A 922,746-nucleotide genomic window follows, 5' to 3' on the forward strand; every position below is an offset into this window, starting at 1 on the left:
ATCGCTTTTCCGCCAGCTTTTTTAATTAAGCTGACAGTTTCTTCACCTGATATAGAGTTAACATCTGCAACCGTTACGGCCGCTCCTTCACTGGCAAAGCGGATAGCCGTAGCCCGGCCAATGCCGCTGCCGCCGCCTGTGACAATCGCCGTTTTTCCTAGTAATCTCATAATGGATACTTCCCTTCTTGGAGTATTGCAATCAACATATTTGAACACGCTTACAAAGATTGGAATATAGTAAACGCCACAATACTAACCGGTTAGTATGCGATAATTACTATTACACAATTTCAAATATGGTAATTCGTACCCTTTTCTAAAAATTCTAAATTATTTTATGTTTTCATGCAACCCTAAAAAGTAAATAGGCTGAGATTATTCTCAGCCTGTACCTTAATATCTTCTGTTCATTTTTATCTGTTTGTTCATTAGATCAAAAGATTTTTCAATTATATCTGTTAAAACATCTCCTTTATAAATTCTCCCCAGTTTTAATCCTTGTTGGTAGTACTGTACAATCTCATCAAGTTTTTCCGAGGTTTCTTTTGAAATTCTCACATTTAATTGAATCCTTTCATTATGTTCCAAAACATAACACTCCAATCGTATATTAGCATCCTGCTAGCACTCTACTAGTTTGTTGTTATCTATTGCTAATATAGCATATTTCTACATCTTTTTCACAATTTTAACCAAAAAAAATAAGAGTACAAAATATAGTACTCTCGTACTGTAAAGGAACTTTCGACAGGTCTGGTGATTTGCATTCAATTAATGATGGTATGAAAATACGCTTTCACAACAATAACAATTAAACGGGCTATGAAGCTACCTTTCATGACGTGTTTGAGATAAAAACCAATCAAACATCGTCATAAGGCTGCCTTTCATGACATGTTTAAGGAAAAAATCCATCTAAACGCGTCATGAGACTGCCTTTCATGACGTGTTTTTAAAAAAAATCTAGCCAAACGCGTCATGAGACTGCCTTTCATGACATGTTTAAGGAAAAAATCCAGCCAAACGCGTCATGAGACTGCCTTTCATGACATGTTTAAGGAAAAAATCTAGCCAAACGCGTCATGAGACTGCCTTTCATGACATGTTTAAGGAAAAAATCCAGCCAAACGCGTCATGAGACTTCCTTTCATGACGTGTTTAAGGAAAAAATCTAACCAAACGCGTCATGAGACTGCCTCTCATGACGTGTTTTTTAAAAAAATCCAGCCAAACGCGTCATGAGACTGCCTCTCATGACGTGTTAAAGGAAAAAATCCATCCAAACACGTCATGAGATTGCCTTTCATGACGTGTTTAAGGAAAAAATCCAGCCAAACACGTCATGATACTGCTTCTCATGGCATGTTTGACGAAAAAATCCATCCAAACTCGTCATGAGACTGACCTCTCATGACATGTTTGAATGATAAAAAAATTGCCGAGAATAATACCTTTCTCGGCAATCTGAGAGAACAAACGAACACTCTCATTTTTCTGTATTATACCAATTGTTTTGTTGAATATTGGAGGACATGAATCTGGAGCCAGCCTTGTATTCTTGTCACTAATTCAGGATGAAGCGGTAGATTTGCCTCCATTGGCAAATCTTTTTTTACAGTAAACATCGTTGATGGTTTTGTGATGAATTTACAGGAATGCCCCATGTTTTGAATCACATAGTACTCAGCATCACCTTTCACATTACGAGGAAGTTCCTTTAATACCTCCGGATTTGCTTGAATATCCAGTGCTCCAGTAATCGCTAGTACCGGACAGTTTATTTTGGCCAAATCCTCTTTTGGATCGTAGGAAAAATGCTCTCGGAACCACTTAGCATTGGTTTTGACAAACCCCGTTTTTATGACATCTTCTGTGGAGTTCAGCACTTTTTCGAGATGCTTTTGTGCCTGTGGCTCCACCTTTTTGTGTACTCCCATCAAGCGCAGTAATCCCGCTTGAAAGCCTTCCGCATTTAGTATGTCCTGGACAGCGATATCCCTTTGTCGTTTTAATGCTTCGCTTAATGCCTCGACCGCACCTGCAATTAAAATCAACCCGCTCAGTTCATCTCTCGCCGCTACGGCTGTTCCAATTGCCCCGCCTTCACTGTGTCCTAAAACAATTACATGATCCGGGTCCACTTCTGGAAGGCTTTTTAAGTACTGAACCGCCACCCTGGCATCATCCACAAAATCCCATAAACCTGCAGATAAAAAATTGCCTTCGCTGTCTCCAGCCCCACGCTTATCATATCGGAGATTGATAAACCCTATTGACGTTAAAAATTCAGCCAGCTGTCCATATAGCTTTAAATTTATTTTCTCATTTACTTTTCCATTTCGGTCGATTTTCCCTGAGCCAGGAATAATTAAAATGGCCGGAGCTTTTTCAGCAGTGGTCTCCGGAATAGATAGCGTCCCCTTTAATTTTACATTACTTTGAATCGTAACCTCTTTTTCAATCGCTTTCATTTCCCTTCTCCCCCGTGTCGTTAATCTCCCCCGGAATGATGATGGTGGCTAACGTCCTTTTTTTCCTTCCCTTATCCGGTTTATTCGGGGTTACCTTTGCATAAGCAGTCCTTAGGTCACTAACAAATTGTGCAAATTCGGCATCGCTTAAGTATAATGACGTTTGCCGAAAACTAACCCCGTCGGAAATTAAATCAATTTTTTCCTTGCTTAAATAACGTTCAAACTCCCCCATCAAATTGGCCATAAAATTGATAAAAAAGCCCAAATGCTCTTCCCTTGAAAGGGTATTCATTTCTTCAGGGGTTATTGAAAGGTGTTGATCATTAACGGAATATACCTTCTCCACCGTTCCACGGATAGGGATTTCATCAACAATCCCAATCACCTCAGCCTCTACCAATTTTTTAATATTTCGGTACAAGGACGCTTGCGGGATATCCGGAAGCATTTCTTTTAATTGCTGTGATGTCAGCTGCTGGTTAATTAAGTTCTGAATAATTCTCATACGTACTGGATGTAAAATGACATCGACTTTTGATTCCTTCATTTTTATTAGCTCCCATTTATTATTATCATTATCAATAATGATAATAATATAAAAATTGACTTTTGTAAAGACTTAAATATATTTTTTATAATTTTTTTCAATCCCTTTTTAAAAAATTCAACATTCTTGGTTACATGAAATGGAAATGTAATACCGATATTATAACATGAGGAGGCTTCGGATATGTTTTTATCAATTATTGGAAGTATTTTGCTATTGGCCGCCCCTATCCAAACGACCGATAGCTTATCCATTACAAAGGAAGGTTCTACCATTACAAAGATTAACACTATGGACTTCTTCTATCCATATACAGATTTACCAATCATGAACACAAAAAAATACTCACAACTTCTCGAACAACTTGATAAAAAGGTTTCTCTTTTACCCGTTAATGCGTACCTTGACCAGAATGGAAATATTATCCCCGAACAAGTAGGCTATAAAATCCAACGGGATACCTTAACAGCACAAATTTATGGCTTTTATTATAATCAGAGGCCGGCAAGTATCGAACTTCCGATGACTTCCGTTTATCCTAAAGTGGATAGCGAGCTGCTAAGTGAGATTCGTACATTTCGGATTGGCCGATACGTAACATCCTTCAATCCACAAAATAAAAATCGCTCAACCAATATTAAAATAGCAGCGGAAGCGATTAACAATTACGTGGTGTTTCCGGGTGAAACTTTTTCCTTTAACAGGGTTGTTGGTAAACGCACTAAGGCACGAGGTTATCTGAGAGCAAAGGTCATTGTCAGGGGAGAATATGACGAAGATATCGGCGGTGGTATATGCCAAGTATCCTCGACCCTTTTTAATGCAGTTGATAATGCAGGACTTGAGATGGTAGAACGATTTTCTCACAGCAGGCAAGTTCCTTATATACCCTCTGGCAGAGATGCAACTGTCAGTTGGTATGGTCCTGATTTCAAATTTAAGAATAAATATAATCAACCAATATTAATTCGTGCCAGAACGCTAGGCGGCATGTTGGTCATTAAGGTTTATTCTTCAGAGAGCATTAATTATCAACCAAGAAAAATCCCCAATCTTCCCTATTAACCAAAAAAGTCCACTTTACAGCGGACTTTTTTGGTCATTCTTATTTAGTGCACTTTCTAACAACTCTTCTGAGAACTCGGCTAGTGCGGCATTGTCCATTCGGTCTAGGTTAAGATTAGGTGCAATATTTTTTACAATATTGTTTATGCCCGGAAAATTCACTTTCGGTTTGAAATTTTTGACTGCAGATGAAATGGGAGGTGCAAAATCCTTGCGGTTTCCTTTAGTCAGTCCTAAAACTGCGGCACCTAAACCCAATCCGATTAGCGACCCCCACATTGCTCGATTACTCTTACGTTTTCGCTTAAACATTCGGATAAACGGCAGTGATCGCATCTTATTCATATTCATGCACTCCTTTTAAGTCATTGGAAAGGACATTGCACCCTTCCATTTGCTTAATTTGCACAGATTTCTTAGGAATATGATATGGAATGAGTAGCTGGTTTGTAAGTTAATGGATTCTCCCCCCAGTTTACATAATGTTTTTACCGTCATAAAACAAGCGACTATATATAAAACATGGGCAGAAAGTGAACCTATCTCCGCTCACTAACATAAGATGCAAAAAAAGTATTAGGGTGGTGTCTATGGGCGGTTTATCTTATATTGATTTTTTGGCCAAATTTGGAATTGGCGGAGCCCATCCAGGCGGAATAAACTTGACCAAACATATACTGGCTCAGGAGGAAATATCGAAAGATTCGAAAATTTTGGATGCAGGCTGCGGCACTGGTCAGACGGCTGCTTATTTATATGAGCAATACGGAGCGAAAATCACCGGATTAGAACTAAATCCAATTATGATTGAAAAAGCGAAGAATCGCTTTCTAAAATCACAATTGCCGATTCAATTGATTCAGGGGTCGATAGAAGATATCCCCTTGGAGGATCATTCCTTCGATTTTGTTTTATCTGAATCCGTCCTGGCGTTTGTTAACAAACCAAAGGCATTAAGCGAATTTTACAGGGTATTAAAAAAAGGCGGACGATTGATCGCTAATGAGATGACAATCAATCAAAAGCTTAGTACGCAAGAAGAGGTAGAAATCAAAAAGTTCTATAATATTGATTCCTTACTTTTAGAGTCTGATTGGAGGGATCTGCTCGCAGAATCTGGATTCACCAATATCGATTTGACAAACCAACAGGTTGACTTTGTTAATAACAACACAGCACAAGAATTTAATTTTTCATTGAATTTTGAGCCTGAGTTATTCGCGATATTAAACCAGCACGGAAATATGCTTATAAAGTATCATGATATTCTAAGCCATCGAATTATTACTTGTACAAAATAATACGCCACAAAAAGCCTTGATTTTCCTATCTGGAAATGAAAGGCTTTTTTTATCTGACCTCTTATTCACTACAATCAGCTAAAACTCCTATTTCACGAAGAAACTGGTGAATATAATTCCATCCTGGTTAAAGACTAAAGGCGAGAAAGGATGGATGAAAGCATGGATAAAACCTTAGGCTATCTTAAGGAAATATTATCAAATTATACTGATAACCATACGAAAGGAAAGCAATTATTCCAAAAACTGTCCAAAGGCGAATATCAATCAGAGTGCGCCTTTGTTCGTGATTTAGACGCAGAGGAAATTGATTTTTTAAATAAAATCCTTCCTGATGAGATTGAATATGCAAAACAGGAACAAGATGAAAAAAGGGCCTATCAATTAAATGAGGTATATGAACTTCTCTTTTAAATTGACAAAAGATGGCCGGGAAATCCGCCATCTTTTTTAGGAAATCTTCAATTTTTTCAAAAATTATTTCCAAGGCAAGCGCACAGTGCGACAAATGATGATTAAAATAAACAGAATTTTCCTACAACAAACGACATATTCGTTGCAAAAATTACAAAAAGCCAATTAATTTTCACTAATACATCCCAAATGTGCAAAAAACGCTGCCTTCATTATTTTCCAAAATACGATTTCCCTATCCTAATGAATATTCCTCTTCTTAAATCTGCCTCCGCGAACTTCGGCAATATCCGCAACTGCCAAAAAGGCATTTTGATCATATTCGGTAACAATTTCCTTTAACTTTGCTTCCTCCAGACGATTGATAACACAGAAGATCACTTTTTTATCATCCCCAGAAAAAGCCCCTTCACCGTTTATATACGTAACCCCGCGTCCAAGCCGATTCAAAATGGCCTCCCCTACTTCTATAGCGTAGTCACTAATAATCCAAACCGACTTCGATTCATCAAGACCTGTAATCGTAATATCAATTGTTTTGTAGGCAACAAAATAGGCAATTAGTGAATACATAGCCCGGTCCCAAGAGAAGACAAAACCGGCACTTCCCAAAATAAAAAGATTAAAAAACATGATAATTTCTCCAACTGAAAACGGGAGTTTCTTATTAAAGAGAATCGCTAGAATCTCAGTTCCATCCAAGGACCCACCGTAACGAATCACAATTCCGACACCGATGCCGAGGACAAATCCCCCAAAAATAGTGGCTAGGAGAATATCCTGTGTAAAAGCAGGTACCGGGTGGAGTAATGTGGTGGTGATGGAAAGAACAATAATTCCATAAAGTGTGGATAATGCAAAAGTTTTTCCGATTTGTTTATAACCAATGAAGAAGAATGGGATGTTTAAGATGAATAGAAAAATTCCGAGTTTTAATCCGGTGAGATATGAAAGGATTATCGATATTCCAGTTATTCCGCCGTCAATAACATTATTCGGTACGAGGAAAATTTCAAGACCCACCCCCATCAGGAGTGCTCCAAATGTAATTAAAAGAATTCGTTGTAAAATCTTAGTCTTTGTCAATTTTCGATGTTGTGTCTTTTCCATAACTGCAGCAACTGTTTCACGTTGTTCATTAAGATTAATTTCCTGAAAACCTGCCATTATCCTGCCCCTTTCATTTGGCCTTATCTATAGAATAACGAAGAGTACCCTTTTTTGTATATTTATTTGACTTTATTAACAAAAAAAACTGCCTATACAAGGCAGTTTCGATGTATTAGCTTGGATCAACCTCATCATATGAAAGAGTAACGACCCTTGTGTACTCGCCGTTCGCAATTTCCGTATCAGATGCACGTTGCTCCAACTCTTCCTGGTCATCCATCCCTGGAGCAAGAGATGGTCCGTTGTTCTTTTTTTCATTTTTCTTAGACACCCTATTCACTCCTTTCCCATCCTATTTTCTCAACAATGGGGGATTTGTATGCAGGAGTTTATCTATAAACAATAAAAAGAAGCTGCCTTCTTTTGAGAAGCAGCCCCTTAATGCTTTAACATCTTAGGAGACCCAACCATGACACCAGCCTGAATTTCATTAATTATTTCCAATTAGTCATCTTTCGAGCTAATGGGGAACTTTGAAATATTAGACGATGTGTGTTTGTTCCGTTGAAGGAATTAATTCACATATTAAATGGAATTCAAATTCCTAAAAAGAAACATATTTATCGGTCTAGTACCGATGGAAACTCTCTATTCCTTCAGTTGTTTTGGTTTCTTGGCAATAAAAGCTTTGAATTAAGAAGGTGATAACTAAATATCACTTATTGACTTGATATTTCAGAATCATGCAAATGCTTACCAGTTATCTTATTAGTTTTTTAGCCGAATAAGATCCTTTTAAATTAACTCTTTTAGTTTACCCGAGTCGCATTTAAAAGGTTGGTTAAGGATTTACTCTTGTTCCAAAGTTTTCATCGCTCCACCTTTGCAAATGAGTATGGAATAACCTAACTATTCGTTCACAAACGGAACGAACACGTATGGTTGAGCCTCCTAAGATGTTATTTACTGTTTTCTTTTTACATCTATAGTATAGCACTGAAAATTAAGAATAAACGGAATATTTGTGTCGTATTTGTGAACATTTTGAAAAACGAGGCCTTCCCGTAAAGGGAAAGCCTCGTTTTTTAGTCTTTAACCGGGTTATCAAAATTATCTTTTACTTTAATTTGGTTCTGTTCTACTTTTTCGTTGACCCTCCGTCTATTTTCATCAAATTTCTCATTGTATGGCAAGGTAACCACTCTGCCATCCTTTAATTCAAATTTGTATTGATAATAACTGGTGGTGCCCTGATGGTTTCGATAAACAATATGAACAGTCTTCATTTCTTCCCACTTAAACTCATCTTCTTTAAGGCTGGTTAATTGATTATAGTGGATTCCATCATCGTCTACATAGTAGTAATTGGTTAGACTTAAAAAAAAGACAGGAAGACTGATAAGAATCAGAAGTCCAATAATCCATTTAAAGGCAGATCCATCCCACCTTTGCCTAAAAATTAGATATAATGTTAACAATACAGCTATGTATAACATTCCACCCATAAAGGCTATATAAGCTGAGAACGGTGTGGCAAAGAACCATTGTGAACGGGAATAATAAACCATGCTTTGATAGGATGCCACTATGACAAATGGGACAAATGCACTGCTTATGTACAAAATAATCGTATAAGCCACCAATTTTACAGAATTTTCCTCACTGAATTCCCTTCTCTTTAGTGCTAACAAAAATCTTACCCCCTGTTTTATGTCTAATGCATCTTTCATTTTACCTTAAATTAACAGTATTTACCTCAAGAAAATTCAAAAATATCTAAAAAAAGAAAAACCAATCTATGAAAAAGATTGGCCTAAATGGCTATTTAGTTCCAGGCGCCGGATGATCTACACCCTTAACATGATGGTTGTGTCCATCATCCTCTGAGGTGTAAAAGTCGTAATAATGTACATGCATGCCATTTCCTACCGGAATTGCTGGTCCTGAATAGGCGCGGTAATGGTGGGTATGCCCATTCTCGAATAGGACAAATCCTTCCGTATAGTGAATATGGCCCCCGTCCTGAGTCGGAATCGGTGGTGATGTAACATCCAAACACTGATGAACGTGACCGGAACTCATGCCGGTATAATCAACAGAGCCATGGTTATGGTGAGGAACAAATCCTGGGACAAAATCATCTTTGCTGATTTTAATCAATCCAATCACCTCACGTACGTTTATATAAAAACTATATGCACGAAATGAAAGACCTTTCTTCTTTTTCAGTTATTTCCATCTATTTCATCCTCCCCTAAATACATAACCAATATAATTGTTGACATACTAGGTCTGTAAGACCATTTTTCCTGAAAGAAGGTAACATAGATGACAGTTGGAACACAGGTTAAGCAAACAATTGCTGGCTTAAAATCTGTTCCATTTAAAACATTTAAGGAGGCCTGGCATGACGGTAGCTTCTAATGTAAAACAATGCTTATCAACAATAAAAAGCATAGAAAACCAACTAGCTGCACTAGCGTTAAATTCTATAGAAACAGAGGCGCAATCTGTATTTCATGAGGCCGCGGATGCTATTGGAAATGTAAAAAAGGATCTTCAGTATCGTGTATTAGAACTTGAACGTTTAGAACCGCAATACAAGGGCTCATAACCTGAGGTGATAATATGGAAAGTTTTTGGGAAGTTATCTATCGCTCATTTATTTTTATTGTTGTCTTATTTCTGACCACAAAGCTTATTGGTAAAAAACAAATTTCGCAGCTTTCCTTTTTTGAATACGTGTCTGGTATCACAATAGGAAGCATAGCCGGCGAAGCTATTACTGGATTGGAAAAAAACTATTTACAGGGAGCTCTAGCCATTATACTCTTTGGATTGGTTACAATCTTGGTTGACATTTTCTCGTTAAAGAGCAAGTTTTTTCGAGATGCTATTGAAGGAAAAGGAACGGTAATTATTAAGGACGGAAAAATATTGGAGGATAATTTAAAAAAGGAACGGTATACGATTGATGAATTATCGGCTTTACTTCGGCAGCAAAATATTTTCAAAGTTGCGGATGTAGAGTTTGCCATTTTGGAGCCACGCGGCAATGTTACAGCTTTGTTGAAGAAAGAAAACCGCCCTTTGACTCCAAAAGACTTGCAAATGAAAATGCCAAATGAAAAAGAACCCCAGACAGTCATTATGGACGGAAGTATTATTGAAGAAGGATTGCGTGCTTCTGGTAAGGGAAGAGGATGGCTTTATACGGAATTGGAAAAGATGAATGCCACACTTGATAACGTATTTATGGCCCAGGTGGATTCCTATGGTGAGCTAACCATTGACTTGTACGATGATAAAATTCAGGTTCCTGCACCACAGCAAAGACCGCTATTGATGGCAACTTTGAAGAAAACACAGGCCGATTTAGAAATCTTTTCACTTTCCACGGATTGCGAGAAATCAAAGGCGATGTATAGGAAGAATGCTGCGATATTAGAGGAAATAATTGAAAAACTTTCCCCTTACTTAAATGGCTAATCATCTGAAAGCTACAGAAAAAATCCTCACCATCATTCTGGTAAGGATTTTTATTATTGATTATGCACTAACTTTCTTGTTTCTTGGCAGTGAGTTTTTATTGGTTATATAACTATGAAGGATCATCCCGCCCATAACTAATAGAATACCTGCCCAGGATACCGGGTCCGGTAATGCTGCTTTTAACAGCCATACCTCTCCTAGAAGTGCGAACAAAACTTCCATGGATTGAGTTGCTTCCACTGCTGCAAGCTTCTGCATATTCCCCCGAACAAGGTCGGTCGCTTGAAAAAATAAGACAGTCGCAATCACCCCTGAGGAAATTGCGACCAATCCTGATTGAAAGGCTTGATCCATGCTTGGTGTTCTCTTTGTCAGTAATCCGTAACAAGCTAACACCAGCCAAAAAGGCATACTGGCCAAAGTCATACCTAGAACCCGTTGAAAAACATCCAATCGCCCCCCGCAAAGGTCCATCATTTTTCGATTCCCCAGCGGGTAGGCAAAAGAAGCAATTACTACCGGTACGATTCCCAGGATAATCGCCAGCTTTGAAAGATTACCTGTTTGCTGAATCTGCATTAAAATTATTCCGAGCAGAATAATCAAAGACATGCCCAATCCTTTATATGGAATTTTCCCTCGTTTGGATATCTGTCCTGCTTTAGTCGTTACGGTTTCGTAAAAGAGCGGTGACAATAACGCACCAGAAATAATCGTAATTTGCCAGGTTGCGGCGATCAGCCAGCCTGGAGCATAAGCAGCCGAAAAACAAAGCGGGGCATAAAATAGGCCGAATCCAATGAAACTCCATAACACCCAATGTCCGGGATATTTTTTCATCTCTTTAAAAAGGGGTAATAGGTTTTTTCTCGCCAATACAATCACCAGCAGAAAAGGAATCATGAAAACATACCGTAACGTCGCACTCCAGATCCAACTTCCCCCTGCTAAATCCATGGACCTGTTCAAGATAAACGTAAATGCAAAAAAGAAGGCAGCAAAGATGCCCAAGATGATTGGCCTCATAATAATAGTCCTCTCATTCTCTAATTTTGTGCTTCACTTCTAGATTTCTTTTATTTACGAGGGCGACCATAAACGAACAGATAAACAAGATTGTTGCCGTCATAAATGTCGTTTGCACCCCAAATTGTTCGGTTATCCATCCCATGACAAGCGATGATATGCCAAAGGCTGCAAAAATTAGCGTTCCTCTCGCGGAGTAAACCTTAGCAAGCAGCCCGTCTCTTGCACTTTTTTGGAAAATCGTTGTTTCAGCAACATCCCGGGCCATTTGAGGCAAACCAAATAAAAATGACAGGAGCAGAGCCAGCCAAGGAATCGTTGTGATTCCGAATACAAAGGTAATCCCGATTAAACAAAAAGTTGACCATAGAATTGTTTTTCCTAGATTTTGTTCCAAGTGTTTTGAGAGACGATAAATGACAAAGCCGCCAAAAAGCATCCCTCCGAAAAACGCTCCATTAATAAACCCCCACCAATTTTCCTGTTTATTTAATGCTTCGGAAACATAAACAAACAATATCGCGGCAATCCAAACCCCGTTGGCAAATGTCTCAAGTATGTTCATATAACTAATTGTCCGGAGCTGCCTTGAGTTCCAAATCAGTCTCCAGCCCTCAATTAATAGTTCTGTTTGTGTTTGATTTCCACTGCTGCGTGATTGAGTAGTTGGCGGGGAGATTAGGATCATCAAAACAGTTGAAATCATGTACAGGAAAAAGGTAAGCCAAAGAATTCTTCCATAGCCGGCAGCCACCAAAAAAATACTTCCAATTGGCCAGGCAATCAACTGAATCACCTGGTCTGAAATCGATAATAAACTGTTGGTTTTTACTAGTATACTCTCCTTTACCAAACCGGGAACAAGCGCATTCCGTGCAGGGGTCGCCCAGCCATCCAAAAATGAAACCAGAGCGATGAGTAAATAGAGAAAAAATAACCCACTGGCTTCGAGAGTAACAACAAAAACACATAAAATCAGCAACAGAATTGTCTTCCCACATTGTGAAAAGACTAAAATCGACTTCAGACGGTACTTATTGATGATCAACGGGGCCAACAATCCGCTAACCAATCCCGAGAATGTGTTTATAAAAGGAACAAGGGCCATATAGGTAACAGAGCCAGTTGCATCAAAAATCATTTTTATCAAACAAACGATATATAATATATCTCCCAGATTGGCAAACATTTGTCCTACCCAAAGAAACCGGAACGATTTCTGTTTTCCGATAAAATTGGACATAATACCACCCTCACTTTTATTTAGTTTTTTATATTACTAAAAGTAAGGGGATTTTACATTGGACTGCCTCCATGGAATTTTTTCGATATCCTAAAGTATAACAGATTTCTGAATTGTTTGTTAATATTGAATTAGCTAAAAAAATTACCCTAGTGTGGGATTATTTTTTTAGAATATTATTGAGGACTTGGGCGATGAAATAACCCCATTACCTCAATCGTTTCGGTAATATTAACGAAAGCGGACGGATCCACTTCTTTGATTAGGTTTTTAACATCATTTAATTCGTATCTTGAAATGACTGTTATTAAAATATTACGATTCATATTCGAATAACCGCCGACACCATCCATGACCGTTAATCCACGGTACAAATTATTCAGTAAATGTTCTCTCATTTCCTGTCCTTTATCGGTAATTATCATTATGGTTAACTTCGTGTGGTCCGTATAGATCGCATCCACTACTTTACCAGTGACATAAATCGATACTAATGTATATAGAGCTGAATCCCAATTAAATATAAACCCGCTTATCACAATGACAACACCATTCATTCCTGACAGTAAATCACCGATAGGGAAGTCCTTACTCCTAGAAACAATCATCCCAATAATATCAAATCCACCAGTAGAACCTGAGCAGCGGAAAACGATCCCAACTCCGAGACCAGTTAATGCTCCTCCAAATATCGATGATAAAATCATGTCATTTGCTACGGGGAAAACCGGCACTATGTAAAGACCGAAGGAAATAATAATAACTGAAAAAATGGAGTTCATAATAAACTTTTTCCCAAGCATTTTATAACCAATTATTAATAAAGGGAGATTCAACAGAAAATTTGCCAATCCCGTATTTATTGGGGTAATTAATCCAATTAGCATCGAAATCCCACTTAGTCCACTGCTCAATACCTCATGTGGAATAAGAAAAAGGTTGAAACCGACTACTACAATGAGGGAGCCGATGATTAATCCAATAAGCCGCAACGCTTTCTCCTCCTGCCCGCCTGTAAAGCATTTCTTTTAAAAAATAATACCGATTCTCATTGATGATGTAAACTAGATAGTTTATTACAATAATAATCAATTATCTGCAAATTTTTCCATTGACTTTTCTACAATAACATTTATACTTTAGTAATGTATTAATTTAATAAAACAATCCTCATCAAACCGATGAGGTAGAGGTCGCGGTTTTTATAAGTAAAGCGGACGAGATGCAGAGACATCTTCGACTCCGTTTGAAAGGAAAAACTGCCGAAGTATGCTTTGGTCTCTGAAAAGGCATGCTGGGGCTGTTTCCGAACAGGAACAGAACTGTCATGTTTGGACTTACCATTCAAACATGTTGAGCTATCTTTCGGAAGGTATGATGTTGGGTATTAATCATGCCATCGAAGCTTCTCGATGGCATTTTTTATTCCAAACTCCTTCCAAATAATTCAAAAAGGAGTCAAAACGATGCAAACTGCTAGAGCATTAAAGGAAAACGTATATTCAGAAGATCTCACACCACAACAAAATAACAATGAATTAAGACGCAGCTTAAAATCTCGTCACTTAACGATGATTTCACTTGGCGGTACAATCGGAACCGGACTATTTTTGGCGAGTGGCGGTGCCATTCATACCGCTGGACCAGGTGGAGCGATTCTTTCCTATATGATTATTGGTGTCATGGTATACTTCTTAATGCAAGGTTTAGCGGAAATGGGCACTTATATGCCGGTAGCCGGCAGTTTTAGTACCTACGCTACTAAATTTGTCGACCCTAGCCTTGGATTTGCGTTAGGCTGGAATTATTGGTATAACTGGGCAATTACAATTGCTGCTGAACTTTCTGCCGTAACGATGATTATGAAATTTTGGTTTCCAGATTCTCCATCTTTATTATGGAGCAGTATCTTTTTAGCTATTATGTTTTTACTCAATTATCTTTCTGTAAAAGGTTTTGGCGAAGCGGAATATTGGTTTTCATTCATTAAGGTAATCACTGTTATTGTTTTTATTATTGCCGGTACCTTAATGATTTTTGGAATCATAGGTGACGAAGCAGTTGGATTTAAAAACTTTACGATAGGTGATGCCCCGTTCCACGGCGGCTTTATGACAATGTTAGGTATATTTATGGCAGCAGGATTTTCCTTCCAGGGAACTGAATTATTGGGGGTTGCTGCAGGGGAAACGGAAGATCCGAAAAAAGCCATTCCACGTGCTGTAAAGACTGTTTTCTGGCGTATTCTTTTGTTTTATATTTTAGCCATCGTGGTTATTAGTCTGTTAATTCCCTATACGAATGAAAACTTGGCCAACGGAGATGTGACACTAAGTCCATTTACGCTTGTTTTTCAAAAAGCAGGCATCGCTTTTGCAGCATCTGTCATGAATGCCGTAATTTTGACAGCTGTATTATCTGCCGGTAACTCTGGTATGTACGCTTCAACTAGAATGCTTTGGGATTTGGCACGCGCGGGCAAGGCACCAAAGTTTCTCGCTAAATTAAATAAGCGCGGCGTGCCGGTAAACGCCTTATTTGCCACATCATTGGTAGGCACACTTGCTTTTCTTGCTTCCTTATTTGGTGATGGAACTGTTTATGTCTGGCTCTTAAATGCATCAGGAATGTCCGGTTTTATCGCTTGGCTAGGAATTGCGGTTTGCCATTACCGTTTCCGCAGGGCCTATGTGGCACAAGGCAGGGATTTAAATAAATTACCTTACAGATCAAAACTTTTCCCATTTGGACCTCTCTTTGCTTTTGCAGTCTGTGCATTCGTTGTGTTAGGTCAAAATTATTCAGCATTTATGGGGGATCAAATTGATTGGAACGGAGTTCTCGTCTCCTATATCGGCTTGCCATTGTTCTTCATCGTCTGGCTTGGATATAAATTTACGAAGAAAACGAAGCTAATTCCATTAAAAGACTGTGATTTAAATAATTAATCATGATGAACAGCATGCAGAATATGCATGCTCAGGCTGTCGAGAAAAACTCTCGACGGCATTTTTTTGTATTATTTCTTTAACAATTCACCGCGTTAATTTGATATTTCATTATTAATAAACCCACTATTCGATGTGTCTGTTGATTTGCGCTCCACAAGAAAGACTTCGGCAGCATAAACACCGCACAACTATAAGCGGAGATTTTCCGGTTAAACTAAAGAATATAGCTCATTTCGTGGAATTTAAGCGGAGGTTTTCCGCCTAAGCTAAGAAAAATTGCTCATTTTCACGTTTTTCCGGTTAATAACCGGAATCCTTCCGCCTATTCAAGCTATTTTCAGTGCTAATTTCTAATTAAGAGGAATTTCTCCGCTTACTTATCAAACTCGCTTTAGCGTCTGATGAGCTCGAACAACAAAATAGTCCTTTTTATAAAATAAACAAGTGAGTTGGCTCTTCTAACCGCGGCTTGCCCAACACGAAAAAGATTACGATAAACTTATAAAGACCGGAAAAGGTGTGTTGCAATTCCTTAGGTTGATTATGTCCTGGCGGAAATCACCAGACCCATAGCAGGGACAATTTTAATGTAATCGGCTTTTCTATAAAAATAAAAAATTGCCGAGAAGTATACCCTTTCTCGACAATCTGGGCATGCAGAAATTGCATGCTGTTTTTTTACAAAAAAGAAGCATTACCGTTTTATCTGGTAATGCTTCAAAGCTTTACTGACACTTCTGTTCCATCCTTTAATCTAGTTTCCACCAGGGTAATTCCTTTGTGTTGTATTAAACTCTTAAGCAATGGCTTCAAATCGGTCCTGTCTATCTGGGGAAAGCTAAATTTTGCACCATCTTTTTCGATTGCTTTATTGATAACACCATTCATTTTTTTCGATGTAATGATCATACTGACCAGATTCAGGAATATATAGGGAACCGGAATACTGAACCGCTTATCTTTCATTTTTACTTTGACTTTTAACATGGTTTACTCAATCACCACAAAAACTTTATCGCCATTTGCCGAAGTAATATCGACAATTTGTCCGTCCAGCTCGTTTTCAATGGCTTCAATTAATAAATCCACATTAATATCCTTCACATACATTTCGGCCTGAGGTATTTTCTCGGCGATACTTGTTCCTACCTTTAGTACAGCTTTGACCAGATTGATCGGAAGGTTTACGTTGACGTTATCCCCTTCATGAGAAGTAACGCGAATTTTTAACATTTTATTGCCGTAAGGGATCTCTTCTTTAGCTAATGAGACTGACGGTTCTTCTTTTCCTTGCAGCACATTAATCAATTCTGTGGCCTTTTCCTTATCAATTTTGCCTTCCTCCACCAATGTTAATACACGTGAAATTTCATCCTTCATCTACACTTCCCCCTCTTTTAATAAAGTAATGGCCTCCTCGGCCGTGATTTCACCTTTTTCCAACATCGAGACGATTTTTTTCTTGTCAATTTCCTGTTTTTTTACTGTGGAATAACCCAAAGCTGATATAATGTCATCCAACTTTCCTCTTACTGTCGGGTAGGAAATACCTAATTCTTTTTCAACCTCCTTAATACTGCCGCGGCATTTAAGAAAAATTTCAATAAAATGAAGCTGTTCCTGACCAAGTGAAGCAAACTTAGATAATTCAAATTCATTTTCAATCGTCGTATGGCAATGCTTGCACTGGAGTTTAGTAATGGTAAGTTGTTTACTGCAAACGGGACAATTTGTAATTAATGGATATGCCATTTGGAACTCCTTTCCTAAGCTTACCCATATCATACCCTAATTGTTTAAGAATTGAAAGTAATAATTAATATTTTTTATATTTTATTATCAAAAAATTAATTTTATCAACTATGGAATTAATTATTTTTAAGAGCCAAATAAAAAAACAGACTCAAAAATACTGAGTCTGTTGAAATCAAACTTTTAAAATTCTGCATTTCCTGGTGTTCTAGGAAACGGAATGACATCTCTAATATTAGTCATGCCAGTTAAGTACATAATAAGGCGTTCAAAACCGATTCCATATCCTGAATGTTTCGTACCGCCGTATTTCCTCAATTCCAAGTACCACCAATAATCTTCTTCACTCATGCCCAATTCTTTAATCTTGCCAGCAAGAACTTCTTCCCGTTCTTCACGCTGACTGCCGCCGATAAGCTCCCCGATGCCAGGTACGAGCAAATCAGTTGCAGCAACAGTTTTGTTATCTTCATTTAATCGCATATAGAAGGCTTTAATTTCTTGCGGGTAATCCGTTACAAACACCGGTCTTTTGAACACATGTTCACATAAATACCGTTCATGCTCTGATTGCAAATCCAGCCCCCATTCAACTGGATAGGCAAAGTTTTCCCCTGATTCTTTTAGAAGATTAATGGCTTCTGTATAAGTTACACGGCCAAAATCTGCATTACGTGCATTATTTAAACGGTCCAATAAGCCTTTTTCAACAAAACTGTTAAAGAAACTCATTTCTTCAGGAGCCTGCTCGAGTACATAGTCAATAACATACTTGACCATATCTTCAGCAAGGTCCATAATATCAGGCAGCTCCGCGAAAGCAACTTCCGGTTCTATCATCCAAAACTCCGCTGCGTGCCTGGAAGTATTGGAGTTTTCCGCCCTAAATGTCGGTCCAAACGTATAGACATTACGGAAAGCCAAGGCAAAAGATTCAGCCGAAAGCTGGCCGCTAACAGTCAAATTCGTTTCTCTGCCGAAGAAGTCTTTTGTATCATCGGTTTTTCCTTCTTCATTCTTCGGAAGATTGTTCATATCAAGAGCGGTAACTCTAAACATTTCTCCCGCACCCTCGGTATCACTCCCAGTGATGATTGGAGAATGCACATAAACGAATCCACTATCCTGGAAAAATTTGTGAAGTGCATAAGCCGCAAGCGACCTTACTCTGAATACAGCTGCGAAGGTATTGGTTCTAGGTCGTAAATGGGCGATTGTCCTAAGGTATTCAAAAGAATGGCGCTTCTTTTGCAATGGATAATCGACGTTGGAAATTCCTTCGATGACAATACTTGTCGCTTTGATTTCAAACGGCTGCTTTGCATTTGGCGTGTGAATAAAATCGCCCTCTACTTTGATTGAAGAGCTGATTGGCAGCTTGGCAATTTCCTTATAGTTCTCCAATTTGTCTTCAAAAACAACTTGAACACTCTTGAAGAAGCTTCCGTCATTTAATTCAATAAAGCCAAACGTTTTTGAATCACGGATTGTACGAATCCAACCAGAAATTTGTACTTTTTGACCAATGAAGCTTTCGGTGTTTCTGTATAATTCCTTAATTAGGGTTACTTTCACCTGAGTTTCCTCCTATTTATGTATAAAAATTCACCAACAGGCGGCGGTTTATCGTTAAACAAAAAACCTCCCATCCCAGTTGGGACGAAAGGTAATTTCCCCTGTTGTTACCGTAAGTGTTTATCCCTTCCATATTATATAAAAATCAGCACAAATAAGCAATATTCAACAAAATTCCTTTATATCAACAATTTTCTGAAAAATAGAAGGAAAAATAAGATTGCCGTCGAATTGAATATAGTAATGTTCGATTCTTGGTAGATGAGGAGTGTTAGTTGTGGATAAAATCACTTGTATTTCCTATCTTCTGTACCATTCATCAAAGAATCAAGACATCAAAGAAAAAGCCATTCAATTGTTAAATGGCGATATATCTATTCGTGATTTAAAAAGAAATGTTTTGATACAAAACCATCTGGTCGTTGCGGAGTCCTTATTACGGCGAAATAACCTTGATAAAAATTTAGTGCAGCAATTTGCAGCAGAGTTTATGAACGTAGAAGTATGAAAGCTTCCGGGTATCGGAAGTTTTTTTATTAACAAATTTCTACAAAAAATCCCCCTTCCATTTTTCTGGGAGATCATGATATAATTTGAAAACCTCCTCAATTTTAACACATATTCTCCTTTACGAGCTTCATTTATCATTCTTCTTAACACCTTTGTCCCGCTGAAGATTTTTGTCATAAGAATAAGTTCGCGCGAATACTGTGAAACGTTGTGAAATTTTATTTATAGAAGAAAGGTGATTATTTATGGTACAGATTGAAGTAGCCATTACATTCGAAGGAATAAGTTATTGGACTAACGTGATTACTGATCGAAACACCTCCGATGAAGAAATTTTTCGACTTGCCTTCGAACAAGTTCAAAAACAATGGCAAAAATAATTCATTAATAAAGCTGCATTGAACACAGGATGCTCAATGCAGCTTTTTATTTTAGCGAAATATAAAGGTACTTTTTGGAACATGTTCCATTAATGGACTGATTCCATCCGTGGCAAACATATGAAGTTCGTGCATGGCACGAGTGCAGACAGTATAAAACAGCTTCCGTTCGCTTTCCGCACGATATTGCGAACTATCGTAAAGGATCACTGCGTCAAACTCGATTCCCTTTGCAAGATAAGATGGAATGACAAGAATTCCTTTCTCATAGGAAATTGTTCCTTTTTCAATTAAATGAAGTGAAACCTCTTGCCGGAGCGCCTGAAATGCTTGGATACTTTCCGCTGCAGTCCGGCAGATTACCGCTATCGTACGGTGGCCACGCGGCTTTAACTCATTAATTTTATTGAGTATCAATTCATTTAAGTTTGCCCTGTCCGTCTTAACAACTGTCGGTTTATCGCCGGAACGGTTAAAGGGCTCAATTTCATCGCCCCCCTCGACCAATTGCCTAGTAAATTCAACAATCTCTTTTGTTGAACGATAGGTTTTTGTCAAAACAAATGTTTCAATCTCTTTCTCTTCATTACCTGTTTCAGTTAATACTGTACCTGCACCGGTCGCACCGGAAAAAATCGCCTGATTAAAATCTCCTAGCAAAGTCATTTTGCTATAGGGAAACAATCTTTGGATAAATGCAAATTGAAACGGTGTATAGTCCTGAGCCTCGTCAATAAAAATATGGCGAATGGCTGTATTTGATTTTCGACCTTCAATCAAATCCTGTAAATATACATACGGTGTACAATCCTCATATGGAATGACCATTTCACTAATTTTTTCTACTGTTTGTTCGCAGATTTGTGCCCATTCAGAAGGCAAGTTGACTCCAGAGTTTTCTCCACTATTAAACAATTGCATATAAATTTGTGGCATATGAATAAATCGCAAGCCCTTTACAGCGGCAAACAATGGCTTAAATCTTTCTTTGACAACCATGTCAGCAAGAAGGAGTTGTTCCCGTTCAAAATCATCAAATGTATTATCGGAAAAATGTTTCTTCTGCTGAAGTTTCTTAAAGACTTCCAAATAATCCTCTTTCTCTAAATATTGGATTTCTTCTTCGACCCAGCTCCGCGTGCGTTCTCGTTTGACCCATTTCTTCAATTCTTTCAAAAGCCATTCCTGAACAAGTTGGATCCGATTTGGAATGGAGAATTTTTGATTAAGTGAATAAAAATATTTGTAAATTTCCCGATTGGAAATTAGAATATCTCCTCTAAATGTTAAATCCCTAAAAGCTAAACCGGAAAGGGATAATCCGGCAGCAAAGTCGTCAATGAAACTCTTAAAATCAAGGCTAGCCTTAAAACGAATCCCGTTAACTCTCGTTTCATAATCAACATCCCTTGGGGCACTTAACAAGTATTCAATTTGTGAGAATGGGTCTTCTACATCAAATTCTCTTGCCAATCTGTGATTCAAGTATTCCTGGAAGGTGGATTGCTGCATATTTTCCTCACCAAGTTCGGGCAATACCGTCGCCACATAGCTATTAAACAATGGGTTTGGGGAGAAAAGCATTATATTTTCTGATTTTAATGTCCCTCGATAGCGATATAAAAGGTAAGCGACTCGTTGAAGTGCCGCGGATGTTTTCCCGCTGCCAGCCACACCTTGTACGATAAGCAATTTACTTTTTTCATTGCGAATAATGGCATTTTGCTCACGTTGGATGGTTGCGACAATACTTTTCATTTGTGTGCTTGCATTATTCCCTAGCACTTCCTGGAGCATTTCATCGCCAATTGTGACTCCCGTATCAAACATTCCTTTAATTTCCGATGATCGGATAATAAATTGACGTTTTAATTCCATGTTCCCTTCTATGGTTCCTTCAAGTGTTTCATATTTCGCAGGTCCCGGAGGGTAATCATAATACAGGCTGGAAATGGGAGCGCGCCAATCGTAAATTAGAAAATTCTCATCGTGTTCATCCATTAAAGAAGCTATTCCAAGATAAACCTTATCTGTGGAGGTTTCTCCCTCTTCAAAAAAATCAATCCTGCCAAAGTAAGGTGAATTTTTTAATTTTTCCAAGGTTTTGAGCTGTTGACCGTGCTGCCGATGCGTCCGTTCTCGCTCGGATAGAAATTCTGACTGCTGTTTAATACTTGCGTATGTTTCAATAATATCGTCTGGTTCGTCTAAATTGACTGTTACATCCTCCCAGAAGGTTTTTCGAATCTCAAGGACATCAGCACCAACCTTCCCGGCATTGTGAGTAAGTTTATCTATTTTTTTATCGATCTCGACAACAACCGAATTCACCCGTTCCTGTTCCAATATCCAGTCCTTAGTTTGTAAATCGCTCATCCAACCACTCCCGAGAAAAAATTTGGTCTTACCTGTTGACAAATGCAAACCAAATATGTTAATGTTATTATAGGGATATTTTAAATAACTTAACATAAATGCGAGTGATACCAAATGTCATTTTATCATGCCCTAGCCGTATTTTCAAGAAGTTTCTTCCACGATTAGTAAACGCCGATTGGGCGTTTTTTTTATTGCCCTTTTCCCTCATTACCCGATAGTTACCCCTCTTATATTTTGCCAAGTGTGTATTTAAAAAAACAAAAAAAATAATTTATTAAAACAATTGACAATATGCTCGACTCCATACTATAATTTATCTCGAAGTTAGTTATTTCAAATTCAAGATAAATACATTCAAACTAAAAAGGGAGAGATTTTAATAATGACAAAAACTAAATGGGTATTGGATCCAGCACACAGCTCTGTAGACTTTTCTGTTCGCCACATGATGATTGCAAATGTAAAAGGTACTTTCCAAAACTTTACTGCGGAAATCGAAGCAGATCCTGCAGATTTAACAACAGCAAACATTGAATTTACTCTTGAAACTGCAAGCGTTGATACACGCAATAAAGATCGTGATGGCCACTTGGTATCTGCAGACTTTTTTGATGTTGAAAATCATCCAAAGATGACATTCAAAGCAACCAATATCGAAAAAACAGATGAAGGCGAGTATAATGTAACTGGTGATTTAACACTTCGTGGTGTTACAAAGCAAGAAACATTTGCAGTATCTTTTGAAGGTCAAGGAAAAGATCCATGGGGAAATGAAAAGGCCGGTTTCAGTGCAACAGGTACTCTTAACCGTTCTGATTATGGCTTGGTATGGAATGCAGCCCTTGAAACAGGCGGCGTACTCGTTGGTGATAAAGTAAAAATCAACCTGCAAATTCAAGCAGCAAAAGCATAATTTATTTCTAATTAAAAAGAGGCTGAATCCTATATGTCAGCCTCTTTTTCTTATGGTTGAATCATTACCCTTGTTCCATTCGGCACCATGTCCGCAAGCTGTATCACATCGCGATTGTACATTCTAATACATCCGTGGGAAACGGCCTTGCCAATTGAACTTGGATCATTTGTCCCATGGATACCGTAGCCTTGTTTCGAAAGCGACATCCACAACACACCAAACGGTCCACCGGGATTATACTGTCGATTCACAATCACAAAGTCACCAATCGGGGTCGTGGTTAACATCTTACCCACTGCAATCGGAAAAATTTTCATAAGCTTATCATGATGGTAAAGAGATAGTCTTCTTTTGCTGACTGATACTACAATCCGATATGGAATGGTACTAGGTTCTGGAAGTCCGGGAATTTGGATTCTCTGTCCTATGTGTAAATATTGACCGATTCCGGGGTTAGCAGCTTGAAGGCGTTGGAGACTAACCCGATAATCCCTAGATATAGAATGAAGTGATTCCCCGGATTTTACAATATGAAGCATGGTGGGTCCTCCCTTTTTTCACTATCATATGCCATGACAAGTCAATCTCGTGCGTTTATTTCATAGATCAAACAGCGGCGATAGGTCCTCCCTGGTAAAATCTCTATAGAAGTAGTCATTGCTGGGAGCATCATAAACATAATCCTTTTTCCATTGTGGGATATTTCGTGTTATTTCCATGATTGCTTTTACAAATAAGTGAATTTCTTCATTTGTCATGGTTGGATGCACCGAAAAGCGAACCCAGCCCGGTTTGGCCGACAAATCCCCCTTGTTTATTTTATTCGTTATTTTCTTGGAGTCGGTTTTATCAATGTTAAATAAATAGTGCCCATATGTTCCGGCACAGGAACACCCGCCCCTGACTTGAATGCCAAACCGGTCATTAAGCAACCGGACAATTAAATTGTAATGAATATCCTCAATATAAAAGGAAACAATTCCGATACGGTCCTTTCTGTGTCCCTCCAATATATGAAGCCCTGGAACTTCCTCTAATTTGGTCAGTAATAAAGTTAACTGTTCCTTTTCCCTATTTAGAATATTATCGATGCCCATTTTTTCTTTTAAATTTATGCATAAAGCCGTTCGGATTGCCTGAAGAATTCCTGGTGTCCCGCCGTCTTCCTTAAGCTCAATTTCCTTATAATACTGATGTTCTCCCCACGGATTTGTCCAAGTAACAGTACCGCCTCCTGGATGGTCAGGTATCCTGTTTCCATATAATCTTGAATCAAAGACTAACACCCCGCTCGTTCCCGGCCCTCCTAAAAACTTATGAGGAGAGAAGAAAATAGCATCTAATTTTTCTAAGGGGTCTTTGGGATGCATATCGATTTTGACATATGGGGCAGATGCAGCAAAATCAACAAAGCAAAGACCGCCATGCTGATGCATAATTTTAGCCAATTTATGATAGGGTGTTTGGATGCCGGTTACATTTGAACAAGCCGTAAAGGAACCAATTTTCAACCTTCTGTTTTTGTATTTCTGTAAAAGTTGTTTTAAATGGTTTATATTGACTCCACCATGCATTGCTGGTTTGACAATTACCACTTCCGCTATTGTTTCAAGCCATGTTGTTTGATTCGAATGATGCTCCATATGCGAAAGAAACACGATGGGTTTTTCACTACTAGGTAGTTTAATCCGATTCCTCCATTGCTCGACTACTCTTAATCCCAAGATTCTTTGAAACTTATTTATAACGGATGTCGTCCCAAAGCCATCAAGAATGACAACATCATGCCGACCAGCATTAACATGGTTCTTAATAATTTTTTTCGATTGATTATACATCGCTGTCATCTTTAAGCTCGTGATGTTTGATTCTGTATGAGTATTGGCCATATAGGGACCAAATACCTCCGAGATTTTTTGTTCAATCGGTCTGTAAAGACGGCCGCTGGCAGTCCAATCAGCGTACATGATTTTTTTTATTCCATAGGGTGACTGAAACTCTTCATTAATCCCGATTATTTGATCACGATATTCTTGAAAGTACTTCTCAAGGTTGTCGGGTATTCGGAATGTCCTGGTTCCCAATTTTGCGGTGATCATCTATTACCACCTCTCAAGCTGTGTCTTTGCTACATAATATATGCCCCAAACTTTTTGGGTGGGAACATTTATTTCAAACATAAAAAAAAGGCATTCCATTATAATAGAAGCCTCACTGTACTTTAATTAAAAAATTGGATACTGAAATCAGCTGATATAGCTTTTTCCAACTTGTGCAAATCCGCTTTTTCTATACTCCCTTTTTCAGCCTTCTCTTGTACCTCTTGAAGAATTTCTTCACGTTGCTTTAAGTTTTTAGCAGCAATGTCTTTTATTTCCCCTCCCATCACAGGCACTTCTAATTCTTTGAACTCATTGATAACACCCATAATCTGTTCGATTTGAAGGGCCAATTTTTTCTGATCTCTTGAGCTGATTGTATTTTTATCGCCTAATTGCTTTACAAATACTAATGCACTATCTAATTCCCGCTGAAGTTCTTCTCCCTTTGCTACAAGCAGGTCAGCTTTTGTGTCAAGCTCATTGGAGGTGGTTAGCTGTACGGAACAGCCTGTCGTCGTTAAGAATGCCAATAAAACCGCCATTATTACTATCATTTTTTTCATCATTATCCCATCCTTTAATTATATTTGTGCTGTTAAGCACCATTTCGTATCTAATCTTTATTCTAATCAGCAATATTTTCTTTTTTATTAACCAAATCTTACAAAAACCTTAAGATGTTTCTTTATAAAAAAAATCTTAAGCACTGGTTGATTAGGCTCCGGCTATTGAAAAACTTCGTATCCTTTTTATTCAATTATTAATTCACAGCTATAATAGTGTAGGCTATGCCACTTGTCTGTTGATTGACGCTCCAGGCACTTCGCTTTCCGCGGGCGTCCCGGGGAGCCTCCTTGGCGCTGAAGCGCCTGCGGGGTCTCCCCTGTCCCGTACTCCCGCAGGAGTCTACGTGCCTTCCGCGCCAATCAACAGAGCCTTAAATAAATAGGGATTATCCACACAAAATCTATACACTCGTTATAGGATTTCCTTTCTATATTTCTATAAAAAACAAGGAAATGAATTTTTAGGAACCTTCCTATGACATTTTTCAAGAAACACTCTTATAACACTTGTTATGAAAACACCTTTTATGACGTGTTTGAAGAAAAAAGCTAAGAAGGCATGTCATGAATACGCATCTCACGACATGTTTAAAGATTTTTATCTCAAACATGTCATTAAAGGTGGTCTCATGACGCGAATGCCTAAACTTTTATCTCAAACATGTCATGAAAGGTAGTCTCATGACGTGTTTGGCTGAACTTTTATCTCAGAGATGTCATGAAAGGTGGTCTCATGACGCGAATGCCTGAACTTTTATCTCAAACATGTCATGAAAGGTAGTCTCATGACGCGAATGCCTGAATTTTTATCTCAGAGATGTCATGAAAGGTAGTATCATGACGCAAATATCTGAACTTTTAAGTCAGAGATGTCATGAAAGGTGGTCACATGACGCGAATGCCTGAACTTTTATCTCAAACATGTCATGAAAGGTAGTCTAATGACGTGTTTGGCTAAACTTTTGATTAATACAGGTCGTAAAAGCGCTTCTCATGACGTGTTTTAAAAAAAAATCTAAGGATACAGGTCATGAATACTCCTCTCATGACGTGTTTAAGAAAAAATCTAAAGAATTATGTCATGAAAACTGCTAATCACGGATCTAGGAAAGTGTCGATCGTGCAATAAAGTGTGTTGCAATTCCTTAATTTGATTCCCCCTGTTGATGGAGCGGAAGGTGCGAAGACTCCTGCGGGAGTACGGGTCAGGGGAGACCCCGCAGGCGCTTCAGCGCCAAGGAGGCTCCCCGGCACGCCCGCGGAAAGCGAAGCACCTGGAGCGGAAATCAACAGGCCCAATAGCAGGAACAAAAACAATCAGAAAAAGATAATATTACTGAAAAAAATCCCCTATTAGGGATATCTGTTATTTTCACATAAAAAAACAGCCTAATCCTTTGTCGATTAGGCTGTTTTTGATTAATAGGTTGTGACTCTTGCCGATTCTTTTCGAGTAACTTCATCAATCTTCTGAGTAAACATTTGAAAAACTCGTTTTTTCTCCTCGAGGTCACGTATGTATTCCTTTAGCTGGTTATAACTTTCCTCAAATGGCTTATGGTACATTTCACGAATTTTTTCAATGATTTCTTCATTTACTGTCGATTGGATTACCTGTTTGGTGATGCCGTATTTATAAGAATAAACTTTCAATTCCTGGGCAACTTCTTCATATTCTGTTTCAATTTCTTCAAGCACCTGCAAAATGTCTTCTTTCCATTCGTCTAACGATTTCTGCAGATAGGATTTGACCATTGTTTCTTCCATGTTTACACCTGCCCTATACACTTATTAATCTATTATAGCGACATTAGTTTACACAAAAGTTTCGGACAAGTTACAATCCTTTATCAGGGACAAAAATTTAGGCTGGCGTTAGTCTCCTTTCTTGTGACCATTCGCTAATTTTCGGTAAAAACGCTGTTTTATTAAAGAATAATGTTGTTATTCCGTGATATCAGTCTTGTTTTGATAGCTTTTGTCAGCAAGCAGGAAAAACACCTATAAAGTGGTGAATATGTAAGGTAATGCGAATTATTTCCGAGATAAATAGAAAGGAATGATTTTTTTGAAGACTTATACATTAAGAGAAGCTGCTAAAAAAATTAATATCGCTCCCGGTATAATCCGTCAATGGGAAAAGGATTTTAACGGGCTGCTTGAGATTCCACGTTCCAAACAAGGGGCAAGAATTTATTCATCCCTGGAAATAGATCAACTATTGGAAATAAAGGACCTGTATTCAAACAGAGCAAGCAAAGAAAAGGTCCGTGAATTTTTGCAAAAAAAACAGACCCCTGCTTCACCTATTGAGGACAAACAGTTTGAGGATGTTGAAACTCATCCAAGCACAGCTCCTTCTACATCAACTATTGAGAACAAAGAGTATGATGATGTTGAAATACACCCAAGTGGATCTCCTTCTACATCAAGTGTTACTGAGGTTTCGCTTGAGATTGTGGATGAACCCCTTGCCACAGTTTCAACAAATGAAGACAGCTTGGCAAATGTCAGTCAATTTTTCGAAGCATTAGATACGTACAAAATGACATTTTTACATGAAGTTAAAGAAGAAATCAGAACGGTTGTCAGGAAGGAAGTAATCGATGAGGTAAAAAAAGAAGTATCAAAGGGCACTTTGTTAACTGTCAAATCACTCTCTGACTCAATCTATAAATCTGGCGCCAATACAAAGGCAGAACTTGAGGAATTAAACGATACACTTAAAAAATCAACAGTTGACACCAATGACAAATTACGGTACCTGGCCAACAATATCAAAAACGTTTCAATTGAAACTGCCGATGAAATTTATTCTCTCTCAAAGCAGTTAAATGAAAATTCCAATAAACTTACCTCCTATATTGATAACACTAATAGCGAAATCATCCAATTGACGGATTCAATTTCAAAAGAACGTGAACTTTTCATGGAGGAGCGAGAAGAGTACCGGCATGATGTCCGACAAAGAGAGGCTGCATTTCGTGATATGCTTACCAACTTTCGAGATGCTGCAGCAGCAAAAGAAAAAAAATGGTGGCAATTCTGGAATTAACCTTGTGATAATTGTTGATACCACTAGAGTTCACGGCTATTTTCCTTTAGGAGGGGCTTATTTATGAATTCAGCTGAAGTAGCAAAGTTATTAGGTGTCTCTATAAGCACTATACAACGGTGGGTAAAGCAGCTAAATTTGCCAATGGAGCGGAATGAGCGTGGGCATTATTTCTTCAAAAATGAAGACATACAATTATTGAAAGAAATACACGAAAGATTGCAAAGCGGAGCGTTACTACAAGATATTAGCCCTGTAAAGGAAACAAAACCTTTACGAAAAGCGGTTGTTAAAACAGTTGAAAGTTCAATAGAAATTAAAGGACTGCAGCAAAAGATGAAAAAATTAGAGATTAGTGTCAATTCCAAAGCAGATTCTGTTGTATCTTATCAATTGTTGCAGCATCGGCGGGAAATCGAAGAACTCCAGGAGAATATCAAAGAATTAACGAATCTGGTTGAAAAACTTCAAACTGAATTAGCAAAAACAAAAACCACTGAGGAAAAGCCGTACGTGTTGGGTGATGGAAAGGTAAAAAGAAAGAAGAAAAATATTGTGAGTTCCTTTTTTAGTTTTTAAACAGGAAGACCGAACGCCATTTGAGCGTTCGGTCTTATTAGATTTGCGTTAGAGCGCTTACATGTGGATTTACGCCTCTTTTGATTTTCTATCCGTTTCAAATTGATGTCCTATATACGAAATTTCCTTTATGGTTACCCGCAGCTCACCAGTCGGTATTTTTAATGAAATCTGGTCACCAATCCCTTTCAATAACAATTGACGGCCAACCGGGGATAAAAACGAAATGAACCCATGATCCGGATCCGAATTCTCTGGAAAACAGATAACATAATCCTCCGTTTCACCATCTTCATCATATAAGACAGTTACCTTCGTTCCGATAAAGACTTTTGGTATTCTTGTAATGAAACCTGCTTGAGGATTTTGTTTAATAAACTCTTCAAGTTCCAATACATACACGCTAAAAAAGTGCTTTAACCGTTCATGCAAAGGGGTTGATGATAGATATAGGCTTGTTAAATCCTTTATATTTTCATCAATATATACTAACTGCTCAACGAAAAAATCCTTATTGGCACGTGGACTATGGTTCATAGTAGATAGCCTCCATGCTAGGGTCAAACTTCCTGCAAAACTTCATCTGTTCTTTCATAATTAAATTCCTCCTAAATAAAAAAATGAACCTTCCAAATACAAAGAAATACCTTTGGCTGCATTTATAAACAAATGCAGCCAAATAGTATCCTTTGCTCAAAAGGAAACCTGTCCCTAATGATTGGAAGATCTTAGTATGATTTTAACATATATGAACAAAAAAGTCCTTTTGTTGGAGAATCTTTTCATTACAACCGAGGCTCAACTAACGGCCTAGTGAATTTTTTAACCAGGTAACTGCCTAATATGATACAGACGATAAATGAAAAACCCAGCAGAATCAGATAGATCCCTGTTACAGATGCTATACTCTCCTTTGGAATGACCGATTGGACGGGTTTTATAATAAACCCGTGGAACAAATAAATATAAAGAGTTCTCTCCCCAATTTCGGTAAAGCTGAACTGGATGGACGGTATTAGGGTTAAAAAGCCAAAAATAACCATAGCGGTTACAATATATTGTAATGCACGATAGATACCGGCAGAGATTTGCTCATTTCCCAACCCAGCGTACGAGTTATCCCCCAATAGCCACGGGACGGCATTTTCAGAAAGACCCATACCAAAGCATAATACAGCGGCAACGAGAATGGTTATTCCCGCAGGCCGAGAGTATTTTCCTCCTAAGAGCAGCTTTAATTGCGAACCATTTATCAAATACCCTGCAAAAAAGTATGGAAAAAATACAAACGTTCTCGACAAACTTAAAAAACTACCAAGATTATCAACATAACCCGCAATTACGCCTATCATTATGGCAAGGGGTAAGCCCAGCCATTTCAGCTTGGCAAATGGGATGAGCATCATATTCCAGAAAAACATGCTTATCAAAAACCAAAGCGACCAATGCGGATGGAGAAAATCCACATGAAACGATGATTCCTTGCCGGTTGCAAAATAAAATACAGAATATATGAATTGGAAAATCATATAAGGAAGAATTAGCTTTTTTATTAATTTCCCGTAATATCCTTTCTTCTGAAATCCCTTAGAAAAATAACCTGAGATAAAAATAAACGCCGGCATATGGAACAGATAGATAATACTGTAAATGTTATATAGGAGGCCATCATGTTCCTTCAACGGACTGATGACATGACCGAAGACAACAAGGAAGATCAAAACAAATTTGGCATTATCAAAATATTTGCTTCGGTTTGACCCTGCAGCCATAAAATATCACCTCTAGAAGTTTTATCAAAAGGTATATACATATGGAAGTGAATGCAATTTTTACAAAGATGTAAGTGCGATTAGATAGGAATGCAAAATAATTTATTTAGAATACCTTTTTTATCATTGTACCCTATTTTTATTACAAGAATATGTAAGGGTGGTTACTTTTCTTTTCACTGAAATTACAATACTAAAATAATGATAAATTCGTACCACGAAGATTTTCCTATTATTTCCTAAAAAAATAACAGATCGGGCGGAAGCCCAATCTGTTATTTACCATCGATAATATCCGTAAAGCGGCTGCTGATTACTTCTGCAAAATTCTCCTTTAGTTCCTCTTCTGAAATCTTAAGTAATCGTGCTGCCTCTTTCAGATATTCGCGGTCATACCGAAGCCAAGAGGAATAAATTCTTTTAACAAACGTTTCGGCTTCCATAAATGTTGAAAAAGAGGGCGGCAATTTCTCCCCATTGTGAAATACAAAAAATTCACCAACGCCAGAAGGGAAAATGTATGTAATTTCTCCTTTATGATTTTCATAGCTTGAACCAACATCGGACTCCTTTAAATTAAATTCATTTCGATCTGCATCCGGCTTGAGCGGCAGGATATCAAAGACGTTTACTACAAATGTTTCAAATGCCTCTTTAGTCAAGTCTGCCCCGGATGCCTTCGGATGTCCTCCTCCTCCAAACCTTTTCGCGAATTCTGCTACATTTACATGGTCATGTATTGTCCGAAACCCCATCTTCTTTGTGCCAAGGTTAATTAAAGCAATCATATCGAGATGTGGATTCTCTGTATTTAAAGCATTGCCGAGTTCTGACATATTCTGCTCCGCAGGAACAATCCCAATACAGTAATCATCGAAAAATGTCTGAACCATTTGTCTGCCTTTGGAATGAATATAGCGATTTATTTTTTGCTCCTCAATATCAAGAATCATATTTTCGGACTCAGTGAATGAAAATGCATCGGTATGCTCAGTTAACCTTTTAATCATTTCCTCTTCAAATTGTTCCCGGTTTCGTATATGAAATAAATCATTCAATCGTTTGGCGGCGATATTATTATTTTCATTCCATTCCCACGTATCATATTGGCGGATTAAATCAACAAATTCCGCAAGCGCCTCGCTTGTATTCAGTTTGCCTTCTTCAACCAAAAAGTCATAATATAACGAGGTGGCACAGGTTTTCTTTCCGTTATCATACTCGATCTTTACTCTGCCCCACTGATAATTGTTGAAATGCAGTGCGGTGACGTGATGGTCAATTACCTGGATATGCTTGCCGTGTTTATACCTATCTGCTAATTTTTGTTCAATTTCTGAATTCACAGCAAGATCGGTTATAAATATTTCTTCATCATTATGGTATGGATTTTTTATAAATGCCTCTACGCGCTGATTTAAATTGCGATAAGAGCAATAGGAAACCTTTGCCTTATCCCCATATGCCAATTTTGCTAAAACTCCGCACCCAAGGCCATCCAAATCAACATCAGTAAAAAGTTGAACCATTATTGCACCTGCCCTCTACTCTTTTTCCATAAGGTATAGTTTACAGTTTAAACCATTACATATTCAAAAAAAACTAACTCAGACATGAGTTAGTTTACTGCTAAATCCCCAGTTTATAATACCCTCGCTTTAATCCATAGTAACAAAACCAAAGTGCTTGAACGAGGAAGAGCCCTCCCCAAATCGGTGTGGGAATAACTAAGGTTAATTTCGCAAGATTTGCAGCATCCCCTGCAAATTGCGGGTGCGCCACACTTAAATAAAAGATTTCGAATGCGCTTTGAACAGAATCCACCAATAATATAGAAGCAATCAGCAGTAAAAGGTGGTCGCGGAAGCCTTGTGTCCCTTTAATTAACAGAAACAGAAAACCCACTGCGAATGAACAAAGCCAAAAAACCCCATAAGGATTACGAACCCAAAAGATTAAATTAACAAAAATAAACCCTAACAGAATATCTATTAGCAAACTCTGCTTCTTTTTCCCAATCAGCAAGAACGATATAAAGGCTGCAAATGACGCAAACGTATAGCCGGCAAGACTTGTAAAAAAACGCCGGATCGTGGTTTCCTGACTGCTGTAAGTTGCTCCTTCTGCATTCGTAAATAGAGTAATCTTTTTCACATTGCCTCCTAACAAAGCAATAAAAGCATGGCCGGATTCATGAAGCAACGTATTAATAACCCGAATATAATTTCCAAGAAACGGGACATGTATAAGGAGAAATGCGGTTAAGAGGAATAAGAAAAACTTAATGCTCAATTTTTCTCGAATAATACTCAAACTTCTCCCTCCTCCTTTTTCAATTTTCTTAATTATCTCAATATTACCATTCCCGATTTATTTGGTGAAATAATTTGATTTCGAAGATTAAATAAAAATAACATTTTTGCAAGTCATTCGACAAACCAACAACTTATGTGTTACCATAAAGTTGTTACATTTTCACAAGGGGGGAACAATATTGATAGAATTTAAGAATATTGTGAAGAAATATCGTACTAAAACAATCATTAATCCTTTTTCATTGAACATTGAAGCTGGTCAGCTGGTTGTTTTTATCGGACCAAGTGGCTGCGGGAAAACAACACTCCTTAAAATGATTAATAAACTAGTGCAACCTACTTCGGGTCAGATTTTTGTAAATGGTACTGATATTTCAACGATGAATCCAATTGAACTTCGTAGGAACATAGGTTATGTCATCCAAAATACCGGTCTGTTCCCACATATGACAATCAAAGAAAATTTGGAGTTAATCCCAAGATTAAAAGGGGAAAATCCAGAGGCGATTGAGAAAAAGACTGGAGAATTACTTGAATTAGTTGGCTTAGATCCCAAGGAATTCATTCATCGCTATCCAAAAGAACTTAGCGGCGGCCAGCAGCAAAGAATTGGCGTAGCAAGAGCCTTCTCAACAAACTCCGATATCATCTTAATGGATGAGCCATTTAGTGCTCTCGATCCCGTGACACGCGCATCACTTCAGGATGAACTATTCCAAATGCAAAAGGAATTAAATAAAACCATTATCTTTGTTACCCATGACATGGACGAAGCTATTAAAATAGCAGATAAAATTTGTATCTTAAAAGATGGCGATATTCTTCAATACGACACCCCGGAAAATATCCTGAAAAACCCGGCAAATGATTTTGTCTCCGATTTTATTGGAAAAAGACGGGTATGGAATAATCCGGAATTACTGATGGCTGAGGATATTATGATTTCCAATCCGGTGAAAATTGCCGCAAAACGGAACGTTCTTCAAGCCATTGAAATTATGAAGGATCATAAAGTTGATAGTTTACTAGTGACAGACAAGAGGAATGTCCTGCTTGGTTTGGTGACCCTGAAAGGTATTCAATTGCTAAACCGGAATTCATTGATTGAAGAGGTAATGGAACGCAATGTCCTATCAGTGTCAGAGGATGCAAACTTAATCTCGGTACTGGCTACAATGAACGAACATCGAATTGGCTATGTTCCAGTAACCAATACCTTAGGACAATTAACCGGCCTTATCACGAGAAGCAGCATACTGTCTGCGTTAAGCAGTCAACTAATAGATATGGAGGTGGCCTTTTAATGGGTGAATTATGGAGATATATAAGTACCAACTATAATCAGATTTTAGAATTAGTATGGCAGCACGTTTATTTGAGTGTATTTGCGGTTCTGATAGCAACTGTTATTGGGATTCCACTTGGTATATTGATTTCAAGAGAACCGAAAATGTCTAAGCCTGTAATCGGCACAACCAATGTGATCCAAGCGATCCCGAGTTTAGCGTTACTTGGATTTCTGATTCCCTTTATCGGAATTGGCAGTACCCCGGCAATTATTATGGTCGTGCTTTATTCCTTGCTGCCGATTGTAAAGAATACTTATACCGGGCTCACCAATATTGATAGAGACATTCTGGAAGCCGCCAAAGGCATCGGTCTGACAAAGAGTCAAACAATGCGAAAGGTTCAGCTGCCGCTGGCTTTCCCGATGATTATGGCGGGTATCAGAATTTCGGCTGTTACAGCCGTGGGTTTAATGACCATTGCCGCGTTCGTTGGCGCTGGCGGACTGGGCTACCTTGTGTTTTCTGGGGTTCAAACCGTTGATAATGCGATGATTTTGGCTGGTGCCATCCCTGCTTGTATCTTGGCATTGTTAATTGATTTTATCGTCGGCAAACTTGAAAGCTCACTTTCCTATACAAACAAGCAGCATTCATCATCAAAAACAGGGAAAACAACGAAAAGAATAATTATCTCTTTTGCAAGTATTATTCTTGTTTTTGCAGGGGCATTTTCGATTTATTCAAAGGCGCAAGCAGATGATAAAATTGTGATTGGGTCCAAAAATTTCAGTGAGCAATTGATTTTGGGAAATATGCTGGCTGAGTTAATTGAAAATAAAACGGATCTAAACGTTGAAAGAAAGTTGAATCTCGGTGGATCACAAGTGGCATTCAGCGCAATTAAGAGCGGTGATATCGATATGTATGTAGAGTATACGGGCACCGGCTTGGTTAATATCTTGAATCAACCACCAGAGAATAATCCGGAACAGGTTTATGATTATGTAAAAAAAGAATTCAGCAAAAAATACAATATAGATTTATTAAAACCACTTGGCTTTAATAACACTTATGCGCTGGCTGTCCGTCAGGATACTGCCGATACGTATGGACTGGAGACAATCTCTGATTTAGCCAAAGTCAGCAATCAATTAATCATGGGACCAACGATTGAATTTCCAAACCGTGAGGACGGCCTAATTGGTCTATCCCAAACCTATAATATGGAATTTAAGGCTGTTAAAGCGGTCGATGGCGGATTGCGTTATACAGCACTGGATAATCATAAGAGCGATGTTATTGACGCGTTTTCAACGGATGGATTAATTGAAGAGTTTAAATTGAAGGTGTTAAAAGATGACCAAAACTTCTTCCCTCCTTACTATGCTGTACCAATCATTAAGGAAGAAACCCTGCAGGAGCATCCGGAACTAAGGAAAGTTCTTAACAGCCTTGCAGGAAAAATTACTGAAGAAAAAATGCGTGAATTGAACTATAAGGTTGACAGCCTCAAACAATCACCTGCCAAAGTGGCGAAGGAATTTTTACAAGAAGAAGGTCTTATCGATTAAAAAACGAAACGAAGCCAGCTCCCAGTACGGGGCTGGCTTCGTATTGTTCAGCTAATAGTAATTCAACTACGTCTCTGTCTTCATCCTATCGGACTCGCCAATCGACAAGTTTTCATTTATTCTTCTAAAAAGTGAAGCACTCTGTCATATGTTTTCTCATCACCTATGACTAAAAGGACATCCTCTTCCAAAATCAAAGCATAGGGTCCTGGAGATATGACCAGTTCACCTTTCCTCTTTATTCCAATCACAGTTCCTCCAGTGTTTTGCCAAAACTTTAGTTCTGAAATGGTTTTGCCAATATGAGTGCAGCCAGGAAAAATGGTTGCCTCAATCGGTGCCAATGGATTTGTGTGGCGAAGTTTTCCTGAGTAATCAAGGATTTTCCTTAGTGTATCATGTAACTGTACATCTAGTTTGTTTCTTTCAGCCACCAGGGCATCTATTTGTTTTTCAAGGTCTTTAACACTCGCCAGATTGGAAAACCTCGAAATATATTTAAACGCTTTTTCACGTGAGGAAATAACAATTCCGCTGCCCTTTGTTGAATGAACAATTTCAACATCTTCTAGAAGTTTAATTGCCCGCCTAACCGTTTCCGGTGACACCTTATATTCACTAGCCAGTGTCGATCGGCCATGGATTTTCTCCCCGACTTTGAATTCTTCATCATATATCCGATTGGCCAAATCAATTGCTATACGTTCATACGTTGGGATTTGTGCCCTTTGCATATAAATCACCGCCACTAACTATGTAGATAAGTATTTAATACAATTACAACTATACCGTTTCAAGCTAAGATTTGCGAGTGTTAACTAGAACACATTTAGATTTGTATATAATTGGACATAATTGTAAAAGGATTTTTATAATGAGGTGTATCCATGAAACGAAAAGTAATTATTATATTATGCTTACTATTTAGTATTTTTATGGCGGGATTATTCGTTTACTACCTCATAAAAGATGACTCCTCCAGGTGGCAGGTAGCCCTTGGCGGCATTTTTTCCTCGGTATTACCGCTAAGTTTATTAAAGGTAAAAAATAACCCCTTTAATATTCCGATGATTGTAGGATATTTCCTATTTTTATTTTGTTCTTTGTTTTTAGGGTCGATTTCAAGCTTCTATCTCCACTATAAATGGTGGGACTCAACGATTCATTTTTATAAGGGATTGTATATCGGTATTATTGGGATTGCACTATACAAAAAGCTCGTTCCAGAAATGGTACGAAAAGACGTTTCTGACTGGATTCTATTTCTGTTTGTTCTTTCTCTCGCTGTTTTGGCAAGCGCACTTTGGGAAATTTACGAATTTATTGGCGACCAGACCTTCACTCATACCATGCAGCGTGGCGGGAACAAGGATACAATGTATGATCTGTTGTGCGGGGTTGCTGGCGGTTTAATCATTGCTGTTTATGCAAGAATGCGAAAACAATCAATTTAGGGGGATTGAAATGAACCGAAAACTGGTTATTATACTAAGTGCGCTATATGTGTTATTTATGGTGATATTGGCATTTTATTATCGTAATATGGGTGAATCCTTTAAATCAACGGTAGCCATTGGCGGTATCGTTTGTGGAGCGGTCCCCCTTCTGCTTGCATTATTTACTAAACTGCAATTTAATTTGCCTCTGGTCCTTTCCTATTTGATTTTTTTGGTAGGTTCACAATATTTTGGCTCGATTCGCGGCTGGTATGGCCTCGGATGGTGGGATACATTCTTACATCTTGTCAGTGGTGCGATTCTTGCTTTTGCCGGCATCGCCTTATACGAAAGGCTCATTCACAGAAATGCGGGTAATGAAATATCCCCGTGGTTTGTGTTTTGGTTTACCCTGTCATTCGCGGCGCTTGGTGGTGTTCTTTGGGAAATCTATGAGTTTAGCGGCGATCAATTTTTCAACATGACACTGCAAGGGGGCGGCAATAAGGATACAATGACCGATTTGATTGCCGATACCGTTGGAGGTTTGATTATTGCTGTTTGGAGTGGAATAAGAACCAGCTATAAATTAAAGAAAAATAAACTTATACATAAGTAAAAGCAGTTCCATTGGAACTGCCTTTTTCTTTTATAATACAGTTACTGCTGCAAAAAATTCCTCATATAACGCCTGAACCGCTCTTTTTTCATCAACCTCTTTAACCCCAAACATCATACTGACCTCGGAAGAGCCCTGATTAATCATTTCAATATTGACATCAGCCTTGGCTAACGCTTTGGAGGCTCGTGCCATTGTCCCGATATTATGGCGCATTCCCTCACCGACCACCATGATAAGAGCGAGATGATGTTCAAACTTGACTTCATCGGCATGCAATTCTTCCTTAATCCGCCGGGTGATATCCAGTTTCATTCCTTCAGCAAATTGATTTTCCTTTAAAATTACGGAAACATCATCGATTCCGGAAGGCGTATGTTCGTAGGATAGCCCAAAATCTTCGAGAATTCCCAATAGCTTGCGTCCGAAGCCAATCTCGCGATTCATTAAGTATTTACTTACATAGATACTGCAAAAGCCCTTGTCGCTGGCAATTCCGATGACAGGACCATTGTTGTTATCACGCTCGGCGACAATTCTTGTTCCCGGTGCACTCGGATTATTCGTATTCTTCACATTGACGGGTATCCCCGCCCGAAATGCCGGGACTAGTGCCTCATCATGTAATACACTGAAGCCCGCGTAAGATAGCTCCCGCATTTCGCGATAGGTTAATTCCTTGATTTCCTTCGGCCTCCTTACAATAAATGGGTTTACAGAATAAACTGCATCCACATCAGTAAAATTCTCATATAAATCGGCCTTTACTGCGTTGGCAAGGATGGAACCTGTAATATCGGAGCCACTTCGAGAGAACGTAAAAACCTCGCCCTGTTTGCTATAGCCGAAAAATCCAGGAAAAATGACAATACCCGGATGGTCTCGGAGTGCGTACAACCTTTTATATGCTTCCGGCAAAGCCTGTGCATTTCCCGGTTCGGAGCTTACCAACATTCCTGCTTCCTTTGGGTTAATATAATAGGCTTCTACACCCTGCTGTTGGAAATAGGCAGCCACCAATTTTGCATTATTATCCTCTCCGCTTGCTTTAAGGCAGTCCATAAATCGGTCTGGGAGACTGGTATCCCGATTTAGTCTTTGGGACAAATCTTCGTATATTTCATTAATCAGCTCTGTTGGCAGTGACAATTCATCTGCAATTTGCTGATAACGTTCCATCACGGCATCAAACTGCTGTTTCGGGTCTTCGTTTCGTAATTTTTTTTCAGCACATTGTATTAACAAATCAGTAATTTTTGTATCATCCTCATACCTCTTACCCGGGGCAGAAACAACGACAACTTTCCGCTCAGGGTCTGCCATAACAACCTGGAATACCTTGCGAAGTTGTTCTCCTGATGCTAAAGAGGAGCCTCCAAACTTTACCACCTTCATTTTTACCTCTCCCTATTGTCTACAAATATAAACTTAATTTTATTACAATTTTGAAATTAATCAAGAGTTTTTTCCTCTATTAGAGGACAATTGTTCACCACCGGAGGACACATATATATTTTTAATAAAAAAATAGCAGACTTCTTAAGAAGTCCACTATTAAAATAAACAGCTATTGGACGATTTCAATAAAATGAGCCAAAATTCTTGCCGTCAGTCCCCATATTGCTTTATCCTCATACACGTAAAAGTATTCCTCTATACCCCGGGTCCGCCAGTTATAATTTTCTCCACCTACAATTAAGTCAAAGGGAAAATTCTTCTCCGGTTCTACCTTAAATTCGACATGATAAATTTCCGGTTCATGCCTAATAAAAAAATCCAGCGGGACAGTGAAGGTCTCTCCAACTTCAGTAGGATTTGGACTGATTTTATCAGGATCACGAATAAAACCCGCGAAAGGATACACCACCATTCCAAAAGGAGAGACCATAAAATCCAGCGGAAAAACGTTTGAAATATGATCCTTGCTAATTCGGAGTTCTTCCGAAGTCTCTCGAATGGCGGCAGCTTCTGCATCATAATCCTCGCTGTCAATTCGCCCGCCTGGAAAACAAATTTCGCCCGGCTGCCTTCTCAACTGAAGTGAACGGACTTCAAATAACACATGGATCCCATCCTCCTTCTGTATGAGTGGGACCATAACAGCATATTTTGAAAACTTCTTGCTTCCCAATATAGAAGGAATGTGATTTTTTAATTTGGACAAAATCGCTTCCAGTTCCATCATATCACCTCACTAGCTAAAAACGAGATTATAAATAGGATATCACTTTTACAAAAAGATTCCCAAAAATAAAAACAATCCAACCTGTAAAGTTGGATTGACTGCTTCATTTATCCTTCTTTTTCTATCCATGAGTACATGTAGTTTGTGTCTTCAAGTTTATTACTCTGCTTCACTACCTTAAGCGGATGGAAGGTATCAATCATGACCGCCAGTTCCAGTGTTTCCTTCTTGCCGATACTTCCCTCGATTTTGCCTGGGTGAGGTCCATGGGGTATTCCGCTTGGATGAAGGGTAATTGACCCCTCTTGGATTCCCTTGCGGCTCATAAAGTTCCCTTTTACATAATAGAGCAACTCGTCACTGTTAACATTACTGTGGTAATATGGAGCTGGAATCGACTCCGGATGATAATCATAAAGCCTTGGCACGAAGGAACAGACAACAAAATTGTTTCCTTCAAAGGTTTGGTGTACAGGCGGCGGTTGATGTATTCTGCCCGTAATTGGCTCAAAATCCTCAATGTTAAATGCCCATGGGTATAAATAGCCGTCCCAGCCCACAACATCAAACGGATGGTGGCCGAGGACATGAGTATGAATACTGCCTCTGGACTTTGTTAACACCTCATATTCCCCTTTGTCCTCAGATGTTATCAGTGTTTCCGGACCGCGAATGTCGCGCTCACAGAACGGACTGTGCTCAAGGAGCTGGCCATATTCGTTTCGGTATCTTCTTGGCGTCGTAATTTGACTAAATGCTTCGACAAATAGCAATTTGGTTCTCTCCCCCGGGTTAGGAACTACACGATAAATCGTTCCTATCGGAATGATCAGGTAATCTCCGGGCCGATACGTAATACTGCCAAACATTGTTTCTAATTTTCCGGTGCCATAATGAATAAATAGCAGTTCATCGCCGTCCCCGTTCCGGTAAAAGGAATTCATTCTTTCAGTGACAATGGCTGTACCAATCAATAAATCCTGATTTCCCAGAATATATTCTCGGGCTGTAAAGGCGTCTCCCTCACGCAAAACTCTGTTTGTAAAAAAGTGGCGGTGCCTCAAAGACTGCGACTCCTCATATTCTGGCAAATAACTACCGGAATAAATTGCTTTGACAACCTCTGTAGGCATATGGTGATGATATAGGATTGATTGGGTACCGGAAAACCCCCGCGTCCCCATTACTTGCTCTCGATAAAGGCTGCCGTCCTCCTTTTTAAACATCGTATGCCGCTTATGTGGAATCCTTCCTAGTTGACGGTAATACATAGTCTCACCTGCTTTCGTATTCAAATCCAATTGAACGATATACGCCCTCTAGCCTATTGGCCCGGTTTCTGTTTTCTAATCATCTCGAAGGTTTTGCCCAATGGGTCAGTAAAACTATTCCCCGCCATTCTGCCAATCGGTCTTAATTTCGTCGTTTCAATTCTTCCACGGTCAAATACCTTGTCATCAACGTGCACATGAACAACTTTCCCAATCACCAAACTGCCGGCTCCGGGCTTGTCACCAAATTCAAGAACCTGATATAGTTCACATTCCAAATGAACAAGCGATTCCTTGATTCTCGGTATTTTCACCTTGCTTCCCGGAATTTTTGTCAAACCAACCTGTTCCATTTCATCTATTTCGGGGGCAAATTCAATTGCGCTATCATTCATTCTCGCCGCAATATCCCCATTAACGATATTGACAATAAATTGGCCGGTACTCTCGATATTGTTTAACGTATCTTTTTTAGCCCCGTCACTCCCCCGTCTCATTGGTGAAAAACAAATTAGCAATGGATCTGCACAAATCGCGGTAAAGAAACTAAACGGAGCGGCATTTGCAATTCCCTTGCTATCTACAGATGTTACAAACGCAATCGGCCTCGGCAGAATGGATCCCACCAATAATCTGTATGAATCACGCCAATCAAGCTCTTCAGGTGATATCTCCATAAGCTCACCTCTCTTTTTTCTATAAGTCTATTTGAAAAAAGGGAGAATAATTTCCCCCTTTTTTTCTGTTATCTATTAAAGGTTGCCCCGCTTCTCCTGTTCACGCTCAATGGATTCGAACAAAGCCTTGAAGTTCCCTTCACCGAAGCCGCGCGCACCTTTGCGCTGAATAATCTCAATAAATAACGTAGGACGGTCCACAATCGGTTTAGTGAAGATTTGCAATAAATATCCTTCATCATCCCGGTCTACTAAGATACTTAATTCCCGTAACTTTTCAATTTCTTCATCAATTTTTCCAATCCTTTGTGCCAAGGACTCATAGTAGGTGTCAGGAGTAGATAGGAATTCAACCCCATTTTTCTTTAAGGTTGCTACTGTAGAAACGATATCCTCTGTTAATATCGCTAAATGCTGCACTCCCGGTCCATTATAGAATTCAAGATATTCCTGGATTTGCGATTTACGCTTTCCTTCTGCCGGCTCGTTGATTGGGAACTTGATTCGCCCGCCATTATGCATTACCTTTGACATCAAAGCAGAATACTCTGTCGTAATATCCTTGTCAGTAAAATGCTTCATTTCCCTGAAGCCCATGACTTTTGAATAATATTCAACCCATTCCTCCATACTTTCTACGTTGCCGACTACATGGTCAAAGCCGATTAAGCCGGCATCCTCTTCCTTCAGTCCGGCGATATATGGCTTAAAGCCCGGTAAAAAAGCGCCCTGATAATTCTTTCGTTCAATTAACGTATGGATGGTATCACCATATGTGCCAAGAACTGCTTTTTTAACGGTACCCTTTTCATCGTTCATGGTAAACGGTGCAACATGGGCGATTGCTCCACGATTAACGGCTTCCTCAAATGCTTTGTCAACATCGTCGACCAAGAGGGCAACGTCTTTAACACCATCACCATGTTTTTTTACAAATTGCGCTACGATGCTGTTTTCTGTATAGGACCCAGTCAGGACGAGGCGGATATTTCTTTGCTTTAAACAATAGGAAACGGTTTCACGATTGCCCGTTTCAAGACCAGAATATGCGACCGGCTTAAACCCGAAGGCCGTACAGAAATAGTGACAGGCCTGCTTGGCATTACCGGTGTAAATTTCTATATAATCAACGTCACGGACCGGGAAAAAGTCATCGGCAAGCTGCTCTGCTAAAATTCTTTTTTCTTTCATTCAATAACCCCCTGTTAATTATCATTTTCTGAATCTATTCTAATGAATTCACTCCGTTTGTCTCAAGAGCAGGGGGTAAAGCAATACCGCTTTTGGGTATTAAACTCATATTTTATTAAAATAAAAAGGAACATACCACAAATCGGTATGTTTCCACTAAACCGGAGTTGGAAACGTATTCCACAAAAATGATCCGGCATTTTTTATCAAAAAATTTTTATTATGAGAGAACAGCGCGGTCACTTGCCATTTGAACACCGCGGATTCTTTTAAATTCCTCTAGTAATCCTTCAATCGTAAGCCCTTGCTTTTGCTCCTCGTTAACTTCAAGAATAATCTGGCCTTTATCCATCATTATTAAGCGATTCCCCAAATCAATCGCCTGCTGCATGTTATGGGTGACCATCAAAGTCGTCAGCTTGTATTTCTCAACGATTTCCCTCGTCAGATTGGTAATCAGTTCCGCTCTTGAAGGGTCGAGGGCAGCCGTATGTTCATCCAAAAGCAAAATCGATGGCTCAGTAAACGTTGCCATTAGCAGAGAAAGGGCCTGACGTTCCCCACCTGATAACAGGCCAACCTTTGCATTAAGCCGGTTTTCCAGACCTAAATGCAACGACTCTAGTACCTCGCGGAAATAATCGCGCCGTTTTTTCGTTACCCCTTTTTTTATAGTTCTTGTTTTATTTCGGGAAAAAGCCATCGCCAAATTTTCTTCAATGGTCATGCTTGGAGCCGTTCCTGCCATAGGATCTTGAAAGACACGGCCAATCATTTTGGACCTGTTATACTCGGACATATTCGTAACTTTTTTACCGTCAATAGAAACTTCACCGATATCCGGGAACAATCCGCCGGATATAATATTCATTAAGGTGGATTTCCCAGCTCCATTACTGCCGATAACCGTTACGAAATCCCCTGCTTTAAGAGTCAGGTTAACATGATCAATGGCAATCTTTTCATCTGGCGACCCTTCATTAAAAATCTTATGAATCTGATTTAACTGCAGCATGATTTTCACCCTTTCGGTCCACAGATGCCTGCAGGAAATTAAGCCGTTCTGCTTTTCTGCGAGCTTTCCGCTTTTTGTCTTTCGATCGTTCAATCATCTTCGGTGCTGTTAACGCAAGGATTACGATAATTGCTGTAATCAACTTCATATCACCGGGCTCAAGGAAATCGAATCTTAAGGCCATTGACACGACAATCCGATAAATGATCGAGCCACCGACGACAGCAAGCGTGGTTCTGGCTATTGTTTTTGTCCCAAATAATGCTTCACCGATGATGACAGAGGCCAAACCGATGATGATCATCCCGATTCCCATTCCGACATCAGCAAAACCACCTTGCTGCGCAATTAATGCACCGGAAAACGCCACTAAGGCATTGGAGAGTCCAAGTCCAATAACGGTTAACAGGTTTGTATTAGCGGAAAAACTACGAATCATCCGCTTATTATCTCCTGTCGCTCTAATCGCAAGCCCGATTTCTGTCTGCAAAAACCAATCGGTCAAAAACTTAATCACAAATGTCACGATGACCATGAAAATTAGAATACCCCATGTCTCTGGGAGGCTGTCTCCTAAACCGACCATGACAAGTATATTGTTGAAAAAGGAGTCAATACCGCTGCTTCGGAACAAACTTCCAATTTTTGTAAACGAGGTTTCGGAATTTAGTAATGGAATATTTGAGCGTCCCATGATTCTAAGATTGATAGAATACAAGGCAATCATCATTAGTATACCGGAAAGCAGGTTATTAATTTTCCCAAACGTATGAAGGATTCCAGTCATACATCCAGCAATAAATCCTGCTAAAAGGGCCATCACTGTTGCCAAGAATGGATTGGCTCCGTTCGTTATCATAATAGCAGCAATTGCCCCGCCAGTAACAAAGCTGCCATCTACCGTTAAATCTGGGAAATCAAGAATACGAAAGGATAGATAGACGCCCAGTGCCATAATCGCATAGATGATACCCGCCTCGAATGATCCAAATATGGCTGTAAACATAGTGTTCATCCTTTCTTAATAAAACTTAAGTTTTTTGATTCAAATAAGTAAGTTGTTATATATAGTATGTATTGATACAGGAGCCAATCCCATAAAGGAATGACCCCTGCTATTTTTATATCTTATTTTCCGTCGTAGAATTCGCCAAGCTTGCTCCAGTCTTCCTTTACCTTCAACCCTTGTGCTTCGGCAGCGGCTTTATTAATCACGAGCTTTAAACTGCTTGGTAATTCAACGTTAATTTCAGATGCTTTCTTTTTGCCTGTTAAAATGTCGACAGCCATTAATCCGGATTGATAGCCAAGGTCATAATAGCTGAATCCACTCGCTGCGACGGCTCCCTTTTTCATTGAATCAAGTTCACCAACGAATAACGGGATTTTTTTGCTGTTGGCTACGGCGATAACGGAATCGAGCGCAGTAACAACTGTATTATCTGTTGGAACGTAGATTGCATCAACACGGCCGACAAGCGACTCAGCAGCCTGTTTTACTTCAGATGTATTGGCCACTGATACTTCAACAAGCTTGGCGCCTTTCTCTTCTGCCAGTTTCTTCACTTCTTTTACCTGGACTTCGGAGTTTTGCTCTCCAGAGTTATAGATAACACCAATATTCTTTGCTTTTATCTCATCGGTAATGAAGTGAATCGTTTTCTTTGTTGCTTCAGGATGGTTATCTGTAGTCCCGGTAATATTTTTACCTGGTTTATCAAATGCCTCTACCAGACCTGCTCCAACAGGATCTGTTACCGAAGTAAAGATAATCGGAATATCCTTTGTTGCATTTAATGCCGCAGTTGCACTTGGAGTCGCATTGGCAAAAATCAAGTCAACTTTATCCCCGACAAAATTCTTGGCAATGGTTTGCGTATTATTCATATCGGCCTGGGCGTTTTGATCATCAAACTTAACTTTGACACCTTTATCCTCCAGCGCCTTTTTAAATCCCTCTGTTGCAGCGTCCAGTGATGGGTGCGGGGCAAATTGGCTGATTCCTACCGTGAATTCCTCATCCGCTCCACCTTTTTCTGCACCGCCTGATGACTCCTTGCTGCCACAACCGGCAAGCAGAAGCATTCCAGCTAGGGCAATGGAAAGGCCCTTTACTTTTCTCCTCATGATAAAATTCCCCCTCAAATAGTTTCAAGTGTTTATTTTCTAAAAATTTAATATATTAAAAATTATTCTAGTATCTTTTTAGTGCAAAAGCAATAGATATGACAAAAATATTTTTTCGCTTTAAAGCAGCATACATATTAGGGCCTCTTTCGCATATGAAAAGAGTACAAAAAAATGCCTTCTTTATCAGAAGACATTAAAAAAATTTATATAGTTAAATTGGAGGAAACAAAGTTATGGTTTTACCAATCCTTTGTACTATCAAGCAATTTATCAATCTCAACTTGGTATATTTTATTATTGCTCTTCTCAGCTGTTAGATCTGCAGTAGCATCTAGTAATTTATCAATGTCAATCATAATCATAGCCATAAATATCTAACCTCCCGAGTTTTTAGTTTTCATTTACTAAACTATTCGAACCATTATCATCGTTCTGGGGGGTATTTTATCATTTTTTAAGATTAATTATTAATAATATGTAAGGGTTTTTAAATTTTTTTATTGTATGTTTTGAAACTATGATTTTGTTCACTCTTTTGACATAAGAACCCGATTACAATGGAAAAGGAAACAGACAAGGGATTGGGGGATTTCTTGTTTGGTTATTCATTTTACGGGAGGGATTCATCATGTACCAATCCATTGCATGGTACACAACACTGTTTATCGTATTCCTGCTCGCACTTGCTTTTTCTTTTGTGTATGGGGAATCGAGAAAATTGCGGGAGTATGGACCAATTCAAGAAGAGGGCTACAAGATTCGCAAATTTTACTTTCTGGGGCTGCTAACCGCCATGGTCTTTATTTCAGCTATTTCCTTAAGTAAACTACCTTATCACGCTCAACATGTCCAAGCAAAGGAAGCAGGAGAAATTGTTAATGTTACCGGGTTTCAATTTGGTTGGGAGTTTAGTGATGAAAATTTTGTGGTTGGGGAACCAGTTCAGTTTCGCGTCACAAGCAGGGATGTCACACACGGCTTTGGCCTGTATGACCCAAACATGAAACTGATTGCTCAAACACAAGCAATGCCTGAATACATAAATGTTGTTTCAATTACATTTAAACAGCCGGGTACTTATAAAATCCTTTGCTTGGAATATTGCAGCACTGGTCATCATGTAATGATGAAGGATATCGTTGTCAAACCGAAGGGAGGTAAATAATTATGGAAAATACCGCGCGAAATTCAATTAAAAAAGGCGTTTCTTTTTCCTTGGTTGTCACCTCTATTACTCTCGTCCTTATGATGATCTTCGGGGTCATAATGTTATTAAATCAAGGTAATATTGTAAAAATTCCTTCGCAATTGTTTTATCAGATTATGACCATTCATGGAACCGGAATGATTGGTATTGCTGCACTGGGTGGTTGTGCTATCATGTGGTACTTCTTGTCCAAATATATAGAGTTAAATCCAAAGGTCTTTTTTACCAATTTAACTCTATCGATCATTGGGGTGGTAATGGTTTTAACTGCCATTTTTGCGTTTAAATTCTCTGATGGCTGGACATTCCTATATCCATTGCCAACGGCTTCGGCAAGGCTTTACGGTACGACAGGAGCCCTATTATTTTTATTTGGTTTATTAATTTTGGGTGTTGGCTATCTGGTCATGTATTTTTATTTAGCCTCAAGACTTATTAAGGTATATGGCGGTCTGGGGAAATCACTTGGCTGGGATTATATTTTTAGAGGAAAACAAGGTTACGGTCCTCCGCCTGCTGCGGTTGCAACAACAATGGTGATCATCGCCAATTCTGTTGCGATTCTCGCTGGAGCAACTGCACTGCTGGAATCAATTATAAACATATTAAATCCAAGTATTACATTTGATCCCATGGTTGCCAAGCATTTAACTTACGCATTTGGCCATATTTTCGCCAATTGTACCATTTATATGGCTGTAATTGCTGTTTATGAAATTCTTTCCGAGTATACAGGACGTCCATGGAAATCAAATAAGGCGTTTTTAATTGCCTGGAACTTCTCTACCCTGTTTACGCTCATGATTTATACGCACCATTTATTAATGGATTTTGCTGTACCCAGATGGATGTTAATAATCGGCCAGATCTTCTCATATGCTAACGGACTTCCAGTTATGGTTGTTACCGCATATGGCGCATTAATGATTGTCTTCCGTTCTGCGGTCAAATGGGACTTCGCTTCCAGCATGATGTTTTTAGCAATGTTTGGCTGGGTTGCGGGTGCCATACCAGCAATTATTGATGCCACTATCGTCGTCAACCATGTTATGCACAATACGAAATGGGTACCGGGGCACTTCCATACTTACATGGGAATGGGTGTAGTCGCGATGATTTTTGGATTCATGTATTATTTCAACAAAACCGAAGGTACCCAAAAGCAATCGGGAATGGATAAGGCCGCCATTTTCATCTATTTCTTCTTCTTTACTGGCTTGGCAGGTTCGTTCCTATACGCAGGTAAGATAAGCGCACCGCGCAGATGGGCTGAACACCTGCCTCAATGGGTTGCTTCAGATCAGGTTGGCGCGATTTGTGGAATTTTTATCGTTGGCGCGGCAATCATTTTCACAGCCAGATTCTGCATTGGCTTAAGAAATGCGGGAAAGCAGACAAAGGATAGTTTGAATCCACTGCCTAGAAAAACAGCCTAAAGTATGCAAAAAATCCAGCTGCCCAATAGCTGGATTTTTTTAACCTCTAATCCCATTGCTTAACCCTATCAACTATTTTCTCTTTCAATAGTGTAATAAACGTGGTTTCCCCTTTTAAGATTTTTTGTTTATGCCATTCATTGATACTGGCAACCGTAATTAGAATAAACCCGGCAATTAACAAATAGACCCACCATGGCATGTTACCCCAATAAGGTCTTGTTTGCAGGAATACGTTAAGCATTAAAACGCCAGCACCAGTAAAAAAGTAGGATTTAACTTGCAGGAACATTCCGGCAATCATCGACAGCAGGGACAGGGAGCCAACAATAATCGCGTCGTAGATTGTATTGCTGGCTAACCCATCTTGAATTAATAACAGCGAAACAATAATTAATACTGCCCATTGAATGGGTTTGGTGATTTGGGAATATCGTCCTTTTAACATTCTCCTGATAAAGATGATTAGGATGATGAATGGCAGTACTTGTACTTCCCGTTCCCAAAGCGGATGGATATTAAGTCCATTTATAACGGCATAGTAAGGCTGCAGTAAATACACACCGCCAAGGACAATAGTAAACACTGCCAAATTTTCTGGAACTCTTTTCTTTTGCATAAAAAGGCTGCCTGCTATTAAAATACCCGGGAGCGCCTGTGTCCATAACGCCTGATTACCAAAGAGGTACATAAGTATAAAAAACAGGAAAGAAATCGCAGTATAACAGTCAAAATTTATCTCTGAAAACTTTGAACCTGTTTGTATCAAATATTTATAAAGAATTTGACCAATGACAGCCAATAATACACCTATCCCGCCTGGAAGCAGTATTTTAACAATTGATGCCAAGTCATTTAAAAATAAAAATTGGGCTGTTGCCACAAATAGTAAAAAGAGCGGCAAAATCCCCAGTATACCCCAGTTACTTTTATGCAGGTAAACGACCGTCACTAGCGTAATTGCAATCATGACTAGATATGGAAGTAAATCAAACGGGTACGAAAACAGCATACACGCAATTCCTAGAATTGAAAATGGTACAATAAAATACGCTGCTCTCTTTTTAAACTCATTAGGAACTAGGATGGTAAATAACATAATTAGCGCAGTTGTTATTGGGAACTCATATAGTCCACCCTGTGTGTCATAGAATTGATCTAGGCCGGTGGAAATAACAAAAAATAATGATGTAAAACTCCCGTAAAGGAATGCCTTGATTCTCCACTCACTACTTGTTATTTTTGTACTTATGGCATAAGCAACTACTGCAATGATGAAGCAATAAAGTGCTTCTGTATGATAGAAAAACAATGTAAATAAAAGGGCTAACGGATAGACACTATGCCCTGTCCAAGCAAACGCAAATGATAAACGTGAATCCACTTTTCGGAAAAGGTAAGCAATCGCTAACAATAATACTGCACAGGTTGAGGCAATCATAGATTCTATTGTTTCAGTAAATTGCCATTTAAGAGTGATTGCCCCAATGCTGGAAAAATAAAACAAAATTGATCCGCCACTAACGAAAAACGGTACCCAATTCGTTCCAATTCTTTTATATAAATAATAATAGACTCCGATACCGATTAGAAATAGCAATGGTTGAACCCATTGTTGGTTAATCGGACCGATAATCCCATGAACGATGGCTATGGAATAAATCATCACTGAAACATATATAGAAGTTTGACTCAGGACTTTATTGCGAAACTTACCCCAAATGAAACTGGATAGTAGAACAAGCAATGCTCCTGCTGCAAAGTTTACTCCATTCCCATATTCAACATAAAACATTCTGTTTGATGTAAGGTATTCTTCCCCAAAAGCTATTAGTGAGAATCCAAGTGAACTTGGCAACACCCAATGCCCTGCCTCTTTGAAAAATACCCTTTTTTCCCTCTTTATCCACACATAGGAAATACTAACAAAAAGCAGCAGCATGACACCAAGCTCCCACCATTGGTAAAAAACCAGGGCGGATAGAAGAGCAAGAATCATCGAAGCAAGCCCAATATCCTTTGAACTTATTCCAATAATGGCGAGGAATTTAACCTGCAGACCTATCCCCAGCACAAGGAACAAGGTAAATCCAGTCAGAAACAAAGTCAGTGTAAAATCAATGCTTTCGATCGGTTCAAGCAATAATGCAAAGGCTTCAAAAATGCCAGATGCTGCAAAGACAGCGCTCAAATATGGAAATAGCTTTACCGGACTGTTATGTGACAAATAGACAAAGTTTGTCGCAATGATGAAATAGGCAAGCATCAGCACGATAGAAGGATTATCGGCCCGAAGTAGGATTCCTTCAAATGTTATGTAAATAAAAGCGAAGCCTGAAATAATCGCACTTGTAAATTGAAATACCTTGTTAAGTGAAAATTGATTATTTAGCAATTTTGGTACAAAGACAAGCCCGAATCCAACCATGGCATAAACTATTTCACCAAAATAGTCCAAGAAGCTGTTTTCCATTAACTGATAAGTGGCATAAACAATCATAGCGGTAAACACGAAATGATATTCTTTCTTTCCGCTCACGTACATCATTGAAAGATAAATAACAGCTGTTAGAATAAGGTTAAATCCATAGACGACTTCGTTTTCATAGAAGAATAGCATGAATAAAGTCACTAATACCAAATTAACTTGAACAAAAGGAATAAATTCCTTGGTAAAGAATCGATAGGCATCTTTACCTTTAAAGTAATGAAAACAATAAATCAAGATGGCAGTAGACCCCATCATACCTAGATAGAAATAATCCGTTTTTAATCTAAAACTTGCCAGCATAAAGGCAATCCCTGCTGAAAGTGATATATAGGAAAACCAAACAAATAGTCGAGCTGACAGCTTTTTGGCAAACACCGTATAGACCCCAATCGGGAGAATACTACCCAGCATTCCCAGTACATATCGTCCTTCTCCAAATATGGATAAATACGGGCCTAATAGCCCGAACCAGCCAAGTGATAAAATAAAAATTGGCAAAAACAAACTTCCTAAGACAATAAAAGCAAAGGCGGTTTTGTCAATTTTTAACACTCGCTTTGCCAGGTAGGCAATTCCGTAAAATATTAGTGATACCACTGCAATCGAGCCGCTTTTCATCAGACTAGTCATTGATTCCCACGTGCTAGTAGCGACAAACAGACCGCCAATTAATAAAAAGATGACTCCAATATTTAATGACCAACTAATATTTCGTTCACGAATTTCCTCGGGACTCAGTGTTTTCTTCACTTTTGGAGGTTTAACCGCCTTCGTCACTTTTGCCTCCTGAACCTTTATGACAAGTGGTTCTGTCGCTTCTTCCATAGCTAACAAATCAGAGTGGTATTGTTTATGGGCTCTTGCAACGGTTTCAACGACCGTATCTGATAAATACCCTTCTTCTCTAAGTGTAAATAACTCATTTCGGAAAATCCTTCTCTTCTCTTCCCTACTGTTAGGCTCCAAAAAAATCGCCCCTTTTAAAATAGTTTCTCTTCCAAAAGTTTCATTCTTCCCTATAGTGAAATTTTACACTTTTTTGAGGATTTTTCAATATTTTACTAAAAAATACTTATTTTTGAACGGTTATCCCCTTTTTAGCTAAAAGCAGATATTCGTCCATACGCGAGGACATGTCTTTACATAAATTATAGTAGCAATAATAGGAGGTGGATAATTAATGAGTGGTGGATACAACAACAACTTTGCTTTGATTGTCGTGCTGTTTATTTTGTTAATCATTGTTGGAGCTTCTTTCATGGGCTTCTACTAATCACCAATAACGGCGCCGATATTGGCGTTTTTTCGCGTGGAACGAGAAAAAAGCTGTGCGGAATGCACAGCTTTTTTTGATATCATATTTAATTACTTGCAGATGTTTTGGCTGCCTTGTTGGCTTTTGGCCCAAGGTATTCGTAGTCGTTTGGATTAATTGCTTTATATCCGTCTGGTTCATAGAACCTCAATAGATCTTTATATACCACTTCATCCGACATTTGTAGTTCAACATTCACTTTTTCATCAATGTTTTGGCATATATCAGAACCCTCAAGTAGTTCACCGGTTTCCGTTCCATAGCATTTTCCTTTTACTTGGAGTGCTTCCGGTGACACAAAATCACCATTTCTGAATAATGTCCAATTACGGTGATTTTGGGATAACAAATCAGAGCCAAACTCCAGATAATCCTTTGTATCAATACCCAGTAAGTGCAGAACGGTTGGACGAACATCGACTTCTCCGCCGTATTGCTCTTGAATCCCGCCATCAACACCAGGGACGTGTATAAATAAAGGTACACGTTGCAGTTTAGCATTGATTGCAGGAGTAATTTCCTCTACGCCTAGAACCTTTGCCATTGCATCATTGTGATTTTCGGAAATTCCGTAATGGTCACCGTACATCACAACCATCGTATTGTCATACATACCAGCAGCCTTTAAATCGTTAAAGAACTGCTCTAGTGCCTGGTCCATGTAATGAGAGGATTGGAAATACTGATTGACGACAGTATCACCAAAGTCTCCTGCCGGAAAATCTGTATCTTCCGGATCCATTTCAAATGGGAAGTGATTCGATAACGTAATGAATTTTGTATAGAACGGCTGTTTTAAACTCTTTAACATCGGTATTGATTCTGTAAAAAATGGTTTATCTTTTAACCCATAGTTTTTCGTATTTTCATCGGTCATGTTATAATATTCGGCATCAAAAAATTGGTCGTATCCAAATGCTTTATAAATTACATTTCGGTTCCAGAATGTTTTATAATTTCCATGAAGGACTGCGGAAGTATATCCTTGGCCTTTTAAAATGGCTGGCATCGCTTGGTAGGTATTCTGAGCTTTATTAACAAAAACAGCACCTTGTGCCATCGGATATAATGAGTTCTCCATTAAAAATTCAGCATCAGAGGTTTTCCCCTGACCTGTTTGATGGTAAAAGTTCTTAAAATAAAATGTATTTTTATCACGGGTTAATGAATTTAGAAATGGTGTAACTTCTTGACCATCCGGCATTTTGTAATCGATCATAAAGGACTGGAAGGACTCCATTGAAATGTATATAACATTCATTCCTTTTGCCTTTCCGAAATACTCAGGATTTGGTTCCGCATAGTTAGCTTTTCGATAGTTTTCTACGTCGGTAACATCACTTGAATCTGCCAGCGCTCTCTGACTGGAAGACCTAATATTTTGGATTGCGTCATAGATGGTAAAGTTATACGCACCAAGATACTTCACTAAATAATTTCGGTCAAAGGAGCGGCTTAACAGCTGCGGACGATCCTTTTCGGCCAAACCTAAATTGAACAAAAACGTCGTAATCGCAAATAGCATAACAATTTTAAATGAATTTTTACTGGTCACTGTTACATTTCTGAAAACAGTTAAAGCCAATGCAATCAGAATAAAGAAATCCGTAAAGTAAAAGATATCAAATGGTGACATTAACGACAAAGCGCTGTCCCCAAGCTGGCCGGCATTTGTCTTAGTTTGCATTAAAACAGGCACAGTAATAAAATCATTAAAAAAGCGATAATAAGCAATATTTGCATATAGCAGGAACGACAATAAAAAGTTACTGATAATCAATACGAGCTTTACCCGTTTTTTAAACAACAACGCAATTCCAAAAAAGAAAAGCGCTGAACTTAAAGGGTTAATTAGCAATAAAAATTTCTGTAAAGTATTATCAATTCCTAAGTTAAATTCAATTTGGTATGCCGCATAGGTCTTCAACCAAAATAACACAACGGCAATAGCAAAAAATGTAATATGACTTTTATTGATTTTTTTGAAAAGTCGTAATTTATTCATTCGATATTTCTCCTCTCACTTACCAAACCAACTCGGTAAACGAACCCCAATTACTATACCATATTTTCTTTAAAAAGAAAAACCATAATGGCGCCCTTTTTCCGCTGATATTAACGCCATTTTTCCTTAGTAAATGACAATTTTTTTGTTACCTTCACCAAATCATCATTTTTATTTTTATGCCTGTACAAGGTAGGACATGACTATTCATTTCTCAATTATATAAGACGAATACACTCTTGATTAGTTTCATCTTTTTCGATATAAATATTTTTATTATTTTCTGCCTGTTTTAGCAAAATACTGGTCCAGGATTAATGAGGCTATTTCTAGATATCATATACATGAAATTCAATACCCGCAATCCGAAATAAGACTCATTTTAACCATGCAATCGGTAAACAATATAAGCGGAATGTAATTCAGAAGGTATAGTTATAATAGAAGAAGGCGATTACATTTCAAGTTGAATGTATGAAAATATTGGCCCAAACAAAGAATAAAATGATGATTTTTCGAGGAGTGAGTATATGAATGCAAATCGGGTAAAACAAATTTTGTCCAGTTCAGCTGATATTGATGTTAAGTATAATGGTTCGTCTGTTTGGATTGACATGTTAAATGAGGATGGACGGACCGCAACCGTACATTTAAGAGGCCCGCTTGAAGAGCGGACAATTGTGGAAATCAGTGAGCTTAGTGAAGATTAAACATAGAAGGTTTAAAGGAAGGCGGGAAGAAAAATGCCCAGAGGCAAGGAGTTAGAGCAGCTGCCAATGGCGAATATCGCCCCTGGTGCAGGTAAAGACGCCAGTAGTTATGATCGGGAGGTACTCGGAACCATTATCTCAAAAGAGCAGCCTCAGCCGAGCGAAATTGAAAAGGAAAATGAAGATATGGTATAAGGGGCAGGAAGCGATTCCTGCCCTCATTGTTTTAATACTACTGAAGATTCGCAAATCTCTCCAGGTCTCGATTTTCTCCTATTACTATAAGCACATCACCCCGATCAATAATCTTGTCAGGGGACGGTGAGATATTTATTTCATTTTCCTGGCGGATGGCAATGACACTTAGATTAAACCTAGCACGTAAATCAAGTTCTCTTAAAGTTTTATCGGTCATTCGTTCTGGGACTTTTATCTCCTCTACACTATAATCTTTGGAAAGCTCTATAAAATTCAGGACATGTGGAGATAAAAGCTGGTGGGCGACTCTTATTCCCATGTCCCGTTCAGGAAAAACAACCCAATCTGCCCCGACTTTAGTTAACACTTGGCCATGCAGTTTATTTAATGCCTTGGCGATTACCTTATTTACTCCATGCTCTTTTACTAGCAATACACTTAGAATACTGGCTTGAATATCATTTCCAATTGCCACGATGACGGTGTCGAAATTGCGAATTCCGATTGATTTAAGCGCCTCTGCATCCGTTGAATCGGCAATCAATGCATGAGTGACATAGGGTTGGGCATTCTCCACCCGCTCTTCATTAACATCGACGCCAAGCACCTCTTGACCTGATTCGAATAATTTTCTAGCTATGCTTAATCCAAATCTCCCTAGCCCAATAACCGCAAATTGATTAGCCATTCTTTAAAAATCCTCCTTGATGTAGAAACCTATCCAATCATAATTTTGCCTTTTGGATATTTGAAAGCATCAGGGTTTCTTCGAATTGTTACTGCATAAGCGATTGTCAATGGGCCAACCCTTCCGGCAAACATTGTTATAATAATCATAAACTTGCCTATCAATGACAAATCCGGCGTTAACCCCATAGATAAACCAACAGTAGCAAAAGCGGAAGTTACCTCAAAAATAATCATAAGGAAGTCCTTGCCTACTTCAGTTATGGTTAATACTAAAGTCATCAATACAACCAAAAATAACCCGCTGACCGTTACAGTCAGCGCCTTATAAATGGTCTCATAAACAATCCGCTGCCGATAAAAAATGACATCCTCTTTTCCCCGAATTTGCGACCATACCGCCCCAAGCAATGTCGTGAATGTAGTGGTCTTAATCCCGCCGCCAGTTGAACCTGGCGATGCTCCGATAAACATTAGAATGATGATTAATAAAACGGATGGATGGGTCAAATCACCAATATTTAAAGTATTTGCCCCAGCTGTTCGAGCAGTGACAGATTGAAATAACGACCCAAGAATTTTTCCAGACAGTGTCAATGGTTTAATGGTTTTATCATTGGAAAATTCAAACAGGAATATACCAATAGTTCCGATTACCACCAATACCATACTTGTCATTAAAACAATTTTGGTGTGTAAGGATAATCTTTTAGTTTGACGGAATTCAAATAGTTCATTTATTACGATAAAGCCAATGCCACCCAAGGTTATTAAGGCACAGACTGTTAAGGTTACCGTCGGGTCGGCCACGTAGTTTATCAAACTATGAAATTCTCCCATTAAATCAAAACCGGCATTATTAAAATTGGATATTGAGTGAAAAACCCCATAATAAATGGCTTTTCCGAGGGGCAGATCAAAGGAAAAACGGACCGACAGCAATATTGCACCGACAAGTTCAATAACAGCTGTAAAAATCAAGATCCTTCTTGCCAATTTGACAATCCCCTCCATTGACAAATTGTTCAAGGATTCCTGAAGCAGAATCCTTTCTTTTAATGAAATTCGTTTTCCCAGAACAAAAGCAAATAGTGAGGCAAAGGTCATAAACCCGAGGCCGCCAACTTGAATCATCGACAAAATGACCAGTTGTCCAAACATGGTAAAGGTGGTGCCTGTATCTACAACTACCAATCCAGTTACACAGGTTGCCGAAGTTGCTGTAAACAGTGCATTGATAAATGATAATCCTTGCCCATCCGTCGTCGAAACAGGCATTGTTAACAAGACAGCCCCGACAAGTATGATCATTGTAAAGCCCAATACGAGAATTTGTGGAGGATCAAGATAAAACCTCTTTTTTCGCTTCATAATTTCTTCCTCACCTTGTAATATTGCAATTTTCATCTTAACTAAAGGGCTTTTTACTAATTTTTCCAAACGAAACAATAAATATTTTGCCAGTGAACCACCAATCTGTGATTTGAAGAACACTTAAGGAAAAATATACTACTTCAATAAAATTATGTAAATACTGTTCACTTTCCATTAAAATGTGTGATTCCTCACTGTTTGTGACAGATTTTTGTATTATAATGCTTCGGAGGAAATGTTTCTCACACAATACCTATTTTAACTATATAAATCGACCTATCCTATCCAATGTTATATGAGCTAAAAGGGGGATTATCTTGATGAAAGGTACAAAACAGCTATTTATTCAAACAGGGAGTCTTATTGCCGGCTTTATGGTTTGGGTCCTTATTTCTTCGTTAATGCCATTTATACAAGCAGATATACTGTTAACTTCCACTCAAATCGCCTGGGCTACAGCTGTACCGGTAATCCTTGGATCTCTTCTTAGGGTTCCAATCGGTTATTGGACGAATCGGTTTGGTGCTCGTGTATTATTTACAGTCAGTTTTATTACTTTACTCGTACCAATTGCGCTCATTAGTTATGCAAATACACTATCCATGCTGATTCTTGGCGGGTTTATGCTTGGTATTGGCGGGGCAGTTTTCTCAGTCGGTGTTACCTCACTACCAAAATATTATCCTAAAACCAAACATGGATTTATAAATGGAATTTATGGAGTAGGTAATATCGGTACAGCCATTACCTCTTTCCTTGCACCTGTTCTTGCCGATCAATTGGGCTGGCGAACCACAATCCAAATTTATTTAATTGTTGTTTTACTATTTGCAGTTATCAATTTTCTCTTTGGCGATCGCCAGGAAAAGAAAGTTATTTATTCCGTATCTCAACAAATAAAAGAGGTTTACAAAAATCCGAAGCTTTGGTGTTTAAGTTTATTTTACTTCATAACCTTTGGTTCCTTTGTGGCCTTTACAATCTATTTGCCTTCCTTTTTGGTCAATCATTTTGAATTAACCAAAGTGGATGCAGGACTGCGTACTGCCGGTTTTATAGCATTGGCGACGCTATTCCGGCCAATTGGCGGAGGGCTTGCTGACAAGATTAACCCATTTTTGATTATGATGGCCGTGTTCTTTAGTCTGACTTTTGCTGGTTTCCTATTGTCTTTTACCCCATCACTACCGATCTATTCATTTGGCTGCTTGCTAGTTGCCTTCTTTGCGGGTATAGGAAACGGAGCCATTTTCAAGCTTGTCCCGCTCTACTTTGCTAACCAAAGTGGGATCGTCAATGGAATTGTTTCGGCAATGGGTGGACTTGGGGGATTTTTCCCGCCCATCATTCTAACGATTCTATTTACGCTTACCGACCACTATGCAATCGGGTTTATGATACTCTCTGAATTTTCCTTAGCCAGTTTGGTTATTGTCGTTTGGTTGTATTATCACGAGAGACTAGATCTGTCGGATAAAATTGTTAATCATACAGTTGATGGCATCTGTGTTACAGATACTAACGGAATTATCCAGCGTGTGAATCCTGCTTTTACAAAGATTACAGGCTATACACAGGAAGAAGTTGTCGGCAAAACCCCCAGCGTTCTGCAATCAGGTGAACATGATATTGCTTTTTATAATGAAATGTGGGGCTGTTTACTGAAAAATGGTTTGTGGGAAGGATATATCTGGAACAAACGAAAAAATCAGCAGATTTACAAAGAATGGTTAACGATTACTGCAATCAAAGATGATTCCGGGGAAATAAAGCATTATGTAGGAATGTTTAAAGAGGAAACAAATTAATCACAAGAATAGATTAGAGTTGGAGGTCTTCTTAACAGGAGATCTCTTTTTTATTTCCATAAAATCAGACTAATTATGGCAACTTTATGGCAATCATTTTGAGTTCACAGTTCCTTCACTTTTTTTGTGAGGTACGTCACAAAAATCGTGTTACCATGTGTTTTATAGTAATAACGTAGACAACAACAATTAACTTACTATAAAAAAACTCAAGTGAACATTGGAGGAAAAAACATGCCACGAATAACTTATTGGAATCCAGAGGATGAAAAGTTCTGGAACGCAGAAGGCAAAAAACATGCACGAAGAAACTTATGGATCTCAGTACCATCTTTAATGCTTGCATTTATTGTTTGGCAAATTTGGTCTGTGGTAGCTGTAAAACTAAATGATATTGGATTTAATTTTACTGAGGGGCAGTTACTCACACTTGCTGCAGTTCCTGGCCTTGTCGGGGCAACACTCAGATTTATTTACACTTTTGCAGCAGGTTCAATGGGAGGGAAAAATTGGACCGTCATCTCCACAGCGGTATTAGCAATCCCGGCAGTGGGTATTGGCTTTGCTGTTCAAAATCCTGATACACCATACTCTGTTATGTTGTTATTAGCGGCTCTTTGTGGTTTAGGCGGAGGGAATTTCTCCTCTTCTAGTGCGAATATCAGCTTCTTATTCCCGCAAAAGGAAAAAGGTACAGCTCTTGGTATCAATGGCGGTTTAGGTAACATGGGTGTATCAGTTGTACAATTCGTAACACCATTGGTTATCTCTTCTGGTACATTTGCTTTAATTGGCGATAAACAAGTACTGGCTAACGGTCAAGAAGTTTGGCTTCAAAACGCAGCATTTATCTGGGTTATTCCAATTGCAATCATGACATTGCTGGCCATGTTCAAAATGGATAATGTTCCAGGTGCAAAGCAATCTGTAAAAGACCAATTTGTTATTGTAAAACGTAAACACACTTGGATTATGACCGTTCTTTATGTAGCAACATTTGGGTCATTTATTGGATATTCTGCAGCTTTCCCGCTGTTATTAAGGTCTCAATTTCCTGAGTATGTGTCCCTTGCATTCCTTGGAGCATTGGTAGCTGCTGCTGCAAGACCAGTAGGCGGCTGGATTTCCGATAAACTTGGCGGTGCCCGGGTGACTGCGTATGTACTTGTCATCATGACAATTGGAGTACTAGGAGTAGTTTACTTCTTAAATGCAAAACAGTTTGCTGGCTTCTTAATTTCATTCTTGATTCTGTTCGTTGCCAGCGGCATCGGCTCTGGTTCAACATTCCAAATGATTCCAAATATCTTTATTCCAAAAGAAGCAGCACCGGTAATTGGATTCACTGCAGCATTCGCGGCTTATGGTTCATTCTTAATTCCAAAATTATTTGGCTGGTCGATTAATACGACTGGGTCCTATGTGACAGCATTCTATTTCTTCATCGCTTTCTATGTTATCTCTTTCGGACTAAACTGGTTTTTCTATCAAAGAAAAGCTACCGTTGCTAAAACACTTGTTAAACAAGCCGGATAATCCCCGGCTTGTTTTTTTAGTTTTTGCCACTTATTTCTTTAGAAACTCAGCTGGCAACTAGGTTAAAATTGATACATATCTATGCTGGTGATTTGCTCTCCAGGAGCTTCGCTTTCCGTCGTGGATCGGGGAGCTGAAGCGCCTGCGAGGTCCCCTCCTCACTCCCACAGGTGTCTACGCGCCTTCCGCGCAAATCAACAGGGCACAATAAACTAATTATCCTCCACACTTGAATTAAGGAAAAATCCAGTCAATCAAGTTATAAGATTACCTTCATGACGGGGTTGAGAGAATTATCTGGTCAAACATGTCATGAGACTGCCTTTCATGACGCGTTTGAGAGAATAATCTGGTCAAACATGTCATGAGACTGCCTTTCATGACGCGTTTGAGAGAATTATCTAGTCAAACATGTCATGAGACTGCCTTTCATGACACGTTTGAGAGAATTATCTGGTCAAACATGTCATGAGACTACCTTTCATGACGCGTTTGAGAGAATTATCTGGTCAAACATGTCATGAGACTACCTTTCATGACGCGTTTGAGGGATATTTCTGGATGACCATGTCATGAGACTGCCTTTCATGACGCGTTTGAGAGAATTATCAGGTCAAACATGTCATGAGACTGCCTTTCATGACGCGTTTGAGAGAATTATCTGGTCAAACATGTCATGAGACTGCCTTTCATGACGCGTTTGAGGGATATTTCTGGATGACCATGTCATGAGACTGCCTTTCATGACGCGTTTGAGGGATATTTCTGGATGACCATGTCATGAGACTGCCTTTCATGACGCGTTTGAGAGAATAATCTGGTCAAACGCATAACATTGTTGACTACAAATAAAAAATTGCCGAGAAATAACACTTTCTCGACAATCTGCTAAAATGATATAGTTTACATTTTTGAGATGGCGACGGCGCAGGCTTTGTATTCTGCTGTACCTGAAATTGGGTCGTACTCATTTAAGGTTAACACGTTGGTTGGGGTCTCAAACCAGTGGAAGCTCATAAACACGAGTCCTGGAACGACCTGCTCAGTTATCTTTGCTTTTACCTGCAGTTCTCCCCTGCGGGAACGGACCTTTACAATCTCCCCATCTGTAATTCCGAGAGCCAGCGCATCATCAGGATGAATATCCACCGTTTCTTCAGTTTGCTTGATTTTTACACCTGCTGCATAATGGCGAGTCTGTGTATGAGTGTTATAGGACTCATAACGGCGGCCTGTTGTTAGGGTAAACGGATACTCTTCGTCAGGCAGCTCCATTGGTGGTGTAAAATCAACCGGCACAAATGGGGCTTTTTTTGTTCCAGCCTCCTGATGGAAACGCTCATGCATAATGAATGTTCCTGGGTGGTTTTCATCAGGACATGGATAATGGATGCTGTATTCCTGGTCTAGCCGTTCATACGAAATACCTCCGTACATTTCCCATGCGATTTTACGGACCTCATTCCAAATTTCTTCACTATTATTATAATGCATATGGTATCCCATCAATGTGGCAAGCTCACAGAGAATCTCCCAATCTTCTTTTGTATCAGGATGGGCTTCCACTGCTTTTCTCACCCGTTGGATCCGGCGGTCGGTGTTAGTGTATGTTCCATCAACCTCACCCCATGAACGGGCCGGCAAGACAACGTCAGCATATTTAGCTGTTTCAGTCATGAAAATATCCTGAACAATTAACAAATCTAACTTTTCAAATAGAGTTTTTGTATGGTTCATATGAACATCGGCTTGAAGTGGGTTTTCGCCAATGATATACATTGCCTTCAGTTCCCCCATCTCCAGCCTGTCAAATGTCCGGGTTTGTGTGTCCCCTACTTTTGGATTTAACGTAACCTGCCATTCCTGTTCATAGCGGGCACGGTATTCATCGTTTGCCAGGCTCATTGCTCCTGCTAATTGATTAGGAAGGCAGCCCATGTCCCCTGCACCCTGAACGTTATTTTGGCCCCTAAGCGGCATGATGCCAGTTCCTGGTCTTCCAATATTGCTGGTTATCAATGCAAGATTGGCAATATCAAATACATTATTAACCCCGCAATGGTGTTCGGTAATTCCTAGAGTATAGGCAATCATCGAGGCGCTCGAACTTGCATATTCGCGAGCGGCAGCCACAATGTCTTCTGCAGCTACTCCAGTTATTTCCGCAGCATATTCAGGTGTGTATGGCTCCACTTGCTTGGCAAGCTTCTCATAGTCTAAAGTAACCCGTTCGATAAAGCTTTGGTCATATAGCCGCTCCTTCATGATTACACGAATGAATGCATTAATGAGCGCAATATCCGTGCCGACATTTATTTGCAAATGTTGATGGGCAACCTTAACCATATCAATTTTTCTTGGATCAACTACAATAATCTTAAGACCTGATTTAACAGCTTTCTTCATTCGATTGGCGATAATCGGATGGGCTTCAGTTGTATTTGAACCCATTAACAGCAGTACTTCTGCCCGATCAATATCCTCAAGGGTATTAGTGGGGAAACCGCTTCCAAAAATAGTTGCCAGACCGGCAACGCTTGGAGCATGTCAGGTTCGGTTACAGCCATCTATATTGTTGCTGCCAATTACCGTCCGCATAAATTTCTGCGTAATGTAATTGGATTCATTTGTGCTCCGTGCACAAGCAAACATGCTGATGGCTTCTGGTCCCCATGTTGTTTTAATTTCAGATAGTTTTTCAGCGATAAACTGATAGGCCTCGTTCCAGGTAGCTTCCACCAATTTTCCTGCCTTGCGAATTAACGGAGTGGTTAATCGGTTATTCGCATGAACATATTCATAGGCAAATGCCCCTTTAACACATGTTTGACCTTTGTTTACTGGAGCTTCCTTATCACCGCGAATTTTTTTTATTTTATTGTCTTCTACTTCTAGAATTAATCCGCAGCCAGTTCCGCAGTATCCACAGATTGTTTTAACTAAACTAGTTTCACCCACTCTATTCCCTCCCATAAAAACATTAATACCTATATAATCATATTAATCTATTTGATCCATTAATTGTTTCATTTTTCGCAAATATTTATGTCAATTTTTAAAAATAAAAAAACGGAAGAAGTAATGAACTCCTCCGTTTTTAGGCTGTTTTCGCCGGCAATAAAATATTAAAGGTGGTCCCTTTGTTTGGCTCGCTTTCGACAAAGACTTTGCCATTATGGCTTTCGATAATTTTAAAGCTTACCATCAAGCCGAGTCCATTACCATTTTTCTTGGTAGTGAAAAACGGTTCACCTAGTTTCTTCAATTTCTCCTTCGGGATACCTACCCCGGAATCTTGAATTGATATTTGTACATTATTATCATGAATCATCGTTTTTACGTGAAGGTCGCCGCCATTTGGCATTGCTTCAATCCCATTTTTAATGAAATTTAAAAACACTTGCTTTAACCGGTTTTCGTCACATTCAATTTGAATAATCTCCTGATTGCAATTGAAATGTAGTCGTACATTTTTCTTTCTAGCTTCAAACTCAAGCAGCGAAACGACATTTTTGATTAACGGTACAACATTCTTTTCTTCCAATTCCACAGCCTTCGGTTTTGCCAGAACCATGAAATCCTCTACAATCGTATTGACTCGTTCAATTTCATCCAAAATAATGTTTAGAAATTCTAGTCGTTCCGGGTCACTTTCATCCAACTGTAGAAATTCTGTATACCCCTTCATCGAAGTCAATGGATTTCGAATTTCATGTGCTACACCTGCGGCCAATTGACCAACTGCTGCAAGTTTATCCTGCCGATGCAGAACTTCTTCCTGCTTCTTCCGTTCAGTAATATCATTACGAATAGCCAAATATTGATATGGTTTTCCCTGTTCATTTAGGAACGGTACAATCGTTGTATCTACCCAATAATAGGTTCCATCCTTCGCTTTATTGCGAATTTCACCCTTCCAAACCTCTCCTGATCCAATGGTTTTCCATAAATTTTTAAAAAATTCCTTTGAATGGTACCCCGAATTAAGGATTCGATGATCCTGACCGATCAATTCCTCACGGCTGTATTTGGAAATTTCACAGAATTTATCGTTAACCGTGGTAATCCTGCCTTTGGCATCTGTTATAGCCACAATCGAGGATTGGTTAAGAGCAAAAGTGATATCTTGAACTTCCTTTGTTGATTCGAGTAAACTTTTTTCCGCCTGTCTCCGTTGCGTAATATCAGAACGGATCGCAATATATTGGACTGGTTTACCTTTTTTATTCATAAAAGGTACGATTGTTGTATCAACCCAATAAAAGGAACCATCCTTTGCTTTATTACGGATTTCTCCCCTCCAGATTTTCCCTGCTTGGATAGTGGTCCAAAGATCACGGAAAAATTCCTTCGAATGATATCCGGAATTTAAGATACGATGATTCTTCCCAATAATTTCCTCTTTTGTATACTTTGAAATTTCTTCGAACTTATCATTTACATAAACAATATTTCCTTTTGGGTCTGTAATAGCAACGATGGTGGATGCATCAAGTGCAGCTTTTATGTCTTTTAAGTTTGTATCAGAGGCGGCCAATTGTTTGCTGATTAGTGTACTTGAAGCAATAAGGCCGCCCATAATTAGAACAGAGACAAATAGGACCAAATAGATAAAAAATGAACTATCTTCTACTGTTCCTTTTATGATTTCTGTTCCGGCTACAAATGTCGTCGACTTTTTCAGTAATATATGCCCTTCGGCGATTGCTGCAGTGATAATTAACGCACTGACTGGCTTTAACCAAACCTGATTATCTGTAGTAAAGTTTTTTGAAGAAAACAACAGCCACAAAGCAAATAAAAAGGAGCCGAAGACCATTAAGCCAGAAAAAATAAATAATAGAACATTTAATTTAAAGATGACATTTATCGAATAAATCCCAATAATATGAATCGCAAGGACAGCAAAGGTTAAAAACAAACTTCCAATCCATAACTGGAATATGCCGACCGCCTTGCCAAAAAAAGGAATAAACGCCATCCCCGTAAAGGAGATTCCAATAAAGATTGATAAAATCGTAAGCGGTATATAGTAATGGGTAATCCTGCTCGAGTCCGTTATCATTAACCCTATAAAGTTTGTAACCCATATTCCAACACCTAGAGCCAGTGTACCCCCTAAGAACAATAATCGTTTATTCTGCCCAGATGATTTGATTAATGTAAACATATCCAAAGCTGTATAGGATGCCATAATTGTTAAACCAATTGCAATAATGAATAAAAACGGATGAAACTCCCCGATCATAGCAGTCATGAACTCGCATCCCCCCAATCCTAGTCTATTTCTACTATGATTGTAATGGAAAGTATTTAGATTTGGAAGTGCTAATGGCGAATTTCTTGTTAGTTTATCCATATTTGCATCCATCATAATAAGATCCAATTTTTAAATGCATAGAATTGTGAAATAGGACCTATTTTTTAAAAAATTTAAATTTTTTTAAAAAAAGTCTACACAATTTTAATTTTTTTGTTTATACTGTACTATAACAAGATGGAAATAAATAAACTGTATTAATAAAGGGGGAGATTTATTATGTTAATGAGTCCGGTTGAGTTTTTCCGTAATTTGCCTAAAAAGGAATGTTGTGAGTGCGGTCAACATATAGAGGAGCAAGCAGAATCATACTTAATGGAATGCGATCGCTGCCTGTCTAAAAAAGCAGAATAATTTTTTTGGTTTTACTGTACTATAACAAATGATTTTAAATTAATCTGTATTAACAAAGGAGAGGTTAACATGTTAATGAGTCCAGTAGAATTTTTCCGTAATTTGCCTAAAAAGGAATGTCCTGAGTGTGGTCAACATATGGAGGAGCAAGCGGAATCATACTTAATGGAATGCGATCGCTGCCTATCCAAAAAAGCAGAATAACCCAAGCTCTCCGAAGGTCTCGGAGAGTTTTTTTATACAAAAGTTTCCGTTTTGGCAAGATAAAGGCAAGCATAGTCTTTATGCTTACGACAAATCCTTTATATGAAGGAGATGATGAGGTGGCAAAGAAGGAAGACTATTTAACAACCGCTCCAAAAAGAACTGTCATGACCATTAATAATGGAGCCATTTTTCCCAATTTGAAAAACGTTCCCGGTGATTCCGTGGATGAGCATGCGCGTTTAGAAGAGGCTAATACTATCATTGGTGCCAGTGAAATTGGCCAACAAAATGAAAATTTATAGCAAGAAAAAAAGACTGTCAACGTAACAGACAGTCTTTGATTCGTAAAATTAAATTTTTGGAAGCTCACGAATTTCCTGGACCATACCATTTCCACACATTGGACAAAGCAAGTCGTCCGAAACAAAGTCCTTTCTCATCCAGCCGATACATGTATCATCCATACAAGAATATATTTCTGTGTCTACCAGAATTGTTTCCATTTCTTCTTCTTTTGTCCTTCTGCCAAAAAAAATTGGAACCGCCTCCTTTTAATCATAGTATGTCCAAAAATGTCCATTTCATTTCCAATTCATTTATTTGATGTCGAGGTGTGAGAATGATGTCCAAACTAAACCGCTACACCGTTGTTGGAACAGATATTGAGGAAGTAAAAAGGTTAAACAGGCAATCGGGCCTAAGCTACAATGAAGTAAAACAACTGCTGGCAAAACAGTATCTCAAAGTGAAACAGTAATCAAGCAAAAAAGCTGTCCTCGAAAAAGACAGCTTTTTTGCTTGGTATTATTTTTGTTCACAAAATATCCATATCTTTTTCAAATAAACTTCTTTATCTTAATTGTAGGAGGGAAACTAATGAAAAAAATCTATCTTATTTGCAGTCTTGCCATTTTCCTAGGGATAGCAGCAGGTATCTCATTTTTTCTTATTCGTGATGCTAACGCAGCCATACCTAGTGATGTTACTTTAGTCAACCAAAATGGCGATCCCTATCAATTCGGCAAGGATAAGACTCAACTAAAATTAATCGAATTTATTTACACCCATTGCCCTGATGTTTGCCCTACTACAACAATAAAGATGGTCGACTTAAGAAAGGATTTGGAAAAATCCGGTGTGTTCGGCAACGGTATTGAATTTATTACAATTACCATTGATCCTTATCGTGATACACCAGAAGTTTTAACAAGATATATGAAGGATTATGGAATTAATAATGATGATTCTTGGGTATTTCTGACTGGAGATAAAGAAAACATAAAAAGTGAACAACAAAAGCTCAGGGAGATAACAGAACCTCTGCAATTCCAATACAAGGATCCCGGAAACGGTCAATTTGTCCATACCACCTTTACCTACTTGGTAGATGAAAACAACAAATTTATCGATAAGTTTCCGATGGGGAAAGATTTTAATAAAGAAGAAGTTTATGAAACAATAATGGATGAATTAAAGTAATAAAAAAAGCGGTTAGTCCTTGGGATTAATCGCTTTTTATTCCAATTTTCCTATTTAATTCACGGATGAAGGAAGTTTTTTAATTTGCTGTAATGATAAATGGTAATTGGACTTAGGTTTGGTTAAACTCGCTTTGATTCCTGCCTTTTTTAACTTGTTAACGAGTTCGGCAAGCTGTTTTTTGGCCACAGTTATCACCCTCTTTAACCTAATTCTACAACAAAATTATGAATAAAGTGTGAAAACCATAAAATTTTTTTAGAAAATTTTTCATGATTTTCTCGCGATTCCATTAAAAGTTCGCTCTTTTATTGGTTTAATGGTATAATTGAAGGCAACATGTTTTTTGGAGGAATTAAGATTTATGATCACTGTAAGTAATGTAAGTTTAAGATATGGAGACCGAAAGTTATTTGAAGATGTAAATATTAAGTTTACACCTGGTAACTGCTATGGTCTGATTGGAGCCAACGGGGCCGGCAAATCCACGTTTCTAAAAATTCTCTCCGGCGAAATTGAAGCACAAACCGGAACAGTTCAAATGGGGCCGAACGAACGGATGGCTGTCCTAAAACAGAACCATTTCGAATACGAAGAACATGAAGTATTAAAGACTGTAATCATGGGTCATACAAGACTTTACCAGGTTATGCAGGAAAAAGATGCAATTTATATGAAAGAAAACTTCACAGATGAAGATGGAATGAAGGCGGCTGAGCTTGAAGGAGAATTCGCTGAATTAAATGGATGGGAAGCTGAATCGGAAGCAGCCATTCTATTAAAAGGTTTGGGAATTGGTGAAGAACTTCACGACAAGAAAATGGCTGAATTAAGCGGTGCCGAAAAAGTAAAGGTGTTGCTTGCCCAGGCACTATTTGGCCAGCCAGATGTGCTGCTCCTCGACGAGCCAACCAACCATTTGGATATTAAAGCCATTCAGTGGCTTGAGGAATTTCTAATCAATTTTGAAAATACCGTCATCGTTGTTTCCCATGACCGTCATTTCTTAAATAAAGTTTGTACACATATCGCTGATTTGGATTTTGCCAAAATCCAAATCTATGTAGGCAACTATGACTTCTGGTATGAATCCAGCCAATTAGCGGTAAAAATGGCTCAGGATGCCAATAAGAAAAAGGAAGAAAAAATCAAAGAACTGCAGAGTTTTATTGCCCGGTTTAGCGCTAACGCGTCAAAATCAAAACAGGCCACTTCCAGGAAGAAGCTTTTGGATAAAATTACACTTGACGATATCCGTCCTTCTTCAAGACGTTATCCATATGTTGGGTTTACACCAGACCGTGAAATCGGCAATGATTTGTTAAGAGTGGAAGGATTAACAAAAACTATTGATGGCGTGAAAGTACTGGATAATTTAAGTTTTACAATGAATAAGGGCGACAAAATTGCTCTTGTTGGAACGAATGAACTGGCCAAAACAACACTGTTTAAAATTTTAATGGGTGAGTTGGAAGCAGACAGCGGCAGCTATAAATGGGGGATCACTACTTCTCAAGCTTATTTTCCAAAAGATAACTCCGAGTATTTTGAAAATAGCGAGGTAAATCTGGTTGATTGGCTGCGGCAATTCTCCCCTAAAGATGACAGCGAAAGCTTCTTGCGTGGCTTCTTGGGTAGAATGTTATTTTCTGGTGAGGAAGTGTTAAAGAAAGCAAGCGTCTTGTCTGGTGGAGAAAAGGTGCGTTGCATGCTTTCTAAAATGATGTTAAGCGGGGCGAATGTTTTACTGCTCGATGAGCCGACGAACCATTTGGATTTGGAGTCGATTACAGCTCTTAACAACGGCCTGATTAACTTTAAAGGATCGTTACTCTTTTCATCTCACGATCATCAATTTATCCAAACCATTGCCAATCGGATCTTAGAACTAACACCAAACGGGCTAGTAGATAAGCAAATGACATATGACGAATACCTAGAGAATCCGGAAATTCAAAAGCAAGTAACAGAAATGTACAACTAAAGGTCAACGGGCACCAGCAGACGGTGCCCGTTTTTTCGTATTAAAATATCTTTGTCTTCCTTCTTGAAGATGGTTCCATTCTTGACCCGGTTTCAGTCGTTGTCGTACCTTGCCCTTCTACTTGGGGTGAATTCAACCCTATTGTAGACGGAGCGGCCTTCTTCTTTCTGCGTTTACTCATTTAAACACCTCCCATGTTAGCTTTTGAAACATAAATACCACTTATACCGAATAATCACTGTAAATTTAGGCATGATAAATTTCAGAGGAGGTGTTTGTATGGCTAAGGTTGGAGTAGAACAATCTCTTACAAATGTTCAACAAGCTTTGCGTGAAAAGGGTTATGATGTTGTGGAATTAAAACAGGAGTCAGATGCACAAAATTGTGATTGCTGTGTTGTAACTGGGCTTGATTCAAATGTCATGGGTATGCATGACACCGTAACTAAAGCTTCTGTTATCGATGCAAACGGAATGTCCGCTGACGACGTGTGCCGCGAGGTAGAAAGCAGACTTCAATAACTTTTCCGGAAAGACTAAAGGATTTACTTTAGTCTTTTTTTGCGTTGAAATTAATTTTCGGCCCACTCTCATTAGATTGATTTGCTGTCTTTTCTTCTTTTTCTGTCTTTTTGGCCTTTGTCTCACTGCTATTTTCATGCTCAGGAAGATTTGGTGTGAATTCACTGCCATAGGTAGCTCCAATATTGAGTTTTCCTTTAAGTTCCTTAATTCCAAGTTGACCTAAATTATTATTCAGCTCATATTTATCTAAAATTATCTTTTCTATATTTATTTTTTCGATGATAATCGGAGGATCATTTGTTTTTATGGCTTTGTCAGGCTTGGCTTGGTCTTGCAGCGCTCCAACCAATTTTTCTAAATCAGCAATATTTTTCTCCAAAGAAAGCATTTTTTTTTGCCATTCCTCTTTTGTCTCATTTTTACGGAAGATATGGAATAAGAATTTTAACGCCATCCGACAAACGCTCTCCTTTGTTATACCTTAATATAAAATATATGGGTATAAACCATTATCATGTCCAAAATTTTCTTAATGACCATAAAGTTAATCGATTGGAATAATTTCACCAACCTCTAAAGTCCGACGGTAACTAACAATTAATAACCCATTCCAAAATTTCGCTCCAATTTCATTCGGGTTTACTGAATCTGGTAGTGAAATTTGCCGATGGAAATCCCCTGCAAACCGTTCCGAATAGGTACTAGTTAAATTCGGTTGAAGCGGTACAGCCTTCCCCTTTACGGTTAGAATATTATTGACTATTCCCAATTCTATATGTTCTTTGGTAATCCCAGGAAGTTCAATAATAATCACCACTTCATCCGTCCCTTCCAATATCTCATACTTAGGGAATGTATGATGTCTTTGAGCTTCCATCGCTGATTGCTGTTCAGGGACGGCAGGGGACATTTTAAATTCCTGGTCGTTCATAAATTGCTTGGCGAATTCCTGGTCAAAAATATTCGACCAGAAGTCGCCGCCCTGCATATTTTTAGCCAGGTCCAGCCATTGTTTTAACTTTTCCATATCCATCGTCACTCTACCCCCTTTTCAAAGCAAATCAGTACTGTAGACAATAAAACTATTACTTAATCCATTTTACGAGTTAGTGCCCAAAAAAATAATCGTTATTTTCATAAGCTTGCCTCATAAACTCCAAGCAAACGCATATATTAAATTGCAACTATAAGGAGGAGATAGTATGCCGGCTCCTGTTCCATATATTAATATTAATATCTTTATGATTAAAATTAATTCCTTTGAAAATGCTTCGGCCGTTAATATTGGCCAAAATTTGCTGGCAGAATGGCATAATTCTGATAAAAAAAATCAGGGATATGGCCAAAATTTTGGGGACGAGAGCGATTTTGTGGGAAATCGGAGTTTTGTCGATGATCGAGACCAAATCGATTCTCCATCTACATTCGATGGCTCCACGTTAACTGAACGGACGAAATGATTATGCTGCCATCCGGCAGTTTTTTTCTTTTAAGTACAATTAGCATTCGTTATAATGATGAAGACAGGCTTGTTCATGCTATTCGACTATCTAAAGGATTGAAATTGATGCAGAATGATTTTTGGTCTCCCATTTTTTTATCGCTCAAAGTAGCTTCTATCTCCGCGGCAATTGTCTTAGTTCTGGGAATTTTGGTAAGCAGGTGGCTCGTTTTTAAGAAATTCAGGGGAAAAATGTTGTTGGAAACCCTTTTATTAATGCCCCTTATATTGCCGCCTACCGTTATTGGGTTTTTATTAATTTACTTTTTTGGCAAAAATGGGCCTATTGGTTCTTTCATTGAGGATGTTTTTGCCCATTCGATCATCTTTACCCCATTGGCTGCGGTTATCGCATCCACCATTGTGGCATTTCCTTTAATGTACCAAACGATTAAAACAGGTTTTCAGTCTGTTGATAAAGATATTGAAGAAGCGGCTAGAGTTGACGGGGCGAATGAGTTCAATGTATTTTTTCAGGTAACTATACCCTTATCTGTCAAATCTATTATTACCGGGTTGATTCTCAGTTTTGCTAGAGCTTTGGGGGAATTCGGCGCAACCCTTATGTTTGCAGGAAATATTCCAGGAAGGACCCAGACTGCTCCAACCGCCATCTATATTGCCATGGAATCTGGGAATATGAGATTAGCCTGGACGTTAGTCCTATCAATGATTGTTATATCCTTTTTCATGTTATTAACGACCACTTTGTCACAAAAGAAGCCATGAAGGACTAACCCTTCATGGCTTATGCTTTTCTGGTAAATTTCCTTCCAGTGGTAATGATAATGACAGCAATCGCAAGAATAATTATCCCGTACAAAGCGTTGACTGCATCGCTCTTCTGAGATTGTTTCAGCTTTTCTTTCACCTTTTCACTTTTGCTGGTTTGGGATACCGCTGCAAGCTTTGTTTCTTTTGGTATTAATTGGACTGATTGAAGAATTTGACCGGTATGATTTTCAATTGTTAACAATCCTGACCTACTTACTTTTTTAACTGTCCCCACTAAATCCTCTGTAATCACCATGTTTTGTTTCGGATGAAATGCTTGTTGATCATTCATAAACGTGGCATTCTGGTTCAAAACGGAATGTTGATATTGTTTAAAACCAAAATCAAACAGTGCGGCAGTATCCTGATATTTTTCCTGTTTGAGTTCCGATTTAAGGACGACAGCAGTTAATTTTATTTTGCCATTATCAGCAGTTGTTGCTAACGTTTGTTTCGATAGCGAAGTATAACCCGTTTTTCCCCCGATTACTCCGGGGTAGGGAAACTCTCCTTTTAGCATTGCGTGATGGGTTACAATATTTGTCTTCCATGATTGACCTTCCCACCAGAGTTTCTTCGTTCCGTAAATTTCAGCAAAAATCGGATTCTTCATTGCATAATTTGTGATGATCGCCATATCCATCGCCGTTGTATAGTGGTTTTCATCAAATAAACCGCTTGGATTCATGAAATGTGTATTTTTCACACCAATGGTAGTTTTTAAGTAATCGTTAAGGTTGGCTGCAAATGCTTCAACACTTCCATCCAGATGCTCTGCAATAGCTACTGCAGCATCGTTTCCAGAATTAATAAGCATTCCTTGAATCAGCACCTTTAATGGAACCTGTTCACCTTCCACCAAGTAAACTCTCGTCCCATCCTGACGTACAGCATTACCACTTACAACTGCCATGCTGTTCAAATCTCCCTTTTCAAGCGCATAGATGGCGGTTGCGATTTTTGTTAAGCTGGCAGGATACATTTTTACATCGGCATTTTTGTTAAAAAGAACAGCATTTGTTTCTGTATCTAATAGAACAGCCGCCTCGCTTTTTAACTCAGGCTGAGGCAGTTCATCAGCATAAACATATGCCTGAAAGGAACAAAACAAAATAATGGCTACGAATAAAGCGCTAAACTTTGACAATGACAACACCCTTACTAAGTACTATTTACCTATTTTGATTGTAACAGATTAATATTACAAATATGAGTCATTTTCTAGTAAATTGAAATAAAAAACTGGCCAGCAATTTGCATAACCAGTTTTTTATTTATCTATGGCCTTCTTTTTAGAAATCAATAAGGTGATTTGAGCCATAATAATTGGTAAAGAAGATTTTCTCCGATAGGCCAAATATTTAGGCTCCCAAATATTCGTATATTTTTCTTTATATCTTATAAGCCCCTGAAAATGATAGAGAAAATGACCGTGTAAAAAGATTTGTGCGGCAATTTTTTCACTTAGAAATGCAAACCTTGATACACCGACATTTGAAAGTGGCGCCATTCCCATATTGAACCGCTTGTACCCCCGCCCCTGTGCCCATTGTATTAGGGACAGGAATAGAAAATCGATGGCACCAGGAGGGGCATCAGCCTTAAATCTCATTAAATCAACTGAGATGGTTTGCATATGATCATACACATACATGATACTCATAAACCCGCAAATTCTTTGGTTATTGTCCTTTACAATGGCTATCGGCGCCTTGTTTAAGTATTCTTCATCAAAGAAACCTAATGAAAAACCCTTCTCCCCTCGTCCTTCCAGCCACTCATTAGAAATTTTCTTTAGTTCTTGCAGCACGGTTGCTGAGTGCGGCGGTCGAATCAATTCAAAAGTGAAATTTTCACGAATAAATTTATTCTTTACTTCAGGAAAACTTTTCATCTTGCCGCCGGTAAGTGAAAACGTGTCTAAATCGACAAATGCTTCTTCGCCCAATTTAAAGAAGGCGAAACCGTGATTGTGAAGATGTGGCAGCAATTCATCGCCAACCTGGTAAAATACTAGGGTGAAGCCATATAGGTCTGCAATTTCTTGAAACTCTTCAATGGCAGTCGAGATTTCACTACTTTCGCCAATCGGTTCACCTAAAATGACTAACTTATCGGCATATCTTTGAAACAAAATCAATATATTTCTCTTCTTATTCCAAAAAATATACTTATCATGCAAGAAAATTAAATGGGTCAATGTTGTACCATGATATTTATTTAAATGGTCGAGGATTTCTTGTTCTTTCCCACGAGAAGTTTCGAATTTCCATTTTTTAGGCAAACTTATCAAATATCCAAATCCCAGGATTAGTAATGCAATAACCAGACCAATGAGCGCACTTTTAAACAAGTCACGGTAATCGACAATAACATAGGGCATAATTTTTGCCGGAATCGCCAATTTTGCATCTGGCAGATTTAAATAACCAATAATAAGGTACATTGAGGTAATCAACAGGATTAACGTGATATCAAATATGGTCTTACCCCATGTTAATACATAGCTCTCCCGATAAAACTGCGCCTTGGAGATTCGAAGTAACAGGGCAACAATAATTAAAAATATGGCTTCCTCATAATCGATTCCTTTAAAAATGGAAAATAGTGCCGCTAGTATAAGTGCTATCATGGTTAATTCATACGATCGTTTTACATTATATTCAATCCCGCGGGATAATCCTAACAGCAAAAATCCAGTTGCAACTGAAAGTTGGTGAGATACATTAATAATTGGAAAAGCCAGCAGTTCTTGAGCTAGTTTGAGCCGCGTCATTATCCCTGGAACACTGGCCGATAATAGCAGGACCAGCCCGGAGAAAAACACAAGTATCGTTAGGATAATATGGCTCACCCCCTGGATAATCGCTTTGGGGAGATTATTCCAAGACTGATTCCACCTTTCCCAATACAATTTGACAAAAAGCACTGCCCCAGCAATAAACGGCAAAATGTAATATCCTAGCCGATAAAATAATAGTAGCACTAGCACTTTTTCCTCAGGGACATGCAAATCCTGCATCCCCCAAATAAATACCAAGTCGAACGATCCCAAACCTCCAGGAATCATGCTGATAATTCCAGCGCAAGCCGCAACAACGTATACCGGAAAAAGGTTTCTTATTGGAATGGAGATTCCGAGCAGCTTCGTTAACAGCCATAATGCCATAAAAACACAAAGCCATTCAAAAAGAGAAACGACAATTAGCTTTATCCCATCAATCCCGGAAATCAACGGCACTTGATCTCTTTTTGCTTTAACACTATGTATGAAATAAAATAGCGGGAAGTATAAACCAATGCCAAGGACAGCAAACCAGAGCCATTTTGTATCCTGAAACAATGGGTAATGGCGAAATTCCACCACTACAATCCATGATAATAATGAAATGCCTGTCAAATAAAATAGGGAAATTGTAGCGATCAATTGCACAAGTCTGCGTTTATCATGTTCGAGTTTATTAAAAAAGTAGGTTCTTAGCATCGCTCCAACTAATCCGCCAAAGCCAATCATATTGGAAAAAGAATTGGCAATAAATGATTGTTCCAAAAGCTCCTTCCTAGAAACCTCTCCACCCAAGCTTCGCACCAGTATCACATCATAAAATATCATTGGCAGAACCGCTGCTACAGTAACCACAATAATAAGTACTAAACTAATGAAGCTAAGTTGGTCCAATTCATGTTCTAACAACCTTACATCGACATTTCCGATAAACTTTTTAATTTCATTCACCGCAAAAACTAGCAAAAATAATGGAAAAACAAATTTGAGCATTTTAAAAACTTTATCTTTTTTTATAACCAACAATACGACCACCTAATTTTTCTTTCCTGATTTTACTATAAACGTTTCCACAGGAAATAAAAACAAATACTTTTCCGTCATCTGCAGTCTATCCACTATTGTTGACAGATTCCTCCCCCTTAAAACCACACCTCTTTTTTTTCTCATTAAAAATTAAAAAAGTAGACAAGTTTCCTTACCCTATAGGCATATGTATAGATTAGGACAAATTCTGGAGGAGGGTTTGGGGTGAAATTTTTAGTATTAAAAAAAGAAACGCTATTATTCTTTTTGGCAATTGGAGTTATGCTGGCAACCGTTTCGGCATGGTTTATGTTAAAAGCTGGTGATGCTGCGGTTTTTAATCAAGTAGAAGAAAGCAAAATCCGCGAGATTCACATGGTGACGGTTGAATTCAAATCACAGTTGAAAAATGGCAAGCAAATTGAAGCATACCGTTGGGACCCCGGTTCCATCTCGCTTGAAAAAGGCGAAAAAGTAAAATTGTATATTGCCGGAATCAACGGAGAAGAACATCCCTTTTATATTGAAGGAACAGATATAAAAGGAACTGTAAAAAAAGGGGAAGAGACTGTAGTAGATCTTCAATTTGACAAGGAAGGAACCTATCGTTTAATTTGCGAAGTTCATTCCACCCGCGACCACAATGGGCCAATGATTGCCGATATTGTCGTGGATTAACAGACAGGAGAATGTGTCTCCTCAGGCTGTCGAAAAAAACATTCGACAGCTTTTTATTTTTTCTAAACGACCATACTTGTTAGGTAAAGTTTACTATTACATAGTCCTTGCAACTGGCTGTTGATTTGCGCTCCAGGCAGCTTGGCCTTCCGCGGGCGTGCCGGAGAGCCTCGGTATAAAGCGCCTGCGGGATCTCCCCTGCCCTGTACTCCCGCAGGAGTCTGCGTGCCTTCCGCTCAAATCAACAGGGGATTAATCAATTTAAATCCTCCACCCAAAAGAAAAAATCCCAATAACAACTCTCTTGGCGTGTCTTATGTAAAAATTATACAAACAAGTTATGAAAATGTCCTTCATGTCGTGTTTGAGAAAAAAATACGTTCAAACGTGTTATGAGACTACCTTTCATGACATGTTTGAGAAAATAATCCATCCAAACGCGTTATGAGATTACCTTTCATGACATGTTTGAGATAAAAATCCATTCAAACGTGCTATGAGACTACCTTTCATGACGTGTTTGAGATAAAAATCCATCCAAACGTGTTATGAGACTACCTTTCATGACGTGTTTGAGATAAAAATCCATCCAAACGCGTTATGAGATTACCTTTCATGACATGTTTGAGAAAAAAATCCATCCAAACACGTTATGAGATTACCTTTCATGACGTGTTTGAGATAAAAATCCATTCAAACGTGTTATGAAATTACCTTTCATGACATGTTTGAGATAAAAATCCATTCAAACGTGTTATGAAACTACCTTTCATAATTCGAAAATTACCTCCTACTACATACTTAGTAAATGTTTCTCCTGTTTTTTTGTGCTGTTATATAGTTTAACACTATGTAAATGTTGATTTCTCAGGGAATTCAATTATATAACACATGAAACACCAACTATATTTTTTATAATACAGTTTTAACAACCTCGTATTAATGTTCATAAATTATTCATAAAAAACCCCGAAAAACCAAGGGATGTTCACTATTTCACAAAATGTTAACAAATGCTCCCTTTATTACTATAGAAAGCTGTTATACTCAAGGTGTGAGAGATACTTCAACTCTGTTATATTCGTTAATTAAAATATGAGGTGATTTAAAATGGAACAATGGAAAAGTTTTAAAACTGGAGTTTGGCAAAAAGAAGTTAACGTCCGCGACTTTATCTTAAAAAACTTTATACCATATGAAGGCGACGACAGCTTTTTGACTGGCGCAACTGAAGCTACTAACAAACTATGGGATCAAGTAATGGGTCTTACATCACAAGAACGTGAAAAAGGCGGCGTTCTTGAAATGGATACCGAAACAGTTTCCACCATTACTTCTCATGGCCCTGGCTATCTTGATGAAGACCTAGAAAAAGTCGTTGGTGTCCAGACTGATAAGCCTTTTAATCGTTCACTTCAACCATTTGGCGGCATTCGCATGGCTAAGGCAGCCTGCGAAGCATATGGCTATCAATTAAATCCGGAAATTGAACGAATTTTCACCGAGTTCCGCAAGACTTATAACCAAGGTGTATTTGATGCCTATACAAGCGAAATGCTGCTTGCCCGTAAAGCCGGCATTATCACTGGACTTCCAGATGCCTATGGACGCGGCCGAATCATCGGTGACTACCGCCGGGTCGCCTTATATGGTGTCGATTTCTTAATGAAAGAAAAACAAAAAGATTTCAATAATACAAGCAAGGTCATGACTGAGGATAACATTCGCCTACGCGAGGAGCTTTCTGAACAATATCGCGCCTTGAAAGAATTGAAAGAACTGGCAGAAAGCTACGGCTATGATATTTCTGGACCTGCAAAAAATGCAACTGAAGCATTCCAATGGTTATATTTTGGCTATCTTGCTGCTATTAAGGAGCAAAACGGTGCTGCAATGAGTCTTGGACGTGTTTCTACTTTCCTTGATATTTATATTGAAAGAGATTTGGAAAACGGTACATTAACTGAGCAAGAAGCACAGGAATTAGTTGACCATTTCGTCATGAAGCTTCGTCTCGTTAAATTTGCCCGTACTCCTGATTACAATGAATTATTCAGCGGTGACCCAACTTGGGTAACAGAATCAATCGGCGGGATGGCCATTGACGGACGTCCGCTTGTGACTAAAAACTCATTCCGTTTCCTTCATACACTTGATAATCTGGGCCCTGCTCCAGAACCAAACTTAACTGTATTATGGTCAACGCAGCTGCCAGAAAACTTTAAAAAGTATTGTGCAAAGATGTCAATCAAATCAAGTGCAGTTCAGTACGAAAACGATGATATTATGCGCCTAGAATACGGTGATGATTACGGGATTGCCTGCTGTGTATCCGCGATGGAAATCGGAAAACAAATGCAATTCTTCGGCGCCCGTGCCAACCTGGCAAAAGCCCTGCTGTATGCTATCAATGGTGGTGTCGACGAAAAACTGAAAAAACAAGTCGGCCCAGATTATCGACCAATTACTTCTGATGTGTTAGATTATGAAGAAGTCATGCAAAAATTTGATCAGATGATGGATTGGCTTGCCGGTCTTTACATTAATACCTTAAACATCATCCATTATATGCATGATAAGTACAGCTATGAAAGAATTGAAATGGCACTGCATGATACACAAATTTTAAGAACGATGGCAACTGGCATTGCCGGTTTAAGTGTTGCAGCAGACTCACTTAGTGCAATCAAGTATGGACAAGTAAAAGTCATCCGTGATGAAAACGGTTTGGCTGTTGACTTTGAAACAACGGGCGACTTCCCTAAATACGGCAATAACGACGACCGTGTTGACAGCATTGCCGTTGAACTTGTGAAAAGCTTTATGAAAAAATTGCGCAAGCATCAAACTTATCGCAACTCTGTTCATACTTTATCAATCTTGACGATCACATCAAACGTAGTATACGGCAAGAAAACTGGTAATACGCCTGACGGCCGCCGTGCCGGGGAACCATTTGCACCAGGTGCTAACCCAATGCATGGCCGTGATACAAAAGGAACATTAGCTTCCCTATCTTCGGTTGCCAAGCTGCCCTATAGCTCCGCAATGGACGGAATTTCCAATACCTTCTCCATTGTTCCTAAGGCATTAGGAAAAGAAGAAGAAAGCCAAGTGCGAAATTTAGTATCTATCTTGGATGGATACGCAATCAAAACAGGTCATCACTTGAATGTAAACGTCTTTAACCGTGAAACATTATTGGATGCTATGGAACATCCTGAACTTTACCCGCAATTAACCATTCGTGTATCTGGATATGCGGTTAACTTCATCAAACTGACAAAAGAACAACAGCTCGATGTCATCAACCGTACCTTCCACGAGTCACTATAATAAGGAATGGAGCCCCTTTATTACGGGGGCTCCGGTTTTTAATCGAAGGGAGAAGAATCATCATGAACGGAAATATTCATTCAATTGAAACATTGGGAACGGTTGACGGCCCGGGAATTCGCTATATTGTGTTCACACAAGGCTGCCTGCTGCGCTGCCAATTTTGCCATAACGCTGACACTTGGGAAATCGGCACTGGCAAACAAATGACTGTTTCCGAAATCATGGATGATTTGGAATCCTATCTCCCGTTTATTCAAGCATCAGGCGGCGGGATTACTGTCAGCGGCGGCGAGCCGTTACTGCAGGTTCCCTTTCTCATCCAATTATTTAAAGAATGTAAGAAAAAAGGTATTCATACTACGATTGATTCTTCCGGTGGCTGCTTTTCCCATTCCAAGTTGTTTATCGAACAACTGGAGGAACTGCTACAATATACGGATTTAATCTTGCTTGACCTAAAGCATATTAACCGTAAAAAGCATATTAAGCTAACCGGTATGGCTAATGACCACATTCTTGAATTTGCCAAATTTTTATCAGACAGAAAAGTACCAATCTGGGTCCGCCATGTCCTTGTTCCAACTGTGACCGATGATCCTGAAGATCTCAAACAGCTCGGGGAATTTATTGGCACCCTTGAAAATATCCAAAAAATTGAGATTCTCCCCTACCATAAACTGGGCGTCTATAAATGGGAAGCACTCGGGCATGAATATCCATTAAAGGATGTTGAGCCGCCAAGTCAAGAAAAAGTTGATTTTGCCTATCAAATGATTACAGCACAATGGCAACAACCTGCAAAACACTAATTCCAAACTGGAATTGGTGTTTTTTACTTCTTTGTGAACAATGCTTATTCTTCATACGCTCTTTAAAAATTTGTAGTATGTTATTCTTATAAATTGCAAATTTCCTTGTTTCGAAAGGTGACCCATTATGTATGAAATCTTAAGTTCGATTAGCCGAGTCCTAAGCAGCCCGATCGTCATTTTGATGAACGAAACAAAAAGTTTCCCTTTACTTGCTTCCTTTTTGCTAGGAGTGATTGGGGCGCTCGCACCATGTCAGTTGACCGGAAACATCAGTGCCATTACCTTTTATGGTAACAGGAGCTTGCAAACGAAAAAGCAATGGCTCGAGGCAATCTTCTTTATCTTTGGAAAGGTAGTTGTCTTTTCCGGATTGGGAATCATCGTTTGGGTGGTTGGACAGGAGTTCCAAACAGCGATTACAGAATACTTTGCTGCTTTTCGCAAACTGATAGGCCCACTGATTTTTATGCTGGGACTATTTTTATTGGGTGTCTTTAAGTTAAATTGGATCCATCACCTATTTGCCAAAATACCAGATAGGAAAATCGGTGGAATTTGGGGTTCATTTTTATTGGGTGTAAGTTTTTCAATTGCTTTTTGCCCGACAATGTTTGTATTATTTTTCCTAACCCTAATGCCGATTGTGTTGAATTCAAGCTACGGAGTAATCCTGCCCTCTGTATTTGCAATCGGCACTTCCCTGCCTCTAATAATTGTGATGGTTATCATTTGGTTTCTGGGTGTAGACGGGGCATTAATGAAAAAGAGCAAAAAAACAGGAGCAGCTTTTCAAAAGTTTGCCGGCATTGTCCTGCTCTTACTAGGCGTGCTTGACACGATTACCTATTGGGCATAATGCCATAGTGATTAATCCACTTTATTCTTTGTCTGCGTCCAGTTTCTGACATATAAACAATAATTGATTATTTGGGTGTTCTCTTATATACTCATATCATTGGCTCATTTTGCGAGGTGAAAATTTTTGTTTCAGTTGCTGATCGATCATTCGGATTATAATACATTAAATGCCCTTTATATTAGTATATACCTCGGGATGATCTTAAAGTTTCTCTGGGCCTATGGTGTTGAATATTCATTCGCTGGATCATTATCTAATTCAGCGGATACTAAATTTATTCATCCATTATTTTTCTATAAAAAAAATAACTCCATAACTGGCAGCATTATTTTGGTCTGGATTATTAAATATATACGCAAAAAAGGCTATGCCAAAGATGATGATGAAGAACCTATTTCCTTCTTTTATGCCTAACTATCAAACACACAATTAGGAGGAAATATGAAAACAAAAAAATCTTCGATATTATTAATTGCTTTGTTAGCCTTAACAACTATTGTTTTATCTGCATGTTCACCAAATGGAAATAATGATGGGTTTTTTCACACTTATTTCGTTGAACCTTTTACAGTAATCATCGAATACATTGCCGATTTCTTTCACGGTAACTACGGTTTGGCCATTATCCTGGTAACCCTGATTATCCGGCTTGCCCTAATGCCGTTAATGTTAAGACAATACAAAACCCAAATGGTTATGAAAGAAAAAATGGATGGCCTGAAGCCTGAAATGGATAAAATCCAACAGAAGCTAAAAGCGGAAAAGGATCCTAAAAAGAAACAGGAACTTCAAGCAGAAATGATGGGACTTTATCAGAAACACGGGGTGAACCCATTAAATATGGGCTGCTTGCCAATCCTGATTCAAATGCCGATATTGACCGGCTTCTATTATGCAATTCGCAGTTCAACGGAAATAGCTTCCCACAAGTTTTTATGGTTTAGCCTTGGACAGCCTGATATCATTATTACCATCGTTGCCGGGCTGATTTACTATTTCCAATTTAAAGTATCACAGTCAACAATGCCTGCCCAGCAGCGCGAACAAATGAAAATAATGGGATTAATGTCACCATTAATGATTGTTATGTTTTCATTTAGTGCCCCTGCCGCTCTCCCGCTTTACTGGGTTGTCGGGGGAACATTCTTGACGATACAAACATTAATCAGCCAAAAGCTTTACCGAAAAAATCCAATTGAAGCTAACGCAAAATAAAAAGACAAAGCCTGGCTCGGTGCCAGGCTTTGTCTTTTTAATCATCCTGAAAATAATCTTTGTAATAGCCTCCGACTTTTCCGGTGTTGTCGATGATATAGTAAAATTCTTCTGTTTCATTCTTTACATCATAGACTTTCCCAGCACTTAAAACATTACTAACCATATATTTCTCGGCATTAGTATGCATACATTTTACTTTCTTAATTGTTTCACGCTCGCGCCATGATAAATGAATCACGTCAGCCACCGTCCTTTTCCGTTTTGTCCATGTTTAAGTATAGCTAAAAGGTCCGGGACAGCGCAACCTTAGATATTTTCAACTACTTTCTTCGCTTTCTCTCTTAACAAGTATTTTTGAATTTTACCTGATGCGGTCATCGGGTATGCATCAATAAATTCTATATACTTCGGAATCTTGTGCTTGGAGATTTTCCCATTACAGTATTCCCTCATTTCTTCAGAAGTTGCGGTGACTCCTTCTTTTAGAATAATCCAGGCCATAACTTCCTCGCCATAAATCTCGTCTGGTATTCCTACCACCTGCACATCGAGAATCTTTGGGTGGGCATAGAGAAATTCCTCAATTTCTCTTGGATAAATATTCTCTCCGCCCCGGATAATCATGTCCTTTAAACGCCCGGTAATACGGCAATAGCCATTATCATCCATGATAGCCAAATCTCCGGTATGCAGCCAGCCCTCTCTATCAATTGCATCCTTTGTCGCCTGGTTATTTTTATAATAGCCTTTCATGACATGATAACCTCGAGTGCAAAGTTCCCCTTGTATTCCTCTTGGAACTTCATTTGTAGTTCCTGGTTCAACAATTTTCACTTCGACATGAGGTAAAGCTTTTCCGACCGATTCAACCCGTAATTGGATTGGATCATCTGTTCGCGTTTGGGTGATGACTGGTGAGGATTCTGTTTGTCCATAGGCAATCGTAATTTCTGTGGCTCCCATTTTATCAATAACAGCCTTCATCACTTCAATTGGACAGTTGGACCCGGCCATAATTCCGGTTCTTAACGAAGAAAGATCATATGTGTGAAAATCCGGATCATTCAACTCGGCGATAAACATAGTCGGCACCCCATGCAGACCGGTGCATTTTTCATCCTGAACGGTTTGGAGTACCCGCTTTGGGTTAAATTCTTGAACAGGAACAATGGTTGCTCCAACCGTGGCACAAGCCATCGTTCCCAGTACACATCCAAAGCAATGGAAAAATGGAACTGGAATGCACAAGCGGTCTTGTACAGTAAGTTTCATACAGTTGGCAATATTATAGGCATTATTAACAATATTATTATGGGTTAGCATAACTCCCTTTGGAAATCCGGTTGTGCCTGACGTATATTGCATATTAATCACATCATCTGGCGCAAGGGAATTCAATCGTTCGTCAAGGGCCTCGTCCGAAACCGAATCACCAAGTTTCATGATATCATCCCATGAAAATGTCCCCGGATATTGTCTATCACCAAGGACAATCACATTTTTCAAAAATGGCAGATTGTTGCTTTTTAGTTTCCCTGGCTCACATTTAGCCAGCTCAGGAACAATTTCATAGAGCATATCGATATAAGGTGAATCCTTCCATACATCCATTAAAATAATTGTTGTGGAGTCGGATTGTTTTAACAGATACTCTAGTTCAGAGGTTCGATAGTTTGTATTAACCGTTACCAGCACTCCTCCCATCTTCCCGGTTGCAAATTGCGAAATCAGCCATTCTGGAGTGTTGGAGGACCAGGCTGCAAGGTGTTCACCTTTTTCTATTCCTAGTTTCATAAGACCCTTCGCTGCCTTTCGGCAAATTTCATTAAATTCTCGATATGTCCATCTCAGTCCCCGGTCAGCATAAATAACCGCTTCGTGCTCTGGGTGTAAGTTTGCTTTCTCTTCTAAAAGACTGCCAATTGTTACATTTAGTAAATTCGACATTCCTTTACCCCCTAAAACAAGTAGACTAGCCGTTAATAAAAACGCTTTCAAAAGTATGTTAACACATTTATATGAATATTCAATATTTTTTGAATATAATAATCATATTACGTTTATTTTTACTTATGACAAAATTATGAAGAAATGCTTATTAAGGGTTCTCAAAATGGTGAGAAACTATTACAATAGTAAAAACTGAATATTCAATCCACTTTCCAAAGGAGGCATTCTTAAAATGAAAATAATGAGTAACGAGCAGTTGGTTGTTTCGTATCGGGATGCATTGAAATCTGGTAAGGAAAAGGAATGGATAAAGATTTTAAAAGATGAAATAGAACGCCGCGGTCTAAAGCCTTTCAAAAAAGTTAACAATTGACTCCACCACACAAAAAAACCGCTGAATCAATTCAGCGGTTTTTCAAAACTTTCAGGAAAAAGTGGGCTGCAGCCTTAACTCTTCCAATTTGACCATTATTTTTTCTGCTGCTTCACTTGGATTTTCAGCGAATATATCAAAAAATTGTCCTTCATACTCTTGTCTGGCATGGTCATAGCGTGGATCATAATAATGCTCAAGAAGCAACAGTATCATTTCTTGATAGTTCTTTTCAGCTAACGTATCCTGCAGGCTTTTTCTTATATCAGAATCCTTTATTCTCCTTAATACTCTTTCAATTCCAAGTGCAATTTTTTCATAGTACCATGGTTCTTGCTCGTATGGTGTTACATATTCGGCAACAAGCAGCTTTACTCTTTGTTCAAGCGGTGAGTGAAGGTAAATATTTGTCCCTTTAAATTTTACCTCCATTAATTCTTCCTGCTGAACCGCTTTCCCAATCCGTTTGCTTTCAGCCTCGACAAGAAAATATTCTGCCCCCTGTATCTCCAAGAGACCCTTATATAATAATGAATCAAATGTTTTTTGATTATGGGCATCCCCAAGACCAATGGTGCCGAAGATGGACCCTCGGTGCCCGGCCATCGCTTCCAAATCCAAAATAGGATAGCCCTTTTGTTTCAGAATTTTTAAGACCTCTGTTTTCCCTACACCGGTCATCCCATGGATAACAACCGCTTTGTTTGGCAATAGCATAGGAATATTCTCAATGATATAGTGACGGTATGCTTTATAGCCGCCGACTAAACGCCAAGCGTAAATACCCGCGAATTCCAAAAAGGTGACAACTGCTTTGCTTCGCATCCCGCCGCGCCAACAATGGATAACTAGTTCACCTTCTTCATGATATGATTTGATTCTCTGCAGCATATCCGGTATTTTCGGTGAAACAAGTTCCATGGCCCGCCACTTGGCGGCTGCCTGCCCCTCGTGTTTATAAATTGTTCCGATTTCAGCGCGTTCCTCGTTCGTAAATAGCGGTACATTAACCGCACCAGGGATAGCACCATCTGCAAACTCAATCGGTGATCGGATATCAATAATCGTTTTATTGTTAAGATTGAATAATTCTTCTACAGGTAATTCTTTCATTGACATTGCTCCTAAACAAACAAAACTTCCACATCTGGGAAGTTTTGAATTTTTTCTGCATAGAAAAATTGATAACTTTAGTATAGACATATTATATAGGAGTTAGTCGAGCCTATCAAGGAAATCGCGCTACATACCAGGATTTAACTTACATTACCCCATCTTTGAAGATAAGTTGAAAACAGAAACCAACTCCTCCATTCCTTGCAGGTCATTATGTTCGAATAACTCTACGATTTTACTGCCGACCACGACTCCGTCACAATACTGTGTCACATCGTGGATCTGTTCTTGATTGGATATACCAAAACCAGCTAATACAGGAATTGTGCTGACTTTTTTTATTGCCTGTAAAAATGAATATAACTCTTCGTCAAATCCATTTCTAGCTCCAGTAATGCCTTTAACTGTTACAGCATATAAAAACCCATTTCCCTTGCTTGCTATCTGTTGGATTCGTTCGATCGAGGTTGTCGGGGTGACTAAACGAATCAGTTCCACTCCTGCTTCCTCAAGCAAAGGTGCGATAATTGATTCCTCCTCAAGCGGTAGATCCGGAATGATACAGCCATCCACACCTATTTTTTTAATAGCTTCAACAAAGGCGTCTATCCCGTAGGAATAGACTGGATTTAAATAGGTCATCAGGATAATCGGAACGGAGACAACCTCTCTGGCCTTTCCAAGTTCAGCAAGTATTCCCTTTAGAGTCGTTCCGTTGGTCAGTGCCCTAATTCCGGCTCGTTGTATTGTCGGCCCGTCAGCTACAGGATCTGAAAATGGCACACCCACTTCAATCGCTGCAGCCCCGAATTTTTCCAATAAAACGAGCCTATCAGTGAGGCACTCCAGACCTCCATCCCCAGCCATTATATAAGGAACAAACGCCTTCATGCCTTTATCTTTAAACAATTTGAAATTCTGTTCAATCCTATTCATTATTATTCTCTCCCTTCCAGCCTTGTTTTGACCGCGTCAACATCCTTATCTCCCCGACCCGATAAACAAACAACAATGTTTTGTCCAGGCTCCATTTCAGCCGCTAATTTCACCGCAAATGCAATCGCATGAGCGCTTTCAAGCGCAGGAATAATTCCTTCTACTTTCGATAAAAGCTGGAAAGCATCAAGGGCTTCCTGGTCCGTAACGGAGTGGTATTCCGCTCGGCCTTTGTCCTTTAAATAACTATGCTCCGGGCCTACACCAGGGTAATCCAATCCGGCAGAAATGGAGTGGGCCTCTTGAATCTGGCCATCGTCATTTTGCAATAGATACATTAATGCACCGTGTAAAACACCGGGTCTTCCTTTGGTAAGCGATGCAGCATGGAAGGCTGTATTGACTCCCTGTCCTGCCGCTTCCACGCCGAATAACTTAACATCCTTATCTTCGATAAAAGCATAAAACATGCCCATCGCATTGCTGCCACCGCCAATGCAGGCTACCACTGCTTCGGGAAGCTGCCCATTACGCGCTAAAAACTGTTGTTTGGTCTCTTTACCTATTACACTTTGGAAATCTCGGACAATCATCGGAAATGGGTGCGGCCCCATTACTGAACCTAATAAATAATGAGTATCATCCACATTAGCCACCCAGTACCTTAGGGCTTCATTTACAGCATCCTTTAATGTCGCACTTCCGGAAGTAACACCGACTACCTTTGCCCCTAAAAGCTCCATCCGGAAGACATTTAGCGCCTGCCGTTTGATGTCTTCCTCTCCCATAAAAATAATGCACTCAAGATTTAACAGGGCACAAACTGTCGCTGTTGCTACCCCATGCTGACCCGCCCCGGTTTCAGCAACAATTTTCCGTTTTCCCATACGTACCGCAAGAAGTGCCTGGCCTATCGCATTGTTGATCTTATGCGCACCAGTATGATTTAGGTCTTCCCTTTTCAAATAGATGTTTGCCCCGCCAGCCTTTTTGGTAAGGTTTTCTGCAAAATAAAGCGGAGTCTCTCTGCCAACATATTCTTCTAGAAGTCTATTAAACTCTAGATAAAAATCTGGATCGTTTTTTGCTTCCTTATAGGCTTGGTCCAACTGTGTTACAGCCTTCATTAATGTTTCTGGAACGAATCGCCCTCCAAAAATCCCGAAATGCCCCGTCTCATTTGGCAATGTATAAGTATTCATAATTATCTTCCTCCTAATTGACAAACTTTGCTTTCTCAATAAAAGTTTTTATTTTTTCTAAATCCTTTATCCCATTTGTTTCAACGCCAGAGCTTACATCCACCATATGAGGTCTGATGCTAATGACTGCCTTTTCCACATTATCTGTTGTTAACCCTCCGGCAAGGATTAGCTTTTTATCTTTAACCTGGTTTAGATTGACCTCACTCCAGTCAAATGCCAGTCCATTTCCGCCCCGATATTTTCCTTTAGGTCCATCAAGTAATAAATATTCGCTTGGAAATGAATTGTAACTTGCCAAATGATCATTATCTTGAAAACTAATCGCTTTAATCACCGGCAAAGAAAGTGACTTACTGAAGGAAGCTGATTCATCACCATGTAATTGAATATGTGTAAGCCCAACAAAAGACGCAATCCGTTCCATCTCCGCTTTTGTCCCATTAACAAAAACCCCTACCTTTAATACCTCTTCAGGCAAATGGGCAACAATTTCTTTTGCTAACACTTCAGATATTTTGCGCCTGCTGTGGGCAAACACGAAGCCAATTGCATCTGCCCCATAGTGTGCTGCAGCCATCCCTGTCTCTACATCCATAATTCCGCAAATTTTAACTTTCACCGTTTTACTCCTTCAATTAAGGGGAGACGGAATTGTGCAAACACCTGTTTTAACTGGGCGCTTTTCATGAATGCCTCTCCGACCAATATCCCGTTTGCCCCGGCATTTCTAACCGCAATTGCATCATCCTCATGATGGATTCCGCTCTCACTAATTAGAAATGCACCGGATTTTTTTACTTCAGCAGCCAATTTTTCCGTCATTTCCAGTGATACATGAAAGGTTTTTAAATCCCGATTGTTTACTCCAATCAGGTTTGCTCCTATCTTCAATGCGGAATTCAATTCCTCATGATTGTGAACTTCGACCAACACATCCAACCCAAGTCCGTTTGCGTACTGATATAGGTCCCTTAAAGTAATTTCGTCCAGGGCAGCGACAATTAGCAGAATCATATCCGCCCCATTCGCTGCTGCTAGGTCGATCTGTATCGGATCAATGATGAAATCCTTACAAAGAATCGGCAAACTTACTGTTTCCCTGACTGACTTTAAATCGGAAAAAGAGCCCTTGAAAAAAGTTTGGTCTGTTAAGACAGAAATGGCACTAGCCCCCGCCTGTTCGTAATTGGCCGCTTGTACTCCGGGGTCCACTGAATCATTTATGATTCCTTTTGAAGGGGACGCCCGCTTAAATTCAGCAATAATACATAGTTCAGTCGCTGCCTGCAGCTTTTTCAGGAATGACCTTCGTTCATATTTTGTGTCAATGATATGGTTCTTGTTTGTCTTAAATTCAAGTACCTCTTGTTTCTTCTGATTAATAATCTTATCTAAAATTGTTTCCACTTAAATCGCCTCTCTTTTCATTGCCCGTGTTTTTTCTACTAGTGCATTTAGCTTTTCATAGGCCGCACCAGAATCAATGATGTCCTTTGCTGCCTGAACCCCTTGATTAATGGTTGGTGCCTTGCCAGCGGTGTAAATACCAATTCCGGCATTGATCAAAACCGTATCACGGTATGGGCCTGTTTGCCCCTTTAACACGTTTAATAAAATCTCGGCATTATCTTTGGCGTCTCCGCCTTTTATGGCACTGTTATCATATATAGGCAAACCAATTTCCTCGGGATGGAAGGATTGATTCTTAATGTTGCCATCTTCCAAAATTGTCAGATGATTTTCTCCCTGTAAGGAAGCTTCATCCATATATCCCGCTCCGTTTAGAATAACTGCCCGTTTGCGGCCAAGTTGTTTTAACACTTCAGCAAAAACATTTAGTAAGTCTCTTCGATATACGCCTAAAAGTTGGTAATCTAAATCAATCGGATTAGTTAATGGTCCAATAAAGTTAAAAATGGTTGGGATTTTTAGTTGTCTTCTGACCGTCATCACCTTTTTTAATTTTGGATGTACATGTGGTGCAAATAAGAAGGCGATTCCGATTTCCTGAAGAATTTCCTCTGTTGTTTCCGCTGGCAAATTTAACTCGATTCCCAAATATTCAAGAACGTCAGCACTGCCTGTTTTACTTGAAATGCTGCGATTTCCGTGCTTGGCAACCGGAACTCCTGCTGCAGCGATGACAAAGGCTGAAGTGGTACTAACATTGAAACTTGAAGAACCATCTCCTCCTGTACCGCAGTTATCAAGCACGCCCGCAAACCGCTGGTTAAATTTAAGGGTATTTCCCTTTAACGCTTTAACAATACCAACGATTTCATCAACGGTCTCACCTTTGGATTTTAACCCCATTAAAAAGGCAGCAATTTCTGATTCAGAGACTTCCTCGCCTAAAATAAAGTCAACTGCTTCTCTCATTTGATGTTCCGAAAAAGATTTTTGCTCAGCTAATTGGAGTAAATAGTTTTTCATTCTCTTTCTCCCTTTCTATCTGAAGTAAAAAATTTTTAAGCATTTGTTTTCCTGATGGCGTTCCAATTGATTCAGGGTGAAACTGCAATCCATACACGGGATACTTTCGGTGTCTAATTGCCATCACTTCCTGATCGTCCATGGCATAGGCGGTACTTTCGAGTTCTTGATGCAGACTGTCCTTTTCAATCGTCAGGGAATGGTAGCGCATCACTTCTAATGGTGACGATAAGTAATTAAAGATATTGCTGCTATTGTGGTTGATCAATGAAGTTTTACCGTGTTTTACCGTCTTTGCTCTGCGAATTTCACATCCAAATGCAGCACCAATCGCCTGGTGGCCGAGACAAATGCCAAGAATTGGGATACTTTCATAAAAGGTTTGGATTAAGTCAATACATATACCGGCGTCTTCAGGCCGTCCCGGACCCGGGGAAAGAATAATGGCTTCTGGCTGAAGGCGGTAAATATCCTCAAGACTGATTTGGTTATTGCGGTACACCTTCACATCCTCCCCCAGTTCCCCTAGAAACTGATAAAGGTTATAGGTGAAGGAATCAAAATTATCTATGAGTAATATCATTGTGGTGATCCCCTTCCAAAAAAGCTTTTAATTTATTGACTGTTTCTTCATATTCTGATTCGGGGTCTGAGTCATGAACTATTCCCGCTCCTGCTTGAATGTATGCCGAACCATCCTTCAAAATCATCGTTCGAATTGCGAGTGCAAAGTCGATATTGCCATTAGCCGAGATATACCCTATCGCTCCTGAATACAGCCCTCGTTTTGAATTTTCCAAGGAATTAATAATTTCCATTGCCCTAATCTTCGGCGCACCAGAAACAGTACCCGCTGGAAGACAGGCAGCCAATGCATCCAAGGCTGTTTTATCCTTTGAAATAGTGCCGCTGATTTCTGAAACAATATGCATGACATGGCGAAATTTCTCCACTGCCATATATTTGTCAACTTGAACAGAACCAAATTCACAGACCTTTCCAAGGTCATTCCGACCAAGATCAACCAGCATTTTATGTTCAGCCAGCTCCTTCTGGTCGTTGATTAGTTCCTTCTCAATCCTTTGATCCTCTGCAGTGGTTTCGCCCCGTTTCTTTGTCCCGGCAATTGGATTGGCAATTACGGTTCTTCCTCTCGTTTTAATCAAACTCTCTGGAGAAGAGCCAATGACGGCATAATCCTCAAAATCAATAAAAAACATATATGGTGTGGGATTATGGGCTCGATGCTTCCGATATAGAGATAAAGGCGACCCACTAAAATCCGATTTCATTCTTCGTGAAAGCACCACCTGAAAAATATCTCCTGCTAAAATATGCTCCTTAGCAGCCTTAACATTTTCGATAAACATTTCCTTTGATGTTTCTGAAACAAACCCTGACAATTGAAAACCTAGCTCTTCCGGGTCATGGTGAGGAGTCTTTAACTGTGCCATCCTTTTGTTTAATCGGAGTTCCACACTTTTTTCATCACTGTCCTCCAAAAAGGGAATCCCAATGATAAAAACTTTGTCCTCCAAATGGTCAAACACAATCACATCTTCATAAAACATCAAATGGACATCCGGCATCATTAACCTGTCAGGAGGCTGTTCACCAATTTCTTCGAATTGCCTAATAATGTCATAACCTACAAACCCTACAGCACCACCTATGAACGGAAACGGAGCTTGTTCCAGGTCTATGGGAGGTAACAAATCTGATAATATTTGCAACGGATTTCCAGTTACTAATTCTTTTGAACCATTCCGCTTAATAATTTCATTCATTTTACCCTTCGAGACTACTTCTATTGCCGGATCAGCACCAATAAAGGAGTAGCGGCCGGAATCTGTATATTTATGTGAGCTTTCCAGTAAAAATTTCTTTTTGCCACTTAGCCTTTGCAGAATGGAGATTGGCGTTAGGATATCTCCGCTAATTTCTTTAATCAGATAACCACAATTAGTTTTCATATTGGACAACTTCTCCTTTCAAATAAAAAAAGTCCCCTATATGCCTATCTTTAAGCATATAGAGGACGATTGTTGATCACCGTGGTGCCACCTCTGTTTGAAGCAATGGATAAAATCCTGCTTCCTCTTTCAGATACAGAGCAATAAATTCCTCGATATCCTATCCTTTTAACGGTGGAAACCCGTACGGCCCTACTATAAGTTCAGACCGTCTCTCACAAGTCCATTCCACAAATCCTTTCTTACCGGGCTCCCACCTTCCCCAGCTCTCTGTTAAAGAAATAAATATGTGTACTACTCTTGTTCAACGATTTAAAGTATTAAAGATTTAATATACAAAAAGGGCCCTCCATCCAGAAAAAGGACGGAAGACCCGTGGTGCCACCTTAATTAGCTAAAATTAGCTCACTTTACCGATATCAAGGCATTCGCCTAATATCTGTCTCATGTAACGATGAGAATTTCGCCAAAGCCTACTGCCCATGAAAGAGGTTCGGTTTGGAGGCTCGGAAGGCCATTCACAAATACGTCTACACTGATTTGCAGCAACCATCAGCTCTCTAAAGAATCCGTATATGCTACTCTTCTTCGTCAACACCAAAACATCATTTTGTTGTTTTTTATATTATTACGATAGAAACAAATTGTCAAGAATAAATTTTTAAAGTTTTCCGAATTGAAAAATTGAAGCTAAGTAACTTTGAAATATTTATATGCCATTAAAAGGATTTAAACACATTAGTTATTTTGATGAAAAAAGTCCATATTAAAGATACAAAGAGATGAAGGCGGGATAGAAGATCAATGGATCATATTGAAAAACTGTGGAAACAGCCACAGGCCGCAAAAAAGAAAAAGGCAGGGCAGAAGCGGTCAAACGAGATATCAAACCAAAAATGGGCAATTCTTTCCATCTCTTCCATTCCATTAGTTATGACTTTAGGTAATTCGATGCTAATACCAGTCCTGCCATCAATGGAAAAAGAACTAGCGATATCATCCTTTCAATCGAGTTTGATTATCACAGTTTATTCCATTGTTGCCATTCTATTGATCCCAGTTTGTGGATATTTATCGGATCATATTGGCAGAAAAAAAGTGATTATACCCAGTTTAATTATTGCCGGAATTGGCGGAATTATCTCCGGATGGGCAGCTTGGAAACTGGATGCTTATTGGTTGGTATTAGTTGGCCGAGCCCTTCAAGGTGTTGGAGCTGCAGGAGCATTTCCAATTGTACTGCCATTGGTGGGCGATATGTTTAAGAACGAGGATGATGTAAGTGTTTGTTTGGGAATTATCGAAACCTCCAATACTTTTGGCAAGGTCATCAGCCCGATATTTGGGGCTTTTCTAGCTGGATTTTTTTGGTTCCTGCCATTTTTTTCTATACCTGTATTTTGCGCTATTTCTGTTTTGTTGATGATTTTTCTTGTTAAATCTCCAAAAAAAACGGAGAAACCTATTCCATTTCGTAAATTTTTATCAAATGTCAAGAAAACCTTCAGTGACGAAGGACGCTGGCTTTACGCCATCTTTTTTATTGGCGGGATTATGATGCTTGTTCTCTTCGGAATTCTATTCTACCTTTCAGAAGTATTCGAAAAAGAATACGGAATCAAGGATATCAAGAAAGGTTTCTTCCTTGCACTACCACTTGGGGCGCTCTGCCTGGCTTCATTTATTAGCGGAAAGGTTATTAAGAAAAATAAAGTATTAATGAAGTGGTTAACCTTTGGCGGGATTCTGGCAGCAGCCATATCCATCGCCGCATTATGGTTTTCGATTAAGCTATGGTATATGCTTGCTATGTTTCTTATTAGCGGAATTGGTATCGGACTCAGTCTGCCCAGTCTGGATACACTCATAACGGAAGGGGTGGAGAAGAAAGAACGAGGGACAATTACCTCAATTTATAGCTCGATGAGGTTTATCGGAGTAGCCGCAGGTCCTCCGATAATTGCCTTGTTAATGAAGTATTCTAACCATTGGATTTTTATCATTATGAGCGGTCTAAGCATTATTGCCTCAATCGTGGCATTTTTCGCCATTAAACCGCAGGCACAGGAGCAGGGTTAAAATAGAGCTACGTTCTGTTAGCTCTATTTTATTTTTTCACTCCTTCCTTATTAGAAATTTTTTCTACACAAATATACGTTATCATGGTATAATAATACTTGTTCTTAACATACTTTGCGGGTGTGGTTTAATGGTAGAATTTCAGCTTCCCAAGCTGACGGCGGGGGTTCGATTCCCCTCACCCGCTCCAATTGGCTTGTGGAGGAGTACCCAAGTGGCTATAAGGGGGCGCACTCGAAATGCGTTAGGGCGGGTAACCGTCGCGTGAGTTCGAATCTCACCTTCTCCGCCATACATAGTAAAAGGTAAAACGCCAGATTAAATTCTGGCGTTTTTTGATTTGATTTATTATTGGGTATGACAATGTCTTTACCTGTTTATAATTTAGCGTCTCTGTGCGGCGTAATAACCAGATTCGGCTTGGTTTCGGAACTTGGCATACCTTTTATTTGACTGACGTTTCCATACTTTTTACGAAGGTCTTCAATAGGTCCAAACTCAATGGCCCGCATCGGACAGGAGGACACACACACCGGTTCTTCTCCTTTTTCTTGTAGATCGATGCAAAAATCACATTTGTCTGTTTTGAAAACCTTACTATTGTACTGCGGTGCCCCATATGGACATGCCAACACACACAGCTTTGTCCCTTGACAAATTTCTTGATCAATCGTTACAACACCATTTTTTTTGTCTTTCGAGATGGCCCCCACCGGACAGCTCGGAACACATTTTGGCTGTGTACAATGATTGCAGGAAATACTAAAATAAAAAGATTTAATGTTATGCACAACCCCTTTTCCAGGTTGTTCTAGATAAATGCCATCTTCGTAATCATAAACTCTGCGAAAATTGATACCAACGTCAAGGTTATTTTTATCTTTACAGGAAACGGTGCAGGCCTTGCAGCCGGAACAAAGAGCTTGATTAATATAGAATCCTAATTGTGCCAACCTTCTCACTTCCCTATGCTTTTTTGACTTCAACCAAATTTGTCAGCTGCGGATTCGCTTTCGCCAGTGGTGTTGGCCGCTGTGATGTTAATACATTAATAGACCCACGTTGATCAATGCCCTGCTTATCGGGAGTATACCAGGCACCCTGCGGTATCCCGATTACACCAGGAACAATTCTCCGAGTTACTTTGGCATCAATAATTAACAGCCCACGATCGTTTGCTACTTGTACACGATCTCCATCTTTAATGCCCCGTTTATCCGCATCTTTTGGATTAATCCACATTTCCTGTTTTGCTGCTTCTTCCAGCCATGGCTGGTTATCATATGTAGAATGACATCTCCGCTTGTAATGCCAGCTGATTAACTGTAATGGAAACTTCTCCTTCAACGGGTCTTCCGGACCTTCCCAAGATGAGATGTACTTGGCTATAGCCGGAATTTCCTCATGCTGGTTCATGTCCCATAATGCTTTTGAGAATAATTCAATTTTCCCAGAAGGGGTTTCAAACGGATGGTTGTCGATATCATCAATTTGTTCCTTGAATCCAACGAGCGGCTCATCATACTTAAAATGATAAACGCCTAATTTGCGGAATTCATCGAAAGTTGGGAAGTTCGGGTCCAGTTCTTTTTTTGTCGTTTCAATGCTATCTTTTACGATATCAAGGGTGGACCTTCCCTCTGTGAACTGGTCCTTAAGTCCTAACTTGTCAGCAATTTCAGCAAAGACATCATACTCGTCACGGCATTCATATAGCGGGTCAATGGTTTTTTGCCCCAAGACGACATAATCCCCGAAACACCATGGCGTTCCAATGTCCCAGCGTTCAAAGAATGTGGTCCCCGGCAGCAGAATATCCGCATACTTTGCACTTGGTGTCATAAAAAGATCACTAACGACGATAAATTCCACTTTGCTCTCGTCCTCAAGCAACTTTTTTGTTTTATTAATATCTGCATGCTGATTTATTAACATATTGCCTGCCATATTAAATATGAGTTTAATATCCGAATTTAATCGTTCTGTTCCCTGCAGACCATCTGCTGCTGTCATCTCCGTACCCTTTTCCACTGCCGTTGTCCACAGAAAACAGGGAATCGAAGCTTTAATTGGATTTTGATATTTAAACGGATAAACAATGTTTGAACGATTCCAATAACCAGTGCCTGCTGCCCAGCCTCCAAGTTTACCAACATTCCCAGTCAGGCAAGCGAGCTGTGCCCCACCGCGCATAAATTGTTCTCCATATGCCTGACGCTGCGGCGCCCACCCTTGAATTAACGCTGCAGGTTTCGTGGTCGCATAATTCCTGGCAACTTCCCTAATTTTATCCGCCGGAACATTGCAAATTTTTTCGGCCCATTCCGGAGTTTTCTGGATACCATCCTTTTCTCCGACCAAGTAGCTTTTTAACGACTCCACTGCGGGAACTCCTTCTGGCATATGGCGGCCATCAAAACCGATGCAAAATCTGTCAAGAAAATCTTGGTCCTGAAGGTTCTCTGTAATGATGACATATGCCATTGCATCCATCATGGCCGTGTCAGTTGTAGGAAGTATTGGAATCCATTCATCTGCAAAAGCAATCGCTGTATCACTATATCGCGGGTCAATGACAATGATTTTAGCCCCATTTTTCTTTGCCCGCATTAAATATTCACGATATGGGGTAGAAAAAATCATTTCAGACGGGTTCTGGCCCCACAGAATTATATATTTGGAATGTAACAATGTATCAAAGCTGCTTCCTGAATCATTGGTTCCGTAGGTAAATGGGGTAGCCACGTTCCCGGCTCCTGAGCTATAGTCATTATGGGAATTCAGATATCCGCCTGTCAGCGCCAATAATTTCCTTGCCGCTCTTGGTCCGCCGTGCAGTCCCCAGCTTTGTCCAGATCCATAATTAACATAACGGGATTCAGGGCCGTATTGGTCGCCAATTCGTTTTACCTCTTTGGCGATTGTCTCGATTGCTTCATCCCAGGTAATCCTCTCAAACTTACCTTCACCGCGTTTTCCCACTCGTTTCATCGGATACTTTAAGCGATCCGGATGATAAAGCATTTTTCTATAGTTTCGTCCACGAACACATGCCCTTAATGGAGGTGTTGACAGATCATCGCTTGTTTGAGTATCGGTACTTACCCTAATGACCATTCCGTCCCGAACATGCGCCTTAATGACACATCTGCCGCCACAGTTATTAATGCTGCAGGTTGATATTACCTCAACATTCTCCTTTGCGTTTACAACTTTGTCCTCTTCCTTTCGGTCAACCAGCATCTTGGTCCCAATTCCACCTGCAATAACTGGAATTCCAATTGCCCCGGACCATTTTAAAAAGGTCCGCCGCTGCATCTTGTTATTTAACAGATTCCGTAATCCGCCTTTTTCAGACATTTGCCAATGCCTCCCTTACCTCAATCAGTGATATTAAATCGTCATTTAAAAAGTCTTCAAGAAGCATTGCTGCTCCCAAATACAATGGACTGTCAGTCGCTTCAATCACGCGTTCACAAAAATAAGGGATCCAAACCATGAGATGATTTTTCAAAAAATCAATTGCAGTTGATAGTAATTCAATCACATTTTCAACATTGGATTCACTGCTGCTTAAGTCTGTAAGAATTTCAATAAATTCCAGTTCTAACAACAGATGATCGTCTGGTTCATTGTTTTCTTTTATATATTGAAGTCCATTTTGATGATAGAAATTTCGAACTTGATATGTCCACTCTTCAAACAAAAGATGTTCCCTGCTCCGGTAATACGACTCCCAAGGGGGAGCGGCTACTGGTCCTGGACCGATAAATAATCGTTGGTATTCTTTAATCTCCTTTTCTATTTTGTTTGTTGTCAGCTGGTCAAAAAAGCTTCGCAAAATTTTGCCGCCTTCATGAAGTTTGGCTAGTTCATCAAGTTTGCCTATTTGCGAAATTTCCTTTAACAGTTCCATATTTGGTTCGGAGAACAATAATCGAATAAACTGATAAAGGTTTTTTCTTGCAGACCAAAATAACTGCAATTCAAAATTTATAGGCTCCGTCTTGGCAGTCATTTCCGCACCTCCATTTGTGAATAATTTCACATAAACCTATGTAAGTCCTTTCAAATTAATTTTACCTTATTACTTCTGATCAGGAAGCAGGTTTGTGCAATAATTCACATTAATTTCATAAACACTAAAACACGAAAATTGTTCAAAGATAAATTTCATTTTATTTGTGAAAAAAAATGGGATGTGTATAATAATAACGATTACCAAAAATGAAAAGGATGATATGCTTGTACATAACTGGACATACTGTCGAAAAACTTGAAGATCCATTCGGCTTATTATCAGGAGAACGTTATGAATTTTTTCTTGAACTTGAAATAGACGAAGAGGATGAACTATATTCTGAAAACGGTATTGGTTTAAGGGTGCTATTAGGTGTCGAGAATAATCAGTCAAAAATCTTGAATTATCATTTCTTCGAAAAAGGCAGCGAAGCCGTACTTGATTTCGCACTTGAGGAAGACGAGGAAGAAGAAGTTCTCAATTATTGTAAAGAAAATGTGGCAGACTAAAAGAAAAGCAGGGAAGCCCCTGCTTTTTATCTTCTAAAAAAAATGTTTGCTGTGATTAGGAACTGTTTGTAGACTTTTTATTTCCGGGGTCATTTCACTATTGCAAATAGGACATACAGGGACATCGCTGCTTTTAAAGTTATCGCGTATCCAGCATTTGCACAATGTAGAACTGCAAACCCAAATCTTGGTTTCTTCAACTTTGATTTCCTCAGGATTTTTCCTTCCAAACGCCATAGATCTTACCTCCCCTAAATAATTACTAGTAAAAAAGGTGATGCCAGATCTTTAGCATCACCTTTCAAATCGAAGAATTAAACACCCTTAACGTTAGCTGCTTGTGGTCCACGAGCGCCTTCAACGATTTCAAAAGAAACCGATTGGCCTTCTTCTAATGTTTTGAAGCCTTCTGATTGAATCGCTGAAAAGTGTACGAACACATCTTGGCCGCCTTCTGATTCAATAAATCCAAAACCTTTTTCTGCATTAAACCATTTTACTTTACCGTTTTTCATATGCGTATTACCTCCAAAATATTGTTCACTCTTTAAGTCAATTTTACATTTAAAAATAAAAGCCGTCCCCTACACGAATACGGGAAATAGACATCCCCACATTTCGTGCAGTTACGGCTACTAATCCAATAAATATTTAACGATCTAAAAAGCGTACCCTAATTATATCTTATATATACTTAACTGTCAAAAAAAATCCAGCTCAGATATTAAGAAACATTTACTATTATTTAGGCTTCCTTCTTTATTTTTGTTGTCCTTTTCCTGGTTGGTGTTGTTTTCCTTGGTGGTGCTGCTTCCGTTTTTGGTTTTGTGCGATCAATGGACGCCTGTAGGGCAGCCATTAAATCAGTAACATTTGTGGCAGGTGCTTCTTTTGATGCAGCAGTTACTGTTTCTTTTCCTTGACGTTTTGATTCAATCAGTTCTAATAATGCTGTCCTGTATTCATCGGTATATTTTTCAGGGGCAAACTTTGTCGTTAGCTGATCAATCAATAATATCGCAGTTTCAAGTTCCTTTTCTGTCACTTTTTCTTCAGATGGAACATTCGGAACATCCCCTGCCTTACGGACCTCATCTGGAAAATGAATAGTTTCCATCACCAAAGTGTTTTCATATACACGGATAACCGCAAGCTGTTCCTTAGATCGGATTACAATTTTTGCAATTCCAACCTTCTGTGACTCCTCCAAGGCTTTACGAAGTAAAGAATATGCTTTGCCCCCACCCTCGTTTGGGGACATGTAATAACTTCTTTCAAAGTAAATCGGATCAATTTCCTCTATTTTTACAAAGTCAATAATTTCTACTGCTTTGTCTTCATTTTCCTTGCGAAGCTTTTCAAGATCCTCTTCATCAAGTACAACGAATTTTCCCTTTGTATACTCATACGCCCTGACAATTTCCTCCGGTTTGACCTCTTCTTCACAGACAGTGCAAACTTTTTCATATTTAATTGGGGCGTGGCATTTCTTATGCAAGGTCCTCAGTTTAACATCCTTATCCTCTGTTGCAGTATGGAGCTTTATCGGGATATTGACAAGTCCAAAGCTGATACTGCCCTTCCACATCGTATGCATAGACTACTCTCCATTCTTTTTTATGTTAGTTTTTGCGGCGATAGTCTATGCATTCCTAAAAACAACTGGAAAATGGATGATTACCTTGCTTTATCCGTAAAATATATGAAAACAATAGGAGGAATCGAAAATGAAACCGATGCTTCCGACGCTCACTTTTGAAAGTCCTGAACAGCCGGATTGGCTCTATGAGGTGAAATACGATGGGTTCCGGGCCTTACTTAATTGGAATGAGAACGGAATTGAAATAAGCAGCCGAAATGATAAATCACTGATGCCCCAATTTCCGGAGATTAGGGATTTTTTATTAAAGTACGAAAAGGAATTTCAGCCTTTTCTACCGCTGCGGCTGGACTGTGAGTTGGTTGCACTTGAAAACCCATATAAAGCAAATTTTTCAGCCATACAGGTTCGCGGCCGGTTAAAAGCAGTTAAAAAAATATCCGAACAGGCTAAAAATGCACCCTGCCGGCTGATGGTATTTGATTTACTTGTACTGAAAGGAACGCAGCTTAGCTCGCTTGACTTTCGAACCAGAAAAGCCAAATTAATAAACACATTTCAGGAAGTGGGGCTGAATTTAAAAGCAGATCCCTATAACGACCAGCTCCTTCAATTGGTTACTGCCTATGAAGATTTCCAAGAAATTTGGGAAAAAGTTGTTTTATATGACGGGGAAGGTATTGTAGCCAAACATAAAAACAGCCTTTGGGAGGAAGGAAAGCGGACACAGCTTTGGCTGAAATACAAGAATTGGAAATACGTAAACTGTTTTGTTACTGCCTATGATAAAAATAATGGGTATTTTTACGTGGGTGTTTATCGAAACAAAGAAATTTTTGAAATTGGCCAGGTCTTATTCGGCTTTAAACCTGATGAGAAGCAAGCGCTGGCTCAAATTGTTAAACAAAATATGGTACATGAGGATAGCCAATATATTTATGTCGAACCTGCCATCTGTCTGGAAGTAAAATATTTAGAACTATATGATAACCAGCTTCGGGAGCCTCATTTCCACCAATTTCACTTTGATTTGGAACCGTTAGAGTGTACATACGAACGGTTTCTGTTCGAGCAAAAAAATCTGCCCGGAGATTTGGAGATTACCCATCCTGATAAGCCGCTTTGGGAGCAGTATGATATCCAAAAAGCTGACTATATCCTTTATCTCAGAGAGGTTTCTCCCTACATGCTGCCATTTTTGAAAAATCGCTTGTTAACTGTTATCCGCTATCCTCACGGGATGTTTGGCGAAGCATTTTATCAAAAGAACTGTCCGGACTATGCTCCAGATTTTGTCCAAACTTTTCAAACTGATGAAATAAACTATATCCTGTGCAACAATCTTAAAACGCTGGTCTGGCTGGGAAATCAATTGGCAATTGAATTTCACGTTCCGTTCCAGACAATTAACAGCAAAGGGCCCAGCGAGATAGTCTTTGATTTGGACCCACCGTCAAAGGAAGACTTCCATTTGGCCATCAAGGCTGCCCTATACATTAAAGAGGTACTGGATCAGTTAAACCTGATTGGGTTTATTAAAACGTCTGGAAATAAAGGGCTACAAATTTATCTTCCGTTGCCGGAGGACGAATTCACCTATGATGATACAAGGCTATTTACCAGCTTTATTGCTGACTACCTTATCTCAAAAGATGCTGACTCTTTTACAATTGAAAGAATGAAAAAAAAGCGTGGAAATCGGCTATATGTTGATTATGTCCAGCATGGAGAAGGAAAAACAATTGTTGCGCCGTATTCGATGCGAGGGAATCAGCATGCTGGCGTTGCCACTCCTCTTTATTGGGAGGAAGTAAGTGAGAAGCTTGAACCAAAGGATTTCACGTTTCAAAACGCCTTATTGCGCCTTAAAAAACAAGGCGACCCATTTAAAAATTACTTTCAAACGAAGCAGATCCAGAACTTCGCTCCTGTTCTTGAGGTATTAAAACAAAAGAATCCAAAAAAAGGATAAGGCACCAGGCCTTATCCTTTTAATTTCTTGATAAAAATTCCTGCACTTCTGCTTTCAGTTTTTCGTAAGATGCCTGCTCGGTCATTTCTTGTTTTGAATCCACTGTTAAAGTATTATCTTCTAAATTTACACTAACAGCAGCCTGATAATTGTAGGTAGCATTTCCAATCAGGTCAATTTGGTAAACTCCATCATATTGATGCACAACACACTGAACCCTGCCGCCATCATTATAAACGTCGATTATGCGCTCAAACTGGTTAATCTCCTGCAGGCAGGTAACGAGAGAAGAAGCCGACATCGCTGTCCCGCAGGCATTCGTAAAACCAACTCCACGCTCGAAGGTCCGAACATAAATAGCGTTAGACATCAGCGGTCTGACAAAGCTGACATTTACTCCATCGGGAAACAGCTCGTTCGGGCCGTTAACCTTTTCACTCAAATACTTTTGAATGTTTCCTTGCAGCTTGTCTTTTTCAATAATGGCAATCAAATGAGCGTTGGGCACTGCCAATGCCGTAAACCTTAACTCTTCTGAGAGCTGGCTAATTTTTTCATTTATTAATGTTGGTTGATCTAATTGCAGCGGAAGGGCACTCAATTCAAACAATACGGGCGATATTTCCACTTGATAGGTATGGACTTGTTCAAAAAGGTCCTCTTGCTTGCTCACCTTAAGGTCTGCCTTCATTGTTTCAATCACAGCCTGCTCCACCCCTAGGTGCTCACAAATATAGCGGGCCACCAAGCGCAGTCCATTTCCGCACATAGATGCCTCTGAGCCATCGGCATTAAACACTCGCATCCTGCCGTCAGCATGCTCACTGTTCATCACGTAAAGAATGCCGTCGGCACCGAGCTCAGAATCCCGATTGCATAACAGTTTCGCCAACGCGCTTCTGTCTGCCTCTGTAAATGTATAATGGTTGGTGATTTCATCGATAATGAAGAAATCATTTCCGGATCCATGTCCTTTAATTAATTGAATTTCCATCTGTTGATCCCCCAGTTAGTTTACAATTTCATATAGTTTATCATATCAAACATTACTCCAAGGGGGAATTTATCTGATAATAAAAAATTCATGAATTAAAAAGCCCATAATTAACAGCTTATCCTTCTCCGATAGGTGCTCTCGGAATGACAGTACTGGTGTATTCGGATCCGGGAACAGCTCGTGCCACTGCACTCTCATCCAGCCTCGCCGAAGCCTTGCTGCAACTTGCTGGGAATTAGTTACTACTTTTTCATCCATAAATATAGTTGAGCCTTCAATATAATAAATTAGTTTTTCGTTTGCATCATACAGCAATTTCTTATTTTTTCTTACTTCGACATAGCCGATATAATTCCTCACTAAATCATAGACTGCCACTCTATTGCTTTTTACGGTAAAGAACCCCATTTTTGTTCCGTCATCGTAATGAAGGGTATAGGCTTTCCCTAGGCTAAATTTTGTTTTACGAGCCCTTCTTATGGTACCTGCCAAAAGCCCATTTGAGAAAAAGATTTTCAATTCCGGAGATTGTGTCTTTTGAAAAAGAACTAGTAAATAGGGGTCATCAAAAAGAGAGTGGCTGTTATTTTCCAGCCTGTCAACAAAAGTCTTTCCGATGGTAAAAGACTGACGCATCCGAAAAAGATAGAAGTGAAAGCTTATAAAACTATAAATGAAGAATGGCATTGCCATGACCATGAGTTCTGGCCTATTAATAAATAATAGATTCCCTACAATAATGAAAGCCGCTGGACCCAATGATACAATACTCCCATTCAGGCTGAGAGCCGCTGAATCCTGATAATATCTGCTAATATTCATCTTGAAAACCCCTCGTCGTTCGTCTCCTCTTATATCAGTTTATTTATGTTTGGGGTAAAAAATGATAGAAGATTTCTAGCAGAAAAAAAGAAGAGTCAGCTATGGCTCTTCTTTTTAAGATTTTAGATAGTTTATGATGGCAGACATTGATTGCTTTGCATCCTCAAATCCCTGATTGTAGAGTTGCGTTAATTTCTGGGGATTTCTTTCAATTCTGCCAACCTTGAGCGGTTGTGTCGGCCGGATAATAAATACTTTGCCTTGTTTCTCCTCCTGCTCAAGGTATTCAATTGTTTCATTATAGATTTGATAACGATTGCGCAATACCTGTAACAGACCCTTGTATTCGGGATATCTCCGATCTGCCATGAAGTGGAATTTTCCAGGTTTTTTTCGGTAATCAGAATTCCTTGTTAAAATAACAATGTTTTTTCGATTGCCATCTTGTTGTGCCTTTTTAATTGGAATCGGATCACTGATTCCGCCATCGAGTAAAACTTTATTTTGGAAGCGTACCTCCGGAGCAATAAATGGTAATGAGCTGGATGCCCGCAACACCGTTAACAAGTCATCTCCATAGTCTTGTTTATGAAAATAGACTGGTTCCCCGGTTACACAATCTGTTGTGCCGACGACAAATTCAGCCGGATTTTCTTTAAAGCGATTGAAATCGTAAGGGATATGTTTATTTGGAATCTCATCAAAAATAAAATCCATGCCAAAAATTTGGCGATTTTTAAAATAATTTTTCCAAGAAATATATCTTGGGTCCGCTGCATATTCAATAGTAACGGTTTTATTTCTCCCCTTTTGCATCGATAAGTAGGAAGCAGCATTACATGCTCCTGCTGAAACGCCAATGACGTATGGGAATAATAATTCCTGCTCCAAAAAGTATTCCAGAATGCCGGCTGTATACACACCGCGCATTCCGCCGCCTTCTAATACTAAACCGACTTGCTCTGACACGCTAAATCGTCCTTCCTTCTTTCTGGAATAATAGTCATTATAGTTTATCGGCAAAATTAAGCCAAATGAAAAGACTTTTTAGGTAATAGAAAAGCCCGGCAAATGTTTGCCGGGCCCGGTTTACCAACACTTACTTAATAAGCCTAAAGATAAGCGGGAATCGATATTCTTTCCCTTCATATGCCTTCACAGCCGCAATGATGTTAAAAATAAATGCCGCTATCCCTAAAACCCAAAGAAGGAGCGCTCCAATCAGAATCAGGACCAAAATCCCGCTAATAACAGAGTAAATAAAGTAAGAAATCATAAAATTAAAATATTCGCGACCATGATAATCGATGAATGCTGACTCATCTTTCTTCAGAATCCAAATAATCAACGGTCCAATCACCGGTACAAAGAAATTAAGCACATACATGACAGCTGCAAACGTTTTTTCTTCATTTGTAACCATTTAGGTTCCCCCCTTAAAAATACTGCTTTCTTACTATTTACGCTTCATTGACCCTAAAGTTTCATGCTTTATAGAAATTTGTAATTTGGCACTGTCTACTTTTCGCCACAGGCCACTGCCTGCTAAAATGTTCTAAATACCACTATCACGTTAAGAAAGGTTTTATCATGACGAAATTATTGTTAAAAAATGCTTATATATATCCTATAACCGCAAAGCCGATTCCTTCCGGTGATGTACTGATTGACAATGGCAAGATCATTCAAACTGGTACAAATCTGATTACGGAAACAGACGTAAAGATTATCGATTGTTCCGGTTTATACCTATTTCCAGGCTTCATTGATGTTCATACCCATTTGGGGCTGTATGATGAAGGGACTGGATGGGCTGGAAATGATGCTAATGAAACGGCTGAAGCTCTGACACCTCATATACGGGCCATAGATGGAGTCTACCCACTGGACCCGGCATTTACCGATGCTGTTAGAAGCGGGATCACAACGGTCCACATTATGCCGGGAAGTGCCAATGTGATTGGCGGAACTACCTCGATTATCAAAACAACAGGAAGAAATATCAAGAAAATGATTGTCCAAGAAACGGCTGCCTTAAAAATTGCCTTGGGGGAAAACCCAAAACGGATTCATAGTCATGGAAATAGTAGCTCGATAACGAGAATGGGAATAATGGGGATGCTTAGAGAGGCCTTCTATCAAGCGATCAATACAGATAATCCAGAAGACCTAAGGATTAGCCCGCTGATTATGGCTTTAAAACGAGAAATACCTGTTAGAATCCACGCCCACCGAGCTGACGATATTATTACAGCTGTGAGATTAGCTGAGGAATTTAATCTTGATCTGAGGATTGAGCACTGCACTGAAGGTCACCTGATTGCCGATGAACTTGCAGGCATGGGATTGAAGGTATGCGTCGGCCCTACACTGACCAGAAAATCTAAAATAGAATTAAAAAATAAAACGTGGAAAACCTATCAAGAACTTACCGAGCATGGTGTTGAGGTTTCGATTACAACGGACCATCCGTATACTCCAATACAATACTTAAATATTTGTGCATCACTGGCGATGCGGGAAGGATTGACTGAACAAAAGGCACTTGAGGGCATTACAATCCTTCCGGCAAGAAATTTAAAAATCAATCAATATGTCGGCAGTATTGAACCCGGAAAAGATGCTGATCTAGTATTATGGAGCCATCACCCTTTTCATTATCTGGCCAAACCAAAATGGACCATGATTGCTGGTGAGTTTGTATACAGAAATGAGTAGAATTTTGTTGAAAAATGGTAAAAACTTTTAACGGAAAATCAAACAAAAATCTATTTCTTTTTTTCTTTTTTTCGGTTATTATACTCTAGGTAAAACTGTTTTAGACCGAACGTAATGGAGGCTTATCTCACATAATCGGCAAAATAAAAATTTTTATATTGGGAAGGCAAATGGTGCGCCACCAGGTTACTGGTTCTAGTGGGTTCGATTCCCACCCCGAAATTTTTTTTCAACTTAAAAAAATTTCGAGGGTGGGCCGCTTCTTTTGACATGGAAGAGGAATGCCCTAATGGAGGGATTTTCATGCTAAAGAAACGCGATATTCACGACAGCCACGTACTTTACGACCTAATGACGCACCCGGATGTCTTCCCTTTTGTGCGCCATAAAGCCGCTTCCTACGAAGAATTTTTATTTATTACAAAGCAAACAATTGAAGCAGAGGAACGCGGAGAGCTTATCTCCCGGACCATTTTAGATGAGTGGGACGCCCCAATCGGGACAATCAGCCTATACGACCTTGAAGAAAATGCTGGATTTTTGGGCACATGGCTTGGGAAACCTTATCATGGTAAAGGCTACAATAATTTGGCGAAGGATGCTTTTTTTCAAGAGCTTTTCTATGAATTAGGGATTGAAACAGTGTACATGCGGATTCGAAAGGTAAATATCCGTTCGATTAAAGCGGCAGAGAAATTACCCTATGTTCTAAACGCAAGCGAAACAAGAAAATCACTGTATAATCAAATAAATGCAAATGGTGACATCTTTAATTTATATGAGATCCCAAAGGATTTATATACGCTCAATCTGTTGCGGAATGGGGCACAAACAGAACCATCACAGCGTCTTGAAGCTTAAAAGCAATCGGTAATATACCGATTGCTTTTTATTTAATAAAAATTATTCCGTTATATTTTGCTCTAGCGATTCATTTATTTCACTAATACCCATTTGGAGCAAAAATTCTTCTAGTTCCTCGTTTGTCAAGGTTTCAAAACGGCCATCATGAAAAAATACTTGGGTTTGATTAGGGTTGATTCGATTGATGTTAAAACTCATTTTCTTTGCTCCTTTCATTGATGATTACTTCCTATTATCTTCAAAAGGAGCCAATTTCATACCTGAAATACAAATTGTTCAAAAAATTTAAACACTAATGAATGCAAAGCTATTAATTTAATTCAGTCCATTTTATTCCGGATCCGGATACTTATAGACCTTTCCCAATACGTCAATCCCTCCAGTAACCGGCAGCACGCTGCCAGTGATAAAGTCTGAAGCTTCATCGACAAGAAAACCGATGACTCTGGCAATATCCTCCCCTGTTCCCTGGCGCCCGGCTTGAGAGTGGTTATTCATTTCAAGCAAGGCATCATTTATACTTTTTTCTTTCCAATCGTTCGTAATGTCTCCCGGACAAACCATATTTGCTGTAATTCCATATTCCGCCTCTTCCATCGCAATTGTCCTTGTTAAGGAGGCTAATCCCGTTTTTGCCGCAGCAAACGCCGACCTGTATATCCAACCTGGGGCGGTTTCAACCCTGTCAAAGCCTAAAGTAATGATTCTGCCCCACTTTTGTTTTCTCATGTTTGGAAGTATCAGCTTTGACAAATAAAAAACAGCATTTAGATTTCCGTTTATTAAGTAGTTCCATTCATTCAAGGTATAGTCTGTCATTCGTTTCCGCTCATGAATGTAGGGTCCGGCATTATGGACTAACACATTCACAGTATCAAATACGGAAAGAGTTTCATTTACGATCCGGACACAATCTTGCTGAACCGATATATCTCCCTGGACAACTATATTTTTTGTTCCATATTTCTCGTTTAATTGGCTGGCTAAAGACAAGGCCTCTGACTCACTGTTTCGAAAATTAATGGCAAGCTGGTACCCTTTTTCTGCCAAACAAAGTGCCGTCCTTTTTCCTATTCCGGATGCTCCTCCTGTAACCAAAGCGGTTTTTACTTTCACCAAACCATTACCTCTCTGCTCATAAAATTTTTATTTTTACTTCTTACTATATGTTAAAAACTTTCATTCATATATGCAAATATTTGCATTTGCTATCAGTGGAAAATATCTATGTCAGCTGTTCTTGGATTAATTAATAACGATTGGGCATTCATCTGCATAGTATGATGTAATGAATGAACACAAAGGGATGTGACAGCATGCAGACTGTAATAAACATTTTCAGCTTAAAAATTAACAATGTATCGAATAACGGGTCTGTCAACATCGGGGATGCCCTCCATAACGCACATACCGCCAACACTAAATCTCAGGGACAAAATTCTTCGTTTGGAGATTATGCACCACCGACTGCTGCCATGGAAAATGTATTTATAGATCCGGATATTAATGATATGGGAGATATTGCGAATCCATCAAACGTCTATTCAAATCCCATATAAAAAGGACTGAAAGCAACAATGCCCTTTCAAATAAATATTTTTAACATAAAAAACAATGCCATAAACAATAACGGGAATATCGATATTGGCCCTATTGTTCACAACAGTCATACCTCCAACCAGAAACTAATCGGAACGAATGCAGCGTTTGGAGATATATCACCGTCTTCCTCGTTTCATCTAAATGGTTATACGGATATCGATGTGTCCGACCAAGACCAAATCGCCAACCCATCAGCGCCAATTTCAAATCAACTTTAATCTTAAAAATGAAAGGATGAAAAGAAATGTTCCCCTGGAATATGTTTCCCTTTAATAAAGATATGAGGGATACCTTGCAAAAAATGAAACCTGAAGAAATAGACAAATATGTTCAAGATATCATGGGAAAAGTCTTGCCGGCAAACATGAATGGAATGATGAACCCAATGGAAATGTTGAAAGGCGCGAATGCTACGGGTTTTCAACAGCCAGCCTCTGTTGATAGTTTAAATTCCACAGCTTATGAAACCCACGACTATGTTTTTGTCAGAATCCCAATGAGAAATGACGACTGGGTTAAGAAGCTCAGTTTATATCACACCTCCAATCAGTTAATTGTGGCCAATATTCCAAATTCGGAGGACCAGCATACAATTACCCTTCCAGCGATTGTTAAAAAAAAGGGTGCATCGGCCAACTATAAAGATGGAGTGCTCGAGGTAAAGATTCCTAAAAATATTGATATGCAATATTCGCAAATTGATGTTTCGGAAATTTTATAACCATTGGGGGGTACTATGGGGACTCTTTCTGTAAAAAAAGTATTTGTTAAAAATGTTACCATCAGCTTAAATTTGGGCCAAGTAAATATTCATGAAATAACTGGTCATTTAAATATCGGAAATACTTATGAAGGAAACTATTCTGAATTAATTGAAGAAAAATTAATTCAAAAATTGGGTAGAGTTCCTGAAAAAACTAACAAAGACAGCTATTAAATGCTGTCTTTGTTAGTTTTTTAGTTATTGTCCTTGATCTTATTAATGGTCACCTTCCATATCCATTCCATTCATGGATTTGGTTGAGTTGGCTTCCTCAGGTTCACTTGCACTTCCAACGATAAATTCCTTTTTGGGCATATTATGCATATCTCTAGCACTGACATGAGAGATGATATAGTAGGTCCCTTCTCGGTCAAAACTTTTCACAAGTCGATAGATTCCATTTTCAGCATGCTTTATATCTATTTTTTCATGTTTTTCATCATGTGCCCGCCAAATTTCAAAGGTCACCTCATCTGCATCAGTTACTGCTTCTTTACCTTGTGTTACTGTTGCTTCAAATGTAATCGCCTGATTTGGCTCTGCTTCTTCCGGGTTAACCGATAGCTTTACTTCCAATAACTCCGGCATTTGTGTATTTTGATGCTCTTCTGCTTTACTGCATGAAACAGCAAACAATAACAATAATAACGAGATTAAACCCGCTAAATACTTTTTCATATCCATTCCCTCCTCTTCACTTGCATTGTACATATTTACCAACATTATTGCAAAATATAAAGTCATATAAGCCAATTAGGAGGAATCTATGTCTACACCGTATAAATGTCCAAATTGTAAAACGAATCGAAGCAGATTTAATATTATTCAACAAGTTGCCCAATCTGTTAAACTTGACCCGGCATCTGGTTCCGTCCTCAAAGAATATACCGAAAATGATTTGGAACCCTTCCACCTTCCCTACCAGGGCCCCGAATATCGCATTCAATGCGGGGTTTGCGGCTTAATTGAGGATGAACGGACATTTATTAAGTTTGGTGAACAACCATAACAAAAAAACACCTTTATTATCGGATATCCGTATATAAAGGTGTTTTTCATGTTATTTAAGATTATTTTCAGTAATAAAGTCGAGTGAGTCCACCTTCCATGCATCCATAGGTGAAAACCTAGCTAAATGAACTTCACCGTTAAATCGTTGGTGGCCATCATTTTTTATGTCCCAATCAATTACGATTGGGACATCCAAACTTATTTCACCTGCCAAATCTTCAGGTGGCAATAATTCAATCCTCGTTATAGCGACATTTTCAACCTTATCCAGTATTGGCCGCCATTTAACCTTCTGCAGCGATGCTTGAGAAGTGACCAGTGAATCCTGCTGTTTAAATCCGGCAACATACGCCTCGATTACCTCGTATGGGTTAGCGCTGCCAAGATAGTTGGCTAATTTGCCTGCTGCCTTAAGAATCATTAGTTTATGAGATAAATCCATAGAATTTGTTCGATGAGTGGTACTTCCATAAAAGTGGATGCAGAAATGCCCGGGAAAGTTATTCTTTAATGCTCCTGCACCATGCGGCATCCCGTGCATCGACGCGGCAATACGGCGATCCTTACTAATAACGATAATGGCCCGTCGTTTCCAGCTCCATTTACCGCCATATATTTTTTTCATGATTTTCGTATCCTTAACTGTTAATGGCTGAACATCCGCATGGTGGCTCCCCGCACGCCGTTGCACGGTAAATTTTTTTCCGGTTTCTAGGTCTAGAACTGTATACTTTGAATAACGAGGCAGCAGCTTGTCCACATCCTCCCATTGGAGCATTTCGACTTTTGTGCTGCTCTTCGTTCCGGCATATATCCCCTGCTCTGACAGAGGAACCAATATTAACAGAAAAATTAATAGGGCTGTCTTTCTCATTGAATCCCCCTTTCAGCTCTTTATAGTACATTTAAAGAGTTACCTGAGGGATAACTTATCATTCATACATAAGAGGTTGAATTACTGAAAAAAAAAGACTGTCACTTTGGACAGCCTTCTTTAAGGTTTATTTCATTCTTTCTTTTAATACTTCGACTGCTTTTTGGACTTGGGTATCATTTGCAATAATTTGTTCTCTTAACAATTCCATGAGTTTCAGGCTGGATTCGCCTTTTAGGATTCCATCTCCTGGGAGATTATTGGCATTCTGAAAAGCGGTAACTGCCTCTTTGGTTTTATCATCGAAAAAGCCGTCTTCACGACCAGGATCGTAGCCTAGTGCTTTAAGCATTTTTTGTGCAGTTTTAACCTCTTCTGATGCAGTGGAAATGGCCAATTCCTTATCCGGATTGATAATGGGCAAGGTCGCATATTCTGGCAGGGCCACTTCTACATCCGGTCTAATTCCTTTCTTATGAATCCAATTGCCATTCGGTGTCAACCATTTCGCAATGGTAAATTTAATATTTGAGCCATCGGTAAAATTAGTTGCTGTTTGAACAGTTCCCTTACCGAAGGATTTTTCACCAACGAGTGGAACACCCGCTGATTCTTTAACGGCTGCAGCAAGGATTTCCGAAGCACTGGCACTGCCTTTATCAATCAAGACAACTAAAGGAAGATCTGGGTTCCCTGTATTTTGTGAACCAATTTCTTTTATTTTCCCATTCCGGTCTTCTTCTTTAACAATTACTTTCCCTTTTGGAACAAACATACTAGAAATAGAAATAGCTTGATCTAATAATCCGCCCGGATTTTGTCTTAGATCTAAAACAAGCCCCTTCATACCCTTGCTTTGTAAATCATTCAGAGTTTGTGTTAGTTCTTTCGAGGTATTTGTGGAAAAGCTGGTAATCTGAACCTTTGCAATTTGGTCATCTACCATTTCCCCATAAACCGTTTCGATTGGAATTTCATCACGGGTAATCGGTACTGTCATTGGCGCTTCTGACCCGGGTCTAGAAATCGTCAATTCCACCTTGGTTCCTTTTTTACCGCGAATGAGGGTTACTGCTTCTGTGGATGTCATACCTTGAAGACTTTTGCCATCGACAGAAACAATAATATCGTTCGGTTTTAATCCAGCCTTTTCGGCAGGAGACCCCTTAATCGGGGATACAATAACAATATGGCCATCTTTTTCTTGAATTTCTGCACCTATTCCTTCAAAAGATGAAGAAATGCTGCTATGGAAGCTCTTTGCCTCATCTACACTCATATAATCCGAATAAGGATCATCTAATGATTCTACCATGCCATTAATGGCACCGTTTATTAATTTTTGTTCGTTTACTTTCTTGTAATAGTCATCAGTTAATGTATCAAATGCTTCATAAAGTTTTGCAAATTCTTTCCGATCGTTGTTTACCGTAACCACCTTTTCATCTCCAAAAGAAAGGGCTACTGTTGTAATTCCAGCCGACAAAAACACGACCAAAAACAATAGCATGATAAAGTGAAATTTTTTAAAGCGAATATATCCAGATTTCGCATCGGAGCCTTGCTCTTGATCCATTTTTTCTGTTTCCATTTTTTCTTCTTCCAAAGCCTTCACCACTTTCATTAACCATAAAAATACCGTTATTAACAAGTCAATCATTTCAATTTATATAAACCCTTAGTGTTTAGAATAACATCTTTTTTATAAAATTAACAAAGAAAAGATAATGAATTACGAAGAATATCCAAATTTGTCGATTGGGATTTAGTTTTTTGAGAATATAGTCAATTTGGAGATAGAAAGACCCCTTCCGTGGGAAGGGGTCTTTCTTCATTATTCCCTAATAGCTGCTTCTAAAGCTACTTCAATCATATCATTGAAGGTAAGTTGTCTTTCTTCTGCCGTTGTTTCTTCACCGGTTAATATATGGTCGCTGACGGTCAGAATGGATAGTGCTCTCCGATTAAACTTTGCAGCTAAAGTATAAAGAGCCGTCGTTTCCATTTCTATCGCCAATATCTGATACTTGGCCCATTTTTCAAGTTCCGCATTATCATTGTAAAATGAATCAGCCGTAAACACACTTCCTACTTTTAAATTTAGGCCTTTTTGAATACCCGCATCATACGCATTTTTCAGCAATTCAAAATTGGCAGCTGGAGCATAATCAACATGACCAAAGGTTAAACGATTTATATTGGAATCGGTTGAACTTGTCATGGCCAAGATTACATCGCGTACCTTGACGTCCTTTTGAATCGCCCCACAAGTACCAACACGAATCAAGTTTTGGACATTATAGCTGTTCATCAATTCATTCACATAAATAGAAATGGATGGAACACCCATACCTGTTCCTTGGACGGAAATTCTTTTTCCTTTATATGTACCCGTAAAACCAAACATGTTACGAACTTCGTTATAGCAGGTCGCCCCTTCTAAAAAGGTCTCAGCGATGTATTTGGCTCGTAATGGGTCGCCTGGCAGCAATACCGTTTCCGCTATTTCATTTTCTTTCGCGCCGATATGTACACTCATGATATGTTTCCTCCTATCATAATTGGTACTATTTATCATTTTGCACCATAGACACTATACCATAAACCATTTTTTATTAAAAACGTTTCCATACGAAAAAGACATGAATTTTCAATAATGTGGGAAGCTATCGTTAGACTCATGGAGAAATGAGTTGCCATGGATAAATAAGAATATCAGGGGGATTGACAATGGGAAAAAAACATCGTGCGCGTATACAGGGAAAAAAGAAAAATAATCATATTCCGCCGGAAGCTATTGTGGCTGAACATGAAGCCCATGCCAAAGAATTTAGTGCCGCAGGTGGCCGGAAAAGATAATATACAAAAACCTAAGGGGTTTCCCTTAGGTTTTTTACGGGTTACATAAGGGTTATTCTGTTGATTGGAACCCATCCCCCTGGTTTTAGCTGATAATAATGTTGACCGCCGCGGCCTTCATCAATTAAAACAATATCACCGGTAGAAACAAATCTGCCTTTATAATTTGGCGGGATTCTGTCAGTAACATTAAACGTACTAAATGTCTCCTGCAGGCAATCGTTACGATTTTGCGCATGAATCATTGTCCGGAACACCTGTTTATGCCCTTTCCGTTCACGTTGTTTTGGTGTCTGAAAAATCGTCACATCATATTGAATTTCTGTTCTTTTCGTTAACATTCTGATCATGATATCCCTCCAATTGTATAAATTATTTGTTAATTCTAATAATTAAAGGTAGACTGTCTAAATTCCTCCGTAGAAAAACCACTATTTTTGTCGAAAATTAAATTATCTTTAAATAAAAATAAAAAACAATGGAACTAGCATGAGTCCCATTGTTTCAAATCATTATGAATATCTTTGGATAACACTTTGAATTTTCTGTTGTAAATAAGGTATATCAGCATTTGAAACCGTTAGTCTAACGTTTGTTTCATCTGTACCCATCGCCTCAGAGAATAAGCCTGCCAAACCTCGCGCACGACGATCGACTTGGAACATAATATCTAGATCACCATTTCCAGACGGGAAAAACACGACTTCAAGCTCATCCAAACGGCCGCGAAATGGCCCCGATGTTGGAACAAATTCAAATTCCTGGACAAATGGAAGTCGGCCGCGCAATCTACGAGGCGCTTCTTCGCAATCTGCCTCACGAATCCTGAACCCAAGGTTGTCAACTGCATTAAACACAGCCGTCATTAATGGATTGGGAACGACCTTTAAGTAATCTTTATCGCTTGGATCTACACCGCCCTTTATATCCAGACCAGTTGTTACCCATACTTTGGAACGACCAATTGACAGCGGTGTGTCATACGGAAGCTGAAATGTAAATGGGATTTCCTTTCGCTCATTTACAGTAATGACAAAAGGCGATGTGATGCGGAATTTGTCTATTGTAGCAGTAACTGTATATTTTTTATCATCCGATTCTCTTAAGTAGGTCGTGTTTAACGAAAGGTAAATTTCATCGATTTGCTGGTCTATTCTGCCTCCTTTAATTTCAACAACACCCCTGACCGTCTCCCCAGGCATATACGTATCCTTTTCCAGCTTTGTGTCCACCGTTGCAGACCCGATTCCGACGCTTGCAAATACTTTGTTAAAGAACGACATGTTTTTCTCCTCCTAAAAATTCAATTAAATTTGTAATATCTGTTTTCACTTGCTGGCAATGGTCATATGCAGGTTCTAATTGCAGGAGACGTTTCAGTATTTGCTTCGCTTGATTTGAGATGTCCAATTCCTCTTCCCAGCTTTTTTCTTGCATCTTTTCCGGAAAGGAAAAATTGGAATACAGCAAAAACAACAAGAAATGCCCCAATCCATAAAAATCTGCCTGATAGTTGATTTCTTTCCGTACTTCACTGCCCCTTGACCGGCGGTCTTTGTGATGGAGCGGCCGAGCCAACCCCAAATCAATCAGCCTGATGACAGAACCTTCCAAGAGGACATTCGGAATTCGAATATCACGGTGTATAATATTACGGGAATGCAAATATTGTATTTGTTCCAATAATTCTTGGGCTATGGTAAACGCCTCTACTTCAGAAATTTTCCATCCATCAGAAAAAATTAGCTGCTCAAAATTCTTGCCATGAATATATTCCATGGTATAAAAGGGGATCTTGTTATTAACACCATCTTCATAATACCTTGGAAAACCGGGATGTTTCATGGAGATGAGCAATTCTTTTTCCAGCTCAAATCCTCTTAGCCCTGCTTTAGTTTTTCGTTTATGGAGACGCAATGCTTTTAAAACCTTTAGCTTCTTCCATTTTAAATCCATAACTAGATAACTGTTTCCATAGCTGCCTGTTCCCAGGTGTTCCTTAACTTGATAACGGCCGGCAATTAGTTCATCAACAGCGAACTGCTTTTCAAACAACGATGAAATCCATAGAATGAGTCTTTTAATCATACTAATAATAGGGTCAGCTGCTGAAAAAACTGGAAATAAAGCTTCCGCTTTTATGTTTCTTCTTGTAATGGTGATGCCCCATATGACTGTGCTTGTGGTGTTTCATCTTTTTCCAGGCATTGCTTGAGGAGCCGTATTTATGGTGATTCATCTTACTTCCAATAATTGACTTCAGGATTTTTTTGAACATTCAACAATCCCTCCTTCTTCGTACCCATATATACGCAAAAGGGAAATCAAAGGTTTCGTAGATATATAAATTTTTAAAAAATCCAAACAAAAAACGAGCACCAATGGCTCGTCTTTTTATGTTCTTCTATATAATAGGAAGTTCTATTCCTCACTTAATCATCATCAACTTCTTCATCGATAATACTTTTTTCGATTAGATATTCAAACGTAATATCCGCAAGTTCTTCTAATTCTTCCTCACTGGGAACGTATCCCCTTTTTACAAGTTCATGAAAGAAAAATTCAGCAATTTCTTCTGTATCAATAAATACCTCAATTTCTCTCAAGTAATCGCCCCCTTTTTACAGAATGTATGACCATGATAGCTTTTTCATGCTAGTTTCTTACAAATGTGTCATCGCTTAATAATCCCAAAAATAATATTGGTCATATTTATCAAGTGGACAAGCATAGGATGTGATAAAGGAATGATACGGAGGTTATACCATGGAAAACTTAAAATGGAAATGGGAAGCTTGGGTGGAAGATGTTAATCGGGAGGATGGTATCACTCTCCAAGTTTTCGAAACAATTACCGATTTTTTGTTTTATCTGATTAAATGGGGTGCTATACCGTTTATGTGTTATTTGTTGTTTGTAGTTACTAGATAATAGTTAAACATGGCTCTTCCCATCGTTACTCACCAGTGTTTCCAGTTTTTTCAATACGACCCGCATGACCTGATAGTATTCTTGGTCATGGAATAATTCATAAAGTATCCGATAATCATTGAAAATGTCCAATAGATGATCAATTAACTCTTTCTTTTCTTTATTACGGCTGATTTCCTCGAATTCCGCCTTCTTGCCCAGGTTGTGGACATTCAGGCCTTTTCCCGTTTTTTCTTGTTTATTCACTAAGTATAGGAGACCAAGCTTTTGAATAAACGTATCGGCACTCTCTGCGTCAGCAACAAGTGTCAGTTCTTCTTCGCCCACTTCCAGCCATTCTCCATCACTTACGCGGGACAGTTCATATATGACATCTTCCCAGGCATCCTCCTTGTAGCGCCAAATTTCTGTCCGGAAGCCGATTACTTTAAACAGGTCTGCCCCATAGCCGCTTACCTGAACCAAATCCCCGATAAAGAACTTATATTCTATATCAATTTGCTCCTGCTCGATAATTTTGCCATCATACTCTGAAAGCAGCTGCAATGCAGATTCAACAAATAACCCTTGGCCCTTATTTACTTCATAAACATAATCCCCATCGAGCCATTTTACATTTGTGACCCGGCCAACCGTACCGTAAATGGTGATCACCACCGTGTCACCGATGTTATACTTTGGATTTTTCCGTTTCGCCATTTCCTCCCCTCCTTAAGTGCTTGTCGTGAATAATGATTACAATAGTATATGCGGGAGCATTTTTAAAAGCGCATGGCATTTTGAAAATGAAAAAATCGCCTTCGTGTGGAAGGCGACCGATTAGGTTTCTATTGATCGTTTTCTGAAATAATATAAAGCTGCCACGCTTCATCGAAGATTGACATGGACTCGAGGTATTGGCCGTTTAATTCGAGATAGGTTGTGAGTTCGTGGTAATCTCTTGATTGCTTAGGAAAGTCATGGTCCAAATAGGCATCATTAGCAAATACGCTAATACTGTCTTTTGGTGCGGGGTGACGATACTTCATCAAAAAGTGATAAAAGGATTTGCTCATATGATTACGCCTTTCTAACAAAATGTTCTACAACCTACTATAATCGTTTGATCTCATCCCGCGCAAGGAAAAAAACAGGAGCAGCCCAATTATAGGCTGCTCTTGTCATGTAGAAAAATCAAAATAGTTTCTCTTCAATAGTCTGGGAATCCCCATTAATTCCTCGAAAGTAATTACTTTTCCGACCTTTTTGCAATCTATCAAAAATAATTGGTCTTCAATTTCTTTAATAATCGTTTCACTCTGATAGATCATGGAACAATCTGGGCAAGAGTATGCCGGAGTATTTGTGATTTCAATTGCCCTTGTTCCATCCGGCAGCTCCCAATATACTGAATTTGAAGTACTGGTTACATTCTCACAGTGGCACCACTCGCATTGCACGTGAAATACCCCCTATTCTTGTTTTGTATCAGCAGTCATCTTTGCAGATTGTTCTGGTTGATTTTCTTTTTGTTGTAAAGCTTGATATTTCTTTTCCTTCAGTTCATCGCGCTTGCCCCGTTTATCCTTTAATGTTGAGTGAGCAGGATCCTGGTTATATTCCTTGCGCCGGTTTAAGCGCGACAGCCCTTCCGGCACTAGATTAAATTGTTGGTCGTTCATGATTCCGGCAATACCAGTCAGGGACTTTTTCTCATCCATTTCCGGATATACTTCTTTAAAATAGCCCTCAGCTCTGCCGGGAACATAATTTTCAGGCTCCGGATAAGAGGTAATCACACCTTCAAAGTTACGCAGGACGACCTTTTCTGGGCTTTGTGAGATGATGTAATTCGGCTGAACGGCAATCTTTCCGCCGCCCCCAGGCGCGTCAACAACGAAAGTAGGTACAGCATAGCCGCTCGTATGCCCTCTAAGACCTTCGATAATTTCCAAGCCTTTTGAAACTGGTGCCCGGAAGTGGCCGATCCCCTCGGATAAATCACATTGATAGATATAATAAGGGCGGACGCGGATTTTAACCAGATCATGCATCAGCTTTTTCATGATCGGCACACTATCGTTAATGCCGGCAAGAATGACGGACTGGTTACCAACAGGCACACCCGCATTGGCCAGCATTTCACACGCTCGTTTCGAATCCTCCGTAATTTCAATGGACGTATTAAAATGCGTGTTGAGCCAAACAGGATGGTACTTTTTCAAAATATTGCAGAGGTTTTCCGTAATTCGCTGCGGAAACACCACCGGTGCCCTGGTACCAATCCTGATGATTTCTACATGGTCGATTTCACGCAGGTTTTTCAAAATGTATTCCAAAATATTATCATTTATCAACAGTCCATCTCCGCCTGAAATTAACACATCCCGTACCTGGGGTGTCTGACGGATATAGCCAATCGCGGCATCAAGCTGTTTCTTCGGAACCCCCATCCCAATCTGTCCGGAGAAACGTCTTCTTGTACAATAACGGCAATACATTGAACATTGATTGGTAACCAAAAACAACACACGGTCCGGATAGCGATGCGTTAACCCGGGAACTGGCGAATCTTCATCCTCATATAATGGGTCTTCAAGGTCATATTTCGTTTTATAGATTTCCTTTGAAACCGGCACAGACTGCATTCTGATGGGACAGCGCGGGTCATCAGGGTTCATTAGCGACGCATAATACGGTGTTATATTTAAGGGGATTGTTTTCGTAGAAATCCTTACGCCTTCCTCTTCATCAGGGGTAAGATTAATCACCTTTTTCAAATCATCCAATGTGCGGATGGTATTAGTCAATTGCCACAACCAATCGTTCCACTGCTCTTCGGTTACATCTTTCCAAAGCTCTATATCCTTCCAATGCCGTGCCGGCTTATATACAAATTGTTTCATGTACAGCTCCTCCTATCCCGCTTTGCTAACATAATATGCAAGAACCGTGCCAAAGCTTAAACTAGCGGGTGCCCGTTTAATAAAGCACAATCCACCAGGATCTGCTGGAGGGTTTTATTTTAACTCAAGGGACTAAACAGTAAAAAAAGTGCCGAAAGTTCGGCACCTACATGGATAGTTTTTTTAGTTTATATTGTAAAGTCTGCCTCGGTATTTCTAGGAGTTTGGCAGCCTGATTAATATTCCCATCTGATTGCTCCATCGCGTTGATAATCATTTTTTTCTCGAATACCTCAAGATTTTTTCTAAGAGCCATGCTTGCGGACTGTGCACTTTTTCGCTGCGTCGGGACTGAAAGATGTCTCAGCATAATTGGCAAATCAACTATCCCAAGCATTTCCTCTTCACATATATTCATCATATATTCAATTGTATGTTTTAATTCGCGAACATTTCCAGGCCATTGATATTCTTGGAAAAATAATTGGAGGTCTTGATCAACCCCTTGGATATTTTTGTTTAATTTCTTGTTGTATTCAACAATGAAAAAATCGGTTAAAAACAGGATATCCTCTTTGCGTTCACGAAGAGGCAGCAATGAAAAGGTAAAGACATTTAACCGATAATAGAGGTCGGAACGCAGCATTTCCAGCTGCAGGGCCTTATTAGGATGAACATTCACTGCAGCAATGACACGAACATTGACCAATATGTTTTCCGAGCTTCCTACTCTTCTGACCATGCCATCCTCTAACACCCGTAAAAGCTTCGCCTGCAGTTCAATTGGCATTGTATGTAATTCATCTAAAAACAGCGTTCCCCCGTCAGCAAGCTCAAACAAACCTTTTCTGTCAACCGCCCCAGTATAGCTTCCTTTCGCTGTGCCAAACAAAATGCTTTCAAGCAGCGATTCCGGTATGGCTGCACAGTTTTGCGCAATAAATGCACCATTGCTGCGGCGTGATTCATCATGAATTCCTTGAACCAATAGTTCCTTTCCCGTTCCGGACTCTCCATATACAAGAATCGGAGAATCCGATTTTGCCAGCTTTTTTGCTTCTTCTTTCATGCTAATAAAGGTTGAATTAATGGTTTTCAAGTCATTTAATGTATATTTCACCTGTTTGGGCAGCTTTTTCTTTTTCCCCTTATTGAACCCCTTTTGCAAGTCCAGCAGCCTTTCCGATAACAGCTTCATCCTTGAGTAGTCCTTGGCAATTTCCACTGCCCCAATAATTTCCTCACCAAGGAAAATCGGCAAGGTGGTATTAATGGTATCAATTCTAGCCCCATGCAAATTAACATAAACCTGCGTTTGGTTATAGATGGGCTTAGCCGTTTTCATCACCTTTAGCAATGTGCTGGATTCCTCCGTTAACGACGGAAATGCTTCAAATAAATGCTTGCCTAGCACTTCTTTAACTTCCACACCGTCGTGCCTTGCTGCCACCTCATTGTAGAAGATCGTTTTCCCGGACGTATTCACCACATGAATTCCCTCATCAATACTTTTAAGAATGGCCCCCAGTACTTCCTTCGTTAAGGCGGTAAGCTGCCCCATATGATTCACCTGCCTTTCTTAATGTGAAAAGGTGCCGAAAAATTGTCAGGTAAAGCCGAAATCTCAGCAGCTTGCCAAATCCTTTACCCACATGTTCATATTTTCAAGCTTGTCGTAGATATAGACATTATTCATTAACCTTCCCCGATAGGAATAACCAAGCTGATATAAAGCGGCATTCATTCCGAACGAGAGGGCCCTGGCAATACTATAGGCACAAAAGATTCCCTGACTTTTGAGCTCTAGCTCCAATTCTTGAAGGAGCAGCTTCATTAAGCCATATTTCCGATGTTCCTTTAGTGTCGCACAGTCGGTTAATTCGGCATTTTTATAGAACGTATTCATTTCGGCTGATGCCGCACTGACTATATTGTCTTGAAACAAAAAGCCATAATAGATGGTGCCTTCCTGCATCGTCTTTTTTATATACTCAGGATCGTGGAGAGGTGTGGGATAAATCTGAAATACCTGTTGATATAGGGCTGAGAGCTTTTCGGCACAAGTTTCATCCGCCTTTTTTAATTGATAGTCATGGGGAGAATAAGTTTTTTGGGCAGCTGTATCCAATTGATAAATTGAATGAATGATTCCATCTTCGGTAATCCAATGATCATTTTGCTTCCGGTCCGGTGTGTAAAACTTTGAATATAAATAGGCATCGGAACCATGAAAATAGCGGTCGATAACTGCCTCTGGCTGAAGGCCAAATTGAAACAACCTAAGGGAATCTTCCATTCGTCCTTTGAAAATTAATTTTTCTGCCTTCTCCTTGTGAACCAGGACTTCAGCCTGATCCAGAATTTTCATTAGGTTCCCTCGATAGTCATCAATTCGGATTCTTTTATTAAAAGGGTCTAAACAAGCCTCCAGATAAAAACTTTCAGTTTCTATTACACTTGTAATCGGTAATTGCGGCATCCTTTCACTCCTTTTTGTACAAATGGCTTTCTAAGAAAAATGTCTGGCCAAGTTTGCAGCCAGACATTTCGTTGAACTTGGTTCATATACCACTATTTCTCTTTCGGCAGGTACTTTTCCTTCTGATTAATTAAAAATACTATTCTGCTGCTCCACACCATTTTAATAGTGTCAGAGCGATAATTTCGCTGGCGGCAAACATTTCATCGAGAATGATAAATTCGTTGGCGTCATGGGCAATTTCTGTGGTTCCTGGCCCGAAAACAATTACTGGAGTACTGCCGACGTTGGATAGGATCCCCCCGTCTGTTCCCCACGGACTGGCTTCGATGATTGGGGGTTCACCCTTGATCTCTGCGAAACTATCGGTAAGCTGACCCATTAACGGGTGATCACTTACCAGGCTTCCAGGCAGCCACTGGGCACCAAACCATTCAAGCTTAACTGGATTGGCTTCAAACCATTCATCAACGTCCTTCAACTCATGGAGACACCGCTCCATTTCTGCTTGTGCGGCTCTGATGGTTTCTTCCGGTGCCACTCCCATTCGCCCTTCGATAACCGCGGTGTCAGGCACTGAGGATGGCCATTGCCCGCTTATAATTTTGCCAATATTTATTGGAATTGGGATCGCGATTTTCTCATATAGCGGATCAGTGATGGCCTCATTTCTATCTTTCTCCAACTTTTGTAAACTTTGAATAACTGTCATGGATTTCTCAATCGCGCTGACCCCTTCATATCTAGTACCGCCATGTGCTGCCTTTCCGTATACAGTAAGGCGAAACCACATTGAGCCCTGCTGCTTAGGGAAAATTTTCATATTGGTTGGTTCAGGAATAATCGCACCATCTGCCTGATAACCTCTCAGGACAGCTGCGAGCGTGCCGGCACCCCCACTTTCTTCCTCAATCACACTTTGAAAAATAACATCGCCTTTCAGCTTGATTCCTGAAGCGATGATTGACTCCATTGCCATTAACAGTGCCACGGTCCCGCCCTTCATGTCTGTTGCACCTCTGCCGTATAGCTTACCGCATTCGATATGTCCGCTAAAAGGAGCCTTCTCCCAGCTCGCTTGGTCACCAACAGGTACGACATCAATGTGACCGTTTAAAATAATCGATTTCCCGCCGCCGGTTCCTTTTAATACTGCCACTAAATTGGGATTGCCGTCAAAACTTTGCCGGTCGCAGCAAAAGGCAGGATGATTAACAAGTTCTTTCCGATGGAGCTCCCATATGTCAACGGACAATCCAAGCTGACGACATTTTTCAATCAGAATGGCCTGAGCACTGCTTTCCCGTCCTCTTGTACTATCTTCCCGAACAAGCAATTGCAGGAGCCTGGCCCCTCGCGCACGGTTTTCCATCAACCAGCTTCTTACTTTACTTTCATGATTTTTCAAAAAACACCCCTCCTCCAATAGATGGCAAACATTAATAGGGAATTTGTCTTATACTTTTACTGATTGTAAATTCGCATTCTGTTTTATTGGCAATGTCCACTGCATTAAAAGGGGAAAACATTTCTGTCAGTACTAGCCCTTCCTGCGTTACTTGAAAGACGGCCAATTCTGTTATGATGAGATTGACACAGGATTTTGAAGTTAATGGCAAGGTACATTCTCGGAGGATTTTTGGATTTCCATTTTTGTCGCAATGATTCATCAAGACGATGACCTTTTTGGCTTTTTGGGCAAGTTCCATTGCTCCACCCATTCCAGGGACCTTCTTCCCAGGAACAATCCAATTTGCCAAATCCCCCCGCTCGCTGACCTGGAGCGAGCCCAGAATGGTGATATCGACTCTCCCTTTACGAATCATCGCAAACGAAACGGCACTGTCACAATAAGATCCACCGGTATTTAAGGTAACCGGAAATCCACCTGCATTACAGAGGTTTTCATCCTCTTCCCCCTTAGCCGGACTCGGTCCCATACCGGTTATCCCATTCTCTGCATGAAACATGACCATGGAATCATCGGGTAAATGATTTGGAACAAGTGAGGGAATGCCAATCCCCAGGTTGACAATCATACCCGGTAATATTTCTTCTGCCGCCCTTCGTGCCAGCCTGTTTCTAACGTCTACTCCCATGCCCATTTCCAATTCACTCCCCTAGATGGAATGACATAATCAACGAAAACACCTGGTGTGACGATTTCCTCCGGATCCAAACTGCCAAGCGGAACAATTTCTTCTACTTCCGCAATTGTGATGCCCCCGGCCATGGCAACCAGTGGATTGGTATTGCGGGCACTTTTGTCGTAAATCAAATTGCCAAATTCGTCGGCTTTCTTGGCAAAAACAATGGACACGTCAGCGGTTAGAGCTGTTTCAACAAGATAATTTCTGCCATTTAAGCAATAAAGGGGCTTGTTTTTCGTTACGATTTCATTATCCATGCCAATATCCGATAATATTGCCGGAAGTCCAACCCCACCCGCGCGGATTCGTTCAGCAAGTATTCCCTGTGGCGAAAACTCCACTTCGAGAGTTCCTTCATGCATGAACTGGCCGGCAAACGGATTTGAGCCAATATGGGAGGCTATTACTTTTGCAGCCCGCCCTTGACTGACCAACTTCCCGATGCCAATGTGCGGAAACCCTGTGTCATTGCCAATTAGGTTCAGATTTCGCACTCCTTTTTCGAGGATTCCGTCAATGAGATCTGGTGGTGTGCCGACACCGCCAAAGCCGCCAAACATCAGGGTCATTCCATCATAGAAAAACTCCATAACCTTATATAACGTGGTTATTTTCCCAAACCGATTTTCCATTTTATCACCAGCCATTACTCATTATTGATTTGCTTTGAAAATGCGGCAAACGTTTCTGTCAACAACTCTATTAATTCATCCATCTCAGACTCTGAGATGGTTAGCGGAGGAGAAATAATAATGGCATCCCCGTTTACACCATCAATCCCTGCCCCTGCCGGGTAAACAATCAGGCCTTTATCTTTCGCCAATTCCACCATCTTTTGGGTAATTAACGCTTTGCGCGGGAATGGCTTTTTCGTTTGGCGATCCAGGACAAATTCCATTCCGAGGAGCAGCCCCTTTCCACGAACATCACCAATGAACGGAAACTGAACCATTAGTTGCTCGAACCTTGCGCGTAAGTAATTTCCCTTCTTTTCTACTACACTCATAAGCTTATGTTTTTCGAGGTATTCCATAACTGCAAGTGAGACCGCGCAGGATTGGGGATTTGCACTTAACGTATGACCGCTCATGACAGATTTGGTTCCTGAGAGGATCGGTTTCATTACTTTTTCACTTGCGACAGCAGCGGCAATCGGTGCATAGCCTGCCCCCATGCCCTTACCGAGCGTGACAATATCCGGAACCACCCCCCAATGCTCACAGGCAAGCATTGTTCCGGTCCGGCCGGACCCAGTCATTACCTCGTCGGCAATAAAGAGGATGTCATACTTATCACAGATTGATTTAATCACTTTAAAATAATCTTTGGGCGGGGTAATCGCAGCACCCGCTGCGCCTATTACCGGTTCTGCAATAAAGGCAGCAATTTTATCTGCACCAATCCGATTAATCGCTGTTTCTAATTCCCTAGCACATAAATAGTCACAGGATGGTGCCTCAAGATTGTAAGGGCATCGGTAGCAATAGGGCGGATGGATGACAGGAAAATCCTCCAAGAGCGGGATAAATCTTGCCCTTCTGCCAGTATGGCCCGACATTGATAGTGCCCCCAATGTAATCCCGTGATAACTTACCCACCTGGACAACACCTTTGTTTTTGTTTGGATTCCTTGTTCCTGCCAGTATTGTATCGCCATTTTCATTGCTGTTTCCGTTGCCTCGGAACCGCTGTTGACGAAAAAGCTCCAATTAAGATCTCCAGGGGCGAGGGATGCAATTTTTTCAGCCAATTTCTCCGCTGCTTCACTAGTAAATTGTGAGCGATAAACGAATGAAACCTTTTTCGCCTGTTCATTCATCGCATCAATAATCTCAGGCACTCCGTGTCCAATATTGGCTGTAACGGCTCCGGAAGCGGCATCCAAATATTTTTTTCCATCTTTATCGTATAAATAGACCCCTTTCCCATATTCAATAACAGGGTACGATTCATCAAGCATTGGTTTGATTAAATACGATTGATTCACCCCAGGTCCACTTCCTTTTTTAAAGTCCAGAATTCCTTATAGAAATTGTATGTTAGTTCTTGTTGTTTCTTTCATTGAATTAACCCTATCAATCTACAAAAAAACAGACCAGCATACTTGTGACTGCAGGTCGATAAATTCTTTATTTTACCTTCCCTTTCTAAACCAACCTTTTACTTTTTTTACGGCTTAATATAGAATAGCAGTTAGATTAATAAAGGACTGAATGAGATGGACTCCATAAATCAATTGAAATCAAAATCAAAGGAAATATCCACGTTCCAATTAATATTTATTTTTTATCTATCGGCCCTCTTCATTTCCACACTACTGTTAATGATTCCTATCGCCCATAAGCCGAATGTGAAGCTCAGCTTTATTGATGCTCTATTTACTGCGGCAAGCGCAATCAGCGTCACAGGGCTAAGTGTCATGTCGATTAAAGATACCTTTAATAACTTTGGGATATTTCTTCTTTGCGTCATCCTGCAATTGGGTGGGCTGGGAGTCATGTCATTAAGCACCTTTCTCTGGGTGATGGTCGGGAAAAAGGTCGGCCTAAAAGAGAGGCAGCTAATTATGATTGACCATAATCAGTCAAATCTTTCTGGTCTCGTTCAGTTGGCAAAGCGGATTTTTATCATTATTATTTCGTTTGAAGTTATTGGCGGAATCATATTAGGACTTCATTTTCTAAAGTATTACGACAGCTTCTTGACAGCCTTTAAGCATGGATTTTTTGCTTCAATAAGTGCCACTACAAATGCCGGATTTGATATTACCGGTGAATCACTTGTCCCATTCGAGAATGACTATATTGTCCAATTCATGATTATGTCGTTGATTATTATTGGGGCCATCGGATTTCCGGTCATTGTGGAAGTATACGAATACTTTCTCACTTTAAAGAATAAGAAAAAGTTTCATTTCACTCTGTTTACTAAACTGACTACGCTAACCTTCGTCATTCTTACCGTTTTAGGAGCATTATTCATTTATTTGTTGGATATCAATCACTTTTTCGCCGATAAGAATTGGCATGAATCGTTTTTTTATGCTTTTTTCCATTCGGTCACAACCAAAAGTGCCGGACTGGCGACAACTGATATGAACGAATTTACGCCAAGTAATCAGTTATTCATGTCGATGTTAATGTTTATTGGCGGTTCTCCGAGCAGTGCCAGCGGTGGAATTCGCACGACCACATTTGCCATTATTATTTTGACAATTTTCTTTTACGCTCAGGGAAAAGGCTCGATAAAAGTTTTCAAACGGGAACTAAATCAGGATGATGTGTTAAAGTCATTCATCGTACTGACTACTGCAATGATTTTGTGTCTATTTTCGATTGTGATTCTGTCGATTACAGAACAAGGGACAATTATTGAGGTCATCTTCGAGGTATCCTCCGCTTTCGGAACAAACGGTTTATCGCTTGGTTTGACGCCTAGATTAACAACCTTTGGGAAGATCCTGCTTATCATCTTAATGTTTATCGGCCGGGTAGGAATTGTAACATGCCTGCTGATGATGCGGGGCAAAGGCAGAAAAGAAACTTTTCATTATCCTAAGGAAAAAGTCATTATCGGATAAGATTAAGAAAAAACGGCCGACTCCCAGAGTCAGCCGTTTTCTATTTTTAATAGGCCCAGCTTGCACCGATGATGATCAAGAGAATGAACAAGACAACGATTAACGCAAACCCGCCAAATCCAAATCCAACTCCAAAGCCGCCGTACCCGTAACCTCCATGGCAGCAGCCGTCATAACCATATCCTCCATACATTTGCAGTCACTCCTCCTTTGTTTCTGTTCATGGTTACTTTATGTAGTAGGTACTTGACCTGTATGTGCAAACGCCTATATTATGAAAGACAATGATAAAAACTGGCGGTGAAGAAAAATGAAATCAATCATTAAAAGCTTTATTAACGGGATTCTGACGATTGTCCCGATTATTCTGGTTATCTACGTTATTTATAAAACTTTTTTATTTTTAGACGGTATATTAGGCGACACATTGAGGCCTTATTTAAGGGAAGATTACATTCCCGGAATTGGCCTATTAACCACCATCGTTTTAATTACCCTATTAGGCTGGCTGTCTACTAAATACCTGACAGGGAAAATCATTAAACTGATTGACAGGCTGCTCGAAAAAATACCGGTTGTCAAAACGATTTATTCTGTCATAAAAGACACAATCCAATCCTTTCTCGGTGAAAAGAAATCCTTTTCGAAGGTGGCATTAGTGATAATTCCGGGGACTGACATGCGAAGTCTCGGCTTCATTACGTCTGAGGGGCTGGAGGAATTCTACAGTCCATTAAGAGATTATGTTGCCGTTTATTTTCCGCAAACGTTTCAGGTGGCCGGATTCACCTTCCTTATTCCGAAGGAGCAGGTAGAAGTGATCGATGTAAAGCCGGAAGATGCGATGAAATTCATCTTGTCGGGCGGGATGACGTCGGGTGGGAAACAGAAGGAAAAAAGTTAAAGCCGCAACTGTGCGGCTTTTTATTTTTGGTTAAATAGTTTTACATATTCCCCATAGCCTTCTTTCTCAAGGTCTTCCTTGGGGATGAACTTTAAGGCTGCGGAGTTGATACAGTAGCGCAGTCCGGTTGGTTCGGGGCCGTCATCAAAAACGTGGCCCAAATGAGAATCAGCAGAATTGCTTCTCACTTCAGTGCGGACCATGAAATGGCTGTAATCAGCTTTCTCCAAAATCTCCGAGTCTTCAATTGGCTTTGTAAAGCTTGGCCAGCCACAGCCAGCGTCAAACTTATCAAGTGAACTGAACAATGGCTTACCGGAGACTATGTCAACGTAGATGCCATCACGAGTCTCATTCCAATATTCATTGCGGAACGGCGGTTCAGTGCCATTATTTTGCGTAACTTCAAATTGCATCGGTGTCAATTCTTTTTTCAATTTATCTACATCTTTCATTATTCCTGCTCCCTCCAGTGCTTTTGAATAAACCCTGCACGCCCCGAACCAATTTGATACCTCTCGTAATGCGCAGGATTTTTCTTATAGTAATGCTGATGATACTCTTCTGCACGATAAAAGGTTTGGGCAGGCAAAATTGGCGTCACAATCGGTTTATTAAACTTGCCGCTCACCTCAAGGTTCTCTTTGGATTCCTCCGCCAGCCTTTTTTGCTCTTCATTATGATAAAAAATAGCGGTTTGATAGGATTGGCCTCTATCATAAAATTGGCCGCCCGGGTCTGTCGGATCAATTTGCTGCCAAAACAATTCAAGCAGCTTCTCATAAGGAAACACGTCTGGGTCGAAGGTAATTTGGACGGCTTCATAATGCCCAGTTGTGTCAGTGCAAACCTGCTGATAGGTCGGATTCTCTACTGTTCCGCCAGTGTAGCCGGAGACAACACTGATAATTCCAGGCTGTTCATCAAACGGCTTCACCATGCACCAGAAACATCCACCGGCAAACGTCGCCTGTTGGATTGATTTTTCCACATTTCCACCCCGCAAATATTAGAATTACATATATTAAAGTATACAAAATGAAATCAGAAAAAGAAAATTTACAGTTTGGGGTACAGAAAACCGAACCAGTTTTTTCTGATTCGGCATGGCTAAATTATCTTACTTTTTTTGCCTTACTTGCTTCGTGATATTCTTCCAGTGCCGCTTCTCTTCCGCTTGGGCTCGTTTATCAGCCTTTCTTTCTAAATAAGCCAGTTCCTTCTGAAGCTTGTGGTAGCTGACTAGCCTTTCACGCGAAATCTGTCCTGCTTCGATTGCCCCTAAAATAGCACAACCCGGTTCATCCGTATGCCCACAGTCGCGAAATTTGCAGGCAGTTGCCAGTTCTTCAATTTCAGAAAAAGTTTCCATCAGCCCATCCGGACTTTCCCATAACTGCAGTTCACGCATTCCCGGCGTGTCAATCAAGATACTGCCGTTAGGCAGCAAAATCATTTCCCTATGGGTTGTCGTATGCCGGCCTTTATCATCAGACTGGCGAATATCCTGTACCAGTTGCTTTTCTTCACCAAGTAATGCATTCGTTAAAGTCGATTTCCCAACCCCTGAAGAGCCTAGTAAGGCAACCGTTTTACCAGGCTGCAAATATTCTTCTAGCTGTTCGAGCCCTTCGTCAAGTGCAGCGCTTATTGGTATTATAGGCACACCACCAAAGGTTATAGTTTCTACCTCTGATATTTTTTCCAGTACATTCGGGCATAAGTCAGCCTTACTTAAAACAATGACGGGGTTCGCACCGCTCTCCCATGCCAATAGGAGATACCGCTCAATCCGCCGCATATTTAAATCCTCATTTAACGAGTTGACCAAAAAGACAGTGTCGACGTTAGCGGCGACGATTTGTTCTTCCGTCGTATTTCCCGCCATTTTTCTTGAAAACTTACTTTTTCTTGGCAGTACCGCCGTAATGGTGCCTTTCCCCTCAGGAATCCTTGGCTTTACCACCACCCAATCACCCACGGCTGGGTAATCCTCCCTGCTTTCCGCTTGGAAGCTGAATTTTCCAGACACCTCCGCCAGCAATTCCCCATGTTCCGTCCATAACCGGTACATTCGTTTATGCTCCAATGCCACTCTGCCAATAATCATGCTCTCTTCAGTTCTGACTGTTTCAAAATCAGTTTTAATAGTATTAGTTAATCCAAATGTTAATAAATTCAAGGTTTATTCCTCCAGCAATTTTTTTCAAAATAAAAAACCGTAGGCAGACACAGCCCATGGTTCCATTGATTGCATAAAGGAATAAATGGCCAAAACTCCCCCTAAGCGGAGCCAAGGTGGGCTGTGCAAACAGTATTGAAATTGTAAACAATTGACTTCTTTTCAATTAACATGGCACTTCACCCACTTTCAACCAGATTTGTTATTATTATATGATGCCAAATCGGAAATGTAAACATTAAGTTTGGTAAAATTGACCTAATCTACAGGAACGAGTATCGTCATTCCAATCTGATCCTTTTTTAGATCAAATTTGTCCACTTTGACTTTCATATCGCTTTTCAGCTTTAGCTGCCCCATATGAACATAGATTTGTTTATCATTTGGCATAATGTCAACGCCGTTTGGAAGCTTGTAATTTTCACCAATGAAATTTAAAACATAGGAGATTGGCAGAGGCAGGCTTCCGATTGACATCGATTTCTGCTTTAATACCAAGTCTCCATTTTTAAGAGCTTCTGGTTCAAACGTTAACTTAAGATTTACTTCCTCGCTAAATACCGGAATTTTCCCGTACAACTCCACTTCGTCTCCCAGAACAACTCGGTATTTGATTGGGGTATCACTTGTTTCCTCCTGCAAATAATGATTAATCAGCCGATTTAAATCATACTTATTGGAGTTCACATGGAAGGAGACATATTCACCTGTAGGTAGTTTGGTTTTTTCACTCTGTTTATCATTGCCTGGAGTCAATACCATGGAAAAAATAATAATGACTCCCAACAAGTTGATTCCAAGTAATATCAGGAATCCAAGTTTCCATTTATTTTTCATTAACACTAATTCTCCTCTGTACTGACCATAAATGCCTTTTTATCCAGATCAGGCAATACTTGCTCATCCATTGTCTCATTCAAACGCTGGGCAATGTATTCATAGCCTTTATCATTCGGATGAAAATTATCGGTAAACAAGAGCTCTTCATCATGGTTCAGAAATAAATCTTCGATACCAACAAAATAGGCATTGGGATAATTGTTGACTACAGATTGACCGGCTTTATTCCATTGTGTCACGATTTCATCCATCTCTTTAATATTGGAGAACCATTGTGAGAATGGATTGTACAGTCCAACCAAAACAATAGAGGCATCAGGATTTTCACGGACAATGGTGTCAAAAATCTCTGTCAGGTTTTTTCGATAAATCTCCTTTTCCTCCATAAACACAGAGTACTCGAGATTTACAATATTATCTTTCACAACCTTCATGATATCGTTACCGCCAATGGTGACAACCATCAGATCCGTTTGTTTCAGCAACGTCTTCATCTCTTGTGTTTGCAGCCGCTTCAGTAATTGCGTGGTACGATTGCCTTTCACACCATAGTTGTAGTAATCAACTTCTTTTATTCCCTTCTCTTGTTCGAGCATTGTTTTTAAATACGGCAGATATCCACCGTGACCTGTACTGTCACCTACACCTTGAGTCAGAGAATCACCCGCGGCCAAAACAGTTAATTTTCGGGGGATAAAATCTGCAGGAACAGGTTCTAAAACAGGTACGGCTGCGCTCTTCACCTGATGTAATGCCCAAGAGTCAGGTTCACTGCAGGAACCCAAGAAAACTGTCGAGAGAATTAGAAGGGGGATTAACTTCTTCATTCAACTTCACCTGCCTTCTAAACTATTTTTATTATAACATGATGAGTGCCATTCAAAAAAATCTATACTATATCCTATTCTTTGCAAAAAAAATAGACCCGATAAAGGTCTATTGTAGTGCTTTAATATCATGAATGATTTCATCATAAGGAACATTCTTAAACAAATTATAGGTTTTTTTGATGTTTCCATCTTTGTCTACAAGGTAAACATAGGTTTGATGAATAACTTGGCTTTCGTTTTCCGGCTTTTTAACAATTGTTTTAAAATTTTCCCTAGCATAACCTTCAATGAATTCTTGAGAGTATCCGGTTAGAAACGACCAATTTGAAAAATCAGCACCAAAATTACTGGCGTATTCTTTTAGACGCTCCGGAGTATCAACAGTCGGATCGACACTAAATGAGACAAATTCGACATTTTCTAGTTTCTCATCTTCAACCATTTTCTGTAACTTTGCCATATTGGCCGTCATCGGCGGACAAACATCAGCACAGCTCGTAAAGATAAAATCCGAGATCCAAATCTTGCCTTTAAGGTCCTTTAACTCTAATGATTTATTATCCTGGGTTGTCGTTGAAAAATCCTTCACCGGCCAATTAACCGCATTCTGAATTTCCTTTTGCCCACACCCCGCCACTAATAAAGCAGAAAATACAAATAAAATTACTGCAAGTCTACGCTTCACAAAATCACCCTTTGACCACATACTTATCCACATTCGACTATAGTGTAACAAAGTTTCGACAGGGATGAAAGAAATAAACCATATTGAATGGGAGAATTAAAATATTTCATGTACCCGAAATATATGATATTATGAATGAAGGTTCACTCATTTAAGGAAAAATTATAATCTTTAAAATTTGGGACTTTTACGGATATTATGTGAGGTGAATACGATGGAAAGATTGGGACCAATACTGATTGTAGAAGGACCAAATAACAGCAAGGTGCCCTATTCCCGCAGCTTATACATTGACTGTAACGAAAAGGTACTGATTGATACTGGCGCAGAGCCTAATGCGCTATTGGATATTGACCACGAATATGGGGTTGAATTAATTATTAATACCCATTACCACCCTGATCACACAAGAAGTAACCATCTATTTAAGGATACGACAAAGCTCATCAATCCGATTGAATTTGAAACTGCCCGGACGGTAGAAGGTGTTGCCAGGGCAAATGGAGTTTATCAAGAATGGGGCCAACGTGGTGTGGAGGTATGGAAAAACTCGCTCCCACAGGAATGGGTGAAAAATCTTGGCGAAATCTCTGGTTCCTACCAATATGAATCGGAATATTCCTTTGGTGATGTGAAAGTTGTGTTTTTACATACACCAGGGCACACTGCCGGCCTTTCCTGTCCCTATTTTCCTGAATTAGGTGTCGTATTTGCCGGGGATTATGATATGTCCTCGTTTGGTCCGTGGTATAACGGAACCGATGGCAACATTGACGACTTCATTGCCTCGGGGAAACGGCTATTAAGCCTTGATGCTGATACTTATATTACCGGCCATCAAAAGGGAATCTTCTCCAAGCAGGAGTTTCGCGATTCAATGGAAAAATTTTTGGCGATCATCGACAGACGGGATCAAATCATTGACAGTTACGCCCGCCAAGGTTTGAATTTTGAAGAACTTACGAAAATCGGGATCTTCTATCCAATATCCGCCTTAGAGAATCCGATTATGACCACCTGGGAACGAAGCGGAATTCGCAAGCATTTACACCGCCTGGGATATATCATTTCCCAATCAACCCATGAACTTGTAAAAGCAAATTAGGATGGGGCCTCCCATCCTATTAACTAATCAAAATAATACATTAACGCCAGTGCGCCCGGTCCTGTATGCGTACTGACGGTTGGACCCGTGTAATCAATTTCCACATCCTGAAACCCTGTTATTTCAAAAATACTATTTTTTATTCTCTGAGAGAGTTCCTGTGCCTCGGCATGAGCAATCCCTACGCCACGGACGGTCTTCCCTTTCACATCCTCAGCAAACTGCTTAGCCATAAATTTCACAACTTGAGAATGGCTCCGTACCTTTGCTACTGGATTATATTCCGCTCCCTCCAATGAGGCGATTGGTTTGATATTTAGCAATGATCCGATGAATGCCTTGCCTTTCCCGATCCTGCCGCCTTTAACCATATTCTCCAACGTATCTACCATAATATAAAGTTTTGTATGGTCCCGGACTGTTTCAAGACGATCAAGAATTTCTGCCATATTTTTGCCCTGATTCGCCATTTCAGCGGCCTCTTTTACCTGGAAAGCAAGTGCTTTTGATATAAACTTAGAATCAAGCACCGTTACTTTTGTATCGGTCATTTGGGCAGCACTTTCTGCCGAGCGAACCGTACCACTCATCTTTCCAGTCATATGTATTGATAGGACCTCATAGCCTTCTTGTCCAAGTTGGTCATACACTTCAAGGAATGCTCCTGCTGAAGGTTGAGAGCTCTTCGGCAACTCCTTGGAATTCTCCATCATTTCAATAAATTCAACCGGCTCCAAATTAACCCGATCGAAATAGGTTTCACCATTTATTGTGATTGCTAAGGGGACCACGACAATTCCTAGTTGCTCTATCATTTCTTGTGGCATATCCATCGTTGAATCGGTTACAATTTTAATCTTGCTCATTAGTTCACATCCTCAAACTTACTGCTTTAATTATACAGGTTTCATCCTTTGAATGGAACAATTCATTATTTTAAAATATAAAGAGCACAGACTCGGGCTGTGCTCGCATTACATGTTGGTTGTTACAAGTTTAATAATGAAATTACTAATAAAAAATGAAAAGCCCCCATTCTAATATAGAATGAGGACGACTTTTCCTAGCATATTCTCGGGAACATGGTCCCTGTTAATCTTGTTAATAGTCGTTTGGAGCCCAGCGGGGTTTCCAGCAATAATTGTCCTTTCTGTTTTCCAACAATAGAACCAATGATTACTGCGTCTCTTCCTTCGGGAAATTTTCGTAAAATATCTATCACTTTCTCTTTTTCTCGTTGTGCAACTACAATGATTGCTTTACCTTCATTAGCAAGATAAAGTGGATCAAATCCTAACAGGTCACAAACACCATGTACCACTTCCCTAACTGGAAGATCCGTTTCATTAATTTTCATCGTTAGCTTAAAGTCTTCGGCTATTTCAACAAGTGTTGTAGCCAGCCCACCCCGTGTCGGATCGCGCATAATACGGACACCGTCTGTTTGCTTAAGAACTTCCCAGAGCATTCCATTAAGTGAAGCACAATCACTATTTATTGGTACAGATATGCCGAGGTCGCCGCGAGCACCCAGCACTGCAACACCATGATCGCCGATGGTCCCGGTTACCAATATGGCATCCCCCTCTTCAAATTCCAAGCTGCAGCCGATGCCAGGTTCATAGATTCCGATTCCAGTAGTATTAATATACACCCCATCAGCACTGCCCCGCTCAACTACCTTGGTATCTCCTGCGATAATGGTTACACCTGTTTTTCGTGCTTCTGCTGCCATATCGGTTACGATTCTTTTTAAATCAGAAATTGAGAAGCCTTCTTCAATCACAAAGCCGCAGGTTAAGTAGATGGGTTTTGCCCCACTGACTACTAGATCATTTACCGTTCCGGCAACAGCCAATTTTCCAATTGAACCGCCGGGGAAGAAGATGGGTTTTATCACAAATGAGTCAGTACTTACGGCAATTTTGCTGCTAAAAATATTGATTGATGCCGCATCAAATAATGCTGCCTGACCGTCACCAAAAGTATCTATGAATATATCCCGAATTAACCGATGACTTAATTCTCCGCCATCTCCGTGTGCCAAGTTGATAAATTTATCCATCAAAAGCTCTCCCTCATGTATTGATAATAAGCGGCACAGCTTCCTTCTGCTGAAACCATGCACGGGCCAATCGGATTCATCGGGTGGCATGCTTTACCGAACAATGGACAATTTGTCGGCAAAATTAAGCCGCGGATGACTTCCCCGCAGCGGCACTTTGTTTTCCGGGGTTCTCCCACTTCAACATGAAACTTCTTTTTCGCATTATAGAGGTTATATTCCGGTTTTAAATCGAGACCACTCTTCGGAATTACGCCAATTCCTCGCCAAGCCTCGTCGGTCAGTGTTAAATATTTTTCCATCCACTGATGGATAACCTGATTGCCCGTTTTGCTGACAACGGCAGGATGGTTGTTTTTAATCGCCATTCTTCCGGATAAAGCCAAGTCAATTAACTTATAAATACCAGATAATAATTCTGCTGGCTCAAATCCGGTAATGACACCAGAAATACTGTATTCATCAACTAAATATTGATAAGAATCCTCCCCCAATACAATCGACACATGGCCAGGGAGCAGGAATCCGTCCAAATTCACTTCCCCTGCTTCCAACAGATAGCGAAGCACGGGTTCTACCAGTTTTGTTGTCATCCATATAGAGAAGTTTCCGATGCCGCGTCGTTCCGCCTCACCGACCATTAAGGTCAGGATAGGGATGGTGGTTTCAAAGCCGACTCCTAGAAAAATTACCTCTTTATCAGGATTTTCCTCAGCAACTTTTACCGCATCTACAGGTGAATATAAAAACCGAATATCCTTTCCGGCAATCTTTGCATCCAGCAGTGTTTTAGCCGACCCGGGCACCCGCATCATATCGCCAAACGTACAAATAATCCTATTCTCACCTTCGGCAAGAGCAATCATCGCATCTATCGAGCGTTGGTCAGTAACGCAAACAGGACAGCCTGGTCCGGATATCAGATTTACATCTTCTTTTAATAGCTGTTTCACTCCAGTACGAGCGAGTGACATTGTGTGGGAGCCGCAAACTTCCATAAAGGCAGGCTTACGACCAAACTTTCTCTGAAACTCTTTTGCTTTTTCAATTACCTTACTTGCAAGGGATTTACAGAGTTCTGGGTTACTAGACTGTTTCAGAATTTCGAGCATGTACGAGTTTCCTCCATTCCTCCACACTTTGTCTGGCATACATTTCATCGACAATACTCATGGCCTGACCGGCATGGACTATTACATAATCCCCAAGTTCAACTTCTGGAACAAAAATGGTTCCAACTGTTGTTTGTGAACCCATTACATCAACAACAGCGCTGTATTCGTGCTTTTGAATTACTTTTGCGGGTACGCCGACACACATGATTTTTTCACACTCCTTTTCGCTGCCGCAATGGCTAATTGTCCGTAAGATAACCCGCCATCATTGCAAGGAACTTTCTCCGGAACGTATACCCTAAATTCCCGATTCCTTAGCTCCTCACTGATTCGCTTACGTAAATATCGGTTATGGAAGCTGCCACCAGATAGTACAACTGTTTTTTCAAAGGCTGGTTGGTTTACGTGAATTTTCTCCAACGCGAAAACAATCGCTTGAACAACACTTTCATGAAATCTACCGCTAATCGAGGCTGTATCCACACCTGCCAAAACTTCCACGGTTATATCCTTCAGCATTTTTGAAAAATCAATTAATAATACTTCTGCATCTACTAATTCAAATGGATACGGTTCATAAATAATCGACTCATCTATAAGCTCTGACAAATGGATGGCGGCCTCGCCGTCATAACTGGAAATCCTGGTCACACCGCAAATGGCGCTAACTGCATCAAACATCCTGCCGCATGTACCAGCATAAACAGTATTAACATTGTTCTCAATCATTGCTTTTAAAACTGCAATTTCTAATGCTTTCTCTGGAAAAATGGCATTTGCAAGTTGGACACCCTCATCACCGTGATGTGAAATCAACATGGCCGCCGCATTTCGCCATGGCTCACGAATGCATTTTTCAATTCCGGGAAGAGGCGTATAACGCAAATGGGCGACCCGCTCAAACTCCGTTGCATCTCCATGGAAGATTTCAAAGCCCCAGACATTGCCGTCAAGGCCATAACCTGTACCGTCAAGGATAATGCCGTACGCTTTCCCGAGAATGCAATGTTCATCAAGAACGGCAGCCATATGGGCATGATGATGTTGTACTTCTAGGATGTTGGTAAACCCATATTCTTTTACAAGATTTTGTATCTGATAACCCGGATGAGCGTCAATCACTGCAACCGACCGAGGTGTATCAACCCATTTCAGGAGATGTTCTAATTCCTGTCCGTAATGCTCGATAGTTTCTACATTATCTAAATCTCCAATATGCGGCCCCACAAAAACTTGTGAATTCCTGCCAATTGTGAATGTCGTTTTTTGCTGTCCTCCGAACGCCACAATTCCCGAAACATCAACAGTTGTCAAAAATGGGTCGGGAACATAGCCGCGGGATCTTCTTAGGAAATCAAGTTTGCCGTCATTAAGTTGAACGACCGAGTCATCCACAGGATGAAGAATTTCACGGTTATGTACCAGATAATAGTCTGCAATGCCATCCAAGTAATACGCTGCTACCTCATCCTTGTATAAGATCGGCAGTCCGGCTGGGTTGGCACTAGTCATGACTAAACACGGAAGGTCTGGATCGGCAAATAATAAATGATGCAAGGGTGTATACGGGAGCATAACACCGATTGTTTCCATTCCCGGCGCAACGCCTTCTGCCAATCCACAAAATTCTTTTTTCTTCAGTATGACAATCGGGGATTCGGGACTGGCCAATAATTCCTTTTCCTCTTCACTTATTTCGGAAAACCCAAAGGCCGCCGTAATTGATGCTGCCATTACTGCCAGCGGCCGTTTTGGCCGATTTTTCCTAATCCTTAAATCTGCGACAGCGTGTTCATTTCTTGCATCGCAGGCCAGATGATAACCACCAATCCCTTTTATTGCAATAATCTTCCCAGCTTTTAAAAGTTTAATGGCTTCCTTTATCGGAGTCTCCGAATCTAGCTCCTCGCCGCTTCCGTCTAGCAAGCGAACCTTTGGTCCGCATTTTGGACAGGCAATTGGCTGGGCATGGTGCCTTCTGTTTGTCGGGTCTTCATATTCCCTGCGGCAATCATCGCACATCGGAAAGCTTTTCATCGACGTGTAAGGTCTGTCATACGGCAACTCTTCAATAATCGTATAGCGCGGGCCGCATTGCGTGCAGTTGATAAACGGATATTGATAGCGAAAATCGTCCGGGTCATTCATTTCCCGCAAACAATCATCACAAACAGCCGAATCAATCGGAATTACGAGCATTGAGGTACCGCTTCTCTCACTCGCAATAATCGTAAAATCCATTAAATTTTGCATTTCCGTTTCTTCAACCAATATTTGATTAATCTTTGATAGGCGCGGTGCCTTCATCTTTAAATCTTGTAAAAATAATTCAATGGATGTCCAGGAGCCTTCCAAATAGATTTTGACTCCATCCATATTATTTTGTACGGTTCCGTCCAACTGATGAAGGTCGGCAAGCCCAAACACAAATGGGCGAAACCCGACACCCTGTACCCTGCCTGTAACAGTAACCCTTACTGCTGTACGCATTTTACATAGGCTCCTTCAATCCAGGAAAGCCATTCATGCAGTCCTTCTCTGGTTCGCGCCGACACCGGAATTAGCGTTGACTGCGGATTAATCTCCATTAGATCCTGTCTCGCTTCTTCGACATTGAAATCCAAATATGGCAGAAGGTCAATTTTATTTAACAAGACTAATTCTGTTCTCATAAACATTTGCGGATATTTGGGAATCTTATCATTGCCTTCTGGGACACTGAGAACAGACACCTTATGGTTTTGACCAAGATCGTAGCCTGATGGGCAGACCAAGTTGCCGACATTCTCGATAAAAAGAATATCGAAATCATCAAGATCAAATTCTCCCAGTGCTGCAGCGACCATCCGGGCATCAAGGTGGCAGCCGCCATGGGTGTTAATCTGGACCGCTTTTGCGCCCATTGCCCTTATTCGGTCGGCATCCTTTTCCGTAGCCAAATCACCTTCAATGACGGCGATGCGATATTTTCCGGAAAGTTCCCGGACTGTCTCCTCCAATAGTGTCGTCTTTCCAGCACCGGGTGAACTCATCAAATTAATGACTAATGTCTTCGTGTCTTGAAATAGCTCACGATTGAAATCAGCAGCCTTATTATTGTTGGTTAACACATCTGTTCTTAATGTTACCTTCATTTTCAATTACTCCCTTCATATGAAAGAACCTGGAACGTTTCGCCCGCCAGCACCTTGCCAGAGGGGATGTTGCAGCTCGGGCAAAGGGCCATTTTTTGATATGGCCGGTATTCCAGACCGCATAACACACATTTTGCTTTTGCCTCTTCGAATTGAATAACAAGCTCTGCACGTTCTGAGAAAAGTTGAGGGTTTTGGTCGCGAAATATCTCAAACGCCATTCTCAAGGCATCCGGCATCGCATTGGCAATTTCCCCGACCAATAGTTCTATTTTTTCAATTTTAACTATCCCGTTTGCTAAAGCATCCTCTTGCACAAGCTGAATGATATCCCCCATCAATGCCATTTCATGCATGCAATCACCTATTCCCTATTAGCTTAACTTGGTAAACCCTATTAAATATTGATGGTCCTTTACTTTTATCGGCAGGGATTCTAGCTTCAGTTCACCAGTTTTTGTCTTAAAATTGAATTCCTTTTCACAATGAAAACATTTCCCACTTCGGTTTAAAGAGGCCAGGTTTATAATAGTGGAGCAATCAGAACAGACACCGCTCATTACTTGTATAAACGTACCCTGCCGGTAGATAACAATCGGTTTCCCATGGAAGAACTTCATTTCCAGATCAGAATATAGCTCCCCTTCGTTTATGAAAGGTTCCCAGGTAATCCCCAATGCTCTGTCTGCAGCTTCCTCCACCTTTTCCAAATCTTCGGCAATAAACGGTTGATAAACAGATTTAACGGTGGTGAACAGACTGCCGGCCATTTCCTTTAAGAAATCGCCCCGTTTCATGTCGCCTCACTCCAGGATTCCACCTGGCATATAATCGACTTCGCAAGTTCCTCAAGCCTAGCCTGGTTAGTCTCAGTCAATCCAATTCCAAGCTCAAGTGAGGTTGGCTGCATCCCATACATGACAATTTGTTTCGGATAGCGCTCCCGCAACTTTGCAGCAAGCAATACTTCCTGGAACCCCATTTGGTGTACGGACATTTTAATGCCGAAGTAGGCCGGAATTTCATCCCCCTCCAGTTTAATAATCGTTCCGCCCGGTTTCCCAGCATTAATCGCATCAATAATAATGAGATTTTCGGCATCCTCCACTGGACCAAGGAGCTTCATGCCATCAGTAAGTCCTTCAATAAATTCAATATTTTCGTAGTCTTTTAAAGCAGTTTCCAAAATCGGCAGAAGATAGATGCCAACACCTTCATCCGAAAATAATGTGTTGCCAATTCCTAAAATCGTAATTTTATTTGTCTTCATCACCATTCTCCGATCGATTATTTTGAACGCTCATTAAACTTCTCCTACTTTTATGCTATCACTTAGATATGGTTATAACTGTGACTAATTTTTAAATCTTTTTTGCAAAAAATCGAAAAAATTTCACAAATAAAGAAATTGGAGCAGCCTAGCTAATAATCCCTGACAGGAATATTAGCGAAGCGTACTCCAATTACTTTTTAAACACTACTTTGTAGATTTTTCACCAACTGTTTTTTTCGGTTCTGTTTTATAGCCTGTAAACATAGATGAAATGGAACCGCATCGTTCCAAGTAATCATCCCGAAAAGCCAAATAGACATGGAGGACAATAAAGAGAATGAACGCCCACGCTGTCCAATGATGCCACGAGCGGCTTAAATAACTGTCTCCGAAAATATACGGAACCCACGCAAACATCTTACCCCAAATGGTTTCCTTTTGCGGTTCAAAATACATATAGAAACCGGTTAATATCACAATCAATGATCCAAGATAGTTAAAGATCCAGTAACTTAAATAAGCAAGTGGATTATGGCCCACGAAGTGGGGCTTTTTATTAGGCAGGAACAAATAAAACTTAACCGTTTCCCAAGTATCTTTCCAGAATACCCAGCGTAAAGGATTAAATTTTGAAAACTTATTTCCAACAAAGCACCAATACATCCGATAAATAAAGGCGGCAGTAAACACAAACGCGGCAAAGAAGTGAATGTATCTCGTCCAGCCCATCAGGTTAGAATAATAAGCTTCCTCGGGAATACCAGCTCCGGCAAATGGCTTTCCTATATAGATTCCAGTCACAATCAGGATACAGATGCAAACCGCATTCACCCAATGGTAGATTCTTATTGGCAATTCCCACACATAAACTTTTACATCGTTTTCCATAGTTGTATATTTAATTGGCTCTTCCGGGTGGTAGGAATTCTCGCTGTTTAAAACTCTTGGTTTCGGTAAGGTTCCCGGAGGCTGGGTCGGTAATTTAGGCGCACCCATTTGTCTCCCTCCTAACCTAATCGGATTTCGGTCATTTTATTTGTTTCTAAATCTGTTAAATGCACGGCACATGCAAGACATGGGTCGAACGAATGGATGATCCGCATGATTTCAATCGGCTGTTCCTTATCCAGCATCGGTGTCCCTTTCAATGCTGCTTCATAGGCACCAATTTTATTTTTATGATCCCTTGGTGAAGCGTTCCATGTTGTCGGGACAACAGCCTGATAGTTTTTCGTTTTGCCATCTTCAATATCAATCCAGTGCCCAAGCGCTCCCCTTGGCGCTTCCATCCAGCCAACACCTTTGGAACGTTCCGGCCATGTGCTTGGTTCCCATTTGGTTCTATCGAATGTTACCTGGTTGCCGCTCTTGATATTTTTCAATAACGTATCCATATCATTGCGAAGCCATCCCGAAATAAGCACTGTTTCAAGACCACGTGCCACCGTTCTTCCCAGTGCTGATTGCAATGCGGTGATTGGAAGATTCAACTTTTGTAAAGTTTCATCAACGATGCTGACAATCTCTTCTTTTCCTGATGCATAGCCGACAATCATCCTGGCCAATGGACCAGTTTCCATTGGATGCTCCTTCCAGCGCGGCGATTTTAACCAGCTGTATTTCTTGTCAGTATCCAATTGTTTGTACGGTGCTTTTGGTCCAGTATAATTAAATTCTGTCTCGCCGACAAACGGATGTTTCCCTTTACCGCCATCCTTACCGTCATAGGAATACCAGGAATGGTCAATAAATTCCTGGACGTGCTTAGGGTCTTTCAGATCCACATCCAATACCTCATTTAGGTTACCGTTTAAAACAATACCTCTTGGCATACGATATAGCTTAGTATCATAAATATCACCTGTCGAGAAATCACCATAGCAAAGATAATTATTCAAACCGCCGCCATATGTCCAATCCTTATAGTAGGATCCAATAGCGAGTAAATCTGGAATATATACCTGGTTAACGAATTCCCTAGCCTGATCAATAATCTGTGATACATGCATAAGCCGCTCGGCATGAACACCATTGTCGCTATTTATATCAAGTGGTGTTGCCATACCACCTACAACATAGTGTGGATGCGGGTTTTTGCCGCCAAATATAGTATGAATTTTGACAATTTCCTTCTGCCAATCCAATGCCTCTAGATAGTGGGCAACTGCCAGCAAGTTCACTTCCGGCGGCAGCTTGTATGCTTTATGGCCCCAATATCCATTGGCAAATATCCCTAATTGTCCGCTGGCAATCAGCTTCTTCACTTTATTTTGAACATCGTTAAAATAGCCTGGTGATGATTTTGGCCAACTCGAAATGGATTGGGCAATTCTTGATGTTTCGGAAGGGTCCGCCTGTATCGCACTGACAACATCGACCCAGTCCAAGGCATGCAAATGATAAAAGTGAACAACATGATCATGGACAAACAGCGCTTCATTCATAATGTCCCGAATCAAATGGGCATTTCTCGGAATTTTTATTTCAAGCGCATCTTCTACGGCCCGAATCGATGCAAGGGCATGTACCGTTGTACAAACACCACAAATTCGTTGGACATATGCCCAAACGTCCCGAGGATCACGGTCCTTAACAATGAGTTCAAGTCCACGGACTGCTGTTCCGGAGCTATATGCTTCCTTAATGACACCGTTTTCATCTATATCTACTTCAACACGCAAGTGACCTTCAATTCTGGTAATTGGATCTACAACAATACGTTCACTCATTCCTGTTCACCTCTTTTGTCATCGAGCTTCCTCTTCACAACTGTTCCTGCAGCATGAACAGCAACACCGGCAGCTGCCAGGCCGACTACCGCCATCCCAACTGCATCAGGATTCATAGTTGTCTGGGTACCAGGGATTTTCGCCCTTCTTGTGAAGAATGGTCCGTTATCCCAAAAACCCTCTTCCGAACAGCCAATACACGGATTGCCTGACTGAATTGGGTAGCTGACACCGCCGTTCCAGCGCATCTCTGCACATGAGTTGTAAGTGGTTGGTCCCTTACAGCCGACTTTATATAGACAATAGCCCTGCTTTGCTCCCTCATCATCAAAGGATTCAACAAATAATCCAGCATCAAAATAAGCACGGCGATTACATTTGTCATGAATCCGGTGGCGGTAGAAGGCTTTCGGACGGCCAAACTGATCCAATTCCGGCAGTCCTCCAAATGTAATGATGTGGGCAATGACACCCGTCATTACTTCAGCTATTGGCGGACAGCCCGGTACAAGGATGACAGGGATATCTTTTACAAAACTGGTTACTGGCTTCGCGCCAGTTGGATTTGGATGGGCGGCTGCAATGCCTCCCCAGGATGAACAAGATCCATAGGCGACAATGGCCATTGCTCCTGCAGCCATTTCTTCAAATGTTTCTTTTGCTGATTGTCCTCCAACTGTTAGGAAAGCTTCATCATCAGGGATGCTGCCTTCAACAGCTAGGACATACTTACCTTTGTAATCCTTTAATACTTGTTTCATGGATGCTTCTGCCTGATGGCCGGATGCTGCAGAAAGTACCTCAGAATATTCTAGTGATATCATTTCTAGCAGCACACTTTCTGTCTTTGGCTGCGACGAACGAATAAAAGATTCCGAGCAGCCCGTGCAATCCTGGAATTGCAGCCATACTACAGGTACTCTCGATTTTGTTTCCATGGCTTTTACAACGTTTTCGGACTGTGTAAATTCCAATCCAAGTGTAGCTGTAAGTACCGTACACATTTTCAGGAAGTCCCGACGGCTAAAACCATGGTCGATTGCGGCTTCATAAACTGTTTTCTGTCTTTTCATCCGCTACTCCTCCACTTAATTAGAAATAGAAAAAAACTTGATTTCAAGGCAATTGTAGTATATCTTGGGTCTTTCGTCTTAATTTTTCAAAAAAATACACAAATCCTTCTTAACTGTATTGTTATCATATTTTCATTTATAACCATGAAAATATTGGAATATCAAGCACGCCATAAAGTTTTACTATAATAATAATTTGCCGTAATAAAAAGCCTTGAGGAGTCATCCTCAAGGCCTTACATTACACTTCGATTAATTCATTTTCTTGTTCTTTTTTCAATTTTTTCCGGTAAACAAATTTTGATAAGTTTATACTGATTTCATATAAGAGAAGGAGCGGCATTGTGACAACAAAATCAGACATAAAATCTGGCGGTGTAATAACAATGGCGATGATCACCAATACAAAATAAGCGTATTTACGAACCTTTGCCAAAACAAATGGATTTATGATTCCAAGGGATGTCAGAAACATGACCACGACTGGCAATTCAAATAGTACCCCAAATGGCAGGGTCATGTTCAAAATAAAACTGAAATAACGCTCTGCAGTAAAGTTTGTCACAAACATCTCTTGCCCAATATTTATTAAGAACTTAAGGACCATTGGAAAAATGGCAAAATAACCGAAGGCAAGACCTACAATAAATAAGATAAACAAAGCCGGGACGTAGGATAAGGTGATTTTTCTTTCAATCGGCTTTAAAGCAGGTTTGACAAACATCCAGATTTGGAGTGCTAAAACCGGGATTGTTCCCGTAAGCGCCACAACACCTGCAAGCATGAAATAAATCCACATGATGTCACTTGGACCCAGAACCAACAGTTTGGTGTCACCGACAAACCATTTGTAAATATCGTCAACATAAATAAAGCCGACTATAAAAAAGACCACAAAAGCTAGTGCTGAAATAATAATTCTTTTCCGTAATTCCTCTAAGTGGTCAACTAATTGCAATTCTTTATCTTCCATGTATTTCCCCTGCCAAATCGTAATTACTACGTTTTCTCATATTCATATAGGTAAAAACCGGAGAAGAAAAGGTGCAAGACATGAAATCTTACACCTTATTTGCTCAATTTTTCCTTTTCTTCCTTAATGTCTTCCATTACATCGTCGGTAAGTTCACGTGTTGATTTTTTAAATTCTTTTAATGTTTGTCCGAAAGCACGTCCGATTTCCGGCAATTTTTTTGGTCCAAAAATAATAAGCGCAAGCGTTAAAATCAATATTAATCCTGGAATTCCGATATTTGAAAACATAATGGACATCCCCTTTAAATTTTATTATTTCTACTACGATTATAGTATTGAAATAGGTATTTGGGATAAATATTTGAAATAATTCATAGTAATTTCACAATATCCATCAAAATTAAACCAACTGTGATATTTAGCATTTCCATTCTTGCTCTATTAAATTTAACAATATCCATTATGTAAGTCAATATCACATTTTTAATTAAATATTTAAAATATTTTGACAACCAATTGGTTTTTGCATATAATTGGAACATTAGAACATATACTAAGGAAACTAATAAGGATAGGATGTGAGTTGGATGGAATTTGCTCTTTGCAGCTTTGATGGGGCCTTGCCAGTTGAGGTAACATTGGACGATGATAATGGAAGATACACCATTCGAAAAAGCGATCGCAGCGGGGAATACTTTAATAGTCCGAAAGAAATGATTGCCTGGATTAAAGCGCATTTTCATGAGGAAGAATTTTGCCATCCACAAGAATTCCGCGGCATGCTTGCCAAATTGACGGAATATGAATTGAACGAAGTTAACTACTAAGGTTAATGGTCTAAAGCACCAGCACACTGGCTGATGCTTTTTTATTTGATAAATTATAATAGGTTAGGTTTATGAAGCTTTACTGTTATCATCCAGATTTTCAACAATTATTTGCCGGACATGTTCAGCTAAATCTTTTAATTCCATATTATAGTATATCTGAGGGTCTATTGACTGGCCTACCGTTATGTTGATTTGTGCCGGGCGGATCATCATATTATTCTTCTCAAACACATTTTACGGTTAAGCGTAATAAGTCTGAACATTAATGTTTCCCTTTCGTGCTATTCTTTCCGTTGGTAAATCCGGAATTCATAATGGTATGGATTTTTTTCGTTTCTAATTCCCTGCTCATTGGAAACAAGCTTCCATTCACATTCAGGATACTCCGGGAAAAACGTATCCCCCTCAAATTGCTCATGTATTAAAGTAATGTATAGGCGATCGGCATAAGGGAATGTTTCTTTAAAAATTTCTGCCCCGCCTATGACAAAAATTTCGCTTTTTTGCTTCCTACAGTAATTTACAAACTCATTTACGGAATGGAAAACGGTGCATTCCCCGGCTTGGAAATCCTCCTGCCTTGAAATGACGATATTTTCTCGTCCCGGGAGGACACGGCCAATCGATTCGTGAGTTTTTCGTCCCATAGCAATTGGATGTCCCATTGTCACCCGCTTAAAAAACTTCAAGTCCTCTGGCAGATGCCAGGGCAGTCCATTATTTTTACCAATGACACGATTTTCGTCCATGGCCACAATAAATGAAATCATACACTAACCACACCTTTAATATGAGGATGTGGGTCATAATTTTCCAACGTGAAATCACCATACTGGAAGGAGAAAATATCCTGTACTTCAGGGTTGATTGTTAACGTTGGCAATTGTTTTGGTTCCCTTGTTAACTGCAGGTTGACTTGCTCGATGTGGTTTTGATAAATATGGACATCCCCAAAGGTATGGACGAATTCTCCAGGCTTCAGGCCGCAAACTTGAGCAATCATCATGGTAAGCAGTGCATAGGATGCGATGTTAAACGGAACTCCCAAGAAAACATCTGCTGAACGTTGATAAAGCTGGCAGGACAATTTTCCATCAGCCACATAAAATTGAAACATACAGTGGCACGGCGGCAAGGCCATTTTGTCAATTTCGGCTACATTCCAAGCATTAACAAGCAGCCTGCGTGAATTGGAATTAGTTTTGATTTGTTGGATTAATTCACTTATTTGGTCGACTGTGTTTCCGTCGGCACCGGTCCAGGAACGCCATTGGTGACCATAGATTGGCCCTAGCTCTCCGTTCTCATCAGCCCATTCGTTCCAAATACGAACACCATTTTCCTGAAGATATCGGACATTGGTGTCTCCGTTTAAAAACCATAATAATTCATAAATGATTGATTTAAGATGCAGCTTTTTTGTCGTTACTAGTGGAAACCCTTCAGCCAGATCAAATCTCATTTGATAGCCGAAGCTGCTGATTGTGCCCGTTCCGGTACGGTCACCCTTAAAAGTGCCATTCTCTAATACGTGCTTGCATAGATCTAAATATTGCTTCAACTTCGACACTCCTCTACTTCATATCCTATTATTTTAACAATGAAGCAAGTATTAGTGAAGATTTTTAATAAAATTATAAGTTGAAGGTGCTTTATTTTTTAAAATGGTTTTCGTACTATTATTCAAATAAAACATTGCAAAAGTTTCTGCAAAATATTCCTCAGGATAAAGGAAATAACTTTTACCCGGAAACAATTGATTGTGTTCTTTTTCCCAGATTTCATGGAATTTCTGTTTTTGACTAATTTCATTAAAAATTATATGGTCTATTGAGTGTGCCATTTCATGTAATTCAAGGTTGATGGAACCGTGTCCCTTTCCTTTTTTACTGGCACCAATTTTGACTAACACAACTTGCCCTCCGCCGATGCCTGGCACGTCATCCCAGGTGGTGTTAGACTGGTATCCTCTTGGAGTTTTTCCGGTAAGATGACTGGCTGTAGGATTGTCGGTTAACTTACCTGTAAACAACTTTAAGGTAATCCCTTGATCATTTATTTTAGTTAAAAGGGAATCTGGCAATATACTAATTCTATTAATAATCCCGGCAGCTTCGTCTTGGTCAAACTCTTGTTTGGGCAAAATCACCATTTGCTTCACACTCGAGTGGATGCTGTTATTAATAGTTTTGGAAAGCTCCGAACTATTTGGAAAGTCAGCAAGTCTTATACCGTCAATCGATGCTTTTGACGTAGTTATTGATATTAATGACAAGAGAACAACCACTATACCTGCAAACCATTTACGCATGCTATCCCCCCATTAAAATTAGTAGTTTAATAGAATTATAACATGGTAAATATGTTGGTGAATTTGTTTATTTCATGAAAAAAGAGAAAGCTCATATACAGAGAGTTTATACATACAAAAAGCCGCCAAAAAGGCGACCTCTCTAACCGTTCTATACTTGTAATCCAAAATTCCTGCACAAGGCGGCAAGGCCGCCGGCGAACCCACTACCGACAGCGTTAAACTTCCAATCGCCATTATGGCGGTAAAGCTCGCATATCACCACTGCGGTTTCAACGGAAAAGTCCTCACCAAGGTCAAACCTTAAAATCTCACGGCCCGTGTCTTCATCGACGACACGGGCAAAGGCGTTGCTGACTTGACCAAAATTTTGGTTTCTTGCCTCTGCATCATGAATCGTTACCGTAATAGCAATTCGATGAATCTGAGACGGAACCTTACTGAAATCAATTTTGATTTGTTCATCGTCGCCATCACCTTCACCGGTACGATTATCCCCTGTATGCTCGACCGCACCCGATGGATCCTTCAAATTATTATAAAAGACAAAGTCCAAATCGTTAACCACTTGGCTGCTCGCATCGGTCAAGAATGCCGATGCATCCAAGTCAAAGTCAAATCCGCCATGATAACGGTTTGTGTCCCAGCCAAGCCCGACAATTACCTTTGTCAATCCTGGATTGGTTTTAGTTAAATCAATTCTTTGTCCTTTTGATAAATTAATACCCATTTTTATCACCTCTTACAACAAACTTTTGATTTGTCCAGTTGCAGCGCCAAGGCGCTGCAACTCTTCTATTTAACTATAAGAACGAACAACTTCACTTAATCCTGCTGCATTGGTGCCAGTTCCAATAGCCGCAAACTTCCACTCGTTGTTGTGACGGTACAGCTCGCCAGTAATCAGGCAGGTTTTTCCATTATAGTCATCTGTCAAATTATAATGAATCAATTCCTGGTGATTGCTTGGATTTACTACCCTGATGAATGCATTGCGAATCATGCCAAAATGCTGCTTGCGTTTAACGCAATCATAGATATTTACAACAAAGACAAGCTTCTGGATATTAGCTGGCACTCTATTTAAATCAATCATAATTTGCTCATCATCACCATCGCCATCGCCAGTCAGATTATCTCCTGAGTGTTGGACGCTGCCGTCACTGCTTCTTAAATTGCCAAAATAAATGACATCCTTGTTGTTTTGCAGACGGTCATTTGCTCCAAGCATGATAACAGATGCATCACAGTCGATATTAGCTCCGCCTCCGCCGCCAAACAGGGAACCGAGGAAGCCTCCGCCTCCGCCGCTTTGAACGGGATCCCAGCCCAAGCCTACCATGATTTTTGAAAGTCCCGGATTTCCTTTTGTTAGATCAACACGCTGGCCTTTTGTCAGATTAATTGCCATTTTCATCACCTCATTAAAAGTTTAAGTTAAGATTGTGCTTTAATTTTCTTAAAGTTTTCTTGTAATTGTTCTAAGCGTCTTGTTCCTTCTTGACGCAAGCGCTTGTTTTCATCCTCAATTGCTTTCGTTTCCTGTAAGCCTTTGATGATGATATTCCACGATTCTTCAATCGTTTCAATCTTGATACTTGGTCCGCCAGCAAGTCTGGCAATGTCGGCGCTTTGCTGGGAAATGTTTTGCGCGTTTCTAAGCAGCATTTCATTGGTACGGCGATCAAGCTCACTCATGGAATCAGCGACAAGCTTTTGTCTTTTGGCAGCCACTGCCTGAATCAAGCCATTTTTAAAAATTGGTATCGTGGTTACAAAAGCTGAATTGATTTTTCCAATCAGCTTTGTATTGCCTCGCTGCAGCATCCTAATTTGTGGCGCAGTTTGCAGCGCCACCATTTTCGCCATTTCCAGGTCATAAATTCGCTGTTCCAGTAACTCAATTGCGTTGCGCAGCGAATCAAGCTGCAACGAAGCAAGCTGGTCACCGGCAGCAGCTTTTGCTTCAAGCTGGGGAAGTTGATTATTTTTTAAGTCTTCTACTTTCAATTCCCCGGCAACAACATATTTTTCCAGGGTAAGATAGTACTGGTAGTTTTGCTCATACATGGACTCTAATGTCGTAGTGGAATCGACCATTTCCTGACGGTACTTGGAAATCTCCACATAAACCTTATCGATTTCTCCGCCCATTGTTTGATATTTGCCAAATAGCTTCTCGACCATTTTCTCGCCTTTTTTAAACAATTTGCCAAATATCCCGCCGGATGTTTTTTGAAAGTCCTTGGGATCAAATTTATCCATAATCTTGCCAAGCTGCTTTAACAGCTCACCGGAATCCTCCACTTTCGTTGTCCGCATATTTCCGAGGATTTGATCGGAAAACCTAGAGATTTGTTCTGCGGGTTCCTTACCAAATTCCAACACCTGAATTTGATCCCGCTCGTCAATTGATCGGGCTAGGTTTTGAATTTCCGGTTCTTTTCTTAATGCAAGCTTGATGTCAGATACTTTTGTTTCGGTCAGCAGGTCCTCCGCAGGCTGAGGCGTTAAACCGCTGGATGGATTCGATGATAAGTTCACTGGTTAATCTCCCCTTAAATTTTTTAAGATTCCTTGAAAAAGCCCTTTTTTGAAAATGGATACGGAAGGTTCCTTAAATTCCAAATCAAAGACTACATCCTCAAGCCAATGAATATCAAATAATTGCTCATGTAAGTAATTTTCAATATCGTTATGCCCGGTTGGATTGTACACAATGAGATCAATTCCAAACTGATTCAACAGGAGCAGCAACGCCGCATCTGCCCTTGAAAGCATGCCCGTTTTTTCATTATTAAAAATAATCAGCTTTGGTACCTTCTGTGAATAATCAAATTTCTCCAATAACTGAATCACTTTTTTCGGCATAAACATGGTTTGGGTAAACAAATAAATCTTTACTTCTTCCATGCTCTCCATCGGAAGCGGCTTTAAACCCGGTTTGTCACAAATGGTTCTGACCGCATTGGCAATTCCTTTTTGCAGGCCCGACGGTAAAAAAGAGTAGGGCCAATAGTGTCCGCCGATAACTTTGTCAGGATCAATTAATCCGTCTTTACCAAGCGCATTACGATAATGAAACCGAAAGTCACCATTGCTTGGAATGGTAAATGGAAGCTGGCGGACCAGTAAACTATCCTCCTGCTCATCAAGGGAATGCAGGCGCTCCCAATATTCCTTACGATTTTTGCTGACTCCCTGAATCTTGGCAAACAGTGACGGAATTTTGACTTGTCCGTTACTTACCGTAAAATCAGGACGGATCATCGCGATTTCTTTCGCAATCATAAACAGTTCATCATAGGTAGTCTTTAACGTAACCGATGAAGGGGTATAATCTCTCAACTGCCACGGTTTATAGAGACCTGAACCCTCCTGGTTTAGGATCGTCTCGATTTCTTTTGAAGCCCGATAAGCAACAGTGGTTTTCCGGCTCCGCTTTTCCCTAGGAAAATGTTCAGGGTGCTGCGATTTCGGATAACGATGAATGAATACCCCGTCTACCGACATCCCCTCCAAAATATCCTTACCCTCAGGATGGAAAATTACAATGTCACAGCCAAGCTTAATTAAGTAATATAAAAAGTACTGGTGGCTCTTTTTAAAGTCGCCATACCATAAAAACTTGGGCATCTCCCGCTCCGGGTCGGCATCATCAAGCAATGGCTGCAAATGGTTGATTGACCACTTGATCATATCAACGAGAATCCGCCTTAATTCATGATTTTTCAACCCGCCAGTTTCCTGACTTGAATAAAGTTCAAGAGTTGCAATCATCGCTTCCCGGAGTTTGCGGTGAATCGCAGGCACTGGTGATTTTAGCAGCAGCTTCTCTCCCTCTAAAAAAGCAGTAAAACGGTTCACCGACAGATTCTGCTCCTGGTTTATGTTCAATACCCTTTGGATGGACTGGAACAGAGCATTTTCAATTGTTTTATCAAGCGATTCCACGCTTAATAACTGTAGCTTCCATTGTTTTTCTGTAGCAAAATCAAATAGTTGATTGTAATATTCATCCGTATCAATGGGAACCCCAAAGAATTCCGCAATGACTTGACTGATTTGGATCGTCCCATTTTCTATTGAAAATTCAGGCCGTTCTGGAAGCGGCTTCTGCAGCATTCCAAGCCAATTTTCATATGAAAGGGATCCAACTGGGCGGATGTTTAATTGATTTAATGATGGATTCATTCATAATCCCTTCCCTCAGAAGCAAAACGTATTCAAAGTTAGCAAATTATGTAAGGTTCCCTATCATCATATCATAGATGGCTTAATGGTTCATTTGTTTATACGAATGCCACGGAAAAATGTTTCATCATTAAGCAACATTTCCAGCATTTTCACCTTTGTTCTTGTCCCTACATAGTATTGAGTACTGATAGTAAAGTAGGTGACCAACTTGCGTTTTTTATATAAACGTCCCCGTATCGATGCGATACAGGAAGAACTGGAAACTTTAATGGAAGTCATGGCATCAGATTTGTTTATCTATTTTGATTTATTTGTATTCAGTTTGATCTTTACCTTGTTTCTCTCTCCTGTCCTAAAATCATTGGTCTTGTCATTTTTATTTCTTGCAGCTTGTTTCAGTTTATTTTCATGCGTTTATTTTTTTATGGTCAGCCGGCTGTTCGGAAAAGATTAGGTCTTTAAATCGCTTCAAGATTTCTTCACCTGCTGCAGCTCCGCTGTTTTTGGTAAGGATGAACTCCTTACCAGCTGACAGCTTGGCAAGTTCCCCATGGTTGGGGACAAAACGATATTGGCAGTGCTGTAAAAAGTCCCAGTCGAGTATTGAATCGCCTCCTCCAGCAATCGTTGTCAGTCCTGTGATATCACTTATAAACTTAAGTGCCGATCCCTTGCTAACAGCCTTTGGGATAAAGTACAACTTCCTGCCTTGCAGAGACATTCTCCAGCCTGCCCGGGATACTAATTCCTCTAGAAGAATTCTGTCATATACAAATGGCAGCGACTCCAGAATATAATAGAAAAAATACCCGCCGGCCTCTTTTAATTGGCCGGTTATATGGATTTTATTCCTTTGTAGAGTCAACAGTAATTCTTCCTGTGAGGCGGTTTCCTGTTGCATTTTTTTAGCAATCAGCTCCGTCCAAGCTTCCATGGGTTTTCCCTTGTATAAGATCACCGCACCATTGGCAGTAATTGCGTAGGGAAAGCATTCTTTATCTTCAAATATAATAAACCGGTTAAATTGCTCTGTTATCCTTGTGGTAACAGGTATAAATAAACATGTTTGAGCTATTTCTTGTAAAGCAAAGAAAGCGTCCTCCGGCATATATGCCACCCAGCGGCCATCTTTTTGCTCGACTGGTTTAAGTCTATTATTCTGTTTTTCTCCCAACTCGAGGATTGCCCGTTCTGAATAAACAATAGTTCTGTCAAGGTCAGATGCAAAGATCATGACTGATTCTCCTTGACTGATTTAATGATGCCGCAGCAAAGATAGGTTAGATGGGGATAATCAACTACTTCTACCCCTTTTTCTTTTGCCAGCATAAGGATGTGTTGAACAAATGGACTTGACGGGTCGCGCATCAAGATTTTCCAGGGTACCCTTCTTAGTAATACCCGAGTCGTTTCTCCCACACCAGGTTTAATAAAATTGGGGTTTCCGATTGCAAATTGTGTTTGAATTCTCCTAACGTCTTCCATGCCAGAAAATTCGGCAGTCAGTTCCTCACGGTTTATTTTGTGTGCCGCTTCTTCTGCCGCTTCCAAGATACCATGAAATTCGGCAACGATACTGTCAATAAATTGAATAGTGACATCTTCCTCCATGAGATGCCGGTAGAACTTTGCACCGTGGAAATCATTCTTATCAATATAGGCCTTATTGAATACGGTTCGGCTGACAAGTCCGGATACGGTTGAATTTAAACAGGCACTTGGAATTAAGAAATCCTCTCTCGTACCAAACAGGGTTGTGCAGTGTCCTGGGTCGGCAATAACAGCCAAAGTATCATCCAGATTGACCCCATGTTTTCGCTGATAATCTCGGCACGACTTGGTTAACTCCTGGGAAATAGCCCCTTTTCCTGTCCAGCCGTCAACAAACTGGATGGTTCCGTCAGGGTGCTCATTTCGGATATAATGAATGGCATTTTCGTCAATGCCCCTGTCACGGATAATCGAAATACTATAATGCGGTAGAGAAATACCATATTTCAATGTTAAATATCGCTTAATCAGAACACCCACTGGTGTGCCGGCTCGGGCAAGTGACACCAGAACTGTTTTTTCTCCTTTTAAACGATAAATTTGCTCGGCGACAATCCCGACAGCTAATGCTACCTTTTGTTTATAGGCGTGCAATGTTTTCCAAAACAAATCAATGTACGCTTTTGGGGGCTGATATTCAATCGGCAGCGTCTCGCTATAATGACCTCCGGATTGGATGCGGAGCTCACGATTTGCGGCAGAATCCTCCAACATAACATTGCTTAAATCTTTTAGCAGAAATAGAACATCCTGTTCAAGATATGTTCCAATTTTTGCAGGTTTATTTCTAATTTGCACCATGTGTAATCACCTCTCACTTCGAAAAAAAGACAAGCTTTAATGAATTAACCTGTAATCGTTCCAGCTCCTTCAGGAATGGTCGGAGCATCTCAAGCTCTACTTCTCTTTCAAAAAATAGAAAAATCTCGTCATAGTAACCTGGAGGGATATTATAAACTTGATGGGAAATCTGCGGGTCTTCCGGATTCGGGAAAGTTATTCCGTACCGTGCTCCATAGCCTTGGCGATTCTCAATATAAATAGGACTTCTGGTGGTTGATTGATAGAAGACCCCCATCCCCATTCCAGCCGCAATTTTCATTGGTAAATACATAAACTCTCCTGTACCTAGGCAAAGGGTCCTGCGTCCGGATCTTTTCGCCTTTAAGATTTCAGCGGCCACAGACAAGTTATGGTGTAATGCATCATTTTCGCTGCTGGATAATCCAAATCTTCCAGTCTCTTTAATAAATGGCACGGAGTTCACAAGATTTTCCGAAATGAAAGATGTTGGGTGGAAGAGGGATGATAACGAAATAACTTCCATATCTAGGTCCCCTGTTTCAACTCTCTGCTCCATTCCGGGGTGCTCCTCCATCTCTTTCAACCGCTTAATTCCAACATTTCCTGCCAATAAACTTACTGTGTGTATAGTAATCCCAAGTTCTTTTTCAAGCTGTAAAAATTCTTTGCGATTGGCCTCAGACCGCCAATCAAGAATGGAAACAACACTGTACTGGGTTCTTGGGTAACGAGTATGAATCGATCTTATTATATTAAGCGCCGTTTTCCCCGTTGTCATTTCATCATCCACCAAAATAATCTCTCGGTCATTTTGAATCATTTCCAGAGGTATATAGCATCGATGAGAGGTAGCATGCGAGTGCTCTTCCTCAAAGGTAACCTCAGGTTGATGGGAAAGGACTTCTTCCCTTGTGGTATGAAAAAACTCTGCCTGTTGAAAACAATCAAAAAAAGCATGACCAAGGGCAGTTGCTGTCTCGGCAAAACCAATTACAACAGGATTGATTGCAGGAGGAATAAATGCGCTTAACTTTACCGGTTCAGATTCTAAAAAGGATCTGATAAGTCTTTCTCGACAAGCGTCTTCCACCCCTTTTACACTTTCTAAATAACGTGCAGCCAGTAACGCTGCAGTAAGGAGCCCTTTATTCGGATTAATCGGCAGATGTTTCCCCAGCACTTTACTGACAAACAAAAACGAGCGCTTTTTATTAATTCTGGCTGCCATCGTAAATAGCTCTTCGACTGGCAGCCCATATGGGTTTTCCAAGACTTCGATTTCAGCCTCAATCGCGTCAAGTATGAGATACGTAGACTTCTTTTTTGATAAGGTCAATGTTTGTGAATTCTTCATGTAACACCCCGAAAAGCTTTGATTTAAAAATTGTTTTTTTGGCCCAATAATAATGGGGCTTAATTTCGTTCATTTTATTGGCAAATTCGCTTTTTACAACACCAATTTCACCAGTAGCACCATTGACAATATTAATGGCATCAATGTATTCCTCGTATGAAACAACATTTAAGGCCTGGACCACTTTAATATGCGAAGGATGGATAATCGTTTTTCCCGTGATACCATTAGCGATATCCAACATGGTTTCTCGAATTAAGCCGTCAAGGTGGTCATCAAGTAGTTTTCTGCGCCACTTAACGCCTTCATCCCCATAACGTTCCCGAAACGGTGTTTGCCTCAACTGTGGTTTCAGCATTCGGTCTTTGGCGGAAAAATACTCCCATACAGGTCCTGACACGACATAAGGACTCTCATGCCGTCCAAAGACATTGATAATATCGGAAAGGCAATCTCTTAAAACGGCAATATCGTAAACTGTCGTATCTGCACTGCGGCGGATTCCATATAAGCCGCAGAAATCAGTTGCACCGATGCGGATATTGAGGATATTGTCTTTATAGCTGTCGACTAATCGTTTAATCCCCAATAATTCCGCCATTCTTGATTCCTTATGAATGATTTGGGAAGATTCAAGGATCGGCATCGCATAGAAAGGATGCTGCTCGGTATGAATTTGCCTAACAAGCTCAAGCATTTCCCTGCCAGTTTCCGCCGAAAACTTTGGAATCACCACACCTGTGAGGAGGGTGGATGCAACACCTATTTTATCTATCAATCTTTTAAACTGTTCCAAATTTCGAATTCTAATAAACATCAGCGGTAAATCAGCAATTGTTATAAAACCCTTACTATGCTCAGCGTGCAATTTTAACAACTCTTTAATTAATAGGCCTTCTGCCTTTGGCACCAAGTGATCACCAACAGCATCCTCAAGGTCGATTACCAGAGAGGTTAACCCTGCATGTTTCTTGGACAGTATTTCCTGATGGATATTCGGACGGGTGGCTGGCATATAAAGTGTTGCTCCAAGACCATACGCTAACAGCTCTCGGTGGGTATTTTTAGTAAACTCTTGCGGCCTTTGATAGAAAAACTGTGGGATTTCATCTTCATAGTAATATGTAAAAAACCTCATTCTTCGTACTCCTCAATAGGTAAAAAATAAGGGAGACAAACTCGCGTCAGCCCCCTCTTAGTAAGTTATGATTGATGTTCTTTGCCAGCTTCTTTCTTTTTGTTCATGAAGTGAACAACAAATGTTGCCGCAAAAGTGATTAATAAGATGATAAAGAAGGTAGTATGCTCAACATGAATCCCGATTTGCGGGAGAGCAAGAAGCATTTTCACAGCAATTAAGAGAATTAATATATAGGCAGTTGTTTCAAGCTCTGGTACACGGTCAATTAACTTTAAGAACACCCCTGCAATTCCCCGCATCATTAAGACACCGAGCATTCCCCCTAGTAACAGTACCCAAACCTGCTCACTGATACCGAAAGCAGCAAGCACACTATCTACAGAAAACGCGACATCCATTAACTCAACGGCTGCAACCGTTCCCCAAAAGGTTCCAAATAAACGGATAAGCAAGCCACCTTTATTAATCCCGTGCTCTTCCTCATCTTCTCCTTGAGAGGCTTTGCGTTTATCGATAAAATACTTAATTGCCAGCCAAGCAAGATATGCTGCTCCTATTAACTTGACCCACCAAAGCTTAATGAGGAAAACACCGACCCCAATCGCGATAAAACGGAATATATAGGCACCTAACAAACCATAAAATAATGCTTTCTTTCGCTGCTTTTCAGGTAAATGCTTAACCATAACAGCCAGAACCAGCGCGTTATCAGCTGAAAGTAATCCTTCAAGAATAACAAGAGTCCCAATAAGTCCCCAAGCTACAGGATCCGTTAGGACCTCTCCCCACATTTCCCAATTAAAAAATTGAGCATACGTATCAATTATTCCTTGTAAAACGGACATTAAAAAAATTCCTCCCAGATGTTATCTCTATTTTTTGAAAAGAGACCCAGCGAGCGCTGGGTCTCTTAAGTAAGTCTTGTATTATCCAACCTGTAAGCCGAAGTCTGTTGCCAGTGCTGCCAATCCGCCTTGGTAGCCGCTGCCGATTGCACTGAATTTCCATTCGCCATTATGACGGTATAATTCGCCTACAACAATAGCTGTTTCAATCGAGAAATCTTCACCTAAATCGTAACGGATTAATTCCTGTCCTGTTTCTTCATTGAAAATACGGGCATAAGCATTTGAAACCTGACCAAAGTTTTGATTTCTGGTTGTTGCCTCATGGATTGTAATGGTAAAGGCAATCCGCTGCACACTTGCAGGAACGCTAGTCAGGTTAATATTAACTTGTTCATCATCCCCATCACCAGCACCAGTACGGTTATCTCCTGTATGTACAACTGAACCATTGCCACCTTGCGGATTATTGTAAAAAACAAAATCGGTTTCTGTTGTAACTTTACCATTCTCGCCTAGCAAAAACACCGATGAATCAAGGTCAAAATCATGACCGCCGTCATATTTGTTAGTGTCCCAGCCAAGTCCGACAACTACCTTTGTCAAACCTGGGTTTGTTTTTGTTAAATCAACTTTTTGACCTTTTGATAAACTTATAGCCATTTTACATTCCTCCTAATTTGGTAATAGTCTATTTACGAGCATTTTAAAAAAAGGTTTCACATTTAAAATAAATTTTTCATATAGAAATTACTTCCATCAACTCATCCATTTTGGCGGAGTATTCTTATCCCAATAAATTGTCCCTATTTCATGGTGGGCTTGAAATTCATCGTGATACGTATGGTAATGGAAATTAAACCAGTATCCAGCTTGAGGTGGATGGTCTCGTCTAACGTGGAATCGTAAAATATCTTTCCCAGTTATGGTGTTTTTTATATGAAAAATTTTCTCGGATATACCAGAGCCAGGAAATTCCGTAATACCAAGATTCTTCAAATCATCTTCTGGAAATTGGGCTGCTGTTTCTTCAATCGCCAACTGGATTCTCGGCAAAATGACGTCGCGGAATTCATCTTCAATGACAGGTTTAATTTTACTTCCAAATTTTTGATAGGATTGGCGTTCTGCCTGATTGACCATTGCTCTGACAAAATCTTCTCTATCAAACTCTGATTCTTCTATGTATTCATGGATTTGCGTAAAGTCGCTTTCCCGTGATGGCACTTCCAGGACATCACGTTCAGCAATCCCTTCAGCATTAACGGCATTTAGCAGCTGGGTTGGGGTAACCAATCCAAATGTTAAAATAGAGATTAGTACGAACAGTGATTTACGAGCCCAATTTTTCATTCCGGTCACCTCAATTCTTCCCGATACTTTAAATTTTTAGCCTATACAAATTATTATACTTCTTTTTTTCTAAAATTGGAAAAAACAGTTTGAAATATTCTTGCTATTTTTCGATAACACCAAAGTGAAATTTTGCGTTTTTTCTAATTGTTACATGAAATCGGTATTTCTCAAAGCGGTTGCTTTTATAGTGGTCCTTCAACACAACTCGAGATTTAGCAACCCTTAATGCTTCCGCGATGAGGGCATCATCAAATTCATCATAGAGTGCGAATTGGGTTAATCCCTTGATGCCACAGGACTCCTGAATATTTTCATCAAACATCGGATCAAAGTATACACAATCGCTTGAGGCATCAGGCTGGGTTTTTAGAAACTCTAATGCTGATTGATTGACAACCTGAATTCGCTCCATCGCTGCCTTCATTTTTGAAATTCCCGGTTCCCATGAGCGCAGACCTTCTTGAACCAGGTAAGCAATATATTTTTGTCCTTCGATACCGATTACTTGGCCTTCCTTGCCCGTTAAAAAGCTCGCCACTATAGCATCTCCAGCCAACCCAAGGGTACAGTCCAACACTTTCATTCCCTTAGATAGCTTTGCCGCCAGTGCAAAAGGATCATGTTCCCCTCTTAGCAATCGTTTAATCCGAAACATAGCAGAGTTAGGATGGTAGAAAAAAGGTTCTGTTTCACCCATTTTATATAATTCCAAGCGCTCTTTTCCGACTACAAGACAATCACTATTGTAATCATGGTGCAGCAGTTGAATGGATTGTTTTCTTCTTGGAACAAACTTGACACCAAGGGTATCTGCGATCGCTTTTGCTTTTTCAATCATGTATTGATTGGTGCGTCCTCCTGTTGTTACAAACATCCTATCTCTCCTGTCCGAATTAATAAAAAAAGGACGAGTGGTAATCGCCCTTCATGTTTAACAATATTTTTCCATTGCTCCAAGCACGTTCTCCATGACCGTTTCCATTGGCATACCTTCGATATCATGGCGCGGAATAAAGTGAACAACCTTTTTGTCTTTAACAAGCGCCATGGACGGGGATGATGGCTCGATTCCTTCGAAATATTCACGCATCTTGGCAGTGGCTTCTTTGTCCTGTCCGGCAAATACTGTCACGAGGTGATTCGGTTTTTTGTCACTATTTAGCACAGCCTGCGTGACAGCAGGACGAGCCAGACCAGCGGCACAGCCACAGACAGAATTGACGACCACAAGTGTAGTCCCATCTGCAGTTTCCATAAATTTTTCAACGTCCTCAGCAGTTGTCAGTTCTTCAAAGCCTGATTTTGTCAGTTCATCTCGCATTGGCTGGATGATTTGTCTCATATATTCTTCATATGCATTTGACATTAATTAACACTCCATTTCCTATCATTAATCTTCTATTTTTCTCGCTTCTGTCATTTGTTTCCACACAGAGCCTTTTGCTTCCTCGCCGCCCTCGATTCGTTCAATCGCCATTTTAATTTGCATGCTGACTTCAAATTCTGGATCATCCTGGGCTGCCTTCAGTGCTGGAAGCGATCGTTCATCGCCAACTTCATAGAGAAACATCGCTGCCCGCCAGCGTACCAGTTTGCTAGGGTCTTTTAACGATGCTGCCATCTCGTCCTGAGCTTCAGGGAAGCCTAAATCTGATAGACAATCTCCGGCGGTTCTGCGGACTGTTACTGTTTTATCCTTCAGTGCCTTATATAATAACGGCAATACAGCACTATCCTCAATCATTCCCAAATACACAACCGCTAATCTTCTAATCGATGGTTTTTCATCGGTTAAGGCTTTTTCAATGACAGGCAAGTCCGCAATTTCTGGGTCGTCCATCTGCTCAAGGAGCTGGTAGCGAATTTGCCAATCAGGATGCTGCAAGTCCTCCAACGTCACCTTTTTGCGCGGTCGTTTATGCTTTGGTTCTGTAACAGTTTGTGTTGATTGCGCCTTTTGAACAAGTTCGGCAAGTCTCTGGGGCGGATATGCCGCAACCAATTCTTCAATCACTTCAGGACCAACCTGGTCCATTTCACCATAGCGGACCCCTTTATTGTCCCATTTCCTTAGTAAAATATAATTATCTTGAGGCAGTTGTGCCTGTTCTCTTGCCTTTAAGAAGTATTCCGGCATGCCAAATCTTTTTTCAGTGGTACTATCTGTTAATTTCACTTGGAGCGGAATCCCTTTGAACATTTGTACTTCCACTTTTATTTCGCCAAAGTGTTCGTTTAGTGTCTTTTGGGTATTTTCGGCGGGTTGAATCTCTTCTCCAAATGCCTGGCGCACCTTTGGAAGCAGTTCCTTCCAATCATATTTGGCGTTCCTTTCTACTGCCAGAAAATCAGCTACATGGTAAACACCTTTAATGCCGTCAATTAGCAGAATCGCCTGTATAATTGGAGGGGCACCTGCGCTGGTTTCTTTTCTATAATTATGACTTTTGCCCATAGGAAGTTCTTGGTCAAGATTAATTTTCATTGTATTAGGGCTTGGGGTCGGCTCGATTGACTTGATTTTCACCTTACTCACCTTATTCTTTTTTATTCTTTTACAAGTTTAACATATTGGATAAGGTTCATTCATGCATGATGCCTTTACATGTTTTCAGCAATTTCAGCAAGGTATTCCCAGCGCTCCATTAAGTACTCCAGTTTTCCGTTCAATTCAGCCTCTTTTTTCATTAATTCCTGTAATTTTGAAAAGTCACTACCGGCAGTCGCCATTTCAGCAGAAACTGTTTCAAGCTCCGTTTCTGTTGCAGCAATGATCTCATCAATTTCTTCCCATTCCTTCGTTTCTTTGAAGGTCATTTTTTTCTTTTTCTCCTTTTCAGGAGCTTTTGCAACAGGCTTTGGCGCGAGAGCGGTCTTTTGAGCTTCTTGGGCAGCCTCTTTTTCTAAATACTCGCTGTAATTCCCATAGAAGGAATCAATACTCCCTTCTCCCTGGAGTATGAGCAACTGCTCGGCCACCTTATCGAGAAAATAGCGGTCGTGGGAAACGGTAATTACAACACCAGGGAATTCTTCCAGATAGTCTTCCAGCACTGTCAAGGTCTGGGTGTCAAGATCATTGGTTGGCTCGTCCAACAGCAGCACGTTTGGTGCTGTCATCAATATTTTTAACAAATACAAACGGCGCTTTTCTCCCCCCGACAGTTTACGAATTGGGGTGCCGTGGGTATAGGACGTAAACAAGAAGCGCTCGAGCATTTGTGCGGCAGATATCGTTTTACCATCAGAGGTCTCAACAATTTGGGCCGTTTCCTTGATATATTCAATCATCCGCTTGTTCTCATCCATATCCTCGCCTTCCTGGGTATAGTAGGCGATTTTCACGGTTTGCCCCATATTAAACTCCCCTTCATCAAGGGGAATTCGTTTGGCAAGGATGTTCAATAATGTTGATTTACCCGTCCCGTTCTTACCAATGATGCCAATTCGATCACCCGGTTTAACGAGTAAATCAAAATGGTCAAGAATTGTTTTCGACCCGTATCGTTTGGATGCGTCCTTTAGTTCAAACACTTGCTTCCCGAGCCGGCTGCCGTTTAAAGAAATATCCAGCTTTTCACCCGTGGGTTTGCCGCTCGAAAGCTTGTCATCCAACTCTTCAAAGCGTTGAATCCTTGCCTTTTGCTTCGTTGACCTGGCCTTGGCCCCGCGACGAATCCATTCAAGCTCTCTTCTAAACAGATTTTTTCTTTTTTCATAAGTGGCTGCTGCATTCTCTTCACGAATGGCTTTTGCTTCCAAGAAGGCACCATAATTGCCTTTATAGCTGTATATATTGCCGCCATCCAATTCAAACATTCGGTTTGTGACTCGGTCCAAAAAGTAACGGTCGTGGGTGACAAGCAAAATCGAGCCTTGATATCTGCTCAAATAATCCTCCAGCCACTTCACCGTATCAAAATCTAGATGGTTCGTCGGCTCATCTAATATCAGCAAATCTGGCTCGGCAATTAAAACCTGGGCCAGGGCAACCCGTTTTTTCTGACCACCGGACATATGGCCAACCTTTTGGCTAAAATCTTCAATCCCCAACTTGGTGAGGATGGATTTGGCGTTAGTGCTGGCATCCCAGCCGTCCATAGCATCCATTTGTTTCTGCAGTGTGAACAAATTGTCTTGCACCTTGGAATCATTTGGTGCGCCATCCAACTGCAGTAAAGTATTTTCATATTCCCGCATCAGCTTTAAAATCGGGGCTTCGCCGTGAAACACCTGCTCCAATACCGTTTTATCAGAAGCAAAATCAGGCTGCTGCGGTAAGTAGGAGATGGAATAATCTTTTCCGGAAATGACTTCCCCTTCATCTGGCTGGTCGATTCCAGCAACAACCTTTAATAAGGAAGATTTTCCGGTACCATTAACACCGATCAGTCCCACCCGCTCTTTTTCGGCGATTGTAAAAGAGATCTGTTGAAATAATTGTTTTTCACCGTAGGTTTTTGAAAGATGTTCTACTGTCAGCATTTTCATGACTCTTGACCATTCCATTCGCGATAAAATTGTTCTAGAAATGTCTCCATCATTTGATGGCGTTGCTCGGCCATGACTTTAGCAGTATCTGTATTCAGCAAATCTTTTAGTTTTAACAGTTTTTCATAAAAATGATGGATGCTGGTGGATTTACCGTTACGATATTCTGCGACACTCATTTTCTCTCTTACCTCTATGTCAGGGTGATAGATTTGCTGGCCTTTTTTACCGCCATAGGCGAAAGCCCTGGCAATCCCAATCGCCCCGATGGCATCAAGCCGGTCCGCATCCTGGACGATTTTTGCTTCAATCGAGGTAAGCTCGGCACCCTTTCCGCCTTTATAAGAAATCGTGCCAATGATATCTTTAATTTGTTGTTTGTCACTTTCCGACAGGGATAGAGTATGTAGAAAAGCATCCAGCTTTTGTTCTCCTTTTTCCACACTGTCATTTAGCTTTTCATCAGGAATATCGTGAAGCAGCGCTGCCATTTCGATGATGAACGGGTCTCCGCTTCCCTCCTGTTTGAAAATATGTAATGCATTATTTCGGACACGGTCCACATGGAACCAATCATGCCCTGTAGCATCTTCTCCTAACTCATTACGGACGAATAGTTCTGTTACTTGTATTTCCTTATTCTTCAATTTCTATAGCACCTGCCTTTATACCATGCTATTTTACCATGAAAAATAACCGAAAATGAAAAATTACCTCGAAATTCATCGAGGTAATGGAAATCTAAGCTATTTTAGGGCGTTAAACCAGCTGATTCCAAGGGTGTTTTCACCTGCATGGACACCGATAACGGCCCCTAATGGCGCGTAATACAACTTAAGCTCAGGATATTTTTCCTGCAACTCCCGTTTCCAATCAGTTGTATGTTCTTCATGGAGCCCATAGAGCAAATACACTTCTTTAAACTGATGTTTTTCATAAGCATTCTTGAAGTAATCAAGTATTTTATCCTTTGCCTTCTTCTCACTTCTTACTTTTTCCTTAACATATAAGGCGCCATTATCAAACGAAATAATCGGCTTTACATTCAACATGCTGCCGAGAAAAAATTGCAGCCCTGACATTCTGCCGCCACGGTGCAATTGTTCCAGACTGCCGACTAAAACATACGTTTCATTAGTATCTCGAATGGCTTCTAGCTCTTTGATTACTGAATCTAAACTTTGTCCGCCATCTAGTAACTCTATCCCTTTCTTAATGAGTGCAGACATTGGCATGGTAAGGATATTGGAATCAACAATGGTAACTGGGATTTCCACCAGCTTAGCCGCCTGTTCAGCAGATGAAACCGTCCCGCTTAACTTTCCTGAAAGAAGCACGGCAACAACTTGATCATAATCCTTTAATAGACTTTCATATAATGATTGAAAAGCCCCGACAGATGGCTGTGACGTCTTTGGTGCCTGTTTCAACTCTTTTAATCTTCCAAACAATTGATCAGGCGCAAGGTCGATCCCGTCAGCAAATTCCTCACCGTCCAAAATAACTGATAATGGGACACTATATAAATCAGGGTGATTTCTTAACTCTTCATCTAAATAGGCAGTGCTATCTGTAACCCAAGCGGTTTTCGCCACCGGCCATCTCCCCTTGTTTTTTAATTAGTACCTACTACTAATAGTAACTGTTATTCAGAAAATTGTAAATGCTAAAAAGGCCAAAAAAATGAAACCGAAAAATTTCGGTTTCATTTAAGTAAAGCCTCGATATCGTTAGTTATTTCACTTGGTTTTGTTGTAGGTGCATACCGCTTAATAACTTTTCCTTGGCGATCAACGAGAAATTTGGTGAAATTCCATTTCACCGTATCAAAGCCTAAGACTCCGGGTGTTTGTTTCCGTAAATGGACAAATAACGGATGGGCATACACACCATTTACATCAACCTTGGCAAACATCGGAAAAGTGACACCGTAATTCAATTCACAAAATGATTTAATATCCTCTTCAGCCCCTGGCTCTTGACTCATAAATTGATTACATGGAAAACCGAGCACACTAAATCCTTGATTCTTATACGCTTCATACAGTCCCTGCAGTTCTTTATACTGCGGTGTAAACCCACACTTGCTTGCTGTATTGACAATGAGCAGCACATTTCCAGCAAATTGGTTAAGTGAAATCTCTTCCCCATCAATTGTTTTGGCCTTAAACGAGTAAACCGACATTTGCTCCCTCCCTATTCTCTTCCACTTAAAAAACCTTGTAATCGTTTAAGTGTGACCACCATAAAATCGGTCATCTCTACAATATCATCCAATTGCTCTTCGCCAATTACCCGAATAAAATCAACTGTAACTACATTTTTGCATTTTATTGGTTTGGCTAATGGGTTATATTCGACAGCTTGGGTGATTTTCCTTGTCTCTCCCCAAATTTCTGTAAAAATGGCTTCAATATCTTGGAAGACCTTAACTTCATCACTATGCTCCAAAAAAAATTGCAGTCTGATAAAACAGCCTGGAATTTTATTCGCCAGGGAGCTGGAAAGAAGCTCCGCCGCCAGATTATCAAGCTTGGATTCCAGTTCAAGCTTTGCTATTGCTGAGGGTCCGCTTATTTCGGGTAGTGTGATACAGATATTAAATAAACGGGACATTTTTGCAAGATTAATGAAATCGTTTCGATCTGTAATGATAATCTCTCCGGCACTATCCCGGTCATAAATGGCACCTTCGATAACAACCTTCATGTTATCAAAGGCAGTAGGATCAAACATTGGTTCATTCGACTCCTTTAGAATAGTCCAATTGCATTTCCGTTTTCGTCAATATCCATATTTAACGCAGCAGGTTTTTTTGGCAAACCTGGCATGGTCATGACTTCACCGGTTAAAGCTACTATAAATCCAGCCCCAATTGACGGTTTAAACTCCCTGACCGTAACAGTGAAATCATGCGGTCTTCCAAGCTTGGAAGGGTCATCTGAAAGTGAATATTGTGTCTTCGCCATACAAACTGCTAATTGAGACCAGCCAAATTTATCAAAATCAAGCAATTGCTTTTTCGCTTTTGCTGAAAACTCAACGTCCCGGCCGCCATAAACTTTTTGGACGATTGTTCTGACTTTATCTTCAATGCTATCGGATAAATCATATAAAGGATGGAAATTGTTCTCCTCTTTTTCGATTACCTCAAGCAGTTTTTCAGCCAGCTCAACGCCGCCTTCACCGCCTTTTTCCCACACCTCCGTTAATGCAGCAAAAACACCTTCCCGATTGCACCATTCCAATAAAACTTGAACCTCAAGGTCTGTGTCGGTAATAAATTTATTGACGGCGACAACCACTGGCAGACCAAAGCTTTTGACTGTTTCGATATGCTTTTGCAGGTTGGCAAACCCGAGCGTTAATGCCGGGATATTTTCATTACTCAGCTCCGTTTTTGGTACTCCGCCATGCATTTTCAATGCACGGATGGTCGCAACCACAACAACAGCTTCCGGTTTAATTCCCGCACTTCTTGATTTGATATTTAAGAATTTCTCCGCACCCAAATCTGCGCCAAAACCGGCCTCGGTAATAACATAATCAGCTAATTTTGAAGCAGCTACAGTGGCAATAACGCTGTTACAGCCGTGAGCTATATTGGCAAACGGGCCGCCATGGATAAGAGCCGGTGTATGTTCAATCGTTTGGACAAGGTTTGGTTTAATGGCATCCTTTAATAATAAAGTTAACGCCCCTTCAACACCCAAATCCCCAACGGTTACCGGCTGTTTGTTATAATTATAGGCTACAACAATCCTGGATAATCGTAATTTTAAATCTTTAATATCTGTAGCTAAACATAGTACTGCCATGATTTCGGAGGCAACCGTAATATCAAAACCATCTTCCCTTGGAACCCCTTGCATTGGGCCACCAAGACCCACGACCACCTTCCTGAGAGCGCGGTCATTCAAATCAACTGCCCGCTTCCAAACAATCCGGCGCTGGTCAATCTGCAGCTCGTTCCCCTGCTGGAGATGGTTGTCAAGCAATGCAGCCAAGGCATTATTAGCAGTCGTAATCGCATGGAGATCACCGGTAAAGTGAAGATTTATGTCTTCCATTGGCAATACCTGTGCGTAGCCCCCACCAGTTGCACCGCCTTTTATACCCATAGTCGGTCCTAGTGAAGGTTCACGCATGGCAATCATCGCTCTTTTACCAAGAATATTAAAAGCATCCCCCAATCCTACCGTAACCGTTGATTTGCCTTCACCTGCAGGGGTAGGGCTAATCGCTGTTACCAGAATAATTTTTCCTCCCTGTTTGGTCTTAAGGCTGGCAAGTGCTTCGGTGGAAAGCTTGGCCTTATACTTGCCAAAGAGTTCAAGATCGTCCTCTCTCAAACCAATTTTGCTTGCAATCTCCGCGATAGGTTTCATCTTGGCTGCTTGGGCAATTTCAATATCGGACTTTACATTTGTTTTCATTACCACATTGATCCCCCCACATTCTGCATATCTTAAATCTACAATCTATTTTATCAAAGGAGCGCTACATTCCGATAAGTTTTTGTGAACAAATTATTATCTTTTCTAAATTTCAAATAATGTTTATAATATAAATATTGAATTTTTTACTACTCAATAAATCTAGTACGCTGTTCAAGTAACATAGAGCAATAATTTAAGGAAGGGGAGAGGGTTAATTGCCAATTAACATTCCTAAACAATTACCTGCAAGAGAAATTCTAGAACAAGAAAATATTTTCATTATGGACGATGAACGGGCTGTCAGCCAGGATATCCGTCCTTTAAATATTTTAATCTTGAATTTAATGCCAGAAAAAGAAAAAGCGGAAACGCAGTTGTTAAGGCTGTTGAGTAACTCGCCGCTGCAGGTGAATGTAAGGTTTTTAAAAACAATTTCCTACGAATCGACACATACGAGTAAGCAACATCTTGAGCAATTCTATACTACCTTCTCTGAGGTGAAACATCAAAAGTTTGATGGCATGATTATTACCGGTGCACCTGTTGAGCTGTTGGAATTCGAGCAAGTCAAATATTGGAATGAATTGAAGGAAATCATGGATTGGACTACCCAAAACATTACCTCTACCTTACATATTTGCTGGGGAGCCCAGGCTGCTCTATTTCATCACTATGGGATCGGGAAATTTGAGCTCACAAGAAAATGTTCAGGCATCTATTCCCACCAAATATTTGAGCAAAATGATATTTTATTACGTGGGTTTGATGATCAGTTCTTTGCTCCCCATTCCCGCTACACAGATGTTTCAATTGAAGCAATCAAAAGTGACCCGCAGTTAAAACTGCTGGCTGCTTCAAAGGATGCCGGTGCCTTATTAATCGCTTCCCGCGACCGGAAGCATGTAATGATTACCGGGCATTTGGAGTATGAATCAGATTCATTGGCACAGGAATATGAGCGTGATGTTAATAAAGGGCTGGAGATTCATGTTCCGGAAAACTACTTTCCCAACAACGATCCTACACAACCTCCAATCAATCGTTGGCGCTCCCATGGTCATCTTTTCTTTTCAAACTGGCTCAATTATTATGTTTACCAGGAAACCCCTTATTTATGGGAATAACCAACCTGCCAATTTTGGCAGGTTTTTTCTATCTTATTGGATAAATATTCATCATTTCAGAAACAATAATAGGGGCAAAGGAGGCTTACATTTTGGAAACAATCGTGGCATTGCATCGAAATCATTTTGGGGATATTATCAGTTTTGTGACTTCGGAAGGAAGAGTGATTTCTTATCGGAAGGCCTTAATTGAAGCAGGTGATGGAATAATTACCGGAGTTCATCCGCAGCTGGATACCAATGGTCATGCTTCGTTAGTCCCACAACAGGAACAAAGCTTTGATCATTACCCTAACCTATTTTAGAAAAGCACCTGAAGCAGAGTTTCAGGTGCTTTTCATTTATTCATTCTCGTTTCGTCTCTGTATTTCTTTAAGAAAATCTATTCTGGTTTCGTCTTCTTCAAAAAATTGAACTAGATCACCGATTCTGTCAATTGAATCCCAGCTTAAATGATGCTCAATTCCTTCGACATCATTATAAATGTTTTCATCCTTGACGCCGATGATTTTCAGAAATTGTTCGAGCAAGTCATGTCTGAAAACAAGTCGTTTGCCAATCTTTTTCCCTTTTGCAGTTAACACAAGTCCGCGATATTTTTCGTAGACCAAATATTCGTCTTTATCAAGCTTTTGAACCATTTTTGTAACTGAGGAGGGATGAACGGATAGCGCCTCGGCAATATCGGAAACCCGTGCGTATCCTTTATCTTCAATCAATATATAAATTTGTTCAATATAATCTTCCATACTAGGTGTTGGCATCCCATACCCTCCAAAAGTCTATCTTCATTAAAAAGTTTACTATAGAAAAAAAAGAGTGACAAGGCACTTTATCACTTTCAATTTATTTCGTCAGTTTACCGGTTCTCTTTCAAATGAAAATTTCAGGCTGTGGTCCCTCTCATCCAAATAAAGCCTGGCATTAAACGTTTTGTCTTTATTAGTAAAGCCTTCAATGAGCTCTGTTTTCCCGTCGGAAAGCAGCAGTTTAATATTTTTCTGGGTGATTGTTTTTCCCAGAATTTTTTTCGAAATCGTAAAATGGCAGTGATTACTTTTGTAATTGGTGCAGCCGTAAAAATTGCCTTTGTCCACAATTTGACCATCACATTTTTTGCATGATCCAAGTTTGGCTGGTGCCCGTTTCTGGCCCCGTTTTTTTCCGGGAGTGAAATTCTCGCTGACTTCCTTGGAAAAAACCCAGGCAGCGGACTGACCGACACTAGTTGCTATTATATGGTGAACCATCTTTTTCGTTTGTTCCATAAACTGTTTCGGTGACGCTTGGCCCTCGGATATTTCTTTAAGCTTTTGCTCCCATTTTGCGGTCATTTCAGGAGAAGCGAGGATTTCTTTACCAATTGCCTCAATCAGAATTTTGGCCTTGGCCGTGGCATAAACCAAATTTTTCTTCACCTCGATATAGGCTCGGTCTTTCAGCATCGTGATAATTCCAGCCCGCGTTGCCTCGGTGCCCAATCCCTCCGTTTTCGCAAGAACTTTTTCCAGTTCTTTATCCTCAATATGCTTTCCGGCCGTTCTCATTAAGGTAATCAACTGACCTTCTGTATAACGCTTCGGCGGCTGTGTCTGGCTTTCCTTTACCTCCACTTTTGTCGTTTTTCCTTGCTCACCTTTTGTAAGTGGCGGCAGCGACGGGTCATTTTCCTGATCTTTTTGATTAATGACTTTTCTCCAGCCTTCTTCAATTTGCACTTTTCCTTTTGAGATAAACTTCGCCCGCCCATCCACTAAAGTGATGACTGTTGTATACTCAAACACCGCTTTGTCATAATGGGCTGCCAAAAGACTTTTCACGATTAAATCATATAATTTCCGTTCATCGGCACTCAGTCGCTCCACGTTCGGAACTTGTTCTGTCGGGATAATCGCATAGTGGTCGGTAACCTTTTTCTCATTGACATATCTTTTATTTTCCGCAATTGACGCAATCGGTAATGGAAAATACCCGCCATAGTCATCGATATGACTCAATTTAGTAAGAATTTCAGGGAAATTTCCTGCTTCTTCTTTTGTTACATAGCGGGAATCAGAACGAGGATAGGAGACGTAGCCTTTTTGATATAGCTGTTGCAGCACATCCAATGTCTTTTTTGGAGAAAATTTAAAACGCTTATTGGCATCGGCTTGCAAGGCAGATAAATTATACAATAACGGCGGCAGGAATTCCTTTCGTTCACAATCGACATCGCCAACTTCAGTGTCTTTTTCGCGGCAAAAGACAGCCACCTTCTCCGCCATTTCTTTTGTATTAACCCTTGTTTCCCCTTCGTTTTGCCATTTCCCGTTATATTTTTTACCATTAATGTTAAAATGGGCGATAACCTCCCAAAACGGTTCGGATATAAAGTTTTCGATCTCCAGTTCACGTTTAACAATTAACGCCAAGGTCGGGGTCTGTACCCGGCCGACTGAAAAAACATCGGAAAAACCTTGTTTTTGCAGAAGCAGGCTGTACAGCCTTGACGCATTCATCCCGACAACCCAGTCAGCGCATGCACGAGTATAGGCCTCAAAATATAGGTTGCGTGTCTCCGCTTCATCCAGCACCCTCTTGAAGCCTTCTCTGATAGAATTCGGGGTTAATGATGAGATCCATAACCTTTTCATCGGCTTGCGGCAATTCGTCAGCCTTAAAATGTTCCGAACGATGAGTTCCCCTTCTCTCCCGGCATCACCTGCATGTATTATTTCTGTCACTTGCGGGTCAGAGACCAATTTTCTTATGACCGAGAATTGCTTAGCCTTGTCTTTTGTCACTTCGTATTCAAAATGCTCCGGAATCATCGGTAAATTGGTTAATGACCATTTTTTCCAATCCGGCTGGTATTTTTCCGGCTGTACCAATTGGCAAATGTGTCCGATGGCCCAAGTGACATAGGCGCCATTTTGAAATAATTCATTTGGAAAAACTTCAATAAACCCATTTTGTCGTTTATGTTTAAAAACAGACGCCAATGTTGAACCCTGATCCGGTTTTTCTGCAATAATCAGTTTCATTAAAGCATCTCCCTTTTCATATTACATCCCAGTATTCATTTTACCTATTTCATTCATTCTCGTATAGTTAGAAACGATTAGCAAAAAAAAAATCCCTCCAGCCCGATAATCGACCGAAAGGATTAATAAACTTTAATTTCTAAAAAAGTTATCAAGAGTTATGATTATACCAATTTTCCTCCGGAACAATATTCGATACAGTCAGGATAAGGGATGGAATTCTTTCTACATCAAAAACAATCGCCCCAATTTTCCTAGTAAACATAATAAAGGCGCTGCCATGGGGGAATTTGACCAGATCTTCTCCAATATGCAGCAATGAAAGTAAAATGGCCTGTTTTTCTGTGTCCTCAATAGATAACTTGGGAGAGAATCTTAATATCCATTCCCCGCCCTCGATCGAAAATCGAAACAAGCAGCCCCACCTCAACATGTAAAGGATATTTAATTAAACATATGAAGGAAGGGAGGTTTTATGTTGGATTAATTAAGAAAAAATCACATTAAAAAAGCGGAGAAAAAAGCTTTACAGCCTTTCTTGACTGTCCAATATCATTATTGTATATTTAAAGCATCATGTAATCGAATACAAAAGCATACGCTAAAGCATTTATTACATGATAATATTTATCTTTGGCACCAACTACAGGTGTTCTGAAAGGCTTAGGAGGCAGAAGTACATGCAAAATGGTAAAGTAAAATGGTTTAACAATGAAAAAGGCTTTGGTTTCATTGAAGTTGAAGGCGGAGACGATGTATTCGTACACTTCAGCGCAATCCAAGGTGACGGCTACAAAGCATTAGAAGAAGGTCAAGAAGTTTCTTTCGAAATCGTTGAAGGCAACCGTGGACCTCAAGCTGCAAACGTAGTTAAGCTTTAATCCTAAATATAAAAAAACCAGGGCTGACAATTGTCAGCCTTTTTCACTTATTGAAGCTTCTCTCCAAAATTACGCAGTTTTTCACCAACTGTGCATTGTGTAATACAAAATCGGTGTGCCGCTCTTCGACCCTTATCCCTTTTCAATTGCTGATGAACAAAGCAGCCTTCACAGTATTCCTTCATCATATTTTCGACCTGCGTAAAAAGTTCTTTTCTTGCCGTACGCTTTTCCAGATATAGTGCACCCCGTTCCTCATAGAATAATCGTTTTGGCGAAAATCTCCTTTCCCTCAAGTGCCTGGGTCGCCAGTTTATCCGCTTCTTTATTGTCCTTACGAGGAATGACGGTGTATTTTGGATGAAGGTCAAGAGCTTTCATCTTTTCCTCAATTCTGTCAAGCCAGCGATTCAATACATCTTCATAACACGGCCATTCACCTTCGAGTTGCTTTAACACAACCTGAGAATCACCCTTAAATTCACATGACAAATGACGGACACCCATATCCTCTAATAGATTTAACGCATAGTAAAATGCCGCATACTCAGCCTCATTGTTTGTTTCCAGTTCATCAAATTGCTCGTTGGCACGCAGCCGGTATTTCTTTTTGCCCTGATTGAAAAAGATAACGGCCCCGAGACCCGCCAGATTTCTTTCCTTTTGAAAGCCGCCATCAAAATAAACAATGATATCGTGAGGATCTTCCTCGATTTCGGTTAACAGCTTTTTCATTTCCTTTAATATCCAAGATGTCCCTTTTTCATCGTAGAAATACAAATCACTTGCTTTACCTGAAGATTCTAGCTCATCCCCCATGACAACAGCTGTTTCACCAGTCACCCAATCGGAGGAACATGGTACTCTTTCATTATTTTTTAATTTATGCTTCCATTCCAATCTATATTTCATTGTTACTCAGCCTTTCAGAAAATTTCATGATAGATAATAATATTATTCCCTAGATATACATATTCCTTTTATGATATCCAATTTTGTATGTGAAAATTTTTTCATGCACTAAAACGTTAATATGTGATAAACTTTCAATTATATGTGTACAACATTTTGAAGTCGGGGGCTTAAACAGACCATGAAAAAACCGTTAACTGCGGATATCAGCTTACTTTTTGTTACATTAATTTGGGGAATCACGTTTGTCTTGGTTCAAAATGCCATTGATTTTTTGGCGCCGTTTGCATTTAACGGAGTCCGCTTTTCAATTGCAGCCTTGTTACTGCTCTTCTGTTTACTTATTATCGATAAAAAACAATTAACTCAACTAAATGGGAAAATTATTGCAGCCGGGGTTCTGATCGGTTTTTGGTTGTTTCTAGGTTATGTAACACAGACGATCGGCCTTTTATATACCACTACTTCAAAGGCAGGATTTATCACTGGGCTTAGTGTGGTTCTAGTCCCGTTATTTTCGATGATATTATTAAAACAGTTTCCCACTAAAAACGCCGTGTTTGGAGTAATAACCGCGACAGTCGGTTTATTTTTTCTGACAATGACCGATGTAACAGGGTTAAATATTGGAGATGGGTTTGTCTTCATTTGTGCAATAAGTTTTGCACTACAAATTATCTTTACAGGTAAATACTCTAACAGGTATCCTACCCTGTTATTAACAGTCATTCAGATAGCAACAGTCGCTATACTTTCCACACTATCATCATTTGTATTTGAAGATTGGAAAGACTCCTTTCGGGCTGAAAATTTATTATCCCAAGATGTAATAGTTGCCCTGGTGATTACGAGCGTATTTGCAACGGCGATTGCTTTTTTCATTCAGACCAATTTCCAAAAATATACATCAGCCACCAGAGTGGCACTTATTTTCGCCATGGAACCAGTTTTTGCAGCGATTACTGGCTACTTTTGGGCTGGAGAACGTCTGTCATACACTGCCTTTATTGGCTGTGCGTTAATTTTTATGGGAATGATACTTGCTGAATTACCTACAAAGAAACTTCTTTTTTTTAGAAAAGAAAAAGGAATCGAGTTAGAATAAACCCCCTAAGTGTTAGGGGGTTTTTACATTGTTTAAATAGCGAGCAATTGATGTTCTTTTACAAATTCAATGGCATCTTTTCTAGTTTTGAGTTGATGCTTGGTAAATGTCTCCAGCAACGAAACATAAAAGCTGCCGTCAAAGCTTTTCTGTGCCTTTAAGGTCAGCTCAATGGCTGTTTTAATCAGTTCATCGTCAGCACTTGTATAGTGTTTCCCGAAGTAAATAAACCCGATTGCATCCTCTTGAAATAAGAAACCTTTCGCTCTTAAGTGATGCAGATAATCCTCTAACGTTCGCACTAAATCAACCAACCCTCTCCAAACTTTCTTTAAACATCCCTCTAAAAGCTTAACTTAAATTTCGACAATTTTCTATCTTTTTTTGTGCAGAGATGACCGATTACACCAATGGCAACCCCAAGGATTGCACCGCCAATGACTTCTTCAGGTTTATGTCCAAGCATTTCCTTTAGCTTCTTTGGTGATTTTTCTTTGAATTCCAATGATTCTTCTTTATGCACTTTTTCCATAAGCTCATTCATTGAGTTTACCTTTAACGTCAATTCTCCAGTCTGTCTTCTCACACCTTGGGCATCGTACATTACGATTAATCCGTAAACGAGTGACAACGCAAAGTCAATTGTTGGCAGTCCCCGTCTTAAGGCAATATATGTTGTTAACGTCGACACTCCAGCTGAATGGGAACTAGGCATTCCGCCCGTTCCAAAGAAAAGGTCCGGACGCCATTCCCTTTTCTTTACGTAATGAATCGGAATCTTCAATCCCTGTGCCAATCCAATACTTAAAAGCGCTAAATAGACACCTTTGTTCATGACATCACCTCTATCTTTATTGTTCAAAAGTTCGTGTTTTATTATGCGGACAGGAAATACTACCATAGGGGAGGTGAGCACAATGAGTAATAAAGGCAGTGGAGCTAATAGTCGCGGTACAAAAGCGCCGGGTGTTAACCCGCAAGGTTACGGACAGGATGCTGAATTTGCAGAAGAGCCAAAAAGCAAACTGGAGAATCGGGCAAAAAAATCAAATACAAAAATTTAGTAATGAAAAAGGGGTGCCTCAGATGAGACAACCCTTTTCTATGAAATGAATGCTTCTTCCAGGGGCAATAGCCGTTGAATCCCTCGAAGTTCCAGCTCCTGAAGTTTGTTCAATGCTTTTTCTTTTTCAATTCTTAATCCTGCTTCTTCCATGGTGCATTTGACCGGAACATCACATTTTATTTCAGCAAGCTTACGGGATAAATGAAGCATGTCCAAATCCTGTTGTATTTTTGTTTTATGAGATTTTGATAACTGATCAAGATTGGAAATAATCCCTTCAACATGCTCGTATTGCTGGAGCAGCTTAAGTGCTGTTTTTTCACCAATTCCTTTGACGCCGGGATAATTATCACTACTGTCTCCCATAAGCGCCTTTAAATCAATCATCTGCCGCGGGGAAATTCCTTTTTCCTCGAAAAATGTTTCCGGTGTATGCACTAGATAATTTCCATAGCCCTTCTTAAGCAGTATAACCGAAATACTATCATCAAGAAGCTGGAGGATATCCTGATCCCCCGTTAAAATAGATACGTTAGCAAGCTCCTTTGCCTGATTGGCAATCGTACCGATACAATCATCCGCTTCATAACCTGCCATGCCAATATTGGGAATATCAAATGAAGCAACCACTTCTTTTACCAGATCAAATTGTGGAATTAACTCAACCGGCGCCTCGCCGCGATTCCCTTTATAATCTGGGAACAGCTCAGTACGGAACGTTTTGCTGCCCATATCCCAACAAACGGCAAGGTGTGTTGGATTAAAGGTTGAAACAGCTGTAAACATATGTTTAATAAAACCGTGGATTCCGTTAGTAGGAACCCCTTTTGAATTTATCATAAACTGCCCGCTAACCGCGGTTGCATAAAAAGCTCGGAATAACAGAGCCATACCATCAACCAGCATTAATGAAGGTCGTTGGTTTGTCATGTATGGAACCCTCCTAAAAAGTGTTTTTTAACAACACGATTCCCATTATACCATAAGTAGGACCCATAACTTAATTTACTTTATTTTCAGGATACGAAATCCAGTCGCTAAAACTACCTGGATAAAGCTTTACATTCTTAAACCCTGCTTCCTTTAAAGCTAAAAAATTTGGGGTTGCTGTCACTCCAGAACCGCAATATACAATAATTTCATGTTCCGGATTGATATCTTTAAACCGTTCCTTTTGGGCTGAGATTGAGTTATATTCTCCCCCAGAAAGACCTAACATCCACGGCTTATTGATGGCACCAGGGATATGTCCCGCTTTTTTATCGATGGGTTCTTCCATACCGAGGTAACGCTTTTCTTCACGTGAATCAATTAAAACGATATCATCCCGATTACCTTGTGCAACCTGTTCCACTTCTTCTATTGAGGCAGAAACTTCAGGTTTAAGACATATGTTAAATTTAACTTTTTGATAGGATGGTAATTCGGTTGTAACCGGGAAACCAGCAGCAGCCCATTGGCTAAACCCGCCATTTAAAACAAATACCTGTTCATGCCCCAGATAATGAAGCAGCCACCAAAAACGGGCTGCATACGCACCTTCACCACCATCATAGGCAACAATTGTCTTGGTTTCATCGATACCTGCAGCTTCCAGCTTCGTAATAAATTCATCAAGAATTGGAAGAGGATGACGGCCGCCGTGCTCCTGGACCGGGCTCGACAAATCTTTTTCCAAATCAAAGAATATCGCCCCTGGCAAATGCCCTGTGTTATATTCTTTGCGGCCTTTTTCCGAGTCAGCCAAGGAAAAACGACAATCGACAATTTTAACGGAGGTATCATCCAAATGTGTCTTGAGCCAATGTTTATCTACTACATATTTCAAGAAAAACTCCCCCAAATCAGAAAATTAGTTTTCAAGCTGCTGTGAAATTTCCAGTAAACGTTCTAACGAAACGCCACCCTCCAAGGCCGCAATCAGACTTAAATAAAGATCGTCTGCCTCGCCCTTCATATACTCTACAAGCTGATTGAAATTTTTGTTCAACTGTTCGGCATAATGAAGCTTCAGCCTTTCACCTTCGATCTGCAAATAATTGTCTGCAGGAGTGGTTAATACACGGTGCAGTTCATCAATCATCAACTGTTTTTCATTCTTTTCAAAGAAAGCCTTTGGGTTTTTAAAATAGGTCTTCGCTTTTGCGAACAGTTGCTGTTCTAGTCCAATAAACGCTAATGGAAAATCAATTTCCCCGCTTGCTCCTTTTTCATATTTTGAAAATGACAAGTCTGGGTTCAATTCATTTAGTGTCCGAATTTGGGAAGCTTGAAAATCCGCCAAGACCTTTTCCATAAATCGGTCGATCCTTACTGTTGTGGCCCGCATTTCCTGAGCAAAATCAAAACCTAAACTTTCTAAAAACTCATCAAGGGCGGCCTGCAGGGCTTTCTTTAAATTTCGCCCATCATCCCGAAGTGTGGATGGATTAAATGCCTCCTTGAAGAAATCGTTAAATCGAAGAAACACTCTTTGTTTAATGTAAAAGATGAGTTCATCCGCTTCCTGAAATAGCCTTGTCTTAAGCGGCTCGGACGTTTGTTTTACAAATAGGTCTTGAACTAGTGCTTTTTGCCTTTCCAGTTCTAACCGCTTTTGCTCTTTGACACTTTTGTCTTCCTGCGAACTTTGAATCAGTTTTTTCACCAATAGCCGCACCCGTTCCAGTTCGGTTTGGGCCGATTCTATCGCCATTTCTGTTAGGTCTTTAGCAATAAAACGGTAAAAAGCTTGTTCAAATGTGCCAAGTCCAGAACCCTGACTTTCTAATTGGTTCATTTTTTCCTGTAAACCAAGCAAACTAGACAGTGGATATAAATGCGGATTGCGGATCCCATACTTTACAAGCTGCTCGGTAACATATTCCATAACTGAATGCTTTTCCGCTTCATCTTCAGCAAGATCAATCGCATTAATAATAAAGAACATCTTATCCATTTGAAATGATTCTTTCACCCTGCCAAGCTGAATTAAAAATTCTCGGTCAGCCTTGGAAAAGGCATGATTGTAATAGGTTACAAACAGGATGGCATCTGAGTTTTTAATATAATCAAAAGCAACACCAGTGTGACGGGCGTTAATTGAATCAGCCCCAGGAGTATCAACAAGAGTTATCCCTTTTCTAGTTAACTCACAATCATAATAAAGCTCGATCCATTCGACAAAACAGGACTTTTCTTCGTGGGCAACAAATTCATGAAACTCAGTTAAATCAGTTGCTTTTACCGTTCCAAGCTGATCCACAAACCTATTGCAGCCCTTACTAAATGCCTGTAAAAAAGCATAATGGGTTTTCTCCAAGACACCTTCCTGTCCTTGTTGCAGCATAATCTTGTCAATTTGCTTGGAAGCCTCTGCAAAGTCATTGGCATGCAGTTCAAAAACCCTGAGCGACCGATTGATATCGTCAAGCATTGCCTGTTTTTCTTTGAATTTAACAAGGACGGTTCCATGCTGATTTTCATCGGTGACCGGCTTTATTTTATTGATCGCTGCTGTGGTCGGATTTGGGGAGACCGGCAATACCTTCTCACCAATTAGGGCATTGGCGAAAGAAGATTTCCCGGCACTAAATGCACCAAACAACGCGACGGTAAAACCTTTGTTTTCCAGCCTTCCTGCCTTTTCAACCAACTCATGGCCTATCTTCTGGAAGCCGGGCAAATCCCTAAATAGTCTCGAAGTATGATGGAGCCTCTCTATCGTTCGCTTCAAGTGATCTCCAGTCCCATTAATAGAGTCTGTCACTTGGCCTTCCTGCACATAACTTGCCGCCTTGGTTACCTGCTCTTTATTACTATTAGTAGAAATATTAGTATCGGTGTCAGGCACTAACTCGGATTTTATTACATCAAACTCTTCCTCCTCCTGGGCAAACAGAGAATGATGTTGGTCCGTTAGACTTCCTTGTTGATTTAACAGTTCAGTAATCGCATTTTGTTTATCTGACATGACTTCTTTAAACTTTTGCACCTGGGCAAGCGCTGTTACATATCTGCCCAGTTTTTGGTATTCACTTTCATTCTGATGTGTCTGTTTGGTTGTTTGCTCCTTTAAGGCGTGCATGTATTTTGATTTAAATTCATTCAGTGAATTCCTTGCAATTTTCTTAATTTCATTAGCAACATCATCCGTATAATGAAGTAAATATTCTCCGGAAAGCAGAGCACCGGATTTCACTGCTTTTATAAGCACATCCTTGGATACAGATATAGAATAAGACTGGGCTGCTACAAGCAGTTCTCCTTGGTCTAGCTCGCGCTCCTTTAATGTGCGAAGCAGAAACTCGCGAACATGCCACTCGAGCTGGGACTTGGTTTTTTCAAGGATATCCTGATAAAAGTGTTCCAGTCTTGCATTCCTTTCCTCCACTGTCTTTTGCTTGGAGAATAGAAAGCCGACCTTAAATCCCGGCTGGCAGGATTCCAAATAACGTTCAGCTAATTCTCTTGTCCCGAAGGGCATTAAATAGGCATTCTTTAGCAATTGTGCCACTTCGTTATCAAAAGCTTTTTCCTGTTCTTCTGTTCCACCCTTTAGGGCCTGTATCTTATTGGTAATCCTCTGATAGGACTCAAGCAGAGTAGATTTCTCCGCTTCTGATATTTCATCAAGGATCTCAGTGGCTGGCATAAGCTGCTCCGCTTCCCACTTTTCAGCCTGGTTAAGATGGTCTTGCGTAAGTTTTTTTAGTGACTGATAGACTGACGGGATAATCAATTGGTCCTTTGCAGCCAATTTGTCAGCAATAAATCTTCTAAGCTCTTTATATTGATTATGAGGGTGATCTTCATGCTTCAAGGATGTATAAAAAATTCTTGCCGGTTTAACCCCCCACGACGCAAATGATTCCATAACGCTTCTTTGAAAGGCCAGAAAACTCAGCTCATCATCCTTATGTTTATCAATTTGGTTGATGACCAAATATACATCCTTACCCGCTTGAGTCAGCTCTTTTGTAAATAAAAAATTAAGCTCGGCTTGAACATGGTTATAATCCATTACATAAAAGATTAAATCGGCCAAATGAATTGCCGATTCAGTGGCAATTCGGTGGGCATCGTCAGCAGAATCAATCCCCGGTGTATCCATAATTACCGTATTGTGAGGCAAATGCGAGTCACTGTGACTAATTTCAATTTCCTGTATTTGGTCCCCATCTTTGCAATAATTTTTGACCAAATCATAATCGTAAGGGGCTAAATATAGCCGCGGCTTTTCGTTTTTGAAAAACACTTTGGCATAATCATCGCCAGTTTTGACTTTTACCAAGTTTGCGCTAGTTGGAATCGGACTTGACGGCAGTAATTTTTCCCCTATGACCTGATTAATCATTGTTGATTTCCCTGCAGAAAAATGTCCGCAAAAAGCGATTGCAAATTCACTGTTCTCCAGCTTTTTCGCCAGCTGTTTCAGTTTTTCGGCGTTTTGTTCATCCCCTTGGCCGATAAAATAGTTATATACTGAAACTATTTTTTGTTTTAAGGTTTGAATCGTCTCATGTTGATAAGCTGTTTGTACCATTTAAACAAATTCCCCTTAGCATCGTAATAATAGTTTTATTTTATACGATAATTCAAACTTTTCCTATCTTTACACTCTTTTAAATACAAAAAAGCCAGGGGGTTTATCCCTGGCTACAAATTATGATTAATGGGTAACATTTTTTAATACGTGCTTCATGACAAATGCATAAATGATAATTGTTCCGCCAACGAAGGCATATGCCATATGTAACACCATCCTTGTTGAGAATGATTTTCATCGTTAAGTGAATATTAACATAGGTGAGAATTATTTTCAATAAGATAATGGTAATTGACAAAATTATTTAACAATCTTTGGGATTAACCTTGGACAGTCCTGAAAGGCACCATTATATTCTGTAACACTTCCGAGCGCTTGTTCTTCCTTGGGAATGCGAACCGCTAACATAATAAGGTTTAAAACGGTAAAAAAAAGAGCCGTATAATACGCATTGTAAAGCAGAGGGATCACTACTATTTCTATAGAAACAACCAGATAGTTTGGATGCTTGATATATCGGTAAGGACCCTTGCGAACCACGGCAGCATTCGGCAGGACAATGATTTTAGTATTCCAATATCGCCCGAGTGATCCAATAACCCAAATTCTCAGAACCTGGGTTAAAACAAAACCAGTTAATAAGACAGGCCATATCGGTGACAACCCATGTTTAAAAACTAATACCTCAAGGACGAAACAAATCAAAAACAGCATATGTATTAGGACCATAAATCGATAGTGTATCGTGCCAAACTCAATTGCCCCCTGCCGCTTCATCCACGTTTCATTCTTTTTTGCAATCAACAGCTCAACCATTCGCTGACATAATACAAAACCAAACAAATATGAAAAAGAAAGAAAGTCGTTCATTCAAACCACCTCAACAGCAAAAGCTCCGAACTGAACCCCGGACCTAACGCCGTACAAAGCCCGTATGAACCACGGGGAATATCCAATTTCATCACACGCCTTAACACGTAAAGAATTGTCGCCGAAGACATATTGCCAAACTGTCTTAACACCTCCGAGGATGTTTCAGTCATGGCCTCAGGAAGGTCCATTACTTTCCGGTAGGCCTCTAATACTTTTTTTCCGCCGGGATGGGCAATTAAATAATCGACTTTCTCCAAATCAAGTCGCTTATGCTTTAAAAATGAAGTAATCACCGGCTTAAGCCAATTTTGGATAATTTGCGGAATGTCCCTGGAGAACACTACATATAACCCGTCATTTTTAACATCCCAGCCCATCACATCAAGTGAATCCGGCATGAGGGTCGAGTCGGTCGCAACGATTGATGGTGTAGTAGGTTTTCTGCGGTAGTCATCAATATTGCTTGAATCGCCACAGACTAATGCGCAGGCAACCCCGTCTGCAAACAAGGAAGTCCCAATTAAATTACTTTTTGAGGTGTCATTTCGTTGAAAAGTCAAACTGCATAGTTCAACAGATAGTACCAGCACCTTGGACTTCGGGAACGCCATACAATACTCTGCCGCTCTCGATAATCCGGCGGCACCTCCGGCACACCCCAGTCCCCAAATCGGTATTCGTTTCGTATGTTGATTAAACGGTAATTGATTCATGATTCTGGCTTCAATACTAGGTGTCGCAATTCCTGTTGAGGTAATAAAGAAGATGGCTTCGATTTCCTTGCAGGGAACCGTTTTTTTTAGAAAGTGACCATCTTGTAAGCATTTTGTAATGGCCTCCTTGCCAAGAGTTACAGCACTCTCAATAAAGGCATCATTTTTTTCTTCAAAGGTATGTTCAACCTGGTACCAATCAATTTCTTTTACAAAATGCCTCTTTTCAATTTGACCGTTAGGAAAAGCCTGTAATAACCGATCAATATCTTTAAAAGATTCGGCAAACAGGTTTCTGGCAAATTCACATACCTGATCCTGTTTGATTTCATATGGTGGAAGTACCTCTGCTACGGAAATAATTGAAGGCATTGTCATTCTCCTAATACATAAGGTACTGGTATTTTTTCCAACACACGGATAAATATCCCAATATATTCAAACAAAAAAAAGCTCCCCCAGTCTGGAGAAGCCAACGTTTTGAAGGTTGTTGTTGCTGTGCTTTTTTATTATATCTCGAAAATGAAATCCCTTCATTACGTAAACATTTCCAATTTTAGACGAAGTCTAAATTGTAATGTGGTCATTTTTCAGACTGCTTTTGAACCTCTATTTGAATTTTATTGCCTGCCAGGCTGCCGCATACTTTACAAATCTCTTTCTTGTTATATATTAGACGGCATTGTTCACAATAATATTTCTCCATTTATTCCACCGCTTCCAGCCAAAATAGAATATTTGGTTTATCATATTTCTGTTTTTTTCAAATGGTGACGAAACGAGCGGGCGATGGCTGGTATTATTTCAGTTTGTGAAAGAATTATCAATTACATAAATCACACGGTACATGTGATTGTTCACACTTTATTCACAATTAACGGGATGCATTTGTGATTTAAATCACTGTTACATCAAGTTTTTAACATTAACATAGTAGATACCTAAGGAATGAACATTTTGTGAACTCCTAAATTTCATATTTTTAATTCACAATTGTTTTGTATTATGAAAGAGAACTTATTTAATTTCTTCTAAATTTTGAAAGGGGTGTAAGGGGATGGTGAAGGCGGAACTAAAGACAAAACAACAAACACAGGTCGAAGACAGTTCCTCATTAAAGGGGACATTGGCATCTGTTTTCTTTCTAGGACTTTTTATTATCGTTTCATGGGTAAGTGTCTTCTATCTATTTGTAGATCGTTTTTAATTTTTGAAGGGGGAAAACATTATGCATATGCATAAATTTGAAAAAATTTGGCTGATTTTCGGTGTCAGCTGCTTAGTCATTTTCCTGACAGTGGTTGGGGTAAGCGCCTTCTATTTAGGTAACAAGCCGGCAAGCTGTTTAACGACAATTGATCCTGAAAAGGTGGATACAACAAAGCCATTCGATAAACCCGGACTACATAAGGTTGAAGGGAAAGAATGGGATTATGAGTTAGTTTATGTAGCATCTGCATTCTCTTATCAGCCTGCACAAGTCGAAGTGCCGCTTGGAGCAAAGGTTAAGGTAATGGCTACTACAAAAGACGTCGTCCATGGTTTTGAAGTAGCTGGGACAAATATTAATATGATGCTTGAGCCTGGCTACATTAGCGAATATACGACTACTTTTGACAAAGCCGGAGAATACTTAATCGTTTGTAATGAATACTGTGGTTCTGGACACCACTTAATGTTCTCGAAGATTGAGGTGGTAAAATAATGATGAACAATTATTCAGCAAAAGTAAAGGTTGACCCGCGTGATGCGAAACTTTCTATGGCACACTTTTTTGTAGCATTTGGTGCCCTTGCGCTTGGGGGCTTAATGGGTCTTCTGCAAACCCTGGTCCGTTCCGGAAAATTTGAACTGCCATGGGGTATTGGCTATTATCAAATTCTAACAGCCCACGGCGTTTTGATGGGACTCGTTTTGACAACATTCTTTATTATGGGTTTTCAATATGCAGCCGTTTCAAGAACTGCTGGTACTCATTCTCCTGCTGCAAGACGCACTGGCTGGATTGGATTTTGGTTAATGACTGCCGGTACGCTAATGGCGGGGACGATGATTCTATTAAATGAAGCATCAGTTCTATACACATTCTATGCACCGCTTAAAGCACACTGGATTTTCTATTTAGGTTTGACATTTGTCGTTGTCGGCAGCTGGGTTGACGGTGCGGCACAAATTATGACATACGCAAAATGGCGCAAGAATAACCCAGGGAAGCCAAGCCCACTATTAAGCTTCATGGCTGTTATCAATACGGTAATGTGGATTGTAGCAACTTTAGGCGTTGCGGCAACTGTATTATTCCAGCTGCTTCCTTGGTCACTTGGCATTGTTGATACTGTCGATGTACTCGTAAGCCGGACTTTATTCTGGTATTTCGGTCACCCATTAGTTTATTTCTGGTTACTTCCAGCGTATATGTGCTGGTATGCCATCATTCCAAAAATTATCGGTGGTAAAATTTTCTCTGATTCACTTGCTCGTCTATCATTTATTTTATTCTTGCTCTTCTCGATTCCGGTTGGTTTCCACCACCAGTTAACCGAGCCAGGAATTGATCCAGCATGGAAGTTTTTCCAAGTCATCCTAACATTTATGGTGGTTATTCCATCTTTAATGACAGCATTCTCATTGTTTGCTACCTTTGAAAGATACGGCAGATCGAAAGGTGCAACAGGCCTGTTTGGCTGGTTTAAGGTTCTTCCTTGGAATGACGCGCGTTTCATCGTTCCATTTATCGGGATGGCTTCGTTCATTCCTGCTGGTGCAGGCGGTATTATCAATGCATCCAACCAAATGGACCAAGTGGTTCATAATACAATTTGGGTAACTGGACACTTCCATTTAACAGCGGCAACTTCTGTTGTCTTAACGTTCTTTGGAATCTCATATTGGCTGGTTCCTCACTTAACAGGACGTAAGTTAACGAAAACAATGAACAAACTAGGAATTATCCAAGCATGGGTTTGGTTTATCGGCATGGCGTTCATGTCAGGTGCAATGCACTTCCAAGGTCTTCTTGGCGGCCCACGTCGTTCGGCATTCTCCACCTATGGAGATTCACAGCAGGCACTTGATTGGATTCCATATCAAATTGCCCAGGCTGTTGGCGGTACCATTCTGTTCCTTGGTATCATTTTAGTTCTAATTATCTTTATCAACCTGGCATTCTTCGCTCCAAAAGGTGAAGAAGAATTCCCTGTTGGCGAGGCTGAAAATCTGCAAGAAAAAGCTCCAATGGTATTCGAAAACTGGAAATTATGGCTTGGAATTACTGCAGCTTTAATTCTGTTCGCTTACACTATTCCATTTATCGATATTATTCAAAATGCACCTCCAGGATCTAAAGGATTTAAGACTTGGTAAAACGAAAAGCGGAAGCGCCGTGGTCAGCCCCGACAAGCTTAAGACGTACCCCGCAGGACGGGCCTGCCCTCCGGAGGGGGACGGCTTAAGACCTCGAGCTGCTCAAAGCTAACGCTTCTCGCAAGATACTCAAGGAAGCCTATTCGGGGATGAAAACTGGCTAGGCGCTGAAGCTAGACAATAATAATATTTAAAAAAGGCTTCAATCGAATTCGATTGAAGCCTTTTTCTGTCTTGGAATATTAATGATCGTTACTGATAGTAAAATGATAGTGGAACCGATCGCTTGGATTAGTCCGAAGCTTTCCTTGTAAAGAAACACACTCAATAATGTCGCTACAACCGGTTCAACCGTTGCTATTACTGCTGCCTTGCTGGATTCAATTCTCTCAAGTCCTTTTGTATATAGTAAAAAGGCGATAACCGTCGGAAAAAGGGCCAATCCCCCGCCATATAACAAGACATCACTGGAAATTAAATCATCACCTTTTTTCCATACCCCTGACACTGGCAGCAGTGTAATCGCCGCAATTAAAAACGTGTAGAAAGTAACCGTAAATGGCGGATACTTTGCCAGTGCAAATTTGCCAAAAATACTATATAAGGCATAGCCGAATCCTGCTGCAAGACCCGTAATAATACCAACTGTAGTCAATGAGGCAGTATCAGTCTGACTAACCCCGGCAATTAAGATGCAGCCAAGTATGGTACCAATTACGGATGCGGCTTTTACCCCGGTCATTTTTTCCTTCAGAAAAATAAACGATAAAACCGCAACAAACGCAGGAGATGTATACAATAAGATAACTGCCATTGACAAGTTCATTGTTCCAACAGCGGTAAAATAGCACCAATTGAATAAAACAATGCTCAGAATGCCTGTTCCAATGAACAGCCTAATATCCTTATAACTTATGCGCAGCTGCGGCCGATATTTCACCAAGCCGATTATCCCCAATAAAACAGCGGCAATTACTACTCTTATGGTAACAATCTCCATCGATGTAAAGCCAATATCACCAAGCTTCCGGACAAAAATCGCGATAATCCCCCATAATGCTGCGCTAATGGTAATAAAAACAACTGGCAGAATTTTAATCAATTTAACCGATAGACCTTTCCAAATTTCTCATAAAGGTAATGAATTAAATACTCGGCATTCAAACCTTCACCAGTAACATCATGGAGAATTTCAAGCGGCTTTTTTAGCTTTCCATATTGGTGAATATTTTGGGTAAGCCATTCTTTGATTGGCAGCAAGTCACCAGTTTCTAACAGTTGCTCATAATTTGGCAGATCCTTCAACATCGCATGCTTAAATTGCGCCGCATACATATACCCCAAAGCATAGGATGGAAAATAGCCAAAGCTTGCTCCTGCCCAATGCACGTCCTGAAGGACACCTTGTGCATCATTTTCAGGACGGATCCCTAAATACTCTTCATACATGTCATTCCAGATTGCCGGAAGATCAGCAACCTTGATTTCATCATTAAATAGTTTCTTTTCAATTTCATAGCGAATCATAATATGCAGCGGATAGGTCAATTCATCTGCTTCTATTCGTATAAACGAAGGTTTTGATTCATTAATCGCCCGGTAAAAATCCTCTATTCCTACATTATCAAACTGGTCATCTGCATATTGTTTGAGCAGCCCGTAGTTTTGTTTCCAAAATGATAGGCTTCTTCCGACAATATTTTCGTAGAACAGGGATTGTGATTCATGAATCCCCATTGAAGTCCCATCGCAGAGAGGTGTACCAATTAGCTCTTTGGATATGTTCTGTTCGTAAAGTGCATGGCCTCCCTCATGGATGGTGCCAAAAACGGCCGTGCGGAAATCGGATTCATCATAATTTGTCGTTACCCGAACATCACCGGGATTTAAGCCAATGGCAAAGGGGTGCACGGTTTCATCCAGCCTGCCTGAATTGAAGTCATAGCCCATTTGCGCCAAAATCTTTAAACTAAATTCGCGCTGTTTTTCTTTTGAAAATGGTTTGAAAAGAAACTGTGTTTCCGGCTTATGGGCAGAACCGGATATTTGCTTAACTAATGGAACAATCTTTTCTTTTAATTGCCCAAAAACCTGGTCCAATACTTCTACTGTGACACCAGGTTCATACATATCTAACAATACATCATAGGTATTATTGACGTGATCGACTCCCCAGTACTGGATAAATTTCTTCGTATAGTCCACGAGTTTTTCGAGATAAGGCCTAAACAGGTCGAAATCAGCCTTGTTTTTAGCCTCCTCCCAAACACTCTCAGCCTTTGATTGCAGAACAACAAATTCTTTATATTCCTCAGCCGGAATTTTTTTATTCCGCTCATATTCCTTTCTGCATTCTTCAAGTGTCTTTTTCGAGATTTCAGATAAATCGAGTTTTGATAAATTGGCTATGTAAGCGGCCATTTCTTCTGAAGTTGACATTTTAAACACTTCCGAGGACAACATTCCGATTACTTCCGACCGCTGGTCTATTCCCGCCTTAGGGGCGCCTGTCCGCATATCCCAATAAATTAACCCGAGCGCCTCATGATAGGCCCTCATCTTTCTCACATACTCTAAAAATTCCTTTTCCAATTGTGTTGCGTTCATGGAATTCCCCCCTTTTTGTACGTTTAAAGTTTATCATATTTTTCTGACAAAAGATTATAAAAAAAACAACAGAAGCTTATGTTCTGTTGTAAAATATTCTTATAAGAAAAAGAGGGTGAAAAATAAATAGTAAAACGTTAAGAGAGAGTTTGAGAAAAATTTGGTTTAGAATCCGAACTCGATTACTTATTATATCTTGCTAATCGCTACTTTCCATGTTTCCGGGCCTTCCTCCAGATACTCCCAAGAGAACTGCTCTGGTCTTTCCATCATGAATTGGTAAAGCAGCGGTCTTGGATCATGATCATTCACAATCTGCATAAATTCCCCAGATGCCAATCCATCAAAGGCATTAAAGATTGTCGGATGCTTCTCCCGTGGTGGATAATCAGGAACATGAATCACTTTTACGTAGGTTTGCACTATTATCACTCCTTTTACTTTAGTTGCTAACTTCTCTACCATTATAAAGAAACTTCTTCCAATACCAAGTGCGTCCTATCACATGCAGGGCATGATTTTGTTCATAGTTTACTATTAAGGGGGAATTAAATTGAAGGAATTGGTCGGACTATGTACATGTTGCAATAAGGAAATCTACTGCCTTGACGGATTCTTTAATGGGGTTGTAACAGAAGAAAAACAGATTTATTGTTTCGATTGTTACGAAGAATCGTCCAGTAAGGAAAAAAATCCGCAAAGCTAAGCCATGCGGATTTTTCCATTTAAGCGCTAATCTTCATCTATCGACAAGTCCTTAATAGGCAGCGGTACTTCTTCCCCATGTGTCGGTTTACGTAAATTGAAAAATGCTTTAATACAGAATAGCACTAATATTACCACACCAATTAGGAAGATCGTGTCAGGCACCGCACGCCATGTTAGAATACTTTGAACTAAATCCTGCTTTAGGAACGATGCATCGCGGCTTGCAGCATATCCGTTATAGAAAGCTTCTTTGATTTGCATGAAGCCGACAGGAAGCAATGATAAGAAAACCATTCCGGCAAGTCCAACGTTTAATAATATGCAGCTGATTTTGATCCATTTATCGTTCCATGCTTCCGGCTTCACGATATTTCGCAATGTGTATAAAAGTACGGCAACGGCAAACATCCCGTACACACCCATCATCGAGCCGTGACCATGTGTTGGGGTCAAGAATTGTCCGTGTTCAAAATAGGAAACTGCAGGCAGGTTAATTAAGAATCCAAGTACTCCGGCACCGACCAAGTTCCAAATCGCCACTGATATCAAGAACCAAAAAGTACCTTTGTATGGGAAGTCAACACCGCCATCACGCATCATTTTATACTGCTCATATGCCTCAAGAATTAATAATGTTAACGGAATAACCTCTAATGCTGAAAAGACTGCCCCTAGTCCAAGCCAGACTTCGGCAGAACCGTTATAGTAATAATGGTGGCCAATCCCAATAACTCCACTGCCTAGTAGGAGAATTAATTGGAAATATAATTGCCTTAAAGTTGATTTTTTCGTTACCAAGCCTAATTGGACCATAAGGAAACCAATTACGACTACTGCAAATACTTCAAAAATACCTTCTACCCAAAGATGGATAATCCACCAACGCCAGTAATCGGCGAATGTAAAGCTCGTGCCTGGGTTGATAAATAATGCAAAGACATAAAATGCAGGAACGGCAATGGCTGAGTAGAATAATAAGTGAATAAGTCCGCCTTTATCAGACTCGCGCTTCAATCCTGATTTAATTCCGCGGAAAACGATGAACAGCCAAATAAACATCCCAGCAATCAAGACGATTTGCCAAACCCTGCCAAGCTCAATATATTCCCAGCCAGAATGCCCAAACAAGAACCAGCTATTGCCCAATTTCCCATTAGCACCAAGCCATTCCCCAACCATACTTCCGCCTACAAGGACGACAAGCGCCCAAAATAAAATATCTACTAATAATCCTTGTTTTTTCGGCTCATAGCCGCCAACTAATGGTGCCACATAAATCCCCATTCCAAGCCAAGCGGTGGCAATCCAGAAGATAGCTAGCTGAAGATGATAACCTTTCGTAATGTTGAATGGAAGAATATCATGAATCCACTTAATTCCAAAGAAGCTGTCTGGCTCTATATAATAGTGGGCCAGTAACGCTCCAAACATACACTGAACAAAAAACAAGATCGAGACGACTGTAAAATATTTTCCTGATTTGATTTGTGAATTTGTTACTGGCATTTTCCGTAAGTCAATCCGTGGAAAGTTTCCTTGTTTATACGCTTCCTGCATACTAAATTGATAGCGGTAGAATAAGTATAATATCACGCCAATCATTAAGATCAGGATCGTTATACTTGCCCCACTCCACCAAACTGCTGAGAAAGACATCTGGTTACCAGCATCCTCATAATATGGCCAGTTGTTGGTGTAGGTAATCTTATCCCCTTGACGAACAGTACTTGACAGCCAAGCAGTCCAGAAAAAGAAATCAGAGATTTGTTTAAGTTGATCGCCTTTGTCCACATAGGCACGGTCTGTTGCCGGCATATCTGAATCCTTAATTAAGTTAGCCTTCAAGCCCCAGCCATCGCCTTTTGTAAAAATACCTTTATAATAAGCTCTGACTTGTTTAAGACCGTAGGCTTGTGCATCAGTCAAGACTAACGTATCCTGACTTGCATCGTAACGGTTTTTTCTCATTTCTTTCATAACATTATTTTTAATGATAGACTTTTCGTCTTCCTTTAAAGATGAAAAATCTTTTTGAAATTGTTTTTTCGCTTTAAAGTCTTGCATTCCTTCTGTATATATTTTTAAAGATTCTGCTGTATAGTCCGGTCCCATATATGAACCATGTCCCAGAACTGTACCATAATCCATCAAGCCGTACTTTTGCCATACTGCCTGACCGCCCATAATAGATTTTTTAGTTAATAATACTTCGCCGTTTGAATTGGTCACTTTCAATGGTCTAGGTGCCTGTTCCTTAAAGATCCAGTACCCGCCGCCAAGCAGTACGGTGAAGCTAAGTAAAATCGTAATAATTAAAATGGATTTTAAAAGTGCGTTCCTGTTTGCTTTTATCACACTTTTTGTATCGGTACCCCGTTGTATTTCCATGAGTTTATCTCCTTTCAAAATTCAATCCGAGCTGTATTGTAACGCTAGAAATATCACGGGCTAGTGACTTTTATCACTTAAGCTAGAAAAATGTTAATTTTTTTTGTCGAATTTTTCACAGGTTTGTTACACTGAGAATTATTTTCACTATATTAATCATAACTATGACGCGCATCACATTTTTGCTAGGATTCCACTGTTACAATGTAACTAAATAAAACAGAAGGAAGAGGCGAAACCTAGTGGAACCGAAAATCATTGAATTAGATGTTCGCGAGGATTTAAAGAATAAAATCGAACCGTTTCAAAAAATAATGGAGGCGATTAAAGAATTAAAGAAGAATGATATCTTCATACTTCATGCCCCGTTTAAGCCGACCCCATTATTTACTGTATTAAAAGCAAAAGGCTTTACCCACGAAGCAGAAGAATTAGAGAAAAAACATTGGAAAGTTGTTTTTACGAAGCAAAGCTAAATGATTTAGGAGGGTGACCTTTCATGATATTGGATAATCGCGGGCTAGAGCCGCCACAGCCGATGATGAGAACTTTGGCCGCTTTGGAAAAATTGCCGGATGGCGAGGTTTTAACGATTATTAATGATAGAAGACCGATGTTTTTATACGAGCAGCTTGAAGAGCTTGGCTATAAACAACGGACTGAACCACAAGATGACGGAAGTTTTAAAATTGAAATCTTCCGATAAGCAGGTGAATGAATATGGTACCGCAAAACCTGGGAAGTGAGACAAATATAAAGCTCCCCTTTTCGTTTATTCTATATAGTTTAATTGCCCTGATTCTTTCTCAGGTGGTTATTTTAGTAAATGGTCAAATGATGGCGGACGGCAGCTTCCGCATCCCGCCACTTTGGTCGGCTGCCCACTTGTTAATTTTAGGCTGGGCCTTAATGGTGGCAATGGGTGCCATGTACCAGCTAGTGCCTGTTGCGTTCTTGACGAAGATTTGGAATGAAAAGTTTGGGTTCATCCAATTTTTCATTACCGCCGTTGGAATTACTGTGTTTTCAAGCATGCTTTATTGGGCACCTCAATATGCGATGATTCCCGGAGTCATCATGCTTATCGGGATTCTTATGTTTTTGTTCCAAATGCTGATGACGTTAAAAGTCCAAGAGAGTCCCAATATCCTTACCGCTTTTGTCGGAACGGCTTTGGTTAGTTTATTACTGACCATATTCTTAGGAATTACCTTGCTCATCAGTATGAAGACCGGTACAGGTTCAGCATACTATCAATCGTTTTTTAAGAGTCATTTATTAATGGGATTAACAGGCTGGTTTACCCTGCTAATCTTTGGCTTTTCCTATAAAATGGTTCCTATGTTTTCACTGGCGCACGGGTTCACAATGACGCAAGCCCGGTATGTTTACACTATATATGTTTCTGGTCTAGTAGTAACCCTTATTTCCTTTTTTACCGAACAAAGCATCCTGTTAAAATTAGGTTTCTTTTTACTTTTGGCAGGTTTTACAATTTTTAGCTGGCATATTAGCATCATTATCAAAAAAAGATTAAAGAAAAAGCTGGATAAGCCGTTTTCGTTCGCCTTGTCAGCAATCGGGTTTGGCAATCTAATCCATCTTGCGGCCTTTATCCTTCTATGGACCAATTATTTTACAACTGCGATAGGACCGCTGATTTATGCTTATATTCTCCTTTGGATTGTCCTAAGTATCGCCGGGTATTTATATAAAATTGTTCCTTTCTTATGGTGGACCTATAAATACAGCAATGAAATCGGTAAAACGAAAGTTCCGTCGTTAAAAGACATGATGAATGAAAAAATCATCGTACCGAGTCTTTCCCTGTTAATCGTGGCAGTCCTTATTGTCTTTTGTGCACTAATGTTCAAACAAACACTGCTCTTTAATACCGGCCAGTTCATTGTTTCTGTTGTGTTTATCATATTCTCTGGCAGTATTTTTAGGGTAATGAAAAAATAAGAGGTGTTTAACATGAATTTACAAGAAAAAGTACTTGAAGAGTTAAAAAGCGTATATGATCCGGAATTGGGAATTAATGTTGTAGATTTGGGGTTAATCTATAATATTGAAGTTGCCGAGAGCAATGATGTAATTATTACAATGACTTTGACAACTCCTGGCTGTCCACTCCATAACAGCATCACCAGTGGTGTCCGCTATTGTGTCGAAGGGATTGAAGAGGTAAGGAACGTTGAAGTCAATCTTATTTGGGAGCCTGCTTGGACACCAGACAAAATGACTGCTGACGGACGCAGAGCACTTGGGCGCTAATAAAAAAATCGGAAGCGAGACCAATTGGCCGCTTCCGATTTTTTTATTTCAAAGGTTGTGTTGGCAGCACTTCATTTATTTTTTCAAGTACATATGCATCTAGGTCATCATCCAAGAGTATATGCACGCTCCCCCTGTCTGATTCACTGCGAATTAACCGGCCGACCCCCTGACGCAAGCGGAGGAGCATATAAGGCAAATCGACTTTTAAAAATGGGTCGGAGGATACTTCTCTTTTTGCAGTAAAAACTGGGTCTTCCGGTGGAAAAGGAAGCGAATAGATTAAGACATTTTCTAACGATCGCCCCGGGATGTCGAGACCTTCCCAAAGATGAGTGGAACATAACACAGCATGTTCCTCATTTTGAAATTTTGCCACAAGCGTGCTAATCTCTTCGTCCCCTTCAAAATAGATTGGAAAGGGGAACCTGAGCTCATCCTTCAGTCCTGCTTTTAAAGTCTCCATTTCCTCTTTGTTATTTAGGAGTATTAGAGCCCGTCCTTCGGAATCGCGGATTTTTTCGATGAGATAATCCATTTTGCTACCAGTGCTGCCCTGGTTAAATCGAGGCAGAAAAATCTTCATATTTGCTTCGTAATCAAATGGTGAGGCAACTGAAAACGCAAGGTAGTCGGTGATTCCTAAACTGTCAGCAATATAATCAAATGACTTTTCATTTGACAGGGTTGCAGACGAGAAAATAAAAGGCTTGGCTTGTGAAAACACTTCTTCTCTCAAGACATCTTCAACCATTCTAGGCATAATGACAAGTGTCCGTTCCTCTCCTGCCGCTTCCAGCCAGGTAATCCCGTTTATTTCTTGAAGGAACAGAGATAAGGAATACGTAATTTGCTCTAGATATTCCTCAACGATTTTTAAATCATATTCGTTAATGACATATAGTTCGCTTTCAAAAACTAGCTCTTCCTCTAACGATTGCAACGTGGCAAGAAGCTTCCGCCCGGTTTTTGAAATCAGCGGATGTTTCCGAATCATCTGTTTTTCCGAGCCTAGGGCTTTATGGGAGAAATGTGATAATGTCTCAAAGAACGTTTCATTTTCCATTAATGCCTGTTCAATTGTAAATAATGTCTTTTCCCGAACATCATTTTCCATTAGCCTTGTCAGAAGGGTTTCCAAGGTGTAATCGGTAAAGCGATAAGTCAGTGCCTTTTGGGCAGCAAACTCAAGCAGGTGCCCTTCATCGAACACCACGGAAGAATGCTCTGGCAATAAAGGCAATTGCCCTTCCCGTTTCCTTGCTTCTCTTGTCCAAATATACTCCATATAAAAATCATGGGAACAAATGATTAAATCCTGCGCATGACGGTAATATTCCCGGTTTAATGTGAGGGCACAGCGATGACGTTTCTCACAAGAAAAACAATCCTGCAGTGAATCCCAGCTTATCCTGCCCCACTTCTCATCAGAAAGTGAGGAATAATCCTTGCGATCCCCATATTTTTCAAACTTTTGCATCGAGCTGACACTATGAACAAACTCAGGCAGCGATTCATGGATATTTAAGGCTTCCTCGAAATCACCCGTTTGAGCTTGATCGAGCTTCCTTAAACATAAATATTGATCCTGTGATTTTGCCAACCGAACATCAATATTAAGTCCAAGTATCTGTTCTAATTTTGCAATATCTCCTTCTTTTTTAACAAGTTGTTCGATTAATGTTTCATCTGCGCAAGCAATAATGGCAGGCCGATTCGTATATCGTGCGTACATGATGGAATAAAGCAGGTAGACAATCGTTTTTCCCGTTCCGACTCCAGCCTCAGCAAACATTACCTTTTTCTGTTTGAAAGCTTTTTCAAGCTGAAAGGCCATATAAATTTGTTCATCTCGCAGCTCGAATCCTGCATCTGGCAAAACATCATAAAATAAATCGCCAATCCATTCGCTTAATTTATCATAGAATGATTCGGTTTTTGATACTGTAAACGGCATTCGGTTTTGCATCTAATCCCTCCGCATAAAAAGAAGGCGTCCTTTGACGCCAACATTAACCTTTTTCGATTTCGCCGCTATTTTGTCGGGGCGGCCTTTTCCCCCAATATTGATAATAATCCGTTTTAATAAATCCATTAAATAGTTTTCTTTTCTTCGTGGCAGGCTTCCCGTAAAATTGCTCAAACTCTTCGTGAGAAGTCAAAATATATATAGACCAAGTATCTAGTTTACTAAACGCCTGTCCCATTTCTCGGTACATTTGTTCAACTGCGCCCTTTTCTCCTAATCGTTCTCCGTATGGAGGGTTTCCGACTATGACACCATATTCCTTGTCGGTGGAAATATCCCTGACCTGCATCTGCTTAAATTGAATAAGGTCGCCAAACCCCGCTTCAAACGAGTTCTCTTGTGCAATTTTCACCATACGGTGATCAATGTCAGAGCCAGCAATATCAAGGGGCTGGTCGTAATTAGCCACATCTTCAGCCTCTGTACGAACCTCATCCCAAACTTTTGCCGGCATCCAGTTCCATCGTTCCGATACAAATTCTCGGTTAAAGCCTGGGGCTATATTCTGGCCGATCATCGCCGCTTCGATAGGAATTGTACCTGACCCGCAAAACGGATCGATAAACGGCTTTTCGGGGCGCCAATTTGTCAGCATCACAAGTGCGGCAGCTAACGTCTCCTTTAATGGTGCTTCCCCCTGCGAAGCTCGGTAGCCGCGTTTATGAAGTCCTGAGCCACTAGCATCAATGGTAATGGTAGCAACATCCTTTAATAACGCGACTTCAATTCGAAATAAGGCTCCATTCTCATCAAACCACGTGCTTCGTTTATAATGCTTTTTCATTCGTTCGACAACTGCTTTTTTTACAATTGCCTGGCAGTCGGACACACTAAAGAGCTTTGATTTAACTGACTTTCCGATTACCGGAAATTCGGCATCCTCCGGTAAGAAATTTTCCCACGGCAATGCTTTTGTTTTTTCAAATAATTCATCGAAGGTAAAGGCCTTAAACTCACCAACTTTAATTTTAATTCGGTCAGCTGTGCGGAGCCATAAATTGCTTCTGGCAATGGCGGATTCATCTCCGGTATAAGTAACTCGGCCATTTTCGACCTGACACTCATAGCCCAATGCCCTTACCTCCTGGGCAACTAATGCCTCAAGCCCCATAGCTGCAGTGGCAATTATCTGATATTTTCCCATCGTTTCACCCTTATGTATCAATTTCTATCATCTTATCCATTATGGACTAAAATCTGTTTGCCAATTCAACTGTGTGAAATACAAATAAAAAGCCCTCCTAAAGCGGAGAGCTGGTTATTTCATACTTTCCATTAATAACGTTCTATAAGCCATGTTCTGTACCAAGGTACTTCAAGCGACTTTGCAGTCTCGTACCAGGGTGGCAATCATCTATCTACAGATTCTAGTGAATCTGTCCTTCTCCTTGTTCAGTTCCTCAGAGAAAGTGCCCCTACCATAATTTGGGTTTCTCGCTCGTGGGGTTTACCCGTTCCACCCTTTCCATTTCTAGAAAGGCTACGTCACTGTGGCACTTTTATAGGTACTCATACCATATCCTAACCGGACTTAGGTATTTTCCCAGCCGTCAACCAGACTTTTCGTCCGGCTGCCCTGGCTTATGAATTCGCCAGGCACGAACACTACAGGCATCGCAGCCTGTGCGAGCATGGACTTTCCTCAACAATTCGCATAAATGCTCCTTGCAGCGATTACCCGAACGTCATTAACGATACTTTTTTATTATAGGCGTATTCAGCCGGCATTTCAATTGTTTTCAATAGGAAATGGAGGAACAGATTGTCAATCGTAAAGCTTATTCCCAAATACATGCTTTTCAAGATTAGAAAGGCGCTTTAGGATATCAAAATTTGTTGTCCCTGCAGGCTGAGCCACAGGCTGCCGTTTGGATGTTTCCTCAAGCTGTTTACGCAAACGGAGGTTTTCTTGTTGCAGGTCTTCTATTTCCTGATGGAAGGTACTATAATCTTTGATGATTAAATCTAAAAATTTATCCACGTCTTCTTGTTTATAACCGCGCACACCAGTTTTAAACTCTTTTTCTAAAATGTCCTTTGCTGTTAATTTCACTTTATCGGACAACATTCCAATCACCTCAAGTTTAGCCAATCATTACCTATTATTTTTCCAAAAATATATTGTTTTGTCAATTTTCAATTCACACAAGGCCGAAGTAACTCCAATTAGATTATATTATCAGACTACAGAAGTATTCTTTTAAATTAAAAACCTGTCTGTTTTAACTGTTCATCTTCGACAATCATTTGCAGGTCGTAGAAGGTGATTACCTCCATATGGTAAGGATTATTATTTTGATATTGTAATGCCAGATCATATAAATACTTAGGGCTTCCCTCTTTTTCCTGGTCATATAAAAGAAGTAACCCATCTGTTTTTTCAATGAAGAATTGATTTTTTAAGCGGAATTGCCATGGCTTTTCATAGCCCTTTTTCGTCACAGAATCAATAAAATTAGCCTGAGCCAAGATTGATGCATACCATTCCTTGTTCGTCTCGTTCCAAGAGGCTTCCTGATCTAGGAATGGAGTAATCACGGCAAGTTTTAGTTCTGGGTACTCAAGCTGAAGTTCAAATATCACTTCGGCACCCCAGAGCTCCGTACCTAATTGACCGCTAATCAACACCCATTCCAGCCCATCTTCCACCATGGGCAGCAATGCTTTTTTTATCGCAGCTTTTATGTAATGGACTGAAGGATGATCGTGTTTAAAAATCCCCAGTTCAAATGGTTTATACCCCGATATCGCCAATACTTTTACCAAGAACGTTCTCCTTAAGAAAAAATTTTTTAAAAGGACAAACACTTTTACAACTACAGCATAGAATATAGTAAAAAACAAGGGCTAGATAGCCCCTGTAAGAAACCAAATTAATTATGGTCTAGGACCCATCATAGGTCCTGGTCCAAACCCTGGTGCTCCTGGGCCAAATCCTGGTGCACCTGGGCCAAATCCTGGTGCACCTGGGCCAAATCCTGGTGCTCCTGGGCCAAATCCTGGCATAACATTTGGCATAGCATTTGGCAAGGCATTGGACATCGGCATCATCGCTGTAGGCGCAGCAGGCGCACATGGGTTACAGCAGTTAATATGCTGATTACATACCTCTTCAGCGCATGACGCAGTTTGTGGACAATAATGCTTATGCTCAAACATATGGTGGTTCACAGTTGTTGTGTGCACCGGATGAATATGAGGCACCACCGTATTTGAGAAAGTATGGTTTACAATCTGCTGAGTCGGATGAATCACCGGCGGGGCGAAATTAGTTCCAAGAAACATTTTATGCTCTCCCTTCTATTCATATTCTGTTTACATTAACAGCCTATGAAAAGAAAGATACTCTTGTACTAATGAAAACACCTATTTTTTATAATAAATCCGAAAATCGGAGATTGTTTTCCTAAAACATGGAATAAAAACTATCTTTAAGGCTGGTAAAAACCACTGCTGTCAGACAAACAACAACAAAGAATAAAAATAAAATTGCTTTATACATATTACCCACTCCATCATGTTTTTGAGTTATGTTTTACTCAACACAATTAAAAATTTTACCCTGTTTATGGGCGGATAACAATACAGTTTTGTTGTTTAATTTGTGAACATTTTGTTACAACCCAATCTTTCATTTTGCTGAATTTCGGGCAGCTTTCCGTTCCAGCCTCGCCAACCGCGTTTGAAACTGCTCAACACTTGGATCCTTCGGGCCGATTTTGTCACTTTCCTCAATGATTTCAAGTGCCTGCCGACAATACTCAATCGCCAGGCTATAATCCTTCAGGCGATGTTCATGGATTTTAGCCAGCTCCAGATAAGCCTCTAACCCCAATTGTTCATCATCACTTTCTGCGGCCTCCGAAAACAATATCCTTGCTCTCTCCCAGTTACGATTCTTTTTTTGCTGAAATGCCAAGATCAGCTTCGCCCGGAAAGAAGTAATGTCCTCCCCGTTTGTCAGCTTACCCAAAACTTTTTCCGCTTGACTATTTTCACCTATGGCAGCATACCAGCGTCCCACCTCAAATGTCTCAACTCTTGATTGGGCCGAATCTCTACCACAAAGTTGGTAGGTAAGATGCGTATATAAAGTAACCAACGATAAAATATCCAGTTCATTATGCTTCAGGATTCCCAACATACCGTCGGGCACTCTGCTTTCGACAAAATCAAAATAAATCATTGGTGCCAAGTACCCGGGGATATCATCGACTCTTTCCACGCCAAGGACTTCCTTTTCAACAATGGTCAGTTTCAGCCTCTCCAATTTGTGCTTCCATAATCTTCTTGCTGCGTGAAATAAATCAAAATGACCAAATGCCGGCAGCTGCGGGACGTGCTCTCTTACGAGGGTATGTCTTGTTTTGACCTGTGGCCAGTCAAACGCCTTACCATTATAGGTTACCAAGGTTTTGTAATTTATGTTTTCCAAGAAACTTTGATATAAAGCCACTTCTCCACCGGGATGCGGAAGAATATGCTGCCTTAATACCAACTGGTCCTCGGACACACTCGCATAGCCAAGCAAAAAAATCGTATTGCCAACCCCTCCGCCAAGGCCTGTAGTTTCCGTATCAAAAAAGAACATTTCTTTAGCATTAAAGCCTTTTGCCGACAGGGGATGACTTATTCCCTTTTCATTCCAGATGCTGACTGCCTCCAGAAATTCTTCAAACCGATAGTGACCATGCTGATAGGAGAGTGGGAATTTCACTTCTCTAATCAAACAGTAATCCTGTTCAAGAAAATAGGGGAGAACATTCTCCTTTTCCCATTTTTCCTTGAAGGGAATCTCAATTGTCGGATGAACCGGATGAACTGGGAGAACTGGTGGAGTTTTTGCCGGCTGACTCCCGTTGGAGATATGCGGCTTTAACCGATTCAATTTGTTTTTTAATGACATTTAATGCACTTCCCCGTTATAAAAAGACTCATGCAAAAAAGAGTCAATGATTTTCATAGCATCTTGTTTGGCTGTATCTCCCACCGTGTCTGTCCCGATGCAGGATGGACAACCGGATTCGCAGCGACAGCGCTCAATCATTTGTTTTGCTTCTGTGAATACCTCTGCCATACCGGTATGGATTTTTTCACTAAGACCAATTCCCCCAGGATATCGATCGTAAAAAAAGATTGTCGGTTTTTCGTTATGGTCTGCCTTTACCTGAGGGATAACGTGAATATCCTGGGGGTCAGCCATAACAAATAATGGCGCAATCGCCCCTAAAGCATGTGCAGCACCGGTAAGCCCCTGTTCAAGCCGATCATGCCCAAGTTCCTTGAATGATTTGTTTAATGACATCCACGCTGCATTTGTATGAAGCTCCTCTTCAGGTAGATGAATCGGGCCAGAACCAATGTTTTCATGTGTTTCAAATTTAATTTTTTTGAAAATGGTCGCCATGGCCCTGACACTGACATCACCATAGCCAATTTCGGCATCCTCAAGAGACTTGAGCTTGTCTACCTCTAAAACTTTCAACTGGACTGCCAAATTGGCATCGGTGAAATAATCAACATCCACTTCTCTGACGAAGGCTTTTTTCTCATCCCAATCAAGCATTTCCACTTGGTATTGTGTACCTTGGTGAAGATAGATTGCTTCTTCATGAAGCAGTGTCATCGCCGAGAAGCGATCCATTTCCCCAATGACCTTAACATTGGCCACATCTGTCTGGTCGACAATAATGACATTTTCCTGTGACGCCGAGCGCAAACTGATGTTATGTGCCGGAAAAGAATCGTTCATCCAATACCATTTATCCCCGTTTCGATACAGAATTCGCTCCTCCGCCAAATATTCGAGCAGTTCCTCCGTCCCGACATGGCCAAATTGTTCATCTGCTTTAAATGGCAGCTCATATGCCGCACATTTCATATGATCAATTAAAATAATTAGATTATCAGGGTTAATCCGGGCCGTTTCCGGGCTTTTATTGAAAAAATAGTCGGGATGTTGAATGATATATTGATCAAGCGGGCTCGAACTGGCCACCATGATAATCAGGGCTTCGCCGTGCCTTCTGCCCGCTCTGCCTGCCTGCTGCCAGGCGCTTGAAATCGTTCCTGGATAACCTGTCATAACGCAAACCTGCAGTTGCCCGATATCCACGCCCAATTCCAAAGCATTTGTACTAACAACTCCATATATTTCTCCAGATCGCAATCCTTTCTCGATTTTCCTGCGTTCAGTAGGAAGGTAGCCGCCGCGGTATCCCATAATCGATTTTGGACCCAATTGTCGTTTAACCAATTCCTGCAGGTAGGTAAGAATGATTTCAACCCTTACCCTGCTTCTTGCAAACACAATCGTTTGAATTTTATTTTTCAATAATTCTCCGGCAATTTTCCGGACTTCCAGTGTAGCGCTCCGTCTAATATTTAGTGGTTTATTAACGATTGGCGGATTATAAAATAAAAAGTGTTTTCTACCGCTCGGAGCCCCGTTGTTATCAATCAGCACCATTTGCTCTTCGGTCAGGTTTTCCGCCAGTTCCAGTGGATTGGCAATCGTTGCCGACGTACAAATGAAAACCGGATTACTGCCGTAATAGCGGCAAATCCGCTTTAACCTGCGAATTACATTGGCGACGTGACTGCCAAAAACACCCCGGTAGGTGTGAAGTTCATCGATTACAACAAATTTAAGGTTTTCAAACAATGACACCCATTTCGTATGATGCGGCAGAATTCCGGAATGCAGCATATCCGGATTTGTAATAACGACATGGCCTGCCTTTCTCACCCGCTGGCGAATATTGGCCGGGGTATCGCCGTCATATGTATAGCTGTTAATATCAACCCCTGCCGCTTGAATAATTTCATTGATTTCGCTCTTTTGGTCCTGGGCCAGTGCTTTTGTCGGGAACATATACAATGCGCGGGAACTCGGATTTAACAGAATCGATTGCAGAACAGGAAGATTGTAGCATAACGTCTTCCCGGAAGCGGTGGGGGTTACCGCCACAATGCTGCTTCCATTCATTACTTTTTCATAAGCCGCTTTTTGATGAGTGTAAAGTGCTTCAATCCCTTTATTGGAAAGGGCATCACTTAAAGCAGGATGTAACCTCTCCGGCAAAGGGACTGTTTGCGCTTTCCGTTCTGGAATCGTATTCCAGGCGACAATATTATCTTTAAAATCCTCATTTATTTTTAACTCATACAGTATATCCTGCAGACTTTTTTTCAGTTTCAACCTACTCACCTCATTACTTCTATTGTAGCGAATGAACGTTCGGATAAAAAGCCAAAAACACAAATTTATTGTCTATATCCACAGGAATTTTTTCCCTATCATTAAGGATTGCCTCACAATTCTGGTTTGCGGCAATTCTATTAGGAATCATTAAACTATTTCTTGTTTTTTTGTTACAATAGAATCAATATGAGAAAAAGTCGAAGGTGATATGATGAAAATAGAGGAAATCAAACAGGTGCTTTCTAACTTTACCCTTTTCCGTGACTTAAATGATACAGAATTATTAAAGGTGACCGAAATTGCGATCGCACGGGAATGGAAAAAAAACAGCTTGGTATTTCTTCAAGGGGATCGGCTGGAAAATGTTTACTTTATTTATGATGGGAAAATTAAAATTTATAAAAGTGATGTAAACGGCAAAGAACAAATTGTGGCCATCATGAAAAAAGGTGAAATGTTTCCCCATGTCGGTTTCTTCCGCAAAGGGGATTACCCAGCATATGCCGAAGTGCTAGAACCATCGACTCTAATTGCTGTGCCAATCTCCCAATTTGAAAATGTCCTGATTGAAAATCCTGAACTTTGTATTAAGGTATTTAAGGTTCTTGGCGAAAAGATTGTTGACCTCCAAAACCGTTTGGAGGAGCAAATCCTAAATAATACGTATGAACAAATCGTAAAACTGCTCATCCGTCTCGCCCAGAAACACGGTACGGAACAAGAGGATGGAACCATACTGCTAAAATCGGAATTTACCAATAAAGATCTAGCCAATATGATTGGCACTACCAGAGAAACGATCAGCCGGACACTGACAAAGATGAAAAAGGATGAATTGGTCGAAGTTGATGAAGATGGCAACATGATTTTGGATGTTGAAATTTTAATGGAAGAGATTAACCTAATATAATCCAAAAACCGCAGACAATCATACTGCGGTTTTTTTACGGAGATACATGTGACTTCCCGGGCACCTCCATAGTTCTATTTGCATATGATATCGTGTGAAAATTTCGAAGGAGAGGGTAAAGACATGTCATCTAATCTTCCAAGTGATAAACATAATCCCAAAAAACCTGTTCCGGAGCCGTTTGGTGACTTAATCCGATCAATGAATGAGTTTTTCAGCGAGAAACCGATTAAAGGATTATTACAATCCATTGATGAATTCTTTAAAACACCATTTCCTTTTGAGGCAGGATTCCATGTTGATTTGCAAGAAAAGGACAAAGAATATCTCGTTTCTGCCGAGCTTCCGGGTGTAAAAAAGGAACAAATTGGTTTGCATGTCACAGGAAACTACTTAACTATCTCAGTTGAAAATAATGAACTTGAAACGACAGAGGATGATCGGAACAGGAGTTACCGGCGCAAATTTGTCCGCCATCAATCATCTAGAACCATTTCACTGCCGCATGCAATTAACGAAAAAAATATTAAAGCTTCCTACCGTGATGGTTTGTTACAAGTCAGAGTCCCACGCGAAACAGGAAAAATAATTAACATCGAAGACTAATATAAAAAAGACGGCCAATAAACCGTCTTTTTTATTATGCTTTAAATATGCCGCCAAAACCTTTCACCAGGGATGTCACCTGTGTGACCGCATTGGCCATTTGACCGGCTGTATTGATCATTTTATTCAAATCAACCGAACCGTCCTGTGACTTAAAAGAATTTAAAATCGACTGCATTCCGCCAGATTGCTTAGGAATAAAACTCTGCTTCGGATAAGGATTCATAGTTGGATATCCTGTCATCGGCATGTAAGGATACGGCATCATTTCTTCCTTGGGCTGCAATGGGTTATGGAATAATGACTGCGCTTCCTTTTGCGGAAAATATTGATTAGGATACAAACCTTGGGAACCAGGCTGAAATTGCTGTGGATAATTTAGCGGATAGTAATTCCCCTGTTGAATCGGGTTCCAGCCATTATTTTGCGTGGCCATTTGATAAGGATATGGTTGATTTCGGTAGAAAGACTGCTGATTCACTTGGTGTTGTATCGGAATCTGCCCCATTATTTGTCCTGGATATCCATATTGAAAGTGATGACCTGGTCCTGTCTTACCAAACATGGGCAAACATCTCCTCCGTATTTATCTCTGTTACACGATATGAACCAATATGATGAATGGTGAGTACTTGAAGCTTGCGACAATTGTCAAAATCACGTGGATTTTGTCTAAAGTTTAAATTTTTTAAAAACTAATGAACTCTTCTATTTCGTGATACGATTAAAAAAATGATGAAGGAGGATTTGAAACATGGACATCCGCGAACTAAAAAGTAGATTCAATCAAAGCAGAGATTACAGTACTGATGACGTTAATGCACTAATGGATTTTGCAAAGAAGGCGTATATTTATAACGAAATTAGTATCACCGATTTTCGCAATCTTGTTCGTGAACTCGAAACTCTTGGCGCGGCCGTGCCAGAAGAACCAGAAAACTCCCTCATCAAAATGAACGAATAACAAAAAAGAGATGCTGCTAAGCATCTCTTTTTTGTTATTTCAATTCTTTTAATACCTCGGTTAAAAAGTATTCCACAGTACGTTGGGAATTGAGAAATCTGGTTTTACTGGTTTCCGGAAAAAAAGCCTGCACAGAGAGCTGTTCAATATGGGAAGTGGTAGTGTCTATTTGCTTTAGGTGAATATGTTTAGGGTCTGATTCTGTCAGCCATTGCTTCATCCTCTTTTCCCATTCATCGTTAACATTTTTCACTTCATTTACAAACGGCTTAATCCTTTTCTCAAAATCCTGCTTCTCTCCCGTTTCTCTTGCATGTTGATAATACTGTAAAAACAAGCGATTATACTGGAATAGTCTTTCTGTAAGGTAAATTAACCGCTCTGACATTTATTTTTTCTGCCCCCATTGAAATTGAATCGATAATATTCTCTAAATGTATCATCTTTTGATTACAATCGGCAATCTTTTCCTGTTGTTCCCGCTCCAAGTCTATGCGAAGGTTGGAAAATGACGCTTCTAAAGCCAAGTCCAATTCCTCTAATTGATCATAGATCCCTGTAAGCTTTGTTATCAGTTGGTCTTTTTCGGTTAACGGTATGGTCATTTATAAGCCTCCTCGCGAATTCTTATAGGTATATTTCTCTTTCCATCCCGTGCTTCCTTCCTGCTTGACAAAACTAGAAGCTATTCGTCAAAGAAAGTGAGATTATGGCATGTTTAAAGTATTAATTCGACAGAAAGTTATCGAATGAAAATGGCAAAACCGTACAAGCTATAATTGGAGGTGTTATCCATGACCAAAAATAATAAACAAAACAAAAAACAAACTTCACAACAAAATGCTGAAAACCGAACTGGTTACGGCGATAAAAAACTAGAAGGACCTAATCGTCCTGCAGAATGAGTAAAAAAGCAAGGGGAGCATATCAATCCCCCTTGCTTTTTTACTGCCATGCTGTAAGATGAAGGACTTTTTTCACTGATAGCAACAATTGCAGTTGATTAGATTTTGCCATATACCAATCGGTAAGATGTATGGGATGCTGATGCTTTGCGGGCATATACAGCCAAGTTGGGGAAACCATACGTTTCGTGCTCCAATCCCTAAATTCATGCTGATGATGGGAAATTACTGGGAATGTTGTTCTTAAAAAAGGAGTTTTTCCAGCACTCTTAACTTTAAAGAATTGCTCGTAATCATTTCTTGATCCTGTATGGGCAGTTTTCTCAGCGAATTCAAAAAAATATGGAAATAATCTAGGATGAAATAAAATCCTGGCCAATCTCTTTCCCAGATTAATCCTTTTTGAAAGTGAACGAAAACCGTTTACACTGGCACCGTATACCTCTCCACCACAGGTTGGAAACAAGACTACACTAAAATGAAGCCAGTCCTGAAAGTTAAAAATAAGAGAGCGAAATACCCTGTTTTTATAAACTGGATGGTCAATAACAGGAGACTGAATGACATTCTGTTCATTAATAATCAATGCTGTCGTCAGGCGGTCTCGATCTTTTTCCCGCCAATAGCGGTACCACTCTTTTTGTATAAAAGAAGATACATGAAAATACGGAAGCAAATGAAACAGAGGCTGGTCCATTTTCGTCGAATATTGATAGAGCAATAATTGTGGGAAAACATCATGAAAGATCAACCAATTAGCCCGTTCATAGGTTAGAAATAGTTGTTTCCTTAATTGCGGGGCCAGCAGTTCACGAAAGATTGTCCCTTCTAAGTCACACATATTGTAGCCGCCATTCCTTGAAACCATACTGGCGAGAAATGACCAAATAATATCTGGATTTTGCTTAAAATAAGAAAAATAGGCATCTGTTCTTGAAATATTATCAAGATTTTTCTTATCGGTTTCTGATTGGATCTGACGAATAATGGTTTGTTCCTGGATTGTAAGATGATTCATTGTCGTCAACACCCTTTATCGTGGGCTAATAGATTTATAATTTGGGCGAATACAGACTCTATATGAAGATGATTCATTTCATTTCTTGACAGAATCTGTACAATTATAATTAGAGTCTGCTTGATCATTTAATTTATTCACCCCACTTAAATGCAGATTTGGTATCATAAGGTATGACATAAAGAGGTGCATTTCATGAATGTAAATTATCCCAACGGAAAAAAATTCATCCGAAACAACCAGGAAAACAAGCGAACAGATAATAAAAGAACTAACGCTGCGTACAGCAACCGGGGCATGACTCTCGAGGAAGATTTGAACGAAACGAATGAATACTATCGGGAACAAAAGCTGGCGGTCATTCATAAAAAACCGACACCAATCCAAATTGTTCAGGTTGACTATCCAAAGCGGAGTGCGGCCGTCATAAAAGAGGCTTATTTTAAACTAGCCTCGACAACAGATTACAATGGGGTTTATAAAGGAAAATATATTGATTTTGAAGCGAAAGAAACACAGAATCCCACCTCCTTCCCGTTAAAAAACTTTCATCAACACCAAATCACTCATATGGAAGAGGTCCTGCAGCAAGGTGGAATCTGCTTTGTTATTATACGTTTTACAAGATTTGATGAAGTATACTTACTTGAGGCCCATAACTTGCTTTCCTATTGGGAAAGGATGAATAATGGCGGCAGAAAATCGATTACCAAAGAAGAAATTCATCAAACGGGATATCACATCCCGCTTGGATATCGACCACGAATTGACTATATTAAAATATTAGATACACTTAACATTTAATGATTGGCGAAGTATAGGAAGGAAAGCGAGAGTTCGAGAAGAGGACATTAAACAAATAAAAAAATCGTCTAGACATTATGCCTGGACGATTTTTTTTTGATATTCTTTTTTACAAATTGTTTTTCTTGCTCAACCATTAGTTCAGCAAGCTGACGAAATGAGTGAAACAAATTTGGTCTTGACTGAATAAAACCTAATCTTTCTTCGATGTTAACCGGTTTATAGGAAAACTGTTCGAAGGGAATCTTTTCTCCCATGACTGCAGAACTCTCGTTTGTCAAATACAAAAACATAACGAACAATTGAATCCCCTGTTCCATTAGTTCTCTCGTCTCTTGCTGATTTCGCTTGCGAAAATTATCTTCAAGTTTTATTTTTATTGTTTGCCAATCTTCAAGTAAGTTTGGGATAGTCTGTCGATTATCCATTGACAGTCTTCAATCCCTTCATGCGTTTCTTCCCTTCCCTGCATAACTCCAATAATGGGCAGGAGGGACATTGCGGGTTTTGTGCCTTGCAATGATAACGGCCGAAGAAGATTAATCGGTGATGAGTGTCTGACCATTCCTGTTTTGGTACCTTCCGCATTAATGTTTTTTCGACTTCAAGAACGGAATCCTTCCAACGACAGATTCCCAAACGTTTGCTTACCCGCTCAACATGGGTATCCACGGCAATGGCAGGTACACCGAAGGCAACTGACACAACAACATTGGCTGTTTTACGCCCCACCCCTGGGAGTTTTGTTAGTTCATCCCTGTCTAGCGGTATTTCACCATTGTATTCGTCCAAAACCATGCGGCAAAGACTCTGTATATTTTTGGCTTTATTGCGAAACAAGCCGATGGAACGAATATCATTTTGCAATTCTTCAAGTGAAACTTTCAGATAATCCTCTGGCGTTTTATATTTTTTAAATAATTCCTTGGTGACTTTGTTAACAAGGGCATCTGTGCACTGTGCAGATAGCGAAACTGCAATGATTAGTTCAAATGGATTGGAATGATTTAATTCGCAATGGGCCTCTGGAAACATTTCACCGATTTTGTCCAGACATTCGCGAATTTGTCCATTATTTAGCATTCATTTCTCCCTCCCAACGCATAACGTTTACATTAAAGAAACGAGAGCGAATCTCTCTCGTTAAGTTTAAATTATTGTTCCAGCCAATTGTAAAAAGGTACGGCAGGTTGATTGGAATCATCTTTGACACCATGCTTTTGCACCTGCTTTTGACGGAATTTACGACCTTGATACTTCGCTTGTTCAATCGTTTTTATTCCGTTCTTTTTCCACTCAAACAGAATTCTATCAATATAGCGAAAATTTAATTTACCCGACATAACGGCCTCTCTAAGGGCAGCTTTAATAATAATCGGATCATGGTGATCGTCATCCATCCACATTGCCAGTGATTCACATTCGAACGGGGATAACGGCCGGCCGAACTCCTGCTCAAAACATGTATATAAGTCAGTTTCATCTATCTTCTTGCTGGTCTCTTCGTGTAATCGATTTTTATTAAGAAATTGATTAACTAGTTTTTCCCATAATGGTTTGATGGAATATCTTTCAAATCGAATGCCATCTTTTGAATATTCATCGATAATTTCAAGACAGCCTCTTTGAATTAACCTTCTGAGCATCTCATGACATTCGGAAATGGAGACCGTCATTCGTGCAGAAAGCTGTTCAGGAGTGGGGAATTCGTTTCCTTTTTCCAAAAAGGTTAAAATATTTAGCAATAGAACAAGTTCTACTTCAGTCAAATTAAGATTGCGATACTCCGAAAATAAAAGGGCAGGAACAGTTATTTGGCCTTCCTCAAGCCATGCTAATAGGTTTTCTTTCATTAATTGGACACCTCATTGTTTAGTATAACATGAACCTTCACATCGGGTAAGAGTATTAGGTATCCAACGCTGGTAAAGAAAGCAAAAAGCCTGCAGGCTGCAGACTTTCTCGTTGATCATTAAGCTTTTACTTTTGAAGTCACGAACTCGTTCATTCTTTCAACAGCCTTTTCCAATTGCTCAAGTGAAGTAGCGTAGGAAAGACGGATATTGTCAGGTGTTCCGAATCCGGAACCAGGAATAACGGCGACCTTTACTTCCTCAAGGAGACCGGAAACGAAGTCGTCAACCGATTTATATCCGGTTATTTCTGCAGCCCGCTTTACATTTGGATAAAGGTAAAATGCTCCCTGTGGTTTTACACAAGAGAATCCAGGAATGGAAACTAATTTATCATAAATGATTTCTAGTCTTTTTTCAAACGCCTGACGCATTTCCTCGACTGCCTCCTGCGGCCCATTATAAGCGGCAATCGCAGCATATTGAGCAGTTGTTGTCGGATTGGAAGTACTATGACTCGCCAAGTTTGTCATAGCTTCGATTATTGGTTGTATCCCTGCAGCATAACCAATTCTCCAGCCGGTCATCGAATGGGACTTGGAGACCCCATTAATGATAATAGTTTGTTCCTTTAATTCCGGAGAAAGTTGAGCGATAGAGATATGCTTGGCATTTCCGTATACAAGTTTTTCGTAAATTTCATCTGATATAATTAAAACATTAGCTTCAAGACAGACTTTGCCCAGTTCTAACAGTTCAGCTTCCGAATATAACACTCCTGTTGGATTGCTTGGGGAGTTAATAATTACCGCCTTAGTACGATGTGTAATGGCATTTCGCAGTTGTGCGGCCGTAATTTTAAATTGATTTTCTTCAAGTCCATCGATATATACGGGATTCCCACCGGCCAATTTGACTTGTTCCGGATAGCTGACCCAATATGGTGTCGGAATAATGACCTCATCTCCATCATTAAGCAGAACTTGAAATAAGGTGTATAGAACATGCTTTGCACCATTTCCAACGATTATTTCGTTTGGCTTATAGGACAATCCTTGGTCTTCTGTAAATTTCTTGATAATTGCCTGCTTTAATGCGGGCAAACCAGCGGACGGCGTATATTTTGTATGCCCCTCATACATCGATTTTTCCGCAGCTTTTAGGATATGTTCAGGTGTATTAAAATCAGGCTCCCCTGCACCCAAGCCAATTACATCTTCCCCTTGATCCTTCAACTCTTTTGCTTTCGCTGTAATCGCCAAAGTCGATGATGGTGTCAGCGACAACACCCGATTTGCTAATTGCACTGCCATTATTTCTCCTCCAATCATTGCACCTGCTAGAGATTTTCAATTTTCTTTAGCCATTCTCCAGTTTCAAAATGAATGTAATAATAATTTATTAAATCATTTTCAGAACGATAATAAATTTCCCATAATGGGATATCTTTTTCCGCTCCCAATCTAACTGAAATAATTTTTTTGGGATTTTTTTCTTCTAGCAATTTTTGAACTGCTTCCTGCTTTGTCAGGCCATCATTTGCTTTTTTAACTATAATTTTACCTTTTTTCTCAGGAACCCAAGCAATGATTTCTTCTCCATCCTGATTTTCACCTTCAATCACATAGACGGTTTCAAGACCATTATAAATATGGAAATCCTCCACCTTAGTGAACTTTACTTGGTCTTCAGCACGGGCAACGGCCTTGTCTTGGGCAGACTTGAGTGGATCCGTCGCGCTTAGGTACAATTTTACTGAAACTCCAATTACGACAAAAACAACAGCTATTAGAACAAGAATCCATTTTTTCACTATATCACTTCTTTATGTTAAAGATTCTATCCACTATTATAACAATATTTCTAAAACATGCCCTCTATCTAAAACGCTTTCATTAAATTTTTTTATTATCTTAGTCTATTCTTCGGTTTCAACAGGAATCGTAAACACTTCATACTTTGAATCCGTAAATTTTAATGTTACCGAACCATGCATTTTTGTGGAATATACCTCTGACCATGTGGCTTGCAGATTGTGGAGTATTTCGGGGTCAGGATGTTCTTCCTCCGGTGTAAATAGAACAGATATTTGCGGATTTAAGTATTGGATTAATTTTTTTGATAAAGAATCTTCTTTTGTGCAATTGGGGATTTTAAAAACATTGATGTTCTGTAGATTCTTTTTAAATAATTCTTCCTCGGCACGGTCGCTAGAGGAAAACATTAGAAACACACGATGGTTAAAAAACTTCAGCACAAAATCAAGCCCCTCATTTACATCTGTACCAACAAATTGAACCTCTGCGGTCAATGCAGGAAGCAATGTTTCCTTTGTTCCCTCTTTCCATGAAAACACAGGTAGAAGGTTCTGTTGATCCAATTGTTTCGTAACTAGAGGTGCCAGTTTGGGCGTCGTAATGATTCTTTTTATCTGGTATTTCGTGATCAAATCATTGATGTGTGAAAAGGAAAGGTCAGAACCATCAGATGACAGGATTAATGTCCCAACCTTCTTAACATCATAGAGGCGAAGCCATCCCTCAAGCTCTGACGCCGTATCTTCCCTTCCTGTATTGACAAGAATCGTTTCATTATTTGGTCCTTGAATTATCGTGGCTTCCCCTGAAGTCAGACCGATAAATGTCACGGCCATCTCATTGTCTTTTATGTTTAAATCAATATTCTCAACCTTACTTGGGATTGTTGATGCCTCTGCCGCAGCCGATGCAATTGGAAATAATATGGCTAATAGTATTAGTAAGAGTCTCATTCTAAATACCTCCCATACTTATAGTATGGGTAATTTTCCAATTTTTATCCCGCATAAACGGGCAGTAAGCCCCCACCAAAACTTAGAGAAACCTAAGGAGTATAGGTGGGGACAACTGCCCGTAAATGCCCGATTGGTGAGATATAGCGAAACTTGCCGAAGCGTCAGCAAGGCTTAGTTGAGCCAATCGGGTTCTTACTGTCTCTTTATCGTGTCGACAGACACGATATTAGAGACAGTAGAACGGGACTAACAATCAGTGGGGGATGGCCCCCCCCCACTGTTTGAAGTTTCACTTTATCATAACCAAGTTTGGATACTCTCAATTAATTCATTTAGTGGTCCTCTTTTTATCGTAACTGGCGGGACGGATGCCAAAAAGTATTTTCCGTAGTTGGTTGTGACAATTCTTTTATCAAAAACAACCACAACACCCTTATCATTTTGTGTCCGGATTAACCGGCCAAACCCCTGCTTAAATCTGAGTACAGCTTCCGGCAATGAATATTCCGAAAAGGGATTGCCGCCCCGTTTTTCAATCAACTGGCATTTCGCTTCCGTCAGCGGTTCATCAGGCGGACTAAATGGCAGCCTAACAATGACTAAACAGGACAGGTCTTCGCCCGGGATATCCACTCCCTCCCAGAAACTGCTTGTCCCAAGCAAAATTGCCTTTTCATAACGCTGAAAGTTCCGCGTCAGTCTCGTCCTGCTTCCGCTTGTTATACCTTGGGCAATTAAGACATACTCATCTAAAAATCCGCTCTCTTTAATTAATTCATACGTTTTCTTCAGCATGTCATAGGCAGTAAACAGTAGCAGCATTCTACCCTTGGTTGCCTCTGCAATTGAAATAATATGTTCTGTTATCGAAATCACATATTCATCCAATGATACGCTGTTGATTTCTGGCAGGTCCTCCGGTACGAACATTTGAACCTGGTCTTTATACGCAAATGGCGATGGGACCACAAGCTCTGTTGTAGATGCACCATCCAGCCCCAATTCCTTTTTCATATAATGAAAGGATTTGTTTACAGTTAAAGTGGCAGAAGTAATCACAATGGCTTTTTTACTTGAAAATAATTTCTCTTTCAATCGCTCTCCTACTGAAGCAGGCTGGGCAATAAACGTCGTCACGTTTTGCGGTGAGCGAAGATCAATTTCAACCCATTTGACATCTTTAGATTCATTGATAAAGCAGGTTTTGAGCGTATTTCTTAATTCAGTAATTTCATTTAAAAAAACAACTAACTCCTCAAGTTTGCTCTCCTGATATACCGTTAGCTTATAGTTAAGCTGCTGGACCCATTTTAATCTCTCGTTAATGACTGTCTGTAAATCTTTAATTAAAAAGCTAAACCTTTCGGCACTATGCAGCACTGCCCTGCTTTCTTTGCTGTTATCCAAGGGAGAGAAGCGGACCTTACTGCGAAAGAATCCAGTTTTGTTCGCCAGCTTCCGTTTTGCGAATAATGCCAACAGCTTAAAAAATTCATCCATTTCATAATTCAAATCAACGACCAATTGGTCCAACTTGAACAAGTGGCGCGTGTCCCCAGCTCCGGCGGCTTGTTTGTCTTTCAATATTTCTTCGAGTTCATAGAATAGCTGTTTTTGTTCATATTGACCGAATTGGCCAATTAACATTCTTGTCGATAAGTAATCTAATGTGGTTCCAAAAAAATGAACCGCTGCTTTCTCGAGATGATGACCTTCGTCAATTATGGCAAAATCATAATGTGGAAGAGCCGAACTTTTATCCCGCAGGTCATTTAACAACAATGAGTGATTCGTAATGATAATATTGGCGGTCTTGGCATCAACCTTCGCTTTCTGGTAAAAATCACGTTCTTGCTCACCATGATTTTGCGAATAAACCACGCCGTCATTTTTAATTTTATTCCAATAAATTAGCCCGCCACTTGATAAATTTAATTCGTCCTTGTCCCCGGTTTCCGTTTCTGTCAACCAAACAAGAATTTGCATTTTGGACAACGTTGTATCATAGTTATCATTTTCGTCAAATAAACTTTGGCGGAATTTTTCCAAACAGATATAGTGGCTCCGTCCTTTAAGCAGAACGGTCTTGATTACGAATGGGAGAATACCCCTTAGTTTTGGGATTTCCTTGTATAATAACTGTTCCTGCAGCTGGATTGTGTGGGTGCTAATGATTACCGGCGAGTTTGTCTGTTTAGAAAAATAAGCAGCCGGGATTAAGTAACCCAATGATTTCCCTACACCTGTACCCGCTTCAATTATTGCATGCCGTTCCTGATTGAACGCAGTATAGACTGTATCCATCATTGTAAACTGTCCTGTCCGATTCTCATACTCTTCAAATGCTCTGCGGATTAAATTAATCTTCTTGTCATCATCCCCAGGGTATTCCAAAGCAGATTTTGAGGGGGAATCATCCTGTAGTTCTGTCAGTCTTTTCATGGCAATGCCTTTATGTATTTCAAGTGAATCATGCAATTTTTGGTGAGTTTGGTTCATAACAATCAATAATTCGTCCAGCAGCTGCTGCAAGTCACTTTTCAATCCACCTGATAACGGCTGCAGCTGTTGAAGGGTAATCGTCGGCAATTGTGCTAACTTCCTTAAGAAGATGAGGAACAGCTCTGCTGTCACTTCGGCATCACTGTCTGCCTGATGTGGGCGATCGTGAGCCAGTTGTTCCCTTTCAGCCAAATCGGACAGCTTATAGCCATCTGCAGTCGGATATAGTATTCGGGCCATTTCTACTGTATCAAGAACAGAGCCGTAGAAGCCTTCAAAACCAGCTTGGAGCAATTCTTCCTGTAGAAAAGACAGGTCAAATAATACATTATGGGCAACAAAATAGGCCCCATCCAATAATTCCATTACTTTGGCACCTATTTCTGAAAAAACGGGTGCATCCTTAACCATATCATCATGAATACCGGTTAATTCCTCAATAAACACCGGAATCGATTTTTGGGGATTGATGAGTGAAGAGAATTTTTCAGTTATGATTCCATTTTCAATGACCACCGCGGCAAATTGAATAATCTTATCACCTTTTTTAGGGAGATTTCCCGTGGTCTCCAAGTCAATTACTACAAATTTATTGGTAAACATTAATTAACACCCCAAAGCTTCATTCCTTGTACAGTATCATAAAAATACCAAAAAGAAAAACGATATATAGACTATTATTTACAAAAAGATAGGCCCCCAAATCGTTGGGGACCTTCTCCTTTTACATAATTGTATGGGCCGGCTCTGCCTTTATCAATTCCTTGATTACATTGTTTTCACCCATAATAGCTACTTTAGGCTGGTGGGAAGACAGCTTTTCCTCTCCTACTAAGCAGTAGGATATAATAATCACGATGTCCCCAGGCTGGGCAAGACGCGCTGCAGCACCGTTTATACAAATAACCCCGCTGCCCCGTTCTCCCGGAATAATATAAGTTTCGAAGCGGGCTCCGTTGTTGTTGTTAACAATTTGAACCTTTTCATTGGCAATCATGCCAACACGATCCAATATATCTTCATCTATTGTAATGCTGCCCACATAGTTTAAGTTTGCTTCTGTGACTGTTGCACGATGGATTTTGCCATTCATCATGTGGCGAAACATAGATTAGGTTCCTCCCCTGGTTGAATCTTAATTTATATCAATAATTATATTGTCAATCAATCGAACTGCCGTAAATTTTACTGCAAGAGCAATAATAATCCTGCCTTCTAATTTTTCCAACGGCTTTAACTGCGGATAAGAGAGAATTTCGATATAGTCAATAGTTCCCTGCGAATCAAGGGCAATCATTTCTCCAATTATCCCAATAAGGGTGGCGGGATTCCGTTCCCCATGTTCTATTGCCTGCTTTGTTTCCTGCAGGCTACGATAAAGTACTGGTGCTTGCTGCCTTTCTTCAGGCAAAAGATTAACATTCCGCGAACTTTTTGCGAGCCCGTCACTTTCACGGATAATTTCTACTGCCCTTAGTTCAATCGGAAAATTAAAATCGGCAATCAAGCCTTCAATGACTGCAACCTGTTGGGCATCCTTTTTGCCAAAATAGGCTCTTGTAGGCGTGACAATATTAAATAATTTGGTTACAACTGTGGCGACTCCATCAAAATGGCCAGGCCGTGATTTTCCACATAATACGTCAGTCCGTTCGCGTACCGTCACTGTTACGGATGGTTCGGAGGGATACATTTCTTCGGCCATGGGATGAAAGACATAGTCAACGTTTTCCGCTTCTGTCAGAGCCCTGTCACGTGCAAAGTCTCGCGGATAGGACGCAAAGTCTTCATTAGGTCCAAATTGCAGCGGGTTGACAAAAATACTAACTACCACAATCTCGTTTTCTTTTCTGGCTTGTTTAATCAAGGTTAAATGCCCTTCATGAAGATACCCCATTGTCGGAACAAATCCAATTGATTTGCCAGACTGTTTTTGGCTGATTATTTCTGCCTGCATTTCCTTGATGGATGTAATGACCTTCATGCTTTGCCTCCATACAGTACTTTCAACTGCTCTTCTTTCATCGTAAAACTATGTTTATCTTCAGGGAAGTGCTCACCTTTCACATCCGATACATAGGCCTGAATCGATTCAATCATAAACGGATTCACTGAATGGTATTGTTTGACGAACTTTGGAACCCGGTCAACACCATAGCCCAAAATATCGTGATAGACAAGAACCTGGCCATCGACTTTGATACCCGCACCGATACCGATGACTGGAATTGCCAGCGATTTCGTCACCTCTTCCGCCAACTGTTTTGGCACGCATTCCAAAACAACCGCAAAAGCTCCTGCTTGCTCACATTTCTTTGCATCTTCCAATAATTTTTTTGCGGCATCAGCATCTTTGCCTTGAACCTTGTATCCGCCCAAGACGCCTACAGACTGCGGAGTTAGGCCCAAATGGGCGCATACAGGAATACCTGCCGCTGTAAGTGCGGAAATTATTTCAAGCACCTCATCAGCACCTTCAAGTTTAACGGCATGGGCACCGGTTTCCTGAATCAGTCTTCCTGCATTTACAAGTGTATCCCTAACCGATAAATGGTAGGTAAGAAACGGCATGTCCACAACAATAAAGGTATCCTTTGCACCACGTTTTACTGCCTTTGTATGATGAATCATGTCTTCGAGTGTCACAGGAATGGTGGAGTCGTAGCCTAACACAACCATGCCAAGCGAATCACCAACGAGGATCATATCTACCCCTCCTTGTTCCGCTTGTTTTGCGGACGGAAAGTCGTAAGCCGTCAGCATGACAATCTTTTCGTTATTTTGCTTCATTTTCAAAAAATCCGTGGTTTGCTTCATCATTTTCCCTCCTTTTAAATTGGGAGAGGTGACAAAACGAGTTGTTAAGCAATAAAAAAATCCTTCTGATGGCAGAAGGATTCCGTTACTCTTGACATGTTCCATCCCTCTGTCCCGGTCCGTTATGGATCTAGGCAGAAACCATTTTGTTTTAGTTTCAAAGATAAGGTGCAGTTCTGTTTAGATACTGCCCATAAAAAATTATATCAAATTCCCAAAAAAGAACAAGAATCAATTCATTGGTTTATAGTTCGATATCTGCAGAGTACACTTGGTGGATAGTCCCCTCTTGGTCCTCAATTTTTAGTACGCCTTCATCGGTAATGCCCAATGCCTTCCCCTCAATAACATGTGTTAACGTTCTTGCCTTCAAGACTTTTCCGATACTGACGGCATAGCTTTCCCATAAAAGCTTAATCGGGAAAAAACCTTGTTTCAGGTATAGTAAATATAATTTTTCAAAATGCTTAAAAACGCTTTTGATTAACCCTGCACGGGAAATTGTTTCTCCTGTTTCTATGGAAAGCGAGCTTGCCGTCTCCCGGAGTTCAACAGGAAAATCCTCAATCTGTTGATTGACATTTATTCCAATTCCAATAATGATTGAATGAATTCTGTCTGCTTCTGCCTGCAATTCAGTTAAAATACCAGTTATTTTCTTACCCTTAATCAAAATATCATTTGGCCACTTAATTTCCGGTTTCAGTTGTGTGATCTCTTCGATTGCCTGAACAATAGCAACAGCCATTAAGAGCGTTAACTGCGGTGCTTTAGTCAGGGGAATATTGGGACGGAGAATAAGGCTCATCCATACCCCAGTAAATTTGGGCGAATGCCATTTCCTGCTCATTCTTCCCTTACCTGAGAGCTGTTCCTCGGCAATCACAACAGTGCCTTCCGGTACACCATCGGAGGCGAGCCGATGAGCAATTTTTTGCGTTGATTCAACCGTATCTTCATAATGGATATTTCCCCCAATGAAGGAGGTAGTTAACCCAAGTCTGATTTCATCGGCAGTTATTTTTTCTGGTGTTTTTAAAATTCGATAGCCCTTTTTTCGGACCGCCTCTAATTCAAAGCCTTCTTTTCGCAATTCCTCAATATGTTTCCATACTGCTGTTCTGGAGCAGCCAATTAGTTCGGCAAGATGCTGGCCGGATAAATAGGATTCACCGCTATTCGTAAAGGCATCGAGCAGTTTTTTTCTTATTTCTGACTGCACGTTATCAGCCACTCCTTAATTTTGGATTTATCATTTGTCAGTTTTCCTTCCAAAATGGCAATTTCGATTTTCAAGAGTGTTTCTTTTAGCCAAGGACCCGGGTCAAGCTGGAGCCAGTCCATCAGGTCATTGCCGGTTACCGCCAAATCGGAGCGTTGTTTAATCGGCAGTCTGTCATATTCCGCAATCCATTCATGAAAAGAAACTGACTCCTCAATTCCGTTAATGACAACATTGAGCTTTTCAACCGATTGAATGGTATCTTTTCCCGCTATGTAAAGATTATAGACCGACCAAACATCCCTCAGCCTTTTGCTTAGGAAAAATAAAATGTGTCTAATATCTTTGATCTCCTTTACAGGAAGCCGCCAATTTCTTAAGAACGATTCGATTTGGGATTCTGATAACTCTATACAGTAAATGAGCAGTGACCACATTTCGAGATGGTTTAGTTGATGGCTATCGTACCCAAGCAATTTTTCTAGCTGCTGCTTACGATTTTTCAACCCCGGTAAGTAATCATGAAGACCGGCTTCAAGCAGGATCTTCATTGCCTTGTGCCAATGACTTCCAACCAACAATTTTTCAAATTCGGCCCGCTTTCGTTCCACCGCTATTTTCTCGAGTAAATACCCTAGGTCCGATAAAGCCAGCCGGGTCTCATTTTCAATTTGAAAACCGAGCTGACTGACAAACCGCACCGCCCGCATCATTCTTAAGGCATCTTCCTGAAACCGGTCTGAGGCCAAGCCTACGGTCTGAATGACCTTTTCCCTAATAGCCATGTGACCATGGAACGGGTCGATTACCCTTCCATTACAATCCATTGCAATGGCATTCATCGTAAAGTCGCGGCGCTTTAGGTCATCTTCAAGATTGCGGATAAACTCTACTTCTATGGGTCTTCGATAATCCTGATACTCCCCTTCTGTTCTGAAGGTGGTAATTTCATATGATTGATGGTGATATAAAACAAGAACGGTTCCATGTTCAATCCCAACATCAACAGTCTTTGGGAAAATCTCTTTTACTTCTTCTGGAGTAGCGGAGGTTGCAATATCAACATCGCTGATTTGTTTGCCTAGCAGGTAATCTCTGACAGAACCGCCGACAAAGAAAGCCTTATATCCCGAGTCTTCTAGTTTCTTTAATATCGGTACAGCAGATAAAAACGGTTCTATCATCATAATCACCTTCAAACCAGGCCGAAATATAAGTTTTCATATTTCTCGACAATTTGGTCAGCCTGAAATTTTGTTTTGACAGTCTCAACACACTTAAGGGCGAATTGTTCGTGAATGGCGTGATCATTTAAAAGGGCAATACCCTTGCTGGAAGCATCGTTAATATCGCCAACATCACAAAGATAACCAGTTACCCCATCCTCGATCACTTCAGGTATGCCACCGACATTTGTCCCAATACAAGGAACGCCGCAGGCCATCCCCTCTAAGGCAACAAGGCCAAAGCTTTCTTTTTCAGATAACAACAGCATTAAATCACTGATTGAATATAATTCTTCGAGATTTTCTTGTTTTCCAAGGATAATGACTTGATCCTCTAGACCTAGCTTACGGACAAGTTTACAGACAATCGTCATTTCCGGTCCGTCTCCGACCAAAAGTAACTTTGCCGGCATGGTCGCAGCAATATTGGCAAACGTCTTGATAACATCAGGTACCCGTTTTACGGCCCGGAAATTGGATACATGGATTACGACTTTTTCATCTTCCTTTATCCCAAATTCTGATTTTAGATGTCTGGTGTCACTTTTGCGATAAATGCGGTCATCGATAAAGTTATAGACCGTTTCAATTGATTTATCAGGGTTAATTAGCTCATATGTTTGATCGACCAAGGCACCGGAAACAGCCGTAACCACATCAGATTTTTCAATCCCGAATTTAATAGCATCTGATAACGAAGGATCATAGCCCAAAACGGTTATGTCCGTACCGTGCAGAGTGGTGACAATCTTGATATCCCTGCCCGACATTTGCTTTGCAAGGATCGCACAAACTGCATGTGGAATTGCATAATGAACGTGCAGGATATCAAGCTTCTCTCGATTTACCACTTCAGCCATTTTACTGGCCAGTGCAATATCATATGGCGGGTATTGAAACACAGAATATTGGTTTACCTCTACCTGATGATAATAGATATTATGATAGATTTTATTTAAGCGAAACGGGATGCTTGAGGAGATAAAATGAATCTCATGGCCTTTTTCAGCCAGTAATTTTCCCAATTCTGTCGCTACCACTCCAGAACCGCCCACGGTTGGGTAGCAAGTAATCCCGATTTTTAGTTTTTTCATAGCTATTCTCCTATCAAATCACGGTTCATGAGAATCGGCACATTTGTTTTGAACCCTTCAGCAAAGGCAGCACCAACAAGCTTGCCAAACATTCTCTCTCTTGCCTCAACATTCTCAATATAGCCGTTTACAAGGGGTGTTTCTATACTTTCAGCAGTCTTTTCAAATTGGCTTTTATAGGCCCTTAGGGCAGCCAGCTTTTTATCAAAAAAAGCGGAAATATCCACTGTAAAATCTGGTTTATGAAACCCGTTAATCATATAGTAATAAATGCGTTCCACCCGGTGTGACGGAAGCGTCTCATCTGTTTGATAATTTTTAATTCCGGCAGAAAACACCGCTTCATCTACAAGTCTGGCACAATTGCCATGATCGGGATGGCGGTCTTCAAAATACGGAGCAAATACGATTTTTGGCTTATACGTACGAACTATACCTGCTATTTTTCTTATATATTCATCCTGAAGAAGCAAGCCTCGATCGGGAAGTCCCAATGAACTGCGAACCTTAACTCCCAATATATCTGCAGCTTTTGCCGCTTCTTCTTTTCTGAGCGTGACTGTACCATTTGATGAAAGTTCGGCATTCGTCAAATCGCAAATTCCAATTTGTTTTCCTTCTGCTGCCAATTTGGCAATTGTCCCCGCCATGCCGATTTCAACATCATCGGCATGCGCACCAAATGCTAGAATATGTAGTTGATTATTGTCCATCTTTTTTATTATTCTCCCTAGCAATTTTTCTCCAATCAAGCAAGCCCTCATCCAAACCCCTGAGTAACAATTCTGCAGTACCCATGTTAGTTGCAAGCGGTATTGAATAAACATCACAAAGGCGGACAAGCGCGGTAACATCTGGCTCATGCGGCTGGGCTGTCAACGGGTCGCGAAAAAAGAAAACGGCATCCATATTATTTTTGGCAATCATCGCACCAATTTCCTGATCCCCGCCATATGGACCTGATTGAAATCGAGTTATTGCCAAGCCCGTTGCCTCCTGAATACGCTGTCCGGTTGTCCCGGTTGCAAATAAACTGTGTTTGGCGAAAATGTCCTTGTAAGCAACTGCAAATTGTACCAAAGCATCCTTCTTTTTATCATGTGCAATTAGTGCAATATTCATAGTAGGGCTCCTAATCTAATATATTCTCAAGACCGTATACAAAGGTGTTCTGCTTCATGACGGTTTCAACAGCCAATTTAACACCTGACATAAAGGAACCTCTATGGTAGGAATCATGGCGTATTGTTAATGTTTGTCCATCAGAACCAAATAACACCTGCTGATGAGCAATTAAACCTGGCAAACGGACAGAGTGTATATGCATCCCATTCATGTCTGCACCTCTTGCACCCGGCAAGGTTTCCTTCTCATTTGGATGCCCCTGCTTTTTCGATTCCCTGACAGCAGAAATCATTTCTGCCGTTTTAACGGCCGTCCCGGACGGTGCATCAAGTTTTTGATCATGATGCAGCTCAATTATTTCGACATCAGCAAAATATTTTGCCGCCATTTGAGAGAATTTCATCATTAGGACAGCACCAATGGCAAAATTAGGAGCAATAATGCAGCCAATTTCTTTTTCTTGGCATATTTGCTGTAGTTCCGTCAAATTTTCCTGAGTAAATCCGGTTGTGCCGACTACCGGACGAACATTGTATTCCAAAGCAGTTTTTGCATGCTGCATGCCCACTTCCGGCACAGTTAAATCAATAAGGACATCAGCAGAAACATTTTCTAAGCACTGTTTAAGATCGCCATAAACCGGGACATTACGGGCGGCCTGGAAACCTGGTAAATCACTTAACATCATGCCATCAAATTTATAATCGACTGCCGCGGCAAGCTCAAAATGTTCTGTGCTAGTTACAAGCTTAACTGCTTCACTGCCCATTCGTCCCCTTGGGCCAGCAATAATAATTTTAATACTTTCCATCTTCTTCACTCCTAGCTTTCCTGGTCAATTCTTGTCCAGCGATCCTTATCTCTGGTATTGAATTTATTCATCACATAATCATGGGCCTGTTCCAAATCAATTTGTAATGAATTGGCTAGACAAATTGTGACAAACAGAAGATCACCCAGTTCTTCTTCAATGGCCTTTTCCGTTTCAGAAGCTTTTTTTGGTTTCTCTCCATAGTGGTGGTTTATTTCTCTTGCCAGTTCACCAAGCTCTTCTGTCAGTCTTGCCATCATGGCCAGCGGGCTGAAATACCCTTCCTTAAATTGACTAATATATGTATCAACCTCTGATTGAAGCTGTTTCATCGTTTTCCCATTTGTTGTCATTTACATCACCTCTAAACTATGCTCGTTTGTCATCTTTCCTCTTTTCATGTTAGCTAAATTGTGCCTGTTTTACAAATGTTTTAATTAATCGACTAGTTTTATCCCAACAATTGCCCATCCGTCTTTTATTCGATATAATAGTCTCCGCCGTAGATGTGAAAAATATGGAAGAGGAGGAAGGTTTATGATAGTCGGACTTAAATTTAAAAATATACTATTTATTTTATTGGGTACAGCCATTTTTTCCTTTGGGCTAGTCCATTTTAATATGCAAAACAAGCTTGCGGAAGGTGGATTTACAGGGATTACCCTGCTCTTTTATTTCTTATGGAAATGGGATCCTTCCTATACAAACCTAATCCTAAATATTCCATTGTTTATTATTGGGTGGAAATTCCTTGGTCGAAATGCCTTTTTATACACTATTATAGGCACGGTAGCCGTTTCGGTATTTCTATGGATATTTCAGCGCTATTCAATTGACATGCCTCTCAAACATGATCTGACACTGGCAGCCCTGTTTGCCGGGGTTTTTGCCGGCATTGGATTGGGGATTATTTTTCGATTCGGCGGAACAACGGGAGGCGTAGACATTATCGCCAGGCTAGTGCAAAAGTATGTGGGCTGGAATATGGGCAAAACAATGTTTATCTTTGATGCCTGTGTCATAACCCTATCATTGATTACATACTTAAATTATAAAGAGGCCATGTACACACTGGTTGCTGTCTTTGTCGGAGCAAGGGTAATTGACTTTATCCAGGAGGGAGCATACTCTGCGAGGGGAGCCATGATTATTTCGGAAAGAAATGAGCAAATTGCCCAAAAAATAATGGAAGAAATGGACCGCGGAGTGACTGCATTAAGAGGCTATGGTTCATATACCAAAAATGAACGGGACGTTTTATATTGTGTAGTGGCAAAAAATGAAATTATGCGGTTAAAATCGATTATCACCTCCGTCGATCCACATGCCTTCATTTCTATTTCCATTGTTCATGATGTGCACGGAGAAGGCTTTACCTTAGATGAAAATAAAATGCCGATTACAGATTAAAGAAAAAGACGCGAACTTCGCGTCTTTTTAATCGTTACTACGATTCATTCCTGTAAAAATGAGAACTAACCTTAATAGTTCCAAAACCGCAACTGCTGCCGCTGCCACATAGGTCAAAGCCGCCGCATTAAGGACTTTTCTTGCCTCTCGTTCTTCCCGATTGGCAATTAAACCGAGAGAAACCACCTGATCCATGGCGCGGCTTGAGGCATTAAACTCAACCGGCAACGTGACGATTTGGAACAGGACAGCAGCAGCCATAAAAATAATTCCCAATAACAGCATACCGCTCGCATGAAATAAAATACCTAACATGATCAAAATCCATGACGCATTTGAGCCCAAATTTGCAACGGGAACCAGCGCGTGACGAAACCGTAAAAATGCATATCCTTCCCCATCTTGAATAGCATGTCCGCATTCATGTGCGGCAATTGCTGCAGAAGCAATTGAATTTCCATGATAATTTTCCGGTGATAAACGGATTGTTTTTGCCCGTGGATCATAATGGTCACTTAAAAAACCGCGGCCTTCTTCAACGCCAACATGAAATAACCCGTTTGCATTCAAAATTTCTCTGGCCACTTCAGCCCCCCTGCGGTATGTTGAGGTCGGCACCCGAGAATATTTTGCAAATGCACTTTTGACTTTCATTTGGGCCCACAAAGGTATCAGCAAGATGACAGCAAAATAGAGTAAATACAGCATAAGAAACCTCCTTGGAGCTGTTGTTGAAAACATTGTAGTAAAGCCGGCAGCCTAGAGTCAATCTTTATGCTCTCTTGACCAATCCTTTCTCATATCCCTTTCCCCCCGGTACTTTCTCCAGCCAACATAGGACAAAGTCGCGATAATAATGCTACCGGTTGAAATAATTACCCACCAAAGCGATGGATCCGCCTCATCATCTTCTATGTTAGAAAATAAATTCTTCAAATCCTGCCCAAGGTTGTCCAGTTCCTGCTGTCCCTCTGTATCAGTTAATACCTGTGAACGGTATTCATCGATAAACTGAATCCGGGCATCTAATCTTTGTATATTTTCTACCGGTACATCTATTTTCATACTTGGATAAATGACATTATAAAGAGATAAAAAAGTATTAAAGTATGAATGAAAATGAGCTGAATCACCATTCACTGCGGCCGCCTTTGCCTGCTGAAACGCCATCATGATTTGACCTTCCATTTCAGTCCACAGAGGCTGATGGCTTGTGGCAATCGCATCAATGACAAGACGAAACTTTGTCAGTTTATTGATCCGTTCCTCATGCTTCATATCTGGACTAACAGCCGCTTCCATCGCTTCATCATGCGATGTGGTAATAATCCTCACTTCATCTAGGGATAATGGCTGCTCCATTCCAGTTATACTCTTAAACTGATTAGAGAAATAATCCAGCAGCTTTTTTGCATCTTCATATCTATGAAACTTTACCATTTGAAGAGCTTCATCAGAAATATCATCAAGCTTCTCAATAGATGATTGGGTTTGCGCATTAACAGAGATGGGAATAAGCAAAAAGATTATTGCAAATAAAAGGAACCGCCTTAATTTCAATCCTTGTCCCCCCTTTCATTACTAATAAAATGTATGAAAGGGTGGACAAGGTTAGACCATGTTTTATAGCAAAACTAGTTAATTTCCAATTTAAAACGATTTGGCTTTATGACAACATAATAGGCAATCCCAATTGAAATGAGAGAAAGCCAGAATGTAAAATAACCGATTTGCGGTATATATTTGTCAAGCATATGATAGCTAGGCATCATAAGAAAGACATAATCAATAATATCGTTATGTAGGGTCCAAATAGCCGTTATAACTAAATGTTTTAATTTAAATCGATAAAATGGAGCATATAAAAGACCTTCAACCGCCATTGCAAAATGTGAAAGGATTAACATAAAGCCAACCGGTTCAAGTTCACCTTGGACAATAAACACGAAAATGTTCATCACAACTGCCCAGATTCCATACTTAAATAACGTCACAATGGCAAGCGCCTCGATTAACGGCCAGTTTTTACGAAGTAGAAAAGCAATTAAAACAAGTACAAAAAAAAGACTTGCTGTCGGACTGTCAGGGACAAAAGCCAGAAAAATGGCCGGTGTTTGTTTCAGCTGCCAGCCATACCAATAATACCCGTAGATTGTACCTGCAATATTGACAATCAATAAAAGCTTTAAAATGGACCGATTCGCCAGCAGTGGATAAATCCAGCGCACAACTATTCTCCTTCCGTCAACAAAAAAGCTGACGTGTACCGTCAGCTTTTAATTGTTATTATTCTTTACCAAGACCAGAGATGAACTCAGCTAGTTTTTTCAGCTGTTCGTCATCGCCTTTAAAGACACCGGCCGGCATTTTTCCTTTACCTTCTCTTGCAATTTTTTCAATCTCTTCAGGTTTTAAGTCAATGCCCACTAATGGAGGTGCACCAGCCCCGCCTTGAAGATTTTCTCCATGACATGTGAGACAGGTGTTTTCATTGGCAATTTTGTAACCTTCAGCACTTTTATCAATATCTACTTTTTCGACAATTTTACCCTGACGCTCTGCAGCCTCCCAGTCGTGAGTTGCAACAGACTGCCATGTTAAATATGTGATGGCAGCAATGGCCAATAGCATAAATCCTGTAGCAAGTGGACGTTTGCTTGGACGGCGTTCAGGACCACGGTCAAGAAATGGAGCCAATAAAAGGGCACCAAAGGCTAGACCCGGAATAACCATCGCACCTACGACTGTATATGGACCAGATGCATAGGTATATTTGAGCAATTGATATAAGAATAAGAAATACCAGTCTGGTAATGGAATATATCCTGTATCGGTCGGATCCGCTATTCTTTCAAGCGGACTTGGATGCGCTACTGTTAAACATAAAAAACCGACAAGAAATACGGCACCTATCATCCATTCTTTCAAAAGGAAGTTAGGCCAGAATGCCTCTGTCTTACCAGGGTACTCTGAGTAATCTTTCGGGAACATAGGCTTACGGCTTTCGCGTGCAGGAACACGCGAGTCGCCTACAAACTTCATACCTTTACCGCGATGCATCGAGCAATCCCCCTCCTTTTTCCGCAGTGATGAGAAAATACGTACAATTTCAAATTAATATTTAAATCAAAGTGGTCCGGAAATACCTTGTCTGCGAATCATTACAAAGTGTGCAGCCATTAATCCAAATAATACCGCAGGTAAGAAGAAGACGTGGATTGCAAAGAACCGTGATAATGTTTGCGCGCCAACTATGTGTTCGTGACCTGCCATTAATGTTTTCAAGTAAGGACCAGCGAATGGAACTGATTCAACAATTTGCAGCGTAACTTTTGTTGCAAATAGCGCTTTCATGTCCCAAGGCAACAGGTAACCAGTCAACCCTAATCCCAGCATGACGAAGAAGATAAGAACTCCGACAATCCAGTTTAGTTCACGAGGTTTTTTGTAGGCACCTTGGAAAAAGACGCGTAGTGTATGTAAAAACATCATTACAATAACTAAACTAGCTCCCCAGTGGTGCATACCGCGGACAATTTGTCCGAAAGCAACCTGGTTTTGAAGATAAAATACTGATTCCCATGCATTTTTGATATCCGGTACATAATACATGGTCAAGAACATACCGGAAAGAATTTGAATAACTGTAATAAAGAAAGTCAGACCGCCAAAGCAGTATACAAACGCCGAAAAATGATGCGCCGGGTTAACATGCTCAGGTACTTCATGGTCTGCGATATCGCGCCACAAAGGCGTAATATCTAAACGTTCATCTACCCAATCGTAAATTTTGTTTAACAATGATTACGCCTCCTTCCGTGGTTGAGCTTTCCCTAAATAAAGGAAACCGTCTTTTTCTTTGTATGGATATACATCAAGTGGTGCTAAAGGCGGTGTGCCTTTAACATTGGTTCCATCCTTCGTATAACGGCCATAGTGGCACGGGCAGAAGAATTGATCCGGATGCTCCTTATCAGAACCCCAGTTGACGGTACAACCCAAATGCTTACAAACTGGTGACAGAGCAACAATCTTGCCGTCATCATTCTTATAAACCCAGGCAGTGTTGGTAACTTCAGACTCATACCATGCATCCTTTTGCTTAAAGGTAAAGTCAACCCGTACCGGTTTACTAGTAAGATCTGCAACCTTCTGGCTGGTTGCGATAAAATCTCCACCTTCTTCGGCTCTTAAAACAGGATCAACAGCAAATCTAACCATTGGCATTAACATCCCGGCAGCCATGAAACCACCAACGCCTGTTAATGTGTAGCTTAAGAATTGACGTCTTGAAACGCGCTCTTTACTCATGCTTATCCCCCCTCTGTTCACAAATTTAAGTCCAGCGGACATAAATATACACATATAAAACTAGGACATAACAATGATATATCAATCTTCAAGCGAGGTCAATATCAATACTATTTTAAAAATAAGTATTATGAATTGTTTTACGAATTTTCATGCCACTTTTTTGTAAAGAGACTTAAAAGCTGCTTTACTTGGCGATCGATGACAGCCACTTTTTGAGAATCATTCATTCCCTCAAACGGCATCGACGGAAGCCAGATGACAGTACCTTTCAGTTCTTCTTCATGGTTTCGCCACTCCAAATCGCTGGTAATATAAAAAATATGTTTAAATTCTGCACCAGCAATCTCCGCTTCCCATGCTTGCAGACGCTTTGAGGCATCCTCCCCAGCATCTCTATGTAAGTATGTAAATGGCGGGAACAATAGAAGTCTGCCGGTAAATTGCCGTTCCAAATAATTTGTCAACAAGGTAATAAATTCTGCCGCTTCCGCCGATTCTTTCATTTGGTCACCTATGTCAACCGAATATAAGGGTACAACAGCACTATCCACATATTCCTTGGCGGAAAGGTAAGTTTCGATCTCACGTGGAGCCCATTTCATATTTTGCACCAATCCTTTATTTAGCTAATCAGAATTTATATCCATAAATTCTGAACGCATAAATTCAACTACTCCTCTGTCTTCGCCCTATCGGGCTCGCCAGTCGACGAGTTTCCATTTATCACTCTCACTTATAATATCATTATCTCCGAAAACTAAAAAGAAAAAGTATTATTTTTAAAACTGTTAAAAAGGAAGCTTGCTTATCGCAAACTTCCTTTTTGTTCAACCTTTGCAAGGTTATTTAATTTTTCCGTTAAAATTTTGAAAGCTTGCCGGTCTTGTTTATCTAAAGCCTGGTCAATCATTTGCAACAGTTTTTCCCGTTGAAAACGTTCGATGCTGCCTTGTAGAAATTGTTCGGCAATCATTCCATCTTTTTCATTTACTTGAAGATGTTTTGGTACATAGGGATTCTCCTCCAAAACAGCAGCATATTGATGCGCCTGGTTAGAAGCATGAAAGTTTAATTGGATATAAATATCCTCATCCCGATTTAGGCGGATATCATGGAAGGACTTTTCAGCGTCTGTTGTCATGACATTTTCCTTATAGAAACGGAACGGGACCTTATCGACACAATGGGTCGACATAATTAAACCACGCGGGCAATATTGTGCCTGCTCAACAAAGTGAACCTTTTCCATCAATTGGTCGTGGCTCATCAAATAATTTAGAATCCACACACATTCTCTTCTTTTTAATTGATAATGATTTAGAAACCAGCGAATAAAATCCTTCTTCTCGTTGACAGAAACAGGGGTTGCCATAAAAGTTTCCCTCCTCTGCAAATTCAGCTTTTTTTTAGCTTTATTTAATCATTTACATCTAAATCGGTTAAACGCTCCAGCACATCCAAATATTCTTCATTGGTAGGATCAAAAATTAAAAGCTGTTTAAAAATTTCGGCAGCGCGGTCCTTTTCTCCTTCCTCAATTAAAAAATATCCATAATCGTTCAAAAAGTCCTCGTTTTTGTTAAAAAAAGTATATGCACTTTCATATTTGTCCAATGCGAGTGAATATTCCTCCAGTTTATGATAGCTGACAGCAGCATCCCATAAAAATTGTGGTTCTTCATCTTCCACAACATCAAGTTCGGAAATTAGCTCCAAAACATCGTCATAACGCTCCTGTTGCAGAAACATTTGATTAAGCACATGGGCACCTTCAGAAAATCCAGGGTCCAAAACCAGTGACTCACGTAAATACTGCTCAGCATCGGTTATTTTTCCCAGCTTCAAGGCTATTTTACCACCATAGTAAAATAAGTCTTTATTAAACTCATCCTGTTTTAAACCTTCTTGAACAGCCTGTAAACTGTTTTCCAATTCTTCCTCCCGTTCATATGCCTGAGCGAGATACAAATATAATGAGTGGTATTCAGGATCAAGTTCTTTTAATTCAGTAAATTTTTCAATTGCAGTGCGGTTGTAACCGGCTTGAAGCGCAGTAAACGCATAACCAAAAAGAATATTTATTTCTAGTTTTTCTTCCAGTGCCTTATCATAATAAATTAGAGATTCTTCAAAAGCACCTGATGCACTTAAAAGGTCGGCCATTCGTCCGTGTATGTTAACTCCGGCCATTTCATTACATTCCTCTAGAACCTTTTCATAAGCAGCCATTGCCTTATTTATTTCTCCTTGTTCACTGTAAAGCTCCCCTAAGGCAAAATCAATAATGATTTCATTGGGCAATAGTTCCTTTGCTCTAAGAAGTTTCGTCTCACAAACCTCATAAAGTCCCTGTATTTGATAAAGGTCTGCCAGCAGCAATAAAGCCTGGCCATAATGGGCATCTTGCTCTGAAATTTTCTCGAGGATAAGGATGGCTTTCTCCTCCTCATTCGATTCCAACAAAATTTCACCCAATAGGACGAGAAGCTCACCTTCTTCAGGATAAATGGTTAATAAATTTTCAATCAAAGCTCTTGCTTCATCAAGAAAGCCAAACTGGAACAATCCTTCTCCGAGCAGAAACTTTTCCTCAGGCAAGCCTTTATTTAATACAACATTATATTCAGCTAAGGCCTCTTTATGTTGGCCGTTTTCTAACATGGCCATTATTTTATCGATTCTATCCATTGACTGTTACCTCGAATTCCCTTAAATTACAATGAAAAATAGGATGGGGTTTGCACCTTTACATATTCGCCATACCCAGGCTTAAATAAAACCTCTTCCCCACTGCGAACAATTTTTCCCTTGTGTACTGTTAATACAAGCCTATCACCATGATAATGAAATAAATCAACTTCATCAACATTCATGATTTCTCTTGATTTACTATATAGATTATAGCTTAATTCCGAACCAATCAGCAGACTTGCTTTACTGGGGTATACGCCAATTTTATTTAAAATAGGAACCGGCAAAGGCAAGTTTTCGGTAATTTCCTCATATATGGCCGGAATTTTTTCTTTTATCATGGTATCTTTCCATTTCGACAAAAGGGGTTTCGCTTCCTTCTTTTTAGCATTGGAAATAATCGGAATAAATGGGCAATTGAAAGGAAATAAGGCGTCCCTAATCCATCCCCATGGTACCTTCTCCATTTCATCGGGGCTTGATAGTTCAACAAAAATAGCCGGAACTTTCTCCTTTTTACACTTTCTGATAAAACCTGGGGTGATCAGGCGAATGGGAATTTTAATCCCAATCATAAAATCAATTGGGCTGCTAATGAGTGCCGTATTCATTTCTGCAAGTTTTACTTTTAATTCTTCTTCAAAGGAAACGGTTACATAAGTAAGCAGGGTGGTGCATCCCTTTACTAATAAATGTTGTATCATAAATTTTTTCAGTTCCTGAAAGGAGCCATTTGCGGGGATTTCAGAATTGAGCATGATATAAGACGGGCTCATGATAAAATGTTCTAGACTCATTTTTATCAAGGTATAGCGTTTAAACGAGCTTTGGATTGCAGCAATCCGGTCATCCTGAATTAACATTGAACTGGTTGTCAGCCCTTTGTTTTTAAGGATATTGGCATCCTCGATGATATATGCCATCCAATCACCCTTTTCTTAAATCTTTGTCCAGCTTCACGACTAGGCGCTTCCGCTTTTCTTCTTTAAGACAAGCTATGCGGGAGGTGTCAAAACTATGACTTTTATCAAGCCATTAATATGGATACTGAAAAAAGCTGCCTTTAAAAAGGCAGCTTTTACATTATAAGTTTATCTAAATGATTAAAGAAAGTAGGGTAGGAAACAGAGATGGCTTCTGGTTTTTCCAAAATGACTTCCCCATCGGATATTAAGGCAGCGATGGCGAGCATCATGCCAATCCGGTGGTCGCCGTGACTTGAAACGATACCGCCATGAAGCTTGGACTTTCCATGGATGATCATCCCGTCTTCGGTAGCTTCGATGGATGCACCTAATTTTCTCAATTGATTTACAACCGTGTCTATCCGATTTGTTTCCTTTACTTTTAACTCTTCCGCATCTTTGATAATCGTCGTGCCCTCGGCCTGAGTAGCCATTAAAGCAATAATCGGGATTTCATCGATTAATTTTGGAATTAACTCCCCCTCCACAACTGTTCCTTTCAGGGTGGAAGTGTTGATTGCAAGATCACCAGAAGGTTCGAAGGAGCTATCTTCATTCCCGCTAATTTCCAGGTCTGCGCCCATATTCTTTAAAACTTCGATAATCCCCGTCCGGGTTGGGTTTAATCCAACGTTCTTGAGAGTTATATTGCTATTCGGAACGATGGCTCCAGCAACAAGGAAAAAGGCAGCAGACGAAATATCTCCCGGAACGTGAACGTCCGCGGCGGTAAGCCTTTGTCCGCCAGTTACAGTAATAACTCGTCCCTTTTTATCAATTTTTCCGCCAAATTGACGAATCATTCTTTCTGTATGATCCCGTGTATCTGCCGGCTCTACAATAGTTGTTACACCTTCCGCCTGAAGACCGGCCAAGATCAGCGCCGATTTGACCTGGGCACTGGCGACAGGCAGTTCATAGTGAAACTGGTTTAAATTGCCGCCTCGAATCGAAATTGGTGTAAAGGCACCATTTTTTCGCCCGTCAATGGCAGCACCCATTTTTGACAACGGACCTGTTACTCTTGTCATCGGTCTTTTGGCGATGGACTCGTCACCGACAAGCGAAGAATGGAATGGACGTCCGGCTAAAATCCCCATTAGTAATCGTATCGTTGTTCCGGAATTGCCGACATCGAGAACTTCCTCAGGCTCTGTCAAGCCTTCAAATCCCTTTCCCGCAATTTCAAGCTGACCATCTTCCTCTTTAATCGATACACCCAGCTTACGAAAGCAGGAAATGGTACTTAAGCAATCATCTCCGGGAAGGAAGTTAGTCACTCTTGTTATTCCGTGGGCAATCGAGCCAAACATCACAGACCGATGGGATATCGATTTATCCCCTGGAATGATGACTTCCCCTTTTAAATTGTTAATATTAGTTTTTAACGTTAATGATGCCATTTTATCACCTTTTATTTAATAAATCGTCAGGAACCGTTCGAAGTCGAGTAGTTTGTATAAGTAAGAATACATTTTTCGGCACGCTGCCGGTCCTGTTCGGTTTGGAAACTGATGACTAGGACTCCATTTATGTCCTCACGCGTCTCAAGGATCCGAATGTTTGTGATACTGATGTTTTCCTGGGCCAAATAACCCGTTATTTCAGAAATAATCCCCGGAACATCGGGAATATCAACATACAAATCATAAAATGCCGGAATCGCACCCTTTTCCTTGCTTGGCAATTCATCTCGAAATTGCTTAGCCTGAAGAAAATAATGATAAATGGCCTCAGCGTTGCCACTTTCAAGCATCGCTTTAACTCCTTTCATTTCTTCATTCCATTGGTCCAGCAGGGCAATCAAATTGTCACGATTATGGAGTAAAATATCCTTCCACATATGAGGACTGCTGGAGGCAATTCGGGTAATATCTCTGAATCCCCCAGCAGCTAGGCGGGGAATCAATGATTCCGAGCTCGATAATTTTTCCGTTTGGCTGACAATCGACGCAGCAATGATATGAGGAAAATGGCTGACAATTCCAGTCAAATAATCATGATTTTCCGGAGTTATTGTAAGGAATCTCGCTTTTGTCCCTTTTAACCATTCCTTCAATATCTCTATTTTCACGTCTTCCACCTGTTCCTCAGGAGTTAACAGGTAAAAAGCATTTTCAAACAATATTTCTTTTGCGGCGGAAACTCCTGTCTTATGGGATCCTGCCATCGGATGGCCGCCAATAAACGTAATTCCCTGCTCTTTTAAGCCGTTTGCTGTTTCGACTATTTTCGTTTTCGTGCTGCCTGTATCGCTTATAATGACACCCGGTTTTAGTGACAGTCCGGATAGTGCCGAAATAATCGATTTTGTATCATTTACAGGCGCAGAAACAATAATCAAGTCGGCATCTTTCGCACCCCCTGGAATATTTTCCGCAGCTTCATCAATGACTCTAAGCATTTTTGCAAGTCTCGCTTGTTCTCGGTTTATATCAAAGCCGACAATCACGGACGCAGGATGTTCCTTTTTGATACAAAGGGCCAGTGATCCGCCAATTAAACCCAATCCGATAATAAATACACGGCCTTCCAATGAAAACTCCTCCTAGCTCTGTTGCAAAAACTGCCTCAGTACAGACAGCACACCTTCATTTTCTTCGGTGGAACCTACCGTTATTCTGACTGCCGTAGGAAAACCGAGTGCCTTTCCGGATCGGACGATGAAGCCTCTTTCAAGTAAGTATTGAAACACTTGGTCAGCATCCACTTTAAAATCTATTAATATGAAATTGGTTTGGGAAGGGAAATAGCTTAAGTCATGGGCATCACAAAAATCATAAAATTGTGCCAGACCTTGTCTATTATTATCTCTGCATTGTTCGACAAACTGCTGATCCTCTATTGCTGCAGTGGCTGCAGCTTGAGCCAATACATTCACATTAAACGGTTCTCTTGCAGGCTCAAGTGCCTTGATAATGTCCCGGTTCGCGACACCGTAGCCAACCCTTAATGCAGCAAGTCCATAAATTTTTGAAAAAGTTCTTAACACTATTAAATTTGGATAATTGCGAGTCAATTTAATGGAATCATAGTAATCATTAGCCGTGACATATTCATAATATGCTTCATCTAAAACAACAAGGACATGTTGCGGAACTTGGTCAAGAAATGAAATTAACTTGGTTTCTGGTATATATGTACCTGTCGGGTTGTTAGGGCTGCAGACCCAAATGACATTCGTTTGTTCATCAATAGCCTCAAGCATGCTCGTGAGGTCATGTTCGCCATTCAAGTCAGGAACTTCTTTGATGATAGCCCCCTCAATGACCGCATTATGCTTATACTGCGAAAATGTGTGGCGTGACATAACCGTGCTTGCACCTGGATAAAGCAATGCTCGTGAAATCATCTGGATTAAATTATCCGAACCATTTCCGAAAATCAGTTCATCCTCATCGACCTTTAGAAAGGAGGCCAATTTCTCTCTTAATATGGTAGCGTAGCCATCCGGATAAATGGCTAAGTTTGTATCCTTACCCTGTAGAACTAATTGGGCGTTTTTTGAACAGCCGAATGGATTTTCGTTCGAGGCAAGTTTAACAATTTTTTCAAGATTATATTGTCTTTTTACTGATTCAATTGACTTGCCTGGCTGATACGGAGTCAATTGTAATAATTGTTGTTTCCATCTCATATTTACTCATCCTCTCGGTAGTTGTCTGTTTCGAAAAGATTAATCCTGTTGCTGACTGGGCCCCAAGTCTGGGCGCAGTACAACAGCACCCTTTAAATACACATGATGAATGTCTTGTTGTGAGACGGTGGTATTAACATGCATCATGACTCTAACGCATTTTTTTAGCGACCCTGGGACCGGTATTTCCCGCATGCACATGACAGGAACATACGTCCACCCCGTAAACTTGCGCAATGCCCTCGCAGGGAAGGCAGCATCGATGTCATCAGTCGTAGAGATCAAAACGGATGCGACGGATTCTGGTTGAATATTATTAGATTCAATTACCTTCGCCAACATTTCTTCTGTAGCAGCAATGATTTCTGCTTCACTATTGGCACTAACCGTTGTCGCTCCTCTCACCCCTCTAATCATCATCATTCCCCCTTGTTAATAGCTTTTCAGCTTTTCCATTAAAACAGAATCAGCTATTTCTTGAAGTACTGGCGCCCCTAGCTTTTCAAGCAATACAAAGCGAACACATTCGCCAACTGACTTTTTATCCTGCTTCATCTTTTTCAGTAATTCTTCATGCGAAAGATCTTCTGGTATATCAACGATATATCCCAGACTCGAAATCCAATCAACAAAATCTTCCAATTGGAATGACAGTCCCGCCCTTTCCATACTAAGCTTTAAAGCAAATACCATCCCAATCATGACTGACTCACCATGGGTAAAGTTGCCATACCCCATCTCCGCTTCAATGGCATGTCCTAATGTATGCCCAAAATTGAGGAAAGCACGAACCCCGGATTCCCGTTCATCGCGGCTGACAAATTCATTCTTTATTTGAATTCCTTTAACAAGGCACCGCGATAATTGGTCCAGTGTCAATTTATTTAGATCATTAATATTCGTTTTAAGCCAATGATAAAAATCATGATCAAAAATAAGTGCATGTTTAATAACTTCGGCAAATCCGGAGCGTATCTCCTGAGGTGGAAGTGTTTTCAGAAAATCGAGATCGTAAAATACGGCTTCCGGCTGGTAGAAAGCGCCAATCATATTCTTGCCCAATGGATGATTGATAGCTGTTTTACCGCCAATGGCACTGTCATGAGCAAGAATCGTTGTTGGTATTTGAATAAACGGGATCCCCCTCATATATGTCGCTGCAACAAAGCCTGCTAAATCACCGACCGCCCCGCCGCCAAGCGACAAAATGACGGATTTCCGGTCTAGCCGGCTTTCCAGGGCAGTTGACAAGGCCTCGTAGAAAACCTCAAAGGTTTTAGCCTTTTCACCCCCGGGGGCAGTAAAAACAACCGCCTTTAATGGCGTCAGCGCCCCCGTTACTTTATCTAGATGCAATTTGGCAACATTTTCATCCGTAATAATTAATATTCTCGTCAGTGAAGGAAAATGATTCGTTATAAACGAAGTGATATGATGATGAACCCCTTTGCCAACATAGACTGGATAATGCTTGGATGCTGCCTGTATATGAATTGTTTCCATTAAAAATCCCTCGCAAAGGTGCGTTGGTTATTAATATTTTCGGCAAATGTCTCAAATCGGTCACTGTAGAACTGATCGACCAAAGCATTAGCAAGTTCCCAAGCTACAACTGCTTCGGCAACTACAGCTGCTGCTGGTACCGCGCAGCTATCAGAACGCTCGATGCTAGCGGAAAACGGCTCTTTTGTTTCGATATCGACACTCATTAACGGTTTGTAAAGTGTAGGAATCGGCTTCATTACACCCCTTACGACAATTGGCATACCTGTTGTCATACCGCCCTCAAGACCACCCAGGCGATTCGTTTTCCGGTAATATCCTTGAGCCGGATCCCAAGCAATTTCATCATGGACTTCACTGCCTGGTTTGCGTGCCGCTTCGAAGCCAATACCGATCTCTACTCCTTTAAAAGCGTTAATGCTTACAATGGCCGCAGCCAGCTTAGCATCTAATTTACGATCATAGTGAACATAGCTGCCCACTCCAGCAGGCATCCCTGATGCAACCACTTCGACGACCCCGCCAATCGAATCTCCATTTTGCTTTGCCTCATCAATGGCATTCATCATGGCTTGTTCAACATTTGGGTCAACGGTTCGGACTGGCGAATTTTCGGAACGCTCCTTCAATTCTTCTAAACTTAGTGAGTGATCGACAGTTGCTTTTATGCCAGCAATTTCAACAACATAAGCTGTAAGGTTGACTCCAACTAATGACAAGAGTTTTTTAGCAACTGCTCCGGCTGCCACTCTTACAGTGGTCTCACGAGCTGAAGAACGTTCCAGAACGTTTCTCATATCGCGATGACCATATTTAATCGCTCCGTTTAAATCAGCATGCCCAGGTCGAGGGCGGCTGACTTTACGTTTTACTTCATCTTCTTGGATGTCGTCTAGTGGTTCAGCACCCATAATTTTTGTCCAATGCTTCCAGTCATTATTTTTGACGACTAGAGCAATCGGGGAGCCGAGTGTTGACCCGTGTCGAACACCTGACATGATTTCAACGGTGTCCTTTTCAATTTGCATCCTTCTGCCCCGGCCATAGCCTTTTTGACGTCTGGAAAGTTCGACGTTTATATCTTCAGCCTGAAGAGGCATACCTGCAGGAAAGCCCTCCAAGATGGTAGTCAGCTGCGGTCCGTGGGATTCCCCCGCTGTTAAATATCTCATTCCCTTTCTTTCCCCCTTCAACTCATTAAAGAATTATGTATCAATATAACATATTTCGAGGGTATAAACATAGTGGAAGAATTCAGAAAAGCGAATTTATTTTTGTATACGCATTCAAAAAGGCACTTGTAGATTCCATACAAGTGCCTTTTTGTGTTTTATAAAATTAATAGATCCATTCGTTAACTAACTTTGAGTATTCAACCAATTCTGATTCTTTAAAGAATAAGCCGATTTCACGGGTTGCGCTCGCTGGTGAATCAGATCCATGAATGACGTTCTTGCCAACAGTCAAGCCAAAGTCACCTCGAATGGTTCCTGGCGCCGCATCTTTAGGGTTTGTTGCCCCCATCATTTGGCGTGCTGTAGCGATAACATTATCACCCTGCCAAACCATAGCAAATACAGGACCTGAAGTGATGAAATCCACTAATTCGCCAAAGAATGGACGCTCTTTATGCTCACCGTAATGTTCCTCGGCAAGTTCGTTTGGAATTTGCATCAATTTTGCCCCAACAAGTTGAAAGCCTTTTCTTTCAAAACGTGCGACAATTTCCCCAATCAGACTGCGCTGAACGCCATCTGGTTTAACCATTAAAAATGTTCTTTCCATTTATCCCACTCCTAAACAATTATGTATATGATTGTTATCGAAAAACAATCCACGAAAATAGTAACATTGTTTAGAATATATTACAAGAAAGTGTTAAAATTTGCGCCGTCCGATGTATTTGGCGATATCAAAAAGCGCTTTTCTTGCTCTACCTGCCGGAAGATCTTCCAATATAGCATTTGCTTTAGATAAATAAAGGTCGCTGAGTTCCACGGAACGAGTGATAGCACCTGTGTCCTTAATCAGGGAAATAATCTCTTTAATTTCGGAAGGGGAAGTATGTTGGTTAACCTTTTCGATCAGTTGCCTTGCATCCTCATTTTCCATAGCAAACAATGCCGGGGCTGTAATATTTCCTTGGAGCAGGTCACTTCCAGCTGGTTTTCCAAGTTCCTCCTCTGTAGCAGTAAAGTCAAGTATATCATCTGTTATTTGGAAAGACATCCCAACGTAGTATCCAAAGCGAAAAAGCTTTTTATGGATCGACTCTTCCGCATCTGCTGCAATTGCCCCCAGCTGACAGCTGGCAGCTATCAGTAAGGCTGTTTTCCGCTTTATTCTTCTTAGGTAATCCCTCAAGTTTTGATTAAAACGGTATTTATCTTTGAATTGTTGAATTTCTCCGATCGATACTTCGACAATTGTATCGGCCAATATCTTATGGGCCAACGGATTTTTTATATTGGTCATTAATTCAAGTGCAAGGGCAAAAACATAATCACCCGTGTACATGGCCACTTTGTTATCCCATTTAGATTTAACCGTCGGCTGCCCTCTGCGCAAATCGGCATCATCTATGACATCATCATGAACGAGAGAAGCCATATGAATCAATTCAAGTGCTACGGCAACATTTTTCATCACATTAATATCATACTGACCGAACTTACCGGCAAGCAAAACAAAAACAGGACGAATTCTTTTTCCCCCGGCTTGTAGTGTATGCATGGAAGCCTGCTGCAAATGAAGAGACTCCGGTTGAATGGACTCTTCTAGTTTTTTCTCAATTAAGTTAATATCCGAATTCAAAAATGAATACATCATTTTTAATTTCATTTGTATTCACCCTGCTTTTTATCTTTCAAGAGTTTTAGCTTATTTTTTGCCAATATGAACGGCCGCCGCACCACCGCTATACGGTTTATAAGTGACTGATTTAAATCCTGCCTGCTCAAACATACGAGCCAGTTCTCTCATGCCGGGAAAATCACGTGCCGATTCTTGCAGCCATGAGTATTCTTGATAACTTTTAGCAAACAGCTTCCCAAATACTGGCATAATATACCGAAAATAAAAAAAGAATAACTGTCGGTACCCAATTAAGGTAGGCTGGGATGTTTCAAGACAAACGCCGATTCCTCCCGGTTTTACCACCCGGTGCATTTCCTTTAAGACCTGCAGGTAGTCCGGGACATTTCTTAATCCGAAACCAATCGTGACGTAATCAAAGCTGTTATCGGGAAATGGAAGCTCCATTGCATTGCCGTGAATTAATTTCACCTGATTTAACCCATGGCGTTCTACTTTTTCTTTCCCAACGTTAAGCATATTTTGGCTAAAATCAAGACCCGTCACTTCCCCTGAAGGGCCAACAGCTTCTGCCAGGGCAATAGTCCAATCAGCAGTACCGCAGCAGACATCAAGTGCTTTTGAACCTGGCTGGACATTCATACGTTTCATCGTATCCTTCCGCCATCTTATATGCTGCTGAAAACTAATCACTGAGTTCATTTTGTCATATTCTTCCGAGATTTTTTCAAACACTTTATGAACTCGTTGTTCTTTCGATTGCTGCATTGTTTACCCTTCTTCCACAAATGATTTTGCATATGGCACATATTGCTTTAACAGGCTGACTATTTTGCTTTCAAGTAACGGATTAAGAAATGGAAGCCTGGAGACACTCTTTTCAATTATTTGCTTTGAACGTTCAAGGTGTCGCCCGCAATTCGTTAATAGTTCTTCTTTTTGGTCATTGTTGAGTTCTGTAAATGAAAAGGCAGAGGCAGAGGACGGAAACAAAATTTCTTTCATTGCATCAAATAAAAATGAAGTTCCAGTTTGGATAAATTGTCTCTGTTCTGTTAGCAACCGTTTAAACAAAAGCAAGTTTCCGATAACCTCATTCCAATCCTCGGCATTAAAATACTCGGACAGCTTCGTTAGTAAAGAGCTTTCGATTACCTGCATGCTTTTCATGAGCTCATCAATAGTTTTAGATTCTTTGTAATAAACGGTTATTTTCTGTTCATTCACTTCTTTGACCCCTTGGGAAAGGGTTTTAATCATTAAGATATCTTCGGACTGGGCGAGCAATTTATAATAGAGTCCACTATAATAATCTCCGGCCAGGACAGTCAGCTGCCGGCTTTGCTCATCCCTTGTCGTCGATATATGTTCATGGGTATCAAGGGCAATTTGAACCAGCATGGTTGATAATGCGTAATTTTCCATTTCATCAAATGGCAGCTCCATATAATCTAAAAGCGAAATGAGGATAAGGAGTTTTTCCTCATCGATAACAGGTGTTTCAATATAGTTTAGCAAGTACGTGTTAAAAACACTATTTTCGACTTCCTGTTTAATCTTTGTAAATTTTTGTCGAATTCCCTGCATTCTCATCACCCTTGCTTCCCCGAAGTAAAATGTCTTTATGTATTCTTATTTCCTAATTGATAAGGAAAATTCTTGCCTATTAAAAATAAAACAAGGCAATCACCATTATAGCATAAAAGGAATTATTTGCGCAGGAATTCACAAAATAATAACAACTAACATGAAAACAAACAACCATCTTTTTATTGTTTGTTTTTCATTTCACTATCAATCTCCCCATATTGAGTGAGGATTTTTGCGTTTCCCCTTATTTTAATAGCAGAAGTGTGCTCAGTAAATTGGGCAATCAGCACTTCTCCCTTATCAAGCTTTTCGGAATGGTGGAACCTAGTATCAGAGCCTCTGGTTAGACCAATCACACTCACACCGTCATCTATGGCTTTGATGACTACATAATCATTATTTTGCTGCTGCTTTTTCTCCAACCTTAACACCCCATGCTCAATCAATTTTTAATTAGTGATAGGATCTCGGAACGGGCGATGGCATCCTCGGCAAGTGTTCCCCGGACAGCCGTAGTTACCGTTTTTGATCCTGGTTTTTTCACTCCGCGCATTGTCATGCACATATGCTCTGCTTCAACAACTATCATAACACCATGCGGTTCCAATTTTTCCATAATGCTATCTGCAATTGTGGCGGTAATGCGTTCCTGAAGTTGTGGTCTTTTGGCAACTGCCTCGACAGCACGTGCCAATTTGCTTAACCCGGTCACACGGCCATTTTGGGGGATATAGGCAACATGCGCCTTGCCAAAGAAAGGAACAAGATGGTGTTCACACATGGAATAAAACGGGATATCCTTCACGAGAACTAGTTCTTCGTGGTCCTCACTGAAAATCGTCTCAAAATGCTGTTTTGGATCCTCATTTAAGCCGCTAAACACTTCCTCATACATTTTTGCAAACCGTTTCGGCGTATCAAGCAGTCCTTCCCGGTTGGGATCTTCTCCGATTGCTTCTAATATTAAACGTACCGCTGCTTCAATTTGGGCACGATTTACCTCTGACATGTATAATTCCTCCTAATTTCCAACAAGTATAACTAACAAATACATCTTAGCATAACCTTTTCTGACCAAGCAAAAAAAGAAGAGCCAAAATAGAAAAAAGGCCATGGCTTCTATGCCATGACCTTTTTGCCTAAGCGTTACCTTAAAGCAATAATTTATGTAATTATTTTACTGCGTCTTTAAGCGCTTTACCTGGTTTGAAAGCAGGAACCTTGCTTGCACCAATTTCGATTTCCTCACCAGTTTGCGGGTTGCGGCCTTTACGTGCTGCACGCTCGCGTACTTCAAAGTTACCAAAACCGATAAGTTGTACCTTATCACCATTTTTTAAAGCATCTAAAATCGCATCAAAAACAGCATCTACTGCTTTAGTAGCGTCCTTTTTAGAAAGTTCGCTAGCTTCAGCTACTGCATTAATAAGTTCTGTCTTGTTCATGCCTTTCACCTCCTCCCAAAGAAATGTTCGAGATAATAACAATACTTATCTACATTTCTAAACAATTTTTCTAATTTCTATACGTCAAAGCGCAGTTTTATTGGAAAAGAAAGCCAAAATTACCACTTTAGGCAATATTTCCTATTACTTTGGAAAAACCCTAGTAAATAAAGGGTTTAGCACTCTCACGTAATTCTGTTAAAAGATTATCACAATCAATACAGCATATCAAGAAGATTTAAAGAAATTATGGTAATCTTTTCTTTTCTTCGTCAAAATTCTACCATTTTTGACATTATGACTGTAAAAAGAAAAAAAGACCCCTAATAGGAGTCTCCTACTTACAGGATTATTGCAATCAAACCGCCTGATCCTTCGTTTATGATTCTTTCAAGCGTTTCTTTTAATTTATATCTGGCATTCTCCGGCATTAGCGAGAGTTTGGCCTGGATCCCTTCACGGACAATAGAGCTCAAGGACCGTCCAAATATGTCCGAATTCCAAATTGATAGCGGGTCATCTTCAAAGTCCTGCATCAAATAACGAACCAGCTCTTCACTTTGTTTTTCAGTGCCAATTATCGGCGCAAATTCAGATTCCACATCAACCTTAATCATATGGATAGATGGAGCAACTGCCTTTAATCTCACGCCAAAGCGGGCACCCTGGCGAATGATCTCCGGTTCTTCAAGGCTCATATCCGACAGTGTTGGTGAAGCAATCCCGTAACCGGTCTGTTTCACCATTTTCAGTGCATCAGCAATATGATCGTACTCTGCTTTTGCATGGGCGAAATCCTGCATAAGCTCTAAAAGATGGTCTTTCCCCCTAATTTCTACTCCCACGATTTCTTTTAATATATCATCATATAATTCATCGGGAGCAATTAAGTCGATTTCGGCAACACCTGTACCCATTTCTACCCCAGCGAGCCCTGCTCTTTCAATGAATTCATACTCACTAAATTGCTGCACCACTTGATCAACATCTCTTAATCTCTTGATATCTTTAACTGTTTCCTTTACAGCTTCCTGATAGCTTTCACGCAGCCAATGGTTTTCCCGGAGCACCATAACCCAGCTAGGCAGGTTGACATTAACCTCAAGAACCGGGAATTCATAAAGTGCCTCCCTTAATACATTGAGGACATCGCTCTCGCGCATGCTTTCAACACTCATCGCCAAGACCGGAATGTCATATTTCTCTGCTAGATTGTTTCTTAATGTTTCTGTACTAGGGTGATATGGCTGGGCGCTGTTTACCACCATTATAAATGGCTTCCCTACTTCTTTCAGCTCTTCAATTACCCGTTCCTCGGACTCAATATAATTGCTCCTCGGTATTTCACCGATCGTACCATCTGTCGTTACAACTACCCCAATAGTAGAATGTTCCTGTATGACCTTCCTTGTGCCTATTTCGGCAGCTTCATGGAAAGGAATAGGCTCTTCATACCAAGGTGTATTAATCATTCTTGGACCATTTTCATCCTCATATCCTTTGGCTCCGGGAACGGTATATCCTACACAATCTACAAGCCTGATATTCACATCAAGCCCATCATCCACATGAACAGTTGCGGCCTGATTCGGCACGAATTTCGGTTCAGTGGTCATGATAGTCTTTCCGGCAGCACTTTGCGGCAATTCATCTTGTGCCCGGGATCTTTCGGCATCACTGCCTATATTCGGTAACACGACTAGCTCCATAAATTTTTTAATAAAAGTTGATTTGCCAGTTCTTACTGCCCCAACTACTCCCAAATAAATATCGCCGCCGGTTCTCTCGGCAATATCTTTAAAAATATCTACCTTTTCCAAGTGATCCCCTCCTGATCATAGAGTAAAGTGGGATAATCTCATCCATTTTAGGTATTTTTGGACAATATATGTTTATGATGTTGTCCTATCGTGTTATGACACTTTTTTAAAAATTTTTACCTCCTTAATCAATTATCAAAGGAGACTTTATCTCCTGCGTGTTCAAATTTATGAAAAAAAACCCTTCTCCTACAATATATTTCTTAGGAAAAGGGTTATGACTAAAATTAAAAGCGAAAGCGCCTTGACTAGGCGCTGAAGCTAGATATTTTTATTTTTCCATAAAAACTGGTTCGTTAGTTTCAGAATCAACTGTATATGGCAAGGAGTAAGCGGGAACGAACATGGAATCGTTCACCAAGATCGGCCGAATATCCTCGCCTGGTTTCACATCTGCATCTGTATTTTTTAGAGCTTGAAACAAGTCCGGTCGATAATCAACAAACACATCAGCATTACCGGTTATGACAAACGATAGATTTTGATTGGAATATGGACTTACTGCGTGAGGCGTCTCTTTGTAGCCAAGCTGTTTATAATCAATGGTATAGACATTTTTGGCTACTTCTGTTTTATAAGGCGGATACCCTGTTGATTTGATTCGTAAATTAAGCTCGCGAATGGTTTCAGCAATCCTTAAATCAAATACTTTTACAGTTGGTTTTGTTTCCACATCTACCAATACATATTGAAAAACGCCACCACTCTCAAACGCATTTCCCGGAGGCTCAGCTAAATATTTCGGAGAAATTTTTTTGAAATCTATGAGATATTTTTGATAAATGGGTGTTTCAGCTTCCTTAGTCTTAATTGGAAGAATACCGCCATTGTCCTTTTGGAACTGGTCCACCGCTGCTTGAACAGACTGGATTTGGTCTTTATACGGAATTTTATTCTGAGATAATTCTTCTTTCGGATACATACAGCCGGCAAGCAGCAATGTCGTTATGACCAATAGTAGGCCAAGTACGTTCCGTTTCATTTTATCACCTGGTTTTTTGAATTTTTCATCATGTAAGGAAAACGATTAGTAGTGTAATTCCGGCAGCTATTAAAAATATGTAGGCAACTATTGCTGTTAAAAATTTTATGACTCCTGTTAACTTGTACCTGCTTAGATAAATGGTTGCAATTGCAAGAAACATAAACACTATTCCGGCAATCGAAATCCACATTTTTATCATTCCTGGCGACAACACAATTCCCCCTTTTTCGAGTGTCATTATACCATAACTATTCGTCTCGTAAAAAACAAAAAAACTGAAGTAAAGAGGGGCGAATCCTTTACTTCAGTCATATTTGGACTAAATAACCCAAACTCCTGGCGTCATACTACCAAGTTACTTCGTTGCATTGTATGCATAAGTTCAGGAATGCGTATCATGTGAACGCCCATTTTCTTAGGTTTCAACCTAAATTTCCTTTAAAAATTTCGTTCATCAAGGATATTTACCAATTCTTCCATTTCATGTGTTTTGCCACGGGCCATTAACACATCCACCGCATCTTTGGCATTCTTGCCGTTAAACAAAACATCATAAAGCGCAAAGGTGATTGGCATACTGACTTCATATTTTTTTGCTAATTGAAAAGCAGCCTTTGTAGTCCGTACCCCCTCAACGACCATCCCCATGTTGTCGAGAACCTCAGTAAGCGTTTTTCCTTTTCCCAACAGGTTTCCCGCCCGCCAATTTCTGGAATGGACACTCGTACACGTAACAATTAAATCACCGATTCCGGTCAGGCCGGAAAATGTCAGCGGATTTGCTCCCATTTTTACTCCCAGTCTGGCAATTTCGGCTAACCCCCTAGTAATTAATGCGGCTTTTGCATTATCGCCATAACCCAGACCATCGGTAATACCAGCGGCTAATGCTATTATATTTTTTAGAGCACCGCCAATTTCCACGCCAATGACATCAGAATTAGTGTAAACCCGAAAATTTTGATTGATAAACAGGTCTTGGACCTTCTCTGCTTCTTCCATATGTTCCGATGTCACCGTGACCGTTGTTGGGTGACGCAGGCTGACTTCTTCGGCATGGCTTGGACCGGACAGGACAACAACTGCCTTTAACAGCTGCTCTGGCATTTCTTGTTTTATTATCTCGGTAATTCTTAATAGTGAATCAGGTTCGATTCCTTTGCTGACATGGGTAATTGTGACCGGCTTGGTAATGACGGACCTAATATTCCCCAGTACCTCGCGAATCGCCTTCGTCGGTACAGCTAGAACGATTGATTCAATTTTATCCAATGCCTCTATCAATGATGAATAGCTCACAATTAACTCGGGCAGGACAATTCCTGGCAAATATTTCTCATTTGTGTGCAATTGATTAATTTCGTTTACTTGGGCCTCATTATGGCTCCAGAGACGAACCTCATGACCATTGTCGGCAAGGACCATCGCCAGTGCCGTACCCCAGCTTCCTGCCCCGACAACCGTTATTGCTTCTTTGTTCATGTTATTCACACCGCCTTTAGTTTATTTTCTTGCTCTTGCAAATAATTTAATAGGCGTTCCTTCAAATCCAAATGCATCTCTGATCCTATTTTCAAGAAACCGTTCGTAAGAAAAATGCAGCAATTCCGGCTCATTAACAAAAATGACAAAGGTAGGAGGCTTTACAGCTACTTGAGTAGCATAATAAATTTTCAAACGTTTGCCTTTATCAGTCGGCGTTGGATTCATCGCTACTGCATCCATAATAACGTCATTTAAGATACTCGTCTCAACCCGCATCGCATGATTCTCACTGGCTACATTGATCATGGGCAGCAACGTATGAATTCGTTTCTTCGTTTTGGCCGATAAATAAACAATCGGGGCATAGGAAAGAAATTGAAAATGATCGCGAATATTTTCTTCGAACTCATTCATCGTTTTTTCGTCTTTCTCGATGGCATCCCATTTGTTGACTACAATAACGACAGCTCGTCCCGCCTCATGGGCATAACCAGCGATTTTCTTATCCTGTTCGATGATTCCTTCTTCGGCATTAATAACAACTAAAACAACATCAGAGCGTTCAATCGCCCTCAAAGCCCGAAGAACACTATATTTTTCTGTACTCTCATAAACTTTTCCCTTTTTCCTGATTCCCGCTGTATCAATAATGACATATTTTTGACCATTGTATGTATAAGGGGAATCAATTGCATCACGGGTTGTCCCGGCAATATTGCTGACGATTACCCGATCTTCGCCAAGAATCGCATTTACGAGTGAAGACTTCCCGACATTAGGGCGGCCAATCAGAGAAAATTTGATGACATCATCCTCGTAGTCATCCTGCTTGTTTTTCGGAAAATATTTGGCAGCCTCGTCCAATAAATCCCCTAGTCCCAGCCCATGAGATCCAGAAATCGGGATTGGCTCCCCAAAACCAAGCGAATAGAAATCGTAAATATTCTCACGCATTTCGGGATTGTCAATCTTATTGACTCCAAGAACAATTGGCTTTTTCGATTTATACAAGATTTTTGCCACTTCTTCATCAGCGGCTGTTACACCTTCCCGGCCATTTGTTAAAAAGATAATGACATCAGCCTCGTCAATCGCTACTTCAGCTTGCTGCCTAATTTGCTCCAAAAACGGTTCATCGCCGATATCGATACCACCCGTATCAATAATATTAAATTCATGGGTCAGCCACTCTCCGGAACTATAAATCCTATCGCGGGTTACGCCCGGGATATCCTCGACAATCGAAATACGTTCCCCCACAATTCGGTTGAATATTGTCGATTTTCCAACATTCGGTCTTCCTACAATGGCAATAACAGGTTTTACCATTCAAATCGCCATCCTTTCTCTTCTATATTACACATTAATATATATTTTCCTTCAAAATTACATTCTTATGAAGAAAGAAACCCTTCCATTGACAAGAAGGGCCTAAATACTATCTTAGCAAAAGTTAATCCTTTCCCGCAATGGAAAGGAAGATAATCTTTTTTTAAGAGGATTTTTGTTTTCCTTTTTCTAAAAGGTGAAAATGCTGTTGAAGGGTGGCTCCCACATTTTCAAGTAGACTCCAACCCGCGAGGATTAAGACAATAATAGAGCAGGCATCCAAAAACGCAAGTGTTCCGATTTGGTTAGACAAATGTAGATTATGAAGGATATAGCCATTCAATATCTCTCCTTGCACCAAACCACAAACTACAATTAAGAGTCTGGCTTTCAACGATTTTTGCAATAATAAGCTTAAATAACTGATAACAATTCCCATCATCCACTCCTTTTTAAAGAGCATCCAAATTGGATCAAAGATTTCAAATAATTGAAAGGTCACATAAGCAATGGAGATGATCAACGTACAAATACAGAGATAGAATATTGTTCCAGGAGTTTCCTCTCCTAACAGGGTATAGGCAAATAACAACAATAGCAACACGCTTACATACATATCAAATGGTCCGATTACTAAATGGCTTGTCGAGAATATGATGACAAGAAGAACCATTACAGTTAGTTTGAGACGATCCCGATGGTTTTTATTTAAGAAAAACGTAAGGTAAACCCAGGACATCCAAAATGTCCAATAGAACATTATCCCTTCCAATAAACACACCTCCAATTATTATCATTATTGGTAAATTTCAGGCAGTTTCATACTTCCTAGAATAATATTTCCTTCGGGAATCATCTTATAAACAGGAGGTGTGGAATAATGGGAAAAGACCGCCAGGAAAAAAAGCTGAAAGCAAGCCGCAGAGTGGAATCAGATCGTGACCAAGCATTACACTACTCCGGCGCCACCAAGCTATCAGGCCCCGATGAAGCAAGAGGGCTAAACGACGGGAAGGACGATTATTAAAAAACAAGCAAAAAAGCTCCTGCGATTTTGCAGGAGCTTTATTTAATAGAGCGCTGGCTAAATTTTTTTGTATCAATTCCCCGCTCTTGCAGCCAATGGTGTGTGTCACCAAATATAATCAGCGGAGCCAGCTTTAAGTCAGCGATGGATTTCGCCCCAAGCGCGGTCATAATCATCGTAATATCTTCATGTAAATGGTGAATTTCTTCAATAACTGCCTCAATGCCTTCTTCAACAAGTATTCTTAAAAAAAAGCCAGCAATTCCAGCTGCATCGGCACCTAACGCCAACCCTTTTACAATATCATGTCCATTCCTAAATCCACCTGAACCTATCACTGATATGTCCTTAGAAAATGTTGACGCTTCAATAATAGAAATGGGTGTAGGAATGCCCCAATCAGAAAAAAATGACAAGGCTTTTTCCCGACGCTTATTCTCTATATTCGCAAAATTTGTTCCTCCAAAACCGCCAACATCAACAACCGATACTCCTACAGATGCAAGCTTGCGAACAGTTTCACTCGACGTACCGAAGCCAACTTCCTTCACAATAACAGGAACGGGAAGGCCTTTTACAATAGCCTCGATTCTTCTTAAGGCATTGGAAAAGTCTCGATCCCCCTCCGGCATTGTCAGCTCCTGAATCACATTCAAATGAATCTGCAGGGCATTTGCCTCAATGATATCTACGGCAGCCTTAGCTTCGTCCAAGGTTGCCTCACTGCCAAGATTGGCAATTACGATACCTGACGGATTCTCTTTGCGCACGACTTCATACGTGTATCTTTGTGACCTATCCTTCAACGCAGCCATTTGCGATCCGACAGCCATCGCCACACCCGTTGCACTGGCCGCTGCTGCCAGTCCCTGGTTAATGCGATACGTTTTCTCACCGCCGCCGCCAGTCATCGCATTGATAAAAATTGGCGAACTTAAATAAAGTTCGCCAATGGAATGATCTAATTGAACATCGAACACACTGATATTTGGTAAGCTTTGGTGAACAAATTTGATATCATCAAAAGCTAAGTTTCGCTTTGGTTCATCTTCTATCGCAAAGCGAATGTGGTCCCACTTTCGTTTCGATCTAGACACGTCATATCACCGTTATTTTCCGAGATTCTTTAATTTGTCTCCAATGACTTCCCCTAACTGGAATCCTTTTGATTCCTCTGGAAGTTCATAGTCATGGATTTCTTCAGCTTCTTTTTCTAGAAGCTCCTTAATGCTTAGCGATAGACGCTGATCGTTTTCGTTTGCATCTAATACCTTAACTTTAACTTCTTGTCCTTCTCTTAATACTTCATGCGGAGTTGCAATATGCTTATGGGCGATCTGTGAAATATGCACAAGTCCTTCTACACCAGGGAATACTTCAACGAATGCTCCGTAAGAAACCAAGCGTTTTACAGTCCCTGTTAATACGCTGCCCTTAGGTGCCTTTTCTGAAATATTGGACCATGGTCCAGGGAGGGTTTCTTTAATAGATAAAGAAATTCTTTCATTGTCGCGGTCAACACTTAGGACCTTAACCTGAACCTTTTGACCTTCATGAACAACGTCTGTTGGTTTGCTTACATGTTCGTGTGATAGCTGGGAGATGTGAACAAGTCCATCAATTCCGCCAATATCAACAAAAGCTCCGAAATCGGTAATTCTTTGAACAGTACCTTCTATCACCTGGCCTGCTTTTAGTTCATCAAGACGGTTTACTTTCTGTTTAACTTTTTCCTGTTCAACTACAGCACGGTGTGAAAGAATGACACGATTCTTTTCTTTATCAAGCTCGACAATTTTAAAAGAAAGTGTACGTCCTTTGTAATCGCTGAAATCTTCTACAAAATGAGTTTCTACAAGTGAAGCCGGTACAAATCCGCGGACGCCAAGGTCCACAACAAGACCACCCTTCACAACATCCTTAACCTCAGTTTCGAAAACTTCACCGCTTTGGTATTTTTGCTCCAGGCTTTCCCAAGCTTTTTCTGCATCCACTTTTCTTTTTGAGAGAATTAATGCTTCTTCCTCAACCTTTAATACTTCAAGTTCTAATGCATCACCTTCCGCAACTGCATCGGAAGCCTTTTCGATGTGCAGGCTGGATAGCTCGCTGATTGGAATGATTCCATCAAGTTTACTGTCCTGAATATTGACAAGAACCTGTTTTTCTTCCACTTTTGTAACTTGACCTGTTACTTTGTCTCCAACTTCAAAGGTTTTTACTTCTACTTGATTTAATTCCTCAGACATATGTAATCCTCCTTAATCCATTAACTCGCAAATTCTATATTTATCTATAAATTCTGATTAGCAAAAAAGAATCTCATTTATTAACTTCTTATAAATAGTGAATTTTGTCAAGCAGAACCTATCGATACTCTTTAATAAGTTTATGAATTTCTGACATAATTAATTCAGTAACTTCCTCTGCAGATGCTTTGTTCTTTCTAAGGTGATCCATGTCAATTGGCTTCCCAAATATTACCTTCAGCTTCGATAGATTTTTATAGGGACCAATAATGGCACATGGAACAACAGCACAGTTTGTTCTTAGAGCAAAGAATCCGGCACCGGCTAAACCTTTCCCAAGTTCACCGGTTTTACTTCTTGTCCCTTCTGGAAAAAGCCCCAGTACATTTCCGTCTTTAAGAACACCCATGCCATTACGTAATGCTTCCCTGTCGCTCATTCCCCGTTTAACCGGAAAAGCGTTGCATTTTCTGACAATGCTCCCAAGTACCGGGACACGAAAGATCTCTTCTTTAGCCATAAAATGTACTGGCCGTTTTACAGATGTCCCAACAATAATCGGATCCAAGTTATGAATATGATTGGAACAAAGCAAGACTCCGCCTTCATTGGGAATATTCTCACTTCCAATTGCCTCAACCCGATACCATGGTTTAAAGATAGCGGAAACCACTGATCTGGCAAAAGTATAAAACGTCACACTTAACCAATCCTTTCGTACGCCAGTTTCATAATCTTTTCGACTACATCAGGAATGGCCAATGAGGTTGTGTCGATTTCAATAGCGTCCTCTGCTTTTCTCAACGGAGCGATTTCTCGTTCAGAGTCAATTTTATCCCGTGTCGCAATTTCCTGCTTCAATTTTTCCAGATCGGAAGGAAACCCTTTTTGAAGATTTTCAGTATGCCTCCTGATTGCGCGTTCTTCGACACTGGCAAGCAAAAACACCTTTACTTCGGCATTCGGCAAGACGTGGGTCCCAATGTCCCGGCCATCCATAACCACTCCGCCTTCGGCAGCAAAAGCTTGCTGACGTCTGACCATTTCCTCTCGAACGTCCTGATGTTTGGAAACAATCGAGACAGTATTGGTCACATTGGCTGATCGGATTTCATGTGTTACATCGCGGCCGTCTAAAAAGACCAATTGTCCAGTTTCTGAAGGACGAAGTTCAATTTTAGTCGCTAACAGGCAATTAGATAGAGCCTCTTCATCCTCAAGGTTAAGATGATTCGCAATTGCTTTATAGGTCAAAGCCCTGTACATGGCACCTGTATCAATATAGATATAGGAAAGGTTTTCTGCCACGATTTTAGCAACAGTACTTTTTCCTGCTGCTGCAGGACCGTCAATTGCGATTGAAATTTTCTTGTTCATAAATCCTCCTAAAACTATGATAGTCGCTAAGCTGTCTACTGTTTATTTTACCATAAGATGAGGTAATCTCTCTTATTTTTATCCTTTAATATAATAAAAAAAATAAAGCAGGCTATCCTGCTTTATCTTGTCTAGCTACAGCGCCTAGCCCCTCGAGGTCATAAGCCAATCCGTCATGAAGGTTAAAAAACAACCTTCACGCCGGCTCGTCTTATGCTGGTCGGGGCTAATCGAGGCGCTTCCGCTTTTCTATTTACTCCCCCTGAAAGGTCTGGAGGATTTCTGTTAATGTATTTTCGTTTACGCCTTCGTACTTGGTCAGTTGATGTAATTCCGGCAATATGTCCAATTGATGAAAAAAGAATTGTGACAAGAACATGAACAAAAACTGAATGATAATAAGTTTGATTAACAGCCTTTCTATCAATTTCATCTACTACACCCCGGTCATACTGATTATTCCTATTATTGGATAACGGCAACGTTTTTATTCTTATGTATCCATGAAACAAGGGAAAGCTGCTGCTTTCCCCTTTTCCCCTTAAAGAACATCTTCATACATTGCCTCGGCATCTTTTAATTTTTCAACCTCTTCTTCAATACCGGTTTTCGCATTAATAAAAATTCGATACGTATCATCACCCATTGTTCCAAGGAATTCATAACATAATACTTCTTCATTTAAGTCATTGACGATCATGGCTTGGCGGTCTTCCATAACCTTTAAATTCGGGTTAACCTTGCTGCGGGCTTCCTCCTTAGTAATTGTCGGTTTTTCAATAGTTCTCGTTTGGAATGATTTTAAATACTCATCTGCCGAGACCCCAATGATATCCCCGTTATCAAGAGCCACCTTGACCTTGACAGCTTCCGGATAAATTCTAACCCCATTTACATTGGTGACAAAATTGAAAACGCCAATATTATCATATTGAGTACTTTCAAAGGTTTCCAAGTCCTTAAAGCCTGTTTCTTTCAAAAAGCTGAGCGCCTTATTATTTGCATCATTTAAACTCATTGCCTGCTTGCTCACCTGACGGTTGTTTATGAACCAAATAGGGTGCCCTCCCTTTTTGGTAATATCCATACTGCCTTCCTGATTAGTCTCTTTATTTCTAATCGATACACTATAAAAGCCATAATCAGATCCCTTGCCGCTTTCCGTTACTTTTATCTCGGCATTGCCATCGAATTTAATATATTTCCTGGCAATAGTAATGGCTTCTTTACGTGAAATTTTTTCACCCTTAATCTTTTTAAAATTCTCATCCTTTTTTTGAAGATTGGCAAAGGTTACACCTTGATCAGACTCTTCGTATCCGGTGACAGTTTTCTCCACTGTTTTAAACCCATCAATAATCGTGTTGTCGGTCGTTTCCTTTCCCGATGCCAAGGCAAGTTCTACGTCCATCCAGCGCAAATTATTTTTTAACACCAAGTGCTGAACCTTTCTCAGCTCATTCTGAATTTCTCCTGATTGTGTGTATAGTTTTTTTAATGTTTCATATTCCTGGTCTGATAACGGCTCCTTATCCAAATCTCTAGCAGCCGTTCGGTAAGTAAAATTCCCGATATTCGCCAAAAATTCCTCTGTTTTGTTGAAGGGCAATAATGTTAACGGTAATTGGCCGACATCACTATGTGCTTGAGATGTAAGCCGCCATACCTCGATTAATGACGGAGATAATGAATGCCTGGAATTCATCGCCAAAGTTGTTCCGATTTTATCATTCAATAAGTCCATCCGATAGGAAAGGTTATGAAATGCCCGTTGATAATTGTTTTCAGCATTTAGTAGAACAGCGTTTTTTTCCTGATGCTCCTGGTAGCCCCAATAGGCTGTCCCCGCCACTGCGACGGCGAGAACTCCCATTAATATTCCTCTAATCATTTTTCCTCACCTCTACTTGCAAAAAATATGCTGCCCAATTTTCTTAATTTGCGGTCTGGACCAAATCCAGCCGCTTGTTGCCGTTGCTGGGTTAAAATAATACAAAGCTTCACCAGTCGGGTCCCAGCCATTAATGGCATCGATAACCGCCTTTTTTGATGTTTCATTTGGAGTCAGCCAAATTTGCCCATCGGCCACCGCCGTGAAAGCTCCTGGTTCAAAAATCACTCCGGATACGGTATTGGGAAAGGTTGAGCTATTAACGCGATTTAAAATTACTGCAGCCACAGCAACCTGTCCAATATAGGGCTCACCCCTTGATTCTCCATGCACGGCATTTGCCATCAAGCGGATATCATTTTGTGAAAAACCCTTTGGTGTATTGGCTGCTGATGGCTTCGGCGCCGCTTGTTTTGGCTGAGCATTGGAGGTCCCGCCTTGACCTGCTTTATAGTTCGGTGTTGCTTTTGCAAGTTTATTCTTTGTATCGGGACCGGCTATACCATCAATAGGCATTCCAAATTCATATTGAAAGTTTCTCAATGCCCAGTAGGTACGCCAGCCAAAAACCCCATCTATTTTCCCGGTAAAAAAGCCGAGATGCTTAAGCCTCCCTTGCAATTCAATCACATCATCTCCAACCGCTCCATGTTGAATGACCTGATTGGAAAAGGCATGACCGGTGATTGGTTTTTCAAATAGAAATGTCCCTAACAAAAAGATCAGAAGAATGAAAGATTTTATTAGGATTTTTTTCTTGTGCATGAAATAATACCCCCAAAGTCAATCGTTTTTTACAGTAATCCTATTTTTTGTAAGATTGGTCGTTTTATTCCAAAAAAAGAAAAAACCCTCCATTATGAATGGAGAGTTTCTTGAATCGCATATTGTTTTTTCATATGATTGGCACTGAGTATTTTGGCTTTTTTCACCTTTCTTAACCCAAACCACCAAAGGAAAATCATGAATGGGAAAATGATAAATAACCAATTTTCCAGAGAGAGCAGAATAAAATCATAGGAACCATGAAGAGCGACTGGCAGTAATAACGAGAGGACCACCCATTTGGCTTTGATTCCTTCTGTAAATTTTGCTTTTCCGATGTAAAAGCCCATAATCACACCAAACAATGCATGGCTTGATACAGGTAGTAAGGCCCGCGCCATCGCATGTTCAATTCCGTTGGCTATTAAATAGAAGATATTCTCAACCGTGGCAAACCCAAGTGAAACTGCCACGCCATAAACAATTCCGTCAAATGGCTCATCAAACGCCACATGCTGGTAGACCACGTAAAAGAGGATAAACCATTTAAAGAATTCCTCTAGAAGTCCGGTACTCAAGTACGCATCTACTAAATGGGATGTGAGCAAATGCTCCGTTTCCAGGACATGCTGAATAAACATGATGGGAAATACCAGCAGCGCTCCGTACATAAAAGTTCGAAGCACGAAGGAAATTGGCTCTGAGTCATATTCATCTTTTAAATAAAAATAACTTAGTAAGGCCAGGCCAGGGGCAATTCCGGCAGATAATATTCCCAGCATGACAAACCTCTTTTCAAATCTGTTTCTTTAATAGTAACATGAGAGACCATAATTGAAAACCAGCCCGGAGGCTGGTCAGCGATTAAAATTTGATTGTCTCCAAGCCTGCTGCGATAACCACAGCCAGCTTTATCCTTGCTTTTTTTGAGTCGTTATCACTACCAAGGATAACTCCCTTTTTATATAAATCATAGGCGCTGCCTTCGTAATCATAGGTCGTATAAACGGAACCCTCTTCAGCACTAGTTGTGATGACTAACTTAATTCCTGCTTTTATTGCCTCTTCAATCTCTTCCATCATTTTCGGTGCAACCTGTCCTCGTCCGACTCCTTCTAGAATAATCCCTTTCGCCCCAGCCTCTCTGGCAGCCTTAATAAACTTGCCATCCGCTCCAATATAGCATTTAATGATATCAACTTGGGGAATCGAACCTATTATGTCAAAGGTCTCTCTTTTGATGGGTTTCTGAAAAATATGAACTTGGTCATTGTCAATGATCCCCAGATAACCGAATCCGAATGCATTGAACCCTTGTATATTAGAAGCATGCTCTTTTTTTACATACCGTGCCGCAAAAATTCGCTCATTAAATACAACGACTGTTCCTACATCATGCAAATCTCGAGAACAAGCCGAATAAATGGCATGCCTCAAATTAATATAGACATCGCTGCCCAATTCATCAGGAGAACGTTGTGAGCCTGTGACGACAACTGGCCTGGAATCTTTAATCGTTAAATCGAGGAAGTAGGCTGTTTCTTCCATTGTGTCAGTTCCATGAGTGACGACAACCCCGCAAACACCATCATCTTTATAATAATTCTCAATCTTAGACTTTAACACTACTAAATCCTCAAAGGTAATATGGATACTGGCTTTTTGGAACACCGATTCCACAATTACCTCGATGTCGTTCGGCAATTGGCACATTGCTGCCAGTTCTTCACCCGTCATGGCACCTGAAGCCAATTTACCGGACTCCTTATTGGGCTTGCTGGCAATCGTCCCGCCTGTAGTTAACAATACGACTTTTTTCATTATCTACTCACCCTTTTGCTCTTTCGCCAAGATAGAACTAGCAATTAATCCGCCATGGAATTTGCCATTTTCAATGAAAATTTCATTGGCATTGTTTCCAGCGGCAATAACCCCCGCAATATAAATGCCTTCCACGTTTGTCTCCATAGATTCAGAATCATATATCGGCCTTCCCGATTCTGCATCGATCTGTATTCCCATGGTTTTCAAGAACTGGTGGTCCGGGTGATAGCCAGTCATCGCAAACACAAAATCATTCTTGATTGCGAATTCCTTTCCATCCTTTATATAAACAAGCTGATTTTCCGTTATTTCCTTTACATGGGCATTAAACTCCATTTTAATGACCTCATTGCGGACCAAAGATTCGAATTCAGGGAGGATCCACGGTTTAATGCTCGGTGAATACTCGTTACCCCGATATAAAACGGTTACCCTTGCACTTGCTTTTACAAGCTCTAACGCTGCATCAACGCTTGAATTCTTTCCACCAATGACGCAAACATCCTTATCGTAATAAGGATGGGCTTCCTTAAAGTAGTGGAAAACCTTCGGGAGATCTTCTCCCTGGATATTCATATAATTCGGATGGTCGTAGTATCCAGTTGCAATGATGACATACCTGGCATTATAGCTGGTTCTATTCGTTACAACCTTAAAGATAGATTCGTGTTTCGAAACTCCAAGAACTTGCTCAAAGGCATTGACGCGCAGTTTTTTTCTCTTGGCAACCTCACGGTAATAAACAAGGGCCTGATTTCGTTTTGGTTTATAGGTATCTGTTAAAAACGGAACATCGCCTATTTCCAATTTTTCACTTGTGCTAAAAAATGTTTGGTGGGTTGGATAATGGTAAATGGAATTAACAACGTTCCCTTTTTCAATGATTAACGGTTTTTTGCCGATTTCCTGAAGGGCAATTGCTGCTGCCAAACCACACGGACCGCCGCCAATTATAATAATCTCTTCTGTTTGCACTCTCGTTAACACTTCCTTAACAAAAAAACTCCTACCCTGTTTATGATAGAAGTTTTTTTATTATATTTCAATTGAATCAATTTCATAATTCCTTATTTTAAAGAATCACAGACCTGCAGAATTTTTATCTATTCAATTTTTAAAATTTATGCTGCTTGTTTTTGACTATTTAAAGCGGCATTAATACGATCAGCGGCCAGTTTTGAAGCATTATAAACCAAGGTCACTAGATCAAAGTGAACTTTGGCGCGTTTACCTGTCCGGTAACGAACATTGTTTAATTGAAAGTATAACTTAAGATAAGCATTCACACGTTCCACTGCGGTACGTCGTTTAAAGATAGTTTTCCAAACTTTCGAGCCACGGGCTGGTGCTGTATATTTTCGGAGGTCTGTCGTGATTTTCACTTTATAGATCTTTTGACAAATACCCTCATTGGCTAGCGGACAGTCTTTACATTCCTTTGGACGTGTATATTTGAGTGTTTTGTATTTTGGATCGAAACTATCATATCGATACGAGTGTTCCCGGAAACAAGTGGGGGCGAAATGTTTATCAAAACCTTCTAACTCAGGTTCATTACGCTTGTTATAGGCAATCACAGATTGTTGACCCAATCGGTGAATTTGTTCGTAAATCGGTTCGTAGTCATATCCTGCATCCATCGTTTGATAACGTAAAGTCGGAAGTTGAAGACGCTCATGGATTCCTTTTAATAAAGGAATCGCTGCCTTTCCGTCGTTTAAATTTCCAGAAGAAAAGAGAGATTGAAGAATATATTGGCTTTTTGCTCCAACAGCTAAATGAGCCTTATAGCCATACCAAAAAACATTCTTTCCTTCGCTGTTTTTCTTCACACCCCATTCGGGGTGTTGAGGAATTTCAGCACGAAGTTGATCTAAAGGAACATCTAACTGTTCTTCAATTTTCTTTTCGAAAAGGGGTAGATTGGCTTCGCGTTCAGCTTTTTCAATCAACCATTGTTCTCTTTCTTCTTTTGATTTACGCCCACGTTTCTTGGGTTCTGTTTTTGGTTTTTCCTCTTTTGGAGGTGCTTGATCTTTGGCTTCAAAGTGTGTGGCATCAAGGGCTGCTGTATCATCAGTGATAAATCCTTCTGTCATGGCTTGATATAGAATTGTTTCTTTAACATCTTCAAGAACATTAGATTCACTGAGGATCGTCACCATTCTTGAATAAGCTGCCTCAGAAGGGACAGTATCAGAAACCAAAAAGCCGCAGTCTAGTCGGAAAATCATATCGTTTCTTAATCGCTTTACCAAATCTTTAATGAATGGAATCCGTTCCGTTAATCGGGCAACTAATGAGTAAATCATCGCTGCATAATTCAGTTCAATGGGTCTACCAAAACGAGACTTCTTCGTTACCACAGCGAAGATAGGATCAATGTCGATAGCAGAAAAAACTGCTTCAAAACGATGGGTAGGTTCTAAATCATATAATTCTTGTAGTCCAAACAGGCTTCCTTGCCTTATAATAGTCATAGGGAGTCTTCCTCCAGTCTATAAGTTTGTGTGGTGCTTACTTATTTCGACATTTTGGGGAGGTACTCCTTTTTTTAGTGCTTGAAAGCCTTGAGCCCGTAGGGCTCAGATTTATGAAATTGATTCAATTATGTTATTAAATCCAACCTCTGAAGCGGCTAGCTTCAGCCATTTTTCTTACACCGACCATATAGGCGGCAAGGCGCATGTCGACACGGCGTGTTTGGGCTGTATCATAAATATTTTTAAATGATTTGACTAGTATCTTTTCTAGTTTCTCTTCTACTTCTTCCTCGTTCCAATAATAACCTTGGTTGTTTTGGACCCATTCAAAGTACGAAACAGTTACTCCGCCTGAAGATGCAAGCACATCCGGGACTAGCAAAATTCCGCGCTCTGTGAGAATTTCAGTTGCCTCGAGGGTTGTCGGACCGTTGGCTGCCTCAACGACTATGCTGGCACGAATATTATGGGCATTTTCTTCCGTAATTTGGTTCTCAATCGCAGCGGGAACGAGAATATCACAATCAAGTTCAAGCAGCTCTTTATTAGTAATAGTATTATTAAATAATTTCGTTACAGTTCCAAAACTATCCCGTCGATCCAACAAATAGTCAATATCCAGTCCGTTAGGATCGTAAAGGGCACCGTAAGCATCTGAAATTCCGATTACCTTTGCACCGGCATCGTGCATGAATTTGGACAGATAACTTCCGGCATTACCGAAGCCTTGCACAACTACTCTAGCCCCTTCAATGGAAATGCCTTTCTTTTTCGCAGCCTCGCGAATACAAATAGTTACCCCTTTAGCAGTGGCCGATTCACGTCCATGTGAACCGCCAAGGACAAGCGGCTTACCAGTAATAAAGCCTGGTGAATTAAATTCATCGATACGGCTGTATTCATCCATCATCCACGCCATTATCTGCGAATTGGTGAATACATCCGGAGCTGGAATATCTTTTGTTGGACCAACAATTTGGCTGATAGCCCGTACATATCCACGGCTCAATCTTTCAAGCTCTCTGAAAGACATGTCGCGAGGGTCACAGACAATGCCACCCTTACCGCCTCCATAAGGAAGATCGACAATTCCACATTTTAAACTCATCCAAATTGAGAGTGCTTTCACTTCTGTTTCTGTGACACCTGGATGGAAGCGAATACCACCTTTTGTAGGACCGACAGCATCGTTGTGCTGGGCACGATAGCCAGTAAATATTTTAACAGAACCGTCATCCATCCGGACGGGGATTTTAACTGTCATCATCCGTAATGGCTCTTTTAAGAGCTCGTATACTTCTTCAGGATAACCTAATTTTTCAAGGGCTTTATGAATAACAGTCTGTGTTGATTTTAACACATCATGTGTGGCCCCTTGATTTGTTTTTTCAGCACCTTTTTCGGCTACCATTTGTAAACCTCCTATGAATCACTTTTACGAATGTTGTCCGCTTTCAGTCACAAGTATACACCTTTACTTAATTAATGCAAGGAGAAAAAATTCACTTTCCACCATTTTGGAATGTGAATATGTAACCGTTGCCATTCCCTATAAATAGAGATATTTTTATTGTAATAGCATTAATGTTCTGCCCCCCTCCACCAAACGATGAAGAGGAGCGGCACTGCTCCTCCTAAGTTTTTACAAATCCATAAGAAAGCTATTTAAAATAATGAAGAAGCCTGTCAATCGCTTTGTCCTTTATAATTAATTTTCCATACTCGGCAAGAACAAAATGACTCAAGATAGAGGCATTGCCATACTCCGAAAGTAACGAAGCAATGATCACAGTCTTATCTTCTTCCAGGTTATTCATCAAGAGATAGTAACGATTGTTCATCGAATAGATACTGCCCGCATCTATATTTAACGGATTGAGCCTCTTAGCGAGATTAATCAAATCCTCGAAATCGTCAAATTCATATAGAAGTTCCCGCGATGCACCAACACTTACCTGCATTTCAATAATTCCATCTTCCAATAATTCTTCGTCTTCTTTTACCTCGTTTACGGTTATAATCATTATTATACCTTGAGCATAAAGGGAGAAAACTTCAACTGCCACCGATCCCCTTATATCAACATCAAATTCATCACTTGCTTCATCAAGCATATCATGAAAGAGTTGATTCCATTTTCCTGAATCCTTCCAAATATCTTCGTTGGAAAGGCCTCTTTCAAATAAATCATCAGAGGTTAGAAATATTTTTATTTTGTTTGCTGCCAATCGTTCCAAGCGCATATTTTTGCCCCCTGCTTATGAATAACTCTTGTTTTAGAGTATGAAAGCAGAGTTCAGTTTGTGAATGTCTACTCGCTCCCTCCTTTTTCCATGCCTCTTCTAAGTTTAATTAAGTGACACTCGGCAGGAGCACCAAGCCTTAGTGGAATAACGGTGGTCCCGTAACCATTACTTACCATCAGCATCGTATTTCCAAGTGTTTCGATTCCTCCTCGTTTATAGGGCCCAAAGCCAAAAACACGAATTTGGCCTCCATGTGTATGTCCGCTTAACACTAATCGAATATGATGTTCAGGAAGAATTTTGTTAATGATACTAGGAAAATGGCTGACTAATATTTTAAAGCTTCCTTCTGCTGCAATGCCAAGAGCAAGATCCAATCTATCTTGATTGTGATTCATTTCCTTCACACCAAGCAAGCTTAGGGTTTCTCCTGCATCAGATTCCAGCACAACCGCTGTATTAGCTAAAATAGTTATTTCCAATTCCTTCATTAGCGCTGTTAACTGAAGATAGTCAATTTCATAGTCGTTATTTCCCCAAACAAAGTAAACAGGAGCGATTTCCTTTAATTTAAGCAAATTTTCCTTCACACGCCTTAACGGTACGCCTTTTTCCGCCAAGTCGCCGCCGATAATGACCATGTCTGCATTACCAACAATACGGGCTAACATCTTTTCCGAAACGCTCCGTTTATGGATATCTGTAATAAAAAAAATCTTTATCTCCCCGAAGGATGCGGGGAAATCTGAAAATACCAGGTCATTGACGGTAATTTTATTTTGAAAAGCTTCCTTCAGCATATATAAGATAAGGCCTACCCCAATCATGATCAGGATCACCAAAAAAGTAACCATTCCTTTTTCTCCTTCTCCTTCTGCTTCTAAAATACTATCGAAATCATACCATAAATCATGCTCAATCCTAAAAATACAAGAGTTTGTTCCCAACCCAAATGAAACAAAAGGAAAAAAATGCACAGAAGACCGAAAAAATCCCAATAGTAGGTATTTCCTATTGGCTTTTGTCCAGCTAACATCTTTTTTACAGTAGGCACCAAATCTTTAAGGATTCTGGCATTCAACAGAATCCCCAGAAAAAGGGCCAATGCCGCCATAAAAAATTGCAGCGGCTGGATAACCAACGCGATAAAAAAATCAGCCAGGTTAAAAGGGTGTTGTACGGAAATCCATTCAATGACAAGATACCCGCATATAAAAATGAAAACAATCCTGGCAATTCTTTTAAGCATAAAAAAATCCCTCCCATAACAATGTATGAGAGGGAGACCCATTCTTTACCTTTCCTTTTTAGCCTTCTTGAATACTTAAAATTCGAAATCCATGCTCTTCCAATTTCTTTGTGAATTTATCGATATTATCCTTCTTCTCAATCTTCATCACAATCCTGCGGACGAGTTTATCAGTTTCATCAAAAGTTACAAGTGAAATAATATGCTCATGGAAATGATGGGCAATTTCAGATAACCTGGCAATCCGTCCTTCCGTTTCAACCGATGTAAAGGCAATCCGAACCCCTGGACGATTTACCCCGAATGCACTTTCAAATTGTCCTAGTACATCTGAGCGGGTAACAACACCAAGGAATCTCAGGCTATCATCAACCACCGCTAATAATGGAAAGTCCTTAAGGTCTAACATGGTTTTTTCAAATAATTCGGCCCCCAGTAGATACTTATCCTGGTGGACGGCGATATCTTTAACATATGTAGAATTTAAAAACTCCTTTTTTGTTTGATTGGAGTTAAAAAAGTTTTGATAAATGTTATACCTCGTGACAACTCCGAGATACTTTTCCCCTTGTAGAACTGGAATCCCATCGATTTGGTGTTCCTCCAGTTTTTCCAATGCTGCCTTAAGCGTTTCATTCTCTTGTGCTGTAACGCATTCATGCTTTGGTATCATAATATTTTTTACAAACATTTCCCATCACCTCAAATGATAATCCTTCCTCCTTATTATAATTCTATACCCGTGGTAAAAAACCTTTAATATATTTAAGAATTATGTCATGTCTATGAAATTTTGCACATAAGATTAACTGATGTTGAATAAAGGGAGGGATTCTATGCATCAACGTCTTAAAACCTATCATCCTTACGTGAGTCCGTTTGATCCTTGCAAGCCGATGCTTGAAAAAACATATTCCACGCCGCCTCATTTATACATGGGTTTTCAACCGCCAAATTTACCGCAATTCACGCCGCAGGAAGCACTTAGAGCAGGAACACTATGGAAGGCCTTCTATGATCCTTGGTACAATCCTAACGAACAGCCAAATAGGGGAGGCGAGCCTTCATGAAGCAGGTACCAGCTGAGTACTATCAATTAATGGAACAGCTTCAGGCAGTAGACTTTGTTCTGGTTGAACTCACCTTATACCTTGATACCCATAATGATGATTTAGATGCCATTAATCAGTTTAATCACTATGCAAAAGAGAGGAAACGGTTAAAAAAGGCGTTTGAAAGCCAATTTGGGCCCTTACTGCAATACGGTAACAGCTATTCCGGCTACCCATGGAACTGGGACGATTCTCCGTGGCCATGGCAGGTATAGGTGGGAGATTTCAACAAGGGGAGGGATTAGACTATGTGGTTATATGAAAAAAAGCTGCAATATCCGGTTCGAGTCAGTACCTGTAATCCGATGCTGGCCAGGTTCTTAATTGAGCAATATGGTGGTGCGGATGGAGAGCTCTCAGCCGCATTACGCTATTTAAACCAGCGATATACCATTCCTGACAAAGTAATTGGTCTCTTAACAGATATTGGAACAGAAGAATTTGCTCACTTGGAAATGATTGCCACAATGGTATACAAATAGATCATAACCATTATGCAATCTTTTAAAAAACCTCTACAACCCTAATACCTTCATTATTATATACCCCCTGAAAGCATAAAAAAAGGCATAAAAAAAGCCTACCTCCAAAAAGAAGGTAAGCCCATAGCGATCTCTATAAATTTCTTTATGTCAAGTTCCCCCACGTCTGTAGCTTTTCCAATTCCCTCTACAGCGACTGTTTTATCATCAACAATAATAACCTTAGGTTCATTTTGTTTAGTCATGGTGTTCACCATCCTTAATCCAGCGTATGAATGTTAGAGATTGTCTAATGACCCCTACACACACGTACTTGCAGATAAGGAATGGAATAGGACATTTATTTTAAAAACTTTTTAAAACTACCTGTACCGCCCTATGGTTTCTTAAACTATAAAGGGAACAGGTTAATAGCCTGTTACGGTTAAAATGACATTGGTTGATCTCCTATGTAGCTATGTGAGGCTTTATGCCTTGCCTTTTTTATTTACTTAGAAAAGCATAATTTATGAGGATAAATGTGGGGTGGAAAAATTGAAGTTAACAGCAGAAATGTTACCTATTATTCGTAAATGTCGAGGGCTAAGTCAAAGTGAGTTTGCTGTTTATAGTGGCATACCACAAGCACGACTTTCAGATATTGAGTTAAAAAAGATCCCTGTTACAGATCATTACTCAGGGAAACTTTTCCTTGCCATTGGGAAACTGAAATTTGATGAAAAGGAAATACAGCAAATTGCTGAACTAGTAGAAAAGAACAAATAAAATTTAATAAGGTGGTTATTTATTATGACAAATTTTAATCCTGAATTAGTAAGGGCTTTAGCTAACGGAGACGCTGAGGCACATGAACAAATTAAATCTTTACCGTTAACTGTTCGTATGGCTTTAGGAACTGCTGTAGATCAGTTAAGACGTGACGAGAATATCATCCCTATGAATGGTGGTTTTTCTCTTTATGAACAGAAATCAAGTTCTTATACAAATGATGAAGAAGTTGCAAATGCTTTAGCAGAACGTAACAGACTATTACGTGAAGCTGAGGAACGTAAAGAGAAGATCAGACAGGAATTTTTGGAAAAGGAAATTAAAGCAAGGGTAGAACGTGCAAGGGCTGGACTTGCTATGAACGATAGAAGCTAATTAAATTTTTTCCCACTTACTTTTGTAGGTGGGTTTTTTATTTTACTTTGAAAGGTTGTTAGGAATGGCTTATTACGAAAAAGAAGAACAAGAAACAGTAATTATTTATGATCAGTTATCAAAGCTATGGGATATTTACACGACTGTTCCAAAGCATATTAAGAGGCTAAAAAACGAGGCTATAGCGTCAAATTCCCGTATAGAAAAAGATAGTGAAGGTAAAACCATTGCTTTACGTGTAAAGGTTAAAAAGCTACCTTCTAGCTACATTTTTAACAGATAGGAAGGGGTAAGAAGAATGAATAGATCAGAATTTGAAGCAAGGTTAAATAAAGTTTATGACGGTGCTGTGAATCCCTTAAATACTTATTTAAATAAACACGCTGTACTTTGCTTTAAGTGTGAAAAATGTGGTGTTAGGTTCTTTGGTAAACCGTCTCATATGGTGGGTAAAGATCACCAGCGTCATGAATGTGGTATGCCTTACGGTGACAAAAACGGTCTTAGATTAGGTGTTGTTCCTAAACGTGGTGACAGTTTTGGGGGTAAAGGTAAAAAGAAAAAGGAAACTATAAAAATAGACCAAATAAATAAAATGATTTGGGAAGATTACACGCCTCAGCAAATAGCAAAAGAATTAAAAGTAAACCCTAAAATATTTATTGATTATTTTAAAGAAGAAGGGTTAATTTAAAAGCCCTTCTTTTTTGTCCTTATTCCTCAGATTTCGCACTTTCAAAAACCTTTTTCATTCCAACACGAACCCCAACGTTATAGCCATTGTCATAAGCTAGTTTCATTGCTGTTTTTTCATCCTCAGATAGTTCCCTGTCTATGTAATCCTCAATGTGATTCCTTACAGCTAAAATCATATCGTCAGTGGGTTTCCCTGAGTGGAAATGGTTCTTAGATAGGTAATGTAAAAAGTCAATTCTGTCACCATTAGTCATATTTTTCATGGCTTCAATCATTTGGTCGGCTGTCATTGGTTTATTACTCATTTCTTACCCTGCCTTACTTCCAATTCATGTTCGTACTCAACTTCTAGGGATTCTATATCAATAAAGTCAATAGTCATTTTAAGAACTTTTCCACTTTCTAAAAGCCTAGCACCCCATAAGCGAACAGCCTTATTTATATTGTCGTCTTGAAAAGTAATTTGAACTGTTCTTATTTCCCCTTCTTCACCCTGTTCGTGATGAATCCAGCACTCTTTAAATTCAATAGACTTTTCAGGCTGTTTAAGTACATAGTCATACATTACTTTTTCTAATTCAGGAAAAGCCAATCCTTCATTTTCTAAACAGATCAATTCAAATTCACCAAAATTAGTGAAATGATATATTAACTTAGGTTCTGTGGTCATTGGTCAAACTCCTTTTTATTTCCATTATATCAGTAGTGGGAAAATCTAACTATCCTTAAAAGTTTTTAAAAATCCCTCAAAATTATTTTTAAAGGAATGGCTATCCCTATTTTTGCAAAAACCCTAAGGACACCCCCTCTACAGCGAATCGAGTAAGACAATCCCCCATAAAGCTAAAGTTAATTGCGTTAGAATCGCAATCTCAGACACGCCTTATACGCAAACGAATCATATTTTTCTATACTTTTTTACTACAGTTACTACAATTGCGATAAGGAAAACAATGATACTATTGAATAATAAATATTGTGCTAGTTGCATTCCATAAAATATTGCAAAAGCATCACGAATAATAAATACTGCTATTGCACCACCAATTGCACCAAATAAAACTGCTGATAACAATATTATTAAAGCAGCAAGATATAAATTTTTCTTTTTTTTGTAGAATATAAAGCCAATGATATTTGCAATAACGATAAAAACACCCATAAGCGGTAATAAGAAATCAGCCATTTAAATCCCTCCCTATTTTCAAATCAATCTCTAACCATTATACAATAAATTATAATTAAAGACCCTCAGTAACCCCAATGTTTACCAGTAAATATTTTGAAACCGAAATCTATATTTTCCATCCACCAGACCGACCCCTGAGACACCCCCCGTCCCCCCTGTATACCCCCTTCCAGCTATCACCATTGACAGTTTGTTCACCTTATGTTATAGGCGTGATCTATCTTATCTATCATTCATTGTTTGTTTTCCTTTTCTTTGTTGTTTGTTGTTCTGTTCGTTCTTCCATTCGTTCTCGTTCTGTTGCTGTTGTTGTCCTCGTGTCGTTCGCCTTGTCGTTGTCTGTTGCCTCGCTGTGGGCGTGGTGTTGCCCTCGTGTGGCGTTGTGGTTCTTACTATGCCATTGCTGGTAGCGGTGCTGTATGGCTTGTCTGTGAGGCTGTGGTGAGGCGTGTATATAGGTGCTGTGCTATGGCGGTGCGGTGGCTGTGAGGCGTACCCTATACCCTTCTTTATTAGCCCACCCTATACCCTTTACTTATGACAAACACTTTTGATTGTAGCCCACCCTTTGTTATTGCGTTGCTGGTAGCGGTCAATCAATAATGTTGAGTATTGATCGGTTTAATAGAACCCCATTTCCCTAAAAAAATACCTCTAAAGAAAATGCCTATAAAAAAATATCGTATCAAAATGTCTACACTTATTGACACTATGAAAAAATGGCTTTATTATAGGATTCATACAGTATCAAAAAGTCGTATCAAATAGAATCTAAGAAAATGGGGTTAAAAACAATGATTTATGGCTATGCAAGGGTATCAACTAATAAACAAGAACTTGACATTCAAATTAAGGCACTAAAAGAAAATGGTGCTACTAAGATATATAAAGAAAAGATCAGTGGGGCAAAGGCTGATAGAAAAGAATTAAGTAAGCTGTTGGAAGTAATTAAAGCTGGTGACACTCTTTTAGTAACTAAGGCTGATCGTATAGCACGTTCCCTGTCACAGCTTGAAAAGATCGTCACAGATTTAACTAATCGTGGTGTAGCGGTTCATATATTAAACATGGGAATGTTTACAGCTGAGACAATGGAAAACCCTATGACAAAACTTCTATTCAATGTTTTAGGTGCATTTGCTGAGTTTGAACGTTCTATGATACTTGAAAGAACTCAGGAAGGCATTAAGGACGCTAAAGAAAAAGGTGTCAAGTTTGGTAGGAAGTCAAAGAAATACGTTATAGAAGGTTCTTTATTACACGCTATTGAACAGGTTGAAGCTGGTACAATGTCACAGCCTGAGGGTGCTGAATTTGCTGGCTGTAGTGTTGCTACATTCAAAAGGCGATTAAAGGAATATAGAGAAAATAAAGAGGTGGCTAAATAATGGACAAGAAAACACTAAAATTATATAAAGAAAATGGCGAATTTGTCATTGAGAGGGTTAATCAATTTAATCATGCTGTAAAGCGGTTCTTTATCACTGAGGACGGTTTAAAAGAAGGACTAGACGCTTACCAGCCTGTTATCAATGAATACGAATTAGGCGTATCTGAGGACTTGTGGGCTTTGGTGATCAATCACTTAAATAAATAGGAAACTGTAAAGGCTGGTATTGCACCGGTCTTTTTATTTTGGGCTAGTCTATTGTGCTAAAAAATAGTTCTGAGGTGACTGTGTAAAACAGGCAAGCAAGCGTTATTTGCCCAAAAAATCACAGCTATTAAAGACCACAAATATAGAGTTTTCAAGGCTTTGATGATTTTCCCCCATTGTGCAACGTGTGACTAATAACACCGATAAACGTTGATTTTATAAGGTGGTTAATCACAATTTTTAATAATCCCTATATGGTGGTATTATAAACCTCCATAAAGCCTGATTTTATAGGGCTGTTAATCACAATAATAACCTTGTGACTTTAACCAACTAAAAAGCCTTATATATCAAGGGTTCACAGTATTTAATAATCACAGCAAAGGTAACGGAACAGTGATTAACAATCTTAGCTATTAAAACCCCATGCACAAACTCAGGTTCTAAGGACTAACTTTTTTATGAATGTGACTAAAATGTGAACAGCCTCAGCCTTACAGCCACAAGGGTTTCAGCGTTTTGCAATAAATTACCTAAATTATTTTAAAAAAGTGCCTGTAAAGTGGGGGTGGTTGCCACACTATAATATATAAATAACTAAAAGATAAAAGATATACCTTACGGGTGCTTCGCACAACATAACTAATAAATAACTAATAATTATAAATGATAGCTATGATAGTAATAAATAATATAATTACTTCTTAAATAGCATGGCATGACGCAAGGAATGACATGGCGTAAGCAATATAACCTTTAACAGTAATACCAGTATATCTTTTCCTTTTCCCCTTAATGGCTTAGGCTGTTGAGGGGGTTTTCTTTTTGTCCATTTTTAGCATAAAAAAAGAGAAGTAATCCAATTACTCCCCTGACTGTCCTTTGTAATGTATTTTCATTTCAATCTCTGCCTTATAATCTCCTACCCTATTATATTCAATATGGTCAATTAGAGACGTTAACAGGTGATTTATTTCCTTTGTTTCTAAATCTGACGTACCTTCTAGGAGTTGTTTCAGCTTGTCAAGAACAGCCTGTAACTCGTCTATTTTCTCGTCCTTAGTTTTAGTATCTAATCGCTTAATTTGTTCCTCAATATAATCCTTTTGAGTTTTTAGCTGTTTAATCTCTTTTTGGGCTTCATCCTCTGTATATATCTCAGCTATAAAGCCCTTCTGTACTCTTTTAATACTAGCCTCAATCTTTTTAATATTAGCTGTTAGAATAGCTTTTTCATCAGCGGGATTTTGCGTTTCATCATGTTTGATGTTTTGTTTTATATCTTCTAAATACAGTTCTAGCTGTTTAACGAACTGACCAAACTTTGCAAAGAAAACCTGTTCAAACTGATCTAATCTTACACCTTTGTTCTCGCATACTGTATAAGAACCGTCATCTTTATAATTTCTTGTTTGACAAGAAGTAACCCTTAATTCTTTTCCTTTTCTCCTTTGAAAGCTGTGAGTTCTTCCACAAAAACTACATTTAATTAAGCCTGTAAAGATCACCTTACCAATCCTCGCACTAGGTGGCTTTGTTAGTCTGCCTTCTCTAATATCTTTTGCCTTTTCCCAATCCTCAGGGGCTATAATAGGTTCATGGGCGTTCTCAATAACAATTTGATCACTTTCCTCAGTCTTAAACTGTTTTGGGGCACCTGAGGGCTTTTTCTCCACTTTAGAAACCTTTGTTTTACCATAGATAACAGTACCTTTGTAAACAGGGTTTGCTAACACTACAGATATTCTTGCCTTATTCCATTTTGAACCTGTTGGGGTTACTATACCTTCTAGGTCAAAAACTCTTTCAATATCTGTAGAGGATTTTCCTGACAGATATAAGTTATAAATTCTTTTTATTATTGGTGCATTTTCATCAGGTACTAGCTTTTTGGTTTTATGGTCATAGCTGTAACCTACAGGAGTTTTTCCACCTACCCAATTACCTTCTTTAGCAGATTGTCTTTTACCCCTTACCAATCTTTTCTTAATGTTTAGATATTCCTGTTTTGCTACAATGGATTGCATATCACTCATTAAGTCATCTTCTTGTGAAGCATAGTCATATATTTTAGTGGATGTAACAACCTGAACCCCATAGTTAGTTAGAACTTCTTTTATCTGTGCGAAACCTACTGTAGTTCTTGAAAGTCTGTCTTGGTCTGTAATAACAATTGCGTCATAGTGATATGATTGTACCTTTTCAAGCATTTTATTAAGTTCAGGTCTGTTAATATCCTGTGATGAACCTACCTCTTGAAATACCTCAAATTCCCAATTGTTTTCAACGCATTTATCAACAAGAAAAGCTAACTGTCTTTGCAAAACTTCCTCAGTTTCATCAGGTCTTGATTTTCTGCTGTATATCGCAACCTTCTTAATTTTGTTTATCGTCTGTGTCATGCTGTCACCTCAAAAGTCTATAAATGTTGATGTAACAATATTTTAACATGGTTGCATTTTGGTTTCAATATATAAACTCACGAAAGACGCCACACCGGATCAAATGAAAGCAGCGGGCCTCGGAGACCATTATGCCGACCATGATAAAGCACTATATTACCATAATGCTGCCGGTGTTCCATGGACCGCAACTTACATTCAAGCGAAGGGCGATCCGATCGCTGACCTTTACGAAGATATCGCCGCTGAAGAAAAAGCAAGGGCAACCTACCAATGGATCATAAATATGAGTGACGATCCTGATTTAAATGATGGCCTGCGCTTTTTGCGGGAAAGAGAAATCGTCCATTCACAACGATTCCGTGAAGCTGTAGAAATACTGAAAGATGAACAGGGAAAGAAGCAGATATTTTAGTGTGAGAATAGGAAGCAGCTAAAAGCCTGCTTCTTATTTATTTTCATGATAGAGGTTAATGTCATAATTTTTTTTCATCATTTCAAAAATAAGATGGCGGTTCTTCCAGTCCTCTTCCTTTTTCCATAAATCTTTGCTTTTATCGACAATTTCCTTCCGTAACTCCTGGTACTCCTTTTCCTTTTTTTCCTTCTGCTGCTTTAACACATTCATTGATCCTAAGCCAATAATTGTTAACGCAAACATAAAAACGGACAGAGTGTCATCAAGCGTTGCAGAAAACATCGCGAAAAAAGAATAGGAATACTGTTTCGCTATAGTAATATAAAAATTGCCAAAAAAAATGACTGCACATGCAAGCGTCAGATAGATCGCTAAAAAATGCCGCTTTTCTGCAATGTCGAACTTCTCTTTCCGCTTTCTCACATTTTCTAGCATTTGCTTTGTCGCTTCATCAGTATGGTTTAATAACCGGATTGGAGTATCCATTTTTATCCCTCCACTTCTCCGTATATACTTATGAACTTGTCCGAACGAATATGATTTTTTGGATAAAAAAATGATCTTTAAGAACTCAGGTTTATGGAGAAAGCGTATTTTCATTGGAAGAATCAAAAAAACTTACCCATGCTAATGGGCCTGTTGATATCCGCTCCAGGTGCTTCGCTTTCCGCGGGCGTGCCGGGAAGCCTCCTCGGCGCTGAAGCGCCTGCGGGGTCTTCCCTGCCCCGTACTCCCGCAGGAGTCTTCGCACCTTCCGCTCCAATCAACAGGGAAGAATTAAACCTAAAATATTGCAACACACTTTTTTCCTTCCTATTTTATTTGTTATAAAATTTTTTCTGATGAGTGCAAAAATGTAGATTGTGGGGCTAAATCTCATATTTATACTCAAGTGTTTTCAACAATTATTTATCGTGGTAATCATACAAGAATTTGCTATTCGCGATCCGGATGAAGGACATTTACCTTATTGTGCAACTCACTTTCAGCCTTTCATTGCACTGATGAAGGACAATTTACTTGTTGCACAACATAGTTTTGTTTTTCATTGCATTGATGAAGGACATATTTCTTGTTGCACAGCCTAGTTTTGTCTTTCATTGCGCTGATGAAGGACATTTTTCTTTTTGCACAGCCTGGTTAGTCTTTTATTGCACAAATGAAGGCAATGTTTCTTGTTAATGACCAATTTTTTTAAATTCATATGAGGTTAGCTAAGTTTAATTGATTTTGTAAGTTGCCTCTTGTCTAACATTGATTTCCACAAAATTTTTTTATTATTTATTAGTCGTGTGAAGTAATCATTTTAATTAAAACCCTGTTGATTTGTACGGAAGGCGCGAAGACTCCTGCGGGAGTACGGGACAGGGGAGACCCCGCAGGCGCTTCAGCGCCGAGGAGGCTTCCCGGCACGCCCGCGGAAAGCGAAGCGCCTGGAGTACAAATCAACAGACATATCGCATAAATCATTTTATACAACAAATTTCGCGGCTTATTAAATTAGAAAAAAGGCTGTCGAAGGTTCGACAGCCTGCAGATTTTGGGAAAAATCGCTTTCTAATTCAATGGAATTTTTAACATTTGGCCTTCCATAATTTCTTCGCTTGTCAGACCATTGGCTTTTTTGATAATTTCCATGCCTTTTTGGCTATTATAATATTTCATCGACAGCCTGAATAAGGTTTCTTTTGGCTGAACTTTATGATAAATGATTTTTGACTTTGTTTGATTGACCGGAGTCTTTTTTATCGGTTGGCTATTTTTATCAGTAGACGTTCCGCTTACTGGTGCAGCCTCACTGCCTGTGTTTTGCGCGGCCGCACCATCATTATTTTCGGCAGGCTGGGCTGTTACAGGCTGAGAGTCAGGAGTGGTTTCTTCTGCTTCAGTGGATTCCTGATTCTCTTGCTGGGCTGCAGGCTGAGTTTCTTCTTCCTCGGCTTTTTTTGTTTCCTCTGATTTTGTTTCGAGATTAATAGTTTCATAACCGACAGGATCATTGCTTGCTGGCTCTGACACTGGGCTCTTTTTGCCATCAAGGTAGGAAATAACACTAAAGATAATGACAGGCATAAGGATAAAGAACAAGACTAAAATCCGAATAACTGGATATTTCAGCTTCCACTTCACTTTTGTCTTTCTTTCACGATGAAGCTGTTCTCTTGGCGGCAGCTCATCACCTGATAGTTCAATTGCTTCATTAATTTTTTCAATCCGTTTTTTTAATCGTTCTGCTTGTTCTCTATATGGTTCTTCTTTATTCACAAGGCTCTGCTCCTTCCTGCTGATTCGGGACTTTCGACTGTCTAAATTTTATATAAATTCCCAAGAGAAAATCAATGATAAAATGCATGGTAATCGTAACAGCCAAATTGTCAGTCCATTCATATATCGCCCCAATTACAAAGCTAAGTGTGACAATATTGGCAAATAAAAACCAATTAAACAGATACCGATAATGTATAATCGCAAAAATCAAACTAGCAAAGATAAGACCAACTTTCGTTTGAATGATCCCCCGAAACAATAGCTCCTCACTAAAGGCGACAAGCGCAGCGATGCACAGGATATGAAGAGCATTGCGCTTTTTAAATATTCGTTCGTTTAAACCGCCATCATCATAATAATGCCGAGGAAGAGAATTCATTAGAATAAAATCCAGGATAACGACCGCCACCCCGGCGGGAATACCAATTAAGACGATATTCCTGTCATCAAAACGAATCTGGTTTAAATAAGAAAAATGATCAAAGAAGATTATTCCTAAAATAAACGAAATCGCAAGCAAAATAATTTGCGTCATATATAGATGAAAAAGGAGTTCCTTGTCCGATAGACTTTTAATTAGTTCATTATATTTATGCTTCATTCCCTCAACTCGCTGTTGATTAATATTTTGCCAAGATAATCCTCCCATGTCTCTTCCCTTGTTTTGGATGATCGTTGCGGAACAACAGCTAGAAATTGGCTAAGCTGTATTTTGCAGCGGTCGCAGCATGGCTGAACCTTATCAAACAACTTTTCTCCAAAGTAATGTAAAAGATTTTGACGCCTGCAAAGATCGGAATCAAGCCATTGCTTAAATCGGAAAATATCAGCTTTCTTTGCAGTCAATCGGCTCAAAATAAATTCCCGAACATTTTCCCGCAATTGCTCGAGCGATACGGCATGGGAATATTGATGAAGCAAATCCATAATCACACGCCATTGCACTTCAGAAAAGCCGCCCTGCTCCCTTAATTCCTTGTTCATTAATAGTTGTTTGTTCAACTGTCGTTGTTCCATGAAGAGTCTGGAAAATAGCCAATCTAGTTGCTGTTCTGATGGCAATTCACTCTCTACAAGAGAGAGCGGCAGATGTTCATCACCAGGTGAGTATAATAAAACGGCTACACTTGGATTGCCATCACGGCCTGCCCGGCCCATTTCTTGTATATAAGATTCTATTTGCATGGGCATGTGATAGTGAATGACAAAGCGTATATTTTCTTTGTTTATTCCCATTCCAAATGCACTAGTCGCACAGATGACATCAAGCTGATTATGGATAAATTGCTCCTGAATCAATACTCTTGTATTTTGATCCATTCCTCCATGATAATAACCAGCCTCACAAATACCTTTTTCTACAAGTAAAGCTGCCATTTGTTCAGCGGCTTTTTTACTGGAAAAATAAATAACCCCTGGTTTTTCCAGTTTCCTTACTAGGTCTATGATGCGGCTTTCTTTATCCTTGTAGTCAGCAATTTCTTCTACACAGATGGCAATATTAGGACGGTCAATCGACGCAATCACCTTAGTGACATTGTCCAAATCCAAGGATTGAATGATATCCTCACGCACTTTTTTTGTGGCCGTTGCAGTCAATGCCAAGGTTAAAGGATTACCTAATTGATTGCGGATTTCTCCTAATTTAGAATAATCGGGGCGGAAATCATAACCCCACTGAGAAATACAATGGGCCTCGTCAACAACAAATAAGGAGAGCTTAATCTGCCCTAAGATTCCGAGAATATAGGGAATCCGCAGCATTTCCGGCGAGATAAAAATAAATTTATACCTGCTTATGTGGCGAAGGACTCGATTTTTTTCCTCTAGTGACAGGAAGGAATTTAAAGCAACAACCCGTTTTTCACCAAACCGTTTAAACTGCTCCACTTGATCTTGCATGAGAGAAAGCAGCGGGGAGACGATCAATATTTGTCCGTCGAACACATATCCCGGAAGCTGATAGCAAAGTGATTTCCCGGTACCTGTCGGTAGCATAGCCATCGTATGCTGCCCTGAAAGCAAGGAGGAAATCACTTCTTTTTGTCCCGTTTTAAAACTGTGAAAACCAAAGTGTTTTAATAAGAGGCCTTCTAATTCCATGTTATCTCACCATATTTCGCCAGCACTAACCTTATTTGAAAGTAACTTGCCCTTTTTACGTTATCCCTGATAACTTTTAATTGTCGTGTTCCTTGCTGACGTGAAATTTCTAAGATCTCAGTCTGCAGTTCTCGGTCGACATAATCATCAATTTGGAAATGATTGATGCTTAGTGCGAACTCGACAAGGTGATCTTCAATCGTACTCTGTTTCAAACTTCTTAATCTGGCTATCATCTCGGGCGTATATCCTTGAACTAAGAGATTCCAAGTTTTTCGTGATGAGATGGTTAATTCGCCATTGTCTGAAAATCCTTGAAGCAAAAAAGCCAGTAAAGGGTATTGCTCGTGATTTGCTCTAATTTTTTGAATGATGTAATGCAAAGAATGAATAAATTCGAGAAGATAATCTAAAAAATTTAGTTTCAATTTTTTGGCCGCTTGCTCGGCGGTTAAGCCAATTTGCTGAAATCCGGTCAAACGGAACACCACAGCTGATGGGTTCATTCCCTCTGCCCCACTGAAGCAATTTGTCAATTCCTCGTATAAATGGCGGCTAAATTCTTTCCTTGTAACTAAAGATTCTTTTAGCACTGTCTTAATCCAGGCATGAACGGGTGGACTTTTTTGAATAGGGATATAATTTGCCTCACCATATTCAAGATTTGAAGCAACTTGAACTAGCAAGGATAAACGTTCCCATACCGGCTCCGTCATCTGATGATACTCCCAACCGTTCAAATAAATGGGAATTCCAAATCTTTGCAAAGCTGACTCACCCGACGGAGCAGGGATAAACCTCTGTCGGCCACAGTCCATAATCAGTTCTTTATCAAGCATGCCAGCAATTATATCTTCAAAATCCTCCCGTGATAAAGGCTCCAAAATACCAAAAAATTGTTTTATGGAAAATAGATGAGCATCTTGAATGGTCTGGGATGATTTTTTTCCTTTTAGAAGGTGAAAAATAGAATAAATTGTTCTTTCATTCTTGATGTTCCGTAAACAATGCAGGATGATTATTTCTATTTGCATCATACTCATCACCACTCTTTTATTCCTACGACAAATTCCCTTTTATTTTAACATGAATTTCCCATGTTGGCTGTCATAAAATGTAGAAGTTTGAGAAATACACCATTCAGCGTGTTGATAGTCATTTTTTCTATTGAAAAGTTATCGGTTCAGTCTTACAATAGATATGAGAAAAGCGTTTTCCTTTTTACAAATTGGAAAATGTGCAACAATAATATTGTTATTTTACTGGGAGGTATTTTTTTCATGGCAAAGTATACGATTGTTGATAAGGAAACTTGCATCGCTTGTGGCGCATGCGGAGCTGCAGCTCCAGATATCTACGATTACGACGATGAGGGTATTGCATTTGTAACCCTTGACGATAACGAAGGAATCGTTGAAATTCCGGATGTATTAATCGATGACATGATGGATGCATTTGAAGGCTGCCCAACTGATTCGATTAAAGTTGCTGACGAGCCATTTGATGGCAACCCAACTAAATTTGAATAATTAAAAAGTTAACTCTTTAAGCTACTGATACCCGTCTGAAATAGACGGGTTTTTATTATATTTATAAAAAAACAGAGGCTGTAAATTGACAGCCCCTGTTTCGTATACATTAACTTTTTACGGTGGAAATTTTATTTAACCATGTCTGCATTCTAACGAATAACAGCATAAAAATAATGGACATCAAAATTCCTTTAATAATATTAAAAGGCAAAATTCCCGGTATAACGTAGCTGCGGAAATCAGGTAATCCCATCAGTGTGGTATATGCCGGTAAAATGAAAAAGTAATTTAACACACTCATCATCACTGCCATCGTTATCGTTCCGACTATTAGAGCCAACGTCATGCCTTTTTTTGTTTTTAATCTGTTATAAATATAATATGTCGGCAAAATAAACAACGTTCCTGCTGCAAAATTTGCAATATGACCTACTGGAATGCCAGTCGGACTCCCTTTCATTACAAAGTCAAGCAGATTTTTGAATAACTCAACAAGAATTCCAGCAACTGGACCAAAAACTAATGCTGCAATTAATCCCGGTATATCACTAAAATCAACTAACAGGAAACCTTGGAATGGTGGCAGCGGAAAGTTTAGCAGCATTAATAAATACGCAATACTACTCAACATTGCAATAGAAACCATTACTTTAACTTTTGTGTTTTTCATTTTTTTCACTCTTCCTCTCTCCTTTTTTTTGATCCATCACGTTAGGAAGAGAGGTTCAGCAAAACCACGCCTAAAAATAAAACTCCCTCAAGAAGCAACGCTTGAGGGAGTAAACAAAGGCACGCTTAATAAACATTCGTAAACAGAAAATTTTTCGAATGTCTGCAGAACCTCCATCTTCTCCCATCCAGACTATACTGTCGGCTTTGGAATCTCACCAAATCCTGCCAAAGCGGCTCGCGGGCTCAAGAGTTACACTCTAATACCGCCGGTCGGGAATTACACCCTGCCCCGAAGATAGATCGATATGAAATTACAACTTTATTATACTGGAAAAAGGCAGTTTTGTTAAGTGAAACATTTTTGTACATTAGGTAACAATTCTCCGAGTAATACGAAATTAGAAAAACCGGAGGTATAAACATACCTCCGGGTAATGGAATGGTCAGTGAATAATTAACACTTGATTTGGTATAATCAGGTCTGAAGTCAGGTGGTTAAGTTCTTTTATTCTAGCGACTGAGACGTTTACTTTTACAGCAATTGCAGACAACGTATCGCCATTTTTCACTCTATAACGTTCAGACACTGGTACAGGCGCTTCCTCTTCTAGCAATGGCCTTAATTGGGCACTTGCCTCCAGTACATCTCTGCCCATTGCGGCGATTCCACCCTGAACGGTTTCACCTACTGCCATTTTTCCTAACAGCATTTCTGGATTGAATGCGAATCTTTTATCATATCGCCATTCAAGTTGATGGGCTTCAAAATGAAGATGGGTTCCGGTAGCACGTCCGGTTTTTCCCATATTCCCAATTTTCTCACCCTGTCTAATAGGTTGTCCTACGGTAACAAGGCGTTTGTTCAAGTGGGCGTACACTGTCACAAAATTACTTGGATGTTTGATAAAAATAACATTTCCATATGTAGTAGAGTAGTATGATTTGACTACTTGTCCATCCTCAACTGCAAGAATTGGAGTATTCATATTTCCAGCAATATCAATTCCCTTGTGGTTGCCATGCCTTGTTCCATATGTATCGGAGATCACCCCGTCCGCTGGCCATACCCAATGTTCCTTTCCTTTTACTTCCCCGGCAGCTGCAGCCTGTGAGTGCCGACCACCCAAAAATAACAAGCTGACACAAATTGCCATAATGATGGCAATTATAAACCTCCGCAAATAGTCACGCATTCTTCCAAATTCCTCCTTAATACTTGTCCTCTCCTCACCATATGTTGCCTTACTCGCGTTTAGAACAATGGGTCAAGAGAGGAATGGTCCGACCATACTTGTTATAATTTGGAGAGTATTGCTTTTTTATACATAAAAAAATCAACCAAAGCGGTTGATTTTTTATTTATTTTGTTTCCCGCAAATTAGGGGCTACAGGCACTTTAATTTCTTGTGTAAGGTCAAAAGGTCCAATTTTTTCAACAGGAGGATTATTGACAATTACTTTTTCAAAACCGAATTCTTTTGCTGTGAGCAGGATGGCCTCAAGTGACCACAGGGTCATTTGGTCAACTTTTAAATTTGTATCTTCTTTAAACGTAAGCGTTAATGTTTGATCGCTGGTTGAAACCTCATCTATAACCAGAGTTACTTCCTGTAGATTTTGTGGTTCGATCGGTGAGCCCATCGCTCGTAATGCAGCCTGAATATCGTTATATGGCTCTGGAGAAGGTACTAAAAATGGTACATCTTTTCCGTTTGGATAATAAAAAAAGTAGGCGTGATTTTTCACAGGATTAACTGGTAGTTCGGTATAATAATCGTTGCCCATTTCAAGCCCGGATTCTCCGTTTGTGGTAAATTTAATCATTTTGGCACTGCTATTGGAAGCAACATTATTATTTATTGAATTAATAAAGGCAAGTTCATTTGCGCTGCCTTGGGCATATAGATGGCCTGCCGGTACGTCAACAATGATATTTTCACCGGTTTTGTCATAACTCAAGGATGCCTTGAGCGGATAATAATCAGTCAAGCCCCACTCTGTTTCTTGAAGTTTTGCCATATTTTCATTAAAGAGTGTCAACCAATCTTTCCCATCTGTGTTATTGACAATTGTTGATATCGGGATCAGGTTCTGTGCCTGGTCATCAGGTACCCAGTAGGTTAACACGGCGGCATCCTTTATCGCATCATCATAGACTGCAGTTGTGGAAATTTCCTCATTTTTCAACTGTGCTTTTTCCATGGTATATGTTTGGTCCTGCTGTGCATCGCCATTTGCTATACCGCTGGAATTGTTATCCTCTCTGGCAACCTTCGCATCTTGGGTGGCTTCCTGTTTAGCATTATCTCGAGAATATTGATTGTTATCCATGAATTTGGGAACTAAAATAAAAAACAGAAATAAGGCCGCAGCAGTTGCAATACCTGGCAAAAGCCAAGGGATTTTTTTACGCCGTTTAAACGGAAGGTTTTGATAAATGTCTCTCGGATGGCGATAGTCTTCTATTTTCGGCATTTCCTGTATTAGTTCTATGAGCTCTTCATCGCTCCACTCCGACTTTTTCACTAGTCTGTCCCTCCTTTACATGAAAATTTTCCATTTGCTTCTTTAACACTTTTAATGCCCGATGTTGGGTTGTTTTCACTTTACTTTCAGTCCAGCCCAATGACTCGGCAGTTTCGGCAATCGAAAGATCGTGAATAAAACGGAGAATGACGACAGCGCGCTGATCGACAGTACAATAATCCAAGCATTGATAAACCCACTTAATTTCTTCACGTTGAACTGCAATTTCCTCCGGAATTGGATAATCGTCCTTTACCTGATTTGTAGACCAATCAAATTTTTCAAGGATTCTATCTTTCCAGCCTTTTTGTTTGCGGAAGAAGTCAATTGCGACGTTTCTGGCAATGGAAAATAGCCATGTTTTTTCGCTGCTCTTTCCTTCAAACCGATGGTATGATTTGAAAACTCTTATATAGACTTCCTGGACAAGATCTTCTGCTTGTTCCCTGTTTCTGACCATGTAGAATAAAAATTGAAAGACATCATGATGATATTTTTGATAAAGTTCATCGAAAACGGAGTCCATTCATTTCCCCTCCCCGTTCATTATTAATAGTCGAGGTTTATGTATAAAAGGTTACACTCTTAAATAAATATAGACTTTTTTTAAATAAAAGGGAAGGTATTTAATGGATTCTCCCTATAATCATAGGAAAAAGAAAAACTCATCCAAAAAGGATGAGTTTGTTTCTCGTGAATCAAGAGAAATCGGGAAAATAGCCGCTATTTTTACTATTTTCGAGGTAGTATAAAGGAAAATGTCGTTCCTTGGCCCATTTTACTATTAACAGAAATATGACCATGATGAGCTTCTATAATATTTTGGGCGATAGCCAGTCCAAGCCCCGTTCCTGCCCTTCCTCTTGTTCTGGCTTTATCGGCTTTGTAGAAGCGCTCGAATACAAATGGCAAATCCTCTTCGGGAATACCTGAGCCGGAATCTTTTACTTCCATTCTGATTCCCTTCTCGTCAAGGTAGGCACTCAAAATGACTGAACCGTCCGATGGTGTGTGTCTGATCGCGTTGTCAATCAAATTGGTCAGCACCTGCTCAATCCGATCAGGGTCCATGGTAAATGACTCCAAACTATCTTCCATTTCAGCGCGCAGATAGATGCCATTTTCCTTCGCTAACCCTTGGAACTTGTGAATGATTCGGTTGATGAAAGCTTCCAAATTAACCTCTTCCATTGTTAATTGAATATGCCCTGCCTCCATGCGTGCCAAATCGAGCAGTTCATTGACAAGCCGGCCCATACGGAGCGATTCGTCATAAATAACCTTTGCCATTTCACGTTTTTCTTCCTGAGATTCCGCAATATCATCCACAATCGCCTCGCTGTACCCTTGCAGCATCGAAATCGGCGTGCGAAGTTCATGAGAGACGTTAGCAATAAAGTCTTTCCTCATTTTCTCCAGCAGCCTTTCCTCGGTCATATCCCTGAGAACAGCAACAGCACCACGGATAAATTGATTACTATATAGCGGACTAACAATAATCACCCAATGTCTTCCTTGAAGTGTAACTTCCCCAATCTGCTCCTTTTCGGTATCAACAGATTTTTGAAAAAGGTCCATTGCCTCTGATGGAATTTCCTCAGCCCCGGTCCCGGAGCCGCCTTTTTCATAATACCAATATTGCAGAAAACGGTCCGCTGGCGGATTCGTAATCAAAATTGTTCCATCACGATTAAAGGTAATGACACCATCAGCCATGCTGCTTAGAATACTTGCCAGCTGCTCCTTTTCCTGATTAAGGGCATTCATGTTAAATTTTAATTGCCGGCCCATTTGATTGAAGGCAGTTGCCAGCTCACCAATTTCATCATGAGTCAGAATCGGGACTTTCGTATCAAACTTGCCTCTTGCCACTTCGAATGCTGCTTCTCGCATCTTTCTTAGTGGCGCAGTAATTCTTGTTGAAAGGAAGAAGGCAAAGATTGTCGTTAAAATAATGGCAACTCCTGCAACAAGCAGGATAAATTTTGTTGCTTCCCGGGATGTTTGCTGCATCACTTCCAAGGATTGATAAATAAACACAGCCCCTGTTTCCTTACCTGGCAGATGGAGCGGAACACCGATAATTGAATAATTGGCATCGCTGCTTTCGCCATTCTGTTTAGAACCCAAATTCGAGATTTTTTCAACCGTCTTATTTTCCTCAAAAACCTTCGATAATTCAGAGTCCTGCTTAATATCGGCAAGCGATAATTTTATTCCCTTTTCACTGTTGGGGGAATAATAGACCTCGTGGTCATTCTTGACAACCACCACTTTTGTTACCTGATCGACAATTTCCCATGATATTTCTAAGCCAAGCTGCAGTTCCTCATTTGGATGTTGCTCAAGGACACTGGCGATTTTTTCAGCCGTATGAGTCAGGTCATTTTTCGTTTCAAGGATATTATAATTCTGAAAGAACTCGAGGAGCATAACTGTTAAAATAAACAGTACAAATGAAACTAGTAGAATAATGGTAAACCACAGTTTACCTACTACACTTCGTAAAAAGGTCATTCATTTGTTACCTCAAATTTGTAACCTACTCCCCATACTGTTACAATCATTCTTGCCGCCTGTTCTGATACCTTGTTCAGTTTTTCGCGTAGACGCTTAACATGGGTATCAACGGTTCGTAGATCACCGAAGAATTCATAATGCCAAACCTCTTTTAACAGTTGTTCGCGGTCGAATACTTTATCCGGCGCTTTTGCAAGGAAATATAACAGTTCATACTCTTTCGGTGTTAAGCTAACCTCTTTGCCGTCAGCGGTAACACGATGTGCATCATTGTCGATTGTCAGATGCGGGAATACAATAACATCCTTGGTGGTGGTTTCAGTTTGCAGATAAGTTGTCTGTGAAGATCTTCTTAGAATGGCCTTAACCCTTAGAACGACTTCCCGCGGGCTGAATGGCTTTACAATATAATCATCGGTTCCAACTTCAAAGCCCTGAACACGATTCACTTCTTCACCTTTTGCTGTTAACATGATTACAGGGGTAGCCTTTTTTTCACGCAGTTCGCGGCAAACCTCAATCCCGTCCTTGCCAGGCATCATCAGGTCAAGGAGAATGACATCGTAGTCATTATTCAACGCTTTTGTTAAAGCTTCATTTCCGTCCTCAGCTTCATCAATGATAAAATCTTCCCGCTCCAAGTACATTTTTAATAAGCGGCGAATTCTTTCTTCATCGTCAACTACTAAAATCTTTACGTCTTTTTCCATTATTAATCCCCCCATGTTGTTTATTTTACAAAATGGTGTTAGTTTTTGCTATATGTTGAATGCTAATAACTACCTTAAAAAGTGTCAATAATTTGACAATGTACATAAAAAGCGGAAATAATTTCTTACAATTCTAAAAAAAGCCTCCACTAATGAAGTGAAGGCGATATTTTTCTAACCTGCATAGGAGTGGAGGCCGGCAATAACCAGGTTAACTGCAACTAGGTTAAACATGATAATCACGAAACCAATCACAGCGAGCCAGGCTGATTTTTCACCGTGCCATCCTTTGGATAATCGAAGGTGCATAAAGGCGGCATAGAATAACCAGGTAATCAAGGCCCAAACCTCTTTTGGATCCCAGCCCCAGAAGCGGGACCAGGCAACTTGCGCCCAAATCATCGCAAATATTAATGCCCCAAGTGTAAATACAGGGAAGCCGATTAAAACAGAACGGTAGCTGATTTCATCAACAAAATCGAGCTTTATATTTTTGACCAGCGGTTTGAGTGCCGCGGCAATCCGCTTTCTAATGATTAGACGAATGATTCCATAAAGGATCAATCCGCCCAGGAATGACCAAATAACTGTATTTAATTTTTTAGCATTGATAATTGCAGGCATTTCAAGTAATGGTTTAAAACCATCCTTCGTCACTAATTCCCAGTCATGAGGTCCGGTGATCGCTGGCATTGTGTATTCAACAGCTGCCTCTTTTCCATGCTTATCAATCCAAGTAAATTTCTCCTGGTAACCTGCTGCAGAAAACGCAGTGGAAACGGCCACAAATCCCAGAACAGCAACGAGGGAGAACATAACAACCTCCAGCCAAAATGTTCGTTTACTTGCCTTTGATTGATCTATAGCCTTAACAAGATATATCAAACCTGCGGCAAAGCTGATTGCCAAAATCGCTTCCCCAATCGCAGCAGTGGTTACATGGATATGCAGCCAATAGCTTTGCAATGCCGGAATTAAAGGTGAGATGTCCCTAGGAAACATACTTGCATAAGCGATCACCAAGATGGCTACAGGCATTGTAAAAAGCCCCAAGAGAGTCGTCCGATAAATAAAATAAATGACAATAAATGCACCGACAAGCGCCATTCCGAAGAAGGTGGTAAATTCAAACATATTACTTACCGGAGCATGTCCAGCAGCGCTCCATCTAGTGATAAAATACCCCAATTGGGAGACAAAACCGATGATGGTAATAGCTACTGCGATCTTGCCCCATCTGTTTGTATCCTTTTTCTCGGCAAACTCATTCTTTGCTTTAATTGCTCCACCAAAAAATAACGTGGCAATTAAATAAAGAATAAATGAAATAAACAATAAATTACTACTTAGTGTAGCCAATTAAGCTTCCTCCTTATCCCCAATTTCGTCCCTTTGCAGCTGATCCTCAGGCATCTTCAACTTGGTATCTGCCAAAACAGTTTCTAGTTCTCGTTTCAGACCATACCAGTTCTTGTTCGTATGTGCGGCAATCCAAACCTGTCCGTTTTTGTGTTGAACCCAAATGCGCCGATGATTCCAATATGCTCCTTGAATAACACCAATCATAAAAATGATCCCGCCTAGGATAATCGCCCAAATGGATGAATCCTTACGGACAATAAACCCAGAGACATTCTGTGTTTCAATCCCTTTAAATGCAACCTTATAGGTATTGTCTCCAAACGGTTCAATCGTCTGTCTGATAGCCACGAAGCTCGTTTCCCCTTTTGGCCTGTCAGGGGTAATCATTGTAAACACGAAAGCAGGATTGTTTGGCACTCTTGATTTTGTGCTTGGCTCACCGTTCTTATCAAATTCAAAATCCGGGAAGTAGTTTAAGATTTTAACGATATAGCCTTTTCCCAGATCATATTCTGTCTTCGGCGAGTTCAAGTCAATTTTAAATTCACCAAACGATTGTCCGCTTTGTTTATTAGTCAACGAAAAGTCCATCGCGTTCAGTTCACTTTTAAAGGATGACTGATATACTGAATACCCATCAAAGGATAACGGATGATTGACGCGAATTTTATAGTCCTGAAGTTTTTTTAGTTCAGGTTCCTCTCCTGGGAGATTTTCGCTCACCCGCTCATAAAGCACAACATTGGATTGGTAATTCTTAGCCACCTCACCAGCACGTTCAAGTGCTTTTTCAAATTTTTTGTTTTTTTCCTTATCGTAGTTTTGGAGAATAAATTGGTCGTTTCTAATATAAAATTTTTCTCCTGTTTCCGGGACCAATGCGGTTTCCCCTTCCCGAACCCATAAATCCTCATTCACATAAAAACCTGGAATAAATCTTAGCATCCCACCGAATAGAAATATAATTAACCCAACATGGTTAACATATGGACCCCAGCGGGAAAAACGACCCTTTTCGGCTAAGATATCGCCATTTTCTTCACGGACCTGATAGCGTCTTGCTTTTAAATGCTTTTTAACCAAGTCCAAATCATTAACATCTACAGTCTCGTTTGTGCCAAACACACGCTGACGCTTTAAAAAGCCCTCATGTCTCGTCACTCTTTGAGCCTTTAAGGCCTTATATAGCGGAACCACCCTGTCAAGACTGCAAATAACGAGAGAAATGCCAATCATCGCAATTAACAGCAGATACCACCAAGAACCATACAAATCGTGAAAGCCCACTTGGTAGTAGAGTTTCCCGAACCAGCCATATTCCTGCTCGTAATAAACTTCTGCGGGAAGATTGATATACATTTCCTGTGGAAGGATTGTTCCGAGTATCGAGGCTAATAGGGTAATGATAATTAGCCAGACGCCAACCTTTACAGAAGAGAAAAAGTTCCAAATCTTATCGATAATGGTCTTGTTGTAGGTTTGTGAGCGACGTGCACTGCCTTCGTAACGCATATCAAGCAATTGGCTGTTTTGATCCCGTTCGTCAAGCACTTTCCCGCATGCTTCACACAAAACAGTCCCATGTGGATTGACATGGCCGCATTCACATTTTACATCTTTCATTTTAAAAAACTCCCTGTAACCCCTAAGGTTTTATTTTCTCCATGTATTCCCGAATTTTATTTTCCGTCAACTCTCCCGTGGAATATTTGACTACTTTCCCATTTTTATCAATTAGAAAGGTTGCCGGCAGGTAATCGACCCCATAGGCAGTCATGACTTCCTTGTCCTTATCAATCATAATCGGGAAATCAAGTTTGAGGCGTTCTACAAATTGGTTGACGGCCAATTCTGATTCTTGAATATCAACCGATAGGACTTGGACCCCATTATCTTTAAATTGATGGTACTGATTGTTAATATAGGGCATTTCCTTTTTGCATGGCGGACACCATGTTCCCCAAAAATTCAAGAATACTCCCTGCCCCCGGTAATCGGACAAGCGGTGTTTGTTCCCCTGCATATCAACAAGGACAAAATCGGGTGCAGCATCCCCCTCCGCCACCTTTTGTTTATGATCTTTTGCGAAGTTCGCATAAAGCGTATAAACAACGGCAGCTGCTAGAACTAACAGAATCACTGTTCTCATAATCAATCGCCGTTTTTTCATGAAAAACCCTCCCCAATTCCTTTGCTTACACAGTTAATCCAAATTATATCACTTATCACTATGGCAACATTGTTTACTCGCGATGCAAATTGTGACAGTTCTATGAATTTTTCTTAGTTCCTTCAAGTGCATGGGCCCTTAATTGTTTGATTTCATGGACTGTCAATTCTCTTGCTTCCCCGGCTTTCAATCCATTCAATGTTAAAAATGCGTATTTTTCGCGCTTAAGCTTCATGACCTCATGTCCAATCGCCCCAAACATTCTTCTAACCTGACGATTTCTTCCTTCATGAATGGTAATTTCGACAATCGCGCTCTGTTTCTTCTTATCCGCAGACAGCAATTTCACCCTTGCAGGAGCAGTTTTGCCATCCTCCAATACAATCCCCTTTTCTAGTTTCCTCAAGTTTTCCCTTAAGGGAATTCCTTTAATTTTAGCTACATATACCTTTTCAATTTCATTTCTGGGGTGCATCAGCAGATTGGAAAACTCACCGTCATTTGTAAGCAAAATCAGGCCGGAGGTATCATAGTCAAGCCTGCCAACCGGAAAAATTCTTTCCTTTATACCTGGAAAGTAATCAGTAACAACCTTCCTGCCTTTCTCGTCACTCACACTCGAAATGACACCTCTTGGCTTATAAAGAAGAAAATAAACAGGCACTTCCTTCTCCAGTGGTATTTCATTGACTTCTACCTTATCGGATGGTGAAACCTTTATTCCAAGCTCAGTAACGACCTTGCCGTTCACTTTCACCCTGCCTTGTTTAATCAGTTCTTCCGCTTTCCGCCTCGAAGCGATCCCGGCACGGGCAATGATTTTCTGCAATCTTTCCATTCTTTCACCTCAAAAATTATATCCTGATATAGGGTTCAATCCATAACAGATTCAGATTTAACAAGAAAATGATTCTACTTTCCCATCTGCATTATGACACATAATCGTCACTTTTCAAAGTTTAAGACATAGAAAAAGCAGGCTTGTTACCAAGCCTGCAATCTCAATATATTATTTTGTGCCAAATATTAGAGCTACTACTATAATAGCAACAATAATCCCGACGACATCTGCCAGCAGACCGACCTTTAGGGCATCTCCCATCTTTTTAATTCCGACTGCTCCGAAATATACGGTTAACACATAAAAAGTTGTATCAGTACTTCCCTGCAAGACTGAAGCCAGCCGGCCAATGAACGAATCCGGTCCATACACGGCGATTAAATCACTTGTCATTCCAAGCGCCGCTGTCCCGGAAATCGGTCTAATCAATAACAATGGCACAATTTCTGCAGGGACGCCGATCATCTTCATGAATGGACGAATCCAGTTCATGATTGCCTCCAATGCCCCGGAGGCACGGAAGATAGAAATCGCCACCAGCATACCTACAAGAAAGGGGATGATGGAAACAGCAATTTTAATACCCTCTTTACCGCCTTCCACAAAGCTTTCATAGGTCGGTACTTTCTTAAATGTTCCATATAAGAGGATAAAACCAATCAATAATGGAATAAAGGTAAGTGAAATTACCGAAATCAACGCCATATATCCTCATCCTTTTCGGCTTCTGCGGTAATGAAAATAGCGGTCGATAAGAACAGCCCCAAATGCCGAAAGGATTGTTGCAATAATGGTAGGAACAACAATTTCGGTAGGAGATGCTGAATTGTACGTCATTCTTATCGCAATGACAGTCGTCGGAATAATGGTAATACTGGCAGTGTTAATGGCTAAAAAGGTAACCATTGAACGAGATGCTGAGTTTTTCCCGCCGTTGAGCTTTTTTAATTCTTCCATCGCTTTTATCCCCATTGGTGTAGCCGCGTTACCTAGACCAAACATATTAGAAATCATGTTTGAAAGCATATAACCCATTGCAGGGTGGTTAGTTGGCACCTCAGGAAAAAGCCGATTTACAAGCGGACGAAATACTTTTGACAGTTTTTCGAGAAGGCCGGATTCTTCAGCAATTCGCATCATTCCAAGCCAAAAAACAAGAACACTAATTAGCCCGATGCACAAAGTAACTGCCTCCTTGGCACCGCTAAAGACAGCTTTGTTCACATCTTCCATAGTTCCATTAAACAACGCAAACACAATACCGATCACTGTCATGGCAACCCAAATATAATTAACCATATGTCTTCACACCAATTGTAGAAAGGAAAATATCCTTCATACTATCAAACAAGCCTTTCTTTTTCTTCTGAACAGATTGATAATAGATGGGGGTTTCTTTGACAGCCCGTCCATCCAAATACACAATTGCTTTCCCGACCACTTTTTCAACCTTATCCGAATTGCTCCAGCCTTTTTCAGACTTGGTCAATTTATATTGGATAGAAAATAAGTTCATTTCCTCATTTGTCACTGGATAAACAATCGATTTTTTTAAATACAAATGATTCTGATATTTTTTCGGTGTTTCGAGGTCAATTTTCCCTTTCGACAAAACCTCAGCCATATCATATTGTCTAAATCCAGACTCATACAGTGAAATATGGTCGTTCCAATCATCCGGTGCATTCAAGGTGACTGCTATTAAACTCATATCTCCATTTTGCGCGGTGCTGACAAGGGTTCGCTTTGCCCGTTTTGTATAGCCAGTCTTCCCGCCAGTAGTATACTTGTATTTTGACAGCAGCCGATTTTTATTTTTCCACACCCTGTCCCAATTTTCAGATGGATTCGGGGCGCGATGTACCTTAGTACCGGAGATTTTTTGATACGTTTTGTTTTGCATCGCATAGCGAGTTAATATCGCCATATCATAGGCTGTCGAATAATGGTTCTCATGATCATCAAGTCCATGCGGGTTGGCAAAATGTGTATTATGCATGCCAATCTCCCTTGCCTTCTGATTCATCAAATAAACAAATCCGTCCAGACTGCCGCCGACATATTCGGCAATAGCCACAGCGGAATCATTACCTGACCTTAACATGAGCCCATAAACAAGGTCCTCTAATTTAATTTTTTCGCCCGGCTTTAAATAAACCGATGACCCTTCAGCCCTGGTGGCTTGCTCGCTTACAGTTACATATCGATTCATTTTCCCCGATTCAATAGCCAGAATCGCCGTCATGATTTTGGTAATGCTGGCAATTCTCATTTTCTTATGGGCCTCTTTCTCATACAGAATACGGCCGGACTTTTGCTCGATTAACACAGCGCTTGCCGCACTTACACCAGGCGCTGCAGCTGCCCTTTGCGGTATTGTAGCAATGATTAACGAAACCATCAGGGAAAAAATAATCAGCTTCCGGATTTTTTTCATAGATAAACCTCGTCCCCCTGTTAATATATTTAAAGTTTATGCGGGACAAGGTCTGATATGACAAAAAAGAAAATGGCAACCCGCTCAGAACGGATTACCGTTTGTTATCGTTATCTGCCTGGCCAATTCTTGTCAGCTGCCTTTTCAAGTCTAGTGTTAACATCATGCCAGTTTACGAGATTCCACCAATTCTTCACATAGTCTGCCCGGTTATTTTTATATTGCAGATAGTAGGCATGCTCCCACACATCAAGAACCAATAGCGGAATGGTATCCCATTGGGTTAGCAGCATATGCCGTTCCGACTGCAAAATCTCCAAATGTTTAGCCTGGGGTGACCAAATCAGCAAGGCCCAGCCCACTCCCTCTACCTGTTTTGCTGCTTCAGTAAATTGATTTCTAAAAGCAGCAAAGCTGCCAAAATAGCGGTTAATTTCATCTTTTACCAAACCATACGGACTGCCGCCGCCATTTGGACTCATATTTTTCCAAAAGATTGAATGAAGATAATGGCCAGAGCCATGAAAGGCAAGCTCCCTTGACCAATGCTTGACAAGCGAGAAATCATTGGACTCCCGCGCACTCTTTAAATTAAGCTCCGCTTTGTTTAAGCCTTCAACATAGCCTCGATGGTGCTTGTCATGGTGCAATCTCATGATTTCTTCGGAAATATACGGCTCTAAGGCATTATAGGGATAAGGAAGTTCAGGAAGGGTGTGGCCTCCCGGCGGTACTGGTTTTTCCAACACCCAAATTGTGCCAATTTCATTTTCTCGTTTTGTATGAAAGTAATGTTCCAGCCGCGCATGGATTGATTCTGCTTTCGTTTGAAGGGTAAGCAATTCGTCATTTGATAGTTCACGATTTGTCCTTTCAATCAATTCGGTAAATTCGTCCAACTGCTCCCAAAGTTCCGATGTTTCGGCGTAATTTTCCGAGTGGAGAAACTGGCGCATTTCTTCATTCCATTTAAACAATTCATTGACATACTCCCGAAAACGGTCCATCCTATCCCCCCATTTCCAGCTATCCCCTAAATGGTATGACACAATGGTTACATTAAGAACAAAAGAAAAAGCCGCCTCCAAGGGAGACAGCTGCTGCATTCTTTTATTTTGATTGGGCCATTTTGGTCCAATAGTCTGTTTCATAATACTCCAGTTCTTCTCTGATACGTTGAAACTCTCCTTCCAAACCTTTAAGCAATTGGACGATTTGTTCAGAGACATTTCGAAAGAACTTAATCGCATTCCGACCGGTATAAGCGGAACGGCTATTTTCAAACCAGGCATCATTTTTAGGTGAGAAAAACTCTTCGATGCATTGATGAAAAATTTTATATAATGTTTTTTCGGCAGCACTTTTTGGGAAAGGCTCATTTTGCAAGATGACCTTGCAGGCTTCATAGCCTTCTTCACTATAGACAAGCAGCCTCCGCAAGTTGGAAAAAATCAATTTGTGATAGGTGGTATCTTCTTCGCTTTCGAGGCTTAAATCTGATAGTCTGGTTTCATTTAAGAACTCTTCAATGACAGCCGTGGTTTTGGCTAAAAAGCTTTTTACATCCTGAACTTGTGTTTCAACTAACGTATTCCCCATTTGTCTCCCTCCGAATTTGCAACATTATTGCGGCTGCATAATAAACTCAAGCGGCGATCTAAGCTCATACTCATTTTTTTGCTGTAGGCTTGAAATTATTTCCGGCAGCTTAGAAAAATTAATATCCCGGAAATAGGCTGCAAATTCTTGTTTAGAATTAATATATAAACGTTTGCGGGCGCGTAGACCCGGATTTTTCAACAGACAAACAAGGGCAACAATGTCTTTGAAGAGTACTTCATTCCCATCCTGGACAAAAATAGGATCCTCTTGATAGGGAGTAAACTCAGGGAAGATTTGATCAAAATATCTTACATATAAAACATGTAATGTTTTCTCCGTACCATCTTCAACAAACGTAATTTCACTTCTGTTAAAAAAATCCTCTGATGTATTAGATTTTTCTTTCTCCAATTCATACCCTTTGCATTCTTTAATCAGCAAAATAATCCAGCTCCTTATTGACATGCTCTGCCTTTCATGGATGTGTGTTTACCAATTGACAGCTTAATCTTACCATATTTTCTTGATTCTGTATGATTTATGAGTTCATTGTTTCTTGAAATTTTTCAAAAAACAAGTCTGCTTCCTCTTGTACGTATTCTTCATCAGGCTTTTCTGGAAGTGCCGGAAGTTCTTCTAAATTTTTGAGGCCAAAATAATCAAGAAACTCTTTCGTCGTACCGTATAAATAAGCCCGACCTGTTCCTTCGGCCCGTCCCACTTCTTTAATCAATGCTTTGGCCATCAGCGTGTTTAATGGCCTTTCGGTTTTGACACCGCGAATTTCCTCAATTTCAGTCCGGGTAATCGGCTGTTTATAGGCGACAATCGCCAATGTTTCTAGTGCAGCTTGAGATAAATTTGTAGTATGCGGGGAGTCAACCAGCTTTTTTAGGTAGCCGGCGTTCTCTTTTTTTGTAGCAAGCTGATAATGGCCGGCTAACTGAACAATCATAATTCCGCGATTTTCATTGTTTTGATATTCTGCTGTTAAGGAATCGATGATTTCGATTGCCTGTATCTCGTTCACTTCCATAACCTCTACAATTTGTTTAAGCGAGAGGCCTTCATCACCCGCCGCAAACAGCAAGCTTTCGAGAATGCTGCTCCAATTAATAATTGCCATAGTGATTTGCTCCTTCCGTTACAGCCTCTATAAAGATATCACTAAAATTCTCTTGTTGTTGGACATCCACTTCTTTTCTCTTCATTAATTCCAATATCGCCAAAAAGGTAACAACAATATGATCCTTTGACGGATACGGAAATAATTCATTGAAATTTGTCCGCCCTTTCAGTTGTTTTAGTTCAGTCATAATTTCCGTCATTCTTGTTTCAATGGAAATTTCTTGACGGGCGATTTTTGTCGCCATCGGCCGCTGCAGCTTTTTCCTGCGTAATAATTTTTGAAAAGCAGCTAACATATCGTAAAGGGAAACATTTAACTCCGCCTTAACCGGCTGGGCTTCCTTGGCATAATCGGACAAATCGCTTGGAGGTTTCGTAAACATTAAGCCGCGCTCTTCCTCCATTGTTTTCAAATCATGGGCTGCTTCCTTGTACTTTCGATATTCAATCAACCGCTCCACCAGTTCATCCCGAGGATCCTCTTCAAAAGCAATATCTGGGTCTGTCTCCTGATCGGTTTCTTCATGCTTAGGAAGGAGCATTTTACTCTTGATTGCCAGCAAAGTCGCGGCCATCACCAAGTACTCACTGGCAACATCAAGTTTCAAATCGTTCATTGTATGAATATATATGAAATATTGTTCTGTAATTTGGGCAACGGGTATATCATAAATATCGATTTCTAACCGATTAATCAAATGGAGCAGCAAATCCAGCGGCCCCTCAAACGCATCTATCTTAACCTGATAAGGCATTAATATTCACCAAAATTCCTATTTAAATTGACTATTAATAGTATAGTGGATTAAATTTTTGTTTCCAATAGAAATTTATTGAATCCCCTATTTTCCTGTACATCGGACAAATGCCTATAACATTGGACAAATTCAATACATATGATGGCAGAGTAAAGACAATAAACTTTTTAGGAGGTAATTTATATGTCTGATGGTGTAGCAGGTTTTGGAGGCGGATTTGCGCTAATTGTTGTATTGTTCATTTTGTTAATTATCGTTGGTGCTTCTTGGGTTTGGTAATAACCCTTAGAAGTCGATTAACATGACAAACCTGTAGATGGATAAAGACCTGCCAAAAATGGCGGGTCTTTTATTTTTTTAAATAGAGTTCTTCATAAAAAAATCAGCAAATATGTTACACTGTAGCTAAACATTACGTCAGGGGGGAATTAGTTGTACCCAAATGATTATATTCAATATTTAATCCATTTCCATGGCGATCGGGATTATTTTGAATGCCATGAAATTCTCGAAGAATATTGGAAACAAACAGAGCCCAAAAACAAAGAATCGATCTGGGTTGGACTGATTTTATTGGCCGTTTCTGCTTATCATCATCGGCGCGGCAATTTTTCCGGAGCGAAACGTACATTGGAGAAAGCAGAAAAAATATTTGAGCAAAATACCAAATCATTATCGGCCGTAGGGCTGGAATCTCACCAACTGTTTAGTTTGGTAACACAGCGATTGGAAGAAATTCAAGCTAGTATTCCTTATCGCAGCTTTTCTTTACCAATCAGTGATCCTTTGTTATTGAAACAATGCTCCGATATATGTGAAGAACAGGGGATTGTATGGGGAAATGAAAGTGATTTATCCAACAATGGACTTGTGCATCGCCATAAACTAAGGGACCGCTCCAGTGTAATTGAAGAGAGAAACAAAGCAATAGCAACAAAAAAGGCAGCGAATAATTAATTTTTATTCGCTGCCTTTTGGTATTGGTTAACAAACATCACATTTTTCGATAAATGCTGCTGTATGTTCATTAGAGATAATGTTCTTATCCGGAAACATTTCCTTAAGGGCCTTTACCATCTTTTTTCCTACTCCTTGGAAACGGTGTGAGGGATTGACGGAAATATGCTGCACTTCAAAAGTATTCCGGTCCTGATGATAAATGACACCAATTAGGCCGATAATGTCTTCTTCTTTCCATAGAAACAGCTGCCAGCTTTGGTCTGCTTCATAATCCTTCATCGTTTGCTGCAATTTTTTTAAATCCTTTTCTGTTGGCATAAACGACATTAAGCCCATGGCAATCTTTTCGAATGTTTTCTTATAACGAATTAACATACAGATCCCTCATTATATAAATGTAAACTCGCCGACTGGCAAGTCCGTAAGGACGGTTCAACAGGCGTAGTTGAATTTATGCGTGCGAAGCTTAGCTAAATAAACCGATAAAGCAGTTTAACGTTAGTATATTTTTTCTTGTAAATATGTAATTATTATATGTAGGTGAAAAATTCTTGTTCACTAGACAATCATACCGAATAAAATGACAATCAGCAATGCTAAATGTTTTCATCGTCCTGGCGCAATAAACATCCAGTAAATGATTCCCCAAATAATAGCCATCCCGATCAGCACACCAAATAAAATCCAATTGCTCTTCCCCATGTATATCCCCCATATAAAATGCTTGCTTGTCCTACATTCTACACCAAAATATAAAATTAATCCATGTTCGATTTATTCCTCTGTTATCCGACATTTCCCAATCTACGAAACTTCTAAATGGTTTTTTTCGTTAATATTAATGGAATCGGTTAATATATATAAGAGCATTAATTTTTTTATACAAAATATTAGGAGGCAAACATGAAGAGGATATTGATTTTATTAATGGCTGTGCTTTTATTTGTGGCCCCAGCCCGCAGTTTTGCGGATATGGCCGAGGGCGATATGATAGTAACGTTGGGGGAAAACCTAACCGCGGAACAAAAAAACAACCTCCTGTCAGAGATGGGTGCACCAAAGGATGTCCAGATTGTCACCGTTTCAAATCAAGAAGAACATCAATACTTGGGAAAATATGTGGCGAAATCGTTGATTGGAACTAAAGCGATCTCCTCATCAGCGATAACTGCTGGTGCAAAAGGTTCGGGAATCACCGTCAAAACAAAAAATATCAATTGGGTAACCGATGAAATGTATGTAAATGCCTTGATTACAGCTGGGGTGAAGGATGCAGATATTTATGTAACTGCCCCAATCGCAGTTTCCGGTACGGCAGCCTTGACGGGGATTATTAAGGCATACGAAATTTCAGCAGATAAAACGATTCCAGAAGAGGTAAAACAGGCAGCCAATCAGGAGATGGTTGAAACAGCGAAGCTTGGCGATTCGATTGGTGCAGATAATGCGGCAGCATTAATCGCCAAGGTGAAAGAGGAAATTGCCAAGAACAAACCAAAAAACGATGAAGAGCTGAGGAGAATTATCGAAGAGAAGGCAAAAGAATTAAATGTTCAGCTGAGCGAAGAGGAAATACAACGGCTGATTGACTTATTTAATAAGTTAAAGGGCTTGGACATTGACTGGAATCAAGTCAGTGACCAATTAAACAAGGCCAAGGACCGCATTTCCAAATTCCTGTCATCAGAAGAAGGGCAAGGATTCTTGGAAAAAGTCAAGCAATTCTTCATTTGGCTAATAGATACAATAAAGGCGATGTTCTCATAAAGGAAAAAGCTGCCGCAATTGATGCGGCAGCTTATTTTAACGGCAGGTCGAACCTTACCAAATCTTCATATGTTTCCCGTTTGACAACAAGGATGGATGTTCCGTTTTCAACAAAGACAACAGCTGGGCGCGGCAAGCGATTGTAATTGTTTGCCATCGAATATCCATAGGCACCGGTGCAGAACACTGCCAGAATATCATCTTCCCCTGTTTCCGGCAATGGCAGATCCCAAATCAACATATCCCCGGATTCACAGCATTTGCCGGCAATTGATACTGTTTCTTTTGTCTGAGCGAGCGGCCGGTTGGCCAAAACCGCTTCATATTTGGCTTGGTACAGTGCTGGCCGGATGTTATCGCTCATTCCGCCATCAACCGCCAAATACTTGCGCACACCGGGAACCTCTTTGGAGGAACCAGGTTTGTATAGGGTAATCCCAGCATCGCCGACAAGTGATCGGCCTGGTTCAATCCAAATTTCCGGCATTGCCATTTCCTGCTGCTGGGTCAAGTTTTTAACCTCTTTAATAATTTCACGAACATATTGTGATGGAGAAATTGGCTCATCCTCTTTTGTGTAGCGAATGCCAAATCCACCGCCCAAATTCAACACAGTTGCTTCAAAGTCTATATTTTTCTTCCATTCTGCCAGCTTCTCAACAATTTTTTGAGCTGCAAGCAGAAACCCTGTTGTTTCAAAAATTTGCGAACCAATATGGCAATGAAGCCCCAGTACTTGGAAAAATTCAAAGGACAGCACATCTACTAATGCTTGTTCTGCCTGGCCATTTTGCAAATCAAAGCCAAATTTCGAATCCTCTTGACCTGTTAAGATATAATCATGGGTATGGGCCTCAATTCCAGGTGTAACCCTCAGCAGGATATTCGCCTTTACCTTTTTTTCAATACAAATTGTTTTTAATAGATCAATTTCGTAAAAATTATCAATTACAATACAGCCGATTTGATGCTGTAGTGCCATTTCCAATTCTTCTCTGCTTTTATTGTTCCCATGAAAATGAATTCTTTCTGATGGAAAACCGGCTTGTATAGCCGTATATAATTCACCGCCTGAAACAACATCAAGGGATAATCCTTCTTCTTCAGCAAGTTGGACCATGGCTACAGTGGAAAATGCTTTACTCGCGTATGCTACCTGCGCCTTGACATTTTCCTCCTGGAATGCTTGCTTAAAGCCTCTTGCCCTCTCTCGTATCAGTGCCACGTCGTAAACATACAAGGGTGTTCCATATTCCTTTGCTAAACTGACAGCATCAACACCGCCAATTTCCAAATGCCCAACTTTATTTACTCCTGTTGTCCCGTAAAAATACATTCCTTTCCCTCTCTCCGTAACGACTCACTACAGTTTATGTAGACAATCAAAAAAATAATAAACAAATAGACAGAATCCGCAAAAGAAACTGCCTATTTTGACTTTCGAAATTCTTAATTTAATTAAAATTACTGTAGCACACCTATCATTATTGTGCAATTTTTTTTGATAAGCAGCTTGTTCTACATCAGCAGCCGCACTTTTAATTAGGTGGCTGCCGGTAGCGGTTTCTCGGGTGAACAATGCTCGGTCTGAGGAAGGACCCCGGAACGGCACGGCGAATAACAATTTGCAAAAATCCTTTTGGCTCGAACGGAAGAAATGGCCACAAATAAGGTGTATTGAGTGCACGCATCCGAACAAGGAAGATAAACAGAACCGTGGTTCCGATTATAAACCCAGGCGCGTGGAAAAATGCCACCAAGAGCATTAACCCCATTCGGGCAATTTTATTGGCAACACTAAGCTCATAACTTGGGGTGGTAAAGGTGCCTATCCCGGCCACCGCGACATAAAGAATGACCTCGGGAACAAACAGGCCAACGTCAATCGCAATCTGCCCAATCAACACTGCAGCAATTAAACCCATTGCTGTTGACAGCGGTGTCGGGGTATGAATCGCGGCCATCCGTAAAAACTCAAGCCCAAAATCTGCCAAAAACAACTGAACAATCAGTGGAATATTTGTTTCCTTGTTAGGACCGATAAACTCCAGCTTAGCTGGAAGCAGCGATGGCTCAAGGACCATCAACAGCCAAAATGGCAATAAGAAGATCGAGGCGAACACACCCAAAAAACGGGTCCAGCGGACAAAAGTCCCCATCGCAGGCGCTTCACGGAACTCCTCCGCATGCTGAACATGATGAAAATATGTAGTTGGTGTAATAATAACACTTGGTGAGGTGTCACAAAAAATCACGACATGCCCCTCTAATATATGGGCTGCTGCAACATCTGCCCGTTCCGTATATCTCACAATTGGGAATGGATTCCATCCTTGCTTGACAATAAATTCTTCAAGCGTTTTATCCGCCATCGGGATTCCATCCGTATTAATGGCTCTTAATTCTTTACGAAGAATATTGAGCAAATCTGGGTCGGCAACATCCTGTAAATAGCCGAGGGACACATCTGTTTTGGAGCGTTTTCCTACTTTGAGCATTTCAAAACGGAGCCGCTCGTCCCGAATCCTCCTTCTTGTTAACGCAGTGTTTAAGATAATATTTTCAACATATCCATCGCGCGATCCTCTGACAACCTTTTCCGTATCCGGCTCCTGCGGGCCCCGTCCAGGATAGCTCCGCACATCAATAACGAATGCAGTACTTTCCCCCTCCACGACAATCGCGATTAAGCCGGAAAGTACCTGTTCCACCACTTTGTCGAGGGTTTCTACCTTTTCAACGGATTGATTCACCAGCTTATTTTCAAGGATTTTAAATAAATCGGTCGATAATTTCTCTTTATTATTGATTCCAACTAACTCTTTCATTAGTTGAATAATATACATCGTATCGCACAAGCCATTTACATAATATATATGAACTTCCTTTTTTAATATGGATAATTTACGAATACCGAAATCAAAACTTATCCCGAGACCAACACGCTGCTTCATATAATTTTCAGTTTCATGCACTGATTCCGGGATCGGCCATTGCTGCACCGGTTTCTCAGTCAAAATAACCACTCCTTTCAAGGATAAGTTCTACTGCTTTCTCCGTAATCGGTGACCCATGTTCACAGGAATCTCTTCTAGACATCTTGCCAACATCCCCAATTCCTACAACGATTGGAACGTTTAATTGATCCAGACAGTAGACAGTATCTCCATTTATTCTGCCAATTTCCAATTCAGCTATACCATATTTATCTACACCAAAAGGCGTAATCTCCCCTTCACGGTCAATGCTGACATCAACTTTCGTCCATTCTGCATTTCTTGTTTTTGCTGCTACTGCCACAATACCGAGGACATTAATCTCTTCATGCGATGCCACATATTTAAGAGCTTGTTCACCGGCACCTTCCCCAATAATGCCGCTATCATCAAACATTACCAAAACGGGGTCATATGGCGCCTCTTTTATTAAGGTAACGAGCTCGGGTCCGGATAATTTGGATGGATTACCCTTGGAAGCAGATATACACCGGCCGCCTACTCTTTTGGCTACCTGCTCTAATACCCTTTTTGTGTATTCATCACCATCAGTAACTAAAATGACATCTCTAAGAGTGTTCATATGGTCATGTTCCTTTCAAGGGGGATTCAATGATGAATGAAAAACATCCATTGAAAAATCGAACCGAATATCTTACCCAGCACCATGGCCATAATTAAAATGACAATTTTACCATCTAAGTTAATTCGTTTCGCTAAAATTGGAAAGACATTCAATGCTTCTGTGAGGCCTGCGGCCAGCATGCCAACGAATACACCACCGGTCAATCCAAGCGGGATTAAAAAATATGCGGAAATCCCGAGCTCAGGATCCCTCAGACTTGCCCAAACCCCTGTTAATGCCCCAATGACGACTCCCCATTCGTATTGATGAATCATCTTCATCGTTTTCGACAACTGTGTCAATCTGGGGATCACACCGAGGACTGTCAGAAATGCAACAAATCCCGAACCAACTGCCAATCCGCTTGCCAAACCTAGAAAAATAACGGCCAAAATTTTAATCGTCATGAACACGCTTCATACTTTCTTTATTTTCATGTAAAATTACGTAGTTATCTAAATCCATTTGATAATTAAACATCTCAACCTCAAGCGGACTTGGCTCATCATTAATTCGCTTTTTAAATACATGATTAAAAAATAAGATCATTCCAAGACCCAGACCAATGGAGTAAGGGATTTGAAACAATAACGGCTTGGCATCATGTTTACCTGTGATGATTGTGTATATTTTTTCTTGGACACTTCTCATACTGACATCATCATGAAAATTCATCAGGGTCATAGCTGAACCGAAAAAGAGCAGGAACCATATTAAAAGAAAAAAAGGAATCGAAACTCCCTTTTTCTTTGTTACTACTTCAATAATGGTTTGTGCCGGACCAATAGTTTGCACCTCAATTTCATTAAAGTCTTTCGTGATCAAGCGAATGACCTTCATGATATCAATGATAACAATATTTCCGTCTCTCTCAGCTAATTGGTGGATCTTCAAGGTTTCCAAGTAAGGGAGAATGGATTCCGGCGCAATAATTTGTGCGGCATCCTTTAATAATACGATTCCGTTTGGCGGGGCTTGAACACGATTCCTCATGCGAATGTATATCGTCATTTCCAAAACATCCACTTCCCACACAAAGTTTTCACGTATATCTAGTATGGGTAAAACGTGTGTTTTTATGAAAAAATTTAACAAAGAAAAAGGACCAAATGGATTAGAGATCCATTCGATCCTTCATTTGCTGCAGTATCTTTTTCTCTAGCCTTGAGACTTGAACTTGTGAAATACCAAGCCGGACGGCTACTTCAGATTGGGTTTGATCCTTATAATACCGCAAATAAACAATCAGCCTCTCCCGCTCATCCAACTCGCGGATGGCTTCTTTTAAGGCAATTTTATCGAACCATTTTCCATCATTGCCGTCATCAATTTGATCTAAAAGGGTAATAGGGTCGCCATCATTTTCATAAACAGTTTCATGAATCGATGACGGTGTCCGACTAGCCTCTTGGGCGAGAATGACATCCTCAGGCGAAAGCTCCAGATACTCGGAAATTTCGTTGACAGTTGGGATTCTTCCCAGTGTTTTGGATAATTCATCCTTGGCTTTGCGGATTTTGTTTCCCATTTCTTTCAATGACCGGCTCACCTTTACCGTTCCATCATCACGAATAAATCGTTGGATTTCCCCGATAATCATCGGAACAGCATAGGTGGAAAATTTCACATCATAGGAAAGGTCAAACTTATCAACTGATTTTAACAGACCAATACAACCAATTTGAAATAAATCATCAGGGTCGTATCCTCTGTTCAGAAACCTTTGTACAACAGACCAGACGAGCCGCATATTTTTTTCAACGATCGAATCCCTTGCTTCCTGGTCTCCTGCTTGGCTTCTTTGGATAAGCTCTTTGACTTCGTGATCCTTTAGAAACGTCTGATTTTTGTCGTTCTTGACCTCCACATCCATTGGCAAGTCTCCTTAATTGCAAAGCATTTTGCTGGATTTTAAATGCTTTCGTAGTCTGACCTCGGTTCCGCTGCCAGGTTGTGTGAGAACCTCTACCTCATCCATAAAGTTTTCCATGATAGTGAAACCCATTCCGGATCTCTCTAGTTCCGGCTTTGTTGTAAATAATGGCTGACGAGCTTCCTCCACATCAATAATTCCGATTCCTCGATCTTGGATTGATAAATCTATGACATTGTCCTCAATGGCTACCGATATATACACAATCCCATTTGCATCGTTATCATAACCGTGAATAATGGCGTTGGTTACGGCTTCCGAAACAACCGTTTTGATTTCTGTCAGCTCATCCATTGTCGGATCCAGCTGGGCAATAAAAGCGGCAACGGTTACACGGGCAAACGATTCATTCTGACTTAATGCACGAAATTGAAGACTCATTTCATTCTTCATCTTAGGCAACCCCCAATCTTTGCAACGCAAATTCTTCATTCGGTTCCATTTTAATAATCTTAAATAAACCGGACATATCGAATAACCTTTGCACTGCCGGGGAAATTGCACAAACGACCATTTCGCCGTGTACCTGCTTAATCTGCTTGTATCTTCCTAGAATAACGCCTAGCCCAGAGCTGTCCATAAAAGAGAGGCCTTCCAGATTCAAGACAATATGACGAATTTCATTTTCTTCTATTAGTGCAGTAGCTTTTTCACGCAATTCATCCGCTGTGTGGTGATCCAATTCACCGCTTAAACGAATGCATAATACGTCATGCTTTGTTTCAAATTCAATGTTAAGACTCACTATCTCCGTCCTCCTTAATCTGGTATAGTGAGTCAATTCGCCTCAACTCAGTTAATCTCCTTCTCTGGAAACAAAACTAGTTGTTTTTCGCTAAAAGTAGTGAAACTGCTCTAGTATTCGACAAATCGAAAAGCGGAAGCGCCTTGACCAGGGGCGACAAGCATAAGACGAGCCGGCTGGAAGGCTGCTTTTTAGCCCTCTTGACGGATTGGCTTATGACCCCGACCCTTAGGCGCTCCTCCTAAAAGCTATCGCTTTTAGTCGTGCGATGCTTATGCTGCCGAAGCTTTCCTTTTGAAGCTAGACAATCATTTCCCCGCTTTCGTAAACATACCGAATGAACGTTTATAAAGTGTCCACCAGCCCGCTTCTTTGATATCCTTGCTGGCAACCAGCGGACTTTCGAGAAGTACATTTCCGTTCTTAATCAATTTAATCGTTCCAACCTGATCGCCTTTTTTGATTGGGGCTTTCAGATTCTTCTTAAGAGAGATCTTTTGTTCAACATCAGAAACTTTTTCACCCTTTTTAGTCAACAGAGACAGCGGCTCGCTCGTTAGGGCCGTTACTCTTTTATCTTGGCCCTTGCTCACTTTCGCCTCACCAATTGCCTGGTTTCGTTTTAACATTGGATGGGTCTGATATTGGGCGAAAGCATAATTAAGCATTTTCGTCACTTGGGCATTGCGTTCCTTGGATGTTGGTGCACCAAAAACTACAGCAATCACGCGCATACCATCTTTTTGTGCTGTTGCTGTTAGGCAATATTTTGCCTCAGCCGTGAAGCCTGTTTTTAATCCGTCAACTCCTGGATAAAAACGAACTAATTTATTCGTGTTCACCAGCCAGAATTTTTTATCCGTATTTTCACGGAGGTAAGATTCATACATGCCGGTAAACTTCGTAATGTCTTCATATTTTAAGAGTTCTTTTGCCATAATCGCCATATCATGTGCGGAGCTATAGTGACCGCTTTCAGGCAATCCAGTTGGGTTTTTAAAAACCGTATTTTTCAAGCCAAGTTCTTTTACTTTTGCGTTCATCATGTCGATAAAGGCTTCCTCTGAACCTGCGAGATGTTCAGCCATCGCAACAGAAGCATCATTACCCGAACCAATGGCAATCCCCTGCATCATTTCCTTGGCGGTCATTTCTTCACCAGGTTCAAGGAAGATTTGCGAACCGCCCATGGAGGCTGCATGTTCACTAGTGCGGATTTTTGTATCCCAGTTTAGTTTCCCTTCATCTATAGCTTCCATGATTAGCAGCATGGTCATTACTTTGGTCATACTCGCTGGCGGTAGTTTTTCCTGGCTGTTTTTCTCATAGAGCACTTTTCCTGTATCTCTTTCAATTAAAACTGCGGATCGGACATCGGTGACAATCTCGGCAGTTTTGTTTTCTTCTTTCTTTTTCTCTTCGGCAGCCAAAACAGAAGGCGCACCGAAACTTGTAAATAATAATAATGTCACAATTAAATAAGCTATTCTTTTCACTCGCATAACCCTCCATTCTTTATAGCCACATTTTTTCCAAATTTAATAACTTTATACAAATATTACCTGTAAAACAAAATAAAAAATGGTGTCAGGGGACCATGTGAAAATTTCACAGGGTGCCTGACACCAACTTTAACTTAAAATTTATTCAGTTATTTCCTCGTGAATAAGAATTGGCGCTTCAATCTTGGATGCTGAGATTTTAATATTTTCATACAGCTTTGCTTTTACTTCGTTGACATCTTCGAAGTTGCTGTAGATGGTGACGAGAGAATCGCCTTTTTTCACCTTGTCGCCAATTTTCTTTCTTAATACAAGGCCTACAGCCAAATCAATCACTGATTCTTTAGTTGCTCTACCAGCACCAAGCAGCATGGCAGCCGTTCCTACTTCATCAGCGATGATTTCAGCTACAAAGCCATCTTCTTTTGCTTCCAATTCAAAGGTGAATTTTGCCTGTGGCAGCTTGGACGGATCATCCACAACCGAAGCATCACCGCCTTGAGAGCTTAAGAAAACCTTCAACTTTTCAAGGGCTGAGCCATCTTTAATGGCCTGTTCAAGTATAGCGCGTGCTTCTTTAAGCGAGCCTGCCTTCTGTGCCAAGAATACCATGTGACTGCCAAGCGTCAAACAAAGCTCGGTTAAATCTTCAGGACCTTCCCCTTTTAACGTATCTATTGCTTCCTTTACCTCTAAGGCATTTCCGATTGCAAATCCTAGCGGCTGGCTCATATCCGAAATAACAGCCATTGTCCGGCGGCCAACATTGTTGCCGATACGAACCATCGCATGGGCCAATTCACGTGAATCCTCCAGTGTTTTCATAAAAGCGCCAGCGCCTGTTTTTACATCAAGTACGATAGCATCAGCACCCGCAGCAATTTTTTTACTCATGATGGAGCTGGCAATTAACGGAATGCTTTCAACCGTTCCGGTGACATCACGCAAGGAATAAAGCTTTTTATCGGCTGGAGTCAAATTACCGCTCTGACCAATTACGGCAATTTTATTTTTATTTACGAGCTCAATAAATTCATTATTATCAATTTCAACGTGGAAGCCAGCAACCGATTCCAATTTATCAATTGTTCCTCCGGTATGACCGAGGCCTCGGCCAGACATTTTCGCGACAGGGACCCCTGCCGCAGCAACAAGCGGTCCCAGGACGAGTGTAGTTGTATCACCGACACCGCCAGTTGAATGCTTATCAACTTTAATCCCTTCAATTTGTGATAAATTAATTTGATCGCCGGATTCCACCATCGCCATCGTAATGTCGGCCCGTTCTTTTTCGGTCATGCCACGAAAAACAACCGCCATCGTAAATGCACTTACCTGATAATCCGGAATCGAACCTTCCGTATACCCTTTAATAATGTAGTTAATTTCTTCTGTTGTTAGTTCATGTCCATCACGTTTTTTCTCAATTAAATCGACCATTCTCATGTTTATTCACCACTTTATCATCACAATTTTCGATTACGCAAGCTCTTGACAATTTCTTTTACATAGAGAAGGAAATTGGCTTTTACCTTTTCGGTTGTTTCCATCACTTCATCATGGGTTAATGGCTGATCCAGAATTCCTGCAGCCATATTAGAAATACAGGAAATCCCAAGGACCTTCATTCCGCTATGGCGGGCGACGATGACCTCCGGCACCGTTGACATCCCGACGGCATCACCACCAAGACCACGAATCATCCGGATTTCAGCCGGTGTTTCATAAACCGGTCCAGGATTGCCAAAATAAATGCCTTCTTTCACATCAATATTTAAGCTGGAAGCTATTGTCTTGGCCAACGTACGCAATTCCCTTGTATACGCTTCAGACATGTCCGGAAAACGAACTCCCAGTTTGGAATCATTTGGACCAATCAGCGGATTGGTTCCCATATTATTGATATGATCTGTAATAATCATTAAATCCCCAGGCTCGAAACTTTCATTTACCCCGCCAGCAGCATTTGTAACAATTAAAATCTCAACACCGAGTTCCTTCATAACACGAACGGGGAACGTAACTTTTTCCATTGAATAGCCTTCATAGAAATGGAAACGGCCTTGCATCGCGACAACTTCTACACCATTCAACAAGCCAAAAACCAACTGTCCGGCATGACCTTCAACAGTCGAAATTGGAAAATCCGGAATCTCGTTGTAAGGTATTTTTACCGGGTTTTCGATTTCATCCGCCAGTACTCCAAGGCCAGAGCCTAGAATAAGGCCAATTTTCGGTGTATTATTATATTTCCCTTTCAAAAACTGTGCACCATTTTGGATTTTTTCAAGATTCATAATCCCGCCCCCTTTATTCAATTTCCGATAAAAAGCTTTTGCCGTAGTTCGGCATTTTCACTTTAAAATTGTCGGCAACAGTTGCCCCAATATCAGCAAAGGTTTCTCTTAATGAAAGTTCATGGCCATCTGTGATGCGCTTCGAGTAAACAAGTAATGGAACATATTCTCGTGTATGGTCAGTACCCGGTGCAACAGGGTCATTACCGTGGTCGGCCGTGATAATTAACAGGTCGTCTTCCGTCATTTTCTCAAATACTTCAGGAAGTCTTCCATCATATTCTTCCAATGCTTTCTCGTATCCTTCCGGGTCGCGGCGATGTCCGTACATGGCATCAAAGTCAACCAAGTTCAAGAAACTTATTCCTGTAAAGTCCATGTCAAAGGTTTCAACCAATTTATCCATGCCATCCATATTGGAGATAGTTCTTAATGATTTCGTCACACCTTCACCGTCATAAATATCGGAAATTTTCCCGATGGCAATCACATCAAACCCTGCATCTTTCAATTCGCTCATAACTGTTCGATCAAATGGCTTTAATGCATAGTCATGTCGATTTGGCGTTCGTTTGAAGTTACCCGGTTCTCCAACAAATGGACGGGCAATCACCCTGCCGACCATATATTTCTCGTCAAGTGTCAATTCGCGGGCAATCTTACAAATCTCATACAACTCTTCAAGTGGTACGATTTCCTCATGGGCAGCGATTTGCAGCACTGAATCTGCAGACGTATAAACAATTAACGCCCCTGTTTTCATATGTTCTTCGCCAAGTTCATCAAGGATTTCGGTGCCGCTGGCCGGTTTGTTGCCGATAATTTTTCGGCCTGTCCGCTGTTCTAATTCAGTAAGAAGTTCATCCGGGAACCCTTCAGGAAATACGCGGAATGGAGTTTGAATATTTAACCCCATGATTTCCCAGTGGCCTGTCATCGTATCTTTCCCGTTGGATGCCTCCATCATTTTCGTATAATATGCAAGTGGTTTTTCAGCCTTATCAATGCCCTTTAGTTGGCGAATATTGCTTAAGCCCAATTTGCCCATGTTCGGCATGTTTAAGCCGTTCATATGTTCCGCTATATGACCGAGCGTATCCGCACCTTTATCGCCAAATCTTTCCGCATCAGGGGCCTCACCAATACCTACCGAGTCCATAACAATAATAAAAATGCGTTTATATGTATTTGAAGCCATTCTATGATTCCTCCTTCAAAAATTGATACCGTTTTCATTCGTTAATAGAAAAATCACACAACCATATGTTGCCCTTTTAGAAATAGATTAAACTCAGGATGCAACTTGCGTAAAGTCAGAAGTCTGACATCTATATTTTACTATATAACTGTAAAAATACAAGAAAAAAGCCGCCTATTTTAAGGCAGCTTTTGACAATTACGTGAATTATTCTGATAATCTATCAATCTATCAGGGACGTGGATGAAATTTATTGTAAACATCTTTTAATCGAAGTTTTGTGACATTGGCATAAATTTGTGTGGTAGAGATATCCGCATGACCGAGCATTTCCTGAACCGCCCGAAGGTCGGCGCCATTTTCCAGTAAATGGACTGCAAACGAGTGGCGCAGCGTATGAGGCGTCAAGTCATTGTCAATCCCCGCTTCGAGCGCAAGTTTCTTTAAGATTTTCCAGAATCCCTGCCGTGTCAATCGTTTCCCCTGGTGATTTAGAAATAAACCTTGTTCTTGATGGTTTTTCGTCTGGAACAGCGGCCTGCTCTCCGTCAAATAACGCCTTAGTGCTTGCGATGCTGTTTGACCTATCGGAATGATTCGCTCCTTTTTGGCCTTACCGGTGCAGCGGACAAAGCCCATGTCCAAATGGATATCGTCAATGTCGATTCCGATAAGTTCACTGACGCGAATGCCCGTTGCGTAAAGCAATTCAAGCATCGCTTTATCCCTTATCCCGTAATGGTCAATTATTTGCGGCGTGTCCAATAACCTTTCGACTTCCGTCAGGGTTAATACCTTTGGCAGCGCCCGTTCCATTCGTGGTGTCTCCAGTTGAACAGATGGGTCATGGTCTGCACCTTTCGTTCTTAACAAAAATTGATGGAATGCCCGCAGTGATGCAATATGTCTTGCAACGGTCTTGGGTGATTTTCCATTATCCTTTAAATGATTTAAAAATTGGACGATATGAACACGCTGGACCTCATTCCACGTTTGTTTGGATTCTATCGATTTCAGGAAATGAAGATACCCCTTTAAATCCCGTTCATACGAAAGAATTGTATTTTGGGCTTTTTCTTGTTCTACCCGTAAATAGTGGATAAATCCATTTATTTGTTCTTCCATTGTTTACTCCCCATTTAAATAAAAAAATATCACCCGATCCAACAAGGAAGAGTCCTTTTCATCCAGGCCGTTTGAAACCTTCACAGCCGATCCTTGCGGTTCATCATAGCGATGGTAGTTTTGATATTCCTCTGATACCCACATGATACCATAATAAAAAAGAATCGTGCATCCGGTGAAAATGATAAAAACCTTTAAGGTTTGCCAGATTAATTTTAAAAAAGAGAACATATTACATCCCCCTGCTACCTTTCTATTAATAAAAGGTATGCCAAAATGGACAAGTTTTATACCTTATTCATGCTAATTCGGGGGGTTTTGTTTCATTTTTTAAAAAAGAAAAGCCCTTTTTCACGAAAAGGACTGACCTGTCATTATTCTTCCGTTTTTCCTTTATCCTGGCAACGGTGGCAAATGCCATGAAAGGTAAGGCGGTGATCTTTTATTTTAAAATTCCACTTTTTCTCAACTATAGCTTCGACATCCTCTAGTAAATCCTCCTGAATTTCACTAACGGCACCGCATTCTATGCAAACAAGATGATGGTGAAAATGGGCTGCCCCTTCCTGTCTAAGGTCGTAGCGAGATACCCCGTCACCAAAATTTATTTTATCGACAATTTTTAATTCCGTTAATAATTCCAAGGTCCGGTACACAGTGGCCAAACCAATTTCAGGCGATTTTTCTTTTACTAGGAGGTACACATCTTCGGCACTCAAATGATCCTCTTCATTCTCCAGCAAGACTCTGACGGTCGCTTCTCGCTGAGGCGTCAATTTATAGCTGGCTGAATGCAATTGTTTCTTTATTCTCTCGATTCTAGTCTCCATCCTGAAGTCCCTCCCTCGCCTCTCTGTTAATTCTCATTATAACAGATGACAAAAGAGAGTCAAAATAAAATTATTATAAATAACAATCTATAATTTATATTATATAATAATTACTATAATCAAGGTGTTCCAAGAATAGCTTTCATCAGCACTGGCGACAGGTACGCTTCAATGCCCGATGCCACCGAAATAAAGATGATAGCGGCAATCAAGGCAAAAATGTATCCCTTAAATAGAGGAACCATCGGCTGGGCATATGTTTTCATAAACTGCTTTTTGATCATTCTAATTGAAAAAATAACCGACAATGCAGCCATAATGATGAAAACGGGAATGATAATCAAGTTCTGCGGTAAGACGGAAGCTATCGCCAGCGAAAATCCCTTCCAACCCATTTGACTGACAAGAAATCCGACCGTAAACCCTACAACCATTCCTTTTAAAAATAGGAGAATAAGAATCACCGGGAGGCCGATAATCGAGATTCCAAGGATCCATATTAACCCAATGAATTTGCTATTATGGAAAAAGCTCTGTAAGAATAAATCCTTGTTTTCCGCTGCTTTTTCAACTGAAATTTGTCCAAAAAATTGCGATAAATAGTAGAATAAATCTTCTTTTTGGGTAAAACTCATGCTGTTAACAACGATCGCCCCAAAAATAACTCCCATAAAAAATAGCACGATAATAAATAAGAAAATTGAGGAATGCTCACGGAAATAACTGGCGGCATTGGACTGGTACAAACGTTTTTTCATTTGGCGGTTCCTCCTGTTTTTGCAATGGTTACTACATTCTATGCCGTTCTAGTATTTCTATGAATAATTTTTGATAGATTTAGAGTGGAGGTTTTGCTGCAGATTTTGTGGTTCGCGGATATATGCCTGTTTTTCGCAGATATATTTAATTTTTCGCGGATAAAATGATTTTTTCGCGGATATGTTGTTGTGTTTCGCGGATATGTAGTGAATATCCGCAGATATTTTCTGACAGGGTCTCATTTGGATAGCAAAAAACCCGACAATCCACATTGAATGTCGGGTTTTATCCTATTGATCGGCAATTTTTCCGTATTTTCCACCGCCGCCGGCAGACAAATGGACTTTTCCTTCTCGTGCCTGCATGATAAGTGCTGCTATTTTTTCCGGGACAACCTCTTTCAAGGCTGCAAACGGTACCTCGTGCAATATTGCCATTTCACTGCCAAAGTGATCAACCAATTTCCCCAGTAACCGTGGTCCAAGGCCGGGGATAAATTCCAGCGGCACTTGATGAACATAAGGAGGCCGGTCAGGGCGGCCACTATCCGTGGTTTTCAGTTCGAGAATCCGGTCGGCCACTCCTTTAATGATTTTAGGATGGCCGCACAGACTGCAGAGTTGATCGTTCTCGTTCGTCTGATTGGAACACTTGGCACAAACCGTTTTGTGATATTTTCCGAGCAGCGGGTCGAGGCCATAATTGGCAATGATTTTTCTGCCATCTTCCCCTTTTAGCGCTTTGTGCAATTCCTTGAAAGTTGGCTCCTGCATCGCCACCACCTGATATTCGCGAGCGATTTTGGCCAGCGAATGGGCATCAGAGTTGGTGACAAAAGTGTAATTATGCAGTTCTCCCAATTGATCGGCCATCTCTGTGTCAGAACTTAGGCCAAGTTCTATTCCGTCAATCAGATTCGGGTCAAGAACTTCTGAAAGCGACTTATTTACCCCTTTTCCATACAGGCTTTTAAATGGGGTAAACACATGTGCCGGGATAAAAATGCCTCCTAATTCTTTCACTTTTTTTTGCAATACTAAACCAGTAATATAGACTCGCTGCGAACTCAGCTGAATATTTTTCAGATGGGCCGAGAGCCAATTCGAAAACTCTCGCATGATGGCAAGAGTCGGAAAGTAACATAGCAGGTGGATGGGGCCGTTACATTGTTCATCGTAAATTTCTAACTCCGACCCGGGAATGACAGTTAAATCACCAAATACCAGTCCGCCGTCTTCGTGCTCGTAAATTTCCCCGCTTTGAATCAGACTCTCCATTTCCAAGATTACTTCTGGCGAATGGCTGTCAATGATCCCGACCATATTAAGTCCTTTTTCATGACGGGCATGCTCAATGATATTGGTAAATGTCAGTGACTTAGCACCTGTAATCTTGACAGGCTTGCCGGTCCAAGTCCGGCCGATATGAATATGTAAATCGACATAGTAGCGATTCATTATTTTTTCAACGCCTCTTGAAGTTGTAGGTACTGAACAGCGTAAATGGTTTTGGCATCATAAATTCTCTGGTCTTTAATATATTGCAGTGCTTCTTCTAGTGTTAACTCTTCCAAATTAACGAATTCATCCTCATCCAGAGCAGCGGAATTTTCCTTTACCGTTAAACCTTTTGCCAAAAACACGTGGACAATTTCATCGGCAAAGCCCGGTGAGGTATAAAAAGAGGTCACTAGCTCAAGACTTTCACATTCGTAGCCTGTCTCTTCCTCCAGCTCGCGGCGGGCGCAACTGGCAGGTTCTTCCCCTTTTTCCAGCTTTCCGGCTGGGATTTCGACTATCGTTCGCTCCAGTGCTTTGCGGTATTGTTCGACCATGATAATTTTATTCTCGTTAGTAACAGCAATAATCGCTACCGCCCCAGGATGCTTGATAATTTCTCGTTTCGACGTTTTTCCATTTGGCAGTTCGACTTCCTGCAGGTGCAGGCTGACGATTTTTCCTGAAAAAATTTCTTCACTCTTTATTGTTTTTTCCTCAAGCTTGCTCATTTATTGGTCAACTCCTGTTCTAGTCCGGTTCATTCCCGTCATACATTTTACCATACTTTATTTGGAGGGGTATGGATGAAGGTGTATGTGCATGAAAAGGGAATCGTTCTGGTCGGCAAAGGCTGGGAAGTGCTGCAAAAACTGAAGGAATATAATCAAAAATTTGAAACAGTATCCGATTGGATGGCCAATGTTACGAAAAAATAAGACCTGCTGTTTGTAGTCTTTCCTGTTCTTGATTAAAATGATTAGAAAAGCGCAAGCGCCCTGGTCAGCGGCGTATGGCCTCCTCGAAAAAGCTAACGCTTTTCCTTCGTGCGATGCCAATGCTGAAGAAGCTTTCCTTGTGGAGCACTCCAACTGAGATAAAGGAAAACGAAGAGCCGGAGGCGATTCGATGTTGACTTATCGTAGGGCGGAGAGCGAAGGACACTAGCCGGTAGGGTGCTGGAGCTGGACAATAGAAAAAGAACGGGGTGATTTTTTTTGAAAAAGAGAAAATTGGGGCAATCAGATTTGTATGTAAGTGAGCTCGGGCTCGGCTGCATGTCGATTGGCACTGAAGAGGGAAGAGCACAGAGAATCATTGAAGCAGCTCTTGAGGAGGGTATCAATTATTTTGATACTGCTGATTTATATGATTTTGGGGTGAATGAAGAACTTGTCGGGAAGGCGTTAAAGAATGTCCGCGAACAAGTCATTATTGCAACGAAGGTGGGAAACCGCTGGAAGAACGACCGTTCTGGCTGGTCATGGGATCCTTCGAAGGCATATATCAAGGAGGCCGTAAAACAAAGCTTGAAACGGCTTGGCACCGATTATATTGACCTCTATCAATTGCACGGGGGCACGATGGAGGACCCGATTGATGAGAGTATCGAAGCGTTTGAGGAATTGGTTTCCGAAGGGATCATCCGTTATTACGGGATATCCTCGATTCGCCCGAATGTGATTCGTGAGTATGTGGCAAAGTCACATATTGTCTCCGTGATGATGCAATACAGCATCCTCGACCGTCGTCCCGAGGAAGAGGCATTGCCGCTGTTGGACGAACACGGTGTGAGCGTCGTTACCCGCGGGCCGCTGGCCAAGGGGCTGTTGAGTGATAAACTTTTGGGCAAGGCTTCCGGGAAAGGGGATTTGGACTATAGCTGCGAAGAATTGCGTGATGTATTGCCAAGGCTGAAAGAGAGAGTGAGCCGAGGCCGTTCTTTTACCGAGGTTGCTCTCCAATATAATCTGGCGAATCCTGTAGTTGCTTCGGTTGTGGCCGGAGCGAGCAGCGTGGAACAGATTCGGAGCAATGCAGCAGCAGTGAGGAGCACAGCACTGACAGAGAAAGAAGTTATGTTGATTAAAGAGTTGACCAAGACTAATGTATATCAGGAACATAGGTAAAGGAGAGCCTCGCTCTCCTTTTTGGCTCTATTTAAACTCCCGCCAATTCATCCCACTCTCATTTAACAGTTCTTCAAACGATTTATTCTTCTCTTTTAATCTTCTTTCTTCCCGCTTCCGCTGCTCTTCAGCCTCTTTCCTTTTTTCCTCTTCGGCTTTAAGCTGCTCCTGTTGGGTCTTTAATTGTTTTATTAATTCTGGATTGATCATATCCTTAAGTGTTACAGGGGCATCGTCCTTTTTCGGTTTTGCTTTTTGTTGTTTTTTCTTCATGGTCCTTGACGCTCCTTTTACTACCTTTTTCTTTTATTATAGCAAATAAATAAAAAGGCAGGCTATCCTTAAGATAGTCTGCCCTTATGTTCAATTATCCTAATTCCACGACTGTGGCGACTCCCTGGCCGCCGCCGATGCAAAGTGTCGCCAGACCTAACCGGGCATTTCTCCGCTTCATTTCATGAATCAGAGTTACGAGAATCCGTGCTCCACTTGCACCAATTGGGTGCCCAAGAGCAATCGCGCCACCGTTAACGTTTAATATATCTTTATTAAAATGAAGCTCACGGTCCACTGCTAGTGATTGTGCCGCAAATGCCTCATTGGCTTCAATCAATTGTATTTCCTCAAGAGATACGGAAGCCTTCTCCAATGCCTTCTTAACTGCAGGCACTGGCCCGATTCCCATAATACTTGGATCGACGCCGGCACTTGCATTTGCCTTAATGGTCACCAAAGGCGTTAACCCCAATTCCTCCGCCTTTGCTTTACTCATTACGACAACTGCTGCGGCACCATCGTTAATCCCTGATGCGTTCCCTGCTGTAACAGTTCCATCCTTTTTAAATGCTGGACGCAGCCCGGCTAACTTTTCCACAGTTGTTCCCTTTTTCGGATACTCATCAACTTTAAATACAACCGGGTCGCCTTTACGCTGCGGGATGACAACCGGGACGATTTCCTCTTCAAACCGTCCTTCTTCAATCGCCTTTACCGCTTTTTCCTGGCTCCAGGCCGAAAACTGATCTTGCTCTTCGCGTGTAATCGAATATCTTTCCGCCAAATTTTCCGCGGTGACGCCCATATGGTAATTGTTAAAGACACAAGTCAGACCATCTGACGTCATCGTGTCGACTAATTTTTGGTCGCCCATCCGGAAGCCTTCGCGGGCATTCTTTAATATGTATGGCGCCTGACTCATATTTTCCATCCCGCCGGCAACCACAACCTCCGCGTCTCCTGCTAAAATCGCTTGAGCCGCAAGGTGAACTGCTTTCAATCCTGAGCCGCAAACCTTATTAATCGTCATGGATGAAACGCTTTCAGGAATCCCCGCGTTAATGGCCGCTTGTCTTGCCGGATTTTGCCCAAGCCCTGCCTGCAGCACATTCCCCATGATGACTTCATCGACTTGTTCTGGCTTAATTCCCGCCTTCTCCAATGCTCCCTTGATAACCGTTGCACCCAATTCTGGTGCCGATACAGTTTTTAATCCGCCGTTAAAACTGCCGAGCGCCGTTCTGACAGCACTGACAATGACTACCTCTGTTTGCCCCATCAGCTCTCCCCCTTGTAAAATAGTTACCCTCATAATTGTATCATAGTTTTGGCAAAATTCCCTTTATTCTTGCTTTTTCGAATCTATCGCCAATACAATGGAAACAGGAATACACGAGGAGGGCCGTTGATGTTTAAATTGCCTAAAAAAGTAACTATAATTGAAGTGGGTCCACGCGATGGCTTACAAAATGAAAAATTATTCGTCCCAACTGAGATAAAGAAAAAGTTTATTGCCGGATTACGGGACGCCGGGTTAAAGGAGTTGGAGTTAACCTCGTTTGTGTCCCCGAAATGGGTGCCGCAAATGGGCGATGCAGCAGAAATTGTCTTAGACAGCCTTGATGACGTGACAAGAAATATTGTTCTAGCTCCAAACCGCAAAGGAATCGACCGCATCTACTCGACCAATTGCAAAGCAGTAGCACTGTTTGTCGGGGTTAGCAACAGCTTTAATTTAAAAAACATCAATAAAACCACTCAGGACAGTATCGCAGAACTGAAGCCGATCATCCAAGAACTTAAACAAAAAAATTATTTTGTCCGCGCCTGCATTTCGACCGCATTTTATTGCCCTTATGAAGGAAAAATCAGCGAGGATGACACTTTAAAGCTGTGCCGCGAATTTGTCCGTGCCGGGGTTGATGAGTTAAGTGTCGCCGATACCATTGGAATGGCAGTGCCGATCGAATCATACTCACTTTTTTCAAAATTAAAAGCCGAGTTCAGCCAAACTTTTATAACTGCTCATTTCCATGATACTCGTAAACTTGGCCTTGCCAACATTCTGGCTGCCTTACAGGCTGGAATTGACCGCTTTGATACGTCAGCCGGCGGGCTTGGCGGCTGCCCATTCGCTCCTGGTGCAAGCGGAAATGTCGCAACAGAGGATGTTGTTTACATGCTCGAGCGAATGGGAATTGAAACAGGTGTCGACCTGCAAAAACTGGTCCAGGCAATAGAAATTGTCCGCCCTCATCTTTCACGTGAAATTGAAACCGGTTACTTTCGGCTGCATGCTCAGGACGGTTTCGTGAATAATCCCCCGAAGGTTTAAGCATCTTATTAGATGATACGACCACTGAAGGGAGATTTTATTCATGAGCCAAAAACGGGATAAAGGAAACAGTATGGCCGGGAAAAACTATGCAGATTCAGCAGGAGGCGGCAAGCGGATGATGGCTGCTGAAGAAATGGAGAAAGCCCTCCATCCGACAAAACGCCAAAATTCGGAGCAATAAATGAACGTTTAAAGCCGCTCATTGGAATAAGCGGCTTTTCTTATGGTAAAATTAATTTTGTTAATTTATGTAATATTCTTTGGAGGTGCCATTTTTGAAAAAGGCATTTCGCACCCTGTTCATTGTGCTATTTTTTTGGCTCGTGCTCGGCATTTATTTTACCAACCGAATTATGTACATTAAAAAGAAGGATGAGGATTTTATTCTAAACCGGGAAAAGGAGGCGGGCAGATTTCAGCCGGACCAATTTGACTCACTTCCAAAACGAGATGTAACGATTCCTTCGCCGTTTGGCTACAACATTAAGGCTGTGCTGGTGGAACCACATCAGACGAACCGATATGTGATTATTTCACACGGAGTAACGGAAAACAAAATTAATTCGGTAAAATATATGAACCTGTTCCTCGAGCGCGGTTTCAACACTTTGATTTATGACCATCGCCGCCACGGCGAATCCGGGGGCAAAACAACGAGCTATGGCTATTATGAAAAGTTTGATTTAAAGGCGGTTGTCGACTGGCTGAAACAGGAGAAAGGCCCAGACCTGGAACTTGGAATACACGGGGTCTCGATGGGGGCGGCAACGATGCTGCTATATGCGGGTCTACTCGAAGACGGTGCCAATTTTTATATTGCGGATTGTCCTTTTTCCGATTTTAAACAACAGCTTTCCCATGTCATTAAACGGGATTTTAAAATATTCCCCGGGTTGCTGCTGCCTATAGGTGACGCGTTACTAAGGCTGCGTGACAAGTATTCGTTCCGCCACGTTTCGCCTATTTCTGTGATTGAAAACATCAAACATCCTGTCTTATTTATTCACAGCCAGGAAGATGATTTTATTCTGCCGTCGATGACCCATGATTTATTCCAACAAAAGAAAGGCCCAAAAATGCTGTATATTGCGGAAAATGGCGTCCATGCCGCGGCTTTGGATGAAAATCCGGACGATTACAAACGAATCGTAGACGAGTTTTTGGATAAATACACTCAATATGCATATTAAACAGACTGCCCATTTCTGGATCAGTCTGTTTTTTCTTTAATGACGAAACTCATATGCGAGTTTAAAATTTGCTGTGGGCTTTTTAATTGAAATGTATTACTGCTGCTGGAAAAATCAATCTTCATCTGCTCATCGAAGAAAACCAGCTTTTGTTTTTCAATATAAACTGAACGGTTATTTGTGTTTATTTCAATTTCGTCTTGATCTATGTCGCCTGTGAACCACAGGGCTGCCACACCGTTGACTGCTCAGCCGCAGCCGTCTGTATCGTACACCAGCTTTAAATAGCCGTCACGTCCGGCTGTTCTCTCATCGATCTTTTTAGCGGCATCTTCTGTAATAATAATTTCCACATTTAACACTCCCCTATTTTAGGCATATGATGATTGTAGCATATGTTTGTTTAGGCGGTTTTTATTTTGCTTGCGGCCTTTTGGTTGCATTTTCCTGTTAAACCAGTTATTCTCTTGATTAATATGAATATTTAAAAGGGGTGCTCTTAATGTCAAAGGTCACAATCAAAGTGAACGATAATGGGTCGCTTAGAATTACCGGTGATGTGGAATTGTTGGATGGCGAGGGCAATGTGTATACAACCAAACCTTCCTTTTCTCTGTGCCGCTGCGGCATGAGTAAAAACAAACCATTTTGCGACGGCTCCCATAAGGGGAATTTCGATTCCCAGGTTCGGGTGCCAAAAGAAGATTAAAGTTCAAAACCTTGTATAATAAAGCGGCTCAGTTCAAACTGAGTCGTTTTTATTTCTGTTTCTCTTATTTATTATCAGAATGGTCGGAATATTATTTACCGAATGTACTAAAAATGATACTATTTTTCCGAATGAACATTCAAAAATGCAATTTTAATAGGAAAGGTGAAAATAATGAACAAATTAGAAGGTTTAAAGAAAATGATTACAGGTGAAAGACCTGACCCGCCAGTGGCCGAGGTACTTGGTTTTAAAGTGGTAGAGGCTGAGGAAGGCAGAGTGGTGATCGAATTGGACGCAACGGAAAGACTTCATAATCCAATGGGCACATTACACGGTGGGATTTTGTGTGATATAGCCGATGCTGCGATGGGATATGCTTTTTCTAGTACGCTTGCGGATGATGAACTATTTACATCGGTGGAGATTAAATTAAATTTCCTTAAACCCATCTTTAAATCAAAGCTCCGTGCTGAAGGAAGCTTAATAAAAAAAGGCTCTTCAGTTGGATTACTAGAATGCCAAATATATGATGAAAACGACAGTCTCGTAGCGCACTCGACTAGTACATGTATGATTTTGAAGGGAAACTCGGCGGGAAAAAGATTAAAAAAAGAATAATGAATGTGGGATGATATGGCTTCGATTATAACTGCTGCTCCCCCCAGGAGGCTGAAAGCAAGGTGGAGTTACAAGAAAATGAGTATTACCACCTTGCTGGCAGTCATGAATACTGCCATGCTTTAGTTTAGAAAAAACACTCCCAAAGATGACATCTATGCTGCTATTCAATTCCCCTGACACCCATTAGGCATTTGGACAATCACAAGCCTTTCTCTAAAATAAACTGGAGTTAAGGACGGTGATGTTAATGTCACACTCAATCAATATTGGTCGATTTAAGGTACAAACAGTTTCCCAAAACGCCAACATTAATTCTGGCGGAGCCTTTCAAAACAGCCACACTTCGAACATTACCATGATTGGTGGCAATTTTAGTTTCGGTGATGGCTGCATAAATTCCTTCACAACTATTAATTGTGGGAATATTACGATCTCAAATGAAGACTCTGCTCAGGATTCCTAGGAACTAAACCCGTTATTGGACAGCTTCTTTTATTTATCAGTGAGCCGGATGTCGGCAATTGTACCGATTGGAATCCGGTGCACTTCTTGAAATCGATCGATAACATGCAGCCTGTGGGCAAGCTCATCCCAGTAATGAATTTTTCCAATCACGATTTCATAGTTTCGGTTCCGGTAATGGGTAATGGTTACATATTGGTCGAATTCGATGGCCTCAGACAGGATTTCATTCATCATTTCGAGCTGCTGTTCATCCATTTCTCTTTGTTGTTCATACTGGTCTTCCTTGACCCATTCCCTGAGCATTTTCACATGCTCGGGCAGCATCATCGACGTCCACTTAATTCTCCCTCGGTCGCGAATCATTTGCTTTCCTTCTTTCCTTTGCTGTTTTCCCAAACTTTCTTTGCGGATATTAAACCCATCTTATTTGCCGATAGGCTGTTTTACTTGTATTGCACCCCTTCTGCCCTACATCTTATGCCCGCCCACTAGGGTTGCCCGGTGCTTGGCGGTGCCTCCGGCCGTATAGGAAACAGCGCGCAGCAGGGCGCCGGGGCCGAAGCGGCGGCGGACCGAATCCACGACATAGCCGAGTTCGCGCCGTTTATAAGCACCTTGGTCAAATAAATCAAGTTGAAGCTCGGAATCATCGACAATATTGCCGAGCGTGATTGAAATCTGCCGAACTGTTTTGCCGTTATAATGCTCATGAAATAACTCAAGACAGACACGGTAGAGGTCCATCGTGACGTTAGTTGGATGCTCAATTGATCTTGAGCGGTGAAAGCCGCCGCCAAATTCATCCTGGCTATAGCCGACGCCAAGGCTGACTGTCCGCCCGGCTTTTCGCCTTGTTCTCGCTCGCTTGGCTACCTCCTCGCACATTTCCAAAATGACATGCTTGATTTCATGTTCGTCTTTATAATCGCGCAACAGTATTTGGCTTTTGCCAAAGCTGATTTGCCCTTCAATAATCGGTGCGCCCAAATCGGATAGGTCGACTCCCCAGGCATGATAATAAAGCTGATTGCCCATGATGCCGAATTTCTTTTCGAGCAGATCCAAATCATAGCGGGCCAACTGGCCAACATTAAAAATCCCCATGCTGTTTAAAGTCTTTTCGACTCGTCTGCCGATGCCCCACATTTCCCGTAGCGGTGACACATTCCAAAGCTTTGTCTGAACATCATCATAGGTCCACTCGGCGACCCCGTGTTTCTTCGCTTCCAAATCGAGGCAAAGCTTCGCCAACAGCATATTTGGTCCGATTCCGACAGCGCATGGAAGCTGGAATTCGCGCTCAATATCGTCCTTGATTTTTTTCGCAATCGTCCATGCATCGCCCCACAAATCCAAAGCGCCGTCCACTTTAATAAAGCTTTCATCGACGCTGTAGGTGTGGATGGCCTCTTTTGGCACATAGCGGTTAAACACGCGGCTGATCTCGGTTGAAATCCGTAAATAAGTGGCCATTTTGGGTTCAACTAATTGAATCCGCGGATCCTTTGGAATTTCAAACAGCCGTGAGCCCGTTTTGATGCCAAACTCCTTTTTCAGACGAGGGGAAGCGGCAAGCACGACACTTCCCTGCCGGTCCTTGTCGCCGACAATCGCAATATAGCAATCCAATGGATCGAGCCCGAGCATGACAGCGGAGCAGCTGGCATAGAAGCTCTTCATGTCGACACATAAGATTTTATTATGTGGTAACGTGCTGTAATCAACCATGAATGATCCCTCACAGTTTTATTTTTCGAACATTTGTTCCTTAATATTATATATATCATCTTAAGCGAATATTCGTTCGTATTCAATGGAAATTTTTTGAGGGATACCAAATATGGCTTATCCACAAAAAAAGCTATAATGGGAATGAGGTGTATGATTATGGAGAAAAAGCTGGTTGTGAAGATGATAAGGAATTGTTTTAAACAATATTATGAAGGGGATTCCCTGCCTATTGGCGAACAAGAAATGGATGAACTGGTCACACGGATTCTTCAAACGAAAGAAGAAGAACCGACAGCAGATTTATACGAGGTTATAAATGATAAAGTGTATGAGTTTTTAACAGGATAAAAAAACAGAGCGAAAAAGAATTCACTCCATTATCGAAAAACAGTAGAAGGAACTTCGAATACATTCCATAAGAATAAAATGAACCCGGCCGAAAGCAGCCATGCGAATATTGGCTTATGAAAGTGTACTTTTAGGATAAAAAACATAACCGTGCAAAACAGGACCGACCAGGCCAGGTTCCAGCCATTGAAGTATTTAATAAAATGCAGTTTAACATCGATAAATTCATTAATAAAATATATTACCACCCAACCGATGAAATAGAAAGATTGTTTGAGCAGGCTGCCCTTTGGAAAATTTGCCAGATAAATAAGGGCAGTGGCAGGATATTTAATAATAATAATTGATAGGGATATATGCGCATTGGTTAGCCCTACTTTTTCATCAATAGTCGGCGGGTTATATCTCCACATCGGAAAATGATCTGACAACAAATATAAATATGATAAATCTCCAATAATAAAGAAAAGAATGGTTGGATAATATTTTTGCCAATTTCTCCAATCCCCCCATTTCCATAACGCCCCAAGCCATATGGCTGCATAGATTGCATTGACCATAATATACTCCTTACACTCAAATTTCCATTTTCTTACAACAACTACAGTATACCGTTAATTCTCTTTTGGTATTCATGAACAGGCACTCCGAATAATCAATTCCATTATGAAAGTGGAAATTTCTTCGAGTTCAGAAATAAATAATTCTCTTTTCACTCATTCAGTAGTAATATATGGATATTAAAGTTTCATTGAAAAGGAGATCCATATATGAGTCAACCAGCAGTGCTGACCCCGCAAGCACCGAAAGCTTCTGAAGCAACGATGTACAAAATCCTATTTATTATCGGGCTTTGCCATATGTTGAATGATGCCATTCAAGCGTTGTTCCGGCCATGTTCCCAATTCTGGAAAAATCGATGGGGTTAACGTTCACCCAACTAGGGATTATCGCCTTTTCTCTGAACATGGTTTCATCCGTGATGCAGCCTGTTGTCGGCATGTTCACCGATAAAAAACCGATGCCCTACGCCTTGCCAGTAGGCTTGACCTTTACGTTGTTTGGCGTACTTGGATTGGGATTTGCCCCATCATTCGGAATGGTCGTGTTATCAGTCCTGTTCATCGGGCTTGGTTCAGCGGTGTTCCATCCAGAAGGTTCGAGAGTAGCCTATATGGCAGCCGGAAACCGAAGAGGGCTTGCCCAGTCGATTTATCAGGTGGGCGGCAATACCGGCCAGGCATTTGCACCGCTGATTACGGCTTTAATCCTAGTGCCGCTTGGACAAATTGGTGCCTCGTGGTTTTCGATTGTTGCCGCGCTTGCCGTCATTCTATTAATCTACATTGCAAATTGGTATAATCAAAGACTGCTAATTGCTCCAATTAGGAAAAAACAGAGCAGCGCCGGCCACCAAACGGGCGTATCAAAAGAGGTAAAGCGGGCGTTAATCTTGATCTTGCTGCTGATTTTTGCACGGTCCTGGTATATTTCCGGAATGACCAATTTTTATGCTTTTTACGGAATAAGAGAGTATGCTCTCACGATTAAAGAATCACAGCTTTTCTTGTTCGCCTTTTTAGTAGCCGGAGCATTTGGCACCTTTTTTGGGGGGCCGCTTGCCGACCGTTTCGGAAAGAAAACTGTCATTTCATTTTCGATGCTGGCCACCGTGCCATTTTCCATCCTGATTCCGAATGTTCCGCAGGCAGCAGCATTTATCTTGCTTATTTTGACTGGATTCATCTTGATGACGAGTTTTTCTGTTACAGTCGTCTATGCCCAGGAACTAATACCGGGTAAAATTGGCTTGATGTCCGGCCTAACTGTCGGGCTTGCCTTTGGAATGGGAGCGATTGGTTCTGTCGGACTCGGGCTTATAGCTGACATAATTGGTCTTCAAACAATGATTATTGGCCTAGGAGTTCTCCCGCTCTTAGGATTAACCGCCTTTCTCCTGCCAGCCGACCAGAAGGTACGAGAGTGGAATCAAAATTAAACAAAAGCACCCCGACAACGTTACTCGCTGCCGGGGGCTTTTTTTACTCACATGTCATAGTTTTTTGCTAGCCAAGTTTTTTATCAATATCCGATGTATCTACATGATCTCCAAACCAGTCTGCTAATTTTTCTTTTGCTTTATTTTTAATTTCATCATCAATATACATGGCTATTTGTAAAAGAGCTATGCCCAATGCTCCCAAATCATCTGTGTAGCCGACCCCGACCGCTATATCAGGAATTAAATCCAATGGAAGAATGAAATACCCCAAAGCCCCAATAATAACTGCTTTTGTCTTAGCCGGCACGTCTGGTTTTTGCAAGGTAAAATATAAAAGCAAAACTGCATACACGACAGATGAACCTGCTTTTTTAGCAAATTTCTTTAGTTTGTCCCAGAATTTTTCATCAGAAAAATTGTTACTAGAGGCTTCCATGGCCTTTTCAAATTCTTCTTGATTACTTGCCATTTTAGACCACCCTTTCCGAACAGGCAGGATTACAAACATTTTAAAAAGTGACGGACTACTTTTTATTTAGGATTTTCTTGCCAATTTTCTCAAATAATCGCGGGAACAGAACATAAACCACACTGCCCATATTCATCCAGCGCGGCAGGTTGATTTCCCGGGTTTTCGTCAGCATGCTGCCTACGACCTTCTGAGCGACGAATTCCGGCTGGAGCATAAACTTCTGCACATTTTTTACATAAGTCCCCTTTTCATCCGCAATGGTGAAAAAATTGGTCGCAATCGGACCAGGATTAACAGAGGTCACCCGAATATTGTAATCATCTAGCTCCATTCGAAGCGAATTCGTATAGCCAAGCACGGCATGTTTGGACGCCGAATAAACACTCGACTTTGGCGTGGCAATTTTTCCTGCCTGTGAAGCAATGTTAATAATATGGCCAAAACGCCGTGCGCGCATCTTCGGCAAGACCATACTGGTGCACGCCATCAGCCCGACAACATTCACCTCGAACATCCCTTTGATTTCGTCCATTCTAGCTTCATGCGCCTCGCGGAACACGCCAAAACCGGCATTGTTGACGAGAATATCGACATCGCCGACACAAGCAAAAATTTGCTGGAATACCAGCTTCACTTGATCCGTATTTGCTACATCCAACTGATATACTTCCACGTTTACCTGATATTTTTGCTCAAGCTCACCTTCAAGCTGCTGAAGCTTGTCGATGCTGCGGGCAAGTAAAACGAGATTGGCGCCACTTGCGGCACATAGCCTGGCAATTTCTGCCCCAATTCCGCCAGAAGCGCCGGTAATCACAATATTTTTTCCTTTTATTCTATCGTTGAACATTTTGAGCACCCCATCAGAGTCGCCATGCTTATTTAGCTTGATAAAGCACGGGCTTTGTATCTTTACTAATAATTTCTCCGATAGATGACAAATAGTCAAGCTGGGCGACTGTCTCTGAAATCGTAAGCATCAATTGCCGCTGGTACACTTTCGGAAACAGTCGTTTGCAGATTTCGAATACGGTCAGCTGTTCTTCCTTCAGCCAACCGTTGACTGTCATAGCCCGTTCATGCTGGCGGAGGAGTCTTTTCTCCACTAATTCCGCTAGCTGGCAGACTTCCTCACCATGTCCGGAATATACCAGGTGTATTGGATACGAAAGCAGCTTCTGCATCGAATGATTATGCTGCAGCTGCGGTTTAGGACGTTCGGTTTCCCCAGGCGCCGGGGGTTCAAGCAATGGATTTGGGGAAATATGGGCAATAATTACATCCCCGGCGATTAGCACACCGTCTTTCTCCCGGAACAAGGCAATTTGGCTTTGGGCATGACCAGGTGTTTCAATGACCTGCCAATCAGAAAGTCCCGGCGGCCTTGTTCCTTCGACAAGCGTGCCAGTCAACGGGCGATTACCTAATTCCGATGCCGCTTTTTTGAAATTCTCCAGATACTTCAAATACTCTTCTGGGAGTCCAAATTCTCGAAATAGCTCAAAAAAGAAATTCTTCTGCCCCAGAAAGAAGTCCTCTGTCGGCTGTAACCATCGTTCATTCATCGGATGTCCGTATACCTCAAGGTAGTCCGGAAAAAAGTCAAGCAATCCGGAATGATCGGGATGATGATGGGTCAAGACAACCTGTTCAATATCCTTGGTAGTCAGATTTAATTGTGCCAATTGAGCAGTCAGTGATTTCCATGCCTCTTCCGTTTTCGGCCCCACATCAACAAGCGTTAACTTTTCGCCTTTGACCAGATAGACATTGACATCCCCTACCGCAAACGGGGTCGGGAGGGTGATTTTGGCAATTCCATTTTTCCATTCTGTCATTTTTTATAACCCCTAACATTATCGTTAAATAAAGAAACCCTATTCGGCAATTGTGAATATTATGTGTCAACCAATATATAAAATTAAGTGTAACGATTTTTTGAAGAAATGTCATTATTTTCACATAGTTTTTATAGAAAAATTGAAAAATTCTATAAACTTAACACTTGACAGACAGGCTGTTTTTCAAGCATAATCACTATTAAAAATTTGCTTCGTTTCATGCAATGACTAAGGCCAGTAGGTGTGAAATGGCGAAAGAGAGTGAAGTCCAAGGCTGAAAGGCTTCACCGCCCGCTTGTGCATTGAACCTACCTTATGAGCATTTAGGCAAACCTAACGTATTCCGGCGTTAACGGGGTTAGAGTGAATCCTTTTTTTGCAATGGGATTCAATGAAGGTGGTACCACGGAAGATAAGACCTTTCGTCCTTTTCGGATGAAAGGTCTTTTTGTTTTTTAAAAAATGTTTGGAGGTTGTTTTGATGAATAAAATAGCGATTGTTGGCGCGGGTTCCATGGCGGAAGCATTCATTTCCGGCATTCTTGAAAATGAATTAATTGATCGAAATAATGTGTGGGTGACCAATAACTCCAATAAGGAAAGATTGGCGGCATTGGAAACTCAGTACAGGGTCCATAGCACATATGATTTGAATGCCCTTTTTGAAGGTGCGGACGTTGTGATGTTATCGATGAAACCGAAAGATGCGGCATCGGCAATTGAATCTATTCGTCCATACTTAACTCGGGATATGCTCGTGGTTTCCGTGCTGGCCGGGGTTTCGATGAATACAATTGAGATGCTGGCGGACAAGAAACTTTCGATTGCGCGGGCAATGCCCAATACATCGGCAGCAGTCGGTAAATCAGCGACGGCGATTGCTGTGAATGAACGGGTTTCACAGCAGCAGCTGGAAATAACAAAGCAGTTGTTTGACACCGTTGGATTGGCTGCATATGTGGAGGAATCACAGTTGGATGCAGTAACAGGTCTGTCCGGGAGCGGACCCGCCTACATCTATTATCTGATTGAAGCGATGGAAAAAAGTGCTGTCGAAATCGGGCTTGAAAAAGGGATGGCACAGGAATTAATTGTCCAAACATTGATTGGTGCGGCAGAAATGGTGAAGAACTCTTCCAAATCACCGGAGCAATTGCGGCGGGAAGTGACAAGTCCAGGCGGGACCACCGAGGCAGGTATTCGTGTCCTTGAGGACCAAGGCGTGCAGCAGGCATTTATTTCGTGTATCAAAGCCGCCACATCCCAATCGAAAAAAATGGGTGATGCGCTGTGTTCAAAACTTACGGTAGGGAATTAATCCTGCCCCAGGTACCGAAACTAACATAGAATGAGTTAAAAAGGGCTGAGGCTTTTGGAAACGGTACTAATCGTTCTGTTTGCGTTAGGAATCATGGTTTGGATTTTGTTTTTGATTGATGCAGCGATTGGATTAAAAAGGATTGACTCCTTGAAACAGGAACCTGGCCTGTCTAGCGGACCGTTACTGTCCGTGATTGTCGCTGCCAGAAATGAGGAGAACCACATCGCGGAAAGTATACTTAGTCAATTGGGGCAAACCTATGAAAACGTCGAATGGATTCTAGTGAATGATCGATCCGATGATCGTACCGGGGACATTATGGATGATTTGGCGCGACAGGACCCACGAATTAAGGTAAATCATATCCGGGAGTTGCCGGCGGGCTGGCTAGGAAAAAATTATGCCTTATACACTGGTTCGCAAGCTTCGTCCGGCAAGTGGCTGTTGTTCACTGATGCCGATGTAAAGTTTCAGGACGAAGCCTTTGCGAAAGCTCTTCATTATTTTGAAAAACATCAGCTTGACCACATGACTGCCGCACCCAATTTAAATGCTAGGAAATTTTGGCTGAAAACATTTGTTGCCTTTTTCCTGTTTGGTTTTTCTTATTTTAAACGACCTTGGCAGGCGAATAATCCAAAGTCGAAGATTGGGACGGGAATCGGTGCATTCAACCTAATGTCAAGGAAAGCATATGAAGCATTCGGCACACATGAACGGATTAAAATGCGTCCGGACGACGATTTGCAATTGGGCATGAAACTGAAGCAGGAAGGCTATCGCCAAAGAATTGTGACTGCCCTCGAATTAATCGAAGTAGAATGGTATGGCAGTTTAAAAGAAGCTTTTATAGGCCTAGAAAAAAATACATTTGCCGGGTTAAATTATCAGGTTTTTATGATCTTTTTTTCGATTTTCGGCGTATTTGTCACAAATATCCTTCCGTTTATCATGGTTTTTTCCGATAACAGCACTATTGCCCTGCTCAGCCTTGGAAATATTTTGGTGAGCGGAATTCACTATTCAATGATTATTAACAAGATGACCAAGTTTTCTCCTGTCTTATTTCTAGTCCTGCCGATTACCGCCCTACTGTTCATCTATTCCATTATCAGGGCGAGCTATTTAACGTTTAAACGGGGCGGCATTGTTTGGCGCGGAACTACCTATCGATTAAGCGAGCTTAAGGACCGGGAGTAAAAGCAGGAAATCACATGATTTTGGAGCCCTTTGCTATACTATTAGTTGTTACGTCATATATTTTACGGAGGATTCGCAAAATGGCAAAATTATTTTCCCCTTACACCATTAAGGGAGTCACGTTAAAAAACCGAATTGTTATGGCGCCGATGTGCATGTATTCGAGCCATAACGAAGACGGAATGGTTCAAAACTGGCACCGCACTCATTATACATCGCGAGCGGTAGGCCAGGTCGGCTTGATTATTCTGGAGGCAACAGCTGTTACATCTCAAGGTCGAATTTCTCCCCAGGATTTAGGCATCTGGAGTGATGACCATATTGAAGGTTTACAGGAGCTTGTTGAGCTTATGAACGAACACGGTGCGAAAACAGGTATACAGATTTCCCATGCCGGCAGAAAAGCAGAATTGGAAGGAGAAATTTTGGCTCCTTCAGCCATCGCTTTTAACGAAAGATATCAAACACCGAAAGAAATGACAAAAGAAGATATTGCTGACACTGTTGAGGCATTTAAGCAAGGTGCGGTGCGGGCAGCCAAGGCCGGTTTTGATGTGATTGAAATTCACGGTGCCCACGGATATCTTATCAACCAATTCCTGTCACCTCTTTCCAATAAACGGACAGATGAATACGGCGGGGCTCCAGAAAATCGTTATCGGTTACTCCGTCAGGTGATTGATGCCGTTAAGGAAGTTTGGGAAGGTCCGTTATTTGTCCGTGTGTCCGCACATGATTATCATCAGGATGGTTTGACGCCTGAAGATTACATAATTTTTGCTCGTTGGATGAAGGAGCAGGGTGTTGACCTCGTTGATGTCAGCTCTGGTGCTGTTGTTCCCGCCCAAATTAATGTTTATCCCGGCTATCAGGTTAAGTATTCGGAAAGTATTAAGAACGGGGCAGAGATTCCGACAGGTGCAGTCGGGTTAATCACGAGCCCGTTACACGCTGAGGAAATACTATCAAATGAGCGCGCTGATTTGGTCTTCTTGGCGCGCGAATTGCTGCGCGACCCGTACTGGCCGCGGAGAGCGGCGAAGGAACTAGGCGTTGAAATCGAAGCGCCAAAGCAATACAAGCGGGGCTGGAACTAAGTTCGTTGTACGCAAAAGGCACTCACCCTATCTGAAAAGGTGAGTGCCTTTTTATTGGCGTAGTTGGACGGTCGTTTTTGGGCCACTTCCCCAATAAGCTGCCTTGGCGTAGTTGGAAGGGATTTATTACGCTTTACTCCTCCAATAACGTCTATTGGCGTAGTTGACTGGAAATTTTTCATACTTTACTGCTCCAATAAGCTTTATTGGAGTAGTTCCACAACAATATTTCATGCTTCACTGCTTCAATAAAATTTATTGGAGACATTTTTTATAAAAAAACACTTATTCTGTCTTCAATAACGCATATTGAAGACACTTCCAACGAAAAATCCACTCATTCTGTCCTCTACACGCCTTATTGAGGACACTTTCCATTAAAAATTCACCTGCTCCGTCCTCTATACCGCCTATTGAGGACACAGCTCTCCCAAAAATTACTCGCAATGTCCTCTATAACCAAAAACAACACCATTCATTTACTAGGTATATGAATTTCCTTAAAATCCTCAGCAATATCCGTATTCGGGAAAATCTCACGCGCCTCTGCTACTAATTCCCGCCAAGCATTTCGGTCATACCGGGAACTGATGTGGGTCAAACACAATTGCTTGCAGCCAGCCTTTAAGGCCACTTCAGCCGCTTGATTGGTGGTTGAGTGAAAATAATCATGCGCCAGCCCCTCTTCGCCTTCGGAAAAGGTCGCTTCATGTACCAGAAAATCAGCCCCCTTCGCCAACAAGAGTGCATTCTCGCAATATCTTGTATCGCCAAGAATCGTTACTATCCGCCCTTTTTGGGCAGGTCCGAGAAACTCACCCGGTTGTATGACCCGGCCATCTTCAAGTACAACAGGCTCGCCACTTTTAATTCTTTTAAAAATCGGACCAGGTTGAACTCCCGCCTCCATCAATTTATCAGCGAGCAGCGTGCCAGGTTTGTCTTTTTCCACGACCCGATAGCCATAAGACGGAATTCCATGTTCCAAAACAAGTGCCTCAACTAGAAACTGCTCATCCTCAAAAATAATACCTTCATCTATTTCGACAATCCTCAATGGATATTTTAAATAAGTCTGACTCAAGGAAAGACTCATGCGAATAAAATCTTTTATCCCCTTCGGACCGTACACTGTTACTTCTGATTCCCCGCCTTGAAACGAACGGCTGGATAACAAACCAGGCAGGCCGTAAATATGATCACCATGAAGATGGGTCACAAATATTTTTTCAATCCGCCGCGGTTTTATCGAAGTATGTAAAATTTGATGCTGGGTTGCCTCGCCCGCATCAAACAGCCATACCGCCCCGCGTTCCTCCAGTAACTTTAACGCAATGGACGTTACATTGCGCAGCTTTGCCGGCATGCCGGCTCCCGTTCCTAAAAAAAATATATCCACAAAAAACACCTCTCTTAACCGTTCCATTTCCCATTATGGTAACTATAGCACAAACTAATTCACATTGCTCGATACATGCTATTGGCTAAATTAGTGAAACCTAATGTAAAATACATAAGGCAACCAAGATTTTAGAAAAGAGGTACATAAACGTGGAACAAAATTTGACTTCATTAATTATGATTTTCGGTGCAACTGGGGATTTAGCGACACGAAAGCTGTTTCCGTCCCTTTATAGGCTGTATGATCGAGGAAGATTACATAAATTTGCTGTGGTCGGTGTCGCCAGAAGAACCCTGACCAATGAATCATTCCAGCAATCTGTAAAGGAATCTGTCACCGCTGCCTTGGGAGAAAAGGATAACCTGGATGAGTTTGCTTCTCATTTTTATTACCAGTCCCATGATGTTTCCGACTCGGATTCCTACCAATCCTTGAAAAAATTTGCTGATGAAATCGATACTCACTATCAACTTGAGGGCAATCGAATTTTCTATCTAGCAATGGCGCCACAATTTTTCGGACCAATTGCCCTTCATTTAAAGTCAGACGGGCTCACTGATGTAAAAGGCTATAAGCGTTTGGTCATTGAAAAACCGTTCGGTCATGATTTGGAATCGGCTAAAGTACTAAACGAACAAATCAGAACCGCATTTGATGAAAAAGAAGTTTACCGGATTGACCACTATTTGGGGAAAGAAATGGTCCGTAATATCGAAGTCATCCGTTTTGCCAACGCCATTTTTGAACCGTTGTGGAATAACCGATATATCTCCAACATTCAAGTGACCTCCAGCGAAACTCTAGGTGTTGAGGAACGGGGCCGCTATTATGAAACAAGCGGTGCATTAAGAGACATGCTGCAGAACCATATGCTGCAAATGGTTGCCTTACTAGCGATGGAACCACCAATCAGTCTTACCACCGATGAGGTTCGCTCTGAAAAGGTAAGGGTGTTTCGCTCGCTGAGAACCATCGAAGGTGACGAGGTAAAGAATTATTTTGTCCGCGGCCAATATGGGGAAGGCATAATTGGAGAGAATGAGGTTCCTAAATATCGTGATGAACCGATGGTTGACAAAGAGTCCAATACGGAAACGTTTGTTGCCGGAAAGGTCATGATTGACAACTTCCGCTGGGCCGGTGTACCTTTTTACATCCGTACAGGGAAAAGGATGACAACCAAAACAACGAAGATTGTTGTTCAATTTAAAGACATCCCGATGAACCTATATTATCAGACTGAAAAAATGCTCAATCCAAATCTCCTGGTGATTCATATTCAGCCTGAGGAAGGGATCACCCTTCATTTGAACGCAAAAAAAGCCGGCGGCCATCTTGATGCGCAAACGGTTAAACTAAGCTTTGCCAACACCGGTATTCAGGCAATGAACACACCTGAAGGCTATGAAAAACTGCTTTACGACTGCATGCGCGGTGACGCCACCAATTTCACACATTGGGATGAGGTCGCCTACTCGTGGGCGTTTGTAGACAAAATTTCGGAAGTATGGGAAAAAGAAAAAGCTGCATTTCCAAATTATGAATCAGGATCAATGGGGCCGAAAGCTGCTGATGAACTGCTGGAAAAGGACGGTTTCTACTGGTGGCCAGTAACGGATTTGGATGTAGATATATGTAAATAACCATAAAAGCTCCAACTTGCATATTTTCAGGGCAAGCTGGAGCTTTTATTGCTGTTCATTGTTATTTTCACGGAGAAAATCTTTGTTAAAACTGGTAGCAGTCCCCACATTGTGGTTCTTATCAACTTTATGGGTTCCGGCATTCTCAATAATTGTTTTACCATACTTTTCACGGAGCGTAGAAATCGTCTTGAGCAATGGTTCTTTCTTGGCTTCTTTCTCAAAAGAAAATAAATCCAGCTGTTTATAAGCAAGGTGTTGTTCGACCAAATCATATCCAGTAATACCCAACAAGCGGACAGGATCACCATTCCAGTGCTTTAAAAAAAGCTGCTTGGCAAATGAAGCTAAGTCATCCTTGCTGCCAATCGGATTCGTGGTTTTTTTGCTTCTGGTAATGGTTTTGCGGTCTTTATATCGTATCGTAATTGCAACGGTTGTCGCCAACACGTTTTTTCGTTTCAGCCTTATCGAAACAGTCTCAGCCAATGATTCCAACACATGAAAAAGCTCATGCTGATTGGCCACGTCTCTAGGAAGAGTGGTTGAATTACCGATGCTTTTAAATTCCTCAATCGATTCAGGATCAACGGGGCGTGGATCCATTCCATTGGCCCGCTCTTTCAAACGAATTCCGTTAATTCCAAGTAACGTTTTTACTTGGATTTCATTTGCCTTTGCCAGGTCGCCAATTGTTTCAATCCCAATCGTTTTCAGCTTTTCCGCGGTCTTATTCCCGACTCCATGCATCTCGTTCGTGTTGAGGTGCCAGAGTTTTGCCGGTATATCCCGTTTGCGGAGTATCGTGATTCCCATTGGCTTTTTCATATCAGAAGCCGTTTTGGCCAAAAATTTATTTGGGGCAATGCCGATGCTGCATGGCAGATCAAGCTGTTCCAAAATCCGCTTTTGTATACTTTGGGCAATTTCAATCGGACTGCCGTACTCAAAGCTATATGTGATGTCCATATAGCCCTCATCAATCGAAACAGGTTCAACAAGATGGGTGTAGTGGCGAAGAATGTCAAACATCCCCATTGAAGCAGCCCGATAACGGTCAAAGTTGGGTGATTTGACAATTAACTGCGGACACAGCTTCCTTGCTTCCCAGAGCGGCATTGTCGTTTTTACACCAAACTTCCGGGCCTCATAGCTGCAGGTAACGATGATTCCCCGCCGTTCCTCAACATTACCGGCTATTGCCAACGGCTTCCCCTTGAGTGATGGATCATAGGCCATCTCCACCGAAGCATAGAAGCTATTCATATCCACATGTAAAATGACCCTTCCGTTTTTCGGGTACATTTCCTTCATTCCATACACCTCCTGCACCTTCCATTATATCAAAAAGGAGACCCTTTGTAGAAAAGGCTCTCCTCATAAAAATTATTGATTTGTCACCACATCAATGATCGCAAGGGTCATTTCCCCGAGTTTATACAATTCTTCAAGCGGCATCCGCTCGTTGGTGGTGTGAATTTCTTCATAGCCGACTGCAAGGTTCACAGTTGGAATGTTGAAACCGTTAAATACGTTGGCATCACTGCCGCCACCGCTATGCTGCAGTTCACAGCTTCGGCCGATTTTTGCTGCAGCTTGACGGGCAATTTCTACCACCTCGTCACCTTCGCCAAATTTAAAGCCGGGATACATGACTTGGATATCCACCTCTGCCCGTCCCCCCATTTCCGAAGCAACGGTTTCGAACGCTTGCTTCATTTTGGCAACTTGGGCTTCCATTTTTTCAGGAATCAGCGAGCGGGCTTCTGCTAAAATATCGACACGGTCACAAACAATGTTGGTTGCCTGACCGCCCTCAAAGCGGCCAATGTTAGCCGTTGTTTCATGGTCGATTCTGCCAAGCGGCATTCTGGCGATTGATTTAGCGGCAATCGTAATCGCTGACACGCCTTTTTCCGGAGCCACACCAGCATGAGCCGTCTTCCCGTAAATAACCGCTTTGACTTTTGCTTGCGTTGGGGCAGCGACAACAACATTCCCGACTAATCCATCACTGTCCAAGGCATAGCCATATTTCGCCTTCAGCAATGCCGGGTCGATTGCTTTAGCACCTTGCAGACCTGATTCTTCGCCAACTGAGATGACAAATTGAATTAAGCCGTGCGGGAGATTGTTTTCTTTTAACAGGCGGATCGTTTCAAGCATGACTGCAATGCCTGTTTTATCATCAGCCCCTAAAATTGTTGTTCCATCGGTAACCACATAGCCGTCCTTAATCGAAGGCTTTACACCTTTAGCAGGTGTGACGGTATCCATGTGACAAGAAAAATAAATGGGATCTACTCCCTCTTTTGTAGCCGGCAGTGTACAAATTAAGTTGCCAGCACCATGCCCTGTGACAGCCATAGTATCGTCTTCGAAAACCTCAAGGCCCAAATCAGTAAACTTTTGCTTTAACACCTTGGCGATTTCCGCTTCAAATTTTGTTTCGGAATCAATTTGGACAAGCTCTAAAAATTCGTTCAATAGACGTTCTTGATTAACCATATTGTCGAACCCTCCAGTTATGTAACTACTCACTATTTTAGTATACCTTTTCCCGTTTAACCCAGCAAATAAAAGGCAGGCTGCAAACCTGCCCTATTCCTATAATGGAATATTTCCATGCTTTTTGTATGGACGTGATTCTTTTTTATTTCGAAGCATTTCCAAAGATTGAATAATTTTAATTCGTGTTTCGCGAGGATCAATGACATCATCGACCATGCCCCTGGCCGCTGCGACGTACGGATTCGCGAATTTATCCCGATATTCTTCAATTTTTTGCTGTCTGACCAGCTCAGGATTTTCACTATTTTGAATTTCCCTTGCAAAAATAATATTTGCAGCCCCCTGTGGCCCCATTACAGCAATTTCCGCATTCGGCCAAGCAAATACAAGGTCAGCGCCGATTGACTTACTATTCAAAGCCACATAGGCCCCGCCATAAGCTTTTCTTAAAATAACAGTCAACTTAGGGACCGTTGCCTCCGAATAGGCATACAGAATTTTTGCCCCGTGGCGGATAATTCCTCCGTGTTCCTGCTTCACTCCAGGGAAGAAGCCGGTAACATCCTCAAAAGTAATAATTGGAATATTGAACGAATCGCAAGTTCTAATAAACCTCGATGCTTTATCGGAGGAATCGATGTCCAAACCGCCAGCCATCACCTTTGGCTGGTTGCAAACAAGCCCGACAGTTTCGCCTTTGACCCTGGCAAAACCAACCACAATATTTCGGGCAAAATCCTTTTGAATTTCCATAAATGAACCCTGGTCGACCACCTGTTCCACGACAATTCGGACGTCATACGGGCGAACCGCGTCGAATGGAATCAAATCTGTCATGTCTGGACGATAATCGTCTTCTTCGGCCACTACGAGCACCGGCGTCTTTTCCTCATTATTTTGCGGAAGATAGCTTAATAGATTGCGAACCTGCCGCAATGCTTCCTGCTCTGTCGCCGCACTAAAATGGGCATTACCGCTGATGGAGTTATGTACTCCTGCCCCGCCAAGATCCTCAGAACTGATTTTTTCACCAGTCACTGTTTCAATGACCTTTGGTCCAGTGATAAACATCTGGGAAGTTTTTTCGACCATGATTACAAAATCGGTAATCGCCGGTGAATACACTGCTCCGCCGGCACACGGCCCCATAATAACAGAGATCTGTGGAATTACCCCAGAATAAATTGAGTTTCGATAAAAAATATGTCCGTAGCCGTCCAAGGACACAACACCTTCTTGAATTCGCGCACCGCCGGAGTCATTCAGCCCGACAAACGGTGTCCCGTTTTTGGCTGCCAAATCCATGACTGTGGCAATTTTCTTGGCGTGCATTTCCCCCAAGGCCCCGCCAAACACGGTAAAATCCTGAGAAAATAAATATATGGGCCGGCCGTTGACCTTTCCGTAGCCTGTCACAACCCCGTCACCAGGACCTTTCTGTTCATGAAGCCCAAAATCATTGGTGCGATGCTCAATAAACGGATTCAATTCAACAAAGCTGCCTTTGTCTACCAGCAAATCAATCCGTTCGCGGGCTGTCAACTTTCCCTTTTCATGCTGCTTTTCAATTCGCTCATCCCCACCGCCAAGCTCGACCTCTCTTCGTTTATCATACAGTTCGTTAATTTTTTCATAGATGTCCATCCCGTTACCCCTTCTTCCCTTTCTTTTCGCAAAGTTCCACCAGGACGCCGTGTGCCGACCTCGGATGCATAAAGGCGATATCCGCCCCGCCCGCACCAGGCCTTGGCACTTGATCAATCATGGTGATGCCCTTTTCTTTCATTTGTGCAATTCTTTGTTCAATGGATTCAACACCAAGCGCAACATGATGAATACCTTCACCGCGTTTTTCAATAAACATGGCAATTGTGCTGTCCTCAGACATTGGCTCAAGCAGCTCCAGCTTTGTTTCCCCCGCTTGTAAAAAGGCTACCCTAACCTTCTGGCTGTGTACTTCTTCAATGCCTAATAATGGCAGCTGTAATACTTCGGTATAAAACGGTAATGTATTCTCCAAAGACTTGACGGCAATACCAATGTGATCCACTTTTTTAATCATATATACCCCTCTATTTCAATATTAACATTAGTCCGACAATTATTGTATTCGGGAAAAAGTTCATAAATCCTTCCTATATTGTTTAGTTGTTCCGTTGTTTCTCTGGGCTTTTCCCTGTAAAATAAAAGAAAACCATTTATTAAGGAGGACTTAATAAAGTGAACAGTAAGAAAAACAGAAAAATTGTTGTGTATTTAATGTTATTTGCCATGCTTGCCTCAACTCTCCTGATTGGGATCGGGCAATTTCTATAAAAGCTAAAAAAGGGATTGTTCAAATGAACAATCCCTTTTGTTTATTTTATCGCCCCGTATTCACGAGCAAGCGTTTCAAATGACTTTTTTGAAGTGGTGATTAATATTTTAGTTCCCAACGGAATTAAAGGATAAAGAGAGGTAATCACTTCATTTTGGGTCCGGATACAACCCTGTGATACATTTTTACCAATGGAGGCCGGTTGATTGGTGCCATGAATTCCGTAAATTCTGCCATCGGTATCCCTGGCATCAAAACCAATCCACGCCAAGCCTAACGGGTTACGCGAATCCCCTCCAGGAATGTCTTTCTTTCGGTAATATGGATTCTTCGCCTTTACGGTGATCGTAAACAACCCTTCCGGCGTTAATTCCTGCGACTTACCGGTTCCAACACTAACGATGGTTTGAACCTTGTTTTCGTTTATCAGTGCCAGTTCATTGTTACTTTTATTTACGATAACAAACGGATCGCCAGGAAGCGGGTTTAGACCAAGCGGCCAGAGTGGGGAAGCAATCAGGATTGACAAAAATAATTTGATCATGTTTATCAACCTGCCTTTTTCCCCTAGTATGCTTCCACATACTTCCTCCGATACATGGATTACAACATTTTTTCCAGGAATTCTTGAGCCCGTTTGCTCTTAGGCATAGTAAAAAATTCTTCCGGTGTGGCATCGTCTACAAGTACTCCGCCATCGAGGAACAAGACACGGTCCGCTACTTCTCGGGCAAAGCCCATTTCATGGGTGACGATTGCCATCGTCATCCCCGTATGTGCCAGTGACTTCATAACCTCTAATACTTCTTTAACCATTTCTGGGTCTAGTGCCGAGGTAGGTTCATCAAATAACATAACCTCAGGCTGCATTGCCAGTGCTCTGGCAATTGCCACCCGCTGCTTTTGCCCGCCTGAAAGTCTCGTTGGATATTCATTGGCTTTTTCCAATAACCCTACTCTTTCCAATAGATCATAAGCAATCTTTTCCGCTTCGGCTTTTGCCATTCCCTTTACTTTGATTGGTGCATAAGTGAGATTTTGCAAGACAGTCTTATGCGGGAAAAGATGAAAATGCTGAAACACCATGCCGACATTCTCACGGACTTTCATGATATTTGTTTTTTTATCTGTTACCTCTTGCTGGCCTACCCAGATTCTGCCGCTTGTCGGCGTTTCAAGGAAATTCATGCAGCGCAGAAAGGTCGACTTTCCTGAGCCGGATGGCCCAATAATCGCAACGACTTCACCGGACCCAATCGTAGTGGTGATTCCCTTTAACACTTCCAATTTACCGTAAGATTTATGCAAGTCTTCTACCTTAATCACTGCGTCTCATTCTCCTTTCCAGTGCTTTTCCCATGAAGGTTAAGGTGATAACCATCAAGTAATAGATCACACCTGCGATAATTAATGGTTCAAAATAAGAATAATATTCTGCCCCGACCTGATACGAGCGGCGCATAATATCCATAACCCCGATGGTTGTCACAATGGCTGATTCCTTTGTCAAGGTGATGAATTCGTTCATTAATGCTGGCAGGATATTCTTTAGTGCCTGTGGCAGAATGATATCCCACATCATTTTTCCATAAGGAACCCCAAGAGCCATCGCAGCTTCCTGCTGGCCTTTGTCGACAGCAAGAATGCCCGCGCGGATAATCTCTGAAATATATGCTGCCGAATTTAGTGCAAATGATAATACTGCCGCCGCATATGGTTCAATTTGATAGCCAAAAATTTGTGGTGAACCGTAATAGATGAGCATTAGCTGTAACACAAGCGGTGTACCGCGGAAAATCGAAGTATAAATATCAGCTAACCAGCCGAGCGCTCTAATCGAACTAATTTTAAAAAGTGATAAGATAATACCAAAGATAAACCCCAAAACTCCTGCTAGAATAACAATTTTTAACGTAATCATTATTCCTTTTAAAATATACGGCAGGGAGGGAATGAATTGCATAAAATCCAAATTCATTAATATGCCATCCTTTCACAAAAAAATAGCGGAGACGCCTAGTAGAATTAGCTTCTCCCAAACGTCTCCATGTCATGTTTTATAGTTTAGTTTTCGCCGCCAAACCATTTAACTACTAATTTGTCGAGTTCCCCGTTTTCTTTCATTTTCTTTAACTCTTTATTAAATTTTTCAGTCAGATCACTATTTTTCTGGAACGCAATGGCCGAACCTGCTTCCTCTGGATCATCGCTGATCGTAAAGCCCTTCAACTCTTTATCATTTTTAAAATAGCCCTTTGCGACAGTATCTTCGATAATGGCAGCATCAAAACGGCCTGATTTAAGCTCCTGAATCAATTCCGGAATCCGGTTGCGGTCCTGGATATTAATCGCTACTTTTTCATTGATTTCTTTTGCTTTTCCTTCTTGGATAGAACCAAGTTGAACGCCGACAGTCTTGCCTTTCAAATCCTCGAGGGACTCAATCCCGCTATCCTGCTTAGAAACAATCATGTGCTGCGCTGTATAATAAATATCACTGAAATCTACGTTTTTCTTTCTCTTTTCGGTAGGAGTCATCCCTGCCAAAACAAAATCTGCCTGTCCTGATTTAAGAGCTTGAACCAAACCATTAAATTCCATATCCTTGATTTCAAGTTTGTAACCAAGCTTGCTCGTGATTGCCTTAGCTAAATCCACATCAAAACCGATGATTTCGTCGCTTTTCTCTGTTTCAATATATTCAAATGGCGCATAATCTGCAGAAGTCGCCATCACCAAAACCTTTTTGTCTCCACTCGCCTTGCTTGTTTTCTCACTAGTGCCACAAGCAGCAAGAACACCGATCGTTAACATTAACGTTAACAATAATATTAAACTCTTTTTCATTTCGTTTTCCCCCTGAAGTTTTTTAGGAATGATAGATTAATAATTATTCAATGTATTGAATTTTAACACATGATAATAATTATGCAAATATATTTTTAAAAATTCATCGGAATTTTTTTGGTGTAATTTTTTCCATCAAAAAAGCCAACCTCCGTTAAGGAGATTGGCATCTGTTAATTACACTTCTTCACAATATTTTTCAAATTCCTGCTGCAGCTTTGCCACAACCGTTGCCGGGTCATAACCCTCAATTTGATGTCTTTCCACCATTGAACAAATCTTGCCATCCTTTAGTAAAGCAAACGACGGTGAGGAAGGCGGATAGCCAGTGAAATAACTGCGTGCTTTTTCGGTTGCCTCTTTATCCTGACCGGCAAAAACTGTAACCAGATGGTCAGGCCGTTTATCATAATGTATTGCATAAGCTGCTGCTGGGCGGGCGATACCGCCGGCACAGCCGCATACGGAATTAATCATGACTAAAGTTGTGCCCTTTTTCGCTAATGCTTCTTCCACCTCTTCAGATGTCTTAAGCTCTTCGTAGCCGGCAGCAGAAATTTCCTGACGCGCTTGGCGGACAACATCATTCATAAAAATATTAAAATCCATGCTCATTAAAATCACTCCTTTATATCTCTAGATATCAACATCATAACAGTTAAAATATGTTGATATCAAATGATTATTCCTGAGGGTCCAAAAGATAACTGCCAGATTTAAAAAAGTCTTAATCATTTTGGTCTATAAACGCTTGGAAAAGCTTCTCAACGGCTGTCGCGACAGTCATATCCCCGGCAATCACTTCGTTTTCGAATTTCGGCAGCAGGTTTTTGACTTCTCTATGAGAAAAAAATTGATAGTGGAGTTGATCAGTTATCATGGAATAGAGCCATTCCTTTGATTGGACCTTCCTCCTGTCAGCAAAAACTCCTGATTCCTTCGTCCTCTGTTCAAAAGCTTGAATTACATGCCATACATCTTCAATTCCTTCATACGTCATCGATGAACATGTATATGCTTTCGTAGTCCAGCCCTTCGTTGCAGGCTGGAGAAAATGGAGAATACGGTTATATTCTTTCCTGGTTTTATCTGCAACTGGTTTGTTTGACCCGTCAGCTTTATGGACTATAATGGCATCGGCTAGTTCCATAATGCCTTTTTTCATTCCTTGCAGTTCATCACCTGCGCCAGTCAAAACAAGCAGCATAAAAAAGTCTACCATGTCACGGATGATAACTTCGCTTTGACCGACACCAACCGTTTCGATTAAGATCACATCAAAGCCCGCTGCTTCACAAATCAGCATCGCTTCGCGCGTTTTGCGGTGAACCCCGCCAAGTTTGCCGGCCGTTGGCGACGGGCGAATAAACGCCCTTGGATTCCTCGACAGCTGTTCCATCCGTGTCTTATCCCCCAGAATGCTGCCGCCGCTGATTTTCGAGCTGGGGTCAATGGCAAGGACAGCCACTTGTAAGCCAAGTTTACAAAGATAGGTTCCAAACGCTTCAATAAAAGTGCTTTTTCCCGCGCCGGGTACTCCGGTTATTCCAATGCGGATGGATTGACCGGAATGAACCAACAGTTTTTGCAGGAGGGCTTGCGCTTTTTTAAAATGCTGCTCTGCATTGCTTTCTGCCAATGTAATTGCCCTTGCCAGCAAGCTTCTGTCCCCTTTTAGCACACCTTGATATAGTTCCTCAACCGAAGGCTCTGTGGAGCGGCGCTTTTGGAAGACAAGGTTTTTCTGGATTGATGCATCCTGCCCTGTATGCTCTTGGCCTTTGCGAATCACACTTGAAAACTTTTCGGGTTCGTTCGGGTTTACCCATTCCGGTCTTTGCTCCTCGGTCATTAATTTGCCACTTCCTCATAGCCTAGCCGCTTGTAAATTTCCTGGATAACCTTTTGCGCGGCCACTGGAATGATGGTACCAGGTCCGAAAATCGCAGCAGCACCATTGTCATACAAGAATTGATAATCTTGGGCCGGAATCACGCCGCCAGCAACGACGAGGATATCCTCCCGTCCGAGATTATTCAATTCGTCGATCAGCTGTGGCAAGAGCGTCTTATGTCCGGCAGCAAGTGAGCTCATACCGATAACATGAACATCATTTTCAACCGCCTGTGCTGCAGTTTCTGCCGGTGTTTGAAACAATGGGCCGATATCAACATCAAAGCCTAAATCGGCGAAGGCGGTAGCAATAACCTTGGCACCACGATCATGACCGTCCTGTCCCATTTTTGCAATCAGGATCCGGGGTCTTCGGCCTTCATTTTCGAGAAACTCATCCGTCATCCGCTGGACTGCGGCTATTTCTTCTTCATTCGTAAACGCGGTACTATACACACCACTGATTGAACGGATAATCGCTTTATGACGGCCAGCAGCTTTTTCAATCGCATCAGAAATTTCACCTAATGTCGCTCGAACACGAGCGGCCTTGACTGCTAGTTCCAAAAGGTTGCCTTCCCCGGATATGGCAGCATTCGTTAAATGCGTTAACGCCTCTTCCACTTTAAGTGGATCGCGAGCAGCTTTTAGTTCATTTAATTTTTCAATTTGCTTTAAGCGGACAGCCGTATTGTCAATATCGAGGATGTCGATTGGCTCTTCTTTTTCAAGACGGAAGGCGTTCACACCAATAATCGTTTCTTTTCCGGAATCAATTTGTGCCTGGCGTCTTGCCGCTGCCTCTTCAATTCTCATCTTTGGAAGTCCGGTTTCAATCGCTTTTGCCATTCCGCCAAGATTTTCGATTTCCTCAATATGAGTCCAGGCGCGCTTAATTAATTCGTCTGTTAATTTTTCCACATAATAAGAGCCTGCCCACGGGTCGATAACCTTGGTAATCGCCGTTTCTTCTTGTAAAAATAACTGAGTATTACGGGCAATCCTTGCTGAGAAATCAGTTGGCAAGGCAATGGCTTCATCCAAGGCATTTGTGTGCAGCGATTGCGTATGTCCCATGGCCGCGGCATGCGCCTCGATTAGTGTCCGGGTAACATTGTTAAACGGATCCTGCTCCGTCAGGCTCCAACCGGACGTTTGCGAATGGGTTCGCAGTGCCATCGATTTTTCATTTTTCGGGTTGAACGATTTCATCATTTTCGCCCAGATGAACCGTCCCGCCCGCATTTTCGCTACTTCCATGAAATAGTTCATCCCGATAGCCCAGAAAAAGGACAGGCGCGGTGCAAACGAATCAATGTCAATGCCAGCTTTCAGACCGGTTCTGACATATTCCAGACCATCTGCCAGCGTGTAAGCTAATTCGATATCAGCCGGCGCCCCAGCCTCTTGCATATGATAGCCCGAGATACTGATACTATTAAACTTCGGCATATATTTGGAGGTATATTCAAAAATATCGGCAATGATTTTCATCGACATTTCCGGCGGATAAATGTAGGTGTTCCGCACCATATATTCTTTTAAGATGTCATTTTGAATGGTCCCGGACAGCTTTTCCTGGCTGACTCCCTGCTCTTCGGCTGTAACGATAAAAAACGCGAGAACCGGAAGAACCGCCCCGTTCATTGTCATCGAGACAGACATTTGATCCAACGGAATCCCGTCGAAAAGGGTTTTCATATCAAATACAGAATCAATTGCTACCCCTGCTTTGCCAACATCCCCGATTACCCGCGGGTGGTCCGAATCGTAGCCTCTGTGGGTAGCAAGGTCAAAGGCAACGGACAATCCCTTTTGCCCCATTGCTAAATTACGGCGATAGAACGCATTACTTTCGTCCGCTGTTGAAAAACCGGCATACTGCCTGACGGTCCAGGGACGGTTGACGTACATGGTTGGATAGGGCCCACGTGTATACGGAGGAAGTCCCGGCAGGTGGTCAAGATGTTCCAATCCATCACGGTTTTCCTTTGTATAAACGGGTTTTAAGTTAATTTGTTCATTTGTCTCGAACAGCAAGTCCTCAATGGAACTGTCAATTTCTTTATCGACTTTTACCATCCATTCTTCTTTTGTGATAAACTTCTGTTCTTCATATAATTTTGCATTTTGAAAATCAGGCTTCAAGATGACTCACCTCGATTTCGGAAAGTATGTCTTTTAAAGTTTCATAGCAGTTGCTTTTGAAATGAATAAACTGTCTGATTCCTTCGCTAAACCACTGATCCTGCAGGCTTTTCTCAGGCAGCCCTGCCAGCAGGAATTTTACGTTAGGAAACTCTGATTTTATGACCGTCAGAATTTCGTGGCCGATTTGTTCATACTGTTCGTTATTGCCACAGAAGCAGACAAAGTTAGTATTCAAGTTTCTAATAAACTCCTTTGCGTCTTCTAGATCATGGATTGGCCGGCTTTCGATAGACTGGATTCCGCCCGCAGATAGGAAGCCTTTCATGAAATCCAATCTTGGCTTATGCTGTTTTAAGTTACCGAGACAAACCATGCCGACAGAAGGCACAGTGCCTGTCTTTTCCGCATATTGAATAGCCATTTGGCGAAGATCCTCGTATGGTTCAGAAAGTCTCCGCCGCTTTATTGCTTCGAAGTCTTTACCGCTGACATTTGATTTTTCAGGATAATCCACTATGGATTCATCTAATTTTGAATATACATTGGTTCCAATTATGCTCTGTTTTCTCGTCTGGATGTCTAGGTTCTTTTTTTCAAAGGTCGAGGCAATCTCCTGCTGCAGCCAGTTCGTTTTTAAAGCCTCAAGTATTCCACCCTTTGCATCGATTTCCTGGAAAAACACCCAGGCCTTTTGTGCCAGTTCCGATGTTAATGCTTCGATATACCAGGACCCTCCGGCAGGGTCAACCACCTTCTTTAAATGGGCCTCTTCACTTAAAACTAGCTGGATATTGCGGGCAACACGCTCGGAAAAGTCGTTAGAGCCGGTCAGAGCATCAAACGGCTCAACATGCAAATATTGAACTCCGCCCAGAACAGCTGCAAATGCTTCATTTGCAGAACGCAGAATATTAACATGGTGATCGTGAATTGTTTTCGTAAAGTGGGATGTTGTAGCTGTGATATGCATTTTTCGTTCATCCACGCTTGCACCGTACAATTCAGTTATTGTATTCCAAACGATACGGGCCGCTCGCAGCTTGGCAAGTTCCATAAAGAAGTTGCTGCCAATGGAGAATTGGAATACCATTTTTGACAGAGCTTGTTGGAGTGAGAGACCCTCTTGTGTAAGCTTCTCAATATAATACACCCCTGACGCCGCGGCTATTCCCAGCTCTTGGACAGCGCTTGCTCCCCCGTTATGATAGGTTGTGGTATCAACTATAACGGTCCGTAATTTCGGAAACTTTTCAGCTGCCTTACGAATTTCAGCTGGCCACATTTGAAAATAATCCTCATCGATTTGGCCATCTTCGGCAAAAAGTGCAATTGGATCATTGGCAATATATCCAGTCGCATTGTGGTTGAGTTGTGTTAATAAATTTGCCAGTTCCCATTTTGCATTGATGGCAAATGGGTATTTACTGTTTAAATCCCCAACAATGTCTGAAAAATTTGTGGCAAGGTCTTTGGATATTTCGAATGAAATGGCAGTTTGTCCCTTCTCAACAGCGTGGTGCAGCTGTTGTTTCAGCTCTTCCGGTGTTTTCGAGGTAATCCGCTGGGCCACTTTCCATTCGTTTGTCACATAACCTAACGGGTCAATTCCCCTTCTGTAATCTTCCCCTCCGGGATAATTTGACACATGCTGCTGTTGGTCTTGTGATGTATAAAGCGGTTTCAAATTAATATTTTCATATGTAGTACTTAGTAATGACTCTATCTTTTTTCCTTTTAGAGACTCTTCAGCTTTTACTTTCCACTCGTCCACTGATTTGGCTGGAAAAGTCTGATTGCGAATACTTTCCACGCTCCCCATCCCCCTTTCAAAGATAATTGAACTAAAATTCAATTAATTTAATTTTAGAATACAATGCCATTTCAGGCAATGAACTTTTTTCCAATTACCTATTGACTATCAAATAAAGATTGATTATTGTAAAAATAACTACTTTGTATTGCAAGGTAGTTGTTTATCGGCTAGCTATCTTGTAATACAATATACCGATTGAAAGGATACAAACCATGTCATTACGAAGCCAACTTTTAAAAGGGATTCTGGATGGGTGCATACTTGCTGTCATTGAAAAAGAACCCGTTTACGGCTATGAGCTTTCGAAGAAATTGCAAGCAGCAGGACTAAATGAGGTAAGTGAAGGAACCATTTACCCTGTTCTGCTAAGGCTCCAAAAGAATGGCTATATTCGCGGAGAAATGCAGCCCTCAGAATCAGGGCCTAATCGAAAATATTATTATTTAACTGATACAGGGCATGAGGCACTTAGAGACATTGCCCAGGAATGGGAAGAAATCGTTATTCCTGCAAGCTTTTTATTGAAAAGGGGGATTAGCAATGATTGAAGCAAAGCAATTGATAGAAATGAATAATAAGCGGCGGACAGAATTAACACCTGAAAATGAAAAGTATTATTCTGACTTTTTAATCTATATCAGACTCCAATTATTTCTTTCGGAGCAGCAATCTGAGGAAATTTTAATGGAGATACTGGACCATTTAATCGAGGGACAAAACGAAGGGAAAAGTGCTAGAGAAATATTCGGAGATGACCCAAAAGCGTTTGCGGATGAACTCATTGAACAAATCCCGAAAGAAAATAAACGGAATCTTATTCGATTTTTTTCTAGTATTGTCTTAGGTTTAGTGAGTTACTTCTTTATGATTCGCGGAGTGGTTATATTAGTTGTGGGCTTTTTTAAGGACGTGGATATTGTTGTATATCCAGTAAAATCGGTAGTGGTATCTCTCCTCATCATTACTATAAGTCTTGGAAGTATTGGACCAATATTTAAAATTGTTTCCCGTTCTCTTTTCTCCGCGAAGAAAACTGAAGTTAGCTATTCAATAAAAATTGCGCTGGTAGCCATGGCTGGTATGGGGATTATTGTTGTTACCAATCAATTCTTCCCAGCTTTTGGTCCAAAGTTTGATTTCCCATGGTATGCTTCCTTAATAACAGGTGGATTGGTATGGGGAGCTTCACGTTGGTTGAAAAATTGGTAATTTAACCAGGGTAGGCCGCCAATGAAGGCGGCCTGACTTAATAATTAGTAAATGGATGTTGTCGACTTCGACATATTTTCAATGATTTCCTTCACCCGAGCAAGGAATCGTCCGCAAACGAGGCCATCCAATACGCGGTGGTCCAATGACATACACAGGTTAACCATGTCACGTACTGCAATCATGCCATTATTCATGACTACAGGACGTTTCACGATTGATTCTACCTGCAGAATTGCTGCCTGCGGGTAATTTATTATACCCATCGATTGGACCGAACCGAATGAACCGGTGTTATTTACGGTTATCGTACCGCCCTGCATGTCTTCTGGACGGAGTTTACCGGAACGAACCTTCACAGCAAGTTCGGAAATTTCACGGGCTATACCTTTAATTGTTTTTTCGTCAGCATTTTTAATAACTGGAACAAATAATGCGTCATCGGTTGCGACTGCAATCGAAATATTGATATCTTTCTTTCGAATGATCTTGTCTCCTGCCCACATCGAGTTAATCTGTGGATATTCTTTCAGAGCCTGTGCAACTGCCTTCACAAAGAAAGCAAAGAATGTTAAATTAAAGCCTTCTTTTTTCTTAAATTCGTCTTTAATACTGTTCCGGTAGTCAACCAGATTGGTGGCATCAACTTCGACCATTGTCCAGGCATGCGGTGCTTCGTGCTTGCTGCGCAGCATGTTCGTCGCAATCGCTTTGCGGATGCCGGTAACCGGGATTTCAATATCGCCAGCAGCCAGTGGAATCGAAGGAGCTGCAGGTGCCGTAACAGGAGCAGGAGTTGGCTGACTTGGAGCCGCTGGCTGTACGGCTGCTTGTTGTACAGGCTCCTCAACAGCAGCAGTCTTCTTCCCAGCAGCAGGAATATTTCCTGACTCAATAATTTTCAAAATATCTTTTCTAGTAATCCGACCGCCTGCACCTGTGCCAGACACCTGTGCCATATCAATCCCATGTTTTTGAGAGAGCTTTAGAACAGCCGGTGAATAGCGGGCTTTGTTTTCCTGATCCACAGCCTCAACAGCGGGGGCAGCCTCATCAGTCTGGACAGTTGTGGCTTCACCAGCACTGTCACTGCTCCCTTCAGTTTCAATAGTACAAATGATTTCTCCAACCTCTAGCGTATCGCCTTCCCCGGCAATTAGCTCTTTAATCACTCCAGTAAAGGAGGACGGCACTTCGGCATTTACCTTGTCAGTCATGACCTCTGCAAGCGGGTCGTATTTATTTACCTTATCTCCAACGGAGACAAGCCATTTGCTAATCGTACCTTCTGTTACACTCTCGCCCAACTGCGGCATCTTAATTTGTTCTAGTCCCAAAGTAAAACCCTCCAATGTCTAACTCCAGCGCCTAGCCCCTCGAGGTCTTAAGCCGTCCCCCTCCGGAGGGCAGGCCCATCCTGCGGGTTACGTCTTAAGCTTGTCGGGGCTGACCGAGGCGCTTCCGTTTTTCTATTAAAACTCCGCAAGCTCGCGCATTGCTTTTTCGACTTTATCTGGATTGATCATAAAGTATTTTTCCATTGTTGGCGCATATGGCATCGCTGGGACATCCGGTCCAGCCAGACGCTTGATAGGCGCATCCAAGTCAAACAGACAATGCTCTGCAATAATCGCGGCTACCTCGCTCATGATGCTTCCTTCTTTATTGTCCTCCGTAACTAGTAAGACCTTCCCGGTCTTCGACGCCGATTCAATAATCGCTTCTTTGTCAAGCGGATAGACGGTACGTAAATCCAAAATTTGTGCCGAGATTCCATCCTTAGCCAACTTTTCCGCAGCCTGCAGGGCAAAATGTACGCAAAGTCCGTAAGTAATGACCGTGATATCTTCGCCTTCACGCTTAACATCGGCTTTCCCAATCGGAAGCGTATAATCATCACTTGGGACCTCTCCCTTAATTAGCCGATAAGCGCGCTTATGTTCGAAAAATAACACCGGATCGTTGTCACGAATGGCGGCTTTCAACAATCCTTTCACATCATAAGGAGTGGAAGGCATGACTATTTTCAAACCGGGCTGGTTCGCGAACACTGCTTCGACTGATTGCGAATGATAAAGAGCACCGTGGACACCGCCGCCGTAAGGCGCACGGATGACAATTGGGCAGTTCCAGTCGTTATTGGAACGATAGCGGATTTTTGCCGCTTCGGAAATAATTTGGTTCACTGCTGGCATGATAAAATCGGCAAATTGCATTTCCGCAATCGGGCGCATCCCATACATCGCCGCCCCGATTCCAACTCCGGCAATTGCAGATTCTGCAAGCGGCGTATCAATGACCCGCTCTTCACCAAATTGTTCATATAACCCTTGTGTCGCCTTAAATACCCCGCCTTTTACCCCCACATCTTCCCCAAGGACGAAAACTTTAGGGTCTCTTTGCATTTCTTCGCGAATCGCCATTGTTACGGCATCGATATAAGAAATTACTGCCATTTCCCTTCCCCCTTACTTATCCGCATACACGTATTTCAACGCGTGCTCTGGCGCTGCATACGGAGCATTTTCTGCATAGTCAGTGGCTTCGTTCACGATATTCATGACACGGTCATTAATTTGTTTTTCAAGTTCGTCATTCAAAACGCCCGTTTCTTTTAAATAAGCCCCAAAAGTAATGATCGGATCATTTGTTTTGGCTTTTGCCACTTCATCCGGGGCACGGTAGGTGCGGTCATCATCATCAGATGAGTGCGGAGTCAAACGGTAAGACACCGTCTCAACCAATGTTGGCCCTTCCCCGCGTCGTCCGCGGTCTGCCGCTTCCTTAACCACCTTGTAAACTTCAAGTGGATCGTTGCCATCAACGGTATATCCCGGCATCCCGTAACCTATTGCCCTGTCGGAAACTTTTTCACACGCCAATTGCTTTTCAATTGGCACAGAAATAGCATATTTGTTATTTTCACACATAAAAATCACCGGAAGCTTGTGTACACCGGCAAAGTTGGCACCCTCATGGAAATCACCCTGGTTGGATGAACCTTCACCGAACGTAACGAATGAAACAAAATCCTTTTTCTCCATTTTTCCAGCAAGAGCTACGCCTACTGCATGAGGAACTTGGGTCGTAACAGGAGAGGACCCGGTAACAATTCGGTTTTTCTTTTGCCCGAAGTGTCCCGGCATTTGCCGCCCGCCTGAGTTTGGATCCTCTGCTTTGGCGAACCCGGACAGCATTAACTCTCTAGGTGTCATCCCGAAGGTTAATACCACACCCATATCGCGGTAGTATGGGCAAACATAGTCTTTTTCACGATCAAGAGCAAAAGCGGCGCCAACCTGGGCTGCCTCCTGTCCTTGACATGAAATGACAAAAGGTATTTTTCCCGCACGGTTCAATAGCCACATCCGCTCATCAATCCGGCGGGCGAGGAGCATTGTTTCATACATTTCCAGCACTTTGTCGTCAGATAACCCTAACGCTTCATGACGCTTTTCCACCATTGCATTCATTCCTCCCGATTGTTCGTTACTTATACATTTTTACACGTTTCAAATATTGGAAACCTACTTGAAAAAAAGATGCTGACTTTTCAGCAATCTTCTTTTCATTTTCGGTCAATTTCCAATCAAACCATTACCCATGAATAGCTTTCCCATCCACTGCCAGCGCGGCTTCCCCAATAGCCTCTGACAAGGTTGGATGCGGGTGAATCGTATGAGCAATTTCCCATGGGACGGCATCCAATACCATCGCCAATCCTGCTTCTGAAATCATATCGGTCACATGAGGACCAATCATATGCACTCCTAGGATATCATCAGTCTCTTCATCGGCAATGATTTTGACAAATCCATCTGCTTCACCAAACACAAGCGCTTTACCAATGGCACGAAACGAAAACTTACCCACCTTTACTTTATGCCCCTTATCCTTCGCCTGCTCTTCAGTGATGCCGACACTACCAACCTCAGGGTTCGAGTAGATGCACCGGGAAACAAGATTATAATCAATTGGTGTAGGATTCTCTCCGACAATGTGCTCGACAGCCACGATACCCTCATGGGAAGCAACGTGTGCCAACTGAAGGCCGCCAATCACATCACCAATGGCATAAATATGGGATTCTTTCGTTTGTAAAACTTCATTCGTTACAATAAATCCTTTTTCTACCTGGATTTCTGTGTTTTCAAGTCCAATTCCTTCTGTATTCGCCTGGCGGCCTACCGAAACAAGCAATTTTTCCGCTTTAAATTCCTTTACTTCCCCTTTTACCTCGGCAGAAATGGATACCCCATTATCCCGAATAAGTGTCTCAGGAAGAACTTTTGCAGATGTAACCAGCTTGAGGCCCTTTTTCTTCAATAATCGCTGCATTTCTTTGGAGATATCCCTATCCTCGGTCGGAATGATACGATCTGCGTATTCAATCACCGTTACTTCTACTCCAAAATCAGAAAGCATTGATGCCCATTCGATTCCGATCACACCGCCGCCAACGATAATAATCGAGCTTGGCAGTGCTTCAAGCTGAAGGGCTTCATCTGATGACATCACATACTCCCCGTCAATTTCAAGCCCTGGCAGAGTCCGCGGTCTTGAACCTGTAGCGATAAGGACATTCTTCGGGATAAGCATTTCATTATCGGAACCATTATTCATTTCTACAGAGATCGTTCCAGGCATCGGTGAAAAAATTGATGGGCCAAGAATCCGGCCAAGTCCCTCGTAAACATCTATTTTCCCTTGTTTCATTAAATGTTGAACACCTTTGTGCAGCTGGTCGACAATTTTATTTTTCCGTTCCTGAACTTTGCTAAAATTAACACTTACATCACTAGTGATGACACCGAACTCTTCACTGCGTTTCGTTGTTGCGTATACTTCGGCGCTTCTTAGCAATGCCTTGCTCGGAATACAGCCTTTATGAAGGCAGGTTCCACCCAGTTTTCCTTTTTCGACGATGGCTGTTTTTAAGCCAAGCTGTGAAGCGCGGATAGCCGCAACATAACCACCTGTGCCCCCGCCCAAAATGACCAAATCATATTCTTGTGCCACAAACTCTTCCTCCTAAACTAAATGCTCAATATTTTGACTGCTTCAAATTTGCCAGGATATTCTTTTACCTCTTCCTCACCGCGCAAGATCCGAAGCGCTCCTTCCGCCAGTGCTTTCAGTTCGTTTTCCCCCGGTTGGACAATCACATCTGCTATCCAATTAATTCGTTCGCTTATCGATTTGACAAAATCCTTCCCGTAGGCAAGCCCGCCAGTTAACACGATTGCATCCACTTTACCAGAGAGTACTGCACTTGCGGCCCCGATTTCTTTAGCGACTTGGTAGGCCATTGCCTCATACACAAGTTCAGCTTCTTTATCGCCCGAGGCAATTCGTTGTTCCACCTCCAAGGCATCGTTCGTTCCAAGATAGCCAACAAGTCCTCCTTGGCCGACTAGCCGTTTCATAATCTCATCACGATAATGTTCTCCCGAAAAGCACAAGGTAACTAAATCTCCAGCAGGAACGGTGCCGGCACGCTCTGGACTAAAGGGTCCATCCCCATGGAGTCCGTTATTGACGTCCACCACTCTTCCCAATTTATGGACACCAACGGTGATACCGCCCCCCAAATGAGTAACGATTAAATTCAACTCAGAATATTTTTTTCCTAATTCCTTTGCTACTCTTCTGGCCACAGCCTTTTGATTCAATGCATGGAATATACTTTTTCTTTCAATTAAGGGAAAGCCTGAAACCCGTGCAATTGGGTCAAGTTCATCGACTACAACCGGGTCAACAATATAAGAAGGAATGTTTAGACCTGTGGCGATTTCAAACGCAATAATCCCGCCAAGATTCGAGGCGTGCTGACCTGAGAAACCCACTCTCAAGTCACGGAGCATTGTTTCGTTAACACCGTATGTTCCACCTTCTATTGGCCGCAGCAATCCGCCTCGTCCGCATACTGCGCTAAGCTTAGATATATTAATCTCTTCGTTATCCAAAGTTTCTAAAATGGTGGTTTTTCTAAATTCATATTGATCAATGATAGTAGGAAAAGAGTTGATGGTATCAGTATCATGGCGAATGGTTTTCTCCAGAATGGATATTTCATTATCGAAGACTCCAATTTTTGTGGATGTTGAACCTGGGTTGATAACGAGAATTCGATATTCTTTATTTGGCAACGTTTAGCCCTCCATTTTTTGCTTCTTTCTCTATCAATGCAGGCGAAGAGTAATCCCGGGAAGTACTGCACCTTCATTAAAGGCAAAGACGCTGAATTTTTCATTCAGCGCTCTTGCCCCAAACATTCACCAGGAAAATGGTCTATCTTGTTCTTCTTCTACTCAATATGTGGTGGCCATTTTGAAGAAACTGGCTTCTGGAATTACGCATTCTTTCAATTCTTTCCTCAGCCATCCGGTCTGCTGCCACGTAAGTTGGGATTCCATCACGCTTAGAAATATCAATGACCTTTTCAATACTGTTGTAGATGGTTTCGACCTTTTTCAAGGCACGGTCGCGATTGTATCCGTATAACTCATCGGCAACGTTAATGACCCCACCAGCATTGATGACATAGTCAGGTGCGTAGACGATTCCCAATTCGTGAATCAGGGCACCGTGGCGTGTCTCCTTTAATTGGTTATTAGCTGCACCAGCAATCACTTTCGCCTTTATTTGAGGAATCGTATCATCATTGATAGTGGCACCTAAAGCACAAGGAGCATAAATATCACATTCTACACTGTAAATTTCAGTTGGATCAACCGCACGAGCGCCAAACTCTTCTACCGCCCTCATCACGGCCTCTTTATTGATATCCGTTACGATTAATTGGGCACCTTCTTCATGCAAATGGCGGCACAAATTATAAGCCACATTACCGACACCCTGGACGGCAATCACTTTGCCTTCTAGCGAGTCGGAACCAAAAGCTGCCTTGGCTGCTGCTTTCATTCCACGGTACACACCATAAGCCGTAACTGGTGAAGGATTTCCCGATGAGCCGAATGCCGGAGAAATGCCGGTTACATAATCAGTTTCTTCATGAATTAAATCCATATCCGCCACTGTTGTTCCTACATCTTCAGCGGTAATGTAGCGGCCATTTAAACCTTGAACATAACGACCGAAAGCACGGAACATTTCTTCATTCTTGTCTTTGCGAGGGTCCCCGATGATAACAGTCTTACCACCGCCAAGATTTAAGCCAGCTGCTGCATTTTTGTATGTCATGCCCTTTGCTAATCGTAATGCGTCTTCAATTGCAGCTTCTTCCGTTTCATATGTCCACATTCTGGTTCCGCCTAATGCAGGTCCCAGAGTTGTATCATGTATCGCAATAATGGCTTTTAGGCCTGATTGTTTATCCTGGCAGAATACCACTTGCTCATAATCATATTGTTCCATGTACTTGAAAATTTCCATTGTCTATTCCTCCTCAATTTTTGAAGCAATCTATTTTTGCACACAACACAATGCCAATGCTAATGAATAAAGCTTGCTTTCGGCGGAATCAGCTCTTGATGTTAATACAATTGGTGCTTTAGCTCCGGCAATGACTGCGCCGACTTTCGCACGAGCAAAATAAATTAATGATTTATATAATACATTTCCTACTTCAATTGCAGGTACCAACAAAATGTCAGCCGTTCCAGCCACATCACTGTGAATCCCTTTGTGTTCAGCAGCTAGACTGGAGACCGCATTATCGAGGGCAAGGGGCCCATCAATGATGCAGCCCGATATTTGCCCGCGCTTATTCATCATGGTTAAAGCCGCGGCATCGAGTGTAGCCTGCATCGCTGGATTAACTACTTCTACAGCAGCTATCGGTGCTACTTTTGGATTCTTGATGCCAATGGCCTTTGCAATTGATACAGCATTTTTTGTAATTTGGACCTTTTGTTCCAGATCTGGTGCAATATTCATCGCTGCATCCGTGACGATCATTAATCGGTCATATCCCGGAACTTCAAAGACAGCCGTATGGGATAGAACATTCCCTGTCCGTAACCCGTATTCTTTATTCAGCACTGCTTTTAAAATAATATTGGTTGGAAGATTGCCCTTCATTACGACATCTGCTTCCTTGTTAAAAACAGCCTTTACGGCTTCCTCAGCAGCCGCACCATGTGAATCTGCCTGAATAATTTTTACATGATTGCTGTTTTGACCATCATACTTCTTCTGATTTAGAATGGTATTGATTTTTTCCTTATCACCAATTAACAAGAAATCAGCAAGGTTACGTTCTAAGGCATCTAGTACAGCTTCGATTACTTCATCATCTTCGGCCGCAGCAACTGCAACTGTTTTTCTGTTTGTTTGGGAAGATACGTCAATCAGTGATTCTAGCAACAAGTTGTTATCAACCCTTTCATGAATTACTGCAACTCCATTTATTTAATATGCAAGAACCGTGCCAAAATAAATTTCTATGAAAACGCTTTATTTTTATTGAACTCATCTGCAAATTTCTTCACACCATGAAGTTTATTGCATGCTATTGTTTTCAAGTTTGTATTTTTCTAGCTTATAATATAAATTTCTTACCGACAAACCCAAAGTCTTTGCTGTCAGTGTCTTATTTCCATTTAACCTGTTTAAGGTTTGCCCTATGATACCCGCTTCATATTCCTCCATCATTTCCGTTAGGGTGCGGCCTGATATAACGGTATCACTGCCTCTTGCAGTCAATGCATTAGTTTCTGTGTTTCGATTTTTTAATTCAGGCAAGTGGCGAACATCGATAAAGGTTTCATTATATTTCATAAAAATAATTGCTCTTCCAAGAATATTTTCCAGTTCTCTTACATTACCTGGCCAATCGTATACCATTAATTGGGCCATCGCAGCATTTGTAATTCCTTCGACATTCCTTCCATAATCACGATTTATTTTTAAAATCAGCCTTTCACATAATGCCGGAATTTCTTCTTTCCTTTTTCTTAACGGAGGTATATGTATTGGCATCCGATTTAAACGGTAATATAAGTCTTCCCTAAACGTTCCTGTGGCAATACCCTTTTCCAAATTGACATTGGTAGCCGCAATAATTCGCACATTGATAGCAATAGGTTTGGTCCCGCCAACGCGGAGTACTTCATTTTCCTGAAGCACACGAAGTAATTTTGCCTGTGTATTGGCTGGAAGCTCACCGATTTCATCGAGAAAAATACTTCCATTATTCGACTCCTCGAAAAGACCTATTTTCCCACCCCTTAGCGCTCCCGAAAAGGCTCCTGCTTCATACCCAAAAAGCTCACTTTCCAGCAATGATTCAGAGATTGCAGCACAATTTACGCGAATAAATTTGTTATATTTTCTGTCGCTTGCATTATGGATGGCATGGGCAAATAATTCTTTCCCCGTCCCCGATTCTCCACGAAGCAAGACAGTTGCTGGTGTTTTCGCCCCCAATTTGGCCTGTTCAATCGCCAACGTCATTTCATCCGATTTCCCAATAATGTCTTCAAATGTGTACTTGGCTTCCAATTTTCGAATTAATTGCCGGGCTTGGTTCAATTCCCTGCTGAGCGACTTCATTTCGGACATGTCATGAATAACCCCGACACTGCCCTTTAATTTGCCGCTGACAATAATGGGAGCCACATTTACGACAACCTCCCGTTTATTAGGGCCGACTCTCATAGGCACTCCCCGCACTGCTCTTCTGGTTTGCAGCACTTTCATATGCATGCTTTCACCTTCGGAAATATCCGTTGTGGCAGGCTGGCCAATAACGTCCTCCTTCGACAGACCGGTAAGCCTTGTATAGGCAGGATTAATCAGAATCCCGAGACCATACTCATCAACAACAGAAATCGCATCATCACTTGAATTGATGATTGCTTGCAGCATTGTCTGAATTTCCCTTAAATTAGTTGACTTTTGTATTAGCTCTTCTTTTTCTTCCATTAATTTCGAGACAAGAAATGCCACACTGCCTGGAATTAAAATTGTTTTCTTGTTTTTCTTGTTTCTTATTTCCTGAAATACAGTTTCGTTACCGGTAACATCGATAATAATATCGATTTGATCGGATAAAAAAGGGGTCCAATCTGTTCCGGTTTTAATTCCTTCACGTTTAGCCATTAAGACTCCAGGGGCATCCTCATTACGGTCAATTACGACGGAGACATTCATTACTTCTGATTCCTTCAAAATCTTTAATATTGCAGTACCGCCCTTGCCTGCACCTACTATCATGATATTTTGCATGTTTTTTCCCATTTTTTCACCTTGAGTATAAGAAGAATTTTTCAGGATTCCCAAATATTATGCAATATTTTTCACTATCTATTTTATCTTTACGCTCCCTTCTTGACAAATTTTATCTATGTACTATTATTTTTTTGAAGGCTTAATTTCCTTATTATTTTGCGGAAGGATTTTCTATGAAACGGATTATTGCACTTATTATCTTAGTTATTCCAGGTTTTTTGGCTGGATGGGGAATTAAATTGATGCGGGATATGACCTTTGGGATATTGAATAAACCGTTCCCTTGGTATTGGCTTCAATTCCTTGTCGGATTGGTCCTATTTATAGGGGGACTCGCCTTTGTAGCCGGGTTTATATTTTACCGGGATCGGAAAAGAAACAAAGTTCAAGCGAGGTTTAAAAAATAACATACTATTTGCTTAAAAAAAGAGGCCATATTAAGTTATGGTCTCTTTTCATATTTCTTTCTTATTTTTGATGCTCTAACCGGATCATCAGTTATAAATGCTGTACAATTAATGTTAAACAGCCGGTGCATATCTGCTTCACGGTTCACCGTATAAGGACGGACAGCAATTCCATTTTCCATTGTTGCCGTTATAATATGATCTGGAATCGTAGAATGCTTTGGATGAATTCCCTTTGCACGAATGGATTGTGAATAAACCCAAGGCATATAAATGCTCTCTAGAAATAATGGGGCCGTTTCGATTTCCGGAGCCATCCGATAGCTGTTAACAATGCTATAATGATTAAACGAAGAAATGATGATCCGGTCACCTAAGCCATATTTGTGAACAAGGGTGATAACCTTCTCTTCCATTCCTTCATATGGAAAAATGCCATTTTTCAATTCAATATTGCAGGCTAATTTCGTAGTTTTCAGCCATTCCAACACTTCCACTAACGAAGGGATTGGTTCTTTTTTTACACTTTTTTTATTGGCATTGAAAGCTCTTATTTCCTTATACGTATGGTCTTTTACAAAGCCGGTTCCCGTCGTTGTGCGTTCCAATTTTTCATCATGAATAACGACAATTTCACCATCTCTTGTTAATTGAACATCCAGTTCTAACCCATCAGCACCTGCTTTTTCCGCAGCCAAAAAAGCACTCATCGTATTTTCGGCATATGCGGCGGAATAGCCTCGATGGGCAAAAATTTGTGTCATGTTGTCACATCCTAATCTATAAAATGGGGGTACTCACCTTGAAACCATTACAAATTTCGCCTGAAACAGCCATCATGCTTTCGGAAAAATTAAAGGTTCCACTAGAACAAATTATGCACATGCCACAACATATTCTAATTCAAAAACTCATGGAACTCGAAAAAGATAAAAAGTAAGTAAAAAAGCCTCAAAAAGAGGCTTTTTTACTGGTCCTTTCAAGAAGCTTTATGCTCCAAGCGAAGTTTATCGGCAACCATCGCGATAAACTCGGAATTAGTAGGCTTGGCTTTTGACATGCTGACAGTATAACCAAATAATGATGAGATGGAATCAATGTTACCACGGCTCCATGCTACTTCGATGGCATGGCGGATGGCTCTTTCCACACGACTTGCGGTAGTGTTATATTTTTTTGCGATATCCGGATATAGAACTTTCGTAATCGAACCCAACAATTCAATGTCATTAAAAACCATTGAGATTGCTTCACGCAAATATAAATATCCTTTGATATGGGCTGGAACCCCAATTTCGTGAATAATGCTGGTGATGCTGGCATCAAGATTTTTCGGTTTTGCTTCTGACTGAGAACGATACGATGATACTGGAGCCTTACGGGTAGCAAATGATGACCTGCTGCCGCTGACCTGGCGAATATGACTGCCCAAATTCTCCATATCGAATGGCTTTAGAATGAAATAGGATGCCCCTAATTCGACGGCCTTTTTCGTTACATCTTCCTGCCCAAAAGCAGTCAGCATAATTACATTGGGAATGACGCCCTTTTTCAGTTCACGGAGTCTCTCAAGGACTGCCAGTCCGTCCAAATGAGGCATGATAATATCAAGCACAAGGACATCGGGGTCGACAGAGCTTAACATTTCCAGGCATTCTTGGCCATTGTGGGCAACTCCGGCCACTTCCATGTCATCCTGGGACGAGATATAATCCTCTAATAAACCTACAAGTTCTCTATTGTCATCTACGACACACACTTTAATCTTTTTCAACTCCGGTTCCTCCTCAACTCAAATCAAATTTATCTATTTTCAGTTTTTTAAACATTTTTCTTCTAATTCTATTCTAAATTAGAAATTCGACAATGCAATAAGAATTCCTCTCTTTTTTTTAATATTTCTTAAATTAGTGAAAAAATCTTATCTTTTCTCTGTTTTTCTTTCATATTCGACGAAAACCGCCATTTTTCCAATTTATTACTGGATTTTGTCGAAAAATATTGAATAAAAAAAGAAGCAAAATAGGTTTATTGTCCTATTTTGCTTCCTGTTTAACTTGCTTTATGCTTTGGCATTTCATATATATTAATTCCAGCTTCATTTAGCATCCATTCAATATGAACTCCATATCCTGAGGTTGGATCGTTCACGAACACATGGGTGACGGCTCCGATAAGCTTTCCATTTTGGATAATCGGACTGCCGCTCATTCCTTGAACAATTCCCCCAGTCTTTTCTAGAAGCTTAGGATCGGTTACCTTTATAACCATTCCTTTTGTTGCTGGAAACTTTTGCGGAATCGTACTGACAATTTCTACATTAAATTCTTCAACTTTATCGTTATTTACAACAGTCAAAATTTTGGCAGGCCCCTCTTTTACCTGATGAGACAAGGCAATTGGGAGCGGTTTATCCAATACACCATTTTTTAAATCCTTATTTAATTCACCAAATATCCCAAAGGGACTATTCTTTTTAATATTACCAACCACTTCACGGTCTGACGAGAAGCGGGCCAATTTTTCACCAGGATCGCCATTACTCCCCTTTTCAATGGAGGTGACGGTCGACCTAACAATTTGTCCATCTTCCACGACAATTGGCTGCTTTGTGTCCATATCGGAAATTACATGGCCAAGGGCACCGTATTTTTTCGATTGCGGGTGAATAAATGTCATTGTCCCAATTCCTGCGGCGGAATCTCTGATATATAACCCTAGTTTATAGGTGTTTTCGCCTTTATCCTTTAACGGAGTAAGTTTCGTCCTAAATTTGCCGGATTCCCGGCTAATTAGCATATCTAATGCTTTTTCTTCTTGTCCTGCTGCTTGAACGTAAGGGGCGACATCAGTCATTTTTTCAATTTTATTTCCATTAATTTCAGTAATAATATCTCCGACCTTAATTCCTGCAATTTCACCCGGAGATTTTTTTCCATCTGCTGTATTCACTTGATGGTGACCAACCACCAGTACACCTACAGTATTTAATTTTACACCGATTGATTGACCTCCTGGAATAACCCGAAAATCCCTTAATACATTGACATCGACCTTTTTAATTGGAATTCCGGCAAATTCTAAAACCATTTCATCTTTGCCGTGCTCCGTGGCTTGGAACGAAACCGAATGAGTTTCCTGTTCAAGAGTATTTGCTTTGTGAGAAACTAAAGAGGCTGTAACCGGTGCAGCCTTTTTAAAGGTATAATCCTGCCCTTCAAATACGGTAATACTTTTGGGGATGCTTAAAAACTCACGCATTGGCTGAAAAAAAATTAGGCTTATTAATGAAACAAGGAGAATTCCACCAATAGTTTTTCTTAATGTTTCTAATTTCAAACTTTTCACTCTCCTCGCTTCTTCTGCAGTTGAAAATGGCTACATATATAATTTTGCCTCCTTGACAATCATTTATAACTTTGTTCTATATAAAAAAGCTACCCAAGATGGATAGCATTTCAATTTTTTTTATTTTTTACAGCTATTTGCAGTAATTCCTGTGCATGCTGCTTAGTTAAATCGGTTATTTCGGCCCCAGAAATCATTCGGCCAACCTCTTTAATCTTTTCTTGTTCATTTAATGGCTTAACAGAAGTAGTGGTTCTGCCACCTTTTACAACCTTGGAAATAAATAAATGGGTGTCTGCCATTGCGGCCACTTGCGGCAAATGAGAAATACATAAAACTTGTGAATCAACGGCCACCTTGTAAATTTTTTCAGCGATTGCCTGTGCTACCCTTCCGCTTACTCCGGTATCCACTTCATCAAAAATAATCGAAGTAACGCCCTGGTGCTTTGAAAAAATACTCTTCAGACCAAGCATAATACGTGACAATTCACCGCCAGATGCAACCTTTGATAACGGTTTTAACGGCTCCCCTGGATTAGTTGAAATATAAAATTCAGCATGATCCACACCTGTTCTGGAAAAATGATCTGCTTCTATTTCAAAGCGGATCTCAAAGATTGTTTTTTCCATGTACAGCTCTTTTAACTCTTTATGAATTAATCCAGTCAGTTTTTTTGCCCACTTTTGCCGAAGTTCAGTTAAATACTTAGCCTCTAGGCTTAAGTCCTTCTTTACAGAAGCCAATTCTTTTTGCAGTTCGTCAATCCTTGTTTCCTTATTCTGTAGTGTTTCAATTTCTTCTTCAATCTTGGCTGCATATTCAAGAATTTCTTGAATGGTTTTTCCATATTTTCGTTTCAACTGATTAATTTCATTTAAACGGTCTTCAATTTCATGCAGCCGTTCCGGATCATACTCCAACCCTTCAAGCTCATTTCTTAATGACCGTGCTGCATCCTCCAACTGATAGAAGCTGCTTGAAACAGTTTCGAATAATTCTTTATATGCTGGGTCTATGGCGGCAACATCTTCAAGATGTCCCATTGCCAGACCAATCCAGTCCAGTCCCTTTTGATCACCATTTAAGGCGTTATGGCTTAACTGGAAGGCCTCATATAATTTTTCAAAATTACCTAGCTTCCGTTTTTCTTCCAATAGTTCTTCATCTTCATTAAGCTTTAAATCAGCTGTTTGGATTTCATTTAATTGGAATGTGATTAAATCCAGGCGATGGGCCATTTGCTGGTCATTTTCACTTAAGGCCTTAAGTCTCTGCCGTGTTTGCTCAAAGCGACGAAAAACCTCCTGGTATTCTTCGATGGCAGGGGAGATTTCCTCCGCGCCATATTGGTCAAGCAGCGGCAAATGCCTAGTTTCGTCCATCAATTCTTGATGCTCATGCTGACCATGAATGTCAACAAGGGCAGCGCCTATTTCCCGTAAGGTCGATATCGTAACAAGCTTGCCGTTAATCCGGCAAATGCTTTTACCACTTTTGGAAATATCACGACGCAAAATAATCGTCCCTTCTTCCATATCAATTCCAAAATCCAAAGCCTTTTTGTATACGGGATGTTCCACTTCATCAATTTGAAAAAGCCCTTCCAGTTCTGCTTTTTCTTCACCATGACGAACAAATTCCGCCGACCCCCTGGCACCCGTCAGCAAATGAACGGCGTCAATAATAATTGACTTTCCCGCACCTGTTTCCCCGGTTAAAACAGTTAAACCTTTATTAAACGAGATAGACAGTTTTTCAATAATTGCAAAGTTTTTAATGGATAATTCCGCTAACAAAGAACACTCCCCCAAATTAAAGCATATCAAGGAATCTTTTTGTGATGGTATCTGTATCTTCCAAGGTACGGCAAATAATCAAAATCGTATCGTCGCCGCAAATCGTTCCCACTATTTCTTCCCAATCAAGATTATCAATTAATGCACCAATTGCCATGGCATTTCCCGGTAAAGTTTTCATAACGAGCAAATTCCCTGCCGAGTCAATCCGGATGAAGGCATCGACTAATGCTCTTTTTAATTTTTGTAACGGGTTAAATCGTTGGTCTGCTGGCAGACTGTACTTGTAACGTCCATCGCTCAATGGGACTTTTACAAGATGCAGTTCTTTAATATCCCGGGAAACGGTTGCTTGGGTAACATTATAACCGGCACTTTTTAATTCATCGACTAATTCATCTTGTGTTTCGATATCGTTACTGGCAATGATTTCTCTTATTTTGATATGTCGTTGACCCTTATTCATGGTTCCACTCCTGTGCATTATGTACTATGTATCTATACTCATATGTTAGCCGATTTTTGGGGACTTGTACATTTTTATTTCTATAAATATACATTGATATGCAAAAGGGATAGACCTTGGCGGCCTACCCTTTATTCTTGTTTAGTATGAAATTCTTTATGTGCTTCAGTGACGACATCAACCGGTTTTACAGAAAGCTGGTTGACCCCCGTATCCCGCTCACCCTCCCATACAAGGTGGAGAAGGAATTCGATATTTCCGTCGCCACCGGTAATTGGCGAATAAGATAAATTGGCAATGGTATACCCTTGCCCAATGCAAAAATTGATGATTTTTTCAATTACCTGAAGATGGACCTTTTGATCACGGACAATTCCTTTTTTGCCCACCTGTTCCCTGCCAGCCTCAAACTGCGGTTTAATTAAGGCAATAATGTCACTTCCTGGAACAAGCAGGGTTTTTAAAACTGGCAATATCAAGGTTAATGAAATAAACGAAACATCGATAGTACCAAAATTCGGCATTTCACCGGCTAAGTCCTTAGTGGTAACGTAGCGGAAATTTGTCCGCTCCATTACGACAACCCGCTCATCCTGACGCAGCTTCCAAGCAAGCTGATTATAACCGACATCGAGGGCATAGGACATTTTTGCACCATTTTGCAAAGCGCAGTCAGTAAAGCCTCCCGTCGAAGCGCCAATATCCAACATTACTTTATCAGCCACACTGACATCGAACACCTTTAAAGCTTTCTCAAGCTTTAGGCCGCCACGACTGACATATGGAAGGACATTTCCTTTTACGGTTAATGGAATATCACTTTTAACCTTTTCCCCCGGTTTATCCAAGCGCTCTTCATTGGAATATACAATTCCAGCCATCACTGCACGTTTCGCTTTTTCCCTTGTCTCAAACAGACCTCGCTCTACAAGCAAAACATCTAAACGTTCTTTTGTTTTCATGGATTAAGCCCTTTGCTGTTTTTTCCGTGCTAAAATCGAAATTCGTTTGACCACTTCGTCCGTTGTTAAGCCAATCTCTTCCAATAGAGAATTAACATCACCGTGCTCGATAAATTGATCTGGAATCCCCATTCGATCAATATGAGCATGGTAATATCCCTGCGACTGGGCAGATTCGAGAACAGCACTGCCAAAGCCGCCTTGTAAAATGGCTTCCTCTATAGTTAGAAGCGGAATGTTTTCTGCGAACAGATCTGCCAGCATTTTTTCATCCATTGGTTTGATAAAACGGGCATTTACAACCCTAACAGAGATACCTTGCTTATCAAGTTTCATTGCTGCTTCCATCGCCATCGGTATTGTCGTTCCAAAAGTTAAAATCGCAGCATCATCACCAGCTTTTAAAACTTCCCAAGTCCCAATTGGAATGCTTTTTAACTTTTCGTCCATTGGAACGCCGACTCCATTACCGCGTGGGAATCTCATAGCGATCGGACCATCATCATAATTCAAGGCCGTATAGACTAAATGCTGACCTTCATTTTCATCCTTTGGCATCATCAGGACGATATTTGGTACATGTCTCAGAAAGGCAATGTCAAATACACCTTGATGTGTTTCACCGTCAGCACCAACTAAACCAGCACGGTCAATTCCGATAAACACATTCAGATTTTGCCGGCATATATCATGGACTACTTGATCATAAGCACGCTGCAGGAAAGTGGAATAAATCGCCAAAAACGGCTTCATATTTTGCGTTGCCAGACCGGCTGCTACTGTAGCTGCATGCTGTTCGGCAATCCCGACATCAAACATTCTATCGGGAAATTCACTCGCAAACCCTTCAAGTTTTGAACCTACCGGCATTGCGGGGGTAATCGCCACAATCCGTTCATCTTCACGGGCGATACGGCGAACAGTCTCACTAACGAGACTGCTCCAGGCAGGAGGCTGCTTCGTATTCGGTTTGACAAAATCTCCTGTGTCCATTTTGTATGGTCCCGTTCCATGCCAAGTTCCCTTCTTATCCAACTCGGCCGGTTGGAACCCTTTACCCTTTTTGGTAATGACATGGATAAGCACAGGGCCCTCTGTCTTTTTTGCATAGCTGAAGATCTCAAATAAATCATCAAAATTATGGCCGTCAATCGGGCCCAAATAGGTAAAGCCCAATTCTTCGAAGAACATGCCGGAAACCAATAAATATTTCAGGCTGTCCTTGATTCTTTCAGCAGTAGCGGCCAGCACTCCGCCGACGGCAGGAACTTTCTTTAAGAGCATTTCCAGCTCGTCTTTTACCCAATTATATTTTCCGGCGGTCCGCAATTGTCCCAGAATATTGTGCAATGCTCCAACGTTAGGAGCTATTGACATTTCATTATCGTTCAGGATTACAATCATGTCTTTTTTCTCATGTCCGATATGATTCAGTGCTTCTAGTGCCATTCCCCCGGTTAAAGCGCCGTCTCCGATGACAGGAACGACAAAGTGCTTCTCCTTTTTTATATCTCTGGCAATCGCCATTCCCATAGCAGCTGAAAGAGATGTCGAGCTGTGGCCGGTTTCCCATACATCATGCTCGCTTTCTATCCGTTTAGGGAACCCACAAAGCCCCTTAAATTGTCTTAATGAATCGAAATCACATGCCCTGCCCGTTAAAATTTTATGGACATAGGATTGGTGGCCAACATCCCAAAGAATTTTATCCCGCGGGCTGTCAAAGCATTTATGTAAAGCAATTGTCAGTTCGACGACACCAAGATTTGGCCCGATATGACCACCGGTAACAGACAGCTTTTCAATCAAAAATTGGCGTATTTCCTGACTTAAAGACTCCAATTCTTTGTTGGACATGCTCTTTAAAAAGGCCGGGTCTTTTATGCTTAATAGATCCATTTACGGACCACTCACTTTCATACATTTTCTTCGTCCCAAGCAGTAAACCTATATCATATGTTTGATTTAAAGTTCTTGAGCATTTAAAAAATAGCCGCTAACACAACTGTGATAACGGCATTGTCAACGGTTTCTACATTGAAACCAATTATAACACAGTTAATTCGCTGCCTCAAATACTCGGGATTTAATGATCCCGTGACGCTATTAATTCCGTTAGCTCAATTAGAAGGTTAGTCTTTAATCCGGTTTTCTGCAAATTTTCCTTTGCTGCGATTATTTGCTTGTTTAAAGCGAATTTTGCTCCTTCTAATGTCAAAAGCTTTGGATAGGTGCTTTTTTGATTGGCCGTATCACTGCCCACCGGTTTTCCGATCAATTGTTGGCTTCCGGTTACATCTAGAATATCGTCTTGAATTTGAAAGGCAAGTCCAAGATGGTGAGCAAATGCAGAGAGGTGTTCCATTTGGCGAATGTCTGCCCCGGCAATGATTGCCCCGGCCAAAACACTGAAGCCTAATAGCTTTCCCGTTTTATGAATATGAATATATTCCAGCTCTTCAAGGGTTAACGACCTGTCCTCCCCTTCCATATCTGCAACCTGACCGCCAACCATCCCTTCTGCGCCGGCAGCTTTGGCCATTTCTATCATTAGATTTAATCTGGTTTGCGCGGAAATTGATTCATCTGGAAGCTTCCCCATCACTTCAAAGCTGAAGGTTAATAAGGCATCCCCCGCCAACGTGGCGACGGCGTCCCCGAATACCTTGTGATTAGTCGGCTTTCCTCTCCTTAAATCATCGTTATCCATGCTTGGCAAATCATCATGGATAAGTGAGTAGGTATGAATCATCTCAATAGCACAAGCAGCATACAGGCCTTTTTGGGGGTCCTCCCCAAAAGCGTCTAAGGTCGCAAATAACAAAAGCGGACGTATTCTTTTTCCTCCTGCCTCAAGCGAATAAATCATTGATTCCTTAAGGTTGGAGGGAGCAATAAGTTTTTCAGCCAATGTTCTAAGCTCGTTTTCCAAAAGCAATTTATATTCTTGTGTAAATGAAGCCAATTGCCTAGTTTCCAAGATTACTCCTCCTCTGTAATAGAAAAGTTCTCCGTCCGCCCATCCTCCGTAATAATTTTTGTAATTTGTTCTTCGACACTTTTCAATTTATCATGGCAAAGTTTTGAAAGTTCCATGCCTTCTTTATAATAAGTAATTGCTTCTTCCAATGGGACATCCCCCACCTCTAGCTTGTCAACAATTTCCTCAAGTTTGGCCATTGCTTCTTCAAACGAGATTTTCTGCTCATTTGCCATGTTTTTCGCTCTCCTTTATATTCTCCACTTTACAGAAAAGACTGCCATCTGTCAGTTGAATTTGAACTTGTTGTGACACCTTTACTTGATCGATACTCTTAATTAACCGATTGTTTTCCGTATAAGCCAGGCTATAGCCACGCTCCATAATTTTTAACGGACTTAATGCCTGCATGGTGGAAATGACACGCTCAAAATCTGTTTGTTTCTTAGCTAAAACTTGCTTTATAGCTCGGTCCATATCTTTCTGTGACCGCTCAAACTGCTTCTTCGCATCATTCAGTGCCTCGCTAGGGTGATTACGGCGAAGCCGCCTGTAAAGCTGCTCATGCTGTTCTGTTTTCTTCGAGAACATCCGAGCCGTTCCACGAACCAGCATTTCAGTCAGCTTATCCACCTGCTCGAGCTTTTGTTCATATAGCCTTTCTGGATACCGAAAAGCATACGACTTTTCCACGCGGGCAAGGCGTTGTTTCTCAAAGCGAAATTTTTCGTGCATCGCCCTTACCAGCCTGGTTTGCCGTTGCAGGACCCTGTCCATCAGTTCATCGATATGCGGTACGGCGAGTTCTGCGGCACCGGTTGGTGTTGGGGCCCGTAGATCAGCAACAAAATCAGCGATGGTAAAATCCGTCTCATGCCCGACTGCAGAAATAATGGGGATACTTGACGCAAAAATTGTCCGAGCTACCAACTCTTCATTGAAGGCCCAAAGCTCCTCAATTGAGCCACCGCCACGGCCAACAATCAATACATCTATTTCGTTCATGGTATTGGCCTTATTAATTGCATTGGCAATTGAAGGTGCGGCATTTTCTCCTTGAACCAAAGCGGGAAACACAAGGATTGTGGCAATCGGATAACGTCTTTTGATTGTTGTAATGATATCCCTAATTGCCGCACCCGTAGGAGATGTAATCACTCCTACTGTTTTCGGAAAAGGCGGGAGCCCTTTTTTTACTTCAGGTGCAAATAATCCTTCTGCTCCCAGCTTTTGTTTTAATTGTTCAAAAGCGAGAAACAGTTCACCAATGCCATCCGGCTGCATTTCTTTAATATAGATTTGGTATTGACCGCTTGATTCGTAGACGGCGATATCCCCTTTAACAATCACCTTCATCCCATTTTCCGGAACAAATTTCATTGTTCGAGAATGACTGGAGAACATAACCGAGAGTATTCGTGCCTTTTCGTCCTTTAAGGTGAAGTACATATGGCCGCTCGAATGCTGTTTAAAGTTTGAGATTTCTCCCCGTACATGAATATCACGCAAATGGGGGTCAGCATCAAATTTTCGTTTTATGTATTTTGTTAAAGCATGCACAGATAAATATCTTTGCTCCTGCATATCGTTGGTAACTCCTTTTTTAGAACCACTAATAAAAACTGTCCTTATCCATTATATATTTAGCCCTTCCCAATGTCAGCAACTTCACAAGAAAGGAACTAAATATAATCAGATAAGGACATAATCTACGTATTAGCGATTCAAGCTTTCGGCTGCAGATTTTAAAGTATTGTACATGAGCATGGTGATGGTCATGGGACCTACACCTTTAGGAACAGGAGTAATGTAACCGCATTTTTGAGCCACTTCGTCAAATGCCACATCACCGCAAAGCTTTCCAGCCTCATTACGATTAATTCCGACATCAATAACAACTGCGCCTTCTTTAACGTGTTCAGCCTTAATGAAATTTGGTATTCCAACTGCAGCAATGAGGATATCAGCTTGTCTTGTAATCTGCTTTAAATCTTTTGTCCTTGAGTGACAATAGGTTACTGTTGCATGTTGATTTAACAGTAGCTGTCCTACCGGTTTCCCAACAATATTGCTTCTGCCGACGACGACAGCATGCTTGCCGGCTACAGATATCCCCGTTTCTTCCAGCAGCACCATAATCCCGTATGGTGTACATGGCAGGAAGGAATTTTGGCCGGTCATCATCCTGCCTATATTAATCGGATGAAACCCATCTACATCCTTCAATGGTGAAATGGTTTCAATCACCTGTGTTTCATCAATATGTTTCGGTAGCGGAAGCTGAACCAGAATCCCATGAATAGCCGGGTCTTCATTTAGTTCGTTAATTTTGGCAAGTAACTCTTCCTCCAAAACTTCTTTAGGCATTTCAATTAACAGCGAATGCATTCCCAGGTCCCTGCAGGTCTTTTCTTTATTCGTCACGTATGTACGTGAGGCATGATTGTCCCCAACGAGAATAACAGCCAACCCAGGCGTGATGCCTTGACTTTTCAATTTTTCAACCTCATGGGCAATTTCAAGCTTTTTTTTCGCGGCGATGTCTTTTCCATTAATAATTTCTGCGGTCATTTTCTTCTCTCCCCTAATCAGGTAGACCCAATCAATTAGTCTTGAATAAGCGTTTGTTTCACCTTAGAAAGTACAGCATTGATAAATTTGCTTGATTGGTCATCTCCGTATATTTTTGCAATTTCTATTGCTTCATCCAGGATTACATTTTCCGGAATCTCCGGTTGTTGGTACCTCAATTCATAAACAGCCATTCTTAAAATGTTGCGATCGACAGTTGCTAACCGGTCTATGGACCATTTTTCCAGATTCACACTTATCAACTTGTTAATTTCCTCGCTATGCTCAATTACTCCAAGAACGAGCGTTGAGAGGTAGTCGTCACCTGCATTGCCTTCCAATACATGTTCAATGGCATCTTCTGGTTCGGTCTTACTGATATCAATTTGAAAAAGAGCCTGTAATGCCTTTTCCCTTGCAGTTCTTCTTTTCATTATACATTTAACTCCTTTAGAGAAATTAACTCATTTATGTCTATTTTTCATAAAAAATATAGTAATAAACCATATCCATAAAATAATAGCATAAGTAACCATGATTCGCACACATGGGAAGGAAAAAGAAAAACCAAAGGAAAGGTCCTTTGGCTTTTTACACTTCTTCTTCAATTACTGGTTCTTGCTTTTGATTTTCGAATTGAACGCCGACAATATGAATATTAACCTCTTCTGCTTCCAAAGCAGTCATATTCAATAAGGCTTGGCGAATATTTTCTTGAATCTTGCCAGCAACCGCAGGAATTGAAATGCCGAATTTCATTAAACAATAAACATCAATTTTGATTCCGGTTTCGGTTAACTCTACTTTAACACCTTTGCCATGGTTTTTTTTGCCAAGCCTTTCTACTACACCCGCAGCGAAGTTTCCACGCATGCCGGAAACCCCTTCAACCTCGGATGCTGCAATTCCGGCAATTACTTCAATTACTTCAGGAGCAATTTCGACTTTCCCCAGGCTGTTAGTTCCCTGTTCCATTTCCAAAATGTTAAATTCACTCATCAAGAACACCTCCAGTTTTTGTCTAGCTCCAGCGGCCGCTGACCAGGGCGCTTTCGCTTTTCGTATTTAAACTGACTTCATTACATCGTGTAATTCCAAGAATTTCGTATTGAAATTGCCCTCTACGAATACTTCATGGTCCAGCAGCTTTAAATGAAAAGGTATTGTTGTATGAATTCCCTCAACAACAAATTCACTTAAGGCGCGTTTCATGCGGGCAATTGCCTCATCCCTAGTACTTCCATAGGTGATAACCTTGGCAATCATTGAATCATAATAAGGTGGAATCGTATAGCCAGGGTAGGCAGCTGAATCGACGCGGACCCCGAGTCCTCCTGGCGGCAGGTACATCTTAATTTTTCCTGCTGAAGGAAGAAAATTCTTTTCAGGATTTTCAGCATTGATCCGGCACTCGATTGCCCAGCCATTAAACGTAACATCGGCTTGTGACAACGTTAATTTTTCTCCATTTGCTACACGAATTTGTTCCTTAATGAGGTCAACCCCGGTAACTAATTCCGTAACAGGATGCTCCACCTGAATTCTTGTATTCATTTCCATGAAATAAAATTTACGATTACGATAGTCATATATAAATTCTACCGTTCCTGCACCTGAATAATCAACTGCTTTTGCAGCTTTTACGGCAGCTTCCCCCATTTCAGCACGAATTTCGCCGTCTAAAGCGGGTGAAGGTGTTTCCTCTAACAATTTCTGAAGGCGGCGCTGGATGGAACAATCCCGCTCACCCAAATGAATTGTATTTCCATGTTTATCAGCAAGGATTTGAATTTCAACATGGCGAAAATCCTCGATATATTTTTCAATATAGACGCCGGGATTTCCGAAGGCAGTTAAGGCCTCCTGCTGAGTTATATTAATACCCTTAATCAATTCCTGCTCATTTTTGGCGACACGGATCCCTTTACCCCCGCCGCCAGCCGTTGCTTTTATAATAACTGGAAATTCAATTTTTTCTACAAGCTGGAGTGCTTCATCAATATCATTGATAATTCCGGTTGAACCAGGGACAATTGGGACACCTGCTTCTCGCATTGTCTCCCTGGCAATGTCCTTTGTTCCCATTTTGGTAATCGCTTCGGGGCTAGGCCCGACAAAGGTAATATTGCACTCCCGGCATAGCTCGGCAAAATCGGCATTCTCCGCCAAAAATCCATAACCGGGGTGAATTGCGTCACAGCCGGTCAATTTGGCGACACTAATAATATTTGTCACATTCAAATAGCTGTCTTTGGATGAAGTCGGACCAATACAGTAAGCTTCATCTGCCAGTTGGACATGCAGGGCTTCTCGGTCTGCCTCTGAAAAGACAGCAACAGATTCGATTCCCATTTCCCGACAGGCACGAATAATTCGGACAGCTATTTCCCCTCTATTTGCAATTAACAGTTTTTTTATCATTCTGTTACGCTCCTTATTCAGGCTTTACTAAAAATAAAGGCTGTCCGTATTCAACTAACTGTCCGTTTTTCGCAAGGATCTCAACAATTTCACCATTTACTTCTGCTTCAATTTCATTAAATAACTTCATTGCTTCTACGATACAGACGATGGAATCCTTTGATACCTTTGATCCAGCTTTTACATATACATCGGCATCCGGACTTGGGCTGGCATAAAAGGTTCCAACCATCGGAGACGTGATCTTATGTAGGTTTGCTGTGTCTTGTTCAACTGCTGTTTCTACCTTTGGTGCCTCTTGTAATGTTTCTTGGACGGCAGCAATAGGTGCAGTTTGCGATGCAGGCACTGTCACAGCAGGTGCTGGAGCTGCTTGAACAACAGGCTGTAGTGCCGGTTGTACAGCGCTAACAGTTACTCCACCATTTTTCTTCATTTTAATTTTTGAACCTTCATTTTCATATTCAAATTCATCAATGCTTGACTGGTCTACTAATTTAATTAATTCTCGGATTTCTTGTACCTTTAACATAGTAGGTAACACCCCTTGGATTACTTTTTTTAAGACTAGATACTAATACTATAACTTAATATCTTGTAAAAGTTCAATAATCTAGTTTGAACCATGAACTCTTTTTCAACCCGCTCCTCTACTTTTATCTTAATATTTTTCAAATAAAATGTGAATTCTGGACTGAGTAATACGAGTCAAAAGGAGAAAGGCGGTGTGAGCAGAGCTTGGCTATTTTTATTTTTTATCCTTAGAAGTATATTCTCAACTGAACATATCTAAACTTATGCACTTTTGCGTTGCTCCGCCCCTTTACCTAAATAAAAATAAGGAAAGCATTTTTTGCTTCCCTTTCCCATCATTATTTAGCTGGTTGGAATGTAACAGCTACGAAGTTGCTATCGCTGATTTCCTTTTTGACTTCAAGAATAATTTTGTTTGCTTCGGCCTTTGTATGCTTCTTCGTTGATTTAACGGTTACGCTTACCTTTTCACCATCAGCCCTGACAAGCGCATCCTCATAGCCCATTGCTTTAATCATCGTTTCAAGATACTCTTCCTTTTGGGCGATATCACTTAACCGTTCAATTTCATCCTTCGCTTTCATCCGCTCATCTACCGGAAGGCTGGTTGTTGCCATTGTTCCAGTCAATTCTTCCTTTTGCTTACTCCTCGCTTCATCAAGCTTCATTCTTAGTTCTTCAAAAGCAACATCACCAGCAACAGTTGAAACTACTGTCTTGCCATCTTTTGCTTCTGTTTTCGTCTTAGCTTGTTTTTGACCTTTCTGTTCCACAGCAGTAAGGTCATTTGCTTTTTGTTCCGGTGAAGTAATGTAATAGACCGATAAAACGACCACTAAACTTAACATTGTTAATAACCAAACTGTTTGTTTTTTCAAAAGCATTCAAAAGTTCCCCCTTTTATTTTTTAGGTAAGACTGCAACCCGATGGCTTGGTACACCCAATGCCTTTGTCACTGCCTCAACAATCCATTTTTTCACTTGAATATTATCAGCACCCTTTGCTACGACCAGAACACCACGAATATCGGGCTTCTTGGTTTCAACAATGATTGGTACTTCCTTCTCACCATTTCTAATAATTACGATCTGTTCATCTTCGGTGCTTTCTTGTACTTTCCGCTGTCCGCCTTCGCGGTCCCCTTCTTCAGTAGTTTGGGATTTTACGCTGCTATTTTTCTCAAACACCTTTTTGTCTGTTGAATCAATATTGACAAAAACTGTCACATCTTTTGCGCCAAGCAATTCCTCAAGGGCTTCTTTCAGCCGATTCTCATATTTCTCTTCATATTCGGCAATCGTCTTATTTCCGGAGCTTTTGCTCATGCCGAAAGTTTCGACATCTTCGGTATCTGTCGTCTTACTGCTAGATGCCGGAACGACTGATGAGTCTCCGTTTGGTTTAAAGAGAATATTGCCTGCCAGCATAAAGGCTGCACCAATACAAAGCACGAGCACCATATACTGAATTTTCCCAGGCTTTTTTTCAGCGTTATCGCCCAATTTGAGCCACTTTTTCAACCATATTAGTGGTCCTGGTTTTTTATCCATTACTGTTCTTGATCCCCCCTTCGATCGAAACCTCAACTTTCCCTTGGGTTACATTCCATTTTTTCGATAAAAATGCGGCAACTGTTTCTGCTTCCTCTGTTGATTTGTTAGATGGAAGAGGTGTTTCCGTATTAATGATGACCGGTTTAATTGCTTCGACTGTCGTATTGCCATTGTCCGGCTGCTTCAAAAGAACAATTACCTTTTGGAGGTTTTCAGGGTTTGTCAGGTCTGTTTCTTTGTTTGTTTCAAAATCAATACTCGCAATCTCCAATCCATACTGCTCCATCAATTCCCCCTCTGCATCCTTTTTTAGCTGGACAGCCATTTCTTCTAAAATATATGCATGCTGGGAGGCTTGTATTTCTTTTTTCTTTAAATCTATTAAATTTTTCATATTTTTCTCTTCAGGTGCTTTAAAATTAGGGATTGAAGCAATCGCCGATTCAAAGTCCTTCGAGATAATTTTAAATATCGGGGTAAGAATAATCGCTATTAACAATAGCCCCATCACCATTTTTGTATATTTTTGCATGCTGGAATTTGGCAGAAGCATATCAATGACAACAGCTAATAGAACGAAGAGAATTATATTCGTGACCCATTGTGTTAAAAACTCCATTTTTTAGCCGCACCTCCTATCGCATCATCATCGTCAAATTTCCTGCCGCCACGATGACCGTAATACTTAAAAAGAACATGAGCGAGACAATTCCCAGTGCGGCAAATACATAAATGACACTTTTGCTGATAATGTCCAGACAGGTAATGATCGGACCGCCGCCGAGAGGCTGCAAGATTGCTGCTGCAAACTTATAGATAAATGAAATCATTAATATCTTCAGTGCCGGAAATGCGACGATGATCAGCAGAATGGCAACACCGGCAATCCCAACCGTATTTTTTAACAGAACGGAAGCACTAACCACTGTATCCGTGGCATCGGTAAACATACGCCCAATGACGGGAATAAAGTTACCAGTAATAAATTTGGCGGTTCGTATCGTTATCCCATCAGTAACCGCTGCCGAAGCGCCCTGGACAGAAATAACCCCGAGGAAAACGGTAAGGAATAACCCCATCAACCCTATGCTCCAATTTCTTAGCAGGGCTGCCAATTGAGTAACTTTATATTGGTCCGACATCGTGCTGACAACACTAAGCAAAGTGGCTAAAAACAAGAGTGGCAGAATGATATATTGCATGAACATCCCGCTCATATTCATTAAAAACAAAATAACCGGATGGAAAAAGGCTGCCGATACAAGCCCTCCGGACGCGGCAATTAGCGCCAACAAGAGCGGAATCAGGGCCAGCACAAAGGAGATCATAGTACCAATTGCTTCGTTCGTGTAAGTGATGGCGATATGAAAGCTATTGAGTGCAAGGATTACCAGCACCATGTATACAATCGCATAAGCCACTTTGCTGATATTGCTTTTTTCAAATGCATTTTGCATCGTTTGCAAAAACATGCTGAAAATCGCGAGCATGATGAGCGAACCAAGCAATTTTCCATTTGCCACGAATTCATGGAAGATAAATTTTAGAAAGCCCATCCCCCATTGCTTGAACGAGAATTGTTTATCGCCCTTAATGAAGTCATAAAGGCTTCCTTTTTGGCTTTCTGGAAGAAACCCTCCATACTTATCGGTGATATCCTCCCAAAATTTGACTAGTTCGGATATATCAAGGTTTTCGAGCTGAGCATCCACTAGGTCCTGTGCAGTAGCCTGAGTTGAAGGCGGAGTGGATTCTTCTGCAGCTTGGACTATTGGCGCATGGAAAAATAACAATACAAGAATCAAAATCGGAATAAGCTGCAGCCTCTGCTTCATATTAGGACACCTCTACTTTTAAGAAAAAAATGGCGATGCTAGCTCGGAATTAGTTTGATGATGGTTTCAATTAGCACAGTCAAAATCGGAATCGCCATGGCAAGAATAATAACTTTTCCGGCCAGTTCAATTTTTGAAGCAATCGCCCCCTGACCCGCATCCTTGGTAATTTGGACGGCGAATTCAGCAATATAGGCAATCCCGATAATTTTAAGTATGGTTTCGACATAGACCAAATTTACCTTGGCATTGACGGCAAGCCGCTCAAGCATATGAATAATTTCATAAATCTTGTCCACTAAAAAGAGAAAGATGGCACTGCCGACAAACACAATTAATAGGAACGCAATATTGGGCTTTTGTTCCTTAATAATTAAGGCCAGGAAAGTGGCTATGAGAGCAACGCCGACTATTTTTATGATTTCAATAGCAAAGCCCTCCCTTCTATTGGAACAGAAATACTGATTTGATTTTCTGGAACAGGTCGTCGACAATCGTGGCTACTTGAAACAAAATGTAGATAAAGCCAAATAGCGTAACCCACTGGGCATATTCCTTTTTCCCAACCTGATCCAATACGGTATGCAAAAAAGCAACTACTATACCGACACCGGCTATTTTAAAAATGATATCGACTTCTAAACCCATTGCTTTTCCCCCTAAAATAATAAAATAATCAGCAATAATCCTGATAAAAATCCGAGACTCTTTACCATCTTTTCATATTTTGCTTGTGCTTGAACGGCGTCATCTTCCTCTCTTTCAAGATGAGAAAGAGCCAACATGATATGTTTTTGCTGGGAAAAGCGATCGTGACGGCCAAGGGTTTCGCCAAACTGCTTCATAATCTCAAATTCTCCCTGTTTTAACGCGGTAGATTTCCAGACTTCTCGTAAACTAGTTTCCCAAGCCTCTTTAACAGTTGTTTCTGTATCCATCAGTTTCCCTGCGAAGCTTTCGAAAAAGCCTGATAATGGTTTTGGCAGCTGTGCTGCCAACCGTCTCGCTGCTTCATGCAATGGGGTATGCCCATACATGATTTCAGCCTCGAGCGATTGGAGGGCCGACCGAAGTGCCCTCAACTGTCTAGGCCGTTCACTAAAATGTCTCGCTGCTTCAAATCCCACGACTGTCGTTGCAACAATAATAAAAATGGCGCCAATTATTTTAACCATCTATGTCACGCTCACTTTTTGCCGTAATTCTTTTCCTGCCTCGTCCAAAATCTTGGTGATTGTCCCTGGTCCAGTTTGTCTGCTAAGGATCACAAATCGTTTAAAGATCTTCTGGCTTATAATTTCCCTTAATGATGGCCGTTTTGTTATTTCTTCGATGCTCGTCCCATGGGTGGTCATGATTAGCTTGATTCCAGCATGGACGGCTTCCTGGATCGCCTCTGCATCTTCCTTGCGGCCAATCTCATCCACCACCAATACCTCGGGGCTCATGGAACGAATTAGCATCATCATCCCCTCTGCTTTTGGGCAGGCATCAAGGACATCGAGGCGAGTTCCAAAGGTTAATTGCGGAACGCCATTGACGCACCCGGCAATTTCGCTGCGTTCATCGACCACTCCTACCTTGCTGGCAGGTATCGCTTCCGTACCCGTTGAAATTATTCTGGCCATATCCCGGAGCAGCGTCGTTTTTCCTGTTTGCGGCGGGCCAATTATCATTGTATTCACCCAATTCCCCTGATAGATGAAGGGGATGATTGATTCTGCAATCCCGACTTTTTCCCTAGCAATCCGAATGTTAAAGGAGGAGATATCCCTAATCGCTTTCACCATGCCGTTTTCAAGGATTACCTTTCCGGCCAGCCCAATTCGATGTCCGCCGGCAACGGTTATATATCCGCGCTTAAGTTCCTCTTCCAGGGCATAAATAGAAAACTGGCTTATCTTATTCATTAGCTGGAAGGCATCATCGGGCTGAATGATGTACGATAGGAAACAGGGGTCTCCTTTCATCGTTATTTCAATCGGGCGATCAATCCGAATTCGGATTTCTTCCAATTCTTCTTTTTGATTAGGAGGGATTTGGTTGATTAGGTCGGCAATTTTCTTTGGTAAGAAGTGTAGGATTGTTTCCACAAAAGCTTCCTCCTTGATTTACTCGTCTCATTATTTAAAATGTATGCCTGCTTGCCCACATTATGACTTTCAAATCCGGCAAATCTTTTAAAATTTGTATTAATCTAGTTTTTCGATTACTAGAATTAAAAAAGGATTGAACCTTATATCTCGGTTCAATCCTTTTTTAAATTTATTTATCGTATTTTTTTGCCCAGTTGTATAACATCATTTCGGTGACAGGGCCGTTATAATGCTCGCGAATAACTCCTTGTTTGTCGATGACGAATGTTTCGGGCTGGCCGGTGACGTTGTATTTCTTGGAGATCTTGGCGTTATAGTCAAATAAATAGGTCATTCCCTCTTTATTGTTTTCGGTAACCTTTTTAATCTTATCCATTGTCTCGCCGCGATTCATCATCAGCAATGGATACTTATCACCATAATCTTTTTGGAACGCTGCAAGCTCGGGAAACTCCTCCTTACATGGGGCGCACCAGCTTGCAAAATAATTCAAGATGACAACCTGCCCCTTATAATTAGAAAGTTTCGTCGTTCCGCCATCCAGATTAGGCAGTTCAAAATTGTAGGCCTTATCGCCAACATCTGTATTTTCGCCCTTGGTTACGAGGCTATATCCGAAAAATCCGAACATGCCTACAATCAGAATCAACACGAGTGGCTTCATTATCCGCTGGTTCATTGGACTTCCTCCACTTGTTATTTTTCAATTTGTTTTAGGAATTGTATTTCCTTTTGAATCTTGCTTTGTTTCTTATCAAGGATAAATATATAAGCGAAAATAATAACCCAGGCAACGGAATAGGCAGCATACATAAATTCGTAGTTCATAATTGACTTCCTCCTTTATTTATCTAAGCTTTCTCTTATTCTTTCTTTGTACAGCTCAACTTTAAGCTTCATATTTTCAACAGTAACACCTTTGTTCAATAGATATGCGTAAAGAATGGTAAACGCTGTAATTGACACAAGCAACGCAACCAGCATGGTTGGGGCAATGCCGCCGCCTGTTTGATTTTGTCCTTCTCCAAAAACAATCGGGTGAAGTTTCGTTTGCCACCAGCGGATGGCGAAAAACACAATCGGTACATCGACAAAGCCAATAATGCCGAAAACTGCTGCAAGTCTTGCCTTTTTATCCCAAACACCATCCATATGGCGAATCATGATATAAGCGATATAAATAAAGAACAAAATCAATGTCGTAATTAACCGCGGTTCCCAAACCCACCATGTGTTCCAGGCTGATTTTGCCCAAATCGGTCCTGTTGTCAGAACGATTAGAGTAAATACTACACCGATTTCAGCGGAAATATAGGCATAGGTATCAAAAATTCTTTTTCGTTTGATCAAGAATAAAATACTTAAAACACAAGTGACAAAGAAGGCAAAAAACGCTACCCATGCTGAGCTGACATGGAAATAAAAGATTTTTTGCGCCGCTCCCATTGTTTTTTCTTCTTCAGCAAAGATGAAGATAAAATAAAGGGAAGCGAGCATCGAAACAACCGTACCATAGAATAATAGTTTCGGAAGAGTCGATTTTTTAGTATCGGACACCTGAGCGACAGGAAGGGATGTTTTCTCCCGTTCGAGATTCATACTCATCTGTTAAACCTCCAGCACATAATCAATTAATAAAAACGATACTACAAAGAAAATCACATCATAGGCAGTAACCATCTGCGTCCAGGACAAAGCACTCGATAATTTGCTCATATCCGACAGTATGATCCTTGTTGCTTGGGTAACCCCAATTAGAATCGGGCTCGTAATCGGAAACAGCAGCAATGGCAACAGCATTTCACTGCTTTTTGAATTGGCGGCCAAGGCAGCCAAAAAGGTTCCAATCGAAACAAAGCCAAAACTTCCAGCAAAAATGACGAGAATAAAGTAACCGATACTCCCTGACATTTTAAAATCAAATAACAAGAACAAGAATGGGATGGAAACGATCTCGACGATTAAAATCATGGTAAAGTTGGCAAAAAACTTGCCTAAAAAAATACTCGCTGCTTCCATCGGTGCGACCAGAAGACCTTGCATCGTGTCATTACGCTGCTCAGAGATGAACGATCGGTTGAGCCCCAAGATTCCGGCAAACACGATTATGACCCAGATGACGCCTGGAATTACGGCCTTCGTGGTATTACTGGAAGGGTCAAATGCAAAGCTAAACACAACAATAACGAGCGCCGCAAAAATAATTTGAGTCACTAATATTTGCTTTGTTTTTAATTCTGAAAGCAGATCCTTTTTTGCAAGTAAGAGGGCTTGAGAAAACAGATTCATGATACTCCCTCCACCTGAAGTTCATATTTTTCCGAAACGACGTTTAATGATGGCTGTTCAATTTTGAAATCGTCGACAATTTTACCGCTTTTCACAATGATAATACGATCACAAATTTCTGCCGCTTGTTTAAAATCATGAGTAACCATTAACGTTGTAGTCCCTTTTTGTTTCATGTTAAGAATGACATTATTCAGAATAGAGATGGCCCCTTGGTCAAGTCCCGTATGAGGTTCATCCAGCAAAAGGACTTCCGGGTCGTGGATAATTGCACGCGCAATGGCAATCCGCTGAATCATCCCCCTTGAAAAGTTCTTCACCGGTTCATTTAGAAAGAAGCTTAAACCTACCTCTTTCACCAATTCAACCGCCCGTTGTTCCGAATGCTTAACACCATACAAATCTCCAAAGAAAACCAAATTTTCCAATGGTGAATAATGATCGTACAGCAAACTGGAATGGGGTAAATAACCTAATATTTTTTTGATGTCAACCTGGTTCTTTTTTAAATCCAATCGGTTGATCGTGATGGAACCAGATGTCGGTTTGATTAAAGTGGCCAAAACTTTTAACAGTGTGCTTTTCCCGGCGCCATTCGGACCGAGTATGCCTACTGTTTCCCCTTTTTTAATCGAGAGGTCTACGCCACGTAAGATCAGCTTGTTATCAGCCTGCTTCGTCAGCTTGTTAATTTCTATCATTGCAGTCCCTCCCATTCCGGCTGCTAGTCTACGAAATTGCGTAAATTTAATTTCACCTGGACCAAATGCTGTTTATAGGCATCCAGTTTTGCCTGGTACTCTGTCTCTGAAAGCTTGCCATCTCCAAAGGTTTCTTCCAATTCAATAATTTTATCCATAATCGCCTTTTGCTTAGTCATAAGCAGTTTGAAGGCTTTCTCTTCCTTATCAGCACCTAGTCTCTCTTCTTCCAATCTCACTTTACGTCTAAAGTAGATATAATAAGAGATTCCTGCGATGACAATGACACCAATAATAATCAAAAAGATATGCGGGTCAAACTTATGCAACGGAGATTGTGCCCACATTCGTAAATGGCCCGGATTGTGGAAGGCTGGTGCCTGATGGGTAACATTGCTGGTTTCTCCATTATCACTTGTTGTTTGTGTCTGTTTGGAAGTATCCACTTTGGGCTGGACATCTGGTTTATACACCATGGTAAACTTTTGATCTGTCTTCAAATCCTCAATCGTGTACAGCCAAAAATTCTTGCCATCCATATTCAAAAGCTCCGGTCCCGTGGAAGTGACCCCGTTAAATTCAACGCTGCCATTTCCTTCTTCGACTAGCATCATCAAAGATTGCGTCGGATAATTAATAGTCAAATTAATATCTTTTCCTTTATCCATTCGATAGCTGTATGCCAGTTCTATTCGTTCATTACCTTTAACCGGGGTGGTTGTAATGAACCCGCTATCTACCTGTTTAGAAGCAATCTTGCTGTCCAAAAAATTTAAATCCTTGGCCCCTTCCGGCAGAGTAATGCTAAGGACGGCCTCAGTTTGTCCGTCGCCCTTATATTCTTCAGCTCCAGAATTAACATAGTATCCTCGATTGTTTAAATAGGTTGAGCCATCTTCAGCAGAGCCTACTACGATATACTGCATATCAGCGGAAATTTTTGACTCTGACGCTGCTAATCCCGGCAGGGGGACTAACAGCATCAGTCCAAGGAGAATTAAGGTGATTTTTTTAATCACTTTCCTTCCCCCTTTTTGGTTTTATAGTTTTTCATTTGCGCCTCGATTTCTTTCTCAACTTCAGCCATTAAATCCTGGTCGACCTTCGAGACGACCATTTCTTCTTCTTCCTTCATAATCGTGGCGATCTCTGTTTCATATTGCTTCTTCAAATGCTTGTAATCATTGTGTGAAATCTTATCCATTTTGTACTCGAATTCCAATTCATTTAATGTCGTTAATAACGCTTCTTTTGTCGACGCCAAATCTTGGTTTTTCGGACTAAAATGTAAATATACATCCCACTTAAATAACGGTGACAATATTAGAAAAAGACAGGTAAGCGCCAAGGCGGCTGTAAAGATTAACGAAATGATGGAAATATCCTGCATTTTTGTTCACATCCTAAAGATACTTTTTGCGTTCTTCGTCAATGATGGAAGAAAGAATTTCGCTTTCTACTTCCTCCTCAAGCTGCTGAGTCTCTATGACTGTTTCTTCTGGTCCTCTCCGTTTCACCCATTTACGTATAATGAAAAACAAACCTGCCCCTGCCCCGCCTAAAGCAGCAAATGGAAGAACCCATGCCGTTAAGCTGAAACCCTTTTTCTCAGGGGATGTCAAGATTTCTTCTCCGTATATGTTGACATAGTACTCACGAATTTTATCCTTGTCCCAGCCCTTATTCATCATTTCAACGAGGTCTGCTTTAAATTCGGTGGTCAAGTTGCACGTATTCGGATCGCATTCGTAATGGTCCTGCCCGCAGCCGCATGTACATGCAAACTGCTGGGCAACCGCTTTAAATTCAGGAGATTTATAGTCAAACTCTTTTGCTTCGACGCGAAGGAATGAACCCTGAAAAATAAACGCTAATATGAGGAGTCCTGTAAAAAATTTGGTTTTCATTTTAAGACACCTCTTTGCGTACTCCAGTGTATCTTGGAGTCACGTTTCCATATTTTCCGTTCCATACAGCGAAAAGAGCACCGATGACAATCATAAATGAACCAAACCATAACCAATTCATCATTGGGTTAATTTTGACAACAAATGTTGCTTTTCCGTCCTCCTCCCAAGCACTTAAAACAATGTATAAGTCTTCTTTCATGGAATCAATAATGGCCACCTCGGAAGAAGGCTGATCCCAGTTGCCGTAAAATACTTTCTCCGGCTGGTAGGTCCCAATTCTTTTGCCATTTTTGAAAACTGTGACATCGGCATATACAATATCGTTGATGCCTTCTCGTTTTTGATCCAGGCGTTCGTAGTTAATTCTATAATCCTTTAACTCTATTGAACCGCCTAACGGAACGGTTTTCATTGTTTCTACATCGTAGTTTTGGGAACCAATAATACCCATAGTTATGAAGGCAATACCTAGGTGAACGATATAACCACCGTAACGGCGGCGATTGCGGATCATTAACCGGTATAAGGCTACGATCGGTGTTTCCTTTGTCATCTTTCTTCTAGCTTTAACGCCTCTATAAAACTCTAAATAGTGAGTAATCAGTAATAAAATAATTACTCCATACCCGATAACGGCCCAAGCTTTTTGGATTCCTAAAACGACCATTAACGCCATTCCGACTACAGCCAGGATGGCAGGGATCATGAAGTTCTTCTTAAGATTTTTTACCGTTGATCTTTGCCAAGCAAGCATTGGACAAACGGCCATCACAAACATCATTGATAACAGAATCGGTGCTTCTACTTTGTTAAAGAATGGCAAGCCTACAGTAACCTTTGTGCCGCGAACTGCCTCTGAAACGAGCGGGAATATGGTACCCCAGAATACAGCAAACGCTGCGCCAACAAGAAGAAGATTGTTTACAAGGAAGCTGCTTTCTTTTGAAACAAAAGATGTAAATTCACCTGCACTGCGTTTTAACAGATTGTATCGGCTCATCAATACGTATAAGGCTCCGACAGTGGCAATGCCCATAAAGATTAGGAAATATAAACCCAAATTCGAATTGGCAAATGCGTGAACCGATGTCAGCACACCACTTCGAACAAGGAATGTACCGAATAAGGTTAATGCGTAGGAAACGATGATTAAACTAATGTTCCAAATCTTTAGCATATTTTTCCGTTCCTGAATCATCACTGAATGCAGGAAGGCGGTGGCTGTTAACCAAGGCATAAATGAGGCATTTTCTACCGGATCCCAAGCCCAGTAGCCGCCCCAGCCTAACTCGACATATGCCCATTGGCCGCCAAAAATGTTGCCAAGGCTCAAGAACAGCCAAGCGACAATGGTCCAGCGTCTAGTCATTTTTATCCAGAAATCATCGACATTTTTAAGTATTAGCGCAGCCATCGCAAACGCAAATGGTATTGCAAGTCCTACATATCCGAGATATAGTGTTACGGGGTGAATAATCATGCCCGGATTTTGCAGCATAGGGTTTAAGCCTTTTCCTTCAATCGGAATTTGGTCGAGTAAAACAAACGGTTTGGCTATAAATCCCAGAATGAAGAAGAAGAAAACTGCGTTTGCCAGCAAGATGGATGAAATATACGGTACCATTGGGTTACCTTTCATCTTTCTTGAAAAAGCAATCATAACCATGTAAAGAGTTAAAAAGAATGTCCAAAGCAGCAAGGAGCCTGCGTTACCTGCCCATAGGGCTGTCAATTTGTATATAATCGGGAGCTCGCTGCTGGTATAGTCAGTAACATATTCGTATTGGAATTGCGAAGTTGCCAATAAATAAAACATGGACAACATGGCCATGGACGTACAGACCAGAAGTGCAATAAGTCCTCCTTTACCGCTGTTTATCAGCTTTTGATTTTTTATGCTGATTCCCAGTGTGATGATTAATAGAGAAAATACTGCGATTGCCAATCCGATATAGATTGTTGCATTAGCAAATAAGTACATTTCGTCACCTTCTTAAGTCCGCCTATTATTGTTCCTTCGGTGGCTGATTTAGCTTTTCTTTATGTGATTCAGGATCGTAGTTTTTCATATCTTCGCCCTCATACTTTGATGGGCATCGTGTTTTTACTGTTTCTGCAACAAATGTATTCTTTTTGGCTGGAGCCCCTTGAAGAATGGTAATAACCCCTTCTGAGAAGTTATCTGGCTTCGTGCCATTATGGATAACATGCATGATGTTGCCCTCGTTGTCTTTCACATCAAATTTCAATTCAATTTTGTCTGCGTCCCATTTAATAGAATCCTCAATCAACAAACCCTCTACCGTGACAAAATCGTCTTTATATTCCTGTTGATCTTCCAACAGTTCTTTCATCGTTAATTCAATGCCGCTGGAGCCCGGAGTAGCTGCCATTAAGAGGAAAACAATTGCACCTGCAATAATAAACCCGCCCAGCATTACGAGAGTATTCTTTTTCATGTTTACCACCTCATTAAATTAGTTTTTTCATTTCTTCATCGTACGTTTCTTGGTCAATTTTTCCGGTTAATAGTTTTTTGCGTAATTCTTTCTTGGCTTCAGTACTGACCGCTTTGTTCATCTTTTGATTGGCTGCTTGCTTTTTTTGCGGCTGCTTATGTTGCTTGGCAGCTTTCGCCTGGCTTTGCGAATTTGCCTTTAATCCGAGGTATACGAAGGCACCTGCAATAATAAGAGCAACCCCAATAATTGATGCACCACCGATGCCAATGATCGGACTTTTCGATCCATCCTTACTGTCCTTGCTGTTCCCTAAAACCTGGTCTGTCGCGGTGCCATTGACACCTGTATGGTTTTCATCATCTGGCGGCTGCACTTTGCTGATGGCTTCCATTGATGATTCCGTCCCCTCTTTCTTATAAGAGAAGGAATACTTTAAGGATTCGCCGGCTTTGACATTTTTATATTGATAGAAATAAAGCTCTTCGCCATACTCATTTTTTGAATTCTCCTGTGCCTTTGGCTCTAGTTGAATATCCTTTGCATTCATCGGTGCATAAAATACGACATCAAGCAATTCTGTTTCTGCATTACTTGTAAACTCATAGGTAAAGCTTTTTTGATCTTTGACATTAATAGATTGTGTGTAGTATTCGATAACAAATTGGTATTCTTCATTTTTTTTAATTGGCTTGCTAGGTTTCCAGCTAATGATGCTTTTATCTTGGTCTACATCATAGGGGCGCTGAACTTCAGGTTCGTTTTCTTTTGGAAATTCGGCAACAAGGAAGGCTTCAAAACCTTTTTCTTTTGCAGGAACGGCAATTTCAACTTTCCCGTCATAGTCTTGACCGGTTTTATTCGTGATTGTTCCGTACATCCCAACTAATAACGAAGGAATATCTCTGGATGGCCAGTCTTCCGGATAATCAAATTCCGGCATTACCTGAAGCTGCATTGCCTTGTAAGGAAATTTTTCCGGTTGAAAGGCTGTTTCAGCACTTGCTTTTGGCACCATCCAGCTCATTAAAAATGAAGCGATAACCAATAATGCCAATAACCTTTTTCTTAGCATATTAATCCTCCTTGACCTTAAAAAACTTACTCTAATCTGCTAGTTTTTCACTATAGTCCTCTTTGAAATAAATATAATCTTTATGTAGCCTATATGGTTAATACACTATTGAACATTTTGTTAAACGACAAAAATCGTTACGTTTTCGTCAAAAAATAAACACAAAATGTTCATATTTAGGCCTGCGAGCCTGCGAATAATATGTGCCAAAAAATAAAAACCCCTGAATCCTTTTGGATCCAAGGGATGAGAGAATTATTTTTTTTCCAACGATCGGATATAACTGACAATGTCAGTTATATCCTTTTCTTTAAGCTGCCGGGCACCATCCAGGCCTTTTAATGACGGCCCCATTCTTGTCTCTTCCCGGCCATAGGCTGCTCCAATCCAAAGCTGTCTATCGGTTGTATATTGCAAATATTGCTGATTTCCTAGTGCGGTCCCCATTTTTACTTTTCCTGCTCCTGCCTCACCGTGGCAGGAAAGACAATACAAATTGTATTTCTGCAACCCTAATTCCGGGTCACCGGAAATAGTATCGGGGACCTCCAATTCCAGTTCATCTGTTTGCCAATCTCTAATAAAGGCAACCAGATTATTCACGTCATTTTCTGACAATCTAGGGCCGTATGCCGGCATGCCAGTACCTTCCCTGCCAAAACTAATATAATGATATAAATCCTTATCAGAAACGGAGCTTAAAAAGATTTGGCTGTTGATAGCTGTTCCAGCCATTTTCCCTTCACCTTTTCCGGTTTCTCCATGGCAGATCAGGCAATTCTTTTCGTAAAGTTTTTCCCCTGCAGCAATTGCCTTGGAGTTTTTGTTGTGAAAAATATCGCTATTGGAAATACAAAAAATAATCCCAATAATAATCAAAATATAACTTCCGATTAATAATTTTTTCATAGAATCCCTCATTACTTGGGTTCAGGTGTTGGAGTCGGCTCCCCAATATTTCCATATTTCGTGGTGATCAAATCGTAAATTTTCTTAGGGCTTTTACCGTCAAGATGCATTCCTATCGCCTCCCGGGCGATATCTATACAAACGTCTCACGATATACTCATGGAATCCCACTCTTTGACAGCCTTGTCATCTCCAAATTGGTCAATGTAACAGTCAAGGTTGCTTTCATGACCATCTTGGGCAAAACAGCCGCAATAACATGGAACCTGGGCAAGAACCTCAGGGTAGGTAGCTGCCATAACATAAGTTTCTTGAATCTTATCGGAAGAATTTAATACATAATCAGGCAGCGGCTCATGCTTTTTATCAAGTGCCCATTTTTGATCTTCAAGTTTAGAACCGCAGCCTGCAGCGATTAAAACAATTGCAAGGTAAAGTACGAAAAGAGAAGTTATTCGTTTCAAATGTAGTCACCCCTTTCTCTAGTTTTACAAATTCATTTTAACAAAAAGATGGAATCGTAATTGATGCTAATTATTACTATTTGGTGAAGTTTTTAAGATTACTAAAGTATAAATATTTGCAAAGCAATTTCATAAAAAACTTGAAACACTAAAGAGGATTTCCAGCGGTCTAGGAATGTTACATATGGCTCATCATACCCCCACGTGTACTAATCGATGGATCAATCATGCCAAATATCATCGCAATGTGGGCCACAATTAGGAACATGCCTACAAAAATTGCATGAGTCTTCAGTTTTTGTACAGTCGTTTTATTTCTGAACAGTATTCCTAAATCTAATAATGCCATTCCCAGTAACGGCACTACACCAAGAAGGTAAAACGTAACCGCAACAACATCAATCCAGCCCTTCCACTCTCCATTAACTGTTAATGGAATAAAAGCGTTTATTAACAAATAAAAGAAAATACCTGTAAAATATATTCCTGCAAAAATACTGGTGAATTTATTCACCTGTCTTAAGGAACCATCCAATTTCCTTGTAAATAGAATCCCCAGTTCAGTAACGGCAATCGTTTCGGCACAAATAACCGGGATAGCCATAAAAATAATTAAATTCCAAGGCTGGTTGTCTGCGAGCAGCCCCATATAATGTGTCATATTCATTTTTTTCATCTCCCTGCTATTTATCTATTAATTTAGAAACTTGCTTCTTATCTGCTCCAAATCCGCATTATTTACATCATCTACAGCTTCAATGACCCCCAATAGCTCCTCCTCATTCAAGTAAATGCCATAAATTCCAGCCTTTTTGATAGTAAATTCAATTTCGTTCATCCCCTCCTTTCCTGTAAATTCACTAACAATTTCTTTTGTATTGGCATTCATAATCAAGAAAGACCCCTCAGCTTGATCAAACTGTGTGAAGTCAAGGCTTAATCTAGTGGTCATCCCCTTATTAACTACCATAATTAATGGTTCCAACTCATATCCGATTCCTTTTACCGATAAGATCTGTACATTATTCGTAACCTCTGCTCTTTTGACCAATCTCTCTGTTGGGACTTTACTTATATCTTCTCCGTAAATACTTGGCGCGGTTGGTTCAGAAGCTTGTGGTGTTGCTTTAGTTGTCGAATCCACTCCGGTTGCAACGCTGTCTGTTGCAGAAACGCCGGCAAGGTCATCAACCACCTTAATCATGCCCCGCTTCATTCCCATCCAACAGCTAAATGGCAGGTCTTCATTTTCTGGCGTGAATTCAATGATGTTTTGACCATCTTGAAGCTTTTGCTGCACATTCATATCAGGAACCACGATAGTGTTATTACAGCCGGTTAACTGCTGCACATTGACTACCCACTTTACCGGAACTCCTTTTTTTACATACAAGGTATTTGGGGTGTAGCCGCTGACAGTAACATTCATATTTAGGACCTGTACTCCGTCTTTCATCGTAGCCTTTATTGCTTTACCGGAACTAAAAGAACCTGTTGTCCCAGCATCGCTCGCTGCACTGGACATAAAGCCAAACGGGCTTGTATTCACCCCGGCAAGAGCCAGTCCTCTATTACTCATGATTAATCCAAGAACAATAATAAGAATGCCACTGAATTTTAGTATTTTCTTTGTATACCCTTTACTTAACAATCCCGATAACGCTCCAAACGTCAGCATGAGCGGTACAGTCCCGAGTGAAAACATAAACATCGATAACGCACCGCCAAAGGCACTGCCTGTGCCGAGAGCATAAATTTGCATTGTCTGCAGCGGTCCGCATGGCATTAATCCGTTCAGCAAGCCGACTAGAAATGGCGTTCTTGGTTTGCTCATGGCAGCGCAGGCTGCCGGTAATTTTATTTGAAACTTTCTAAAAGCCCGAAATCCTGCCATATTAAATCCCATAATGATCATAAATAACCCTGCAAATAGTTGCAGGCCAGCCTTGGCTGTAAGCGAAAGGGCAATAACCGATCCGATTGCGCCAATGATCCCACCGAGAATCGTATAGGCGGTAACCCGGCCAAGGTTATAAAGCAACGCCGGCTTGATTGAGGCAAATTTACCTTCACTTTCTTTTGCAATCGTTTGTGAAAGCATGATTGCGCCGCACATCCCGACACAATGGAGCGAGGTGATTAAACCGACTAAGAATAATACTGCATAAGACGCATTTTGTAGTTTTTCATCCATATTAAAGCTGCCGGTATTGATGCCTAGCAGCACAATGGCTGCAGCAATAATCAAAATGCCAATCAGTTTATAGCCGGGTGAGTTTTCTGTACTGTACCCAACCCGATTAATGGTTTCTTTAATCTTGCCAAGATTGCATAACTCATCGTCATACTCTATTTCAGCAAATTGTCCGCTGAAATTAGCCTTCACATTCTGTACCCCGTCCAGCTTTTTTACACTTCGCTCGATTCGCTTTTCACAGGAGGTGCAGGTCATATCAAAAACCTTAAGCTTAATCATTTTCATGCTCATATTGAACCCTACCTTTACTAATCAATTCCAGTTTGATGAGTAAAGTATATGGAATCTATATGTTGACGATATGAAGGAACATTGTGAGGAAGTGAACAATTTGTGGACATAATTTTTCAAAAAAATGAACGCTCATTTACTCTTACACAGGAAAAAATTGTGCTTGTCAAAGGTACTATTTCCGTATGTTTCCGCTTAAAGATGTATCAATAAGTACATCATTGGGAGTGGCTGCCATGAACATTGACGGTGTATTTTCAGGTGGGGGTATCAAAGGGTTTGCTCTCATAGGAGCTTTAGACGAAATAGAAAGCCGGGGATTTCAATTTGTCAGGGTGGCGGGAACGAGTGCCGGCTCAATTATGGCCGCTTTAGTTGCCGCTGGCTATAATAGTAAAGAAATTTATCAAATGATTGATGAGATTGACTTGATAAAGCTGCTGGATTCCAGGAAAACTTTTATTCCTTTTAAGTTTGCGAAGTGGCTGCTATTATATTGGCGATTGGGCCTTTACAAGGGAAATGAACTTGAGAAATGGATAAGAGGCAAATTGGCGGATAAGGGGCTGCGTACATTCTCCGATTTACCGGCCAATTCCCTTCGAGTGATTGGGTCGGACCTTTCGAATGGGCAGATGATCGTGTTTCCGGATGATTTGCCCAAGTACGGCATTTCACCAGGCTCATTTTCTATTGCGAAAGCGATTCGGATTAGCTGCAGCATTCCCTATTTTTTTGAGCCAGTCCGGATGCGTTCACCTGATGGGGCCAATATTGTAGTAGATGGCGGAGTCCTGAGTAATTTCCCGATGTGGCTGTTTGATATGGATCATATAAAAAAACTTAGGCCTGTGCTTGGAATTAGGTTAAGTTCTAGCGAGTATGAACATGAAAAGCATAAAATTAACAACGCAATTGAACTATTCGGGGCCTTATTCGAAACGATGAAGGACGCACATGATTCAAGGTATATATCAAAGAAACATGCGCAAAATATTATTTTTATCCCGGCTGAAGGGATTGTGCCAATAAATTTTAATCTTACAGAAGAAAAGAAATTAGAATTGTTGGACCTCGGCAGAAACCATGCCAAGAAATTTTTGAATCGTTGGGGATATTGAAGCATAAGCAAAAAAAATCGAGCGCCTAGAAGGACGCTCGATTTTTCTTTTTTCCCTTTTTCCCGTCAATAACCGTTAGGTGAGCAGGAGGTTTCTTTTTGGTCTTATTTTTCTTCAATGTTGATAATGTACCAAGAGCAGAAGTTTTTGCGCTAGTCTCTCCACCCTTATGCTGTAATCGTTTCTTTGACCTTTTGGCCGCTTTAAGAAATGCCCGCTGCTCCCTTTTTTGAGGGCTTGAATTTGAAAACTTCCGAACAACGAAAAAAATAACCAAGCCAATCAAGGCGAAGATAATTATATTCTGTGTAAACTCGGCAGGATTTGAAGTAAACTTAGTGAAAATACCCAATAACGCAAGAATAATTAGTCCCACAACGACCAATGTGGATGTTCGATTTTTCAAGAAAGCCACCTCCCTAAGAGCATCATAAGCATTTTTTTATTCTTTTAAACACGAAAAGGAAAGATTTAGACAATTTCTTCTGTTTTAGTGAACCGCGTTGTCTCCGCCTCTCTTCTAAGCAATTCTTTAAAGGAAAGAATTGCTACCTCCACTTGTTCATCATTCGGTTCCTTTGTCGTTAACAGCTGCAGCCAAAGCCCTGGAAGTCCTAAATATTTCAGGACGGGAATATCCCGTAATTTGTTCGTAAATTGCAGAACTTCAAAAGCAATTCCAAGTACGACAGGGATTAACAAGAGCCGGTCAACAATCCTTAACCATAACGGGCTTGTTGGTACTAATAAATAGACAAACATCCCGACAATAACCGTAAATAGAATGAAACTGCTGCCGCACCGATAGTGAAGCCGAGAATGGGCCTGCACATTTTCCACGGTTAACTCGGCACCTGATTCAAAGGTATTAATAACTTTATGCTCAGCACCATGATATTGAAACACTCTTTTTATTAAAGGTGTCAATGACACAAAATAAATATAGGAAAGCAGGAGGATTAGCTTAAAAGTACTTTCTACCATTACCTGCGCAAAGTCTGAAGGAAAGATGGGTTTTGTTAATTCTGCCAAAAATACAGGAATTAACGTAAATGCAAACTTTCCGAATAGGAAGGAGATAACTCCGATTACAGCGACCCCTAGGTACATCGACAATTTGGATACTTCTTTTTCTTTAAGCGTATCATCCTCTTTGGGATCGAGATCGAAACGTTCTGTGGAGAAATTTAAATGCTTGGATCCGTTTGCACTTGCTTCAATAATCGCAATGATTCCTCGCAAAAACGGAATTTTTTTCAATGATGTTAAAGAGGGATTGCTTTTTCGCGGTAAATGGAAATATTCAACAGACTGGTCCTTTCTGCGAATTGCAGTAACATAATGATGCTTCCCGCCAAACATAACCCCTTCCACAACGGCTTGACCGCCATAAACCGGTTTTTCTGAATTAGACATGTAGTTTACACCAACCTATAACAAAGTAGCACAATAAAGATGATATTTTATCTGTATGTACTTATTTTTATTCTACTAGAAAAACGAAAAAACCTCTAGGAGATGGCTTAATATTTCCAATTATTATAGGAAAATTTTTTACATGTAAGAGCGCCGAAACACATGGACATACTAAAAGTGGTATTTATTTCACTATATCAGCTAGAGGAGGTTATTATTATGACAACGCAAGATATAAAGAATTATCCAAAACCGATGCCCCTGCCATTAATGGTCTTTTGGACAGGATTATTCGGAGGACTGTTTTGGAGTACAATTGGTTTTATTGCCTACTTTTTTCACTTTACCGAAATTCGCCCAAATGTCCTTCTTGAGCCTTGGTTACTTGGAAAGTGGAAATATGCCTGGCAAGGGACAGTTGTTTCCATTATCATTCTCGGTATCCTTTCAGTCGCCGTGGCATTTATTTATTATGCCTTATTTAAAAAGCTAAACAGATGGTGGTATGGACTAGGCTATGGCATTCTCTTGTTTTTGATTGTATTTTTTTTAATAAATCCGCTTATCCCAGGGATAAAACCTATAGTTGATCTAAAACGAGATACCATTATTACATCTGTGTGCCTTTATATAATCTATGGGATATTCATTGGTTACTCCATCAACTACGAATATCAAAATAAAAAATTTGAACAAAAAGAGGCTTCGACTTAAGTTGTTATTAGTAGGTCACGGGAAGGTTGTGATAAAATAATTCTGTCTTGGCACGAAGGAGAAAAGGAGAGTTGAAACGATGGCAAAATTGGAAAAGTTGCGGAATAGTTTTGCAGAAAAGGGAATTGACGGATTCTTAATCACTAGTCCCTATAACCGCCGTTATATATCAAATTTTACAGGTAGTTCTGGCGTTGTTTTAATCAGTGCAGAAAAGGCATTGTTTATTACAGATTTCCGTTATATTGAACAAGCTAAAAAACAATGTGAAGGGTTTGAAATCATTAAATTCTCTGATTCCATTCCGGTAGAAGTAGCCCAACTGGCCAAAAACTTAGGTATTAAGAAGCTTGGCTTTGAAGAGGATGATCTCACATACTCCTCTTATACAGTATATGATAAAGAAGTCGAAGCTGAACTTGTTCCGATTTCCGGGGTGATTGAAAAGTTACGCTTGATAAAGACCGATGCAGAGATTAAGATATTAAAGGAAGCCGCGGATATTGCCGATGCTGCATTTAAGCACATTCTGGATTTTATCGCTCCAGGCAAAACAGAGCTTGAAGTTTCCAATGAGTTGGAATTCTTTATGAGAAAAGCCGGTGCAGCGTCCTCATCGTTTGATACCATTGTTGCCTCCGGATATCGATCTGCACTGCCTCATGGTGTGGCAAGTGACAAGGTCATCGAGGCGGGGGATTTTGTTACCCTTGATTACGGTGCCTATTATAAAGGCTATGTTTCCGATATTACCAGGACGGTCGCAGTTGGAAATCCTAATGGTAAACTGAAGGAAATTTATGAAATCGTTCTCGAGGCCCAATTGCGAGGCATGGCTGGAATTAAACCAGGATTGACCGGAAAACAAGCGGATGCACTGACAAGAGACTACATAACAGAAAAAGGCTATGGCGAGTACTTCGGTCATTCCACTGGACACGGAATTGGCCTTGAAGTACACGAAGGACCTGCGCTTTCTTATAGATCGGATCTTGTTTTAGAACCCGGTATGGTAGTAACCTGCGAGCCGGGGATTTATATTCCAGGTCTTGGCGGTGTTCGAATTGAGGATGATTTACTCCTAACAAAGGATCATAACGAAACACTGACTCATTCAACAAAAGAACTTATTATTTTGTAAGGAACATAGGAGGATTATTACATGATTTCTGTTAACGACTTTCGTACAGGATTAACCATTGAAGTCGACGGCGGCATTTGGCGCGTTCTCGATTTCCAACACGTAAAACCAGGTAAAGGCGCTGCATTTGTTCGCTCTAAGCTGCGCAATCTCCGTAACGGCGCCATTCAGGAAAAAACATTCCGTGCTGGTGAAAAAGTAGAAAAAGCACAAATTGATAACCGCAAAATGCAATATCTTTATGCAAGCGGCGACCAGCACGTGTTTATGGATATGGAATCCTACGAGCAAGTTGAGCTTCCGGCAACCAGCATTGAATATGAACTGAAATTCTTGAAAGAAAATATGGAAGTCCATATCATGATGTTCGGCCATGAAACACTTGGAGTTGAATTGCCAACAACAGTTGAACTAGAAGTGACTGAAACTGAACCAGGCATTAAAGGCGATACTGCTTCCGGCGGTTCCAAGCCAGCAACCCTTGAAACTGGACTTGTGGTTCAAGTTCCATTCTTCATCAACCAAGGTGACAGACTGATTATCAATACTTCAGAAGCTTCATACGTATCAAGAGCGTAATACTAAAAAAAGCCTTAGACCTTCCAACGGTACTAAGGCTTTTAATTTCCTGCAATTTTTAAAAAATAAAGCGAAAATTTTGTACCGCTTCCTTCCCGACTTTCCACCTCTATTTGTGCATTGTGAAGCTGTAAAATATTTTTGACAATGGTTAGACCAATACCTGTTCCCTCAATTTCATTCCTGCTTTGATCACCGCGGTATAGGCGCTCGAAAATATAAGGCAAATCCTCTTTGTTGATTCCAATCCCAGTGTCGATGATTTCTACCACAATCTGCTGATGATTTTCAAATAAATTTAATTGGATCTTGCCCGCTTCATTCGTAAATTTAAGCGCATTTGAAAGTAGGTTGATAAAAACCTGTTTAATCTTATCTCTATCTCCGGTAATAAAATATCTTTGATTCCCTTGAATATGATAATCAATTTTAATTTTCTTTTTCTCTGCAGCAAGATAAAAATCCTTGCATATATCAGAAAGCAATTCATCTAGGACGATCGTCTCATAGTTCAATTTAGTGCTTTCTGCTTCAAACTGCTTTAGTGTATTTAAACTATTAATTAATTTGCCGAACCTGATGACTTCCTCATTCAAATAAACAAGTTTCTCCGTTGTAATTGGATAAACACCATCGATCATCGCCTCCAAATTATTTTGCAGGACATTTAATGGCGTCCGAATTTCGTGTGAGATATCCGACACCAATTTCTTACGAAGTGTATCCTGGTACTTTAATTTCCCAGCCAAGATGTTGACACTATTGCGCAAATCTTCAAGCTCTTGTATCTTGCTTTTTATAACCGATTTCGTATCAAAATTTCCTTTTGATAACCCGACCGAAAGCTTGGCGACCTCCTTAATTGGCAGCGAGAACTGTTTTGAAAAATAAAGACTTAACGTGCTAATGATAATAAGTGTCAGCGCAGCACTGGCAATGATACTTTTATTTATTGATGCTTTAAAGTTTTGATCCTCTTCTGTAAGCAGGACAGAGGTATATTGGCCAATATCGACGTAGCCCGCAATTTTCCCATTAGCTTTTAGTGTAAATGTTTTGGTGGTGTAGACACCTTCTTCCTGAACAGGCATCATCATTCCCATGTTTAACTGATTTTTTATATCATTGGGATCCATTCCCCAAACTAATTGTTTTTTGTCATCCTTCAGTGTTAAACAATAATTCCCCATATAGGCTTCGTGCATAAGCTCAATACCAGTATTTTGAGACCAGCCACCTTCCCGGTTATAGGCGTCCTCAAAATAGGATACAATTCGCTGATATCGTTTGTTTTGAATATCGACCATATATTGATTAAACTTATTTGAAACCGTGATATTAACAAATAGAGTAACTAGGGAAATAGCGGCAACGGTACAGGCAATAAACATTAGACTCAATCTCCTGGAGATAGAATGCACTACCACTCACCGCCAAATTTATAACCTGCTTTCAGCACTGTCACAATATATTTTGGATTTTTTGTATCAGTCTCGATTTTCTTGCGGATATTTTTGATATGAACATCGATGGTCCGGTCAAAGCCATCAAAATCCTCACCATAAAGCTTATTGATTAATTGCTCCCGCGATAACACTTTTCCTTTATTGACAGCAAGTGTCCAAAGAATATCAAACTCATTTGGGGTAAATGGAATTTCTCTGTCGATTATTTTTACCGATCGTTTCTCAAAATCAATCGCCAAATGCCCATCATCGAATACGGCACCCGAAGCACGGACTTTTCCATTTATCCGGCGAAAAAGTGCGTTTACCCTTGCGGTTAGTTCCCTTGGGCTATAAGGTTTAATCAAATACTCATCAGCCCCGATATTCAATCCTTCAATCCGATCATTTACTGCCCCTTTAGCTGTCAGCATAAAAATATGAACATCAGATGATTGCCGGAGAATTTTACAAACTTCCTCGCCGCTGATATCAGGCAGCATCAAATCAAGGATTACGAGGGAGATTGGATATTGATGAAAAAGGTCAATGCCTTTTACTCCTGTCCCTGCGCTGTGAACCTTATAGCCTTCCTTTTCTAAATAAGCAGTAATTACTCCTGATACACTTTGTTCATCTTCGACTAATAATATATGGTTCAAAATTCTCACCCAATTCAATTTGCGAGTCTATTTTATAAGATTAGTATACTAGCTAAAGATAGTGTAAAAGCAGTAAAAGGCTGACAATTATGTGTCAGCCTTTAATATTGGATTATAGTTTTACTTTTTGTAATCGTAGTGCATTAAGGACGACAGAAACAGAACTAAACGCCATCGCCGCACCGGCAACCCACGGAGCGAGGAATCCCAGGGCCGCAATCGGTATGCCAAGCGAGTTGTAGCCTAGTGCCCAGAATAGGTTTTGTTTGATATTGGTTATGGTTTTCTTACTCATAAAGATAGCGTCGGCAATACTGTTTAAATCACCACGTATTAACGTAATATCGGCTGCTTCCATGGCGACATCAGTGCCTGTCCCAATCGCCATACCGATATCGGCAACCGCAAGCGCCGGGGCATCATTTATGCCATCGCCGACCATGGCTACTTTCTTGCCTTGGGCTTGAAGTTTCTTAATTTCATCTGCTTTACCCTCCGGCAGCACTTCAGCTATGACATGGTCAATCCCAGCTTGGGCAGCAATAGCCTGAGCTGTTTGCCTATTATCACCTGTTATCATAATAACATCGAGCCCCATTCTTTTCAGACGGTCAATCGCTGTTCTCGAAGTTTCTTTTATGGTATCGGCAACTGCCACAGTTCCGGCATACTGACCATTTATCGCTGCCAGCATGGCTGTTTTTCCTGCCCTCTCCATTTCATCCATTTTACTAAGGGCATTTGAAATAGAAATATTGTATTTGTTCATTAATTTCCTTGTTCCAACAAGCACTTCTTTTCCATCGATCATCGCTCTAATGCCAAATCCCGGAATCGCTTCAAATTCCATTGCCTTCTTAAAGGTAATGCCTCTATCCTTTATCCCTTGAACAATAGCCTGTGCCAATGGATGCTCGGATTGTTTTTCAGCTGACCCAACCAAAGTCAGAAATTCTTCCTCAGTAATTGATTCGCTCGTCAGGACATCAGTTAATACCGGTGTACCATTTGTAACAGTCCCCGTTTTATCCAACACTACTGTGGAAATCCGGTGCGTCATTTCTAAATGTTCTCCGCCTTTGAAGAGAACACCGAATTCTGCGGACCGGCCGGAACCAGCCATGATGGAAGTTGGAGTTGCCAATCCAAGTGCACAAGGACAAGCAATCACAAGGACAGCAATCAATTTTTCCAAGGCCTCGGGGAAATTTCCCGGATCTGCGAATAGGTACCATATGATAAAGGTCAGAACCGCAATACCTACTACTACCGGCACAAATACACCGGAAATTTGATCAGCAAGACGCTGTATGGGGGCTTTTGATCCTTGCGCTTCCTCGACGACTTTAATAATTTGTGCTAACGCCGTATCTCTGCCCACTTTTGTGGCTTCGATTTTTAGGAAACCGTTTTTGTTTAGCGTTGCCCCAATGACTTCATCACCAATTTTCTTATCAACCGGAACACTTTCGCCAGTGAGCATGGATTCATCAATTGCCGACTGACCTTCAATGATTTTTCCGTCCACAGGGATCTTTTCCCCAGGTTTAATGTAAAGGATATCCCCAACGACTACTTCTTCAATTGGTACTTCGATTTCAACCCCATTGCGATTGACGATAGCAGTCTTAGCTTGCAGCCCCATCAGCTTTTTGATGGCTTCTGAGGAACGGCCTTTAGCCCTCGCTTCAAAAAGTTTCCCCAATAGGATTAAGGTAATCAGCACTGCGCTTGTTTCATAGTAAAGTTCAACCCCATGGGTACCTTTCCCAATGGACATAAGCGATAGGTACAAGCTGTAAAAATAAGCAGCAGAAGTCCCTAAGGCGACAAGCACGTCCATATTTGCGCTTTTATTTTTCAAAGCCTTATAGGCACCGATATAAAATTGACCGCCAATTATAAACTGCACTGGAGTGGCCAGCGCCAGTTGGACCCACGGATTCATAAATGCATCTGGTACCCAAATAAATGAGGTGAACGAAAAATGACCAACCATTGCCCATAGCAACGGAAACGAAAGAATGGCTGCAAATATGAACTTTTTCGTTTGTTTTTCTATCTCTTTTTGGCGATGGTCTGCAGTTTCCTTAGATTCTTCTTTAAGATGTGCCCCATAACCGAGGTTCTCTACTTTTTTAATAATGTCACCAGGCGATAGGGCAGATCCGTTAAATTCAACCGTTGCTTTTTCCAACGCAAGGTTAACGTTGGCCCTGACGACACCGTCAAGTTTATTAAGGCCTTTTTCGATTCGGGCCGAACAAGCAGCACAGGTCATGCCAGTTATATCGAACTCGGCTTTTTCCGTTACCACGTCATAGCCCAAGTCCTTGATTTTCTTCTCAATATCCTCAACCTTGATTTGGGCTGGATCATATTTAATTGCAGATTTCTCTAAGGCCAAATTGACAGTTGCCGACTCAACTCCTGACAATTTATTTAAACCTTTCTCAATTCTGGCAGCACAAGCGGCACAAGTCATGCCAGATATTTGCAAACTGGTTTCTTTCAAAGCTTGACTCATAGCAAGCCAACTCCCTTATAGACAGGATTTATGATTGTACCAAGGAATCAGCAGTTTAGAATTATTACACAACATCGTAGCCTTGGTCATCGATTGTTTCTTTGATTTGCTCTAAACTTACTTGCTGAGGATTAAACTCGACATCCACTGTCGCTGCATCCAGGTTTACCTTTACGGCATTAACTCCGTTAAGCGTGCCAACACTGCCCTCCACAGCCTTCACACAGTGGCCGCAAGACATTCCTTTTACGTTTAATGTTACCTTTTCCATTCTAATCTTTCCTTTCGTTGTTGGAGTTTGATATACATTGCTTCCTCTTTTATCCTACTATACCCCCCTATCCTATGTAAAGAGGTTTAAAACACATTTTCTTTTTTTCGAAAAATGTTCACTAATGAGGCAGAGGAATCTGATAAAAGAGTAGCATAACGAAATGAAGACGATTTGAAGATTGTTGATTTTTCATATTTTAGACAAATTCTATGCTGATTTTTTCACATAAATAAATATTTTCATATGGTCTTCATATTTTAGCGGTATCCTAATGCCAGAAATAATGAAAGGAGTAATTCCACATGAAAAAATTAGCAGTAGGATTGTTTAGTGCAGCTTTAATTCTTGGCGCGGGAACAGCAGTTTTTGCGGCAGGTAATAACGGTGAAAATGGTGGATTGAAGTTTGAAGAAATGCTGCCTTTTATGCAGAAGATGCATCCAGATTCCTCAAAGGATGAGTTAAAAGAGATGTATAAGGCTTGTCATGGTGAAGGCGGGATGATGGACGGCGGAACCAACAGTCCAAATGCTGAAGCTCAAAGTACCATTAATAGCTTTTAAATAGTTATGTTCCTATAAAAAAGCCAAGAGCATGCTCTTGGCTTTTTTACAATCTTATAAACCACACTTTAATTGAGCCCCACAGTTAGTACATGTATTGCAGCCGCCCATTTCTTCTACTTTACCTTTGCGGCATACCGGACAAGTATTGCCAACTTCCGATCCGATTGTAACATCCGTAGAACGTAGGTCGGTAATGGTGTCAACTAAGACCACATGCGGCTTTTCTTCTTTATCAAAAATTGATAATTGTTCACCAGTGTTTTCTTCTGCTTTTAATGTTAAAACCTGAGAATCGCGTGAACCGTCCACATAGACAGTCCCACCTTTTGCACCGCCGCGGTACAGGCGCTCGTATACTTTTTGAACCTGCTCAACACTGTAGCCTTTCGGTGCGTTTACGGTTTTACTGATGGAACTGTCAATCCAGCGCTGGATGACACATTGGACATCAGCATGTGCCTCAGGAGCAAGATTCATAGCTGTGACGAACCAATTTGGCAGGTTATTTGGATCCGCTTCAGGATTTTGATCTAAATACTCTTGAACGATATCTGCTTTCACTTCGATAAATTTGCCAAGACGCCCGCTTCGGAAATAGGAGAATGAGAAGTAAGGCTCTAATCCTGTGCTGACTCCAACCATGGTACCAGTGGACCCCGTTGGAGCAACAGTCAGCAAATGAGAGTTTCTTATTCCGCTTTCCAAAATAGATTCACGGATATCTTCCGGCATTTTCATCATAAAACCGGTATTAATGAAAGCCTCGCGTAGACGGTCAGTTTCTTCTTTTGTATCAGCAGATAAGAATGGGAAGCTTCCTTTTTCTTTTGCCAATTCAATTGATTCTCTGTAGGCAGTAGTTGCAATCGTTTCAAACACTTTATCTACTAGTTCATTTCCTTCCGGTGAACCGTACTCTGTTTCACAGTAGATAAGGAGGTCATGCAAGCCCATTACGCCAAGACCGACACGGCGCTCACCTAATGCTTGTTTCTTATTTTCTTCCAAGAAGTATGGAGTAGCGTTAATGACGTTATCCTGCATGCGGACACCTACTGCTACTGTATTTTTCAGCTTTTCAAAGTCTACTGTTTTGGTTTCCTTATTAGCCATTTCTGCAAGATTAACCGCAGCAAGGTTACATACAGAATATGGTGCGAGTGGTTGCTCCAATTTGTTATCCTATTGGTTTTTTATCCAATAGTTCTTACAGTTCAATTTCTGTAAGTTCAGCATATATTTTCAATACACACTTGTTTCATGAATTTAAGCAATTCTTTTCTTCCACGATCTTCTCCAAAAACAGATTTTGAAATGACTCTAAGGTCTTTAACTCCAAACTGTTTTTGAATATCTTCTAATAAGGGCTTAATAGTGGTTTTAATTTTATTTAAGGGTGTTGCAAGAACAATATCCCTATTTTCCTTGGACCATTGAATGATGTATTCTTTTATATCATGATGAACGTTTAATCTATTTTCTACATAAATTTCTGTGGCCACTTTTATTGCATCTTTACCTGCACATGATTGACTGCAAAATTTTTGATGTGAGGATTCAATAACTGTAAATTCTTGTCCGCATTCCTCACAAAATCTGGTCAGTCTTGGCTTTTTCAATTTTCCTTTTTGCGCCAAGCCGGATTTTCTTAATCCCTCAAGCATCCTTTTTTTTGCAGTACTCTCAGTAGCCCATAACATTTTAGTATGCTCGCCAATTCTTTTTTTCGAATCCTTACTATGCTTAAGATTAAAATGACCGTTTAATTCACCAAACGCCGCCTTATTAATGGTGGTATCATTTGAATTTATCCACTCATCTATTGTAGAAGTTAATGAAAATGGTAACTCTTTATAAATCTTAAGCAAATCTTCATAAGAAATCAGTTCGCATTTTATTTGGTATTTTTCTTCAATGGTTTTCAGGTCTTTTCTTGCATTGTTTTTTGCTTCTTGATTTCTTGATTTTATTTCCACTATTTTTTCAAGCTTATTACTTTTATCGTAAAAGAAAAAATCTGGCTTATATAATTTATAACCTAAGTCAAAGACTTTATCCTCATAACCCCACTGGATTAATGAAAAATCAAGGTACTTACAATATGCGTATTCATATGAACTTCTTAAATAATGTCCTTTATAAAAACCCGCATACCCTCTATTCATCTTAACCACCTTAATTATCAATCTTTAATGACTAGGTTTAGTGTGTAATGTTGCGGCCTCGTGGATGGATTATATTCTGCAAGCGCAGGTTCACCATCTATGCGTTGCCCCTGACCAGACTTTTACATCCAGCCTTCGGTTCGGATTAGCATCTCAGCCTTCCCGCTTTATTCCGCAATTTTTAACGTGAGGCAAACTTAAGCTACTTTACCACACGGATTCGTTGCTACTACCTGTTGACCATATGCTTTCGCATTTGTCATGTCATTGGCATTGTCGATAAAGAAGATACCTGGTTCTGCTGAGTAGGTCGCACAAATATTGATTAAGTTCCAAAGTTCTTTCGCCTTAATCTTTTTGTACACTCGGACTTTGTGTCCCATTCTCTCCCACTCACGGACATCACCTACTTGATGCCACTGTTCATTGTAGATTCTCATTTCCTCTTCGTCATAGCTTTCAACGTAAGGGAAACGAAGCTCGTATTCTGCATCGTTTTCAACAGCATCCATAAATTCTTTTGTTAAGCATACGGATATGTTCGCACCTGTTAAAAACTCAGGATTATGGACAGTATAGGTACCACCTGTTGCTAGTTTTTCTTCTGCATCAGCGATAATCGATGAACTAAAGCCGCCATAGCCTGGAATGTTCTTATAGTTTACAATTCCTTGATACATTGCCTCTTCCTGAAAAGTCAGAGGTGTAAATTTCAGCTTTTCTTTAGCAAGCTTTTTGATTGTTTCATCGGTTGTATGTTCAATTAAGAATCTTAAAATTCTCGGATTTTGCATTTTAGAAATTATAAATTCAATGATGTCTGGATGCCAGTCCGATTGCATGATCATCTGTGCACCCCTGCGCGAGCCCCCTTGCTCAACAAGGTGAGTCAATTTCGCAATATCATCTAACCAAGAAACCGAACCGGATGATTTGCCATTTACGCCTCTTGCTAGAGTGTTGCGCGGCCTAAGAGTAGAACCGTTGGTGCCGACACCGCCGCCGCGGCTCATGATTTCCATTACCTGTTTGCGATGGTCAGAAATTCCTTCCCGTGAGTCCGGAACAAATGGCATGACATAACAGTTGAAGTAGGTTACCTCGGTGCCAGAACCTGCTCCGTAAAGAACGCGGCCGGCAGGAATGAAGTTCAGATTTACCAGTTCTTGATAAAACTTCTCCGTCCACTCAATCCGCTTCTCGTCCGTTTCTTCAACCTCTGCAATTCCAGTTGCTACCCGCTTGGCGATTTGCTCGTAAAAGAGCTCTAGCGGCTTTTCAATCACATCGAGTGAGCTCCAAATAATGCCCGTTTCGGCTGCATTACCATCAAGGACGCCTCTAAATTCCTCTTCTACCAATACCTTGGCCTTCTTATTCTCCCAGTCTATTTCTTGAATGTATCCTAAGCCTCGTGCCGGGAATTTTGGATCTTCTTTAATTGTCAGAACAACAAAGTCTCCGTTTGTGAGGGTAATTTTCTCTGTGTCTTTAAATGTGTACCGATCCAGCATGACTAATCGTGAAACGCCCTTATGGGTTATCTTCATATCTGGGGTAACCGGGTGTACCTGTGGGAATAGGGTAATATCCTCATTCAACCTTTCAAAATTAATATTCAATTTTTGTCTAAAAACAACAGACATGAGAACAACTCCTTCAAATAAATCTCTATCTCTATGCCAGATTCTAGTTGGAAGCTAGAACAGGATGACTTAATATACTAAAGGTATCATAGAGAAAAACAAGAATCAATATATAGTGTTCAATAAATTTTCGACACCACTATATATTGTATGTCAGGCAAAAAACATTCAATTTGTCAAACATAAAAAAAACTAGATTTTAAAGAAAACAAAAGCTATGTGCCATTTTCCTCTAAAAATCGAGAAATTTTAACAAATTTTGCGATTTGCATTTATAAATATTTCCAAATATAAAAAGCGGCCTGGCCGCTTCCACATTTATCGTTTAAAATTCCATTCATCATTTTCATAGCGTTCTTTTGCCAAATGGTTGACATAGTCCAATTCATCTTGGGACAACTGATATGGCTCCAAGTCTATACCCAACCCTTCGGCAAAGCCTCTATAAAAAGCCTCTTTCGCTTCCGCTAGCGTGATTTGTCTACGGCTGATGGCATTTATCGCCACCGCTTTATCTTTAAAAGCTGTCTTCATCCGTTCTTTGACCCGCTCATTTGAATACTTAAATAAACTAAACAGTTTATCCTCATCCAAGTCCAAGAGAATCGATCCATGCTGGAGGATGACACCCTTCTGCCGTGTTTGTGCACTACCGGCCACTTTCCGTCCTTCAACGACAAGCTCGTACCAGCTTGGTGCATCAAAGCACACAGAGGAGCGCGGATTTTTTAAAGCGTCTCGTTCCTCTGGCGTTTTAGGTACTGCAAAATAAGCTTCCAAGCCCAGTTGATGAAAACCTTTTAAAATCCCTTCTGAAATGACACGATAAGCCTCGGTAACTGTTTTAGGCATTGTGGGATGCTCCTCTGAAACAATTACGCTATATGTGAGCTCATGCTCATGCAGTACACCCCGGCCACCGGTCGGCCGCCTGACAAATCCAAGACCGTGAGCTTTGACCGCCTCCATGTCTATTTCCTTCTCCACCTTTTGAAAATAGCCAACAGATAAGGTTGGAGGATCCCAGCCATAAAAACGAATCACCGGTGGTATTTTCCCCTCGCTATGCCAATCTAGCAATGCCTCGTCGAGTGCCATATTAAATGCCGGCGAGCAATTGCCTGAGTCAATAAAACGCCATGTTTCTTTTTCCATCCCAAAAACCTCGTTCATCAAAATTTATACGTTGTCTAGTCTATCAAAATAATAGACGATTTCAAAATAAGATGATTTTGGGATAATTTTTTAGGAAGATTTTTTTTTATTCATCTTTATCTTTAGGTAAATGACTTATATAATAAATACTAGTGCAGCGAAGCTTGAAAGGAGAAAATAAGTTGGATTCACTTTATGTATTGTTAATCATTATTGGAGCGGTACTCATCTACTCCCTTGGTACCTACCTCTATCAAAAGAAAATTGTAAAAACTGTAACAGAAGAGGAGTTCCGTGCCGGCTACCGCAAGGCACAGCTTATAGATGTTCGTGAACCAAACGAGTTTGAGGCAGGCCATATTTTAGGTGCCCGCAACATCCCAATGTCACAAATTAGAATGCGGATGAAGGAGATTCGGCCTGACCTGCCAGTTTATTTGTATTGCCAAAGCGGAATGCGCAGCGCACGCGCGGCTCAGTTTTTATACAAAAAAGGCTATAAAGATCTTACCCAGCTGCAAGGCGGATTCAAAAAGTGGACCGGTAAGGTAAAAATAAAAAAATAATGTTTAAATAACAGGCTCCGGAATTTTCCGGAGCCTGTTCAGATTGTCGAGAAATGTTATTTCCCTCAAACTAGTTATGAAAGATGGTTTCATAACGCATTTGACTGGATTTTCTCCCCAGACTCGTCATGAAAGATGGTTTCATAACGCATTTGACTGGATTTTCTCCTCAGCCCCGTCATGAAAGATGGTTTCATAACGCATTTGACTGGATTTTCTCCTCAAACCAGTCATGGAAGGCAGTCTCTTGACGCGTTTTACTGGATTTTCTCCTCAGCCCCGTCATGAAAGATGGTTTCATAACGCATTTGACTGGATTTTCTCCTCAAACCAGTCATGGAAGGAGGCTCAATATCACGTCTGTGTAAATTTTACCAAATAAATCCGCTGAATTATTAATAAATAAAGGCTCCGGAATCGAATCCGGAGCCTGTTTATATTATTAAGCTTTTTGATACCGTAACACTGGTTTCCGGGCAGCGGTGGTTTCATCCAGACGGCCGACAACAGTAGTGTGCGGTGCTTCCTGAACGATTTCTGGGTTTTCCTCTGCTTCTTTGGCAATTTGAATCATGATATCGATAAACCCATCTAGAGTCTCTTTCGATTCTGTTTCGGTAGGCTCAATCATGATACACTCTTCCACGTTTAATGGGAAGTAGATGGTTGGCGGATGGTAGCCGAAATCGAGCAGGCGCTTGGCAATATCAAGTGTACGCACGCCTAACTTCTTCTGACGTCTTCCGCTTAAAACAAACTCATGCTTACAATGACGGTCAAATGGCAGATCGTAATATTCAGCCAGTCTTCTCATCATATAGTTTGCATTTAATACTGCATATTCGGTAACAGCTTTTAAGCCGTCCGGCCCCATTGAACGGATATACGTATAAGCGCGGACGTTAATGCCAAAGTTTCCGTAATATGGCTTAACACGACCGATGGATTGCGGGCGATCATAATCAAGTACATATTCGTCACCACGCTTGGCAATGACCGGTTTTGGCAGGAACGGAATCAGGTCTTCCTTAACACCTACAGGACCTGAACCAGGTCCGCCGCCGCCATGTGGTCCGGTAAACGTTTTATGCAAATTCAAGTGGACGACGTCAAAGCCCATATCTCCAGGTCTTGCTTTGGATAGAACTGCGTTTAGGTTAGCACCGTCATAATAAACCTTGCCGCCGGCTTCATGAACAATCTCGGCAATCTCTACAATATGCTCTTCAAACAGTCCCAGGGTATTTGGATTGGTCAGCATTAAAGCAGCCGTATCGCCGCCCACAACTCTTTTTAAGTCCTCTAAGTCCACAAGCCCATTTTCGTTTGATTTAACAGTAATGGTTTCAAGACCGGCGACTGTTGCTGATGCTGGGTTTGTTCCGTGAGCGGAGTCAGGAATGATAACCTTTGTCCGTTTTAGATCACCGTTTGCTTCATGGTAAGCACGAATCATCATTAGTCCGGTCCATTCGCCGTGGGCGCCTGCTGCCGGTTGAAGAGTAACCTCATCCATTCCAGTGATTTCCTTCAAATGCTGTTGCAAGTCGTATAAAAGTTCAAGCGCACCTTGAACGGAGCTTTCATCCTGAAGCGGGTGGATGTGGGCAAATCCGTTATAGCGTGCAACATTTTCATTTATTTTTGGGTTGTATTTCATCGTACAAGAGCCTAAAGGATAAAACCCGGAATCTACTCCATGATTTCTTCTTGAGAGAGCTGTGTAATGACGCATGATATCCAACTCGGAAACCTCAGGGAGCTGTGGCTCTTCTTCACGTAAATACCCTTCAGGAAGAAGTCCGTTTACATCTAGCTCCGGCACATCCATTTCCGGGAGGCTGAAACCGACGCGACCTGGTGTACTAACTTCGAAAATCAGTTTCTGGTCTTGATTATGCATGCAGATCCCCCAATTCATTCACTAAAGTATCGATTTCTTCCTTTGTTCTTTGCTCGGTAACGGCTAATAGCATATGATTTGCAAGCTCAGGGTAGTCACGGCCCAAATCATAACCGCCAATGATACCTTTTTGCAGCAGCTGTTGATTGATTTCTTTAACCGGTTTACTTAACTTCACAACAAACTCGTTAAAGGTATGGCCATCATACACCACTTCAAAGCCAGCTTCTTTCAGGGCTGTTTTTGTATAATGTGCTTTTTGCAGATTAGCGGCAGCCATTTCCCGAACACCCTTTTTACCTAGGGCAGTCATGGCTACAGATGCAGCAAGAGCATTCAACGCCTGGTTCGAACAAATGTTAGAAGTCGCTTTATCACGACGGATATGCTGCTCGCGGGCCTGCAGCGTTAACACGAAACCACGGCGTCCCTGTTCATCAATCGTCTGGCCAACTAAACGTCCTGGTACTTTGCGCATTAATTTAGTGGTTACTGCAAAATAGCCGCAGTGCGGACCGCCAAATGCCGACGGGATTCCAAATGGTTGGGCATCGCCAACAACTATATCAGCTCCAAATTTACCAGGCGGTGTCAAAATCCCAAGTGACAGAGGGTTGCTCGACACAACAAACATGGATTTATTCTGATGAATAATTTCTTCCAATTCCTGTAATGGCTCGATTCTGCCAAAGAAGTTTGGATATTGAACGATCACTGCCGCTACATCGTCATTTACCAACCCTTTAAGCGCAGCAGCATCCGTAACGCCATTGTTCACAGGTACTTCCACTACTTCAAGATACTGACCCTTCGCATAGGTTTTTAGCACTTCTCGGGATTCCGGGTGGACAGCACTAGATACAAGAATTTTCTTCCGTTTCGTATGGCCGGCACTGAGCATCGCTGCCTCGGCAAGTGCTGTGCCGCCATCATACATCGAAGAGTTGGCAACATCCATTCCCGTTAATTCACAAATCATCGTTTGGAATTCAAAAATGGCTTGCAGTTCTCCCTGTGAAATTTCCGGCTGGTAAGGCGTATAGGCCGTATAGAACTCCGATCTAGAAATAACATGATCCACAATTACCGGCATGTAGTGGTCATAAACTCCGGCACCGAGGAAGGAAACATTGGTTTTTAAATCGGCATTTTTTCCAGCCATTTGAAACAGTTCCTTCATTAGGGCTGTTTCCGATTTGGCAGGTTTAATGTTGTATTCACCCTTAAAACGAACTTTTTCAGGAATATCGCTGAAGAGCTCATCAACGGAGGAAACACCTATTGTCTCAAGCATGGCGTTCTTATCTTGTTCAGTCATTGGTAAATAGCGATGTTTCATGTACCTTACTCCCTTCGACTATTTCTTTTCTCTTTTATAAAAAGGTGTTGGAACGACTTTAGCCTTCAAACGCTTGCCGCGAATTTCCACTTCAACCTCAGAATCAAGCGCAGTAAACTCTGAAGATATCAGAGCAAGCCCGATATTTTTCTTCAAGGTAGGTGATTGAGTGCCTGTAGTCACTTCACCAATTAGATTTTCACCCTTGTATACTGGGTAACCATGGCGCGGAATACCTCGGTCAATCATTTCAATCCCAGCAACTTTGCGGGAAAGACCAGCTTCTTTTTGCTTAACTAATGCTTCTTTTCCAATAAAATCCGCTTCTTTATTCAATTTCACGGCAAATCCTATTCCTGCTTCAAGCGGGGAAATTTCCGGTGATAGCTCTTGGCCGTAAAGCGCTAAATTGGCTTCAAAACGAAGCGTGTCACGAGCACCCAAGCCGCATGGAATAACGCCCTCTTCTTTGCCGGTTTCTAGAATGGCTTTCCATAGTTCTACAACATCAGCTGCATTGCAATACACTTCAAAGCCGTCCTCACCGGTATAACCAGTTCTTGAAACAAGGGCTCTTTTACCACCTAAAGTGACTTCTTGCTGAAATTTGAAAAAGCCAATTTGACTTAAATCAGTTTCTGTAAGCTTTTGTAAAACTTTCTCGGCGATTGGTCCTTGAAGAGCGATTTGCGCCGTTTTTTCTGAAAGATTTTCGATGGTTACATCTCCCTCAAGATGTGTCTCAAGCCAGTTATAATCTTTTTCAATATTAGAGGCATTGACAACAAGGAGGTAATGATTGTCCTCAATTTTATAAACCAATAAATCATCGACAGTGCCGCCATTTTCATAGCACATGGCTGTATATTGGGCAGCGCCATTTTTAATCTTTGAAATGTCATTTGTCATCATTTTTTGCAAATATTTTAGGCTGTCAGTACCCTTAACCTCGACTTCACCCATATGGGACACGTCAAACAAACCGGCCTTTGTGCGGACTGCTTCATGTTCTTCCTTGATGCTGGAAAATTGTACTGGAAGCTCCCAGCCGCCAAAATCAATTGTTTTTCCCCCGTATTCCTTATAAACATCAAACAGTGGAGTGCGTTTTAATTCCGACATTTTAGTTCTCCCTTCTTCTTTTAGATGTTCATTATCCACACATAAAAAGATAAAACTCATAAATCAGTTTGTGTTATGACACAAAAAAGGACAGAAAACCCCCTCTACAATAAAAGAAGGTCTCTGTCCTTGCACCTGAAAGTTTACCTAAAATGGCTGTCCCCTTTGGTGGCCGGTCTCCACCGGCGCTCTCCAGAGCTGCGTCCAACAAGAGTTCTTTTGCCTGAGAGATTCACATCTTCTGCTTGCTCCTTCGGCGCTACTAGGTAGTCTCTCCCCTTGTTTTCATTCGCATTTATAAAGTTTTCCATTTTGGTCATACTAATTATACTTAAAAAATAGATTACCTTATTAAAATATTTAAAACTTTCAAAGCTATTATCATCCTACCATTAAACCAATAAATTGAGCAATAACAATTTCGCAAAAGAAAGCGTCTTCATAATAAGCCACAATGATAAGGAGTTGAACTAACATGAATGTTGAAATAGAATTTGATTCTTCCTGGCAGGATGATTTTTTACATAAGATTGACCATGATGGCCCATGGGGGAATTGGGAGCTTTTTAAACTGGCAGTAGATATTGAACAACACTTAATCATTCCTGAATTTGAGGGTCTCCAGGCACCGAAACACCTGCCTAACCTGACACCGCTCCCTCATCAGCTTGAAACCGCCAAGCAAGTCATTGAAAACATGAATGGGAAAGCGATATTGGCCGATGAAGTTGGACTTGGCAAGACCATTGAAGCAGGGTTAATTCTAAAAGAGTATATGATTCGAGGCTTGGTTAAGAAAGTCCTGATTCTCGTACCTGCTTCACTCGTCACTCAATGGGCCCAGGAGTTGAATAGCAAGTTTTTTATTCCGGCCATCACCCAAAGAAAAAGTTATGTGTGGGAGCAATGTGACGTTGTCGTATCATCCATCGATACAGCGAAACGGAACCCGCACCGTGACATTATTTATCAGCAGAACTACGATCTAATTATTATCGATGAAGCACATAAATTGAAAAATAATAAAACGAAAAACTATGAATTTGTCCAAAACTTAAAGAAGAAATTTTGTTTGCTGCTTACCGCAACCCCCATTCAAAACCGAATAGAAGAGATTTTCAATCTTGTTTCCTTGCTAAAGCCTGGACATCTGGGAAGTGAAACGTCGTTTTACGAAAAATATAAACGTGATTCCCGCTCGTTAAATGATGATGAACATTTGAAAGAACTAGTGAACAAGGTGATGATTCGTAACCGCCGGGCAGATACCGGGATTGAATGGACAAAACGCCATGTTGAAACCATTCCAATTGAATTTACGCCATCTGAGCGAGATTTATATGACTGTGTTACTGAATTGAAAAATGAGGGAGACTGGCTGCAAACCAGCAGTTTCTCCGTCATGACATTGCAGCGGGAAGCCTGTTCAAGCAGAGAGGCAGTTTTCTATACATTGAAAAATATGCTCCAAAAACATGAGAATCCAACTCAAGCCTATCAGCAGCAAATTGAATACTTAATTAAAAAGGTGGAGGCTGTCGAAAAAAATTCCAAGGCCGAAAAAGCCCTGGAATTAATCCAGAAGATAGACGATAAGGTGATAATTTTCACAGAATATCGGGCAACGCAATTGTACCTGCAATGGTACTTGAAGCAGCACGGCATTTCATCCGTTCCATTCCGTGGCGGGTTTAAGCGGGGAAAAAAGGACTGGATGCGTGAATTATTCCAAAAGCATGCCCAGGTGCTGATTGCAACAGAAGCAGGTGGTGAAGGAATTAACCTTCAATTTTGCAACCACATAATCAACTTTGATTTGCCATGGAATCCGATGCGGCTTGAGCAGCGAATCGGGCGGATTCACCGGCTTGGCCAGGAAAAAGATGTAATGATTTACAATTTTGCCATTAAGAATACCGTCGAAGAGCATATACTTAAGCTCTTATATGAAAAAATTGAACTATTTGAGAAGGTCATCGGCGAACTTGATGATATCCTAACGAAGCTTGATTTTGGAAATATCGAGGATCACTTAATCGATATTTTCAGCGGTTCCAGTTCGGAAGGTGAAATGCGAATCAAAATGGAGAATTTATCATCAATGATTGAATTTGCTGAGTCGATGAAGAAAGGGGAAGCCCATGCAGCAGCAGGAAATTCGTAACTTTCTGGTTAACTACTTTCAGGCTAATGAATGTCCGATAATTGATAATCATCCCGCCTACTTGACCGTCCAGTTAACAATTGAGATGGACAAAGAATTAATGAACCGGCCGTTTTACTGGCACTACTTAGAAAAGACTGGGGGCATTCCCAACCCGATGCAGCTGACCCTGATTACGAATAAAGATGCTGCCCCTGAAAAATTAAGGGGCGAAACAATCCATTTCGGTTCACCGAGGCTTCATCAAATCTTTGAATCAACCAAGAATTTATCGCGGTACATCCGGCTTTATGAAAACCATGCACATGCCAACCGCCAGACACCGCTTTTACCCTGGCTTTGCATGAACGTAAAAATATCGTACCAGTGCGATCGAAAACGTGATATTTTTAAATCGATTGGCCTGCAATTAATTAATGGTCAAATGGTCGAGAATTTTCATGATGTGTTAATGAAGATCCCTTTGACACCAAAAATCCCTGATTATTCCTTTACCCTTTCACCTTTAGTCAAACCAAAAAGCGGGATGCTCAGGATTGAAAATTATTTAAGAACAACTATCGAGCAGGATGACCATGCTTGGGCCGACGAGGCCAGGATGCGCTGGGAGAAGGATTTAAAGCTGTTAAACCACTTTTATGAGAATGTCGATGAGGAAACGCAAGAAAGCTATGAAACAGAGAAACAGGCGTTAAAGGAGCAATATGAGCCCAAAATTAACATTTCATTTATTAATGGCGGATTATTTTATTTAACTGAAAGAGCGATTTAAAAAAACCCCCAAAATCATCGTATTTTTGATTTTGGGGGTCTTTTTTATGCGCCATCTTTTCTCCGTATTCTTTTGACTTCTGAATAAAGAATATAGGGCAGAATGCCAAACCAACGATACCAAAAAGAAGCTTTCGCCTCTTTTCGCTCCAGTCGCATTCGTTTGCGCTCATCCTTTGGCTGATCTGCATATTTAACAATCGTCTGAGTCATGTATTTAACATAGTCATTTGTTTTCATGGAAACACCACCTGCCTCCCGAATTACATTAAAAGTATGCCCATTTTTTTTCAAAACAAACGACAAATCAATAAACTGTCCATTTGATTAACTTCTTTGTCCTAGTATCAAAATAACCTCTGCCGGTTACCTTTTCACCTGAGGTTAGGTACAAAGTAAACGTAACCCTTTGGCTGGAGCTCGAAGGGGCTTCACTTTGGACATCCACCCATCCCTTTCTATAGGTGATGATGTCCTTAACAGGGAGAGTCCCTTGAGCTTGAAACACTGCCTCCAGCTTTTTCACGGAAGATAGGAAATAATACTCTTCCTGCATAACAATACCCGTCTCATGTGCCAGCTTTCTTTGTGTCAAAGACCTTTCTAACTGCATCGAAAAAAATAATAGAAATAACAAAAGCAAACATAATGTCAACGGATAGGTAAACCCTTTTTCGTTCATGGCTTATTCCCCCAATCAACAAAGGAATAGGCAATTGCCCAATAATTCTTTCCGTTCAGGTCAGTTACTTTGATGTTGACTTGGTTCGTTAAAACTGTCACCTGATAATCGGAAACGTTCTGCAAAAGAATTTCATGCCCTAAAGAATTTACTCGTCTTCGCAGCAGCGAATTATATTTTTCATAATAGATTGTTTCACTATCCTTCGTTAGAATCAAGCGGCCAGATACCACTTCTGCTTTGGAGGCCATGCGGATTTCCTTTTTCATTTGCATACAGAAAACCTCCCACTCCATCTCCTGCAAAGCGTATTGTGAACGATGATTGTTCAAGACTGTATGAAAAATGGGTCCCATATAGAAAGCGATAATCGAAAGAATTGTAAGGGCCAACAATACTTCAATCAGGGTAAAGCCAGTTTCATTCGAGGAGGCCGCACACTTCTGTTTTTGAATGCAGCGGAGTTTTCTCAACATTAACACACACCTCCAATAAGCCGGATGATTCCCGCCAATAGATTTGGTATTGTATACCATTTTTCAATGTGGCATAATTGACCAAATTGCTGTTAGTGGCTAATTTCGCCTGCAATTCTTCAAACATCAATTGCCGTGCCGTTTTTTCCATTTCAAGCCGGCCTGACTGCTCCCAAAGGTGAGTCAATAACGGCGTCAAATACAGAAAAATCATAAACAAGGCAGACAACGACAGTAAGAGATCAAGTAAAAAGTATCCCTTATTGTTCCGTAACATAAAAACGCCCTTTTCCGATTAATATTGTCAACACATAGGTTTTGTTCCTTGAACGAATAAGGATGGTACCAGATTTATTAACTATTCCGTCACTTAGATATCTAAAACTTAAAGGGATTGTCCCTTCCACGACTTTAAGATCAGTCGAATATGATCTGCTAAGCAGCTGCTCCTGCCCAGACCTCCCCAACAGGGTGTAGGTGTAATCCTTTGGAGAAAATATTACGATAACATCCATCTGGTGCGAAATCGCATAGGACTGGGCAAAGTAAAGGTCTGCCTGTAACTGCGTCACAAATGCTTCATCGTCAATCATCGAATGCTGCGGTTTTAAGGAAAACACCGTGACAGAAGACAGAATCATAAAGATAGAAAGCACAACCAAGGACTCAATTAAGGTGAAGCCCTTTTGTTCAGTTATCATTGTTCCGTTGTAGTTGTTGTTGCAGTTTCTTTCTTAACACTCGTAACGTTGCCTTCGTTATCAATTTCAACAGTTTCCCCATTTGGGCAGCCCTTTGTGTTCGGGTCTAAATACCCTTTAGATTTAAGGTCATCCAGAGTTGGTGTTTTATTTATATCCATTTGATAAGCTTGTACCTGGGCTTGCACCATCTTCACATATGCTTGACAGCCCTTGTTGTTAATATTGGTATTGTGCTTGGTAACATTGGGAATCGTTATGATCAATAAAACCGAAATAATAAGCATAACAATCATCATTTCAATCAGCGTAAATCCGGCTTCTTTATTACTTCTTTTGTTCATTTTTGTAACCTCCATTTTTATATTCCATCTAATAAATGGAACATCGGTAATAAAATCGCTAAATACATAGATACAACCAATACACCAATAAACAAATACAATATAGGCTGGATAGCCTTTAATCTTTTCTCTACTAATTCCTCCATGGTCGTTATGCAGTGCCTGCTGAAAAACAGTAACTCTTGTTCCAATTTCCCATTTTCTTGCCCATGTTTTACAATCATCGGAAACTCCTTTTCAAAAAAGGCATAAGAAGCTAGTATCATTACCAAGGTTTCACCGGAAACAAGCTTCACCTTAATCTCTTGCCCAAGTTGACTGAAAAACGGCTGTCTTTCATTTTTTTCAAACAGCTTTAATGCTTCAGAAACGGATATTCCGCCAGATAGTAGGAAACTTAATTGAATGGAAAAATAGTGGGTAAACAGCAATTTGAGGATTCTGCCGATAATAGGGAGTCGAATGAGCAATGTCCGCTGCTTGAGAGCGGAGTAGTTTTTAAAGAAGAAAAGGTAGTAAATTGCCGTTATCACAAGAAAAGCAACCATAGTCACAAGTAGAACAGGAAAATAGTGATCAAAAGCATAAATAACCTTAGTAAAAAAATTTTCCTCCAGACCAAGTGTTGCAAATAGACTGGTAAACCTAGGCAGCAATGTATTCTCAACGAATATAATCAACAGACCGGTAATAAATAACAGCAGCATGGGATATTGAAGCAAGTTAATCAGCTTCCGTAAATCTTTATCCCTTATAATTGCCAAGCTGCTGCCTTCGAGCAGTGCCTCAGCAAAACTGCCATGTTGTTCAGCAAAATAAACATAGCCGATTAAATCCTTGTTAAATCCCAACCCTTCTAGAACCACATGAAACGGCGCCCCTGTTTTTAATTCAGTTAAGCAAGCATATAATTCCTCCTTTCGGTGGACAGGCAAATGTAATGCTATGGATTCAATTGCTGCGGCAATTGGATATCCCCTTGCCAATAGTTCTCCCATTCTTTTCAGAAAGCTGGCTTGTTCGTTGAGTGTCCATTTACGTGGTTTCATTGGCATATACCAGCCGGTCATATTCAGATTCCTGAATATAGCCTAGGGCAATTCCCTTATTGATCACCTGGCTAAGCGTTCGGTAATGCGTTTCTACCTTCTCACCCTGTGCTGCTTTCATTGCCAAGTTTAGGTTTTTCCCGGACAACAGTTCAAACACGCTTGCCCGTTTCCAATGACCATAAGAATAACAATGCGGCGGACAATCTCCTTCACAAAAGGGGCAGGTCAGTTCCACAAGCCTCTGCGCCGTGACGGCAATAAGCGTCTGTTCAACCTCCATCCAATTTACCCCGAATTCACGGAGACGGAAAACAGCCCCTTTTGCATCCCGTGTATGCATTGTACTTAATACCAAATGCCCCGTTAAAGCTGCGCGAACAGCTATTTTTGCCGTTTCAGCATCTCTGATTTCCCCCACCATGATGATATCGGGGTCATGACGAAGAATAGCCTTTAAACCGGTGGCATAGGTCACCCCGGCCTTCTCATTCACTTGTACCTGGAGGACAGAGTCATAGTTTTTTTCAATTGGGTCTTCGAGTGTGATAACATTCCTGTGGAAAAGGTGTGCAGTTTCATTGATGAGGGAATACAATGTGGTGGTTTTGCCTGACCCAGTTGGCCCGGTAAAAATAATTAACCCATGTGCGTGTTTGAGAAGCGCTAAAAGTTTTCTTGTCATTGAAGGAAAAAGCGAGAGCTGGTGAAAAGGGATTTGTTCCTGCTGGGGCAGTAGCCGGATGACTAGACTTTCACGATCATTGGATGGGAGCGTGGATAGCCTTAACCCCATCAATTGTCCATTGACTTCACAAAAAATGGCACCGCTTTGAGGCCGTCGTCGTTCACCGATATCCATATTTGCTGTAAATTTAAAATGTGAAATAAGTCTTTCGCACTCATCTTTCGGAAGGGATAATCGGGGAATCAATTTGTTTGTTAACCGGATTTGAACAAGCGTGTCATTTTTTCGCGGGATAATGTGGATGTCAGTTGCTTGGTTTCTAGCTGCATCTGTAATGATCCGGTTCGCTAAAATTTCAATTGAACTAACAATATGAATCACCACCTTTTTAAATTGTCATAGTAATCTTTCGACACCATTCTTCTTTTCCCTTCTTTATTTAAAAAAAAATATTTTTTTTGTAATAAAAATTATTATTCCATCGAAATCAGTAGAAATATGGGGCATTTTTCTAATATTGTTACAAACTAGCGTCAAAAATTGTGAACATTTTCTAAACATATAGTGTATACGTTAGAAACCTCATTCCAACTTTAATTTTGCTGTATTATAATGGGAATAAATTATGGGGGTCCGAGGTGAACCGAGATGGAACAGACACTAAAGATAACAAACGTTTTGTCAGATCCAACCAGATACTACATTTATCAATACATTACAAAACGTCACAGAGAAGTTACGGTACAAGAAGTGGCGGAGAATTTCGACATTCATCCAAACGTTGCTAGACTGCATTTATCCAAGCTCGAGGATGTGAACATGCTCATTTCCGAAACAAAGAAGACTGGGAAAGGCGGACGGCCAAGCAGATTGTATCGTCTATCCGATGATGTAATTCAACTTCATTTCCCATTCCGCGATTACATGCTGTTATCAAAAGTAGCAATCCAAACGATGATTTCCCTTGGAGAAGCAGGCAGGGAAGCACTTTATTTGACCGGCAAGCGGTTTGGAACTGAAGTAGTCGAACAAGAGATTGCAAAAAGATCACTTGGGGATGAATTAGAATTTGATGAAAAGCTCAGTATATTAAAGAACGCTGCCACACTTGCAGGTTTTTATCCTGAATTTGAAGTAAATGGCAACCATACCAAGATTTATTTCCAAATCTTCAACTGTCCATTTAAAGAAGTGGCTGAAGATCATATGGAAACAGTTTGCAGCATGCATCATGAATTCCTTAAAGGAATGTTTGAGGCATTATTCGATTCTGTGGAGCTAGTTGAAAAAGAAAATATGATTTCTGGCTGTGAGACTTGCTCCTACCAAGCTCTGGTCACAAACTAATTCGAAACCATTGTTTACATTAGGCCTCCTTTTACTTTATAATATTGTAATGATGGTATTCGAAGGGTAAAAGGGGGGATACATATGGATCGCATGTTCAGAGTATGTGGTTTTTGGACGGGTATTTTCACCGTCATGTTATATCTTGGTGATATGAATAAAACCTCAATGCTTTTCTTAGCCCAAACTGGATTCTTCGTCCTGCTTAGCTATTTGAAATTATCTGAGCGTATGTATTTATGGGTATTCGGGGCATACTTAACTATTTCTTTCGCAGGCTTTACATATTGGACTACGTTCATGATGCCGCTTGGCGGAGGACATTGAAGAAATAAAAACGCCGATTCCGGCGTTTTTATTTTTGAATCGATTTTTCCTCTTCAAATAAATCATCGATAGTTACCTGCAAATCTTTTTGTTGAATCACAATATGAAAATAGGAGCTCAACCCGCCAGGCATGATCAGGCTGCGAATGGCTCTGTTTCGTTTACTCACTTCAGAAAATGGGTTAGGGTCATAATGATTCTGCAATTCCTGCAATATCCCCGCCTTTAACAGAAACTCATCCTGTCTTAACTTTGTGATCAATTCCAGATTGACATCCTTACCTTTTTGAATCAAATAATCCAAATGGATATGTGTGGTTATATCCATTTCACCTGGATTCATTAAAACATTATCAACCATTCTATGCTGAGAATAGCCTCTTAAGCTGCCGTTTTTCCTTCTCGGATCCTGCCACTCCTCATTACTATAACCATAGTCTGCGGTGACAATCAGTCCCCTGGAAACAAGCCCAGCCAATTCTTCAATCATCTTTTTCATCGCAATTGGGGCCTCGATTCGCTGCTTGTCCCGTATTTTGAGATTACTTTCCGCTAAAAATGTCAATATATCCTCGTTTACTAACGGAACTCGCTGCTCAATCAATTGATCATCTTTTACCCTGATCATAACCTCAAATAACTGATCATGCTCCTTCTCGATGACATGAACCGGCAGAGCATCAAAAAGCTCATTAGAGAATACCATTCCTTCAATCCCGCCAAGCTCATCAAGACTATCCACTTGAATAACCGAGGGATATGACTTTAACAGCTCCCTTTGCAATTTCCGATGGTAGGGGCTTGTTTCAATAATTGTATAGTGTAAAGGTGTCCCAACGGATTCATCCCACTCCTGTAAAAATGCATGGGCAAAACGGCCATTTCCCGCGCCAATTTCATAAAATGCAGGCTGCATTTTCAATTTTTCGCAGAGAGTGTAAAACCATTTTGCCACTAACCTGCCATATACATCAGAAATATTGCTGCTTGTAATAAAATCCCCTTGGCGGCCAATTTTTGGAGACTGTTTCATATAATATCCAAAATTGGGATGATAAAGGGCAGCACTGATATAATCTGCGTAGGAAATTAATTTATTGGGCGAACTGTAAATGAGGTCTTTTAAATAGTTAATCATAATGACTCCTTTTAAATTAACACTATTGACACAGTGTAAACTTTGTAATATTGTTAGGATAGTAGCTTAAAATATTATCCCCTCCCATTAATGAATAGAACATCCCCCAGAAAGACCCTTCTCCTAAAGAGAAGGGTCTTTCTTTTAACATTGCCTTTCTATTGGTTAAAAACCATTCAAGAATGGGTTGCTATCCATTTCATCAGCAATCGTTGTTACAGGTCCGTGTCCGGATAATACATAGGTATCTTCAGGCAGTGTCAAAAGCTTATCATGTATACTATTTAATAGTTGCGACTGATTGCCGCCGGGAAGGTCCGTCCTGCCAATGCTTCCTTGAAATAGGGCATCGCCGGAAATGACAAATCCATCTTTCTCAAAATAAAATGAAACACTTCCAGGTGAATGCCCTGGGGTATGAAAAATGTCAAACTCGAAATTGCCAATTTTCATCGGTCCTTCCTTCGTAAGAAGATGATCGGCAGGGGTTATTCTCATTGCTTCAATAACAGGAAAAAACTGTGAACCATTTAACATTGGATCGCCAAGCCATTTTTCCTCCTGCTTGTGAAGATAGACAGGTATTTTGTATGCACCACGCACCTCATCGACTGCACCAATATGGTCAAAATGGGCATGTGTCAATAACACAGCGATTGGTTTTAAACCTCTTGAATTTAGAAGATTGGTCAGTTTTTTTGCTTCGCCGCCCGGGTCTATAATTAAACAATTTTTTTCTTTATCCTCGACAATGTAACAGTTTGTTTGAATGCTGCCCAAAGGTAATTGCTGCCATTTCATATATAAAATCCTCCAAATCACATGTCATCAATATCACTATTTTACACTAAAACGTAAATGGTTAGAATGATTTCTCCGTTTTACAACGGGAAAATACAACCGTTGACTTTTTAGCCCTCGACAAACGCTTGAAAAGAATATAAAATAGGAACGAATGTATATAATATTGTTACATAACTATAGCTCAGGCTAAGGTCTGACATTTCACGAAAGAAGGGGGTTATTTCATGGGAATAGTTATTATTTTCGCTTTAGTTGCCATCCTGGCAGCATACGGTGCTTTCACAGCTTTAAAGAATAAAAACCTTTTAGGCGCATTTTGGGGAGTAGCATCATTAATTGTATTTGGTGCATTTGCAATCGCAACACTTGTTAATTCTGGCTACCCTACCGGAACCCACTAAAAAGACTGTCAAAAGCAGTCTTTTTTTATTTTCAAAAAAAGAATGACCCGTCCGTCCAAAGTCATTCTGTTGATAGCCTTCGGCAGCCTTTTATTTGGTACTTTCATATTGTTTTCATCGCGTTAGTTTATTACCTTGTCTATGCGACTTGTCTGTTGATTTACGCTCCAGGCACTTCGCTTTCCGCGGGCGTGCCGTGAAGCCTCCTCGGCGCTAAAGCGCCTGCGTGGTCTCCACTGCCCCGTACCCCCGCAGGAGTCTCGGTGCCTTCCGAGTCAATCAACAGGACTTACTTCTAAGAATTCCCCTCTACCAATGGCAAAGTACCTAAGAAAGCATCAAGACATGTCTGATGTTATGAGGCCGCCTTTCATGACGTGTTTGAACTAAAATCCAAGCAAACGCGCCATTAGATTGACCTTCATAACGTGTTTGAGAGAAATACTCAGTCAAATGCGTCATGAGATTACCTTTCATGACGTGTTTTAGCGAAAAAAGCAGGTAAACGCGCCATGAGATTGCCTTAATGACGTGTTTGAACGAAAAATTCAGGCAAACACGCCATGAGATTGACCTTCATAACATGTTTGAGAGAAATATTCAGTCAAATGCGTCATGAGATTGCCTTTCATGACGTGTTTTAGCGAAAAAAGCAGGTAAACGCGCCATGAGATTGACCTTCATAACTTGTTTGAGAGAAATACTCAGTCAAATGCGCCATGAGATTGACCTTCATAACATGTTTGAGAGAAATATTCAGTCAAATGCGTCATGAGATTGCCTTTCATGACGTGTTTGAACGAAAAATCCAGGCAAACACGCCATGAGATTGACCTTCATAACTTGTTTGAGAGAAATATTCAGTCAAATGCGTCATGAGATTACCTTTCATGACGTGTTTGAACGAAAAATTCAGGCAAACACGCCATGAGATTGACCTTCATAACGTGTTTGAGAGAATAGTCCAGACAAACGTGCCATGAGCTCTCCTATCATTCGTGTTTGAGCGAAAAATCTAGGCAAACACTCCTTGAGGTTGACCTTCATAACGTGTACAAACGAAAAATCTAGGAAAACGCTTTTGATTGGAGCGGAAATCAATAGGCCCTTTAGCATGGACACCATTGTTTATTTTCTACCAAAATTACTCTTTTAGAAATAAAAGAATGACCCGTCAAGAGTCATTCTTTCATCATCAATTCAATGATTTGCTTTTTTGAGAGGTTAATTATTTTTTCATAACTGTTGCCATAAAGCAGGGCATTTCCGGAAGGTGAAAATTGAATGGGTTCATTTTCTAAACCTGACATGATTACTTTTCTCTCACGTTTCTTCAAGTTATAAATTTCCAGATCAAAGCCATCCATATAAGCATCCGCTTCGCCGCTCCTTATCGGCTTTAAAGCGGCAAATTGATTTTTCATGACATTATAGTCATAAAAAGGAATTAACCAATCAGAGTACTTTGACAGCAGTGGACTGGTAAACGAAAAAATTTCATTCATATCCTGATCATAGAATGAATAATTTGCCTGTGGATTTTCTGTTGCATTTGCCGTAATGGCCAAAAGCACATTTTGATAAGTTGAAAATTGATAAAGCACCGGAAATAAGCGTTTCTCTTCATTGCTCCCTAAATCCCTCTCTAAAAGAGGCGCATACAAGGCAGGGTTATTGTCATCCCAGTTTAAGTAAGCAAACGTATCATTACCTGTCCACTTAACAAAAGGCTGCGGCAGAGATACTTCAGTCAAGTCTGATCTTTTAATATCTAGGAGCAGCACTTCAAAACTCCAATCCTCATTAAACTTGGAAATAAGGATCTCAGAATCGTTATAGGGATTCCATTCATACAATAATTCGTAGGAGGGAATCTTCTCGCTTGCCTGTACTGAACCGTCTGTATTAATCACCGTGATAATTCCCTCGTAGGTTGTTGGCGAGGAATGAATTAAAAGGTATTTTTTTGAAGGACTAATTTCCACATTAACGATTGCGTCATTACTTTTATAGATTAATTCACTTTTTCCTGTGATTAGATGGTATCGATATAGACTAGAGGTTTGTCCCAGATTAGTGATATAAATAATTTCATGATCCGACAGCCAGCCCGCAGATTTGTAAAATTCACCTTCTGGAACAGTGATTGGCAGCTTCCATTCTTCTTCAGTCACTGTGGTTTGGGGTAGTTTAGTATTCGCGTTTTTTTCCGGAACTTTCGGTTTTTGCTGTACTTGTTCTGTACAAGCACTTAAGAGAAGGGATAATACTATTAATAACAACAGCCAATAACGACCATGTGCATTTTCCACTTTCAATACAACCATTTCCCCCTCCCTGCTTTCTTCACTCTTTAATTAGTACGTACAAATAACCAAAATGTTTCAATCTTTTCAATATTATAACAAAAATAAGAAGAAAGCCGCAGTAAAGACAGCTTCCTTCTTGAAAATTAACTTAATTTATTTTTAATCAACCAGGCAGCACCGAGAACACCAGCATCATTTCCCAATGTCGCTACCGCCAATTTAGTAGAATTTCTAACGGATGAGAATGCATATCTGTTAAAGTTTTCTTGGACAGCATCTACCAGAATGTCCCCCGCCTTGGATACACCACCGCCAAGAACAATCTTTTCCGGATTTAACGTATTCCCGAGATGGGATAGTACAAGTCCGAGATGAAAAGCCACTTCTTGAAGTACTTTACCGGCTAGGGCATCACCGGCTCTCGCCGCGTCAAAAACATCCTTAGCACTTATTTTATTTTCCTTGGCATAAACTTGGGCCAATTGCCCGTCTGTCCCACTTTCAGCAAGCTCTTTGAGAGCCAGGCGGACAATCCCAGTTGCAGATGCAACTGTCTCAAGACAGCCTGTTTTCCCGCAATTACAAGGTGACCCGCCAACCGGAATAGCCGTGATATGGCCGATTTCTCCGCCTGCGCCATTTACACCTTGAACGATGTTTCCATTTGCAACGACACCGCCGCCAACTCCAGTTCCTAAAGTAACAAACACCAAGTCTTTGGCACCATTGCCAGCACCTTGCCACATTTCACCCAATGCTGCACAGTTTGCATCGTTTTCAATAGCGGCCGGAAGGTTCGTTGCCGACTCAAGGCTCGATTGTAATGGAAAGTTATCCTTCCATCCCAGGTTTACAGCATTCAAAATGACACCAGTTTCATAATTTACCGGGCCTGGTGCTCCCATGCCAACACCTGCTAGCACTTCCCTTGATTGTCCAAGTTCATTCAGTTTTCCATCAATGGACTTGGCAATATTCAGTGTAATATTCTGCCCTTCATTGGTATTATCCGTTGGTATTTCCCATTTATGAAGGATTTGTCCATCCATTGAAATAAATGCAATTTTTGTTGTGGTTCCGCCTAAATCGACTCCGACTATCCATTGATTTCCCATTATTCTCTCACCTATTTTTTATTTTGAGTTTTTTCTCTTTGTACCTGAATTTCTTGTCTTAGTAATAATCGAGCGGTTTGATATTCTCTTGGTTCAATCAGTTGTGCTTGAAACAGGTCCCTTAGCTCCGCCTCCATCAATTCCAAATCAGCAACCCGGTCCCCGATATAAATGATTGTTCCAAATTGCTTTAAAAATTGTTGAATCTCATAAATCGTTTTCATTTTTGTTCCCTTCCCTTACATAGTGAAGAGTGTAGTGTTACAACAAAAAGTATAACCCAAGCTATGGTTGTCCTCAAGGTATTCTTTTAAGACATTTCATTGATGAGCGTGAAAGTCTATTCCCCACTTGAGGACTTCAGATATTGTTCAATTTCCTGTACCAGATTGGAGTATTGCTTTTCCTTTGGTTTTAATTCTGCAGCCTTTTCAGCGTTCTCTTTCGCTTTTTGTAAATCATTTTCTTCCAAATAGATTAATGCAAGATTAAAATAGGCTTCAGGAAAATCCGGTTCAAGGTCAATGGCTTGCTGCAGGTGATTCTTCGCATCAGAAAGAAGCCCCTTTTTAATCTCTACATAAGATAACAAAAAATAGGTTCGCTCAGATTGTTCTGGCCCCTGATTCACATATTGCTTAAGCGTATCATATGCACCATCATAATTTTCTTGTTTAATATAGTCTTGAGCTAAAACCAATGTTGAATTTTCATCTTGTGTACTTATAGAGTTGCTGAAACCATAGGTTAATGAACCCCAGACAAGGATTGCCGAAGCAGCCAGGAAAATGAATTGAAACAATGGCTTTGCTTTCTTCGGAAAATGGACAAGCCCAGCAGCAAGAAAGCCCCCTGCGAGTCCCCCCAAGTGGCCAGCATTATCAATTCCTGCCATTGAAAATCCAAACACAAGGTTCAAAACCAGAACAGCAATCAAATTCATCCCCATTGTTCGCATAAATAATTTGGGGTAAGTAACCCCAAAGTACAACAGCGCTCCAAAGCAGCCGAAAATAGCCCCACTTGCCCCCGCAGATAAGCTGGGACTAAATAGGAAACTGGCCACGACACCAGTAAACCCTGCAAACAAATAAATCACCAGAAATCTAAATCTGCCGTAAATTCGTTCGACTTCTACTCCCAAATAATATAAAGAAAGTGTATTCATCGCCAAGTGCAAAAATCCGATGTGAATAAACACAGGAGTGATGAATCGCCACCATTCTCCTTGATCAATCAATTGATTAACCTTTGCACCATATTTAATTAGATTTGAAGTATCGGTACTTCCACCGTTCAATTCCATCCAGAAAAAAACGGCACATTGGATCAATATAAATATGTAGGTAAAAAATGGCTTGCTATTACGCAGAATCTCTTTTTCGGCCTGTGCTTTTTTTAAGGTATGTTCTATAGCCGCTTTTTTTACCAATTCTACCTCTTCGGCAGTATATTCTTCGGCAATAGAAACATTAATGTCTGATTGCAGCACTTCTGAAATCCTTTGAAGACCATCTTTTACTTGGTCCTTGGTCAATAGAATTGTTTTTACAGTTGTTTTATTTCCATCAGGATTGATAAAGGGATGAGAGATTCGAAACTCATAGTCGTCAACTGGGGGATACTCACTAATATAAATGTTTGTTACCTGCAACTCGCTTCTTCCCAGTTGTTTACGAATACCTTCCCCATTAACAGCAGAGAATTCTATATCTCGCTGCATCGCATTACTCCAATCAAAGTTTTCAAGCTGCAGCCTAAAGACCGGGGCATGCTTATTTTCGAATTTCTCAAGCCATAGTTCTTTTTGATTTTCAAATAACTTGATCAGCCTGTAGCCATGTTCAGAAATCAATGAATAAGCCAGCTGCCAGAAGATATAATTTTCTCTATTATTCATTTCTCCCCTACTTTCTAATAAAGGTAATGACCTCTTACTGCATTTTCGGATAAGATGATTTAGTGTTTTCCCGTTTCTATTATTATAAACGATTTAAGCGAGTGAACATGAATGAAACAAACCGAGAAATTGAGATTTAACCATTTAGACAAAAATGTGGCCGTAAAAAAACCATCTGTGGTTTTCACCTTACAGATGGTCCTCCAAATACGGTTTGCATCAACTTTTGCTTTACGCCAGGCATACTCATGACCGAACTGACCGCAATCCGCCGCAGCCACCCCGATGCAAACAATAGATTCATTAAACGATACCGATAGCGAAAAGCAAAATAACCAATCGAGCCAATCATCAGAATCGATGTTAACATACGAGACATTTTTATCCCTCCTGACCATATTTTGTGATGATCCTTAATGTTTTATCCTACTCAAAAAACAAAAGGTTGAACTCAAAAATGAATTCAACCCTTTATCTGCAGTTACTTCTTAAATACAGAATCCTGTGTGTTTTTTAGCACATTAACAGAATGCGCGAAATTCTCTTTCTCCTGCTCACTTAAATCAAGCTCGATGATTTTCATGACCCCGTTACGATTTACAATGGCCGGCACTCCAATATAGATATTATCATGGCCATATTCGCCATTTAAACAAGCAGAAATGGTCAAAACTGAGTTTTCATTTTCCAACAATGCCTTGGTTAACCGGACCAACCCCATGGCAATTCCATAATAGGTGGCACCTTTACGTTCAATAATATGGTATGCTGCATCTCGTACGTTTAAAAAGATTTTATTTAGGTCACCTCGACTGTACCCAGCCATATTTTTTGTCCACTCGGCGATTGGCGTACCGGCAATATTAGCATTGCTCCATACTGGAAGTTCAGTATCGCCGTGCTCACCAATTATGTAAGCATGAACATTTCGGGTATCGACTTTGAAGTAATCCCCAAGCAAGAAGCGGAACCGCGCCGTATCCAAAATTGTCCCAGACCCGATAACCCGCTCTTTCGGAAAACCGGAAAATTTCCATACTGCATAGGTGAGGATATCTACAGGGTTAGTCGCAACCACAAAAATTCCATCAAAGCCACTGGCCAAGATTTCCTCAACTATTCCCTTGAAAATTTTTGTGTTTTTTTCCACCAGGTCAAGTCTTGTTTCCCCCGGTTTTTGATTCGCACCGGCTGTAATCACGACTATATCCGCTTTACCACATTCGGAATAGTCCCCATACCAAATTTTTGTATAAGAAGGTGCAAACGGAAGCCCATGATTTAAATCCATCGCATCCCCTTCAGCCTTTTGCTTATTTAAATCGATAAGGACTAGTTCCTCCGTTATGCCTTGATTTAGTAAGGCAAAGGCATAACTCGATCCGACAAAACCAGTGCCAATCACTGCAACCCTATTAACGCGATTTAACAATTGTATTCCTCCCAATTCTAAAACTTAAGAAAACCAGTGATAAACCCCCATCGCCAGTAATGCTGCCAACAAGCCTGATATGAAATTAACCATATCATTATCCATTAAGGCAATGCCTTTTATTCGGCGTGTTGGCTGACCGCAGTGTTCTCTTTTTTCCGTCTCAATCCTACACTGCCGGCAAATATAAACTTGCTGATAATATGCGCCGGTTAAAGTATCAATCACATTCCCAAGAAAACCTAAGATAAACACCAGCAAACAAACAACAAGCTCTAGGCTAAATAACCATAAACTACCGAGAGCAATAATCAGTGACCCTAAAAGTGCTGCGGAACTACCCAGCGGACTGACTGCTCCAGAGGTTCCCTTGTCCACTCGCTGGAAGGTACGGATATAAATCGGATCCCTTTTGCTTAAGCTGCCAATCTCGGAAGCCCATGTGTCCGAATTGGCACTCGCAAGCGCAACAAGGAATCCAACTAACAAGATGCTATCTTGATGAAGGAAATAAAGGATACTAAAAAAAGCCGCTGTTCCGCCATTGGCAAAAACCTGGCGCCAGTCCCGAGTTGCCCCTTTGGCCAATTTTTCCTCCACTGACCTTTTCGCTGCACTTTTATAGTTTGACCACAAACTTGAAGTTGCAAAGAATATGACTAAAAGAAATAACCCTTTCGCTCCAAAGCCTGCATATACAGCAAGCCCAACTACGAAAGCTGCGACCGCACCCGAGGTTGTCAGCGATTTTACCCGATAACCGGTAATGCCTGTAATGAGGATGACAGCAATGATAAGGACTGCCTCCATCATATTAGTGAATAACCTCTCTAACAGTTATAATTTTTGATACTGGAATATCAAACTCTTCGATAGGAAACTGCCGGATGATTTGTTCACTAAAAGCAAGTGAAACTGTATTGCCATTGAAATTTGCCAAAAAGCGATCGTAGTAGCCGCCGCCAAAACCCAGCCGAAACCCATCCCGAGTGAAGGCCAAACCAGGAACGATAAGAAGGTCTATCTCTTCCGGATTAATTTCTGCAGTCTCTTCTATAATTGGCTCCAACAATCCAAAATAAACAGATTCCAGTTGAGAAAAATCAGTTAATGTTCGAAATGATAAGTTTTTATTCTCTGGGCTGCACTTTGGCACGACAACACACTTTCCCTCTTGCCATGCTTTCGTAATAATAGGGTATGTATCGACTTCCGGTTTCCTGGAGATGGTAATACCAATTATTTTCGATTCCATCCACTCTTCCTGTTGGTAAAGGTTTTGGGCAATTTTATTTGAATAATCCTCATAAGTTTGTTTAGAAAGCCCAGAAAGCAATTCTTTCATGCGCTTACGGATTGTTTTTTTATCGTCCATCAATTAAACCTCCCCAAAATTTTGCAACAAAAAAAGCAACAGGAAGCCCTGCTGCTTATTTTGTTTCGCGGTGTACAGTTGTACGCTTTTCTCTTGGGCAATATTTCTTAAGCTCAAGACGATCTGGGTTGTTACGTTTATTTTTGTTTGAAATATAGTTACGGTCTCCACACTCAGTGCAAGCTAACGTAATATTTACACGCATGTTTATTTCCCTCCAAACAATTAAGCTGTTCGTTCATACGACTTTTCTATAATATCATTTTTCATTAGGAAATGCTAGTGTGTTTTTAAAGAAAAGCGGAAGCGCCTTGTCCAGGGGCGACAGGCATAAGACGAGCCGGCGAGAAGGCTGCTCTTTAGCCTGCTTGACGGATTGGCTTATGACCCCGAGCCCCTAGGCGCTGTAGCTAGCCAATTTAAAAGTCCTTGTTCCATGGAGATTAATTCATTTTTACTAGTTCCCGTAATGGACCAAACCTTCATTTTTATTGTTTCCTTTGGAGGGATTGTCATGCTGATAGCAAAAATACTGGCGGCAGGTCCTTTAACCATTGGCTGGTATTTTAAGGTGCCTTTGTGGATTGAACTCCAGATTTGATCGGTATACGCACTCCATAATGGGATAGTTGTATATTCCTTCAATCCCTTTTCTTTGTAAGCAGCATTTACAAGAAAGGTCTGCTCCCCAGCATGATGAAAAATCATATTATCTGTTGGTGAAATAAATGTTAAGCTATCTTGATTGAGATGTGAAAAGTGGTGCATGACTAATACTTTCAATTCTTTCTTAACATGGCCGTGATTACCTACAAAAATAGTAGAAAAGCGTATTTTAGAGTGAACCTGTTCCTGCTTTACATGAATTGTCATCGACTCATCATAAATAACCTTCTCGGTACTATTTTGCAGCCAGAAATATTTACCATTAACCCAGACACCAGGAACAAATTGAAGCTGATCCATTGTATTTGGAAGGATATTTTTATTTTGAGTTTTGGTGAAATTCATCATTTTTACACCCCCCTATTGAAGATTTTTTATCTTAGGATTCGTTAACTTGCATATCAATGACAGTATCCTTCATGACTCTGGCCGTTTCCGAAGCAATTCGATTCCAGCCGTACAAACTTTTGGCAATCTCCCTGCCTTTTAAGCCAATTTCTTTGGCAAGTATAGGGTTCTCTACAAGCAATTGAATTTGCTCCAGCATACTTTCAGGGTCCCCCGGGTTCATCAAAAGCCCGGTTTGCAGATGCTTTACAATTCCTTTCATTCCACCCGTATTCGAAACAATTGTTGGTTTGGCCAAAACAAGAGATTCCAGTACAACAATGCCGAACGGTTCATATAAGCTTGGGATTACTGATAATTCACTGCCAGCAATAAGGGCATTTCTTTGTTCCTCCGAAATATATCCAACAAAAGCAATATGATCTGTTAACTTTCTTCCCTTGATCTGCCTTCGATAAATATCGAGCATTGGCCCTTTACCAGCAATTACAAAAAAGTAATCCCATCCCTTTTCCTTAGCAATCCCTGCAGCCTCAATAATCGTTTCAAAACCTTTTTCTTTGACAATTCTTCCTACTGATACAATGTATCTCCGATTTTGAAGTTCCGGAAATTGCTCTCCTGCATCCAGAGTATTGCCGGGTGCATCAACCCCGTTAGGGATTGTTGCTATTGAGTCAGCCTCAACATCAAAAACAGTTGAAAGATGTTTCCTCATATAATCGCTGCATACAATAATTTGATCAGAGGCGCCAATCAATTGCTGCTCTTTTGAATGTATAAACTTCTGGATTTCCGTATAAACTCCATTATTTCTTCCATGCTCCGTCGCATGAATCGTCGTCAACAGCGGGATGGATAATAGTTCCTTAATAGCAATAGCGACAACACCTACTAGCCAGTCATGGGCGTGTATCAAATGGAAACGGGTTTCTTCCGCCAATTTTTCTGCCTTGAACGCCATTGCAAGATTGAGGCCGCCAATCCACGATAGAAAACTTGGATCCTGATCATTGATTGGAATAACACGATGTACCTTAACCCCATTTATTAGTTCAAAGTCCTGAAGCTCGTTGTTCCCTGCTGTTATAACATGAACATCACAACCCATTTTAGCCAAGTGCACAGATAAGCTATAGACATGTCTTGAAAGTCCACCAACGACATTTGGGGGATACTCCCAACAGAGCATCAAAATTTTCAGACCAGAACATTGTGCCAAATTTGGGTTTAAGACAACCTCAGGAACAGACGGTTTAGGCATTTTTCTCCTCCATGACTTTTGATTCCTCATAATAACTATAGGTACTAACATGATTTACCCATTTTGGCGGGCTCTCTTCGTGACGTTTCAATTGTAATAAATCCTGACGGAATGCATGACCATCCAGGATACCCGCTGAAGGCGTTCTAATGCAGTTTGATCGGAACACAGGGAAGAATCCTGTTTCCGGCAAATGTACACCTAATTCCGCCACATAGCTCCGATTTGCTATTAATCCTTTAACAAACCAATGGCCATGTTGATAAGGTACAGAAAGCTCATAATAATGATGGGCATTACTCCCGTTAAAAAGGACATCCGTCACATCAAATATCCTTACAACAGAAACCAGATTATCAAAAGGAGTACTAAAAAATAATCTAACAATCGTTTTTGGTAATTGGGAGGAATCCCAAAAGAGTAACATTTTTTCAGGAGTCACAAGTTTTATTTTAAGTTCACCCTTTTGAGGAGTGAATAATTCCGGCTTAGTCATAGCTTCCTCCAATCCACAACCTATCAATATATGTTAAGAGAAACAGATTATTCCTTTTACCTGCTTATTTATCGTAACATTAGAATGTTGGACAGACAATAAACGCAATTTGTCGTATTTTGCCTAAAAAAAAGAAGATGAAGCATACAGCCTCATCTTGAAGGAGCAATTATTTATTTAAATTTTTATGTTCACCGGTGACTAGAAAAACAATATTTTCCGCGATATTTGTGGAGTGGTCGGCAATTCTTTCAATAAAGCGGCAAACGAATGACAACTGAATAATTTGATTAGTTGAATTTGGGTTATTTGGGATATAGCTCATTAATTCCTGAATGAGTTCCCCAAACAATCGGTCGACCTCATCATCCTTTTGAGCGCATTTTTTGGCAATCGAAATATCCTCTGTATAAAAAGCCGTCAGCGCATCCGCCACCATTTCCAAAGCCATTTCCATCATCTTTGGTATATCTACCAGCTCTTTAATCGGTTTCTCATTTCCAATATGAACAACAGATTTTGCAATATTTACCGCCATGTCCCCCATTCGCTCAACTTCTGACGACACCCTTAAGGCCACATTTATTTTTCGTAAATCCTTTGCTACAGGAGATTCTGTAGCAATCAGCATCAACGCTTTTTCATTGATTTCAAGCTCTAGTTCATCAATCTCATTGTCACCAGCTATTACCTGTTTCGCTAGTTCGATATCCTGATTAAGCAGGGCCTGCATCGAATCCTTAATTCTCATTTCTGCTATTCCGGCCATTTCCAGCTGCATTTGTTTTAATTGTTTTAAGTTGTTATCAAAATTAGTCCTCGTATTCATGCTCTTCACTCCATTATCCGAATCTGCCGGTAATATAGTCTTCAGTACGTGAATCCTTTGGCATTGAGAAAATCCGGGTAGTTAAATCTACTTCAATTAACTCACCCATAAGAAAGAAAGCTGTTTTGTCCGAGACTCGTGCCGCCTGCTGCATGTTATGAGTAACAATGACAATCGTATACTTTTCTTTTAATTCGAGGATTAATTCTTCAATCTTCAAGGTAGAAATCGGGTCCAGTGCCGAGGTTGGTTCATCCATTAATAGCACATCCGGCTTGGTTGCAAGGGCTCTGGCAATACACAAGCGCTGCTGCTGTCCTCCTGAGAGACCCAATGCCGGGGCATGCAGGCGGTCTTTCACTTCATCCCATAGTGCTACATCCATCAACGCCTTTGTAACAATTTCATCCAAATGGGTTTTTTTCTTAGTTCCGTGAATTCTCGGACCAAAGGCAACATTATCGTAAATAGATTGTGGAAATGGATTTCCCTTTTGGAATACCATCCCGACATGCTTTCGCAGTTCTACTAGGTCTGTATTTGAATTTAAAATATTTTGACCGTCAAAATTTACTTCCCCGGTTATTTTTACAGTCGGGATCATTTTATTCATTAGATTAAGCGTCTTTAGAAATGTGGATTTCCCGCAACCTGAAGGTCCAATCATGGCGGTAACTTCTTTCTTTTGAATTGGGATATCAATATTTTTCAATGCATGATGATCACCGTACCAAAGGTTCAGGTCTTTCACATCAAAAATGTCTCTCGTTAAAATTTGAATGGCCAAAGTTCTCCCCCCCTTATCCGAACCGTCCGGAAATGTATTCTTCTGTTTTCTTTACTAAAGGATTGGTAAAAAGTTTCTCCGTTTTGTCGTATTCAATTAAATCTCCGTTCAAGAAGAAGGCCGTTTTGTCAGATATTCGGGATGCCTGCTGCATATTATGAGTAACAATGATAATCGAGTAATCCTTTTTTAATTGGACAATTAAGTCTTCCACTTTGGCATTGGAAATCGGATCAAGTGCTGATGACGGCTCATCCAGCAGGATTACAGTCGGTTTCATGGCAATCGTTCTGGCGATACAAAGGCGCTGCTGCTGTCCCCCCGACAGTGACAAGGCCGATTTGTGAAGCCTATCCTTCACCTCATCCCACAAAGCCGCTTTGCGCAAACTTTCTTCGACAATTTCATCCAGCTTGCTTTTTTTTCTGGTTCCGGCAAACTTTAAGCCATGTGTAATATTTTCATAAATGGACTTTGGAAACGGGTTTGGCTTTTGAAATACCATGCCAATTTCTTTCCTTAACGCCACAACATTGATATCATCAGATAAAATATTCAAATCTTCATAGATAATTTCACCTGCTGCTCTTGCACCGGGAATTAAATCATTCATTCGGTTAATACTGCGGAGAAATGTTGACTTTCCACAACCAGACGGACCGATTAGCGCGGTCACAGAATTTTCCTCAATGTCCAGGGAAATTCCGTTTACTGCCCGTTTTTCCCCATAAAAAATCTCTAAATCTTTAACTGTGATAATATATTTACTCTCGAACACACCAGTTGGTTTAATAGTTGACTCCAAGTTCGGTCTCTCCTTTACCGCTGTTACCATTTAAGGATCCCACCTTTTATTTAGTCGCTGATACCCGTTTATGGATCAAACTTCCAATCCATCGGGCCATTAAATTAAAAATCAACACTGAAAAGACAAGAACGGCTGAAGAACCGCTGGCAACTTCATCTACATCGGGAATCAACCCTTGTGTATTGACAGACCATATATGAACCGCCAATGTCTCGGCAGGGCGGAAAATATTCAGTGGTGACTGCTCTGAAAAAGGATTCCAGTTTGTATAATCTAGTCTTGGTGTCGATAAGCCTGCAGTAAATAAGAGTGCCGCAGCTTCACCAAATACCCGGCCCGCAGCAAGAATGGCTCCTGTTAAAATAGAAGGGAATGCTGCCGGCAAAATAATCGTTATGATCGTATGCCAATGGGTAACACCTAAAGCAAGACTTGCTTCCTTTAAATCGCGAGGAACAGCCCTGATGGCGTCCTCAGTCGTACGTACCATCGTTGGAAGATTGAATATCGTCAGGGCTAATGCGCCGCCCAAAATGGTATAACCCCAGCCAGTTGTGTTTACAAAAATCAGTAATCCGAACATACCAATGACAATGGAAGGCAAAGAAGACAATACTTCGATACAGGTTCTAATTAAGTCTGTTACCTTACCGGGCTTCGCGTATTCAGCCATATAAATCCCGCCGCCTATGCCGATTGGAACGGTTATCAGCATCGTGATAAACAAAATGTAAAACGAGTTAAATAGTTGATCGCGAATGCCTCCCCCCGCTCGTACATTACTAGATGGGGATGTTAGAAAGTCAAACGAAATATATTTAAATCCATTTATGAAAATATAGAAAAATAATCCGGCTAGAATGGTAACAATGATAATAGCGATTGCGATAAAAACACCCGTCGCAATCCTGTCTGCACTTTTACTATTCATCGTAATTTCCTCCTTGATGACAGATAACGAATGAGGAGAATAAAGGCAAAGGACATGATTAACAGTATCAGACCCATTGACCAAAGCGTGTTATTCTCTACACTGCCATATGTGGTATGGCCCATATTTAATGTAATAATGGTCGTTAATGTCGCGGATGCCTCCAAGATACTTGAGGGCAAGCCTCTCACGTTTCCGATAACCATCTGAACGGCCAACGCCTCACCAAAAGCCCTTGCCATCCCGAGAATGATTGCAGTCAAAAGTGAAGGCATCGCTGCTGGAATGAGCACTTTTCGTATCGTTTGCCATCTTGTCGCCCCCAAGGCGTAGGACCCTTCACGAAGATGGTTCGGAAGCGAACTCATAGCATCCGTTGCAATTGTCGTGATGGTTGGCAAAATCATGATGGAAAGGACAATGGTCCCTGCCAGCAGGCTAAAACCCAAACCGCCGACATGATCTCTTATAAGCGGAACCAAAACCGATAAACCAATAAATCCATATACGACTGATGGAATTCCGACTAACAATTCGACCACCGGCTGGAGGATTTTCCTCCCCCATGACGGTGCAATCTCTGTCATGAAGATAGCTCCGCCAATTCCTAGTGGCGCCGCAACAAGTGCGGCGAGAAAGGTGACGGCAAAGGAACCGAAAATAAACGGAAGAACTCCATATGCAGGATTTGTTTTATCTGTTGGATTCCATTTTGTGCTGGTTAAAAACTCGATGATATTGATTCCATTTTTAGTAAATGATTGCAATCCCTTTGTTCCTAAGAAAAGAGTAATGGAAATAGTAGCCGATATCATGATAATTGCACATAAAATAACGATCATTTTCCCACGGAATTCGCCATTCAATCCACTCTTTTTTGACTTAAGTAATCTGTCTTTTGCAGGAAGAAGTTTCTCCATAATAAACCAAACTCCTCTAAATACGTCGTAATAGGGGTAAAGCAGCTGCATTTACCCCTTTTGTTAAAGCCATACTAAGATGCTTGTATTAGATGTCTTTCTGATTTCCTTCAAAATCACGTTCTACTTTCATTTTTGTTACAGGCAGATACCCTTGCTCTATTAGTAAGGTAGTTTGAATTTCATCTGACATTAAATAATCCAAGAACGCTTTTGCCAATCCTTCTGCTTCACCTTTTGTATAAGAATGCTGATAAGCCCAAACCGGGAATTTACCTGATTGCACATTTTCCTCAGTCGGCTTTACACCATCAATTGCAAGAGCTGTTATAGAATCATCAGTAAAGTAAGAGAATGCAAGGTATCCAATCGCGCCATTAGTTTCGCTGATAATCTTTTTAACTGTATTTGAAGAGTCCTCTGTGATACCTTCTGCAGGTGTAGCCCCATCAAGTGCAAACTGATTGAAAATCGCACGAGTACCTGAAGAGTCTGGACGGTTTACAAGTACAATCTTTTGATCTTTACCGCCAAGTTCTTTCCAGTTTGTGATTTCTCCGGTAAATACTTTAATTAAGTCTTCTTTCTTAATATCTTTAATTCCAGCTTTCGGATTAACTGCAGCTGTCATCCCAACTACAGCAACCTTGTGATCGACCAATTCATCAGCTGGTATTCCTTCTTTTTCTTCAGCAAAAACATCGGAGTTACCAATTTGTACAGATCCTTCAGAAACTTGTGATAAACCTGTCCCAGAACCGCCTGCATTTACTTGGATATCAACCTTTGGATTTTCAGCCATGAATTCTTCTGCAGCAGCCGCAATTAAAGGCTGCATGGCTGATGAACCGGAAATGACCAATGAACCCGATAATTCCCCCGAATTTTTATCGTTATTTCCAGTGTCACCGGCATTATCAGCACTTCCACACGCTGCCGTGAACATCATTATTCCTGCTGTCAGAATTGATAGGCTTACTTTTTTCAAAGTTTTCATTATGTTTTTTCCCCCTATGATTTAGACTGTACGTGTTTTCCTTACAAGTACAAGAATATCGAATGTCTGTAAACGGGGTTTTAATGAAATGTAAAGCTTATGTAAATCAATGTATGAGTTTTGTAAATTCATCAAAAAAACCTGCCTCGAATCGAGACAGGTTTTGATCTTTATTGTCCAGTTTGCTGTGTAGATGGATCGACCACATTTTCTATACTCTGATCTGTTCCTGCAGCATCTTGACGAGAATTCTTTAAATTAAAATAGGCATCCATTACCCTGCGGCCGATTAAATGGTTAATACTTGGACCGCTGTGCCCTTCATAGGCCCATGGGACAACAACTGCCATGGCCACCTCGGGATTATCATATGGTGCAAAGGTAACAAGACTTAAATTTGTTACTGGAGTCATTCGTTTTGATTTGTCAGAGCCGTCATAAAAAGCCTGGGCAGTCCCAGTTTTTCCCGCTGGATTATAGTCGGCGCTCTTCCAATGGCCGACACCGGTTCCGTCGCCAACTTGCATAACCATGCGGAATCCTTCCTGAACCCGCTTAACCCAATCTTCTTTCATATCGATGCGATTTAACACTTTAGGCTCCAGTTCTTTAATAATTGGTCCTACTTCATTATTTTCCATTACCGGATCACGAATTTCTTTTACAATATGCGGCTGAATCCGATAACCGCCATTGGCAATCGTTGAAACGTACTGCGCAAGCTGAAGCGGTGTATATGTGTCATACTGACCAATTGCAAGGTCAAGCAGTAAACCTGGTGTTTTTTCTGAACCTGGGAATCCGGTCATTTCATTTGGCAAATCAATTCCCGTTCGAACACCCAGACCAAATTGACTGAAGTATCTTCTCATCGTATTAAATGCCGTATAATCAAGAGGCAGCGGTTTATTTGGAACATAATGTCCGCCAGCCATCGCGATTGCTGTTTTAAACATATAAACGTTCGATGAAACCTGGAGCGCCCTCAAATCATTAATCGAGCCGAACGTCTTCCAAGAGGATTTTTCCTTCGTGCTTGCGATACGCAATGGTTCATCCAAAAGGACGGTTCCCGGACTAATCGCTCCGGTTTGATATCCCGTCAAGATCGTAGCGCCTTTGACCGATGACCCAACTGCATATGAAGATGTAAAGGTTCCTTGGGCATAGTCACGCATTTCAGGTTTGCCGGTTTCTTTATCTTTGACAATTTGTCTTCCCGCCAGTGAAAGCACTTCACCTGTTTTTGGATTCATGACGACCACGAAGGCACGGTCCATTAGAGCTGAACTTGCATATTTCTGCTTGGCAGCCCACATTTCTTCTTCTATAATTTGTTCCACCTGTTTTTGCAAGTCCATATCAACCGTTAACACTAAGTCCTTGCCCCGTTTACCCTCAGAGATTACTTCGGTAGATAATACTTTCCCTGATTTATCGGTGATATTTTTTACTTTTGCCTTCTCTCCATGTAAAACATCTTCATATTTCAGTTCAAGATAGCTCTTTCCAACCCGGTCATTGCGGCTGTAATCCTTGGCAAGATACTTTTCCAATTGGTCCTTAGGAAGACCAGACTCAGAGGAAGACACATCCCCGAGGATGGATTTCAGTGTATTGCCTGATACATATAATCGGTCCCAATCCGTTGTTGTATCCACACCTGGGAGGCTCTCCAGATTTTCACTCACAGCTGCAAATTCACCTGGTGTTACATCTTTGTTTTTGACGATTTGCGGTGTTAAAGCATAACCACTATTAAATTTCCGATAAATCGCCAGTGTTTCCAGGTCTTCACCTTGGATACTGTTGATTTCCTCATCTGTAACCCGTTTTAGCTGCAATTTGTAAATATCTTTGTCTTCCAATTTCTTTTGCTTATATTGAGCCCATTCTTTTTCTGTAATTTTTTCTTTTGCCTGTTTAGGATGTTTAATAATCCAGAAATCTTTTTTATCACGTACTGGAATTTTTTCTGTATCCATATTAATTATTTTTGCTAGTTTTTCCGCAGTTTCAAGCATTGCTTCTTGGCTTGTATCTTGAGATTTCGTATAAGTAATCGCATTTAACGGAGTGTTGTCAACAATAATGTTCCCCTTGGTGTCAAATATTTTTCCACGTGGGACAGGGTTACTAACGGTAATATCCTCGGTCCGTTCGATTTCCCGCTTAAAATCTTCCCCGAATACAATTTGCAGTTCACCTAGTCGTAGGACTAAAATTGAAAAAAGCATAAACACAATGAAAAACAATACATTCAAGCGAAATGGAACCTGAGATTTTTTCTTTTTCTTTTTATTCAAGGGCGAAGTGCACCTCCTCTTCCTTTAACCTTTTCTATTTTAAAGGATTGTCCGTTTTTTTTCTATGAGGAACACTTACCAATTTAGACAAATTAGCGAAACAAAAAAATGCGATGAGTAAAATCCTCATCGCATTAGGTTGCAGGCAACTGAACCCTTTTTATAAATAAATAAATCAACGAATGGCCGGCACCCAAAAATAATAATAAAATCGGAATGCTTTTTTCTTCATTAAACAGGGTAACTGCTCCAAGGAAGGCCAGAATGGAAACAATTCGGCCGATATTGAGGAATATTTCTCGAACCACGATATACTCGATTCTCATTTCCGCTGCCTTCCAGCCAATGCCAATTACGTCATAAGTGGTCGAAATATAAGGTACAAGCAACACTGGGTAGGCAATCGCAATCATGGCTGCGTAAATTAGCAATTTGGCATAATTCACTTCCCATACGATCACCAATACAGCTGCATAAAGAATCAAGCCACCAATTAAAATTGCTTTTTTTCGATAATCTTTTTTGATCAGTCTAGAGGCCAAGTAATACGCCACAAAGGATATCCCGGAATTAAGCAAACCGAAGGTTCCGAGAGCCAGTTCACTCCCTGTTGAAATATAAACAAACACCGAGATGACAAATAAAAACGTCCCTTCTCTAAGACCCTGAAAAAAGTGGGCATTGGTTACGAGACGCCAGTTTTCATTTTGTTTTCTTTCTTGAATTATGCGTTTAAAACAGTATTTGCCTTGTGCAGGTCTAGGTTTCAAGGAGAAGCTTAAGATTACTGCCAAAGCAAATAAGGATAGTGACAAGCCAAACACAATCGTATAGCCAGTGAACTTTTCAAATCTGGTTATAATGATTCCGGCCGCGATAGGCCCAATCATCCCCCCAAGAGAGGATAATGTCCCCAAAAAACCATTAAAAAAGTCTCTCGTCTCTGGTTCAGTAATTTCAAAGGTCAGTACGTTGTAGGCAAGCCAATAAAAACCATAGCCCACTCCAAGGAGACCTCCTAATACCAATAAATAGGTGGAGGCTTTTGAACCTGTAATTAAGACAGCCAAATAAAAACAGGCTAGAAAAATCACACCAATCCGAAGCACAATGACACGGTCAATTTTCTTTGCCCAGCGGCCGGCCAGAATAAAGGTTAAAGGCTGCAACACGACAATGGACAGATTATAAAGCGCTAAATCAGAGTATTTCCCGGTTTGCTTCCATAAGTAAATGTTTACAAACGTATTTGATAACGCAACGCTTAGTGAATACAGGCCGCCAATAATTAAAAGCAGTGACAAATCCCTTGTTAACTCGACATCACCTAGTAATTTTAATTTTTTTGCCATTAAAAACTCCCCTTTTTCTTAAAGGGTAGTCTTTAACAAGCTGCTTGTTCTTATGCATTAAAAAGCGGAAGCGCCTTCGGAACAAGCACAGCTTGTTCCTGCGAAGCATATTCTCTAAGTAGCTTCCCTTAGTGGTCAGCCCCGACAAGCTTAAGACGTACCCCGCAGGACGGGCCTGCCCTCCGGAGGGGGACGGCTTAAGACCTCGAGCTGCTCAAAACTATCGCTTCTCGCAAGATACGCAAGGAAGCATATTCAGGGTGAAAACTGGCTAGGCGCTGGAGCTGGATTATAAAAAAAGACAGCTTATTAGGCTGTCTTTTTTAATACTAATTTTCAATTATTTCGCAGCGCTGTAACGCTTTGCTACTTCGTCCCAGTTAACAACATTCCAGAATGCGCCGATATAGTCAGGGCGTTTGTTTTGATATTTTAAGTAATAAGCATGCTCCCAAACATCAAGGCCAAGGATTGGTGTCTTGCCTTCCATTAATGGAGAGTCCTGGTTTGGAGTACTGCTTACTTCCAATTCACCATTGTTGACTGATAGCCAAGCCCAGCCAGAACCAAAGCGAGTAGTAGCCGCTTTCGCGAACTCTTCTTTGAAAGCTTCTAAGCTTCCAAATTTATTGTTGATTGCGTCTGCCAACTCACCAGTTGGTGCGCCGCCGCCATTTGGAGAAAGAATCGTCCAGAAAAGAGAGTGGTTTGCGTGACCACCGCCATTGTTGCGAACAGCTGTACGAGCTGATTCCGGTACGGCGTCAAGGTTTGAGATTACTTCTTCAACGGATTTAGAAAGCAACTCTTCATTTCCTGCTAAAGCATTGTTTAAATTAGTCACGTATGTGTTGTGGTGTCTTGTGTGGTGAATATTCATTGTTTCCTTATCAATATGTGGTTCAAGTGCATCTTCTGCGTAAGGCAGATTTGGTAATTCAAATGCCATGGAAAATTCCTCCTATGTAAAGATAATTTTTTTGCTTTAGGCATTCCTAATATCACAGTAGACTTTTAGAATATTCTAAAGCTTTTAGTTAAGATTACCAAATAAGTGTTATCGTTTCAAATAATATGCTCGATTCCACCATATATAAAATACCCTTTTTCCTATCGTTTATACCCATTTATAGGTCATTTGTCATAATTCGAAAAATTGTCATGATTCCCTTAGCTCGCATTCTGTCAACGATTTTTGTCATAGCAGCAATTTCTGCCTTCCAATTTATGTAAACACTATATTGACATGCAGTTTATAATTCTTTTTAATCAAATTATGAGGGATAAAAGGAGTGGCTGGCATGCAAAAAACAGTGAATTCAATTAACAGCCTTTTGTATCATTTTTTTAATAAAACTGAACCGGTACAGAAGTTGAAGGCTGGTTCTGTTCTGTTTCAAGAGAAAGACCCTGCCCAATATGTTTATATCCTGTTAAGTGGAAGTATTGCCCTCGGACGCGTCCATTTACGAGGGAAAGATTTTATTTTGAAAGTATTAAATAATCGTGAACTAATTGTGGAATATCCGTTATTTAAGAGTAACCCAAGATATCAATTTTACGCAAAGACATTAAGTGATTGCGAGTTGCTATTTATTAAGCGGGAAGAGTTCGAAAACTTTATCCTGACTGATCCGGAGGCAATGACCGCCCTTGCAGCCTGGTTGTCGACCAGCTATTTAAAGGCACAAATGAAATGCCAGGATTTGATCATGAACGGAAAAAAAGGCGGTCTATACTCAATTCTGATCAGGCTGTGCAATTCCTATGGAATTGTAACATCAGATGGCATTCTAATTGATTTGCCGCTGACACATCAGGAGCTGGCTAATTTAACTTATGGAACTCGAGAAGTCATTCAACGAGCCTTAAAGGAATTGCGGGATCAAGATATTATCGCCTATGATAACCAAAAGATTACGATAAAAGATATCCACTACCTCAAACGTGAAGTCGATTGCCAGAATTGCGCCTACGAAATCTGTGGAATTAACTAGAAGAGCGATGCCTATGCTGACACAGCCTTCCTTGTGAAGCTAGACAATAACAAAGACCGCCCTATTGTGGCGGTCTTTCTTGTGTATCTCCCTTACAACCGCTACAATAGAATGGTGAATCTATGTGAAGGTGGTCATTATGAATATTTTTAAACAATTTGTAAAAAGTATATATTCCCCAAAGGATATTGCCCTGTTTCGGTTTCAGGGGATTGGGAAAACGATTCTCTATGTATTTTTCCTGACACTTATTTCTGTCCTCCCTTCCATCATTTTTTTCGGTACAGCCCTATCGTCAGGATTAGAATCTGCCAAAACCTTTATCGAAGAGGAAACACCGGACTTTGCAATTAAAAATGGACAGCTTACAGCCGATACTAAGGTTCCTGTGACACTCGATAAAGAAGACTTTACATTTATCCTCGATCCGACTGGAGCTATCTCCCGTGATGAAGTGGCTGATGAGGGGGATGCATTCGCCCTATTAAAGGATGAATTTGTTATCGCAGCAGGCGGACAAAGTGAGTCTTACGCATATTCCATGATGCAGGGGCTAGATTTGTCAAAGAACAACCTGCTTGATTTCCTTCATAACATAAGCAGTTCAAAAGGAATTATCATTTCTATTATTTCTATTTTCATTTATTTGTTTTCAAGTGCAGCCAGTTTTATAGAGGTATCGATTGTGGCTTTACTTGGTCTGGCATTAAAGAACATTTTAGGCAGAAGATTAAATTACGGCCAACTCTGGAGAATGGCAGCTTATAGTGAAACATTGCCAACCCTTTTCTTTACAATCATGACCGCACTAAAAACAACTGTACCAAACAGTTCTTTGATTAACTGGTCTGTTGTTTTGATTGTATTACTGTTGGCCATCAATGAAATCCCCAAACCGAAAAAAAGCAGCTAAACGGCACCCATTTGTGGTGCTTTTTCTTTTTTTTGTTCTATTATTGATTGGACAAGCATACGAATTAGTAATTTTCTATTTGGAGGCTTGTCCGATGAAAAAACTATTTTGGTTACTCCTATCCATTTTAATTATATATGTCGTTTATTTTGATTTAACAGTTGGCACTCTTCCATCCACTTCTAATGCACAGGTTGAAGTAAATAATAATACAGAACCTAATACTCCGTCACCTAAAACTGATATTCCTTCCTTTACAGAAAAGGTAAAACCAGGGGAAACCGTCATTTCCATTGTCGAACATCAGTTGGGAAAGTCGCTGCCTGTGTCCATTTCCGTTTTAATTAAGGATTTTCAAACTTTAAATCCTGGGAAAAGTCCAGAAAAAATCCAAATAGGGTCTACATATCATTTTCCCGATTACTCAAACTAATAGGTAGGAATCCTTATCCTTGTCAAAAATAGCGGCTGGAGATACAATTGTAATGAATTGTATTTTTAAAATTTATTATTCAATCCAGCTGAAGGAGCGAATTACACGTGAGTGAAATTATACATCGCACCAAAACCCGACCAATAAAAGTAGGGAACTTGACAATTGGCGGTAATAACGAAATTATTATCCAAAGCATGACGACAACCAAGACTCATGACGTTGAGGCAACGGTTGCTGAAATAAAGCGGCTAGAAGAAGCAGGCTGTCAAATTGTCCGCGTCGCATGCCCTGACGAAAGAGCGGCCAATGCCATTCCGGAAATTAAAAAGCGCATCAATATTCCACTGGTCGTAGACATTCATTTTGATTATAAATTGGCCCTCAAAGCAATTGAAGGCGGAGCAGACAAAATCAGAATTAATCCAGGGAATATTGGCAGGAAAGAAAAGGTTGAAGCGGTTGTAAAGGCAGCCAAAGAAAAAGGGATTCCAATTCGTATTGGGGTAAATGCCGGTTCGCTTGAAAAGAGAATCCTTGATAAATATGGCTATCCTACCGCAGATGGTATGGTTGAGAGTGCCCTGCATCATATTAAAATACTGGAGGATTTGGATTTTCACGACATTATCGTATCGATGAAAGCCTCCGATGTGAATCTGGCAATTGAAGCCTACGAAAAAGCGGCCCAAGCATTTGATTATCCGTTACACTTGGGTATTACCGAGTCTGGAACCCTTTTCTCGGGAACTGTAAAAAGCGCGGCAGGATTAGGTGCCATTATCAGCAAAGGAATTGGAAACACTCTAAGGGTTTCTCTTAGTGCTGATCCTGTTGAGGAAGTAAAAGTGGCCCGTGAGTTATTAAAGGTGTTCGGCCTTTCATCCAATGCTGCAACATTAATTTCCTGCCCAACCTGCGGCCGTATTGAAATTGATTTAATTAGCATTGCGAATGAAGTTGAAGAGTACATCCAACATATTAAAGCGCCAATCAAAGTTTCCGTATTGGGCTGTGCTGTAAACGGCCCTGGAGAAGCGCGTGAGGCGGATATTGGAATTGCCGGTGCCCGCGGCGAAGGTTTGTTATTTAGAAAGGGCCAAATCGTCCGCAAAGTACCAGAGGCAGAAATGGTCGAAGAACTGAAGAAGGAAATCGACAAAGTTGCTGAAGAATACTTCCAGAAAAAAGCGGAAGAAGAGAAATTAACCAGATAATATGAAAGAAACCCGGCAGAAACCGGGTTTCTTTTTTGCTCCTATTTAAAAAAACGGAAGAATGAAGATACCGATGATAATCGATACCGCTCCAATTCCAATTGCCCAAGCACCAAGTCCTTCTGAGCCTCTGCGTCTTGCGACAAATCCAAGCACAATACCCGCTGCGCCAAACAGGATTGGCAAAACAAATAAGGACAAAATGGATAGGACGAGTGCCAGTGTACCTAGACCCGCTCCTCCCATTGCTTGAGCCTGTCCATTATCCCTCTGATTGCCTTGCTCACGGTTTCTTACTAATGGGACAGGTGCTGCAATCTCAGCAGCGGTCTCTTCCCGATGATGCGAACGAATTGGAACCGATGCTCCCCGCTTTGTATTCGGTTCGTCCTTTTTGAGCGAAACCACCATTGGAAGGTTAGAACCGAATTCCGAAGCTGTTTCTTCCTTATACCTGGAGGATTGAGTTGTTACAGGTGTAGCGATTTCCGAAGCTGTCTCTTCCCGAAAATCGGAAGGAGAGTTTGGAATTTTCTCTCCGATGATAGGACTGCGGAGAGCCTCCTGCACTTTCGTGTCTCGTTCATCTGCCATCAAAATCCCTCACTTTCAATGATAGGAGCATTTATTATTGTTAGCCTAGAACGTGTTTTTACTATGTCAATGTTTGTATAAACTAGGTAGTCATTTCATTTACATATAAAATTTTCATTAAAATAATATCTTTTTTGCCTGCGTTTCTTTGGTAAAATAATTAGAGATATGATTTGAAGGTGAACAAAAAATGAAAAGACGACTTGGAATCGATATTGATGGAACCGTAACCTGTCCAAAATCGATGTTGCCGTTTATTAATCGTGCATTTAATTTAAACCTTGCCTATGAGGATGTTACACAATACGATTTAAATCCATTTGTGAATGTTCCTGAGGATGAGTTCGCTAAATGGTTTACCAACTCAGAACCAATCATTTATGAACATTCACCACCAGCTGAAGGTGCTAAGGCAGTGTTAACTAAATGGGAAAATGAACATGAACTCGTTTTTATTAGTGCCAGGGGTGCCCATTTGCTTGACGTCACAAAAAATTGGTTTTTAAACCAGGGTCTTACTTATCATCAAATTGAACTGATTGGTTCACATGATAAAGTGGAGACTGCAAAAAAGTGTAAAATCGATATTTTCTTCGAGGATAAGCATGACAATGCTGTTATGCTCCATGAAGCATGCGGGATTCCTGTCATATTGTTTAATACACCCTATAACCAAGACCCTCTCCCTAACGGAGTCATTCGCGTCAAAAATTGGTATGAAGCTTATCATTGGGTGGAAAATTGGTTAAAACGCCAGGATGGTTTACGGGAAATAGCCGCGTCAAAACGATAATAAAAAAACAGCTTGAATTATTTTAAAGGGTTCACTTTAGAGGTGCATGACCTTGTTTTGGCATAGCAAATGCCCGAGAATTTCAAAACAAAATAACATAGAAAAGAGTGCTTTTTTGAAATGAGATGGCACTCTTTTTTAGGATGATTTAGCAAACTTTGGTGTATTGAAATAGTGAACTGGGCACGTCTTTTTCTAAGATTTCTTCATTTCGGTAGCCAAGACCCCTTATTGGCGACCGAACTCACTGGATTTTCACTATTTCGGTAGCTAAGACCCTCTATTGGCGACTGAACTCACTGGATTTTCACTATTTCGGTAGCTAAGACCCTCTATTGGCGACCGAACTCACTGGATTTTCACCATTTCGGTAGCTAAGACCCCTTATTGGCGACCGAGCTCACTGGATTTTCACTATTTCGGTAGCTAAGACCCTCTATTGGCGACCGAGCTCACTGGATTTTCACTATTTCGGTAGCTAAGACCCTCTATTGGCGACCGAACTCACTGGGTGTTTTCTATTTCGGTAGCTAAGACCCTCTATTGGCGACCGAATTCACTGGGTGTTTTCTATTTCGGTAGCTAAGACCCTCTATTGTCGACCGAATCCACTGGATTTTCACTATTTCGGTAGCTAAGACCCTCTATTGGCGACCGAGCTCACTGGATTTTCACTATTTCGGTAGCCAAGACCCCTTATTGGCGACCGAACTCACTGGATTTTCATCATTTCGGTAGCTAAGACCCTCTATTGGCGACCGAACTCACGGGATTTTCACTATTTCGGTAGCTAAGACCCTCTATTGCGACCGAACTCACTGTATTTTCACCATTTCGGTAGCTAAGACCCCTTATTGGCGACCGAGCTCACTGGATTTTCACTATTTCGGTAGCTAAGACCCTCTATTGGCGACCGAACTCAACTGGGTATTCACTATTTCGGTAGCCAAGACCCCTTATTGGCGACCGAACTCACTGGGTGTTTTCTATTTCGGTAGCTAAGACCCTCTATTGGCGACTGAACTCACTGGATTTTCACCATTTTGGTAGCCAAGACCCTCTATTGGCGACCGAACTCACTGGGTATTCACTATTTCTGTAGCCAAAGACTCCCCAACTGGCACCGGTTTTGGCATTAAAAATTGCATTTAATTTGACATTAATTTTTCGTTGTACAATAAGTATTGTCCCTTGCTATTTAACTTATTTATTACCCTGTTAATTCTTCTTGAAACACCCTCTAAACCCTTGGTACGACAACAAAAATGGCATACGTCAATTCGTATGCCATTTCGTGTGTCAATTTGTCTTCGTGCACCCTTTAAGTGAACCCTTTAGAATTATTTTCAAGCTGTTTTTTTCATTGGATACACTCAGGGCAGCGGCCATAAATTTCAAATTTATGCCCTGAAATATCATATCCTTTTAGGTTTTCACTTAAGCCGTCCATCGGGCATGTTTCAATTTCTTTCGACTTGCCACATGCTAAACAAATAAAATGATGGTGATGATGATGCTGCGAACAACTAAAACGGAAATGTTTTTCTCCGGATAATTCGGTCATTTCCAGGATTCCCATATTTACAAAAAGCGAGAGATTACGGTAAATGGTATCAAAGCTAAGACCTGGATAATCATCCTTTAATTGATCTAATACATCCTTTGCCGTTAAATATTTATCGCTTTGGGCAAACAATTGCAGCATATCTTCCCGTTTACCTGTCTGCTTAAATCCATTTTCCTTTAAATATTGCAGGGCATCATTTACGTTCACTGTTTTGCACCTCCCGAAAATCTGCTGTTAACCTTTATTTTTTTATAAAAGATGGCAACCACTAAAATGATCACAGATAACATGACAATTGTTCCGCCAGGTGCCAAGTCCAAATAATAGGCTGCGAATAACCCGCATATTACCGAAATTTCCCCGAATAGGATTGAAAAAAAGATCGTCTGCTTAAATCCATTAGCAATGCGAATACTTGCCGCAACAGGAAGAGTCATCAACGAAGAAACCAGCATAATCCCAACGATTCTCATCGATGCCGCAATCACGAGTGCCACCATTACAATAAAGATAAAATGAAGACTTTTTGCAGCGAGGCCCGAAGCTTTGGCAAATTCTTCATCAAAGGACAATAAAAATAATTCTTTATACAACAAAATAATAGTTAGTATCACCAAAACACTAATCGTCAAAATAACCCATAAATCCGTTCGACTAACAGCCGATACACTACCGAATAAATAACCGAATAAATCTGTATTAAAGCCGTTTGCTAGTGAAATAAAAATGACACTCAATCCAATTCCGCTCGACAGGATAATCGGGATTGCCAATTCTTGATAATGCTTGTAAACACCTCTAAGTTTCTCAATAAACAAGGAACCGCCGACGGAAAACACCATTCCCATGTACAGGGGATTTAACCCCACCATGGCTGCAAAGCTTTTTTCAATCAGCAGGCTGGCAGCAATCCCTGCCAAAGTCACATGACTCAAGGCATCCGCGATGAGAGAAAGTCTTCTTACTACAATAAAGACTCCTAGCAGTGGAGCAAGAATACCAATCAGGATACCTGTCAAAAAGGCGTTTTGCAAAAATTCATATTGAAAAATTCCTGAAATCACTTTAAGACTCCCCCGTGTTCGTGGTGGTGATGAAGCAGCTGAATATCATGACCATAGACCTTCGACATATCTTCTCTTTGAAGCTGCTCGAATTCTTGTACATTCCCATGAAAATGCAGCTGTTTATTTAAACAGGCCACATGTGACACACGGTCTGATATTGTGCCAATATCATGGGTAACTAGGAGCAAGGTAATACCGTTCCTCTTGTTTAAATCACTTAGCATTTGATAAAAGGCATTGACATTACCTGCATCTACCCCGACCGTTGGTTCATCAAGTATAAGCAGCTTTGGCTCACCAATTAGGGCCCTGGCAATAAAAACACGTTGCTGCTGCCCGCCGGACAACTCGCCAATGTTTCTGTCTTTGAAGGATTTCATGTCAACGGCATCAAGTGCTGCCAGAACTTTTTCCGCATGTTCTTTTTTAAAAAAGGTAAACAGGCCAAGCTTTTTCGTCAAACCACTCGCGACAACCTCAAAAACCGTAGCGGGAAAACCTGTATTAAAGGAATTGGCCTTTTGGGAAACATAGCCGATTTTCTGCCAGTCCTTAAATTTATTTATCTCTTGACCAAACAGGTGAATTTCTCCCTTTTGCACCTTAAGCAGGCCAAGAATCAACTTGAGCAATGTCGATTTCCCTGAACCATTGGGACCGACAATGGCCAAAAAGGCACCCTCTGGGACCGTTATACTGACATTCTCTAAAACAAGTTCGTTTTCATATCGATAAAATAATTGGTTTAGTTCGATAATGGAGTTCATCGTTTTTACCATCACCTTTAATTTTAAGAATCATTACGATTTAACTTCAAGTAGTATACAATAGCTATTTTTGATTGTAAAGTATAACTGCCTTCTTTACCGTAGTCACACTCCTTTTCGATTTTTCATAAATTATCATGGAGGAGTGATTCAGGGTGAAGATTTTTGAAAGCATCATTAATCATAAAATAAATACTATTACTGCTGAGGAATTGATGAAGTATGCTGATCAATTTAATATTGCAGTAAGCCGAGTCCAGGCCAAAAAAATTGCACAATACTTAAGAGGAAAAAACATCAATATCTTTGACGATGGCCAGCGTGCTCAATTAATCCGAGAAATCGCCAAAGCCGCAGGACCACAAACCGCCCGCGACGTAAATAAATTATTTATGGAATTAGCAAAAAAATAAAGCTGTGCACCCTGCACAGCTTTTCAGATTGTCGAGAAAGGGTATACTTGCTTCTCGGCAATTTTTTATTTTTATTGGAAATTGAAAAGCCGATTACATTAAAATTGTCCCTGCTATGGGTCTGTTGATTTCCGCTCCAGGTGCTTCGCTTTCCGCGGGCGGTTCGGGGAGCCTCCTCAGCGCGTTCCGCGCCTGCGGGGTCTCCCCTGTCCCGTACTCCCGCAGGAGTCTTCGCACCTTCCGCTCCAATCAACAGGAGATAATCAACCTAAAGAATTGCAACACACCTTTTCCAGTCTGAATAAGTGGGTCGCAATCTTTTTCATGTTCTGGCAAGCAGCAGTTAGAAGAGCCTGCTCACTTGCTTTTTTTATTCCCCTCAACCGGCAGTATTGAAGCCCATGCAGCTCTTTTGAGTCTGCGAAGCTTCGCTCAATTTTTCCCCTTCCTTTAAATTTATATAACTATTTACCTGATTTAGATAAGCGATTTACTCTTATCTTTTTCCTTATATTCCTCCCAAACATGTCGTGTCACTACTTTTACTTTATTTTTTGAACGTGTGCATTGGGGTAAAAATGGACAGCTTTCACATCTTCTCAAATCAGATTTGTATTATCTATAACCCTTACGGGTTGTTGTCTTGTAGGTAATTCTTGGTTATTAGGGCAAATATAAAGACCCCGTTCTTTGTCATATGTAAATTTCCATTTAGGGAATCGGACGGACGGCCGTTACCATTACTATAAAAGGGATGTACCTTTTCAAGAAGAAATGAGAAGTCTACATATTTATCAATTAAACGAAGAAGGTGATCATCCGGAACTAATTCATCAATAGATACAGATTCATATTCACTCTGGCTAGACTCTTTTGGCTTAAATTCACCACTTATTTTATATAAATTATTGGTTGAGCTGCTTGTCTTACTAATAACACCTGTTGATTTGCGCGGAAGGCACGAAGACTCCTGCGGGAGTACGGGGCAGTGGGAGACCCCACAGGCGCTAGCGCCGAGGAGGCTCCCGGGCACGCCCGCGGAAAGCGAAGTGCCTGGAGCGCAAATCAACAGACATATCGAATAGTCTATTTATTAATAATATTATATTAAATTAACGCGGTGAACTATTAAAGAAAATAAAAGAAATAAAAGCTGTGCAGAGCGCACAGCTTTTAATCTTTTGTTACTCTTGCATGATTTTTTTGAGCAGGTCTTCATCAAAGCTTTCACCGCGAAGCATAGCAATTTCATGCTTATAAGGAGCTTTTTTATTGTTTTTATCTTCCCCAACAAACGGGGTTTCTAAGATCTTAGGTACATCCTTTAGTTGTGGATGATGAACGATATAATTTAAAGCTTTAAAACCGATATGGCCGAAGCCGATATTTTCATGGCGGTCTTTTCTTGCACCGTTTGGATTTTTACTGTCATTAATATGAAGCACCTTTAGCCGATCAACACCAACAATTTTGTCGAATTCATTTAAAACTCCATCAAAATCCTCAACAATATTATAGCCGGCATCATGGGTATGGCACGTATCAAAGCAAACGGAAAGCTTATCGTTATGATGGACCCCATTGATAATCATTGCTAGTTCCTCAAATGATCTGCCACACTCTGATCCTTTTCCGGCCATGGTTTCCAATGCAATTTGAACATTTTCTTTTCCTGTTAAAACTTCGTTTAACCCTTCAATTATTTTCATAACTCCCGCCTCTGTTCCAGCACCGACATGTGCACCTGGGTGAAGGACAATTTGCCGGGCTCCGAGGGCTTCTGTCCGCTCAATTTCCGAGCGCAGGAACCGGACCCCAAGTTCAAAAGTATCGGGATTGGTTGTATTGCCAATATTGATGATATAGGGAGCATGCACGACGATTTCCGATATGCCATTTTCCTCCATATGTCTTCTTCCCGCATCAATATTCAAGTCTTCAATTTTCTTTCTTCTTGTATTCTGCGGTGCACCAGTATAAATCATAAAGGTATTGGCGCCATATGATACGGCTTCCTCGCTTGCAGCAAGCAGCATCCCTTTTCCGCTCATTGAAACGTGAGAACCTATTTTTAGCATTGCATTTCCTCTCCATCCCTTATTTCTTTTTATTTAATCTCCGCTGACGTTTTTTGATTTTGTCCATTTCCGCTTGCATTTTCTTTTTATATCCCGGTTTCACTTGTTTTGGTTTTTTTACGACTGATTTTGCCAATTTATCAGTCTCATCTTCCTGTTTCACTCGGTTTTTGCGGCGATTGCGATTTTCTAATTCAATAAACTCGCCGTTTTTCAAGTCCACATTCTTGAATTGTATCCCCATTTTTTCAAGGTGGTTTAGTGCATCCTCATCTGACAAAGTATAAATTGTCAGGGCCATTCCGGTATTTCCAGCCCGCGCCGTTCTACCGACCCGATGAATATAAAAATCCAAATCACTTGGCAGTTCATAGTTAATCACATGACTTACACCTTCAATATCAATACCTCTTGAAGCCAGATCGGTAGCAACAATATATTGATACTCTAAGTCCTGGATTTGCTTCATCATCTTTTTCCGTTCCCGAGGACTTAAGTCGCCATGGACGCGCCCCACTTTCAAGCCCTTCTGATTCAAAAACTGTGCTACTTCCTCTGCCATTTTCTTTGTGTTTGTAAATACAATCGCTAGATACGGGTTGTAGGCTAGTAATGCTTCATGGACAAGCTCTTTTTTATCACGGTGTCTTGATGGTAATAAATAATGAACTAAATTTTCCGCTGTTTTTCTTTTTGGTTCAATTTGAATGAGTTTTGGATTCTCCATATATTTCTTTAAGAATGGCTTTAACTTTTCCGGAATGGTTGCTGAAAAAACAAGCATTTGCAGTCCTTCAGGCATTCTTGCAGCAACGCGGTCTACATCCTCAATAAAGCCCATATCAAGCATCATATCCGCTTCATCCACAACAAGCGTCTTGGCAGTATGAATAAAAAGCGCCTGTTCATTAACAAGATCATGTATCCGCCCTGGCGTGCCGACAACGATATGAGGCTGCACCTTTAATTTTTCAATAGTCCGCTGTTTGTCTGTTCCACCGATATACATTTTTGTTATAATCCTTTGAGTTGAATCTCCGTGTTCGGTGACTTTCAGGATTTGCTGATAAATTTGCGAAGCCAACTCCCTTGTCGGAGCGGTAATAACGGCCTGGACCTGCTGACGCTCCGGCTCTATCTTTTCAATAATTGGAAGTGCAAAGGCAAGGGTTTTACCTGTTCCAGTCTGGGATTGCCCAATCGCACTCTCCCCTTTTATAACCACAGGAATCATCCGTTCCTGTATTTCCGTTGGTTCAAAAAATCCTTTATTTTTTAATGCCTCCAAAATAAACGGCTGGAAGTTAAATCGTTCAAATTTATTTTCTGTCATTCAAGTACTCCTTACCTATTTCTAAAAAGCCCATTTATCTTTGCGGCTTTTAAAATAATGTCCTATGTAATTATAGTATTGTTCATGTTAAATCGCCAGTTATTATCATCTTTTACCACTCTCATGCTTTTAAAACAAAAATTCATCCTTTCTCTATGCCATTTACCTAAACAAATTTGGGTTAATGGCATATTGTAAACCAAGGGGTTAAAAGTGAATCTGGCGTACTTTATTAGGTGAACAGCATTTCAAATAATCACGAGTGCTTCAGCCTAGTTACGCGTAAACGAAGAGAGGAGGCTGACATATATGCAGCCAAGACCAATGTTCCCTCTCCAAGGAGGAATGAGGCCGCCTGGACCTGGCATGTTTGGAGGAGGATCTCCAATGATGAGGCCCGGAGCTGGCATGTTTGGCGGCGGAAGACCGATGATGGGCGGGTCAGGACCCGGGTTGTTTAGCGGTGGCGGCAGGCCAATGATGGGTCAGATGGGCCAGGGAGGAAACCCATTTGGCAGCATGATGGGCGGGCAGCAAATGGGCAGAGGCGGCGGGTTGTTATCCAGGTTATTAGGCAGAGGAAATCAGATGGGCGGCATGGGAAGAATGATGGGTGGCCCTGGTGGTATGATGGGAGCCGCCGGAAGGGCTGCAGGAGGCGGCGGTGGTTTGCTTCAATCCTTGTCCAACCCGGGTGGAATAATGAACATGCTTAATAATACCCAACAGTTAATCAGAACGGCGCAAACTGTTGCACCGATGATTCAGCAGTACGGTCCATTAGTAAGAAGTATTCCAGGATTATGGAAATTATATCGAGGCCTAAAGAACTCAGATGACTCAGAAACAAAACAGGAATCAAGTTCAAAAAAAGCAGTCTCGCTGGAAGAATCTTCTGACATAGAAGGAACAACTAAAGGTAAATCTACTAGGAAATCTCCTCCACGGACTTCAACAAGGAGAACAAACCTGCCAAGAAACACAACCGGCCATGAACCAAAGCGGCAAAGGGGCACTTCCGTCCCAAAATTATATATTTAAATGAAAGAATGCTGCGGGCCCTCTCCAGCATTCTTTCATTTTTACATAAACATTTGTCCACAGGAAAAATGTATCTTTGTATTATTTCTATTAGTTTTATATAATAAACACATAGACTATTAAAATAGTGCCTTTTAGGAGGATACAATAAATGCAAATTATTAAAATTTCACCGCGCGGTTATTGCTATGGTGTAGTCGATGCTATGGTCATTGCCAGGAATGCGGCTTTGGATAAGAATTTGCCCCGTCCAATTTATATATTGGGGATGATCGTCCATAATAAACACGTCACCGACGCTTTCGAGGAGGAAGGAATTATTACCCTTGATGGTAAAAACCGAATGGATATTCTTGATAAAGTAGATAAAGGGACTGTCATTTTTACCGCTCACGGAATTTCTCCCGAGGTTAGAGAGCTGGCTAAAAAGAAAGGGCTTGTCGCCATTGATGCCACCTGTCCCGATGTAACAAGGACACATGACTTGATTCAAGAAAAAGCACAGCAGGGATATCAAACCATCTACATTGGCAAAAAAGGACATCCAGAACCGGAAGGCGCCCTTGGTGTCGCACCTGGTATGGTTCATTTAGTCGAAACACCGGACGATGTCGATGCCTTGGACCTCGATTATGATAAATTGATTGTCACTAACCAAACGACGATGAGTCAATGGGATGTGGCCGATACGATGAAAAAGGTTCAGGAAAAATTTCCGCATGTGGAAGTTTACAATGAAATTTGTCACGCAACCCAAATTCGCCAGGAAGCCGTCGCTGAGCAAGCAAATCAAGCGGATGTCACCATTGTTGTTGGTGATCCAAAAAGCAATAACTCCAATCGTTTGGCACAGGTTTCACAGGAAATTGCCGGAACAAAAGCTTATCGGATTGCTGATATCACTGAACTTGACATCGATTGGATTAAGGATGCCAAAACAGTGGCGGTGACTGCAGGGGCATCTACCCCAACACCAATTACGAAGGAAGTAATTAGCTTCCTTGAACAATTTGATCCAAATAACGAAGCAACGTGGGAACGCAGAAAAAATGTTCCATTAAGCAAAATCCTTCCAAAAGTTAAAAAAAGTTAAAAAACCGGTCTGCTGACCGGTTTTTTATATAAATTTAAACGGATTGGTATCTTCTTCTGAAGGGAAGATTTCCACTTCGTATCCTTCATTCTTGCACATTTGCTGCAGTGTTTTTGTCAAACCTTTTTTCATGACCTTTTCTACGTTATGGCCTGGGTCAATGATGTTTAAGCCCTGCATCATCGCGTCATGCGCAGTATGATAATAAATGTCTCCGGTTACATATACATCCGCACCTTTGAATTTGGCTTGAGAGAAATACTTATTACCATCACCGCCTAACACCGCGACTTTAGAAACCTTATCATTTAAATCCCCCACGACACGAACTCGTTCGACTTCGAGAGCGGATTTCACTTTCACCGCAAACTCACCTAATGTCATTTCTGGAACTTTTCCTATCCGTCCAAGTCCAAGTACCTCTCCCTTATTATCAAGTGGGTAAAGGTCATAGGCAACCTCTTCATATGGATGAACCTTGATCATGGCACTTACTGCCTTTTTAACTAGAGCCTCGGGAACGATGGTCTCAATTCGCACCTCTTCTACAGCTTCAAGCTGACCCGTTTTCCCGATATATGGGTGTGTATCAGCTCCAGGCATAAATCGGCCGGTGCCACTACCTGAGAAGGAACAGTGGCTGTAATTGCCGATGAAACCGGCCCCTGCGCGTCCCAATGCTTCCCTGACTATATCACCATGGCTTTCCGGCACAAACACAACCAGCTTTTTAAGCTTTGTATCAAACGTTGGCACCAATACTTCGGCAGCCTCCAAACCCAAGGCTTCAGCCAGCCAATCATTGACACCACCCTTGGCCACATCCAGGTTTGTATGAGCGGCATATACGGCAATATCATGTTTGATCAATTTTTCAATCATCCGCCCTGGGACTGTATCTGTCATAATATTTTTTAACGGGCGAAAAATCGGCGGATGGTGGGCAATAATTAACCCCACATTTTTCTCGGTAGCCTCATCAATCACGTTTTCCAGGACATCAAGGGCAATCATTACTCTTTCCACCTTTTTATTTAAGCGGCCGATTTGCAGGCCAATCTTATCCCCTTCCATCGCCAAGTTCTTGGGCGAAAATTTCTCGAACAGCCCAATAATTTCGTGCCCATTAGGAATTTTCATTTGATAGAGCCTCCTCTGCCAATTTTATTTTCATGATTTGCTCCTGCTTTTTTTCAATTGTTTCAGGAGTCTGTGCTGCTTTTCCAAGCTGCTCGATAATTCTCTGCCAATTGTTTATTTCTGTGCGCCACTTTTTCTTAAAAACAGCAGATTTATTTTTGATGAGGAAAGGTCCCAATAACAAATTCATTGATAATTTGTCGCCATACGGCTTGTATGGGTCACCCTTCTCTGCTACCAGCACCTCGTAAATTTTTCCATCCTCTTCAAGGATTTCCTCTGCAATAAGTTCCCAGCCATTATCGAGAAACCACTTTCGGATTGAAATTGCCCCCAGATTCGGCTGCAATACAAGACGCTTCACACAGCCAAGCTTTTCTTTGCCATTTTCTAAAATACTGGCTATTAATGCCCCGCCCATCCCGGCGATTGTAATGCAATCCACTTCTCCTGCCTCAATAACCTCAAGTCCATCCCCCATTCTGACAGAAATTTGTTCTGATAAACCTTCTGATAAAACATTTTTCTCTGCCGATTGAAACGGTCCTAATGCAACTTCACCTGCAATTGCATATGGGATTCCTAAATTTTTAACTAAAAAACATGGTAGGTAAGCATGGTCTGAGCCAATATCCGCTAACTTTGCGTCCTTCGGAACATATTTGGCGACCGTTTCCAAGCGCATCGATAATTTGTCTGTATTCAAGAATTCACACCACTCTTTAAAATATGTATGTCTTAATAATATAAAAGGTCCTTTGCAGATGCAAAAGGACCTCGAAGTATAACTTTTAACAGCAACGAAGATTACTTTAATTTTGAAATAAAATCAGCCATAGCATCAACTTGAGCTGGTTGTAACTGTGCCTGTGCAGGCATATTCCCTTTACCCTTGGTTATAACTTCTGCAACCTGGTCTTTGGAAAGTCCGGTACCTTTTAATGTTGGACCTACAACCCCTTGATACTGATCGCCATGACAGGCAATACAATTTTGTTTATAGATGTCCTCCGGCTTTGTTGCGGCCACTTCAGTTTTCTCATTCCCGCCGCCTTCACCATTTTCCTTGGCAAGTTCTTTCGCATCTCCAAGGCCTTTGAACGACAGAATAAACATCAGTGCAATTCCAAATACCATGATGAGAATGTAAGGAATAACTGGATTTCGTTTCATGATATAACCTCCCTTATGTACGTATAACAATTAAATAAATAATCGGCTACAAACAACTACTATTTTACTTTAAAATGTTCAGAAGGGAAAGACCTAAACTTATTTTATCACTATAATCTTAATAAATGTAAACTTGCCGACTGGCGAGTCCGTTAGGAAGAAGACAGAGGCTAGTTGAATTTATACATTCTTATTAGCGAAAAAAGAAAGTAAAACAAAAGAGGCTGCCCAAATTTTGTCCAGCCTCTTGTTAGCGTTCCCAATTTATTTATTAACAACCAATCAATCTTGAAATCACCATTCTTTGAACTTCTGAAGTTCCTTCACCGATTTCAAGCAGCTTGGCATCACGCATCATCCGTTCCACCTGATATTCCCTCATGTAGCCGTAACCCCCATGAATTTGCACAGCCTGACTAGTCACTTCCATACATATTTCTGAAGCATACAGCTTGCACATTGCTGCCTCCTTTGAGAACACTCTGCCCTTATCCTTCAGCCATGCGGCTTTATAGACCATATTCCTGGCCAGTTCAATTTTAAGTGCCATATCGGCTAATTTAAATTGAATAGCTTGGAAAGATGATATCGATTTACCAAACTGTTTCCGCTCTTTCGCATAGGCAAGCGCCTTTTCATATGCCCCCTGGGCAATTCCTACAGCCATTGCGCCAATTCCAATCCTTCCACCATCAAGGGTAACTAGAAATTGCTTAAAGCCCTCTCCTCGCTTACCCAGCAGGTTTTCCACGGGTACCCTTACATCTTCCAACACTAGCTCAGTAGTATTGGATGAGTTCAGCCCCATTTTTTCATAGTTATCAATTACCGAAAATCCGGAAATATCGGTCGGAACAATAATTGCACTTATTTCCTTTTTACCGTCCTGTTCGCTAGTAATCGCTGTTAGGGCCACATGCTTGGCAAAGCTTGCATTGGTGATAAAACATTTATTGCCATTGATGACATACTCACCGTTTACCTCCCTGGCAGCTGTCTGTGTACCGCCAGCATCCGAGCCGGCATTTGGTTCCGTTAATCCAAAAGCGCCCAATGACTCACCGGTACAAATGGGTGTAAGGTATTTTTGCTTCTGTTCTTCCGTTCCAAACAAATTAAGCGGGGCACCGCCCAACGAAATATGTGCAGAATATGTAATTCCAGTAGAGCCGCAAACTCTGCTTAACTCTTCTACAACAATTGCAAAACTGATCGTATCAGCCCCGCCTCCGCCATATTGTTCAGGAAATGGCAGCCCCATCATACCCATATCTGCTAATTTTTTAAAAATCTCCACAGGAAATCGTTTGGTCCGGTCACGTTCGACTGCTCCCGGAGCCACTTCCTCTTCGGCAAATTGGCGAACAGTTCGTTTAATCATTTCCTGTTCAGAGGTTAAATCAAAATTCATGTCCATCCCCCCGTGAACTATTTTTGTATACGCTTTCTTTATTATTATACGTGGGGCGATTGATATTTCTCAACATTAAATAACTTATAAATATTTTTTATTATCTGAAAATAACGATTATCAGATGTCCACTCTTCAGCTTTCCCTTTATCACCACCAATATAGTAGAAAGAAGGTAAATTCGCCTTTTCTTAGAAAAATAAAACAAGAGTGAGTCACCAATTATTTCTCCTAGGCGTATTTGCAAAATGAGAGACAATTCAGTAAAATATATAACAACAAGAGAAAATGCTTACATTTCCAATAACACTAGCGAGAAACAAAAAAAAAGTTTACTCCGGTGAGAAGTAAACTAGATTTTATCCGTATCCTTATTCTAAGAAATCTTTTAGACGTTTGCTGCGGCTTGGGTGGCGCAGCTTCCGCAATGCTTTTGCTTCGATTTGACGAATTCGTTCGCGCGTTACCCCGAAGACTTTTCCAACCTCTTCAAGGGTGCGGGTCCGGCCATCATCGAGGCCAAAACGGAGCCTAAGTACATTTTCTTCCCTGTCAGTTAATGTATCCAGAACATCCTCAAGCTGCTCCTTTAGAAGTTCATAGGCAGCATGCTCGGAAGGGGATGTCGCATCCTGGTCCTCGATAAAATCACCAAGATGTGAATCATCTTCTTCACCAATTGGTGTTTCCAAAGAAACAGGCTCTTGCGCGATTTTTAGAATTTCTCTAACCTTATCCGGGGTTAAATCCATATCTTCGGCAATTTCCTCGGGAGTTGGTTCGCGGCCAAGATCCTGCAGTAATTGACGCTGAACACGAATCAGCTTATTAATCGTTTCAACCATATGGACTGGAATCCGAATCGTTCTGGCCTGGTCTGCAATCGCACGAGTAATGGCCTGTCGAATCCACCAAGTCGCATACGTACTAAATTTAAAGCCTTTTCGATAGTCAAACTTTTCGACTGCTTTAATTAGACCCATATTCCCTTCTTGAATGAGGTCCAAAAATAGCATTCCCCGGCCAACATACCGCTTGGCAATGCTGACTACGAGACGAAGGTTAGCTTCGGCAAGCCTGCGTTTTGCCTCTTCATCACCTTGTTCGATCCGATGAGCCAGGTTAATTTCCTCTTCAGCAGAAAGCAAGTCCACACGGCCAATTTCTTTCAAATACATCCGTACCGGGTCATTAATCTTTACCCCTGGAGGAACACTAAGATCATTTAAATCGAATTCTTCATCATCGTCTTTTGATAGCTGTTTAATGCTCGGATCATCTTCCTCGTCATCACTATCACCGACAAGTTCAATTCCCTGGTCGCCAAGAAATTCGTAAAATTCATCCATTTGTTCAGATTCCAACTCAAAATTGGCCATCTTCTCGGCAATATCATCATAGGCAAGAACCCCGACCTTTTTGCCCATTTCCGTAATTTGATCTTTTACCTGTTCCAAAGTCAGTTCATTTTCAACCTCATTTGCGCGTGCTGATTTTTCAGCTGCCATATGGAGGCCCTCCTTCCAAAATCAAAGACACTACACTGAATTTATCGTCTTGCGTAATAAGTTTATTTCAGCCAACAAAGTAACGGCTTTGGTAAGGTCACTTTGCCGTTCAGCTTCCTTTAATTCCATTTCTTTTTCTTTTATTTTTAACAACTTTTTATGATTCAACACCTGTTTGATATAATCAGTTAATTCCTGATCAGATAATTCATCGTTTATGGACATCATTTCGATGTTGGCAACCATTCTTCTAAGATTTTCATCTTGAATATAGGATAAAAATGCACTTGAGTCAGGATGTTCATGTTCCTCGTAAAATGCCAATAGATACGTTATGATAGCCTGATGTTCATCAACATTAAACGTGTCGCCAGCCAATTTTTCCTGCACCTTATAAGCAGTGTCACGATCTTTTAACATGTGAGCAATTAAACATCTTTCTGCAGTATAATGGGCGGGTTTTAATTGATTGACTTGTTTTTGTACAACGATTGGCTTACGCTCTGTTTCGATTTTACCAGTTGCCTTCTTTTTATCAGCGAAATAAATCTGTCTTTCCTGCTGTTTTAAGGAATCCAATGATAAGGAAAACTCCGCCGCTAGCTGCCGCAAATAATGGTCCTTTTCTACAGCTTTGGATAGTTGGCTAATTTCTTTTATTATTGTTTCGATATAAGAAAGCCTATCTCCTTCATTTTGCAGATTTTTTCCTCGCCTAAAGTAAAGAAATTTGAACGCCATCCAGGTTAAACTGGCGCCAATGACCTCACTGCGAAATTTCTCCGGACCATTTGCCTTAATGTACTCATCCGGGTCCATGCCATCCGGCATTACTGCCACTTTTATTTGAAAACCCGCTTCGTTCAGAAGATTCCCAGCCCTGTAGGCCGCTTGGATCCCGGCTTTATCGGAGTCATAGCAGATTGTCATGGCTTGGATACTTTGGCGCAAAAGTGTAATATGGTCATCAGTCAAGGCTGTTCCCATTGTGGCTATGCCATTTTCAATCCCAGCCCGATCAGCTGCAATACAGTCGGCAAACCCCTCAAATAACACAGCATGCTGCAATTTTTTCATATTAGGTTTGGCCAGGTGATAATTATATAAAATTTTACTTTTATTAAAGATTACTGTTTCGGGACTGTTTAAATATTTGGGCTCATCGGCCCCAAGTGTTCTCCCTGAAAAAGCAATCGTATTGCCATTCTTATCAAAAATTGGAAACATAATTCGATCGCGAAACCGATCAAAATAAGTCCCATCCCGCTCACGTTTAATAATGAGACCGGCCTTCTCCATCCATTCGGAGGGAAAGTTACGTTTGGCAAGAAACTTCACAACAAAATCCCATGAGTTTAAAGAATAACCAATTTGAAATTTATCAATCGACTCTTGGGTGAAGCCTCTCGCCAGCAAGTATTCCAATGCATGCTGACCTTCTTTTGTATTTACCAATAAATGATGGTAAAATTTACGTAATAGTTCATGTGCTTCGAAAATTGACTGCACGTCTTTGGAAACCTTTGTTTCTTTCGGGGCTGATGTTAGGTTTATATCAAGCTCTATATTGGCCTTACTAGCCAACTTTATTGCAGCTTCCTGAAATGTTAGTCCTTCAAGCTCCATTAGAAATGAAAAAGCATTTCCGCCGGCTCCACATCCGAAGCAATGAAAAATTTGTTTATCAGGTGATACAGAAAAAGATGGGGTGCTTTCCCCGTGGAAGGGACATAAACCGAAGTAGTTTCGCCCCTGCTTTTTCAATTGAACATAGTCACTAATGACTTCGACTATATCAACGGCCTGACGAATTTGTTCAATTTTTTCTTCGGCAATCCGTTCTGCCCTCATGGAAAAACAACTCCATTTATTGGCTAATAATAGTATTCTGCAGAAAATCGTTAAATTCCTGCAAATTTCGACAAAATCTTAGTGAATTCCTCAAATAAAAATTCCTTTGGAGAGATCACTTGAACCTCCTTAGGAAGTAAAGTTGATGCAAGGCCAATATCTTGGGTAACAACGATATCTCCTCGCTTGGCATGATTCATGATGTATAAATTTCGCAGCTTCCTTACCGGAATCAACATATTTCCAAGTTGCGTATGTATCTTTCACGTTTGAATGATGATTATAGGAAGCGACGCAAATAACTTGAAGTTACTGTTAAAGCAATTTCGACAATCTCCGCTTTTACTGGACATGAATCAGCATCGACATATATTGTCGGAATTCCGCTTATATCTGTACTAATTCTACATCACTCCACATATTCCTTCTTTTCTAATTAATTTTAATCATAAATCTCAGGAAGCTTGGCTCAAAAGGAAAAAAGGATTTATGTCGAATATTTTTTTAGGTCTCCCCTTGACATCTCACAATAAATAGTTTATTCGTTCACATGCAACTCTAAACCTAAAAAGTATTATTTTTATCACAATTTTTTATTATAGTACATTCATTATCATTTTGCCATAATTATTTCTTCGTATTTTGTTACTTTTTATTTATGAAAAAACACATAATCGTTGGATTATGTGTTAAGGTCTCCCTTTTTGAATATAATTTAAAATAACATTCGCAGTTTCTTCCACAGCCTTATTGGTGACATCAATAACCGGGCAATTTATTTTCGAAACAACCTGTTCAAAAAAGTTGAGTTCCTCTTTTATTCGGTCTATTTTTGCATAGCTTGCCTGGTCATTCAGTCCAAGAGAAATCAAACGCTCCCGTCTAATATTATTTAGCTTTTCCGGACTAATTTTTAATCCGAAGCATTTTTCCTTCGGTACACTGAAAAGCTCCTCTGGCGGTTCAACTTCCGGAACTAGCGGGACATTGGCAACTTTCAGGCGTTTATGGGCAAGATATTGGGAAAGGGGTGTTTTTGACGTCCTTGACACACCAATTAAAATAATATCCGCTTTCAAGATTCCGCGTGGATCACGTCCATCATCATATTTAACGGCAAATTCAATTGCCTCTACTTTTTTAAAATAATCCTCATCAAGCTTTCTGACCAAGCCCGGCTCAAATAATGGTGTTTTCCTGCTAAATTGTTGGATTTCATCCATTATCGGACCAATTAAATCTACGGAGGGGATGCCCTCCTGACCAGCACGTTCTTTCATATATGTACGCATTTCCGGTTTTACCAGCGTATAAGCCACCATAGCTTTATCGAGTGAAACAAGCGATAAAACCTCATCGATATCCTCTTTATCTTCAACATAAGGAAACCTTTTCAAGGTCATTCCAGAGCCATTAAATTGGCTCATTGCTGCTTTAGTTACCAATTCCGCGGTTTCTCCTACAGAATCGGATACAACGTAAATGATTGGCGAATTCATTCTCCCTCACCATCTCCTTCTCAACGTTCATGTTCTATTCTTCACTCAAGGCTACAAATGCTTTTGCGATATTTGTTTTCGTAATTCTTCCAATGACTTCGAACCCTTTTTCTGCTTTTCGCACTACCGGTAGGGCATCGATTTGTTTCTCAATTAGTTTTTTTGCAATATCAATCAATAAATCTTCCCGCTCACACATCGTAATATTCGGCATTCTAGTCATAATAATGTGGACTGGAATAGTTGTCAGTTCCTGTTTTCCAATACTTGCCCTCAGCAAATCCTTCCTAGATAAAACCCCGACTAAAACAGAATTTTGGTCCACAACAAATAAGGTTCCCACATCTTCTAGAAACATCGTACAAATAGCATCGTACACTGAAACATTTTCGTTTACTACCACGGGAATAGATTGATAATCCTTCACATATATTTTTTGGAGATTTTCTGTCAGCAGCTGCGTTCCGGATTTTCCCGTATAAAAATAACCCACACGTGGTCTGGCATCAAGAAACCCTGCCATCGTCAAAATGGCTAGATCTGGTCTCAAGGTTGCCCTAGTCAAGTTCAATTGGTCGGCAATCTGCTCCCCGGTAATCGGCCCTTGTTCCTTGACAATATGTAATATTTGCTCCTGCCGTTTGTTTAGTTCTATTGTCCTCACCACCCTTTCAGCGTGCAAAAGGCTATACTTTTTATAAATATTATAACTTAATTAATGATAATTTGAAATCTATTAGTAAAGGTGCGGAGTTCACCGCACCTTTCTTTTAAAACGAAATCTTTTCTTGTAAAAAGCTAACTAAATTGGCAATTGGAACTCGGGTTTGTTCCATTGTATCGCGGTCTCGTACAGTGACCATGTGGTCCTCTTTTGAGTCGAAATCATACGTAATACAGAATGGTGTACCGATTTCATCATGGCGGCGATAACGTTTGCCGATGGAGCCAGCCTCATCATAATCGATATTAAAATGCTTGGCTAAAGCAGCAAACACTTCTCTAGCCTCATCCCCAAGCTTTTTAGACAGTGGCAGTACCGCTGCTTTAAAGGGAGCGAGTGCCGGGTGGAAATGCAGAACGGTCCTTGATGAGCCGTCTTCAAGCTGCTCTTCGTCATAGGCATCAATTAGAAATGCCAATGTTACCCGATCCGCACCTAATGACGGCTCGATGCAATACGGAACATATCTTTCGTTACTTTCCGGGTCAATATAATTGAAGTCCTCACCGGAAAACTGCATATGCTGCTTCAAATCATAGTCAGTCCTGGAAGCAACGCCCCATAATTCGCCCCAGCCGAACGGAAATTTATATTCAAAATCGGTTGTCGCATTGCTGTAGTGGGAAAGCTCATCTTCAGAGTGGTCGCGGAGCCGAAGATTTTCCTTGGTCAATCCCAAAGAATGCAGCCACTCCTCGGCAAAACTTTTCCAATAGTCAAACCATTTTAATTCTTCCCCTGGTTTGCAGAAGAATTCCAACTCCATTTGTTCGAACTCCCTTGTTCTGAAGGTAAAGTTACCCGGTGTAATTTCATTCCGGAAGCTCTTGCCGATTTGCGCAATGCCAAATGGAAGCTTCTTACGCATTGTCCGCTGAACATTTTTAAAATTAACGAAAATTCCCTGTGCCGTTTCCGGACGGAGGAATATTTCATTGGTGCTCGTTTCCGTTACACCCTGAAAGGTTTTAAACATTAAGTTAAACTGGCGGATGCCAGTAAAATCATGGCTGCCGCAATCCGGACAAGCGATATTATGTTCTTTAATCAGATCCTCCATCTTTTCGAACGGAAGGCCGTCAACCACCATTTCAATGCCTTTTTCATCAAGAGCATTTTCGATCAGCTTATCAGCCCTATGGCGCGCTTTACAGTTTTTGCAATCAATCATCGGATCGTTGAAATTTCCAATATGACCTGATGCTTCCCAAGTCCTTGGATTCATGAGGATAGCGGCATCCAAGCCTACATTATAAGGGGACTCTTGGACAAATTTTCTCCACCAGGCAGCCTTAACATTGTTCTTAAATTCTACTCCCAATGGGCCGTAATCCCATGTATTTGCAAGACCCCCGTAAATTTCCGAGCCTGGGAAAATAAAGCCCCGATGTTTGGCATGTGAAACAATTTGCTCCATTGATACATTCATAGCAATAACTCCTTTGTTTTTTCTGATTAAATATAAAAAACTCCCGACCCTATGCTTAAAGCTTAAGCATAGGGACGAGAGTTACCCGCGGTTCCACCCTATTTGCTGCAAAAAAGCAGCCACCTTCAATTAAACAGAATTGCTCAGGAACGCCTTCCATTAGCCCCCTACACCCTAGCTCGCACCATCCTAGGTTCGCTTCTGCAGAAGAATCCAAGTACTACTTTCCGTCACAGCAATTATTAATTTTAAAGTTAATATTAACCAAATCTGACTGCCTTGTCAATAAACTGTTATAAAAGATTACGAAATTGGGCCATCGAATCCAAAAATTTCTTAGATTTAAGATGAAGGCCTGAATATTCCTCATAATAGGCCGAAATTATTTTTTTCAATTCTGCTTTTGTTTCCTCTTTCACCGAAATATTTCCCAAACGAGATAAATCGAAGTAATAGAATAAACGTAATAATTTCACAGATGCTGGTGATAATTTAAAATGGTATGGGTCTTGTTCGAGACATCGGTGACAAATTAACCCGCCTTCACGTATAGAAAAAGAAAAATGCCCGTCTGTTTGGCCGCAAACGGAACATTGATTCAGTGTCGGATACAGGCCGAGCACATTTAACATTTTCATTTCATAAATATGAGTCAGTATATCAGGGTCGTATCCCTCATTCATATAATGCAGTGTTTGATAGAGCAGTTCAAAATGATATGGGTTAGGTTTCTTTTCATCTGTGCACTTGTCGGTCAATTCAACTATATAACTGGCATACCCAGTTAGAAATATATCCTCACCGATTGCCCGCATTGAGGTGATTAAATCCCCTTGCTGCATGCCTCCTAGTCCGGCACCCTTTTGAATGAGAAAAAAGCCGTGGTTAAATAGCTGGGTAATCGAGGAAAGACGGCTGTTAGGCTTTTTTGCCCCTCTGGCCATCACGCCAATCTTCCCCCATTCTCGAGTATATAGTGTCACAATCTTATTGGTTTCACCATAATCAGTCGTTCTAATAACGATACCTTCACATTTCTGAAGCATGACTGTCACCATCCAGGGACGTTCGACTTGCCTATGAAATCGGAAAATCAATTTGTGCTAGCTCTTCATTCAAATTACCGGGTATTTCTTGGTTTTCCTTCTCCAACTCTTTAAAGAGGAGATATGTGTCAATATTACCTGTTTGGCTAAATATTTTCCACGTAAAATCCAACATGAAAACCCCTACCTTTCGATATTTAGACTAGCGTTTCTGCATTTCCAACCTTACATTTATCATAGCCTGCCAACGAAATAATCATGAGACGTAAAATTTGTTAATAATGACTGCGCATATTTTAAAAAGTGATTTAATAGTTTTATTAGAGTATAACGTTAATACTCATCATCATTGAATCCATATTCTCTGAGCTGGGACATTCGATTGCGCCAATCTTTTTGCACCTTTACCCATAACTCAAGGAAAACTTTGGAACCAAGGAGATTTTCAATATCGACACGGGCTCGCTTGCCAATTTCTTTTAACATACTCCCCTGTTTGCCAATAATAATCCCTTTTTGTGAATCTCGCTCGACAATAATCGTGGCCATCACATGAATAATGTCCTTGTTCCCTTGACGTTCCATCTTATCAAGAACAACAGCCAAGGAATGGGGAATTTCTTCTCTTGTCAGATGCAATGCCTTTTCCCTGATCAATTCTGTAATAATAAACCTTTCAGGGTGATCGGTTACTTGGTCGGCTGGATAATACTGTGGTCCCTCCGGTAAAACCACCTTAATTTGCTCTAGCAGCCGCTCTACGTTGTTGCCTTCCAATGCGGAAATCGGAACTACCTGTTGAAAAGCGTACTTTTCTTTATACGATTCGATTATAGGCAGTAATTCATCTGGGTGAATCCGGTCAATCTTATTGATTACAAGAAAAACTGGTGTGCTAATTGATTGGAATTTTTCAAGAATAAATTCCTCGCCGCGCCCAAAGCCTTCCTCGGCATTAACCATAAATAAAATCAAATCGACTTCTTTTAGTGTATTTTGTGCGACCTTCATCATAAAGTCGCCTAATCGATGCTTTGGTTTATGAATACCCGGTGTATCGATAAAAATCATTTGGGCATCATCTAGCGTTAAGACGCCTTGAATCTTGTTCCGTGTAGTTTGTGGTTTATCACTCATAATGGCAATTTTTTGGCCGATTACTCGATTCAGAAAAGTGGATTTGCCCACGTTTGGGCGGCCAATAATGGATATGAAGCCTGATTTATATACTTTGGATTCGTTTACATTATTTAACATGCAAATCCTCCGGCGAAAACGCGCCTGGCAGCAGGTCTTCCACTGTGATTTCCTGTATGTCGCCCTTCATATTTGTCAGGAACACTTTCATATCTCTTGGGCACAATTCTGATATCACCTGGCGACAGGCCCCACATGGAGAGCAAGGCCGATCTGTGTCGGCTACGACAGCCATCATTTGAATTTTCCGGTCACCTTCAGAGTACGCTTTAAATAGCGCCGTCCGTTCTGCGCAGTTACACATACTGTATGCGGCATTCTCAATATTACAGCCATGATATACTTTTCCATCTGTTGTCAGAAGCGCTGCTCCAACTCCAAACTTAGAATATGGAACATAAGCTTTTTCTCTTGCTTTTTTTGCTTCTTCAATCAGTTGTTCAACGTTCACTAGTCTTCTTCCTTTCCAGCAGATGACTGCTGTTCCTTTATTTTACCTCAATTTTGCCTGAAAATCATTATCTGAAACAAAAAATATACAAAATTTTAAATAATTTAAATATTCGTAAAAATAACCGGAATGTTGTTGAAAAAACTAGTTAAGTCATTTTAACTAATTCGTCCTGCCATTTCAAATCTGGTCATCTTTCTATCTTTTTATCCTCTATGTAGAAGCCTCAAGAAATATGGAGAAAAGATAACAATTCCAATTACCACCGATAAAATCGCATAGACGAAAACTGCTCCTGCAGCAACATCCTTTGCCTGTTTCGCCAACGGATGGAAATCAGGCGCTGCCAAATCGACCACCCGCTCAATGGCGGTATTTACCAATTCAAGGGCAAACATGCCACCAACTGCGAAGAGAATAAAAAGCCATTCGGTTGCAGTTATGGAAAAATAAAATGATATACCCACCACTAACACCGAACTGAGCAGGTGGAATCTCATATTTCTCTCCTGCTTGACAGCAGTAAAGATTCCTGTAATGGCATAGGAAAAGGAATGCCAAATCGGTTTTAATCTTTGCTTATCGACTGAGCCCATAATCATTCAAGATTTCCTTCTGTAAAGTAAACATTTCCTTTTCTTCTTCCTGAGTCATATGGTCATAACCCATTAGATGCAAAAAACCATGAAGTGCCAAAAAACCAAGTTCACGGTCAAATGTATGACCATATTCCTTTGCTTGCTCTTCCGCTTTAGGAACAGAGATAATAATATCTCCTAAAATCCTTGGCATATTACCGCCAACCATCTCTACCTCGCCTTCTCCAAGCTCCTCCATGGCAAAAGAGATGACGTCGGTCGGTGCATCCTTATCGCGGTATTCACGATTTATCTCTTGAATCCGATCATTGGTGACAAAAGTGATCGACACTTCACTGTGTTGTTCCACACTAAGTTTTCCAGCAGCAAAATTGATTAACCGCTCCACTTCAAGCATCTGCTGTTCAGTAATTAGATTTGTTTCGTCAAGGCTGTCAATAAGTAATGTCATGCTTGCTTCACCTTCTTAGTTAATTCGGGATATTCAATCCTGGAATGGAAGATTCCCTTTAATGTCTCACATAATGAATGGGTGACCATTTCAATTTCCTTCAATGTTAAATCACATTCATTTAATTGTCCGTCCTGCAGGCGATCAGTAACAATTTTTCTAACAAGTGACTCAATTGCCTCCGGAGTCGGATGGGAGAGGGAACGAACCGCAGCCTCAACACTATCAGCAATCCCAACGACTGCAGATTCCTTCGATTGTGCTTTCGGACCGGGATAACGGAAGTCTTCCTCCTTCGTATCCGGATCGTTTTGGATGGCCTTATGATAGAAAAATTTCAATAAAGTTGTTCCATGATGCTGTTCGGCAATCTCTATGATTTCCTTCGGCATATGGTGTTTTCTCAAAATGACCGAGCCATCGGTAACATGGGCAATTATAATACTGGCACTTTTATCAGGCGTCAAGCGATCATGCGGATTGTCTCGATGCATCTGGTTTTCGATAAAAAAGTTTGGACGGCGGGTTTTTCCAATATCATGATAGTAGCTGCCCACTCTTGCCAAAAGACCGTTAGCTCCAATTGCTTCACAGGCGGATTCTGAAAGATTAGCCACCATGACACTATGATGATAAGTACCCGGCGCTTCCATCAAAATTTTCCTCAACAGCGGGTGATTGGGACTGGATAGTTCAATCAGTCTCATCGTTGATAAAATGCCAAAGCTTGCTTCAAAGAGTGGCAATAGCCCCATTGCGAGCACCGCAGAAGCAATCCCGGAAACGAGTGCGGTCACAAAGTAATATCCATATTCTAGCCCAGAAAATTGTCCATTAGGCAAAAACATTAATGCCAATAGCGTCATTAGGTTGACAAACCCTGTAAAAAAACCGGCTTGTAATATATTGGTCCGTTGGTTTTGGCTGCTTAAAAACAGAATCGCCGCCAAACCGCTAAATAAAATATAAATTCCCTCTGAAAAATTTAATGTACCGGAAACACCCTCATTGAACATAATACTTCCACAGACAGCTATTATAATCGAAGTCAGGATCGCCAGTCTTTCATCAATTAAAATCTTAACTAAAATGCAAGCAAGTGCTGCAGGTACAAGGTAGCCAATCCCAGAAAAATTAAAGATTTGCAGCAAACTAATCAGCTTCATTATAAATATAGATAAAATAAAAATAAACCCAAACAGCAGCAAAAAGGTTTGCCGTTTTTCCGGCTGTGCCTTCAGTTGATAAAAGTAAAAGTAAATGGCAGAAAGAATGGTCACAATCAACATGGTTAATCCGACAAAAGGTTTGAAGGATTTTTCTGTTTTAAGCAAACCGACAAGCTGCAACTGATGATAAATTTCTTGGTTAATAAGCTCCCCTTCATCCACAATGACTTGTCCCTGAAGAATTTTCACTGGCTCGACACTTTCAGCCGTCTGTTGGCGAAGCTCTTCCGTTGCCGAAGGGTCATAAAATTCATTTTGGATCACCGCGTATCTACCCAGTTCAATGGCAGCAGCTTTCAAACTATCACTTAAAGTCGTAAATCTTAATTCCTCTTCGACTCTTTTTTTGGCATTTTCCACTTCGTCTGCGGGAATCCGCTTGGTCATAACATTGTTAATTGCTGTTACAGTCAAATCCTTGGCAATTGAAAGCTCTTCGTTGCCAGAAAGGACTAAACTTGAGAATACTTGGTCAGAAAGCTCCTTGGTTACTGTCGTTGTTAATTTCCCCTTAAGCATGGTGACCCTTTCCGCCGGGCTTGGTTCCACAGGCTTTGGGTCGTCCTCCGTCAATGCCTCTTGTTGTTTCTTTAATTGGTCTTTTACTTCATCATTTACTTCAGATGCCGCTTTGAAAATGGAGGTAATTAAGTCGACCCGATTCTGCGTATATTCATTTTTTAACGTATAGACAGGCTGTACTTGATCACGTGCTTCTTTTCGTTTTCTCTCGGTACTTTGTTTATCTTCCACTGTCGCTGGAGAGCGAATGGTTTTTTCAGCAATGGAAAACATGGTAACGTCTAGCTTTTCCGGCTTGACATTATTAAACATGGACACAAATAGGACTAACCCCAAAACAATAAAGAACAGTATACGAAAGAACGTAATATCAAGCAGTTTCCGTATCCGGATGAAGTACTGCTGTAGTATTTCCAAACTATATCCCTCCAACCATGGCTACTAAATTCCAAGGTTCAACAAAATATGTAGTATGCGATATGTCTACTTATGTAAAATGATAACAGTTTTTTCCCGAAGTTTCACCTTCAATTGAGAGAACCTGTTATTTTTAAGAAATGAAAAGAGGATAAACCCCAAATTAGGTTTATCCCAAAGCTGACATAATTCCTTAAATGTTTGGTTTCTTTTCGTATGCCTCGATAATTCGGCCAACGAGCGGATGGCGGACAACATCCGTTTGTTCCAGGAATACAAAGGATATACCTTGAACACCTTGTAAAATAGCTTCGGCCTCAACCAAGCCAGATTTTGCCCCCTTCGGCAAATCAATTTGCGTCCGGTCTCCGGTAATGACCATTTTAGAGCCTAAGCCAAGCCTTGTTAAAAACATTTTCATTTGCGCATGTGTAGTATTTTGAGCTTCATCCAAAATCACAAACGCATCGTCAAGAGTTCTGCCGCGCATATAAGCTAACGGAGCGATTTCAATGGTTCCACGCTCAATCAGCCTGCCGGTATGCTCTGCACCAAAAATATCATGGAGTGCATCATACAACGGTCTGAGGTATGGGTCAACCTTTTCTTTTAGGTCACCAGGGAGGAACCCAAGACTTTCACCAGCCTCTACAGCGGGCCTAGTCAGGATTATTTTATTTACCTGTCCATTTTTGAGGGCATTTACCGCCATTACGACAGCCAGATAGGTTTTTCCGGTTCCGGCTGGTCCGATCCCAAATACCAGGTCACTCTTTTTGATGGCAGTAATATATTGCCGCTGCCCCAGTGTCTTTACCCTGATTGTTTTCCCCTTCATATTTCGTCCAATTTCTTCATCATACAAATGATCGAAATACTCAAGAGTGCCTTTTTGGGCCATTTGCACTGCGTAGAGAACATCTCTTTGGCTTATGTTAATCCCTTTACGTATCACAACCATTAATTTGTCGATAATTTGGCTGGCAAGCGTAACGCTGTCTTCATTACCACTCAGGGAGACGGATTCGCCTCTGGTTATAAGTGAGACACCTAGTTCCTCTTCAATTATCTTCAAATTCTGATCAGCGTTCCCCAAAAGGGCAATGGCCTCCGCCGGGGTTTCAAGCTGTACTTTGATTGTTGTTAACTTTTCTGTCATTCATGAGTCTCCTTGATTATCGGTTGTCCGATTGCAATGTTTTCAATCATCTTAAAATGGATATCAAGTATAACTTTACCATTTTCCACTGCTTTGTGTAAAATTTTTTCATCTTTAAAGATAGCATCCTCATCTAGTTGGCTTTTTATTTCTTTTCTTGCTAATTCCAAAGCATTTTCTTCTGCTTCCTTCTCAGTATATGTCCTGGGAATAATTTCGCTTTCTCGTATCGTTTTGTGAACATAAGCAATTGGCAATTCCCATTTTAGAAAATGAAGCTTATAAATATTTTTCTCCGTTTCATATTCCTTAAATTCTGTTTTGCCAAAACCCCAAATTGGCAGTTCCCATTTTCCAAAGGAAAGCAAATGTTTCAATTCTTCATTACCAGTAAAAACTTTAAAGTTTGTTTTGAACGGAAGCTCTACATGACTTTTATACCACGTTTCTCCCCATATCTCGCCCTTTGCCGCCACCTGCCTAGGGTTTAGCCCTTCTTGTCCGATTTCACCGGACACGAGCAATTGCCCCTGCTCCACATGGTCATTTATATCAACCATTTTCTGCCCTTCTTCCACAAAGCTCTTAACTATGATTGCTTTCTTTTTCGCCACCAAATTTTGCGGTGCCAGCATTTCCGGTGCTTTTGGCTCGTTTTTTTCGACTACCTGAAGGTGATAGGTTGTCCCGTTTAATTCCACACCGACCCACGTAAGTTCACCAATACTGTTCGTTAACTCACGTTGGATCCCCTCTACATTCTTGACGAAAAATTGCAGTTTGCCAATTTTAACACCCATCTTGTCCAATTCCTGGCGAATTTTATACTCTGTTGCCGGTTTTGCCCCCTTAATTTCAATACCCCAGATTACATTAGACAACAGAAAGATAAGGACCAGAAATATGCCCGCCCCGGCTAAAAAACCGCTGTTTTTCAACATTCTTTTAAATATAAACGGAGCCCCGCTCCTTCTTAAAAAGGAAACCTTGCATTGACTATTACGAACAAAAGGTCTGATTTTTTTTGCCTCTTTTAATCTCATTTTGAAGGTTATCGTTTCTGTGCCATGCCGTTTTACTCTCCAAATATAAAAACCATTCCGGGTCAGGACATTGATAAACCGTTCAATGCCTCTGCCGGATACCTTTACAGTTACAATGCCAAAGATAAATTCCATCCACTGATTCTTCATTTCGTTCCTCCCGGATTTTCAGTTAAATATTGAACATGATCTATTTTTCCTTCGAGCAGTATTTCTTCTGGTAATATCGTTTTTATGACGAAGGATTGGCCTTTAATCAATAATTGTCCTTGTTTTAACAGAAGACGGAGTTCTTTATCTGTAAACGCCAGTAAGCCGCGATGGTTTTCGATATAGATGTGGATTTGTCCAATCATCGTAATTCGGGGCAAATCCATCATGACATCCTGAGGAAGATCCATTTTGCTCGTCATCCAATTACGGAAGCGCTGGCCCCATTTTTTTGCCATAAAAAAAGAACCCCCTTTCATCTCATGTTTATGAAATGAACAGAGGTTCTAGCACATCTTTTTCCTTTTTGAATCTAATGGCAGGGCAGTATTACTCTATCTTTTATTGGCAAAGAATGATTTGCGGGAACGGGGTTCCCCCAGAATTTCAGCCCAAATAATCCCATTAATAAGTGTATCACCATCTGGTACTTCGGAAATGATGGACTCTTCTTCTTCAACCTTTTCCGGTGCCAAGTTGCCGATTCTGCTGTGCTGGACTGCTGGTTGCTGCGGGCTGCCCCACTTGGACTGGCTATCAGTAAATTCTTGTTTAACTTCTTGAACCTTTTTTGGAATATTATCCTTATTTACGACATCCTTTAGGTCTGTACCCATTTCTTTTTTTATTTCATCTTGAAACAATTTTTTTATGTCATCAAAGGTATTAGCTCTAAACGGTTTGCCGGTCTGGAACGGTTTATTATTCTTACCCTTGCCCTTGCTAAGCAGCATGGAAAATATTCCGGCTATGATTAGGAATAGCAGTGTTTCCAAGGTTCACCGCCCCCTCTTTTGGTTATTTTCCGTCCTTTTTGTCACCTGTCATTTTTCCAATTGAGCCTCTCATATCAGTGTCAGCGGAGATATTTTTAAAGTTCATATAATCCATGACACCGATGTTGCCCGATTTAAGAGCTTCTGCCATGGCCAGTGGAACCATTGCTTCTGCCTCAACTACTTTAGCTCTCATTTCCTGTACTTTTGCCTTCATCTCCTGCTCCTGAGCAACCGCCATGGCACGGCGCTCCTCTGCTTTCGCTTGAGCAATCTTTTTGTCCGCCTCGGCCTGCTCCGTTTGCAATTCAGCGCCGATGTTTTTACCGATATCAACATCCGCAATATCAATCGAGAGAATTTCAAACGCAGTGCCGGCATCCAGGCCCTTTGCTAAGACTGTTTGGGAAATAAGATCTGGATTTTCCAATACCTTGCTATGACTGTCCGAAGAACCGATGGTTGAGACTACACCTTCACCAACACGTGCCACAACCGTTTCTTCCCCAGCACCACCGACAAGGCGGTCGATATTAGCTCGGACGGTAATTCTTGCTTTTGCCTTTACCTCAATCCCGTTCATCGCTACACCTGCGATGAATGGAGTTTCAATTACTTTTGGATTAACACTCATTTGCACTGCCTCGAGCACGTCACGGCCAGCCAAATCAATGGCAGCACAGCGTTCAAACGATAATTCAATATTGGCTCGGTGCGCCGCAATTAAGGCATTCACGACACGGTCTACATTACCGCCGGCAAGATAGTGGCTTTCTAATTGATTGGTTGTTACATTTAACCCGGCCTTGTGAGCTTTAATCAGCGGGTTGACCACTCTTCCCGGTATTACCCTTCTTAATCTCATCCCGATTAGGGTAAAAATACTAATCCTTACACCGGCTGCTAATGCAGAAATCCAAAGCATGACCGGCACAAACGATAATAGTATGCCAAATAAAATTAATGCAACAATCACAACTGCTACAATAAATATGGTTCCGCCAGTTAACATATCCTTCATACCTCCCGTAAATAAATTATTTTACTTCTCTAACCACAATTCTTGAGCCCTCTACCTTTAACACTATTATTTTGGCGTTTTTTTCAATAAAATCTCCTTCACTAACAACATCAACCCGTTCATTGTTAATGATTGCTGTCCCAGATGGACGCAAGATCGTTAGCGCCTTGCCTTCTTTCCCCAACAGATCAGTCCGGTTTACATTTGATACATAGCCATCTTCTTTTTTGGCGACATCAAACAATACCATTTTATTAAAAAGAAGCAACTTCTTACCCAAAAGCTTGATCATTACAAAGAAAACAACAGTTGAAATAAAAATGGCAATTAAAATGGATATACCCATTTTTAAGGCATCTTCCCCCGCCATAAAAAAGCTCAAAATCAAGGCTGCGAATCCCAGTGTCCCCGCCACTGCCCCAGGGAGAAAAAATTCAAAGAAAATCAGGATGATTCCCGCAACGAACATGGCCAAAGTTCCATAACCTGCCAATCCCGCTTGAAAATGTCCATAAAAGAATAATAGCAATGCGCCAATACCGATAAGTCCGGCCAGACCAAATTTTGGCGAAAAAAGCTCCATCACAATACCTACACCAGCAATAGATAGCAGTATGGTAATTACAATTGGATTGATAAGGAATTCAATCAAGAGAGGCCCTCCTTTCTGTCGTCGGTTATTATTTACTACGAATGAAGTTCTTAAAGGTTTCATCTCGCAATAAAAAGACCACAGGCAAATCCGCCTGTGGTCTTAATGTGTCAGAATACTATGAAAGGTGTTGTTGTACAAATTTATTAACAAGTGATCCGTCTGCTTTACCCTTTACTTTAGGCATAATTGCAGACATCACTTTTCCCATTTCCGCTTTTGATGTTGCACCGACTTCAGCAATCGTTTGTTTCACTATTTCTGATAGTTCCTCTTCAGAAAGCTGTTTCGGCATATACAGTTCAACAATTGTCAATTCTGTACGCAACTTTTCAACCAAGTCTTGACGACCGGCCTTATCAAACTCATGGAGGGAGTCTTTGCGTTGTTTTAATTCGCGAGAAAGGACCGTTAACTCGTCCGCTTCGGAAAGCTCCTTGACGCCAAGCTTAATGGCTTCATTCTGCATGGAAGCTTTTATCATCCGAATGACAGAGAGTTTGTCTTTTTCCTTGTTTTTCATCGCTTGTTTCATGTCATTATTTAAACGCTCAAGAAGACTCATTAATTACACCCTCTTAAAACTTACGTTTTCTAGCTGCTTCAGACTTTTTCTTACGTTTTACACTTGGTTTTTCGTAGAATTCGCGCTTTCTTGCCTCTTGCAAAGTACCAGTTTTTGATACAGAACGTTTGAAGCGACGAAGAGCATCTTCAAGCGATTCGTTTTTACGAACGACGGTTTTAGACATCCTCTTTCCCTCCCTCCGAAACACAACACACTTACATCAATCCATGTACCTTGCAATTATAATATAACCTTGATACAAGGTCAACTGTATTTCACATTCATGGAACAAGGAAATCAATTTTTTATGCATAATTAAGCTAAATTTTATTTAAAACTGGCATGTCCAATCTTTCCCGCCCATACAATGAATGAAGGGGAGGCTTGACAATGCTGTACATATTATTATTTCTTCTTTGCATTTTATTATTTCTGTTTGGTATGACAATTATCAGGTTCGGATTATTCAATTTATCCGCCAATAAATTGAAAACATGGCTAATTAAACTAACCAGCACCCCCTTGAAAGGGATGCTGACTGGAACCTTCATTACAGCACTTTTGCAAAGCAGTTCGGCGGTAATGGTCATTACGATCGGGCTTATTTCTGCGAGAATTATGACCTTTCCTCAATCAATAGGTATTATCCTTGGCACCAATATAGGAACCACCTTTAAAACCGAATTAATTACCTTTAACATCGATGCAGTTCTTGTTCCTATTGCCATCCTTGGGGCGATGTTAATTTTATTTCCCAATAAAAAATCCCGAAGTATCGGAATGCTGTTGTTTGGTATAGCATCTGTATTTACAGCTATGAAGGGATTCGAAATGCTTGCCCAACCGTTAACATCCATGCATATGATTAGGAATTTTATCGTTTCAATCAATGACAATATAGTATTAAGTCTGTTAACGGGAACAATTATTACCTCCATTATTCAATCCAGCACCGCCATGACGGGGATTACGATGGGATTTTTGGCAGCCGGATTGCTGCAGCTTGATGCAGGAATTGCCATTGTTTTCGGTGCAAATATTGGGACTTGCATAACAGCATTGATTGCTGCCATCGGCGGCGGAAAAGAATCCAGACTAGCCGCCTATGCACATGTTTGGCTGAATGTCTTTGGCGTCTTGGTATTTATTCCATTGATTCCGTTTCTGACCGAGAATGGCCATTTGTTAGCTGCCCGAAAAGAAGTACAGCTCGCCCACATCAGCGTTATTTTTAATGTAGTTTCGTCATTGCTTGTACTGCCATTCGCCGTAAAATTCGGGGAGATGATATTATTTTTCCACGACCGCAAGCCGAAACATCCTATAATAAAATAAAGGGTGACCCGTTAATTAAACGAGCCACCCTTATTATTATATCGCTGCTTCTTCTTTAGAAAAAACTACTTGTTTAACTGCTTCTGTATCCTCTACAAGACGAACGAATTGCCCCTCATTGTAAGGATAGCCGGCTTTTGTAATTTTCACTTTGACAATTTTCCCAATCATGTCTTCAGTTGCCGGGAGGATAACCTTTAGGTAATTGTCAGTATAACCCATATAAAGGCCAGAATTTGGTTCTTCTTTATATTCCTCTTCTGGAATCACCTCAAGGACTTCTCCTTCAAATTGTGAAGCATATTCCTTGGCTAATTGGTCTGAAAGAGTAATTAACCGATGGACGCGCTCATTTTTGACTTCTTCGTCCACTTGGTCCTCCATCCTTGCTGCAGGTGTACCTGTCCGCTTCGAGTAAGGAAACACATGAAGCTCGGAGAACTTGTGCTCTTTAATAAAATTGTATGTCTCCATGAATTCTTCCTCGGTTTCACCCGGGAAGCCAACAATAACATCCGAAGTAACCGCAAGGCCTGGAAGTACTTCCTTCAGGCGCTCAAGGCGCTCAGCGAAAAACTCCATTGTATATTTGCGGCGCATTCTTTTTAAAACCGTATTTGAACCAGATTGAATCGGAATATGGAGATGACGAACTACAATATTAGAATTCTTGATAACCTCAATGACTTCATCACTGATTTGGCTTGCCTCAATAGAGGAAATCCGCAGACGCTCTAACCCCTTCACTTCTGCTTCCAACTCACGAAGCAGCATCGCAAGATTATAATCCTTCATATCTTCGCCGTAGCCGCCTGTATGAATACCAGTCAAGACGATCTCCTTATAGCCGGCATCAACCAATTGCTGAGCTTGGCGGATGACCTCCTTTGGATCTCTTGACCTCATTAAGCCGCGAGCCCATGGGATAATACAAAAAGTACAGAAGTTGTTACAACCCTCTTGGATTTTTAGTGAGGCACGGGTTCTGTCAGTAAAAGAAGGAACATCCAATTCCTCATAAACCCGGTTTTTCATAATATTGCCGACACCATTAATGGGTTGTCGCTCATTCTTATATTGTTCAATGTATTCCAGCATCTTGATCCGATCCTGTGTTCCGACAACCACATCAACACCTGGAATGGCCATAATCTCTGCAGGCGATGTCTGTGCATAACAGCCGGTTACGCAAATAACCGCATCCGGATTTTTTCGTACGGCACGTCTGATTACCTGACGGCTTTTCTTATCGCCCGTATTCGTAACGGTACAAGTATTAATCACATAAACATCGGAAATGGATTCAAAATCCACCCGTTCGTAGCCCTCTTGCTTAAACAACTGCCAGATGGCTTCAGTTTCATAGTGGTTTACCTTACAGCCTAATGTATGAAACGCAACTGTTGGCATTGTTTTCTCACCTCAGTAATTCAAAATGATAGGAAATGGCAGCGAGTGTGTACAACGGTGCCGTTTCCGTTCTTAAAATGCGCGGACCCAGTCCGCATATCGTAAAGCCATGATTCGTTAATTGCTGAACCTCTTCGTCGGCCAAACCGCCTTCAGGGCCAAACACAAGCAAAAGTGATTCTCCAGGCTTCATTTGCTTTAAGACAGCAGAAAAAGCGGAAGCTTCTCCGTTCCTGCTTTCCTCTTCAAATGCTGCCAATCTATAATCATATTCCTTGCCTGATGCAAGTAGCTGTTTAAAACTTATTGGAGCCTTTACATCGGGAACTTTCGTCCGATGTGATTGTTCTGCGGCTTCCTTGGCAATTTTTTGCCATCTCTCTATTTTTTTCACCGCTTTTTTTTCATCCCATTTTACCACCGACCGCTTCGCTGAGAACGGGATAAACTCACCCGCACCCAATTCAGTTCCTTTTTGAATGATCCATTCTAGCTTGTCACCTTTTGGAAGTCCGCTGGCGATTGTCACGAAAATCGGTAATTCAGGATTCTCTTCTTTCCATTGTACAACTTCTGCAACAACACTTTCATCGGTAATTTCTTCAAGCCTGCAAATGGCCTGGTTTCCATCAGTATCAACGCAAATAATTTCATCACCAACTGCCATCCTCATAACCTTGACAATATGATGCCTGTCGTCGTCTTCAATGAAAAATCGGCCTTCAGTTGCCCGATGATGAACAAAGTAGCGCTGCATTAGATTGCATCCTCTCAAAAAACGTTTTACGCTTTATTTTACTAAAGATGTTACTATATTTAAAGTATATAAAATAGAAAAAGGGGATATAAATCCCCTCAAGTCACTAACATTATACCCTTTTAGAGATAATTGCAACCCAATCCTCCATTAAGATCGTTTCGACAATATCAAAACCGGAAGAGATCAAAGCATCTTTGACCAAATCTTTCTTCTGCTGAATGATTCCGGAGGTAATAAAATATCCGCCAGGCTTAATAACCTGTGCCGCACCATCCGTAAATCTCACGATAACCTCAGCCAAAATGTTGGCGACTATGACATCAGCCGACGCTTCTGCCACATCATCAAGAAGATTGTTCTGGGATACGGTCACTACATTGTTGACTTTATTCAACTTAATATTTAATTTGGCCTGGGTTACCGCAACCTCATCTAGATCAAATGCCTGAATTTTTTCTGCCCCAAGCATCGCGGCAGCAATGCTCAATACCCCTGAACCTGTTCCTACATCAATGACTTGATCACCCGATTTTACCGTTCTTTCCAAGGCCTGAATACACATGACTGTTGTCGGATGAGTGCCAGTTCCAAATGCCATACCCGGGTCTAATTCAATGATTAACTCATCACTGCTGACAGGTTCATAAATTTCCCATGTTGGTACGATCGTAAAACGCTCGGAGATTTTTACCGGATTATAATATTTCTTCCAGGCAGTCGCCCATTCTTCTTCGTTTACTTCGCTGATGGTTACCGTGTTTAAACCGACATCAATATCATAAAGAATGAGATTATTAATGGATTCTTTAATAGCTTCCACGGTTTCCCCCAAGAAACTGTTCACCGGCAGATAGGCCTTAACGATAACACCCTCTACGGGATAATCGTCTGGATTGAGTTGATAGATTTCACCGAATTGATCCTCTCTTTCCTTCGTCAACTCAAAAGGATCTTCTATTACGACACCGCTCGCTCCGGCTTCGTGTAATATATGTGAAATAGGTTCAATCGCTTCATTTGTAGTGTGGATACTAATCTCGGACCACTTCATTCTACCAGCCCCAATCCTTATTCGCCTTTAAAGGCGCGCTTTACTTTTGAGAAAAAGCTCTCCTCGTGTTCGCCTAATGGTGAAGACCCACTGATGTCGGCAAATTCACGCAACAACTGTTTTTGTTTGTCAGATAACTTTGTTGGTGTAATAATCCGCACTTGGATATGCTGGTCGCCAACACCATAGCCGCGAACATTTGGAACCCCTTTGCCTTTGAGACGGAATCTTGTTCCTGTTTGTGTTCCAGCTGGAATTTTGAGTTTCACTTTCCCGTGCAGGGTCGGAACCTCAATTTCATCCCCCAATGTCGCTTGAACAAATGTTAATGGCATCTCGCAATAGATGTCATCGCCATCTCTTTCAAAAAATTCATGTGAACGGACATGAAATACTACATATAAGTCACCGGCAGGCCCGCCATTAATCCCAGCTTCACCTTGACCAGCCATGCGGAGCTGCTGGCCATCATCAATACCTGCAGGAATTTTCACATGAATTTTCTTGCGCTTTTTCACTTTTCCTGCACCGCCACAGGTCGTACATTTGTTTTTAATTTCTTTACCTGTGCCATTACAGTGGTGACAGGTTCTGCGGTTCACAATTCGACCGAACGGTGTATTCTGCTCGACGCTTACTTGGCCGGAACCCTGGCAATGCTTACATGTTTCCGATTTTGTTCCTGGTTTGGCGCCTGAACCATGACAAGTTTCACAAGTTTCTTCCCGTGGAATTTCAATATCGGTTTCTTTGCCAAACGCCGCTTCTTCAAAAGAAAGGGTCATCGTATATTGCAAGTCTGCACCTTGTCTTGGTGCGTTTGGATCCCTGCGGCGCGAACCGCCGCCTCCGAAGAAGGTGTTGAAAATATCCTCGAAACCGCCGAAGCCGCCAAAATCAGCTCCACCACCGCCAAAGCCTTGGTTCGGATCGGTATGGCCAAATTGGTCATAATGCGCCTTTTTCTGGTCGTCACTTAATATTTCGTATGCTTCCGCTATTTCCTTAAATTTATCCGCCGCATCCGGCTCCTTATTAATATCTGGGTGATATTGCTTGGACAGTTTACGATAAGCCTTTTTTATTTCATCCTTAGAGGCGCTCTTACTTACACCCAGCACCTCATAGTAATCCCGTTTGCTCATGATTACCCACTCCCGAATCTTTCACATAAAGATTATTCTAACACCCAAGAAAGGGTATATCAATAAATAAAAACTCGCCGACTGGCAAAGTCCGTCAGGACAAAGACAGAGGCGTAGTTGTATTTATGCGTTCAGAATTGATGGAATCAATTCTGATTAGCCAAAAAAGCCAAAGCCGCTAGCTTGACTTTGACTTTTTCGTTAGAATAACAATTTACTCCATTATACTAGGATAGTTTTACTTATCGTCCTTTACTTCTTCAAATTCTGCATCGACGACATTGTCGTCTGGTTTGGCAGAACCGCCTGCATCTTGACCGCCTTGCTGTGCTTGTGACTGTTGCGCAGCTTGTTCATAAAGCTTGACCGTTAAGGCTTGAACGATTTCCTGTAAAGCATCCTTTTTAGCGCGGATTTCATTCAGGTCGTTACTCTCAATGGCTTGCTTTAAGGCATCCTTCGCTTCGTTTGCCTTTGCAACTTCGGCAGCATCCACTTTTCCTTCAAGGTCTTTTAAAGTTTTCTCGGTAGTGAAGACGAGTTGGTCAGCTTCATTGCGAAGTTCAACCTCTTCTTTGCGCTGCTTATCAGCTTCGGCATTTTCTTCTGCTTCTCTGACCATATTTTGAATCTCTTCATCTGAGAGACCAGTGGAAGATTTAATCGTAATTTGTTGCTCTTTGTTCGTTCCCAGGTCCTTAGCACGGACATTGACGATACCGTTCTTATCAATATCAAACGTTACTTCAATTTGCGGAATTCCGCGTGGTGCCGGTGGAATATCGGTTAATTGGAAACGGCCCAGTGTTTTGTTATTGGCAGCCATCGGACGTTCTCCTTGCAGCACGTGAATATCCACCGCTGTTTGGTTATCCGCTGCAGTTGAGAACACTTGTGATTTGGATGTTGGAATCGTTGTGTTACGATCGATTAGCTTCGTAAACACGCCACCCATTGTTTCAATTCCAAGTGAGAGAGGAGTTACGTCAAGAAGGACAACATCCTTAACGTCTCCAGTGATGACGCCGCCTTGAATTGCAGCACCCATTGCCACAACTTCATCAGGGTTTACACCACGATGCGGTTCTTTACCAGTTGCCTTTTTAATAGCTTCCTGAACAGCAGGAATTCGAGTGGAACCACCAACAAGAATGACCTTGTCAAGTTCTGCTGGGCTAATGCCAGCATCGCTCAATGCCTGGCGAACAGGTCCCATTGTACGTTCAACAAGATGGGCTGTTAATTCATCAAATTTGGCTCTGGTTAAGGTTACTTCCATATGAAGCGGACCAGCAGGGCCTGCCGTAATAAATGGCAGAGAAACTTGGGTTGAAGCTACTCCTGAAAGGTCTTTTTTTGCTTTTTCAGCAGCATCCTTCAAACGTTGAAGAGCCATTTTATCTTGGGAAAGGTCAATGCCGTTTTCTTTTTTAAATTGATCAACTAAATAATCAATAACTACTTGGTCAAAATCGTCGCCGCCAAGACGGTTATCACCGGCAGTCGCCTTTACTTCAAATACACCGTCTCCAAGCTCAAGAATCGAAACGTCAAATGTACCGCCGCCAAGGTCATAAACAAGGATTGTCTGATCTTGGTCAGTTTTATCTAAGCCGTAGGCAAGTGCTGCAGCTGTTGGCTCGTTAATGATTCGTTCTACTTCAAGTCCGGCAATTCTTCCCGCATCCTTTGTCGCCTGACGTTCTGCATCATTAAAGTAAGCTGGTACCGTAATAACGGCTTTTGTTACCGGTTCTCCCAGATAATCCTCTGCATAAGATTTTAAGTATTGCAGGATGATTGCTGAAAGTTCTTGCGGTGTATATTGCTTACCTTCAACTTCTTCTTTATGGGTTGTTCCCATATGGCGCTTAATCGAGATGATTGTATTTGGGTTTGTAATGGCCTGGCGTTTTGCCACTTCCCCAACTTGACGTTCACCATTTTTAAACGCTACGACAGAAGGTGTGGTGCGATTTCCTTCTGGGTTTGGAATAACTTTAGGTTCGCCGCCTTCAAGCACAGCCACACAGGAGTTGGTTGTACCAAGGTCAATACCAATAATTTTGCTCATTCCTATTTCCTCCTTAAAACATATGTAACCCTATTGATTCACTTGTACCATTGATGGACGGATGACCCGGTCCTTTAATAAATACCCTTTTTGGAATTCCTGGACTACTGCTCCAGGACCAAAGTTTTCATCGTTGCCTTGCATGACAGCATGATGAAATTGCGGATCAAATTCCTTGCCTACTGCTTCGATTGGTTCTACGCCTTCCTTTTTCAATGCTTCGATCAGGCTGCGATAAACCATATCCATTCCTTGAAGCAATGACTTTGTTTGTTCGTTGTCGGCTTCCACTACCAGCGCTCTTTCAAAGTTATCAAGGACTGGCAGCAATTCTGTCACTAATTTTTGCGCTTTATATTTTTCAGCCGCTTCTTGTTCTAGACGTGTACGGCGACGTAAATTATCAAAGTCGGCATGCAGGCGTAAATATTTATTTTCTGCCTCTTCAAGCTTACCTTGCAACAATTGAATTTCTTTTTGAAGCTCTTCAATAACTGCAGCTGTCTCATCGCTGTGTTCTACCTCTTCATCGATACCCTGTTCAATGGATATACCTTCAGCTGCTGCTTTTTCCTCGGTAAGTTCACCATTTTCATTGTTTTGCAATTCTTCTGCCTCAGTATTGACTGCGGAGTTTTTTTCGTTCGTCAACTTACTCACCTCCCTTAAAGGAACAATTATTATTCAGGCAATTTTCATTCACGGGAATAGGGGCGAAATCTGAAAATTTCACCCTTATTCAATATGACCAGCTCTATTTTAAATGATACAACCTGGTTAGAACCGATGTTAAATCCCTGCTTAACAATTGCAATAAACTGATTACCCGCGAATACTCCATTCTTGTTGGGCCTAAAATCGCAATGGTTCCAAGCTTCTCAACACCAGCCGAATAGGTCGCGGTAATCAAACTGCAGTTTTCCATAATGCTATTATTATTTTCGCTGCCAATCTTTACGTTGATACCTGCCGATTTACTTCTGATTAAGTTTAAAATCCATTCTTCCTGGTCGATCATCATGAAAAGGTCTCGGACCTTATCAATATCATGAAATTCCGGAAGGCTTAGCATATTGGTCTTCCCTGCAAAGAAAAGTTTCTCCGTTATCGGCATTTTAAAAGTATCGGCAATATTGTGCAGCAGGTAATCATAGTTATGGATATGCTGTTTAAGCAGCATTGCTACTTCTTTATATATTTTATCATGCAGTTCATTAAGCGGTGCACCAGCTAGACGATCGTTAAGGATGTTAACCGTTTTTTCCAAATCACTAGCGTCCATCGAAACCGGCAAGGAAACGCTCCGATTTTCAACATGCCCAGTATCCGTTACTAAAATGGCAACTGCCGCTTCCTTATTCAAAGGGATAATCTGAATTTTTTTCAGCTTATTGACAGAAACAGCAGGTCCTAGAACAATGGATGTGTAATTTGTTAGCTCTGATAAAATTTTCGCAGACCGCTGAATGATTTTCTCAAATTCAAATATCCTTTCAGCAAAAATCGATTGAATAATCGAAATGTCCTGCTTATTTAAAGCTTGAGGCGAAATCAAATGGTCGACGTAATATCGATACCCTTTTTCCGACGGAACACGCCCTGAGGAGGTATGTGTTTTTTCAATAAACCCCATTTCTTCCAAATCGGCCATTTCATTTCGAATAGTTGCCGAGCTAAAAGATATTTCCTCTTTTTTCGACAAGCTTCTAGAGCCGACCGGTTGTGCAGATCGAATAAAGTCATCAACAATAACCTGAAGAATTAACAATTGACGATCTGTTAACAACGTTCATCACCTCTGTTAGCACTCACTATTAACGAGTGCTAATTATACTAATAAATTATCAAATAAGGGGGGATGGTGTCAATTAGATACCCCTAAAAATGACTGAAAAACTTCGTTCCCCAAAAGTCGGCCCCTTTTTGTCATATATATTCGGCCTCCCTGCATGATAAGCAGCCCGGTATTGATTAAATGATTTATTTCATTTTCAAAGATTTCACGTGGATCTGTAGTAAATTTTTTTATGAATCTCTCAATGGATACTCCGTCACTCTTTCGTAATCCCAGGAACATTTCCTCTTCCATTTGTTCCGAAATTGATACCCGATTGTCTTCTAGGACAGGTAATTCACCAGCGGAAACCGCGTCAATATACTTTTTTACCGGACCAATGTTAGAGCGTCTGATTCCATTTAGGTAACTATGAGCCCCAGCACCAAATCCATAATAATGCTCGTTATTCCAATACGTCAGATTATGCCTGCTTTCATAACCGGGGATTGAAAAATTGCTGATTTCATATTGATGGAAGCCATGCTTCTCCATCTCTTCCATCACAAGTTCATACATTTGCGCCTCGATATCCTCCCCTGGTAACGGGAGCTTCCCTTTTGTCATCAAGTTATAAAAAACCGTTTTCGGTTCAATAATCAATGAATACGCCGAATAATGAGGTATTTCCAACGAAAAGGCAGTTGTTAACGTTTGTTTAAAATCTTCCAATGATTGTGTTGGCAAACTATAGATAAGGTCGATACTGATATTCTCGAAGCCAACAGCTTTTGCTGAATCAATTGTCTTAAATACATCCTTTGCCCGGTGGACGCGGCCGATTTTCTCTAACAATTTATCATTAAAGGTTTGAACACCGAGGCTGAGACGGTTGACTCCAGCCTCTTTTAATATCTGTAATTTTTCCATTGATAAATCACCTGGGTTTGCTTCAAACGTAAATTCTACATTTACGGATTGCTTTAAATGGCGATTTATACTATCACAAAACCGGTAAAGTTGTCCTTCATCTAGGGATGTAGGGGTCCCTCCGCCAACAAAAATCGTATCCAATTCGGTTGTTGGAAATTGCTGCAGCGTCATTTGAATTTCTTGGTCTAATGCCTGCAAATACTCCTCAACAGGCTGTCCTTTTAAAAATACCTTATTAAAATCGCAATAATGGCAAATATGTTCACAGAATGGAATATGAAGATATGCCGCTTTAATCATTCTTTACACCTGCTTTTATTTGTTAACAAAAAGAGGCAGGATCCGCCAGTATTTCAGCATCTCCTAACCTCCTGTCCTGTTACTGTTTTTTTGTATTATTATCATCCATTTTTAACACGGCCATGAAAGCTTCTTGCGGCACCTCAACGGAACCGACTTGTTTCATCCGCTTTTTACCTTCTTTTTGCTTCTCGAGCAGTTTGCGCTTACGAGAAATGTCACCGCCGTAACATTTTGCCAATACGTTTTTACGCATCGCTTTTATTGAAGACCGTGCCACTATTTTTGTTCCAATGGTAGCCTGAATCGGAACCTCAAATTGCTGCCTTGGAATCAATTCCTTTAGTTTTTCAACGATGACTTTTCCACGTTCATAGGCAAAATCTCTGTGGACAATGAAGCTTAATGCGTCCACTTTTTCTGCATTCAATAAAATATCCATCTTAACCAGTTTTGATGGTTTATAACCGATCAGTTCGTAATCAAATGAAGCATAGCCTCTTGTACTTGATTTCAATTGATCAAAGAAATCATAGACGATTTCCGCCAATGGGATTTCATAAATGATGCTGACACGATTTTCATCCAAGTACTGCATATCAATGAAAATACCGCGCTTTTGTTGGCAAATCTCCATAATTGCTCCAACATATTCATTCGGAGACATCATCGTTGCCTTGACATAGGGTTCTTCAACCCGGTCAATTTTTTGCGGGTCTGGCATATTTGACGGATTGTCCACATTAATTTGTGTCCCATCAGTCATATGAACATGATAGATAACACTAGGTGCGGTGGTAATGAGATCTATTTTGAATTCACGCTCAATCCGCTCCTGAATAATTTCCATATGAAGGAGACCTAAGAATCCGCAGCGAAAACCAAAGCCTAAGGCTTGGGATGTCTCCGGTTCAAACTGCAGCGCGGAATCATTCAATTGCAGCTTTTCAAGTGCTTCACGCAGGTCATTAAATCTTGCTGTATCAATCGGATATAGACCGCAATATACCATTGGGTTTAACTTTCGGTAACCTGGCAGCGGCACTAAAGCTCCATTTTTCGCATTGGTAATGGTATCACCCACTCGGGTATCCCCGACATTTTTAATTGCTGCTGTCAAAAAGCCAACGTCGCCGACGGATAATTCCTCGCGAAGGGTGGCTTTCGGCGTAAATACTCCGACCTCGGTAACTTCAAATTCTGCGCCTGTCGCCATCATCTTAATTTTATCGCCAGCTTTAACTGTGCCTTCAACAACGCGGATGTATGCAACCACACCACGGTAAGCATCATATAACGAGTCAAAAATCAGCGCTTTTAATGGTGCTTCAGGATTCCCTTGTGGAGCAGGCACTTTCTCGACAACTTGCTCAAGGATTTCTTCAATCCCGATTCCCGCTTTCGCCGAGGCCAAAACTGCTTCAGAAGCATCAAGACCGATAACATCTTCAATTTCATTTCGGACCCGCTCAGGATCAGCACTTGGCAGGTCAATCTTATTGATAACAGGTAAAATTTCAAGATCGTTATCAAGCGCAAGATAAACGTTTGCCAACGTTTGCGCCTCAATCCCCTGCGCTGCGTCGACAACCAATACTGCACCTTCACAAGCGGCAAGGCTCCGTGATACCTCATAGGTAAAATCGACGTGTCCTGGTGTATCAATCAAATGAAAGGTATATTCCTCTCCGTCCTTAGCTTTATAACTTAATTGGACAGCATTTAACTTTATCGTAATGCCGCGTTCCCGTTCCAAGTCCATTGAATCGAGGAGCTGATCTTTCATTTCGCGTGATGATAATGCATTGGTTTTCTCCAGAATCCGGTCAGCCAATGTCGATTTTCCATGGTCAATATGGGCAATAATCGAAAAGTTTCTAATCTTCGATTGCCGTTTCATTCGTTCTTCTCTATTCATGTCGTTCACTCCTACTATATGACACACGCACTTCAGACTATTTTTGATTATATCAGCAGGAAAAACAAGATTCAATGAAAACAAAAAAATGACGGCACCGATTGGCACCGCCTTTGTTATTGAGTTACTAACTCTATCAATTTCTCCGAAGCAGTGGTCAGCCCCTCAGACATCTTTTTCCCCATCGATGAAAAGAAATTATAGGCACTAATTTCCTCCAACTTCTTCTTCTTCGCCTCAATATCATGACTGGTAATGTCTTTCCCCAAGAAAGTCGCATTTAGTTCCGGTCCCGTTTCATTGATAGACATGGCATTTTGAAAGTTTGGGTCATCATACCCCTTCATTTTATGAATGCCATTATTAGCCAGTTCCATTCCGGTTAGAACGGAGATAAACATGATTGACGCGATTACAAAGCTCTTTAGCATAAACATCTTCATCGGAATGCACCTTACTTTTATTGTTTATTTGTTGATTCCTCTACGTCCTGGTTTACCTTTTCTGCCTGCCAATAGAATTCACTGAATACATCAGCAAGCGCATCTGCCGAGCGATTCAATTCCTCAAACGTATTATCCACACCGCCAAATTCAATTAGAATGGCATTCTCCGAGAGATTTTGGTTATAAACTGCATTTCCTGAAGGCTTCACCATTACACCCCTGCTTAACCCCTTATATTTTTTCTCTAGTAACTTGTGTAATTCTTGTGCCAGTTTTGCGTTTTTTTCATAATTTGGGTTTTTACCGCCAATAACAAATGCAAGCTTTGCATAGTTTTGTCCGTTAATGGAAATGGTTGTATCCTTTTTTCTCTTAGAGTCCCTATGAACATCGATAAAATATTGCAATTCACGATTTGACGTCATCGCCGCTTGAACCACTTCGCGTGATTCCTGATACGATTTAGTATAAGATAATCCTTTTTTGTTTAAGTTCCCTTGTACATCAGTTTTATCCAAATGTGTTCCAATGCCTCTTTGTTCAAGACTTGCCTTTAATTGGTCACCAATTTTAGTAACGTTAATTTGTGAATGATAGGCCAGATTTGGGTTTGAGACACCCTTCAAGTATGGTAAATAGGATTCCCGATTATGCGTAAAGTAAACATAGAGAACTTCTCGGTCTCCGGTTGTTTGATTAGGTGTAGGTGAAGGATTGTCATTTGTCGGATTATCCAAACCCTCCAAATTCTGCAAGGCAGCCTCACGCTCCGCAAGCATTATTTCGAGTGGAGGAGAAGATTCAATCGGCATATTGGTATAGTTCGTTCCTTCACCGGCAACAAGTATTTTCCCGTCAAACTGATAAAACCCTGGAAGCTCCCTGCCAAGTAGACTGCGAGGGTCATCCAAATTAATATTACTAGACAACTTAAAAATTAAATTTGTTAGGGTCGGAAACCTAAAATCGGGCTCAGCCCTTAAGAAATGATGATTCTCCCAGCCCATCACTTGATACAGAAGCTCCCCATTTACCTTTGTTGCTGCCTGGTTAACAGATGTGGATGATAGTCTATATTGGGGCTTTAATGAAGTTAATAGTCCACTGATTGAAAAAATAGAGAGCATGAATATAAAAATAGCTGCCAATAGCTTAATAACTGTAGTTCCCTGGACCATTATAAAAGTTCCAGATGTTTTTGTTTTCATGGTTCCACCTCGCAAACAAGATTCTAGTAAATCATATGATGTTACTAGAATTGGTAGAACCATTTTCTATATCGGGTCTATTATCGAAATAATAGACCCCCATCCATTTTATCGTGTATAGAAGCCTGCGTTATCCTGATTAATTGAGCTGTGAAGTGAGGCGTTGAGCCCATTGGCAATTAGATTCGCCATATCTTCAATGAACACATCTACTTCTTTTGGGGTGACCATTAGATTGTGGCCAAGCGGGGACAGCACCTCCTGAATCAACTTCCTTTTCTCATCATCAGGCAGCGTTCCGACAATACCTAGAAAAGTTTTACGGTGCTTTTCTTCGGGCAAATCCTCTTCAGTAAGTTTCCGTCGTTCACCAAAAGTCATCCCTGCAGGAGCCAGCGCTCGGGACGGCCGATTCCCTTCCCGCATTTCCTTGCCAAAATGCTTTAAAATGAAATCAATCGTATCACTAGTTATCGAAACAGCATCGACAACTGTCGGGACACCAATAGCAAAAACCGGCACCCCTAATGTATCCTTACTTAATTCTTTTCGTTTATTGCCGACCCCTGAACCTGGATGGATACCGGTATCAGATATTTGGATGGTTGAGTTTACCCGTTCAATAGAGCGGGATGCCAGCGCATCGATTGCAATGACAAAATCGGGTTTTGTTTTTTCTACCACGCCAAAGATAATGTCGCTTGTTTCAATACCCGTCAATCCCATCACTCCTGGAGAGAGCGCACTGACAGGACGATAGCCTTCCTCAACATTTTCGGGCTGGAGCTCAAACAGATGCCGGGTGACGAGCAAATTCTCACAAACCATCGGCCCAAGGGCATCAGGGGTGACATTCCAATTACCAAGGCCAACTACTAGACAGGAAGCAGTCTTTTTAACACCTGCTCCTTCGATAAAGTGGGCAAATTCTCGGGCAAACACCTCTTGAACCTTTTGCTGGATATCAGTATTCTGCTGACGAATCCCCTGTACCTCGAGAGTTAAATACCTGCCTGCTTTTTTCCCTAACTGTTGTTCCCCCTGTTTGGTCACTTCCACCAGGGATATTTTTATATCATCAACATCTTTTTCTTTTATGATGACGCCTTCAATCTGAGATAGATTTTCTTCCTGCTCAACTGACTGTTGCAACACCATTTCTCTTGCTTCAATCGCTAAGTCGGTTCTGACAGAGTACATACTTAAATCGATCGATTCATTCATCATTTATCACTCCTATGAAAAATAGAAACTATTTCCTATTTTTTCCCGTTTTCCCTTAAATAATGCAGCTGAAAATAAGTAACCTTAATAATGTATTGCAATCTGGGGTTCTGTTTGATAAAATATCTCTTGTTGCAATTAAATTGTGAATGATTGTTAAGTCGAGTCATATAGTCTCGGGTTCCGATTCTTTACAGGAGGTGAAAGTAATGCCTAACATTAAATCTGCTATTAAGCGTGTAAAAACTAGCGAAGCTCGTAATGCTCAAAATACAATGGCGAAATCTGCAATGCGTACTGCTGTTAAAAAAGCTGAAGCTGCAGTTACTCTTAACGATACTGCTACTGCTAAGGAAGCTTATGCAACTGCTGCAAGCAGTTTGGACAAGGCTGCTGCAAAAGGTCTTATCCACAAAAATGCTGCTGCTCGTAAAAAAGCTCGCCTAATGAAAAAAATTAACGCCCTATAATTAAAAAACGATTCCTACTCTCAGGAATCGTTTTTTTACAGGCTGCCGAATAATTCGGCAGTTTTTTTTGCTTGTTTTTTATGAACCATTACTATTCCATAAGTCCATTGATTTGCGCTCCAAAAGGAAAACTTCGGAGATAAGCACCGCACGACTAAAAGCGATAGCTTTTAGGAGGAGGCAATTCGCTTTCCGATGGCGTGCCTGGGAGCGACCTCGGCGCAAGCGCCTGTGGGGTCTCCCAGGCACCGTAGTCCCTCAGTAGTGTTCGAGCCTTCCGCGAAAATCAACAGGGTTAGAGTATTAGGTAGCCTCTACACAACCAATCACTAAAAAGGGTAGAAAACATCTAACGACATGTATGACGGAATAATTTATTCAGACTCGTTGTAAGACCGCCTTTCATAACGTGCCTGAGGAAAATATCCAATCAAACGGGTTATGAAATCACCTTTAAAGACGTGTCTGATGAATAAATCCATTCAAACGGGTTATGAAATCACCTTTAATGACGCCTCTGAGGAAAATATCCAATCAAACGGGTTATGAAATCACCTTTAATGACGTGTCGGATGAATAAATCCATTCAAACGGGTTATGAAACCACCTTTAATGACGCTTCTGAGGAAAATATCCAATCAAACGGGTTATGAAACCACCTTTAATGACGCTTCTGAGGAAAATATCCAATCAAACGGGTTATGAAACCACCTTTAATGACGTGTCGGATGAATAAATCCATTCAAACGGGTTATGAAACCACCTTTAATGACGCTTCTGAGGAATGTAATCCAATTAAACAGGTTATTAAATCACATCCAATGACGTGCCTTAGGGAAAATTTCAATCAAACGGGTTATTAAATCACATCCAATGACGTGCCTGAGGGAAAATTTCAATAAAAAGGGTTATTAAATCACATCCAAAGACGTGTCTGATGAATAAATCCATTTAAACATGTTATATGGCTGCCTTTCATGACTATTCAGAGGAAAAATATATCAAATGCAGCATAGCAGAGAGCGGAATAAACCAGACAATTTACATGGATTCTGATAATAAAAAATAGCCGAGAAAAATACCCTTTCTCGACATTTTGACGTTTCTTTAAATTATTTATTTAAGCGAAACAAGAGCATTTCAATCAGCAATGATTTATTCATTCCGCCTGTTTTCATTTGATAATCCGCTTCTGCGAGGAAATTCATGATCGACGATAGTTCCTCATCGGTAAATTTTGTCGCCTGACCAAGTGCCAGTTTAACACGAAACGGATGGGTTTTAAGCAAACCGGCCGCCTGCTGCTGGCCATAGCCTCGTCTCGATAACTCCTTAACCTGATAAATAAGCCTGAATTGTCCGGCCAGCAGTGCCAAAATCTTAATCGGTTCTTCATTTTGCTTTAATAAATCATAATAAATCCGCAAAGCCTCATCAAGCTTTCGTTGGACAACTTTCTCAATCAGGGAAAATATGTTTTGTTCTAACGATCTGGCAACCAAACTTTCCACTAATTCAACATCAATACGTCTTTCATCGGCTGCATATAAAGCCAACTTTTCCAGTTCACTTGAAATCATAAACAGGTTGGTTCCGACAAGGGCCAGCAGTTGCTCGATAGCGGCAGGATCGATGTCAATGGCGTTAGTTTTCGCCCGGTCTCTTATCCAAGTTTTCAGTTCAGGTTCGGTTAATTTTTTTGCCTCGACCACTTCGGCCTGCCGTTTTAATTCCTTCACGATTTTCTTCCGTTCATCCAGTTTCTCATATGGAGCCGAGACAACAAAAACCGTATAGGGTGCAGGTTCCTTTATATAGGCTTCAAACCTTGATAGATTATGTTCCACCTTCGCTTTCGTTTTTTCAGCTGTTAAAAAAACCGGATTATGAATAAAAATCACTTTTCTTTCACCCAAAAATGGAAAGGTTTCCGCATCTTCGATGGCTGCTTCAATTGGTGTTTCCTCTAAATCGTATGCAGAGAAATTAAAATCCAGCTCGTCCTCTTTTAGTACTGAATCAAGGATTAACTGCTTAGTTTCATTGATTAAAAAAGCTTCCGTACCATATAATAAATAAATCGGCGCAATATTTTTTTGGTTTATTTTTCGCCTTATTTCCATTAACATTATGTAGCGCTCCCCTTTACTTCACTCTTTACTATCGTAATGAAGCTTGGGACATTTGACAAGTTATAAATGTAAACTCGCTGATTGGTGAGTCCGATAGGACGAAGACAGAGGCGTAGTTGAATTTATGCGTTAAGAAATTATAAAATTGGGGGGAATTTTATAATTTCTTATTAGCTAAAAAATGTAAAAGGGAATTGACAACTTCCGTCAAATTGCCAATTCCCGATCTATAATAAACGCCTGTCATATCAGCCTAGGGACTCATATTTTCAGGCGGGAATCATCTGTAAACTTATTTTAGCCGCCAGACGGTCAAACTATTTTGACAACACTTGTCAGTATAGGAAATGCACCATTAAAGGTGTGCTGGATTTTTTCAAAAGAATAGCTTATACTATATTGTGAAATAGGAGGGGTAGACTGTGAACGAATTTGAAAAGAATTTGCAAAGTAAGCGGAACGATGCAATTGATTCAGGGGTTGGATTTGTCGTTTCTTTTGGTTTTTTTGCTACTATGTTTATAATTGCAACAGTTATTAAGCTTATTGGTTCTTAATGATTGGCTACATATGTTTACTCAGGGAGACTGCCTCACATTTGGCAGTCTTTTTTCATTCCCTATATACTATGGCAGATAAGGAATAAAGGTTCCTCCCTCGCGATTAAATCTGTATGTTATCGCCCCCTGTATATCACTTCGATAAATGATTGCCTCCTCTTTTTTTAGAAGGTTTAAAACCTCTTGATGGGGATGCCCAAATCGATTATTCTCTCCGGCAGATATTAACACAATTGCTGGACTCAATTGTTGAATGAAGGAGGGAGCACTTGATGTTCTGCTGCCATGGTGGCCTGCTTTTAACACATCTACGGTTAAATTTCGGTATTCTTTTACAATCCTCTCCTCACCTGACTGGTCCAAATCGCCGCCAAAAAACCACCGAAGGCCTCCAATCTTAGCGACCAAAGCAATCGATCCACCGTTGCGTTCCCCGGCATAATCTTCTTCTGGAGCGAGAATGTGCCAGTCAGTTCCATCATCTTTCCAATTAATCCCTTCAGAGACAAAAACTACTGAGATTCCTTTCAAGTTAGCTTCATTAATAATGGCCTTTTCCATTTCTGACTTGTCTGCCACAGACGGCAGCAGAATTTCATTTACCTTGATTTCTTGTAAAACAGCAAGAGCACCCCCGATATGATCCATATCTCCATGGGTAAGTATAAGCTTATCAATTTTGGTGATACCTTTCCCTTTTAAAAACGGAACCACCACATCCCTTCCAACCTCAAATGGCTTGGCCCGCCTCTTCCATTGCTCGGTATTGAAGCTAAGCGTCCCGCCGGTGTCGATCAAATATGTCCCCTTCCTATGTGGAAGCTCAATCAAAATGCTATCCCCCTGCCCGACATCAATCATTGTCACTTCCCCAAAAGGATAGAACCAGTTCCAGCCAGGTTGTATCAAGAACAGACAAAACGTTAAGATCAGCAGCTGCTTCTTTCCCTTCGAAACTTCCCAAAAGAAAAAAATCATAAAAATAAGAATGATATAGCTGACAAGCAGAAGCATATTGGGTCTCCCTGGGACGAAGGCGCCAAAATCCAAATTAGCGATAGCGCCAATAAGCTTATTAAAAATAGTAATTATTGTTTCGAAAATGGTGATTAAAATGATTGGGGTACTCCCAAATAAAAGTTGAAAGAAAAATAATAGGTACAACCCGGGGAGGTAGACAAATGAAAACAGTGGAATATATATCAGGTTTGCCAAAATGCCGATTAACGAGAGTTCGAAAAAGTGATAAAGCAGAAAAGGCCATGCTGCCAGCTGTGCTGTGACTGACACCGCAAGCATTGCGGCTACTTTTTGATAATTTTTAAGGAGATGCGAAACTGATAAAATGATCGCAATACTAACAGCAAAGGATAGTTGGAAGCCTATATCAAATATCAATAACGGATTAAACAACAGACAGAGCAAAAAGGCAAAACTTATACCATCAATCGGCAATAGTTTGAACCTCCCTTGCAACTTATCCGTTAATAACACAAAGAAAATCATGAGAGCTGCGCGAACAACAGAGGGGGAACCACCAGTCAAAATAACGTAAGCCGGCAACAGCAGAAGCAAAAAATTAGTCATGAACTGCCTTGTTAACCCACAGCGGATTCCTAAATAGAAAACCATCGCGATTAATAATGAAACATGAAGACCTGAAATCGCTAGTAAATGGACAATGCCAGTTTCCTGGTAATCCCCCAGCACAAGCGGGTCAATCATGCTCCGGTCCCCGAAAATTAACGCAGCCGACAAGGAAGCAATTTCCTGCGGAAAGTTATTTTCCAAATAGCGGATGCCCTCCAGACGAAGCTGCTTCAACATAATGACCGGGTCTTTCTTTGGAACTTGCAGACAATTTTCTAAAGGATTTCTGTCACTTTCTATGACCCAATAGATTTCCTTTATTTTTAAATAACGCCGATAATCAAAGCCATTTGGATTTTTTGCGAAACTCGGCAGTTCCATGGTGCCTGACACTCGACAGGTACTGCCATAAAAGGAATGGGCTATTAACGCGGTTTGTTCTTGCTGGGATTTGATTTTGTAGCGGATAAGGAGTTTTTCGTTATACGTTTTCTCTGTTGCCACGATTTGCAGCAAATCGCCGTCGATTTTGGGGTCTTGGCTGTACTGTAACGTAAATGAAGTGGAGTTTTTCGGAATAACACTTTGATTATTTATGTCCGCTTGATACCCGATAGCGTAGAAACTAATAATCATAATCATGAGAACTTCCAACTGTTTTTTTGTGAAGCTTTTGTATTTATATAATCCATAAAAATAAAGAATAATCAATAAGAAAAACGGGAAAAACTTGATTAGAGCAGCTGATACAGCCAACAGGGCGGCAACGGCAAAATAAACATATTTTCCGATCATCGTCTTTTCTCCATTTGCAGATTTTATAAATTGCGCCGGTCATGTAACCGGCGCCGCTTTTAGTGGTTAATTTTTCGAAAATCAATTACGGGTTGGGTCAATTCAACTTTTTCTACCTTAACATTTGCTTGTTGAAACAATTCGAGGGCATAGGGATGATTTTTATAATCCTCAGCATAATAAACAGTCTTGATTCCGGCTTGAATAAGCGCCTTACAGCATTGCAGGCACGGAAAATGGGTAACGTAAATTTCCGACCCGTCGGTTGGAACACCAAATTTGGCACATTGCAAAAGGGCATTCATTTCAGCATGAATGGTTCGCACACAATGATGGTCAATCACATAGCAGCCTTTATCAATACAATGGTCCCCTCCGGCAATAGAACCATTATAACCTCCCGCAATAATTCGTTTATCCCTTACGATAGTAGCACCGACTGTAAGGCGCGTACAAGTACTTCTCAGTGCAAGCAAATGGCTCTGGGCCATAAAATATTGATCCCAAGAAATTCGATTCATATCGTTCAGCTCTCCCTTGCAGGTTCTTTCTGTTTAGTTTAATGTGGCATGTCCATCTGGTCAATGATGAAATTATTTTACCGAAACCAGATCTTTTAACTTTTCGAAAGTTTTATCACCAATGCCGCTCACATTCTTTAAATCTTCTACCGCATTAAACGGACCACTTGTTGAACGATATTCGATAATCGCAGCAGCCTTTGCTGGACCTATTCCCGGCAGGTTTTGCAACTCTGTCTCATCCGCTTTGTTAAGGTTTATTTTTCCTTGATTTTGACTCACTCCACCAGACGAAATAGGCTGGCTTTCGTTTGTACCTGACAACGGCGCTCCTTTTTCCCCCACCGCCGGGATGTAAATCACCATCGCATCCTCTACATGCTGTGCAAAATTTACTCCAGTTTGGTCAGCAAGTTCTGTTAAGCCACCGGCCCTGCTGATTAGGTCAATAATGCGTTCCCCCTCATTGGCCTGATAAACCCCCGGCATTTTGACTTGCCCTTTAATATCAACCATCATCCTTTCCTCTTTTTGGGTGGTTGCTGGTTCTTCATTCGTTATTTCTTTTTCCTCGGTCCTTTGCAGCTGCTGTTCAATGACAGGCTGTCTAGCCGAGGGATTAAAAGACTCCTGACTGTAAAAATAATAACCGCCAATTGCCGCTAACACAGCGGCGACAACATAAAACTTGTGTTCCAAAATCCAGTCTTTCAAAGTGCTCATCCTTTCAAATGGTATATTTTACTTACGGGATTCATATTGTTATAAAAGAAACCGGGATGTGAGGGAGGGTAGAATCATGAAGATAGGTATCATCGGTACCGGTAATATGGGAAGAATTTTGGTGGAAGCATTCATTGAAGGTAAGGCTGTTTCTCCATCATGTATGATGATTACAAATCGAACAATTGGAAAAGCGATGGTGTTAAAAGATAAATATAACGAAATCAGGGTTGGGGCAAATGCAGTGGAAGTTGCGGCTCAATCCGATTTACTATTTGTGTGCGTAAAACCGCTTGACGTGTTTAAGATTATTGACCAAATTAATCCATACTTAACACAAAACAAATGTCTTGTTTCGATCACCAGTCCTATCAGTACGAATCAAATCGAGAGTAAAATTTCCTGCTCCGTAGCCCGGGTCATTCCAAGCATTACAAACCGTGCGTTAGCCGGGGTATCATTAATTACCTATGGAGGAAAATGCTCGGACAATTGGCGTACAGAACTCGAAAGGTTAATGTCCAAGATGTCAGTGCCAGTTCACATAGAAGAAAATATTACGAGGGTTGCTTCCGATATAGTTAGCTGCGGACCTGCCTTTTTTAGCTACCTCCTGCAGGCGTTTATTAAAGCCGCTGTCAAGGAAACAGAAATTGATGAAAAATCTGCTACTATTCTGGCCAGCGAAATGATTGTTGGCTTAGGTGACTTATTAAAGCAAGGTCATTACACCCTTCCGTCGTTACAGGAAAAAGTATGTGTAAAAGGCGGCATTACCGGTGAAGGAATAAAAGTATTTGAAAACGAGCTTGGGGAATTATTTGAACATGTGTTTCAGGCAACTCATGCCAAGTTCAAAGAAGATTTGGACGAAATTGATATGCAACTCTCAAAACATTAATTCGCTATTTTTCAACAAAATCCTCCTAAAAATAGAAAAAGACCATCTTTTTTTCAAAAGATGGTCTTTATTTTTTTTTAGCGATAAAAAAGATACGTTCCGAATGGTTTTGCGGCGGGCAATGTTCGAAATCTCCACAGACTTCTAAAAGTTCAAAGCCTGATTCTTTCAGCCAATCGGAATAATGCCCAATCGGAAATGTCCGTTGAAGATGCAATTCATCATAGCGGTCATACTTACCACTTTGCTCATCCAAAACAAAGAAAGTTAACTCATGTTCTACACTGCCCGCTTCCTCGCCGGGGAAGCTGTTCCATATATATGCAATATCGTCCTCATTTAAGGAGAATGTCTGATTGATAAAGACCTGAGTTATTTTGTAGATGGAATGAACATCAAAGATTAACAGTCCACCATGCTTTAAATGTTGAAAGGCTTGACGGAATGTATCCTGGACCTCCTGTTCGGTCTCCAGATAATTGAGTGAGTCACAAAAAATACCGATGACATCAAATGGCTCCGGTGCTTGGAACTGGGCCATATCCTGCTCAAAAAACGGGATCTTAACACCAAAGTCCTCCGCCTTCGCTTGGGCAACTGCAAGCATATCTCCAGACAAATCAATACCCGTCACCCGAAAACCTTCTTTGGCAAAGCGGGTGGAAAGTTCTCCTGTTCCACACGCCAAATCCAAAAGATGAAGGGCCCCTTCAGAACTGTTAATTGGATATTTTTCCAACGTTTCTTTAACAAATTGAACCCATTGCTCATAGGGGGCATCCTTCATTAATTCATCGTAAAGATAGGCGACATGCTCGTAGCTGCTCATGAATTAAGCCCGCTAAAAACATCTTCCCGAGGTGCATCACCCCATAGGCGCTCTAAATTGTAATAACTCCGTTCTTCACGATGGAACACATGAACAACAACATCCCCGAGATCGATCAATACCCATCTCGCCTCATCAAACCCTTCCATTCGTTTAACATCGAAGCCATTCTCTTGCGCTTTTTCACGGACTTCTCGAGCAATTGCCTGAACCTGCTTATCCGAGTTCCCGTGACAAATGACAAAATAATCGGCGATTAAAGAAATTCCCTTCATGTTAAGCGCCAAGATGTCTTCTGCTCGTTTATCGTCTGCCGCTTTGACGGCCATTTTTAATAAGTTTTGATTATCCATTTAATCAATCCTTCCATTTCGGATTAAGTCATTATACGTATGGAACGTCTCTGGATAGACTGTTTGATTTTTTTTTATTAAAAACAAAATCGTATTTTGTACCGATTTAATCAAAGCCCGGTCCAAACTTCCCTTAGCCATTTCCCTTACTTCTTCAACCCCGGGAAAATGACGTCCTGGTTCAATATAGTCGGCAAGGTAGATGATCTTCTCGAGGAGCGACATTCCCGTCCTACCGGAAGTATGGTACCTGATGGCTGTAAGTATTTCAGGGTCGGTAATTCCCGCTTCGGTCTCTGCTAAATAGGCACCTGCTGGCGCATGCCAAAGCTCGGCATTGTAATCAAGCAGGTCAGCTGGAAACCCTTGACTCAGAATAATTTCCCTCATTTCCTCTTTAGGGCGAAATTTTGCATAATCGTGAAAAATCGCTGCTAATTCTGCCTTCTTTACATCTGCTCCATATTGCTTGGCTAACATAATTGCTGTTTCCATAACCCCTAAGGTATGCTGGTAGCGATGCTCAGTCAATTGCGGTTTTACAAGCTGTAATGCTGTTTCACGTTCCATATAATTGCTTCTCCTCAATATACTCTATAACGGAATCCGGTAACAGATACCGCACTGTCTTCCCCGTTTTAAGCCTGTCTCGAATCATGCTTGATGATACGTCGAAGGCGGGCACATCAACATATTGAATGGGGAAGTCACTTTGATGACTATAGTTTGGACGTTCTACCCCTACAAATTGAACCAACTTAATCAGCTCGTCAATTTTATGCCATTTCGGTAAATATTCAATCATGTCAGCCCCGATAATAAAGAAAAATTGATGCTCAGAATATTTCTCATTTATCATTTTCATGGTATCAAAGGTATAGGAAGGACCTTCCCGTTGCAATTCAATCGGCTGAATTTTAAAGGCCGAATTATCTTGGGTTGCTAATTTCAGCATGTTTAGCCGGTCTTCATTTTTCACAAGTCCCGATTTCTGTTTATGCGGCGGCTCCCGGTTCGGCATCAACCAAATCTCATCAAGTTCAAGGGCGGCACACACCTCATTGGCAATCAATAGATGGCCGTTATGCGGCGGGTCAAAGGTTCCCCCTAGAATACCAATTTTTTTCATCTCAACTTCGTACCTCCTATCTTGGAAGAACGATTTGCTTATTCTCCACTGATTCCTTGTACAGAACGATGGTATTACCGATAATTTGGACGACCTCTGCGCCTGCACCTTCTGAAAGCTGTTGTGCGACGACGGTTTTATCCTCTTCGCAGTTTTGCAGAACACTTACCTTAAATAATTCTCTTGCTTCAAGCGCTTCTGCAATTTGTTTAATCATATTCTCGTTAACCCCGCCTTTTCCTACTTGAAAAATTGGGTCCAAATGATGGGCCTTTGCCCGTAAAAATCTTTTTTGCTTACCTGTTAACATTCTTTTCCTCCTAATTTTTGAAGAACAATTTCTCTCATTCTGGTTACATCCGGGAAGATCCCTGTCCATTTTTCAAATGCCAGTGCCCCTTGATAAACAAACATGTCAATTCCGTTTTGAATTTTAGCTCCGTTTTGTCTCGCATTCTGTAGGAGCAGTGTTTCCAATGGATTGTAGATAATATCACATACCATGGCTTGTGGATTGATATTTTTTAAATCCAATGGCTGCTCTTCGACTTTTGGTGCCATACCAATCATCGTTGTTTGCACAATTAGATCATACTTATCTATATGTTTACCTGCTTCATCCAAAGAATGAGCAGTCGAGACGATGGAATAAGGGCACTCTCCGATTAATTTGATTGCTCTATCAACAGTTCGATTGGCTATATCAATGACAGCCGGTTTTTCTTTTGCCAGTGTAAAATAAATTGCCTTGGCCGCACCACCAGCCCCGAGTACCAGAACCTTTTTTCCATTAATAACAGGATAAAGGGCATTTAACCCTTTTAAGAACCCGGGGCCATCTGTATTATAACCGACAAGCCTTCCGCCTTCGTTAACCACAGTATTGACAGCGCCGATATTATGAGCCAGCTCGTCAACATCATCCAGATATTGAATAATTTCACTTTTATGCGGAACTGTTACATTAAATCCCCCAGCGCCAATTGCCCTAAAGCCATTAACGGCATCCTTTAAATTTTCCGATTTCACCTGAAAAGGGAGATATTCCGCTTCAATACCATAAAACGAAAATAAATCATTGTGCATAACGGGAGACATCGAATGCCCAATTGGATCCCCGATTACAGCATATAGCTTTTTCACTTGTTTCTCCCACCCGTTTTAAAAATTATATTAACGACTTCCGAATCATTGCTTGAACACCCTTTGGAACATAAGCAGCAACCTTTGCTCCCGGATCATTAACTGTTACCCAACCAAGTCCGGAAAAAACAATATCGGTCTTGGCCTCTTTAATCACAAATTCATGCTTTACCAGTTCAGGGAAAGTATCCAAGTCTGTTTTCCGCGGCGGCGTCAGCAGTTCTCCAACATGATTTTTATATAACTCTGCCGCATTTTCGGTTTTTGTGCGGTGAATATTGATTTCATTAGAAAGGTAACAGACAAATGACCTTCTGCCGCCGCTAATATAATCGAATCTCGCCAGCCCCCCAAAATACAAGGTTTGTCCTTCATTTAACTGAAACACCTTTGCCTTGATTTCCTTTTTAGGTGTAATTACCTTTAAATCCTTCTTATCAATAAAATGGGCCATTTGATGGTGGTTGATGATTCCCGGAGTATCCATCAGCGCTGTCCCGTCATCAAGCGGAATTTCGATAATATCCAAGGTCGTGCCCGGAAAATGGGAGGTTGTGATTACATCTCCTTCACCACTTACCTGTTTAATGATGGTGTTAATAAAGGTGGATTTCCCCACATTGGTACAACCGACAACAAAGACATCCTTGCCATTGCGGTGCTCCTCAATGGCGGCCATCGTTTCTTCAATATTCCATCCTCTTCCGGCACTGACGAGGAATACCTCTTCGGGTCTTAATCCCAATTCCTTCGCTTGCTGGGTCATCCAATTAATTAGTTTTTTCTGTTTAACTGATTTAGGCAGCAAATCTGCTTTGTTGCCCACAAGAAGGACTTTGTTTTTTCCGACAAAGCGATGCAATCCCGGCAGCCAGCTGCCGTTAAAGTCAAATATATCGACAATCATGACAATCAAGGCATCCCTATCGCCAAGTCCATTCAAAATTTTTAAAAAGTCATCATCTGTCAGACTAACATCCTGAACCTCATTATAATGCTTTAAGCGGAAGCATCGCTGGCAAATGATTGATTCTTTTTCAAGGGCAGAGGCAGGCGCATAGCCGAGTTCAGCCGGGTTTTCGGTCTGAACTTTCACACCGCAGCCTATACAAATAGGTTGTTGCTCATTCATGTCTAATCCTCCCATGAAAGCATCCCCCTTTTCCGGAACCAATTCATGATTCTCCGTTCCGCAAAGCGGTTAAATTTTGTTGCGATTCCGTCTGTTTGAGCAACAGGGACCACAAGGATTGTATGAAATCCGCTGCGATTGCCGCCAAGGACATCCGTTAATAATTGGTCACCAATCACTACGGCTTCTTCCTTTTTTATACCCATTTCCGATAAAGCACGATGAAATGCCTTCGTCAACGGCTTTCTAGCCCGAAAAACAAAGGGTATTTCAAGCGGATCGGCAAAGGCCTTCACCCTTGCTTCATTATTATTGGAAACAATCGTCACTAAAATATTGTTCCTCTTTACCTCTTCAAACCACTTTATTAAGGCCGGAGTGGCGCTCGGTCGATCCCATTCAACTAATGTGTTATCTAAATCCGTGATAATACCTTTAATCCCTTTTGCTTTTAATTTTTCTGGCCTAATATCAAGAACACTTTTCACATGTTCATTCGGCAAAAATTGTTTTAACACTACATGACACCCCAAAACTATTTCAAGAATTAATGACGGTTCTTTACTTGTACCATCATAACGAATTTTACCATTTGTTTCAAAGAATAAAAGTCTTCAGTTTATTGTTCTTCATTTACTGACAATACATGATAGGTATTTTAAAAACATCATGAAAAATATAGCGACATTTTCTGAATTATGGCGATTTTTAAAACGAATAAAAAAATTTTTCGACAAACATCGCCTTTTTCAACATCTGTGGATAAAGTTATTAACATTATACCCATTGAATTATCCAGTTTTTAGTGTTTTATAAACAAAATAATCACAGGTTATCCACTGGAAGCTGTGGATAGTTAGAACGATTGTTCTCCAGTAATAAATTTGGTAGATTTAGGGTACACCAACTTGACCAACCATTATATGAGTCCAATTCATGCAATAGAACACTTTAATTTATTTCATTGGAGGTGTCTTCTACATGAGGAAATTGTCAGATGACTTACTGATTGAATCCTACTTTAAAGCAAGAGAACTAAACCTGAGCCCGGATTTTATCACTCTTATTGAGTCCGAGATTCACCGTCGTTCCCTTTATAATAAAATAAAGAAGACTTCTTAATCACGCTTGCCCGCACAGGGCTTTTTTTTGAAAAGACGGCGGTGCCATTGTGCACCGCTACTTATTTTTAATATTAAAGGTCCCTAGCTTTTCGCCCACCTTCATTTCCTGTGGTGTATTAAGGTTTGGATTCAGTTGGAATGTATTCTTCTCGAACAATAAAACAACCGTTGATCCAAATGTAAAATAAGCGATTTCCCCGCCTTTTTCTAATTCTGCCCCTTCATGGACCGTTTCGATTGAATTAACAAACATTGCCCCTACCTTGACAATCGCCACATGCCCAAATTCAGTCTTGACCTCGGTAATTACCCGATAGTTTTTGGCAAGCGTCCGTACACCATACTTTAATCCCCACTTGTTAACAGGATACGATTTGGAACCAAGTGTCCACTGCTTGGTTATCGTTCCATTGACCGGACTGTGAATACGATGGTAATGGCTGGGACTTAAATACAAAATGATATATGTACCATTCAAATATTTTGGCAATACCTTAGGGTCACTCAGCATTTCTTCAATAGAATAGGTCTTTCCTTTAACAATAATTTCGCTGTTTTCCCTAATCGGTCCTACATCCTCTAGTACCGCATCAACAGGACTTACAATTGAATCATGGCTTTGATCAATCAGCCTTGCCCCCTTTTTAAGATTCCTGACAAACAATTCATGAAGAGTAGGAAATTCGTGGAGCCCTTTTTCCATTTCATCTTGATTAAGCCGGTATGTTTTCGCAAACGAAGGTACTACGAAACGGCTGAGACGAGATCTGGCAAAACTTTTTAAAATAACTGATGTCCATCGGCCATTCGTCAATTCAATTAATAACCGATAAGCTGGCTGCAACATAGGATTACCCCCAAATAGTGTAAAAATACTCTTTACGAACAGACATAAAACCCGTAAAATTAAATACTATAGAGTAAATAGTACTGAACGGATTTCTCTTCAATCCAAAGAAAGGAGTGATAAGGAGAAATGTTTTTATTAGATGTGATTGACCAGACAATAAAGAAACTCAAGTCGCAGACTGCCAATGTGATGACCCTGATTAATTTATCGTTAGGCGGTTTTGCTATCGTCTTTGGTCTCCACGGGAATTTAAGATTGAGCCTTCTGCTCATTTTTATTGCTGCTTTGGCGGACCGGTTTGACGGCATGATTGCCCGAAAGTTCAATATTGAATCTGAACTCGGAAAGCAGCTGGATTCCATGAGTGATATTATATCATTTGGAGTCGCACCTGCACTATTGTTGTACCAAGGAATTTTATATGAATTTGGGGGCCCCGGTTCCTTTTTCACCGTTTTTTATATTGGCTGCGGAGCCTTCAGACTAGCCCGGTTTAATATAACAGAAAACAATAGGTACTTTACCGGATTGCCGATTACGGCGGCAGGGTGCTTGGCAACCTTAAGCTTTTTGGCCATCCCCTATCTCCCGGCGCAAACGTTCTTATTTATTATTATCATTCTTTCATTCTTAATGGTTAGTACCTTCAGATTAAGAAAAGTATAAAGAAATATTGTAATGACCTACTATAGCCCGATTTGAGTAGGTCATTTCTTATTATAATAGCACTAAATATAATTTAAAAAATCTGGACAGACACAATTTCCCGTTTTCTTCATAGGAATTAATAATAGGCTAAAGTCCAATTTAGATACGGGGTGGATGTGAATGTCTGGAATCTTAACTGCTCTTGGCTATTTAATAAAGGAATTTTTATTTCTTGTATCATATGTAAAAAATAATGCCTTCCCTCAACCCCTATCCGCTGCAGATGAGCGAAAATATTTAAGATTAATGGCCGAAGGGGACGCCCATGCACGCAATATGCTGATTGAACACAATTTAAGATTGGTCGCCCATATTGTAAAAAAATTTGAAAATACTGGCGAAGATTCAGAGGATTTAATTTCGATAGGAACCATCGGTTTAATAAAGGCCATCGAAAGCTATTCTGAAGGAAAAGGAACAAAGCTCGCCACATATGCCGCACGATGCATTGAAAATGAGATCCTCATGCATCTAAGGGCACTTAAAAAGACAAAAAAGGATGTCTCGCTGCATGATCCGATTGGCCAGGATAAAGAGGGAAATGAAATCTCATTGATTGATGTATTAAAGTCGGAATCGGAGGACGTTATTGATACGATTCAGATGAACATGGAGCTTGAAAAAATCAAAAAGTACATTGAAGTCCTCGACAGCCGGGAAAAAGAAGTCATTATCGGCCGGTTTGGTCTTGATTTGCAAAAGGAAAAAACGCAGCGGGAAATTGCCAAGGAGCTTGGCATTTCAAGAAGCTATGTGTCTCGAATCGAGAAGCGGGCCCTGATGAAAATGTTTCATGAATTTTATCGGGCGGAGAAGGAACGAAAGAAGAAATCATAATAAAAAGAGTCGGAGCAGCATTACTTCGACTCTTTTTCGCCTTCTTTTAAAATATTCACCCAAGACTTGCCTCCATCCAAAGATTGGTAAAGGTCATTTTTATAGGTAGAAAAAGCCATTTGGTCTGGTTTTTTAGGGTTCACCGCTAAATAGGTAATTGGATTGTCATAATCCAGGAATGGGATAGATAGAGTGGCTTGCTCACCGGAAGCCGGTTTTTTCGTCTTCAGCCATATTTTTTCATCCTCAACGCTGGAAAACAGAATGTTATCCTCAGAAAAGGTAAGCGCAGTTACCATTGTTGGATCAGTTATCAATTTCATATTGTTCCCGTTATCGGTTGAATAGTAAATCCCGGATCGCGTTGCCATAGCAATTGATTCTCCATTTGCCGGATGGACGCTGATTATTCCCAGCGAGTCGGCATTAAAGCCATTGAACTCACTTTTTTTCCACGTTTTCCCGTTATCCTCGGAATAGTTGACACCCGGATTTAGACCATTTTTCTGTTGATCGCTAATAACATAAAGTGTACTGCCAGAATACCCTGCCGCCATAAATACAAAATTGCCTTTGCCGTAGAAGGCAAGCTTTTCAAGCGACTTGCCTTTATCACTACTCTTGATAAGACCAAGCGGATCTTTAAGGCCTGTCCCTTTTTGTGGATGTCCACTGGAAATAAATCCTGTTTCCACTGCCTGAAAGCCCATATATTTATGCTTATTTGTTGTGGTTTCAAACCAATTCCCGTCTTTAAACATTTTTAACCCGGCATTAGATGCAACATAAAGCGCATTATCATTTCCGGGATAGCCAAGCCCAAAAACACGGGTGATGTTTATTGAATTGGCAGTAATAACCTCAAACTTTTTCGCTTCTGTTGATTTTTCCTCCTGCTTTGGTTCTGGCTGATCTGTGTCATTCTGCTTGCTGGTACAGCCTGATACGGCAAGCAATACTATAATAAAAATAGGCAGAATTAGCTTATTTATTTTCATAGGTCCCCTCCTGGAAATCTTGGCAATCTATTAAGTACCATTTCGGACTTCTCTTATCCATCCACTTATACCCCAGTTTTTATCAGCTTGTCAAATAATCGTAACTCTCCTGATACTAGCCAAAGATTCAAAGTTATAGAAATTTTACAACAATAATTTTATAATAGGAAAGTACATATCAAAAAGGGGGTACATATAATGGCAGCCACAACCTATAAAGATGTGTGGAACCTAGAGGTATTTTTTAAAGGCGGAAGCGATTCCCGTGAATTACAAGAGCAATTAGCTCGTACAGCGGATCTAATCGAAAATTTTCAGGCAAAAGTAAACAACTGGACTCCGGCCAATTCCCCTGAGGACGGTAAATATTTGCTAGAGTTGCTTGAGGACTTTGAAAGAACAGGAAAAAAGCTTCGCCAAGCTGGAGCGTTTGTTGGATGCCTGCAGGCACAAAATACGAACGACCAAAAAGCCTATAACCTTGATGCCCAAGTAACAGGTTTAAGTGCCGCTTTCCAGACCGCACTGGGTTCATTTGACAACCTGCTGGCCCAAATTGCTGATTCCGCATGGGAACAGCTATTGGCAAACGAGCAGTTAAAAGCACTCTCCTTCGTCTTAAGCGAGCGCCGCACCCGGGCAAAGGAAAAGCTGTCCAAGGAAGAGGAGGCGATGATTAACGCTCTTGGAGTGGACGGCTATCACAGCTGGGGACAATTATATGATTTAATTGTCAGCAAAATAAAAGTTTCCTTTACTGAAAACGGAGACGAAAAACAGCTTTCTGTCGGGCAGGCTTTTAATAAATTTTCAAGTTCTGACCGCAGCTTACGGAGCGCGGTATTTACAGGCTGGGAACAAGCCTGGGGCGAGCAGGCTGACTTGCTTGCGAAAACATTAAACCATCTTTCAGGATTTAGATTGAATGTTTACAAAAAACGCGGTTGGGACGATGTATTAAAGGAACCGCTGGGCATCAACCGCATGAAAAAAGACACACTTGAAACGATGTGGGCCGTGATCTCGGATAACAAGCAAAAGCTCGTTCAATATTTGGAGCGTAAAGCAAAATTATTAGGCTTGGAAAAATTAAGCTGGTTTGACCTGGATGCACCATATGGTAAAGCAGAGTCGAAAGTTTCCTATCAGGAAGGGGCAGAATTTATCGAACAGAACTTTGCCCTATTTGGCGAAAAAATGGCGGCATTTGCAAAAATGGCCTTCAAAGAGCAGTGGATTGAGGCAGAAGACCGCCCTGGAAAAGCACCCGGCGGATTCTGTACTTCTTTCCCGGAAAGCGCTGAGTCGAGAATCTTCATGACCTATTCTGGGACACCATCTAATGTATCTACTCTTGCTCATGAACTTGGACACGGCTTCCATTCGTTTGCGATGAAAGGCGTACCACATCTCAATACAATTTACGCTATGAATGTGGCAGAAACAGCCTCCACCTTTGCCGAAATGATCGTTGCTGACGCCTCCGTCAAAAACGCAAAGGATAAAGAAGAAAGACTGGCACTGCTTGATGATAAAATCCAACGGACAGTTGCGCTGTTGATGAATATTCATGCCCGCTTCCTGTTTGAAACTAGCTTCTACGAAGAAAGAAAACAAGGCCCGGTTTCCGTGGAAAGACTAAATCAATTAATGCTGCAGGCACAAAAAGAAGCATACTGCGAAGCATTGGATGAATACCATCCATTATTCTGGGCTTCCAAGCTCCACTTCTTCATTACTGGAGTGCCATTCTATAACTTCCCTTATACGTTTGGCTACCTATTCTCACTCGGAATTTATGCTCAGGCGTTAGAGGAAGGGAAGGGCTATGAAGAGAAGTACATCGCCTTATTAAGAGATACCGCTTCGATGACTGTGGAAGACCTTGCACAAAAGCATTTACAGGTTGATTTAACACAGGAAGATTTCTGGCAAAAAGCGGTTGATATTTGCCTTGCTGATATCGATGAGTTTTTGGAAATGACAGAAGGAAAATAGGATGGAAATAGAAAAAGCATCGGTCGAATTTATACGACCGATGCTTTTTCTTATGCCTCAGCACTAAGTTCTGCAGAAATAACACAGCCAATCGCCCCAGTGATAATGAACGCCATCGCCACCATAAACATCATGTTTCTCCACCCCTTAGATTATACTGCTACTCTTTGATTTCAATTTATCATATTTTCACGGTATCAATCTGAGGGAAATGTGAACATTGTGTTAACAACGATTTGCTGCTCTAGCAATTAATAAAAACTTATGACTTTATTTTGAATCTTTTTTCTTTGATTTAAAAATCAATGATAACAGTAAAAAATGCAATGGCATTTTGATTACCTCCTATCCAATCTTTCCAACGGCTAAGTGGTATCTTTCATATCCCACAAACTTGCACCTCGTCCTTGAATTAGAAAAATCATTTAAAAAACCACCTTTCTCCTATTAGTTTTAACACGTTCATCCAGTAAACGTGACTATCTGCCAAATGGCGATAATTTACATCATGCGATACATGGAAATTTGACGATCTTTATTTTGTTCGTAAAGTTTATTCACCATTTCTTGTTGCATGGCATCTTGAATGGTCACTTTTCGTTTTGAAATCGTAATAGTTAAAAAGAATATATTTAGGGTCATTTCAATTCACTTCCTTTGGTAAAACCCCATTGATTTGTATTACATAAGACGATGCATGGAAATTTGACGATCCTTGCTTTGTTCGTAGTGCTTTTGCGCCAATTCGTTACGGGACTCATGGTCGAGATTTATTTTGCGTTTCATAATCGTTATGGTAAAAAATAAAATATTTAAAGTCATTTTCAAAACTCCTTTTGGGTTGTTTTTCATTACATTAAATGATGCATGGAAATTTGACGATCTTTACATTGTTGATAAAGCTGTTCCACCATTTCCTCTCTGGCAGCAGTTTCAAGATCAACTTTTCGTTTTTTAATACTAATCGAAAAGAATAATATATTCAGGGTCATACTAAATCACCTCCTAAAATGTCTTTTTTATTTAGCTTTGAGCAACCTCTTTAATCTATGCCGGACATATCCAATTGGCTTGTAAAAAGAGCACAAAAAGGCCGCAAGAAGTCACACCCTTGCGGCCAAAGCTTTATATGCTGTTTTTAGGCATAAAAAAGCCGCAAGGCGTCATTCTCCCTGCGGCATGGATATGTAAGGCAATAAAAAGTTAAACCATCCATTCCAATCCGGTCGAATGAGCAATATTAAAATATTCAGTTTTAGTTGCACCGTTAGCCCAAGCAGCACCATTTGTATATGCGACACCATTGAGTAATAACATCTTCTTCGACCTCCCTTTTGGAATTTTTTACTTGCTACGGTAATTATATCCACTTTATGGTGGTTTGTAAACCATTTTATGAAAATTTTTTTAAAGTTAATGAAAATGCCCTTGTTAACAAAGGAAAAACACCATGTGGAAATTCACATGGTGCCTAACATCCTGAGCCCATTATTCTAGTGCTTGTGTCAAATCTTCGATTAAATCTTGGACATCTTCGAGCCCTACGGAGATGCGGACGAGGCCGTCACCAATGCCAAGTTCCGCTCTTCTTTCGGCAGGAATGGAGGCATGGGTCATTCTGGCAGGGACAGAAATGAGACTTTCTACCGCCCCAAGACTTTCAGCCAGAGTGAAATATTTAATCTTTGCCAGGATTTGATCGGCCATTTCAGCGCTGCCCACATCAAAAGAGACCATGCCGCCAAAGCCTCTCGATTGTTTCTTGGCAATTTCGTGCCCCGCATGTGTTTCAAGTCCCGGATAAAATACTTTTTTCACCATAGGATGTCCTTGCAAAAACTCCACGATTGCCTTTGTGTTATTTTCCGTCTCTTCCATGCGAATGCCCAATGTTTTTATTCCTCTTATTAGCAGCCAAGAATCCTGCGGCCCCAATATTCCGCCTGTGGAATTTTGGACAAAATGCAAGTCCTGTGCAAGCTTGTCATCATTCACCACCACTAATCCGGCGACAACATCGCTATGGCCGCCAATATATTTGGTCGCACTATGGAGAGCGATATCCGCCCCTAGCCCTATTGGATTTTGCCAATACGGGGTCGAAAATGTGTTGTCGACAATCGTCAACAGATTATGTTCCTTTGCTAACCTGGATGCAGCTGCAATATCGGTTATCTTCAACAGCGGGTTGGTAGGAGTTTCAAGGTAGATGGCCCTTGTATTTGGCCTGATTTCACTTTTTATATTATCCAAGTTGCTTGTATCAACAAAGGTAGAATCGATGCCGACACGATTAAGAACCTTGGTCATCACCCGAAAAGTACCGCCGTAAACATCATCTGTCAAAATGACATGGTCACCGCTGTTAAACAGCATAAATACAGCAGTAATGGCTGCCATCCCTGAGCCAAAAGCAAACCCGGCTTTTCCGCCCTCGATTTCTTTAATGAGTTCCTCCAGCGCATGTCTGGTCGGATTGCCTGTACGAGAGTATTCAAAGCCTTTATGTCCGCCGACTCCCTCCTGCTTATACGTGCTGACTTGATAGATGGGAAAAGAAACGGCACCTGTTGCCGGGTCCTCACTAATTCCGCCATGAATTAATTGTGTTTTTCGTCTCAACGCTAAATACCCCCTTCAAAGATCTTTTTACTTAAATATCGCTCACTGCCATCCGGGAAAATGACGACAATGTTAGTTCCCGGATTCGCTTGCTTACCCTCCTGCAGAGCGGCATAAAAGGCAGCCCCGGATGAACTCCCTACGAGCAGCCCTTCCTTTGCTGCCAGCTCTTTCACATAGGCAAAAGCATCAGTATCAGAAACTGTGTGAATTCCATCGAAGTAGTTACTGTCCATAAAATCCGGCAAAAACTCCATCCCGATGCCTTCCGTTTTATGAGGACTGGGGTCACCGCCATTTATAATCGACCCCTCCGGCTCAACTATTACTGTCTTAATATCATGTTTCTTCTCTTTTAGGAATCGGGACGTGCCCATAAACGTGCCTCCTGAACCAGCGCCAGCAACAAAGATATCGATTTCTCCATCCAACTGCTCCCAAAGCTCTGGTCCCAAGGTTTTATAATAAGTAGCGGGATTCGCCGGATTAGCAAATTGCTGCGGACAATAGGAACCGGGAATTTCCTTTAACAGTTCCTGTGCTTTGGCGATTGCCCCCTTGATTCCCAATTCTGTAGGAGTATTAACAATTTGTGCACCTAAAGCTTTCATGATTTCTTGTTTTTCCATGCTGAACTTTTCGGGAACACAGAAAATTACCTTAATACCTTTATTAATGGCAGCAAGTGCCACGCCTATGCCGGTATTTCCTGCAGTCGGCTCAATGACTGTGCCACCCTTCTTTAACTTACCTGTTGTAAAAGCCTCGTTTAACAGCTCCAATCCCAGCCGGTCTTTGACACTGCCGCCAGGGTTCATGAATTCAAGTTTTGCAAATAAGCGAACACCTTTAGGCAAGAGAAACTGTGTGATCTCAACAACTGGTGTATGCCCAATTAATTCATGGACGTTCTGATAAACCTTCATTGCTCCACTTCCTAGGAGTTTTTAATAGCCTCCACCATTTTCATGACAAGCGTTGCCGAATTGGTAGCGGCCTTATCAATAAATTGGTCAAATGAAATTTCCGATTCTTTACCGGCAATGTCCGAAAGTGAGCGGATAATTACAAATGGGACACCAAACCGAAAAGCAACCTGGGCTATTGCGGCGGCTTCCATTTCAACAGCCTGCAAATCATTAAATTTCCCACGGATAAACTCCACCCGCTCAGGGTCCTCCATGAATGAGTCACCTGTGGCGATTAAACCTCTGACAATTTTAAAATTATCCAGTTCTTTTGCTGCACTTTCGGCCAAACCCATTAACTTTTCATCCGCAGTAAAAGCTGCGGGAAGCTGTGGCACTTGCCCATATTCATAATCAAACGCGGTAACATCGACATCATGGTGCCGTACCTCTGTTGAGATGACAGCATCACCGACATTCAGGTCAGGATTTAATCCACCGGCTGAACCTGTGTTTATAATGCAATCTGGCTTATATTTTTCAAGCAAGATAGTGGTAGACATGGCAGCGTTCACTTTGCCGATCCCAGAACGAAGCAGAATAACATCCGCGCCCTTCATGCTGCCAAACGTGAATTCACAGCCTGCCACCTCTTCTTGTGTTTGCCCTTCAATATGGTCCCTTAATAGTGTTACTTCTTCTTCCATTGCTCCGATAATTGCGATTTTCATTTTTTTTACCTCTCCTATTGGTTATACTGCATTGATTTTTGCTTAAACGATAACCTGATTATAATTTCCCTCAGATTGCTGTAACGTATCCGCAAACAACATTTTACCTGTTTTGAGGATGGCCTGGCAAAGATTTTCATTAATTCCTACAGATATACTATGATATCTAAATAAAACTGCCCCGGATTTCTTCATTTCTTCTTCCTAATCATTGCTTGGCAAAGGAAATAATTTTACAATGGAAGTGTATTAGAGGAGGCGAGATCGTGAATTTTCAATTTGAATTAATTGAGGATAAAATAGAATTCTTTGAAGCAGCAGATTTAAAATCATTACAAAAGAAAATTGAAACACAAATAGAAGTGAACAGGGCAATACTACTCGGGGTTCATTCTGTAACCCACCATATGCATGTAAACGAAAACGGGCAAACTTATTTTACCGCTGTAGTTCATTTTAAAAAAAAATAGGATGGCGCCGAATTTGGCCCATCCTATTTTTTTCTTGCTATCATTATGGTTTTACAATTTCCGCAATTTCTTCGACTTTTGTCGGCATCCAGCCTTTACCATCTACCCATTTAATATACACATTGTATTTTTGCTGCTTATCCTTTGAAGCAACTGTCCCAATCGAAGCATCGGTTGTTGTTTTATCGCGGCCAAGCCAGTAAACCGTCATATTGCTTGGATCCAACCCGGTCGCATAAGTAATGGCATTCAACATTTCCTGCCAATCAACAGATTTGGAATCATACGCAGTTGTATGTGAACCTGACTGTGAAGTTCCCACAGGTTCCCACCCAGGATTAACAATGGTTTTTAACACATTGGAAGAACTCCCGCCATTTGATACCACTGCTTGGGAATCATCCCCTTGCTCATTTGCAGAAGCTTCATCAGCTTGCTCGTCCTCCTCAACTGCAGTACTATCATCAGATTCATCTTTTTTAGCGTCAGAATCCTCAGTCTTTTCTTCCTTATTTGCACTTTCTTCTTTTGGCTTACTTTCTTTTTCAGTATTCTGTTTTTCCGTTAGTGTTGGTGTTTCTACTTTTGATGAAACTTTTTCACTGTCATCCCCGCCAACAAAAATATTATAAGCAACAATGATAATAAGAGCCAACACAATAATAATTAAACTATTTAAGACAATATTTGTTTTTTTCCTTTTGGCACGATACGTAGATCGCGTATTTTGATTGTAATCGTTATTCAAAAAAACCACTCCTCCTAAAACCTAGGCTGTGATTATTTTAACATGATTTGCCCAGAACTTGAAGGAATTTTCCTTAGGTAAAAAGCCGTAACCTTTCACATATAGGCTTACGGCTTCTTAGAGCTTTAAATATAATTATTAAACCAGCCAGTTATATAGTCTAAGCGGTTAATTCTTAGTGCAGGTCTGCCGCTCCGGGAAAGCTCGTGGTTTTCGTCAGGAAAGCGGACAAACTTTGTTTCCTTGCCAAGTCTTTTTAAGGCAATGAATAATTGTTCTCCCTGTTCAATCGGACAACGGTAATCCTTTTCACTATGGAGAATTAACAAGGGGGTTTCCACATTTTTCACATAGGCAAGCGGCGAATGCTTCCAAAGTGTCTCAATATCCGATAGGTCCGATTTAATTTGCCATTCGGTAAAGTAATAGCCAATATCACTTACTCCATAAAAACTGATCCAGTTGGAGATCGAGCGCTGAGTTACTGCCGCTTTAAATTGATTTGTTTGACCGACAATCCAGTTAGTCATAAAGCCGCCGTAGCTGCCGCCTGTGACTCCGAGACGATTGCTATCAATGAACTCATAGTTAGCCAATACATAATTAACAGCTGCCATAAGGTCCTGATAGTCGTTACCGCCATAGTCTCCGCGAACGGCATCAACAAATTTTTGACCGTAGCCATGACTGCCCCTTGGATTAATATATAACACGGCATACCCTTGTGCGGCCAAAATCTGAAATTCATTCATAAAGGTATTGCCGTACATCATATGCGGCCCGCCGTGTATCTCAAGGATTAATGGATATTTATGACCTTCCTTAAAGCCAAGAGGTTTTATCAGCCAGCCTTGCAGCGTCCAAACGGCTGCCCCTTCAATTTCGAGGTGTTCCGGCTGTGAAAATCTAATTGTTTTTAGAAATTCTTTGTTAACATTTGTTAATTTTTCAATTGTCTCTCCATCAGGTAATGACAGCAAATACAAATCGCCAACTTCAACTGGTGTGCTAATCGCAGCAATTGCTTTATTGGAGTCAGGATGAATAGAAAGGCCATATACATGCTGCTGTTCGTTTGTTACAGATTGTATATTTCCGTTTAAATCGCCAAAATAAATATTTGTATTTCCCTTGTCGGATCCGACAAAGTAGTACCCAGTGCTATCAGTTGTCCATATAAGACCCGGTACCGCTGCTCCTTGCTGAAAATCCCCAACCATATAATTCCCCACAGGTACTTCCCATTGGGCTGTCAAACAGGAAAGTTCTTGTGTATCAGTTTGATATACCCATATTTTCGTAAGGGTGGCATTTTCATATTCACGCTCATGACCAAGAAAACCAAGATAGCGTCCATCAGGTGACCAAACGGCTTGGCCAAAAGATCCACTGCCTTTCGTGATTGGGGTTAGTTTTTTAGTTTCCACATCCAACGCATAGAGATCATGATTAAAAGAGAAATCGTGCTGTTCAGAGAAATCCGCCCCAACAGCAAGCTGTGTTCCATCTGGTGACCAACTATATAATGAATGATGATAATTTCTCTCTGTCAATTGTTTTAGCTCTCCAGTTTTCACATCGACAATAGCAATTTGCCTGTATGTACCTTTCCAGAAGCCCTCTGAATCGGACTTATATTGCATGACGGAAACCTCAAGAGGTTTTGGTTTTTCTTGGTTCTCTTCTTCTTTCAGGTCAAAAATCGTTTTCCCGCCTTGTAATGAAACCTGAAAAGCAATAGCGCTGCCATCCGGTGACCAAACGGGATTACTGGCGCCGCAGGCCAATGTAGTGATTTGCCTGGCTTCACCGCCATTAACGCTTAATACATGAATCTGGTTTTTCCCGCTGCGGTTCGATACAAAGGCCAGCTTACTTCCATCTGGAGACCAGCGTGGTGAGTGATTTTTCCCTTTGCCAAACGTCCACTGGACAGGTTCAGACTTACTGTTAAGTGACCCATAATAGATATGGTATTGATATTCATCAATGTCTCGGTCAATCGTTGTTTGGACAAACACATAAGAGCCGCCATCCGGGGAGAATTGCGGATTAGCAATTGATGCTAAGTCATATAAATCTGCTGAGGTAATTCCTCTTGTTGTCATTTACATTCCACCTTCTTAGCTAATAGATAAATTCAACTACGCCTCATGAACCGTCCTAACGGACTTGCCAATTGGCGAGTTTACATTAAAGCAATATACTATTTATTTCGACACTAGAAATAATCTTCCTGCAAAATATAAAAAAACAGCCAAAACTTTTTTAATGTTTTGACTGGTTCGATTGAATTATTGCTCATAAAGTATTTTTACCATATCGGCAAATAATGGAGGTACTCCGCCTTCATTTTCGGTCACATCCAAATTCACTGCGACTAAGGCATATTTTGGATTTTGGTAGGGGAAATAGCCCGCAAACCACTTATTGTATAATTTCTTGCCGTCCTTATACTTCCCTGTCTCCGCTGTTCCAGACTTTCCGGCAACCTCATACGGAAGATCTTTTAACCCTCTTCCAGTACCATTAGGATTTACGACGACTTCCCTTAATAACTTCTGAAGCTTCATCGCAGTAAAAGGTGAAATGGAATCCCCCTTTAAACCTTGTTCGGGAAACTCAACCATCGTTGTTCCATTCTTGTATTGTATTTTCGATGCTGCCCTAACCATTTCCTTTTTACCGCCTCTAGCAATCGTCGCCATCATATTGGCAACAGCTAATGGTGTGGCACGGACCTCGTGCTGGCCAATACCAGACATGGCAGCGTAATTGGAATCTTTTCTCGCTTCTTCGGATAAAAATACTCGGCCCTTATCCTCATCAGATAGCTGTCTGAAATCACTTGTATGATAGATGTCTCCATTCCAGCCTACAGTACCAGTCAGGGACAATTTCTCCGCATATTCCTCCAGCGTATTGGGATCACTTTTTTGCAATTCCATTGCCAGTTCCCCAAAGGTCCGGTTGCAGCTTCTGGCAAAGCTGTTGGTAAAATTTAACATGCCATAATCGTATTTCAGCTCTGGTTTGCCATTGATTTTTTTGCTGCAATTAAACAGCCGATTGGGATCGTCAAGATTATGATCAATAGCAGCTGCTGCGACTACCGTTTTAAAAACAGAGCCCATGATTTGCTGTTTCAACATCAGGTTGGCTACCCCGGCATCATTATAAGGATCTTTCTTATTAATTGCCGGTCGTGACACCATTGCCAGCACACTATTGTCCTCGATATTTAGAAGCACAAGACCGCCTTTTTTCATTTGGTACTGATCGACTAACTCCTCGGCTTTTTGCTGGATGGTTTTATCAATAGTTGTCCGAACATTGACCGGATAAAATGGATTAGCCGGGTCAACATATTTTACATTGATCCCAAACAACGGGGCACCGCCGCCATCGACGTGATAGACTAGTTTCGATTTTCCTTCGGGAAGGAGGAATTCATCGAAACTTTCTTCTAGTCCTGAAATTCCAATTAACGTTTTCTCTGATAACTCTTTATTGGGGTACCGGTCTTTTAGCAGCTTCGCATTTTCACCAGTCAGGCCTAAAAGGTGCTCAGCAGGTATTTCTGAGCGCTCAAACTTTTTTTCAATCGCAAACACCCCTGGAATTTTTAAGGCATTAATTTTTTCCGTTTGCGAGGGGGTTATTTCAAGAGGCTCTGGGTCACCATAAGCAAACGGCTTTTTGGCATTTTTCACTGCCGATTGAAGTGAATAAGCTGAAATTCCAGTAATTTCGGAAACCTTGTCAGCTTGCCAGTCCATTTTTTTCAAAAAAGGAAACAGTACTAGAACACTGACCTTTTTATGGGTTAGCATTTCGCCATTACGGTCCAGAAAATTCCCCCGACCGTTATCAATCACCAGTTCCTGTGTCCTTTGCTTAACACTTTCTTCAAGCAAATTAACATTATGCTTTGAAAACGTTTCTGTTTCAACTAATTGAATTTGAATTAATCGGGCAATCAAGAACGCAAAGCCAATGATACATACTATAAGCCAGCCTATCGCTCTTCGTCTCCACATAAAAAACACCTCGTCAAAAGTGTTGACGAGGTTTGTTTTTTTCAAACGCTATTTAATAAAAGCGCTATTATTTTACTTGATGCTAACAATACGAACGCTCATTTCGCCGCCAGGTGTTTGAACGGTTACTTGATCGCCGACTTTTTTGCCAAGCAGGCTTTTAGCAATCGGTGAATCATTTGAGATCTTTCCTTCAAACGGATCAGCTTCGGCACTGCCGACAATGCTATACGTTTCTTCTTCACCATCCGGAAGCTCTACAAACGTTACAGAGCTGCCCAATGATACAGTGTCGCCAGCAAGTTCACTTTCGCTAATGATTTTGGCATTGCGAATCATGTTTTCTAATGTAGTTATTCTTCCTTCAACAAAGGCCTGTTCTTCCTTCGCAGAATCATATTCAGAGTTCTCGGATAAATCCCCAAAGCTTCGGGCGATTTTAATCCTTTCAACAACCTCTTTGCGCTTAACTGTTTTTAAGTATTCAAGCTCTTGCTCCAATTTCTCTTTTCCTGCTTGTGTCATTGGAAATACTTTCTCAGTAGCCAAAATCCTCACTCCTTCTAGTCCTTCACAACCAAGAGCGATTGTGTATGAAATATATGTATTAAATGCTGCTTAAAAAAATAAGATAGCAAGCGCGTCCTTATAGATAGGGCGCGCGAGAAAATAAATTAGATTTATCTTTTGCTATTGTTTCATAAAAATGATTTTTGTTCAAGAATTGTTTGAATTTTTGTTACCATTAAATCGATTGCCACAATGTTTTGTCCGCCCTCCGGAATAATGATATCCGCATAGCGCTTTGTCGGTTCGATAAACTGATTATGCATCGGCCGGACTACATTTGTATATTGGTCAATAACCGAGTCAAGTGTGCGCCCGCGCTCCTGAATATCGCGCTGCAGGCGGCGAATAATGCGAATGTCCGCATCGGTGTCAACGAATAATTTTATATCCATTAAATTGCGGAGGCGCTCGTCTTCTAAAACGAGAATTCCCTCCAAAATGATAACATCCTTAGGCTTTACATATATGACCTGCTCTGACCGAGTATGAATGGCATAATCATATACAGGCTTTTCAATCGGTTCATACCGTAGAAGACTCTCAATATGTTCAATCAGCAAATCATTATCAAATGCCAATGGATGATCATAATTTGTTTTCAACCGTTCTTCGAATGGCAGATGGCTTTGATCTTTATAGTAATAATCCTGTTCAATCACTAAGATGGAACGATCTTTAAAGCTTTCATAAATCGCTTTTGTTACACTGGTTTTCCCCGAGCCAGAACCGCCGGTAACACCTATCACAACCGGTTTGTGCATCATCCTAGTTCTCCTTTCGCATCATGTTGTTAGGATAAACCGGTTTGTCCAATTTAAATCGTACAATTTGCAGTGGATGTCTTGCAGCATCCAGCTCATTCCCTTTTTCATCCCAAATCTTATCAATCACATGTGTAAAGTTTTCAATTTCCGGCCCAAAGAATTCAACTTCCTGCCCCGGTTTAAAATGATTGCGCTGCTGCAAGGTAACCATTTGTGTTTCTCTGTCATAATCCAATACCAGACCGACAAACTCATAACTTGTCTTTTTGCTATGATTACCAAACATCTGCTCTTTATACCCCGGAACCCCTTCGAAAAATGCCGTTGCCGTTTCGCGATTTGCACATTTATCAAGTTCCTTAAGCCATTCTTTTTTAATGACAAAGTTATCTGGATCTGCACAGTAGGCATCAATAACTTTGCGGTAGACACTGACAACCGTAGCAATATAGTGGATTGATTTCATCCGGCCTTCAATCTTTAAACTGTCTATCCCAATCTCTATCATTTTAGGAATTGATTGAATCAGATTAAGATCTTTCGGGCTCATCGCAAACGGGGCATCCCCCTCGGCAAATAAGGCTGTTTCTCCTTCTTCCCCTTCAAGCTTGAAAAGATCATAATCCCAGCGGCACGACTGACAGCATCCGCCACGGTTGGAATCACGTGCGGTCATATGATTGGAGAGTGTACAGCGGCCAGAATAAGCAATGCACATCGCCCCATGAATAAAGGTCTCAATTTCAATATCAACCTTTTCTTTCATTTCACGGATTTCTTCAGCACTTGTCTCACGTGCCAACACGACACGCTCGAGTCCTTCTTCCTTCCAAAATTGTGCAGCTTTCCAGTTAGAAAGAGACTGCTGGGTGCTTAAGTGAACTTCAATTTCCGGAGCAATCCGACGGCATGTCTCAATAATCAAAGGGTCCGCAACGATAATCCCGGCAACACCAGCCTCTTTTAACCCGAACAAATAATCTTCGAGGCCATCAATATTTTCGTTATGAGCAATGATGTTGGTTGTTACATAAATCTTTGCATCGTATTTTCTTGCAAACTCTACCCCTTCCTTCATTTCTTCCAGGGTAAAATTATCGGCGTTTGAACGAAGTCCATATTCCTGGCCGCCGATAAATACAGCATCCGCACCGTATTGAACAGCGATTTTTAATTTTTCAAGATTTCCTGCAGGTGCTAGGAGTTCCGGTTTCTTCACAATGACACGTTTTCCATCAATAATTTCAGAAATCTTATCTTTAACTGTATTCATCAATGAACCCCTCCCTTTTAAAGTTAATAAACGGTTTCTTTGAAGAAGAATCCTGTATCAAGGGGACGATTAGCAGGCTGGATTTCCTCAATGGCCGAAAGCAGCTCGTCCTTCTTATCTTCATAGTGATCAGGGTCTTCAACGTATAAATCAATGGCCTCACGATAAAGCTTTGTCACTGCTCTGATATATTCCGGAGTTTTTAAAATCCCGTCGATTTTAAATGAATCGACTCCCGCTTCAAGCATATCTTGCAGCTCATCTATAATACAAATATCGTTTGGACTCATAATATGAGTGCCATTTTCATCTTCAAAAATCGGATACTTATTACCACGTTCATTGTCATGCAGGAACATGTCCTTTTGCTGATTGCGGTTTTCTATTTCCATCACTTTGCCTTGGTACTCAAAATAGTTGCCAAGAAGTGAACGCTTTGATTGGAACATGCAGCTCATTCCATGAACCTGAACTTCTATTTCCACTTGGGCTTGCTCTTTAATTTCCACGATTGCATCCATATTAATCTCACGGGCCAATACCGCTCGTTTTGCCCCTTTTCTTCCCCAATAATTACAGGTGTACCAGTTCGTTCCCGTTGTCTCGGTACTCCAATGAAGCTTCATTTCCGGAGCAGTTTCCCGAGCAGCCATTAAAACAGCAGGGTCGCCGAAAATGATCGCATCCGCTCCTGTTTCTGCCACGAAAGAAATATAATCGTTCAGTTCAGGAACTTTTTCATTATGAAAAATGGCATTTATGGCTACATACACTTTTTTCCCTTTGGAATGCGCCAGTTCAACCGCCTGTTTAACCTGCTCGCGGTTAAATTCACCGGCAAGTCTTAATCCATAGCGCTGTTCCCCAACAACAAACGCATCCGCTCCCGCTTCAATGAGGGGCAGAATATCATCTATAGTGATGGGAGTAACAAGTAATTCTGGTTTCTTCAATTCCTCTCACCTCTTCGTTTACTAATTGCGACCCCATCTCCGACTGGAAGAATTACGGAATCATAATCCTGATGACTCATTAACCACTGATTAAAACCATCAATTTTTTTAACGAGATTGCGGGTTCGTTTTGATTCTATCTCTGGTTCTGCAACCAAACCTTTAAACAATACATTATCCGTGATGATCATGCCATCTCCACTTAGATACTTGGAATAAAGCTCAAAGAACTTTTGATATTGCCCTTTGGCGGCATCGATAAAAATAGCATCAAATGGAGCAAATTGGCTGACTTGTGCCTCCACCTCTAGGGCATCACCTTCAATCAAGGTAATTCTTCCGCCGTACTGTGAGCGTCCGATAAATGCCTTTGCCAGTTGAATGCGCTCTTCATCCCGCTCAATCGTGATAATTTGTGACTCAGGAAGAGCATCAGCCATCCGTAAGGCTGAATAGCCAATCGCCGTCCCGACCTCTAAAATTCTTTTTGAAGTATGAAGCCTGAGCAGCTGCAACATTGTTTCAATTCCGGCAAGCTCCATGATGGGAACTCCATGCTCTTTGGCATAAGCCTCCATTTCCATCAGCAATGGATGGCGCTCGCTGATCAGTCCGTCTATATACGAATGCAGCTTCTCATCTATCAAGCTGCTTCACCTCAATCCTTTTAAAAGCATTGTTGCCAAAATAAGGCGCTTTAGACATAAAAAATAGCGTTCACAGAACATGTTGACACAGGGAATGAAATACAAAGCCTGTGTTCCTCGGGCAAACACCCTAAAAGTACCTTACTGTGAGTTACGCTATTGGTTTCTTATAAACACTTGAACTATTCTACCACAAAGAGCGGGGGAATGGAACATTTCCCCCGCGAGAATCACTATTTTTTATTGGAAATATGCTTGGCCTTCTCCTGATTATGCTCTTGGAGTGTTTTTGTAAAGATTACCTCGCCTTCCGGAGTAGCCAAGAAATAATAGTAGTCTGTTTTCTCCGGCTCCAGTGCCGCCTCAATCGATGTCTTACCGGCATTGGCAATCGGACCTGGAGGCAGTCCGGTATGTTTATAAGTATTGTATGGCGAATTAACTTCTAAATCCTTGAATACGACCCTATCCTTGTGTCTGCCTTGTGCGTAAAGAACTGTTGGGTCAGTCTGCAGCATCATGCCTTTTTCCATACGATTATAAAAAACGCTCGAGATTTTTTTCCGGTCAGCGTTTTCTGTTGCTTCCTCTTCAATCAAAGAGGCCATCGTTAATATTTGATGGACAGTTAAATTTTTTTCTTTGCCGGCCTCGATGTAGTCAGCGAGCACTACCTGTGATTTATCCAGCATCGCGGTAACCATTTCTTCTACAGTCGGATTCGTTTTATAAAACGGATAGGTCGCAGGAAATAAATAACCTTCGAGCGGATAAATCACTGCGGGATTTAAGATATCCTCTGTTAAGAGATCCGGATATTTATCGATAAGTGTTTTAATAAATTCTTTATCATTTAATTTGGTAAATACATCGGTTTCGTTTTGATTGGTAGTTTGCGCCATGATTGCTGCAATTTCTTTTAGCTGCTTGCCTTCAGGAATGGTAATTTTAAAACTTGCCTCCGCTAGCACCTTGCCTGTTTTCAAACGGCCGACAATTTCCTGAACATCCATCGACGGGCTTAGCTGATATTCGCCTGCCATAAAGCCGGCTTCATTTTTAAGCTTTACATAATATTTAAAAACTTTGGCATCCTTAATGATTCCATTACTCTCTAACCTTTCGGCAATTCCTGTTACGGAAGAGCCAATCGGGATCTCGACTTTTTTCTGAACCTTGCTGCCTGGTTCTACAGGCTTAAGTGCAGAATGAATATAAAAATAACCGCCTCCGCCAATCATGACAATAAGTAAGATCAGTACTACTGATATAATCAATACGATTCTGCGGACAACCCGTGCCTCACTTTGATGCTCCAGCATTTTTTTCACAATGATATCTTTTTTATCTTTCGTCATATAAGCCTCCCTTGCCACCCCTGCTGCCTATGTATGTTATTTTTCTATAAGATTATGAATGCGTTAACAAAAAAATAGACATCGTAATTATTTCAGCATATAGGAGGAAAATTGTCAATTTATCATTTATTTTGTCAGCTAATTGCGAAAAAAAAGAACCAGCAATTTGGGTTGCTGGCTCTTGAGTGTTATTTTATTCTTCGTCTTCATCCAAGGTAAATGTATTATAAACCTCTTCAATAATATCCCATTCTTCATCTGTAGTTACCGGCATTAATTCGCCGATGCTGCCGTCTTCTGTTGGGGTATAGGCGTAAGCATGAACGATGACTTCCTCTTCATCCTCAACATCTCCGACCGGATAACATAAGACATAGGACTTTTCGAATTCTTCCGAATCGAAGGTGAACAGAATTTCAAATAATTCTTCATCACCATTTTCATTTATTAATGTGATATATTGTTCTTCTTCTTCATGGTTGTGATTATGTTCGTGAACCATTTCTTCACCTCATTATTTTATACTATCAAGATAGCCTTGCAGAATCATGACAGCTGCCATTTTATCAATTACTTTTTTACGTTTTTTCCTGCTGACATCCGCTTCAAGCAAGACCCGTTCCGCAGCCATGGTTGTCAGGCGCTCATCCCATAAAACGGTTGGGACGTTAAACCTGCGTTCCACTTCCTCCGCGAACTGCTGGCTAGCCTCGCCGCGCGGGCCAATACTACCGTTCATATTTTTCGGCAGGCCAATCACGACACTATCCACTTGATATTCTTTTATTAATTGTCCAAGTTCCTCAAAACCAAACTCTTGCTTCTCTTCATTGATTTGGAGGGTTTTAAGCCCCTGTGCCGTCCACCCAAGCTCATCACTCATGGCTACACCGACGGTTTTGGAGCCGACATCCAAGCCCATTATACGCATGCTTTAACCCTCTCGCTGCTGTTTTAAATAGGATTTCACTAACTCCTCAATAATCTCGTCCCGTTCAAGCTTGCGGATAATGTTTCTGGCATCACGATGACGCGGAATATAAGCCGGGTCTCCGGAGAGCAGGTACCCGACAATTTGATTAATCGGATTGTATCCTTTTTCCTTTAATGCCTCATAGACCTGTAATAGAACATCATTGACATCATGTTCAAACGGCTCTTCGGGAAAATTAAATCTCATCGTTTTATCAAAAGAGCTCATGAAAGTGCACCTCGAATTGGAATAGTTACCTATATTTTACACTACTTTGTCCTATTATCAAACCGATTTTACCCATTCCTCGACAAATTGAAGTGCTGAATCGAGTTTTTCAGGGTCTTTTCCGCCTGCTTGAGCCATATCTGGACGGCCGCCTCCGCCGCCTCCGCATCTTGTGGCAACCTCTTTAATTAATTTTCCGGCATGGTAGCCTTTTTCATTTAAGTCCTTGGTGACAGCAGCAATTAAATTAACTTTGCCTTCCTGGGCACTGCCAAGTACAATGATCGCTGAACCAAGCTTTTGTTTCAGGTCGTCTGCCATGTTTCTTAAGTTATTCATATCAGCAGCCTGAACCTTTGTATATAGCACGGTTACCCCATCGATTTCCTTTGCTTGAGAAACAAGGTTTCCTGCTTCAATATTGCCTAGCTTAGCCGCCAATGATTCGTTTTCCCGCTGTAATTGCTTCATTTCCGCAAGCAAGGTGTCAATTCGGCCGCTAACCTCTTTAGGGTTGGTTTTCAGCTTTTCTGCCGCATCCTTCAGGTAGCTTACCTGCTCAATTAAAGCATTGTAAGCCGATTCACCAGTGACAGCCTCAATCCGTCTTGTTCCAGCACCGATGCCGCCCTCGGAAACAATTTTAAACAAGCCGATGACGGAAGTGTTTGGCACATGGCAGCCGCCGCATAACTCTAGGCTGTAATCGCCTACTCTAACTACCCTAACAATCTCACCATATTTTTCGCCAAACAAGGCCATCGCTCCCATTGATTTAGCCTCAGCAATTGGTTTTAGACTAATATCCACTTCAATGCTGCTCCAGATCTTTTCATTGACGATTTTTTCAACTTGTTCGAGTTCCTCAGGTTTTACCTGACCAAAATGCGAAAAGTCAAAACGGAGGCGATCTGGTTCAACAAGAGATCCTGCCTGATTGACATGCTCACCTAAAACATCCTTTAATGCACGGTGCAGCAAATGTGTGGCAGTATGGTTTTTAATAATCTTGACCCGGTTGGCTCCATCAACCTCTGCGGTTACCCTTTGATTTGTTTTTAATGTTCCGGTTTGGACCATCACTTTATGAAGGTTCTGTCCATTTGGCGCCTTTTGAACATCTTTTACTGCAACAGATACGCCATCCCCTGTGATGACACCACGGTCGGCAATTTGCCCGCCGCTTTCGGCATAAAATGGTGTGACATCAAGAATCAGCTGAACCTCTTCACCGCTTACAGCTTCATGTGCCAGCTCGCCATTTTTGATAATGGCCAATACCGTAGATGCTGCATTCAGCTCACTATATCCGACAAACTTGCTTTCTGCCGTAATATCACGCAATACTCCGCCTTGAACATGCATAGAATTTTCATCGTGGCGGGCAGCACGGGCACGTTCACGCTGGACTTCCATTTCAGCCTCAAAGCCCTCATGGTCAATTTTCAAGCCATCTTCCTCGGCATATTCCTCAGTTAGTTCGACCGGGAAGCCGTAGGTATCATACAGGCGGAAGACATCCTCACCTGAGATGGTGTCACTGCCCTTGTCTTTCGCTTTCTTGATAATGCTTGCCAAGATAGCCAAGCCTTCATGGAGTGTTTCATGGAAACGCTCTTCCTCATTCTTGATGACCTTTTGTATAAAATCCGTTTTATCCTTTACTTCCGGATAGAAATCATGCATGATTTCTCCAACAACCGGAACGAGTTCATACATAAACGGACGGTTGATATTAATTTGCTTTGCATAACGGACGGCACGGCGCAGTAAGCGTCTTAACACATAGCCGCGGCCTTCATTTGACGGCAATGCCCCATCACCAATTGCAAAGGCAACTGTACGAATATGATCAGCAATGACTTTAAACGCCACATCTTTTTCTTTATGTGTCCCATATTTTTCACCGGAAACTTCTTCAGTTGCACGAATGATTGGCATAAACAGATCGGTATCGAAATTCGTTGGTACGTTTTGGACAACGGATGCCATCCGTTCCAATCCCATCCCGGTATCGATGTTTTTCTTTGGCAGTGGTGTATAGGTTCCGTCTGGGTTATGGTTAAACTGTGAGAACACCAGGTTCCAAACCTCTAAATAGCGCTCATTTTCTCCACCTGGATATAATTCAGGGTCACTAGGGTCATCACCATATTCTGGACCTCTATCATAGAAAATTTCTGTATTCGGACCGCTTGGGCCTTCACCAATATCCCAGAAATTTCCTTCAAGCCGAATAATCCGCTCCTCAGGGATCCCAATCTTTTTGTTCCAAATTTCATAGGCTTCATTATCTTCTGGGTGGATTGTCACCGATAGAAGTTCTTTTTGAAATCCCATCCATTTTTCATGTGTTAAGAATTCCCAGGCCCATTCAATGGCTTCTTCCTTGAAATATTCACCAATTGAGAAATTACCCAGCATTTCAAAGAATGTATGATGACGCGCTGTTTTTCCGACATTCTCGATATCATTTGTGCGAATTGACTTTTGAGCATTGGTGATTCTAGGGTTCTCTGGGACAACCCGTCCGTCAAAGTACTTCTTCAAAGTTGCCACACCGCTGTTGATCCATAATAACGATGGGTCATCATGCGGGACAAGTGATGCGCTTGGTTCTATATGATGCCCTTTTTCTTCACTAAAAAACTGCAAGAACATTTTACGGATTTCTGCACCCGTTAAGTTTTTCATCTGGAACGACCTCCTATTTTATTTAAAATGAACACAAAAAAGCCCTCATCCCTATAGCAGGGACGAGAGCCTGTCTCGCGGTACCACCCTGATTATGAGTACGCAATCAGCCGTACCCATCTCTCAATGAAGCCTTAACGCGGCGTAACGGCAGGGGTTAGCTGCACTCCGGATTAGCGTTCTGTCATCCTTCACCTAGAGTCCCTTTCAGCCAGGGAGACTCCTCTCTTGAGCGCCTTTAAGCGTTACAGATGGACTATAACATACTGTATCCTTCTACATGTTCATCCTATATATATGACGAATTATAGCTATCAGCCACACGTTTGTCAAATAACTACGACGTCGGTTCACTGGTTCGGGATGTGATGAAATGATTTTTAGCATGAATAATCCCAACTTTAAGGACTGCAAGGATTGGGACGGCCAAAATTAATCCGAGAATTCCGCCAACCTCGCCTCCCGTCGTTAACGCTGCCATAATCAACAGCGGGTGCATATGAAGGCTCTTTCCAACAATATAAGGCGATAAGATATTTCCCTCAAGAAATTGCAGACCAAACACAATCGCCACGGTAATGATCACAAGCTTAACCGAGGTTGTCGCCGCGATAATCACCGCTGGCACTGCCCCGATAATCGGGCCGAAATAGGGGATAACATTGGTAGCCCCCACGATTAGGCCTAACAGCAACGGGTATTTCAAGTCAAAGATCCAGAACAAAATGGTCGAAATGGTACCGATAATGGTGCAAACAAGAAGCTGCCCCCTGATATAGCCTCCAAGTGATTCATCCACATCATGCAAAAAGCGTGTCCCTTTTTTTCGCCATTGCTTCGGAGTAAGATACCAAACGGTTCTCCTAATAAGCGTGAAGTCCTTGAGCATATAAAAAGTGATAAATGGAATAATCATTAAAATTAATGCTGAATTAAAGAATTGGATTAAGATACCGACAAGAACTGTTAACAGGGAATCGAGTCTCTGTTCAAAGGCATCAATTCCATCATTTACTCGCATTTGCAGCCCATCCGGCCACTCCCGTGTATGGGATTGCAACTGCCCAACCCAACCGCGGTACTGTTGTGCAAACACTGGGGCGCTTTCCGACAAATCCTTGAGTTGGTCAATAATCGCCGGAATCCCTTTATATAGGGCCATGCCGATGCCGCCAAAAAATATCAAATAAATCAGCATAATTGCCAGCCCGCGGTGAAGCCCTTTTTCATGCAACTTCTCAATAATGGGATGAAGCAAATAAGTGATAAACCCAGAAATGACGAAAGGCATAGCAATAATTATGATTACCCTAACGATTGGAATCCAAACAAACCTAATTTTTAAAAACACATAAATCGCAATCAACAATAGGAGTAAGAAACCGATGCGGTAAAACCATTTCATGCGAATGTCCACTGGCAAAAGCCTCCTTATGGTTATTTTTGGAGACAGCATGTGGAAATATTCCCATTCCCATAAAAATCCCCCTCGAATCTCAAGGGGGATTTAACATTAAAAGATCGCTCGTTTAATTTTCCTTTGCATTCTTTTCATTTGGCGTTCTGACATCAGGTTATTTCGTTGTGCCACATTATAAGCTGCCATTCCGGCACCAAAAGCAATCATTGACGTCATTAATTTGTTCATTACGTTTCACCTCTTCATAATTTATTTAGAGAGTGTAACGACGTAATTCTTCTTCAAACAAATCATCCAATGAACTTAGTGTTCCGTCTTCCTCAACCTGATGGGTATTAATGATGCCTTTGGAAACAGACAATTCGATAAAACAGTTCCAGCAGTAATATTGGTTAATACCGATTTTACCAATATCCTTGCTAGCGCAATTGGGACACTTAAGCATGAAAAAGACACCTCACGTTTGATTACGCTAATCAGAATTTACTTCAAATTCTGAACGCATAAATTCAACTATGCCTCTGTCTTCACCCTACCGGGCTCGCCAGTCGGCAAGTTTTCATTTACGTCTACGATAATGGCGTCCTTTCCAATCGTTAAGGGTTTCTCAGATTGGATGATTTGTTTCCCTTCCGCAATATCTGAAAAGAAGCCATCCGTAATTTCGTACCCTACGATTGTGCCCAATTCTTCCTTAAAATATACATCTTTTAACAACCCAAGCGACTCACCGCTGCTGGAAATCATCATCATTCCTTCTAGAGAATGCTGATGATTGAACGTATATTCAGGATTTTCTTTCAGTTTCTCCAATTGCCCGGCATCCTCAATCATGACCCCATCCCAGCCGAAGGAAGACACCTTTTGAATATCCAAAAAGTAGGATTGTTTGAAGAAAACGCCTTTTTTTACAAGCAGGCCTTTAACAGCCCCGTCTTTGGAAATACAAAGGTCACAAATTTCGCCAATCTTTACACCGTTATTTGTTTCAAAAACAGGCTGTCCTTTCAGTAAGGAAAATGTTCGCAAGAGTGTCCCTCCTCCTTTGAACATTCTTAGTTTCAGTCATTCACAAGAAAATCATAAGGTGAAACATTATCCATCCCAATCATCGGATCAACCTGCATTAATTCTTCTTCAAGTGAAATGGGGGTTTGGTCTGCCTCTGCATCGATGTTTTGAGGAGTTTTCTTTGGAACAACGTTTGTCCCTGGGATTGCCTCCTGCAGTTTTTCACAAAGCGTCGTCAGGCGAGAGGATTCATCCGCTCGTTCGATACCCATTTTTAGTGCATCAACCTCACCGCATAAGAGCAAAGACTGCTTTGCTCTAGTGATTGCTGTATAGATCAAATTTCTTTGCAGCATTCGATAGTAACTTCGCGTTACGGGCAAAATAACAATTGGAAATTCACTGCCCTGCGATTTATGGACCGAACAGCAGTAGGCATGGGTAATTTGTGTCAAATCCGGTCTCGTGTATTCTACCTCATTACCTTCAAAGGAAATATAGATCTTGTCTTGCTTATCGGTATTCTCCTTCGCATAAATAATGGAAATGATTTCGCCGATATCTCCATTAAATACGTTATTTTCCGGCTGATTGACAAGCTGGAGAACCTTATCACCAATCCGGTATTTGACATCGCCAAACAGAATTTCTTTGCGTTTGCCATCAGGATTCGGATTGAAAATTTCCTGAAGCAGCACATTTAGCCGGTCAATTCCCGCAGGCCCTCGGTACATCGGGGCAAGCACCTGAATATCCCTTGCTGTATAGCCTTTATTTTTCGCATTTAATGCTACCTTTTCAACCACTTCGGGAACTTGGGCAGTGACGCATTTTATAAAGGAGCGATCTGCTTGCTTAACAGTAATATCTTGCGGCAAATGACCCTTTTTTATTTCGTGGGCGAGTTCAATAATCGATGAGCCCTCGGCCTGGCGGTAAATATCAGTCAGCCTGACAGTAGGAATTCGTTCCGATCTTAGCAGGTCTTTTAACACCTGACCAGGACCCACGGATGGAAGTTGATCTTCATCACCCACCAATATAACCTGAATATTTTCCGGCAAAGCCTTAAATAGTTGGTTGGCCAGCCATATATCCAGCATCGAAGTTTCATCTACAATTAATATTTTCCCCTCAAGCGGACTGCTTTCATCACGGTCAAAGTTTTCCGTACCGTTATAACCAAGCAGCCGATGGATTGTGACAGCAGGAAGGCCAGTAGATTCGCTCATCCGTTTAGCTGCTCTTCCCGTTGGGGCCGCCAGCAAAAATGGGAATGGCTCATCCTTATGTAAGTAATCCTTCGGTTCTAACGAGCAGCCATGAAGTTCACCATAAAGCTCGACTATTCCTTTTATGACCGTGGTTTTCCCGGTTCCGGGACCACCGGTCAGAATAAGCATTGGGGACATTAATGCGGTTTGAATCGCCTCTCTTTGTGTTGGGGCATATTGCACCCCAAGCCGCTCTTCGAGACTGCCCAATGCCAGCAAAAACTCAGACTCGGGAAATTGATCCTTATATTCTGTCTGCTTCAGAATCGTGCTGATGCTCGAAACCAGTCCTTTTTCCGCAAAAAATAACGACGGCAAATAGACTCGTTTTTCTTCACCGATAATTTTTCTTTCTTGTTCAAGGTTGATAATTTCATTAGAAATATCCAGAAAGTCAATTTGGTCCCGTTTATTTTCTTCTAACAGCGACTTTACCTGTTGCAGCAAATCCTCGAGCTGCACATAAACGTGACCTGTTTGCATGCTTTCATTTTCCAGCGTATATAGGCAGCCTGCCTTAATCCGATCGGGATGGCTGCCGGAAATGCCGAGTTGATGACCAAGCTCGTCTGCGCGGCCAAACCCAATCCCTTCGACATCCTCTACGAGCTGATAAGGATTTTTTTGCATGACCTCAAGGGTGTTTTCTTTATATACTTGATAAATTTTCATCGACAGCTGCGGACCGAACCCGTACTGATTGAGGGCGACCATAATCTGCTCCAGGCCCTGATGTTCCATCAGTGTATCGTAAAGTGTTTTCGCTTTATCAGGAGGGAGTTTGGGAATCGATTCTAAGAGGGACGGCTGGTTTAGAATTTTAGAAATGGCATCCTCGCCCAATGTCTCGACAATACTTTCAGCCGTCTTTTTTCCGATGCCCTGGAACATTTCTCCGGAGAGGTATGCGATAACCCCCTGCTTCGATTGCGGCAAGTCTTTACGAAAATGACTGGCGAAAAATTGCTGGCCAAATCGTGGATGTTCCTTAAATTCTCCGTAAAAAATATAAGTTTCCTGCTCGTAAATTTTCGGGAAATAACCGGTGATAACTGCTTCCTTGTCAGTGTATTGATCATTGGTTTCGTCAACCCGAATTCTTAAGACTGTGTACAAATTTTGTTCATTGTGAAAAATCGTTACGATGGGACGGCCTTTGAGATATTTTTTCTCATCACTAAACAAATCCAAGGTGTCTTGTTTTTCCACATTGCTCCCTCCTTTCCTTTCGAATTGCTTTGTTATTGGTTCAATAGTTTCTTCGCATATCCGGCAAGCAAGTGATCTGGCTGAATATCCAAGGCTTTATTAAACATTTCTTCAGCCTTTTGTGCATTCTCTTGATACACGTATGCAACACCTAAATTGTAATAAGCATCAGAATGAAGCGGCTCAAGTTCAATGCATTTTTCAAACTGCTGCTTCGCTTCATCAATGAGTTCAAACTGTGTTAAGCATAGTCCAAATTGAAATCGTGCTTCCGCATCGTTCTCATTAAGTTCTACACTTCTCTGCAGATATGGAAGAGCAAATTTGGGCTGTTCCAAACTCATGAAAGTGAGCCCTAGCAGAAAATAGTTATCGCTATTTTCAAGCCCGTTTTTCATGGCTTGTTCAAACATCGTTTTTGCTTCTTCGTACTGCTCGTTGCTGAAATATAAGTTACCGGCACTGTAGTAGGCAGCGGCGGCGGTTGGGTCGATTTCAATTGCTTTTTTATAAAAATTTAATGCTTTATCATTATCGCCCAATGCGGACAGGACATTGCCAAAATTAATATAGGGTGTTGGACTTTTAGGGTCTTCGTTTATCGCTTCGTAAAAGGCCTTTGCTGCCTCTTCCATATTGCCTTCTTGCATGTATTGGACACCTAATTGGTTTTTATCCATTTTGATCAACTCCGTTTCAAAGGGAAGTATACCATATTTTGAGGGGGTAGGGCGACGCATCTGGGGGCTTTTGACCGCAAACTCCTGTAAAAAAGTTATTCGCCGAATCTTGAGAGATATTCGCCAAACTCTGGTACTTATTCGCCGAAAATTAGTAGTTTTTCGCCAAACTCAAAATTCCCTCAAAAAAACCCCGATTCCGACTATCGGAATCAGGGGCAAAATTAACCAACATATGTCAGGCGTTCGCCATCTTTATAAACTTCATCAATCGTTGCGCCGCCAAGACATTCATCGCCGTTATAAAATACAGCTGCTTGTCCCGGTGTCACTGCACGAATAGGTTCAGCGAATATCACCTCGACCCGGTCGCCGTCGAGCAATACAACCTTGACCTTATGATCCTCCTGGCGATAGCGAAACTTAGCTGTACATTCAAATTCCACCGGCTTCTCCCGATCCGAAACCCAGCTTACATTTGCTGCGATAATACGATCAGAATAGAGCTTCTCATTGTGAAAACCTTGGCCGACATATAAAACGTTTCGTTTTAAATCCTTGCCAATTGCGAACCACGGCTCCCCGGAACCACCAATGCCAAGGCCATGACGCTGGCCAATCGTATGGTACATCAACCCTTCATGGCGGCCCTTGACCTCACCGTCAAATGTCTCCATGTTACCCGGTTGGGCCGGCAGGTATTGTCCTAAGAACTCCTTAAAATTCCGTTCGCCAATAAAACAAATTCCGGTACTGTCCTTTTTCGTTGCTGTCGCAAGACCAGCTTCTTTGGCGATTTCCCGTACTTTAGATTTTTCAAGATTCCCGATTGGGAACATGACTTTACTGATTTGTTCCTGACTCAATTGATTAAGGAAATAGGTTTGGTCTTTGTTATCATCCAAACCGCGGAGCATCTTATATTCACCATCGCGATATTCCACCCGGGCATAGTGACCAGTGGCAAGATAGTCCGCTCCCAAATTCATCGCATGCTCCAAGAACGCTTTAAATTTAATTTCCTTATTACACATTACATCTGGATTAGGAGTCCGGCCTGCACGGTATTCATCTAGAAAATACGTAAACACCTTATCCCAATATTGCTTTTCAAAATTGACCGCATAATAGGGGATACCGATTTGATTGCAGACGCGGATGACATCATTATAATCTTCAGTAGCGGTACAAACACCGTTTTCATCAGTGTCATCCCAATTTTTCATAAAAATGCCGATGACATCATAGCCTTGTTGCTTTAACAAAAGAGCTGCCACTGAGGAATCTACCCCTCCCGACATTCCGACTACCACTCTGATGTCTTTTGGATCTCGTGTTTCCACTATTGTTCACCTCTCTTTACCACCAAATTAATTAAAAAATTTATTTTTTCAAGCGCGAAACGACCTTAACGGTCTCTTCCGCCGCTTTAAGAACTTCTTCAGCACTTGTCGTAAAACCAAAGCTGTAGCGAATGGAATTACTTAACCGCTCTGACTCCTTGCCAAACATGGCCACAAGCACATGGGAAGGCTCAATCGAACCAGCCGTACAGGCAGAGCCGCTGGATACAGCAATCCCAGCCAAATCCAGATTCACGAGCATAGCTTCGACGTTAGTGCCAGGAAAGCTTAAGTTTAATACATGTGGCAGAGAATTTTCAAGCATTCCGTTTACGGAAAACTCAATCTCATGGTCACGAAGCTTTTTCAAAAACAACCTTTTATATTTAATAAATTTCTCGCGTTTTAGAGATCGCTCTTCTAGCGCAATGGATACCGCCTCACGGAAGCCAACAATTGAGGCGACATTCTCCGTACCGGCCCGGCGTTTCCGTTCCTGCTCTCCTCCATATAAGCGGGGAGCTAATTTTACACCATTTCGTACATAGAGAAAGCCTGTCCCCTTTGGACCATTAATTTTATGAGCAGAAACCGATAGTAAATCGATATAGCTTTCATTCACATCGATGAATTCCATTCCGTATGCTTGCACGGCATCGGTATGAAACTTGGCGGGATGATCCTTTAATAGCTGACCAATTTCGTTAATCGGCTGCAGGCTGCCGACTTCGTTGTTACCATACATGACCGAAACCAAAATCGTATCATCTCTTAACTCCCGCTTCAAATCAGCAAGAGAAATAACCCCAGATTCATCAACCGGAAGATAGGTAACATCAAATCCTAATTTTTCCAATTTCTCACAAGCATGAAGGACTGCATGGTGTTCCACCACAGTGGTAATGATGTGTTTGCCTTCTCCACGATAACTTTCAGCAACACCAAATAACGCCATATTATCGGCTTCCGTTCCGCCGCTTGTAAAAATAATCTCGTTTTCTTTCGCGCCAATACTCTCTGCCATTACACCACGCGCCAAATCAATCTCATGGCGTGCCTCTCGTCCAAAATAATGAATGCTCGATGGATTGCCAAATGTTTGGTTCATCACCTCAAGCATTTTTTCAATGACCTTTGGATGCATCGGGGAGGTTGCGGCATGGTCAAGGTAAATTCGTTCCATGGATTACACCTTCAATCAAAATAATTATCCAGTATGGCCATTGTTTTTAAATATAAAACATATAACCATCAGTTACATTGTCATCACTGTGGTTTGCCAAATCTTCAAGCGTCGTATTATCCAAAACATCCCGAATGGCATCACGAATCCGGATCCAAAGCTCCCGCTTTGCCGGTTCTTCGTCTTCAATTCCTTCTACGGGAGTAATCGGCCCTTCCAACACACGAATCACATCGCCCGCAGTAATTTTTGATGGGACATCCGATAAAATATAGCCGCCGTAAGCTCCTCTAATGCTTTTAACCAAACCGGCATTTCGCAGCGGAGCAATCAGCTGCTCCAAATAATGTTCCGATAAATCATTAGCCTGAGCGATGGTTTTTAATGAAGTAGGTCCATCCCCATAATTTTTCGCCAATTCAATCATGATTGTCAGTCCATAGCGTCCCTTAGTCGATATTCTCATTATTACACCTCTATTATATAAAAATTCTATTTTGTAAAATAATCTCAGTAAATTGATAGGCATTAGAATTATATCATATTCTTCTTTAATATGCTTTTTCGAGGAAAAATGATAAGATTAGAGCGAATATGTACAGTAGTTGGGGAGATGTATATGCAGTTAAAACCTCTCGCATTTCGGATGCGGCCGCGCACGCTTGAAGAAATTGCCGGCCAACAGCATCTAGTTGGTGATGGAAAAATTATTGCCAGAATGGTAAAAGCAAAACAGCTGACCTCAATGATTCTTTATGGACCGCCTGGCATCGGTAAAACTTCCATTGCCAGCGCGATTGCCGGAAGCACAAAATACGCGTTTCGCACATTGAACGCCGTGACAAATAATAAAAAAGATATGGAAATCGTCGCTGCCGAAGCTAAAATGTCCGGGAAAGTCATTCTGCTCCTTGACGAGGTACATCGGCTCGATAAAGCAAAGCAGGATTTCCTGCTGCCTTATTTGGAGAATGGCATGATTGTCTTGATTGGGGCAACGACCAGTAACCCTTATCATGCAATTAATCCGGCGATCCGCAGCCGCTGCCAAATTTTCGAATTGAAGCCATTGACACCTGATGAAATTAAGCAGACATTGACTCGAGCCTTAACAGATAAGGAAAACGGCTTGGGAGATTACCAGGTTGATGTATCTCAACAGGCTCTGTTACATTTTGCCCAAGGTTCAGGTGGAGATGTGAGAAGTTCATTGAACGCTTTGGAATTGGCGGTCCTTTCCACTGACCCGGATGAGGATGGAGTTATCCATATCGATGTTCACACCGCTGAAGAATGCCTGCAAAAGAAAAGTATCGCCGCGGATAAAGACGGTGATGCCCATTATGATGTTCTTTCGGGATTTCAAAAATCAATTCGCGGCAGCGATGTGAATGCGGCCCTGCATTACTTAGGCAGATTGATCGAAGCCGGCGATTTAGTAAGCATTGCCCGCCGCTTGAGTGTCATTGCCTATGAAGATATCGGCCTTGCCAACCCCCAAGCCGGGGCACGGACGTTGGCGGCAATTGAAACGGCGGAACGACTCGGTTTTCCCGAGGCGAGAATCCCACTTGCCAATGCAGTGATTGAGTTATGTTTATCGCCAAAATCAAACTCGGCGATTATGGCCATCGATGCTGCCCTTGCCGATATTCAAAAAGGGATTACCGGCGATGTGCCTGACCATTTAAAGGATGCCCATTACAAAGGAGCAAAAGACCTTGGCAGAGGCATCGGTTACAAGTACCCGCATGATTACGAAACTGGCTGGGTGCCGCAGCAATATCTTCCCGACCGGATTAAGCACAAACAATACTACGAGCCAAAAAGGACCGGAAAATTCGAACAGGCCCTTGCAAGTGTATATGAAAAGCTTACCCGAAAAAATTAACCACAAAAAAACCCTCAAGAGCAGCGATGCCGCAATGAGGGTTTTTTGTTATAAATTCAACTTACGCCTCTATCTTCGTCCTAAGGACTTTCGGCGAGTTTTTCATTTATTTAGCTTGATTATAAAGTTTGTTAACTTCATCCCAGTTAATCAAGTTGAAGAAAGCACCAATGTAATCCGGGCGTTTGTTTTGATATTTTAGGTAGTAAGCATGCTCCCAAACATCAAGGCCAAGTACTGGCTTCTTGCCCTCCATCAGCGGGCTATCCTGGTTTGGTGTGCTGGTAATGGCAAGCTGGCCATTATCAACTACAAGCCAAGCCCAGCCTGAACCAAAACGGCCTGTTGCTGCTTTTGTAAACTCTTCTTTAAATTGATCGTAGCTTCCGAAAGCTTGGTTAATACCTTCGGCAATTTCACCTGTTGGTGCTCCGCCAGCATTTGGAGCTAAGATAGTCCAGAATAGGCTGTGGTTTGCATGGCCGCCGCCATTGTTGCGGACTGCAGTACGGATATTTTCAGGAACTGCATCAAGGTTGGCGATTAGTTCTTCAACGCTCTTGCTTGATAAATCGTCTAGACCTTCGAGAGCAGCGTTTAAATTGTTAACATATGTAGCATGGTGACGGTCGTGGTGGATATTCATTGTTTGCTCATCAAAATGTGGCTCAAGTGCATTTGCCTCATATGGTAAAGCTGGAAGTTGATATTTTGCCATTTTTATTTCCCCCTGTTTGAATTAATTGATTACTTTAATTATTATAGTGTAGGTTAATTAACTTTTTCAACTAATAAGTTTCAAAAATAGTATTTTAACAAAAACAATAATAAACATGATTCAAAACATTTTAGTAGATATTCCACTGTCTAATCCACTTCGTGGCTACCCATTTCTCCCCTGTTGCCACCGGTATAGAAGTATGCAAGGATAACCTGTCCACTTGCCCTTTGCTATTACAATAGTGAAAATAAACGGCGGAGCCTTTTTTGGGAACAATTGATACACCCGCCTTCGGAAACACCGTTTCTCCACCCGCAGGTACATCGTTTAAATAGATTAGGACGGTACCGATCCGCTGCCCGCCCTGTTCAGGCTTTACTTGGCTTGTAGGAAAATAATCAAAATGAGACTTGTACTCTTCGCCAACCTTATAGTTTAATACTTGGAGTCCTTCCCCAGTTTCAACCGGATAATTCGTTAGTTCGGCGATTCTTTGTTCAATTTTGGATACCAGTGCGTTTTCGCCTAAACTAAAATACATCCCTTTGCTTGTCCTGCCAGGTGCTGCTTTTACTTCCCCTGAATCGGCATCAATGACATGTGATGGCTGTAACCTGTCTACAGAGTGATGAATCAGTTCATCGCATTCCTCCATGCTTAGGACATTGTCTAAATGAAGGATAAATGGATGCTCCACTCTTGAAAGTATCTTAATATCACGGTCACTGGTATAGAGTGTATTTCCCTTTTTTCCGATTTCAGGCACTTCATGCAGGTATGGGGACTGCTTGTCTTTCGTTTCAATGGACTGATTTCCAGTAATTCGTAAGAGAGTCCTTAATGCAAATGCTTCATCAAAGCCTTTTTTTATCATGGCATTGGCGACTGCTTCTGCTGCAGTCCCGCTGTTCAAGGTTTTTAGAATCCAATCCTTAAATTCAGCGGATATGTGCTTAATTTTTTCCATACCCGATTACTCCTTTAGTGTAGGACACTGCCACATATTGACCACTTATGGTTTTACATACTTGTATTCCAATTCATCCTCTTTATCATCATAGTCAACATGCAGGTCATGGCCGTCAAAATACCATAAATCATCATTTTCAACATAAAATAAAATTCCATCCAACTCAGTACTGATAGCTGCCTTTACCGGTTTTTCCACCGTAAAAGCCAAACTGTACCCTTTCTGTACCGGGCTATTTCCATATATTTGCGTGTAAAACCGCAATGTATCACCACTCTTGAGCCCGATATCTTCCTTAAACCATTTTAATGCCTGTTTACTAATTACAATTTCCATCATTTTGTTCCCCCTGTGCGTTATATTATACTAAAATGGTAATTGAAAAATAAAATAATAAACTCGATATTCCATTTTAAGGTTTGTAAAATCAAAAAGTAGTATACCAATGAAAAAAATATGATAAAATGGACTCTATATATTTGGCTTCTTTTTATACCTTTTGGTTTAGAAATTTTAGGCAGGTGACGAGCAGTGGGAATTAGAGTCTCAACAAAAGATAAAATCCTGGAATTATTAAAAAAAGAGACAAACCTAACCGTAAGTGAACTGTCTAAATGTTTGGGAATCACGGAAATGGCGGTCAGAAAACATTTAACCGTATTGGAACGAGATTCACTCCTTACGATTACCGAAGTCCGTCAGCCCATGGGAAGACCGCTTCAAGTTTTTTCCTTATCCTCACAGGCGGATGATCTATTTCCGAACAGTTACGAGACATTGGCGATTGAATTTCTTCAAGACCTAAAGGACCTGCATGGAGAAGAAATAATCGATACTCTATTGGAGAAACGAAGCGAACGACAGAAAAATAATTATCTGCCCCAAATGCAGAACAAGAATTTCGGGGAAAAAGTTCACCAACTGAAAGAAATCCAACTTAAAAAGGGCTATATGGCAGAGCTCAATAAACTCAACGACGATACGTATGAATTAATAGAATATAATTGTCCGATTTTCACCGTGGCGAAACAGTATAAAAAAGCCTGCACCTGTGAAACGAATATGTTTAAAAACGTATTGGGCACACAGCATGTTAAAAGGGTTACTTGTAAAACTGACGACGAAGATCATTGCCGATTTTTAATAAAAGCTCAATAATAAATAACAAATCCCCGGCAGCTCATTTCCGGGGATTTGTTTTTATTTTTCATCACTTACACGGGTGATTTTAATATCCTTTAGTAATTCTCTGACAACATAGCTTGCCATAATTAATCCGCAGGCGGATGGAACGAATGCATTCGAGGCCGGCGGCATTTGGGCCTTGCGAATCTCCGCTTTATCATTTCCAACAACTTGTCTGACATCCTCACGAATGACAATCGGACTTTCATCGGAAAAGACAACAGGTATCCCTTTGTGAATTCGCTCTTTGCGCAGCTTTGTGCGGATGACCTTTGCTATCGGGTCTGTATGTGTTTTGGAAATATCCGCAATTTTGAAGCGGGTTGGATCCATTTTGTTGGCAGCACCCATACTCGAAATAATCGGAATCTTTCGCTTTAAACATTCCTTCATCAAATGAATTTTATATACAATCGTATCGGAAGCGTCAACAACAAAGTCCAGATTATGGCTGAAAATTTCTTCATAGGTTTCTTCTGTATAAAACATTTTTAACGCGATAACTTCACAATCCGGGTTAATATCTTTAATCCGCTCTTTCATCAAATCAGCCTTTGGCAGTCCGACTGTCGAGAGCAGGGCGATTAACTGACGGTTAATATTGGTGATATCGACATCGTCTTTATCGATCAAAATCAACTTGCCGACACCCGAGCGGGCAAGCGCTTCTGCCGCAAAGGAACCGACACCGCCAATGCCTAGCACTGCAACCGTGCTGTTCTTCATAATATTTAGTCCTTCTTGACCTATCGCAAGCTCATTACGAGAAAATTGATGCAGCATGATGTTCACTCCAAAATAAATTGAATTTATTTTAATACTTTTCACCCTAAAGAATATATCATACTTATCATTACAAATAAAAACAAGTATCTTGATGGGAATTGTATAAATAAAATAAAAGTGTAAAATAAAAAAAACCTACTGCCATTCATATAAAGGGTTCACTTTAGAGGTGCATGACCTTGTTTTGGCATAGCAAATGCCAGAGAATTTGACAACAAAATAACATAGAAAAGAGTGCTTTTTTGAATCAAAATGGCACTCTTTTTTAGGATGTTTTAGCAAGCTTTGGTGTTTTGAAGTAGTGAATTGGGCACGTTTTTTTCCAAGATTTCTTCATTTCGGTAGCCAAGACCCCTTTTTGGCACCCGAGCTCACTGGATTTTCACTATTTCCGTAGCTAAGACCCTCTATTGGCGACCGAACTCACTGGGTGTTCATTATTTCGGTAGCCAAGACCCTCTTTTGGCGACCGAACTCACTGGGTGTTCATTATTTCGGTAGCCAAGACCCTCTTTTGGCGACCGAGCTCACTGGAGTTTCACCATTTCGGTCGCCAACACCCTCTATTGGCGACCGAACTCACTGGATTTTCACTATTTCGGTAGCCAAGACCCTCTATTGGCGACCGAACTCACTGGGTGTTCATTATTTCGGTAGCTAAGACCCTCTATTGGCGACCGAGCTCAATGGGTATTCACTATTTCGGTAGCCAAGACCCTCTATTGGCGACCGAGCTCAATGGGTATTCACTATCTCGGTAGCCAAGACCCTCTATTGGCGACCGAACTCACTGGGTGTTCATTATTTCGGTAGCCAAGACCCTCTATTGGCGACCGAACTCACTGGGTGTTCATTATTTCGGTAGCTAAGACCCTCTATTGGCGACCGAACTCACTGGGTATTCACCATTTCGGTAGCCAAAGACTCCCCAACTGGCACCGGTTTTGGCATTAAAAATGGCATACGTCAATTCGTATGCCATTTCGTGTGTCAATTTGTCTTCGTGCACCCTTTAAGTGAACCCTTTACCATTCATAGCAGAAGGTTTATGTTTAGATAAAAAAGCGAAGAGTCCCGATGGTGCCGTCGCTTTTGATCCTTCGTTTTGATCCCGCACTCAGCAGGTGGGTGTCCTGTTTCCGGCTTTGTAAGTCCCCTTACTCGTCAGTGAGTGGGGCATTTACGCGGTCGGAAAACGCTAGACTCCCGAATAAATAATGTTCGGTCAAAACTTCAGGTAACACAACGTACATTTCAGGACTCTTCTTTAATTGAGTTAATCATAGCATATTTCCTAGCAGCCTTCAAGGTCAGCACAGGGAGAATTCCTATTATTTATTATCCCTTAACGCATAAATTCAACTACGCCTCTGTCTTCGTCCTAACGGACTCGCCAATCGGCGAGTTTTCATTTAACATTTAATGACAAATGCAAATCACTTAATTGGGCTGGAGCCACTTCGCTTGGCGCATCCATTAACAGGTCGCTGGCACTAGCTGTTTTAGGAAAAGCAATTGTGTCGCGCAGGTTGGAACTTCCGGCAAGCAGCATCACCAAACGGTCAAGTCCAAGAGCGATTCCGCCATGTGGAGGTGTTCCATATTCAAATGCGTTTAACAAGAAGCCGAATTGATCCCTCGCTTCTTCTGGTGTAAACCCAAGTACACTAAACATTTTTTCCTGAATGTGGCGCTCGAAAATTCTTAACGAACCGCCGCCAAGCTCATAGCCGTTCAACACAAGGTCATAGGCCTGCGCACGGACTTTGGAAGGATCAGAATCCAAGAATTCCAAGTCTTCACGGAACGGCATCGTAAATGGATGATGGGCGGCATAATAGCGGCCTTCCTCCTCATCGTATTCCAATAGCGGCCAGTCAGTAACCCAAAGGAAGTTGAACTTGCTTTGGTCGATTAAACCCAATTCTTTGCCAAGCTTTAATCTTAAAGCACCTAAAGCATCCGCGACAACATTCTTTTTATCGGCAACGAACAACAGTAAATCCCCTGCTTCAGCTTCTAGTGTAGCAGTAAGTGCTGATGCATCTTCACCAGCGAAGAATTTGGCAATCGGTCCCTTTAATCCTTCAGCATCAACTTTCAGCCATGCTAAGCCTTTCGCACCATAAACAGCCACGAACTCTGTTAAGGCATCGATATCCTTGCGGGAATATTTTTCTGCGGCACCCTTCACGTTGATGGCTTTGACTTGACCGCCACCGTCAACTGCTGAAGAGAATACTTTAAAACCGGAATCCTTGACGATTTCAGATAAATCCACAAGTTCAAGTCCAAAGCGGGTATCCGGCTTGTCAGAACCGAAACGGGTCATCGCTTCATCGTAGGTCATCCGCGGGAATGGTACTGTAACATTGATACCTTTCACTTCTTTCATGAGCCCTGACATCATCTCCTCCATCATTTCAATGATGTCATCCTGGCTTAGAAAGCTTGTTTCAATATCGATTTGTGTAAATTCTGGCTGGCGGTCAGCACGCAAGTCCTCGTCGCGGAAACAGCGCGCAATTTGGTAGTAGCGTTCGACACCCCCAACCATCAGCAATTGCTTAAACAGCTGTGGTGATTGTGGCAGTGCATAAAATTCCCCAGGGTGCACACGACTTGGGACCAAGTAATCACGAGCCCCTTCAGGTGTGCTTTTTGTTAAAATCGGTGTCTCAATATCTAAAAAGCCTTTAGTATCTAAGAAGTCTCTGATTTTCTTAGTGACCTTATGACGCATTTTTAATGTTTCAAATATGACCGGACGGCGGAAGTCCAAATACCGGTATTTTAAGCGAACATCCTCAGAGGCATCACTTTTATCCGAAATCGTAAACGGCGGTGTTTTCGCCTCGTTAATGATGGTCACTACTTCAGCCTGGACTTCAATTTTTCCTGTCTTCAGGTTTTCATTCACGGTTCCCGGTTCACGGGCCACAACCGTTCCGACAACATCAAGCACAAATTCATTGCGGATTTTTTCAGCTGTCGCCAATGCTTCCTTTGACACATCAGGATTGAAGACAACTTGAACAATACCGGAACGGTCGCGCAAATCGATAAAAATTAATCCTCCCAGGTCACGGCGTTTCTGGACCCAGCCCTTTAATGTAACCTTTTCCCCTACTGCTGTTTCAGGTACTTCCCCGCAAAAATACGATCTCCCAAACATCTGCTTACTCCTCCTTTAATCCTTGCAAATATTGCACAACAGAATCAAGGTCCACCTCTTCTTGTTCCCCTGAAGCCATATTTTTCACATTGATTTTATTATTTTTTAGTTCATCGTCACCGAGAATAGCTACATATTTAGCATTTAAGCGGTCAGCCGCTTTAAACTGAGCTTTAAATTTTCGATTCAAGTAATCTCTTTCTGCGGAGAAACCGGCAAGTCTAAGCTTTTGCAATAGTCCGACAGTGTAATCCTTTGCCTCGTCTCCAAGCGCGGCTAAGTAGACATCGATGCCTTCCTTAACCTCCATATCGACACCTTCTGCTTTAAGGGCAGCGATTAGACGTTCAATACTTAACGCGAACCCAATTCCCGGAGTTTCCGGTCCGCCAATTTCCTCTGCCAAGCCGTTATAGCGGCCGCCGCCGCACAGAGTCGTAATCGCTCCGAAGCCTTCGGCGTTACTCATAATTTCAAATGAGGTGTGGTTATAATAATCCAAGCCGCGAACGAGATTAGAGTCAACCTCAAATGGAATATCAAGCTGAGATAAAAATGTTTTCACCTTTTCAAAATAGGCTTGAGACTCCTCATTCAAATAATCGAGAATAGAAGGAGCAGATTTCATCAACTTGTGATCGCGGTCCACTTTACAATCCAAAATTCTCAGTGGATTTTTTTCAAGACGATTTTGACAATCTTTACAAAACTCGCCGATATTCGGTTTGAAGTGACTTATTAAGGCTTCACGGTGAGCCCGCCGGCTTTCCTTATCTCCAAGGCTATTGATGATGAGCTTCAGCTTGGTTAAGCCTAATTCCTTGTACAGGTTCATCGCAAGGGAAATCACTTCTGCATCTATCGCCGGGTCATTGCTTCCGAGCGCCTCAATGCCAAATTGAACAAATTGGCGGAAGCGGCCTGCCTGCGGCCGTTCATACCGGAACATTGGTCCCATATAGTAGAGCTTTACTGGCTGATTGGCATAACCAAACATTTTCTTTTCTACAAACGACCGTACTGTCGAAGCGGTCCCCTCCGGCCTTAAGGTTAGGCTTCTGCCGCCGCGGTCCTCAAATGTATACATTTCCTTTTGAACGATATCTGTCGTATCACCGACGCCGCGTGAAAACAGGTCGGTATGCTCAAAAATCGGGGTCCGAATTTCTTTATATTGGTATTTCTCGCAAAGCTCACGCGCTTTAGCTTCAATTAGCTGCCATAGCTCCACTTCACCTGGCAGGATGTCTTGCGTTCCTCTGGGAATGCTAATTGACATTGTTTAGTCCTCCTCATCTATATTTTTTTATGTATGGTGGATTTTTTTAAAAAAATAAAAAAAACTCCCATCCCTTGTATAAAACAAGGGACGGAAGTTTGCTTCCGCGGTGCCACCCTAGTTGAAGAGCCTTAACGATCAACGCTCTTCCTCTCAAACAGTTAACGCCTGTCACGTTCTTCTCCTAGTAAAGGGATTCTTTTCCAACCCTTTTTCAGAGAGAAACCTACGGAGTGTTCTTTCATTAAGATTCATGCGGAAATGCTTTCAGCCCAGGGCAATTCCTCTCTTTTCATGGATTTCGCCTTAACTACTATGCTCCATCACTGGTTCAAAGATAATTTGATTATTTAATAATAATACGGAGCATCGCAAGCAATGTCAAGAAAGAATTATGATCTTTCCAGCCGTTTTTTCAACTTTCTGACATCACGCATTGATAATCCAAATTCGGAAGCAAGTTCAAACGAACCCGAATGCTGCTCTTTCTGGATAAAATCATGAAAATCTACTCCGAATAACCGGCCTTCCATTGACTGAACATTCATCGACTTGTCACTTGCTCTCATTTCAAATCCCCCCTGATGTGCTTATTATTTCCAACTAGGACCAAAAACTTTCATTTGTTCATCGAATTTTATAATTCCATGGCCAAAAATGGTAATTTAGGAATGATTTTCAGTGCCGTTTGCGTTAAAATGAAGGAAGAAGGGGGTTCACGATGACAAAAAAGTTTAGTTTACTGCTATTATCATTTATTCTCATACTCGGAGCCTTCCTGCCACAAGGAAAAATGCAGGCAGCAAGTAGTTCGATTATCATTTCCACTGATACCGTTAACGTTCGTTCCGGCCCCGGATTAAGCTATCCTTTAGCAAAAAAAGCAAAACGTGGTGAAAAATATCCCATCCTAAAAGAAAAGGGAGATTGGATTCAAATCCAGTTATCCCTTGGAAAATCAGGCTGGGTGGTAAATTGGCTGGTTACAAAAGACACGGAAAAAACCGTAAAGGCAGCCACCAGTTCAGAAAAGACAACGGCAGAAGCCAATACAGGTCAGTTACGGGTTCGCTCCGGTCCCGGGACAAGCTTTCAGGTTGTGGGGTCACTAAGCAAGGGGCAAAAAGTTACCATCCTAGACAGTAATGAAAATTGGTACCAAATTTCAGCCTCATTTGGTGAAGGCTGGGTTTCGAAGGCTTACATAAGCATTACAAATGTTAACCAAGAAAAAAGCACATCCTCTGCTGCTGCCTCTAAAACAGGTACCGCAGTGGTGAACGTTGATACTTTAAATATACGTAAGGAACCTACTACAACTGGTACGATCGTAGGCAAGTTGGCAAAAGGGACAAGCATCACAATCCTATCCAAAAAGGATACCTGGACAGAGGTCAGCTACCTAAAGGTGAAAGGCTGGGTCAGTACAAAGTATCTTGACAGTAAGACTGATAAAGGAAAGACAACCGCTAAGAACACAACAAGCAATGTAAAAGGTACCGTAACAGCTTCAAGCTTAAGTGTCCGTGCCAATCCAGCGGCAAATTCAAACGTAGTCAGTACGGTTTCCAAAGGGCAGCGTTTTTCCATACTCGAAGAGAATAATAATTGGATGAAAATAGAATATCAATCTGGTAATTATGGCTGGGTTGCAGGATGGTATCTGGACCAGACCACAACAGCCACAAAGCATCAATCAACGGAAAGGGCCGAAACAGGGGGCAGTGTTACCATCCTTCAAAATGGAACAAATATTAGGAAGGAGCCTACATCCCAATCGGAAGTGGTGCTGCGCGCCAAAGAAGGAGAAACATTTTCGGTAAACTCAGTGCAAAATGATTGGTATGAAATAAAATTAAAAGATGGCAGCATCGGGTATATTGCCGGATGGATTGTTTCTACAAATGGTTCTGCACCACAGATCGAGAAATCAGGTGCCGGAGGATATTTGAAAAACAAAAGTATTGTCCTTGACCCCGGTCACGGCGGCAGGGATAACGGCACAACCGGAGCAAGCGGCACATTAGAGAAAGAACTAACCTTAAGAACTGCGAGATTACTATATGATAAATTAAAAGCCGCCGGAGCCAATGTTTATATGACCCGCAATAGCGATACGTTTATTTCACTGCCATCAAGGGTAAGCATGGCGCATTCCAAAAATGCGGATGCTTTTATCAGCCTTCATTTCGACAGCAATGAAGACCGAAGTGCCAGAGGCATGACTGGCTATTACTATCATGTATATCAAAGAAAGCTGGCAGATACTCTTTATACAGCCGCTGCAGGAAAAACAAGACTAAATGGCCGCGGCATCGCAATCGGCGATTACCATGTGATTCGCGAGAACAACCAAAAAGCAGTTCTAATGGAGCTTGGTTTTGTTAGTAATCCTGAAGAGGAGATGACGGTAAGGACCAGCAGCTTCCAGGAAAACGCCGCCTCAGGGTTGTATGAAGGGCTGGCAAGATATTTCAAAGAAAGTTAAGAAATGAATAAAAGGCTTGGCACCAAATTGTGCCAAGCCTTTATTATACTTTACTCTCTACTATTAACGTCACTGGACCGTCGTTAATTAATTGGACATCCATCATCGCCCCGAAAACTCCGGTTTCCACATGAATTCCTTTTTCACGAAGCAGCTTATTAAATGCCTCATAAATTTGGATGGCATATTCCGGCCTTGCCGCACCAATGAAACTTGGCCGCCTGCCTTTACGGGTGTCCCCATACAGTGTAAATTGAGAAACGGACAGGATTTCACCGCCAACATCCAACAATGATAAGTTCATCTTTTCATCGGCATCCTCAAAGATTCGCAAGTTAGCAATTTTATCGGCAAGATAAGCGGCATCTTCTTCTTTATCATCATGGGTAACACCAACCAACAGGACAAGTCCTTTATTGATTTGGCCCTTTATTTCTCCTCCGACAGTAACAATTGCCTGTTTACTGCGTTGTACGACTACTCGCATCCTTAAAACTCCTTAGTTCATTATTCGGCGCACCGAATATATATCCGGAATCTGCTTAATTCGATCGACAACCTTTTGCAAATGGCTGACGTTATGAATGGCAATCGACATACTGATTGTTGCCATTTTATTTCGGTCTGTCTTACCGGATACTGCAGAAATATTGGTCTTGGTTTCATTTACAGCCTGCAGAACTTCGTTAAGCAGCCCGCGGCGGTCATATCCGCTGATTTCAATATCGACATTATATTCTTTGCGGTCATTTAATGCCGATTCCCATTCGACTTGAATCAATCTTGACTGGGCATCGTTAGAATCAATATTCGTACAGTCGGCACGGTGTACTGAAACTCCGCGGCCCTTCGTTATATATCCGACTATTTCATCTCCAGGAATCGGGTTGCAGCATCTCGACAGGCGGATTAATAGATTGTCAATCCCTTGAACCCTAACGCCGGATTCACGTTTCTTAGCCGACGGGAAGGCTTTTAAGTCGGTGATGGCATCGGTTATGCTGGCCGACTGCTCCTGGTCGCGTTTTTTGCGCCATTTTTCTGTAAGACGGTTGGCTACCTGCAGGGCAGTGACGCCGTTGTAACCCACAGCCGCATACATATCCTCCTCGCTGGAAAAATTAAATTTCTCAGCAACTTTTTTAAGGTTATCAGGCGTTAGTATTTCCTTTATATCAAACTCCATATTACGAATTTCTTTTTCGACCAATTCTTTGCCTTTTTCAACATTTTCCTCGCGTCGCTGTTTCTTGAAGAAGGCACGAATCTTGTTTTTCGCCTGTGATGTTTGAGCAAGCTTTAACCAATCCTGACTAGGCCCATAAGAGTGCTTGGAAGTCAAAATCTCGATAATATCGCCGGTTTTAAGTTTATAATCCAGCGTTACCATTTTGCCGTTCACCTTGGCCCCAATCGTCTTATTGCCGATTTCGGAGTGAATTCGGTACGCAAAATCAATCGGTACTGAACCGGATGGCAATTCAATGACATCCCCTTTTGGCGTAAACACAAACACCATATCGGAAAACAAATCGATTTTTAATGATTCCATAAACTCTTCCGCATTGGCGGTATCGTTTTGGAATTCAAGGATTTCCCTGAACCATGTCAGCTTTTGATCAAAGGTTGAACTGTCGTTGATTGCCTTTCCCTCTTTATACGCCCAGTGGGCGGCAATCCCGAATTCAGCAATCCGATGCATTTCACCGGTACGAATCTGTACCTCTAGCGGGTCGCCCTTTGGCCCGATGACTGTGGTATGCAGCGATTGATACATATTAGGCTTTGGCATAGCAATATAGTCTTTAAACCGTCCAGGCATCGGCTTCCAGCATGTGTGGATGATTCCTAATACCGCATAACAGTCTTTAATGCTATTGACAACAATCCGCACAGCAAGCAAATCATAGATTTCGCTGAATTGTTTGTTTTGCAGCGCCATTTTTCGATATATGCTATATATATGCTTTGGACGTCCGGAAATCTCGGCCTTGATGGAAACCTCGCCCATCCGTGCTTTTACTTCATCAATCACATCGTCAAGATACTGCTCGCGTTCTGCCCGCTTCTTTTTCATCAGATTGACAATTCGATAGTATTGCTGCGGATTAAGATATCTGAGCGCAGTGTCCTCCAACTCCCACTTAATCTTTGAAATCCCGAGGCGGTGAGCCAAGGGGGCAAAAATTTCAAGTGTTTCATTTGAAATCCGCCGCTGTTTCTCAAGTGGAAGATGCTTGAGTGTCCGCATATTATGCAATCGGTCGGCAAGCTTAATCAGAATAACGCGGATATCCTGGGCCATGGCCACAAACATTTTCCGGTGATTTTCAGCCTGTTGCTCTTCATGAGATTTATATTTAATTTTCCCCAGCTTTGTAACCCCGTCAACAAGCATTGCCACTTCGTCATCAAAAGCGGATTCGATATCCTTTAAGGTAATATTCGTATCCTCAACGACGTCGTGAAGAAAACCAGCGGCTACCGTTGCCGGATCCATTTCCAAGTCTGCAAGTATTCCTGCCACCTGGATTGGATGAATGATATAGGGCTCGCCGGATTTTCGATATTGATCGCGATGAGCATGTTTAGCAAATTCATACGCTTTCCTAACCATTTCAACATGCTCGGCATTCAAATATTTTCTTGTCTTGTCGATGACTTGGTCGGCTGTTAACACTTGATCATTCGCCATGAAATCACCTTTATTTTTTCAGCTCATATTTAATGAAAAATACGAGTCGGTATTTTATATATAAATTCATTCTATGAAAAATCGTTACTAAATTAGAATGATTGTTACTATTATCGAAAAAAATGGACGAGATGTAAAGAGAAATAGACACATTTCTGCAATAAATCATCAATATTGTCGATTTTTCAAGGGAATACACCTTTTTTAAAACTATATAAAGAGAGCACTCCTGTTTCCGAGTGCCCCTAAAAAACTTATTAATAGTGCATTAATGTTAAAATATCGTATCCTTCAAGCTTTTTGCGGCCTTCCAAATAAGATAGCTCCACTAGGAAGGCAATCCCAGCAACAACGCCGCCGAGCTCTTCTACCAATTTAATTGTAGCATTAATGGTACCGCCAGTCGCTAATAAGTCATCGGTAATTAACACACGCTGACCCGGCTTAATGGCATCCTTATGAATCGTAAGTACATCACTTCCATATTCCAGACCATAGCTAACTTTAATTGTTTCGCGTGGAAGCTTCCCTTCCTTGCGCACCGGGGCAAAACCTATTCCGAGCGCGTAAGAAACCGGACAGCCAATAATAAACCCGCGTGCCTCAGGGCCGACAATTATATCAATGTTTTTATCTTTTGCGTATTCGACAATCTGGTCTGTTGCATATTTATAGGCTTCGCCATCATTCATTAATGGTGTAATATCCTTGAAAACAATACCTTGCTTAGGATAATCGGGAACAATTGCCACAAACTGTTTTAAATCCATTCTTTAATAGCCTCCTCAATTTCAACGGACTCTTCAATCAACGTATCAAACCAGGATTTCAATTGTTGGAACGAGGAGAACAGTAAATCCTTTTCCAGTTCATATTGTTCCTGTTTTAATTGATAGGTTCTTGAGTCTGTTAAATCGCGCTTTTGCGCCGACCTGTTTAATGTAATAAATCCATTGTTTATTGTAACAAAATCCAGTTCATAAAACACCTTCGACATAAAATTAATTGTTTCCTGTGACCAGCCTCTCGCTTTTGCAATATCTGATCCATACCGTTTTAAATCAACTGGGCCCTTTTTTAACAGAAAAGCATAGTACCATTTAAAATGATCCCGGGTTGGCACAGTGCTAAAGAAATCGCTTGATTCCTTGTAAAAATAGGCATAAATTCTTGCCGGGTGTTTTCCTTTTAATAACTGTATTAACATATCTTTTGATGGCGGGAAATCGGCAAGAACAAGATTGGCTTGCTCACCTTTGAAGCTGGCAGCCTCTTCGGTGGACCTAATCAGGATTGCCTCTTCCTTAACCATCGGGCTGACTTTTTCATAGTGTTCAACATTAAACAGAATGACCTTCCTGTTTTCCGCTGGAACAGAATCCATAATGGCACTAAGCCGCTTTTGGCCGCGATAATCAAACAACTGCCAGTTGGAAACAGCGATGTCGTGAACAAAAATTTGCGGTTTACGTATATTGTTCCATTCATTAACGGATAATTCTCCAATTAATGAAATTTTTGAAGCAGGAGAAATCTCATCCACTAGTCCGCCTAATCCGAAGCCTACTCCATCCAAGTTCGAACCATTTTCATTTAGTAAAATCTTCAGATGGTTTTGGTCACTGCCAATTTTTTTAATACCGGCAATCTCTACATTGTTGATTACCACCTTTGGCTTGGAATTGTTCATTCCAAAAGGGGCAAGCAAATTCATTTCCTCTAATGAAGCTAGATTAATATCATTTAGATGAACTTCCTCATCAAGATAGGTAACCGGAATAAAATCTTCCTCTGTTAAACTCTCAGAGGCAAGCCTATTCAATCGTTCTCTTAAATCGGCAACATCGTCTATTCTTAACGTCATCCCCGCGGCCCCAGGATGCCCGCCAAAATGAGGCAAGATATCACGGCAGGCAGATAAATTGTGGAACAAATCAAACCCAGGAATGCTGCGGGCGGATCCCTTGGCAAGTCCCTTTTCAGAATCATAGCTAAGAACAATTGTTGGACGATAATATTTTTCTACAAGGCGGGAAGCAACGATTCCAATGACACCGGCATTCCAGCCTTCCCTGCCAATGACGAGCACTTTGTTGGAAGACTCACTGTAGTTTGCTTCAACTTCAGTAATTGCTTCCTCTGTAATACTATTGACAATTGATTGACGCAATTTGTTAAGCTCGTCCATTTCCTGTGCCAATTCTTCTGCGTGGATTGGATCGTCAGTAAGAAGAAGCCTGACAGCCATCTCCGCGTCTTCCAGACGGCCGACTGCATTGATTCTTGGTGCCAGAGTAAACCCAACAGTCTCCTCATTAACTGTCATCGCATCTACACCAGCTACCTTTAAAATAGCCTTTAATCCGATGTTACTCGTTGATTTCAATCTTTCAAGTCCCTTTTTGGCAATCGACCGGTTCTCACCAGTTAAGGAGACCAAGTCAGCTATGGTACCGATGACGGCAATCTCCAATAAATGCTCAGGAAGCTCCCCATATAGGGCATGAGCCAATTTAAAGGCAACTCCCACCCCTGCCAAATCGCGAAACGGATATTGGCTACCAGGGAGCTTAGGATGAATGATAGCTAGCGCCTCAGGCAATACAGGCCCTGGCTCATGGTGGTCGGTGATAATAAGGTCGACTCCGAGCTCTTTGGCCACTGCCGCTTCATGTACTGCCGAAATTCCTGTATCTACCGTAATAATCAGTTTGACCCCTGCCTCCACTGCTCTTCGAAAGGCGGTTTCATTTGGACCATAACCTTCTGTAAACCGATTGGGAATATAAAACTTTACATTTGCCCCGAGGTCAAGCAGGGTTTTCATCATTACTGTGGTGCTGCTGACACCATCGGCATCATAATCTCCGAATATAAGGATTTGTTCTTTATTATTAATTGCTTCACGTATTCGTTTTACTGCAAGATCCATTCCTTCTAATAAAAAAGGGTCGTGGAAATCGTCTTTGGCAAATAAAAAATACCGTGCAGACTCAACGGTATCAAAGCCACGATTGACAAGCAGCGATGCAACAAAGGGTGTTATTTTTAATTCGTTTTCCAGTTCTTTCGCCAATTGCTGGTCTGATTTACGAACAATCCATCTAGTTTTTGACTTTAACATGCAAGTTTCAACCCCTTTTAGACTTTCTTATTATACAGGAGTGGTAATGGGCTTTCAATGATGGATATTTTGTCAAAAAAATAAAAACCGCAGGTAGTGTCTGCGGTTTTTATACAAGTGACTAAACTTGTGGTTGGTCGGAATATTTTCGTTTTTCTTTGACGGTTTTGATGACACCTTTTTTCTTTAATTCGCGAGTCTTGAACACGTACCATAAAGGGCCGGCAACACAAATCGAGGAATACACACCTGTGATTAAGCCAACCAACATGGCAATAGAGAAATTTTGAATTGATTCACTGCCGAAGAATATTAAGGCAATGACGGTAACAAGAACAGTAAATACTGTATTAACAGAACGTGATAATGTTTGTCTGATACTTACATTCAAGACTTCAGCAATATCTGCATTTGTTTTAAGGCGCCGCTTCTTCTGCATATTTTCACGCATCCGGTCAAAGGTAACAATCGTGTCATTAATCGAATAACCAACAATAGTTAGGACGGCAGCGATAAACGTTAAATCGACCTCAAGCCGAGTGATGCTGAAAAAGGCAACCATAAAGAATGCATCATGCAGTAATGAGGCAATTGCCGAAATCGCCATCGCCCACTCAAACCGAATGGTGACATAAAGCACAATACCGATTGAAGCAATAATTAAGGCAATAACAGCGTTTTTAGCAATCTCTTTCCCTACAGTTGGTGACACAGTGCTTACATTCGGTTCTGCACCAAATTCCTTCTTGAAATCCGCCTTCAATTTGGCAATTTCATCCTTTGACAGGACATCCTTAAGTCGTGCCGAAGCAATTTCCTTGTTATCACCTGAAATTACGATGTCATCTGGTTTAATGTTATGGTCATTTAAAGCCTGCTCCACTACTTGGGTAGTTAAAGGCTTATCAGATAACACTTCTATCCTTGTACCTTTTGTAAAATCAATCGATAGATTCAAACGGAAGATTAGCAGAAGAACTAATCCGAGCCCCAATAAAACGCCGGAAATGATAAAGAACCATTTTCTCGGTTTGACAAAATCAAGCTTGTCCCAACGGGTTGGAAGGTCAAGTGTGTCAAAGTTCTCATTAATATCATGAATGGCTGATTTCTTTACAGCAAACCAGCCTGGCTTTTTATTTAAGAAGCCGCTGTGGACCCATAGTCCAAGTAATAGTCTTGATAAGAATACGGCAGTTAAAAAGCTTAGCGCGATACTCACCAATAACATGGTCGCAAACCCTTTGACTGAGCTTGTACCATAGAAGAACAGAACTCCAGCTGCTAAAATGGTTGTCAAGTTCGCATCAAGGATGGAAGAAAATGAGTTTTTGCTTCCGGCTTGGAAGGCTGACTTTATCGATTTTCCAACCTTTATTTCCTCACGAATCCGTTCGTAAGTGATAATGTTGGCATCGACGGCCATACCGACCCCTAGGATGAGGGCGGCGATACCCGGCAGTGTGAGCACACCATTCATCCAGTCAAAAATAAGAAGCACTAGGTAAATATAAATGGATAGTGTCACTGTCGCGATAAAACCTGGGAAACGGTAATAAAGCAGCATAAAAAGATATATGATGGCAATGCCAATAAGACCCGCTAAAATCGTTTCATTTAAAGCCTGTTCACCAAATGAAGCCCCAACAGAAGTTGAATAAACCTCTTTCAGCTTAACAGGGAGAGCACCAGCGTTTAATAGCGAAGCCAAAGTTTGCGCTTCTTCTGCAGTAAAGCTTCCGACAATGGAAACCGAATCTTGGTTAAATACTTGGTTAACACTTGGTGCCGATAAATATTTAGGTTTTTCCTTCGCTATTTCGGATTTAAAGGAGTCTTTACCTTCTTCAAAGTCCATCCAAATAACCAGCACATTATTTGGTCTCATATTAACAATTTCTTGGGTGACCTTACGGAACTTGTCCGCACTCTTTAACGCCAGCGAAACGCTTGGCGCCCCGTTTTCATCAAAGGTCTGCTTTGCTCCACCTTCCTTCAAATCGGTACCGTCCATCATCAGTTTATCATTGGCATCGCGGAAGGTAAGGTTCGCTTGTGTGGATAAGATTTCCCGTGCTTCGTTTTGGTCTTCAACCCCAGCCAATTGAACACGAATCCGATTTTTTCCTTCAATCTGGATATTTGGTTCACTTACACCGAGGACGTTGATCCGTTTATCGAGTGCCTTGGCGGTACTGGCCATCACATCACTGTCAATTTTCTGACCCTTTTTCGCAGGCTGCACCTCGTAAAGAACCTCAAAGCCCCCCTGCAAGTCCAAACCCAGCTTAATGTTCTTTAAAATTCCATTTGTTGTTACTCCCATTGTGCTTCCTAGTAATATTAGGATTAACAGGAAGGCGACAATTCGACTGCGTTTTACCATTATGTATTGTTCCTCCTTAGCGCGCGTGCCAAAGGCACTTTTACAAAAAGCTGCAAAAAAATAAAAAAGTCACTGCTACCATTATGGAATAACTCATAAAGAGTGTCAATTTACAATAAATGAAAACTTGCCGACTGGCTAGTCCGTGAGGACGACGACAGAGGCATAGTTGAATTTATGCGTTAAACATAAAATTTGGAAAATTTTATGTTTATTAGCAAAAATGAAAAATCATTTCAATAACTCTTTCCACTCATTTTCATCTTCAAATGAGAATTCAGCTGTCTTATAGGCTTCTATTGTCGCAAAGCTGAGATAATCGCTAACTTTCACCGAGAAGATATCCTGGATGATTTCAAAAAGCTTCATTTCCTCTTTTACTTTTCGCCACTTTTTCTTCAGTAAAAAATCCCAAAAATCTTGTTCCGTAACCGAATCATATCCAAGCAGACGGAATTCTTCCAATTTACTGGCGATTGCCGGTTGAACCTGTGTCCGAAATTCATCAATCCTTAGGCTATCTTCCATGCCAACTTCCCCCTCGGAGAAACTCTCCCAAAATAATAAAACTCAAAAACTAGAGACAACCTGTCATGCTTTGTCCACCATGATGCATATAGTTAATTGTATATGATTACACCTATTTTGAGAAGGTGGGAAGTGGAATGTCTAAGTTTTTAAAAGGGACTTTCATCCTATTAGTTGCCGGTTTCATTACGAGAGTCCTTGGTTTCATTTATCGAATTGTCCTCGCGCGAAGCATTGGCGAAGAAGGCGTTGGTTTATATATGATGGCATACCCAACCTTTATTCTCTTAGTTACCATTGTGCAGCTCGGACTCCCAGTCGCTATATCGAAAAATATTGCCGAGGCTGAGGCGAAAAAAGACTATGGGGAAATAAAGAAGATCCTTGTTGTTTCCCTTGCGACAACGATTACCTTATCACTTATTCTTACACCGGCATTAATTCTGTTGGCCCCCCTTCTATCAACAACGCTTTTTACTGATGAAAGAACATTCTATCCGTTAATGGCGATTATTCCAGCCGTTCCAATCATCGCTGTTTCTTCCGTGTTAAGAGGGTACTTTCAAGGGAGACAAAACATGCGGCCATCGGCATTTTCGCAGATTTTGGAGCAGCTAGTGAGGATTACCTTAATCGCATCCGCTACAAAAGCCTTTCTTCCATATGGGGTAGAATACGCAGCAGCTGCAGCAATGGTCGCCTCCGTTATTGGCGAACTGATTTCACTCATTTACCTGCTGACAGCATTTAAATTGAAAAAACGCTTTAAACTGCGAAAAAATTTCTTTCAATTTGTGCAAAAAGGGAAAAAGACGTTCAATGATTTAATGAGTATAGCATTGCCGACAATGGGCAGTAGAATGATTGGCTCGGTTGCCTGGTTTTTTGAGCCGATTGTTGTGGCCCACAGCCTGGCATTGGCCGGAGTATTGGCAATGGATGCAACAAAGCAATATGGTGCTTTAACCGGTTATGCGATGCCGCTGTTAATGCTCCCGTCCTTTATCACCTTTTCGCTGGCTACTTCATTAGTTCCTGCAATCAGTGAAGCAAATTCAATGAGAAACAATAAATTAATCGAATACAGGCTGCAGCAGGCGTTGCGCTGGACATTTTTAACAGGCGGACTGGCGGTTATCGTCTTATATGTACTCGCTGACCCGCTCATGGAACTAATGTACGGTTCCAACAAAGGCTCGTATTTCATTCAGCTTATGGCACCATTCTTCTTGTTATATTACTACCAAGGTCCGCTCCAAGCCGTTCTGCAAGCATTAAATTTGGCGAGAGCCGCGATGATTAATAGCCTGATTGGGGCGGTTGTTAAAACAGCCGTTATCTTCTTACTGGCATCCCAGCCTACATTCGGCATTACCGGTGCTGCGCTCGGGATTATCGTCGGTTTTGTCTTAGTGACGATTCTGCATTTTGCCACAGTATTGAAAAAAGTAGCTATTTCCTTATATATTCGTGATTATGTAAAAGGCTTTGTCGCCATGGGAGCATCAGGGTGGTTTGGTTTTTGGGTGTATGGAAATATTTTTATAACCGAGCATTTGGCATTGCGAACAATATCTTCCCTTACCGGTATGGGCATTTCCTATTTAGTATTATTGCTGATATTTGGTCTGATTAAACGGGAAGAACTGCAGCGCATCCCTTGGATTGGCAGTCTGTTTGCATAAAAAGACACGCATGAAAGCGTGTCTTTTATTCTTCATCCATTATGTCGATAAAGAACTTCCCATTTTCATAGCTGCAAAACGAGATCTTTTTTATGTCCCGATAGCCCCTTTTCTTTAGTTCCTGGCGCAGCCAAAGGTTTGTTTTGTTGATTCTTCGTAAATTTCCCTCATCAATTGTCCCGTCCATAATCAACGGAATCGTAATGTCCCCTGATTTTCCTTCGTTTCCCGCTTTTTGTTTTTCAATTACGGATAAGCTTCCTGAGGACTCCAAAATGGCAAATTCGACATCAGCGATACTACGGATATCTTTTTCCCGCAATTGGGTCAACAAGTCATCAAAATTATATCGCTGCTTTCGCATCGCTTCTTCATCGACTTTCCCTCTGTTAATAATGATGCTCGGCTTACCATCTACGAAATCACGAAATCTTTTGCTTTTTAAAGACAGAAGTGCCATTACGATTTGCACAATCATTAAGATAACCATTGGCAGGATTGCGTGGAAAATTCGGACGTTTGGCCGTTCAATAGCAACCACAGCCAATTCACCAATCATAATAAAGACAACCAGATCGAGTACACTTAATTCGCCAATCTCCCGTTTGCCCATCACTCGAAAAATAAAATGGATTAGTATATATAAAAAGACAGTTCGCAATATGATTTCAAGAATATCACCCACAGCTGGCTCGCTCCCTTTTCATATTCAATTATATATTATCTACAACCCACGATATTTCATGAAGGGAATTTTCTTCCAAATATCTTTTGCTAAAGTTATAAATTTTAATTCTACTTTAGGACGGCCTTGAATACGCTTGTACTAAGAAAGAATCTGTTTTCCGAGGTGCAGACACTTTTGTCAAGCCGATCGGGAGCGGAAGGGGGAGAGAAAAATCGAATCAAGAAGCTTTGGTACTGCAATACTGTATGGATTAATTTTCATCTTTGGCTTTGCAGTGGTCTGCAGCCTGATTTTTTCCTTTATTCTAAGGTTTACATCTACCCAAGAGTCGACGCTTCAATATATTGTCACAGCCTTATCTTTTATTGGGCTATTTGGGGGCGGATTTCTATCCGGTGGCAAGAGAAAGGAAAAAGGATGGCTGATTGGCGGGTTAACCGGCCTCGTATACTCGTTGATTGTCTTTTTATTTCAATACCTAGGCTACGACCGCCTATTTGATGCTGAACAAATGATCTATCATACCTGCTATACGTTGATTGCCATGATGGGTGGTATTTTAGGGGTTAACATTGCAAATAACAATACCAGATCAGCATAATAGAAAAGGAAGCCTATTATTAAACAGGCTTCCTTTTCATTACCTAATTAAACTTCGGCTGTTTTGGCAGATTCTGTTACTTCACGAATCGCCGAACGGTCGTATGTAAGACGGCTGCCGTCTCCACACTTGATCACGACTTTTTCTTCGTCGATGGAGTCAATAAAACCATGCAAGCCGCCGATCGTGACGACTTTGTCACCCTTTTTTAGATCGGTTTGCATTTGCCGAACCGCCTTTTGGCGTTTCTGCTGGGGACGAATCAATAAGAAATAAAACAATACAAACATTAATATTAATGGAATGAGTGTACTTGCTCCTTGCACCTTGTTTCCCTCCTTTCAAAAATCATCTATCAGAAATTCTTCGCATTTGGCTTATTAAAACCATATTGCTCAAAAAATTCTTCGCGGAAATCTCCAAGCCTGTCTTCCATAATGGCTTGTCTGACTTTCTCCATTAATCTTAACAGAAAATAGAGATTATGGTAAGATGTTAATCTTATTCCAAACGTTTCATTACAGCGAATTAGGTGACGAATATAGGCTCTGCTATAATTTCGGCATGTGTAGCAATCACATTCAGGGTCAAGCGGACCAAAATCTCTGGCATATTGTGCATTTTTTACAACCAGACGGCCTTGACTCGTCATTAAGGTACCGTTTCTGGCAATCCTTGTCGGCAAGACGCAGTCAAACATATCAATACCGCGGATGGCCCCGTCAATTAATGAGTCAGGTGATCCTACCCCCATTAAATAGCGAGGTTTATTCGACGGCAACAGCGGTGTTGTGAATTCAAGCACCCGGTTCATGATGTCCTTTGGTTCCCCAACCGATAAACCGCCAACGGCATAGCCAGGAAAATCAAGCGAAACGAGGTCGCTTGCACTTTGTTTGCGCAGTTCCTCATACTCGCCTCCCTGAACGATTCCAAACAAGCCCTGGTCTTCCGGTCTTTGATGGGCCTTCAAGCAGCGTTCCGCCCATCGTGAAGTCCGCTCCACCGATTTTTTCATATATTCAAATGAGGCCGGGTATGGAGGACATTCATCGAAGGCCATCATAATATCGGAGCCAAGGGCATTTTGAATTTCCATTGCCTTTTCAGGTGATAAAAATAATTTTTCCCCGCTGAGATGGTTGCGGAAATGAACTCCCTCTTCCTCAATTTTCCGGAATTCACTTAAACTGAACACCTGAAACCCGCCGGAGTCAGTCAAAATCGCCCGGTCCCAGTTCATAAATTTATGAAGTCCGCCTGCTTCCTTAACGATTTCATGACCGGGACGGAGCCATAAATGGTAGGTATTGCTTAGAATAATCCCTGCTCCCATTTCCTTCAGGTCTTCGGGGGACATTGTTTTCACAGTCGCCAAAGTGCCGACTGGCATAAACGCTGGAGTATCAAATGACCCATGTGGGGTGTGGACACGGCCAAGCCTTGCCCCGGTTTGTTTACATGTTTTTATTAATTCATAGCGAATTGCAGTCAAAATTTTTTCTCCTTCCATCTGTTTATCCTAGACGATAAACATCGCATCGCCAAAGCTGAAAAAGCGGTACCGTTCCTCAACAGCAGTGTTGTAGGCATGTAAAATATGTTCCCGTCCGGCCAATGCACTGACCAGCATGATTAGAGTCGACTTTGGCAAGTGGAAATTAGTAATCATTCCATCAATGGCTTTGAATTCATAGCCGGGATATATAAAAATACTTGTCCAGCCGCTGCCTTCAACAAATTGGCCATTATTAGCAGAAGCAATCGTCTCTAGAGTCCGGGTTGAAGTTGTTCCCACTGTAATAATTCTGCCGCCGCTCTCTCTCACTTCGTTCAGCAGCTTTGCCGTTCCTTCTGTTACCATATAAAACTCGGAATGCATATCATGGCCTTCAACATCATCGACATTAACTGGTCTGAATGTTCCTAAACCGACATGCAGGGTAATGAAGGTGACATGAACACCTTTTGCTTTAATCTCTTGAAGCAGTTCTTCCGTAAAATGAAGGCCTGCTGTTGGGGCTGCCGCTGAACCAGGTTCGCGGGCATAGACCGTCTGGTAGCGGTCCCTGTCCTCAAGCTGTTCTTTTATATAGGGCGGCAAAGGCATTTCCCCAAGCTGATCGAGGACTTCATAGAATATTCCCTCATATGTAAAATCTAACAATCTGCCGCCATGCTCGGAAGTTCCAGTACAAACCGCCTTCAGGATACCATCGCCAAATTCAATCTCCGTACCTTCTTTAACGCGTTTGGCGGGCTTTACGAGTGTCTCCCATTTGTCGCCTTCCGTCTGCTTTAGAAGGAGCACCTCTACTTTGGCGCCCGTATCCTTTTTCACACCAAAAAGGCGTGCAGGAAGTACCTTGGTATCATTTAAAACAAGGCAGTCCCCTTCACGCAAATATTGTGTAATATTTTTAAAAACTTCATGTTTTATATCGCCTGTTTTTTTATCCAAGACCATTAATCTGCTGTCGGTTCTTGTTTTTAGCGGAACCTGAGCAATCAATTCTTCAGGCAAACGAAAATCAAACAAATCTACTTTCACAAAAAACACACCTTACTCTATTATTTCAGCTTTGAACCAATAACATAAAATATCAATGACAAAATGATGCTTACCACAATGGAAGTGACAAGCGGGAAATAAAAAGTAGTATTTCCTTTTTTAACGACAATATCCCCAGGAAGCTTGCCGAGATGTAAAAACGGCATTAATAATCCAATTAGAAAGATCACACCACCGATTATCATCAGCGCTTTGGATAGACCTGTCACGGCGCTGGCACCTCCATGCCAAAATGATGATAAACTTTTGGTGTCACGATCCTCCCGCGCGGCGTTCGCTGCAGAAATCCAATTTGAAGAAGATATGGTTCATAGACATCTTCAATCGTTTCCGCTTCTTCACCTATTGATGCTGCAATAGTATCAAGGCCAACCGGTCCACCGCGGAATTTTTCGATGATTCCTTTTAACAGCTTGTGGTCGATATGATCAAGACCAAGTCTGTCAACCTGAAGCAGTTCCAGTGCCTCTTTTGCGAGCGTAAGATCAATCACCCCATTGCCCTTCACCTGAGCAAAATCCCGGACCCTCCTAAGCAGGCGGTTGGCAATCCTAGGGGTCCCCCGGGCACGTCTGGCAATTTCCGCTGCCGACTGGTCATCAATTTCTGTTTCAAACAGTTCAGAGGTTCGTTTAACGATACTTGTCAATTCATCCTCTTTATAATACTCGAGCCGGCCCAAAACTCCAAATCGATCGCGGAGCGGTGCTGATAAAGCTCCCGCCCTTGTGGTTGCCCCAACCAACGTAAACGGTGGCAAATCTAGACGGACCGATCTTGCAGTCGGCCCTTTGCCTATCACGATATCAAGGCAAAAGTCCTCCATGGCCGGGTACAATACTTCTTCAATCGATTTTGGCAAGCGATGGATTTCATCAATAAATAACACATCGCCGGGCTCTAGTGCCGTAAGAATAGCGGCAAGGTCACCAGGCCGCTCAATCGCCGGCCCCGATGTTGTCCGAATGTTAACACCCATTTCATTGGCAATGATAACAGCAAGTGTCGTTTTCCCCAAACCAGGGGGTCCGTATAGGAGAACGTGGTCCAATGTTTCATCGCGGAGTTTGGCCGCTTTAATAAAAACATCCAAATTTCCTTTAACCTGCTCCTGACCGATATATTGCCTTAGCGTTTGCGGTCTGAGACTTTGTTCAAACCCGATTTCACTCTCGTTTACTTCACTGGAAATAATCCGGTCTTCCATCGCTCATCACCCTATTTCAAAAGCCGCTGGAGGGCCTTTTTAATATATTGGTCTGTTGACAGCTGTTCTTTACTCAATTCCGGTGAAATCTTTTTAATCTCTTTATCAGAGTAGCCCAATGCCTTAAGAGCCAGAATCGCTTCTTCAAGAGACTCGTTATCGGCCTTATTATGGATGGGCAGCTTGTCGGCATTAAATAAATTAGGGAAATAATCAGGGACAACTGCCTCAAGTTTGCCCTTTAAGTCAAGAATCATCTGCCTTGCGGTTTTCTTGCCGACACCAGGGAATTTGACTAGGAACGCTTCGTCCTCATTTTCAATCGCAGTAACAACCTGCCCAACCTCTCCGGATGCAAGTATAGCCAGTGCTCCCTTTGGCCCGATACCCGAGACATTTAAGAGCTTTGTAAATAGCATTTTTTCCTGTCGTGATTGGAAGCCATATAATGCCATGATATCTTCTCGTACATAGTGGTATGTATAAACAGTAACCAGCGTTTCCATTTTGCTCGAATAAACAAATGGATTTGGCGTCGCAATTTGATAGCCAATCCCGTTGTTCTCCAGCACAATATATTCCGGTCCGACAAATTCTACGGTACCTTTAATAAATTCGTACAATCCCATTCTCTCCCAAGTGATCCAGCTAAGGATTTCTCTAGTGGTGCGTTGTCGCACCGTATTTCATTCTAACATACATTTCACATTGAAATGAAGAATTGTTGATCCATAAGTTGATTCGCAAATAAAGTCGTGTAAATCACAAATAAAGTGGGCAAATTCGCAAATAAAAATGAGGAACCGCAAATAAAAGCTTTAAATGCGCAAATAAACTAGATACAGTTGTTCAAAATAAAAAAAATCAGCCTGATTCCAGTAAAAACAGTCTGATTTTATTTCTCATTATTCTCTTTTTACCGAATAAGGCTGAAAGGTTTGCAAAACCTCTACATAACGGTCCTTTGTTTTAATCGGGATCCCTTGCAGCAGTTCCTGCTGGGCTTTACTTTCTAGCTTTTTAACATCTATTTGAAAAAATGATTGGATAATCCGCGAGCGGTCAGGCCGTCCGTTAAAGATGGTCAAGACGCCATCCTCCGTCAGACCGAAATACCCGTTTGCTTTTAACAAAGGAGAAATATCGTCCATCTGTTTTTTAAAGACAAACGTAGATTCTTCGCTGCTGATGAGCTGCCATTGGTCATATTTGGCCCAAAAGTTCTCCATTGACCAGCATGTCTCATGAACAACCTCCTGGCTGATTTCGCCGTCAAGATAATTTCGTTCCAAAATTACTGTCATGTGCAGCGGTTCTGGATCCTGCTGGGGTGCGGCTTTTATTGGAGTTCCCCAAATGGTCTCACTTGCTAAAATGGCAAGAAAAACGGGTACAGCGATGATGGCTTTTCTATTGAACCTCATGCTACTCACCTCTTCCTCGGAAGAATTGAACAAGCTTTACACTACTAGTTTAGCCTTATTTTCCCTTTTTATCCTTGTTGGAAAAATGGCAAAAGGACAAAGCGGAATCACTTTGTCCTTCCTACTTAATTTGGCTCTGGCTGGCGGACCTCATTATTGATGTTGCGGTCCCGCCCAAGAGCACCTTCATCGGTAATGACTTTAACGGAACGTCCATTCGCAAGCGGTCTCACTGCATTTTTAATTGCTCGTTTCGTTTCCGCTGCCTTGTCTTGGTCGTATAATTTTACAGACACCCTGACAATATTACCATAGGAAACGGAACGTATGCTCCGGACATTATCAATGTCTCGCACTCTGTGTCTAATTTGATCAGTTATTCTCTCTTGTGTACCAGGGTCGGTAACAGAACCCTGATTTGTATTGCCAATGTCCTTATTTAAGTGGCCGTGATAATTCACATCGCTAGTACTGAAGCGGTTATCCCGCTGGAACCAATTACGGTCTGTCTTTGCCAGTGGCGTGGTAGGATTTTTCGGATGACCATTTTCATCTTTTTCCTGAAGCATTTTTCTTCTATTTTCATTGTCAAGACGGCCCTCATCGCCAAGATTATGGTCCATCATTTCAGTTATCCCGCCATCATTATCTCGCAGAAAACCGTTGTTAGTAGCTCGGTGATTTTCATTTGAGTAATATCCAAGTGGATTGTTATTGGAATTGTTGGCAGTTGAGGTGTCCTTGTCGTTAGCACACCCCGAGACCCCAGCCAACATCAGAACTGATAAAGGAATCATCCACCGTTTCTTGTTCAAGCGAAAAACCCCCTCGCATTAACTTGAGCATTTCTACATGCTCATCATTAGGTTGTGATTTAGGGGGAAATTCATTCTAATGGAAACCTACATGATTATTCCAATGTTTCCTTTAATGTTTCAACAAACTTTTTCCTGCTGGAAAATTGGCCAATGGACAAATCCATGACTGCTTTTAGTTTTTTAGGGTCTTGAACCTTATTTTCCCTAATAATACGGTTCCACTCACGATAAATATCGGCAGGATAGGCTAAGGCACTTAAAAAAATGTGATCGTTAAGATATTTTTTCAACTGGGAATGGCTGAAAAGCTGCCCCTTGGACCATTCCAAATATGGAAGAATCCGGTTTGCATATTGCAAATAATCATAGGCCGGAGGACCAATATTAATCAAGTCAAAATCAATCAAAAATAATTTACCCGAATTATTACGCATGAAGTTATGATGGGCCACATCCCCGTGGAGAATTACTTTTGGCTCAGCGTCAAACCTTAGCTTGCCATCAATTTTGGATAATGACCATTGTCCCCAGGAAATGATTTCTGATAGATAAGGTTCCGCGATATAGTACCGTAAAATCGGAAGATTATTGATGAATTGCTGAAGCCTGCCAACCCATTTCCCATTAATGTCACCTTGTGGAAGCAACGTTCGGTATCTTGATTCAAAAGCACTGGTGGCAGAATGGAACTGTTCCAGCAGGTCTAAACCATCTTGGCGGTTTTTTTGTGAATGAAAAGAAAAAGCTGTTTTATTTGGAGGAATATATTCGATGCAGCCAAAATAAGTTCCTTCAAAAAACAACTGTGAATGTAGCGATGGAGTGATGTACTTGTAGGTTTTCAAAAACCCCTCTTTACGAAGCGTATCAGTAAATGCCTCCTGGAGTTTAAGTTTTTGATTTTTCCTGTATCCCTTAATAATCATCGATTCCGACTTTGTTTTTATAAAAAATACATTACCTCGTAGCGGCTGAAATTTAATGATTTCTTCCTTAAACTGTGATTGGAAATAAGAGAAGAGACGATCAAAGTATGAATCGTCTCTCATATTGTTAGTATTAGCTGCTCTCATCGGAATCCCCAAATGCATCGGTTCCAATTGGCCCCATCCCATACGGATTCAAAAACGGCGGCTGGGCCACATTTGGATCGGCACTAAAAGGTGCACTGTAAATTGGCGGTGTTGGTGGCACAAAGTTTATTGGCTGAGGCGCTGGAGCCTGTGATGGTGCGCCACACCCACAATCTTCTAGAGCACCAGTTCCAACTGGCAAGCTTTGCGGTTGAGTAACACCAGCCGGCATCATCATTGGTGTTTCAGCTTCTACAGTCGGGAATGCAGTTGGTGCTCCCGCCATTTGCGGATAGCCGTAAGGCGTTGCTCCATAAGGTGCTCCCGTTCCATAAGGATTTCCCATTTGAGGATTTGCAGTACCAGGGACGTTCTGCATAGATTGGCCGAAATCCGATCCCATCGGATATGTCCCTTGCATTGGCATTCCCGCTGGCATTGTTCCTACATTCGCCGGACCTTGAGTAAATCCTGGCATTTGTCCATAGTTCATTGGCATTTGTCCATAACCTGTTGGGTATTGGGAATAGGCATCTGGCATTTGACCATAGCCGGCTGGAAGTTGACCGTAAGCCTCTGGCATCTGGCCTTGGAATCCTGATGGCATTTGGCCTGCAAATCCTGCTGGCTGGCCTGTTGGGAATTGGCTGTAGCCTGCTGGATATTGCCCGGCTGGCATTTGCTCATAACCTGTTGGAACACCATACGCTCCTGGCATCTGACCATAAGCCCCTGGCGTCTGACCTGCAGAATATTGCTCAAACCCTGCCTGCATTGGTGCGGTTCCCATAGGCATCTGCCCATATGCTCCTGGCATTTGTCCGAATCCAGATGAGTCCATTTGCATTGGCTGCTGGAAGCCTGGCTGATACGAAGCCCCCATTACACCACCTGGATTTCCAGTCCCCATTAACGGCATTTGCGGCATGAATGATGAAGATTCATCGCCATAATAGTGTGGCATATACCCTGGCCCAGTCATTGGCGGTACACCTGTGGCTGCTCCTGCTACCATGCTTGGGTCAAATCCTTGCGGCACTCCTGGCATCATCCCTGTCCCCATTGGTGCTCCTTGTTGATATGGCATGGCAGGCATGACTGGGAAGCCGCCATATGGAGGACAGAACCCAGGGCCTGGCATAACCGGCGTAACCGGAACACAATAATCCTGTGCCGGCATTACCACTGGTGCTGGGGCTGGGGCTGGAACTGGAGCTGGAACAGGGTTTGCCTTCATTGGGGTTTCTTTTATTGGCATCTCTTTAATTGGCATTTCTTTGATTGGGACTTCTTTGATTGGAACCTCTTTGATTGGGACTTCTTTCTTTGGAATTTCTTTTGCAGGAAGTATCGGCATTTTGGGTTGTTCCTTCACTTCCATTTTTTGCATATTTGTAATGTAGTAATTATTGATATCAATTTCCGGAGCTACTTGTAATGGCATTTTTGGAGTGTAAGGAACTTTAGGTACTTCTTTTACTGGCATTTCTTTTACTGGCATCTCTTTAATTGGGACTTCTTTAATCGGCATCTCTTTAATTGGCGCTTCTTTTTTTACTCCAAGATTGACAGGCCCTTCTTTTTTAACGGATCCTCCAGAAGTCGGAACCTTTATTTTCATACCGGGCATTATCATATCAGGGTTGCTGAGCTGTGTATTCATCTTTTTCAGCTCTTCAAAATTCACGCCGTACTTCTTGGCGATCTTCCAAAGAGTATCCCCTTTCTGTACGATATGGATCTTCACTCTGATTTCCCTCCTATGCATAAGTCCATATAGTGTATGTGTAAATAGGCAAAGTGCTATCATTCTTCACAAAAACTTATGCTAATTTTTCAAAAATTATGTTTGTACCACTATTAGAGCTTACAGAACGGGTAGCCCCTGAATTTAATTTTGGCAGGCAGTATGTTAAAATTGGTAATCATGCATATCGTAAGGGGCGTTTTTATGGAACAAAAAAAGATTCTTGGGGAAGAGCGGAGACAGTTTATTTTACAATTATTAAAATCAGCCTCTGCTCCTATTACCGGCAGTGAATTGGCAGAGAAAACAAACGTAAGCCGGCAGGTTATCGTTGGCGACATTACCCTTCTCAAGGCAAAAAATGAACCTATTATTGCGACCAGTCAAGGATATATTTATTTAAGGCAAGGGGGCTCTGCCCAAGTAATACAACGTACCATTGCTTGCCGTCATATGCCAGAGGATACAGAAAAGGAATTAATTATCTTTGTAGACCATGGGGTAACGGTGAAGGATGTTCGGATTGAACATGCCGTTTATGGAGACCTTACCGCTTCAATCATGGTTTCTAACAGGCAGGAAGTAAAAGCGTTTATGGAAAAAATCCGGAATACAAAAGCGTCATTTTTATCGGAATTAACGGGTGGAATTCATCTACATACTGTTTCAGCTGGTAGTGAGGAAGCTCTAAATAAAGCGGAAGCTGCGCTTAAGGCGGAAGGATATTTGGTGGATTCATAAAGGGGAACCCAAGGTGATGGGTTCCTTTCTAATTGTTCAATCTTAAAGCTTTGTAGCTATGGAAGCCCAAATGAACTTCTATAGTGACCGGGGGCTCCTGTTTTTCGCTCGGGCGGGCATTATCAACCACTCATAGTGACCGAGCGCTCCTGTTTTTTAATCGGACAGGCATTATCAACCACTCATAGTGACCGAGGGCTCCTGTTTTTCGCTCGGGCGGGCATTATGAAGCGCTCATAGTGATCGGGGGCTTCTGTTTTTCGCTCGGACGGGCATTATAAACCGCTCATAGTAACCGAGCGCTATTGTTTTTTACTCGGACGGGCATTATGAACCAATCATAGTGACCGGAGGCTCCTGTTTTTCGCTTGGACGGGCATTATGAACCGCTCATAGTGACCGAGGGCTCCTATTTTTCGCTCTGTCGGGCATTATGAACCGCTCATAGTGACCAGGGGCTCCTGTTTTTTAATTGGACAGGCATTATCAACCACTCATAGTGACCGGAGGCTCCTGTTTTTCGCTTGGACGGGTATTATGAACCGCTCATAGTGACCGGGGGCTCCTGTTTTTCGCTCGGACGGGCATTATGAACCGCTCATAGTGACCGGGGGCTCCTGTTTTTCGCTTGGACGGGCATTATGAACCGCTCATAGTGACCGAGGGCTCCTGTTTTTCGCTCGTACGGGCATTATGAATGCCTCTCATACAGACCAAGTTCTTGGGCGGACTGCCAATATCAACTTATTTATATTAATTTAATTCAAGCATAATCTTCGGATAGCTCCCAAGTACCTTAACGCCGCAGCCCAATGCCTCCATTTCGGCAATCGCACCTGGAATCAAGACTTCATCGAGCTGCATTTCTATATCAATGACGAAAAAGTAGTTTCCGATTCCTGTTTTCATCGGCCGAGACTCGATTTTAGAGAGATTCAATTTTCTCCATGAGAATGCCGACAGCACCTGATGAAGGGCACCGGCTTGATCCGAAGGCAAGGTTATCATCAACGTTGTTTTATAATGATTAGCCCCGATAAACTCCTGTAAATGTTCCTGCTTTTTTGTCAACACAACAAAACGGGTGTGGTTATAATCGAAGTCATGAATATTCCTTTTTACAATCATCAGTCCATACTCTTCGGCCGCCAATTCATTGGCAATCGCAGCAATGTTGGTTTCCGGCATTTCCTGCACCATCTTTGCTGCTGCAGCTGTCGATGACTTGCTTTCTGAAGGCACTCCTCTAAATTGCTTATGTAAAAATCGATGGCACTGGGCAATGGCGTGAGAATGACTATAAATTCTGGTCACGTTCTGCCAATTCTCGGCATTTGCGGGATGAACCATGAAATGTTGTTTGATCGGCAGGGTAATTTCGCCCACAATCGGAATATCGACTTCCTGGGTTAAATAATCTAATGTGATGTTTACCGAACCCTCCAAAGCATTTTCGAGTGGAACAACCGCTAAATCTATTTCTTGATTGACAACGGCATCCATGCATTCGGGAATCGTCTGAAAGGGCTGATGATCAGCCTTTGTAAAAACCTTTTTTACCGCAAGTTCTGTAAATGTCGCTTTTGGACCTAAATATCCTACTTTCAAAATTCCTCTTCTCCCTTTCGAAAAATTTCATTTTTCAGACTTCAAGGCGTATGATAAAGCCACCATGAGTTCATTATCTAATAATTTAGTCCTCATGAGCTTTCATGAGGACAAAAGGTCAATTATGCACCTGTTCCCAGAACTTCGACCTTCTCAACAAATTCAAGCTTTCTCAGTTCTGAGAGCAGGTCATTGATATCATGGGTCATTCCCGCAGTGTTCAATGAAAGGGTTACATTTGCCCGGCCTTGAAGCGGGATTGTCTGGTGAATCGTTAATACGTTACACCCGGATCCCGCAACCACAGCCAATAATTTTGACAATGTTCCGGAACGGTCCTCCAGATGGAAAAACAATGAGATAATCCGTTCTTTTGAAACACTGGAAAAGGCAAATACGGTATCTCTGTATTTATAAAAGGCACTTCGGCTTAAATCGACCTTTTGCACTGCATCCCCAATCGATTCAGCCTTGCCTCTTTCAAGTAAGTCCTTAGCTTCAATCGTTTTCTTCATTGCCTCCGACAAAACATCTTCGCGAACCAAATAAAATTTCTTATCAAAATTATCCATGCCCAATCTCTCCCTCTTGGGACCCCTCTTATTCAATAAACTCGAATTCAAACTCCAATAACTTCACAATGTCTCCATCTTTAGCCCCGCGTGCCCGCAGTGCGTCATCGACACCAAATCCGCGCAGTTGACGAGAGAAACGACGGACTGATTCTTCTCTTGAGAAATCGGTCATCTTAAACAGCCTTTCAATCTTTTCACCGGAAACGACGAACGAGCCATCCGGTTCTCTAGTAATGATAAAGGCATCAGGGTCAGCCTCGTGCTTATAAAGAACCCTGTTAACCCCAAGTTCTTCCTCTTCATGCTGCAGTGGGAATTCCGGCGTTTCCTCAATCTTATCGGCAACAGCAAATAACAGCTCCCGCAAGCCTTGACGAGTAATGGCAGAAATCGGAAAAATCGGATAATCTTCTTGTAGCTGCTCTTTAAACTTTTGTAGATTTTCTTCTGCTTCCGGCATGTCCATTTTGTTGGCGACGATAATTTGCGGACGCTCGGTCAAGCGCAAATTATATTCCTTTAACTCGCGATTAATGGTCAAGTAATCCTCATAAGGATCACGGCCCTCCATCGCAGCCATATCAATCACGTGAACAATAACCCTTGTCCGTTCAATATGACGTAAAAATTGGTGTCCCAATCCGACACCGGAATGGGCGCCTTCAATCAAACCCGGAAGGTCGGCCATGACAAAGCTTCGGCCATCGTCAGTTTCAACCATTCCCAAGTTAGGGACAATTGTAGTGAAGTGATATTCAGCAATCTTCGGCTTGGCGGAAGAAACAACTGACAATAGGGTTGATTTCCCGACGCTTGGGAATCCAACCAGACCCACGTCTGCCAACAGCTTTAATTCCAAAATAACATCACGTTCTTGGCCCGGTTCACCGTTTTCGGCAATTTCCGGTGCCGGATTTGCTGGTGTGGCAAATCGGGTGTTCCCACGTCCGCCGCGCCCGCCTTTGGCAATAATAGCCCGCTGGCCGTGCTCTACCAAATCGGCAATAACCTCATTCGTCTCCGCATCCATAACAACTGTTCCAGGGGGCACTTTGACAATCATATCCTTTGAACCACGGCCATGCTGTCCCTTGGACATCCCATGTTCTCCACGAGGTGCCTTGAAATGACGCTGGTAACGGAAATCCATCAATGTGCGCAGACCTTCTTCCACTTCAAAAACAACGTCTGCTCCCCGGCCGCCATCACCGCCTGCAGGACCACCCTTTGGTACATATTTTTCACGGCGGAACGCGACCATCCCATTGCCGCCGTCGCCACCTTTAACATAAATTTTAACTTGATCGACAAACATCTTTATCCTCCAGTCGGATATAAAATATTTTTACAACCGTAGCTAAATCACCGGCATGAACACTTCCACGGAAAATTCGCTATCGGATAATTCCTTGACTTCTACCTGAATAGTTGATGTCGTAAGGAATTTTTCTATCAGTTTGTTATTTATTATTATCCCGCGAAAATCAAAAAAGAAACGAATTCCATTTGTCTGCGGTTCAATTGTAATTGATAAATTGTTTTCCTGAAATGCCTCAATGGCTTCATTTAGGCAGGTGAAAAAGGACTTCGTCCAATCTGTCAGACTTTCGTCATTTATTTTTATGTACACCGAATCCTGAAAAACCTCATATTCCAGCCGAAAAGAGTAGTTTTCCCAATTTGTTTTTAACAAAAGCGCCGCAAACTTCGGCAATGATAAATTGGACAGTTTTGTCTCATGCTGTGTCTCAATTATGATCTCATGAATGACCGCTTTCGCACGATCAATTCGGTTTAAATCTAAGTTGCCCTTGATAAGTTGCAGCTTGTTCAACCAATCATGGCGAGAATGCCGAAGCACCTCAATAATATTCCATTCTTTCTCCATACCGTACTCTCCCAATTCATTATCGGAAAACTGTTTTGCTGATAGTATATCAAAAAAACAACCGTGAGTAAGCATTTTTATGTTTTACAAGGGGGAAAATGAAGAAAATTGCCTTGAGGAGAAGAGTGGAGAGTTTTTCCTTCAAAGGTTAAAAAGAAAACCCTAACCGTTCCGGTTAGAGTTTTCGCATAACTTTAAGCTTCTTGAGCTTCAGGATATACACTTACTCTCTTGCGGTCACGACCTACGCGCTCAAATTTAACAACGCCGTCGATTTTAGCAAAAAGAGTATCGTCACCACCACGGCCAACGTTTTCACCTGGATAAATCTTTGTACCGCGTTGACGGTAAAGGATTGATCCGCCAGTTACGAATTGACCGTCTGCACGCTTAGCGCCAAGGCGCTTTGAGATAGAGTCACGTCCGTTCTTAGTAGAACCTACTCCCTTTTTAGATGCAAACAACTGAAGATCTAATTTTAATAACATTTAGTCCACCTCCCGCTTTTTGAAGGTTATTTTTATGTGCGACCCGTATTCTTCTTCAATCGTTTGTAATGAAATAATCATACCCTCAAGAAGAAGTTGTACTTTCTCATTAATGTCATCGGAAAGTTTTTCCGGAAGGACACAGCGGAGAAAGCCTTCACCTTGTTCAATCAATGGCGTCACACCTGTTAAGGCATGCACAGCATTGATGGCACCGACGGATACAGCGGATGCGCCTGCACAGACGATATCCTTGCCCCGGTCAGCAAAAAAAGCATGACCACTAATCATAAACGAATGAATGGAATCGGACTCCGTACGATTAATCGTAATGTTAATCATCTATGAGTCAACACCTTACGCGTTGATTTTTTCGATGACAACTTTAGTGTAAGGTTGACGATGACCTTGCTTCTTACGGTTGTTTTTCTTCGCTTTGTACTTGAAAACGATGATTTTCTTTTGACGGCCTTGCTTTTCAACTTTCGCTGTAACAGTAGCGCCTGCAACAACAGGGCTTCCTACCTTAACAGTTTCACCGCCAACGAAAAGAACCTTGTCAAAAGTAACTGTTTCACCAGCTTCAGCATCTAATTTTTCAATGTAGATAGCTTGGCCTTCTTCGACTTTAAGTTGCTTACCGCCAGTTTCGATAATTGCGTACATGAACTGCACCTCCTTATTAACTCAGACTCGCCATCCACAGGCGTTTATGCCAAGCATAAATCTTATTACCTGTTCTGTGCGGTTGTAGCACGGGTGCGCTACAAACATAACATTAAAATATTAACATTAGTAATCAAGCGTGTCAACCGCTTTTTCGGCAATCTCCGACGTGCTGCCAAACTGCTTTAGTAGATAGTAAGGTTTTTCACGTTGCTGGATTGAAAAATAAAATTTAAGCTGTAACAGGCTTTCGAGTGCCTCTTTATGTTCATTATGCGTGCCCAGCAGTGCTTCTCTTACTCCTCTAGTTGTCTCAATCAGGACCGCATCGTATTCCGAATAACGATGTTCAAGCAGTTCCCTTTCCAGCCTGAAGGCGACACTTTCGGCGCTTAAAACTCGACCTGTTCCCTCGCAAACCTGACACTTCTCCTGTAATGCTTCGGAAAGGGTAACCTTTGTCTTCTTCCGCGTTAATTGGAGAATGCCAAGTGGTGTAAAGCCAATAACCTTTATTCGCTTCTCATCCCTTGAAATTTCCGTCTCCATGGTATCTAGGATGGATTGCTTGTCCTGTTCCCTGTTCATGTTGATAAAATCTATCAGCACAATACCGCCGATGTCGCGAAGCTTAAGCTGCCTGATGATTTCACGGGCCGCCAATTGATTCGTTTTGAATACTGTATCCTGATAATCACCTTTTCCGGAGAATTTCCCTGTATTCACATCAATAATGGTCAGCGCCTCTGTTTCATCAAAGATCAAATAGGCACCTTCGTCAAGCCAAACAATTCGCTTCAACGCCTTATCAATTTCATGTTCCACATTGTAGGCTGAAAAGATATTTTCCCTTCCATTATAATAACTACTTGAGATATTCTTACCTTCAAGCAGTTTTTTCACGGCAAGGTCATCAACCATGACTTCTCCGGAAGAAGACAATCTTGCTGCCTGTTCCAAAATCATATCGATAAAGGTATCCTTTTGAAAAATTAGTCCTGGCTTTCTTAAATGGGCAGCCTGCTGCAGCAGTTCCTGATAGCGTTCACGCAACAGCGTTAATTCCTCAGAGAGTTCTTCTTCTGATGCCGTTATGCTGGATGTACGAAAAATAATCCCCTCTTCTGCTGTTTTTAATCTGCTGCCAACCTGCCGAAGTGAAGCCTTTACCTTTTCATTGGCAATTTTTTTCGAAACTGCCACATATCTCCCAGTCGGCATGTAAATCATATTCTCACCCTGAATCTCGATAATTCCAGATACTTTCGCACCTTTTGTCCCAGTTGCATCCTTGTCCACCTGAACGAGAAGTTTTTCACCTTGATGGACGCAGGAGGAAACATTTCGCTGCTTATCATCCCCCTGCACATAGGACGACAGCTGATCACGATGCAGGTAGGCCTGTTTTTCCTCGCCAATATCTACAAACACCGCATTCATCCCAGGCAGAACCTTAGTTACCGTCCCATAATAAATATTACCGACCAGAGAACGATGCTCTGGCCGGTCAATGACAATCTTTTCAACCTTTTGATTTCGCAAGTACGCAAATCTTTTCTCTCTTGAGTTATTATTGACAATTAATCTTTCCAAACCGCCGGCCTCACTTTTTAACTTGTTGGTACTATTATACCGTTTTAAAACAAAAAGAGAAGGTCACTGATTTTATCAGTGAGTCTCTTTTCTGTAAAGTAGGCGTGCAGTAGTTCATTTTCATCCAGGGTGCCCTTTTCAATCCCTTCACCTTCGACGATAATCGGATGCTTACAGTCACGCTGAAATTTTTCCAATACGTGAATCAGAAGGTCCTGCTCATTGGCTTGAATGGGAACTAATGCTTGCGGATTTGATTTTTTTCCATAATAACGCTCCAATAAAAAGCGGATAAAAATATACCGACGCTGCTTCCATTCATAGTAAAGCGAGAAAAAGAGAAAACCAATCACAACCCAAACATTAATGTGGGCAGGGGCAGTTAACAGAATCGCAATGGAAAACAGACATAGACATATAAAGGAAATGATGATGGTAAGCCGGTGCGCATTAGAAAAAGAATCTTTTAATGAGAGCAGTAAAAATACCAGTTTGCCTCCGTCAAGCGGCCAAACTGGAAACATATTAAAAATAAAAATCATCAGATTGTAATAAATAAATAGCTGAAATAAATCTTCTGGAAATAGGTTTAAATAATTTAAGAGAAATGCTGCAGCAACCATCCACACATGCTGAAGCGGACCGGACAGGACAACAATTGCCTCTTCTTTCAGCGGCCGGTTCCCGTGTTCATCCATTTCAGCGACACCGCCAAATGGAAGCAGCGTAATTTTCTTTATTCTCCAGGAAAAAAAAGAAGCTGCAGCAGCATGCCCCATTTCATGAACGAAAATAATTCCCAACAATAAACACAGTTCCACAAAGTGGGCAGTGGCAATCGACAAGGCGATAACAAGCCATAACAAAGGATGGATGTGCACATGACGAAGCAACTCAATCACTTTACTCAAGTCGGATCACCTGAATCGGGTCGATGAAGTCATCCCCTTTTTTAACAGCAAAATAATACTGCCCTTTTGTTTTGTCTTCACCGGCAGAATCTGAAACCGTACCGACTACCGTTCTTTTTTCTGCATAATCAAACAGCTTGACCTTGATTTCATTTAAATTGCCATACCATGTTTCTGTTCCGTCAGCATGTTGAATAATAACGGTTTTGCCAACCCCTTCTTTCAAGCCGGCAAAAACGACATTCCCGCCATTAATCGTTTGGACAGGAGCGTCTTTGGACGTTTCAATCATAATGCCTTGGCCATTTTTCTCGAAGTTTTCCAGCATTTTACCTGAGACCGGAACAGCCCCTTTTTGAGCCTCTTCTTTGTTCTCCCCATTGTTCCCTTCGGAAAACGGGAGCAGCGCCAGTGGTTTGCCAAATTTATCTTCATACCACTCCGATACAGCCGCAAACTGAAAGTCCTTGTCCATTGTTTTCACAATAAAGTCCCGAGCCGGGTCAAAGACAGCAGTTTGATTGCGAAACAGAATTGCCACCACCAAAAACAGCAGAACCGAAGCCAAAATTTTAAACAGGAATACTTCCTTTTTAAAAAGTGGATGCCCGTCCTCCCCATTACCGCCTGCTGACGGGGGAATATAATTAAATTCTAACTTTTCTTCATGCTCTGGCCATAGCAATGGACGATTTTGCCCTTTATTTGCTGGACCTTTATCCCGCTTGCGCTTGGCAATTCGCCGCCGGATTTCATCTGGAGTCGAGCGCGTCATACCCATCAACCCTTTTCACACAGTTTGTACAAGTGTATGAAAGGAGTGGACAGAGTATGACCCTGGAAAAAGAAAAAACCTGTCCACATCCAATGTGAACAGGCATAATACTTAACGTACGCCAAAGAATTTTTTCAGTTTTGAAAACATCCCTTTATTGGCTTCCTCCAATGGCTGGAGCGGAATGGATTCGCCAAGGATGCGGCGGGCAATATTACGGTAGGCGATTGATGCTTTGCTATTTGGATTCATGGCAATCGGCTCGCCGTGATTGGAAGCTTTTATAACTTCTTCGTCATCGGCGACAATCCCGATTAACTCGATTGACAGGTGCTGGGTAATTTCATCAATATCAAGCATGTCGCCGCTTTTCATCATATTGTAACGGATCCGGTTGACAACCAGTTTTGGCGCTTCCATATGCTTTTCTTTTTCCAACAGCCCAATGATCCGGTCAGCATCGCGGACAGCAGAAACTTCCGGTGTGGTGACGACAATCGCTTTATCTGCCCCAGCGACAGCGTTCTTATAACCCTGCTCAATTCCGGCAGGACAGTCGATAATAATATAATCGTAATCTTGCTTTAATTCTTCCACTAACTCTTTCATTTGCTCTGGCGCAACCGCAGTTTTATCGACGGTTTGTGCAGCAGGAAGCAAGTATAATAAACCATCAAAGCGTTTGTCCTTAACCAATGCCTGATGCGTTTTACACCTTTTTTCGATGACATCAACAAGGTCGTAGATAATTCTGTTTTCAAGCCCCATTACGACATCCAAGTTTCGAAGACCGATGTCTGTATCCACTAAGCATACTTTTTTCCCTTGAAGGGCTAATGCCGTACCAATGTTGGCTGATGTTGTTGTTTTGCCAACGCCGCCCTTACCTGATGTAATTACAATTGCTTCTCCCACTTTAATGTCCCCCTTCTACTAATCTAGTCAGATTAGGTCTTAATTGTATCAAAGCTTGTAATCTATCGATGATAATTTGATGGTTATCATTTATGTAAGCACATTCCATTTCCCGACTTTCACTGACAGGATTGGAGTCCGGCGCCCGATTGATATGACCCGAGATTCTTAGTTGCGATGGCTTCATGCTCGAAGCTGCAATCACCGACTGCTCGTTGCCAAAGCTGCCGGCATGGGCAATTCCTTTTAGAACACCCATGATAAAAATATTGCCGCCGGCGATCACAGTGCCGCCAGGATTCACATCACCAATTAACAACAAATCCCCTGGGACCTGCAGGACTTGTCCCGATCGGATAATTCGTGAAACCGTCATGACTGCACTTTCTTCCTTCAGTCGATTCGCTTCTGCTTTTGTCATCACGTTGGATTCAATATCATCCACGACGAAATTTTTCTTTTGGCGGATTAAATCCTTGAGTTCTTCCTGTTGTTCCTCTGTTAAGTAACGGTTGCCGATTTCCACCTTAACAGAGATTAAATGGCGCTCCTCCTGGGTCCGCAAGTTGGCCGTCAGCTTTTGGTCCAATTCACGCTTCAATTCCTGGTAAGAGCAGCTATCGTCAAGATGAAGGACAAGTCCGCCCTTCGTCCCCTTTATTGTAACATTTTGCCGATTTTTCATGGAGAAATTTTCACCTCATATTAAAAGCACATTTCTGTAAAAACTGTGATGATGATATAAATCTAAACACACCCCATCTATGAAAATTTCGACATGGGGTGGCCGTTCTCCTTCTTTTAAATTAATCTTCCTTCAGGACCTCGGCATGTTTTTCAAACCAACGCTTAAAAGGGTAGGCTGCAATGACAAGAAATACCGCATTTAAGATCAGGGTAGGATAAAAGCGCAAATTCACAAAATCAATAAACTTCATATCTGTAACATGGATTAAGAAATTAATTTCATAGACACCAACCTCTAGCAAAGCTATGCCCAGCAGTGAAACAAGGTAGGTAACCACGATATTGGAATTAATCACCTGCATCAATTTGGTAATCAAGTAACATATAAACGGGTAAAGGAATAAGTAAATGCCAATAACCTCAACATATACAATGTCAAAAAGCAGGCCAAAAATAGCAGCATATATTATTCCTTGTTTTTTCCCAACGTATATCGTTAAAAATGTCAGGGCAGCAAACAGAAACCGTGGTGCTAAAATGAGGGAACTAAAGGTGTCTGACGGCCAAAATTGGATAAAGATACTTTCAAAAATGAAAAGAAAAACAAACAAAAGAGGAAGAAGGAATTTTTTCACAGCTCCTCCTCCTTCCCATCTTTCAAGGCACCTTCCTCAGGCTGGGTCATCAGCCTTTTGATGACGATGACATTTTCAATATCATAAAAATCTGCACCCGGCTTAATGTATGCCGTCTGGTTTAATCCATACTGATCCGGTTTCACTTCCACTACTTTTCCAATCGTCAATCCTTTTGGAAAGACACCGCCTAAACCGGAGGTAATCACGGCTTGGCCCTTTTCAATCTTTGCTCCTGAAGGAATAGCCTTTACCAAAAGTAACTTTTGTTTATCGTCAAAGCCTTGGACAAAACCAAACACCTCTGTTTCCCCTTGGATGACCGCGGAAATCCGGTTTTTTGGATCCATTGCGCTCAACAACTGGACGGTTGAGCTAAATTGCGTAACGCTTTTTATTTTGCCAATCAGACCACTTGAGGTCACGACGGCCATATTTTTTTTAATACCGTTTGATTTTCCCTTATCGATAATAATCATTTCATGCCAACGATCAGGATTTCTGCCAATAACAGTTGCTGGCAGCGGCTCGAAATCTCTTAAGGTTCTGGTTTCATCGAGAACTTCACGCAAATCTTTATTGTCTTTTTTCAGCTCTTGTACTTCTGCTTCAAGACTAGCGATTTTTTCAACCCGTGTTTTTAATTCCTTGTTCTCTTCATATGTATTTTGCAGATCCTGAAGATTTTCAAAAAAGCCTGCAAAATAGTGAGCAGGCTTAGATACCAGGGATTGTACCCAGCCAGTTGTATCCTTTAGAAATTCCTCCGGCCAGGTCAGTTTACTCCTCTCCCGTAAAGAAAACCCAATCAATGCCACGAGAACAATTATGCTGACAAGCAAAATGATCAGACGTTTATTCAAAAAGAACTGTGGCATGATAGTACACCTCTATTTTTCTAATTGCGGTATGCCCGCTTTTCTAATATTAGCGAGATTCCTTCGCTTTGTTCTTGAATAAATGGATATGGTCTAACGCTTTACCTGTTCCAATCGCCACACAATCGAGAGGATTCTCCGCAATTAGCACTGGCATTTTTGTTTCTTCACTGATAACCCGATCCAGATTACGCAGCAGCGCCCCGCCGCCTGTCAGGACAATACCTCGGTCCATAATATCAGCAGCAAGCTCTGGCGGTGTTTTTTCCAATGTGTTCTTCACAGCCTCGACAATTGCATATACCGTATCGCTTAACGCTGAAGCAATCTCCTTGGCAGTAATTTCAATCGTTTTTGGCAGTCCCGTTAATAAGTCACGGCCGCGAATCTCCATATTGTCAATTCCATCAGGTGTTCCTGCAGAACCAATTTCCATTTTGATTGTTTCCGCTGTCCGGTCACCAATCATTAAATTATAATTTTTTCGAATGTAATGAATGATGGATTCATCCATCTCATCGCCAGCCACCCGAATCGATTGACAGGTTACGATTCCGCCAAGGGAAATGATAGCAACCTCTGTTGTTCCGCCGCCGATATCAACTACCATACTGCCTGTCGGCTCCCACACAGGAAGATTAGCTCCGATCGCTGCAGCAAATGGCTCTTCTATTGTATAAGCATCCTTAGCGCCAGCTTGTCTTGTGGCATCGATGACGGCCCTTTCCTCAACTGCGGTAATCCCGGATGGAACACAGACCATTACATGCGGTTTGCTTGAAAAAAGACCCTTTGTTTTCTGGGCCTGTCGTATGTAGTGTTTCATCATTGAAGCAGTTGTTTCAAAATCAGCAATAACTCCATCCTTCATCGGTCTTAATGCAACAACATTCCCTGGTGTCCGGCCAATCATATTTTTGGCATCATTTCCGACAGCAACGATGTGTTTATTATCAGTTTGCAGCGCTACTACGGATGGCTCGCGTAACACAATTCCTTTTCCCTTCACAAATACGAGCGTATTTGCGGTTCCCAAATCTATTCCAAGGTCTTTCGTTCCAAATCCAAACATAATAAATGTATCTCCCTTTCTGAAGCGAATAGCAAAATTTCAATCGGCAGGTAATGTGTTAAATTTTTTATTACAGTATAACTATCAGTTCAAATAGTCCTCAAAAATCATACCCATTATTATAACGCATCGTCAAATAAAATCCTAGCGTCATAAATATCCTTTTTCCTTCAAGGAAACAAATTTGTTTTCCCCAATAATCAGATGGTCGAGCAGGTCGATGCCAATAATCTTGCCACACTCTACCAGACGCTTCGTGACTTCAATATCCTCACGGCTTGGTGTCGGATCTCCGGATGGATGATTATGAAGGGCAATAATCGAGGCCGCAGACCTTTTAAATGCTTCGCGGAATACCTCCCTCGGGTGTACGATCGAAGCATTTAAACTTCCAATAAAAATGGTCTGTTTATGAATCACCTGATTCTTCGTATTTAAATAGAGGCAAACAAAATGCTCCTGCGTTAAAAAGCGCATATCGTTCATAACATATTTCGCTCCGTCCTCAGGCGAACGAATCACGTAACGATCATTAAGTTTAAGGTTGGCAATCCTTCTGCCAATTTCAACCGCTGCCAGAATTTGAATGGCCTTCGCTGACCCGATGCCTTTAATTTCGGTAATTTCTTCCAAAGTTGCCGATTTTAACAGCCGCAACCCTTCGAAATGGGTTAAAAGCCGATTGGATAATTGCAGCACCGATTCATCCTTCGTTCCCGTCCGGAGCAGAATAGCAATTAATTCATGATTTGATAGGCTTTGCGGTCCATGGTTAATAAAACGTTCCCGTGGCCGCTCATCTTGAGGAAAATCACGGATCATTAATGTATTTGTGGACACTTTTCTTCCTCCCAAAGGGTTTGGGAGTAGAAGATTAATACGGCAATTGGTAGCCCAGCTGTCGCAATTCACGAACCGTTCTCGCAACCGGCAGGCCGACAACCGCAAAATAGTCTCCATTTATTTTTTTGACAAGCATGCTTCCAAGCTGCTGAATGCCATATGCTCCTGCTTTATCAAACGGTTCACCGCTTTTCACATATGACCGTATTTCATCGTCAGTTAACTCCCAAAACCATACTTCTGTTTTTTCATAAAACTTTGTTGAGCTAGTTGGAGACACAATCGAAACACCCGTAAACACATGATGCTGTTTTCCAGATAGAATTTGCAACATTTCGATAGCTTCTGCCTCATCTGCAGGCTTTCCTAAAATTTGATTATTCGCAACCACAATCGTGTCCGATCCAATCACAAAAGCATCTCGATTGTCTTGGAAAACAGTCCGGGCCTTGCGATAAGCCAATTCCATTACTACTTCCTCGGGGGAGAGTGCCGGATCAAAGCTTTCATCCACATCACTGCTTGAAATTGCGAATGGTAAGCGGAGAAGTTCTAGAAGTTCTTTTCGCCGTGGAGAAGAAGAGGCTAAAATGAGGTTTTGCATGTCATCACCTTACCTTTTTGCAACGCATTAGGGAGATACAAATTAATCGTATCAGAAATAAGCGCAGCTAACAATTTTTATATGATTAAATTTTGAAGATATTTGTCAAATTATGCAATCTTTATTGTTTGACCATGAATTTTGCCAGAATAAAACCTGCCCTACTTTTAGGGCAGGTAATATGCTGAAATAATTTCCCGGAAAATATCATATGCTGGGATTGTCTGTCGGATGATGGCTACATTGAATAATAGGTTGCCAGAAAGTTCAATAAATGCTGCTGTGCTTCGCTAAGGTCCTTTGTTTTCTTTGATTTTTGGTAGGCTTTCACCTTTTCATTCGCCGATGTTAATTCCGCCTTCATACTTTTTACATTCTCATTCTTAATACCTTCTATATTAAGCTTCCCTTCCAATCCTGTTAGCGCCTTGGCTGTTTCCTCTGAAATAGTTTTCGAAGCGAGTGCCTCTGATGAAGCATTTGAAAGAATTTGATAGATTGTCTGAGCTGCTTCGATAAAGCTCTTTTCGCTTTCTGTTAACTCAGAAACACTCTTTTCCTTTATTATTAATGATTTGGCAAAAGCGTCCTCAACTCCGGCACCCTTATATTGACTACCGATAGCCTTCGCTGTTTCGATAGAGTCGGCAACTCCAAAAAATAAATATTGTTTGCCATCCATTTCAATTACTTGTGCAGGAATCCCTTCTGCCTCCACCTGCTTTAAAGTTTCCTCTGCCCCCTCCTTCGAACTGAAGACACCGCCTTGAATCATATAGGTGGTTAACTCCGGTAGAGCAGCAGATACAGACTTCCCTGATTCCACTTTTTCACCACCCTTTTCTTCTTCCACCACCGTTGGCAGGGCAGAAGGATTTTCGGTCGAATCGGTTATGACGAGTTTTAGCATAAAGAAACCGATGGTTGTTCCGATTAAAACAGCAAATACTGCGGTAGTCACAATTTGGCTGATTGGCCAGTTTGACTTCTTTTTGTTTTTAAAAGAAAAAGAGGTGATGATGTTATGGCTGCTGCTGCTCTTTTTGGGGCTTTTCGGCGGAACGACCTTGTATACCTCAACATCGTCATCAGAGGATTCCGGGATGATCCAGTCAAAACTTTCATCAATAGATTCCTGCGCGGCAGCAGTTTCCTGAATTACTTCTGATTCTGATAGAGATGGGTCTATTTTTATCACTCTGGGAATAGGTTCAATAATAGGTTCCGGTCCACTTTTCTTTAGTTCTTCTTTAAACTTTTTATGTTCCCCATTTAATTTAATGGTTATTGTATGGCCTTTTTTAGGCTTGTCCACTATTCGTACTCCTTTCCGTTCGACAGTAATTTGTTCCATCCTATCATAACGGCAAAAAAAAATAACAAGACTTTTGTCGTCTTGTTATCATAGAGTTTCGTCAAATTATTCCAATTCAAATAACATTATTATAATTTTTCAGGGTCTTCGATGTCTACCTTATAAGATGTACCACTGGCAGCCTCACCAGTTTTAATTAATAACATCTTTCCATTATTTCCAAATTCCAATGCATTGGTGATATATAGTTTTTGAGCAAATTTAAATTCCACATTATTTGATATTTTTAATCGTGTTCCAACTCCTAATCCACCGGCAAGTTCAACATAAGCATTGTTTTGGGCGTTAAACTCATTTTTTACTAACACTTCCCCGCCCGTTTTTAAATTATTGTTATTGGTTAATATAATATTGTTGGCAACAATATCATTCTGTACCTTTAGCTGTCCGTTATTTCCCAAATTAAAATTGTTCATTACATATAAACTTCCGCCGATTCTGCTCCGTGATGCATTATTTTCAATATTCAATGCACCCTGAACAAACATATTTCCGCCTATATCAAAAAAAATATTATTATTAAAATTGATATTATTTTTTACAATTAAGTCCCCTGAAACTTTTAACGATTCATTATTACTTGCTGTAAAATTGCCTCCTATATAAAAGTTCCCATTCACCGTAAGTGATACATTACTCCCCAAAGTGATATCATTATCAACATACAAATTTCCATTAATAGTAATAGAAGACTTGTTTTTTAAATTAATTTTGGATACCCTAACAGACTTGTTAATAATTTCACTACTACTCAACTCATTTTTATAAAATGAAGGAATTGTTGTTGCCTCATACTTAAACGGTATATTGGGGAAGGTTGAACCATTTAACTTATTATTAATATCTGTGTTCACTTTTCCATTTAACCCTAATTCACCCGACGCGATTTCCTTTAGGTTATCCGGAGCAATGGGTAATCTATCAAACGTAGTCCCTTTGTTGTTTTGCTCATAAAGAATAATTGTTCCACCGATTTTTTTTTGTATAAAAGAAATTGTATAATCAACAAAAGCTGTTTGACTATCAACTTTACCAGTTGATCTGAGATAATACGTATATTTAACTCTTTTAGGGTCTCCGCCAAAATTTGATATTATTTTGGGTTTATCAAAAGTATTTGGGTAATCAGGATGATAATTTGTTGAATACGTGCCCCCATTTAATGAACCATTGATGTTAATTAGTTGTCTGCTTACAAAACTCATTATGTCATTTTTATCTAGTAACATACTGGTATTATTTGCTATATTTACTTTATTTACTGTTTCCTGATAAGCAGTGTCTGCAAGATAACGAGCATTAAAATTGTCATTCGTTGCAATTGTATTTTTCATCCCATAAGTTGCAGTGGTTAACATTACCGGTGTGATTAGTCCCATGACTAAAATTATGACCAAAACAACCACCAATATATTTCCACCTTGTTTATTTAATAGTTTTCTCATAATCCACCTCTAGTTAATGACTGACGTGTGAAATCCCTGAGTAACTATGAATTTCTCCTCTGTAGAATTTGAATGGTTGTATGGTGTCCAAAATGTTGCAATGAATTGATTACTTGAATAACTTTCCAAATTAAACCCTACAGTACCCAATGTTTGAACGTTTCCGAAACTATCTATATATGATACCTCATACAAATACTCTTCAGGGCTTTGTTTTTGTACAAACTTGAATTTTTCATTTTCCAGTGTTGAATTTTTTGCTGTTCCATTTAATGTAATTGTTACAGAGGAAGTGTCATGAATTGTTACGGAATCAGCGTGTTCAACTCTCTCGATCATGCTATTGGTAATTATTAAAATTTTATTTTTAGCTGCATTGAAGCTTTCATTGTACTTGTTCTGTTGTTGAAAAACCTGGGGTAACAAAAAAACTAACCCGATGATCATTGACCCAATCACTAATGTTACCAATAACTCTACTAAAGTAACACCACGGTTATTTTTTATTAAATACATTTGTCATCACTTCTTTTACCTATTCTTAAAATTATGTCTAAAAGTTATAGACTTTGAATCTCCAGTTTTCGAACTCTTTACAGTAACTGTAATCTCAATGAATTTTTCCATTACACCAGGTACCCCATCTGAAGATAGTTGCTCGTGTTTTAATTTATTTGTAATACTATATTGATACCCGGTATTTGCTCCAGAATTATATTTTATTTCTTCAAAACTAGTATGATCATCCTGTTTAGGAATTTTTATTTCTTGGCTAATTGAATAATCTGGATTTGGGTTGGGTGTACTATTTTTATCGATGACAGTAGATTCCAGTATAACAGTGGAACCACTTCTTAAACTTGCTGGATTATTTTGATATTCATATTTTATTAGCTCACTCATGATGGTTGCATAAGCAATTGACTGGGATTCAATATTACTATCGGTATTGGTTTTTACAATGCTGCCGGACAAAAGAACAACCCCTGAAACAACAAACCCTAAAATAATCGTGGCAACAAGGAGTTCAATAAGTGTTATTCCAGATTGATTGTTTAGTATTTTTTTCATAGTGCCACATCCATTTTTATTACTTTTAAATATTTTGATAAATAGAGAACATTGGAAGCATTGCAGCCAGAACAATCAGCCCGACGATTCCACCAACAATGGCAATCATTATAGGCTCTATAATAGCACTTAAACGTGTTGCCATTTGTTCTACATCTTCTTCGTAAAAATCTGCAATCTTTTCCAACATCGTATCTAATTGTCCTGTTTCTTCACCAATAGCCACCATATGACTGACTAATTTGGGGAAAACCCAACTTTGCTCAAGCGGGAGAGATAGACTCGATCCTTTACGCAGTGATTCCCGTGATTGTTCTAGGACGTTTGCAATAACCAGATTCCCGGAAACTTCTGCACTCATAGACAAGATTTGCAAAACAGGCACAGAGCTGGCAAATTGGGATGCCATCGTTCTCGATACCCTCGCTATAATTTGTTTTTGGTTTAGGAGTCCAAATACCGGCATTTTTAGCTTAAGTAAATCCAGCATATATTGGCCTTTTGGATTTCTTTTAAAAGCAGCATATAATAATATCATTAGGAAAACTATTAAAAGACATATATACCATTTTTCTATTAAAAAATCTGAGATAGCCATAACAATCTTTGTCGGTAACGGTATTTCTCCTCCTACCGCAATTAGATTATTTAATAGACTCGGTAAAACCTTTGTTAACAAAATAGTCACAACGATGATAGCCACAATCGTCACAACTACAGGATAGGTCATAGCTGATTTTACTTTGCCTCGGATTTTATGTTCCTTTTCATAGAAAATAGCTAACCGATCCATTACCCTTTCAAGGTCACCGCTTGTTTCCCCTGCTTTAACCATATTAACAAAAACCTTATCAAAAATTTTGGGGTACTTCTGACAGGCTTCAGAAAACGCAGTCCCCGAACGGATATCATGATACACATCATTTAGTGCTGTTTTAAAGGCTTTAGAAGAGACTTGGTCTGACAAAAGTCTAATTGAATCTACTATTGGCGTTCCGGCATTCAACAAAGTAGAAAGCTGGCGACAAAAAACTACAAAGTCCTGATTTTTAACAGGTTTTCCTATTACAATGTTTAAATCTTTGTTTAGTATGGATTCTTTTTTTTCGTGTAAATCCGAAATATAGAGGCCTCTCCTCTTTAATTCTTCCATCGCTTCCTCTTTTGAAGATACATTCAGCTTTCCTTTCACTTCTTTTCCCGTTCGAGAATCAAATCCCTTGTACTGATAATCCATATTTCCCTCCCCTCCCGAAAAACTATTGGTGTTTATCCCAATTAGGTACATATTCGTCAGCACTTGAACGCGTAATAATCCCTTTATATACCAGTTGGGTGACAGCCATACTCATAGTTTGCATACCGCTTGAACGGCCTGTTTCTAACAGTGTTTGGAGTTGGTGTACTTTATTAGAGCGGATTAAATTTGCAACTGCATGATTGGAAACCAGAATTTCCAAAGCAGCAATCCGACCTTCACCATCTGCTGTAGGCAATAATCGCTGTGAAATAATCCCCACCAATGTATTTGCCAGTTGTACCCGAATTTGTTGTTGATTTTCAGCAGGAAAAACATCAATAATCCTATCCACTGTTTGAGCAGCTCCGGATGTATGAAGAGTTGCTAAGACTAAATGGCCTGTCTCAGCAGCTGTTATTGCCGTCTGAATTGTGTCAAGATCGCGCATTTCCCCAACAAGGATAACATCAGGATCTTGACGGAGTGCTGCCCGTAATGCTATGGAAAAGGATTTGCTATCTTGGCCTATTTCGCGCTGATTTATAATGCTGTTTTTATGACTATGAAGGTATTCAATTGGATCTTCCAATGTCAATATATGTTTACTTGATTTCTCATTAATATAATCGATAATAGCAGCCAATGTGGTTGACTTGCCACTGCCTGTTGGCCCTGTCACAAGCACTATTCCTTGTGTCTGTTTTGCAAATTGTTTAATGATTGACGGCAAGTTTAACGAATCCAATGTAGGAATTGTACTACTAATCACACGAGAAACGATACCAACTGAGCCTCTTTGTGTATAAAAATTCACACGAAAACGACAAACTCCTGGGAGTGAATAGGAGAAGTCAAGCTCCCCTTCCCTTAGAAAACGGTCGAATTGCTCTTCCGTTGAAATTTCTTTGGCCATTTGTACAGTATCATCTTGTGAAAGTGATTCAACACCAATCTTTTTCAACTTTCCATTTATACGGACTATAGGTGTAGTTCCTGTCGTGATATGCAAATCAGACGCATTATTTTTAAAGGCAAAATGCAGTAAATTTTTCATGTTCAATTCAGCCGTTGTCTTCATTACTTTTTCCTCTCGAAGATTATACTGTGACTCGATAAATTTCCTCTATTGTTGTTCTTCCTTGGGATACTTTCAGGAGACCATCATAAAGCATTGATTTAAATCCTAGTGATTCCAGGTACTGACGATAAACCGGGCCGGCATTCTTTTTTGTAATCATTTCCCGTAATTGATCATCGGTTAGAAGTATTTCATGTATAGCCAATCTTCCCTTGTATCCAGTACTATTGCAGTTTGCACAACCCATTCCCTTCACAATTCCCGAAGTTGAAAGTCCCATCGTTTTAAATAGATCTCTTTCCTCGACCGTCAAGTGAATAGGACTAGTACAATGTGGACATACCTTCCGGACCAGACGCTGGGCTACCACACCAACAACTGAGGAAGCGACTAGATAGGGCTCAACTCCCATATCGATTAAGCGACTTAAAGCACTAACCGAATCGTTCGTGTGAAGTGTACTTAAAACTAGATGGCCTGTCATTGCGGAACGCAATGCAATTTCGGCTGTCTCCTGATCCCGGATTTCCCCAACCATGATTATATCCGGATCCTGTCTAAGGATAGAACGCAGACCAGCTGCGAAAGTCATACCGATATTAGATCGTACTTGAACCTGATTAATCCCTTTTATCTGATACTCTACCGGGTCTTCAACTGTAATAATATTTACAGTTTCCGAATTTAATTGTTGTAGTGCTGTATAGAGAGTTGTTGATTTCCCTGAACCTGTCGGACCTGTTACAAGAATAATTCCGTAGGCATGGTTGATCAACTTTTTAAATTTTTGTTCATTTTCATAAGAAAACCCCAGTTTTTCTATTCCTAGTGAGACGTTTCCGGCATCTAATAATCGCATTACTACTTTTTCACCATATACAGTTGGTAATATGGAGACACGAAGATCAATTGTTTTTAATTCAAGTTCCATTTTAAATCGGCCATCTTGCGGCAGACGCTTTTCAGCAATGTTTAACTGTGACATGATTTTAATCCTAGAAACCAAAACATTATTCATTTTAAGTGGAAGTGTCCGCTCCGTACGAAGTACTCCATCAATTCTAAGTCTAATAACCATTTCTGTTTCCTGGGGATCAAAATGTATATCACTAGCTCCAAGCTGAACAGCCTGATTTAATAATTGGTTTACCATTTTCGCAACAGGAGAATCATCGGATTGCTGAGCTTCAAGAAATGCAGGATCATCCTCACTGACAGGCATTTCTTGAAGCATTTGGTCAATTGACTTCTGCATTCCATAATAACGGTTTATAGCTAAATGCAGCTCTTCTTTCTTAGCAATTGCTGCATCAATTTCAAACCCGGTACTTAATCGTAAATCATCTAGTGCAAAGTAATCGAGTGGGTCGGACATAGCAACCATTAACCGGTTTCCTGATCTTCTTAATGGTAATACTTGATGTTTTCTCGCCAACTCTTCACTAATAACATTTACCAGTTTCCGATCTATTTTTTGTTTGTATAAATCGACATGCGGGATTCCCAATTGGAACTCTAGTATTTCGATAATTTGCTGTTCATTTACCAAATTCATGGCAATCAGCTGGTCACCAAGCCGGCGTCCTGTATTCCTTTGTTCTTGCAGAGCCATCATAAGTTGTTGCTCTGATATGATGGCAGCTTCTACTAACAAGTCTCCTAATCTTTTTCGTTTATGAATCATCAAAATATCCCTTCTTTGCTAAGGACTAAAGGAAGTAACTATATAGTGCTAGTCCTCAATATCATTGTCATTATCTATTAGATTAGCAAAATCCTTACTGTAAAAAGCACGAATGGTAACAACTGCTTCTAGGCGGCTGCCTTGTTCTTTATTAACCGAATACTCATAACTTTGTACATGAATAACTCGATTTAAAGCCTCAAGCTGGTTTACAAAGTTGTTCATACTTGCCACTTCTCCATTTACATTGATTACTAGTTCAACGAACGAAACATGTATGTTATCAATTTTTGTCATTTGTTTCTTGAGCTTTTTAAGGGTTCCATCCGGTAAGATATTTTCCCAATTGCCGTTATTCTTGTTTTGAACAGGTTGAATTTTTCCCTTCCCTCGAGAAGGGTCTTCTCCTTCACTAACTCCATTAGGATAAATAACAGACGAGATATTTTCAATTACTACTCCTGTTTCTGTTTCTGTCCGAACTAAATCGTTTATGATTCCTTCCACATATGGGCGGCTTGGAATATTGCCTATTAGTAATGATGTTTCTCTTGAAGTAAACTTTTTAGGTTTTAACTTATTTGTTGCTTGTTGGTAAAAAGCAATATCAGCATTAATTCGCTTTAATTGCTGTTGCTGATTATCCTCTTCAACTACTAAAGGGCGTATGACAAAGAAATAAAATATGGACATCAAGATAAATAAGAAAAGAACGATAAATAATACAATATTTTTATTTTGCTCCAACCATTTTGTCATGTTTCCCCACCTTCAAACGTGTCTAACTTTACATGAAATACGGTATTGGCCTGTCCGTTTTCACTTACCGAGATACTTTCTATTAGTGCAGTTTTTACAAAATCAGCTCTAAGTAACTGATGAAGGAATAGAGCAGAATCCCCTTTGGAAGCAAAATCAATAGTTATCATAAGTTCACCGCTATTTAAATAAGAATAGGAAATCACAGTTGCTTTGTCAGGCAGCATTTTTTTAAGGCTTTCTTGTAAATCTATGGTATTTTTATAAATTGAATTTAAAAATTGGTCTAATTGTACATATTTATCTGTGAAATTAAATTCGGTAACTCCAGTTGTATTTATTTTGTATTCATTCAAAAGATTATCACGTGCTATTGTCTGAGTAGCAATGTATTGTGATAATGTTTTGATTGAACTCTTTGTATGAAAATAACTATATGTTAAAAAGGAGGCTGCAATCGCAACTAGAATTAACCCTAATACTGGTATACGATATACGATCCTTTTTTCTTTTCGCCGATTAAATTGTGGTAATAAATTGATACGAACTTCCACGATAAGCCTCCATTCTGACAAAAGCTTTAGAACTTCTTTATTTTATTATTTTTTTCATTTCCCCTTATCGCCAGACCAATCACGACACTGTAGGAATCTAATACATCTTTCTCTATCCCGTTTTGAGTCATAATAGGTCCATAATCAATCCGTTCTAAACGGGTAGTTTCTATTCTGGATTTTAATGGCTCAAAAATCAGATTTGCCTTTTCACCTGTAACAATAATTCTCTTAAACTCGCTTTCTCGCTCATTTAAAGAATAGCGAAAAAAGTTTTGCGCTTTCTCAATTTCCAACGCAATTTCATTAATATAAGAGTCTTCAACCAGAAAAACATCTTCAGTTGCAGCTACAATTTCTTGATTACCTCTCAAATTATCCTGGAACAACAATATCTCATCCAAGGAATTATCTGCCGGACGCAAATATTCATTTCGATTAATAGACATCATCCTTGAGAATTCAATCCGTCCTTGCTTAAAAATATGGATATCTATCGACTTTTCTGATACATCAATGACCATTTCTGTTTCTTTCAACCAGTCTGGATGGACATGTAAAAGTAAACGCTGAAGAGCCAATGCTCGAATTTCAGCCGTAATCGGTTTAAGGCCTGCCGAAGTGCAGACATCCAATAAATCCTGTGACAATGTTTTAGACGTGGCAAAAAGTAAAATTTCACTTTTAGGGCCTTCAATATGTTCTTCTATCCCTTTCGCCAATTCATCCAATGATAGTTCTTCGGCCTCTTTATCAATGCCCAAATGGTCACCTTTATTCTTCTTCATGGCGCTGGGGACAATTGATCCAATTTTGACAAAATCATAAATTGGATTTTCAAATGGCAAATGGATGCTCTCACCAATTTGAAAATGCAATATTTTACCTAATTCGTGTTCACCAATATCAGGCAAAGAGGTAATTTTCCGTACAAGAATATTAGTGGTTGGAATTGTCAAATGAACATTTTTGGAAAGTCCCCCTTTGTCCAAAGCTGCTTTAAAGGTACCAATCACCATGTTACTTTGTTCCACGCGTCCACCTACAATAATGTTTTCATTTAATTCTAATTGTCCAACTTCTTGTATGACCGGTAATCCTCTTTCTATTGTAACCGTTGCGAAAGAGATAGATTTCTCATGAAAATCAATCCCGGAGAATTTAGTTTTTTTAAACAATCTGTTCACCTCAAACGGTTAGTATTCCTTTTGATGTTCCTAAGATGTATTGTTATACAAAAATACTGATGTACCAGTTCCAAATGTCACTTCCATAAATATAACTTATTAAAGCACCAACCATGATAAAAGGCCCAAATGCAATTGGCTGGCCGCGTTTTAATCTTCCAGTAAGCATTAAAATAATGCCGACAATTGCTCCAACAAAGGACGCAAGGACGAGACTCATTACTGTCAGCGGAGCTCCTAGGGCAACACCAATTGCAGCATATAATTTAATATCTCCTCCGCCCATGCCTCCTTTACTGACAATTGCAATTACTAACAATAAGGTAAAACCAACAAGCCCACCAAGTAAATAATACCAAAATGGTTCAGTCCCAATAAATAACCGGCTGATTACTAATAATCCAAACATTGGTAATGTTACAACGTCCAGGATCAGCTGTTCACGAATATCTGTTAATACCGATATCGTTAGTAATATCGTTAATAACAGTCCAGGGATTAATTCAAGTGACACACCAATTGTTTTATAAACAAAGAAAATGGAAATGGCCGTTAATAGTTCACCAAAGGGATATAGCTGCGAAATCGGAACTTTACAATAACGACATTTTCCATTTAAAATAACGTAGCTAAAAACAGGAATTAAATCTAGGACATGTAATTGATGGTTACAATGAGTACAATGTGAAGGCGGGAAGGCAAGTGATTCTTTTTTCAACAGACGAATGGCAACGACATTAAAAAAGCTTCCGAGTACAAGCCCATAAATTAATACAAGAATATCAATAAGGATCAATAAGAGTCTTCCCTTCTATGAAAATCATTCATTATGAAAAAAGCTGTCGCCGCCATAAATGACGCGACAGCTTTAAAAAAATTTTAATTCTCTGTACAAAAATTTGTTGATTTTAAATCGGTATCTACACCAGCAGTTGTATAGCCAGTTGGACATGTAGGTGTTTCTTGTATATAATTAGGCACTAGTGTGGCCATTTTGACAGCCGAACTACCATCATAAGCTGAATCAGTAGCAACATAACGTTGGACAGCATCTTTAACTATCGCATTTGTTTGAGAAGCAGCACTATCTTGCGCCTTTTGAGTTTGTGATGAAATCATAGGAATCGCAACAGCTGCAATAATCCCCAAAATTACGATTACTACCAATAATTCAATCAGTGTTAAACCTTTCTGACTTTTTAATAACTTCATTTTTTTGTTAAATAGTTTTTTCATCCGACTATTTCCTCCTTGAAATTTAAAATCTGCCAAGCTATAAATTAAAACGAAATACTCAAACCTGTTTACGATTTCGTGACTATTTACCTGCAAATTTGTCATATTCTATCTTGATTATACCCATTTTGACAGATTTCGCAATCGGATTTTTTTAACAAAATTTAATATGAAGTATATTATAATTATAATTATAATTATGGCTCTCTCTATCAGTCTCAATTTTCTTGATTAAATTTGTTATTTTGAACACGAAAAAAGGCAGTCCATTGTTAGACCACCCTTGTACTATGATTCTCAGCCCGGCGAATACTCAGCCACTCGATTTCTTCCAGCACGTTTAGCACCAACATATAGTGCTCTGTCAGCATGGCGAATTAGAGCTAGGGGATCCTCTGCGTCTTCTGGTGCAGTTGCAACTCCAATAGATACTGTTACTTTAACTTGTAACTTCATTGTATCTTGGTCTAATGATTGATAAAGCGTAAACGGCCAGTTGGCAATCGATAGCCTGATTTGCTCTGCTATTTGATATGCTTCTTCTTTTGAAACATCCGGAAGGAGAACGACAAATTCTTCGCCACCGTAACGGGCAACGGTTCCGCGGGCTGCTACCAACTTATTAATACGATTGGCAATATCGCAAAGGATTTCGTTACCGCTTTGATGGCCGTAGGTGTCATTAACGCTTTTAAAATGGTCGATATCCAGGATGATTAATGATAGCATCCGATGTTCAAACCTAGTAAGTCTTTGAAATTCTTTATTCAACAATTCCTCAAAATAGCGATAATTATATAGATTCGTTAATGCACAGCGTTCACTTTGGTATTTAGTCCGCTCATAATGCTTGGCGTTTTCCATTGCGACTGCAAAGTAGGAGCAAAGTATATCAACAATCATAAGCTGGTATTTCTCATAGGCCCGTTTCCTTCTTGAAGCAAGCAGTAAGATTCCAATCACCTTTTTATTGCGTATAATCGGGACACAAATAATGGCTTCAGAATCAATAGGTAAATAACCTTTGGTCTTATGTCGCCAAACCTTCTTGGAAGAATAAATCTCAGACTTTTGGGTATCCCATACCATTCCGCAAATACCTTCTCCCTTTTTCAAAGGGGGCATGTCCATACACGTACCGTTACCTGCCTCAATACTGCGATTTAATTTAAGTTCATCTCCAACCACTTCAAAAATATAAGCATAATCAACCGGCAGCATTTCTCCCAGCTTTTGAATAAATAAATTGATAACATCATCTACCTGGAGGCGCTCTGCCAGTTGGTGGCCGATCTCTCCAGCTTTTTGTAAATACTCATTTATTCTTTGACTAGAATAATAGAGTTGAAAAATGAGCGATAAACTGACGAATGGAACCCCCACAAATAGAATTGCCATTAAACCAACCTGTTTGTATAGAATGTAAAGGACAATTCCAACTGGGAACGTGATAAAAGTTGTAACCGTTTCAACAAATAAATCCTTGCCGAAATAAGCCTCTTTTTGCTTATAGATAAAATAAAGATTAAAAGAAACAATCACTTGATTGAAAAAATAGTTTAGGGCTGCATACAAGACAGCAAGCCACAAAGACTTTGTATCCGAAGCCAAATGTGGAGAAGGTTGGCCTCCGAACAAATAATAAGCTGCACCGCTTACAAATGAAACTACAAAGAACATAGTAGAATTGAGCGGTAAACGAAAAAACTGCTCTTTGGGCACACGTAATTTAATCAGCAATGCCACAACGGCAATTTGCGTGATAACCATTTCGGCAAATAAGCCAAATACTAAAAAAGTGGCAAGTGCCACCCATTGTATGAGAAAAATAGGAATGTTATTTACGATGATTGGCATGGTGGCAACAAGGACTGTCAGTACCAGAAACGCCAGTAGTTCCAGCCAATTTCCCGAAAACTGAAGAGGATAGGCATGAAAGGCGAACCACAAACCTGTGGGAACAAGTAAAATCCATAACAGAAAGATCGTCTTTTGAACATTTGGGTTCACTCCCATCACGCCTACCTCCCTTCCAAAAAATTAGTAATTCAAGATAATTTCATTTTAGCATTAGTTAAATATTCTGTCATAAAGAAACCGTCATATTTTTTAAATATTTGCTAACCATTGGCTTCGCCTCCGAAATGAAATAGAGAGAACCTGTGATGACCAAAATATCATTTTGCTGAAGGCTTTGTATTTCCTCCGGAATATAGGACTGCCAGTTATCGACTGCAAGCTTATTAGGTGAAGAGCTAATCTTCAACAGGTCTTCTGCTTTCGCTGCCCTTGGAAAATCAAAGCTGACAAATGAGATTTGACTGGCGACTTTATCAAGATTAGCGATCATTTCATCCAATTTCTTATCTTTTAAGGCTGCAAATACTATTTGAATGTTTCGGTCACAATAACGATTGGTTAATTCCTCAACCAAGGCAGTAATTCCTTCATCATTATGGGCTCCATCAATAATAACGAGAGGATTTTCAGACAGGATTTCAAATCTTCCAGGCCAGTAGGCTTGTTTTAAGCCAGTGCGAATAGCTTGCTCGTTCAGATTAATTGCGCCATGCTCCGTTAAATACTGTGCCGTGCTTACAGCGAGTGACGCATTTTCCGTTTGATGCTGGCCGATCATTGTAATTTCAAGCTGCTCCAACTTGGCTAATTCATTCTGCAAAGTAAAACGCTCCCCATGTGATAGCGATTGATGGCTGCTAATTGAAAAATCATGGTTCAGTTTGTAGATGGGTGCATGCATCTTTTCTGCTTGTTCTTCGATCACATTTAATGCCCCGGGGTGCTTTACAGCAGTAAAAATTGGCGTATTCTCCTTAATAATCCCCGCTTTTTCAAACGCAATTTCTTCATAAGTATTACCAAGGATATTTGTATGGTCGAGTCCGATATTCGTGATAATGGAGGCTAAAGGGTTAATAATGTTCGTCGAATCAAATCTTCCGCCCAAACCAACCTCATAAAGCAAGATATCGACAAGGCTGTTATTGGCAAAATAATAAAATGACATTGCGGTGATGACCTCAAACTCGGTTGGTCCGCCAAGTTCAGTCTCCTCAAGTTCATCCGCCAATGGACGGATAATATTGGTTAAATCCAGGATTTCCTCGTCTGTAATGGGTTTCCCATTTACACTGATTCGCTCGTTAAACTGTTCAATATATGGCGAGGTAAAGGTTCCAACATTATAACCGCCTGCTTCAAGCATGGAACGGAGGAAAGTAACCGTCGAACCCTTACCGTTTGTCCCGCCAATATGGATTGTCTTTATTTTGGATTCAGGGTTGCCAAGCTTGTCCATCATCCATTCCATTCGTTTCAACCCTGGTTTAATGCCAAGCCTTAGCCTTCCATGAATCCAGTCAAGGGCTTCCTGATATGTAGTAAACATTTTTGTTACCCCCTTTTTCATAAAGTGGAGACGAACCCGATTTCGGATTCGCCTCACTCTTCTTTTTATCCTCTTAATTCATTAATTCGTGCTTCAACGATGCTGCGCTTTTCGAGATAGTCTTTCTCCTTGGCACGTTCTTCAGCAACAACGCTGTCAGGTGCTTTTTTCATAAAGCCTTCGTTGCTTAATTTCTTCTGTACTCTATCTACTTCTTTGTTTAGTTTATCCCATTCTTTTTCAAGGCGGGCAATTTCTTCATCAATATTAATGAGACCTTCGAGAGGAAGGATGATTTCCAATCCGGTAATAACTGCTGTCATTGCCTTTTCTGGTGTCTCAATATTTGTACCCATTTGCAACTCTTCCGGATTACAGAAGCGCTCAATATAACTGCGATTCTTTTCAATAGTTTTAAGGACTTTTTCATCCTTCGCTTTCACAAGCATTTTGATTTTTTTGCTCAGTGGTGTGTTAACTTCGGCACGAATGTTTCGTACGGAACGGATCATTTCTACCAACAGCTTCATTTCCTGGGCTGCTTCTTCATCAATATATTCCGGATTTACCACTGGCCAGCTAGCCTCAGTGATGGACTCACCTGAATGAGGCAGGTTTTGCCAAATCTCTTCGGTGATAAATGGCATAAACGGATGCAGCAAGCGCATTGTTTGATCTAAAACGTAGGCGAGAATGGAGCGGGTTGTTTTCTTGGCAGCTTCATCATCACCATATAACGGCAGCTTCGCCATTTCGATATACCAGTCACAGAAGTCATCCCAGATGAAGTTGTACAGCGCACGGCCCACTTCACCAAATTCATAGCGTTCAGAAAGCTTTGTTACATGCTCAATCGTTTCATTTAATCTGGTTAAAATCCACTTGTCAGCTACTGACTTTTCACCGCTAAAGTCTATTTCTTCATAGGTCAAGCCGTTCATGTTCATCAACGCAAAACGGGAAGCGTTCCAAATTTTATTGGCAAAGTTCCAGGTTGCTTCAACTTTTTCTGTGCTATAACGTAAGTCCTGACCTGGAGAGGATCCTGTAGATAGGAAATATCTCAGGGCATCAGCACCATATTTATCGATAACCTCCATCGGATCAACACCATTACCAAGGGACTTACTCATTTTCCGTCCCAGTTCATCACGAACGAGACCGTGGATAAGAACATCTTTGAATGGACGCTCACCGGTAAACTCGATGCTTTGGAAGATCATCCGTGATACCCAGAAGAAGATGATATCATAACCGGTAACTAGAACATCGGTAGGGAAGTGGCGTTTGAAATCAACTGCTTCTGTATCAGGCCAGCCCATCGTCGAAAATGGCCATAGCGCGGAGCTGAACCATGTATCGAGAACGTCTTTGTCCTGTTCCCAATTTTCGATATCCGCTGGTGGCTGATGGTCAACATAAACCTCACCAGTTTCTTTATGATACCAAGCTGGAATCCGGTGACCCCACCACAACTGTCTAGATATACACCAGTCGCGTATGTTTTCCATCCAGTGAAGGTACGTCTTCTCAAAACGGTCTGGAACAAAGTGTACTTTGTTTTCTTTGCTTTGTAGTGCAATAGCTTCATCAGCGAGCGGCTGCATTTTTACAAACCACTGTGTTGATAAATATGGCTCAACTACAGCACCGCTGCGCTCGGAGTGGCCAACGGAATGTAGATGGTCTTCAATTTTAAACAGAACGCCTTGATCCTGAAGGTCTTTAACAATCTGTTTACGGCATTCGAACCGGTCCAAACCTTGATACTTGCCGGCCTTTTCGTTCATAGTGCCGTCTTCGTTCATAACAAGTACGCGCTCAAGGTTATGGCGGTTGCCCAATTCAAAGTCATTTGGATCATGGGCAGGTGTTATTTTTACCGCCCCGGAACCAAATTCCATGTCAACATAGTCATCGGCAACAATCGGAATTTCGCGGCCAACAATTGGCAGGATAACCGTTTTTCCAATCAAATGTTTGTAACGCTCATCTTCAGGATGAACAGCAACTGCTGTATCACCAAGCATCGTCTCCGGACGGGTCGTAGCAACCTCGATATGTCCTGAGCCGTCAGCTAACGGATACTTCAAATGATAAAAAGCACCTTGTACATCTTTATAAATAACCTCAATATCCGATAATGCTGTCTTTGTTGATGGATCCCAGTTGATAATGTATTCACCGCGGTAGATGAGTCCTTTTTTATAAAGGGTAACGAAAACTTCACGAACCGCCTTTGATAATCCCTCATCTAAGGTGAAACGCTCGCGGGAGTAGTCAAGACCAAGGCCAAGCTTAGCCCATTGCTGGCGGATATGGGAAGCATACTCTTCCTTCCATCTCCATGTTTCCTCAACAAACTTCTCCCGGCCAAGGTCATAACGGCTTTTGCCTTCACTGCGAAGTTTTTCTTCAACCTTTGCCTGTGTAGCAATCCCGGCATGATCCATTCCCGGCAGCCATAGAACATCATAGCCCTGCATCCGCTTCATGCGGGTAATAATATCTTGTAAAGTTGTGTCCCAGGCATGGCCTAAATGCAGCTTACCTGTTACGTTTGGCGGCGGGATTACAATGGTGTATGGCTGTTTTCCCTCGTCATCCTTCGCCTCAAAATATTTGCCTTGCAGCCACCAATCATAACGCCCTTTTTCGATTGTTTGCGGGTCGTATTTGGTTGGCATCGTAATTTCTTTTGTTTCCATCGAATTTGCCTCCTTTTTTCTGTCTGGAAAAACAAAAAACCCCATTCGTCATAAAAGGACGAATGGAGTTTGCTTCGCGGTACCACCTTTTTTCCAATCCAAAAATAGGATTGGCACTTAAATCGATAACGGATTCGGTCCGTCTTCCACTACCAGGATCAATTATCCGTTCGCAGAAGAAGCTCTTGGGTGACATTCCGATAGTCCGCTTAGGAAATCTTCCAGCTGATGATTTCCCTCTCTTTAAGCCGGCTGACACCGTACTCTTCCCTGTCAATGCTTTGTTTTTAAATTATATAGTTATACTACCCAAAATAGGGGCTTGACGTCAACATGATAACCAAATTTATTTATTTTTATACTATGCACGATTTTGGGAGAATTCACACAATTCCCGAATATACATAAAATATGGGTAATAGCTGATAAAAGGGGAGGTTGTCCAGTGAAGAATTTCCACAAGTATAAATACCGTCCCTGGTTTAAAACGTTTCGGAAAATAAGCGGCCAATTGATTGTCCCATTTATTATTTTTCAATTCCTACGGACGATTTTTTTACCGACTGTGTTTGATGTGTTACTGTTATCATTCTTCATCTTAATCGCTGTTTCGATTTATTTTGAAATAATTTAAAGGAGCCCATTACGCAGGAAAAATCCATCTGCTACTGGGCTCCTTCTTTTGCTTGTGCTTCAGCGGCCTTCCGCTGGTTTTCAATCTCGTTCATCTTTGAAACGACGTACTCGATATTTTTCAAATGAAAGTAGCGGTGCTGCAGCTGACGGACAAATTTCAACTCATTCTTGGGCCGTTTTTTCCGATAGTACTTTTCTACTATTTGAATCATTTGGGTCGGTTGCGCCAAGTAACTGTAGAATAGCAGTTTTTCATCGTCTTTAAAGGGAAAATATTTGTAGTAATGATATACCCAATCAATCACATCATCATTGCGTTTCGGGCCGGTATTTAATGCTCGAGATACATAGGGCAGCAAATCGTGTATCGGGGAACCGTAACTTGCATTTTCAAAATTAATAAAATAGCCGTACCCTCTTTCATCATAAAGAAAATGGTCGGAGGACAGCTTACCGTGTACCACGACCATCCGGGCTTTCTCATTTTCCTTCGTATTTTCATACCATTCTTCAAATTTAGTCTTTGAAAATCGCAATGCCATACTTATATCATTGTAGTAAAGGCAATACAGCAACTCGAATGGTGACATGTAGGCCTTTTTTTCACAAACATCGATGAACCCATCGAGGAATTCTTGATGCTTTTCAAGCTGCTGGATCGTTTTTTCATAATGCTCGACCCGCTCCTCTTTATTAATCGTAATTTCTTTTGCTGATAGGGTGTGCAGCCTGGCAAGCTCACGAAACAATTGATGGCTGGCTTGCCGATTTCCCCCGCTGTCGTTGGATAACCATGGCATCAGGTAATACAGGAAGTTATCATGCAGCACCGCGTACCTGCCGTCCATTGTGGGATATATCGGCACAATGCGGTTGAAGCCTTTTTGATAAAGAAAATGAACATGACGGATAAAATCAGTCCCCATGGTCGGAGGAATCTTTTTTAAAGCAAAAGTGCCTTTGTTCGAATATATTTTTTGAATACTGCCATAATCCTCCACAAAATTTGGCTCAACCTGATAGTGCTGCAGGATGGGAGATAGGGCATCAAGGCGATTGGAGTCACGCATACAACTCAATCCTTTCAGGAAAAAGAAGTTGAGCAGGTCTACTAGTAAACCCGCTCATCCTCTTGAAAAACATTATTTTTTGGCAAGGGCTGCCGGTACGTATAGGACTTGACCTTCATATACATCCTGATTCAGATCAAGATTGTTTACACGGAGCAGGTTTTGAACGGACACATCATAGCGGTCAGCAAGGCTTTCAACGGTATCGCCCTTTTGCACGATACATACCTTTAAAACGGTTTGGGATGAGCCCTCGTCCTTACGGGCAAAAAACTCTGTCAGTGTCATGCTTTTCTTTTTGCCAGCAAACAGTTTCTTCTTTTGCTTTGGTTCCGCTTCAGATGAAGAGGAAGACGATGACGAGCTTTCCTCAGCCTCAACCTCTACTGTTTCATGTTTAACCTGTATTTCCTCTACTACCTCAACTTCAACCTGCTTATGCCCTTCGTTTCTTTCTTGGTAGCGCCAGACGGGCTCATTTTCTTCAGCATTATACTCTTGGAACTGCCAAGGCTGTGGATCGGCAGGCTGTTCACTTTCCTGGAACTCCCATGGCTGTGGATTGGCAGGCTGTTCACTTTCCTTGAACTCCCATGGCTGCTGATTGTCAGACTGGTCGTTTTCTTGGAACTGCCAGGACGGAGTCTGATAGGAATCTTCCTCTTCTTGTGTTGGTTGATAGTCGAACGTTGGGAACTTTGGAAACGCTTCTGCATTTTGTGACTCTTCCTGTGGTTTACGTGCCTCGGTTTCAAATAAGAAGTTAGGCTGGTGATTATTTTGGAACGCCACTGGATTCACTTCAATTTCTTCAGCTTCCTCTTCCTCATTTGCGCGGTTAAGCAACTCAAGTTCAGGCTCCTGTTCCTGCTGCTTCTCAGGTCCGTATAATCCACTAATCGTAAGTTCAGCGGAGAGCTTTAAGCAGCTGCGTTCAGGCAGGGAATAATCAAACGAATCCACGAGAACATCAATATCATAGACACTTTGTATCCGATTGTTCGGAATGGTGATATCAACCGGGAACCGATGCGAAAATTCACATGTCCCTTCCTCACGTTCGTCAACTCTCTCCACAAACTTTTGCGATGCCAAGCCTTCATCCTGATGATCATCTTGCTCCTGATAGCATTTGTATTCGCCTGAAAGATCCAGCGAACCGCGTATAGTGACGTACTGATCGTTTTCCTGGATGGTGATATCGGGGTCTAAAGAAATGGAAATAAGCTCCTCGACTTCCTGTCCTTTTCTAAACCACAACGACTCCTCCACGGAAAATCTAAGGTACGATTGATTCTCCTGGGACAAAGCGACTCCTCCTTTCGTTTCCTTTACGCAAAATCACTATGTCACTTACACTTTATGAGCCAGTTTTTTTATTTATGATAAAAAAGGATGATTAGGCAAAAAGAAAAAACTCCTCGAGATTGAGGAGTAGCTTATAATAAACATTTTTTATGCTTGGGATAAGGCTTCCATTTTTCAGGTACCTTTCTTATCAGCAAATAAGCGGAAATTTTTCGGTTAAATGCAGAATGGTGCTCGTTTCGGGGGAAATAAGGGTAGGTTTTCCGCTTATGCAAAGAAAAATCCCTTATTTTCAGGTTTTTCAAGTCAATAGGCGGAATCTCTCCGTTTATTTAAGCCTTTTTTATTAATAATTACTAGTTAAGCGGAAATCATCCGTCTATTTTTCAGCTTGGGTGCTTGAAGAAAGCTCCAGTTGTTTTTTCATCTATTTTGTCCTGTGGATGGTTTTCCTCTGTTCTTATAGTGTTCTTGTCCTCATAAACAAATATGGGAACATTTCCGGTCAAAATAAAACCAGTTATGTCCCCATTAAAAATGACTTTTATTTAAGTTTTGAAAAAGCAACCTCGACTGCTGCTACGGTTTTTTCAATATCTTCATCAGAGTGCTGTGTTGACAAGAACAATCCCTCAAATTGGGACGGTGGCAGGAATACGCCTTGGTCTGCCATTTGACGATAGTACTCGGCAAAATATTCTAGGTTAGATGTCTTTGCTGTTTCATAATTAATGACATTTACATTGGTAAAGAAGAAGCCAATCATAGAACCGGCACGGTTGAAGGTAACCGGAATTTCATATTTCTCGGCAGCAGCCTTGATGCCTTTTTCAAGGATATCACCTTTACGGATAAACTCTTGGTAATGCTCAGGTGTTAACTGGCTTAGTGTTTCATAGCCTGCAGTCATGGCCAGTGGGTTACCGGATAAAGTACCTGCCTGATAAATCGGGCCGCTTGGTGCGATCCGCTCCATGATTTCGGCACGGCCGCCGTAAGCTCCAACTGGCAGACCGCCGCCGATGACTTTTCCTAAGCAGGTCAAGTCAGGCGTGATGCCAAAATGCCCCTGGGCACAATTATAGCCGACACGGAAGCCAGTCATGACTTCATCAAAAATCAGTAATGCCCCGTATTGGGTAGTAATATCACGAAGTCCTTGCAGGAACCCTGGCAGCGGCGGGACAAGTCCCATGTTGCCTGCAACTGGCTCCACAATAATACAAGCAATATCATCGCCAAATTGTTCAAACGCATATTTTACGCCTTCGAGGTCATTGTATTGAACGGTGATGGTATTGGAGGCAACCCCTTCAGGCACACCTGGGCTGTCAGGTAGGCCAAGTGTCGCAACGCCAGACCCGGCTTTGATCAATAATGAATCACCATGTCCATGGTAGCAGCCCTCGAATTTTAAAATCTTGTTCCGGCCGGTATAACCGCGAGCGAGCCTTAAGGCACTCATCGTTGCTTCCGTTCCTGAGTTAACCATTCTGATAATCTCAATCGAAGGTACCCGCTCTTGAACCAGCTTGGCCAGTTTGTTTTCGAGCAATGTTGGTGCCCCGAAACTTGTCCCTGACTCGGCTGTTTTTTTCAACGCTTCTACTACTTGATCGTTGGAGTGGCCGAGAATTAGCGGACCCCACGAAAGAACGTAGTCAATATATTCGTTGCCGTCAATATCGTAAATTTTCGAGCCTTTGCCCCGCTCCATGAAGATTGGATCCATGTTGACAGATTTAAAGGCACGTACCGGGCTGTTGACACCGCCTGGCATTAACGTTTGGGCTTCTTTAAATGCTTCAATCGATTTTGTATATGAACGCATCCTTTTCCCTCATTTCGAAAAATATTATTGCTGTTCCTTCAACCAGCGAATCGCATCTTTTGCATGATACGTAATGATTAAGTCAGCACCGGCGCGTTTCATGCCAAGTAACAGTTCAAGAACAGTAGCTCTCTCGTCCAACCAGCCGTTTTGAGCTGCTGCTTTAATCATCGCATATTCACCACTTACGTTGTATACAACAACCGGCAAATTGAAGTTATTTTTAATATCACGAACAATATCAAGGTATGGCAGACCCGGTTTCACGATTAAGAAATCGGCTCCTTCGGCCACATCAGACTCTGCTTCACGGAACGCTTCCATGCGGTTAGCAGGATCCATTTGATAGGTTTTGCGGTCGCCAAATTGTGGTGCTCCCTCAGCTGCTTCGCGGAATGGACCGTAAAAGGCTGAAGCATATTTAACCGCATAGGACATGACCGGGATTTCGGTAAATCCGGCTTCATCAAGCCCAGCGCGGATTGCCGCAACAAAGCCGTCCATCATGTTGGATGGGGCGATAATGTCAGCACCTGCTTTTGCTTGGCTGATGGCAGTTCTAACGAGCAAATCAAGTGACTGATCGTTGAGGATCTTCTCCCCTTCGACAACACCGCAATGGCCGTGGCTTGTAAATTCACACAAGCAAGTATCGGCTACGACAAGGATGTCAGGGAAGTGTTGTTTAATATAACGTGTGGCCTCTTGGACAATACCATGGTCATGGTACGCCTGCCCGCCGCATTCGTCCTTCGTTTCCGGAATGCCGAACAATAAGACCGCTTTAATGCCATGAGCCGCGATATCTTCCATTTCCGCATGAAGGTGATCCAGTGAAACCTGGTAAACACCTGGCATCGATGATACCTCTCTGCGGATGTCATTGCCTTCGTAAATAAATAATGGGTAAATGAAATCTTCAGCTTTGAGGTGGTTTTCTCTAACTAATGCGCGCATACTGGCACTTGACCGTAAGCGGCGGTGACGTGAAAATTGCAAATCCATATGTAAATACCTCCAAAAATTAACTTTTCTCCAAATAAGCAATCGTGCTCTTAATCATTTCCTCAACCGTATACTCCTCAGGAGCGGCGTGAACCGGCAATCCGTATTCTCGCAGTCTCTTTTCAGTAATTGGCCCGATGCAGCCAATGATGCATTTTTCCAAGCGGGACTCTAACCCGTTAGAGGAGACCACTTCCATCAAGTGATCAACGGTTGACGGGCTGGTGAACATTAAGATATCCAGTTCCCCGGCTTGGAGCATGCTCACGACTTTAGCCCGACTATCCTCTGGTAAGTAGTTTTCGTAAATAACAATTTCATCAACAGTTGCCCCAGCCTCACTCAAAGAATCAGCGATATATTCACGGGCCAGATTTCCTTTTGGGATTAACACTCGCGAACCACGGCCAACATATGGCAGGAATTCGTCTACGAACACTTCCGCCACATAAGCAGAAGGAACAAAGTCAACTGGCAAACCGCGCTCGTTCAAAACCTTAGCCGTCTTTTTTCCTATCACGGCGATTTTGGGTAACGTTATTCCCGCCCCTATAAAAGAAAAAAACGTTTCAACCGTGACGTTGCTCGTGAAAATAATCCAGTCAAATGTATCAAGCTTCTTCAAACACTCTGAAAGGAGCTGAGTTTTTTCGATTGGCCGGAAAGCAATCAAAGGGATTTCAACGGGAATCCCTCCGTACTTTTCAACAAGCCGGGAGAAAGAGGCAGCTTGACCTCTTCCTCTTGGAACAAGTACTTTTTTATCAAGCAAAGGAGGCGATTTAAGCATGACCCTCAAGCTCCAGCTTGACACGGTCAATCAAATCCTTCGCTCCTTTTTTAATCAAAATATCAGCAGCTTTCATTCCGAGTTCTTCTGGATTGTGGCCGCGAACCTCTTCACGATAAACTTCCTGTCCCTCAGGTCTTGCGACTAATACACTCAGGACAATCTCATCATGATCGTCAACATAGGCAAAGCCAGCAATCGGTACCTGGCAGCCACCCTCCATTTTTTGCAAGAAGGCACGCTCTGCTCGTACAGCACGCTCTGTTTTCTTGCAGGTGAATTTTTCAAAAAGCTCAAGCAGTTCATTATCATCTTCACGGCATTCGATAGACAATGCACCTTGACCGACCGCTGGAATGCACACATCAGCATCCAAAAATTCTGTCACTACATCACTGGCCCAGCCAAGACGGGATAGTCCTGCCGCTGCCAAAATGATGGCATCATATTCGTCGCCTTCCAATTTAGCCAATCTTGTATCCACATTGCCGCGGATCCATTTAATTTCCAAATCAGGGCGCTGTGCCAATAGCTGGGCGCTCCGGCGGAGTGAGCTAGTGCCGATAATCGCACCTGGCTTTAAATCAGCCAATTTAACGTGCCCTTTGGAAATTAACGCATCGCGGTGGTCTTCTCGGAATGGCACACAGCCGATCGTAAGGCCTTCTGGTAATACAGCAGGCATATCCTTCATGCTATGGACGGCCATATCAATTTCTTTATCAAGCATGGCTTGCTCGATTTCTTTAACGAATAGGCCTTTACCGCCAACTTTAGAAAGGGTCACATCTAAAATTTTATCGCCCTTGGTGACGATTTCTTTTACTTCAAATTCAAATGAAGGATCAAGCTTTTTCAGCTGTTCAATCACCCAGTTTGTTTGTGTTAGTGCTAATTTACTGCGTCTGGAACCTACGATAATTTTTCGCATAGCTGCCTCCTAGGAATACCATAAATGAAATGATGATAATTGACCGAATAAGAAAAAATTTATTAATACAATCAGAAAAGAGGCGGCGTTCCAAATCGCCAGTTTCTTCCCTGAAAAGTTTTTTACAGTTCGTAAATATAGATAGATACTGTAGGCTGTCAATAAGAGAAACGAGCCAACGATTTTGATATCATACCAAGGCATGCCTGGGAGTTTGAGGAACGCCCATTGCAGGCCAAGGATCAGGCTGAGTAACAGCATCGGAACACCGACAATCGCCAATATGTAAGACAGCCGCTCAAGTTTCTCCAAATCGGCAATCCGTATCAGTCTCGTCCCCCATTTCTTCCTCTTCAATAAATCGTATTGAAGGAGGTAGAGAATAGAAAACATAAACGAAAGGGAAAACGCCCCGTAAGATAGAATCGCCATCGTAATATGGATTAATAGCAGCTCTGATATTAACTGTTTGGCCATTACGTGTGAATGGTATTCCATCGGTGCGAATGTATGAATCGCCATGACGGTAAAGCCAAGAATATTAGTAAAAAAGACGATAAAGTCGACTCGTAGTAAATGATTTATTCCTATTGACAATGTTACTAACACCCAGGCATAAAAATAGAGTCCCTCAAAGATGGTTAGTACAGGGAACCTGCCTGTTTTAAACATATAGGAAATGAGAAAAATGGTTTGCAATATCCATACAAATGCAAGTAACCAGAAGGCAACTCGGTTTGCCTTCCGGTTATGGTGAATGAAGTCAAAGAAATATAACAACACACTGAAGGCGTAAACAACAACCGTAAATTCATGAATCCTTGTCATCAAATCATTTAACATAACAGGGGGCCCCCTTGTATCTAAAAGGAAGCCTGCGGTTCACGAACCGGTATTTTATTAGTGGTTTCAGCTGCTTTTGTATGATGTTCTTGCACAAGCTCTTCAATATTAAATATTTTCTTAAATAAATCCATGGCCTGTTCGGCATCAGGTCTTGCAGCAATTTCCTTTGCTTGTAGAATTGGATCCTTTAATAACTGGTTAATAATGCTCTTTGTATGTTTATTCAATACTTTCTTATCACGATCGGTTAAATCCGGCAGCTTGCGTTCCAAACTCTCCATCGTTTCAGCCTGAATCGCCAGAGCCTTTTCTCTTAAAGCAGAAATAACCGGAATAACGCCAAGCATACCAAGCCATTGTTTGAAGTCAACGATCTCTTTTTCGATCATAAGCATGATTTTTTCAGCAGCTTTTTTGCGTTCCTGCAGGTTTGCCTCCACAATGCCTTCCAAATCATCTATATCATATAAGAAGACATTTTCCAGTTCAGCAATTCTTGGATCGAGATCACGTGGTACAGCGATATCCACCATAAATAAAGGCTTGCCTTTCCGCTTTTTTTCCACTTTCGCGATCATTTCTTTCGTAATGACAAAGTCTTTCGCTCCGGTGGAACTTATTAGGATATCGGCATCTATCAAAGCTAGCTGTAATTCTTCAAGTGTTCTAGCCTCGCCGTTAAACCGGCCCGCAAGAACTTTTGCCTTATCATAGGTCCGGTTAATAACCGTGACTTGTTTTACACCATTACCGTGCAAATTCTGAACTGCTAATTCGCCCATTTTTCCGGCACCAAAAATTAATACATGCTTATTGGCGAGTGAGCCAAAGATTTTCTTAGCCAGTTCGACAGCGGCGTAGGAGACTGACACGGCGTTAGCGCCAATTTCAGTTTCCGAATGACCACGTTTTGCTACGGTAATTGCTTGTTTAAATAAGTGATTAAACACCGTTCCTGTGGTCCCTTGCTCTTGGGCAAGCATAAAGCTTGTTCGGACCTGTCCCAAAATTTGTGTTTCCCCGAGTACCATCGAATTCAATCCGCACGCCACATTAAATAAATGATCGACTGCACCGTCATCTTCAAAAATGGAGAGAAATGCTGAAAATTCGGCCTGTTCCATACCGAACCATTCTGATAGAAACTCTTTAATATAATAACGGCCAGTATGCAATTGATCGACTACTGCGTAAATTTCCGTACGATTACATGTTGATAAAATAATATTTTCCAGGATGCTTTTCTTGCTGCTCAGCTTTTTCATGGCATCCACAACATCGGTTTCATTAAAAGTCAGCCGCTCTCTGATTTCAACAGGGGCAGTTTTATAATTTAGACCGACCACGACAATATGCATTTGTTAAGGACACCCCCAATATGATTACAGTATTAACTAGATAGATTATATCATGAACAAATTGGCGCCTATCGCGAAAAATGTGAACATAAAACGACACTATATGTTATGATAGAAAAATGAATAAAGTAGTTTTTTTCAATAATACTTCCCTATGTACAGTATCAAAAAAACAGATTGGATTCAAGTGAACCTTACTGGAAGTGGTGTTTGCAATGAAAAATCAACGAATCTTTCCCGGAATTATTCTGATTGGATTTGGGGCCTACTTTTTATTACAGCAAATGGCCATTACTATATTCCCCGCATTCTTCACCTGGCCAACGTTGCTAATCATTGTTGGCATTGCATTTTTAGGCCAAGGTTATTCCGCTGGTGACTCGGAGGCAATCCTGCCGGGCGTCATTATGACCGGAATCGGGCTTCATTTACATTTGGCTGGTGATGTCAGCTTTTGGCCGAACAACAATATCGGCATGCTGATCTTAATCATATCCATCGGCAGCTTTCTGCGCTTTCAAAAAACAAACTCAGGATTATTTCAAGCTTTCTTGTTTCTAATCATAGCTGTCCTGTTGCTATTTTATGATAAAATTACCGGCTATTTTGGATTATTACAAAATGGAATGAGCTTTATTTGGAAATTCTGGCCCGTTCTTTTAATTGTTGTTGGTATATATTTTCTCTATAAAAAGAAAAGATAAAGTGAAACTTCCAACATTGGGAGGTGTTTTTCCTCCCAATGTTGGTTAGTTGAACCAATCGGGCATTTAGGGGCAGTAAGACCCCCGTGTTAAGCATAATTCTCAGGCTTAATCCGGGGGTCTGTACTGCCCTTTAATGCGGGATAACCGCTAGGCTCAATGAAGCCGGCGGTTATTTTTTGTTTACATATAGCTTTCCAGTATCGACCACGCCTTATCTTTCCCCTCACCTGTTTCCGAGGAGAAAACGACTATATGATCGTTTTCATCAAGCTCCAAAGACTCCCGGGTAACCTTCAAATGTTTTTGCCATTTCCCTTTTGGAATTTTATCGGCCTTGGTGGCAATCACGACACAAGGAATACCATAATGCTTCAGGAAGCCATACATCATGATGTCATCTTCTGTTGGCGGGTGCCGCAGGTCAACAATTAACATGCAGGCACGCAACTGTTCGCGAGTGGTAAAGTATGTTTCAATCATTCTTCCCCAAGCAGCACGTTCCGTTTTGGAAACCTTGGCATAGCCATAGCCCGGAACATCAACAAAATGAAACAGTTCATTAATAAGGTAAAAATTGAGTGTTTGTGTTTTTCCGGGTTTGGAAGAAATTCGCGCCAAGCCCTTACGATTGAGCATTTTATTGATAAAGGACGATTTCCCCACGTTTGATCGGCCGGCAAGAGCAAATTCTGGCATATCCACATCGGGGTACTGTTCCGGCTTAACAGCACTAATGATAATCTCGGAACTAATTACCTTCATTGGATAGTCCCTCCGCCTTCAAGTAAAGCATGCCTTAGAACCTCATCCACATGGGTAACCGGCACAAATTCCAGTTGATTGCGGACACTTTCCGGGATATCATCAATATCCTTTTCATTATCCTTCGGCAGAATCACCTTTGTTAATCCGGCACGGTGGGCACTCAATGTTTTCTCCTTTAGCCCGCCAATCGGCAGAACCCGGCCGCGGAGTGTAATCTCCCCAGTCATCCCGACTTCACGGCGGATTGGACGTCCCGTTAATGCCGACACTAGTGCGGTGGCAATTGTGATTCCAGCGGATGGCCCGTCTTTGGGAACGGCCCCTTCTGGTACGTGAATATGAATATCATACTTTTCATGAAAGTCTTCATCAATTCCAAGTTCTTTTGTTTTAGAGCGAACGTAACTGAAGGCGGCCTGGGCTGATTCCTTCATTACATCTCCAAGCTTACCTGTCAAGACGAGCCGCCCCTTACCAGGAGCAAGTGCAACCTCAATTTGCAGCGTATCGCCGCCAACTGTCGTATAGGCTAATCCAGTCGCCACCCCGACCTGATTCTCCGCTTCGGCCTGCCCATAACGGAATCTTGGTTTTCCTAAAAATTCTTCCACATTCTTTTCGGTTATGACTACGCGCTTTTTCTCGCCTGCCACAATAATCTTTGCTGTTTTCCGGCAAAGGGTTGCCATTTGGCGTTCAAGACTACGAACACCAGCCTCACGGGTATAATAACGGACCACTTTCAAAATGGCATCGTCACGCACTTGCAGTGTGCTTTTTGATAGGCCATTTTCTTTAATTTGCTTTGGAAGCAAATGATCTCTTGTAATATGAACCTTTTCAAGCTCTGTATAGCCAGCTATCGTGATTATCTCCATCCGGTCTAACAACGGGCCTGGAATGGTGCTTAGATTATTCGCGGTGGCAATAAACATTACCTTCGATAAGTCGTAGGTTTCTTCTATATAATGATCACTGAAATTATGATTTTGTTCCGGGTCCAAAACCTCCAGTAATGCTGCAGACGGGTCCCCGCGGAAATCACTTGACATCTTATCGATTTCATCCAGCAAGAATACGGGGTTAATCGTTCCTGCTTTTTTCATGCCTTGAATAATACGGCCCGGCATCGCTCCGACATACGTTCTGCGATGGCCGCGAATTTCGGACTCATCACGCACACCTCCTAATGAGACGCGGACAAAATTCCGATTTAGCGAAGTCGCAATTGAGCGGGCAAGACTGGTTTTACCAACACCCGGAGGTCCGGCGAGACAGAGAATCGGCCCTTTTAATGAATTGGTCAGCTTTTGTACCGCCAAATATTCAAGAACCCGTTCCTTTACTTTTTCAAGACCGTAATGATCCTGATTCAGAATTTTTTCAGCACGGAGAATATCAATGTCATCTTCAGTCTTTGTCGACCATGGCAGTGAAATCAACCATTCAATATAGTTTCGGATAACCGCACTTTCCGCAGAGCTTGTTGGGACCTTTTCATAGCGGTCTAATTCCTTCAACGCGGCCTTATGCACATGCTCAGGCATTCCTGCATCTTCAATTTTCTTTGTCAAATCGGCGATTTCACCGGTTTTCCCTTCCTTATCGCCCAATTCCTTTTGGATTGCCTTCATTTGCTCACGCAAATAATATTCCTTTTGGGTCCGTTCCATAGAACGCTTGACCCGCTGGCCAATTTTCTTTTCAAGGTTCAGTACTTCTTTTTCATTAAAAATTGTATTAATGACGGTGTTCATTCTTTGTTTTACGTCAATCGTTTCTAGAATTACTTGCTTTTCCTTTAATTTAATCGGCAAATGGGACGAAATAATGTCAGCCATTCTGCCAGGTTCCTCAATATCCGTAACAGAGGCGAATGTTTCCGAGGAGATTTTTTTCGATAATTTTATGTATTGTTCAAAATAATCCAGCATTGTTCTCATTAATGCCTGATCTTCCACATCTTTCGAATCTTCGTCCTCATGGGTGATGACATTGACTGCATAATAATTTTCTTCCTCATGGAAAGAGACAATTTCAGCTCTGGACAATCCTTCGACCAGCACGCGTATTGTTCCATTTGGAAGCTTTAGCATTTGTTTGACCTTTGTTAAGGTCCCAAATTTGTATAAATCCTCCTCGGAAGGCTCATCAATTGAGACATCCTTTTGAGTTGTTAAAAAAATGATATGGTCATCTACCATTGCTTTTTCGAGCGCCTGTACCGACATTTCGCGGCCAACATCCAAATGTAGAACCATTGTCGGATAGACGAGCAATCCCCGAAGCGGCAGGAGGGGGACGAGCAATTCGTTCTTATTCGCCAAAGCACTGCACCTCCACATGCATAACAGTTATTCTTCTACAAAAACATAAAGTCTTTGTACAAATTCTATCTTATTTATATTTAGGTGTCTATTTTATCATCCCCAAACACAAAAATTAAATGCCAAGGGGACGGTTCTAGTGGCGTCGACGCCACCAGAACCGTCCCCCTGGTGTTACAAGGTTTCATTTAAATACTTTCTTTTTTGGTTAGCTCGATAGAGGCTGGAATCGCTGCATTTTTTTGAAGATGATTCACCAGAGCAATGTCAAACACTTCATGAAGATGAGTAACTGGAATAATCCGTATCCCGTCAATTTCATTTAGAATGGTTTGGTTATTTTCTTCCGGAATAATGACTGTTTTAGCCCCAGCTTTTTTTGCTGCTTTTACCTTAGGATATACCCCGCCAATTGGCTTTACATTTCCATGAATGCTAATTTCCCCAGTCATCGCGACTGTGTTATCAATTGGAATTTTATATATCGCAGAATAAATTCCAGTCGCCATCGCAATTCCCGCTGATGGACCATCAATCGGAACACCGCCAGGAAAATTAACATGTATATCATAATCATTGGCAGGTACACCCATTGACCTCAATACAGTAATCACATTTTCAATCGATCCACGTGCCATACTTTTTCGGCGAATTGACTTTCCTTGACCACCAATACTTTCTTCCTCAACAATCCCCGTAATATTGATGCTCCCTTTTTCTTTTGCAGGAATGACGGTTACTTCAATTTCCAAAAGCGCCCCAGAATTCGGGCCATATACGGCTAAGCCATTTACAAGCCCAATCTGTGCTGATTCATTGATCATACGTTCCATTCTTGGCGTCATTTGACTGGAATGGATCACCCATTCAATATCTTCATCTTTAATATAGTTACGATCTTCGGTTATCGCCAGCCCTGCTGCAATTTGGATCATATTGACCGTCTCCCGGCCATTTCGGGAATATGTAGACAGAGTGTGAACACCGGTTTCATTTATTTGCATGTTTACTTTGGCAGCCGCCTTCTTGGCTACTGTAACAATTTCTTCCTGATTCAAATCGCGGAAAAACACTTCCATACAACGCGAACGAATAGCAGGCGGAATTTCACTCGGGGTTCTAGTCGTTGCTCCAATTAACCGAAAGTCTGCAGGAAGTCCATTTTTAAAAATATCATGGATATGCGTTGGAATTTGGTGATTTTCCTCATGATAATAGGCACTTTCAAGAAATACTTTACGATCCTCTAAAACTTTAAGCAGTTTGTTCATTTGAATCGGATGCAGTTCCCCGATTTCATCGATAAACAGGACCCCGCCGTGAGCATTAGTCACTGCACCTTGTTTTGGCTGGGGAATACCTGCTTGCCCCATGGCTCCGGCACCCTGATAAATCGGGTCATGAACCGAGCCGATTAGCGGGTCAGCAATTCCGCGTTCGTCAAACCGGGCCGTTGTAGCATCCAATTCAATAAAGACAGAATCCCGTTTAAATGGTGATTTCGAATTCTTCTTCGCTTCCTCCAAAACCAGCCGGGCAGCAGCGGTTTTTCCGACCCCTGGAGGGCCATAAATAATGACATGCTGCGGATTGGGGCCGCACAATGCCGCTTTTAACGATTTGATGCCATCCTCTTGTCCGACAATATCCTGAAAGCTGCTAGGTCTCACCTTTTCGGATAATGGTTCTGTTAGAGATATGGACCGCATTTTCCGAAGCTGCTCCATTTCTTTTCGCGATTCACGATCGATAGAGACCTTTTGCGTTCGCTGATTTCGGAGCAAATTCCAAAAATAAAGTCCGATAATGATCCCAAAAAATAGTTGTATAAATAAAGCAATCCCCGTCCAACTCATAATTTTTTCCTCCTGCACCAAGTTACTCAATTGATATTAATAAGTATTTCCTGCTGCATGGAGGAATAAACACAAAAACACAATAAAAGAACCTGACCAATGGCCAGGCTCTCCTTAACATTATGCGGATTTTTCTTCTTTTACGACGGTGCCGTCTTCCAGTACCAGCTTTGGAACACTATTGTTCGCAACCGTTTCCTTGGTGATGATACATTTTGAAATATCATCGCGTGATGGAAGATCGAACATGACATCCAACATGATGCCTTCGATAATCGAACGCAACCCCCGTGCTCCTGTTTTACGCTCAATTGCCTTTTTGGCAATCTCATTCAGCGCGGCTTCTTCAAATTCAAGCTCAACATCGTCAATTTCAAGCATTTTTTGATATTGCTTCACGAGTGCATTTTTCGGCTTCGTTAAGATTTCAATTAATGCTCCTTCGTCCAGCTGTTCAAGACTGGCGATTACCGGCAGACGGCCAATAAATTCTGGGATTAATCCAAAACGCAACAGATCTTCTGGAAGCACTTTTGACAAGAGTTCCTTTGAAGAGATTTCCTGCTGTTTTGGATCGGCGCCAAAACCGATTACTTTTTGACCTAGACGGCGTTTGATAATTGGTTCAATTCCGTCAAAGGCTCCACCACAGATAAACAAAATGTTAGTGGTGTCAATTTGGATAAATTCTTGGTGAGGATGCTTTCTGCCGCCTTGCGGTGGAACACTGGCAACCGTACCTTCCAAGATTTTTAATAATGCCTGCTGCACACCTTCACCGGAAACATCCCGGGTAATGGAAGGATTTTCTGATTTGCGGGCAATTTTATCAATTTCATCGATATAGATGATACCCTTTTCTGCCTTTTCAACATCATAATCAGCAGCTTGAATCAATTTTAATAAAATATTCTCGACATCTTCCCCAACGTAACCAGCTTCTGTTAGGGAGGTAGCATCAGCAATAGCGAACGGCACATTTAAAATCCGGGCCAATGTTTGTGCCAATAACGTTTTACCGCTTCCAGTCGGTCCAATCATACAAATATTACTCTTTGACAGTTCGACATCATCAATTTTGCTGTTGGAGTTGATGCGTTTGTAATGGTTATAAACAGCAACAGATAATGCCTTTTTCGCTTTGTCCTGTCCGATGACATATTCATCGAGGATTTCGCAGATTTCCCGCGGCTTTGGAACATCTTTAAATTCTACTTCTTCCTCAGTTCCAAGCTCCTCCTCAACGATTTCTGTGCAGAGTTCAATACACTCATCACATATATAAACCCCCGGGCCGGCAACCAGCTTACGGACTTGATCCTGCGTTTTTCCACAGAATGAACACTTTAATTGTCCTTTTTCATCGTTAAATTTAAACAATCCCTTTCACCCCTCGAACATCTAAATCTTTATGAAGCTGGCGAATATCCAACAAATCCGAGTTTTCAAAACTATTCTTTAATGGTATGTATTTTGCATTGTAACACATTTTACAGGCCGACTGGAAATAAAAAGCTTTACCTAATTATGTTTTTTGGTTGTTGGAAACCGCCATAAAATGAAGCATATGTACTCAAATCAGGATAACCAAAATCACAACAAATCAACCTTGGCTTTTTAAATTCGCTGTTAAAATGATATTCTCCTGCCTGTTATAGAAAAGGTTACCCTGTCTTTATTATAATATGTAATTGAAAATTTAGCTAAAACGAGGCACGACAAAATCGTGCCTCGCTCTTATTTAGAAATTATTTTTTGTTTGCAATAAGGAAATCTACTGCTTTTTGAAGTTTAAGGTCATCCTTAATGCCATCTGTTCCACCTAAAGCTTTTTTGATGTTGTCTACTGACATGTTGTACATTTCAGCCATTCTTCCAAGCTCTGTATCAACATCTTCATCAGTTACTTCAAGGTTCTCAGCATTGGCAATTGCTTCTAGAGTCAAGTTAACTTTTACGCGCTTCTGGGCATCTTCTTTCATTTGCTCGCGAAGTGCAGCTTCATCTTGACCAGAGAATTGGAAGTAAAGCTGAAGGTTCATGCCTTGCATTTGCAAACGCTGTTCGAATTCTTGAAGCATGCGGTTTACTTCAGTTTCAACCAATACTTCTGGAACTTCCACTTCGGCATTTTCTGCAGCTTTTTCCACTACAGTATCACGAAGGTGGTGCTCAGCTTCATGCTTTTTGCTGTCTTCTAAACGAGCTTTGATTTTTTCTTTCAACGCATCCAATGTTTCAACTTCTTCGTCGACATCTTTAGCAAACTCGTCATCTAATTCAGGAAGTTCTTTTCCTTTGATTTCATGTACAGTAACTTTGAATACAGCAGGCTTACCAGCAAGCTCGGCAGCATGGTATTCTTCAGGGAATGTCACTTCAACATCTTTTGATTCGCCAGCTTTAACACCAACTAACTGCTCTTCAAAACCAGGAATGAATTGACCAGAGCCGAGTTCAAGTGAGTGATTTTCAGCTTCGCCGCCTTCAAATGCTTCGCCATCAACAAAGCCTTTGAAATCGAGGACAACAGTGTCGCCATTTTCTGCAGGGCTTTCTTCTTTAACAACAAGCTCAGCGTGACGGCTTTGAAGTGTTTCCAATTCTTTCTGAACATCTTCTTCAGTAACAGCAGTATCTAGTTCTTCAATTTCAAGACCTTTGTACTCGCCAAGTTTTACTTCAGGCTTAACTTGTACTGTTGCCTTGAAAGTAAATTCCTTATCTTTGCCCATTTGTTCAATGTCAAAGTCAACATCTTCAGGCTGAGCAATTGGATCAATACCTGTTTCAGTGATTGCATTCATGTATGCTTCTGGAAAAATAAAATCCAATGCATCTTGGAATAGTGCTTCAACACCAAAACGCTTTTCAAACATAGCACGAGGCATTTTACCTTTACGGAAGCCAGGTACATTAAGTTGTTTTACAACCTTTTTGAACGCAGCGTCTAAACCTTCGTTTACCTTTTCTGCGCTTACTTCAATTGTTAGGACACCGCGGTTTCCTTCTAATTTTTCCCATTGTGCTGTCATGCTTTTCCCTCCAACATCTATTCTCATTTCATTTGTAACGAAATTAAATTTCAGAAAATGTCTTGTCCACTAAGCCATTTCCCACTTTTTAAATGTAAAAATATACTTTTTCACACAATGCAACCCTTACATTATACCACATGATTCTTTTCTTTCAACTGCGAGCCTAGAGATTGGGATAAGAAATTTGTTCAATCCTCTCTATCTGTCCAATTGCTGCAGAGATGTCGTCCGGTGTAGTATGATATTCACTTGCCAATTCAGTTATTTCCGGCTCCAATCCCATGTATACCTGCACTAAATAGTGAAACCCCGCTGCCCATGCACCATTATCATTTGGCTCCAGCTCGAAGGGGTAGCTAATAAAAAAGATTCGCTCGACCAGTTCACCTATATTGGTAAAGAGGACCGGATCACTGCTTTCTAGCACATTCCCCAAAAGCGTTTTGATTTCAAGCATCCTTGGCTGCTCCCTGATTTCAGGAAGCCCAGTGGGAGGCAACTTTTCTTCTAAGGTAAACTTTTTAATCGTAACCACCTGAGAAATCTCCTGTTCTCTGAGAATAGTTAATAAAATTGTTTTTAAAAATGGATTCCCTTCATCGGCTCTTAAATATTCTTCGATTTCCTGAAGATACGGACGAATATTTTTTTCAGCAAGGCTGGATACGACAAGCATTTGCTCGTTTAAATCTTTTAATGAAAGGAGGTTTAACTTAGTGTCTGGCCAGTCTAGTTCATCCTCATTTGTCTTTTTCTGCTCTTCAGTATCAATAGAAGCATGATGCTGTGCCATTTTTTGGCTGAATTGCAGGATAGTTAAAAAATGCTGCAAGCTTTCCGGCGGGATTTCTTTTTCATCTAGAAGAGCCTCGACCGTCGAGATAATTTCTTGATATTCATGAAGCTGAATCAGCACTGTCAAATACAAGTCTACAGCTTGGAAATAGTCGCCAATCCCTTTATGGAGGATTTCCTTTGCCAGTACTTTAGCTTTTTGGAAGACGCCCGACTCATAATAAGCAAGCACCAGACCTACTAAAATATCATCGTTATCAGGGTCTAATTCTTTTGCTTCTTCAAGTAGATGAATAGCTTCAGTAAATTTCTTTTTTTGCAGGCTCTCCAAACCCTCATCCATTAATCTTTTTTCAATGCCGGGAAAGAAGATAATATTATTTTTTCTTTTAATTCGTTCCCGTTTTTTCATAATAATACCGTCCTTGTGATTGTCATTGAAAAATAGTGTAGCATAAATAAAACACAAAAAAAACTCACCCAATAAGGTGAGTAGATATTTTGGTATGTAGTATGGCGTCCCAGGAGAGATTCGAACTCCCGACCGTACGCTTAGAAGGCGTATGCTCTATCCGGCTGAGCTACTGGGACGTAGTCATGTATCAAAGACAAGATTTATTATATTATCCTAACATAAAAATGTCAACAGGTATTACGTTAATTTTTTCAAAAAAAGCTTAGGGGAGAAATTTTCTCCCCTTAGTTTCCAAGGACAAATTCGCGCGATAAACCAGGCATTTCCCGACCGTTCAATTCATACACAGTCATCTTAACAAGGTCCTTTTGCAGATCAAGAATGACATAGGTCTTTTCGAAACGTTCGCGCGGCATCCGAATGCTGCCGGGATTTAAATATAACCGGCCATCGACCACTTCCGCACCCAATACGTGAGAATGGCCAAAACAGACGATATCCGCTCCAACCTCTTCCGCTTTATATTTTAAGCTCATTAAAGAGGTTTTTACCGAATAGTGATGACCGTGGGTAATAAAAAATTTCCTACCTGCGCAATCCGTCACCAGTTCGTTGGGAAAGCCGCTCCAATCACAGTTTCCTGCTACTGTAAAATATCCGGTTAACGCTTTATGATCCGGTTCCAATTGTGAATCACCGCAGTGAATCATTAAATCCACATCCTGCTGATGCCTCTCTCTAATGACTTCAAGTTCTTTCATCATTCCATGGCTATCACTGATCACCAATACCTTACTCATGACTTTTCAGCTCTTTCTAAAATAGAATCCAGCATATCATCCAGTTTCTTTAAGGCATGGGCCCGATGGCTAATCTTGTTTTTTTCATCAGAAGAGAGCTCGGCCATTGCCACTCCTTTTTCTGGTACGTAGAAGACCGGGTCGTAACCAAATCCGTTACTGCCCCTTGGCGACTCTAATATCTGTCCTTCACAGGTACCTGACACCGTAAATGTCTCCTGCCCTGGAACAGCAACAGCTAAGGCACAGTAGAATCGTGCTGTCCGCTCTTGTTCCGGTACACCCTCAAGCTCTGCTAACACTTTCTTTGTGTTGTTGGAATCATTTTTCGGCTCTCCAGCATATCGTGCCGAGTAGATTCCCGGCCTGCCTTCGAGGGCATCGACCATAAGTCCGGAATCATCACCAATGACCATTTTATTTAGCGCCGCCGCTACTGCCTCTGCTTTAAGCGTAGCGTTTTCCTCAAAAGTTGTCCCGGTTTCCTCCACGTCGGGGATTTCCGGGTAGTCTAACAAGGTTCGAACAGCAATTCCTCTTGAGGAGAAAATATCCTCGAATTCCCTTGCTTTACCGGGATTTTTCGTCGCAATAATGACTTCCTTCATATTTAATCTCCCTCAGATTATTTTTTTCTTTTTGCATCAATCTTTTTTACAATCTCTTCACCAAGGGCCTCTTTTTGTACTTCAAACAGCTCCATTAATCCTTCTTGGGCAGCATGCAATAACCCCTGAAGCTGCTCATAGGAAAACGTAGCTTCTTCCCCGGTGCCTTGCAATTCGACAAATTCGCCACTGCCGGTCATGACCACATTCATATCAACCTCGGCCTTAGAATCCTCCGCATAATTAAGGTCAAGGACAGTTTTTCCACCTGATAATATCCCCACGCTTGTGGCTGCCAGGTAGTCTGTAATCGGAAATTTTGCCATGGATCTTTTCTCTGCCAAGCTGTTTAATGCCAGCGTCATTGCGACGAAGGCTCCGGTGATGGAGGCTGTTCTTGTCCCACCATCCGCTTGAATGACATCACAATCAATCCAGACCGTCCGCTCGCCGATTGCTCCAAGGTCTACAACAGCTCGGAGTGCACGGCCAATTAACCGCTGAATTTCCATCGTCCTTCCTGAAACTTTTCCTTTCGACGATTCTCTGATATTCCGTGTTTCCGTTGCCCTTGGCAGCATTGAATATTCGGCGGTAATCCAGCCCTTGCCCTCGCCCCGCATAAAATGCGGCACCCGCTCTTCAATACTGGCCGTACAAATTACTTTCGTATTGCCGACCGAAATTAGGACTGAGCCTTCCGGATGCATTAAATAATTCGTTTCAATATGTATGGGTCTTAATTGCAGCTGCTCTCTTCCGTCAACTCGCATCCAATGATTCCTCCTAAAACTTAAGTAAACTGGCAAATAAGAAAGAGGCGGCGTTGTAGCCAACCTCTTGTATTGTCACTATATAGTATAACAAAAAACTATTTTTAGCTAACATGTATGTATAAAATTTTCCCAAATTTTATACATCACAGCTTCGCACGCATAAATTCAACTACGCCTCTGTCTTCGTCCTTACGGACTCGCCAATCGGCGAGTTTCCATTTAGAAACTACCTGTATTGACTTTTTCTGGACGAGTTACGGGTGCAGAAAGCTTTTTCCCTTTATCATTCTTTAATTCCGCTTTACCGTCGACTTTAACAGCTACTTTTTCAATTCCCTTTTGCTCTGTCAGTGAAAGGACAATCGAATCTAAAATAGATTGGGAGATGACATTTTCCTCAAAGCTTCCATAAATATTTTTGTTGAAGTTCAAGGTTACTGTTCCGTTTTCGTATTTCGGTGCCTCTAGAAGTTTTACATCAGGCATAAACTCGGAGACCAGATTAGAATCTTCACTAGGACCATTAATTAGTTCATTTACGGCAGCCGTGATTGGGTCCTTTTCTTTACTATCCACCCGTTTTGTAACCGGCACATAGTAGTAAGATCCTTCTTCACCACCGATATAGTAGACTGTAATTGGTTTGGTATTTGTAATGTCCATAACATCCTCGGTATCAATATTAATACCTGATGCTCTAGTCAGCTTCTCACTAATCGGCGTCCCATTAACAGGCATTTCCGTTAACTCGTGACCGTTCATTTTCAGCTTTACGTTTTTGACACCATCAAATTGTGTCAACGTCCAGGTGACCGATTGGAGAATTTTCAATTCGTCTGCAGCCTGATAGTCCTTAAATTCTTTCGAAAAATTAACCGTCGCCACACCTGAATCTTTATTGATATCAACTGATAACTCAGTATCCTCTGGAATGACTGCGCGGAAGCCATTAGGCAGCATATCGGTTCCCTTTCCATTTACAACTAAGTATTCAAGTGCTTGTTTGGCTACAGATTTGGTTTTTGGAAGACTGAGTGTTTGCGGAACAACATAACCGTCCTTATCAATGAGGTATAACTCAGTTTTCACCACATCTTCAGCGTTTTCGGTTTTCGCGGTTGTTTCCTTGCTCGCCGGTTTCTTCTCTTCGGTCACCGTTTTTGGTGGATCAATTTTCTTCGTGGTTTCCGTGCCAAATAATCCGCATCCAGATAAAAGAACGGCTGAAGACAGCACGGTGATTCCCAAGATTTTTGCACTATTTTTAAACATATTTTTCCCCCCTAAGACAGTTTGTACTATCATGTATACGAGCCTTGTGAAAAAATAGACCGTCTTAGTGGGACAAAATTTTAAGAAAAGCGGAAGCGCCTTGGTCAGCCCCGACAAGCTTAAGACGTAACCCGCAGGACGGGCCTGCCCTCCGGAGGGGGACGGCTTAAGACCTCGAGGGGCTAGGCGCTGAAGCTAGACAAAAAAAAAAATAGAGTCATAACGACTCTATAGTTTTATTTTTTTTACATTTTCGATTGGTTCGCCGAGCCACTGCGAAGCGATTTTTGAAAAGATCCACTTCGAGCCGGTCGTGTAAAACTCATGCTCCGGTTCCTCTTCGCTTTCCTCCAGTAACCCATTATATTGCAGAATCGCGCTGATTTCCCTCGCGGTTTCATCGCCCGAGCTGATTACACTTACCTTTTCACCCATTACATTTTTGATAAGCGGTTCAAGTAACGGATAATGGGTGCAGCCAAGAATAAGTGTATCCATATTTTGATTCAAGAGCGGCGTCAGTGCTTCCTGGACAATTTTTTCTGCGATGGGTCCGTCGTATTCACCACTTTCAACCAGCGGTACAAACTTGGGACAGGCCTGGCTTGTTACGAAAAGTCGGCTGTTCAAAGATTTTAATGCCTTTTCATACGCGCCGCTTTTCACAGTTCCAATCGTTCCAATTATTCCAACCCGGTAGTTTTTCGTCCGCTTGATGGCAGCACGCGCACCCGGATTTATAACACCAAGTACTGGGATATTTAATTCTTTGCGAATCTCATCCAAAGCGGCCGCAGTTGCCGTGTTACAGGCAATGACTAGCATCTTGATATGTTTTTTTAGTAAAAAGTTGGTCAATTCCCATGTGAACCTTCTAACCTCACCAGTCGTTCTAGGACCATAGGGACAGCGTGCGGTATCGCCCAAATAGATTATTTTCTCGTTTGGAAGCTGCCTCATAACCTCTTTGGCGACTGTTAAACCGCCAACACCGGAATCGATCACTCCAATTGCTTGTTTCAAAAGCCTCTCGCCTCTTTTTTTGCTAATCGGAATTTATTTCCTAAATTCCGACGCATAAATTCAACTACGCGCGCATGAACCGTCCTAACGGACTTGTCAATCGGCGAGTTTTCATTTAGCGCATTTCTTGATGCAATTTCATTAAGTTTTTTTGAAGAAGAAGAATTTCTTCTTCCGAGAAGTCTTTCAATACTTCTTCTAGGTAGACCTGACGTTTTTTAATTACTTCATCAATGATTCTTTCGCCTTCTGAAAGTAAATGGATGCGGACCACACGGCGGTCATTAGGGTCTTTTACCCGCTCAACGAGTAGATTTTTTTCCATTCGGTCAACAAGGTCAGTGGTTGTGCTGCATGCCAAGTACATTTTAGTCGACAGTTCCCCAATGGTCATATCCCCATCTTCGAACAGCCACTGCAAAGCAACAAATTGGGGCGGAGTAATCTTATAATTCGTAAGCATTTCTCTGCCTTTTTGCTTAATAATCCCGGAAATATAGCGTAAATCCTTTTCAATATTGGCAACAATATCCCCTTTAAGCTTTTGGGAATTTTCGAGTTTCATTTTCATACACTCCTAAAATATGCTTCTCCTCAGCCATTGTTTATCTATATAAATAAATATCTATATTGCTTAACTTGGATGCTTGTCCTTATTTTCTACTTTTTTCGTGAAAATTTCAAGCTGGAACTATTCAGACATTTTTTGTATGTAAAGTATGAACCGGCGTCCATTACGGATGCCGGTCATGTTTAAAGTTCTAGCTCTCCCATACGAAGGAGCTCTACAACTGCCTGTGAACGCCCCTTAACACCAAGCTTCTGCATGGCATTAGAAATATGATTTCGAACCGTTTTCTCGCTTATAAATAATTCGCTAGCGATCTCTTTTGTTGTTTTATCTTGAACCAACAGTTCGAATACTTCTCTTTCTCGTTTGGTGAGTAACGGCTTGTGAGTATATTCATTCTCCTTCAAGTATTGTAACCCTCCTTGCCTTCGCCAGTTATGCACCGGGGGTGGGTATATATTTAGTCACCATATCTTATGTGAAGGATGCATAGGTAGTGACTATATTTCCTTGAAGGTTTTATGATTTTTTAAAAGCAAAAGCCCCTTACTGAGCAGGAGCTTTTTGCTTTGCATAAATAATATATCGTTCAGGAGCATTTCCTACATAACGAAACGGATAACAGGTGGTTAAAATCAATTCTTCCTCCTGATTCTGCAGGGTTATAATGCTTGTATCATCGGATTTAACAATTTTCGTCTTGGTAATTTCGTAGGTGAATTGACCATTAGGCATTTGCATATTTAAGGCATCGCCAATCTTTAGTTCACCTAACTTCCTAAACACCGTATCCCGATGCCCAGATAACACAATCTGTCCTTTATCACCCGGAAAATAGGATCCTTTATAATGGCCGACACCCTTTTCCAAATCATCCGGGTCCGTCCCCTCAATGATGGCCAACTGTGCCTTTATTTTTGGAATTTCTAGAATGCCAACTTCTTCTCCCATTTCAGGCGGTGCGTCTGATTTACTTGCACTTTGCCCCGGGGGATTTTTTGAGCTGGCCTGAACTAATTTCTTGGCTGTTTCAAGAGATGCATTATTCTGGATTTTGACATTGATGATTTGCCAGACCCCAATACCAAGAAGTATCATACCAATAAAAATGATGAAAAGTGGTAATTTTGATTTCAACTTACGTACCTGCCTTTTTCATTAGCGAATTGTTTATTAATAGTATAACAAACAAAGAATGAAGAGCTATTAGCAAAATAAAAACCTTCCTCTCTATAAATAGAAAAGAAGGTTTTAAACTTTTCAATCAGTCGTTGTCGCTTCCGAAGAAGTTTCTGAAGGCTTGGATGGTTGTTTCACGGTTCAAGGCTGCGATAGAGGTAGTCAACGGAATACCTTTCGGGCAGGATTGAACACAGTTTTGCGAGTTACCACAGTTGGCAAGACCGCCTTCACCCATAATCGTTTCCAAACGCTCTGCTTTATTCATTGCCCCAGTTGGGTGAGCGTTGAATAAACGAACCTGCGATAATGGCTGTGGTCCGATAAAGTCAGATTTACTGTTGACATTCGGACACGCCTCTAGGCAGACACCACAAGTCATACATTTTGATAGCTCATATGCCCATTGACGCTTTTTCTCAGGCATCCGCGGCCCAGGGCCTAAGTCGTAGGTTCCGTCAATTGGAATCCAAGCTTTTACACGTTTCAACGCATCGAACATTCTGCTTCTGTCAACCTGAAGGTCACGGACAACCGGGAATGTTCTCATTGGTGCCAAACGGATTGGCTGCTCTAATTGGTCAACCAGCGCTGAGCAGGATTGACGAGGCTTGCCGTTAATAATCATTGAACAAGCGCCACACACTTCCTCAAGGCAGTTCATATCCCAGGTAATTGGAGTGGTAGCTTGTCCTTTCGTATTGACAGGATTTCTACGAATTTCCATTAAAGCCGAAATGACGTTCATATTCGGACGGTATGGAACTTCAAATTCCTCCTCATAAGGGGCAGAACTTTCGGTATCCTGACGTTGAATAATAAATTTCACTACTTTTTCAGCCATAATTGTCTTCTCCCCTTCCCTTAATGTTTTGTTGTATAATCGCGCTTCCGCGGTTTAATCAAGGAAACATCGATCTCTTCATAATGGAAAGCCGGAGCAGATGTTGCATCGACAAATTTAGCCATGGTTGTCTTCATGAATTCCTCATCATTCCGCTCTGGGAATTCAGGCTTATAATGAGCACCGCGGCTTTCATTACGATTGTAAGCACCAAGTGTAATAACACGCGCTAACTGCAGCATGTTCTGCAGTTGTCTTGTAAAGGCCGCACCCTGGTTGCTCCATTTAGATGTATCATTGATGTTAATATTTTGATAGCGTTCCAAAAGCTCTTGAATTTTTTCATCAGTTTTTAAAAGCTTGTCGTTGAAACGAACAACGGTCACGTTATCTGTCATCCATTCGCCAAGCTCTTTATGAAGAACATAAGCATTTTCAGTACCATTCAGAGACATGATACCGTTCCACTTTTCTTCCTGCTCTTTAACATGACGGTCAAAGACAGTAGGCGAAACAGCATCAGAACTCTTTTCAAGACCACTAATATAGCGAACTGCATTCGGTCCTGCCACCATACCGCCATAAACCGCAGAAAGAAGCGAGTTTGCTCCAAGACGGTTGGCACCGTGCTGTGAGTAATCACATTCCCCGGCAGCAAATAGTCCTGGAATATTTGTCATTTGGTCATAATCAACCCATAATCCGCCCATTGAATAGTGAACAGCAGGGAAGATTTTCATAGGAACTTTACGCGGGTCATCACCAACGAATTTTTCGTAAATTTCGATGATACCGCCAAGTTTTACATCCAGTTCATGTGGATCCTTGTGAGATAAATCAAGGAATACCATGTTTTCTCCGTTGACACCAAGCTTTTGATTGACGCAGACGTCGAAAATTTCACGTGTCGCAATATCCCGTGGGACAAGGTTTCCGTAAGCTGGATATTTTTCTTCTAGGAAGTACCATGGCTTACCATCTTTATAGGTCCAAACACGGCCGCCTTCACCGCGTGCCGATTCACTCATCAGGCGAAGTTTGTCATCTCCAGGAATAGCAGTTGGGTGAATTTGGATCATCTCTCCATTTGCATAGTAAGCCCCTTGTTGATAAACAATACTTGCAGCAGAACCTGTATTAATAACAGAGTTAGTAGATTTTCCAAAAATAATCCCAGGGCCACCAGTTGCCATGATGACAGCATCAGCAGCAAAGGATTTAATTTCCATTGTTTTTAAGTCTTGAGCGACAATTCCGCGGCATACGCCGTCATCATCCACAACGGCACCTAAGAATTCCCAGCCTTCATATTTGGTTACAAGGCCTTCTACTTCATGACGTCGAACTTGCTCATCCAATGCGTAAAGTAATTGCTGACCAGTTGTTGCACCTGCAAATGCTGTACGGTGATGCTGTGTACCTCCGAAACGGCGGAAGTCCAGCAATCCTTCAGGAGTACGGTTGAACATTACTCCCATCCGGTCAAATAGATTAATAATACCAGGTGCCGCATCACACATTGCTTTTACAGGAGGCTGATTGGCCAAGAAGTCTCCGCCATAAATCGTATCATCAAAGTGAATCCATGGGGAATCCCCTTCACCTTTAGTGTTTACTGCTCCATTAATACCGCCTTGGGCACAAACAGAGTGAGAGCGCTTAACCGGAACCAGCGAAAATAATTCAACAGGTGTTCCGTGTTCTGCAACTTTAATTGTTGCCATCAATCCAGCCAACCCGCCGCCGACGATGATCACCTTACCCTTACTCATTCTGACTCACTCCCTTAATCCAAATCCAATATTTCAACATATTTAGAGATTAATTTTTTTGCTAATAACAAATAATAAAATTTCTTCAAAATTTTATTATTTCTTAACGCATAAATTCAACTACGCCGCATGAACCGTCCTAACGGACTTGCCAATCGGCGAGTTTTCATTTAAACAAATGCTAATAAAGTCTGAATTCCTACAATCGATAGAAGAACGAAAACTGCCAATGTAACATATGTAGAAATGACTTGGGAACGTGGGGATTGCGTAATACCCCAGCTAACCATGAATGACCATAAACCATTCGCAAAATGGAAAATGGCAGAAAGAATTCCAACTAAATAGAATACGAACATAAATGGTGAAGATAAAATCTCCTCCATCATTTGGAAGTTAACTTCTGCTCCAAATGCCGCCGCTACGCGAGTTTGCCAAACATGCCAAGTAATAAAAATAAGAGTAATAACGCCTGAAATACGTTGCAGCAGGAACATCCAGTTTCTGAAGAATCCAAATCTGCTAACATTGTTTTTTGCTGTAAATGCGATATACAGCCCGTAGATTGCATGGAACAGGATCGGTAAATAAATTACCACCGTCTCAAGGACATAACGGAACGGAAGATTCCCCATAAAGTTAGCTGCTTTGTTGAAGGATTCCACACCATCTGTCGCAAAATGATTCACTGTTAAGTGCTGCAGAAGAAAGACACCGATTGGAATGACCCCAAGCAGCGAATGCAATCTCCGATTTAAAAATTCGCGATTCCCCGCCATTGATTTACCCCCTCATTAATTTTAAAAAATGCTGTTAGGTTTCAATATCCCCCAAAACCTAGCAACACTGTGACAATTATGTGACATGTCCATTTTACTCCCAACATCATAGAGCGTCAAGGAAACGGATACATAAAAACAAGACAAAAAATAAAATTTTTAAAATATATTGATATTATAATAGGGTTGTAAAATAAACTTTCTAAAAGGAAGAGTATCTTTATTTCCTTTTAAATTACCAACATTTTACTTAAAGATTTTTTATTCGAATAGGCAATGATAATTATGATGATAAAAAAGAGAAGATTTTGTAGAATAGTAATAAATCCCAATCTGTAATGTAAACGCTTTCCTTAGCAAAACCTGTGCTGAATTTTAAATTAAATTGTATATAATAGAATGATAGAAAGAGGGGAAACTTGTGAAAAATAGTTCAGTTGCAGAACAAAATATAAGTACTTTGGAGCCAAGAACCATCTCAATGTTTGGGTATGAATTAATCAGAGAGATTCTGCTGCCTGAGATTTTTGGAAAAGATACACCTGAAATTCTGTATTGGGCAGGGAAACGGCTCGCGCGAAAATACCCGTTAGAAAGCATGGACCAAATTATTGATTTTTTCGCCAAAGCTTCTTGGGGCGAACTAGAAATAAAAAAAGAAGCTAAAAATCAATTGGAATTGGAACTGATGAGTCCACTCATCGTCTCCCGGGTCAAATCAAAAGCCGAACACTACTTCCAGCTTGAAGCTGGCTTCCTTGCCCAACAAATCGAACACCAAAAAGAAGCCATCGCCGAAACCTTTGAGCATCCAATCAAAAAATCCAACAAAGTAATGTTTACCGTGAAATGGGATCGAAAAGATTCCATTTAAGAAAGAGGTGGTGTCAGGCTCTGTGCAAGTTCACATGGCGCCTGACACCAATTCCCATTTAACCCCTATTCTCTATCGAGTTCAAATGCCTTATGAAGGGCTTCAACTGCCTGAAGCATGTGTTTTTCTTCAACTACAGCTGAAACTTTGATTTCGGATGTGCTGACCATTTTAATTGGGATGTTGTTGGCCGCCAGGACTTCGAACATTTGCGCAGCTACACCTGGATTGGAAATCATTCCAGAACCGACAATGGAAACCTTCGCCAATTTGTTTTCGGCATCAAGCTGTTCATAGCCAAGCACGTTTTTATTGTCCTCTAACACATTCAAGGTTTCGAGCCAATCATCCGTATGGATGGAGAATGAAAGATTGGCTGTACCTGCCTCGGTTGTGCTTTGAATAATGATATCTACATTAATATGATTCCTGGCCAATGTTGTAAAAATTGTTGACAAGCTTGTTAAAGAATTAGTGAGTCCTAACACTGTTACTTTAGTAATTTCATCTTCAAACGCGACCCCGCGGACAACCAGATTTTGCTCCATTGTTACTTCCCCCTCAATTACTGTACCTTCGACTTTTTCCATACTTGAACGAACTTCAAGGCGGACATTATAGTTTTTCGCAAATTCTACTGCTCTTGGATGCAGCACCCCTGCACCAAGATTCGCCAGCTCGAGCATTTCATCATATGAAACTGAACGTAATTTTCGTGCTCCCTTTACATACCTTGGATCGGTTGTAAATACTCCGGTCACATCCGTGTAGATATCACATTTATCTGCTTGTAGGGCAGCAGCGAGCGCGACGGCAGTCGTATCTGACCCGCCGCGGCCAAGAGTCGTTATTTCACCGTCTTCACTTATTCCTTGGAAGCCTGCAACAATGACAACTTTCCCTGCCTCCAATTGACTCCTAACCGCTTCCGTATTAATGTTGGAAATTCGGGCGTTGCCATGAACTGGTTCGGTGACAATGCCTGCCTGCCAGCCAGTATAGGACACAGCCGGAATCCCTTTTGCGTTTAATGCCATTGATAGTAACGAAATTGTCACCTGCTCTCCAGTAGAAAGCAGCATGTCCATTTCCCGCTTATTTGGCTGTGGGGACAACTGTTTTGCCATGCTAACCAACTGATCTGTCGTTTTCCCCATTGCCGAAACAACCACTACTACCTGATTTCCCTTTACGATTTCTTCACGGACTCTTTCGGCAACATTTAAAATTCTTTCAATACTGCCAACCGATGTCCCGCCAAATTTCTGTACAATTAAGCCCATCTCTTCCCCTACTTTCAGTTATCCGTCTTAGCTATCTTTCCCTGTAAACATAAAAAAGCAATGAGAGAGTCTCTCATTGCTTAACTAAACACAAAAAATAAATTCCTGTGCAAACAATAAAAGATAGCTCTCCAAGACAGTAGTCTTGACAATCCGGTATTTATTCAATACAGGACCAGCAAAGAAAGCAATGAGTCTTTCCTCACTTCGGCGAACATTCCCTTTCAAAGTCTATCGTTGAAGCTCATCCTTCTCCAGACCTCTACTTATGAAGCTCGCACCTCTACCTTCACTTTAACACGTAAAAGTGGTAGAATATTAAATTTCTATTCATTATAGCATAGCCTGTTTTTTCTGACAATCACTGTGAATGCAGTTTTTTCAGTAGTTCTTCAGCAACAGGAAGCGGAAGTCCGATGGCACGCAGCTCTTCTAGTGTTGCTTCCTTCATCTTTTTGACAGAACCAAATTCCTTCAGCAACTGTTTCTTACGCTTTTCCCCAATTCCCTGGATATCATCAAGCATTGACTGAAAGGCAGTCTTTCCGCGGGTTTGCCGATGGAAGGTAATGGCGAATCGGTGCACTTCATCTTGAATCCGCTGCAGCAGGTAAAATTCCTGGCTGTTACGCGCCAATGGAACCATTTCCAACGGGTTGCCATACAGCAGCTGCGAGGTCCGGTGCTTCTCATCCTTGACTAGACCAGATAGCGGAATATCCAGGCCCAATTCATTTTCTAGGACATCGCGGACTGCCTCGACATGCCCTTTACCGCCGTCAATAATGATTAAATCTGGCAGCGGCAGATTCTCTTTTAACACACGTGAATACCTTCTTCTTGTCACTTCGCGCATAGATTCGTAATCATCAGGCCCTTTTACTGTTTTAATCTTATACTTTCGGTATTCCCGTTTATAAGGCCTTCCGTCGATAAACACAACCAAGGCCGAAACGGGGTCGGTTCCTTGAATATTGGAGTTATCAAATGCTTCAATCCGGTGCGGCGTATAAATACCAATGGCTTCGCCCAAATTCTCGACCGCTTTTATTGTTCGTTCCTCATCCTTTTCAATGAGTGAGAACTTTTCCTTTAAGGCAATTTTGGAATTTTTTATTGCCATTTTAACAAGATCTTTTTTCTGCCCGCGCTGCGGCTGGAGAATTTTCACTTCGAGAAGCTGCTCGGCCATATTTAAATCTACATCATCCTGAATCAGAATTTCCTTTGGTTTAAAATGATTGGATTGCTGATAAAACTGGCCAAGGAACGTCAAAATCTCTTCCTCAGGCTCATTGTAAATAGGAAACATGGAAACATCGCGTTCGATCAGCTTTCCCTGCCGGACGAAAAAGACTTGGACGCACATCCAGCCTTTATCAACGGCATAGCCGAACACATCGCGGTCGGTAAAATCGGTCATCGTGATTTTTTGTTTTTCCATAATCGTTTCAATATGAACGATTTTATCACGATATTCCTTAGCACGTTCAAAATCCAGTTCTTCGGCTGCTGCTGCCATTTTTTCCGTCAGCTCGTGTTTAATTTCTTTATAGCCGCCATTTAAAAAGCGGGAAATCTCATCCGTCATCTGCTTATACTGTTCCTCTTTCACCTCATTCACACAAGGCGCCAGGCATTGGCCCAAATGGTAATACAGACAGACCCTATCTGGCAAAGTCGAGCATTTGCGAAGCGGATAGATTCGATCAAGCAGCTTTTTCGTTTCGTTGGCTGCACTTACATTCGGATAGGGTCCAAAGTATTTCCCCTTGTCCTTTTTGACTTTTCTCGTGATGATTAACTTTGGATGCCGCTCAGCCGTTAGTTTTATAAACGGATAGGTTTTATCATCCTTCAGCATGACGTTATACTTTGGATCATATTTTTTGATGAGGTTTAATTCCAAAAGTAAGGCCTCAATATTTGATGAGGTAACAATATATTCAAAATCCTCGATTTCATTAACGAGTCTTAATGTTTTTCCATCGTGTGATCCAGTAAAGTAGGAACGAACGCGGTTCTTTAAAATTTTCGCTTTCCCGACATAGATAATCGTTCCCTGACGGTCTTTCATTAAGTAGCAGCCAGGCTGATCAGGCAGCAGTGTTAATTTTTGTTTGATTATTTCATTCATTCGGCTACTCCCCCTCCGTCCTTAGTTCTATCCTTAAATTTTATAGCATTCCTGCTCTTTAGGGAAGTAGGAGGTTATTGGGCATAAAAAAACCTCAGCTCAATGCTGAGGTCGTGTTTGAAAGCTTAAATGTGTTTTTGCAGCACGCCTGCTAATGCATCTTTTGGCTGGAAGCCGACAACTTTGTCAACGACTTCGCCGTTCTTGAACACTAACAGAGTAGGAATACTCATAACGCCAAAGTTTGCTGCTGTTTGTGGGTTTTCGTCCACATCAAGCTTGGTGATTTTTATTTTATCGCCCATTTCTGCGTCAAGTTCTTCCAAAACCGGTGCAATCATTTTACAAGGTCCGCACCATGGAGCCCAGAAATCTACTAGAACAGTGCCTGAGCCTGTTTCAGCAGTGAAGTTTTGATCTGTTACGTGTGAAATAGCCATTTTATTGACCTCCTAGATAATTACTTAAATCTAACGAAAGTATAACATTGTTAGCATTTTGATTGCTAATAATCTGTCTCGAAACTAATTTTCCCTACTTGCCCATAAGTATTCTATGCGAAAGCCATATTAAAGGCGAGCGGAACCTTCCGCTCGCCCTTATTATTGGCTAGCTCCAGCGCCTAGGGGCTCGGGGTCATAAGCCAATCCGTCAAGAAGGTTAAAGAACAACCTTCTTGCAGGCTTGTCTTATGCCTGTCGCCCCTGGTCAAGGCGCTTCCGCTTTTCTTATTATTGGTGTACCTTTAATTTTTTAAACTCTTCAGTCAGCATTGGAACAACCTCGAACAGGTCGCCAACGATGCCGTAATCGGCCACTTTAAAGATGTTTGCTTCTGGGTCTTTGTTAATGGCTACGATTACCTTGGAGTTGGACATTCCAGCAAGGTGCTGGATGGCACCTGAAATACCGCAAGCGATGTAAAGATCAGGTGTGACAACTTTACCTGTTTGACCGATTTGCAGTGAGTAATCACAATATTCGGCGTCACAGGCACCGCGGGAAGCACCAACTGCTCCGCCCAATACATCTGCCAATTCTTTGAGCGGGGCAAAGCCTTCTGCACTCTTCACACCGCGTCCGCCTGAAATGACGACTTTCGCTTCGCTAAGGTCTACGCCTTCAGTTGCTTTTCTGACAACCTCTTTAATAATTGCACGAAGGTCTTTAATATCAACAGAAAGGGAAGTCACTTCGCCGCTTCTGCTTTCATCTTTTTCAAGTGGAGCAATGTTATTAGGGCGAACTGTAGCAAAAATTAAACCGTCCGTCACAATTTTCTTTTCAAACGCTTTACCAGAGTAGATTGGGCGAGTGAACACGACATTTCCGCCAGCCACTTCTACCGCTGTTGCATCCGAGATTAGACCGCTTTCAAGCTTTGCAGCGATTTTTGGCGAAAGGTCTTTACCAAGTGCAGTATGACCAAGGACAAGGCCTTCCGGCTGCTCTTGCTCCACTACAGCTAATAGTGCTTGGGAATAGCCGTCAGATGTATATTGCTTTAATTTTGCATCTTCTACAACAACCACACGGTCAGCACCATTTTTCACAAGCTCCGCGCCAAGGCTGCTTACAGCTTCACCAATTAGAACACCAACAACTTCTCCACCTTCGGCAACTGTCTTTGCTGCTGCGACTGCTTCGAAAGATACATTACGTAAGGATCCGTCACGAACTTCTCCGAGTACTAATACTTTTCTTGACATATGAGTATACCCCCTGGAAACAATTTTTATAAAAACAAATTAAATTACTTTAGCTTCATTATGGAGCAGACTAACAAGTTCCTTCACTTGGTCAGTAAGCTCGCCTGAAAGAACCTTACCTGCTTCTTTCTTTGCTGGCAGATAAATTTCAATTGTTTTTGTTTTGGCTTCAACATCGTCTTCTTCAAGATCAAGATCATCAAGTTCCAATTCCTCAAGCGGTTTCTTCTTCGCTTTCATGATCCCTGGTAAAGAAGGATAACGCGGCTCGTTTAAGCCCTGTTGCGCAGTTACCAATAGCGGAAGGCTTGTTTCGATTACTTCTGAGTCACCCTCTACGTCACGAGTAACGGTTACGCTTGTTCCGTTGATTTCAAGCTTTGTAATCGTCGTAACGTAAGGAATGTTTAATAATTCAGCAACACGAGGTCCAACTTGACCAGACGCATTATCAATGGCAACGTTTCCACCTAGAATCAGGTCCACTTCTTTATCCTTTAAGTATTGGGCAAGAATTTTGGCAGTTGTAAATTGATCGCCATTTTCCACATCATCTTCGGTATTAATAAGAACAGCTTTATCGGCACCCATGGCTAGCGCGGTACGAAGCTGCTTTTCAGTGTCTTCATTGCCGACAGAAATGACTGTTACTTCTCCACCATTGGCATCACGCACTTGGATGGCTTCTTCAATCGCATATTCATCGTAAGGGTTGATGATGAATTCAGCACCATCCTCATTGATTTGGCCGCCAGAGAGTGTGATTTTTTCTTCAGTATCAAAGGTTCTTTTCATTAAAACATAAATGTTCATGGTCAGGGTTCCCTCCTAGAAATTCAAACATTTTTTCAGTTTGAAAGATTATGAAAATTTTTAGTAAAAAAATATATAGACTTCATTGACTCCGAGCGGTTGCTCAGCCCAGCGCCAAAAGAAGTTTATTCACCTTTAAAATTTGGCTCCCTTTTCTCAATAAAGGCCTGGATGCCTTCCTTCGCATCATTTGAATTGAATACCTCGCCAAACAGCTGTGCTTCTCGTTTCGTTCCCTCGTAGAACTCTTTTGTTTTTGCATAGTTTAATAGTTCAATAGCTGCTTTAATGGCAACTGGACTCTTCTTGGCAACTTTATTTGCAAGCTTTAAGGCCTGTTCATACACTTCAGCTTCCGGATACGCATGGTTAGCCAACCCAAAATTAACCGCTTCCAATCCTGTGATCGGCTCAGAAGTGAACATCATTTCTGCTGCTCTTGCTACACCAACATATTTTGGCAGGCGCTGTGTACCGGCAAACCCAGGGATTAATCCAAGCTGCAATTCAGGCAGCCCAAGTTTCGCTGTTTCACTTACAAGGCGGATATGACAAGCCATCGCCAGTTCCAGGCCGCCTCCTAGGGCCGCGCCGTGAATGGCAGCAATGATTGGCTTCGGAAACGTCTCCATCCGATTAAATAAATCTTGTCCAAATGTCCCCAGCTTAGAAAAATCATCTGAAGAGCCAACCGTGGTAAATTCTTTAATATCGGCACCCGCCGAGAAAAAGCGTCCTTCTCCATGAATCACAATTACTTTTAGTTCACGGTTAGGTTCAATTTCATCAAGCAGGGCAGCTAACTCTCGCAACAAACCATTGGAGAGAGCATTTGCCGGCGGACGCTGAAGCGTAATCACAGCAATACTTCCCTCACTTGACCATTTTAAATATTCCATACAATCCCTCCTGTCCCTTTATTGCAATTAGTTCCCCAGGCCATTAATCAAAAGACTATGGACTTTGGGTGCCAACGCTACTAAATTAAACTTTTGTTCACTCATTACCCAAGAAGTAACAATTTCATCAATAGTCCCAAAAATCATTTGTCTTGTTAAGCGAACATCGAGATCGGCTGCAAACTCCCCATTTTCCTTGCCTTCCATGATAATGATGTCAATCAACTGTAAATACCCTTTAAGGACATCGTTGATTTTTAAACGTAATTCCTTGTTGGACTGGCGCAATTCCAGCTGTGTCACAATTGCCATGTGGATATCCTCTGCGAGGAGTTGGAAGTGAGTTTCAATCATCATTAATAACTTCTCTGCCGCCGTCTGTTTTCCTGCTGTTTTTTCCTCTATATTTTCAACAAATTGTCCCATTTTTTCTTCAAAGAGGGAGATAAGGATGTCTTCTTTATTTTTAAAATAAAGATAAATGGTCCCATCAGCTACTCCCGCCTGTTTCGCGATTTTTGAAACCTGAGCGGCATGGTAACCATTTTCAGCGATAACAACTACCGCTGCATCGATAATTTGCATGTATTTGGGTCTTAACTTTTTCACTACAATCCCTCATTTGAAGAAAATTTGATATAATTCAATCATAAAAAAAGAAAAATATGAATGAATAATCATTCATATTTTTATAATAATTTTTATATGTACTTCTGTCAAGAAATACTTCTTCATCAAATTTTCACATTTAGATAGGACAAGTCTCTAGTATCAAAAAAAAATAATGGCATATTCTAAGCTGCTAAGCGTGTTTTTTACTTTCATCCTCTAATTTTTGCAGTTCTTCATCCACCAGCATTCGTCTTAAAATTTTTCCTACAGCTGTTTTCGGTAATTCGCTTCTGAATTCATACTTTCTTGGTACCTTATAGGCTGCCAGATATTTTCTGGCGTATTTGTTCATTTCTTCAGCAGTAACAGCTGACCCCTCTTTTAATACAATATATGCTTTAACAGTTTCACCACGATATGGGTCAGGAATTCCGGCAGCGACTGCTTCGACCACATCGGGATGTTCGTATAATACTTCTTCTATCTCTCTAGGGTAGATATTATACCCACCGGCAATAATCATATCCTTCTTACGATCCACGACATAAAAATAACCATTTTCATCCATGTAACCAAGGTCACCGGTATAAAGCCAGCCATCTTTTAAGACCTCATCTGTCGCTTCAGGACGATTCCAGTACCCCTTCATAATTTGCGGGCCTTTAATAATAATTTCACCGATTTCTTTTAACGGCATTTCTGCCCCTGTTTCCGGTGACACCACTTTGGCTTCTGTGTCAGGATACGGCACACCAATACTTCCTTTTACCCGTTCTCCCCATAAGAAGTTGGAATGTGTTACCGGAGATGCCTCTGATAATCCATAGCCTTCAACAAGTTTACCGCCTGTAATCGCTTCAAATTTCTCCTGAACTTCAAGCGGGAGTGGCGCAGAACCACTTATGCAGGCATTAATCGACGATAAATCATACTTTTTCAAGTCCGGATGGTTTAACAAGCCGATAAAGATTGTCGGTGCACCTGGGAATAAGGTTGGCCGCTGTTTTTGAATCGTCTTTAATGTATCAATCGCATCAAATTTTGGCATTAACACCAATTTAGCAGCCATTTTGACAGACAGTATCATGACCGTTGTCAGGCCGAACACATGGAAAAATGGCAGGATGCCCATAACGACTTCCTCACCTGGTTTGCATTTATAGACCCAGGCGTTGTTCATTTCTGTATTGGCAATAATATTTTTTTGGGTTAACATAACGCCTTTTGGCATTCCAGTTGTTCCGCCTGTGTATTGAAGCAGACAAATGTCTTCCTCTAGGTTATATTCATACTCCGTAAGATTTTTCTGTTTTTGTTTTAAGATTTCTGTAAGCAAATGTGTATGGCCCTCATGCTTTACTTTAACGACAAGTCCATATTGTTTTTTCTGGATGTAAGGATAAACGAGGTTTTTCGGAAACGGTAAGTAGTCTTTGATGCAGGTAACGATGATGTGTTTTAATTCTGTTTGTGGCATAACTTTCGAAACTCGAGGGTAAAGGATATCCAAAGTGATAATTACTTTTGCACCAGAATCCTTCATTTGGTGTTCAAGTTCTCTTTCGGTATACAATGGATTGGTCTCCACAACAATTCCGCCAGCCAGTAATGTACCAAAAAAAGCGATTACATTTTGTGGGCTATTTGGCAGCAGGATGGCGACCCGGTCTCCCTTTTTAATCCCCAAGGTTCCCTGAAGATAACAGGCAAAGCTTAATGAATCGTCATATAGTTGTTTAAAGGTCATTTCTTTCCCCATAAAATGGAGGGAAACTTTGTTAGGATAATTCTTAGCTGTTTTTTCCAAATATTTCTGTACTGGTTCTGAGGAGTAGTCAAGTGTGGCTGGAATTTCTTCAGGATAATGTTTTAACCACGATTTTAACTCCGACATGTTGAGCCCCCTTTATTCAATTTTTTTAAAATTCTAACATCCAAACCAATTATAGTACAGATTTTGACAATTAACAATGAGATTTCCTAGTTTTTGTATGATTTACTACCTTTTGTCTATTACCTTATAAATTTGTGTAGTATATCTAGTTTATTAACTGTGATTAGATTACATGACTGTTATGATTCATTATTTCAGCCAAATAAATGGGACAAGTTTTTTTCACTATAAAAACCTACTGAGACGAATCGGTGGTCAAATTGTCGAGAAAGGGTATTTGGGAGGTCTCATGACGCGTCTGCCTGGATAATTTGCTCAAACACGTCATGAAAGTCAGTCTCATGACGCGTCTGCTTGATTATTTTCTCAAATAGGTCATGAAAGTCAGCCCCATGACGCGTTTGTCTGGAATTGATCCTCAAACACGTCATAAAAGTCAGCCTCATGAAGCATTTGCCTGGATTATTTTCTCAAACACGTCATGAAAGTCTGTCTCATGACGCGTCTGCCTGGATTATTTGCTCAAACACGTCATGAAAGTCTGTCTCATGACGCATTTGCTTGATTATTTTCTCAAATACGTCATGAAAGTCAGCCCCATGACGCGTTTGTCTGGAATTGATCCTCAAACACGTCATGAAAGTCTGTCTCATGACGCGTCTGCTTGGATTATTTTCTCAAACACGTCATGAAAGTCAGCCTCATGACACATTTGCCTGGATAATTTTCTCAAACACGTCATGAAAGTCTGTCTCATGACGCGTCTGCCTGGATTATTTGCTCAGACACGTCATGAAAGTCAGCCTCATGACGCATTTGCCTGGATTATTTGCTCAAACACGTCATGAAAGTCAGCCTCATGACGCATTTGCCTGTATTACTTTGTCAAACACGTCATGAAAGTCAGTCTCATGACGCGTCTGCCTGGATTATTTGCTCGAACACGTCATGAAAGTCAGCCTCATGACGCGTCTGCCTGGATTATTTGCTCAAACACGTCATGAAAGTCTGTCTCATGACGCGTCTGCCTGGATAATTTGCTCAAACACGTCATGAAAGTCAGTCTCATGACGCATTTGCCTGTATAATTTGCTCAAACACGTCATGAAAGTCAGCCTCATGACGCATCTGCCTGTATAATTTGCTCAAACACGTCATGAAAGTCTGTCTCATGACGCGTCTGTCTGCATTACTTTGTCAAACACGTCATGAAAGTCGATCTCATGACGTGTTTAATTGGATTTTTTCCTCAGACACGTCATGAAAGTCCGCTCATGACGCGTTTGCCTGGATTTTGCAAAATAAACACGGTGAATTGAAAAAAATAATGGCTGTCGAAAGTTTCTCGACAGCCAGTGGTGTTTAAAAAAATTTAAGTAAAGAATACCAAATAAATGATGCCGACCAAAATAAACAGGCCGCATAAACCAAATAGTACTTTTGCCAATGTTTCCACTTACTTTTCTCCCCTTATGAAATTCCTGCGCCAATTACATAGGATAGCCCAACGGAGATAATCATTGAAATCAAACCAACCGCACGATTATCATTTTGAATTTCTTCATCGATTCTAAATTTTGGCGTTAAAAATTCAAAGATAAAATAGCCAGCCAATAATAGCAAGAAACCATATACTCCCCAGCCCATCATGGAAAGAAGTGTATCGTGGTCCTCAATGGAATAACGAAATATATTGGCAACCCCGAATATCTTCCCGCCCGTTGCCATCGCCACTGCCACGTTACCTTTCTTAATTTCTTCCCAATTTTTATATTTGGTGACAATTTCGAAAATCGCCAAAAAAACAACCAAACATAATATGACGACACTATAATAAGCTGCAATTTGAATATATTCATTTTCCCAAAATTGATCCATGCCTAATCTCCCCACAAAGCCCATTTATTTAAATTCGACTACGGTGACACCCGAGCCGCCTTCTCCAGCTTCTCCAAAGCGAATTTTCTTTACAGATCGATGGTTTCGTAAATATTCCTGAACCCCTTGCCGCAGTGCCCCTGTTCCCTTACCGTGAATGATTGATACACGCGGATAATTGGCAAGCAGGGCATCGTCGATATATTTTTCTACCCTTAACAAGGCATTTTCGTACCGCTCTCCGCGCAGGTCAAGCTCCAGTTTCACATTGGAGTCCCTGCCCTTTACAATCGCCATCGGTTTTGTTTCTACCTGTTTTGGTGAATCGATATATTCCAAATCCTTTTCTTTTACCTTCATCTTTAGGATTCCTATTTGAACCTGCCATTCATTATCAGAGACTTTTTCCAACAAGGTGCCATTGGAATTGAAGGTCAGCACCTTTACTTCATCCCCCGGCGTATACTGATGCTTTTTGGATTTTTTATTTATTCGTTGTTCGGATTTTTTCACTTCCGGTGCGGCGGCTTCCAAACGCCGTTTTGCTTCAATTAATTCATGCTCTTTGATATCTGCATGCTTTTCCGTCCGCATTTTCCGGAGGTCACGAATAACAGTCTCGGCTTCTTTCTTGGCCTCATCGACAATCTCTTCCGCTTTTTCCGCCGCTTTTTCAAGCATGGTATCCTTCTTATCGTAGAACTCCATCATTTGCTTTTGCAAATCTTTATGCAGTTTCTCGGCTTGCTTTAAATAATCCCTAGCCTCTTGCTGCTCAATCTCCGCCTGACGCTTGCTTTCCTCAAGCGAGGCAATCATTTTATCGATTTGATTACTATCCTCACTGACATGGGAGCGGGCCGACTCAATGACCCGTTCATTTAAGCCGAGCCGTTTGGAGATTTCAAAGGCGTTACTCCGCCCCGGTACCCCCAGCAGGAGTTTATAGGTAGGGCTTAATGTTTCCACATCAAATTCAACACTGGCATTTAGCACACCCTCACGGTTATAGCCATAGGCCTTTAACTCCGGATAATGGGTGGTTGCCACCACCCGCGCTCCCCGCCGGTGAACTTCGTCCAGTATCGAAATCGCCAAAGCCGCCCCCTCCTGCGGATCAGTACCGGCACCAAGCTCATCAAATAATACAAGGCTATTAAAATCAACACTATTTAAGATGTCAACGATGTTAACCATATGGGATGAAAACGTACTTAGACTCTGCTCGATTGACTGTTCATCACCAATATCGGCGTATACCGCATCAAATACAGCCAGTTCAGAACCGTCCAGAGCCGGGACTTGCAGTCCAGCCTGAGCCATAAGCGTACATAAACCAAGCGTTTTTAATGTGACTGTCTTTCCCCCGGTGTTTGGTCCGGTAATAACAATCGTTGTATATTCCTTACCGAGCATAATATCATTCGCTACGACTTCATCAATCGGGATTAGCGGATGTCTTGCTTTATATAGGCTAATTCTTCCTTCATTGTTCATCGTCGGCATGGATGCCTTTATTTTTTTGCCGTAGCGAGCCTTGGCAAAAATAAAATCCAAATTTGCCATCACTTCCACGATTACTTGCAGCTCATTTGAGTGTTCCGCCACATTTGCAGATAACTCGCTCAGAATTCGTTCAATTTCAAGCTGTTCTTTTACACGGATATCCTGAAGCTGGTTGTTTAACTGGACTATGACCTGAGGTTCTATGAATAAGGTTTGACCCGAAGAACTTTGATCATGAATGATCCCGCCGTAATGCCCGCGGTATTCCTGTTTAACAGGAATGACAAAACGGTCATTGCGGATGGTAATAATCGCATCTGACAGCATTTTCTGTGCGCTGGATGAACGGATCATACTTTCCAATTTTTCACGGACCCTTGCTTCATTCGAACGAAGCTGATGCCGTAATGAGCGCAGCAATTCGCTGGCCCCGTCCAATACTTCTCCGCTTTCATCAATGGCTTGTTTAATTGTCTGTTCCAAATTTGTTAGCGGAATAATTTGCCCGACCTGTTCCTCGAGGATTGGAATCTCCGTTCGCTCTTCAGCAATTTCCTCAATAAACCGTTTCATTCGGCGGCTTGTCTGGATGGTACTCGCTGTCTGTACTAGCTCATGCGGGCTTAACACACTTCCTATTACCGAACGTTTGATATGGCCGCGAATATCATGAATCCCTGATAACGGTGCATGGCCTTTTATGCGCAGGACCGTTGCCGCCTCGTCAGTCTCGGCTTGAAGCCTGACAACTTCTTCAAAATCCGTTGAGGGAACTAGATCTTTTATCTTTTGCTTACCAAGCGAAGAGGCAGCATGGTCCAATAGCTGGTCTCTGACCTTGGTAAATTCTAATACTTTTAAAACTCGTTCTTTCATGAGGGCGAGCCTCCTTTTATTATCGATTATGCAAAAAATGGAGCAGGTCATTTTTATCAAGAGCGTTCAACACGGTTGATTTTTTAATCCAGCCCTTTTTCGCTGATGATACACCGATTTCCATATGCTTTAATGTTTCCATTCGATGTGCATCCGTATTAATCATAATTTTTACACCGGCTTCTTGCGCTTTTTTCAGGTATTCCGCAGCTAAATCAAGCCGGTTTGGATTAGCATTTAGTTCTAATGCTGTATTTGTTTCCTTCGCAAGTGAAATCAGTGAATCGATATCAACCGGATAGCCCTCACGGCGGCCAATTTTCCGGCCGGTCGGATGAGCAATTAAATCAACATGGGGATTCATTAACGCATTTTTGAGCCGATCCATAATTTTTTCTACAGGCTGTGAAAAAGCAGAGTGGATGGAGGCAATAACAAAATCCATTTGTGCCAGCAGGTCATCCTCGAAGTCCAGGCTGCCATCCGGTAAAATATCCATTTCGATTCCGGATAAAATCAAAATATCATCATATTTTTCATTTAATTTTTTAATTTCTTCCCTTTGTTTTAATAGCCTCTCAGTGTTCAATCCATTCGCAACCTTTAAATACTGCGAATGGTCGGTGATCGCCATGTATTGGTACCCTTTGGCGCGGCACGCTTCCACCATTTCCTGAAGTGAATGAGCGCCATCACTCCAGGTTGTATGCATATGGAGATCGCCCTTAATGTCTGTCAGTTCAATTAATTCTTCTGAAGCAGAGAATATATCGACCTCTTTGCCATCCTCTCTGACCTCTGGCGGGATGAATGGGAGATCAAAATACGTGTAAAATTCTTCTTCGGAAGTAAAGGTAAGAATTTCTCCCGTCTCCGTGTTTTCGACCCCGTACTCGCTAATTTTTTCGCCGCGTTCCTTGGCCAGTTGCCTCATTCGGACATTATGGTCTTTTGAGCCTGTAAAATGATGAAGGGTCGTGATAAACTCCTCTGGCTTCACCATCCGAAAATCAACGGATACATCAAAATCCAAATCGAGTGTGATCGACACCTTTGTCTCACCAGCGCCTATCACTTCTTTAATGCCTTCTATTTTTAATAGCTGCTCACGAACAGCATGAGGCTCAGTAGTGGCGATAATAAAATCAAGATCCTTAATTGTTTCTCTCATTCTTCTTAGACTGCCTGCCCGCGAAAAACGCTGCACGCCCGGCATGCCAGACAGAATGGCTTCCATTTGTTCAGCGATTGGCAGCATATAGGCAATTGGCAGCCGTTCCGGTCTAGTCCCGACATTGGCAATCGCAGCCAGAATCTTTTCTTCTGTTTTTTTGCCAAATCCGGCAAGCGCCTGGACCTTTCCTTCCTGGCAGGCTTCTTTTAAAGTCACAACATCCGTAATCCCTAGTTCTTGATAAAGCTTGGCAATTTTTTTGCCGCCAAGACCTGGCAGCTGCAATAACGGGATTAATCCAGCAGGAACCTCCTGCTTTAGTTCCTTTAAGACGGATGAGGTACCCTCTTTTATGTATTCATCAATGACTGCTGCGGTTCCTTTGCCAATTCCTGAAATCGTGGTAAAGTCCTCTATTTCAGGCAGTGTTCGTTCGTCTGTTTCAAGCGCAGATGCAGCCTTGCGGAATGCTGAAACCTTAAACGGATTTTCACCCTTTAATTCCATATAAATGGCGATCGTTTCCAATAAACGAATGATCTCTTTTTTATTCATTTCCATACAATCAACCTGCCCTCTTTGGTTAGCATCTTTAGTTTACCCCAGTTACTGGCATTAACAGAAAAACTTCTCTGCCCGAGAGAAGTTTACGCAGGATTATTGAATCCACCAATCATGAATTTGCTGCGAAAGAATGGGCGTATATTTCACCATTGTATTGGCGATAAAAGACTCATCCAGTGCAGTTTGAAAAAGTTCTATTGGAATTAAGGCGGCGATGTATATTACAATAAAAATAATGAAATAAACCTCTAAGAAGCCTAAAAGACCGCCTGCCCAAAAGTTTAGCTGCTTTAGCACCGGCAAATGGGCGATAAAGTCAAACATGGAGCCGATGATTTGCAGCAAAACTTTAGCGGCAAAAAAGATAATCACAAAGGCAATTGCCCGATAAAAAGCCATTTCCATATTACTTGAATCTGTTAAAACCTTTAAAATGGTACCTTCCCCAAAGTTGGGATAAGGAATCCAAAGTGTTAATTTAGGCGCCAAATCGTCATAGTACATATAGGCTACAATATATGCAATAATAAAACCTATTAAATGCACGAGCTGCAGGATAAAGCCTCTTTTAAGGCCCACAAAAAATCCGATAATCACAAATAATAAAATTGCCAAATCCAACATAATTGTTTATTCCTTTTCTTTTTGTAATTCTATCATCATTCGTTCTAAATCTTCTTTCATCTTAAGATAATCATTGACTGCGTTTACCGCCGTTAGCACAGCAAGTTTATTTACATCCAGCCCAGGATTCTTGGAATTGATTTCGCGCATTTTATCGTTGACTAACGACGCTACATGTCGAATATGACTGGGACTTTCAGTACCTAAAATAACATATGGTTGTCCGTAAATATCAACGGTTATCCTATTTTTTTGTGTGTTTGACAACGTAAATGCCCCTTTCAACGAATCCTACACTATATCATAACACGAAAATATTGAAGTCGAAAAGTTATAACAGTGAATATATTTAATAGAAATGTGGTGTTTTTTTGTGGGTAATGTCGTTTTAGTTTTGAATACCAATAAAATAATGGAAATGAAAGAGTACTACAGGGGGAGTTTGGCTGACAAAATGCCGCCCGGAAGTGTATTTGCAGCAAAAACGCCGTCCTGCACCATTACGGCCTATAAATCTGGCAAGGTATTGTTTCAGGGGAATGATTGCGAGAAAGAGGCAGGGAAATGGGGAGGGTTAGGCTCAGTCGCAGCTCCCGCCAAAAAAGGTGCGGCTTCGAGTAAAGCCGGAAACGGACTTCCAGCCGGTTTTAGCGAATGGTCTGTAATTGGTTCGGATGAAGTCGGTACCGGTGACTTTTTTGGTCCTATCACCGTTGTTGCTGCTTATGTCAGAAAAAAGGATATTCCTTGGTTAAAGGCAATTGGCGTCAGGGATTCAAAGGATTTAACCGATGAAAAAATTGTGGAAATAGCCAAAACCATTAAAAATGTTGTTCCCTTCAGTCTGATGACATTAAAGAACGAAAAATACAATCAAGTACAGCAGGGCGGAATGTCGCAGGGAAAAATGAAAGCTTTGCTTCATAATCAGGCAATTTTGAAGGTTTTGGAGAAAATTGCTCCCGAGAAGCCTGATGGTATTTTAATTGACCAGTTTGTTCAGGAGAGCACTTATTTTCAGCATCTTCGCGGCCAAAAGGCTGTTGCACGGGAAAATGTTTATTTTAGTACAAAGGCTGAAGGGATCCACTTGGCCGTTGCGGCTGCTAGTATTCTCGCCCGCTATGCTTTTATCCAATATATCGACCAAATGAGCGAGGCAGCCGGCTTTAAGATCCCAAAAGGAGCCGGAGCACAGGTGGACGAGGCGGCAGCCAAACTAATTATGAAAAAGGGCAGGAATGTGCTGCCATCGTTTGTGAAACTGCATTTTGCGAATACAGAAAAAGCGGTGGCACTGGTAAATAAAAAGAAAAAATGAGGAGGACTACGAGATGAGAAGACTTACAGATGAGGAAATCCAAAGTTCTTTGGCAGCACTGAGCAACTGGAAATTGGACGGCAAATTTATTATAAAAAAGTACCGTTTTAAAGAGTTTTTAAAAGGCATAGCCTTTGTAAACGAAATTGCTAACTTATCCGAGGAGAAGAACCATCACCCGTTTATATCCATTGACTACAAAATGGTAACCTTAAAGCTAACCTCTTGGAGTGCTGGAGGGTTGACTGATTTGATATCTTATTAACAAAGCTATATGATGCCATTTACGAGAAACATAAATAACGCAAAAAAAGAGTATCCTCAGTCAGTAACCGGGGATACTCTTCTTATTATCCTCTTAAAACTGCACCTGCTTGCTCTTTCAATGCCTCAAGCACGCGCTCATGAACCTTCGTTACCTCTTCATCTGTCAACGTACGCTCAGGGTCACTATATTTCAACGAGAAGGCAATCGACTTCTTGCCTGCCTCCATCTTGTCGCCTTCATACAAATCGAAGACAGCAGCCTCTTTCAACAGCGGCGCACCTGTCTTTGTAATAATTTCCCACAAAGTACCTGACACCGTTTCACTGTTTACCACGAGAGCAATGTCTCTTGTGATGGATGGATAACGCGGAATGGATTGATATTTCAAGGCATCACTTCCTGCAGCAAGGATAGCTTTTAGTGATAGCTCAAATACATAGGTATCCTTAAGGTCCAGGTTTTTTTGAACGCTCGGATGCAGCTGGCCAGCGAAGCCAATTCTTTTGCCATCCAACAGGATTTCTGCCGTCCGTCCTGGGTGCATGCCGTCAAACTGTGCTTGAACGTAAGTAATCCGCTCTGACAGGCCTAACTTTGCAAACACCCCTTCCAATACTCCTTTTAAGACGAAGAAGTCAACAGGCTTCTTCTCCCCTTGCCAGGAATGAGAGTGCCAAAGACCGGTAATAGCCGCTGCTATATGTTCTTTCTCCTCCGGAAGTACATCCTGACCATTTGCTAAAAAGACATTTCCTGTCTCATAAACAGCTAGACTGTCATTTTGGCGGGCGCTATTGTACTTAAGAACCTCTAACAGCTGCGGCAGAATGCTTAATCTTAGGATACTGCGATCCTCACTCATTGGCATTGCGAGACGAATGCTTTCACGTTTTTCTAAAGCAAATTGTGCAGCCTTCTCTTCATTGGTTAAGGAATAGGTCACTGCTTGGTACAGGCCGGCACCTTCAAGATAGGCACGGACTACCCGGCGTTTCTTTTGGTACTCTGATAATTTCCCTGGAGTTGAAGAGCCGATTGGCAATGTTTTCGGAATGTTATCATAACCATACAGGCGGGCAACTTCCTCGATTAAATCCTCTTCAATTTTAATATCGCCGCGACGCGTTGGCGCTGTAACAGTAATGGTATCGTCCTCAACTAATGTCTCAAATTGCAGACGGGCAAAAATCTCTTCCACGTCGTTCATGCTTAACTCTGTTCCAAGGACTCGGTTAATTTTTTCAACCGTAACCGAAACTACCGCCGGTTCAATTGTTAGGGTATCAGCCTCTGCTGCACCTGCCAACACTTCACCGCCAGCGTACTTTGCCATTAGATAGGCGGCACGATCGCCGGCAGCACGGACGCGGTTCGGGTCCACCCCTTTTTCAAACCGCGCGCTTGCCTCACTGCGAAGGCCATGGTCTTTTGAAGCTTTTCTGACAGTTGCTCCAGTAAAATAAGCAGCTTCTAACAAGACAGTCGTTGTATCAGACGTTACCTCGGAATTGGCACCACCCATTACACCTGCGAGCGCAACTGGCACGGTTCCATTAGTAATGACAAGATGCTCAGATGTTAAAGTGCGCTCCACGTCATCAAGTGTTACGAATTTCTCGCCATCATTTGCACGGCGGACAAGGATTTCCTTTGAACCAAGGCGGTCATAATCAAACGCATGCAGCGGCTGGCCGTATTCCAAAAGAATGTAGTTCGTAATATCGACGACGTTATTGTGCGGACGAATTCCAGCCGACATAAGCCGGGTTTGCATCCATAACGGCGACGGGCCGATTTTTACGTTTTTAATCATTTTTGCGACATACAGCGGATTGTCTTCCTTAGCCTCAACAACCACTTTCACATAGTCATCTGCTTTTTCAGAAAGTGATTCAAGGCTTGTTTCTGGCAGCTTTACTTCACGTCCAAGAATCGCAGCCACTTCATAGGCAACACCAAGCATGCTTAAGCAATCTGAACGGTTTGGCGTCAGTCCAAGCTCGAGCACTTCATCGTCTCTGTTTAATAGCCCGAGTGCGTCTGATCCAACCTCGGCATCAGCGGGAAAAACAAAGATCCCTTCTGCATATTCCTTTGGAACAATTTTCCCTTCCATACCAAGCTCTTGCAGCGAGCAAATCATCCCGTTTGACTCTTCGCCGCGAAGCTTTGCCTTTTTAATTTTAAAATTCCCTGGAAGCACCGCTCCGACTTTGGCAACAGCAACCTTTTGTCCTTGTGCTACGTTAGGTGCACCGCAAATAATTTGTACAGGCTCCCCTTCACCAATATCAACTTGGCATCTGCTCAATTTATCAGCATTTGGATGCTGCTCACGTACTAGAACATGACCAACAACTACTCCCTTTATGCCTTCGTTAAGTACTTCTACTCCTTCTACCTCGATACCGCTTTTGGTTATTTTTTCAGCCAGTTCCGTTGCCGATACTCCTGTTAAATCGACATAATCCTGAAGCCATTTATATGAAACAAACATTTAACTCACCCTCCTATTCTTCCACCGCAAATTGTTTTAGGAACCGAACATCATTTGTATAGAAATGACGGATGTCGTCAACACCGTATTTCAACATCGCAATCCGCTCAGGTCCCATACCGAACGCAAATCCTGTGTATTTTTTAGAGTCATAGCCGGCCATCTCCAGTACGTTTGGATGAACCATGCCAGCACCTAAAATTTCAATCCAGCCAGTCTGCTTACAGACGTTACAGCCGTGGCCGCCGCACATTTTACAAGAGATATCCATCTCGACTGATGGCTCAGTGAATGGGAAGAAGCTTGGACGCAAACGGATTTCCCGGTCTTGACCGAACATTTTCTTTGCAAATACTTCTAAAGTTCCCTTCAGGTCACTCATGCGAATGTTCTCACCGACAACGAGGCCTTCAATTTGCATGAATTGATGAGAATGTGTCGCATCATCGTTATCACGGCGGTACACTTTACCAGGGCAAATGATTTTGATTGGCCCTTTGCCTTGATGTTTCTCCATTGTCCGCGCCTGAACTGGTGATGTATGGGTACGAAGCAAGATTTCTTCCGTAATGTAGAAGGAGTCCTGCATGTCGCGGGCCGGATGTCCTTTCGGCAGGTTCAATGCTTCAAAGTTATAATAATCCTGTTCTACCTCTGGTCCTTCGGCAATTTCATAGCCCATCCCAATAAATAAATCTTCAATCTCTTCAATAATCTGGGTTAACGGATGGTGGTTTCCTACACTCACAGGACGTCCTGGAAGCGTAACGTCAATGCTCTCGGATGCCAGTTTTTCTAAAACGGCTGCTTCTTCAAGTTCGTTTTGTTTCTCCTCAATTTTTTCAGCAATTGCTTCCCGCACCTCGTTGGCAAGTGCCCCAATAACCGGCCGTTCCTCGGCAGAAAGTTTGCCCATGCCGCGCAGTACCTCAGTAATCGGGCCTTTTTTGCCCAAATAAGCAACGCGGATGTCATTTAATTCCTTTAAGCTTGCAGACTGTTCCACTTTTTGTATCGCTTCTTGCTGCAATTCTTTTAAACGTTCTTGCATGGTGAATTCCTCCTTATTTTTTATGTAATTTTTAAAAAAAACAAAAAACCCCGCCCCCAAAAAGGGACGAGGTATTAGTCGCGGTACCACCCTTGTAAACACTGTATGTAACATAGCAATGTTCGCTTCATTGAGATAACGGCTTATCGGCCGGTGCATCTTTACATTTCCCTTTTACGAAATGGTCCCGATGCCGACTCAGGAGGTGAACTTCTCCTGTCCTGCCCATAAAAGTGCTTTCAGTCGCGGCACTTTCTCCCTATATGGTGTACAGACCGGATACTTTTCTCCGTCATTGTCTTTAATTTATCAACATTGTTGACTATTATATAATAAAAATTTCACTGTTTCAAATTTATTTTTTTAAATAATATAACAGAATCCCTGTTGCTACAGCAACATTTAACGATTCACTCTTCCCGTAAATTGGAATATAAAGATTAGCTGTCGTGTCAGCGAGTAAATCTTTGCTAATTCCGTTACCCTCATTTCCAACCATTAATGCAAAGGAACTTGTGGTGGAAATACTAGTATATGCTGTTGCCCCTTCAAGTGCTGTACCGTATATGGAAATATGTTTTTCTTTTAGCTTTGGTATCCAGTCTTGGAGATCACCGCGAATGATTGGCAGGTGAAAATGACTTCCCTGGGCCGACCGGAGCACTTTGCTGTTATAAATATCGACACTGCCACGGCCAACGATAACTCCATCGATTCCCGCCGCATCAGCGGTGCGAATCATTGTCCCAAGATTGCCAGGGTCCTGAACGGCATCAATTAACAGAAAGGTTTTTGCTTCCTCAAGCGAGGTATCATGGTTACTTTGCTGGCAGACAGCAAAAATCCCTTGCGGCGCTTCGGTATCCGATAAAGAATCGGAGATTTCTTCTGTCACCATAAAAATGGGTGTCTGCCCTGCATCCAAGCGGGGTGGCAGTCCTGTTTTTTCCGAAACGATAATTTCTGATACCTGCCCCTCTTGCTTGAGTGCTTCCTCGACCAAATGATAGCCCTCCACTAGAAATGTGCCGGAACGGTCGCGTTCTTTCTTCGTTAATAGTTTTTTCCATTGTTTGACTTGCGGATTTTGCAATGACTGTATGTATTTCAATTCATTTTCCCCTTCAAAAAAATACTCTGATTTTTACATTATAGCCCAATCAAAATACATAATAAAACCAAAATAAGAAATGATAATAAAGAAATTTAGGTAAAAAGGGAGTGTCCATGTATGAATTTAAATTTGCGAAATGCAGTTATACACAATGTGTCCAACAATACCCAGGATCAATTGGAAGATACGATCGTTGACGCGATTCAAAGCGGCGAGGAAAAAATGCTGCCTGGTTTGGGCGTATTATTTGAAATCATCTGGCAACATTCATCTGAAGAGGAAAAGAAAGAGATGCTCACCACACTTGAAAGTGGTTTAAAGCACTAAAAGAACAAATCCCCGGCACATTTGACTGCCAGGGGATTTTTTTCATTATTATTCAAACGTAATTTTATCAACCGTTTCACGATCTAATCGCTTAATTACTTCAACAATCAGTTTAACGGCATTTTCGTAGTCATCGCGGTGAAGCATGGCCGCGTGAGAATGGATGTAGCGGGTAGCAATTGTGATTGCCAATGCCGGAACTCCATTATGTGTCAGGTGAATCGAGCCTGCATCTGTACCACCGCCAGGGATGGATTCGAATTGATACGGAATGTTCATCTCATCAGCTACGTCGGTGACAAAGTCGCGCAACCCTTTATGAGCGACCATAGAAGCATCAAATACAACCACTTGCGGTCCCTTGCCCATTTTGCTCATTGCTTCTTTTTCAGAAATTCCCGGAGTGTCGCCGGCAATACCCACATCAACAGCAAAGCCGATATCAGGCTGGATTTTATAGGTAGCGGTCTTGGCGCCACGTAAGCCAACTTCTTCTTGAACGGCTCCAACGCCATAAACCTCGTTTGGATGGTCTACATCTTTTAATTGCTTCAAAACATCAATCGCAATTGCACAGCCGATTCGGTTATCCCATGCCTTTGCCAATAGCATTTTTTCATTGTTCATGACAGTAAACTCAAAATAAGGCACGACCATATCACCAGGGCGGACTCCCCACTCCTGCGCTTCCTCGCGGCTAGAAGCACCGATATCAATAAACATATCTTTAATTTCAACCGGCTTCTTGCGGGCTTCTGCAGACAGAACATGTGGCGGCTTAGAGCCAATCACACCTGTTACGTCGCCCTTTCTTGTTACGATCGTTACACGTTGGGCAAGCATAACCTGTCCCCACCAGCCACCAACTGTTTGGAAACGAAGGAAACCCTTATCATCAATTTGCGTGATCATGAAGCCGACTTCATCCAAGTGGCCGGCGACCATAATTTTCGGCCCGCCTTCTTTGCCCACTTTTTTGGCAATTAAGCTGCCTAGTCCATCTGAAGTAATTTCATCTGCAAATGGCGCTATGTATTTTTTCATGACTTCGCGCACTTCACGCTCGTTGCCCGGAATACCTTTGGCATCTGTTAATTCTTTAAGCATCGTTAGTGTTTCATCCATTTTTGCCATGAGTCTTTGACCCCCTTATTATGTATGTACAATTTTCATTATAACGAAAATTCAGGACAATGAACAAATTTAATAGTTGTTTTGTTGTCTCTGATAATTTACTTCGTTTTTTTGAAAATATGCTTGCTGTATTTCTTCAGTGGAGATACCCATTAAAGATGCCAAAGCCATATAGGAATTGAATAAGTCTACAAATTCCGCAAAGCCTTTGCCTTTTTGAAAAAGAGTAATTCTTTCATAGACTTTCAAAAACTGATCTGTTAAGCTGTCTGCTGATTCGTCTTTTTCCAGAGAAAATTCTCTCTTATCAAAACCGCAAACTATTCCAAGCGATAAGATAAAATGAATGCCGTCAACAAATTCCTCAAGAATCACGTTCTGCGGTGATGATGGCTTTACGCTCCAAAATTTGAAACAGCGAGTTTCATTGGCCAACTCTCCGACCTCAACCAATAACGCCAAAACCTTTCTTGTAAACAAATCCTCATTCTGAAGACCATGTTTTTCTTGGATATGGCTATCCAATGCTTTTTGCATTTGAAAAAGTTTTTTTAACTGCATCGTTCATTCCTCCCTTTGCAAAATTATAGCAGGATTTGAAACCTTTTACACTCTCGTTCGTAGATACAGGAAAATGGGTGTGGGAGGCATATCAATGGTCTGGATACTGCGCTTCATATTAGTGGCACTTATTGTTTTTGTATGTTACCGAGCTGTAAAATACTTGTTTCAACCAACGAGAAAGCTTGAGGCGGCAAGGAAGCATCAAGAGTTTTTCCTCAACGATCATAAAGATGTAAGGAAAAATTTCATGGTCACCTATAAAGGCGCTGTGTTTGCCGGCGAAAAATATATGGGAACTGCACACGACACATTTGATGTTGTATCGATTTCGCTTTGGCCGGAAAATACGGTTTCGTTAAAAGGGATGGTTCGGGAAGATTTTTGTTTTATCGTTCAAAAAATCAAAGAACATTATCCAAATGCAGAAATTAACTGGAGAAGTCCGGTAAAAGAATTTTTGCAAGAAAAATAGCCGCTTGGATTGAGCGGCTACTTTAATTGATAAACTAGCGCGATGAGTTCAATGAGTGCCAGAATCGGAAAGCCGATTTTGAATTGCCAATGCTTAGTTTTATGCCGGAAATACTGCATGCCGGCCGTCGCGCCGACAGCCCCTCCGAAAATCGCCACAAGCCATAACGTCTTTTCCCTAATCCGATATTGGTGCTTTTTTGCCCTGCTTTTATCGTTCCCCATCAGGATGAACCCAACAATATTCATCACTAAAAACACCGACAAATAAATCGTATTTGCATTCATAAATAAACTCCCCTATAGAAAAAGCCATCCTCATCACAGAGAATGGCTATTTATATGATTACTTATTTAATTGCGCTTTTGCTGCGTTTGCTAATTCAGTAAATGCTGCTGCATCGCTTACTGCAAGTTCAGCAAGCATTTTGCGGTTTACTTCGATGCCAGCAAGCTTTAAGCCATGCATTAAACGGCTGTAAGAAAGACCGTTGATGCGAGCTGCTGCGTTGATACGAGTAATCCAAAGTTTGCGGAAGTCGCGCTTTTTCTGACGACGGTCACGGAATGCATATTGTAATGATTTCATAACCTGTTGGTTAGCAACTTTATATAATGTATGTTTTGAACCGAAATAACCTTTAGCTAATTTAAGAACTTTTTTACGACGTTTGCGAGTAACTGTCCCGCCTTTTACACGTGGCATGTAATTTCCCTCCTAGTTTAAATCAATGCTTATCTTTTACTTCAGGTTTGTTAATAGTTGACGAATGCGTTTGAAATCGCCTTTTGAAACAAGAGAAGATTTGCGAAGCTTACGCTTTGCTTTTGTAGATTTGTTTGCAAATAAGTGGCTTGTATAAGCGTGGTCACGCTTTAATTGACCAGTTCCAGTTTTCTTAAAACGCTTAGCTGCGCCTCTGTGAGTTTTCATTTTTGGCATTGGGATGTCCTCCTTATTACTTTTCGTTTTTAGGTGCTAGAACCAGGAACATGCTCCGGCCATCCATTTTTGGATGGGATTCAATCGTTGCTACTTCCTTGCACTCTGCTGCAAAACGGTCCAATACTTTCTGACCAATTTCTTTATGGGTAATCGCCCGGCCCTTGAAACGGATGGAAGCTTTTACCTTATCGCCTTTTTCCAAGAACTTAATCGCATTGCGAAGCTTGGTATTAAAGTCGTGCTCATCAATCGTTGGACTGAGACGAACCTCTTTTGTGGTGATAATCTTTTGATTCTTTCGAGCTTCTTTTTCTTTCTTTTGATTCTCGAATTTAAATTTGCCGTAGTCCATAATCCGGGCTACCGGAGGCTTTGCGTTCGGTGCAACAAGCACTAAATCAAGATTCACTCTTCCGGCAATCTCCAGCGCTTCGTTTTTAGATTTAATTCCTAATTGTTCGCCGTTTTGATCAATCAAACGAACTTCACGAGCGCGAATCCCCTCATTTACCAACATGTCTTTGCTAATAATTAGCCACCTCCAAGGTTTAATCAAGAATACTGTAATCCGGGTTCCCCTGTTGAAACGGATTGGCAGTCCGAAACAATTAAAAAAGTGTGGATGAACACACCCACACTTTACGAAACATAGTTAAAAAACTAAATAGTCCACGTAAACCTGCCAACTGCCAAATGCGTCAAATCAGGTGAGAAGCGGGTGCTTCTTCTTTTCCCAGTAACTAGTATTCAATTTTATACCTTAGTAACTATATCATAAGCAAAAGCCAAATGTCAAATGGACTTCTTTTATGACAACGAAATTTATTTTAGCAGGAAACCAAAAATTATTCAACATTTTTTTGATATTAATGTAATAGGAAAAAGTTAACAAAGTATTCATTTCTGGTTTGTTTCTGCCTTGGTATTTTTTGTTAGGATAAGTTTGGAGTCTTTAAATGAAAGAAAGGACGTGGCATATGCCTTATAAACCTCGAAGTGAATCAGAGGAATTCATTATTTTGAAATTGTTAAACACCCGAATGATTTTGTCGGAGCCTGACAGGCAGCATTACTTTGCGCTTAAAAAGGGCTTTGAAGGAGAACTATCTTTTGATCAGTTGACTGAAAACCTCGAATGCGAATGCTATATTTTGAATGATTTATTGTTAAAAGTAAATAATAAAACGTTTCAAATAGATACACTGATTATTTTTGCTAAAAAGATTGTTTTTTTCGAAGTGAAAAATTATGAAGGCGATTATTACTACGAGATAGAGCCGGAATCGGAAAGACTTTATAAGCTTCCCAAGACTGAATATGATAATCCGCTCATTCAGTTAAATCGAAGTGATTCTTTGCTCCGTCAATTGTTCCAGGGTCTCGGGGCCAATTTACCGATTGAGGCCAAAGTCGTTTTTATTAACCCTAAATTCACCCTATATCAAGCACCTCTCGACAAGCCGTTTATTTTTCCAACACAGGTATCCAGCCATTTGGAAAAATTGAATAATTCTTCGCTAAAACTAAATGTTTACCACAAGAAACTTGCTGACAAACTCATTTCTCTTCATATTACAAAATCACCCTTTACACAATTGCCTCCTTATAGGTATGACCAGCTAAAGAAAGGAATGACCTGCGGACTTTGCAACTCGTTTTCGATTTCGGTTGAGGGGAAGAAGTGTGTCTGCAAGGATTGCGGGCATGAAGAGTGGGTGACGGATGCTGTTCTGAGGAATGTGCGTGAGATTAGGCTTCTTTTTCCGGTGTTCAAAATTACAACTAATTTAGTTCATGAATGGTGTGGGGAGGCAATCTCCCAAAAGAGAATCAGAAGAATTTTGAATAAGCACTTTAAGACAATTGGTGTTAGCTCTAATACTTTTTACGAATAGACATATACTTATGCTATCTTCGGACATTTTCACTTCTTCAACTGGCAGTTTTGTCCGAACTTAACTCAACTTCGGACATTTCCACCTCTTTCACTGGCAGTTTTGTCCGAACTTAACCCAACTTCGGACATTTCCACCTCTTTCACTGGCAGTTTTGTCCGAACTTAACCCAACTTCGGACATTTCCACCTCTTTCACTGGCAGTTTTGTCCGAACTTAACCCAACTTCGGACATTTCCACCTCTTTCACTGGCAGTTTTGTCCGAACTTAACCCAACTTCGGACATTTCCACCTCTTTCACTGGCAGTTTTGTCCGAACTTAACCCAACTTCGGACATTTCCACCTCTTTCACTGGCAGTTTTGTCCGAACTTAACCCAACTTCGGACATTTCCACCTCTTTCACTGGCAGTTTTGTCCGAACTTAACCCAACTTCGGACATTTCCCCCTCTTTCACCGGCAGTTTTGTCCGAACTTAACCCAACTTCGGACATTTCCCCCTCTTTCACCGGCAGTTTTGTCCGAAGGAAACTTGATTTATTTCAAAAACAAAAAAGGGAGATCACTCTCTCCCTTTTCAACATCACTCACTTCTGCACTTCCGCCTTCAAAGCAGATAAAAACTCATCAAACGGTCTAGTTTCAGATTTTTGCTCGCCATATTTGCGTACATTAACGGCGTTTTCTTCGACTTCTTTATCGCCAACAACCAGCATATAAGGGATCTTCTGCATTTGGGCTTCGCGGATTTTATAGCCGATTTTTTCATCACGGCCATCGAGTTCAACACGGATACCTGCAGCCTTCAACTGCTCTTGAACCTTGCGGGCGTAATCGTAATGCGCATCCGGCGATACAGGAATCACTTGAACCTGTACCGGTGCCAGCCAAGTTGGGAATGCTCCCTTATATTCCTCAATCAGATATGCAACAAAGCGTTCCATTGTGGAAACGACGCCACGGTGGATAACCACTGGACGGTGTTGCTTCCCGTCTTCACCGACATATGTCAAATCAAAACGCTCAGGCAGCAAGAAATCCAACTGAACAGTTGACAGGGTTTCATCCTTACCTAATGCAGTTCTAACTTGAACATCCAGTTTAGGACCGTAGAAGGCAGCTTCTCCCTCGGCTTCAAAATATTCGAGACCAAGATCGTCCATCGCTTCTTTTAACATACTTTGTGCTTTTTCCCACATCGCATCATCATCGAAGTACTTTTCCTTATCCTGAGGATCACGATAAGACAAACGGAAAGAATAATCCTTAATTTCGAAGTCTTTATATACCTCAAGGATTAATTGGACAACCCGTTGGAATTCTTCTTTAATTTGATCCGGGCGGACAAAGATATGGGCATCATTCAATGTCATCCCGCGGACACGCTGCAGACCGGATAAGGCACCGGACATTTCATAACGGTGCATCGTTCCAAGCTCACCAATCCGAATTGGCAGTTCGCGGTAGCTGTGCATCGCATTTTTGTAGACCATCATATGATGCGGGCAGTTCATTGGACGAAGCACCAATTGCTCATTGTCCATGTCCATGACCGGGAACATATCTTCATGGTAATGGTCCCAGTGACCGGAAGTCTTGTACAGTTCAACATTGGCCATGATAGGTGTATATACATGGTCGTAGCCGAGGCTGACTTCCTTATCAACGATATAGCGCTCAACAATACGGCGGATTGTCGCACCTTTTGGCAGCCAAAGCGGCAGCCCCTGGCCAACTTTTTGTGAAGTTGTAAACAGGTTCAACTCTTTGCCAAGCTTGCGGTGATCGCGTTCTTTGGCTTCTTCAAGCAAGCGAAGATACTCAGCCAAATCATCCTTTTTGAAAAAGGCAGTTCCGTAGACACGTTGCAGCATCTTATTGTCGCTGTCGCCGCGCCAATAGGCTCCCGCAATGCTTAACAGCTTGAACTCTTTAATTTTCCCAGTTGACGGAACATGAATACCGCGGCAAAGGTCGAAAAATTCTCCCTGCTCATAGATAGTCACTTGCTCGTCATCTGGAATCGCTTCAATCAATTCAAGCTTGTAATCGTCGCCAATTTCCTTGAAAAGCTGAACGGCCTCGGAACGGCTAACCTCTTTGCGGACAACCTCAAGGTTTTCACTCACGATTTTCGCCATTTCTTTTTCAATTTTTGGCAGGTCCTCAGGTGTTAATGATTCCTCAAGGTCCATATCATAGTAAAATCCGCCTTCAATAACTGGACCGACACCAAGCTTTGCGCCTGGATACAGTCTTTTGACTGCTTGGGCCATGAGGTGGGCTGTGCTGTGGCGTAATACCTCAAGGGCATCTGCCGAATCGGGTGTTACGATTTCTATAGAACCGTCTTCCTGCAAAGCACGGCGAAGGTCAACCAATTGGCCGTTAAATTTACCGGCAATTGCCTTTTTCTTTAAGCCCGGGCTGATCGAAGCAGCAATATCTTCTGTTGTCGTTCCCCGCGGAAACTCCTTTACTGCTCCGTCTGGAAACGCAATTTTTACAACGTCTGACATAACAAATCCTCCATTTCCGCGTTACTTAACGCTTATTTTTAAAAATAAAAAAACCCGTCCCTAAGGAAAGGGACGAGTTTGATAACACGTGGTTCCACCCAATTTTTCATTTTCAGGATAACCCAAAAATGACTTTAGTTCAGGTAACGGCTGCAGCCGTCAACAATTACTAATCTCTGATGTCAGAGTGTTCACTGTTGAAGTTTAAAGGTGGTAAGTACTTCTTTCGAATTAGGAGGCTTTCAGCCAGGACCTCCCTCTCTAAGAACCGTAAAAAAATACTCTTGTCCTTATCATTACTTTTGATGTGAATTAAACTATGTACAGTATTATAATGATAAAATTTTGAAAAAGCAACTTGATTAACCTAATAATAATGACATTTTGTATTTTTTATCCGGAGTTTTCCGCAGAAATGCTGCTGTCCTTCCACGGTTTTAGCCCACGAAGTCCATCATATGCCCGAACGACCACTCTTTCTTCAAAAATATTCTTGATGGTTCTAACCAGCGGGGTATCCTCGTCTTTTGCATAAAGAAAGATCGTGGTAGGCGCCAGCGATAGTAACGGTGCAATCGAGGCAGAATCCACATAGACAGGGTGATTGACAAGCAATCTTCGGTCTATCATTCTTGTTAACTCACTTCGCTTGATTTCTTCCAAATTTGCATTGAAAAAGGTAATTTCCTCATCAAACAATAAATGGAGTGTTTCCATCTTTGGCTCCCGATTCGACAAAAAGTCCCGCAGCATCTGGACAAACATTTGGTACTCCTGCTCCATTTTATATTCGTCAATTGAAATTTCCACATAGCTTTCCAGCAGTTCCAGATAGGAACGCAGGCGGAATTTCGCAAATGAATCAAAGGAGAAAGAAACGTTTTCCTGGAGCACGTGATCAATAGCTTCTTTAATTTTCGGCTCTTCATCGGTATCTTTTAAGAAATTGCTCAGATCATCTCTTTGACCATCCAAAATTGAATGAAGAATCTCTAAAATCTGCTGTTTTTCCTCAAAATCCTCGTAATAAAACTGATTCTGCAAAATATCGTGAAACCAATCATCACGTTTTATTTTAGTAACAAATTCATAAAACGCCTCTTTAAATTGCCGTAGGAAATCGTCCGATATCGAGCCATTTAAAATTTTCACTATATGTCTATCTTCAAATAGAAGAATATTTTCATTATCTGGAGAATGCACCAAACATTTTAGAAAATGCTGATAAAACCTGTTTGCATCCAGCTTGCTTTGGAAGATGATTTCTGCCAACCAAATCCCCCCTTTAACCAAATCTCTGTTTTAATATATATGGGGAACTTGGCCAAAATAGAAGTTTGCTTGGAGATGCTTTTATTATTTCTATAAAAAAATAAGGGCTGCGTAGCAGCCCTTATTCCATCACAAAAATATTTAACGCCTGTTCGGTCCAACCACATGCACAGGTTCGCTTAGCGATCGGATTCGTTCCATGATGCGCATGGCTTTCATTTTCTCCTCTTCACCGCGCTGGCTGTAGGTCAAATGATGCTCCAGCCCTTGAAAATCAAAATTGGAGGTGAAAAATGTCGGGAGGTTTTCAAGCATCCGGAACTGTAATAGTGGTCCCAAAACCTCATCCCTTGTCCAGCTCGAAACGGCTTCAGCGCCGATATCGTCAAGCATTAAGATCGGTTCTTTTTTTAACGCCTCAATTTTTTCATTTAAACTGGAGTCCGCAATGGAACTCTTCAATTCTCTAAATAGCTCCGGAACATACACAATCATCGAGGAAATCTGTTTTTTTGCCAACTCATTGGCAATAGCACCTAGTATATAAGACTTTCCTACTCCAAATTTACCATAGAGGTAAAGTCCCTTAGCTTTTTTCCCGCTTTCATAATTCATTAGAAATGTGGCTGCCTTATCGCCTGCATCTAGTCTGCCGGGATCTCCTTCAAAGTCTTCAAACGTAGCACTTAAAATATCCTTTGGAACATAAAGACTTTTAATCAGCTTTTCATTTTTCGCTTTTTCATCAGCCATCGTTTTTCTTGGACAGCGCTTATAGACGACATCAATGGAATTACGATTAATGATAAGGTCAGGATGGTACCCTTTCATAAAATTAATGCAGCCTTCAAGACTTTCACATTTGTTGCATTCTTTGCTTTGGTTTGTATACTCAAACAGCTTGCTCATGCTTTTATCAATCATGGCCTGGTTAATCTCATTTTTGTGCTGAGCCAAAAACGCTTTAACACCCGGGTTCTCAAGAACCTGCTGGCGTTCCTGTTCATAGCGCTTCTGGAAGTTTTCGTTTGACGCCAGTCTCTTTAATGTTTGATTAATTTTTTCCAACCTTTGTCACCCCCTTATTTACGAAACGCTTTTAGTTTTTCTTCCATTGCCCGTTTCTTAGCTTCTATATCACCCTCGTTTGACACTGTTTCAGCTTTTCCGGCTTCTTCAGGGCCATCTTCAAACCAATCAGGGATTAACTCTTTGCGAATCGGCTTTTTCTTGGCTGTATTTGCGGCCTTCTTATTTTTAGATTCCTTAAAATCATTCCGAGCGTAATCGATTGCCTCTTTCACTGTTTTTAATTGCAATCTGGCCCAATGACCGGCAATCTTCTCTACATAGGACTTTGTAAATTTTTTGTCGGCCAGTAACATGACATACCAAATAAGGACATTGACGACACCGGGCAAAAGCTTTTGAGAGAGCATTACTTCTTCAATAACCTTTATGTCTGCTGAAGGCGGCATCCCGCCATCCGAAAGGTCGGATAGTACCTTAAGAGGGGAAACATTTTCAAAGTAATGGATTAATTCCTCATCCTTGGTTTTGGGCTCGACAATTCTGCTTTTAAACGCTGGTGGCTGCGTTCGGTCTACAAGGCTTGGCAGCTGATCATAATGAACAAATTGATACCAGTCCCGAGCACCTTTTCTTAAATCCTCGATATCAATCTCATCGTGTTCATTAATGGCCCCAAGTATTAAGTTCTTCATTTCAATGGCATTAATTCCATACAAGAACGCAAGATTACTAATTATATTTTTCACCTTAGCAGTCAAAGCTTTTTTCGGTATCAGTGATTCATTTAAACCGGCCATTAGCAAGTCAAAATCAAACGTAGCCTGATCAATTTGAATGGGATTCGCCTCATCCCGGCCAATAAATCGCTGATTTTCTTCAGGTTCCATTTCGTCAGAAATCCCCTGAATGTATTGAATACTGCCAGGTGAAGCAGATTCAAACACATCTTGAAAGGCTCTGGTGACATCCTGAAATTCTTCCTTCGGTATTTCCTGATCCGAAAAAAAGCGTTTTAACCGTGAAAAATGATTTTTGCCGATTTTTCGATAAAGATATATGTTTAGCATCCCATCTAAAAAGAATTGCTGCGGGTTAAGCGGCGGATAAAGTTCGTAAATGAACGAACGCTCCCCATCATCATTTTTGACATAGCTTTTTACCAAGCCAATGCCTTCAAGCTTTAGACGAGCATCGTAAATTTCTTTTAAGTTCACTCCTAAAAGGTTCATCAATAAATGATGGGTTGAGGTCTCCGCCCATAGCCGGTTTTCCTCAAGCTCAGCCCAAAGCGTCATATAAAGGCTTAAGCAGGCTGTTCCAATTAATGGCTGATATAAAAACGTCAGCACCTTCCGGTCATAATCATGCAGCAGCCCATTAGCGGTGACAATATATCGATCTATCGGAAGAATTTCTTGCCAATGCTGCGCCATAATCTCTTTTGCCTCCCTTTTTCAAGCAAAAAAGAGCCACAAACAGCTCTTTATGATTTTTCTTTTTTAATCAATTCCTTTAATTCATCAATAAACACATTTATATCTTTAAACTGGCGGTAAACAGAGGCAAACCGGACATAAGCCACCTCATCTACCTGGGCAAGCCTGTCCATTACCATTTCACCTATGGCTTCGCTTTTAATTTCCGACACTCCCTGGCTGCGAAGCTCCTTTTCAACACCGTGGGTAATATCCTCTAATTCTTTCAGCGCAACGGGACGCTTTTCACAAGCTTTAATCAACCCGCGAAGAATTTTGTCGCGGCTGAATTCCTCTCTCGTTCCCTCTTTTTTGACGACGATTAATGGGATCTCTTCAATCTTCTCAAATGTGGTAAAGCGATAGCCGCATTCTTCGCATTCTCGTCTTCTTCTTGTGGCACGTCCCTCATCAACAGGACGAGAATCCAGGACGCGTGTACCATAATGTTGACAGGAAGGGCATTTCATCGAATCAACTCCAACTCTTTACGGCAATCACGACAATTTCCGCTGTTCTTCATACTACTATCTTATAAAAAAGCGTACCTTTTCACAAGTAGAAGTATCGCTCACTTTCCTTTAACGCCAATATTCGTATGTATTTGGTTTATTTTTTGATAATAGGAGTTAATCCGCTTTTTTAACTCCGGATAAATCCCTAATAATGAAAATTTTTCGGAAGAAATCGTAAAGTCGACTGCTGTTTCCATCGGTTTTACGGATACGACAGTGGCAATTAGAAAACATTGGAATGGTTTATTAACTTCTACGGCTATTTCTCCACGCTCTTTAGAAACAGTGGTCACCTGACAATCTGCATCTTCCTTGAACATCTTTTCTACTGAATCAAAAAGTTGATTAAATGTTCCCTTATAATAGTGGGTTTTTAGGGCCGCATCCGTTTGATGGTCTGCTGTTTCAATTTCCTTTTTAAACCGGGTAAATAGACTCATGTTAATCCCCCTGAATACTCTTTTAATGTTATTTTATAACAACGAGCGAAAAATATAAAAAGAGGTGCATGCGCTGCACCTCTGATTAACTATTTATTAAACTAACCAACCTTCACCTGGTGCATTTTTGCCATCTCCGCAGCAACAAATAAACTGAGGTCGACCACTCTTGATGAATAGCCCCATTCATTGTCGTACCAGGCAAGAACCTTCACTTTTCTTGTTCCCATCACCATTGTGGACAGTCCATCAATAATGGCAGAATGCTCATTTGTATTAAAATCAACTGAAACCAGCGGCTCCATCGTGAAATCCAGGATTCCTTTTAAGGAACCTGCAGCTGCTTCTTTAAAAGCATTGTTAATATCATCGATACTTACATCTAGTTTTAAATCCACAACCAAATCAACCAGCGATACATTAGGTGTTGGAACACGAAGCGATATGCCATGCAATTTTCCTTTTAGATGCGGCAGTACAAGAGATATCGCCTTTGCTGCACCTGTGGTGGTCGGAATGATAGATTGTCCACATGCACGCGCTCTGCGTAAATCCTTATGAGGGTTATCAATATTTTTTTGGTCATTTGTATAGGCATGAATAGTGGTCATTAAACCGCTTTCAATCCCGAATTTATCGTCCAACACTTTGGCGACTGGAGCTAGACAGTTGGTTGTACAAGAGGCATTGGAGATGATGTCATGCTTATGGATGTCCAGCATTTCTTCGTTAACGCCCATTACAATCGTAATATCTTCGTTTTTCCCCGGTGCGGTTAGGATTACTTTCTTGGCCCCTGCATTCAAATGAAGTGCTGCCTTTTCTCTTGAATTAAATTTACCGGTTGCTTCTATAACAATATCAATCCCCAATTCTTTCCAAGGAAGCTGTTCAGGATTACGTTCGCTTAATAGCTTGATTCTTTTTCCATTCACCAAGAGTTCATTATCTAAAGGGATGACATCTCCCTGAAAAGTTCCATGATTAGTATCATATTTAATTAAGTGTGCTAACGTTTCTGCTGGGTAACTGGCATTAATGGCCACGATTTCAAGCTTTTTTTCAAGAATTGCTTGTCTAAATACCATTCTTCCAATTCTCCCAAACCCATTAATTGCAATTCTAGCCTTCATTTTGCGGCTCCTTCCGTATTAATGTTATACTCATTTCACCCTTTGTTGGTATTAGTATAACACATTGACGGAATGTTGTGATGAATAAATAGCTCATTTTTAAAAAGTTTTACAATTCAGATAATTGAACACAAAAAAAGAGAGCCTTGCTCTCTCTCCCTTACGATTACATATGCGCCTTCACGATGCCCCATCCTGCTAAAATTTCAATAAGTTGCTTTCTGCTTTCCTCAATGGTTCCATTATTATCAATCACGGCATGTGCTAGTTTTACTTTTTCCGCCAAAGGCATTTGCGACTGAATTCTAGCCGCCGCATCCTCCTTGGTCAGACTGTTTCTCTCCATCAGCCTGTTTAGTTGGGTTTCAGGATCTACATACACAAGCAGGGTTTTATCAGCCATAAAGGTTAGTTTACTTTCAAACAGAAGGGGGATATCTAGCACAATAACCTCTTCATTGTTGCCAATTGCTTTCTCAATTTGCTGCTTCATTCGATGTCTGACTTCTGGATGGACAATTCCATTTAAGATTTGTCTTTTTTCTTCGTCAAAAAAAATCACCGCTCCCAGCTTTGGCCGATCGATATCTCCATTCTGCTGCAGTATTTCTTCACCGAATGCAGCGATGATTTTTTGGTAGGCCGGTTCACCCTTTTCTACTGCAAGGCGAGCCTCTACGTCTGCATCAATAACAGTTATCCCCATATCCTTTAACATATTGGATATGGTGCTTTTTCCACTGGCAATCCCGCCTGTTAATCCAATTATTAGTGACATGCTAATCCCTTTCTATCCGTTAGATTTTCCAAATTCCAATGATTATTAGGAGGATTCCCGGCAAAAAGGTGAACCTTTGAACCCAATCAAACTTATGAAATAAGGCTCCGCTCTTAATTCCCAAGAGTACGAAAATTGAACTCATAACGGCAACAGAAATGGCCAGGTTAATCGGAGAGAAACCGAGCATGGCCGCCCCAATCCCAGCCCCAAAGGAATCTAGCGACAGGGCAAAGCCTAACATAAAGGCTTCAATTCCCGTAATTGTCCCGGATTGGTCAAAATCTGCAGACATCGGTTTTCTTAATATATTGATCGCCAACCCAAGGGAACGAATTTCAAAGTTTACAATCATTTTCTCGTGTTCAAGCGGCTCTTTTTCTTTTTCCGGGCGAAAAAACTGATACAATACCCAGGCGCCAAGTCCAATTAGAATGACTCCCCCAAGGCTTTCGGTAATCCCTGGTGATAAAACTCTTTCAAGGCCGTGCCCAATTGACACAGCGATCATCAGCGAGACAGCTGAGCATGTAGCAATTATGAGGATAGACTTAAATGGAATGACCATTTTTCTTAATCCATAAGTGAATCCTACGCTAAAGCTGTCAAGGCTAAGTGCAAATGCTAGGATGAGAAGTGAGAACAACTGACTCATGATGTCTAGAACTCCTTCCTGAAAATCACTACGATAGTATATGGAAGGAGCCCATCCAATGTTATTCAGTTATTCGGTTGTTCACTAAAGTCCTATTAATTAAACTTTCTGGCAGTTCGGGCAGAAATGTGTTCCTCTGCCGCCTACGGTTATTTTTTCAAGAGGATGGCCGCAGCGTTTGCATTCTTCTCCTTGACGCCCATAAGCGTATAATTCCAGCTGAAACATGCCAATTTCCCCTTGAGAATTAACATACGAGCGAATCGTGCTGCCGCCTTTTTTAACTGCCTCATCCAAAGTGGCGACAATTTCTCGATGAAGATCGACGATTTCCGGTTTTGTTAGTGAACTTGCGATTCTTTCTGGATGTATTCCCGCCCGGAAGAGGGCTTCATCTACATAAATATTTCCAAGACCAACAAGCACATTTTGGTCCAGTAATGCTGGTTTTACTTTGCGGCCTGTCTTTTTTAATTTATCCATTAAATATTCAACCGTAAATTCGTCGGAAAAAGGTTCGGGACCTAGTGCAATCAGCGGAGGATTGTTAAATTCATCCCCCTTTTTATATAGGTGCATTGTTCCAAACTTACGTACATCCCGATACCTCAATTGTGTTCCATCTGTAAAATCAAAGATGACGTGTGTATGCTTGTCATAAGGTTCTTCGCTAGGGTAGAGGCCGTAGCGGCCTTCCATCCGCAGATGCGATACCAAAGCAAACGTTCCGGTATAGATGATTAAAAATTTTCCTCTTCGGCCAATGTCAACGATTGTTTCGCCTTTTAAGGCGTCGATAAATTGCTCCACCTCGACCGGATTTTTAATAATTTTCGGCCAATGGATGGTTACATCGTCAATTGTTTTATGAAGAACAAGCTTTTTCAATGTTTTCCTTACAGTTTCGACTTCAGGAAGCTCCGGCATCTAATATCCCCCCTTTACTTAGCATCAAACCATGTTGGCCCGTATGCATAGTCCACCTTTAATGGCACCGAGAGTTCAATGGCATTTTCCATTACTAATGGAACCAATTCTTTCAGGATGGCCACTTCGTCTTGGGGTGCCTCGAAGATCAGTTCATCGTGAACCTGTAGCAGCAGGCGAGTTTTTAAGCCCTTATCCTTCAAGGCTTCGGCCATGTCAATCATGGCTTTTTTAATAATGTCCGCAGCGCTACCCTGAATTGGTGTATTCATCGCAGTTCTCTCCGCAAAGCTTCTAAGGTTAAAATTGCGGCTGGTGATTTCCGGCAAGTAGCGCCTTCTTTGCAGCAATGTCGTAACATAGCCATTTTGCTTTGCCGTATGAACAATATCATCCATATATTCCCTAACTCCGGGATAACTGTTGAGATAGCGATCGATAAAACTGCCTGCCTCTTTTCGTGATATTCCCAGCGATTGTGATAGTCCATAATCACTAATTCCATAGACAATCCCAAAGTTTACTGCTTTAGCATGCCGGCGCATGTTCGAGGTTACCTCATCAGCGGAGACATGAAAAACCTCCATAGCGGTTTTCGTATGGATATCAAGGTCATCCCTAAAGGCTTGAATCAACTTCTCGTCCTTGGATATATGAGCAAGAACTCGAAGTTCAATTTGGGAATAGTCTGCCGCAAAAATAACCCAGTCAGGTTCTGACGGGACAAAGGCCTGACGAATTTTGCGCCCTTCCTCGAGGCGGATCGGAATATTTTGCAGATTAGGGTCTATAGAGCTTAATCTCCCGGTAGCGGTCAAAGTTTGTTGGAACCTAGTATGAACCTTTTCCGTCTTGTGATCGATAAACTTAAGCAGCCCCTCAATATAGGTAGATTGAAGTTTCCCCAGCTGCCTGTAAAGTAGAATGTATTCAATAATTTCATGTTCACCAGCCAGTTTTTCTAAAACATCTGCGGAAGTGGAATAACCGGTCTTCGTTTTTTTAAATGGAGGCAGTCCCAACTTTTCGAATAGAATAACTCCAAGCTGCTTGGTGGAGTTAATATTAAATTTCTCTCCGGCCAATTCGCAAATGTTTTCCTCGATTTCAACCAACCGTTCATTTAACTCTCTGCCCATTGCTTCAAGGCGCCCTCGTTCCACCTTGATACCGCATGATTCCATGTCTGCCAATATCAAAGCCAAAGGCATTTCAAGATCAGTAAATAATTCAAATTGTTCATTCTTATATAACTCATCTTCCAGCTTTCCTTGCAATTCCGACATGGCAACGGCTTTTCTGACCAGATGCCGTGCAAGTGCATCGCCTTCTGGAACCCCCCGCTTAACCCCTTTCCCATAAAAAATGTCATCTGGTGGGACTATGTGCAGGTTATATTTTTCAGCAATTGCGGCCAAGTCCTCCAAATTATCGGAAGGATTAATAATATAAGAAGCCATTAAAATATCAAAATAAGCCCCCTTCAAATGTATACCATGTCTTCTTAAGGAAACCTCAGACCGTTTCACATCATAAACGGTTTTCTTTTTATTTTCGTCTTCCGCCCACTTTTTAAAGGCACCCGATTTGACAGCTTGCTCAACTGGTAAGAAGAACTGCCCATTTTCATTAACAATAGCAAAGCCGATTATTTTGGCATAATGATAATTATCGTCCAATAGTTCTACATAAAAATAATTATCGTCCGCAAACAGTTCCTCCGTAATTTCGGCTGGAATCTCATATGTAATGTCTTCGAGTTCTTGCTGTATCTCTGCAGTCGCTGCTTCCCCCAACTTGTCCAGCAAGGATGAAAAGCCCAATTCTTTAAACAAAGCCACAAGCTTTTCTCTTGTGAATCCCTCGTACTCCGTTTCATTCAGGGATATAGTAACCGGGGCCTGGCGTTCAATGGTAGCAAGCTGTTTACTCATGAATGCCTGCTCTTTGTTTTCAGCAAGTTTTTCCTTTAGTTTGTTGCCGCTCACTTGATCGATTGAGGAAAATAAATTTTCAAGCGTAGAAAATTCCTTGAGCAGCTTGATGGCCGTCTTTTCCCCCACTCCCGGAACACCGGGAATATTATCAGATGCATCACCCATTAAACCTTTCATATCGATGATTTGCAGAGGCACTAGACCATACTTTTCCTTGACATGCTGTGGTGTATATTCTTCAATATCGGTTATCCCTTTGCGGGTAATTCCAACTGTTGTTTTTGGCGAAGAAAGCTGGGTTAAGTCCTTATCTCCGGAAATCACCTTTACTTCATACCCGTCATTCTCGGCCACTAACGAAAGTGTACCGATAATATCATCCGCTTCATATTGATCTAGTTCATATCTTGTAATGCCGTACGCATCTAAAAGCTCGCGGATAAACGGAAACTGTTCAGATAACTCAGGCGGGGTTTTTTGTCTTCCCCCTTTATATTCTCCGAACGTTTGATGACGAAAAGTGGTCTTTCCCGCATCAAATGCCACAAGTATATGAGTCGGCTTTTCGTCTTCTAAAATTTTCATTAACATTGTAGTAAAACCATAAACCGCATTGGTGTGAATCCCTTTATCGTTATTAAGAAGCGGCAATGCAAAAAAAGCACGGTAAGCTATACTATTTCCGTCAATCAGTACCAGCTTTTTGTTTCCCATCTTTTCACCTTCAATTCCATTTTTTCTTCAGTTCGATAATAAACTCGCTGCCTTCTCCCAGTTCACTTTTTACATATATATGGCCATGATGTGCTTCAATCAAGTGTTTAACAATCGCGAGGCCAAGTCCTGTTCCTCCAGAGTTTCGACTTCGGGCCCGGTCCACTCGGTAAAATCGCTCAAATATCCTTGGTATTTCTTCTTTTTCAATTCCAACACCCGAATCTTTTACATGAATTCGAACTTGGTTAGGTTGGTCTACCAGGCTTACGGAAACCTCTCCTTTTTCAGGTGTATAGGTAATCGCATTGCCAATTAGATTGATTAACACCTGTTTTAGACGGTCATAATCCCCCTGTATGAAAACCGGTTCGAGGCGATTTAAAAAGTCGAGCCTGATATTTTTCGCTTCCGCCTTTCCGTTGAGCAGAGTAATGACTTCTTCAAGCAGCAATTGGAGGTCTATGTTTTGAACATTCAACAGGAATCCCTGCTGTTCAATTTTTGAGAGTTCCAGCAAATCCTGAATCAAGGATTGAAGCCGGTCACTTTCCTTTAAGATTATCGACAAGAAAGATTCCAAGGTTTCCTGGTTATTCATTGCTCCGTCCAACAGCGTCTCGGTGAATCCTTTAATCGAGGTAACCGGTGTTTTTAATTCATGCGACACATTGGCGACAAAATCCTTCCGCATTTGCTCGAGGTTTTTCAATTCGGTAATATCGTGAAAAACGAGCAGAACGCCTTTCCAGACATTATCGCTACCAATTATCGGCACGCCATGAACATCAAAAAAGCGCCTTTCAATCACCAATGGCAATAGTAATTGCTTATTCACTTTCCGTTCTGTCCGGAAAATCTCGGCAACCAAATTGGAGACCTCTTTATATTGGATTACTTCGTAATACTGTTTATTTAGATAATCAGAAGGAGCGACGCGAAATATATCGATAAACCCTCGGTTAATTAAGTTGATGGTACCACGGCTGTCTATTAATACTAACCCTGCCCCCATATTTTCAATTAATGTTGTTAATCTGTCCTGCTGGATTTCCTGAGCTCTGACCAGCTCCTGCAAATTTTCCGCCAACATGTTAATCGATGTAGCCAACATACCTGCTTCATCCAGCCTGTCAACGGTAGTACGCGCACGGTAATTTCCCTTTGCCAATTCAATAGCGACCTTTGTCACCTTTTCGATTGGTTTCGTATACATAGACTTAATTCGAATGCCCAAGTAGATTGTTATGATAAAGGAAACCCATATACTGATGGAAAGAATCCACCAAATTTGTCCATAGGTCTGATTGAGTTCATTTGTTTTAAATATTTCTGCGAACAATATCTCTAATGCAAAGACTAATATAGCAATAATGGATACTGCTATTAAAAGCTTTGTCCGAAATTTGGTCATACCGGTTTTGGCTCCTCCAGCTTGTATCCAAGGCCGCGAATTGTTTTTATGTAAACTGGCTTTTTAGTATCCTCTTCAATTTTTTCCCGTAAATGAGAAATATGCACATCAACAATTCTAGTATCACCCGCAAAGTCATAATTCCAAACGGCACTTAATAATTGGTCGCGGGTTAGCACTCTGCCTTTATTTTGCGCAAGGTACAATAGCAGTTCAAACTCCTTTAGCGTTAAATCAAGGAGCTGGTCCATAAAGAAGGCTTCATACTTTTCTGGATAGATTTTCAATTTACCAATGTTAATTTGCGCCTCTTCTTTTAGGTCGTCATCTGCAGGAATTTCCAGATTACTTTGTGTTCTTCTTAAAATCGCTTTTACTCTGGCAATGACTTCTCTTGGGCTGAACGGTTTTACCATATAATCATCTGCGCCAAGCTCTAATCCTAATATTTTGTCGAGCTCATCATCCTTGGCTGTCAGCATTAATATGGGGGTCATGATTTTTTCCAAGCGCAGCTGCTTGCAAACCTCCATCCCATCCAGTTTGGGAAGCATTAAATCGAGCACGATAATATCCGGCGCCTCGAGTTCTGCTAATCGTTTTCCCTCTTCCCCATCCATGGCTGTGATTACCTCAAACCCTGCTTGTTCCAAATTATATTGAAGCAGAGTTACAATCGATTGTTCATCATCAACGACCAACACCTTGGTTTTCATAAAACCTTCCCACCCAACAAGCAAATTATTTAGTATCATTATAAACTAAAACTGGAAAGATTACTTGTTTGCTGAAGGCATAAGAAAAAGGAATGCCGAAAAAACATTCCTTCCCCATTTACTATTAAAAATTTTCCAATGCTGAGCCATGGATTTCGACAAGCCGGTATGGCGGACAAACATTGAGTTTACCAGTAATCACAGTTTCTTTTTTTTCATTGGTCCCAACCACCTTGATGGTAATCATATGATCTTTTGGCTTTACCTCGATAACCTCAAACAAAAACTCAACTGTTCCGTAATGATAAACTGGTTTAGTGAACTGTATTTGCTGACTTGTAATATGACTTCCGGGTCCGGGTAAGTATTTAGAAATAGCAGAGGTAATCATGCCTGTTAGCATAAGGCCAGGGACAATCGGTTTTTCAAATGGAGTTTGTGATGCGTAATCATGCTGGATGTATAATGGATTGGCATCGTCAGTTAAACCTAAATACAGCAGGAGATCCTTATCTTCCACTTTTTCTGTTAATGCTAATTTTTCACCTACGCTAATTTCCTCAATTCTTCTCCCAAGCTTTCGTTTTTTTCCTAGTAGCATTATCTTACACCCCCCTTATTTGAAAGCGATTACATTATTTCAAAAAAAGAAATTCGGAATTGGGACAAAGCCCGCTCCGAATTTCTAAGGCTGCCATTATGCCAGAACGTTCATGACGTTGCGAACAGAATCAGCAGATTTATCCAGTGCTGCTTTTTCTTCAGCAGTCAAATCAAGCTCTATTACCTTTTCGATTCCATTTGTGCCAAGAATGGTTGGAACTCCAAGATAGATTCCGTCGTAACCATACTCACCTTCAAGGTAGGCAATCGATGGCAACACACGGCGTTGATCCTTAAGAATGGCCTCACACATTTCTACCAAGGATGCTGCTGGAGCATAGTAGGCGCTTCCATTACCAAGCAGGTTTACTATCTCTCCGCCGCCTTTACGCGTACGTTCAACAATTTTCTCCAAACGGTCCTTTGGAATTAAAGTTTCTAGTGGAATACCGCCTGCATAGGAGTATCGCACAAGCGGAACCATATCATCTCCGTGTCCACCTAACACAAAGCCGGTAATATCTTTAACAGATATGTTTAGTTCTTGAGCAACAAATGTCCGGAACCGGGCACTATCCAGAACACCAGATTGACCGATTACGCGGTTTTTAGGGAAACCAGATTGTTTATAAACGGTATACGTCATTGCGTCGACCGGGTTTGTTAATACAACGATGGTACAATCTGGAGAATGCTTAACGATTTCTTGAGTTACGCTTTTCATTACTTTTTGGTTTGTTTGCACCAAGTCATCACGACTCATGCCCGGTTTGCGGGCAATACCAGCTGTGATCACAACGATATCAGAATCTTTTGTGTCCTCATAGTTGGAAGTACCAATGATGTTGGCATCAAACCCTTGAACAGGGCTAGCCTCCAGCATATCTAATGCTTTTCCTTTAGTCGGGTTTTCCATTTGCGGAATATCAACTAATACCACATCACCAAGTTCTTTTTGTGCGAGCAAGAAAGCAGTTGTCGCTCCAGTAAAACCGCCGCCGATAACAGAAACCTTTTTACGCTTCAATGACATACCTAGTTCTCCCCTTTGTATGTAATGGATAGAGGCTGTCTTATAAGACAACCTCTTAATGAAAGATTTCAGAAAAAATTATTCCATGTTTTTGATTAGCTCATCACCGAACTCAGAAGTTTTCACTTCAGTAGCACCGTCCATTAAGCGAGCAAAGTCGTAAGTAACAACTTTGGAGGCAATGGTTTTTTCAACAGACTTAATGACCATGTCAGCTGCTTCATTCCAGCCAAGGTGTTCAAGCATTAATACACCAGATAAAATAACGGATGAAGGATTCACCTTATCAAGGCCTGCGTATTTTGGCGCAGTACCATGTGTTGCTTCAAAAATAGCATGGCCAGTCTCGTAGTTGATATTTGCTCCAGGTGCAATACCAATTCCGCCAACTTGTGCAGCAAGCGCATCTGAAATGTAGTCGCCATTTAAGTTCATAGTAGCAACAACATCAAATTCACGAGGACGAGTAAGGATTTGCTGTAAGAAAATATCTGCAATCGCATCTTTAACAATGATTTTGCCCGCTGCTTCAGCATCAGCCTGCGCTTTGTTCGCTGCTTCTGTGCCCTGTTCAGCTTTAATGCGGTCATATTGAGCCCAAGTGAATACTTTATCGCCGAATTCTTTTTCAGCAAGCTCATAACCCCAGTTTTTAAATGCACCTTCGGTATATTTCATGATATTTCCTTTGTGCACAAGTGTTAATGATTTACGGCCTTCTTTAATGGCATAGTTAAGGGCAGCACGCACTAGACGTGTAGTTCCTTCCTCAGAAACAGGCTTAACACCAATACCAGAAGTTTCTGGGAATCGAATTTTGTTGACACCTAATTCAGTTTGTAAAAAGTTGATTAGTTTCGTCGCTGCCTCTGAACCTTTTTCATATTCAATACCAGCATAAATATCTTCAGTATTTTCACGGAAGATAACCATGTCTGTATCCTGTGGACGCTTAACCGGGGAAGGAACACCTTCAAACCATCTTACAGGACGCAAGCAAACAAATAAATCTAACTCTTGACGTAAAGCGACGTTTAACGAACGAATTCCACCACCAACTGGTGTTGTTAAAGGGCCTTTAATGGCAATCAAATATTCATTGATTACATCAAGTGTTTCTTGTGGAAGCCATTCACCTGTTTGGTTAAATGCTTTCTCTCCAGCCAAGACTTCTTTCCACACTATTTTGCGCTCGCCTTTATAGGCTTTTTCAACCGCTGCATTTAATACTCTCTCAGAAGCAGCCCAAATATCTGGTCCGATACCGTCTCCCTCAATAAATGGGATAACTGGGTTGTTAGGAACGTTTAATACTCCGTTTGTTACAGTGATTTTTTCTCCTTGCATGTTACTACCCCTCCTAGTATGTAAAAAACATAAAGCTGAAGCAAAGGTTAGAGGATCTTTACCTCTAACCTTTAACATCCAATCTAATTGAATCAATTTTTCGGAAAAAAGTAAATAATATTATCCTCTTTGTTCAATTGGAACATATTTCTGCATGCCCGGACCGGTATATTCCGCACGTGGACGGATGAGGCGATTGTTTTCAAATTGCTCCAAGATGTGAGCAAGCCAGCCAGATACACGGCTTACAGCAAAAATCGGTGTCATTAGATCATGATCTACACCCAAGCTATGATAAACAGATGCAGAATAGAAATCGACGTTTGGCGGCAATTTCTTTTCTCCGGTAACAATGCTCTCAATTTTAACAGACATATCATACCAGTGAGGCTCACCTGTCAGCTCAGTTAACTTTTTGGACATTGCTTTCAAATGTTTCGCACGTGGATCTCCTTGACGATACACGCGGTGTCCAAAACCCATAATCTTTTCTTTGTTCTGAAGCTTACCGCGAACGTATGGGTCAACATTTTCAAGTGTACCAATTTCAGTCAGCATTTTCATTACCGCTTCGTTTGCTCCACCGTGAAGCGGTCCTTTTAAGGCGCCGATTGCTGCAGTTACACCAGAATATACATCAGATAATGTTGCCACACAAACACGTGCCGTGAAAGTAGAAGCATTTAATTCATGGTCAGCATGAAGGACAAGTGCCTTATCAATCGCTTCAACAGCAACTGCATCTGGTTCATTGCCAGTCAGCATATAAAGGAAATTTGCAGCAAAGCTTAAGTCCTGTCTAGGAGCTACTGGCTCAAGCCCTTTTCTGATTCGGGCAAAAGCTGCCACAATGGAAGGCATCTTTGCTTGAAGTCGGATTGCTTTACGATAGTTAGCTTCCGCATCCATTACATCTGCTTCAGTATCATATAGACCTAGTAGAGAAACCGCCGAACGCAGAGCTGCCATTGGGTGGACAGTCTGAATCGGAAACAGTTTGAAATGATCAATAACTTCCTGTGGAAGAACAGCATTTTCCGCAAGTTGCTGTTTTAATTCTGCTAATTGCTCAGCATTTGGCAGCTTAAGGTGCCATAATAAGTAAACTACTTCTTCAAAGCTAGCATTTTCAGCTAAATCATCAATGTTATAACCGACATATGTCAGCGTGTCATCAATGATTGAACTGATTGAGGATGTTGTTGCCACTACCCCTTCAAGACCGCGAGTTACTGTCATTATAAATCTCTCCTTTACTTTCTAAGATTCCCCATTACCCAACTTAAAAATAATTTTAACTGCAGACAACAGCCAGCAGTATAAGATTGAAAGAAATGGCATAGAAGTGTTTACTTTACGAAAGTACTACACTTCCAAAATATACAGTTATCTGAGCGCTTGCTCGGCAAAAGTAAATAATTCAGTTTGTATGCCCTTTCATTCATAAGAATAAATAATCTTACAGTAATTCAATATTTATATAGGGAGTATGTAAAAAAAGATATACTTACATGCCTATTATAAACAATAATCAGACTTTTGTGAACGAAATACAACTGAAAAATAACAAAAAAATATTATTTTACAAAAAATCTAGCTAAAAAAACCTATAACCTTCATCCCAGCATAAGCAATCCCCGCCCCAATTAATGGACCAACTGCAACACCTTTGAAAATAGATACGGACAAAATGGTCCCTAAAACCAAGGCTGTTGTAATTTGGGGGTCATTTGCCAACAGCTTAACTCCGCCTTTTGCCAATAGCGCCACCAGCATTCCGGAAATAAGGGCGACCCATGCATATGGGGACTTGAAAGCGCCGGTCAAGTCTTTAAAGCCTATTTCACCACTGGCAATCGGTGCCAACACAGCGATTGTTATGACAGTTACCCCCCAATTTATTCCCTTGGTTTGTATGTAAGAAAAAATCTTGGAATCCATTCCAAGCACTTTCAGAAAAAAAAGTACACCAATGGATATCATCAGCGAGCTATTTTTAGCGATAAACCCAATTACTAAAAGCAGGCCCAAGAATAAAACCGACTCACTTATCATCGATAAAACACACCTTCACAAAGTTATTTTATAATAACATCCTAAATTGATAGAAAACTTATAACACTCGATGAAACTACCGCCTTAAAATAATTATCCTTTGGACTTAATGGAAAAATATGCAGCTTCATTTATAAAATGGTAAACTTAAGCTATCGATATAAAACTGGGACGGAGGTTTACTATTGAATCCAAAATACATATACCGAACAATCAGGTTTTTATTGGTTATTGGCATTGTTGTTTTAGGGCTCCTATCCTTTTACTATCTATCCAAGGTTACCTATCCGTTTCTAATTGGACTTGTTATTGCGTTTATTATTAACCCAATAGTTAATTTTTTTGAGACGAAGGCAAAAATGCCTCGGGTACTTTCGGTGTTTATAGCACTTATCCTTATTTTTGCCATTTTTGCCGGGTTAATTACTTTGCTAGTTGTGGAGATTGTCTCAGGAGCAAATTATTTGGCAAAAGTAATCCCGCAGCATCTCAATACATTGATTACTTTTTTAGAGGATTACTTTACTTCTTTATACGACCAACTATACAGCATGTTCAGCAGACTGGAAGCAGGACAAAAGGACACGATCATTGGTAATATCCAAAATATCGGTACGAAAATTGGAAATACGGTCGGCAACTTTATTCAAGATATAGTTGGCAGTATCCCCAATATCATCTCCTGGTTCCCAAATGCGGCAACTGTCCTGATTTTTTCCTTGTTAGCTACCTTCTTTATCAGCAAGGACTGGTATCGTTTGCGGCTTCTTGGAGGTAAACTGGTGCCGGAAAGAGCAAGAACAAGCGGGAAAACAGTATTTGCCGATCTGAAAAAAGCTTTATTTGGTTTTATCAAAGCTCAGCTAACCCTGATTTCGATAACAACTGTGATTATCTTAATCGGCTTGTTAATTTTGAGGGTTGACTATGCAATAACCATTGCTCTGTTAACAGGAATTGTTGACATCATCCCTTATTTAGGTACTGGTGCGGTGTTTGTACCATGGATAATTTACGAGTTAATCAGCGGTGATGTGGGATTGGCCATCGGTCTTGGAGTCCTATACATCATTGTCCTGGTGCAAAGGCAGATTATGGAGCCAAAAATTCTATCTTCCAATATTGGCCTTGATCCATTGGCTACACTAATCGCATTATTTGTTGGCTTTAAATTAATCGGCTTCCTTGGACTAATTGCCGGACCGGTCGCCCTCGTCATTATCAGCACCTTATATCGCGCAAACGTTTTTTACGATATTTGGCAGTTTATTAAAGGAAAATAAAACGTCAGCCATTTGGAGGCTGACGTTTTTTAATTAAAGCACACTCGCATGTCCGTTATAGATAATCCCTCTGGTTGAGTCAACAGTTACCTCTTGACCGTCTTTAAATAACTGCAGCGCATCTTCTACCCCAACAATGACTGGAATCCCCAGGCTCAATCCGACTACTGCGGCATGGCTGGTCAAACCACCTTCCTCGGTAATCAGGGCTGCACATTTTTCTAATGCAGGCACCATCTCACGGTCGGAACCGATGGTAACAAGTATGGAGCCAGGTTTTACTTTTTCCGATGCCTCCTGGGCATTATGAGCAATTACAACCTTGCCAAACGCCGATTTCCGGCCAATTCCTTGAGCTTTGGCAAGAATGTCCCCAACGATATGAATTTTCATCAAATTCGTGGTCCCGGCTTCACCTACAGGAACACCGGCAGTGATCACAACTAAATCACCGTGCTTTACAATCCCGCTGTTTAAGCTTTCTTCAACCGCGCTATCAAGCATTTCGTCCGTTGTTTTTGCAACACACCCCAACTGCGGATAAACACCCCAAACAAGCGATAACCGGCGGACTATATGTTCGTTAGAAGTAACCGCGACAATGGACGCCTTTGGTCGATACTTTGAAATCATTCTTGCGGTATGTCCGCTTTCTGTTGGTGTAATAATCGATTTCACTTCCAAATTTAATGCGGTATGGGCAACAGACTGTCCAATCGCGTCGGTAATATTATGTTCTGTATTCTTGCTGCGGTTAGATAAAATTCCCTTATGATCAAGGGCCTGCTCGGCTCTAAGCGCAATGTTATGCATGGTTTGGACGGCTTCTATTGGATATTGACCAGCAGCCGTTTCGCCTGAAAGCATGATTGCATCTGTTCCATCAAAAATGGCATTGGCCACATCGCTTGCTTCTGCCCGGGTAGGGCGCGGATTTCTTTGCATTGAATCAAGCATTTGCGTTGCAGTGATAACCGGTTTTCCGAAGTAATTACATTTCTTGATCAGCATTTTCTGAACAAGCGGCACTTCTTCTGCAGGAATTTCTACACCAAGATCTCCACGTGCTACCATCAAACCATCCGATACCTCGAGGATTTCGTCGATGTTATCAACGCCCTCTTGGTTTTCTATCTTAGGAATGATATGAATATGAGAAGCGTTGTTTTCCTCTAACAATTGACGGATTTCTAGGACATCTTTCGCACGGCGGACAAAGGAAGCCGCGATAAAATCAATACCTTGCTCAATACCGAACAAAATATCTTTCTTATCCTTTTCAGTAATTCCTGGTAAATTTACTGACACACCAGGTACATTGACACCTTTTTTATTCTTTAATGTGCCGCTGTTTAAAATTTTCGTATGAATTTCATTTGCGGATTTATCTACAGTAGTAACTTCGAGACCAATTAAGCCGTCATCTAAAAGGATTCTCGAACCTATCTGAACATCATCAATTAAGCCAGGGTATGTAACGGAAAACTTCTCTGTTGTACCTTCAACCTCTGTCATTGATACAATGATATTTTCTCCCGCCTTAAGCTCAATAGCTCCGTTTACCATATTATTCGTACGAATTTCTGGTCCTTTTGTATCCAGCAGGATTGCCGCATTTTTTCCTGTTTTCGCCACAGCTTCGCGAATATTTCTAATTCGAGCCCCATGTTCTTCAAAATCCCCATGGGAAAAATTTAATCGAGCCACATTCATACCAGATGAAAGCAGCTGCGATAATTTCTCCACACTTTCACTTGCAGGACCAATTGTACAAACGATTTTTGTTTTTCGTAACATATTTTCCTCCCAATTCTATGCCGGAATCGGACATTCTTTTTTGGCTAATATTAAATAGATAATTCCTGTGAAAGTTTATAAAGATCCAAGTCCAGCTTATGTTTTCTGCTTAGTGCTTCGATGATGTCATAATCTACAAGGTGATTATTCTCCATCCCTACTGCCCGTCCACCTTTTCCTTCAATTAACAGCTCGACAGCACGTGCGCCAAGTCTGCTTGCTAAAACCCTGTCAGCAGCAGACGGAGACCCGCCGCGTTGCATATGCCCCAGTACAGAGACTCTCGTATCAAAGTTGGTTGCTTCTTTCAGTTGTCTGCCAAATTCAACACCGCTTGTAACTCCTTCTGCCACAATGATAATACTATGTTTTTTGCCGCGCTCCTGACCCTTGCGTAATCGGTCGGCAATATCATCTATATCATAGCTTTCTTCAGGAATCAGGATTGTTTCAGCACCGCCGGCAAGCCCTGCCCATAGCGCAATATCACCAGCATCTCTTCCCATTACTTCGATGATAAAAGTCCGCTCATGTGAAGTGGCCGTATCACGAATTTTATCAACGGCATCAATAACCGTATTTAATGCTGTATCAAAACCAATGGTTAAATCCGTACCTGGGATATCATTATCAATGGTTCCCGGTACGCCGACGCAAGGGAAGCCTTGCTCTGTTAATGCCTTTGCTCCCATATAAGAACCATCACCGCCAATAACGACGAGACCCTCAATACCATGTGCTTTTAATTGTTGTATTCCTTTTTGCTGTCCTTCTTTCGTCTTAAATTCTGGACAACGGGCAGACTGAAGCATTGTTCCGCCTCGGTGAATAATATCACCTACAGACCCTAGCTCAAGTCTTTTTATGTTTCCTGAAATTAATCCTGCATAGCCCCCATAAATTCCGTAAATTTCGACATTATGAAAAATTGCTTTCCGTACGACTGCACGAATCGCCGGATTCATTCCCGGCGCGTCCCCGCCACTAGTTAATACACCTATTTTTTTCATCGTTATCACCTCAATACTGGTATGTGAAAATTAAAATATAATGGGAAGGAAGAAGTGTATGTATCAATTTTTTTATTCTTCTTCTATTATTTACATAAAGCCCTTGAATATTAATAAAATAACATGAAGAAATCCGCATAACAACCGAATGATACCGGATAATCCAATAGACGAAATAGTTAGTAAACTGCAAGCGCTTTATATACAAATGGTAACGTTATCATTGTCTAAATCGTGAATAATCTGAAGTTTCCCTACCAAATGAAAAACGCGCTCTGACCGAGCACGTTTTTCATTTAATTTACACTTATCAAATCATTGATTAAACCGTATTCGCCAATTGTTCGAAAACGATTGTAACGATCAGCAATTAATTCTTCCTCAGACAACTGTAAAAGCTCTTTTAAGCTTTGCAGCAAAGTCTTTTCGATTTCCTCGGCTTGTTTTTTGGTATCCTTATGGGCGCCGCCCTTAATTTCAGGAATAATTTCATCAATAACCCCTAATTTCTTTAAATCGGGGGCAGTAATTTTCATCGTTTCTGCCGCTGTTTTTGCGTGTGCTGCATCCTTCCACAGAATGGCTGCCGCTCCTTCCGGTGAAATAACTGAGTACGTCGAATTCTCCAGCATATGAATTCGGTTGCCTACTCCAAGAGCAAGCGCGCCGCCGCTGCCTCCTTCACCAATCACAACGCATATTACAGGTACTTTTAAACCTGCCATCTCAAAAAGATTGCGGGCAATTGCCTCACTTTGACCGCGTTCTTCCGCTGCTTTTCCAGGGTAGGCCCCTTTTGTATCGATAAAACAAATAATCGGACGGCGAAATTTATCAGCCTGTTTCATTAACCGAAGTGCTTTCCGATATCCTTCTGGGTGTGGCATCCCGAAATTTCTGCGGATATTCTCTTTCGTGTCCTTACCACGTTGGTGGCCAATTACTGTTACCGGCAGGCCTTTAAATTTGGCAATCCCGCCGACAATCGCTTCATCGTCCGCGAAAGTCCGGTCACCATGACATTCAAAAAAGTTATCAAACAAATAGGAAATATAATCGAGAGTTGTTGGCCTGTTTGGGTGTCTTGCAATCTGGACCCGATCCCAAGGCTTGATATTTTCATAGATATCCTGTTCAAGCTTTGCCAAGCGGCCCTCTAACTTTTGGATCTCAGAACTTAAATCCACGTCAGCATTCTGGGTAAACTCTTTTAGTTCCGAAATTTTTTGTCTTAATTCTGTTATTGGGCGTTCAAATTCCAATTCTACTGCCATACGAAATCACCTCCCGGCTGATGTATATCAAGAATGTCGGTAATCTTTTCGACCATGTCAAGGCGTGAAATAATTGCATCAAGCTGACCGTGCTTTAAGAGAAACTCCGCTGTTTGAAAATCCTCCGGTAATTGTTCACGAATGGATTGTTCAATGACCCTCCGCCCAGCAAAGCCAATTAATGCACCTGGCTCGGCAAAGTTGAAGTCCCCTAATGAGGCAAAGCTCGCTGAAACACCCCCGGTTGTCGGATGAGTCATAATAGAGATAATTAATCCGCCATTATCGCTAAATTTCTTTAATGCGACACTTGTTTTAGCCATTTGCATCAAACTTAGGGCGCCCTCCTGCATTCTGGCACCACCAGATGCGGTGAAAATGATAAATGGAACGGAGAGCTCATTCGCTTTTTCAATAGCAAGGGTGATTTTTTCCCCGACAACTGATCCCATACTTCCCATACGGAATGAGGAATCCATAATTGCTACCACAACTTTGTGTCCGCCAACCGTCCCAATACCAGTTACCACTGCCTCATTGAGCTTACTTTTTTTCCGGTCGGCTTCAAGCTTTTCCAAGTAGTCCGGGAATTGTAACGGATTCTTCGAAATCATGTTTTCATTCAGTTCTTGAAAGCTTCCTTCATCAATAAAGCTGACGATTCGTTCTTTTGAATTCATCGGAAAATGGTACCCGCAATGTAAACAAACCTTTTCATTCTTCGAAAGCTCTTTTGTATACATGATTTTTTTACATGATGGACATTTTGTCATAATCCCTTCGGGAACATCACTTTTCGCCGCTTCGGTAGGAATGGTTGCATACTTTTTCTTCTTTACTTGATTTTTGGTGAATAGATCTTTAAGCGCCAAAATATAACCTCCCTGTATCAGACTGCCAGATGGAAGTTTTCCATATGTTTTTTACTCTACTCAGCAGTCTTTCTATCTAACTGTAATCCCATACCTTTCATAAAACCAAAAAGTGGCCAGACCACCATGGGATTAAAAATGCCCTGATTTAAGGGCTTGTACAAATTCCAATATATATGAACAATAGTTCAAAATCTGTTAGTATTTGTCGTTAATCAACAGACAAATTTCGAAGTTTGTAATAAGCTGAAAACATTTTTTGTTCATTTCTTTCCGCAAGTGCTTCAAATAAAACAAAATAGTCATTTTGAGCATATTGGACCGGGGTTGTGATTAATGCATTATAATAATCTTTTAAAATTCCCCATATTCGTGAAAACAAGTGGTTATCAGCACATTCTACAATTCGGTAAAAAAAATCATCATCGTGAAAACTGCCTGCTTCGGAAAGCCATTTTCTCATATTTTCGATCTGGTTCATGTCCAGTTTTTTTATCGCCAAACGCAGACAATCCATCTCAATCAAATATTTTGTTTCGAATACATCTTTCTTTGCCTTTTCATCCTGCAGGATAAAGGTACTTAGCAACTGAACGAGCTGGTGGCCGTGAAAGTCACGAATAAAGGTTCCTTCCCCTCGCCGGGTTTCAATCAACCCTAACAGTTCCAACGCCCTTAAAGCTTCTCGAACGGAAGAGCGCCCGACATTCAGGCGCTCAGATAATTCACGTTCTGATGGAATTTTATCTCCATGCATTAATCCATCCGCTGTAATCATTTCTCTTAATTGTTTAACAATTTCCAAGTAAACTTTTGTATTTGTCACTACCTAAATCACTCACTTTTTCCGATTAGAGCGAGTCGCTTGGTTTTTTCCTTTATTTCCTCAGGGTCCACCTTAATTCGGGCAACGCCCGTTTCCATCGCTGCCTTTGCCACCGCCGCTGCTACATTTGGAGCTACTCTTGGATCGAAAGGCCCCGGAATAACATAATCTGCATTCAATTCGTCATCAGTTATTAATTCTGCAATGGCTTCCACGGCAGCAATCTTCATTTTTTCATTAATATGAGTGGCACGTACATCGAGAGCACCACGGAATATACCTGGGAATGCCAAGACATTGTTTACCTGATTAGGAAAATCTGAACGTCCTGTACCAACGACTTTTGCTCCTGCCGCTTTTGCCTCATCGGGCATAATCTCAGGATTCGGGTTTGCCATTGCAAAAATAATCGGATCTGGGTTCATTGATTGTACCATTTCTTTTGTCAATGCACCGGCTACAGAAACACCAATAAATACATCGGCACCCTTCATGACATCGGCAAGGCTGCCAGCCATACTATCCCGATTTGTATATTTCGCTACTTCTGCCTTAACGTCATTCATGCCGACCGGACGGCCTTCATAAATGGCCCCCTTCGTATCACACATGATGATATCGCGAACGCCATAACTGTATAATAATTTTATTATTGCAATCCCTGCAGCTCCTGCACCGTTTGCAACCACTTTAATTTCCGTCATTTTCTTCCCGGTTATTTTCAGCGCATTGACAAGGCCTGCGGCGGTGACAATCGCTGTTCCATGCTGATCATCATGGAAAATCGGTATGTTTGTCTCTTTTTTCAGTCTTTCCTCAATCACAAAACAATTTGGTGCAGCAATGTCCTCAAGATTTACCCCGCCAAATGTCGGCTCAAGCAGCTTAACAGTTTCAATAATTTTATCCACATCGGTCGTGTTTAAACAGATTGGAAATGCGTCTACACCAGCAAAGCTCTTAAATAAAACAGCCTTCCCCTCCATAACCGGGAGTGCTGCTTCGGGTCCAATATTACCAAGACCAAGAACAGCTGTACCATCAGAAACAACAGCCACCATATTGCCTTTCATTGTATACTCATAGACTGATTCAGGTTTTTCGTAAATATCCTTGCACGGCTCGGCAACACCAGGAGAATAGGCCAAGCTTAAATCATGTGCGTTTCTGACTGGCACCTTTGATTTAGACTCCAACTTTCCTTTGTTAATACGATGCATATGCAATGCTTCTTCTCGTAAAGTCAAGATTGGTCACCCCTTGAATGAATAAATATCCCATTAAAAAACTTGGTGGTCAGACCACACATGTCTCTTTAACAATATAACATATCTTCGGAAGTTGTAAAGAATTATTCTTTTAAGACAACATTATGAAAACCGAGGATATCCCTTAAAGATTGGAGTAGAATTGGGGTTGGACTGACCTTGTTTCCTTCTCCCAGTCTCACGGTTTTTCTGGTTGCTCCATAATGGAGGATAACGCCTGCATCCCCCTTATGTTCTCTTATCAATCGATTGATCTTTTGCAGTGATTGCTCATCCTGTTTATCTTGGTCAATTTTTAAATATAAAACCGGCTGCTTTTTTGATTTGCTTGCTATCCACTGTTGTATTTCAAAAACCTGCTGAATAATGTACTGTCGTTTATCATCACGTTCTTCCACTTTCCCTTCGAGCAGTGCGAAACTCCCTTGTCCCAGTAATGGAGAAAACCTTCTGTAAACATCCGGAAAGGCAATCGCTTCTAATTCACCGCTAGAATCGCTGATTGTTAAAAAAGCCATTGCTTCACCTTTTTTTGTTCGAATTGTTTTTATCCCTGCCACGTAAATCCCTGTTGCAACTCGTTTTCCATCTTTCTTTAATTGATAAATTGGCTGTGCTCCACATCGGGCAAGCTCCTTTTCATAAATGGAAATAGGGTGATCGGAGAGGTAGAAACCAAGAGCTTCCTTCTCGAAAGTCAGTTTCATCTCCTGGCTCAGCGGGTCAACGATTACATACTTTGGTTTTGGGATTAACTCATCGTCAAATAAATCGATTTGACTGGAATCATCGGGTTTAAATATTTGCGCGTGCTCGATCGCGACATCCAGGCTTGCCAGAAGAACAGCCCGATCCTTGCCGAATTCATCAAAGCATCCAGAATGGACAAGATATTCCAGGGTTTTTCGGTTAATGGCCTTGGTTGAAACACGAATGCAAACATCGAAAAGATCAGCAAACTTTTTTTGTTTACGGGCTTGAAAAATTTCCTTCAATGCAGCTGCACCAACACCTCTGATTGCAGCCAGGCTGTACCGGATTTTTCCTCCTTCTACTTGAAAGGAAAAGGAACTGTGATTAATCGATGGAGGTAAAATGGAAATGTCTATTTGCTTCGCTTCCAAAATATATTGGGCAATTTTTGTATCGTTGCCTATTGCCGATGTCAAGAGCCCTGCCATAAAATGCAAAGTGTAATTTGCCTTTAAATAGGCCAGCTGATAAGCAATCATACTGTATGCCACCGCATGACTGCGGTTAAATCCATAATTGGCAAAGCGGACAATCAAATCATAGATGTCATTAGCTAAGGATTGATCGTAACCTTTCTTTAGTGCTCCTTGGACGAAATGGATTCGCTCCTTATCTAAGACTTCCTTTTGCTTTTTCGAAACCGCTCTTCGAAGCAGATCGGCTTCGCCGAGTGTAAAACCAGCCATTTTTGACGCAATCTGGATAATTTGTTCCTGATATACGATGACGCCATACGTATTTTCGAGAATATGCTGTAAATCATGGTGAGGATAATGAACCGCCTCACGGCCATGTTTCCTTTCAATGAATAGCGAAATATTCTCCATTGGTCCTGGCCGGTACAAAGCATTTACAGCAACAATATCCTCAAACCGTGAAGGCTTTAATCGGTTCAATACCTTCCGCATTCCCTCCGATTCCAATTGAAATATCCCAGTTGTCTCTCCTCTAGCCAACAGTTCAAAAGTGGCACTGTCATCAAGAGGAATATTACGAAGATCAATCCTGGTACCCTTATGGCGATGAATCGAAGATAAGATAGTTTCAATTAATGTCAGGTTCCTTAACCCCAGAAAATCCATTTTCAATAGCCCTAGTTCTTCGAGATGTTCCATGGAATACTGTGTTAAATAAATGTCGTTTGAACCTTTCTGAATGGGTATTAAGTCAACTAAGGGCTTCTCACTGATGACCACACCTGCGGCATGGGTTGAAGTGTGCCTTGGTAGACCTTCTAGCTTCAAAGCTGTTTCAAAGAGCTTTTTATTTATTGGTAATTCATTAATATACTTGCGCAGTCCTTCAGAATCATTATAGGCATTCTTTAGTGTTAATCCTGGCCGAGATGGTAAAAGCCTGGACAACTGCTCTAATTCTTTTGTATTTAAACCGAACACCCGACCGACATCCCTAAGGGCAGCCTTCGCAGCCAGCGTCCCAAATGTGGTAATTTGAGCAACATGAAGCTCGCCATATTTACGGGCTACATATTCAATCACCTCATCTCGCCGATGGTCAGGAAAATCAATATCAATATCAGGCATGGAGATCCGCTCGGGATTTAAAAAACGTTCAAACAGCAAGTTGTGTTCCAAAGGGTCGACATCGGTTATAAATAAGACATAGGCAACAAGGGACCCCGCCGCCGAGCCCCGGCCTGGTCCGGTCAGAATTCCGTGCTCGCGGGCATATCTCATAAAATCCCAAACAATTAAAAAATAATTGCTAAACTTCATGCGGTTAATAACTGACAGTTCGTATGCCAAGCGTTCGGTATACTTTTTATCAGGATGTTGAAAACGCTCAGCCAATCCCTTATTACAGAGCATTTCAAGATAATCATCCGCCGGAATGCCGTTTTCAGTCGGATAGGCCGGTAAATATGTTTTGTTCAGATCAATATTAATATTGCATCTTTCCGCTATAAGAAGCGTATTTTCCAGTGCATCCGGAACATCAACACAGCAATCCGCCATTTCAGGTGCACTTTTTAAATAGAACTGATCGCTCCCCAGTTGTTCGCGATGGTCATCTTGCAATTTATCCCCATTCTTTATGGCCAGCAGGCATTCATGGGCAAATGTATCCTCTTTCTCCAGATAATAAACAGTGTTTGTTGCTGCAAGAGGTACATGTAATTCCCTCGATATGTGAATGAATTGATCTTTTATGACACTTTCTTGGTCAAGTTGATGGTTTTGCAGGGCCAGGAAGAAGTTTTTTCGGCCAAATAGGTTGGAATAAGCATGGATTAATTCTTTTGCTTCTGATAATTGTCCGTTTATGATGGACTGCTCAATTTCCCCCTGTATTCCCGGGGTAATGGCAATAAGCCCCGCAGCATAATGCTTAAGCCATTTAAATGGCAGCCCATGATCTACTTTCGTTTGCACCGCACTGGAGATTTTTAATAGATTTTTAAAACCCGTGTCATTTTCCGCGAGGAGAACAAGCGGAAATGCTTCATTTTCCTTTCTTTCGCTAGCGATATCTACAGTAAGACCAATGATTGGTTTCATATTTTGCTTTTTACATAGCTTGTAAAACTCAATTGTCCCGTACATTACATTTCTATCGGTTAATGCCAAGGCACTGAAGCCCTTATCACGGGCATTTTGCACCAAATCCGAAACTGATGCCGTGCTTGTCAATAAACTATACGCGCTATATACATGCAGGTGAATAAAAGACATATTTGTCACACCCTTATACTTTTATCTCAACTTATATTATAGAGCTTTAAGTGAAAAAAAGAAAATATGTTCTCATTTAAACTAATTCATATTTAGAAAAGTTTGTCCATATAAATGATAGAAAGAATATTTGGATATACGAAGGCGGTTGGTATCATGAAAGAACTCGGCTTTTTCCCAGCGTTTATTGAAAGCTATTTTATTGCTTTGGGCGTTGTCCTTGGGGGGGCGCTAATTGGGGGAATTGCCTCCTTTTTAACCGGTCAGCCTCCACTTACTACCGTTTACCGCTTATCATCGGCACTTAGGATTTGGGCGATTGTCGCTGCCATTGGGGGAACATTTGACGCGGTTTATACATTTGAACGCGGTTTATTAAATGCAGAAACAAAGGACCTGTTTAAGCAGTTTTTATTAATTTTGTCCGCCTTGGGCGGTGCTCAAACCGGAGCATTAATTATTAATTGGCTGACTCAGGAGCACATTTCATCATGAGAATCCCGCCTTATTACCGCAGACCCTCCTGGCAGCGTTTTTTTTCGGGGATGGCCATTGGCGGTGCCATTAGTTGGTGTATTTTTTTATATATCTTTGGTGTCTGGCAAGAGGAAAATTCCAAACTTATAAAAAAGCAGCGGGAGGATATCAGCGAACTGAAGGACGAAATTAAAATTTGGCAGGACGATTATGCAGAGTTGAATCAAAAGAACCTTGAAAAAATCACCGTTCAAAAAATCAATATTAAAATAACCAATCCAGATAAGTATCGTTTGGACGATTTCAGTGTATTTCAGGCGGAGGAAGCGGTAAGAGATGACATTAAAACAGTGCTGGCAAAGGATTTGGAGACGGTCGCCAAAAGTAAGGATATGATCCGAAAAATTATTGAAAACAAGCCAATTACCTTAAATGAGAAGCGATATAAGTTTAAAGTAAAAGAAATGGTTATTTACACCACCTTGACGATTCAGCTTGAACTCCAGTTCGATGACTAATAGAAAACGGCCATTTCGGCCGTTTCTTTCGTTATTTTCGACATACTGCATCTAGTTCTTTTAATACCTCATCCACTTCATCCCAAGAGAAAATTGAAGCGCCTGAAGCAAGCGGATGCCCGCCACCGTTAAACTTTCGGGCAACACCATTGATGACTGGTCCCTTTGAGCGCAGCCGGACTCTGATTTGATTCCCCTCTTCTATGAAGAAGGCCCATGCCTTAATCCCTTTTACTTCGCCCAATGTTCCAACCAACAGTGAGGCCTCAGCAGGTCTTGCCTGAAATTTTTCAAGCAGCTCCTTAGTCAGTACAACTGAACCGACACCATTTTCCTGCAGCTCAAAGTTTTGCAAAATATAACCATTTAATTTGATTATATTTGCCTCCAATTCATACATACGGTCAAATAGTTCCGGTCTGGAAAAATTGTAATGTATTAATTCACCTGCATAGGAGAAGGTTTTTTCAGTTGTACTTGGGTAAAGGAATCTACCGGTATCGCCGACAATGCCCGCAAATAGAAGCCTTGCGCCCTCATCGTTCATTTTCAAGCCTTGGTCTTTCCCAAATAAATAAAAATCATAAATCATTTCACTGCAGGAGCTTGCTGTAGTATCGACCCATAATAAATCTCCATAAGGATCTTCGTTTGGATGATGATCGATTTTTATCAGTCTATCCCCTAGAGTATACCGCCTATCACAAATTCTCTCCTCGTTTGCTGTATCACAAACAATGACCAGTGCTCCTTGATAGGTTTCATCATCGATTGTATCGAGTCTGCGCATGTAATGGAGCGTTGGCTCCTCTTGGCCGACCGCGTAAATATTTTTTTCCGGAAAGGACTCCTTAAGGATAGCCGCTAATCCCCCCTGGGAACCGTAAGCATCAGGATCCGGGCGGACATGGCGATGCAGAATAATCGTGTCATATTGTTTAATCGTATCTAAAATTTCCTGTTTCATAAACGCTCCTTTATCGTAAATCCTTTTGTAATGGTGGCTTTTTTGGTTCATTACAGGTAAAATAATAGTTGATTTTTTAAACTGGAGGAACCAATATGTTTGTGCTTGTTGTTTTTATCGTTATTCTATTTGCCTTTTATTTATTTTATAAAACAAAATACTTCAGAAGCAATCGGCCAGTCGAAAAAAAATGGTTGTCTGCCAAATCAAATATTGCCCTCGGGTTATTTGTTATGGTTTTTGGGATCAATTCTTTGTTCGTGAACCCTTCCACCATCACTTACATCGTTGGGGCCATCTTTACTTTTTATGGGATTTTATTCACTTGGACCGGTATAAAAAAATATAAACATTATCTCCCATTTGCTATCGAGGAAGCAGAAATGTTGGAGAATCAGAAATAATTGGAGCCGCTCCTGTTAAGGAAGCGGCTTTTTCTCACGTTCTATCAATCAACTGACACATCATCATCGCTTTACCAACCAGTATTCCATCGTTGAAAACCTCTACATCCACCTTTCCAAACTTACGGCCAACCTCGAGAATTTTTGGATAAACCTCAAGGGTGCTTTCAATTTGAACAGGTTTAATAAAGTAAATCGTCATATTTTCAACGACCAAATCACCTTTTTTATGCCCTTTAAGGACACGATTGGCCGCGTCAGAAACAATAGTAGTAAACACGCCGTATGATATTGTTCCAAGATGATTCGTCATTTGTGGGGTAACCTCGCAGGTGAAGGCATCCTCTCCCTTGCCTCTTCCCTGCATTAATGCTATTTGGTTGGTGACGATATCATCAAGTGTTTCGCCTACTTGTGGCTGACGTTGATTCATCTGTAAAGCCTTTAAGACATCCTGCCTGCTGACGAGCCCCTCTAACCGATTAGAGTCATCAGCAACGGGAAGGACCTCAATCCCTTCCCAAACCATCATATGGGCAGTTGAAGCAACACTCGTTTTTCCCGTAACCGTCATCGGTTGTTTGGTCATTATTTTTTCAATCATATTTTCATGGTCCTGACCCAATACGTCTTTGCTGGTTACCATACCTTGAATTTTCATGTTTTGGTCGACTACCGGGTATCGGCTGTGGGTCGTTTGCTGATTCAACTCATGCCATTTTGAAACCTTATCAGTTGTTTTAAGATAATAGGTTTCCGAAATCGGTGTTAGGATATCCTCTACCAAAATGATTTCTTTTTTAATCAATTGGTCGTATATGGCACGATTAATCATCGTGGCGACTGTAAACGTATCATAGCTGGAAGAAATGATTGGCAATTCCAACTGGTCCGCGAGTTTTTTCACTTGATCTTCCGTATCAAATCCACCAGTAATTAGCACGGCTGCTCCCGCTTTTAACGCAAGCTCGTGCGCCTGTGTCCGGTTTCCGACGATCAGAAGGTTTCCTGCCTCCGTATAGCGCATCATCGCTTCCAGTTTCATGGCGCCAATGACAAACTTATTCAAAGTCTTATGCAGCCCTGTTCGGCCGCCTAATACTTGGCCGTCGACGATGTTGACAACCTCTGCAAATGTCAGTTTTTCAATATTTTCTTTTTTCTTCCGTTCAATCCGAATCGTGCCCACCCGTTCAATGGTGCTGACGTAGCCTTTGTTCTCCGCTTCTTTTATAGCGCGGTAGGCCGTACCTTCACTGACATTCATGGCTTTGGCGATTTGTCTGACTGAAATTTTCTCACCTATCGGAAGTTCATCAATATAATCCAAGATTTGTTCGTGCTTTGTCTTAGTAGCCAAGACCTTCACCCTTTATAAGTTAAATTCAATTTATCCGGTCAACAGATATCTAAATTTTATTATAAAGTTTAAAAAGTCTTGATTCAATGCGGTTTCACAAATAAAGCGAAAGCGCTGATCAGGAGGTGCAGCTAAGAGGCACCTAAAGATTCCCAAATGTTAATGAAAAGAACGTTTTTTCATACGCTCAGGTGAAACCTTTTGCACCTGCTTTTTTGGGGCATAGAGCAGACCAGTCAGATTTCCAGCAATCACGATTATCGCGAATGCCAGCCAAGTAATCGCAAATATTCCTTGAAGCCCTTCCGCTGTAACAGACAGCCTTGGTACCGCAAAATATAACATGAAGGCGCTAAGCAGCAAACATAGCAAATAACGATTCTTTTTCATTCCAACTTCCTCCTTCAAACTAAAAGACTGCTTGTTCCATCTTTATGCATATTGGAGGAAAAAAAGTAGTTAAATTTCGAGTGCTTCACCAGGTTGCAGCACTTTGCCGTTTTTAGCTTCAAGCAATTCAATAAATACATTAGGGTCCTGTTTAATCGGTGGGAAGGTATTGTAATGGATTGGCACAACCACCTTGGCATTCAATAATTTTGCCGCATAGGCTGCATCCTCCGGACCCATTGTAAAATTATCACCAATCGGCAGGAACGCAAGATCAATTGGATGGCGTTCTCCAATTAATTTCATGTCGGAAAATAGCCCCGTGTCCCCTGCATGATAAATGGTTTTGCCTTCACTGCTGAACAAGACGCCCGTCGGCATTCCGCAATAAATGATTTCCTTGTTTACTGTTGCATATCCTGAACCATGGAATGCCTGTGTCAGCTTAACCGTGCCAAAATCAAAGTGCCAGGCACCACCGATATTCATTCCATGGGTTTCCACTCCCTGCCAGCTAAGGTAAGTAGTAAGGTCTGCGTTAGCCACTACAAGAGACCCGCATCTTTTTGCAATTTCGACAGTATCGCCGACATGGTCGTTATGGCCATGTGTTAAAATAATCACGTCAGCCTGCACTTCGTCAGCCTTTAAATCAGTCAGGCTGTTCCCGGTTATAAACGGATCGATTAATATTGTTTTTCCGTTACTGTTAATTTGAACGACAGAATGTCCATGATAAGAAACTTTCATTTTCACTTCCCCTTTCAATTCGTATAGTATTACTACTTCCATAAAAGTTCTGGAATTCCTCCCACATTTTCCCCATAAACTCCTTGTTTTAGCACATGTTAATGTGTGATAGTTTACATTTTATTTTTCTATTGTTACTCTCAAATAGAGTAGATATTTAAAAGGAGGTCCCTGCACAATGAATCAACGGATTAATAAATTGCAAACCTGGATGAAGGAAAATGATATTGGATTTAGTTTAGTTACATCATCAGAAAACGTATTTTACTTAAGCGGATATTATACTGACCCGCATGAACGCTTGCTTGCTCTTGCCGTCTTTCAGGAAGAGGAGCCATTTTTGGTTTGTCCGGAAATGGAGTTTCATAATGTGAAATCAGCTGGCTGGGAACATGAGATAATCGGCTTCAATGACATTCAAAATCCTTGGGAAATGATGGTTAATGCTATTAAAAAACGCAGCATTGCTGCCGGTAAGATCGCGATTGAAAAAGAACATATGAATGTAGAACGTTACGAACAGCTTATGGAGCTGTTCGCAAATGTGAAGTTTGTCTCTGCTGAAGAAAAATTAAGACAGCTGCGCATGATTAAGGATGAAAAAGAGTTAAAAATTCTTGAAGAAGCTTGTGCCCTAGCTGATTTCGCCGTAGAGTTCGGCGCCAGTGAAATCAAAGAGGGCAAAACTGAATTGGATGTCTTGAATGCTCTGGAATACGCCTTAAAACAAAAAGGCGTAACCGAAATGTCGTTTTCGACCATGGTGTTAACCGGTGCCAACGCCGCATCACCTCATGGCAATCCCGGTATGACCAAAATTCAAAAAGGCGACCTTGTACTATTTGATTTAGGTGTTGTGGTTGACCGTTATTGTTCCGATATTACTAGAACAGTGGCTTATGGTGACATTAACGAGAAGCAGAGGGAAATCTATGATACCGTCTTGAAGGCGCAGCTTGCCGCTTTGGAGGCGAGCAAACCAGGTGTAACGGCGTCTGAAGTTGATTTGACCGCGCGTCGAATCATCGCTGATGCTGGTTATGGCGAGTATTTTCCACATCGCCTTGGTCATGGACTTGGAATCAGCATTCATGAGTATCCGTCCATGACAGAGACTAACCAACTAGTCCTCCAGGAGGGCATGGTGTATACGATTGAACCTGGTATTTATGTTCCAGGAGTAGCCGGTGTCCGGATTGAAGATGATGTATATATTGGTGCTGACGGCGCAATTGCTTTAACCAAATATCCAAAGGAATTGCAAATTATTAAGTAAATAGTTGGATACTTTTTACATTGCACTATCATTATGAATGATGTAATATACAAATACAGGCTGCGTTGTACGTATCAATAATAAAGTTTTAACCTTTAAGCTGTAATAGGGAGTTAAACATTGAAGTCGGAATGACAAGCCTCTGTCTATAAGACTTGGAGGACACGCAGGAAAGCTTCTGAGAACACCCACTTTGAGGAGTGGTGGTTTAAAACTTTCTTATACGGAGTACGGCAAATGCGGCTGCTATATTGGGTCTTTCAAACCAGCTTCCTAGAGGATGCTGGTTTTTTTATTATTTTTTTTGCGTACATAACACTTTTTACGTGACCTGTTTCGTTCTTCTTTCTTGTTTTTGGTCACGTAGAACCCGGCTACGTGACCTGTTTCGCTCTTCTCTCTTGATTTTGGTCACGTAGAACACTCCTACGTGACCTGTTTCGCTCTTCTTTCTTGTTTTTGGTCACGTAGAACCCGGCTACGTGACCTGTTTTGCTCTTCTCTCTTGATTTTGGTCACGTAGAACCCGGCTACGTGACCTGTTTCGCTCTTCTTTCTTGTTTTTGGTCACGTAGAACCCGGCTACGTGACCTGTTTCGCTCTTCTTTCTTGTTTTTGGGCACGTAGAACACTCCTACGTGACCTGTTTCGCTCTTCTTTCTTGTTTTTGGTCACGTAGAACACTCCTACGTGACTGATTGCTCTTTTTTCGAGCAGATTTGGTCACGTAGAACACTCCTACGTGACCGGCAGCTTTCTATTTTCATGCCCAAAGGCACGTAGAACCTCGCCACATGTTTTCCCCATGTTTTTACCTTTATGATCCCAATAATTCTTTTGCATCTTTATATTCATGCCCTAGGGCTTCGGCAACTGCCTTATAGGTTACATGTCCGGCAAGAGTGTTAATTCCCTTTAATAAAGCCTCATTTTCTAGACATGCCTGGCGGTAGCCTTTATTGGCGATTTGTAAGGCATATGGAACGGTAACGTTTGTTAAGGCGATGGTCGATGTACGCGGCACGGCACCAGGCATATTGGCAACAGCATAATGAACGACTCCGTGCTTAACATAGGTGGGGTTATCGTGTGTTGAAATCTTGTCGGTCGTCTCAAATATTCCGCCTTGGTCAATCGCAATATCGACCACCACGCTGCCTGGTTTCATCGATTTAACCATCTCTTCCGTTACAAGCCTTGGTGCTTTGGCACCTGGAATCAGCACCGCACCTATAACCAAATCAGACTCCTTTACCGCTTCTGCAATATTATAAGGATTGGACATCAGAGTAGTAATATCTGCGCCAAAAATATCATCCAGCTGACGTAATCGTTCCGGATTTACATCAATGATTGTCACTTTTGCACCGAGTCCAATTGCCATTTTCGCCGTATTTGTACCAGCAACACCGCCGCCAATGATAGTCACAGTCCCTCGTTGGACACCAGGAACACCTGACAGCAGGATTCCCATGCCGCCATACACCTTTTCTAAAAATTGCGCCCCGACCTGAGCTGCCATTCGTCCGGCCACTTCACTCATCGGTGTTAACAGCGGAAGGCTGCGGTTAGGCAACTGTACTGTCTCATAGGCGATCCCGACTACTTTGTTATCCATTAATGCTTTTGTTAATTGTGGTTCCGGGGCCAAATGCAAATATGTAAACAGGATTAGCTCTTCACGAAAATATTGATATTCACTTGGAAGCGGCTCCTTTACCTTCATGACCATGTCCATTGACCAGGCTTCTGTTGCGGAATCGACTATTGAGGCACCAGCATTACGATAATCCTCATCACTAAAACCAGAACCAGTTCCTGCCCCTGTTTCAATAAATACTTCATGTCCAGAGCTCACCAGATTTACAACTCCCGCAGGTGTCATGGCAACACGATTTTCATTGTTTTTTACTTCTTTTGGTACACCTATCCGCATTTCAATACCTCCGCAATGATTTATGTGAACCATTTAATTTTATCAAAAAACACGGTACTTCCAAAATAACCCTAACGATATATTAAGGCCTCGCCAATAAAAGGCAAGGCATTATTCATAACTAATTAAAGAATATGCAAATAGAAAGTAAATTCTTGGGTATACGCCCCTTAAACAGGATTTTTCTAGACAAATATACAGTTTATAAGGTCTGGACAGACAAAAGGACTGTTCCCGTTAAGGAGACAGTCCTCTTAGATATTTATTACTAGCTCTCTGAAGTAGTGAAATCATTACTATCAGCTATTGCAGTTCCCTGGTCAATAAAACCGCTATTATACGAGTCCATGATTTGTTCACTAACCACATTGGCGCCCTGTTCATCAAATTCAAAACTATATTGCTTGTTTGGATCCATGCTCATGCCGCAACTCCCCTTTCAATGTATGTTACCACTTTATTGTTCGAAAAATTGCAACAGTTATACGCTGTTAAATATTGTATAATAAGGGTGAGGAGATGATGATCATGGGACTTAAATATGAACATATTTTAGTCGCAATTGATGGGTCGAAGGAAGCTGATTGGGCATTCAAAAAGGGGATTGAAGTAGCAAAGAGAAATCAATGTCCCCTGCTCTTGGTCCATGTTATTGATACAAGATCATTTGCATTAATTGAAGCGTACGACACAGTGATTGGAGACCGGGCCGAAAAGCTTGCAAAGGATATGCTGGAGAATTATAAAAAGCAGGCTGAGGATGCCGGAGTACCGGATGTGCAGTATGAAATTGATTTTGGTTCACCTAAAATTCGCATCCCTCGAGACTTGGCCAAGAAGCATAATATTGATTTAATTATCTGTGGAGCCACTGGAATGAACGTGGTAGAACGGTTCTTTATCGGCAGTGTTTCAGAACATATTGTCCGATATGCTCCATGCGACGTCCTTGTGGTACGGACGAAAAAAGATTTGGAATAAGGATATTTAAAGCACGAAGCAGCCAGCTCCGTGCTTTTTTACTGTAAAAATGGTTTTAAAGTATAGTAAAATAAGAGCAAGATAACTTCCTGGAGGACAATATGACAGATCACTTTTCTTTTAACCAGCGCCTCGGCATTCATATTCCCGATTTAACTTTGGAATGGGATCAATACAGCAAAGCAACACAAGAGGAAATACTCTTGCGCTGGGAGCGGATTCGCGGGTCGATACCTGACCGAATACTTGACCTTGAACAAGAAATCAATTACAAGCAAGCACAGCTTTCAGATGAAAATGATTTTACTATTTCCTGCCAACTAAACTCCGAAATTGCCGAACTCGCTTCCATCATCAATGATTTATGGCTCTGGTACCGTGCTAACCAAACAGTGTCTGATAAAGCACACCATTAAAAAACTCCCTAGTCACATAAGGGAGTTTTCTCTTTCTTATAAATCCTTTTTAATCTCCTTCACGACGTGGCCAATCTCCGGCAAGATTAATTTATTCATTGCCAGTTTCACAGCACCTGATGAACCCGGAGTGGAGAACACCGCTGTATCTTTTACGACACCGCCAATGGCCCGTGAAAGAATCGCTGCAGAGCCAATATCTTCTTGGTAGCTAAGCATTCTGAAGATTTCACCAAAGCCGAGCATTTCTTTATCCAATAAAGCCTGAACAGTTTCAATGGTAACATCCCGCTTGGCAATCCCTGTTCCGCCGTTGGTTAAAATGACATCAATGTCGTCTCGTTCGCAGCCTCGCAGGATTTCTATTTTAATAGGCTCCGCTTCGTCTTTAACAATAACGTAATCGACAATCTGGTGTCCTGCTTGCTCCAACATGTCAATCATCAGCCTGCCGCTCTTGTCGGTTTCTTTATCTCTCGTATCACTAACGGTGATCACTTTACAATTAACGGTTTCCTGAGCCGTTTTTCTATGTTCTTGTATACTCATGTTATATTTCCTCTTTCAAATTTAGGTAACGAAGCTGATAATATTTTTGCGCAAGGTCTGTTACTTTTCTTGTCAGCTGATAATTGACCCCAGCACCAATCCCCATACTAATCAGCGGGATGCCCTGGATTAGTCTTTTCTTAAATATACTAATAACCATTGCCTTTAACAGTTGTTGAAGCGGTTGGTCTATCCAGGTAATATCCGTTATTTCTTCTTTGCCTTCATAAAAATAAGGTGTTTGCTTGTCAGCCAATTCTTCCATTAATATGGACCAGCCCTGTGCCTGAAGTCTTGGCGGCAATGTTGCAGTATGAAAAACCTTTAATGATGTCATCATTTCATGTGGCGTATTCACTTGAAATCCATACGTCATCGCAATTAATTGGACCACTCTCAAGTTAATAACAGCCATTGCTGGAATATCAGTTCCTAACAGCAAAGGGCCACCCGAACCGGCAATCCCGCCTTGGATAAAGGAGTATAAGCGGTGCCTCGCAATTTGTTGGTCTGCTATGTATTGCAATTGATCTATGTCCAATGATCTCAAGTCTTCTATTTTTTCCAGACCTTTTTGAAAAATTCTTCCTGAAGACAAAATTCTTTCCTTGGCATCTTGCTGCAGTTGGGAAGCTTGTATAATCCCATGCAAATGATATAACCAAGTATCGATGACCGAAAAGAATTGCCGTTGAACTTTTTCCGGCAGAAGAGAAAAGGCTTGTTCCAAATATTTTTCATAAGTTAATTGAAAGTCATTGGGCTCAATGGATAGTATCCGCTGTTCCCATTCTCTTATTTCATGCAAGACTTTCTGTTCACGGTCAGTTAAAGGCATGTTGCATTCCCTCCCATGATTTTCTTCCAGTATAGCACAAAAAAAACTTCATATAAAAAGGCAAAAGCCGTTTAGACTTTTGCCTTTGCTATTAGTGAATATCTGTTAAACGCATAACATCACGGGCAATCATAACCTCTTCATCAGTTGGAATTACGATAACCTTGACAGGTGAATGCGGATAGTTGACAAACGCTTCTTCACCTCTGACCTTATTAAGAGCTGGATCCCAGTATATACCCATAAACTCAAGCCCTTTTAATACACTGGCTCTAATGGTATCACTGTTTTCACCAATCCCGGCTGTAAAAATAATCGCATCGACACCGTTCATGCGTGCAGCATAAGAGCCAATATATTTATGAATGCGGTTCGAGAATACATCTAAAGCAAGCTGGGCACGCTCATTTCCCTGTTTTGCCTGAATTTCAATGTCTCTTAAATCGCTGGAAAAACCGGAAACGGCCAACATACCGCTTTTTTTGTTTAGGACCTCGAGCACTTCATCCGCTGTTTTTCCTGTTTTCTCCATAATAAACGGTATAAGAGCCGGGTCAATGTTACCAGAACGTGTACCCATCGTTACCCCGGCAAGCGGTGTAAAGCCCATGGATGTATCAATTGATTTTCCGCCTTGAATGGCAGCAATACTCGCTCCATTCCCAAGATGGCAGGAAATTAATCGAATCTGCTCTAACGGACGACCTAAAAGCTCCGCAGCACGCTTGGACACGTATTTATGGCTGGTTCCGTGGAAGCCATACTTGCGAATCCCATAATTCTTATAATACTCATAAGGCAAACTATATAAATATGAACTAGCAGGCATTGTTTGATGGAAAGCTGTATCAAAAACAGCTATAGCAGGCACATTCGGAAGTACACGTTGGAATGCCTTGATTCCCGTTGCGTTTGCCGGATTATGCAATGGTGCAAGCTCGGATAAATCCTCAATTTTTTTTAACACTTCGTCTGTAATGGGAACTGAATCATTGAACTCTTCACCGCCATGAACAACACGGTGGCCCACCCCTTCAATTTCATCTAACGACTTGATGATTCCGAGTGTTGTCAATTTATCCAACAGCATTTTGACAGCGACCTCATGGTCAGGGATGTCAAGTGTTTCTTGGACCTTTTCTCCCTTTACCGTAATCGTGAAGATGGAATCATTTAGTCCGATTCTTTCAATTAATCCTTTAGTAATAACTTCTTCCGCCGGCATTTCAAACAATTGAAACTTCAGCGAAGAACTTCCTGCATTAATTGCAATAACTTTTGCCATTTGCAACCGCTCCTTATTTATGTACATAACAACTAAGTATATTTTGCACAAGCCGTTCTTATTTAACGCCCTCAATTCCTCATTTAAACATTGAAAAAAGTACTTTTCAAGGCATAAATTCACTGGTAGCGGTTACAGCAAAAATATAAATGTATTCGCATTTTTCACAAAAATAAAAAGGACGACTACTATAGTCATCCTTTATTTTCTTTAAACCATTTATCAATCTTAGTCAAAATATTATCCACTTCTGCCCGTTTCGAAAGGCTGGGCAAATCAACCAGTAATGCTTGCTTTGGAGGTTTGACATTCTCTCCTTGCTTCTGCAGAACTAAAATGCTTTTGGCCGCACTTTTTGTTTTGAACATACTGACCGGCAGTTGCAAAAGGCCTTGAATGAAAACATGTTCTTTAAAGAAATCATGCAGTTTTCCAGCCTGTTCGCTTTCAAATAATCCGTTAGGAATGATAAAGAATAAGTACCCACCTGGCTTCGTATGTCGGACACTTTGCTCAATAAATAAATGATGAGCATAGGAATGACCACTATCTGCTTGCAGTTGATATTCTGCTGAGCGAATATCGTTAGGATAATAGCCGACTGGCAAGTCCGCAATCACTGCATCTACTGGATCAATAAATAATGGCTCCAAACTGTCCTGATTGAAAAACTGTACGGGCTGTCTTTGCAGGTTTGCACTAATATAAGCAAGTTTGATTAATAAGTCATCAATATCAACACCAATGGCGGCAGTTTCCTTGGAAACATAATTTAGCACCGTCATTAGTAGATTTCCAGTGCCAACAGCGGGATCAAGCAGGCGAAATGACTGTTCTTTTATAAAACGGTCGACAAGATAGGCAACAAGCATCCCTACAGAATCTGGAGTCATTTGGTGATTGGGTTGCACACTTTCCTTCATACCTTTCAGAATCACCAATTGAAATGCTTTGCGGATTTCCTCATTTGAATATCTTTCTAAATCAATTTCTTGAAATTGCTTTTTCAGCCGCTTCACTGTCAATTCACTAAGTTCCTCCTGAAGAATCGAGCCATGAAACAAGTTTTCCCCTGTTTCGGCCAATGCTTCCAGGAATGTGCAGTCCAGTTCTTCTTGTAACGTTACAGCACTTTCATTAAATAATGTAAATAATTTTTCAATTGGAGAAATGCTCATTGAGAGTCCCCTTTCATCTATCCATTTCCACTCCTCATTGTAGCCGAGGAAGCAATTTTTAAACAAGTTAAAAGGCTCCCGCCATGACGAGAGCCTTTTAACCTTACGATTTATTTCGCGTTTCTTGCCGCTTCAAGTGCACCCTCATAGTTTGGATGGTTTGTAGCTTCACTTACATATTCTACATATGTCACAGTATCGCTGGAATCAACTACAAAGACCGCACGGGCCAATAGTCTTAATTCTTGAATCGCTACTCCATAAGCTTCCCCAAAGGAAAGATCACGGTGGTCGGATAATGTTTGTACATTTTCAATACCTGCAGCAGCACACCAGCGTTTTTGGGCAAATGGAAGGTCAACACTTACTGTCAGCACTTTTACATTCCCCAGGCTGTTTGCTTCCTCGTTAAAACGGCGTGTTTCGGCATCACATACTCCTGTATCAAGTGATGGAACAGAAGTAATTAACCGAACCTGTCCCTTTGTACTATCCAAAGTTACTTGTGACAAATCATTTGCCAAAACAGTGAAATTTGGCGCCTTGTCGCCAACCTTAACTTCATTGCCCAATAATGTAACCGGGCCCCCCTTAAATGTTACATTTGCCATTTTTTCATCCTCCTTTTTCGTATCCAAGATTACCGAAACCCAATATGGAAATGGCTTACTTGGTATATGTACAGAGTTACTATATCCCGTCAAAATTATTTTTGCAATTATTATGAACTTTAATAGGTGCATATTTTGCTCCTAGAAAAAGGTTAATCCTCCCATTGACCATGGAAGATTAACCTTGAATCCTATAAATCTAAATCATTTATTAACTTATCGTTTTGCTGCGGTGAAGGACTCTTTTGCTGTGAATGATTTTGCTGTTGCGAATGATTTTGCTGGTCCTTTTTCGAGAACATTTGCTGTATTTTATCCACTGCTTGCGGGGCAAGTTCAAGGATCTTTTCATAAAGATGTGTACTTTCATCCAAATGAAGCATTTTGACTCCCTGAGAATTCACTATTAAAAATGCTATTGGTGTAATAGACACGCCAGCACCGCTACCGCCGCCAAATGGAAGGTTCGACTGACCTTGTCCTTGTCCCTGTCCTTGTCCCTGTCCTTGTCCTTGACTTTGCCCATTATCTGCCTTGTTGAATTCACTGCCCCCGGCGGCAAATCCAAACCCAACCTTTGATACTGTTAAAATCACACTGCCATCCGGTGTTTCTACAGGGTCGCCAATAATTGTATTGACATCAATCATTTCCTTCAAGCTTTCCATTGCCGTTGTCATTAAACCTTGAATCGGATGTTCAGACATAGCAGTAATCCTCCTAATTAAACAGATTTCATTTTCTCATTAGAAAAATTAGTTTTATTGGTGGCGGTCGTTTCGCTGCCACGCCAAAACTTAATCAGTTTTAATCCTGCCAATATAGCATGCCCGATTCGAAATTGAAACATACATGAAATCCGGGTTTGGATTACAGCCGCCTGAAAGTGCGGGGTAATCGTAATTTTTGGTTCAGCAAGTAATTTCATATTTTGGCTGACAATACCGAGTGCACTCCCTTTTATCGCCCATAAAGCCCCCGTGGCAGTACCTGTATGGGCTGCATCGCCTAAGCCAATCAATGTATGCCACTCGAACTTTTTTACTTTGACCTTTTGCAAAAACTTTTTAATTATGACCTTCAAGCCAGAAACCTTGTGGAGGAATATCTTTGTTTTTTCCAAATATGATTGTACGTCTTTTTCTGTTACTTGTTTCATGCTAGTTTCTGAGCTCTGATCCTTGCTTCTACCCTGTTTTTTAGTTTTCACTATAACACTGGGAGAATCATCATCCACTTTGATTAATGGTATGTGACGTTTAAACCTTATTAAGCCAAACCAAATCCTAAGCTCGATTTTCAAGTCATCATTATCATTATGATGATAATAATCTGTCAAAATCGTTAATTTTGTAAAAATGATAAGAATGAATAATAGCAAAAATAGCAGTAGAATGAGCAGTAACCAAAACAATTTATTCACAACCTTTCAGCCTGCTATTATTTCCTATAAGTAAAAAAATAAACCTGCCAACATTCCTGTCGGCAGGTTTAAATATCTAGTCTGTATGGACAACTGTTGTATCCGTAAATAAATCATGCAAGCCTTGTTTTTTAGGCAGAAATGCAACAATGACATACCCGACAACAATTGTGGCGGAGATAAACCTGCCAATCCACTCACGAAACAGGACGGTCCCCCACGTTAGCTTTTGTTGGTTCAGGTCAACGACTTTTATGCCAAATACCATCTTGCCCAGTGTTTGGTTAAAGTATCTGGTCATTAATACAAAATATGAATAAAATACCACTGCGGAAGCAATTGAGACAGGAGCAAACATATTTTCTGCAGTCAAGGAGATATCAAGCAATCTAAACAAAGGATTGACCAGAATGCGTTCAATACTCCCGACCACAATCAGGTCCAGCAGGAATGCCCAAAACCGCATCCAAAATCCAGCGTATCGTACAGGCCATAGTTGAGCTGGCCGCAACTGGGAGTCGATTTCCTCATCAGGATGATGTTCTTGCCCTATAGGTTTCACCCGCTCATTTTCAAATTCAGCGGTACTTTCTGGTGCTTCAGGTATATTTTCTTTTGGTTCCATCTTATTCCTCCCCCCTACTCCGCGTACAGATACATCAGCCGCGGTGAATTTGGTTTGGAGAGAACCTTCATTAGACCGGCCATTTCGGCGCTTTCACCAAGCCACTTTTTTGTTTGTATCTTGAAAAGCGAGCCGAAACCAAGTTCTTCGGTATACCGGACGACTTGGGCACCTTTTAGCTTTTCATTCTGTTTCATCTCCGAAATGACATCATCCAGGTAACCGAAACCATCAATTAGATTAAGTTCCTTTGCCTGACGGCCGTCATAAACCCGGCCATCGGCAATTTGCTTTACTTGGTCTACGCTCATCCCGCGGCCTTCGGAAATCACTTTGACAAATCCTTCATATGAGTTGTCCACCATTTTTTGCAGGATTTGCCGTTCTTCCTCAGTCATTTCCCGTGAAGGACTCATAATATCCTTATATTTTCCGCTTTTAATCGTGACAAAATCAACACCATACTTATCGGCAAGCCCTTGATAATTAATGCCCTCCATGATGACTCCAAGGCTGCCTGTCAACGTTTCCGGACTGGCGTAAATCTTGCTGGCTGCAGTTGATATATAGTAGCCTCCAGAAGCAGCCATTGACCCCATTGAAATGTAAACAGGTTTCTTGCTTTGCTTCGTGATTTCCTTCAATTTGTCGTGAATCTCCGCACTCTCCACAACACCGCCGCCTGGAGAGTTAACTCTGACAATTACTCCTTTAACTGAGTCATCCTCCTTAATCAGGTTAAGCTTTTTCATAAAGGCCTGATGGTTATAGGAGGAATCAGCAAATAATGATTCTGCTTCTCCCGTATCCTGAATAACACCATCCACATCTAGGATAACAATTTTCTTTAATTCATTTCCCTCTTCAACAACCTCTTCTGTAAATGGTTCCTCTGCAGCTGCCATCAATTCAGTGAAATCAGTTTGAAATCCTTTAAAGGCAAAGGACGATAACAGATTGATGACAACTGAAACAAAAAATAATGCCGCGGCAATTCCTAAAGCGGCCCACCGTTTTCCGTTCACATTTATTCCCCCTCTTTTTGTCTGCTCTGTAAAAGTAACATTCCTTTCATATTGTTTCAAAAAAATGCTAAACTAATTTGAAGACTATCATAATTTTAAATGAAAACTCGCCGATTGGCGAGTCCGTTAGGACGAAGACAGACGCGTAGTTGATTTTACTATTAGCGAACAAAATTTGATTTTCGAATGGGAAAATTGGAAACATTTTTTTTATCTGTTTACAGGAGGTTCCAAATATGCCAGAAAGACGTAATGTTTACTATTCTTATAAACATGATGCCGAGATGCTCGCAAAAGCCGAGCCATTATTTGAAGCAACAGAACGCTATGGTTTTACCATTGTGGATGACTATAGAGAGGCAAACATTATTGCCAGTATTGGCAATGATGGGGCATTTCTTCAGGCAGTACGAAAAACAGGTTTTCGTGATGATTGCCTTTATATGGGGATATCCACAACAAATAACCTAAATATGTATTGTGATTTTCGAATTGGCGAAACATCCAATATGATTAATGCCATGCAAAATGAGCAGCTGGAGGTGCGGCGTTATCCGTTGATTGAGGTTTCCGTCGACCAACAAGGTACCTTTACCTGTTTAAACGAATTCAGTATCAATTCGTCAATTATTAAAACATTGGTCATTGATGTATTTATTGATCAGCTTCATTTCGAAACCTTCCGTGGCGATGGATTAATTGTTTCCACTCCGACCGGAAGCTCTGCTTATAATAAATCAGTAAAGGGTGCAGTTGTCGACCCGCTGCTTCCGTGTTTGCAAGTCAGTGAGATTGCCTCTATTAACAATAATCGATATCGAACACTTGGCTCTTCTTTTATTTTAAGCGGTGAGCGAAGCCTTACCCTTAAAGTCGTTCCTGAAGGTAATGATTACCCGACTATGGGAATGGATAATGAAGCATTGAGCATTCGTTATGTTGACAATATAAATGTTCGTCTTAGTGATAAGAAATTAAAAACATTAAAGCTGAGGGATAACTCGTTCTGGGAAAAAGTAAAGAGAACGTTCCTATAAACAGGAAAAAACCCCTTTTCCTACAAGATAAGGTCAGGCTGTCGAGAACTTACGACAGTCTTTATTTTATTTAAATTAATTAGTCATGTAATTTAATTTCCCAATAAAACAAAAACCACCCTAGAGTTGGACTGAAAGTCCAACTCTAGGGGGTAACTGTACAATTTAGGATAAGGTTTTTTGTTTGCGCCATTTAAATTCTATTTGGGCAAATAATTTTGTTTTTGAAAGTGAATAGATTGTCAGTGCTGACCAAATGAAGATGAAGGACAACAGCTGCACTTTTGAAAAGTGCTCATTATAAACAAATATCCCCAAAAGTAATGTTATTGTAGGAGCGATATACTGCAGAAAACCAAGCAGCGACAGCGGAATTTTTTGCGCTCCTTTGGCAAAATAAAGCAGCGGCACGGCTGTGGCAGCACCCGCACCGATTAACAAGAGATTGGTCTCAACGCTCGTTTCCAAAAAAGAACTGCTTCCTTTTACAAATAGAAAAATCATGTAGATGGCAGCAATTGGTGTCACGACCAGAGTTTCAAGAGTCAAACCGACTGCTGAATCCACATTTATAAGCTTTTTAACCAATCCATACACACCAAATGATAATGCCAAGACAATTGCCACCCATGGAAAATTCCCGTGGGAGACGGTAATGATCAGCACTCCGATTGCCGCCAAACCGAAAGAGATATACTGATAAACCGACAATTTCTCCTTAAGGACAATCATCCCCAACAAGATGCTGATAAGCGGATTGATATAATAGCCAAGACTTGTTTCAATCATATGACCGTTATTGACAGCCCAAATATAGACAAACCAATTGATGCTGATAAGAATGGAAGCGGCAATTAATGCATACATCTGTTTCTTATTTTGTGCAAATCCCTTCAGAGTTTCCACAAACAATCCCCATTTTTTAGTCAAAACAAGGATTAACAACATAAAGATAAATGACCAAAATACCCGGTTAGCGAGAATTTCCTTTGCCTGGACGGTATTTAAAAGCTTCCAATAAATCGGCAGCAAGCCCCAAAGTAAATAGGAAAAGGCGGCATAAATTGCCCCCAGTTGCGTTTCGCTTTTTTTCATTTTCCCCTTAGCCCCTCTTCTTTCTAGTCACGAAATATTTTCTATTATACATGGAAATATAGTATTTGGGGGAGAATTTTGCTTTTTCGAAGTAAAAAAGAAATCGGCACTGTTACCGATTTCTCCCATTTGATTATTTTTTTGTTGCAGCCAATTCCTGCTGGCGTAATTCGATTCTGCGGATCTTCCCTGAAGTTGTTTTTGGAAGCTCCTCCAAGTACTCTATTTTTCTCGGATATTTGTATGGTGCGGTTAATGATTTAACATGCTCCTGTAAGGTTTTTGTCAACTCCAGGTCAGTCGAATCCACACCCTCTTGTAATACAACAAAGGCCTTTACGATAAAGCCGCGGATTTCATCCGGACTCGCCACCACCGCACATTCCTTTACATACGGGTGTTTGACTAATGCATCCTCCACTTCGAATGGTCCAATTGTATAGCCCGAGCTTATGATGATATCATCACCGCGCCCCTCGAACCAGAAGTACCCGTCCTCATCCCTTTTTGCTTTATCACCGGTAACATAATAATCGCCGCGGAATTGCATCGCAGTTCTCTCCGGATCCTTATAATAATTTTTAAACAGTGCCGGAGTTTCCATGTGCACGGCAATATCCCCTACTTCACCAACGGCACAAACCTGACCTTCGTCATTAATGATTTCTACCCTGTTCCCTGGGGTTGGCTTGCCCATTGAGCCTGGTTTAAGCTCCATTCCCTTGGTAACTCCGACAAGGAGGGTATTTTCGGTTTGGCCATAGCCGTCGCGGACATCAATATTAAAATACCTTCTGAATGTATCAATGACTTCACGGTTGAGAGGCTCCCCAGCCGACACAGCACTATGAAGGTTTGGCAAATGATAGTCAGCCAAATTATCTACCTTTGCCATCAATCGATATTCTGTCGGTGTACAGCAAAGGACATTAACATCATATTTTTGCAGCAGTTTCAAGTACGTCTTTGGTTCAAACTTACCATTGTAGACGAAACCAGTTGCCCCTGAGCCTAGAACGGATAAGAATGGACTCCATATCCACTTTTGCCATCCTGGACCGGCAGTCGCCCAAACAGTATCACTTTCTTCGATACAAAGCCATTTAGCTGCGGCAGTTCTAAGGTGTGCGAATGCCCAACCATGTGTGTGAACGACCCCTTTTGGATTTCCAGTCGTTCCAGAGGTATATGATAAAAATGCCATATCGTCTCTATGAGTATTGGCCAATGAAAATTTATCTGAGGCCTGTTTCATTTCCTCATCCAAATGAATCCAGCCTGTTTCAGGTCCACCAATTGTAAACTTTGCCAATTGTTCTGATTCCTTAATATTTGTAAATTGGTTTACATATGGATAATAGCTGACGATCGCCTTTACATCACCATGAGTAATCCTGTATTGAAGATCCTTCTCCCGGAGCATTTCTGAACTAGGAATAACAACCATTCCTGCCTTCAGTGCAGCTAAATAGACAACATATGCTTCAATCAGACGAGGGACAATCACCAGAACAACATCGCCTTTTGCCAAGCCATTGTTTACAAAGACATTACCCGTCTGGTTAACTTGTTTTAATAATTGCTCATATGTAACCTGCTTTGTTTCGCCAGACTCATTTTCCCATTTTAACGCCACTTTGCTTGGGTCTTTTGCAAATTGCTCTACTTCTGCCACAAGATTGTACTTTTCAGGCGCAATTAAATCTTCCCGTTTCATCCTACTTCCCCTCCATTTTTAAATTTATATTTGCTATTATTACCTAGTACTAATTATAAGACTTTTCACGCAAAATAAAAAGAGAGAGCGGAAAAAATTCCGCCCTCTCAGTAGCCATTATATTCTTTTTTAATTAACGAGAAAATCCGCCGCCTAATTGTGATTCAGCCATTGATACAAGACGCTTGGTGATCTCACCACCAACAGATCCGTTAGCGCGTGAAGTAGTGTCAGCACCAAGGTTTACACCAAATTCTTGAGCAATTTCATATTTCATTTGGTCTAGTGCTTGTTGAGCACCTTGAACTAGTAATTGGTTATTGTTGTTGTTGTTAGCCATCTATACTCACCTCCTTGTGAGTATAGAATGTGTAGATTGTCATAGCTTCATTCGAAATAAAAATTGGTAATTATTCACAAAAAACTCACAAATAGCAAAGGAAATATCACTTGGCTGTTCGTTTCATTTAGAACAAGTCAAATTCCGATTCTGATTTCCAATCCGGTTTTATTTGAAGCGTTTCAACTTCTTCTACCGCTTGGTTAATTAGGGGTTCAAAATCAAAATAACTCTCATATTGGCTTACTTTTTCCCGCTTCGGTTTTGTTTTTGGTGAAGCCGGGACAAAGATCGTGCAGCAATCTTCATACGGACGATTGGAAATATCGAGTGTGTCAATTTCACTCGCGATTTTAATAATATCTGTTTTGTCCATCGAAATCAAGGGGCGCAAAATAGGTGTATTTGTTACCTCATTTATTGCATACATGCTTTCAAGCGTTTGGCTTGCAACCTGCCCAAGATTCTCTCCAGTTATGATTGCAAGTCCTTCTTGCTTTGCACGAATTTCATCAGTAATTTTCAGCATCATTCTTCTTGTTGAAGTCATCGTATAATTTTCAGGAACCTGCTCCCGAATCGCCTGCTGAATATCAGTGAAATGAACAATATGAAGTTTCATGGAACCTCCACTGATTTCAGCCAATTTTTTGCACAGGTCAATAACCTTTTCTTTTGCCCGTTCGCTCGTAAACGGCGGGCTAAAAAAGTGGACTGCTTCCACCTCAACTCCCCGTCTCATGGCCATATAAGCTGCCACAGGGCTGTCAATCCCGCCTGATAGCATCAGCATGGCTCTCCCGCTAGACCCAAGTGGAAGCCCCCCAGCTCCTTGGATGGTCTCACATGACAGATAAATAGCTTCCTTTCGGATTTCAATCCGCAGGTTAATATCCGGATTTCTGACGTCGACCTTTAAATTAGGAATGTTTTGCAGCAGGTGTCCCCCGATTGTATGGTTGGTCTCATCGGTATTTAGTTCAAAAGTTTTGTCCGACCTTTTCGCTGTCACCTTAAAGGTGTTCCCGGATTCATACAGGGATTTTACCAGCTCCAATGAAGCCTGCTTTAAGATTTCTATATCTTTTTCGACCTTGATGGCAGGACTGAAGGATTGAATCCCAAATATATTCTTTAATTTTTCAATAATTTCTATCCCATTTTCACCATTTAATAATACATACATCCGGTCCCTGCTTGCCTCAATTTTTATGTTTGGAAACGATGTTAAGGCTATGCGGACGCTCTTTCTTAACTTATCAACAAATTTGTTTCGGTTTCTTCCCTTTGTAGAAATCTCACCGTAACGGATTAAAATGCGGTCATAATTCATTTTTTCATTACCTTTCCCAATTGATTTACTGTTTGCTCAATAGCTCTAATGACTTGAATTGCTTCTTGTTCGGTATTTTCAAATGAAAGGCTTATCCTAATTGCACTCGCAGCCAATTCCTCGGAAATTCCCATCTCAAGCAAAGTATTGCTCGGCAATTTCTTTTTCGAGGAACAAGCGCTGGTGGTTGAGACAAATATGTCCCTTTGTTCCAAAGCATGGATAAATACTTCAGATTTAATTCCGTTTAAGGAAAAATTCAGTATATGCGGTGCGAAATTCTCAACCGGGGTATTAATTGTAATTCCTTCAATATTTGATAACCCATTCCGAAGCAGTGTATGGATGTTCTTCAGCGTTTTTACTCCAGTTTCCCGCTTCATCATCACTAATCGCAGCGCCTTGGCCAACGAGACGAAGCCCGCCACATTTTCTGTGCCACTTCTTAACCTGCGTTCCTGATTTCCACCGGAAAATAGCGGTGTTAGTTTCATGCCTTCACGAATATATAAGACACCGGTTCCTTTTAAACCATGAAATTTATGGGCTGATATTGAGCATAAATCGATTCTGCTTTTTGAAAGGGATAGAGGGATCTTGCCAACCCCCTGCACTGCATCTACATGATAAATAATGGTAGGATAATCCTGTAACAGTTCACCAATTTCCTCAATGGGCTGAATACTTCCCACTTCATTATTTACGTGCATGATTGAGATTAAGATCGTATCTTTACGGATTGCCTGTTTAACTGCCGATAAAGATACCCTGCCGCTTTGATCTACCGGCAGATAGGTTACCTCAAAGCCCTCCAATTCAAGCTGTGCTGCCGCATCCCGAACCGATGGATGTTCAATTTTGCTTGTGATAATATGACGGCCTCTGTTTCGATGTTGGAATGCTGCTCCTTTGATAGCAAGATTATTGCTTTCCGTACCGCCAGAGGTAAAAAAGATTTCGCCAGGCTTTGAACCTAATAGCTTAGCAACCTGTTCCCTTGATTGGGTCAGCAGTTTCTCTGCCTGTCCGCCGAAGCTATGCAAGGATGATGGATTTCCAAAAAAGTCTCCTGATACCTTTATAAAAGAATCTAACACTTCCTTATATGGTTTCGTTGTAGCGCTATTATCAAAATAAATCATGGTCGTCACCCTTCTAAATATGCCACTTTATCGAAGTAAATCTTAACACAAATATATTATGTTGAAAAAGGAAAATAAAAAAACCGACTTATAAAATCGGCTTTTCATCAGATTATTGTATTACCGTAGTGGTTTTTATTTTTTTTAATGCCTCTGGGTCGATTCCCTCCAAGGAAGCAGCTGCCTCCTCTAGTGCCCGTAGGTAGTCATATTGTCTGAATGCATTTTCTGCCTCGTTTAATCCCCTGGCAACTGATGGATATTGCGAACGATAACGATTTCCATATTGAATCGCCCGCTCCGCCAGTTTGACATTTTCAATCAGTTCAGTAGTCGTATTAACTAGTTTCTCAACCGTCAGCATGGCGATTTCCAAATATTGATTCAGAGCGGAAATATTTAGCGGCTTTTCCTCAAGCTGTAACTTAACATTTTGGATACTCTCATTTGTATCTTCAAGTAGGTACTTGTAATCTTCCGGCAATCCTGGGACATTCCCTTTTTGAACCTGACGGAGCGTATCGCCCACTTTTTTGGTCAATTCTCTAACCTTATCCCTTGCCTCTAATTCATCTTTCCGTAAGGCTTGCAGCTTTTCGGCAAAGTCTTTCTGTTCATCGAGGATCATATCCAATTGTTCCTTAATTTCACTCAGTTCCTCGCCAATAATGGAGTGAGCTGTTTGATTTAACTTTAATTTTTCAATTAAAATTTCATAGCGTTTATCAACAGCAGCAAGTTCCTTCTCCATACTCATCATTGTTTCCAAGTCTTGATCTGAAAGACGGTAGCTGGCTTGAACATGAAGGACTTCCTTCGCCAAGTTTTTATTTTCTGCTTCGGCCGTTCCAAGCAGATTTGAGGTTATCTGTTCGTTTTTCATAACAAAATGCTTTGCATGAACCTCTTTTTCCAGTAAATCAAACAAAATATCAATTCTTTGCTTAACCTCTTTTACTCCCTCTAAAGCATTGTCAATATCTGCCTTTTCAACAAGGAGCAAATACTCCTTGAGCTTTTCTTCGAGCCGTTTGACTTCCTTTTCAACATGAATATGTTCTAAGTAATAGCCTTGCTCTGTCATTTCTTTATGTCCGGAAAGGACGTCGCTCAACTGATTTGGCAGCAATGATTGACATTCAATTAACAGTTGTGGAATCACATCCATATGATTCTTAACAGTGGATAATTTATTTTGAATCCAAAGAACGACTTCACGTGCTTCAAGATAATTCCCCTGTTCCGTCTTTTCTTCATACTCATGAAATTTTTGTGTTACTCCTTCAAGTGCTGTTTCCAATGACTTCTCTGAATTTCCAAAGCTGTGACGATGAGCGAGCAGGTTCTTCTTTGACTCCCGGTACAACTCTTTTAATTGCTCTATTTCAACCCTATTTTTCTCCTCACTTCCAACAAGCTCATGCAGCTCTTCCAAGATATCTTTTACTTGATTTTCAGCTTCCTGCAGTTTTTCAGTGATTCGTAGTTGAACTTCCTTTGCTTTTTTAAACCGATAGCGGTCTATGTATTCTTCGGCATCAAACAGCATTTCTTCCAAATCAGGAAGTTTCACTGTTACAACATCATCCCACTGATTCCGCCAGTGCTCAAACAGTTCTTCCGTTTGTCCGGTCATATTCAATTGTTTGACTTTAGACATTTCATCCGGTATCGGCCGGTTAAATAAATCAATTTTCCATGCTTCAAGCCGATCCATTTCTTTAAAGTGCTTCTTTTTAATTAAATATCCAAATACAAACAAGGCCAGTATCAGGATAAAAACCCCAATGATAAATTTCACTTGTATGCCCCCTATTCCGAACAAAAACGTAATCCAATCTATTTTAAATAAATCTCGTCGTATTCTAATTCGATGCCTTAATGATACCATGTAAACGACATTTTTTGACTATTATTTTCAATTTTTTTGTAAAAGAAAATAAAAATAAATCTTTTTGTAAAGATTGGTTTAAAAATTGTTTAAAAAGCAAAAAAGCACTTCCCCGAGTGGATACTCCTCAGAGAGTGCCTGTTATGGTGACATGGTTAATGTTCTATTTTATGACAGCTTCTTTTTTCGGCTGAATCTGTGAACATAGCAGCTGCTCAATCCATTGATTTATTTCTTTTAAATATTTTTGTTCGAAGAATTGCTCATTTGGAAAAACATACAATACTTCTCTCATATAATGAGTATTACTAAACGGCATCATGAGTAACCCTTTTAGCTGAATAATTAGGTAAGGGATGGAATGCGGCCGGAACTCGTTCCATTCAAAGCCCCGTTCAAATATCTTTTGAAAATAGTATTTTTCTTTCAGGGAATAGGTTGACATAATCTCTCTTACCATTTGCGAATCAATTGACATTTCCCGATAAACAAAGCTCGCAAGTTGGATATTTTGACATTGAAAATGAAGCAAATCTGCGATAACTTTCTTTAAACACGCTTTTGCCCCCTTATCAATATAACGGAAGGCTTCTTCCATTCTGCCAAGATATTGCTCAAAAAAGTAGGTAAAGCAATATTCCAACAGGCCGGCTTTATTTTCAAAATGATAGGCAATGGTCGCTGTATTAACCTTGGCTGCTTTGGCAATGTCCCTCATTGATGTTCCAGAATAGCCTTTTGAATTAAACAACAAAATAGCAGCCTTTACAATCTCTTCTTTTGCATTAGTCTTCATTGTATCTCCCCCTTTGGAACATCAATATCCCCATAACATACAAATTCTTTGCGTTTTTAAAGAATCCTTTAGTAAAATGTCGACAAAGTCTGCTCTTTTCCTTCTTTTTCTGCTAAAATGGACTATAAAACTTATTGAAGAAAGGGGAATTTCCATGTTTAACGTCGAAAAATACACTGAAAACCGTGAAGAGAATTATGAACTGTTGAAAAAACAGCTTCATGCTTTAATACACGATGAAAAAAATCAAATTGCCAATCTTAGCAATGCTGCAGCCTTATTGAACCAATTTCTCGATCGAATCAATTGGGTTGGCTTTTATTTAATGGAAGAGGGCGAATTGGTGTTAGGTCCGTTTCAGGGTCTGCCAGCCTGTATTAGAATCCCGGTTGGAAAAGGGGTATGCGGCACAGCCGCAGCAAAGCGGGAAACCCAGCGAATTGCCGATGTTAACCAATTCCCTGGACATATTGCCTGTGACGCCGCCTCTCAATCAGAGATTGTCATTCCGCTTGTGAAAGGCGAAGAAATTATTGGGGTATTGGACATCGATTCACCAGAAAAAGATCGTTTTGACGAACTGGATCAGGCAAAGCTAGAAGAATTTGCTGACATTTTAGTACAGCATTTATAAAAATGAAAACTCGCCAGTCGATGGCGAGTTTCTTTATATTTTTTCCAATGCCTGTTCTAAGTCTGCCTGAAGGTCTTCATATGCTTCGAGACCAACCGAAAGCCTTAGCAGTGTCTCTGAAATGCCCATCTTTAATCGTTCTTCCTTTGGGACAACCGCATGGGTCATCGTCGCAGGATGCTGAATTAATGTTTCACAATCGCCCAAACTTACGGCAATTTTTATTAACTGTAATTGATTCATAAATTCCTGGGCTGTTTCCTTTGTTCCCTTAACGGAAAAAGATATCAACCCTCCAGGCTGCTTCATTTGATTTTTCATGATTGGATAATCGGGATGCTCCGGGTCACCGGGATAATAAATACATTCAACCTTTGAATGATTTCGCAAAAATTCAAATAGCTTTCTGGCATTCTCACAATGGCGATCCATTCGGACAGGCAAGGTTTTGATTCCCCGCAGCAAAAGCCAGGCGTCAAATGGAGAAATGATCCCGCCAATATCTTTCTGGACACTTTTTGCCAAATGGGTAATAAACTCCCCGTTACCAATAACCATACCGGCAATCACATCACCATGACCACAAATATACTTGGTTGCACTGTGAATAACAATATCACAACCAAGTTTAAGCGGGGTTTGCAGGTAAGGAGAACAGAATGTATTATCGACAACAACTGGGATCCCTTTTTCTTTCGCCACCCTCGCCGCCATCTTCAAATCAACTAGCTTCATTGTTGGATTAATTGGGGTTTCAATGTAAATACAAGATGTATTTGGCTGTATTTGACTTTCTATCGTTTCTGGGGAATCCATTACAGAAAAACTGTGGTCAATATGATACTTCTCCTTTAATAACTGCAGCAGTCCGAAGGTACAACCATATACTCCTTGTGAACAGAGAATATGATCTCCTGACTTCGTTAATTGGACTAATACCGCACTGACTGCCGCCATCCCAGATGAAAACGCGAGGGCAGACTCCCCTTTTTCGAGAACAGCCATTCTTTCTTGTAAAACTTTTACTGTCGGATTGCCCAAACGCGAGTAAATATAGCCCTGTTCCAGTCCGGCAAAACGCTTTTCCCCTAGCTCAGCAGTTTGAAATGTAAAGGTGGAGGCTTGATAGATAGGCGGTACCAAACTTCCTTGATGCTCCTCGTTCTGATAACCAGCATGAATCACTTCTGTTTCAAACCGAGCATTCTTTTTTCCCAAATGAACCTCTCCTCCCAAGTGTAAACGCTCCCAAATTTATATAGTATATGATAACGGCTTAAACAAAGACACCCATAGAATCATGAGTGTCCTTTATCCAGCCATTATATTGTCACCTTGCGTTACCACCTTGTTTTTCCCCGTACCCTTGGCCATATAAAGTGCATCATCGGCACGTTTAAATAATGCCTGATACGAATCAAGCTGGTCTTTATGCCAATAAGATACACCACATGAGATGGTTATTTTAGGCATAGAATTATGGGCAACTGCCTTTACTAACCTGCTGGCGATTTCCGCCCCGGCACTTAAAGGGATTCTCGGCAAATAAATAGCCAACTCCTCTCCACCCCAGCGTGCGCCAATATCATTTTTTCGGATGTAAGATTTGATAATCCCGCCTACTTGAATCAACAATTTATCTCCAACCTGATGGCCATGCGTATCATTAATTTTTTTAAAATTGTCAATATCAATCAGGATAAAGCAACCTTCGATATCCTTTTTCATAGATTGCTCAATTTTCTCGTCCAGGTAATTTCGGGAATGCAATCTTGTCAAATGATCGGTGATCACCATCTTCTTTAATTCCTCACGCAGCATCGTATTAATTAGCGCCAACGAAGAATTTTGAGCCAAGGACTGTAACAGCTGAAAGGATTCAAACGAAAAGAAGTAAGGCTCTTCGTGCATGACGACAACGAAGCCTCTAACAAGCCCATTTCGAATCAGCGGTATGGCCATAATTGAATGAAAGCTTTTTACATTTTTTATTGGATTCAAACTAATGTCACTAAAAAATAGTGAATCTTTTTCATGAAGAAGTTTTTCTTTTATGTAATTGGAATAAACGCGTGCCTGTTTCGAAAAAAAGTAAGGGGTTGAACCGGGGAGTACTTTCACTTTTACTTGATCTTCAGAAACCAGAAAATAACCTATTTCCTGGGCATCAAATAGGGATTGAATTTGTTCTGTTATATACGTCATTGTTTCTGATAATCGCATGTTTGAATTTAAACGTTGGGACGTTTCATTCAGCAATGTTAAATTGGCCACAAGTTGCTGTGATTGTTGATAGCTTCGGGCATTTTCAAAAGCGCTGCCTGTACTGTTTGCCAATAACAAAAGATATTCAATCTCATGTTCAGGAAATTCCGAGGAATTTGGTGCAATGACCTGCAGGACCCCGTGTACCCCCTGTTTTCCCTTTAACGGGGCATAAAGAATGGAATGGTTAGACATCGGTGCTTGTTCGATTTGATAATTCCCTGAAACATAAGCATTTACTGCCGTTACATTTTCACTGTCATCATCAAACTCCATAATTGGAAGGTCACTATGGCTATAAGTTTCTTGTGAAAGCAGTAAATAATAGTCAAGATTCGGATAGATTTCTCGCAGTATCGTAAATAATTCACTTAGTACATGCTCCGTTTTCATTAATGCGTGAAGTTTTTCCGATATTTGATATAATGTTTTATATTTTTCTAGTTGAAATCGAAGTTCTTTCTCATCAACATTCATGTCATCTCCACCTAATATGCATCAATCATCTCATTACAAAAAATATACATTACATCCTAATTATAGTTATATTTAGGGTATAATTGGAAGATAAAAGTTGAAATTAATTAATATTTATCGCTACACAATTTCTTATTCAAAAAACATTCTTGACTAAATAGGTATAAAAATTATATAATACTTTTTGTGTAAAATATTGCAGCCTACGTGGACAACTTTAATACGTTCATTTTGTTCCTCACAAGTAACTCTTGCGATGGTGCATCGAGTAACCCTCTGCTGCTAGGGCGATGGTGCATGAAAACGAAATGGCTATAATGGATGTTCCTGCGGTTTTTATTTTACAAAATAAAAACAATAGAGGAGGAGTCTTTCATGGCTCGTTATACCGGCCCAAGCTGGAAATTATCCCGTCGTCTTGGAATCTCTCTAAGCGGCACAGGTAAAGAATTAGAAAAGCGTCCTTACGCTCCAGGACCACATGGTCCAAACCAACGCAAAAAGCTTTCTGAATACGGATTGCAATTGCAAGAGAAGCAAAAGCTTCGTCATATGTATGGCGTTAACGAGCGCCAATTCCGTAACCTGTTCGTTAAAGCAGGCAAAATGAGCGGCGTTCACGGCGAAAACTTCATGATTCTTCTTGAATCTCGCCTTGACAACCTTGTTTACCGTTTAGGTCTTGCTCGCACTCGTCGTGCAGCACGTCAGTTAGTTAACCACGGTCACATTTTAGTGAATGGGTCTCGCGTAGATATCCCATCATACCGTGTACTTCCTGGCCAAACAATCAGCGTTCGTGAAAAGTCACGCAACCTTGATGTTATCAAAGAAGCAATCGAAGTAAATAACTTCGTACCTGATTATTTAACTTTCGATGCTGACAAATTAGAAGGTACTTTCACTCGCTTACCTGAGCGTTCTGAATTACCTGCTGAAATTAACGAAACATTCATCGTTGAGTTCTACTCAAGATAATCGTTACAAAAACCTCGGAAACTTGTTTCCGAGGTTTTTCTTTTGTTAATAAAAAAATAACCGCACCGTAAAATTTCGGTGCGGTTACTCTTTTATTGCGGTATTACAGCCTCAGACCCAGTCCCTACCTCAACAATGTTGGATGGAGCAGATTCTTTCCCGGCAATGTCGACTGCCGTAACATAATAAGTTCCGTTTATCGCATTATACGCCAAACTGGAGCCGGCGGTAATGCTTGCTACTTTGTTTGAAATGAGACTCCCTTGGTAGACACGGTAACCTACGACATCCTTATCAGGGGAGGCTGACCAAGTTAGTGTATTTCCTGATACTGTTAAACTTACACCATCCGGGTTCTTGCCGTTATCGCTCATCTTGGAACTAGAGACAAGAATTTTCCCCCAACGTTCCCGATTCGGAATCAACTGGCTAATATTTTTAAAATCCTTCCCTACCAATCTTTCGACAAAGTCAGGATTTAAGATCATTCCCGGTTGGGTAAATTCTTTTGGGGTTGAATCCAGTGCCAGATATCGTTTGTCCCCAATACTTACATATGATCCTTCAATTAAGCTGTCATCTACCTTAGTCGGTACATCTTTTATATTAAAATAGTCACTTTCAACTAATCCAGCCTTTGTGCAGGCAGCGGATGGAAGCATTCCCGATACCGCACAATAACTGCGCTTGACGATGCCCTCTGGCATCGCAAAACTCTCTTTTGGAGCAACTAAATCCGGCTTAATTTTATAGGCTGCATTCATTAACTCTGCCCAGAGATTATTTGTCCGTTGACTGTAGGACATCCCGGAGATCTTCAGTGATTTCGGTGTATCATATCCTGTCCAGATTCCGAGAGTTACATTCGGGTTCATTGCCACGAACCATGAATCCTTATAATCATTTCCTGTACCGGTTTTACCGGCCCAATCAGAGCTAAAAGCAAGTCTGCTCTTGATTCCGGCAGCTGTTCCCGAATTGATGACATCCCGCATCATATCAAGGGTCAAATAAGCTGTTTGCGGTTTGAACACGTCTACCGGCTTAACCTCATGCTGGTAGACGATTTTGCCGTTACTATCAACAATTTTTTCAATCATGTACGCATCGATAAATTTTCCGCCATTGGCATAGGTTGCAAAGGCGTTAGTATTTTCCTCTACCGTGACGCCGTTTGCCAAAGAACCAAGCGCAGCGGCCAAGGTTGTGTAATCATCTTTCCGAAGTGAGGTGAACCCCATTTTCTCAAGATATTTCGCCGGTTTTTGATCAATGATTTCCGAGTATAACTTAACCGCCGGCACGTTATACGACTTCGCAAGCGCATATCGTGCGGAAACCAACCCGCTGTAGCGGAAATCATAGTTTTGGGGCCATGGCTTTGCTCTACCCGGAATAAAATTCAATGCTACGTTTGGCAGTGGAGTACCTGGTGAAGCTTTCCCCAGTTCAATCGCTGGACCATAAACAAGCAGCGGCTTCATAGTGGAAGCATTCGAGCGTACTGCGCTCGTTGCATGGTTCAGCTGCTGTTTGTTGTAATCCCTTCCACCAACAAAGCTGATGATCCTACCGGTTTTATTTTCAATCAGTTCGGCACCAACCTCGACAGGCTCCTTCACCGTAATCATTTCACCAGTATCCGGGTCTTTCTTTTGCTCCGGTTTTTCCGGTCCATAATTCCGGTAATTATCCTTTACCACTTGATGGACATCGTATATTTCTTTATCAATCGTTGTATGAATTTGATACCCGTTTTGGCGCAAATTTTGACTGGCTAATCCTTTATACTTATAAAAAAGACTTTCATCCTCTTTCAAGTCTTTTTCAGAATAGCCATCATTCTTCGCTAATACTGTCGTGAGAACATCGATGGCCCGCTTTTCGACTTCAAATGTAAGCCATGGATAGTTATCAAGCGGATTGGCAGTCGGCTTCGTAAAATCCTTGGTAATATCATAGGCTAATCCCTCTTGATATTGTGTTTCATTAATATACCCGCCATCAAACATCCGTTTAAGCACTGTTTTCATCCGGGTGATACCAGGCTCAAGGTTCGTTTTCACTTGTCCATCTCTTGTAAATGGTGTATAACCGAATGGACTTTGCGGCAAACCTGCAATGAAAGCAGCCTGCGGCAGTGAAAGTTCCGCTGCTGTTTTTCCAAAGATCCCTTTGGCAGCTGCTTGGACTCCAGCAATGTTCCGTCCAGAAGCGTTTCGTCCAAAGGTTGAAACATTTAAATATGCTTCGAGGATTTCCTTTTTATCGAAGAATTTCTCCAAGCGAAGCGCCAGTAAAATTTCGTTTGCCTTTCGCTGAAACGAAACCTCATTGGTGAGGATTTGGTTCTTAATTAATTGCTGGGTCAAGGTACTGCCGCCCGATTGAACCGAGGCGTTGGTTACTTCCTGAAAAAGAGCACGGAATACTGCTTTTGGAACAACCCCTTTATGCTGATAAAAGTATTCATCCTCGGTAGCGACTACTGCATTAATAAGGTTATCCGATACCTGGTCAAGCTTCACTTCTTCCCGTTCCAAATCTGTCCTGAGTTTTCCTAAATAAACATCATTAGCAAAATATAATTCCGAAGTCTCTGTATAATTATAAATATCCTTTTTCATGCTATTGTAGGAACGGACCGGTTCGTCTTTAACCAAGGAAGCAAAATAACCTGCACCAACCCCTGATGCAAAGGCGCCTCCCAAAATGAAAACTGTTAAAACAAGGAGAAATAAATTCCACACAACTGAATAGGTAATTCGGGCTCCTTTTACAGTTCGTTTATGGGTAATTAAATTTAAGACGGATTTGGCTTTTTCCAGCCAATCTTGCCATTTTTCATTCATAGCATCACCTCTTATAAAATCACCTACAATTATAGCATATGGAAGCGGTGAAAATTGACAACGTTCTACAATTTTCTAAATTTTCCATTTGGCGTTTGACTTTAGTCTTAATATATGATAGAAATATTATTAAATTAAATTTCTTAAAAGCTTTGAAGGGAACCAATTGTAGTTCTTCTATCCCTGTTATGAAGAGAGGCAGCGTCCGGTGCAAGCTGTCACATATAGAAGAATGAATTACATCCTCGAGCTTTCTCTGCGAAAAATGAGTAGCGGAGACCGGTTGAAACCGTTATTTTTATCAAGTTGGAGGAGTTATCCTCAAGCTGGGTGGTACCGCGTATGTATTACGTCCCTGCAATTTGCAGGGGCGTTTTTATTTTTTATTGGAGGTTTTGAAAATGAATTTATTAGAGGATTTGAAATGGCGAGGTATTATTTATCAGCAAACAGATGAAGAAGGGTTAAAAAACCTTTTAGATAACGAAAAAATCTCCTTATACTGCGGAACAGATCCAACTGCTGACAGTCTCCACATCGGCCATTTAGTGCCATTTCTGACATTAAGGAGATTCCAGCAGCATGGACATCGCCCGATTGTATTAGTTGGCGGCGCAACAGGAATGATTGGTGACCCAAGCGGAAAAAGTGAGGAACGCAAGCTGCTGACAATTGAAGATGTTCTGAAAAATGCCGAGGGGATTAAAAGACAATTAGAAGCGATTTTTGATTTTGAAGGTGAAAATGGCGCTATAATGGTTAATAACTATGATTGGACCAACTCGATGAGCGTGATAGCGTTCTTGCGTGACATCGGCAAGCATATCGGTGTTAACTACCTGCTCGCCAAGGACACGATTGCATCCCGGCTTGAAACAGGAATATCGTTTACCGAGTTTACCTACACAATTTTACAAGCAATGGATTTCAATCACTTATATGATCACCATAACTGTAAAATGCAAATTGGCGGCAGCGACCAATGGGGAAATATTACCTCTGGCCTTGAATTGATTCGGAAAATGCACGAGGAAGAGACAAAAGCGTTTGGGATGACGATTCCGCTTGTAACGAAATCCGATGGAACAAAGTTCGGTAAATCGGAAGGCGGGGCTATATGGCTTGATCCAGAAAAGACAACTCCATATGAGTTCTACCAGTTTTGGATTAACACAGCAGATGCCGATGTGGTAAAATACTTAAAACTATTTACATTCCTTTCACATGAGGAAATAGAGGGATTAGAAGGAAGTGTTCAGGAAGAGCCGCATCTGCGCAAGGCGCAAAAAGCGCTGGCTGAGGAGATGACTCGTTTGATTCATGGCGAGGAAGCACTGCAGCAGGCTATCAAGATTTCACAGGCGTTATTTAGCGGGGATGTCCGCAGTTTATCTGCTGCTGAAATCAAACAGGGCTTTAAGGATGTCCCTTCATATGAGGCTCAAGGAGAAACAGATTTGGTTGAGCTGCTAGTAGCGGCAAAAATTTCTCCATCGAAGCGCCAAGCCCGTGAGGATATTACGAATGGTGCCGTGACGGTAAATGGTGAGAAAGTCACTGATTCAACTTATGTATTGCAGGATTCCGATCGCATCGAAGGACAGTTTACAATTATTAGACGAGGGAAAAAGAAGTATACGTTAATTAAATACTAATTTTTGTGGATTATGGCTTTGGAAAGGAGTTTCCAAAGCCTTTTTTTATGGAGGATTGGCGTAGTGGACGCTGGGTTTTCCTTACTCTACTGCTCCAATAAGGACCATTGGCGTAGTCGATGCAGCGAAATCCACCTTCCACTGCTCCAATAAAGCTCATTGGCGTAGTCGATGCAGCGAAATCCGCCTTCTACTGCTCCAATAAAGCTCATTGGTGTAGTCGATGCAGCGAAATCCGCCTTCTACTGCTCCAATAAGGCTCATTGGCGTAGTCGATGCAGCGAAATCCGCCTTCTACTGCTCCAATAAGTTGATTGAAGACATTTTCATTGATTTTTGAGCAAAAACTGTCCTCTATCAGGCCCATTAAGGACAGTTCCGCCTATTTTTAAACCAAAAGTGTCCTCTATAAGGTCGATAGAAGACACTTCCCTTAATTTTTCACCCGGAACTGTCCTCTATAAAGCTCATTGAGGCCGCTTCCTCTGGTTTTTCAAGCGATACTGTCCTCAAGAACACAAACGCGTGAATTCAACTTCATCATCATAAAAAAACACCCAAACCGCAATAAACACGATTTGGGTGTTCCCACTCCCACTAAATATTAGTCTTCCATTGTAGATAAATCACCGGTCGGCAGGTTCAATTCCCATGCCTTTAACACACGGCGCATGATTTTACCGCTGCGGGTTTTTGGCAGCTTGTCGCGGAAATCAATTTCACGTGGTGCTGCATGAGCAGCAAGACCTTTTTTGACAAACTGTCTGATTTCTTCTTTCAACTCTTCTGTTGCCTCATACCCATCACGCAGTGCCACGAATGCCTTAATAATTTCCCCGCGGACAGGGTCCGGCTTTCCGATAACGCCAGCTTCAGCAACAGCTGGATGCTCCACAAGCTTGCTTTCTACTTCAAACGGTCCAACACGCTCGCCTGACGTCATAATGACGTCATCGACACGGCCTTGGAACCAGAAGTATCCGTCTTCGTCCATATAGGCCGAATCACCTGATACATACCAACCGCCAGGCATAAAGTAAGATTCATATTTCTCCTGGTTATTCCAGATTGTATGCATCATCGATGGCCAGCCTTTTTTAATTGCCAGGTTGCCCATTCGATATGGAGGAAGCTCATTGCCTTGGTTATCGACAATCGCTGCAACAACACCTGGAATTGGTTTGCCCATTGAGCCAGGCTTGATTTCCATACATGGGTAATTACTGATTAATTGTGCACCAGTTTCGGTCATCCACCAGTTGTCATGGATTCGTTTGTTAAATACCTTTGCACCCCATTTTACAACCTCAGGGTTTAATGGCTCGCCGACACTTAAGACGTGGCGAAGGCTATTCAGATTAAACTTTTTGACTAGCTCGTCTCCTGCGCCCATTAACATCCGGAATGCGGTTGGAGCACTATACCAAACCGTCACGCCAAAATCTTCGATCATTTGGTACCAGGCTTCAGGACTGAAGCGGCCGCCGATAATAACATTGGACGTTCCGGTTAGCCATGGACCAAAAATGCCATAAGATGTACCCGTCACCCAGCCAGGGTCAGCAGTACACCAATATACATCATCCTCTTTCAAATCAAGCACCCATTTTGCTGTTTGATAATGCTGAATCATTGCATTATGTACATGCAAAACGCCTTTAGGCTTCCCGGTGGAACCAGAAGTATAGTGGAGAATCAATCCATCTGTCCGTTCCACCCATTCAATCTTAAGTTCTTTGCTTGCAGCTTCAAATTTTTCTAAAAAGTTAACGGACGTGCCTTGTTCCTCGACATTTTTTCCAACAAGGAAAATAGTTTTCAGCGCAGGAAGATCCTTAACAGGTACTCGATCTAATAATTCAGGAGTTGTCACTAACACTTTCGCTTCACTGTCTTGTAACCGGTCCCTGACGGCTCCTTCCATGAATGCTTCAAATAACGGGCCAACAATCGCCCCTAGCTTGATTGCCCCCAAAACAGTAAAGTAAAGCTCAGGAGAACGCGGCATAAAAATAAAGACACGGTCACCCTTTTCAACATCACCATAATTTTTTAACACATTCCCGGCTTTGTTGGACAGTTCTTTCATTTCTTTGAAGGTATACTTTTCATTTCTCGATCCATCACGATAATATAAGGCAACCTTATTTTTTCGAAATGTATTCACATGGCGGTCGATTGCTTCGTATGCCAGGTTGACAAGACCTGTTTCACTCCAAGAGAAAGCCTTTTCTGTCTCTTTCCAGTCAAAGTTCTTGTAAGTCTCTTCGTAATTCGTTAGGTTGTGCTCCCCTTGCACAACTGGTAACGCTTCCACTTTCATTCAATCTCCCCCTTTGCAGTATTGTAAGATTATTATAGTACAAACAATAACTATTCACAATTTTAAAAATATATTTTTAGAAGAAAACTATTAATCTTGTATAGTGAGGCGAATTTTAAGAAAATTTAGTGAAAACGCTTTAATCAGACTAAATTCATGTATAATAGATTTGATACCACTATAGATTTTTTCCAGGGGTGACCAAATGGAGCATAAAAAAACCTATAATGCCAAGGAATTGAAGACTCCTAACGGGAAACTACTAATTGAGGGCCCTGTTTCTCCAGATAAACTGGCAAGCTATGATTTCCATGAAGACCTCGTTGCCTTCCGCCCGCCAATGCAGCAGCATCAAGCACTGATTGGAATTGCCGATTTAGCGGAAGGAAGAATTATTATTGCCCGCCATCAAAATACCATTGTAGGCTATGTTACCTTTCTCTATCCAGACCCGCTTGAACGTTGGTCGGAGGGAAAAATGGATAATTTAATTGAGCTGGGAGCAATTGAGGTGATCCCAAAGTTCAGAGGTTCCGCCGTTGGGAAAAACCTGCTGATTGTGTCCATGATGGACGATGCCATGGAAGATTACCTTATAATCACAACTGAGTATTATTGGCATTGGGATTTAAAGGGGACCAAATTAAACGTTTGGGAATATCGAAAAGTCATGGAAAAAATGATGAATGCCGGGGGATTGGAATGGTATGCAACCGATGATCCCGAGATTTGCTCGCACCCGGCCAACTGTCTTATGGCCAAAATTGGTAAGCGCGTTGATACCGAGTCAATCCAAAAATTTGACCGTCTAAGATTTATGAACCGGTTTATGTATTAATAGAAAAGCGGAAGCGCCTTCGGAACATGCCCAGCTTGTTCCTGCGAAGTCTATTTTCTTAAAAGCTTTCCTTAGTGGCTAGGCGCTGAGCTAGACATTTTTTTAGAACCGAGGGGATTGCAAATGATTGTGGAAGAAATCATGAAAACGGATGTGGCAACACTAAGTCCAACCGATACAATTGCAGATGCAATGGCTTTAATGGAAATCAGGAAGATCCGCCATATTCCCGTCATCAATCATGATTCGCATTTAGTCGGACTGGTGACGGTTGCTAAAATAAGAGAAGCAACCCCGTCCATTTTTCACGCAAATGAACATCCTGACATTTTAAAGAAGCCGCTGCAGACAATAATGGAGCGTGATGTTATTACTGGACATCCTCTCGATTTTGTTGAAGAGACGGCAGCACTTTTCTATGAACACAAAATCAGCTGTATTCCAATCATAAATGACAGAAAACTAGTGGGTATTATTACAGAAACAGATTTATTACGGACAATGATTGAATTAACAGGTGTCCACCAGCCTGGATCCCAAATTGAAATAAGGGTGCCGAATATTTCAGGTGCGCTAAGTCATGTTGCGGACATCATTCGCAAACGGAATGCAAATATTCTTAGTGTGCTAGTTTACCCGGATAATCAGGATCAGGCATTCAAAATTCTCGTCCTCCGGGTTCAACTGATGAATCCCACCGGACTAATTCAAGACCTTAAACAGGCTGGTCATCAGGTTTTATGGCCTAATCTTCCGGGGATGACAATATGAAAGACAGCTGTGCCTTTATCTACTCGGAAGACTTGTTGAACTACAAATTCAGCAGCCATCATCCGTTTAATCAATTCCGGCTTAAACTGACCGTCGATTTATTAAATCGAATCAATGCCTTGGATCACTATCAGATTATTCCGCCCCGAATGGCCACAGAGGAAGAATTGACATTAATCCATGACCCCAGCTATATTGATGCAGTAAAAAAAGCAGGACAAGGATTATTGCCGCAGGGAATTGCGGAGAATTATGGGCTGGGGACGGAAGATACCCCGATTTTCCCCAATATGCACGAAGCCAGTGCCTTGATGGTGGGCGGCACATTGACAGCAGTCGATCAAGTGATGACAGGTAAAGCGCTTCACGCCTTACATCTGGGCGGTGGATTGCATCACGGTTTCCGAGGCAAAGCTTCGGGTTTTTGTATTTACAACGATAGCTCTGTAGCAATTAAATATCTACAAGAAAAATATAATGCCCGGGTATTATATATCGATACAGATGCTCACCATGGGGATGGCGTGCAGTGGTCATTTTACGATGACCCAAATGTATGTACTCTTTCGATTCATGAGACCGGGCGCTATCTATTCCCTGGCACAGGAAATATCAATGAGCGCGGCCAAGGAGCAGGCTATGGTTATTCTTTTAATATACCTGTCGATGCCTTTACCGAGGATGAATCATGGCTCTATGCTTACAAAAACGCCTTAAGAGAAGTAGCGGAGTTTTTTAAGCCCGATGTGATTTTAACGCAGAACGGTGCCGATTCGCATTATTATGACCCGCTCACCCATTTATCGGCCACGATGAAGATTTATCGGGAAATTCCGAAACTGGCCCACGAGATGGCTCATAAGTATTGTGGCGGCAAATGGATTGCGGTTGGGGGCGGCGGTTATGATATTTGGCGAGTTGTCCCAAGGGCATGGGCACTGATCTGGCTTGAGATGACGGAAAACGCAAATTGTTATGGCCATTTGCCGAGCGACTGGATTAGCCAGTGGCAAAAGCAGTCACCGGTCGAACTGCCGCAGGAATGGGATGATCCGGAAAATATTTACCCACCCATACCAAGAAAACCGGAGATTACTGAAAAGAATATGCTAACCGTTGATAAAGCGTTATATCCGATCCGTAATCATCAGCGAAGTGAGTCCATATAAAAGGAAAACAGCCAACCCGTAAAAAAGGGTTGGCCGTTTCTTTTATTCTTTTGTAGATTGGCGGTGTTCAATCCGATGCGGCAGGACAACAATCTGTTCTGCCACTTTTTCTTTATTCATTAACTTCGTTAACAGTCGCATCGCAACGGCACCAATGTCATATAAAGGCTGCACGATGGTTGTCAGCTGCGGCCGTACCATCAGTGACAAACGTGTGTTATCAGAAGTAATCACTTCAAAGTCCTCTGGAATCCGGTAACCCTTATCTTCTGCTCCATGAACAACACCAAGCGCCATTTCATCTGCACCAACAAAAATAGCTGTTGGTTTTACAGACGCTTCCAATAATTTTTCAAATGCTTCAATTCCGGAATCGTAGGTATATTCCCCTTCAACAATAAGTTCCTCATTTAATGGAATGTTTGCCTCTGCTAAAGCACGCTTATAACCATTCAATTTTTTAATCGAGATATCCGGTTCATAAAGTGGGCTTATGACAAAAGCGATATGCTTGTGGCCCCTGTCAATAAATTCTTTTACGGAATCATAAGCTGCCTGTTCATACTCAATATTAACAGACGGTATCTGATGGGAATCTTCGATTGACCCGGCAAGTACAATTGGAACCGGCGACCTTTCAAATTCTTCTACATGTTCAGGAGTGATATGCCCGCCCATAAACACAATGCCATCAACCTGCTTGCCAAGCATGGTATTTAGTAAGTGCAACTCTTTGTCCATATTCTGATCAGAGTTGCTTAAGATGATATTGTATTTATACATGGTTGCAATATCTTCAATACCACGTGCAAGTTCAGCAAAAAAGATATTCGAAATATCCGGGATAATCACTCCGACAGTGGTTGTCTTTTTGCTGGCCAATCCTCTTGCTACCGCATTTGGACGGTACCCAAGTCTATCAATGACCTCCATAACTTTCTTTCTAGTTACCGGTTTTACATTGGGATTCCCGTTAACGACACGAGAAACCGTTGCCATCGAAACATTTGCTTCACGGGCAACATCATAAATTGTTATATTATTCACTAGTAACACTCCCCTAAAACGAGCATTGTTTACTTTATTTTACAACATACAGAAGAATTCTAGTCATGGCTGTTCATTGTGAGATAGTAAACAATCTTAATTATGTATTTAATGATACGACAAGAAGTGAAAAGCCGCAATTGCCTTTGTCAACATTTTTCGCAATTATGCCAAAAAACCTTCCACAAAAAATGCAGAAGGTTTCAAATTGAACTCTCTGATTAAATTCGGACAAAGTTTGAAGCAAGCAGTTCATTATAGAAATGATCAAACTGCTCAAGGTTCATTTGCTGCTGGGCGTCGGAAAGTGCCACGGCAGGATCCGGGTGAACCTCAGCCATAACGCCGTCTGCTCCAATCGCAATCGCAGCCTTAGCAGCTGGAAGCAATAAGTCTCTTCTTCCTGTAGAATGAGTTACATCCACCATAACCGGTAAATGAGTTTCTTGTTTCAAGATCGGTACTGCAGAAATATCCAGCGTATTTCTTGTTGCGCGTTCGTAGGTTCTGATGCCGCGCTCACAGAGAATAATTTGGCCATTGCCCTGCGCCATAATATATTCGGCAGCATTAATGAATTCTTCAATAGTTGCCGCAAGTCCACGCTTCAGCAGGACTGGTTTATTTACCGCACCGGCCGCTTTTAACAATTCAAAGTTTTGCATGTTCCGGGCGCCGATTTGAATGACATCTAAATAGTCAACTGCCATCTCGATATCGGCTGGATTGACAATTTCACTAATAACGGCCATATCATATTCGTCAGCAACACGTTTCAATATTTTTAATCCCTCTACACCCAAGCCTTGGAAGTCGTACGGTGAAGTTCTTGGCTTATACGCACCTCCGCGTAACAGCTTAAGTCCTTTTTCCTTCATGGCTTTTGCCACAGTAGCAACTTGTTCATAAGATTCGACAGCACATGGTCCAAACACAAAATGTGGTTTACCATCGCCGATCATTTCACCCTTTAAGGTAACAATTGTATCTTCAGGCTTTTTCTTTCTTGATACCAGTAACGCTTTCTCATGATCATCCTTTTGCAAGTTCAAACCTGCTTTAAAAATTTCCTTAAAAAGATGATCAATAGTTGAATTATCAAACGGGCCGTCGTTATGCTCCTTAATAACCTCCAGCATTTTTCTTTCGCGGACTGGATCGTAACGATATACTCCTTGGTTCCCTTTTACTCGCCCAATCTCCTGGACGAGGAGAGCTCTTTCATTAATCAGCTTCAATAACTCCACGTTTAATTCATCCATACGGTCTCTCAATTGATCCAATTCATTTTTACCCATCACATTCCCCGTCCTTTCGTTTGTAATTCAGCACTGGTATCCCCTTTTCTAGGCCTGGGAATAAGTTTACTGTCTCACAAATTAAATGATAAGTATCGTAACTTTTTAATATTAGGGTTTATTATAGCGGAAATAATTATGTTTGTCACTCATTTTTTCTTTAATAATTAAACGCTTTTAAGCGTTAAAGCAAAACAAACATTTATCTTTAATTGATATAATATGCACTAGCGTTAAAAAGTGTCCTTATATTTAATGATTTTCATTGATTGCATTTTGTAAGGCCCGATTGGTAATCTTCCAATGCGATGCGTTCCATACTGGTTGACCATCTGCAAACAGGAATGCCTGTGGCGATTCATGCTTAATCTGAAACTTTTCAGCAATCTCATTAGATAATGGGCGCGCTTCCTGTACTGCTAGGTAGTATGTCGGAACTTCAGGATTTTCAGAAGTGAATTTTTCATATTCCTTATACGCAGCCTGGCTGATTGGGCAAGTTAAGCTATGTTTTAAAAAATAGAACTTGCCTTCTTTTTTCAATAATTCCTCAAATTGTTGTGATGTTTCAATTTTCTCAAGCATAGTGAATACCTCCCAAAATAGTAAACGGTGAAGTAATTTTATCACTTCACCGTTCCCATCACAAATAATGTGTTTATTCCTCTAAAACTTTAAAGCTTTACCCTGCTCTCTTCTTTATCAAAGGCTTTTTGTGCTTCTGCCAATTTTCTTTTGATTTCATCGCTAGTTTTGCTTCCTGTTGCTTTCCGATTTTCTGAATCGCTGCTGTGACTCTGGATGGAAATATATGTGGTCTCACTTTCTTGCTCGTCGGAATCTTGGACTGGTGATTTTCCTTTCACCTTATTGAATAATCCCGTGGATTGCTGGGCCAAGCCTTGGGAGAGAGAGATGGTCTTGGATTTTACGGTATCAGTCAATTCCAATATTGATTCCTTTCTGCCGCCTACGGAATCACGGAGTTCTTTTCCCGTTTTAGTTGAAAATAGCAAGGCGGCAGCGGCCCCAATCACACCGCCTACAACGGCTCCCAACAAAAAACTGCCTGAAGATTCATCATTTCGACTCTGACTTGTTTCACGTGCTTCATACTCTCTTTTAGTCATCTGCCATTCCTCCTTTTAAAACTTCAATGGGAGCGAACCCTTTGTTTCGCATTTATGTTATCTTCTGCTTTTGCTTGCTTCCTTGCCTGCCATTTATCCTTTAATTCCAAAAATACATTGGTCCACTGGACGATTTGCGAAACTGTTTCTTTACTGTCTTCTACCTGCTGATCAATCGAATTTGTAATAGTTTTCAGTGAGCCATTGAATTTTTTTACGGATGTACCAACATCCTTAACTGCATCAACAACCGTATTTAACTGCTCCGATTTATTCTGTAGATCCTCAGCCAGCGCATTTGTTTTTTGTAATAATGAGGTTGTTTCACTTGTTACCCCTTCGAGTTGTTTTTCCAATCCTTTTAAGGTATCTGATACACTGTTCAACGTTACCTTTAAGGATTTTAATGTGGCAGATAAATAGAGAACAAGCACAAAAAACGCGATTGCAGCCAAAGCGGCACTTAAGTATAAAATAATTTCCACCAAAAATACCTCCGTATATTCCTATCAATATGTATAACCCATCAAACGAAGGATTAAACCCTGTCAATATCTTATACTACTTCCATTCATTTGTCCTGTTTTCCTGCCATTTGTTATAAAATTTTCCTTATCAGGAACAATGCAACAAAAAGGGATACCGGCTAATTTGCTGGTATCCCTTTTTTTAACTTACGATTTGTTTTTCATAGGATTCCTGAAACTTCTGGATGTCCCCTGCTCCCATGAAAATGATCACACTGTTGTCATGTTCTTTTAACACTGATGTATTTTCTTCAGAGAGTATTTCTGCGTTATCAATTTTATCCTGTAAATCGTGAATGGATAGCTTTCCCTGTTTTTCTCTGGCAGAACCAAAAATCTCGCATAAATACGTTTTATCTGCCAGACGCAAGCTTTCGGCGAAATCATCCAAAAATGTTTGAGTTCTTGAAAAAGTATGAGGCTGAAACACAGCTACGATTTGGCGATCAGGATATTTTTGTTTTGCCGCATCAATGGTTGCTCTTATTTCTGTCGGGTGATGGGCATAATCATCAATTAAAATTTGACCACCGATTTTTTTCTCGGTAAATCTTCTTTTCACACCCCGGAATGTTGTTAAACGTTCTTTTACAACTTCAACGTCAATCCCTTCATAATGACATACACCAATTACAGCAAGTGCATTTAATACACTATGGTCACCAAAGGTAGGAATTGAAAACGTATTATAATAGGTATTACGAATAAATACATCAAAGCTTGTTCCCTCTGTGGATTTGACGATATTAGCCGCCTGATAATCGTTTTCTTCTGCAAACCCGTAGAACAAGACAGGAACCTTAGCCTGTATTTTTTGAAGCTGTTCATCATCTCCATAGGCAAATATCCCTTTTTTCACTTGAACGGACAGTTCCTGGAATGCGGAAAACACATCATCAATATTGGCAAAATAATCCGGATGATCGAAATCAATGTTTGTCATAATCGCATAGTCAGGAAAATAGGAAAGGAAATGCCGTCTATATTCACACGCCTCGAATACAAAATATTCAGCGCCCTCTTCTCCTTTTCCTGTACCGTCACCGATTAAAAAGGAAGTAGGTTTTGCTCCGGCAATCACATGTGCCAAGAGCCCCGTGGTTGATGTTTTTCCATGAGCACCGGTAATCGCGATGCTCGTAAAATTTTGCATAAAATCTCCCAAAAATCGATGATATCGTACGATAGGAAGTCCAAGCTTCATGGCTTCTTGAATTTCCTCGTGGGAATCAGGAAAAGCATTTCCTGCAATAATCGTCAAACCCGGCTGAATATTTTCCTTTTGGAACGGGAGAATTTTAATTCCCGATTGCTCAAGGGCAGCCTGAGTAAAAAAGCGCTTTTCGACATCGGAGCCTTGCACTTGAAATTTCATATCATGCAGCACTTGTGCAAGTGCACTCATTCCAGACCCCTTTATACCTACAAAATGGTAAATTGTCATAGAAGAACCTCCAACCAACGTCTATCTGTAAAACAGTATATGACATCTGTCTGTATTTGCTAATCTTAAAAGCAAGGGGGCAGGTAGCCACCTTCCTCTAAACATATTTCAATATTATATCACTGTTCGATTATAAAAACTATTTTTGCTCACCAATACGATTCTTTTGCCCTAGTATTACCTATGCTCACATATTTAGACTGGCCTCCTGGATAGATTCCAAGTCAGATTCAGTAATTAAAACCTCGCGTGGTTTGCTGCCATTTGCACCAGATATATAACCGTTCTTTTCCATTATGTCCATTAACCTCGCAGCCCGATTGTAGCCGATTTTAAACCGCCGCTGCAGGCTGGATGTTGAGGCGCCACCCTGCTCAATAATAAATTCGCAGGCATCATAAAATAATTCATCTTCCTCTTCAGAGACTTGCGCCTTCTTTAAGAGTTCTTCTTGGACAAACAGGTAATCCGGTTCGCGTTCAGCTTTGACATGGGCCACTACAAGATCAATTTCCTCATCCGAAACAAATGTCCCCTGCAAACGTACCGGCTTGGACGAGCCATTTTCTAAAAATAGCATATCACCACGCCCAAGCAGTTTTTCCGCACCACTGATATCAATTATTGTGCGTGAATCCACCTGAGAAGAAACAGAAAACGATACTCTGGTCGGAATATTTGCCTTAATTAACCCGGTAATGACGTCAACTGATGGACGTTGTGTTGCCACAATCAAATGAATCCCACAAGCTCTTGCCTTTTGGGCTATGCGGCAAATCGCTTCCTCGACATCCGCCGGCGACATCATCATTAAGTCCGCTAACTCATCAATAATGATGACAATATACGGCAGTTTATCAGAATATTGCTTATGCTTTACGGCTAATTCATTAAAACGATTAATATCACGGACCCCTGTATGGGCAAACAGTTCATAGCGCCGATCCATTTCCTCAACAGCCCATTTCAAGGCAGCAGTGGCGGCCTTTACATCGGTAATAACTGGGCTGACCAAATGGGGAATGGAATTGTACGGTGCCAGTTCAACCATCTTAGGGTCAATCAGGAGGAGCTTTAAATCCTCTGGGCTTGCTTTATATAACAAGCTGACCAAAATGGAGTTAATGCAAACACTCTTACCAGAACCGGTTGCCCCGGCAATTAATCCGTGTGGCATTTTCTTCAAGTCGGTAACAACCGGTTTGCCGGCAATATCAAGCCCAAGGACCGCTGTCAGCGGGGAAGTGGATTCAAGAAAAGCATTGCTGGTAACAATTTCACTAATCCTCACCGGCCGTGATTTCTGATTTGGCACTTCAATTCCGATTGTATGTTTTCCTGGAATCGGCGCTTCAATCCGGATGTCCCGCGCTGCAAGACTCAATTTTATATCATCACTTAGATTAGTTATTTTATTGACCTTTACCCCAGGCTCCGGTTGCACCTCAAATCGGGTAACGGATGGTCCCTGTGTGATATTGACAACGTGAGCGCCAACGTTAAAGTTTATTAACGTTTGATTTAGCAGTTCCTCTTGGTAGAGCAGCCATTCCATATCTTTTTCTTCCGAGATAGGCGGGTAAAGCAAACCTAAATCCGGGAATTTGTAATATTCCGTCGCTTGCGTTTCTGGGATCAAGACTGTTTGCTCCTGTTTTTCCTGACTGCTTGCTGCAACCTCGGGCAATGCTTGAAAATTCAATGATGGTTCCGGTGTTTTAACCGGGGCCTGATTGGCCTTCACGACTTGAACTGTTTCTTGCTTGGAATCTTGACAATCGCTTGGCTTTGATTCTTGGATCTGGTCTCGTTGACTTTTACTTGCGCTTGGCTGTAATTCTTGAATTTGATCTCGTTGCATTTTTCGAGCTTCCCATTTTGCCCGGTCCTGTTTTAACATCATGACATTAAACGGAAGATGGGACCTCTTCGGTCTGTCAGGTTTGAGCAGTGATTCCGGTTCTTCTTGTGGACTAACCATGGTCTCCTCACTCTGAATGGGTCCTTCTTGTGGATTAACCATCGTCTCCTCACTCTGAATGGGTTCTTCTTGTAAACTAACCATCGTCTCCTCACTCTGAATGGGTTCTTCTTGTGGACTAACCATCGTCTCCTCACTCTGAATGGGTTCCTCTTGTAAACTAACCATCGTCTCCTCACTCTGAATGGGTTCCTCTTGTAAACTAACCATCGTCTCCTGACTCTGAATGGGTTCCTCTATGTCACGTTCCAACTTTTCTGGACTTGCCCTATATGTAGTGTCCTCACTTACAGGTTCTTCTAGAATAAGATCAACTTGCGTCTCTTCTAAAATCCAATTTAGGCTATCAGAAGCTGTTATCACTTCAGGTTCTATCTGACGGGCAGCAACCTCCTCAGAAAAATGGCTCAATTCATGTTCCACCGCAACATTCTGCTTTTCCGGCCTTTTAAACCCAAACACAGGAGAAGGAATTTCTGTAGGATGAAAAGGTCTCCGGTACTTGGCAGGTTGTTCTTTTCCTGCTTTTGGGGCTTCCTTTTTAACGGGAGTGACCACTGGCAATTCATCGGTTTGATTATTGTGATGCTTCTCACGTCTTTTTTTGTGCTGTTTTGCCATGGGAGTCTTCCGCGTTTCTGAAGAAATAGGAAGCCCAGACTTCGGGTATTGGTATGAAATTCGTGTCTCCACATCTTTATGATTGTCTTTCGAGGACAGAATGTGGGGAGCTCCAGTTTTATCATTATGTAAGAAGGACTCGTCAAATTCGTCTTCTTCATCTCTTTTTAATTTTTGAAAAAAGTTTTGGATCCAGCTCAAAACTATCACTCTTTCTACTCTCATCTATCATTCTATTTTATCAGCATTTTAGATTTTTTCGACATAATTCTGTAGAATCGGTCAAATTCTCCGCAAATTAGGAGGTTAGTGGGAAGAGAATATGAATAAAGACCGCATTTGTAAGCGGTCTCCTTCACGAATGATTATTTATTTTTTCCCAGGATAAAAATCGGTTCCAATTGTCCATTTTCGTATAAGAATGATAATGCCGTAATCGGGACTCGCCCGCTGGCAAAGAAACTCATTGCCATTTGTGCCAAAATATCATAACCTCTGTCATTTCGTACATCGGCAATGATTAATACATCCTGGTGCGGGACGGCCAATACAAAAGTTCCTTCAATCACCATTTCCATTTCGTTGAGGAATCCCTTATTTAAGATCCTGCTGGCATCGTAGCCATCGTTTGTATTTAAAAAATAAAAAATATTTCCAGCTACCTGATCCTTTTTTACCGAGGTGGAAAGTGACCGGACATTAAATAAGGCAATTTCCCTTATTCTTGAAGGATCCCATTTTTCTTTTTCGATAATTCTTGAATCAATTAATCGGTAGGTTTTGCCCATATCATAGGCATAGTATATTTTAGTTTCGGCTGTATGATCATCAATTAGGAACGGAACCCCTTCCTCTGCTTCTTTTGGGAAAGACGATGAGCGGATCACCGGAAAAATACGTTTCTCATGATCGGTAAGTTGAACAGGTTCGACCATGGCGTGTAAGCCTTCTTCTACATAATAAACAATTTCGTCAATGGCTTTTTCCTTTTCATTGTGCCATTTGGCCACTACACCGCCTAAGGAAATCGTAATCCCTTTTCCTGCCACTTTACTTTCAACCCGAAGCCGATCTTTCTCGCGGTCATAAGAAATGACTCTGTCTTCACTTCCCAGGCGAGCTTCTAGTTCGCGGCGCATTTTGTTGCTATCCATTTTCATATGCTTACTTCCCTCCCTTTAACGAAATGAAAAACCTCCAGCCCAAAAGGAGTGGAGGCCTAGAGATTATTTCAAATCTGTGATAAATGCTTCAATTTCCTCTTGTGTTTTGCGGTCTTTGCTGACGAACCGGCCGAGTTCGTTCCCGTTTTCAAAAGCGACAAAGCTTGGAATGCCAAATACATCCAGCTGCTGGCATAAATCTATAAATTGATCTCGATCTACATGAATGAAACTATAGTCAGAAAACTTCTCTTCAATTTCCGGCAATACAGGGTCAATGAACCGGCAATCCGGACACCAATCAGCCGAGAACATAAATATTGTCTTGCCAGTATCCCGCAGTTGTTCAAATTCCTCAATAGATTCTAAATGTTTCATGTTCCTGCCCCCGTTCATAGATGACTATTTCCATTCAAATATAGCGTTCAGCCCTCTTTAAGTCCAATAATCTGTTCTATTGTTTCCAAAAATAATCAAGATAACACTTTTATTGTTGAATGGATTTGGCAATTTGCATCATTACTTCTGCTTCACTATCCAAGTTGCTTGTTTTCACTTGTGATGTAAGTTTAACTCCGCCAATCCCGACCGTGACCTCATTCAAATGATCTTCCAATCGTTTTATCGTTAAGAACCCAACCAACTGGCCATCGGTGAACTTTTCGTTTACATCAAGCTTATTGTATTGCTGTACTGTTGATTGATATACCACCTCACTGGAGGCTTTTTCCTGTGGATTCACGAACAAAATATAGGTCTTAGAGCCATTTTTTAAAATGATATTATTAGGAGCGGTTTCATCAATTTCATAGCCAAAGGGTAAATAAAAATGGATATTGCCGCTTTTTTTATTAGGTTTCTTTGCTTTTTCCTGAAACGTCGTTTTTACGGTTTTTATCACGGTTTTGCTTGCTTCCGTAAACGATGGACCGCCGCAGGCTGTTAATAATATGGCAGTTATAAGAAAAATCATGATGGCATTCAAGCGTTTCATTTCTTCGCCTCCAAAATAAGAAATTAGTCCCATCTATATCATAACTGCCAGAATATTCAAATGACAAGAATTTTGTCGATTATTGTTGTTTTTAACAAAAAAACTCCAGTACCCGTGACCCGTACTGGAGAATAATTTATATTTTTCTTTGATAGGTATATTGCCCCACAAGAAGATTCATGACATGAGTAAACATTGCCGCACGATTGACCAGACCATTTGTTAAAATCCCTACTGCTCCTTCTTGCTTACTGACGTTTTTCTTTTTGGCATAATCATCCATTACGGGACCGAGTTCTTCGCCTGCTCTCAGTCGTGCGGCCACTTCTTCAGGGAGCAGGAACCTGGCACCGCCGGCAATAATTGGGGCCATATCTGGTGTGGCCAGCGCCCCCCAGTTGCAAAGCAGCAGACCATGGCTTGTTTCGTGGACGCCCCCCTCAAGACCTATACCGATCCCGCCATTGCCCTGCACAATCGCACGAGTCGCCCGATTGACGGCCCCTTCAATTGTTTCTTCATCCGAAAACGGCTGTTCACTTACTCCCGAAGAAACATCTAATGATATGAACTCAACCTCGCGATGGCCGCGAAAACTATTTTCCACAGCAGCGATCTTTGTAGGATTTTTCGAACCGATGATAATTTTCAAAGATGATCACTCCTCTTTCATTAGCAAAAAAAGGGCATGTTTTTTCATGCCCTCTTGAAAAATTAACTGTTTGCTTTAATTGTCTCAACTGTCGTTCTATCGCATGCCTTCACTAGTTTGACTAATAGTTCCTTGGCAGCGGCGTAATCGTCGACATGGATGATAGATGCATGTGTATGGATATAGCGGGAGCAAATCCCCACCACCGCACTTGGTACGCCCTCATTTGACAGGTGGACGCGCCCTGCATCGGTTCCGCCTTGAGACACGAAATATTGATATGGGATATGATGAGTCTCTGCCATATCAAGGACAAATTCTCGCATGCCGCGATGGGTAACCATTGATCGGTCCAAAATACGAAGCAATGTTCCTTTGCCCAATTGACCAAATTCCAGCTTGTCGCCAGTCATGTCATTCGCCGGACTGGCATCGAGTGCAAAGAAGATATCCGGTTTAATCATATTGGAGGCTGTTTGCGCACCTCGTAAGCCGACTTCCTCTTGAACTGTTGCACCTGAATAAAGAGTATTTGGCAGTGTCTCATCCTTTACAGCTTGCAGCAGTTCAATGGCCAAGCCGCAGCCATAGCGGTTATCCCATGCCTTTGCCAGAATCTTTTTCTCGTTGGCCATTGGTGTAAACGGACAAATCGGCAGTATGGCCTGACCAGGCTTGATACCGATTCTTTCCGCATCCTCACGGTCATCCGCACCGATATCGATTAACATATTTTTGATTTCCATCGGTTTGTTTTTCTTGGAATCGTCTAACAAATGGGGTGGAATCGAGCCGACTACTCCGATAACCGGTCCATTATTCGTCATAACCTGAACTCGCTGGGCAAGAAGCACCTGGCTCCACCAGCCGCCAAGCGGTTGAAAACGAAGCATGCCATTATCGGTAATGCTAGTTACCATAAAGCCTACCTCATCCATATGGCCGGCAACCATAACAGTTGGGCCGTCCCCATTTCCTTTTTTCACACCGAAAATACTGCCAAGTCTGTCCTGAACAATCTCATCAGCATAAAGAGATAACTGTTCTTTCATAAATTTGCGTACCTGATGTTCGTTTCCGGGTGCTCCGGGAAGCTCTGTTAACGTTTGAAATAACTTTAAAGTTTGCTCGTTCATATGCATGCTCCTTTTAAAAATGCATTTTTTATGTATGATACTTATTCTACAGAAATTTTAGACGGCTTACCATTATTTCATTTGTTCCCCTGTAATATTACCTGTTTATCATAAAATACGATATACTAAAAGAAAGATTATTTTGTCATTTTTTTCAATTTAAAATAGGGGGTTGAGGCATGAATTGGAAATCGTTTGCTCTTGGGGTATCCGTAGGAATTGTTGCTGGAGTCGCAGCTAAAGAGATCATTTCACAAAATACAAAAGTTTCACCTGAAAAGGTGTTGGAGAATGTTAAAGATCATTTTAAGCAAAATGGGCCAATCAGCGGTTCCTGGATACATATGAAAGCTGAACCGTTTGAGCAGCATCAGGTGCAATACCAAGTTTATAAGGGCGGCATTTCCAAAAATAATAACGGTGCAACGGAACAATACGAATTTATTGCTGATGCTTCCACCGGAACCTTGCTCGATGTCCGCCGACTAACAGAAGAATTGGTCTCATAAATAGATTTAACGGCAATCGGTTCGGTCCCGATTGCCGTTTTCATTTTACCTGCTCCTCTTGATGCTTTCCGAAATCTGCCGATCATCTCCCCATTTAACTGCACGATAAAATGCATCATGGTAAAAGGTAAACCAGGCATTTTTCTCCATGGCGTAGGGCACCCATTTTTCCTTTGCCGCAATGGAATCCATTGGATAATCATCATATGCCATTACCCATAAACTATTCTGGTGGGCATGGGTTCCCATCAGGTCTGCCATATGGATAGACATTTCCCCGCCATCCTCAATAATCACAATGGAATGACCGTTACTATGCCCGCCGGTATGAATCATTTTAATTGGCCCAAGTGCCCATGTTTCTTCAAAAGGAATCACTTGTGCTTCGATTGCTTCCCAGTTCTCCTTGAAGTATGTACTTTTTGAACGGATGTTTGGATTCCGCATTTCCTCCCATTCAATAGTAGAAGTAATAATTTTCGCATTGGGAAAGGTTGATTTAAACACACCATCCTCGATACTTGTTAAGCCAGCACAGTGATCGTTATGCATGTGTGTCATCAGCACATAATTAATATCAGATGGGGATATGCCTAATTGCTGTAATGAACCTTCCACATCAGATTCAGCGGTTACACCAAAATTTCTTAATTGCTTTTCTGAAAGCTTCCCTTTGCCAAGTCCTGCTTCCAATAACATATTATAATTGTCGGTTTGGATAAGAATTGGGTCAGTCGGCAGTTCGATTTGGTTCTTTTCATTAACCGGGTATTTCCGTGACCATAATGCTTTCGGGACAACCCCAAACATCGCTCCACCATCAAGGTTTGTTACCCCTCCGGATAGCCATGTCAGCTTTACATTTCCAATTTTCAAAGTATCCATTATTACCACCCCCTTTTAACAGTTTATCATTGACAGATTATTAAAAAAACAAAAAAGGACAGTTCAAAGAACTATCCCTACTTTTCGTTTTGGTATTTCACTTCGCAGCGGTAAATCCGGTTTCCTTTTTCCGAAAATTTCTGCTCGTATTCAGTCATAATATTTCCTTCAAAATCACTTTTATGAAGGTCCAGGCTGATAAATTTCAACAGCAGGCCATATTGTGAGAAACTCATTAATGAGTATTCAAACAAGCCTTGATTATCCGTTTTAAAATGAATTTCCCCGCCGTCAACCATGATGTCTTCATATAGCTTTAAAAAATCTTTATAGGTTAACCGTCTTTTTTCGTGGCGGGTTTTTGGCCAAGGATCGGAGAAATTTAAATATACCCGATCAATATCATTTTTAGCAAAAAACTTACCCAAATCGGCAGCATTGACATTAAGCAGCTTTAAATTTGGCACATCGGCCTCAATTAACCGATCCAACGCTGAAACAATTACACTATCATACAGTTCAATCCCAAAATAATTAATATCAGGATGCGCCTTGGCCATTTCCGTGATGAATTGACCTTTCCCAGTCCCGACCTCAATATGAATTGGCTGGCTGTTTCCAAATACCTCCTGCCATTTGCCGCGATACTGCTCCGGATTACTAACCGCATATTGTGGATACTGCTCTATTTTATCCTTTGCCCAAGGTTTATTCCTAAGTCTCATACATTAGCCACTCCTAAAAAATATTCCTTCAGTAACATACCATGGTGCTATTTAGCATGCAAGTGTTATTAAAATTAGCCTGTGAATAAATAAAAAAAGAATTCACAACCTAACTGTGAATTCTTTTTTTAATTCCCATTGGAAAGGGTGTGCTTTATGCCATTAAGTCATAATGACCAAGTTACTTTGTTAAAAGATATATTAAGCAACCATCAAACCGATTGCTGCGGCTCTGTTGCAGAGTGTGAGCAATTGGAACGACTAGTAAAATCGTTAATGGTTAATACACAAATCAATCAAAATGTAAAAGGCATCCTGCAGGACGTTTACAACTACAGCCAAACAGGGGCCCAAACAGCTGATTTGGATCAACACATACTATCCAACCAGGAAAATTTGTCGCAATGGGTAAATGATATCGGACAGTTCTCCTAACTAATCATTTTGGCTAAGAAATGAATCCATTTGTTCATTTCATCGAACCGGGATTTATTTTTATGCCATTGAATCGATGATAACGTATGGAGTGCCACATACCATTTCATTCTAAGCCGCAGGTGATCCGTTAAATCGGCGCCGTACATTTCCAGCCAATCCTGCCAGTTGTTTTCAGGAATGTACCAATAAAGCAGCATTCCAAGATCAATGGCTGGGTCGGCTATCATAGCTCCATCCCAATCAATCAAATACAACTGGTTGTCTTCTGCCGTAAGCAGCCAGTTGTTATGATTCACATCACCATGGCAAACGACTTTTTCTTCGCAATATACATTTTTTGCTTCTTCAATTAAGAAGTTTAGCGTCTTTTTGACTTCTGGCAATTTAAGAACTTCATCATCCAAGTCTTCGATTACCGTTTGGAAAATAGTCTCTGGGTTCAATGGCGACTTTTCCAGCCGACTTAGCATACCAAGCATTGGCTCTGAACGGTGAATTTTTTTTAACAGCTTGGCAACATGCTCTTTATTCATGTCGGAGGGTTTAAGTTCTCTGCCTTCGAGCCACTGTTGGGCGGTAATAACATCCCCATTCTCCAAGCGCTTTGTCCAAACAAGCTTTGGAACAATGCCCTCAGCCGATAAAACCGCTAAAAAGGGAGACGAATTCCGCTTTAAAAAAAGCCTTTGATCTTCATTTTGTGCAAAAAACGCTTCACCTGTTGCGCCTCCGGCAGGGACTATTTCCCACTCTTGCCCGAATATATGTTCCAAAACAGTTCACCTTCAACTTAACCGTTCTAATAGCCCAGAACGCGCATGACTCGCGCCCCATCTATTTGAGAGGTAAAACCTATGCTGCTCAGAAGGTTTTACAAATAATCTTTATAATAAAAAAAAGCTATTGAACCATTTCTACAATAGCCATCTTTTAAATTTTATCTCCAATAGCCTTTTTTCGTCAAGTAACTATTTTTTCACTAAAACATTTAGTGAAATTGGTGCCAATTGAATTTCCCCGCCCTCGATGAGAAGTTTACTGGTTATGCCGGCAACCTTTTCATTTGCCAACACTGACCATCTCCCGTTAGGAAGCAGTGCATTTTGTTTTGTATTTTCAGGATTTATCAACAGAATCAATTCTGTGCTTTCCCAATGGAGTAATAAGCCCAGCACCGTCCCTGCAGTCGGTAATTGAGTGATCCCGCTCCGTATTTGCTCGGCAGTACGCATCCGAAAACAAGGATATTGCTTCCGTATTTGTATTAACCCTTTTATATATTCGACATTTTCGATAAATAAACCTTTGCGTTCCCAATCCAGTTGATTAATGGAATCAGGTGCCTGATAGCTGTTTCCATTCCCCTGTTTGGTCCGGAAGAATTCTTGCCCGCTATGAAGAAAGGGAATACCTTGGGACAATATCACGATTCCGGATGTAAGACGGTGATACTTTTTCCGAATTTCTTCATCGACATTTGGAAGACATGATAGGAGTTTATCCCAAAGCGTATGATTATCATGACACTCAACATAATTGACTGATTGGCCAGGTTCGTTAAATATGCCGCTGCCTTTTGTCTTGTAACCGATACTTCCGGTAATTGCTTCCAAGGCTGGTGTTAGATAATGTCGATTGCCTAATGCATAACCCTTATCATGCAAATTAAATGTATTGCCTTTTATAGAGTCACGAAATTTATCATTAAATTGGCCGATGTTACGCATTACGCCCTGGTTAGCGATAATGGCTTTATGCTCAATAGGCAGCGGTGTGTTAAGATTCCAGCCTTCCCCAATGATGATTGTATCATCAGCTGAATTGTCGCATACCCTTCTCACTTCGTTCATCGTTTCAACATCAAGAATTCCCATTAAATCAAAGCGCAATCCGTCGATATGAAACTCCTCAACCCAATAGCGAATAGAATCTATGATAAATTTCCTTACCATTTTTCGTTCAGAAGCAATATCATTCCCCACCCCTGTTCCATTAGAGGGAAGCCCTAGTTCATTGTGACGAAAAAAATATCCGGGTACAATTTTTTCAAAAGAGGATTCTTCGCGAATAAACACATGGTTATACACGACATCCATGATGATTCGCAGTCCGGCTTTGTGAAGCTGTTCAATTAATTGTTTTAATTCGGTAATTCGTGAATATGGATTGGAGGGGTCAGTGGAATAACTGCCTTCAGGAGCATTAAAGTGGAGCGGATTATATCCCCAATTATACTCATTACTATTATTTAGCTCATCGACACCAGCAAAATCATGAAATGGGAGAAATTGAATATGAGTGATTCCAAGTTCCTTCACGTAAGATAATCCTGTCGATTTGCCATGTTTATCGACAGTATTTAACTCTCCTGCCCCAAGATACAATCCTTTGTGGTTAACGCCGCTTCCTTCATGGATGGTGAAATCACGGATATGTGTTTCATATATAATCGCATCAACCAGACTTTCAAGTGGGGGAAGAGGAATTCTCTCCATCTTTGTTTTTTCCAAATCTACTATGACCCCAAGCTCACCATTTGCAGTCACAGCTTTGGTATATGGATCCACTGCTTCCCGCCATTCTCGATTAATCTGGACAAGAAAACTATATCGGTAGTATTCCAAATCGTCTTTGACAACTACTGTCCAAACACCTCGTTCACCAAGCTTCATTTTAATGATTTGAGAGTGCTGGGAAGCAGGATGACGCAATTTTAGTTTCACTTGAAGGGCTGTTGGTGCCCATAATTTAAAGCTGGACTCATTCTGTTTATACGTAACTCCAAGGTCATAGGCCTCATAAAAAAATTGCTCATCGAAGGCTTCTGTTCGAATCACTGCCCCGATTTTCAGATCAGTCTTCCCGCCATGCTCATCCAAAATCCAATGTTGCCTTTCAAAGGAAAACTCTGAAGACAACTGGCAAATATACTTTTGATACTGATCAATTGCCAGTTTTTTTATGATTTTTAACGGTTGCTTTTCTTCTCCACTCAAAAAGTAAAAACAAGCTGATTCCCCGTGGTGGTAAGAAAAGGGAAGGAGAATCGTAATGATGTTCATATCATCCAAATAGGCAAGAAAAGTCCTGTCAGCGGATATCATTACATTCCCTCTCTTTCATCGCTGTCTCTTCCTTATTTCTTAGTCTGGAAAGTATCTCTAATTCTCTTATCCTAACATCTATATTTATTGGAGCGCAGCTGAGATGTTCTCCATCTCCATGAACAAACATTTTGGTTTGTGATACAATGGAAACCGCCCTGCCTTTAAATGTCTTTACTTCTTTGAAAAAAATGTGCTTACCTTTAAATACGCTCAAAAACACAAGCAATAGTTTCAATCGTGATAACCCATGCACAACTGTTAGGTCCAGCAGACCGTCATCTGGCTGTGCAGCAGGAGCAATCATCATTCCCCCGCCATAAAAGGGCTGATTGGACACGGTTACAAACCACGTTTTTTCAAATATATGCTTTTCGCCATCAATTGATAATTGAATAGTTGTGGTTTTATAGGTAAATAATTCTTTTATTAAAAAATATACATACACCAATCGTCCAAGCGACAGCTTGTTTAATAACGCCTTGATACGGGAATGATTGACTTTGTAAGCAATCAAGGCATCGAAGCCAGCTCCCATATTATTAATAAAATAATGGTCAGTTTGATCCTGCATGGTCATTTTCCCGGCATCAATTAACGTAGGTTTCTGTTTCATAAGGCGAAGGAGCACTTTTAAGGCATCCACTGGGTCTGCTGGAATTTGAAATCCACGAGAAAAATCATTGCCCGAACCGCCAGGAATAAATCCGAGTGTTATATTATTATGCTCCGCCGTTCCATTCATGACTTCGTGCAATGTTCCGTCACCACCAACAGCAACGACAAGTTTATTATCATTGTTTTTAGCGCTTAGTTGTGCAGCTAGTTTTTTTGCATGGCCAGCATACTCGGTAAAAAACGCCATGTATGAAACCTGCTCAGACTGAAGAATTGCCTCAACTCTTCCCCAGATTTTAAGACATTGGCCGTTGCCTGCTTTTGGATTGATAATAAAGTATATATGTTCCATAAAACCAACCTTTGTATTTTTCTATGTTTGCAATGGAAATACGGTTATTGCTTCATATTTTGGTGTTTGATCAAGATGGGTTTGGTATAACACGACTTCCTCTACAGAAAAAGTAAGCGGCTCTGGTTGAAGTTCTGTCCATTTTTCCAGCAATTGAGTTTGAAAGGGTGAAGTGCCACTCCATTTTCTTGCTAAGGTGATATGTGGTCGAAATGGGCGTGTTTCCAGTTGAAAGCCAGCCATTTCGCAAGCGGAAAAAACCTTTTTTCTGACTGCTTGCAGTTCACCGCTTTCTTCAATATCAGCCCAAAAAACTCGAGGTGATTCCTTCATACCAAATATCCCAAGCTTGTTCATTTTTAAAGTAAATGATTTCGCGCCACTTAACACTTCTTTCACATTTAATTCCGCTTGATATAACTTTTCATGCGGCGCTGCTCCCAAAAAAGCCAAAGTAATGTGAAGGTCTTGATGATGGACCCAGCGTTTGAAGGGGAACGCTTCCCTTAATTTTTCCATATTGTCTTTCATCATTATTTTTGTAGATTCAGGAATTCTAATGGCATAGAAAAAATGTGTTTGTTCGTTCAATTATATGTCAGTCCTTTACCTAATTTTAGTCTATTTTAGCTAATCTGTATTTATTTATTCAAACGAAGGTTTTTACATTCTACGTAAAATACTATAACATAGTAAGTAACTCGGATATTGAAAGGATGGGCCCTTGATGAAAGTTGTCAATAACATTGCCGAATTAATAGGAGATACACCATTAGTCAAATTAAACCGCCTGGCTCCTGAAGGCGGGGCCTCTGTTTATTTAAAACTGGAATTTTTTAATCCAAGCAAAAGTGTAAAAGACCGTGCTGCCTATAATATGATTGTCGAGGCTGAAAAAGCTGGATTGTTGAAAGAAGGCGCTACGATTATTGAGCCGACAAGCGGGAATACCGGGATTGGCTTGGCGATGAATGCCGCTGCCAGAGGGTATAAATCCATTATCGTTATGCCTGATACGATGACCAAGGAACGAATCAATATATTAAAAGGTTACGGCGCAAAGGTCGTCTTAACACCTGGCGATGAAAAAATGCCTGGGGCGATTAAGAAAGCACAGGAACTAGCCCGTGAAATCCCAAACAGTTTCGTCCCTATGCAGTTTGAAAATGACGCAAATCCAGATGCACACCGGTTTACAACTGCGGTTGAGATTATTGAAGCTATGAAGGAGATTGGCAAACCTTTGTCGGCGTTTGTGGCCACTGCAGGCACGGGTGGTACGATTACTGGGACAGGGGAAGCTCTAAAGGAACATTATAAAAATTTAACTGTCCATGTTGTTGAACCAAAAGGTTCACCGGTTTTATCTGGCGGGAAGCCTGGAAAGCATAAGCTTGTCGGGACAAGCCCAGGATTTATTCCGGAAATACTGAACCAAGATGTTTATGATGAAATTTTCCAAATTTCCGATGAGGATGCCTATGAAATTTCCCGCCGCTTGGCCAAAGAGGAAGGTATCCTTGTTGGCCCATCTTCAGGGGGTGCCTGCTATGCCGCCTTGCAAGTGGCAAAGCGGTTAACGCCTGATGATGTTGTCGTTTGTATTGCTTGTGACACAGGAGAAAGGTATTTATCGAGTGATTTGTTTCAGTTTTAGGATAAAAAGACGTGGAAACCAGTTCCACGTCTTTTTTATACTATAGTGATCCGCACTGTTTTTCAATCTCAGCAACAAATAACTCTTGCAATTTTCTTGTAATAGGTCCAGGTCCTCCCTCGCCTATCGTTGAACCATCCATTTCGACAATCGGCATCACTTCACTAGTGGTGGATGATAAGAACACTTCATCGGCGGCAGCCAGTTCATCCAGTGTAAATGTCCGCTCCTCCACTCGGATATCATTCGCTAAACATAGTTGCAATATGACATCCTTGGTGATTCCTTTTAAAATCAGGTTATCGGATGGATGGGTGCTGACAACACCATTTTTTACAATAAAAATATTTGAGGAACTACCCTCCGTCACATCCTGCCCCCGATGTTGAATCGCTTCATAGCAGCCTTGTTCTGCCGCTTTCTGTTTGGCAAGGATATTTCCTAGCAGATTCAAGCTTTTAATATCGCAGCGCAGCCAGCGGATGTCTTCTGTTAAAATCGTTTTTACACCTTTCTCCAAGCCTTCCTGCGGTCTGGGCATTTCCTTCGTATAGGCAGCCAACGTAGGAACTGTATCTTCAGCAGGAAAATTATGAACCCTGGGTGCAACACCCCTTGTGACTTGCATATAAACAATCCCGAGTTGTAAATTATTTTTTTGGATGAGCTCTTCCAGCATACCTGTTATTTGGTTTGCCGTAAAAGGAAGAGTAATGCCGATAGAGGCTGAACTTTTTGCAAACCTCTCCATGTGCTCCTCAGCAGTAAACATTTTCCCGTTATAAACGCGTATCACTTCGTAAACACCATCACCAAATTGATAGCCTCGGTCTTCTATATCTACCTTTGCTTCTTTCCGGTTAATGAGCTGTCCATTTAAAATACCATATCCCAAATCTATTCCCCTCCTCTTGTTTAAACAATATCATTTTTCTAATTAGACAATCAATTTATATTGGCATAGGATAGATATTTCTAAGAAAAATCAATTAATTTTACTAAAAATTCAAACAATTAATCATAACTTTGAGGTAACGCCTTATAATCTATAGTAAGAAACTTAAAGGGAAGGTGGTAATCCAATTACTTTAGCCCATTTGCAAGATAATTTGTAAATTTTTAGTATAGTGGTAGAAATTTTCTGAAAGTATGGGTACAATAAGGTTAGATGTATGACATCTAGGTACTAACTTTCTATGAAAAGGAGATGTCAGCGAGGAAAAGAAAAACTACATAGTCTTGAAGATTTTTCTTCATAGAGCCGTCGGTAAGGATATTCGCCAAAGGTTTGAAAAATGGATAGGGAGTGGTTCTTTGAAACCTTCAACTAACCGGATGTTAAACCGCATCAAATGTATCTACATGTTTATTCGCGATAACGGCACAGTAACTACGCAAGAACTTGTAGAGGAATTTGGTATCACTCCTCGCACGATACAACGAGATTTGAATGTTTTGGCCTATAATGACTTGGTCAGCAGCCCAAGCCGCGGAAAATGGACGACGACACAAAAGAAAGTGAAGTTGTCTTCCTAAGTATTGAATTATTAATAATAGCACGCGACAATCGCGTGCTATTTTTTGTCTTCAAAAAGGAGTATAAAATACCTTTTGACAATCTATCTAAAAATGGTATATTAATATAAAATAACTTTAGCACTTAAAAGCGTTTAAGCGCTATAGAAAAGTAGGTTACTCATCATGGAGAAAAAACATCAAGATTTAAAAAAGGGACTCCTGCCCCGTCATGTTCAGTTTATTGCGCTTGCCGGCATGATTGGTACCGGGATTTTTAAAGGCAGCTCTGATACGCTCCATATTGCCGGCCCAAGTGTTGTCCTTACCTATCTTATTGGCGGGCTGCTATTATTTATTGTCATGGCTGCTTTGGGAGAAATGGCATTAGCCTATCCAAACCATAATGTGCAGCATTTAGTCCATAGAGCCTTTGGTTTTCGGGTTTCTTTTATCGTGGGCTGGCTTTATTGGATTAATTGGATTGTCGTGACTGTCGTTGAATTATTGGCCGCGGGGAGCTTTTTGCAATTTTGGTTTCCGGCTGCTCCATTATGGCTGCTTAGCTCTTTCTGTGCAGCAGTGATCATTGGGATTAACCTTTTTCAAGTAAAATATTATGGTGAAATGGAGTTTTGGTTTGCCGGGATTAAAATTCTCGCCTTAACGTTGTTCATCATTTTAGGAATTTTGCTTTTGGCAGGAATCATTCCAGGCTCCGTCTCTGAGCCTAAAGCTAACCTCACCGGCCACGGCGGCTTTTTCCCAAATGGGTTTGGCGGAACAATCAGCGCGTTTTTAGTAGTGATGTTTTCTTACGGAGGAGCGGAACTAATCGGTGTTGCTGTTACGGAGACGAAAGACAGCGAGAAGGTTTTGCCAAAGATTATCCGCGGAGTCATCGGCAGAGTTATCATATTTTACATTATGCCGATTCTGATTATTTGCGGACTAATGCCGTGGGATAAGGTTACCGGTCAAGATAGTCCGTTTGTTCAAGTGTTTAGTGCCACCGGTATTCCAGGAGCTGCACATGTAATGAATTTTGTTTTACTTACCGCGGTCCTTTCTGCTGCCAATTCCGGTATTTATGCCACTTCGAGAACACTATTTACCATGGCGCAAAACGGTACAGCACCGAGGGGATTTGCAAGAATATCATCAAATGGCATTCCGTTCGCCGGGATTATGATTACCAGTGCTTTTATTGCAGCAGGGGTCTACCTGGCCTATATGATGCCAAGTCAGGTCATCGGCAATTTGATGTCCATTCCCGGATTTACCGTCATGTTGATTTGGATTAGCATTTGTTTGGCACAGTTGAAGCTGCGTCCTGCTTACAAGGTTCAACCTTCGTTTAGGGTAAAATGGTTCCCGGTTACGACCATTTTTGCTGCCGTCTGTTTAAGCATTATATTTATCGGATTTATGGTTACACCCGGTAACATTATAGGCTCGACGGTTTGCCTTGTGATTTTGTGTCTGCTAATACTTACATCATTTCTAGTACAGAAGAAACATAGATTCACGGAAATTTTCAATTAAAAAAGTCAGCGGATTCGCTGGCTTTTTTTTGTTTATTATCATGATCAACAGTGCTAATGCAAAAATCGTAAATTTTATCTCCACATTCGGCGGGAAATGGTATAATATTGGAAATAACGTCTAGAGGTCATAATTATGGATTTGATGAAGGTTCGGTATGTAAGAGGAATCCACTTAAAAAGAAATGAGATTCCATCTTTTAAAGAGTACCCATATAATTTGCCATGCTTAAAGGGATTGGAGGAGCTGCATTTTCATCCAAAGGTTACCTTTTTGGTCGGTGAAAACGGCATGGGGAAATCAACATTGTTGGAGGCTATTGCAGTTGCATTAGGATTTAACCCTGAGGGGGGCTCGCTGAATTTTAACTTTTCTACATATGATTCACACTCTTCGCTGAGTGATCATATTCGAGTTATTAAAGGGATTGACAGGCCTCGGGATGGCTTTTTCCTGCGGGCCGAGAGTTTTTATAATGTGGCCTCCAATATCGAAGAGATGGACAAACAAGTTGGCGGCGGTCGTCCTGTTATTGATTCTTTTGGCGGTGTTCCCCTACATGAGCAATCCCATGGCGAAGCATTTTTTGCTACTTTTATTCATCGGTTCGGCGGCGACGGAATTTATATCTTGGATGAACCAGAGGCAGCGTTGTCACCGTTGCGCCAAATGTCGCTGCTGACAAGGATTCATGATTTGGTTGAAGCCGATTCGCAATTTATTATTGCAACTCATTCACCAATCATAATGGCCTACCCCGATGCAAAAATTTTCGAATTTACAGAGGAAGGAGTCAGAGACAGCAGACTGGAGGATACGAACCACTACAAGATCATGAAGCAATTTTTCGAAGATAAAAATCGGATGATTCATCATTTGTTGAATGGTTAAATGGTTATCAAAACTCAAATTAGGTAAGCCCCCTTGTAGGATCATTTGATGGGGCTTATAGCACGCTTGACTTGATTTTTCTCTTGGTATAGATGGGTGCTCTCAATAAAGCTTCTTTTGAGGACAAAACAACATTAAAAAAGAGCCAAAAGTATCCTCAATAAAGCTTCTTGAGGACAAAACAGCATTAAAAATAAGCTAAAGTGTCCTCAATAAAGCTCCTTGAGGACACAACTGCATTAAATATAAGCTAAAGTGTCCTCAATAAAGCTTCTTGAAGACAAAACAACATTAAAATGAGCCAAAAGTGTCCTCAATAAAGCTTCTTGAGGACAAAACAGCATTTAAAATGAACTAAAGTGTCCTCAATAAGGTCATATTGCAAAACTACCTACGTTTTATCTTCCCTTTTATGCCACTTGTCAACTAGGCAATGCTTTAAATTAAATGATATTTTTCCCGTAAAAAATTTCATCCATTTCAAACTTGATTCTTTCCGTAATTTCAATATGTTCATCTGGCGTTAGTTTATCTTTTGTATAGCCAAACAAGTAATTATTCAAATCAAATTCCCGCAGCTTGCATTTTGTGTGGAATATGTTTTCCTGATACACATTGACATCAATCATATCAAACATTTCAATCAAATCATCGGGAATATAGTTTTGAATAGAACTGATTTCATGATCGATAAAAAGCTTATAGCCATCCTTATTCCTCGTAAAACCGCGCACCCGGTAATCCATGGTCATGACATCGGTTTCAAAGGAACGGATTAGATAATGCAATGCTTTTAGCGGGGAAATCTCACCGCAAGTTGACACATCAATATCCGCCCGAAACGTACTGATTCCTTCATCAGGATGATATTCGGGATATGTATGGACCGTAATATGGCTTTTATCCAACTGGAGGACAACAGATTCCATTAATGGCCCGGGTGATTCTTCAAATATTTCAGAAGGAGGATTCTCAACAGGAGCCTCCGAAACTAAAAGAGTAACACTTGCCCCCGCTGGTTCAAAATCTTGACTCGCTATATTTAACACATGCGCCCCAATAATATCGGCAACATTTTTTAAAATTTTCGTTAGTCTTTCTGCACTGTACTGCTCATCAATATATTGCAAATAAGCTTTCCGCTCTTCCCTTGTTTTTGTATAACAGATGTCATACATATTGAAGCTTAACGATTTTGTCAGGTTATTAAAACCATGCAGCTCAAGTGCCTTCTCGTGAGTTAATTTCATCGAACACTTCCCCCTACATTCAGATATTAAGACTCGTCTGTAAATATTATTAAGATACCCAGTTTCCCACTTTTTATGGACCTTTTTGAATTTGGCATATTCATGACAATTCAGAAGAAAATAATTGAAGTGAGAATTGAGGTGACCAAATGAACAAAACAATAGCATTACTTCTGATGTTTCTAATGCTAGTACCGATCTCTGCAAAAGCAGAAACACCTGAAAATAAGGTAAAAGTAGCTTTTATAAGGGATGGCTTCCTATGGACAAAAATCAATGGTAAGGAAGAGAAAATCACAAAAGAGCCCGCCAAAAGGATGGACCCGCCGCAATGGTCCCATGATGGAAAATGGATCTTGTACCAATTCGAGCCGAAAGAAAAGATCAGTCCCAATCTGGAATCTCAAACAGAAATTTGGGTTTACAACATCGAAAGGAAACAGCACAAGCGGATTACCTATGACGGATCCAATCCAAAATGGTCCCCGGTTGAGAACATCGTGGCTTTTAAAAACGGGGGGGTTTTAAATGTATCGAACCTTGATCGTTTTTATAATATTGCGTTAGGCGTAGGTGATTATAATTGGTTCCCTGATGGCAGGTCGTTCATCACTGCCTCAGGTGCCAGCCTGAGACCGGACGGCTGGACAAACCCTGTTCTTTATCAAATTGGGCTTGAACAGGACCTAGATAAGATTACAAGCCTGACGAAAAATGTAAAAAAGCTTTTTACGATTCCCAGCGACTTAAAGAAGGGAAACATAAGTCTATTGGCGATTGATGCCACCGGGTTTAAATTCTCTCCTGATGGAAAATGGATTTCATTTATGGTCAGCCCGACCGCTTCCTGGTCGATGGACAGTAATATGGTATGCGTGATCTCAGCAGACGGGAAAACCTTTGAAGTACTGGATGAAATTATTTGGGAAGTTGGCGCGCCAAAATGGGCTTATCAGCAAAATCGAATAGGCTATATTGCTGGCGGGGGCAGAATTGTCTCCGGCTTTAAGAATAAAGATATGAAGGTTACAGACCTGCCAGCGTTCCAAACCATCAGCCTGACACCACCTCATTTTGCGGAGTTAGGATTCACCTGGAAGGATGACCAGTCCCTCTATGTCTCGAGAGTAAAAGAAACACCATGGTCCAATAACGCTAAACTGAGGCCGGACCCTTCATTGTCATATATTAAAATTGGTGATCAATCGCAAATACAAATTACCCACCCACCTAAGGATTATGGTGACTACGAACCGATCTATCTACCCACTATCAATACATTAACATGGCTGAGGTATAAGGACATCGCTGAACTGCAACGTGATTTATGGATTGCCGAGGCAGATGGGAGAAATCCAAAGCTCTGGATTAAAGATGTTGATGGCTATGATTTTTATGAAACACATTAACCATTATTTATAATAATTATAATTTGGTATTGATTATAATATTATATATGTTATAATTAAAACAGATAATAAAAAGGAGGAAAACTTAAATGAAATTAGAACAAGTATTAAACCAACAAATTGGAAACTGGAATGTGTTATATACAAAGCTGCACCGTTTTCACTGGTATGTAAAGGGCCCTCACTTCTTTACATTACATGAGAAATTCGAAGAATTATATGAGGAAGCGGCAGCAACAATTGATGAATTCGCTGAACAACTGCTTATTATCGGCGGCAGCCCGGTCTCCACATTAAAAGAATATCTTGAAGTTGCAACGATTGAAGAAACAACTCAAAAATTAACTGCAGAAGAAATGGTCCAAGTGGTCGTCAAAGATTTCGAACAAATAATCAGTGAGTTAAAAGCCGGCATGGAAATTGCCGAAGAAAATAATGATGAAGTAACCAGCGATATGTTTTTGGGCTTAATCGGCAAACTTGATAAGCATAATTGGATGTTAAAGTCATTCCTAGGTGCGTAAACAAAAAAGGACAAAGCCTGAGTGCTTTGTCCTTTTTATCTAGAAAAAGCAGCCCTCCCAGGCTGCTTTTTCATGTTACTTGATAAGTTTTTATAAGCTCGACTTCTTCATCCGTCAATTCCCGATATTCACCGAGTTCCAGGGTTTCATCGAGCAGCAACGGTCCCATTGAAATCCGCTGCAGATAGACCACTCTTTTCCCAACAGCTTCAAACATCCTTTTCACCTGATGAAATTTGCCTTCGGTAATCGTCAATTCAATGTCGGATGTGATACCAGATTTGAGAATTTTCAACTCACCAGGTTTGGTCAAATAGCCATCATCCAAAACGACGCCTTTTGCAAAGTCCTTTACATCTTCCTCTGTTACTTCCTGATCAATTACGGCAAAATACGTTTTCGGGACATGCTTTTTTGGAGACAGCAGACGGTGTGCCAGTTGTCCATCATTGGTGATTAACAGCAGCCCCTCCGTATCTTTGTCAAGCCGGCCGACCGGAAACGGTTCGTATACCTGATCCTCAAGCTCCAGCAAATCAATCACGGTTTCATCATGATGGTCCTCTGTCGCAGAAATAACCCCAGGAGGCTTGTTCATCATTAGATAGATAAATTCCTTGTATTCAATGGTTTCGCCGTTTAAAGTAACCGTTTGACTATGTGGATCGACGTGCTGTTTGGCATCCTTCACTACGACATCATCGATTTTGACACCCCCGCTTTTTAACAGCTGCTTGACTTCCTTTCTGCTGCCATAGCCCAGGTTCGCAAGCAATTTATCAATTCTCAAATGACCGTCTCCTTCCAGGTAATCTTAATTTTGTCAGTAACTTGTCCACCCTGTCACCGAACAATCTTCGGGCAAGGCCTGATTTTAGTCCTAGATAAGAGTAGATGGCGATTCCTGCTCCTGCACTCACCAAAATCATAATGACAGATTGCATTTTGGATTCTGGTGTTAGGAAGAGCGATAATAATTTATAAACAATTCCGGTACCTGCCCACATTAAACCAACAAAAATAGTAATCAACAGGCTCCTTCGCCAAACAAGCCGGAAGGGATATTTAGAATAAACTTTTATTACGATTAGATTTATTAAAATAGCAGCAGTATATCCCAAAGTTGTAGCTAAAATAGCTCCCTTTATTTCCATCATTTTTATCAGTGGAATGTTTAAGGTTAATTTTACTAACAAACCTACTAACAAACTTAATATTGTAAACCGCTGCTCGTTAATTCCCTGTAATATGGCGGCAGTAACAGAATAAAGCGAAAACAATATGGCAACCGGAGCATAGGTTCTCAATACTTCAGTACCCAGTAAATCATGTTGGTAAAAAGCCGTATAGACCGGCTCGGCCAACAATGATAGGCCAATAGAAGCTGGGAGAGTCAGGTATAATAATACTTGGAATGTCTGATTAAGCTGCCGGTTTAAGCCTTTTTGATCGCCTGCGACAAATGCCTTAGTGATACTTGGAACAAGCGTTAACGAAAAAGCGGTGGCCAACGACATTGGAATAATGACAATTTTATGCGATTCAAAGTTCAAAATTGAAAAATAAGACTTCGCCACTTCCCCCAAACCAATCGCGCCCATGGCTTTGCTAAAGGTAGCTTGGTCTATTGCCTGAAATAACGGATTGACAATCCCGACAAGGACAAACGGAGCGGAATACAGCAAAATTTCCTTATAAATTTCCTTTAATGAGACATTCATTGTCCCTTTATCCTGTTCTAGCAATTCATCCAAATAAGGCTTTCGCTTATACCAATACCAAAATAAAACCAAAAGCCCGCCGATGGCACCAACAAATGCGGCAAAGGTAGCTACGCTTGCGGCGGTGACAATCGATCCATCCAAAAAATGCAGCACGACATAGGCACCAACAAGGACGAAAGCGATCCGAACAATTTGCTCAACAACTTGAGAAACTGCCGTAGGGCCCATCGATTGATGCCCCTGAAAAAAGCCCCTGATTAAACTCATAAACGGGACCACAATTAACGCAAAGCTGACAGCCCGCATTACGGTGGTAACATCTTCAAGATCAGCCTTTTCATCACCAATGCTCATTTGCGCAAATGCTGGTGCTGCCAAATACATAATCAAAAATGAGGCTAATCCAGTTGCGAGCATGATAATCAGGCCGGATTTAAATAGCTTACGACCAACAGCATATTCTTCAAGCGCATTATATTTAGAAATGAATTTTGACACGGCAAGCGGAATCCCCGCCGTTGCGACACTAATAAAAATTGTATAAGGAACATAGGAGTATTGGTAGAGTACCGTTCCCTCCCGGCCGACAATTTGGAAAAAAGGAATAACGTAAATTAATCCGAGTACCTTTGATAGTATCGTTCCGATGGTTAAAATAAATGTCCCTCTTAATAGCTTTGACTGCATATAATCCCTTCCTACTAGAAAGCATAAGCATTCTGTTTCACCTATAAATATATTCGTTGCGTTCAATTTTTTTAATGTAAATTCGACTTTTTTTGCACACTATTGATAGTTTACAACTTCTTAACCTCGGATGCTACTCACAACCAAGGTAAAATTGTGAAAATTTATCATACAAGTATATAATGAGATGAATCTATTTTAAAGTTGGTGAATATATGGAATTTGATGTCATTATCATTGGCGGCGGCCCCTCCGGACTGATGGCAGCCATTGCCGCTGGTGAAAAAGGGGTAAAAGTGCTGTTAATTGATAAAGGGGACAAGCTGGGACGAAAGCTGGCCATTTCCGGTGGCGGGCGCTGCAATGTCACCAATCGTCTCCCCGTAGATGAAATTATCAAGCATATCCCTGGAAATGGCAAATTTTTATATAGTGCCTTTTCCATTTTCAATAATGAAGATATTATCACTTTCTTTGAAGAACTGGGGATTACCTTAAAAGAAGAAGACCATGGACGGATGTTCCCGGTTACCGATAAAGCCCAAACAGTGGTGGAAACCTTGTTGGCACAATTAGACAGACTGCAGGTTAAAGTCTTCAAGAACAGCCCTGTTGAAGAAGTGCTCTTTCAAGATGGACAGGTGCTGGGTGTCCTGCTAAGGGACGGACAAAAATTCACTGCCCCATCGGTAGTAATTGCAGTTGGCGGGAAGTCGGTTCCCCATACCGGATCAACCGGAGATGGCTATGCATGGGCGAAAAAAGCAGGTCATACCATAACGGAACTATACCCTACCGAAGTGCCCGTTACCTCTGCCGAACCATTTATAAAAGATAAAACACTGCAAGGTTTGTCATTAAGGGATATTGACTTAAGTGTTTTAAATCCGAAGGGGAAGCCTTTGATTAGTCATCGAATGGATATGATTTTTACTCATTTTGGCATCAGCGGTCCTGCAGTGCTTAGATGCAGTCAGTTTGTTGTCAAAGCAATGAAAAAGTGGAACCTAACCCAAGTGACCATGAGCCTGGATGCCTTACCGGACCGGAACGAAGAGGAGCTTTTCCAGGAGTTTATGAAACTAATCAAGGAAGATCCAAAGAAAAGTATCAAAAATACCTTAAAAGGTCCTTTACCGGAGCGTTACCTGCTGTTTCTTCTAGAACAAAATGAAATCGACGCCTCAGCGCAAGCAGGAACGGTATCTCACGAAAAAATCCGCCTTTTTGCAAAAAGCTTCAAGCAGTTCCAATTTAAAGTGAACGGGACATTGTCAATAGATAAAGCTTTTGTAACCGGCGGCGGTGTTTCTGTTAAAGAAATAGACCCAAAAACGATGGAATCAAAGCTGATGAACAGGCTGTTCTTCTGCGGAGAAATTCTTGATATTCACGGTTATACAGGTGGATATAACATCACCTCCGCATTTGTGACCGGAAGATTAGCCGGTACAAACGCGGCCATTACAGCTAAAAAAAATTGGGCCTGACTCTAGTTGTCAGGCCTTATAAATAATCATCGCTGAAAAGCAATAAACTTGATCTTCTTCCTCATCCTCCTGGAAAGCCGCAACATTATATTTAATGTCCAAGAGACTCTTCTCATCCAATCTTCTTAAAAACCGATTCATTTCCTTTTCCAAATCCTGCTCATGCTCACGATCAAACAATTTCACCTGAATCATTGTCCTCTACCTTTCTTTTTTCTATCATTATTGACAGGTTTTCAGAAAATTAAAAATAGAGGATAAAAAAGTAACGACCCCAAAAGGATCGTTACTCTGTTTCACCTTCCCACTCAAGCATGCCGCCAACCATGTTAACAACTTTGTAGCCTTGGTCCTGAAGGTAATGACAGACATTCCCGCTGCGGCCGCTGGAACGGCAAATAAAAATGTATTCTTTATCTTTATCAAAATAATCAAGATGTGCCGGGATATCGCCCATCCGGATATGCTTAGCACCAGGTATCTTCCCCATTGCCACCTCATGATCTTCTCTGACATCCACCATTTCAGGTGTTTCGCCCGCTTCCAGCTTCTTTTTCAATTCCTCAGTTGTAATTGTTTTGATTTCTTCCATTTGTTCCATCCCTTCAGAAAAACATCCTCCAATCTCAGGAGGATGTTTATATTATTGTCCAGTTTCAGCGCTTAGGAGCTTCCGCTTTTTCACTTTAGTTTGCAACAATATTAACTAGTTTACCCGGAACAGTGATGACTTTGCGAATTGTTTTTCCTTCAATTTGTTCCTTGACGCGGTCGTCATCCATTGCAATACCTTCCATTGCTTCTTTACCTGCACTCGTTGGCACCATTAATTTCGCTTTCACTTTGCCATTGACCTGAACCACAATTTCCACTTCATCGTCAACAAGTTTAGCTTCATCATATGCCGGCCAAGCTTCGTAGGAAATCGTATCATTGTGGCCGAGTTTTTCCCAAAGCTCTTCAGCAATATGGGGCGCAACTGGTGCAAGCAGCTTGACAAAGCCTTCGATAAAGTTCTTTGGCAGGACCGTTGCTTTATAGGCTTCATTAATGAACACCATCATTTGTGAGATGGCGGTATTAAACCGTAATCCTTCGTAATCCTCAGTTACTTTCTTCACTGTTTGATGATAGACCTTTTCAAGATTGGAAGCTTCTTCAAAGGCTTGAATTTTTGGATTCAATTCACCATTTTCCTCTACAAATAAACGCCAAATGCGGTCAAGGAAGCGGCGTGAACCATCAAGTCCGTTAGTTGACCAGGCAATCGATGCATCAAGCGGTCCCATGAACATCTCATAAAGACGCAGTGTATCTGCACCGTGGCTAATAAGGATATCATCAGGATTGACAACATTTCCTTTTGATTTACTCATTTTTTCATTGCCTTCACCCAGAATCATTCCCTGATTAAACAGTTTTTGGAACGGTTCTTTCGTTGGCACTACGCCGATATCATATAAAAATTTATGCCAGAAACGGGCGTACAATAAGTGAAGTACCGCGTGCTCGGCACCGCCAATATAAATATCAACCGGAAGCCAGTGCTTTAATTTTTCGGGTGAAGCTAATTGTTCATGATTATTAGGGTCGATATAGCGTAAATAGTACCAGCAGCTGCCAGCCCATTGCGGCATTGTGTTGGTTTCACGGCGGCCTTTTTTGCCGGTTGCCGGATCAACAACATTCACCCACTCCTCAATGTTAGCCAGTGGTGATTCACCCGTGCCGGAAGGGCGGATATCGGTTGTTTTCGGAAGCATCAATGGAAGTTCAGCTTCCGGAACAGCAGTTGCGGTGCCATCTTCCCAATGGATGATTGGAATCGGCTCGCCCCAGTAGCGCTGGCGGCTGAATAACCAGTCGCGCAGGCGGTAGGTTACCTTTTTGGTTCCAATGCCTTTTTCCTCAAGCCAGGAAATCATCTTCTGAATGGCGTCCACTTTATTTAAGCCATTTAAGAAATCAGAATTAACATGTTCCCCATCACCGGTGTAAGCTTCTTTGTTAACATCTCCTCCGGCAACAACCTCTACAATTGGAAGCTCAAATACTTTCGCAAATTCATAGTCGCGCTCATCATGCCCCGGAACCGCCATAATTGCACCGGTACCATAGCTGGCTAATACATAATCGGCAATCCAGATTGGCATTTTTTCACCGTTTGCTGGATTGATGGCATATGCCCCAGTAAATACACCAGTTTTTTCTTTTGCCAAGTCGGTCCGCTCAAGGTCACTCTTGGACTTTACTTTTTCCAAATAAGCATCAACCGCAGCACGTTGTTCTTTTGTTGTGATTTTATCTACCAATGTATGTTCAGGTGCAAGCACCGCATAGGTAGCACCGAAAAGGGTATCAGGACGGGTTGTAAATACCGTAAATGTCCCTTCATGCCCTTGAATTTGGAAGATTACTTCTGCACCTTCAGAACGGCCAATCCAGTTGCGCTGCATTTCTTTTAAGCTTTCAGGCCAATCAAGTTCTTCTAGGTCTTCTAATAAACGGTCTGCATAGGCGGTAATTTTTAGAATCCACTGCCGCATCGGACGGCGTTCAACAGGGTGTCCGCCACGTTCACTTTTCCCATCAATTACTTCTTCGTTTGCCAAAACCGTTCCAAGTGCCGGGCACCAGTTGACCGGTACTTCATCTACGTATGCCAGTCCTTTTTCCCAAAGCTTTAAGAAAATCCATTGTGTCCATTTATAGTATTCCGGATCGGTTGTGTTCACTTCGCGATCCCAGTCGTAGGAAAATCCAAGGGCTTTAATTTGTCTTTTAAACGTTTCAATATTTTTCGCAGTGAATTCCGCCGGGTCATTACCGGTATCCAATGCGTATTGTTCTGCAGGAAGCCCGAAAGCATCCCAGCCCATTGGATGAAGTACGTTGTAGCCCTGCATTCGTTTCATCCGGGAAAGGATATCGGTTGCAGTGTAACCTTCAGGATGACCGACGTGAAGGCCGGCCCCGGATGGATACGGAAACATATCAAGCGCATAGAATTTCCGTTTTTCATATTCTTCGATTGTTTTGAATGTCTTTTCTGTTTCCCACTTTTTTTGCCATTTTTTTTCGATTTGCTGATGATCGAAGCTCATGTTTAGTCCTCCTAATTGAATAGTTCATCCAGCTTTTACTATTCAAATTTTTCTATTTAAAAATAAAAAAACCCCTCATCCCAAAACAGGGACGAGAGGATTATGTATCTTCCCGCGGTACCACCCACATTAGTGCACTTGCACTCGCTTCATTACACCTTAACGCGGCATACGGCTAGCATTACTGACCTTTCATGCTTGCAACTCCTAGGCGAGTTCATGATTTCCCCGGTTGACTTTCACCAGCCGTCAACTCTCTACATGCGGGTTTGACCATTACTACTCCTAATCAAAGTTATTACATATGAATGTAATTGTTATTTTATTGTATTTTCTAACAGGATGCAAGTAAACTTGTGCCTATTTTCATCTTTGGCAAGTAAGTCTTTTTTTAAACAAGCCAGTTTATTTCAACAGTTTTGCTAATATAACAGAAATAGTTTTCAGTGGATCGCTTGATTGGTAGTGTAAGATTTAAGCGTTTTTGACTTTCCCTACTGTTAGCGCACCTACAATTCAAATCCTGCAATTCCGAATCCACCAGGTCCCGCGTGCGTAGAAATCATCGCCCCAGCTTGAAGCCATTTTACATTTTTGAAACCAGCTTCTATTGCCATTTCATCCATCCGTTGCTTGATACTTTCATCGAGCCCAATAGAATAAAGCAAATAAAGTTGTTCTCTATCAATGCTATATTGATTTAAATAATCCTGCATGAGTTTTTCTGCTACGACATTCATTTTTCCACGGTATTTTTTGGTTGATACAAGTTTTCCTTCAATTAATTCGATGCATGGCTTAATTTTTAGCAGTGCCCCTCCCAGATAAGCAAAATTACTTACCCTTCCACCTGCTCTTAAAAACTCTAAGCTTCCGGGAATGAATGCCAATCTTGATTTAGGAACCATTGCTTCTATCTTTTCAATTAAGCGCATAGGTTCAATTGTAGGTTCCTTCTCTAACAAAGTAACCGCATACATCACAATTGCAGCTAAACCGCCAGTAACATTCAAAGCATCAATGAGAAAAAGATCAGCAAACTCTTCCGCTGCGATTATTGCATTTTGGAATGAAGAGGATGCCTTAGATGTATACCCAATATGAATAATAATGCAATCAGGATAATCATCTTTTATTTTCGAAAAAAAATCATGATACTCATGGGGATTTGTGGCTGTGGTAGAAGGAATCTTTTTTGTGCGATCATAATAATCAAATATATCCTGTACCGGTAAAAAACCATCTAAATAATCCTGTTCATCCATGACAATATGCATTGGGACCACTTGAACTGCATGTTTGTCAGCTAAATCCTTGGGTAAATCCGCACCACTTTCTGTCGATAAAATAATTCTTCTCATTTTCTGCCCCCTTCATCCAACACCTTCATAACAGTTGGCGCTTCATGATTATACTTACTCTAACTATACATTAAAAGGGAAAGTATAGGGATGAAATATAAACGTTATTCCGTGTTTATTTTGAACGAAAAAACCCGGTCTTTAACAATAATTAAAAGCTTTATGGACGCAAAAAAGGGCATCGAGAATAATCCTCAATGCCTTTTAAGATACGTTTACAGCAACTGGTTTTTCCAGTTTAATCTTACGATCATAAACTAGCGTTGTTACTACCGCAACAAGGAATAATCCAATAAGGATAGTAAACAAAGCTGCCATGCTGTACAGGTCAACGATTATTCCCCCAAGCAGCGGACCAATCATTCGGCCGCCAGTTGCCGTGCTATTCACGATTCCCTGATAAAATCCTTCCCTGCCCTTTGGCGCCAGTTCAAATGCAATGGTTGGAACGGCCGGCCAAATAAACATTTCCCCAATCGTTAGGATAATCATTGCAACAAGGAAGCCAGTAAAGGCATCTGCTCTGCCAGCCACTATAAATGAAACAATGAAAATCGCGATTCCAATTAAAATTTGCAGTTTAAGTGATGCAGATAGATGCTTTAAGACTCCATTTAGGATTGGCTGCCCAAGAACAATAATTGCTCCATTAATGGTCCATAGGAAGCTGTATTGTGTAAGAGAAATATGAATGTTCTGCGTGTATGATGCAATAGTTGTCGTCCATTGGCTGTAGGCTACCCAGCACAGTAAATACCCGGCACATAGGATAAATAAAGCGGATAGATTTGCCTTGTTTTTCACAACATTTGCAGAAATGTCTTTTTGCTGATGTGGTATAGGCACTTCCGTAATACCTTTATAACCGAATACAGCAATTCCAAGGAAAAGAATATACATTATCGTATTCGCCAAGAAAATTAACTCGAATGAGTAGTCTGCAACGAGTCCGCCAAGAGAAGCACCGACGGCAACGCCGAGGTTTTGAGCGACGTAAAGGGCATTAAAGGATTTACGTCCACCCTCTTTCCAAACCGATCCGGCCATTGCATACATAGGTGGATAAATAAGTCCTGCTCCAAAGCCCGCTATGGTCAAGAATATGATATAGTCCGGCCAGCCATGCCAGAAGGTTAACCCTATTAAAGCTAAAAGTGAGATACCAATTCCAAGTAGAATCGATTTATAACCGCCGATTTTATCATATAAACTGCCGCCAATCAGATTTCCAATGACATTTGCCCCCGAGTTCAGCATCAGGACAATTCCGGCAACAGATAAAGACTTTCCTAAATGATCGTGAATATAGATTGTATTTAAAGGCCATAAAAAAGAAGAGCCTATTGTATTCACTGCCATCCCGATGATTAAAAGCCATAAGGCACGCGGCATGAAAAACGCTCCTTTGATAAAAAATATTAAGTTACCCTTGGTCATTTTAGACCTTTTTCTGTTTGACTGCAATCATTATTAATTGCCATTTGTCGACAGTAGGAAAAATAAAAACACTGCTCCTAATAAGGAACAGTGTCATTTAACATGGAAAGATTTATTTTTTTGGTACAGCTGGTACAACCGGCGCTTGTGCAGGGAAGTAGCTATTGACTGCAGCATCCTTCTTCTTCTCATTTACCTTCTCTTCGGCAACTGCTTTCTTCACTTTATCAATTTCGCCATTTAGCTCTTCAATGCTTACACCTTTTTTCACAAGTTCTTCCGTCGCAATTTGGATAGCTTTATTGGACTTCTCGATTGAGATTCTTAAAGAATCCATTGAGCCTTGCGGGTTGTGGAATCCTGATGAGTTTTCAGCAGCAATGATATCCCAGTACCATTGACCCTGACGGACAAATTCTTGAGCTTCTTTAATCCTCGCTTGATCAACACCCGATGTAATCATTTTGTTCACATAATAGTGAGCAGATGTAGAAATATCCTGCGATTCATGCAATGCACTTACGTTGGCTTCTTGAATTTCAAGAACGCGGTCTTTCAGCTTGTCTAAATCACGATCACCGTGACACTGACCGCAGGAAGTTTGCATGGTCTTAAGCGGTGAAGTCCACCAGTGAGATGAAATTTTCTTCTTGCCATCAACGCGTTCATATGGCATATGGCAATCTGCACAAGATACGCCTGCCTTGCCATGTGTACCTGAACTATGGGTTTCAAACTCAGGATGCTGTGATTTCAGCATAGGTGTTCCGGAGATATTGCTCACCCAGTCTTTTTCAAAGCCATTGTCTTTGGCAATGGTGTTATAATATTCATACATATCTTCTGGCTTAAATCCTTTAGTCCATGGGAAGATTACTTCACTATTGCTGGCAGCAAAATAGTATTCATCGTGACACTGTCCGCAAACATAGGTGCGCATGTCATTTTTCGTCGGGTTGGAGGTATCAACACCCTTTGCTTCCAATGCTTTATAGAAGCTCGGACGGGTTACCCGTAAATCCATTGTTTTTGGATCATGACAGTCAGAACAGCCTATTGGTGAGTGGCCCATCTCTTCACCCTTTGGCCAAATCACTTGGTTGAAGTTCGCGCCCCAATAATCATCGCCCATTTCCTCAATCATTTTTGGAACAGCAGTAGATTTACATGTATAACAGGAACCTACTGATTTATCGGTAATCCGTTTGATACTCCGGATATCTTCCAATGCATAAACGTGACCACGGTCCTCATTATATTCGGTGGCAAACCCGTATCCATTGAAAAGAATCGGCAATAGCGGTTCTTTGTCCGGGTCGTATTTGCTGCGTTTTTCAGAACCATTGTATTTTGTATCTTCCATTTTCTTATTTTTCATATAGCTGTTGTATTGTAATGGAAATTGGTCCTTGAAGGCTTCATTTGAGATTTCATCTGCTGAGAGGCCTGTCGTCTTCTTGCCTGCCGCGTTTGCTGTCTTTTCGCCGGAATCATTACTGCAGCCAGTGATGATCAGCACAAACGCCAGAAGAAGAAGATATGCCCCGTATCTAACCCTGCTCATTCTTAAAATCCTCCCTTATTTTCTAATAGCTCTCCTGATTTCGGCGGCTTGTTGAAATGATCATCTTTAAACCCTTTGCCGTGCGGTACAGTTTTGTGACAGGAAATACAGCTGTCTTTCGCATCATGCGATACATTGCTGACCGTACTCTGGTGGCAGGAGATACAGTTATCGTTCATAATCGCTTTGGTGCGTTCTGTCGCACCAATCACATCCGGAATTTTCTCTGTGCCCAATGTGTTGAAATAAATATGGGTCATCCCTGCTCGGCCTTTAAAAAATAATTTTCCCACTTCACTCTTATGCGGCAAATGACAATCATTACATTGCAATTCCGCGTGAGTAGAATCCATGAATGACGTATAGACCGATTGCATCGTATGGCAGTTTTGGCAAAAACCAGGTGAGTCCAAATAAGCCATTGTTTTAACTGTTGAAAAAGACAACGCAACCCCAATCAGCAGCGCAACAACAATCAACACCTTTTTGTCAATTCTTAATAGTTTTTTGAACACATTCTTCACCTCCCATAGGTTACTGTCTCTGTATATATGTTAAAGTACGATGTACGTTTAACCGGATTATGAAGCTTGTCTCCTGTTTCTTTTGATTAAAACAGTCAACGCGCCTGCTGAAAGAATACTAACACCGCCAAATGTTCCAAATGCTAAATAGTTGATACTTTTATCGTTTTTTTCTTCTACATTTTTTTCGGAATTTATTAATTCAATTGTCGGCTTTGTTTCAGTTCGCTTATATGTAAGCTTAAAGTTTTTAAGGTCCCCCGCTTTCACATCCTGAAAGTGATAAGCAAAGATATCTTTTCCATCCCCATGGCTTTGATCCTGCGGTGCTGGAGTCAGCTTCATTTCTTTCGCTTTAGCAGGTTTTGAAAAATTGATATTCACCAGTCCGATATCAACGAAGCTTTTGAATTGATAGGATAATGATTTCTTTGCCTTATTAACCTTCAGAGTGTCACTATAGTATTCCACAACAAACTTATAACGCTCTCCAGGGGCAATTTCTTCCGTTGTAGTCCAGGAAATTGTGCCACGTTCCTTATCAATGGCATATTCAATTTCATATGTTTGTTTTAAATCTGCCGAGTAGTCAGCCACATAGCCAATCCGAAACCCGGGGTCGTTCATTGGAAGCGGAATTTCAATTTGCCCTTCTTGCGGTTGATTAGAGTTATTAACCATCGAACCATGGTAACCTATCAACAGCGGGGCATGGTTCTGATCTTTGTCATTTGGATGGTAGGCAAACTCAGGCATCACTTGAATGGTTAACTCCTCCATGCTTAACGAGGGCAGATTTCCTTCTGCTCGGCATATTGAAGGGCTTACAGCGACAAAAAGTATAATTACGACGAAGAGAATCCTTTTCATTAAAAAAACTCCTTAAACAGATTTGGAATTCATTGTGAACACGTTCACATATTTTTCAAAAAAAATAGGCTTGGGAATCCATTCAGTTACGGTGAACGTACTAATAAACGGAGGTTTTATCGGTAGTTGCGTATTTCCTTACCCTATTTAAACCATGGAAAAAGAGGGGCAATCTGTGACGCGCATCACACATCAAATTATAGTTATTACAAAACTGTGAACGTGACTTTTCACTATATTTAAGGGGTTTTTAGGGTAAATTTGATGCCTTAATGATTTTTCCAAAAATCCAGTAAAAAAAATCCCTCAACAATTTGTTGAGAGATTTGTGAACATTTTATGAAGATTGGTCCTTTTCTTGGTGGAATTTGGATTTAACTGGCTGTCCGCCACTTTCCTCATATTTCATTTTAGCTTGCTTAATTAAATCAAAATCCTGTCCGAGTTCCAGGTCATTGTTATTGATTCCATTCCGTGTTTTCTGTTCGGGGTTTTGCTGTTTTGACCGTTTTTTCAAAACTGTTCTCCTCCTCGTGACCCTTGTAATATCAGGCTGTTCTGCAACTGTTGTATTTGAAGTCTCATTCGGTGCAGCTGCTCCCGCTGCTGCCCATTGGCACTATGGGCCATCGTACAGATGTCCTGATAAGTTGTCTCCAGTTGTTGCAGTGCTTTTGTATAACCATTATCATTATAATGCTCTTGTAGACTGCTCTGCTTATATTGGTCCTCGGCAAAGCGTACAGTATCTTCTACCTGCTGGGTTAATGTATCCATCGAATCACGAGTAGCCATCTAAACAACCCCCTCCTTGGTCTGTCACTTCCCTTGAAGCAGAATGCTTCATTTCTTATTTTGTTCTCCAATCCCTTTACTATAACCAGCGGTAGATAATAATTACTGGCAAAGACGTGAAACAATTACAAATGGATAAGCCTAGTTGTTCGTGTTAAAATGATTCTTATGATTGCGTTGCTGAAATAAAAATACAAGGAGGTTTTTCTGAATGCTTCAGACCAAACCTTTTCCATATGCTTCTGATGATAAGCGTTATCATACATGGAATTACCATCTGCGCCAGCAATTTGGCCATAAGGTGTTTAAAGTGGCTTTAGATGGCGGCTTTGACTGTCCAAACCGTGATGGTACAGTTGCTCATGGCGGCTGTACATTCTGCAGCGCCTCTGGTTCAGGTGATTTTGCGGGAAACCGAGCGGAATCACTTCAAAAGCAGTTCTATGATATTAAAGATAAAATGCATACAAAATGGAAAGATGGCAAATATATGGCCTACTTTCAAGCGTTCACGAATACCCATGCTCCTTTGGAGGTGCTTCGTGAAAAGTATGAGACCGTTCTAAAGCTTGATGGGGTAGTTGGATTATCAATCGCTACCAGACCTGATTGCCTACCGGATGACGTCGTTGAATATTTGGCTGAATTAAACCAGCGAACTTATTTATGGGTTGAATTGGGTTTGCAAACGGTTCATGAGCGCACTGCGCTGCTCATCAATCGGGCCCATGATTTCCAGTGTTATGCCGATGGTGTAAACAAACTGAGAAAGCACGGAATCAGGGTTTGTTCCCATATCATTAATGGTTTGCCGCTTGAAAACTATGACATGATGATGAAAACTGTCCGAGAAGTGGCCAAACTGGATGTTCAAGGAATCAAAATTCACTTGCTTCATTTATTAAAGGGGACGCTAATGGTCAAGCAATACGAAAAGGGCCTGCTCCAATTTCTTTCCCAAGACGATTACGTAAACTTAGTATGCGACCAATTGGAAATTTTACCGCCGGAAATGATTGTTCACCGTATTACGGGCGATGGACCAATTGACTTAATGGTTGGGCCAATGTGGAGTGTTAATAAGTGGGAAGTATTGAATTCGATTGATGCCGAGCTTAAGCGAAGAAACAGTTGGCAAGGCAAGTTTTACAACAAGGAGTCCGCGCTGGTATGAAACTAGACCGAATACTTTCGTATGCCAAGCTTTTGCTTGAAAAAGCGGTTAATCCTGGTGATGTGGTTGTGGATGCTACATTGGGAAACGGCCATGACACCGTTTTTCTGGCCAACCTTGTAGGCAGCACCGGTAAAGTATACGGTTTTGATGTTCAAGAACTTGCCTTAACTGCAGCCAAAGAACGCTTAAATAACCAAGATCTGTTGGACCGGGTTACACTTTTTCACGCTGGTCATGAAAAAGCTGCAGAATTAATACCCGTTGAGCATCATGGGAAAATTACCGGGGCGATTTTTAATTTGGGCTATTTACCGGGCAGTGATAAAAGTATTGTCACCAAACCGGGAACAACTATTGCAGCGGTCCAACAGCTGCATAAAATGCTGGCACCTGAGGGTATCATTGTTCTTGTCTTATATCACGGACATGAAGAAGGGGCTTTCGAGCGGGATGCCTTATTAGATTACTGCAGGCAAATCGACCAAAAATCAGCACATGTATTGCAGTACCAATTTATTAACCAGCAAAATAATCCGCCGTTTATTATTGCTATTGAAAAAAGGTAAAACCAGGCTCGGGCCTGGTTTTTTGTAATTGTTGATATATCGCAAAAATGTGTCGATATCCTCTGATTTTGTGTCGATATAATTGTATTTTGTGTCGATATCATTTCAATTTGTGTTGATATCCACCAAAAATGTGTCAATAACCGTTATCACCCACATATTTATATCTTCATCATTAGTCTAGTCACAAACGCCGGCACGGCTTTTTGCAGAGAGCGATAGGCTAGTCCGTTAAAATAGAAGAAATAACTAATCCAGCCACCAGACTTTATGATTTTTCTGGCTAGCTTGCGGACATCTTTCTGTTTTCGAACCTTTGAATCCGATAAGTAAATCCCTAATAACCCCCGATTAATCAGCTGGTGGAATTTCTTATGTGGCAGAAATTCTGTATGACGGTCAGCCTCAACCATAAAATGAGTTAACCTGTTGAACAAGCTCTCCTGATTACGATAATAAAAGCAAAAATTCAAATCTCCGCCGGCAATATCCTCCTCTTGGTCAATAAAATAATCAAGCAGAATATGGAGGCCTTGTATATATGGGAAATACCCATTACGGATATTATCTGCATCGCTTGCCTTGAAATCGTCTCTTATTGCATAGGATATTAGGCAAAAAATTCCAAGCGTCGAACCAGAGCAGGCTGAAAATTCATACCACTCCATCTCGGGCAGTTGATTCTGATAACGTTGAAACCAATTTTCCAGTCTAGGTACCCGCTCTTCTCGCTTCACATGCTTATGGATTTGCAGGTCACAATAAAAACGGCACAATTCCAAAAGATAATCCCTAATGATATCATAATGCTGGAGTTCCTTTAGAACATTCCGGCATGTTTCTGACAAGTCATTTAAATATCCGTTATCGTCTTGGTCTTCCCGGAGATGATAATAATTTTTCCTGCCAGCATTCACCACTAAAGCATCTGTCATGGATTCGTGGAGTGATGCAAAATCATTTGGATCCAGGGACGTGCTCCTGTCGCAAAGATTATCAAGATAATCACTGATTGTTTGGTAGGCGACAATAAACTTCACAGCTTGACGATAATCCTCGCCCGCGGTCAATGCAAGAATGGCTCCGCCTTCACAATGAAAAGTTTTATGCTCAATACTGGCTAGTGCCTGTTTTCTTAATTCGGGATTGGGAATTTCTTCAGCCCTGCTTCTCCAATAAGCCAACTCTTGATGAACTGCGGGGAGTATTTTGCGGTAGACTCTGGACATTAGAGTTATTGGCTGCACTGAATGTCATCCCCTTCTTTATACGATATAGCCAATCGCTTTCAATTGACTGTTGACAAAATCCTTGGCATATTCAAATACCTCTTCACGCTCAGGTTCATTAAAGATTTCATGATAGCAGCTCGGCCATTCCTTAAATCTTTTTTCCGATAATGGCACATAATTAAACCATTCTTTAACGGTTCGTTTATTGACGATTTTGTCATCTCCGCCCTGCATGACAAGCATCGGCACATCCTGGGTGTCTGGAATATTGACGAAAGCTTGCTTAATGGCCTCTGCCAATTCACGATACCACCTAACTGATACCTTTGTCACATAAAGTGTATCATTTGAATCTGCTTCCCTGACATCTTCATTCCTTGTCGCCATTTGTACAGTCAGGCCGGAATTGAGCCGAAATGATGGAAACACCACATTTAATCCATACGATAGGAAGTTCATAAATTTAGACGGTTTCTGTAAAAGGCCCAGACACGGAGAGGAGAGAATCACTCCGGCAAGGTTTAGCCTTTCCTCCTGCAATAAACGGATCGCAATTAATCCCCCCATACTATGGCCAACTAAGAAAACCGGCAAATCATAGCGATAGGCTGTTTGAATCCAATCCTTTACTTCTATTATGTATTCATCAAAGTATTCTATATGACCGCGGTTTGCCCTTGTCGTCATCCCCTGTCCCGGAAGGTCGGACATGATGACGTGAAAGCCGGATGAACGCCACATTTCAATCAGCCAGCCATAACGTCGATGGTGTTCCATAGCGCCGTGGACAATCACGATAACAGCCTTTGCGGATCCTTCTGCTTCCCACTTCCACATAATTGCTCCCCCTGAAACTTCTCATTTTAAGTATTTTACCATATAACCAAGGGTCAATGATATTTATGGGTTACGTTAAACACACTGTATAATAGTATAATTTTTGAAAAGTGCTTCATTTATTCGTTAAAATAGAAGCATCATCCCAAAGGAGAGAGACTAATGATTTATCCATTTAAAGATAAATATCCTAAAATCGCTGATACCGCATTTATTGCAGATTATACAACTATTACCGGCGATGTTGAAATTGGCGGGGAGTCAAGCGTCTGGTTTAACACGGTGATTCGCGGTGATGTTGCGCCGACGAAAATTGGCAACCGTGTCAATATCCAAGATAATTCCATATTACATCAAAGCCCCAACAACCCGCTAATTTTAGAGGATGAAGTCACAGTCGGACATCAGGTCATTTTACATAGCTGTATCATTCGAAAAAAAGCGTTAATTGGAATGGGCTCGATTATCCTCGACCAGGCAGAAATTGGCGAAGGGGCATTCATCGGCGCTGGCAGTTTAGTGCCCCAAGGTAAAAAAATACCTCCGAACACATTGGCGTTTGGCAAACCTGCCAAAGTAATCAGGGAATTAAATGAGGAAGATATCAAGGACATGGACCGAATTATAAGAGAATATGCAGAAAAGGCTCAGTATTATAAATCACTGCAAAAAAGATAAGAAAAACGGGAATCACACGTTATGTGTAATTCCCGTTTTCTAATCAGCCCTCCGCCTGTTGACGAAGTGCTTCAGCTTTATCGGTCCGTTCCCACGGAACATCAACATCAGTACGGCCAAAATGTCCATATGCCGCTGTTTGCTTGTAGATAGGACGCCGTAAATCCAACATTTTAATAATTCCTGCAGGGCGCAGGTCAAAGTTTTTGCTGACAAGGTCAACTAAAATATCTTCGCTCACTTTGCCGGTTCCGAAAGTATCAACCGAGATGGATACCGGTCTAGCGACACCTATGGCGTAGGCAAGCTGTACCTCACATTTGTCTGCAAGACCTGCGGCAACAATATTTTTTGCCACATAGCGTGCAGCATAGGCAGCCGAACGGTCAACTTTTGTTGGGTCTTTACCGGAAAATGCTCCGCCGCCATGACGGGCGTATCCACCGTAAGTATCAACAATAATTTTACGGCCTGTTAATCCCGCATCCCCTTGTGGGCCGCCGATTACAAAACGACCGGTAGGGTTAATAAAATATTTAGTATTTTCATCGATTAATTCCTTGGGAACAACCGGATTAATAACATATTCTTTTACATTTCGCTGGATCTGCTCTAGCGAGATTTCGGGATGGTGCTGCGTAGAGATAACAATCGTATCGATCCGTACAGGTTGATTATTTTCATCATATTCTACCGTTACTTGAGTTTTGCCGTCTGGTCGAAGATATGGAAGAATATCCTCCTTACGAACTTCTGTCAACTTGCGGGCAAGCTTATGTGCTAAAGAAATTGGCAGTGGCATAAGTTCCTTCGTTTCATTACAGGCAAATCCAAACATTAAACCTTGGTCCCCAGCACCGATTGCTTCAATTTCGTCGTCAGACATTTGGCCTTCGCGTGCTTCAAGCGCTTGGTTGACTCCCATGGCAATATCAGGGGATTGCTCATCAATGGAAGTTAAAACGGCGCAAGTCTCGGAATCAAATCCGTATTTTGCACGATTATAGCCAATTCCTTTAATGGTTTCACGAACAATCTTTGGAATGTCCACGTAGGTGGAAGTGGTGATTTCACCAGCAACAAGCACCAATCCTGTTGTTACGGAAGTTTCCGCAGCAACACGGGCATTCGGATCCTTGGCTAAAATGGCATCTAAAATGGAATCAGAAATCTGGTCACAAATCTTGTCGGGATGACCTTCAGTTACTGATTCAGAAGTAAACAAACGACGCTTTGTTGACATCTGAATTCCTCCTATACTATGAAATAAATGAGGCAATAGTAAAGCTTGCGAACCTCAGAGTTTGATACGGAACTCATTCCCTTTATAGTATGAAATAATTACAGGAATTTTATTAAAAATAAAAAACCCGAAGGCGTTCTCACGTTGTATAAAAACTATTATGTAGACGCAGAAAAAAGAAAAAACCTTCCCATTAGAGGAAAGGTTGAGTGCAATGTTTTGCGCGTGCCTTTCACTCTTATCGTTCAAGGCATATGCCTTGCATCAGGTTTAGCACCTTTGCCCAGAAAACGACCGTACACTCGTGGCATATCGGTATTTTCTTAGTTGCAGGTTGCTGGGTTTCACAGGGCCTGTCCCTCCACCAGCTCGGGATAAGAGAGTATCCGTTCAAGGTTAAATCATAACCTACACAAACAAAGCATGTCAATGGATTTTTTAGCAACTTTTGGTTAAAATCAAACTTTGGTACATGCAAAATCTTAAACCAATTTACGTAAAACACGACCCATTTTCATGACTTTTTACTAAATATAGAATATTGTATAAAATACAACTTAATTTAATTGATTAGTATAGACTAATCAATTAAATGTGTTATACTATTGGATAAGAATATTTAGAGTATAAAAATCTTTAAAAGGTAGGTTTCTTAAATGAATTCTGTTCATACTCCAAATGAATTAAAACTGTTCCTGAATGAATGCAATGCCCAGGTTCAACTATCTGTGCCGCAGCTGGTAGAAAAAATCTTAAGCAGAAATGAAGGATCCTTAACTGCCACAGGTGCTGTTACCGTTTCAACAGGAAAATATACAGGACGTTCCCCACAAGATAAATTTATAGTATCCGAATCGACCACAAAAGACAAAATTGCCTGGGGCGCGTCACTCAATCAGCCAATTTCTGAACAGGTTTTTACAAACTTGTATAATAAGGTTTTGGACTACTTAAAGCAGCAAGATGAGATCTTTGTATTTAAGGGTTTTGCTGGAGCCGATAAAAAGTCACGCCTGCCGATTCAGGTTATCAACGAATTCGCTTGGCATAATTTATTTGCACAGCAATTGTTTATTCGCCCAACCGAAGACGACCTTTTGACCCACGACTCACAATTTACGGTCATTTCCGCACCAAATTTCAAGGCGGACCCTGCTGTGGATGGAACAAATTCAGAAACCTTCATTATTATATCCTTTGAACATCGTGTCGTACTAATTGGCGGGACAGAGTATGCCGGCGAAATGAAAAAATCCATTTTCTCTGTAATGAATTATTTACTCCCGGAGAATAACATTTTCTCCATGCATTGCTCGGCGAACGTAGGTATAGAAGGTGATGTTGCCCTTTTCTTTGGTCTTTCCGGAACAGGAAAAACTACCCTTTCAGCCGACCCTAATCGCAAACTGATCGGCGATGATGAACACGGTTGGTCATCCAATGGTGTGTTTAATATAGAGGGTGGCTGCTATGCAAAATGTATCGGCCTTACCCGTGAAAAGGAACCGCAAATTTTTGATGCCATTCGCTTTGGAACTGTACTTGAAAACGTTGTCATCAATAAAGAGTCACGAATTCCGGATTATGATGACGGTACTTTGACAGAAAATACGCGTGCTGCCTATCCGATTGAAGCCATTGATAATATCATTGTACCTAGTATTGCCGGACATCCGACCACAATTGTGTTCCTGACTGCTGATGCTTTCGGTGTACTTCCTCCCATTGCAAAATTAACAAAAGAGCAGGCAATGTACCACTTTTTAAGCGGTTACACTTCCAAGCTTGCTGGAACTGAGCGTGGTGTGACTTCACCACAGGCTACCTTCTCGACCTGCTTTGGTGCACCATTCCTGCCGCTGCCGGCAACTCGATATGCCAATATGCTTGGTGAAAAGATTCTTGAGCACAACGTTAATGTGTTCCTAGTGAATACAGGCTGGACTGGGGGCGAGTATGGTGTCGGCAACAGGATGAAGCTTTCCTATACAAGAGCAATGGTCCAAGCGGCTCTCGAAGGAGAACTAAATCATGTTGAAACCGTCAAGGACGAAATCTTCGGTTTAAATATCCCGCTCCATATAGCCGGGGTTCCGGATGAAGTGCTGCAGCCAGTGAAGACATGGTCAGATGCTGATGCCTATGACAAGAAGGCAAAAGAACTAGCCGGGAAATTCCGCGAAAACTTTAAGAAGTTTACAAATGTTGCACCAGAAATTACAGCTAAAGGCGGCCCAATTGCCTAATTTATTGAAAAAAGCGATTCAACGTCGAATCGCTTTTTTCATTATTTATTTTGTCTTACTTGGTTTCCTTACTTCTACAGCCTGTGATTCCTGCAGCACACTAAATTGATAGTTTCCACTTCTTTCAAGCGTGAAACCTCCGCCGTACTGAGAAATCTTCTTCCCGTCTGTTGTTGTATAATCTGCTACCTTTTTAAATGGAAACGTAGTGGTCAACGCTGTTTCCCCTTCTATGGTAAATATCTTTAATTCTATTTCTTCCGGAAGATTTTCTCCTTCAACTTCGATAATTTCATGCTCATAGAAACCGGCATATAGGTCCTCAGACGAGACTAATAACGTTGATTTACCAAACGAAATATAGGGTTCTTTAACATAGATGGAGAATTCGCCAACGTTTTTACCTCCAACTGAGAACTGGAGGTTCCAAACGCCAGGGGTACTGAAAGGTTTAAAGGATGTCAACGCATGGGCATCAGAGCCATACAATCCCCCTGAAACAACGGCTTCGGTAAGCTGCTCTTTAACCCCTGTTTGAACATGGACGGCTTCTACAGTTAAGGGGTTATTGGCAAAATCCTTATAATCGCCCCACAGAAAAATCATCATTTTCGCAACAGAACGTTTATCATTAGCTATCCATTCCTCTGGTGCAAGCAAACTAACCTTGTCAGGAATTCCATAATTACTATCTGCGTAGATTGGTTTTCCTTCATTCATTAGAGCAAAATAATTACCTTCTTCAGCTTTTGTTGTCAGAAATCCGCTTATAAGGCTCTTCTCTCCCGAAGCATTTGAAAAATAGAGGATTGGAGCAATTAAGGCAAGAATAAACACCGCCGCCAAAGCGCTAACTCTTTGGAGGCTAAGCCTCCGTTTAGGGCTGGTAGAAACATCTTCACTAATTCGTTTTAGCATTTGTGTTCTCACCTTTGTCGATAGCTCATGCTTTGGAAAATCGCCCATCAATTCTAGCAGTTCTTTATCCGATAAATTGCTCAAAATATTCACCCTCCTTTAACATTTCATTCAATTTTTTTACGGCACGGAAAAATGTCACATTCACCTTATTTTCCGACCAACCGAGAACCTGGCCTGCCTCCTGTGCCGACAGTTCAGAAATCCCCCTTAATAAAATCACGTCCCGATAATTGGGCTTTAGTGCATTGATTGCCTCGTACAAGCTGGCATACTCCAGCTTCTTCAACAAACCATCTTCCGTATGAGGCCTCTGTGGACTTGGTGACTCCTGCCTAAGCTGTCTTTTCAGCTTCTCCCATACTGAATGTTTCCGATAAAGATCTATAGCTGTATTTCTGGCGATCGATATCAGCCATGTCTTCGGGCTTGATTCATGTTTAAACCTGCCCAGCGCACGAAATGCCCGTAAAAACGTCTCTTGGACCAAATCCTCCACATCAGTTGTGCCTGTATAATAAACTAGATAATTGGTAACATCCTTTTCATATTGAATAAACCATGTTTCAATCTGGTGGGCCCGTTCCAATTTTTTTACCCCCTTCCCTATAAACCTTTGGAAAAATTTGAATTCATAAATATGACGGCTTTCAGCTTGATTTATTACACTTTTTTGCAAAAAGAAAAGCAGGTCACGGCTGCCTGCTTTAATTCGTCGAATTTAATGAAATTAATTGATAGGTCAAGGTTGTTGTATTTTTCTCCCACTCGACCCTCTTTATCAAGGCGGTACCACTTGAACTGCTGTCCAATGTTTTTCTTACATCAATCGGAATTTCAATTGGATATAGGCGGTAACCTTCTTTTTGTAGAACAAACAAGTTTTCCTCCACCCGTTTCTCATTTCCTTTTGTGACAATCAGTGTATTTAATTCAAGAGGCATACCCATTAAAATCCGCTCCTCTACAATTTATATTACTATCTTAACATCTTTTACCATGTTTTTTCATCCAATTCGCTAAATCAGTTACGACTTCCCGATTAATTGCGGGGGGGAAATAATGTGTGAAATCGTCAAAATACCAACCCTCCACTGGTTTGTTCAAATTGCGAAGACGCTCCTCCAGTTTGTGGGCATGCTCAACCGAGACATTTTGATCCCTTACCCCATGGATAATCAGCACAGGTGCCTGGAGTTTTTCCAGTTCAAACAGGGGTGTTCGTTCCTGATACCGCTCCGGAAATTTTTCCGGTGTACCACCAATCACCCGCTTCATCATTTTTCTTAAGTCCTCACGTTCAAAGTAAGTCAAACTCATATCACTGACTCCGCCCCAGGTAACGAGTGAAGCGGCATCAGGAAACTGGTTTCCGGTTAACAATGCCATTACCCCGCCGCGGGAAAATCCAAAAATATGTACTTTCTTCACTTGAGGCCATGCTTGCAGCAACAGGTATGCAGAAAAGGCATCTTCTCTGTCTTTTCCGGCAAAATCCTCATTCCCCTCTCCTCCTTGGTTTCCCCGATAATAAGGGGCAAACACGATGAAGCCTTCCTGGGCGAACTGGGCAATCCGCGCTGCCCTGACTTTGCCAACGTTTTTAATTCCGCCCCGTAAATATAAAAAACCATCACACGCTGCTTGATCGCGTGGTTCTGCTAGCATTCCCTTCACTTTTAGACCACCCGAGTAATAGGTGATTTCTTTGAGGAAAACATTTGGATTCGGGGATGGGAACCGTTTAATATTAACTATCTTTCCATTATTTTTGTTCATTGTTATCGATCCTTTTAAGTCTTTAAAAATATTTTGAAACTGGGCATTCACACATTTTTTTCTGCGTCATACGATATCGTAGGCTATTAGCCCAGATAAAGGAGGTTAATTTTAGATGAAGAAATGGTCAAAAATCGGTTTTTCCTTTCTCCTCATCACAATACTTATGTTTTCCCTAATTGCTTGTAATAAAGATACAGGCGGCAAAGAACCGGAGAAACTGGAAAAAGTACGTATTGCCGAAGTCACGAGATCGATTTTCTACGCACCGCAATATGTTGCCTTGACACAGGGCTTTTTTAAGGAAGAAGGCCTTGATGTCACGCTGACAACAACACCTGGCGGCGATAAAACCATGACTGCGCTTATCTCAGGCGGCGCTGACGTTGCATTGGTAGGTTCGGAAACATCGATTTATGTTTATGCCCAAGGAGCCAATGACCCCGTGATTAACTTTGCACAGTTAACCCAAACAGATGGCACCTTCCTTGTTGCAAGAGAGAAGATCGATAATTTCTCATGGGATCAGCTAAAAGGAACGACCTTCCTCGGACAGCGCAAAGGCGGCATGCCGCAAATGGTTGGTGAATTCGTCCTTAAAAAGCACGGCATCGACCCGCATCAGGATTTAAATTTAATCCAAAACATCGATTTTGCGAATATCGCCAATGCCTTTGCCTCAGGGCAAGGCGAGTTTGTCCAGTTATTTGAGCCAACCGCCAGCATTTTCGAAAAAGAAGGAAAAGGTCATATTGTTGCTTCCTTTGGTAAAGAGTCAGGCCTTGTTCCTTACACAACGTTTATGGCGAAAGAAAGCTATATGGAGGATAACAAAGACATTATCGATAAATTCACCAGAGCTGTTTATAAGGCACAGCAATGGGTGGAGACTCACTCAGCTGAAGAAATTGCCAAGGCAGTAGAAGAATTTTTCCCTGATACCGATCCTGAAATTATGTCAACAGTAGTTGAACGCTATAAGAGCCAAGGTTCCTTTGCTACAGACCCAATCCTTGATGAAAAGGAATGGAAAAATCTAAAAGATATCATGAATGAAGCAGGAGAGCTTCCGCAAGATGTTGACTATAAGACATTAGTAAATACTGATTTTGCCGAGAGCGTCATGAAAAAATAAAAGAGAAGGGAGGCCGCCTTTCATGAGCTTCTTGAAAGTTCAAGATATTCATCACACTTATTTTACCAGAGACACTGCTACCACGGCCCTCTCCGATATTTCACTTACAGTTGAGGAGGGGGAGTTTGTTTCCTTCCTCGGCCCTAGCGGCTGTGGGAAAACTACCCTGCTCTCGATTATCGCCAGTTTGATTAAACCCACAGAGGGAACGGTCTTATTGGAAAATAAGCCCGTTTCTACTTCAAAGAATGACATCGGCTACATGCTGCAGCAGGATTATTTATTTCCATGGAAGACGATTGAAGAGAACATTCTATTAGGACTTAAATTATCAAAGCAGCTTAACGAAAAGACAAAGACCAGCGCCTTAAACCTGTTAAAACAAATGGGATTAAATGACAACATTGGAACCCAATTACCTAAACAATTATCAGGCGGCATGCGTCAGCGAGTAGCACTCGTAAGAACACTCACTACCGAACCAAAGCTGCTGATGCTCGATGAGCCCTTTTCAGCACTTGATTATCAAACAAAGCTGAAGCTTGAAGATTTGGTCTCAAATACACTTGAGGAATTTGGAAAAACAGCCATCCTTGTCACCCATGATATTGGTGAGGCAATCGCCATGAGTGACCGCGTTTACCTGCTTTCTTCTCGTCCCGGCAGGATTCATAAAACGTTTGAAATACCGGAAGAATTAAAATCTCTAACCCCTTTTAAAGCTAGAGGTCATGAAGCCTATTCTGATATTTTCCAAACGATATGGAAGGAGCTGGAATCCATTGAACAAACAACCGAATAAGGTAGAACTCCTCCATAAAAATTACATTCGATCACTAAAGGTCGAAAAAAGATGGGTGCGTTTTTATCAGGCCATCATCTTCCTGCTTTTCTTTTCGAGTTGGGAGGTTTTTAGTCGAAATGAGTGGATTGACCCGCTAATCTTTAGCTCTCCGTCAAAAATATGGGACCTATTATTAGACAAGGTTCAAGACGGCTCGTTGTTTACGCATTTAGGAGTAACCTTAACGGAAACCATTTTCGGATTTATTCTTGGTACCTTTCTTGGAGTGTTCTTGGCCGCCATTCTCTGGTGGTCACCGATGATCTCTAAAGTACTTGACCCTTATTTAGTCATATTAAACGCAATGCCGAAAGTAGCATTGGGCCCTGTACTGATTGTGGCACTTAGCCCTGGTTACCCTTCGATTATTGCCATGGGTGCCATTATTTCTGTCATCATCACAACCATTGTAGTGTATACGTCGTTTAAAGAGGTGGACCCCAACTATCTAAAAGTACTTCAGACCTTTGGCGCGACACGGCTGCAATGCTTCAGAGAGGCCATCGTCCCTGCAAGTTTCCCTACGATTATCTCAACCCTAAAGGTTAATGTGGGGCTATCGTGGGTTGGTGTCATAGTTGGGGAATTCCTCGTTTCCTCCAAAGGGCTGGGCTACATGATTATTTATGGTTTCCAGGTGTTTAATTTCACCCTTGTATTCTTATCGCTCTTGGTGATTGCTGTTATCGCGACAATCATGTACCAGCTTGTTGAATTACTGGAGAAGAAGCTTATTAAAGAATAGTGGGCTGCCGCTATTCTTTATGTTTTATATAATGGAGGCATTCCTCGACAACTCGGTCCTTCATGATGAAGCTATAATCGCTGCCAAATCTAAGCTCTAGCAAATCACCTTTTATGAGCTGCGGTCCATTAGTTTCAAAATAGCTTTCTGTATCCTCCAGCTTGTCTACTTTCCCCCAAAAAACTGCTTTTACAAACGGGCCGCTTTTGTCAGAAACCTTATATTCCGCCAGATAGGATAACTCTGAGAACACCGCTCCCGTCTCTTCGTAGGCCTCACGTCTGGCCGCAGCTTCAAGATTTTCTCCACGCTCCACCTTTCCCCCGGGAAACTCAAGCCCTCTTTCTTTATGCTTTGTCAGCACCCAGCAGCTGCCTAATTGAGCAATCACTAAAACATGCTGGGCTCCGATAGTAAAAGCATTTTTAGAAAACGAAAGCTCTACCTTATGTCCGTTATCATCCAAGAATTGTATCATGTAAATCCCTCACAGGAATTGAGTATTTACCTACATTGTAAATGAAAAAGGGAAATCCTGCATGTTTTGGATTCCCCATCATGTCATTACTGTGTCCCAGGCAATATATTCATTGTTTCAATATGATTCTTGGCTTCTTGGTCGCCAAGTTGATAAATCATTTGGTATACTTGTTGGATTTTGTTATCATATTGGTGGTTATCCTTATCATGATGGTATTCAAGAAACGGAATATGCGCTCGCCAAAAACCCTGCCACTCTGTCGAATAATTTTGGTCAAATAATTCCCTAAGCCTTGTAATTTCATCATCATTGGCCTGGATTTTAAAACTCCAGGATGAAGCCGTTTGACTTTGCGAGATTTCGCCAGTACCTGGGTCTATATAATAAGTCTTTTTATTGTCATTCATACTGTCATCCCCTTTTTAAATTTAGAATCCACCAAAAGAAAAAATTTATTCTATCGCAAATTTCGATACATTTTTTAGAAAGTAATACGATATAATAATCATACACTAAAAAGTAACAGATTTTTCAGTTTATTCTGAAAATAGATTTATTTTTTACGTTAATGGGTATGGTGGAAATATAGGCAAAAAACAGGGGAGGTGTTGAAGATGAAACTGGTTGATGAATTGTACGAAATGTATCGGACAAAGCTTACAGGTGATGAAGAAGATATAGATATGCTGGCGTTTGCTTTTTTAGAAGAAATGTCACATGAAGATTTACTGGCTTTAATTCACGATATGGATAAACAGGAACTCTATGATTTAATGGGGCTATACCTCATTGAAAGCCTAAAGGGGAAATTCGCCCAGGAACAGTACGGGCAGCAGCGTGCTTCTTCCTTTCACCCTCGTAACATACACTGATTATACATAACCATGAATTGATCTTTTAGGAAGCTGGCTAAACAGCTTCCTTTTTATTTACATCTAAATGAAAAAGCATGTTACAATATGGGGTAAAAGGGGGAGAAGAAACATTGTATACTGTCTTGGTCGTATCGATTATCATTGTCATTGTGGTTCTGCTTCTTGCTGTGATTACCACATCTAAAGCCTATGGGTTTAAACATACGGTCGATCCATTAGAAAATAATCCTCATCTTGACCCAAATAACGTAAAAGATGAACAAAAACAAACATAAAAAATTCCTATTCAATTTCGAATAGGAATTTTTTGCCTATTAGGCAAATACTTGCTTTAATTCTTCTTTACTGTGTTCAAGCCAGTAACGCATCAACCGCTTGGCACCTTCTAAATCATGAAGTTTGGCTTGACCGCACTGACGTTCATTTGCGGCTGGTATTTCAATAATCTCCACTGCCTCTTTCATTGTATCCTCGAGAAGGTCAATGACTTCTTCCACTGTAGGTTCGCCGCTGACTACCAGATAATATCCTGTTTGGCAGCCCATTGGCGAAATATCAATGATATCAAAGTGATTATACTTCTCGACGTGCTTGCGGATATTGAAGGCAAGCAGATGCTCTAACGTATGAATGGCATCAGGCTTCATCGCCTGTTTGTTCGGCTGGCAAAAACGAATATCATATTTATTCACGATGCCATCACTGCCTACCTTATGGACACCGCAATGTCTCACATAAGGGGCCTTGACCGCATTATGATCCAAATCAAAGCTTTCTACTGAAGGCATAAAGATCACTCCTTTAACAATCTATATCTTATGATACTATAAATTCCGAGGTTTTTCATCAGCTTTATTTTGAAAACACTATGCCAATTTAGACGAAAATCCCTAACTATGGTATCTTGTAAGTAAGCAAATAAAGGAGACATTCTTATGCTAAAGAAATTATTTATTGGAATCATTCGGTTTTATCAGATAGCCATTTCACCGTTAAAACCACCGAGCTGCCGCTTTTACCCAACCTGCTCTCACTACGGTCTTGAGGCGATTCATCGCTTTGGCCCACTGAAAGGCGGATACCTGACGATCAGAAGGATTTTAAGATGTCATCCTTTCCATCCAGGCGGTTTAGATCCAGTCCCAGAGAAATCGGAAAAACGGAAATAAGGTTACTTTTGATATCCGTCAACGACGAGGTCAAGCTTGCCTGTTTTCGGGTCAATCACTAGGCCGTGCACTGGCACTCCCTCAGGCATCAATGGATGATTTCTTATCACTTCTACACTGTGCATGACACTTTCGGTAACAGAATCGAAGCCATGAAGCCACTGCTTTATGTCGACCCCTGAATATGTAAGGGTTCCAAGCGTTTCCTCAGAAATTCCACGTTCAATCATGCTATCGATAACAGGCTCTGCTTTTAATCCACTCATTCCGCAGTCATGGTGAGCAATAACCATTACCTCTTTTGCCTGTAATTGATATACCGCAATTAAAATACTTCTCATAATACTGCCAAATGGGTGTGAAACTAGAGCACCAGCATTTTTGACCAGTTTGGCATCACCATTTGCCAAATTTAACGCCTTTGGCAGCAATTCCAACAGCCTTGTATCCATACAGGTGAGTATGACCATTTTTTTATTGGGGAATTTTGTTGTCTCGTATTTTTCATATTCCCGGTCATCTACGAATTTTTTATTGTATTCCAGAATATCTTTCAACAATGATTGGTTCTCCATCCTATCATACCTTTCTGTTTATCTCATTTTAGAATACACAAACTTCCCAAGGAAAAACAAATTTTATACTTGCGCAAATAAGCATTTTCTTGTTAAGATACATAAGTAAATCGGAATTGTTACGGATTAGATTCGTAATATTTAAAATTTTTTGTTGTTTAAATCGGAATTAATACGATTTATCGAAAAGCGGAAGCGCCTTGACCAAGGGCGCTGAAGCCGGACAAAGGAGTATTGTATGAAGAAATTAATTCAATTATTAGCTTTTATTTTACCTGTTAGTCTCATCTTATCCGCTTGTTCAGGAAATAAGGAAACTACACCGAAAAACAGTAATCAATTAACCATTTATACCACCGTTTACCCGCTTCAATATTTTACCGAAAGAATTGGCGGGAAATATGTAAATGTTAATACCATATATCCTCCAGGTGCTGATGAACATACCTTTGAGCCCTCGCAAAAAGATATGATCAAGCTGGCTGATTCAGACTTATTTTTCTATATTGGCTTAGGACTAGAAGGATTTGTCGAAAAAGCAAAAGCTACGTTAAAAAACGAACAAGTGACGATGGTAGCAACTGCTGAAAATTTGAATCTTCCTAAAGATGATCATGCTCATGAAGAAGACGGCGAAACTCATGAAACTTATAGCGACATAAACCCGCATGTCTGGCTTGATCCCATTTATTCCAAGGAAATGGCAGCAATCATTTTAGAGCAATTAGTGAAAAAAATGCCACAGCACGAGAAAGTATTTAACGAAAATTATCAAAAGCTGGCAGAAGATTTGGATCGGTTAAATGGGCAATTCAAAACAACCCTTTCAAATGCCAAGCATAAGGAAATCATTGTTACCCATGCGGCGTTTGGCTATTGGGAGCATCGTTACGGGATTGAGCAAATCAGCATCTCAGGTCTGTCTACGAGCAATGAACCGACACAAAAAGGACTGGAGAAAATCATTTCATTAGCCGACCGAGAAGGTTTGCATTATATCCTGTTTGAACAAAACGTTCAATCAAAACTTGGGAAAATAGTTCAAAAGGAAATTGGGGCCCGTGCTTTGCCAGTTCATAATCTGGCCATCCTAACTTCTGATAATATGAAGGATAAGGAAACATATTTTTCGTTGATGGAGGAAAATCTTAAAACGCTTGAAACGGCTTTAAACGATTAGAATAATCTTACTGCATAGTAAAGTTTACACTTTCATTCCTGCACATTACTGACATGGCCAACGCCGATTACTCAAAAGCTATATTTGTATTACCACTAATATAAGGAGTGATACGCAATGGCACAGGACGTTTTATGCGAAGTAAACAACTGCACATATTGGGCAATGGGAAATAAATGCAGTGCTGATAGCATCTATGTGGTAAGCCACAAAGGAAAAACGGCTGACTCGAACAAGGAAACAGATTGCAATACATTCGAACCAGGCGATATTTAATATAGTTAGACCCAGGCAGCTAAAAGCTATCTGGGTCTTTTTTAAAAGGTGAAAGTCTTCTTCGCGAGGAGGACCTGCTGAAGACGCTTTTCGTTCAGCTCAAACCCAATTCCTGGCCCTTCCGGCACTGATACAAATCCATGCTTGACCACGACTTCAGGCGAGATGATATCCTGGTCCCAAAACCTGTCTGATGAGGAAATATCGCCAGGGATGGTGAAACCAGGCAGTGAGGCAAGAGCAATATTATGTGCCCTGGAGATGCCGAACTCAATCATCCCGCCGCACCAAACCGGAATTCCCCTATTATAGCAATAGTCGTGAATCCTTTTAGCTTCATAGATTCCGCCAACACGGCCAATTTTGATGTTGATCACTCGGCAGCTGTCGATTTCAATTGCCTTTCGGGCATCTTCAAAAGTCACGATACTCTCATCCAGGCAAATCGGGGTCACCAGTTTCTCTTGTAGTATCGCATGTTCAATCAGATCATCATGGGCCAAGGGCTGTTCAATCATCAACAGGTTAAATTCATCTAATGCTTTAAGCCGCTCAATATCCTTCAATGAATACGCGGAATTGGCATCGGCCATAATGGGCAGCTTGGGATACTGACGCCGAATTTCACTCAGAAGATCATAGTCATGATTAGGGCTGATTTTCACTTTTATTCGCTGATATCCATCCTTGAGATAACCATCAATTTGTCTTAAAGCGTTAGGAATTGTATCGGCTGCCACAACCACTCCTGAAGCGATAGCCTCCTGGGTTCCACCAATTAGCTTGGATAGTGACAGGCCTTGGCGTTTTGCATACAAGTCCCACAGTGCCATTTCCAATCCTGCCTTCGCCATCCTATTCCGTTTTATTGAGCGAAATAAAGCCGCTGCCTCTTCAGGATGCTGAAGTGGATGCTTTTGCAGTAGTGGAATCAAAAAGTCCTCCAGGATATGCAGGCTGGTTTTAACAGTCTCTTCCGTATACCAAGGAGATGAAAAAGCTACGCCCTCCCCAAATCCTGCAACACCGTCTTTGTCAGTAATTTTAATAATAATTCCTTCCCGCTCTCGTACTTCACCCAAATGAGTAATAAACGGGGACTTTAACGGCATGCTGATCACAAACAGCTCAACCCTCGCTATATTCACTATTCTTCCACTTCCTCTTGAACCCACTCCCGGAGAGTTCGGCGCAACAGTTTTTTTGCTGCATTTCTTGGCAATTCATCAACGAAAAAGAATTCTTTTGGTACTTTATACTTCGCTAAACGAGATTGGCAAAATTCCAGGAGGTCGTCTTCTGTTATAACACTGCACTTGTTTCTGCTGACAACAAACGCAACCGGAACCTGACCCCATTCTTTGTGGTCCATTCCGGTTACCCCTGCTTCCTCCACTTCGGGATGACTTAATAGGACCGCTTCAATTTCGGCAGGATAAATATTCTCCCCGCCTGAAATAATTAAATCGGAACGCCTATCCAGTACATACAGGAAGCCCTCTTGATCAAGATATCCAATGTCTCCCGTATAAAGCCAGCCATCTTGAATTTTCTTGATATTAACTTCTGGGCGGAATAAATAACCAGTCGTCACATTAGGACCTTTGACGACAATTTCACCTGCTACTCCCGCTGGAGCCATACTCCGGTCCTCCAGTTCAATTCTTACCTGCGATGAGAATAATGGTTTCCCTGCCGAACCTAACTTTGTCAGACTGTATTCCGGTGACAGTGTAACAATTTGAGAGGATGTCTCCGTCATCCCATACGATTGAAAAACAGGAACCTCTTTTTCAACACACGCCTCCAATAAAGGCAGTGGAGCCGGGCCGCCACCCAATAGCATGCAGCGAAAATAATCAGGAAGCTTTTCAGTGCCCAATGAATCCACAATTCTTGTCAGCATTGTTCCGACCACTGACATAATTGTGACCTGTTTGTCCCGAATATCTTCAAGTGTCTTTTGTAAATCAAATTTTTCATGGAGGACAAGCGGCATTCCATAAATCACACTTCGCATTAAGATGGAAAAACCACTGATGTGGAAAATGGGCACGGAGCATAGCCAACAATCATTTTCCGTGATACCTAGATTTAGGGCCGAGCCGATTGAACTCCACCAGTGGTTGCCGAAAGTCTGAATAACTCCCTTTGGATGCCCAGTTGTTCCTGATGTATACATAATGCTGCAAATTTCTCCAAGATTGATTTCTTCCTGAATATCGGGCTCCACAAAATCACATTTTAGCAGCTCACTTTTTGTAACTGCCGTTAGAAATGGAGCCTGCCTTTTCACTTCTACGAAGGAATCTTCCAAAATCAAAAACTTTGCTTTGGAGTCCTCTATCTGCCAAACTAATTCCGCCGGGGTTAACCGATTATTTAATATAACACTTCTCACACCAAGCAACTGCAGGGCAAACAAAATAATGACCGTATCGAGATGATTTTTCAATAAAACTGCAACAAAGTCGTCTTTTTGCATACCTAACCCCTGCAGCCGCCCCGCTGTCTCAAAAGACCTTTGATATAGTTCCTTAAAGGTCAACACTTCGTTCTGGAAATAGACGGCCGGGCGGTCAGGCGTTAAGAAAGCCCGTTTACTTAATAAATTCGGCATCAATTCTTGATGCATATAGTTCACCTTCTCCATATAGAAACAGCTTGATGGAAGCCATCAAGCTGCTGGTAGAAATTCATAATCAAGGGAAACGCGGGAATTGCCCAAAGTCCGGCTTGCGCTTTTCTTTGAAGGCATCGCGGCCTTCCTTTGCTTCTTCCGTTGTGTAATAAAGTAAAGTTGCGTCCCCAGCCATTTGCTGAAGGCCAGCCAACCCGTCAGTATCGGCATTCATGGCCGCCTTTAAGAAACGAAGGGCAGTAGGACTCTTTTCAAGCATTTCCTCACACCATTTAATCGTTTCCTCTTCAACCTGCTCTAATGGTACAACCGTGTTAACCAAGCCCATATCAAGCGCTTCTTGAGCATTGTATTGACGGCATAAATACCAAATCTCACGAGCCTTTTTATGGCCGACGATTCTAGCGAGGTAACCTGAACCGTAACCAGCATCAAAGCTGCCCACTTTAGGACCTGTTTGTCCAAAAACAGCATTGTCTGCAGCAATCGTTAAATCACAAACAACATGCAATACATGACCGCCGCCAATAGCGTATCCTTTTACCATTGCCACTACTGGCTTAGGAATCACCCGAATCAAGCGCTGCAGGTCAAGTACATTTAAGCGTGGAATTTGGTCCTCGCCAACATATCCACCATGGCCGCGTACTTTTTGGTCACCGCCGGAACAGAACGCTTTATCACCTGCGCCTGTTAAAATAATGACACCAATTTTGGAATCGTCGCGGGCATAGGAAAAAGCGTCGATTAATTCCATTACCGTTCTCGGTGTAAAAGCATTATGTACGTGTGGGCGGTTAATTGTAATTTTCGCCATTCCATTATACGTTTCATATAGGATTTCTTCGTATTTACGTCCAGGAATCCATTCTACTGTCAAAATTAAAACCTCCTTATAATCAATTTGACAAAAAGTCACTTACTATTGTACCAAACTTTTCTTCATCTTCCACATGAATTGCATGACCGCAATTTGGAATTGTTACAAAAGAACTATTTTTTATTTGCTTGGCCATGCTTTCAGCAATTCCACAAAACTTTTGATCGAGTTCCCCGGTGATCAGTAATACATCACATGTAAGGTTATGAAGGAACCCCCACCAGGAAGCTTGGGATCCTGTCCCCATCCCAAGCAAGCTATTTGATAATCCAATCCGAGAATTACGGAGACGCTGTTCCCTTACTTTTAACCTAACCTCTGCAGGAAGCTCTCTCATAGCAGCAAACAACGGAATCTCTTCCCAATAATCTACAAAAGCAGGAATCCCTTTTTCCTTAATAAAATCTGCAAGTTTGGCATCATTCATACGGCGCAGTTCTCTTTCTTCTTCGGTTAACAAGCCAGGAGAAGCGCTTTCTAAAATTAGCTTCCTTACTTTTTCGGGATAAAGAATCGCAAAGGTAAGGGCAAGCCGTCCGCCCATGGAATACCCAAGCAAATCAATCTGGTTGATCGCCAAGTAATCAAGAATGCCGGCTATATCCCGGGCAGCAGCTTCCATTTTATAGTGATTTACATCTTCTGGAGATTCTGTTTTACCGTGTCCAATAATGTCAGGAATAATTAAGCGTGAATGCTTCCCCCAACGTTTACAGAAAGGCGCCCATGTTGACGCATCTCCAGTAAAACCGTGCAATAATAAAAGGGGGAAACCAGTACCGTACTGTTCGACATGGTAACTAACATCGTTACTTACTATGTTCACTTCTCTTCACTCTTGACAAAATTTGATATTTCCCGGGAAACCTCACCCCAGAATTCTCGGTGTTCATCACGATTTCTGTCTCTTTTTGTCTTAACTTCATAGACATGAATGCCAGTTGCCCCAATGGAATTTCTCATTTCCTCTTGTAATTGATCCCAGTCAGTGACCTTGACAAAGTGTCCATTAAACATTTTCACTGCATGTTCGAATTCGATATCGAGCGGTGTCCCAAACAATAATTCAAAATGTTTCGGGTGCTCTGCCTGCGGCAGGAATGAAAAGATTCCTCCACCGTTATTGTTGATAAGGATAATATGAATATCAATATTAAATTGTTTGGCAGCAAATAAACCATTTAAATCATGGAAGAACGTTAAATCACCAAGGACCAGGTATAAAGACTTTGAATATAAAGCGGCCCCCAAGGCGGTGGAAACCGTCCCGTCAATCCCATTTGCTCCACGATTAGCCATGATTTTAATACTCTTTTCATTATGAAGGAAAAAGCTGTCCAAATCACGAATTGGCATACTATTTCCAACAAAAAGTGTTGCTCCTTCAGGAACCATTTGTGATAATTGGTAAAATAGTTTTCCTTCGCTGAGTTCTGCTATATCCCTGACAGATGCCATATTTTCCTTCGTAAGATTATTTACATTTCTCCAATCCTCGAGAAACTTCTGATCGGAATGTACTGTGGCAAAGGATGAAAGCTTCTCACAAAATAACGACTCATTACAAAAAATCATATCAGTTGATAATGCCACTGGATCGCGCCAGCCGCCGCCGCCATCGATAACAAGCTGATCAGCAGCCGGATTCTCTTTTATGAAGATCGTAAGCGCTTTGGATATTGGCATTGCACCAAATCGCAAAATCACATCAGGCTTTAAAAACGATTTGGCGTCTTCATTACGTAGAAATGTATCATACGAATCAATAATATTTTCAAAATTATGTACGCCGCTTCTTAGCTGTGATAATGGGTCAGCCAAAATCGGATACTTTAAAGTTTCCGATAGCCTACTTACGGCTTTAGCAAATTGGTCATCAGCTATATTTCCACAGACAATTATGCCTTTTTCTTTCCCTTCAAGGCGAAGAGCGATGTCTTGTAATTCCTTGTCACTAATCATTAATTCACCGTTTAGGACCTTTACATATCCATTTGGACGCTCTGTATTGTTGAACAAATCTTCATCCAATCTTGGAATTAAAGGCTCGCGAAATGGAAAATTCAAATGAACTGGACCTGCAGGTGCTTCTAAGCAATTAGCAACAGCACGGGCACATACGGTTCGGGCATACCGAATCATATTGGTACTATTCTCCGGCAGTGCCATCTCCGCAAACCATTTGACATGTTTGCCATATAAATCGATCTGGTCAATGGCCTGAGGAGCCCCCACTTCCCGGAGTTCATGCGGGCGGTCGGCTGTTAACACGAGCAGCGGGACCCGCGAATAACGCGCTTCGACAATCGCCGGAAAATAGTTGGCACTCGCAGTACCCGATGTGCAAAGAATTGCCACTGGACGATTGGAAGCCTTAGCAATTCCTAATGCAAAAAAGGCAGCCGACCGCTCATCAACATGGATATGAACATGTAAATCAGGATGTTCCGCCATAACTAGGGCCATAGGTGTTGAACGTGAGCCGGGGCTAATGACAACATCGGTAATCCCGGAATAGACAAGTTCGGCTACAAATGCGGCAAGGTATGCCGTTAATGATTCTTGATGACTCATATTATTTTCCCCCAAGCGCTCTTAACATAGGTCTGAACTTTAAGCTGGTCTCTAAGTATTCACTTTCAGAATCGGAATCAGCCACAACCCCGCAGCCAGCAAAAAGCGATGCCTCGCTGCCTTGAATTAACCCGGAGCGAATGGCCACGGCAAACTCCCCATTACCTTGATAATCGAGCCAGCCAATTGGTGCCGCATAAAGCCCACGGTCAAGTTGTTCGACTTCGCGGATTTTTTCTACCGCTTCTTGTTTCGGCAGCCCGCCCAATGCCGGGGTTGGATGCAGTCTTTCGACCAGTAGTAACAATGAGGTATCCTTACCACATTTACCGATTACAGGTGTATATAAATGTTGAATGTCCCTTATTTTCATCAACTGCGGTTTTTCAGGAAGGATAATTTCATCGCATGATTCTTCCAAGGCAGCTTTAATCATTTCAACAACATATTGGTGTTCAATCAGATTTTTTTGATCATGTAACAGCTGCTTCCCTAATTCCATATCCTCCTCGGCACTATTACCGCGGGGAATGGAACCGGCAAGGCACGTCGAGAATATTTCGTTTCCTTGTTTTTTTACCAGCCGCTCAGGTGAAGCCCCAAGAAAACAATCACCATTAGATTCGAGTGCAAAGATAAAGCTTTCATGCTGCTGTTCATTTAACCGCTCCAGCACCATTCCTGCTTCCACTTTGGTATCAAATTTCATACGCAGTTCTCTGGCTAACACTACTTTCTTAAGTGGACCCTCTTTTAATTCCTTTACAATCCCATTTACAGTTTCTTTCCATGCTTCAGGTAAAATTTCCTTTGTCTCTAGCAGCTCTGCCGGATTATGTCTTTCATTTTTAGACAAAGAAGCCAACAGTTGATTGCGCTCATCCAATACTTTTGCCAATAAAGAATGATGATCCTCTGGAGCGCACACGATATTAGTGGTTAAATATGCCTGTCCCTTAATGATACTTAACATATGCACAGGCAAGTAAAATACTGATTCGGCATATTGAGACCACAGCCGTGTTTTTTCTTTATAGGGGTCAAAGGAAAAACCACCAAAGATAACCGGTCCAACTCCGATTTCACAATCTGGATTAAAAATAAGGGCTTCTTTGAGAAAGCGTTCCCACTCTTGTTCAACTTGATTAAAGCGGTCTCTAGTCTGATCAGACTGAATTTGATGGGCAATTCCCAATCCGATTAGCATAATTTCGTCGTTAGGCTCTTTCCAAAAAAATCGTTCCCCAAAATAATGAGCTTGCCCTTTATCGAAAAATGAAAGCGGGTTTACTTTGTCGATTTTATGAACTTCACTCAATAAAATGGACTGGCCAAGTTCCTTCGCGCGACTTAAGGCTTTTATACTCTTTTCCATTATCTCCGTTTCCTGAATAATAACCAAGTAAATCCCTCCAAAACAGCAAGAATGCCTGTTTCCGTACATTAAAAACCTTATTAAAGATACTACTCCCATTGTAAAGAAGTCAATAATACTTGTCACTACTTATCCCGATTCATTCCTTATTATATGTCAAAAACAATAATTTCGGTTAAATTCAGCTTTTTGTTACTGTTTAATTCATTTTTCCACGCTTACCCGATAATTATCGAGAAGGTATTATCTTCTAGTTCTGATAATAAAAATAAATTGACACTACGTGCCTATTTTTCATACACTAAGGTTTGGGAAACATGCTTTAAACTTTATTATTATATAAATATAGAAGAAAAACGAATTCGGGAGGAGAACATATATGCAGCCAAATTTACAGCAAGGTTCGAAACCTGTTGTTGAATCTAATAGCGGCTTCCAGGTTTGGTGGCAAATGACCCGTCCACATACTTTAACAGCTGCATTTGTACCTGTTTTGCTTGGTACGGCACTTGCCCTTAAACATGGAAATATACATTTTGGCCTATTTTTGGCCATGCTGATTGCCAGTCTTTTGATTCAAGCAGCGACAAATATGTTTAATGAGTACTATGATTTTAAACGCGGACTTGATACGGAACACTCTGTAGGGATAGGCGGAACGATTGTCCGTGATGGTATTAAGCCAAGAACGGTCATGAATTTGGCCCTGGGGTTCTATGGAATAGCGATTATTTTAGGGGTCTATATTTGTGCTAACAGCAGCTGGTGGCTTGCGGTTGTGGGCCTTATCTGCATGACTATTGGATATCTCTATACAGGCGGTCCGCTGCCAATTGCATACACACCATTCGGTGAAATATTTGCCGGTTTCTTTATGGGAATGATGATTATTTTAATCTCATTCTTTATCCAAACGGGAACTGTTGACAGTACTAGCATTCTTGTTTCGATTCCAAGCTTTGTTCTTGTCGGCGGCATCCTGATGTCAAATAATATCCGTGACCTTGATGGAGATAAAAAATTCGGACGCAAGACATTGGCCATTCTTTTAGGTAAAAAAAATGCCGTCTACTTTCTCGCCGGAATGTTTATCTTCTCCTATGTATGGATCATCGGTTTAATTGTGGCTGATATTGTTCCGATTTGGACTGCGATTGTGTTATTAAGTACACCAAAGCCAATCAAGTCAGTAAAAGTCTTTTTTAAAGGAACCATTCCAATGGAGATGGCACCTGCAATGAAGGCAACTGCCCAAACAAATACAATCTTTGGATTTTTACTCGCGATCGGTATTTTTGCCGGACATTTCTTTTCGTAGTTAAAAAGCTTCTGCTATCAACGGCAGAAGCTTTTTTTATTCCTATAAAACCGGGTGAATGCCCCAAATGTCCTTTGCATATTCCTTTATGGTGCGATCACTTGAAAAATAACCGGCATGTGCAATATTCACCAGACTCATTTTTTGCCATTTTTGCTGGTTCGTAAAGGCATCTCCAATTTTTCGCTGTATCTCGGTATAGGACGCAAAATCCTTTAATACAAAATACTGATCGTTTTCTTCTAGTAACGAATCAAATATCGGCTCAAATTCATTATGGACACCAGGAAAGAATCCATTCACAAGCTGATCGACAACCTGTTGGATCCGCTGGTCAAGATGATAATACCCAATTGAATCGTAGCCGCCATGCCGATAATAGTGAAGTACTTCCTCTGCTGTTAATCCGAAGATAAAGATATTTTCATCTCCGACTAACTCATGGATTTCTACATTCGCCCCATCCAAGGTTCCAACTGTCAAGGCTCCATTAATCATGAATTTCATGTTTCCTGTTCCTGAAGCTTCCTTGCTTGCCGTTGATATCTGTTCACTTACGTCTGCTGCCGGGAAGATGTTCTCAGCCAGTGATACACGGTAATTCTCAAGGAATATTACTTTTAACTGATCGCCAACCTTTGGATCATTATTTACCTTCTCAGCTACCATATTAATCAATTTAATGATCTTCTTGGCATAATAATAGCCAGGTGATGCTTTTGCTCCAAATATAAACACCCTAGGCGTCAGGTTAAAGCTTGAATCCTGTTTAATCCGATTATACAGATACATAATGTGTAAAACATTCAATAGCTGCCTTTTATAAGCATGGAGACGCTTAACCTGGACATCAAAAATAGCAGATACAGGAGCGGCAATCCCTGTTTGCTTGTAGATGATATCAGCAAGCCTTTGTTTATTCGCATTTTTAACCTTCGCCAACTGCTCCAAAAACCCTGCATCCTGCTGATGATCCAGCAAACGGATCAGTTCATGGGCAGAATGGGTCCAGGCCGGACCAATCGCTTCGGTAATTAGTGCTGATAATTTGGGATTCGCCTTTAATAGCCAGCGCCTGTAGGCAATTCCGTTTGTCTTATTATTAAATTTCTCCGGATATAATTGAAAAAACGGCTTCATTTCCCGTTCCTTCAAAATTTCTGTATGGAGCCTTGCTACCCCGTTAACACTGAAGCTGCCAACGATGGCTAAATGAGCCATCTTAACAAAGTGATCAGCAATGATTGCAAGTCTGCCAATCCGGTCCCAATCTCCTGGAGTCTCTTCCCAAAGCTCTCGGCAAAAACGTTCATTAATCTCCTCGACAATCATATAAATCCGTGGAAGCAGCGGCTTAAATATATGAACCGGCCATTTCTCGAGCGCTTCCGATAAGGTGGTGTGATTGGTGTAGGAAATTGTATTTCTTGTAATATACCAGGCATCGTCCCATTGAAATCCAGCCTCATCCAACAGGATTCTCATTAATTCCGGAATTGCCAGAACAGGATGGGTATCATTGATATGAATACAAACATGGTTATGCAGCTCCTTAAGGCTGCCATGCTGCTTTTTATAGGCGCGAATAATCGATTGGAGGCTCGCTGACACTAAAAAGTATTGCTGCTTGAGCCGCAGGATTTTTCCTTCATCGTGGGTATCATCTGGATAAAGAAATTCGGAGATTGCCTCGGTTCTCCGTTTATAACTTAAAATATCCGTATCCAATGGAAATTGGGCTGGTTCCGCATTCCAAAGCCTCAGTGTATTGACTGTATCGGATTGAAAACCAACTACCGGCATATCGTAGGGGACAGCCGTTACCGTTTCGGCATGGATATGGTGAAACACAAGCCGGCCATCTTCCATTTTGGACTCAACCTTGCCCCAAAACGGAATTCTCACCGCCAGATCCGCCTTCCGAATTTCCCAAACATTGCCGCTCCTCAGCCATTGCTCCGGAAGCTCTACCTGATAGCCATCAACAATTTTTTGTTCAAATAAACCATGCTTATAGCGGATTCCATGCCCATGGCCCGGGAGATTGGTTGACGCAAGCGAATCCAAAAAGCAGGCGGCCAGTCTGCCCAAGCCGCCATTTCCCAAGCCTGCATCCGGTTCAAGCTCCTCGAGGTCCCCCAACTGGATTCCAAGGTCCCGCAAACCTTCCTCAGCGATTTCATCCACACCAAGATTAATTAAATTTTGCCGGAGCAGCTTTCCTAGCAAATATTCAATCGATAAATAATAAACTTGCTTGCTTTTTGTCGCCAAATATCGTTCATTGGTAGTAATCCAATCATTGCTGACATATTCGCGGATCATTTGGCCAAGGGTTTGATAATGGTCTCTTGCACTGCTTTCTGAAAAACTCTTGCCGCATAGCATCTCCACTCTCGTAATAAATGCGGCCTTAAACATTTCTTTATTAGAAAACATGCGTTTCACTCCTTGTAACAAGCTCGGCGTATAGCTGGTTGTAGCAGAAGGCAGACTGTGCCCAACTGTAATCCTGTTCCATTGCCTGCTTTACAAGCGAATTCCACACCTTCTTGTCATGAAAGATTCCAACAGCCCTTTGAATGGTATAAAGCATGTCATGAGCATTAAAGTGACTAAACGAAAAGCCGTTGCCCTCACCAGTATATTCATTCCACGATGTTACTGTATCGTTTAAACCTCCAGTCTCGCGGACAATCGGAATCGCCCCGTATCTCATGGCAATCAATTGGCTAAGCCCGCATGGTTCAAATAAGGATGGCATTAAGAACAAGTCTGCACCTGCATATAACCGATGGGCCAGTCCTTCATCAAAACCAGTGTGAACCTTTAATTTTTCCGGGTAAATCCTTGCTGCTTGACGCAGGAAATCCTCATATTCATAGTCACCTGTTCCCAAGATAATGACCTGAATATCCTCCTGCAGTATTTCCCTTAGGGCATACTTTACGAGATCAAGCCCTTTTTGCCTTGTCAGCCGGGAAATCATCACCATTAACGGCGTATTTGCACTTTGCTTTAAACCAAATTGTTTCTGAATCTCCCGTTTATTGACACCCTTTTTTCCAAGTTCTTTAGCGTTATAGGTTTGGAAAAGGAACTCGTCTTCTGCTGGATTATAGAAGTCCTCATCAATCCCATTTAAAATTCCGACCAGATCCTCATTCCTTGCCTTAAGCAGTCCCTCCAGTTTTTCACCAAAGGCAGGCGTTTGAATTTCATTTTTATAAGAAGGACTTACTGTTGTAATTTTGTCTGCGGCCACAAGTGCCCCCTTCATGAAGTTGATGTTTCCAAAAAACTCAAGATGCTCAGGGTGGAACGAGCGGTCATCAAGACCCAATAAATCCCGCAGTACCTCTTTTGGAAAAATCCCTTGGAATTGCAGATTATGAATGGTAAATACTGTCCTAATCAGCCCGTAGCCATGTCTTCGGTAATACTCCGTTCTGAGCAAATAGGGAATCATCGCCGTGTGCCAGTCATGACAATGGAGCACATCCGGAAAATAGTCCAATACAGCCAAAGTCTCTAGGACAGCCCGATTGAAGAAGGCAAACCTTTCACCGTCATCAAAATAGCCATAGAGACCTTCGCGTTTAAAATAATATTCATTGTCAACAAAATAATAGATAATCCCTTGATATTCTAATTCTTCAATCCCGCAATACTGTTTGCGCCAACCGACAGGAACTGTAAACTCCTTGACTTTTTTCATACCTTGTTTATATTCTTCGGAAATGATCCCATATTTAGGCATAATAACCCGTACATCAGTTCCAAGGCTGATCAACTCCTTGGGAAGAGAGCCGGCAACATCGGCCAGCCCGCCTGACTTTGCAAATGGTCCACATTCCGAAACAGCAAATAGTACTTTCACGAGTTCATCAACGCTCCCTGCTTTGTTCCTTTTCGCACGACAAATGGAGAATGGGCTGTTCCTGTTAATTGTGTTCCCGACTCCACTTTTACGTCCTTATCCAAAATGACACCATCCAAATAGACGCCAGCTTCAATTTGGCATTTTTGCATGATGATACAATTCTTTATGACAGAGCCTTTTCCGATTTTCACGCCACGAGAAATAATGCTATTTTCCACGCTGCCATTAATTAAACACCCATTGGCAATCATTGAATTTCTAACCAATGACCCTTTTTCATATTTTGTCGGCGGTTCATCCTTTACCTTTGTTAAAATTGGCTGCTCCTTTACAAACAGCTTTTTCCAAACATCAGGCTGAAGTAAATTCAGGCTGGTTGCAAAGTAGTTTGCAATCGAATCAACCATTACCGCGTAGCCGTCATAGTCGTAGCGGCAAATGGAATACCCATTATGAATGTCTTGGACGACATCCCTCATGCAGGTGTAGCCAGTTTCATTTCTTGTTTGAATCAGCCCAATGAGTAAAGAGGTTTTGATCAAGTACATTTCCATCGACCGTCCATCACGGTGATAGATTTCGGTTATATCACAATCCATATCATTATGCCAATCTAGAATGGGCTTATAATTCATGTTTGAAATCGTGTAGCAGTTAGAGATGATTGCATACTCTTGGCTGCTGCGATAAAAATAGTCCATATTGGCCGCAAACAAGTCAAACGATCCGACCCGGTTATGATTGCTGTCCACACCTGGTGATGGGAAGAAGAAAAGACCATCGCGCTTGCGGTTTAAATCCCAGTTTTTTCCTGAGCCCAAATGATCCATTAATGACCGGTACTGCATTTTGGGGAAAATGGCCACACTCCGGATTCCTGTGTTCACCATATTGGAGAGAACAAAATCGATAATCCGGTATCTCCCGCCAAATGGCAATGCTGCCAAAGACCTGTGAGTCAGTAATTCTTCCAAATCATCATGGTAGGTAGTAGCATCAATAATTCCTAATAGCTTTCTTTTCACGCCTATAATCCCCTCCAGAATATCTATATGAAGCACCAGGTCTTTGATGACATGAGTGCTCTTTGTCATAGTTAGTAAGCAGGATAGAGCCCGCTTAGCATTTCTTTTGTAACAAGGATAATTTCATCGTCCAGGGAGCGGATGACCGTCCCATCCGGAATATTTACATCGCAAGGAACAATTGCCTTTTCAATGTAACAATTCTGGCCTATGGTTGCATCCGGCATGATGACCGATTCTTTAATTTTTGACTCTCTGCCAATCGTTACACCTTGGAATAACACAGATTTCTCAATATTCCCTTCAATGGTACAGCCCTCATTGATGAGTGATTCTTGGACAAGTGCGTCAGGAGAAATGTATTGTGGCGGACGATTGGGATTGACTGAATAAATGCGCCAATCGTGATCAAACAAATTCAACTCACATTCCTCTTTTAACAGGTCCATATTCGCTTCCCACAGACTTTGAACCGTCCCTACATCCTTCCAATAGCCCTTAAATGGATAGGCGAATAATTTTTTCTTGTCATCCAATAGGGCTGGAATCACATTTTTACCGAAATCATGGCTGGAATCGGGATTGCGGGCATCCATTTCCAAATATTCCTTCAGTATATTCCAACTAAAGATGTAAATGCCCATGGAGGCAAGATTATTCTTCGGCGATGCTGGCTTTTCCTCAAATTCTATAATTCTCATTTCCTCATTTGTATTCATAATGCCAAATCGGCTGGCTTCAGCCCATGGTACCTCAATAAGGGAAATCGTAACATCAGCCCGTTTCTCAATATGATACTCAAGCATACTTTCATAGTTCATTTTGTAAATATGATCACCGGATAGAATTAGCACATATTCCGGTTGATATTGTTTAAGATAATTTAAGTTTTGATAGATGGCACTTGCTGTACCCGTATACCACTTTACCTCCGAAGACTCGCTGTATGGCGGCAGCACGGTCACACCGCCATCTTTTCGATCCAAATCCCAGGCACTGCCAATCCCAATATAAGAGTTTAAGAGAAGCGGCTGGTATTGCGTCAGCACCCCTACCGTGTCAATCCCTGAATTAGCACAGTTGCTAAGTGTAAAATCAATGATTCTATATTTCCCTCCAAATGGCACAGCAGGTTTAGCCAAGTCTTGGGTAAGGGCATTAAGCCTGCTCCCTTTTCCTCCTGCCAGCAGCATGGCTACGCACTTTTTCTTTTCCATTGCCTTTTCTCTCCTTTCGTTTTTTAACCGGTCTTAATATGTGAAAACCAAACGGAGCTATTTCCAATGATAGAGAACATGTTTTTCCATGGTACGGTTCATTATTTGCCATCATCGTTTTCTTGTTGACTACACCAGTTCCTCCAAACTCCAGGTCATCGTTAGTTAGGATTTCCCGATATTCCCCCGGTTTTTGGACACCAATTTTATATTCCGGATAGCTGATTCCAGTAAAATTACAAATGATGACTAATGTATCTTCTTCTTTTTTTCCTTTGCGAATAAACGAGAAGATAGATTGGCTATGATTATCAGCATCAATCCATTCAAACCCGGATTGCAAATGGTCTAACTCATATAGTGCTTTAGACCTTTTATATAGTTTTATTAACACTTTCACAAAATTATTAAGCTTTCTATGCAATTCATAATCGAGAAGATGCCAATCTAGTTGTTCTTTATCTTTCCATTCTGCAAACTGCCCCAGCTCAAATCCCATAAACAGAAGCTTTTTCCCCGGGTGGGTAAACATGTAGCCAAGCAGGAGCCTTAACTGAGCAAACTTTTCCCAATAGTCTCCTGGCATTTTATCAAGCAGCGACTTTTTCCCGTGCACGACCTCATCATGTGAAAAGGGGAGCATAAAGTTTTCTGAAAAGGCATATAAAAGTGAAAAAGTGACTTTATTGTGGATAGCAGACCTGGCAAATGGCGGAGTTTCCATATACTCCAGCATGTCGTTCATCCAGCCCATATTCCATTTGTAATCAAAGCCCAACCCGCCATAGGATACAGGTGTTGTTACATTAGAGAAATCGGTGGAATCCTCCCCAATCATCAGAACATGGGAGTCATATTCATGGATTACTCTGTTCAGCTTTTTTAAAAATTGAATCCCAAATGGGTTTTCCCTCTTGCCATTGTCTGTATTCGGCCAGTAAATGATATTGGCTACTGCATCCATCCGAAATCCGTCAACATGGAATTCCTCCATCCAGAAGATGGCATTAGAAATGAGAAAGCTTTGCACTTCTCCTTTGCCGAGGTCAAAATTCGATGTTCCCCAGACGAGATTTTCTCTGTCATGGTGATTGGAATAGGAATAAACATGTGTTCCATCAAAGTTATACAGTCCATGAGCATCCTTGCAAAAATGCCCCGGTACCCAATCGAGTATGACTCCTATCCCTTCCTGGTGGCATTGGTCGATGAAAAATTTAAAGTCATCAGGGGTACCGTATCTTGATGTTACTGAAAAATACCCGGTACCTTGGTAACCCCAGGAGCCATCAAAAGGGTGCTCGATAAGCGGCATTAGTTCAATATGGGTAAAACCATGCTCCACTACATAAGGTATTAGCTCATCAGCTAGTTCCCGATAGGTTAGAAAGCTGCCTTCCTCGTTTGTTTTCCACGAGCCCAAATGGACCTCATATATTACAGCAGGTTCCGAGAAGTTATTCTTTTGAGCCCGGCGTTCTATCCAGTTAGCGTCATTCCATTGATAATCTCCGAGATGGTATACAATCGATGCTGTATTTGGCCGCAATTCTGAATAAAACGCGTAGGGATCGGACTTTAAAACTCTTTCATTTGACCTTGTAAAAATTTCATACTTATAGGCATATCCTTCAAGGTTTTGCTTTTGTATTAAAACCCATACGCCTTCATCATTAAGCCTCTGTAATTCATATCCTTCGCCATTCCAGTTATTGAAATCCCCTACGAGCCTTACCTTGCCGGCATTCGGGGCCCATACACAAAAACGGGTGTACACTTGGTCGGAATCTTTAAAGATATGAGCGCCAAAAAGCTGATGACTATTGTAATAGCTTCCTTCGTGAAATAAATGAAGCTGGTAATCTGTCGGAAACAATGTGTTCACTGCCATGGCTCTCCTCATTCCCATTGAAAATATGTATTTCAAAAACCAATTATAAGGGCAAACAACAAATAATCCCCGTAAAACTTTTTTATCTTTTCTGACAATTAACGAGGGATGATTCTATAAGCAGTCAAATTAATACAGTGTTCCACCAAATTCGACAATAAATCTTACTTATTTAGACAAAATTCTATCAAGTTTTTTTGAAATCTTTTTCGTTTTAGGACAAAATAGTTATCCAATTTTTAGAAAATTGAATAACTTTCTTGAGGGTGAAAAACGCGGATGAAAGCGGTTTTTGTAAGCGATTCCACAAGAAAAATATTATATCAATATTATATTTTTTGCATTTTTTTTATTGGTTGAATAATAAATTTACAGCTTAAACAAATGTGCTATTTTTAGAGGCTGAAAAATTAGCATAATCATAACTTTGTCCAGCAAAATATAAAAAAGTCCAGACTTCTGCCCTGAAATTCCATGTTATAATTTGCGTTGTATTGAAAACGCATACATATTGAAAGGGGGATTGTATTTTTAGATTCTTTTCCTTACATCAAATTTTAGGAGGTATTAAATGAACAAAAACTATGTATCAAAGATTTCTGCATTCCTCTGTATGGTACTATTAATGTCTTTACTTCCTGTCTCTCCACTTTCTTCAAACAAAATGAAGGCTGCCACAGCAAATGATTTTATCACTTCCTTTGAAAAAGATGACCCGCAGCCCACATGGCAAAACACAGCAGAAACGGATAGTAAAGGCAATAAGAAATCCTCTGGGGTGATTGGAGAGCTTCCGTATGACAGTATTCAAGGGGATATTACTAATAAAGTAACAAAAGTCACCGCAAGTGCCAACAATCCCCCGAATGAAGTTGAATCAATGTTAATTGACCAAAATCCTCAAACAAAATGGCTGGCACGTCAAAAGACAGCCACGATTGAATTGACCTTCGACGAACCACAAAATGTTGTAAAATATGCCTTCACTTCAGCTAATGATGCACAAGGAAGAGATCCAAAAGACTGGACATTATCAGGATCAAATGATGGCAAGAACTGGGTTGATTTAGACAACCAGGCGGGACAAAAGTTTGAGAAGAGGTTTGAAAGAAAGCTATATGAGTTCGAAAACGAGGACAAGTTTACTCACTTCCGGTTCAATATTACACAAAACTCAGGAGATAGCTTAACTCAATTGGCCGAAATTGCCCTGTCAAACGGGATTGATGTGCCGCCTCCTCCGCCATCGGACATGAAAGTATATGTGGGCGATGGTCCGACAAGCAGTTATACTGGCAAAACAAAGGCTGGCTGGACTGGAAAACAATCGTTAATTTATGAAGGCCGCCATGAAGCAGCTAGTGAGGGCTATGCCTATAACAAAGTCTTCGATGTGGACATTAAGGTTACGCCAAATATGCAGCTTTCCTATTATATACATCCACAGTTTATGGACAAAAATGAGCTGGATTATTCCAGTACCTATGTTTCAGTGGACCTAGTCTTTACAGATGGTACTTACCTAAGTGAACTAAACGCCATCGACCAGCATGGTGTGGCATTAAATCCGAAAGACCAAGGAGATTCTAAAACACTTTATGCCAACCAATGGAACTACAAAGAGGCCAACATCGGCAAAGCAGCCGAAGGAAAAACCATTGATCGCATTCTAGTTGCCTATCATAATCCAAAAGGTCCGGGGGTCTTAAAAGGCAGCATTGATGATATCAAGATTGTCAGTAGTCCTGCTAAGAAAACCTATTCCAGCCTTGCTGATTATGTCAATATTTTAAGAGGAACAAATGCAAACAGTACCTTTTCCCGTGGAAACAATTTTCCTGCGGTTGCTGTGCCGCACGGGTTTAACTTTTGGACCCCAGCCACTGATGCAGGTTCAACAAGCTGGCTATACAGCTATCAGCAAAATAATAACAGTGACAATCTACCAGTCTTGCAGGCCTTCTCCCTCAGCCATGAAACAAGTCCTTGGATGGGTGACAGGCAGACATTCCAAGTGATGCCTTCTGCACAAGCTAAGCCAAGTGCAAACCGTAATACTAGGGCGCTGCCTTTTAAACATGATAATGAAATGGCCAAGCCTTATTATTACAGTGTTAAATTCGAAAATGGCATCCAAACGGAAATGGCACCAACAAACCGTGCTGCGATGTTTAAATTTTCGTTTACAGGTGATAGCTCAAGTCTCATCTTCGATAATGTAAATAACAGCGGCGGGTTAACAGTAGATCAGGCAAATAATGTAGTTACTGGGTATACCGATGTAAAAAGTGGACTATCTACTGGTGCCACAAGAATGTTCGTTTATGCGACATTCGATAAAGAAATCGCAGGTGGCGGTAAGTTAACCGGCGAGGGCAGAGACAACGTTACAGGATATGTGCAATTTGATACCTCCAGTGCTGACAAAACCGTTACGATGAAAATTGCTACCTCCTTATTGAGTGTGGAGCAGGCGAAGAGGAACCTCGAGCAGGATATCAAGCCTTCTGATACATTTGATACCATTAAGGAACAAGCGAAACAGCTTTGGAATGATAAACTGGGCATTATTGAGGTAGAGGGTGCAAGCGAAGACGAACTTGTAACGCTGTACTCCAATATGTACCGCTTATTCTTATACCCAAATATAGCATTTGAAAATACAGGTACAGTCGATAAGCCTGTTTATAAGTATGCCAGTCCTTTTTCACCGGCTGTGGGCCAGAATACAGCTACTGAAACCGGTGCAAAAATCGTGGAAGGTAAGCCGTATGTTAACAATGGGTTCTGGGACACATATCGGACTACATGGCCAGCCTATACCTTATTAACACCATCCCAAGCAGGTGAAATGATTGATGGATTTGTCCAGCAATACAGGGATGGCGGATGGGTGTCCAGATGGTCTTCACCTGGCTATGCAAATTTAATGGTCGGCACCAGCTCTGATGTTGCCTTCAGTGACGCATACCAAAAGGGCATCACCAATTTTGATATCGAAGCCTTCTATGAATCAGCCCTCAAAAATGCGGCGGTTTACAGTAAAGATCAAAGTGTCGGCCGCAAAGGGCTGTCAACGTCTATTTTCAATGGCTATACCAGCACTTCCACTGGTGAAGGATTATCATGGGCACTTGACGGTTATATCAATGATTTTGGTATCGCCAATATGGCAAAAGCCCTGCTTGATAAAACAGACAAGAATGATTCAAAATATCAACAGTATTTAACTGATTATCAGTATTATTTATCCCGTTCGCAAAATTACGTTGAGATGTTCAATAAAGAAGCGGGATTCTTTATGGGCCGAAATGCTTCAGGGGATTGGAGAGTTGATGCTAAGGATTTTGATCCACGAAATTGGGGAGGAGACTATACAGAAACAAATGCATGGAATATGGCATTTCATGTACCTCAAGACGGACAGAGCCTAGCGAATTTATACGGAGGCAGAGATGGCTTGGCTAAAAAACTGGACGAATTTTTCTCCACTCCGGAAACTGGGTTATATCCAGGAGGCTATGGAGGCGTCATACACGAAATTCGCGAGGCAAGAGATGTCAGAATGGGCATGTACGGCCACAGCAATCAGCCTTCCCACCATATACCTTACATGTATAACTATGCCGGCCAGCCATGGAAAACACAGGAAAAGGTTAGTGAAATTCTTTCCCGCCTTTATATCGGCAGTGAAATCGGCCAAGGCTACGCTGGTGATGAAGATAACGGAGAAATGTCAGCATGGTATATTTTCAGCTCAGCAGGCTTTTATCCATTGCAAATGGGTCTGCCGGAATACGCAATTGGGGCACCTTTCTTTGAAAAAATGACGATTCATTTAGAAACTGGAAAAGACTTAGTTATAAAAGCACCAAATGTAAGTAAAAAGAACAAATATGTTCAAAGCTTAAAAGTAAACGGCAAGCCTTACAACAAGAATACTATTTCACATAAACTGCTTGCGGAAGGTGCTGTTCTGGAATTTGAGATGGGCTCAAAACCATCTAAGTGGGGAACTAGTGTTGAGGCATTGCCAACATCGATTACCAATCCTTCTACTAACGGGTCTTCCATACTGCCAGACCCATTAAAGGATTTGACCAGTGCTGCTAACGGCAAGTCCTCACATAGTGATCAAGGTGCTGCCAGCCTGCTGTTTGATAATAACTCGGAAACAAAGCTGACTTTAGCTGGCGATAAGCCATGGGTCCAATACAAATTTGAGAATAGTGGAAAAAGAGCAGTCATGTATACGATTACCTCCGGTGACAACAAGGCTCAAGATCCGAAAAGCTGGGAACTCATCGGTTCCAAGGATGGAAAGGAATGGACGATCCTTGATCGACGGGCTGATGTTGAATTTAAATGGCGGTCCTTTACGAAGCCATTTGCGATTCAAAACCCCGGAGAATACTCTCTTTACAGATTGCGGATTACCGGCAATGGCGGCGATGCCTCGACAACTTTTGCTGAAGTAGAATTACTGGGTTATGACAATATTGCCGGGCAGTTTGAAGAAGTCCGAGAGGCATTTGAAAAGTATGTTAGCTCTGGAGATATCAAGGGATCGCTAGCGAAGCAATTTGATGCCAAGTATACTCAGTCACAGGATCATTTTGCAAAAGAAGACTTCGACCAATCAGCGAAGAAACTGGACGACGCGTTATCCTTTATAACCAGCGCCTCTAGTAACATCAGCAAGAAAGCAAAAGAGGAGTTGAGTGCAGATGTCAGTGCACTGAGTATCTCTGTAGCACGATTAATCTCGAATGCCAATCCGGGCAATGGCCACTGGAAAAATGACGAGGAAGTAAAACAGGTTCCTATTTTTGAAGTTTCTGAGCTATCTGCCCCGACGGTCGCACCTGGTGAAAATGCAACCGTATCTGTAAAGGTAGAAAATACTGGGCTGTTAGCTGGTGAGAAAAAACTAGACTTCTATTATGAAGGCGAATTAAAAGAATCAAAGAGTGTTACACTTGACCCGGGCAAAAGTGAGACAGTGAGCTTTACGGTAAATAATGTACTGCTGGGCTTGCACCCGATTAAAATCAATGAATTATCGGGCGTTGTGAAAGCCCTCCACCCTGGCCCTGTTTTATCATTAAGCTTTGATGAAAGCAGTGGGACAGCTGCAAAAGATGCTTCACCATACGCGCATAATGGGACGCTAAGAGATAACGCCTCCTTCGCCCAGGGTAAATATGGCAATGCATTAAAATTAAACGGCGGCTATGTGGAAGTACCAACTTCTACATTCTTGAATGGAGATGACGAATTCACAATTGGCCTATGGGTCAATCTGCCAAATCCAAGCGCCGACCAGAAACTCATTGGGAATACGCCAATCGGCAGCGGTTATGTACTCGGCGTCCAAGGCGGGCTTTATCCTGAAATGTGGGATACAAGCGGTAATAGATTTAGCTTCAATAAGGGGACCATACCTGCGAACCAATGGACACATTTAGTACTGACATGGAAACAAAACGGCAAAGTCATTGGCTATATCAATGGCGAAGAAGTGGAGAACATTTCAGCAGGACCAAATCCAATTGCACAGACTACTAGATCACTCATTATTGGCGGAGCTCCATGGGGCCCAAGCGGTCTTCAAACCATTGGATTGATTGACGAATTAAAAATTTATAAGCAGGCACTGACACCGGAACAAGTTAAGCAACTGTATAACAGCAACTCTATTAAATGATTTACAAGAATCCCGGAGATACCTATTCTTCGGGATTCTTTTTATGGTGGAAATGTCCAAAAAAATGAAAATGCCCCATGATACCATGGAGCAGTGATAAACCTTATTATCCTTTTACGGACCCGGCAAGCAATCCCTTTACAAAGAATTTTCCGAGGAAAATATAAACTAGCAAGGTTGGCAAGGCCGCAAGGATCGCTCCTGCCATTTGAACATTCCATTGCACGATTTGGCTTCCGGACAGATTTTGCAGCGCAACCATAATCGGTTGCTGATCGGATGTTGTAATCGTAACGGCAAATAAGAACTCGTTCCAAATATTTGTAAACTGCCATATCCCTACCACGACAAAGCCGATAATTGAAAGTGGAATCATGATATAACGGAAAATCGTGAAAAATCCTGCTCCGTCAATTTGTGCCGATTCAATCATTTCTACTGGTATGCTGGCATAAAAATTCCGGAACATTAAGGTTGTAATTGGAATGCCGTACACAACATGCACAAGAACTAAGCCAGGAATTGTATTATATAAACCGATTTCCCGCAAAAATTGAATTAACGGAATCAAAATGCTTTGATAAGGGATAAACATCCCAAACAGCACCGCTGTAAAAATCCAGTCCGCCCCTTTAAACTTCCACTTCGAAAGGACATATCCATTTAAGGAACCCAATAAAGCCGAGAGAATGGTGGCAGGTATCACCAGATAAATGGAGTTCACAAAGTTCGGTGCCAATTTTTCAAACGCTTCTTTGTAACTAGTAAAATCAATTGCCTTTGGAAGCTCCCACATTTGCGCCAATGTAATCTGATCAAGCGGCTTAATGCTTGTAATAAGCATTAGATAAACTGGCATTAGAAAAAACAAACTAAAGACAATTAATAGCGCATAAAGAGCCGGGCGGGTTACTACTCGAACCGACATTAGCTTCCACCCTTTCTGCTTGAAATTAAATACGGGATAATAAAAATGGCAACAGATAACAACATAATAATAGTAATTGCTGCTCCGTTAGCATAATAATTGCCGCGGAAGGTCGTTTCAAACATATATACCCCCGGGACATCCGTCACAAAGTTGGCTCCTGGTCCAGTCATCGCATAGATCAAATCAAAGATTTTAAGTGAGATATGGGCCATAATGATGATGACACTAACTGTAATTGGCATTAACAAAGGAAATATAATTTTAATAAAGATTTGGAATTCAGATGCCCCATCGATCCGAGCCGCTTCCCGCAATTCATCAGGAATTCCACGCAGTCCAGCCAAGTACATTGCAACTGAAAAACCCGTCATTTGCCACATGGCTGCAATAACGACCGCAATAATAGCCACAGGGACACCAAATTCAATTGTTCCCCATTCTATCCCCGGAATAATCGTGACGCTTGTATACCACTTCGGTGATATTCCGAACTCTTTCAAAATCAGGTTCACACCTGTTGAAGGATTCAAGATCCATTGCCAAACAACACCTGTCACTACAAATGATAAGGCCATTGGGAAGAAGAAAATATTCCGAAACAATGATTCCGCTTTGATTTTTTGATCCAGTAAAATGGCTAGCAGTAGTCCTGAACCAAGAACGGCAATGATAAAAAACAATGTAAAGAAAAGCGTATTTCTTAAATCCGCCTGAAAGCGAAAATCATTGAACAAATAAGCATAATTTTTAAGTCCGGCAAAGGAAAAGTCAGGAATTAGAGTATTCCAATTGCTTAACGAGACGTATCCCGTCCATCCTATAAAGCCATAGACGAAAATGGCAATCAGGATTATGGAAGGAAGCAGACAAATAATTGCCTTAACCCTGTCATTTATCAAAGGGCGGTTTCTTTTTGTTTCCGTAATTGCTAATTTTGATTGATTTTCCAGTGATGGTGGTGTTTTAACAGTTTCCACTTATGTCCCCCCTATGAAAAAAGGGAAGAGAGACACCGTCCTCTCCTCCCCGCAATGGTTTACTTTTTAAGATCACCAGATGCATTTTTCAACGAATCTACAAATTGATCCACTTTCTGTTGCGTTACGAAAATATTGACCGCTTGGTTTACCTTTGTTAAAAATCCTTCTGGCGCAGCCGAACCATGTGCCAAACTTGGAGCCAGTTTGGCTGTTTTAAATTCTTCCATTGTTTGCTGTCCATAAACATCGTATTTCGATTTGTCTGCATCAATCCTGGCAGGAATGGATCCTTTTAATGGATTGAATGCATCTTGCCCTTCAACAGATCCTAAGACAGAAAGCCATTTCTCTACATCATCCGGATTATCCACACCTTTTGGCAAGCCAAATGTGTCCGTAACTACCATAAACAATCCATCTGTTCCTGGCGTAGCAACCCAGCCAAAGTCTTCATTTGCTTTCAACTTTAAATCATTTGAAAAATATCCTTTTGCCCAGTCGCCCATCACATTCATTGCTGCTTCTCCGGTTCCTACAAGCTGTGAAGCATCCTGCCAGTTTCTTGAGCTATGGTCTTCATTTACGTAAGATAACATTTTCTTGAATGTTTCAACCGCTTCTTTCACCTTAGCATCATCAAACGCGAGATCGCCTGTCCATAATTTCTTATAGTCATCTGCTCCCAGCGTACCTAATAGCACATCTTCAAACAAATGAGTGGCTGTCCAAGGTTCTTTATCCCCAAGTGCTAGAGGAGTAATCCCTTTGGCTTTAAGAGCGTCTGCCACCTTAAAGAAATCATCAAATGTTTTTGGTGCCTCCAAATTGTTCTCTGCAAAAATCTTTTTGTTATACCAGAGAACGTTTCCTCGATGAATATTTACAGGAACTGAATAAATATGTCCATCCTTGCTCACCAGGTCAATTAAATCCTTTGGAAACTTATCGTTCCAGCCTTCCTTTTCATAAAGATCATCGAGTGTCTCCATTTTACCGGCTGCCACCCATCCGTCATTTAGCTCGGATCCGCCGTGAACCTGGAACGTTGCAGGAGGATCATTTCCCTGCATCCTGCTGGCAAGTACTGCTTTTGCATTTGTACCTGCACCACCCGCTACCGCTGCATTTTCAATTTTCACATCCGGGTGCTTCTCTTTAAACAATTCAATTAATGCTTTTAATCCATCTTCTTCCCCAGCACCTGTCCACCAACTAAAAATATCCAGCGTTGCATCTTTATTTCCCGATTTGTTGCCGGAAGAATTTCCTCCAGAAGATGTATCGGAGCTACAGCCTGCTAATACAAATGAAGCCATAAGCAAAACTATTAACATGATCGACCAAGCTTTTTTCATTAATTTTCTCCCCCTCTTCCCTTATGAAAGCTCTTTCATTTACCAATATAGCACTAATATTCAGATAACTGTTCCGGAACTTCCTTTAATCTTTTGCATTCATCTTCACTTTTTTGTGATATATAAGAAATATCTTTCGATTACCCTATCAATAGTCGTCTTCTATAGTCACTAGGAGAAAGGCCAGTAGTTTTTTTAAACACCCTGCTAAAATAGTTAGGGTCCTTATACCCAACGTTATAACAGATTTCCTTCAAGCTGCTTTCTGGATTTTTCATCATTTCCTTGGCCTTATCTACCCGTAATTGAGTAAGGTAATCAATAAAATTAACAGAAAATCGTTCTTTAAACAACTTACTTAAATAATAGGGACTAATACCAACATGCTCCGCTGCATCTTCTAATGAAATTGACTTAGTAAAGTTCTCCTCTATAAATCCTTTTACTTTATTCATCTTTTTGTCTTCATAAACAAGATTCCAATCCATTTCTTCGGTTTCAATAGGTACTATCGCTGACTGAAGTTTTCTTCTTAAACTTTCTTGCTCTTCTTTTTCCTGTCTTTCCATCTTGAGTTCGGAAAGAATCCGCTCTACTGCTGCAACTAGTTCATCTTTTCGGGCAGGTTTTAATAAATATTCTTTCACACCCTGCTGCATGACTTGTCTTGCATACTCGAATTTATCAAATGCTGATAGCATGATGACTTTTATATGTGGCTGCTGGTCTTTAATTAATTTTACTGCCTCAATACCATCAATCCCTGGCATTTTAATGTCCATAATGATGATATCAGGAGCAAATTGGTGAGCCAGTTGGATTGCTTTTCTCCCGTTTTCAGCCTCTCCAACAATCTCTATCTCTTTTAATTTTGTTGATACAATCAGCCTAAGTACCTGTCTTTCCAGCATCTCATCATCTACAATTAGTAATTTATACATAACCTTTTGCGATAACCTCACTTTCAGCAGCAACTGGGAGCATTAGCACAATTACCGTTCCCTCACCCTTTTTGGATTGAATTTCAACTACCTGGTCCTGTCCATAAAATAATTGCAATCGCTTTATTACATTTTGAAGTCCAATCCCTGTCGAATGCCCGGTGTGCTTGGTTGATTGTTGACTGTAGTGCATAGTATCATCTAGCTCCACTAATCTTTTCTTTGTTTGTTCATCCATTCCAACCCCATTGTCTGCTACTTCAACAATGACTTGACTATTTTTTTTATAAACCCGAAGACTTAAAACTGCATCGCGCTCATAAGACTCAACGCCGTGGATAAATGCATTTTCAATAATTGGCTGCAATGTTAAAGAAGGTATTGGGAGTGATAAGCAAGACTCATCAATCTCCTTCTTAAACTGTACCCTGTCACCAAACCTGGTCATTTGGATAAAAAAATAATTATGAACGACGGCGACCTCCTCCTTCAAAGTCGTCGGTTTGTCCAGGCTGCCCAGATTGTATCTTAGTAATGCCGCTACGGAATCAATCAAATCACTAGTCCGTTCCGCACCTTCAATGTAGGCCATTCTTGAAACAGTATTTAATGTATTAAAGAGAAAATGAGGATTTATTTGATTTTGCAAACTCTTAAGTTCCATTTCTTTTAACAAGTTGTCTAACTCTGATTTCTGTTTAATTTCCTGAATTAATCGGCGAATATTTTCTCTCATATTATTAAATGTTTCGGCCAGAAAACGAAGTTCATCCCTTGTAGGTGCTTTAATATCAGGACCGTCAAATTTACCCGCCGAAATTTCCTTCGCAGCCTGTGATAAATGGGTTATTGGCTTCGTCATCCCTTTTGAAAACCAAAGGGCAAATAATAGGCTGAGAAATATGGTTATAGCAAAAATAAAAATGCCAATTGAGCTGAAGAGCTCGTTTCTTTTATGCATTTCTCTATAGAACGTTTGATAATTCGTTAATTCATGATTAATTAATGCCAATGTCGCCTCTTGTATGTATAGCGATATTCTTGACAATTCCGTTAAATGGGCCGAGTAAACCTCAATCTCATTTCGATCATATGCATTTATGATCACACTGCATTCGTCTAGAAAACTTTCAATCAAGTAATAGTAATTCTTTACTGCAATATCTTGGTTAATATGTATTTTTAGTTGGGCTTGCAAAGATTTTAACTTTTCCCGTTCAGATGAATAACTGCCCAGTCTATCACTAGAATGATCAAGCAAATAATCATCTATGGACTCGTAGACAGCTTTTGTACTGATAGATAGGTCATTTAACAAAAAGAATCTTTGCAAGATGGCATTATATTCTTCACCGGATTTTTGGCTGTTTTGAAACAAAAAATAAGCAACACTATTAATTAGGAGTACAAGGACCATGGAGTACACAATAATTTTAGTACGGATAGATACCACAGATTACTTCCTCTCTTTTCCTTTTATGGGCTATTTTTTAGTTTAAACCCAACCTCTTCCAAATTCAATTGAATCCAAATGATTCTGACTTTTTTTAAGCCCAAAGTACCATTTTATATCAAGTATGTGAGTAATCAACAGAAAACACAAAAAAACTGATGACATATTGTCATCAGTCCCTTTGTATGACCCCTACGGGATTCGAACCCGTGTTACCGCCGTGAAAGGGCGGTGTCTTAACCGCTTGACCAAGGGGCCAAATTACAGAGAAGAAGGGATTCGAACCCTCGCGCCGCTTCCGCGACCTACTCCCTTAGCAGGGGAGCCCCTTGAGCCACTTGGGTACTTCTCTATATGGCTCCGCAGGCAGGATTCGAACCTGCGACCGATCGGTTAACAGCCGATAGCTCTACCACTGAGCTACTGCGGAATAATAAGAAAGCTGCATACTCAATGCAAATTATATGGTGGGCCTAAATGGACTCGAACCATCGACCTCACGCTTATCAGGCGTGCGCTCTAACCAGCTGAGCTATAGGCCCATAATGGAGCGGGTGATGAGAATCGAACTCACAACAACAGCTTGGAAGGCTGTGGTTTTACCACTAAACTACACCCGCATGTATGGGGCGGCTGAAGGGAATCGAACCCTCGAATGTCGGAACCACAATCCGATGCGTTAACCACTTCGCCACAACCGCCGTGATTTATTTTTAAATAGAAGGTGGCTCAGGACGGAATCGAACCGCCGACACATGGATTTTCAGTCCATTGCTCTACCGACTGAGCTACTGAGCCACTTTAGTGGCGGTCTGGACGGGACTCGAACCCGCGACCTCCTGCGTGACAGGCAGGCATTCTAACCAACTGAACTACCAGACCGAATTGCGGGGGCAGGATTTGAACCTGCGACCTTCGGGTTATGAGCCCGACGAGCTACCGGACTGCTCCACCCCGCGACAATAAGAAGTATAAGATTACGTCATGCTAAAAGCTAACGTATGACTGTATCAATCTCAGTAAGCTTATTCAAGCAGCAGCTCGATTGATACAACTCGCAGAATATTCAACGATGCAATGGTCGTTGCTCCACCCCGCGACAATAAAAATGTGTTTATAATGGCGGAGGAAGAGGGATTCGAACCCCCGCGCGGTTTAACCCGCCTGTCGGTTTTCAAGACCGATCCCTTCAGCCAGACTTGGGTATTCCTCCATTATATATAAAACTATTGGTGGACCTTGTAGGACTCGAACCTACGACCGGACGGTTATGAGCCGTCTGCTCTAACCAGCTGAGCTAAAGGTCCAAGTAAAGGTTCATTAACCAATATGGTTAAAATCTGTCTGTCCCCATCTCAGAAAGCTTATTCAAGCAGCAGTTCGATGGGTACAACTCGCAGCTTGTTCAAGGAAGCCTTGCTCGTTGCTCTAACCAGCTGAGCTAAAGGTCCAAGTAAAGGTTCATTAACCAATATGGTTATGAGACAATTTGGTAGCGGCGGAGGGGATCGAACCCCCGACCTTACGGGTATGAACCGTACGCTCTAGCCAGCTGAGCTACACCGCCAAATTTCTAATTGAGTTATGGTGGAGCCTAGCGGGATCGAACCGCTGACCTCCTGCGTGCAAAGCAGGCGCTCTCCCAGCTGAGCTAAGGCCCCATAATCATGTAAGATGGTCGGGAAAACAGGATTCGAACCTGCGACCCCTTGGTCCCAAACCAAGTGCTCTACCAAGCTGAGCTATTTCCCGAAAATATAATTTAAAATGGCGCGCCCGACAGGAGTCGAACCCATAACCTTCTGATCCGTAGTCAGACGCTCTATCCAATTGAGCTACGGGCGCATATAAGATTGAAATAAATGGTGCCGAGGACCGGAATCGAACCGGTACGGTAGTCACCTACCGCAGGATTTTAAGTCCTGTGCGTCTGCCAGTTCCGCCACCCCGGCATTTCTGGAGCGGAAGACGGGATTCGAACCCGCGACCCCCACCTTGGCAAGGTGGTGTTCTACCACTGAACTACTTCCGCAAAATATAAATGGTGCGGGTGAAGGGAGTCGAACCCCCACGCCTTGCGGCGCCAGATCCTAAGTCTGGTGCGTCTGCCAATTCCGCCACACCCGCAATATTTGATGGTGAGCCATGAAGGATTCGAACCTTCGACCCTCTGATTAAAAGTCAGATGCTCTACCAACTGAGCTAATGGCTCATACTATGATGATTCCCTAAATTTTGATTGTGGACGTCAGATGTCCCCGCCTCAGAAAGAATATTCAAGAAGCGGCTCGGCATGTACAACTCGCAGCCTTTTCATAGAAGCTTTGCTCGTTGCTCTACCAACTGAGCTAATGGCTCATACTTTAATTTAAGTGGTGGAGGATGACGGGATCGAACCGCCGACCCTCTGCTTGTAAGGCAGATGCTCTCCCAGCTGAGCTAATCCTCCGAAATGGTGACCCCTACGGGATTCGAACCCGTGTTACCGCCGTGAAAGGGCGGTGTCTTAACCGCTTGACCAAGGGGCCAACTATAATGTAGACAAAATAATAGCCCCAAAAGGGGCTTAGCCCGGCAACGTCCTACTCTCACAGGGGCTTTCGCCCCAACTACCATCGGCGCTGAGAAGCTTAACTTCCGTGTTCGGTATGGGAACGGGTGTGACCTTCTCGCCATAGTTGCCAGACTATTTTTTTTAGGTTTCATTCCCTCAAAACTAGATAATGCAGAAGAAGTGTTGTAAAAACGAGTTCACCAGTAATACATGACTTGGTTAAGTCCTCGATCGATTAGTATCAGTCAGCTCCACATGTCACCATGCTTCCACCTCTGACCTATCAACCTGATCATCTTTCAGGGATCTTACTAGCTTGACGCTATGGGAAATCTCATCTTGAGGGGGGCTTCATGCTTAGATGCTTTCAGCACTTATCCCGTCCGCACATAGCTACCCAGCGATGCCTTTGGCAAGACAACTGGTACACCAGCGGTGCGTCCATCCCGGTCCTCTCGTACTAAGGACAGCTCCTCTCAAATTTCCTGCGCCCACGACGGATAGGGACCGAACTGTCTCACGACGTTCTGAACCCAGCTCGCGTACCGCTTTAATGGGCGAACAGCCCAACCCTTGGGACCGACTACAGCCCCAGGATGCGATGAGCCGACATCGAGGTGCCAAACCTCCCCGTCGATGTGGACTCTTGGGGGAGATAAGCCTGTTATCCCCGGGGTAGCTTTTATCCGTTGAGCGATGGCCCTTCCATGCGGAACCACCGGATCACTAAGCCCGACTTTCGTCCCTGCTCGACTTGTAGGTCTCGCAGTCAAGCTCCCTTGTGCCTTTACACTCTACGAATGATTTCCAACCATTCTGAGGGAACCTTTGGGCGCCTCCGTTACTCTTTGGGAGGCGACCGCCCCAGTCAAACTGCCCACCTGACACTGTCTCCCACCCCGATCAGGGGTGCGGGTTAGAATTTCAATACAGCCAGGGTAGTATCCCACCGACGCCTCCACCGAAGCTGGCGCTCCGGCTTCTCAGGCTCCTACCTATCCTGTACAAGCTGTACCAAAATTCAATATCAGGCTACAGTAAAGCTCCACGGGGTCTTTCCGTCCTGTCGCGGGTAACCTGCATCTTCACAGGTACTATAATTTCACCGAGTCTCTCGTTGAGACAGTGCCCAGATCGTTACGCCTTTCGTGCGGGTCGGAACTTACCCGACAAGGAATTTCGCTACCTTAGGACCGTTATAGTTACGGCCGCCGTTTACTGGGGCTTCGATTCAGAGCTTCGCTTACGCTAACCCCTCCTCTTAACCTTCCAGCACCGGGCAGGCGTCAGCCCCTATACTTCGCCTTGCGGCTTCGCAGAGACCTGTGTTTTTGCTAAACAGTCGCCTGGGCCTATTCACTGCGGCTCATCACAGCTATTCACCGTAATGAGCACCCCTTCTCCCGAAGTTACGGGGTCATTTTGCCGAGTTCCTTAACGAGAGTTCTCTCGCTCACCTTAGGATTCTCTCCTCGCCTACCTGTGTCGGTTTGCGGTACGGGCACCTTTTATCTCGCTAGAGGCTTTTCTTGGCAGTGTGGAATCAGGAACTTCGGTACTATATTTCCCTCGGCATCACAGCTCAGCCTTATGTGAGAAGCGGATTTTCCTGCTTCTCAGCCTAACTGCTTACACGCGCATAACCAGCAGCGCGCTTACCCTATCCTCCTGCGTCCCCCCATCACTCAAACGATAAAGAGGTGGTACAGGAATATCAACCTGTTGTCCATCGCCTACGCCTTTCGGCCTCGGCTTAGGTCCCGACTAACCCTGAGCGGACGAGCCTTCCTCAGGAAACCTTAGGCATACGGTGGACGGGATTCTCACCCGTCTTTCGCTACTCATACCGGCATTCTCACTTCTAAGCGCTCCACCAGTCCTTACGGTCTAGCTTCAACGCCCTTAGAACGCTCTCCTACCGCGGACACCTAATGGTGTCCACCCACAGCTTCGGTGATACGTTTAGCCCCGGTACATTTTCGGCGCAGAGTCACTCGACCAGTGAGCTATTACGCACTCTTTAAATGGTGGCTGCTTCTAAGCCAACATCCTGGTTGTCTAAGCAACTCCACATCCTTTTCCACTTAACGTATACTTTGGGACCTTAGCTGGTGGTCTGGGCTGTTTCCCTTTTGACTACGGATCTTATCACTCGCAGTCTGACTCCCACGGATAAGTCATTGGCATTCGGAGTTTGTCTGAATTCGGTAACCCGATGAGGGCCCCTAGTCCAAACAGTGCTCTACCTCCAAGACTCTTACTACGTGAGGCTAGCCCTAAAGCTATTTCGGAGAGAACCAGCTATCTCCAAGTTCGATTGGAATTTCTCCGCTACCCACACCTCATCCCCGCACTTTTCAACGTGCGTGGGTTCGGGCCTCCATCCAGTGTTACCTGGACTTCACCCTGGACATGGGTAGATCACCTGGTTTCGGGTCTACGACTACATACTATGACGCCCTATTCAGACTCGCTTTCGCTGCGGCTCCGTCTTTTCAACTTAACCTCGCATGTAATCGTAACTCGCCGGTTCATTCTACAAAAGGCACGCCATTACCCATGAATGGGCTTTGACTACTTGTAGGCACACGGTTTCAGGTACTATTTCACTCCCCTTCCGGGGTGCTTTTCACCTTTCCCTCACGGTACTGGTTCACTATCGGTCACTAGGGAGTATTTAGCCTTGGGAGATGGTCCTCCCTGCTTCCGACCGGATTTCACGTGTCCGGCCGTACTCAGGATCCACTCAGGAGGGAACGAAGTTTCAACTACAGGGCTTTTACCTTCTACGGCTGGCCTTTCCAGGCCGCTTCATTTACCCCGTTCCTTTGTAACTCCATGTTGAGTGTCCTACAACCCCGAAAGGCAAGCCTTTCGGTTTGGGCTGTTCCCGTTTCGCTCGCCGCTACTCAGGGAATCGCGTTTGCTTTCTCTTCCTCCGGGTACTTAGATGTTTCAGTTCCCCGGGTCTGCCTTCCATACCCTATGTATTCAGGTAAAGATACTGCTCCATTACGAGCAGTGGGTTCCCCCATTCGGAAATCTCCGGATCAAAGCTTACTTACAGCTCCCCGAAGCATATCGGTGTTAGTCCCGTCCTTCATCGGCTCCTAGTGCCAAGGCATCCACCGTGCGCCCTTTCTAACTTAACCTAAAAGGTTTTACTCTAACATTCATTAGAGAGAAAAACTAAAATGGCGATCACTCGGTTTTTACTTGGTTACTTCTTCTTACGATTATCTAGTTTTCAAGGAACAAAAAAGTTTCGAGAGAATAATTCCCTCAAAACTAAACAAACAGAAAACAATCAACGTTTTATTAGTCCGTAAGGACTAACTATTCCTTAGAAAGGAGGTGATCCAGCCGCACCTTCCGATACGGCTACCTTGTTACGACTTCACCCCAATCATCTGTCCCACCTTAGGCGGCTGGCTCCTTACGGTTACCCCACCGACTTCGGGTGTTACAAACTCTCGTGGTGTGACGGGCGGTGTGTACAAGGCCCGGGAACGTATTCACCGCGGCATGCTGATCCGCGATTACTAGCGATTCCGGCTTCATGCAGGCGAGTTGCAGCCTGCAATCCGAACTGAGAATGGTTTTATGGGATTGGCTCAACCTCGCGGTTTTGCAGCCCTTTGTACCATCCATTGTAGCACGTGTGTAGCCCAGGTCATAAGGGGCATGATGATTTGACGTCATCCCCACCTTCCTCCGGTTTGTCACCGGCAGTCACCTTAGAGTGCCCAACTAAATGCTGGCAACTAAGATCAAGGGTTGCGCTCGTTGCGGGACTTAACCCAACATCTCACGACACGAGCTGACGACAACCATGCACCACCTGTCACTCTGTCCCCCGAAGGGGAAAGTCCTATCTCTAGGAGTGTCAGAGGATGTCAAGACCTGGTAAGGTTCTTCGCGTTGCTTCGAATTAAACCACATGCTCCACCGCTTGTGCGGGCCCCCGTCAATTCCTTTGAGTTTCAGCCTTGCGGCCGTACTCCCCAGGCGGAGTGCTTAATGCGTTAGCTGCAGCACTAAGGGGCGGAAACCCCCTAACACTTAGCACTCATCGTTTACGGCGTGGACTACCAGGGTATCTAATCCTGTTTGCTCCCCACGCTTTCGCGCCTCAGCGTCAGTTACAGACCAGAAAGCCGCCTTCGCCACTGGTGTTCCTCCACATCTCTACGCATTTCACCGCTACACGTGGAATTCCGCTTTCCTCTTCTGCACTCAAGTCCCCCAGTTTCCAATGACCCTCCACGGTTGAGCCGTGGGCTTTCACATCAGACTTAAAGGACCGCCTGCGCGCGCTTTACGCCCAATAATTCCGGACAACGCTTGCCACCTACGTATTACCGCGGCTGCTGGCACGTAGTTAGCCGTGGCTTTCTGGTCAGGTACCGTCAAGGTACCGGCAGGTACTCCGATACTTGTTCTTCCCTGACAACAGAGCTTTACGACCCGAAGGCCTTCTTCGCTCACGCGGCGTTGCTCCATCAGACTTTCGTCCATTGTGGAAGATTCCCTACTGCTGCCTCCCGTAGGAGTCTGGGCCGTGTCTCAGTCCCAGTGTGGCCGATCACCCTCTCAGGTCGGCTACGCATCGTCGCCTTGGTGAGCCGTTACCTCACCAACTAGCTAATGCGCCGCGGGCCCATCTGTAAGTGTCAGCGTAAACCGACTTTCAGCTTACCAACATGTGTTGATAAGAATTATCCGGTATTAGCACCGGTTTCCCGGTGTTATCCCAGTCTTACAGGCAGGTTGCCCACGTGTTACTCACCCGTCCGCCGCTAACCAACAGGAGCAAGCTCCTATTGATTCGCTCGACTTGCATGTATTAGGCACGCCGCCAGCGTTCGTCCTGAGCCAGGATCAAACTCTCCAAAAAAGATGAGTTGATTAGCTCATAAAAGTTACGTTGGCTTCATTCCGTTAGGAATGAATAATTTTATTGTTGACGTTTTTGTTTGTTTAGTTTTCAAAGAACTATAATATCTTGAGTGGATTTCTTCACTCATTTTTACCTAGCCGCTCAAAAGCGACCTCTTTAATTTAACATATCTCTCATCGTAATGTCAACAACTTTTTGAATTTCTTTTTCAATGTTGTTTTGACGCTCTCGAAGAGGACGAGATTTAATATACCATGATTAAAATATGTTTTCAATATAATTTTTATAAAACTTCTTCAAAAAGACTTCTTCATAAAACTTCAGGGAAACTTAAATTCAAAAATTAGTTTGTTACCCAAATAAAATAAAGGTATTGGATATGGAAATCAAGGGTTCCTTGCCACTATTCCATTAATGAATAAAGAATCATACTCATAAAACAGACAACAATCGTATATGTAATTAAAGATACTCTTTTTCGAACGTTTTAACCAAATAATAATAGACCGTAACATGATGCGGTACTACATTTCATAAAAAAGTTGATGTAGAAACTGGGGATGGCACCTAATTCCAATACGGCGTAAGGATTTATTTTTGTTCTTCCATAAAGTGCTCCATTATAGGTACAATCAAATTAGCAAATGAATGTAATCCTAGAGTATTTTTAGGTTATTTTTCAAAATAAAGTCTTCCTACACTACTAATGGACGTGAATTAAATGAGCAGCATTGATTTTGATATCTTAATTAAGCTTTTCATCTCCGCTGTCTTCGGGCTGATAATTGGGTTGGAACGAGAACTGAAACGGAAACCAGTAGGATTAAAAACAAGTCTTGTCATTTCCGTTGTCAGTTGTCTTCTTACTATAGTATCTATTGAATCAGCATATATGTTTCCCAATTCCGATAAGGTTAGAATTACGATGGACCCGCTCCGCTTGGCGGCACAAATTGTCTCAGGTATCGGTTTTCTTGGTGCAGGGGTTATTTTAAGACGTGGCAATGACAGCATATCGGGACTTACGACTGCCGCTATGATTTGGGGGGCAGCCGGAATAGGGATTGCGGTCGGCGCCGGTTTTTATCTAGAAGCATTTGTCGGGGTGGCCCTGCTGATCATAAGTGTCGAATTGGTTCCGGCAGTCATGAAAATTTTCGGACCGAAACAATTACGAGAAAAAGAAATTATGCTCCAATTGTTTATTAGAGACCAAGCGCAAATTGATAAAGCAATCACTTATTTAATGGAAAAAGAGTATATTATTCGCAGGCTAAGGATCAAGGATTTAGATAATGGAGACCATCTTGTGCAAATTTTAGTAGCAGTGGACTACCGGGAGAAAACAACGGATGTATATGCTGCCGTTTCGGTATTAGAGGGTGTAAATAAGGTAGAAATAGAAAGTATTAGCTGAAGGAGAATTTTTAACTTTCTCCCAAAATTCCTCTTGCAATATAAAAATAATCCAGATATAATTCTTCTTGTACCATTGTTTGGGGGATTAGCTCAGCTGGGAGAGCGCTTGCATGGCATGCAAGAGGTCAGGGGTTCGAGCCCCCTATTCTCCATTATTTTTCGAAAACCTTTGCTTATTGCAAAGGTTTTTTCTTTTTTATACCCTTTCTTCCGCGGCCTCCCTCCCAAATTACCTATAAAATAATTTCTATTCTAATAAAAATTTCTCTTGCGTCCCTGATTCTCTTAAAATTATAATAAAAAACATAAAATATTTCCAAAGTTGTGAAATATCTGTCAAATAGAGAGGAGGTTAATAAAAACTTTTTTCGCTCTACACCACTGACAAAACACCATCTTATCCTCAACCTATCCATCAGTCATCATTGTTTACTTTTTTTATTTTTTTAAGGGGTTTATACCGAAAGGGGGAGCTTCACATTGGAGGCTAAAAAATTTAATACTGTTTCTGAAAGCGATTACAGTGCTATTGCCCAATCTGCTTCGTTTAAAGCATTACTTGCCGAAAAGAAGAAATTCATTATTCCATTAACCATCTTCTTTTTCTGTTTTTACTTTGCCTTGCCTATCCTAACCTCGTATTCAACGATCCTAAATACAAAATTTATTGGCGATATTACTTGGGCATGGGTGTTTGCGTTTTTGCAATTTGTGATGACCTGGGGATTATGCATGCTCTATTCTAAAAAGGCAGCTAAATTTGATGAGTTAGCTAATCAAGTTGTCTCAGAAAGGGGGAATGGCTGATGAATACTCCTGCGTTCCTTATGTTCCTTGGAATTGTATTGGTGACCTTAGTCATTACCTACTATGCCTCGAAAAAAACAAAGAATGCCAGTGAATTTTATACTGCGGGTGGCGGCCTGACTGGCTGGCAAAACGGTATGGCCATAGCGGGAGACTATATGTCGGCAGCTTCCTTTCTTGGTATCGCCGGAGCAGTCGCCTTACAGGGCTTTGATGGTTTCTTTTACAGCATTGGGTTTCTGGTTGCCTATTTGGTGGTTCTTTATTTAGTTGCTGAACCATTAAGAAATCTAGGCAAGTATACATTTGCTGACATGATTGCCGCACGTTTCAACGCTAAGAAAATTCGCGGCTTTGCCGCAATGAATACGATGGCCATTTCTATTTTTTACATGATTGCACAACTTGTTGGGGCTGGTGCACTTATTAAATTATTATTAGGGCTTGAATATACAACTTCTGTCTTAATCGTTGGCGTACTTATGACGGTATACGTTATCTTTGGCGGAATGCACGCAACAAGCTGGGTTCAAATTATCAAAGCCATACTATTAATGGGCGGGACCTTGGTCATTTCCATTATTGTTTTTGCGAAATTCAACTTCAGCATTACCGATATGTTCGCCCAAATGAAAACAGCAACTCCATTAAAAGATACATTCTTAAATCCTGGAGTTAAATATAAGGACGGACTTGATACACTTTCTTTAAATATGGGGCTTGTACTCGGTACAGCAGGCTTGCCGCATATTCTGGTCCGTTTCTTTACGGTTAAAGATGCTAAAACTGCCCGCTCTTCGGTTGTATACGCAACATGGATCATAGGGTTATTTTATGTTATGACCATCTTCCTTGGCTTCGGTGCCGCGGCATTTGTTGGAAACGAGAAGATTATTGCCGCTAACGCTGCCGGCAATATGGCTGCACCGTTGTTGGCAGAGGCCTTAGGAGGCAATATGCTGTTTGCCTTCATTTCCGCAGTAGCTTTCGCGACAATCCTTGCCGTAGTGGCAGGTCTTGTGTTAACCGCAGCATCTGCGTTTGCCCACGATTTTTATAATGAAATTTTGAAAAAAGGTCAAGCGACAGAAAAGCAACAGGTAAAGATGGCGCGTTTTGCGGCAATTGGCGTTTCCGTTATTTCCATTATCCTGGCGTTGGGTGCCCAAACACTGAACGTGGCCTTCCTTGTTTCGTTGGCGTTTGCTGTAGCTGCAAGTGCCAATTTACCAGTTATCATCTACACAATTTACTGGAAACGCTTTAATACAACCGGCGCTGTGTGGGCAATGGCAGTTGGTCTTATTTCGGCTATCGGATTAGTTTTGATCAGCCCGAATGTATTCAGTCCGGAAGTTGGAAAAGCCATCTTTGTCGGAAACCCAATCTTCCCATATAGTACTCCGGGGATCATCTCCATTCCACTTGGATTCTTAGCCGGATACCTCGGAACCATCTTCTCCAGCGAAAAAGCTGATGTAAAGAAATATGAAGAAGTACTGGTTAAATCCAATACCGGTATCGGTTTAGGTAGATAATAAAAAAAGGTGCCTGACACCCATATAGGGGATTAGGCACCTTTTGTATTGTGATGATAGTGTTCAACCCAACCCTTTACCGTTGTTTTTTCTTTCCGGCGCTATTTTTTGTTCTGGTTCTCGTTGTTTCGGATTTGGTGGTTGGTTTCCCTTTAGCAAAACTTGGCTTTGAACTCCTGGATTTTATTTGCTGCGTCCCTTTTCTTTTGTCTCCAGCCTTTCCCTGTGGCTCTGGACTTCGACCTGCTTTTTTCTGGTGCTGTGACTTTTGCTGAACATTTTTGTCCTTCTTTTCTCCCCTTGCAGAGCCTTCCTGCGCAGTTTCCTTTTCCTTTTTCGCATTACCTAGGTTTTGTTTTTGAATGCTTATACTTAACTCTTTTTCAATTGTATCAAGTGCAGGCTTATCTGCAGTGGAGTACAAGGTAATGGCCATGCCCTTCATCCCAGCGCGTCCAGTTCTGCCAATTCGATGAACATAGCTTTCGGAATCCTGAGGAATGTCGTAATTAAACACATGGGTAACACCTTCCACATCCAGTCCTCTTGCTGCCACATCTGTGGCAATCAGCAATTGGATTTCGGCATCACGGAACCGTTTCATTACCTGCTCCCGTTTCGCTTGTGACAAATCTCCATGTAATTCATCACAGGAGAAACCTCGTGCCCTTAAAATCTCATAAAGTTTGCTGACTCTCCGTTTTGTCCTGCAAAAAATGACTGCCAGAAATGGCCGATGGGTTTCAATTAACTCAATGAGTGTTGCCTGTTTGGCCCGATCAATCGTGTGAATGGCAATTTGTTTCACATTGTCGGCAGGGCCTTGGACCTTTTCAACCTGAATATACTGTGGGCTGCGCATGTGTTTATTGGCAAGCTTTCGAACCTCTGGGGGAATTGTGGCCGAATACAGCATCGTTTGCCGCTCTTTAGGTGTTTCCCTAATAATGTCCTCCACCTCGCTAAGAAACCCGATATGAAGCATTTGATCAGCCTCATCCAATACCAGAAAAGATACATTGGCTAACTGGAGAGTTTCTCTGCGAATATGGTCCAAAAGCCTTCCGGGCGTTCCTACCACAATCTGCGGGTTGTTTTTCAATTTCTTCAATTGCTTAGCGACATCCTGACCGCCATAAACAGCAAGGACATTCACGTCCTCCAAATCATGTATCATTTTTTCAAATTCTTCCGTGATTTGCAGCGCCAGTTCTCTTGTCGGTGTCACAATGAGCGCCTGGATGCGATCACTATTTCGGTTTAATTTTTCAAGAATAGGCAGGATGAACGCAAATGTTTTTCCAGTTCCAGTTTGCGCTTGGGCAATGATATCCCTGCCTTCCATAATGATTGGAATCGCTTGTTCCTGAACAGGTGTTGGGTTCGCCACACCGTAGCCTTGCAGTTTATCTACTAACTCTTTTGAAATGCCTAATGGCAAAAACTTTGACAAATAACCGCCTACTTTCTTTTTACCTTCCACTAATAATGAGTGTTTTCTACCTTTTTTTCAATTATTCATAATAAAGACTTGAGAAAAAATAAAGACTGCCCGAGATCCCCGAACAGCCCGCAAATGCTATCATAGTGGTTCTTTTAGATTATATTTCTTGAGAATACTTTCAATCTTAAAGCCGGTGCTCACATCGCCCTTTACCTTAACTTTGCCCATTAGCAAAGCCATGGAACCGCTCATTTTACACAAGAACATTTTTTTGAAAGTGTCATAGTTTAAAGTCAATGAAACATTAGGAGTAACCTCGACGCCTTCCTTAATCGTTAATTTTCCGTCCTGGAAAAAGTGTTGATATATCGAAGGCTGCTCATCGACAACCTCATATTGAACCACTGCATTAAAACCTTGAATCGGGCCAGGATTTTCATTAAAGATTTCCTCAATTCTTGCCATTAACTCTGCTAATGAATATTCTTGAAGTGTTTTGACCATAAGCGTATCCCCCTCAGCCAATATAGTATATCTCCATAATACCAATACGTATCCGTATTGAACAATGAAAATTTTTTGAACTTTTTAGAAAATGGTACCTGACACTCATCGCTGAGTCGGCACCTTAATAATATTGGTAATGCTCTCCACACTATTCCGTGATATGCTAGGATAAATTCAACTAATCTGTTTAATCAATAGTATTGAATCGATTTTGCGAATATGAGGTGAATGTCGATGGATCTACACCAGTTGTATGTGTTTACGAAGGTTGTCGAGCATAAGAGTTTTTCGAAGGCGGCGGAGGATATTTTCTTAAGTCAGTCTACGGTAAGTTCCCATATACACGGGTTAGAGAAAACACTGGGCGTCCCGCTTTTTGACCGAGTTGGCCGAGAAATTATCTTGACCCCGCATGGAGAGCGGCTTTATCAGTGGGCTTTAAAACTGCTGTTATTAAAGGATCAAGCCTTGATGGACATAAAGGAAGGTACCACAGCCCTGAGGGGGATGATTCGCATTGCTGCCAGTTCTGTTCCTGGAGAATTTATGCTGCCGAAGATGGTCAAACAATTTCGGAAAGAACATCATGAGGTTACGTTCCATATCACCCAATCGTCCTCGAAAACTGTTGCCGAACAAGTCCTTCACGGCTCTGTCGACTTTGGTATATTGGGAGAAAAATATCATAATGAAAAACTTCAATACTTGCCGCTGTTAAAAGAAAGGTTAGTGCTGGTAACTTCGAACCAGGTAAATCTCGATGGGCCAGTTAACATGGAGGAAATTCTTAATTATCCATTTGTTATGCGCAGCTCCGATTCTGGCACAAATGCTATCTTGGAACGATTCCTGAAAAAGAAAGGGATTACAAAAGACCAATTAAAAATTATTGCCTATATTGAAAACGGCCAAAGTTTAATTCAATTTGTCACCCAAAATGTCGGCATTTCGATTATTTCTGAAACAGCCGCAAAAGAATATGCGCGGCATAATACTCTTAGGATGCACGAAATAAGCGGTTTTGAGGACGAGAGATATTTCTATCTCGTTTATAATCTCCAAAAAACTCATTCGATTATTTCAAAATTATTTATTGATGCTGCACCCGGAATTGTTTAAGAAAATTGATAGGGCTAAAGATGCTTTAGCCCTAAATGAAGCTATTGCTACTCATGAAAAAATCACAAACTATATGATCGCTAAGGGATTTTATCATCCTCATAACCTAAGTGAACAGCTGCAGCTTGATTTATCTGTGGCGGACACCGCAGTCAATTTAGCACAAAAATTATAAAAAGGAGACCGCCGCCGGCGATCTCCTTTAACTTTGCATACTCATTTCCTTAAGAATCTTTTTATCAATTTTCCCAACATGAGTTTTTGGCAGTTGTTCCAAGATGATGAATTGTTTTGGTATTTTATAACGGCCAAGCTTTGCCTCACAATAGGCTTTCCATTCTTCATCTTGAATTGATACAGTGCCTTTCAAAACTAAAAACGCGGTAACCACTTCGCCCCACTTATCATCGGGCAGACCAATTACCGCTGCCTCATCCACTGCCGGATGATCGGCAAGCCATTGCTCAATCTCCAACGGATATACATTCTCTCCTCCGGTAATGATCATATCTTTCTTTCGGCCGACAATGTAGTGGAAACCCTGTTCATCCCTTTTGGCCAGATCCCCTGTTAGAATCCAACCGTCCTGTATCGTTTCATTGGTAGCCAGATCATTATTCCAATAATGGGAAAAACCATGCTTACCTCTCGTTAGCATTTCCCCAACTTCATTTGGACCGGCGTGCTGTCCGTCTGATTTTACGAGTTTGATCTCATTAAATAACAACGGTTTTCCGACGGAGCCCGGTTTTATTTGGGCATCCTCTGGGCTGATGTAAAAATTATTCGGACCTGCTTCCGTGAGTCCGTATCCCTCTTTAAAAGCCAGACCCTTTTGTTGATAAGCTTCGTATATGCCGAGCGGGCAAGGTGCTCCCCCAGATAAAAAAACTTTCATTGACGGAAAACTGCTTTTCCTGAATTGTTCTGTTCTAATCAACATATGATGCATAGTTGGAACCAAAAGGATAATGGTGCACTGAAAGCGGTTGATGGAATCAACTGCTCTTTCACCGTCAAATGGCTCGCCGATGACCACTGTTCCACCCATCAACAGAATCGGGATGCAGAGCGCATTTAATCCTCCGGTATGGAACATCGGCATATAGTTGACGGTCACCTCTTGATCGGTTAAACCCCAGCTCATGATCGTATTAATTCCGTTCCAAAGGATGGATTGATGACTGAGCACCACCCCTTTTGGTTTCCCGGTTGTCCCGCCTGTATAAATCATCGCCAATGGGTCGGTGTCATGAATTTCTGTTGCAGGAAGTAGCAGGCTATCCGGGAACTCCCATTTTTCAAGAAAGAGTGGGAGTGGTTTTTCCGGTGGGAGTTGCTCATAAAGCCCGCTGAACTGGTGATGAACTCCGATATATTTCGGCGTGCAGTCCTGTAAAATACCGCTCAGCTCATGGAGGGAGAGCCGCCAATTGAGCGGAACGAATATAGCCCCAATTTTTCCACAAGCAAACAAGTAATCGAAATAACTGATATGGTTTGGTGCTAATAGCGCGATCCGGTCGCCCTTTGTTACACCCCGTGTATGTAGCCAAGCCGCCATGGCGATGGCCCGTTCGTTCAATTGTTTATATGTCCAAACCGTATTGGTCTCTTCCTCGATTACGGCAGCCTTATTTGGCGATAATCTCGCTCTATTTTCCAGCCAATCCAGTTCCCATCTCACCAAAATTCGCTCCTTCACTAGTAGATGTGACTATTTTAGCCGGGGGTGGTTACAGGGGAGTTACAGGAGCGGGTTCAGTAACGATTTTTCTGGTGGTGAGAATCGTTATCGACATATTTTTTATGAATATCAACACTTTTTAGGAATATATCAACATATTTTCACAGGATATCGACACAAATTCATCAGATATCAACAAATTCAAAAAAACGGCCCCCGAAAGAGCCGTCCGCAAACTCTATACCTGCACTTCTTTTTCCAAAAACTGCGTCATCGCTCCCAGCAATTGCGGGAGGTCATCAACCAATGGCGAATGACCGCAATTTTTCAACTCAACATAGGTCGCTTTCTCACCAAGGTCCTCCAACAATTCCTGGGTCATTTCTCTGGCAATAACCATATCGCGCTCCCCATACAGCACTAGCACAGGAACATTGATGTCATCAACCTTGCCATTTCCCTCCACAAGACCGTTCGATTTATGGCTGATATTAAACGTATTATTGCAATGGTGGATTTCGGCCAGGTTTCGCTGCGTCCGCATGTCCTGAACATACTCATCATAAAGCTCAGGATCAGGCTGGTTATGCGTATAAATGACCGCATTCCAAATTAATTTCAGCAGTTCAACATTGTTACTATCATAGGCAGACTGGACCGGAATCGTGCGGATAAGATCACGTTTAATCTCATCATGCGTGGTAAATCGGCGCGGCTCATCAGCATCATTCAACTTCCCGTCAAATGGATAACCTCTCGTAGATTCCGAGGCCAATAGTATCAGCTTGTTGCAATAGCCAGGGTAATCGGCAGCGAATTGCATCGCCACTGCCCCGCCGGTTGACCAGCCGACTGCTGCAAAATCCTTCAAACCGATAGCATCGACGAACAGCTTAACATCATCAGAAAAATCTTTAATCGACATAACCAAGCTGTTGTACGTGGACAAGCCAAAGCCCCGTAAATCAACGGCATACAGTTTATACTTATCATCCATGTTTTCGAGAACAAGATCCCAATGTTTCGAAGACGTCATATTCCCATGAATCAATAAAACCTTGATTTCTCCGCCTTCTCTTTCCCGATAGTAGAGCGTCTCTCCATTTGACAACTGTACACTTTTCACCGCAACATTTACCATCCTCTTCATCCCTTCCCCCATTTAATTGTTGTTGCTCCCCAGGCATAGCCGATTCCGGCACTGACAAAAACAACTACGTCGCCGTCCTTAATCTTTCCTTCTCGGATTGCCAACTCCAAAGATAAAATTTGGTCAATTTGACCGATATGGCCGTAGTCCTCTAAATAGATTGACTGATTTGCGGACAACCCAAGTTCATTTAAAACATATTCATGGGCTGATTTTTTCATGTGAAGGATGGCCAAATAAGCAATATCCTCCACGTCATAGCCGCTTTTTCTGACCGATTCAGTAATTACCTTTAAAAAATTTCTCATCGATTTTTGTTCCAAACGCTGCTTCATTCCTTCTGGATCCAGCACGTCGAGCATATTCAAGCGCCCGGCAATCGCCTCAGCCGTAATCGGGTGTTTCGTCCCCCCTGCCACTACCACAACATCTTCGGAAAAAGATCCGTCGGTCATCATATCCGTTTCCAATACTACGTTTTCCCCGTAATCTTTTTTTAATAGAATCGCTCCACCGCCGGCACCAAGGTTATACATAAACCGGGTTCTCGGGTTCTCATAATCTATGAAATCGACATTCCGATAACCGCCAGCAAGCAGGACAGTTTGAATCTCCGGGTCGGCGAGCATCATATTCTTCGCCACTTTTAATGCCATCACTGTCGTCCCGCAGCGTAACGCGACATCAAACGCCCAAGCGTTATAAGCACCAACCGCTTCCTGCAGCTTAATTCCAGCAGTCCATAGCGGGTATTCCTTGTGTTCCTCACCAATATAAATCACTAGGTCAATGTCGAGCGGGTCCATCCCTGCTTTTTCAAGTGCCTGCTTTGCGGCATAAATCCCCATTTCGCAGGTATGGTCCGCAGGGCCGGGAATATGCTTTTTCTTAATTCCCATTTTTTCTTCGACAACTCCAACCGGAAGGCCTGCCTTTTCCGCAATTTCCTTACCAGTCATTGTATTTTCAGGAAGGTAAATCCCTGTACTGACAATACCAATCTGCAAAACTATCACCTGCCTATGAATCTTCTGCGATTTCCTTCATAAACGTCATTGCTTCTTCAACCGTTTCAAATAAGGTCTCCCTATCTTCCTGGACATGGGTTACTTTAATCCGCCATTGCCGCTCCCCGGTTTCCCTCTCGATACCTGCCAGTTGAAAACGGACTACGAAGGAGGTAATTGATTTTGTTTCCACCTGAATCCCCCCTCTAGCCTGCCAATTTTTCCGCATTTTTGGCTGGCTCCCGCTTTTTACGCTTAAAAGTAATATTCCTTAGCGTTCCAACAATACCTTTCGGGAAGAACATGACGACTAGGATATAAATAATGCCAAAGAAAATAATCCAGCGTTCAAAAATCCAATGTTCCTTTGCCAGCTCGGTCAGCCAGTCGTGGGCAAACTCAATAATGCCTGCCCCAATCATCGCCCCATACAGAGTGCCTACCCCGCCAATAATCGTCATCAATAACGCATCCAGCGTGATATCCATCGAAAAAACACTCGTGTTAACGAACCGCAATGACATCGCATAAAGAATACCTGCCACCCCTGCCAAAACTCCTGAAACGACACTGGCTGCAATTTTATAGTGCAGGACTTGAAAGCCCAACGATTCTGTCCGCTGCTCATTTTCGCGAATCGCCTGCAGCACCCGACCCAATGGCGAATTGGTAAACCGTTTTAAAATCATAAACACGGCCGCCATCACAACAAGACAAAGCAAATAATAATTTGTCCGGTCAATAAATTGCTCAGGCACCCGGAAAGTAAATCCATCATTCCCAAACGTCAGGCTGCGCCATTTTTCCGCCAGCACTAAAAACAAGCCTGACAGCGACAACGTCAACATGGCATAGAAGTGGCTTTTCAACCTTAACGTCAGTAAGCCGACAATAAAGCTGATGAGTGCCGTTAAGACAAGCGTTGCCAATAGCGCCAACAGGAAATGGACCATAGTCGGCTCAAATCGTTTCATAAAAATCCCAATCGAGTAGGCACCGATTCCAAAAAACATTGCATGCCCAAACGAGACGATTCCAGTAAAACCGAGCAGCAAATCATAGCTCATCGCAAATACCGAAAAAATAAAAATTTGAGTGAGCAAGATCATCAAATTTCTTGATTCATAAACAAATGGCAGGAGCAGCAGAAATGCGGCGATTAACAAAAAGAACGTCGTGCCTTTATTACTTTGTATCCACTGCATCTCCTCACCCCTTTGCCCCAAATAGACCTTGCGGCCGAACAAGCAGCACGATTGCCATCAACAGCATGTTGACTGCCAGTGACAAATCCGGTACATAGTAAGCCATAAACGACCCGGAAAGCCCAACTAAGATGGCTGCCAGTATTGAACCTTTGAAATTCCCCATTCCGCCAATGACCACAACGATAAAGGCAAGAATCGCAAACTCCATCCCCATTCCTGCATGGATAACCCCGGAATATGGCCCTAAGAGTACCCCGCCAAGTGCCGCCATTCCTGACCCAATCATGAACACAAACATAAACACCTTTTGGATATTGATGCCCAAGGCCTGCACCATTTCCTTATTCATAACTCCGGCACGGACAACTAGGCCAATTTTTGTATTTTTCAACAGATATTGCACGCCGGCAAAAATAAGCAGTCCGACAAAAATAATAAACAGACGGTATTTTATAATAATGACGTCCCCAAGCTCCCAGCTTCCCTTTAGAAAATTGGGAGGGGAGGCGGTCAATTGATTCGGCCCCCAAATTACCTTCAGCATTTCAGATAATACGAGCATCAGGCCAAGGGTAATCAATATCTGCTGAACATGATTGCCATACACTGGTTTTATAATCCATTTTTCTATTATGATTCCAAGCAGGAAACCAGTTAAAATCGCCCCGCCGATGCCAATTATGAAGCTGCCAGTTTGGCTGTAAATCCACAGTCCGCTGTAAGCTCCCCAGGCAAACAACCCGCCGTGGGCGAAGTTAAGCACATCCATTAGGCCAAAAATCAGGGTCAAACCTGCTGCCAAGAGAAAGATCAGCATTCCTGTTGCCAGCCCGTTTAACGTTAAATTAAAGAATAAATCCACCAAAGTGTCCTCCTTCCCTACGCAATTCCCAAGTATTTACGCTTCTTTTCTTCATCCTCTTTCAATTCCTGCATCGTGCCATGACTGACGGTCCGGCCGTCATCAATAATGTAAAACCTATCGCCAATCGTACTGGCCATCATAAAGTTTTGCTCAACTAAGACAATCGTTGTCTGATCCTTCATTTGCATGATGGATTCCATTACTTTTTCTACGACAATCGGGGCTAATCCCTTGCTTGGCTCATCGATTAATAGCAGGTCATTTTCGTTGATATAGGCTCTGGCAATCGCCAGCATTTGCTTTTGGCCGCCGCTTAACAAACCGCCTGGTTTTTTCCAAAACTTTTTCAAATCCGGGAATAGTTCCAATATCCAATCCATCCGCTTTGCACTTTCTTCATTGTCCTTTTGAATTGCTACTTTCATATTTTCCTCAACAGTCAATCCGGCAAAAACCCCTTGGTCCTCTGGCACATACCCGATTCCCTTTTTGGCAATGGTATAGGTTGGCAAGGTGTGGATAGCTTCTCCTTTAAACAGTACGCTGCCTTTAGTAGCGGGCGAAAACCCCATAACCGTTCGTAACGTGGTTGTCTTGCCTGCACCGTTTCTGCCGAGTAAAACTGTCACTTCTCCTTGTTTCACATTGAGGGATATGCCTTGAAGAATGTGATATTGACCGATATGTGTTTCCACTGCATTTAGCGTTAACAAGTCGCTCATTCGTACAGACCTCCTAAATAAGCAGACTGAACCGTTTCATTTTTCATGATTTCTTTAGGAGTACCATCTGCAAGCAGCCGGCCATTAAATAAAACCATGACGGAATCGGACAGATCGATAATCATATCCATCTTGTGTTCTATCAAAATGATCGTCCGATTTCCCTGCTCCTTTATCCGCTTAATGACTTCCAAAATGGCCGGGACCTCCTCCAGGGACATGCCTGCAGTCGGTTCATCGAGTAACAGAAGCTCTGTTTCTAGTGCTAACAGCATCGCAATTTCAAGCTTGCGCTTTTCCCCGTGGGCCAAGTTGATGGCCAAAGAATCCTTTTTATCCTCTAACAGGACGAGCTTCAGCCATTCCAGTGCTTTTTCCTCAAAGCTGCGATATTTTTTATAGTGAAAAAACATCTGATACCGAACGCCTGCCTGTGATTGAACGGCCAGTCTTACATTCTCCAAAACTGTTAAATTTGGAAACACATTGGTGATTTGAAATGAGCGGCCGATGCCTTCACGTGTCCTTTTTGTTGGGGAAAAACGGGTGATATCCTTCCCGCGATAATAAATGCTCCCTTTTGTCGGTGATAATTGGCCGCTTAACAAATTGAAAAATGTCGTCTTCCCCGCTCCATTCGGTCCAATAATTGACTTAAACTTCTTTTCCGGTAGTGTAATCGTTACCGAATCGACCGCTGTATGGCCGCCGAAGGTAATCGTTAAATCTCTTGTTTCAATCAATGCCGTCATTTGTGGTACCGCCTTTCAGCAAAAAATAAGGAAAGGGGGACCATCATATGATGATCAAACCCCTCATTTTTCTATTTATTTCGAACTGGCGGAGCGGTTTCCTCCGGAGTTAATTCCCTCATCAATACCGGTACCGGATACGGAACGCCGTCCTTTTTCTCAAGTTTGATCGCATACAGACTTTGCAGTGCTTGGTGGTCCTCAGGACGGAATGTCATCTTTCCTTTTGGAGTTTCAAAGCTCAAGCCCTCCATTGCTTCAATCAGCGTTTCACCATCCGTATCGCCTTTTGTTTTCATGACTGCTTCCACAATCGCAATGGCTGCGCTCATACCGCCTGGTGTAAACAGGTCTGGCACTTCATTATTAAAGCGCTTCTTATGTTCGTCTACTAACCAGTCATTGATTTCATTTTTTGGCAGGTCATGATAATAAACAGTGAAACCTTCCATTCCGACTAGCGGCTCCATTGTGGCCAATGCGGCGATATCTGGTGCACCTGTCGAAATCTTGATGCCTTTATCCTGAACCTTCATATCGGCAATTTGCTTCCAAGGAGAGTTTGCTCCGGCCCAGACAACAAATAGATAGTCAGGTTTGGCATCGATAATTTTCTGGATGTTCGAGGTAAAGTCAGTCGCTGCCGGGTCTGCATATTCTTCCTTGACAATATCAGCACCCAGCTTTTCAGCAGCCTCTTTAAATGCCGCAACACCATCTCGTCCAAATGAATAGTCAGGAGCCAGAGTCGCGATTTTCACACCTTTTTTGGCAATGGCAGCTGCACCGGCAACAGCATCCTGCGAGGAGTTCCGTGCGGTACGGAAAATATACTTATTAAACTCGGAACCTGTAATCGTATCGGCAGCCGCAGGTTCAACGACCATGATCTTTTGATATTCTTCAGCAAGCGGCAGTACGGCCAGCGTATCAGCGGAGCTTGACGATCCGACTAAGAAATCTACTTTATCTTCTTCTAGCAATTTTGTTGCTTTTTGAACAGCGACTTCAGGTTTCGTTTCTGTATCTTCTACAAAGAACTCAATCTTTCTGCCGTCGACTTCCATCTTGCCGTCTGTTGCATATTCCAACCCAAGCTCAAAGCCTCTTAATGTTTGTTTGCCATAAGATTCTAGCGCACCTGTCTTGGAGGCAAGCACCCCAATCTTGATTGGTTCCTTACTCTCCGCCTTATTATCTCCGCCGCCTTCCTTTGGATCTGATGACGATTTGTCAGAACTGCATGCGCTTGCAAACAACATCATAAAAATAAGTAAACTTAAAAATGCCCACTTCTTCCGGTTTCCCTTCAATGTTCTTCCCCCTTAATTCTTTTATTTATTTCTTGGCACTGCTTTGGAATCATCATAAGAAAAGAGAGTTACAAAGAAGTTACAACAAAAAAACAGCCTGGGCATCAGGCTGTTAAATGGGTTGAATATAGCTGTCGGATTCGATAATCTTATGATACATGTGCTTGGTCGGTTGCAGCGGCGTGACCCCCAGTTCCTCCTCCAGTACATCTTTACACTTTTTATACCACTTCAGAGCTTGCGGGCGATTGTTTTTCCGATAATAACAATACATCAGCAGGCGATAGGCTTCTTCCCAAGTCCTGTCTCGTTCGAGGATCTTTTCACACCAGTGAATGGCCCTGTCATAATTTTCACTGCGGACCAGAATTTGCGCCATTTTCTCTGCCCCCCGCAAAAAGTAAACAAGCATGCTCTCCCGTTTGCTGATACACCAATCATCATACCGACGGTCTGGCAGATAATCCCCTTGATAAAAGGAAAGACCCTTTTCCAAAAAGTTCTTGACCTTATCTGGCGCCGTTTCATGGAGCCCGCTCTGAATCCAGGACTGAAATTGCTCCGTGTCTATTTCAATCACCGCAAGCGGGTTTAGTCCATAAAAGCTTCCTTCCCTAATGATAAAAAATGGAGCGGCCCTTGCCTTTCGGGCTGGTTCGAGCACATGATGAAGGCTGTTTAAGGCAACCTTAAAATCACGATCGGCACTTTTTTTATCCTGGTTAGGCCAAAGGATGGACAGGATCTCTTCTTTAGGTAGTAACTCAGAGGTCGTTATCAATAGCTGAAATAATTCCTTTGCTTTTTCACGCTGCCACTCCTTCTCGCCAACCTCTTTGTCCCCTAGCCAGATTTTAAATTGTCCAAAGGTTTGCACCCGAATTGAATAGCCGGGATGTGAATCAAGCGCGCTAATGCCCATATCCTGAAGGATTTTTGCTGCGTACGCTTTTTGACTTCCTTCCTTAAGACATTGAAGCAGCAGGGGAACAAATACCTGTAAATCCCTCGGCCCAAAAACAGAATGTTTATGGAAAAAGAACTCATACTCATGATTTTGAACCAAACTTAAAAACACTTCTAAATTCTTTATCAATTCAACCTGATTTTTTTCCAGGTAGTAACAATGGGATAGCCAAAACACACTCAGCATTTGTCCAAATGAATCCTCGCATTCACGAAATAGCCCTTCAGCTTGGTTAAGATAGTCCAAGCCCTTGGAAAACCGGTCATTATAAATACAAGTAATCCCCATACCGAGATTAATAAGGCCAGAAAGCCACACATCATGGACTTTTTCTGTCTCCTGCAGCGCCTGTTTTCCTGCAGCGATGGCCCGCTCATATTCACCCCTGGCCCCATATAAAACGCACAGACCCATTAGCGGCTCCGCTTTTCCCCGTTCCACATTCAATTTTCCCATCAGTTCAAGTGCCGTTTGATAGCAATTTTCTGCCAAAGAAGAGTCATATTTATTGAGAATTTGCACAGCATGCCCCATACGAATCCAGCCGCATGCCTCGACAAACGGGGCCTTTAAACTAATCCCCAATTGAATCCCCGCTTGGGCGAGTTCTTTTGCTCTGTTCCCCTCGCCGGTAAAGGCCTCAATGATGGACAGCAATAAGTCGATTTCACGGTGAGCCTGAGGTAAGGCAGAAGGCTTGGTCCCTCTTAGTTCTGACTTCTTGTTGTAAAGGAATTTCTTTGCACGCTCAAATCTGCCGGTACGCAAATATAATCTTGCTTCCAAACTTCCATCAAGGTCGGCATGATTTGAGTCCTTTGCCTTTTGCAGCCATTTTTCCGCTTTTTGTGCTTTCCCCGAGTTCAATAGGTTTTCAGATAATAATTCATACAGCTTCCCGCTTTCCTCGATTGGACGGCTGCTGCTTTCTCGATGGCTAATTGCCTCATATAATAAGTGCTCGGCTTGTTGCGGCTGGATCGTATCCAAATAAATTTTCGCCTTTCCCTCCAGCGCCTTGCTCATCCCAAGATGATCCTGTTTTTTCGAAGCACCTTCATATGCCCGTTGATAAAAGCGCTCGGCCTCATCATATTGGGAACGATACCGGGAAACCTCCGCTTTTAACAGCCATAACAGATAATATGTTTCCAATTCCTGTTCAGGAATCTTTGATAATTGGTCGGATAAGCTTTCAAGCTTGCCGTTTTCGAGCATTTGAAATCCGTGCTCTTGTAAAATCGCCGCAATGGCTTTATAAAGGTGAATTCTTTGATAGTGATAGAGTGCCTTCTCCCACATCAGTCTCCTTTCATAGTATCGGGCACATCTCTCATGAAGAATGGCATAATTAACAGGATTATTTTTTTGAAACTGTTTTTCTAAAAACTCTTTGAATAAGGCATGATACCGATATTGGGTTCCTCCCACTTTTTGGAGGAATAAATTTCGCTCTTTTAGTTGCTCCAGCATGCTGGATGAGGCCTGAAATCCGATTACCTCATTACAAAGTTCCTCATCAATTTCTTCAAAAATTGAGGTTTGCTCAAGAAACTGCTGAATCATCGGAGGTTGTTTTGCAAACACCTCCATCACCAAATACTGAAAAAACTCGGTTAGCGAATAACAAGAATGCGCAAATAAATCAGACATGTCCGACTTCAACGGAATTTGCTGGGCAATCATACAAAGAGCGATAATCCAACCTTCTGTCAATTTGTATATGGTTTGTAACTGCGTGTGCTCCAATTCCATTCCATAAAGATCCAACAGCAGCAATTCCATTTCCTCAATCGTCAGGACCAGGTCGTTCCTTGTCATTTCCAACAGCTGACCGGTAATCTTCATTTTTGTAAGCCGCTTCCAGACAGGGCGGCTGCGGCTTGAAATGACGATATGCAAATTGTCGGGAATATGCTCAAGCAATTTCTCCATCCAGCTGTTTACCGTATAAGACTGTTCAATTTGATGAAAGTCATCAAGAACCAAGGTGATTTCGGAAGCGGTTTCAAGTATTTCATTAACAAATAAAGAACATAAGAAGTTCAGTTCTTCCTCACGAATATAATGGTCCACCGTTTCCATATAAGAGAATAACTCTTTCCCAAACTGTGGAGCTATTTTTCGGATGGAATGGATGATATGTGAGAGAAACGGCAAAATGTCGTCATCCATCGAGGAAATGGAATACCAGCAGCCTGAGATTTTCTCATCGTTCATAAATAGTGCCAGCGCAGTACTTTTTCCATATCCAGCTCCGGCATGAATAATCGTTAACGGATATTGGGGGATACTTTTCATTTTCCGGGTGAGGTTTGCCCTCCTAATAAAATCGTCCTTTACCGCCGGTATCCGCAGTTTAGTTTGTATAATCGGAAGCTTCATCAAACAGGCCTCCTTCACGGCCATTTTTCTTAATATTCACTATTTTATCACAATATTGCTAAATTGAATGTAAAAAAAAGAGGGCCATAACTGCCCCCTTCATGTTATTCCTCATATATCATTTTTCGTGTCATCCCGCCATCTACGACCAAATTTATACCGGTGACAAAATCATTTTCTTTGGCCGTCAGGTAAAGGCAGGCTCGGGCAATATCATCTGGATTTCCCACCCGCTTAGAGAAATGCTGCTCGTGGTCAATGTCTTGAAGCTCTGACACATCGCCGGTATGAATCCAACCAGGAGAAATGGCATTAACAGTAATCCTGTCCTCCCCAAGAGTTGCCGCTAACGCATGCGTCAATGCGGCAATACCTCCTTTGGTGGCAGCATAGGCTTCAGAATTCGGCTCCGACATCAACGCCCTTGTTGAAGCAATGTTTACAATACGACCGCCGTCAGGATTTTTCCGCATAAGCTTGGCTCCTTCACGGGAGCATAGAAAGACACTGCGCAAATTTGTATTGATGACGTTATCCCATTGTTCAAGTGTAAGATCATAAAACGGAGTAAACTTGCTGATTCCGGCATTATTGATTAAAATATCCACTTTTCCATATGTACTTTCAGTCACCTTTACTAATTGAATGACATCTTCTTCGCGGCGGACATCTGTTTTTACGAAAATGGCTTCACCGCCGCTTTCACGGATTTCGCGGGTAGTCCGTTGGCCTATTTCTTCCTCAACATCGGCGACGACCACTTTACTGCCCTGTTCACCATAGGCTCTCGCAACACCACGGCCAATTCCGTTCCCGGCGCCGGTTACAATAACGACTTTTCCTGAAAAGTTCATCTTACTCTCGCCCTTTCCTTAAAAGAATTCAGTATAACCATATTTTACGGCAACTCTGTCCTTAGATGTAATAAATCAATGTAAATCTGAAAAAACTAACCTAGCGATGATTTTAAAAGGAGGGTTATTATGGGCGAAAAATGCTTTTACTGTACTGACGAACTAGATGAAAGCCAGCGACATTTTGTAACCTTTGTTTCCTCGAACCAGGAAAGAGACGAAACCCTTTGCCCTGATTGCTATCAAGAGTGGCTGCAAGGATTAAAAGGCTAAATATTAAAGTAAGCAACAGCAGTATGCATAGTCTATTTTTTCGGGTATGTATACTGCTTATTGGAGTGTTGTAGAGTTGTCCATAAAGAAAAAGCTTCCGCTATTATTCTGTTTACTTGTTTTTTTCATATTGTTGGTGAATAATACCCTTCATTATTTTCGTTCGGAAAATAAACTTTGGAATAATAATAATCAACAGATTTCCATGATGACAGAGGAAGTCTCTTTCCAAGTTCAAAATACAAAAAAAGGCTCGTTATATGTGGAAAATATTCTTGGCAGAAATCTGCGAATTGCCTGTCTTGCCATCAGAGAAAGACTACCGCCCCGCTTTCAGGACATATCCAATGATCAATTAAAAAGATTAGCTGCAGAAGTTGGTGTCTCTCACATCACTTTATTAGCGAAAACGGAAGATGACATTATCGGAGTCAAGTCCTCCGACCCCGATGAAATTGATATGTCAACCAAAGGTTGGGGCTACTGGTATGATGCCTTTCAGCAGCTTTTTTCCTTAAAGCCTGTGACTGTGAAGAAAGGCATCACTCTTCCTAACTATTGGTCGGGGCCAATCGAAATCGCCTCCTCTAATCCGAAACACATTGATAAATGGGGCTATTATTTCGATGGAACAACCAATTATATGATTAATCCCTATTTCCGGGACAGTGAAGTGTTGGAATACGAGGACCGGTTTGGGCCCGGAAAAATTATCAAAGACTTTACCAAGGAAAAAGGGATTTTAGAACTCACTGTATTTAACCCGAAGAATTTCGGGAAAGAGGAAGAAATTGTCTATTTGAATGGAAATAGTTATATGCGCATTTCTGCCCGCCCTTATTGGTACGGCACTTATAACTATAAAAACTATGACAAAGATACCAAATTAATTAGACAGGCAATCAGCTCAAATCAGGTTCAGACCTACAAAACCGAATTAAATGGCAAATACGTTATGAAAACATTTTTGCCTGTATTGGACAGAGAAGACACGCCATTTGTCATCGGTCTTGTATATAATTATGACCTTATAAAGCAAGAGCTCGATCATGAGTTAAAAGTACATATCTTTCTCTCCATTGTTATTATGTTAATCGTGCTCATTATCAGCTTTATTTTTTCCAGTTCAATCACAAAGCCAATTGGCTATATCGTTGAGAAAGTGAACGAAATCGCTGCGGGCAATTTCGGAAAAAACCTTCGTTTAAAACGAAGAGATGAGCTTGGAATGCTTGCAGAAAACGTGAATGCATTATCAAACCATTTGTACAATTATGTAACCGACCTGAAACTAAGCAGGGAACTTATTGAATATCAGGCAAATCACGATCCGTTAACAGGGCTGCATAACAGAAGGTATCTGCAGGAAAAATTGCCGGTGATTATCACTCGGGCAGAACATTCCAGAGAAACTTTATCCGTTTTATTTTTAGACATGGACCGCTTTAAACATGTAAATGATTCGTTTGGACACTCCCAGGGGGATGATATCCTAAAAACAGTTGCCATCCGTCTTAGGGAAAGTCTTTCTACAAAAGAAAATGAGCATGTCATAATCAGGCAAGGCGGCGATGAGTTTATTATTCTATTAACCAACGTCACATTGCAGGAAACGATAGAATCTGCCGAAAGAATTATTTCCAATTTAAAAAGCCCATATTATATTAACGAGACAGAAATCTATATGGGAACCAGCTGTGGGATCAGCCTTTATCCCGAGCACACAAAAAATATTGAAAAATTGATTATCTATGCAGATTCTGCCATGTATGAAGCAAAGAAACTTGGCGGCAATAAGGTCCTTGTTTATTCTGAGCAGTTACGGAATACAAGTATTAAGAAACCCAAACTTGAAGCACGGCTGCGGAAAGCAATTGAACATGAGATATTAGAGGTCTATTATCAGCCTAAGGTGGATATGCGGAGCGGCACCATCATCGGGGTTGAAGCATTATTGAGGTGGACAGATGAGGAACTGGGGTTTGTGTCCCCCGAATTGTTCATTCCGATTGCCGAAGAGACGGAATTAATTCAACCCTTATGGGAATTTGTGATGAAAACTGCCTGCAGTCAAGTAAGCAAATGGAATAGAACTCGTCAAACCCCTTTAAACATATCTGTCAACTTTTCTGCACGTCAATTTCAAGAACCGTTTACTATGGTTAAGCGGGTGGAAAGGCTGCTTAAAGAGGCCCAATTAAATCCAGCAGATTTTGAGGTTGAAATTACCGAGAGCATCTTGGTGAATAACTCGACAGAGATTGTCCAATCTCTCCATACGTTAAAGAAAATGGGAATTTCTATTTCCATCGATGATTTCGGCACAGGCTACTCATCTTTAAGTTATTTGAAAAACCTGCCCATTAATGCCTTAAAAATCGATAAATCGTTTATTCAGGATATAAAAGAGGATTATAGCAATTCTGAAATTGCTGAAGCGATCATCAATCTTGCTAAAAGCCTAAGGCTGATGGTTATTGCTGAAGGAGTAGAAAAGGAATTTCAGAAGGAGTTTCTCTTGTCTAAAGATTGTTTTTATACGCAGGGTTATCTGTTCAGCAAACCTTTGAATAAAGAAGATTTTGAGGCAATACTAAAAAATGCTTAAGGGCAGCAAATAACTGCCCCTTTTTTAATTACTAACGAATCGTTCAGCTGGTTTTACAGTACTTCCGGTATAATCAATTTTGAGCCATTTAACGTTCATGGCTGGAAAGTTGCTTTGTAATGCTGATGTCAAGCTTTTACCATTTCCTTTTTCAGTAAAGCACAACACCGTCGGACCCGCTCCGCTAAGAGCGCTGCCGAAAGCACCATACTCTTTGGCTGCCTGTTCAACTTCCTCATAAAAAGGTATAAGCGGCTTGCGATATGGCTGGTGAAATCGGTCACGTGCCATCATTTTTCCTGCTAACACCCAATTTTCGCTTAACAGCGCTGCTACTAACACATTTGCCGCAGAGGATGCCTGAATGGATTCCTGCAAACTGAAGCTTTTCGGAAGCACTCCGCGTGAATCCTTGGTTAATAAAATTTGTTTCGGGATAACGGCAGCCATTTCAAACGAAACATCCGTAAAGGACAGCATGTCTACTTCATCTTGTTGATAACTGCCAATAACTAGACCACCATATAGGGAAGCCCCAACATTATCAGGATGGCCCTCCAGTTCCGTTGCCAATAGAAGTTTAGCCTGTTTCGTTAAGCCCAGGCCGCCAACAGCATCCGCAAGCTCTATTCCAGCAATAATCGCCGATGCACTTGAACCAAGCCCGCGTGCCAATGGAATTTCACTTTCCATTTTGACACGGCATGGCGCCAGAACCCTTCCGTATTTTTCAGCTATCCTGATAGCAATTTCCGCGATAAAATGCTTGTCATCATTCGGGAGGCCCTTCAGTTCCTCTGTGTCAGTATAGAATTCCCAACGGTCACTCTTCTCCACTTTCAGGGTCAAATATAAATTCACTGCCAGTCCCATTGAGTCAAATCCTGGCCCGAGATTGGCAGTGCTTGCAGGGACCGTGATTTTAACCCTATTATTCAGCGGCATTGCCGACAACCCCTTGAATATGCTGTTTTACAGCTTGCTCATCGTTAGGCAGCTGTGTCGGCTTAACTAAGCTGCTTTCAATCGCCGTATCCGGGTCCTTTAAGCCATTTCCAGTAAGGACAGCAACTATTTTAGTCCCTTGGGCAATCTTCCCTTGCTGCCAAGCTTTATAAACACCAGCGATGGAAGCACAGGATGCCGGTTCTGCAAAAACTCCTTCAGATGAGGCCAGCTTCTTGTAGGCCGCAATTATTTCCTCATCGGTAACTTCATCAAACTGTCCATTGGATTCCTGCACGGCATTGACCGCCAAATCCCAGCTCGCCGGGTTACCGATTCGAATTGCAGTGGCTATAGTTTCTGGATTCTCAAACACGCGGTTATGGACGAGCGCCGCCGCACCAGCAGCTTCAAAACCAAACATTTTTGGCAGCCCGGTTTCCTTTTTCTCGTTGTACTCTTTAAATCCTTTCCAGTAAGCACTGATATTACCAGCATTGCCGACTGGGATTGCCAAAATTCCCGGGGCAAAGCCAAGCTGATCGCATACCTCAAAGGCAGCCGTTTTCTGGCCCTCAAGCCGGTAAGGATTTACCGAATTGACAAGGGTAATCGGCTCTGTCTCGCTAATGTTTCGAACCATTTTCAATGCCTGGTCAAAGTTCCCCTGTATCGATATAATTTCGGCTCCATACATCATAGCCTGCGCCAGCTTGCCTAGGGCAATTTTTCCTTCCGGAATCACAATGATGCATTTCAATCCTGCTCTTGCCGCATACGCAGCTGCAGCAGCCGAAGTATTCCCAGTAGAGGCACAAATCACAGTTTTACTGCCCTCTTCAATTGCTTTGGCAACAGCCATAACCATCCCGCGGTCTTTAAACGAGCCGGTAGGGTTGGCGCCCTCCACTTTTACATAGAGCTCAATCCCCCATTCCTCGGAAAGCCGCTCCAGCTTGATTAGCGGAGTATTCCCTTCATTCAAAGTTAACTTCGGTGTCTCATTCGAAATAGGTAAATATTCTTTATAAGCTTCTAATAATCCTGGCCATCTTGTCATAATGATTTCCTCACCACTCTATATGCACTTTTTATTTCCTTCAATGAAGGTAAGTCATTTAATTCTTGCAGTATTTGATCGTAATCCGTTAGTGAAGCCTTGTGTGTAACCAAGACAATTTCAGAAACCTCATTTTTCTTAACTGGGAGCTGAAGTATTTTTTCAAAGCTGACCCCATGTTTGGCAAAAATAGAGGTAATTTCGGCAAACACGCCGACTTCGTCCTGAACGTGGAGACGCAGAAAATACTTCGAAAATTTCTCACTGTTATCTTTTAATTGTTTAGGGTATTGCGGGGTAACCGCACTTTTGCCGTTTACACCGAGACGCAAATTTTTCATGACGCCGACGAGGTCGGAAACAACTGCTGTCGCCGTCGGCAAACTGCCGGCACCCGGGCCGTAAAACATGGTTTCACCAACAGCCTCGCCATAAACATACACAGCATTGTATTCATTTTGTACAGATGATAGCGGATGGTTGTTTGATAGAAAGGTCGGGGCTACACTAACCTCCACTTTTTCTCCTTCACGGTGGGCATAACCAATTAGTTTCATCGTATATCCCAGCTGACTGCCATAGTTGATATCCTCTTCAGTCACCTTCGAAATCCCGCAGACTTGCACATCCTCCAAATCGATATGCATGGAAAATCCCAACGTTGCCAGGATGGTCATTTTTCGGGCAGCATCCAGCCCCTCCACATCTGAAGTCGGATCAGACTCTGCAAAACCAAGAGCCTGTGCTTCTTTGAGTACTTCATCATAGGAGCGTCCTTCATTGCTCATTTTCGTTAATATATAGTTGGTCGTACCGTTGACGATACCCATCATTTGGGTAATCCGATCGGATGCTAGTCCGTCGACCAAACCTCTTAAAATTGGAATTCCACCAGCAACGCTTGCTTCATAAAATAAATCACAGCCATACTCAGAGGCAACTGTTAATAACTCAGACCCATGCAGAGCCATTAAATCCTTGTTGGCCGTTACAACATGCTTACCTTGGCGAAGAGCTGTGAGCAGATAGTCCTTTGTAGAATGGATGCCCCCCATTACCTCGATGACCACATCGATTTCTGTATCAAGTAAAATTTCATCGGGATTTGATGTTAATAGTTCTGGCTCTACTTCAACTATTCTAGTTTTATATAAATCTTGGACAAGGATTTTTTTAATGACAATCGGACAGCCGACCTGGTGCATCAATTTGTCCTGATGGTTCTTGATAATTTGGACAACACCCGATCCGACAGTACCTAAACCTAATAATCCTATCGAAATTGCTTTCACAAGATTCCCTCCAATCTCATTTGTCTCCCTGACGCGAACAAATGTATTTCTGTTGTAGACATTATAAAGTTGTTTGATTATTTTTACAATAGTTATATTTATTAGTTTTTACCTGTAATCGCTTACTCCTGCATCATATCAGCGTTCATAATATTCAGCAATTTTTATCGCTAGAAAAAGGAGAAATTTTTTACACTTTATCCCTTTACAAGTCTGAAGGTGAGGTTGTAGAATAAACCCTATATTCATTTGATTTTTGAAAGTTCCGCCAATTTGCGGTATTCTAAAGACAAAAGTAATGATGAAGACGGCATTAAGAAATGGCCTCAGAGAACCGGTGGTTGCTGCGAACCGGTGCCAAAGCTTATCACGCCCAGCCCTTCTGAACTGGCTGCTGAAACTAGAGTAGGCATGCCCGGTTAAAACCGTTACATTTCCCAAAGGCCGTTAGTACTTGACGGCAAAAGAGGGTGGCACCACGTTTTTCCACGTCCCTCATAACACGACCACTATGTCTGTTATGGGGGACGTTTTCATTTTATTTAGGCAAAACAATTTGAGAGGATGAGTTTAATGTTACTTGACCAACAGTATTTATTTGCTCCCGGACCGACACCGGTGCCCGATCGTGTGAAAAATGCTATGAATCAGCCAATGATTGCCCACCGCGGCCAAGAGTTCCCCAAGTTACTTGAAGATGTCTCCACCCGCCTTATGCCTGTTTTCGGTTCCGAAAATCCTGTGGTTGTTCTTGCCTCAAGCGGAACATCAGCACTGGAAGCTGCTGCTGTAAACGTGATAGAGGAGGGAGACGATGTCGTTGTTATTGTCGCCGGTGCCTTCGGTGACCGGTTTGCCTCCATTTGTGAAACATTCGGTGCAAACGTCCACCGCCTTGAGGTTGAGTGGGGGAAAGCTTGCCAGCCTGACCAGCTGGAACAATTTTTAACAGGATTGCAGAAGGATGTTAAAGCTGTCATTGCCACCTACTGCGAAACTTCAACCGCTGTCCTTCAGCCAATTAAAGGTCTGGGTGAAGTTGTGAAAAAAGTAACGAATGCCTTATTTATCGTCGATGGCGTCAGCTGCATTGGCGCTGTACCAGTCGATATGAAAGACTGGCAGATTGATATTTTAGTATCCGGCTCACAAAAGGCATTGATGCTGCCGCCAGGGTTGGCATTTGTCGCAGTAAATGATCAAGCGAAGCTGGCAATTAAGAACTGCAAGACAAAACGGTTCTATTTAGATTTAAACCGTTACATGGCTTCGTATGACAATGAACGGTCTACTCCGTTTACACCAGCTGTATCGCTGATTTACGGAGCGCAGGAAGTTTGTAACATGTTCGATGAGGAAGGCTTTGAGAACGTAATATTGCGCCATCAGCTTTTGCGCGATATGACCCGTGAAGGTCTTAAGGCAATCGAGGTTCCGCTGTTAACCTCAGATGAGGATGCATCCCCGACTGTTACGGCAGTGCGTACAATTGGCGAGCCTGCCAAACAAATGAAAAAGCTGTTGAAGGATAAGTTTTCCATAACCGTCGGCGGTGGTCAGAAGAAGTTAAAGGGTGAGATTTTCCGCATCGGCCACATGGGCTATTGCACTCCATTTGAGGTATTAAAAGTGCTAAGCAGCATCGAAATGACCGTTAAGTTTTTAGAAGGAAAAGATGTATTGGGCGTAGCGGTAAAAAGAGCACAGGAGGTATGGAGCGAAAATGTATAAAGTATTAGTAACAGACGGAATCAGCCAAACGGGTCTACAAAGCCTAATTGATCACCCAAATTTTGTGGTTGACAGGCAGCCAACTTTGCCAGTTGAGGAATTAAAAAGTATTATCGTAAACTATGATGCTTTGATTGTCCGCAGCCAAACGAAAGTAACTGCGGAATTGCTTGAAGCAGCTGGACGTCTGCGTGTGATTGCGAGAGCTGGTGTCGGAGTTGATAATATTGATGTCAGTGCCGCAACCAAAAAAGGGATTATTGTCATTAACGCACCTGGTGCCAACACGATTGCGGCAACGGAACATACATTGGCAATGATGCTGTCATTGGCGCGAAAAATCCCCCAAGCCCATCAGAAAACGGCTGGCGGCGAATGGGATCGCAACTCGTTTAAAGGTGTCGAGCTTTATAAGAAAAATCTCGGTGTTGTTGGAATGGGTAAAATTGGAACGGAAGTGGCCAAGCGGGCAAAAAGCTTCGGCATGAACATTTTAGGGTTTGACCCATACTTAACTGAAGAGCGGGCAAAAAAACTCGGCATTACCAAGGCAAGCCTTGATTTAATCGCAGCGGAAGCTGACTTTATAACCATTCATACACCATTAACCAATGATACCCGCGGGATCATTAATGATGAATACTTAGCAAAAACAAAAAAAGGCGTCCGGTTCGTTAACTGTGCCCGCGGCGGGATTATCGACGAAAAGGCGCTAGTACGAGCGATTAAGGCCGGGCATGTTGCCGGTGCAGCACTCGATGTGTTTGAAAAAGAGCCGGTGGCTGACCCGGAATTGCTGAGTAACCCAAACATTATTGTAACCCCGCATCTTGGGGCTTCTACCGTGGAGGCACAGGAAAAGGTTGCTGAAGAAGTCAGCGCGGAAATTATTGAGATTTTCGAAAAGCAGTCGATTCAAAATGCAGTCAATATGCCGCAAATGTCTGGCGAAACCCAAGCAAAACTGCAGCCATATTTACTGCTTGGCGACCAAATGGGCCAGCTCGTGGTTCAGTTATTGAAGAAGCAGGCTCCTGGTAAAATCGAAATCAATTATTATGGTGATTTAATTGATGAGGATACTGAGCTATTGACGCGGACACTCTTAAGAGGAGTGCTGTCCTATCATTTAAGTGATTCTGTTAATCTCATTAACGTTCTTCATTTATTGAAGGAGCAAGGCGTTTCGTACAATGTCCAAAAGAATGCCACTAATAAAGGATTTGCCAACTATATGGAGTTGGCGGTATCCCAAGGTACAGAGACTGCACGCATCGGAGCAACTGTCCTGAACGGTTATGGCGCCCGGATTGTGAAGATTAATCAATACCGCATAGATGTCAAACCGGAAAAATATTTGTTGTATATTAGGCATACTGACGTTCCTGGCATGATCGGTAAGGTTGGGTCCTTGTTAGGAGACTACTTAATTAATATCGGTACGATGCAGGTTGGCCGGACCGAAGTCGGCGGGGAAGCGATAATGGTGCTGACGCTTGATAAAGTGTTGGTGCCTGAAGTTCTACGTAAGTTGACGTTAATCGACGGTTTGGAGGAAGCTTCGTTCCTCGAGGTCTCGAATGTGGATACGTTTGAACCTGGGCGGATGGAGCAGGAGAAGATAGAGAGTGTTTAATGATTGTAAAGCGGGCCGCACCTGTTGAGGATGCGGCCCGTTTTTCTTTGTAGAGTTTTAAACTTCTAATAATATTTCCTGTGTATGGATGGTCTTCGGACATTTTGGTGCCTTTGCAGGGGCGTTTTGTCCGAAGTTAGCCTGACTTCGGACGTTTCACCTCTTGTTTCAACTCGTTTTGTCCGAAGATAGCTCGACTTCGGACACTTCACCTCTTTTTTCAGCTCGTTTTGTCCAGATAGCTCGACTTCCGACACTTCACCTCTTTTTTCAGCTCGTTTTGTCCGAAGATAGCTCGACTTCCGACACTTCACCTATTTTTTCAGCTCGTTTTGTCCGAAGCTTGCTCGGCTTCGGACATTTTATCACTTTTCTCAACTTGTTTTGTCCGAAAGCCGGTTAATGAAGTTCCAGCCTCTTCAAATCCAACACAGAATCTAAAATATAGTCCGACTCATGCTTTTCAAACTCACTTCTTGCATCCTTTCCTGACAAGCCGGTTAGCACTGCAGCAAACTGTGCTCCCATCTGCCTTGCCGCCAGAAGGTCTGCGAGTGAATCTCCGACGATAAGCACTGATTCCCCATCTTGTATTGGAAGTTTCATATTTAAACAATCCGAAACAGTTGGTTCCTTTCGATGGAGTCCCATTATGTAAGTATATGGATGCGGTTTTGACAATGATGTCCCCTCTGGAAGCTGCTCTTCCGCCCGCAACACATCATCAGCCGTGACAATCCGCTGTTTATCAAAATATCGTAACCAATCCAAATGCTGAAACGGCTGCAACGTTTCCAGCTCCGGTCTGCCTGTGCCGATACCAATCTCTAATCCAGAGTCTTTCAAGAACTGAAAAAGCTCAGCAACATCCTCTTTTGGTGCTAGAGTCGTTTCATTTGCTAGAAAGCCCTGTTTTCCAGTCTGTACGGATGGTTTTCCAGTGGAAGCAAAGATATTTTCATCGCCCACGTACCACTCTTGAGAAGCATGCTCACAAATCGACCACAACTCACCTTTTTCAAAAACTACAGTCTCTACCCCAAGCTTCTCCTTGGCAAGCACATTCAAGTAGCTTAATAGCCCCTGCTTTGTCGCATCACTTTGCTCAAAATCTGCCACAAACAACTCAAAATCCAGCTTTACCGGATAATTGCTCAATACCCTGCCCATCTCCAATAATGTTTCACGATTGATTGGTGCCTGACACCATTTTCTAATATTTTCAAACTCCGTATCTTTGATTTGTGATAGGAGATGGATAAGTTGGTGAGCGAAAGTTAAATAGATCATATCCCAGTTGGCGTTTAGGCCGCGTGATTTTTGCAGTTTTAGTATCTTGTCGCTATCGAACACTAAGTCTCGTATTTCTTTAATTTCCTCATCACTGTAAGCTGTCTTAAATTTTTCAGGTGATAACGCCAGATAATTGCAGCTAATCAGCAATTCCCAAACTGTTAATGCGGAAGCATCAAAGTAGCGTTCCTCACTTAACAGTACCCCGTCAACATCAAATAATATTGTCTTAATCAGCTCTTCCACCCTCTTTTACAATCTACTTTTATACTGTATCGTAACACAGCGCCAAGTTCTATTAAAGAATATAAACACAAATATTTGTTTTGCGGATTATGCATGTTCACGCGAAATAACCCGTTTATATCGACCAACCCTGGATGAACTCGAGTTCACCTAACCGCAATTTTTAACCTTAATTGTGTTATGGAAGAACCACCGGTTAACTGTTAAGGAAATCATAGAACGCCTTTATTTGGACAACGGCACATTGACACCGATGCTTAAACGGATGGAGGCAACGGACTTATTAGTAAGGGTACGCGCCAGTGATAATGAGTGGAAGGTTTTTATTGCACTTACAGAAAAGGGGATTCCACTTAAGGAGAAAGCTCTGGCATTATCTAAAAAGTGTGTCCGTACTTTGGGCTGTCACATGGTGAGTACAAGGATTTGATTTTTAAAATGCATTAATTAATTGGCAATATGCAAAAAGTAACGTGATCATAAATGAGATGAATTCATTGGAGCATACGCTAGAGCACCAAACGATGCCAAAATGAAAGCTGCTTTCCCAAGCGGAAATAGGCCTTTTACAGCGTAGCATGGTTCAAAAGCCCTTATACTAACCGATGAAACCCAGAAAAAGCTTGTGCAAAATGCAATAAAACCCAACATGTTTATATCCAAGGTTGTATTTGGATTTATATTTGGAAGCGAAGCATATTGATAGTGAGCCAGCTAATCATGCCTCAATTGATTCTATTTTAACTGTTATGAAGAACCCTTAAAAAAACAAGCCATGCATACGGATAGCCTGTGCACGGCTTGGACTTGAAATAAAATATGCTAAAAATCAAATTTCTCAACGGTGTTTCTCATTTTATCTGCTTCTTCAGTCAACTGGACAGTAATATTCTCAATTTCAGACATAAGATTACATTGATGTGAAATGTAATCGGTAACACTTTCACTTGAAACGGCTGCTTCTTTGGCTACCTGAGAAACTATATTCACTTGTGATGTTGTGTCTTCAATTATGCTCATCTGATCATTTACATATGAAGAAATTTCATGAATTTTATCAATGATTGATAATGATACTTTTTCCATTTCAATAATATCATTACTCGCCTTTTTTCCATTTTGTGACTCATTTATGGTTTGCTTGCTTAAAGATGTCATCCTATTAGCTACTTCTTCTACTTCCATTTGGATATTTCGGATAAAGTCAGAAATTTCTTTAACAGATTCAGCACTTTCATCCGCTAAATTTCGAACCTCATTTGCTACTACTGCGAAACCTTTTCCATGCTCACCGGCACGAGCAGCCTCAATACTTGCATTTAAAGCTAATAGATTCGTTTGATCTGATATTTCTCCAACAATGGCAATTACACGGTTAATTTCTTCAGCATAATTTTTAAGCTTTATGACCGAATTAACGGATAATTGGCTTTCATGGGAAACTTTATTTAACCCTTCTACTATAGCTCCAACAGATCCAACTGTAGACTCTAAAGTGCTATGCATCGTATTTGTAAAAGCTCTCGTATCGTTAGCTTTTTCCTCAATTATTTCTGCAATTTCCTGCAGAGAGTTTAAAGTATTTACTGTAGTTTCAATTAGCATTTCAGTTTTTTGTGTCCCTCTATCTATTTCTTCGATATTATCAGATACATTCTTTAGGGAAGCGTTAGCTTCAATAGTTTTATGCGATACTAAATTAACTGTGTTTTTGGCAATATCAGAATTATTGTCTATTTCCTTCACTGTTTGTCGCAGATTTTGCAACATTTGATTAAAAGCGTTTGTTAATGAGCGCAGCTCGTCATTTGATTTCGGGACAGGAAGATCTACTTTAAGGTTACCGCTTGCCGCAAGCGTCACATGCTCCTCCATCCTTTTAAGTGGTCGAGTAATATACAAAGATGCTACATACCCTAGTACCCCACACCAAAATACACCCAGTAATAAAGTTAAAATAACTATGACATTGAATGATAGATTGGTAATTTTAGATATGTAATCCGAAAAAGCAAATATTACAAAAGCACTTATTGAATAAGTAATTAGAGCAACAGTGGTAACTCCCAATACCAATTTTTTTTGAATGCTAAAGGTGACTTTTTTTTGTTGTCCCATCAAATCTCCGCCTTTTCTCATACTCAATTTAGCTATCTCTTTAAATTCCCATTACTATGTTAGCATAAGAAACGAGTCAATAGTCCCTATTTTCTTTACAATTAATTGAAAATTATTGTATTTAAATTCAAGAATTTTGAGCAAAAAAACAGTGGTATTCCATGGTTGGAATCCACTGTTTAAAATCTTAGTATATTTCATTATTTCAAAACGGTAAATTAAGTCCATTAAACCAAAGTCTCCAGAAACTCATTAACTAGGAATAGGGAACAATCTCAACTGTAATCGTCAAAGAATCGAATACACTCAGTGCTGCCATACCCTGTGGCAGGAGCGAATGTCCGGCTAGAAAATAAGTTTTCATAGTAGTCACACTACCCTTTGATCAGCGACTCTTCAAACGGCCAGGAAGGCAGCATTTTACGCAACGGCTTATCCTCGCGATAGCCTAAAGCATATTCACCTTGCATAATCGTATGAATTTCTCTAGTTCCTTCATAGATTACCGGTGCTTTGGCGTTACGCAAATAACGCTCAACGGGGAACTCGTTGGAGAATCCGTAGGCCCCGTGGATTTGCACAGCATCATTGGCAGCTTCATAAGCGGCGTCACAGGAAACCCATTTCGCCAATGACGTTTCCTGCGTGTTACGTTTTCCGTTATTTTTCAACCAGCCTGCTTTATGAACTAGCAAACGAGAAATTTCAAGGTTGGCAGACATTTTCGCGATCATTTGCTGCACGAGCTGATGTCGCCCAATTTCCTTACCAAATGTTTTTCGCTCTTCGCAGTATTTAACGCTCGCTTCAAGCGAAGCCATAATTGTTCCACATGCACCTGCTGCGACCGTGAACCGGCCATTATCGAGGGCGGACATGGCAATTTTAAAGCCCTCTCCTTCATACCCTAATAAATTCTCAGCAGGAACTTTTACATTATCTAAAAATACTTCCCCCGTATTACCCGCACGAATCCCGAGCTTGCCCTTGATTGCTTTTGTTGACACGCCCGGAAAAGTTCGCTCCACAATAAAGCAAGAAATGCCGCGATGGTTAGAGGCTGGATCTGTTTTTGCAAAAATTAAGAAGTTGTCGGCAACATCACATAAAGAAATCCATGTCTTTGAGCCGTTCAACACATAATAGTCGCCAGCCTTTACTGCCGTTGTCTGCATCGCCGCCACATCAGAGCCGGCGTTCGGTTCCGTCAAGCCAAAGGCACCAACCTTTTCACCCTTCGCTTGCGGCACTAGGTACTTTTGTTTCTGTTCCTCTGTTCCCCACTGCAGCAGTGTCATGCTGTTTAGTCCGGTATGTACCGAAACGGCCGTACGGAAGGCCGTATCCCCGCGCTCTAATTCTTCGCAAACAATCGCCAGCGTATTATAATCCATACCGACGCCGCCGTATTCCTCAGGAATGCAAACTCCCATTAGCTGCAGTTCTGCCAACCGCTTCAAAATCCCCGTTTCAAAATGTCCTCTTTCATCCCATTCCTTAATATAAGGGTTAATCTCACGATCTACAAATGACCTGACAACCTTGCGTACGCTCTTCTGTTCCTCTGTAAATGAAAAATCCATCATTTCCCTTCCTCCCTATAAAACTTAATCTTAATCTCTCACTAATTGGTATTCTATCTGAAAATTCAAAAATCCTCCCAAAACTATTGAAAACTAAAAAAGCCAATGAAACCATTCAATGAGATAGACTCACTGAAAGTTTCACCGGCATATATTAGTACTTATTGCTTCATTAAAAGGACCAAACAAATTCAAAATTCACCACTAAAGAGATTAATCCAAACCTATTGAAATATATTTAACTTCTAAAAACTCTTCAATTCCAAAGTGCCCGCCTTCGCGGCCAATGCCGCTTTCCTTGTAACCGCCGAATGGAGCTTGGGCAACGGATGGCAGTGCATCATTCAGTCCGACAATCCCGTACTCCAACTGCTCAGTAATTCTGAACGAACGACTTAAATTTTGGGTATACACATAGGCCGCAAGCCCGTAGTTAGAGTTGTTGGCCCGTTCTATGACTTCCTCTTCGGTTTTAAATGTTGAAATAGGCGCCAGCGGGCCAAAGATTTCATCCTTCATGCATTCCATTCCATCATGAACATTTGTTAAAATGGTGGGTGCATAGTAATAGCCAGTTTCATCAGCGGGTTTGCTCCCGGTGTAAGCGACCTTTCCACCCTTGGAGAGCGCGTCCTTCATCAATTCTTCCACCTTAGAACGGGCACTTTCGTCAATTAATGGGCCGATATCGACGCCTTCATCAAGGCCATTTCCGACCTTTAACTTCTCCAATTCGACCTGAAACAATTTCGTAAATTCTTCCGCCACACTTTCCTGTACATATACCCGATTAGTACAGATACAGGTTTGTCCGGCATTACGGAATTTTGACTGTACAAGGCCAGCAGCAGCTTTTGCCAAATTAGCATCGTCCATCACGATAAATGGTGCATTGCCGCCTAGCTCAAGCGAAACCTTTTTTACGGTTTCTGCAGCTCCACGCATCAATATTTTGCCGACCTCCGTTGATCCGGTAAAGGTAATTTTTGTTACCCGGGGATCCTTCAGCCAAACATCACCGATTTCCGATGACCTTCCTGTTACAACATTAAGCACTCCGTTTGGAATACCTGCTTCATGAGCGAGTTCCGCCATTTTCAAGGCTGTCAGCGGTGTTTGGTTGGCCGGTTTTACGACTGCCGTACAGCCGGCAGCAAGCGCCGGGCCAACTTTCCTAGTAATCATTGCCGCCGGAAAGTTCCACGGTGTGATCGCGGCAATAACTCCAACCGGTTCCTTGCGTACTAAAATTCGTTTATTTGGGTGCGATGCCGGAATAGTTTCACCGTAAACTCGCTTTCCCTCTTCCGCAAACCAAGAGATAAAGCTATTGGCATATTGAACCTCTCCAAGGGCCTCTTTTAATGGCTTACCTTGTTCCAGCGTCATAATTCTGGCAATTTCATATTTGTTTTCATCAATTAACTGGTGCCACTTTATCAGCAGTTGATAACGTTCTTCAGCGGTTTTTTTCGACCAGGTTTTAAATGCTTTATGAGCGGCATCTACTGCTTGTTCGGCTTCAAAAGTACCACCTGTTGGCACCGCTCCTAAAACCTCTTTTGTTGCGGGGTTGATGATTTCAGTAAAAACTTCATAATCATTGCCAACCCATTTTCCATCAAGGTACATTGGATAAATTTGATATTTTTCTTTCACAGCGTCTAATTCAACCTCCCCTGCCGGAATGGCCGTATTGTAAAAACTTTTATAAGAAATAGGCTATAAAATACCTAGATAGAGGGCTTTATAAGCAAAAAAATTGCCACCCCCTGAAATCTAAGGATAATTGAGGTTACCACACACCCAACAACCTAGATTAAGGAAGTGACAAGTTGTACCCTCAAATTATAACCTATTTATTAACTTTTATTAAGTACCAAGAACAAATAATTCGAACATTACTTACCCTTCTTATTGGGAAGGGGATGTTTGAAAAGCCTGAGGAAAAACCTGTAAATAAACCTTATCGTAAACTCCAGGTGGATGATCTTCCGATCATCGAAACCATTCAGAAACTTGATTACCGAAGCCTCCTAACCGAATACCTGGAGAAGAACGGTAAACAACTAAAACCTGTTCAAAGGCGTTCGAATACAAAGGCATGTGTGCCCAAGTCAATGAAATGTCCGCAGTGTGGTGCTCCAGCGGATTATCTTTATGCCAATAATGGAGGCAAAGGACAGTTTCAATGTAAGGTGTGTGCCTGTCTTTTCAATGATAAAAATCGCTATTCGAAGGAGGCTATTTTGAAGTGTCCTCATTGTTCTAGGACCCTTGAGAAAGTCAAAGAGCGAAAAGACTTTGACGTGTACAAGTGTAAAAATAATGACTGTTCCTACTACCAGCAGAAACTGAATGGCATGTCTGCGAAAGAGAAGAAACAGTTTAAAAAGGATCCACAAGCCTTTAAATTAAGATATATCTTCCGGCAGTTCCACATTGATTTTCAGCCATTGTCAAAGGCTTCTCCTAAGAAACCAAAGGTTGACTTGGCCAGGCTTTATGTGTCGCCACATACATTGGGGCTTATTTTAACCTATCACGTTAACTATGGCCTTTCGGCCCGGAAGACAGCTGCACTCATGAAAGATATCCATGGTGTTTCTATATCGCATCAAAGCATTTTAAATTACGAGAACGCAGTTGCATTAATCCTTAAACCTTACGTAGACCACTATCCCTACGAGCTTTCTGATCAGTTCTGTGGGGACGAAACCTATATTAGGGTTCAAGGTCGTTGGCATTACTTGTTCTTCTTCTTTGATGCGGTAAAAAAGATCATTCTGTCTTATCCAGTGTCAGCAAATCGAGATACAGCGACAGCAATCCGTGCCATTGATGATGTCCTAATGAAATTTAAAGAGATTCCGGAAGATCTTACATTTGTGGTGGACGGCAATCCGATATATCTCTTAGCCCAACACTTTTACGCCCAGCATGATATTCACTTTGACATTACTCAGGTCATTGGGCTTACCAATGAAGATCCTGTATCAAAGGAGTATAGGCCTCTCAAACAAGTGATTGAAAGACTCAATCGCACATTTAAGGGCAATTATCGCTCAACACACGGGTTTGGGTCCGAACATGGGTCTGTTTCGTTTGTGACGCTTTTTGTGGCTTACTTTAACTTTTTACGGCCTCACTCAGCGTTAGAAGGTAATGTGCCAGTGGTTAATCCAGAGCTCTTACTGCGACCGAATATGCCTGCACGCTGGACTAAATTAATAGGTTTAGCTCAAGATTGGATCATTGAACAAACAGTCTAACTTTTTGTTTAGCAGAGCCCTTGAACCCACTAGCAACCGGCGAAGCGAACTCTTGACAAACCGAACTTGCCAATGGTTTAAAATGGAAATACCAAGGGCTATTTGGCATGCCTTCTTTTTGTCCCCGTCGCCCTTGATAAAGGAATCTCAAACCATTGGCGTGTTTGTCAAGAGCGGTTGCGGGGCCGACGCACCCAATATGTGGAAAGGAACCTAACCCCTTAAGGAGTTTTCATAGAACTTTTGACACTACCGGAATGGCAAAATCCTTCTGATATACGGCTTCTCTTTACTTCAGTGTCCCCATAAAAGCCTCTTGTAAAAGATATGATTCCTTGTCATATATCATAACATTAAATCTGGAATTAGATAAATGACTTGCCTGCACCAAAAAGGGTCCAAAAAATAATGCCTAGAAATGAAAATAGCAGTTCAATTCCTTGATTTGGAATTGAACTGCTATTTTGTACAATATTATCTAGCAAAAGTATGATTACCAATTGTTATCGTGACAGGGCGTGATTTAATCCAGTTGCTTTGCGCAGTTCTAGGATTGTAGAAGTATAAAGAACCGTTGCCCTGACCGCTGAACGCTAATGCTTCATTAACAGCACGCTTTGATTCTGCATCCGCTGCTTTATTAATTTCTCCATTTTGAACCGGAGTAAATGCATAATGACCGTATTCATATTGATAAACTACACCGCGTACAGTGTTTGGGAAATCTGCACTTTTCACACGGTTTAAAATCACTGTTGCCACCGCAACCTTTCCGGCATATGGCTCTCCAACGGCCTCAGCGCGAACAAGTCGTGCCATTAATTCTTTATCAGCTGCAGAAAGTGTTGAGTATGGCAAAATGATATTTTGGCCAGCGATAAGTGGCTTATTATTGTTTGCACTCATTAAATTCTTAACAGGGACACCGAAACCCTTTGCTATATTCCAGTATGTCTCACCCGATTGCACCTTATGTGTCGTTCCCGCAGTTGCGGCCTCTGTTTTTTCAGTTAACGTAAAAGCTGACATTGATAACATTAATCCCGCTGCAATCACTAGTTTTTTAAGTTTGTTCATTTTAAAACCTCCTAGTTTTCGTCGCTCGTTTTCTCTACAACTAAGGCTATCAGTTGTAACATACTTATTCATCGTCCAATAAATGGCAGTATCTATAAAGCTATTAAAGTGACTGATTTAAAGGCGTTTTTCTACCGATTGGAATTTTTATCCGCCATAAGATTTTTAATAAAATATGGTAGTACTGGTTGATTTAGGTGCGTTTGTTACAAACTTTATCAGCTTGTAATATTGGAATTTACATATTAATCCAGAAGTTTTCACCGAATTGACAACTATTTCCTCGGATTCGTAAAGAATCCCTCGAAAATCTTGGGTAAAATATAGAAGAAGAACGATTAAGGAGGATTTAGAATGCAAAATCAATTAGTAGATGTACTTAACAAACAAATTTCCAATTGGTCAGTCCTTTACATGAAGTTACATAATTATCATTGGTACGTAACTGGAGGACACTTCTTCACGTTACATACTAAATTTGAAGAGTTTTATAATGAGGCGGGTTTACACGTTGACGAATTAGCAGAACGCTTGCTAGCAGTTGGCGGCAAGCCTGTAGCCACTATGAAAGAGTGCCTTGAAATATCCTCTATCAAAGAGGCAAATGGAGCAGAATCTGCTGACGAAATGGTGCAGTCACTCACTAACGATTTCTCCATTCTCATCGGAGAATTAAAAGAAGGCATGAGCCTTGCAGAGGAAAATGATGATGAAACAACCGGAGATATGCTGCTGGCAATTCATTCAGAACTTGAAAAGCATGTTTGGATGCTGAAAGCGTTCCTTGGAAAATCTGTTCATTAATTAATTAAAGTCCAACCCAAAAAGTTGGACTTTTTTTGCTTAAAATTATTGCATAGTTAACTTTTACCATAGCCATTTGAATATAGTATTGTGTCGATTAAAACGATATCGCCCTCTGTTTGAACTGCTTCTTTAAGCATTCCCTCAAATTCTTGCAAATTCGCTGGCCGGATTCCTTTTACACCAAAACTATTTGCCAATTGGACAAAGTCCGGATTGGTAAAGGTAACACCATAATGCTCCCCAAATTGCTGCTCCATCTTTTCGACTTCCAGCTTCAGCATCGAGTCATTCAGCAAAATAATCACAATGGACAAACCTAACCGTCGGGCTGTTTCGAGCTCCGCAAAATTCATTAATGCTCCTCCATCTCCGGTAATACAAATTACTGTCTTCTCGGGAGCGGCTAATTTTGCTCCGATTGCCCCTGGAATCGAGAGGCCCATTGAGGCAAAGCCATTGGAGATAATTAACTGTTTTGCATGTTTAGGCTGAAAAGTGCGCGCTATTGAAACCTTATGGGAGCCAACATCGGAAATGACTATTGTCTTGTCGGTTAAGACCATTTCAACAACATGAAGGATATTTTCAATTGATAGTGAGGAGTCGTTCCCCACACCTTCCATTATGGAATAGGATGTTTGAATTCTGTTCTTTAAGTCACCAGAAGGTATCCAAGGTTTCGGAGACAGGTCATTACTATTAATAAGTTTAAGGGTCTCGTTCAAATTTCCAACCAATTCACCATGAACAGGATAATACTCATTAACCTCTGCAGCTTTCGTATCAATATGAAGAACTGGCACCTTTTTCTTATTCCAATGGTATGGCGGGCTTTCCACCAAATCAAATCCAATTGCAACCAATAGATCCGCCTCTTCCAATCCCTTTAATACATAATCTTTTTCACTAAAGCCCAATGTATAAAAATTTTGGAGATGATTTTTCGGTAAAATGCCTTTTGCCATAAAGCTGGTTGCAACAGGTGCCCCTAACTGCTCAATCAGCATATGAACTACCTGAATCGCCCCCTGCCGGATGACTCCGTTCCCAATAATCAAAAATGGCTGCCTGCTATTCTCTAGAAGTTCAAGGGCTTTGGTTAACGCTGTACTGCTTGGAACACTTTCAGGTACCCTGGTAACCGGTAATGGGGCAGTCGTTACAGTCTCCGCTGCGATATTCTTTGGTATTTCAATTAAAACAGCACCGGGCTTTTCTTCAGTGGCAAGTTTAAATGATTTCCGGATAATTTCTGGAATCGTATTGGCTGCCTTTACTTGGACTGACCACTTCGCAGCAGGTTCAAAAATCCTTTGAATATCAATATATTGGTGGGCATTTTGATGCTGTTCCTCCAAACCCGATTGACCCGTTAACGCGATAACCGGTGAATGATCTAAATTGGCACTTCCCACACCTGTTAACAGGTTAGTTGCTCCAGGACCAAGTGTCGCCAGACAAATCCCCGGTTTCCCTGATACCCGGCCATATACATCCGCGATAAACGCAGCGCCTTGTTCATGACGTACAGGAATGTATTTAATTTGTTCAGAGGTTGAAAGCGAATCAGCCACATCCACAACTTCAGAACCAATTATTCCAAAAATATACTCGACACCTTCATTTTCTAAGCATTTTATTAGTAAGTCAGAAGCTTTCATGGTTGACCTCCTATCTACTCCTATTATTTACCTAATTTATTATCGAGACACAGGGACTTTTAACATAAACCTAAAAAACAGCAAATATAATGGAATATCCGTGTTTATTGGAGGGGGATAAAATGGTTTATCAAGGATTGGGCGAACAAGAAGTTAACAACATGTTTATTGCCCCTGAAAGCTTTGCAGCACCTCCTGAATCATTATCAGAACAAATGTTTATTGAGCGATCATTAACCGAAAATAAATTTTGGCTGCGGATCATGAAAGAACATTCCTATTTTTTAGGTGAAGGTTTTAATCGGAAAGACAAACATTTAATCCAACAAACAGACCGATTCTATTACTACTTCGCGGAACAAGAAAAACGAGCGCATCAAACACCTAATAACGTAACCGCCGTTCGCAAGTTGAATGAAGATACTATTCAGCTTGTGCTAGGGTTACGAAATTTCAAACGAAATCTGCTTATTTTAATTATTAATTGCAAGGTAATGGGCTTTAACTTTCCGCTTTTGGTCGATCATATTGCTCGAGAAGCAGAATATTTTATGAGAACGTTAAAAAAATTAAACGATGGAATTCTCGACCCAATCCAAGATGCCATTATTAAGGAAAATGTGTTCTGGCTGAAGATTATGATGGAGCATTCACGCTTTATCGCTTCCTTGCTTGACCAGTCGGAGCGAAATTTAGTGATTACAGCAAGGAAATTTGGGGATGATTTTGAGGTTCTCCTCAATCAAGCGAGAGATGTTGAATCGATGCTGCTAAAGAAAAATCCTACTTACCCGATTATCGGGAAAATGAACAAAGACAGTGAAAACGCAACGCAAGAGCTGCGCGCCTTCAAACAGGCCGGGCTCGACTTTATTAAAACCTGCCAGATCAGAAATGTCATTGACCCATTATTAGCTGACCATGTCGTGAGAGAAGCAGACCACTTCCTACAAATTATTAAAGTTTTAGAAGGTCGATTAAAAGTAAAGCAGCAGGAACTTCATAGGTAAAAAAAGAAGAGACTATCGCCATGATAGTCTCTTACTTTTGTCTCCGTGCAAGAATAAACATGCTAAGTGTAATGATTGTAAACGCAACCAATGCCAGTAAAGGAATGGTGATAAAGCCAAGCCAGTTGATATAGTCCTTTGAGCACGGAACACCGTAGCTGCACATTTCGAATTCCTGTAATGCCGGTACCTTTTGCAGTAACGTATGATAACCCGATATCAGCAACCCGATGATCGATAATGGAAGTACATACTTAGAAATCCCACTGTCATTGCGATAAACAGCAATGCCTAGAATAACCGCCAACGGGTACATAAATATCCGTTGATACCAACAAAGCGTACATGGGATGAAATGCATGACTTCACTAAAATACAGGCTTCCTAGCGTGGCAATAATCGCCGCAATCCAGGAAAGAAGCAAGGATTTATTCATGTTATTTCCCCTTTGCAGCTTCTTGAACCATCGCTTTAAGATCATCCATTGATTGTCCAGTGAACATTTTGCCATTAACAAAAAGTGTCGGTGTTCCGGTTACACCTAATTTCGAAACAGTATCCATGTCCTTTTGCCAGGCTTCATGTGATTTCTTATCACGGAAGTTACTCACAACCTTGTCCACTTCCTCCGCACTGGCAACTTCCTTGAGAACATCCGTCAAAAATTGTTCAGTGTATAAATCAATTTTTTCATACTTGGTATCCTCCGGCTGCTTTTTATAAAGAAGCTCGTGGAATTCCCAAAACTTATCGTTCCCCAATTCTTGAAAAACAGACTCGCCAAATTTGGCTGAACGCTCCGAATCCACATTGATGAATGAATCATTCATAAAGTAAAACTTGGCCTTCCCTGTATCTACGAACTCTTCCAGAATAACCGGCACAGAGGATTCTGCAAAGTTTTTGCAGGCCGGGCACTTGTAATCACCAAATTCTACAATCGAGACTGGTGCGGACTCCTCGCCTAGGAATGGCTGGTTGCTGTAATCAATTTCCGATGTTTTTACAGCTTTCTCCTCTTTTTGTTTATCAGAATAACTGTTTAAAAAAATAAGACCCAAAACACCTACTGCAATTAATCCAACTACCCAAAAAACAAACTTAGAGGATGAACCATTATCTTTCTTTTTATTATTGGCCATGATCAAACTCCTTTAGCGAAAATTAACTATGTATACTTTAAATATACGTAATTGATTCAAGATTGCAAATAAAAGGTTTTGATTACACTCTGATCAACTTAGTAACCTAAAAACAATAAGTCACACCCTAGACTGGATGTGACTTATTGTTAGGTTTATAGATTATGAGCCTTTTGTTGGCTATTTTCGTAACTAATCTGTTTCTGTTTTCCAAACATGAATAGAAACAATAGACCTACCCCGGCAAAAATAGTATAAATAAAAATTAATTGTCCGTAGCTAATCATTTCTGAAATGAAGCCAAACAGCAAATAACCCAACGTCGAACCGATTTGTGTCGTATTCATGTAAAGCGTAGTTGCTGTACCCGGTGCCTCCGGAATAAAATCCTGAAAGTACGAAATGGCAATCCCAGCAGTAATCGAAACCTGTGCAGCACTTAAGAACTGCAGCGGATAGATCTGCCAAGGCTCGCTGACAAAACCGAATAATAGAAAATAGAGAAATGCAGTAAAAAATCCAATTTTTATTAAGATTGCGTTATCAATTTTCGTTGCCCAGACCCCAACAAGAACCATCAGCGGCACTTCAAAAACGGGTGCTACACTAAAGATGACCCCAACATTCATCTCGGTTCCATGCAAAACTTTGATGACAAACTGTGGCACGTTTAACATGTGAATCGAGGTAGCCGTTGAAAGTAAAAATGCCGCTGCAAGATAACCAAAAATATATGGCCTTTTTATATACTTGCCTACGGATGGAGCCTCTGTTTGAATAACACCTTTTTCACTGGAAACATCCTTTAGGAGAAAAATAATACCAATAAGTGCCAGAAAATAACCTGCGGCTACAAATAGGAATAATCCTTTAAAACCTCCAATTTGAAGAAGCCAAGCACCGAGCGCAGGACCCACTGTCCATGAGAGAGCAAAGAACATCCGAAAGACGTTCATGATAAAGGGCGTATCTTCTTTGGCCACATTAGCTTGTTTTAGCGCATCTCTAGCATACGCCCATAACTGCGGGACGGCAGCTGCTGTTACGCCTAATACAAAAAATCCTGTTAGCCCCAAACCTATATAACTTCTTAAAAAAGCATACAACCCATAACCTACAACCCCTGAAAGCGACGTTGCAATTAATAGCTTTTTTCTGCTCATGCTTGTATCTGACAATTTGGCAATATAGCTGCTGACCATGACCCCGCCGATAGCAGTTATTGTCATAAACAACCCAAACCCGATATTGCTCATTCCCACCTCATCAATGCCAAACAAAGAGGAAAACGGAAGGAAAAACGAGGCAGATAGCCCGAATATAAAGTTAATTAAAAATAAGGCCGGAAAAGAAGGGATATTCCAAACAAGTAGTACTTTTTCTTTCATTTATATACTGATCCCCCTTTCTTTTTTAGTGTCACGAATTAATTTTATGCCAAAAAATTCCCCTTACATGTGATGAATGTTTCCATGTAAGGGGATATTTTTATTAGTTGGCCAAGCCTTCTTTTTTCAAAACTTCCTCAAGTGACTGGATGACGGAATCCGCATCTTCGCCTTCTGCCTTAATTGTAATTTCCGCACCACTAGGAATTCCAAGGGACATGACACCCATGATAGATTTTAGGTTCACTTGCTTTTCCTTGTATGCCAATGATACCTCTGACTTGAATTTTGATGCTGTGCTAACCAATACTGTAGCCGGACGTGCGTGAATTCCAGCTGAATCGATAACTGTAAATGTTTTTTCTGCCATTTTTAAAGGACCTCCAAATGAGAATTTGTGAATTTATTGCTTTAATCCGCGAATCTGAGTGTTCAATCCGCGGATCTAAATGTTCTATCCGCGAATTTGAGTGGTCTATCCGCGATTCTTACGGGCCAATCAGCGAATCTAATTTTCCCTCTTGAAATACATTAAAGGTTCTCACCATTTTTTTCAATAATTTCTTTATACCAAAAATAACTCTTCTTTTTAACACGCCGCAAATCATGCTCGCCTTCTTCATGCTGGTTGACATAAACGAAGCCGTAGCGTTTTTGGAAGCCATTCAGCCAGCTTAATAGATCGGTAAATGACCAAGTACAATAGCCAAGCATCTCAACGCCATCAGTAATTGCTTCTTGAACGGCCTTTAAGTGCGATGCCAGATAGTCAATTCGGTACTCATCATTAACCACATCACCGTCTTCGAGCTTATCATACTCACCTAAGCCATTTTCACTGATAAGAATCGGCAATTTGTATCGGTTTGTGATGCGGCGCAGTCCAATGCGAAGGCCGGTCGGGTCAATATTCCAATCCCAGTTGGTGCGTTCAAGATTCTCGTTTTTAACCGTTTTAAACAATCCAGGAACGCCTGTATCTTGGGAAGTCCCTTTTTTACCTGTGGTGTTAAAGGTTCCTGCTCCAACTCCGCCTTCTAACGGATTCTTTTCATAGGTAGTGGTTTGGTAATAGTTCACACCCATAAAATCAGGCTGGCCAGCCTTTAGTAATTCCAGGTCGCCGCTTTCAAGCTTAGGAGCCAAGCCTTTGCTCTCTAAGTAATTCCACGCAGACTTCGGATATTCACCCCAGGCATACACATCCATCCACCAGTGGCTGTTAAATTCTTCGGCATTCTCGGCCGCCAAAATATCTTCTGGTTTGGAGCTTGCTGGGTAGGCAGGACCATAAGCAAAGCTCGGTCCAATTTTTCCATCAGGAACATATTTGCGGAATTCCTTGATGGCGCTGGCATTTGCCAGGTTAGCATGGTGATTCACTTGATAGAACAGCTTTTCATCCTTCACTCCTGGCGGATGCATCGCTGTCCGGTAGCCCAAACCTGTGAATACATTTTGCTCATTTAAGCTGACCCAGTACTTTACGCGGTCACCAAAGTTCTTATAAAGGGTCACAGCATAATTCGTAAAGTCTTCAACAATTTGGCGGGATTCCCAACCGCCGTATTCATCTTGAAGCGCTTGCGGTAAGTCCCAGTGATAGATTGTCAAAATAGGCTCAATTTTATACTTGATCAGTTCGTTGATCAGGTTATTATAAAATTCGATGCCTTTCTCATTAACTTCCCCTTTACCAGTTGGAAAAATTCGAGTCCAAGCCACTGAAAAGCGGTAGGCCTTCATGCCCATTTCCGCCATTAATCTTACATCCTCTTGATAGCGGTGATAATGGTCAACTGCGACGTCCCCAGTTGTCCCTTTAAAGGTTTTACCCGGGATTCTGACAAATTGATCCCAGTTGGACGGTCCTTTGCCATCTTCATTCCATGCACCTTCTACCTGATAGGCAGCTGATGCTGATCCCCATAGGAAGCCAGCGGGAAAAGGCTTAAGGTTCTCATGTATCATTACGATCTCTCCTTAAATATATGTAGCCATAACAATATAATAAGTTAGTTCCGGTAGAAAAATTCACCGGAACCTTTTGTAGTTTATACAAGTTGAATGTTTTCTGGAAGTTTAACGGTTGTTAAAATTTCAAGCTCTTTTACCCGGTCAACATTATAAGAAGAACCATTTAAAACGGATGTATCAAGATATCCAGGGTGAGCCATTACTTCCACTATTGTACCGTCGGGATAACGCTCCGCCAATTTTTCAAAATAATCAAACGTTGCTGTTTCTCCGTAAAAATCAATTGCCAATACATCGGAAAATGCAGGTACACCTTCAATTTGGACATCTCCGGAACAGCGTACAGGCAGGTTGTATTTTTTCGAAAGTCTTTGAACCACTGGCAGCAGAAGCGGGATACCATGTGCATGGTGGTGAGAATCTATGTGAGTAAGCGGGACACCAGAAGCAAGGAACTTTTCAATTTGAGCAGTCCATTCTTGCTCAACTTGCTCGACATTAAGATTAGGGTCATTAAATACGATGCTATTTTTCTTGAAATATCCTTCCGCATCAACAAGATCAGGTACGTTTGTAAGCGGCTTTCCGCAAGTTAATACAAGGTGAATACCGACTTGAAGTTCAGGATTTTCCTTTGCCAATTCGAAAGCATGCTCTGCACCAGGCATATTGGTCATTAAAGTGGCAGAATTTAAGATACCATATTTATGTGCATCGATAACACCAAAATTAATCGATCTTGAATACCCAAAGTCGTCGCTGTTTACAATTAATTTAATCATTTTAAAGCCCCCTATTTTCTTTGATTAGTGAAAGTGCGTGCTTTAGTACTTCTGCTCCATTGCAGGTTCCGTAATGAACTGTATTAATCATGTCAATCGGAACATTTAGTTCCTTGGCAAACTCTTTAAACTTGGGAACACGATAGCGGATTTGCGGCGCAACTAAAAGAACATCTGCTTCCTTTATTGCTTTTTCCACCGCACCTTCGCCAACTGCGGAAATTTTCGCATCAATTCCCTGTTCTTGTGCACTATTGATCATTTTGGTAACCAGCAGACTCGAAGACATCCCGGCACCACAACATAATAAGATATTCATATCTGCACCTCCGAAAATAGGACCTGAAAGTTCAGGTCCCATCGGTTTAGTTTTTAAAGAATTGCGGTAAGTAATCTTTATGGGCTTCCATCATTTCGTCCACGATTTGCTTGGCAACTTTGTCGCTTGCAACTAACGGGTTAATGGTAAGGGCAAGAACTGCCTTATCATAGTTGCCTTCAACCGCTGCTTCCGCCGCAATACGTTCGAACGATTTAATTTGCTGAACAAGGCCGCGAGCTGCAACTGGAATATCACCCATTGTAATTGGCTTAGGACCGTCTTTTGTAATAATACAGCTTACTTCTACAGCTGAATCATTTGGAATGCTGGCAATAGCACCATTATTCATTGTGTTAACCGGTTGAATGTCACGTTTGTCATTATACATCGAAGAAATCAGACGAACTGCTGCATCAGAATAATAAGCTCCACCGCGCTTTTCTAATTGTGGCGGCTTAATGTTCAGGTTTGGATCTTTGTATAATTCAAACAAATCATCCTCAAGACGCTTAACCACTTCAGCACGAGTGCCTTCTTTTTCAGCGGCTTCGATTGTTTTCTTAACCATTTCTGGCATTTTGTAATAATAGTTGTGATAAGGGCAAGTTAAGGCACCCAGCGCTCTGATGAATTCTGGCTCCCATCCCTGACCTTCAATATTTTTAACAAAGCTGGTGTTTTCCGGGTTCGTCAACATATCAATTACTTGGTCTTTCACACTGACACCATCAACATAAATATCAAGACCGTAAACCATATGGTTCAATCCAGCAAAATCGATGCGTACTCTAGAGTGCTCTACATCCAACAATTTGGCAATTCCCATTTCCATGCCGATTGGAACGTTACAAAGACCGACAACCTTACGGAAGTTGCTATGGCGAAGCACTGCTTCTGTCACCATTCCAGCTGGGTTTGCAAAGTTTACAAGCCATGCATCCGGACAAAGTTCTTCCATATCTTTAACGATGTCAAGGATAACAGGAATCGTACGAAGACCTTTAAATAATCCGCCAGGACCGTTGGTTTCCTGACCTAATACACCATATTTAAGCGGGATCCGCTCATCTTTTGCACGAGCTTCCAAAAGTCCGACACGTAATTGAGTAGTTACGAAATCGGCATCTTTTAAAGCTGCGCGGCGATCTAAAGTTAAATGAACTTCAACTGGAAGACCGGCTTTTTCAAACATCCGCTTAGCCAAATTTCCTACGATTTCAAGCTTTTCACGGCCTTCTTCAACATCGACAAGCCATAGTTCACGTAATGGCAGTTCATCATATCGTTTAATAAAACCTTCTACTAATTCTGGAGTATAGCTGGAACCCCCACCAATTGTGGCAATTTTAATTGTTTTTTTAGTCATTTTTATTCCTCCAACCTTTTACTAGTTATTCATTTCTTGACGGATTTCAACTAATTCTCTTGCCAAATCCTTCAATGTCATCGCAGTCATTAAATGGTCTTGGGCATGAACCAGAATGATTGGAATGTCGAAGCTTTCTCCGCCTGCTTCGGCTTGAATTAATTGTGTTTGAAAATGATGAGCTTCGTTCAATTCTTTTTCAGACTCGTTTAACTTTTCATTTGCTTCATCAAAGTTTTTATCCTTTGCAGCATAAATGGCTTCCATTGCCAGGCTTCTGGCATTGCCACTGTGTAAAATCAATTGGAAACTTAAACCATATAGTTCTTCTTTTGTCATTATGCTCACACCTTTTTAGAAGTTTCAAAGAATAAGAGCCTGCCGTTTGGCAAGCCCTCATTCAATTTTCAAGACAAAATCATTATGCTGCGTTATTATTTGCTTCGTTTTCTTGCTTAACTAGTGTTTTGTCATAAGCTTTCATGAATGGGAAGTAAATTGCGAATGCGATCGCGAAGTTTACAAGCTGCATTACTAGAGCTGAAACCTTACCAGTTGCTAAGAAACCGCCTAGGAAGATAGGAGTTGTCCACGGCGGAACTGCTCCATTTGGTTTCGCTACACCAAAGAACTCCATACCCACATAAGTGGAAATTACAATTGCAAGTGGTGTTAGTACAAACGGAACCATCATAACTGGGTTCATTACTACTGGCATACCGAATGTGATTGGTTCGTTGATGTTGAAGATACCAGGTCCAATTGACAGACGTCCTAATTGCTTTAATTGCTGACTCTTTGCAAAGAATACCATTCCGACTACAAGTGCTAAAGTTGCACCAGAACCACCTACGTGAACAAAGATTTCCAAGAATTGTCCAGTAAAGATGTGAGGAACTTCTTGACCTGCTTGCATTGCAGCAGCATTTTCAGCAGCAGCTGAAAGCCAGATTGGGCTCATTACCCCACCGACAATACTTGCACCATGAAGACCAGTTGTCCATAACAATTCAATTAAGAATACAACGACTAGAGTTCCAAGTAATGTTCCACTTAAATTGCTTAATGGCTGTTGCAGTAAATCTTTGACGACATTGTGAATACTTTGGAAATCAGTTTGTTCGATTCCGATACGTAACAACCAGAAAATGATGATGACTGCAAAACCTGGGATTAATGCTACGAATGATTTTGATACACTTGGCGGAACACCATCAGGCATTTTGATAATGATATCCCTTTGAATGATAAATCGATAGATTTCAGTTGATAATAGACCAACAATGATTGCAACGAACAATCCGCCTGACCCTGTTAAAGCGGTTGGGATAACACCAGTTACATCTACAGTGCTCTTATCAGCAAGAGTGAAAACAGTTTGGAAAGGTGTTACCATCAAGAATGTTACAAGAGATACTGCACCGGCAGTAAGCCCGTCCACTTTGTAACTTTCAGCAAGCCGATAGGCTATACCAAAGGCTGCAACAAGTGCCATTGTATTAAAGGTTGCATCATAAGGGTAATTCAAGATATTCTGCCAGAATGGGCTTGTAATCATGTATTGACGCTCTGCGTCACCGAACCATGGAAGCCATCTGATAACCAAGAAAATTGAACCGATAATTAATAGTGGCATTGTAAGGATAAGACCGTCACGCAACGCTTGCAAGTGTCTTTGACCAGCAACTTTAGCTGCGACAGGCATAACCTTGTTTTCTAGGAAATTATTAACTTTGCTCATTTATTTCACTCCCTTATTTTTTCACTAGATTTTGTGCAAATTTCACTACTTCTGGGCCATTACACATTCCATAATGAACTGGATTGATGGCATCAACCGGGATTCCTTTTTCTGCTCCGAGTTTCTTCATATTAGGAAGCATGTAACGAACTTGTGGTCCTAGAAGAAGTACATCTGCGTTTCCAATGTGATTGGTAATTTCACTTGCGCCTACTGCCCAGATTTTTGCTTCGATTCCTTGATCCTTTGCATACGCTTCCATCTTTGTTACTAAAAGGCTGGTTGACATTCCTGCTGCACAACATAATAAGATATTCATTGTTAGTAATACCCCCTAAAAGTATTTTGAAAATATATTCAAGAGAGACAATCATGGGTAATAATAATTTTAATAATAGCTGATTCGTCTTGCTCTTAAGTTGCTTCCCTCTTGATGTCTTTATAATAAATTAAAAGCGTTTTCATTTGAACACAACCTTTTTCCGTTACGCAACGGAAATGGTTAAAAAGAATTGTCTGATAATAGGAAACGGTTTCGAAAAAAGTATCTATTTATCAAAAAAACAGGAAGGATGAGCACGGCAGCTCATCCTTCCTGTTTTGAATCATATAATTCCTTTGCCAGTTTGAATACTTCCTTTCCATTAACCGTTCCATAATGGACCGTATTGATGACCGCTACCGGGATGCCTCTTTCCTTTCCCTCACGTTGAAAATCCGAAAGCAAATAGCGGACCTGTGGTCCCAATAACAAAACATCTGCCTGATCAATATGTCTTGTTACTGTATCAATCGCAACCGCCCAAATATTACTGTCAATTCCCTGCTCCAGTGCACACTTTTTCATTTTTGAAACCAATAGACTTGAGGACATTCCGACCGAACAACATAATAATATATTCATGTTTCCCCCCTGGTTCAGCAATCAAGCTTTTTGAAAAATCGCTTCAAGTTCTTTGAAGGTTTTACATTTAATCAACTGCTGAACCACTTGGCTATCATCAATTATTTGTACTAACATATCATACATGCTTTGCAGGTCTGTTGTGCTATTTTTTTCAACGTTTAACAGGCAGATTAATTGCACCCGTTTCCCGCCCCAATCAATTGGCTTTTGCAGCGTACAAATCGTCCAAAAGGTCGAATCTGTTTTGGGTGTTATGGGATGTGGGATCGCCACAAAATTTCCATAGCTCGTTGGCGACAGTGCTTCCCGCTCCAAGACACTATCAAGATAATGGTCATCTACAAGGCCGATTGATTTCAGTTTATCCCCCAAAAATTTGAGAACTTCCTCTTTAGTGTCAAAATTCAGTTGCAGAAAAACTAACTCTTCTTTGAGATATTTTAGTTTTTGATTAGGAAGTTCCATAATGACGGTTTCAATTTTCTCCAAGTCATTTCCCCCAAGGATGGTATTGACTTGAATCACCGGTATTGGCAATTGCTTTGGGATCGGAATGGTACTAATCAGAAAGTCCAATGAATGAACGGGTATCCGCCCAAGCTTATAAAAATCAGTTGTGCCGACAATTTCAATTTTTGATCCAAACTTGGCTTGGATTTTTGAGGCGAGCAGGCGGGCACTGCCCACACCTGATGCACACACAATCATGCATTTTTTCGGGCGATTGTCGATTTTTTGATTTTCCATGGCGGCACCTAAATGCAAAGCCAAATAGCCCATCTCATTTTCATTAATTTCGATATTTAATTTTCGTTTTAAGACCATTCCGGCAATGACAGCAGCTTGAAAAGCCGCTGGGTATTTTGATTTAATATCATCAAGCAGAGGATTTGGCAGATTAATCCCATAATGAAAGCGATGAATTGCCGGACGCAGGTGCAGGCTCAAGGCAACGAACAATTCTTGGTCGTCTTTAATATGTAAACAGAGCTCTTCATCAACCGTATCAATAATTTCCGTTACGATATCGTAAATCTGCTGATCGATAATACTCTGAATTTCAGTCTCGTCCAAATGAAGTTCCGTTACCATTTTCGTGCCAAGTAAATGAATCGTGACATAAGCGATTTCCGTTTCTGGAAAAGACACGCCCAATTCACGTTCAAGCTTGAGGACAATTTCCTCAGCCACTTTATATTGTTTTTGTTTCTTCAATTCGGCCAATTCATTCGTAACCATCGACACATATTTTTCATTCTTAATCCGATTAAATGCAATAGCAATATGAATGACAAGATTATTTAATCCGATATCCGACAAGGCAATATTATGTAAAATAATACGATCTAACACAATTTCTCTAATGGTGTTCAGGTCTTCCTTCAGGAAAACATTTTTATGATCGAGCTCCATATCATTTTCGATATTTTCAAAAATTTGATCGGCAATACATAACCGAAGCTTGAATTCTTCCCCATTCACCTTTAACCCGAAGTTCGGTTTGCTTTCAAGTGTAATTCCGTAGCGGCGGAAGACGTCCTTTACATCTTTTAAATCATTCTGCAAGGTCGATTTGCTGATAAATAATTCATCGGCAATCGTCTCCAGTTTTATATATTCTTCTGTCAGCAACAGACGCTTGATAACGTACCGAACCCGATCCTCTGGCAATGTAGGAATCTCACCATTTTTCTCAAGCTTGTTATCTGCCGCCTCTTGCAGTAATTGACGGAACAAATGGTCATCATGTACGAGCAGCTGATAGCCTGTCCCGCGAATAGACTTAACTTCCGCGCCAAAGTCTTTCACAATCGACTCAAGCTCCCTTACATCATTACGAATGGTTCTTGAAGTAACATCAAGCACCTTCGCCAAATATTCACTTGTAACTGGAGTATCCGCTTTCATTAATTCACGTATTATAACCGTCATCCGAGTATTTAACATTATAATCCCCGTTTCTGAATATCAAATGCCAATGTTTCTATATATAATCTTATCATACCATTTTCCTATTTATAAGGGGAACCTATGCAAGTCGTTTTAATATGGTTAAAAATGAATTTTGGGTTATGATAAGCATGTGAATGGATATTTTTTTACGAGGAGTTAGAAAAATGACAAACAACGAAAAGTACATTGGTTATATTGGAAGCTATACCAAAGGAGAAAGTAAAGGCATCTACTCTTTTACCTTAAATACGAAGGAAAGAAAAATAGAGGACGTGCGTGTTGCCGCTGAGCTGAGTAATCCTACATACTTAACGATCTCGAAGGATAATCGCTATTTATATGCTGTCGCAAAAGATGGTGACAACGGTGGAATTGCGGCTTTTTCTGTAAGCGATAACGGAGAATTGACGGCTCTTAATCTTGAAGTCAGTGAAGGTGCTCCGCCTTGTCATGTAAGTGTTGATAGTGAGAGCAAGTTTGTGTTCGGGGCTAACTATCATAAAGGCTCTGTTGAGTCACACTTGATTAACCAAGAGAACGGTTCGATATCACCTGCGATTTCAGTTATCAAGCATGAAGGCCGAGGCCCGGACCCACGTCAGGAGAAGGCACACACTCATTATGCTGGATTCACTCCAGATGAAAAGTATGTTGCAGTTGTGGAATTAGGAACAGATGCATTGATTACATATAGCGTGGCGGAAAGTGGTACTTTAACAAAGGTTAAACTGCTGCCTTTGAAAGCTGGAAGCGGTCCGCGCCACATTACCTTCCATCCAAATGGCAAATGGGCTTACTTAATGACAGAATTTAGCTCCGAAGTCATTGCGTTAAATTATGATGGTGAAACCGGGCATTTTTCCGAAAAGCAGTATATCTCGACCTTGCCTGAAGGCTTTAGTGAAAATAACCAGGGCAGTGCAATTCATATTTCCTCAGATGGCCGGTTTGTATATGCGGGAAATCGCGGGCATAACAGTATTGCGGTGTTTAGTGTGAATGGGGAAACCGGTGAATTAACGTTTGTTGAGCACGTTTCCACTGAGGGCGACTGGCCGCGTGATTTTGCTTTGGATCCTTCTGAAAAGTTTATTGTGGCTTCTAATCAGGAGTCGGGGAATTTGGCGTTGTTTGAGCGGGATGAGGAGTCAGGAAGATTGACGTTGCTGCAGTCGGGGGTTAAGGCTCCTGAGGCAGTTTGTGTGAAGTTTTTGAATGTGTAAGGGTAAAGACAGGGTAGGCTTTGGGGCTTATTCTGTTTTTGTTTTTTGGACTATTTGAGTAATCTTTTTAATTAGTTTATAATGTTCTTTAATAAGAACATATAAATCAAGCGGTCCAGTCCGTTTGTAAGGAGTCATGATGAATGATTTACAAAGAACATCTAGTCGGATTACTCGCCGCACATTTCTAAAACATTCTAGTAAGATTTTAGCTGGCCTAATCACCACGAGCTTGGCAGGAGGAGTCTATTCATATAAATGGGAACGATTTCGTTATGAAATAAAGGAGATTGATTTAAAGGTAAAATACCTACCGGCTGCCTTTGAAGGCTGGAGAATCGTTCAATTTAGTGATATCCATATGGGGTTCTTTTATGGGGAGGAAGATTTTAAACCAGTTGTAAAAATGATTAATCGATTAAAACCGGATATTATCTTTTTCACTGGTGATCTTATAGAAGCGGGAAATCGGCAGCCTGAACGTTATATACCACTATTGCAAGAGTTAGAGACTCCCCGCGGTGGGAAATGGGCGGTTATCGGGAATCATGATATGTCTATTAAAGATAAAGTAACCTGGGTGTTGCAAAACTCTGGTTTTACAGTTTTAGATAATATTCATGCTAAGATTGAGACTGGCCAACAACACCTGTATATTGCTGGCATCGATGACGTAATGTATGGATTCCCTAATATTGAACAAGCAGTCGAAGGGATTCCGATTGATACATGTGTTTTATTGCTTGCCCATGAGCCTGACATTGCCGATGAATGCAGCCGTTACCCCATTAGTGCCCAGTTTTCAGGCCACTCACATGGGGGACAAGTGCGTTTGCCATTCTTGGGTTCCCTTATAAAACAAAGGCTGGCCAGTACATATGATCATGGACTCTATCAAGTTGGAGAAAGTAAAATGCCTTTATATGTGAACCGAGGCATAGGGACAACCAACCTTCCAGTTCGGTTGTTTTGTAGACCGGAGATTACGGTGTTCCGTTTAACTAAAAATCTATAAATAAAAAGAGGGAAATGGTGAACTGCACCCCAAATTTTAGACACAGTCTAAAGTTTGGAGGTGTTTTTCTTTTGGTTAAATATTCATCTGAATTTAAAATTCAGGCTGTAAAAACCTATTTAAATGGAATGGAAGGAGGAGATGCAATTGCCGAAAGGCTCGGCATCAGTCGTGGTCTGTTCTGGAATTGGGTTAATCCATACAGGAATCATGGGGAGAATGCTTTTAATAAGGGGTACACAAATCACCCTTTACAGTATAAACTAGACGTACTAAATTTTATGCTAGACAATGGGACGTCAATAAATGAGACCGCTGCTATTTTCAATATACCTTCTCCCTCTACGATCCTCCAATGGAGCCGTGACTTTGAAGAAGGTGGAATTGACGCCCTAAAACCAAAGAAAAAGGGGCGTCCATCCATGAAAAAGGAATCTAAAAAGAATCAGCCGGTAGAAGGATCGGAAGAAGCGTTACGGGCAGAGATTGAGCGTTTACGGATGGAGAATGCTTATTTAAAAAAGTTGAATGCCTTAGTTCAAGAAAAGGAAAAGTTACAGAACAAGACAAAGCGCAAGTAATATTTGAATTAAGGCATGAATTTAAAGTCATCGATCTGGTGAAGGTGGCTGGTATTGCGCGCAGTACCTATTATTACTGGATTAACCAACTAAATCGCCCAGATAAGTATGCGGAAGTAAAAGAATTGATTAAGCAAATTTTTGAAGAACATCAAGGAAGATATGGATATCGTCGCATTACAATGGAATTACATAATCGAGGATTAAAGATAAATCATAAAACAGTTCAACGCTTGATGAAGAAAATGGGGTTAAAAAGTTTGGTACGTATGAAAAAGTATCGCTCATATCGAGGACAAGTAGGTAAAGTTGCACCAAATATATTAGAACGTAATTTTACAGCTTCTAAACCAAACGAGAAATGGGTCACGGACGTCACTGAGTTTCATTTACATGGAGAGAAACTATATTTATCCCCAATTCTTGATTTATATAACGGAGAAATTATAGCCTACAACATAGAAAGCCGCCCTGTTTATCCACTTGTTTCTAAGATGTTGGACAAGGCTTTTGAACGCTTAAGCAAAGGGGACACCCCCCTACTACATTCTGATCAAGGCTGGCATTATCAGATGAAGCAGTATCAAATTGCATTAAAGGAACATGGAATCATTCAAAGTATGTCCCGAAAGGGGAACTGCCTGGATAACGCAGTCATGGAGAATTTCTTTGGCTTATTAAAGTCTGAATGCACTATATATAAAAGAATTTGAGAGTATGGAGCATTTTAAACAAGAATTAAACAATTATATTTATTACTATAATCACAAGCGGATTAAGGCAAAATTAAAAGGCATGAGCCCGGTTCAGTACCGTACTCATGCCCAAGCAGCCTAATGAAATAACGTGTCTAACTTTATGGGGTCACTTCAATGGTTCCCCTCTTTTTGCTATTTATGGGACATCAAGGTGTTAAAGATTCCAGTAATTCTCTTCCTATATAAGGACAGCAGCATTCTAAAAAAGGTGGAGCCTTTGGGATTAGAATCAAGCTGAGAGGAAAGTTCATACACTGATGGCCAAAGCCAGTTACTTATCTCTACGAAACTATGTTTAATGGAATCATAGCTAAAGAATTGATATTCAATAAAATCATAATACCGCTTCAATCCTTTCGTTTCCCGGTATTCCCAATAGGTCTTTTTCTTTCTTAAAGGAAATGACTTAATTTGCTCCAGATGAGGAAATTGTTGATATACAATGGATAATGTTCGATGCATTCTTTTAAAGGTTTGGTGAGAAGCAGCCAATTGAAAAATTTGTTCAAAATCCAATTCCCCACCATTCTTTTCAATCACTTGAATGATATCTAAAAAATATTTCATCGAATCCAAATTGTGCCTCCAACCATGAAGGCAAATCATGTAAAAAGTATGGTTGATAGATAGCTCATATACATGTTTGAATTGACCTATCGGTTTCGCCTGCAACCATAAATCGTTAATTTCAAAGTTTGAAGTGTTGTTTTTAACAAGGCTCCAGTGCAATTCCACTACTAACGGAACCTCTGAAAAAGGGAGTGGCTTGCTAAAGCTGTAGTGAAAATGGCCTGGTATCTGCTCTTCTTCAACGGTAAAGCCTAAAGATTGGATCAAATTAATAGCCTTATCAAGGTCATGATACTTAAGCAGTAAATCAATGTCAGAGGTTGCCCTGGCGCCAATATGGCCAAAGAATTTTTCTGCAAAATAAACACCTTTAAGCGGAATAACATCCATCCCATTATCCTCAAATACTCTTAAAATATGTTCGGTTTGATTTTTAATAAATAGATTTTGAAATAGGTCCTTATCATATTGTTCCTTTAATTTATTTTGAAAAAAAGAAGGCGCCTCCTCAAGCCTTCCTCTCTGCTTTAGTAAATAGTAAATCTGTGAAAAGACCCAGTCCTGCTCAATGACTTGTAGGGCATTTATATAAAAATCTTCATTACGAGGCAAAGGTAATTTTGAATCATAAAGGATTTTAACAGCACTTTCACCCATGAACTACCCTCGCTTTCTATTTTGAAACCAATGATAAACGATTTGCCTGTTTTGAATTAAAGGTTGTTTCATTAAGTTTTTGATATAAGCCCCTTTGTTTCATTAACTCATTATGGGTACCCTGTTGAACAATTTCCCCTTTATCCAAAACCAAAATTAAATCGGCATTTTGGATGGTGGATAATCTGTGGGCAATGATGATTGTTGTCCTTCCCTTCATTAGTTCATCCAATGCCTCTTTCACATGAAATTCCGTTTCTCCATCCAATGCCGAGGTTGCTTCGTCTAAGAGAAGGAATGGAGCATCCTTTAAGATTGCCCGGGCTATCGCCACTCTTTGTTTCTGTCCACCGGATAACTTAATCCCATTCTCACCGATTTCTGTGTCATACCCTTTTGGAAGAGATAGGATAAAGTCATGAATTTCCGCCCTTATGGACGCCTCCACCATTTCCTTCTCAGTAATGTTTGGCCTAGCAATCATAAGATTCTCCCTGACAGTTCCTGAAAAGAGAAAGGATTCCTGCGGTACTAGGGCAATTGAGCTTCTTAATTCAGATACTGTGAATTTAGAAAGGGGTTTACCTGCAATTCGTATATCCCCTATTTGTGGCTTGTAAAATCCTTGTAAAAGATTGAATAATGTACTCTTTCCGGCACCGCTAGGACCCACCAAGGCTATAACTTTCCCTTCAGGAATTTCTAAATTGAAATCTTCAAATACATGATGATCTTTCACATAACTAAAGGTAACATTATCAAACACGATGGATCCTGTTACTTTTTGGGATGGGACAAAGGAGGGAAGCTCCACCAAGTCAGCCGGTTTGTCCAGAACATCAAGCACCCTTTCAAGTGCCGCAACTGACCGTTGGAACCCCGCCCAAACATTGGCCATTCCCGTAATAGGGTAGAACAAGTGAGTGACCAAATTAAGAAATGTGAGTAAGGCTCCCACCGTCAGTTCTCCCTTCGAAACAAACAACGCTCCAATGGACAAATTAATTATAAAAGTGATGTACCCTATAATTTGTTCACCTGTAGAATACCAATTTTGCAACTTGGCGTTCTCCAATTCCAATTGAAGTAATTCCTGATTTTGCTTTTCAAATTTTTCATATTGAAATTTTTCTAATGTAAAAGAGCGGATGATGGTAAAACCATGAAAAGTCTCATTTAAGAGACTATTAATATTTCCAATTAAACGGTGAATTAATCTACCATTTTTCCTGAGCAACAGTCCAAATAAAATGCCAGAAATGGCTGCTATTGGCGCAACGATTAAACTAACCAAGCATAGTGTGAAATTAATGTTTGCCAAATAAATAAACACAACAGTATAAATAATCGGCAGTCTTATGAGGCTTATTAGACTGCTGCCAATTACTCCGTCGACTCCATGGATATCATTGGAAAAGTGGGACATTAATTCACCGGATTGATAATTAGAAACATCCCCAGTAGGCAATCTTAAGATATGGTGAAAAAAATAATTTTTAAGGTCCATTTTCACAGCATTTGTCGCAATCAAATTAAAATATGTATAGGAAACTTTTGAAACAATGCTCACCAGAATCAAACTAATTCCATAAGGAACTAATGAGAGAATTTGTTTATACCCTCCATGCAGTGCCGCATCTGTTATCTGACCATAAAACTTCGCAAATGCGATGGTTAAATAGATATCCACCCCTAATAAAAGGAGGATCATTGCATAGGCTTTCCATCTCTTGATGACAAAAGGAAAAACAAACGAAAGAACCCTGCGCATATCCTTCATGGAAAAATACTGCTTTAGTAGTGAATCTATTTGTTTCTTCATGGTTAGGACACTCCACTTTAGATTAATATTGCAAATGGGCCTTTCTATTTAAATGTTTCCTGAGCAGACCTGTTAGTGCTGGAAAAGCAAGAATCATATTTCCCCATATACGGGCGATCAACTGATCCTGTGTTATTCGTTTCCGTTGCTTCTGCACATACACCAACTTTCCAATCATACGCTCCACCTCAATCGGCTGATCAAAACCAAGGTTTGTATCCCCTTTTAAAAGCAATTTAGATTGGTGAGTCCTGACAAACCGATGGGCAATTAATTGTCCAGTTGGAGAGACGTACAGAATAATATCACCTTTTTTTATCGTTAAAGGGTCACAATGGATAAAACGACATAAGTTCCCTTGCCGGATAAATGGAAACATACTATTCCCAGACGCAGGCAGATCTAACCAGCCATACTTCTCAATAACTGATTTAAAAAAATGAAATGATTGATCATCAATCAGCATGTTGGATCAACCCACATTGAAGGAGGTGCTCAAGAAATCCTTCAATATCATGTTTCACCTGCTGCTTACCTTCAGCGGTCGGAAACTGTTCAAATATCGATTTTGCAAGGGATTCTGCTGTTTGGGACTCATTTAGAAGTGACCAGCAAAAACCGCCAATATCATTTAATTTCGTTATGGTGTACTGATTAGTATTTAATATAATCCATTCTCCATCAAGCACTGTAGCATCACAATTAGCCGTTTGAATATATTGAGTCGTCATGATATTAACTCCCAAAATGTATTATTTTTTTGAAAATGAAGTTCATATACAGGAACCTGCTGCACCAACATGGCAATCAGCTTAACAATTATTTTTGCTTCCTCCTGACTATGCGGCCAAAAAAACACTTTATCCATTAAATGAAGTAAGGCATCAGATTTTCCTATTCTAAACCGACTGTTTACAAGTGCCTGGTACAGAATTTGGATACTTGCCAATTCGATATTCTCTTTAAATGTATCCGCTTTTAGTTCACTTCTGAAAGGGGAATTAAACACTTTTATCCCATTTGGGGTAATCTTTATGAGACTCGCTTCATCCGAAAGAAGCTGCCGAGGGTATGAAAGTTTTGCAGCTGTTGATTTACCCGCTCCAGAATGACCTGCAAAAATATGAGCTTTTCCATCTTCAATCGCACAGGAGGAATGGATTAATAAACCCCATTGATGGTAAGCAATGAAAGAACTGTACAAATTGGTTAATGCGTGTTTTAAGGCCAATTCATCATAGACTGATATTGTTGCAAACTTATATTCCTTGTCTACCTCTATAAGATAATCTGCCCTACGATAAATTATCCTTTCTGTGTTTTTGGAAACTTCAACCTCATAATTTAAAAATGGGACACCAAAGCCGGCGTTTATTTTAATGGTTAAATCAGGTTTATATCGAGTAGCTATTATATTATTGTTAAAATTCTGGTTTAATTCATCTATTAAGTAGCTTGATTTACAAATTAAATAAATAAGGTGATCGCCAATTTTCGTAAACCATTTTTTCATATTGGCCTCCTTAGAAAAGTCTTTATTAGTAAAAGGGAAGGCAATGATTTTCATCATTCTTCCCTTTGCCGTTGTCACCTAAGGATTAACGTTAGGGTTACATTGGCCTACTCCAATATTTCCATTTCCATTTCCATTTCCGTTACCATTCCCATTTCCGTTGCCATTTCCCGGAGTCCCGGCCCCACATGGCTGCGGATTTGGGTTTCCGGGTGGAAAGTGAATTCCGCCATTTCCTGTACCTGGGTGATCATGCTTCCCTTTTCCTGGATTCCAGCTTTGTGCAGTTTCAAAGCGAATCGGCTGATGACTTAAAACTTCCGGTCTAGAATAGAGCTTTTCAGCAATCATAAATATCACCTCCTTCTTTATATCCCGTTCACCATAAAGAACAGGCAGACAAAAAAAAGTAATAAATCTCTATTTTAGAATTATAATTGATTTATTGTTCTTTTAAAAGAACAATATTTCGACAAAAGATTTCATAACCTTTTATCCTACATCACTCTGCTTACTTATTACTCTATTACGGCGACTTCCTAATATTGACCCGGTTTTTTCTTCAAGAAATATCCGGATATCATGGGTTTTAGCTTCTGTAATCTGTGAAAATAGGTAGGCAATAAAACAGATCGCTATTACAATAAGAACCTCCAATATTATTGACAATAGGTTTGGTTGGAAGCCAGTAAAACCATTCTTGGCACACAAATGGTACACTGTATTTATTATGGGATAGTGTATTAAATAAAGGCTAAATGAAAATCCAGCAATTAACTTTGAAATCCTCCCTAGCCACCCAAGGTTAATGCTCCTAATTTTAGGTGGTAAGCAATGAAGTAATGTATAAATAAAAAATCCAAATGCTAATCCAATTATAAGGTCTATTGTGAATAAATCCTCTGTCCAAGTTTCCGTAAAAAGCCTTCCAGTCATCATAAGAGGCCTAACTGGAGTAACTGCAAAAAATAGTATTTGAGCTAATACTGCTGGTAATATACCTTTTTTAAAGATATTTATCTTGGGCAATAACAAAACAATCATTCCTATTAACCATATTAGAAAATAGGAGCTCATTCTAGTTCCAATTGTTGAAATAATAATCAACGCTATAAACAAGAAAATAGTCTTAACAATTATTTTCTGCTTATAGAAGAATAGTTGTAACAAAATTGGAAGTAACATATAGTACCAGAATTCATAATTAAGACTCCATAAAGGGGCATTTGAACCATAAACACCTACAAATATATTTTGGAGAAAAAATATATTACCTACAAACTCTATTAGATTGATAGAAGGGTTTTTGTAACCATCGTATCCAAAGTAATTAGTAGAAATATTATCCAAGACTAATGTGAGTACTAATGCTGGAATTAAAACTACCAACAATCTAGATAAACGGTTTATCAAATAAGATTTCCACGACCATTTATTTTCGTATACTGTTTTTAGAATGGACCTTGAGATGAATAAACCACTAAGAACAAAAAAAATAATAACTGCTGGCCCGCCCAGAATATTTAAAAGATAGAGAAACATTACAAACAAATTCTGATTTTCAACATTACCATAACCCACAAATAATCTAGAACTTAGATGTTCCATCACTACTAAAATAGCGGATATTCCTCGAATTAGATCTAAATAAATTGACACATTACCTTCCAACAATTCATTTGCCTTAATAAAATTGGGAAATACCTTACTCACAATTCCACACCCACTGTATTCAGAGTAAAAATACCTGTAATTTAAAGGAATCTCTAATTTACTTCTTCCTACTTCTGCTTAAGTTAAAATAGTATTTTGTAATTCAATTATTTTATGAACCTCGTCCTCAGTTGTAAGTATTGGCTCCCTATCCATATCCCTTATCCAAAGCAAACCATCTGGCAGTGGGTTAATCTTTTTATTAAGGCTTGGAAACTTCTGATATAAAATAATGTCTTTGTAGATTTCAGGCATATTTAGTCCTGCTTCTGTAAAAAAGTAACAGGTTGTGAAAAATCGCATATTAATTTCTGTCGGGTTCGGGAAGCCATTTTTGTCATAAGTCATATCAACACCATAAACACCATGTGGTTTAGCATCAATGGCCAAAATTGAATCAAGTGCTACCCTGTTTACTGTATCATTTGAATAGGTTTCACCAACACCTGTTATACCTGTAACACCCGATAAGGTGCGATTGGCAAATCCCCAGGATCTCCTCCTGCGTGACTGAGCAACAACGAGCTCTCCTTCATACCAAACAGATAACCAGGTGACTGTTTTATCAGCCTGAAGCAATTCCGAAGCAGTGAAATAACCCCATCCGTTATAAAGATTAATCCAATTTCTTGCAAATTCATAATCATTAGTTGGTAATGCTCCCCTGCCGCCGGCTCCAACTGTGGACCTCAGCCATACCTTTCCTTCCTGGTCTCCAAGTACATCAAACGATTTCTTTAAATCAGATTCATTAGAAATTATCATTGTTTTTGGTACCTTAATTCCGGCAGACTGCCATATTCGATAAGATTGATATTTATCAGTACACACTTCGATAGCCTCATGGCTTGGCATATAAACCTGAGTTCCTGCAGATATGATTTCATCTCTCAGCTTTGATGCCTCTAGTATTTCCCGATCATTCATAAATACTGCCAATGATGGTCTATCATTCTTCAAAACTGAAAAAAGGGACCTTCTATATTCCTTTCCAAAAGCATACTCATAGGGAATATGTCTTTTCAAATCGGCCCTGGATGAGAAAAGATTAAAAGGATTTCTGGAAATCCCCAATATTTCCTCTTTCTTTTGTGCACGATTCCATGACTTAATGACATTTTCCGCGGGGGCAACACCAACATCAGTAATTAAAATTTTCTCCATATTTGAACTTCCCTTCACAATATAAAATTCTTATTTAAAATTAAATAATTACTCTACCTTACGAACAATCCCCTTGTAATGCTCCATGCTGTAATGATTTCTTGCACCAATACCCTCTTTTTTGAACACCTTTAAAACAGTTAATGCTAAAATTTTTAAATCAAGGAAAATAGATTGATTGTTAACATACCAAATATCAAGCTTAAACTTTTCGTCCCAGCTAATGGAGTTTCGTCCATTTACTTGGGCCCATCCTGTAATGCCCGGTTTGACTTCATGCCGTTTAGCCTGTTCTTTTGTATATAATGGAAGATACTCCATTAGCAATGGTCGTGGCCCGACCAAACTTAAATCTCCTTTTACCACATTTAAGAGCTGGGGGAGTTCATCCAGACTATACTTTCTAAGGAAAATCCCCAATTTAGTGAGGCGCAGCTTCCCTGGCAGCATCTGTCCTTTTTCATCCCTTTTATCTACCATTGTTCGAAATTTATATATATAAAATGGCTTGCCATATTGCCCTGGCCGAGTTTGCTTAAACAAAATAGGAGATCCCATGTTAATACCGATTAATAGTGTGACCACAAGCATAATTGGCGAAAAAATTAATAATAATAAAATGGCTCCAAATAAATCTACGATTCTTTTCAAAATAATACCTCCAAGTGCTCAAAATCCAAGCTAATTTGAAGCCACATGATTCAAAGGATGGTCATAAAAGAAGAAATACTGCCTTCTTTTTCCGATTAATTTGGGTTCCATAATCTTAATATCAGTACCATATAGAACATGTATCGCATTTTCTTCCAAGCTCTTTCGATAATTAGAGGAATAGTTTTTTTCAATTAACTCATATGCCGATAAAAGTTCAAACTTTCGACGTAAATGATGATGAGCATCCGATGCAACAAAGTGGACAAGATTATGATCCAATAAATGCAAAGAAAAATTTTTTAATCTTCTTCCATGGTCGCCAGTTAAACTCCCAGCTGTAATTTGTATCAAAATCCCTTGCTTAATTAAATCGTATATTTTTGATGGATTTCTCCTAAGAATTTTATTCCTTTCCGGATGAGCAAGAATTGGAATAAATCCCTTTTGTTGAAGAACAGATAATACTTCCTCAGTATATGTAGGATAATAACTGCAGGGAGGTTCCATTAACAAGTATTTTCCAGTATTATTCAAGGTTAAAAATGATTCCAGATTATGTTCAATGTCTCCCCAAATCTTCCCGTGAAGATGAAATTCAATTCCAGGATACACAGTTAATGGAACGTCATGTTCCTTTAATAATTGATTTACTTCTACAGAAATTCTCTGGATATTCAAGTAATCATTTTCATAAAAATGGTCTTTGTGTTGATGCTTATGGTGGGGAGTAGCGATTACATGTTGGATTCCTGAATGAACTGCCTGTTTTGCCAATAGAATAGTTTCCTCTGGGGTTCTCGGTCCATCATCAAGCCCATACAAAATATGATTATGAATATCTACAATCATCATAAACTCCTTCTTTACTAAAGAACTTTTTGTTCTATTTAAAGAACATTTTAACATAAATAAATATGCTTTACACCTACTTCTTGAACATAAAAATTAAAAAAGATAAAATTTATGCTTCTACAGGGATATCCTGTTTGCCCCTATATAATGGAAAAAATTTTTCATTCACTTTGTAACACTTTTTGACTTCATCAGATATTTGAATATACTTTTTTCCATCATATACCTTTTTCCCAAGAAAATAGTCAAAATTATAATCGTTAGTAAATGAGCTTTTAAACCGAAATAAACCATCATCCTCTTGATATCCACCACCTAAATGAAGGAGAGATGCACCCTTTGATTTGCAAATTTCAATCATAAAATCAAACAAAAGGTTGTTTGGTTTAAGATGTAAATAGGCCGTCTTAGAAGCCCCAAGATGATAATGTGAATATTTTAATCCTACTAATACCATAACACCAGCAATTATTTCACCCTGATATTTTGCAAATAGTAATAATGTCTCACTTACACTTGTATTCTTCATTTGCTCATAAAAATATTTATCCTCAAAGTAATAATATGATACTGCATGGTTACGATCCATTGTTTCCTTATATAACTCAATAAAAGTAAGGATGTTCTCGGGAGTACTTGGTGCCAAAAAACAATTCACGCCTTCTTTTTGGGCCTTTTTAATATTTCTCTTATTCATGGATGAATAATCTTTTCTAATTTGCTCCAATGGATATATCAAATTCACTGCAGTTGTTTTTCTGATATACTCAACATCCATTATTTCTCTACAAGCTTCAAAATTTTTGTAAATGGGATGAAATCTAATCGTTTCGGTTATTATGTTATTTTCTTTGCAATAGGCTTCAAAACTTTTATAAAATAAAGTGATTTTTTCATCATTTCCTTTTAGAAGCGGACCGCCGTAACCGTACGGAGTGACAATATCATATACGGCCTCTTCTTTCCAGTCAATCTTTCTCTTGATAAAAGGATAAAAAACCTTAGCATCATCAATCTCATAGTATGCAGCTAATAATGTACCATTTTCTTCTTTGGAGAATAATGTTCCATATTCAAAGGTGTAATAAATATCCACCTCACCGAATTGGTTCAATAGCTTATCCCATTGAGATTTTGATTCAATAATATCAAATAACTCCATTCTGACACCTCTTTTGCATTAGATAACGTTGGAATAATAAATCTTATTTAATATTTTAATGCTATCATGACGCTTTTAATGCCACAGTAAATATATCTATTTATTATTAAATTTCTTTCTATATGTTTTTAATAAATTTAATAATTGTAGGATTAATAATGAATAAAAGCATAATAACCTTTTGCTTCCAGATTAGTTTAGGATTTTTTAATATTTGCAAAGAGCTTTTAATTAGTGTTATTTTTAAATTTTTCACTTCAGTATTACTTGGAAATTCCGACATCGCTTTAATATAATACCAAGTAAATGCATTATAATATTCTACAATTGCTTGATAATACAATTCACTTTGCTTTATTTCCCTAAAAAAATCAGCCCTTTCCTTAATAGCATAAACTTTATCCAATTTCTTAATAGAAAAAGGAGCATTCAGAATACTGTCTGACCTTTGAACATAGTAATATAATTTACGTGGAATATAAGTAATTTTTTTACTATTATAAATAACTTTATGCATAATAAATTCATCTTCAAAAATTCTAGACTCAATAAAATTAACTTGTTCAAACAAACTTCTTTTATATAATTTATTGCACGCGATAATCCATTTAATATTATTTCTTTGTATACCAAAGGTTTCATTTTTATTAGAGAAGTTTTTCTGTAACTGATTTAGTGCTTCAAGATTGGTAAAGTGTCGAATCTTCAAACACTCTAAATCAATATTTTTTTGATTTTCCAAATAATCAATCTTTACCTTTAAAAAGTCGCATAATATTATATCCGATGAATGTATGGCTGCCGCAGAATATAAGAGTTCATACATCTTCTTATGAATATAATCATCGCTGTCCACAAAACCAATATAGTTACCTCTAGCTACTTTAAGACCTGCATTTCTTGCTGATGATAACCCACCGTTTTCTTTATGAATAACTTTTATCCTATTATCCCGCCTTGAATATTCATCACAAATGGCCCCACTATTATCAGGGGAACCATCATTCACCAGAATTAATTCAAAATCAGTAAATGTTTGAGCAATTATGGAATCTATGCACTTGGACAAAAATCGTTCAACCTTATATACCGGAACAATAATGCTTATTTTTGGCAAAGTTTCTCGCCCCATTCCAGATAAACCTATTTTTAAGACATACTCTCATTAAAGCTTTGTACATTTCTATTTTTATAGATTATAGAAGTTTAAATTACAGTAGATTCCAAATTACTTTCTTCTTTTAAAGGGTTCTCTAGATTTACCTTTGTTATTTTCGGTAATTTCTCCAAAATTCTGAAATCAGTAATGCTATTTCCACCTAAATCAATTCTCTCCAGGTTAAGAAAGTACTGAATTCCATCAAGATTGGATATTTGCCTGTTACTTAAATCCAGTTCTTTTATCGATAGTAAATCGGAAATAGGAATCCAGTCCACCGATGGATTATGCAGCAACTCTCTAACACATTTTTCAAAATTAGGATCAATAAAAGTTGCGACACCGGCAATTTCAGCTGTGGTATAAAACTCCAAGTCTAATTTTCTTGCTTGCTCAATAATGGCTCGAATCGTTTCAGGTGACGTTCTCCATGTTCCGGATTTTTTTGCTTCCTCACCCCAGCCGAAATCTTCCCAATTTACCTCTTCAGGTAAAATGGAATGACAGGTTAAGATTAAATTTTTACCCGATTTTTTTGCCAATCTCATTATCTTTTTTATAAAATGTAAGTTATGAGAATAGTAACCATCTAAACAAATCGATGGAGTGAAGCCACTATGATTAAAAGATGTTAAATTATCCTTATCTAAATGTCCTCTTACAATTTTAAAATATTTTGGTACCAATTCTAAAATATGTTGATTATTATATACAAAATGCGGAAAGGCAAAAGTTACTGGCTTTTTAAACTTTTCAAACGTTCTTGAATGAGATTGTAAGTCCATCCAATTAAATAGTGATACAATCTCATCTTTTATCCATTCCTCTACCTCGAATTCATTTGAATATTCATTTGCTCTTTTATGGTTATATCCGTGATGGGCTATTTCATGGCCATTAGATTGTAAATCAATGAGCATGTCAATTTCATCTTGTGTATGTTCCCTTTTTCCTTCAAAATGGTGAGATGAATTAATATTAAAGGTAACTTTTACGTCATAATATCCAAATATCTCCTTTCCATATTTATACCAGTCATTAATTCGATAACTATCATCGAAAGATAATACAACCCCTGGTTTATTTTTATAAGGTATTATTTGGTGATTTTCTTTTAAAGTACAAGGTCCGGTTTGCTTTAGCATATTAGAATATACATTATTCCAATATCTCCAATTAAAATAGATTTTCTTTATTGAATTAAAATTTGCCATTATTTTTTTTCCAAATATCATTATTATTCCCCCACACAAACTTTAACTATTAACCTCAATCTTAAATAACAATTAATTATCTACTTTTTAAGTTCAAATGATCCCTGACTTTTAATTTTCGAGTGAATATTTTGAAAGGTTCTCTAAATATTCCTTTTTCATATTTATTAATTGCAGTAAACCACATCAGTAATATGAAGGCTGCTGAAAAAGCAGTAATTTTAATAATTAAAAATGTCCATGAATTAGCCAGCATTTTATTATTTAAGGTTAAGGAATATACAATGCTTATGGTAAAAGGGAAGCTCATATATAGGATATTTTTCCAAAAACGCGGTATATTAATGTTAATTCTTTTCCAATAATAAATATTAATAACAAATATATTACCAATTATAAATGCAATACCTGTTCCAAGGGCACAACCAACTGCCCCCCAAAATTGTGCAAAAATAATACTTAATGGTACATTTATAATTGCGACCAAAGCATTTATTACTGTTTTAAACTTTTGCATATTCTTTGCCTGAAGTATAATTCCTCCCATACCTTGAACTAGCGATACTGACATTGGAGCTAAAATTACTAGGGCTACAATAAATGAATCTAGGTATTCTTTTCCAACCCATAATTGAATAAATTCTTTTCCAAAGACTATAAAGCCACTTAGGGCAAAAGAAATAATAATATATTGAATTCTTCCAATCTTAATAAAAAGTTCGGAGAGTTCATAATCCGGTGCATTCTTAGCGACCATTCCCGTAACTTTAGTTAAAAACACATTTGAAATAGCGGAAGAAAAACCTGAGAAATACCCTGTAAATGTTACCCCTATACTATAAATTGATATTGCAACTGTACCGCTATATATCCCTAAAATCACCTGATCAGTTGAATCATATAGTTTATTTATTACTAAATTAAGGAAAATATAAGAAGAAAATATAATAATTTCTTTAAATAAATTTGTATTAATTTTACGAAATACAATTTTTATTTTCAGGATTATAAAACAATAATAAATATTTATCCATATAGATATTAATGTAATCACAAGAGCAACCAATGCCATCGTTAGAGACCTATAACCTAATAATAATAAAGGTAACATAACAAGAGGGCTTACAATCGAACTTACTATAACAACTAATCTTTGAAAAATAAATCTTTCGTGTGCAAGTACAATAACACTGAATAGTCCAAATCCTATACCCAAAGATATATTTAATGTTACAATCCCCATTAATAACTTTAGCTTTTCAAGTTCTTCAAAACTTAATGTATTTGAGAATAGTAAATGCGAATTGAAAGTCAAAATTGTTCCTGTAATAAAAGCAATTAATCCCAAGATTCCGTACATAACAAAGAATAACCCATAAATTTTCGAGCAATTTTCTTCATCGTTTAATGCCTTATACTTTGCTGTATATCTAATTACGGCATTACCTAATCCAAAATTTAATACACCTATATACCCTGCAGCTGAATTTGCTAAACTAAATAGTCCGTATTCTGCTTGACCAAGTAAACTCAACATTATAGGAGTATAAATTATAGAAATTGTACTATTCAAAAACAATGCAACGTATGATAATACAGCCCCTGCTTTTAATTGATTTCTTCTCATAAATTACCCTTCCAAGATATTAAGTATCTTTGACATCTCTGATGAAATATCATATTTTTCTTTTGCTAGATTATTTGAAAATGAATTACTTAATAACTTATTATCTATAAAATTCTTTATTGCGTAGTAAATATCATTTTCATCTATATTTACAATAATTCCTGTTTTTCCATTTACTATTAATTCATTTGCTCCATTTACATTGGTTGTCACTATTGGCTTAAAGAATTGTTTAGCTTCAATTAATGTTATGCAATACCCCTCATATCTTGAAGGTTGTACATATATGTCGCATTGTTCTAAGTAAGAATATGGATTGGGATCCGCCCCAAGTAAGATAAATTTATCTTCAAGATTATTTACCATAATTAGGTTCTCATATTCTTTTCGAGAATTGCCTTCTCCCAAACAATACCATTTTACCTTGTATCCATCATTTATTAATTTTAAAAAAGCTTTGATTGCTAAGTCCTGGCCCTTTTCTTTAGATAATCTACCTATTGTAAGTAACCTAAGGCCATCAAAATCATCTTTAAATCCATTACCAATTTTAGCTTGGTTTTGAATTGTATTTGATGAAATAATATTTAAACATACTTCTGTTTTATTTTTGATGGATGGCAACAACTTAAATAACTTTAACTTTGCCTCATTTGATACAACAATGATTCGATCAAATTCTTTATATATTTTATTAGCAAATCTTTTACTAAAACCTATTTTTGTTACATCAAAATGAATCCATTGAATCTTCTTTTTTGCCTTTATTCTCTTTATAACAAAATAGCTTATGAAGTCCATTGGACCTGCATAAGCTACCGCAACATCATATTGAGTTTCTATTTTTCTATAATCCTTTAATGCATATTTAAAAACAAGGTAATTATTTTTAAAAATCTTTGTAAAAATATATATGGACATTAAAATAAAAAACCTAATAAGACTCCCCTTTCTTAAAGCCGTAAATGCTTCTCGTTGAAGTGGTTGATTTAAAATAGGTTTAATCTGGTTATAGCCATGCAGATATTCAACTTTAACATGAGCTGGGATATATTCTAAAAACCCACCATATTCTTCTAACATTAAAAGGGTAATTTCGTAATCCTCTTTTGGAATCTCATTTATCATATTTAGTAACGCTTTTTCAGTGCCCCCAACGTTCATATTGATTAACATAAAAACTATTTTTTTCTTCATACGTTTAATTCAACCCTCTTTTATCCTATTAACATAAAAAACTTATCTATTTCTTCAACATTCCCTTTCTTTTCCTTTTGTAAATATTGAATAATTCTTTCCTTCAATCTATGATCTTCAATTAGTTTTAGAATTCCTCTGTAAACTGCATCTGCATTCATATCTACAACCAGACCATTTTTTTCATGAATCATCTGATTGTATACAGCATCAAATCTTGTAGTTACTACTGGAACGTTTAACATTCTTGCTTCTGCAATCGCTAATCCAAACCCTTCAAATCTTGATGTTTGTACATATAAATGTGCATTTTTAATATAAGGATAAGGATTAGATTTTACTCCCAATAAGATAAAGTGCTCAGATAAATCATTTTCTTTTATATACTTTTTTATTTGATCATTTAAAGGCCCTTTACCTAATGCATACCATCTGAAATTTATACCATTCTCTTTTAAGTTTTTACATGCTTCAAGTGCAATTTCATATCCCTTTTGATATGCTAATCTACCAATAGTTAAAATTCTAATTCCATCAAAATTATCTTCGTAGCCTTTCCCTAAATCAGCCATTTTTAAAATTAACTTTGGATTATTAATGTCATAGATAACGGTGATTTTGTTTAAATATTCAGGGAAAGTTTCCAGAAATACATCTCTTGTTGAATCTGATACTGCAACAATTTTATTATATTGATCATAATAATGTTTCTGAAAGTCTTTTTCTCTTTGATCTAACCGATAACTTACATTAACCCAAGCATACTTTTCCTTGGCCTTAACTTTTTCAGCAACATAAAATGTAGGAACACCTTGTGCATAACTTATAGCAATATCATACACTTTTGGATTTTCTTCAATTACATTGGACACACTTTTCCAGAAAATTCTAGCTTTTTGAGCATTTTTATATTTATTTCTTCGAATCTCAAATGAATATATCATTCTAGAAGAAAACATTTTAAAATTAAAATTTCTTAATGAATATAAAAATGCATTTTTTAGGTTTAATGAAGCGAAATTTGTATATTTTAATGGTCTTAATATGTTAACTTCCTTATGCACCAGCTCTTCCAAGTCTCCCCCATGTCCAAAGAGCATTAAGTCTACTGTAAATTTGGTGTAATCCAACAAATCCATTAAAGTAACTAAACTTTTCTCTGCCCCCGCACACTCTAAAGAATCTATAACAAATAGTACTGACTTTTTCATTAAAATATCTCCATTTTAATCTATGTTTTAATTTAATAAACTTTTATAAATTTAAGCCACATTTAAAGTATTATTTTTAGGAGGCGTTTTTTTGTCTGTTAAGTTTTTTTAAAAAGCTATCTGATAACATTAAAAACTTAACATTATAATTCAACAGGCTTAGTAAATATTTATACTTTAGTGTTATGGTAGGGTTTTTGATGATTTCACTAAAATTCTTTCTAACGTATTGTTGTATAGTCATTAGATATTTTTCCTGATCCTTTTTGTTGATTACTTGATTTAAAATGTAATAAATATGATCGACACATCCATATACGAAACAAGAAATAAAATCATTGGATAAATTCGGATATGCCACTTTCATAAACGATAAAATTTCATCCCAACCAATAAATGCATCCAGCAGCTTTACATTATATTTAGATGTTAATATACTATTTTCACGCATAACATATATATAGCCCACATAATTAAGAAAAACTACCTTATTTGCTTTTGCAAAAAGTTTATAGGTTGTTGATAAATCTTCATGAATACGTCCCTCTGGGAATTCAACACCATCAAAAAGTCCCCTTTTAAACAGCTTGTTGCATGCGGAAAATCTATATAATTTCCCCTTAAACAATTCACTTATTCCTTCTTTATTATTCATTTCTTTTATATATTTCTTTTCAACATCAAAATTAATTTTGTTGTTTATTTCTCTACCAAACTTACAAATGGATATATCACTCCCAGTAGCAATACAATGTGTATACATCTCTAAATGCATATTTTTTTCTATCCAATCATCTCCATCAACAAAACTAATGTATTCACCTTGAGCTATTTTAAGACCTGCATTTCTAGCTGAACTAAGTCCCCCATTCTCTTTATTTAAAACCTTAAACCTTTTATCCCTCAAGGCAAACTCGTTACAAATTACACCACTCTTATCAGTAGAACCATCATTTATCAGAATAACTTCAAAATCTTTAAATGTTTGTTCCATGATACTCTCCAAGCATTTTCCGAGGTAAGGTTCAACATTATACACTGGCACAATAATACTTATCGTAGGCTTCATTATTCTCTTCCCATTCTCATAAAGTTATTTTTTGCTTTACAAGTGTTGAGGAAACTCCCTTTGTATAAGGAAAATAAATTACATCTATCCCCACTTGTTTAAACTTCTTTTCAACTTCAGTGAAAAGGGGGTTCCCCTTCCAATCATCACCTACAAACATGACGTCAAATTGCAGTTTTTCCCATGCTGTAAATTTATCACGATTAATTTGTGGCACAACTTCATCAACATATCTGATTCCTTCAACAATGGCCATTCGTTCGAAATGAGGGATGACTGGCAGCTTATTTTTATATTCCATGACCAATTCATCAGTACTTACTCCTACAATAAGATATTGACACTGTTCTTTTGCTCGTTTTAAAATATTGAGGTGTCCGACATGGAATAAATCAAAAACTCCAGAAGTATAACCAACCTTATATTGTTTTTGCTGCATAACTACTTCTGCCGCTTTCACTAAAACAAACCTCCTCTAAACGTTTCAGCAAATTTTCGTTCGTAGTTCCTTTTTCAAAGGAACCAATATGGTCTAAAAAGTCAGATAAATCTGTGTTATATTGTTTTTCATTAAATTCTTCTATTTGGACTTGCAATTCCTGATTGCTATTGGCACTAATAAAGGGGAGTTCCTTGATATCGAAATATAAGCTTCTGTCATTTTGTACATATTCTTTTAAATCTGGAACATAGAGAAAACATGGTCTTTTAGTGATGGAATAATCAAACATTAGTGATGAATAATCGGTAATTAAAACATCTGCCACACTCAATAGTTCTTGGATATCATCATAGGATGTTACGTCCAAAACTTTCTCGCCAAATGAAATTTGACCTGATTTTGAAAGTAAATGCGGATGTAATTTTACTAATATAATCCATTCTCCCCCAAAACGGTTTGCTGTTTTTGTCAGAACGTTACCATAATCAAGATCATAAGCATCCAAATTATTTCCTTTTCTAAATGTTGGAGCATATAAAATGATTTTTTTACGTGTGTCTATATTTAATTGGTTACATACTTTTTTTCTCAAACTGTAGTTTTCATGAAATAAAATATCATTGCGGGGTGAACCATGTTCAAATATTTCACCACCATACCAAAACGCCCTTTTGAAAATCCTTGTACTATATTCACAACCGGACAATAATAGGTCACATTTTAATGAGTCTTTTTTTGCCATTTGAATATACTGTTGCGGCAGCGATTCTTTTGCATCCTTTTCAATATGTTTTAACCGCAAGGAGCTATGCCAGGTTTGAATATAATATTGCTTTTTCCGCTTGATGAATAAATCTGTTGTTCTAAAATTGGTGATAATCACCTTGGATGTACATAATTCATAAAAATACCTTAATGACATTACCTTGACTTTTCTAAAGCCTGTTAAATAACTCTTATCATCAAGATTGTTAAATGCCCAAACTACATCAAACTTACCTTTAGGGTAGTTGTTCAAAATATATTCGGTGATATATTTTGGATTACATCCATATTGGCTTCCATAATAACTAAACAGGAATATCTTATTATTTTTTATTGGAAGACAATTAAAGATATAAACCATGGCAATAGCTAAGTATCTTTTAATCAATTAAAATGCCTCCATTGGAGAAAATAAAAATAGCATCCCATCTTGGACTGCTATTCGTTAATCTTATATTCAAAGGTTTCATTCTAAAGATCAAGCCGTTCTAATCCAACGGTTCGACGAAAAATGTTTATCTTTCTAAATATTCTTATAAAGAATATATACAAAACATTTAAATAAGGATGTAACCTAAACAATATTAATTGCATTTTTATTATTTTTTCATCTCTAACTGAGTTTTTCAACTTGGAATAATTATTAATTATATATCTTTGTATTTCTTTTCTATGTTGCCCTTTTCTATCCTTGTCTCTAATTTTAAAGAGAAGATTATAATGAATTAAATTGGTTTTTAAGAGCATTTTGTAGGATTCATCGATAAGATCTTTGTAGTGTTCCTCAATAAATTGATGTCTTTCCTTTAATCCCTTTATAATATCTAAGTGCCTTGGGGTATATGTTGACACAATGCTGTCTCCGCGTTGGTAATAGTAATATAACGGCTCATTAATGCTTACAAATTTATTCACTCGCTGCATTACCTTATGCGCCCAAAAAACATCTTCAAATAGTACTCCTTTTTTGAAAGGAATATCCTTAATTATTACAGTTTTATAAAGTTTACCCCACGCAAAGTTTTTTACCTTTTCATTAATAACCAGTTGGGTCATTACTAACTTATTATCATAGACTATAGGAGGAGCCTCTATAACAAATACTCTGCTATCAAAAAGGAGATAATCATCATATGCATAATAAAAAGCCGATTGTACAACATCAGCTTCAAATTTCTCACTTACTCGAACCATATTCTCAATCATTTTTGGATCTAACCAGTCATCACTATCGACAAAAAGGGTGTAATCTCCGGTAACATATTTTATTCCATAATTTCTAGCATCTGACAGCCCGCCATTCTCCTTTTGAAGTACGGTTATTCGATTATCTGAATTGGCATAGGATTTCGCAATATACCCACATTTATCTGGAGAACCGTCATCAACTAGAACAATTTCTAAATTTTTATATGTTTGAGCTAAAATACTCTCCAAACATCTTGATAAATATTTTTCAACCTTATATATCGGAACAACTACACTTACTTTATAATTCAACTTGAATCCGCCTATCTATATTTTTTGAGAGAAATAGTGTGACATGAATTAAAGGACTATTTTTTTCCCCCAGTGTTTTGATTCTGCCATTTAATAAATTCAATTAGTGTTTTATATTCTTGTATATTTTCCTTCTCAATCCCTGATTCCTTTAATTCTGTTACAAGATCAAGCCATTCTTTATCAGGCAGTTTCTGCTCATCTTCAGAAGTATCTGTTTTAAGCAGTGCTTTTAAATCAACCTGGAGTACACTGGCAATTTTTTTAACAACATGAATAGATGGGTTTTGATTTATATTTCGTTCAATATTACTTAAGTACGATTTTGAAATTTTTGCACGTTCAGCAAGTTCGGATAATGACAATCCCTTTTCCTTTCGTAATACATATATATTTTTTCCTATCATTTATACATACCCCGTTTTATCCAAAATTGTTGGATATCTAACTTTTTTATTGCCAGTATTAGCAACATTCACTGTTATCTTAATGCAATCTATAACTCTCATTTGATCTTCTATCGACATATTTGACCCGGATGGTAAACATAACCCCTCATTAAATAACTTTTCGGATATACTCTCTGATAGGCTATGAGCATAATATTTAGCCCTTTGGAATACAGGCTGTAGATGAAGCGGTTTCCATACCGGCCTTGCTTCAATATTTTCTTCGCTTAAAGCGGTTAACAATTCTTTAACTGTTAATCCTGCCTCTTCTTCCTTAATAGTAAGGGCCGTTAACCAACGGTTAGAAAATGTACCATTCAATTCGGGCATAAAATAAAAACCTGGTATTTGACCAAGCTCTTGAAAATATTTCTTAAAAATAGTTCTCCTAGCCTCAATCCGATCATCCAATACCTCTAATTGAGCTCTTCCAATACCTGCAAGAATGTTACTCATTCGATAATTAAAACCTATTTGGCTATGTTGGTAATGAGGGGCAGGATCACGAGCTTGGGTAGCTAGAAAACGTGCCCTTTTTATTGCTATGGTATCGTTTGAAACCAGCATACCCCCACCGGAGGTTGTTATAATTTTGTTACCATTAAATGAAAAAATCCCAAACCTCCCAAATGTCCCACTTGCTTTTCCCTTATAGGTTGATCCGAGAGACTCGGCTGCATCCTCAATGATTGGAACATTAAAAGAATTACAAATAGAAGTAAGCTCATCCATCTTTGCACTTTGTCCATAAAGATTGACTACAATAACAGCCTTGGGCAGTTTTCCCTCAATATTTGCATCATTTAATGCTCTTTTTAATGCTTCGGGGGACATATTCCATGTATCTGGCTCAGAATCAATAAAAACAGGTTCAGCTCCCTGATAAATAATAGGATTAGCACTTGCTACAAAAGTTAAGCTCGAACAAAAAACTTTATCACCTTTATTTACCCCAAGTAAAGAAAGGGCTAAATGAATAGCTGCTGTTCCCGAACTTACCGCAGCAGCTTCTCTGATATTAACGTATTGGGCAACCTCCCTTTCAAAAGTGTCAACGTTTGGGCCTAATGGTGCAATCCAGTTGGTTTCAAATGCTTCATTTATATAGTTCTTTTCATTTCCGCTCAAATGTGGGGAAGATAGAAAAATCTTCTTCTTATCTGTTTTACTCAAGACTTGATTCACCTCCAAAACGTTTCGAATAACTTATCATTTACTGCCAGTTAAAATCTGTTTTTTTATTTCCTCTATTATTTCCTCAGCACTGATAGTTTTTGATTCTTGACCCTTTAAATAGGTGTTAAATAATATTTCCCGGAATTTCTGTTGGGTTAGTTGCTTTGTAAATCCCATTTTTCTAACCTCTCCTAAAATACTTTACTTTCTATTAAAAAAACCTCACTTTTTAAAAGTAAGGTTTTTCAATAATATTGAATCTGGGTTCTTTTTTGCAACGCTCTATGAACCTTAACACGTCCTTAAATCAGCTCACGCCACGTGTTCTTATCCTATTATATGATATAATTTTTCAACCTCCGTTTCATTTCCATAATCATTTGAAAGAACATTCGAGATTAATTTGGCCTTAAGGTCCGGGTTCTCCATTAATCTTTTAATCCCGGCTACAATTCCTTTTACGCCTTGCTGAGTAATAATCGCATCATACCCATCTTTTGCCTGACTTTTTGCGGTTGGAAAATTAGTGATAACAACAGGCTTCCCCAAAATTTGTGCTTCCCGAATCGTAACTGCCTTCCCTTCATACCGAGATGGCTGGACATATATATCACAGGAATTAATATAGGGGTAAGGATTGGCCTTTTTACCTAATAAAAAAAATCTGTCATTTAAATCTAGTCGATTTATTAATTCCTTTAATTCGTATTCTAATGGGCCATAACCAACAACATTCCATTCAATATCGAATCCATGATCAACCAATTCACGGCAAGCTCTAACAGCCTGATCAAGCCCCTTTGCATGTGAAAACCGGCCAACTGTAAGTAATTTGGTTCTGTTGTTTTTTCTGCCTGGATTTTCAACTGCGACTTCTAACGCTTGTTTTTTTATAAATGTTGGAGATAATATATTTTCAATAACACATATTTTATGTCCCAATCCTGGAAATATTTTTAAGAATTTATTACAACATTCCTCCGAAACCGCAACAATTTCATCTAGTTTATTCCACATCTTTTCATCTAACTTTTTGTTTAAATAAATATTGGAATAGTCAGTATGAATCCAGCCGATTTTCTTTTTCGCTTTTACCTTATCCGCTATAAAATGATGGGGCCATAAAAATCCTATGGCCACATCATATTCTTTATTTAGTTCAGGAAGAAATGGACTAGCCATTTCCCAGCCATATTGGATAACAAGGTAACCTGGTTCTTCGGCCTTTATTAATTTCCCATAAAGTGAACCGACATATTTGGCAGCTGTTCTTGACATAGCAACTAAAAAGTGCCCTTTCTTAGCAATTTGGGCAATAGGCATTCTAAATGTTGTATATGCTGGAATTTCAGGTAATAAATTCGGACCTTTCGGTAAAAAAGAAAGAAATTCTCCTTCGTGCTTAAATAGTATTAAATCTACATCATATTGACTATAATCCAGATGACTTAGCAGGCCGATGAGGCTTCTTTCGACACCACCGATGGCCAAATCAAAAGATGTTATCAAAATTTTCTTTTTCTCCATTTTGATTCCCCTCGCCACTACACTACATTTACACCATATAAATCTAGCCATTCCTTAATATTATTTTGAATAGAAAACCCTTTATTAAGCACTTGATGATAAATGGTTTTACTATCAGGTCTTTTAACAGCTAAGCTGTCTCGAATTTTTTCACACCATACATCGATATTTTCATTTATACTAATAAATTTTACTAACCCTAATCCCAAATCCACACTCTTCGGAATTGTATCAGAAAGAATGCATGGTGTCCCAGCACTTTGAGCTTCTAAGGGGGCAATTCCAAATCCTTCAAACAAAGATGGAAATAAAAAAACATCAAATATCTTGGTTAATATTGGAACATCATCTCTCACTCCTAAAAATCGTACATTTTTCAATATGCCAAGTCTATTCGCTTCCGCTTCGATTGTGGATCTTAGTGGTCCATCGCCGGCAAAGATCACTACGAAATTTGAATCTCTTTCTAATAAACTTTTTAGTATTTGTAGAATAAATATTTGATTTTTTGATTTTGAAAAGGTTCCAACATGTCCTATTATTTTTGCATTTACTGGTATCATCAGTTCCTGACGTAAATTGTTCCTGGATTTTAGACTAATTTGAGTAAATTGATTAAAATCAATTCCATTTTTTAGAATATATGTTTCGGATAATCCTAATACCTTTTTTCCAAATAGAAATATTGCGGCTTCTTCGCTACAACTACAGTATTTTGTAGCTGAAGATTTAATAATCATTTGCAGTGTTTTAAAAACAAGATTTTCTTTAAGACCATTTCCTTTATGCCAATTAGTACTATGTGAATGACAAATTCGATTTGGGATCCCTGCTAACTTTGCCGCGAATGACGGAAAACCACTTTGATAATCAGTATGTGAATGAACAGCAATATATGGGTGTAATTTCATAATTTTTATTAATTCCTTAATATATGCTATAGAACCGATACTACCAAGACTTGGCACTCTAATAATCTTGCCACCCATCGCCAAAATTTCCTCGTCGAATTCCCCAAATTCGGGCCGATGAACAACAAAGTCGAATTGAATTAAAGCTCTATCGATATTTCTATAGACGTTCATAATCAGTGTTTCAGCACCACCTCGGTCCATGGCACTAACGATATGAAGGACTCTCTTTGTTTCACCATTTCTCAATTAGTTCCACATCCCTTATAAAAACTTTAAAGGTTGAAATAATCGCTTTTATAAATGATATTCAAACTTATCACATTTTCATAATAATAAAAAAGAAAGTAAAAAATTATAATTCCATAGTAGACAAATCTTTGTTCTTTTTCCCTAAAAAGCTTGACAATCCATGAAATTAATATTAGTTGATATAAATTAAAATAAATAGAAAACCTGGCAAATATCCAGTTTTGTGTGGATATAATCATAAAAACTAATCCAATTAATGCCATATTAACAATATAATCGCTTTCAGGAAAAATTTGTTTTAGCTTATCTCTTCCTAAATACGCAATAAATAGTGGGGCGCCATAGACTGCCACACGGATTATATTAGCTCCTCCTTCTTTAAAATCTTGATAATGCCCGTATTGCGTATTTTCTATAGTTG

Annotated in this window: 933 protein-coding genes, 25 tRNA genes, 3 rRNA genes, 2 other RNA genes, 10 pseudogenes, 6 riboswitches and 11 other annotated features (2 of these 990 cut by a window edge); of the genes and pseudogenes, 204 read left to right on the forward strand and 769 right to left on the reverse strand. The window is 40.9% G+C overall.

Going from position 1 to position 922,746, the window contains the following annotated elements:
• From ACZ43M_RS17660 to ACZ43M_RS17675, 4 genes are all read right to left on the reverse strand, one after another.
• Positions 1 to 170: the start of an SDR family NAD(P)-dependent oxidoreductase gene (locus tag ACZ43M_RS17660; protein ID WP_464503840.1), read on the reverse strand. Its footprint begins 583 nt before the window's first position; 170 of the gene's 753 nt are visible here — the first part of the coding sequence; it begins with the start codon at positions 168 to 170; its stop codon lies beyond the left edge, outside the window.
• Positions 171 to 395: 225 nt separating this feature from the next.
• Complete coding sequence (locus tag ACZ43M_RS17665; RefSeq protein WP_464503841.1) at positions 396 to 590, reverse strand: hypothetical protein; 195 nt, start codon at positions 588 to 590, stop codon at positions 396 to 398.
• 911 nt (positions 591 to 1,501) lie between these two features.
• Positions 1,502 to 2,473: an alpha/beta hydrolase gene (locus tag ACZ43M_RS17670; protein ID WP_464503842.1), complete on the reverse strand. Its 972-nt coding sequence runs from the start codon at positions 2,471 to 2,473 to the stop codon at positions 1,502 to 1,504.
• Positions 2,460 to 3,023 carry a helix-turn-helix domain-containing protein gene (locus ACZ43M_RS17675; RefSeq protein ID WP_464503843.1) on the reverse strand — a complete coding sequence of 188 codons (564 nt, stop codon included), beginning with the start codon at positions 3,021 to 3,023 and terminating at the stop codon, positions 2,460 to 2,462. Before ACZ43M_RS17675 ends, ACZ43M_RS17670 begins: the two co-directional genes overlap by 14 nt.
• Positions 3,024 to 3,206: 183 nt before the next feature.
• Between ACZ43M_RS17675 and ACZ43M_RS17680 the strand changes: the two genes are divergently transcribed.
• Positions 3,207 to 4,088 (forward strand): VanW family protein, encoded by an 882-nt coding sequence (locus ACZ43M_RS17680; protein ID WP_464503844.1) that lies wholly within the window; start codon positions 3,207 to 3,209, stop codon positions 4,086 to 4,088.
• 15 nt (positions 4,089 to 4,103) lie between these two features.
• On the opposite strand, the gene ACZ43M_RS17685 is transcribed toward ACZ43M_RS17680, so the two are convergent.
• The gene (locus ACZ43M_RS17685; RefSeq protein WP_464503845.1) at positions 4,104 to 4,433 is read right to left on the reverse strand and encodes a hypothetical protein; all 330 of its coding nucleotides are present in this window, start codon (positions 4,431 to 4,433) and stop codon (positions 4,104 to 4,106) included.
• Between the two features lie 245 nt (positions 4,434 to 4,678).
• On the opposite strand from ACZ43M_RS17685, the gene ACZ43M_RS17690 reads away from it, so the two are divergent.
• Both ACZ43M_RS17690 and ACZ43M_RS17695 read left to right on the forward strand, forming a co-directional pair.
• The gene (locus ACZ43M_RS17690) at positions 4,679 to 5,389 is read left to right on the forward strand and encodes a class I SAM-dependent methyltransferase (protein WP_464503846.1); all 711 of its coding nucleotides are present in this window, start codon (positions 4,679 to 4,681) and stop codon (positions 5,387 to 5,389) included.
• Between the two features lie 162 nt (positions 5,390 to 5,551).
• A complete protein-coding gene (locus ACZ43M_RS17695) occupies positions 5,552 to 5,803 on the forward strand; it encodes a sigma-G-dependent sporulation-specific acid-soluble spore protein CsgA (protein WP_464503847.1) in 252 nt (83 codons plus the stop codon).
• 240 nt (positions 5,804 to 6,043) lie between these two features.
• Here the strand turns inward: ACZ43M_RS17695 and ACZ43M_RS17700 are convergent, their stop codons facing one another.
• From ACZ43M_RS17700 to ACZ43M_RS17715, 4 genes are all read right to left on the reverse strand, one after another.
• Positions 6,044 to 6,913 (reverse strand): YitT family protein, encoded by an 870-nt coding sequence (locus ACZ43M_RS17700; RefSeq protein WP_464508050.1) that lies wholly within the window; start codon positions 6,911 to 6,913, stop codon positions 6,044 to 6,046.
• A gap of 172 nt (positions 6,914 to 7,085) precedes the next feature.
• Positions 7,086 to 7,244, reverse strand: a complete 159-nt coding sequence (locus tag ACZ43M_RS17705; RefSeq protein WP_464508124.1) for a hypothetical protein — start codon at positions 7,242 to 7,244, stop codon at positions 7,086 to 7,088.
• Positions 7,245 to 7,998: 754 nt separating this feature from the next.
• Entirely contained in the window at positions 7,999 to 8,604 is a 606-nt protein-coding gene (locus tag ACZ43M_RS17710) for a hypothetical protein (RefSeq protein ID WP_464503848.1), read from the reverse strand.
• A gap of 130 nt (positions 8,605 to 8,734) precedes the next feature.
• Positions 8,735 to 9,073 (reverse strand): YmaF family protein, encoded by a 339-nt coding sequence (locus ACZ43M_RS17715; protein ID WP_464503849.1) that lies wholly within the window; start codon positions 9,071 to 9,073, stop codon positions 8,735 to 8,737.
• Between the two features lie 247 nt (positions 9,074 to 9,320).
• Between ACZ43M_RS17715 and ACZ43M_RS17720 the strand changes: the two genes are divergently transcribed.
• Entirely contained in the window at positions 9,321 to 9,527 is a 207-nt protein-coding gene (locus ACZ43M_RS17720) for a DUF1657 domain-containing protein (protein WP_464503850.1), read from the forward strand.
• A gap of 14 nt (positions 9,528 to 9,541) precedes the next feature.
• Complete coding sequence (locus ACZ43M_RS17725; protein WP_464503851.1) at positions 9,542 to 10,402, forward strand: DUF421 domain-containing protein; 861 nt, start codon at positions 9,542 to 9,544, stop codon at positions 10,400 to 10,402.
• Between the two features lie 60 nt (positions 10,403 to 10,462).
• Here ACZ43M_RS17725 and ACZ43M_RS17730 read toward each other — a convergent pair whose 3' ends face one another.
• The 3 genes from ACZ43M_RS17730 to ACZ43M_RS17740 all read right to left on the reverse strand — a co-directional run bounded on the left by ACZ43M_RS17730 (position 10,463) and on the right by ACZ43M_RS17740 (position 13,666).
• Positions 10,463 to 11,431: a DMT family transporter gene (locus ACZ43M_RS17730; RefSeq protein WP_464503852.1), complete on the reverse strand. Its 969-nt coding sequence runs from the start codon at positions 11,429 to 11,431 to the stop codon at positions 10,463 to 10,465.
• 13 nt (positions 11,432 to 11,444) lie between these two features.
• Positions 11,445 to 12,674, reverse strand: coding sequence for an MFS transporter (locus tag ACZ43M_RS17735; RefSeq protein WP_464503853.1), 1,230 nt, complete (start codon positions 12,672 to 12,674; stop codon positions 11,445 to 11,447).
• A gap of 176 nt (positions 12,675 to 12,850) precedes the next feature.
• Positions 12,851 to 13,666 carry a YitT family protein gene (locus tag ACZ43M_RS17740; RefSeq protein WP_464503854.1) on the reverse strand — a complete coding sequence of 272 codons (816 nt, stop codon included), beginning with the start codon at positions 13,664 to 13,666 and terminating at the stop codon, positions 12,851 to 12,853.
• 187 nt (positions 13,667 to 13,853) lie between these two features.
• Positions 13,854 to 14,043, forward strand: a riboswitch (Lysine riboswitch).
• A gap of 97 nt (positions 14,044 to 14,140) precedes the next feature.
• Between ACZ43M_RS17740 and ACZ43M_RS17745 the strand changes: the two genes are divergently transcribed.
• Positions 14,141 to 15,622: an amino acid permease gene (locus tag ACZ43M_RS17745; RefSeq protein ID WP_464503855.1), complete on the forward strand. Its 1,482-nt coding sequence runs from the start codon at positions 14,141 to 14,143 to the stop codon at positions 15,620 to 15,622.
• Between the two features lie 720 nt (positions 15,623 to 16,342).
• Here ACZ43M_RS17745 and ACZ43M_RS17750 read toward each other — a convergent pair.
• The 4 genes from ACZ43M_RS17750 to asnS all read right to left on the reverse strand — a co-directional run bounded on the left by ACZ43M_RS17750 (position 16,343) and on the right by asnS (position 18,952).
• Positions 16,343 to 16,612: a hypothetical protein gene (locus ACZ43M_RS17750; RefSeq protein WP_464503856.1), complete on the reverse strand. Its 270-nt coding sequence runs from the start codon at positions 16,610 to 16,612 to the stop codon at positions 16,343 to 16,345.
• A 3-nt stretch (positions 16,613 to 16,615) separates the two neighbouring features.
• Positions 16,616 to 17,005, reverse strand: coding sequence for an SHOCT-like domain-containing protein (locus ACZ43M_RS17755; RefSeq protein WP_464503857.1), 390 nt, complete (start codon positions 17,003 to 17,005; stop codon positions 16,616 to 16,618).
• On the reverse strand, positions 17,006 to 17,377 hold the full coding sequence (locus ACZ43M_RS17760; RefSeq protein WP_464503858.1) for a DUF2089 family protein: 372 nt from the start codon (positions 17,375 to 17,377) through the stop codon (positions 17,006 to 17,008).
• Positions 17,378 to 17,560: 183 nt separating this feature from the next.
• On the reverse strand, positions 17,561 to 18,952 hold the full coding sequence (gene asnS / locus ACZ43M_RS17765) for an asparagine--tRNA ligase (RefSeq protein WP_464503859.1): 1,392 nt from the start codon (positions 18,950 to 18,952) through the stop codon (positions 17,561 to 17,563).
• Between the two features lie 277 nt (positions 18,953 to 19,229).
• Here asnS and ACZ43M_RS17770 point away from each other — a divergent pair, with 277 nt between their 5' ends.
• On the forward strand, positions 19,230 to 19,460 hold the full coding sequence (locus tag ACZ43M_RS17770; RefSeq protein WP_464503860.1) for a hypothetical protein: 231 nt from the start codon (positions 19,230 to 19,232) through the stop codon (positions 19,458 to 19,460).
• 247 nt (positions 19,461 to 19,707) lie between these two features.
• Positions 19,708 to 19,842 carry a BA3454 family stress response protein gene (locus ACZ43M_RS17775; protein WP_464503861.1) on the forward strand — a complete coding sequence of 45 codons (135 nt, stop codon included), beginning with the start codon at positions 19,708 to 19,710 and terminating at the stop codon, positions 19,840 to 19,842.
• Between the two features lie 51 nt (positions 19,843 to 19,893).
• On the opposite strand, the gene helD is transcribed toward ACZ43M_RS17775, so the two are convergent.
• Positions 19,894 to 22,218, reverse strand: coding sequence for an RNA polymerase recycling motor HelD (helD, locus tag ACZ43M_RS17780; RefSeq protein WP_464503862.1), 2,325 nt, complete (start codon positions 22,216 to 22,218; stop codon positions 19,894 to 19,896).
• 385 nt (positions 22,219 to 22,603) lie between these two features.
• Between helD and ACZ43M_RS17785 the strand changes: the two genes are divergently transcribed.
• Positions 22,604 to 23,134 carry a YceI family protein gene (locus ACZ43M_RS17785; RefSeq protein ID WP_464503863.1) on the forward strand — a complete coding sequence of 177 codons (531 nt, stop codon included), beginning with the start codon at positions 22,604 to 22,606 and terminating at the stop codon, positions 23,132 to 23,134.
• 50 nt (positions 23,135 to 23,184) lie between these two features.
• On the opposite strand, the gene ACZ43M_RS17790 is transcribed toward ACZ43M_RS17785, so the two are convergent.
• The 4 genes from ACZ43M_RS17790 to ACZ43M_RS17805 form a co-directional block, all read right to left on the reverse strand.
• On the reverse strand, positions 23,185 to 23,676 hold the full coding sequence (locus ACZ43M_RS17790) for a L,D-transpeptidase family protein (protein WP_464503864.1): 492 nt from the start codon (positions 23,674 to 23,676) through the stop codon (positions 23,185 to 23,187).
• A gap of 60 nt (positions 23,677 to 23,736) precedes the next feature.
• Positions 23,737 to 25,236 carry an aminotransferase class V-fold PLP-dependent enzyme gene (locus tag ACZ43M_RS17795; protein WP_464503865.1) on the reverse strand — a complete coding sequence of 500 codons (1,500 nt, stop codon included), beginning with the start codon at positions 25,234 to 25,236 and terminating at the stop codon, positions 23,737 to 23,739.
• Positions 25,237 to 25,358: 122 nt separating this feature from the next.
• Positions 25,359 to 25,805 carry a hypothetical protein gene (locus ACZ43M_RS17800; protein WP_464503866.1) on the reverse strand — a complete coding sequence of 149 codons (447 nt, stop codon included), beginning with the start codon at positions 25,803 to 25,805 and terminating at the stop codon, positions 25,359 to 25,361.
• Between the two features lie 1,419 nt (positions 25,806 to 27,224).
• Positions 27,225 to 27,572, reverse strand: coding sequence for a hypothetical protein (locus tag ACZ43M_RS17805; protein WP_464503867.1), 348 nt, complete (start codon positions 27,570 to 27,572; stop codon positions 27,225 to 27,227).
• A gap of 301 nt (positions 27,573 to 27,873) precedes the next feature.
• On the opposite strand from ACZ43M_RS17805, the gene ACZ43M_RS17810 reads away from it, so the two are divergent.
• Both ACZ43M_RS17810 and ACZ43M_RS17815 read left to right on the forward strand, forming a co-directional pair.
• Positions 27,874 to 28,860 carry a MerR family transcriptional regulator gene (locus ACZ43M_RS17810; RefSeq protein ID WP_464503868.1) on the forward strand — a complete coding sequence of 329 codons (987 nt, stop codon included), beginning with the start codon at positions 27,874 to 27,876 and terminating at the stop codon, positions 28,858 to 28,860.
• 63 nt (positions 28,861 to 28,923) lie between these two features.
• Positions 28,924 to 29,439, forward strand: a complete 516-nt coding sequence (locus ACZ43M_RS17815; protein WP_464503869.1) for a MerR family transcriptional regulator — start codon at positions 28,924 to 28,926, stop codon at positions 29,437 to 29,439.
• A gap of 69 nt (positions 29,440 to 29,508) precedes the next feature.
• Here ACZ43M_RS17815 and ACZ43M_RS17820 read toward each other — a convergent pair whose 3' ends face one another.
• From ACZ43M_RS17820 to ACZ43M_RS17835, 4 genes are all read right to left on the reverse strand, one after another.
• Positions 29,509 to 29,976, reverse strand: a complete 468-nt coding sequence (locus ACZ43M_RS17820; protein ID WP_464503870.1) for a GreA/GreB family elongation factor — start codon at positions 29,974 to 29,976, stop codon at positions 29,509 to 29,511.
• Between the two features lie 248 nt (positions 29,977 to 30,224).
• Positions 30,225 to 31,211, reverse strand: a complete 987-nt coding sequence (locus tag ACZ43M_RS17825; RefSeq protein ID WP_464503871.1) for an acyltransferase family protein — start codon at positions 31,209 to 31,211, stop codon at positions 30,225 to 30,227.
• A gap of 275 nt (positions 31,212 to 31,486) precedes the next feature.
• On the reverse strand, positions 31,487 to 32,740 hold the full coding sequence (locus tag ACZ43M_RS17830; protein ID WP_464503872.1) for a DHH family phosphoesterase: 1,254 nt from the start codon (positions 32,738 to 32,740) through the stop codon (positions 31,487 to 31,489).
• 100 nt (positions 32,741 to 32,840) lie between these two features.
• Positions 32,841 to 33,524, reverse strand: coding sequence for a M50 family metallopeptidase (locus tag ACZ43M_RS17835; protein ID WP_464503873.1), 684 nt, complete (start codon positions 33,522 to 33,524; stop codon positions 32,841 to 32,843).
• 181 nt (positions 33,525 to 33,705) lie between these two features.
• On the opposite strand from ACZ43M_RS17835, the gene ACZ43M_RS17840 reads away from it, so the two are divergent.
• Positions 33,706 to 34,830 carry an ABC transporter ATP-binding protein gene (locus ACZ43M_RS17840; protein WP_464503874.1) on the forward strand — a complete coding sequence of 375 codons (1,125 nt, stop codon included), beginning with the start codon at positions 33,706 to 33,708 and terminating at the stop codon, positions 34,828 to 34,830.
• Positions 34,830 to 36,386, forward strand: coding sequence for an ABC transporter permease/substrate-binding protein (locus ACZ43M_RS17845; protein ID WP_464503875.1), 1,557 nt, complete (start codon positions 34,830 to 34,832; stop codon positions 36,384 to 36,386). Before ACZ43M_RS17840 ends, ACZ43M_RS17845 begins: the two co-directional genes overlap by 1 nt.
• A 116-nt stretch (positions 36,387 to 36,502) precedes the next feature.
• Here ACZ43M_RS17845 and ACZ43M_RS17850 read toward each other — a convergent pair whose 3' ends face one another.
• On the reverse strand, positions 36,503 to 37,120 hold the full coding sequence (locus ACZ43M_RS17850; RefSeq protein ID WP_464503876.1) for a GntR family transcriptional regulator: 618 nt from the start codon (positions 37,118 to 37,120) through the stop codon (positions 36,503 to 36,505).
• Between the two features lie 153 nt (positions 37,121 to 37,273).
• Here ACZ43M_RS17850 and ACZ43M_RS17855 point away from each other — a divergent pair, with 153 nt between their 5' ends.
• Together ACZ43M_RS17855 and ACZ43M_RS17860 are read left to right on the forward strand one after the other, a co-directional pair.
• Positions 37,274 to 37,840 carry a DUF2238 domain-containing protein gene (locus ACZ43M_RS17855; protein ID WP_464503877.1) on the forward strand — a complete coding sequence of 189 codons (567 nt, stop codon included), beginning with the start codon at positions 37,274 to 37,276 and terminating at the stop codon, positions 37,838 to 37,840.
• Between the two features lie 10 nt (positions 37,841 to 37,850).
• Positions 37,851 to 38,441 (forward strand): DUF2238 domain-containing protein, encoded by a 591-nt coding sequence (locus ACZ43M_RS17860; protein WP_464503878.1) that lies wholly within the window; start codon positions 37,851 to 37,853, stop codon positions 38,439 to 38,441.
• Positions 38,442 to 38,471: 30 nt separating this feature from the next.
• Here ACZ43M_RS17860 and ACZ43M_RS17865 read toward each other — a convergent pair whose 3' ends face one another.
• The 9 genes from ACZ43M_RS17865 to ACZ43M_RS17905 all read right to left on the reverse strand — a co-directional run bounded on the left by ACZ43M_RS17865 (position 38,472) and on the right by ACZ43M_RS17905 (position 47,278).
• Positions 38,472 to 39,836: an aspartate kinase gene (locus ACZ43M_RS17865; RefSeq protein WP_464503879.1), complete on the reverse strand. Its 1,365-nt coding sequence runs from the start codon at positions 39,834 to 39,836 to the stop codon at positions 38,472 to 38,474.
• A 172-nt stretch (positions 39,837 to 40,008) separates the two neighbouring features.
• Entirely contained in the window at positions 40,009 to 40,623 is a 615-nt protein-coding gene (locus ACZ43M_RS17870; RefSeq protein WP_464508051.1) for an NUDIX hydrolase, read from the reverse strand.
• Positions 40,624 to 40,733: 110 nt separating this feature from the next.
• On the reverse strand, positions 40,734 to 41,897 hold the full coding sequence (locus ACZ43M_RS17875; protein WP_464503880.1) for a homogentisate 1,2-dioxygenase: 1,164 nt from the start codon (positions 41,895 to 41,897) through the stop codon (positions 40,734 to 40,736).
• 53 nt (positions 41,898 to 41,950) lie between these two features.
• On the reverse strand, positions 41,951 to 42,574 hold the full coding sequence (locus ACZ43M_RS17880) for a flavin reductase family protein (RefSeq protein ID WP_464503881.1): 624 nt from the start codon (positions 42,572 to 42,574) through the stop codon (positions 41,951 to 41,953).
• Positions 42,575 to 42,649: 75 nt separating this feature from the next.
• Positions 42,650 to 43,765 carry a 4-hydroxyphenylpyruvate dioxygenase gene (hppD, locus tag ACZ43M_RS17885; RefSeq protein ID WP_464503882.1) on the reverse strand — a complete coding sequence of 372 codons (1,116 nt, stop codon included), beginning with the start codon at positions 43,763 to 43,765 and terminating at the stop codon, positions 42,650 to 42,652.
• Between the two features lie 220 nt (positions 43,766 to 43,985).
• The gene (locus ACZ43M_RS17890; RefSeq protein WP_464503883.1) at positions 43,986 to 44,780 is read right to left on the reverse strand and encodes an ABC transporter ATP-binding protein; all 795 of its coding nucleotides are present in this window, start codon (positions 44,778 to 44,780) and stop codon (positions 43,986 to 43,988) included.
• Positions 44,755 to 45,786, reverse strand: coding sequence for an ABC transporter permease (locus tag ACZ43M_RS17895; RefSeq protein WP_464503884.1), 1,032 nt, complete (start codon positions 45,784 to 45,786; stop codon positions 44,755 to 44,757). The genes ACZ43M_RS17890 and ACZ43M_RS17895 overlap by 26 nt, the downstream gene beginning before the upstream one ends.
• A 122-nt stretch (positions 45,787 to 45,908) precedes the next feature.
• On the reverse strand, positions 45,909 to 46,907 hold the full coding sequence (locus tag ACZ43M_RS17900; protein WP_464503885.1) for an ABC transporter substrate-binding protein: 999 nt from the start codon (positions 46,905 to 46,907) through the stop codon (positions 45,909 to 45,911).
• A gap of 242 nt (positions 46,908 to 47,149) precedes the next feature.
• Complete coding sequence (locus ACZ43M_RS17905; protein WP_464503886.1) at positions 47,150 to 47,278, reverse strand: hypothetical protein; 129 nt, start codon at positions 47,276 to 47,278, stop codon at positions 47,150 to 47,152.
• A 260-nt stretch (positions 47,279 to 47,538) separates the two neighbouring features.
• Here ACZ43M_RS17905 and ACZ43M_RS17910 point away from each other — a divergent pair, with 260 nt between their 5' ends.
• Both ACZ43M_RS17910 and ACZ43M_RS17915 read left to right on the forward strand, forming a co-directional pair.
• Positions 47,539 to 48,075, forward strand: coding sequence for a cupredoxin domain-containing protein (locus ACZ43M_RS17910; RefSeq protein ID WP_464503887.1), 537 nt, complete (start codon positions 47,539 to 47,541; stop codon positions 48,073 to 48,075).
• 2 nt (positions 48,076 to 48,077) lie between these two features.
• Positions 48,078 to 49,553 (forward strand): cbb3-type cytochrome c oxidase subunit I, encoded by a 1,476-nt coding sequence (locus ACZ43M_RS17915; RefSeq protein ID WP_464503888.1) that lies wholly within the window; start codon positions 48,078 to 48,080, stop codon positions 49,551 to 49,553.
• A gap of 46 nt (positions 49,554 to 49,599) precedes the next feature.
• Here ACZ43M_RS17915 and ACZ43M_RS17920 read toward each other — a convergent pair whose 3' ends face one another.
• The gene (locus ACZ43M_RS17920) at positions 49,600 to 53,010 is read right to left on the reverse strand and encodes a hypothetical protein (RefSeq protein ID WP_464503889.1); all 3,411 of its coding nucleotides are present in this window, start codon (positions 53,008 to 53,010) and stop codon (positions 49,600 to 49,602) included.
• A 214-nt stretch (positions 53,011 to 53,224) separates the two neighbouring features.
• Here ACZ43M_RS17920 and ACZ43M_RS17925 point away from each other — a divergent pair, with 214 nt between their 5' ends.
• Positions 53,225 to 53,317: a YjcZ family sporulation protein gene (locus ACZ43M_RS17925; RefSeq protein ID WP_464503890.1), complete on the forward strand. Its 93-nt coding sequence runs from the start codon at positions 53,225 to 53,227 to the stop codon at positions 53,315 to 53,317.
• Between the two features lie 88 nt (positions 53,318 to 53,405).
• Here ACZ43M_RS17925 and ltaS read toward each other — a convergent pair whose 3' ends face one another.
• A complete protein-coding gene (ltaS, locus tag ACZ43M_RS17930; RefSeq protein WP_464503891.1) occupies positions 53,406 to 55,364 on the reverse strand; it encodes a lipoteichoic acid synthase in 1,959 nt (652 codons plus the stop codon).
• Positions 55,365 to 55,894: 530 nt separating this feature from the next.
• Here ltaS and ACZ43M_RS17935 point away from each other — a divergent pair.
• Positions 55,895 to 56,074, forward strand: coding sequence for a small, acid-soluble spore protein, H family (locus ACZ43M_RS17935; RefSeq protein WP_464503892.1), 180 nt, complete (start codon positions 55,895 to 55,897; stop codon positions 56,072 to 56,074).
• 33 nt (positions 56,075 to 56,107) lie between these two features.
• Positions 56,108 to 56,269, forward strand: a complete 162-nt coding sequence (locus ACZ43M_RS17940) for a hypothetical protein (protein ID WP_464503893.1) — start codon at positions 56,108 to 56,110, stop codon at positions 56,267 to 56,269.
• A 37-nt stretch (positions 56,270 to 56,306) separates the two neighbouring features.
• Here ACZ43M_RS17940 and ACZ43M_RS17945 read toward each other — a convergent pair whose 3' ends face one another.
• Positions 56,307 to 56,960, reverse strand: a complete 654-nt coding sequence (locus tag ACZ43M_RS17945) for a potassium channel family protein (RefSeq protein WP_464503894.1) — start codon at positions 56,958 to 56,960, stop codon at positions 56,307 to 56,309.
• Positions 56,961 to 56,989: 29 nt separating this feature from the next.
• Positions 56,990 to 58,330, reverse strand: coding sequence for a TrkH family potassium uptake protein (locus ACZ43M_RS17950; RefSeq protein ID WP_464503895.1), 1,341 nt, complete (start codon positions 58,328 to 58,330; stop codon positions 56,990 to 56,992).
• A 323-nt stretch (positions 58,331 to 58,653) separates the two neighbouring features.
• Here ACZ43M_RS17950 and ACZ43M_RS17955 point away from each other — a divergent pair, with 323 nt between their 5' ends.
• Together ACZ43M_RS17955 and ACZ43M_RS17960 are read left to right on the forward strand one after the other, a co-directional pair.
• Positions 58,654 to 60,141, forward strand: a complete 1,488-nt coding sequence (locus tag ACZ43M_RS17955) for a nitrate/nitrite transporter (protein ID WP_464503896.1) — start codon at positions 58,654 to 58,656, stop codon at positions 60,139 to 60,141.
• Between the two features lie 234 nt (positions 60,142 to 60,375).
• Positions 60,376 to 61,677, forward strand: coding sequence for an MFS transporter (locus ACZ43M_RS17960; RefSeq protein WP_464503897.1), 1,302 nt, complete (start codon positions 60,376 to 60,378; stop codon positions 61,675 to 61,677).
• 903 nt (positions 61,678 to 62,580) lie between these two features.
• Here the strand turns inward: ACZ43M_RS17960 and fdhF are convergent.
• On the reverse strand, positions 62,581 to 64,650 hold the full coding sequence (gene fdhF, locus ACZ43M_RS17965) for a formate dehydrogenase subunit alpha (protein WP_464503898.1): 2,070 nt from the start codon (positions 64,648 to 64,650) through the stop codon (positions 62,581 to 62,583).
• A gap of 124 nt (positions 64,651 to 64,774) precedes the next feature.
• Positions 64,775 to 66,934, reverse strand: coding sequence for a PAS domain S-box protein (locus ACZ43M_RS17970; RefSeq protein ID WP_464503899.1), 2,160 nt, complete (start codon positions 66,932 to 66,934; stop codon positions 64,775 to 64,777).
• Positions 66,935 to 67,216: 282 nt separating this feature from the next.
• Between ACZ43M_RS17970 and yhfH (ACZ43M_RS17975) the strand changes: the two genes are divergently transcribed.
• From yhfH (ACZ43M_RS17975) to ACZ43M_RS17985, 3 genes are all read left to right on the forward strand, one after another.
• Positions 67,217 to 67,351, forward strand: coding sequence for a protein YhfH (gene yhfH, locus ACZ43M_RS17975; RefSeq protein ID WP_464503900.1), 135 nt, complete (start codon positions 67,217 to 67,219; stop codon positions 67,349 to 67,351).
• A 69-nt stretch (positions 67,352 to 67,420) separates the two neighbouring features.
• A complete protein-coding gene (gene yhfH, locus ACZ43M_RS17980; RefSeq protein ID WP_213120552.1) occupies positions 67,421 to 67,555 on the forward strand; it encodes a protein YhfH in 135 nt (44 codons plus the stop codon).
• A gap of 119 nt (positions 67,556 to 67,674) precedes the next feature.
• Positions 67,675 to 67,860, forward strand: a complete 186-nt coding sequence (locus ACZ43M_RS17985; protein ID WP_464508125.1) for a hypothetical protein — start codon at positions 67,675 to 67,677, stop codon at positions 67,858 to 67,860.
• A gap of 48 nt (positions 67,861 to 67,908) precedes the next feature.
• Here the strand turns inward: ACZ43M_RS17985 and ACZ43M_RS17990 are convergent, their stop codons facing one another.
• Positions 67,909 to 68,094 (reverse strand): cold-inducible protein YdjO-related protein, encoded by a 186-nt coding sequence (locus ACZ43M_RS17990; RefSeq protein WP_464508052.1) that lies wholly within the window; start codon positions 68,092 to 68,094, stop codon positions 67,909 to 67,911.
• An 83-nt stretch (positions 68,095 to 68,177) separates the two neighbouring features.
• On the opposite strand from ACZ43M_RS17990, the gene ACZ43M_RS17995 reads away from it, so the two are divergent.
• Positions 68,178 to 68,315 carry a hypothetical protein gene (locus tag ACZ43M_RS17995; protein ID WP_464508126.1) on the forward strand — a complete coding sequence of 46 codons (138 nt, stop codon included), beginning with the start codon at positions 68,178 to 68,180 and terminating at the stop codon, positions 68,313 to 68,315.
• Positions 68,316 to 68,434: 119 nt separating this feature from the next.
• Positions 68,435 to 69,037, forward strand: a complete 603-nt coding sequence (locus ACZ43M_RS18000; protein WP_464503901.1) for an SCO family protein — start codon at positions 68,435 to 68,437, stop codon at positions 69,035 to 69,037.
• Positions 69,038 to 69,091: 54 nt separating this feature from the next.
• On the opposite strand, the gene ACZ43M_RS18005 is transcribed toward ACZ43M_RS18000, so the two are convergent.
• A complete protein-coding gene (locus tag ACZ43M_RS18005) occupies positions 69,092 to 69,226 on the reverse strand; it encodes a hypothetical protein (RefSeq protein WP_464503902.1) in 135 nt (44 codons plus the stop codon).
• Positions 69,227 to 69,401: 175 nt separating this feature from the next.
• On the opposite strand from ACZ43M_RS18005, the gene ACZ43M_RS18010 reads away from it, so the two are divergent.
• Positions 69,402 to 71,021 carry an ABC-F family ATP-binding cassette domain-containing protein gene (locus ACZ43M_RS18010; protein ID WP_464503903.1) on the forward strand — a complete coding sequence of 540 codons (1,620 nt, stop codon included), beginning with the start codon at positions 69,402 to 69,404 and terminating at the stop codon, positions 71,019 to 71,021.
• Between the two features lie 40 nt (positions 71,022 to 71,061).
• Here the strand turns inward: ACZ43M_RS18010 and ACZ43M_RS18015 are convergent, their stop codons facing one another.
• A complete protein-coding gene (locus ACZ43M_RS18015) occupies positions 71,062 to 71,202 on the reverse strand; it encodes a YuzL family protein (protein ID WP_464503904.1) in 141 nt (46 codons plus the stop codon).
• Between the two features lie 98 nt (positions 71,203 to 71,300).
• On the opposite strand from ACZ43M_RS18015, the gene ACZ43M_RS18020 reads away from it, so the two are divergent.
• Entirely contained in the window at positions 71,301 to 71,543 is a 243-nt protein-coding gene (locus tag ACZ43M_RS18020; RefSeq protein ID WP_464503905.1) for a YkuS family protein, read from the forward strand.
• A gap of 28 nt (positions 71,544 to 71,571) precedes the next feature.
• Here ACZ43M_RS18020 and ACZ43M_RS18025 read toward each other — a convergent pair whose 3' ends face one another.
• On the reverse strand, positions 71,572 to 72,000 hold the full coding sequence (locus ACZ43M_RS18025; RefSeq protein ID WP_464503906.1) for a hypothetical protein: 429 nt from the start codon (positions 71,998 to 72,000) through the stop codon (positions 71,572 to 71,574).
• A gap of 90 nt (positions 72,001 to 72,090) precedes the next feature.
• Complete coding sequence (locus ACZ43M_RS18030) at positions 72,091 to 72,579, reverse strand: Hsp20/alpha crystallin family protein (protein ID WP_464503907.1); 489 nt, start codon at positions 72,577 to 72,579, stop codon at positions 72,091 to 72,093.
• 169 nt (positions 72,580 to 72,748) lie between these two features.
• Between ACZ43M_RS18030 and ACZ43M_RS18035 the strand changes: the two genes are divergently transcribed.
• Together ACZ43M_RS18035 and modB are read left to right on the forward strand one after the other, a co-directional pair.
• Complete coding sequence (locus tag ACZ43M_RS18035) at positions 72,749 to 73,006, forward strand: hypothetical protein (protein WP_464503908.1); 258 nt, start codon at positions 72,749 to 72,751, stop codon at positions 73,004 to 73,006.
• Between the two features lie 107 nt (positions 73,007 to 73,113).
• Positions 73,114 to 73,776, forward strand: a complete 663-nt coding sequence (gene modB / locus ACZ43M_RS18040) for a molybdate ABC transporter permease subunit (RefSeq protein WP_464503909.1) — start codon at positions 73,114 to 73,116, stop codon at positions 73,774 to 73,776.
• Between the two features lie 19 nt (positions 73,777 to 73,795).
• Here modB and ACZ43M_RS18045 read toward each other — a convergent pair whose 3' ends face one another.
• Positions 73,796 to 74,968: a D-alanyl-D-alanine carboxypeptidase family protein gene (locus tag ACZ43M_RS18045; RefSeq protein WP_464503910.1), complete on the reverse strand. Its 1,173-nt coding sequence runs from the start codon at positions 74,966 to 74,968 to the stop codon at positions 73,796 to 73,798.
• 123 nt (positions 74,969 to 75,091) lie between these two features.
• Positions 75,092 to 77,629: a bifunctional lysylphosphatidylglycerol flippase/synthetase MprF gene (gene mprF, locus ACZ43M_RS18050; RefSeq protein WP_464503911.1), complete on the reverse strand. Its 2,538-nt coding sequence runs from the start codon at positions 77,627 to 77,629 to the stop codon at positions 75,092 to 75,094.
• A gap of 228 nt (positions 77,630 to 77,857) precedes the next feature.
• Here mprF and ACZ43M_RS18055 point away from each other — a divergent pair, with 228 nt between their 5' ends.
• The 6 genes from ACZ43M_RS18055 (at position 77,858) to yidC (ending at position 84,535) form a co-directional block, all read left to right on the forward strand.
• Complete coding sequence (locus ACZ43M_RS18055; protein ID WP_464503912.1) at positions 77,858 to 78,310, forward strand: cupredoxin domain-containing protein; 453 nt, start codon at positions 77,858 to 77,860, stop codon at positions 78,308 to 78,310.
• A gap of 1,110 nt (positions 78,311 to 79,420) precedes the next feature.
• Complete coding sequence (gene pflB, locus ACZ43M_RS18060) at positions 79,421 to 81,646, forward strand: formate C-acetyltransferase (RefSeq protein ID WP_464503913.1); 2,226 nt, start codon at positions 79,421 to 79,423, stop codon at positions 81,644 to 81,646.
• A gap of 62 nt (positions 81,647 to 81,708) precedes the next feature.
• Positions 81,709 to 82,458 carry a pyruvate formate-lyase-activating protein gene (pflA, locus tag ACZ43M_RS18065; RefSeq protein WP_464503914.1) on the forward strand — a complete coding sequence of 250 codons (750 nt, stop codon included), beginning with the start codon at positions 81,709 to 81,711 and terminating at the stop codon, positions 82,456 to 82,458.
• Between the two features lie 127 nt (positions 82,459 to 82,585).
• Complete coding sequence (locus tag ACZ43M_RS18070; RefSeq protein ID WP_464503915.1) at positions 82,586 to 83,317, forward strand: urease accessory protein UreH domain-containing protein; 732 nt, start codon at positions 82,586 to 82,588, stop codon at positions 83,315 to 83,317.
• Between the two features lie 126 nt (positions 83,318 to 83,443).
• Positions 83,444 to 83,734, forward strand: a complete 291-nt coding sequence (locus ACZ43M_RS18075) for a hypothetical protein (RefSeq protein WP_464503916.1) — start codon at positions 83,444 to 83,446, stop codon at positions 83,732 to 83,734.
• 27 nt (positions 83,735 to 83,761) lie between these two features.
• Positions 83,762 to 84,535 (forward strand): membrane protein insertase YidC, encoded by a 774-nt coding sequence (gene yidC, locus ACZ43M_RS18080; protein WP_464503917.1) that lies wholly within the window; start codon positions 83,762 to 83,764, stop codon positions 84,533 to 84,535.
• A 37-nt stretch (positions 84,536 to 84,572) separates the two neighbouring features.
• Here yidC and ACZ43M_RS18085 read toward each other — a convergent pair whose 3' ends face one another.
• Together ACZ43M_RS18085 and ACZ43M_RS18090 are read right to left on the reverse strand one after the other, a co-directional pair.
• Positions 84,573 to 84,776: a DUF6501 family protein gene (locus ACZ43M_RS18085; protein ID WP_464503918.1), complete on the reverse strand. Its 204-nt coding sequence runs from the start codon at positions 84,774 to 84,776 to the stop codon at positions 84,573 to 84,575.
• Between the two features lie 68 nt (positions 84,777 to 84,844).
• Positions 84,845 to 86,485, reverse strand: coding sequence for an AMP-binding protein (locus ACZ43M_RS18090; RefSeq protein ID WP_464503919.1), 1,641 nt, complete (start codon positions 86,483 to 86,485; stop codon positions 84,845 to 84,847).
• A 235-nt stretch (positions 86,486 to 86,720) separates the two neighbouring features.
• On the opposite strand from ACZ43M_RS18090, the gene sda (ACZ43M_RS18095) reads away from it, so the two are divergent.
• Entirely contained in the window at positions 86,721 to 86,861 is a 141-nt protein-coding gene (gene sda / locus ACZ43M_RS18095; protein WP_464503920.1) for a sporulation histidine kinase inhibitor Sda, read from the forward strand.
• Between the two features lie 51 nt (positions 86,862 to 86,912).
• Here sda (ACZ43M_RS18095) and mnmH read toward each other — a convergent pair whose 3' ends face one another.
• The 8 genes from mnmH to trpE all read right to left on the reverse strand — a co-directional run bounded on the left by mnmH (position 86,913) and on the right by trpE (position 94,524).
• On the reverse strand, positions 86,913 to 87,974 hold the full coding sequence (gene mnmH, locus ACZ43M_RS18100; protein ID WP_464503921.1) for a tRNA 2-selenouridine(34) synthase MnmH: 1,062 nt from the start codon (positions 87,972 to 87,974) through the stop codon (positions 86,913 to 86,915).
• Between the two features lie 153 nt (positions 87,975 to 88,127).
• On the reverse strand, positions 88,128 to 88,913 hold the full coding sequence (trpA, locus tag ACZ43M_RS18105; protein ID WP_464503922.1) for a tryptophan synthase subunit alpha: 786 nt from the start codon (positions 88,911 to 88,913) through the stop codon (positions 88,128 to 88,130).
• Positions 88,914 to 88,915: 2 nt separating this feature from the next.
• On the reverse strand, positions 88,916 to 90,115 hold the full coding sequence (gene trpB / locus ACZ43M_RS18110; protein ID WP_464503923.1) for a tryptophan synthase subunit beta: 1,200 nt from the start codon (positions 90,113 to 90,115) through the stop codon (positions 88,916 to 88,918).
• A gap of 13 nt (positions 90,116 to 90,128) precedes the next feature.
• Positions 90,129 to 90,737, reverse strand: a complete 609-nt coding sequence (locus tag ACZ43M_RS18115) for a phosphoribosylanthranilate isomerase (protein WP_464503924.1) — start codon at positions 90,735 to 90,737, stop codon at positions 90,129 to 90,131.
• Positions 90,734 to 91,525 carry an indole-3-glycerol phosphate synthase TrpC gene (trpC, locus tag ACZ43M_RS18120; protein ID WP_464503925.1) on the reverse strand — a complete coding sequence of 264 codons (792 nt, stop codon included), beginning with the start codon at positions 91,523 to 91,525 and terminating at the stop codon, positions 90,734 to 90,736. Before trpC ends, ACZ43M_RS18115 begins: the two co-directional genes overlap by 4 nt.
• Complete coding sequence (gene trpD / locus ACZ43M_RS18125; RefSeq protein ID WP_464503926.1) at positions 91,526 to 92,551, reverse strand: anthranilate phosphoribosyltransferase; 1,026 nt, start codon at positions 92,549 to 92,551, stop codon at positions 91,526 to 91,528.
• Positions 92,523 to 93,134: an anthranilate synthase component II gene (locus tag ACZ43M_RS18130; protein ID WP_464503927.1), complete on the reverse strand. Its 612-nt coding sequence runs from the start codon at positions 93,132 to 93,134 to the stop codon at positions 92,523 to 92,525. Before ACZ43M_RS18130 ends, trpD begins: the two co-directional genes overlap by 29 nt.
• The gene (gene trpE, locus ACZ43M_RS18135; protein WP_464503928.1) at positions 93,115 to 94,524 is read right to left on the reverse strand and encodes an anthranilate synthase component I; all 1,410 of its coding nucleotides are present in this window, start codon (positions 94,522 to 94,524) and stop codon (positions 93,115 to 93,117) included. The genes ACZ43M_RS18130 and trpE overlap by 20 nt, the downstream gene beginning before the upstream one ends.
• 58 nt (positions 94,525 to 94,582) lie before the next feature.
• Positions 94,583 to 94,841 (reverse strand) — a binding site (T-box leader).
• Between the two features lie 40 nt (positions 94,842 to 94,881).
• Positions 94,882 to 95,128, reverse strand: a binding site (T-box leader).
• Positions 95,129 to 95,328: 200 nt separating this feature from the next.
• On the opposite strand from trpE, the gene ACZ43M_RS18140 reads away from it, so the two are divergent.
• From ACZ43M_RS18140 to ACZ43M_RS18150, 3 genes are all read left to right on the forward strand, one after another.
• Entirely contained in the window at positions 95,329 to 96,603 is a 1,275-nt protein-coding gene (locus tag ACZ43M_RS18140; RefSeq protein ID WP_464503929.1) for an MFS transporter, read from the forward strand.
• 116 nt (positions 96,604 to 96,719) lie between these two features.
• A tRNA-Gly gene (locus tag ACZ43M_RS18145) sits at positions 96,720 to 96,793 on the forward strand.
• A gap of 10 nt (positions 96,794 to 96,803) precedes the next feature.
• Positions 96,804 to 96,895 (forward strand) — tRNA-Ser (locus ACZ43M_RS18150).
• Positions 96,896 to 96,980: 85 nt separating this feature from the next.
• On the opposite strand, the gene ACZ43M_RS18155 is transcribed toward ACZ43M_RS18150, so the two are convergent.
• From ACZ43M_RS18155 to ACZ43M_RS18165, 3 genes are read right to left on the reverse strand one after another with little or no spacing between them, the layout of a single operon-like run.
• Complete coding sequence (locus tag ACZ43M_RS18155) at positions 96,981 to 97,556, reverse strand: DMSO/selenate family reductase complex B subunit (protein ID WP_464503930.1); 576 nt, start codon at positions 97,554 to 97,556, stop codon at positions 96,981 to 96,983.
• A 13-nt stretch (positions 97,557 to 97,569) separates the two neighbouring features.
• The gene (locus ACZ43M_RS18160) at positions 97,570 to 99,963 is read right to left on the reverse strand and encodes a DMSO/selenate family reductase complex A subunit (protein ID WP_464503931.1); all 2,394 of its coding nucleotides are present in this window, start codon (positions 99,961 to 99,963) and stop codon (positions 97,570 to 97,572) included.
• Entirely contained in the window at positions 99,956 to 100,621 is a 666-nt protein-coding gene (locus ACZ43M_RS18165) for a TorD/DmsD family molecular chaperone (protein WP_464503932.1), read from the reverse strand. Before ACZ43M_RS18165 ends, ACZ43M_RS18160 begins: the two co-directional genes overlap by 8 nt.
• A 218-nt stretch (positions 100,622 to 100,839) precedes the next feature.
• On the opposite strand from ACZ43M_RS18165, the gene ACZ43M_RS18170 reads away from it, so the two are divergent.
• A complete protein-coding gene (locus ACZ43M_RS18170; RefSeq protein WP_464508053.1) occupies positions 100,840 to 101,133 on the forward strand; it encodes a DUF6509 family protein in 294 nt (97 codons plus the stop codon).
• 33 nt (positions 101,134 to 101,166) lie between these two features.
• Here the strand turns inward: ACZ43M_RS18170 and ACZ43M_RS18175 are convergent, their stop codons facing one another.
• The 3 genes from ACZ43M_RS18175 to ku all read right to left on the reverse strand — a co-directional run bounded on the left by ACZ43M_RS18175 (position 101,167) and on the right by ku (position 102,730).
• Positions 101,167 to 101,370, reverse strand: coding sequence for a cold-shock protein (locus ACZ43M_RS18175; RefSeq protein WP_464503933.1), 204 nt, complete (start codon positions 101,368 to 101,370; stop codon positions 101,167 to 101,169).
• Positions 101,371 to 101,447: 77 nt separating this feature from the next.
• A complete protein-coding gene (locus ACZ43M_RS18180) occupies positions 101,448 to 101,648 on the reverse strand; it encodes a cold-shock protein (protein ID WP_464503934.1) in 201 nt (66 codons plus the stop codon).
• A gap of 230 nt (positions 101,649 to 101,878) precedes the next feature.
• Complete coding sequence (ku, locus tag ACZ43M_RS18185) at positions 101,879 to 102,730, reverse strand: non-homologous end joining protein Ku (protein ID WP_464503935.1); 852 nt, start codon at positions 102,728 to 102,730, stop codon at positions 101,879 to 101,881.
• 130 nt (positions 102,731 to 102,860) lie between these two features.
• On the opposite strand from ku, the gene ACZ43M_RS18190 reads away from it, so the two are divergent.
• Positions 102,861 to 104,705 carry a DNA ligase D gene (locus ACZ43M_RS18190; protein ID WP_464503936.1) on the forward strand — a complete coding sequence of 615 codons (1,845 nt, stop codon included), beginning with the start codon at positions 102,861 to 102,863 and terminating at the stop codon, positions 104,703 to 104,705.
• 19 nt (positions 104,706 to 104,724) lie between these two features.
• Here ACZ43M_RS18190 and dapF read toward each other — a convergent pair whose 3' ends face one another.
• The 4 genes from dapF to ACZ43M_RS18210 all read right to left on the reverse strand — a co-directional run bounded on the left by dapF (position 104,725) and on the right by ACZ43M_RS18210 (position 107,947).
• Positions 104,725 to 105,699, reverse strand: coding sequence for a diaminopimelate epimerase (gene dapF / locus ACZ43M_RS18195; RefSeq protein WP_464503937.1), 975 nt, complete (start codon positions 105,697 to 105,699; stop codon positions 104,725 to 104,727).
• Between the two features lie 69 nt (positions 105,700 to 105,768).
• Positions 105,769 to 106,524, reverse strand: a complete 756-nt coding sequence (locus ACZ43M_RS18200; protein ID WP_464503938.1) for a hypothetical protein — start codon at positions 106,522 to 106,524, stop codon at positions 105,769 to 105,771.
• Positions 106,525 to 106,638: 114 nt separating this feature from the next.
• Positions 106,639 to 107,493 (reverse strand): patatin-like phospholipase family protein, encoded by an 855-nt coding sequence (locus ACZ43M_RS18205; protein WP_464503939.1) that lies wholly within the window; start codon positions 107,491 to 107,493, stop codon positions 106,639 to 106,641.
• 130 nt (positions 107,494 to 107,623) lie between these two features.
• The gene (locus tag ACZ43M_RS18210) at positions 107,624 to 107,947 is read right to left on the reverse strand and encodes a DUF4870 domain-containing protein (protein ID WP_464503940.1); all 324 of its coding nucleotides are present in this window, start codon (positions 107,945 to 107,947) and stop codon (positions 107,624 to 107,626) included.
• A 167-nt stretch (positions 107,948 to 108,114) separates the two neighbouring features.
• Between ACZ43M_RS18210 and ACZ43M_RS18215 the strand changes: the two genes are divergently transcribed.
• Together ACZ43M_RS18215 and ACZ43M_RS18220 are read left to right on the forward strand one after the other, a co-directional pair.
• A complete protein-coding gene (locus tag ACZ43M_RS18215; RefSeq protein ID WP_464503941.1) occupies positions 108,115 to 109,242 on the forward strand; it encodes an amidohydrolase in 1,128 nt (375 codons plus the stop codon).
• A gap of 303 nt (positions 109,243 to 109,545) precedes the next feature.
• Positions 109,546 to 110,103 carry a GNAT family N-acetyltransferase gene (locus ACZ43M_RS18220; protein ID WP_464503942.1) on the forward strand — a complete coding sequence of 186 codons (558 nt, stop codon included), beginning with the start codon at positions 109,546 to 109,548 and terminating at the stop codon, positions 110,101 to 110,103.
• A gap of 42 nt (positions 110,104 to 110,145) precedes the next feature.
• Here ACZ43M_RS18220 and ACZ43M_RS18225 read toward each other — a convergent pair whose 3' ends face one another.
• The gene (locus ACZ43M_RS18225) at positions 110,146 to 110,304 is read right to left on the reverse strand and encodes a hypothetical protein (protein WP_464503943.1); all 159 of its coding nucleotides are present in this window, start codon (positions 110,302 to 110,304) and stop codon (positions 110,146 to 110,148) included.
• A gap of 132 nt (positions 110,305 to 110,436) precedes the next feature.
• The gene (locus ACZ43M_RS18230) at positions 110,437 to 111,222 is read right to left on the reverse strand and encodes an SDR family oxidoreductase (RefSeq protein ID WP_464508054.1); all 786 of its coding nucleotides are present in this window, start codon (positions 111,220 to 111,222) and stop codon (positions 110,437 to 110,439) included.
• Positions 111,223 to 111,422: 200 nt separating this feature from the next.
• On the opposite strand from ACZ43M_RS18230, the gene ACZ43M_RS18235 reads away from it, so the two are divergent.
• From ACZ43M_RS18235 to ACZ43M_RS18250, 4 genes are all read left to right on the forward strand, one after another.
• A complete protein-coding gene (locus ACZ43M_RS18235; protein ID WP_464503944.1) occupies positions 111,423 to 111,665 on the forward strand; it encodes a spore germination protein in 243 nt (80 codons plus the stop codon).
• A gap of 18 nt (positions 111,666 to 111,683) precedes the next feature.
• Positions 111,684 to 111,926 (forward strand): spore germination protein, encoded by a 243-nt coding sequence (locus ACZ43M_RS18240; protein WP_464503945.1) that lies wholly within the window; start codon positions 111,684 to 111,686, stop codon positions 111,924 to 111,926.
• Positions 111,927 to 112,009: 83 nt separating this feature from the next.
• A complete protein-coding gene (locus ACZ43M_RS18245; protein ID WP_464508055.1) occupies positions 112,010 to 112,429 on the forward strand; it encodes an Hsp20/alpha crystallin family protein in 420 nt (139 codons plus the stop codon).
• Positions 112,430 to 112,444: 15 nt separating this feature from the next.
• Entirely contained in the window at positions 112,445 to 112,645 is a 201-nt protein-coding gene (locus ACZ43M_RS18250; protein WP_464503946.1) for a hypothetical protein, read from the forward strand.
• Between the two features lie 42 nt (positions 112,646 to 112,687).
• Here ACZ43M_RS18250 and ACZ43M_RS18255 read toward each other — a convergent pair whose 3' ends face one another.
• Entirely contained in the window at positions 112,688 to 113,149 is a 462-nt protein-coding gene (locus ACZ43M_RS18255) for a FixH family protein (protein WP_464503947.1), read from the reverse strand.
• Between the two features lie 88 nt (positions 113,150 to 113,237).
• Between ACZ43M_RS18255 and ACZ43M_RS18260 the strand changes: the two genes are divergently transcribed.
• The gene (locus ACZ43M_RS18260) at positions 113,238 to 113,480 is read left to right on the forward strand and encodes a DNA alkylation repair protein (protein ID WP_464503948.1); all 243 of its coding nucleotides are present in this window, start codon (positions 113,238 to 113,240) and stop codon (positions 113,478 to 113,480) included.
• Positions 113,481 to 113,531: 51 nt separating this feature from the next.
• Here the strand turns inward: ACZ43M_RS18260 and ACZ43M_RS18265 are convergent, their stop codons facing one another.
• The 3 genes from ACZ43M_RS18265 to deoD all read right to left on the reverse strand — a co-directional run bounded on the left by ACZ43M_RS18265 (position 113,532) and on the right by deoD (position 116,895).
• A complete protein-coding gene (locus ACZ43M_RS18265; protein ID WP_464503949.1) occupies positions 113,532 to 114,356 on the reverse strand; it encodes a hypothetical protein in 825 nt (274 codons plus the stop codon).
• A 127-nt stretch (positions 114,357 to 114,483) separates the two neighbouring features.
• Positions 114,484 to 115,947, reverse strand: coding sequence for a lmo1851 family serine protease (locus ACZ43M_RS18270; protein WP_464508056.1), 1,464 nt, complete (start codon positions 115,945 to 115,947; stop codon positions 114,484 to 114,486).
• 243 nt (positions 115,948 to 116,190) lie between these two features.
• The gene (gene deoD / locus ACZ43M_RS18275) at positions 116,191 to 116,895 is read right to left on the reverse strand and encodes a purine-nucleoside phosphorylase (protein ID WP_464503950.1); all 705 of its coding nucleotides are present in this window, start codon (positions 116,893 to 116,895) and stop codon (positions 116,191 to 116,193) included.
• Between the two features lie 191 nt (positions 116,896 to 117,086).
• Here deoD and ACZ43M_RS18280 point away from each other — a divergent pair, with 191 nt between their 5' ends.
• Positions 117,087 to 117,215 carry a hypothetical protein gene (locus tag ACZ43M_RS18280; protein ID WP_285858642.1) on the forward strand — a complete coding sequence of 43 codons (129 nt, stop codon included), beginning with the start codon at positions 117,087 to 117,089 and terminating at the stop codon, positions 117,213 to 117,215.
• Between the two features lie 41 nt (positions 117,216 to 117,256).
• Here the strand turns inward: ACZ43M_RS18280 and ACZ43M_RS18285 are convergent, their stop codons facing one another.
• From ACZ43M_RS18285 to ACZ43M_RS18305, 5 genes are all read right to left on the reverse strand, one after another.
• A complete protein-coding gene (locus ACZ43M_RS18285) occupies positions 117,257 to 117,565 on the reverse strand; it encodes a hypothetical protein (RefSeq protein ID WP_464503951.1) in 309 nt (102 codons plus the stop codon).
• Positions 117,566 to 117,727: 162 nt separating this feature from the next.
• Entirely contained in the window at positions 117,728 to 118,498 is a 771-nt protein-coding gene (locus tag ACZ43M_RS18290; protein WP_464503952.1) for a sporulation protein, read from the reverse strand.
• Complete coding sequence (locus ACZ43M_RS18295; RefSeq protein WP_464503953.1) at positions 118,485 to 119,270, reverse strand: serine/threonine-protein kinase; 786 nt, start codon at positions 119,268 to 119,270, stop codon at positions 118,485 to 118,487. The genes ACZ43M_RS18290 and ACZ43M_RS18295 overlap by 14 nt, the downstream gene beginning before the upstream one ends.
• 46 nt (positions 119,271 to 119,316) lie before the next feature.
• On the reverse strand, positions 119,317 to 119,493 hold the full coding sequence (locus ACZ43M_RS18300) for a hypothetical protein (RefSeq protein WP_464503954.1): 177 nt from the start codon (positions 119,491 to 119,493) through the stop codon (positions 119,317 to 119,319).
• 154 nt (positions 119,494 to 119,647) lie between these two features.
• Positions 119,648 to 119,821, reverse strand: a complete 174-nt coding sequence (locus ACZ43M_RS18305) for a YozD family protein (protein ID WP_464503955.1) — start codon at positions 119,819 to 119,821, stop codon at positions 119,648 to 119,650.
• 160 nt (positions 119,822 to 119,981) lie between these two features.
• Here ACZ43M_RS18305 and ACZ43M_RS18310 point away from each other — a divergent pair, with 160 nt between their 5' ends.
• Complete coding sequence (locus ACZ43M_RS18310; protein ID WP_464503956.1) at positions 119,982 to 120,146, forward strand: hypothetical protein; 165 nt, start codon at positions 119,982 to 119,984, stop codon at positions 120,144 to 120,146.
• 3 nt (positions 120,147 to 120,149) lie between these two features.
• Here the strand turns inward: ACZ43M_RS18310 and ACZ43M_RS18315 are convergent, their stop codons facing one another.
• The 10 genes from ACZ43M_RS18315 to ACZ43M_RS18360 all read right to left on the reverse strand — a co-directional run bounded on the left by ACZ43M_RS18315 (position 120,150) and on the right by ACZ43M_RS18360 (position 129,647).
• On the reverse strand, positions 120,150 to 120,845 hold the full coding sequence (locus tag ACZ43M_RS18315; RefSeq protein ID WP_464503957.1) for a hypothetical protein: 696 nt from the start codon (positions 120,843 to 120,845) through the stop codon (positions 120,150 to 120,152).
• Between the two features lie 128 nt (positions 120,846 to 120,973).
• Positions 120,974 to 121,201, reverse strand: a complete 228-nt coding sequence (locus ACZ43M_RS18320; protein ID WP_464503958.1) for a YozE family protein — start codon at positions 121,199 to 121,201, stop codon at positions 120,974 to 120,976.
• Positions 121,202 to 121,306: 105 nt separating this feature from the next.
• Positions 121,307 to 121,585, reverse strand: a complete 279-nt coding sequence (locus ACZ43M_RS18325; protein ID WP_464503959.1) for a YokU family protein — start codon at positions 121,583 to 121,585, stop codon at positions 121,307 to 121,309.
• A 12-nt stretch (positions 121,586 to 121,597) separates the two neighbouring features.
• Positions 121,598 to 123,031 (reverse strand): lysine 2,3-aminomutase, encoded by a 1,434-nt coding sequence (gene kamA, locus ACZ43M_RS18330; protein ID WP_464503960.1) that lies wholly within the window; start codon positions 123,029 to 123,031, stop codon positions 121,598 to 121,600.
• 166 nt (positions 123,032 to 123,197) lie between these two features.
• Positions 123,198 to 124,592 (reverse strand): sigma-54 interaction domain-containing protein, encoded by a 1,395-nt coding sequence (locus tag ACZ43M_RS18335; protein ID WP_464503961.1) that lies wholly within the window; start codon positions 124,590 to 124,592, stop codon positions 123,198 to 123,200.
• Between the two features lie 63 nt (positions 124,593 to 124,655).
• Positions 124,656 to 125,510, reverse strand: a complete 855-nt coding sequence (ablB, locus tag ACZ43M_RS18340; RefSeq protein WP_464503962.1) for a putative beta-lysine N-acetyltransferase — start codon at positions 125,508 to 125,510, stop codon at positions 124,656 to 124,658.
• A 139-nt stretch (positions 125,511 to 125,649) separates the two neighbouring features.
• Positions 125,650 to 126,918, reverse strand: coding sequence for a peptidase (locus ACZ43M_RS18345; RefSeq protein ID WP_464503963.1), 1,269 nt, complete (start codon positions 126,916 to 126,918; stop codon positions 125,650 to 125,652).
• A gap of 31 nt (positions 126,919 to 126,949) precedes the next feature.
• Complete coding sequence (locus tag ACZ43M_RS18350; RefSeq protein ID WP_464503964.1) at positions 126,950 to 127,615, reverse strand: 3-oxoacid CoA-transferase subunit B; 666 nt, start codon at positions 127,613 to 127,615, stop codon at positions 126,950 to 126,952.
• Positions 127,600 to 128,292 (reverse strand): CoA transferase subunit A, encoded by a 693-nt coding sequence (locus tag ACZ43M_RS18355; RefSeq protein WP_464503965.1) that lies wholly within the window; start codon positions 128,290 to 128,292, stop codon positions 127,600 to 127,602. The genes ACZ43M_RS18350 and ACZ43M_RS18355 overlap by 16 nt, the downstream gene beginning before the upstream one ends.
• A 14-nt stretch (positions 128,293 to 128,306) precedes the next feature.
• Positions 128,307 to 129,647: an aspartate aminotransferase family protein gene (locus tag ACZ43M_RS18360; protein WP_464503966.1), complete on the reverse strand. Its 1,341-nt coding sequence runs from the start codon at positions 129,645 to 129,647 to the stop codon at positions 128,307 to 128,309.
• A gap of 231 nt (positions 129,648 to 129,878) precedes the next feature.
• On the opposite strand from ACZ43M_RS18360, the gene ACZ43M_RS18365 reads away from it, so the two are divergent.
• Positions 129,879 to 131,240 carry a TrkH family potassium uptake protein gene (locus ACZ43M_RS18365; protein WP_464503967.1) on the forward strand — a complete coding sequence of 454 codons (1,362 nt, stop codon included), beginning with the start codon at positions 129,879 to 129,881 and terminating at the stop codon, positions 131,238 to 131,240.
• Between the two features lie 46 nt (positions 131,241 to 131,286).
• On the opposite strand, the gene ACZ43M_RS18370 is transcribed toward ACZ43M_RS18365, so the two are convergent.
• On the reverse strand, positions 131,287 to 131,433 hold the full coding sequence (locus ACZ43M_RS18370; RefSeq protein WP_464503968.1) for a YjcZ family sporulation protein: 147 nt from the start codon (positions 131,431 to 131,433) through the stop codon (positions 131,287 to 131,289).
• Positions 131,434 to 131,550: 117 nt separating this feature from the next.
• Between ACZ43M_RS18370 and ACZ43M_RS18375 the strand changes: the two genes are divergently transcribed.
• Positions 131,551 to 132,144: a DUF502 domain-containing protein gene (locus ACZ43M_RS18375; RefSeq protein WP_464503969.1), complete on the forward strand. Its 594-nt coding sequence runs from the start codon at positions 131,551 to 131,553 to the stop codon at positions 132,142 to 132,144.
• Positions 132,145 to 132,164: 20 nt separating this feature from the next.
• On the opposite strand, the gene msrB is transcribed toward ACZ43M_RS18375, so the two are convergent.
• The 6 genes from msrB to ACZ43M_RS18405 all read right to left on the reverse strand — a co-directional run bounded on the left by msrB (position 132,165) and on the right by ACZ43M_RS18405 (position 136,681).
• Positions 132,165 to 132,599 carry a peptide-methionine (R)-S-oxide reductase MsrB gene (gene msrB / locus ACZ43M_RS18380; protein WP_464503970.1) on the reverse strand — a complete coding sequence of 145 codons (435 nt, stop codon included), beginning with the start codon at positions 132,597 to 132,599 and terminating at the stop codon, positions 132,165 to 132,167.
• Complete coding sequence (msrA, locus tag ACZ43M_RS18385; RefSeq protein ID WP_464508057.1) at positions 132,599 to 133,084, reverse strand: peptide-methionine (S)-S-oxide reductase MsrA; 486 nt, start codon at positions 133,082 to 133,084, stop codon at positions 132,599 to 132,601. The genes msrB and msrA overlap by 1 nt, the downstream gene beginning before the upstream one ends.
• Positions 133,085 to 133,264: 180 nt before the next feature.
• Positions 133,265 to 134,326, reverse strand: coding sequence for a ribosome small subunit-dependent GTPase A (gene rsgA / locus ACZ43M_RS18390; RefSeq protein ID WP_464503971.1), 1,062 nt, complete (start codon positions 134,324 to 134,326; stop codon positions 133,265 to 133,267).
• A gap of 258 nt (positions 134,327 to 134,584) precedes the next feature.
• On the reverse strand, positions 134,585 to 135,163 hold the full coding sequence (locus tag ACZ43M_RS18395; RefSeq protein ID WP_464503972.1) for a YpmS family protein: 579 nt from the start codon (positions 135,161 to 135,163) through the stop codon (positions 134,585 to 134,587).
• Positions 135,164 to 135,168: 5 nt separating this feature from the next.
• A complete protein-coding gene (locus ACZ43M_RS18400) occupies positions 135,169 to 135,993 on the reverse strand; it encodes an SGNH/GDSL hydrolase family protein (RefSeq protein WP_464503973.1) in 825 nt (274 codons plus the stop codon).
• 109 nt (positions 135,994 to 136,102) lie between these two features.
• A complete protein-coding gene (locus ACZ43M_RS18405; RefSeq protein WP_464503974.1) occupies positions 136,103 to 136,681 on the reverse strand; it encodes an SCO family protein in 579 nt (192 codons plus the stop codon).
• A 214-nt stretch (positions 136,682 to 136,895) separates the two neighbouring features.
• On the opposite strand from ACZ43M_RS18405, the gene ACZ43M_RS18410 reads away from it, so the two are divergent.
• The gene (locus ACZ43M_RS18410; RefSeq protein WP_464503975.1) at positions 136,896 to 137,786 is read left to right on the forward strand and encodes an MBL fold metallo-hydrolase; all 891 of its coding nucleotides are present in this window, start codon (positions 136,896 to 136,898) and stop codon (positions 137,784 to 137,786) included.
• 23 nt (positions 137,787 to 137,809) lie between these two features.
• On the opposite strand, the gene ACZ43M_RS18415 is transcribed toward ACZ43M_RS18410, so the two are convergent.
• The 14 genes from ACZ43M_RS18415 to ACZ43M_RS18480 all read right to left on the reverse strand — a co-directional run bounded on the left by ACZ43M_RS18415 (position 137,810) and on the right by ACZ43M_RS18480 (position 150,438).
• The gene (locus ACZ43M_RS18415; RefSeq protein WP_464503976.1) at positions 137,810 to 138,652 is read right to left on the reverse strand and encodes a DegV family protein; all 843 of its coding nucleotides are present in this window, start codon (positions 138,650 to 138,652) and stop codon (positions 137,810 to 137,812) included.
• Between the two features lie 197 nt (positions 138,653 to 138,849).
• Complete coding sequence (hypE, locus tag ACZ43M_RS18420; protein WP_464503977.1) at positions 138,850 to 139,851, reverse strand: hydrogenase expression/formation protein HypE; 1,002 nt, start codon at positions 139,849 to 139,851, stop codon at positions 138,850 to 138,852.
• On the reverse strand, positions 139,851 to 140,963 hold the full coding sequence (hypD, locus tag ACZ43M_RS18425; RefSeq protein WP_464503978.1) for a hydrogenase formation protein HypD: 1,113 nt from the start codon (positions 140,961 to 140,963) through the stop codon (positions 139,851 to 139,853). Before hypD ends, hypE begins: the two co-directional genes overlap by 1 nt.
• A complete protein-coding gene (locus tag ACZ43M_RS18430) occupies positions 140,938 to 141,171 on the reverse strand; it encodes a HypC/HybG/HupF family hydrogenase formation chaperone (RefSeq protein WP_464503979.1) in 234 nt (77 codons plus the stop codon). The genes hypD and ACZ43M_RS18430 overlap by 26 nt, the downstream gene beginning before the upstream one ends.
• On the reverse strand, positions 141,144 to 143,456 hold the full coding sequence (hypF, locus tag ACZ43M_RS18435) for a carbamoyltransferase HypF (protein WP_464503980.1): 2,313 nt from the start codon (positions 143,454 to 143,456) through the stop codon (positions 141,144 to 141,146). The genes ACZ43M_RS18430 and hypF overlap by 28 nt, the downstream gene beginning before the upstream one ends.
• Positions 143,441 to 144,100 (reverse strand): hydrogenase nickel incorporation protein HypB, encoded by a 660-nt coding sequence (gene hypB / locus ACZ43M_RS18440; RefSeq protein WP_464503981.1) that lies wholly within the window; start codon positions 144,098 to 144,100, stop codon positions 143,441 to 143,443. The genes hypF and hypB overlap by 16 nt, the downstream gene beginning before the upstream one ends.
• A gap of 2 nt (positions 144,101 to 144,102) precedes the next feature.
• Positions 144,103 to 144,456 carry a hydrogenase maturation nickel metallochaperone HypA/HybF gene (locus ACZ43M_RS18445; protein WP_464503982.1) on the reverse strand — a complete coding sequence of 118 codons (354 nt, stop codon included), beginning with the start codon at positions 144,454 to 144,456 and terminating at the stop codon, positions 144,103 to 144,105.
• Between the two features lie 18 nt (positions 144,457 to 144,474).
• Positions 144,475 to 144,897 carry a hypothetical protein gene (locus tag ACZ43M_RS18450; RefSeq protein WP_464503983.1) on the reverse strand — a complete coding sequence of 141 codons (423 nt, stop codon included), beginning with the start codon at positions 144,895 to 144,897 and terminating at the stop codon, positions 144,475 to 144,477.
• The gene (locus ACZ43M_RS18455) at positions 144,894 to 145,370 is read right to left on the reverse strand and encodes a HyaD/HybD family hydrogenase maturation endopeptidase (protein WP_464503984.1); all 477 of its coding nucleotides are present in this window, start codon (positions 145,368 to 145,370) and stop codon (positions 144,894 to 144,896) included. The genes ACZ43M_RS18450 and ACZ43M_RS18455 overlap by 4 nt, the downstream gene beginning before the upstream one ends.
• Positions 145,371 to 145,577: 207 nt before the next feature.
• The gene (gene cybH, locus ACZ43M_RS18460) at positions 145,578 to 146,261 is read right to left on the reverse strand and encodes a Ni/Fe-hydrogenase, b-type cytochrome subunit (protein WP_464508058.1); all 684 of its coding nucleotides are present in this window, start codon (positions 146,259 to 146,261) and stop codon (positions 145,578 to 145,580) included.
• A 119-nt stretch (positions 146,262 to 146,380) separates the two neighbouring features.
• A complete protein-coding gene (locus ACZ43M_RS18465) occupies positions 146,381 to 148,102 on the reverse strand; it encodes a nickel-dependent hydrogenase large subunit (protein ID WP_464503985.1) in 1,722 nt (573 codons plus the stop codon).
• Positions 148,099 to 149,175, reverse strand: coding sequence for a hydrogenase small subunit (locus ACZ43M_RS18470; protein ID WP_464503986.1), 1,077 nt, complete (start codon positions 149,173 to 149,175; stop codon positions 148,099 to 148,101). Before ACZ43M_RS18470 ends, ACZ43M_RS18465 begins: the two co-directional genes overlap by 4 nt.
• Positions 149,176 to 149,416: 241 nt before the next feature.
• Complete coding sequence (gene tatC / locus ACZ43M_RS18475) at positions 149,417 to 150,148, reverse strand: twin-arginine translocase subunit TatC (RefSeq protein WP_464503987.1); 732 nt, start codon at positions 150,146 to 150,148, stop codon at positions 149,417 to 149,419.
• Positions 150,149 to 150,243: 95 nt separating this feature from the next.
• Positions 150,244 to 150,438, reverse strand: coding sequence for a twin-arginine translocase TatA/TatE family subunit (locus ACZ43M_RS18480; RefSeq protein ID WP_464503988.1), 195 nt, complete (start codon positions 150,436 to 150,438; stop codon positions 150,244 to 150,246).
• Positions 150,439 to 150,737: 299 nt separating this feature from the next.
• Between ACZ43M_RS18480 and ACZ43M_RS18485 the strand changes: the two genes are divergently transcribed.
• Complete coding sequence (locus ACZ43M_RS18485; RefSeq protein ID WP_464503989.1) at positions 150,738 to 150,977, forward strand: hypothetical protein; 240 nt, start codon at positions 150,738 to 150,740, stop codon at positions 150,975 to 150,977.
• Between the two features lie 284 nt (positions 150,978 to 151,261).
• Here ACZ43M_RS18485 and ACZ43M_RS18490 read toward each other — a convergent pair whose 3' ends face one another.
• The 23 genes from ACZ43M_RS18490 to ACZ43M_RS18600 all read right to left on the reverse strand — a co-directional run bounded on the left by ACZ43M_RS18490 (position 151,262) and on the right by ACZ43M_RS18600 (position 173,466).
• Positions 151,262 to 151,750, reverse strand: a complete 489-nt coding sequence (locus ACZ43M_RS18490) for a dihydrofolate reductase (RefSeq protein WP_464503990.1) — start codon at positions 151,748 to 151,750, stop codon at positions 151,262 to 151,264.
• Entirely contained in the window at positions 151,747 to 152,550 is an 804-nt protein-coding gene (locus tag ACZ43M_RS18495; protein ID WP_464503991.1) for a thymidylate synthase, read from the reverse strand. The genes ACZ43M_RS18490 and ACZ43M_RS18495 overlap by 4 nt, the downstream gene beginning before the upstream one ends.
• Before the next feature lie 42 nt (positions 152,551 to 152,592).
• Complete coding sequence (locus tag ACZ43M_RS18500; protein WP_464503992.1) at positions 152,593 to 153,291, reverse strand: anthrax toxin lethal factor-related metalloendopeptidase; 699 nt, start codon at positions 153,289 to 153,291, stop codon at positions 152,593 to 152,595.
• Positions 153,292 to 153,442: 151 nt separating this feature from the next.
• Entirely contained in the window at positions 153,443 to 154,021 is a 579-nt protein-coding gene (locus ACZ43M_RS18505) for a TerD family protein (RefSeq protein WP_464503993.1), read from the reverse strand.
• 69 nt (positions 154,022 to 154,090) lie between these two features.
• A complete protein-coding gene (locus tag ACZ43M_RS18510; RefSeq protein WP_464503994.1) occupies positions 154,091 to 154,702 on the reverse strand; it encodes a TerD family protein in 612 nt (203 codons plus the stop codon).
• A 26-nt stretch (positions 154,703 to 154,728) separates the two neighbouring features.
• The gene (locus ACZ43M_RS18515) at positions 154,729 to 155,835 is read right to left on the reverse strand and encodes a toxic anion resistance protein (RefSeq protein WP_464503995.1); all 1,107 of its coding nucleotides are present in this window, start codon (positions 155,833 to 155,835) and stop codon (positions 154,729 to 154,731) included.
• A gap of 3 nt (positions 155,836 to 155,838) precedes the next feature.
• Positions 155,839 to 157,485, reverse strand: a complete 1,647-nt coding sequence (locus ACZ43M_RS18520) for a YceG family protein (protein WP_464503996.1) — start codon at positions 157,483 to 157,485, stop codon at positions 155,839 to 155,841.
• Between the two features lie 409 nt (positions 157,486 to 157,894).
• Positions 157,895 to 158,722, reverse strand: coding sequence for an HAD family hydrolase (locus ACZ43M_RS18525; RefSeq protein ID WP_464503997.1), 828 nt, complete (start codon positions 158,720 to 158,722; stop codon positions 157,895 to 157,897).
• A complete protein-coding gene (locus ACZ43M_RS18530) occupies positions 158,719 to 159,840 on the reverse strand; it encodes a cysteine protease StiP family protein (RefSeq protein ID WP_464503998.1) in 1,122 nt (373 codons plus the stop codon). Before ACZ43M_RS18530 ends, ACZ43M_RS18525 begins: the two co-directional genes overlap by 4 nt.
• Before the next feature lie 13 nt (positions 159,841 to 159,853).
• Positions 159,854 to 161,197: a phosphoribosyltransferase family protein gene (locus ACZ43M_RS18535; RefSeq protein ID WP_464503999.1), complete on the reverse strand. Its 1,344-nt coding sequence runs from the start codon at positions 161,195 to 161,197 to the stop codon at positions 159,854 to 159,856.
• Complete coding sequence (locus tag ACZ43M_RS18540; protein WP_464504000.1) at positions 161,139 to 162,335, reverse strand: HpcH/HpaI aldolase/citrate lyase family protein; 1,197 nt, start codon at positions 162,333 to 162,335, stop codon at positions 161,139 to 161,141. Before ACZ43M_RS18540 ends, ACZ43M_RS18535 begins: the two co-directional genes overlap by 59 nt.
• Positions 162,336 to 162,400: 65 nt before the next feature.
• Positions 162,401 to 163,183 (reverse strand): TerC family protein, encoded by a 783-nt coding sequence (locus ACZ43M_RS18545; protein ID WP_464504001.1) that lies wholly within the window; start codon positions 163,181 to 163,183, stop codon positions 162,401 to 162,403.
• Positions 163,184 to 163,264: 81 nt separating this feature from the next.
• Positions 163,265 to 163,846 (reverse strand): TerD family protein, encoded by a 582-nt coding sequence (locus ACZ43M_RS18550; RefSeq protein ID WP_464504002.1) that lies wholly within the window; start codon positions 163,844 to 163,846, stop codon positions 163,265 to 163,267.
• 96 nt (positions 163,847 to 163,942) lie between these two features.
• Positions 163,943 to 164,536: a YpjP family protein gene (locus ACZ43M_RS18555; protein WP_464504003.1), complete on the reverse strand. Its 594-nt coding sequence runs from the start codon at positions 164,534 to 164,536 to the stop codon at positions 163,943 to 163,945.
• Positions 164,537 to 164,639: 103 nt separating this feature from the next.
• A complete protein-coding gene (locus tag ACZ43M_RS18560; RefSeq protein WP_464504004.1) occupies positions 164,640 to 165,413 on the reverse strand; it encodes a class I SAM-dependent methyltransferase in 774 nt (257 codons plus the stop codon).
• A 57-nt stretch (positions 165,414 to 165,470) separates the two neighbouring features.
• Positions 165,471 to 165,905, reverse strand: a complete 435-nt coding sequence (locus tag ACZ43M_RS18565) for a BrxA/BrxB family bacilliredoxin (RefSeq protein WP_464504005.1) — start codon at positions 165,903 to 165,905, stop codon at positions 165,471 to 165,473.
• 24 nt (positions 165,906 to 165,929) lie between these two features.
• Complete coding sequence (locus ACZ43M_RS18570) at positions 165,930 to 167,066, reverse strand: conserved virulence factor C family protein (RefSeq protein WP_464504006.1); 1,137 nt, start codon at positions 167,064 to 167,066, stop codon at positions 165,930 to 165,932.
• A gap of 74 nt (positions 167,067 to 167,140) precedes the next feature.
• Positions 167,141 to 169,030, reverse strand: coding sequence for an ABC-F family ATP-binding cassette domain-containing protein (locus tag ACZ43M_RS18575; RefSeq protein WP_464504007.1), 1,890 nt, complete (start codon positions 169,028 to 169,030; stop codon positions 167,141 to 167,143).
• Entirely contained in the window at positions 169,027 to 169,677 is a 651-nt protein-coding gene (locus ACZ43M_RS18580; RefSeq protein WP_464504008.1) for an HD domain-containing protein, read from the reverse strand. The genes ACZ43M_RS18575 and ACZ43M_RS18580 overlap by 4 nt, the downstream gene beginning before the upstream one ends.
• Before the next feature lie 99 nt (positions 169,678 to 169,776).
• Positions 169,777 to 170,625 carry a DegV family protein gene (locus tag ACZ43M_RS18585; protein WP_464504009.1) on the reverse strand — a complete coding sequence of 283 codons (849 nt, stop codon included), beginning with the start codon at positions 170,623 to 170,625 and terminating at the stop codon, positions 169,777 to 169,779.
• A gap of 110 nt (positions 170,626 to 170,735) precedes the next feature.
• Positions 170,736 to 171,215 (reverse strand): glutathione peroxidase, encoded by a 480-nt coding sequence (locus ACZ43M_RS18590; RefSeq protein WP_464504010.1) that lies wholly within the window; start codon positions 171,213 to 171,215, stop codon positions 170,736 to 170,738.
• Between the two features lie 11 nt (positions 171,216 to 171,226).
• The gene (locus ACZ43M_RS18595) at positions 171,227 to 171,766 is read right to left on the reverse strand and encodes a hypothetical protein (protein ID WP_464504011.1); all 540 of its coding nucleotides are present in this window, start codon (positions 171,764 to 171,766) and stop codon (positions 171,227 to 171,229) included.
• A gap of 17 nt (positions 171,767 to 171,783) precedes the next feature.
• Positions 171,784 to 173,466: a formate--tetrahydrofolate ligase gene (locus tag ACZ43M_RS18600; RefSeq protein WP_464504012.1), complete on the reverse strand. Its 1,683-nt coding sequence runs from the start codon at positions 173,464 to 173,466 to the stop codon at positions 171,784 to 171,786.
• 218 nt (positions 173,467 to 173,684) lie between these two features.
• On the opposite strand from ACZ43M_RS18600, the gene metA reads away from it, so the two are divergent.
• Both metA and ACZ43M_RS18610 read left to right on the forward strand, forming a co-directional pair.
• Positions 173,685 to 174,593 (forward strand): homoserine O-acetyltransferase MetA, encoded by a 909-nt coding sequence (gene metA / locus ACZ43M_RS18605; RefSeq protein ID WP_464504013.1) that lies wholly within the window; start codon positions 173,685 to 173,687, stop codon positions 174,591 to 174,593.
• A gap of 92 nt (positions 174,594 to 174,685) precedes the next feature.
• Positions 174,686 to 174,898: a DUF3892 domain-containing protein gene (locus tag ACZ43M_RS18610; protein WP_464504014.1), complete on the forward strand. Its 213-nt coding sequence runs from the start codon at positions 174,686 to 174,688 to the stop codon at positions 174,896 to 174,898.
• A gap of 36 nt (positions 174,899 to 174,934) precedes the next feature.
• On the opposite strand, the gene mntR is transcribed toward ACZ43M_RS18610, so the two are convergent.
• The 3 genes from mntR to ACZ43M_RS18625 all read right to left on the reverse strand — a co-directional run bounded on the left by mntR (position 174,935) and on the right by ACZ43M_RS18625 (position 178,031).
• On the reverse strand, positions 174,935 to 175,357 hold the full coding sequence (gene mntR / locus ACZ43M_RS18615) for a transcriptional regulator MntR (RefSeq protein WP_464504015.1): 423 nt from the start codon (positions 175,355 to 175,357) through the stop codon (positions 174,935 to 174,937).
• A 90-nt stretch (positions 175,358 to 175,447) separates the two neighbouring features.
• Entirely contained in the window at positions 175,448 to 177,616 is a 2,169-nt protein-coding gene (locus tag ACZ43M_RS18620) for a DNA topoisomerase III (RefSeq protein ID WP_464504016.1), read from the reverse strand.
• Between the two features lie 151 nt (positions 177,617 to 177,767).
• Positions 177,768 to 178,031 carry a hypothetical protein gene (locus ACZ43M_RS18625; RefSeq protein ID WP_464504017.1) on the reverse strand — a complete coding sequence of 88 codons (264 nt, stop codon included), beginning with the start codon at positions 178,029 to 178,031 and terminating at the stop codon, positions 177,768 to 177,770.
• A gap of 265 nt (positions 178,032 to 178,296) precedes the next feature.
• Here ACZ43M_RS18625 and cspD point away from each other — a divergent pair, with 265 nt between their 5' ends.
• Positions 178,297 to 178,497 (forward strand): cold-shock protein CspD, encoded by a 201-nt coding sequence (gene cspD / locus ACZ43M_RS18630; protein ID WP_464504018.1) that lies wholly within the window; start codon positions 178,297 to 178,299, stop codon positions 178,495 to 178,497.
• A 47-nt stretch (positions 178,498 to 178,544) separates the two neighbouring features.
• Here the strand turns inward: cspD and ACZ43M_RS18635 are convergent, their stop codons facing one another.
• The gene (locus tag ACZ43M_RS18635) at positions 178,545 to 178,868 is read right to left on the reverse strand and encodes a zinc-finger domain-containing protein (protein WP_464504019.1); all 324 of its coding nucleotides are present in this window, start codon (positions 178,866 to 178,868) and stop codon (positions 178,545 to 178,547) included.
• The gene (locus ACZ43M_RS18640) at positions 178,753 to 179,409 is read right to left on the reverse strand and encodes a reverse transcriptase-like protein (RefSeq protein ID WP_464504020.1); all 657 of its coding nucleotides are present in this window, start codon (positions 179,407 to 179,409) and stop codon (positions 178,753 to 178,755) included. Before ACZ43M_RS18640 ends, ACZ43M_RS18635 begins: the two co-directional genes overlap by 116 nt.
• Before the next feature lie 181 nt (positions 179,410 to 179,590).
• Between ACZ43M_RS18640 and ACZ43M_RS18645 the strand changes: the two genes are divergently transcribed.
• Positions 179,591 to 180,514: a DMT family transporter gene (locus ACZ43M_RS18645; protein ID WP_464504021.1), complete on the forward strand. Its 924-nt coding sequence runs from the start codon at positions 179,591 to 179,593 to the stop codon at positions 180,512 to 180,514.
• A gap of 32 nt (positions 180,515 to 180,546) precedes the next feature.
• Here ACZ43M_RS18645 and ACZ43M_RS18650 read toward each other — a convergent pair whose 3' ends face one another.
• Both ACZ43M_RS18650 and ACZ43M_RS18655 read right to left on the reverse strand, forming a co-directional pair.
• A complete protein-coding gene (locus tag ACZ43M_RS18650; RefSeq protein ID WP_464508059.1) occupies positions 180,547 to 180,816 on the reverse strand; it encodes a DUF6123 family protein in 270 nt (89 codons plus the stop codon).
• Between the two features lie 41 nt (positions 180,817 to 180,857).
• Positions 180,858 to 181,349, reverse strand: coding sequence for a divergent PAP2 family protein (locus ACZ43M_RS18655; protein WP_464504022.1), 492 nt, complete (start codon positions 181,347 to 181,349; stop codon positions 180,858 to 180,860).
• An 82-nt stretch (positions 181,350 to 181,431) separates the two neighbouring features.
• Between ACZ43M_RS18655 and sspL the strand changes: the two genes are divergently transcribed.
• Positions 181,432 to 181,578 (forward strand): small, acid-soluble spore protein L, encoded by a 147-nt coding sequence (gene sspL / locus ACZ43M_RS18660; RefSeq protein WP_464504023.1) that lies wholly within the window; start codon positions 181,432 to 181,434, stop codon positions 181,576 to 181,578.
• 38 nt (positions 181,579 to 181,616) lie between these two features.
• On the opposite strand, the gene ACZ43M_RS18665 is transcribed toward sspL, so the two are convergent.
• The 5 genes from ACZ43M_RS18665 to ACZ43M_RS18685 all read right to left on the reverse strand — a co-directional run bounded on the left by ACZ43M_RS18665 (position 181,617) and on the right by ACZ43M_RS18685 (position 189,065).
• Entirely contained in the window at positions 181,617 to 182,510 is an 894-nt protein-coding gene (locus tag ACZ43M_RS18665) for a 5'-3' exonuclease (protein ID WP_464504024.1), read from the reverse strand.
• A gap of 70 nt (positions 182,511 to 182,580) precedes the next feature.
• Positions 182,581 to 183,408: a sulfurtransferase gene (locus tag ACZ43M_RS18670; RefSeq protein ID WP_464504025.1), complete on the reverse strand. Its 828-nt coding sequence runs from the start codon at positions 183,406 to 183,408 to the stop codon at positions 182,581 to 182,583.
• Between the two features lie 24 nt (positions 183,409 to 183,432).
• The gene (locus ACZ43M_RS18675; RefSeq protein ID WP_464504026.1) at positions 183,433 to 187,104 is read right to left on the reverse strand and encodes a dynamin family protein; all 3,672 of its coding nucleotides are present in this window, start codon (positions 187,102 to 187,104) and stop codon (positions 183,433 to 183,435) included.
• Between the two features lie 303 nt (positions 187,105 to 187,407).
• Positions 187,408 to 187,977: an isoprenylcysteine carboxyl methyltransferase family protein gene (locus ACZ43M_RS18680; protein ID WP_464504027.1), complete on the reverse strand. Its 570-nt coding sequence runs from the start codon at positions 187,975 to 187,977 to the stop codon at positions 187,408 to 187,410.
• Positions 187,974 to 189,065 (reverse strand): type III polyketide synthase, encoded by a 1,092-nt coding sequence (locus tag ACZ43M_RS18685; protein WP_464504028.1) that lies wholly within the window; start codon positions 189,063 to 189,065, stop codon positions 187,974 to 187,976. Before ACZ43M_RS18685 ends, ACZ43M_RS18680 begins: the two co-directional genes overlap by 4 nt.
• Positions 189,066 to 189,750: 685 nt before the next feature.
• Between ACZ43M_RS18685 and ACZ43M_RS18690 the strand changes: the two genes are divergently transcribed.
• Genes ACZ43M_RS18690 through ACZ43M_RS18700 form a run of 3 tightly spaced genes read left to right on the forward strand, consistent with a single transcriptional unit; the run spans position 189,751 to position 192,056 of the window.
• The gene (locus ACZ43M_RS18690; RefSeq protein ID WP_464504029.1) at positions 189,751 to 189,900 is read left to right on the forward strand and encodes a cytochrome c oxidase subunit 2A; all 150 of its coding nucleotides are present in this window, start codon (positions 189,751 to 189,753) and stop codon (positions 189,898 to 189,900) included.
• 21 nt (positions 189,901 to 189,921) lie between these two features.
• Positions 189,922 to 190,398: a cytochrome c oxidase subunit II gene (locus ACZ43M_RS18695; protein ID WP_464504030.1), complete on the forward strand. Its 477-nt coding sequence runs from the start codon at positions 189,922 to 189,924 to the stop codon at positions 190,396 to 190,398.
• 2 nt (positions 190,399 to 190,400) lie between these two features.
• Entirely contained in the window at positions 190,401 to 192,056 is a 1,656-nt protein-coding gene (locus ACZ43M_RS18700) for a b(o/a)3-type cytochrome-c oxidase subunit 1 (RefSeq protein ID WP_464508060.1), read from the forward strand.
• Positions 192,057 to 192,258: 202 nt separating this feature from the next.
• Here the strand turns inward: ACZ43M_RS18700 and ACZ43M_RS18705 are convergent, their stop codons facing one another.
• The 3 genes from ACZ43M_RS18705 to ACZ43M_RS18715 all read right to left on the reverse strand — a co-directional run bounded on the left by ACZ43M_RS18705 (position 192,259) and on the right by ACZ43M_RS18715 (position 195,086).
• Positions 192,259 to 193,158, reverse strand: a complete 900-nt coding sequence (locus ACZ43M_RS18705) for a DMT family transporter (RefSeq protein ID WP_464504031.1) — start codon at positions 193,156 to 193,158, stop codon at positions 192,259 to 192,261.
• Positions 193,155 to 194,663: a carboxypeptidase M32 gene (locus tag ACZ43M_RS18710; RefSeq protein WP_464504032.1), complete on the reverse strand. Its 1,509-nt coding sequence runs from the start codon at positions 194,661 to 194,663 to the stop codon at positions 193,155 to 193,157. Before ACZ43M_RS18710 ends, ACZ43M_RS18705 begins: the two co-directional genes overlap by 4 nt.
• Positions 194,664 to 194,852: 189 nt before the next feature.
• Entirely contained in the window at positions 194,853 to 195,086 is a 234-nt protein-coding gene (locus tag ACZ43M_RS18715) for a DUF2249 domain-containing protein (RefSeq protein WP_464504033.1), read from the reverse strand.
• A gap of 130 nt (positions 195,087 to 195,216) precedes the next feature.
• Between ACZ43M_RS18715 and ACZ43M_RS18720 the strand changes: the two genes are divergently transcribed.
• The gene (locus ACZ43M_RS18720) at positions 195,217 to 195,369 is read left to right on the forward strand and encodes a hypothetical protein (RefSeq protein ID WP_464504034.1); all 153 of its coding nucleotides are present in this window, start codon (positions 195,217 to 195,219) and stop codon (positions 195,367 to 195,369) included.
• 26 nt (positions 195,370 to 195,395) lie between these two features.
• Here the strand turns inward: ACZ43M_RS18720 and ACZ43M_RS18725 are convergent, their stop codons facing one another.
• Complete coding sequence (locus ACZ43M_RS18725) at positions 195,396 to 197,759, reverse strand: nitric-oxide reductase large subunit (protein ID WP_464504035.1); 2,364 nt, start codon at positions 197,757 to 197,759, stop codon at positions 195,396 to 195,398.
• A 242-nt stretch (positions 197,760 to 198,001) separates the two neighbouring features.
• Here ACZ43M_RS18725 and ACZ43M_RS18730 point away from each other — a divergent pair, with 242 nt between their 5' ends.
• Genes ACZ43M_RS18730 through ACZ43M_RS18745 form a run of 4 tightly spaced genes read left to right on the forward strand, consistent with a single transcriptional unit; the run spans position 198,002 to position 200,036 of the window.
• A complete protein-coding gene (locus tag ACZ43M_RS18730; RefSeq protein ID WP_464504036.1) occupies positions 198,002 to 198,235 on the forward strand; it encodes a DUF2249 domain-containing protein in 234 nt (77 codons plus the stop codon).
• 23 nt (positions 198,236 to 198,258) lie between these two features.
• Positions 198,259 to 198,465, forward strand: a complete 207-nt coding sequence (locus ACZ43M_RS18735; protein WP_464504037.1) for a DUF2249 domain-containing protein — start codon at positions 198,259 to 198,261, stop codon at positions 198,463 to 198,465.
• Between the two features lie 14 nt (positions 198,466 to 198,479).
• Positions 198,480 to 199,724, forward strand: a complete 1,245-nt coding sequence (locus ACZ43M_RS18740; protein WP_464508061.1) for a hypothetical protein — start codon at positions 198,480 to 198,482, stop codon at positions 199,722 to 199,724.
• 12 nt (positions 199,725 to 199,736) lie between these two features.
• Complete coding sequence (locus ACZ43M_RS18745; protein ID WP_464504038.1) at positions 199,737 to 200,036, forward strand: metal-sulfur cluster assembly factor; 300 nt, start codon at positions 199,737 to 199,739, stop codon at positions 200,034 to 200,036.
• A 43-nt stretch (positions 200,037 to 200,079) separates the two neighbouring features.
• Here ACZ43M_RS18745 and ACZ43M_RS18750 read toward each other — a convergent pair whose 3' ends face one another.
• From ACZ43M_RS18750 to ACZ43M_RS18785, 8 genes are all read right to left on the reverse strand, one after another.
• On the reverse strand, positions 200,080 to 202,005 hold the full coding sequence (locus tag ACZ43M_RS18750) for an ATP-dependent DNA helicase (protein WP_464504039.1): 1,926 nt from the start codon (positions 202,003 to 202,005) through the stop codon (positions 200,080 to 200,082).
• Positions 202,006 to 202,048: 43 nt separating this feature from the next.
• Positions 202,049 to 203,209, reverse strand: coding sequence for a THUMP domain-containing class I SAM-dependent RNA methyltransferase (locus ACZ43M_RS18755; protein WP_464504040.1), 1,161 nt, complete (start codon positions 203,207 to 203,209; stop codon positions 202,049 to 202,051).
• A 140-nt stretch (positions 203,210 to 203,349) separates the two neighbouring features.
• An RNA gene (gene rnpB / locus ACZ43M_RS18760) (RNase P RNA component class B) lies at positions 203,350 to 203,751 on the reverse strand.
• Positions 203,752 to 203,830: 79 nt separating this feature from the next.
• Positions 203,831 to 204,133 carry a cell division regulator GpsB gene (gene gpsB, locus ACZ43M_RS18765; RefSeq protein ID WP_464508062.1) on the reverse strand — a complete coding sequence of 101 codons (303 nt, stop codon included), beginning with the start codon at positions 204,131 to 204,133 and terminating at the stop codon, positions 203,831 to 203,833.
• 137 nt (positions 204,134 to 204,270) lie between these two features.
• Positions 204,271 to 204,831 (reverse strand): SLOG family protein, encoded by a 561-nt coding sequence (locus ACZ43M_RS18770; protein WP_464504041.1) that lies wholly within the window; start codon positions 204,829 to 204,831, stop codon positions 204,271 to 204,273.
• Positions 204,832 to 204,942: 111 nt separating this feature from the next.
• Positions 204,943 to 205,350, reverse strand: coding sequence for a CotD family spore coat protein (locus ACZ43M_RS18775; protein WP_464504042.1), 408 nt, complete (start codon positions 205,348 to 205,350; stop codon positions 204,943 to 204,945).
• Between the two features lie 346 nt (positions 205,351 to 205,696).
• Positions 205,697 to 206,971, reverse strand: coding sequence for a ribonuclease H-like domain-containing protein (locus ACZ43M_RS18780; protein ID WP_464504043.1), 1,275 nt, complete (start codon positions 206,969 to 206,971; stop codon positions 205,697 to 205,699).
• Positions 206,972 to 209,266: a DEAD/DEAH box helicase gene (locus ACZ43M_RS18785; protein ID WP_464504044.1), complete on the reverse strand. Its 2,295-nt coding sequence runs from the start codon at positions 209,264 to 209,266 to the stop codon at positions 206,972 to 206,974. It lies immediately after the preceding gene.
• Positions 209,267 to 209,480: 214 nt separating this feature from the next.
• Here ACZ43M_RS18785 and ACZ43M_RS18790 point away from each other — a divergent pair, with 214 nt between their 5' ends.
• Both ACZ43M_RS18790 and ACZ43M_RS18795 read left to right on the forward strand, forming a co-directional pair.
• Positions 209,481 to 210,179 (forward strand): Crp/Fnr family transcriptional regulator, encoded by a 699-nt coding sequence (locus tag ACZ43M_RS18790; protein WP_464508063.1) that lies wholly within the window; start codon positions 209,481 to 209,483, stop codon positions 210,177 to 210,179.
• A gap of 123 nt (positions 210,180 to 210,302) precedes the next feature.
• A complete protein-coding gene (locus ACZ43M_RS18795) occupies positions 210,303 to 210,785 on the forward strand; it encodes an Hsp20/alpha crystallin family protein (protein WP_464504045.1) in 483 nt (160 codons plus the stop codon).
• Positions 210,786 to 210,819: 34 nt separating this feature from the next.
• On the opposite strand, the gene ACZ43M_RS18800 is transcribed toward ACZ43M_RS18795, so the two are convergent.
• Positions 210,820 to 211,350 (reverse strand): YppG family protein, encoded by a 531-nt coding sequence (locus tag ACZ43M_RS18800; RefSeq protein ID WP_464504046.1) that lies wholly within the window; start codon positions 211,348 to 211,350, stop codon positions 210,820 to 210,822.
• A 189-nt stretch (positions 211,351 to 211,539) separates the two neighbouring features.
• Here ACZ43M_RS18800 and yppF point away from each other — a divergent pair, with 189 nt between their 5' ends.
• On the forward strand, positions 211,540 to 211,749 hold the full coding sequence (yppF, locus tag ACZ43M_RS18805) for a YppF family protein (RefSeq protein ID WP_464504047.1): 210 nt from the start codon (positions 211,540 to 211,542) through the stop codon (positions 211,747 to 211,749).
• A 34-nt stretch (positions 211,750 to 211,783) separates the two neighbouring features.
• Here yppF and ACZ43M_RS18810 read toward each other — a convergent pair whose 3' ends face one another.
• The 3 genes from ACZ43M_RS18810 to ACZ43M_RS18820 form a co-directional block, all read right to left on the reverse strand.
• The gene (locus tag ACZ43M_RS18810) at positions 211,784 to 212,137 is read right to left on the reverse strand and encodes a DUF1798 family protein (protein WP_464504048.1); all 354 of its coding nucleotides are present in this window, start codon (positions 212,135 to 212,137) and stop codon (positions 211,784 to 211,786) included.
• Positions 212,091 to 212,354, reverse strand: coding sequence for a hypothetical protein (locus ACZ43M_RS18815; RefSeq protein WP_464504049.1), 264 nt, complete (start codon positions 212,352 to 212,354; stop codon positions 212,091 to 212,093). Before ACZ43M_RS18815 ends, ACZ43M_RS18810 begins: the two co-directional genes overlap by 47 nt.
• Positions 212,355 to 212,694: 340 nt before the next feature.
• Entirely contained in the window at positions 212,695 to 213,672 is a 978-nt protein-coding gene (locus ACZ43M_RS18820) for a DUF2515 domain-containing protein (RefSeq protein WP_464504050.1), read from the reverse strand.
• Between the two features lie 195 nt (positions 213,673 to 213,867).
• On the opposite strand from ACZ43M_RS18820, the gene recU reads away from it, so the two are divergent.
• Positions 213,868 to 214,476, forward strand: a complete 609-nt coding sequence (gene recU / locus ACZ43M_RS18825) for a Holliday junction resolvase RecU (protein WP_464504051.1) — start codon at positions 213,868 to 213,870, stop codon at positions 214,474 to 214,476.
• Positions 214,477 to 214,544: 68 nt separating this feature from the next.
• On the opposite strand, the gene ACZ43M_RS18830 is transcribed toward recU, so the two are convergent.
• The 17 genes from ACZ43M_RS18830 to ACZ43M_RS18910 all read right to left on the reverse strand — a co-directional run bounded on the left by ACZ43M_RS18830 (position 214,545) and on the right by ACZ43M_RS18910 (position 230,252).
• On the reverse strand, positions 214,545 to 214,904 hold the full coding sequence (locus ACZ43M_RS18830; protein ID WP_464504052.1) for a YpoC family protein: 360 nt from the start codon (positions 214,902 to 214,904) through the stop codon (positions 214,545 to 214,547).
• Entirely contained in the window at positions 214,897 to 215,559 is a 663-nt protein-coding gene (gene nth, locus ACZ43M_RS18835; RefSeq protein ID WP_464504053.1) for an endonuclease III, read from the reverse strand. The genes ACZ43M_RS18830 and nth overlap by 8 nt, the downstream gene beginning before the upstream one ends.
• Positions 215,560 to 215,630: 71 nt before the next feature.
• Entirely contained in the window at positions 215,631 to 216,329 is a 699-nt protein-coding gene (locus ACZ43M_RS18840) for a DnaD domain-containing protein (protein WP_464504054.1), read from the reverse strand.
• A 119-nt stretch (positions 216,330 to 216,448) separates the two neighbouring features.
• Positions 216,449 to 217,636: a pyridoxal phosphate-dependent aminotransferase gene (locus ACZ43M_RS18845; RefSeq protein ID WP_464508064.1), complete on the reverse strand. Its 1,188-nt coding sequence runs from the start codon at positions 217,634 to 217,636 to the stop codon at positions 216,449 to 216,451.
• A gap of 32 nt (positions 217,637 to 217,668) precedes the next feature.
• Positions 217,669 to 218,142 (reverse strand): cell wall elongation regulator TseB-like domain-containing protein, encoded by a 474-nt coding sequence (locus tag ACZ43M_RS18850; protein ID WP_464504055.1) that lies wholly within the window; start codon positions 218,140 to 218,142, stop codon positions 217,669 to 217,671.
• Between the two features lie 105 nt (positions 218,143 to 218,247).
• Positions 218,248 to 219,099 carry a ComEC/Rec2 family competence protein gene (locus ACZ43M_RS18855; RefSeq protein ID WP_464504056.1) on the reverse strand — a complete coding sequence of 284 codons (852 nt, stop codon included), beginning with the start codon at positions 219,097 to 219,099 and terminating at the stop codon, positions 218,248 to 218,250.
• Between the two features lie 300 nt (positions 219,100 to 219,399).
• Positions 219,400 to 222,207, reverse strand: a complete 2,808-nt coding sequence (gene dinG, locus ACZ43M_RS18860; protein WP_464504057.1) for an ATP-dependent DNA helicase DinG — start codon at positions 222,205 to 222,207, stop codon at positions 219,400 to 219,402.
• Between the two features lie 121 nt (positions 222,208 to 222,328).
• Positions 222,329 to 222,712, reverse strand: a complete 384-nt coding sequence (panD, locus tag ACZ43M_RS18865; protein WP_464504058.1) for an aspartate 1-decarboxylase — start codon at positions 222,710 to 222,712, stop codon at positions 222,329 to 222,331.
• A 27-nt stretch (positions 222,713 to 222,739) separates the two neighbouring features.
• Positions 222,740 to 223,588, reverse strand: a complete 849-nt coding sequence (gene panC, locus ACZ43M_RS18870; RefSeq protein WP_464504059.1) for a pantoate--beta-alanine ligase — start codon at positions 223,586 to 223,588, stop codon at positions 222,740 to 222,742.
• The gene (panB, locus tag ACZ43M_RS18875; RefSeq protein ID WP_464508065.1) at positions 223,585 to 224,421 is read right to left on the reverse strand and encodes a 3-methyl-2-oxobutanoate hydroxymethyltransferase; all 837 of its coding nucleotides are present in this window, start codon (positions 224,419 to 224,421) and stop codon (positions 223,585 to 223,587) included. The genes panC and panB overlap by 4 nt, the downstream gene beginning before the upstream one ends.
• Positions 224,422 to 224,665: 244 nt before the next feature.
• Positions 224,666 to 225,643: a biotin--[acetyl-CoA-carboxylase] ligase gene (locus tag ACZ43M_RS18880; protein WP_464504060.1), complete on the reverse strand. Its 978-nt coding sequence runs from the start codon at positions 225,641 to 225,643 to the stop codon at positions 224,666 to 224,668.
• Positions 225,628 to 226,830 carry a CCA tRNA nucleotidyltransferase gene (locus ACZ43M_RS18885; RefSeq protein ID WP_464504061.1) on the reverse strand — a complete coding sequence of 401 codons (1,203 nt, stop codon included), beginning with the start codon at positions 226,828 to 226,830 and terminating at the stop codon, positions 225,628 to 225,630. The genes ACZ43M_RS18880 and ACZ43M_RS18885 overlap by 16 nt, the downstream gene beginning before the upstream one ends.
• An 8-nt stretch (positions 226,831 to 226,838) precedes the next feature.
• Positions 226,839 to 227,963: an N-acetyl-alpha-D-glucosaminyl L-malate synthase BshA gene (gene bshA, locus ACZ43M_RS18890; RefSeq protein WP_464504062.1), complete on the reverse strand. Its 1,125-nt coding sequence runs from the start codon at positions 227,961 to 227,963 to the stop codon at positions 226,839 to 226,841.
• Between the two features lie 2 nt (positions 227,964 to 227,965).
• The gene (gene bshB1 / locus ACZ43M_RS18895; protein WP_464504063.1) at positions 227,966 to 228,676 is read right to left on the reverse strand and encodes a bacillithiol biosynthesis deacetylase BshB1; all 711 of its coding nucleotides are present in this window, start codon (positions 228,674 to 228,676) and stop codon (positions 227,966 to 227,968) included.
• On the reverse strand, positions 228,666 to 229,085 hold the full coding sequence (gene mgsA, locus ACZ43M_RS18900; RefSeq protein ID WP_464504064.1) for a methylglyoxal synthase: 420 nt from the start codon (positions 229,083 to 229,085) through the stop codon (positions 228,666 to 228,668). Before mgsA ends, bshB1 begins: the two co-directional genes overlap by 11 nt.
• A gap of 10 nt (positions 229,086 to 229,095) precedes the next feature.
• Positions 229,096 to 229,899: a 4-hydroxy-tetrahydrodipicolinate reductase gene (gene dapB / locus ACZ43M_RS18905; protein WP_464504065.1), complete on the reverse strand. Its 804-nt coding sequence runs from the start codon at positions 229,897 to 229,899 to the stop codon at positions 229,096 to 229,098.
• Positions 229,900 to 229,910: 11 nt separating this feature from the next.
• Entirely contained in the window at positions 229,911 to 230,252 is a 342-nt protein-coding gene (locus tag ACZ43M_RS18910; RefSeq protein WP_464504066.1) for a nucleotide pyrophosphohydrolase, read from the reverse strand.
• A gap of 184 nt (positions 230,253 to 230,436) precedes the next feature.
• Between ACZ43M_RS18910 and ACZ43M_RS18915 the strand changes: the two genes are divergently transcribed.
• Entirely contained in the window at positions 230,437 to 231,309 is an 873-nt protein-coding gene (locus ACZ43M_RS18915; protein WP_464504067.1) for a YitT family protein, read from the forward strand.
• Between the two features lie 27 nt (positions 231,310 to 231,336).
• Here ACZ43M_RS18915 and ACZ43M_RS18920 read toward each other — a convergent pair whose 3' ends face one another.
• The 29 genes from ACZ43M_RS18920 to ACZ43M_RS19060 all read right to left on the reverse strand — a co-directional run bounded on the left by ACZ43M_RS18920 (position 231,337) and on the right by ACZ43M_RS19060 (position 256,659).
• The gene (locus tag ACZ43M_RS18920; protein WP_464504068.1) at positions 231,337 to 232,017 is read right to left on the reverse strand and encodes a zinc metallopeptidase; all 681 of its coding nucleotides are present in this window, start codon (positions 232,015 to 232,017) and stop codon (positions 231,337 to 231,339) included.
• 57 nt (positions 232,018 to 232,074) lie between these two features.
• On the reverse strand, positions 232,075 to 232,869 hold the full coding sequence (gene ypjB, locus ACZ43M_RS18925) for a sporulation protein YpjB (RefSeq protein ID WP_464504069.1): 795 nt from the start codon (positions 232,867 to 232,869) through the stop codon (positions 232,075 to 232,077).
• A 74-nt stretch (positions 232,870 to 232,943) separates the two neighbouring features.
• On the reverse strand, positions 232,944 to 233,537 hold the full coding sequence (gene lhaT / locus ACZ43M_RS18930) for a lipoprotein heptaprenylglyceryl N-acetyltransferase LhaT (RefSeq protein WP_464504070.1): 594 nt from the start codon (positions 233,535 to 233,537) through the stop codon (positions 232,944 to 232,946).
• A gap of 58 nt (positions 233,538 to 233,595) precedes the next feature.
• Positions 233,596 to 234,369: a c-type cytochrome gene (locus ACZ43M_RS18935; RefSeq protein WP_464504071.1), complete on the reverse strand. Its 774-nt coding sequence runs from the start codon at positions 234,367 to 234,369 to the stop codon at positions 233,596 to 233,598.
• A 66-nt stretch (positions 234,370 to 234,435) separates the two neighbouring features.
• The gene (gene qcrB / locus ACZ43M_RS18940) at positions 234,436 to 235,110 is read right to left on the reverse strand and encodes a menaquinol-cytochrome c reductase cytochrome b subunit (RefSeq protein WP_464504072.1); all 675 of its coding nucleotides are present in this window, start codon (positions 235,108 to 235,110) and stop codon (positions 234,436 to 234,438) included.
• Positions 235,111 to 235,113: 3 nt separating this feature from the next.
• Positions 235,114 to 235,620 carry a Rieske 2Fe-2S domain-containing protein gene (locus tag ACZ43M_RS18945; RefSeq protein WP_464504073.1) on the reverse strand — a complete coding sequence of 169 codons (507 nt, stop codon included), beginning with the start codon at positions 235,618 to 235,620 and terminating at the stop codon, positions 235,114 to 235,116.
• Between the two features lie 140 nt (positions 235,621 to 235,760).
• Positions 235,761 to 236,225 carry a YpiF family protein gene (locus ACZ43M_RS18950; RefSeq protein WP_464504074.1) on the reverse strand — a complete coding sequence of 155 codons (465 nt, stop codon included), beginning with the start codon at positions 236,223 to 236,225 and terminating at the stop codon, positions 235,761 to 235,763.
• A 203-nt stretch (positions 236,226 to 236,428) separates the two neighbouring features.
• The gene (locus tag ACZ43M_RS18955) at positions 236,429 to 236,995 is read right to left on the reverse strand and encodes a ReoY family proteolytic degradation factor (protein ID WP_464504075.1); all 567 of its coding nucleotides are present in this window, start codon (positions 236,993 to 236,995) and stop codon (positions 236,429 to 236,431) included.
• Positions 236,996 to 237,039: 44 nt separating this feature from the next.
• The gene (locus ACZ43M_RS18960) at positions 237,040 to 238,311 is read right to left on the reverse strand and encodes a tetratricopeptide repeat protein (protein ID WP_464504076.1); all 1,272 of its coding nucleotides are present in this window, start codon (positions 238,309 to 238,311) and stop codon (positions 237,040 to 237,042) included.
• A gap of 26 nt (positions 238,312 to 238,337) precedes the next feature.
• On the reverse strand, positions 238,338 to 239,237 hold the full coding sequence (locus ACZ43M_RS18965; RefSeq protein ID WP_464504077.1) for a hypothetical protein: 900 nt from the start codon (positions 239,235 to 239,237) through the stop codon (positions 238,338 to 238,340).
• A 155-nt stretch (positions 239,238 to 239,392) separates the two neighbouring features.
• Complete coding sequence (gene aroA, locus ACZ43M_RS18970; protein WP_464504078.1) at positions 239,393 to 240,682, reverse strand: 3-phosphoshikimate 1-carboxyvinyltransferase; 1,290 nt, start codon at positions 240,680 to 240,682, stop codon at positions 239,393 to 239,395.
• Between the two features lie 26 nt (positions 240,683 to 240,708).
• On the reverse strand, positions 240,709 to 241,815 hold the full coding sequence (locus ACZ43M_RS18975; protein WP_464504079.1) for a prephenate dehydrogenase: 1,107 nt from the start codon (positions 241,813 to 241,815) through the stop codon (positions 240,709 to 240,711).
• A gap of 12 nt (positions 241,816 to 241,827) precedes the next feature.
• Positions 241,828 to 242,916, reverse strand: coding sequence for a histidinol-phosphate transaminase (hisC, locus tag ACZ43M_RS18980; protein WP_464504080.1), 1,089 nt, complete (start codon positions 242,914 to 242,916; stop codon positions 241,828 to 241,830).
• A 39-nt stretch (positions 242,917 to 242,955) separates the two neighbouring features.
• Positions 242,956 to 243,333, reverse strand: coding sequence for a chorismate mutase (aroH, locus tag ACZ43M_RS18985; RefSeq protein ID WP_464508066.1), 378 nt, complete (start codon positions 243,331 to 243,333; stop codon positions 242,956 to 242,958).
• A gap of 15 nt (positions 243,334 to 243,348) precedes the next feature.
• Positions 243,349 to 244,419 (reverse strand): 3-dehydroquinate synthase, encoded by a 1,071-nt coding sequence (gene aroB / locus ACZ43M_RS18990; protein ID WP_464504081.1) that lies wholly within the window; start codon positions 244,417 to 244,419, stop codon positions 243,349 to 243,351.
• Positions 244,419 to 245,591: a chorismate synthase gene (aroC, locus tag ACZ43M_RS18995; protein ID WP_464504082.1), complete on the reverse strand. Its 1,173-nt coding sequence runs from the start codon at positions 245,589 to 245,591 to the stop codon at positions 244,419 to 244,421. The genes aroB and aroC overlap by 1 nt, the downstream gene beginning before the upstream one ends.
• Positions 245,592 to 245,757: 166 nt before the next feature.
• The gene (gene ndk, locus ACZ43M_RS19000) at positions 245,758 to 246,204 is read right to left on the reverse strand and encodes a nucleoside-diphosphate kinase (protein WP_464504083.1); all 447 of its coding nucleotides are present in this window, start codon (positions 246,202 to 246,204) and stop codon (positions 245,758 to 245,760) included.
• A 93-nt stretch (positions 246,205 to 246,297) separates the two neighbouring features.
• Positions 246,298 to 247,260: a heptaprenyl diphosphate synthase component II gene (gene hepT, locus ACZ43M_RS19005; RefSeq protein WP_464504084.1), complete on the reverse strand. Its 963-nt coding sequence runs from the start codon at positions 247,258 to 247,260 to the stop codon at positions 246,298 to 246,300.
• Between the two features lie 39 nt (positions 247,261 to 247,299).
• Positions 247,300 to 248,001 (reverse strand): demethylmenaquinone methyltransferase, encoded by a 702-nt coding sequence (locus tag ACZ43M_RS19010; RefSeq protein ID WP_464504085.1) that lies wholly within the window; start codon positions 247,999 to 248,001, stop codon positions 247,300 to 247,302.
• A 3-nt stretch (positions 248,002 to 248,004) separates the two neighbouring features.
• Positions 248,005 to 248,820: a heptaprenyl diphosphate synthase component 1 gene (locus ACZ43M_RS19015; protein WP_464504086.1), complete on the reverse strand. Its 816-nt coding sequence runs from the start codon at positions 248,818 to 248,820 to the stop codon at positions 248,005 to 248,007.
• A 182-nt stretch (positions 248,821 to 249,002) separates the two neighbouring features.
• A complete protein-coding gene (gene mtrB / locus ACZ43M_RS19020; RefSeq protein WP_464504087.1) occupies positions 249,003 to 249,245 on the reverse strand; it encodes a trp RNA-binding attenuation protein MtrB in 243 nt (80 codons plus the stop codon).
• Between the two features lie 20 nt (positions 249,246 to 249,265).
• A complete protein-coding gene (gene folE, locus ACZ43M_RS19025) occupies positions 249,266 to 249,832 on the reverse strand; it encodes a GTP cyclohydrolase I FolE (protein WP_464504088.1) in 567 nt (188 codons plus the stop codon).
• A 163-nt stretch (positions 249,833 to 249,995) separates the two neighbouring features.
• Complete coding sequence (gene hbs, locus ACZ43M_RS19030; RefSeq protein ID WP_066060959.1) at positions 249,996 to 250,268, reverse strand: non-specific DNA-binding protein Hbs; 273 nt, start codon at positions 250,266 to 250,268, stop codon at positions 249,996 to 249,998.
• 341 nt (positions 250,269 to 250,609) lie between these two features.
• The gene (gene spoIVA, locus ACZ43M_RS19035; protein WP_464504089.1) at positions 250,610 to 252,088 is read right to left on the reverse strand and encodes a stage IV sporulation protein A; all 1,479 of its coding nucleotides are present in this window, start codon (positions 252,086 to 252,088) and stop codon (positions 250,610 to 250,612) included.
• A 271-nt stretch (positions 252,089 to 252,359) separates the two neighbouring features.
• Positions 252,360 to 253,070, reverse strand: a complete 711-nt coding sequence (locus ACZ43M_RS19040; RefSeq protein ID WP_464504090.1) for a hypothetical protein — start codon at positions 253,068 to 253,070, stop codon at positions 252,360 to 252,362.
• Positions 253,071 to 253,098: 28 nt separating this feature from the next.
• Positions 253,099 to 253,287 carry a DUF2768 domain-containing protein gene (locus ACZ43M_RS19045; RefSeq protein WP_464508067.1) on the reverse strand — a complete coding sequence of 63 codons (189 nt, stop codon included), beginning with the start codon at positions 253,285 to 253,287 and terminating at the stop codon, positions 253,099 to 253,101.
• A gap of 224 nt (positions 253,288 to 253,511) precedes the next feature.
• Entirely contained in the window at positions 253,512 to 254,555 is a 1,044-nt protein-coding gene (locus ACZ43M_RS19050) for an NAD(P)H-dependent glycerol-3-phosphate dehydrogenase (RefSeq protein ID WP_464504091.1), read from the reverse strand.
• A 21-nt stretch (positions 254,556 to 254,576) separates the two neighbouring features.
• Positions 254,577 to 255,887 carry a ribosome biogenesis GTPase Der gene (gene der / locus ACZ43M_RS19055; protein ID WP_464504092.1) on the reverse strand — a complete coding sequence of 437 codons (1,311 nt, stop codon included), beginning with the start codon at positions 255,885 to 255,887 and terminating at the stop codon, positions 254,577 to 254,579.
• 163 nt (positions 255,888 to 256,050) lie between these two features.
• Entirely contained in the window at positions 256,051 to 256,659 is a 609-nt protein-coding gene (locus tag ACZ43M_RS19060) for a YphA family membrane protein (RefSeq protein WP_464504093.1), read from the reverse strand.
• A 108-nt stretch (positions 256,660 to 256,767) separates the two neighbouring features.
• On the opposite strand from ACZ43M_RS19060, the gene ACZ43M_RS19065 reads away from it, so the two are divergent.
• The gene (locus ACZ43M_RS19065; RefSeq protein ID WP_464504094.1) at positions 256,768 to 256,914 is read left to right on the forward strand and encodes a YpzI family protein; all 147 of its coding nucleotides are present in this window, start codon (positions 256,768 to 256,770) and stop codon (positions 256,912 to 256,914) included.
• A gap of 38 nt (positions 256,915 to 256,952) precedes the next feature.
• On the opposite strand, the gene fni is transcribed toward ACZ43M_RS19065, so the two are convergent.
• From fni to ACZ43M_RS19145, 16 genes are all read right to left on the reverse strand, one after another.
• Positions 256,953 to 258,011 carry a type 2 isopentenyl-diphosphate Delta-isomerase gene (fni, locus tag ACZ43M_RS19070; RefSeq protein ID WP_464504095.1) on the reverse strand — a complete coding sequence of 353 codons (1,059 nt, stop codon included), beginning with the start codon at positions 258,009 to 258,011 and terminating at the stop codon, positions 256,953 to 256,955.
• A 12-nt stretch (positions 258,012 to 258,023) separates the two neighbouring features.
• Positions 258,024 to 259,163: a 30S ribosomal protein S1 gene (rpsA, locus tag ACZ43M_RS19075; protein WP_464504096.1), complete on the reverse strand. Its 1,140-nt coding sequence runs from the start codon at positions 259,161 to 259,163 to the stop codon at positions 258,024 to 258,026.
• Positions 259,164 to 259,281: 118 nt separating this feature from the next.
• Complete coding sequence (locus ACZ43M_RS19080; RefSeq protein WP_464504097.1) at positions 259,282 to 259,863, reverse strand: lysophospholipid acyltransferase family protein; 582 nt, start codon at positions 259,861 to 259,863, stop codon at positions 259,282 to 259,284.
• Between the two features lie 2 nt (positions 259,864 to 259,865).
• Positions 259,866 to 260,540, reverse strand: a complete 675-nt coding sequence (cmk, locus tag ACZ43M_RS19085) for a (d)CMP kinase (RefSeq protein WP_464504098.1) — start codon at positions 260,538 to 260,540, stop codon at positions 259,866 to 259,868.
• 253 nt (positions 260,541 to 260,793) lie between these two features.
• Complete coding sequence (locus ACZ43M_RS19090; protein ID WP_464504099.1) at positions 260,794 to 260,973, reverse strand: YpfB family protein; 180 nt, start codon at positions 260,971 to 260,973, stop codon at positions 260,794 to 260,796.
• A gap of 108 nt (positions 260,974 to 261,081) precedes the next feature.
• Positions 261,082 to 262,431, reverse strand: coding sequence for a germination protein YpeB (gene ypeB / locus ACZ43M_RS19095; RefSeq protein ID WP_464504100.1), 1,350 nt, complete (start codon positions 262,429 to 262,431; stop codon positions 261,082 to 261,084).
• Positions 262,432 to 262,443: 12 nt separating this feature from the next.
• Positions 262,444 to 263,196: a spore cortex-lytic enzyme gene (sleB, locus tag ACZ43M_RS19100; RefSeq protein WP_464504101.1), complete on the reverse strand. Its 753-nt coding sequence runs from the start codon at positions 263,194 to 263,196 to the stop codon at positions 262,444 to 262,446.
• A gap of 92 nt (positions 263,197 to 263,288) precedes the next feature.
• Positions 263,289 to 263,978 (reverse strand): glutamic-type intramembrane protease PrsW, encoded by a 690-nt coding sequence (prsW, locus tag ACZ43M_RS19105; protein WP_464504102.1) that lies wholly within the window; start codon positions 263,976 to 263,978, stop codon positions 263,289 to 263,291.
• Between the two features lie 82 nt (positions 263,979 to 264,060).
• Positions 264,061 to 265,017, reverse strand: coding sequence for an asparaginase (locus tag ACZ43M_RS19110; RefSeq protein ID WP_464504103.1), 957 nt, complete (start codon positions 265,015 to 265,017; stop codon positions 264,061 to 264,063).
• 3 nt (positions 265,018 to 265,020) lie between these two features.
• Complete coding sequence (locus tag ACZ43M_RS19115; protein WP_464504104.1) at positions 265,021 to 265,995, reverse strand: YpdA family putative bacillithiol disulfide reductase; 975 nt, start codon at positions 265,993 to 265,995, stop codon at positions 265,021 to 265,023.
• Between the two features lie 146 nt (positions 265,996 to 266,141).
• Positions 266,142 to 267,500 carry an IS1182 family transposase gene (locus tag ACZ43M_RS19120; RefSeq protein WP_464503376.1) on the reverse strand — a complete coding sequence of 453 codons (1,359 nt, stop codon included), beginning with the start codon at positions 267,498 to 267,500 and terminating at the stop codon, positions 266,142 to 266,144.
• 136 nt (positions 267,501 to 267,636) lie between these two features.
• The gene (locus ACZ43M_RS19125) at positions 267,637 to 268,914 is read right to left on the reverse strand and encodes a Glu/Leu/Phe/Val family dehydrogenase (protein WP_464504105.1); all 1,278 of its coding nucleotides are present in this window, start codon (positions 268,912 to 268,914) and stop codon (positions 267,637 to 267,639) included.
• A gap of 250 nt (positions 268,915 to 269,164) precedes the next feature.
• Positions 269,165 to 269,746: a genetic competence negative regulator gene (locus tag ACZ43M_RS19130; protein ID WP_464504106.1), complete on the reverse strand. Its 582-nt coding sequence runs from the start codon at positions 269,744 to 269,746 to the stop codon at positions 269,165 to 269,167.
• A gap of 68 nt (positions 269,747 to 269,814) precedes the next feature.
• Positions 269,815 to 270,603 (reverse strand): metallophosphoesterase, encoded by a 789-nt coding sequence (locus tag ACZ43M_RS19135; RefSeq protein ID WP_464504107.1) that lies wholly within the window; start codon positions 270,601 to 270,603, stop codon positions 269,815 to 269,817.
• 26 nt (positions 270,604 to 270,629) lie between these two features.
• The gene (locus tag ACZ43M_RS19140) at positions 270,630 to 270,998 is read right to left on the reverse strand and encodes a hypothetical protein (RefSeq protein ID WP_464504108.1); all 369 of its coding nucleotides are present in this window, start codon (positions 270,996 to 270,998) and stop codon (positions 270,630 to 270,632) included.
• A gap of 58 nt (positions 270,999 to 271,056) precedes the next feature.
• Positions 271,057 to 271,689 carry a CBS domain-containing protein gene (locus ACZ43M_RS19145; protein ID WP_464504109.1) on the reverse strand — a complete coding sequence of 211 codons (633 nt, stop codon included), beginning with the start codon at positions 271,687 to 271,689 and terminating at the stop codon, positions 271,057 to 271,059.
• Between the two features lie 145 nt (positions 271,690 to 271,834).
• Here ACZ43M_RS19145 and ACZ43M_RS19150 point away from each other — a divergent pair, with 145 nt between their 5' ends.
• The 3 genes and pseudogenes from ACZ43M_RS19150 to cotJC form a co-directional block, all read left to right on the forward strand.
• A complete protein-coding gene (locus tag ACZ43M_RS19150; RefSeq protein ID WP_464504110.1) occupies positions 271,835 to 272,068 on the forward strand; it encodes a spore coat associated protein CotJA in 234 nt (77 codons plus the stop codon).
• On the forward strand, positions 272,065 to 272,325 hold the full coding sequence (locus ACZ43M_RS19155; RefSeq protein ID WP_464504111.1) for a spore coat protein CotJB: 261 nt from the start codon (positions 272,065 to 272,067) through the stop codon (positions 272,323 to 272,325). The genes ACZ43M_RS19150 and ACZ43M_RS19155 overlap by 4 nt, the downstream gene beginning before the upstream one ends.
• A 33-nt stretch (positions 272,326 to 272,358) precedes the next feature.
• Positions 272,359 to 272,589 (forward strand): annotated as a pseudogene (gene cotJC / locus ACZ43M_RS19160) (spore coat protein CotJC); the annotation flags it as partial.
• A gap of 101 nt (positions 272,590 to 272,690) precedes the next feature.
• On the opposite strand, the gene ACZ43M_RS19165 reads toward cotJC, so the two are convergent.
• Positions 272,691 to 272,837: a hypothetical protein gene (locus ACZ43M_RS19165; protein ID WP_464504112.1), complete on the reverse strand. Its 147-nt coding sequence runs from the start codon at positions 272,835 to 272,837 to the stop codon at positions 272,691 to 272,693.
• Between the two features lie 280 nt (positions 272,838 to 273,117).
• Here ACZ43M_RS19165 and ACZ43M_RS19170 point away from each other — a divergent pair, with 280 nt between their 5' ends.
• The 4 genes from ACZ43M_RS19170 to ACZ43M_RS19185 all read left to right on the forward strand — a co-directional run bounded on the left by ACZ43M_RS19170 (position 273,118) and on the right by ACZ43M_RS19185 (position 274,429).
• Positions 273,118 to 273,357 carry a helix-turn-helix domain-containing protein gene (locus tag ACZ43M_RS19170; protein WP_464504113.1) on the forward strand — a complete coding sequence of 80 codons (240 nt, stop codon included), beginning with the start codon at positions 273,118 to 273,120 and terminating at the stop codon, positions 273,355 to 273,357.
• A gap of 24 nt (positions 273,358 to 273,381) precedes the next feature.
• On the forward strand, positions 273,382 to 273,735 hold the full coding sequence (locus tag ACZ43M_RS19175; protein ID WP_464504114.1) for a hypothetical protein: 354 nt from the start codon (positions 273,382 to 273,384) through the stop codon (positions 273,733 to 273,735).
• A 64-nt stretch (positions 273,736 to 273,799) separates the two neighbouring features.
• Positions 273,800 to 274,018 (forward strand): hypothetical protein, encoded by a 219-nt coding sequence (locus ACZ43M_RS19180; RefSeq protein ID WP_464504115.1) that lies wholly within the window; start codon positions 273,800 to 273,802, stop codon positions 274,016 to 274,018.
• A 15-nt stretch (positions 274,019 to 274,033) separates the two neighbouring features.
• A complete protein-coding gene (locus ACZ43M_RS19185; RefSeq protein WP_464504116.1) occupies positions 274,034 to 274,429 on the forward strand; it encodes an adenylate kinase in 396 nt (131 codons plus the stop codon).
• A 19-nt stretch (positions 274,430 to 274,448) separates the two neighbouring features.
• On the opposite strand, the gene ACZ43M_RS19190 is transcribed toward ACZ43M_RS19185, so the two are convergent.
• The 3 genes from ACZ43M_RS19190 to ACZ43M_RS19200 form a co-directional block, all read right to left on the reverse strand.
• Positions 274,449 to 274,736, reverse strand: coding sequence for a hypothetical protein (locus ACZ43M_RS19190; RefSeq protein ID WP_464504117.1), 288 nt, complete (start codon positions 274,734 to 274,736; stop codon positions 274,449 to 274,451).
• On the reverse strand, positions 274,733 to 275,101 hold the full coding sequence (locus ACZ43M_RS19195; RefSeq protein ID WP_464504118.1) for a hypothetical protein: 369 nt from the start codon (positions 275,099 to 275,101) through the stop codon (positions 274,733 to 274,735). Before ACZ43M_RS19195 ends, ACZ43M_RS19190 begins: the two co-directional genes overlap by 4 nt.
• A 228-nt stretch (positions 275,102 to 275,329) precedes the next feature.
• Entirely contained in the window at positions 275,330 to 275,617 is a 288-nt protein-coding gene (locus ACZ43M_RS19200) for a 3-isopropylmalate dehydrogenase (RefSeq protein WP_464504119.1), read from the reverse strand.
• 797 nt (positions 275,618 to 276,414) lie between these two features.
• On the opposite strand from ACZ43M_RS19200, the gene ACZ43M_RS19205 reads away from it, so the two are divergent.
• Both ACZ43M_RS19205 and ACZ43M_RS19210 read left to right on the forward strand, forming a co-directional pair.
• A complete protein-coding gene (locus ACZ43M_RS19205; RefSeq protein WP_464504120.1) occupies positions 276,415 to 277,008 on the forward strand; it encodes a recombinase family protein in 594 nt (197 codons plus the stop codon).
• Entirely contained in the window at positions 277,008 to 277,217 is a 210-nt protein-coding gene (locus tag ACZ43M_RS19210; RefSeq protein WP_464504121.1) for a hypothetical protein, read from the forward strand. The genes ACZ43M_RS19205 and ACZ43M_RS19210 overlap by 1 nt, the downstream gene beginning before the upstream one ends.
• Before the next feature lie 863 nt (positions 277,218 to 278,080).
• On the opposite strand, the gene ACZ43M_RS19215 is transcribed toward ACZ43M_RS19210, so the two are convergent.
• Positions 278,081 to 279,619 (reverse strand): recombinase family protein, encoded by a 1,539-nt coding sequence (locus tag ACZ43M_RS19215; RefSeq protein WP_464504122.1) that lies wholly within the window; start codon positions 279,617 to 279,619, stop codon positions 278,081 to 278,083.
• 55 nt (positions 279,620 to 279,674) lie between these two features.
• Between ACZ43M_RS19215 and ACZ43M_RS19220 the strand changes: the two are divergent.
• A pseudogene (locus ACZ43M_RS19220) lies at positions 279,675 to 280,034 on the forward strand (manganese catalase family protein); the annotation flags it as partial.
• Between the two features lie 33 nt (positions 280,035 to 280,067).
• On the opposite strand, the gene ACZ43M_RS19225 reads toward ACZ43M_RS19220, so the two are convergent.
• The 5 genes from ACZ43M_RS19225 to ACZ43M_RS19245 form a co-directional block, all read right to left on the reverse strand.
• A complete protein-coding gene (locus ACZ43M_RS19225) occupies positions 280,068 to 280,523 on the reverse strand; it encodes a DUF2663 family protein (protein WP_464504123.1) in 456 nt (151 codons plus the stop codon).
• 1,071 nt (positions 280,524 to 281,594) lie between these two features.
• Entirely contained in the window at positions 281,595 to 282,302 is a 708-nt protein-coding gene (locus ACZ43M_RS19230; protein WP_464504124.1) for a LysM peptidoglycan-binding domain-containing protein, read from the reverse strand.
• Positions 282,295 to 282,906, reverse strand: coding sequence for a lysostaphin resistance A-like protein (locus ACZ43M_RS19235; RefSeq protein WP_464504125.1), 612 nt, complete (start codon positions 282,904 to 282,906; stop codon positions 282,295 to 282,297). Before ACZ43M_RS19235 ends, ACZ43M_RS19230 begins: the two co-directional genes overlap by 8 nt.
• Complete coding sequence (locus tag ACZ43M_RS19240) at positions 282,903 to 284,408, reverse strand: RecQ family ATP-dependent DNA helicase (RefSeq protein WP_464504126.1); 1,506 nt, start codon at positions 284,406 to 284,408, stop codon at positions 282,903 to 282,905. The genes ACZ43M_RS19235 and ACZ43M_RS19240 overlap by 4 nt, the downstream gene beginning before the upstream one ends.
• Positions 284,399 to 285,445 carry a YpbB family protein gene (locus tag ACZ43M_RS19245; RefSeq protein WP_464504127.1) on the reverse strand — a complete coding sequence of 349 codons (1,047 nt, stop codon included), beginning with the start codon at positions 285,443 to 285,445 and terminating at the stop codon, positions 284,399 to 284,401. Before ACZ43M_RS19245 ends, ACZ43M_RS19240 begins: the two co-directional genes overlap by 10 nt.
• A 243-nt stretch (positions 285,446 to 285,688) precedes the next feature.
• Here ACZ43M_RS19245 and ACZ43M_RS19250 point away from each other — a divergent pair, with 243 nt between their 5' ends.
• Positions 285,689 to 285,937, forward strand: a complete 249-nt coding sequence (locus ACZ43M_RS19250; RefSeq protein ID WP_042355233.1) for a ferredoxin — start codon at positions 285,689 to 285,691, stop codon at positions 285,935 to 285,937.
• 109 nt (positions 285,938 to 286,046) lie between these two features.
• Here the strand turns inward: ACZ43M_RS19250 and ACZ43M_RS19255 are convergent, their stop codons facing one another.
• The 18 genes from ACZ43M_RS19255 to ACZ43M_RS19340 all read right to left on the reverse strand — a co-directional run bounded on the left by ACZ43M_RS19255 (position 286,047) and on the right by ACZ43M_RS19340 (position 302,663).
• The gene (locus tag ACZ43M_RS19255; RefSeq protein ID WP_464508068.1) at positions 286,047 to 286,610 is read right to left on the reverse strand and encodes an ECF transporter S component; all 564 of its coding nucleotides are present in this window, start codon (positions 286,608 to 286,610) and stop codon (positions 286,047 to 286,049) included.
• Positions 286,611 to 286,781: 171 nt separating this feature from the next.
• Positions 286,782 to 286,913: riboswitch (FMN riboswitch) on the reverse strand.
• 142 nt (positions 286,914 to 287,055) lie between these two features.
• Positions 287,056 to 287,805: a peptidoglycan DD-metalloendopeptidase family protein gene (locus tag ACZ43M_RS19260; protein ID WP_464504128.1), complete on the reverse strand. Its 750-nt coding sequence runs from the start codon at positions 287,803 to 287,805 to the stop codon at positions 287,056 to 287,058.
• Positions 287,806 to 287,971: 166 nt separating this feature from the next.
• The gene (locus ACZ43M_RS19265) at positions 287,972 to 289,138 is read right to left on the reverse strand and encodes a hypothetical protein (protein WP_464504129.1); all 1,167 of its coding nucleotides are present in this window, start codon (positions 289,136 to 289,138) and stop codon (positions 287,972 to 287,974) included.
• Positions 289,113 to 289,664 (reverse strand): RNA polymerase sigma factor SigX, encoded by a 552-nt coding sequence (sigX, locus tag ACZ43M_RS19270; protein WP_464504130.1) that lies wholly within the window; start codon positions 289,662 to 289,664, stop codon positions 289,113 to 289,115. The genes ACZ43M_RS19265 and sigX overlap by 26 nt, the downstream gene beginning before the upstream one ends.
• Positions 289,665 to 289,870: 206 nt before the next feature.
• Positions 289,871 to 291,655, reverse strand: a complete 1,785-nt coding sequence (locus ACZ43M_RS19275) for an ATP-binding protein (RefSeq protein WP_464504131.1) — start codon at positions 291,653 to 291,655, stop codon at positions 289,871 to 289,873.
• Positions 291,652 to 292,368, reverse strand: a complete 717-nt coding sequence (locus tag ACZ43M_RS19280) for a response regulator transcription factor (RefSeq protein ID WP_464504132.1) — start codon at positions 292,366 to 292,368, stop codon at positions 291,652 to 291,654. The genes ACZ43M_RS19275 and ACZ43M_RS19280 overlap by 4 nt, the downstream gene beginning before the upstream one ends.
• Positions 292,369 to 292,542: 174 nt before the next feature.
• Entirely contained in the window at positions 292,543 to 293,727 is a 1,185-nt protein-coding gene (ccsB, locus tag ACZ43M_RS19285) for a c-type cytochrome biogenesis protein CcsB (protein ID WP_464504133.1), read from the reverse strand.
• Positions 293,728 to 295,353, reverse strand: coding sequence for a cytochrome c biogenesis protein ResB (resB, locus tag ACZ43M_RS19290; RefSeq protein WP_464504134.1), 1,626 nt, complete (start codon positions 295,351 to 295,353; stop codon positions 293,728 to 293,730).
• A gap of 22 nt (positions 295,354 to 295,375) precedes the next feature.
• Entirely contained in the window at positions 295,376 to 295,900 is a 525-nt protein-coding gene (gene resA, locus ACZ43M_RS19295) for a thiol-disulfide oxidoreductase ResA (protein WP_464504135.1), read from the reverse strand.
• Positions 295,901 to 296,000: 100 nt separating this feature from the next.
• The gene (locus tag ACZ43M_RS19300) at positions 296,001 to 296,738 is read right to left on the reverse strand and encodes a pseudouridine synthase (protein ID WP_464504136.1); all 738 of its coding nucleotides are present in this window, start codon (positions 296,736 to 296,738) and stop codon (positions 296,001 to 296,003) included.
• A gap of 171 nt (positions 296,739 to 296,909) precedes the next feature.
• Complete coding sequence (locus ACZ43M_RS19305) at positions 296,910 to 297,446, reverse strand: spore maturation protein (RefSeq protein ID WP_464504137.1); 537 nt, start codon at positions 297,444 to 297,446, stop codon at positions 296,910 to 296,912.
• A 6-nt stretch (positions 297,447 to 297,452) separates the two neighbouring features.
• Positions 297,453 to 298,040 carry a nucleoside recognition domain-containing protein gene (locus tag ACZ43M_RS19310; RefSeq protein ID WP_464504138.1) on the reverse strand — a complete coding sequence of 196 codons (588 nt, stop codon included), beginning with the start codon at positions 298,038 to 298,040 and terminating at the stop codon, positions 297,453 to 297,455.
• The gene (locus ACZ43M_RS19315; RefSeq protein WP_464504139.1) at positions 298,033 to 299,178 is read right to left on the reverse strand and encodes a D-alanyl-D-alanine carboxypeptidase family protein; all 1,146 of its coding nucleotides are present in this window, start codon (positions 299,176 to 299,178) and stop codon (positions 298,033 to 298,035) included. The genes ACZ43M_RS19310 and ACZ43M_RS19315 overlap by 8 nt, the downstream gene beginning before the upstream one ends.
• 110 nt (positions 299,179 to 299,288) lie before the next feature.
• Complete coding sequence (locus ACZ43M_RS19320; RefSeq protein ID WP_464504140.1) at positions 299,289 to 300,185, reverse strand: superoxide dismutase; 897 nt, start codon at positions 300,183 to 300,185, stop codon at positions 299,289 to 299,291.
• A 103-nt stretch (positions 300,186 to 300,288) separates the two neighbouring features.
• Positions 300,289 to 300,777 (reverse strand): YpuI family protein, encoded by a 489-nt coding sequence (locus ACZ43M_RS19325; RefSeq protein WP_464504141.1) that lies wholly within the window; start codon positions 300,775 to 300,777, stop codon positions 300,289 to 300,291.
• A gap of 24 nt (positions 300,778 to 300,801) precedes the next feature.
• Positions 300,802 to 301,221 carry a hypothetical protein gene (locus ACZ43M_RS19330; protein WP_464504142.1) on the reverse strand — a complete coding sequence of 140 codons (420 nt, stop codon included), beginning with the start codon at positions 301,219 to 301,221 and terminating at the stop codon, positions 300,802 to 300,804.
• Positions 301,222 to 301,318: 97 nt separating this feature from the next.
• On the reverse strand, positions 301,319 to 301,906 hold the full coding sequence (gene scpB, locus ACZ43M_RS19335) for an SMC-Scp complex subunit ScpB (protein WP_464504143.1): 588 nt from the start codon (positions 301,904 to 301,906) through the stop codon (positions 301,319 to 301,321).
• A complete protein-coding gene (locus ACZ43M_RS19340) occupies positions 301,893 to 302,663 on the reverse strand; it encodes a segregation/condensation protein A (protein ID WP_464504144.1) in 771 nt (256 codons plus the stop codon). Before ACZ43M_RS19340 ends, scpB begins: the two co-directional genes overlap by 14 nt.
• Positions 302,664 to 302,849: 186 nt before the next feature.
• Between ACZ43M_RS19340 and ACZ43M_RS19345 the strand changes: the two genes are divergently transcribed.
• Complete coding sequence (locus ACZ43M_RS19345; RefSeq protein WP_464504145.1) at positions 302,850 to 302,945, forward strand: YjcZ family sporulation protein; 96 nt, start codon at positions 302,850 to 302,852, stop codon at positions 302,943 to 302,945.
• Between the two features lie 153 nt (positions 302,946 to 303,098).
• On the forward strand, positions 303,099 to 303,623 hold the full coding sequence (locus ACZ43M_RS19350) for a DUF309 domain-containing protein (RefSeq protein ID WP_464504146.1): 525 nt from the start codon (positions 303,099 to 303,101) through the stop codon (positions 303,621 to 303,623).
• 27 nt (positions 303,624 to 303,650) lie between these two features.
• Here ACZ43M_RS19350 and ACZ43M_RS19355 read toward each other — a convergent pair whose 3' ends face one another.
• Positions 303,651 to 304,001, reverse strand: coding sequence for a GNAT family N-acetyltransferase (locus tag ACZ43M_RS19355; protein WP_464504147.1), 351 nt, complete (start codon positions 303,999 to 304,001; stop codon positions 303,651 to 303,653).
• A gap of 528 nt (positions 304,002 to 304,529) precedes the next feature.
• On the opposite strand from ACZ43M_RS19355, the gene ACZ43M_RS19360 reads away from it, so the two are divergent.
• Complete coding sequence (locus ACZ43M_RS19360; protein WP_464504148.1) at positions 304,530 to 305,393, forward strand: DUF1002 domain-containing protein; 864 nt, start codon at positions 304,530 to 304,532, stop codon at positions 305,391 to 305,393.
• A gap of 31 nt (positions 305,394 to 305,424) precedes the next feature.
• Here the strand turns inward: ACZ43M_RS19360 and lysA are convergent, their stop codons facing one another.
• The 18 genes from lysA to ACZ43M_RS19450 all read right to left on the reverse strand — a co-directional run bounded on the left by lysA (position 305,425) and on the right by ACZ43M_RS19450 (position 321,411).
• Positions 305,425 to 306,729, reverse strand: a complete 1,305-nt coding sequence (gene lysA, locus ACZ43M_RS19365; protein ID WP_464504149.1) for a diaminopimelate decarboxylase — start codon at positions 306,727 to 306,729, stop codon at positions 305,425 to 305,427.
• 202 nt (positions 306,730 to 306,931) lie between these two features.
• Positions 306,932 to 308,413 (reverse strand): spore germination protein, encoded by a 1,482-nt coding sequence (locus tag ACZ43M_RS19370; protein WP_464508069.1) that lies wholly within the window; start codon positions 308,411 to 308,413, stop codon positions 306,932 to 306,934.
• Complete coding sequence (gene spoVAEA, locus ACZ43M_RS19375; protein WP_464504150.1) at positions 308,403 to 308,972, reverse strand: stage V sporulation protein SpoVABEA; 570 nt, start codon at positions 308,970 to 308,972, stop codon at positions 308,403 to 308,405. The genes ACZ43M_RS19370 and spoVAEA overlap by 11 nt, the downstream gene beginning before the upstream one ends.
• 26 nt (positions 308,973 to 308,998) lie before the next feature.
• Positions 308,999 to 309,421 carry a stage V sporulation protein AB gene (locus ACZ43M_RS19380; protein WP_464504151.1) on the reverse strand — a complete coding sequence of 141 codons (423 nt, stop codon included), beginning with the start codon at positions 309,419 to 309,421 and terminating at the stop codon, positions 308,999 to 309,001.
• A complete protein-coding gene (locus ACZ43M_RS19385; protein ID WP_464504152.1) occupies positions 309,411 to 310,031 on the reverse strand; it encodes a stage V sporulation protein AA in 621 nt (206 codons plus the stop codon). The genes ACZ43M_RS19380 and ACZ43M_RS19385 overlap by 11 nt, the downstream gene beginning before the upstream one ends.
• A 97-nt stretch (positions 310,032 to 310,128) precedes the next feature.
• Positions 310,129 to 310,887 (reverse strand): RNA polymerase sporulation sigma factor SigF, encoded by a 759-nt coding sequence (gene sigF, locus ACZ43M_RS19390; RefSeq protein ID WP_464504153.1) that lies wholly within the window; start codon positions 310,885 to 310,887, stop codon positions 310,129 to 310,131.
• A 12-nt stretch (positions 310,888 to 310,899) separates the two neighbouring features.
• A complete protein-coding gene (gene spoIIAB, locus ACZ43M_RS19395) occupies positions 310,900 to 311,340 on the reverse strand; it encodes an anti-sigma F factor (RefSeq protein WP_464504154.1) in 441 nt (146 codons plus the stop codon).
• 1 nt (position 311,341) lies between these two features.
• Positions 311,342 to 311,692: an anti-sigma F factor antagonist gene (spoIIAA, locus tag ACZ43M_RS19400; RefSeq protein ID WP_464504155.1), complete on the reverse strand. Its 351-nt coding sequence runs from the start codon at positions 311,690 to 311,692 to the stop codon at positions 311,342 to 311,344.
• A gap of 308 nt (positions 311,693 to 312,000) precedes the next feature.
• Entirely contained in the window at positions 312,001 to 313,179 is a 1,179-nt protein-coding gene (locus tag ACZ43M_RS19405) for a D-alanyl-D-alanine carboxypeptidase family protein (protein ID WP_464508070.1), read from the reverse strand.
• Positions 313,180 to 313,335: 156 nt separating this feature from the next.
• On the reverse strand, positions 313,336 to 314,640 hold the full coding sequence (locus ACZ43M_RS19410; RefSeq protein WP_464504156.1) for a pyrimidine-nucleoside phosphorylase: 1,305 nt from the start codon (positions 314,638 to 314,640) through the stop codon (positions 313,336 to 313,338).
• A 20-nt stretch (positions 314,641 to 314,660) separates the two neighbouring features.
• A complete protein-coding gene (locus ACZ43M_RS19415; protein ID WP_464504157.1) occupies positions 314,661 to 315,491 on the reverse strand; it encodes a purine-nucleoside phosphorylase in 831 nt (276 codons plus the stop codon).
• Between the two features lie 13 nt (positions 315,492 to 315,504).
• Positions 315,505 to 316,689, reverse strand: coding sequence for a phosphopentomutase (gene deoB, locus ACZ43M_RS19420; protein WP_464504158.1), 1,185 nt, complete (start codon positions 316,687 to 316,689; stop codon positions 315,505 to 315,507).
• 231 nt (positions 316,690 to 316,920) lie between these two features.
• Positions 316,921 to 317,814 (reverse strand): site-specific tyrosine recombinase XerD, encoded by an 894-nt coding sequence (gene xerD / locus ACZ43M_RS19425; protein WP_464504159.1) that lies wholly within the window; start codon positions 317,812 to 317,814, stop codon positions 316,921 to 316,923.
• Between the two features lie 3 nt (positions 317,815 to 317,817).
• Positions 317,818 to 318,045: a YqzK family protein gene (locus ACZ43M_RS19430; RefSeq protein WP_464504160.1), complete on the reverse strand. Its 228-nt coding sequence runs from the start codon at positions 318,043 to 318,045 to the stop codon at positions 317,818 to 317,820.
• Between the two features lie 143 nt (positions 318,046 to 318,188).
• A complete protein-coding gene (gene fur, locus ACZ43M_RS19435; protein WP_464504161.1) occupies positions 318,189 to 318,644 on the reverse strand; it encodes a ferric iron uptake transcriptional regulator in 456 nt (151 codons plus the stop codon).
• Between the two features lie 119 nt (positions 318,645 to 318,763).
• A complete protein-coding gene (spoIIM, locus tag ACZ43M_RS19440; protein WP_464504162.1) occupies positions 318,764 to 319,402 on the reverse strand; it encodes a stage II sporulation protein M in 639 nt (212 codons plus the stop codon).
• A gap of 291 nt (positions 319,403 to 319,693) precedes the next feature.
• Positions 319,694 to 320,860 (reverse strand): endonuclease Q family protein, encoded by a 1,167-nt coding sequence (locus ACZ43M_RS19445; RefSeq protein WP_464504163.1) that lies wholly within the window; start codon positions 320,858 to 320,860, stop codon positions 319,694 to 319,696.
• Positions 320,860 to 321,411 carry an NUDIX hydrolase gene (locus ACZ43M_RS19450; RefSeq protein ID WP_464504164.1) on the reverse strand — a complete coding sequence of 184 codons (552 nt, stop codon included), beginning with the start codon at positions 321,409 to 321,411 and terminating at the stop codon, positions 320,860 to 320,862. The genes ACZ43M_RS19445 and ACZ43M_RS19450 overlap by 1 nt, the downstream gene beginning before the upstream one ends.
• A 75-nt stretch (positions 321,412 to 321,486) precedes the next feature.
• Between ACZ43M_RS19450 and mciZ the strand changes: the two genes are divergently transcribed.
• Both mciZ and ACZ43M_RS19460 read left to right on the forward strand, forming a co-directional pair.
• A complete protein-coding gene (gene mciZ / locus ACZ43M_RS19455; RefSeq protein ID WP_464504165.1) occupies positions 321,487 to 321,618 on the forward strand; it encodes a Z-ring formation inhibitor MciZ in 132 nt (43 codons plus the stop codon).
• Positions 321,619 to 321,897: 279 nt separating this feature from the next.
• Complete coding sequence (locus ACZ43M_RS19460; RefSeq protein ID WP_464504166.1) at positions 321,898 to 322,809, forward strand: aldo/keto reductase; 912 nt, start codon at positions 321,898 to 321,900, stop codon at positions 322,807 to 322,809.
• A 27-nt stretch (positions 322,810 to 322,836) separates the two neighbouring features.
• Here the strand turns inward: ACZ43M_RS19460 and ACZ43M_RS19465 are convergent, their stop codons facing one another.
• Positions 322,837 to 323,082, reverse strand: a complete 246-nt coding sequence (locus ACZ43M_RS19465) for a YqkE family protein (protein WP_464504167.1) — start codon at positions 323,080 to 323,082, stop codon at positions 322,837 to 322,839.
• Between the two features lie 94 nt (positions 323,083 to 323,176).
• Positions 323,177 to 324,364 (reverse strand): acetyl-CoA C-acetyltransferase, encoded by a 1,188-nt coding sequence (locus ACZ43M_RS19470; protein WP_464504168.1) that lies wholly within the window; start codon positions 324,362 to 324,364, stop codon positions 323,177 to 323,179.
• 129 nt (positions 324,365 to 324,493) lie between these two features.
• Here ACZ43M_RS19470 and ACZ43M_RS19475 point away from each other — a divergent pair, with 129 nt between their 5' ends.
• The 3 genes from ACZ43M_RS19475 to ACZ43M_RS19485 all read left to right on the forward strand — a co-directional run bounded on the left by ACZ43M_RS19475 (position 324,494) and on the right by ACZ43M_RS19485 (position 326,613).
• Positions 324,494 to 325,420, forward strand: a complete 927-nt coding sequence (locus tag ACZ43M_RS19475; RefSeq protein ID WP_464504169.1) for a hydroxymethylglutaryl-CoA lyase — start codon at positions 324,494 to 324,496, stop codon at positions 325,418 to 325,420.
• 43 nt (positions 325,421 to 325,463) lie between these two features.
• The gene (locus tag ACZ43M_RS19480; RefSeq protein ID WP_464504170.1) at positions 325,464 to 325,604 is read left to right on the forward strand and encodes a hypothetical protein; all 141 of its coding nucleotides are present in this window, start codon (positions 325,464 to 325,466) and stop codon (positions 325,602 to 325,604) included.
• Positions 325,605 to 325,698: 94 nt separating this feature from the next.
• The gene (locus ACZ43M_RS19485; protein WP_464504171.1) at positions 325,699 to 326,613 is read left to right on the forward strand and encodes an alpha/beta hydrolase; all 915 of its coding nucleotides are present in this window, start codon (positions 325,699 to 325,701) and stop codon (positions 326,611 to 326,613) included.
• Positions 326,614 to 326,633: 20 nt separating this feature from the next.
• On the opposite strand, the gene ACZ43M_RS19490 is transcribed toward ACZ43M_RS19485, so the two are convergent.
• Positions 326,634 to 326,849: an iron-sulfur cluster biosynthesis family protein gene (locus ACZ43M_RS19490; RefSeq protein ID WP_464504172.1), complete on the reverse strand. Its 216-nt coding sequence runs from the start codon at positions 326,847 to 326,849 to the stop codon at positions 326,634 to 326,636.
• 266 nt (positions 326,850 to 327,115) lie between these two features.
• Here ACZ43M_RS19490 and ACZ43M_RS19495 point away from each other — a divergent pair, with 266 nt between their 5' ends.
• From ACZ43M_RS19495 to ACZ43M_RS19505, 3 genes are all read left to right on the forward strand, one after another.
• Positions 327,116 to 327,322, forward strand: a complete 207-nt coding sequence (locus ACZ43M_RS19495) for a CDGSH iron-sulfur domain-containing protein (RefSeq protein ID WP_464504173.1) — start codon at positions 327,116 to 327,118, stop codon at positions 327,320 to 327,322.
• 174 nt (positions 327,323 to 327,496) lie between these two features.
• Positions 327,497 to 327,943 (forward strand): PaaI family thioesterase, encoded by a 447-nt coding sequence (locus tag ACZ43M_RS19500; RefSeq protein ID WP_464504174.1) that lies wholly within the window; start codon positions 327,497 to 327,499, stop codon positions 327,941 to 327,943.
• Positions 327,944 to 328,193: 250 nt separating this feature from the next.
• Entirely contained in the window at positions 328,194 to 328,409 is a 216-nt protein-coding gene (locus ACZ43M_RS19505) for a spore germination protein (RefSeq protein WP_464504175.1), read from the forward strand.
• Positions 328,410 to 328,438: 29 nt separating this feature from the next.
• Here ACZ43M_RS19505 and ACZ43M_RS19510 read toward each other — a convergent pair whose 3' ends face one another.
• The gene (locus ACZ43M_RS19510) at positions 328,439 to 328,774 is read right to left on the reverse strand and encodes a YolD-like family protein (protein WP_464504176.1); all 336 of its coding nucleotides are present in this window, start codon (positions 328,772 to 328,774) and stop codon (positions 328,439 to 328,441) included.
• A gap of 105 nt (positions 328,775 to 328,879) precedes the next feature.
• Entirely contained in the window at positions 328,880 to 330,139 is a 1,260-nt protein-coding gene (locus tag ACZ43M_RS19515; RefSeq protein ID WP_464504177.1) for a Y-family DNA polymerase, read from the reverse strand.
• 159 nt (positions 330,140 to 330,298) lie between these two features.
• Here ACZ43M_RS19515 and ACZ43M_RS19520 point away from each other — a divergent pair, with 159 nt between their 5' ends.
• On the forward strand, positions 330,299 to 330,490 hold the full coding sequence (locus ACZ43M_RS19520) for a YqzH family protein (RefSeq protein ID WP_464504178.1): 192 nt from the start codon (positions 330,299 to 330,301) through the stop codon (positions 330,488 to 330,490).
• 29 nt (positions 330,491 to 330,519) lie between these two features.
• On the opposite strand, the gene ACZ43M_RS19525 is transcribed toward ACZ43M_RS19520, so the two are convergent.
• On the reverse strand, positions 330,520 to 331,050 hold the full coding sequence (locus tag ACZ43M_RS19525) for a CBO0543 family protein (RefSeq protein ID WP_464504179.1): 531 nt from the start codon (positions 331,048 to 331,050) through the stop codon (positions 330,520 to 330,522).
• 210 nt (positions 331,051 to 331,260) lie between these two features.
• On the opposite strand from ACZ43M_RS19525, the pseudogene ACZ43M_RS19530 reads away from it, so the two are divergent.
• Positions 331,261 to 332,489 (forward strand): annotated as a pseudogene (locus ACZ43M_RS19530) (MFS transporter).
• Between the two features lie 67 nt (positions 332,490 to 332,556).
• On the opposite strand, the gene ACZ43M_RS19535 reads toward ACZ43M_RS19530, so the two are convergent.
• From ACZ43M_RS19535 to ACZ43M_RS19545, 3 genes are read right to left on the reverse strand one after another with little or no spacing between them, the layout of a single operon-like run.
• Positions 332,557 to 332,961, reverse strand: a complete 405-nt coding sequence (locus ACZ43M_RS19535; RefSeq protein WP_464504180.1) for a YkvA family protein — start codon at positions 332,959 to 332,961, stop codon at positions 332,557 to 332,559.
• Positions 332,962 to 333,016: 55 nt separating this feature from the next.
• Positions 333,017 to 333,814 (reverse strand): SDR family NAD(P)-dependent oxidoreductase, encoded by a 798-nt coding sequence (locus ACZ43M_RS19540; RefSeq protein WP_464504181.1) that lies wholly within the window; start codon positions 333,812 to 333,814, stop codon positions 333,017 to 333,019.
• Between the two features lie 28 nt (positions 333,815 to 333,842).
• Positions 333,843 to 334,802 (reverse strand): MBL fold metallo-hydrolase, encoded by a 960-nt coding sequence (locus tag ACZ43M_RS19545; protein WP_464504182.1) that lies wholly within the window; start codon positions 334,800 to 334,802, stop codon positions 333,843 to 333,845.
• 484 nt (positions 334,803 to 335,286) lie between these two features.
• Between ACZ43M_RS19545 and proC the strand changes: the two genes are divergently transcribed.
• The 3 genes from proC to namA all read left to right on the forward strand — a co-directional run bounded on the left by proC (position 335,287) and on the right by namA (position 338,423).
• Positions 335,287 to 336,123 carry a pyrroline-5-carboxylate reductase gene (proC, locus tag ACZ43M_RS19550; protein WP_464504183.1) on the forward strand — a complete coding sequence of 279 codons (837 nt, stop codon included), beginning with the start codon at positions 335,287 to 335,289 and terminating at the stop codon, positions 336,121 to 336,123.
• A gap of 54 nt (positions 336,124 to 336,177) precedes the next feature.
• Positions 336,178 to 337,326, forward strand: a complete 1,149-nt coding sequence (locus ACZ43M_RS19555) for a glycosyltransferase family 2 protein (RefSeq protein WP_464504184.1) — start codon at positions 336,178 to 336,180, stop codon at positions 337,324 to 337,326.
• Positions 337,327 to 337,406: 80 nt separating this feature from the next.
• A complete protein-coding gene (namA, locus tag ACZ43M_RS19560) occupies positions 337,407 to 338,423 on the forward strand; it encodes an NADPH dehydrogenase NamA (RefSeq protein WP_464504185.1) in 1,017 nt (338 codons plus the stop codon).
• A 475-nt stretch (positions 338,424 to 338,898) separates the two neighbouring features.
• On the opposite strand, the gene rnz is transcribed toward namA, so the two are convergent.
• Positions 338,899 to 339,822: a ribonuclease Z gene (rnz, locus tag ACZ43M_RS19565; RefSeq protein WP_464504186.1), complete on the reverse strand. Its 924-nt coding sequence runs from the start codon at positions 339,820 to 339,822 to the stop codon at positions 338,899 to 338,901.
• Positions 339,823 to 339,974: 152 nt separating this feature from the next.
• Here rnz and zwf point away from each other — a divergent pair, with 152 nt between their 5' ends.
• Positions 339,975 to 341,468, forward strand: coding sequence for a glucose-6-phosphate dehydrogenase (zwf, locus tag ACZ43M_RS19570; protein WP_464504187.1), 1,494 nt, complete (start codon positions 339,975 to 339,977; stop codon positions 341,466 to 341,468).
• A 45-nt stretch (positions 341,469 to 341,513) separates the two neighbouring features.
• Here the strand turns inward: zwf and ACZ43M_RS19575 are convergent, their stop codons facing one another.
• The 4 genes from ACZ43M_RS19575 to mce form a co-directional block, all read right to left on the reverse strand.
• On the reverse strand, positions 341,514 to 342,782 hold the full coding sequence (locus ACZ43M_RS19575) for a DNA polymerase IV (protein WP_464504188.1): 1,269 nt from the start codon (positions 342,780 to 342,782) through the stop codon (positions 341,514 to 341,516).
• Positions 342,783 to 342,854: 72 nt separating this feature from the next.
• The gene (locus ACZ43M_RS19580; RefSeq protein ID WP_464504189.1) at positions 342,855 to 343,976 is read right to left on the reverse strand and encodes a tripeptidase T; all 1,122 of its coding nucleotides are present in this window, start codon (positions 343,974 to 343,976) and stop codon (positions 342,855 to 342,857) included.
• Positions 343,977 to 344,075: 99 nt separating this feature from the next.
• Positions 344,076 to 345,623: an acyl-CoA carboxylase subunit beta gene (locus ACZ43M_RS19585; RefSeq protein ID WP_464504190.1), complete on the reverse strand. Its 1,548-nt coding sequence runs from the start codon at positions 345,621 to 345,623 to the stop codon at positions 344,076 to 344,078.
• A 4-nt stretch (positions 345,624 to 345,627) separates the two neighbouring features.
• Positions 345,628 to 346,041: a methylmalonyl-CoA epimerase gene (gene mce, locus ACZ43M_RS19590; RefSeq protein ID WP_464504191.1), complete on the reverse strand. Its 414-nt coding sequence runs from the start codon at positions 346,039 to 346,041 to the stop codon at positions 345,628 to 345,630.
• Positions 346,042 to 346,199: 158 nt separating this feature from the next.
• Between mce and prli42 the strand changes: the two genes are divergently transcribed.
• Complete coding sequence (prli42, locus tag ACZ43M_RS19595) at positions 346,200 to 346,295, forward strand: stressosome-associated protein Prli42 (protein ID WP_464504192.1); 96 nt, start codon at positions 346,200 to 346,202, stop codon at positions 346,293 to 346,295.
• 41 nt (positions 346,296 to 346,336) lie between these two features.
• Here the strand turns inward: prli42 and ACZ43M_RS19600 are convergent, their stop codons facing one another.
• From ACZ43M_RS19600 to ACZ43M_RS19635, 8 genes are all read right to left on the reverse strand, one after another.
• A complete protein-coding gene (locus tag ACZ43M_RS19600; RefSeq protein ID WP_464504193.1) occupies positions 346,337 to 346,840 on the reverse strand; it encodes a L,D-transpeptidase in 504 nt (167 codons plus the stop codon).
• 59 nt (positions 346,841 to 346,899) lie between these two features.
• Positions 346,900 to 347,622, reverse strand: coding sequence for an amino acid ABC transporter ATP-binding protein (locus tag ACZ43M_RS19605; protein ID WP_464504194.1), 723 nt, complete (start codon positions 347,620 to 347,622; stop codon positions 346,900 to 346,902).
• Positions 347,615 to 348,274, reverse strand: coding sequence for an amino acid ABC transporter permease (locus tag ACZ43M_RS19610; RefSeq protein ID WP_464504195.1), 660 nt, complete (start codon positions 348,272 to 348,274; stop codon positions 347,615 to 347,617). Before ACZ43M_RS19610 ends, ACZ43M_RS19605 begins: the two co-directional genes overlap by 8 nt.
• Before the next feature lie 86 nt (positions 348,275 to 348,360).
• Positions 348,361 to 349,143 carry a transporter substrate-binding domain-containing protein gene (locus tag ACZ43M_RS19615; protein ID WP_464504196.1) on the reverse strand — a complete coding sequence of 261 codons (783 nt, stop codon included), beginning with the start codon at positions 349,141 to 349,143 and terminating at the stop codon, positions 348,361 to 348,363.
• A gap of 177 nt (positions 349,144 to 349,320) precedes the next feature.
• The gene (locus tag ACZ43M_RS19620) at positions 349,321 to 349,758 is read right to left on the reverse strand and encodes a BrxA/BrxB family bacilliredoxin (protein ID WP_464504197.1); all 438 of its coding nucleotides are present in this window, start codon (positions 349,756 to 349,758) and stop codon (positions 349,321 to 349,323) included.
• A 112-nt stretch (positions 349,759 to 349,870) separates the two neighbouring features.
• Positions 349,871 to 350,995: a methylmalonyl Co-A mutase-associated GTPase MeaB gene (gene meaB, locus ACZ43M_RS19625; protein WP_464504198.1), complete on the reverse strand. Its 1,125-nt coding sequence runs from the start codon at positions 350,993 to 350,995 to the stop codon at positions 349,871 to 349,873.
• On the reverse strand, positions 350,995 to 353,136 hold the full coding sequence (gene scpA / locus ACZ43M_RS19630) for a methylmalonyl-CoA mutase (protein WP_464508071.1): 2,142 nt from the start codon (positions 353,134 to 353,136) through the stop codon (positions 350,995 to 350,997). Before scpA ends, meaB begins: the two co-directional genes overlap by 1 nt.
• Positions 353,137 to 353,173: 37 nt before the next feature.
• Complete coding sequence (locus tag ACZ43M_RS19635; protein ID WP_464504199.1) at positions 353,174 to 355,006, reverse strand: methylmalonyl-CoA mutase subunit beta; 1,833 nt, start codon at positions 355,004 to 355,006, stop codon at positions 353,174 to 353,176.
• 206 nt (positions 355,007 to 355,212) lie between these two features.
• Between ACZ43M_RS19635 and ACZ43M_RS19640 the strand changes: the two genes are divergently transcribed.
• Positions 355,213 to 355,548 carry a PadR family transcriptional regulator gene (locus tag ACZ43M_RS19640; protein WP_464504200.1) on the forward strand — a complete coding sequence of 112 codons (336 nt, stop codon included), beginning with the start codon at positions 355,213 to 355,215 and terminating at the stop codon, positions 355,546 to 355,548.
• Positions 355,541 to 356,209 (forward strand): DUF1129 family protein, encoded by a 669-nt coding sequence (locus tag ACZ43M_RS19645; protein ID WP_464504201.1) that lies wholly within the window; start codon positions 355,541 to 355,543, stop codon positions 356,207 to 356,209. The genes ACZ43M_RS19640 and ACZ43M_RS19645 overlap by 8 nt, the downstream gene beginning before the upstream one ends.
• Before the next feature lie 44 nt (positions 356,210 to 356,253).
• Here ACZ43M_RS19645 and ACZ43M_RS19650 read toward each other — a convergent pair whose 3' ends face one another.
• From ACZ43M_RS19650 to ACZ43M_RS19685, 8 genes are all read right to left on the reverse strand, one after another.
• Positions 356,254 to 357,546: a dihydrolipoamide acetyltransferase family protein gene (locus ACZ43M_RS19650; protein ID WP_464504202.1), complete on the reverse strand. Its 1,293-nt coding sequence runs from the start codon at positions 357,544 to 357,546 to the stop codon at positions 356,254 to 356,256.
• Between the two features lie 135 nt (positions 357,547 to 357,681).
• Positions 357,682 to 358,665, reverse strand: coding sequence for an alpha-ketoacid dehydrogenase subunit beta (locus ACZ43M_RS19655; protein ID WP_464504203.1), 984 nt, complete (start codon positions 358,663 to 358,665; stop codon positions 357,682 to 357,684).
• A 12-nt stretch (positions 358,666 to 358,677) separates the two neighbouring features.
• The gene (locus tag ACZ43M_RS19660) at positions 358,678 to 359,682 is read right to left on the reverse strand and encodes a thiamine pyrophosphate-dependent dehydrogenase E1 component subunit alpha (RefSeq protein WP_464504204.1); all 1,005 of its coding nucleotides are present in this window, start codon (positions 359,680 to 359,682) and stop codon (positions 358,678 to 358,680) included.
• 124 nt (positions 359,683 to 359,806) lie between these two features.
• A complete protein-coding gene (gene lpdA, locus ACZ43M_RS19665; RefSeq protein WP_464504205.1) occupies positions 359,807 to 361,228 on the reverse strand; it encodes a dihydrolipoyl dehydrogenase in 1,422 nt (473 codons plus the stop codon).
• A gap of 17 nt (positions 361,229 to 361,245) precedes the next feature.
• A complete protein-coding gene (gene buk, locus ACZ43M_RS19670; RefSeq protein WP_464504206.1) occupies positions 361,246 to 362,358 on the reverse strand; it encodes a butyrate kinase in 1,113 nt (370 codons plus the stop codon).
• 142 nt (positions 362,359 to 362,500) lie between these two features.
• Complete coding sequence (bcd, locus tag ACZ43M_RS19675; protein ID WP_464504207.1) at positions 362,501 to 363,604, reverse strand: branched-chain amino acid dehydrogenase; 1,104 nt, start codon at positions 363,602 to 363,604, stop codon at positions 362,501 to 362,503.
• A gap of 30 nt (positions 363,605 to 363,634) precedes the next feature.
• On the reverse strand, positions 363,635 to 364,540 hold the full coding sequence (gene yqiS / locus ACZ43M_RS19680; RefSeq protein WP_464504208.1) for a phosphate butyryltransferase: 906 nt from the start codon (positions 364,538 to 364,540) through the stop codon (positions 363,635 to 363,637).
• A 132-nt stretch (positions 364,541 to 364,672) separates the two neighbouring features.
• Positions 364,673 to 366,400, reverse strand: coding sequence for a sigma-54 interaction domain-containing protein (locus tag ACZ43M_RS19685; protein ID WP_464508072.1), 1,728 nt, complete (start codon positions 366,398 to 366,400; stop codon positions 364,673 to 364,675).
• A gap of 176 nt (positions 366,401 to 366,576) precedes the next feature.
• On the opposite strand from ACZ43M_RS19685, the gene ACZ43M_RS19690 reads away from it, so the two are divergent.
• Positions 366,577 to 366,810: a DUF2627 domain-containing protein gene (locus tag ACZ43M_RS19690; RefSeq protein ID WP_464504209.1), complete on the forward strand. Its 234-nt coding sequence runs from the start codon at positions 366,577 to 366,579 to the stop codon at positions 366,808 to 366,810.
• Between the two features lie 35 nt (positions 366,811 to 366,845).
• On the opposite strand, the gene ACZ43M_RS19695 is transcribed toward ACZ43M_RS19690, so the two are convergent.
• Entirely contained in the window at positions 366,846 to 367,574 is a 729-nt protein-coding gene (locus tag ACZ43M_RS19695; protein ID WP_464504210.1) for a glycerophosphodiester phosphodiesterase, read from the reverse strand.
• A 38-nt stretch (positions 367,575 to 367,612) separates the two neighbouring features.
• Between ACZ43M_RS19695 and ACZ43M_RS19700 the strand changes: the two genes are divergently transcribed.
• Positions 367,613 to 367,750: a YycC family protein gene (locus tag ACZ43M_RS19700; protein WP_464504211.1), complete on the forward strand. Its 138-nt coding sequence runs from the start codon at positions 367,613 to 367,615 to the stop codon at positions 367,748 to 367,750.
• Between the two features lie 39 nt (positions 367,751 to 367,789).
• On the opposite strand, the gene spo0A is transcribed toward ACZ43M_RS19700, so the two are convergent.
• The 37 genes from spo0A to ACZ43M_RS19885 all read right to left on the reverse strand — a co-directional run bounded on the left by spo0A (position 367,790) and on the right by ACZ43M_RS19885 (position 399,671).
• The gene (gene spo0A, locus ACZ43M_RS19705; protein ID WP_464504212.1) at positions 367,790 to 368,584 is read right to left on the reverse strand and encodes a sporulation transcription factor Spo0A; all 795 of its coding nucleotides are present in this window, start codon (positions 368,582 to 368,584) and stop codon (positions 367,790 to 367,792) included.
• A gap of 278 nt (positions 368,585 to 368,862) precedes the next feature.
• A complete protein-coding gene (gene spoIVB / locus ACZ43M_RS19710; RefSeq protein ID WP_464504213.1) occupies positions 368,863 to 370,149 on the reverse strand; it encodes a SpoIVB peptidase in 1,287 nt (428 codons plus the stop codon).
• A 119-nt stretch (positions 370,150 to 370,268) separates the two neighbouring features.
• Positions 370,269 to 371,957 carry a DNA repair protein RecN gene (gene recN / locus ACZ43M_RS19715; protein ID WP_464504214.1) on the reverse strand — a complete coding sequence of 563 codons (1,689 nt, stop codon included), beginning with the start codon at positions 371,955 to 371,957 and terminating at the stop codon, positions 370,269 to 370,271.
• 16 nt (positions 371,958 to 371,973) lie between these two features.
• Positions 371,974 to 372,423: a transcriptional regulator AhrC/ArgR gene (ahrC, locus tag ACZ43M_RS19720; protein WP_464504215.1), complete on the reverse strand. Its 450-nt coding sequence runs from the start codon at positions 372,421 to 372,423 to the stop codon at positions 371,974 to 371,976.
• Positions 372,424 to 372,554: 131 nt separating this feature from the next.
• Positions 372,555 to 373,385: a TlyA family RNA methyltransferase gene (locus tag ACZ43M_RS19725; protein ID WP_464504216.1), complete on the reverse strand. Its 831-nt coding sequence runs from the start codon at positions 373,383 to 373,385 to the stop codon at positions 372,555 to 372,557.
• A gap of 3 nt (positions 373,386 to 373,388) precedes the next feature.
• A complete protein-coding gene (dxs, locus tag ACZ43M_RS19730) occupies positions 373,389 to 375,284 on the reverse strand; it encodes a 1-deoxy-D-xylulose-5-phosphate synthase (RefSeq protein WP_464504217.1) in 1,896 nt (631 codons plus the stop codon).
• A 187-nt stretch (positions 375,285 to 375,471) separates the two neighbouring features.
• Positions 375,472 to 376,365, reverse strand: a complete 894-nt coding sequence (locus ACZ43M_RS19735; protein ID WP_464504218.1) for a polyprenyl synthetase family protein — start codon at positions 376,363 to 376,365, stop codon at positions 375,472 to 375,474.
• A gap of 2 nt (positions 376,366 to 376,367) precedes the next feature.
• Positions 376,368 to 376,601, reverse strand: coding sequence for an exodeoxyribonuclease VII small subunit (locus ACZ43M_RS19740; protein WP_464504219.1), 234 nt, complete (start codon positions 376,599 to 376,601; stop codon positions 376,368 to 376,370).
• The gene (gene xseA, locus ACZ43M_RS19745; RefSeq protein ID WP_464504220.1) at positions 376,591 to 377,949 is read right to left on the reverse strand and encodes an exodeoxyribonuclease VII large subunit; all 1,359 of its coding nucleotides are present in this window, start codon (positions 377,947 to 377,949) and stop codon (positions 376,591 to 376,593) included. Before xseA ends, ACZ43M_RS19740 begins: the two co-directional genes overlap by 11 nt.
• 132 nt (positions 377,950 to 378,081) lie before the next feature.
• Entirely contained in the window at positions 378,082 to 378,936 is an 855-nt protein-coding gene (gene folD, locus ACZ43M_RS19750) for a bifunctional methylenetetrahydrofolate dehydrogenase/methenyltetrahydrofolate cyclohydrolase FolD (RefSeq protein WP_464504221.1), read from the reverse strand.
• Positions 378,937 to 378,971: 35 nt separating this feature from the next.
• Positions 378,972 to 379,370 (reverse strand): transcription antitermination factor NusB, encoded by a 399-nt coding sequence (gene nusB, locus ACZ43M_RS19755; RefSeq protein ID WP_464504222.1) that lies wholly within the window; start codon positions 379,368 to 379,370, stop codon positions 378,972 to 378,974.
• 157 nt (positions 379,371 to 379,527) lie between these two features.
• On the reverse strand, positions 379,528 to 379,935 hold the full coding sequence (locus tag ACZ43M_RS19760) for an Asp23/Gls24 family envelope stress response protein (RefSeq protein WP_464504223.1): 408 nt from the start codon (positions 379,933 to 379,935) through the stop codon (positions 379,528 to 379,530).
• A 66-nt stretch (positions 379,936 to 380,001) separates the two neighbouring features.
• Entirely contained in the window at positions 380,002 to 381,357 is a 1,356-nt protein-coding gene (accC, locus tag ACZ43M_RS19765) for an acetyl-CoA carboxylase biotin carboxylase subunit (RefSeq protein WP_464504224.1), read from the reverse strand.
• A 13-nt stretch (positions 381,358 to 381,370) separates the two neighbouring features.
• On the reverse strand, positions 381,371 to 381,889 hold the full coding sequence (gene accB, locus ACZ43M_RS19770; protein WP_464504225.1) for an acetyl-CoA carboxylase biotin carboxyl carrier protein: 519 nt from the start codon (positions 381,887 to 381,889) through the stop codon (positions 381,371 to 381,373).
• Positions 381,890 to 382,229: 340 nt separating this feature from the next.
• On the reverse strand, positions 382,230 to 382,775 hold the full coding sequence (locus tag ACZ43M_RS19775) for a SpoIIIAH-like family protein (protein ID WP_464504226.1): 546 nt from the start codon (positions 382,773 to 382,775) through the stop codon (positions 382,230 to 382,232).
• Between the two features lie 16 nt (positions 382,776 to 382,791).
• On the reverse strand, positions 382,792 to 383,442 hold the full coding sequence (spoIIIAG, locus tag ACZ43M_RS19780; protein ID WP_464504227.1) for a stage III sporulation protein AG: 651 nt from the start codon (positions 383,440 to 383,442) through the stop codon (positions 382,792 to 382,794).
• Complete coding sequence (gene spoIIIAF, locus ACZ43M_RS19785; protein ID WP_464504228.1) at positions 383,435 to 384,064, reverse strand: stage III sporulation protein AF; 630 nt, start codon at positions 384,062 to 384,064, stop codon at positions 383,435 to 383,437. The genes spoIIIAG and spoIIIAF overlap by 8 nt, the downstream gene beginning before the upstream one ends.
• 16 nt (positions 384,065 to 384,080) lie before the next feature.
• Positions 384,081 to 385,280, reverse strand: a complete 1,200-nt coding sequence (spoIIIAE, locus tag ACZ43M_RS19790; protein WP_464504229.1) for a stage III sporulation protein AE — start codon at positions 385,278 to 385,280, stop codon at positions 384,081 to 384,083.
• Between the two features lie 38 nt (positions 385,281 to 385,318).
• Positions 385,319 to 385,708 (reverse strand): stage III sporulation protein AD, encoded by a 390-nt coding sequence (gene spoIIIAD, locus ACZ43M_RS19795; RefSeq protein ID WP_464508073.1) that lies wholly within the window; start codon positions 385,706 to 385,708, stop codon positions 385,319 to 385,321.
• 16 nt (positions 385,709 to 385,724) lie between these two features.
• On the reverse strand, positions 385,725 to 385,928 hold the full coding sequence (gene spoIIIAC / locus ACZ43M_RS19800; RefSeq protein ID WP_026572556.1) for a stage III sporulation protein AC: 204 nt from the start codon (positions 385,926 to 385,928) through the stop codon (positions 385,725 to 385,727).
• 11 nt (positions 385,929 to 385,939) lie between these two features.
• Positions 385,940 to 386,455: a stage III sporulation protein SpoIIIAB gene (gene spoIIIAB, locus ACZ43M_RS19805; protein ID WP_464504230.1), complete on the reverse strand. Its 516-nt coding sequence runs from the start codon at positions 386,453 to 386,455 to the stop codon at positions 385,940 to 385,942.
• The gene (spoIIIAA, locus tag ACZ43M_RS19810; RefSeq protein WP_464504231.1) at positions 386,456 to 387,373 is read right to left on the reverse strand and encodes a stage III sporulation protein AA; all 918 of its coding nucleotides are present in this window, start codon (positions 387,371 to 387,373) and stop codon (positions 386,456 to 386,458) included.
• Positions 387,374 to 387,545: 172 nt separating this feature from the next.
• Positions 387,546 to 388,055 carry a TlpA family protein disulfide reductase gene (locus ACZ43M_RS19815; protein WP_464504232.1) on the reverse strand — a complete coding sequence of 170 codons (510 nt, stop codon included), beginning with the start codon at positions 388,053 to 388,055 and terminating at the stop codon, positions 387,546 to 387,548.
• A 17-nt stretch (positions 388,056 to 388,072) separates the two neighbouring features.
• A complete protein-coding gene (locus ACZ43M_RS19820) occupies positions 388,073 to 388,204 on the reverse strand; it encodes a CcmD family protein (protein WP_464504233.1) in 132 nt (43 codons plus the stop codon).
• A gap of 15 nt (positions 388,205 to 388,219) precedes the next feature.
• Positions 388,220 to 388,981: a cytochrome c biogenesis protein gene (locus tag ACZ43M_RS19825; RefSeq protein ID WP_464504234.1), complete on the reverse strand. Its 762-nt coding sequence runs from the start codon at positions 388,979 to 388,981 to the stop codon at positions 388,220 to 388,222.
• A gap of 3 nt (positions 388,982 to 388,984) precedes the next feature.
• Positions 388,985 to 389,665, reverse strand: coding sequence for a heme exporter protein CcmB (locus tag ACZ43M_RS19830; protein WP_464504235.1), 681 nt, complete (start codon positions 389,663 to 389,665; stop codon positions 388,985 to 388,987).
• Entirely contained in the window at positions 389,662 to 390,366 is a 705-nt protein-coding gene (locus tag ACZ43M_RS19835) for an ABC transporter ATP-binding protein (protein WP_464504236.1), read from the reverse strand. Before ACZ43M_RS19835 ends, ACZ43M_RS19830 begins: the two co-directional genes overlap by 4 nt.
• A gap of 23 nt (positions 390,367 to 390,389) precedes the next feature.
• Complete coding sequence (locus ACZ43M_RS19840; RefSeq protein ID WP_464504237.1) at positions 390,390 to 391,385, reverse strand: hypothetical protein; 996 nt, start codon at positions 391,383 to 391,385, stop codon at positions 390,390 to 390,392.
• Positions 391,382 to 391,756: a hypothetical protein gene (locus ACZ43M_RS19845; RefSeq protein WP_464504238.1), complete on the reverse strand. Its 375-nt coding sequence runs from the start codon at positions 391,754 to 391,756 to the stop codon at positions 391,382 to 391,384. The genes ACZ43M_RS19840 and ACZ43M_RS19845 overlap by 4 nt, the downstream gene beginning before the upstream one ends.
• 13 nt (positions 391,757 to 391,769) lie before the next feature.
• Entirely contained in the window at positions 391,770 to 392,273 is a 504-nt protein-coding gene (locus ACZ43M_RS19850) for a cytochrome c-type biogenesis protein CcmH (RefSeq protein ID WP_464504239.1), read from the reverse strand.
• Position 392,274: 1 nt separating this feature from the next.
• Entirely contained in the window at positions 392,275 to 394,257 is a 1,983-nt protein-coding gene (locus ACZ43M_RS19855; protein ID WP_464504240.1) for a heme lyase CcmF/NrfE family subunit, read from the reverse strand.
• A 25-nt stretch (positions 394,258 to 394,282) separates the two neighbouring features.
• Positions 394,283 to 394,735, reverse strand: a complete 453-nt coding sequence (locus ACZ43M_RS19860; protein ID WP_464504241.1) for a cytochrome c maturation protein CcmE — start codon at positions 394,733 to 394,735, stop codon at positions 394,283 to 394,285.
• A gap of 13 nt (positions 394,736 to 394,748) precedes the next feature.
• Positions 394,749 to 395,810: a hypothetical protein gene (locus ACZ43M_RS19865; protein WP_464504242.1), complete on the reverse strand. Its 1,062-nt coding sequence runs from the start codon at positions 395,808 to 395,810 to the stop codon at positions 394,749 to 394,751.
• Between the two features lie 255 nt (positions 395,811 to 396,065).
• Positions 396,066 to 396,719, reverse strand: a complete 654-nt coding sequence (locus tag ACZ43M_RS19870; RefSeq protein ID WP_464504243.1) for a c-type cytochrome — start codon at positions 396,717 to 396,719, stop codon at positions 396,066 to 396,068.
• Between the two features lie 11 nt (positions 396,720 to 396,730).
• Positions 396,731 to 397,183, reverse strand: a complete 453-nt coding sequence (locus ACZ43M_RS19875) for a PCYCGC motif-containing (lipo)protein (protein WP_464504244.1) — start codon at positions 397,181 to 397,183, stop codon at positions 396,731 to 396,733.
• Between the two features lie 178 nt (positions 397,184 to 397,361).
• Positions 397,362 to 397,850 carry a DUF6803 family protein gene (locus tag ACZ43M_RS19880; protein ID WP_464504245.1) on the reverse strand — a complete coding sequence of 163 codons (489 nt, stop codon included), beginning with the start codon at positions 397,848 to 397,850 and terminating at the stop codon, positions 397,362 to 397,364.
• 27 nt (positions 397,851 to 397,877) lie between these two features.
• A complete protein-coding gene (locus tag ACZ43M_RS19885) occupies positions 397,878 to 399,671 on the reverse strand; it encodes an urease accessory protein UreH domain-containing protein (RefSeq protein ID WP_464504246.1) in 1,794 nt (597 codons plus the stop codon).
• 236 nt (positions 399,672 to 399,907) lie between these two features.
• On the opposite strand from ACZ43M_RS19885, the gene ACZ43M_RS19890 reads away from it, so the two are divergent.
• Positions 399,908 to 400,792: a patatin-like phospholipase family protein gene (locus ACZ43M_RS19890; protein WP_464504247.1), complete on the forward strand. Its 885-nt coding sequence runs from the start codon at positions 399,908 to 399,910 to the stop codon at positions 400,790 to 400,792.
• 25 nt (positions 400,793 to 400,817) lie between these two features.
• Here ACZ43M_RS19890 and ACZ43M_RS19895 read toward each other — a convergent pair whose 3' ends face one another.
• Positions 400,818 to 401,207 (reverse strand): SA1362 family protein, encoded by a 390-nt coding sequence (locus ACZ43M_RS19895; protein WP_464504248.1) that lies wholly within the window; start codon positions 401,205 to 401,207, stop codon positions 400,818 to 400,820.
• A 56-nt stretch (positions 401,208 to 401,263) separates the two neighbouring features.
• Positions 401,264 to 402,208: a DUF1385 domain-containing protein gene (locus ACZ43M_RS19900; protein WP_464504249.1), complete on the reverse strand. Its 945-nt coding sequence runs from the start codon at positions 402,206 to 402,208 to the stop codon at positions 401,264 to 401,266.
• Positions 402,209 to 402,427: 219 nt separating this feature from the next.
• On the opposite strand from ACZ43M_RS19900, the gene ACZ43M_RS19905 reads away from it, so the two are divergent.
• The 3 genes from ACZ43M_RS19905 (at position 402,428) to efp (ending at position 404,642) form a co-directional block, all read left to right on the forward strand.
• Complete coding sequence (locus tag ACZ43M_RS19905) at positions 402,428 to 402,922, forward strand: YqhR family membrane protein (RefSeq protein ID WP_464504250.1); 495 nt, start codon at positions 402,428 to 402,430, stop codon at positions 402,920 to 402,922.
• 79 nt (positions 402,923 to 403,001) lie between these two features.
• Positions 403,002 to 404,063, forward strand: a complete 1,062-nt coding sequence (locus tag ACZ43M_RS19910) for a M24 family metallopeptidase (RefSeq protein WP_464504251.1) — start codon at positions 403,002 to 403,004, stop codon at positions 404,061 to 404,063.
• Between the two features lie 21 nt (positions 404,064 to 404,084).
• The gene (gene efp, locus ACZ43M_RS19915; RefSeq protein ID WP_464504252.1) at positions 404,085 to 404,642 is read left to right on the forward strand and encodes an elongation factor P; all 558 of its coding nucleotides are present in this window, start codon (positions 404,085 to 404,087) and stop codon (positions 404,640 to 404,642) included.
• A 41-nt stretch (positions 404,643 to 404,683) separates the two neighbouring features.
• On the opposite strand, the gene ACZ43M_RS19920 is transcribed toward efp, so the two are convergent.
• The 4 genes from ACZ43M_RS19920 to copZ all read right to left on the reverse strand — a co-directional run bounded on the left by ACZ43M_RS19920 (position 404,684) and on the right by copZ (position 409,547).
• Positions 404,684 to 406,033 carry a sensor histidine kinase gene (locus tag ACZ43M_RS19920; RefSeq protein ID WP_464504253.1) on the reverse strand — a complete coding sequence of 450 codons (1,350 nt, stop codon included), beginning with the start codon at positions 406,031 to 406,033 and terminating at the stop codon, positions 404,684 to 404,686.
• 29 nt (positions 406,034 to 406,062) lie between these two features.
• Positions 406,063 to 406,749, reverse strand: a complete 687-nt coding sequence (locus tag ACZ43M_RS19925) for a response regulator transcription factor (protein ID WP_464504254.1) — start codon at positions 406,747 to 406,749, stop codon at positions 406,063 to 406,065.
• A 112-nt stretch (positions 406,750 to 406,861) separates the two neighbouring features.
• Positions 406,862 to 409,276: a heavy metal translocating P-type ATPase gene (locus tag ACZ43M_RS19930; protein WP_464504255.1), complete on the reverse strand. Its 2,415-nt coding sequence runs from the start codon at positions 409,274 to 409,276 to the stop codon at positions 406,862 to 406,864.
• Between the two features lie 64 nt (positions 409,277 to 409,340).
• Positions 409,341 to 409,547, reverse strand: coding sequence for a copper chaperone CopZ (gene copZ / locus ACZ43M_RS19935; protein ID WP_464504256.1), 207 nt, complete (start codon positions 409,545 to 409,547; stop codon positions 409,341 to 409,343).
• Between the two features lie 305 nt (positions 409,548 to 409,852).
• On the opposite strand from copZ, the gene ACZ43M_RS19940 reads away from it, so the two are divergent.
• Complete coding sequence (locus ACZ43M_RS19940) at positions 409,853 to 410,113, forward strand: hypothetical protein (protein WP_464504257.1); 261 nt, start codon at positions 409,853 to 409,855, stop codon at positions 410,111 to 410,113.
• Positions 410,114 to 410,167: 54 nt separating this feature from the next.
• Here the strand turns inward: ACZ43M_RS19940 and ACZ43M_RS19945 are convergent.
• The 4 genes and pseudogenes from ACZ43M_RS19945 to ACZ43M_RS19960 form a co-directional block, all read right to left on the reverse strand.
• Positions 410,168 to 411,286, reverse strand: a pseudogene (locus tag ACZ43M_RS19945) (hypothetical protein); the annotation flags it as partial.
• A gap of 59 nt (positions 411,287 to 411,345) precedes the next feature.
• On the reverse strand, positions 411,346 to 412,281 hold the full coding sequence (locus ACZ43M_RS19950) for a restriction endonuclease (RefSeq protein ID WP_464504258.1): 936 nt from the start codon (positions 412,279 to 412,281) through the stop codon (positions 411,346 to 411,348).
• Between the two features lie 206 nt (positions 412,282 to 412,487).
• Positions 412,488 to 413,927, reverse strand: a pseudogene (locus tag ACZ43M_RS19955) (vitamin B12-dependent ribonucleotide reductase); the annotation flags it as partial.
• A 318-nt stretch (positions 413,928 to 414,245) separates the two neighbouring features.
• Entirely contained in the window at positions 414,246 to 415,082 is an 837-nt protein-coding gene (locus ACZ43M_RS19960) for a lipoate--protein ligase family protein (protein ID WP_464504259.1), read from the reverse strand.
• Between the two features lie 182 nt (positions 415,083 to 415,264).
• Between ACZ43M_RS19960 and ACZ43M_RS19965 the strand changes: the two genes are divergently transcribed.
• A complete protein-coding gene (locus tag ACZ43M_RS19965; protein WP_464504260.1) occupies positions 415,265 to 415,648 on the forward strand; it encodes a rhodanese-like domain-containing protein in 384 nt (127 codons plus the stop codon).
• 442 nt (positions 415,649 to 416,090) lie between these two features.
• Here ACZ43M_RS19965 and gcvPB read toward each other — a convergent pair whose 3' ends face one another.
• The 3 genes from gcvPB to gcvT are packed head-to-tail and all read right to left on the reverse strand — an operon-like array spanning position 416,091 to position 420,012.
• On the reverse strand, positions 416,091 to 417,551 hold the full coding sequence (gcvPB, locus tag ACZ43M_RS19970) for an aminomethyl-transferring glycine dehydrogenase subunit GcvPB (RefSeq protein WP_464504261.1): 1,461 nt from the start codon (positions 417,549 to 417,551) through the stop codon (positions 416,091 to 416,093).
• Positions 417,544 to 418,890: an aminomethyl-transferring glycine dehydrogenase subunit GcvPA gene (gene gcvPA, locus ACZ43M_RS19975; RefSeq protein ID WP_464504262.1), complete on the reverse strand. Its 1,347-nt coding sequence runs from the start codon at positions 418,888 to 418,890 to the stop codon at positions 417,544 to 417,546. The genes gcvPB and gcvPA overlap by 8 nt, the downstream gene beginning before the upstream one ends.
• A gap of 18 nt (positions 418,891 to 418,908) precedes the next feature.
• The gene (gcvT, locus tag ACZ43M_RS19980) at positions 418,909 to 420,012 is read right to left on the reverse strand and encodes a glycine cleavage system aminomethyltransferase GcvT (RefSeq protein ID WP_464504263.1); all 1,104 of its coding nucleotides are present in this window, start codon (positions 420,010 to 420,012) and stop codon (positions 418,909 to 418,911) included.
• A gap of 121 nt (positions 420,013 to 420,133) precedes the next feature.
• Positions 420,134 to 420,210: riboswitch (glycine riboswitch) on the reverse strand.
• Positions 420,211 to 420,213: 3 nt separating this feature from the next.
• Positions 420,214 to 420,301, reverse strand: a riboswitch (glycine riboswitch).
• Positions 420,302 to 420,487: 186 nt separating this feature from the next.
• On the opposite strand from gcvT, the gene ACZ43M_RS19985 reads away from it, so the two are divergent.
• Positions 420,488 to 422,176 (forward strand): DEAD/DEAH box helicase, encoded by a 1,689-nt coding sequence (locus ACZ43M_RS19985; protein WP_464504264.1) that lies wholly within the window; start codon positions 420,488 to 420,490, stop codon positions 422,174 to 422,176.
• On the forward strand, positions 422,154 to 422,948 hold the full coding sequence (locus ACZ43M_RS19990) for a YqhG family protein (RefSeq protein WP_464504265.1): 795 nt from the start codon (positions 422,154 to 422,156) through the stop codon (positions 422,946 to 422,948). Before ACZ43M_RS19985 ends, ACZ43M_RS19990 begins: the two co-directional genes overlap by 23 nt.
• A gap of 44 nt (positions 422,949 to 422,992) precedes the next feature.
• Here ACZ43M_RS19990 and ACZ43M_RS19995 read toward each other — a convergent pair whose 3' ends face one another.
• From ACZ43M_RS19995 to comGA, 8 genes are all read right to left on the reverse strand, one after another.
• Positions 422,993 to 423,187 carry a YqzE family protein gene (locus ACZ43M_RS19995; RefSeq protein ID WP_464504266.1) on the reverse strand — a complete coding sequence of 65 codons (195 nt, stop codon included), beginning with the start codon at positions 423,185 to 423,187 and terminating at the stop codon, positions 422,993 to 422,995.
• Positions 423,188 to 423,254: 67 nt separating this feature from the next.
• Positions 423,255 to 423,629, reverse strand: coding sequence for a competence type IV pilus minor pilin ComGG (gene comGG / locus ACZ43M_RS20000; RefSeq protein ID WP_464504267.1), 375 nt, complete (start codon positions 423,627 to 423,629; stop codon positions 423,255 to 423,257).
• The gene (gene comGF, locus ACZ43M_RS20005; protein ID WP_464504268.1) at positions 423,626 to 424,105 is read right to left on the reverse strand and encodes a competence type IV pilus minor pilin ComGF; all 480 of its coding nucleotides are present in this window, start codon (positions 424,103 to 424,105) and stop codon (positions 423,626 to 423,628) included. The genes comGG and comGF overlap by 4 nt, the downstream gene beginning before the upstream one ends.
• Complete coding sequence (locus tag ACZ43M_RS20010) at positions 424,050 to 424,382, reverse strand: hypothetical protein (protein WP_464504269.1); 333 nt, start codon at positions 424,380 to 424,382, stop codon at positions 424,050 to 424,052. Before ACZ43M_RS20010 ends, comGF begins: the two co-directional genes overlap by 56 nt.
• Positions 424,366 to 424,806 carry a competence type IV pilus minor pilin ComGD gene (gene comGD / locus ACZ43M_RS20015; protein ID WP_464504270.1) on the reverse strand — a complete coding sequence of 147 codons (441 nt, stop codon included), beginning with the start codon at positions 424,804 to 424,806 and terminating at the stop codon, positions 424,366 to 424,368. Before comGD ends, ACZ43M_RS20010 begins: the two co-directional genes overlap by 17 nt.
• On the reverse strand, positions 424,803 to 425,150 hold the full coding sequence (gene comGC, locus ACZ43M_RS20020) for a competence type IV pilus major pilin ComGC (protein WP_464504271.1): 348 nt from the start codon (positions 425,148 to 425,150) through the stop codon (positions 424,803 to 424,805). Before comGC ends, comGD begins: the two co-directional genes overlap by 4 nt.
• 17 nt (positions 425,151 to 425,167) lie before the next feature.
• Positions 425,168 to 426,199 (reverse strand): competence type IV pilus assembly protein ComGB, encoded by a 1,032-nt coding sequence (comGB, locus tag ACZ43M_RS20025; RefSeq protein WP_464504272.1) that lies wholly within the window; start codon positions 426,197 to 426,199, stop codon positions 425,168 to 425,170.
• On the reverse strand, positions 426,186 to 427,268 hold the full coding sequence (gene comGA, locus ACZ43M_RS20030) for a competence type IV pilus ATPase ComGA (protein WP_464504273.1): 1,083 nt from the start codon (positions 427,266 to 427,268) through the stop codon (positions 426,186 to 426,188). The genes comGB and comGA overlap by 14 nt, the downstream gene beginning before the upstream one ends.
• Positions 427,269 to 427,535: 267 nt before the next feature.
• On the opposite strand from comGA, the gene ACZ43M_RS20035 reads away from it, so the two are divergent.
• On the forward strand, positions 427,536 to 428,234 hold the full coding sequence (locus ACZ43M_RS20035; protein ID WP_464504274.1) for a helix-turn-helix transcriptional regulator: 699 nt from the start codon (positions 427,536 to 427,538) through the stop codon (positions 428,232 to 428,234).
• 84 nt (positions 428,235 to 428,318) lie between these two features.
• Complete coding sequence (locus ACZ43M_RS20040) at positions 428,319 to 428,561, forward strand: DUF2626 domain-containing protein (protein WP_464504275.1); 243 nt, start codon at positions 428,319 to 428,321, stop codon at positions 428,559 to 428,561.
• Positions 428,562 to 428,589: 28 nt separating this feature from the next.
• Here the strand turns inward: ACZ43M_RS20040 and ACZ43M_RS20045 are convergent, their stop codons facing one another.
• Together ACZ43M_RS20045 and ACZ43M_RS20050 are read right to left on the reverse strand one after the other, a co-directional pair.
• Positions 428,590 to 429,699 carry a class I SAM-dependent methyltransferase gene (locus ACZ43M_RS20045; RefSeq protein ID WP_464504276.1) on the reverse strand — a complete coding sequence of 370 codons (1,110 nt, stop codon included), beginning with the start codon at positions 429,697 to 429,699 and terminating at the stop codon, positions 428,590 to 428,592.
• Positions 429,700 to 429,864: 165 nt separating this feature from the next.
• On the reverse strand, positions 429,865 to 430,500 hold the full coding sequence (locus tag ACZ43M_RS20050; protein WP_464504277.1) for an MBL fold metallo-hydrolase: 636 nt from the start codon (positions 430,498 to 430,500) through the stop codon (positions 429,865 to 429,867).
• A 227-nt stretch (positions 430,501 to 430,727) separates the two neighbouring features.
• On the opposite strand from ACZ43M_RS20050, the gene ACZ43M_RS20055 reads away from it, so the two are divergent.
• The gene (locus ACZ43M_RS20055) at positions 430,728 to 430,904 is read left to right on the forward strand and encodes a DUF2759 domain-containing protein (protein ID WP_464504278.1); all 177 of its coding nucleotides are present in this window, start codon (positions 430,728 to 430,730) and stop codon (positions 430,902 to 430,904) included.
• A 1,181-nt stretch (positions 430,905 to 432,085) separates the two neighbouring features.
• Here the strand turns inward: ACZ43M_RS20055 and ACZ43M_RS20060 are convergent.
• From ACZ43M_RS20060 to ACZ43M_RS20160, 21 genes are all read right to left on the reverse strand, one after another.
• Positions 432,086 to 433,231, reverse strand: a complete 1,146-nt coding sequence (locus ACZ43M_RS20060) for a YqgU-like beta propeller domain-containing protein (protein WP_464504279.1) — start codon at positions 433,229 to 433,231, stop codon at positions 432,086 to 432,088.
• A 125-nt stretch (positions 433,232 to 433,356) separates the two neighbouring features.
• Complete coding sequence (locus tag ACZ43M_RS20065; RefSeq protein WP_464504280.1) at positions 433,357 to 434,328, reverse strand: ROK family glucokinase; 972 nt, start codon at positions 434,326 to 434,328, stop codon at positions 433,357 to 433,359.
• Positions 434,329 to 434,339: 11 nt separating this feature from the next.
• Positions 434,340 to 434,552 carry a YqgQ family protein gene (locus ACZ43M_RS20070; protein ID WP_464504281.1) on the reverse strand — a complete coding sequence of 71 codons (213 nt, stop codon included), beginning with the start codon at positions 434,550 to 434,552 and terminating at the stop codon, positions 434,340 to 434,342.
• Positions 434,553 to 434,668: 116 nt separating this feature from the next.
• Entirely contained in the window at positions 434,669 to 436,228 is a 1,560-nt protein-coding gene (locus ACZ43M_RS20075; RefSeq protein WP_464504282.1) for a rhomboid family intramembrane serine protease, read from the reverse strand.
• A gap of 184 nt (positions 436,229 to 436,412) precedes the next feature.
• Positions 436,413 to 436,607: a hypothetical protein gene (locus ACZ43M_RS20080; protein ID WP_464504283.1), complete on the reverse strand. Its 195-nt coding sequence runs from the start codon at positions 436,605 to 436,607 to the stop codon at positions 436,413 to 436,415.
• A gap of 102 nt (positions 436,608 to 436,709) precedes the next feature.
• Positions 436,710 to 437,660, reverse strand: a complete 951-nt coding sequence (locus tag ACZ43M_RS20085; RefSeq protein ID WP_464504284.1) for an L-lactate dehydrogenase — start codon at positions 437,658 to 437,660, stop codon at positions 436,710 to 436,712.
• 24 nt (positions 437,661 to 437,684) lie between these two features.
• Positions 437,685 to 438,473, reverse strand: a complete 789-nt coding sequence (locus ACZ43M_RS20090; protein ID WP_464504285.1) for a DUF92 domain-containing protein — start codon at positions 438,471 to 438,473, stop codon at positions 437,685 to 437,687.
• Between the two features lies 1 nt (position 438,474).
• Positions 438,475 to 439,038 (reverse strand): 5-formyltetrahydrofolate cyclo-ligase, encoded by a 564-nt coding sequence (locus ACZ43M_RS20095; RefSeq protein ID WP_464504286.1) that lies wholly within the window; start codon positions 439,036 to 439,038, stop codon positions 438,475 to 438,477.
• Between the two features lie 52 nt (positions 439,039 to 439,090).
• Positions 439,091 to 439,240, reverse strand: a complete 150-nt coding sequence (rpmG, locus tag ACZ43M_RS20100; RefSeq protein WP_082692947.1) for a 50S ribosomal protein L33 — start codon at positions 439,238 to 439,240, stop codon at positions 439,091 to 439,093.
• 176 nt (positions 439,241 to 439,416) lie between these two features.
• A complete protein-coding gene (locus tag ACZ43M_RS20105) occupies positions 439,417 to 440,049 on the reverse strand; it encodes a hypothetical protein (protein ID WP_464504287.1) in 633 nt (210 codons plus the stop codon).
• 31 nt (positions 440,050 to 440,080) lie between these two features.
• On the reverse strand, positions 440,081 to 441,313 hold the full coding sequence (locus ACZ43M_RS20110) for a glycosyltransferase family 4 protein (RefSeq protein ID WP_464504288.1): 1,233 nt from the start codon (positions 441,311 to 441,313) through the stop codon (positions 440,081 to 440,083).
• The gene (locus tag ACZ43M_RS20115) at positions 441,306 to 441,809 is read right to left on the reverse strand and encodes a DUF4912 domain-containing protein (RefSeq protein ID WP_464504289.1); all 504 of its coding nucleotides are present in this window, start codon (positions 441,807 to 441,809) and stop codon (positions 441,306 to 441,308) included. Before ACZ43M_RS20115 ends, ACZ43M_RS20110 begins: the two co-directional genes overlap by 8 nt.
• A gap of 169 nt (positions 441,810 to 441,978) precedes the next feature.
• Positions 441,979 to 442,638, reverse strand: coding sequence for a phosphate signaling complex protein PhoU (gene phoU, locus ACZ43M_RS20120; RefSeq protein WP_464504290.1), 660 nt, complete (start codon positions 442,636 to 442,638; stop codon positions 441,979 to 441,981).
• A 13-nt stretch (positions 442,639 to 442,651) separates the two neighbouring features.
• On the reverse strand, positions 442,652 to 443,425 hold the full coding sequence (pstB, locus tag ACZ43M_RS20125; RefSeq protein WP_464504291.1) for a phosphate ABC transporter ATP-binding protein PstB: 774 nt from the start codon (positions 443,423 to 443,425) through the stop codon (positions 442,652 to 442,654).
• A 13-nt stretch (positions 443,426 to 443,438) separates the two neighbouring features.
• The gene (gene pstB / locus ACZ43M_RS20130; protein WP_464504292.1) at positions 443,439 to 444,260 is read right to left on the reverse strand and encodes a phosphate ABC transporter ATP-binding protein PstB; all 822 of its coding nucleotides are present in this window, start codon (positions 444,258 to 444,260) and stop codon (positions 443,439 to 443,441) included.
• Between the two features lie 16 nt (positions 444,261 to 444,276).
• Entirely contained in the window at positions 444,277 to 445,164 is an 888-nt protein-coding gene (pstA, locus tag ACZ43M_RS20135) for a phosphate ABC transporter permease PstA (RefSeq protein ID WP_464504293.1), read from the reverse strand.
• Positions 445,161 to 446,084, reverse strand: coding sequence for a phosphate ABC transporter permease subunit PstC (pstC, locus tag ACZ43M_RS20140; RefSeq protein ID WP_464504294.1), 924 nt, complete (start codon positions 446,082 to 446,084; stop codon positions 445,161 to 445,163). Before pstC ends, pstA begins: the two co-directional genes overlap by 4 nt.
• A gap of 88 nt (positions 446,085 to 446,172) precedes the next feature.
• Positions 446,173 to 447,081: a phosphate ABC transporter substrate-binding protein gene (locus ACZ43M_RS20145; RefSeq protein WP_464504295.1), complete on the reverse strand. Its 909-nt coding sequence runs from the start codon at positions 447,079 to 447,081 to the stop codon at positions 446,173 to 446,175.
• Positions 447,082 to 447,251: 170 nt separating this feature from the next.
• A complete protein-coding gene (locus tag ACZ43M_RS20150) occupies positions 447,252 to 449,387 on the reverse strand; it encodes a peptidoglycan D,D-transpeptidase FtsI family protein (RefSeq protein WP_464504296.1) in 2,136 nt (711 codons plus the stop codon).
• Between the two features lie 134 nt (positions 449,388 to 449,521).
• Entirely contained in the window at positions 449,522 to 450,739 is a 1,218-nt protein-coding gene (locus tag ACZ43M_RS20155) for an MFS transporter (protein WP_464504297.1), read from the reverse strand.
• A 340-nt stretch (positions 450,740 to 451,079) separates the two neighbouring features.
• A complete protein-coding gene (locus tag ACZ43M_RS20160) occupies positions 451,080 to 451,688 on the reverse strand; it encodes a superoxide dismutase (protein WP_464504298.1) in 609 nt (202 codons plus the stop codon).
• Positions 451,689 to 452,040: 352 nt separating this feature from the next.
• Here ACZ43M_RS20160 and ACZ43M_RS20165 point away from each other — a divergent pair, with 352 nt between their 5' ends.
• The 4 genes from ACZ43M_RS20165 to ispG all read left to right on the forward strand — a co-directional run bounded on the left by ACZ43M_RS20165 (position 452,041) and on the right by ispG (position 455,299).
• On the forward strand, positions 452,041 to 452,736 hold the full coding sequence (locus ACZ43M_RS20165; protein ID WP_464504299.1) for a Crp/Fnr family transcriptional regulator: 696 nt from the start codon (positions 452,041 to 452,043) through the stop codon (positions 452,734 to 452,736).
• 139 nt (positions 452,737 to 452,875) lie between these two features.
• Positions 452,876 to 453,649 carry a DUF1189 domain-containing protein gene (locus ACZ43M_RS20170; RefSeq protein WP_464504300.1) on the forward strand — a complete coding sequence of 258 codons (774 nt, stop codon included), beginning with the start codon at positions 452,876 to 452,878 and terminating at the stop codon, positions 453,647 to 453,649.
• A 94-nt stretch (positions 453,650 to 453,743) separates the two neighbouring features.
• Complete coding sequence (locus tag ACZ43M_RS20175) at positions 453,744 to 454,082, forward strand: hypothetical protein (protein WP_464504302.1); 339 nt, start codon at positions 453,744 to 453,746, stop codon at positions 454,080 to 454,082.
• A gap of 116 nt (positions 454,083 to 454,198) precedes the next feature.
• Positions 454,199 to 455,299, forward strand: a complete 1,101-nt coding sequence (gene ispG, locus ACZ43M_RS20180) for a flavodoxin-dependent (E)-4-hydroxy-3-methylbut-2-enyl-diphosphate synthase (protein WP_464508074.1) — start codon at positions 454,199 to 454,201, stop codon at positions 455,297 to 455,299.
• Positions 455,300 to 455,344: 45 nt separating this feature from the next.
• Here the strand turns inward: ispG and ACZ43M_RS20185 are convergent, their stop codons facing one another.
• Positions 455,345 to 455,710 carry a hypothetical protein gene (locus tag ACZ43M_RS20185; RefSeq protein WP_464508075.1) on the reverse strand — a complete coding sequence of 122 codons (366 nt, stop codon included), beginning with the start codon at positions 455,708 to 455,710 and terminating at the stop codon, positions 455,345 to 455,347.
• Between the two features lie 373 nt (positions 455,711 to 456,083).
• On the opposite strand from ACZ43M_RS20185, the gene ACZ43M_RS20190 reads away from it, so the two are divergent.
• Complete coding sequence (locus tag ACZ43M_RS20190) at positions 456,084 to 456,686, forward strand: 5' nucleotidase, NT5C type (protein ID WP_464504303.1); 603 nt, start codon at positions 456,084 to 456,086, stop codon at positions 456,684 to 456,686.
• A 1,360-nt stretch (positions 456,687 to 458,046) separates the two neighbouring features.
• On the opposite strand, the gene ACZ43M_RS20195 is transcribed toward ACZ43M_RS20190, so the two are convergent.
• From ACZ43M_RS20195 to ACZ43M_RS20205, 3 genes are read right to left on the reverse strand one after another with little or no spacing between them, the layout of a single operon-like run.
• On the reverse strand, positions 458,047 to 458,460 hold the full coding sequence (locus ACZ43M_RS20195; RefSeq protein ID WP_464504304.1) for a Fur family transcriptional regulator: 414 nt from the start codon (positions 458,458 to 458,460) through the stop codon (positions 458,047 to 458,049).
• Positions 458,457 to 459,317: a metal ABC transporter permease gene (locus ACZ43M_RS20200; RefSeq protein ID WP_464504305.1), complete on the reverse strand. Its 861-nt coding sequence runs from the start codon at positions 459,315 to 459,317 to the stop codon at positions 458,457 to 458,459. The genes ACZ43M_RS20195 and ACZ43M_RS20200 overlap by 4 nt, the downstream gene beginning before the upstream one ends.
• The gene (locus ACZ43M_RS20205) at positions 459,314 to 460,087 is read right to left on the reverse strand and encodes a metal ABC transporter ATP-binding protein (RefSeq protein ID WP_464504306.1); all 774 of its coding nucleotides are present in this window, start codon (positions 460,085 to 460,087) and stop codon (positions 459,314 to 459,316) included. Before ACZ43M_RS20205 ends, ACZ43M_RS20200 begins: the two co-directional genes overlap by 4 nt.
• Before the next feature lie 155 nt (positions 460,088 to 460,242).
• Here ACZ43M_RS20205 and ACZ43M_RS20210 point away from each other — a divergent pair, with 155 nt between their 5' ends.
• Positions 460,243 to 460,500: a DUF2624 domain-containing protein gene (locus ACZ43M_RS20210; RefSeq protein WP_464504307.1), complete on the forward strand. Its 258-nt coding sequence runs from the start codon at positions 460,243 to 460,245 to the stop codon at positions 460,498 to 460,500.
• Positions 460,501 to 460,763: 263 nt separating this feature from the next.
• Here ACZ43M_RS20210 and ACZ43M_RS20215 read toward each other — a convergent pair.
• From ACZ43M_RS20215 to ACZ43M_RS20230, 4 genes and pseudogenes are all read right to left on the reverse strand, one after another.
• A pseudogene (locus ACZ43M_RS20215) lies at positions 460,764 to 461,219 on the reverse strand (transposase); the annotation flags it as partial.
• Positions 461,220 to 461,221: 2 nt separating this feature from the next.
• A pseudogene (locus tag ACZ43M_RS20220) lies at positions 461,222 to 461,395 on the reverse strand (transposase); the annotation flags it as partial.
• 289 nt (positions 461,396 to 461,684) lie between these two features.
• Positions 461,685 to 462,578, reverse strand: coding sequence for a deoxyribonuclease IV (locus ACZ43M_RS20225; protein ID WP_464504308.1), 894 nt, complete (start codon positions 462,576 to 462,578; stop codon positions 461,685 to 461,687).
• A gap of 19 nt (positions 462,579 to 462,597) precedes the next feature.
• Positions 462,598 to 463,911 (reverse strand): DEAD/DEAH box helicase, encoded by a 1,314-nt coding sequence (locus ACZ43M_RS20230; RefSeq protein ID WP_464504309.1) that lies wholly within the window; start codon positions 463,909 to 463,911, stop codon positions 462,598 to 462,600.
• Positions 463,912 to 464,298: 387 nt separating this feature from the next.
• Between ACZ43M_RS20230 and vrrA the strand changes: the two genes are divergently transcribed.
• Positions 464,299 to 464,952: a VrrA/YqfQ family protein gene (gene vrrA / locus ACZ43M_RS20235; RefSeq protein WP_464504310.1), complete on the forward strand. Its 654-nt coding sequence runs from the start codon at positions 464,299 to 464,301 to the stop codon at positions 464,950 to 464,952.
• 151 nt (positions 464,953 to 465,103) lie between these two features.
• Entirely contained in the window at positions 465,104 to 466,045 is a 942-nt protein-coding gene (locus ACZ43M_RS20240) for a 4-hydroxy-3-methylbut-2-enyl diphosphate reductase (RefSeq protein WP_464504311.1), read from the forward strand.
• A 24-nt stretch (positions 466,046 to 466,069) separates the two neighbouring features.
• On the opposite strand, the gene ACZ43M_RS20245 is transcribed toward ACZ43M_RS20240, so the two are convergent.
• From ACZ43M_RS20245 to rpsU, 25 genes are all read right to left on the reverse strand, one after another.
• Positions 466,070 to 467,185 carry a Nif3-like dinuclear metal center hexameric protein gene (locus ACZ43M_RS20245; protein ID WP_464504312.1) on the reverse strand — a complete coding sequence of 372 codons (1,116 nt, stop codon included), beginning with the start codon at positions 467,183 to 467,185 and terminating at the stop codon, positions 466,070 to 466,072.
• Positions 467,172 to 467,891, reverse strand: coding sequence for a tRNA (adenine(22)-N(1))-methyltransferase (locus ACZ43M_RS20250; protein ID WP_464504313.1), 720 nt, complete (start codon positions 467,889 to 467,891; stop codon positions 467,172 to 467,174). Before ACZ43M_RS20250 ends, ACZ43M_RS20245 begins: the two co-directional genes overlap by 14 nt.
• 101 nt (positions 467,892 to 467,992) lie before the next feature.
• Entirely contained in the window at positions 467,993 to 468,358 is a 366-nt protein-coding gene (gene cccA / locus ACZ43M_RS20255) for a cytochrome c550 (RefSeq protein ID WP_464504314.1), read from the reverse strand.
• A gap of 271 nt (positions 468,359 to 468,629) precedes the next feature.
• Positions 468,630 to 469,769, reverse strand: a complete 1,140-nt coding sequence (locus tag ACZ43M_RS20260) for an acyl-CoA dehydrogenase family protein (protein WP_464504315.1) — start codon at positions 469,767 to 469,769, stop codon at positions 468,630 to 468,632.
• Between the two features lie 371 nt (positions 469,770 to 470,140).
• Complete coding sequence (rpoD, locus tag ACZ43M_RS20265; protein ID WP_464504316.1) at positions 470,141 to 471,277, reverse strand: RNA polymerase sigma factor RpoD; 1,137 nt, start codon at positions 471,275 to 471,277, stop codon at positions 470,141 to 470,143.
• Between the two features lie 30 nt (positions 471,278 to 471,307).
• The gene (gene dnaG / locus ACZ43M_RS20270; RefSeq protein ID WP_464504317.1) at positions 471,308 to 473,128 is read right to left on the reverse strand and encodes a DNA primase; all 1,821 of its coding nucleotides are present in this window, start codon (positions 473,126 to 473,128) and stop codon (positions 471,308 to 471,310) included.
• 50 nt (positions 473,129 to 473,178) lie between these two features.
• Complete coding sequence (locus ACZ43M_RS20275) at positions 473,179 to 473,367, reverse strand: DUF188 domain-containing protein (protein WP_464504318.1); 189 nt, start codon at positions 473,365 to 473,367, stop codon at positions 473,179 to 473,181.
• 450 nt (positions 473,368 to 473,817) lie between these two features.
• On the reverse strand, positions 473,818 to 474,627 hold the full coding sequence (locus ACZ43M_RS20280; RefSeq protein ID WP_464504319.1) for a pyruvate, water dikinase regulatory protein: 810 nt from the start codon (positions 474,625 to 474,627) through the stop codon (positions 473,818 to 473,820).
• A 34-nt stretch (positions 474,628 to 474,661) separates the two neighbouring features.
• Complete coding sequence (locus ACZ43M_RS20285; RefSeq protein ID WP_464508076.1) at positions 474,662 to 475,294, reverse strand: helix-turn-helix transcriptional regulator; 633 nt, start codon at positions 475,292 to 475,294, stop codon at positions 474,662 to 474,664.
• 103 nt (positions 475,295 to 475,397) lie between these two features.
• Positions 475,398 to 476,780: a glycine--tRNA ligase gene (locus ACZ43M_RS20290; RefSeq protein ID WP_464504320.1), complete on the reverse strand. Its 1,383-nt coding sequence runs from the start codon at positions 476,778 to 476,780 to the stop codon at positions 475,398 to 475,400.
• Positions 476,781 to 477,073: 293 nt separating this feature from the next.
• A complete protein-coding gene (gene recO / locus ACZ43M_RS20295) occupies positions 477,074 to 477,826 on the reverse strand; it encodes a DNA repair protein RecO (RefSeq protein ID WP_464504321.1) in 753 nt (250 codons plus the stop codon).
• A gap of 31 nt (positions 477,827 to 477,857) precedes the next feature.
• Entirely contained in the window at positions 477,858 to 478,001 is a 144-nt protein-coding gene (locus ACZ43M_RS20300) for a YqzL family protein (RefSeq protein WP_464504322.1), read from the reverse strand.
• A gap of 158 nt (positions 478,002 to 478,159) precedes the next feature.
• Positions 478,160 to 479,083, reverse strand: coding sequence for a GTPase Era (gene era / locus ACZ43M_RS20305; protein WP_464504323.1), 924 nt, complete (start codon positions 479,081 to 479,083; stop codon positions 478,160 to 478,162).
• Positions 479,073 to 479,474, reverse strand: coding sequence for a cytidine deaminase (locus ACZ43M_RS20310; protein WP_464504324.1), 402 nt, complete (start codon positions 479,472 to 479,474; stop codon positions 479,073 to 479,075). The genes era and ACZ43M_RS20310 overlap by 11 nt, the downstream gene beginning before the upstream one ends.
• 206 nt (positions 479,475 to 479,680) lie before the next feature.
• Entirely contained in the window at positions 479,681 to 480,076 is a 396-nt protein-coding gene (locus ACZ43M_RS20315) for a diacylglycerol kinase family protein (protein WP_464504325.1), read from the reverse strand.
• Positions 480,054 to 480,470, reverse strand: a complete 417-nt coding sequence (gene ybeY / locus ACZ43M_RS20320) for an rRNA maturation RNase YbeY (RefSeq protein WP_464508077.1) — start codon at positions 480,468 to 480,470, stop codon at positions 480,054 to 480,056. Before ybeY ends, ACZ43M_RS20315 begins: the two co-directional genes overlap by 23 nt.
• Before the next feature lie 50 nt (positions 480,471 to 480,520).
• Complete coding sequence (locus ACZ43M_RS20325; RefSeq protein WP_464504326.1) at positions 480,521 to 482,692, reverse strand: HD family phosphohydrolase; 2,172 nt, start codon at positions 482,690 to 482,692, stop codon at positions 480,521 to 480,523.
• A 193-nt stretch (positions 482,693 to 482,885) separates the two neighbouring features.
• A complete protein-coding gene (locus tag ACZ43M_RS20330) occupies positions 482,886 to 483,851 on the reverse strand; it encodes a PhoH family protein (protein WP_464504327.1) in 966 nt (321 codons plus the stop codon).
• A complete protein-coding gene (yqfD, locus tag ACZ43M_RS20335; protein ID WP_464504328.1) occupies positions 483,848 to 485,044 on the reverse strand; it encodes a sporulation protein YqfD in 1,197 nt (398 codons plus the stop codon). The genes ACZ43M_RS20330 and yqfD overlap by 4 nt, the downstream gene beginning before the upstream one ends.
• A complete protein-coding gene (gene yqfC, locus ACZ43M_RS20340) occupies positions 485,041 to 485,343 on the reverse strand; it encodes a sporulation protein YqfC (protein WP_464504329.1) in 303 nt (100 codons plus the stop codon). The genes yqfD and yqfC overlap by 4 nt, the downstream gene beginning before the upstream one ends.
• A gap of 96 nt (positions 485,344 to 485,439) precedes the next feature.
• Positions 485,440 to 485,880, reverse strand: a complete 441-nt coding sequence (locus ACZ43M_RS20345; protein ID WP_464504330.1) for a hypothetical protein — start codon at positions 485,878 to 485,880, stop codon at positions 485,440 to 485,442.
• A gap of 22 nt (positions 485,881 to 485,902) precedes the next feature.
• Entirely contained in the window at positions 485,903 to 486,892 is a 990-nt protein-coding gene (gene floA, locus ACZ43M_RS20350) for a flotillin-like protein FloA (RefSeq protein WP_464508078.1), read from the reverse strand.
• Between the two features lie 25 nt (positions 486,893 to 486,917).
• Positions 486,918 to 487,553, reverse strand: a complete 636-nt coding sequence (locus tag ACZ43M_RS20355; RefSeq protein ID WP_464504331.1) for an NfeD family protein — start codon at positions 487,551 to 487,553, stop codon at positions 486,918 to 486,920.
• Between the two features lie 118 nt (positions 487,554 to 487,671).
• Positions 487,672 to 488,118: a GatB/YqeY domain-containing protein gene (locus ACZ43M_RS20360; protein WP_464504332.1), complete on the reverse strand. Its 447-nt coding sequence runs from the start codon at positions 488,116 to 488,118 to the stop codon at positions 487,672 to 487,674.
• A 13-nt stretch (positions 488,119 to 488,131) separates the two neighbouring features.
• A complete protein-coding gene (gene rpsU / locus ACZ43M_RS20365; protein WP_003152957.1) occupies positions 488,132 to 488,305 on the reverse strand; it encodes a 30S ribosomal protein S21 in 174 nt (57 codons plus the stop codon).
• A 206-nt stretch (positions 488,306 to 488,511) separates the two neighbouring features.
• Here rpsU and ACZ43M_RS20370 point away from each other — a divergent pair, with 206 nt between their 5' ends.
• The gene (locus ACZ43M_RS20370; protein ID WP_464504333.1) at positions 488,512 to 489,456 is read left to right on the forward strand and encodes a Na/Pi symporter; all 945 of its coding nucleotides are present in this window, start codon (positions 488,512 to 488,514) and stop codon (positions 489,454 to 489,456) included.
• Positions 489,457 to 489,492: 36 nt separating this feature from the next.
• Here ACZ43M_RS20370 and mtaB read toward each other — a convergent pair whose 3' ends face one another.
• From mtaB to gpr, 12 genes are all read right to left on the reverse strand, one after another.
• Complete coding sequence (mtaB, locus tag ACZ43M_RS20375; protein WP_464504334.1) at positions 489,493 to 490,866, reverse strand: tRNA (N(6)-L-threonylcarbamoyladenosine(37)-C(2))-methylthiotransferase MtaB; 1,374 nt, start codon at positions 490,864 to 490,866, stop codon at positions 489,493 to 489,495.
• Positions 490,867 to 490,873: 7 nt separating this feature from the next.
• Positions 490,874 to 491,623, reverse strand: a complete 750-nt coding sequence (locus tag ACZ43M_RS20380) for a 16S rRNA (uracil(1498)-N(3))-methyltransferase (RefSeq protein WP_464504335.1) — start codon at positions 491,621 to 491,623, stop codon at positions 490,874 to 490,876.
• Between the two features lie 112 nt (positions 491,624 to 491,735).
• The gene (gene prmA, locus ACZ43M_RS20385; RefSeq protein ID WP_464504336.1) at positions 491,736 to 492,677 is read right to left on the reverse strand and encodes a 50S ribosomal protein L11 methyltransferase; all 942 of its coding nucleotides are present in this window, start codon (positions 492,675 to 492,677) and stop codon (positions 491,736 to 491,738) included.
• 17 nt (positions 492,678 to 492,694) lie between these two features.
• Positions 492,695 to 493,822 carry a molecular chaperone DnaJ gene (gene dnaJ, locus ACZ43M_RS20390; protein WP_464504337.1) on the reverse strand — a complete coding sequence of 376 codons (1,128 nt, stop codon included), beginning with the start codon at positions 493,820 to 493,822 and terminating at the stop codon, positions 492,695 to 492,697.
• 238 nt (positions 493,823 to 494,060) lie between these two features.
• Entirely contained in the window at positions 494,061 to 495,896 is a 1,836-nt protein-coding gene (dnaK, locus tag ACZ43M_RS20395) for a molecular chaperone DnaK (RefSeq protein WP_464504338.1), read from the reverse strand.
• Between the two features lie 30 nt (positions 495,897 to 495,926).
• Positions 495,927 to 496,547, reverse strand: a complete 621-nt coding sequence (grpE, locus tag ACZ43M_RS20400) for a nucleotide exchange factor GrpE (protein ID WP_464504339.1) — start codon at positions 496,545 to 496,547, stop codon at positions 495,927 to 495,929.
• A gap of 103 nt (positions 496,548 to 496,650) precedes the next feature.
• A complete protein-coding gene (gene hrcA, locus ACZ43M_RS20405) occupies positions 496,651 to 497,682 on the reverse strand; it encodes a heat-inducible transcriptional repressor HrcA (RefSeq protein WP_464504340.1) in 1,032 nt (343 codons plus the stop codon).
• Positions 497,683 to 497,760: 78 nt separating this feature from the next.
• On the reverse strand, positions 497,761 to 498,903 hold the full coding sequence (gene hemW, locus ACZ43M_RS20410; protein ID WP_464504341.1) for a radical SAM family heme chaperone HemW: 1,143 nt from the start codon (positions 498,901 to 498,903) through the stop codon (positions 497,761 to 497,763).
• Positions 498,904 to 498,982: 79 nt separating this feature from the next.
• Entirely contained in the window at positions 498,983 to 500,821 is a 1,839-nt protein-coding gene (gene lepA, locus ACZ43M_RS20415; protein WP_464504342.1) for a translation elongation factor 4, read from the reverse strand.
• 116 nt (positions 500,822 to 500,937) lie between these two features.
• Positions 500,938 to 501,264 (reverse strand): DUF3679 domain-containing protein, encoded by a 327-nt coding sequence (locus tag ACZ43M_RS20420; RefSeq protein ID WP_464504343.1) that lies wholly within the window; start codon positions 501,262 to 501,264, stop codon positions 500,938 to 500,940.
• A gap of 17 nt (positions 501,265 to 501,281) precedes the next feature.
• Entirely contained in the window at positions 501,282 to 502,475 is a 1,194-nt protein-coding gene (gene spoIIP / locus ACZ43M_RS20425; RefSeq protein ID WP_464504344.1) for a stage II sporulation protein P, read from the reverse strand.
• A 108-nt stretch (positions 502,476 to 502,583) separates the two neighbouring features.
• Positions 502,584 to 503,699: a GPR endopeptidase gene (gpr, locus tag ACZ43M_RS20430; protein WP_464508079.1), complete on the reverse strand. Its 1,116-nt coding sequence runs from the start codon at positions 503,697 to 503,699 to the stop codon at positions 502,584 to 502,586.
• Between the two features lie 209 nt (positions 503,700 to 503,908).
• Here gpr and rpsT point away from each other — a divergent pair, with 209 nt between their 5' ends.
• Entirely contained in the window at positions 503,909 to 504,169 is a 261-nt protein-coding gene (gene rpsT, locus ACZ43M_RS20435) for a 30S ribosomal protein S20 (RefSeq protein WP_464504345.1), read from the forward strand.
• Between the two features lie 1,112 nt (positions 504,170 to 505,281).
• Here rpsT and holA read toward each other — a convergent pair.
• Positions 505,282 to 506,298: a DNA polymerase III subunit delta gene (holA, locus tag ACZ43M_RS20440; protein ID WP_464504346.1), complete on the reverse strand. Its 1,017-nt coding sequence runs from the start codon at positions 506,296 to 506,298 to the stop codon at positions 505,282 to 505,284.
• Positions 506,299 to 506,723: 425 nt separating this feature from the next.
• Between holA and ACZ43M_RS20445 the strand changes: the two genes are divergently transcribed.
• Entirely contained in the window at positions 506,724 to 506,858 is a 135-nt protein-coding gene (locus ACZ43M_RS20445; protein WP_464504347.1) for a YqzM family protein, read from the forward strand.
• Positions 506,859 to 506,927: 69 nt separating this feature from the next.
• Here the strand turns inward: ACZ43M_RS20445 and ACZ43M_RS20450 are convergent, their stop codons facing one another.
• From ACZ43M_RS20450 to ACZ43M_RS20460, 3 genes and pseudogenes are all read right to left on the reverse strand, one after another.
• Positions 506,928 to 509,246 (reverse strand): DNA internalization-related competence protein ComEC/Rec2, encoded by a 2,319-nt coding sequence (locus ACZ43M_RS20450; RefSeq protein WP_464504348.1) that lies wholly within the window; start codon positions 509,244 to 509,246, stop codon positions 506,928 to 506,930.
• A 74-nt stretch (positions 509,247 to 509,320) separates the two neighbouring features.
• Positions 509,321 to 509,767 (reverse strand): annotated as a pseudogene (locus tag ACZ43M_RS20455) (ComE operon protein 2); the annotation flags it as partial.
• Between the two features lie 72 nt (positions 509,768 to 509,839).
• Positions 509,840 to 510,481 (reverse strand): helix-hairpin-helix domain-containing protein, encoded by a 642-nt coding sequence (locus ACZ43M_RS20460; RefSeq protein ID WP_464504349.1) that lies wholly within the window; start codon positions 510,479 to 510,481, stop codon positions 509,840 to 509,842.
• 85 nt (positions 510,482 to 510,566) lie between these two features.
• Between ACZ43M_RS20460 and comER the strand changes: the two genes are divergently transcribed.
• A complete protein-coding gene (gene comER / locus ACZ43M_RS20465) occupies positions 510,567 to 511,391 on the forward strand; it encodes a late competence protein ComER (RefSeq protein WP_464504350.1) in 825 nt (274 codons plus the stop codon).
• Between the two features lie 67 nt (positions 511,392 to 511,458).
• Here comER and ACZ43M_RS20470 read toward each other — a convergent pair whose 3' ends face one another.
• Genes ACZ43M_RS20470 through ACZ43M_RS20505 form a run of 8 tightly spaced genes read right to left on the reverse strand, consistent with a single transcriptional unit; the run spans position 511,459 to position 516,495 of the window.
• Positions 511,459 to 512,220: a class I SAM-dependent DNA methyltransferase gene (locus ACZ43M_RS20470; protein WP_464504351.1), complete on the reverse strand. Its 762-nt coding sequence runs from the start codon at positions 512,218 to 512,220 to the stop codon at positions 511,459 to 511,461.
• Positions 512,217 to 512,573, reverse strand: a complete 357-nt coding sequence (rsfS, locus tag ACZ43M_RS20475) for a ribosome silencing factor (protein WP_464504352.1) — start codon at positions 512,571 to 512,573, stop codon at positions 512,217 to 512,219. Before rsfS ends, ACZ43M_RS20470 begins: the two co-directional genes overlap by 4 nt.
• Entirely contained in the window at positions 512,574 to 513,143 is a 570-nt protein-coding gene (yqeK, locus tag ACZ43M_RS20480; RefSeq protein ID WP_464504353.1) for a bis(5'-nucleosyl)-tetraphosphatase (symmetrical) YqeK, read from the reverse strand. It abuts the gene before it with no gap.
• Entirely contained in the window at positions 513,133 to 513,702 is a 570-nt protein-coding gene (locus tag ACZ43M_RS20485; protein WP_464504354.1) for a nicotinate-nucleotide adenylyltransferase, read from the reverse strand. The genes yqeK and ACZ43M_RS20485 overlap by 11 nt, the downstream gene beginning before the upstream one ends.
• 16 nt (positions 513,703 to 513,718) lie before the next feature.
• Complete coding sequence (yhbY, locus tag ACZ43M_RS20490) at positions 513,719 to 514,012, reverse strand: ribosome assembly RNA-binding protein YhbY (protein ID WP_464504355.1); 294 nt, start codon at positions 514,010 to 514,012, stop codon at positions 513,719 to 513,721.
• Positions 514,006 to 514,845 (reverse strand): shikimate dehydrogenase, encoded by an 840-nt coding sequence (aroE, locus tag ACZ43M_RS20495; protein ID WP_464504356.1) that lies wholly within the window; start codon positions 514,843 to 514,845, stop codon positions 514,006 to 514,008. Before aroE ends, yhbY begins: the two co-directional genes overlap by 7 nt.
• Positions 514,846 to 514,870: 25 nt before the next feature.
• Positions 514,871 to 515,977: a ribosome biogenesis GTPase YqeH gene (gene yqeH, locus ACZ43M_RS20500; protein ID WP_464504357.1), complete on the reverse strand. Its 1,107-nt coding sequence runs from the start codon at positions 515,975 to 515,977 to the stop codon at positions 514,871 to 514,873.
• 2 nt (positions 515,978 to 515,979) lie between these two features.
• Entirely contained in the window at positions 515,980 to 516,495 is a 516-nt protein-coding gene (locus tag ACZ43M_RS20505; protein ID WP_464504358.1) for a YqeG family HAD IIIA-type phosphatase, read from the reverse strand.
• A gap of 463 nt (positions 516,496 to 516,958) precedes the next feature.
• Here ACZ43M_RS20505 and sda (ACZ43M_RS20510) point away from each other — a divergent pair, with 463 nt between their 5' ends.
• On the forward strand, positions 516,959 to 517,099 hold the full coding sequence (sda, locus tag ACZ43M_RS20510) for a sporulation histidine kinase inhibitor Sda (protein ID WP_464504359.1): 141 nt from the start codon (positions 516,959 to 516,961) through the stop codon (positions 517,097 to 517,099).
• 57 nt (positions 517,100 to 517,156) lie between these two features.
• On the opposite strand, the gene ACZ43M_RS20515 is transcribed toward sda (ACZ43M_RS20510), so the two are convergent.
• Entirely contained in the window at positions 517,157 to 517,948 is a 792-nt protein-coding gene (locus tag ACZ43M_RS20515; protein ID WP_464504360.1) for a phosphatidylserine decarboxylase, read from the reverse strand.
• Positions 517,949 to 518,077: 129 nt separating this feature from the next.
• On the opposite strand from ACZ43M_RS20515, the gene pssA reads away from it, so the two are divergent.
• Together pssA and sigK are read left to right on the forward strand one after the other, a co-directional pair.
• Positions 518,078 to 518,617 carry a CDP-diacylglycerol--serine O-phosphatidyltransferase gene (gene pssA / locus ACZ43M_RS20520; protein ID WP_464504361.1) on the forward strand — a complete coding sequence of 180 codons (540 nt, stop codon included), beginning with the start codon at positions 518,078 to 518,080 and terminating at the stop codon, positions 518,615 to 518,617.
• 162 nt (positions 518,618 to 518,779) lie between these two features.
• Positions 518,780 to 519,496 (forward strand): RNA polymerase sporulation sigma factor SigK, encoded by a 717-nt coding sequence (gene sigK / locus ACZ43M_RS20525; protein WP_464504362.1) that lies wholly within the window; start codon positions 518,780 to 518,782, stop codon positions 519,494 to 519,496.
• A gap of 20 nt (positions 519,497 to 519,516) precedes the next feature.
• Here sigK and ACZ43M_RS20530 read toward each other — a convergent pair whose 3' ends face one another.
• Positions 519,517 to 520,494, reverse strand: a complete 978-nt coding sequence (locus ACZ43M_RS20530; RefSeq protein ID WP_464504363.1) for a F510_1955 family glycosylhydrolase — start codon at positions 520,492 to 520,494, stop codon at positions 519,517 to 519,519.
• A 198-nt stretch (positions 520,495 to 520,692) separates the two neighbouring features.
• On the opposite strand from ACZ43M_RS20530, the gene ACZ43M_RS20535 reads away from it, so the two are divergent.
• Positions 520,693 to 522,492, forward strand: coding sequence for a M3 family oligoendopeptidase (locus tag ACZ43M_RS20535; protein ID WP_464504364.1), 1,800 nt, complete (start codon positions 520,693 to 520,695; stop codon positions 522,490 to 522,492).
• Between the two features lie 501 nt (positions 522,493 to 522,993).
• Here ACZ43M_RS20535 and ACZ43M_RS20540 read toward each other — a convergent pair.
• The 6 genes from ACZ43M_RS20540 to mtnN form a co-directional block, all read right to left on the reverse strand.
• Positions 522,994 to 523,134, reverse strand: a complete 141-nt coding sequence (locus ACZ43M_RS20540; RefSeq protein WP_464504365.1) for a YrzI family small protein — start codon at positions 523,132 to 523,134, stop codon at positions 522,994 to 522,996.
• A gap of 39 nt (positions 523,135 to 523,173) precedes the next feature.
• On the reverse strand, positions 523,174 to 523,314 hold the full coding sequence (locus ACZ43M_RS20545; RefSeq protein WP_464504366.1) for a YrzI family small protein: 141 nt from the start codon (positions 523,312 to 523,314) through the stop codon (positions 523,174 to 523,176).
• Positions 523,315 to 523,343: 29 nt separating this feature from the next.
• Positions 523,344 to 523,484 (reverse strand): YrzI family small protein, encoded by a 141-nt coding sequence (locus ACZ43M_RS20550; protein WP_464504367.1) that lies wholly within the window; start codon positions 523,482 to 523,484, stop codon positions 523,344 to 523,346.
• A 496-nt stretch (positions 523,485 to 523,980) separates the two neighbouring features.
• Positions 523,981 to 525,114 carry a bifunctional cystathionine gamma-lyase/homocysteine desulfhydrase gene (locus tag ACZ43M_RS20555; protein ID WP_464504368.1) on the reverse strand — a complete coding sequence of 378 codons (1,134 nt, stop codon included), beginning with the start codon at positions 525,112 to 525,114 and terminating at the stop codon, positions 523,981 to 523,983.
• Between the two features lie 2 nt (positions 525,115 to 525,116).
• Positions 525,117 to 526,040, reverse strand: a complete 924-nt coding sequence (locus tag ACZ43M_RS20560) for a PLP-dependent cysteine synthase family protein (RefSeq protein ID WP_464504369.1) — start codon at positions 526,038 to 526,040, stop codon at positions 525,117 to 525,119.
• An 11-nt stretch (positions 526,041 to 526,051) separates the two neighbouring features.
• Entirely contained in the window at positions 526,052 to 526,753 is a 702-nt protein-coding gene (mtnN, locus tag ACZ43M_RS20565; RefSeq protein ID WP_464504370.1) for a 5'-methylthioadenosine/S-adenosylhomocysteine nucleosidase, read from the reverse strand.
• A gap of 266 nt (positions 526,754 to 527,019) precedes the next feature.
• Here mtnN and ACZ43M_RS20570 point away from each other — a divergent pair, with 266 nt between their 5' ends.
• Complete coding sequence (locus ACZ43M_RS20570; protein WP_464504371.1) at positions 527,020 to 527,223, forward strand: DUF2536 family protein; 204 nt, start codon at positions 527,020 to 527,022, stop codon at positions 527,221 to 527,223.
• Between the two features lie 43 nt (positions 527,224 to 527,266).
• On the opposite strand, the gene ACZ43M_RS20575 is transcribed toward ACZ43M_RS20570, so the two are convergent.
• From ACZ43M_RS20575 to cymR, 22 genes are all read right to left on the reverse strand, one after another.
• Positions 527,267 to 527,971: a YrrS family protein gene (locus ACZ43M_RS20575; protein WP_464504372.1), complete on the reverse strand. Its 705-nt coding sequence runs from the start codon at positions 527,969 to 527,971 to the stop codon at positions 527,267 to 527,269.
• 125 nt (positions 527,972 to 528,096) lie between these two features.
• Positions 528,097 to 530,079 carry a S9 family peptidase gene (locus ACZ43M_RS20580; RefSeq protein ID WP_464504373.1) on the reverse strand — a complete coding sequence of 661 codons (1,983 nt, stop codon included), beginning with the start codon at positions 530,077 to 530,079 and terminating at the stop codon, positions 528,097 to 528,099.
• 186 nt (positions 530,080 to 530,265) lie between these two features.
• Positions 530,266 to 532,011 (reverse strand): peptidoglycan D,D-transpeptidase FtsI family protein, encoded by a 1,746-nt coding sequence (locus tag ACZ43M_RS20585; protein ID WP_464504374.1) that lies wholly within the window; start codon positions 532,009 to 532,011, stop codon positions 530,266 to 530,268.
• Between the two features lie 72 nt (positions 532,012 to 532,083).
• On the reverse strand, positions 532,084 to 532,560 hold the full coding sequence (gene greA, locus ACZ43M_RS20590; protein ID WP_464504375.1) for a transcription elongation factor GreA: 477 nt from the start codon (positions 532,558 to 532,560) through the stop codon (positions 532,084 to 532,086).
• Between the two features lie 149 nt (positions 532,561 to 532,709).
• Complete coding sequence (udk, locus tag ACZ43M_RS20595; RefSeq protein ID WP_464504376.1) at positions 532,710 to 533,345, reverse strand: uridine kinase; 636 nt, start codon at positions 533,343 to 533,345, stop codon at positions 532,710 to 532,712.
• Between the two features lies 1 nt (position 533,346).
• Positions 533,347 to 534,618 (reverse strand): peptidase U32 family protein, encoded by a 1,272-nt coding sequence (locus ACZ43M_RS20600; protein ID WP_464504377.1) that lies wholly within the window; start codon positions 534,616 to 534,618, stop codon positions 533,347 to 533,349.
• A 23-nt stretch (positions 534,619 to 534,641) separates the two neighbouring features.
• A complete protein-coding gene (locus ACZ43M_RS20605) occupies positions 534,642 to 535,571 on the reverse strand; it encodes a peptidase U32 family protein (protein ID WP_464504378.1) in 930 nt (309 codons plus the stop codon).
• On the reverse strand, positions 535,568 to 536,218 hold the full coding sequence (locus ACZ43M_RS20610; RefSeq protein ID WP_464504379.1) for an O-methyltransferase: 651 nt from the start codon (positions 536,216 to 536,218) through the stop codon (positions 535,568 to 535,570). Before ACZ43M_RS20610 ends, ACZ43M_RS20605 begins: the two co-directional genes overlap by 4 nt.
• Positions 536,219 to 536,451: 233 nt before the next feature.
• Positions 536,452 to 537,576, reverse strand: coding sequence for an endolytic transglycosylase MltG (mltG, locus tag ACZ43M_RS20615; protein ID WP_464504380.1), 1,125 nt, complete (start codon positions 537,574 to 537,576; stop codon positions 536,452 to 536,454).
• Positions 537,577 to 537,769: 193 nt separating this feature from the next.
• Entirely contained in the window at positions 537,770 to 538,078 is a 309-nt protein-coding gene (locus ACZ43M_RS20620; protein ID WP_464504381.1) for a DUF1292 domain-containing protein, read from the reverse strand.
• A gap of 12 nt (positions 538,079 to 538,090) precedes the next feature.
• Positions 538,091 to 538,507 carry a Holliday junction resolvase RuvX gene (gene ruvX / locus ACZ43M_RS20625; protein WP_464504382.1) on the reverse strand — a complete coding sequence of 139 codons (417 nt, stop codon included), beginning with the start codon at positions 538,505 to 538,507 and terminating at the stop codon, positions 538,091 to 538,093.
• 3 nt (positions 538,508 to 538,510) lie between these two features.
• Positions 538,511 to 538,777, reverse strand: coding sequence for an IreB family regulatory phosphoprotein (locus tag ACZ43M_RS20630; protein ID WP_262304672.1), 267 nt, complete (start codon positions 538,775 to 538,777; stop codon positions 538,511 to 538,513).
• A 57-nt stretch (positions 538,778 to 538,834) separates the two neighbouring features.
• On the reverse strand, positions 538,835 to 541,471 hold the full coding sequence (gene alaS, locus ACZ43M_RS20635; RefSeq protein ID WP_464504383.1) for an alanine--tRNA ligase: 2,637 nt from the start codon (positions 541,469 to 541,471) through the stop codon (positions 538,835 to 538,837).
• Positions 541,472 to 541,808: 337 nt separating this feature from the next.
• Positions 541,809 to 542,888: an AI-2E family transporter gene (locus tag ACZ43M_RS20640; RefSeq protein WP_464504384.1), complete on the reverse strand. Its 1,080-nt coding sequence runs from the start codon at positions 542,886 to 542,888 to the stop codon at positions 541,809 to 541,811.
• A 96-nt stretch (positions 542,889 to 542,984) separates the two neighbouring features.
• Positions 542,985 to 543,119, reverse strand: coding sequence for a YrzQ family protein (locus tag ACZ43M_RS20645; RefSeq protein WP_464504385.1), 135 nt, complete (start codon positions 543,117 to 543,119; stop codon positions 542,985 to 542,987).
• Between the two features lie 25 nt (positions 543,120 to 543,144).
• Entirely contained in the window at positions 543,145 to 543,336 is a 192-nt protein-coding gene (locus ACZ43M_RS20650; protein WP_464504386.1) for a hypothetical protein, read from the reverse strand.
• 68 nt (positions 543,337 to 543,404) lie between these two features.
• Positions 543,405 to 543,920 (reverse strand): PRC-barrel domain-containing protein, encoded by a 516-nt coding sequence (locus ACZ43M_RS20655; RefSeq protein WP_464504387.1) that lies wholly within the window; start codon positions 543,918 to 543,920, stop codon positions 543,405 to 543,407.
• Between the two features lie 32 nt (positions 543,921 to 543,952).
• Entirely contained in the window at positions 543,953 to 546,385 is a 2,433-nt protein-coding gene (gene recD2 / locus ACZ43M_RS20660) for an SF1B family DNA helicase RecD2 (RefSeq protein ID WP_464504388.1), read from the reverse strand.
• Positions 546,386 to 546,417: 32 nt separating this feature from the next.
• Positions 546,418 to 547,065, reverse strand: a complete 648-nt coding sequence (locus ACZ43M_RS20665) for a tetratricopeptide repeat protein (protein WP_464504389.1) — start codon at positions 547,063 to 547,065, stop codon at positions 546,418 to 546,420.
• A gap of 224 nt (positions 547,066 to 547,289) precedes the next feature.
• On the reverse strand, positions 547,290 to 548,408 hold the full coding sequence (gene mnmA, locus ACZ43M_RS20670; protein ID WP_464504390.1) for a tRNA 2-thiouridine(34) synthase MnmA: 1,119 nt from the start codon (positions 548,406 to 548,408) through the stop codon (positions 547,290 to 547,292).
• Between the two features lie 40 nt (positions 548,409 to 548,448).
• The gene (locus tag ACZ43M_RS20675; protein WP_464504391.1) at positions 548,449 to 549,591 is read right to left on the reverse strand and encodes a cysteine desulfurase family protein; all 1,143 of its coding nucleotides are present in this window, start codon (positions 549,589 to 549,591) and stop codon (positions 548,449 to 548,451) included.
• Between the two features lie 46 nt (positions 549,592 to 549,637).
• Positions 549,638 to 550,057, reverse strand: a complete 420-nt coding sequence (gene cymR, locus ACZ43M_RS20680; RefSeq protein ID WP_464504392.1) for a cysteine metabolism transcriptional regulator CymR — start codon at positions 550,055 to 550,057, stop codon at positions 549,638 to 549,640.
• A 153-nt stretch (positions 550,058 to 550,210) separates the two neighbouring features.
• On the opposite strand from cymR, the gene ACZ43M_RS20685 reads away from it, so the two are divergent.
• The gene (locus ACZ43M_RS20685; RefSeq protein WP_464504394.1) at positions 550,211 to 551,482 is read left to right on the forward strand and encodes a replication-associated recombination protein A; all 1,272 of its coding nucleotides are present in this window, start codon (positions 550,211 to 550,213) and stop codon (positions 551,480 to 551,482) included.
• A 106-nt stretch (positions 551,483 to 551,588) separates the two neighbouring features.
• Here ACZ43M_RS20685 and ACZ43M_RS20690 read toward each other — a convergent pair whose 3' ends face one another.
• From ACZ43M_RS20690 to ACZ43M_RS20700, 3 genes are all read right to left on the reverse strand, one after another.
• Positions 551,589 to 552,200, reverse strand: coding sequence for a superoxide dismutase (locus ACZ43M_RS20690; protein WP_464504395.1), 612 nt, complete (start codon positions 552,198 to 552,200; stop codon positions 551,589 to 551,591).
• 130 nt (positions 552,201 to 552,330) lie between these two features.
• The gene (locus ACZ43M_RS20695; protein ID WP_464504396.1) at positions 552,331 to 553,170 is read right to left on the reverse strand and encodes a 2OG-Fe(II) oxygenase; all 840 of its coding nucleotides are present in this window, start codon (positions 553,168 to 553,170) and stop codon (positions 552,331 to 552,333) included.
• A gap of 45 nt (positions 553,171 to 553,215) precedes the next feature.
• A complete protein-coding gene (locus ACZ43M_RS20700) occupies positions 553,216 to 553,512 on the reverse strand; it encodes a HesB/YadR/YfhF family protein (RefSeq protein WP_464504397.1) in 297 nt (98 codons plus the stop codon).
• Positions 553,513 to 553,704: 192 nt separating this feature from the next.
• Between ACZ43M_RS20700 and ACZ43M_RS20705 the strand changes: the two genes are divergently transcribed.
• Positions 553,705 to 554,331: a helix-turn-helix transcriptional regulator gene (locus ACZ43M_RS20705; RefSeq protein ID WP_464504399.1), complete on the forward strand. Its 627-nt coding sequence runs from the start codon at positions 553,705 to 553,707 to the stop codon at positions 554,329 to 554,331.
• Positions 554,332 to 554,373: 42 nt separating this feature from the next.
• Here ACZ43M_RS20705 and ACZ43M_RS20710 read toward each other — a convergent pair whose 3' ends face one another.
• The 5 genes from ACZ43M_RS20710 to ACZ43M_RS20730 form a co-directional block, all read right to left on the reverse strand.
• Positions 554,374 to 555,141, reverse strand: a complete 768-nt coding sequence (locus ACZ43M_RS20710; protein WP_464504400.1) for a tRNA threonylcarbamoyladenosine dehydratase — start codon at positions 555,139 to 555,141, stop codon at positions 554,374 to 554,376.
• A gap of 1,070 nt (positions 555,142 to 556,211) precedes the next feature.
• Positions 556,212 to 556,408: non-coding RNA, 6S RNA (ssrS, locus tag ACZ43M_RS20715), on the reverse strand.
• Between the two features lie 144 nt (positions 556,409 to 556,552).
• Positions 556,553 to 558,319 (reverse strand): aspartate--tRNA ligase, encoded by a 1,767-nt coding sequence (gene aspS / locus ACZ43M_RS20720; RefSeq protein ID WP_464504401.1) that lies wholly within the window; start codon positions 558,317 to 558,319, stop codon positions 556,553 to 556,555.
• A gap of 4 nt (positions 558,320 to 558,323) precedes the next feature.
• On the reverse strand, positions 558,324 to 559,598 hold the full coding sequence (gene hisS / locus ACZ43M_RS20725) for a histidine--tRNA ligase (RefSeq protein WP_464504402.1): 1,275 nt from the start codon (positions 559,596 to 559,598) through the stop codon (positions 558,324 to 558,326).
• Between the two features lie 83 nt (positions 559,599 to 559,681).
• Positions 559,682 to 559,934: a binding site (T-box leader), on the reverse strand.
• A gap of 56 nt (positions 559,935 to 559,990) precedes the next feature.
• The gene (locus tag ACZ43M_RS20730; protein WP_464504404.1) at positions 559,991 to 560,167 is read right to left on the reverse strand and encodes a hypothetical protein; all 177 of its coding nucleotides are present in this window, start codon (positions 560,165 to 560,167) and stop codon (positions 559,991 to 559,993) included.
• Positions 560,168 to 560,319: 152 nt separating this feature from the next.
• On the opposite strand from ACZ43M_RS20730, the gene ACZ43M_RS20735 reads away from it, so the two are divergent.
• Positions 560,320 to 562,086, forward strand: coding sequence for an SH3 domain-containing protein (locus ACZ43M_RS20735; RefSeq protein WP_464504405.1), 1,767 nt, complete (start codon positions 560,320 to 560,322; stop codon positions 562,084 to 562,086).
• A gap of 43 nt (positions 562,087 to 562,129) precedes the next feature.
• On the opposite strand, the gene dtd is transcribed toward ACZ43M_RS20735, so the two are convergent.
• The 6 genes from dtd to ACZ43M_RS20765 form a co-directional block, all read right to left on the reverse strand.
• A complete protein-coding gene (gene dtd / locus ACZ43M_RS20740; protein WP_464504406.1) occupies positions 562,130 to 562,573 on the reverse strand; it encodes a D-aminoacyl-tRNA deacylase in 444 nt (147 codons plus the stop codon).
• 12 nt (positions 562,574 to 562,585) lie between these two features.
• Complete coding sequence (locus tag ACZ43M_RS20745; RefSeq protein ID WP_464504408.1) at positions 562,586 to 564,781, reverse strand: RelA/SpoT family protein; 2,196 nt, start codon at positions 564,779 to 564,781, stop codon at positions 562,586 to 562,588.
• 257 nt (positions 564,782 to 565,038) lie between these two features.
• Positions 565,039 to 565,551 (reverse strand): adenine phosphoribosyltransferase, encoded by a 513-nt coding sequence (locus ACZ43M_RS20750; protein WP_464504409.1) that lies wholly within the window; start codon positions 565,549 to 565,551, stop codon positions 565,039 to 565,041.
• Positions 565,542 to 567,905, reverse strand: coding sequence for a single-stranded-DNA-specific exonuclease RecJ (gene recJ / locus ACZ43M_RS20755; protein WP_464504410.1), 2,364 nt, complete (start codon positions 567,903 to 567,905; stop codon positions 565,542 to 565,544). The genes ACZ43M_RS20750 and recJ overlap by 10 nt, the downstream gene beginning before the upstream one ends.
• Before the next feature lie 121 nt (positions 567,906 to 568,026).
• Positions 568,027 to 570,291 (reverse strand): protein translocase subunit SecDF, encoded by a 2,265-nt coding sequence (gene secDF, locus ACZ43M_RS20760; RefSeq protein WP_464504411.1) that lies wholly within the window; start codon positions 570,289 to 570,291, stop codon positions 568,027 to 568,029.
• A gap of 231 nt (positions 570,292 to 570,522) precedes the next feature.
• Positions 570,523 to 570,819: a post-transcriptional regulator gene (locus ACZ43M_RS20765; protein WP_464504412.1), complete on the reverse strand. Its 297-nt coding sequence runs from the start codon at positions 570,817 to 570,819 to the stop codon at positions 570,523 to 570,525.
• Between the two features lie 137 nt (positions 570,820 to 570,956).
• Here ACZ43M_RS20765 and spoVB point away from each other — a divergent pair, with 137 nt between their 5' ends.
• Positions 570,957 to 572,504, forward strand: a complete 1,548-nt coding sequence (spoVB, locus tag ACZ43M_RS20770) for a stage V sporulation protein B (protein WP_464504413.1) — start codon at positions 570,957 to 570,959, stop codon at positions 572,502 to 572,504.
• 25 nt (positions 572,505 to 572,529) lie between these two features.
• Here the strand turns inward: spoVB and ACZ43M_RS20775 are convergent, their stop codons facing one another.
• On the reverse strand, positions 572,530 to 573,189 hold the full coding sequence (locus ACZ43M_RS20775; RefSeq protein WP_464504414.1) for a DUF421 domain-containing protein: 660 nt from the start codon (positions 573,187 to 573,189) through the stop codon (positions 572,530 to 572,532).
• A gap of 244 nt (positions 573,190 to 573,433) precedes the next feature.
• Here ACZ43M_RS20775 and ACZ43M_RS20780 point away from each other — a divergent pair, with 244 nt between their 5' ends.
• A complete protein-coding gene (locus ACZ43M_RS20780; RefSeq protein ID WP_464508080.1) occupies positions 573,434 to 573,793 on the forward strand; it encodes a TIGR04086 family membrane protein in 360 nt (119 codons plus the stop codon).
• Positions 573,794 to 573,840: 47 nt separating this feature from the next.
• On the opposite strand, the gene yajC is transcribed toward ACZ43M_RS20780, so the two are convergent.
• The 10 genes and pseudogenes from yajC to safA all read right to left on the reverse strand — a co-directional run.
• Positions 573,841 to 574,119, reverse strand: a complete 279-nt coding sequence (gene yajC / locus ACZ43M_RS20785; RefSeq protein ID WP_464504415.1) for a preprotein translocase subunit YajC — start codon at positions 574,117 to 574,119, stop codon at positions 573,841 to 573,843.
• A gap of 29 nt (positions 574,120 to 574,148) precedes the next feature.
• A complete protein-coding gene (gene tgt, locus ACZ43M_RS20790; protein ID WP_464504416.1) occupies positions 574,149 to 575,288 on the reverse strand; it encodes a tRNA guanosine(34) transglycosylase Tgt in 1,140 nt (379 codons plus the stop codon).
• Positions 575,289 to 575,315: 27 nt separating this feature from the next.
• Positions 575,316 to 576,344, reverse strand: a complete 1,029-nt coding sequence (queA, locus tag ACZ43M_RS20795; protein ID WP_464504417.1) for a tRNA preQ1(34) S-adenosylmethionine ribosyltransferase-isomerase QueA — start codon at positions 576,342 to 576,344, stop codon at positions 575,316 to 575,318.
• A gap of 20 nt (positions 576,345 to 576,364) precedes the next feature.
• Positions 576,365 to 576,574, reverse strand: coding sequence for a DUF2905 domain-containing protein (locus ACZ43M_RS20800; RefSeq protein WP_464504418.1), 210 nt, complete (start codon positions 576,572 to 576,574; stop codon positions 576,365 to 576,367).
• Positions 576,571 to 577,572, reverse strand: coding sequence for a Holliday junction branch migration DNA helicase RuvB (gene ruvB, locus ACZ43M_RS20805; protein ID WP_464504419.1), 1,002 nt, complete (start codon positions 577,570 to 577,572; stop codon positions 576,571 to 576,573). Before ruvB ends, ACZ43M_RS20800 begins: the two co-directional genes overlap by 4 nt.
• 11 nt (positions 577,573 to 577,583) lie before the next feature.
• A complete protein-coding gene (ruvA, locus tag ACZ43M_RS20810; protein WP_464504420.1) occupies positions 577,584 to 578,195 on the reverse strand; it encodes a Holliday junction branch migration protein RuvA in 612 nt (203 codons plus the stop codon).
• A 282-nt stretch (positions 578,196 to 578,477) separates the two neighbouring features.
• Complete coding sequence (locus ACZ43M_RS20815) at positions 578,478 to 578,996, reverse strand: BofC C-terminal domain-containing protein (protein WP_464504421.1); 519 nt, start codon at positions 578,994 to 578,996, stop codon at positions 578,478 to 578,480.
• A gap of 125 nt (positions 578,997 to 579,121) precedes the next feature.
• Positions 579,122 to 579,811, reverse strand: coding sequence for a YhcN/YlaJ family sporulation lipoprotein (locus tag ACZ43M_RS20820; RefSeq protein ID WP_464504422.1), 690 nt, complete (start codon positions 579,809 to 579,811; stop codon positions 579,122 to 579,124).
• Between the two features lie 95 nt (positions 579,812 to 579,906).
• A complete protein-coding gene (locus ACZ43M_RS20825; protein WP_464508081.1) occupies positions 579,907 to 580,905 on the reverse strand; it encodes a phosphotransferase in 999 nt (332 codons plus the stop codon).
• Between the two features lie 1,581 nt (positions 580,906 to 582,486).
• Positions 582,487 to 582,634 (reverse strand): annotated as a pseudogene (gene safA / locus ACZ43M_RS20830) (SafA/ExsA family spore coat assembly protein); the annotation flags it as partial.
• 204 nt (positions 582,635 to 582,838) lie between these two features.
• On the opposite strand from safA, the gene ACZ43M_RS20835 reads away from it, so the two are divergent.
• Positions 582,839 to 583,375: a 3H domain-containing protein gene (locus ACZ43M_RS20835; RefSeq protein ID WP_464504423.1), complete on the forward strand. Its 537-nt coding sequence runs from the start codon at positions 582,839 to 582,841 to the stop codon at positions 583,373 to 583,375.
• A 753-nt stretch (positions 583,376 to 584,128) separates the two neighbouring features.
• On the opposite strand, the gene pheA is transcribed toward ACZ43M_RS20835, so the two are convergent.
• From pheA to ACZ43M_RS20995, 32 genes are all read right to left on the reverse strand, one after another.
• Positions 584,129 to 584,983, reverse strand: coding sequence for a prephenate dehydratase (gene pheA / locus ACZ43M_RS20840; protein ID WP_464504424.1), 855 nt, complete (start codon positions 584,981 to 584,983; stop codon positions 584,129 to 584,131).
• 122 nt (positions 584,984 to 585,105) lie between these two features.
• Positions 585,106 to 585,555, reverse strand: coding sequence for an ACT domain-containing protein (locus ACZ43M_RS20845; RefSeq protein WP_464504425.1), 450 nt, complete (start codon positions 585,553 to 585,555; stop codon positions 585,106 to 585,108).
• Positions 585,556 to 585,583: 28 nt separating this feature from the next.
• Complete coding sequence (gene obgE / locus ACZ43M_RS20850) at positions 585,584 to 586,873, reverse strand: GTPase ObgE (protein WP_464504426.1); 1,290 nt, start codon at positions 586,871 to 586,873, stop codon at positions 585,584 to 585,586.
• A gap of 42 nt (positions 586,874 to 586,915) precedes the next feature.
• Positions 586,916 to 587,446: a Spo0B C-terminal domain-containing protein gene (locus tag ACZ43M_RS20855; RefSeq protein WP_464504427.1), complete on the reverse strand. Its 531-nt coding sequence runs from the start codon at positions 587,444 to 587,446 to the stop codon at positions 586,916 to 586,918.
• 194 nt (positions 587,447 to 587,640) lie between these two features.
• Positions 587,641 to 587,934 carry a 50S ribosomal protein L27 gene (rpmA, locus tag ACZ43M_RS20860; protein WP_464504428.1) on the reverse strand — a complete coding sequence of 98 codons (294 nt, stop codon included), beginning with the start codon at positions 587,932 to 587,934 and terminating at the stop codon, positions 587,641 to 587,643.
• The gene (locus ACZ43M_RS20865; RefSeq protein ID WP_464504429.1) at positions 587,935 to 588,276 is read right to left on the reverse strand and encodes a ribosomal-processing cysteine protease Prp; all 342 of its coding nucleotides are present in this window, start codon (positions 588,274 to 588,276) and stop codon (positions 587,935 to 587,937) included. It abuts the gene before it with no gap.
• A gap of 15 nt (positions 588,277 to 588,291) precedes the next feature.
• Complete coding sequence (rplU, locus tag ACZ43M_RS20870; RefSeq protein WP_464504430.1) at positions 588,292 to 588,600, reverse strand: 50S ribosomal protein L21; 309 nt, start codon at positions 588,598 to 588,600, stop codon at positions 588,292 to 588,294.
• 13 nt (positions 588,601 to 588,613) lie between these two features.
• Positions 588,614 to 588,694: a sequence feature (ribosomal protein L21 leader region), on the reverse strand.
• A gap of 32 nt (positions 588,695 to 588,726) precedes the next feature.
• A complete protein-coding gene (locus ACZ43M_RS20875; protein ID WP_464504431.1) occupies positions 588,727 to 590,193 on the reverse strand; it encodes an Rne/Rng family ribonuclease in 1,467 nt (488 codons plus the stop codon).
• Between the two features lie 44 nt (positions 590,194 to 590,237).
• Entirely contained in the window at positions 590,238 to 591,104 is an 867-nt protein-coding gene (locus ACZ43M_RS20880; protein WP_464504432.1) for a M50 family metallopeptidase, read from the reverse strand.
• Entirely contained in the window at positions 591,097 to 591,879 is a 783-nt protein-coding gene (locus ACZ43M_RS20885; protein ID WP_464504433.1) for a peptidoglycan DD-metalloendopeptidase family protein, read from the reverse strand. The genes ACZ43M_RS20880 and ACZ43M_RS20885 overlap by 8 nt, the downstream gene beginning before the upstream one ends.
• 111 nt (positions 591,880 to 591,990) lie before the next feature.
• The gene (minD, locus tag ACZ43M_RS20890) at positions 591,991 to 592,794 is read right to left on the reverse strand and encodes a septum site-determining protein MinD (RefSeq protein ID WP_464504434.1); all 804 of its coding nucleotides are present in this window, start codon (positions 592,792 to 592,794) and stop codon (positions 591,991 to 591,993) included.
• 1 nt (position 592,795) lies between these two features.
• A complete protein-coding gene (gene minC / locus ACZ43M_RS20895; RefSeq protein WP_464504435.1) occupies positions 592,796 to 593,479 on the reverse strand; it encodes a septum site-determining protein MinC in 684 nt (227 codons plus the stop codon).
• Between the two features lie 121 nt (positions 593,480 to 593,600).
• Positions 593,601 to 594,116 carry a rod shape-determining protein MreD gene (gene mreD, locus ACZ43M_RS20900; RefSeq protein ID WP_464504436.1) on the reverse strand — a complete coding sequence of 172 codons (516 nt, stop codon included), beginning with the start codon at positions 594,114 to 594,116 and terminating at the stop codon, positions 593,601 to 593,603.
• On the reverse strand, positions 594,113 to 594,994 hold the full coding sequence (gene mreC / locus ACZ43M_RS20905) for a rod shape-determining protein MreC (RefSeq protein WP_464504437.1): 882 nt from the start codon (positions 594,992 to 594,994) through the stop codon (positions 594,113 to 594,115). Before mreC ends, mreD begins: the two co-directional genes overlap by 4 nt.
• A 49-nt stretch (positions 594,995 to 595,043) precedes the next feature.
• Positions 595,044 to 596,066 (reverse strand): rod shape-determining protein, encoded by a 1,023-nt coding sequence (locus ACZ43M_RS20910; RefSeq protein WP_464504438.1) that lies wholly within the window; start codon positions 596,064 to 596,066, stop codon positions 595,044 to 595,046.
• A 150-nt stretch (positions 596,067 to 596,216) separates the two neighbouring features.
• Positions 596,217 to 596,906 carry a RadC family protein gene (gene radC / locus ACZ43M_RS20915; RefSeq protein WP_464504439.1) on the reverse strand — a complete coding sequence of 230 codons (690 nt, stop codon included), beginning with the start codon at positions 596,904 to 596,906 and terminating at the stop codon, positions 596,217 to 596,219.
• Positions 596,907 to 596,940: 34 nt separating this feature from the next.
• Complete coding sequence (locus tag ACZ43M_RS20920) at positions 596,941 to 597,513, reverse strand: Maf family protein (protein ID WP_464504440.1); 573 nt, start codon at positions 597,511 to 597,513, stop codon at positions 596,941 to 596,943.
• Positions 597,514 to 597,751: 238 nt separating this feature from the next.
• Positions 597,752 to 598,828: an SPOR domain-containing protein gene (locus tag ACZ43M_RS20925; RefSeq protein WP_464504441.1), complete on the reverse strand. Its 1,077-nt coding sequence runs from the start codon at positions 598,826 to 598,828 to the stop codon at positions 597,752 to 597,754.
• A gap of 128 nt (positions 598,829 to 598,956) precedes the next feature.
• Entirely contained in the window at positions 598,957 to 600,333 is a 1,377-nt protein-coding gene (locus ACZ43M_RS20930; RefSeq protein ID WP_464504442.1) for a hypothetical protein, read from the reverse strand.
• A gap of 9 nt (positions 600,334 to 600,342) precedes the next feature.
• Positions 600,343 to 600,849, reverse strand: coding sequence for a PilW family protein (locus tag ACZ43M_RS20935; protein ID WP_464504443.1), 507 nt, complete (start codon positions 600,847 to 600,849; stop codon positions 600,343 to 600,345).
• A 15-nt stretch (positions 600,850 to 600,864) separates the two neighbouring features.
• Positions 600,865 to 601,404: a type IV pilus modification PilV family protein gene (locus ACZ43M_RS20940; RefSeq protein ID WP_464504444.1), complete on the reverse strand. Its 540-nt coding sequence runs from the start codon at positions 601,402 to 601,404 to the stop codon at positions 600,865 to 600,867.
• 25 nt (positions 601,405 to 601,429) lie between these two features.
• Entirely contained in the window at positions 601,430 to 602,641 is a 1,212-nt protein-coding gene (locus ACZ43M_RS20945; RefSeq protein ID WP_464504445.1) for a type II secretion system F family protein, read from the reverse strand.
• Positions 602,642 to 602,663: 22 nt separating this feature from the next.
• Entirely contained in the window at positions 602,664 to 603,722 is a 1,059-nt protein-coding gene (locus tag ACZ43M_RS20950; protein WP_464504446.1) for a type IV pilus twitching motility protein PilT, read from the reverse strand.
• A 19-nt stretch (positions 603,723 to 603,741) separates the two neighbouring features.
• A complete protein-coding gene (locus ACZ43M_RS20955; protein ID WP_464504447.1) occupies positions 603,742 to 605,406 on the reverse strand; it encodes a GspE/PulE family protein in 1,665 nt (554 codons plus the stop codon).
• A 48-nt stretch (positions 605,407 to 605,454) separates the two neighbouring features.
• Positions 605,455 to 606,165: a hypothetical protein gene (locus ACZ43M_RS20960; RefSeq protein WP_464504448.1), complete on the reverse strand. Its 711-nt coding sequence runs from the start codon at positions 606,163 to 606,165 to the stop codon at positions 605,455 to 605,457.
• Entirely contained in the window at positions 606,162 to 606,719 is a 558-nt protein-coding gene (locus tag ACZ43M_RS20965) for a hypothetical protein (protein ID WP_464504449.1), read from the reverse strand. The genes ACZ43M_RS20960 and ACZ43M_RS20965 overlap by 4 nt, the downstream gene beginning before the upstream one ends.
• Positions 606,720 to 606,745: 26 nt before the next feature.
• Entirely contained in the window at positions 606,746 to 607,897 is a 1,152-nt protein-coding gene (gene pilM / locus ACZ43M_RS20970) for a type IV pilus biogenesis protein PilM (RefSeq protein ID WP_464504450.1), read from the reverse strand.
• A gap of 52 nt (positions 607,898 to 607,949) precedes the next feature.
• Complete coding sequence (locus ACZ43M_RS20975) at positions 607,950 to 608,702, reverse strand: prepilin peptidase (RefSeq protein WP_464504451.1); 753 nt, start codon at positions 608,700 to 608,702, stop codon at positions 607,950 to 607,952.
• Positions 608,703 to 608,785: 83 nt separating this feature from the next.
• Positions 608,786 to 609,142 carry a type II secretion system protein gene (locus tag ACZ43M_RS20980; RefSeq protein WP_464504452.1) on the reverse strand — a complete coding sequence of 119 codons (357 nt, stop codon included), beginning with the start codon at positions 609,140 to 609,142 and terminating at the stop codon, positions 608,786 to 608,788.
• A gap of 297 nt (positions 609,143 to 609,439) precedes the next feature.
• Complete coding sequence (locus ACZ43M_RS20985; protein WP_464504453.1) at positions 609,440 to 611,158, reverse strand: sensor domain-containing diguanylate cyclase; 1,719 nt, start codon at positions 611,156 to 611,158, stop codon at positions 609,440 to 609,442.
• Between the two features lie 70 nt (positions 611,159 to 611,228).
• Positions 611,229 to 612,551: a bifunctional folylpolyglutamate synthase/dihydrofolate synthase gene (locus tag ACZ43M_RS20990; protein ID WP_464504454.1), complete on the reverse strand. Its 1,323-nt coding sequence runs from the start codon at positions 612,549 to 612,551 to the stop codon at positions 611,229 to 611,231.
• A gap of 65 nt (positions 612,552 to 612,616) precedes the next feature.
• Entirely contained in the window at positions 612,617 to 615,259 is a 2,643-nt protein-coding gene (locus ACZ43M_RS20995; RefSeq protein WP_464504455.1) for a valine--tRNA ligase, read from the reverse strand.
• Positions 615,260 to 615,310: 51 nt separating this feature from the next.
• Positions 615,311 to 615,545: a binding site (T-box leader), on the reverse strand.
• Positions 615,546 to 615,704: 159 nt separating this feature from the next.
• Between ACZ43M_RS20995 and ACZ43M_RS21000 the strand changes: the two genes are divergently transcribed.
• Entirely contained in the window at positions 615,705 to 615,893 is a 189-nt protein-coding gene (locus ACZ43M_RS21000; RefSeq protein ID WP_464504456.1) for a hypothetical protein, read from the forward strand.
• A gap of 31 nt (positions 615,894 to 615,924) precedes the next feature.
• On the opposite strand, the gene ysxE is transcribed toward ACZ43M_RS21000, so the two are convergent.
• From ysxE to hemA, 8 genes are all read right to left on the reverse strand, one after another.
• Entirely contained in the window at positions 615,925 to 616,965 is a 1,041-nt protein-coding gene (ysxE, locus tag ACZ43M_RS21005; protein WP_464504457.1) for a spore coat protein YsxE, read from the reverse strand.
• A gap of 72 nt (positions 616,966 to 617,037) precedes the next feature.
• Positions 617,038 to 618,237: a stage VI sporulation protein D gene (gene spoVID / locus ACZ43M_RS21010; protein ID WP_464508082.1), complete on the reverse strand. Its 1,200-nt coding sequence runs from the start codon at positions 618,235 to 618,237 to the stop codon at positions 617,038 to 617,040.
• Between the two features lie 580 nt (positions 618,238 to 618,817).
• A complete protein-coding gene (gene hemL, locus ACZ43M_RS21015; RefSeq protein ID WP_464504458.1) occupies positions 618,818 to 620,104 on the reverse strand; it encodes a glutamate-1-semialdehyde 2,1-aminomutase in 1,287 nt (428 codons plus the stop codon).
• Positions 620,105 to 620,128: 24 nt separating this feature from the next.
• Positions 620,129 to 621,109, reverse strand: coding sequence for a porphobilinogen synthase (gene hemB / locus ACZ43M_RS21020; protein ID WP_464504459.1), 981 nt, complete (start codon positions 621,107 to 621,109; stop codon positions 620,129 to 620,131).
• A 19-nt stretch (positions 621,110 to 621,128) separates the two neighbouring features.
• Positions 621,129 to 621,899 carry a uroporphyrinogen-III synthase gene (locus ACZ43M_RS21025; RefSeq protein ID WP_464504460.1) on the reverse strand — a complete coding sequence of 257 codons (771 nt, stop codon included), beginning with the start codon at positions 621,897 to 621,899 and terminating at the stop codon, positions 621,129 to 621,131.
• A complete protein-coding gene (gene hemC / locus ACZ43M_RS21030) occupies positions 621,892 to 622,830 on the reverse strand; it encodes a hydroxymethylbilane synthase (RefSeq protein ID WP_464504461.1) in 939 nt (312 codons plus the stop codon). The genes ACZ43M_RS21025 and hemC overlap by 8 nt, the downstream gene beginning before the upstream one ends.
• A 9-nt stretch (positions 622,831 to 622,839) precedes the next feature.
• Positions 622,840 to 623,673: a cytochrome C assembly family protein gene (locus ACZ43M_RS21035; protein ID WP_464504462.1), complete on the reverse strand. Its 834-nt coding sequence runs from the start codon at positions 623,671 to 623,673 to the stop codon at positions 622,840 to 622,842.
• 20 nt (positions 623,674 to 623,693) lie between these two features.
• Complete coding sequence (gene hemA / locus ACZ43M_RS21040) at positions 623,694 to 625,034, reverse strand: glutamyl-tRNA reductase (protein ID WP_464504463.1); 1,341 nt, start codon at positions 625,032 to 625,034, stop codon at positions 623,694 to 623,696.
• Between the two features lie 215 nt (positions 625,035 to 625,249).
• Here hemA and ACZ43M_RS21045 point away from each other — a divergent pair, with 215 nt between their 5' ends.
• Positions 625,250 to 625,738 (forward strand): LiaI-LiaF-like domain-containing protein, encoded by a 489-nt coding sequence (locus ACZ43M_RS21045; protein ID WP_464504464.1) that lies wholly within the window; start codon positions 625,250 to 625,252, stop codon positions 625,736 to 625,738.
• Between the two features lie 183 nt (positions 625,739 to 625,921).
• Here ACZ43M_RS21045 and yihA read toward each other — a convergent pair whose 3' ends face one another.
• From yihA to ACZ43M_RS21135, 18 genes are all read right to left on the reverse strand, one after another.
• Entirely contained in the window at positions 625,922 to 626,503 is a 582-nt protein-coding gene (gene yihA, locus ACZ43M_RS21050; RefSeq protein WP_464504465.1) for a ribosome biogenesis GTP-binding protein YihA/YsxC, read from the reverse strand.
• Positions 626,500 to 628,833: an endopeptidase La gene (gene lon, locus ACZ43M_RS21055; RefSeq protein WP_464504466.1), complete on the reverse strand. Its 2,334-nt coding sequence runs from the start codon at positions 628,831 to 628,833 to the stop codon at positions 626,500 to 626,502. The genes yihA and lon overlap by 4 nt, the downstream gene beginning before the upstream one ends.
• A 188-nt stretch (positions 628,834 to 629,021) precedes the next feature.
• Entirely contained in the window at positions 629,022 to 630,689 is a 1,668-nt protein-coding gene (gene lonB / locus ACZ43M_RS21060) for an ATP-dependent protease LonB (RefSeq protein ID WP_464504467.1), read from the reverse strand.
• 120 nt (positions 630,690 to 630,809) lie between these two features.
• On the reverse strand, positions 630,810 to 632,069 hold the full coding sequence (gene clpX, locus ACZ43M_RS21065) for an ATP-dependent protease ATP-binding subunit ClpX (protein ID WP_464504468.1): 1,260 nt from the start codon (positions 632,067 to 632,069) through the stop codon (positions 630,810 to 630,812).
• A gap of 368 nt (positions 632,070 to 632,437) precedes the next feature.
• Entirely contained in the window at positions 632,438 to 633,724 is a 1,287-nt protein-coding gene (gene tig, locus ACZ43M_RS21070; RefSeq protein WP_464504469.1) for a trigger factor, read from the reverse strand.
• A 166-nt stretch (positions 633,725 to 633,890) separates the two neighbouring features.
• Positions 633,891 to 634,934 (reverse strand): tetratricopeptide repeat protein, encoded by a 1,044-nt coding sequence (locus ACZ43M_RS21075; protein ID WP_464504470.1) that lies wholly within the window; start codon positions 634,932 to 634,934, stop codon positions 633,891 to 633,893.
• A gap of 102 nt (positions 634,935 to 635,036) precedes the next feature.
• A tRNA-Arg gene (locus ACZ43M_RS21080) sits at positions 635,037 to 635,113 on the reverse strand.
• A gap of 108 nt (positions 635,114 to 635,221) precedes the next feature.
• On the reverse strand, positions 635,222 to 635,737 hold the full coding sequence (locus ACZ43M_RS21085; protein ID WP_464504471.1) for a metallophosphoesterase family protein: 516 nt from the start codon (positions 635,735 to 635,737) through the stop codon (positions 635,222 to 635,224).
• The gene (locus ACZ43M_RS21090; RefSeq protein ID WP_464504472.1) at positions 635,734 to 636,345 is read right to left on the reverse strand and encodes an XTP/dITP diphosphatase; all 612 of its coding nucleotides are present in this window, start codon (positions 636,343 to 636,345) and stop codon (positions 635,734 to 635,736) included. The genes ACZ43M_RS21085 and ACZ43M_RS21090 overlap by 4 nt, the downstream gene beginning before the upstream one ends.
• Before the next feature lie 17 nt (positions 636,346 to 636,362).
• The gene (rph, locus tag ACZ43M_RS21095) at positions 636,363 to 637,118 is read right to left on the reverse strand and encodes a ribonuclease PH (RefSeq protein ID WP_464504473.1); all 756 of its coding nucleotides are present in this window, start codon (positions 637,116 to 637,118) and stop codon (positions 636,363 to 636,365) included.
• Between the two features lie 222 nt (positions 637,119 to 637,340).
• The gene (locus tag ACZ43M_RS21100) at positions 637,341 to 638,393 is read right to left on the reverse strand and encodes a GerMN domain-containing protein (protein ID WP_464504474.1); all 1,053 of its coding nucleotides are present in this window, start codon (positions 638,391 to 638,393) and stop codon (positions 637,341 to 637,343) included.
• Between the two features lie 228 nt (positions 638,394 to 638,621).
• Positions 638,622 to 639,416 (reverse strand): glutamate racemase, encoded by a 795-nt coding sequence (racE, locus tag ACZ43M_RS21105; protein WP_464504475.1) that lies wholly within the window; start codon positions 639,414 to 639,416, stop codon positions 638,622 to 638,624.
• 115 nt (positions 639,417 to 639,531) lie between these two features.
• Positions 639,532 to 639,981, reverse strand: a complete 450-nt coding sequence (locus ACZ43M_RS21110; RefSeq protein ID WP_464504476.1) for a MarR family winged helix-turn-helix transcriptional regulator — start codon at positions 639,979 to 639,981, stop codon at positions 639,532 to 639,534.
• Between the two features lie 188 nt (positions 639,982 to 640,169).
• Positions 640,170 to 640,394 carry a spore germination transcription factor GerE gene (gerE, locus tag ACZ43M_RS21115; RefSeq protein ID WP_019154738.1) on the reverse strand — a complete coding sequence of 75 codons (225 nt, stop codon included), beginning with the start codon at positions 640,392 to 640,394 and terminating at the stop codon, positions 640,170 to 640,172.
• Between the two features lie 139 nt (positions 640,395 to 640,533).
• Entirely contained in the window at positions 640,534 to 641,124 is a 591-nt protein-coding gene (locus tag ACZ43M_RS21120; RefSeq protein WP_464504477.1) for a class D sortase, read from the reverse strand.
• A gap of 127 nt (positions 641,125 to 641,251) precedes the next feature.
• Complete coding sequence (sdhB, locus tag ACZ43M_RS21125) at positions 641,252 to 642,010, reverse strand: succinate dehydrogenase iron-sulfur subunit (RefSeq protein ID WP_464504478.1); 759 nt, start codon at positions 642,008 to 642,010, stop codon at positions 641,252 to 641,254.
• A 20-nt stretch (positions 642,011 to 642,030) separates the two neighbouring features.
• The gene (sdhA, locus tag ACZ43M_RS21130) at positions 642,031 to 643,782 is read right to left on the reverse strand and encodes a succinate dehydrogenase flavoprotein subunit (RefSeq protein ID WP_464504479.1); all 1,752 of its coding nucleotides are present in this window, start codon (positions 643,780 to 643,782) and stop codon (positions 642,031 to 642,033) included.
• 170 nt (positions 643,783 to 643,952) lie between these two features.
• The gene (locus ACZ43M_RS21135) at positions 643,953 to 644,561 is read right to left on the reverse strand and encodes a succinate dehydrogenase cytochrome b558 subunit (protein ID WP_464504480.1); all 609 of its coding nucleotides are present in this window, start codon (positions 644,559 to 644,561) and stop codon (positions 643,953 to 643,955) included.
• Between the two features lie 421 nt (positions 644,562 to 644,982).
• Here ACZ43M_RS21135 and ACZ43M_RS21140 point away from each other — a divergent pair, with 421 nt between their 5' ends.
• Positions 644,983 to 645,435 carry a YslB family protein gene (locus ACZ43M_RS21140; protein WP_464504481.1) on the forward strand — a complete coding sequence of 151 codons (453 nt, stop codon included), beginning with the start codon at positions 644,983 to 644,985 and terminating at the stop codon, positions 645,433 to 645,435.
• A 65-nt stretch (positions 645,436 to 645,500) separates the two neighbouring features.
• Here ACZ43M_RS21140 and ACZ43M_RS21145 read toward each other — a convergent pair whose 3' ends face one another.
• The 13 genes from ACZ43M_RS21145 to zapA form a co-directional block, all read right to left on the reverse strand.
• Positions 645,501 to 646,718: an aspartate kinase gene (locus ACZ43M_RS21145; RefSeq protein ID WP_464504482.1), complete on the reverse strand. Its 1,218-nt coding sequence runs from the start codon at positions 646,716 to 646,718 to the stop codon at positions 645,501 to 645,503.
• Positions 646,719 to 646,834: 116 nt separating this feature from the next.
• Positions 646,835 to 647,012: riboswitch (Lysine riboswitch) on the reverse strand.
• Between the two features lie 67 nt (positions 647,013 to 647,079).
• Positions 647,080 to 648,855, reverse strand: a complete 1,776-nt coding sequence (gene uvrC / locus ACZ43M_RS21150; protein WP_464504483.1) for an excinuclease ABC subunit UvrC — start codon at positions 648,853 to 648,855, stop codon at positions 647,080 to 647,082.
• A gap of 125 nt (positions 648,856 to 648,980) precedes the next feature.
• Positions 648,981 to 649,295 (reverse strand): thioredoxin, encoded by a 315-nt coding sequence (gene trxA, locus ACZ43M_RS21155; RefSeq protein ID WP_464504484.1) that lies wholly within the window; start codon positions 649,293 to 649,295, stop codon positions 648,981 to 648,983.
• Between the two features lie 291 nt (positions 649,296 to 649,586).
• Positions 649,587 to 650,564: an electron transfer flavoprotein subunit alpha/FixB family protein gene (locus ACZ43M_RS21160; protein WP_464504485.1), complete on the reverse strand. Its 978-nt coding sequence runs from the start codon at positions 650,562 to 650,564 to the stop codon at positions 649,587 to 649,589.
• Positions 650,565 to 650,603: 39 nt separating this feature from the next.
• Positions 650,604 to 651,377 carry an electron transfer flavoprotein subunit beta/FixA family protein gene (locus ACZ43M_RS21165; protein WP_464504487.1) on the reverse strand — a complete coding sequence of 258 codons (774 nt, stop codon included), beginning with the start codon at positions 651,375 to 651,377 and terminating at the stop codon, positions 650,604 to 650,606.
• A 125-nt stretch (positions 651,378 to 651,502) separates the two neighbouring features.
• The gene (locus tag ACZ43M_RS21170) at positions 651,503 to 652,276 is read right to left on the reverse strand and encodes an enoyl-CoA hydratase (RefSeq protein ID WP_464504488.1); all 774 of its coding nucleotides are present in this window, start codon (positions 652,274 to 652,276) and stop codon (positions 651,503 to 651,505) included.
• 27 nt (positions 652,277 to 652,303) lie between these two features.
• Entirely contained in the window at positions 652,304 to 652,885 is a 582-nt protein-coding gene (locus tag ACZ43M_RS21175; protein ID WP_464504489.1) for a TetR/AcrR family transcriptional regulator, read from the reverse strand.
• A 193-nt stretch (positions 652,886 to 653,078) separates the two neighbouring features.
• A complete protein-coding gene (locus ACZ43M_RS21180) occupies positions 653,079 to 654,782 on the reverse strand; it encodes an AMP-binding protein (protein WP_464504490.1) in 1,704 nt (567 codons plus the stop codon).
• A 1,470-nt stretch (positions 654,783 to 656,252) separates the two neighbouring features.
• The gene (locus tag ACZ43M_RS21185; RefSeq protein ID WP_464504491.1) at positions 656,253 to 656,660 is read right to left on the reverse strand and encodes a DUF350 domain-containing protein; all 408 of its coding nucleotides are present in this window, start codon (positions 656,658 to 656,660) and stop codon (positions 656,253 to 656,255) included.
• Between the two features lie 24 nt (positions 656,661 to 656,684).
• Positions 656,685 to 659,042, reverse strand: a complete 2,358-nt coding sequence (locus ACZ43M_RS21190; protein ID WP_464504492.1) for an endonuclease MutS2 — start codon at positions 659,040 to 659,042, stop codon at positions 656,685 to 656,687.
• A 19-nt stretch (positions 659,043 to 659,061) separates the two neighbouring features.
• Positions 659,062 to 660,777, reverse strand: a complete 1,716-nt coding sequence (gene polX, locus ACZ43M_RS21195; RefSeq protein WP_464504493.1) for a DNA polymerase/3'-5' exonuclease PolX — start codon at positions 660,775 to 660,777, stop codon at positions 659,062 to 659,064.
• Positions 660,778 to 660,873: 96 nt separating this feature from the next.
• Complete coding sequence (locus ACZ43M_RS21200; protein ID WP_464504494.1) at positions 660,874 to 661,404, reverse strand: CvpA family protein; 531 nt, start codon at positions 661,402 to 661,404, stop codon at positions 660,874 to 660,876.
• Between the two features lie 6 nt (positions 661,405 to 661,410).
• A complete protein-coding gene (zapA, locus tag ACZ43M_RS21205; protein ID WP_464504495.1) occupies positions 661,411 to 661,671 on the reverse strand; it encodes a cell division protein ZapA in 261 nt (86 codons plus the stop codon).
• A gap of 106 nt (positions 661,672 to 661,777) precedes the next feature.
• Between zapA and rnhC the strand changes: the two genes are divergently transcribed.
• Positions 661,778 to 662,725 (forward strand): ribonuclease HIII, encoded by a 948-nt coding sequence (rnhC, locus tag ACZ43M_RS21210; RefSeq protein WP_464504496.1) that lies wholly within the window; start codon positions 661,778 to 661,780, stop codon positions 662,723 to 662,725.
• Positions 662,726 to 662,738: 13 nt separating this feature from the next.
• Complete coding sequence (locus ACZ43M_RS21215) at positions 662,739 to 662,990, forward strand: 4a-hydroxytetrahydrobiopterin dehydratase (protein ID WP_464504497.1); 252 nt, start codon at positions 662,739 to 662,741, stop codon at positions 662,988 to 662,990.
• Positions 662,991 to 663,075: 85 nt separating this feature from the next.
• Here the strand turns inward: ACZ43M_RS21215 and pheT are convergent, their stop codons facing one another.
• From pheT to ACZ43M_RS21230, 3 genes are all read right to left on the reverse strand, one after another.
• Positions 663,076 to 665,490 carry a phenylalanine--tRNA ligase subunit beta gene (gene pheT, locus ACZ43M_RS21220; RefSeq protein WP_464504498.1) on the reverse strand — a complete coding sequence of 805 codons (2,415 nt, stop codon included), beginning with the start codon at positions 665,488 to 665,490 and terminating at the stop codon, positions 663,076 to 663,078.
• A 13-nt stretch (positions 665,491 to 665,503) separates the two neighbouring features.
• A complete protein-coding gene (gene pheS / locus ACZ43M_RS21225) occupies positions 665,504 to 666,541 on the reverse strand; it encodes a phenylalanine--tRNA ligase subunit alpha (RefSeq protein ID WP_464504499.1) in 1,038 nt (345 codons plus the stop codon).
• 59 nt (positions 666,542 to 666,600) lie between these two features.
• Positions 666,601 to 666,846: a binding site (T-box leader), on the reverse strand.
• Between the two features lie 50 nt (positions 666,847 to 666,896).
• On the reverse strand, positions 666,897 to 667,652 hold the full coding sequence (locus ACZ43M_RS21230; RefSeq protein ID WP_464504500.1) for a TrmH family RNA methyltransferase: 756 nt from the start codon (positions 667,650 to 667,652) through the stop codon (positions 666,897 to 666,899).
• Positions 667,653 to 667,772: 120 nt separating this feature from the next.
• Between ACZ43M_RS21230 and sspI the strand changes: the two genes are divergently transcribed.
• Positions 667,773 to 667,982 carry a small acid-soluble spore protein SspI gene (gene sspI, locus ACZ43M_RS21235; protein ID WP_464504501.1) on the forward strand — a complete coding sequence of 70 codons (210 nt, stop codon included), beginning with the start codon at positions 667,773 to 667,775 and terminating at the stop codon, positions 667,980 to 667,982.
• Positions 667,983 to 668,030: 48 nt separating this feature from the next.
• Here the strand turns inward: sspI and ACZ43M_RS21240 are convergent, their stop codons facing one another.
• Positions 668,031 to 669,116, reverse strand: coding sequence for a M42 family metallopeptidase (locus ACZ43M_RS21240; protein ID WP_464504502.1), 1,086 nt, complete (start codon positions 669,114 to 669,116; stop codon positions 668,031 to 668,033).
• Between the two features lie 69 nt (positions 669,117 to 669,185).
• Entirely contained in the window at positions 669,186 to 669,677 is a 492-nt protein-coding gene (locus tag ACZ43M_RS21245) for a dUTP diphosphatase (RefSeq protein WP_464504503.1), read from the reverse strand.
• A gap of 94 nt (positions 669,678 to 669,771) precedes the next feature.
• Here ACZ43M_RS21245 and ACZ43M_RS21250 point away from each other — a divergent pair, with 94 nt between their 5' ends.
• Complete coding sequence (locus ACZ43M_RS21250) at positions 669,772 to 670,152, forward strand: sigma-w pathway protein ysdB (RefSeq protein WP_464504504.1); 381 nt, start codon at positions 669,772 to 669,774, stop codon at positions 670,150 to 670,152.
• 17 nt (positions 670,153 to 670,169) lie between these two features.
• On the opposite strand, the gene ACZ43M_RS21255 is transcribed toward ACZ43M_RS21250, so the two are convergent.
• From ACZ43M_RS21255 to infC, 4 genes are read right to left on the reverse strand one after another with little or no spacing between them, the layout of a single operon-like run.
• A complete protein-coding gene (locus ACZ43M_RS21255) occupies positions 670,170 to 670,439 on the reverse strand; it encodes a DUF1294 domain-containing protein (protein ID WP_464504505.1) in 270 nt (89 codons plus the stop codon).
• Between the two features lie 58 nt (positions 670,440 to 670,497).
• Complete coding sequence (rplT, locus tag ACZ43M_RS21260) at positions 670,498 to 670,857, reverse strand: 50S ribosomal protein L20 (protein WP_464504506.1); 360 nt, start codon at positions 670,855 to 670,857, stop codon at positions 670,498 to 670,500.
• A 36-nt stretch (positions 670,858 to 670,893) separates the two neighbouring features.
• Positions 670,894 to 671,094, reverse strand: a complete 201-nt coding sequence (gene rpmI, locus ACZ43M_RS21265; protein WP_464504507.1) for a 50S ribosomal protein L35 — start codon at positions 671,092 to 671,094, stop codon at positions 670,894 to 670,896.
• A gap of 16 nt (positions 671,095 to 671,110) precedes the next feature.
• The gene (gene infC / locus ACZ43M_RS21270) at positions 671,111 to 671,614 is read right to left on the reverse strand and encodes a translation initiation factor IF-3 (protein WP_464508083.1); all 504 of its coding nucleotides are present in this window, start codon (positions 671,612 to 671,614) and stop codon (positions 671,111 to 671,113) included.
• Between the two features lie 87 nt (positions 671,615 to 671,701).
• Positions 671,702 to 671,833, reverse strand: a sequence feature (ribosomal protein L20 leader region).
• Between the two features lie 241 nt (positions 671,834 to 672,074).
• Here infC and ACZ43M_RS21275 point away from each other — a divergent pair.
• The gene (locus tag ACZ43M_RS21275) at positions 672,075 to 672,992 is read left to right on the forward strand and encodes a nuclease-related domain-containing protein (protein WP_464504508.1); all 918 of its coding nucleotides are present in this window, start codon (positions 672,075 to 672,077) and stop codon (positions 672,990 to 672,992) included.
• 588 nt (positions 672,993 to 673,580) lie between these two features.
• On the opposite strand, the gene thrS is transcribed toward ACZ43M_RS21275, so the two are convergent.
• The 18 genes from thrS to ACZ43M_RS21365 form a co-directional block, all read right to left on the reverse strand.
• Positions 673,581 to 675,512 carry a threonine--tRNA ligase gene (thrS, locus tag ACZ43M_RS21280; protein WP_464504509.1) on the reverse strand — a complete coding sequence of 644 codons (1,932 nt, stop codon included), beginning with the start codon at positions 675,510 to 675,512 and terminating at the stop codon, positions 673,581 to 673,583.
• 65 nt (positions 675,513 to 675,577) lie between these two features.
• Positions 675,578 to 675,818: a binding site (T-box leader), on the reverse strand.
• 87 nt (positions 675,819 to 675,905) lie between these two features.
• Complete coding sequence (gene ytxC, locus ACZ43M_RS21285) at positions 675,906 to 676,784, reverse strand: putative sporulation protein YtxC (RefSeq protein WP_464504510.1); 879 nt, start codon at positions 676,782 to 676,784, stop codon at positions 675,906 to 675,908.
• A 141-nt stretch (positions 676,785 to 676,925) separates the two neighbouring features.
• A complete protein-coding gene (gene dnaI / locus ACZ43M_RS21290; protein ID WP_464504511.1) occupies positions 676,926 to 677,852 on the reverse strand; it encodes a primosomal protein DnaI in 927 nt (308 codons plus the stop codon).
• 14 nt (positions 677,853 to 677,866) lie between these two features.
• A complete protein-coding gene (locus ACZ43M_RS21295) occupies positions 677,867 to 679,249 on the reverse strand; it encodes a replication initiation and membrane attachment family protein (protein ID WP_464504512.1) in 1,383 nt (460 codons plus the stop codon).
• A gap of 50 nt (positions 679,250 to 679,299) precedes the next feature.
• Positions 679,300 to 679,761, reverse strand: a complete 462-nt coding sequence (nrdR, locus tag ACZ43M_RS21300; protein WP_464504513.1) for a transcriptional regulator NrdR — start codon at positions 679,759 to 679,761, stop codon at positions 679,300 to 679,302.
• A gap of 101 nt (positions 679,762 to 679,862) precedes the next feature.
• Positions 679,863 to 680,246: a hypothetical protein gene (locus tag ACZ43M_RS21305; protein ID WP_464504514.1), complete on the reverse strand. Its 384-nt coding sequence runs from the start codon at positions 680,244 to 680,246 to the stop codon at positions 679,863 to 679,865.
• Positions 680,247 to 680,347: 101 nt separating this feature from the next.
• Positions 680,348 to 681,379, reverse strand: coding sequence for a glyceraldehyde-3-phosphate dehydrogenase (locus ACZ43M_RS21310; protein ID WP_464504515.1), 1,032 nt, complete (start codon positions 681,377 to 681,379; stop codon positions 680,348 to 680,350).
• 166 nt (positions 681,380 to 681,545) lie between these two features.
• Positions 681,546 to 682,157 carry a dephospho-CoA kinase gene (gene coaE, locus ACZ43M_RS21315; protein WP_464504516.1) on the reverse strand — a complete coding sequence of 204 codons (612 nt, stop codon included), beginning with the start codon at positions 682,155 to 682,157 and terminating at the stop codon, positions 681,546 to 681,548.
• A 19-nt stretch (positions 682,158 to 682,176) separates the two neighbouring features.
• Positions 682,177 to 682,812, reverse strand: a complete 636-nt coding sequence (gene ytaF, locus ACZ43M_RS21320) for a sporulation membrane protein YtaF (RefSeq protein ID WP_464504517.1) — start codon at positions 682,810 to 682,812, stop codon at positions 682,177 to 682,179.
• Positions 682,813 to 682,911: 99 nt separating this feature from the next.
• Complete coding sequence (gene mutM, locus ACZ43M_RS21325; RefSeq protein ID WP_464504518.1) at positions 682,912 to 683,739, reverse strand: DNA-formamidopyrimidine glycosylase; 828 nt, start codon at positions 683,737 to 683,739, stop codon at positions 682,912 to 682,914.
• A gap of 14 nt (positions 683,740 to 683,753) precedes the next feature.
• Positions 683,754 to 686,390, reverse strand: a complete 2,637-nt coding sequence (gene polA, locus ACZ43M_RS21330; RefSeq protein ID WP_464504519.1) for a DNA polymerase I — start codon at positions 686,388 to 686,390, stop codon at positions 683,754 to 683,756.
• Positions 686,391 to 686,400: 10 nt separating this feature from the next.
• Positions 686,401 to 687,804, reverse strand: a complete 1,404-nt coding sequence (pnpS, locus tag ACZ43M_RS21335; RefSeq protein WP_464504520.1) for a two-component system histidine kinase PnpS — start codon at positions 687,802 to 687,804, stop codon at positions 686,401 to 686,403.
• A complete protein-coding gene (locus ACZ43M_RS21340) occupies positions 687,801 to 688,520 on the reverse strand; it encodes a winged helix-turn-helix domain-containing protein (RefSeq protein ID WP_464504521.1) in 720 nt (239 codons plus the stop codon). The genes pnpS and ACZ43M_RS21340 overlap by 4 nt, the downstream gene beginning before the upstream one ends.
• A gap of 124 nt (positions 688,521 to 688,644) precedes the next feature.
• Positions 688,645 to 689,121, reverse strand: coding sequence for a MaoC family dehydratase (locus ACZ43M_RS21345; protein ID WP_464504522.1), 477 nt, complete (start codon positions 689,119 to 689,121; stop codon positions 688,645 to 688,647).
• A gap of 96 nt (positions 689,122 to 689,217) precedes the next feature.
• The gene (mdh, locus tag ACZ43M_RS21350; RefSeq protein WP_464504523.1) at positions 689,218 to 690,156 is read right to left on the reverse strand and encodes a malate dehydrogenase; all 939 of its coding nucleotides are present in this window, start codon (positions 690,154 to 690,156) and stop codon (positions 689,218 to 689,220) included.
• Positions 690,157 to 690,234: 78 nt separating this feature from the next.
• The gene (gene icd, locus ACZ43M_RS21355) at positions 690,235 to 691,503 is read right to left on the reverse strand and encodes an NADP-dependent isocitrate dehydrogenase (RefSeq protein WP_464504524.1); all 1,269 of its coding nucleotides are present in this window, start codon (positions 691,501 to 691,503) and stop codon (positions 690,235 to 690,237) included.
• A 120-nt stretch (positions 691,504 to 691,623) separates the two neighbouring features.
• Positions 691,624 to 692,742, reverse strand: a complete 1,119-nt coding sequence (citZ, locus tag ACZ43M_RS21360) for a citrate synthase (protein ID WP_464504525.1) — start codon at positions 692,740 to 692,742, stop codon at positions 691,624 to 691,626.
• A 354-nt stretch (positions 692,743 to 693,096) separates the two neighbouring features.
• On the reverse strand, positions 693,097 to 693,558 hold the full coding sequence (locus ACZ43M_RS21365) for a DUF441 domain-containing protein (protein WP_464504526.1): 462 nt from the start codon (positions 693,556 to 693,558) through the stop codon (positions 693,097 to 693,099).
• Positions 693,559 to 693,743: 185 nt separating this feature from the next.
• Between ACZ43M_RS21365 and ytvI the strand changes: the two genes are divergently transcribed.
• Positions 693,744 to 694,841 (forward strand): sporulation integral membrane protein YtvI, encoded by a 1,098-nt coding sequence (ytvI, locus tag ACZ43M_RS21370; RefSeq protein ID WP_464504527.1) that lies wholly within the window; start codon positions 693,744 to 693,746, stop codon positions 694,839 to 694,841.
• A gap of 33 nt (positions 694,842 to 694,874) precedes the next feature.
• On the opposite strand, the gene pyk is transcribed toward ytvI, so the two are convergent.
• The 7 genes from pyk to dnaE form a co-directional block, all read right to left on the reverse strand.
• On the reverse strand, positions 694,875 to 696,638 hold the full coding sequence (gene pyk / locus ACZ43M_RS21375; RefSeq protein ID WP_464504528.1) for a pyruvate kinase: 1,764 nt from the start codon (positions 696,636 to 696,638) through the stop codon (positions 694,875 to 694,877).
• Positions 696,639 to 696,688: 50 nt separating this feature from the next.
• Positions 696,689 to 697,648, reverse strand: a complete 960-nt coding sequence (gene pfkA / locus ACZ43M_RS21380) for a 6-phosphofructokinase (protein ID WP_464504529.1) — start codon at positions 697,646 to 697,648, stop codon at positions 696,689 to 696,691.
• Positions 697,649 to 697,944: 296 nt separating this feature from the next.
• Positions 697,945 to 698,922 (reverse strand): acetyl-CoA carboxylase carboxyl transferase subunit alpha, encoded by a 978-nt coding sequence (gene accA / locus ACZ43M_RS21385; protein WP_464504530.1) that lies wholly within the window; start codon positions 698,920 to 698,922, stop codon positions 697,945 to 697,947.
• Positions 698,913 to 699,794, reverse strand: coding sequence for an acetyl-CoA carboxylase, carboxyltransferase subunit beta (gene accD, locus ACZ43M_RS21390; RefSeq protein ID WP_464504531.1), 882 nt, complete (start codon positions 699,792 to 699,794; stop codon positions 698,913 to 698,915). The genes accA and accD overlap by 10 nt, the downstream gene beginning before the upstream one ends.
• Before the next feature lie 211 nt (positions 699,795 to 700,005).
• Entirely contained in the window at positions 700,006 to 700,572 is a 567-nt protein-coding gene (locus tag ACZ43M_RS21395; RefSeq protein ID WP_464508084.1) for a FadR/GntR family transcriptional regulator, read from the reverse strand.
• A gap of 56 nt (positions 700,573 to 700,628) precedes the next feature.
• Positions 700,629 to 701,867: an NADP-dependent malic enzyme gene (gene ystJ / locus ACZ43M_RS21400; protein ID WP_464504532.1), complete on the reverse strand. Its 1,239-nt coding sequence runs from the start codon at positions 701,865 to 701,867 to the stop codon at positions 700,629 to 700,631.
• Between the two features lie 104 nt (positions 701,868 to 701,971).
• The gene (gene dnaE, locus ACZ43M_RS21405; protein ID WP_464504533.1) at positions 701,972 to 705,334 is read right to left on the reverse strand and encodes a DNA polymerase III subunit alpha; all 3,363 of its coding nucleotides are present in this window, start codon (positions 705,332 to 705,334) and stop codon (positions 701,972 to 701,974) included.
• A 153-nt stretch (positions 705,335 to 705,487) separates the two neighbouring features.
• Here dnaE and ytrH point away from each other — a divergent pair, with 153 nt between their 5' ends.
• Positions 705,488 to 705,829: a sporulation membrane protein YtrH gene (ytrH, locus tag ACZ43M_RS21410; RefSeq protein WP_464508085.1), complete on the forward strand. Its 342-nt coding sequence runs from the start codon at positions 705,488 to 705,490 to the stop codon at positions 705,827 to 705,829.
• The gene (ytrI, locus tag ACZ43M_RS21415) at positions 705,826 to 706,329 is read left to right on the forward strand and encodes a sporulation membrane protein YtrI (RefSeq protein ID WP_464504534.1); all 504 of its coding nucleotides are present in this window, start codon (positions 705,826 to 705,828) and stop codon (positions 706,327 to 706,329) included. The genes ytrH and ytrI overlap by 4 nt, the downstream gene beginning before the upstream one ends.
• Before the next feature lie 31 nt (positions 706,330 to 706,360).
• Here ytrI and ACZ43M_RS21420 read toward each other — a convergent pair whose 3' ends face one another.
• Positions 706,361 to 707,296 (reverse strand): DHH family phosphoesterase, encoded by a 936-nt coding sequence (locus ACZ43M_RS21420; protein ID WP_464504535.1) that lies wholly within the window; start codon positions 707,294 to 707,296, stop codon positions 706,361 to 706,363.
• A gap of 95 nt (positions 707,297 to 707,391) precedes the next feature.
• Here ACZ43M_RS21420 and ACZ43M_RS21425 point away from each other — a divergent pair, with 95 nt between their 5' ends.
• Positions 707,392 to 707,700: a YtpI family protein gene (locus tag ACZ43M_RS21425; RefSeq protein ID WP_464504536.1), complete on the forward strand. Its 309-nt coding sequence runs from the start codon at positions 707,392 to 707,394 to the stop codon at positions 707,698 to 707,700.
• A 34-nt stretch (positions 707,701 to 707,734) separates the two neighbouring features.
• Here the strand turns inward: ACZ43M_RS21425 and ACZ43M_RS21430 are convergent, their stop codons facing one another.
• The 3 genes from ACZ43M_RS21430 to ACZ43M_RS21440 form a co-directional block, all read right to left on the reverse strand.
• Complete coding sequence (locus ACZ43M_RS21430; protein WP_464504537.1) at positions 707,735 to 709,060, reverse strand: DRTGG domain-containing protein; 1,326 nt, start codon at positions 709,058 to 709,060, stop codon at positions 707,735 to 707,737.
• A gap of 159 nt (positions 709,061 to 709,219) precedes the next feature.
• On the reverse strand, positions 709,220 to 709,450 hold the full coding sequence (locus ACZ43M_RS21435) for a hypothetical protein (protein ID WP_464504538.1): 231 nt from the start codon (positions 709,448 to 709,450) through the stop codon (positions 709,220 to 709,222).
• Positions 709,451 to 709,519: 69 nt separating this feature from the next.
• Entirely contained in the window at positions 709,520 to 710,200 is a 681-nt protein-coding gene (locus ACZ43M_RS21440) for a metal-dependent hydrolase (protein WP_464504539.1), read from the reverse strand.
• A 178-nt stretch (positions 710,201 to 710,378) separates the two neighbouring features.
• Here ACZ43M_RS21440 and ACZ43M_RS21445 point away from each other — a divergent pair, with 178 nt between their 5' ends.
• The gene (locus ACZ43M_RS21445) at positions 710,379 to 711,476 is read left to right on the forward strand and encodes a M24 family metallopeptidase (protein WP_464504540.1); all 1,098 of its coding nucleotides are present in this window, start codon (positions 710,379 to 710,381) and stop codon (positions 711,474 to 711,476) included.
• Between the two features lie 817 nt (positions 711,477 to 712,293).
• Here ACZ43M_RS21445 and ald read toward each other — a convergent pair.
• Positions 712,294 to 713,412, reverse strand: a complete 1,119-nt coding sequence (ald, locus tag ACZ43M_RS21450) for an alanine dehydrogenase (protein WP_464504541.1) — start codon at positions 713,410 to 713,412, stop codon at positions 712,294 to 712,296.
• A 268-nt stretch (positions 713,413 to 713,680) separates the two neighbouring features.
• Entirely contained in the window at positions 713,681 to 713,836 is a 156-nt protein-coding gene (locus ACZ43M_RS21455; RefSeq protein WP_464504542.1) for a hypothetical protein, read from the reverse strand.
• 104 nt (positions 713,837 to 713,940) lie between these two features.
• Between ACZ43M_RS21455 and ACZ43M_RS21460 the strand changes: the two genes are divergently transcribed.
• Together ACZ43M_RS21460 and ACZ43M_RS21465 are read left to right on the forward strand one after the other, a co-directional pair.
• A complete protein-coding gene (locus ACZ43M_RS21460) occupies positions 713,941 to 714,393 on the forward strand; it encodes a universal stress protein (RefSeq protein WP_464504543.1) in 453 nt (150 codons plus the stop codon).
• 101 nt (positions 714,394 to 714,494) lie between these two features.
• Entirely contained in the window at positions 714,495 to 714,809 is a 315-nt protein-coding gene (locus tag ACZ43M_RS21465) for a hypothetical protein (protein WP_464504544.1), read from the forward strand.
• Between the two features lie 36 nt (positions 714,810 to 714,845).
• Here the strand turns inward: ACZ43M_RS21465 and ACZ43M_RS21470 are convergent, their stop codons facing one another.
• The 9 genes from ACZ43M_RS21470 to sppA all read right to left on the reverse strand — a co-directional run bounded on the left by ACZ43M_RS21470 (position 714,846) and on the right by sppA (position 722,343).
• Positions 714,846 to 715,358, reverse strand: a complete 513-nt coding sequence (locus ACZ43M_RS21470; protein WP_464504545.1) for a MogA/MoaB family molybdenum cofactor biosynthesis protein — start codon at positions 715,356 to 715,358, stop codon at positions 714,846 to 714,848.
• A gap of 1 nt (position 715,359) precedes the next feature.
• On the reverse strand, positions 715,360 to 716,196 hold the full coding sequence (locus tag ACZ43M_RS21475; protein WP_464504546.1) for an EcsC family protein: 837 nt from the start codon (positions 716,194 to 716,196) through the stop codon (positions 715,360 to 715,362).
• Between the two features lie 91 nt (positions 716,197 to 716,287).
• The gene (locus ACZ43M_RS21480) at positions 716,288 to 717,481 is read right to left on the reverse strand and encodes an acetate kinase (protein ID WP_464504547.1); all 1,194 of its coding nucleotides are present in this window, start codon (positions 717,479 to 717,481) and stop codon (positions 716,288 to 716,290) included.
• Positions 717,482 to 717,675: 194 nt separating this feature from the next.
• Positions 717,676 to 718,659, reverse strand: a complete 984-nt coding sequence (locus ACZ43M_RS21485; protein ID WP_464504548.1) for a class I SAM-dependent methyltransferase — start codon at positions 718,657 to 718,659, stop codon at positions 717,676 to 717,678.
• Positions 718,660 to 718,769: 110 nt separating this feature from the next.
• Positions 718,770 to 719,270 carry a thiol peroxidase gene (gene tpx / locus ACZ43M_RS21490; RefSeq protein ID WP_464504549.1) on the reverse strand — a complete coding sequence of 167 codons (501 nt, stop codon included), beginning with the start codon at positions 719,268 to 719,270 and terminating at the stop codon, positions 718,770 to 718,772.
• A gap of 191 nt (positions 719,271 to 719,461) precedes the next feature.
• Positions 719,462 to 719,977, reverse strand: a complete 516-nt coding sequence (gene ytfJ, locus ACZ43M_RS21495) for a GerW family sporulation protein (protein WP_464504550.1) — start codon at positions 719,975 to 719,977, stop codon at positions 719,462 to 719,464.
• 17 nt (positions 719,978 to 719,994) lie between these two features.
• On the reverse strand, positions 719,995 to 720,693 hold the full coding sequence (locus ACZ43M_RS21500; protein WP_464504551.1) for a DUF2953 domain-containing protein: 699 nt from the start codon (positions 720,691 to 720,693) through the stop codon (positions 719,995 to 719,997).
• A gap of 76 nt (positions 720,694 to 720,769) precedes the next feature.
• Entirely contained in the window at positions 720,770 to 721,318 is a 549-nt protein-coding gene (locus ACZ43M_RS21505) for an RDD family protein (RefSeq protein WP_464504552.1), read from the reverse strand.
• Positions 721,319 to 721,332: 14 nt separating this feature from the next.
• Entirely contained in the window at positions 721,333 to 722,343 is a 1,011-nt protein-coding gene (gene sppA, locus ACZ43M_RS21510; RefSeq protein WP_464504553.1) for a signal peptide peptidase SppA, read from the reverse strand.
• Between the two features lie 236 nt (positions 722,344 to 722,579).
• Between sppA and ACZ43M_RS21515 the strand changes: the two genes are divergently transcribed.
• Complete coding sequence (locus ACZ43M_RS21515; RefSeq protein ID WP_464504554.1) at positions 722,580 to 723,380, forward strand: NAD kinase; 801 nt, start codon at positions 722,580 to 722,582, stop codon at positions 723,378 to 723,380.
• A gap of 165 nt (positions 723,381 to 723,545) precedes the next feature.
• Here ACZ43M_RS21515 and rarD read toward each other — a convergent pair whose 3' ends face one another.
• The 7 genes from rarD to refZ form a co-directional block, all read right to left on the reverse strand.
• Positions 723,546 to 724,475: an EamA family transporter RarD gene (rarD, locus tag ACZ43M_RS21520; protein ID WP_464504555.1), complete on the reverse strand. Its 930-nt coding sequence runs from the start codon at positions 724,473 to 724,475 to the stop codon at positions 723,546 to 723,548.
• Positions 724,476 to 724,608: 133 nt separating this feature from the next.
• Positions 724,609 to 726,192, reverse strand: coding sequence for an acyl-CoA synthetase MbcS (mbcS, locus tag ACZ43M_RS21525; RefSeq protein WP_464504556.1), 1,584 nt, complete (start codon positions 726,190 to 726,192; stop codon positions 724,609 to 724,611).
• 133 nt (positions 726,193 to 726,325) lie between these two features.
• Positions 726,326 to 726,532 carry a small, acid-soluble spore protein, alpha/beta type gene (locus tag ACZ43M_RS21530; RefSeq protein ID WP_464504557.1) on the reverse strand — a complete coding sequence of 69 codons (207 nt, stop codon included), beginning with the start codon at positions 726,530 to 726,532 and terminating at the stop codon, positions 726,326 to 726,328.
• 127 nt (positions 726,533 to 726,659) lie between these two features.
• Positions 726,660 to 727,865, reverse strand: a complete 1,206-nt coding sequence (thiI, locus tag ACZ43M_RS21535) for a tRNA uracil 4-sulfurtransferase ThiI (RefSeq protein WP_464504558.1) — start codon at positions 727,863 to 727,865, stop codon at positions 726,660 to 726,662.
• The gene (locus ACZ43M_RS21540) at positions 727,862 to 729,007 is read right to left on the reverse strand and encodes a cysteine desulfurase family protein (protein WP_464504559.1); all 1,146 of its coding nucleotides are present in this window, start codon (positions 729,005 to 729,007) and stop codon (positions 727,862 to 727,864) included. The genes thiI and ACZ43M_RS21540 overlap by 4 nt, the downstream gene beginning before the upstream one ends.
• 112 nt (positions 729,008 to 729,119) lie before the next feature.
• A complete protein-coding gene (ezrA, locus tag ACZ43M_RS21545) occupies positions 729,120 to 730,808 on the reverse strand; it encodes a septation ring formation regulator EzrA (protein WP_464504560.1) in 1,689 nt (562 codons plus the stop codon).
• Positions 730,809 to 731,061: 253 nt separating this feature from the next.
• Complete coding sequence (refZ, locus tag ACZ43M_RS21550; RefSeq protein WP_464504561.1) at positions 731,062 to 731,694, reverse strand: forespore capture DNA-binding protein RefZ; 633 nt, start codon at positions 731,692 to 731,694, stop codon at positions 731,062 to 731,064.
• A gap of 154 nt (positions 731,695 to 731,848) precedes the next feature.
• On the opposite strand from refZ, the gene ACZ43M_RS21555 reads away from it, so the two are divergent.
• Positions 731,849 to 732,328, forward strand: coding sequence for a GAF domain-containing protein (locus tag ACZ43M_RS21555; protein ID WP_464504562.1), 480 nt, complete (start codon positions 731,849 to 731,851; stop codon positions 732,326 to 732,328).
• Positions 732,329 to 732,361: 33 nt separating this feature from the next.
• Here ACZ43M_RS21555 and megL read toward each other — a convergent pair whose 3' ends face one another.
• Positions 732,362 to 733,546 (reverse strand): methionine gamma-lyase, encoded by a 1,185-nt coding sequence (megL, locus tag ACZ43M_RS21560; RefSeq protein ID WP_464504563.1) that lies wholly within the window; start codon positions 733,544 to 733,546, stop codon positions 732,362 to 732,364.
• A gap of 93 nt (positions 733,547 to 733,639) precedes the next feature.
• A complete protein-coding gene (locus tag ACZ43M_RS21565) occupies positions 733,640 to 735,070 on the reverse strand; it encodes a sensor domain-containing diguanylate cyclase (protein ID WP_464504564.1) in 1,431 nt (476 codons plus the stop codon).
• A 375-nt stretch (positions 735,071 to 735,445) separates the two neighbouring features.
• Here ACZ43M_RS21565 and rpsD point away from each other — a divergent pair, with 375 nt between their 5' ends.
• Positions 735,446 to 736,048, forward strand: coding sequence for a 30S ribosomal protein S4 (rpsD, locus tag ACZ43M_RS21570; RefSeq protein WP_464504565.1), 603 nt, complete (start codon positions 735,446 to 735,448; stop codon positions 736,046 to 736,048).
• A gap of 92 nt (positions 736,049 to 736,140) precedes the next feature.
• On the opposite strand, the gene ACZ43M_RS21575 is transcribed toward rpsD, so the two are convergent.
• Positions 736,141 to 738,900, reverse strand: coding sequence for a transglycosylase domain-containing protein (locus ACZ43M_RS21575; RefSeq protein WP_464504566.1), 2,760 nt, complete (start codon positions 738,898 to 738,900; stop codon positions 736,141 to 736,143).
• Between the two features lie 143 nt (positions 738,901 to 739,043).
• Positions 739,044 to 739,260 (forward strand) — a binding site (T-box leader).
• A 41-nt stretch (positions 739,261 to 739,301) separates the two neighbouring features.
• Here ACZ43M_RS21575 and tyrS point away from each other — a divergent pair.
• Positions 739,302 to 740,555: a tyrosine--tRNA ligase gene (gene tyrS / locus ACZ43M_RS21580; RefSeq protein ID WP_464504567.1), complete on the forward strand. Its 1,254-nt coding sequence runs from the start codon at positions 739,302 to 739,304 to the stop codon at positions 740,553 to 740,555.
• Between the two features lie 604 nt (positions 740,556 to 741,159).
• Here the strand turns inward: tyrS and acsA are convergent.
• Positions 741,160 to 742,878, reverse strand: coding sequence for an acetate--CoA ligase (acsA, locus tag ACZ43M_RS21585; RefSeq protein ID WP_464504568.1), 1,719 nt, complete (start codon positions 742,876 to 742,878; stop codon positions 741,160 to 741,162).
• A 205-nt stretch (positions 742,879 to 743,083) separates the two neighbouring features.
• Here acsA and ACZ43M_RS21590 point away from each other — a divergent pair, with 205 nt between their 5' ends.
• From ACZ43M_RS21590 to ACZ43M_RS21600, 3 genes are all read left to right on the forward strand, one after another.
• Positions 743,084 to 743,716 (forward strand): GNAT family N-acetyltransferase, encoded by a 633-nt coding sequence (locus ACZ43M_RS21590; protein WP_464504569.1) that lies wholly within the window; start codon positions 743,084 to 743,086, stop codon positions 743,714 to 743,716.
• Positions 743,717 to 743,839: 123 nt separating this feature from the next.
• Entirely contained in the window at positions 743,840 to 744,487 is a 648-nt protein-coding gene (locus ACZ43M_RS21595) for an acetoin utilization AcuB family protein (protein WP_464504570.1), read from the forward strand.
• On the forward strand, positions 744,484 to 745,656 hold the full coding sequence (locus tag ACZ43M_RS21600; protein WP_464504571.1) for an acetoin utilization protein AcuC: 1,173 nt from the start codon (positions 744,484 to 744,486) through the stop codon (positions 745,654 to 745,656). The genes ACZ43M_RS21595 and ACZ43M_RS21600 overlap by 4 nt, the downstream gene beginning before the upstream one ends.
• Positions 745,657 to 745,698: 42 nt before the next feature.
• Here the strand turns inward: ACZ43M_RS21600 and ccpA are convergent, their stop codons facing one another.
• From ccpA to ACZ43M_RS21660, 12 genes are all read right to left on the reverse strand, one after another.
• Positions 745,699 to 746,703 (reverse strand): catabolite control protein A, encoded by a 1,005-nt coding sequence (ccpA, locus tag ACZ43M_RS21605; RefSeq protein WP_464504572.1) that lies wholly within the window; start codon positions 746,701 to 746,703, stop codon positions 745,699 to 745,701.
• A 221-nt stretch (positions 746,704 to 746,924) separates the two neighbouring features.
• Positions 746,925 to 748,001 (reverse strand): bifunctional 3-deoxy-7-phosphoheptulonate synthase/chorismate mutase, encoded by a 1,077-nt coding sequence (locus ACZ43M_RS21610; protein ID WP_464504573.1) that lies wholly within the window; start codon positions 747,999 to 748,001, stop codon positions 746,925 to 746,927.
• 252 nt (positions 748,002 to 748,253) lie between these two features.
• A complete protein-coding gene (gene ytxJ, locus ACZ43M_RS21615; RefSeq protein WP_464504574.1) occupies positions 748,254 to 748,586 on the reverse strand; it encodes a bacillithiol system redox-active protein YtxJ in 333 nt (110 codons plus the stop codon).
• 89 nt (positions 748,587 to 748,675) lie between these two features.
• Complete coding sequence (locus ACZ43M_RS21620) at positions 748,676 to 749,131, reverse strand: YtxH domain-containing protein (RefSeq protein WP_464504575.1); 456 nt, start codon at positions 749,129 to 749,131, stop codon at positions 748,676 to 748,678.
• Positions 749,132 to 749,154: 23 nt separating this feature from the next.
• Positions 749,155 to 749,616: a DUF948 domain-containing protein gene (locus ACZ43M_RS21625; RefSeq protein WP_464504576.1), complete on the reverse strand. Its 462-nt coding sequence runs from the start codon at positions 749,614 to 749,616 to the stop codon at positions 749,155 to 749,157.
• A gap of 184 nt (positions 749,617 to 749,800) precedes the next feature.
• Positions 749,801 to 751,102: a UDP-N-acetylmuramate--L-alanine ligase gene (gene murC, locus ACZ43M_RS21630; protein WP_464504577.1), complete on the reverse strand. Its 1,302-nt coding sequence runs from the start codon at positions 751,100 to 751,102 to the stop codon at positions 749,801 to 749,803.
• A 187-nt stretch (positions 751,103 to 751,289) separates the two neighbouring features.
• Entirely contained in the window at positions 751,290 to 753,905 is a 2,616-nt protein-coding gene (locus ACZ43M_RS21635; protein ID WP_464504578.1) for a DNA translocase FtsK, read from the reverse strand.
• A 164-nt stretch (positions 753,906 to 754,069) separates the two neighbouring features.
• Positions 754,070 to 754,864: a DUF1444 domain-containing protein gene (locus ACZ43M_RS21640; RefSeq protein WP_464504579.1), complete on the reverse strand. Its 795-nt coding sequence runs from the start codon at positions 754,862 to 754,864 to the stop codon at positions 754,070 to 754,072.
• A 66-nt stretch (positions 754,865 to 754,930) separates the two neighbouring features.
• Positions 754,931 to 755,245, reverse strand: coding sequence for a thioredoxin family protein (locus tag ACZ43M_RS21645; protein ID WP_464504580.1), 315 nt, complete (start codon positions 755,243 to 755,245; stop codon positions 754,931 to 754,933).
• Between the two features lie 109 nt (positions 755,246 to 755,354).
• On the reverse strand, positions 755,355 to 755,861 hold the full coding sequence (locus tag ACZ43M_RS21650) for a hypothetical protein (RefSeq protein ID WP_464504581.1): 507 nt from the start codon (positions 755,859 to 755,861) through the stop codon (positions 755,355 to 755,357).
• A 136-nt stretch (positions 755,862 to 755,997) separates the two neighbouring features.
• Entirely contained in the window at positions 755,998 to 756,513 is a 516-nt protein-coding gene (locus tag ACZ43M_RS21655; protein ID WP_464504582.1) for a DUF84 family protein, read from the reverse strand.
• Positions 756,514 to 756,575: 62 nt separating this feature from the next.
• On the reverse strand, positions 756,576 to 757,649 hold the full coding sequence (locus ACZ43M_RS21660) for a M42 family metallopeptidase (protein ID WP_464504583.1): 1,074 nt from the start codon (positions 757,647 to 757,649) through the stop codon (positions 756,576 to 756,578).
• Between the two features lie 179 nt (positions 757,650 to 757,828).
• Between ACZ43M_RS21660 and ACZ43M_RS21665 the strand changes: the two genes are divergently transcribed.
• Positions 757,829 to 758,158 carry a PepSY domain-containing protein gene (locus ACZ43M_RS21665; RefSeq protein ID WP_464504584.1) on the forward strand — a complete coding sequence of 110 codons (330 nt, stop codon included), beginning with the start codon at positions 757,829 to 757,831 and terminating at the stop codon, positions 758,156 to 758,158.
• 45 nt (positions 758,159 to 758,203) lie between these two features.
• Here the strand turns inward: ACZ43M_RS21665 and ACZ43M_RS21670 are convergent, their stop codons facing one another.
• Positions 758,204 to 759,043 carry a YtnP family quorum-quenching lactonase gene (locus ACZ43M_RS21670; RefSeq protein ID WP_464504585.1) on the reverse strand — a complete coding sequence of 280 codons (840 nt, stop codon included), beginning with the start codon at positions 759,041 to 759,043 and terminating at the stop codon, positions 758,204 to 758,206.
• Positions 759,044 to 759,120: 77 nt separating this feature from the next.
• On the reverse strand, positions 759,121 to 759,768 hold the full coding sequence (gene trmB, locus ACZ43M_RS21675; RefSeq protein ID WP_464504586.1) for a tRNA (guanosine(46)-N7)-methyltransferase TrmB: 648 nt from the start codon (positions 759,766 to 759,768) through the stop codon (positions 759,121 to 759,123).
• Positions 759,769 to 759,924: 156 nt separating this feature from the next.
• On the opposite strand from trmB, the gene ACZ43M_RS21680 reads away from it, so the two are divergent.
• On the forward strand, positions 759,925 to 760,203 hold the full coding sequence (locus ACZ43M_RS21680) for a YtzH-like family protein (RefSeq protein WP_464504587.1): 279 nt from the start codon (positions 759,925 to 759,927) through the stop codon (positions 760,201 to 760,203).
• Here ACZ43M_RS21680 and ACZ43M_RS21685 read toward each other — a convergent pair.
• The 4 genes from ACZ43M_RS21685 to thpR form a co-directional block, all read right to left on the reverse strand.
• Positions 760,200 to 760,979 carry a phosphotransferase gene (locus ACZ43M_RS21685; protein ID WP_464504588.1) on the reverse strand — a complete coding sequence of 260 codons (780 nt, stop codon included), beginning with the start codon at positions 760,977 to 760,979 and terminating at the stop codon, positions 760,200 to 760,202. The genes ACZ43M_RS21680 and ACZ43M_RS21685 overlap by 4 nt on opposite strands.
• 195 nt (positions 760,980 to 761,174) lie before the next feature.
• On the reverse strand, positions 761,175 to 763,310 hold the full coding sequence (gene pulA, locus ACZ43M_RS21690; RefSeq protein WP_464504589.1) for a type I pullulanase: 2,136 nt from the start codon (positions 763,308 to 763,310) through the stop codon (positions 761,175 to 761,177).
• A complete protein-coding gene (locus ACZ43M_RS21695) occupies positions 763,297 to 764,280 on the reverse strand; it encodes a diacylglycerol/lipid kinase family protein (RefSeq protein WP_464504590.1) in 984 nt (327 codons plus the stop codon). Before ACZ43M_RS21695 ends, pulA begins: the two co-directional genes overlap by 14 nt.
• A gap of 21 nt (positions 764,281 to 764,301) precedes the next feature.
• On the reverse strand, positions 764,302 to 764,871 hold the full coding sequence (gene thpR / locus ACZ43M_RS21700) for an RNA 2',3'-cyclic phosphodiesterase (RefSeq protein WP_464504591.1): 570 nt from the start codon (positions 764,869 to 764,871) through the stop codon (positions 764,302 to 764,304).
• A gap of 136 nt (positions 764,872 to 765,007) precedes the next feature.
• On the opposite strand from thpR, the gene cysK reads away from it, so the two are divergent.
• Complete coding sequence (gene cysK, locus ACZ43M_RS21705) at positions 765,008 to 765,937, forward strand: cysteine synthase A (protein WP_464504592.1); 930 nt, start codon at positions 765,008 to 765,010, stop codon at positions 765,935 to 765,937.
• Between the two features lie 40 nt (positions 765,938 to 765,977).
• Here cysK and dat read toward each other — a convergent pair whose 3' ends face one another.
• Complete coding sequence (gene dat / locus ACZ43M_RS21710) at positions 765,978 to 766,832, reverse strand: D-amino-acid transaminase (protein ID WP_464504593.1); 855 nt, start codon at positions 766,830 to 766,832, stop codon at positions 765,978 to 765,980.
• A gap of 419 nt (positions 766,833 to 767,251) precedes the next feature.
• On the opposite strand from dat, the gene ACZ43M_RS21715 reads away from it, so the two are divergent.
• The 3 genes from ACZ43M_RS21715 to ACZ43M_RS21725 all read left to right on the forward strand — a co-directional run bounded on the left by ACZ43M_RS21715 (position 767,252) and on the right by ACZ43M_RS21725 (position 769,888).
• Positions 767,252 to 767,473, forward strand: coding sequence for a DeoR family transcriptional regulator (locus tag ACZ43M_RS21715; protein ID WP_464504594.1), 222 nt, complete (start codon positions 767,252 to 767,254; stop codon positions 767,471 to 767,473).
• Between the two features lie 165 nt (positions 767,474 to 767,638).
• A complete protein-coding gene (locus ACZ43M_RS21720; protein ID WP_464504595.1) occupies positions 767,639 to 768,997 on the forward strand; it encodes an amino acid permease in 1,359 nt (452 codons plus the stop codon).
• Between the two features lie 135 nt (positions 768,998 to 769,132).
• Complete coding sequence (locus tag ACZ43M_RS21725) at positions 769,133 to 769,888, forward strand: AAA family ATPase (protein WP_464504596.1); 756 nt, start codon at positions 769,133 to 769,135, stop codon at positions 769,886 to 769,888.
• Between the two features lie 443 nt (positions 769,889 to 770,331).
• Here ACZ43M_RS21725 and speD read toward each other — a convergent pair whose 3' ends face one another.
• Complete coding sequence (gene speD / locus ACZ43M_RS21730; RefSeq protein ID WP_464504597.1) at positions 770,332 to 771,138, reverse strand: adenosylmethionine decarboxylase; 807 nt, start codon at positions 771,136 to 771,138, stop codon at positions 770,332 to 770,334.
• A 149-nt stretch (positions 771,139 to 771,287) separates the two neighbouring features.
• Here speD and ACZ43M_RS21735 point away from each other — a divergent pair, with 149 nt between their 5' ends.
• The gene (locus ACZ43M_RS21735) at positions 771,288 to 772,547 is read left to right on the forward strand and encodes a TolB family protein (RefSeq protein WP_464504599.1); all 1,260 of its coding nucleotides are present in this window, start codon (positions 771,288 to 771,290) and stop codon (positions 772,545 to 772,547) included.
• Between the two features lie 89 nt (positions 772,548 to 772,636).
• Positions 772,637 to 773,071: a Dps family protein gene (locus ACZ43M_RS21740; protein ID WP_464504600.1), complete on the forward strand. Its 435-nt coding sequence runs from the start codon at positions 772,637 to 772,639 to the stop codon at positions 773,069 to 773,071.
• A 70-nt stretch (positions 773,072 to 773,141) separates the two neighbouring features.
• Here the strand turns inward: ACZ43M_RS21740 and ACZ43M_RS21745 are convergent, their stop codons facing one another.
• Positions 773,142 to 773,861: a pseudouridine synthase gene (locus ACZ43M_RS21745; RefSeq protein WP_464504601.1), complete on the reverse strand. Its 720-nt coding sequence runs from the start codon at positions 773,859 to 773,861 to the stop codon at positions 773,142 to 773,144.
• The gene (locus tag ACZ43M_RS21750) at positions 773,851 to 775,482 is read right to left on the reverse strand and encodes a putative polysaccharide biosynthesis protein (protein WP_464504603.1); all 1,632 of its coding nucleotides are present in this window, start codon (positions 775,480 to 775,482) and stop codon (positions 773,851 to 773,853) included. Before ACZ43M_RS21750 ends, ACZ43M_RS21745 begins: the two co-directional genes overlap by 11 nt.
• Before the next feature lie 215 nt (positions 775,483 to 775,697).
• Between ACZ43M_RS21750 and ACZ43M_RS21755 the strand changes: the two genes are divergently transcribed.
• Entirely contained in the window at positions 775,698 to 776,972 is a 1,275-nt protein-coding gene (locus ACZ43M_RS21755; protein ID WP_464504605.1) for a BaiN/RdsA family NAD(P)/FAD-dependent oxidoreductase, read from the forward strand.
• 9 nt (positions 776,973 to 776,981) lie between these two features.
• Here the strand turns inward: ACZ43M_RS21755 and ACZ43M_RS21760 are convergent, their stop codons facing one another.
• The 10 genes from ACZ43M_RS21760 to ACZ43M_RS21805 form a co-directional block, all read right to left on the reverse strand.
• The gene (locus ACZ43M_RS21760) at positions 776,982 to 777,167 is read right to left on the reverse strand and encodes a sporulation protein Cse60 (RefSeq protein WP_464504606.1); all 186 of its coding nucleotides are present in this window, start codon (positions 777,165 to 777,167) and stop codon (positions 776,982 to 776,984) included.
• Positions 777,168 to 777,258: 91 nt separating this feature from the next.
• Positions 777,259 to 777,564: a rhodanese-like domain-containing protein gene (locus tag ACZ43M_RS21765; RefSeq protein ID WP_464504607.1), complete on the reverse strand. Its 306-nt coding sequence runs from the start codon at positions 777,562 to 777,564 to the stop codon at positions 777,259 to 777,261.
• Positions 777,565 to 777,658: 94 nt separating this feature from the next.
• Positions 777,659 to 780,076 (reverse strand): leucine--tRNA ligase, encoded by a 2,418-nt coding sequence (leuS, locus tag ACZ43M_RS21770; RefSeq protein WP_464504609.1) that lies wholly within the window; start codon positions 780,074 to 780,076, stop codon positions 777,659 to 777,661.
• An 84-nt stretch (positions 780,077 to 780,160) separates the two neighbouring features.
• Positions 780,161 to 780,378: a binding site (T-box leader), on the reverse strand.
• A gap of 207 nt (positions 780,379 to 780,585) precedes the next feature.
• The gene (locus ACZ43M_RS21775; protein ID WP_464504610.1) at positions 780,586 to 781,437 is read right to left on the reverse strand and encodes a DegV family protein; all 852 of its coding nucleotides are present in this window, start codon (positions 781,435 to 781,437) and stop codon (positions 780,586 to 780,588) included.
• Between the two features lie 204 nt (positions 781,438 to 781,641).
• A complete protein-coding gene (locus ACZ43M_RS21780) occupies positions 781,642 to 782,829 on the reverse strand; it encodes an MDR family MFS transporter (RefSeq protein ID WP_464504612.1) in 1,188 nt (395 codons plus the stop codon).
• Positions 782,830 to 782,986: 157 nt separating this feature from the next.
• A complete protein-coding gene (locus ACZ43M_RS21785; protein WP_464504613.1) occupies positions 782,987 to 784,438 on the reverse strand; it encodes an ammonia-forming cytochrome c nitrite reductase subunit c552 in 1,452 nt (483 codons plus the stop codon).
• Between the two features lie 2 nt (positions 784,439 to 784,440).
• On the reverse strand, positions 784,441 to 784,953 hold the full coding sequence (locus ACZ43M_RS21790; protein ID WP_464504615.1) for a NapC/NirT family cytochrome c: 513 nt from the start codon (positions 784,951 to 784,953) through the stop codon (positions 784,441 to 784,443).
• A 66-nt stretch (positions 784,954 to 785,019) separates the two neighbouring features.
• Positions 785,020 to 785,832 carry a hypothetical protein gene (locus ACZ43M_RS21795; RefSeq protein ID WP_464504616.1) on the reverse strand — a complete coding sequence of 271 codons (813 nt, stop codon included), beginning with the start codon at positions 785,830 to 785,832 and terminating at the stop codon, positions 785,020 to 785,022.
• Positions 785,833 to 786,169: 337 nt separating this feature from the next.
• Positions 786,170 to 786,349: a glycogen biosynthesis protein GlgD gene (locus tag ACZ43M_RS21800; RefSeq protein WP_464504617.1), complete on the reverse strand. Its 180-nt coding sequence runs from the start codon at positions 786,347 to 786,349 to the stop codon at positions 786,170 to 786,172.
• On the reverse strand, positions 786,346 to 786,627 hold the full coding sequence (locus ACZ43M_RS21805; protein ID WP_464504619.1) for a YtzC family protein: 282 nt from the start codon (positions 786,625 to 786,627) through the stop codon (positions 786,346 to 786,348). Before ACZ43M_RS21805 ends, ACZ43M_RS21800 begins: the two co-directional genes overlap by 4 nt.
• A 211-nt stretch (positions 786,628 to 786,838) precedes the next feature.
• Here ACZ43M_RS21805 and mnmL point away from each other — a divergent pair, with 211 nt between their 5' ends.
• On the forward strand, positions 786,839 to 787,801 hold the full coding sequence (mnmL, locus tag ACZ43M_RS21810) for a tRNA modification radical SAM protein MnmL/YtqA (RefSeq protein WP_464504620.1): 963 nt from the start codon (positions 786,839 to 786,841) through the stop codon (positions 787,799 to 787,801).
• Positions 787,798 to 788,370 carry a tRNA 5-(aminomethyl)-2-thiouridylate-methyltransferase MnmM gene (gene mnmM / locus ACZ43M_RS21815; protein ID WP_464504622.1) on the forward strand — a complete coding sequence of 191 codons (573 nt, stop codon included), beginning with the start codon at positions 787,798 to 787,800 and terminating at the stop codon, positions 788,368 to 788,370. Before mnmL ends, mnmM begins: the two co-directional genes overlap by 4 nt.
• 161 nt (positions 788,371 to 788,531) lie before the next feature.
• On the opposite strand, the gene ACZ43M_RS21820 is transcribed toward mnmM, so the two are convergent.
• Together ACZ43M_RS21820 and ACZ43M_RS21825 are read right to left on the reverse strand one after the other, a co-directional pair.
• A complete protein-coding gene (locus ACZ43M_RS21820; RefSeq protein ID WP_464508086.1) occupies positions 788,532 to 789,599 on the reverse strand; it encodes a tetraprenyl-beta-curcumene synthase family protein in 1,068 nt (355 codons plus the stop codon).
• 36 nt (positions 789,600 to 789,635) lie between these two features.
• The gene (locus ACZ43M_RS21825; protein WP_464504624.1) at positions 789,636 to 790,439 is read right to left on the reverse strand and encodes an alpha/beta hydrolase; all 804 of its coding nucleotides are present in this window, start codon (positions 790,437 to 790,439) and stop codon (positions 789,636 to 789,638) included.
• Positions 790,440 to 790,601: 162 nt separating this feature from the next.
• On the opposite strand from ACZ43M_RS21825, the gene ACZ43M_RS21830 reads away from it, so the two are divergent.
• Positions 790,602 to 791,117, forward strand: a complete 516-nt coding sequence (locus ACZ43M_RS21830; RefSeq protein ID WP_464504626.1) for a gamma carbonic anhydrase — start codon at positions 790,602 to 790,604, stop codon at positions 791,115 to 791,117.
• Positions 791,118 to 791,160: 43 nt separating this feature from the next.
• On the opposite strand, the gene metK is transcribed toward ACZ43M_RS21830, so the two are convergent.
• The gene (gene metK / locus ACZ43M_RS21835; RefSeq protein ID WP_464504628.1) at positions 791,161 to 792,360 is read right to left on the reverse strand and encodes a methionine adenosyltransferase; all 1,200 of its coding nucleotides are present in this window, start codon (positions 792,358 to 792,360) and stop codon (positions 791,161 to 791,163) included.
• A gap of 235 nt (positions 792,361 to 792,595) precedes the next feature.
• Positions 792,596 to 792,741, reverse strand: a riboswitch (SAM riboswitch).
• 275 nt (positions 792,742 to 793,016) lie between these two features.
• On the opposite strand from metK, the gene pckA reads away from it, so the two are divergent.
• A complete protein-coding gene (gene pckA / locus ACZ43M_RS21840; RefSeq protein WP_464504629.1) occupies positions 793,017 to 794,606 on the forward strand; it encodes a phosphoenolpyruvate carboxykinase (ATP) in 1,590 nt (529 codons plus the stop codon).
• A gap of 45 nt (positions 794,607 to 794,651) precedes the next feature.
• Here the strand turns inward: pckA and ACZ43M_RS21845 are convergent, their stop codons facing one another.
• The 4 genes from ACZ43M_RS21845 to ACZ43M_RS21860 form a co-directional block, all read right to left on the reverse strand.
• Positions 794,652 to 795,608, reverse strand: a complete 957-nt coding sequence (locus ACZ43M_RS21845; RefSeq protein WP_464504631.1) for a hypothetical protein — start codon at positions 795,606 to 795,608, stop codon at positions 794,652 to 794,654.
• Complete coding sequence (locus ACZ43M_RS21850) at positions 795,589 to 796,113, reverse strand: RNA polymerase sigma factor (RefSeq protein ID WP_464504632.1); 525 nt, start codon at positions 796,111 to 796,113, stop codon at positions 795,589 to 795,591. Before ACZ43M_RS21850 ends, ACZ43M_RS21845 begins: the two co-directional genes overlap by 20 nt.
• A gap of 118 nt (positions 796,114 to 796,231) precedes the next feature.
• A complete protein-coding gene (locus tag ACZ43M_RS21855; protein ID WP_464504633.1) occupies positions 796,232 to 796,474 on the reverse strand; it encodes a DUF2584 domain-containing protein in 243 nt (80 codons plus the stop codon).
• Between the two features lie 34 nt (positions 796,475 to 796,508).
• Positions 796,509 to 797,303 carry an alpha/beta hydrolase family protein gene (locus ACZ43M_RS21860; protein ID WP_464504635.1) on the reverse strand — a complete coding sequence of 265 codons (795 nt, stop codon included), beginning with the start codon at positions 797,301 to 797,303 and terminating at the stop codon, positions 796,509 to 796,511.
• A 115-nt stretch (positions 797,304 to 797,418) separates the two neighbouring features.
• Between ACZ43M_RS21860 and ACZ43M_RS21865 the strand changes: the two genes are divergently transcribed.
• From ACZ43M_RS21865 to ACZ43M_RS21875, 3 genes are read left to right on the forward strand one after another with little or no spacing between them, the layout of a single operon-like run.
• Positions 797,419 to 798,438 (forward strand): ABC transporter substrate-binding protein, encoded by a 1,020-nt coding sequence (locus tag ACZ43M_RS21865; protein WP_464504636.1) that lies wholly within the window; start codon positions 797,419 to 797,421, stop codon positions 798,436 to 798,438.
• Between the two features lie 22 nt (positions 798,439 to 798,460).
• A complete protein-coding gene (locus ACZ43M_RS21870; protein ID WP_464504637.1) occupies positions 798,461 to 799,240 on the forward strand; it encodes an ABC transporter ATP-binding protein in 780 nt (259 codons plus the stop codon).
• A complete protein-coding gene (locus ACZ43M_RS21875; protein ID WP_464504638.1) occupies positions 799,221 to 800,027 on the forward strand; it encodes an ABC transporter permease in 807 nt (268 codons plus the stop codon). Before ACZ43M_RS21870 ends, ACZ43M_RS21875 begins: the two co-directional genes overlap by 20 nt.
• A 10-nt stretch (positions 800,028 to 800,037) precedes the next feature.
• On the opposite strand, the gene ytkD is transcribed toward ACZ43M_RS21875, so the two are convergent.
• Together ytkD and ACZ43M_RS21885 are read right to left on the reverse strand one after the other, a co-directional pair.
• The gene (ytkD, locus tag ACZ43M_RS21880) at positions 800,038 to 800,505 is read right to left on the reverse strand and encodes an RNA deprotection pyrophosphohydrolase (protein ID WP_464504639.1); all 468 of its coding nucleotides are present in this window, start codon (positions 800,503 to 800,505) and stop codon (positions 800,038 to 800,040) included.
• Positions 800,506 to 800,591: 86 nt separating this feature from the next.
• Positions 800,592 to 800,915 carry a hydrolase gene (locus tag ACZ43M_RS21885; RefSeq protein WP_464504640.1) on the reverse strand — a complete coding sequence of 108 codons (324 nt, stop codon included), beginning with the start codon at positions 800,913 to 800,915 and terminating at the stop codon, positions 800,592 to 800,594.
• Between the two features lie 207 nt (positions 800,916 to 801,122).
• On the opposite strand from ACZ43M_RS21885, the gene ACZ43M_RS21890 reads away from it, so the two are divergent.
• Positions 801,123 to 801,380 carry a DUF6154 family protein gene (locus ACZ43M_RS21890; protein WP_464504641.1) on the forward strand — a complete coding sequence of 86 codons (258 nt, stop codon included), beginning with the start codon at positions 801,123 to 801,125 and terminating at the stop codon, positions 801,378 to 801,380.
• A 113-nt stretch (positions 801,381 to 801,493) separates the two neighbouring features.
• Positions 801,494 to 801,658 carry a YtzI protein gene (gene ytzI, locus ACZ43M_RS21895; protein WP_464504642.1) on the forward strand — a complete coding sequence of 55 codons (165 nt, stop codon included), beginning with the start codon at positions 801,494 to 801,496 and terminating at the stop codon, positions 801,656 to 801,658.
• 39 nt (positions 801,659 to 801,697) lie between these two features.
• Here the strand turns inward: ytzI and ACZ43M_RS21900 are convergent, their stop codons facing one another.
• Positions 801,698 to 802,171 (reverse strand): S-ribosylhomocysteine lyase, encoded by a 474-nt coding sequence (locus ACZ43M_RS21900; protein ID WP_464504643.1) that lies wholly within the window; start codon positions 802,169 to 802,171, stop codon positions 801,698 to 801,700.
• Between the two features lie 147 nt (positions 802,172 to 802,318).
• Here ACZ43M_RS21900 and yidD point away from each other — a divergent pair, with 147 nt between their 5' ends.
• A complete protein-coding gene (yidD, locus tag ACZ43M_RS21905) occupies positions 802,319 to 802,552 on the forward strand; it encodes a membrane protein insertion efficiency factor YidD (RefSeq protein ID WP_464504644.1) in 234 nt (77 codons plus the stop codon).
• A gap of 2 nt (positions 802,553 to 802,554) precedes the next feature.
• On the opposite strand, the gene ACZ43M_RS21910 is transcribed toward yidD, so the two are convergent.
• On the reverse strand, positions 802,555 to 803,127 hold the full coding sequence (locus ACZ43M_RS21910) for a beta-class carbonic anhydrase (RefSeq protein WP_464504645.1): 573 nt from the start codon (positions 803,125 to 803,127) through the stop codon (positions 802,555 to 802,557).
• Positions 803,128 to 803,365: 238 nt separating this feature from the next.
• Here ACZ43M_RS21910 and ACZ43M_RS21915 point away from each other — a divergent pair, with 238 nt between their 5' ends.
• Entirely contained in the window at positions 803,366 to 804,307 is a 942-nt protein-coding gene (locus ACZ43M_RS21915; protein WP_464504646.1) for a metal ABC transporter solute-binding protein, Zn/Mn family, read from the forward strand.
• 117 nt (positions 804,308 to 804,424) lie between these two features.
• Positions 804,425 to 804,583: a DUF1540 domain-containing protein gene (locus ACZ43M_RS21920; RefSeq protein ID WP_464504648.1), complete on the forward strand. Its 159-nt coding sequence runs from the start codon at positions 804,425 to 804,427 to the stop codon at positions 804,581 to 804,583.
• A 41-nt stretch (positions 804,584 to 804,624) separates the two neighbouring features.
• Here the strand turns inward: ACZ43M_RS21920 and menC are convergent, their stop codons facing one another.
• The 6 genes from menC to ACZ43M_RS21950 all read right to left on the reverse strand — a co-directional run bounded on the left by menC (position 804,625) and on the right by ACZ43M_RS21950 (position 812,080).
• The gene (menC, locus tag ACZ43M_RS21925) at positions 804,625 to 805,731 is read right to left on the reverse strand and encodes an o-succinylbenzoate synthase (protein WP_464504649.1); all 1,107 of its coding nucleotides are present in this window, start codon (positions 805,729 to 805,731) and stop codon (positions 804,625 to 804,627) included.
• Positions 805,731 to 807,218 (reverse strand): o-succinylbenzoate--CoA ligase, encoded by a 1,488-nt coding sequence (locus ACZ43M_RS21930; RefSeq protein ID WP_464504650.1) that lies wholly within the window; start codon positions 807,216 to 807,218, stop codon positions 805,731 to 805,733. The genes menC and ACZ43M_RS21930 overlap by 1 nt, the downstream gene beginning before the upstream one ends.
• A 67-nt stretch (positions 807,219 to 807,285) precedes the next feature.
• The gene (menB, locus tag ACZ43M_RS21935; RefSeq protein ID WP_464504652.1) at positions 807,286 to 808,104 is read right to left on the reverse strand and encodes a 1,4-dihydroxy-2-naphthoyl-CoA synthase; all 819 of its coding nucleotides are present in this window, start codon (positions 808,102 to 808,104) and stop codon (positions 807,286 to 807,288) included.
• Between the two features lie 19 nt (positions 808,105 to 808,123).
• Entirely contained in the window at positions 808,124 to 808,930 is an 807-nt protein-coding gene (menH, locus tag ACZ43M_RS21940; protein WP_464504653.1) for a 2-succinyl-6-hydroxy-2,4-cyclohexadiene-1-carboxylate synthase, read from the reverse strand.
• Positions 808,927 to 810,678, reverse strand: coding sequence for a 2-succinyl-5-enolpyruvyl-6-hydroxy-3-cyclohexene-1-carboxylic-acid synthase (gene menD / locus ACZ43M_RS21945; RefSeq protein WP_464504654.1), 1,752 nt, complete (start codon positions 810,676 to 810,678; stop codon positions 808,927 to 808,929). The genes menH and menD overlap by 4 nt, the downstream gene beginning before the upstream one ends.
• Before the next feature lies 1 nt (position 810,679).
• Positions 810,680 to 812,080, reverse strand: a complete 1,401-nt coding sequence (locus ACZ43M_RS21950) for an isochorismate synthase (RefSeq protein WP_464504655.1) — start codon at positions 812,078 to 812,080, stop codon at positions 810,680 to 810,682.
• Positions 812,081 to 812,432: 352 nt separating this feature from the next.
• Between ACZ43M_RS21950 and ACZ43M_RS21955 the strand changes: the two genes are divergently transcribed.
• Positions 812,433 to 813,371 carry a 1,4-dihydroxy-2-naphthoate polyprenyltransferase gene (locus ACZ43M_RS21955; protein WP_464504656.1) on the forward strand — a complete coding sequence of 313 codons (939 nt, stop codon included), beginning with the start codon at positions 812,433 to 812,435 and terminating at the stop codon, positions 813,369 to 813,371.
• A 42-nt stretch (positions 813,372 to 813,413) separates the two neighbouring features.
• On the opposite strand, the gene ACZ43M_RS21960 is transcribed toward ACZ43M_RS21955, so the two are convergent.
• The 5 genes from ACZ43M_RS21960 to glgB all read right to left on the reverse strand — a co-directional run bounded on the left by ACZ43M_RS21960 (position 813,414) and on the right by glgB (position 821,387).
• Positions 813,414 to 815,810, reverse strand: coding sequence for a glycogen/starch/alpha-glucan phosphorylase (locus ACZ43M_RS21960; RefSeq protein ID WP_464504657.1), 2,397 nt, complete (start codon positions 815,808 to 815,810; stop codon positions 813,414 to 813,416).
• Entirely contained in the window at positions 815,800 to 817,251 is a 1,452-nt protein-coding gene (glgA, locus tag ACZ43M_RS21965) for a glycogen synthase GlgA (protein WP_464504659.1), read from the reverse strand. The genes ACZ43M_RS21960 and glgA overlap by 11 nt, the downstream gene beginning before the upstream one ends.
• The gene (locus ACZ43M_RS21970; RefSeq protein ID WP_464504660.1) at positions 817,248 to 818,279 is read right to left on the reverse strand and encodes a GlgC family sugar phosphate nucleotidyltransferase; all 1,032 of its coding nucleotides are present in this window, start codon (positions 818,277 to 818,279) and stop codon (positions 817,248 to 817,250) included. Before ACZ43M_RS21970 ends, glgA begins: the two co-directional genes overlap by 4 nt.
• A 71-nt stretch (positions 818,280 to 818,350) precedes the next feature.
• The gene (locus ACZ43M_RS21975; protein ID WP_464504661.1) at positions 818,351 to 819,496 is read right to left on the reverse strand and encodes a glucose-1-phosphate adenylyltransferase; all 1,146 of its coding nucleotides are present in this window, start codon (positions 819,494 to 819,496) and stop codon (positions 818,351 to 818,353) included.
• Entirely contained in the window at positions 819,438 to 821,387 is a 1,950-nt protein-coding gene (gene glgB / locus ACZ43M_RS21980; RefSeq protein WP_464504662.1) for a 1,4-alpha-glucan branching protein GlgB, read from the reverse strand. The genes ACZ43M_RS21975 and glgB overlap by 59 nt, the downstream gene beginning before the upstream one ends.
• Before the next feature lie 571 nt (positions 821,388 to 821,958).
• Between glgB and ACZ43M_RS21985 the strand changes: the two genes are divergently transcribed.
• Positions 821,959 to 827,094: a GH92 family glycosyl hydrolase gene (locus ACZ43M_RS21985; protein WP_464504663.1), complete on the forward strand. Its 5,136-nt coding sequence runs from the start codon at positions 821,959 to 821,961 to the stop codon at positions 827,092 to 827,094.
• Between the two features lie 106 nt (positions 827,095 to 827,200).
• On the opposite strand, the gene ACZ43M_RS21990 is transcribed toward ACZ43M_RS21985, so the two are convergent.
• The 29 genes from ACZ43M_RS21990 to ACZ43M_RS22130 form a co-directional block, all read right to left on the reverse strand.
• Entirely contained in the window at positions 827,201 to 828,022 is an 822-nt protein-coding gene (locus tag ACZ43M_RS21990) for a carbohydrate ABC transporter permease (RefSeq protein WP_464504664.1), read from the reverse strand.
• The gene (locus ACZ43M_RS21995; protein ID WP_464508087.1) at positions 828,022 to 828,951 is read right to left on the reverse strand and encodes a carbohydrate ABC transporter permease; all 930 of its coding nucleotides are present in this window, start codon (positions 828,949 to 828,951) and stop codon (positions 828,022 to 828,024) included. The genes ACZ43M_RS21990 and ACZ43M_RS21995 overlap by 1 nt, the downstream gene beginning before the upstream one ends.
• A 110-nt stretch (positions 828,952 to 829,061) precedes the next feature.
• Entirely contained in the window at positions 829,062 to 830,360 is a 1,299-nt protein-coding gene (locus ACZ43M_RS22000; protein ID WP_464504665.1) for an ABC transporter substrate-binding protein, read from the reverse strand.
• 140 nt (positions 830,361 to 830,500) lie between these two features.
• Complete coding sequence (locus tag ACZ43M_RS22005) at positions 830,501 to 831,301, reverse strand: response regulator transcription factor (RefSeq protein WP_464504666.1); 801 nt, start codon at positions 831,299 to 831,301, stop codon at positions 830,501 to 830,503.
• A complete protein-coding gene (locus ACZ43M_RS22010; protein ID WP_464504667.1) occupies positions 831,294 to 832,754 on the reverse strand; it encodes a sensor histidine kinase in 1,461 nt (486 codons plus the stop codon). Before ACZ43M_RS22010 ends, ACZ43M_RS22005 begins: the two co-directional genes overlap by 8 nt.
• 186 nt (positions 832,755 to 832,940) lie before the next feature.
• Positions 832,941 to 833,012: transfer RNA gene (locus ACZ43M_RS22015), tRNA-Glu, on the reverse strand.
• A gap of 6 nt (positions 833,013 to 833,018) precedes the next feature.
• Positions 833,019 to 833,106, reverse strand: a tRNA-Ser gene (locus ACZ43M_RS22020).
• Positions 833,107 to 833,109: 3 nt separating this feature from the next.
• Positions 833,110 to 833,184 (reverse strand) — tRNA-Asn (locus ACZ43M_RS22025).
• Between the two features lie 35 nt (positions 833,185 to 833,219).
• Positions 833,220 to 833,296, reverse strand: a tRNA-Ile gene (locus ACZ43M_RS22030).
• A gap of 4 nt (positions 833,297 to 833,300) precedes the next feature.
• Positions 833,301 to 833,374: transfer RNA gene (locus tag ACZ43M_RS22035), tRNA-Gly, on the reverse strand.
• 5 nt (positions 833,375 to 833,379) lie between these two features.
• Positions 833,380 to 833,455, reverse strand: a tRNA-His gene (locus tag ACZ43M_RS22040).
• Positions 833,456 to 833,479: 24 nt separating this feature from the next.
• Positions 833,480 to 833,552, reverse strand: a tRNA-Phe gene (locus tag ACZ43M_RS22045).
• 7 nt (positions 833,553 to 833,559) lie between these two features.
• A tRNA-Asp gene (locus ACZ43M_RS22050) sits at positions 833,560 to 833,636 on the reverse strand.
• A 3-nt stretch (positions 833,637 to 833,639) separates the two neighbouring features.
• Positions 833,640 to 833,713: transfer RNA gene (locus ACZ43M_RS22055), tRNA-Met, on the reverse strand.
• Between the two features lie 161 nt (positions 833,714 to 833,874).
• Positions 833,875 to 833,967 (reverse strand) — tRNA-Ser (locus ACZ43M_RS22060).
• A gap of 17 nt (positions 833,968 to 833,984) precedes the next feature.
• Positions 833,985 to 834,061 (reverse strand) — tRNA-Ile (locus ACZ43M_RS22065).
• 183 nt (positions 834,062 to 834,244) lie between these two features.
• Positions 834,245 to 834,321 (reverse strand) — tRNA-Met (locus ACZ43M_RS22070).
• Between the two features lie 18 nt (positions 834,322 to 834,339).
• Positions 834,340 to 834,415: transfer RNA gene (locus ACZ43M_RS22075), tRNA-Ala, on the reverse strand.
• Positions 834,416 to 834,429: 14 nt separating this feature from the next.
• Positions 834,430 to 834,506 (reverse strand) — tRNA-Pro (locus ACZ43M_RS22080).
• A gap of 16 nt (positions 834,507 to 834,522) precedes the next feature.
• Positions 834,523 to 834,599, reverse strand: a tRNA-Arg gene (locus ACZ43M_RS22085).
• Positions 834,600 to 834,617: 18 nt separating this feature from the next.
• Positions 834,618 to 834,706, reverse strand: a tRNA-Leu gene (locus ACZ43M_RS22090).
• 5 nt (positions 834,707 to 834,711) lie between these two features.
• Positions 834,712 to 834,786 (reverse strand) — tRNA-Gly (locus ACZ43M_RS22095).
• Positions 834,787 to 834,796: 10 nt separating this feature from the next.
• Positions 834,797 to 834,881 (reverse strand) — tRNA-Leu (locus ACZ43M_RS22100).
• 9 nt (positions 834,882 to 834,890) lie between these two features.
• A tRNA-Lys gene (locus ACZ43M_RS22105) sits at positions 834,891 to 834,966 on the reverse strand.
• Positions 834,967 to 835,127: 161 nt separating this feature from the next.
• Positions 835,128 to 835,203 (reverse strand) — tRNA-Val (locus ACZ43M_RS22110).
• 4 nt (positions 835,204 to 835,207) lie between these two features.
• A tRNA-Glu gene (locus ACZ43M_RS22115) sits at positions 835,208 to 835,282 on the reverse strand.
• A gap of 41 nt (positions 835,283 to 835,323) precedes the next feature.
• Positions 835,324 to 835,440, reverse strand: a 5S ribosomal RNA gene (rrf, locus tag ACZ43M_RS22120).
• An 83-nt stretch (positions 835,441 to 835,523) separates the two neighbouring features.
• A 23S ribosomal RNA gene (locus tag ACZ43M_RS22125) occupies positions 835,524 to 838,460 on the reverse strand.
• A gap of 195 nt (positions 838,461 to 838,655) precedes the next feature.
• Positions 838,656 to 840,205, reverse strand: a 16S ribosomal RNA gene (locus tag ACZ43M_RS22130).
• Together the 16S, 23S and 5S rRNA genes with 21 tRNA genes alongside form the textbook arrangement of a ribosomal RNA operon.
• 724 nt (positions 840,206 to 840,929) lie before the next feature.
• On the opposite strand from ACZ43M_RS22130, the gene ACZ43M_RS22135 reads away from it, so the two are divergent.
• From ACZ43M_RS22135 to ACZ43M_RS22150, 4 genes are all read left to right on the forward strand, one after another.
• On the forward strand, positions 840,930 to 841,625 hold the full coding sequence (locus ACZ43M_RS22135) for an MgtC/SapB family protein (protein ID WP_464504668.1): 696 nt from the start codon (positions 840,930 to 840,932) through the stop codon (positions 841,623 to 841,625).
• Positions 841,626 to 841,706: 81 nt separating this feature from the next.
• A tRNA-Ala gene (locus tag ACZ43M_RS22140) sits at positions 841,707 to 841,779 on the forward strand.
• Between the two features lie 328 nt (positions 841,780 to 842,107).
• The gene (locus tag ACZ43M_RS22145) at positions 842,108 to 842,434 is read left to right on the forward strand and encodes a DUF485 domain-containing protein (RefSeq protein WP_464504669.1); all 327 of its coding nucleotides are present in this window, start codon (positions 842,108 to 842,110) and stop codon (positions 842,432 to 842,434) included.
• On the forward strand, positions 842,434 to 843,972 hold the full coding sequence (locus ACZ43M_RS22150) for a solute symporter family protein (protein WP_464504671.1): 1,539 nt from the start codon (positions 842,434 to 842,436) through the stop codon (positions 843,970 to 843,972). Before ACZ43M_RS22145 ends, ACZ43M_RS22150 begins: the two co-directional genes overlap by 1 nt.
• A 76-nt stretch (positions 843,973 to 844,048) precedes the next feature.
• Here the strand turns inward: ACZ43M_RS22150 and ACZ43M_RS22155 are convergent, their stop codons facing one another.
• Together ACZ43M_RS22155 and ACZ43M_RS22160 are read right to left on the reverse strand one after the other, a co-directional pair.
• Positions 844,049 to 845,425, reverse strand: a complete 1,377-nt coding sequence (locus ACZ43M_RS22155; RefSeq protein ID WP_464504672.1) for a DEAD/DEAH box helicase — start codon at positions 845,423 to 845,425, stop codon at positions 844,049 to 844,051.
• A 129-nt stretch (positions 845,426 to 845,554) separates the two neighbouring features.
• Complete coding sequence (locus tag ACZ43M_RS22160; RefSeq protein ID WP_464504673.1) at positions 845,555 to 845,920, reverse strand: SCP2 sterol-binding domain-containing protein; 366 nt, start codon at positions 845,918 to 845,920, stop codon at positions 845,555 to 845,557.
• A gap of 237 nt (positions 845,921 to 846,157) precedes the next feature.
• Here ACZ43M_RS22160 and ACZ43M_RS22165 point away from each other — a divergent pair, with 237 nt between their 5' ends.
• Both ACZ43M_RS22165 and ACZ43M_RS22170 read left to right on the forward strand, forming a co-directional pair.
• Entirely contained in the window at positions 846,158 to 847,042 is an 885-nt protein-coding gene (locus tag ACZ43M_RS22165) for a selenium metabolism-associated LysR family transcriptional regulator (protein WP_464504675.1), read from the forward strand.
• Positions 847,035 to 847,217, forward strand: coding sequence for a hypothetical protein (locus ACZ43M_RS22170; RefSeq protein WP_464504676.1), 183 nt, complete (start codon positions 847,035 to 847,037; stop codon positions 847,215 to 847,217). Before ACZ43M_RS22165 ends, ACZ43M_RS22170 begins: the two co-directional genes overlap by 8 nt.
• A gap of 27 nt (positions 847,218 to 847,244) precedes the next feature.
• On the opposite strand, the gene ACZ43M_RS22175 is transcribed toward ACZ43M_RS22170, so the two are convergent.
• The 11 genes from ACZ43M_RS22175 to ACZ43M_RS22225 all read right to left on the reverse strand — a co-directional run bounded on the left by ACZ43M_RS22175 (position 847,245) and on the right by ACZ43M_RS22225 (position 859,952).
• Entirely contained in the window at positions 847,245 to 848,729 is a 1,485-nt protein-coding gene (locus tag ACZ43M_RS22175) for an acyl-CoA synthetase (RefSeq protein WP_464504677.1), read from the reverse strand.
• A gap of 238 nt (positions 848,730 to 848,967) precedes the next feature.
• Positions 848,968 to 849,870: an intracellular short-chain-length polyhydroxyalkanoate depolymerase gene (phaZ, locus tag ACZ43M_RS22180; RefSeq protein ID WP_464508088.1), complete on the reverse strand. Its 903-nt coding sequence runs from the start codon at positions 849,868 to 849,870 to the stop codon at positions 848,968 to 848,970.
• 5 nt (positions 849,871 to 849,875) lie between these two features.
• Positions 849,876 to 850,886 carry a 3-oxoacyl-ACP synthase gene (locus ACZ43M_RS22185; protein ID WP_464504678.1) on the reverse strand — a complete coding sequence of 337 codons (1,011 nt, stop codon included), beginning with the start codon at positions 850,884 to 850,886 and terminating at the stop codon, positions 849,876 to 849,878.
• Positions 850,887 to 850,899: 13 nt separating this feature from the next.
• The gene (locus ACZ43M_RS22190) at positions 850,900 to 851,079 is read right to left on the reverse strand and encodes a hypothetical protein (protein WP_464504680.1); all 180 of its coding nucleotides are present in this window, start codon (positions 851,077 to 851,079) and stop codon (positions 850,900 to 850,902) included.
• 13 nt (positions 851,080 to 851,092) lie between these two features.
• The gene (locus tag ACZ43M_RS22195) at positions 851,093 to 852,091 is read right to left on the reverse strand and encodes a branched-chain amino acid ABC transporter permease (protein WP_464504681.1); all 999 of its coding nucleotides are present in this window, start codon (positions 852,089 to 852,091) and stop codon (positions 851,093 to 851,095) included.
• Between the two features lie 4 nt (positions 852,092 to 852,095).
• On the reverse strand, positions 852,096 to 852,956 hold the full coding sequence (locus ACZ43M_RS22200; protein WP_464504682.1) for a branched-chain amino acid ABC transporter permease: 861 nt from the start codon (positions 852,954 to 852,956) through the stop codon (positions 852,096 to 852,098).
• A gap of 17 nt (positions 852,957 to 852,973) precedes the next feature.
• Entirely contained in the window at positions 852,974 to 853,681 is a 708-nt protein-coding gene (locus ACZ43M_RS22205; RefSeq protein ID WP_464504683.1) for an ABC transporter ATP-binding protein, read from the reverse strand.
• Entirely contained in the window at positions 853,678 to 854,433 is a 756-nt protein-coding gene (locus ACZ43M_RS22210) for an ABC transporter ATP-binding protein (protein WP_464504685.1), read from the reverse strand. Before ACZ43M_RS22210 ends, ACZ43M_RS22205 begins: the two co-directional genes overlap by 4 nt.
• A gap of 71 nt (positions 854,434 to 854,504) precedes the next feature.
• A complete protein-coding gene (locus ACZ43M_RS22215; protein WP_464508089.1) occupies positions 854,505 to 855,698 on the reverse strand; it encodes a substrate-binding domain-containing protein in 1,194 nt (397 codons plus the stop codon).
• A 160-nt stretch (positions 855,699 to 855,858) separates the two neighbouring features.
• Positions 855,859 to 859,098: a BTAD domain-containing putative transcriptional regulator gene (locus tag ACZ43M_RS22220; protein ID WP_464504686.1), complete on the reverse strand. Its 3,240-nt coding sequence runs from the start codon at positions 859,096 to 859,098 to the stop codon at positions 855,859 to 855,861.
• Between the two features lie 104 nt (positions 859,099 to 859,202).
• A complete protein-coding gene (locus ACZ43M_RS22225) occupies positions 859,203 to 859,952 on the reverse strand; it encodes an SDR family NAD(P)-dependent oxidoreductase (RefSeq protein ID WP_464504687.1) in 750 nt (249 codons plus the stop codon).
• Positions 859,953 to 860,081: 129 nt separating this feature from the next.
• On the opposite strand from ACZ43M_RS22225, the gene ACZ43M_RS22230 reads away from it, so the two are divergent.
• Positions 860,082 to 860,225 carry a hypothetical protein gene (locus ACZ43M_RS22230; RefSeq protein WP_464504688.1) on the forward strand — a complete coding sequence of 48 codons (144 nt, stop codon included), beginning with the start codon at positions 860,082 to 860,084 and terminating at the stop codon, positions 860,223 to 860,225.
• Between the two features lie 76 nt (positions 860,226 to 860,301).
• Positions 860,302 to 862,833 carry a bifunctional diguanylate cyclase/phosphodiesterase gene (locus ACZ43M_RS22235; RefSeq protein WP_464504689.1) on the forward strand — a complete coding sequence of 844 codons (2,532 nt, stop codon included), beginning with the start codon at positions 860,302 to 860,304 and terminating at the stop codon, positions 862,831 to 862,833.
• 24 nt (positions 862,834 to 862,857) lie between these two features.
• Here the strand turns inward: ACZ43M_RS22235 and thrB are convergent, their stop codons facing one another.
• The 3 genes from thrB to ACZ43M_RS22250 are packed head-to-tail and all read right to left on the reverse strand — an operon-like array spanning position 862,858 to position 866,130.
• Positions 862,858 to 863,778, reverse strand: a complete 921-nt coding sequence (thrB, locus tag ACZ43M_RS22240) for a homoserine kinase (RefSeq protein WP_464504690.1) — start codon at positions 863,776 to 863,778, stop codon at positions 862,858 to 862,860.
• Complete coding sequence (gene thrC, locus ACZ43M_RS22245; RefSeq protein ID WP_464504692.1) at positions 863,765 to 864,838, reverse strand: threonine synthase; 1,074 nt, start codon at positions 864,836 to 864,838, stop codon at positions 863,765 to 863,767. Before thrC ends, thrB begins: the two co-directional genes overlap by 14 nt.
• Positions 864,835 to 866,130: a homoserine dehydrogenase gene (locus tag ACZ43M_RS22250; RefSeq protein WP_464504693.1), complete on the reverse strand. Its 1,296-nt coding sequence runs from the start codon at positions 866,128 to 866,130 to the stop codon at positions 864,835 to 864,837. Before ACZ43M_RS22250 ends, thrC begins: the two co-directional genes overlap by 4 nt.
• Before the next feature lie 289 nt (positions 866,131 to 866,419).
• Positions 866,420 to 866,629: a binding site (T-box leader), on the forward strand.
• Between the two features lie 74 nt (positions 866,630 to 866,703).
• Between ACZ43M_RS22250 and ACZ43M_RS22255 the strand changes: the two genes are divergently transcribed.
• Entirely contained in the window at positions 866,704 to 867,861 is a 1,158-nt protein-coding gene (locus tag ACZ43M_RS22255) for a pyridoxal-phosphate-dependent aminotransferase family protein (RefSeq protein ID WP_464504694.1), read from the forward strand.
• Positions 867,854 to 869,497 carry a phosphoglycerate dehydrogenase gene (gene serA, locus ACZ43M_RS22260; RefSeq protein WP_464504696.1) on the forward strand — a complete coding sequence of 548 codons (1,644 nt, stop codon included), beginning with the start codon at positions 867,854 to 867,856 and terminating at the stop codon, positions 869,495 to 869,497. Before ACZ43M_RS22255 ends, serA begins: the two co-directional genes overlap by 8 nt.
• A 399-nt stretch (positions 869,498 to 869,896) precedes the next feature.
• On the opposite strand, the gene ACZ43M_RS22265 is transcribed toward serA, so the two are convergent.
• Positions 869,897 to 871,036: an HAD family hydrolase gene (locus ACZ43M_RS22265; protein ID WP_464504697.1), complete on the reverse strand. Its 1,140-nt coding sequence runs from the start codon at positions 871,034 to 871,036 to the stop codon at positions 869,897 to 869,899.
• Positions 871,037 to 871,211: 175 nt separating this feature from the next.
• Here ACZ43M_RS22265 and ACZ43M_RS22270 point away from each other — a divergent pair, with 175 nt between their 5' ends.
• Positions 871,212 to 871,466 carry a transcriptional regulator, SarA/Rot family gene (locus tag ACZ43M_RS22270; protein WP_464504698.1) on the forward strand — a complete coding sequence of 85 codons (255 nt, stop codon included), beginning with the start codon at positions 871,212 to 871,214 and terminating at the stop codon, positions 871,464 to 871,466.
• 392 nt (positions 871,467 to 871,858) lie between these two features.
• Here the strand turns inward: ACZ43M_RS22270 and ACZ43M_RS22275 are convergent, their stop codons facing one another.
• From ACZ43M_RS22275 to ACZ43M_RS22285, 3 genes are all read right to left on the reverse strand, one after another.
• Positions 871,859 to 873,175, reverse strand: coding sequence for a methyl-accepting chemotaxis protein (locus ACZ43M_RS22275; protein ID WP_464508090.1), 1,317 nt, complete (start codon positions 873,173 to 873,175; stop codon positions 871,859 to 871,861).
• 353 nt (positions 873,176 to 873,528) lie between these two features.
• Complete coding sequence (locus ACZ43M_RS22280) at positions 873,529 to 874,737, reverse strand: acyl-CoA dehydrogenase family protein (RefSeq protein WP_464508091.1); 1,209 nt, start codon at positions 874,735 to 874,737, stop codon at positions 873,529 to 873,531.
• A 213-nt stretch (positions 874,738 to 874,950) separates the two neighbouring features.
• Positions 874,951 to 876,369 carry an NAD-dependent succinate-semialdehyde dehydrogenase gene (locus tag ACZ43M_RS22285; protein ID WP_464508092.1) on the reverse strand — a complete coding sequence of 473 codons (1,419 nt, stop codon included), beginning with the start codon at positions 876,367 to 876,369 and terminating at the stop codon, positions 874,951 to 874,953.
• Between the two features lie 203 nt (positions 876,370 to 876,572).
• Between ACZ43M_RS22285 and ACZ43M_RS22290 the strand changes: the two genes are divergently transcribed.
• Positions 876,573 to 878,009, forward strand: a complete 1,437-nt coding sequence (locus tag ACZ43M_RS22290) for an IS6 family transposase (protein WP_464503290.1) — start codon at positions 876,573 to 876,575, stop codon at positions 878,007 to 878,009.
• A 474-nt stretch (positions 878,010 to 878,483) separates the two neighbouring features.
• On the opposite strand, the gene ACZ43M_RS22295 is transcribed toward ACZ43M_RS22290, so the two are convergent.
• Entirely contained in the window at positions 878,484 to 879,086 is a 603-nt protein-coding gene (locus tag ACZ43M_RS22295) for a cell wall hydrolase (protein WP_464504699.1), read from the reverse strand.
• Positions 879,087 to 879,440: 354 nt separating this feature from the next.
• Here ACZ43M_RS22295 and ACZ43M_RS22300 point away from each other — a divergent pair, with 354 nt between their 5' ends.
• Complete coding sequence (locus tag ACZ43M_RS22300) at positions 879,441 to 879,890, forward strand: Dps family protein (protein ID WP_464504700.1); 450 nt, start codon at positions 879,441 to 879,443, stop codon at positions 879,888 to 879,890.
• Between the two features lie 56 nt (positions 879,891 to 879,946).
• Here ACZ43M_RS22300 and ACZ43M_RS22305 read toward each other — a convergent pair whose 3' ends face one another.
• The gene (locus ACZ43M_RS22305) at positions 879,947 to 881,554 is read right to left on the reverse strand and encodes an acetolactate synthase large subunit (RefSeq protein WP_464504701.1); all 1,608 of its coding nucleotides are present in this window, start codon (positions 881,552 to 881,554) and stop codon (positions 879,947 to 879,949) included.
• A gap of 122 nt (positions 881,555 to 881,676) precedes the next feature.
• Between ACZ43M_RS22305 and ACZ43M_RS22310 the strand changes: the two genes are divergently transcribed.
• A complete protein-coding gene (locus ACZ43M_RS22310; protein WP_464504703.1) occupies positions 881,677 to 882,564 on the forward strand; it encodes a DUF2935 domain-containing protein in 888 nt (295 codons plus the stop codon).
• A gap of 31 nt (positions 882,565 to 882,595) precedes the next feature.
• On the opposite strand, the gene ACZ43M_RS22315 is transcribed toward ACZ43M_RS22310, so the two are convergent.
• The 13 genes from ACZ43M_RS22315 to ACZ43M_RS22375 form a co-directional block, all read right to left on the reverse strand.
• Positions 882,596 to 883,000 (reverse strand): disulfide oxidoreductase, encoded by a 405-nt coding sequence (locus tag ACZ43M_RS22315; protein ID WP_464504704.1) that lies wholly within the window; start codon positions 882,998 to 883,000, stop codon positions 882,596 to 882,598.
• Between the two features lies 1 nt (position 883,001).
• The gene (locus ACZ43M_RS22320) at positions 883,002 to 883,706 is read right to left on the reverse strand and encodes a DsbA family protein (RefSeq protein ID WP_464504705.1); all 705 of its coding nucleotides are present in this window, start codon (positions 883,704 to 883,706) and stop codon (positions 883,002 to 883,004) included.
• Positions 883,707 to 883,861: 155 nt separating this feature from the next.
• A complete protein-coding gene (locus ACZ43M_RS22325) occupies positions 883,862 to 885,094 on the reverse strand; it encodes a sugar efflux transporter (RefSeq protein ID WP_464504707.1) in 1,233 nt (410 codons plus the stop codon).
• Positions 885,095 to 885,197: 103 nt separating this feature from the next.
• Complete coding sequence (locus tag ACZ43M_RS22330) at positions 885,198 to 885,464, reverse strand: phosphocarrier protein HPr (protein ID WP_464504708.1); 267 nt, start codon at positions 885,462 to 885,464, stop codon at positions 885,198 to 885,200.
• A gap of 161 nt (positions 885,465 to 885,625) precedes the next feature.
• Complete coding sequence (locus ACZ43M_RS22335) at positions 885,626 to 887,065, reverse strand: glycoside hydrolase family 1 protein (RefSeq protein WP_464504709.1); 1,440 nt, start codon at positions 887,063 to 887,065, stop codon at positions 885,626 to 885,628.
• An 83-nt stretch (positions 887,066 to 887,148) separates the two neighbouring features.
• On the reverse strand, positions 887,149 to 887,853 hold the full coding sequence (chbG, locus tag ACZ43M_RS22340; RefSeq protein ID WP_464504710.1) for a chitin disaccharide deacetylase: 705 nt from the start codon (positions 887,851 to 887,853) through the stop codon (positions 887,149 to 887,151).
• A gap of 1 nt (position 887,854) precedes the next feature.
• The gene (locus ACZ43M_RS22345) at positions 887,855 to 888,172 is read right to left on the reverse strand and encodes a PTS sugar transporter subunit IIB (RefSeq protein ID WP_464504711.1); all 318 of its coding nucleotides are present in this window, start codon (positions 888,170 to 888,172) and stop codon (positions 887,855 to 887,857) included.
• Between the two features lie 46 nt (positions 888,173 to 888,218).
• Positions 888,219 to 889,541, reverse strand: coding sequence for a 6-phospho-beta-glucosidase (locus tag ACZ43M_RS22350; protein ID WP_464504712.1), 1,323 nt, complete (start codon positions 889,539 to 889,541; stop codon positions 888,219 to 888,221).
• A 21-nt stretch (positions 889,542 to 889,562) separates the two neighbouring features.
• Complete coding sequence (locus tag ACZ43M_RS22355) at positions 889,563 to 889,880, reverse strand: PTS sugar transporter subunit IIA (protein WP_066314061.1); 318 nt, start codon at positions 889,878 to 889,880, stop codon at positions 889,563 to 889,565.
• A gap of 82 nt (positions 889,881 to 889,962) precedes the next feature.
• A complete protein-coding gene (gene celB / locus ACZ43M_RS22360) occupies positions 889,963 to 891,282 on the reverse strand; it encodes a PTS cellobiose transporter subunit IIC (protein ID WP_464504713.1) in 1,320 nt (439 codons plus the stop codon).
• 13 nt (positions 891,283 to 891,295) lie between these two features.
• Entirely contained in the window at positions 891,296 to 891,601 is a 306-nt protein-coding gene (locus tag ACZ43M_RS22365; RefSeq protein WP_464504714.1) for a lactose/cellobiose PTS transporter subunit IIB, read from the reverse strand.
• A 267-nt stretch (positions 891,602 to 891,868) separates the two neighbouring features.
• A complete protein-coding gene (locus ACZ43M_RS22370; protein ID WP_464504715.1) occupies positions 891,869 to 892,186 on the reverse strand; it encodes a lactose/cellobiose PTS transporter subunit IIB in 318 nt (105 codons plus the stop codon).
• A 21-nt stretch (positions 892,187 to 892,207) separates the two neighbouring features.
• Complete coding sequence (locus ACZ43M_RS22375; RefSeq protein WP_464504716.1) at positions 892,208 to 894,136, reverse strand: BglG family transcription antiterminator; 1,929 nt, start codon at positions 894,134 to 894,136, stop codon at positions 892,208 to 892,210.
• A 170-nt stretch (positions 894,137 to 894,306) separates the two neighbouring features.
• On the opposite strand from ACZ43M_RS22375, the gene ACZ43M_RS22380 reads away from it, so the two are divergent.
• The 3 genes and pseudogenes from ACZ43M_RS22380 (at position 894,307) to ACZ43M_RS22390 (ending at position 897,798) form a co-directional block, all read left to right on the forward strand.
• Positions 894,307 to 895,365: a lactonase family protein gene (locus tag ACZ43M_RS22380; RefSeq protein ID WP_464504717.1), complete on the forward strand. Its 1,059-nt coding sequence runs from the start codon at positions 894,307 to 894,309 to the stop codon at positions 895,363 to 895,365.
• A 136-nt stretch (positions 895,366 to 895,501) separates the two neighbouring features.
• Entirely contained in the window at positions 895,502 to 896,380 is an 879-nt protein-coding gene (locus tag ACZ43M_RS22385; protein WP_464504718.1) for a metallophosphoesterase, read from the forward strand.
• A gap of 71 nt (positions 896,381 to 896,451) precedes the next feature.
• Positions 896,452 to 897,798, forward strand: a pseudogene (locus ACZ43M_RS22390) (IS3 family transposase).
• A gap of 53 nt (positions 897,799 to 897,851) precedes the next feature.
• Here ACZ43M_RS22390 and ACZ43M_RS22395 read toward each other — a convergent pair.
• The 26 genes from ACZ43M_RS22395 to ACZ43M_RS22520 form a co-directional block, all read right to left on the reverse strand.
• A complete protein-coding gene (locus tag ACZ43M_RS22395) occupies positions 897,852 to 898,946 on the reverse strand; it encodes a nucleotidyltransferase family protein (protein WP_464504719.1) in 1,095 nt (364 codons plus the stop codon).
• A gap of 16 nt (positions 898,947 to 898,962) precedes the next feature.
• Entirely contained in the window at positions 898,963 to 900,768 is a 1,806-nt protein-coding gene (locus ACZ43M_RS22400) for an ABC transporter ATP-binding protein (protein WP_464504720.1), read from the reverse strand.
• Positions 900,769 to 900,790: 22 nt separating this feature from the next.
• Positions 900,791 to 901,234: a S24/S26 family peptidase gene (locus ACZ43M_RS22405; protein WP_464504721.1), complete on the reverse strand. Its 444-nt coding sequence runs from the start codon at positions 901,232 to 901,234 to the stop codon at positions 900,791 to 900,793.
• Entirely contained in the window at positions 901,224 to 901,499 is a 276-nt protein-coding gene (locus ACZ43M_RS22410) for a PqqD family protein (protein ID WP_464504722.1), read from the reverse strand. The genes ACZ43M_RS22405 and ACZ43M_RS22410 overlap by 11 nt, the downstream gene beginning before the upstream one ends.
• Positions 901,496 to 902,281: a hypothetical protein gene (locus ACZ43M_RS22415; protein ID WP_464504723.1), complete on the reverse strand. Its 786-nt coding sequence runs from the start codon at positions 902,279 to 902,281 to the stop codon at positions 901,496 to 901,498. Before ACZ43M_RS22415 ends, ACZ43M_RS22410 begins: the two co-directional genes overlap by 4 nt.
• 78 nt (positions 902,282 to 902,359) lie before the next feature.
• On the reverse strand, positions 902,360 to 902,632 hold the full coding sequence (locus ACZ43M_RS22420; protein ID WP_464504724.1) for a hypothetical protein: 273 nt from the start codon (positions 902,630 to 902,632) through the stop codon (positions 902,360 to 902,362).
• 141 nt (positions 902,633 to 902,773) lie between these two features.
• Positions 902,774 to 903,994, reverse strand: a complete 1,221-nt coding sequence (locus ACZ43M_RS22425; protein WP_464504725.1) for an acyltransferase family protein — start codon at positions 903,992 to 903,994, stop codon at positions 902,774 to 902,776.
• Between the two features lie 78 nt (positions 903,995 to 904,072).
• On the reverse strand, positions 904,073 to 905,158 hold the full coding sequence (locus ACZ43M_RS22430) for a carboxylate--amine ligase (protein ID WP_464504726.1): 1,086 nt from the start codon (positions 905,156 to 905,158) through the stop codon (positions 904,073 to 904,075).
• Between the two features lie 48 nt (positions 905,159 to 905,206).
• Positions 905,207 to 905,809: a sugar transferase gene (locus ACZ43M_RS22435; RefSeq protein ID WP_464504727.1), complete on the reverse strand. Its 603-nt coding sequence runs from the start codon at positions 905,807 to 905,809 to the stop codon at positions 905,207 to 905,209.
• Between the two features lie 30 nt (positions 905,810 to 905,839).
• On the reverse strand, positions 905,840 to 906,664 hold the full coding sequence (locus ACZ43M_RS22440) for a tyrosine-protein phosphatase (protein WP_464504728.1): 825 nt from the start codon (positions 906,662 to 906,664) through the stop codon (positions 905,840 to 905,842).
• Positions 906,665 to 906,773: 109 nt separating this feature from the next.
• A complete protein-coding gene (locus ACZ43M_RS22445) occupies positions 906,774 to 907,826 on the reverse strand; it encodes a lipid II:glycine glycyltransferase FemX (RefSeq protein ID WP_464504729.1) in 1,053 nt (350 codons plus the stop codon).
• 118 nt (positions 907,827 to 907,944) lie between these two features.
• Positions 907,945 to 908,958 carry a glycosyltransferase family 2 protein gene (locus ACZ43M_RS22450; protein WP_464504730.1) on the reverse strand — a complete coding sequence of 338 codons (1,014 nt, stop codon included), beginning with the start codon at positions 908,956 to 908,958 and terminating at the stop codon, positions 907,945 to 907,947.
• 74 nt (positions 908,959 to 909,032) lie between these two features.
• Positions 909,033 to 910,220: a polysaccharide deacetylase family protein gene (locus ACZ43M_RS22455; RefSeq protein ID WP_464504731.1), complete on the reverse strand. Its 1,188-nt coding sequence runs from the start codon at positions 910,218 to 910,220 to the stop codon at positions 909,033 to 909,035.
• Positions 910,221 to 910,275: 55 nt separating this feature from the next.
• Positions 910,276 to 911,826, reverse strand: coding sequence for an oligosaccharide flippase family protein (locus ACZ43M_RS22460; protein WP_464504732.1), 1,551 nt, complete (start codon positions 911,824 to 911,826; stop codon positions 910,276 to 910,278).
• Positions 911,827 to 911,829: 3 nt separating this feature from the next.
• Positions 911,830 to 913,023, reverse strand: coding sequence for a glycosyltransferase (locus tag ACZ43M_RS22465; protein WP_464504733.1), 1,194 nt, complete (start codon positions 913,021 to 913,023; stop codon positions 911,830 to 911,832).
• A 20-nt stretch (positions 913,024 to 913,043) separates the two neighbouring features.
• Complete coding sequence (locus ACZ43M_RS22470) at positions 913,044 to 914,234, reverse strand: glycosyltransferase (RefSeq protein ID WP_464504734.1); 1,191 nt, start codon at positions 914,232 to 914,234, stop codon at positions 913,044 to 913,046.
• A 76-nt stretch (positions 914,235 to 914,310) separates the two neighbouring features.
• Entirely contained in the window at positions 914,311 to 915,303 is a 993-nt protein-coding gene (locus ACZ43M_RS22475) for a glycosyltransferase family 2 protein (protein WP_464504735.1), read from the reverse strand.
• Between the two features lie 16 nt (positions 915,304 to 915,319).
• Positions 915,320 to 915,763, reverse strand: a complete 444-nt coding sequence (locus ACZ43M_RS22480) for an FAD synthase family protein (protein WP_464504736.1) — start codon at positions 915,761 to 915,763, stop codon at positions 915,320 to 915,322.
• Complete coding sequence (locus ACZ43M_RS22485) at positions 915,723 to 916,898, reverse strand: CDP-glycerol glycerophosphotransferase family protein (RefSeq protein WP_464504737.1); 1,176 nt, start codon at positions 916,896 to 916,898, stop codon at positions 915,723 to 915,725. Before ACZ43M_RS22485 ends, ACZ43M_RS22480 begins: the two co-directional genes overlap by 41 nt.
• 83 nt (positions 916,899 to 916,981) lie before the next feature.
• Positions 916,982 to 918,010 carry a glycosyltransferase family 2 protein gene (locus ACZ43M_RS22490; protein ID WP_464504738.1) on the reverse strand — a complete coding sequence of 343 codons (1,029 nt, stop codon included), beginning with the start codon at positions 918,008 to 918,010 and terminating at the stop codon, positions 916,982 to 916,984.
• Positions 918,011 to 918,066: 56 nt separating this feature from the next.
• Positions 918,067 to 918,417 carry a helix-turn-helix domain-containing protein gene (locus ACZ43M_RS22495; RefSeq protein WP_464504739.1) on the reverse strand — a complete coding sequence of 117 codons (351 nt, stop codon included), beginning with the start codon at positions 918,415 to 918,417 and terminating at the stop codon, positions 918,067 to 918,069.
• Positions 918,418 to 919,632, reverse strand: coding sequence for a DegT/DnrJ/EryC1/StrS family aminotransferase (locus ACZ43M_RS22500; protein ID WP_464504740.1), 1,215 nt, complete (start codon positions 919,630 to 919,632; stop codon positions 918,418 to 918,420).
• A gap of 36 nt (positions 919,633 to 919,668) precedes the next feature.
• Positions 919,669 to 919,812 carry a hypothetical protein gene (locus ACZ43M_RS22505; protein WP_464504741.1) on the reverse strand — a complete coding sequence of 48 codons (144 nt, stop codon included), beginning with the start codon at positions 919,810 to 919,812 and terminating at the stop codon, positions 919,669 to 919,671.
• A gap of 150 nt (positions 919,813 to 919,962) precedes the next feature.
• Complete coding sequence (locus ACZ43M_RS22510; RefSeq protein WP_464504742.1) at positions 919,963 to 921,162, reverse strand: glycosyltransferase; 1,200 nt, start codon at positions 921,160 to 921,162, stop codon at positions 919,963 to 919,965.
• Between the two features lie 17 nt (positions 921,163 to 921,179).
• Positions 921,180 to 922,277 (reverse strand): glycosyltransferase family 1 protein, encoded by a 1,098-nt coding sequence (locus tag ACZ43M_RS22515; RefSeq protein ID WP_464508093.1) that lies wholly within the window; start codon positions 922,275 to 922,277, stop codon positions 921,180 to 921,182.
• Between the two features lie 71 nt (positions 922,278 to 922,348).
• Positions 922,349 to 922,746, reverse strand: partial view of an EpsG family protein gene (locus tag ACZ43M_RS22520; protein WP_464504743.1) — the final stretch only. The gene runs 673 nt beyond the window's last position; 398 of the gene's 1,071 nt are visible here — the last part of the coding sequence; its start codon lies off the right edge, out of view; it ends in the stop codon at positions 922,349 to 922,351.

It is taken from the genome of Neobacillus sp. B24, from assembly GCF_055381825.1.

What these genes read in the sequence shown, in the direction of transcription:
- ACZ43M_RS17720 (WP_464503850.1), top strand. Translation starts at nt 9,321, where the DNA reads ATGACGGTAGCTTCTAATGTAAAACAATGCTTATCAACAATAAAAAGC.
- ACZ43M_RS19615 (WP_464504196.1), bottom strand. Translation starts at nt 349,143, where the DNA reads ATGAAAAAGAGTTTAATATTATTGTTAACGTTAATGTTAACGATCGGT.
- pheS (WP_464504499.1), bottom strand. Translation starts at nt 666,541, where the DNA reads ATGCAAGAACGTTTAAAAGAATTGCAGCAAGAAGCGATACAAAAAGTG.
- recO (WP_464504321.1), bottom strand. Translation starts at nt 477,826, where the DNA reads ATGCTTCAGAAATGTGAAGGTATCGTTATTAGAACGACTGATTATGGT.
- ACZ43M_RS19850 (WP_464504239.1), bottom strand. Translation starts at nt 392,273, where the DNA reads ATGAAAACCAAATTTTTTACAGGACTCCTCATATTAGCGTTTATTTTT.
- rpmI (WP_464504507.1), bottom strand. Translation starts at nt 671,094, where the DNA reads ATGCCAAAAATGAAAACTCACAGAGGCGCAGCTAAGCGTTTTAAGAAA.
- dnaJ (WP_464504337.1), bottom strand. Translation starts at nt 493,822, where the DNA reads ATGAGCAAACGGGATTACTATGAGGTGCTGGGTGTAAGTAAGAGCGCC.
- spoIIIAC (WP_026572556.1), bottom strand. Translation starts at nt 385,928, where the DNA reads ATGGGTTTAGAAGTCGATATCATTTTTAAAATAGCCGGTGTCGGTATA.
- comGB (WP_464504272.1), bottom strand. Translation starts at nt 426,199, where the DNA reads ATGAAACCACGTAAATGGACACTCAACGAACAAGCCAGCTTTCTGAAA.
- ACZ43M_RS21780 (WP_464504612.1), bottom strand. Translation starts at nt 782,829, where the DNA reads ATGCCGCGTGCCTTATGGCTTTTAATCATCGGGATGGCAGTGAATACA.
- rpsT (WP_464504345.1), top strand. Translation starts at nt 503,909, where the DNA reads ATGCCTAACATTAAATCTGCTATTAAGCGTGTAAAAACTAGCGAAGCT.
- ACZ43M_RS19575 (WP_464504188.1), bottom strand. Translation starts at nt 342,782, where the DNA reads ATGAAGGAAATGTACCCGAAAAACGGAAGGGTCATTTTACATGTGGAT.
- prsW (WP_464504102.1), bottom strand. Translation starts at nt 263,978, where the DNA reads ATGCTGGGAATATTATCTGCCGGAATTGCCCCTGGCCTGGCCTTACTA.
- hisS (WP_464504402.1), bottom strand. Translation starts at nt 559,598, where the DNA reads ATGTCAATTAGCATTCCCAGAGGAACGCAAGACATCCTGCCAGGTGAA.
- mnmH (WP_464503921.1), bottom strand. Translation starts at nt 87,974, where the DNA reads ATGAAAGAATTACCTGTAGAAGAATTATTCAATCTTAACAATAAAACG.
- ACZ43M_RS21785 (WP_464504613.1), bottom strand. Translation starts at nt 784,438, where the DNA reads ATGAGCAGGGTTAGATACGGGGCATATCTTCTTCTTCTGGCGTTTGTG.
- ACZ43M_RS20855 (WP_464504427.1), bottom strand. Translation starts at nt 587,446, where the DNA reads ATGGAGAAAGAATGGAATATTATTGAGGTGCTTCGGCATTCTCGCCAT.
- ACZ43M_RS21565 (WP_464504564.1), bottom strand. Translation starts at nt 735,070, where the DNA reads ATGAATGTTGATGAGAAAGAACTTCGATTTCAACTAGAAAAATATAAA.
- ACZ43M_RS17735 (WP_464503853.1), bottom strand. Translation starts at nt 12,674, where the DNA reads ATGTCCAATTTTATCGGAAAACAGAAATCGTTCCGGTTTCTTTGGGTA.
- ACZ43M_RS21245 (WP_464504503.1), bottom strand. Translation starts at nt 669,677, where the DNA reads ATGCAGTTAAAAAAACTTTTTCAAATGCAAAAAGCATTGGATAGCCAT.
- ACZ43M_RS18220 (WP_464503942.1), top strand. Translation starts at nt 109,546, where the DNA reads ATGCTAAAGAAACGCGATATTCACGACAGCCACGTACTTTACGACCTA.
- pckA (WP_464504629.1), top strand. Translation starts at nt 793,017, where the DNA reads ATGAATTCTGTTCATACTCCAAATGAATTAAAACTGTTCCTGAATGAA.
- ACZ43M_RS18025 (WP_464503906.1), bottom strand. Translation starts at nt 72,000, where the DNA reads ATGGCGTTAAAATTCTTATTCCATATCTTCCGTAAAAATGAGACAAAA.
- ACZ43M_RS20380 (WP_464504335.1), bottom strand. Translation starts at nt 491,623, where the DNA reads ATGCAGCGCTACTTTGTTCATCATCGGGCAACTGAAGGCCGATTTTTC.
- ACZ43M_RS20035 (WP_464504274.1), top strand. Translation starts at nt 427,536, where the DNA reads ATGGAACAGACACTAAAGATAACAAACGTTTTGTCAGATCCAACCAGA.
- ACZ43M_RS21870 (WP_464504637.1), top strand. Translation starts at nt 798,461, where the DNA reads ATGAGCTTCTTGAAAGTTCAAGATATTCATCACACTTATTTTACCAGA.
- ACZ43M_RS19515 (WP_464504177.1), bottom strand. Translation starts at nt 330,139, where the DNA reads ATGGTTGATTACAGCACGTTACCACATAATAAAATCTTATGTGTCGAC.
- rpmA (WP_464504428.1), bottom strand. Translation starts at nt 587,934, where the DNA reads ATGTTATTAAAATTAGATCTTCAGTTGTTTGCATCTAAAAAGGGAGTA.
- msrA (WP_464508057.1), bottom strand. Translation starts at nt 133,084, where the DNA reads ATGGTGAAGCCGTTTGATGAACAGCCTGGAATTATCAGTGTTGTCTCC.
- ACZ43M_RS19040 (WP_464504090.1), bottom strand. Translation starts at nt 253,070, where the DNA reads ATGAAACGGAACGTACTTGGCCTACTATTGGTCATAACGACATTGCTG.
- ACZ43M_RS18160 (WP_464503931.1), bottom strand. Translation starts at nt 99,963, where the DNA reads ATGTCTGAAAAAGGCGGATTACGGAATCTGTTAAATAACAAGATGCAG.
- ACZ43M_RS22470 (WP_464504734.1), bottom strand. Translation starts at nt 914,234, where the DNA reads ATGAAAAAGTCAGTACTATTTGTTATAGATTCTTTAGAGTGTGCGGGG.
- ACZ43M_RS21160 (WP_464504485.1), bottom strand. Translation starts at nt 650,564, where the DNA reads ATGTCAAGAAAAGTATTAGTACTCGGAGAAGTTCGTGACGGATCCTTA.
- ACZ43M_RS20690 (WP_464504395.1), bottom strand. Translation starts at nt 552,200, where the DNA reads ATGGCAAAATATCAACTTCCAGCTTTACCATATGAGGCAAATGCACTT.
- ACZ43M_RS22495 (WP_464504739.1), bottom strand. Translation starts at nt 918,417, where the DNA reads ATGATAGGAAAAAATATATATGTATTACGAAAGGAAAAGGGATTGTCA.
- ACZ43M_RS20885 (WP_464504433.1), bottom strand. Translation starts at nt 591,879, where the DNA reads ATGACGCGCTCGACTCCAGATGAAATCCGGCGGCGAATTGCCAAGCGC.
- ACZ43M_RS21480 (WP_464504547.1), bottom strand. Translation starts at nt 717,481, where the DNA reads ATGGCAAAAGTTATTGCAATTAATGCAGGAAGTTCTTCGCTGAAGTTT.
- ACZ43M_RS18200 (WP_464503938.1), bottom strand. Translation starts at nt 106,524, where the DNA reads ATGAATATTAGCAGATATTATCAGGATTCAGCGGCTCTCAGCCTGAAT.
- ACZ43M_RS22370 (WP_464504715.1), bottom strand. Translation starts at nt 892,186, where the DNA reads ATGAATATATTATTATGTTGTTCGGTCGGAATGTCCTCAAGTCTATTG.
- yihA (WP_464504465.1), bottom strand. Translation starts at nt 626,503, where the DNA reads ATGAAGGTAATTAGTTCCGAGATTATCATTAGTGCTGTTAAGCCGGAA.
- ACZ43M_RS18310 (WP_464503956.1), top strand. Translation starts at nt 119,982, where the DNA reads ATGGAAAACTTAAAATGGAAATGGGAAGCTTGGGTGGAAGATGTTAAT.
- tig (WP_464504469.1), bottom strand. Translation starts at nt 633,724, where the DNA reads ATGACAGCACAATGGGAAAAATTAGAAGGAAACCGCGGTGTCCTAACA.
- ACZ43M_RS17680 (WP_464503844.1), top strand. Translation starts at nt 3,207, where the DNA reads ATGTTTTTATCAATTATTGGAAGTATTTTGCTATTGGCCGCCCCTATC.
- gpr (WP_464508079.1), bottom strand. Translation starts at nt 503,699, where the DNA reads ATGAATGAATCGATCGATTTAAGTATGTACTCTGTCAGAACCGACTTA.
- ACZ43M_RS22275 (WP_464508090.1), bottom strand. Translation starts at nt 873,175, where the DNA reads ATGAGAAAAGGCGGAGATTTGATGGGACAACAAAAAAAAGTCACCTTT.
- ACZ43M_RS20985 (WP_464504453.1), bottom strand. Translation starts at nt 611,158, where the DNA reads ATGGGAGTGAACCCAAATGTTCAAAAGACGATCTTTCTGTTATGGATT.
- ACZ43M_RS18795 (WP_464504045.1), top strand. Translation starts at nt 210,303, where the DNA reads ATGTCATCTAATCTTCCAAGTGATAAACATAATCCCAAAAAACCTGTT.
- mgsA (WP_464504064.1), bottom strand. Translation starts at nt 229,085, where the DNA reads ATGAATATTGCACTAATTGCACATGATAAAAAGAAGGATGCTTTGGTA.
- rpoD (WP_464504316.1), bottom strand. Translation starts at nt 471,277, where the DNA reads ATGGCAGCTGAAAAATCAGCACGCGCAAATGAGGTTGAAAATGAACTG.
- era (WP_464504323.1), bottom strand. Translation starts at nt 479,083, where the DNA reads ATGTTAAATAATGTAAACGAATCCAAAGTATATAAATCAGGCTTCATA.
- efp (WP_464504252.1), top strand. Translation starts at nt 404,085, where the DNA reads ATGATTTCTGTTAACGACTTTCGTACAGGATTAACCATTGAAGTCGAC.
- ACZ43M_RS20995 (WP_464504455.1), bottom strand. Translation starts at nt 615,259, where the DNA reads ATGGAAACAAAAGAAATTACGATGCCAACCAAATACGACCCGCAAACA.
- ACZ43M_RS22365 (WP_464504714.1), bottom strand. Translation starts at nt 891,601, where the DNA reads ATGAATATCTTATTATGTTGTGCAGCAGGAATGTCAACCAGCCTTTTA.
- ACZ43M_RS17945 (WP_464503894.1), bottom strand. Translation starts at nt 56,960, where the DNA reads ATGGCTAATCAATTTGCGGTTATTGGGCTAGGGAGATTTGGATTAAGC.
- ACZ43M_RS21475 (WP_464504546.1), bottom strand. Translation starts at nt 716,196, where the DNA reads ATGCCTTTAACTGACCGTGAACAGAAAGTCTTGCATGAAATAAGAGAA.
- ACZ43M_RS21740 (WP_464504600.1), top strand. Translation starts at nt 772,637, where the DNA reads ATGAAATTAGAACAAGTATTAAACCAACAAATTGGAAACTGGAATGTG.
- ACZ43M_RS19685 (WP_464508072.1), bottom strand. Translation starts at nt 366,400, where the DNA reads ATGCAAAATATCATGATAGTAGGTGCAGGCAAGGGCGGTACTGCAATA.
- ACZ43M_RS20155 (WP_464504297.1), bottom strand. Translation starts at nt 450,739, where the DNA reads ATGGCAAAAAAATTAAAATTACTAGGTGATGTCGAGTTAACAAGGGAT.
- ACZ43M_RS18595 (WP_464504011.1), bottom strand. Translation starts at nt 171,766, where the DNA reads ATGTTTGATCCTACTGCCTTTGATAACATGAAGGTTGTTATCGAAGGT.
- ACZ43M_RS17955 (WP_464503896.1), top strand. Translation starts at nt 58,654, where the DNA reads ATGAAAGGTACAAAACAGCTATTTATTCAAACAGGGAGTCTTATTGCC.
- ltaS (WP_464503891.1), bottom strand. Translation starts at nt 55,364, where the DNA reads ATGAATAAATTACGACTTTTCAAAAAAATCAATAAAAGTCATATTACA.
- ACZ43M_RS18480 (WP_464503988.1), bottom strand. Translation starts at nt 150,438, where the DNA reads ATGTTTTCAAATATCGGAATTCCAGGATTAATATTGATTTTAACGCTT.
- ACZ43M_RS20550 (WP_464504367.1), bottom strand. Translation starts at nt 523,484, where the DNA reads ATGACCCTGAATATATTATTCTTTTCGATTAGTATTAAAAAACGAAAA.
- phaZ (WP_464508088.1), bottom strand. Translation starts at nt 849,870, where the DNA reads ATGGTAAATGTTGCGGTGAAAAGTGTACAGTTGTCAAATGGAGAGACG.
- ACZ43M_RS20105 (WP_464504287.1), bottom strand. Translation starts at nt 440,049, where the DNA reads ATGATGAATTTCACCAAAACTCAAAATAAAAATATCCTTCCAAATACA.
- ACZ43M_RS21340 (WP_464504521.1), bottom strand. Translation starts at nt 688,520, where the DNA reads ATGAAAACCAAGGTGTTGGTCGTTGATGATGAACAATCGATTGTAACT.
- ACZ43M_RS18685 (WP_464504028.1), bottom strand. Translation starts at nt 189,065, where the DNA reads ATGCCTTCAATTATTTCCGTAGCAGAGGTACTTCCACCATATGAAATC.
- scpB (WP_464504143.1), bottom strand. Translation starts at nt 301,906, where the DNA reads ATGGCAATTATTAATTGGAGCAGCATTCTCGAAAGCTTGCTGTTTGCG.
- speD (WP_464504597.1), bottom strand. Translation starts at nt 771,138, where the DNA reads ATGAAATTAACTCACGAGAAGGCACTTGAGCTGCATGGTTTTAATAAC.
- ACZ43M_RS17870 (WP_464508051.1), bottom strand. Translation starts at nt 40,623, where the DNA reads ATGGAACTGGAAGCGATTTTGTCCAAATTAAAAAATCACATTCCTTCT.
- ACZ43M_RS20080 (WP_464504283.1), bottom strand. Translation starts at nt 436,607, where the DNA reads ATGTCTCGTATGTTAACATCGATTCTGATGATTGGCTCGATTGGTTAT.
- ACZ43M_RS19120 (WP_464503376.1), bottom strand. Translation starts at nt 267,500, where the DNA reads ATGACTATTATAAGGCAAGGAAGCCTGTTTGGACTACAAGAATTATAT.
- mbcS (WP_464504556.1), bottom strand. Translation starts at nt 726,192, where the DNA reads ATGAAACGGGAAGATTTAATTGCGCCTGAAAAGTACAATCTTGTGGCA.
- ACZ43M_RS20245 (WP_464504312.1), bottom strand. Translation starts at nt 467,185, where the DNA reads ATGAAAATTCCTAATGGGCACGAAATTATTGGGCTGTTCGAGAAATTT.
- ACZ43M_RS18965 (WP_464504077.1), bottom strand. Translation starts at nt 239,237, where the DNA reads ATGGCATATATCATCGAGGATGCCAATATCCTTAAAAACAAAGGGCTG.
- ACZ43M_RS18010 (WP_464503903.1), top strand. Translation starts at nt 69,402, where the DNA reads ATGATCACTGTAAGTAATGTAAGTTTAAGATATGGAGACCGAAAGTTA.
- acsA (WP_464504568.1), bottom strand. Translation starts at nt 742,878, where the DNA reads ATGAAAGTGGAAGCGTTACCAGTTGTGCAAGGGGAGCACAACCTAACG.
- ACZ43M_RS18830 (WP_464504052.1), bottom strand. Translation starts at nt 214,904, where the DNA reads ATGGATAATCGACAGACTATCCCAAACTTACTTGAAGATTGGCAAACA.
- thrC (WP_464504692.1), bottom strand. Translation starts at nt 864,838, where the DNA reads ATGACAAGATGGCCAGGATTATTAGAAGCTTATAAAGAATATTTACCT.
- ACZ43M_RS18540 (WP_464504000.1), bottom strand. Translation starts at nt 162,335, where the DNA reads ATGAGGTTTTTTACATATTACTATGAAGATGAAATCCCACAGTTTTTC.
- ACZ43M_RS20070 (WP_464504281.1), bottom strand. Translation starts at nt 434,552, where the DNA reads ATGAAAACGATTTATGAGATTCAACAATTTTTAAAGCAATTTGGAACA.
- nrdR (WP_464504513.1), bottom strand. Translation starts at nt 679,761, where the DNA reads ATGAAATGCCCTTCCTGTCAACATTATGGTACACGCGTCCTGGATTCT.
- lonB (WP_464504467.1), bottom strand. Translation starts at nt 630,689, where the DNA reads ATGAGTTGGACGGGGATTGCTTTATTTATACAACTATTTTTTGGGATC.
- ACZ43M_RS21930 (WP_464504650.1), bottom strand. Translation starts at nt 807,218, where the DNA reads ATGCATCAAGAATTGATGCCGAATTTATTAAGTAAACGGGCTTTCTTA.
- ACZ43M_RS17845 (WP_464503875.1), top strand. Translation starts at nt 34,830, where the DNA reads ATGGGTGAATTATGGAGATATATAAGTACCAACTATAATCAGATTTTA.
- ACZ43M_RS18640 (WP_464504020.1), bottom strand. Translation starts at nt 179,409, where the DNA reads ATGAAATATAGATTGGAATGGAAGCATAAATTAAAAAATAATGAAAGA.
- dapF (WP_464503937.1), bottom strand. Translation starts at nt 105,699, where the DNA reads ATGGAAATTCAATTAATTAAAGGACATGGATCCGGAAATGATTTCTTC.
- ACZ43M_RS17790 (WP_464503864.1), bottom strand. Translation starts at nt 23,676, where the DNA reads ATGCTTCATATTGTAAAATCCGGGGAATCACTTCATTCTATATCTAGG.
- ACZ43M_RS17880 (WP_464503881.1), bottom strand. Translation starts at nt 42,574, where the DNA reads ATGGAGATATCACCTGAAGAGCTTGATTGGCGTGATTCATACAGATTA.
- xerD (WP_464504159.1), bottom strand. Translation starts at nt 317,814, where the DNA reads ATGGAAGAACAAATAAATGGATTTATCCACTATTTACGGGTAGAACAA.
- ACZ43M_RS22465 (WP_464504733.1), bottom strand. Translation starts at nt 913,023, where the DNA reads ATGAAGAAAAAAATAGTTTTTATGTTAATCAATATGAACGTTGGGGGC.
- ACZ43M_RS18960 (WP_464504076.1), bottom strand. Translation starts at nt 238,311, where the DNA reads ATGGATAGAATCGATAAAATAATGGCCATGTTAGAAAACGGCCAACAT.
- ACZ43M_RS20535 (WP_464504364.1), top strand. Translation starts at nt 520,693, where the DNA reads ATGGCAGCCACAACCTATAAAGATGTGTGGAACCTAGAGGTATTTTTT.
- ACZ43M_RS20450 (WP_464504348.1), bottom strand. Translation starts at nt 509,246, where the DNA reads ATGATCGGAAAATATGTTTATTTTGCCGTTGCCGCCCTGTTGGCTGTA.
- ruvX (WP_464504382.1), bottom strand. Translation starts at nt 538,507, where the DNA reads ATGCGTATAATGGGCTTGGATGTCGGCTCCAAAACCGTCGGTGTAGCC.
- trxA (WP_464504484.1), bottom strand. Translation starts at nt 649,295, where the DNA reads ATGGCTATTTCACACGTAACAGATCAAAACTTCACTGCTGAAACAGGC.
- aroA (WP_464504078.1), bottom strand. Translation starts at nt 240,682, where the DNA reads ATGGCATCATTAACGTTAAAAACTAATATTAACAATTTAAAAGGGGAA.
- ACZ43M_RS19210 (WP_464504121.1), top strand. Translation starts at nt 277,008, where the DNA reads ATGGACAAGAAAACACTAAAATTATATAAAGAAAATGGCGAATTTGTC.
- ACZ43M_RS19180 (WP_464504115.1), top strand. Translation starts at nt 273,800, where the DNA reads ATGGCTTATTACGAAAAAGAAGAACAAGAAACAGTAATTATTTATGAT.
- mdh (WP_464504523.1), bottom strand. Translation starts at nt 690,156, where the DNA reads ATGTCATTGAAGCGTAAAAAGGTTTCTGTTATCGGCGGCGGTTTTACT.
- ACZ43M_RS19505 (WP_464504175.1), top strand. Translation starts at nt 328,194, where the DNA reads ATGTCACACTCAATCAATATTGGTCGATTTAAGGTACAAACAGTTTCC.
- ACZ43M_RS19985 (WP_464504264.1), top strand. Translation starts at nt 420,488, where the DNA reads ATGAATGTTGAAATAGAATTTGATTCTTCCTGGCAGGATGATTTTTTA.
- nusB (WP_464504222.1), bottom strand. Translation starts at nt 379,370, where the DNA reads ATGAAAAGAAGAACTGCAAGGGAAAAGGCATTACAGGCTCTTTTTCAA.
- ACZ43M_RS18735 (WP_464504037.1), top strand. Translation starts at nt 198,259, where the DNA reads ATGATATTGGATAATCGCGGGCTAGAGCCGCCACAGCCGATGATGAGA.
- ACZ43M_RS22375 (WP_464504716.1), bottom strand. Translation starts at nt 894,136, where the DNA reads ATGTTAAATACTCGGATGACGGTTATAATACGTGAATTAATGAAAGCG.
- ACZ43M_RS21960 (WP_464504657.1), bottom strand. Translation starts at nt 815,810, where the DNA reads ATGTTTTCTAATAAAGAAATGTTTAAGGCCGCATTTATTACGAGAGTG.
- holA (WP_464504346.1), bottom strand. Translation starts at nt 506,298, where the DNA reads ATGTTAATGGAAATAAGGCGAAAAATAAACCAAAAAAATATTGCGCCG.
- hemC (WP_464504461.1), bottom strand. Translation starts at nt 622,830, where the DNA reads ATGCGAAAAATTATCGTAGGTTCCAGACGCAGTAAATTAGCACTAACA.
- ACZ43M_RS17690 (WP_464503846.1), top strand. Translation starts at nt 4,679, where the DNA reads ATGGGCGGTTTATCTTATATTGATTTTTTGGCCAAATTTGGAATTGGC.
- ACZ43M_RS18800 (WP_464504046.1), bottom strand. Translation starts at nt 211,350, where the DNA reads ATGTTTGGTAAGACAGGACCAGGTCATCACTTTCAATATGGATATCCA.
- ACZ43M_RS19250 (WP_042355233.1), top strand. Translation starts at nt 285,689, where the DNA reads ATGGCAAAGTATACGATTGTTGATAAGGAAACTTGCATCGCTTGTGGC.
- ACZ43M_RS18815 (WP_464504049.1), bottom strand. Translation starts at nt 212,354, where the DNA reads ATGACCATACCGTTAACCGAAAAAGACCAACTGATAACAAAGCTTACA.
- ACZ43M_RS20115 (WP_464504289.1), bottom strand. Translation starts at nt 441,809, where the DNA reads ATGACTAAGCCGGAATTATTCACTCCTCAAAAGGGTGAACTTAAAATA.
- ysxE (WP_464504457.1), bottom strand. Translation starts at nt 616,965, where the DNA reads ATGCGTGACTCCAATCGCCTTGATGCCCTATCTCCCATCCTGCAGCAC.
- ACZ43M_RS21530 (WP_464504557.1), bottom strand. Translation starts at nt 726,532, where the DNA reads ATGGCTAACAACAACAACAATAACCAATTACTAGTTCAAGGTGCTCAA.
- ACZ43M_RS21760 (WP_464504606.1), bottom strand. Translation starts at nt 777,167, where the DNA reads ATGATTCAGGTGAAATTGTTTGATCGTGAGCATGAGCAGGATTTGGAA.
- pstB (WP_464504292.1), bottom strand. Translation starts at nt 444,260, where the DNA reads ATGGTAACAGCGGTAAAGGAGAGACCGAACTTGGAGTCAACTATTAAA.
- ACZ43M_RS18465 (WP_464503985.1), bottom strand. Translation starts at nt 148,102, where the DNA reads ATGAGTGAACGTATTGTTGTAGATCCAATTACCAGAATTGAAGGTCAC.
- ACZ43M_RS18645 (WP_464504021.1), top strand. Translation starts at nt 179,591, where the DNA reads ATGAAAAAACCGTTAACTGCGGATATCAGCTTACTTTTTGTTACATTA.
- nth (WP_464504053.1), bottom strand. Translation starts at nt 215,559, where the DNA reads ATGCTAAATAATGGACAAATTCGCGAATGTCTGGACAAAATCGGTGAA.
- ACZ43M_RS18370 (WP_464503968.1), bottom strand. Translation starts at nt 131,433, where the DNA reads ATGTATGGAGGATATGGTTATGACGGCTGCTGCCATGGAGGTTACGGG.
- ACZ43M_RS19150 (WP_464504110.1), top strand. Translation starts at nt 271,835, where the DNA reads ATGCATCAACGTCTTAAAACCTATCATCCTTACGTGAGTCCGTTTGAT.
- ytaF (WP_464504517.1), bottom strand. Translation starts at nt 682,812, where the DNA reads ATGAGTCAGTTGTTCTCACTTCTCATCCTAGCATTTGCACTTAGCCTT.
- ACZ43M_RS21855 (WP_464504633.1), bottom strand. Translation starts at nt 796,474, where the DNA reads ATGGGTATGCCTCTTGAATTAAATACACTGATTGTCACAAAAGGAAAT.
- ACZ43M_RS19135 (WP_464504107.1), bottom strand. Translation starts at nt 270,603, where the DNA reads ATGGTTACTTTTTTGGTGATCCTGATCATGATTGGGGTAGGCCTTATC.
- ACZ43M_RS18665 (WP_464504024.1), bottom strand. Translation starts at nt 182,510, where the DNA reads ATGACAAACCAACGACCTTCATTAATGCTGGTTGATGGTATGGCTCTG.
- ACZ43M_RS22385 (WP_464504718.1), top strand. Translation starts at nt 895,502, where the DNA reads ATGATGAATGATTTACAAAGAACATCTAGTCGGATTACTCGCCGCACA.
- folE (WP_464504088.1), bottom strand. Translation starts at nt 249,832, where the DNA reads ATGTCAGAGGTAAATCGTGCCCAAATTGAAGCAGCGGTACGTTTAATA.
- ald (WP_464504541.1), bottom strand. Translation starts at nt 713,412, where the DNA reads ATGCGGATAGGTGTACCAAAAGAAGTAAAAAACAATGAAAATCGTGTT.
- ACZ43M_RS20665 (WP_464504389.1), bottom strand. Translation starts at nt 547,065, where the DNA reads ATGGATAAAAACCAATTAGGTGTCCAATACATGCAAGAAGGCAATATG.
- ACZ43M_RS20835 (WP_464504423.1), top strand. Translation starts at nt 582,839, where the DNA reads ATGGAACAAAAAAAGATTCTTGGGGAAGAGCGGAGACAGTTTATTTTA.
- ACZ43M_RS18445 (WP_464503982.1), bottom strand. Translation starts at nt 144,456, where the DNA reads ATGCATGAAATGGCATTGATGGGGGATATCATTCAGCTTGTGCAAGAG.
- ACZ43M_RS21090 (WP_464504472.1), bottom strand. Translation starts at nt 636,345, where the DNA reads ATGAAGGAAGTCATTATTGCGACGAAAAATCCCGGTAAAGCAAGGGAA.
- ACZ43M_RS22325 (WP_464504707.1), bottom strand. Translation starts at nt 885,094, where the DNA reads ATGAAAGAAAAAGTACTACTTGTTTGGAATATCCCTTCTTTTCCGGCC.
- hppD (WP_464503882.1), bottom strand. Translation starts at nt 43,765, where the DNA reads ATGAAAGAAAAAAGAATTTTAGCAGAGCAGCTTGCCGATGACTTTTTC.
- ACZ43M_RS17730 (WP_464503852.1), bottom strand. Translation starts at nt 11,431, where the DNA reads ATGAGGCCAATCATCTTGGGCATCTTTGCTGCCTTCTTTTTTGCATTT.
- ACZ43M_RS21465 (WP_464504544.1), top strand. Translation starts at nt 714,495, where the DNA reads ATGACAGATCACTTTTCTTTTAACCAGCGCCTCGGCATTCATATTCCC.
- ACZ43M_RS21275 (WP_464504508.1), top strand. Translation starts at nt 672,075, where the DNA reads ATGCCTTATAAACCTCGAAGTGAATCAGAGGAATTCATTATTTTGAAA.
- modB (WP_464503909.1), top strand. Translation starts at nt 73,114, where the DNA reads ATGCAGAATGATTTTTGGTCTCCCATTTTTTTATCGCTCAAAGTAGCT.
- ACZ43M_RS20530 (WP_464504363.1), bottom strand. Translation starts at nt 520,494, where the DNA reads ATGAAAATAAATAAGCTAATTCTGCCTATTTTTATTATAGTATTGCTT.
- ACZ43M_RS20280 (WP_464504319.1), bottom strand. Translation starts at nt 474,627, where the DNA reads ATGAATTCGCCAATCATTTACGTTGTATCCGATTCTGTAGGAGAAACC.
- dtd (WP_464504406.1), bottom strand. Translation starts at nt 562,573, where the DNA reads ATGCGAGTAGTCGTACAACGCAGTAAACAGGCAATTGTTACTGTCGGA.
- ACZ43M_RS19830 (WP_464504235.1), bottom strand. Translation starts at nt 389,665, where the DNA reads ATGAATCTGTTTTCTCAAGCCCTCTTACTTGCAAAAAAGGATCTGCTT.
- mtnN (WP_464504370.1), bottom strand. Translation starts at nt 526,753, where the DNA reads ATGAAAATCGCAATTATCGGAGCAATGGAAGAAGAAGTAACACTATTA.
- ACZ43M_RS21045 (WP_464504464.1), top strand. Translation starts at nt 625,250, where the DNA reads ATGAAAAATCAACGAATCTTTCCCGGAATTATTCTGATTGGATTTGGG.
- rsfS (WP_464504352.1), bottom strand. Translation starts at nt 512,573, where the DNA reads ATGGATAATCAAAACTTATTAAAAATGGCCGTCAAAGCGGCAGACGAT.
- gcvPA (WP_464504262.1), bottom strand. Translation starts at nt 418,890, where the DNA reads ATGAAACATCGCTATTTACCAATGACTGAACAAGATAAGAACGCCATG.
- ACZ43M_RS19645 (WP_464504201.1), top strand. Translation starts at nt 355,541, where the DNA reads ATGATTGAAGCAAAGCAATTGATAGAAATGAATAATAAGCGGCGGACA.
- ACZ43M_RS18755 (WP_464504040.1), bottom strand. Translation starts at nt 203,209, where the DNA reads ATGGGAAAATATCAGATAATTGCCACTGCAGCTATGGGGCTTGAGGCA.
- ACZ43M_RS20735 (WP_464504405.1), top strand. Translation starts at nt 560,320, where the DNA reads ATGACAAAAAAGTTTAGTTTACTGCTATTATCATTTATTCTCATACTC.
- ACZ43M_RS20685 (WP_464504394.1), top strand. Translation starts at nt 550,211, where the DNA reads ATGCAGTTAAAACCTCTCGCATTTCGGATGCGGCCGCGCACGCTTGAA.
- ACZ43M_RS20165 (WP_464504299.1), top strand. Translation starts at nt 452,041, where the DNA reads ATGCAAAAAACAGTGAATTCAATTAACAGCCTTTTGTATCATTTTTTT.
- resB (WP_464504134.1), bottom strand. Translation starts at nt 295,353, where the DNA reads ATGAAAGATGTAAAATGTGAATGCGGCCATGTCAATCCACATGGGACT.
- ACZ43M_RS20090 (WP_464504285.1), bottom strand. Translation starts at nt 438,473, where the DNA reads ATGATGGAGGCAGTCCTTATCATTGCTGTCATCCTCATTACAGGCATT.
- namA (WP_464504185.1), top strand. Translation starts at nt 337,407, where the DNA reads ATGGCAAAATTATTTTCCCCTTACACCATTAAGGGAGTCACGTTAAAA.
- ACZ43M_RS21420 (WP_464504535.1), bottom strand. Translation starts at nt 707,296, where the DNA reads ATGAAACAGGAAATTTTAGATACGATTAAACAATATGACACGATTATT.
- recJ (WP_464504410.1), bottom strand. Translation starts at nt 567,905, where the DNA reads ATGTTAAAGTCAAAAACTAGATGGATTGTTCGTAAATCAGACCAGCAA.
- ACZ43M_RS18725 (WP_464504035.1), bottom strand. Translation starts at nt 197,759, where the DNA reads ATGGAAATACAACGGGGTACCGATACAAAAAGTGTGATAAAAGCAAAC.
- ACZ43M_RS20360 (WP_464504332.1), bottom strand. Translation starts at nt 488,118, where the DNA reads ATGAGTCTTCTTGAGCGTTTAAATAATGACATGAAACAAGCGATGAAA.
- ACZ43M_RS19445 (WP_464504163.1), bottom strand. Translation starts at nt 320,860, where the DNA reads ATGAATCGCTACTATGTCGATTTACATATTCATATCGGCCGGACTTGG.
- ACZ43M_RS17890 (WP_464503883.1), bottom strand. Translation starts at nt 44,780, where the DNA reads ATGCTGCAGTTAAATCAGATTCATAAGATTTTTAATGAAGGGTCGCCA.
- trpD (WP_464503926.1), bottom strand. Translation starts at nt 92,551, where the DNA reads ATGAAAAACTATTTACTCCAATTAGCTGAGCAAAAATCTTTTTCGGAA.
- ACZ43M_RS21955 (WP_464504656.1), top strand. Translation starts at nt 812,433, where the DNA reads ATGCAGCCAAATTTACAGCAAGGTTCGAAACCTGTTGTTGAATCTAAT.
- dnaG (WP_464504317.1), bottom strand. Translation starts at nt 473,128, where the DNA reads ATGAGGGCAGAACGGATTGCCGAAGAAAAAATTGAACAAATTCGTCAG.
- ACZ43M_RS22150 (WP_464504671.1), top strand. Translation starts at nt 842,434, where the DNA reads ATGAATACTCCTGCGTTCCTTATGTTCCTTGGAATTGTATTGGTGACC.
- ACZ43M_RS18920 (WP_464504068.1), bottom strand. Translation starts at nt 232,017, where the DNA reads ATGCTGTATTTACTCTATTTTGCTGTCATCTTGCTGATACCTTTGTGG.
- ACZ43M_RS18455 (WP_464503984.1), bottom strand. Translation starts at nt 145,370, where the DNA reads ATGAAGACAAATAAAATTACGATTTTAGGAATTGGCAACACATTATTT.
- ACZ43M_RS19480 (WP_464504170.1), top strand. Translation starts at nt 325,464, where the DNA reads ATGAGCCAAAAACGGGATAAAGGAAACAGTATGGCCGGGAAAAACTAT.
- chbG (WP_464504710.1), bottom strand. Translation starts at nt 887,853, where the DNA reads ATGATTAAATTAATTGTAAACAGCGACGACTTTGGGTATTCAAGATCG.
- ACZ43M_RS18655 (WP_464504022.1), bottom strand. Translation starts at nt 181,349, where the DNA reads ATGAACAAAGGTGTCTATTTAGCGCTTTTAAGTATTGGATTGGCACAG.
- rph (WP_464504473.1), bottom strand. Translation starts at nt 637,118, where the DNA reads ATGCGAGTTGACGGAAGAGAGCAGCTGCAATTAAGACCCATACATATT.
- obgE (WP_464504426.1), bottom strand. Translation starts at nt 586,873, where the DNA reads ATGTTTGTCGATCAAGTTAAAATTTATGTTAAAGGTGGCGACGGCGGC.
- ACZ43M_RS19340 (WP_464504144.1), bottom strand. Translation starts at nt 302,663, where the DNA reads ATGCCTTATCAGGTTAAGATAGATGCGTTTGAGGGGCCGCTGGATTTG.
- ACZ43M_RS20960 (WP_464504448.1), bottom strand. Translation starts at nt 606,165, where the DNA reads ATGACAAAATGGTTGGAGCAAAATAAAAATATTGTATTATTTATCGTT.
- phoU (WP_464504290.1), bottom strand. Translation starts at nt 442,638, where the DNA reads ATGAATACGAGGACTAATTTTGATAACAACTTAAAACAATTAAAACAA.
- ACZ43M_RS21830 (WP_464504626.1), top strand. Translation starts at nt 790,602, where the DNA reads ATGATTTATCCATTTAAAGATAAATATCCTAAAATCGCTGATACCGCA.
- ACZ43M_RS18935 (WP_464504071.1), bottom strand. Translation starts at nt 234,369, where the DNA reads ATGCATCGCGGTAAAGGTATGAAGTTTGTAGGCGACTCGCGTGTTCCT.
- ACZ43M_RS18600 (WP_464504012.1), bottom strand. Translation starts at nt 173,466, where the DNA reads ATGAAAACAAATGTAAAGTCCGATATTGAAATTGCCCAAGCAGCCAAG.
- ACZ43M_RS19635 (WP_464504199.1), bottom strand. Translation starts at nt 355,006, where the DNA reads ATGGGGAGCGTGGAAAGTATTCGCAATCAGACTTTTCCAGCCAAATCA.
- ACZ43M_RS20060 (WP_464504279.1), bottom strand. Translation starts at nt 433,231, where the DNA reads ATGGTTGTATTGAAAGTGGAAAATGCACATGGTCGTTATTGGCTGTTG.
- ACZ43M_RS19450 (WP_464504164.1), bottom strand. Translation starts at nt 321,411, where the DNA reads ATGAGCAAGCTTGAGGAAAAAACAATAAAGAGTGAAGAAATTTTTTCA.
- ruvB (WP_464504419.1), bottom strand. Translation starts at nt 577,572, where the DNA reads ATGGAAGACCGGATTATTTCCAGTGAAGTAAACGAGAGTGAAATCGGG.
- ACZ43M_RS18035 (WP_464503908.1), top strand. Translation starts at nt 72,749, where the DNA reads ATGCCGGCTCCTGTTCCATATATTAATATTAATATCTTTATGATTAAA.
- ACZ43M_RS20315 (WP_464504325.1), bottom strand. Translation starts at nt 480,076, where the DNA reads ATGATTATGGGCTCAGTCGATAAGCAAAGATTAAAACCGATTTGGCAT.
- ACZ43M_RS17875 (WP_464503880.1), bottom strand. Translation starts at nt 41,897, where the DNA reads ATGTATTACCGTCAACTAGGAAGGATTCCACATAAGCGGCATACGATG.
- ACZ43M_RS19690 (WP_464504209.1), top strand. Translation starts at nt 366,577, where the DNA reads ATGAAACGGATTATTGCACTTATTATCTTAGTTATTCCAGGTTTTTTG.
- celB (WP_464504713.1), bottom strand. Translation starts at nt 891,282, where the DNA reads ATGAGCAAAGTTAATAATTTCCTAGAAAACAAGGTTATGCCTGTCGCA.
- polA (WP_464504519.1), bottom strand. Translation starts at nt 686,390, where the DNA reads ATGGGAAACAAAAAGCTGGTACTGATTGACGGAAATAGTATAGCTTAC.
- ACZ43M_RS18140 (WP_464503929.1), top strand. Translation starts at nt 95,329, where the DNA reads ATGGATCATATTGAAAAACTGTGGAAACAGCCACAGGCCGCAAAAAAG.
- ACZ43M_RS21515 (WP_464504554.1), top strand. Translation starts at nt 722,580, where the DNA reads ATGCCAGAAAGACGTAATGTTTACTATTCTTATAAACATGATGCCGAG.
- ACZ43M_RS21910 (WP_464504645.1), bottom strand. Translation starts at nt 803,127, where the DNA reads ATGGAGAACCAATCATTGTTGAAAGATATTCTGGAATACAATAAAAAA.
- ACZ43M_RS20560 (WP_464504369.1), bottom strand. Translation starts at nt 526,040, where the DNA reads ATGAAGGTTTATCAGAACGTCCATGAATTAATTGGGCATACACCAGTT.
- folD (WP_464504221.1), bottom strand. Translation starts at nt 378,936, where the DNA reads ATGACCGCAGAAATTATTAATGGAAAAGACATCGCCGCGAAAAAAAAG.
- ACZ43M_RS20145 (WP_464504295.1), bottom strand. Translation starts at nt 447,081, where the DNA reads ATGAAAACTTTGAAAAAAGTAAGCCTATCAATTCTGACAGCAGGAATA.
- dnaE (WP_464504533.1), bottom strand. Translation starts at nt 705,334, where the DNA reads ATGTCTTTTATTCACCTGCATGTATATAGCGCGTATAGTTTATTGACA.
- hypE (WP_464503977.1), bottom strand. Translation starts at nt 139,851, where the DNA reads ATGGATAAATTTATCAACTTGGCACACGGAGATGGCGGAGAATTAAGT.
- xseA (WP_464504220.1), bottom strand. Translation starts at nt 377,949, where the DNA reads ATGCAGGAGCAAAGATATTTATCTGTGCATGCTTTAACAAAATACATA.
- ACZ43M_RS17805 (WP_464503867.1), bottom strand. Translation starts at nt 27,572, where the DNA reads ATGGAAGAAACAATGGTCAAATCCTATCTGCAGAAATCGTTAGACGAA.
- ACZ43M_RS19235 (WP_464504125.1), bottom strand. Translation starts at nt 282,906, where the DNA reads ATGAAGCATAAATATAATGAACTAATTAAAAGTCTATCGGACAAGGAA.
- ACZ43M_RS20540 (WP_464504365.1), bottom strand. Translation starts at nt 523,134, where the DNA reads ATGACCCTAAATATATTCTTTTTAACTATTACGATTTCAAAACGAAAA.
- ACZ43M_RS17940 (WP_464503893.1), top strand. Translation starts at nt 56,108, where the DNA reads ATGCCCAGAGGCAAGGAGTTAGAGCAGCTGCCAATGGCGAATATCGCC.
- ACZ43M_RS17850 (WP_464503876.1), bottom strand. Translation starts at nt 37,120, where the DNA reads ATGCAAAGGGCACAAATCCCAACGTATGAACGTATAGCAATTGATTTG.
- ACZ43M_RS22475 (WP_464504735.1), bottom strand. Translation starts at nt 915,303, where the DNA reads ATGAAGCCTACGATAAGTATTATTGTGCCAGTGTATAATGTTGAACCT.
- ybeY (WP_464508077.1), bottom strand. Translation starts at nt 480,470, where the DNA reads ATGCTTGAAGTGGAGCGGTTAATCAATTTTGCTGCTGGAAAACTTAGT.
- yhfH (WP_213120552.1), top strand. Translation starts at nt 67,421, where the DNA reads ATGTTAATGAGTCCAGTAGAATTTTTCCGTAATTTGCCTAAAAAGGAA.
- floA (WP_464508078.1), bottom strand. Translation starts at nt 486,892, where the DNA reads ATGTTAACTGGCGGAACCATATTTATTGTAGCAGTTGTGATTGTTGCA.
- ACZ43M_RS20620 (WP_464504381.1), bottom strand. Translation starts at nt 538,078, where the DNA reads ATGGTTCACGAACATAATCACAACCATGAAGAAGAAGAACAATATATC.
- ACZ43M_RS21075 (WP_464504470.1), bottom strand. Translation starts at nt 634,934, where the DNA reads ATGAAAAAACGGGAACGAATTAAAAGAAAAAATAATATTATCTTCTTT.
- ACZ43M_RS19310 (WP_464504138.1), bottom strand. Translation starts at nt 298,040, where the DNA reads ATGGTTAATTATATTTGGGTTGCCATGACAGTGATCGGTATTGTGTTT.
- pnpS (WP_464504520.1), bottom strand. Translation starts at nt 687,804, where the DNA reads ATGACCAAATTTCGGACAAAGCTTTTAATAGCAGTATCCATTATTGCT.
- ACZ43M_RS20205 (WP_464504306.1), bottom strand. Translation starts at nt 460,087, where the DNA reads ATGAACTCCATTATCGAACTAAACCAATTATTTTATCGATATGAAAAC.
- ACZ43M_RS21720 (WP_464504595.1), top strand. Translation starts at nt 767,639, where the DNA reads ATGGAGAAAAAACATCAAGATTTAAAAAAGGGACTCCTGCCCCGTCAT.
- ACZ43M_RS18500 (WP_464503992.1), bottom strand. Translation starts at nt 153,291, where the DNA reads ATGCGTAAATGGTTTGCAGGTATAGTGGTTGTTCTCTTGTCATTAATA.
- spoIIM (WP_464504162.1), bottom strand. Translation starts at nt 319,402, where the DNA reads ATGAAAAAACGTTTGTACCAGTCCAATGCCGCCAGTTATTTCCGTGAG.
- ACZ43M_RS19300 (WP_464504136.1), bottom strand. Translation starts at nt 296,738, where the DNA reads ATGGAAAGATTGCAGAAAATCATTGCCCGTGCCGGGATCGCTTCGAGG.
- ACZ43M_RS18235 (WP_464503944.1), top strand. Translation starts at nt 111,423, where the DNA reads ATGCAGACTGTAATAAACATTTTCAGCTTAAAAATTAACAATGTATCG.
- ACZ43M_RS18945 (WP_464504073.1), bottom strand. Translation starts at nt 235,620, where the DNA reads ATGAGTAAAGAGCGCGTTTCAAGACGTCAATTCTTAAGCTACACATTA.
- ACZ43M_RS17775 (WP_464503861.1), top strand. Translation starts at nt 19,708, where the DNA reads ATGGTACAGATTGAAGTAGCCATTACATTCGAAGGAATAAGTTATTGG.
- ACZ43M_RS18775 (WP_464504042.1), bottom strand. Translation starts at nt 205,350, where the DNA reads ATGTTTCTTGGAACTAATTTCGCCCCGCCGGTGATTCATCCGACTCAG.
- ACZ43M_RS21190 (WP_464504492.1), bottom strand. Translation starts at nt 659,042, where the DNA reads ATGAAAGAACGAGTTTTAAAAGTATTAGAATTTACCAAGGTCAGAGAC.
- ACZ43M_RS19740 (WP_464504219.1), bottom strand. Translation starts at nt 376,601, where the DNA reads ATGGCAAATGAGCAGAAAATCTCGTTTGAAGAAGCAATGGCCAAACTT.
- secDF (WP_464504411.1), bottom strand. Translation starts at nt 570,291, where the DNA reads ATGGTAAAACGCAGTCGAATTGTCGCCTTCCTGTTAATCCTAATATTA.
- prmA (WP_464504336.1), bottom strand. Translation starts at nt 492,677, where the DNA reads ATGAAGTGGTCCGAGATTAGTATCCACACTACAAATGAAGCGATTGAA.
- hisC (WP_464504080.1), bottom strand. Translation starts at nt 242,916, where the DNA reads ATGAGATGGAAACAACAATTATTACAATTGACTCCGTATCAGCCAGGC.
- ACZ43M_RS18790 (WP_464508063.1), top strand. Translation starts at nt 209,481, where the DNA reads ATGAAAATAGAGGAAATCAAACAGGTGCTTTCTAACTTTACCCTTTTC.
- ACZ43M_RS20750 (WP_464504409.1), bottom strand. Translation starts at nt 565,551, where the DNA reads ATGGATTTAAAACAGTTTGTGGCAATTGTTCCCGATTATCCTAAGCAA.
- ACZ43M_RS18335 (WP_464503961.1), bottom strand. Translation starts at nt 124,592, where the DNA reads ATGGGGCAGCTTACCGCCTTAACGAAGGAAGTACTGGGGGCCATTCTT.
- ACZ43M_RS19255 (WP_464508068.1), bottom strand. Translation starts at nt 286,610, where the DNA reads ATGAAAAACACAAAAGTTAAAGTAATGGTTTCTATTGCAATGTTGAGT.
- ACZ43M_RS19305 (WP_464504137.1), bottom strand. Translation starts at nt 297,446, where the DNA reads ATGGCGTTGATTTCGGTAATTTCACTTACCTTTATTCCATTATTGATT.
- ACZ43M_RS18510 (WP_464503994.1), bottom strand. Translation starts at nt 154,702, where the DNA reads ATGGCAATTAATCTGACAAAAGGCCAGCGTGTTGATCTAACAAAAGGA.
- ACZ43M_RS20910 (WP_464504438.1), bottom strand. Translation starts at nt 596,066, where the DNA reads ATGTTTGGATTTGGAACGAAAGACCTTGGAATAGATTTGGGAACCGCA.
- rarD (WP_464504555.1), bottom strand. Translation starts at nt 724,475, where the DNA reads ATGAAAAAAAGCGAAACGCAACTGGGGGCAATTTATGCCGCCTTTTCC.
- mtaB (WP_464504334.1), bottom strand. Translation starts at nt 490,866, where the DNA reads ATGCCAACAGTTGCGTTTCATACATTAGGCTGTAAGGTAAACCACTAT.
- panC (WP_464504059.1), bottom strand. Translation starts at nt 223,588, where the DNA reads ATGAAGGTCATTACATCCATCAAGGAAATGCAGGCAGAAATAATCAGC.
- sda (WP_464504359.1), top strand. Translation starts at nt 516,959, where the DNA reads ATGAGGAAATTGTCAGATGACTTACTGATTGAATCCTACTTTAAAGCA.
- ACZ43M_RS19215 (WP_464504122.1), bottom strand. Translation starts at nt 279,619, where the DNA reads ATGACACAGACGATAAACAAAATTAAGAAGGTTGCGATATACAGCAGA.
- ACZ43M_RS19885 (WP_464504246.1), bottom strand. Translation starts at nt 399,671, where the DNA reads ATGAGCATGAAAATGATTAAGCTTAAGGTTTTTGATATGACCTGCACC.
- ACZ43M_RS19930 (WP_464504255.1), bottom strand. Translation starts at nt 409,276, where the DNA reads ATGAGTCAAGCTTTGAAAGAAACCAGTTTGCAAATATCTGGCATGACT.
- deoB (WP_464504158.1), bottom strand. Translation starts at nt 316,689, where the DNA reads ATGGCTTCAAATACATATAAACGCATTTTTATTATTGTTATGGACTCG.
- ACZ43M_RS20600 (WP_464504377.1), bottom strand. Translation starts at nt 534,618, where the DNA reads ATGAATACAGTTAAAGATAAGATTTCTGAAATTATTGATGGAAAACGT.
- ACZ43M_RS17970 (WP_464503899.1), bottom strand. Translation starts at nt 66,934, where the DNA reads ATGACTGCTATGATCGGGGAGTTTCATCCGTTTTTATTCATTATTGCA.
- ACZ43M_RS22135 (WP_464504668.1), top strand. Translation starts at nt 840,930, where the DNA reads ATGAGCAGCATTGATTTTGATATCTTAATTAAGCTTTTCATCTCCGCT.
- ACZ43M_RS22315 (WP_464504704.1), bottom strand. Translation starts at nt 883,000, where the DNA reads ATGAATAAATCCTTGCTTCTTTCCTGGATTGCGGCGATTATTGCCACG.
- ACZ43M_RS17800 (WP_464503866.1), bottom strand. Translation starts at nt 25,805, where the DNA reads ATGATGAAAAAAATGATAGTAATAATGGCGGTTTTATTGGCATTCTTA.
- ACZ43M_RS20040 (WP_464504275.1), top strand. Translation starts at nt 428,319, where the DNA reads ATGGATCGCATGTTCAGAGTATGTGGTTTTTGGACGGGTATTTTCACC.
- hemW (WP_464504341.1), bottom strand. Translation starts at nt 498,903, where the DNA reads ATGATTAAAGCGGCATATCTTCATATTCCATTCTGTGAACATATTTGC.
- ACZ43M_RS19580 (WP_464504189.1), bottom strand. Translation starts at nt 343,976, where the DNA reads ATGGTTAATCAAGAACGTCTATTGAACGAATTTTTAGAGCTTGTCCAA.
- mnmM (WP_464504622.1), top strand. Translation starts at nt 787,798, where the DNA reads ATGAAACTAGACCGAATACTTTCGTATGCCAAGCTTTTGCTTGAAAAA.
- ACZ43M_RS19065 (WP_464504094.1), top strand. Translation starts at nt 256,768, where the DNA reads ATGGGAAAAGACCGCCAGGAAAAAAAGCTGAAAGCAAGCCGCAGAGTG.
- ACZ43M_RS17860 (WP_464503878.1), top strand. Translation starts at nt 37,851, where the DNA reads ATGAACCGAAAACTGGTTATTATACTAAGTGCGCTATATGTGTTATTT.
- murC (WP_464504577.1), bottom strand. Translation starts at nt 751,102, where the DNA reads ATGACAATTTACCATTTTGTAGGTATAAAGGGGTCTGGAATGAGTGCA.
- ACZ43M_RS18365 (WP_464503967.1), top strand. Translation starts at nt 129,879, where the DNA reads ATGGACTCCATAAATCAATTGAAATCAAAATCAAAGGAAATATCCACG.
- ACZ43M_RS18535 (WP_464503999.1), bottom strand. Translation starts at nt 161,197, where the DNA reads ATGAAGAATTCACAAACATTGACCTTATCAAAAAAGAAGTCTACGTAT.
- ACZ43M_RS21135 (WP_464504480.1), bottom strand. Translation starts at nt 644,561, where the DNA reads ATGGCGGGGAATCGCGAATTTTTAAATCGGAGATTGCATTCGCTGCTT.
- ACZ43M_RS20300 (WP_464504322.1), bottom strand. Translation starts at nt 478,001, where the DNA reads ATGTTGGATTTTACGTGGAAAATATTTAGCCAAACAGGTAATATTGAC.
- udk (WP_464504376.1), bottom strand. Translation starts at nt 533,345, where the DNA reads ATGATGCACAAACCGGTTGTGATAGGTGTTACCGGCGGTTCTGGCTCG.
- rplT (WP_464504506.1), bottom strand. Translation starts at nt 670,857, where the DNA reads ATGCCACGTGTAAAAGGCGGGACAGTTACTCGCAAACGTCGTAAAAAA.
- ACZ43M_RS20055 (WP_464504278.1), top strand. Translation starts at nt 430,728, where the DNA reads ATGGGAATAGTTATTATTTTCGCTTTAGTTGCCATCCTGGCAGCATAC.
- ACZ43M_RS22440 (WP_464504728.1), bottom strand. Translation starts at nt 906,664, where the DNA reads ATGATGATTGTAGATATTCATAATCATATTTTGTATGGGCTTGATGAT.
- hemL (WP_464504458.1), bottom strand. Translation starts at nt 620,104, where the DNA reads ATGCGTTCATATACAAAATCGATTGAAGCATTTAAAGAAGCCCAAACG.
- ACZ43M_RS21975 (WP_464504661.1), bottom strand. Translation starts at nt 819,496, where the DNA reads ATGGAAAAGAAAAAGTGCGTAGCCATGCTGCTGGCAGGAGGAAAAGGG.
- ACZ43M_RS19140 (WP_464504108.1), bottom strand. Translation starts at nt 270,998, where the DNA reads ATGCTTAAAAGAATTGCCAGGATTGTTTTCATTTTTATATGCGGGTAT.
- ACZ43M_RS21365 (WP_464504526.1), bottom strand. Translation starts at nt 693,558, where the DNA reads ATGATAAGTGAGTCGGTTTTATTCTTGGGCCTGCTTTTAGTAATTGGG.
- ACZ43M_RS19695 (WP_464504210.1), bottom strand. Translation starts at nt 367,574, where the DNA reads ATGACACAAATTTTTGCCCATCGAGGCTATTCCGCCGCATATGCCGAA.
- ACZ43M_RS21820 (WP_464508086.1), bottom strand. Translation starts at nt 789,599, where the DNA reads ATGTCCAGAGTCTACCGCAAAATACTCCCCGCAGTTCATCAAGAGTTG.
- tpx (WP_464504549.1), bottom strand. Translation starts at nt 719,270, where the DNA reads ATGGCAAATGTAACATTTAAGGGGGGCCCGGTTACATTATTGGGCAAT.
- ACZ43M_RS18575 (WP_464504007.1), bottom strand. Translation starts at nt 169,030, where the DNA reads ATGAAAATGCTGACAGTAGAACATCTTTCAAAAACCTACGGTGAAAAA.
- hemB (WP_464504459.1), bottom strand. Translation starts at nt 621,109, where the DNA reads ATGGATTTGCAATTTTCACGTCACCGCCGCTTACGGTCAAGTGCCAGT.
- yqfC (WP_464504329.1), bottom strand. Translation starts at nt 485,343, where the DNA reads ATGGCAAAAAAATGGGGCCAGCGCTTCCGTAATTGGATGACGAGCAAA.
- ACZ43M_RS20545 (WP_464504366.1), bottom strand. Translation starts at nt 523,314, where the DNA reads ATGACTTTAAATATTTTATTTTTTACCATAACGATTATGAAACGCAAA.
- gcvPB (WP_464504261.1), bottom strand. Translation starts at nt 417,551, where the DNA reads ATGCATAATCAAGACCAGAAACTGATTTTCGAAGTTAGTACACCAGGT.
- ACZ43M_RS18840 (WP_464504054.1), bottom strand. Translation starts at nt 216,329, where the DNA reads ATGAAAGAAAACCTATTAGCATGGCTTGAGGAAGGCCAAATAACTGTT.
- ACZ43M_RS17865 (WP_464503879.1), bottom strand. Translation starts at nt 39,836, where the DNA reads ATGAAGGTGGTAAAGTTTGGAGGCTCCTCTTTAGCATCAGGAGAACAA.
- yhfH (WP_464503900.1), top strand. Translation starts at nt 67,217, where the DNA reads ATGTTAATGAGTCCGGTTGAGTTTTTCCGTAATTTGCCTAAAAAGGAA.
- ACZ43M_RS18750 (WP_464504039.1), bottom strand. Translation starts at nt 202,005, where the DNA reads ATGCAAAACCGAATGCCGTTTACAGTATCAAAAACCGAATCATTCTAT.
- ACZ43M_RS22305 (WP_464504701.1), bottom strand. Translation starts at nt 881,554, where the DNA reads ATGAAAGCTTCTGACTTACTAATAAAATGCTTAGAAAATGAAGGTGTC.
- ACZ43M_RS21250 (WP_464504504.1), top strand. Translation starts at nt 669,772, where the DNA reads ATGGTCTGGATACTGCGCTTCATATTAGTGGCACTTATTGTTTTTGTA.
- mntR (WP_464504015.1), bottom strand. Translation starts at nt 175,357, where the DNA reads ATGCCAACACCTAGTATGGAAGATTATATTGAACAAATTTATATATTG.
- spoIIIAB (WP_464504230.1), bottom strand. Translation starts at nt 386,455, where the DNA reads ATGGTTAAAATAATTGGCGCCATTTTTATTATTGTTGCAACGACAGTC.
- vrrA (WP_464504310.1), top strand. Translation starts at nt 464,299, where the DNA reads ATGATGAGGCCCGGAGCTGGCATGTTTGGCGGCGGAAGACCGATGATG.
- ACZ43M_RS19050 (WP_464504091.1), bottom strand. Translation starts at nt 254,555, where the DNA reads ATGAACAAAGAAGCAATAACGGTTGTCGGGGCAGGAAGCTGGGGTACG.
- gcvT (WP_464504263.1), bottom strand. Translation starts at nt 420,012, where the DNA reads ATGTCGGAATTAAAACGCACTCCACTGTTTGATGTTTATAAGGAATAC.
- ACZ43M_RS19660 (WP_464504204.1), bottom strand. Translation starts at nt 359,682, where the DNA reads ATGAATGCAATGGTGGAAAAGCGTCATGAAGCGTTAGGGTTATCTGAC.
- ACZ43M_RS18395 (WP_464503972.1), bottom strand. Translation starts at nt 135,163, where the DNA reads ATGAAAAATAAATGGAAACTTGGATTCCTGATATTACTTGGAATCAAC.
- pflA (WP_464503914.1), top strand. Translation starts at nt 81,709, where the DNA reads ATGAACGGAAATATTCATTCAATTGAAACATTGGGAACGGTTGACGGC.
- kamA (WP_464503960.1), bottom strand. Translation starts at nt 123,031, where the DNA reads ATGAAACAATTTGTATATAAGCCGGCACGGCATTGGAAGGATATAGAG.
- yppF (WP_464504047.1), top strand. Translation starts at nt 211,540, where the DNA reads ATGGACATCCGCGAACTAAAAAGTAGATTCAATCAAAGCAGAGATTAC.
- ACZ43M_RS19995 (WP_464504266.1), bottom strand. Translation starts at nt 423,187, where the DNA reads ATGAAAACAAATGACTATGTTAAATACATGACTCAGACGATTGTTAAA.
- ACZ43M_RS22285 (WP_464508092.1), bottom strand. Translation starts at nt 876,369, where the DNA reads ATGTACCTTGATGGAAAATGGGTTGGCAATGATTATGAAGTTTTTACT.
- sda (WP_464503920.1), top strand. Translation starts at nt 86,721, where the DNA reads ATGAAAATAATGAGTAACGAGCAGTTGGTTGTTTCGTATCGGGATGCA.
- ACZ43M_RS18430 (WP_464503979.1), bottom strand. Translation starts at nt 141,171, where the DNA reads ATGTGTGTCGGCGTACCCGCAAAAGTAATTCAAAAGCACGAATACAGC.
- ACZ43M_RS17905 (WP_464503886.1), bottom strand. Translation starts at nt 47,278, where the DNA reads ATGGCTATGATTATGATTGACATTGATAAATTACTAGATGCTACTGCA.
- ACZ43M_RS22220 (WP_464504686.1), bottom strand. Translation starts at nt 859,098, where the DNA reads ATGAAGCTTCCGATTATACAAACTAAACTGCGGATACCGGCGGTAAAG.
- lysA (WP_464504149.1), bottom strand. Translation starts at nt 306,729, where the DNA reads ATGTATTTTTACGGGACAACAGGAGTAAATAAAGTTGGGCATTTGGAA.
- ACZ43M_RS17685 (WP_464503845.1), bottom strand. Translation starts at nt 4,433, where the DNA reads ATGAATAAGATGCGATCACTGCCGTTTATCCGAATGTTTAAGCGAAAA.
- ACZ43M_RS18855 (WP_464504056.1), bottom strand. Translation starts at nt 219,099, where the DNA reads ATGAGACTCTTACTAATACTATTAGCCATATTATTTCCAATTGCATCG.
- ACZ43M_RS19495 (WP_464504173.1), top strand. Translation starts at nt 327,116, where the DNA reads ATGTCAAAGGTCACAATCAAAGTGAACGATAATGGGTCGCTTAGAATT.
- ACZ43M_RS18285 (WP_464503951.1), bottom strand. Translation starts at nt 117,565, where the DNA reads ATGATCAGAATGTTAACGAAAAGAACAGAAATTCAATATGATGTGACG.
- ACZ43M_RS19990 (WP_464504265.1), top strand. Translation starts at nt 422,154, where the DNA reads ATGCAGCAGCAGGAAATTCGTAACTTTCTGGTTAACTACTTTCAGGCT.
- ACZ43M_RS19865 (WP_464504242.1), bottom strand. Translation starts at nt 395,810, where the DNA reads ATGCTAAGAAAAAGGTTATTGGCATTATTGGTTATCGCTTCATTTTTA.
- ACZ43M_RS17925 (WP_464503890.1), top strand. Translation starts at nt 53,225, where the DNA reads ATGAGTGGTGGATACAACAACAACTTTGCTTTGATTGTCGTGCTGTTT.
- ACZ43M_RS19620 (WP_464504197.1), bottom strand. Translation starts at nt 349,758, where the DNA reads ATGAGCATGGATTTTAATATTTTTATGAATGATGTTGTCCGCCAAGCG.
- rpsA (WP_464504096.1), bottom strand. Translation starts at nt 259,163, where the DNA reads ATGTCTGAGGAATTAAATCAAGTAGAAGTAAAAACCTTTGAAGTTGGA.
- ACZ43M_RS19345 (WP_464504145.1), top strand. Translation starts at nt 302,850, where the DNA reads ATGTCTGATGGTGTAGCAGGTTTTGGAGGCGGATTTGCGCTAATTGTT.
- ACZ43M_RS21445 (WP_464504540.1), top strand. Translation starts at nt 710,379, where the DNA reads ATGAATCAACGGATTAATAAATTGCAAACCTGGATGAAGGAAAATGAT.
- ACZ43M_RS21540 (WP_464504559.1), bottom strand. Translation starts at nt 729,007, where the DNA reads ATGATTTATTTTGATAATAGCGCTACAACGAAACCATATAAGGAAGTG.
- ACZ43M_RS21100 (WP_464504474.1), bottom strand. Translation starts at nt 638,393, where the DNA reads ATGTTTAAAAATAGTGCAAAAATCTTGGGAATCACCGTGCTGTCTTCA.
- ACZ43M_RS21440 (WP_464504539.1), bottom strand. Translation starts at nt 710,200, where the DNA reads ATGAAAGTTTCTTATCATGGACATTCTGTCGTTCAAATTAACAGTAAC.
- polX (WP_464504493.1), bottom strand. Translation starts at nt 660,777, where the DNA reads ATGGAAATGAATAAAAAAGAGATCATTCGTTTATTGGAAACGATCGCC.
- tyrS (WP_464504567.1), top strand. Translation starts at nt 739,302, where the DNA reads ATGAATTTATTAGAGGATTTGAAATGGCGAGGTATTATTTATCAGCAA.
- coaE (WP_464504516.1), bottom strand. Translation starts at nt 682,157, where the DNA reads ATGTCACTAATAATTGGATTAACAGGCGGGATTGCCAGTGGAAAAAGC.
- ACZ43M_RS18240 (WP_464503945.1), top strand. Translation starts at nt 111,684, where the DNA reads ATGCCCTTTCAAATAAATATTTTTAACATAAAAAACAATGCCATAAAC.
- ACZ43M_RS20650 (WP_464504386.1), bottom strand. Translation starts at nt 543,336, where the DNA reads ATGCTTAAGTGTCCCAATTGCGCTAGCAAGGATATTGGTAAAATCGGT.
- ACZ43M_RS20700 (WP_464504397.1), bottom strand. Translation starts at nt 553,512, where the DNA reads ATGATGGAAATTGTAATTAGTAAACAGGCATTAAAATGGTTTAAGGAA.
- ACZ43M_RS17750 (WP_464503856.1), bottom strand. Translation starts at nt 16,612, where the DNA reads ATGTTAAAAGTCAAAGTAAAAATGAAAGATAAGCGGTTCAGTATTCCG.
- hemA (WP_464504463.1), bottom strand. Translation starts at nt 625,034, where the DNA reads ATGCATATTGTCGTGGTCGGTCTAAATTATAAAACTGCCCCTGTTGAA.
- ACZ43M_RS19510 (WP_464504176.1), bottom strand. Translation starts at nt 328,774, where the DNA reads ATGATTCGCGACCGAGGGAGAATTAAGTGGACGTCGATGATGCTGCCC.
- ACZ43M_RS17760 (WP_464503858.1), bottom strand. Translation starts at nt 17,377, where the DNA reads ATGGCATATCCATTAATTACAAATTGTCCCGTTTGCAGTAAACAACTT.
- cccA (WP_464504314.1), bottom strand. Translation starts at nt 468,358, where the DNA reads ATGAAACGAAATCCAGTTATTCCTTACATTCTCATCATGGTATTTGGA.
- pstA (WP_464504293.1), bottom strand. Translation starts at nt 445,164, where the DNA reads ATGAATAGTAAAAGTGCAGACAGGATTGCGACGGGTGTTTTTATCGCA.
- ACZ43M_RS20190 (WP_464504303.1), top strand. Translation starts at nt 456,084, where the DNA reads ATGAAAAGACGACTTGGAATCGATATTGATGGAACCGTAACCTGTCCA.
- ACZ43M_RS19950 (WP_464504258.1), bottom strand. Translation starts at nt 412,281, where the DNA reads ATGAATAGAGGGTATGCGGGTTTTTATAAAGGACATTATTTAAGAAGT.
- ACZ43M_RS19905 (WP_464504250.1), top strand. Translation starts at nt 402,428, where the DNA reads ATGACAACGCAAGATATAAAGAATTATCCAAAACCGATGCCCCTGCCA.
- ACZ43M_RS19835 (WP_464504236.1), bottom strand. Translation starts at nt 390,366, where the DNA reads ATGATAGAAATTAACAAGCTGACGAAGCAGGCTGATAACAAGCTGATC.
- ACZ43M_RS21660 (WP_464504583.1), bottom strand. Translation starts at nt 757,649, where the DNA reads ATGAACGAGCAAACTTTAAAGTTATTTCAAACGTTAACAGAGCTTCCC.
- menD (WP_464504654.1), bottom strand. Translation starts at nt 810,678, where the DNA reads ATGAGTCATCAAGAATCATTAACGGCATACCTTGCCGCATTTGTAGCC.
- dxs (WP_464504217.1), bottom strand. Translation starts at nt 375,284, where the DNA reads ATGGATCTATTAAGCATAAAAGACCCGGCCTTTTTAAAGAGCATGTCC.
- accB (WP_464504225.1), bottom strand. Translation starts at nt 381,889, where the DNA reads ATGTTAAAGGTACAAGAAATCCGAGAATTAATTAAATTAGTAGACCAG.
- ACZ43M_RS19165 (WP_464504112.1), bottom strand. Translation starts at nt 272,837, where the DNA reads ATGACTAAACAAAATGAACCTAAGGTTATTATTGTTGATGATAAAACA.
- ACZ43M_RS21590 (WP_464504569.1), top strand. Translation starts at nt 743,084, where the DNA reads ATGGAGCATAAAAAAACCTATAATGCCAAGGAATTGAAGACTCCTAAC.
- ACZ43M_RS19900 (WP_464504249.1), bottom strand. Translation starts at nt 402,208, where the DNA reads ATGTCTAATTCAGAAAAACCGGTTTATGGCGGTCAAGCCGTTGTGGAA.
- ACZ43M_RS21255 (WP_464504505.1), bottom strand. Translation starts at nt 670,439, where the DNA reads ATGAATGCAAATACGATTTATTTGTCGGTGTTTTTAGTGATGAATATT.
- ACZ43M_RS19410 (WP_464504156.1), bottom strand. Translation starts at nt 314,640, where the DNA reads ATGAGAATGGTCGATTTAATTGAGAAAAAACGTGATGGACATGAACTA.
- ACZ43M_RS18780 (WP_464504043.1), bottom strand. Translation starts at nt 206,971, where the DNA reads ATGTCATTAAAAAACAAATTGAATCGGTTAAAGCCGCATATCTCCAAC.
- ACZ43M_RS19775 (WP_464504226.1), bottom strand. Translation starts at nt 382,775, where the DNA reads ATGCTTTTGAAAAAACAAACAGTTTGGTTATTAACAATGTTAAGTTTA.
- pssA (WP_464504361.1), top strand. Translation starts at nt 518,078, where the DNA reads ATGTTTTTATTAGATGTGATTGACCAGACAATAAAGAAACTCAAGTCG.
- mnmL (WP_464504620.1), top strand. Translation starts at nt 786,839, where the DNA reads ATGCTTCAGACCAAACCTTTTCCATATGCTTCTGATGATAAGCGTTAT.
- ACZ43M_RS22230 (WP_464504688.1), top strand. Translation starts at nt 860,082, where the DNA reads ATGGGCGAAAAATGCTTTTACTGTACTGACGAACTAGATGAAAGCCAG.
- ACZ43M_RS19655 (WP_464504203.1), bottom strand. Translation starts at nt 358,665, where the DNA reads ATGGCAGTAATTTCTTATATCGATGCCGTAACAATGGCGATTCGCGAA.
- ACZ43M_RS20160 (WP_464504298.1), bottom strand. Translation starts at nt 451,688, where the DNA reads ATGGCATTTGAATTACCAAATCTGCCTTACGCAGAAGATGCACTTGAA.
- ACZ43M_RS18180 (WP_464503934.1), bottom strand. Translation starts at nt 101,648, where the DNA reads ATGAAAAACGGTAAAGTAAAATGGTTTAATGCAGAAAAAGGTTTTGGA.
- ACZ43M_RS20955 (WP_464504447.1), bottom strand. Translation starts at nt 605,406, where the DNA reads ATGATTCATAAACGAAAAAGATTAGGAGACTTGTTAGTAGAAGCTGCC.
- ACZ43M_RS21890 (WP_464504641.1), top strand. Translation starts at nt 801,123, where the DNA reads ATGAAACTGGTTGATGAATTGTACGAAATGTATCGGACAAAGCTTACA.
- ACZ43M_RS22295 (WP_464504699.1), bottom strand. Translation starts at nt 879,086, where the DNA reads ATGAACAAACTTAAAAAACTAGTGATTGCAGCGGGATTAATGTTATCA.
- ACZ43M_RS17725 (WP_464503851.1), top strand. Translation starts at nt 9,542, where the DNA reads ATGGAAAGTTTTTGGGAAGTTATCTATCGCTCATTTATTTTTATTGTT.
- ACZ43M_RS20065 (WP_464504280.1), bottom strand. Translation starts at nt 434,328, where the DNA reads ATGGGAAATCAATGGATAGTCGGAGTCGATTTAGGCGGAACCACAACA.
- hepT (WP_464504084.1), bottom strand. Translation starts at nt 247,260, where the DNA reads ATGAAATTAAAAATGATGTATTCATTTTTGAATTCGGATATTAACTTA.
- ACZ43M_RS21990 (WP_464504664.1), bottom strand. Translation starts at nt 828,022, where the DNA reads ATGTCGGTTCGAGTAGTAACCCGCCCGGCTCTTTATGCGCTATTAATT.
- sspI (WP_464504501.1), top strand. Translation starts at nt 667,773, where the DNA reads ATGAATTTAAATTTGCGAAATGCAGTTATACACAATGTGTCCAACAAT.
- ACZ43M_RS19525 (WP_464504179.1), bottom strand. Translation starts at nt 331,050, where the DNA reads ATGGTCAATGCAATCTATGCAGCCATATGGCTTGGGGCGTTATGGAAA.
- cymR (WP_464504392.1), bottom strand. Translation starts at nt 550,057, where the DNA reads ATGAGAATATCGACTAAGGGACGCTATGGACTGACAATCATGATTGAA.
- ACZ43M_RS19820 (WP_464504233.1), bottom strand. Translation starts at nt 388,204, where the DNA reads ATGAACTACGAATTTATGTATGCTGCCTATTCCGTTGCCTGGGTTATT.
- spoIIP (WP_464504344.1), bottom strand. Translation starts at nt 502,475, where the DNA reads ATGAAAACAAAAACATCTGGAACTTTTATAATGGTCCAGGGAACTACA.
- ACZ43M_RS22355 (WP_066314061.1), bottom strand. Translation starts at nt 889,880, where the DNA reads ATGACAAAAGAAGAACTATATGGTTTAAGTTTCCAATTGATTTTACAC.
- mciZ (WP_464504165.1), top strand. Translation starts at nt 321,487, where the DNA reads ATGAAGGTGTATGTGCATGAAAAGGGAATCGTTCTGGTCGGCAAAGGC.
- ACZ43M_RS22280 (WP_464508091.1), bottom strand. Translation starts at nt 874,737, where the DNA reads ATGGATTTTTCATTTACAGAGGAACAGAAGAGCGTACGCAAGGTTGTC.
- ACZ43M_RS21825 (WP_464504624.1), bottom strand. Translation starts at nt 790,439, where the DNA reads ATGTGGAAGTGGGAAGCAGAAGGATCCGCAAAGGCTGTTATCGTGATT.
- spoVAEA (WP_464504150.1), bottom strand. Translation starts at nt 308,972, where the DNA reads ATGAACACTCTTAGAGATGTCATTTTAGTTACTGATGGTGATGAATAC.
- ACZ43M_RS19725 (WP_464504216.1), bottom strand. Translation starts at nt 373,385, where the DNA reads ATGAAAACAAAAGAACGTTTAGATGTTTTGCTTGTAGAGCGAGGTCTG.
- yqeK (WP_464504353.1), bottom strand. Translation starts at nt 513,143, where the DNA reads ATGGAACGTGAAACAGCATTACAGCTTGTAAAACCGCAATTGACTGAG.
- ACZ43M_RS22160 (WP_464504673.1), bottom strand. Translation starts at nt 845,920, where the DNA reads ATGGTCAAAACACTTCAAGAATATTCATTAGCAGAGTTAATGGCAAGA.
- sdhB (WP_464504478.1), bottom strand. Translation starts at nt 642,010, where the DNA reads ATGGCTGAAAAAGTAGTGAAATTTATTATTCAACGTCAGGATACCGAA.
- yidC (WP_464503917.1), top strand. Translation starts at nt 83,762, where the DNA reads ATGAAAACAAAAAAATCTTCGATATTATTAATTGCTTTGTTAGCCTTA.
- ACZ43M_RS18290 (WP_464503952.1), bottom strand. Translation starts at nt 118,498, where the DNA reads ATGTCGTTCTTTAACAAAGTATTTGCAAGCGTCGGAATCGGGTCTGCA.
- der (WP_464504092.1), bottom strand. Translation starts at nt 255,887, where the DNA reads ATGGTAAAACCTGTTATTGCCATTGTAGGAAGACCGAATGTTGGAAAA.
- ypeB (WP_464504100.1), bottom strand. Translation starts at nt 262,431, where the DNA reads ATGATTAGAGGAATATTAATGGGAGTTCTCGCCGTCGCAGTGGCGGGG.
- ACZ43M_RS21795 (WP_464504616.1), bottom strand. Translation starts at nt 785,832, where the DNA reads ATGAAAAGGATTCTCTTCGTCGTAATTATACTTTTTGTCGCTGTAAGC.
- ACZ43M_RS20175 (WP_464504302.1), top strand. Translation starts at nt 453,744, where the DNA reads ATGAAAAAACTATTTTGGTTACTCCTATCCATTTTAATTATATATGTC.
- mutM (WP_464504518.1), bottom strand. Translation starts at nt 683,739, where the DNA reads ATGCCGGAGCTTCCTGAAGTCGAAACTGTAAGGAAAACATTGAAAAAG.
- ACZ43M_RS18170 (WP_464508053.1), top strand. Translation starts at nt 100,840, where the DNA reads ATGATATGCTTGTACATAACTGGACATACTGTCGAAAAACTTGAAGAT.
- ACZ43M_RS20010 (WP_464504269.1), bottom strand. Translation starts at nt 424,382, where the DNA reads ATGTTACGGAACAATAAGGGATACTTTTTACTTGATCTCTTACTGTCG.
- ACZ43M_RS19260 (WP_464504128.1), bottom strand. Translation starts at nt 287,805, where the DNA reads ATGCGTGACTATTTGCGGAGGTTTATAATTGCCATCATTATGGCAATT.
- infC (WP_464508083.1), bottom strand. Translation starts at nt 671,614, where the DNA reads ATGTTGGTAAATGAGGGGATTCGCGCTCGTGAAGTTCGTTTGATTGAT.
- cysK (WP_464504592.1), top strand. Translation starts at nt 765,008, where the DNA reads ATGAAAGTTGTCAATAACATTGCCGAATTAATAGGAGATACACCATTA.
- ACZ43M_RS19880 (WP_464504245.1), bottom strand. Translation starts at nt 397,850, where the DNA reads ATGAATATGACACATTATATGGGGCTGCTCGCAGACAACCAGCCTTGG.
- ACZ43M_RS20730 (WP_464504404.1), bottom strand. Translation starts at nt 560,167, where the DNA reads ATGAGAGCAAGTGACAAGTCGATGAATGTTCAGTCAATGGAAGGCCGG.
- ACZ43M_RS19600 (WP_464504193.1), bottom strand. Translation starts at nt 346,840, where the DNA reads ATGATCAAATTATTTTTGTCAATCCTGATTGCTTCCCCACTCTGGCCG.
- spoIIAB (WP_464504154.1), bottom strand. Translation starts at nt 311,340, where the DNA reads ATGAAGAATGAAATGAGTCTTCAATTTCGTGCATTAAGTCAGAATGAA.
- ACZ43M_RS21665 (WP_464504584.1), top strand. Translation starts at nt 757,829, where the DNA reads ATGAATTGGAAATCGTTTGCTCTTGGGGTATCCGTAGGAATTGTTGCT.
- ACZ43M_RS20920 (WP_464504440.1), bottom strand. Translation starts at nt 597,513, where the DNA reads ATGCAAAACCTCATTTTAGCCTCTTCTTCTCCACGGCGAAAAGAACTT.
- ACZ43M_RS21085 (WP_464504471.1), bottom strand. Translation starts at nt 635,737, where the DNA reads ATGAGTAAGGTATTGGTGATCAGTGATAGCCATGGAATGATGAAAGAA.
- ACZ43M_RS21170 (WP_464504488.1), bottom strand. Translation starts at nt 652,276, where the DNA reads ATGGAATATTTAAAATGGTCAAGTGAGGGAAGTATTGCTGTGATTACG.
- ACZ43M_RS18450 (WP_464503983.1), bottom strand. Translation starts at nt 144,897, where the DNA reads ATGAAACGGGGCGATTTCTTAAAGGAAATGGCCGGCAGTCTGTTCACC.
- ACZ43M_RS20275 (WP_464504318.1), bottom strand. Translation starts at nt 473,367, where the DNA reads ATGTTGATTCCGGTAAGGAAGCTGCGAAATTTATACATCATGAATCAT.
- trpB (WP_464503923.1), bottom strand. Translation starts at nt 90,115, where the DNA reads ATGAATACTTATACATTGCCAAATGAGACGGGGCATTTCGGGATTTTT.
- rpsU (WP_003152957.1), bottom strand. Translation starts at nt 488,305, where the DNA reads ATGTCTAAAACCGTCGTTCGTAAAAACGAATCGCTTGAAGATGCTCTT.
- ACZ43M_RS19500 (WP_464504174.1), top strand. Translation starts at nt 327,497, where the DNA reads ATGAACAAATTAGAAGGTTTAAAGAAAATGATTACAGGTGAAAGACCT.
- uvrC (WP_464504483.1), bottom strand. Translation starts at nt 648,855, where the DNA reads ATGAATGAAATAATCAAACAAAAATTAACACTGCTGCCTGATCAGCCT.
- ACZ43M_RS20815 (WP_464504421.1), bottom strand. Translation starts at nt 578,996, where the DNA reads ATGAGGTTCAATAGAAAAGCCATCATCGCTGTACCCGTTTTTCTTGCC.
- ACZ43M_RS17695 (WP_464503847.1), top strand. Translation starts at nt 5,552, where the DNA reads ATGGATAAAACCTTAGGCTATCTTAAGGAAATATTATCAAATTATACT.
- ACZ43M_RS20695 (WP_464504396.1), bottom strand. Translation starts at nt 553,170, where the DNA reads ATGGAAAAAATTAAGCACATATCCGCTGAATTTAAGGATTGGATTCTA.
- ACZ43M_RS18245 (WP_464508055.1), top strand. Translation starts at nt 112,010, where the DNA reads ATGAAACCTGAAGAAATAGACAAATATGTTCAAGATATCATGGGAAAA.
- ACZ43M_RS18690 (WP_464504029.1), top strand. Translation starts at nt 189,751, where the DNA reads ATGGTGAAGGCGGAACTAAAGACAAAACAACAAACACAGGTCGAAGAC.
- ACZ43M_RS21310 (WP_464504515.1), bottom strand. Translation starts at nt 681,379, where the DNA reads ATGAAGGCTAGAATTGCAATTAATGGGTTTGGGAGAATTGGAAGAATG.
- ACZ43M_RS19890 (WP_464504247.1), top strand. Translation starts at nt 399,908, where the DNA reads ATGAACATTGACGGTGTATTTTCAGGTGGGGGTATCAAAGGGTTTGCT.
- ACZ43M_RS20075 (WP_464504282.1), bottom strand. Translation starts at nt 436,228, where the DNA reads ATGAATAATAGAGAAAATTATATCTTCTGGCAGCTGGCTTATTCATTG.
- ACZ43M_RS20950 (WP_464504446.1), bottom strand. Translation starts at nt 603,722, where the DNA reads ATGAAGACAACGGCTGAATTGAACATGAAAAATTTACTGCATTTTGCC.
- ACZ43M_RS18270 (WP_464508056.1), bottom strand. Translation starts at nt 115,947, where the DNA reads ATGGAAACAGAAAAAATGGATCAAGAGCAAGGCTCCGATGCGAAATCT.
- ACZ43M_RS19360 (WP_464504148.1), top strand. Translation starts at nt 304,530, where the DNA reads ATGAAGAGGATATTGATTTTATTAATGGCTGTGCTTTTATTTGTGGCC.
- comGC (WP_464504271.1), bottom strand. Translation starts at nt 425,150, where the DNA reads ATGAACAAAAGAAGTAATAAAGAAGCCGGATTTACGCTGATTGAAATG.
- ACZ43M_RS21295 (WP_464504512.1), bottom strand. Translation starts at nt 679,249, where the DNA reads ATGGCGCAGCATTGGCAAGAAATTCTTCCGATAGATCGATATATTGTC.
- ACZ43M_RS18190 (WP_464503936.1), top strand. Translation starts at nt 102,861, where the DNA reads ATGAAACCGATGCTTCCGACGCTCACTTTTGAAAGTCCTGAACAGCCG.
- ACZ43M_RS21305 (WP_464504514.1), bottom strand. Translation starts at nt 680,246, where the DNA reads ATGAGTCTATTTACCCGGTTTAAAAAGGAAATTGAAACAGCAGACCAT.
- alaS (WP_464504383.1), bottom strand. Translation starts at nt 541,471, where the DNA reads ATGAAAAACTTAACGGGTGCAGAAATCCGTAAAATGTTCTTGCAGTTT.
- ACZ43M_RS20945 (WP_464504445.1), bottom strand. Translation starts at nt 602,641, where the DNA reads ATGGATTATCAGTACAAGGGATTTGATTCTCGAACGGGAAAAGAAGTG.
- citZ (WP_464504525.1), bottom strand. Translation starts at nt 692,742, where the DNA reads ATGACAGTAACTCGCGGTCTTGAAGGGGTAGTGGCAACAACATCCTCA.
- comGG (WP_464504267.1), bottom strand. Translation starts at nt 423,629, where the DNA reads ATGAACGAAAAAGGGTTTACCTATCCGTTGACATTATGTTTGCTTTTG.
- ACZ43M_RS17830 (WP_464503872.1), bottom strand. Translation starts at nt 32,740, where the DNA reads ATGGTTCAACTTTTTACTGATGTTGATTTGGATGGCCTTGGGTGCGGA.
- ACZ43M_RS18700 (WP_464508060.1), top strand. Translation starts at nt 190,401, where the DNA reads ATGAACAATTATTCAGCAAAAGTAAAGGTTGACCCGCGTGATGCGAAA.
- ACZ43M_RS21240 (WP_464504502.1), bottom strand. Translation starts at nt 669,116, where the DNA reads ATGGCAAAAATGGATGAAACACTAACGATGCTTAAAGAATTAACAGAT.
- deoD (WP_464503950.1), bottom strand. Translation starts at nt 116,895, where the DNA reads ATGAGTGTACATATCGGCGCGAAAGAAAATGAAATAGCGGAAACGGTA.
- ACZ43M_RS22460 (WP_464504732.1), bottom strand. Translation starts at nt 911,826, where the DNA reads ATGAGAAGAAATCAATTAAAAGCAGGGGCTGTATTATCATACGTTGCA.
- proC (WP_464504183.1), top strand. Translation starts at nt 335,287, where the DNA reads ATGAATAAAATAGCGATTGTTGGCGCGGGTTCCATGGCGGAAGCATTC.
- ACZ43M_RS18130 (WP_464503927.1), bottom strand. Translation starts at nt 93,134, where the DNA reads ATGATATTACTCATAGATAATTTTGATTCCTTCACCTATAACCTTTAT.
- sdhA (WP_464504479.1), bottom strand. Translation starts at nt 643,782, where the DNA reads ATGAGTAAGGGTAAGGTGATCATCGTCGGCGGCGGGTTGGCTGGATTG.
- pstC (WP_464504294.1), bottom strand. Translation starts at nt 446,084, where the DNA reads ATGGAGAAACTTCTTCCTGCAAAAGACAGATTACTTAAGTCAAAAAAG.
- ACZ43M_RS21900 (WP_464504643.1), bottom strand. Translation starts at nt 802,171, where the DNA reads ATGCCTTCAGTAGAAAGCTTTGATTTGGATCATAATGCGGTCAAGGCC.
- ACZ43M_RS20745 (WP_464504408.1), bottom strand. Translation starts at nt 564,781, where the DNA reads ATGGCGAATGATCAAGTGTTAACAGCCGACCAAGTCATCGACAAGACA.
- ACZ43M_RS20185 (WP_464508075.1), bottom strand. Translation starts at nt 455,710, where the DNA reads ATGGTGGTTTCGCTCAAAAAGGACGAACCGAATACAAAGCGGGGAGCA.
- sigF (WP_464504153.1), bottom strand. Translation starts at nt 310,887, where the DNA reads ATGGATGTGGAGGTCAAGAACGACAAAAATCAGACGTTTCTAAAGGAT.
- ACZ43M_RS22350 (WP_464504712.1), bottom strand. Translation starts at nt 889,541, where the DNA reads ATGACTAAAAAAACAATTAAAATTGCCACAATTGGTGGGGGTTCCAGC.
- accC (WP_464504224.1), bottom strand. Translation starts at nt 381,357, where the DNA reads ATGATAAAAAAACTGTTAATTGCAAATAGAGGGGAAATAGCTGTCCGA.
- ACZ43M_RS22405 (WP_464504721.1), bottom strand. Translation starts at nt 901,234, where the DNA reads ATGCTGATTGATGATCAATCATTTCATTTTTTTAAATCAGTTATTGAG.
- ACZ43M_RS18300 (WP_464503954.1), bottom strand. Translation starts at nt 119,493, where the DNA reads ATGTTCAAAAAAATCCTGAAGTCAATTATTGGAAGTAAGATGAATCAC.
- bshB1 (WP_464504063.1), bottom strand. Translation starts at nt 228,676, where the DNA reads ATGGACAATAATCAACTACATATTCTAGCATTTGGTGCGCATGCCGAT.
- ACZ43M_RS22445 (WP_464504729.1), bottom strand. Translation starts at nt 907,826, where the DNA reads ATGGAGTTATTTGATATTATTGAATCAAAATCTCAATGGGATAAGCTA.
- ACZ43M_RS20330 (WP_464504327.1), bottom strand. Translation starts at nt 483,851, where the DNA reads ATGACAGAAAAGTTAACAACAATCAAAGTACAGCTTGAAACCCCGGCG.
- ytkD (WP_464504639.1), bottom strand. Translation starts at nt 800,505, where the DNA reads ATGATACAATTCTTGGATGATAACGGACATAAGGTAGAGCTTTCGTTT.
- ACZ43M_RS21575 (WP_464504566.1), bottom strand. Translation starts at nt 738,900, where the DNA reads ATGAATGAAAAATGGCAAGATTGGCTGGAAAAAGCCAAATCCGTCTTA.
- ACZ43M_RS21185 (WP_464504491.1), bottom strand. Translation starts at nt 656,660, where the DNA reads ATGGATCAATTTTGGGAAAATGAATATATTCAAATTGCAGCTTATTAT.
- ACZ43M_RS19190 (WP_464504117.1), bottom strand. Translation starts at nt 274,736, where the DNA reads ATGAGTAATAAACCAATGACAGCCGACCAAATGATTGAAGCCATGAAA.
- ACZ43M_RS20710 (WP_464504400.1), bottom strand. Translation starts at nt 555,141, where the DNA reads ATGCTGCATCAATTTTCTCGTAATGAGCTTGCGATAGGTCAAGAAGGA.
- trpE (WP_464503928.1), bottom strand. Translation starts at nt 94,524, where the DNA reads ATGAAAACTAATTGTGGTTATCTGATTAAAGAAATTAGCGGAGATATC.
- ACZ43M_RS21755 (WP_464504605.1), top strand. Translation starts at nt 775,698, where the DNA reads ATGGAATTTGATGTCATTATCATTGGCGGCGGCCCCTCCGGACTGATG.
- ACZ43M_RS18530 (WP_464503998.1), bottom strand. Translation starts at nt 159,840, where the DNA reads ATGGTGCAAATTAGAAATAAACCTGCAAAAATTGGAACATATCTTGAA.
- ACZ43M_RS19585 (WP_464504190.1), bottom strand. Translation starts at nt 345,623, where the DNA reads ATGGACATCTATGAAAAAATTAACGAACTGTATGATAAACGAAGAGAG.
- ACZ43M_RS19175 (WP_464504114.1), top strand. Translation starts at nt 273,382, where the DNA reads ATGACAAATTTTAATCCTGAATTAGTAAGGGCTTTAGCTAACGGAGAC.
- ACZ43M_RS19280 (WP_464504132.1), bottom strand. Translation starts at nt 292,368, where the DNA reads ATGGAAAAAGACGTAAAGATTTTAGTAGTTGACGATGAAGAAAGAATT.
- ACZ43M_RS21915 (WP_464504646.1), top strand. Translation starts at nt 803,366, where the DNA reads ATGAAGAAATTAATTCAATTATTAGCTTTTATTTTACCTGTTAGTCTC.
- ACZ43M_RS18265 (WP_464503949.1), bottom strand. Translation starts at nt 114,356, where the DNA reads ATGAGAAAGACAGCCCTATTAATTTTTCTGTTAATATTGGTTCCTCTG.
- ACZ43M_RS21215 (WP_464504497.1), top strand. Translation starts at nt 662,739, where the DNA reads ATGAGAAGACTTACAGATGAGGAAATCCAAAGTTCTTTGGCAGCACTG.
- ACZ43M_RS20515 (WP_464504360.1), bottom strand. Translation starts at nt 517,948, where the DNA reads ATGTTGCAGCCAGCTTATCGGTTATTAATTGAATTGACGAATGGCCGA.
- ACZ43M_RS18955 (WP_464504075.1), bottom strand. Translation starts at nt 236,995, where the DNA reads ATGGCAACCCCTGTTTCTGTCAACGAGAAGAAGGATTTTATTCGCTGG.
- ACZ43M_RS17745 (WP_464503855.1), top strand. Translation starts at nt 14,141, where the DNA reads ATGCAAACTGCTAGAGCATTAAAGGAAAACGTATATTCAGAAGATCTC.
- ACZ43M_RS20930 (WP_464504442.1), bottom strand. Translation starts at nt 600,333, where the DNA reads ATGAGAAAACTATTAAATAAACAAGGTGGAAATATATTGGTGGTTGTT.
- spoIIIAG (WP_464504227.1), bottom strand. Translation starts at nt 383,442, where the DNA reads ATGGATAAAAAACCAGGACCACTAATATGGTTGAAAAAGTGGCTCAAA.
- thrB (WP_464504690.1), bottom strand. Translation starts at nt 863,778, where the DNA reads ATGCCGCTGAATAATAGGGTTAAAATCACGGTCCCTGCAAGCACTGCC.
- ACZ43M_RS21650 (WP_464504581.1), bottom strand. Translation starts at nt 755,861, where the DNA reads ATGAAACGCTTGAATGCCATCATGATTTTTCTTATAACTGCCATATTA.
- ACZ43M_RS18375 (WP_464503969.1), top strand. Translation starts at nt 131,551, where the DNA reads ATGAAATCAATCATTAAAAGCTTTATTAACGGGATTCTGACGATTGTC.
- ACZ43M_RS19155 (WP_464504111.1), top strand. Translation starts at nt 272,065, where the DNA reads ATGAAGCAGGTACCAGCTGAGTACTATCAATTAATGGAACAGCTTCAG.
- ACZ43M_RS21680 (WP_464504587.1), top strand. Translation starts at nt 759,925, where the DNA reads ATGCCATTAAGTCATAATGACCAAGTTACTTTGTTAAAAGATATATTA.
- ACZ43M_RS21025 (WP_464504460.1), bottom strand. Translation starts at nt 621,899, where the DNA reads ATGCTTAAATCGCCTCCTTTGCTTGATAAAAAAGTACTTGTTCCAAGA.
- ACZ43M_RS18680 (WP_464504027.1), bottom strand. Translation starts at nt 187,977, where the DNA reads ATGAACGACTTTCTTTCTTTTTCATATTTGTTTGGTTTTGTATTATGT.
- ACZ43M_RS22210 (WP_464504685.1), bottom strand. Translation starts at nt 854,433, where the DNA reads ATGACGGCATTGATTGAAACAAGAGATTTAACGATTACCTTCGGCGGC.
- thrS (WP_464504509.1), bottom strand. Translation starts at nt 675,512, where the DNA reads ATGTCAGACGTTGTAAAAATTGCGTTTCCAGACGGAGCAGTAAAGGAG.
- sigK (WP_464504362.1), top strand. Translation starts at nt 518,780, where the DNA reads ATGTCTGGAATCTTAACTGCTCTTGGCTATTTAATAAAGGAATTTTTA.
- ablB (WP_464503962.1), bottom strand. Translation starts at nt 125,510, where the DNA reads ATGCCGCAATTACCGATTACAAGTGTAATAGAAACTGAAAGTTTTTAT.
- ACZ43M_RS17855 (WP_464503877.1), top strand. Translation starts at nt 37,274, where the DNA reads ATGAAACGAAAAGTAATTATTATATTATGCTTACTATTTAGTATTTTT.
- copZ (WP_464504256.1), bottom strand. Translation starts at nt 409,547, where the DNA reads ATGGAAAAGGTAACATTAAACGTAAAAGGAATGTCTTGCGGCCACTGT.
- ACZ43M_RS17675 (WP_464503843.1), bottom strand. Translation starts at nt 3,023, where the DNA reads ATGAAGGAATCAAAAGTCGATGTCATTTTACATCCAGTACGTATGAGA.
- ACZ43M_RS18695 (WP_464504030.1), top strand. Translation starts at nt 189,922, where the DNA reads ATGCATATGCATAAATTTGAAAAAATTTGGCTGATTTTCGGTGTCAGC.
- ACZ43M_RS19245 (WP_464504127.1), bottom strand. Translation starts at nt 285,445, where the DNA reads ATGATGCAAATAGAAATAATCATCCTGCATTGTTTACGGAACATCAAG.
- tatC (WP_464503987.1), bottom strand. Translation starts at nt 150,148, where the DNA reads ATGGAAGATAAAGAATTGCAATTAGTTGACCACTTAGAGGAATTACGG.
- ACZ43M_RS21985 (WP_464504663.1), top strand. Translation starts at nt 821,959, where the DNA reads ATGAACAAAAACTATGTATCAAAGATTTCTGCATTCCTCTGTATGGTA.
- ACZ43M_RS18565 (WP_464504005.1), bottom strand. Translation starts at nt 165,905, where the DNA reads ATGTCAAATGCATATGAAGAATATATGAGACAAATCATCCAGCCAATG.
- ACZ43M_RS18505 (WP_464503993.1), bottom strand. Translation starts at nt 154,021, where the DNA reads ATGGGTATTAATTTATCAAAAGGACAAAGAATTGATTTAACTAAAACC.
- cspD (WP_464504018.1), top strand. Translation starts at nt 178,297, where the DNA reads ATGCAAAATGGTAAAGTAAAATGGTTTAACAATGAAAAAGGCTTTGGT.
- ACZ43M_RS19610 (WP_464504195.1), bottom strand. Translation starts at nt 348,274, where the DNA reads ATGAATTTGGATTTTATGCAATTCATTCCCTCCCTGCCGTATATTTTA.
- rplU (WP_464504430.1), bottom strand. Translation starts at nt 588,600, where the DNA reads ATGTACGCAATTATCGAAACTGGCGGTAAGCAACTTAAAGTCGAAGAA.
- ACZ43M_RS19185 (WP_464504116.1), top strand. Translation starts at nt 274,034, where the DNA reads ATGAATAGATCAGAATTTGAAGCAAGGTTAAATAAAGTTTATGACGGT.
- aspS (WP_464504401.1), bottom strand. Translation starts at nt 558,319, where the DNA reads ATGTTTGGGAGATCGTATTTTTGCGGGGAAGTACCTGAAACAGCAGTA.
- ACZ43M_RS19240 (WP_464504126.1), bottom strand. Translation starts at nt 284,408, where the DNA reads ATGGAATTAGAAGGCCTCTTATTAAAACACTTTGGTTTTCACAGTTTT.
- ACZ43M_RS21345 (WP_464504522.1), bottom strand. Translation starts at nt 689,121, where the DNA reads ATGCTACTAGGAAAAAAACGAAAGCTTGGGAGAAGAATTGAGGAAATT.
- ACZ43M_RS21600 (WP_464504571.1), top strand. Translation starts at nt 744,484, where the DNA reads ATGAAAGACAGCTGTGCCTTTATCTACTCGGAAGACTTGTTGAACTAC.
- ACZ43M_RS19430 (WP_464504160.1), bottom strand. Translation starts at nt 318,045, where the DNA reads ATGTTCTCTTTTTTAAAATTAATCTGGCAAACCTTAAAGGTTTTTATC.
- ACZ43M_RS19325 (WP_464504141.1), bottom strand. Translation starts at nt 300,777, where the DNA reads ATGGGGAATACGTTAGTTGAAACACAAGTTCAGGATGTAAAAAGCTTT.
- gpsB (WP_464508062.1), bottom strand. Translation starts at nt 204,133, where the DNA reads ATGTTGTCCGATAAAGTGAAATTAACAGCAAAGGACATTTTAGAAAAA.
- ACZ43M_RS19640 (WP_464504200.1), top strand. Translation starts at nt 355,213, where the DNA reads ATGTCATTACGAAGCCAACTTTTAAAAGGGATTCTGGATGGGTGCATA.
- fur (WP_464504161.1), bottom strand. Translation starts at nt 318,644, where the DNA reads ATGGAGACTAGAATCGAGAGAATAAAGAAACAATTGCATTCAGCCAGC.
- ACZ43M_RS18020 (WP_464503905.1), top strand. Translation starts at nt 71,301, where the DNA reads ATGGCTAAGGTTGGAGTAGAACAATCTCTTACAAATGTTCAACAAGCT.
- ACZ43M_RS20935 (WP_464504443.1), bottom strand. Translation starts at nt 600,849, where the DNA reads ATGTATTTAATAAAAAATAACCGTGGTGTTACTTTAGTAGAGTTATTG.
- spoIIIAE (WP_464504229.1), bottom strand. Translation starts at nt 385,280, where the DNA reads ATGAAGCAGAGGCTGCAGCTTATTCCGATTTTGATTCTTGTATTGTTA.
- ACZ43M_RS22505 (WP_464504741.1), bottom strand. Translation starts at nt 919,812, where the DNA reads ATGGGATTTACAAAGCAACTAACCCAACAGAAATTCCGGGAAATATTA.
- trpA (WP_464503922.1), bottom strand. Translation starts at nt 88,913, where the DNA reads ATGAATAGGATTGAACAGAATTTCAAATTGTTTAAAGATAAAGGCATG.
- ACZ43M_RS18260 (WP_464503948.1), top strand. Translation starts at nt 113,238, where the DNA reads ATGTCTACACCGTATAAATGTCCAAATTGTAAAACGAATCGAAGCAGA.
- ACZ43M_RS21555 (WP_464504562.1), top strand. Translation starts at nt 731,849, where the DNA reads ATGTTTAACGTCGAAAAATACACTGAAAACCGTGAAGAGAATTATGAA.
- ACZ43M_RS19470 (WP_464504168.1), bottom strand. Translation starts at nt 324,364, where the DNA reads ATGGGGCAAACAGAGGTAGTCATTGTCAGTGCTGTCAGAACGGCGCTC.
- ACZ43M_RS22410 (WP_464504722.1), bottom strand. Translation starts at nt 901,499, where the DNA reads ATGACGACTCAATATATTCAAACGGCTAATTGTGATGCTACAGTGCTT.
- yidD (WP_464504644.1), top strand. Translation starts at nt 802,319, where the DNA reads ATGCTAAAGAAATTATTTATTGGAATCATTCGGTTTTATCAGATAGCC.
- ACZ43M_RS21645 (WP_464504580.1), bottom strand. Translation starts at nt 755,245, where the DNA reads ATGAAACATTTAGAATCTATTGAGGAATTTGAACAACTGCGGGATACT.
- ACZ43M_RS19535 (WP_464504180.1), bottom strand. Translation starts at nt 332,961, where the DNA reads ATGGCAAGTAATCAAGAAGAATTTGAAAAGGCCATGGAAGCCTCTAGT.
- ACZ43M_RS20645 (WP_464504385.1), bottom strand. Translation starts at nt 543,119, where the DNA reads ATGAACAAATTAATGACGTCAATGATTGCTTTTGGTGCCGGAATGGCA.
- ACZ43M_RS19145 (WP_464504109.1), bottom strand. Translation starts at nt 271,689, where the DNA reads ATGTTTGTAAAAAATATTATGATACCAAAGCATGAATGCGTTACAGCA.
- ACZ43M_RS20225 (WP_464504308.1), bottom strand. Translation starts at nt 462,578, where the DNA reads ATGCTAAAAATAGGTTCTCACGTTTCAATGAGCGGAAAAGGGATGCTG.
- ACZ43M_RS18000 (WP_464503901.1), top strand. Translation starts at nt 68,435, where the DNA reads ATGAAAAAAATCTATCTTATTTGCAGTCTTGCCATTTTCCTAGGGATA.
- ACZ43M_RS22345 (WP_464504711.1), bottom strand. Translation starts at nt 888,172, where the DNA reads ATGAATATCTTATTATGTTGTGGTGCCGGGATGTCTTCGAGTCTGCTG.
- mreC (WP_464504437.1), bottom strand. Translation starts at nt 594,994, where the DNA reads ATGCCACAGTTCTTTTTGAATAAACGTCTGATCATTTTGCTTGTCAGC.
- pfkA (WP_464504529.1), bottom strand. Translation starts at nt 697,648, where the DNA reads ATGAAAAAAATAGGTGTATTAACTAGTGGCGGGGACGCGCCGGGAATG.
- comGD (WP_464504270.1), bottom strand. Translation starts at nt 424,806, where the DNA reads ATGATAACTGAACAAAAGGGCTTCACCTTAATTGAGTCCTTGGTTGTG.
- hypB (WP_464503981.1), bottom strand. Translation starts at nt 144,100, where the DNA reads ATGAAGGTAACATTAAGAACAGATGTGTTAACCAACAATAATAAGGCT.
- ACZ43M_RS20170 (WP_464504300.1), top strand. Translation starts at nt 452,876, where the DNA reads ATGAATATTTTTAAACAATTTGTAAAAAGTATATATTCCCCAAAGGAT.
- ACZ43M_RS22450 (WP_464504730.1), bottom strand. Translation starts at nt 908,958, where the DNA reads ATGGGGCGAGAAACTTTGCCAAAAATAAGCATTATTGTTCCGGTATAT.
- panD (WP_464504058.1), bottom strand. Translation starts at nt 222,712, where the DNA reads ATGTTTCGCCACATGATGAATGGCAAAATCCATCGTGCAACAGTCACA.
- ACZ43M_RS21180 (WP_464504490.1), bottom strand. Translation starts at nt 654,782, where the DNA reads ATGTCGGAGTTAAAATCGTGGTTAAAACATTATCCTGAAGAAATTCCA.
- meaB (WP_464504198.1), bottom strand. Translation starts at nt 350,995, where the DNA reads ATGACCGAGGAGCAAAGACCGGAATGGGTAAACCCGAACGAACCCGAA.
- ACZ43M_RS21035 (WP_464504462.1), bottom strand. Translation starts at nt 623,673, where the DNA reads ATGTTAAATGATTTGATGACAAGGATTCATGAATTTACGGTTGTTGTT.
- ACZ43M_RS19870 (WP_464504243.1), bottom strand. Translation starts at nt 396,719, where the DNA reads ATGAAAAAATTATTAATCGGAAGTTATATTTTGATTATTATTGGGATT.
- ACZ43M_RS21750 (WP_464504603.1), bottom strand. Translation starts at nt 775,482, where the DNA reads ATGCAGTCAAAGCTATTAAGAGGGACATTTATTTTAACCATCGGAACG.
- ACZ43M_RS21695 (WP_464504590.1), bottom strand. Translation starts at nt 764,280, where the DNA reads ATGGAACATATATACTTTATTATCAATCCAAAAGCAGGCAACGGCCAA.
- ACZ43M_RS18490 (WP_464503990.1), bottom strand. Translation starts at nt 151,750, where the DNA reads ATGATTTCATTTATTGTGGCCATGGACGAAAATCGTGTCATTGGTAAA.
- ytrI (WP_464504534.1), top strand. Translation starts at nt 705,826, where the DNA reads ATGAGAATCCCGCCTTATTACCGCAGACCCTCCTGGCAGCGTTTTTTT.
- ACZ43M_RS19520 (WP_464504178.1), top strand. Translation starts at nt 330,299, where the DNA reads ATGGAGAAAAAGCTGGTTGTGAAGATGATAAGGAATTGTTTTAAACAA.
- ACZ43M_RS19540 (WP_464504181.1), bottom strand. Translation starts at nt 333,814, where the DNA reads ATGTTCAACGATAGAATAAAAGGAAAAAATATTGTGATTACCGGCGCT.
- ACZ43M_RS18590 (WP_464504010.1), bottom strand. Translation starts at nt 171,215, where the DNA reads ATGTCGGTTTACTCGTTTAAGGCCAAAACAATTGATGGGGAAGAGATT.
- ACZ43M_RS22430 (WP_464504726.1), bottom strand. Translation starts at nt 905,158, where the DNA reads ATGGAGAAAATTTTAATTACTGATGTTGGTGTTGCCCCCGCGGAAAAT.
- ACZ43M_RS19205 (WP_464504120.1), top strand. Translation starts at nt 276,415, where the DNA reads ATGATTTATGGCTATGCAAGGGTATCAACTAATAAACAAGAACTTGAC.
- ACZ43M_RS19855 (WP_464504240.1), bottom strand. Translation starts at nt 394,257, where the DNA reads ATGTACTTATTTGCTAATGCAACAATCTATATCGGATTGGCAATCGCA.
- lepA (WP_464504342.1), bottom strand. Translation starts at nt 500,821, where the DNA reads ATGAATAGAGAAGAACGAATGAAACGGCAATCGAAGATTAGAAACTTT.
- ACZ43M_RS21110 (WP_464504476.1), bottom strand. Translation starts at nt 639,981, where the DNA reads ATGAAACTCGAAAATTCCCAAAAGCTTAAAGGGGATATTGTTGCCAAT.
- comER (WP_464504350.1), top strand. Translation starts at nt 510,567, where the DNA reads ATGAAGATAGGTATCATCGGTACCGGTAATATGGGAAGAATTTTGGTG.
- ACZ43M_RS18315 (WP_464503957.1), bottom strand. Translation starts at nt 120,845, where the DNA reads ATGGCGAAACGGAAAAATCCAAAGTATAACATCGGTGACACGGTGGTG.
- ACZ43M_RS20990 (WP_464504454.1), bottom strand. Translation starts at nt 612,551, where the DNA reads ATGTTTACTACATATCAGGAAGCCCTTGACTGGATTCATGGAAGGCTA.
- pulA (WP_464504589.1), bottom strand. Translation starts at nt 763,310, where the DNA reads ATGATATCCGCTGACAGGACTTTTCTTGCCTATTTGGATGATATGAAC.
- ACZ43M_RS17670 (WP_464503842.1), bottom strand. Translation starts at nt 2,473, where the DNA reads ATGAAAGCGATTGAAAAAGAGGTTACGATTCAAAGTAATGTAAAATTA.
- ACZ43M_RS22420 (WP_464504724.1), bottom strand. Translation starts at nt 902,632, where the DNA reads ATGATTGCTGAAAAGCTCTATTCTAGACCGGAAGTTTTAAGTCATCAG.
- ACZ43M_RS18620 (WP_464504016.1), bottom strand. Translation starts at nt 177,616, where the DNA reads ATGAAACTGATTATTGCAGAAAAACCGGATCAGGGTTCAACATTGGCG.
- ACZ43M_RS19110 (WP_464504103.1), bottom strand. Translation starts at nt 265,017, where the DNA reads ATGAAAAAAGTCGTATTGTTAACTACAGGCGGGACGATTGCCAGCAAG.
- ACZ43M_RS19090 (WP_464504099.1), bottom strand. Translation starts at nt 260,973, where the DNA reads ATGAAATTGATAGAAAGGCTGTTAATCAAACTTATTATCATTCAGTTT.
- panB (WP_464508065.1), bottom strand. Translation starts at nt 224,421, where the DNA reads ATGAAGCAAACCACGGATTTTTTGAAAATGAAGCAAAATAACGAAAAG.
- comGF (WP_464504268.1), bottom strand. Translation starts at nt 424,105, where the DNA reads ATGTTGAGAAAACTCCGCTGCATTCAAAAACAGAAGTGTGCGGCCTCC.
- dinG (WP_464504057.1), bottom strand. Translation starts at nt 222,207, where the DNA reads ATGTTTACCAATAAATTTGTAGTAATTGACTTGGAGACCACGGGAAAT.
- ACZ43M_RS19355 (WP_464504147.1), bottom strand. Translation starts at nt 304,001, where the DNA reads ATGTTAATTCGTTATAAGAAAACATTCGAAAAGATTGCCATGGGCTTA.
- ACZ43M_RS22215 (WP_464508089.1), bottom strand. Translation starts at nt 855,698, where the DNA reads ATGATGTTGTTTGCAAGCGCATGCAGTTCTGACAAATCGTCATCAGAT.
- ACZ43M_RS22330 (WP_464504708.1), bottom strand. Translation starts at nt 885,464, where the DNA reads ATGGCAGAAAAAACATTTACAGTTATCGATTCAGCTGGAATTCACGCA.
- ACZ43M_RS21435 (WP_464504538.1), bottom strand. Translation starts at nt 709,450, where the DNA reads ATGAAAAAGAATCGTTATTTGCTATGTTTGCTGCTTAGCGCCTTCATG.
- glgB (WP_464504662.1), bottom strand. Translation starts at nt 821,387, where the DNA reads ATGGCAGTGAACACATTGTTTCCGACAGATTACCAGCTTCATTTATTT.
- spoIIIAF (WP_464504228.1), bottom strand. Translation starts at nt 384,064, where the DNA reads ATGGAGTTTTTAACACAATGGGTCACGAATATAATTCTCTTCGTTCTA.
- ACZ43M_RS22310 (WP_464504703.1), top strand. Translation starts at nt 881,677, where the DNA reads ATGGTTTATCAAGGATTGGGCGAACAAGAAGTTAACAACATGTTTATT.
- ku (WP_464503935.1), bottom strand. Translation starts at nt 102,730, where the DNA reads ATGCATACGATGTGGAAGGGCAGTATCAGCTTTGGACTTGTCAATATC.
- hypD (WP_464503978.1), bottom strand. Translation starts at nt 140,963, where the DNA reads ATGCTCGAAATTCTGAAACAGTCTAGTAACCCAGAACTCTGTAAATCC.
- ahrC (WP_464504215.1), bottom strand. Translation starts at nt 372,423, where the DNA reads ATGAATAAGGGTCAACGACATATCAAAATAAGAGAAATCATTGCCAGT.
- ACZ43M_RS17895 (WP_464503884.1), bottom strand. Translation starts at nt 45,786, where the DNA reads ATGTTTACAGCCATATTTGGATCATTCGAGGCGGGTATCATCTATGCG.
- ACZ43M_RS18410 (WP_464503975.1), top strand. Translation starts at nt 136,896, where the DNA reads ATGGAAAGATTGGGACCAATACTGATTGTAGAAGGACCAAATAACAGC.
- ACZ43M_RS20675 (WP_464504391.1), bottom strand. Translation starts at nt 549,591, where the DNA reads ATGGAACGAATTTACCTTGACCATGCCGCAACCTCCCCGATGCATCCA.
- ACZ43M_RS18255 (WP_464503947.1), bottom strand. Translation starts at nt 113,149, where the DNA reads ATGAAAAAGTATTTAGCGGGTTTAATCTCGTTATTATTGTTATTGTTT.
- ACZ43M_RS22300 (WP_464504700.1), top strand. Translation starts at nt 879,441, where the DNA reads ATGCAAAATCAATTAGTAGATGTACTTAACAAACAAATTTCCAATTGG.
- ACZ43M_RS20765 (WP_464504412.1), bottom strand. Translation starts at nt 570,819, where the DNA reads ATGGAAGATAGCCTAAGGATTGATGAATTTCGGACACAGGTTCAACCG.
- ACZ43M_RS18030 (WP_464503907.1), bottom strand. Translation starts at nt 72,579, where the DNA reads ATGGATATGGAAAAGTTAAAACAATGGCTGGACCTGGCTAAAAATATG.
- ACZ43M_RS17825 (WP_464503871.1), bottom strand. Translation starts at nt 31,211, where the DNA reads ATGGCTGCAGGGTCAAACCGAAGCAAATATTTTGATAATGCCAAATTT.
- ACZ43M_RS21775 (WP_464504610.1), bottom strand. Translation starts at nt 781,437, where the DNA reads ATGAGAAGAATTATTTTATCGACAGAAAGTGGTGCGGATTTACCCAAG.
- ACZ43M_RS19130 (WP_464504106.1), bottom strand. Translation starts at nt 269,746, where the DNA reads ATGCGCTTGGAACGATTGGCAGCAAACAAAATAAAAATATTTCTAACC.
- ACZ43M_RS17700 (WP_464508050.1), bottom strand. Translation starts at nt 6,913, where the DNA reads ATGGAAAAGACACAACATCGAAAATTGACAAAGACTAAGATTTTACAA.
- ACZ43M_RS20940 (WP_464504444.1), bottom strand. Translation starts at nt 601,404, where the DNA reads ATGAAAAAAATACTAAACAATCAATCTGGAATAACACTTATTGAACTC.
- ACZ43M_RS22380 (WP_464504717.1), top strand. Translation starts at nt 894,307, where the DNA reads ATGACAAACAACGAAAAGTACATTGGTTATATTGGAAGCTATACCAAA.
- thiI (WP_464504558.1), bottom strand. Translation starts at nt 727,865, where the DNA reads ATGAATTATGACCGCATTTTAATCCGTTACGGTGAGATTTCTACAAAG.
- ACZ43M_RS20240 (WP_464504311.1), top strand. Translation starts at nt 465,104, where the DNA reads ATGCAAATTATTAAAATTTCACCGCGCGGTTATTGCTATGGTGTAGTC.
- ACZ43M_RS18280 (WP_285858642.1), top strand. Translation starts at nt 117,087, where the DNA reads ATGGGAAAAAAACATCGTGCGCGTATACAGGGAAAAAAGAAAAATAAT.
- ACZ43M_RS19275 (WP_464504131.1), bottom strand. Translation starts at nt 291,655, where the DNA reads ATGACCTTTTTACGAAGTGTAGTAGGTAAACTGTGGTTTACCATTATT.
- ACZ43M_RS20980 (WP_464504452.1), bottom strand. Translation starts at nt 609,142, where the DNA reads ATGAAAAAACTATTTAACAAAAAAATGAAGTTATTAAAAAGTCAGAAA.
- ACZ43M_RS18740 (WP_464508061.1), top strand. Translation starts at nt 198,480, where the DNA reads ATGGTACCGCAAAACCTGGGAAGTGAGACAAATATAAAGCTCCCCTTT.
- ACZ43M_RS21640 (WP_464504579.1), bottom strand. Translation starts at nt 754,864, where the DNA reads ATGAAAATGGATAGCAACAAAATGCGCCGCGAACTAGAAGCTCGCCTG.
- minC (WP_464504435.1), bottom strand. Translation starts at nt 593,479, where the DNA reads ATGAAAAATCGGCAAAATGTTACAATAAAGGGGACGAAGGGCGGACTT.
- ACZ43M_RS22000 (WP_464504665.1), bottom strand. Translation starts at nt 830,360, where the DNA reads ATGAAAAAAGCTTGGTCGATCATGTTAATAGTTTTGCTTATGGCTTCA.
- ACZ43M_RS18175 (WP_464503933.1), bottom strand. Translation starts at nt 101,370, where the DNA reads ATGGCGTTTGGAAGGAAAAATCCTGAGGAAATCAAAGTTGAAGAAACC.
- ACZ43M_RS19920 (WP_464504253.1), bottom strand. Translation starts at nt 406,033, where the DNA reads ATGTTTATTGCCTGTACCGTTGCCGCTATTTCCCTAGTTACTCTATTT.
- mltG (WP_464504380.1), bottom strand. Translation starts at nt 537,576, where the DNA reads ATGACGAAAGATAAAAAAGATATCATTGTGAAAAAAATGCTGGAGCAT.
- ACZ43M_RS22320 (WP_464504705.1), bottom strand. Translation starts at nt 883,706, where the DNA reads ATGGCCAATAATAAAAAGAAAGATAATGGTTCATCCTCTAAGTTTGTT.
- ACZ43M_RS17910 (WP_464503887.1), top strand. Translation starts at nt 47,539, where the DNA reads ATGTACCAATCCATTGCATGGTACACAACACTGTTTATCGTATTCCTG.
- ACZ43M_RS18555 (WP_464504003.1), bottom strand. Translation starts at nt 164,536, where the DNA reads ATGAAAAATTGGGCTCGTAAATCACTGTTCGTACTAATCTCTATTTTA.
- ACZ43M_RS20470 (WP_464504351.1), bottom strand. Translation starts at nt 512,220, where the DNA reads ATGAGCAGCTACGAGCATGTCGCCTATCTTTACGATGAATTAATGAAG.
- ACZ43M_RS18225 (WP_464503943.1), bottom strand. Translation starts at nt 110,304, where the DNA reads ATGAGTTTTAACATCAATCGAATCAACCCTAATCAAACCCAAGTATTT.
- ACZ43M_RS17785 (WP_464503863.1), top strand. Translation starts at nt 22,604, where the DNA reads ATGACAAAAACTAAATGGGTATTGGATCCAGCACACAGCTCTGTAGAC.
- ACZ43M_RS18320 (WP_464503958.1), bottom strand. Translation starts at nt 121,201, where the DNA reads ATGAGCAAATCCTTTTATCACTTTTTGATGAAGTATCGTCACCCCGCA.
- aroC (WP_464504082.1), bottom strand. Translation starts at nt 245,591, where the DNA reads ATGAGATATTTAACAGCGGGGGAATCCCACGGACCGCAGCTGACTACC.
- ACZ43M_RS18525 (WP_464503997.1), bottom strand. Translation starts at nt 158,722, where the DNA reads ATGATCTTTGCATCTGACCTTGACAGAACTATTGTTTATTCAGAACGG.
- ACZ43M_RS20485 (WP_464504354.1), bottom strand. Translation starts at nt 513,702, where the DNA reads ATGAAAAAAATTGGTATTCTAGGGGGAACCTTTGACCCGCCGCATAAC.
- ACZ43M_RS18745 (WP_464504038.1), top strand. Translation starts at nt 199,737, where the DNA reads ATGAATTTACAAGAAAAAGTACTTGAAGAGTTAAAAAGCGTATATGAT.
- ACZ43M_RS20845 (WP_464504425.1), bottom strand. Translation starts at nt 585,555, where the DNA reads ATGGATAATTTTGATAAGAAATTTTATTTGGTTCGCGAAGATGTTTTG.
- cybH (WP_464508058.1), bottom strand. Translation starts at nt 146,261, where the DNA reads ATGGAAAACGATGTAAAAGTTTATGTGTGGGAATTGCCAATAAGAATC.
- ACZ43M_RS21620 (WP_464504575.1), bottom strand. Translation starts at nt 749,131, where the DNA reads ATGACTAAAAGAGAGTATGAAGCACGTGAAACAAGTCAGAGTCGAAAT.
- ACZ43M_RS20370 (WP_464504333.1), top strand. Translation starts at nt 488,512, where the DNA reads ATGCTGTACATATTATTATTTCTTCTTTGCATTTTATTATTTCTGTTT.
- ACZ43M_RS21595 (WP_464504570.1), top strand. Translation starts at nt 743,840, where the DNA reads ATGATTGTGGAAGAAATCATGAAAACGGATGTGGCAACACTAAGTCCA.
- ACZ43M_RS18915 (WP_464504067.1), top strand. Translation starts at nt 230,437, where the DNA reads ATGATAGTCGGACTTAAATTTAAAAATATACTATTTATTTTATTGGGT.
- ACZ43M_RS18675 (WP_464504026.1), bottom strand. Translation starts at nt 187,104, where the DNA reads ATGGTACAAACAGCTTATCAACATGAGACGATTCAAACCTTAAAACAA.
- ACZ43M_RS22515 (WP_464508093.1), bottom strand. Translation starts at nt 922,277, where the DNA reads ATGGACCGAGGTGGTGCTGAAACACTGATTATGAACGTCTATAGAAAT.
- ACZ43M_RS21610 (WP_464504573.1), bottom strand. Translation starts at nt 748,001, where the DNA reads ATGGGTAAAAATGAATTGGATCAATTGAGAGACCGTATGGATGAATTA.
- ACZ43M_RS22005 (WP_464504666.1), bottom strand. Translation starts at nt 831,301, where the DNA reads ATGTATAAATTACTAATTGTAGATGATGAGATGCTGGAAAGACAGGTA.
- ACZ43M_RS17960 (WP_464503897.1), top strand. Translation starts at nt 60,376, where the DNA reads ATGCCACGAATAACTTATTGGAATCCAGAGGATGAAAAGTTCTGGAAC.
- ACZ43M_RS18545 (WP_464504001.1), bottom strand. Translation starts at nt 163,183, where the DNA reads ATGTCCGTTTTACAAGGAATAATTGATACGTATGCTCAATTTTTTAAT.
- ACZ43M_RS21670 (WP_464504585.1), bottom strand. Translation starts at nt 759,043, where the DNA reads ATGGATACTTTGAAAATTGGAAATGTAAAGCTGACATGGCTATCCGGA.
- ACZ43M_RS20630 (WP_262304672.1), bottom strand. Translation starts at nt 538,777, where the DNA reads ATGAGCTCTTTTGATAAAACGATGAGATTTAATTTTCCCGAAGAGCCG.
- ACZ43M_RS20050 (WP_464504277.1), bottom strand. Translation starts at nt 430,500, where the DNA reads ATGAAATGGCAGCAATTACCTTTGGGCAGCATTCAAACAAACTGTTAC.
- serA (WP_464504696.1), top strand. Translation starts at nt 867,854, where the DNA reads ATGTATAAAGTATTAGTAACAGACGGAATCAGCCAAACGGGTCTACAA.
- ACZ43M_RS19320 (WP_464504140.1), bottom strand. Translation starts at nt 300,185, where the DNA reads ATGGACCGTTTTCGGGAGTATGTCAATGAATTGTTTAAATGGAATGAA.
- ACZ43M_RS19010 (WP_464504085.1), bottom strand. Translation starts at nt 248,001, where the DNA reads ATGCAGCAATCGAAAGAACAACGAGTTCATAAAGTGTTTGAAAAAATC.
- ACZ43M_RS18210 (WP_464503940.1), bottom strand. Translation starts at nt 107,947, where the DNA reads ATGGTTACAAATGAAGAAAAAACGTTTGCAGCTGTCATGTATGTGCTT.
- ACZ43M_RS21425 (WP_464504536.1), top strand. Translation starts at nt 707,392, where the DNA reads ATGTTTGTGCTTGTTGTTTTTATCGTTATTCTATTTGCCTTTTATTTA.
- ACZ43M_RS17915 (WP_464503888.1), top strand. Translation starts at nt 48,078, where the DNA reads ATGGAAAATACCGCGCGAAATTCAATTAAAAAAGGCGTTTCTTTTTCC.
- ACZ43M_RS22510 (WP_464504742.1), bottom strand. Translation starts at nt 921,162, where the DNA reads ATGGAGAAAAAGAAAATTTTGATAACATCTTTTGATTTGGCCATCGGT.
- ACZ43M_RS21460 (WP_464504543.1), top strand. Translation starts at nt 713,941, where the DNA reads ATGGGACTTAAATATGAACATATTTTAGTCGCAATTGATGGGTCGAAG.
- ACZ43M_RS20110 (WP_464504288.1), bottom strand. Translation starts at nt 441,313, where the DNA reads ATGCCTAAACCGTCTGTTCCTGAGGTTGTCTTAAACCCAAATTTGGCA.
- ACZ43M_RS18550 (WP_464504002.1), bottom strand. Translation starts at nt 163,846, where the DNA reads ATGGCTATAAGTTTATCAAAAGGTCAAAAAGTTGATTTAACAAAAACA.
- ACZ43M_RS19200 (WP_464504119.1), bottom strand. Translation starts at nt 275,617, where the DNA reads ATGGCTGATTTCTTATTACCGCTTATGGGTGTTTTTATCGTTATTGCA.
- refZ (WP_464504561.1), bottom strand. Translation starts at nt 731,694, where the DNA reads ATGAAGACTAATGCAAAAGAAGAGATTGTAAAGGCTGCTATTTTGTTG.
- bcd (WP_464504207.1), bottom strand. Translation starts at nt 363,604, where the DNA reads ATGGAAATTTTCAAGTACATGGAACAATATGATTATGAGCAAGTGGTA.
- yhbY (WP_464504355.1), bottom strand. Translation starts at nt 514,012, where the DNA reads ATGTTAACAGGTAAGCAAAAAAGATTTTTACGGGCAAAGGCCCATCAT.
- ACZ43M_RS18710 (WP_464504032.1), bottom strand. Translation starts at nt 194,663, where the DNA reads ATGAACGCAACACAATTGGAAAAGGAATTTTTAGAGTATGTGAGAAAG.
- ACZ43M_RS18910 (WP_464504066.1), bottom strand. Translation starts at nt 230,252, where the DNA reads ATGACAACAAATGGGAAAACGATGAAACAGCTTCAATCAGAGGTTGAT.
- ACZ43M_RS17900 (WP_464503885.1), bottom strand. Translation starts at nt 46,907, where the DNA reads ATGAGGAGAAAAGTAAAGGGCCTTTCCATTGCCCTAGCTGGAATGCTT.
- ACZ43M_RS21470 (WP_464504545.1), bottom strand. Translation starts at nt 715,358, where the DNA reads ATGAGTATACAAGAACATAGAAAAACGGCTCAGGAAACCGTTAATTGT.
- ACZ43M_RS21765 (WP_464504607.1), bottom strand. Translation starts at nt 777,564, where the DNA reads ATGGAAGAAATCAAAACAATTACAACTGAGGAATTGAAAAAGAAGCTG.
- ACZ43M_RS21805 (WP_464504619.1), bottom strand. Translation starts at nt 786,627, where the DNA reads ATGGCTACTCGTGATTCGATGGATACATTAACCCAGCAGGTAGAAGAT.
- ACZ43M_RS18415 (WP_464503976.1), bottom strand. Translation starts at nt 138,652, where the DNA reads ATGAGCAAGATTAAAATTGTAACCGATTCAACGATGGATATGCCACAA.
- ACZ43M_RS21885 (WP_464504640.1), bottom strand. Translation starts at nt 800,915, where the DNA reads ATGAATGACAATAAAAAGACTTATTATATAGACCCAGGTACTGGCGAA.
- yqeH (WP_464504357.1), bottom strand. Translation starts at nt 515,977, where the DNA reads ATGAATGAGCAACAACCTATTTGTATAGGCTGCGGTGTGAAAGTTCAG.
- trmB (WP_464504586.1), bottom strand. Translation starts at nt 759,768, where the DNA reads ATGAGACTTAGGAATAAACCTTGGGCAAAGGATAAAATAGAGCAGTAT.
- ACZ43M_RS19195 (WP_464504118.1), bottom strand. Translation starts at nt 275,101, where the DNA reads ATGACCACAGAACCTAAGTTAATATATCATTTCACTAATTTTGGTGAA.
- ACZ43M_RS17935 (WP_464503892.1), top strand. Translation starts at nt 55,895, where the DNA reads ATGAATGCAAATCGGGTAAAACAAATTTTGTCCAGTTCAGCTGATATT.
- ACZ43M_RS19825 (WP_464504234.1), bottom strand. Translation starts at nt 388,981, where the DNA reads ATGAGTATGAATCTCGAACGGGAGAAAACATCCCTTCCTGTCGCTCAG.
- ACZ43M_RS18885 (WP_464504061.1), bottom strand. Translation starts at nt 226,830, where the DNA reads ATGATGATAGAACCGTTTTTATCTGCTGTACCGATATTAAAGAAACTA.
- ACZ43M_RS19465 (WP_464504167.1), bottom strand. Translation starts at nt 323,082, where the DNA reads ATGAAGAAAAAACAACAAAAAGCAAAACCGAAAAAGGACGATGCCCCT.
- bshA (WP_464504062.1), bottom strand. Translation starts at nt 227,963, where the DNA reads ATGAAAAAACTAAAAATCGGGATTACTTGCTACCCAACCGTGGGCGGT.
- ACZ43M_RS19380 (WP_464504151.1), bottom strand. Translation starts at nt 309,421, where the DNA reads ATGACGATTAAAATTTTGGCCGTTATTTTTCTAGGTTTGGCAAGCGGA.
- ACZ43M_RS21860 (WP_464504635.1), bottom strand. Translation starts at nt 797,303, where the DNA reads ATGAACAAAAATAATGGAAAGATAGTTAATATTAAACGGTTCCCATCC.
- aroB (WP_464504081.1), bottom strand. Translation starts at nt 244,419, where the DNA reads ATGGAAACAATTCATATACAGGCAGCATCCAAGCATTATCCAGTCTAT.
- ACZ43M_RS18355 (WP_464503965.1), bottom strand. Translation starts at nt 128,292, where the DNA reads ATGGAAAATCGGTTTGGGAAAATAACCACGTTATATAAGGTTATGGAG.
- ACZ43M_RS19845 (WP_464504238.1), bottom strand. Translation starts at nt 391,756, where the DNA reads ATGCAGGATATTTCCATCATTTCGTTAATCTTTACAGCCGCCTTGGCG.
- ACZ43M_RS18820 (WP_464504050.1), bottom strand. Translation starts at nt 213,672, where the DNA reads ATGAATCATCTTACAATCCAGGAACAAACCATTATTCGTCAGATCCAA.
- ytfJ (WP_464504550.1), bottom strand. Translation starts at nt 719,977, where the DNA reads ATGTCTGAACATCCGATTCAAGGTTTAATGACAACGGCAATGGAAAGC.
- ACZ43M_RS19910 (WP_464504251.1), top strand. Translation starts at nt 403,002, where the DNA reads ATGGCAAAATTGGAAAAGTTGCGGAATAGTTTTGCAGAAAAGGGAATT.
- ACZ43M_RS17755 (WP_464503857.1), bottom strand. Translation starts at nt 17,005, where the DNA reads ATGAAGGATGAAATTTCACGTGTATTAACATTGGTGGAGGAAGGCAAA.
- ACZ43M_RS18400 (WP_464503973.1), bottom strand. Translation starts at nt 135,993, where the DNA reads ATGAAGAAGTTAATCCCCCTTCTAATTCTCTCGACAGTTTTCTTGGGT.
- msrB (WP_464503970.1), bottom strand. Translation starts at nt 132,599, where the DNA reads ATGAAAGATGTAGATAAATTGAAAAAAGAATTGACACCGATGCAATTT.
- ACZ43M_RS21145 (WP_464504482.1), bottom strand. Translation starts at nt 646,718, where the DNA reads ATGGGCTTAATTGTACAGAAATTTGGCGGGACATCGGTTGGCAGTATT.
- ACZ43M_RS20260 (WP_464504315.1), bottom strand. Translation starts at nt 469,769, where the DNA reads ATGAATTTTGATTTAACCTCTGAACAGGAAATGATTAAACGAACTGTT.
- hbs (WP_066060959.1), bottom strand. Translation starts at nt 250,268, where the DNA reads ATGAACAAGACAGAACTTATTAATGCAGTAGCTGAAGCTAGCGAACTT.
- ACZ43M_RS20045 (WP_464504276.1), bottom strand. Translation starts at nt 429,699, where the DNA reads ATGATTAACTATTTAAAAGACCTCATTTACAGTTCGCCCAATAAATTA.
- recU (WP_464504051.1), top strand. Translation starts at nt 213,868, where the DNA reads ATGAATGTAAATTATCCCAACGGAAAAAAATTCATCCGAAACAACCAG.
- ACZ43M_RS20230 (WP_464504309.1), bottom strand. Translation starts at nt 463,911, where the DNA reads ATGACAGAAAATAAATTTGAACGATTTAACTTCCAGCCGTTTATTTTG.
- icd (WP_464504524.1), bottom strand. Translation starts at nt 691,503, where the DNA reads ATGCAAGGAGAAAAAATCACTGTAACAAACGGAGTATTAAACGTTCCT.
- ACZ43M_RS22195 (WP_464504681.1), bottom strand. Translation starts at nt 852,091, where the DNA reads ATGCAGTGGATACAAAGTAATAAAGGCACGACGTTCTTTTTGTTAATC.
- helD (WP_464503862.1), bottom strand. Translation starts at nt 22,218, where the DNA reads ATGAGCGATTTACAAACTAAGGACTGGATATTGGAACAGGAACGGGTG.
- rpsD (WP_464504565.1), top strand. Translation starts at nt 735,446, where the DNA reads ATGGCTCGTTATACCGGCCCAAGCTGGAAATTATCCCGTCGTCTTGGA.
- ACZ43M_RS22395 (WP_464504719.1), bottom strand. Translation starts at nt 898,946, where the DNA reads ATGGGTGAAAGTGCTGTTAAAATCCTTTATGATTCAAAATTACCTTTG.
- pyk (WP_464504528.1), bottom strand. Translation starts at nt 696,638, where the DNA reads ATGTTACGAAAAACAAAAATCGTTTGTACAATTGGTCCTGCAAGTGAA.
- ACZ43M_RS19015 (WP_464504086.1), bottom strand. Translation starts at nt 248,820, where the DNA reads ATGCAGGGAATTCGACAAAAATTTACAAAGATTAAACAGGAAGTCGAA.
- sspL (WP_464504023.1), top strand. Translation starts at nt 181,432, where the DNA reads ATGAGTAATAAAGGCAGTGGAGCTAATAGTCGCGGTACAAAAGCGCCG.
- ACZ43M_RS19815 (WP_464504232.1), bottom strand. Translation starts at nt 388,055, where the DNA reads ATGAACCAGCGGATAATGAAGCCACTCGTGTTGATTCTGATTGTAGGC.
- ACZ43M_RS20585 (WP_464504374.1), bottom strand. Translation starts at nt 532,011, where the DNA reads ATGTGGAGACGAAGAGCGATAGGCTGGCTTATAGTATGTATCATTGGC.
- sigX (WP_464504130.1), bottom strand. Translation starts at nt 289,664, where the DNA reads ATGGACTCCGTTTTCGATGAACTTTATCAAAAATATCATCATGATGTC.
- ACZ43M_RS22400 (WP_464504720.1), bottom strand. Translation starts at nt 900,768, where the DNA reads ATGAAGAAACAAATAGATTCACTACTAAAGCAGTATTTTTCCATGAAG.
- ACZ43M_RS22415 (WP_464504723.1), bottom strand. Translation starts at nt 902,281, where the DNA reads ATGAAAAAATGGTTTACGAAAATTGGCGATCACCTTATTTATTTAATT.
- ACZ43M_RS21920 (WP_464504648.1), top strand. Translation starts at nt 804,425, where the DNA reads ATGGCACAGGACGTTTTATGCGAAGTAAACAACTGCACATATTGGGCA.
- ACZ43M_RS22165 (WP_464504675.1), top strand. Translation starts at nt 846,158, where the DNA reads ATGGATCTACACCAGTTGTATGTGTTTACGAAGGTTGTCGAGCATAAG.
- ACZ43M_RS18810 (WP_464504048.1), bottom strand. Translation starts at nt 212,137, where the DNA reads ATGTCAGAGCGGTTAATTTACCTTACAGAAAGACTATTCCAGTATAAT.
- ACZ43M_RS22255 (WP_464504694.1), top strand. Translation starts at nt 866,704, where the DNA reads ATGTTACTTGACCAACAGTATTTATTTGCTCCCGGACCGACACCGGTG.
- ACZ43M_RS18470 (WP_464503986.1), bottom strand. Translation starts at nt 149,175, where the DNA reads ATGAAAAGACAGAAAACAGTTTATGAAGCCGCAATCGACCATGGTTTT.
- ACZ43M_RS17950 (WP_464503895.1), bottom strand. Translation starts at nt 58,330, where the DNA reads ATGAAGCGAAAAAAGAGGTTTTATCTTGATCCTCCACAAATTCTCGTA.
- ACZ43M_RS19315 (WP_464504139.1), bottom strand. Translation starts at nt 299,178, where the DNA reads ATGAAAAAAATCCGGAAGCTGATTATTTTTTCCCTGATGGTTTCGTTA.
- dapB (WP_464504065.1), bottom strand. Translation starts at nt 229,899, where the DNA reads ATGGAAAGTATTAAAATTATTATTGCTGGCCCAAGGGGACGAATGGGC.
- spoVB (WP_464504413.1), top strand. Translation starts at nt 570,957, where the DNA reads ATGTCTAAGTTTTTAAAAGGGACTTTCATCCTATTAGTTGCCGGTTTC.
- ACZ43M_RS22335 (WP_464504709.1), bottom strand. Translation starts at nt 887,065, where the DNA reads ATGATACATGAGAACCTTAAGCCTTTTCCCGCTGGCTTCCTATGGGGA.
- ACZ43M_RS18350 (WP_464503964.1), bottom strand. Translation starts at nt 127,615, where the DNA reads ATGGGCATGGGAGTAGACGTTAGAAACAGGCTGGCACGAAGGGCGGCA.
- ACZ43M_RS21485 (WP_464504548.1), bottom strand. Translation starts at nt 718,659, where the DNA reads ATGAGCATTTCTCCAATTGAAAAATTATTTACATTATTTAATGAAAGT.
- ACZ43M_RS18015 (WP_464503904.1), bottom strand. Translation starts at nt 71,202, where the DNA reads ATGAGTAAACGCAGAAAGAAGAAGGCCGCTCCGTCTACAATAGGGTTG.
- rpmG (WP_082692947.1), bottom strand. Translation starts at nt 439,240, where the DNA reads ATGCGTGTAAATATTACGTTAGCTTGCACTGAGTGTGGAGACCGTAAC.
- ACZ43M_RS21165 (WP_464504487.1), bottom strand. Translation starts at nt 651,377, where the DNA reads ATGAACATTTATGTTTTAATGAAAAGAACCTTTGATACTGAAGAAAAA.
- ACZ43M_RS21395 (WP_464508084.1), bottom strand. Translation starts at nt 700,572, where the DNA reads ATGATTACAGCGGATGGATTAATGCATGGAGATAAAATTCCATCAGAA.
- ACZ43M_RS22455 (WP_464504731.1), bottom strand. Translation starts at nt 910,220, where the DNA reads ATGATATTTGGAAAAAAAATAATGGCAAATTTTAATTCAATAAAGAAA.
- ACZ43M_RS19545 (WP_464504182.1), bottom strand. Translation starts at nt 334,802, where the DNA reads ATGACAGAATGGAAAAATGGAATTGCCAAAATCACCCTCCCGACCCCG.
- sleB (WP_464504101.1), bottom strand. Translation starts at nt 263,196, where the DNA reads ATGCACAAGAAAAAAATCCTAATAAAATCTTTCATTCTTCTGATCTTT.
- ACZ43M_RS20865 (WP_464504429.1), bottom strand. Translation starts at nt 588,276, where the DNA reads ATGATTAACATTACGATTAATCGTACGGAGTCCGATTCCATTCATTCG.
- ACZ43M_RS18560 (WP_464504004.1), bottom strand. Translation starts at nt 165,413, where the DNA reads ATGTTTGTAACAACAGGAGGACGCACCAATCAATACATGATTGAAAAA.
- ACZ43M_RS19125 (WP_464504105.1), bottom strand. Translation starts at nt 268,914, where the DNA reads ATGGTAGCCGAAAAAGGTGCTGAAAAAACAAATCAAGGGGCCACACAT.
- yqfD (WP_464504328.1), bottom strand. Translation starts at nt 485,044, where the DNA reads ATGAAGAATCAGTGGATGGAATTTATCTTTGGCATTGTAACTGTAAAG.
- ACZ43M_RS18250 (WP_464503946.1), top strand. Translation starts at nt 112,445, where the DNA reads ATGGGGACTCTTTCTGTAAAAAAAGTATTTGTTAAAAATGTTACCATC.
- ytxJ (WP_464504574.1), bottom strand. Translation starts at nt 748,586, where the DNA reads ATGCTTGAGAAAATTGAAACATCACAACAATTTGAGGAATTATTGAAA.
- ACZ43M_RS19415 (WP_464504157.1), bottom strand. Translation starts at nt 315,491, where the DNA reads ATGAATCTTGAAAAAATCCAAAATGGTGCACAGTTTTTGAAAGGGAAA.
- ACZ43M_RS18090 (WP_464503919.1), bottom strand. Translation starts at nt 86,485, where the DNA reads ATGTCGAATTTACTAAATGTAACAATTGGCAGTCTTTTAGAAGAGAAA.
- ACZ43M_RS21865 (WP_464504636.1), top strand. Translation starts at nt 797,419, where the DNA reads ATGAAGAAATGGTCAAAAATCGGTTTTTCCTTTCTCCTCATCACAATA.
- resA (WP_464504135.1), bottom strand. Translation starts at nt 295,900, where the DNA reads ATGAAAAAACGGCGATTGATTATGAGAACAGTGATTCTGTTAGTTCTA.
- ACZ43M_RS20580 (WP_464504373.1), bottom strand. Translation starts at nt 530,079, where the DNA reads ATGACAACAAGAGGAATTACCTCAGCAGATTTATATGACTTAGCATCA.
- cmk (WP_464504098.1), bottom strand. Translation starts at nt 260,540, where the DNA reads ATGAACAAGAAAATTTCAATCGCAATTGACGGTCCTGCAGCAGCAGGA.
- ACZ43M_RS17815 (WP_464503869.1), top strand. Translation starts at nt 28,924, where the DNA reads ATGAATTCAGCTGAAGTAGCAAAGTTATTAGGTGTCTCTATAAGCACT.
- ACZ43M_RS20825 (WP_464508081.1), bottom strand. Translation starts at nt 580,905, where the DNA reads ATGCATTTGGGGATTCCGATGAGAGCAGCTAATACTAACAATATGAGA.
- ACZ43M_RS18070 (WP_464503915.1), top strand. Translation starts at nt 82,586, where the DNA reads ATGTATGAAATCTTAAGTTCGATTAGCCGAGTCCTAAGCAGCCCGATC.
- mce (WP_464504191.1), bottom strand. Translation starts at nt 346,041, where the DNA reads ATGATTAAAAAAGTGGATCACATTGGTATTGCCGTCAAGTCTTTGGAG.
- ACZ43M_RS21505 (WP_464504552.1), bottom strand. Translation starts at nt 721,318, where the DNA reads ATGGAACCAAAAGAAAATATACCTGAAGCACCAGAAAGTACCGCTGAA.
- ACZ43M_RS21735 (WP_464504599.1), top strand. Translation starts at nt 771,288, where the DNA reads ATGAACAAAACAATAGCATTACTTCTGATGTTTCTAATGCTAGTACCG.
- ACZ43M_RS17795 (WP_464503865.1), bottom strand. Translation starts at nt 25,236, where the DNA reads ATGATCACCGCAAAATTGGGAACCAGGACATTCCGAATACCCGACAAC.
- ACZ43M_RS22205 (WP_464504683.1), bottom strand. Translation starts at nt 853,681, where the DNA reads ATGAGCGACTTGTTAACGCTAAATGCAGTGGAAACACATATCGGTCAA.
- dnaK (WP_464504338.1), bottom strand. Translation starts at nt 495,896, where the DNA reads ATGAGCAAAATTATTGGTATTGACCTTGGTACAACCAACTCCTGTGTG.
- leuS (WP_464504609.1), bottom strand. Translation starts at nt 780,076, where the DNA reads ATGAGCTTCGATCATCAGCAAATCGAAAAAAAATGGCAAAAAAAGTGG.
- ACZ43M_RS18520 (WP_464503996.1), bottom strand. Translation starts at nt 157,485, where the DNA reads ATGAATCCATCATTAAATCAATTAAACATCCGCCCAGTTGGATCCCTT.
- pflB (WP_464503913.1), top strand. Translation starts at nt 79,421, where the DNA reads ATGGAACAATGGAAAAGTTTTAAAACTGGAGTTTGGCAAAAAGAAGTT.
- ACZ43M_RS19475 (WP_464504169.1), top strand. Translation starts at nt 324,494, where the DNA reads ATGTTTAAATTGCCTAAAAAAGTAACTATAATTGAAGTGGGTCCACGC.
- ACZ43M_RS21200 (WP_464504494.1), bottom strand. Translation starts at nt 661,404, where the DNA reads ATGTTGGATTTGGCAATTTTATTATTTGTGATTATCGGATTTTTTGTG.
- ACZ43M_RS19940 (WP_464504257.1), top strand. Translation starts at nt 409,853, where the DNA reads ATGAAAAAATTAGCAGTAGGATTGTTTAGTGCAGCTTTAATTCTTGGC.
- ACZ43M_RS20420 (WP_464504343.1), bottom strand. Translation starts at nt 501,264, where the DNA reads ATGAAGATGTTTATGCTAAAGAGCTTTGTAATCGCGTCAATCATGTTT.
- ACZ43M_RS18165 (WP_464503932.1), bottom strand. Translation starts at nt 100,621, where the DNA reads ATGACTGCCAAGACGGAGCCTATAAATTTTGAATTGCAGTTATTTTGG.
- ACZ43M_RS17820 (WP_464503870.1), bottom strand. Translation starts at nt 29,976, where the DNA reads ATGAACCATAGTCCACGTGCCAATAAGGATTTTTTCGTTGAGCAGTTA.
- ndk (WP_464504083.1), bottom strand. Translation starts at nt 246,204, where the DNA reads ATGGAAAGAACATTTTTAATGGTTAAACCAGATGGCGTTCAGCGCAGT.
- ACZ43M_RS21725 (WP_464504596.1), top strand. Translation starts at nt 769,133, where the DNA reads ATGGATTTGATGAAGGTTCGGTATGTAAGAGGAATCCACTTAAAAAGA.
- ACZ43M_RS19960 (WP_464504259.1), bottom strand. Translation starts at nt 415,082, where the DNA reads ATGGAAAAAGAAACATGGCGTTTTATTGACTCAGGCAATTGCTCGCCG.
- ACZ43M_RS19225 (WP_464504123.1), bottom strand. Translation starts at nt 280,523, where the DNA reads ATGGATACTCCAATCCGGTTATTAAACCATACTGATGAAGCGACAAAG.
- ACZ43M_RS18215 (WP_464503941.1), top strand. Translation starts at nt 108,115, where the DNA reads ATGACGAAATTATTGTTAAAAAATGCTTATATATATCCTATAACCGCA.
- accA (WP_464504530.1), bottom strand. Translation starts at nt 698,922, where the DNA reads ATGGCAGTAGAATTGGAATTTGAACGCCCAATAACAGAATTAAGACAA.
- hypF (WP_464503980.1), bottom strand. Translation starts at nt 143,456, where the DNA reads ATGCGTACAGCAGTAAGGGTTACTGTTACAGGCAGGGTACAGGGTGTC.
- aroH (WP_464508066.1), bottom strand. Translation starts at nt 243,333, where the DNA reads ATGATTAGAGGGGTGAGAGGAGCGACAACGGTTAGTGCCAATAGTGAA.
- ACZ43M_RS19860 (WP_464504241.1), bottom strand. Translation starts at nt 394,735, where the DNA reads ATGAAAAAGAATACTCTCGTAATGCTGGGCGGGTTTATTATTGCAGGT.
- ACZ43M_RS18950 (WP_464504074.1), bottom strand. Translation starts at nt 236,225, where the DNA reads ATGAAATGGGCTCCACGTGAGATCGAAACTTACCTTTCCGCCAAGGAA.
- ACZ43M_RS22225 (WP_464504687.1), bottom strand. Translation starts at nt 859,952, where the DNA reads ATGAACTTTTCAGGAAAAGTCGTTATTGTAACCGGCGCCGGGAACGGA.
- ACZ43M_RS21455 (WP_464504542.1), bottom strand. Translation starts at nt 713,836, where the DNA reads ATGAGCATGGATCCAAACAAGCAATATAGTTTTGAATTTGATGAACAG.
- ACZ43M_RS20290 (WP_464504320.1), bottom strand. Translation starts at nt 476,780, where the DNA reads ATGAATGTATCAATGGAGCAAATTGTTTCACATGCCAAACATCGGGGC.
- ACZ43M_RS17995 (WP_464508126.1), top strand. Translation starts at nt 68,178, where the DNA reads ATGATGTCCAAACTAAACCGCTACACCGTTGTTGGAACAGATATTGAG.
- metK (WP_464504628.1), bottom strand. Translation starts at nt 792,360, where the DNA reads ATGTCAACAAAGCGTCGTTTGTTTACTTCTGAATCAGTAACTGAAGGT.
- pheT (WP_464504498.1), bottom strand. Translation starts at nt 665,490, where the DNA reads ATGTTTGTTTCATATAAATGGCTTCAGGATTATGTCGATTTAACAGGA.
- ACZ43M_RS18485 (WP_464503989.1), top strand. Translation starts at nt 150,738, where the DNA reads ATGGAATTTGCTCTTTGCAGCTTTGATGGGGCCTTGCCAGTTGAGGTA.
- ACZ43M_RS19760 (WP_464504223.1), bottom strand. Translation starts at nt 379,935, where the DNA reads ATGAGTGAATTTAACATTTTGGAAATGGAACAGGGAACTAACAGCCTG.